648 protein-coding genes, 1 tRNA gene, 70 pseudogenes and 1 riboswitch (1 of these 720 cut by a window edge) are annotated in these 796194 nt (G+C 61.2%); of the genes and pseudogenes, 420 read left to right on the top strand and 299 right to left on the bottom strand.

Features of this window, described 5'->3' with window-relative positions; translation table 11 throughout:
* Positions 1–101: 101 nt before the first annotated feature.
* Positions 102–452 carry a transposase gene (locus ACVIYL_RS44865; RefSeq protein WP_253606702.1) on the bottom strand — a complete coding sequence of 117 codons (351 nt, stop codon included), beginning with the start codon at positions 450–452 and terminating at the stop codon, positions 102–104.
* 118 nt (positions 453–570) lie between these two features.
* Here ACVIYL_RS44865 and ACVIYL_RS44860 point away from each other — a divergent pair.
* Positions 571–822: pseudogene (locus ACVIYL_RS44860) on the top strand (M24 family metallopeptidase); the annotation flags it as partial.
* A 396-nt stretch (positions 823–1218) separates the two neighbouring features.
* On the opposite strand, the gene ACVIYL_RS44855 reads toward ACVIYL_RS44860, so the two are convergent.
* The 3 genes from ACVIYL_RS44855 to ACVIYL_RS44845 all read right to left on the bottom strand — a co-directional run bounded on the left by ACVIYL_RS44855 (position 1219) and on the right by ACVIYL_RS44845 (position 4936).
* Positions 1219–1950: a hypothetical protein gene (locus ACVIYL_RS44855; protein ID WP_456781745.1), complete on the bottom strand. Its 732-nt coding sequence runs from the start codon at positions 1948–1950 to the stop codon at positions 1219–1221.
* A 393-nt stretch (positions 1951–2343) separates the two neighbouring features.
* Positions 2344–3990, bottom strand: a complete 1647-nt coding sequence (locus ACVIYL_RS44850; RefSeq protein ID WP_456781744.1) for an MFS transporter — start codon at positions 3988–3990, stop codon at positions 2344–2346.
* Between the two features lie 469 nt (positions 3991–4459).
* Positions 4460–4936, bottom strand: coding sequence for an Lrp/AsnC family transcriptional regulator (locus tag ACVIYL_RS44845; RefSeq protein ID WP_456781743.1), 477 nt, complete (start codon positions 4934–4936; stop codon positions 4460–4462).
* 214 nt (positions 4937–5150) lie between these two features.
* Here ACVIYL_RS44845 and ACVIYL_RS44840 point away from each other — a divergent pair, with 214 nt between their 5' ends.
* The 13 genes from ACVIYL_RS44840 (at position 5151) to ACVIYL_RS44780 (ending at position 25099) form a co-directional block, all read left to right on the top strand.
* Positions 5151–5510 (top strand): hypothetical protein, encoded by a 360-nt coding sequence (locus ACVIYL_RS44840; RefSeq protein ID WP_456781742.1) that lies wholly within the window; start codon positions 5151–5153, stop codon positions 5508–5510.
* Positions 5511–5961: 451 nt separating this feature from the next.
* Positions 5962–7098, top strand: a complete 1137-nt coding sequence (locus tag ACVIYL_RS44835; RefSeq protein WP_456781741.1) for an ABC transporter substrate-binding protein — start codon at positions 5962–5964, stop codon at positions 7096–7098.
* Positions 7083–8837 (top strand): ABC transporter permease subunit, encoded by a 1755-nt coding sequence (locus ACVIYL_RS44830; protein ID WP_456781740.1) that lies wholly within the window; start codon positions 7083–7085, stop codon positions 8835–8837. The genes ACVIYL_RS44835 and ACVIYL_RS44830 overlap by 16 nt, the downstream gene beginning before the upstream one ends.
* A 59-nt stretch (positions 8838–8896) precedes the next feature.
* On the top strand, positions 8897–9988 hold the full coding sequence (locus tag ACVIYL_RS44825; RefSeq protein WP_456781739.1) for an ABC transporter ATP-binding protein: 1092 nt from the start codon (positions 8897–8899) through the stop codon (positions 9986–9988).
* Between the two features lie 617 nt (positions 9989–10605).
* Positions 10606–11334 (top strand): SDR family oxidoreductase, encoded by a 729-nt coding sequence (locus ACVIYL_RS44820; RefSeq protein ID WP_456781738.1) that lies wholly within the window; start codon positions 10606–10608, stop codon positions 11332–11334.
* A gap of 263 nt (positions 11335–11597) precedes the next feature.
* On the top strand, positions 11598–13808 hold the full coding sequence (locus ACVIYL_RS44815) for an acetate--CoA ligase family protein (protein WP_456781737.1): 2211 nt from the start codon (positions 11598–11600) through the stop codon (positions 13806–13808).
* A gap of 883 nt (positions 13809–14691) precedes the next feature.
* Positions 14692–15168, top strand: coding sequence for an Lrp/AsnC family transcriptional regulator (locus ACVIYL_RS44810; protein WP_456781736.1), 477 nt, complete (start codon positions 14692–14694; stop codon positions 15166–15168).
* Positions 15169–15917: 749 nt separating this feature from the next.
* Positions 15918–17081, top strand: a complete 1164-nt coding sequence (locus ACVIYL_RS44805; RefSeq protein WP_456781735.1) for a M24 family metallopeptidase — start codon at positions 15918–15920, stop codon at positions 17079–17081.
* A gap of 21 nt (positions 17082–17102) precedes the next feature.
* Positions 17103–18266: a M20 aminoacylase family protein gene (locus ACVIYL_RS44800; RefSeq protein ID WP_456781734.1), complete on the top strand. Its 1164-nt coding sequence runs from the start codon at positions 17103–17105 to the stop codon at positions 18264–18266.
* 1075 nt (positions 18267–19341) lie between these two features.
* Positions 19342–20745 carry an aminotransferase gene (locus ACVIYL_RS44795; RefSeq protein WP_456781733.1) on the top strand — a complete coding sequence of 468 codons (1404 nt, stop codon included), beginning with the start codon at positions 19342–19344 and terminating at the stop codon, positions 20743–20745.
* Positions 20746–21010: 265 nt separating this feature from the next.
* The gene (locus ACVIYL_RS44790) at positions 21011–22450 is read left to right on the top strand and encodes an aldehyde dehydrogenase family protein (RefSeq protein ID WP_456781732.1); all 1440 of its coding nucleotides are present in this window, start codon (positions 21011–21013) and stop codon (positions 22448–22450) included.
* Positions 22451–22670: 220 nt separating this feature from the next.
* A complete protein-coding gene (locus tag ACVIYL_RS44785) occupies positions 22671–23951 on the top strand; it encodes a methylaspartate ammonia-lyase (protein ID WP_456781731.1) in 1281 nt (426 codons plus the stop codon).
* Positions 23948–25099 (top strand): CaiB/BaiF CoA transferase family protein, encoded by a 1152-nt coding sequence (locus ACVIYL_RS44780; RefSeq protein WP_456781730.1) that lies wholly within the window; start codon positions 23948–23950, stop codon positions 25097–25099. The genes ACVIYL_RS44785 and ACVIYL_RS44780 overlap by 4 nt, the downstream gene beginning before the upstream one ends.
* A 124-nt stretch (positions 25100–25223) precedes the next feature.
* Here ACVIYL_RS44780 and ACVIYL_RS44775 read toward each other — a convergent pair whose 3' ends face one another.
* A complete protein-coding gene (locus ACVIYL_RS44775) occupies positions 25224–25601 on the bottom strand; it encodes a hypothetical protein (protein WP_456781729.1) in 378 nt (125 codons plus the stop codon).
* An 805-nt stretch (positions 25602–26406) separates the two neighbouring features.
* Between ACVIYL_RS44775 and ACVIYL_RS44770 the strand changes: the two genes are divergently transcribed.
* Complete coding sequence (locus ACVIYL_RS44770; RefSeq protein ID WP_456781728.1) at positions 26407–27954, top strand: acetolactate synthase large subunit; 1548 nt, start codon at positions 26407–26409, stop codon at positions 27952–27954.
* A 987-nt stretch (positions 27955–28941) separates the two neighbouring features.
* On the opposite strand, the pseudogene ACVIYL_RS44765 reads toward ACVIYL_RS44770, so the two are convergent.
* From ACVIYL_RS44765 to ACVIYL_RS44745, 5 genes and pseudogenes are all read right to left on the bottom strand, one after another.
* Positions 28942–29837, bottom strand: a pseudogene (locus ACVIYL_RS44765) (IS630 family transposase).
* Between the two features lie 365 nt (positions 29838–30202).
* Positions 30203–30595 (bottom strand): annotated as a pseudogene (locus tag ACVIYL_RS44760) (aldehyde dehydrogenase family protein); the annotation flags it as partial.
* Positions 30596–30628: 33 nt separating this feature from the next.
* Positions 30629–30958: pseudogene (locus ACVIYL_RS44755) on the bottom strand (hypothetical protein); the annotation flags it as partial.
* Positions 30958–32049 carry an IS5 family transposase gene (locus ACVIYL_RS44750; RefSeq protein ID WP_456781727.1) on the bottom strand — a complete coding sequence of 364 codons (1092 nt, stop codon included), beginning with the start codon at positions 32047–32049 and terminating at the stop codon, positions 30958–30960. The pseudogene ACVIYL_RS44755 and the gene ACVIYL_RS44750, both read right to left, overlap by 1 nt.
* An 80-nt stretch (positions 32050–32129) precedes the next feature.
* A pseudogene (locus ACVIYL_RS44745) lies at positions 32130–33173 on the bottom strand (aldehyde dehydrogenase family protein); the annotation flags it as partial.
* Positions 33174–34586: 1413 nt separating this feature from the next.
* Between ACVIYL_RS44745 and pimC (ACVIYL_RS44740) the strand changes: the two are divergent.
* The 15 genes and pseudogenes from pimC (ACVIYL_RS44740) to ACVIYL_RS44670 form a co-directional block, all read left to right on the top strand.
* Positions 34587–35786, top strand: a complete 1200-nt coding sequence (gene pimC, locus ACVIYL_RS44740) for a pimeloyl-CoA dehydrogenase large subunit (RefSeq protein WP_456781726.1) — start codon at positions 34587–34589, stop codon at positions 35784–35786.
* A gap of 89 nt (positions 35787–35875) precedes the next feature.
* A complete protein-coding gene (locus tag ACVIYL_RS44735) occupies positions 35876–37039 on the top strand; it encodes an acyl-CoA dehydrogenase family protein (RefSeq protein ID WP_456781725.1) in 1164 nt (387 codons plus the stop codon).
* Between the two features lie 56 nt (positions 37040–37095).
* Entirely contained in the window at positions 37096–37398 is a 303-nt protein-coding gene (locus ACVIYL_RS44730) for a hypothetical protein (protein ID WP_456781990.1), read from the top strand.
* Positions 37307–37513, top strand: a complete 207-nt coding sequence (locus tag ACVIYL_RS44725; protein ID WP_456781724.1) for a CoA-binding protein — start codon at positions 37307–37309, stop codon at positions 37511–37513. The genes ACVIYL_RS44730 and ACVIYL_RS44725 overlap by 92 nt, the downstream gene beginning before the upstream one ends.
* On the top strand, positions 37510–37971 hold the full coding sequence (locus tag ACVIYL_RS44720; protein WP_456781723.1) for an acetate--CoA ligase family protein: 462 nt from the start codon (positions 37510–37512) through the stop codon (positions 37969–37971). Before ACVIYL_RS44725 ends, ACVIYL_RS44720 begins: the two co-directional genes overlap by 4 nt.
* Before the next feature lie 214 nt (positions 37972–38185).
* A pseudogene (locus ACVIYL_RS44715) lies at positions 38186–39098 on the top strand (MaoC/PaaZ C-terminal domain-containing protein).
* A 339-nt stretch (positions 39099–39437) separates the two neighbouring features.
* Positions 39438–40601, top strand: a complete 1164-nt coding sequence (locus ACVIYL_RS44710; protein WP_057015126.1) for an IS4 family transposase — start codon at positions 39438–39440, stop codon at positions 40599–40601.
* 207 nt (positions 40602–40808) lie between these two features.
* Positions 40809–41345, top strand: a pseudogene (locus tag ACVIYL_RS44705) (MBL fold metallo-hydrolase); the annotation flags it as partial.
* Positions 41285–42175, top strand: a complete 891-nt coding sequence (locus ACVIYL_RS44700; RefSeq protein ID WP_456781722.1) for an extracellular solute-binding protein — start codon at positions 41285–41287, stop codon at positions 42173–42175. The pseudogene ACVIYL_RS44705 and the gene ACVIYL_RS44700, both read left to right, overlap by 61 nt.
* Before the next feature lie 482 nt (positions 42176–42657).
* Complete coding sequence (locus ACVIYL_RS44695; RefSeq protein WP_456781721.1) at positions 42658–42987, top strand: transposase; 330 nt, start codon at positions 42658–42660, stop codon at positions 42985–42987.
* Positions 42953–43081, top strand: a complete 129-nt coding sequence (locus tag ACVIYL_RS44690) for a hypothetical protein (protein WP_456781989.1) — start codon at positions 42953–42955, stop codon at positions 43079–43081. Before ACVIYL_RS44695 ends, ACVIYL_RS44690 begins: the two co-directional genes overlap by 35 nt.
* Entirely contained in the window at positions 43078–43431 is a 354-nt protein-coding gene (gene tnpB / locus ACVIYL_RS44685; protein WP_456781720.1) for an IS66 family insertion sequence element accessory protein TnpB, read from the top strand. The genes ACVIYL_RS44690 and tnpB (ACVIYL_RS44685) overlap by 4 nt, the downstream gene beginning before the upstream one ends.
* Positions 43432–43640: 209 nt before the next feature.
* A pseudogene (gene tnpC, locus ACVIYL_RS44680) lies at positions 43641–44510 on the top strand (IS66 family transposase); the annotation flags it as partial.
* Between the two features lie 107 nt (positions 44511–44617).
* Entirely contained in the window at positions 44618–44728 is a 111-nt protein-coding gene (locus ACVIYL_RS44675; RefSeq protein ID WP_456781719.1) for a hypothetical protein, read from the top strand.
* A gap of 211 nt (positions 44729–44939) precedes the next feature.
* A pseudogene (locus tag ACVIYL_RS44670) lies at positions 44940–45314 on the top strand (IS66 family transposase); the annotation flags it as partial.
* Here ACVIYL_RS44670 and ACVIYL_RS44665 read toward each other — a convergent pair.
* Positions 45297–45704: pseudogene (locus ACVIYL_RS44665) on the bottom strand (ISL3 family transposase); the annotation flags it as partial. The pseudogenes ACVIYL_RS44670 and ACVIYL_RS44665 sit on opposite strands and share 18 nt — an antisense overlap.
* Here ACVIYL_RS44665 and ACVIYL_RS44660 point away from each other — a divergent pair.
* From ACVIYL_RS44660 to ACVIYL_RS44645, 4 genes are all read left to right on the top strand, one after another.
* Positions 45675–46421 carry an IS66 family transposase gene (locus ACVIYL_RS44660; protein WP_456781975.1) on the top strand — a complete coding sequence of 249 codons (747 nt, stop codon included), beginning with the start codon at positions 45675–45677 and terminating at the stop codon, positions 46419–46421. The pseudogene ACVIYL_RS44665 and the gene ACVIYL_RS44660 sit on opposite strands and share 30 nt — an antisense overlap.
* Before the next feature lie 9 nt (positions 46422–46430).
* Complete coding sequence (locus ACVIYL_RS44655; RefSeq protein ID WP_456781718.1) at positions 46431–47576, top strand: ABC transporter substrate-binding protein; 1146 nt, start codon at positions 46431–46433, stop codon at positions 47574–47576.
* 189 nt (positions 47577–47765) lie between these two features.
* Positions 47766–48503, top strand: coding sequence for a dienelactone hydrolase family protein (locus ACVIYL_RS44650; protein ID WP_456781717.1), 738 nt, complete (start codon positions 47766–47768; stop codon positions 48501–48503).
* Between the two features lie 312 nt (positions 48504–48815).
* Positions 48816–49394, top strand: coding sequence for a PCC domain-containing protein (locus tag ACVIYL_RS44645; RefSeq protein WP_456781716.1), 579 nt, complete (start codon positions 48816–48818; stop codon positions 49392–49394).
* A 308-nt stretch (positions 49395–49702) separates the two neighbouring features.
* Here ACVIYL_RS44645 and ACVIYL_RS44640 read toward each other — a convergent pair whose 3' ends face one another.
* Positions 49703–50047 carry a transposase gene (locus ACVIYL_RS44640; RefSeq protein ID WP_456781715.1) on the bottom strand — a complete coding sequence of 115 codons (345 nt, stop codon included), beginning with the start codon at positions 50045–50047 and terminating at the stop codon, positions 49703–49705.
* 199 nt (positions 50048–50246) lie between these two features.
* Positions 50247–50412, bottom strand: a pseudogene (locus tag ACVIYL_RS44635) (IS21 family transposase); the annotation flags it as partial.
* A 190-nt stretch (positions 50413–50602) separates the two neighbouring features.
* On the opposite strand from ACVIYL_RS44635, the gene ACVIYL_RS44630 reads away from it, so the two are divergent.
* The 17 genes and pseudogenes from ACVIYL_RS44630 (at position 50603) to ACVIYL_RS44550 (ending at position 66116) form a co-directional block, all read left to right on the top strand.
* Positions 50603–50887: a hypothetical protein gene (locus ACVIYL_RS44630; RefSeq protein ID WP_456781714.1), complete on the top strand. Its 285-nt coding sequence runs from the start codon at positions 50603–50605 to the stop codon at positions 50885–50887.
* 591 nt (positions 50888–51478) lie between these two features.
* Entirely contained in the window at positions 51479–52723 is a 1245-nt protein-coding gene (gene ltrA, locus ACVIYL_RS44625) for a group II intron reverse transcriptase/maturase (protein WP_456781972.1), read from the top strand.
* Positions 52724–53164: 441 nt separating this feature from the next.
* Positions 53165–53713 carry an NADPH-dependent FMN reductase gene (locus tag ACVIYL_RS44620; RefSeq protein WP_456781713.1) on the top strand — a complete coding sequence of 183 codons (549 nt, stop codon included), beginning with the start codon at positions 53165–53167 and terminating at the stop codon, positions 53711–53713.
* A gap of 1 nt (position 53714) precedes the next feature.
* Positions 53715–54212: a flavin reductase family protein gene (locus ACVIYL_RS44615; RefSeq protein WP_456781712.1), complete on the top strand. Its 498-nt coding sequence runs from the start codon at positions 53715–53717 to the stop codon at positions 54210–54212.
* Entirely contained in the window at positions 54148–54363 is a 216-nt protein-coding gene (locus ACVIYL_RS44610) for a hypothetical protein (protein ID WP_456781988.1), read from the top strand. Before ACVIYL_RS44615 ends, ACVIYL_RS44610 begins: the two co-directional genes overlap by 65 nt.
* A 213-nt stretch (positions 54364–54576) precedes the next feature.
* The gene (locus tag ACVIYL_RS44605; RefSeq protein WP_456781711.1) at positions 54577–55722 is read left to right on the top strand and encodes an ABC transporter substrate-binding protein; all 1146 of its coding nucleotides are present in this window, start codon (positions 54577–54579) and stop codon (positions 55720–55722) included.
* 125 nt (positions 55723–55847) lie between these two features.
* The gene (locus tag ACVIYL_RS44600) at positions 55848–57251 is read left to right on the top strand and encodes an LLM class flavin-dependent oxidoreductase (protein ID WP_456781710.1); all 1404 of its coding nucleotides are present in this window, start codon (positions 55848–55850) and stop codon (positions 57249–57251) included.
* 263 nt (positions 57252–57514) lie between these two features.
* On the top strand, positions 57515–57805 hold the full coding sequence (locus ACVIYL_RS44595) for a hypothetical protein (protein WP_456781709.1): 291 nt from the start codon (positions 57515–57517) through the stop codon (positions 57803–57805).
* Between the two features lie 29 nt (positions 57806–57834).
* On the top strand, positions 57835–58296 hold the full coding sequence (locus tag ACVIYL_RS44590; RefSeq protein WP_456781708.1) for a 3-hydroxyacyl-CoA dehydrogenase family protein: 462 nt from the start codon (positions 57835–57837) through the stop codon (positions 58294–58296).
* Positions 58283–58684 carry a 3-hydroxyacyl-CoA dehydrogenase family protein gene (locus ACVIYL_RS44585; protein WP_456781707.1) on the top strand — a complete coding sequence of 134 codons (402 nt, stop codon included), beginning with the start codon at positions 58283–58285 and terminating at the stop codon, positions 58682–58684. The genes ACVIYL_RS44590 and ACVIYL_RS44585 overlap by 14 nt, the downstream gene beginning before the upstream one ends.
* 117 nt (positions 58685–58801) lie before the next feature.
* The gene (locus tag ACVIYL_RS44580) at positions 58802–60004 is read left to right on the top strand and encodes an acetyl-CoA C-acyltransferase (protein ID WP_456781706.1); all 1203 of its coding nucleotides are present in this window, start codon (positions 58802–58804) and stop codon (positions 60002–60004) included.
* Positions 60001–60779, top strand: a pseudogene (locus tag ACVIYL_RS44575) (SDR family oxidoreductase). Before ACVIYL_RS44580 ends, ACVIYL_RS44575 begins: the two are co-directional and overlap by 4 nt.
* Before the next feature lie 365 nt (positions 60780–61144).
* Positions 61145–61483 (top strand): enoyl-CoA hydratase/isomerase family protein, encoded by a 339-nt coding sequence (locus ACVIYL_RS44570; protein ID WP_456781974.1) that lies wholly within the window; start codon positions 61145–61147, stop codon positions 61481–61483.
* A gap of 821 nt (positions 61484–62304) precedes the next feature.
* Positions 62305–63255 (top strand): HpcH/HpaI aldolase/citrate lyase family protein, encoded by a 951-nt coding sequence (locus ACVIYL_RS44565; protein WP_456781705.1) that lies wholly within the window; start codon positions 62305–62307, stop codon positions 63253–63255.
* Positions 63256–63346: 91 nt separating this feature from the next.
* Positions 63347–64528, top strand: a complete 1182-nt coding sequence (locus tag ACVIYL_RS44560) for a CaiB/BaiF CoA transferase family protein (protein ID WP_456781704.1) — start codon at positions 63347–63349, stop codon at positions 64526–64528.
* Positions 64525–65415 (top strand): MBL fold metallo-hydrolase, encoded by an 891-nt coding sequence (locus ACVIYL_RS44555; RefSeq protein ID WP_456781703.1) that lies wholly within the window; start codon positions 64525–64527, stop codon positions 65413–65415. Before ACVIYL_RS44560 ends, ACVIYL_RS44555 begins: the two co-directional genes overlap by 4 nt.
* A 104-nt stretch (positions 65416–65519) precedes the next feature.
* Positions 65520–66116, top strand: coding sequence for a PCC domain-containing protein (locus ACVIYL_RS44550; protein WP_456781702.1), 597 nt, complete (start codon positions 65520–65522; stop codon positions 66114–66116).
* A 751-nt stretch (positions 66117–66867) separates the two neighbouring features.
* Here ACVIYL_RS44550 and ACVIYL_RS44545 read toward each other — a convergent pair.
* Positions 66868–68398: pseudogene (locus ACVIYL_RS44545) on the bottom strand (ISL3 family transposase); the annotation flags it as partial.
* A gap of 24 nt (positions 68399–68422) precedes the next feature.
* Here ACVIYL_RS44545 and tnpC (ACVIYL_RS44540) point away from each other — a divergent pair.
* From tnpC (ACVIYL_RS44540) to tnpC (ACVIYL_RS44495), 10 genes and pseudogenes are all read left to right on the top strand, one after another.
* A pseudogene (gene tnpC / locus ACVIYL_RS44540) lies at positions 68423–69141 on the top strand (IS66 family transposase); the annotation flags it as partial.
* A gap of 151 nt (positions 69142–69292) precedes the next feature.
* Complete coding sequence (locus ACVIYL_RS44535; protein WP_456781701.1) at positions 69293–70534, top strand: tyrosine-type recombinase/integrase; 1242 nt, start codon at positions 69293–69295, stop codon at positions 70532–70534.
* Positions 70531–71220, top strand: a pseudogene (locus tag ACVIYL_RS44530) (tyrosine-type recombinase/integrase); the annotation flags it as partial. The gene ACVIYL_RS44535 and the pseudogene ACVIYL_RS44530, both read left to right, overlap by 4 nt.
* A 231-nt stretch (positions 71221–71451) precedes the next feature.
* Positions 71452–72453, top strand: coding sequence for a tyrosine-type recombinase/integrase (locus tag ACVIYL_RS44525; RefSeq protein ID WP_456781973.1), 1002 nt, complete (start codon positions 71452–71454; stop codon positions 72451–72453).
* Between the two features lie 113 nt (positions 72454–72566).
* Positions 72567–72709, top strand: a pseudogene (locus ACVIYL_RS44520) (transposase domain-containing protein); the annotation flags it as partial.
* Complete coding sequence (locus ACVIYL_RS44515; RefSeq protein ID WP_456781700.1) at positions 72706–72957, top strand: hypothetical protein; 252 nt, start codon at positions 72706–72708, stop codon at positions 72955–72957. The pseudogene ACVIYL_RS44520 and the gene ACVIYL_RS44515, both read left to right, overlap by 4 nt.
* Positions 72958–73591: 634 nt before the next feature.
* Positions 73592–74836, top strand: a complete 1245-nt coding sequence (gene ltrA / locus ACVIYL_RS44510) for a group II intron reverse transcriptase/maturase (RefSeq protein WP_456781972.1) — start codon at positions 73592–73594, stop codon at positions 74834–74836.
* A gap of 765 nt (positions 74837–75601) precedes the next feature.
* Positions 75602–76073, top strand: a pseudogene (gene tnpA / locus ACVIYL_RS44505) (IS66-like element accessory protein TnpA).
* Positions 76054–76407, top strand: a complete 354-nt coding sequence (gene tnpB, locus ACVIYL_RS44500) for an IS66 family insertion sequence element accessory protein TnpB (RefSeq protein WP_456781699.1) — start codon at positions 76054–76056, stop codon at positions 76405–76407. Before tnpA (ACVIYL_RS44505) ends, tnpB (ACVIYL_RS44500) begins: the two are co-directional and overlap by 20 nt.
* Before the next feature lie 52 nt (positions 76408–76459).
* Positions 76460–78030: pseudogene (gene tnpC / locus ACVIYL_RS44495) on the top strand (IS66 family transposase).
* A gap of 234 nt (positions 78031–78264) precedes the next feature.
* Here the strand turns inward: tnpC (ACVIYL_RS44495) and ACVIYL_RS44490 are convergent.
* Together ACVIYL_RS44490 and ACVIYL_RS44485 are read right to left on the bottom strand one after the other, a co-directional pair.
* A pseudogene (locus tag ACVIYL_RS44490) lies at positions 78265–78393 on the bottom strand (transposase); the annotation flags it as partial.
* 107 nt (positions 78394–78500) lie between these two features.
* Entirely contained in the window at positions 78501–79175 is a 675-nt protein-coding gene (locus tag ACVIYL_RS44485) for a hypothetical protein (protein WP_456781698.1), read from the bottom strand.
* A 954-nt stretch (positions 79176–80129) separates the two neighbouring features.
* Between ACVIYL_RS44485 and ACVIYL_RS44480 the strand changes: the two genes are divergently transcribed.
* From ACVIYL_RS44480 to ACVIYL_RS44460, 5 genes are all read left to right on the top strand, one after another.
* Positions 80130–81233 (top strand): DUF2817 domain-containing protein, encoded by a 1104-nt coding sequence (locus ACVIYL_RS44480; RefSeq protein ID WP_456781697.1) that lies wholly within the window; start codon positions 80130–80132, stop codon positions 81231–81233.
* A 633-nt stretch (positions 81234–81866) separates the two neighbouring features.
* Positions 81867–82604, top strand: a complete 738-nt coding sequence (locus tag ACVIYL_RS44475) for an aspartate/glutamate racemase family protein (protein WP_456781696.1) — start codon at positions 81867–81869, stop codon at positions 82602–82604.
* 335 nt (positions 82605–82939) lie between these two features.
* Positions 82940–84079 (top strand): ABC transporter substrate-binding protein, encoded by a 1140-nt coding sequence (locus ACVIYL_RS44470; protein WP_456781695.1) that lies wholly within the window; start codon positions 82940–82942, stop codon positions 84077–84079.
* A 113-nt stretch (positions 84080–84192) separates the two neighbouring features.
* Positions 84193–86304 carry an acetate--CoA ligase family protein gene (locus ACVIYL_RS44465; protein ID WP_456781694.1) on the top strand — a complete coding sequence of 704 codons (2112 nt, stop codon included), beginning with the start codon at positions 84193–84195 and terminating at the stop codon, positions 86302–86304.
* A gap of 588 nt (positions 86305–86892) precedes the next feature.
* A complete protein-coding gene (locus ACVIYL_RS44460) occupies positions 86893–88377 on the top strand; it encodes an aldehyde dehydrogenase family protein (protein ID WP_456781693.1) in 1485 nt (494 codons plus the stop codon).
* Between the two features lie 71 nt (positions 88378–88448).
* Here ACVIYL_RS44460 and ACVIYL_RS44455 read toward each other — a convergent pair whose 3' ends face one another.
* Positions 88449–89369: a LysR family transcriptional regulator gene (locus ACVIYL_RS44455; protein WP_456781692.1), complete on the bottom strand. Its 921-nt coding sequence runs from the start codon at positions 89367–89369 to the stop codon at positions 88449–88451.
* Between the two features lie 441 nt (positions 89370–89810).
* Here ACVIYL_RS44455 and ACVIYL_RS44450 point away from each other — a divergent pair, with 441 nt between their 5' ends.
* Positions 89811–90092 carry a hypothetical protein gene (locus ACVIYL_RS44450; protein WP_456781691.1) on the top strand — a complete coding sequence of 94 codons (282 nt, stop codon included), beginning with the start codon at positions 89811–89813 and terminating at the stop codon, positions 90090–90092.
* Positions 90093–90126: 34 nt separating this feature from the next.
* Here ACVIYL_RS44450 and ACVIYL_RS44445 read toward each other — a convergent pair whose 3' ends face one another.
* Positions 90127–90882, bottom strand: a complete 756-nt coding sequence (locus tag ACVIYL_RS44445; RefSeq protein ID WP_456781690.1) for an SDR family NAD(P)-dependent oxidoreductase — start codon at positions 90880–90882, stop codon at positions 90127–90129.
* A gap of 569 nt (positions 90883–91451) precedes the next feature.
* Between ACVIYL_RS44445 and ACVIYL_RS44440 the strand changes: the two genes are divergently transcribed.
* A complete protein-coding gene (locus ACVIYL_RS44440; protein WP_456781689.1) occupies positions 91452–93218 on the top strand; it encodes a thiamine pyrophosphate-requiring protein in 1767 nt (588 codons plus the stop codon).
* Positions 93219–93684: 466 nt separating this feature from the next.
* Here the strand turns inward: ACVIYL_RS44440 and ACVIYL_RS44435 are convergent, their stop codons facing one another.
* Together ACVIYL_RS44435 and ACVIYL_RS44430 are read right to left on the bottom strand one after the other, a co-directional pair.
* Positions 93685–93897, bottom strand: coding sequence for a hypothetical protein (locus ACVIYL_RS44435; RefSeq protein WP_456781688.1), 213 nt, complete (start codon positions 93895–93897; stop codon positions 93685–93687).
* 93 nt (positions 93898–93990) lie between these two features.
* Positions 93991–94245: a hypothetical protein gene (locus tag ACVIYL_RS44430; protein WP_456781687.1), complete on the bottom strand. Its 255-nt coding sequence runs from the start codon at positions 94243–94245 to the stop codon at positions 93991–93993.
* Between the two features lie 587 nt (positions 94246–94832).
* Here ACVIYL_RS44430 and ACVIYL_RS44425 point away from each other — a divergent pair.
* On the top strand, positions 94833–96020 hold the full coding sequence (locus ACVIYL_RS44425; RefSeq protein ID WP_456781686.1) for a M24 family metallopeptidase: 1188 nt from the start codon (positions 94833–94835) through the stop codon (positions 96018–96020).
* Between the two features lie 395 nt (positions 96021–96415).
* Here ACVIYL_RS44425 and ACVIYL_RS44420 read toward each other — a convergent pair.
* Both ACVIYL_RS44420 and ACVIYL_RS44415 read right to left on the bottom strand, forming a co-directional pair.
* Positions 96416–97364 (bottom strand): IS630 family transposase gene (locus tag ACVIYL_RS44420; RefSeq protein ID WP_456781685.1). Its coding sequence is split into 2 segments (ribosomal slippage): positions 96416–97027 and positions 97029–97364, totalling 948 coding nucleotides; the frame shifts between segments, so codons are not numbered across the junction.
* 35 nt (positions 97365–97399) lie between these two features.
* Entirely contained in the window at positions 97400–97762 is a 363-nt protein-coding gene (locus ACVIYL_RS44415; RefSeq protein WP_456781684.1) for a hypothetical protein, read from the bottom strand.
* 330 nt (positions 97763–98092) lie between these two features.
* Between ACVIYL_RS44415 and ACVIYL_RS44410 the strand changes: the two genes are divergently transcribed.
* The 3 genes and pseudogenes from ACVIYL_RS44410 (at position 98093) to tnpC (ACVIYL_RS44400) (ending at position 100260) form a co-directional block, all read left to right on the top strand.
* A complete protein-coding gene (locus tag ACVIYL_RS44410) occupies positions 98093–98410 on the top strand; it encodes a transposase (protein WP_456781683.1) in 318 nt (105 codons plus the stop codon).
* Positions 98407–98744 (top strand): annotated as a pseudogene (gene tnpB / locus ACVIYL_RS44405) (IS66 family insertion sequence element accessory protein TnpB). The gene ACVIYL_RS44410 and the pseudogene tnpB (ACVIYL_RS44405) overlap by 4 nt, the downstream one beginning before the upstream one ends.
* Before the next feature lie 50 nt (positions 98745–98794).
* Positions 98795–100260: pseudogene (gene tnpC, locus ACVIYL_RS44400) on the top strand (IS66 family transposase).
* 2 nt (positions 100261–100262) lie between these two features.
* Here the strand turns inward: tnpC (ACVIYL_RS44400) and ACVIYL_RS44395 are convergent.
* Both ACVIYL_RS44395 and ACVIYL_RS44390 read right to left on the bottom strand, forming a co-directional pair.
* Complete coding sequence (locus ACVIYL_RS44395; protein WP_456781682.1) at positions 100263–102239, bottom strand: recombinase family protein; 1977 nt, start codon at positions 102237–102239, stop codon at positions 100263–100265.
* Positions 102220–102411 carry a hypothetical protein gene (locus ACVIYL_RS44390; protein ID WP_456781681.1) on the bottom strand — a complete coding sequence of 64 codons (192 nt, stop codon included), beginning with the start codon at positions 102409–102411 and terminating at the stop codon, positions 102220–102222. The genes ACVIYL_RS44395 and ACVIYL_RS44390 overlap by 20 nt, the downstream gene beginning before the upstream one ends.
* Positions 102412–102689: 278 nt before the next feature.
* Between ACVIYL_RS44390 and ACVIYL_RS44385 the strand changes: the two genes are divergently transcribed.
* From ACVIYL_RS44385 to ACVIYL_RS44375, 3 genes and pseudogenes are all read left to right on the top strand, one after another.
* Positions 102690–102908: a transposase domain-containing protein gene (locus tag ACVIYL_RS44385; RefSeq protein WP_456781680.1), complete on the top strand. Its 219-nt coding sequence runs from the start codon at positions 102690–102692 to the stop codon at positions 102906–102908.
* Positions 102905–103630 carry a UPF0149 family protein gene (locus ACVIYL_RS44380; protein WP_456781679.1) on the top strand — a complete coding sequence of 242 codons (726 nt, stop codon included), beginning with the start codon at positions 102905–102907 and terminating at the stop codon, positions 103628–103630. Before ACVIYL_RS44385 ends, ACVIYL_RS44380 begins: the two co-directional genes overlap by 4 nt.
* A gap of 457 nt (positions 103631–104087) precedes the next feature.
* Positions 104088–104727, top strand: a pseudogene (locus ACVIYL_RS44375) (DDE-type integrase/transposase/recombinase); the annotation flags it as partial.
* A gap of 92 nt (positions 104728–104819) precedes the next feature.
* Here the strand turns inward: ACVIYL_RS44375 and ACVIYL_RS44370 are convergent.
* The 3 genes and pseudogenes from ACVIYL_RS44370 to ACVIYL_RS44360 form a co-directional block, all read right to left on the bottom strand.
* Positions 104820–105719 (bottom strand): TauD/TfdA dioxygenase family protein, encoded by a 900-nt coding sequence (locus tag ACVIYL_RS44370; RefSeq protein ID WP_456781678.1) that lies wholly within the window; start codon positions 105717–105719, stop codon positions 104820–104822.
* Positions 105720–106386: 667 nt separating this feature from the next.
* Positions 106387–106904, bottom strand: a pseudogene (locus ACVIYL_RS44365) (ATP-binding protein).
* A gap of 228 nt (positions 106905–107132) precedes the next feature.
* Positions 107133–108520, bottom strand: a pseudogene (locus tag ACVIYL_RS44360) (Mu transposase domain-containing protein).
* A 194-nt stretch (positions 108521–108714) separates the two neighbouring features.
* On the opposite strand from ACVIYL_RS44360, the pseudogene ACVIYL_RS44355 reads away from it, so the two are divergent.
* The 4 genes and pseudogenes from ACVIYL_RS44355 to ACVIYL_RS44340 form a co-directional block, all read left to right on the top strand.
* Positions 108715–109466 (top strand): annotated as a pseudogene (locus ACVIYL_RS44355) (IS630 family transposase); the annotation flags it as partial.
* A 924-nt stretch (positions 109467–110390) separates the two neighbouring features.
* On the top strand, positions 110391–110837 hold the full coding sequence (locus ACVIYL_RS44350; protein WP_456781677.1) for an LLM class flavin-dependent oxidoreductase: 447 nt from the start codon (positions 110391–110393) through the stop codon (positions 110835–110837).
* A 463-nt stretch (positions 110838–111300) separates the two neighbouring features.
* Entirely contained in the window at positions 111301–111888 is a 588-nt protein-coding gene (locus ACVIYL_RS44345; protein WP_456781676.1) for a PCC domain-containing protein, read from the top strand.
* 278 nt (positions 111889–112166) lie between these two features.
* A complete protein-coding gene (locus tag ACVIYL_RS44340; RefSeq protein WP_456781675.1) occupies positions 112167–112496 on the top strand; it encodes a hypothetical protein in 330 nt (109 codons plus the stop codon).
* Between the two features lie 58 nt (positions 112497–112554).
* Here ACVIYL_RS44340 and ACVIYL_RS44335 read toward each other — a convergent pair.
* The 4 genes and pseudogenes from ACVIYL_RS44335 to tnpA (ACVIYL_RS44320) form a co-directional block, all read right to left on the bottom strand.
* A pseudogene (locus ACVIYL_RS44335) lies at positions 112555–113242 on the bottom strand (transposase); the annotation flags it as partial.
* A 670-nt stretch (positions 113243–113912) separates the two neighbouring features.
* Positions 113913–114233, bottom strand: a complete 321-nt coding sequence (locus tag ACVIYL_RS44330) for a hypothetical protein (RefSeq protein ID WP_456781674.1) — start codon at positions 114231–114233, stop codon at positions 113913–113915.
* Between the two features lie 103 nt (positions 114234–114336).
* Positions 114337–114492, bottom strand: a complete 156-nt coding sequence (gene tnpB, locus ACVIYL_RS44325) for an IS66 family insertion sequence element accessory protein TnpB (RefSeq protein WP_456781673.1) — start codon at positions 114490–114492, stop codon at positions 114337–114339.
* Positions 114489–114896, bottom strand: coding sequence for an IS66-like element accessory protein TnpA (gene tnpA, locus ACVIYL_RS44320; protein ID WP_456781971.1), 408 nt, complete (start codon positions 114894–114896; stop codon positions 114489–114491). The genes tnpB (ACVIYL_RS44325) and tnpA (ACVIYL_RS44320) overlap by 4 nt, the downstream gene beginning before the upstream one ends.
* 157 nt (positions 114897–115053) lie before the next feature.
* Here tnpA (ACVIYL_RS44320) and ACVIYL_RS44315 point away from each other — a divergent pair.
* The 6 genes and pseudogenes from ACVIYL_RS44315 to ACVIYL_RS44290 all read left to right on the top strand — a co-directional run.
* Positions 115054–115329, top strand: a pseudogene (locus ACVIYL_RS44315) (IS66 family transposase); the annotation flags it as partial.
* Positions 115280–115522, top strand: a pseudogene (locus ACVIYL_RS44310) (transposase); the annotation flags it as partial. The pseudogenes ACVIYL_RS44315 and ACVIYL_RS44310, both read left to right, overlap by 50 nt.
* A gap of 216 nt (positions 115523–115738) precedes the next feature.
* Positions 115739–116126: pseudogene (tnpB, locus tag ACVIYL_RS44305) on the top strand (IS66 family insertion sequence element accessory protein TnpB).
* Positions 116127–116456: 330 nt separating this feature from the next.
* Complete coding sequence (locus ACVIYL_RS44300) at positions 116457–116696, top strand: IS66 family transposase zinc-finger binding domain-containing protein (protein ID WP_456781672.1); 240 nt, start codon at positions 116457–116459, stop codon at positions 116694–116696.
* Positions 116693–116791: an IS66 family transposase gene (locus tag ACVIYL_RS44295; protein ID WP_456781671.1), complete on the top strand. Its 99-nt coding sequence runs from the start codon at positions 116693–116695 to the stop codon at positions 116789–116791. The genes ACVIYL_RS44300 and ACVIYL_RS44295 overlap by 4 nt, the downstream gene beginning before the upstream one ends.
* Positions 116792–116808: 17 nt before the next feature.
* A complete protein-coding gene (locus ACVIYL_RS44290) occupies positions 116809–117114 on the top strand; it encodes a hypothetical protein (protein WP_456781970.1) in 306 nt (101 codons plus the stop codon).
* 117 nt (positions 117115–117231) lie between these two features.
* Here ACVIYL_RS44290 and ACVIYL_RS44285 read toward each other — a convergent pair.
* Positions 117232–117476: pseudogene (locus ACVIYL_RS44285) on the bottom strand (IS110 family transposase); the annotation flags it as partial.
* A gap of 47 nt (positions 117477–117523) precedes the next feature.
* On the opposite strand from ACVIYL_RS44285, the pseudogene ACVIYL_RS44280 reads away from it, so the two are divergent.
* Together ACVIYL_RS44280 and ACVIYL_RS44275 are read left to right on the top strand one after the other, a co-directional pair.
* Positions 117524–117912 (top strand): annotated as a pseudogene (locus ACVIYL_RS44280) (IS66 family transposase); the annotation flags it as partial.
* Between the two features lie 365 nt (positions 117913–118277).
* Positions 118278–118856 carry a PCC domain-containing protein gene (locus ACVIYL_RS44275; RefSeq protein WP_456781670.1) on the top strand — a complete coding sequence of 193 codons (579 nt, stop codon included), beginning with the start codon at positions 118278–118280 and terminating at the stop codon, positions 118854–118856.
* 1129 nt (positions 118857–119985) lie between these two features.
* Here ACVIYL_RS44275 and ACVIYL_RS44270 read toward each other — a convergent pair.
* The 4 genes and pseudogenes from ACVIYL_RS44270 to ACVIYL_RS44255 all read right to left on the bottom strand — a co-directional run.
* A pseudogene (locus tag ACVIYL_RS44270) lies at positions 119986–120999 on the bottom strand (IS110 family RNA-guided transposase).
* A 107-nt stretch (positions 121000–121106) separates the two neighbouring features.
* Positions 121107–121949: an IS21-like element helper ATPase IstB gene (gene istB / locus ACVIYL_RS44265; protein WP_076832955.1), complete on the bottom strand. Its 843-nt coding sequence runs from the start codon at positions 121947–121949 to the stop codon at positions 121107–121109.
* Complete coding sequence (istA, locus tag ACVIYL_RS44260; RefSeq protein WP_092090428.1) at positions 121946–123478, bottom strand: IS21 family transposase; 1533 nt, start codon at positions 123476–123478, stop codon at positions 121946–121948. The genes istB (ACVIYL_RS44265) and istA (ACVIYL_RS44260) overlap by 4 nt, the downstream gene beginning before the upstream one ends.
* 325 nt (positions 123479–123803) lie before the next feature.
* Positions 123804–124099, bottom strand: a pseudogene (locus ACVIYL_RS44255) (IS21 family transposase); the annotation flags it as partial.
* 150 nt (positions 124100–124249) lie between these two features.
* On the opposite strand from ACVIYL_RS44255, the pseudogene ACVIYL_RS44250 reads away from it, so the two are divergent.
* The 4 genes and pseudogenes from ACVIYL_RS44250 to ACVIYL_RS44235 all read left to right on the top strand — a co-directional run.
* Positions 124250–124557 (top strand): annotated as a pseudogene (locus tag ACVIYL_RS44250) (DDE-type integrase/transposase/recombinase); the annotation flags it as partial.
* Between the two features lie 653 nt (positions 124558–125210).
* A pseudogene (locus ACVIYL_RS44245) lies at positions 125211–125446 on the top strand (ATP-binding protein); the annotation flags it as partial.
* Between the two features lie 560 nt (positions 125447–126006).
* On the top strand, positions 126007–126183 hold the full coding sequence (locus ACVIYL_RS44240; RefSeq protein WP_456781669.1) for a hypothetical protein: 177 nt from the start codon (positions 126007–126009) through the stop codon (positions 126181–126183).
* A gap of 65 nt (positions 126184–126248) precedes the next feature.
* Positions 126249–126386 (top strand): annotated as a pseudogene (locus ACVIYL_RS44235) (IS3 family transposase); the annotation flags it as partial.
* Between the two features lie 46 nt (positions 126387–126432).
* Here ACVIYL_RS44235 and istA (ACVIYL_RS44230) read toward each other — a convergent pair.
* A pseudogene (gene istA, locus ACVIYL_RS44230) lies at positions 126433–127899 on the bottom strand (IS21 family transposase); the annotation flags it as partial.
* A 170-nt stretch (positions 127900–128069) separates the two neighbouring features.
* Here istA (ACVIYL_RS44230) and ACVIYL_RS44225 point away from each other — a divergent pair.
* A pseudogene (locus ACVIYL_RS44225) lies at positions 128070–128582 on the top strand (hypothetical protein); the annotation flags it as partial.
* Between the two features lie 10 nt (positions 128583–128592).
* Here the strand turns inward: ACVIYL_RS44225 and ACVIYL_RS44220 are convergent.
* The 4 genes and pseudogenes from ACVIYL_RS44220 to ACVIYL_RS44205 all read right to left on the bottom strand — a co-directional run bounded on the left by ACVIYL_RS44220 (position 128593) and on the right by ACVIYL_RS44205 (position 133223).
* Complete coding sequence (locus ACVIYL_RS44220; protein ID WP_456781668.1) at positions 128593–129879, bottom strand: MFS transporter; 1287 nt, start codon at positions 129877–129879, stop codon at positions 128593–128595.
* A 416-nt stretch (positions 129880–130295) separates the two neighbouring features.
* Positions 130296–130714 (bottom strand): annotated as a pseudogene (locus ACVIYL_RS44215) (transposase); the annotation flags it as partial.
* A 348-nt stretch (positions 130715–131062) separates the two neighbouring features.
* Positions 131063–132031, bottom strand: a complete 969-nt coding sequence (locus ACVIYL_RS44210) for a transketolase C-terminal domain-containing protein (RefSeq protein WP_456781667.1) — start codon at positions 132029–132031, stop codon at positions 131063–131065.
* Between the two features lie 313 nt (positions 132032–132344).
* Entirely contained in the window at positions 132345–133223 is an 879-nt protein-coding gene (locus ACVIYL_RS44205) for a transketolase (RefSeq protein ID WP_456781666.1), read from the bottom strand.
* Between the two features lie 794 nt (positions 133224–134017).
* On the opposite strand from ACVIYL_RS44205, the gene ACVIYL_RS44200 reads away from it, so the two are divergent.
* The 7 genes and pseudogenes from ACVIYL_RS44200 to ACVIYL_RS44170 all read left to right on the top strand — a co-directional run bounded on the left by ACVIYL_RS44200 (position 134018) and on the right by ACVIYL_RS44170 (position 143454).
* Positions 134018–134674 carry a carboxymuconolactone decarboxylase family protein gene (locus tag ACVIYL_RS44200; RefSeq protein ID WP_456781665.1) on the top strand — a complete coding sequence of 219 codons (657 nt, stop codon included), beginning with the start codon at positions 134018–134020 and terminating at the stop codon, positions 134672–134674.
* Between the two features lie 206 nt (positions 134675–134880).
* Entirely contained in the window at positions 134881–135828 is a 948-nt protein-coding gene (locus ACVIYL_RS44195) for an HpcH/HpaI aldolase/citrate lyase family protein (protein WP_456781664.1), read from the top strand.
* An 808-nt stretch (positions 135829–136636) separates the two neighbouring features.
* On the top strand, positions 136637–137824 hold the full coding sequence (pimC, locus tag ACVIYL_RS44190) for a pimeloyl-CoA dehydrogenase large subunit (protein WP_456781663.1): 1188 nt from the start codon (positions 136637–136639) through the stop codon (positions 137822–137824).
* Positions 137825–138003: 179 nt separating this feature from the next.
* Entirely contained in the window at positions 138004–139146 is a 1143-nt protein-coding gene (gene pimD, locus ACVIYL_RS44185) for a pimeloyl-CoA dehydrogenase small subunit (RefSeq protein ID WP_456781969.1), read from the top strand.
* 670 nt (positions 139147–139816) lie between these two features.
* A pseudogene (tnpA, locus tag ACVIYL_RS44180) lies at positions 139817–140024 on the top strand (IS200/IS605 family transposase); the annotation flags it as partial.
* A 654-nt stretch (positions 140025–140678) separates the two neighbouring features.
* Entirely contained in the window at positions 140679–142130 is a 1452-nt protein-coding gene (locus ACVIYL_RS44175; RefSeq protein ID WP_456781662.1) for an MATE family efflux transporter, read from the top strand.
* 190 nt (positions 142131–142320) lie between these two features.
* On the top strand, positions 142321–143454 hold the full coding sequence (locus tag ACVIYL_RS44170) for a mandelate racemase/muconate lactonizing enzyme family protein (protein WP_456781661.1): 1134 nt from the start codon (positions 142321–142323) through the stop codon (positions 143452–143454).
* 631 nt (positions 143455–144085) lie between these two features.
* Here ACVIYL_RS44170 and ACVIYL_RS44165 read toward each other — a convergent pair.
* Positions 144086–144760: pseudogene (locus ACVIYL_RS44165) on the bottom strand (integrase core domain-containing protein); the annotation flags it as partial.
* A 16-nt stretch (positions 144761–144776) separates the two neighbouring features.
* Entirely contained in the window at positions 144777–146210 is a 1434-nt protein-coding gene (locus ACVIYL_RS44160) for an IS4 family transposase (protein WP_456779677.1), read from the bottom strand.
* Positions 146211–146438: 228 nt separating this feature from the next.
* Between ACVIYL_RS44160 and ACVIYL_RS44155 the strand changes: the two genes are divergently transcribed.
* From ACVIYL_RS44155 to tnpC (ACVIYL_RS44125), 7 genes and pseudogenes are all read left to right on the top strand, one after another.
* The gene (locus ACVIYL_RS44155) at positions 146439–146789 is read left to right on the top strand and encodes a transposase (protein WP_253606702.1); all 351 of its coding nucleotides are present in this window, start codon (positions 146439–146441) and stop codon (positions 146787–146789) included.
* A complete protein-coding gene (gene tnpB / locus ACVIYL_RS44150; RefSeq protein ID WP_076824769.1) occupies positions 146786–146932 on the top strand; it encodes an IS66 family insertion sequence element accessory protein TnpB in 147 nt (48 codons plus the stop codon). Before ACVIYL_RS44155 ends, tnpB (ACVIYL_RS44150) begins: the two co-directional genes overlap by 4 nt.
* A gap of 488 nt (positions 146933–147420) precedes the next feature.
* Positions 147421–148275: a site-specific integrase gene (locus ACVIYL_RS44145; RefSeq protein WP_456781660.1), complete on the top strand. Its 855-nt coding sequence runs from the start codon at positions 147421–147423 to the stop codon at positions 148273–148275.
* Complete coding sequence (locus ACVIYL_RS44140; protein ID WP_456777324.1) at positions 148272–149204, top strand: tyrosine-type recombinase/integrase; 933 nt, start codon at positions 148272–148274, stop codon at positions 149202–149204. The genes ACVIYL_RS44145 and ACVIYL_RS44140 overlap by 4 nt, the downstream gene beginning before the upstream one ends.
* Positions 149201–150208 (top strand): tyrosine-type recombinase/integrase, encoded by a 1008-nt coding sequence (locus tag ACVIYL_RS44135; RefSeq protein ID WP_456777323.1) that lies wholly within the window; start codon positions 149201–149203, stop codon positions 150206–150208. The genes ACVIYL_RS44140 and ACVIYL_RS44135 overlap by 4 nt, the downstream gene beginning before the upstream one ends.
* 122 nt (positions 150209–150330) lie before the next feature.
* Positions 150331–150561, top strand: a pseudogene (gene tnpB, locus ACVIYL_RS44130) (IS66 family insertion sequence element accessory protein TnpB); the annotation flags it as partial.
* Positions 150562–150635: 74 nt separating this feature from the next.
* Entirely contained in the window at positions 150636–152228 is a 1593-nt protein-coding gene (gene tnpC, locus ACVIYL_RS44125) for an IS66 family transposase (RefSeq protein ID WP_253604517.1), read from the top strand.
* 24 nt (positions 152229–152252) lie between these two features.
* On the opposite strand, the pseudogene ACVIYL_RS44120 reads toward tnpC (ACVIYL_RS44125), so the two are convergent.
* A pseudogene (locus ACVIYL_RS44120) lies at positions 152253–152447 on the bottom strand (IS481 family transposase); the annotation flags it as partial.
* A 287-nt stretch (positions 152448–152734) separates the two neighbouring features.
* On the opposite strand from ACVIYL_RS44120, the gene ACVIYL_RS44115 reads away from it, so the two are divergent.
* Positions 152735–154129, top strand: a complete 1395-nt coding sequence (locus tag ACVIYL_RS44115; RefSeq protein WP_456781659.1) for an FAD-binding oxidoreductase — start codon at positions 152735–152737, stop codon at positions 154127–154129.
* 130 nt (positions 154130–154259) lie between these two features.
* Here ACVIYL_RS44115 and ACVIYL_RS44110 read toward each other — a convergent pair whose 3' ends face one another.
* Positions 154260–154550 (bottom strand): hypothetical protein, encoded by a 291-nt coding sequence (locus ACVIYL_RS44110; RefSeq protein WP_456781658.1) that lies wholly within the window; start codon positions 154548–154550, stop codon positions 154260–154262.
* A 3-nt stretch (positions 154551–154553) separates the two neighbouring features.
* On the opposite strand from ACVIYL_RS44110, the gene ACVIYL_RS44105 reads away from it, so the two are divergent.
* The gene (locus ACVIYL_RS44105; protein ID WP_456781657.1) at positions 154554–155273 is read left to right on the top strand and encodes an acyl-CoA thioesterase; all 720 of its coding nucleotides are present in this window, start codon (positions 154554–154556) and stop codon (positions 155271–155273) included.
* Between the two features lie 262 nt (positions 155274–155535).
* On the opposite strand, the gene ACVIYL_RS44100 is transcribed toward ACVIYL_RS44105, so the two are convergent.
* Complete coding sequence (locus ACVIYL_RS44100; protein ID WP_456781656.1) at positions 155536–156501, bottom strand: IS481 family transposase; 966 nt, start codon at positions 156499–156501, stop codon at positions 155536–155538.
* Positions 156502–156780: 279 nt separating this feature from the next.
* Here ACVIYL_RS44100 and ACVIYL_RS44095 point away from each other — a divergent pair, with 279 nt between their 5' ends.
* From ACVIYL_RS44095 to ACVIYL_RS44045, 11 genes are all read left to right on the top strand, one after another.
* Entirely contained in the window at positions 156781–157218 is a 438-nt protein-coding gene (locus tag ACVIYL_RS44095) for a group II intron maturase-specific domain-containing protein (RefSeq protein ID WP_456781655.1), read from the top strand.
* Positions 157219–158385: 1167 nt separating this feature from the next.
* Positions 158386–160926, top strand: coding sequence for a CoA transferase (locus tag ACVIYL_RS44090; RefSeq protein ID WP_456781654.1), 2541 nt, complete (start codon positions 158386–158388; stop codon positions 160924–160926).
* Positions 160927–161388: 462 nt separating this feature from the next.
* Entirely contained in the window at positions 161389–161910 is a 522-nt protein-coding gene (locus ACVIYL_RS44085; RefSeq protein WP_456781653.1) for an aminotransferase class III-fold pyridoxal phosphate-dependent enzyme, read from the top strand.
* 12 nt (positions 161911–161922) lie between these two features.
* The gene (locus ACVIYL_RS44080) at positions 161923–162075 is read left to right on the top strand and encodes a hypothetical protein (RefSeq protein WP_456781652.1); all 153 of its coding nucleotides are present in this window, start codon (positions 161923–161925) and stop codon (positions 162073–162075) included.
* 570 nt (positions 162076–162645) lie between these two features.
* The gene (locus ACVIYL_RS44075) at positions 162646–163536 is read left to right on the top strand and encodes a crotonase/enoyl-CoA hydratase family protein (protein ID WP_456781651.1); all 891 of its coding nucleotides are present in this window, start codon (positions 162646–162648) and stop codon (positions 163534–163536) included.
* Between the two features lie 414 nt (positions 163537–163950).
* Complete coding sequence (locus ACVIYL_RS44070; protein WP_456781650.1) at positions 163951–164661, top strand: hypothetical protein; 711 nt, start codon at positions 163951–163953, stop codon at positions 164659–164661.
* 311 nt (positions 164662–164972) lie between these two features.
* Positions 164973–166301, top strand: a complete 1329-nt coding sequence (locus ACVIYL_RS44065) for an aspartate aminotransferase family protein (protein WP_456781968.1) — start codon at positions 164973–164975, stop codon at positions 166299–166301.
* Positions 166302–166988: 687 nt separating this feature from the next.
* Complete coding sequence (locus tag ACVIYL_RS44060; protein WP_456781649.1) at positions 166989–168272, top strand: aminotransferase class I/II-fold pyridoxal phosphate-dependent enzyme; 1284 nt, start codon at positions 166989–166991, stop codon at positions 168270–168272.
* A 173-nt stretch (positions 168273–168445) separates the two neighbouring features.
* Positions 168446–169231 carry an SDR family NAD(P)-dependent oxidoreductase gene (locus ACVIYL_RS44055; RefSeq protein WP_456781648.1) on the top strand — a complete coding sequence of 262 codons (786 nt, stop codon included), beginning with the start codon at positions 168446–168448 and terminating at the stop codon, positions 169229–169231.
* Positions 169232–170011: 780 nt separating this feature from the next.
* Positions 170012–172477 carry a CaiB/BaiF CoA transferase family protein gene (locus ACVIYL_RS44050; RefSeq protein ID WP_456781647.1) on the top strand — a complete coding sequence of 822 codons (2466 nt, stop codon included), beginning with the start codon at positions 170012–170014 and terminating at the stop codon, positions 172475–172477.
* Positions 172478–173194: 717 nt separating this feature from the next.
* Complete coding sequence (locus ACVIYL_RS44045) at positions 173195–174538, top strand: LLM class flavin-dependent oxidoreductase (protein ID WP_456781646.1); 1344 nt, start codon at positions 173195–173197, stop codon at positions 174536–174538.
* Between the two features lie 162 nt (positions 174539–174700).
* Here ACVIYL_RS44045 and ACVIYL_RS44040 read toward each other — a convergent pair whose 3' ends face one another.
* Positions 174701–174970, bottom strand: a complete 270-nt coding sequence (locus tag ACVIYL_RS44040; RefSeq protein ID WP_456781645.1) for a helix-turn-helix domain-containing protein — start codon at positions 174968–174970, stop codon at positions 174701–174703.
* Positions 174971–175558: 588 nt separating this feature from the next.
* On the opposite strand from ACVIYL_RS44040, the gene ACVIYL_RS44035 reads away from it, so the two are divergent.
* From ACVIYL_RS44035 to ACVIYL_RS44025, 3 genes are all read left to right on the top strand, one after another.
* Complete coding sequence (locus ACVIYL_RS44035) at positions 175559–175831, top strand: DNA -binding domain-containing protein (protein WP_456781644.1); 273 nt, start codon at positions 175559–175561, stop codon at positions 175829–175831.
* A 161-nt stretch (positions 175832–175992) separates the two neighbouring features.
* A complete protein-coding gene (locus ACVIYL_RS44030) occupies positions 175993–176187 on the top strand; it encodes a transcriptional regulator domain-containing protein (protein ID WP_456781643.1) in 195 nt (64 codons plus the stop codon).
* A gap of 58 nt (positions 176188–176245) precedes the next feature.
* Positions 176246–176773 carry a DUF2285 domain-containing protein gene (locus tag ACVIYL_RS44025; protein ID WP_456781642.1) on the top strand — a complete coding sequence of 176 codons (528 nt, stop codon included), beginning with the start codon at positions 176246–176248 and terminating at the stop codon, positions 176771–176773.
* 244 nt (positions 176774–177017) lie between these two features.
* On the opposite strand, the pseudogene ACVIYL_RS44020 reads toward ACVIYL_RS44025, so the two are convergent.
* Together ACVIYL_RS44020 and ACVIYL_RS44015 are read right to left on the bottom strand one after the other, a co-directional pair.
* Positions 177018–177896 (bottom strand): annotated as a pseudogene (locus ACVIYL_RS44020) (LysR substrate-binding domain-containing protein).
* A 151-nt stretch (positions 177897–178047) separates the two neighbouring features.
* Positions 178048–178329, bottom strand: a complete 282-nt coding sequence (locus ACVIYL_RS44015) for a helix-turn-helix domain-containing protein (protein ID WP_456781641.1) — start codon at positions 178327–178329, stop codon at positions 178048–178050.
* A gap of 203 nt (positions 178330–178532) precedes the next feature.
* On the opposite strand from ACVIYL_RS44015, the pseudogene ACVIYL_RS44010 reads away from it, so the two are divergent.
* The 4 genes and pseudogenes from ACVIYL_RS44010 to ACVIYL_RS43995 form a co-directional block, all read left to right on the top strand.
* Positions 178533–178700 (top strand): annotated as a pseudogene (locus ACVIYL_RS44010) (porin); the annotation flags it as partial.
* Complete coding sequence (locus ACVIYL_RS44005) at positions 178621–179058, top strand: porin (protein WP_456781640.1); 438 nt, start codon at positions 178621–178623, stop codon at positions 179056–179058. The pseudogene ACVIYL_RS44010 and the gene ACVIYL_RS44005, both read left to right, overlap by 80 nt.
* Positions 179059–179068: 10 nt before the next feature.
* Positions 179069–179200: a porin gene (locus ACVIYL_RS44000; RefSeq protein ID WP_456781639.1), complete on the top strand. Its 132-nt coding sequence runs from the start codon at positions 179069–179071 to the stop codon at positions 179198–179200.
* Positions 179201–179276: 76 nt separating this feature from the next.
* Positions 179277–179744: pseudogene (locus tag ACVIYL_RS43995) on the top strand (porin); the annotation flags it as partial.
* A gap of 44 nt (positions 179745–179788) precedes the next feature.
* On the opposite strand, the pseudogene ACVIYL_RS43990 reads toward ACVIYL_RS43995, so the two are convergent.
* The 6 genes and pseudogenes from ACVIYL_RS43990 to ACVIYL_RS43965 all read right to left on the bottom strand — a co-directional run bounded on the left by ACVIYL_RS43990 (position 179789) and on the right by ACVIYL_RS43965 (position 184910).
* Positions 179789–180974: pseudogene (locus ACVIYL_RS43990) on the bottom strand (IS3 family transposase).
* A gap of 688 nt (positions 180975–181662) precedes the next feature.
* On the bottom strand, positions 181663–181854 hold the full coding sequence (locus tag ACVIYL_RS43985) for a hypothetical protein (protein ID WP_456781638.1): 192 nt from the start codon (positions 181852–181854) through the stop codon (positions 181663–181665).
* Between the two features lie 276 nt (positions 181855–182130).
* Positions 182131–182481, bottom strand: a complete 351-nt coding sequence (locus tag ACVIYL_RS43980; RefSeq protein ID WP_456781637.1) for an isocitrate lyase/phosphoenolpyruvate mutase family protein — start codon at positions 182479–182481, stop codon at positions 182131–182133.
* Complete coding sequence (locus tag ACVIYL_RS43975) at positions 182481–182810, bottom strand: hypothetical protein (RefSeq protein ID WP_456781636.1); 330 nt, start codon at positions 182808–182810, stop codon at positions 182481–182483. Before ACVIYL_RS43975 ends, ACVIYL_RS43980 begins: the two co-directional genes overlap by 1 nt.
* 437 nt (positions 182811–183247) lie before the next feature.
* Positions 183248–184054, bottom strand: coding sequence for a Crp/Fnr family transcriptional regulator (locus ACVIYL_RS43970; protein WP_456781635.1), 807 nt, complete (start codon positions 184052–184054; stop codon positions 183248–183250).
* Between the two features lie 379 nt (positions 184055–184433).
* Complete coding sequence (locus ACVIYL_RS43965; protein ID WP_456781634.1) at positions 184434–184910, bottom strand: Lrp/AsnC family transcriptional regulator; 477 nt, start codon at positions 184908–184910, stop codon at positions 184434–184436.
* A gap of 496 nt (positions 184911–185406) precedes the next feature.
* Between ACVIYL_RS43965 and ACVIYL_RS43960 the strand changes: the two are divergent.
* The 3 genes and pseudogenes from ACVIYL_RS43960 to ACVIYL_RS43950 form a co-directional block, all read left to right on the top strand.
* Positions 185407–186162 (top strand): annotated as a pseudogene (locus ACVIYL_RS43960) (IS5 family transposase); the annotation flags it as partial.
* Positions 186159–186470 (top strand): hypothetical protein, encoded by a 312-nt coding sequence (locus tag ACVIYL_RS43955; protein ID WP_456781633.1) that lies wholly within the window; start codon positions 186159–186161, stop codon positions 186468–186470. The pseudogene ACVIYL_RS43960 and the gene ACVIYL_RS43955, both read left to right, overlap by 4 nt.
* Positions 186471–186540: 70 nt before the next feature.
* Complete coding sequence (locus ACVIYL_RS43950; RefSeq protein ID WP_456781632.1) at positions 186541–187977, top strand: IS701 family transposase; 1437 nt, start codon at positions 186541–186543, stop codon at positions 187975–187977.
* Positions 187978–188059: 82 nt separating this feature from the next.
* Here ACVIYL_RS43950 and ACVIYL_RS43945 read toward each other — a convergent pair whose 3' ends face one another.
* Together ACVIYL_RS43945 and ACVIYL_RS43940 are read right to left on the bottom strand one after the other, a co-directional pair.
* Positions 188060–188389 carry a helix-turn-helix domain-containing protein gene (locus ACVIYL_RS43945; protein ID WP_456781631.1) on the bottom strand — a complete coding sequence of 110 codons (330 nt, stop codon included), beginning with the start codon at positions 188387–188389 and terminating at the stop codon, positions 188060–188062.
* A 107-nt stretch (positions 188390–188496) separates the two neighbouring features.
* On the bottom strand, positions 188497–188718 hold the full coding sequence (locus ACVIYL_RS43940) for a helix-turn-helix domain-containing protein (protein ID WP_050424542.1): 222 nt from the start codon (positions 188716–188718) through the stop codon (positions 188497–188499).
* 188 nt (positions 188719–188906) lie between these two features.
* Between ACVIYL_RS43940 and ACVIYL_RS43935 the strand changes: the two genes are divergently transcribed.
* From ACVIYL_RS43935 to ACVIYL_RS43920, 4 genes are all read left to right on the top strand, one after another.
* On the top strand, positions 188907–189233 hold the full coding sequence (locus tag ACVIYL_RS43935; RefSeq protein WP_456781630.1) for a hypothetical protein: 327 nt from the start codon (positions 188907–188909) through the stop codon (positions 189231–189233).
* A 276-nt stretch (positions 189234–189509) separates the two neighbouring features.
* The gene (locus ACVIYL_RS43930) at positions 189510–189785 is read left to right on the top strand and encodes a DNA -binding domain-containing protein (RefSeq protein WP_456781629.1); all 276 of its coding nucleotides are present in this window, start codon (positions 189510–189512) and stop codon (positions 189783–189785) included.
* 184 nt (positions 189786–189969) lie between these two features.
* On the top strand, positions 189970–190185 hold the full coding sequence (locus tag ACVIYL_RS43925; protein ID WP_456781628.1) for a transcriptional regulator domain-containing protein: 216 nt from the start codon (positions 189970–189972) through the stop codon (positions 190183–190185).
* Positions 190124–190744 (top strand): DUF2285 domain-containing protein, encoded by a 621-nt coding sequence (locus ACVIYL_RS43920; RefSeq protein ID WP_456781627.1) that lies wholly within the window; start codon positions 190124–190126, stop codon positions 190742–190744. The genes ACVIYL_RS43925 and ACVIYL_RS43920 overlap by 62 nt, the downstream gene beginning before the upstream one ends.
* Before the next feature lie 271 nt (positions 190745–191015).
* Here ACVIYL_RS43920 and ACVIYL_RS43915 read toward each other — a convergent pair whose 3' ends face one another.
* The 4 genes from ACVIYL_RS43915 to ACVIYL_RS43900 form a co-directional block, all read right to left on the bottom strand.
* A complete protein-coding gene (locus ACVIYL_RS43915; protein ID WP_456781626.1) occupies positions 191016–191924 on the bottom strand; it encodes a LysR family transcriptional regulator in 909 nt (302 codons plus the stop codon).
* A gap of 329 nt (positions 191925–192253) precedes the next feature.
* A protein-coding gene (locus ACVIYL_RS43910) for an IS5 family transposase (RefSeq protein ID WP_092083899.1) occupies positions 192254–193017 on the bottom strand; the annotation gives its coding sequence in 2 pieces (ribosomal slippage) (positions 192254–192679 and positions 192682–193017; 762 coding nt in all).
* A 111-nt stretch (positions 193018–193128) separates the two neighbouring features.
* Positions 193129–194001: an isocitrate lyase/phosphoenolpyruvate mutase family protein gene (locus tag ACVIYL_RS43905; protein WP_456781625.1), complete on the bottom strand. Its 873-nt coding sequence runs from the start codon at positions 193999–194001 to the stop codon at positions 193129–193131.
* Between the two features lie 11 nt (positions 194002–194012).
* Positions 194013–195212, bottom strand: a complete 1200-nt coding sequence (locus tag ACVIYL_RS43900) for a pyridoxal phosphate-dependent aminotransferase (RefSeq protein ID WP_456781624.1) — start codon at positions 195210–195212, stop codon at positions 194013–194015.
* A 566-nt stretch (positions 195213–195778) separates the two neighbouring features.
* Between ACVIYL_RS43900 and ACVIYL_RS43895 the strand changes: the two genes are divergently transcribed.
* The 5 genes from ACVIYL_RS43895 (at position 195779) to ACVIYL_RS43875 (ending at position 201157) form a co-directional block, all read left to right on the top strand.
* Positions 195779–196957, top strand: a complete 1179-nt coding sequence (locus ACVIYL_RS43895; RefSeq protein WP_456781623.1) for an ABC transporter ATP-binding protein — start codon at positions 195779–195781, stop codon at positions 196955–196957.
* A gap of 41 nt (positions 196958–196998) precedes the next feature.
* Positions 196999–197919: a carbohydrate ABC transporter permease gene (locus ACVIYL_RS43890; protein ID WP_456781622.1), complete on the top strand. Its 921-nt coding sequence runs from the start codon at positions 196999–197001 to the stop codon at positions 197917–197919.
* Positions 197916–198764 (top strand): carbohydrate ABC transporter permease, encoded by an 849-nt coding sequence (locus tag ACVIYL_RS43885; protein WP_456781621.1) that lies wholly within the window; start codon positions 197916–197918, stop codon positions 198762–198764. Before ACVIYL_RS43890 ends, ACVIYL_RS43885 begins: the two co-directional genes overlap by 4 nt.
* Before the next feature lie 15 nt (positions 198765–198779).
* A complete protein-coding gene (locus ACVIYL_RS43880; protein ID WP_456781620.1) occupies positions 198780–200054 on the top strand; it encodes an extracellular solute-binding protein in 1275 nt (424 codons plus the stop codon).
* A 242-nt stretch (positions 200055–200296) separates the two neighbouring features.
* Complete coding sequence (locus ACVIYL_RS43875; RefSeq protein WP_456781619.1) at positions 200297–201157, top strand: phytanoyl-CoA dioxygenase family protein; 861 nt, start codon at positions 200297–200299, stop codon at positions 201155–201157.
* A 303-nt stretch (positions 201158–201460) separates the two neighbouring features.
* On the opposite strand, the gene ACVIYL_RS43870 is transcribed toward ACVIYL_RS43875, so the two are convergent.
* Positions 201461–202282, bottom strand: a complete 822-nt coding sequence (locus ACVIYL_RS43870; protein WP_456781618.1) for a class I SAM-dependent methyltransferase — start codon at positions 202280–202282, stop codon at positions 201461–201463.
* 916 nt (positions 202283–203198) lie between these two features.
* Between ACVIYL_RS43870 and ACVIYL_RS43865 the strand changes: the two genes are divergently transcribed.
* The gene (locus ACVIYL_RS43865) at positions 203199–204773 is read left to right on the top strand and encodes a porin (protein ID WP_456781617.1); all 1575 of its coding nucleotides are present in this window, start codon (positions 203199–203201) and stop codon (positions 204771–204773) included.
* 177 nt (positions 204774–204950) lie between these two features.
* Positions 204951–205208 (top strand): hypothetical protein, encoded by a 258-nt coding sequence (locus tag ACVIYL_RS43860; RefSeq protein WP_456781616.1) that lies wholly within the window; start codon positions 204951–204953, stop codon positions 205206–205208.
* A gap of 123 nt (positions 205209–205331) precedes the next feature.
* Here ACVIYL_RS43860 and ACVIYL_RS43855 read toward each other — a convergent pair.
* Positions 205332–205923 (bottom strand): annotated as a pseudogene (locus ACVIYL_RS43855) (DUF2130 domain-containing protein); the annotation flags it as partial.
* Positions 205924–206134: 211 nt separating this feature from the next.
* Between ACVIYL_RS43855 and ACVIYL_RS43850 the strand changes: the two are divergent.
* From ACVIYL_RS43850 to ACVIYL_RS43840, 3 genes are all read left to right on the top strand, one after another.
* A complete protein-coding gene (locus tag ACVIYL_RS43850) occupies positions 206135–206515 on the top strand; it encodes a helix-turn-helix domain-containing protein (protein WP_456781615.1) in 381 nt (126 codons plus the stop codon).
* Positions 206515–207747 carry a type II toxin-antitoxin system HipA family toxin gene (locus ACVIYL_RS43845; protein ID WP_456781614.1) on the top strand — a complete coding sequence of 411 codons (1233 nt, stop codon included), beginning with the start codon at positions 206515–206517 and terminating at the stop codon, positions 207745–207747. The genes ACVIYL_RS43850 and ACVIYL_RS43845 overlap by 1 nt, the downstream gene beginning before the upstream one ends.
* 584 nt (positions 207748–208331) lie before the next feature.
* Complete coding sequence (locus ACVIYL_RS43840) at positions 208332–209555, top strand: Fic family protein (RefSeq protein WP_456781613.1); 1224 nt, start codon at positions 208332–208334, stop codon at positions 209553–209555.
* A gap of 490 nt (positions 209556–210045) precedes the next feature.
* On the opposite strand, the gene phnF (ACVIYL_RS43835) is transcribed toward ACVIYL_RS43840, so the two are convergent.
* Together phnF (ACVIYL_RS43835) and ACVIYL_RS43830 are read right to left on the bottom strand one after the other, a co-directional pair.
* The gene (gene phnF / locus ACVIYL_RS43835; RefSeq protein WP_456781612.1) at positions 210046–210789 is read right to left on the bottom strand and encodes a phosphonate metabolism transcriptional regulator PhnF; all 744 of its coding nucleotides are present in this window, start codon (positions 210787–210789) and stop codon (positions 210046–210048) included.
* 85 nt (positions 210790–210874) lie between these two features.
* Positions 210875–211999 carry an aminotransferase-like domain-containing protein gene (locus ACVIYL_RS43830; RefSeq protein WP_456781611.1) on the bottom strand — a complete coding sequence of 375 codons (1125 nt, stop codon included), beginning with the start codon at positions 211997–211999 and terminating at the stop codon, positions 210875–210877.
* Positions 212000–212407: 408 nt separating this feature from the next.
* On the opposite strand from ACVIYL_RS43830, the gene ACVIYL_RS43825 reads away from it, so the two are divergent.
* Positions 212408–213328, top strand: a complete 921-nt coding sequence (locus tag ACVIYL_RS43825) for a branched-chain amino acid transaminase (RefSeq protein ID WP_456781610.1) — start codon at positions 212408–212410, stop codon at positions 213326–213328.
* A gap of 443 nt (positions 213329–213771) precedes the next feature.
* On the opposite strand, the gene ACVIYL_RS43820 is transcribed toward ACVIYL_RS43825, so the two are convergent.
* The 4 genes from ACVIYL_RS43820 to aepX all read right to left on the bottom strand — a co-directional run bounded on the left by ACVIYL_RS43820 (position 213772) and on the right by aepX (position 217647).
* The gene (locus ACVIYL_RS43820) at positions 213772–214689 is read right to left on the bottom strand and encodes a branched-chain amino acid transaminase (RefSeq protein ID WP_456781609.1); all 918 of its coding nucleotides are present in this window, start codon (positions 214687–214689) and stop codon (positions 213772–213774) included.
* A 213-nt stretch (positions 214690–214902) separates the two neighbouring features.
* A complete protein-coding gene (locus tag ACVIYL_RS43815; RefSeq protein WP_456781608.1) occupies positions 214903–215511 on the bottom strand; it encodes a CDP-alcohol phosphatidyltransferase family protein in 609 nt (202 codons plus the stop codon).
* A gap of 6 nt (positions 215512–215517) precedes the next feature.
* Complete coding sequence (locus tag ACVIYL_RS43810) at positions 215518–216309, bottom strand: phosphocholine cytidylyltransferase family protein (RefSeq protein ID WP_456781967.1); 792 nt, start codon at positions 216307–216309, stop codon at positions 215518–215520.
* Positions 216310–216780: 471 nt separating this feature from the next.
* Positions 216781–217647: a phosphoenolpyruvate mutase gene (gene aepX / locus ACVIYL_RS43805; protein ID WP_456781966.1), complete on the bottom strand. Its 867-nt coding sequence runs from the start codon at positions 217645–217647 to the stop codon at positions 216781–216783.
* Between the two features lie 642 nt (positions 217648–218289).
* On the opposite strand from aepX, the gene ACVIYL_RS43800 reads away from it, so the two are divergent.
* The 5 genes from ACVIYL_RS43800 to ACVIYL_RS43780 all read left to right on the top strand — a co-directional run bounded on the left by ACVIYL_RS43800 (position 218290) and on the right by ACVIYL_RS43780 (position 223561).
* On the top strand, positions 218290–218502 hold the full coding sequence (locus tag ACVIYL_RS43800) for a transcriptional regulator domain-containing protein (RefSeq protein WP_456781965.1): 213 nt from the start codon (positions 218290–218292) through the stop codon (positions 218500–218502).
* A 232-nt stretch (positions 218503–218734) separates the two neighbouring features.
* Positions 218735–219094 (top strand): DUF2285 domain-containing protein, encoded by a 360-nt coding sequence (locus tag ACVIYL_RS43795; RefSeq protein ID WP_456781607.1) that lies wholly within the window; start codon positions 218735–218737, stop codon positions 219092–219094.
* Between the two features lie 242 nt (positions 219095–219336).
* The gene (locus ACVIYL_RS43790; RefSeq protein WP_456781606.1) at positions 219337–220464 is read left to right on the top strand and encodes a glycoside hydrolase family 18 protein; all 1128 of its coding nucleotides are present in this window, start codon (positions 219337–219339) and stop codon (positions 220462–220464) included.
* A 695-nt stretch (positions 220465–221159) separates the two neighbouring features.
* On the top strand, positions 221160–222443 hold the full coding sequence (locus ACVIYL_RS43785) for a glycosyltransferase (RefSeq protein WP_456781605.1): 1284 nt from the start codon (positions 221160–221162) through the stop codon (positions 222441–222443).
* 251 nt (positions 222444–222694) lie between these two features.
* A complete protein-coding gene (locus tag ACVIYL_RS43780; protein WP_456781604.1) occupies positions 222695–223561 on the top strand; it encodes an alpha/beta fold hydrolase in 867 nt (288 codons plus the stop codon).
* 289 nt (positions 223562–223850) lie between these two features.
* On the opposite strand, the gene ACVIYL_RS43775 is transcribed toward ACVIYL_RS43780, so the two are convergent.
* Both ACVIYL_RS43775 and ACVIYL_RS43770 read right to left on the bottom strand, forming a co-directional pair.
* The gene (locus ACVIYL_RS43775; protein WP_456781603.1) at positions 223851–225176 is read right to left on the bottom strand and encodes a type II toxin-antitoxin system HipA family toxin; all 1326 of its coding nucleotides are present in this window, start codon (positions 225174–225176) and stop codon (positions 223851–223853) included.
* A complete protein-coding gene (locus tag ACVIYL_RS43770; RefSeq protein ID WP_456781602.1) occupies positions 225176–225430 on the bottom strand; it encodes a helix-turn-helix domain-containing protein in 255 nt (84 codons plus the stop codon). Before ACVIYL_RS43770 ends, ACVIYL_RS43775 begins: the two co-directional genes overlap by 1 nt.
* A 210-nt stretch (positions 225431–225640) precedes the next feature.
* On the opposite strand from ACVIYL_RS43770, the gene ACVIYL_RS43765 reads away from it, so the two are divergent.
* On the top strand, positions 225641–226120 hold the full coding sequence (locus ACVIYL_RS43765; protein WP_456781601.1) for a hypothetical protein: 480 nt from the start codon (positions 225641–225643) through the stop codon (positions 226118–226120).
* A gap of 79 nt (positions 226121–226199) precedes the next feature.
* On the opposite strand, the gene ACVIYL_RS43760 is transcribed toward ACVIYL_RS43765, so the two are convergent.
* Genes ACVIYL_RS43760 through ACVIYL_RS43745 form a run of 4 tightly spaced genes read right to left on the bottom strand, consistent with a single transcriptional unit; the run spans position 226200 to position 228469 of the window.
* Positions 226200–227135: an ImmA/IrrE family metallo-endopeptidase gene (locus ACVIYL_RS43760; protein WP_456781600.1), complete on the bottom strand. Its 936-nt coding sequence runs from the start codon at positions 227133–227135 to the stop codon at positions 226200–226202.
* Positions 227132–227605: a helix-turn-helix domain-containing protein gene (locus ACVIYL_RS43755; protein WP_456781599.1), complete on the bottom strand. Its 474-nt coding sequence runs from the start codon at positions 227603–227605 to the stop codon at positions 227132–227134. The genes ACVIYL_RS43760 and ACVIYL_RS43755 overlap by 4 nt, the downstream gene beginning before the upstream one ends.
* A gap of 19 nt (positions 227606–227624) precedes the next feature.
* Positions 227625–228260 carry a GNAT family N-acetyltransferase gene (locus tag ACVIYL_RS43750; protein WP_456781598.1) on the bottom strand — a complete coding sequence of 212 codons (636 nt, stop codon included), beginning with the start codon at positions 228258–228260 and terminating at the stop codon, positions 227625–227627.
* A complete protein-coding gene (locus ACVIYL_RS43745) occupies positions 228257–228469 on the bottom strand; it encodes a ribbon-helix-helix protein, CopG family (protein WP_009734077.1) in 213 nt (70 codons plus the stop codon). Before ACVIYL_RS43745 ends, ACVIYL_RS43750 begins: the two co-directional genes overlap by 4 nt.
* Before the next feature lie 156 nt (positions 228470–228625).
* Between ACVIYL_RS43745 and ACVIYL_RS43740 the strand changes: the two genes are divergently transcribed.
* The 4 genes from ACVIYL_RS43740 to ACVIYL_RS43725 are packed head-to-tail and all read left to right on the top strand — an operon-like array spanning position 228626 to position 232584.
* A complete protein-coding gene (locus ACVIYL_RS43740) occupies positions 228626–229591 on the top strand; it encodes a CBASS oligonucleotide cyclase (protein ID WP_456781597.1) in 966 nt (321 codons plus the stop codon).
* 8 nt (positions 229592–229599) lie between these two features.
* The gene (locus ACVIYL_RS43735; RefSeq protein ID WP_456781596.1) at positions 229600–230115 is read left to right on the top strand and encodes an HORMA-1 domain-containing protein; all 516 of its coding nucleotides are present in this window, start codon (positions 229600–229602) and stop codon (positions 230113–230115) included.
* Positions 230115–231062, top strand: coding sequence for an AAA family ATPase (locus tag ACVIYL_RS43730; RefSeq protein ID WP_456781595.1), 948 nt, complete (start codon positions 230115–230117; stop codon positions 231060–231062). The genes ACVIYL_RS43735 and ACVIYL_RS43730 overlap by 1 nt, the downstream gene beginning before the upstream one ends.
* 4 nt (positions 231063–231066) lie before the next feature.
* Positions 231067–232584, top strand: a complete 1518-nt coding sequence (locus tag ACVIYL_RS43725; protein ID WP_456781594.1) for an SAVED domain-containing protein — start codon at positions 231067–231069, stop codon at positions 232582–232584.
* Between the two features lie 47 nt (positions 232585–232631).
* On the opposite strand, the gene ACVIYL_RS43720 is transcribed toward ACVIYL_RS43725, so the two are convergent.
* The gene (locus tag ACVIYL_RS43720) at positions 232632–233309 is read right to left on the bottom strand and encodes a hypothetical protein (RefSeq protein ID WP_456781593.1); all 678 of its coding nucleotides are present in this window, start codon (positions 233307–233309) and stop codon (positions 232632–232634) included.
* Positions 233310–233378: 69 nt separating this feature from the next.
* Between ACVIYL_RS43720 and ACVIYL_RS43715 the strand changes: the two genes are divergently transcribed.
* From ACVIYL_RS43715 to ACVIYL_RS43700, 4 genes are read left to right on the top strand one after another with little or no spacing between them, the layout of a single operon-like run.
* The gene (locus ACVIYL_RS43715; protein WP_456781592.1) at positions 233379–234761 is read left to right on the top strand and encodes a Wadjet anti-phage system protein JetA family protein; all 1383 of its coding nucleotides are present in this window, start codon (positions 233379–233381) and stop codon (positions 234759–234761) included.
* Positions 234758–235432 carry a DUF4194 domain-containing protein gene (locus tag ACVIYL_RS43710; protein ID WP_456781591.1) on the top strand — a complete coding sequence of 225 codons (675 nt, stop codon included), beginning with the start codon at positions 234758–234760 and terminating at the stop codon, positions 235430–235432. Before ACVIYL_RS43715 ends, ACVIYL_RS43710 begins: the two co-directional genes overlap by 4 nt.
* A complete protein-coding gene (locus ACVIYL_RS43705; protein WP_456781590.1) occupies positions 235429–238950 on the top strand; it encodes an SbcC/MukB-like Walker B domain-containing protein in 3522 nt (1173 codons plus the stop codon). Before ACVIYL_RS43710 ends, ACVIYL_RS43705 begins: the two co-directional genes overlap by 4 nt.
* Positions 238937–240163: a Wadjet anti-phage system protein JetD domain-containing protein gene (locus ACVIYL_RS43700; RefSeq protein ID WP_456781589.1), complete on the top strand. Its 1227-nt coding sequence runs from the start codon at positions 238937–238939 to the stop codon at positions 240161–240163. The genes ACVIYL_RS43705 and ACVIYL_RS43700 overlap by 14 nt, the downstream gene beginning before the upstream one ends.
* A 165-nt stretch (positions 240164–240328) precedes the next feature.
* Here the strand turns inward: ACVIYL_RS43700 and ACVIYL_RS43695 are convergent.
* Together ACVIYL_RS43695 and ACVIYL_RS43690 are read right to left on the bottom strand one after the other, a co-directional pair.
* Positions 240329–240493, bottom strand: a pseudogene (locus ACVIYL_RS43695) (SOS response-associated peptidase); the annotation flags it as partial.
* Positions 240493–240843 (bottom strand): annotated as a pseudogene (locus ACVIYL_RS43690) (ATP-dependent DNA ligase); the annotation flags it as partial. The pseudogenes ACVIYL_RS43690 and ACVIYL_RS43695, both read right to left, overlap by 1 nt.
* Before the next feature lie 103 nt (positions 240844–240946).
* Here ACVIYL_RS43690 and ACVIYL_RS43685 point away from each other — a divergent pair.
* Complete coding sequence (locus tag ACVIYL_RS43685) at positions 240947–241135, top strand: DUF3606 domain-containing protein (RefSeq protein WP_456781588.1); 189 nt, start codon at positions 240947–240949, stop codon at positions 241133–241135.
* A gap of 25 nt (positions 241136–241160) precedes the next feature.
* On the opposite strand, the pseudogene ACVIYL_RS43680 reads toward ACVIYL_RS43685, so the two are convergent.
* A pseudogene (locus ACVIYL_RS43680) lies at positions 241161–241437 on the bottom strand (hypothetical protein).
* Positions 241438–241711: 274 nt separating this feature from the next.
* On the opposite strand from ACVIYL_RS43680, the gene ACVIYL_RS43675 reads away from it, so the two are divergent.
* From ACVIYL_RS43675 to ACVIYL_RS43665, 3 genes are all read left to right on the top strand, one after another.
* The gene (locus tag ACVIYL_RS43675) at positions 241712–243571 is read left to right on the top strand and encodes an alpha,alpha-trehalose-phosphate synthase (UDP-forming) (RefSeq protein ID WP_456781587.1); all 1860 of its coding nucleotides are present in this window, start codon (positions 241712–241714) and stop codon (positions 243569–243571) included.
* A 1139-nt stretch (positions 243572–244710) separates the two neighbouring features.
* On the top strand, positions 244711–246834 hold the full coding sequence (locus tag ACVIYL_RS43670; protein ID WP_456781586.1) for a prolyl oligopeptidase family serine peptidase: 2124 nt from the start codon (positions 244711–244713) through the stop codon (positions 246832–246834).
* A gap of 596 nt (positions 246835–247430) precedes the next feature.
* Positions 247431–248402, top strand: coding sequence for a LysR substrate-binding domain-containing protein (locus ACVIYL_RS43665; RefSeq protein ID WP_456781585.1), 972 nt, complete (start codon positions 247431–247433; stop codon positions 248400–248402).
* Positions 248403–248434: 32 nt separating this feature from the next.
* Here ACVIYL_RS43665 and ACVIYL_RS43660 read toward each other — a convergent pair whose 3' ends face one another.
* The 3 genes from ACVIYL_RS43660 to ACVIYL_RS43650 form a co-directional block, all read right to left on the bottom strand.
* Positions 248435–248782, bottom strand: a complete 348-nt coding sequence (locus ACVIYL_RS43660) for a DUF3088 domain-containing protein (RefSeq protein ID WP_456781584.1) — start codon at positions 248780–248782, stop codon at positions 248435–248437.
* A 16-nt stretch (positions 248783–248798) separates the two neighbouring features.
* Positions 248799–249977: an MFS transporter gene (locus tag ACVIYL_RS43655; protein WP_456781583.1), complete on the bottom strand. Its 1179-nt coding sequence runs from the start codon at positions 249975–249977 to the stop codon at positions 248799–248801.
* Positions 249978–250340: 363 nt separating this feature from the next.
* Complete coding sequence (locus ACVIYL_RS43650) at positions 250341–252581, bottom strand: tetratricopeptide repeat protein (protein ID WP_456781582.1); 2241 nt, start codon at positions 252579–252581, stop codon at positions 250341–250343.
* A 1637-nt stretch (positions 252582–254218) separates the two neighbouring features.
* Here ACVIYL_RS43650 and ACVIYL_RS43645 point away from each other — a divergent pair.
* The 9 genes and pseudogenes from ACVIYL_RS43645 (at position 254219) to ACVIYL_RS43605 (ending at position 270867) form a co-directional block, all read left to right on the top strand.
* A complete protein-coding gene (locus ACVIYL_RS43645) occupies positions 254219–255847 on the top strand; it encodes an acyltransferase family protein (RefSeq protein ID WP_456781581.1) in 1629 nt (542 codons plus the stop codon).
* Between the two features lie 224 nt (positions 255848–256071).
* Entirely contained in the window at positions 256072–256278 is a 207-nt protein-coding gene (locus tag ACVIYL_RS43640; protein ID WP_456781580.1) for a cold-shock protein, read from the top strand.
* A gap of 618 nt (positions 256279–256896) precedes the next feature.
* Entirely contained in the window at positions 256897–257313 is a 417-nt protein-coding gene (locus ACVIYL_RS43635) for a hypothetical protein (RefSeq protein WP_456781579.1), read from the top strand.
* 477 nt (positions 257314–257790) lie between these two features.
* Entirely contained in the window at positions 257791–257979 is a 189-nt protein-coding gene (locus tag ACVIYL_RS43630) for a hypothetical protein (RefSeq protein ID WP_456781578.1), read from the top strand.
* A gap of 636 nt (positions 257980–258615) precedes the next feature.
* Positions 258616–258988, top strand: a pseudogene (locus tag ACVIYL_RS43625) (type 2 isopentenyl-diphosphate Delta-isomerase); the annotation flags it as partial.
* Positions 258989–259736: 748 nt separating this feature from the next.
* Positions 259737–260594: a type IV toxin-antitoxin system AbiEi family antitoxin domain-containing protein gene (locus ACVIYL_RS43620; RefSeq protein ID WP_456781964.1), complete on the top strand. Its 858-nt coding sequence runs from the start codon at positions 259737–259739 to the stop codon at positions 260592–260594.
* Complete coding sequence (locus ACVIYL_RS43615) at positions 260581–261498, top strand: nucleotidyl transferase AbiEii/AbiGii toxin family protein (RefSeq protein ID WP_456781577.1); 918 nt, start codon at positions 260581–260583, stop codon at positions 261496–261498. The genes ACVIYL_RS43620 and ACVIYL_RS43615 overlap by 14 nt, the downstream gene beginning before the upstream one ends.
* A gap of 1861 nt (positions 261499–263359) precedes the next feature.
* Complete coding sequence (locus tag ACVIYL_RS43610; RefSeq protein ID WP_456781576.1) at positions 263360–263554, top strand: hypothetical protein; 195 nt, start codon at positions 263360–263362, stop codon at positions 263552–263554.
* 170 nt (positions 263555–263724) lie between these two features.
* Entirely contained in the window at positions 263725–270867 is a 7143-nt protein-coding gene (locus tag ACVIYL_RS43605; RefSeq protein ID WP_456781575.1) for a shikimate kinase, read from the top strand.
* A 685-nt stretch (positions 270868–271552) separates the two neighbouring features.
* On the opposite strand, the gene rpoH is transcribed toward ACVIYL_RS43605, so the two are convergent.
* The 4 genes from rpoH to hspD all read right to left on the bottom strand — a co-directional run bounded on the left by rpoH (position 271553) and on the right by hspD (position 273932).
* Entirely contained in the window at positions 271553–272479 is a 927-nt protein-coding gene (rpoH, locus tag ACVIYL_RS43600; protein WP_456781574.1) for an RNA polymerase sigma factor RpoH, read from the bottom strand.
* A gap of 81 nt (positions 272480–272560) precedes the next feature.
* Positions 272561–273070: a hypothetical protein gene (locus ACVIYL_RS43595; protein ID WP_456781573.1), complete on the bottom strand. Its 510-nt coding sequence runs from the start codon at positions 273068–273070 to the stop codon at positions 272561–272563.
* A 15-nt stretch (positions 273071–273085) separates the two neighbouring features.
* A complete protein-coding gene (locus ACVIYL_RS43590; RefSeq protein WP_456781572.1) occupies positions 273086–273406 on the bottom strand; it encodes a hypothetical protein in 321 nt (106 codons plus the stop codon).
* 70 nt (positions 273407–273476) lie between these two features.
* Positions 273477–273932 (bottom strand): small heat shock protein HspD, encoded by a 456-nt coding sequence (gene hspD / locus ACVIYL_RS43585; protein WP_018272795.1) that lies wholly within the window; start codon positions 273930–273932, stop codon positions 273477–273479.
* A gap of 469 nt (positions 273933–274401) precedes the next feature.
* On the opposite strand from hspD, the gene ACVIYL_RS43580 reads away from it, so the two are divergent.
* The gene (locus tag ACVIYL_RS43580; RefSeq protein ID WP_456781571.1) at positions 274402–274716 is read left to right on the top strand and encodes a hypothetical protein; all 315 of its coding nucleotides are present in this window, start codon (positions 274402–274404) and stop codon (positions 274714–274716) included.
* 312 nt (positions 274717–275028) lie between these two features.
* Here the strand turns inward: ACVIYL_RS43580 and ACVIYL_RS43575 are convergent, their stop codons facing one another.
* From ACVIYL_RS43575 to ACVIYL_RS43545, 7 genes and pseudogenes are all read right to left on the bottom strand, one after another.
* Entirely contained in the window at positions 275029–275475 is a 447-nt protein-coding gene (locus ACVIYL_RS43575; RefSeq protein WP_456781570.1) for an ATP-dependent DNA ligase, read from the bottom strand.
* A 324-nt stretch (positions 275476–275799) separates the two neighbouring features.
* Positions 275800–276642, bottom strand: coding sequence for an IS21-like element helper ATPase IstB (istB, locus tag ACVIYL_RS43570; protein ID WP_076832955.1), 843 nt, complete (start codon positions 276640–276642; stop codon positions 275800–275802).
* The gene (gene istA / locus ACVIYL_RS43565; RefSeq protein WP_092090428.1) at positions 276639–278171 is read right to left on the bottom strand and encodes an IS21 family transposase; all 1533 of its coding nucleotides are present in this window, start codon (positions 278169–278171) and stop codon (positions 276639–276641) included. Before istA (ACVIYL_RS43565) ends, istB (ACVIYL_RS43570) begins: the two co-directional genes overlap by 4 nt.
* Before the next feature lie 688 nt (positions 278172–278859).
* Entirely contained in the window at positions 278860–279054 is a 195-nt protein-coding gene (locus tag ACVIYL_RS43560; RefSeq protein ID WP_456781569.1) for a hypothetical protein, read from the bottom strand.
* Between the two features lie 136 nt (positions 279055–279190).
* Complete coding sequence (locus ACVIYL_RS43555; protein ID WP_456781568.1) at positions 279191–279418, bottom strand: hypothetical protein; 228 nt, start codon at positions 279416–279418, stop codon at positions 279191–279193.
* A gap of 536 nt (positions 279419–279954) precedes the next feature.
* A pseudogene (locus ACVIYL_RS43550) lies at positions 279955–280658 on the bottom strand (IS5 family transposase).
* Positions 280555–280995, bottom strand: a complete 441-nt coding sequence (locus tag ACVIYL_RS43545; protein WP_456781567.1) for a DUF6471 domain-containing protein — start codon at positions 280993–280995, stop codon at positions 280555–280557. Before ACVIYL_RS43545 ends, ACVIYL_RS43550 begins: the two are co-directional and overlap by 104 nt.
* 63 nt (positions 280996–281058) lie before the next feature.
* Here ACVIYL_RS43545 and ACVIYL_RS43540 point away from each other — a divergent pair, with 63 nt between their 5' ends.
* The 3 genes from ACVIYL_RS43540 (at position 281059) to ACVIYL_RS43530 (ending at position 282587) form a co-directional block, all read left to right on the top strand.
* Positions 281059–281325, top strand: a complete 267-nt coding sequence (locus ACVIYL_RS43540) for an HWE histidine kinase domain-containing protein (protein WP_456781963.1) — start codon at positions 281059–281061, stop codon at positions 281323–281325.
* Positions 281326–281619: 294 nt separating this feature from the next.
* Positions 281620–282024, top strand: coding sequence for a DNA-processing protein DprA (locus tag ACVIYL_RS43535; RefSeq protein WP_375166716.1), 405 nt, complete (start codon positions 281620–281622; stop codon positions 282022–282024).
* A gap of 80 nt (positions 282025–282104) precedes the next feature.
* Positions 282105–282587, top strand: a complete 483-nt coding sequence (locus ACVIYL_RS43530; protein ID WP_456781566.1) for a hypothetical protein — start codon at positions 282105–282107, stop codon at positions 282585–282587.
* 140 nt (positions 282588–282727) lie between these two features.
* On the opposite strand, the gene ACVIYL_RS43525 is transcribed toward ACVIYL_RS43530, so the two are convergent.
* Positions 282728–283618, bottom strand: coding sequence for a LysR family transcriptional regulator (locus ACVIYL_RS43525; protein WP_310881058.1), 891 nt, complete (start codon positions 283616–283618; stop codon positions 282728–282730).
* Positions 283619–284675: 1057 nt separating this feature from the next.
* Between ACVIYL_RS43525 and ACVIYL_RS43520 the strand changes: the two genes are divergently transcribed.
* The 3 genes from ACVIYL_RS43520 (at position 284676) to nolL (ending at position 288741) form a co-directional block, all read left to right on the top strand.
* On the top strand, positions 284676–285974 hold the full coding sequence (locus ACVIYL_RS43520; RefSeq protein WP_310880999.1) for a glycoside hydrolase family 28 protein: 1299 nt from the start codon (positions 284676–284678) through the stop codon (positions 285972–285974).
* Positions 285975–286231: 257 nt separating this feature from the next.
* Positions 286232–287212, top strand: coding sequence for a pectinesterase family protein (locus ACVIYL_RS43515; RefSeq protein ID WP_456781565.1), 981 nt, complete (start codon positions 286232–286234; stop codon positions 287210–287212).
* 413 nt (positions 287213–287625) lie between these two features.
* Complete coding sequence (gene nolL, locus ACVIYL_RS43510) at positions 287626–288741, top strand: nodulation factor fucose acetyltransferase NolL (protein WP_456781962.1); 1116 nt, start codon at positions 287626–287628, stop codon at positions 288739–288741.
* Between the two features lie 205 nt (positions 288742–288946).
* On the opposite strand, the gene ACVIYL_RS43505 is transcribed toward nolL, so the two are convergent.
* Positions 288947–290305 carry a carbohydrate porin gene (locus tag ACVIYL_RS43505; RefSeq protein ID WP_456781564.1) on the bottom strand — a complete coding sequence of 453 codons (1359 nt, stop codon included), beginning with the start codon at positions 290303–290305 and terminating at the stop codon, positions 288947–288949.
* 1421 nt (positions 290306–291726) lie between these two features.
* Here ACVIYL_RS43505 and ACVIYL_RS43500 point away from each other — a divergent pair.
* On the top strand, positions 291727–291966 hold the full coding sequence (locus ACVIYL_RS43500) for a hypothetical protein (protein WP_456781563.1): 240 nt from the start codon (positions 291727–291729) through the stop codon (positions 291964–291966).
* 577 nt (positions 291967–292543) lie between these two features.
* On the opposite strand, the gene hemN (ACVIYL_RS43495) is transcribed toward ACVIYL_RS43500, so the two are convergent.
* Positions 292544–293878: an oxygen-independent coproporphyrinogen III oxidase gene (gene hemN, locus ACVIYL_RS43495; RefSeq protein WP_456781562.1), complete on the bottom strand. Its 1335-nt coding sequence runs from the start codon at positions 293876–293878 to the stop codon at positions 292544–292546.
* 1387 nt (positions 293879–295265) lie between these two features.
* Between hemN (ACVIYL_RS43495) and ACVIYL_RS43490 the strand changes: the two genes are divergently transcribed.
* Both ACVIYL_RS43490 and ACVIYL_RS43485 read left to right on the top strand, forming a co-directional pair.
* Complete coding sequence (locus ACVIYL_RS43490; RefSeq protein ID WP_310880994.1) at positions 295266–295451, top strand: hypothetical protein; 186 nt, start codon at positions 295266–295268, stop codon at positions 295449–295451.
* Between the two features lie 617 nt (positions 295452–296068).
* The gene (locus ACVIYL_RS43485; RefSeq protein WP_310880993.1) at positions 296069–296794 is read left to right on the top strand and encodes a helix-turn-helix transcriptional regulator; all 726 of its coding nucleotides are present in this window, start codon (positions 296069–296071) and stop codon (positions 296792–296794) included.
* Between the two features lie 359 nt (positions 296795–297153).
* On the opposite strand, the pseudogene ACVIYL_RS43480 reads toward ACVIYL_RS43485, so the two are convergent.
* A pseudogene (locus ACVIYL_RS43480) lies at positions 297154–297880 on the bottom strand (outer membrane protein).
* A 325-nt stretch (positions 297881–298205) separates the two neighbouring features.
* Between ACVIYL_RS43480 and ACVIYL_RS43475 the strand changes: the two are divergent.
* Positions 298206–298793, top strand: coding sequence for a hypothetical protein (locus ACVIYL_RS43475; protein ID WP_456781561.1), 588 nt, complete (start codon positions 298206–298208; stop codon positions 298791–298793).
* A 166-nt stretch (positions 298794–298959) separates the two neighbouring features.
* On the opposite strand, the gene ACVIYL_RS43470 is transcribed toward ACVIYL_RS43475, so the two are convergent.
* Positions 298960–300501 (bottom strand): acyl-CoA dehydrogenase family protein, encoded by a 1542-nt coding sequence (locus ACVIYL_RS43470; RefSeq protein ID WP_375166719.1) that lies wholly within the window; start codon positions 300499–300501, stop codon positions 298960–298962.
* Between the two features lie 1605 nt (positions 300502–302106).
* On the opposite strand from ACVIYL_RS43470, the gene ACVIYL_RS43465 reads away from it, so the two are divergent.
* Positions 302107–302352, top strand: coding sequence for a hypothetical protein (locus ACVIYL_RS43465; protein ID WP_310880988.1), 246 nt, complete (start codon positions 302107–302109; stop codon positions 302350–302352).
* A 632-nt stretch (positions 302353–302984) separates the two neighbouring features.
* On the opposite strand, the gene ACVIYL_RS43460 is transcribed toward ACVIYL_RS43465, so the two are convergent.
* From ACVIYL_RS43460 to nodD1, 9 genes and pseudogenes are all read right to left on the bottom strand, one after another.
* Positions 302985–303359, bottom strand: a complete 375-nt coding sequence (locus ACVIYL_RS43460) for a NolY (protein WP_310880987.1) — start codon at positions 303357–303359, stop codon at positions 302985–302987.
* A gap of 1128 nt (positions 303360–304487) precedes the next feature.
* A complete protein-coding gene (locus tag ACVIYL_RS43455; RefSeq protein ID WP_456781560.1) occupies positions 304488–305642 on the bottom strand; it encodes an LLM class flavin-dependent oxidoreductase in 1155 nt (384 codons plus the stop codon).
* A 43-nt stretch (positions 305643–305685) separates the two neighbouring features.
* Positions 305686–305943: pseudogene (locus tag ACVIYL_RS43450) on the bottom strand (transposase); the annotation flags it as partial.
* A 60-nt stretch (positions 305944–306003) separates the two neighbouring features.
* Positions 306004–306273, bottom strand: a complete 270-nt coding sequence (locus tag ACVIYL_RS43445; RefSeq protein ID WP_456781559.1) for a hypothetical protein — start codon at positions 306271–306273, stop codon at positions 306004–306006.
* 619 nt (positions 306274–306892) lie between these two features.
* The gene (locus tag ACVIYL_RS43440; RefSeq protein WP_456781558.1) at positions 306893–307999 is read right to left on the bottom strand and encodes a branched-chain amino acid ABC transporter substrate-binding protein; all 1107 of its coding nucleotides are present in this window, start codon (positions 307997–307999) and stop codon (positions 306893–306895) included.
* Positions 308000–308345: 346 nt separating this feature from the next.
* The gene (locus tag ACVIYL_RS43435; RefSeq protein ID WP_028337412.1) at positions 308346–309059 is read right to left on the bottom strand and encodes a MerR family transcriptional regulator; all 714 of its coding nucleotides are present in this window, start codon (positions 309057–309059) and stop codon (positions 308346–308348) included.
* A 122-nt stretch (positions 309060–309181) separates the two neighbouring features.
* Entirely contained in the window at positions 309182–309391 is a 210-nt protein-coding gene (locus tag ACVIYL_RS43430; RefSeq protein WP_310885128.1) for a hypothetical protein, read from the bottom strand.
* Between the two features lie 601 nt (positions 309392–309992).
* A complete protein-coding gene (nodD2, locus tag ACVIYL_RS43425; RefSeq protein WP_456781557.1) occupies positions 309993–310988 on the bottom strand; it encodes a transcriptional regulator NodD2 in 996 nt (331 codons plus the stop codon).
* 620 nt (positions 310989–311608) lie between these two features.
* Positions 311609–312553: a transcriptional regulator NodD1 gene (gene nodD1 / locus ACVIYL_RS43420; RefSeq protein WP_310880982.1), complete on the bottom strand. Its 945-nt coding sequence runs from the start codon at positions 312551–312553 to the stop codon at positions 311609–311611.
* 858 nt (positions 312554–313411) lie between these two features.
* Here nodD1 and ACVIYL_RS43415 point away from each other — a divergent pair.
* The 14 genes from ACVIYL_RS43415 (at position 313412) to ACVIYL_RS43350 (ending at position 329308) form a co-directional block, all read left to right on the top strand.
* Positions 313412–314044, top strand: coding sequence for a NodA family N-acyltransferase (locus tag ACVIYL_RS43415; RefSeq protein ID WP_456781556.1), 633 nt, complete (start codon positions 313412–313414; stop codon positions 314042–314044).
* Positions 314041–314700, top strand: coding sequence for a chitooligosaccharide deacetylase NodB (nodB, locus tag ACVIYL_RS43410; RefSeq protein ID WP_310880980.1), 660 nt, complete (start codon positions 314041–314043; stop codon positions 314698–314700). The genes ACVIYL_RS43415 and nodB overlap by 4 nt, the downstream gene beginning before the upstream one ends.
* Positions 314701–314717: 17 nt before the next feature.
* Positions 314718–316094 carry a chitooligosaccharide synthase NodC gene (nodC, locus tag ACVIYL_RS43405; protein WP_456781555.1) on the top strand — a complete coding sequence of 459 codons (1377 nt, stop codon included), beginning with the start codon at positions 314718–314720 and terminating at the stop codon, positions 316092–316094.
* A gap of 12 nt (positions 316095–316106) precedes the next feature.
* Positions 316107–316736, top strand: coding sequence for a nodulation methyltransferase NodS (gene nodS, locus ACVIYL_RS43400; RefSeq protein ID WP_310880978.1), 630 nt, complete (start codon positions 316107–316109; stop codon positions 316734–316736).
* A gap of 13 nt (positions 316737–316749) precedes the next feature.
* Entirely contained in the window at positions 316750–318459 is a 1710-nt protein-coding gene (gene nodU, locus ACVIYL_RS43395) for a nodulation protein NodU (RefSeq protein ID WP_456781554.1), read from the top strand.
* Between the two features lies 1 nt (position 318460).
* Positions 318461–319381, top strand: a complete 921-nt coding sequence (gene nodI / locus ACVIYL_RS43390; protein WP_310880976.1) for a nodulation factor ABC transporter ATP-binding protein NodI — start codon at positions 318461–318463, stop codon at positions 319379–319381.
* Positions 319382–319383: 2 nt separating this feature from the next.
* Entirely contained in the window at positions 319384–320175 is a 792-nt protein-coding gene (locus tag ACVIYL_RS43385) for an ABC transporter permease (RefSeq protein ID WP_456781553.1), read from the top strand.
* Positions 320176–320453: 278 nt separating this feature from the next.
* Positions 320454–322481: a carbamoyltransferase family protein gene (locus ACVIYL_RS43380; protein ID WP_456781552.1), complete on the top strand. Its 2028-nt coding sequence runs from the start codon at positions 320454–320456 to the stop codon at positions 322479–322481.
* 168 nt (positions 322482–322649) lie between these two features.
* Positions 322650–323762: a nodulation protein NodZ gene (locus ACVIYL_RS43375; protein ID WP_456781551.1), complete on the top strand. Its 1113-nt coding sequence runs from the start codon at positions 322650–322652 to the stop codon at positions 323760–323762.
* Positions 323759–323965 (top strand): hypothetical protein, encoded by a 207-nt coding sequence (locus ACVIYL_RS43370; protein ID WP_310880972.1) that lies wholly within the window; start codon positions 323759–323761, stop codon positions 323963–323965. Before ACVIYL_RS43375 ends, ACVIYL_RS43370 begins: the two co-directional genes overlap by 4 nt.
* 588 nt (positions 323966–324553) lie before the next feature.
* Positions 324554–325390 (top strand): SDR family NAD(P)-dependent oxidoreductase, encoded by an 837-nt coding sequence (locus tag ACVIYL_RS43365; RefSeq protein ID WP_456781550.1) that lies wholly within the window; start codon positions 324554–324556, stop codon positions 325388–325390.
* A 183-nt stretch (positions 325391–325573) separates the two neighbouring features.
* Positions 325574–327397 (top strand): nif-specific transcriptional activator NifA, encoded by a 1824-nt coding sequence (gene nifA, locus ACVIYL_RS43360; RefSeq protein WP_456781549.1) that lies wholly within the window; start codon positions 325574–325576, stop codon positions 327395–327397.
* A 494-nt stretch (positions 327398–327891) separates the two neighbouring features.
* Entirely contained in the window at positions 327892–328065 is a 174-nt protein-coding gene (locus ACVIYL_RS43355; protein WP_456781548.1) for a hypothetical protein, read from the top strand.
* A 400-nt stretch (positions 328066–328465) separates the two neighbouring features.
* Complete coding sequence (locus ACVIYL_RS43350) at positions 328466–329308, top strand: electron transfer flavoprotein subunit beta/FixA family protein (protein WP_310880968.1); 843 nt, start codon at positions 328466–328468, stop codon at positions 329306–329308.
* A gap of 641 nt (positions 329309–329949) precedes the next feature.
* Here ACVIYL_RS43350 and ACVIYL_RS43345 read toward each other — a convergent pair.
* Together ACVIYL_RS43345 and ACVIYL_RS43340 are read right to left on the bottom strand one after the other, a co-directional pair.
* A complete protein-coding gene (locus tag ACVIYL_RS43345; protein WP_310880967.1) occupies positions 329950–331266 on the bottom strand; it encodes a DUF3422 family protein in 1317 nt (438 codons plus the stop codon).
* A gap of 283 nt (positions 331267–331549) precedes the next feature.
* Entirely contained in the window at positions 331550–331849 is a 300-nt protein-coding gene (locus ACVIYL_RS43340; protein ID WP_456781547.1) for a hypothetical protein, read from the bottom strand.
* A gap of 111 nt (positions 331850–331960) precedes the next feature.
* Between ACVIYL_RS43340 and ACVIYL_RS43335 the strand changes: the two genes are divergently transcribed.
* Both ACVIYL_RS43335 and ACVIYL_RS43330 read left to right on the top strand, forming a co-directional pair.
* Entirely contained in the window at positions 331961–332317 is a 357-nt protein-coding gene (locus tag ACVIYL_RS43335) for a hypothetical protein (RefSeq protein ID WP_456781546.1), read from the top strand.
* A 44-nt stretch (positions 332318–332361) separates the two neighbouring features.
* A complete protein-coding gene (locus ACVIYL_RS43330) occupies positions 332362–332688 on the top strand; it encodes a hypothetical protein (protein WP_456781545.1) in 327 nt (108 codons plus the stop codon).
* A 720-nt stretch (positions 332689–333408) separates the two neighbouring features.
* Here ACVIYL_RS43330 and tcuC read toward each other — a convergent pair.
* The gene (gene tcuC, locus ACVIYL_RS43325; protein WP_456781544.1) at positions 333409–334761 is read right to left on the bottom strand and encodes a tricarballylate/proton symporter TcuC; all 1353 of its coding nucleotides are present in this window, start codon (positions 334759–334761) and stop codon (positions 333409–333411) included.
* 1166 nt (positions 334762–335927) lie between these two features.
* Between tcuC and ACVIYL_RS43320 the strand changes: the two genes are divergently transcribed.
* Together ACVIYL_RS43320 and ACVIYL_RS43315 are read left to right on the top strand one after the other, a co-directional pair.
* Entirely contained in the window at positions 335928–336980 is a 1053-nt protein-coding gene (locus ACVIYL_RS43320) for a GFA family protein (protein WP_456781543.1), read from the top strand.
* 23 nt (positions 336981–337003) lie between these two features.
* Positions 337004–337681, top strand: coding sequence for a 2OG-Fe(II) oxygenase (locus ACVIYL_RS43315; protein ID WP_456781542.1), 678 nt, complete (start codon positions 337004–337006; stop codon positions 337679–337681).
* 218 nt (positions 337682–337899) lie between these two features.
* On the opposite strand, the gene ACVIYL_RS43310 is transcribed toward ACVIYL_RS43315, so the two are convergent.
* The 10 genes from ACVIYL_RS43310 to ACVIYL_RS43265 all read right to left on the bottom strand — a co-directional run bounded on the left by ACVIYL_RS43310 (position 337900) and on the right by ACVIYL_RS43265 (position 350972).
* Positions 337900–339183 (bottom strand): preATP grasp domain-containing protein, encoded by a 1284-nt coding sequence (locus ACVIYL_RS43310; RefSeq protein ID WP_456781541.1) that lies wholly within the window; start codon positions 339181–339183, stop codon positions 337900–337902.
* Positions 339184–339388: 205 nt separating this feature from the next.
* Positions 339389–340924: a class I adenylate-forming enzyme family protein gene (locus ACVIYL_RS43305; protein WP_456781540.1), complete on the bottom strand. Its 1536-nt coding sequence runs from the start codon at positions 340922–340924 to the stop codon at positions 339389–339391.
* Positions 340925–342276: 1352 nt separating this feature from the next.
* The gene (locus ACVIYL_RS43300) at positions 342277–343401 is read right to left on the bottom strand and encodes a M20 family metallopeptidase (RefSeq protein WP_310885114.1); all 1125 of its coding nucleotides are present in this window, start codon (positions 343399–343401) and stop codon (positions 342277–342279) included.
* A 630-nt stretch (positions 343402–344031) separates the two neighbouring features.
* Positions 344032–344556 carry a flavin reductase family protein gene (locus ACVIYL_RS43295; RefSeq protein ID WP_310880959.1) on the bottom strand — a complete coding sequence of 175 codons (525 nt, stop codon included), beginning with the start codon at positions 344554–344556 and terminating at the stop codon, positions 344032–344034.
* A 263-nt stretch (positions 344557–344819) separates the two neighbouring features.
* On the bottom strand, positions 344820–345002 hold the full coding sequence (locus ACVIYL_RS43290; RefSeq protein WP_080667282.1) for a hypothetical protein: 183 nt from the start codon (positions 345000–345002) through the stop codon (positions 344820–344822).
* A gap of 245 nt (positions 345003–345247) precedes the next feature.
* On the bottom strand, positions 345248–346255 hold the full coding sequence (trpD, locus tag ACVIYL_RS43285; protein WP_456781539.1) for an anthranilate phosphoribosyltransferase: 1008 nt from the start codon (positions 346253–346255) through the stop codon (positions 345248–345250).
* Positions 346256–346926: 671 nt separating this feature from the next.
* Positions 346927–348534: an acyl-CoA carboxylase subunit beta gene (locus ACVIYL_RS43280; protein ID WP_456781538.1), complete on the bottom strand. Its 1608-nt coding sequence runs from the start codon at positions 348532–348534 to the stop codon at positions 346927–346929.
* Between the two features lies 1 nt (position 348535).
* Positions 348536–349039 (bottom strand): acetyl-CoA carboxylase biotin carboxyl carrier protein subunit, encoded by a 504-nt coding sequence (locus ACVIYL_RS43275; RefSeq protein WP_310885113.1) that lies wholly within the window; start codon positions 349037–349039, stop codon positions 348536–348538.
* 1 nt (position 349040) lies between these two features.
* Positions 349041–350510, bottom strand: coding sequence for an acetyl-CoA carboxylase biotin carboxylase subunit (locus tag ACVIYL_RS43270; protein ID WP_456781537.1), 1470 nt, complete (start codon positions 350508–350510; stop codon positions 349041–349043).
* Positions 350511–350672: 162 nt separating this feature from the next.
* On the bottom strand, positions 350673–350972 hold the full coding sequence (locus tag ACVIYL_RS43265) for a hypothetical protein (protein WP_310885111.1): 300 nt from the start codon (positions 350970–350972) through the stop codon (positions 350673–350675).
* Between the two features lie 394 nt (positions 350973–351366).
* On the opposite strand from ACVIYL_RS43265, the gene ACVIYL_RS43260 reads away from it, so the two are divergent.
* From ACVIYL_RS43260 to ACVIYL_RS43220, 9 genes and pseudogenes are all read left to right on the top strand, one after another.
* Positions 351367–351585, top strand: a complete 219-nt coding sequence (locus ACVIYL_RS43260; protein WP_050384080.1) for a hypothetical protein — start codon at positions 351367–351369, stop codon at positions 351583–351585.
* Positions 351586–353238: 1653 nt separating this feature from the next.
* Entirely contained in the window at positions 353239–353703 is a 465-nt protein-coding gene (locus ACVIYL_RS43255; RefSeq protein WP_456781536.1) for a hypothetical protein, read from the top strand.
* Positions 353685–354104 (top strand): DUF7694 domain-containing protein, encoded by a 420-nt coding sequence (locus ACVIYL_RS43250; protein WP_445707305.1) that lies wholly within the window; start codon positions 353685–353687, stop codon positions 354102–354104. The genes ACVIYL_RS43255 and ACVIYL_RS43250 overlap by 19 nt, the downstream gene beginning before the upstream one ends.
* 521 nt (positions 354105–354625) lie before the next feature.
* Positions 354626–354958 (top strand): annotated as a pseudogene (locus ACVIYL_RS43245) (YopT-type cysteine protease domain-containing protein); the annotation flags it as partial.
* A gap of 11 nt (positions 354959–354969) precedes the next feature.
* A complete protein-coding gene (locus ACVIYL_RS43240; RefSeq protein ID WP_456781535.1) occupies positions 354970–355458 on the top strand; it encodes a YopT-type cysteine protease domain-containing protein in 489 nt (162 codons plus the stop codon).
* 1554 nt (positions 355459–357012) lie between these two features.
* On the top strand, positions 357013–357144 hold the full coding sequence (locus ACVIYL_RS43235) for a transposase (RefSeq protein WP_456781534.1): 132 nt from the start codon (positions 357013–357015) through the stop codon (positions 357142–357144).
* A 228-nt stretch (positions 357145–357372) separates the two neighbouring features.
* Positions 357373–357722, top strand: a pseudogene (gene tnpB / locus ACVIYL_RS43230) (IS66 family insertion sequence element accessory protein TnpB).
* Positions 357723–357771: 49 nt separating this feature from the next.
* Positions 357772–359285: pseudogene (gene tnpC, locus ACVIYL_RS43225) on the top strand (IS66 family transposase).
* Positions 359282–359884 (top strand): plasmid pRiA4b ORF-3 family protein, encoded by a 603-nt coding sequence (locus tag ACVIYL_RS43220; RefSeq protein WP_456781533.1) that lies wholly within the window; start codon positions 359282–359284, stop codon positions 359882–359884. The pseudogene tnpC (ACVIYL_RS43225) and the gene ACVIYL_RS43220 overlap by 4 nt, the downstream one beginning before the upstream one ends.
* A gap of 18 nt (positions 359885–359902) precedes the next feature.
* On the opposite strand, the pseudogene ACVIYL_RS43215 reads toward ACVIYL_RS43220, so the two are convergent.
* Positions 359903–360215 (bottom strand): annotated as a pseudogene (locus ACVIYL_RS43215) (IS66 family transposase); the annotation flags it as partial.
* Positions 360216–360816: 601 nt separating this feature from the next.
* On the opposite strand from ACVIYL_RS43215, the gene ACVIYL_RS43210 reads away from it, so the two are divergent.
* From ACVIYL_RS43210 to ACVIYL_RS43180, 7 genes are read left to right on the top strand one after another with little or no spacing between them, the layout of a single operon-like run.
* A complete protein-coding gene (locus ACVIYL_RS43210) occupies positions 360817–362538 on the top strand; it encodes a class I tRNA ligase family protein (protein ID WP_456781532.1) in 1722 nt (573 codons plus the stop codon).
* Positions 362535–363752, top strand: a complete 1218-nt coding sequence (locus ACVIYL_RS43205; protein WP_456781531.1) for an MFS transporter — start codon at positions 362535–362537, stop codon at positions 363750–363752. The genes ACVIYL_RS43210 and ACVIYL_RS43205 overlap by 4 nt, the downstream gene beginning before the upstream one ends.
* An 18-nt stretch (positions 363753–363770) precedes the next feature.
* Complete coding sequence (locus tag ACVIYL_RS43200) at positions 363771–365081, top strand: lysine N(6)-hydroxylase/L-ornithine N(5)-oxygenase family protein (protein ID WP_310885106.1); 1311 nt, start codon at positions 363771–363773, stop codon at positions 365079–365081.
* A gap of 56 nt (positions 365082–365137) precedes the next feature.
* Positions 365138–365479, top strand: a complete 342-nt coding sequence (locus ACVIYL_RS43195) for a cupin domain-containing protein (protein ID WP_310885105.1) — start codon at positions 365138–365140, stop codon at positions 365477–365479.
* Entirely contained in the window at positions 365476–366546 is a 1071-nt protein-coding gene (locus tag ACVIYL_RS43190) for an NAD(P)/FAD-dependent oxidoreductase (RefSeq protein WP_456781530.1), read from the top strand. The genes ACVIYL_RS43195 and ACVIYL_RS43190 overlap by 4 nt, the downstream gene beginning before the upstream one ends.
* 29 nt (positions 366547–366575) lie before the next feature.
* Positions 366576–367724 carry an alanine racemase gene (gene alr / locus ACVIYL_RS43185; protein ID WP_310885103.1) on the top strand — a complete coding sequence of 383 codons (1149 nt, stop codon included), beginning with the start codon at positions 366576–366578 and terminating at the stop codon, positions 367722–367724.
* Between the two features lie 20 nt (positions 367725–367744).
* A complete protein-coding gene (locus ACVIYL_RS43180) occupies positions 367745–368455 on the top strand; it encodes a hypothetical protein (RefSeq protein WP_310885102.1) in 711 nt (236 codons plus the stop codon).
* 213 nt (positions 368456–368668) lie between these two features.
* On the opposite strand, the gene ACVIYL_RS43175 is transcribed toward ACVIYL_RS43180, so the two are convergent.
* The 3 genes and pseudogenes from ACVIYL_RS43175 to ACVIYL_RS43165 all read right to left on the bottom strand — a co-directional run.
* Complete coding sequence (locus ACVIYL_RS43175; RefSeq protein ID WP_310883057.1) at positions 368669–368872, bottom strand: hypothetical protein; 204 nt, start codon at positions 368870–368872, stop codon at positions 368669–368671.
* A gap of 46 nt (positions 368873–368918) precedes the next feature.
* Entirely contained in the window at positions 368919–371249 is a 2331-nt protein-coding gene (metE, locus tag ACVIYL_RS43170) for a 5-methyltetrahydropteroyltriglutamate--homocysteine S-methyltransferase (protein WP_456781529.1), read from the bottom strand.
* Positions 371250–371353: 104 nt separating this feature from the next.
* A riboswitch (cobalamin riboswitch) is annotated at positions 371354–371578 on the bottom strand.
* A gap of 33 nt (positions 371579–371611) precedes the next feature.
* Positions 371612–372302: pseudogene (locus ACVIYL_RS43165) on the bottom strand (isocitrate lyase/phosphoenolpyruvate mutase family protein); the annotation flags it as partial.
* Between the two features lie 128 nt (positions 372303–372430).
* Between ACVIYL_RS43165 and ACVIYL_RS43160 the strand changes: the two are divergent.
* The 3 genes and pseudogenes from ACVIYL_RS43160 to ACVIYL_RS43150 all read left to right on the top strand — a co-directional run bounded on the left by ACVIYL_RS43160 (position 372431) and on the right by ACVIYL_RS43150 (position 373247).
* The gene (locus tag ACVIYL_RS43160) at positions 372431–372574 is read left to right on the top strand and encodes a hypothetical protein (protein WP_456781528.1); all 144 of its coding nucleotides are present in this window, start codon (positions 372431–372433) and stop codon (positions 372572–372574) included.
* A gap of 36 nt (positions 372575–372610) precedes the next feature.
* Positions 372611–372775, top strand: a pseudogene (locus ACVIYL_RS43155) (ribonucleotide-diphosphate reductase subunit beta); the annotation flags it as partial.
* A 259-nt stretch (positions 372776–373034) separates the two neighbouring features.
* Positions 373035–373247 carry a hypothetical protein gene (locus ACVIYL_RS43150; RefSeq protein ID WP_456781527.1) on the top strand — a complete coding sequence of 71 codons (213 nt, stop codon included), beginning with the start codon at positions 373035–373037 and terminating at the stop codon, positions 373245–373247.
* 577 nt (positions 373248–373824) lie between these two features.
* Here the strand turns inward: ACVIYL_RS43150 and groL are convergent.
* Both groL and groES read right to left on the bottom strand, forming a co-directional pair.
* Positions 373825–375465 (bottom strand): chaperonin GroEL, encoded by a 1641-nt coding sequence (gene groL / locus ACVIYL_RS43145; RefSeq protein ID WP_456781526.1) that lies wholly within the window; start codon positions 375463–375465, stop codon positions 373825–373827.
* Positions 375466–375548: 83 nt separating this feature from the next.
* Positions 375549–375863, bottom strand: a complete 315-nt coding sequence (gene groES, locus ACVIYL_RS43140) for a co-chaperone GroES (protein WP_016845959.1) — start codon at positions 375861–375863, stop codon at positions 375549–375551.
* Positions 375864–376846: 983 nt separating this feature from the next.
* Here groES and ACVIYL_RS43135 point away from each other — a divergent pair.
* Entirely contained in the window at positions 376847–377494 is a 648-nt protein-coding gene (locus tag ACVIYL_RS43135) for an FkbM family methyltransferase (protein WP_456781961.1), read from the top strand.
* 21 nt (positions 377495–377515) lie between these two features.
* On the opposite strand, the gene ACVIYL_RS43130 is transcribed toward ACVIYL_RS43135, so the two are convergent.
* The 7 genes from ACVIYL_RS43130 to ACVIYL_RS43100 all read right to left on the bottom strand — a co-directional run bounded on the left by ACVIYL_RS43130 (position 377516) and on the right by ACVIYL_RS43100 (position 386956).
* Positions 377516–377782, bottom strand: coding sequence for a hypothetical protein (locus ACVIYL_RS43130; RefSeq protein ID WP_456781525.1), 267 nt, complete (start codon positions 377780–377782; stop codon positions 377516–377518).
* A 721-nt stretch (positions 377783–378503) separates the two neighbouring features.
* Positions 378504–379865 carry a condensation domain-containing protein gene (locus tag ACVIYL_RS43125; protein ID WP_456781524.1) on the bottom strand — a complete coding sequence of 454 codons (1362 nt, stop codon included), beginning with the start codon at positions 379863–379865 and terminating at the stop codon, positions 378504–378506.
* Positions 379866–379882: 17 nt separating this feature from the next.
* Entirely contained in the window at positions 379883–381130 is a 1248-nt protein-coding gene (locus ACVIYL_RS43120; protein ID WP_310883050.1) for an MFS transporter, read from the bottom strand.
* Positions 381127–382065: a sulfotransferase family protein gene (locus ACVIYL_RS43115; RefSeq protein WP_456781523.1), complete on the bottom strand. Its 939-nt coding sequence runs from the start codon at positions 382063–382065 to the stop codon at positions 381127–381129. The genes ACVIYL_RS43120 and ACVIYL_RS43115 overlap by 4 nt, the downstream gene beginning before the upstream one ends.
* A 29-nt stretch (positions 382066–382094) precedes the next feature.
* Positions 382095–383405 (bottom strand): aminotransferase class III-fold pyridoxal phosphate-dependent enzyme, encoded by a 1311-nt coding sequence (locus tag ACVIYL_RS43110; RefSeq protein WP_456781522.1) that lies wholly within the window; start codon positions 383403–383405, stop codon positions 382095–382097.
* Between the two features lie 28 nt (positions 383406–383433).
* Positions 383434–384948, bottom strand: coding sequence for an FAD-dependent oxidoreductase (locus tag ACVIYL_RS43105; RefSeq protein WP_456781521.1), 1515 nt, complete (start codon positions 384946–384948; stop codon positions 383434–383436).
* A 1570-nt stretch (positions 384949–386518) separates the two neighbouring features.
* Complete coding sequence (locus ACVIYL_RS43100) at positions 386519–386956, bottom strand: Crp/Fnr family transcriptional regulator (protein WP_456781520.1); 438 nt, start codon at positions 386954–386956, stop codon at positions 386519–386521.
* A 785-nt stretch (positions 386957–387741) separates the two neighbouring features.
* Here ACVIYL_RS43100 and ACVIYL_RS43095 point away from each other — a divergent pair.
* Complete coding sequence (locus ACVIYL_RS43095; protein WP_310883045.1) at positions 387742–387918, top strand: hypothetical protein; 177 nt, start codon at positions 387742–387744, stop codon at positions 387916–387918.
* Positions 387919–388294: 376 nt separating this feature from the next.
* On the opposite strand, the gene ACVIYL_RS43090 is transcribed toward ACVIYL_RS43095, so the two are convergent.
* The 5 genes from ACVIYL_RS43090 to ACVIYL_RS43070 all read right to left on the bottom strand — a co-directional run bounded on the left by ACVIYL_RS43090 (position 388295) and on the right by ACVIYL_RS43070 (position 395798).
* Complete coding sequence (locus tag ACVIYL_RS43090) at positions 388295–388531, bottom strand: hypothetical protein (RefSeq protein WP_310883044.1); 237 nt, start codon at positions 388529–388531, stop codon at positions 388295–388297.
* 52 nt (positions 388532–388583) lie between these two features.
* Positions 388584–389702 carry a branched-chain amino acid ABC transporter substrate-binding protein gene (locus ACVIYL_RS43085; RefSeq protein ID WP_456781519.1) on the bottom strand — a complete coding sequence of 373 codons (1119 nt, stop codon included), beginning with the start codon at positions 389700–389702 and terminating at the stop codon, positions 388584–388586.
* A 1225-nt stretch (positions 389703–390927) separates the two neighbouring features.
* Positions 390928–392640 (bottom strand): MFS transporter, encoded by a 1713-nt coding sequence (locus tag ACVIYL_RS43080; protein WP_456781518.1) that lies wholly within the window; start codon positions 392638–392640, stop codon positions 390928–390930.
* Between the two features lie 568 nt (positions 392641–393208).
* Positions 393209–394642, bottom strand: a complete 1434-nt coding sequence (locus ACVIYL_RS43075; RefSeq protein WP_456779677.1) for an IS4 family transposase — start codon at positions 394640–394642, stop codon at positions 393209–393211.
* Positions 394643–395492: 850 nt separating this feature from the next.
* Complete coding sequence (locus ACVIYL_RS43070; protein WP_456781517.1) at positions 395493–395798, bottom strand: hypothetical protein; 306 nt, start codon at positions 395796–395798, stop codon at positions 395493–395495.
* Between the two features lie 966 nt (positions 395799–396764).
* Between ACVIYL_RS43070 and ACVIYL_RS43065 the strand changes: the two genes are divergently transcribed.
* Positions 396765–397346 (top strand): LabA-like NYN domain-containing protein, encoded by a 582-nt coding sequence (locus ACVIYL_RS43065; protein ID WP_456781516.1) that lies wholly within the window; start codon positions 396765–396767, stop codon positions 397344–397346.
* Positions 397347–397563: 217 nt separating this feature from the next.
* Here ACVIYL_RS43065 and ACVIYL_RS43060 read toward each other — a convergent pair whose 3' ends face one another.
* Positions 397564–397779: a hypothetical protein gene (locus ACVIYL_RS43060; RefSeq protein ID WP_310883039.1), complete on the bottom strand. Its 216-nt coding sequence runs from the start codon at positions 397777–397779 to the stop codon at positions 397564–397566.
* Positions 397780–398085: 306 nt separating this feature from the next.
* Positions 398086–398415, bottom strand: a complete 330-nt coding sequence (locus tag ACVIYL_RS43055; protein ID WP_456781515.1) for a hypothetical protein — start codon at positions 398413–398415, stop codon at positions 398086–398088.
* Between the two features lie 1214 nt (positions 398416–399629).
* Between ACVIYL_RS43055 and ACVIYL_RS43050 the strand changes: the two genes are divergently transcribed.
* On the top strand, positions 399630–400769 hold the full coding sequence (locus ACVIYL_RS43050; protein WP_456781514.1) for an 8-amino-7-oxononanoate synthase: 1140 nt from the start codon (positions 399630–399632) through the stop codon (positions 400767–400769).
* An 878-nt stretch (positions 400770–401647) separates the two neighbouring features.
* Here the strand turns inward: ACVIYL_RS43050 and ACVIYL_RS43045 are convergent.
* Both ACVIYL_RS43045 and ACVIYL_RS43040 read right to left on the bottom strand, forming a co-directional pair.
* Positions 401648–402367: a carbonic anhydrase gene (locus ACVIYL_RS43045; RefSeq protein ID WP_456781513.1), complete on the bottom strand. Its 720-nt coding sequence runs from the start codon at positions 402365–402367 to the stop codon at positions 401648–401650.
* Between the two features lie 11 nt (positions 402368–402378).
* Positions 402379–403104: a thermonuclease family protein gene (locus tag ACVIYL_RS43040; RefSeq protein WP_310883035.1), complete on the bottom strand. Its 726-nt coding sequence runs from the start codon at positions 403102–403104 to the stop codon at positions 402379–402381.
* Positions 403105–403788: 684 nt separating this feature from the next.
* On the opposite strand from ACVIYL_RS43040, the gene ACVIYL_RS43035 reads away from it, so the two are divergent.
* Complete coding sequence (locus ACVIYL_RS43035; RefSeq protein WP_456781512.1) at positions 403789–404733, top strand: prephenate dehydratase; 945 nt, start codon at positions 403789–403791, stop codon at positions 404731–404733.
* A gap of 673 nt (positions 404734–405406) precedes the next feature.
* On the opposite strand, the gene ACVIYL_RS43030 is transcribed toward ACVIYL_RS43035, so the two are convergent.
* Both ACVIYL_RS43030 and ACVIYL_RS43025 read right to left on the bottom strand, forming a co-directional pair.
* Positions 405407–406237, bottom strand: a complete 831-nt coding sequence (locus tag ACVIYL_RS43030) for a nodulate formation efficiency C protein (RefSeq protein WP_456781511.1) — start codon at positions 406235–406237, stop codon at positions 405407–405409.
* 797 nt (positions 406238–407034) lie between these two features.
* On the bottom strand, positions 407035–407181 hold the full coding sequence (locus ACVIYL_RS43025; RefSeq protein ID WP_456781510.1) for a hypothetical protein: 147 nt from the start codon (positions 407179–407181) through the stop codon (positions 407035–407037).
* A 314-nt stretch (positions 407182–407495) separates the two neighbouring features.
* On the opposite strand from ACVIYL_RS43025, the pseudogene ACVIYL_RS43020 reads away from it, so the two are divergent.
* Positions 407496–407669, top strand: a pseudogene (locus tag ACVIYL_RS43020) (hypothetical protein); the annotation flags it as partial.
* A gap of 683 nt (positions 407670–408352) precedes the next feature.
* Here the strand turns inward: ACVIYL_RS43020 and hemN (ACVIYL_RS43015) are convergent.
* From hemN (ACVIYL_RS43015) to ACVIYL_RS42980, 8 genes are all read right to left on the bottom strand, one after another.
* Positions 408353–409705, bottom strand: a complete 1353-nt coding sequence (gene hemN / locus ACVIYL_RS43015; protein WP_456781509.1) for an oxygen-independent coproporphyrinogen III oxidase — start codon at positions 409703–409705, stop codon at positions 408353–408355.
* Between the two features lie 598 nt (positions 409706–410303).
* The gene (locus ACVIYL_RS43010) at positions 410304–410930 is read right to left on the bottom strand and encodes a hemerythrin domain-containing protein (RefSeq protein ID WP_456781508.1); all 627 of its coding nucleotides are present in this window, start codon (positions 410928–410930) and stop codon (positions 410304–410306) included.
* Between the two features lie 149 nt (positions 410931–411079).
* Positions 411080–411673, bottom strand: coding sequence for a helix-turn-helix domain-containing protein (locus ACVIYL_RS43005; protein WP_456781507.1), 594 nt, complete (start codon positions 411671–411673; stop codon positions 411080–411082).
* A 555-nt stretch (positions 411674–412228) separates the two neighbouring features.
* Entirely contained in the window at positions 412229–413062 is an 834-nt protein-coding gene (locus ACVIYL_RS43000) for a universal stress protein (RefSeq protein ID WP_456781506.1), read from the bottom strand.
* A 176-nt stretch (positions 413063–413238) separates the two neighbouring features.
* Complete coding sequence (locus ACVIYL_RS42995; protein ID WP_456781505.1) at positions 413239–413622, bottom strand: hypothetical protein; 384 nt, start codon at positions 413620–413622, stop codon at positions 413239–413241.
* Between the two features lie 65 nt (positions 413623–413687).
* Positions 413688–414293 (bottom strand): response regulator FixJ, encoded by a 606-nt coding sequence (gene fixJ / locus ACVIYL_RS42990; RefSeq protein ID WP_456781504.1) that lies wholly within the window; start codon positions 414291–414293, stop codon positions 413688–413690.
* Positions 414290–415720 carry a PAS domain S-box protein gene (locus ACVIYL_RS42985; RefSeq protein ID WP_456781503.1) on the bottom strand — a complete coding sequence of 477 codons (1431 nt, stop codon included), beginning with the start codon at positions 415718–415720 and terminating at the stop codon, positions 414290–414292. The genes fixJ and ACVIYL_RS42985 overlap by 4 nt, the downstream gene beginning before the upstream one ends.
* Positions 415721–415831: 111 nt before the next feature.
* Positions 415832–416092: a hypothetical protein gene (locus tag ACVIYL_RS42980; protein WP_456781502.1), complete on the bottom strand. Its 261-nt coding sequence runs from the start codon at positions 416090–416092 to the stop codon at positions 415832–415834.
* 1005 nt (positions 416093–417097) lie between these two features.
* On the opposite strand from ACVIYL_RS42980, the gene ACVIYL_RS42975 reads away from it, so the two are divergent.
* From ACVIYL_RS42975 to ACVIYL_RS42925, 11 genes are all read left to right on the top strand, one after another.
* Positions 417098–417325: a hypothetical protein gene (locus tag ACVIYL_RS42975; protein WP_028336473.1), complete on the top strand. Its 228-nt coding sequence runs from the start codon at positions 417098–417100 to the stop codon at positions 417323–417325.
* A 422-nt stretch (positions 417326–417747) separates the two neighbouring features.
* The gene (locus ACVIYL_RS42970; protein ID WP_310881337.1) at positions 417748–418110 is read left to right on the top strand and encodes a hypothetical protein; all 363 of its coding nucleotides are present in this window, start codon (positions 417748–417750) and stop codon (positions 418108–418110) included.
* Between the two features lie 36 nt (positions 418111–418146).
* The gene (ccoN, locus tag ACVIYL_RS42965) at positions 418147–419799 is read left to right on the top strand and encodes a cytochrome-c oxidase, cbb3-type subunit I (protein ID WP_456781501.1); all 1653 of its coding nucleotides are present in this window, start codon (positions 418147–418149) and stop codon (positions 419797–419799) included.
* An 8-nt stretch (positions 419800–419807) separates the two neighbouring features.
* Positions 419808–420542, top strand: coding sequence for a cytochrome-c oxidase, cbb3-type subunit II (ccoO, locus tag ACVIYL_RS42960; RefSeq protein ID WP_456781500.1), 735 nt, complete (start codon positions 419808–419810; stop codon positions 420540–420542).
* A 9-nt stretch (positions 420543–420551) separates the two neighbouring features.
* The gene (locus ACVIYL_RS42955; protein WP_310881340.1) at positions 420552–420716 is read left to right on the top strand and encodes a cbb3-type cytochrome c oxidase subunit 3; all 165 of its coding nucleotides are present in this window, start codon (positions 420552–420554) and stop codon (positions 420714–420716) included.
* A 6-nt stretch (positions 420717–420722) separates the two neighbouring features.
* Entirely contained in the window at positions 420723–421595 is an 873-nt protein-coding gene (ccoP, locus tag ACVIYL_RS42950; RefSeq protein ID WP_456781499.1) for a cytochrome-c oxidase, cbb3-type subunit III, read from the top strand.
* 77 nt (positions 421596–421672) lie between these two features.
* Positions 421673–423142 (top strand): cytochrome c oxidase accessory protein CcoG, encoded by a 1470-nt coding sequence (gene ccoG, locus ACVIYL_RS42945; protein WP_456781498.1) that lies wholly within the window; start codon positions 421673–421675, stop codon positions 423140–423142.
* A gap of 22 nt (positions 423143–423164) precedes the next feature.
* Entirely contained in the window at positions 423165–423665 is a 501-nt protein-coding gene (locus ACVIYL_RS42940; RefSeq protein ID WP_456781960.1) for a FixH family protein, read from the top strand.
* A gap of 12 nt (positions 423666–423677) precedes the next feature.
* Entirely contained in the window at positions 423678–425864 is a 2187-nt protein-coding gene (locus tag ACVIYL_RS42935; RefSeq protein WP_456781497.1) for a heavy metal translocating P-type ATPase, read from the top strand.
* Complete coding sequence (ccoS, locus tag ACVIYL_RS42930) at positions 425864–426031, top strand: cbb3-type cytochrome oxidase assembly protein CcoS (RefSeq protein ID WP_456781496.1); 168 nt, start codon at positions 425864–425866, stop codon at positions 426029–426031. The genes ACVIYL_RS42935 and ccoS overlap by 1 nt, the downstream gene beginning before the upstream one ends.
* 973 nt (positions 426032–427004) lie before the next feature.
* On the top strand, positions 427005–427190 hold the full coding sequence (locus ACVIYL_RS42925) for a hypothetical protein (protein WP_080667195.1): 186 nt from the start codon (positions 427005–427007) through the stop codon (positions 427188–427190).
* 884 nt (positions 427191–428074) lie between these two features.
* On the opposite strand, the gene ACVIYL_RS42920 is transcribed toward ACVIYL_RS42925, so the two are convergent.
* Positions 428075–428629, bottom strand: coding sequence for a MarR family winged helix-turn-helix transcriptional regulator (locus ACVIYL_RS42920; RefSeq protein WP_456781495.1), 555 nt, complete (start codon positions 428627–428629; stop codon positions 428075–428077).
* A gap of 694 nt (positions 428630–429323) precedes the next feature.
* Here ACVIYL_RS42920 and noeE point away from each other — a divergent pair.
* The 14 genes from noeE (at position 429324) to ACVIYL_RS42850 (ending at position 447591) form a co-directional block, all read left to right on the top strand.
* Positions 429324–430508 (top strand): nodulation protein NoeE, encoded by a 1185-nt coding sequence (noeE, locus tag ACVIYL_RS42915; RefSeq protein ID WP_456781494.1) that lies wholly within the window; start codon positions 429324–429326, stop codon positions 430506–430508.
* A gap of 260 nt (positions 430509–430768) precedes the next feature.
* Positions 430769–431668, top strand: coding sequence for a sulfate adenylyltransferase subunit CysD (gene cysD, locus ACVIYL_RS42910; RefSeq protein ID WP_456781959.1), 900 nt, complete (start codon positions 430769–430771; stop codon positions 431666–431668).
* A complete protein-coding gene (gene cysN, locus ACVIYL_RS42905; RefSeq protein WP_456781493.1) occupies positions 431668–433551 on the top strand; it encodes a sulfate adenylyltransferase subunit CysN in 1884 nt (627 codons plus the stop codon). The genes cysD and cysN overlap by 1 nt, the downstream gene beginning before the upstream one ends.
* A gap of 1418 nt (positions 433552–434969) precedes the next feature.
* A complete protein-coding gene (locus ACVIYL_RS42900; protein WP_456781492.1) occupies positions 434970–435983 on the top strand; it encodes a hypothetical protein in 1014 nt (337 codons plus the stop codon).
* 1172 nt (positions 435984–437155) lie between these two features.
* A complete protein-coding gene (locus ACVIYL_RS42895; protein ID WP_456781491.1) occupies positions 437156–437284 on the top strand; it encodes a hypothetical protein in 129 nt (42 codons plus the stop codon).
* A gap of 88 nt (positions 437285–437372) precedes the next feature.
* On the top strand, positions 437373–439850 hold the full coding sequence (locus ACVIYL_RS42890) for a 2-aminoethylphosphonate--pyruvate transaminase (protein ID WP_456781490.1): 2478 nt from the start codon (positions 437373–437375) through the stop codon (positions 439848–439850).
* A 31-nt stretch (positions 439851–439881) separates the two neighbouring features.
* A complete protein-coding gene (rtxC, locus tag ACVIYL_RS42885) occupies positions 439882–440940 on the top strand; it encodes a dhydrorhizobitoxine desaturase (protein WP_456781489.1) in 1059 nt (352 codons plus the stop codon).
* Positions 440937–441755 carry a gamma-glutamyl-gamma-aminobutyrate hydrolase family protein gene (locus ACVIYL_RS42880; protein WP_456781488.1) on the top strand — a complete coding sequence of 273 codons (819 nt, stop codon included), beginning with the start codon at positions 440937–440939 and terminating at the stop codon, positions 441753–441755. Before rtxC ends, ACVIYL_RS42880 begins: the two co-directional genes overlap by 4 nt.
* Positions 441756–441917: 162 nt before the next feature.
* Positions 441918–442787: an EamA family transporter gene (locus ACVIYL_RS42875; RefSeq protein WP_456781487.1), complete on the top strand. Its 870-nt coding sequence runs from the start codon at positions 441918–441920 to the stop codon at positions 442785–442787.
* On the top strand, positions 442784–444073 hold the full coding sequence (locus ACVIYL_RS42870; protein WP_456781486.1) for an ATP-grasp domain-containing protein: 1290 nt from the start codon (positions 442784–442786) through the stop codon (positions 444071–444073). Before ACVIYL_RS42875 ends, ACVIYL_RS42870 begins: the two co-directional genes overlap by 4 nt.
* Entirely contained in the window at positions 444070–445404 is a 1335-nt protein-coding gene (locus ACVIYL_RS42865; protein WP_456781485.1) for a glutamine synthetase family protein, read from the top strand. The genes ACVIYL_RS42870 and ACVIYL_RS42865 overlap by 4 nt, the downstream gene beginning before the upstream one ends.
* Positions 445405–445755: 351 nt before the next feature.
* Positions 445756–446028, top strand: coding sequence for a hypothetical protein (locus tag ACVIYL_RS42860; RefSeq protein ID WP_456781484.1), 273 nt, complete (start codon positions 445756–445758; stop codon positions 446026–446028).
* Between the two features lie 15 nt (positions 446029–446043).
* Positions 446044–446250, top strand: a complete 207-nt coding sequence (locus ACVIYL_RS42855; protein WP_310881356.1) for a hypothetical protein — start codon at positions 446044–446046, stop codon at positions 446248–446250.
* Positions 446251–446556: 306 nt separating this feature from the next.
* On the top strand, positions 446557–447591 hold the full coding sequence (locus ACVIYL_RS42850; RefSeq protein ID WP_456781483.1) for a GSU2403 family nucleotidyltransferase fold protein: 1035 nt from the start codon (positions 446557–446559) through the stop codon (positions 447589–447591).
* A 578-nt stretch (positions 447592–448169) separates the two neighbouring features.
* Here ACVIYL_RS42850 and ACVIYL_RS42845 read toward each other — a convergent pair.
* Positions 448170–449252 (bottom strand): annotated as a pseudogene (locus ACVIYL_RS42845) (DUF4238 domain-containing protein); the annotation flags it as partial.
* A 389-nt stretch (positions 449253–449641) separates the two neighbouring features.
* On the opposite strand from ACVIYL_RS42845, the gene ACVIYL_RS42840 reads away from it, so the two are divergent.
* Complete coding sequence (locus ACVIYL_RS42840) at positions 449642–450280, top strand: SAVED domain-containing protein (protein ID WP_456781482.1); 639 nt, start codon at positions 449642–449644, stop codon at positions 450278–450280.
* On the opposite strand, the gene ACVIYL_RS42835 is transcribed toward ACVIYL_RS42840, so the two are convergent.
* The 8 genes from ACVIYL_RS42835 to ACVIYL_RS42800 all read right to left on the bottom strand — a co-directional run bounded on the left by ACVIYL_RS42835 (position 450167) and on the right by ACVIYL_RS42800 (position 461860).
* Positions 450167–451444: a TIGR02679 family protein gene (locus tag ACVIYL_RS42835; protein ID WP_456781481.1), complete on the bottom strand. Its 1278-nt coding sequence runs from the start codon at positions 451442–451444 to the stop codon at positions 450167–450169. The two genes, ACVIYL_RS42840 and ACVIYL_RS42835, sit on opposite strands and share 114 nt — an antisense overlap.
* A complete protein-coding gene (locus ACVIYL_RS42830; RefSeq protein WP_456781480.1) occupies positions 451441–455619 on the bottom strand; it encodes a TIGR02680 family protein in 4179 nt (1392 codons plus the stop codon). Before ACVIYL_RS42830 ends, ACVIYL_RS42835 begins: the two co-directional genes overlap by 4 nt.
* Positions 455616–456908, bottom strand: a complete 1293-nt coding sequence (locus ACVIYL_RS42825) for a TIGR02678 family protein (protein WP_456781479.1) — start codon at positions 456906–456908, stop codon at positions 455616–455618. The genes ACVIYL_RS42830 and ACVIYL_RS42825 overlap by 4 nt, the downstream gene beginning before the upstream one ends.
* Entirely contained in the window at positions 456908–458428 is a 1521-nt protein-coding gene (locus ACVIYL_RS42820; RefSeq protein ID WP_456781478.1) for a TIGR02677 family protein, read from the bottom strand. Before ACVIYL_RS42820 ends, ACVIYL_RS42825 begins: the two co-directional genes overlap by 1 nt.
* A 303-nt stretch (positions 458429–458731) precedes the next feature.
* Entirely contained in the window at positions 458732–459196 is a 465-nt protein-coding gene (locus ACVIYL_RS42815) for a PD-(D/E)XK nuclease family protein (RefSeq protein WP_456781477.1), read from the bottom strand.
* On the bottom strand, positions 459174–460145 hold the full coding sequence (locus tag ACVIYL_RS42810; protein ID WP_456781476.1) for a 3'-5' exonuclease: 972 nt from the start codon (positions 460143–460145) through the stop codon (positions 459174–459176). The genes ACVIYL_RS42815 and ACVIYL_RS42810 overlap by 23 nt, the downstream gene beginning before the upstream one ends.
* On the bottom strand, positions 460142–460873 hold the full coding sequence (locus ACVIYL_RS42805) for a 3'-5' exonuclease (protein WP_456781475.1): 732 nt from the start codon (positions 460871–460873) through the stop codon (positions 460142–460144). Before ACVIYL_RS42805 ends, ACVIYL_RS42810 begins: the two co-directional genes overlap by 4 nt.
* A 729-nt stretch (positions 460874–461602) precedes the next feature.
* The gene (locus ACVIYL_RS42800) at positions 461603–461860 is read right to left on the bottom strand and encodes a hypothetical protein (protein ID WP_310881359.1); all 258 of its coding nucleotides are present in this window, start codon (positions 461858–461860) and stop codon (positions 461603–461605) included.
* Positions 461861–462525: 665 nt separating this feature from the next.
* On the opposite strand from ACVIYL_RS42800, the gene ACVIYL_RS42795 reads away from it, so the two are divergent.
* Positions 462526–462654 (top strand): hypothetical protein, encoded by a 129-nt coding sequence (locus tag ACVIYL_RS42795; RefSeq protein ID WP_310885063.1) that lies wholly within the window; start codon positions 462526–462528, stop codon positions 462652–462654.
* A 271-nt stretch (positions 462655–462925) separates the two neighbouring features.
* Here ACVIYL_RS42795 and ACVIYL_RS42790 read toward each other — a convergent pair.
* Positions 462926–463089: pseudogene (locus ACVIYL_RS42790) on the bottom strand (DUF736 family protein); the annotation flags it as partial.
* Positions 463090–463533: 444 nt separating this feature from the next.
* On the opposite strand from ACVIYL_RS42790, the pseudogene ACVIYL_RS42785 reads away from it, so the two are divergent.
* Positions 463534–463971 (top strand): annotated as a pseudogene (locus ACVIYL_RS42785) (TrbI/VirB10 family protein); the annotation flags it as partial.
* Positions 463972–463975: 4 nt separating this feature from the next.
* On the top strand, positions 463976–464218 hold the full coding sequence (locus ACVIYL_RS42780; RefSeq protein WP_076829174.1) for a DUF2274 domain-containing protein: 243 nt from the start codon (positions 463976–463978) through the stop codon (positions 464216–464218).
* A gap of 185 nt (positions 464219–464403) precedes the next feature.
* Here the strand turns inward: ACVIYL_RS42780 and ACVIYL_RS42775 are convergent, their stop codons facing one another.
* The 3 genes and pseudogenes from ACVIYL_RS42775 to ACVIYL_RS42765 all read right to left on the bottom strand — a co-directional run bounded on the left by ACVIYL_RS42775 (position 464404) and on the right by ACVIYL_RS42765 (position 467533).
* Entirely contained in the window at positions 464404–465309 is a 906-nt protein-coding gene (locus ACVIYL_RS42775) for a TauD/TfdA dioxygenase family protein (protein ID WP_456781958.1), read from the bottom strand.
* Positions 465310–465569: 260 nt separating this feature from the next.
* On the bottom strand, positions 465570–466250 hold the full coding sequence (locus tag ACVIYL_RS42770) for an HAD family hydrolase (RefSeq protein WP_076829098.1): 681 nt from the start codon (positions 466248–466250) through the stop codon (positions 465570–465572).
* 652 nt (positions 466251–466902) lie between these two features.
* Positions 466903–467533 (bottom strand): annotated as a pseudogene (locus tag ACVIYL_RS42765) (FMN-binding negative transcriptional regulator).
* Between the two features lie 789 nt (positions 467534–468322).
* On the opposite strand from ACVIYL_RS42765, the gene ACVIYL_RS42760 reads away from it, so the two are divergent.
* Both ACVIYL_RS42760 and ACVIYL_RS42755 read left to right on the top strand, forming a co-directional pair.
* Positions 468323–468568 (top strand): hypothetical protein, encoded by a 246-nt coding sequence (locus tag ACVIYL_RS42760; protein WP_028336511.1) that lies wholly within the window; start codon positions 468323–468325, stop codon positions 468566–468568.
* A 689-nt stretch (positions 468569–469257) separates the two neighbouring features.
* Complete coding sequence (locus ACVIYL_RS42755; RefSeq protein WP_082190843.1) at positions 469258–470328, top strand: cytochrome-c peroxidase; 1071 nt, start codon at positions 469258–469260, stop codon at positions 470326–470328.
* 62 nt (positions 470329–470390) lie between these two features.
* Here the strand turns inward: ACVIYL_RS42755 and ACVIYL_RS42750 are convergent, their stop codons facing one another.
* Positions 470391–470696, bottom strand: a complete 306-nt coding sequence (locus ACVIYL_RS42750; RefSeq protein WP_310881388.1) for a hypothetical protein — start codon at positions 470694–470696, stop codon at positions 470391–470393.
* Positions 470697–470839: 143 nt separating this feature from the next.
* On the opposite strand from ACVIYL_RS42750, the gene ACVIYL_RS42745 reads away from it, so the two are divergent.
* From ACVIYL_RS42745 to ACVIYL_RS42730, 4 genes are all read left to right on the top strand, one after another.
* Positions 470840–471097, top strand: a complete 258-nt coding sequence (locus ACVIYL_RS42745) for a hypothetical protein (protein WP_456781474.1) — start codon at positions 470840–470842, stop codon at positions 471095–471097.
* Positions 471098–471223: 126 nt separating this feature from the next.
* Complete coding sequence (locus ACVIYL_RS42740; RefSeq protein WP_456781473.1) at positions 471224–472834, top strand: recombinase family protein; 1611 nt, start codon at positions 471224–471226, stop codon at positions 472832–472834.
* Between the two features lie 477 nt (positions 472835–473311).
* Positions 473312–474055 (top strand): hypothetical protein, encoded by a 744-nt coding sequence (locus ACVIYL_RS42735; protein WP_456781472.1) that lies wholly within the window; start codon positions 473312–473314, stop codon positions 474053–474055.
* A gap of 251 nt (positions 474056–474306) precedes the next feature.
* Positions 474307–474510: a cold-shock protein gene (locus ACVIYL_RS42730; RefSeq protein WP_028336518.1), complete on the top strand. Its 204-nt coding sequence runs from the start codon at positions 474307–474309 to the stop codon at positions 474508–474510.
* Positions 474511–475353: 843 nt separating this feature from the next.
* Here ACVIYL_RS42730 and ACVIYL_RS42725 read toward each other — a convergent pair.
* The 3 genes from ACVIYL_RS42725 to ACVIYL_RS42715 form a co-directional block, all read right to left on the bottom strand.
* Positions 475354–476043 carry a hypothetical protein gene (locus tag ACVIYL_RS42725; protein WP_456781471.1) on the bottom strand — a complete coding sequence of 230 codons (690 nt, stop codon included), beginning with the start codon at positions 476041–476043 and terminating at the stop codon, positions 475354–475356.
* Positions 476044–476655: 612 nt separating this feature from the next.
* Complete coding sequence (locus ACVIYL_RS42720; RefSeq protein WP_310881393.1) at positions 476656–476979, bottom strand: hypothetical protein; 324 nt, start codon at positions 476977–476979, stop codon at positions 476656–476658.
* Between the two features lie 168 nt (positions 476980–477147).
* The gene (locus tag ACVIYL_RS42715; RefSeq protein ID WP_143270979.1) at positions 477148–477399 is read right to left on the bottom strand and encodes a sunset domain-containing protein; all 252 of its coding nucleotides are present in this window, start codon (positions 477397–477399) and stop codon (positions 477148–477150) included.
* A gap of 1109 nt (positions 477400–478508) precedes the next feature.
* On the opposite strand from ACVIYL_RS42715, the gene ACVIYL_RS42710 reads away from it, so the two are divergent.
* Complete coding sequence (locus ACVIYL_RS42710) at positions 478509–478943, top strand: hypothetical protein (protein ID WP_456781470.1); 435 nt, start codon at positions 478509–478511, stop codon at positions 478941–478943.
* 59 nt (positions 478944–479002) lie between these two features.
* On the opposite strand, the gene ACVIYL_RS42705 is transcribed toward ACVIYL_RS42710, so the two are convergent.
* Complete coding sequence (locus ACVIYL_RS42705) at positions 479003–479185, bottom strand: hypothetical protein (protein WP_456781469.1); 183 nt, start codon at positions 479183–479185, stop codon at positions 479003–479005.
* A gap of 1474 nt (positions 479186–480659) precedes the next feature.
* Here ACVIYL_RS42705 and ACVIYL_RS42700 point away from each other — a divergent pair.
* Positions 480660–481079: a tyrosine-type recombinase/integrase gene (locus ACVIYL_RS42700; RefSeq protein WP_456781468.1), complete on the top strand. Its 420-nt coding sequence runs from the start codon at positions 480660–480662 to the stop codon at positions 481077–481079.
* A 510-nt stretch (positions 481080–481589) separates the two neighbouring features.
* On the opposite strand, the gene ACVIYL_RS42695 is transcribed toward ACVIYL_RS42700, so the two are convergent.
* On the bottom strand, positions 481590–483422 hold the full coding sequence (locus tag ACVIYL_RS42695; protein WP_456781467.1) for an outer membrane protein assembly factor BamB family protein: 1833 nt from the start codon (positions 483420–483422) through the stop codon (positions 481590–481592).
* A gap of 258 nt (positions 483423–483680) precedes the next feature.
* Here ACVIYL_RS42695 and ACVIYL_RS42690 point away from each other — a divergent pair, with 258 nt between their 5' ends.
* The 3 genes from ACVIYL_RS42690 to ACVIYL_RS42680 all read left to right on the top strand — a co-directional run bounded on the left by ACVIYL_RS42690 (position 483681) and on the right by ACVIYL_RS42680 (position 487504).
* The gene (locus ACVIYL_RS42690) at positions 483681–485261 is read left to right on the top strand and encodes a sugar ABC transporter ATP-binding protein (RefSeq protein WP_456781466.1); all 1581 of its coding nucleotides are present in this window, start codon (positions 483681–483683) and stop codon (positions 485259–485261) included.
* Positions 485258–486250 (top strand): ABC transporter permease, encoded by a 993-nt coding sequence (locus ACVIYL_RS42685; protein ID WP_092083818.1) that lies wholly within the window; start codon positions 485258–485260, stop codon positions 486248–486250. Before ACVIYL_RS42690 ends, ACVIYL_RS42685 begins: the two co-directional genes overlap by 4 nt.
* 102 nt (positions 486251–486352) lie before the next feature.
* Entirely contained in the window at positions 486353–487504 is a 1152-nt protein-coding gene (locus ACVIYL_RS42680; protein WP_092083816.1) for a substrate-binding domain-containing protein, read from the top strand.
* A gap of 80 nt (positions 487505–487584) precedes the next feature.
* On the opposite strand, the gene ACVIYL_RS42675 is transcribed toward ACVIYL_RS42680, so the two are convergent.
* Positions 487585–488379 carry a DeoR/GlpR family DNA-binding transcription regulator gene (locus ACVIYL_RS42675; RefSeq protein ID WP_057018878.1) on the bottom strand — a complete coding sequence of 265 codons (795 nt, stop codon included), beginning with the start codon at positions 488377–488379 and terminating at the stop codon, positions 487585–487587.
* A 258-nt stretch (positions 488380–488637) separates the two neighbouring features.
* Here ACVIYL_RS42675 and deoC point away from each other — a divergent pair, with 258 nt between their 5' ends.
* From deoC to ACVIYL_RS42635, 8 genes are all read left to right on the top strand, one after another.
* Positions 488638–489642: a deoxyribose-phosphate aldolase gene (gene deoC, locus ACVIYL_RS42670; protein ID WP_456781465.1), complete on the top strand. Its 1005-nt coding sequence runs from the start codon at positions 488638–488640 to the stop codon at positions 489640–489642.
* A 10-nt stretch (positions 489643–489652) separates the two neighbouring features.
* Complete coding sequence (locus tag ACVIYL_RS42665; RefSeq protein ID WP_456781464.1) at positions 489653–492040, top strand: aldehyde dehydrogenase family protein; 2388 nt, start codon at positions 489653–489655, stop codon at positions 492038–492040.
* Between the two features lie 79 nt (positions 492041–492119).
* Positions 492120–492575 carry an RbsD/FucU family protein gene (locus ACVIYL_RS42660; RefSeq protein ID WP_057018876.1) on the top strand — a complete coding sequence of 152 codons (456 nt, stop codon included), beginning with the start codon at positions 492120–492122 and terminating at the stop codon, positions 492573–492575.
* A 4-nt stretch (positions 492576–492579) separates the two neighbouring features.
* Positions 492580–493503 carry a ribokinase gene (locus tag ACVIYL_RS42655; protein ID WP_456781463.1) on the top strand — a complete coding sequence of 308 codons (924 nt, stop codon included), beginning with the start codon at positions 492580–492582 and terminating at the stop codon, positions 493501–493503.
* Positions 493504–493510: 7 nt separating this feature from the next.
* The gene (locus ACVIYL_RS42650) at positions 493511–494386 is read left to right on the top strand and encodes a carbohydrate ABC transporter permease (RefSeq protein WP_253603297.1); all 876 of its coding nucleotides are present in this window, start codon (positions 493511–493513) and stop codon (positions 494384–494386) included.
* Complete coding sequence (locus ACVIYL_RS42645) at positions 494383–495420, top strand: carbohydrate ABC transporter permease (protein ID WP_456781462.1); 1038 nt, start codon at positions 494383–494385, stop codon at positions 495418–495420. The genes ACVIYL_RS42650 and ACVIYL_RS42645 overlap by 4 nt, the downstream gene beginning before the upstream one ends.
* A 49-nt stretch (positions 495421–495469) precedes the next feature.
* Positions 495470–496909 carry an extracellular solute-binding protein gene (locus ACVIYL_RS42640; RefSeq protein ID WP_233475792.1) on the top strand — a complete coding sequence of 480 codons (1440 nt, stop codon included), beginning with the start codon at positions 495470–495472 and terminating at the stop codon, positions 496907–496909.
* Between the two features lie 83 nt (positions 496910–496992).
* Complete coding sequence (locus ACVIYL_RS42635) at positions 496993–498084, top strand: ABC transporter ATP-binding protein (protein WP_456781461.1); 1092 nt, start codon at positions 496993–496995, stop codon at positions 498082–498084.
* A 31-nt stretch (positions 498085–498115) separates the two neighbouring features.
* On the opposite strand, the gene ACVIYL_RS42630 is transcribed toward ACVIYL_RS42635, so the two are convergent.
* The gene (locus tag ACVIYL_RS42630) at positions 498116–498478 is read right to left on the bottom strand and encodes a helix-turn-helix transcriptional regulator (RefSeq protein WP_456781460.1); all 363 of its coding nucleotides are present in this window, start codon (positions 498476–498478) and stop codon (positions 498116–498118) included.
* Positions 498479–498486: 8 nt separating this feature from the next.
* Positions 498487–499110, bottom strand: coding sequence for a hypothetical protein (locus tag ACVIYL_RS42625; RefSeq protein ID WP_456781459.1), 624 nt, complete (start codon positions 499108–499110; stop codon positions 498487–498489).
* Between the two features lie 538 nt (positions 499111–499648).
* Between ACVIYL_RS42625 and ACVIYL_RS42620 the strand changes: the two genes are divergently transcribed.
* From ACVIYL_RS42620 to serA, 3 genes are all read left to right on the top strand, one after another.
* Entirely contained in the window at positions 499649–499945 is a 297-nt protein-coding gene (locus tag ACVIYL_RS42620; RefSeq protein ID WP_244435956.1) for a hypothetical protein, read from the top strand.
* Between the two features lie 155 nt (positions 499946–500100).
* A complete protein-coding gene (locus ACVIYL_RS42615; protein ID WP_456781458.1) occupies positions 500101–500469 on the top strand; it encodes a BA14K family protein in 369 nt (122 codons plus the stop codon).
* A gap of 351 nt (positions 500470–500820) precedes the next feature.
* The gene (gene serA, locus ACVIYL_RS42610) at positions 500821–502074 is read left to right on the top strand and encodes a phosphoglycerate dehydrogenase (RefSeq protein WP_456781457.1); all 1254 of its coding nucleotides are present in this window, start codon (positions 500821–500823) and stop codon (positions 502072–502074) included.
* A gap of 9 nt (positions 502075–502083) precedes the next feature.
* Here the strand turns inward: serA and ACVIYL_RS42605 are convergent, their stop codons facing one another.
* Complete coding sequence (locus ACVIYL_RS42605) at positions 502084–503517, bottom strand: helix-turn-helix domain-containing protein (protein WP_456781456.1); 1434 nt, start codon at positions 503515–503517, stop codon at positions 502084–502086.
* A 145-nt stretch (positions 503518–503662) separates the two neighbouring features.
* On the opposite strand from ACVIYL_RS42605, the gene ACVIYL_RS42600 reads away from it, so the two are divergent.
* Both ACVIYL_RS42600 and ACVIYL_RS42595 read left to right on the top strand, forming a co-directional pair.
* A complete protein-coding gene (locus ACVIYL_RS42600) occupies positions 503663–505300 on the top strand; it encodes an isocitrate lyase (RefSeq protein ID WP_057018867.1) in 1638 nt (545 codons plus the stop codon).
* Positions 505301–505521: 221 nt separating this feature from the next.
* The gene (locus tag ACVIYL_RS42595; protein ID WP_456781455.1) at positions 505522–506133 is read left to right on the top strand and encodes a DUF4269 domain-containing protein; all 612 of its coding nucleotides are present in this window, start codon (positions 505522–505524) and stop codon (positions 506131–506133) included.
* Here the strand turns inward: ACVIYL_RS42595 and ACVIYL_RS42590 are convergent.
* The 6 genes from ACVIYL_RS42590 to ACVIYL_RS42565 all read right to left on the bottom strand — a co-directional run bounded on the left by ACVIYL_RS42590 (position 506064) and on the right by ACVIYL_RS42565 (position 513654).
* A complete protein-coding gene (locus ACVIYL_RS42590; protein ID WP_456781454.1) occupies positions 506064–507278 on the bottom strand; it encodes a PepSY-associated TM helix domain-containing protein in 1215 nt (404 codons plus the stop codon). The genes ACVIYL_RS42595 and ACVIYL_RS42590 overlap by 70 nt on opposite strands.
* Positions 507278–509611 carry a TonB-dependent siderophore receptor gene (locus ACVIYL_RS42585; RefSeq protein WP_456781957.1) on the bottom strand — a complete coding sequence of 778 codons (2334 nt, stop codon included), beginning with the start codon at positions 509609–509611 and terminating at the stop codon, positions 507278–507280. Before ACVIYL_RS42585 ends, ACVIYL_RS42590 begins: the two co-directional genes overlap by 1 nt.
* Positions 509612–509890: 279 nt before the next feature.
* The gene (locus ACVIYL_RS42580; protein ID WP_159109512.1) at positions 509891–510124 is read right to left on the bottom strand and encodes a hypothetical protein; all 234 of its coding nucleotides are present in this window, start codon (positions 510122–510124) and stop codon (positions 509891–509893) included.
* Positions 510125–510332: 208 nt separating this feature from the next.
* A complete protein-coding gene (locus ACVIYL_RS42575; RefSeq protein ID WP_456781453.1) occupies positions 510333–511259 on the bottom strand; it encodes an acyl-CoA thioesterase in 927 nt (308 codons plus the stop codon).
* A 5-nt stretch (positions 511260–511264) separates the two neighbouring features.
* Positions 511265–512380, bottom strand: coding sequence for a hypothetical protein (locus ACVIYL_RS42570; RefSeq protein ID WP_456781452.1), 1116 nt, complete (start codon positions 512378–512380; stop codon positions 511265–511267).
* 50 nt (positions 512381–512430) lie between these two features.
* Entirely contained in the window at positions 512431–513654 is a 1224-nt protein-coding gene (locus tag ACVIYL_RS42565; protein WP_456781451.1) for an ABC transporter substrate-binding protein, read from the bottom strand.
* A 202-nt stretch (positions 513655–513856) separates the two neighbouring features.
* Between ACVIYL_RS42565 and ACVIYL_RS42560 the strand changes: the two genes are divergently transcribed.
* From ACVIYL_RS42560 to ACVIYL_RS42520, 9 genes are all read left to right on the top strand, one after another.
* Positions 513857–515410, top strand: coding sequence for an acyl-CoA synthetase (locus tag ACVIYL_RS42560; protein WP_456781450.1), 1554 nt, complete (start codon positions 513857–513859; stop codon positions 515408–515410).
* 37 nt (positions 515411–515447) lie between these two features.
* On the top strand, positions 515448–516488 hold the full coding sequence (locus ACVIYL_RS42555) for a phosphotransferase family protein (RefSeq protein WP_456781449.1): 1041 nt from the start codon (positions 515448–515450) through the stop codon (positions 516486–516488).
* On the top strand, positions 516485–516994 hold the full coding sequence (locus ACVIYL_RS42550; protein WP_456781448.1) for a hypothetical protein: 510 nt from the start codon (positions 516485–516487) through the stop codon (positions 516992–516994). Before ACVIYL_RS42555 ends, ACVIYL_RS42550 begins: the two co-directional genes overlap by 4 nt.
* Positions 516995–517182: 188 nt before the next feature.
* The gene (locus tag ACVIYL_RS42545; RefSeq protein WP_283063488.1) at positions 517183–518442 is read left to right on the top strand and encodes an aromatic ring-hydroxylating oxygenase subunit alpha; all 1260 of its coding nucleotides are present in this window, start codon (positions 517183–517185) and stop codon (positions 518440–518442) included.
* A complete protein-coding gene (locus tag ACVIYL_RS42540) occupies positions 518442–518939 on the top strand; it encodes an aromatic-ring-hydroxylating dioxygenase subunit beta (protein ID WP_038387409.1) in 498 nt (165 codons plus the stop codon). The genes ACVIYL_RS42545 and ACVIYL_RS42540 overlap by 1 nt, the downstream gene beginning before the upstream one ends.
* 13 nt (positions 518940–518952) lie before the next feature.
* Positions 518953–519747 carry an enoyl-CoA hydratase/isomerase family protein gene (locus tag ACVIYL_RS42535; protein WP_456781447.1) on the top strand — a complete coding sequence of 265 codons (795 nt, stop codon included), beginning with the start codon at positions 518953–518955 and terminating at the stop codon, positions 519745–519747.
* Between the two features lie 10 nt (positions 519748–519757).
* Entirely contained in the window at positions 519758–520654 is an 897-nt protein-coding gene (locus tag ACVIYL_RS42530) for an SDR family NAD(P)-dependent oxidoreductase (protein ID WP_456781446.1), read from the top strand.
* The gene (locus ACVIYL_RS42525; protein WP_456781956.1) at positions 520558–521436 is read left to right on the top strand and encodes an alpha/beta hydrolase; all 879 of its coding nucleotides are present in this window, start codon (positions 520558–520560) and stop codon (positions 521434–521436) included. Before ACVIYL_RS42530 ends, ACVIYL_RS42525 begins: the two co-directional genes overlap by 97 nt.
* Positions 521433–522626, top strand: coding sequence for an acyl-CoA dehydrogenase family protein (locus ACVIYL_RS42520; RefSeq protein ID WP_456781445.1), 1194 nt, complete (start codon positions 521433–521435; stop codon positions 522624–522626). The genes ACVIYL_RS42525 and ACVIYL_RS42520 overlap by 4 nt, the downstream gene beginning before the upstream one ends.
* 184 nt (positions 522627–522810) lie before the next feature.
* Here ACVIYL_RS42520 and ACVIYL_RS42515 read toward each other — a convergent pair whose 3' ends face one another.
* The 8 genes from ACVIYL_RS42515 to ACVIYL_RS42480 are packed head-to-tail and all read right to left on the bottom strand — an operon-like array spanning position 522811 to position 531570.
* Positions 522811–523557, bottom strand: coding sequence for an NAD(P)H-dependent oxidoreductase (locus ACVIYL_RS42515; RefSeq protein WP_456781444.1), 747 nt, complete (start codon positions 523555–523557; stop codon positions 522811–522813).
* Positions 523558–523561: 4 nt separating this feature from the next.
* Positions 523562–524722: an ABC transporter substrate-binding protein gene (locus ACVIYL_RS42510; protein WP_456781443.1), complete on the bottom strand. Its 1161-nt coding sequence runs from the start codon at positions 524720–524722 to the stop codon at positions 523562–523564.
* A gap of 33 nt (positions 524723–524755) precedes the next feature.
* On the bottom strand, positions 524756–525802 hold the full coding sequence (locus tag ACVIYL_RS42505; RefSeq protein ID WP_456781442.1) for a branched-chain amino acid ABC transporter permease: 1047 nt from the start codon (positions 525800–525802) through the stop codon (positions 524756–524758).
* Complete coding sequence (locus ACVIYL_RS42500; protein ID WP_456781441.1) at positions 525802–526674, bottom strand: branched-chain amino acid ABC transporter permease; 873 nt, start codon at positions 526672–526674, stop codon at positions 525802–525804. Before ACVIYL_RS42500 ends, ACVIYL_RS42505 begins: the two co-directional genes overlap by 1 nt.
* Positions 526675–528609 carry an AMP-dependent synthetase/ligase gene (locus ACVIYL_RS42495; RefSeq protein WP_456781440.1) on the bottom strand — a complete coding sequence of 645 codons (1935 nt, stop codon included), beginning with the start codon at positions 528607–528609 and terminating at the stop codon, positions 526675–526677. It lies immediately after the preceding gene.
* On the bottom strand, positions 528609–529403 hold the full coding sequence (locus ACVIYL_RS42490; RefSeq protein WP_456781439.1) for an ABC transporter ATP-binding protein: 795 nt from the start codon (positions 529401–529403) through the stop codon (positions 528609–528611). The genes ACVIYL_RS42495 and ACVIYL_RS42490 overlap by 1 nt, the downstream gene beginning before the upstream one ends.
* Entirely contained in the window at positions 529400–530254 is an 855-nt protein-coding gene (locus tag ACVIYL_RS42485) for an ABC transporter ATP-binding protein (protein ID WP_456781438.1), read from the bottom strand. Before ACVIYL_RS42485 ends, ACVIYL_RS42490 begins: the two co-directional genes overlap by 4 nt.
* Positions 530255–530259: 5 nt before the next feature.
* Entirely contained in the window at positions 530260–531570 is a 1311-nt protein-coding gene (locus ACVIYL_RS42480; protein ID WP_456781437.1) for a phytoene desaturase family protein, read from the bottom strand.
* A 248-nt stretch (positions 531571–531818) separates the two neighbouring features.
* Here ACVIYL_RS42480 and ACVIYL_RS42475 point away from each other — a divergent pair, with 248 nt between their 5' ends.
* The 4 genes from ACVIYL_RS42475 (at position 531819) to ACVIYL_RS42460 (ending at position 535238) form a co-directional block, all read left to right on the top strand.
* Complete coding sequence (locus tag ACVIYL_RS42475) at positions 531819–532454, top strand: TetR/AcrR family transcriptional regulator (RefSeq protein WP_076829047.1); 636 nt, start codon at positions 531819–531821, stop codon at positions 532452–532454.
* A 194-nt stretch (positions 532455–532648) separates the two neighbouring features.
* Entirely contained in the window at positions 532649–533137 is a 489-nt protein-coding gene (locus ACVIYL_RS42470; protein ID WP_310881419.1) for a DUF417 family protein, read from the top strand.
* Positions 533138–533661: 524 nt separating this feature from the next.
* On the top strand, positions 533662–534792 hold the full coding sequence (locus ACVIYL_RS42465) for a serine hydrolase (RefSeq protein ID WP_456781436.1): 1131 nt from the start codon (positions 533662–533664) through the stop codon (positions 534790–534792).
* A gap of 131 nt (positions 534793–534923) precedes the next feature.
* Positions 534924–535238 (top strand): hypothetical protein, encoded by a 315-nt coding sequence (locus ACVIYL_RS42460; protein WP_057018843.1) that lies wholly within the window; start codon positions 534924–534926, stop codon positions 535236–535238.
* Between the two features lie 10 nt (positions 535239–535248).
* Here ACVIYL_RS42460 and glgA read toward each other — a convergent pair whose 3' ends face one another.
* Both glgA and glgC read right to left on the bottom strand, forming a co-directional pair.
* On the bottom strand, positions 535249–536703 hold the full coding sequence (gene glgA, locus ACVIYL_RS42455) for a glycogen synthase GlgA (RefSeq protein WP_456781435.1): 1455 nt from the start codon (positions 536701–536703) through the stop codon (positions 535249–535251).
* On the bottom strand, positions 536700–537962 hold the full coding sequence (glgC, locus tag ACVIYL_RS42450) for a glucose-1-phosphate adenylyltransferase (RefSeq protein ID WP_456781434.1): 1263 nt from the start codon (positions 537960–537962) through the stop codon (positions 536700–536702). The genes glgA and glgC overlap by 4 nt, the downstream gene beginning before the upstream one ends.
* Positions 537963–538209: 247 nt before the next feature.
* On the opposite strand from glgC, the gene ACVIYL_RS42445 reads away from it, so the two are divergent.
* Entirely contained in the window at positions 538210–539442 is a 1233-nt protein-coding gene (locus ACVIYL_RS42445) for a rhodanese-like domain-containing protein (protein ID WP_456781433.1), read from the top strand.
* Positions 539443–539964: 522 nt separating this feature from the next.
* On the opposite strand, the gene ACVIYL_RS42440 is transcribed toward ACVIYL_RS42445, so the two are convergent.
* The gene (locus tag ACVIYL_RS42440) at positions 539965–540960 is read right to left on the bottom strand and encodes a hypothetical protein (RefSeq protein ID WP_456781432.1); all 996 of its coding nucleotides are present in this window, start codon (positions 540958–540960) and stop codon (positions 539965–539967) included.
* A 192-nt stretch (positions 540961–541152) separates the two neighbouring features.
* Between ACVIYL_RS42440 and ACVIYL_RS42435 the strand changes: the two genes are divergently transcribed.
* A complete protein-coding gene (locus ACVIYL_RS42435; protein WP_156436370.1) occupies positions 541153–541356 on the top strand; it encodes a hypothetical protein in 204 nt (67 codons plus the stop codon).
* A gap of 109 nt (positions 541357–541465) precedes the next feature.
* On the opposite strand, the gene ACVIYL_RS42430 is transcribed toward ACVIYL_RS42435, so the two are convergent.
* Together ACVIYL_RS42430 and ACVIYL_RS42425 are read right to left on the bottom strand one after the other, a co-directional pair.
* A complete protein-coding gene (locus ACVIYL_RS42430; protein WP_456781431.1) occupies positions 541466–542764 on the bottom strand; it encodes a serine hydrolase domain-containing protein in 1299 nt (432 codons plus the stop codon).
* Between the two features lie 107 nt (positions 542765–542871).
* Positions 542872–544248, bottom strand: a complete 1377-nt coding sequence (locus ACVIYL_RS42425) for an aminotransferase-like domain-containing protein (protein WP_456781430.1) — start codon at positions 544246–544248, stop codon at positions 542872–542874.
* Positions 544249–544296: 48 nt separating this feature from the next.
* Here ACVIYL_RS42425 and ACVIYL_RS42420 point away from each other — a divergent pair, with 48 nt between their 5' ends.
* Positions 544297–544770, top strand: coding sequence for a DUF983 domain-containing protein (locus tag ACVIYL_RS42420; RefSeq protein ID WP_438078721.1), 474 nt, complete (start codon positions 544297–544299; stop codon positions 544768–544770).
* Between the two features lie 420 nt (positions 544771–545190).
* Here ACVIYL_RS42420 and ACVIYL_RS42415 read toward each other — a convergent pair whose 3' ends face one another.
* A complete protein-coding gene (locus ACVIYL_RS42415; RefSeq protein ID WP_456781955.1) occupies positions 545191–546390 on the bottom strand; it encodes a multidrug effflux MFS transporter in 1200 nt (399 codons plus the stop codon).
* A 328-nt stretch (positions 546391–546718) separates the two neighbouring features.
* Between ACVIYL_RS42415 and ACVIYL_RS42410 the strand changes: the two genes are divergently transcribed.
* Positions 546719–548053: an MFS transporter gene (locus tag ACVIYL_RS42410; RefSeq protein ID WP_456781429.1), complete on the top strand. Its 1335-nt coding sequence runs from the start codon at positions 546719–546721 to the stop codon at positions 548051–548053.
* Between the two features lie 169 nt (positions 548054–548222).
* On the opposite strand, the gene ACVIYL_RS42405 is transcribed toward ACVIYL_RS42410, so the two are convergent.
* Positions 548223–548855, bottom strand: coding sequence for an aspartate/glutamate racemase family protein (locus ACVIYL_RS42405; RefSeq protein WP_456781428.1), 633 nt, complete (start codon positions 548853–548855; stop codon positions 548223–548225).
* Positions 548856–549100: 245 nt separating this feature from the next.
* Here ACVIYL_RS42405 and ACVIYL_RS42400 point away from each other — a divergent pair, with 245 nt between their 5' ends.
* The gene (locus ACVIYL_RS42400) at positions 549101–550264 is read left to right on the top strand and encodes an IS4 family transposase (RefSeq protein WP_057015126.1); all 1164 of its coding nucleotides are present in this window, start codon (positions 549101–549103) and stop codon (positions 550262–550264) included.
* A 43-nt stretch (positions 550265–550307) separates the two neighbouring features.
* On the opposite strand, the gene ACVIYL_RS42395 is transcribed toward ACVIYL_RS42400, so the two are convergent.
* The 3 genes from ACVIYL_RS42395 to ACVIYL_RS42385 all read right to left on the bottom strand — a co-directional run bounded on the left by ACVIYL_RS42395 (position 550308) and on the right by ACVIYL_RS42385 (position 553643).
* Complete coding sequence (locus tag ACVIYL_RS42395) at positions 550308–551318, bottom strand: amino acid ABC transporter substrate-binding protein (RefSeq protein ID WP_057018836.1); 1011 nt, start codon at positions 551316–551318, stop codon at positions 550308–550310.
* An 88-nt stretch (positions 551319–551406) separates the two neighbouring features.
* On the bottom strand, positions 551407–552762 hold the full coding sequence (locus tag ACVIYL_RS42390; protein WP_456781427.1) for an aspartate aminotransferase family protein: 1356 nt from the start codon (positions 552760–552762) through the stop codon (positions 551407–551409).
* 5 nt (positions 552763–552767) lie between these two features.
* Complete coding sequence (locus ACVIYL_RS42385) at positions 552768–553643, bottom strand: MurR/RpiR family transcriptional regulator (RefSeq protein ID WP_456781426.1); 876 nt, start codon at positions 553641–553643, stop codon at positions 552768–552770.
* Between the two features lie 155 nt (positions 553644–553798).
* On the opposite strand from ACVIYL_RS42385, the gene ACVIYL_RS42380 reads away from it, so the two are divergent.
* The 3 genes from ACVIYL_RS42380 (at position 553799) to ACVIYL_RS42370 (ending at position 556974) form a co-directional block, all read left to right on the top strand.
* On the top strand, positions 553799–554986 hold the full coding sequence (locus tag ACVIYL_RS42380; protein WP_410469729.1) for an amino acid ABC transporter permease: 1188 nt from the start codon (positions 553799–553801) through the stop codon (positions 554984–554986).
* Between the two features lies 1 nt (position 554987).
* A complete protein-coding gene (locus ACVIYL_RS42375) occupies positions 554988–556109 on the top strand; it encodes an amino acid ABC transporter permease (protein WP_456781425.1) in 1122 nt (373 codons plus the stop codon).
* 355 nt (positions 556110–556464) lie between these two features.
* On the top strand, positions 556465–556974 hold the full coding sequence (locus ACVIYL_RS42370) for a hypothetical protein (RefSeq protein WP_456781424.1): 510 nt from the start codon (positions 556465–556467) through the stop codon (positions 556972–556974).
* Positions 556975–557190: 216 nt separating this feature from the next.
* Here the strand turns inward: ACVIYL_RS42370 and ACVIYL_RS42365 are convergent, their stop codons facing one another.
* A complete protein-coding gene (locus ACVIYL_RS42365; RefSeq protein ID WP_456781423.1) occupies positions 557191–558228 on the bottom strand; it encodes a DUF4274 domain-containing protein in 1038 nt (345 codons plus the stop codon).
* Between the two features lie 169 nt (positions 558229–558397).
* Here ACVIYL_RS42365 and ACVIYL_RS42360 point away from each other — a divergent pair, with 169 nt between their 5' ends.
* From ACVIYL_RS42360 to hemC, 13 genes are all read left to right on the top strand, one after another.
* Positions 558398–559192, top strand: coding sequence for a FadR/GntR family transcriptional regulator (locus tag ACVIYL_RS42360; protein WP_456781422.1), 795 nt, complete (start codon positions 558398–558400; stop codon positions 559190–559192).
* A gap of 44 nt (positions 559193–559236) precedes the next feature.
* Positions 559237–560655, top strand: coding sequence for an amidase family protein (locus ACVIYL_RS42355; protein WP_456781421.1), 1419 nt, complete (start codon positions 559237–559239; stop codon positions 560653–560655).
* 24 nt (positions 560656–560679) lie between these two features.
* Complete coding sequence (locus ACVIYL_RS42350; protein ID WP_456781420.1) at positions 560680–562125, top strand: amidase family protein; 1446 nt, start codon at positions 560680–560682, stop codon at positions 562123–562125.
* A 234-nt stretch (positions 562126–562359) separates the two neighbouring features.
* Complete coding sequence (locus ACVIYL_RS42345; RefSeq protein ID WP_225646329.1) at positions 562360–563577, top strand: ABC transporter substrate-binding protein; 1218 nt, start codon at positions 562360–562362, stop codon at positions 563575–563577.
* Between the two features lie 247 nt (positions 563578–563824).
* A complete protein-coding gene (locus ACVIYL_RS42340; RefSeq protein WP_456781419.1) occupies positions 563825–564250 on the top strand; it encodes a GFA family protein in 426 nt (141 codons plus the stop codon).
* Between the two features lie 297 nt (positions 564251–564547).
* Positions 564548–565300: a 2-amino-5-chloromuconate deaminase CnbZ gene (cnbZ, locus tag ACVIYL_RS42335; protein WP_456781418.1), complete on the top strand. Its 753-nt coding sequence runs from the start codon at positions 564548–564550 to the stop codon at positions 565298–565300.
* 112 nt (positions 565301–565412) lie between these two features.
* Positions 565413–567005, top strand: coding sequence for an FAD-dependent oxidoreductase (locus tag ACVIYL_RS42330; RefSeq protein ID WP_456781417.1), 1593 nt, complete (start codon positions 565413–565415; stop codon positions 567003–567005).
* A gap of 2 nt (positions 567006–567007) precedes the next feature.
* Positions 567008–567412: a c-type cytochrome gene (locus ACVIYL_RS42325; protein ID WP_456781416.1), complete on the top strand. Its 405-nt coding sequence runs from the start codon at positions 567008–567010 to the stop codon at positions 567410–567412.
* 173 nt (positions 567413–567585) lie between these two features.
* Positions 567586–568074: a Rid family hydrolase gene (locus tag ACVIYL_RS42320; protein ID WP_456781415.1), complete on the top strand. Its 489-nt coding sequence runs from the start codon at positions 567586–567588 to the stop codon at positions 568072–568074.
* Between the two features lie 129 nt (positions 568075–568203).
* Entirely contained in the window at positions 568204–569622 is a 1419-nt protein-coding gene (locus ACVIYL_RS42315; protein WP_456781414.1) for a M20/M25/M40 family metallo-hydrolase, read from the top strand.
* A complete protein-coding gene (locus ACVIYL_RS42310; protein ID WP_310883201.1) occupies positions 569622–570440 on the top strand; it encodes an aspartate dehydrogenase in 819 nt (272 codons plus the stop codon). The genes ACVIYL_RS42315 and ACVIYL_RS42310 overlap by 1 nt, the downstream gene beginning before the upstream one ends.
* Positions 570440–571060: a bifunctional nicotinamidase/pyrazinamidase gene (gene pncA / locus ACVIYL_RS42305; RefSeq protein ID WP_456781954.1), complete on the top strand. Its 621-nt coding sequence runs from the start codon at positions 570440–570442 to the stop codon at positions 571058–571060. Before ACVIYL_RS42310 ends, pncA begins: the two co-directional genes overlap by 1 nt.
* A gap of 65 nt (positions 571061–571125) precedes the next feature.
* Entirely contained in the window at positions 571126–572136 is a 1011-nt protein-coding gene (gene hemC, locus ACVIYL_RS42300; RefSeq protein ID WP_456781413.1) for a hydroxymethylbilane synthase, read from the top strand.
* Between the two features lie 152 nt (positions 572137–572288).
* Here hemC and ACVIYL_RS42295 read toward each other — a convergent pair whose 3' ends face one another.
* Genes ACVIYL_RS42295 through ACVIYL_RS42285 form a run of 3 tightly spaced genes read right to left on the bottom strand, consistent with a single transcriptional unit; the run spans position 572289 to position 574831 of the window.
* Positions 572289–572987 (bottom strand): DUF1045 domain-containing protein, encoded by a 699-nt coding sequence (locus ACVIYL_RS42295; protein ID WP_456781412.1) that lies wholly within the window; start codon positions 572985–572987, stop codon positions 572289–572291.
* Between the two features lie 9 nt (positions 572988–572996).
* A complete protein-coding gene (locus ACVIYL_RS42290) occupies positions 572997–574169 on the bottom strand; it encodes an alpha-D-ribose 1-methylphosphonate 5-triphosphate diphosphatase (RefSeq protein WP_456781411.1) in 1173 nt (390 codons plus the stop codon).
* Positions 574166–574831, bottom strand: a complete 666-nt coding sequence (locus tag ACVIYL_RS42285) for a transferase hexapeptide repeat family protein (protein ID WP_456781410.1) — start codon at positions 574829–574831, stop codon at positions 574166–574168. The genes ACVIYL_RS42290 and ACVIYL_RS42285 overlap by 4 nt, the downstream gene beginning before the upstream one ends.
* A 212-nt stretch (positions 574832–575043) precedes the next feature.
* Here ACVIYL_RS42285 and phnC point away from each other — a divergent pair, with 212 nt between their 5' ends.
* The 4 genes and pseudogenes from phnC to phnE (ACVIYL_RS42265) all read left to right on the top strand — a co-directional run bounded on the left by phnC (position 575044) and on the right by phnE (ACVIYL_RS42265) (position 578685).
* Entirely contained in the window at positions 575044–575859 is an 816-nt protein-coding gene (phnC, locus tag ACVIYL_RS42280; RefSeq protein ID WP_028334545.1) for a phosphonate ABC transporter ATP-binding protein, read from the top strand.
* 79 nt (positions 575860–575938) lie between these two features.
* On the top strand, positions 575939–576871 hold the full coding sequence (gene phnD / locus ACVIYL_RS42275) for a phosphonate ABC transporter substrate-binding protein (RefSeq protein ID WP_057018814.1): 933 nt from the start codon (positions 575939–575941) through the stop codon (positions 576869–576871).
* A gap of 83 nt (positions 576872–576954) precedes the next feature.
* Positions 576955–577840: pseudogene (gene phnE / locus ACVIYL_RS42270) on the top strand (phosphonate ABC transporter, permease protein PhnE).
* Positions 577837–578685: a phosphonate ABC transporter, permease protein PhnE gene (gene phnE, locus ACVIYL_RS42265; protein WP_456781409.1), complete on the top strand. Its 849-nt coding sequence runs from the start codon at positions 577837–577839 to the stop codon at positions 578683–578685. The pseudogene phnE (ACVIYL_RS42270) and the gene phnE (ACVIYL_RS42265) overlap by 4 nt, the downstream one beginning before the upstream one ends.
* 155 nt (positions 578686–578840) lie before the next feature.
* Here the strand turns inward: phnE (ACVIYL_RS42265) and phnF (ACVIYL_RS42260) are convergent, their stop codons facing one another.
* On the bottom strand, positions 578841–579566 hold the full coding sequence (gene phnF / locus ACVIYL_RS42260; RefSeq protein ID WP_456781408.1) for a phosphonate metabolism transcriptional regulator PhnF: 726 nt from the start codon (positions 579564–579566) through the stop codon (positions 578841–578843).
* 115 nt (positions 579567–579681) lie between these two features.
* Between phnF (ACVIYL_RS42260) and phnG the strand changes: the two genes are divergently transcribed.
* Genes phnG through ACVIYL_RS42215 form a run of 9 tightly spaced genes read left to right on the top strand, consistent with a single transcriptional unit; the run spans position 579682 to position 586633 of the window.
* On the top strand, positions 579682–580143 hold the full coding sequence (gene phnG / locus ACVIYL_RS42255) for a phosphonate C-P lyase system protein PhnG (protein WP_456781407.1): 462 nt from the start codon (positions 579682–579684) through the stop codon (positions 580141–580143).
* A gap of 4 nt (positions 580144–580147) precedes the next feature.
* Positions 580148–580756 (top strand): phosphonate C-P lyase system protein PhnH, encoded by a 609-nt coding sequence (phnH, locus tag ACVIYL_RS42250; RefSeq protein WP_456781406.1) that lies wholly within the window; start codon positions 580148–580150, stop codon positions 580754–580756.
* Between the two features lie 3 nt (positions 580757–580759).
* A complete protein-coding gene (locus ACVIYL_RS42245; RefSeq protein WP_456781405.1) occupies positions 580760–581863 on the top strand; it encodes a carbon-phosphorus lyase complex subunit PhnI in 1104 nt (367 codons plus the stop codon).
* A complete protein-coding gene (locus ACVIYL_RS42240; RefSeq protein ID WP_016846424.1) occupies positions 581860–582744 on the top strand; it encodes an alpha-D-ribose 1-methylphosphonate 5-phosphate C-P-lyase PhnJ in 885 nt (294 codons plus the stop codon). Before ACVIYL_RS42245 ends, ACVIYL_RS42240 begins: the two co-directional genes overlap by 4 nt.
* Positions 582737–583534 carry a phosphonate C-P lyase system protein PhnK gene (phnK, locus tag ACVIYL_RS42235; RefSeq protein ID WP_028339544.1) on the top strand — a complete coding sequence of 266 codons (798 nt, stop codon included), beginning with the start codon at positions 582737–582739 and terminating at the stop codon, positions 583532–583534. Before ACVIYL_RS42240 ends, phnK begins: the two co-directional genes overlap by 8 nt.
* A gap of 8 nt (positions 583535–583542) precedes the next feature.
* On the top strand, positions 583543–584241 hold the full coding sequence (phnL, locus tag ACVIYL_RS42230) for a phosphonate C-P lyase system protein PhnL (protein WP_225646316.1): 699 nt from the start codon (positions 583543–583545) through the stop codon (positions 584239–584241).
* Positions 584242–584254: 13 nt separating this feature from the next.
* A complete protein-coding gene (locus ACVIYL_RS42225; protein ID WP_456781404.1) occupies positions 584255–585409 on the top strand; it encodes an alpha-D-ribose 1-methylphosphonate 5-triphosphate diphosphatase in 1155 nt (384 codons plus the stop codon).
* The gene (phnN, locus tag ACVIYL_RS42220; protein ID WP_225646314.1) at positions 585406–585999 is read left to right on the top strand and encodes a phosphonate metabolism protein/1,5-bisphosphokinase (PRPP-forming) PhnN; all 594 of its coding nucleotides are present in this window, start codon (positions 585406–585408) and stop codon (positions 585997–585999) included. Before ACVIYL_RS42225 ends, phnN begins: the two co-directional genes overlap by 4 nt.
* 22 nt (positions 586000–586021) lie before the next feature.
* A complete protein-coding gene (locus tag ACVIYL_RS42215; protein WP_057015434.1) occupies positions 586022–586633 on the top strand; it encodes a pyridoxamine 5'-phosphate oxidase family protein in 612 nt (203 codons plus the stop codon).
* Positions 586634–586769: 136 nt separating this feature from the next.
* On the opposite strand, the gene ACVIYL_RS42210 is transcribed toward ACVIYL_RS42215, so the two are convergent.
* Together ACVIYL_RS42210 and ACVIYL_RS42205 are read right to left on the bottom strand one after the other, a co-directional pair.
* Entirely contained in the window at positions 586770–588494 is a 1725-nt protein-coding gene (locus ACVIYL_RS42210; RefSeq protein ID WP_456781403.1) for a SulP family inorganic anion transporter, read from the bottom strand.
* 69 nt (positions 588495–588563) lie between these two features.
* Entirely contained in the window at positions 588564–589163 is a 600-nt protein-coding gene (locus tag ACVIYL_RS42205) for a TetR/AcrR family transcriptional regulator (protein WP_050387852.1), read from the bottom strand.
* Positions 589164–589367: 204 nt separating this feature from the next.
* On the opposite strand from ACVIYL_RS42205, the gene ACVIYL_RS42200 reads away from it, so the two are divergent.
* Together ACVIYL_RS42200 and ACVIYL_RS42195 are read left to right on the top strand one after the other, a co-directional pair.
* Positions 589368–590612, top strand: coding sequence for an efflux RND transporter periplasmic adaptor subunit (locus tag ACVIYL_RS42200; RefSeq protein WP_141341806.1), 1245 nt, complete (start codon positions 589368–589370; stop codon positions 590610–590612).
* Between the two features lie 23 nt (positions 590613–590635).
* Positions 590636–593818 carry an efflux RND transporter permease subunit gene (locus tag ACVIYL_RS42195; RefSeq protein WP_076828993.1) on the top strand — a complete coding sequence of 1061 codons (3183 nt, stop codon included), beginning with the start codon at positions 590636–590638 and terminating at the stop codon, positions 593816–593818.
* 38 nt (positions 593819–593856) lie between these two features.
* Here ACVIYL_RS42195 and ACVIYL_RS42190 read toward each other — a convergent pair whose 3' ends face one another.
* The 4 genes from ACVIYL_RS42190 to ACVIYL_RS42175 all read right to left on the bottom strand — a co-directional run bounded on the left by ACVIYL_RS42190 (position 593857) and on the right by ACVIYL_RS42175 (position 596646).
* Positions 593857–594075 (bottom strand): hypothetical protein, encoded by a 219-nt coding sequence (locus ACVIYL_RS42190; protein WP_168857210.1) that lies wholly within the window; start codon positions 594073–594075, stop codon positions 593857–593859.
* A 216-nt stretch (positions 594076–594291) separates the two neighbouring features.
* Positions 594292–595092 (bottom strand): SDR family NAD(P)-dependent oxidoreductase, encoded by an 801-nt coding sequence (locus ACVIYL_RS42185; RefSeq protein ID WP_456781402.1) that lies wholly within the window; start codon positions 595090–595092, stop codon positions 594292–594294.
* Between the two features lies 1 nt (position 595093).
* Positions 595094–595648 carry a carboxymuconolactone decarboxylase family protein gene (locus ACVIYL_RS42180; RefSeq protein ID WP_050387849.1) on the bottom strand — a complete coding sequence of 185 codons (555 nt, stop codon included), beginning with the start codon at positions 595646–595648 and terminating at the stop codon, positions 595094–595096.
* Between the two features lie 47 nt (positions 595649–595695).
* The gene (locus ACVIYL_RS42175; RefSeq protein WP_456781401.1) at positions 595696–596646 is read right to left on the bottom strand and encodes a hypothetical protein; all 951 of its coding nucleotides are present in this window, start codon (positions 596644–596646) and stop codon (positions 595696–595698) included.
* A 216-nt stretch (positions 596647–596862) separates the two neighbouring features.
* On the opposite strand from ACVIYL_RS42175, the gene ACVIYL_RS42170 reads away from it, so the two are divergent.
* The 4 genes from ACVIYL_RS42170 (at position 596863) to ACVIYL_RS42155 (ending at position 603774) form a co-directional block, all read left to right on the top strand.
* The gene (locus ACVIYL_RS42170; protein WP_456781400.1) at positions 596863–600336 is read left to right on the top strand and encodes an indolepyruvate ferredoxin oxidoreductase family protein; all 3474 of its coding nucleotides are present in this window, start codon (positions 596863–596865) and stop codon (positions 600334–600336) included.
* A 126-nt stretch (positions 600337–600462) separates the two neighbouring features.
* Positions 600463–600894 (top strand): hypothetical protein, encoded by a 432-nt coding sequence (locus ACVIYL_RS42165; RefSeq protein ID WP_456781399.1) that lies wholly within the window; start codon positions 600463–600465, stop codon positions 600892–600894.
* A gap of 314 nt (positions 600895–601208) precedes the next feature.
* Positions 601209–602789: an alkaline phosphatase D family protein gene (locus ACVIYL_RS42160; RefSeq protein WP_456781398.1), complete on the top strand. Its 1581-nt coding sequence runs from the start codon at positions 601209–601211 to the stop codon at positions 602787–602789.
* Between the two features lie 166 nt (positions 602790–602955).
* A complete protein-coding gene (locus ACVIYL_RS42155; protein WP_438078792.1) occupies positions 602956–603774 on the top strand; it encodes an aldo/keto reductase in 819 nt (272 codons plus the stop codon).
* A gap of 89 nt (positions 603775–603863) precedes the next feature.
* Here ACVIYL_RS42155 and ACVIYL_RS42150 read toward each other — a convergent pair whose 3' ends face one another.
* A complete protein-coding gene (locus tag ACVIYL_RS42150; RefSeq protein ID WP_438080533.1) occupies positions 603864–604094 on the bottom strand; it encodes a hypothetical protein in 231 nt (76 codons plus the stop codon).
* 232 nt (positions 604095–604326) lie between these two features.
* Here ACVIYL_RS42150 and ACVIYL_RS42145 point away from each other — a divergent pair, with 232 nt between their 5' ends.
* Entirely contained in the window at positions 604327–605607 is a 1281-nt protein-coding gene (locus ACVIYL_RS42145; RefSeq protein WP_253587669.1) for an amidohydrolase family protein, read from the top strand.
* Positions 605608–605856: 249 nt separating this feature from the next.
* Here the strand turns inward: ACVIYL_RS42145 and ACVIYL_RS42140 are convergent, their stop codons facing one another.
* Positions 605857–607095: an aminotransferase-like domain-containing protein gene (locus ACVIYL_RS42140; RefSeq protein WP_456781397.1), complete on the bottom strand. Its 1239-nt coding sequence runs from the start codon at positions 607093–607095 to the stop codon at positions 605857–605859.
* Positions 607096–607155: 60 nt separating this feature from the next.
* Positions 607156–607698: a DUF3124 domain-containing protein gene (locus ACVIYL_RS42135; protein WP_456781396.1), complete on the bottom strand. Its 543-nt coding sequence runs from the start codon at positions 607696–607698 to the stop codon at positions 607156–607158.
* A gap of 59 nt (positions 607699–607757) precedes the next feature.
* On the opposite strand from ACVIYL_RS42135, the gene ACVIYL_RS42130 reads away from it, so the two are divergent.
* From ACVIYL_RS42130 to ACVIYL_RS42115, 4 genes are all read left to right on the top strand, one after another.
* On the top strand, positions 607758–609485 hold the full coding sequence (locus tag ACVIYL_RS42130; protein WP_456781395.1) for a cation:proton antiporter: 1728 nt from the start codon (positions 607758–607760) through the stop codon (positions 609483–609485).
* Positions 609486–609749: 264 nt separating this feature from the next.
* Entirely contained in the window at positions 609750–610826 is a 1077-nt protein-coding gene (gene ribB / locus ACVIYL_RS42125; protein WP_028334516.1) for a 3,4-dihydroxy-2-butanone-4-phosphate synthase, read from the top strand.
* A 169-nt stretch (positions 610827–610995) separates the two neighbouring features.
* Positions 610996–612210, top strand: coding sequence for an acyl-CoA dehydrogenase (locus tag ACVIYL_RS42120; RefSeq protein ID WP_028334515.1), 1215 nt, complete (start codon positions 610996–610998; stop codon positions 612208–612210).
* A 200-nt stretch (positions 612211–612410) separates the two neighbouring features.
* The gene (locus ACVIYL_RS42115) at positions 612411–613328 is read left to right on the top strand and encodes an MBL fold metallo-hydrolase (RefSeq protein ID WP_456781394.1); all 918 of its coding nucleotides are present in this window, start codon (positions 612411–612413) and stop codon (positions 613326–613328) included.
* Between the two features lie 92 nt (positions 613329–613420).
* Here ACVIYL_RS42115 and ACVIYL_RS42110 read toward each other — a convergent pair whose 3' ends face one another.
* Together ACVIYL_RS42110 and ACVIYL_RS42105 are read right to left on the bottom strand one after the other, a co-directional pair.
* Positions 613421–614269, bottom strand: coding sequence for a DUF1499 domain-containing protein (locus ACVIYL_RS42110; protein ID WP_456781393.1), 849 nt, complete (start codon positions 614267–614269; stop codon positions 613421–613423).
* 243 nt (positions 614270–614512) lie between these two features.
* Positions 614513–616141, bottom strand: coding sequence for a 3-(methylthio)propionyl-CoA ligase (locus ACVIYL_RS42105; protein ID WP_456781392.1), 1629 nt, complete (start codon positions 616139–616141; stop codon positions 614513–614515).
* A gap of 76 nt (positions 616142–616217) precedes the next feature.
* Here ACVIYL_RS42105 and ACVIYL_RS42100 point away from each other — a divergent pair, with 76 nt between their 5' ends.
* Positions 616218–617396 carry an extensin family protein gene (locus ACVIYL_RS42100; RefSeq protein ID WP_456781391.1) on the top strand — a complete coding sequence of 393 codons (1179 nt, stop codon included), beginning with the start codon at positions 616218–616220 and terminating at the stop codon, positions 617394–617396.
* Positions 617397–617413: 17 nt separating this feature from the next.
* Here ACVIYL_RS42100 and ACVIYL_RS42095 read toward each other — a convergent pair whose 3' ends face one another.
* The gene (locus tag ACVIYL_RS42095) at positions 617414–618091 is read right to left on the bottom strand and encodes a L,D-transpeptidase (RefSeq protein ID WP_057015206.1); all 678 of its coding nucleotides are present in this window, start codon (positions 618089–618091) and stop codon (positions 617414–617416) included.
* A gap of 338 nt (positions 618092–618429) precedes the next feature.
* On the opposite strand from ACVIYL_RS42095, the gene ACVIYL_RS42090 reads away from it, so the two are divergent.
* Positions 618430–619407 (top strand): magnesium transporter CorA family protein, encoded by a 978-nt coding sequence (locus tag ACVIYL_RS42090; RefSeq protein ID WP_092083830.1) that lies wholly within the window; start codon positions 618430–618432, stop codon positions 619405–619407.
* A 130-nt stretch (positions 619408–619537) separates the two neighbouring features.
* Positions 619538–619762 (top strand): hypothetical protein, encoded by a 225-nt coding sequence (locus ACVIYL_RS42085; protein ID WP_028334509.1) that lies wholly within the window; start codon positions 619538–619540, stop codon positions 619760–619762.
* Between the two features lie 133 nt (positions 619763–619895).
* Here ACVIYL_RS42085 and ACVIYL_RS42080 read toward each other — a convergent pair whose 3' ends face one another.
* Both ACVIYL_RS42080 and pdxH read right to left on the bottom strand, forming a co-directional pair.
* Complete coding sequence (locus ACVIYL_RS42080) at positions 619896–620648, bottom strand: SDR family NAD(P)-dependent oxidoreductase (RefSeq protein ID WP_018270354.1); 753 nt, start codon at positions 620646–620648, stop codon at positions 619896–619898.
* A 155-nt stretch (positions 620649–620803) separates the two neighbouring features.
* Positions 620804–621445: a pyridoxamine 5'-phosphate oxidase gene (gene pdxH / locus ACVIYL_RS42075; protein ID WP_225161649.1), complete on the bottom strand. Its 642-nt coding sequence runs from the start codon at positions 621443–621445 to the stop codon at positions 620804–620806.
* A gap of 108 nt (positions 621446–621553) precedes the next feature.
* Here pdxH and ACVIYL_RS42070 point away from each other — a divergent pair, with 108 nt between their 5' ends.
* The gene (locus ACVIYL_RS42070; protein ID WP_057015270.1) at positions 621554–621961 is read left to right on the top strand and encodes an RT0821/Lpp0805 family surface protein; all 408 of its coding nucleotides are present in this window, start codon (positions 621554–621556) and stop codon (positions 621959–621961) included.
* Positions 621962–622080: 119 nt separating this feature from the next.
* Positions 622081–623040, top strand: a complete 960-nt coding sequence (locus tag ACVIYL_RS42065) for a DnaJ C-terminal domain-containing protein (protein WP_225645587.1) — start codon at positions 622081–622083, stop codon at positions 623038–623040.
* 385 nt (positions 623041–623425) lie between these two features.
* Here the strand turns inward: ACVIYL_RS42065 and ACVIYL_RS42060 are convergent, their stop codons facing one another.
* Together ACVIYL_RS42060 and ACVIYL_RS42055 are read right to left on the bottom strand one after the other, a co-directional pair.
* Positions 623426–624190 (bottom strand): anti-sigma factor family protein, encoded by a 765-nt coding sequence (locus ACVIYL_RS42060; protein ID WP_456781390.1) that lies wholly within the window; start codon positions 624188–624190, stop codon positions 623426–623428.
* Between the two features lie 67 nt (positions 624191–624257).
* Entirely contained in the window at positions 624258–624746 is a 489-nt protein-coding gene (locus tag ACVIYL_RS42055; RefSeq protein ID WP_016844579.1) for a sigma-70 family RNA polymerase sigma factor, read from the bottom strand.
* A 227-nt stretch (positions 624747–624973) separates the two neighbouring features.
* Between ACVIYL_RS42055 and ACVIYL_RS42050 the strand changes: the two genes are divergently transcribed.
* The 3 genes from ACVIYL_RS42050 to ACVIYL_RS42040 all read left to right on the top strand — a co-directional run bounded on the left by ACVIYL_RS42050 (position 624974) and on the right by ACVIYL_RS42040 (position 627975).
* The gene (locus ACVIYL_RS42050; RefSeq protein ID WP_456781389.1) at positions 624974–625573 is read left to right on the top strand and encodes a histidine phosphatase family protein; all 600 of its coding nucleotides are present in this window, start codon (positions 624974–624976) and stop codon (positions 625571–625573) included.
* Positions 625574–625648: 75 nt separating this feature from the next.
* Positions 625649–626737 (top strand): chorismate synthase, encoded by a 1089-nt coding sequence (gene aroC, locus ACVIYL_RS42045; RefSeq protein ID WP_283063333.1) that lies wholly within the window; start codon positions 625649–625651, stop codon positions 626735–626737.
* 44 nt (positions 626738–626781) lie between these two features.
* The gene (locus tag ACVIYL_RS42040) at positions 626782–627975 is read left to right on the top strand and encodes an adenylate/guanylate cyclase domain-containing protein (RefSeq protein ID WP_456781388.1); all 1194 of its coding nucleotides are present in this window, start codon (positions 626782–626784) and stop codon (positions 627973–627975) included.
* Here the strand turns inward: ACVIYL_RS42040 and ACVIYL_RS42035 are convergent.
* Positions 627972–628736: a hypothetical protein gene (locus ACVIYL_RS42035; RefSeq protein ID WP_456781387.1), complete on the bottom strand. Its 765-nt coding sequence runs from the start codon at positions 628734–628736 to the stop codon at positions 627972–627974. The genes ACVIYL_RS42040 and ACVIYL_RS42035 overlap by 4 nt on opposite strands.
* Before the next feature lie 90 nt (positions 628737–628826).
* Positions 628827–629132, bottom strand: coding sequence for an ATP-dependent Clp protease adapter ClpS (gene clpS / locus ACVIYL_RS42030; protein ID WP_021076758.1), 306 nt, complete (start codon positions 629130–629132; stop codon positions 628827–628829).
* 233 nt (positions 629133–629365) lie between these two features.
* On the opposite strand from clpS, the gene ACVIYL_RS42025 reads away from it, so the two are divergent.
* On the top strand, positions 629366–630217 hold the full coding sequence (locus ACVIYL_RS42025) for a DUF1194 domain-containing protein (protein ID WP_456781386.1): 852 nt from the start codon (positions 629366–629368) through the stop codon (positions 630215–630217).
* Positions 630218–630223: 6 nt separating this feature from the next.
* Here ACVIYL_RS42025 and ACVIYL_RS42020 read toward each other — a convergent pair whose 3' ends face one another.
* The 11 genes from ACVIYL_RS42020 to ACVIYL_RS41970 all read right to left on the bottom strand — a co-directional run bounded on the left by ACVIYL_RS42020 (position 630224) and on the right by ACVIYL_RS41970 (position 641187).
* A complete protein-coding gene (locus ACVIYL_RS42020) occupies positions 630224–630718 on the bottom strand; it encodes a GNAT family N-acetyltransferase (protein WP_225645581.1) in 495 nt (164 codons plus the stop codon).
* A 3-nt stretch (positions 630719–630721) separates the two neighbouring features.
* Complete coding sequence (locus tag ACVIYL_RS42015; RefSeq protein ID WP_229159997.1) at positions 630722–630985, bottom strand: type II toxin-antitoxin system TacA family antitoxin; 264 nt, start codon at positions 630983–630985, stop codon at positions 630722–630724.
* 95 nt (positions 630986–631080) lie between these two features.
* Complete coding sequence (locus tag ACVIYL_RS42010) at positions 631081–631914, bottom strand: nucleotidyltransferase domain-containing protein (RefSeq protein ID WP_456781385.1); 834 nt, start codon at positions 631912–631914, stop codon at positions 631081–631083.
* 54 nt (positions 631915–631968) lie between these two features.
* A complete protein-coding gene (locus tag ACVIYL_RS42005) occupies positions 631969–633210 on the bottom strand; it encodes a class I SAM-dependent RNA methyltransferase (RefSeq protein WP_456781384.1) in 1242 nt (413 codons plus the stop codon).
* Positions 633203–633964, bottom strand: coding sequence for a TlyA family RNA methyltransferase (locus tag ACVIYL_RS42000; RefSeq protein WP_456781383.1), 762 nt, complete (start codon positions 633962–633964; stop codon positions 633203–633205). The genes ACVIYL_RS42005 and ACVIYL_RS42000 overlap by 8 nt, the downstream gene beginning before the upstream one ends.
* Positions 633961–634524, bottom strand: a complete 564-nt coding sequence (locus tag ACVIYL_RS41995; RefSeq protein ID WP_456781382.1) for a nucleoside 2-deoxyribosyltransferase — start codon at positions 634522–634524, stop codon at positions 633961–633963. Before ACVIYL_RS41995 ends, ACVIYL_RS42000 begins: the two co-directional genes overlap by 4 nt.
* A 99-nt stretch (positions 634525–634623) precedes the next feature.
* The gene (gene dxs / locus ACVIYL_RS41990; RefSeq protein WP_050387827.1) at positions 634624–636552 is read right to left on the bottom strand and encodes a 1-deoxy-D-xylulose-5-phosphate synthase; all 1929 of its coding nucleotides are present in this window, start codon (positions 636550–636552) and stop codon (positions 634624–634626) included.
* A gap of 547 nt (positions 636553–637099) precedes the next feature.
* Positions 637100–637351 carry an exodeoxyribonuclease VII small subunit gene (locus ACVIYL_RS41985; protein ID WP_028334494.1) on the bottom strand — a complete coding sequence of 84 codons (252 nt, stop codon included), beginning with the start codon at positions 637349–637351 and terminating at the stop codon, positions 637100–637102.
* A 127-nt stretch (positions 637352–637478) separates the two neighbouring features.
* Positions 637479–638405: a histone deacetylase family protein gene (locus tag ACVIYL_RS41980; protein ID WP_456781381.1), complete on the bottom strand. Its 927-nt coding sequence runs from the start codon at positions 638403–638405 to the stop codon at positions 637479–637481.
* A 288-nt stretch (positions 638406–638693) separates the two neighbouring features.
* Positions 638694–640364 (bottom strand): bifunctional metallophosphatase/5'-nucleotidase, encoded by a 1671-nt coding sequence (locus ACVIYL_RS41975; protein ID WP_456781380.1) that lies wholly within the window; start codon positions 640362–640364, stop codon positions 638694–638696.
* A gap of 61 nt (positions 640365–640425) precedes the next feature.
* The gene (locus tag ACVIYL_RS41970; RefSeq protein ID WP_092083615.1) at positions 640426–641187 is read right to left on the bottom strand and encodes a crotonase/enoyl-CoA hydratase family protein; all 762 of its coding nucleotides are present in this window, start codon (positions 641185–641187) and stop codon (positions 640426–640428) included.
* 398 nt (positions 641188–641585) lie between these two features.
* On the opposite strand from ACVIYL_RS41970, the gene paoA reads away from it, so the two are divergent.
* From paoA to paoC, 3 genes are read left to right on the top strand one after another with little or no spacing between them, the layout of a single operon-like run.
* Complete coding sequence (paoA, locus tag ACVIYL_RS41965) at positions 641586–642224, top strand: aldehyde dehydrogenase iron-sulfur subunit PaoA (RefSeq protein WP_229191168.1); 639 nt, start codon at positions 641586–641588, stop codon at positions 642222–642224.
* The gene (locus ACVIYL_RS41960; protein WP_076828976.1) at positions 642221–643171 is read left to right on the top strand and encodes an FAD binding domain-containing protein; all 951 of its coding nucleotides are present in this window, start codon (positions 642221–642223) and stop codon (positions 643169–643171) included. Before paoA ends, ACVIYL_RS41960 begins: the two co-directional genes overlap by 4 nt.
* Before the next feature lie 31 nt (positions 643172–643202).
* A complete protein-coding gene (paoC, locus tag ACVIYL_RS41955) occupies positions 643203–645410 on the top strand; it encodes an aldehyde oxidoreductase molybdenum-binding subunit PaoC (protein ID WP_456781379.1) in 2208 nt (735 codons plus the stop codon).
* A 247-nt stretch (positions 645411–645657) separates the two neighbouring features.
* On the opposite strand, the gene ACVIYL_RS41950 is transcribed toward paoC, so the two are convergent.
* The gene (locus tag ACVIYL_RS41950) at positions 645658–646386 is read right to left on the bottom strand and encodes an alpha/beta fold hydrolase (RefSeq protein WP_456781378.1); all 729 of its coding nucleotides are present in this window, start codon (positions 646384–646386) and stop codon (positions 645658–645660) included.
* 102 nt (positions 646387–646488) lie between these two features.
* Positions 646489–647052 (bottom strand): DinB family protein, encoded by a 564-nt coding sequence (locus ACVIYL_RS41945; RefSeq protein WP_456781377.1) that lies wholly within the window; start codon positions 647050–647052, stop codon positions 646489–646491.
* A 144-nt stretch (positions 647053–647196) separates the two neighbouring features.
* Between ACVIYL_RS41945 and ACVIYL_RS41940 the strand changes: the two genes are divergently transcribed.
* Positions 647197–647889 (top strand): VOC family protein, encoded by a 693-nt coding sequence (locus ACVIYL_RS41940; protein ID WP_456781376.1) that lies wholly within the window; start codon positions 647197–647199, stop codon positions 647887–647889.
* Positions 647890–647964: 75 nt separating this feature from the next.
* Positions 647965–649035, top strand: coding sequence for a lytic transglycosylase domain-containing protein (locus ACVIYL_RS41935; RefSeq protein ID WP_456781375.1), 1071 nt, complete (start codon positions 647965–647967; stop codon positions 649033–649035).
* 44 nt (positions 649036–649079) lie between these two features.
* Here ACVIYL_RS41935 and ACVIYL_RS41930 read toward each other — a convergent pair whose 3' ends face one another.
* Positions 649080–649484, bottom strand: a complete 405-nt coding sequence (locus ACVIYL_RS41930) for a DUF1330 domain-containing protein (protein ID WP_310881771.1) — start codon at positions 649482–649484, stop codon at positions 649080–649082.
* Between the two features lie 126 nt (positions 649485–649610).
* Between ACVIYL_RS41930 and ACVIYL_RS41925 the strand changes: the two genes are divergently transcribed.
* From ACVIYL_RS41925 to ACVIYL_RS41915, 3 genes are all read left to right on the top strand, one after another.
* Positions 649611–650603, top strand: a complete 993-nt coding sequence (locus tag ACVIYL_RS41925; protein WP_456781374.1) for a LysR family transcriptional regulator — start codon at positions 649611–649613, stop codon at positions 650601–650603.
* 281 nt (positions 650604–650884) lie between these two features.
* Positions 650885–651094 (top strand): cold-shock protein, encoded by a 210-nt coding sequence (locus tag ACVIYL_RS41920; protein ID WP_028339489.1) that lies wholly within the window; start codon positions 650885–650887, stop codon positions 651092–651094.
* A gap of 104 nt (positions 651095–651198) precedes the next feature.
* Positions 651199–651459 (top strand): hypothetical protein, encoded by a 261-nt coding sequence (locus ACVIYL_RS41915; protein ID WP_057015228.1) that lies wholly within the window; start codon positions 651199–651201, stop codon positions 651457–651459.
* 113 nt (positions 651460–651572) lie between these two features.
* Here the strand turns inward: ACVIYL_RS41915 and ACVIYL_RS41910 are convergent, their stop codons facing one another.
* On the bottom strand, positions 651573–651815 hold the full coding sequence (locus tag ACVIYL_RS41910; RefSeq protein ID WP_456781373.1) for a hypothetical protein: 243 nt from the start codon (positions 651813–651815) through the stop codon (positions 651573–651575).
* An 89-nt stretch (positions 651816–651904) separates the two neighbouring features.
* On the opposite strand from ACVIYL_RS41910, the gene ACVIYL_RS41905 reads away from it, so the two are divergent.
* Entirely contained in the window at positions 651905–652147 is a 243-nt protein-coding gene (locus ACVIYL_RS41905) for a DUF6894 family protein (protein WP_425249064.1), read from the top strand.
* A gap of 22 nt (positions 652148–652169) precedes the next feature.
* Here the strand turns inward: ACVIYL_RS41905 and ACVIYL_RS41900 are convergent, their stop codons facing one another.
* Both ACVIYL_RS41900 and ACVIYL_RS41895 read right to left on the bottom strand, forming a co-directional pair.
* Entirely contained in the window at positions 652170–652403 is a 234-nt protein-coding gene (locus ACVIYL_RS41900; protein WP_456781372.1) for a DUF6894 family protein, read from the bottom strand.
* A gap of 101 nt (positions 652404–652504) precedes the next feature.
* Positions 652505–652840 carry a hypothetical protein gene (locus tag ACVIYL_RS41895; protein WP_456781371.1) on the bottom strand — a complete coding sequence of 112 codons (336 nt, stop codon included), beginning with the start codon at positions 652838–652840 and terminating at the stop codon, positions 652505–652507.
* Positions 652841–652902: 62 nt separating this feature from the next.
* Here ACVIYL_RS41895 and rpsU point away from each other — a divergent pair, with 62 nt between their 5' ends.
* Entirely contained in the window at positions 652903–653208 is a 306-nt protein-coding gene (gene rpsU / locus ACVIYL_RS41890; RefSeq protein ID WP_075968627.1) for a 30S ribosomal protein S21, read from the top strand.
* Positions 653209–653241: 33 nt separating this feature from the next.
* Positions 653242–653493, top strand: coding sequence for a hypothetical protein (locus ACVIYL_RS41885; RefSeq protein ID WP_456781370.1), 252 nt, complete (start codon positions 653242–653244; stop codon positions 653491–653493).
* Between the two features lie 355 nt (positions 653494–653848).
* Here ACVIYL_RS41885 and ACVIYL_RS41880 read toward each other — a convergent pair.
* Positions 653849–654612, bottom strand: a protein-coding gene (locus ACVIYL_RS41880; RefSeq protein ID WP_092083899.1) for an IS5 family transposase whose coding sequence is annotated in 2 segments (ribosomal slippage) — positions 653849–654274 and positions 654277–654612 — 762 coding nt in all. Because the reading frame shifts where the segments join, the coding sequence is not laid out codon by codon here.
* Between the two features lie 192 nt (positions 654613–654804).
* The gene (locus ACVIYL_RS41875) at positions 654805–656583 is read right to left on the bottom strand and encodes an acyl-CoA dehydrogenase (protein WP_456781369.1); all 1779 of its coding nucleotides are present in this window, start codon (positions 656581–656583) and stop codon (positions 654805–654807) included.
* 220 nt (positions 656584–656803) lie between these two features.
* On the opposite strand from ACVIYL_RS41875, the gene ACVIYL_RS41870 reads away from it, so the two are divergent.
* From ACVIYL_RS41870 to ACVIYL_RS41860, 3 genes are all read left to right on the top strand, one after another.
* Positions 656804–656878: transfer RNA gene (locus tag ACVIYL_RS41870), tRNA-Gln, on the top strand.
* Positions 656879–657168: 290 nt separating this feature from the next.
* Positions 657169–660273 carry a DEAD/DEAH box helicase gene (locus ACVIYL_RS41865; RefSeq protein ID WP_456781953.1) on the top strand — a complete coding sequence of 1035 codons (3105 nt, stop codon included), beginning with the start codon at positions 657169–657171 and terminating at the stop codon, positions 660271–660273.
* A gap of 741 nt (positions 660274–661014) precedes the next feature.
* Entirely contained in the window at positions 661015–662586 is a 1572-nt protein-coding gene (locus ACVIYL_RS41860) for a porin (RefSeq protein ID WP_253603086.1), read from the top strand.
* 84 nt (positions 662587–662670) lie between these two features.
* Here the strand turns inward: ACVIYL_RS41860 and ACVIYL_RS41855 are convergent, their stop codons facing one another.
* From ACVIYL_RS41855 to ACVIYL_RS41840, 4 genes are all read right to left on the bottom strand, one after another.
* Positions 662671–663705 carry an LLM class flavin-dependent oxidoreductase gene (locus ACVIYL_RS41855; protein ID WP_456781368.1) on the bottom strand — a complete coding sequence of 345 codons (1035 nt, stop codon included), beginning with the start codon at positions 663703–663705 and terminating at the stop codon, positions 662671–662673.
* Positions 663706–663918: 213 nt separating this feature from the next.
* The gene (locus ACVIYL_RS41850; protein ID WP_456781367.1) at positions 663919–664842 is read right to left on the bottom strand and encodes a glutathione S-transferase family protein; all 924 of its coding nucleotides are present in this window, start codon (positions 664840–664842) and stop codon (positions 663919–663921) included.
* A gap of 110 nt (positions 664843–664952) precedes the next feature.
* Entirely contained in the window at positions 664953–665711 is a 759-nt protein-coding gene (locus ACVIYL_RS41845; RefSeq protein WP_057015277.1) for an SDR family NAD(P)-dependent oxidoreductase, read from the bottom strand.
* A 37-nt stretch (positions 665712–665748) separates the two neighbouring features.
* A complete protein-coding gene (locus tag ACVIYL_RS41840; RefSeq protein WP_057015234.1) occupies positions 665749–666318 on the bottom strand; it encodes a TetR/AcrR family transcriptional regulator in 570 nt (189 codons plus the stop codon).
* A 104-nt stretch (positions 666319–666422) separates the two neighbouring features.
* Between ACVIYL_RS41840 and ACVIYL_RS41835 the strand changes: the two genes are divergently transcribed.
* The gene (locus ACVIYL_RS41835; RefSeq protein WP_076824401.1) at positions 666423–667211 is read left to right on the top strand and encodes a crotonase/enoyl-CoA hydratase family protein; all 789 of its coding nucleotides are present in this window, start codon (positions 666423–666425) and stop codon (positions 667209–667211) included.
* Positions 667212–667217: 6 nt separating this feature from the next.
* On the opposite strand, the gene ACVIYL_RS41830 is transcribed toward ACVIYL_RS41835, so the two are convergent.
* On the bottom strand, positions 667218–667454 hold the full coding sequence (locus ACVIYL_RS41830; RefSeq protein WP_168857948.1) for a hypothetical protein: 237 nt from the start codon (positions 667452–667454) through the stop codon (positions 667218–667220).
* Between ACVIYL_RS41830 and ACVIYL_RS41825 the strand changes: the two genes are divergently transcribed.
* Positions 667453–668238 carry a division plane positioning ATPase MipZ gene (locus ACVIYL_RS41825; protein ID WP_456781366.1) on the top strand — a complete coding sequence of 262 codons (786 nt, stop codon included), beginning with the start codon at positions 667453–667455 and terminating at the stop codon, positions 668236–668238. The genes ACVIYL_RS41830 and ACVIYL_RS41825 overlap by 2 nt on opposite strands.
* Positions 668239–668253: 15 nt before the next feature.
* On the opposite strand, the gene ACVIYL_RS41820 is transcribed toward ACVIYL_RS41825, so the two are convergent.
* The 4 genes from ACVIYL_RS41820 to ACVIYL_RS41805 form a co-directional block, all read right to left on the bottom strand.
* Positions 668254–669759 carry a hypothetical protein gene (locus tag ACVIYL_RS41820; protein WP_456781365.1) on the bottom strand — a complete coding sequence of 502 codons (1506 nt, stop codon included), beginning with the start codon at positions 669757–669759 and terminating at the stop codon, positions 668254–668256.
* Positions 669760–669817: 58 nt separating this feature from the next.
* Positions 669818–670678, bottom strand: coding sequence for a sugar phosphate isomerase/epimerase family protein (locus tag ACVIYL_RS41815; protein ID WP_456781364.1), 861 nt, complete (start codon positions 670676–670678; stop codon positions 669818–669820).
* Between the two features lie 3 nt (positions 670679–670681).
* Positions 670682–672028 carry an MFS transporter gene (locus ACVIYL_RS41810; RefSeq protein ID WP_456781363.1) on the bottom strand — a complete coding sequence of 449 codons (1347 nt, stop codon included), beginning with the start codon at positions 672026–672028 and terminating at the stop codon, positions 670682–670684.
* Positions 672029–672169: 141 nt separating this feature from the next.
* Positions 672170–673042: a phytanoyl-CoA dioxygenase family protein gene (locus tag ACVIYL_RS41805; RefSeq protein ID WP_316398695.1), complete on the bottom strand. Its 873-nt coding sequence runs from the start codon at positions 673040–673042 to the stop codon at positions 672170–672172.
* 98 nt (positions 673043–673140) lie between these two features.
* Between ACVIYL_RS41805 and ACVIYL_RS41800 the strand changes: the two genes are divergently transcribed.
* A complete protein-coding gene (locus ACVIYL_RS41800) occupies positions 673141–674151 on the top strand; it encodes a LacI family DNA-binding transcriptional regulator (RefSeq protein WP_456781362.1) in 1011 nt (336 codons plus the stop codon).
* 49 nt (positions 674152–674200) lie between these two features.
* Here the strand turns inward: ACVIYL_RS41800 and ACVIYL_RS41795 are convergent, their stop codons facing one another.
* The 8 genes from ACVIYL_RS41795 to ACVIYL_RS41760 all read right to left on the bottom strand — a co-directional run bounded on the left by ACVIYL_RS41795 (position 674201) and on the right by ACVIYL_RS41760 (position 682680).
* Positions 674201–674734, bottom strand: a complete 534-nt coding sequence (locus ACVIYL_RS41795; protein ID WP_456781361.1) for an NADH-quinone oxidoreductase subunit B family protein — start codon at positions 674732–674734, stop codon at positions 674201–674203.
* A gap of 12 nt (positions 674735–674746) precedes the next feature.
* Complete coding sequence (locus ACVIYL_RS41790; RefSeq protein ID WP_456781360.1) at positions 674747–676258, bottom strand: hydrogenase large subunit; 1512 nt, start codon at positions 676256–676258, stop codon at positions 674747–674749.
* Between the two features lie 18 nt (positions 676259–676276).
* Entirely contained in the window at positions 676277–677725 is a 1449-nt protein-coding gene (locus tag ACVIYL_RS41785; RefSeq protein ID WP_456781359.1) for a hydrogenase 4 subunit F, read from the bottom strand.
* Positions 677722–678384, bottom strand: coding sequence for a hydrogenase-4 component E (locus tag ACVIYL_RS41780; RefSeq protein WP_456781358.1), 663 nt, complete (start codon positions 678382–678384; stop codon positions 677722–677724). Before ACVIYL_RS41780 ends, ACVIYL_RS41785 begins: the two co-directional genes overlap by 4 nt.
* Positions 678384–679340 carry a respiratory chain complex I subunit 1 family protein gene (locus tag ACVIYL_RS41775; protein ID WP_456781357.1) on the bottom strand — a complete coding sequence of 319 codons (957 nt, stop codon included), beginning with the start codon at positions 679338–679340 and terminating at the stop codon, positions 678384–678386. The genes ACVIYL_RS41780 and ACVIYL_RS41775 overlap by 1 nt, the downstream gene beginning before the upstream one ends.
* Positions 679331–681346, bottom strand: a complete 2016-nt coding sequence (hyfB, locus tag ACVIYL_RS41770) for a hydrogenase 4 subunit B (protein WP_310881785.1) — start codon at positions 681344–681346, stop codon at positions 679331–679333. The genes ACVIYL_RS41775 and hyfB overlap by 10 nt, the downstream gene beginning before the upstream one ends.
* Entirely contained in the window at positions 681343–681615 is a 273-nt protein-coding gene (locus tag ACVIYL_RS41765; protein WP_253603054.1) for a helix-turn-helix domain-containing protein, read from the bottom strand. The genes hyfB and ACVIYL_RS41765 overlap by 4 nt, the downstream gene beginning before the upstream one ends.
* 165 nt (positions 681616–681780) lie before the next feature.
* Positions 681781–682680, bottom strand: a complete 900-nt coding sequence (locus ACVIYL_RS41760; RefSeq protein ID WP_456781356.1) for a CHAD domain-containing protein — start codon at positions 682678–682680, stop codon at positions 681781–681783.
* A gap of 310 nt (positions 682681–682990) precedes the next feature.
* Between ACVIYL_RS41760 and ACVIYL_RS41755 the strand changes: the two genes are divergently transcribed.
* The 3 genes from ACVIYL_RS41755 to ACVIYL_RS41745 all read left to right on the top strand — a co-directional run bounded on the left by ACVIYL_RS41755 (position 682991) and on the right by ACVIYL_RS41745 (position 685251).
* Positions 682991–683416 carry a MarR family winged helix-turn-helix transcriptional regulator gene (locus ACVIYL_RS41755; protein ID WP_456781355.1) on the top strand — a complete coding sequence of 142 codons (426 nt, stop codon included), beginning with the start codon at positions 682991–682993 and terminating at the stop codon, positions 683414–683416.
* An 86-nt stretch (positions 683417–683502) separates the two neighbouring features.
* Entirely contained in the window at positions 683503–684270 is a 768-nt protein-coding gene (locus tag ACVIYL_RS41750; protein WP_456781354.1) for an enoyl-CoA hydratase-related protein, read from the top strand.
* Positions 684271–684381: 111 nt separating this feature from the next.
* Entirely contained in the window at positions 684382–685251 is an 870-nt protein-coding gene (locus ACVIYL_RS41745) for an aldose 1-epimerase family protein (protein WP_456781353.1), read from the top strand.
* An 8-nt stretch (positions 685252–685259) separates the two neighbouring features.
* Here the strand turns inward: ACVIYL_RS41745 and ACVIYL_RS41740 are convergent, their stop codons facing one another.
* The 4 genes from ACVIYL_RS41740 to ACVIYL_RS41725 all read right to left on the bottom strand — a co-directional run bounded on the left by ACVIYL_RS41740 (position 685260) and on the right by ACVIYL_RS41725 (position 689483).
* The gene (locus ACVIYL_RS41740; RefSeq protein ID WP_456781352.1) at positions 685260–685460 is read right to left on the bottom strand and encodes a hypothetical protein; all 201 of its coding nucleotides are present in this window, start codon (positions 685458–685460) and stop codon (positions 685260–685262) included.
* A gap of 83 nt (positions 685461–685543) precedes the next feature.
* Positions 685544–686545: a tryptophan--tRNA ligase gene (gene trpS / locus ACVIYL_RS41735; RefSeq protein WP_456781351.1), complete on the bottom strand. Its 1002-nt coding sequence runs from the start codon at positions 686543–686545 to the stop codon at positions 685544–685546.
* 227 nt (positions 686546–686772) lie between these two features.
* Positions 686773–687621, bottom strand: a complete 849-nt coding sequence (locus ACVIYL_RS41730) for an Npun_R2479 family HD domain-containing metalloprotein (RefSeq protein WP_057015250.1) — start codon at positions 687619–687621, stop codon at positions 686773–686775.
* 1127 nt (positions 687622–688748) lie between these two features.
* Positions 688749–689483 carry an SDR family NAD(P)-dependent oxidoreductase gene (locus ACVIYL_RS41725; protein WP_456781350.1) on the bottom strand — a complete coding sequence of 245 codons (735 nt, stop codon included), beginning with the start codon at positions 689481–689483 and terminating at the stop codon, positions 688749–688751.
* Positions 689484–689679: 196 nt separating this feature from the next.
* On the opposite strand from ACVIYL_RS41725, the gene ACVIYL_RS41720 reads away from it, so the two are divergent.
* The 4 genes from ACVIYL_RS41720 to ACVIYL_RS41705 all read left to right on the top strand — a co-directional run bounded on the left by ACVIYL_RS41720 (position 689680) and on the right by ACVIYL_RS41705 (position 693754).
* Entirely contained in the window at positions 689680–690093 is a 414-nt protein-coding gene (locus ACVIYL_RS41720) for a DUF3830 family protein (protein ID WP_016843084.1), read from the top strand.
* 1 nt (position 690094) lies between these two features.
* The gene (gene puuE / locus ACVIYL_RS41715; protein ID WP_456781349.1) at positions 690095–691033 is read left to right on the top strand and encodes an allantoinase PuuE; all 939 of its coding nucleotides are present in this window, start codon (positions 690095–690097) and stop codon (positions 691031–691033) included.
* A 141-nt stretch (positions 691034–691174) separates the two neighbouring features.
* Positions 691175–692326, top strand: a complete 1152-nt coding sequence (locus ACVIYL_RS41710; RefSeq protein WP_456781348.1) for a mechanosensitive ion channel family protein — start codon at positions 691175–691177, stop codon at positions 692324–692326.
* Positions 692327–692404: 78 nt separating this feature from the next.
* Entirely contained in the window at positions 692405–693754 is a 1350-nt protein-coding gene (locus ACVIYL_RS41705; protein WP_225648232.1) for an IS701 family transposase, read from the top strand.
* 53 nt (positions 693755–693807) lie between these two features.
* On the opposite strand, the gene ACVIYL_RS41700 is transcribed toward ACVIYL_RS41705, so the two are convergent.
* The 6 genes from ACVIYL_RS41700 to ACVIYL_RS41675 all read right to left on the bottom strand — a co-directional run bounded on the left by ACVIYL_RS41700 (position 693808) and on the right by ACVIYL_RS41675 (position 700015).
* Positions 693808–694571 (bottom strand): IS5 family transposase gene (locus ACVIYL_RS41700; protein ID WP_092083899.1). Its coding sequence is split into 2 segments (ribosomal slippage): positions 693808–694233 and positions 694236–694571, totalling 762 coding nucleotides; the frame shifts between segments, so codons are not numbered across the junction.
* Between the two features lie 68 nt (positions 694572–694639).
* Positions 694640–696172: an ABC transporter ATP-binding protein gene (locus tag ACVIYL_RS41695; RefSeq protein ID WP_456781347.1), complete on the bottom strand. Its 1533-nt coding sequence runs from the start codon at positions 696170–696172 to the stop codon at positions 694640–694642.
* Complete coding sequence (gene biuH / locus ACVIYL_RS41690; RefSeq protein ID WP_456781346.1) at positions 696169–696852, bottom strand: biuret amidohydrolase; 684 nt, start codon at positions 696850–696852, stop codon at positions 696169–696171. The genes ACVIYL_RS41695 and biuH overlap by 4 nt, the downstream gene beginning before the upstream one ends.
* Positions 696853–696871: 19 nt before the next feature.
* A complete protein-coding gene (locus ACVIYL_RS41685; RefSeq protein ID WP_018270387.1) occupies positions 696872–697798 on the bottom strand; it encodes an ABC transporter permease in 927 nt (308 codons plus the stop codon).
* A gap of 1 nt (position 697799) precedes the next feature.
* Positions 697800–698909, bottom strand: coding sequence for an ABC transporter permease (locus ACVIYL_RS41680; protein ID WP_456781345.1), 1110 nt, complete (start codon positions 698907–698909; stop codon positions 697800–697802).
* The gene (locus tag ACVIYL_RS41675) at positions 698906–700015 is read right to left on the bottom strand and encodes a BMP family ABC transporter substrate-binding protein (RefSeq protein ID WP_057015255.1); all 1110 of its coding nucleotides are present in this window, start codon (positions 700013–700015) and stop codon (positions 698906–698908) included. Before ACVIYL_RS41675 ends, ACVIYL_RS41680 begins: the two co-directional genes overlap by 4 nt.
* Positions 700016–700386: 371 nt before the next feature.
* On the opposite strand from ACVIYL_RS41675, the gene ACVIYL_RS41670 reads away from it, so the two are divergent.
* From ACVIYL_RS41670 to ACVIYL_RS41660, 3 genes are all read left to right on the top strand, one after another.
* The gene (locus ACVIYL_RS41670; protein ID WP_456781344.1) at positions 700387–701646 is read left to right on the top strand and encodes an allantoate amidohydrolase; all 1260 of its coding nucleotides are present in this window, start codon (positions 700387–700389) and stop codon (positions 701644–701646) included.
* A gap of 200 nt (positions 701647–701846) precedes the next feature.
* Positions 701847–703085: an ATP-binding protein gene (locus ACVIYL_RS41665; protein WP_456781343.1), complete on the top strand. Its 1239-nt coding sequence runs from the start codon at positions 701847–701849 to the stop codon at positions 703083–703085.
* Between the two features lie 149 nt (positions 703086–703234).
* Positions 703235–703456 carry a hypothetical protein gene (locus ACVIYL_RS41660; protein WP_038377517.1) on the top strand — a complete coding sequence of 74 codons (222 nt, stop codon included), beginning with the start codon at positions 703235–703237 and terminating at the stop codon, positions 703454–703456.
* Here ACVIYL_RS41660 and ACVIYL_RS41655 read toward each other — a convergent pair.
* Positions 703404–704375, bottom strand: coding sequence for a LysR substrate-binding domain-containing protein (locus ACVIYL_RS41655; RefSeq protein ID WP_456781342.1), 972 nt, complete (start codon positions 704373–704375; stop codon positions 703404–703406). The two genes, ACVIYL_RS41660 and ACVIYL_RS41655, sit on opposite strands and share 53 nt — an antisense overlap.
* An 86-nt stretch (positions 704376–704461) precedes the next feature.
* Here ACVIYL_RS41655 and ACVIYL_RS41650 point away from each other — a divergent pair, with 86 nt between their 5' ends.
* A complete protein-coding gene (locus ACVIYL_RS41650; protein WP_456781341.1) occupies positions 704462–705532 on the top strand; it encodes a YeiH family protein in 1071 nt (356 codons plus the stop codon).
* Between the two features lie 63 nt (positions 705533–705595).
* Here the strand turns inward: ACVIYL_RS41650 and ACVIYL_RS41645 are convergent, their stop codons facing one another.
* Positions 705596–706609 carry a formamidase gene (locus tag ACVIYL_RS41645; RefSeq protein WP_028339439.1) on the bottom strand — a complete coding sequence of 338 codons (1014 nt, stop codon included), beginning with the start codon at positions 706607–706609 and terminating at the stop codon, positions 705596–705598.
* A 230-nt stretch (positions 706610–706839) separates the two neighbouring features.
* On the opposite strand from ACVIYL_RS41645, the gene ACVIYL_RS41640 reads away from it, so the two are divergent.
* From ACVIYL_RS41640 to ACVIYL_RS41630, 3 genes are all read left to right on the top strand, one after another.
* Complete coding sequence (locus tag ACVIYL_RS41640) at positions 706840–707517, top strand: cysteine hydrolase family protein (protein ID WP_456781340.1); 678 nt, start codon at positions 706840–706842, stop codon at positions 707515–707517.
* Between the two features lie 105 nt (positions 707518–707622).
* Positions 707623–708234: an LOG family protein gene (locus tag ACVIYL_RS41635; protein ID WP_283063114.1), complete on the top strand. Its 612-nt coding sequence runs from the start codon at positions 707623–707625 to the stop codon at positions 708232–708234.
* A gap of 209 nt (positions 708235–708443) precedes the next feature.
* Positions 708444–709793, top strand: coding sequence for an IS701 family transposase (locus ACVIYL_RS41630; RefSeq protein ID WP_253605578.1), 1350 nt, complete (start codon positions 708444–708446; stop codon positions 709791–709793).
* 36 nt (positions 709794–709829) lie between these two features.
* On the opposite strand, the gene ACVIYL_RS41625 is transcribed toward ACVIYL_RS41630, so the two are convergent.
* From ACVIYL_RS41625 to ACVIYL_RS41610, 4 genes are all read right to left on the bottom strand, one after another.
* Positions 709830–710654 carry a carbohydrate ABC transporter permease gene (locus ACVIYL_RS41625; RefSeq protein WP_456781339.1) on the bottom strand — a complete coding sequence of 275 codons (825 nt, stop codon included), beginning with the start codon at positions 710652–710654 and terminating at the stop codon, positions 709830–709832.
* The gene (locus tag ACVIYL_RS41620; protein WP_076824485.1) at positions 710651–711613 is read right to left on the bottom strand and encodes a carbohydrate ABC transporter permease; all 963 of its coding nucleotides are present in this window, start codon (positions 711611–711613) and stop codon (positions 710651–710653) included. Before ACVIYL_RS41620 ends, ACVIYL_RS41625 begins: the two co-directional genes overlap by 4 nt.
* Before the next feature lie 53 nt (positions 711614–711666).
* Positions 711667–712989, bottom strand: coding sequence for an ABC transporter substrate-binding protein (locus ACVIYL_RS41615; protein ID WP_092082514.1), 1323 nt, complete (start codon positions 712987–712989; stop codon positions 711667–711669).
* Positions 712990–713104: 115 nt separating this feature from the next.
* A complete protein-coding gene (locus tag ACVIYL_RS41610; RefSeq protein WP_456781338.1) occupies positions 713105–713959 on the bottom strand; it encodes a VOC family protein in 855 nt (284 codons plus the stop codon).
* 77 nt (positions 713960–714036) lie between these two features.
* Here ACVIYL_RS41610 and ACVIYL_RS41605 point away from each other — a divergent pair, with 77 nt between their 5' ends.
* The 3 genes from ACVIYL_RS41605 (at position 714037) to ACVIYL_RS41595 (ending at position 718171) form a co-directional block, all read left to right on the top strand.
* Positions 714037–715404: an NAD(P)/FAD-dependent oxidoreductase gene (locus ACVIYL_RS41605; protein ID WP_456781952.1), complete on the top strand. Its 1368-nt coding sequence runs from the start codon at positions 714037–714039 to the stop codon at positions 715402–715404.
* A gap of 218 nt (positions 715405–715622) precedes the next feature.
* Complete coding sequence (locus ACVIYL_RS41600; protein WP_456781337.1) at positions 715623–716810, top strand: 6-phosphofructokinase; 1188 nt, start codon at positions 715623–715625, stop codon at positions 716808–716810.
* Positions 716811–716953: 143 nt separating this feature from the next.
* Positions 716954–718171, top strand: a complete 1218-nt coding sequence (locus tag ACVIYL_RS41595; protein WP_456781336.1) for a fructose 1,6-bisphosphatase — start codon at positions 716954–716956, stop codon at positions 718169–718171.
* A gap of 16 nt (positions 718172–718187) precedes the next feature.
* Here ACVIYL_RS41595 and ACVIYL_RS41590 read toward each other — a convergent pair whose 3' ends face one another.
* The 4 genes from ACVIYL_RS41590 to ACVIYL_RS41575 form a co-directional block, all read right to left on the bottom strand.
* Complete coding sequence (locus tag ACVIYL_RS41590) at positions 718188–719813, bottom strand: ABC transporter ATP-binding protein (protein WP_456781335.1); 1626 nt, start codon at positions 719811–719813, stop codon at positions 718188–718190.
* The gene (locus ACVIYL_RS41585; RefSeq protein ID WP_016843116.1) at positions 719810–720640 is read right to left on the bottom strand and encodes an ABC transporter permease; all 831 of its coding nucleotides are present in this window, start codon (positions 720638–720640) and stop codon (positions 719810–719812) included. The genes ACVIYL_RS41590 and ACVIYL_RS41585 overlap by 4 nt, the downstream gene beginning before the upstream one ends.
* A gap of 2 nt (positions 720641–720642) precedes the next feature.
* Positions 720643–721620, bottom strand: a complete 978-nt coding sequence (locus tag ACVIYL_RS41580) for an ABC transporter permease (protein WP_038383993.1) — start codon at positions 721618–721620, stop codon at positions 720643–720645.
* 237 nt (positions 721621–721857) lie between these two features.
* Positions 721858–723471, bottom strand: coding sequence for an ABC transporter substrate-binding protein (locus tag ACVIYL_RS41575; RefSeq protein ID WP_456781334.1), 1614 nt, complete (start codon positions 723469–723471; stop codon positions 721858–721860).
* Between the two features lie 433 nt (positions 723472–723904).
* Here ACVIYL_RS41575 and ACVIYL_RS41570 point away from each other — a divergent pair, with 433 nt between their 5' ends.
* Positions 723905–724204: an HU family DNA-binding protein gene (locus ACVIYL_RS41570; RefSeq protein WP_021077434.1), complete on the top strand. Its 300-nt coding sequence runs from the start codon at positions 723905–723907 to the stop codon at positions 724202–724204.
* A 163-nt stretch (positions 724205–724367) separates the two neighbouring features.
* Here the strand turns inward: ACVIYL_RS41570 and ACVIYL_RS41565 are convergent, their stop codons facing one another.
* Positions 724368–725147 carry an SDR family oxidoreductase gene (locus ACVIYL_RS41565; RefSeq protein WP_310881804.1) on the bottom strand — a complete coding sequence of 260 codons (780 nt, stop codon included), beginning with the start codon at positions 725145–725147 and terminating at the stop codon, positions 724368–724370.
* 331 nt (positions 725148–725478) lie between these two features.
* Positions 725479–726465: an ABC transporter substrate-binding protein gene (locus ACVIYL_RS41560; protein WP_456781333.1), complete on the bottom strand. Its 987-nt coding sequence runs from the start codon at positions 726463–726465 to the stop codon at positions 725479–725481.
* A 476-nt stretch (positions 726466–726941) separates the two neighbouring features.
* Between ACVIYL_RS41560 and ACVIYL_RS41555 the strand changes: the two genes are divergently transcribed.
* The 8 genes and pseudogenes from ACVIYL_RS41555 (at position 726942) to ACVIYL_RS41520 (ending at position 735774) form a co-directional block, all read left to right on the top strand.
* Entirely contained in the window at positions 726942–728036 is a 1095-nt protein-coding gene (locus ACVIYL_RS41555) for an ABC transporter substrate-binding protein (RefSeq protein WP_456781332.1), read from the top strand.
* Positions 728014–729030 carry an ABC transporter permease gene (locus ACVIYL_RS41550; RefSeq protein ID WP_456781331.1) on the top strand — a complete coding sequence of 339 codons (1017 nt, stop codon included), beginning with the start codon at positions 728014–728016 and terminating at the stop codon, positions 729028–729030. Before ACVIYL_RS41555 ends, ACVIYL_RS41550 begins: the two co-directional genes overlap by 23 nt.
* The gene (locus ACVIYL_RS41545) at positions 729024–729821 is read left to right on the top strand and encodes an ABC transporter ATP-binding protein (protein ID WP_229193070.1); all 798 of its coding nucleotides are present in this window, start codon (positions 729024–729026) and stop codon (positions 729819–729821) included. The genes ACVIYL_RS41550 and ACVIYL_RS41545 overlap by 7 nt, the downstream gene beginning before the upstream one ends.
* Entirely contained in the window at positions 729815–730987 is a 1173-nt protein-coding gene (locus ACVIYL_RS41540) for an acyl-CoA dehydrogenase family protein (protein ID WP_456781330.1), read from the top strand. Before ACVIYL_RS41545 ends, ACVIYL_RS41540 begins: the two co-directional genes overlap by 7 nt.
* 32 nt (positions 730988–731019) lie before the next feature.
* Positions 731020–732114, top strand: coding sequence for an LLM class flavin-dependent oxidoreductase (locus tag ACVIYL_RS41535; protein WP_106328824.1), 1095 nt, complete (start codon positions 731020–731022; stop codon positions 732112–732114).
* Positions 732111–733052, top strand: a pseudogene (locus ACVIYL_RS41530) (ABC transporter substrate-binding protein). Before ACVIYL_RS41535 ends, ACVIYL_RS41530 begins: the two are co-directional and overlap by 4 nt.
* Before the next feature lie 431 nt (positions 733053–733483).
* Positions 733484–734329 (top strand): CmcJ/NvfI family oxidoreductase, encoded by an 846-nt coding sequence (locus ACVIYL_RS41525; protein WP_456781329.1) that lies wholly within the window; start codon positions 733484–733486, stop codon positions 734327–734329.
* A gap of 209 nt (positions 734330–734538) precedes the next feature.
* A complete protein-coding gene (locus tag ACVIYL_RS41520; protein ID WP_456781951.1) occupies positions 734539–735774 on the top strand; it encodes an MFS transporter in 1236 nt (411 codons plus the stop codon).
* A 111-nt stretch (positions 735775–735885) separates the two neighbouring features.
* Here ACVIYL_RS41520 and ACVIYL_RS41515 read toward each other — a convergent pair whose 3' ends face one another.
* The 4 genes from ACVIYL_RS41515 to ACVIYL_RS41500 are packed head-to-tail and all read right to left on the bottom strand — an operon-like array spanning position 735886 to position 739108.
* Positions 735886–736650, bottom strand: a complete 765-nt coding sequence (locus tag ACVIYL_RS41515) for an anti-sigma factor family protein (protein ID WP_456781328.1) — start codon at positions 736648–736650, stop codon at positions 735886–735888.
* On the bottom strand, positions 736647–737174 hold the full coding sequence (locus ACVIYL_RS41510) for an RNA polymerase sigma factor (protein WP_076824317.1): 528 nt from the start codon (positions 737172–737174) through the stop codon (positions 736647–736649). Before ACVIYL_RS41510 ends, ACVIYL_RS41515 begins: the two co-directional genes overlap by 4 nt.
* The gene (locus ACVIYL_RS41505; protein WP_456781327.1) at positions 737171–738628 is read right to left on the bottom strand and encodes a YncE family protein; all 1458 of its coding nucleotides are present in this window, start codon (positions 738626–738628) and stop codon (positions 737171–737173) included. Before ACVIYL_RS41505 ends, ACVIYL_RS41510 begins: the two co-directional genes overlap by 4 nt.
* Before the next feature lie 12 nt (positions 738629–738640).
* Positions 738641–739108, bottom strand: coding sequence for a DUF305 domain-containing protein (locus tag ACVIYL_RS41500; RefSeq protein ID WP_253602993.1), 468 nt, complete (start codon positions 739106–739108; stop codon positions 738641–738643).
* Between the two features lie 267 nt (positions 739109–739375).
* On the opposite strand from ACVIYL_RS41500, the pseudogene ACVIYL_RS41495 reads away from it, so the two are divergent.
* The 4 genes and pseudogenes from ACVIYL_RS41495 to ACVIYL_RS41480 all read left to right on the top strand — a co-directional run.
* Positions 739376–739885 (top strand): annotated as a pseudogene (locus ACVIYL_RS41495) (hydantoinase B/oxoprolinase family protein); the annotation flags it as partial.
* Positions 739785–741029 (top strand): hydantoinase B/oxoprolinase family protein, encoded by a 1245-nt coding sequence (locus tag ACVIYL_RS41490; RefSeq protein WP_456781950.1) that lies wholly within the window; start codon positions 739785–739787, stop codon positions 741027–741029. The pseudogene ACVIYL_RS41495 and the gene ACVIYL_RS41490, both read left to right, overlap by 101 nt.
* A gap of 7 nt (positions 741030–741036) precedes the next feature.
* A complete protein-coding gene (locus tag ACVIYL_RS41485; RefSeq protein WP_456781326.1) occupies positions 741037–743076 on the top strand; it encodes a hydantoinase/oxoprolinase family protein in 2040 nt (679 codons plus the stop codon).
* Between the two features lie 347 nt (positions 743077–743423).
* Positions 743424–744659: an ABC transporter substrate-binding protein gene (locus tag ACVIYL_RS41480; RefSeq protein ID WP_456781325.1), complete on the top strand. Its 1236-nt coding sequence runs from the start codon at positions 743424–743426 to the stop codon at positions 744657–744659.
* Positions 744660–744976: 317 nt separating this feature from the next.
* Here ACVIYL_RS41480 and ACVIYL_RS41475 read toward each other — a convergent pair whose 3' ends face one another.
* From ACVIYL_RS41475 to ACVIYL_RS41465, 3 genes are all read right to left on the bottom strand, one after another.
* On the bottom strand, positions 744977–746062 hold the full coding sequence (locus ACVIYL_RS41475) for an IS4 family transposase (protein ID WP_253604643.1): 1086 nt from the start codon (positions 746060–746062) through the stop codon (positions 744977–744979).
* A 105-nt stretch (positions 746063–746167) separates the two neighbouring features.
* Complete coding sequence (locus ACVIYL_RS41470) at positions 746168–747382, bottom strand: mandelate racemase/muconate lactonizing enzyme family protein (protein ID WP_456781324.1); 1215 nt, start codon at positions 747380–747382, stop codon at positions 746168–746170.
* Positions 747383–747620: 238 nt separating this feature from the next.
* Complete coding sequence (locus ACVIYL_RS41465; RefSeq protein WP_456781949.1) at positions 747621–748883, bottom strand: amidohydrolase family protein; 1263 nt, start codon at positions 748881–748883, stop codon at positions 747621–747623.
* A 155-nt stretch (positions 748884–749038) separates the two neighbouring features.
* Between ACVIYL_RS41465 and ACVIYL_RS41460 the strand changes: the two genes are divergently transcribed.
* Positions 749039–749458, top strand: a complete 420-nt coding sequence (locus ACVIYL_RS41460) for a nuclear transport factor 2-like protein (protein WP_076824328.1) — start codon at positions 749039–749041, stop codon at positions 749456–749458.
* A gap of 162 nt (positions 749459–749620) precedes the next feature.
* On the opposite strand, the gene ACVIYL_RS41455 is transcribed toward ACVIYL_RS41460, so the two are convergent.
* Positions 749621–750379, bottom strand: coding sequence for a GntR family transcriptional regulator (locus ACVIYL_RS41455; RefSeq protein WP_456781323.1), 759 nt, complete (start codon positions 750377–750379; stop codon positions 749621–749623).
* 201 nt (positions 750380–750580) lie between these two features.
* On the opposite strand from ACVIYL_RS41455, the gene ACVIYL_RS41450 reads away from it, so the two are divergent.
* From ACVIYL_RS41450 to ACVIYL_RS41405, 10 genes are all read left to right on the top strand, one after another.
* Positions 750581–751435, top strand: coding sequence for an ABC transporter ATP-binding protein (locus ACVIYL_RS41450; RefSeq protein WP_076824349.1), 855 nt, complete (start codon positions 750581–750583; stop codon positions 751433–751435).
* Between the two features lie 2 nt (positions 751436–751437).
* Positions 751438–752214: an ABC transporter permease gene (locus tag ACVIYL_RS41445; RefSeq protein WP_050425957.1), complete on the top strand. Its 777-nt coding sequence runs from the start codon at positions 751438–751440 to the stop codon at positions 752212–752214.
* A gap of 44 nt (positions 752215–752258) precedes the next feature.
* Positions 752259–753284, top strand: coding sequence for an ABC transporter substrate-binding protein (locus tag ACVIYL_RS41440; protein WP_456781322.1), 1026 nt, complete (start codon positions 752259–752261; stop codon positions 753282–753284).
* Positions 753285–753387: 103 nt separating this feature from the next.
* Complete coding sequence (locus ACVIYL_RS41435; protein WP_456781321.1) at positions 753388–754677, top strand: amidohydrolase family protein; 1290 nt, start codon at positions 753388–753390, stop codon at positions 754675–754677.
* Positions 754678–754850: 173 nt separating this feature from the next.
* Entirely contained in the window at positions 754851–757283 is a 2433-nt protein-coding gene (locus ACVIYL_RS41430; RefSeq protein ID WP_456781320.1) for a CaiB/BaiF CoA transferase family protein, read from the top strand.
* Entirely contained in the window at positions 757283–758359 is a 1077-nt protein-coding gene (locus ACVIYL_RS41425) for an ABC transporter ATP-binding protein (protein ID WP_456781319.1), read from the top strand. The genes ACVIYL_RS41430 and ACVIYL_RS41425 overlap by 1 nt, the downstream gene beginning before the upstream one ends.
* Entirely contained in the window at positions 758356–759360 is a 1005-nt protein-coding gene (locus ACVIYL_RS41420; RefSeq protein WP_456781318.1) for an ABC transporter ATP-binding protein, read from the top strand. The genes ACVIYL_RS41425 and ACVIYL_RS41420 overlap by 4 nt, the downstream gene beginning before the upstream one ends.
* Positions 759361–759378: 18 nt before the next feature.
* A complete protein-coding gene (locus ACVIYL_RS41415; protein ID WP_456781317.1) occupies positions 759379–760929 on the top strand; it encodes an ABC transporter substrate-binding protein in 1551 nt (516 codons plus the stop codon).
* A gap of 3 nt (positions 760930–760932) precedes the next feature.
* Positions 760933–761889: an ABC transporter permease gene (locus tag ACVIYL_RS41410; protein ID WP_310881822.1), complete on the top strand. Its 957-nt coding sequence runs from the start codon at positions 760933–760935 to the stop codon at positions 761887–761889.
* The gene (locus ACVIYL_RS41405) at positions 761886–762770 is read left to right on the top strand and encodes an ABC transporter permease (RefSeq protein ID WP_456781316.1); all 885 of its coding nucleotides are present in this window, start codon (positions 761886–761888) and stop codon (positions 762768–762770) included. Before ACVIYL_RS41410 ends, ACVIYL_RS41405 begins: the two co-directional genes overlap by 4 nt.
* Positions 762771–762964: 194 nt before the next feature.
* On the opposite strand, the gene ACVIYL_RS41400 is transcribed toward ACVIYL_RS41405, so the two are convergent.
* A complete protein-coding gene (locus ACVIYL_RS41400; RefSeq protein ID WP_057015126.1) occupies positions 762965–764128 on the bottom strand; it encodes an IS4 family transposase in 1164 nt (387 codons plus the stop codon).
* 139 nt (positions 764129–764267) lie between these two features.
* Between ACVIYL_RS41400 and ACVIYL_RS41395 the strand changes: the two genes are divergently transcribed.
* The gene (locus tag ACVIYL_RS41395; protein WP_456781315.1) at positions 764268–767570 is read left to right on the top strand and encodes a carboxyl transferase domain-containing protein; all 3303 of its coding nucleotides are present in this window, start codon (positions 764268–764270) and stop codon (positions 767568–767570) included.
* A gap of 288 nt (positions 767571–767858) precedes the next feature.
* On the opposite strand, the gene ACVIYL_RS41390 is transcribed toward ACVIYL_RS41395, so the two are convergent.
* Entirely contained in the window at positions 767859–769493 is a 1635-nt protein-coding gene (locus ACVIYL_RS41390; protein WP_456781314.1) for a flavin-containing monooxygenase, read from the bottom strand.
* Between the two features lie 235 nt (positions 769494–769728).
* On the opposite strand from ACVIYL_RS41390, the gene ACVIYL_RS41385 reads away from it, so the two are divergent.
* The 7 genes from ACVIYL_RS41385 to ACVIYL_RS41355 all read left to right on the top strand — a co-directional run bounded on the left by ACVIYL_RS41385 (position 769729) and on the right by ACVIYL_RS41355 (position 777012).
* Positions 769729–770952 carry a cytochrome P450 gene (locus ACVIYL_RS41385; protein ID WP_456781313.1) on the top strand — a complete coding sequence of 408 codons (1224 nt, stop codon included), beginning with the start codon at positions 769729–769731 and terminating at the stop codon, positions 770950–770952.
* A gap of 118 nt (positions 770953–771070) precedes the next feature.
* Positions 771071–772672 (top strand): GMC family oxidoreductase, encoded by a 1602-nt coding sequence (locus tag ACVIYL_RS41380; RefSeq protein WP_456781312.1) that lies wholly within the window; start codon positions 771071–771073, stop codon positions 772670–772672.
* Positions 772673–772689: 17 nt separating this feature from the next.
* Positions 772690–773139: a hypothetical protein gene (locus ACVIYL_RS41375; protein ID WP_456781311.1), complete on the top strand. Its 450-nt coding sequence runs from the start codon at positions 772690–772692 to the stop codon at positions 773137–773139.
* A gap of 236 nt (positions 773140–773375) precedes the next feature.
* A complete protein-coding gene (locus ACVIYL_RS41370; RefSeq protein ID WP_456781310.1) occupies positions 773376–774410 on the top strand; it encodes a S1C family serine protease in 1035 nt (344 codons plus the stop codon).
* 381 nt (positions 774411–774791) lie between these two features.
* Positions 774792–775700: a LysR family transcriptional regulator gene (locus tag ACVIYL_RS41365; protein ID WP_456781309.1), complete on the top strand. Its 909-nt coding sequence runs from the start codon at positions 774792–774794 to the stop codon at positions 775698–775700.
* 100 nt (positions 775701–775800) lie between these two features.
* Positions 775801–776691 carry an NAD-dependent epimerase/dehydratase family protein gene (locus ACVIYL_RS41360; protein ID WP_456781308.1) on the top strand — a complete coding sequence of 297 codons (891 nt, stop codon included), beginning with the start codon at positions 775801–775803 and terminating at the stop codon, positions 776689–776691.
* Positions 776692–776694: 3 nt separating this feature from the next.
* Entirely contained in the window at positions 776695–777012 is a 318-nt protein-coding gene (locus ACVIYL_RS41355; protein ID WP_456781307.1) for a DoxX family protein, read from the top strand.
* 240 nt (positions 777013–777252) lie between these two features.
* On the opposite strand, the gene ACVIYL_RS41350 is transcribed toward ACVIYL_RS41355, so the two are convergent.
* From ACVIYL_RS41350 to ACVIYL_RS41330, 5 genes are all read right to left on the bottom strand, one after another.
* Entirely contained in the window at positions 777253–778032 is a 780-nt protein-coding gene (locus ACVIYL_RS41350; protein ID WP_456781306.1) for an alpha/beta fold hydrolase, read from the bottom strand.
* A gap of 4 nt (positions 778033–778036) precedes the next feature.
* Entirely contained in the window at positions 778037–779332 is a 1296-nt protein-coding gene (locus ACVIYL_RS41345; protein WP_456781305.1) for an O-acetylhomoserine aminocarboxypropyltransferase, read from the bottom strand.
* A 109-nt stretch (positions 779333–779441) separates the two neighbouring features.
* A complete protein-coding gene (pncB, locus tag ACVIYL_RS41340) occupies positions 779442–780746 on the bottom strand; it encodes a nicotinate phosphoribosyltransferase (protein ID WP_456781304.1) in 1305 nt (434 codons plus the stop codon).
* Positions 780747–780807: 61 nt separating this feature from the next.
* Positions 780808–784350, bottom strand: coding sequence for a molybdopterin cofactor-binding domain-containing protein (locus tag ACVIYL_RS41335; RefSeq protein ID WP_456781303.1), 3543 nt, complete (start codon positions 784348–784350; stop codon positions 780808–780810).
* Positions 784350–784817 carry a 2Fe-2S iron-sulfur cluster-binding protein gene (locus ACVIYL_RS41330; protein WP_438079305.1) on the bottom strand — a complete coding sequence of 156 codons (468 nt, stop codon included), beginning with the start codon at positions 784815–784817 and terminating at the stop codon, positions 784350–784352. Before ACVIYL_RS41330 ends, ACVIYL_RS41335 begins: the two co-directional genes overlap by 1 nt.
* Before the next feature lie 275 nt (positions 784818–785092).
* Here ACVIYL_RS41330 and ACVIYL_RS41325 point away from each other — a divergent pair, with 275 nt between their 5' ends.
* The 8 genes from ACVIYL_RS41325 to ACVIYL_RS41290 all read left to right on the top strand — a co-directional run bounded on the left by ACVIYL_RS41325 (position 785093) and on the right by ACVIYL_RS41290 (position 793344).
* The gene (locus tag ACVIYL_RS41325) at positions 785093–786532 is read left to right on the top strand and encodes a 6-hydroxynicotinate reductase (RefSeq protein ID WP_253587491.1); all 1440 of its coding nucleotides are present in this window, start codon (positions 785093–785095) and stop codon (positions 786530–786532) included.
* On the top strand, positions 786529–787437 hold the full coding sequence (locus tag ACVIYL_RS41320; RefSeq protein WP_456781302.1) for a UPF0280 family protein: 909 nt from the start codon (positions 786529–786531) through the stop codon (positions 787435–787437). Before ACVIYL_RS41325 ends, ACVIYL_RS41320 begins: the two co-directional genes overlap by 4 nt.
* A gap of 16 nt (positions 787438–787453) precedes the next feature.
* Positions 787454–788038, top strand: coding sequence for an amino acid synthesis family protein (locus tag ACVIYL_RS41315; RefSeq protein ID WP_456781301.1), 585 nt, complete (start codon positions 787454–787456; stop codon positions 788036–788038).
* Between the two features lie 28 nt (positions 788039–788066).
* Positions 788067–789281: an ABC transporter substrate-binding protein gene (locus ACVIYL_RS41310; protein ID WP_456781300.1), complete on the top strand. Its 1215-nt coding sequence runs from the start codon at positions 788067–788069 to the stop codon at positions 789279–789281.
* A 214-nt stretch (positions 789282–789495) separates the two neighbouring features.
* Positions 789496–791385 (top strand): ABC transporter permease, encoded by a 1890-nt coding sequence (locus ACVIYL_RS41305; RefSeq protein ID WP_456781299.1) that lies wholly within the window; start codon positions 789496–789498, stop codon positions 791383–791385.
* The gene (locus tag ACVIYL_RS41300) at positions 791382–792173 is read left to right on the top strand and encodes an ABC transporter ATP-binding protein (RefSeq protein ID WP_456781298.1); all 792 of its coding nucleotides are present in this window, start codon (positions 791382–791384) and stop codon (positions 792171–792173) included. Before ACVIYL_RS41305 ends, ACVIYL_RS41300 begins: the two co-directional genes overlap by 4 nt.
* Positions 792170–792874, top strand: coding sequence for an ABC transporter ATP-binding protein (locus tag ACVIYL_RS41295; RefSeq protein ID WP_456781297.1), 705 nt, complete (start codon positions 792170–792172; stop codon positions 792872–792874). The genes ACVIYL_RS41300 and ACVIYL_RS41295 overlap by 4 nt, the downstream gene beginning before the upstream one ends.
* Positions 792875–792888: 14 nt before the next feature.
* Positions 792889–793344: a MarR family winged helix-turn-helix transcriptional regulator gene (locus tag ACVIYL_RS41290; protein WP_229192287.1), complete on the top strand. Its 456-nt coding sequence runs from the start codon at positions 792889–792891 to the stop codon at positions 793342–793344.
* Between the two features lie 191 nt (positions 793345–793535).
* Here ACVIYL_RS41290 and ACVIYL_RS41285 read toward each other — a convergent pair whose 3' ends face one another.
* The 3 genes from ACVIYL_RS41285 to ACVIYL_RS41275 all read right to left on the bottom strand — a co-directional run.
* Positions 793536–794204: a hypothetical protein gene (locus tag ACVIYL_RS41285; protein ID WP_456781296.1), complete on the bottom strand. Its 669-nt coding sequence runs from the start codon at positions 794202–794204 to the stop codon at positions 793536–793538.
* A 102-nt stretch (positions 794205–794306) separates the two neighbouring features.
* On the bottom strand, positions 794307–795707 hold the full coding sequence (locus ACVIYL_RS41280) for a selenium-binding protein SBP56-related protein (RefSeq protein WP_076827078.1): 1401 nt from the start codon (positions 795705–795707) through the stop codon (positions 794307–794309).
* 386 nt (positions 795708–796093) lie between these two features.
* Positions 796094–796194, bottom strand: the 3' portion of a protein-coding gene (locus ACVIYL_RS41275; RefSeq protein ID WP_076827077.1) for an amidohydrolase family protein. It continues 1096 nt past the right edge of the window; only the last 101 of its 1197 coding nucleotides appear in the window; the start codon falls outside the window, past its right edge — the gene reads right to left on this strand; its stop codon occupies positions 796094–796096.

Raw genomic sequence — 796194 nt, 5'->3', positions numbered from 1 at the left:
CGGATCTGAGCCGGCATCGCGCACCAGCGCAACAAGGCCATCGATACCCTTGCGGAAGTCGACTGGATGGCTCGCCAGGAACACCTTCACGCCGGAGGGGATCATGCCGAACGGACCGCCCGGATCACCCGCTGCAACTGCGCCTCGTCGACGTCCACGCCGGCGCGCACGATCACCTCGCCAATGGCAATCTCGATCACCGCGCCTGCCACAGGCGCCACCACACCCTCGCAACTCGAGTGCCGTGAGCGATAACGCCGCCGCTCGGCCCGAGCGTCACGGCGCCAGGCGAACAGCTGCGACGGGTGAATGCCGATCCGGCGGGCGATCGCCGAGACGCTCGCGCCAGGCTCCAGCGCCTCCATCACGACTTGGGCCTTAAACTCGTCCGACCAGCGTCGGCGAAGCTGCCGCGGCGCTCCCTCAAGACGGTCGGCGACCGCTTCGATCATATGGAAGGTTCTAGTTCCAGAACTAGGCGCAGACATAGAAGCTCACATCGGCTCACAAACTTAGCAGCCGATAGCCGATCGTTCACCCCCTCCGCCAGACGGGGTCTCCTTGCCGCTTACCATCGCAAAGCATGGGCTGAAGAAGGACTCTCGATGCGGCTACGCCCATGGCATAGATTAGTTGGAGCCAACTGCTAGCCTGCAGGATGGGGATCTGACGGAACTGAAGCCGAACATGACCTTCCATTCGATGCTGGGCAATTGGATCGATGAAGACTTTGGCTACGTGCTTAGCGAGACATTTCGGCTGACGGAGTCCGGCGTGGAAGTGTTGACCAAAGCTCGCGAAAACTTTTCGAGCTCTAGTTGAACGGCTCTGTAACAATCCCGTCACGATCGAGTTAGCGGGGATGTGGCTACTCGGCAGTCGGCGGTGGGCATTGTTCCACCCTCCTCACTGTTCCGGGTTGTGTCTGCGCCGGCTCCAACCTGCCGGCAACTGGTGGGGCATTGAAGCTTCGGCGACCGAAGCCCGTGCATGATGCCGGGAGGAGCAGTTCGCTCTTCGCCGGGTTATCAGCTTGCCGCTCGCCCGGCGGTGCTCAATTCTGTTGTGCCGCTCCTAGTACGAAGCTTCGGAGTATGAGATGCAACCACTTTTCTGGACGGATCCAGGATGGAGAACCGCCGCCGGTCTGCAGTGGCTTCGCTTGACATCGAGAAGACCTAACCGCCCGGGGGCTCCAGATGGCCTGAAAGCGCACTGTCACGCGACAGATGCGAGCGTCAAGCGACAGAGGGTCGTGATGTCGTAGATGGGCAGCTTCGTCACACGGCGCATGGTAGGCGCCACTAGCGGAAAAGCCGTGCATTCGAACAAGATCGCAGCAATCGCTGGATGCTCATTTCGAAGCTGCGCGACACGCGCGGCGACTTCCCGTTCAATCACGCTGACATCGGTCTGTGGCGTCGGACGTTTCATCTCGTTTTGCCACATCTCGCCGCCTTCGATGCCGCCAATCACAACCCGCGACCTATGGATAGGATCATCAACCCCTAACAAATCCTCGCTCAAATGCGTGGCATCTGCTGTCAGCACTGCAATCTTAGCAGCCTTCGGCAGCTGGCGAAGAAGGCTTGGCAGTAAGAGCAGGCTGGAAGTCACGACCGGAACTTTAACCGACGCGGCCACTGCGGCCTGGTGCCGAATGGAAAAGCCGCAGTTCGCCGTGATAGCGACAGCTCCCCGCTCTACCAATTTTTGGGCCGCCGAGATAAAAGCTGGCTCAAGTGCTGGATCGCCCCGAATGACGATCTCTGCCCAAGCTCCTGCGACTGTTTCCAAGATGACTGGGAAATCGTAGGAAGTCGGGTTAAGAATCGAGTGAGCGCGGGGTGCCCGAGAAGGAGCGCCGGGCGTCAACCCTTGTTCAAGATTCAGAATTCCAAGAGAAGGTGTCGGTGCCATTTGACAAGTATAGCGCCGCTTTGCTGACATATCTTCCCGTTTGAGAGTGCATCTCGCCGAAAATCTGCACCACCTTATAGGATTCTTCAGGTTTTATACGCTTGCGCTATTCGGCAGGCGCAAGCTGCAGGAGACGGTGAGACCCCAATCATTCGGGATGGCGTCCCGTGCTTTGAGCTTCAAAGTCTTAGCCCGCTTTGCAGCGTTTGAGATGGTACAACGGGGCTCACAGGCCGCTCTTGTGTTTCGCGACGCAGATGAAAGGCAGAGGCGGCGCTCACCGCGGCCGATATCGACGAGGATATCGTGCTGCAATGGCGCGCGGGATTCGCCGATAGGCAGAGGGCACTAGCCGCCGCCTTCCGTTGCCCGGGCGTGCGCCGACACACCCTTGCTTTGACTGGCCTTCTTCGACGTCCTAGCCTAGAGCTCATTCGGCGTGCAGTCGGGCACCTCTTCTCTCCAGCGGACCGATCCGAATGGGCGTTCTAGCATCCGGCGAACACGCACGGGCTCGGGCCCGACGTGGAAAGCCATCGCTTTGTCATCTAGCACGCGCTCCGACTGCGTCCACCGGTTGCGTTGGCGCAAATAATCTAGCCACGTCGGGCAATGATAGCGCTCCGTCCATAGCTCGGGGTCGGCGATGTCACGCGCAATCGACCAGCCATAGGCGCCGTTGCGTTGGCGGTAGAGCTGCATATCCTGCATGACGTTATGGAAGGCACGCGCATTCTCGGAAGCCACCCTGTACTCGAGTTCAACCACAAGAGGGCCGCTGCGGTAGGTAAGGGGAAGCCGTACCTTAGGATCGGCGAGCATCTCGGCGTCCTCTCCCCGCTCCGTGATAGACGGCATGGGCAGCCAGCGCCCAAGAACGGGCAAGAGCAGCATCAATGCAGCCGACACAAGCAGCGCGACCTCAACCCCAAGTCCATCGGTTAGCCGCCCCCACCCCCAGCTGCCGATCGCTAGTCCGCCTGAGAACGATGCCTGCCAAGCCGCAAGCGACCGACCGGCAACCCACCGCGGCGCCGACAGTTGCATGCCGATGTTGAACAATGTCCAGATTATCGTCCACACGGCACCCGCTAAAACCAGAGCTGCGACTGTCAATATCGGTTCGTGGCTGAGGGCGACCGCGGCTATGGCGCCGCTCATCGATATTGTGCAGGTCCGAACCGCAGCCTCGCTGCTCATCCGCGCGCGCAATGCACCAATGTTGAGCGCTCCCATGACAGCTCCCGCGCCGAAAGCACCGAGCATGATGCCGTACGTTTGCGCGCCTCCATGCAACAGATCGCGGGCAACCAGCGGCATCAGCGCCTGGATGCCACTGCCGACTATCCCGGTTATCATCGAGCGCGCAATCACGACTTTGATTGAGGGAGAATTGGCGATATAGCGCAGGCCGGAGACAATGGCGCGGCTTAAGCGTTCCCGCGGCAACCGCGATGGCTTCGGCACACGCTTCCACAGGAACAGCGCAGCTATCAATGGGAGATAAAGAAATGCGTTGACCGCGAAAGCCAAAACGGCTCCTGCAGTTGCAACTATAAGGCCACCAACCGCCGGCCCGAAACTCCGAGCGATGTTGTAGCTGATGCCATTGAGAGCGATCGCAGCCGGCAAGCTCTCGGCTGGCACCTGCTCGCTGACAGAAGACTGCCAGGCCGGTCCCATCAACGCCATGCCAGTGCCGACCACAAAGCAAAGCACCAACAATAGGTTTGGTGTCGTGAAGCCCAACCAGTCAATCGCAGTAAGAGCTGTGGCGCCGCAAAGAGCGATGGACAGTGCAACCAGCATTACGATCCGGCGATCACGCATATCGGCAATAGCGCCAGCCGGCATAGCGACCAACATTATCGGCAGCAACAAGGCTGTCTGCACGAGCGCCACCTTATCAGCGAATGATGTCATCTCCGTCATCGCCCAGGTCGCGCCGACGCCTTGGATAAGTATACCGAGGTTCGACAGCAGGCTCGCCAGCCAAATCCGCAGGAATGTGGGATTGTGCAGCGGCGCGGCAATGCTGTTGGACGTCTGAAAATCGGAAGGCTTTGTCATTTGGTTCGCGAACTCTGCGCGTCAATTTGATCGCAGATCGAAAAATCGTGAAACGTTGAGTCCGAATTAAACGAGCAGCACTGATGCGCTCGAATATAAAGTTTATGCGCGGTGCCGGTTTCGGATTTGCTGCCGCCATCATTGATCCGTAAACACGACATCCAAGTCTAGTGATAATCTGTCGTGCTTTAATCGGACGTTTCCCCCAGTTTTCTGATAGCCCAACGAAGCTTCTAAACAACGCAGCACTGTCATCTCTGAGCTGAGAAGAAAAACGACATCGCCTCTCTTGCAGACGTGAGCGACATCCATTCACTTGCCTAAAGCTATCATGCCCCTACGTTCTTGCGACGTTTTAACATCGCTAGACGACTCTACGACACAGATGGCGCCACTTTCTGGCGTTAAGCATGGATGAGCGACGAAAAAGAGCGGGAAGCCGCGGTAGAACGGCCACAAAGTACGAACATCAACCTTCGTCGGGAGCTTCTACCGGAATCGCAAAACCAGCCTTTACCCGGTCCATCACGACCATTGTTTTGAATCCCTTGATGTCAGGGTTTTCATAGAAGAATCGCCGGGTGAATTGCTCGTAGTCTTCCATCGTCCGCGCGGTGATATACAGGACGAAGTCAGCGTCCCCAGTGACGTAGAATCCGTTGACGACTTCAGCCGACGATCTGATCGCTTTCTTAAATCTGTCGATGATGTCTGCGCGCTCCCGCTCGAGACTTACCAGTACGAGCATTTGGATCGGCCTTCCTACAGCCTTCGCCGAAACGATCGAGACATCGGCTTCGATGATGCCGTCGGAGCGGAGCCTCTTCAAACGTCGTTGGCATGCAGTCGCGGAAAGCCCAGCAAGCTCGCCTATAATCTCAGATGTCAGGCGATTGTTTTTTTGGACAATCTCCAAAATGCGGGCGTCTATTCGGTCGTATTGCATTAATCGGGGCTCCAGTTGAATTCCGCTGCAAAATGGTGGGGTCCTGCAGGAAACCGTCCAAACGACGGTGAAAAGCGACGCAAATCTGTCTGTGACAATTAGTATCCTGATTGGCAGCAGAACTTCAACAAAATGACCGACAGAGACTTCTAAATGGTTTTCCAACTTGCTCGTCCCAAAAGTACACCTCTGCTCGGGCTAGCTAAACAACATCTTGAGAGTCCTGCGCCGTCGGGATTTTCTTGCCGGGGCCGCTCTCATCAACGGACGCCGGATCGAGGGCGACAAAAGAGATGCTGTCGTTGATCCGGCGACTGGCGAAGTCATCGCCCAAGTTGTGCGCTGCGACCAAGAACGCTTTGATCCGCAGCTCAAGGTGGGCGCCCGAATCTTCAAGGTGGTGCGCGACAGGAGATTTATTTCGCGAGCAATGTCGCATGGGGGGAGGGGGGGCATTCTGGGGTTTGCTCCACCCCTCGTCGTTTCCGAACATGAAATTGATGAGATTGTTGAATTCGCCTATCGCGCGACGAAGCAAGTGATGGACGAGCTTACGAAGGAACCTGCAATGTGAGCTCGGCTCTTGTCCTCCGATTCGAGGGGTGGGGCTAGGTAAATTCACGCGTTGGGCGCGAGAAGGAGTCTTCCCGATCACGCTGGAGCAAGGTCTGTGGCAAAAAGACCGTCCTGCGCGTCGGTGTCATGATGGGTGAGTGTGCCGGACTCTCCACTCGGTTCGAGACTATGTGCATCGAACGGTTTGCTGCAATGCCAGTTTCGCCTGTTAACGCGAGCATCAGCCCCCGGTAACGCCCGATGTTACACCGGGAGCGGCGTGGAGTGGCGTTATGTGTGCCCGCTCGCATGGCGCCATAGCCGGTTGGGCGAAATCGCAGTTGCGGTCGCGGCGGTTGCAGGTTTTCTTCGATGATCTCTCTTCCTTTGCTGTCTTTGCGCGTGAGGGTGGCGGTAGATGGTGAAAATCGTTCTGTTAAACCATGTAGTGCTGCGTCGGGAGGGGTGCCATGACCGAAAAGAACTGCCTTGGTCATTTACGTCGGGGCCTGAGCCGGCGCTCGCTTCTTGGATCGACGGCGGCTTTGCTGAGCGCGCCCGTTGTTGCGAACGCGAGCGCGGCCTGGGCGCAGGAAAAGCTTGCCGGCAGTGGGGAAGTTGTCGTCTTCAGCTACGGCGGTTCGTTCACGCAGGGGGCGCGAAAATACGTTTATGAAGCTTTCACAAAGGCGACGGGCATTGCTGTGGTCGATGTGACTGGAGATTTTGCTGAGCCTCAAGTGAAGGCGATGAAAGAAGCTGGTCGGATGGATTGGGATCTGGCCTTCATCGACGCGCAGACTTATCCGGCTATGTCCGAAGCCGGCATGTTCGAGCCCATCGATTATAGCTTGTGGGATGCGGAATCGCTGGCAGGCGTTCCGGCGGGCAATCGTCTTGAGGACGCGGCCGTCGCCTACCGGGCGACAACGGTGCTCGCATATGATGCTCGCGCCTTCCGCGATAAGGAGCCAAAAAGCTGGGCGGACTTCTGGGACCTGAAAATGCTTCCGGGGCCGCGCGGGCTCGCCTCGAACGTCCGGCACAATGTGCCATTCGCGCTGTCAGCCGATGGGTTACCGGCAGCGGATCGGTGGCCCATGACGGAGGACAAGCTCGATCGAGCTTTCAAGAAGCTCGATCAGATCAAGCCGCATATTACGAAGTGGTGGAGCGCGGGCGGCGAGCCCGTTCAGCTATTGCTGAACGGTGAACTGGAAATGACGAGCTGCGGAGACAACCGCGCTTTAGCGGCCATCCGTCAGGGGGCGCCCATTCGCATTGTTTGGGATGGTGGTAACTTGGTTTATGTGTATTGGGCGCCATTAAAAGGTGGCCCTAACACCGCGAATGCGCAGAAGCTGATCGCGTTCGTAAATCGCGCCCAAAACGCCGCCAATTTCACACTCGGGACGCTGCTTCCCGGTCCCAATACGAATCAACTTCAGTTTTTGCCATCTGATCTTCTTCCGCTGCTCAATATCAATAAGGAGGTTGCATCGATGGTGGTAGAACAAGATTCCGCTTGGCTCGCCAAGAAGCGATCCGACGGAAAGACGAATTTGGACCACCTCCAGGAGCGCTGGCTATCATGGCGGGCACAATGAGTTCCATCGTAGTCAAAGACCAGGCGCAATATTCGCGGCCTTGGCCCACGCCGTGGGCCTGGCTCTTGCTGCCCGGCAGTATCTTCCTCGTGGTGCTCTTCGTCGTGCCGCTCACGGGGCTTCTGTTGCTCGCGTTTGGGATGCCAAACTGGACTCTGTCGAATTTCACTCGCATCGGCGACACCCCCGTCTATCTGACCGTGATGCGCAACACGCTAGAGATCAGCGTTACGGTCACTGCACTCGCCTTCGTGCTTAGCTATCCCATCGCCTACGCTCTCACGACGGCCGGCACAGCGTTGCGTACCGTTCTGCTTATTGGAGTCGTGCTGCCTTACTTCACCAGCACACTGGCGCGCACCTTCGCCTGGATTGTCCTTCTCGGGCGCAATGGCGTCATTAACCAATATCTGCTTGAACTCGGCTGGGCGTCTCAACCAATTGCAATGCTCTATAACCGGTTCGGCGTGATTCTCGGCATGACCCACATCGTCATGCCCATGATGATCCTGCCGATGTACACGGTCATGTCCAGCATTGACCCGAAGCTGATGCGCGCTGCTAGGGCCAACGGAGCAAGCCCACTCGCGGCTTTCCTCACTGTCTTTCTGCCGCTTAGCCTCCCGGGCCTGATTGCAGGGGTGCTGCTCGTCTTCATCTACTGTCTTGGCTTCTACATTACACCAGCCTTGATGGGCGGGTTGTCAGACGTCATGATCACGATGGCGATCAGCTCTCAGATCCTGGAGCAACTCAATTGGAATTTCGGCGCTGCGCTTTCGGTCGTCCTTCTGATGGCTGTCCTGAGCATCTTGTGGATTGGCTCGCGCTTTTTTCCAATTGAGCAACTTCTGGGTTTCTCCGATGGCAAGCTCGGTTCGACCCTTGCCCGCCGTCAGATAGGTGCCAAAATGTTGATGAGGATCGGCTCGGCGGCAAACGCTCTTGATCGCTGGATTCCGTCGATGGGAGGTCGAGGTGTCCCGATCCTGGCATGTTTTCTGGCTGTGCTTCTCCTGCTGCCAGTCCTGATCGTTGCATATCTGTCATTCAGCGCCTCGTCCTACTTTGTCTTCCCGTTGCCAGGCTACTCGCTGCGCAACTACGAAGCCTTTCTTTTCGATACGCTGTGGGTGCGCGCGACCTTCACCAGCATCCGTATTGCGCTGATGGCGGTTGCAATGGCGACTACGCTGGGCGCCATGCTAGCTTTCGGTCTGTCGCGCGGCGCCATGCCGGGGCGCGGAGCAATGGTGGCTCTTCTGCTCTCACCGATCATCATGCCGACTGTTATCGTGGCCGTCGCGACCTATTTCCTCTTGGCGCGGTTCGGACTGCAGGGCACCGAGTTCGGCCTGGCGCTCGGACATGCGGTCCACGCCATCCCCTATGTGGTGGTGATTGTAGTTGCCAACCTGCGGGACCTCAACCCGAGCTACGAGCGGGCGGCTCGCAGTCTTGGTGCCGGGTCTTGGGCGACCTTTCGTACCATCGTCGCCCCGCTCGTCACGCCGGCGCTCATCGTCGCCAGCTTCTTTGCTTTCCTGACCTCATTCGACGACGTCGTCTACGTGCTGTTCCTTGGTATCGGAAAGATAACGACCCTGCCGATGCGCATGTGGGAAGGAATCCGGCAGGACATTAGTCCCACCATTGCTGCTGTAGCCACGCTACAGATGCTGTTTGCGACAATTGTGATTGTCGTCGGGACCCTGCTCAAGCGAAAAAAGAGCGCCTGACGTCCTGTGTGGGCACAGGCAATCGAAGCCAAATGATAAATTGACACTAGGGAGCTGAAATGTTGATGAAAGCGACCGCGAGCGGCACTGATGTGAAAACTGGAGGCATCGCCCTGCGTAACCTGCAGAAGCGTTACGGTAGCGCGATCGCCGTCGAGGATGTCAGTCTTTCCGTGTCACCCGGCGAGTTCATCTCGCTGCTTGGACCGAGCGGATCGGGAAAGACAACGACTCTGATGATCATTGCCGGTTTCGAGCTGCCGAACAGCGGTCAGGTCCTGCTCGACGAGAAGGACATCACGCACCTGCCGCCTCACCGCCGCGAGCTCGGCGTGATCTTCCAGAACTATGCCCTGTTCCCACACATGACGGTGGCCGAAAACGTTGCGTATCCGCTTCGGATGCGACGTATTGGAAAGGCTGAGGTCGAAACACGGGTGCGGCACATCCTCGATCAAGTGCATCTTGGCGCCTTGGCCTCGCGCTACCCCCACCAGATGTCGGGCGGTCAGCAGCAGCGAGTGGCGATCGCTCGCGCTCTGGTTTTCGATCCACCCGTTCTACTCCTTGATGAGCCTCTGGGCGCGCTCGACAAGAAGCTGCGCGAGCATCTGAGGAACGAGATCAAGACCCTGCACAAGGAGGTCGGCAAGACAATGATCTACGTCACGCACGACCAAGATGAGGCGCTTGCCATGTCCGACCGAGTTGCGGTGATGCACGAGGGCCGCATTCGCCAAGTCTCGGCCCCGAAGGACATCTATCGCAGGCCGGCCGATTTGTTCGTCGCGGGTTTCGTAGGTGAAGTCAATTTAATACCCGTCAAACTCAAGTCCGGTACCGTGCAGGGTCCCGCCGGCGAAACCCTGCCAGGCCCGACCTGGAAGGATCCCGACAGGGACGCGACGCTGTGCGTGCGGCCTGAGCATATGCATCTCGAAACGAGCGCCGCCGGCGCCCCCGGCGGAATGGAGGGGCACATCACCGGCATGACGTTCGTTGGCGATGCGACAATCTTCGAATTCAGGAGCGAAGGCGGACTACAGCTGATATCGAAGGTGCTGAACGTAACGGCAAAAACAATGCCCGAGGTCGGCGATGCCTGCGTCGCGTCGTGGGCGGCGAACGACGCAACAATCCTCACAGAATAGCTTGCTGAATTTTGCTGACGCGTGCCGCCCATTTTGTATATCGCCAGCTCCGCGTTCAGTAGTTTCCGTGGACAGAGTTCCGCAATTCTCTCGACGCGATTGAGGCCCCGACACGTGCGATCTCAATCGCGTTATGGACTGCTACGCACAAAGCCTGATCCGCAACCGACTAGACAGGCTAGAGCCTGCATTCGAAAAGAGATTAAATCGCCCATGGCTAGTGATGAACCGACCAGGGGGACGCCTAAACTCCCGGTCACCCAAGAAGACGCGATGACCAGCATTTGCGATAACCGCACAGCCATGGTGGTGTGCAAGACCTATCGAATTTTAGCCGGGATGGCGCATACCACGAGATTTACGCGGAGCAATAACGACAAGGCCAGCAGTTCGGTAGAGAACACCTATCTCGCTTCGAACTGACAGTCAGCGCTCGTGTTTTTTTGTCCGCAGAATATGCGCGTCCCTTGGTGGCAGTTTTGCCGCCACCATGCGTTGCCTTTCCTGCTATTGTATCCCGTAAGAAGCTTGATGAGGAAGGGTTCTGCGTTTGAATTGATGTTTCGAGGATTGGCGACGGCCGACATAACAGCAAACAACCTTGGGATTTTCGTTACATGACTACAGTTCTGATTACGGGTGCGAATCGAGGAATCGGCCTCGTTCTTGCGAGGCAATACGCGGTTGATGGTGCCGAGGTCATTGCCTGCTGCCGCGATCCAAGAAGGGCCGATGAGTTAAAAGATCTTGTCGCCGCGTCTGCGAATCGTGCGCGGATTGTGCAGCTTGACGTGAGCGACGAAGTGTCGATTGCGTCGCTTAAGCGCGCGCTAGCCGATCAGCCGATCGACATCCTCATCAACAATGCCGGGATCAATGGCACACCCAAGGATCAGTCGCCCGATCGCATCGACCCCGAGGGTTGGATCACCGTGTTACGTGTCAATGCTCTCGCTCCGATGCTCATCGCCCAGGCGCTTCGAGAGAATCTGTTGCGCGGACGCGAAAAAAAGCTGGTGGCGATCACTAGCGATTTTGGATCCGTTAGCATCGACTGGCCTCCTACCTCAAACGCCCGCGAGAGATATGCCTACCGCGCCTCAAAGGCGGCTCTAAACAGCGGAATGCGTGCTCTCTCGCGAGACTGGGCAGGCGATGGTGTTCTGGTGGCGTTGCTCAACCCAGGCTTTGTCCGAACCGACATGACCGGCGCGCGGGGGGCCGCATCCGCCGCGTCAATTTCCGCAGAAGATAGTGCACGCGGCCTGATCTGCCGGATCGCCGAGCTTACAACCGCTACAAGCGGGGCCTTCCTAGACTACCAAGGCAACACAATTCCTTGGTGACAGGTATCTGTGATGCTATCGCAAGTGGAAGTCTATCCCGTCGACCTCAACAGCGCCTTTCAAACCGCAGGGTCGAGCGGCCGTGATTCCTGCGCCGACACGCATCGTTGATGTTAGGGGTGGTTTGGCAGATCGAGTGCCGGCGCTTCACCCGGCTGACGAGATGACGGTGCCCGGCATCGGCCCACTGTGGCTCCCCGCGAGGCTTCCTCTGGGCGATAAGGTTGTGGAACTAGAGCGGAAAACAAGAGGACGGGTTGAACATGCCAGTTGATCGTGTGCTGAATCACGAGAGCACTCAGCGCGATATGGCCGAAAGGATCGGCCGGCTTTTTCGGCCGGAATCCGTCGCAATCGTGGGCGCCTCACAGAAAGGAGGATTCGCCACCGAAATCCTTGCGAACATCAAAAAATGGGACTTTTCGGGCGAGCTCGTTGCGGTGAACCCTCGCTACGAGCAGATCGAGGGCGTGCCGTGCTTTCCGAGTTTGTCGGCGATACCTCACCCGGTTGACCTCGCCATCATCGCCATTCCAAGTAGGGCTGTTCCCGCAATACTTGAAGATTGCGAAGCTGCGGGAGTGCGAGCGATTCAGATCATCTCAAGCGGCTTTGCTGAGCAGGTCGGGGAAGGGATCACAAAGCAGAGCCGGCTCACGGAGTGGGCCGAACGGACGGGCATCCCGGTCGTCGGTCCAAACTGCTTCGGCTTGATGAACGCGGCTAATCGGCTGATGGCGGTCCCATTAGACTTTCACACGATGAAGGCGGGCGGAATTAGTGCCATCCTGCAGAGTGGCACCCTCGTCTACAGCCTGTTAGTGCCTCTACTGGCTCGTCAGATTGGTATCGGGCGCGTCGTTACAGTTGGTAACGAAGCCTGCCTCGATGTGGCGGATTTCATCGACTACTTTGTCGATGAGGCCGACACCCGCGTCATCACCTGCTACTGTGAGCAAATCAAGCGCCCGCTGGAGTTCATCAAGGCGTGCGAGCGGGCCGCCGACATGGGCAAGCCGATCGTGATGATCAAGGTCGGCCGCTCCGAAAATGCTCGCCAGGCCGCCTTGGCCCATACAGGCTCGCTGGTGGGCTCGGATGTCGCGATCAATGCCGTATTGAAGAAGCTCGGAGTGATCCGGGTCGATACCGTTGATGATCTGATTGAGACTGCGGCTGCGCTCTCCTCGGCCAAGCGGCCGCTCGGGCGGCGCGTGGCGTTCGCCTCCCTTTCCGGCACCGCCGCTAGCATTTTAGCTGACTTCGGCGACTCCTGCGGCATCGAATTCCCACCGCTGCCAGCACCGGTGAAAGCTCGGCTTGAGGTAGTTTTTCCCGAGTTCGGCAACTTGAGCAATCCGCTCGATCTCACCGCGCAAGCCGGTTACGATGCACGCATTATCGATGAGTCATTAGACGCGCTCGCCACCTGCGGCGCTTATGACGTCGTCGTCTGGGGGCGTGGCTTTCCTACGTGCCTGGATATGCGCTCGGTCGCTGGCCAAGCGCTGACGCGAGCGGCGGCGGCGGCTCCAGAGGTGGTCTTCTCCGTGATGAGCCTCGCTGGGGGCCATTTCTATACGTCTCTCGATCCGAAAGTTCCGATGCTCGATCCTAAGGCCGAGTTCGACGGTATGCCTTTTCTGCAGGGAATGGCTCCCGGGCTGAAGGCACTCTCTGCTCTGATGACCTATGCGGAGTTTCTTCGCGACCGCAAGCTTGGCGATCGCCTGTCGAACCGATGGGGCCGGCGCAGCGCCTACTATTCTGAGGCGGTGCGCATCATCCGCGAGGCCAAGGGGGACGTTCTGACTGAGCGTGAAGGCAAGCGTTTGCTCGCGCTCTACGGAATTCCAGTCACACGCGAAGCGCTGGCCACGCGAGCCGATGAAGCCGCCCGCATCGCGCAGGGTCTCACGTTCCCTGTGGCGATGAAGATCGAGGCAGCCGAGATTGTGCACAAGACCGACGTGGGCGGCGTTGTCCTGAACGTCTCTTCACCCGAGCAAGCATCGGCGGCGTTCGACGAGATCGTGGCTTCAGTCCGGTCGCACCGCCCCGAAGCGCATATCACTGGAGTGGTAGTGCAGCAGATGGCCACGTCCGGCCCCGAAATGATGCTCGGCTCGACTTTTGACCGACAATTTGGCCCGGTCATCGCCTTCGGTTTGGGCGGAATCTGGGTTGAGGCGCTCAAGGACGTGCAGGTGCTGCTGCCACCCTTCGATACGGAGGATGTCAAATCAGCGATCGGACAGCTGCGCGGTGCGAGCGTTCTGCGCGGCGCGCGGGGAGGGCCAAAGACGGACTTGAACGGATTGGCCGAGTGCATCGTCCGGTTCAGCACACTCTGCACCGATCTTGCCGACGAGATCGGTGAGATCGACATCAATCCCGTTATCATTTCCGCCAATGGCGCCAGACTAACAGCCGTTGACTGCCTCATCACCAAAAAGAAGCTCAAAGAAGTTTAAGGAGGAAGGGGCTATCTCTAGCCGCTAGATACGATTGGTCAAGATGCTGCCGAAGGCGAACATACCTCCGCCCATGAGGAGACACGCCGCTCTCAGCGAGCTGTGGGGTTGGCGAGATTTGGGTCAGCGACGACCGTTGCTCGGTCTTGTTCTCCTTTCCCAAGAACCTAAACGGGGCGACGGCTCTACAAGTGTGGCGAAGCCTTGGTGTAGTGAAAGATCACCGTGGCAATCGATTATGAGCAGCTGATGGCCGTGAGAGTCTCGGCAAGAAGACAGCTACGGCACCGGGGGCCTGACCCTCTAGGCTCTTGACATCGGCATGGGAGCTGATCCCATGCACGACAAAGAGTTCTCTGTCGTAAACAAGATTGCGCTACCGGCGCCGTCTGAGCTGGGTTCGCTGAACCCGTTGAAATGAATCTCACCTCCGTCGCCTCGGAAGCCGAGCGTGACATCGCATTTCACGACGCGTTTGCGCTACGCATATCGTGACCCGGTGCTCCGTGATTGAGGTGTACGACAAAGGCAAGCATGAAGGCGCAATCATACATTCACCCGCCTCCCGGATCATGCGCGTTTCTCATATCCGATATCCAACGTGAGTTGCGGCAGTCGTATCGCCCCGCTACCAGATTCGAGAACTACCGCCTGGAACTGGCGTTCGCGGCGCGTCAAGCTGCCTAAACGCAGCCCGCAAAGCAATCCAATTACGGACCGTGAGGAGGACGCGTATTGGCGGGGTTTCGCGCTGTCATTGGTTGAATGCGCTCGGCGTTCAGGATAATGTGACAAACAGATTTGTGTCGCTGTTTGCTGTCATTCGAATATTTTCCTGCATTGAACAGCTGTTTCTCGATGAAGGTTACCGGGAGGGGCCCATATGCGATACGACCGAATAGATGCTCGCATTCTCGAGATCGTGCAGAAGAACAACCGTCTTACCTCCGACGTGATCGGTGAGATGGCGGGACTTTCTGCGACCGCGTGTCAGCGACGGCTGAAGAGACTCCGTTCGGACGGCCTCATCGAGGGCGATGTCTCAATCGTTTCGCCGAAGGCGGTAGGAAGACCCATCCAAATGCTCGTGTTTGTAAATCTGGATCGGGATAGTCCTGACATAATGCAGAGATTCAAGAAGGCTATCAAATCGTCGCCTGAAATCGTAAGTGGCTGTTCCGTCACCGGCGAACCTGATTTTCTTCTCTACGTTACCGCGCGGAGCATGGAAGACTATGATCAGTTCACTCAGCGGTTTTTCTATCAAAATTCAGACATCAAGAGCTTCAAGACGATGGTGATATTAGATCGCGTAAAAGCCGGCTTTGCGGTTCCGATTGAGGTTCCGTGCGAGAGTTGAGCCTGATTAATTCGGTACTCCGGGAGCCGGCAAATTAGACTTACGTGCGAGGAAGCTTAGACTTAGCTGAGGTGGCCACAGTGGTGCGCTAGGTCTCTTTTCATCGACTTGGCCAATCGATCTGCTGCCGCTCCCAGGGAAAGTCGAGTAGCTTCGAAGCAGTAATTTGCAGCTTTGAGATGGCCAGACGCACAGTCAGAGCCAGGTAAGCCCACAGACAAGCATCAAGCTACATCCGCGACGCGGTGCCGAAAAGAAACGAACTCTCCGCCTCCGTTCGTCTTATCTCGGTTATCACGCTGTCGATGCGGATCTGCCAAGTCTCTTGACGTCTATCGGGATCGCGGGACGGGTGACTCTCGGACGGAACCATTTTCGTCAACGTTGCTGAATCGAATTGCCCTTCATGTGCGCCAGTTGTTTGGAGAGCCTCTCTAAGGACTTCGTCCTCGATATCTTTGAATAGAATACTCAATGGAGGGTATCCAAGGGATCAAGTATTGAATCTGTTGCACATTTAAAGAAGCCGGCCTCTTGACGGGGACTTCCGCATTGTGATGCCGCTTTGCTCGATGAGCAACTGCTGCGGCGCCGAGCTCGTTACATGTAATCAGCCGGGAGCGGACATGTCGCGATTTTGGGCGTGAAAATGGCTAGGAGCGCAGCAATGCTGCGGATATGCACCGAAGAACGCACGATACCAACAGAAATGCAAATCTAATGTCCCCAGAGAGCAATGGAGACAATATATGGCCGCAACGTCGTCCGCGATTCCTTTGACCGGTATCGCATTCCCGAAATCCGAGTATGAGCGCCGGCAACAGAAGTTGTTCGAGGCGATGGCGCGGGCGAAGTTGGACGCGCTTGTAGTCACCGCCCATGGTCATCTCTTGTATCTCTCTGGATACAACGGAGGTGGCGGTTACTTCGCGCCGTTCCCGTTGATCCTCGTCCCGGGGCGGGCTCCCACCTATGTAGTCAGAGACTTCGATACTCAAGCGGTTCGCGCGAATAGCTGCGTCGATGATATTGTGGGGTATACGCAGCAGCCGGACTTCGCAAAAGTATGTGCCGACGTACTTCACCGAAATGGCTTGCAGAACAAGCGAGTCGGTTTTGAGCTTGGCTGCTGGAATCTCGCTCCGAACGATGTGTATGCGCTTCAGGCCCGGCTACCGGACATGAAGGTCGCCGATGCCACTCACTTGGTTGCATCAGTGGCGGCGATCAAAAACGATCTGGAGCTCCAGGTCATGCGAGATGCGATGGTTATTACCGATATCGCTGTGCGGACCTTTCAGGCCTCACTGCGCGACGGCATCACTGAGATTGAGGTGTTGAGGGCGATCGAGACGGAGGTGGAAAAGGCGGGCGGGCAACTTCGACCGCCCTCAACCAATCTCCTGTTTGGCGATAGGACGAAGTTGCCGCATGGTGCCCCAAGCAAGCATCCGCTCAAGAATAACCAGCCTGCGTATATGGAAATCGGCGGCATCAAAAATGGCTATGCCGCGGGGATCATCCGCAGCGCGGTGCTAGGACGGCACGCTGAGACAGAGGCTCTGCACGAGCTGGCGGAAGAGTCTCTTGAGGCTCTAATCGCCGCGATGAAGCCGGGTGTCACGGCAGGAGCGGTCAATGCCGCCGCGCGTAAGGTGATCGACAAATCCGGACGCCCGAACGCCCTTCGAAGCCGCACCGGATATCAAACCGGCATCAACTGGACAGAGCGGGGCAACATAAGCCTCGAGCCGGATGCTGCAGATGTTCTTGAGGCCGGAATGACGTTCCACATGCCGCTCCTTGTGTTTGGGGAAAGCGGTTATTTGTTTGGGACGAGCGAGCATGTCGTAATCACTGAGCGCGGCGCCGAAATACTCAGTCGTACGTCGCACGCGCTCTATCGCGCGTGATTTGAAACTTGAGGGCTGGACATGAACGGCATTGAAACTTTCCGGAGTCTGCAGGACGAGGCGACCGCGTGGCGGCGTCACCTCCATGAAGGTCCCGAATTGGATTATCGGGTACACAACACGGCAAGCTTCGTAGCAGAGAAGCTGGCTTCCTTCGGCATCAATCACATCGAAACGGGAATAGCTGAAACCGGTATCGTGGCGTTGATTCAGGGTGTGGGTGGAGAAGGGCCGACAATCGGGTTGAGGGCAGACATGGATGCTCTGCCAATACTTGAGGCATCTAATAAACCATGGTCATCGAAAATACCGGGCAAAATGCATGCGTGTGGTCACGACGGTCACACGGCCATGCTGCTGGGCGCCGCAAAATATCTTGCGAATACGCGCAAATTCAGGGGAACGGTCGCCTTGATCTTCCAACCTGCGGAAGAAGATGGGCGCGGTGGCGAAAAAATGGTCCAGGAAGGAATCATGGACCGATTCGGCATTTCCCAAGTGTTTGGCATGCACAACTTGCCAGGCATGGATGTCGGCAAGTTCGGTATTTGCGAGGGCGGAACGTTGGCGGCGCTTGACGAATTTGATCTCATCGTGAAGGGCAGGGGCGGCCACGCCGCTCGGCCACATGATACGATCGATCCTGTTGTCATCGCAGCCCAGATCATCTTAGGCTTGCAGACGTTGGTGTCGCGCAATACCAACCCGCTCGAGTCGCTCGTAATCTCGGTCACTAAATTAAGTGCCGCACAGGCCTACAACATCATCCCCTCTCACGTTGAAATGAGCGGTACTGTCAGAACCCTCGTGCCCAGCTTGCGTGACTTCGCCGAACGACAGATTCTGGCGTCTGCACAAGGTATCGCGCGCGGATTTGGAGGGGACGTCGAGTTGAAGTACCGTCGACTTGAGCCCGTCACCTTCAACCATCGGGATGAGACTAATCTCGCGATCAAGGTGGCACGCGGTCTCGTGGGGGCCGCGTCGGTCGACGATAAGCTGAAACCGCGAATGGGATCTGAGGACTTTGCGTATATGCTTGAGGCGCGCCCTGGAGCCTTCATTTCTATCGGCAATGGATCGAGCGCAGGGTTGCACAACCCAGCGTACGATTTCAACGATGAAGCCCTGCCATATGGCATTGGGTATTGGGTGAACTTGGTTGAGACGGTGCTGGCTGCCTGAGTTTTGGTGGGCGCGAGCTGGTCGGGTGCGAAGCGAAGGGCATCCAACCAGTTCTGCCCCGCCATCTATGGAGTGCAAGATTTAGGTTTGACCAAATTTGAATGGCTTCGGAATATCGTTGCCTGGGGAAATCCTGTTACCGCCGTGTACCCGCGCGGAGTAATGCAGTGTCCGCCCCTGAATTTGACTTTAGTAAGAGCATAGCTCCTACGTCCTCGACCGAGCACAACTGTTCCCGATACTGTTGCTGGCACGTTCGAGAGGTGCCCTCCCTGGGCGTGGTGACCTCACGATCGAAACCTGATCACTGAACGTCGTTTTCAATCCAAGAGCGCGTCGAGCGTTGCCAGCATACACGTTGATACGTGGGGACGGTCGCTTTATGTCGTCCGAATGGTCGTCCATTGTGAGCACTCTTGTCGAAGATGACTCTTCTAACGGTGCTCCTAAGAGTGCACACAAACAGTTTGAAGGCTCTTATCGCCTCGTTTATGTTCGGCTCCATTGGAGACTCCGTCGCTGTTTGCCTCCATCCTTGGCAGAGCGACGCGAATCTACTGCGAATCTATGATTGCGAACTGGTGACGCGGGACACTAGGTCTAACGGATCTCACCTTCGTCCGAGGGGAAAGCCCAAAAGATCTGCTCCATGCTGCGGATCTGGCAACTCGCGATGTATAGCTAGCGATCGTCTAGCAAACGCTCTCTAATGACTCGCGATGTTAAAGCGATAATTCATTACGGGCGCTGCGGAAGCAGTGCTTTGCTTCAATGGGTTTGCGTGCAAGCTTTGGACAACATCTTCGAAGCGCTCGAGCAGAAACTCGCTCGCCAGAGAATTAGGTTGCGCCGTCGCGGCGTCGCGCACCGGCCGATACCTCGCGCCGGTAACCAAACTCCCTGGGCGCGGGATCCGTGGCTGATGCGACCGAGAATACGCTAGCTCGCCAAAGCGTCGCATCAGCCCCACTAGGAGCAGATTTTCGGCCGTAAGGTGCAGAAAATCAGGGACATTCGGCTTCGAGCGCCGCGCATAGTGTGCACACCGATCTGCGCGCTCATCAGGAAGCATATAATGACCATAAACATCAAAGAAATCAGCCAAAAGGACAAAAACTCCGTCCTGCATCCTTTCACGCAGCTCAAGGACTTCGCTGAAGGCAGGCTTGGGGAGCCGACGATCATCGAAACTGGTAAGGGTATCTGCATCCAGGACGCCCATGGTAACCAGCTGATCGACGGGTTCGCGGGAATGTACTGCGTCAATGTTGGTTATGGTCGCACCGACGTGGCCGACGCCATTTCGCGTCAAGCCTACCGTCTTGCGTACTATCATTGCTACGCCGCGCACACCACGGACGAGCTTGCGATCCTCTCCGATCGGCTTGTTAAGATGGCGCCCGGAAAGATGAGTAAAGTCTTTTACGGTATGTCTGGCTCGGACGCCAACGAGACGCAGGCCAAGCTCGTCTGGTACTACAACAACCTTCGAGGCCAGCCCAAAAAGAAAAAGATCATCTCCCGTGAACGTGGCTATCACGGCTGCAGCGTCCTGTCTGGCTCGATGACGGGCATGAGCTTTTACCACGACTACATGGATCTGCCGCTGCCACATATTGCGCGCGCAGGAGCCCCGCATCACTATTGGGGGGCGAACCCTGGCGAGACCGAACGAGAATTCTCGGCCCGCCGGGCGGTTGAGCTTAACAAACTCATCGAAAGCCTCGGCCCGGAAAACGTGGGTGCATTCATCGCTGAGCCGGTGCTAGGCACAGGCGGCATTACACCGCCTCCGGAAGGCTATTGGGATGCGATCCAAGCGGTGCTCAAGAAGCATGATGTACTACTGATTGCTGACGAGGTAATCACCGGCTTTGGCCGCACGGGTTCAATGTTCGGCTCTCAGCATTACGGAATTGAGCCGGATCTGATCACGGTGGCGAAGGGGCTGACGTCCGGTTACTTCCCGCTCTCGGCTGCAATCGTCGGAGAGAAGGTCTACAAAGTGTTCGAGGAGGGCGCTGACAAGGTCGGTGCATTTTCGCACGGCTACACTTATTCTGGTCATCCGATTGGCGCGGCTACAGCAAATGCGGTTCTCGATATTGTCGAGAAGGAAAACCTTCCTGGCAACGCACGCGAAGTTGGTGGCTATTTCCAAGCTCAACTCAGGGAGAAGTTTGCGCAGTTGCCGATCGTTGGCGAAGTGCGTGGCGTCGGCCTGATGGGGGCACTCGAATTTGTCGCTGATCGCGATAGCAAGAAGCGGTTTGATCCATCGCTCAAGATTGGTGCTCGCATTTCCAAGGCAGCACGCGACCGTGGACTGATCGCCCGCCCCATGCCGCATGGTGACATTCTTGGCTTCGCTCCGCCGCTCGTGACCACCAAGGGTGAAATCGATCAGATCGTATCGATCGCCGAAAGTGCAGTTCGCTGCGTGATGGATGAGCTCGTGCGAGCCGGTGAGAGGATCTAAAGAATGGTCGCCGCAGCTACCCCTGGCACCATTCAAGGGAACGATCACTAATTCCTTTGAGAGTTGGCTCAGTTGGCAAGGGCATTCGAGGTGATGGACTGCTCGCTTTGGCTAGATGCTGCAGGGTAACATCGTTGTCTCAATCACCGATCTTGCTGAACGTACAGGCGGATCAAGTGCCGGCGTATCCACCCGAGCTATGTTCAAGTGCGAACTTGAGCGTGTTCATTTACGATAAACTTCAAAACGGATCGACGATCGACGCATGTCCGATAGCATAGGTTACAAACTCTTCATCAATGGGGCATGGCGTTCAGGCGGTAACGGCACTGATCTGGCCCTTATCAACCCCGCCACCGAGCAGGAATTCGGGCGTGTGGCTATTGCATCCTCATCAGATCTCGACGATGCGTTGGCATCTGCGCAAGCCGGCTTGCTGCGCTGGTCCAACACTCCGGCCACTGAACGGGGGGCGCTTCTCGTTCGTGCGGCACAAATTCTAAAGCAGAAAATCGATGCTGCGGGGGCAGCGCTTTCCAGAGAACAAGGCAAGACCTTGGCTGAAGCGAACGGAGAGTACGCGCGCGCGGTCGAAACGCTGGAATGGACAGGTATTCACGCAGAAGAACTATCGGCCCCATTTCCGATAGACGAGAAAAGGGTAATCGCGCCGGAGGCGATTGGTGTAGTTGCTGCGTTCGCGCCGTGGAACTATCCTGCCGTCCTTAACGCGCGGAAACTTGCCGCCCCTATCGCAGCCGGTTGTCCAGTCATCCTGAAGGCGGCCGAAGAAACCCCAAGCGCGGGCACTTTTATCGTCGAGGCCCTACACGAGGCGGGCATTCCGCCTGGCGTTGTGAGCCTTGTCTTCGGACATCCGCCAATGATTTCCGAACACCTGCTCGGATCACCCATTGTCCGAGTTCTCTCGTTCACCGGATCAACGCCGGTTGGCAAGCAACTTGCCAAGATCGCGGCGCGCAATCTGCAGCGATGCGTTCTTGAGCTCGGCGGCCACTCCCCTGTCGTAGTGTTTGAAGACACAGACATTTCGAAGGCAGTTTCAGCAATAACGAGCTACAAGTTTGAGTGCGCAGGTCAGAGTTGCAACGCTCCTAGCCGTATTCTGGTCGCGAGACCGGTTTACAAAGACTTCCTAGCAAAACTGGTCCAGGCCGCAGAAAAGCTCAAGATTGGCCCACCCGACGATCCTGAGACGGACATGGGACCGATGGCCAACGCGAGACGGCTCCAAGCCATGGAACGGCTTACGAAGAATGCCCTCGAGCGCGGGGCAAGGGTCGAAACGGGTGGTAAGCGCATTGACCGGCCCGGGTTTTATTGGCCACCTACAATTCTGAGCAACGTCCATCCTGAAACCCAGGTGCTTCACGAAGAACCCTTCGGACCGATCCTTACGGTTGCCCCATTTGGCACGATTGAAGACGCGATTGCGGAGGCAAACGCGACTGAGTACGGCTTGGCGTCCTATTTCTTCAGCGACTCCCCTGACATTCAGCGGCGAATGATCAGCAGTCTGACGGCGGGTACTGTGAGCGTGAATTTCCTCAAGGGAGTGTCTGCGGACGCACCAATGGCTGGCGTCAAACAGAGCGGCTATGGCTATGAGGGTGGCGTGGAAGGGTTAAGGACTTTCCAAAATCTTAAGCTCGTGAACTCAACCCATCCTATGTCCCTCGCATGAGTCGCCGGATTCGCCTTGAGAATGAACTAATTCCATCCTGTGGACGCCGCCCAAGCACGCAACCGGCCGCTGAACTATCTCAAGCAGAAGTGGCGTGTGAAAAGAGGGCCAGGACCTTCCAAATGCTCCCGATGAATGCGGGAGCGGCTGCCGCATTGGTGACTGGACCGATCTCGTCGCTTCTTCGGTACTCCAACAAAGACATAAGATCGAGTGCGTGATGACAAGCTCTCCCACGGTAAGAGACGTTATTCTGGCTCCCGGCAACGGAAGCTTCTTTTATGACGATCAAGCCGCAATACGGGCCGGCGCTGCCCATGATGGTTTTCGATACGTTGGGCCGCCCCTCACTCCAGGGTTTTCCGCTATCCGTACGCCGGCGCGTTCGCTGAGCATCGGTCTCATGCTCTCGGATGACGTCATCGTGTGGGGCGATATGATGAGCGTACAATATTCGGGTGCGGGCGGTCGTGATCCGCTCTTTCAGGCCGATACAATCGAAGCGATCACCAGATCGGTCGTTATTCCACGGCTTCTCGCGGTCGACGTGTCCAATTTTCTCGATGCCTGCAAACGCGTCCTCGCATACCATGAGAACAAGCGACTACCTCTCGCGATCCAATATGGCGTGAGCCAAGCCTTGCTGCGCGCTGCCGCGCATATCGCCCGTACCACCCCTGCCGAGGTGATCTGCTCCGAATTTTCCTTACCATTGCCGGAGAGGCCGGTTCCGATCTACGCTCAGAGTGGGGATGCAAGAGAAATCAATGTCGACAAGATGATTCTCAAGTCTGTCGATGTGCTTCCGCATGGATTGATCAACTCGCGTGAGAAGTTCGGCACATCGGGCGAGACCTTTCGCGATTTCGTCAAATGGGTCGCCAAGCGCACAACTGAAATCGGACGGCCCGGCTATCATCCTGTGTTGCATTTTGACGTTTACGGTTGGATTGGTCTCGAGATCGGTATGGAGGCGGCAAAAATTGCCGATTTCATCACGCGGGTTGCAGATGACGTTCCCGGATACCGGCTTCATATTGAATGTCCGGCAGATTTTGGATCAACGGAATCTCAGCTCGAAGAATACGCCAAGATTGTTGCGCTTCTCGACCGGCGTGGCACAGAAGCCAAGATTGTTGTCGATGAACGATGTAATACGCTCGACGACATCCGGCTCTTCGCCGAAGCAAAAGCGGCTCACCTAGTTCAGATCAAGATGCCTGACGTTGGGGCGATCGCCGACAGTGCCAGCGCCGTTTTGGTCTGCAAGAAAAATGGGGTCGGTGCATATGTTGGTGGGAGCTGCACCGAAACAGACTTGTCAGCGAGGACCGCGGTACATGTCGCAGTGGCTACACAGGCTGACATGATGCTCGCTAAACCTGGAATGGGCGTCGATGAGGGCCTCTCGATCGTCGGTAACGAGCAAAGCAGGCTGCTTTCCATCCTCAAATACCGACGCTCCCAATCCGTTCGGAATATTGCGGCGGCATCCGCATGAGAAGAAGCCTTGAGGGTATCACCGTCGTTGCTGTCGAGCAGGCGGTGGCCGCGCCTTATGCTTCTTCCCGGCTTGCGGATGCCGGTGCGCGTGTGATCAAAGTCGAACGACCCGAGGGAGACTTCGCGCGAAACTACGACAGGCTCGTTCACGGGCAGAGTGCCTATTTTATTTGGCTAAATCGGGGGAAAGAATCGATTTGCCTCGACCTGACCGTTGCGGAAGATCGCGTAGTTCTTGATGCGATGGTTGCTCAAGCCGACGTTTTCATTCAGAACTTGAAACCAGGCAGCATCGGAAAGGTTGGCTTTGGCTCCGCGGATCTTCGCAAGCGCTTTCCGCGCCTGATAACCTGCGACATTTCTGGATTCGGCGGCGGCGGTGCTTTGTCGCATTTGAAAGCGTACGATCTGATCGTGCAAGGCGAGACTGGGCTGTGCTCCATTACGGGGACAGCGCACGGGCCCGCAAGGGTCGGCGTTTCTGTTTGTGATATTTCAGCCGGTATGACTGCTCTCAATGCTATTTTGCAAGCGCTGTTTCAGCGTGAGCGCACTGGCGAAGGAACGAGTATACAGGTCTCGCTTTTTGATGCCATTGCGGACTGGATGAATGTTCCGGTGCTTCAGTTCGATTACAGCGGCTATCACACTACGCGGGCGGGAGTGAATCACCCGTCTCTAGCGCCATATGGAGCCTACCGCTGCGCCGATGGCAAAGACGTAATCTTCTCCGTTCAAAACGATCGCGAGTGGATTAACTTTTGCACGAAATTCCTTGACCGACCGGAACTCGTCCGCGGGCCCGGCTTCGCCGATAACATGGCGCGTATCAGTAACAGAGCTAATCTGGATGAAATCGTCCTTGATCGATTTGCGCAAATATCGAGCGACGAGGCGATGCGCCAGCTGGAGGCCGCGGGACTTGCGTATGGGCGACTCAACCAGATAGAGGATGTGTCTCAGCATCCACATCTACGACGGGTACCGGTCTCTACGCCGGCAGGCGATATTCAGGTGATTGCGCCAGGCGCGATCTTTGATGAAGAAAAGGCGCCGCCATTGCGACCTGTTCCTGCACGTGGAGCCCATTCTGAGGTATTGCGGAGGGAGTTTCGAGCTTCCTACCGACAGCGCGGCGGTGGTTAGTCATTCTGCAGGTCGCCTTCGCGATAGGGGATGCATCCAAATCGATCGCACCACTTCGGCCGCACATTCCAGCTCCTCAATGCGCACCAAAGCCGCTGCTTCAATGGTCACAAACTCTGCACTTTCAGTTTGGAATTGAACGAGCCGCTGGCACCGGGGATAAGCTTGGGACCCCGTCGAGAAAATTCATAAACTGATAGCCTGCGCTTGCTGCGACAGCGAACCAGTTGATGCGGAACGATGCGACCGCTTTAGCGGTCTCTTCAACGACCTGGACCGCGGCGCGCGTGTTATTCCCTGTGGGCGTAATTTTCTGCTCGGCGTAGGGATGCTGCTCGATCCAGCATTGGAAGTCTCGCAAGGAGATGCTCGCAGCGCTGGAGGCGATGCCCGATGCGCCAGTACAGGCCGAGCCGCCGGCGCGGGCCACGGCTGGGATCGGCGAGGCAAGCACGGCGTGTTCGCAGGCAGCTCGCAACACCTCCGGCTTGGTTGGCGCCACCAGGATTTCCCGCCGCCTAAACATGAGCGACCCGGGTGGCCCATCGAGCTGGTATGGGAAGTCAGGACAGGGCGATCGTTTACTTTCGACGTAACGGTACGGCGGACGATATCCGCCTCGCCCATCTGGAAGGCTTCGGCCAGATCGATCACGCCTAGCGTTGCACGACGCACAAATTCGCGACGGATCAGGGCAAGCTCGACGAGCTTGTCGGCGGTGCAATTCTGGCGGAGGCTCGGTGCAGACGGCGAGAGGTGCCGGCCTTTCATCCTTTAGCAAGCCGCCGCGATTGGTGCGCCCTCAAGGAAAAACACGTAGCGCGTTCAGCCATTCGTGTCGCGGGCCTTCATGTGAGCTTCTCTCGCACCGTCTCAACCACTTTCCGCTACTCCAAGGGTGACCTTGCTTAGTCAGGAGGGGGGCGGTGCTTTGGATACAGATCCTCAGAGTAGACCCTCTCGTTATTAGTTTTGCTGCAGTTTCCAGTTTTTGCTTCGCTCTGCGATTCCGCGTTTCACGCCCATGAGATGGTTAGTTGAAGGAAAACCCCACATTCACATCTCGGGCGCAGACTTTCAGCGCTACAGGGCTACACGTTAGCGCAATGCGGCTTAAGGAGCTCGGTAGCATAGCGGAGACGGATAGGTTTCGGTTGAGCGGAACTTGTCGGAATCAACGCGCCAAACTCTTCCTCCTAGCGGTGGCTAAACGGGCGCACCGCACGATCGTTGGTGTTCCAAAATCAAGCCGACGACTTGCACAGGTGCTTCAAGGTTGGACCGCAATCAAAGCAGGGACCGATTTAATGAACGGAGCCGAAAGTTTAGTTCGAACACTGGTGGCTGGCGGTGTTGATACTTGCTTCGCGAACCCAGGCACATCCGAGATGCACTTTGTCGCCGCTCTCGACCGGGTGGAGGGTATGCGATGCGTGCTCGTGCTGTTCGAAGGCATCGCGACAGGCGCTGCGGCGGGATACGCGCGCATGGCCGAAAAGCCGGCGGCGACGCTGCTGCATCTCGGGCCTGGCCTTGCCAACGGCCTCTCCAACATGCACAACGCCCTAAAGGCTTCCATGCCGATGATCAACATCGTCGGCGATCACGCTACGTATCACCGCAAGTTTGATGCGCCGCTGACCTCGGATATCGAGACCGCCGCGAAGCCATTCTCCACATGGGTCCGCACCTCGCCGGATGCGATGTCGGTCGCTGCCGATGGAGCGGATGCGACAGCGGCAGCGCTTACGCCACCCGGTCATGTTGTGACGCTAATTCTCCCAGCCGACACGGCCTGGGACGAGGCAGAAGGGCCAGCCGGGCCGGTTGCGCCGCCAAGTCGAGCTCGCGTTTCTAAGGAGGTGATCAAGGCGGCGGCCGATGTCCTACGTTCGGGACAGCGTGCGATGCTTCTCCTGGGCGGCATTGCGTTGCGAAAGGAGAGCCTGGAGCTGGCTGGCCGTATCCGCGCCAAGACCGGCGCCCGCATCATGGCGGAGCCCTTTGTTGCACGTATGGACCGTGGGGCCGGCTGCGTTCCGATGGACCGGCTTCCGTACCCCATCGATGACGCTCGAACTGCGTTGGCAGGCCTCGACACCCTCATTCTGGTGGGCAGTCGCGCTCCAGTGGCATTTTTCGCTTATCCGGAGAAACCCAGCCTATTAACCGGCGAGGACACCAACCTTTTGACCTTGTCTCGGCGCGAAGATGACTCCCTGGAGGCGCTCGAGCGCCTAGCGGAGGAATTAGGTGCGCACGATGGGCAGTCTGGGGCGGCCACGCTTGAACCTCCGGCGCTGGCCACGGGCATCCTCACCGGGGACGCAATTGCGGAATCTCTAGGCTGCCTTCTCCCGGAGAACGCGATCGTGATTGACGAAGGCGTATCCATGAGCTCCGCGACGTTTGCAGCGACTTCGCTTTCCCAGCCACACACATGGCTGCAGAATCTGGGAGGGTCGATCGGCAATGGCATGCCCATGGCGATCGGAGCTGCGATCGCTTGTCCGGATCGGTCCGTGATCAACCTTCAGGCCGACGGTAGTGCCATGTACATGATCCAGTCGCTGTGGACCCAGGCGCGCGAGGAGCTCAACATCACAACGGTAATATTCAACAATCGCGCCTATGCCTCTCTGTTCGGTGAGTTGGCCAAAGTCGGCGCTGTGAATCCTGGGCGCAAGGCGTTGGATATGCTCGAGCTTGGTCGGCCAGACATCGACTTCTCGGCCTTGGCGATAAGCGTAGGGGTTCCGGCGGCCCGAGTGAGAACGATGGAAGAATTCAACGAGGAATTGGCGCGCGGTCTTGCGTCGCCCGGACCCTATTTGGTCGAAGTGTTGATGTCTTGACGATTTGAGGTCGTGTTCGAGCTTGAACTTGTCTCGAAATGGCCAAAGTTGAAGCCATTTCCCGGAGCCGAAACGTTGAGGGAGGCGATCAAGCTATATCATCGCCGAACTCGTGCGCTCGCTGACCCTACGGAGAGAATGAGACCGCCGATCTTAGCGGGAATGAGTATCCATACCTGTCGAGTTTGTGCGCGGCATGCACCGCCGGTTGAAGTCGCGATCATTTTGAAGAAGGTGTTCATCGCTCATGGCGATCAATTATGAGCGCCTGATGGCCCTGTGGAAGTTCGGCCGATTGCGATGTGATGCGTTATCCGCCGGCAGACGAACGCGAAATCTTTCTCGTTCAATGAGGCCGCAGTGACACCGTGAGCTCTAAAAGTTGCGCGGGCGTTTGCCTCAGTAGCCTCCGGCTTTGCTGAAACCGGGTAAGATGAATTTCAACCTCGATTTGTTCGCCTTGGACGGGGAGCGACATCACATTTTCACGACACACTTGCGACCGCCGTTCACATTACCGCCGACTCTTCCATGCTCGCAGTCTATGCCAAAGAAGGACAAGGGTGCAGTCGTCCGGTTTCAGAGCGTTCTGAAGGACAGCACCCGCTAACCTGTCGCGACGCTGATCACCTCGTACTTTGCGTCCGGCGATGTCGGAGCCATCCGCGAGCGGGATGGCGTCAAGCGCGAGCACGAGGTGGCTGGTGGTTGAGGATGGTTGCGAAATACTGTCGACGTACTCCTTCGAAGAGCACCTGCTCGATTGAATTCAGGGGTGTTTTAGCGAACGAGCTGCGGGCTGTACCCTGCAGCCGTGGAGACGGGAGAGTCTCGGTGATGTCCTCTCGGGCGCGTGAAATTTGACCAAGTTCGATGGGTACACCTGGAGCTTCCGCGCTAAGCGCGTGATCCCCGCGGTTTCTTTGCCTCCGGGCATCTGCTGATGACGGAGTTGGCGGGAGTGCAGAACACTAAAGCATGATGGCATTAGGTTCGATAGCCTGAGTTTTTGAGGTAGTTCGCGCATTCTTCCGGTGTGAATGCAGTCAGAACTTCACCGATGGCGGCGCAGACGGCATCGACGGTTCGGGCGGCGGCCTTTCGAAGCAGATGTTTGAGCTTGGCAAAGACCTGTTCGATGGGATTCAGATCGGGTGAGTATTTTGGCAGGAAGAACAGCTTGGCGCCGGCGGAGCGGATGAGCTGGCGAACTGCTTTGCTCCTGTGGCTGCCAAGGTTATCCAAGACGACGATATCGCCGGGTCGAAGGGCGGGGAGAAGAACCTTCTCGACATAGGTCCGAAAGCTCACGCCATCGATCGGTCCCTCGATGAACCATGGCACATCGATCCGGTCATGGCGCAAGGCAGCCAGAAAGGTCATGGTCTTCCAGCGGCCGTGGGGAACTTTGGCGGGAAGTCTGTGCCCGCGCGGCGCCCATCCCCACAAAGGGGCCATGTCGGTCCGGGTCCAGGTCGGTCCGGGTCCAGGTCTCGTCGATGAAGACCAGCCGTTCAGCTTCGATGCGACCTTGATACTTTGCCCATTGGGCTCGCCGCCGCGCGACCGCGGGACGATCGCGTTCGCCAGCCGCCACGCTTTTTTTTGAAGCTGAGCTTCTCGGCATGCACGTAGTCCCACACCGAGTGATAGTCGATCTTCAGGCCACGTCCGGCAAGCTCGGCAACGAGCCCGCGTATGGTGAAATCGCCGTCTTTGATCCGCTGCGACAGCCAGACTGCGTGCTCTCCCGAAACCGCCTTCGGCTTGTGACCGCCCATCTGGCCCGGAGCAACGCTGCCGGTCTCATCAAACCGCTTCATCCAACCAATTGCTGTGCTGATTGCGACCCCAAACTGCTTGGCCGCCTGATTGCGGGACATCCCGCCCTCGATCGCGGCTACCACACGCTTGCGAAGATCCAGAGAATAAGGCTTGGCCCATCCATGCTGGCCTCCGCCCAGCCAGCATGATGAATCAGAAATCAATTGATTTGGGAATCCCAAATCGATTCAACCTAACCCCATCCCGCTTTAGCCAAGCAGCGTGATCGATTTCGTGGGGATCGCGGTGTATGACGCCAAATGCCGATTTGTGACAAGCAACCTTGAATTCGGCCGCGGTGGTGACGGAGCTCAGCACGAGCTCTCTCACGAGTGCGGCTTGCCCATCGCGAGAAATCCGAGGCGCAATTGTAAGCTCCCGAATTGTCTCGGTCGAAGGCTTGAAATTCTAACCCTCGATAAGCTTAGGACTTATTGAGCTCAACCGACCCAGCAACCGACTTAACTTCCAGGTAGTCTTCGAGGCCGAAGCGTCCCCATTCCCGACCGTTACCTGATTGCTTGTACCCGCCAAAGGGCGCGGAGCTGTCAAGTGATCCACCTTGTAGATATATCGTGCCAGCTCGAATTAGACGAGCAACGTTTCTCGCGCGTTCCGTTGAGCCTGCGAATACGTAACCCGCGAGGCCGTATGGTGTATCATTAGCGATACGGACTGCGTCGTGTTCGTCCGCAGCTCCAATGATCGCAAGCACCGGCCCGAAGATCTCCTCGCGCGCAATAGTCATTTCGTTTGTGACATCTGCAAAGATGGTGGGGCGAACGTAGAAGCCCTTATCGGTGTCTTCTGGTAGCCCTAGCAGGCTGTTGAAGAACTCAGCCGCGTTCGCAACGAAGCCTGAATCGTCGCCATTGTGGATGTAGAAGTGGCCGACGAGCCTGCCAGCAGTGCTGATCATAACCCATCCGCGACCGCAGACGGGGTCATTCTCGTCGTGCCCTTCCCATGAGAACTCCGCGTAGGCCGAATCGTCTCGCGCGCCGTAGCGGACGTCGAGAAAGCCCTTTAGCGCACCGAAGGCAATATCACCGTCGGACTTACCCTGGAAGGTGAGATGCGCCTCTTCGAGAAGATTGAGGAAGTCGCTGTCCCAGTTGTCCATGTCGGCGATGCGCCAGCGGCCGGCAAAGGCCTTGGCGAAGCCGGGCACCTTGGCCATCAGGCGGCCTCCGCTATCAGCTTGGGCAGCCGCACCAGATTGTAGGCGGCAGCAGCGAAGGTAAAGGCCCATGCGACGCGATCACGGCCCCGGAAGCAGGTCTTCTCTTGCCCGGCGACCGTCTTGATCCAGCCGAACGCCTCCTCGATGCGCTTGCGGATGCGCTGGCTGACGGCATAGCCGCTGTGCCGGGTCGTTCGCCCGTCGATCGCGGAGCTGCGGCCGCTGGTGTTCTGCGCAACATGCGGCGTCACGTTCATCGAGCGCAGCTCGTTGACGAAGTCTTCTGTATCATAGGCTTTGTCGGCGCCAAGTGTGATCGCTGTCGGCCGGTCGGCACGCGGCTCGATCATGTGCAGCGCGGCCACCCGTTCGGCATGCCCGTTCGCCAGCGTCAGGCAGGCGTCGACCGGCAGGCCGTGGCGGTTCTCGATCAGCCCATGCCCGATGAAGCACAGCTTCGTCTCCTTGCCTTTACCCTTGCGGTACAGCCTGGCATCGGGATCGGTGGTCGAAGCATGGGTGTCGTTGGAGCGTTTCTGGCCGTGGAAGTCCGCCTCGGCATTGCGCCCGCCGCATGGCGCCAGCGGCTCGCCAGAGCCGTCCTTCGGCTTCACGCTCTTCATCGAGGCCCAGGCCTCGATCAGCGTGCCATCGACCGAGAAGTGATCGCTCGACAGGAGCTTCTTCACCTTGGGCTGCGCCAGCACCGCCGCCAGGAACTTGGCCGCGATGTCGCCTTCCAACAGCCGGTCGCGGTTCTTCGAGAACACAGAATGGTCCCAGACTGCGTCGTCGATACCGATTCCGACGAACCACCGGAACAGCAGATCGTATTCCAGCCGCTCCATCAGAAGCCGCTCCGAACGGATCGAATAAAACGCCTGCAACAGCATCGCCCGCAGCAGCTTCTCCGGCGGGATCGACGGCCGTCCGATCGGCGAATAAAGCGCGGCAAACTCGTGCTCCAGCGCCGACAGCCCCTCGTTCACCATCGTCCGGATCGCTCGCAGCGGATGATCTCGCCGCACCCGCGCCTCCAGATCAACATAGCTGAACAGCTCGCCCGTTCGATTGTCCCCGCCGCGCACGCATGATCTCCGAATCTCGTCGGAGCCAATGAATCACGGTCACCGGCCCGCGGCGAGCGCCTTTTTCAACAGCCTGCTAGTCCGCCTGTGATCAAGGTGGCGCCCTCATCAATGCCTCTCTGGATCAAAGCCTGGATCTTTTGCCACTGGCCGCGGTGTACGACAGGGCCCATATCAATGCCCTCGGCGCGTGGATGTCCGACCTTGTACCTGTCCGCTATTGTTTTCGCGATCATCGCAATTTCGGCCATTCTAGACTTCGGGACAATGAGTCGCGATGGTGCGTCACAAGATTGGCCGGAGTTTTGGAAAAGCGTCGCGATGCATGTGCTGACGGCCTTTTCAAAATCGGCGTCCTCAAGAACGATGTACGGGGATTTGCCCCCGAGTTCTTGGCTAACGCGCTTGATCGTATAAGCGGCTCGTCTCGCAACGTCGATTCCCGCGCGTGTCGATCCGGTAAACGAGATCATGTCGATGTCTGGATGCTCGCTCATGGCAGCGCCCACTTCAGGTCCCAAACCGTTGATTAAATTGAATACACCGTTTGGTACGCCAGCTTCGTGAAGGATTTCCGCGAATATCAGTGCACAAGAAGGAGCGAACTCTGACGGTTTGAGGATCATTGTACAGCCTGCAGCGAGCGCCGGCGCTACTTTGCAAGCTATTTGGTTTATTGGCCAATTCTAAGGCGTGATCATTCCGACCACGCCAATAGGCTCGCGAACCACGAGCGTACTGTCGATCCGCTCCTCGAAAGAGTAGTTCTGGAGCACATTAAGCGTCGTTGCTAAGTGAGCGATGGCAGAGCTTGCTTGGTTCTGTTCCGCCATCACGAGCGGGGCCCCTATCTCGTCTGAAATGGAATACCCAATCTCCTTCGCACGAGTTTTGAAGATCTCGAGAATGTTTTGGAGAAGGCCCATGCGCTGCTCGCGCGTTGTACGAGAAAAGGTTGCGAATGCGCGCCTGGCCGCGATGACTGCCTTGTCGACATCCGTTTTTGAACCGAGCGCAATCTCGTACATTTCTTCTGCAGTCGCCGGAGTGACGATTGGCGTCGTTTTCATAATGGCGGGATCAACCCACGCGCCATCAATGTAAAATTGCATCCGATTGACCATGTTGTCCTCTCGAGGCTAGTTGGATTGGTTCGCTCAGCCACACTGAATAACTGTCGCTTTCTAAATTCAGTTGGCTTCGCTTGGGATTTTGATCTGCCAAAGGGGACGCCCTCTCGGGCCAGTTCCGAGAAAACGTACGTAGGCCTCTTTTTTTAGGAGACCTCTGATGCGGTGCGGCGGCTCACTCAACGGATTTTGGCCATGTGCGGATCTCAGAACGCCAACTGGTGGTTTGAGCCAAGGCAGAGCTCGTAATGCTTCACGTTCTCATCCCCTCCACAATCTGCCGATGAACCCGACGGCTACGATACAACACAATTTACTTCCGATCGGGCTTGTCCGGACAATAGTGCTGCTTCACGCGTCGCCGAACCTCACGTCCGAAGTCGGGTGTGAATCTGAGCTCGGCCGAAGGCATAAAGCCAATGGTCGGCCCGCACCCCGGCCTGACCGCCTCTCCGCATGCGGGCGATGGATATATTCGTGCCTCACCGAAGGCGGCCCCGCCAATATGATGGCGAAACACCTCACGAGCTTCGAAGTGGCTCGATGAAAAATGCTTGTTCACTGCGGTGGGGATGAGATTATTCATGAGCCATTCCTTTCGTTAAATTCAGGAGAAAAGCTGTGATGCTCAGTGACCGATATCGGGTGGACTTAGAGGCTCGGAAGCGAATCTCAATCCGGTCGGCTTGATGAGATGAGCGCAGCCTTACTCGATACGATCGCGGTTTTCCGGCGTTTAGCCCGTTCACCCGAAGCAGCCCTTTCTTGGATCTTAAGTCTGGCAAGAAGCACCGACAGGGCAGGGGTAGTCTGCTCAACAGGAGTACAGCTACTTGGAGGGTTTGGCCTGCAACGGCTGCTGATCGAGGGTGTGAAGCCGCTGATCGACGCCTCTCACTGCCCGGCACGAACGTGGTTCATTCGCAAGCACCGATGCGCTTGTGGCTGGTTAGCTTGTGGCTGGTTAGCTTGAGGCTGAGTCCTTTGCGCAACCCTGGATCAGATCCATCAGTCACGACGCGCGTTTCAGGAACCCAGCGCTGAAGGTGTGGGGATGGGGGCGGCCGCTTCTCTCCTGGAGTTCTCACGGGGCAGTTATGCTCTGCAGAAATCCGAGCACACGGCTGGCTGCGCGGCTCGCGATACTTGGCAGGCAGCTTCCTTGGAGGCTCCTTTCCAAAGGCATCTTCGGGCAGGCCAGTCCTTAGCCATCTGCGCCGAATGAGGTTGACCCGGACCGGTCGGGGAGCGCGACAACCTAGCTTCGCGGCGCGTGAAAACTTCAAACTCTGGATCATCTGCGCGGCTTTTCGGCTCGCCGTGGTCTAATTTTGGATTTTGGCTTCAGTCCAACGGGTATACTAGACATAGGCGATCGAGCGGCTCTCGCGCAACTAGGAAGCAATGATGGATCTGAACTTTACTCCCGATGAACTTGCCTTCCGCGACGAGGTCCGGGCATTCTGTCGCTCTGCAATACCCGCAGACATCCGCGAGAAACTGATTGCAGGCAGGCATCCTAGCAGAGACGACAAGGTGCGCTGGACGCGCATCCTGGCGCAGAAGGGGTGGGCTGTGCCGCACTGGCCGGTCGAGTACGGCGGGACCGGGTGGACACCGGTCCAGCAGTACATCTTCGGCGAGGAAGTGAGCCAGACGCCGGCGCCGGAGCCAGCCGGCAGCGGCATCAACTTGGTCGGCCCGGTTATCTATAACTTCGGAAATGAGGCGCAGAAGAAGTATTTTCTGCCCCGCATTGTAAACGTCGATGACTGGTGGTGCGAGGGCTTCTCAGAACCTGGAGCTGGCTCCGATCTGGCTTCCCTCAAGACCCGGGCCGTCCGCGAAGGCGACCACTATGTCGTCAATGGCCAGAAAATCTGGACCTCATTGGCGCAATATTCCAACTGGATCTTTTGCCTGGTCAGGACTGATTTTGAGGCCAAGAAGCAGCGGGGCATCTCGTTTCTGCTGATCGACCTGAAGTCTCCCGGCGTGACAGTGCGCCCGATCCAGTTGTTCGACGGTTATCCAGAAGTCTGCGAGGTGTTCTTCGACGACGTGCGGGTTCCTGTCGAGAATCTCGTTGGCGAGGAAAACCGCGGATGGGACTACGCCAAATACGTTCTCGGCGCTGGGCGCGTCACGATTGCCTGTGTTGGCCTTTCGAAGGAGCGCATCCGCCGCATTAAGGAGCTTGCTTCGCGGACGCGTGTCGGTGGCGAGCGATTCATCGACAGGGCCGATTTCCGCAAGAAGATTGCAGCGGTCGAGGTCCACCTCAAGGCCCTCGAGATGACGCAGCTCCGCGTCGTGGCCAACCAGTCGAAACGCGAAAAGGGTACTCAGGATCCCGCGACCTCGATCCTCAAGATCAAGGGATCCGAGATCCAGCAGGCGACCGCCGAGCTTCTGATGGATGTGATCGGCCCTTACGCGCTACCTTATCAGTCGGAGGAGGAATTTCACCGAGGAGAGGCGTCGATCGGTCCCGAGTGGGCCGGATCAATTGCGCCCGCCTATTTCAACGGACGTAAGGTGCCGATCTACAGCGGTTCGGATGAGATCCAGAAGAACATCATCGCAAAGGTCGTCCTCGGCCTCTGACGCTTCAGCAAAGCCAGTAAGGCGCTGAGTGCGCAGGTTCTATAGGTTTGAGGGGCAAGGATGCGGTCCCATTTCAGGAGGGTTTTCTAGTGGATCTTAATCTTTCCGAGGAGCAGCGGCTCCTTAAGGATGGCGTCGAGCGACTGATGCGCGAGCATTACAGCTTTGAGGATCGCCGTAAGTACCAGGCAGGGAAGTCTGGTTTTAGTGAAGCGATGTGGGCGCGCTATGCTGAGCTGGGGCTTCTTGGGCTGCCTTTCTCGGAGGCTGATGGCGGGCTCGGCGCCGGGGCGGTCGAGACAATGATCGTCATGGAAGCTTTCGGTAAGGCTCTCATCCTCGAGCCATATTTCGCAACGGTCGTACTCGCAGGCGGTATCTTGCGGCATGGGGCGAACGAGGCCCAGAAGGCGAATCTCGTCCCGGCGATTACCGAAGGTCGGATAAAACTTGCCTTCGCTTACGCGGAGCCGCAATCCCGGTATGACCTTTTCGATGTGGAAACTCGGGCGAAGAGGGACGGCGAGGGCTGGGTGCTCAACGGCACCAAGGGTCTTGTTCTCCACGGCGATGTAGCGGACAAAATCATCGTGTCGGCGCGAACGGCGGGGGTCGTACGGGAAAGGGATGGGATTGGCCTTTTCCTGGTCGACGCTCATGCGCCAGGTCTTATTCGGCGCGCCTATCCCACGCAGGACGGACTGCGCGCGGTCGAGCTCACGCTACAGAACGTACGGATCGCGGCCGCTGACGTTATCGGCGATCCGGCAGGCGGTTTCCCGATAATCTCACGAGTTTCCGACGAAGCGGTTGCAGCCCTCTGCGCCGAGACCGTCGGCTGCTTTGCAGAAATGCATGCCATCACCGTCAACTACTTGAAGACGCGTAAGCAGTTCGGCACGACAATTGGCTCCTTCCAGGTGCTTCAGCACCGTGCGGTCGACATGTTCGTTGAACTCGAGCAGTCACGCTCCATGGCTCTATACGCCACGATGATGGCTGGAGAATGTGATGTGACGGAGCGTGAGCGAGCCATTTCGGCGGCAAAAGCGCAGATCGGGCAGTCATCGAAAGCGCTCGGACGGCAGGCGATCCAGCTTCATGGTGGCATCGGTATGACCATGGAATACAGCATCGGCCACTACTTCAAGCATGTGACGATGATCGACACCTGGTTCGGCGATATCGACCACCATCTTCAGCGGCTCGCCTCGCTCGGAGGCCTCTTCGGCGAGCACGCGATTCAGCGTTAGGACTGGAACCTGGTCCAAACCAGACGCTATCGTTACGCAAAGCAAAAGCCGGCGGAATGAACATGCAAGTTGATCGTGTGCTGCAACAGGACCGCCTTCAGCAGGGAACGGCAAGGATCAGCCAGCTCTTCCTGCCAGAATCTGTCGCAATTGTAGGAGCTCCCCAGAAGGGCGGCTTTGCAACAGAAATTCTCACGAATATCAAGAAATGGGGTCTCGCGCGGGAAGTCGTTGCAGCGAACCCGCGCTACACGCAGATCGCGGGGCGTGCCATGCTATCCGAGCTTGAAAGCCATACCTCATCCCGTTGGCCTTGCCATGGTCGCCATTCCAAGCAAGGGCATTCCCGAGGTCCTTGAGGATTGTGAAGCCGCTGGGGTGCGAGCGATTCAGATCATCTCGAGCGGGTTTTCCGAGCAGGCTGGAGATGGGGCAAGTAAGCAACGCTGGCTCATGGACTGGGCGTCATCTTGAATATTTCGTCAGCGGAAAAAGCAGCGGAAGCCTTTGAGCAGGAAGCGAAGATCGCCGGAGTTGTCGTGCAAGAAATGGCCAAATCAGGGCCGGAAATCATGCTTGGCGCGACGTTCGATCCGCAATTCGGGCCGGTTGTCGCCTTCGGATTGGGCGGAATCTGGGTTGAGGCACTCAAGGATATGCAGGTGCTGCTGACGCCCTTCGATGCGTCCGATGTGCAAGCTGCTATCGGGCGGCTGCGCGGTGAAAGCGTTCTGCGCGGCGCGCGGGGGAGTGGAAAGACGGACTTGGACGGATTGGCCGATTGCATTGTGAAGTTCGGCACGCTCTGCACGGACCTTACTGAGGAGACCAGCGAGATCGATATAAATTCCGTCATCCTTTCTGCCCACGGCGCTGGGCTGACCGCGGTTGACTGCCTTATCACCAAAAAGACGCTCAAGAAGTTTGATTGATAGCCGACATCGCAGCTCTTAGTTCGACCGCGAGACCTTTGGCGAATACGGATATTACCGCCTGCTCGAGGGAGAGGCCAGCGGGATGATTTTTTCGGCTAGGAGAGAGATCTAAGCCAAGCAATGATCGTTGCTTGCTCCTCCTCTGCAACAATTTAAGCGGCCGAAACCGCTGTAGTTTCGGCCAGGCCGTGGCCCGATGAGAAAGATCGCGATGACAATCAACTATGAGCAGCTGATGGCCATGAAGAAACTTGGCCAAAAGTACAGCTATAGCGATCGCGACGTGATGCTTTACGCCATTGGCATCGGCATGGGAGCTGATCCCCTGGACAAGAAGGAGCTCGCTTTCGTGAACGAGGCGAGGGCGACGCCGCAGCCATTGAAGGTCGTGCCGACGTTTGCCTCAGTCGCAGCCGGCTTCGCCGAACCCGGTGAGTTCAATCTGAACTCCATCGCGTTGGCGGCGAGCGGGATATCACGTTTCACAGTACACTTCCGCCTGCTGCGCATATCACGGCCGATTCTTGCGTCGTTGCTATCTACGACAAAGGCAAGGACAAGGGGGCAGTTATCCGCTTCCAGACCGTGCGGAAGGCCAGCCCGGGCGAACCATTGGCGACTCTCGTGACATCGTACTTTGCGCGCGGGGACGGCGGCTTCGGCGGCTCCTCCCATGGACAGCCCGAGCCACATCAAATGCCGAGCCGAACTCCCGACCGGGTCGTCGAGATTCCAACCCGTCCTGATCAAGGTTTGATTTACAGGCTTTGCGGCGACCGCCACCCTCTGCATTCAGATCCGCAATCCGCTAAGCAATTTGGGTTTCCGAAGCCAATTCTTCACGGCATGTGCACCTACGGAATCACCTGCCGCGGCATTCTGCAGACCTATGCCGACTATGATGCCAGCGTTTTCAGGCGGCACGCGGCCCGGTTTTCGTCGCCAGTCTCCCCCGGGAGACCGTGACTTTGGAGATGTGGAAGGATGGCAACGTGATCTCGTTCGAAGCGAGCGTGAGGGAGCGCGGCGTCACAGTTGTCAAGAACGGCCATGACGGTGCTGGGGTGACATCCTGCGTCTCGGGCATTATGATTTCGAGAAACGTGTCGCGGGGCCCTGTATAGCACAAAGCCGCGATGTTCGCGCAAATGTCGTCCGTGATCAAACGTCGAATTTCATCGAGCTGGCGGTGACAATTGGTGAATTTCGGCTCAATTTGAACAATAGGATCTGTGAAGGAATTGTTGCTCTCTTCGGGCACGCAAGAGCGGTCGCGGGCCCCTGATAGGCAAACTTCATGAGTAATCAGGAATCTCCCAATTCTGGATCCGGTGGCGTGAGCCCGTTCGCTTCTCCGATCAACGCAGGGGTGTCCGGGGAATGATTCACTGTGTCGCGGTGCATGCTCGGCAGGACCGAGGCAAATCGGTCTTTTCTGGTTGTCGAGACACAGAGGGCCGAGCATGCGATATCGCGGTAGCATTTTTGGAAGGCTGCTTGAACCGATCAATCGACGGCAGTTTCAGACGGTTGTGGATCGTCTGGACGGGGATGCCTACGACAAGTCGTTCAGGAGCTGGGATCATCTGGTGGCGCTGATCTATGCCCAGCTTAGCGGCAACAGCAGTCTGCGCGGGGTGGTGACTGGCTTCAACGCCAATTCGCAGCATCACTATCACTTGGGAACCGGCAAGCTGTCGCGCTCGACGTTGTCCGATGCCAATGCCCGCCGTCCGATCGGCATTTTCGCGCAAACCTTTGCGGCGCTGTCGGCGATGGCGCGTCGCCAGCTGCGGAGTGAAGGCATGGAGATGGTGCGTCTGATCGACGCCAGTCCGATCCCGCTCGGCAAGGTCTGCAGTTGGGCGACGTGGAACGGCCGCATCCGCGGCATGAAGCTGCATGTCGTCTACGACCCAAGGAGCGATGTCCCGACCTGCGTCGAGATGACGGCCGCGAACGTCAATGACATCGAGATCGGCCGACAGACCCCAATCCAGCCCGCCACCACCTATGTGTTTGACAAGGGCTATTGCCGTTTCGACTGGTGGCAGAAGATCAATGATAGCAAGGCTTTCTTCGTTACCCGGGCGAAGACGAGCATCCGTCTTCGCTCGCTCAGGCATCGCGCCATCCGCAAGCGTAACGGGGATGGCTTCGAAATCCTTGCCGATGACGAGGTGAAGCTCACCAGCAAGGGCGATTCGCGCCTTCCAATCCCGCTCCGCCGCATCAAGATCAGACGCGAGAAAGGCGGCAAGATCACACTCCTGACCAACGACCTTGCCCGTAGCGCCGTCGAGATCGCCGCCCTCTACAAGAGCCGATGGCAAATCGAGCTGCTGTTCCGCTGGATCAAGCAGCATCTCGATATTCGCAAGTTCCTCGGCGCCAACGACAACGCGATCCGCCTTCAGGTGCTCGCTGCGATGATTGCCTACCTGCTGCTGCGCATCGCCGCTCACACCAACTGCATCAAAATGCTCCCGCTCAGGTTCGCCGAACTCGTCGGCCAGCTCCTGCTCACGCGTCGATCCCTCGCTGCCATCGACAAACCTCCGCCCATCAACCCCAGCCGTCGGAAATCAACCATCTCACCTGACCAGATGGAGCTCCGCTATGCCTGAATTTCCCCGGACACCCCTGCGATCAACGGCGGCCCTGCTGAGTGTGCCCTTGGTGGCCAACACGACCGATGCCTTCGGGCGCGAAAAACTCTCCGGTAGTGGCGAAATGGTCGTTTGTCTGGCGCAAATACGGCCCGCTAGGGACCTTGCCAAGCATCGAATCAGGGCGAGGGTGCCGGGGCGGAGACGCAAAATCTGAAATTGAGCATGCATGCGTATCTGATACGCACACGACACCATACGATCCTGTTCGATAACTGTTGCGGCAATGATAAGGAGCGTTCGTATGAACCGACATGGCATCGTTTGCAGAACCCCTTTCTCCATCGCCTTGCGCGTGCAGGCGTCCTTCCGGAGCAGGTCGACTTTGTCATGTGCTCGCATCTTCACGCCGACCACGTCGGCTGGAACACGCGGTTGCTCAACGGCCAGTGGGTCCCCACCTTCCCCAACGCCCGGTACCTGATCAGCAAAGGTGAATTCGACTGGTGGCGCGACGCCATCGAGGCGGGGAGCGTCAAACCGTACCGAAAGCTATCGTTCGATGACAGCGTGCTTCCTGTGGTGGACCGCGGTTTGGCGACGTTCGTAGAAGATGACTATGCATTGGAGAACCAAATGCCCGACGAGGTGCGCTTTATGCCCCTCCACGGTCACACCAAGCACCACTGCGGCCTTTACCTTTGCTCGCGGTCCCAGGATGCGATCTTCAGCGGCGACGCGATCCACCAGCCGATCCAGTTGGCGCGGCCGGATTGGGTCAACGCAGGGTACTGGACTCTGTCGTTGCATTCCAAAGCGCAAATCTGCTGGTTTATGATCAACGCGCTTTTCCGAAGGGTGGCCCGAACGACTGGGCTGACTTCTGGAATATTAAGAAGTTCCCTGGCTCGAGGGGACTCGGTGCCAATTCTGGTCTCGCCGATTTAGTGTTTGCACTGTCCGCCGATGGCTTCACGCAAAGGGGTCTGTGGCGAATGACTGATGATAAAATCGATCGGGCACTAAAGAAGCTCGATGAGATTAAGCCGCACATCGCCAAGTGTTGGGCGGCGGGAGGGGAACCCATACAGTTGCTCATCAACCGCGAATACGCGCTGACGAGTGCGCCCGATGGCCGAGCCCTGGCGGGTATCAAGCAGGGAGTGCCGATTCGCATGGTGTGGGACGGCGCTCATATAAGCGATAATTGCTGGGTAATCGTGAGGGGCGGCCCGAACAGTGCGAATGCACAGAAATTCATCGCATTTGTAAGTCGAGCAGAAATGGCGGCCGCCTTTACGCAAGGGACCGGCTATCCCGGTCCGAATCTAAGTCAGCTAAAATACTTGCCAGCCGAACTGGTGCCATTGATCGGTATAAGCCCGGACAATGCGGCGAAGACAGTCCGGCATGACATTACCTGGTATTTGGAGAAACGTCCGGACGGCAAGACCAACGCAGATCATGTTCAGGAGCGCTGGCTGGCATGCGGGCAGGATAATCTCCACAGCTACTGCCAGTCGTCCGACGTCTTTGCTGGCTTCATCGTCGGCCAAGCCCACAGAACGGGCTTAGCCGGTGCGCTCTCGTAGTCGCTCGCTGATTGCTGCAATCGGCAAACATTGCGAAAGAATGGAATATGGTGCTGACGCGACAGATTGTGCTGGGAGCAGCGGTGATTGATCCTCTCGGTCTCACACCGCCGCTATGGCTCACGTCCGACGCACAGGAGACGCCGCCAATGTCGGCCGTGGGCCACAACTTCCACCGCATCTTCGCTTGGCTCAGAGAACTCTTGTGCCTTATGTCGAGCTACGGCGCACGTTCGGCCGCACGCCGGGCTCAATTCAGCCTCTTAATGAATGACTAGCAAGCAGACACCGCTGTCATTCGGCCTGCAATATTGGCTCTGACGCAATTTTGGTGCGGCTCCGATTATTCTGCGCCGATTAGCCGGGCCTGGAGCAGATCGATCTTCCCGCGGCCATACATTTGTAAGCGCTTAGCCGGAACCCTTAGTTCGGGATCGGGATAGCTGTGCGAAAGAAGCCTCCGGATTGGACGGAGGTTTGGGATGGGATTGGACAGCAAAAAGGACGTCCATTTGGACGGCTCAACGACGGGGGCGGTGAGCCGGCTGGAGGTTCTTGAAGGACCATCGGGGCGCCGCGTACGTTCGGAAGCTGAGAGAGCTCGGGTCGTCGCCGAGAGTCTGTTACCCGGTGCCCAAGTGTCCGAGGTGGCGCGCAAGCACGGAGCGACGCGCTGGCAGATCTACGATTGGCGACGGCGGTTTCGACAGCGAGGCATGTTGCCTGCCGTGCGAGGCGTCGCAGCCGACATTCGCGCCGCTGGTCGTGGAAGGTGCGTTGGAGGAGCGTCAGGTTCCGGCGATCAAGCTTGAGATCGCGATTGGCGATGTCGTGCTGCGGACGGATATGGCCATTGATGCCGAGCAGCTGTCCCGAGTGATCCGCGCGGTGCGAGCGTCACGATGATCGCGGCTGGTGCGGATCTGAAGATTTACGTTGCAACGCGGCCGATCGATTTCCGCTGTGACCATGATGGGCTTGCGACGAAGGTGCAGGAGATGCTTCGTCTCGACCCGTTCAGCGGCGCGGCCTTCGTGTTCCGATCGAAACGAGCTGACCGGATCAAGATTTTGGTCTGGGATCGAACGGGCCTGGTGTTGGTGCAGAAACGCCTCGAAGGTTGCAAGTTCGTTTGGCCAACGATCGCGGACGGCGTGATGCGGATGTCGCCGGCGATGTTCGCGGCCTTGTTTGAGGGGCTGGATTTGAGGTTGGTCCGTCCGGAAGAAGCACGGCGCCCGCAGGCGGCGGGATAACTGCGACAGAATGACTCGGAAGCTATTTTGAACGTGGCACGCGCGGCGGCGATATGCTCGAAATAGCGCATGAGCATCGCGGCGCTGCGCGACGAAAGCGAACGCCTGAAGGCGCTTTTGGCGCAAACGCAGGCGGCCTTGAGCGAGCATCAGGGGCGCTAGCGGCGTCGGAGGAAGCCCGACGCCGGCTGGAGGTCATTCTCGGCGAATTGCGACGCGACAGGTTCGGCGCGAAATCCGAGAAGCTGCGACCAGATCAGTATCATTTGCCGCTCGAAGACGTGGAGATCGCGCAAGGCATCCTGGATGCCGCGCAGGAGAGAGCCGAGAAGGTCATCCAGGGCCGATCGCGAAACGCGACGGATCAAAGCTCTCATCGCAATCGCGGCTGCTTGCCTGCCCATTTGGCGCGGGTGGAGCGGATCATCGAGCTTGCGAGCACGCTCTGCCCGTGCGGTTGCGGCGACATGACGAAGATCGGCGAGGACGTCAGCAAGCGCCTTGACGTGATCCCGGCACAATGGCGCGTGCTGGTCACACGCCGCCCGAAATACATTTGCCGCCGCTGCTACGGCCCTGTCGTGCAGGCGCACGCGCCGGAGCACGTCGTACCCAGCGGGCTGCCGACCGAAGCGGCCATTGCCCACGTGATCATCTCCAAGTTTGGTGACCATACGCCGTTTTACCGCCAGTCCGAGATCTATGCGCGCCAGGGCAACCGGCTTGATCGGGCGACACTGGGCAACTGGTCCGGTCGGGCCTGCTTCCATCTTCAACCCATCGCGGAGCACATGCGCCGCCACCTGGCCATGGCGGATCGTCTGTTCATGGACGAAACCACGGCGCCGGTACTTGATCCCGGGCGCGGCCAAACGAAGAAAGGCTACGTCGTGTCCGATGACCGCGGCCACAGCGGCCCAAGTCCCCCGATCGTGCTGTTCCGATATGCCCCCAGTCGCAGCGGCGCCTTCGCTGAGCAGTTCCTGGACGGCTTTGGCGGACGCTTCCTGCAATGCGATGCCTATGACGGCTATGACCGGCTGACCGAAGCCGCTCGACCGCAAGGGCCGTGGACACTCGTGCATTGCTGGAGCCACTTGCGCCGGCGCTTCGTCAAATTGGCCCGCAACAGCAAATCGCCGAGGCCGCCGTTCGGCACATCGCACAGCTTTACGCCATCGAAGCCATGGTGCGCGGTGCATCGCCAGACATCCGGCTCGCCGCGCGCAAGGAGCATGCGTTTGCTCTCGTCGCCGCTTTAAACCGAAGTTTGCGGCCGCGATACGCAGAAAGTTGAGTCTTTTGAATCACTTGAGGCGAAATTCGCTTGCCAGAAGTGTCCATGTCATTGCCCGCGCCGATGTTCACAAATCATCTAATTTGTGATTCGATTCGCAACTCCGCCGCAGCGAACTGTATGTCCAGTAGCGAAAAAGGCGATTTTCGAGAATCGTGAGTCAGATCAGTTGGTTGCTCGATTCGCCAACGCAAACTTCGGTTTAAAAATGTGGTTCGAGAAGCAGCTGTCGATGATCTCCAGCGGCTCAACCCTCGCCGAGGATATCCGCTATGCGCTCAATCATTGGCAGGGGCTGACTCGCTTCCTTGAAGACGGACGCCTCGAGCTCGACACCAACCCGGTCGAGAACGCCATCCGGCCAGTTTGCCTGACCAGGAAAAATGCGCTCTTCGCCGGTCATGAAATCGGGGCAGAAAACTGGGCCTTGCTGGCGTCGATCGTCGCCACCTGCAAGCTCAACGACGTCAATCCGGCTGCCTACATTGCCGAAACACTCGGGGCGATCATCGACGGCCATCCCCATAGCAGGATCGAAGAGCTCATGCCGTGGCGATTCCGCAAAACGTCAAGCCAGCCTCAATAGGGTGCCCGGATAAGCGCTTACATACATTTGACGCCTGACGAGCTTGAAGCGCGTAATCTGTCCTTCGGTTTGTCCGTTGGACCAGGGCGAAGTGATCGCCGCGCGCACCGCCGCCTCATCCTTGGCGACGCCATTGGCGAACGAAGCGACGAGACTGCTGCGGGCGCGCTCGATCCATGGAGTAAGTCCCGCCTCAACCTTGCGCCGGACCATCAAGTGGAATTCAGCGATGATCTCGCGTGCCTCGACCAGAGTTGGTATCCCAGCTTCGATTGCCGCTACCGTGACGGTCTCCGCTTTCGTTAGCAAGTCCCGGCCGATTGTCATTAGCCGCGCGATCGTTTTGGCCGACGGAATCCTCTGAAGATTTCGCGCGTCGGCCTTTTCAGCAACAGCAAATCGCCAATCGCCGAGGCAGCCATTCGGCACATCGCACAGCTTTACGCCATCGAAGCCATGGTACGCGGCTCATTGCCGGACGTCCGGCTCGCCGCGCGAAAGGAGCATTCGTTGGCTCTCGTCGCCGCTTTAAAAATGTGGTTCGAGAAGCAGCTGTCCATGATCTCCAGCGGCTCGACACTGGCCGAAGACATCCGCTATGCGCTCAATCATTGGCAGGGGCTGACCCGCTTCCTCGAAGACGGGCGTCTCGACCTCGACACCAACCCGGTCGAGAACGCCATCCGGCCAGTTTGCCTGACCAGGAAAAATGCGCACTGGGCCTTGCTCGCGTCGATCGTCGCCACCTGCAAGCTCAACGACGTCGACCCGGCTGCCTACATCGCCGAAACACTCGAGATTGAACTGACCCCCCAAGCTGATTGGCCATCTTTCATGGTCTCCGACACAGCAGGCACGACGTCTCTTGCTGGTCGGCCTCCGTACTTGTCATGCAGAAGGGATGGCGGTGGCGCTGGCCTGAGGTGCTCCGAAGTACCTTCATCCTGCTGCCAATCCCGGTGCAGTATCGCCAAATCGTCTGGCAGAGATGCCGAATTTCGTCGATCGGCCGCCGAGAATGGTGAACTTCGGCTCCATTGGTCCGATACGTTCTCGTTTAGCTCCAAGTGCCCCTTGGACCACAAAAGATGCGCCGGCTTCCAATAGGGGAAATTCATGACTAAGCAGGATTCTCGCAATTCTCAATCCGGCATCGTGAGCCGACGTTCGCTCCTTCAATCAACGGCGGTCCTATTGAGTGCACCGTTTGTTGCAAAAGCCACTGCAGCCTTCGCGCAGGAAAGGCTCGCCGGCTCTGGGGAGGTAGTGGTTTGCAGCTATGGCGGCTCATTTACGGAAAGTTTGCGCAAATATGTCTTCGATCCCTTTACGAAGAGGACGGGCATCAGGGTTGTCGATGTGACAGCTGACAATGCCGAGCCTCAGATTAAGGCCATGCGCGAAGCTGGGCGGGTCGACTGGGACGTTGCCTTTGTCAACCCTTTTTGGCCAGCCTACTTGGAGCTGCAGCAGGCCGGCGCGTTTATGCCAATCGACTACAGCCTATGGGACGACGAAGCGCTTAACGGAGTGCCGGAATCTGCTCGTCTTAAGGACGCGATCGTTGCATTCCAAAACGCAAATCTGCTGGTTTATGGTGAGCAGGCTTTCCCGAAGGGCGGCCCGAAGAACTGGGCAGACTTCTGGAATATCAAGGAATTCCCGGGACCGAGGGGACTCTCTGCCAATTCTGTTAATGCTGATGCAACAACTGCTTTGATCGCCGATGGCTTCACGCACGAGGGGCTTTGGCGACTGACTGATGATAACGTCGGTCGGGCGCTGAAGAAGCTGGACGAGATCAAGCCGCACGTCACCAAGTGGTGGACGGCAGGCGGCGAGCCCATACAGCTGCTCATCAACGGTGAATATGCGCTGACGAGCGCCCCCGATGGCCGTGCGCTGGCGGCAATTAAGCGGGGGGTGCCCATTCGTACGGTATGGGACGGCGCTACTATAACCGACAACTACTGGATTGTTGTAAATGGCGGGCCGAACAGCGCGAATGCACAGAAGTTCATCGCATTTGTGAATCGGGCCGAAATGGCGGCCGCCTTTACACAAGGGACCGGCTATCCCGGCCCGAACCTAAATCAACTACGGTACCTGCCAGCCGATCTGGTGCCGCTGCTCAGTATCAGCCCTGACAACGCGCCAAAGACGGTCCGGTTCGACGTTCCCTGGTTTTTGGAGAAACGCGCTGATGGCAAGACCAACGCGGAACACGTACAGGAGCGTTGGCTGGCATGGCGAGCGTCGTGATGTCCGCTGCTGCGGTCGATTAGCCGACGGTCTCTCAGGCTTCGGTCAGACCCACACAATTGCGTCTTTACAAGGCGGCACATTGCGGAAATTCGGAAGGAATCCCGTAAGTATCCCCGCGCAGCTTCACGATTGACACAACCCGGCGCCGTCCCGAGAGGAGCGGCGGGGAAGCATGGGAGCGCATTCATGAGTCAGGAACAGGTGGGCATCAAAGCGGAGGATGGCCTTTGCCAGGCTTGGGTCTTCACGCCCGACGGTGTGGGTCCCTGGCCGAGCGTCATCTTCTACATGGACGCGTTCGGCATCCGGGCTGGCATGAAGCAGATGGCGCAGCACATGGCTGACCAGGGGTACGTCGTGCTCCTGCCCGACCTCTTCTATCGCCATGGCGCCTATGCTCCCCTGGACCCGAAGGAGGTACTCCAGCGCGACTTCCGCGCGATCGTTGGCCCGCTGATGGGTAGCACTGATAATCACAAGGCCGGCGAGGACACCGCCGCCTTCCTCGCCTATCTCGATAGCCGCCCAGACGTGGCCGGCGACAAGGTCGGCACGGTCGGGTTTTGCATGGGGGGCGGCATGGCGCTTACAGCCGCCGCCTTCTATCCCGACCGGATCGCCGCCGCCGCCAGCTTCCACGGTGGAGATTTGGCGACGGACTTGTCGGTCAGCCCGCACCTACAAGTGGCCAGGATCAAGGGCGAGGTCTATGTCGCCCTCGCTGACAACGACGGCAGCTATCCTCCTGAGATGGCGAAGCGCTTCGAAGCGGCCATGGACGCTGCCGGCGTCAACTACAGCAGCGAGCTTTACGCGGGAAAGGCGCACGGCTGGATGAAGCCAGACATGCCCGTCTACGACGCGGAGGCGGCTGACCGCGGTTGGGCCAAGCTTTCGGAGCTCTACGCACGCAATCTACCCTGAGCGCGAACGCGCCCGCCGTTGCGCAGTTGGATCGCTGAGACATGGCGTGCTCCTTGTCTTGCTGCCCGGCCCAGTTTTGCGTACTGGCGGGGCCGGAGCACGGCCGGACCATCATCCCATTGGGAGACGCTTCGATCGCACGGAAGCCTCGCATTCTCCAGTTCAGGCGAAGGATTGCGTCGTTACAAGTCAGCACATTGCGCAAATTCGGCTAAGCAATCCCATAAGTATCCCCGCGCACCCCTCGGCGGCTATCAAAAGTCTGGGCTGAGGAGTTCATGCGTTTTACCTAATCATCTGGAGATCTATGGCATGAAGAAAAGGCTAGGAATGAGAGGGAAGATCGAGGAGATCATCTACGTTCGACTGGAGCCTGGCGAAGACTTCGTTCGCTCCCTCTGGGACATCTGCAAGGAATACGATATCAAGACAGGCGTCCTTCTGGATGCGACCGGCAACTTCGCTAAGGTTAGGTTGATGCGTATTTCCAGAGAGCCACGAAGGGACAACTGGGGAGTTGACTTCGTTGAGATGTCGGGACCGCTACAAGTGAGCATGACTGGCATCCTCGGGACGGGCTGGAACCCGGATAATCTGCCGGCGACCCCGGACTTTCACCGGCACTACGCCGACACAGGCTTCGGAGCTGGAGGCTGGGAGGAACATGGGTCCCCCTACTTCAAAATTAATATCACGGCGTCGAACGTCTCGGAGACGGCCTGTGGGCACCTCTTGCAGGGATCGCTGGTGGGCGCCGTCAATTATGACAGATCTGGCGGGAAAGCTGAACTACCGTCGCATTTCACCGTCGCCATCGCGAAGGTTTCGGGTGTCATTTTAAGGGGCACCTTCGGCGAGAACGGCTTCTATCACGACCTGGTACCGGCATAGTTGGCTGGGCAAGAACACGGCGTGGCCTCCGCGGGAAACACCAACCGCAAACAAGGAGTTTAGGCCAGGACCTGCAGCATAGCCCCAACGTGTCTGCGCTGATCTGGTCTGCTGACCGAGTATGTCTTCGGCCTACACTAAGGCGATACCAGTGATCGTGACTACTGATGAAGAGCGGGATGTTTGGATGCGCGCGCCGTGGAATGAAGCCAAGGCGCTGTAGCGGCCATTGCCGGATGATACGTTCAAGATCGTGCTTCGCGGCGAGGATAAGGAAGACCGGGCTACGGCCTAGGGTCTGTTGAGATTCACCTGGAATGGATGACGGCGGTGGCGAGGTAGATCATCGCCTCGAAGCTGTCGTCTGTCTTGTCGCACCGCATCGCTACGCGCTTGAATTCCTTCAGCTTGCCGAAGAAATTCTCGACCAGGTGGCGCCATTTGTACATGTCCTTGTCGATGTCCAGAGGCTGAGCGCGCCTTTGATGCTGCGAGATGACGATCCTGGCCTTGCGTGCGTTCAGCTCTTCGATGATCCAGTTGGAATTAAAAGCCTTGTCGGCGATTAAGCCGCCGAATTCGAGGTCCTTGATCAGGGGCGCAACGCCGACGGTGTCAAAGCCATGGCCGGGGCAGGATGAACCGCACCACACCGGACCTTCCTCACCGTCTTCGCAGACGGCCGTGTCTACGAGGCGCAGCTCGACCCCGGTCGCATGCGTTGCGATCTTCGATTGGCAAGTCTTCGAGATCAGGCGACCGTCGCTGCTTCCCGAAAGGCCTTATGCCGCTCAAACCGAGCTCGATCAGGCGTTCGTGGGTGAGATGATTGAGCATACAGGTGCCTGGGCTTTAGAGGAAATAATCTCGCCCGCGGATGTGCCATGACGTGGTGTTCGGACGCTTCGTCGAGAAAGGTACGACCGTGACCGTTCTGGAAGATGGAGCGGATCGAGGCGACGAACCGCGCCTTGATCAGAATGCCGCTGCGGCAGGCCGCGTGCCCGCGTCCACCGCCGCCAGCACTCGGTCCCGAAGATACACGATAGCGGCTTGCCCATGCATCCCAGCCTCGCCGGCAGTCAGCATGAATCATCGCTCGACTGATCTGGAAATCTTCAGGTCTCTGTGAGGTCTCACGCAGGACAGAACGCGCGGCTCGCGCCTGCCAAGCGACCTCACAGAACCCTCAAGACTCCGCCAGCGGCATGACCTCGCACGTCAACAAGGTTCATCACGTCACCATCATCACCGAGGTCGCAAAGGACCTCGGTAAAGACGAAGACTGGCTGCGCGACATTGCCAATCGAAATGGAGATCGAGGACGGCCTGATGTGGGTTTATGGCGTCGGCGAAGATGGCGTTCAGCCCTTCACCGACTTTGGCATCGAAAACCTAATCGAGCTCCTCAGGTTCTACAAGAAAACCTCAAGCTGCTCGCGCGCTCGCACGGGAATGATCCGACCAGCCTGCGGCCTACGCCGGATGCGTAGTGCGCCAGTGAAACTGGCGAAGGATAGTCGATGAAAGTTCGATACAGGAAAGGAGTAGCGACCCACCCTGACCCCGAGTCATGCGGAGGTGTCCGTGAGGGCGACTTCGAAGCGTTGACAGGGGAAACCGCAGGCCAGCCATTGAGCCGCGAAATCGAAAGTCTGGAGCGCCGACGCAGTTATGCAATGCGGAAGGCAACACGTTGGACGGCGTCTATCGCAAGCCACCCAACGGCTCCACGGTCGGAGACCCTGAGCATGCGGGGAAATCCTTCGCACAGGAACTGGGAGATCTCGTCGTCGCCCGAGGGGGAACAATCTTCGGGCAGGCTGGGGAAGGCTGAATGCCGTAAGCCCAGCACCACCGTCGACGAGAAGTCGGATGTCTGCACAGTACCAATGAACGATCTGAACAAGAGCGACGGGTCCACACCGATGCTCGCGGAAGGTCCGGAGGGAAGGCGGGCAGCCAAGGGCAATAGCAAACATCCTCCCGTGCCCCGGACACAGAGCCGGACCAGCGCGTCGACGAGGTTGGATGTTATACGTGAACTGGCAAGACGGAATAGGAAGACACGGTTCACAGCGCTGATGCACCATGTGACGCGCGAACTGCTAACGGAAAGCTTCAGGGGACTGAAGCACTCCGCTGCATCCGGCGTCGACGGAGTGACATGGCGTGACTACGAGGAAGGACTCGACGAGCGAATCGAAGTGCTTTGGGACGCGGTCCAGTCAGGCCGCTATCGGGCACTCCCGTCTCGCCGAGTGTATATCCCCAAGATAAATGGCAAACTGAGACCGCTCGGAATCGCAGCGCTGGAAGATAAAATCGTCCAGCACGCGGTGACGACGGTCTTGAATGCGATTTACGAGGTGGACTTTCTCGGCTTTTCCTATGGATTCCGGGAGGGGCGGAGCCAGCACCAAGCGCTGGACGCACTGTGGATCGGCATTCATCAGAAAAGAGTGAACTGGGTGCTCGACGCTGACATCCGTTCGTTCTTCGATACGATCGATCACGGGTGGATGATGCAGTTCCTCGAGCACAGGATCGCAGACCGCCGGCTCTTACGACTGATACGCAAGTGGTTAACCGCTGGCGTTGTCGAAGGTGGATTGAAGTCCGTAGCACGAGTAGGTACTCCGCAAGGAGCAGTGATCTCACCGCTTCTTGCTAACATTTACTTGCACTACGTCTTCGACCTCTGGACTCATCAGTGGCGAAGTAAGTCGGCAAAAGGGGATGTCATCGTCGTCCGCTATGCGGACGACAGTGTCATGGGCTTCGAAACAAAGTCCGAGGCCCTGCACTTTCTCGACGCACTGCGTGAGCGGATGGCGAAGTTCGGTCTGTCGCTGAATGAGGAGAAGACGCGGGTATTGGAATTTGGACGGTACGCGGCCGAGCGCCGCGCACGCCGGGGGCAACGCCGCCCGGAAACGTTCGACTTCCTCGGGTTCACGCACATCTGCGCGGTGACCCGGATAAACCCGCACTTCACAATCCGGCGCGTGACCATCGCCTCTCGCTTGCGGGCGACGCTGAGTGCGATACGACACGACCTGATGAAACGCCGCCATGCGCCTATCGGTGAGACCGGCGTTTGGCTCCGTCGCGTGATGCAGGGATACCTGAACTACCACGCGATCCCGGGGAACCTGAAGCGGCTCGGCATGTTCCGCGCCGAGGTCTGCCGGGCCTGGCTGCGCTCGCTTCGTCGACGCAGCCAGCGCTCTCGCATGACCTGGGAAAGGTTCCGACGATTCATTGGGCGATACATCCCGAAAGTCCGCGCATGTCATCCGCATCCCAACCCAAGGTATACGTCATGACCCAAGGCAGGAGCCGTATGCGGTAGTTCCGCACGTACGGATCTGGGCGGGGGGCACGGAGAAATCCGTGTCCCTACCGCGACCATTGGACGGGGCGTCGAATCGACTCTCCACCGTGCGCGGCTGGCCCCGCAAGCGCCGTCATCCACAGGAAGAATCGACAATTAACCATTTTGGGTCTTGCCAGGACATCTCCGTTGAGCGCCTGCGCGACAAAACGGCGGGCCGCGCCTGTTTCTCGCCGAAAAGATGCTCATGTGCGACCGAAAACGGCGAAAATCTTACTTGCAAATGGTGCATCTTAAACCTGCGGCATGAGCTGTCGCGGTCCCGTCGGGCCAAAAGACCCTGACGGATTGGCAGACACAGGTCTCGACACGTAAGCTTAGCTGCTTATTCGGCCTCGCCGTCTGTCAGTAACCGTGACAGCTGAGGTCGTTAATGATCAAAATATCTTTGGTTGTCGGCAATCCAAAGCCGGCGTCGCGAACTCGCAGGATTGGGGAACAGCTGGTCGAACGGCTCTTTCCTTCGGGTTCGTATCAGCTTGTCGTTGTCGATTTAGCGGATCACGCGAACAACCTTTTCACATGGCCTTGTGAGGAAATTGCGAAGCTAAATGCCGCAGTAGCCTCAAGTCAGTTGGCCGTGTTCGCCTCACCAACTTACAAGGCGACATTTACAGGCCTGGTAAAGGCATTTCTCGATCGATACCCGGCGAGCGGGCTGCGGGGAGTAGTGGCTATTCCGCTTATGACAGGCGCAGATCTTGGTCACTCTATGGCGCCTGTATCCAATCTTACTCCACTTCTTATCGAACTCGGAGCCGTAGTGCCCGTGCGTGGACTCTATTTTGTTACTGCGCATATGGACCAATTAGACATCTTTCTAAACAAAGTGGCCGGAGAGGTGACGCAGTCGTTACGGGCCGTGGCTTCTGTCGCGTCACTGCTCCATTTCAACGTCGACAACTTTGAAGAGGGCACCTGAGATGAACGCTTCGATTGATCCTTTCCATTTCAGGCGCATGCTCGGTTATTATGCCTCTGGCTTAACAGTAGTGTGTGGATTGGATTCCGGCGAGCCTTTAGGGTTTACATGTCAATCATTTCATAGCGTTTCGCTTAACCCGCCTCTGGTCTCCCTTTCTATAATGTCGACCTCGAAAACCTGGCCCCGAATACGTGCTACGGGATGCTTCAGCGTGAACATCCTTTCGGAGGCACAGAGGGACATTTCCGATAAGTTTGCAAAGTCAAGTGGTGATCGATGGGCGGGGGTGAGATGGGAAGCAACCGGAGCTGATAATCCCAAAATTCTGGGTGCAATCGTCTGCCTCGATTGCGTTCACCACGCTGAGTATGAGGCCGGAGATCACGTAGTGGCTATCGGTAAAGTGCTGGATATTTGCGGCCCTGATCAGCTTGATCAAAGGACGCCTCTGCTTTTTTACCAGGGCCGATATCACCGTATTGGTGAAGATATCTGAACCCTATGGCAGGGGAATGGTGGATGGGCTGAACCCGAACCACACGCAGGCTGCGAGCGCTGAGCCCGAGACGCCGGATGACGTGGCCGTTCATGCGTTCGAGCACGAGCGTAATTTCGCGATTGGTGGCGGCAAGGCGAAGAATGTCTGATGCCGAAGCCATCCGAGAATGTAGGTTTGGGCAAACCTCACCCCGGCCTCAATTTCAGCCTTCCCTGGGACGGAAACGGAATTTCGTCGGTCCGCCGCCGACAATTGGTGAATTTCGACTCTATTGGTCCGTTACGTTCTCGCTCAACTCCAAGGTAGGTGTGCCCCCTTGGAGCACACAAAAACATGCACCGGCTTCTAACAGGGGAAATTCATGACTGAGCAAGATTCTCGCAATCGTCCATACGATACCGTGAGCCGACGTTTGCTCCTCCAATCAACAGCGGCCCTGCTAAGTCTACCGTTGGTCGCCAAGACCACTGTTGCCTTCGCGCAGGACAAACTCGCCGGCAGTGGCGAAGTGGTCGTTTGCAGTTATGGTGGCTCGTTCACGGAAAGCTTGCGTAAGTATGTTTCTGCCCCCTTTACGAAGGCGACCGGCATCAGGGTTGTCGATGTGACAGCTGACAATGCCGAGCCTCAGATCAAGGCTATGCACGAAGCTGGGCGGGTCGACTGGGACGTTGCCTTTGTCAACCCTTTTTGGCCAGCCTACTTGGAGCTGCAGCAGGCCGGCGCGTTTATGCCCATCGACTACAGCCTATGGGACGACGAAGCGCTTAACGGAGTGCCGGAATCTGCTCGTCTTAAGGACGCGGTCGTTGCATTCCAAAACGCACATCTGCTGGTTTATGGTGAGCAGGCTTTCCCGAAGGGCGGCCCGAAGAACTGGGCAGACTTCTGGAATATCAAGGAATTCCCGGGACCGAGGGGACTCTCTGCTAATTCTTCTCTTGCTGATTTAGTATTTGCGTTGATCGCCGATGGCTTCACGCACGAGGGGCTTTGGCGACTGACTGATGATAAGATCGATCGGGCGCTGAAGAAGCTGGACGAGATCAAGCCGCACGTCACCAAGTGGTGGACGGCAGGCGGCGAGCCCATACAGCTGCTCATCAACGGTGAATATGCGCTGACGAGCGCCCCCGATGGCCGTGCGCTGGCGGCAATTAAGCGGGGGGTGCCGATCCGTATGGTATGGGACGGCGGTACTATAACCGAGAACTACTGGATTGTTGTGAAGGGCGGGCCGAACAGCGCGAATGCACAGAAGTTCATCGCATTTGTGAATCGGGCCGAAATGGCGGCCGCCTTTACACAAGGGACCGGCTATCCCAGCCCCAATAAAAATCAGCTCAAGCACCTTCCGGCCGACCTACTTCCGCTGATTAACATAAATCCCGAAAACGTGGTGAAGGCAGTCCAGTTCGACGTTCACTGGTTTTTGGAGAAACGCGCTGATGGCAAGACCAACGCGGAACACATGCAGGAGCGTTGGCTGGCATGGCGGGCGCAGTGATGTCCGCTGCTGCGGTCGATTAGCCGACGATCTCTCAGGCTTCGGTTAGACCTACACGACAAGGCTGAGCTGATGCTACCTGGATTTCCAACTGTTCGATCTCGTGGTGGCTCGCTGGTTGCTCTATGCAGCGGCAAAACAACGAAAGCGTGGATATGGCGGTGAAGCGACAAATCGTGCTGGGAGCGGTGATGAATCACCCGAACGGGTCTCATACTGCTTCATGGCTCATGCCCGAGGCGCGGGACAACGCTTCGAATGACATTGGTTACTATCAGCGCATAGCGCAGTTATGCGAGCGAGGAAAACTCGACCTGTTTTTCATAACCGACACTCCCGCGGCCCGAACAGACCATCTGCGTGCCTCGAGCCGTTCGCCGACATTCATGAACGTGTTCGATCCAATTACCTTGTTGGCGGCCATCTCAGGAGCGACAACAAGAATTGGTCTTGCTGCGACGGCTTCAACGAGCTTCTCGGAGCCCTATACCATTGCGCGTCAGTTCGCCACGCTCGACCACATCTCTGGTGGTCGGGCTGGATGGAATGTGGTGACCAGCGCTAACGACTACGCCGCACGCAACTATGGCTTGGATCGACTGCCACCGCACGGAGATCGCTATGAACGCGCCCGCGAATTTGTAGATGTGGTCAAGGCGCTCTGGGATACCTGGGAGGACAACGCCTTTGTCTACGACAAGGAAAACGCCCTTTCGTTCCTCCCTGAGAAATTCCATATTTTGGACCATGACGGCAAGCATTTTAAGGTTTTCGGCGGCCTCAATCTCGCTCGCCCTCCTCAGGGGCACCCTGTCATATTCCAGGCGGGCGCCTCGGATGCGGGTAAAGAACTGGGTGCGGAGACCGCGGATGTCGTATTCGGCGGGGGCTCCAGCATTCAATCTGCACAGGCTTTTTATCGCGATCTAAAAGGCCGCTTGGATAAGTACGGTCGCAACTTCGATGATCTCAAGGTACTCGCTGGCGCAACCGTGGTGATCGGAGACAGCAAATCTGACGCCGAACGGACTTTCGCCAGGTGGGAAGAAAAGATCCACCCGGATGTTGGTGTGATGAATCTGGGACAGGATCTCGGGACCGACCTGTCAGATCTCCCGCTCGATCAGCCGATACCGCGAGACAGGGTGCCAACTTCGTCGAATTTCCAAAAGACCTTTTTCGATCACATCGTGAGACTCATCGACCAGTGCCTTAGCTTGCGCGACATTGCGATGCAATACAACAGAGGCAAGCCGACGTTTTGCGGCTCTGCAGTCGATGTCGCTAACCAAATGGAACAATGGGTTACGGAACGGGCATGCGATGGATTCTTGATTTCTTTCCCGGTGCTTCCCAGCACTCTTTCTCACTTTGTCGATCAGGTTGTGCCGGAGCTTCAACGTAGAGGCGTGTTCAAAACAGAATATGCGGGAGAAACTCTTCGGGATAACCTTGGCCTGCAGAAACCACCCAATAGGCACGTTGTTGCCAAAGGTAATGTCAGCGCAAGAGTGCCGCAGGTGACGTAATCAAGCAGCGGCAAGCAAGAAGCAGGCTAGGCCACGCAAGCATCGGAAAGTCCGAGATAACGCCGCCGAATGATCTGTTTTATGATCCGGCGCTTCCGATGGAAGCCCAACTTTGTCTGCCGGAGATCAGACAACGCGGCTACGTTTCACTCCAAAAAAGGCGGTGACGCTATGAAAATGAAAAATCTGAGCATTGCGAGTGGACTACCGGGAGTGAGCCACGCTTGGAGATCCGATTGCGATTTTGCCTATCATGCGATGACATGGCGCATTCCGCGGCTCTTTTTCGCGGATTAGCTAGTGTCGACTTTGACAGTTCAGGCATTCCAAGCGAGCAGAAATACCTTACGACGTATCTGGAGCGAAGGAAGGTGAACGCGCCAGATAACTGGGACTGCTATATCGTGGCGAGCTTGTTTCGGATTGCGTCAATTCTGCAAGGGATCGGCAAACGAGCTGCCGTTGGCACCGCCGCGAATGTAGATGCAAGCGAATTCGGCAGCAAGGCCAGCCGTCTGGCAGCGCTGGCGTGGCAGTTAGCGTCGCGTCTTTAAGGGCTGAAGCTTCCAAAGGAGACAACGTTATGGCGGCCAGAAAAGAGCGCATCGGTGTAGTTGGTGCCGGCCTAATGGGAGCTGAAATCGCCCTCGTCCACGCCTTGGCCGGGCATAACGTAATTCTTTGTGACAGAACCGAGGAGGCGCTGTCTCGTGCTCAACAACGCCTCAATGACATCTACGACAAGGGCGTCTCGCGTTCCTTCTACGACACGGACCTCAAGGCGGCAGTATTGGGCGCTATCCAGACGACAGTCGACTTTCGCAAACTCAGCGACCGCGAGTTGGTCATCGAAGCAGTTTTCGAACAGTCATCGGTCAAGGAAGAGGTGCAAGGCCATCGATGCGATTTGCGGCCTGATTGTAACTTCGCCACGAACACATCCACCATGCCGATCGGCGTGCTGGCATCATTCGTGGCACCGGCACGTCGATCCCGTTTTATCGGGACCCATTACTTCTCTCCCGTTTCGCATGAAATTGGTTGAAGTCATTCCAGCCATCGAGACCGACGAAGCAACCATTGCCAAGGTCATGGATTTGTGCACCGCTATCGGCAAGACGCCAATCCGGATCAAAGATGTCACCGGTTTTGCCGTGAACAGACTGCTACACGTCCTGATGATCGAGGCGGTCCGGCTGATCGAAGAAGGCGTAGCCACCCCGGAAGACATCGATCTTGCCTGCAAACTTGGCTTGGGCCATCCAATGGGTCCTTTCGAGCTGATGGATGCGACAACCTCTAGTCTATGCCTGCAGGCCCAGCAGATCATGTTCGACGCCTATGGCGAGCGTTTCCGACCGCGGCCGTTGCTCAAGCAGCGCGTCCAGGCCGGGTATGTCGGAGGGCGTGGCCGCAAAGGATGGCGCAATTGAGCCGCTCAACAGCGCCCAAGCCATTCCCAGCCCCTGCCTACATCACTGCCAGCGTATCGGATCGAGTCAGACGTCGTGCGGGACTCTACGAGGATAGACAAGAGGACTAGATGAAACATGCGTGAAGCGGTTATTGTATCCACTGCTCGGACGCCGATCGGCAAGGCTTACCGCGGCAGCTTTAACAATACTCAGGCTCAGACGTTAGGCGGGCATGCGATTGCTGCGGCTGTCGCACGTGCTGGCGTGGATCCGCAAGAGATCGACGACGTGATCATGGGTGCCGCTATGCAGCAAGGTTGCACAAGCGGCAACGTTGCTCGACAATCGGCGCTGCGAGCCGGTCTGCCGGTAACCGTGGCCGGCATGAGCATCGACCGGCAATGCGCATCAGGGCTTATGGCCGTCGCCATCGGAGCCAAACAGATTGTAGCCGATGGCATGTCCGTTGTCGCAGCTGGCGGGGTTGAATCCATTTCTTTGGTTCAGAACGAGCATGCGAATACGTGGCGCTCCCAGGATTCCTCCCTCGTTGAAAAAGTGCCCGCCATTTATATGAGCATGCTGGAAACGGCCGAGATGGTCTCTCGGCGTTACGGCATCGATAGGGCGCAACAGGATGAGTTCAGCCTGCGTTCACAGCAGCTTACGGCTCAGGCGCAGAATGCGGACCTCTTCGCCGACGAAATCATATCGGTCTCGACCACGATGCTCGTGGATAAGGAGAGCGGCCAGACATTAGACAAGGCGATCACGCTGGCACGCGATGAAGGAAATCGTCCGCAGACACGGCTTGAAGACCTAAGGACGCTCAAGCCTGCATTTAAGACCGGTTTGCAACTCGGCCCAGGCGAATACATCACAGCCGGCAATGCAAGTCAGCTATCCGACGGCGCGGCGGCATTGGTCCTCATGGAGGCTAAGGAAGCAGAGCGTCGCGGTTTGCAACCGCTCGGCGCGTATCGAGGCATGCAAGTCGCGGGTTGCGAGCCCGATGAGATGGGCATCGGGCCGGTCTTCGCCGTCCCTAAGCTCCTCAAACAGCACGGGCTTAAGATCGATGATATCGATTTGTGGGAGCTAAACGAAGCGTTCGCATGTCAGGTCATCTATTGCCGTGACCGACTTGGCGTTCCTGACGAACGTCTTAACGTCAATGGCGGCGCAATCTCGATCGGCCACCCTTACGGCATGTCCGGCGCTCGCATGGTCGGCCATGTCTTGCTTGAAGGTCGCAGGCGCGGCGCAAAGTACGGAGTTGTCACGATGTGTGTCGGCGGCGGCATGGGCGCGGCCGGTTTGTTTGAGGTATTCCCATGAAGATCCGGAACAAGCACATAGTAGTCACCGGCGGAGCAAGCGGCATCGGCCAAGCGCTCTGTCAAGCGTTTGCGCGTGAGGGTGCCCGGTCAGTCGTCGTAGCAGACATAGACGAGGCCGGAGCGCAGACCGTAGCGGCGGGCATTGGTGGATATGCCCAAATCTGCAACGTTGCTATCGAGGCCGATGTACAGCGCCTGATCGAGCAGTCTGAGGCACGATCCGGCCCGATCGATCTGTTCTGCTCTAACGCAGGCATTGCCGCCGGATTCCAGTCAGACTTTAAGAATGCGGCTGCCGCAGCTAACGATGTCTGGCAGCGCGCCTGGGCGGTCAATGTCATGGCGCATGTGTATGCTGCGAGGTCCCTAATCCCTAGGATGCTCGAACGCGGTGGTGGATATTTTGCCTGCTTTCGCAGATCGGCAGCGCCGTTTATGCTACCACAAAGCACGCGGCGGTCGGCTTCGCCGAGAATTTGGCACTTAGCCATTGGGACGATGGTATCCGCGTGTCCATTCTCTGCCCTCAGGGCGTAGATACGCCAATGCTCCGAGGATTGCCTGAAGGTCCGCAGTCGGCAGACGGAGTTCTATCATCGAACGACGTGGCCGTAGCTGCTCTACGGGGGATAGAAGAAGAAAGTTTTCTCATTTTGCCGCATGCGGAAGTTCAGAAATACGTGCGTAATAAGGCGGAGAACGTCGATCGTTGGCTCCGGGGCATGGCGAAATTGCAAGATCAGATCCGCGCCGCACAAAGGCGACAAGTGTAGACACTTCCGGAAGAGACGCGTCAGAAGGACGATCGCTGTTAGCAAGATAAGAATTCGACGTTGACGCCGACGACAGGGGTCGCTTTGAGACACTACGTCCGATCTTTGAAGATCTATTGAGGCCGGCGGCATGAAGGAAGCGAGCAAATGGAGAACGTGGTAGGCTGCGAACGAGACGGTTCAGTTCGTACAATTACGGTTCGCCGGCCTCAGGTACTGAGAGTGCTGCAGCTTACTGGTCAAGGCGGCAATGCTTTCATCGCTGGGAGCAGACATCTCTGAGTTCGTCGGCGCGATTCCTGCTGATGCCCTGCTTATAGCTGAACGCATCAGGTTAGTCACCGATGCCTTGATCAACTGTCCGAATCGGGTCATCGCCATCATTCGACGGATACTGCCTGGGTGGTGGTTTCGAACTCGTCCTCGCCTGTGACATCAGTACCACTTCGACCAACGCTCAATTCGGGCTTCCTGAGATCAAACTCGGCATTCTTGCGGGCGGAGGCGGCACGGTGCGCCTCACTAAGATTGCAGGTTCGTCGGTCGCACGCATGATGACGATGTTAGGGGACCCCATTCTTGCGCAACGAGCCTACGAACTTGGACTTCTCTTCTCGATCCATGCGCAAGAGGAACTTCCCGAGGCTGCCCAAAAGCTCACAGCCAAGCTCGCTAAACCCCGCCATTCGCTCTTGCGCAATTGAAATCGTCTCTGGACATTGCAGTCGATACTGATACCGCATCGGCTTGCCAGACTGAGATCAAGGCGTTCGCGCTCTGCTATTCGACTTCAGACAAGGAAGAAGGCGTGGGGGGCCGTTCTTAAGAAGCGCAAACCGAATTTCACCGGCGGTTGATGCGGGATTTTTGCCGAACGCGTCCGGGGCAGTTTCATCGTGGGCTGACTCGCGTGACGCTCCCGATGAACTGTGATGGCCGCCATGAGGGACGAAGCATCGTAAAGTCAAGCGCGCGAGCGCAACCCCATTCGCGGCGTGACCGGCGTATTCGCATTGATCGCAGGGTCCATGACGATTGTCGATACAACGATCGGCATTTTCGGGCCGCGCACGAACGGACCAAAGCTGGAAGTGGTGTCTAGATAGACGTTCACGCGATCTTTAGGGCGGTAAAAATGATGAGCGAGCCTAAACGACTGCGGACCCTGTTGGGCGACCGGCACCGCCGCCCTCAAGAAATGCGCGGTGACCTCAGACCAGGTTGTCCTCGAATATGTGCCCCATGCTTCGGTCGAGGGCTCCAAACCTACACGATGATCTCGAAGGACCTGCTTGCTTGCGCGACGGCCCGCAACAACGGGGCGTGCAATAATCGTTTGAACATCCGGCGCGATGCGCCGGAGCCAATCGCCCTCCGCGTGTTTCGGGTCAAGCCTGCGCAAATTCGTCGGATAATGGCTCTCCGAGCGTAAATTCGGCTCATCAGAGCTTCAAAATGACCGAAATAGATTTGAGCTATCGTTAGAACATACGTCGATCCAACCCACGAACCTAGGGAGACCTGCTTGCCTCAGACCTTTCGAGACGCGAAGGCCTATCGCTCGATGCTGTTCGTGCCGGCGCACAAGCTCGACTGGATGCTGAAGGCGCCGAAATACGGCCCAGACGCGCTGATCCTGGACCTTGAGGACGCGGTGGGGATCCCCGAGAAGCCCGCGGCGCGGATCGCCGCCGCCGAGGCCATCAAGGAACTGAGCAGCAAGCCCGTCGGCATATTCGTGAGGGTCAATGGCTGGCGGACGGGATACATGGTCGATGACCTCAACGCGGTCGTCGACAAGGGTCTGGACGGGGTGATCCTGCCCAAGACCGAGGACCCCGAGGACGTCACAGCGCTCGACCTGGTCCTTGGCGAACTGGAGCGCTCGAGGGGGCTGCCGCTGGGCTCCATCGAGATCTATCCGTACCCGGAATCGGCTGCCGCCATGTATCGGCTGTACGACATCTGCATGGCCTCGCAGCGGATCAAGCGGGCGGGCGCGGCCACAGGGCCGAGCCCTCGGGGCGACGGGGGTCGCTCCCTTGGCCTGCAGTATGACGAAGAGGACGCCCCGGAGGGCGTTGCATTCGGCGCGTACTCGGTGCTGCAGGCGCGGGCCGCCGGGATCGTGCACGTGGAAGGCGCCATGTGCGGCCAATTGAATGATCTGGAGCTGGTGCGGCGACTGGGCGAAAAGTCGAAGCGAATGGGCGCGTCTTTCGCCTCGGCGATCCACCCCAGCCACATCCCCATCATCAACGAGGTCTATTCGCCCTCGAAGCAGGAGGTGGATGAGGCGCGCGAGATCATCGCGGCCCTGGCGGAAGGCCTCGCCCGTGGCGACGCGGCGATCCGCTACAAGTCCAGGCTCCTCGACTACGCCAACCTCCGTGGCGCCATGGACGTGATCAAGAAGGCAGAGGCGTCCGGAATGGACGTCGGCGAGGTTCCGAAGGTCGAGATACCGGCGTGCTGAATGGAAGAAGAGTTTGCGCCGACGATGGGCGCGAATTCATGACGGCGGCAATACATTTCGCGGAAAGCCCACTTTAGATCTGGAGACACACGTGGCCGAGGCTCTTGAAGGAATAGTTGTACTTGATCTGACGGCGTATCTCGCCGGGCCTTACGGGTGTGCTCTTCTGAGCGATGTCGGCGCCGACGTCATCAAGATCGAGCCTCCGGGTGGGGAGGCGGCTCGGCAATATCCATCGACCCTGCCCACAGAGAATAGGACCTTTCTCGGGGTGAACAGGAATAAGCGCTCACTGATCCTCGATCTGAAGGACCCCGAAGGCCTGGCCGCCTTCTACCGAATGGTCGAGAAGGCCGATGTGGTGGTTCACAACTTCCGGCCGACCGTGGCGCCCAGGATCGGCATCGACTACGAGACGCTGAAGAAGCATCGGCACGATCTGATCTACTGTTCGCTCACGGGCTATGGCGAGGCCGAGGACGGTCCTCTGCGCAACCACCCCGGCTACGACACCATGCTGCAGTGCTTCACCGGCATGGCCGCCCTGCAGGGCACCGCGCTCGGCGACGACGGACCGCCGATGGTCATGCATGGCTCGATCATTGACTACTACTCCTCCTCCATGGTTGCCATTTCGATCCTGGCGGCCATCGCGCACCGGCTGCGCACGGGCGAGGGACAGCATGTGAAGCCTTCGCTCCTGCGGTCGGCCATCGCCATCCAGGCCGGCCAGTTCATCTGGGCAGACAGCGAGCCGCGCAATATCGAGCGCTGGTGGGGCGCAAGCTACTCGGGGATCTATCCCACCAAGGAAGGCTATCTCTACCTGCAGGCCACGACGCCGGCGTTCTGGAAGAATCTGTGCGAATTCCTGGGCATGACCCATCTGCTGGACGACCCGCGGATGGATACCCTCACCAAGCGCGCCGCTTTGAGGGAGGAGATCAAGCCGCTCATCCGGGAAGGGCTGAAGAAGCACAGCGCCCAGGAATGGGAAGCGATGATGCTCGGCAAGGTGCCCTGCATCACGGTCCGGGATATCGACGAGATGTTCGACCATCCACAGGTCGTTGCCGAAGGGATCGTCACCGAGCTCGATCACCCCAAGGTCGGCAAGTACAAGGCCATGACCAAGGCCGTGAAGATGGGCATCGGGGACAAGCCGGTCAGGCGCGCGCCCTTGATGGGCGAGCATACGGACGAGGTCCTGGCGGGCGTCGGATACAGCAAAGACGAGATCGCCGGGCTTCGCGCAAAGGGAGCTATCGCATGAGGACCCAGGTTTTCGGTGACATTCGCGTCGACAGGATCAGTGAGTTCGATTGCGAGATCGCGCCGGACTGGCTGCTGTCCGGCGTGACGCCGCACGACATCGCCGAGCATGTCCATTGGCTGGGGCCTCGCAATGTCAACCCGGCGTCTCTGAAGCTCAGGATGAGCATGCATGCGTATCTGATCCGCACGCGACACCACACGATCCTGTTCGACACCTGCTGCGGCAATGACAAAGAGCGTTCGTACGAACCGACATGGCATCAGCTGCAGTACCCCTTCCTCGAGCGCCTGGCCGCCGCCGGCGTCCGTCCGGAGGACGTCGACATCGTGATGTGCTCACACCTCCACGCCGACCACATCGGCTGGAACACGCGGCTGCTCAATGGCGAGTGGGTGCCCACCTTCCCGAACGCCCGCTACCTGATCAGCAAGGGTGAGTTCGAGTGGTGGCGCGACGCCATCGGGTCGGGGAGCGTCAAGGCATACCGCAAGCTGTCGTTCGACGACAGCGTCCTGCCTGTGGTGGACCACGGTCAGGCGACCTTCGTGGAGAACGATCACTCGCTCGAGAACGAGATGCCGGACGAGGTGCGCTACGTGCCCCTTCACGGCCACACCAAGCACCACTGCGGCCTTTACCTCTGCTCGAAGTCCCAGGATGCATTGTTCACCGGCGATGCCATCCACCATCCCGTCCAGCTCGCGCGGCCGGACTGGCTGAACGCCGGCTTCGACGCCGCGCAGGCGACCCAGACCATACGGGACATCATTAATCGGATTATCGACACGCCCACCAAGCTGATGACGGCCCACTTCGCCTATCCCACGGCGGGCTGTATCGTGAGTGGTCCGGATCACCCCCGCTTCCGGTTTGCCGGAGAGTGAGGTCTTTCGCAGATAATCTGAGGAAATATTGGAGCATCCCAGGTCCTCGGTCCTTGGTCGCGAGGATTTCAGTCTTACAAATGAATCAAGATAGGAGATAGTTCATGGCAAAGAGGCAATCCGTCTCGGGAAAGTTCGAGGAAGTCGTTTACACTCGACTCAACGCGGGCGACGATCTTCTTCGCGCCTTTTGGGAAATCTGCGAGGAGCACGACATTAAGACCGGTCTTATCCTAGAATGTACCGGCTCGATGGCGAACGTCCGCATGCAGCGCTTTGGCCACGATGAAAACAGTCTGCAGATTGGCGCTGGGATCGACGTGGTGAATATCCGCGGACCGCTGGAGGTGACCGCGAGCGGAGTTGTCGGAACGGGCTGGGTCCCGGACAAATCCGTGACGCCGCCGCCGGAGCTTCAGCGCGAAGGCATGACGGGCTTCGGCTTCGGCGGCTTCAAGGGGCACGAGACCCCCTACTGCCACGTCCATATCGTCGTGTCGAGCAACTCGGAGACGGTCTGTGGGCACCTCCTGGAGGGGTCTTATCTCAGCCCTGTTCCGCCGCCGGAGAAAGTCGACAAGATCACCGGTCGGGGCGTCGTGCCCGAGCACTTCACGGTCGCCATCGCAAAGGTTTCAGGTGTGACGTTGCGGATGGTTGCCGACAAGCAGGGCGTCTATCACGACCTCGTGCCGGTTTAGGCGCGAACGGCGCCCGTAGGCGCCGCCCGCCTGTTGAACCGGTGATCAGTCTTGACGGATCGGGAGCTGTGCGAGGGCTGCCGGAGTCGTCATCAGTTCACTGGAAGCTGGCGCCATGCCCCGGCGATCCGAGGGCATGGCGCTGGCTTGAAAGACTCCGGCCTGAACTGCGTGCGACCCGAGAGCCGATACTGCTCTCCTTGAGGGTCAGCGTCGCTTCCGCGATACGCCTGATCCCCACCCTCACTTGCTGGAGCGACAGCCAGTATTGATCTCTTTGGATCTGGGTGGACTTATGGTCGAGGGTGCGTCGGGGCGCCTCTCACCGAGGCTCAGAGGGAGGACCGCGGCCATCGCCTGATGGCGGCGGCGGGCCGATCCAGATGGGGCCATCCGGACCCCATTCATTCGGAGATCCGGAAGTTGAGGAAGTCGCACACAAGACGACCTTGCTGATGGCTGAGGCGGGCGATGAAACCATCACTGTTGAAGTCGTGCTGAAGAATGGCCACACGCGCACCCTGCGGTCTTCAGACATGGAGGACACGAGCCGAATGTAGACTTTGCTGCCAGGTTCGAGAGGCTCGCAGCTCCGAGACTTCATGGCACCACCCGGACCGTGCTCGATCTCATATCCAGCGTAGAGTCTGCACCTGATTGGCAGGCTTATGCAACTCTTCCTGTCATTCGGCCTGCAATATTGGCTCTGACGCAACTTTGGTGCAGCCGTGGTCATATAACGCCTATCAGAGCGGGCCTGAAGCAAGTCGAGCTTGGCGCGTCCGTACATTTGACGCTTGACCAGCTTGAGCCTGGTGATCTGGCCCTCGGTCTGTCCGTTGGACCAAGACGTCGTGATCGCGGCGTTGACCGCAGCCTTGTCCTTGATGACGCCGTTGGCAAAAGACGCGACGAGGCTTGCGCATGCTCGTTCCAGCCATGTGTCAAGATCTACGTGAGCCTTCTTGCGGATCATCGTATGGAAAGTGGTAATGACCTCTCGAGCTTCCACCAGGAGAGGAACGCCTTGTTCGATCGCCGCAATGGTGACCGTCTCTGACTTTGAGAGCGTATCGCGGCCGTTGGTCATCAGGCGGGCGATAGTTCTCGCGGACGGTACGCTGCAGGCTCTGAGCATCGAGCATTTCGGCACGCCGACGGCGTGTCGCCCATTCGGTAACGACACGCACCGAGCCCCCAAATCCCTGCGCCTTGACGCAACGCCACAGGTCGGCGCCGTTACAATGACCAGCAGCCCACTGAGCGTCGAGCCATGGCAGGTGGTGCTCGAGTGAGCTCTCGCGCACCCTGAACACGTCGGATCGCTGACCTTCAGTACCCTGCGGACGAGGCCCCGACTATGTCCGGTGAGCCGTACGATCTCCTTTATAGAGACGCCCGTCTCAGCCTGTTTGAGGATTGCCGCGTTGGTGTCCTCACGCCGAAGATAGCCCTCATACTGGATGCGCTCCGCGGCGGTCAGCAAGTCGGATTTATGGTGGCGGAGCCGACCGCGACGCGGACCTGGCGCATAGATTTCGAACCGCATCGAGGAAGGCGTGGCTGGCGTTCTCCATGAGCTGCCAACGGTCGGCGACCTGGGGGGCCTGCGGGAGTGCCTTGATCGCAGCAAGGGCGTAGCCGCCGCCGCGGTCGCGCGCGACCACAGCGATCTGTGGTTGCCCCGCGAGCCTGGCTTGCGCAGTGGCTGGCTCTCTGTCGGGTAAGAGAGTGATCGGTCGTCGCCGCTCGAGGTCGCAGATTGTTCCGTACCGCTGATTGCGCCGCCAGGCCCAGTCGTCGATACCGATCACGCTCGGCGCAGCAAAAGGCGGACACCCGCGCCTTCGAACCACCCGAAGTAACGTATCGTTGCTCACGGGCAGCATAAGTCGACGGGCAAAACTCGCGGCTGGACGGCCACCCAAGGCAAGCCCAACGTGATGGACGACCAGATCAAGCCGCGCCGTTCGCCGCGCCCACGGCGCCAGAGCGCCGTCATCGAAACGCTCGGTGAAAATACGTCGACCGCACATAACAGTAACGCAGCGGAAGCGGCTCGCCACGACCACCAGGCGAACCGGCCGCCCCGCCAGGGGCAGATCGGTGAGGAGTCGCTGATATCGGCTATGGATTCGCCCAGAACTGGCTCCGCATCCAGGACAGAGACGCGTGTCGCTCGTGGGACGGCCGGTGATCACGGTCGCGGCGCCGTCACAGACGGCGCTCTCCACGTCAAACCCGCGAGGGACCAGGGCCGACGGACGTAGGGCTCGCTGCAGGTGAAATCCCTCCGGCCTACTCACCCGACCGTGCCGGTGCTGGCCAAGGGCAAGACTGATACGGGACGGTGCTGGATCTACGTCCGGGACGACCGGCCGTTTGCTGGTGCGGGGCCGCCGGCGGCGATGTTCTACTACTCCCGCGACCGCAGGGGCGAGCATCCCCAGGGGCATCTGGCCCGGTATGCCGGCATCCTGCAGGCCGACGCCTATGATGGCTACAACCAGCTCTATCTGGCGGGGCGCCAGCCCGGACCGATCCGGGAGGCGGCGTGTTGGGTCCATGCGCGGCGCCCATTCTTCGCTATGGCTGACATCGAAGAGAATGCGCGTCGCAAGGCCGCCGGCAAAAAGGAGATCCCGCTCTCGCCCATCGCGGTCGAGGTCGTGCGGCGGATCGATGCGCTGTTTGAGATCGAACGCTCCATCAATGGCAGGAGCGCCGAGGAACGCGTTCAGGTTCGGCAGACGTTGAGCCGGCCTGTGGTCGAGGACCTTCGGCTTACATGCGGGAGCAGCTCGCCAAGCTGTCCCGTGGGCACGACCTGGCCAAGGCGTTCAACTACATCCTGAAGCGCTGGGCGAGCTTCACGCTCTTCCTGGAGGACGGCCGCGTCTGTCTCTCGAACAATGCCGCCGAGCGAGGATTAAGAGGCATCGCTCTCGGGCGAAAGGCCTGGCCGTTCTGCGGCTCTGACCGCGGTGGGCGGCGCGCCGCTTCGATGTATAGCTTGATCGTCACCTGCCTATGCCGCGCGCGGCATAGACAGGTTTATGCCGCCCGCCGAACTATGCCGAGTCGGGTTGTTTTCCCCAGATTCTCGCTGATCAGCGTTTGGTCGGTTCGGCATAGTTCGTTCTGTGCCTCCGCTTTCAACAGCGGAGAACAGGAAGATGGAAGTTGAAGAGTACTTGGGCAGAAGCCGGCTGTACCGGCGTCTCAGAAGGGGGCCGCACGGACAGTTCGTTGAGCGCTACGCCGCTCGTCTGGTCGAAGAGAGGCTCGTTCGGCACGGCACGTGGCGTTGCCTCAACGTGGTTGGCGGGCTCCTGAGTTGGATCGCGAGCCGTCGCTACAAGCTGGTCGATCTCGATGAGCAGGTCGCTGAGCGGTACCTCCGACATCGAGGCAGGAGGCAGTCTATCCAACACGGTGATCGAGCTGCGCTCAAGCGATGGCTGTCGGTGCTGCGCGAGGAAGGCGCGATCACGCCGTTGGTGCTACCGCCTCTCACCCAGCACGAACGGATCTTCAAGGAGTTCGATGCCTACCTGCGATCAGAGCGCGGCTTGGCCCCGAGGTCCATCGTCCGCCATCTCCCAGTCATCCGCAGGTTCCTGCACGAAGTGTGCTCCGGCGGCGCCGGTGCCCTGTGCAAGATCAGCCAAGAGGACGTGATTCGCTACGTTGAGCGCCACGCCCAGGATTGGAGTCCGGGAACAGGCAAGGCGATGTGCTGGTCGTTGCGTGCCTTTCTCCGTTACCTCCACCATCGGGGGCTGAGCTCGCGCCCGTTGGCGGATTGTGTTCCATCGATGCGCCGATGGAAGCTCGCAACTCTACCGACCTATCTGCCTGCCGCTCAGGTGCAGAAGGCTCTCGGCGGTTGCGACCGAGAGACGGTGATGAGACGGCGCGACTACGCCATTCTGTTGTTGCTGACCAAGCTTGGCCTGCGAGCCGACGAGGTTGCGACGCTCACCCTCGACGATATCGACTGGCGCGCCAGCGAGATACTCATTCGCGCCAAGGGCCGACAGCGTGCACGAATGCCGATACCGCCAGACGTTGGCGCGGCCATTGTTGCATATCTGCGCAATGGCCGCCCAAAGTCGTCGTGCCGACGGTTGTTCGTCCGCACACTCGCGCCACACGTCGGCTTTGCTTCCGGATGTGCGATCACCATGATCGCCAAGGCCGCCCTCGATCGCGTTGGAATCGAAGGTTGCGCACACCGCGGCGCCCATATCTTCCGACACAGTCTCGCTACCGAGCTTCTCCGATCTGGCGCGACCTTGTCGGAGATCGGACAGTTGCTGCGGCACGAGAACCACGACACCACCCGGATTTACGCGAAGGTAGACATTGATGCACTGAGAGCATTGAGCCTGCCCTGGCCGGGAGGCGTGCAATGACCAATCTGCGCTCCGCACTCGATAAGTACCTGAGCATGCGCAAGGGGCTGGGATACAAGTACGAGCACCAGACCCGTCGGCTCGCCGCCTTCGTCGCCTTCATGGAGAAGCGCAAAGCCAGGATCATCACGACGAAGCTGGCAATGGAATGGGCAACGCTGCCGCCTGATCGTCATGCATCCTGGGCGCTGCGATTGAGCGACGTGCGCGGGTTCGCGCGTCATGTCGCCAACTTCGATCCGAGAACGGAGGTGCCGCCCGTCGGCATGCTGCCAGGGTGGAAGCGTGCCAAGCCCTATGTCTACAGCGACGCGGAGATCGATGCGTTGCTGACGGCAGCGCTGGCTCTGCCGCCAGCGGATGGGCTGCGCCGATGGACCTACCATACCTTGTTCGGGCTGATCGCGGTAACAGGCATGCGTATATCCGAGGCGATGGGCCTGGAGCGTGATGACGTCGACCTCGACGCCGGCGTGCTGACGGTCCGGCTGACCAAGTTCGGCAAGTCGCGGCTCGTGCCATTGCATCCGACGACGAGAACCGCGCTGCGCGACTACGTCCACCGGCGCGATGCGCTGCTCGGATCACGCTGCGGCCCGACCTTCTTCGTTGCCGAACAGGGAGGCCGATTGCTGCACCAGTACGTGCATCGCGTCTTCTGGCGATTGTCCAGAGAGATCGGGCTGCGGCGCCCAGGTGATCGTACCGGGCCACGCGTGCACGACTTCCGTCATCGCTTCGCCATCCGGAAGCTGCTCGATTGGTATCGCGAAGGCAAGGACGTCGAGCAACAACTCCCAGTGCTCCACTTACCTCGGCCACGCCTGCGTGCGCGATACCTACTGGTATCTCTCGGCCTGCCCCGAGTTGATGGAAGAAGCGGCGCGGCGTCTCGATCGGCGATGGGAGGTGACGCCATGAAGCCCGCCTGCAACGTCGCCACGCTGATTGAGCGCTTCTTCACCGATCGCCTCATGCGCCAGCGCAATGTTAGCGGCAACACGATCGCTTCCTACAGGGACACGTTCCGGCTGCTGTTCATGTTCGCACAGGTGCGGCTGCGGAAGCCCCCATCGGCCCTGACGCTCGCCGATCTGGATGCAACGTTCATCGGCGCGTTCCTCACCGATCTCGAGGTAAAGCGCGGTGCCAGCGCGAAGACGCGTAACCTGCGTCTCACAGCCATCAGATCCTTCTTCAGGTTCGTATCCTTCGAGGAGCCGGCACACAGTGCGTTGATCCAGCGCGTGCTCGCCATACCGAGCAAGCGCCACGACAAGCGACAGGTGCACTTCCTGACGCGCCCCGAGATCGAGGCGGTTCTCGCCGCGCCCGATCGAACGACGTGGCTTGGTCGCCGCGATCACACCTTGCTGCTGGTCGCGGCCCAGACGGGCTTGCGCCTCTCCGAGCTGACTGGCCTTGACCGGGATGCCGTCCACCTCGGGTCTGGTGCACACGTACGATGCGTCGGTAAAGGGCGGAAGGAGCGGACCACTCCGCTAACCACACTCGCTCGGTGTGCGCTCCAGGCATGGCTCAAGGAACCGTTACGGAAAGGAGCAACAGCGTTGTTCCCGAACGTGCACGGGGGCCGGCTCAGTGCCGATAGCGTCCAGTCCTTGCTGGGAAAGCATGTTCGTGTCGCTCATAAGAGTTGCCCGTCTTTGAAGGCCAAGAGCGTGTCGCCGCACGTGCTGAGGCACAGCGCTGCGATGGAACTGCTACAAGCCGGCGTCGACTGTTCCGTGATCGCGCTGTGGCTCGGTCATGAATCGGTCGAGACGACGCAGACGTACCTGCACGCCCACCTCACCCTCAAGGAAGCTGCCCTGGCGAAGCTCAAGCCGTACGAGCGCGGCAAGCGAATCCGCTTCCAGCCGAACGACCGCCTACTCGCCTTCCTCGAGGCGCTCTGAACGACCAGACTATGCCGAATGGATGGGGCTGCCCTGCACGCGATCGACGCATGCCAGCGTGACAACGGCGTGCCATACCAAATCCGTTCGGCATAGTTCGGTGGGCGGCATAAACAGCCAGAATGAACGGCTTGATCCGCAAGCCTGGCTCACGGATATCCTTGCCCGCATCGCCGCCCACCCAGCTCATCGGCTGGACGAGCTGCTGCCTCGGAATTGGACGCCGGGATCAGCAATCTCTGCTCGAGCGGCATGACCACGCACGTCAACAAGGTCCATCACGTCACCACCATTACCCAGGTAGCAAAGGACCTCGGCGAAGATGAAGACTGGTTGCGCGACATCGCCATCGGGATGGAGATCGAGGACGGCGTGATCTGGGTCTATGGCGTCGGCGAAGACGGCGTTCAGGCGTTCACCGACTTTGGCATCGAAAACCTGATCGAGCTCGTCGGCCTCTACAAGGAAAACCCTAAGCTGCTCACGCGCTGGCAACGGGAATGATTCAACCAGCCTGCGGCCTACACCGGCTACGCCGGATGCGTAGTGCGCCAGTGAAACTGGCGAAGGATAGTCGATGAAAGTTCGATACAGGAAAGGAGTAGCGACCCACCCTGACCCCGAGTCATGCGGAGGTGTCCGTGAGGGCGACTTCGAAGCGTTGACAGGGGAAACCGCAGGCCAGCCATTGAGCCGCGAAATCGAAAGTCTGGAGCGCCGACGCAGTTATGCAATGCGGAAGGCAACACGTTGGACGGCGTCTATCGCAAGCCACCCAACGGCTCCACGGTCGGAGACCCTGAGCATGCGGGGAAATCCTTCGCACAGGAACTGGGAGATCTCGTCGTCGCCCGAGGGGGAACAATCTTCGGGCAGGCTGGGGAAGGCTGAATGCCGTAAGCCCAGCACCACCGTCGACGAGAAGTCGGATGTCTGCACAGTACCAATGAACGATCTGAACAAGAGCGACGGGTCCACACCGATGCTCGCGGAAGGTCCGGAGGGAAGGCGGGCAGCCAAGGGCAATAGCAAACATCCTCCCGTGCCCCGGACACAGAGCCGGACCAGCGCGTCGACGAGGTTGGATGTTATACGTGAACTGGCAAGACGGAATAGGAAGACACGGTTCACAGCGCTGATGCACCATGTGACGCGCGAACTGCTAACGGAAAGCTTCAGGGGACTGAAGCACTCCGCTGCATCCGGCGTCGACGGAGTGACATGGCGTGACTACGAGGAAGGACTCGACGAGCGAATCGAAGTGCTTTGGGACGCGGTCCAGTCAGGCCGCTATCGGGCACTCCCGTCTCGCCGAGTGTATATCCCCAAGATAAATGGCAAACTGAGACCGCTCGGAATCGCAGCGCTGGAAGATAAAATCGTCCAGCACGCGGTGACGACGGTCTTGAATGCGATTTACGAGGTGGACTTTCTCGGCTTTTCCTATGGATTCCGGGAGGGGCGGAGCCAGCACCAAGCGCTGGACGCACTGTGGATCGGCATTCATCAGAAAAGAGTGAACTGGGTGCTCGACGCTGACATCCGTTCGTTCTTCGATACGATCGATCACGGGTGGATGATGCAGTTCCTCGAGCACAGGATCGCAGACCGCCGGCTCTTACGACTGATACGCAAGTGGTTAACCGCTGGCGTTGTCGAAGGTGGATTGAAGTCCGTAGCACGAGTAGGTACTCCGCAAGGAGCAGTGATCTCACCGCTTCTTGCTAACATTTACTTGCACTACGTCTTCGACCTCTGGACTCATCAGTGGCGAAGTAAGTCGGCAAAAGGGGATGTCATCGTCGTCCGCTATGCGGACGACAGTGTCATGGGCTTCGAAACAAAGTCCGAGGCCCTGCACTTTCTCGACGCACTGCGTGAGCGGATGGCGAAGTTCGGTCTGTCGCTGAATGAGGAGAAGACGCGGGTATTGGAATTTGGACGGTACGCGGCCGAGCGCCGCGCACGCCGGGGGCAACGCCGCCCGGAAACGTTCGACTTCCTCGGGTTCACGCACATCTGCGCGGTGACCCGGATAAACCCGCACTTCACAATCCGGCGCGTGACCATCGCCTCTCGCTTGCGGGCGACGCTGAGTGCGATACGACACGACCTGATGAAACGCCGCCATGCGCCTATCGGTGAGACCGGCGTTTGGCTCCGTCGCGTGATGCAGGGATACCTGAACTACCACGCGATCCCGGGGAACCTGAAGCGGCTCGGCATGTTCCGCGCCGAGGTCTGCCGGGCCTGGCTGCGCTCGCTTCGTCGACGCAGCCAGCGCTCTCGCATGACCTGGGAAAGGTTCCGACGATTCATTGGGCGATACATCCCGAAAGTCCGCGCATGTCATCCGCATCCCAACCCAAGGTATACGTCATGACCCAAGGCAGGAGCCGTATGCGGTAGTTCCGCACGTACGGATCTGGGCGGGGGGCACGGAGAAATCCGTGTCCCTACCGCGACCGCTTGAACAACCGCCGAGGAGCGATCTTGCTGGCCATCTCTAATCGGCGGACGATCTCCGCGCGCAGAGGAAGATGACAGCTTTTCATAGCTCCCCGCGCGTCGGCGGCTCAGGCCACAGCAGCGGGAGGGGCGACATGCCACAGAAGTGCACGGCCTCGATCAGCCGCTGACGGTGCCGGGCGCGCTTGGGCCGTGCCGCCATGCTCCAGCATCACGCTCGCACCGTGCCGGACGTCGCCATCGGCGTGGATCGGGCTTGGTCTTTCTTCTGCTTACGCTCGCGCGAGGGCTCCCATTGTCCACAGTCGGAGACCGTGTCTGGGCCGAATACAACGGTTGAGGTAGGGGCCCACGAGCCCGATCGGAGCCACGTCGGTTCTTGGCGAACACCGAGGCTGCCTGGCCGCGCTTCTTCGTCTTTCTTACCAAGCCCATGTCGGCCGCGGAGGTGTGCGTCGGTCTGAAGGCTTTTGCGCTAGGATCAAGAGGCGAGCGCTGTCGGATCGTACTCACTTTGCTTCCTGTTTACGCAAGATCATTCATCGGAAGGGCGCGCCCTCGACGGCAGTCATAGGCGACGAATGGTGTGGTTATTCTGTAAGCGCGAATTTCGTCGCACCTTTTGCTTTTGAGTGCTCTGATGCATGAGGTGTCCACTTAAATAGGTGGACACCTTGTGATGGCAGACGACGATCAGAAACTGCGGGTCAGGCTTGTTGGCCGAAACGGTCGCCGGCGCTACGAGACGACATCGAAGGAGCGTCTTGTGGCGGCCTGCCTTGAGCCTGGCGTTTCGGTCTCGAGACTTGCGCTCGAACACGAGGTCAACGCGAACCTCCGTCGGAAGTGGATCAAGAAGCACACCGCGGCCAGGTCGCTGCCGCCGCCGTCATGCCCGGCGTTCATCCCGGTTCAGCTTGAGGGGACCTCCGAGCGGGCTCTGTGCGGCAAGGCGGCGTTGCGGCGGTGGATTTTCCGGCGACTTGCGATGAAGTGCGTGGTCGGAACCCAGGAGATCTCCAGCTTTTTGTTCTCCGGCTAAAGTGAGCGTGTCCTTGCCGAACGGCGTGAAGGTCGCGCTGGAATGCGGCGATGTGGATGCATTGACGGCGATCATCGGAGCCCTGGGCCATGTTCAGACTGGGCGGTGACCTGCAGGTCTATCTGCACCGTGAGCCGATCGACTTCCGGGCCGGCATCAACAGCCTTGCGATCCTGGTCCAGGAGACGATGGCGCTCGATCCGTTCGCTCCGGCGGTTTTTGCGTTCTGCAATCGCCGTTGCGACCGGATGAAGCTGCTGTTCTTCGATCGGTCCGGCTTTGTGCTGGTCCTGAAGCGGCTGACCGAGGACAAGTTCCGATGGCCGCGCCGCGAGGCAGCGGTTGTCCGACTTACGACCGAGCAATTGCACTGGATTCTTGACGGCATCGATATCGATGCGATGGTCCGCCATCCGGTGCGGCAATACAAGGTTGCCGGCTGAGCTCTTGAGTTGAGCGGTTGACGCGTCGGCACGGTTCAGATTCAAGAATCCGATGAATCGAACCGGCGATCCGAGTGTTGAGATGCTGTTGGCGCGCATTGCCGCGCTGGAGGCGGAGAATCGTCAGCTTACGGAGCGCGTCGTCAAGCTCGAGGAAGAACTGGCGCTGGCACGCCTGCATCGTTTTGCGCCGCGCAGCGAAAAGCACGTCGATCGTCTCTTCAATGAAGCCGAGCAGGCCACCGATGAGGATGACGCCGGCAGTGAAACGAACGATATCGCCGAACTTCCGGACACGGGCTTGCCACCCGTCGAAAGCGCGCCGGGAAAGAAGCGCGGCCGCAGGCCGCTGCCGGCCAATCTGCCGCGCGAGCGCGTCGAGTATGACCTGCCCGACGATCAGAAGGCGTGCCCTTGTTGCCGTGGCCAGATGCATCGCATGGGCGAGGCTGTCACCGAGCAACTTCATATCGAGGTGAAGGCGAAGGTTTTACAGAATGTGCGCTTCAAATATGCGTGCCGCCATTGCGATCGCACCGGGATCAACGCCCCTGTCGTGACCGCGCCGATGCCGACGCAGCCGTTGCCGGGCAGCGTTGCCACGGCCTCGACGCTGGCGTTCGCGCTGGTTCACAAATATGTCGATGGCACGCCGCTCTACCGCCTGGCGCAGGCCTCTGAACGCGTAGGTGTTCCTGTCAGCTGGGGCGCTTTGGGCCACTGGGTGATCGGCTCGAGCGAGAAGCATCTGCATCGCATTTATGACGCCCTGAAGCTGCGGCTCAGATCACAACCTCTCATCCATGGCGACGAGACGACGGTTCAGGTCCTCAAGGAGAAGGGCCGGGAGGCCACCAGCACCTCGTACATGTGGGCCTATCGCACCGGCAAGGGCAGTCACGAGCCGATCGTTCTTCTGGATTATCAGCCAGGCCGCGGTCAACTCCACCCGCAAGCCTTCCTCGGCGATTACCGCGGCATTGTGATGAGCGACGGCTATACCGCATGGCGCACGCTGGAAGGGGCTACCCACATTGGATGCATGGCCCACTCCCGGCGGCGCTTTGTCGATGCACTCAAGGCAAGAAAGAAGGGTGGCGGGCCGCCAGAACAGGCGCTGCGGTTCTTCGAACAGCTCTACCGCGTTGAAAGGCAGTAGCAGAACGAAAAACCGGAGAAGGGTGAAACACAGGCCGACTGCATTCGCCGCTTCCGCCAGCAACACAGCATTCCCGTCCTGAACGCCCTCAAGGGATGGCTCGATGACATGGCCCCGAAGTCTTGCCTGACAGCAAGCTCGGCGACGCCGTGTCGTACACCCGGAACCAATGGGACTATCTGACGCGTTACACCGAAGATGGCAGGATGCCGATCGACAATAATCTTCTGGAGCGCGACATCAGGGTTTTTGCAACTGGCCGAAAGTGCTGGCTGTTCAGCGACACCATCGACGGAGCCAGGGCCAGTGCCGTTGTCTACTGTCTGATGCTGACCTGCCGCGCCTCACGCGTCGAGCCGTTAGCATGGCTGCGCCACGTGCTCACCGAGTTGCCTCAGCGCGCGGTCGATGCAGATATCAACGACCTGATGCCCTTCAACTTCGCAAAAGCCGCCACGGCCTGAAATCGCCAGGCACCGTCTTCGATACCGAAGGCGAGCCGTCAACACCGCCGGCCTCAGCGTGCCGCGAAACTCGCGCTTACGTTATTCTCTGCCCGGTCGTCGCACCGCAATTAGCCTGCGCGCCAATTTGAGTCCTTGTAATCCACAAAACCGGCCGCCGAATTTGCGCGAGCGCCAGCGGATAGCTGCGGTTGACGCGGTGTAATGCGAAAAGATCACATTGAGGGCCGCGGCCACGGCGGCGGGCTTGGCGAAGGCGTTCTCGATCGGATTGAAGTCAGGTCTGTAGGGCGGCAGGTACAGCAGCCTTGCCCCTGCAGCCTCGATCATCTGGTAGACCTTTGGTCCCTTGTGGCTGGACAGAGTTACGGCTCGCACGCGAGAGAAGTCGACCAGTCGCGAGTAGGTTTCACTGATACATCGCTACGTCTGTAGTGATCCGGCAAATCAGATCTGCCGCTGCATCCCGCCTAAGCGGGCAGAAATACGAGCTCGATGATATCGAACTCGATACTCGTCACGACGACAGGCACCCCGTTGTAGGTATCTTCCTTGTCTGAGGGGCCTTCTGCGTAGATTGCGGTGAACCAGTTCCGCGGCAGCCGAATCTCCTTCAAGCCCAGCTTACGACCTCCGCTTTCCGCAATGACGAGATCTAGGAGCGCCTTCACCTCGCAGGCAAACCAATTTTCGACCCTGCATGTGGTGATCAACTCGTCAGGAAGCGAATCCTTATGGAAATGCTGGTCGACAGCGTCGATGACTGCCGTAGCTTCGTTACGCGTGCGCCAGTCAACCGGGTATGCGGCATAGAATATCTTCGCTTTGTCGCCTTCCCACTTCGTCCGGACACCCTTAGGTAACCAAATTACGTCGCCAAACTTCGCTTCAATTACACGGCTATAGTTTTCGCCTGTGCGAATTCTGAAAATGCCCTCGAGCACAACGATGACCTCGTCATATTTCATTGTCACGTCGAAGGAGCAGCCATCGTAAGCAGCGACTCCAGAAGCGAGTGTCGTGCTGTTCTGCGGATTGATTAGTCGCAAGTTCGACGCATAGCCGCCGGCACGACGCTGTGTATTTGCCGGAAAACTCATTTCCTCGCTCTTAAGATGTAGCACGTCAGCGGTGGTTTCAGTCATCATCATCTCCTTTTGGGTTGGGCGCCAGACTGAAGTCGATTCGCCGCAACATTACTAACTTATGCGAGCAGTCTATATTCTGTGTGGGCGCGCTTTACTCATACGAAGAATGCCCGTTCATATCGAACTCGCAATAGCGCGCTCCGCTTGCGGGAAGTTTGAACTGGGGGAAGGCTGCCTTGCAGTTCTGCGCGTACGAAGGTCGCGGCGGATTCGGCGCGCGCCTTTGGATGACACATATTTCCAAGCCTGCTCTACGAATCTTAGGCTTTGCTTTTACGGCGCTTGGTACGATCTTGAATATCAATTCGCCTCTTTGTCGAATCGAAGGAAGCATCGCCCGATGGTATGCGTCAAATGCAGTTTGTATATTCCCATCATCTGGTTTCGAGATGAGCTCAGAACGATCCCGAAGCCGACTGAAGGTTCAGATCCAGAAACCGGACGCTGTAACCGACGTCTTTGTGCGGGGAAATAGCGCGATGGGTTGATTGCTCTACCGTGACTCTGGGATAGTCTTTCGTTCTGAGGCGAGCCTCGGTGCGCGTTCGCTCGTGCCGCCTGACCACGGTAGCGTGGAGTTTGGACCCCGTTCTTCGTGAAGTGCTCAGATGACACCTCGACTAGCCTTTATCATCAAGTGGCCAGTCTCGAAACGAGATGGCTGTAAGACAGAGAATATATTGGCCTAGTGCGTGCACCGCCTCCATACTTTGTCTGCGCGTTCTTATCAGCACGTTGATCCAGCGCTGTTTCGATGAGCAGGGGAGATGCGTGTTCGCTTATCATGGACATCGTGGTCGCTGCCGAGGAGAAGCGTTGGAATGTCATCTCAATGATTCTAGAATTCGACCTTGGTTCGTCATCGAAGGCATTGCCGTCGGCGCGCCATTTCCGGCTGCGAGCGCCGTCAAAGTCGTCTGAACTGAGTAACACGCCCCGGAGGATAACGAAGTGAACCTTGATAGCGCGAAGCGGGTCTCTTCCATCGTCTTTTCTGACTCCTACCTTGAAGCGAGGCGGAAATTGCTGGCTGCGGCCCCCACGTCCCGACCTTACGGATGCAGCGCAAGCGGACCGTCTGGCGAAGCCCTTTTTACAGACGCGGCTTGGTTCGGCCCTACAGATGCGAAAAAGTTGCTAATCCTGGTTTCCGCTACACATGGTGTAGAAGGTTACAGCGGGTCAGCCGGACAGCTTTCTTTCTTGCATGCCAGACTCCATGAGCAACTTCCGCCGTTCACGGCTGTGCTCTTTATCCACGCGCTCAATTCCTACGGTTTTGCGTGGGACCGTCGTGTGACTGCGGAAGGTTGCGATCTTAACCGAAACTTCGTCGACTTTTCCAAGCCGCTCCCGTCGAGCGACGGGTACGAGGAGTTGGCTGAGTACGTTATTCCTGCCGATCTCTCGGATGCGGCGATTCAGCGTGCCGAAGCTGCGATCGCTGCCTATCAGGCGAAACATGGCGAGGGCCGATTCCGGCAAGCATGGGTTGGTGGGCAACACACTAGGCCGGGAGGCATGTTCTATGGTGGAACTGAACCGACTGAAGCCAGGCGGACGCTCGAACAGATTGTGACTGACTTCGAGGTTGCCGCTCGCCATGAGATCATCATTGTCGACTACCACACGGGGCTTGGCCCTTACGGTTATGGCGAACTGCAGTGTGAGCAGCCCTCGGGACCAGCTGGCTATAAGCGAGCGGCAAAGATCTTTGGCCCGTCTGTAACATCACCAGATGTTGGGAACTCTTCCTCAGTCGTCATTTTAGGGACGGTGGACGCTTATTGGCAGCGACTTTTGGGAGACCGGCACACGTACGTCGCCCTCGAATTCGGAACTTACCCGCCCCCTGGCGGGCGGATCGTGCTGCGCAACGACCATTGGCTCTTCCTGCATCGGCCAGAAGCGGCCAATTCGGAACTGGGTCGCCAGATTCGGCAAGCGACAAGACTGCACTTCTCGCCGCAAGCTTCAGATTGGAAGGAGATGGTCCTTTGGAAGTCCCATCAAGTGCATCGACAGTCGATCGACGCCTTAGCATCTGAGCGATAGCTTCCATTTGCATGTTGTCCGAGTGAATTGTTAGCTCAGGCAAGCGATCGCTCGGCGTTCGTCGGAAGTCCACCCGCCGAGCATTGCGGATATACAGCAGGTGCCTCAAGCCGTTCAAGCGGCGAGAGAATAGCAAACGCTCGCCTCGAGCACGGAGGCCAACTCGGGCAAACGATGCGATGCATTCGGGCCGCCATCTTGAAGAATCAACAGCGTCCGTGATTCCGCTGAGCCACGTATTTGGCCGGTGTACGCGCTGGTCCCGCGCTCGCTGGATCGGCTCTCGCAGGCCTTCAGAGCTCCGCTGATGAAGAGCAATCGTTTCCGCGCCTTCGCTCTCGCGTGCTCCATTCGGCGTCAGCCACCCAGAGACCACCCGGCCACCGCCGACTTTGTGCTTAAAAAATGCGCCCTGAGGCTCCTTTTTGCAGCATTTTACGACTCTGAGCCAATATTCGGGGACTTTAGGCGCCGACGTAGCCGCAGACTATCAAAGTCGCTTCGGCAAGCGAATTGCCGGGTGAACCTTTTTGTCGTCGGTGTGCGATTCCGCAATGAAGACATGAGCGTCAGATGATCGATTCTGCTCTTGCCCCCAACACGCGGCGGTTTGCCTCTCTGAGACCAAGACCCATGTTCTACGGTGCGCCAGTGGGTATCCTGCTGCTGGAGCGCGCCAAGGACCATTTCAGCCGCCCTTTCATTCCGGGCAGTGTTGGGAATGCGGGCACATGGAGTGTTCCCGTGCGCTACAAGATGGTGCCCGATCTCAATGTCGGCCGGATCCTTGAATCCAAAGCTGCAGAGTTGACGTCCGCCGTGGTCGAGGCCGCGAGTGAACTCGCGCGAGAGGGGGCGCAACTAATCACCTCTAACTGTGGGTTCATGGTACGTTACCAAGAGGCGGTCCGCGCAGCGGTCGATGCGCCTGTGTTCCTATCCAGCCTGCTTCTTGCCCCATTTCTCGAACGGATGCTTCCACGAGGTAAGGCGCTCGGCATCATTACAGCGAGTGCATCTTCGCTGACCTCGGACTTACTGGAAGCAGCCGGGCTGCCGCCCAGCTCCGCGCGTATCGTTGTGACGGGTCTCGAGAAAGCTCCCGCTTTCTCCGCAGCGTTCCTTGCCTCCAACGGCGATCTCGATGTCCGCGCCGTCGAGGCCGAAACCGTCGATGCCGCGCTGGCTCTGCTCAACGACAGGCCGGAAATCGGGATGCTGCTCCTTGAGTGCTCTGAGTTGCCGCCTTATGCTGCAGCCGTTCAGCGAGCGACGGGCCTTCCGGTTTATGATTTTACCTCGATGATCGAGTTCTTTGTCCGTGGTTTGGTCCGCAAACCGTTTGACGGATTCGACAACAGGTCGCGGTAAGAGCCGTTGATTTAGCTGCGTGATCCATTTGTATCTTTCGCGAAAGTGAGTTCTCATTGTTTGCGGAGTACGATCAGGATACTGGCGATGCCCTTTGGCCAGCGCGAGGGCTCGCATCGTCGTCCCACGTGGCGGGCTTCAATCACTGCAGGCTCTGCCTGAGGGTCAAATCGATGCGATCCATCTCCATTAGGGTGGACGTCATATGCGCTTTACGCATTCCATCGGCGGTAGAGCCGTCCTGCTTTGTGGATTCCAGCATCCTCTGTTGCTGGAACTCCCGCGATTCTGCCGCTTCGATTGGCGGGGTGCAATAACTCCGCGGGAGGTATGACATGACCAGGCGGAATTCCGCGAGCCATCGACTTTTTCCGCTCAGCCGACGCTCACTAATCCGATCATCGGTGGGCTTACTAAGCATACCATTCGTTGCCAAAACCACTAACGCTTGGGCGCAGGAAAAGCTCGCTGGCAGTGGCGAGGTCATTGTTTTCAGCTATGGGGGCTCGTTCACCGAAGGCGCGCGGCGATATGTCTTTGATCCGTTCACGAAAGCGACAGGAATAAAAGTCATAGATGTGACGGCCGATTTCGCCGTGCCGCAGGTGAAGGCGATGATCCGGGCAGGGAGAGTCGATTGGGACACCGCCTTCGTGGAGGCTCAGAACTATCCCGAGATGCACGAAGCCGGGGCGTTTGAGCCGCTCGATTACAGCCTTTGGGATCAAGAGTCCCTAGAGGGCGCACCGCCGGGTACTCGTCTCAAAGATGCAGTCGTGGGCGGTACGACATCGCAATTGCTCGCGTATGATGAGCGCAGTTTCCCGAAAGGCGGCCCGAAAAACTGGGTGGATTTCTGGAACATCACGATGTTTCCGGTATCGCGAGGTCTCTTCGCTTCTGACGCTAAGCGTAACGCCCAGTTTGCGCTTCTCGCCGACGGCGTCGCGCCAGAGAATATTTGGCCGCTGACTGATGACAAACTCGACCGCGCTTTCAACAAGCTCAGCGAAATCAAGCCGCACATTAGCAAGTGGTGGACGGCCGGCGGAGAGGCGCCTCAGCTCCTGATCAACCGAGAACTCGGGATGACCAGCGCATACAACAATCGTCTGATCCTCGCGATCCAGCAGGGAGCGCCGATCAAAACGGTCTGGGAGGGGGCCTATAATAATCACACTTGGATAACGATTCTGAAGGGTAGCCCAAACACAGCGAATGCGCAGAAATTCATCGCTTTTTTGAACCGGGCAGAGATTGCTGCGGGCTGGACACTTGCCACAGGCTGGTCCGGACCGAATATCAATCAGCTCGCCTACCTTCCGATCGACCTCGTCTCGCTGCTCAGCATAAAACCCGAAAATGGTTCGAAGGCCATTGTCGAGGACGCGGACTGGCTCGCGGCGAAACGCCCGGACGGCAAGACAAACGCCGATCATCTGCAGGAGCGTTGGCTGACTTGGAAGGCAACATGACTTTCCTGATCGACCAACGGCCGTCGCAGCTTTTTTGTGCTCCGGCAGTTCCCCAGCCTACGCGATTTGCTTCGGTTCTGCATGGACTTGCCTGTCCCTTGGAGCTCTAAATCTTGACTCAGACCTTGATCACTTCGGCGCCAGTTGTGCGAGCCTCAATCTCCAGCGTGTTCAATCCGGCGTCCATTGCGGTCGTGGGGGCGAGCTGGAGCGACCCCGCAGGGCGCGTCATAATCGAAAACTTCTCGTCGATTGGTTACCGTGGCAGGGTTGTGGCAGTAAATCCGAGGCGTGATGAGAGTATCGGCTATCCCTGTTATCCGACCCTTAGGGACCTTCCATTTGTTCCTGAGTGTGTCGTCGTCTGCGACGATAGACATCGCGTGCTTGAAATCGTTTCCGAAGCGGCCGAGATCGGGTCCAAGGCGGCGGTCATCTTCGCCGTTGGCTTCGCCGAGGCAGGCTCAGCGGGGCAGGAAGAGCAGCAGCGGCTCCGTGACGTCGCTCTTGCTGCGGGAATGGCAGTGATTGGGCCGAACTCCGCTGGTCTAATCAACTTCGTCAACCCCTGTGCAATGTACATCGACGTTGTCAAGCGGTACGAGCCGGGATGCGTCGCGCTCTTCGCTCATTCCGGCGCGATCCTAAATACTCTTCTGGTCAGCAAACGCGGAGTGCGTTGGAACTACGCCGTCGGCTGCGGTAACGAAGCCGCATTGGATAGCGCAGACCTGCTCGCCTATTTCGTCGACGACGTTCACACGCGCGTCATTTGTGGGTTCATGGAGACAATCCGTGAGCCGAAGCGCTTTTTTCAGGAATGCGACCGCGCGCGAGCCGCAGGCAAACCAGTGATTGTTCTAAAGGCCGGTCGCACGGAGGCCGCGCGGCGCGCGGCGACGGCGCATTCGGGCGCCTTGTCAGCCCCAGATCGGCTCTACGAAGAGCTCTTTCGGCGACACGGAGTCCTAAGGGTTGACTCAACGGAGGAGTTGCTCGAGACCGCGATCGCCCTTCAGAGCCGACGGCGACCGCGAGGGGGGCGGGTGGCTGCGATTGCGCCGTCCGGAGGGAATAACCAGCTTACTCTGGACGAAACGGGTAAATATCCGAACCTGAGCCATCCTGAGTTCGCGCCTGCGACGAAGAAGTTCTTGCGCGGATTGCTCCCCGATTTCCTGGCCACGTCAAACCCGCTTGATTTCTCTGGGACGGTAGACCTCGAGGCGGCATACCCAAGGATTCTGAAAGCTGTCGCAGACGATGAGAACATCGATCTCGTTGTGGCAGTAGCCAGAACCAACCACTATCCAATCTTAAAGGAAAGCGGCGGGCGAAGAGCAATCGAAATGGCTGCTGAGATCGCCGCCCGCACAGACAAGTTGGTCGTTCTGCTTACGCCTACGAATGGCGAACCGCCGCCCGACTTGGTCGAGGAGGCGCTGAGACGTGATGTCTTACTTCTCAGCGGTTTCCAGCAGGGCTATCGAGCGCTCGAGCGGCTCGTGACTTGGACGAGGCCGCCGGCGTGCCCAGGGGCACCCGCGACGCCAGAGTTGGGCAGATTCGAAGCGCAGCTCGATCAACTTGAGAGCAAGCCGTTGGCCGGACAGCCGGCGCTGGACGCTCTCCAGGCGACTGGTTTAGCAACTGTCCAGAGTCTCAGTGTCGACAATCCGCAAGCAGCGGTCTCCGCCGCCGCGCGGCTGGGTTATCCGGTGGTCGTGAAGATCGGCGATGCGGACGTCTTCCACAAGACGGAAGCGCGCGGAGTCGTCCTCAATGTGGCCGACCCGCTGGCCGTTCGTGCCGCCACGACTCGGCTGCAGGCGGCCGGCACGCGCTCTGTGCTTGTTCAATCCCAAGTATCAGGGGGCGTCGAGATGTTCCTTGGCCTGCAGACGGACCCCTCCTTAGGTTCTTTCATCGTGGCCGGCTTGGGAGGCATCTGGACAGAAGTGTTGAACGACGTCGCCATTCGCCCAGTGGGTCTACGCGAAGGTGACGCTGCCGCAATGCTGGCGGAGCTGCGCTCGCGAAAGCTTCTGGAAGGAGCGCGCGGTGCGGAGCCGCTCGACTTAGCCGCATTCGCGACAGCAATTGAATGGATGGACGCCATCGGGCGTACTGTTGGCTCACGACTTGAGGCGATCGATGTAAATCCGCTCGTTGTCTTGCCCGTCGGGGTGGTCGCCGTCGATGCCCTGATAGTGCCCCGGAGTTAGCTTTGTCCCTCACTTGCTGGTCCGACTCGGTGGCATCCCGCCGAGCTTGCTGAGCACGCGGATAGCGTACTTACCTAAGACCGCAAATTCGTGCGGGTCGATGACTTCACCGGAAGTGAATGAATGATCAAACCTGCATGCAAAGAAGCGGCGAGCTTACCAGTACGACTTGGTGCGAGAACGAGAGCAGTCCGATGGTCGACACAGACCTTATGGCGCGCATTCAGGAGACGAAACCGTTTCGAAGTGGAGCCTAGCTGGTTGCCGAGAACCCTCACCAGCCAGTCTTCAAAGACAACTTGGGAAGTGATGATTGAGGTTAGCAAGTTATCTTGAGCGTCGACTTGCGCCAGCCGCAACTTTCCGATGTCCGCCTAGAGACCTATTCCAGCATTTGCTTCGGAGAGCTATTGTGCACTGCCCCGCGCCTGCCTCAATCTCTGTGAGGTTTCAACGCTTCGCGGTCGGCGGCGTTTGTGCATCAGGGAAGTCGATGGGCGCGACGAGCAAATTTGTGTTCATCCAGGATGATGTCGACCGTTTCTTTAAATTTGACGACGAGGCAAAGGCGCTCGGCGAGGAGATACTATGAAAATCCATGACTCGAAAGACGCCGCAGCACCGCTTCCCTTCAGCTCGAACATTGTCGGCGGCGCGAGCGTGGGCGCGGTGGATGGTCGGATGATGAACGTGCTTTGCCCATCCGACGGTAAGCCGTTCGCACAAATTGCCCGCAGTGGTCCGGAGGACGTCGATCGCGCCGTCAAGGCGGCGCGCCACTCGTTCGAAGGCGAATGGGGCAAGTTGAATGCGACGGAACGAGGCCGTTTACTACTCAAGCTCAGCAATGAGATCGCCGAGCATTCGCCCGAACTCGCCACGCTGGAGTCACGTGATAGCGGCAAGCCACTCTCCCAAGGTGTGGCTGACGTAGTTGCTGCTGCCCGCTACTTCGAATATTACGGCACGTCCGCCGACAAACTGCTTGGCGATACGATCCCATGCCACAGCAGCTATACGATAGCAATCGTACGCGACCCGCACGGTGTTACCGGCCACATTATTCCCTGGACATTTTCGGCACATATCTTCAGCCGCTCAGTCGCCGCATCGCTCGCCTGCGGTAACGCCTGCGTAGTTAAGCCGGCGGAAGACGCGTGTCTCGCGGTAATTCGCATCGCGGAACTCGCGCGTGATGTGGGCTTTCCGGCAGGCGCGTTAAACGTCGTCGCTGGACTGGGGAGCGAGGCCGGTGCCGCCCTTGCCGCTCACGCAGGCGTCAATTTCATTTCTTTCACGGGCACTTCACAGACCGGAACGGCAATTCAGGCCGCAGCGGCGCGCAATAATATCGGTGTCACCATGGAGCTTGGCGGTAAGTCGCCGCAGGTCATATTCGCCGACGCTGATATCGAGACAGCCGCCCCCTTTGTTATCAACGGTATTATCCAAAATGGTGGCCAAGGTTGCTCCGCCGCGTCGCGCATCTTGATCGAGCGCAAAGCCTACAACTCATTCGCAAAGATCATCGCCGATTGCTTTTCGAAAGTGCGTGTTGGTGCGCATCAAAAAGATCTCGACATGGGCGCAATGATCAACGCAAAACAGAGGGATCGTGTAGTCGATGTGGTAGCTAAAGCGAATAACGATGGAATCGAGATTATTGCGGAAGGCATGCTGGATTCCGAGGCCCCGAAAACAGGCTTCTATGTCAAGCCTGCCTTGTTCAATAATGTGCCGCGTCACAGTGTGCTTGCCAATGACGAGATTTTAGGTCCGGTACTCGCCCTAATGCCTTTCGACGACGAGGCCGACGCGATCGCGTTAGCCAATGGCACGCCTTATGGCCTCGAGGCCGGCATTTGGACCAGCGACGCCAAGTGCTCAATCAGAGTAGCTCGAGCGATGCGTTGCAGCCAAGTCTTCGTGAACGGCTATGGTGCTCCTCCTAACAGCTACGGCGTAGAACTGCCCTTTGGCGGGGTCAAGAGATCCGGGCACGGCCGCGAGAAAGGCTTCAACGCGCTCTACGACTATTGTGCAACGAAGACCATCGTAATTAATCACGGCTAAACGAAATTACACTGAAAGTTGGAACCAAGTGAGGCCGCACAGCCGCAATCAATGTACATCTTGGCAGCTACTTAGAAAAAAATGCTGCGTGCCATTTCTCCTTGTTCGATTTGCTTTTTTATTACTTTCGCTACGAGCTTACGAACTGCTGATATCGCTGCAGCGCCTTCATCCTTCGGGTTCACCTCAATTACTATATGACGTTCAATCGCCGGGTCGATAATTTTCACCGCTCTAAGTTGCCGTTGCTTGATCTCTTTCTGTACCGCTGACGGCAAGAGTATCGAATAGACCTTCCCTTCCGTCACCAGGCTGATAATTGTTGAAAGAGAATCTACCTCAAAACGAACGTCCAGCGCGCAGCCATGCTCTGCGATAAAGTCCGCAGCGGACCATCTAACGTCGTTCTTGCGTATCACAACCGCGAGCGGGTATGCCTGTAGGTCTTTTAGACGAATTGTGTCTTCGTATGGTGGGCGCTTCGGAGGGACAATCAAGCAAGTGTGTTCGCGTGCCAGTACGGTGGCTGGCTTTGAACTCTCCGCTGCGCGATAGAGAACTGCCAAGTTGAGGCGTCCTCCGTCAATCATTTCCTCCAATGGTCCCGTCATGGCCTCGACCACCTTCAACGAAACCCGCGGCAGTGCCTCTTTTGCCATCGCCAGCAACTCGCAATTGATAGCCCGCGCAATGCCCGAAGTTATGCCGATTGTCACCTCTCCTGCAGGAGAGGCCGTCCTACTAGTTAGTTCCGCCTCTGTTAACTGGATTTCCCTCAGGATCGTTTGCGCGTGTTTTAGGAGCTTGACGCCTGAGGCTGTCATCCTGATGCCCGTCCTCTCGCGCGTCAGTAGCTGCGTACCAAAGCCTTCCTCCAATTGTCGGACATGAAGGCTCAATGCGCTCTGCGCTACGTTTAGATGGGTCGCCGCTTTCGTAAAGCTACCTGCTTCGACCACACCGACAAAATATCTCAACTGCCTGATTTCCATGGCCTGAAGCAGCCACGCCTGATAGTTTGTTGAACCACTCCAAGATATTTCGAAACAAGATGGCTGGCAAGGTAGGAATCACTGAGCCCGTGGGCACATGTCGGTGTAGCCGGCGGCGATCGAAACTCTTGGCTGTGCCTCAGTATCTCACCCAAGGGTCAATGCGCACGCGACAGTGGGCCTAGCCAATCCCATTCTGGATCTTCCGCGCTACCCAACACGAAAACCGCGGCTGCGATGCGCATGCCACGTGAACAGCGTGCGGGAGTCGCTCCATGCCGAGAGACGCCCCCACAAAGACTCTCATCAGCTCGCAGTCTTGCGTACGCGATACTTCCAGCTGCATTCGCCGATGATGAACATTCTCACCATTGCATTGCGCGCGAGCTGCTCCTCAGTCTTTCCCAGCCGAAATCTTCGCGGATCGTGATAAACCCCATCTTGGACGCGATGACGTCGTGGGTGACGGACGTTGCCATCCTTTCACACCGGCCGATGATGTACGAGGAATCCCGACGCCTGCCGCCCGGTACAGGGCGCAATTTCGTGGATAAGCAGGCGGAGATCGCCATTGAATTCGATCGGCGCTGGATGTTGCGACCGCTTCGACAAGATGGCATTCGCCCTGCTTTTGTTTGCGCTTATCGCTTCTGCTCTTCGGATACTCGCCGGCAACTTCTTCTTCCGCCTTATTTGGCCCACATGACGTTTACAGACGTGTAAAAGAAACACCGACCGAGGATCGAGACGTATTCTTTCAAATGGCCGTATATCCGCCATCAACCAGATGGCAGCCGCCTGTAACGAATGACGCCCGATCTGAAAGAAGAAAGGCCGCAAATTCCGCCACCTCTTCTGCCTTACCCAGCCTGCCGATTGGATGTTTGGCGATAATCTCGTCCCGGTCATCTCCCATGTTCTTCAGGAGTGGCGTTTCGATCCATCCTGGAGCGAGCGCATTCACCCGAACGCCTTTGGTGCCGTATTCTATGGCGGCGGTACGTGTGAGGCCCACAACGCCGTGCTTAGCTGTGCAATATGCGGAGGAGCCTGGGAAGCCGCGCTCACCCAGCACCGAAGAAATGTTGACGATAGACCCCCCGCCATTCGAAATGATTTCAGGGATCTGATATTTGAGGCAGTAGAAAAGTGACGACAGATTAGTGTTAATCATCGTTTGCCACGCCGCAAGATCATAATCCGTAACGTAATCACCCGTACCGTTGATACCGGCACTGTTCGTAGCCAAATGCAGGCCGCCGAACCGAGCGAGCGTAGCAGCAACCATGGCTTCCACTTCCTTTGGTGAAGCAACATCAATGACTATTGACGAGGCCCGCAATCCCGCATCAACGAGCGCTGTCGCTTTAGCCGACACGCCTTTTTCATCTCGGTCAACAAGCATGACCGAGCCTCCACTTTGGGCAATTCGCGTCGCGATCGCGGAGCCAATCCCCGAGGCGGCGCCAGTCACAAGCGCTACCTTGCCACTGAACTCTTCGTTATGATTCATCAGGTGCCTTTCATTGTTGTGCCGCTGGTGAAATGGAAGGAGACGTGCCGCGGATTAAGCATCCTGCCATCTGGTTCTCTCTTAGATAACTTTGTCTCGCTTACGTGACGACTTATCTCGTGCGACAGGCGATGACACTAGTCGAACGGTACGTCAAAGTCAGTTTCTATATAATTTAAATCTCAAAAGAAGATGGATCGATCTTTGGCGTTGGAGGTAAGTGGCAAGCTACGATACTGACAGTTCGCGTGGCTGCCGATGTGCATCTCTTTGGCTGGCGAACATTCTAAATCTGGAATGTGCGGCTTCTCCAGTTTTGTTGCCGCGAGGAAATCACATTGCGCGCGTAAGAGCCTGCTCTTGTTCGAGGAGCCTAATGAGCTAGCGGACGTGCTTAGTGGCAGGATTCGGCATGACCTGAGGGCATATGCAGGATTTCTGTGCGCAGCTCGGGTTTCTTTGCAGGAAATGACTGAAGTCACTCGTTATGCTTCGGTTCTATTCGGGGGCAGCACCTACATCGCAAGGGAAGCGGTCTCATGGTGAGGTGCTGGCGGTAATTCGGCAGCGTGTCAGCCAAAGGCTGCAATACAGCGGGCCCAGTGAAGCTATTGCCTCTTTCATCCAACCGACTAAGAACTGAACCACTGGAGAGACATATGAACGGCGCTGATCTTATTGCCGGAATCTTAAAGAAGGAGGGGATAAGATTTATTCCTTCGTTTCCGTACAGCGACGTCATCGATAGCGGTGCGAAGCTTGGAATCCGGCCATTGATCGTGCGTCAAGAGCGTCACGCGGTACATATTGCTGATGGGTTTGCTCGTATGACGGGGGGACGGGAGCTCTGTTGCTCAACAGTACAGTTGGGGCCCGGTTCCGAAAATGCTATTGGAGCTGTGGCGCAGTGCTATGGCGATAACGTTCCGCTTCTGCATATCCCCGGCGGTTACCGTCGTAGTGTTCAAGGCGTTCAGCCGAATTTCAACGCGGCCCGGAACATGCAGTTGATCACCAAGTGGTGCGAGATGGTCATGACGGCCGATCGCATTCCGCAGATGATGCAAAACGCCTTCGCTCTACTGAAGAATGGTCGTCCCGGCCCTGTGGTGCTTGAAGTGCCGTCGGACGTATTCACAGAAGAAGTGAATCCGGCCCTGCTGGAGGCTTATAAGCCGCAACATCGATCAGCGCCTTGTGCTGACGCGGCTCAAATCGACGAGGTTGCCGATATCCATCTGGGGGCGAGATCGCCCGTGATAATCGCCGGCCAGGGGATCTTATACGCAGAAGCGTGGGACGAACTGAAAGAGCTGGCGGAGCTCACTGATACGCCAGTTATAACTACATTGAACGGCAAGAGCTGCTTCCCCGAAAACCATCCACTTTCCCTAGGCTGTGGAGGCGGATCGCGCCCAGAAACGGTAAACCGAGCCTTGGAGCTAGCTGACGTCTACATCGGATTGGGCACGAGCTTCACGAGATCTGACTATATTACGCCGTATCCCGTCAGGGGTCGTAAATTTGTTCAAATGACGAACTGGGAAGGAGATATTTCCAAGGATTATTCCATTGATATGGGGGTGATTGGCGATGCCAAACCATCGATCAGTGCGCTGGTCCTGGCAATCAAAAATAAGACAGGAGGCAAAGGGGTCAGCAGACCGGAAATCGCGCGAGACATCAAGGCCCAGAGGGCGGCGTTTCTCGAAGCTTGGAAGCCTCTCCTGACTTCGGAGGAAAAGCCGATAAATCCATACAGGGTCGTTTGGGACCTTATGAGCACCGTCGATCGGAAAAAGACCGTCATCACGCACGATGCTGGCAGCCCGCGCGACCAGCTAACCGCCTTTTGGGAATCGATCGTTCCGCACGGCTACATGGGTTGGGGCAAGACTACCCAGTTAGGATTGGGACTCGGGCTTATGCAGGGCGCCAAGCTCGCGCGACCCGATTGGACCTGTGTCAATATCATGGGTGACGCGGCCATCGGCATGGTAGGCATGGACTTCGAAACTGCCGTTCGTTGTCGGCTAGGAACCCTGACAATTGTTTTAAAGAACAGCATCATGGGCGGGTACAGCAAGTATCATCCGAATGCTTCCGAGAAATATAGAATTGAGGAGCTTGGTGGTGATTACGCCGCCATGGCACGAGCCTTTGGTGGATATGGTGAGGAGGTTGTCGAACCTAAAGATATCGTTCCGGCCATCAAGCGCGCGTTAGATCAAAACGAGAAAGGCATTCCTGCTTTGCTCCAGATTATCACGAAGGAGGAGGGCCGGATTCCGAAGGATCTTCCAGCTGATACGAAGGCAGATAGGCTTGAGGGATGATCTCGAAAGGCTGCGTACGGCCTGCACGATCTTCGTCATGGTCCTCAAGAGCCATCGCCAATAAGGCGAGGTGACGCGAGTCTTGCATCCCGGAGAGCGAATGCCAGCGATCCTGTCCGTTGCCCTGCGACGGTTATCGGCCGCGGGTTGCTCCCGGTGGACTCAATATAATCGGGGGGGGCCGAGGGTAACACGTCCGGCCGACACCGCCGTCCAGTCCGTGCCGGGTGGCCCCGCTAAGGAAGTGAACTGCGAGGGCGAAGAAGTCTCGAGAAGAGGAAGGATCTCAGCCAGGATTATAGCTAGCGTTCCGGCGCTCGGCCCATCGGAAACTGTTCTGATTGGTGATCTCCTCGGCAGCCAACGAGTGAAGTGTACGTCCAACGAGCACTCGTCGTACAGGATTTCGCCCAAAAATGCCGGTGGCTCGGTTAGTCGGCGGGAAGAGACGCCTTAGCCATTGCGATTAGATTCTGGAACGGGGCGGGGTTGCTGGGATCTGAAGACAGGAAATGATGATCTCATATTCAGAGGCGATCGCGCGTCGGTATTTCGTGCTGACATCGGAGGCGACGACGAAGCCAAACGAACCAAGATTCTGGCGCCAACAAATGGGCCGACGCTGATCGACTTCCTGGCCCACCTTGTCAGCATTGGCATCCCCGCCGATCTTGCGCAATTGGCTGTCGCCGCAGCACGGAGGCGAAGATGTCGGATAGGCAATGCGATCCCGCGGCAAATCCTCCGACGGCTGCAGGGCCGGCTTGTGGCACTAGAAGGATGGCTCCGTGATCTCGTCCGCTGCAGCGTCGGCGCCGTTGTCCCCGGCTGGCGCGGCATTCTCCTCAAGATCGGCGAGCTGCAGTTCGAGCTGGTTCAGCAATGCCCCGCGCTCGAGGATTGTCCGAACTGCTCGTGCTGCAGCTTCTGATCGTGAGGATAGCTTCTCGATCAGCGATGTCCGCGCTTGGGCCTCTTCTTCCGCGGCCAGGCGGGCCGCTCGCTGGGCGCGCAGCAGCGTGGTCACATCGTCGGAGAGGGATCATCGGCGCCCATCGACCAGAGAATCACAATACGCTGTCGCCGCCCGAACTGCGGATCGTGCGGTCGATTTAAATCCCAGCGATCAGCCGTCCGCCTGCGAGCGCCGCGCGTGTTGCGGCGTCCAGCCAGACGAACGCTCGATAAGGCTTTGCCGGACACCTATCTCGATTTGAGATGATGGGCATATGGAAGCTGAGCTTGACCCCTCCCGTCCGCGATGAAATCCTACCGAGCATTGGCGCTTAAACTCGGCAAGAGGCGTGGGCCGGAACTGCAGCGATAGCACTTTGTCCTGAGTTTTGGCGTGCCGGCGACCATTCGGATGGAAGAGCTACACCGTCAGAATGTTTCGCACGAGACGCCTCCGCGCCATGGTGACTGCGGCTATTGGTGACGCTGGATGGGCATGCGCCCAAGGAGCGCCGAGTGGTCTCGGTCGCCGTCCTGCAGAGGCGGACAAGGTCCTAGCCGCCGAAGCCAAACTAATGGACCGGCAAATGGGTCACGAGCCCCAGCGGCAACCGCTTTTGGCAAATAGTGTGGCTCACATGAAAACAACAGGAAAAACTGATGCGCTCCCCAATTAATGCTGTGCCGGTAGACTCGATTGATGGACTGCCATTCACCGCCGACGAATACGCAGCACGTCTCGCGGCGTGTCGGCAGGCGATGCGGGAGCGCGAAATCGATGTCCTCGTGCTAAACGCACCGGAAAGCATCTATTACATGTCTGGGTTCATCACCCGCGGCTATTATGTGTTTCAGGCCTTGGTTGTTAGGCACACGGCCGACCCGGTCCTTGTCGTGCGCCGCTACGAACAGGTTAACGTCGAGCGGCTTTCCCACTACAAAGACGCTGCCATATGGCAGGACACGGATGTCCCGGTCGAGGTGCTTGCCAAAACGCTCACCGACATCGGCGCCTCGAACAAGACCATCGGCGTGGACGCCAATTCCTGGTTCCTGCCGGTCGCCGCGTTCGAAAGGCTGCGCGAACTGCTCGCCGGAGCGAAATTAGTCAATGGCTCGCCGGCAATTGCGGAAATACGCGCCGTGAAGTCTAAGCAAGAGCTCGCCTACATCCGCCGTGCGGCCGAGGCCCGCAATGCAGCCTTCAAGGCTGCCCATGCGACCGCAAGGCCGGGACAGACCGAGAACGATGTCGCCGCCGCCTTCAACTATGCCGCCATCAAGGCTGGCAGCGGCTACGAGGCTGGCGCCGCCTACATCGTTTCGGGGCCCCGCACAGCGCTGCCGCACGCGACCTGGGCCGGTCGCCTTATCGAGAAAGGCGATCTCGTCCAGGTGGAAGGCGCAGCGAACTGGAAACGTTATGGTGCTGCACTGATGCGCACATGGTCCATGGGGAAACCGAGCGACAGCATCCGCCGCGCCGCCGACGCTTCGATCGCCGGCCTAGACGCGGCCGTCGCAGCCATCAAGCCCGGCGCTACCAGCGGTGACGTAGATGATGCCTGCCGCGGTGCCGTTAACAAGGCGGGCTTCGGCTACGCGTTCAATAATAGGGCCGGCTATTCGGTCGGCATCGGCATCTGTCCCGGCTGGGGTGAAGGATCGGTAATGGATCTTAAGCAGGGTGACCCGCGCATCCTGAAGCCGGGCATGGTGTTCCACATGGTACCGGTACTTTTCCCGCAAGCCGATTTCAGCGTCGGTATCAGCGCGCTAGTGACGGTCACGGACAATGGCTACGAGATCATCTCTGACTTTTCCCGAGAGCTCGAGGTACAGCTTTAGGCCGTAGAAAGTTCAGCGTATTGGACGCCTGAGCTCATTCATACGGCGCAGGTAGCGCGGGTGGTCGGGTCGCGTCCGGCGAGCATCGAAGCATGTCCGGCGAGCGTCGGGGCGGGTGCCGCGAGCAAGGACGACGACCTCGAGACGCGCGCGGCGCGAATAGTGCTGCGTGGTTTGAGCGCGCGGGCCACTTGGCCCATCAACGCCACCGAGGCCGACATTCTTGAGTTCATTCTTGAGGTCATCGGACCCGTCTATACGGGTCGCCAAACGGGCTGCGGCTGACAACCATGATGCCCTGCTGCCGCAATTTGCCCAGAGCCCGATAGAGGAAGGCCGCTTGCTTCCTCGCCACTATGCCCAGCACGATATCGCCGAGTGCGGCCTAGAGCGTTTCACGTTTTGATAGAAGCGTATCCGGCGTTTTCGAAGTAGTTGCTGCATTCGTTCGGCTGGATGGTTGTGATGAGGCGGCCGACATGGTGGCAAATGTCATCGATCGTGCGCTTCTGGGCGGAACGCATCCAGTGCTTGATCTTTGCGAAGGTCTGCTCGATCGGATTGAGGTCAGGAGAGTATGGCGGCAGATACCAGAGCCGTGCGCCGGCCGCTCTGATCAAGCTGCGTAGGGCCGCCGACTTGTGGCTGCCGAGATTGTCCATGATCACGATGTCGCCCGGCTGGAGCTGCGGAATGAGAACTTGCTGAACATAGGCACGGAAGCATTCACCGTTGATTGGGCCGTCGAACAGGCAAGGAGCCGTGAGGCGATCACAGCGCAAGGCGCCAAGGAATGTCAGTGTCCGCCAATGACCATGTGGTGTGAAGCTGCGCACGCGCTCGCCTTTTGGCCCCCATCCGCGCAGTGGGGCCATGTTGGTCTTGATCCAGGTCTTGTCGATAAAGACCAGGCGTCGGGGATCGAGGTTGGCCTGCCATGAGCGCCAGCGCAGGCGTCTACGTGCGATGTCTGAGCGAGCTCGCTCGAGGGCGAGCAGCGTTTTTTTTGAACCGCAGCCCTTCACGCTGCAGAAACAGCCAAACCGCATTGTGGGAGACCTTGATCCCGCGCGCGGCGAGCTCGTCCTTGAGGGCGTGAAGCGTCAAATGCGGCGTCTGACCGATCCGTTCCATGATGAAGGCGCGATGCGGCTCAAGTATAGGCTTGCGATGGCCGCCCATCTTGCCGGGCGCTACCGAGCAGGTCGCTCGATAACGCTGCGACCACTTCATAACTGACGACACCGCAACCCCAAACCGCAATGCCACCGAGCGGCAGCTCTCACTCTTCGCAACTGCCGCAACCACCCGCTTACGCAGATCATTGGAAATCGGTCGGACCATCGGATGCTGGCCTCCAGCCCAGCCAGCATCTTGAATCATATTCGTCCGAAATCGGGAATCCCTCCCGATTCAGTCAAGCCGTGAACCGCTCTAGAGCGCCATCTCGTCGAGGCGCGGCGGCTGCCGGAAGGACTTTCACAACTTCGGGATTCGAGGCTGTTCTGATGATCTTCACGGCGCAGATGACTGCGCTGGCCGCCGACGGCTGGCTCGGCTGGTCGCCAATCTGCTTCTGTTCTGCCAGCTGGCGGCCGGGGCAGCGGCAGCGATCGGCCTCGCAGATTAAAAAGCGGATCGCGAGTGCTGATCACCGAGACTAACGATCTCGTGAGGAGATCCAGCTGGCGCGATGCGAGTTCAAAATCCAGGCTGACATCAAGCGCTTCGATCGTTTCCATCTTCTCGTTCTTGACGATCTGGCCTGTGTCACCAAGGACCAAGCTGAGACTAGAGCGCTCTTCTAGCTCATCAGTACACGTTACGAGCGACGCTTAGGGGAATGCGTGTTGCTCGGTCGTTATCTGAGCGATGCCGGGCGATCCTGCGATAGCGGTACGACGACCCCACCTCGTTTAGGGGGACGGGATGAGCGAGACTCGCGCGTGGATTTGACAACGCGAGGGACGCTCATTCCATGCATCAAGACAGACATCAAGACAGGCATGATGCCGCCTCCTATCAGCGGATCGAGGTGATCACAGGGGAGAGGCGACGGCGCAGTTGGAGCGATGCGGAGAAGGCGCGGATCGTGGCCGAGAGCGCCGAGCATTTCCGAGGTGGCTCGACGCAACGGGGTCAACCGGGGACTGCTCAGTGTGTGGCGGCGCCAGGCGCGGCTCGCGTCGAGCGAAGCGCCGCAGTTCGTGCAAGTCAGGCTCGACGCCGCCGTCGAGGCGCAGCCGAACGCGATCGATAAGGCGCATGTTCTGGTGAGTCCGGCCGAGCGGATCGAGGTGATGATCGCGGGCGCGACGGTGCGCGTGCCCGTCGGCGTCGACGCCGCGACGCCGGAGCGCGTGCTGGCGGCGGTGAGGTCGACGCGATGATCTCGTTCGGTCCAATGGTCCGTGTGTTCGTCGCGACGCAGCCGATTGACTTTCGCAAAGGCGTTCATGGCCTGGTCGCGCTGGTAGCGGAGGGATTAGGCGGCAAGCCCTACAGCGGCGACGTTTATGTCTTCCGATCGAAGCGATCGGATCGTTTGAAGCTACTGGTTTTTGACGGCTCGGGAATGGTTCTAGCGACGAAGTGGCTCGAGAATGGGGGCTTCGCCTGGCCATGCCGGTGCCGGGGGCGCAACTGGCGATGCTGATTGAAGGTCTTGCGGAGTGGTCGCGTGTGGTCCCGAAGGTGACGAAGCGGCCGACGAAAGTTGCCTGAATCGTCTTGTTTTGCTGGCGATTGCGAGTGTGTTCGTGTAGCTCTGCGATATGGCGCTTCGCCCTGAAGATCTCCCCTCTGACCCTGCGGCTCTCGCCGAGATGGTGCTGGCTTTCGAAGGCGAGAACGACGATCTGCGCGCAGAGATCGCCACGTTGAAGAGCCTGATCTTCGGCGCGCGATCGGAGCGCTCGGCAATCGTCTGCGCTGAACAGATCGCGCTCGATCTGGAACGGACCGCGGACGCGCAGCCTCCGGCCAATGACGACAAACCGGACGCGACGAGACCGAACCGGCGCAAAGCGAGGCGCAACATCCGCGCGCTGCCGGCGCATCTGCCCCGGGTCGAGCGGGTGATCGAGCCGCCATCCACGCTGTGCCCGTGCTGCACGGGTCAGATGCATCGGATCGGCGAGGAGAGCAGCGAAGCGCTCGATCGGGTTCCCGCGTGGCTGCGTGTGCTCCGCACGATCCGTCCAAAATACGCCTGCCGCTCCTGTGAGGGCCCGATTGTCCAGGCACCGGCGCGGCTCGTCGAGGGCGGCATGGCGACGACGGCGCTGATCGCGCATATCGCCGCGGCCAAATATGCCTGGCAATCGACGCTCTACCGCCAGACGCAGATCCTGGCGGGCCAGGGTGTCGTCGTCGACCGTCAGACGCTGGCGCGCTGGATGGGGAGCACGGCGTGGCTGGTCAGGGGCCTCTACGATCTGCAACTGAAGACCATGCATGGCTTCGAGCGGCTGTTCTGCGACGAGACGCCGATGCCAGTGCTCGATCCGGGACGCGGCGCACGAGGATCTGCCAGTTCTGGGCGCACGCGACGGACGATCGGGCGTGGAAGGGGCCGGCGCCGCCGGCGGTCGCAGGCGGTCGCGGCAAGAAGGAGATCGTGGCGCAGTTGGCCGGCCTCGAAGGCGTGCTGCAAGTCGATGGCTATGCCGCCTACGCCTCGCTGGCGGGCGATGCGAAGATGTCGGGCCAGATCCAGCTGGCGTATTGTCTCGTTCACGCGCGCCGCAACTTCGTGAGGGTGCACAAGACGACGAACTCACCCTTCGCCGCGGAGGTCATCGAGCGCGTTGCGGCCGTCTACGCGATCGAGGAGAGGATCCGCGGTCTCGACGCCGGGGAACGCCGCGCGACGCGACAGGCCGAGACGAAGCCGCTGATGGAGGCGTTGAGGGCCCGTCTGATCGCGGTGAAGGACGGGATCTCCCGCCGCTCGACGCTCATCAAGGCGATCGACTACATGCTCGAACGCTGGCAGGGCCTCACGGCGTTCCTGGATGACGGGCGGCTCGAGCCGGACACCAACACGGTCAAGCGATCGATCAGGCCAATTGCGATCGGAAAAAAGAACTCGTTGTTCAGTGGTGACGACGAGGGCGCTTCATACTACCCATCTGTCTATCTCCTTATAATTCAAGGCATTTCTGGTTGGCGTCGCAAGACGGCGGACTGCGGCGCGATCGCCTGCGAGAGGCATCTTGGCGCACGTCCGGTCGCGTGAGATCAGATTGTTTGATGATCCATGTCGAGTCCCTTGCATAAATGCTCCGCAGGCAATCGTCCCTCAATGATCATGCGACGTATCGTCGATGGACTGACGTCGAGCATCTCTGCTGCTTCGATTAACGAGAGCTCACCTCTATCCTGGCGTTCCCCCTCACGATAACGGGCGATCTCGCGGGTTCTGCGCAACGAACATACGCTCGTCCTCGTCCAGGACGCCCCGTGCGGGGTTGTTTTTCCGGAGCGATTAAGCAAGGCGGCGATCGAGTAGTCAGGCTTTTGACGTGCGAGCATGCGCACAAGATCCACTACCTCGGTGTCGGTCGTCCAACGCGTCACGCCGACACGGTTCTTCTTAACTTTCAGGCGGGTGTGATCGCCACCTTGCCAATGGATGATGAGGTCCAGATGCTGATTGTCCTGATCCAGGTCGACGACGATTTCCGACAGCACTGTACGCAAGATCTTCTTCTTGATCTCCGACGTAACACCGGGGCGCTGCCAAGCTCTATTCAGATCGTCCCCGAGCTTAAGCAGCGCTTCGCGATCGCCGGCGCTAAGTCCAGGAGAAAGCGAGCTGGCCAAACTCTCGATTTCTCGCTCAATTGTACGCACAGCTTGGATGCGCTCGTTCCAGCGACGCTCAAGTTCACCAGCGACGTGACGATTGTCGGGGTCGACCGCGTCATATTGGCGATACGCTCGGTTTGCTTCGTAATGCGCCTGTTCAAGAGACCTTTGGAGCTGAAGCAGTTTTTCCGACTGTTCGGCGCCCCGAGTTTTCATTGCATTTAGCGCAGCCTCAACGCCAAGCGGTTGAAGCCGCTCCAGCACCTCTCGCGCCACCATCCGATCGAGGCGCATTCCACCGAAGCCAAGACAGGCTGCGACGGCCGCCTTGTTGAAGTCTCCGCGGCAGACATATCTCTGCGTGTCGCCGCCTCTGCCAGAATACTGAACGTATAACCGCCGGCCACATCGCGCGCAGCGCAAAAGCCCAGGGAGAAGTGCTTCGCCGCGTCGGACGGCTCCTCGACCCAGGTAGCTCTTGCCGTTGGCATTGTCCGCAATGAGGCGCTGGTTTCGAACAAACTCATCCCAGGAGATGTAGCCCTCGTGATGGTCGCGGAGCAGCACGTCCCAGGCTTTCCAATCTCGTTGGGGATTTCGCTTTACCTTCTTCCGACCGTTCTCGACCGTCATCCGGACACCCCGTCGTCCGAACACGTAGGCACCGGCATACACAGGGTTGGTGAGCATGTGATTCAACGTCGTGTAGCTTGGTGTACGCCATTCGATTTTCGGATCGTGCGAACCTCCCGCGGCGAAGGGTAGTGCGATCTTCTCCTGGAGCAACCAGAGCAAGACCTGCCGGATCGATTGGAGCTCCACAAACTTCCTGAAGACAAGATCCAGCGACTCGCGGACACGTACGTCCGGGTTTTTCTCGATTCGATCATCCTTCGTCTTCACATACCCGACCGCGACTGTCGTGAAGTGCTCGCCGCGCCGGGCCTTTTGTTTGACGGCTTCGACTGATCGCTGTCGAATGACGCTGAGCTCCAGCTCGCTCATCGTACCCTTCATCCCCAAGAGCAATCGATCGTTAATCGACCGAGAATCATAGACGCCATCTTCGTCGATAATGAGCGTGCCGACCAAGGCGCAAAATTCCAACAACGTGTGCCAGTCTCGACCGTTTCGAGCGAGGCGGGAAGCCTCGATTGAAAACACCGCACCGACGCGCCCCTCGCAGATTAACGCCAACAACCGCTCAAATCCACGTCTTGCAACGCCGCCGCCGGACTTGCCGAGATCATCATCAATAACCTCGACATCGCTCCAGCCGAGTGCGCGTGCCTCAAGGCCGTATTGCCTGCGTTGGCTCTCCAGGTTGTGGACAACCTGGTCGACCGAGGACTGTCGAACGTAAACCACGGCGCTACGCGCCAGGTGATCAGTGGTGATCTTCGTCATGATCCACCTCCTGACTTGACTGGGCGGGTGGGGCAGACACCTTTGCTACGGCTTCGTTGAGCAGAAGCGACAGCAACTTGGCGGCCTCGGCTTGCACCACCTGAGGCAGATGCTCCGCTCGCGCCGTCGCGAACAGATCCGGTTGCCGTCTTTTTTGCATCGCCTTGGACATGGGCGCCTGCTCCCTCGACGGGAGGTGATTCCTCCCAACGCGAGGCTACGAGGACGTCAAGGAACGTGCGTAGAAGAAGCCGGTCCACCGGGACAAACGGATCAGCTACAATTTTAGCCGATGCTGATTCGGGCTCTGTCATCCATGCCGGCAGAAGATGGAGACGGCCGTTCTCGCGGCGAACCGTGAAGTGGCGATGACCATCGTGGATTTGTTCGCCGAGCACGACCAGGTCTCGGCCAGCGTCAGGATGGAATGGATATGTTACTCGAACTTCGTTGCCCGGAATCCCTGCATTATGCAGCCCCGCGGAGAACTGGGCGATACTCGCTTCGCTTCTTAGCACAGCGAAATTGAATGGCCTCGACCCCGAGGCGTATCTCGTCGATGTTCTCGATCGCACGGTGAGCGGCGCCACGAAGACCAACCAGCTTGACGAACTTCTGGCCTGGAACTGGAAGGCCGCACGCGAAGCCGAAAAGCGAGCCGTGGCATGACGAAGCCGAAGCAACGGCGGGGAACGCGAAAAGCACGCAAGACGACGATGGCGGACTATGCCATGTCGTTCGAACGGCTCGGGCAACAGATCAGCGAGCGCGCCAGGTCGCCGACGCTTCGGCATCCGTGGGCGACGTCTCTCTCCATGCTCGACGGCGCGGTGGCCGCGGTCGTCGCCGGGCCGGTCTCGATGGCGTCCGAGGAATGGGTGTGCCCGCTCCTCGGCGTAGATCCCGACGCCTTCAATCACGACACCGAGGAGTTCTCGGCGATCGCCGCCACGCTGATGCGCCACAACGCAATCAGCGAGACGCTGTCGACGAGACCGGAGAGCTTCGAGCCGCTGTTCGTGCGATCACCGGACGGCGAAGTCGACCCGCAGCCCTGGTGCATGGGCTTTTACGCCGTCATGAAGCTTCGGCTTCTCGTCTGGTCGCGGCTTCTCTCCCCGAACGGAACCGAACACCTTATGCTGCGGCCGATCTTGGTCCATTGCATCGACGACGCCGGTCGGCCCTTGCTACCCCCGGCCCGGCGCACGCCGGGAACGCAGCCCATTGTCCAAAACGCCTGGCGCGACATTCCAGCAACCGTCGAGGCCCTGCGGCAGTTCTGGATGCCTATACGCTTCAAGCGCGGTGCGTCGGCCGTCCGCACCAAGTCCGTGGCCCTCTCGTACCGTTTACCGCCTAGCAATAGCATCCGGATGTTCACTCTGTAGTGACTTGGTCGGTGGACCCTCGCCGGGCGGCGTACGCCGGGCAGCCTGCCGGCGGTGTCCTCTCTCGGCTGTTCCGCCGCCTCTTTTCTCAAAGAACGCAAGCCGGGGGGAACTGGCGCGATTACCGAGCGCCCTGCGTCCTCAATACTATCCGATTTGGTAGCTGTCCTCGCGACGTGGCCGGTGGTTTAGTCCAATCCCAAGGGTCCACATGACCGAGTGCTTTACTCATGTGATCCCAGAGGCGAGGCTTGACCGCAAAAAGCGGTGAATTCTTCAGGCGAAGACTTTCGTCCTTGCGAAGCGCCACACTGCGGAAATACGGCTAAGGAATATCGTCATATTTCCGCAGAACCCTCGGCGGCTAATCCAGAGCCTGAGGAATTCATGCTTTTCCGGTCATATTTTGGAGATCTACGACATGAGGCAAACGCTCAGCGGGAAATTTGAGGAGGTCATCCGCTACGGCTACCGTCGGGTTCACGCCCTGTGCCGCCGTGAGGGCTGGCCTCATGGGACGCCGCATCTATGGCGAATGGGCCTGCAATTGCGCAACAAAGCGCCCAAGCGCCAAGTCAAGGCCAAGCTGCGCGATGACCTGTAACCGGCCACACGATCGAATGAGACCTGGACGATGGACTTGTCCATGACCAGTTGGCGACGGGACACAAGCTTCGTGTGCTCACGATCGTCGATACCTTCTCCCGCTTCTCGCCGGCGCTGGCGCCACGGTTCGCTTTCCTCGGCGCCGACATCGTGGCTGTCCTGGAGAGGGCCTGCAAGAAAAGTGGGATTTCCGGCAAACGATCCGCGTCGATCACGGCAGCAAGTTCGTGTCGCGCGATCAGATCTGTGGCCTACCAGCGCGGCGTTACGCTGGACTTCTCACGGCCTGGCCAGCCGACCGACGATGCGTTCATCGCTTCCGCGCCGAACGCCTTAAGGCCCATTGGTTCCTGTTCCTTGCGGATGCCGAGAAAAAAGTGGGGGATTGGCGCAGATACTACAATGAAGAACGATCCTACGGGTCGATCGTCGATCGACAGCTGATTTTGCTGCAAGCCACGTCGGCGCAACCAGCCCGCCAATGTGATTAAGGGCGCAAAACTCTAGTATGGGTGGTCCAACCTTCGGTCTCGCTGCAAAATCTCCGAGACAAATTGGAAACATCAAAGCTTGGGACTAACACCTAGTCGACATTCGCGGGTGGCTGCTTGATCACCTTGACACGCGCTACGCTGCACCGACCGTCGACGCTAACCGGCACCTCGCCTTCGATGGCCACGCGGCGAACGACCCGTCGGTGCTCGCCGTAATCGTTGACCGCATAGTGTATTGTGGCGCGGTTGTCCCACATAGCGACGTCGCCCTCCTTCCAGGTCCAGCGGACAGTGTTTTCCGGTGCCGTGATATGAGACTGAAATAGATCGAATAGTCTCTGGCCATCATATTTCGGGACATCAACGAAACGTTTCGCATATGCGCCGAGCACCAGCGTACGCTCGCCGGTCTCGGGGTGGACCCGTACGACGGGATGCTCGGTCTCGAACCTCGCGGTGGTAAGGGCTTCGTCAGCAAGATTCTTGTCGGCTTCGGTGGCGTCGAAGCTATGAACAGCCCAGAGGTCACCGGCAAGGCGCTGCAGCTCCAGCGGCAAGTCAAGATATGCGGCCGCGGTGTTTGACCACACCGTGTCGCCGCCGACTGGTGGGATCACAACGCCACGCAGCAGCGAAAATTTTGGATAGGCGTCCAAGCAGGACCAATCGATATGCCAGAGATCAGTCCGAAAGAGTCTGCGCGCGGAATCAATGTCAAAGATCGAGTTTGTTCCCTCCGAAGGACCCAACTCGGGCGCGGGCTTTCCAAAGCGACGGGCAACGCGTTCTTGCTCAGCGTCGTTAAGATGACCCTGGTCGCGGAAGAAGATGACCTTGTGCTCGAGTAGGAGGGCGTTGATCGCCGCAATGGTCTGGTCCGGCAAATCGCCCGAAAGCTTGATGCTCCTGATTTCAGCGCCGATGCGCGCCGTCTTTTTGACGATATCGGTGCGCGGAATGACACCTTTGACAAAAGCCATCTCACTCATGGTCGCATTCTCCAAGTTGTTTGCCAGACAAACTTATTGGGCAAGGATGATCGACTCCAAAATCGTCACTCAGAGAACCAGACAATGAGCCAACATGCCCGATAAGTGAAACTCATGTGCTGTGCTACGAATGTCCCTGCCTGACCCGGGCCGCCTGGGAAGCGATGATCCGTCTGATCAAAAGAGCACCAGCTCGACACTTTGCACGCACTTCGAAAGGTTTCCGGCGGCTTCATAATATCGCTTCCAATTGATTGTCGGCCAATGTTGCATGTCTTTATGGGCGCCGCACCTATCTCTTTTGGTGGGCTGATTTCATCCGATCGAGGTCCGCGCGAAGTCACAGTTAGAAACAGCGATGACGGTCTCGTAAACGCTGACGTACCGGCCTTGCCTGCGGATTCCAATGATCGCGCGCAGGTAGTCCAATCTGATGCCGCGCAGCGTTCCGATCTAATCGCGCGCAGGTGAAGTACCCGATCTCGTCAAAGGTAACTGGCACTTTCGTTAGCCCGTGGTGAAGCGGGCAGTCCGTAGAGATCACATCTGATGTTTGATGGTGTCGCTCGACGGAGCGAAGATGACAGGACGCGCACCCCCAAGAGTGCCGTAGCGGCCGGTCAGCTTCGCGGGCTGCAGTCTCGGTCTTCATCGGTCGCCAGCGTAATCAAGGCCGAAGAAGAACGGGCGGGCGACGCATGGAGTCACCGTTCAGTTCGAGCCGGTGAGCGTTGTGAAGCAGGCGATCAAGTATGGCATCAGCGTAAGTTGGATCATGGGCTCATGCCATTTGGCAATTGGAAAGCTGGCTGGTGACGAGTGTTGACCGACGGCCGTAGCGGTCTTCGAGGATTTCGAGCAGATAATGACGGGCATTGGCGTCGATCGCCTGGAGGCCCCAATCGTCCAAAATGAGGAGCTCGACGGCGGCGATGCTCTTCATCCGCGAGGCGAGTCGGCCATCGCCCCGGGCAAGGTCCAGTTCTTCGATCAACCGCGGCAACCAGGGGTAAAGTACAGAGCGGTTGTCCCGGCATGCCTTGTGGCCGAGCGCACAGCCTAGCCAGTTTTCCCGACGCCGGTTGGCCCGACAATGGCGCAATTCTCATGGTTCTTGATCCAGTCTCCGTTGAGCAGCACGTCGAACAAGCGGCGGTCGAGCCCACGGGGAGCGCGGTAGTCGATATCCTCGGGCCCGGCATGATGACGCAGCCTTGCCTTGCGAAGACGAAGCGTCAGCGCCGGTTGTTACGCCAAGTCGCTTCATAGTCCAGCAGCAACGCCAGCCATTCGGCGAGAGCAAGCCCCTGGTCTCCTCGTTGTCGGCGAGGCTCGTGAAGGCCTCGGCCATGCCGGTAAGGCCGAGCCGGGTAAGCAAGTGGAGTGTGGGGTGTGTCAGCATTTCCTTCCCTTTCAGTGGTAATAGTCCGAGCCTCTGATGTTGGGGTGCATGATCGGCTCGGGGACACGGGCGTCGGAACGCGATCGAGCCCTTTCTCGAGGATCGATTTGACGCCGGGGTAGTTGCGAGCCTGGATCTCAAGCGCACGCAGCGCGGCCGCCTCGAGGCGCTCGGCGCCAAAGCGCTTCTCGAGCCGGATGATACCCAGGCAGGAACGATAGCCCTGTTCGGGATGCGGCCGAGCCTCGATGATCCGCTCAACCAGCTGGCGCAGCATCGGGCCGATCCGGGTTGCCTCGCTGCGGATCTTTGCCGGCGTCCACTCGCCATAGCGCCGGTAGCTGGAAGGCATGTGGGCGCTGATCGTCGTGTGCCGCCCGTTGCCGCTGCCGCGCATGTGTGCGGCGATACGTTCGCCTCCCAGGAAGATGTCAACTGTTCGCGCACAGATTCGCGCTTCTACCTCCCGACGGGCAAAGCGATAAGGCGCCGAGTAGTAGTGTCGTTCGATCTCGACATGCTAGTCGAGCCCGACCCGGCATCGGCGCCATTCGGCATGGACCCACGGCTCGCCGGGAAGCGGTTTAGATTCGGCGCATCAATTTCCTCGAACAACTGGCGCCGTGTCCGGCCATACTGGCGCAGCACCCGTCCGTCATTGAGCTTGGCCAGCCACTCGGCGAGCGCACCGTTGAGTTCGGCCAGGCCGTAAAAAGTGCGGTTGCGCAGCCGCCCCAGCAGCCAGCGCTCGACAATTCCGACGCAGGCCTCGACCTTGGCTTTATCTCTCGGGCGACGCGGCCGTCGCCGGCAAAATCGTCGTGCCGTAATGCTGCGCCATATCGCTATAGCTGCGGTTGACCATAGGGTCATAGAGACAGGCCTTTATCACCGCGACCTTCGCGTTGTCGGGCACCAGCAGTTGCGTCGTGCCGCCAGAAGATGGCGCGTCGCGCACCTCGCCAGTCTTAGGGTCAACCACCGGCACCGTGTCGCCGGCATAGTCGACAAACAATTTCTCGCGCCCGCCGTGGTACTGGCGCATCACCAGCGGCAGCCGGCCTTCCCAGTTGCGGAACAAGTCACAGAAACGGCTATACCGGTACCCGTCCGGATGCTCAGCAATGTACTCATCCAACAGCACTTGCAAGGTCACGTGCTTGCGCTTGCGCTCGCGGGCAACAACGGACAGTCAGGCTCGGGCACCTTGCGGCGACCCGGCTTCACGCCCGTACAGCAGTTGCTCCAGCTCGGCGTCGCTTGTCACTTCCGGGATTGGCCATGCCAGACCCGCGCGCACAAACCGCTTCAGCGTGTCACGGACCGTCGTCGGCCCGACGCCGACACGCTCGCCAACCACGCGCGTCGAGAGCCCAGCCTCAAGGCTCAACCTCACAATCTAGCGCACCTGGCGCATGATAACCCTCCTCGTCGGCATCCAATTCTCCCAGCTGGTTCCAGCCGGAGAAATGGCCCAACGATCAGTGCGCACACCATCCGAAACTGCGCGCGATCAAATCTGAATGCTGCGCGCGATCATTTCGGAACCCCGCGCGCCATCAGCTCGGTACGGTGCGCACCATCATCTCGGAATCCGCAGCCGCGGAAACTGGCTTTTCTCACACTACGATCCGCCGAATGTGGACGGCGTTTGGCTTGCAGCCTCACCGCAGCCAGACATTTAAACTGTCTAGCGATCGCTGTTCGTCGACAAGGTGCGCGATATTGTCGGGCTTTACCTGTCCCCACCGAACCGAGCCGTTGTCCTCAGAGTTGACGAAAAGAGCCAGATACAAGCACTCGATCGCGAGCAACCGGTCTTGCCGATGATGCCTGGCGTACTGGAGCGTCGCACGTACAGCTAAGTGCGGCATGGTGCGACTACGTTTTTTTTGCCGCGCTCGATGTCGCTTCCGGGTTTGTCATTGGCAAATGCTACAAGCGACATCGAGCGGTCGAGTTCTTGAAGTTCCTCAAAGAGATCGACGCTCAAATCCCTGAGGGGCTCGCTGTCCCATATCGTCATGGACAACTACGCCACCCACAAGACGCCCAAGATCAAAGCGTGGCTCGCTCGCCGGCTGCACTATCATGTTCACTTCACGCCGACTTCCGCCTCATGGGTCAACCAGGTCGAGCGCTGGTTCGCTGAGCTCACCCGAAAGCAAATCCAGTGAGGTGTTCACACCTCCGTCAGGCAGCTCGAGGCCGACATCCGTACTTTCATCGAACTGCACAACAGCAACCCGAAACCCTTCAAATGGACCAAGTCCGCCGACCAGATATTGGCTTCTGTCAAACGCTTCTGCCACAAGGCCCAGCAGACCTTATGTGGCGAACTTTAGATTCACGTGACTAGCGCCTGAAGTACCAAATCCCCGAGATCATCACATCCGGCGGCAGTTCACTCGTGAATATCTCGTCCGTGACGGGGCCGGGGTCTATGGCGGCGATCTGCACCCGCGTGAAGATGGTACAACTTGTTCCGATGTCCGTGCTTGTCGACGACCAAGTAAACACCAGGCTGGCCGCTACTCCGTTGCGGCGCGCAACCTCAGTCACCTTCGCGTTCGGCGCCAACGTTGTTTAGCGTATACGCTGATCGTCGATGGCTTCACGCACAAGGGGCTTTGGCGGCTGACTGATGATATGATCGGTCCGGCGCTGGAGAAGCCGGACGAGATTAAGCCGCACATCACCAAGTGGTGGACGGCAGGGGGGCGAGCCCATACAGCTTCTCATCAACGGTCAGTATGCGCTGACGAGCGCCCCCGATGGCCGTGCGCTGGCGGCAATTAAGTGGGGGCGCCCATTCGGATGGTGTGCGACGGCGCCACTATAACCGATAACTACTGGATCCTTGTAAAGGGTGGGCCGAACAGCACGAATGCACAGAAGTTCATCACATTTGTCGATCGGGCCGAAATGGCGGCCGCCTTTACGCAAGGGACCGGCTATGCCGGCCCGAACCTAAATCAACTGCGGTACCTGCCAGCCGATTTGGTGCCTCTGCTATCAGCCCTGGCAACGCGGCGAAGACAATCCGGTTCGACGTTCCCTGGTTTCGGGCGCAATGATGAATCATCCCAACGGATCTCCTAACGCTTCATGGCTTATGCCCGAGGCGCAAAACAACGCTTCGAATGACATTTGTTACCATCAGCGCATAGCGCAATTGTCCGAGCGAGGAAAGCTCGACCTGCTTTCATAACCACACCCCTGCGGGACGAACAGATAATCTGAGCGTCTCGAGCCGTTCGCCCGCCTTCATGAACGTGTTCGATCCGATTACCTTGTTAACTGCCATCTCATGGGCAACAACCAGAATAGGTCTTGCTGCTACAGCTTCGACGAGCTTCTCAGAGCCCTATACCATTGCCCGTCAGTTTGCCACGCTCGATCACAGCTCTGGTGGTCGGGCCGGATCCGCTAACGACTACGCAGCAAGCAACTATGTCTTGATCGCCTGCCACGCACGAGATCGCTATGAACATGCCCGCGAATTTGTAGATGTGGTCAAGGCTCTTTGGGATACGTGGGAGGACGATGCCTTCGTCTACGACAAAGAGAACGCCCTTCGTTCCTCCCCGAAGTTCCATGTCTTGGACCATGACGGCGAGCACTATAAGGTTTTCGGCAGCCTCAATCTCGTTCGTCCTCCTCAGGGCTACCCTGTCATATTCCAGGAGGGCGCGTCGGATCCGGTAAAGAACTAGCAGGTTGTTGAAATAGGCAATCGCCGCCAACCGGCGAGCGTGATTCATTGGCTCCGACGAGATTCGGGGATGGTACGTGCCGCGGCGGCGACAATCGAACGGGCGAGTTGTTCAGCTACGTCGACCTGGAGGCGCGGGTGCGGCACGATCATTCGCTGCGAGCGATCTGGAGGATTGCGTTCTCAACTCTCTGATTTGGTAGCTATGAGAGCGGTGTAGCCGGTGGTTTGTCTTAATTCCCAGAGTCCACCGCCTGGTGCGTTGCTCGTGTGATCCAAGAAGGCGACGCTTGATCGCACAGAGGCCTCGCATTCTCCGGTTCGGCCGAAGAATTGCATCGTTGCAAGGCTACCATGCGAAAATTCGGCTAGGGAATCCCCGTAAGTATCCCCGCGAACCCTAGGCAGCTACCAAAAGTCTGGGCCTGAGGGATTTCACGCGTTAATCAGTTCGGAGGTGCGGTATGAAGAATAGGCAAACGCTCAGCGGAAAAGTCGAAGAAATCATCTACGCTCGACTCGAGCCAGGTGACGATCTCCTTCGAGCCCTTTGGGAGATTTGCAAGAAACATGATGTCAAGACAGGGATTCTTCTGGACGCGACCGGCTCGATGAAGAACTGCGTTCTGCAGCGGTTTCCCCACGAATCACACGGAGGAGCTGGGATCGATGTCGTCGATGTCCAGGGGCCGCTAGAGGTGAGCGCGCATGGAATCATTGGGATGGGCTGGGTCCCGGACGAGTCGGTGACCCCGCACCCGGCGATCGCCCGCAAAGGAACGACAGGTTTCGGTTTCGGCGGCTTCGAAGGGCACGAAACCCCATATTGCCACGTCCATGTGACGGTGACGAGTGCCTCGGAGACGGTTTGTGGGCACCTCATGGAGGGTTCGCTTCTTAACCCCAAACCATATCCGGACAAAATCGATCCGATCAGCAAGCGGGGCAACGTGCCCGAGCACTTCTCGGTCGCTATCGCAAAAGTTTCAGGAGTCATCTTGCGGGCGACCTTTGACAAGTCGGGCTACTATCACGACATCGTACCTGCATAGGCGTATATAGCGCAGTCCGGCGCCGAGGCGCTTGTGCTGCCGGCCACGGTTATCGCGCTCCAGCAACAGTGCCAACCATGCCTCAGGCCGACGGCTTCGGGTTTGTCGATCAGTTCGCTGATGACCCGCGCCATGCTCTGTGGAACCCAGGGCGTGGCGTGTGGAATTGGGCAGCACAAGGCCGGCGAGGACACCGCCGCCCTCGTCGCCTATCTCGATAGCGTCTAGACGTGGCCGGCGACAAGGTGGGCACGGTCGACTCTTGCTTGGGCGACGGCATGGCGCTTACTGCCGCCGCCCTCTATCTGGACCGGATCGCCGCCGCCGCAAGCTTCCACGGTTATCAACAAGTTGGCCCGAATCGTCTGGGCGATGATGACAACCGGGGAATTCTATCGGCCTTAAGATCGCGGCCCGACTTTCCGCCTATGTTGGCCACCTTATGGTGTGAGGCAAATGACAGCATGATGGACGCCGGCGGAGCTGAGAATCGAGCAAGCCCGAAGAGTTTTAAGCGCAACGAGCGCGACCCGACGAGGCCTCGATCCGCGATCTCCATCAGGGCCAGCGGCCATGGCACCAGTCGCATTAACAGGCCGTATACATGAAAGCACCGGGCCGGTATCCAAAGTGCTGCTGAAATCCCTTGCATCCGCGGGGCCGTCTATACATCGCGATGAAGCCCCTCTGCATCGGCTTTCCCGGCGCGATAAAGTGCCAATGATGACGGCGTCCTTGCTCCAGGCGAGCATGGCGTTGCAGGTGAACTCGGTGCGATGGTCGGACACGATCATTCCTGGCTTGCCGCGTCGCGCGACGATTCCGTCAGCTCGTGGGCCTCGCGCCGTCCCGAGATCGACGTCTCCGGATTGGGGTCAGGCATTCCTTGGCGTCGTCGACGATGTTGAGGATGCGGAAGCGCCAGCCGGCGGTAGCCGAAACGCCGCCGCTCGTTGGCGAGATCGCGCAACCGACCGCGCAGAGCCGCGTCCGCAGGGCGATTGGCGCGATAGCGGATGATCGTCCGATCCGCGCCCACGATCGAGCAGGCCCGCCGCTCCGACAGGCTCATGACAGCCTGGAGATGTGCGACCGCAGCGCGCTTGGCGGCGGGCCCTACCATTTTGAAAGCAGCTCGCGAAAGGCGACCGTATCGAGGATCTGCTCGGCCAGAAGCTTCTTCAGCTTCGCCTTCTCCTCCTCCAAGGCCTTCAGCCGCTTCGCCTCGGAAACGTCCGTGCCGCCGAATTTGGCCTTCCAATTGTAGATCGTCGCTTCGGATATCCCATGCTTGCAGGCAAGGCCAGCGATCTTCGCCTCAGTCTCTTGCTCCTTCCTTCAATACAGCAATAATCTACTCTTCCGTGAACCTCGCTCGCTTCATCTGTCGGTCCTTCTTTCTCTGGTGATCGAGCCAGCGGCCGACGCTGCGTGGGAGACCGAAAAGGGCGCCGTGATCGCGAGTGTCACGTGGCCGTGCTCCCGACGCCTCCGAGGATCGTGAGCCTGTAGGTCGGAAGCAGTTGCATGCAACCGATCTGGCGCAGGCTCTCCGCGACTCAAACTCAAGGCGCTCCACGATCTGGTGGAAACCGATGCGGAGGAAAGTGTCATGCGCCTCATCGCTCGCGCAGTATCCTCGGTGCGACCAAGCCCGACGACACGTGCGGCAGGTCGTCAACAATCTCAACACCGTGCGGAGGCTCAGCGTTGCACCTGAGATAGCGCGGCGCGTTCATTCGGATCGTATGCGTGTCTTATGCGCGAAGGGCGGCGTCTCCGACCACCTGCTCAAATCGCTACACTGTTCCGCGTCGCCGCGCTACCACAGTCGTCTAGCTCATTGATCTCGAAGCGCGGCCTGACTAAGGCGTTATCGATATGGCCGAACGGCTTGTCGGAGCGGCGTTCACGCGCGGCAAGAACGAGCCGGACCGCTAATAGACCGATGGCGAAGGATGTCGGCGCCTGATGTGGATGTTTCGTCGGCACGATCGACGCGTTGGCGCCGGCCGGATCATCGACTACAATGGGCGTCGAAGCATGAATCGTTCGGGCGCCACCCGTCGCGCGTGTTGGAGCGCAGACATTGCCGCAATCCGCGGTGAGTCCGTGGTGAATGTGCATAGATAGCTATCGACGATAGCTTCGCCGATCGGCCGTGAACCGCAATGTACTGCAGCAAAACGGCCGAACCGCGCGATCCGGCTCAGATAAAGCTTAGCGGATGCTTGCTTGTAACCGAGCGAGAAAAAGTGCCCCGCGATGCGATCCATCTCGGCGCCGAGCGCCCCGTCACGAAGGCGTTTAAGCACCCCGCGGTACGAAAAATAGAACTCGAGCATTGTGCCCCTCCGGCGTTCCGGCGCAGGGGGATCCCGCGTCCGCACGAGGGCCACGAAATATTATGTGACGGAGGAATCCAGCCGTGGCCGGCTCTGGATGGCGTTAGGGCGCCTCCGCCACATAATCTCGTCCGACACATAAGTGAGGATCGCGCTTCAGGCTCTCCTGAACTGTAAGAGCCAAGCTTCGCATGCCGCGGCGCATGTCGGTGTGACCAGTGGCGATCCAAACCTTAACGCCGCTCGGAATCGGGATCATCGGCGCCGCAGGAGCTCAAGAACCCGCTGCAGCGTCTCAACGTCCACGTCACGGTCTACGCGAACACGACAGCCGCCGCCAAGCTCGATATCTATGATTCCAGCCCTTGCACGCTGCGCAGGTGGTGAAGACGTCGGTTGTGGCGCGCCGCTCGAGATCGGAGCCGCCACAGGCGTGATCTCGACGGGAACAAAAGCAGGCTCGGCATCTCCGCCCAGTCGACCTTGGCGCGCCAACCGGCGCCATGTGAACAATTGGCTTGCAGACAACCCGTTGCGCCGCGCCGTCACCGACGCCAAGCGTGACCCGCCGTAGCTCTCGGCAACGATCCGCTGCTTCTCCTCGAATGTCCAATGGCGCCGAGCGCCCGTCGAGACAACTTCCAGCCGAGAGACCTTCGGCATAGACGTATGGTCAGTCATACGCCTATGTCTTCAATCTCGATCACACCTCACAAGGCGGCCTTCGCCGGAGCGATACTGGGTAAAAGCCCTGCGGCGAAGTGAATCAGTGAGCTGAAAGGGCAGGGGAACCGGGGCAAAATGTGCTCTGGTCGGGTCAATGACGCAGCCCGATCTCAGCCCTGCGAATGACGTAGAGACGCTGAAGGCTATGGTCCTTGCCATGGCCGAGAAAGCGGCCCGCGCCGATGCTCTGGCGAGCGAAGTCGCCGATCTCAAGGCCTGCAACGCCGATGCCGATGCGCGTATCAAGCGGCTGACGCAGATCCTGAAGGCCTTCGACCGCGCCCGGTTCGGCCGACGATCGGAAAAGCTCGGCTCTGCGAATGGCGACGACGAACAGCAGGCCTTCGTCTTCGAGGAGATCAAGATCGGCACGCTTGATGCCAGGCAGGAAGGCGGCTCCTATCGTCAGATCCGAGGTGATCACGGGGCAGCGTCGGCGACGGCACTGGACGGCGGAAGAGAAGGCCCGGCTTGTGGCCGAGCGCTTCGAGGAAGGGGCCAATATTTCCGAGGTCGCTCGGCGCCGTGGCGTTGTCCGTGGGCGGCTGACGGTGTGGCGGCGCAAGTTCGCGACGGCAGCGGGCTTTCAGGCGCTAGGCTTCGTGCTGGTCCGGATCGCTTCCGAGAGCGGTCCGGCGACGGCAGACGAGCCGGACCGATTAGCGTCCGCGCATAAAGTGCTGCCGCAGATGGCATCGCTCCCAGGCAAGCTTGGCGGGATGATCGAGATCGAGGTGGGCGGGACACGCATCCGGGTCGAACCCGGAGTGGAGTTGGCGATGTTTTCGACAGTGCTATCGGCGTTAGGGCCGTTGATTGCATTACGGTCTGACCTCAAGGTGGTACTGGCAGCACAGCCGGTCGACTTTCGCAAGTCGGTGCACACGCTATCGGCGCTGGTGAGCGAAGCGCTGCGTGCGAACCGCGTATTGGGGCGACGTTTTCGTGCTCCGCAGCAAGCGCATGGACCGTGTGAAGCTTCTGGCGTGGGACGGCAGCGACATGGTGCTAGTGACAAAGTGGCTGCACCAAGGACGCTTCACCTGGCCGCCGATCCGTGATTGCGCGGCGCATCTCCGTGCGACGAAGCTCGCGATGCTGCTGGACGGACTTGACTGGACGCGTGTCTCACCCAAGCCTGTGAAGCAGCCGGCGGTTGTCGGCTGAGAGGTGAGGATTTCGCTGGAGCCTGTGGCGCGCGGATGTATCGTTTGATCATGGCGATTCGCCCCGACGCTCTCCCGACCGATCCAGCAGGGCTAGCCGATTGGTGCTCGCGCTTGACGCCGAGAACGAGAAGCTGCGAGTGGCGATGCAGACGCTCATAGAGCGGGAAGCGCTCGGAGCGGCTTGCGGTGATTGTCGCGGCCCAACTGGCGCTCGAGCTGGGCGATCTCGAGACCGACGCCACCACGCTACTGCGCCGACCAACGACTCTGAGCCCGCGCCGAAGCCGTCCGACAAGCTGCGCAAGAAGGCGCGCCACAACTCAGTGCGGTGCCCAAACTCCTGCCGCGTTGCGAGCAGGTCCTGGAGCCGGCGGCGACCGCGTGCCCGTGCTGTCGGGGTCAGCTTCACAAGATCGGCGAGGGCGTCAGCGAGGTGTTGGACGTGATCCCGGCGATCCTGCGGACGATCCGTCGCAAATACGCGGTTGCACCGACGGCCGGGCGAAAGTGCTGCCGCGTTCGGTTGAGGGTGGCCTGGTATCGACGGCCCTCGTGGCTCACGTGGTGAACTCGAAATTCGCTTGGTATCTGCCGCTGTACGGCCAAGTGCAGATCCTGGCTGGCCAGGGCATTCATCTCGACCGCGCGACGCTCGCCGGCTAGGTGAAGCGTGCGGCTTGGTGCTCTGGAGCCTTTATGAACTTCAGCTGCGGACGATCCAGGCTTCGCCGCGGCTGTTCTGCAACGCGACGCCGATGCCGGTGCTCGATCCCCGGGCGACATCGCAGCCGTATCTGTGGCTCTGGGCGCATGCCATGGATGATCGCCCTTGGGGCAAGCCATCGCCGCCGGCGGTCGTGTGTGGACGCCCCGGTAAATGCAAGCAAAATATAACTTCGGAACGGGCATGTGGTCGGGTGCTGACGTGTGTCCGGCCTCGTGATGCGACCTCGATACGTCGCGGGCCTTATGGAATGCTGGATTGAATCCAATTCGGCTACGCGTGCTCACCGGCACTCATCCACCTGTTGATCTTCCAATCCCAGCCCTGGCCGATTGTCCATAATACCACATTCCCGACGTCTCCGCGTCTGGCCTTGCCGTTACGCAGCGCCGGACGCTGGAGCTTGGTAAGCGCCACCGCGGACCATCAAGGCCCAGGCGATACGCGCCATTTTGTTCGCTAGAGCGACCGCAATCAGTTTTGGGGGCTTCTTCGAGAGCATTCTCACCAGCCAGGATCCTGCTGGCGATCCATGGCGTCTGCCCATCGCACGACGGCGGTCGCGCCAAGCACAAGGAGGCGTCGGAGATCGCGTCGGCCCATCCTGGAGATTTTGCCCAGCCTACGCTCGCGCGCGCTGATCACCGCAGACATGGGAGCTCATACTGGTTACAACCTATTTGTGGGCCTATGCCGGGGACGAACCTTTGGCCGCAGCGGCCCGCCGATGGTGGCTTATCGCTTTCGAAGACAGCCACGCCGGCGAATGCGTTGTCCGGCATCTCGCGGCATCCTGCAGGTTGATGGATACGCCGCCTATAACAAGCTGGCGCGATCCGATCGCGGCAATGAGGGCATCACCTTGGCTGGCTGCTGGTCACACAGCAGGCGCAAGTTCTATGAGCTGCATGTTGCAGGAAGGTCGAAAGCGGCAGCGACGGCGGACGGACCTAGGCGACCGTCGCAACTGCTACAGACGGCAAAGATGAACAACGTCGATCCGTTCGCCTGGCTCACCCTAACGCTTCAGCGCATCGACAGGGGCTGGCCAAGCAGCTAAATCGACGCCCTTATGCCATGGAACCATGCCGCCTAACGGCCTCAGCTTCCAGCTCACCCTGCTCTGCAAGAACTACAAGCAGTATAGAATTGGCGCGTCCTTTGCGTCCTCAACTCCATCTGATTTGGTAGCTACCATAACTATGTAGCCGCTGGTTTAGTTCAATCCCATGAGACCACCGACTTGCTTACTCGCACAAAAAACTCGCATTCTCTAACTGCGGCAAAGATTTTTGTCCTTGTGCACCGCTAGAATGCGGCATTTCGCCCACAGAATCCCGTAATGTCCCCGCAGAACCTTCGGCTATCAAGAATGAGCAACTGAGGAGTTCGTGTGCTTTATCTAATCATCTGGAGATTTATGGCATGAAAAAAAGACTAGGAATGAGGGGTAAGATTGAGGAGATAATCTACGTTCGACTAGAGCCTGGCGAAGACTTCGTTCGCGCCCTCTGGGACATCTGCAAAGAATATGATATCAAGACAGGCGTCCTTCTGGATGCGACGGGCAATTTTGCCAAGGTTAGGTTGACGCGTATTTCCAGAGAGCCACGGAGGGACAACTGGGGAGTTGACTTCGTTGAGATGTCGGGACCGCTACAGGTGAGCATGACTGGCATCCTCGGGACGGGCTGGAACCCGAAAAATCTGCCGGCGACACCGGACTTTCACCGTCACTACTCCGACACAGGCTTCGGAGCTGGAGGCTGGGAGGAACACGGGTCTCCCTATTTTAAGATTAATATCACGGCGTCGAATGTGTCGGAGACTGCCTGCGGGCACCTCTTGCAGGGATCGCTGGTCGGCTCTGTCAATTATGACAGATCTGGCGGGAAAGCTGATCTACCGTCGCATTTCACCGTCGCCATCGCGAAGGTTTCGGGCGTCATCGTAAGGGGCACCTTCGGCGAGAATGGCTTCTATCACGACCTCGTTCCGGCATAGCTCGCTGGACAGGAATTTAGGCCAAGACCAGCAGCACAGTCCTCGGCGCGTTTGCTCTGATCTGCTGTATGTCTTCGGTCTACGCTAAGGCACGCAGCCAGTCGTATTGCTCCTGAGATTCACCCATATCGTGGAACTAAGTGCATTGTGCCTGCCCGCAAGAGAGACATGCCGGCGGCGTTCACGCCCGAAGTACTGAGCGGGAGCCGCCGCTGGCTGGACCTGCATTCGCTGGACGGGGACGTTCCAATCTCTGCCACTAGACGTATGTGGTTCGCAAAAACGACGAGTTTTGCGACTCGAGATTGACGGGCGGCGGAGCCGGCGCCGAGACGGTGGCCGCGGTGATCCGCGCACTGACCGCGACGACGTGATCGGGCCGACAGGCGCCGTCAAGGTCATGGTGGCGACGACCTGCCACTGAACTTTCATCCAGCAGCGGTTAGAATCTGGGGGGGGCAGCGAGACCGAACTTTGGACCACCCAGAACTAGGGTTTTGCGTTTTGGTCACGTTGGCGGGCTGGTTGCGCCAACGTGGTTTTGCAGCAAAATCGACGGTCGATTGCCGATCGCCCCCGCGGGGCCGTTCTTCGTTTTAGTATCTGCGACAATGCGCTACCTTTTCCTGGGCGTCTGCAAGACTAAGGAACCAATGGGTGTTGACCGGCTCGTCAATTTCCTGAGAGCCGTCAGCGTCAGTACACGCATCGCGCACGGCTGCTTGGCTGGGAAAACGTCATCCGCCATCGACGAAGACCTTGGCCGCTCGGGGGGGCGGCACAGCACGTCCCGGCTTTAAGCGCTTGCTAGCCGCGATCTGCAACCGGAAGCCCGCGGACGCCAGGTTGCCTGCGGCATGCGTCAGTCAATTCCGGACAGGAGATAGGATAGTTGCGCAACGCTGATTGTCACAACGCCGTCCGCCAGCTTCGTAAGGCGCTGTGCGTAGTCGGGTGATGACATCTGTCCGGCCTCTGATGCGACCGGTCATGCGTCGCACGCCCGTATGGGAGTCCGCGGATTCGGGGCCAAATCACATAGCGTGCTCGAACTCGGGGCACTGAGAGAGGAACTGCCTTTCCCGATCCCGTCTCATCGACTATCGCGCCGTACCTTCCGTTGACCTTCCTACACACTCGACGATCTCCTGGCCGGTCGGCTTGCCGACGCGACCGGAGCTTGGTAGACGCCGCCTTTCGCCAGAAGAGCCCAGGCGATGCGGGCCATTTTGTTGGCGAGAGCGACGGTCACGAGCATAGGCGGCTTGCGGGAGAGCATCCGCGCCAGCCGCGATCCTTGGGGGGGCCGCGGCGGCGAACGTGCCGCACGACGGCGCAAGCTCCGATGATGAGCAAGCGCCGCAAGGTTCGCTCACCAATTTGACCCTGCGCCAAGCTTTTGCTTCCGCCGGTCGAGTTCTGTTTCGGCGTGAGCCCGAGCCAGGCGGCGAAGCGCGGCCCTTTTTAAATGTCGTGGCCGCAGGGGCCAGGGCGACAAATGCTGTCGCAGTTATCGAACCCACTCCAGGAATGGTTGCCAGCCGCCGCGCGGTTTTGTCTTCCGGGCACGGCGTGCGATCTCGACGTCAAGATGTTTGATCCTGTGGTGCAGCGAGCGTAGCACATCAATCAGCATCTCGAGCGCTACTCGGGCGGCTTCTGGCAAATCGCTTGATCCGCCGCCAGCTCCACGAGCTTGACCTTGTGGGAGGGCCCCGAGGAACTACCATGCCGTGTTCGGCGAGGTGGGCACGCAGAGCCTTGATCACCTGGGTGCGCTGTCGCACCATGAGGTCGCGCGCCCGAAATACGACCGCGGCAGCCTGCTGCTCCCTGCTCTTGAAGGCAACAAAGCACATCGTCGCTCGTTAGGACGCCTCACAGATCGCCTCGGCATCAGCGGCGTCGTTCTTCTGCCGCCTCACAGAAGGCTTCACATAAGCTGGCGGAAAGAGGCGAACCGTGTGACTGAGCTTGCCGATCTCGCGCGACCAATGATGCGCGCGCTGGCACAGGCTTCCATGGCGACCAGGCACGCTGGCTGCTTGGCGAAGAACTCCAGTACCGTGTGACGCCGCAGGCGTTTGCTGAAGGCAGTGGCGTCTGCTGCATCCGCCCCATGCACCTGGATATAGCGCGACAATCAGGATGAGAGGGGCCCGTCAATCAAGATGAGACGAGGCGGCCGAGTCAGGAGATAATTGACGCTGGCCGTCGACTTGGCAAGCGTTGATTGACGCTGCGCGACAATCAAGCGGCGCTGCCAGCGTCAATTAAAGTCTTGTCGAGTTCGTTTGGGGTAGTGTGAACAGGCGGCCGGCCTGGACCGCGCTTGCGATCGAGGGCAACTTTTCGACGGTAACTTTCGACGTTCATCTCGAGGATCGTGGCGTGGTGGACCAAACGATCGATGGCAGCCAACGTCATTGCTTGGTCCGGGAAGATACGCCCCCATTCGCCAAATGGCTGATTGGCCGTGATCAGCAGCGAGCGTCGTTCGTAGCGGGCGGCGATCAACTCGAACAACACACTGGTTTCCGCCTGATCCTTGCTCACATATGTGATGTCGTCGAGGATCAGGAGGTCATAGCGATCGAGTTTGGCGATCGCGGACTCCAGCGCCAGCTCGCGCCGCGCGACCTGCAGCCGTTGCACCAGATCAGTGGTTCGCGCGAAGAGAACGCGCCAACCGTTCTCGACGAGAGCCAGGCCGATCGCCGCGCCGAGATGGGTCTTGCCGCCGCCCGGTGGACCGAACAAGAGCAAATTGGCGCCGGCCTTCAACCAGGCGTCGCCGGCGGCGAGCGCCATCGCCTGTGCCTTTGATAGCATCGGCACGCTTTCGAAGTCGAAGGTTGCGAGCGTCTTGCCGGCGGGCAAACGCGCTTCCACCATGTGTCGCTCGATCCGACGGCGGGTGCGATCGGCGGCCTCGTGCTCGGCAAGGGCGGCGAGGAAGCGGGCGGCAGGCCACCCTTCCTTGTCCGACTGTGCGGCGAGCTTCGGCCAGATCGCCTTGACGCCCGGCAGGCGGAGCTCATTGAGAAGCAGCTCGACACGGGCAGCATCGACGGAGGTAGCGATACCGGTCATGCTGCCTCTCCCAGGTTCGAGCGGCCCGACATGACGCTGACGGAGGCGAGTTCATCGTAGACGTCGAGCGGCGCCAGCTTGACGGCGACACGCGGGATCGAGGCCGCCTCGGGCCGGAAGCGGTCGCGCAGCGCGGCAAGATCGGGTAACTGTCCGGCGTCCAGATCCATCGCGATCGCCTCGGCGAGGTCTGCTTCGCAGGCGCGCTCGTGAGCCAGCGCCAGAAGCTCGACCGTCACCTTGCAGGCGCGCCGGTCATCACCATGCTCCCGCAAGGTCTCGAACAGACGTTTGTAAGCTGCACGCGGGAAGAGTTGGTCGCGATAAACGAGATTGAGGAGCGCCATCGGCTTGCGCCGCAGGGCATGGATGACATGCCGGTAATCCACGACATGACCGCCCTGGCTCTCGGACACAGGCCGACCGCGCCGCAGCGTCACGACCGGTGTGACGCCAAGGAAGCATTCGAGCCGGTCGTCGAAGATGCGCACACGCAGGCGATGGCCGATCAATCTTGAAGGCACGGTGTAGAACACGCGCCGCAGGATGAAGCCGCCTGACGACGTCACCGGGATCACTTTCTCCTCGAAGTCGGTCGTGCGGCCTTTTGGCAGCGGCGCCAATGCCTCCTTCTCGAGCGCGATCGGCTTGGCGAGGTTGGCGTTGCGCCGGCCGACAATCTCGTCGACAAAAGCCCGGTACGCATCGAGACTGGCGAAGTCGCGCGTCCCCCGCAGCAACAGCGCATCTTCCAGTGCCCGCTTGAGATGGCCGTGCGCGCTCTCGATCGAGCCGTTCTCATGTGCGATGCCCGCATTGTTGCGCGTTGGCGCCATGCCATAGTGGCCCATCAGCCCGGCGTAGCGCTGCGTCAGATCCTCCCGTGCGTCGGCGGCCAGATTGCGGAACGCTGCCGACAGGCTGTCGCTGCGATGCTCCCGCGGCACGCCGCCAAGCGCCCACAGCGCGTTCTGCAAGCCCTCCGCCAGGGCGACGAAGCTTTCGCCGCCGAGCACGACATGGGCATGCTCGAAGCCGGAGAACGCCAACCGGAAGTGATAGAGCCGGTGACCGAGCGGCTCACCCGCGATGGTAATACCGAGCGCGCTCACGTCGGTGAAGTCGGACAGACCCAGGCGGCCGGGCTCGTGCTGCTGGCGGAAGATCACGTCCTGTTCGGGGCCGTTGAGCGCCCGCCAGGCGTTGATGCGCCGCTCCAGCGTGCGGCGGATGTTCGGGTTCAGGTCATGATGCCGTCGGCGCAGCTCGTCCAGCACGCCGATCACGCGGATGCCGGGCGCAGCCTTCAGGATCGGAACGATCTCGGCCTCCCAATACTGCGCGAGCGGATCGGACCGGCGCCGGCCCCTCGGCGTCTTCTTCTGCGATGGCGGGCGACAATCGCCCTCGATTCGATACGCGCTTGCCTTCGAGAACCCCGCCTTGGCCGCGGCGGCCTCGGGGGACAGTGTCTGTCGGTAGGTCATGTACAGCCTCATCTGGTGGTCGGTGATGTGGAGGCCAGGCAAGGCATCGATTCCCTCTTGTCGAGACGAATCAACAGCTTGCACCAGCCGCACCCGGCCGCCAGACGGGTCCAAAAACGCGCGACGCCGATGGGGACGGTCCTCCGGTCGGGCTACGCCCTCCCTTCGGTCCGCCCCCATCGGCGCAGTCTCACCTTGATTGTCGCTGAAGTCTCACCCTGATCGCCGCCGCGCAACCTGGAATACGTTCTTCGCCAAATTCAGTCCGATCGTGCTAACTTCCATGGCGGACGCTCCTTCTCTGCGGTAGCTGTTCAACACCCACCATTTCGCACATCGATGCGGTCGAAGGGGGTCCACACCATCACAGGATCGCCAGCGTCACATGCTTGCGCCGGAGCTCGCGGTGCACCGCCGCCCAGTCCGGCTCCGCCTGCCGGCGATGGCCTCATCGCGTGCCGGGCCCGGCTCCCGCGCTGGCGAAAAGCCGGGCCTCCAGCTCCGTGTCGGTGATGTCGTCGGTCAACGGCCAGCTCAGTCCCGCCGCCTCGAACCGGCGGATCGCCAACCGCACCGTCGACGGGGCCGTCCCCACCCGTCGCGCAATCTCGTGGTCAACATTCCCGCCGATTTCAATCTGATCACATCACGCACGTGGCGCATCACAAGCCGATCCGTCGGCATCCAGGTCCCCCTTCGCAAAGCCGAAAGTGGGACCGTATCGGAGCCAGAAGAGGCCTCGTCACCCCGGGGCGACATCATCCCGGAATGGTGGGCAACATCGAGCGGAATCAGCAACTTGTTTACCTAAAGGCGATGGACTTCGTCCATAACCGGTTGCCGACAGGACACAAGCTTCGCGTACTCACGATCATCGATACCTTTTCCCGCCTCTCGCCGGTGCTGGCGCCACGGTTCACCTTCCGCCGTAGCGACGTCGTGGAGATGCTGGAAAGGCCTTGCAAGGAAGCCCAATTCCCGGCGGCGATCGCGTCGATCAGGGCAGCGAGTTGTCGCGCGATCTTGACCTATGGGCTCACCAGCGCGGGGGGGGGGGGGGCATGCTGGGCTTCGCGCGGCCCGACAAGCCGACCGACAATGCGTTCATCGAGGCCTTGTCGCCCGGTCCCGGATCGATTGCCGCACATCAGGCGTTATCTTATTCATCGTTCGCCTCCGGCCACCTTTGGGAGGGCGGTGCTGCATTCGTCGAGTAGAAGTTTGAGCAGACTTGGGGGCTGGACTGTTGCTGCCGACCGCCAGCGGATCGAACTGTCGCCATCGTTGTTCCACACCTTCGACTCGCTCCAGACGACGGTGACAACGATACACGCTGTGCATCAACGAGGCCGCGAAGTTCGCGCAACGAATCCAAGGGAAGCCGAGGGACTTCAACCGTCGGCAGTGCCACGGCGGATTTCTCAGTGATTCATGCGGGCAGCAAGGCGCGAGCCGTCGGGCTGCTCAATCACGAAGTGAAGGCGAGCCCGTGAATGACTCGCCTCCCGCATCCCAATCAAAGATTCATGAGCTTGGTATGTGCAAGAAAGGCGTGATGAAAGGCAACGGTCGCCACCGAAAACCAGGACAACCCAACCAGTCGTGTGAGCTTTAAAGCTCGCATCCTTGATGTGATCCCTTGGTTGTCGGACTTCATCAGGACCAGCGGAGATATGATCCGCGCTAAAGGCAGGACATAGGATCGCAGCCGTCCAGGTCGTTCAAAGTGCCAAATTGTGCTTGCCATCAGAGGCCGTCCACAAACGACGACTAGGGCCTCGAGCCGCTCGATGCCGCGGCCCGCCACGACCTCCTGGAGATCCTCGAGAACCGCTATGGCCGCCGCTCCACCCTCGTCACCAGCCAGCTCCCGTTGATCAATGGCACGGCCTGATCGGCAATCCCACCTACGCCGCCGCCGTTCCCGATGGCCTGATCCACAACGCCCACCGGGTCGACCTTAGCGGCGAGAGCATGCGGAGAACCCGCAAACCCGGCCGAAAGGCCTGAACCCTTGGCGCTGTGGACATGCCGCTGCACTTGGACAAAGTGAAGGGCGTTGCCCACATGCCCACAGCAGGAGCAAACAACCCTTTCGAGCCGGATTCAAGATTGACTACGCGGCTCCGCTAATGCCAGAAACCAGACTGCCAGAACGCCTCCCGCTCCGGACGACATCAAATCGGAATGGTGGGTGAGATCATCTCGCCGGTCGTGCAGGTTTGCCTCTCGAAGGCGTCTAGATCGTTCATCGATCCTTGAGACTGGACTACCAGAGCTCGTTATCTAGCCGCGACCGGAGCCACAAGCGCAACACGCCTCCTCCGTCTGAGGCGAAGCCTCGCTAGAATTTCAGATTCTCAGCGTTTGAGTTGTTGCAAGGTGTTAACACCCCCCTTTCAGGTTACGTCTCTTGTCAATCCATCTAGCATCCCCTTATGCAACTCAGGTGAGCGAGTCCGCGGGATGCACACTGCGCGGTCTTTCGTTGACCGGGTTGTAGCTATAGTGCTTGCGCCAAATTGGCGAGGGATTCCGGCAATCTTCTTAGCCATGCCATGGATCAGACGATGACCGCCGATGAGCAAGTTTTTCGCGCCGTCGAGAATCAAGGTCGGGCCGTCCCCGCGCGGTTCAAGGAAAAGGTTAACTTCAGCGATCTCGTATTCGCCTTATCCGAGACCTTGTTACCTTATCGGCTGACCGAGCTGCGCCAGCTTTCCTCCGATTTGGCCTCGACATTTTAACTCAAGAGCGTACCACCATCCTCGTTGGCGAGCGCCACCGTGGCGCTGCGGCCTTCACAAGCCGCAAGGACAGCCGCAACAGCGTGTATTACCTGCCGCGTCCAGTCTCTGCAGCCGATCTCGCGAGCATGCAGCGTCTCGATCGGCCGCACCTCGCCAGCTCGCGTATGTTGCGCGGCCTGTTGGCTTCCCAGGGGGCAAGATCGGCCGCCGGTGCATGTGAAGACTTTCGATGATAGTAGGCCCCGTGTTGGCGTGGGAGGGCGTGGCTTTGACGGGTTCGGTGGCAGGGCTCGCGCGGTCGAGCCCGGACTTGAGGATGGCGCTCACGGAGGAGTAGCTGATCGCGTTGATGGCGGGCGCCCTCTCGCAGACTGCTTCCAGCCGACTGCGCTCGTAGCGTCGCGCCAGAGCGATGATGCCCATGGCGGAACGATAACCCTGTTCGGGATGCGGGCGCTCGCGCATCAATCGCTCGACCAGCGTGGCGACGCAGACGCCAATCCGCGCCGCCATCTTGATCAAGGCTGTCGGCGTCATATTGGCGTAACGCTGATGGGCCTTGGGCATGTGCTCGTTCACCGTAACATGGCCGCCGCGCTGGGAACGATGCACATGGCTGGCGACACGCTGGTGATCCTGGAAGATCTCGACGGCCCGATAGGTAGGCCGGACGTCCACCCGACGACCGATCAGCCGGTGCGGCACTGAGTAAAAGGTCTTGTCGACCTCGACATGATAATCGGGGTGGACCTTGGCCGTTTTCCATTCGGCATATTCGAATGGTTCGCCGGGCAGTGGCGCCAGCGCGGCGCGCTCGACCTCCTCGATGGCGCATCGGCAGGCTGTTCAGCTCCTCGAGCAATTCACCAATCGCGCTATTGAGATCGGCCAAGTTGAAGAACCGCCGGTGGCGCAGCCGTCCAGCGCTCGACAATCGGCACCGCGCCTTCAACCTTGCCCTTCTCGCGCGGCTTGCGGCTGCGCGTCATGCTCGGCCATGGCAGCAAAGGTTTGATTGAGCGTCGGCTCGAACCACAACGCCTTGACGACCCCGGCCTTCAGATTGTCGCCGACGATCGCTTTGGGAACGCCGCCGAAGTACGCTAAGGCTCGGGTCTGGCCTTCGATCCAATCCGGCAGTCGCTGACCGAAGCTCGCCATAGCGAAGGTTAGCGACGAGGCCCCGAGCACCGCGACAAAAATCTGAGCCTGACGGATCTCGCCGGTTTGCGGGTTGATCACCTCCACCGTGTGGCCGGCATAATCGGTCTGCATGACCGCCCCTGCCGGTGGCGATGGCGGAAGGTCGGGTTCGCCCGGCGCTGGTGGACGGCAAACTTCTCGCAAAACCGCGAAATAGCCATAACCGTCGGGATGGGCCGTTCGGTATTCCTGCCACAGCAGCGTCAACGTCACGCCCTTGCGCTTGAGCTCCTGCGCAACGCGCGGCCACTCAGGCTCTCTCAGGTCCTGGGGCGGCCGTCCGAGCCGGCGGAAAGGGCCCGCTGAACGCCACCTCGCTGGCGCAAATCGGCGGCAGCGGCCAGCTTAAGCCGGCTGCGCGTGCCCGCAGCAGGTAGGTGGCAACTGAGATCTTGCTGATCTGCAGCCGTTCCGAGATAGCCCGGACCGACAGCCTTGCTCATATGTCAGCCTCAGGATCGATCGAAGGTCCTTCGCAGTTGTCCGTTTCGCTTGCTTCCGTCTCGGCATTGCCCCTCTCAAACTCAGCTTGAGAGAGAACATTGCCCGAACGACGCTCCCGAAAACCAATCTTCACAACTGTCCGCGATTTAGCGGAATCCCTGTCCCGAAATTACTGAAATCGCTGTCCGCGAATTACCGAAATCCGTGTCCAGCAATTGCCGAAACACCCACTCTGGGTACGCCCGGCTCATCGCGATTACTGGCTGAGCGAGCCGCATGCCAAAGAATGGCTGTTGATCGAGTGCCCCGATGACGAATCGGAGCAGCCGACGACGAAATACTGGTTCTCGACGCTGCCTGAAGACATCTCCTTCCGCGCCTTGGTCGATTTGACCAAGCTCAGATGGCGCATCGAACGCGACTACCAAGAACTGAAGCAAGAGGTCGGCCTCGGGCACTATGGAGCCGGCTTCCATCACCGCGCCGCGTTATGCATGCCATCTAAGTTCCTGATCTCTCAAAGGAGACGATTCCCTCCCCTCACGACCTCGTCGGCCCGCGTTCGTCAAAGAATTTGCGCTTTCCAAAAATCAAAAACCCCGCGGCGCTTCCGCTCAGAACTGAGCGTCATATGCCGAATTCGACCACAACCATGCGGCAGTACCTCGCGAGCGCATTGGTTAGGCGGTTACGTAGATGTCCGTCCTCCGCAACCCAAATCGAGGCCCATGCACCATCATGTTTTGTGACGCAGTAAGACTAAAGCGAAGATTTCTTCTCTTCGGTCCTGACGCGGCTACCGACATAGCGCAGCGTTGGACTGACGTAAGCATAGGCGAGCAGGCCAGCGAGCACAACGGACTCCAGGAGAAATGGAGCGGGAGCGAAAACCTCGTAGAGGCTCACGGCGAAAGGCGCGAAAAGCACATTCACGCCATTGATCGCCCCGACAGCTCCTGCTACGCGAGCCTGTTCCCTCATCGGAACGGAAAGGGTCGCACCGACGATGAAGCCCGCTCGGGCCAAAGAGAAGCCGAGGCTAGCGAGGGCGTAGCCCAAGATAGCGGTGACACAGTCTTGCGAGAAGGCGACCAAGAAGCTGCCGAGCGACGCCAGTCCGGCACCCCATCGCAGTAGGGCCTTCGGGGGCATGCGGAACATTGGGATGAGGCCCCAGAGCGCAAGTAAGCTTGCGAGCGCCCCGCCGACCATCGCAATCTCGATATGACCTTGAGCTATGCGGAGCAAGGCCGGGAATGGGAGTTCAGGTAGTGCTTCGCTCGCCTTGTCGATGATCAGGAAACCCAACGTTTGTGCCAGCGCATTCTGGCAGACGAAAAGCACGAAGCCGTAAGCGATGAAGGGGGCAAAGTCGGAGTGTAGCCACATCTGTTTACGAGCCGCCTTATCACTCCGGGCCGGCGGCTTCGTCACCAAGATCGGCGCCTCATCTAGATAGAGCGCGACGATGATCAGCATTATCGTTGCGATCAAGGCAAACGCGTACAGCGGTCCTGCGAAGCCAAAGAGTCCAATAATGAAGAGTGGAGCCAGCACTGGGCCAACCACAGTGCCCAGGCTAGATGCGCCCGCAATGCTCGACATCCACCGCGTGCGCTGGGCGGGGCAGGTGCGCTCCGCGATGTAGGTTTGACTCGCCGGGCTGGTGGCCGAGCCGAAGAGTCCATAGATCGCGCGACAGACTAGAAAGAATCCGAAAACGATCGTGGGAGTTGCCAATCCGGCCAGGCCGGCGCTCACCACCAGGCCAAAGAGCATCATGGAAACCGCAAATCCAGCAAGGCCGACGATCATGAGCGGTTTACGCCCCCGCAGATCCGATTGATGAGCCCAAAACGGCGAGGACACAGCCCACAACAGAGAGGAGAGCGAGAAAATGGCCGCCACCATCGAGTCTGCAATACCAATCGAGCGGCCGATCGACGGAAGCACCGACTGTAGCCCATTGTTGCCAATCGCGGTGGTTATCGAGACAGAGAAGATGATGACGTAGGCGCGGCGTGAAAGCCTGGGCGCATCGGACATGTGACGTTCTTACTAACCCCTAGCCGTAGCCCGCCCCCTTGAAAGCGATCATCTGGCCGTGCATTCGTCCGGTCTCTGACCGGCAGTTTTAGAAATCCAAAGTCTAACCGAACTTGCGGCAGGATTTTCCTAATGATCGGCCGGTTTATGCAGGAGTTCGGTTTTTTTTCCCCAAACTGGGTGGAAACCATGCGATGAGTGATCTTCGCGGACCTCCGCTTGTAAGGGCCGCGAAGGAGGAAAGCGAGCTGTTTGCGCGCTAATTTCTCGCGACGCCACGATGTGGAAGGCGAGCGGCATCTCTGAATCTAGCCCTGAGCGCCCGCCACGCGAAGCTTGTGTCCTGTCGGCAACTGGTTATGGACGAAGTCCATCGCCAGGTCCCATCGGACTGCGTCGCCGGGCATGACAGATCTCCTTGATCTTTTGTCGAGGGCAACCTGGTCGGAGCGACGGGAACAGTAGTGATAAGTCGAGCGGTCGAACTCAAGAGTGTCACAGGCTCTGCGGATCGACACCTGCCACTCGCCGCAGACCTCGTCGACCAGCTTGCTTCCCGGCCAGGCTTCATAACTTTCGGCGGATCACGTCCTGCAGCATCTCCTAGTCGAGCGACTGGTCCGCCATCAGCTTCTTCAGCTTGCCGTTCTTCTCCTCGAGCTGCTTCAACCGCCGCATCTCAGTCGGCAGCAGTCCGTCATACTCCTTCTTCCCCTTAAAGTAGGTCGCCGCACTGATCCGGCCCTGCGGCAGATTTCGGTAACCAGCACACCTGTCGGCGCCATGCTTGAGAATGAACGCCTTCTGGGGCGTCCGAAAACCTCGAGGCCTTCATCGTTCTTCGCTCCGCCCAGCGATGCGAAAAACTCTAAAACCTATCTCAAAATTGCCGTAACAGGATCAGCAGACAGCAGGACGAAGTTTTGCGGATAGGACTCCCACTGGACCAGCATAGGCGTCGTCGCACTGTATCCAAGCGAAGAAGCGTTCGACCAGCCAACGCCGATTCGAATCCAATGGTCTGAGCGGAGACACGTGTCGAAGCAAGCCTGCTAGGTCAGTCGGGCTCTAACTCTAACTGCAGGAAATAGGCAGTGGCGGGTCGCGACCTCTTAGAGGGGCGCCCCGACACCAAGACTCCCATGATTACAGCACACACAACGTAAATGGCGGCTGAAGCGCGCTAGCCAGCTCGCGCGTCAAGTTCAGCGGTCAATCGAGCAACAGCATTCGATATTTTGATGCCGGTCAATCCAAAACTATCGAGAGCATCAACGTATGGAAGGTTGCTCGGATATTTCGAGGAACCCGAGAATGGCAAGTGTCTAACGCTATCGATGCCATGCTGAACCAGCATTTCCGAAACGATGCTGGCTAGTCCACCGACTCTTCCGTGCTCTTCCACGGTGACGAGTATATCCGTCGTCTCGAGCGCAGTGAGAAGCGTTGTTTCGTCAAACGGCCACACGCAAACTGCATTTAGAACGCTGCAGCTGATGTTTTTGTTGTTCAGCAAATCAGCCGCGTCGATAGCGGCGAAAACACTACGGCCAGTGCTCACAATTGTCACGCGGTGTCCACGCCTTAGTATCTGCAGGCGGCCTAAATCGGAGTTCTCTCCGCCATGTTCTCTCATGGTTGTCGACAAGAAAGGGCTTTCCACCCGGACATAAGCAAATCCGCGCTCCACAAATAGACGATCGACAATATTGTGCATATCCACGTAGCTACTCGGGCAGTAAATGGACACATTATTTAGCGTGCGCATGATCGAAATATCTTCGTGAGGCACATGGGTGTGCGCCTGAAACGTGTGGTAGAGACCAGACCACAGGCCTACGACTTTGACATCGTAATTTTCATGTGACAGGACCGTGCGGATCTGCTCGTAAGCCCTCATCGTCGTGAACGATGCTATCCCCACGACAAGCACTTTGCGCCCGCAACTAGCCAGCCCAGCAGCCACACTAGCCGCACATTGCTCCATTACCCCGAGTTCAAGAAAATAAGCCGGATATTCAGTTTCTATTTGCCCGACTTGCGACGACTTCTTTGAATCGACGGAAATAAGCGTGAAGGCATTTCCGGCCTTCGCTTTCTCTATGAGCGCAGCTGTGAACGCGGAACGAAGATCGAGAGATTGACTCGACATGGTATGCGTTATCCTGACTGAACTTGAACCGACCTAGCCGGTCACCCACCAACACTGCGCTCGACGTCTAGGCGGCTGTGTAATTGGCCCTGCTTGAAGTCTGAAGCGCGGCCCACATCATCCAGCAAGCCGAGCCTCAAGACGAACGAACATGGCATGGCCTTCCGCAGAAAGAAGTCCCGCGAAACATGTGAGTATCTTACACGGGGCCGACGACAGACACCCGATGCCTCCCTTACCGAGTTAACCAGCGAATCGATACGCTCTAAGTTGCATTGTAGCACTGACACGTACTGAATACCTTTCCGGCCCGTTACGGACCGCCTGTCGACGTGAACGCCTCCAGCTCTTTGAGAGCTGCACTGTACTCCGCCTCAGAGGGAATTCGGGAGTGCCAGTCAACTGAATTCTCCATAAAGGAGATGCCGCGCCCCTTGATCGTATGCGCAATCAGAATTTGTGGAGATGCGGATGTTTCAGCGTTTGATCTGGCGTGGTTGAGCGCGTGTACGATCTCCGATATCGAGTGTCCATCTACTTCTTGCACATCCCAGCCGAATGATTTCCATTTCTCAGTCACAGGCTCAAGAGCCATTATTGATTCTGTTGGGCCGCCGACCTGGAATCGATTTCGGTTTATGATAACTAGTAGATTGCTCAGCTTGAGGTGAGGGCCAGCTAAGGCTGCTTCCCAGATTGATCCCTCATTCATTTCTCCATCGCCAATAAGCACGACAGTCAAGTAGGATTGACCAAACCACTTTGCGTATAATGCGGCTCCAATTCCGAACGCGATTCCGTTTCCAAGAGATCCGCCCGTCATCTCAACGCCGGTTATGCCAATTGTTGGAAGCATAGTGAGTTCTGAATCGCGCACGAGAAACCGCTCTAGCGAAAATGGCGGCAAGAACCCGCGATGCTCCATTACTCCAAAGAGCGCCACTGCAGCTTGGCAAGAACTTAAAATGAAACGATCTCTATTGGGGTCGTCTGGTTTCCGCGGATCGACGTGTAGAAAGCGAAAGAACAGGCAATAGAGGATTTCGATTAGCGAAAGGCAGGAGCCAATATGCCCGCCACGGGCATTTCGGATGGTGCTTAGAGTGCGAGCCCGAAGTGAGGCGCAGATCAACTGATCCTCACTCTGCACTTTCGTGGCCGACGGGAGTGTCGTTACTGTTTTGGCGGGCACGGTCTGCTCCATACGTTCAATGGCTTGCAGGTTAACGCGTGGACAAATATTCACAATTAGCGCGCCCCACCACCTACCAACTCTGGTGTTTGATTTAGATGACCAAGCGTGTGACACAGGGTTAATCAACGCAACTCCTCCTCTCCTCTGCAGCATCGAGCGCAAGCGGCGCGCCGTCGAGACCTGCCGAAAGCTTGGTGCCTGTTGAGCGGCTGCGTCGGACACTCTAAGGAGGCGTGATGTGCAACGATCCACCCAAGCTCTTCAATTTCCGACCTGTCCGATCATGCTGAGCTGTGATCGTGGACCACCAGGCGCGGGGTACGCCATCGATGAACACCGAGACAACTTCGGCGCGAGCCCTCGGCCGACGAGTCCAACGAATTGGTGGCATCGTCGAGGGCTTCGATCATCTCGAGATGGCTGATGACGACTTGCACCGATTGGCGACTATTGATGTAGAGCTTAGAGAACAAATTGGAAGTTTTGTTTTGCCGACCCGAAAGCCATGTCGAACCGATTGGCGATGTCTCGAGAGCGCGCGGCACCGGTCGGCGCCGGAGAAGTGGCGGGCCAAGTTGGATATCTTGTTGGCTCAGCGTGTTAAGACAGCATTGCCGTATGTCGCGCTCAGACCTAGGACCCGATCGCCGCGCAGACGACGGTGACGCAGCATGCCTCGCAGATATCGTCGCGACCTGACGAGCAGAGCTGCGCCGATGACCCGCGGCTCGACCAAACTCTTTCGTTAAGAACTAGTCCCCTTTTCGATAAGAACAAGACTGGAGAAGGCCATGTATTCAGCAACAGTCTGGCTGCCGTCTCTCACACTCGCCACGGCTGGAGGCTGGCTCGCGGCCACGATGTTGGTCGGACCGACCACCAGCAAGGAGCCGCGTTTTCCGCTGCTCACAATGGATCAGCTCAATGAGCAACAGAAACCGCTCGGTGAGCAGATCATGAAGGTGTCGAGCGTCGGCCTCGGCGGGCCATACAATCCGATGCTCCGCAGTCCCGTGCTCGGCCAACGGCTGTTCGGTCTGTTCTACTATTTGCGTTGGCGGACCTCGGTACCAATTAGGCTCAACGAGTTCGCAATCCTGATCATCAGCCGGCAGTGGCTCTCGCAGGTCGAGTGGTTCGCACATGCGCCGCTCGCAGCCAAGGCCGGCTTGTCCAGTAAGGTCATAGTTGAGCTGAAGGCCGGCAATCGCCCATCGAACATGGCCGAGGATGAATCGGTCGTGTACGACTTTGTCACTGAGCTCACCATGACCAGGAAGGTGTCAGATGAAACCTACGCTCGGGCGAAGGAGATCTTCGACGATCAGCAGATCGTCGATCTCACCGCGGTCGCCGGCAGCTACGTGATGGTCGCGATGATGCTGGCGATGGCGGAAGAGACCGTGCCATCAGACAAGGAGGAGCCCTTCAAGCTCGGGGAGATGTAGTCGGACCGCGGCCGTAGCGGCATCGGTGGGTTTGCGCCATCTGCTTCCGCCGATCTTGATCGCGCGATGTCAGCCCGCATGCAAAGGTAGGTGCGGGGGCGAGTCAGCTATGTAGAAAAACGCCGAGCTACAAGGGTCGGCTAGCCAGCAAGAGGCACTGACCTTGATGCGGTGCTATAAATGTGAGTCCAAACGAGGTAGAAACTATGCCCCAGAAAGTGCGCGAAGCTCGCTGGTATCGCTCCATGCTCTACATCCCTGGAAATAAGCTCGACTGGATGTTAAAGGCGCCGAAATATGGAGCGGATGCTCTGATGTTCGATCTCGAAGACTCAGTCGAGCTTTCTCAGAAATCGGTGGCTCGCAACGCGGTCGCAGCAGCTATCAGGGAACTAAGCGCCGGCTCCTTCGGACGCTTCGTGAGACTCAATAGGTGGCGGACGGGTTGCCTGTTAGATGACCTCAATGCGGTTGTGATCGATGGCCTCGACGGGGTCGCGCTTGCTAAGACTGAAACTCCGGAAGATATTGCGGCTTTAGACCTTGTGCTTGGGGAGTTGGAGAGAGCGCGGGGTTTGCCGGTCGGTCGAATCGAGATTTGCGCGCACGCTGAAACTGCACTGGCTATTTACAAGCTCTACGATATCTGCATGGCCTCTCAGAGGATCAAACGGACCGGTGGCGCTGGCGGCCCAACCCCTGGCGGAGACGCGGCTCGTTCCTTGGGCGTGCAGCTCAATGATGCGACCGATGAGGGGAGTTACTTTGGAGTCTATTCCCTTCTGCAAGCTCGCGCTGCTGGGATTATGCAGGTTGAAGGCGCTATGGCATCGACAGTGGATGACCTAGAGTTGGTGCGGCGAGTGGGTGAAAGATCGAAGCGCATGGGCGCATCGTTTGCGGCGGCGATCCACCCTAGCCACATCCCAATCATCAATGAGATCTACTCGCCATCACAGGATGAGATTGATGAGGCATGTAAGATCGTGTCCATCATGGCGGAGGCCGCTGCTCGCGGCGAGGGCGCGGTTCGATATAAGTCAACGATGCTCGACTATGCGAGCGTTCGGACCGCCATGGACGTTCTAAAAATGGCTCAGGCAGCCGGAATTGATGTAGGCAACGTTCCAAAACTCGAGTTGCCACCGCTTTGAAGGGCGTGGCTGCGGTCGAAGATAGAACCTGACGCGTCACAAATCGCCTTCCGGCTTGGTCGGCCATTGCAATGCGGTCTTCCGGTGAGTGTTTCCGGGTGGGCTCGCATTGCTCGTCCGTCAACCGAACCATCGTTCTCTTATAGCCAATCGACTCTGATCTTCGATTTTGGGATAGGTTCTAGCAACTCAATGACCCAACGAACTCGCCAACTCAAGTGAGGCCAACGACCGCTGATCATTGGCTGGCTTCTAACAGCAATACAACGGCTGTCGTGTTCGGAATACGACCAACATTGCGGTGAGAGTTCTCTTCAAAGCGAATCAGGAGCTTAGCGGACTTGCACATCAGTGGCACGGGCGTTGCTATTCAAGCGAGCAACACTGCGGGGAAACGGGCAGGATAGCCAAGCGAGGATGTAGAGAAGGCGAGTAGAGCGGCTGCGCATTTCTTACAATCCAATAACGGAGAACAATATGCGTTCGGTGAGAGGAACCTCCTGTTGCAGGACTACCATCGAAAAAATCGAGCTCCTTGCGGGACGCCGCGATCGGAAAGGACTCGCAGGACTCCCGATTATCTCGCAGCTTCCCTTGGGGGCGATGTTCCCGGCCCGGCGGATCATGCCGGAGAAAGGAGCGAATCCCTCCCGTCCAGCTCTGCCGAACGGCTTCCAGTTCAGTTCTGTGTTGATAACAATTTGCCTTGATGGAGAGGTGTCCTCGGCCTGATTTTACGCGCGTCTTGAAGCGCACCGACCTTTATAATCCGTTATGGAACTCGTTGACTCGTTGACTGGAGTGTCCGATGAATCTCGAATTTACAGCGAAAGAGCAGGCATTTCGCGCAGAGGTGCAGCAATTCCTGCGGAACAACGTGCCGCCGGAGATGCGGCGCAAGCTTGCGGAAGGCTGGCATTTGTCCAAAGACGAAATGATCGCCTGGTGGCGTACACTTAATAAGAAAGGCTGGGGGACTAGCCACTGGCCGAAGGAATATGGCGGCACCGGCTGGAATTCGGTGCAGCACTATATCTTCAACGAGGAGCTTCAAATGTATCCGGTACCGGCGCCGCTCTCCTTCGGAGTTTCCATGGTCGGCCCGGTTATCTACACCTTCGGCAATGAGGAACAAAAGAAATACTACCTGCCGCGCATCGCAAATGTTGACGACTGGTGGTGTCAGGGTTTTTCCGAGCCGGGCGCGGGCTCTGACCTAGCTTCGCTCAAGACCAAAGCCGAGCACAAGGGTGACAAGTGGATCATCAACGGCCAGAAGACCTGGACCACGCTTGCCCAACACGCCGACATGATCTTCTGCCTCTGCCGGACCGATCCAACTGCGAAGAAGCAGATGGGCATCTCGTTCATCGTATTCAGCATGAAGTCGAAGGGCGTCACCGTACGTCCGATCCAGACCATCGACGGCGGTCACGAGGTCAACGAGGTCTTCCTCGACGACGTTGAGGTGCCCTACGAAAACCTGATCGGCGAGAAGAACAAGGGTTGGGATTACGCAAAATTCCTTCTCGGCAATGAGCGCACCGGTATTGCGCGGGTCGGTGTCTCCAAGGAGCGTCTCCGCCATATCAAGGAGCTCGCATCCAAGGTCGAGTCCAGCGGTCGGCCGATTATCCAAGATCCCGCTTTCCGCGAGAAGCTGGCGGCCTGCGAAATCGAGCTAAAGGCGCTGGAACTGACGCAGCTCCGCGTTGTGGCCGATGAAGGTAAGCACGGCAAGAGCAAACCCAACCCGGCCTCCTCCATTCTGAAGATCAAGGGCTCGGAGATCCAGCAAGCGACAACGGAACTTCTGATGGCGGTCATCGGCCCATTCGCTGGACCTTATGACGAGCATCCGGACAGCTCGAACGAAGCCAAGGATTGGAGAGCCTCGATCGCGCCGAGCTATTTCAACAATCGAAAGGTCTCGATCTACGGCGGCTCCAACGAGATCCAGCGCAACATCATCGCCAAGGCGTTGCTGGGATTGTGAGCTCTCTCCGCATCTTTTGCGTGGAAGCGCGGCGAGGTGGGGGCTTCTCTTCTCGCTGGCTAGTTCACGAGAGCGGCAATCTCTCGCCGGATTTGCTTCGCAAATCGAATTCTCCCCGCAGGCGGAGAAGGATGATGAGTGCGCCCAACAGCACAGAGTTGCTACTTGAGGAATCTGAAATGAACTTTGACCTGACCGAGGAGCAGCAGCTGCTCAAGGAAAGCATTGAAGGCCTCCTGGCTGATGCCTACAATTTCGAGAGCCGCAAGAAGTACATGAAGGAGAACGGCGGGTGGAGCAGAGCGATCTGGAGCGTGCTAGCCGAACAAGGCCTATTGGGCCTGCCATTTGGGGAAGCGGATGGTGGCTTCGGCGGCGGCGGCTTCGAGACCATGATCGTGATGGATGCGCTCGGCAAGTCGCTAGTGCTGGAGCCATATCTCGTAACAGTCGTAATCGGCGGCGGCTTCCTGCGACACGCCGGTTCGGATGCGCAGAAAGCCGCGCATCTGCCAGGCATTATCGACGGCAGCAAAACCTTTGCGTTCGGCCAGCTCGAGAAGAATTCGCGCTACGACCTGTTCGATGTCATGACGACCGCGAAGATGAAGGGCGACGGCTGGGTCATCGATGGCGAAAAGTGCGTGGTAACAAACGGTGAGAACGCGGACGCGCTGATCATTACAGCGCGCACACATGGCGCTCGACGCGATACACGGGGTGTCGGTGTCTTCCTCGTGCCCGCCAACGCCAAAAACATCTCAAAAGCGAGTTATCCAACCCAGGACGGCCTGCATGCTGCCGATATTGTCCTAACCGGTGTTGAGGTTGGCCCGGAGGCGGCTATCGGCGACCCCGATAATGGTCTGCCGCTGATTGAGCGCGTGGTTGATGAGACCCGCGCCGCACTCTGCGCCGAAGCGGTCGGTGTTATGGACGAATCCCTGAAGACTACCGTCGAATACCTGAAAACTCGCAAGCAGTTCGGGGTGGCGATCGGGTCCTTTCAGAGCCTGCACCACCGTGCCGCGGACATGTTCGTTGCGCTCGAACAAGCGCGGTCGATGTCGATGCTTGCCGCCATGGCCACCTACCTCGATGATCCCGCCGAAAGAGCGAAATCGATTGCCGCGGCAAAAGTGCAGATCGGAAGAAGCGGAAGATTCATTGGCCAGCAATCGATCCAACTGCATGGCGGTATCGGCATGACTATGGAAGCTAAGATTGGCCACTATTTTAAGCGGCTAACCATGATCGAGAATTCCTTTGGCGACGCCGACTATCACCTCCGCCGAGTCAGTGAGCGCAGCGCACTGGTCTGATCTGTGTTGGTCGAGGCAACAGCTACGCAGCGACAATCATGCTCTGTCTCCGCAAGAGACGGAGCTGGACAAGATCGTCTTAAGCGAAAATAGTGTTGCGGGGCCCTATACGTACCGACCGCGTTGCTTAAGAGACAATTTGCTTCGATCGATCACTGATTTGGCTTTGCAGCCACGGCGAAGCAATGCAACGCGCCGCTGTATCCTCTAGTCACTGACGCGTGAAAAAAGAAACGATGTTGCTCCGCCAGCGCGCGGCTCTCGTGGGGACTCCAGACACGGTTTTTCCTTGTCTCGATCCTCTGTGGCGCGAGCTGCTCGGCAGTCTCTTGATCGATTGTTCTCAACGATACCTGTAATCCACGGCAAAGTCGTGGCACGGTCACTTCGATCGCGGGCCGTGTGTGCAGGAGACGCCCTGGGTTTTGTTGGGTTAATCCAAAGCGGCATCCTCGCTCATGATGGCCGCGTTCACATCGTGCCGGAGCATTCGTTTTGTTCATCCTGACAATGACGGAGGAGCACAAGGCCTGATTGCGCACCGTCTAGCCTACCAAGGAAGGTCGCCGGCTCTGCCGGGGAGGCAGCAGAAGTTTGACATTTCAGGCAGTCGTCCATCGACGAAACTCGCGACTCGTGAGCCACCACGTGCACGAGAAGGAACTTCGCGATGGACGATTACGAGAGCCTAAGCCACAGCAAATGGGAGTGCAAATATCACGTGGTCTTCATTCAAGCGCCGCAGGAAGAAGTTTTATGGGGAGTTGAGGCGGCATCTTGGGGACGTGTTCCGGAGATTGGCCATGCAGAAGGAGTACAAGGTCGAGGAGGGGCGTTTGATGCCGGATCATATTCGCATGATGATTTCGGTCCCACCCAGCGCGATCTTTGGCTTCAGTACCGCATCGATCTTGCGTCTCGTCTTCGTCTTCATTATGCGCTCCGAACGGTGCAGCCCCTTCCAACTAAGCACATGGTCTCAAATTCGGGGTCCTTTCATCAGCTTGAGGACCCCCGGACTAGCGTGTCGTGTGATGCTCGCTAAGGATTTAACGGGTTACAGAGTTTGTGCCGGTGAGTATCTGAACTCGCGTTGCGTTCTACGCAGCGTCCGGTAGGCCATTGTGATTGCTCTCCTGATCGTTTTGGGGCTTATGAGTTGCTGGATGCACAAGCTACCGAAAGTTCGCACCGAACATTCAGTGCGGTGTCGAGATCAAGTATGTCTACCGCCGACCATCGGATTTGCGAGGTGTTGTCGGGCTTAAGATACCGCTTGTGCAAAAGCGTTACAATCCGTGCTCTCGCACTTGGCACGAAGCTTGAAGAGATTGTCTGCCACACATGACTTGCACATGGTTTGCATGGTTGCTCAAGGAGTTGGGTGATCACTCACAAGATTATTGCTTCTCAGTTTACCCGTGGGTTGGGTGTAAAGGCAGCGCGAAAGTCCGTATCAGCCGGCTATCGCTGCTCCAGCGGTAGAGGATTCTACGGAACAAGAACACTCCGCCAAAACAAAAACAGGCAGCATGATTTCCACAGACAAGCCCACTGAGACCAAGCCATTGTCAGCTTTGCGACCTGGTGTCGTGGGACAGAGGGCTCGCCATCACTTCGCTGTCGAGCTCAGCGAAATCGCGAAACTTGCTTTACCGATGGTGGTGACGCAGCTCGGCCAGGTCGCAATGATGACGACCGACCTTGCGTTTATCGGTCGCATCGACGCCGAGGCGGTCGCCGCGGCAGCGCTGGCCGGTAGGGTCTATTTTGTTGGCATCACCTTGGGCATGGGTCTGTTAGTGGCGAGCGCATCCTTTGCAGCGCAGGCGTTTGGGGCGGATAACCTAAATGTGGTACGGCGCTCGTTGCGCATGGGACTATGGACGGCGCTACTGCTATCGCTTCCGATCACGACAATTCAGCTGCATGGCGAACAAATACTGCTGGCTTTTGGCCAGCCGCCCGACGCGGCGCGGCTCGCCCAGCAATACCTTTCCGGAATGGCCTGGGGCGCGGCGCCGGTGCTTTTGTTCCTGGCAATCCGTGCTTTCATGAGCGCGGTCAATCGGCCGGAGCCGGTGTTGTGGATCACGCTCACGGCCATCCCGGTGAACGTCTTATTGGTTTATCTCCTGATCTTTGGGAAGCTCGGACTGCCCCGACTTGAGCTGTTCGGAGCGGGTCTTGCGACCACACTAGTGAACTACGCGACGTTTTTGGCCGGTTTGTGGTTCACCACAATGTGTCGCCCATTCCGCGACTATCACGCGCTTGCGCAGTTCTGGCGCTTCGATTGGCCGCTAATGCGGCAATTGATTGTGATCGGGACCCCACTCACGATGACCCTTCTAATGGAGTGCGGAATTTCGTCTGCGGCTGCACTCCTCATGGGCCTAATCAGCACCAAGGCTCTTGCCGCCAATCTGGTCTCATTTCAAGTTGCCACGATACTGTTTATGATACCTTCCGGCATAAGCATGGCGGCGACCGTGCGCGTTGCCCATGCGGTCGGCCGTACTGACGGTCTCGGCATCATGCGAGCAGGTCTGGCCGCGATGCTCCTGGGTGTCTTAATCATTGCAGTGCTGACCGTTGCGGTTATTGCCGCGCGTTTTGAGATCGCCGAGTTTTTTCTGGGCGATTCAGTCGACGATGTCGACACAACGATCGCACTCGCTGCACACCTCCTTTTTGTCAACGCAAGCGCATTCATCTCTGCTGCAGTGTACACCATCGCGTCCGGCAATTTGCGCGGACTGAATGACACCCGGGTACCGCTTCTATTTGCGGGCATCGCAATTTGTCTGTTCGGCTTTTCCCTCGGTTATCTGCTTGGCTTAAAGCTCGGCCTAGGCGCCACTGGTGTCGGGATTGGCTTATCAATCGGATCGGCCACCTATGCGGCGCTTCTTGTCTCGCGTTTCCAGTTGCTGGCGAGCAGGCTTGCGCTTGAACGCCGACATGCGGATAGAGGAGTTTAAACGACTACCTGATACGTGATTTGTGCTGCGCCACGGACGTAGATGCAATTCTGTACGAGTATGCAAACGCGAGAAGCATGCCCTCCGACTCTGGTGCTGTCACAACGTCCGAGTACCGGGCCTCGGTGCATTGATGCCGAACTGACGCATTGAACATACTCGAAAGCTATTGGAGCAAAGCGTACAACCCATGAAGATCACAGGCGTTCACACCCACATCCTTCAAGCGGCGCTGTCGCAACCTTTTGCCTCTTCGCGTGCCTGGTATGATACGCGCACCGCGATGCTGGTCGAGATCGAGACGGACCAGGGTATCATCGGCTGGGGCGAGTGCTACGGCCCGGCACGGATGACCGCAGCCGTGGTCGATAGCATTGCGCCATGGATCATCGGCAAGGATCCGCTGCGTACAGATTATCTGTGGCGGATGATCTATGCAGGCTTGCGGGATCACGGCCAGAAGGGTGTTGTCATCCAGGGCTTGAGCGGCATCGATATCGCGCTATGGGACATCAAGGGCAAATGCTTTGGCGTTCCTGTGCAACAGCTGCTCGGCGGTGCGCAGCGGACTGAAATCGGCACGTACGCGACTGGCCTGCTTCGGCGACGAGCGGACGATCCGATTCGGTATCTCGCCGAGGAGGCGGCGGGCTACGTCGCGGAAGGATTTCCCGCGGTGAAGCTCAAGATCGGCTTCGGTGTGGAGGAGGATGCGGTCACGATTCGCGTCGTGCGCGAAGCGATCGGACCGACTGTGAAGCTGATGGTGGACGCGAATCATGCGTACGATAGTGTCGCTGCAATCCGTCTGGGACGCATGATCGAGCATCACGACATCGACTGGTTCGAGGAGCCGGTGCCACCGGAGAATATTGCCGGCTATCGGGCGGTGAAGACGGCACTATCCATTCCGATCGCCGGTGGTGAATGCGAGTTTACCCGCTTTGGCTTTCGTGAGCTGTTCGTGTCTCGCGCGCTCGATATCGCGCAGCCCGATATCTGCGCGGCCGGCGGACTTTCCGAATGCAAGAAGATCGCCGACATGGCGGAAGTGTTCGGCGTCCGTTTTAACCCACATGTCTGGGGTACCGGCATTGCCATCGCTGCGTCGCTGCATCTCCTTGCCGTTCTGCCATCGCACACGCCGCCCTCCCTCAATCCCATTGAGCCGATCTTGGAGTTCGACCGCACCGAGTTCCCGATTCGGCAAGCGATTCTCGCCAAGCCGATAGAGCATACCCGAGGCATCGTCCGCGTACCCGAGGGAGTGGGGCTCGGCATCGAAGTCGACCGCAAGGCATTGGTCCGATTTGCGGCGCAATGATCGGTCATCGCCATGCGACCAAGATGCTGCGGCTTCTTCTTCCGCGCGACAGCGCCACGAGGCCGCGCTTCCGGAAACCGTCCATTGTCATCAAGGGCCCGCAGGTCGTCATCCTGGTCAGCGTTGGACGTCACTACGGCAGCACATGCTGGGTGCGACCCGTCCCGTCGTGTGGCAGGGACCACAATTGTCGCGCTACTCGCCGATGCAGTCGACGAAACCGTCATGACCGCAGAGTTTTAGGTAACCTTGCTCGGTGTTCGGCGCGGCTAGAAGTATGGACGCGATATCGGCCATAACTGATGATGAGGGGACTACCGTTGATACAAGACAGCATCAGTGGTTGAGCCTAAGGTAAAGCGGCGGAACTCGGAGAGGAGCGATACCTGCGGCGCTCCTGCGCTCCTGTCTATATCCTTGCCAGCCGCCGCGGGCTGTTCCGCACCGGAAGAAGGCTCCGCGGTGCTCTGCGGTTCGCAAGATAGATTGCCTCGGTTTTCCAACCTGAGAGCCAAGAATCGAAGTCGGCCAGTTCGCACCGGTGTGTCTTCGGAGGGAGGCGCTCGCTGAGGCTACCGGTATTCTGAATTCGATCGGCAATACCTATCTTGAGTGTGTGCTATCGAGAAGACTAGGTGTTCAGTCCCGAGGTCAAGTTGATGGGATCGATCCTGAAACGGTCTGGCTCGTCCGTCCATACCTTGCAGATAGCTTCGTAGGGTGTGAGGCCGCGTAGGGTCTTAAGGCGCCTTGCGAAGTTGTAGGCGTCAAGGAACGCGGCGAGGTGATCTTCTAGCTGCCGGTGGGTCTCGTAGTGGTATCGCCGGACGGTGGCTTCCTTGAGTGTGCGGTTCATCCTCTCAACCTGGGCGTTGGTCCAGGGGTGATTGGGTTTGGTCAGGCGATGCTCGATGCCGTGTTCCTGGCAGGCCCGATCGAAGGGGTGACCGCGCCACCTGGCGGTGAAGCCATCACGGTTCTTGGGCAGGTCGGCGAATTGGATGCCGCTGTCGATCAGCACGGTGTGGATCTAGTAACGGACGGCGGCCACCAGCTCGTCGAGGAAGGCCCTGGCCGCCGCACCCGTGGCCTTCCTCACCAGCCGAGCAAAGGCGTACTCGCTGGTCCGGTCCACGGCCACGAAGGCGGCTGATCCCGTGGCGTTGCAGGCAGCGGTGCAAGGACGAGCGCGTGAGATGCGGGATCGTTGCCTGCAGTTCTGCAGTGCGTAGAGACAGTCATCCAGAGGCAGCAACGTGTGCTTGCGGAAGGCGACGATCATCGCCTCCTCCGCGGTCGAGAGTAAGCGGCAAGGAGACCTTTCAATTACCCATAATTTTTGCCTCGATCGCAGCTCCCCGTTCGATGTCGGTCAGCCGCGATAGTCCGCGCCAGATCATGGTATTTCCTGGAGGCGGATCGTTGGCTCGGGCCAAATATCCTCCGAGCCGCGCGATCTTGACGACATAGTGCGAGAGCGTGCTTCGTCGAGAGCAGTCGCCACCCCTGTCTTTCACCAAATGATCAAGAAGCCTGATTTCGGGATCTGTCAGCGCGGTTTGCGGTAGGGTATTGGGCGAGGAGCGATTGAGCATCGTCATCCAGAAGACGCGCCAACTCACAATGCAGAAGACCGCGATCAGATTGACCAGACGCTCAGCAGTTCGCAATTTTGAGTCCTCTGCTTTGCAGCCAGATTTGAGGATCTTATGGAAGACTTCGATCTTCCACCTCAAGGCATACCATTCGATCTTATTGATGGCGTCCTTGCGCGATTGGACCGGGAGATCGGTGAGGAGCTTCCACTCGATTTTCTTTCGCCGCTTCGGCCTTCCCCGCTCCTGAGCGTGGATCACGGTCAGAGTGAGTGCGGGATATTTCGTCTGTTTGCCGATCGGCGGCAGGACGCGTATCTTGCGGTACCTGATCTCAAGAACGGCGTCGTCGGGATCGCCTTTGTCGTCCTTGACCTTGATCCGATGTAGACCCTTGATCGTCACCTCGTCCATTTCGTCGGCAATTGTATGATTGCCGTCCCCGGCAAGCCGATCAACACAGGTTCGCACCAGGAAATGCGTTCCGACCTCCTCGGCCAGGCAAAACAGCTCATAGATGTCGCTCTCGCGATCACCAATATGAACGCATCGTCCAGGAGCAGCGAGAAGGTCGGTCGATTGCCGTAAATTCTCGAGCCAGCGGATGCTCTCCTTCTGCTCGATCGGCACCCGTGTCGGATTGATCTTTCGCTTCAGCGCCGTCGTCCCCTTGAACTTCTTGCGGGTCCAGAACTTGATTGCCGACAGTCCGAGCGGAAGCCCCTCGGTCGTCACGGCGAGACTCGAATGCATCAGGATGCCGCACTGTGTGCGTCCTGCCGTCTTGCCCGTAAAGCCGATCAGATCCGGCTTCTCGCGCTTGAAGCTGAATTCCGTCGTGTCATGGAGGACGAGGATCGGTCCCTCCGTCGCCGCTACGCGCCCGCGCGTCGCCTCGAAATGACCGCAAAGAATATCCGCCTCATTGACCCGCTCGTTGGAGAAGAAGCGATAGGCGGCCTTTGTGTTGGCCCAGTCCTGACAAACCAACGGGATGCTTTGACCCATGTCGCTCCCGACTTGTGCGAGCAATTTGCAGAACCGGCGACCAAGCCGCTCATCTTTAAACTCGCATCCCGCAGCTTCTCGATCAACCCACGTCGCGATACCGGTCGTCAATCGCTGAGCACGCGTCTCCGCGCGTTCCTTCACCAACCCCATCGAGCACCCCACTTCCGAATCAGGTGCTCAACAATGAATCACAACAGATTCTGCCGATTCAAGATTTCGCCCGCCGCGCCTCGCTCAAATCCGAGTCAAATGTGGGTAATTGAAAGCAAGGAGACCCCGTCTGGCGGAGGGGGTGAACGATCGGCTATCGGCTGCTAAGTTTGTGAGCCGATGTGAGCTTCTATGTCTGCGCCTAGTTCTGGAACTAGAACCTTCCATATGATCGAAGCGGTCGCCGACCGTCTTGAGGGAGCGCCGCGGCAGCTTCGCCGACGCTGGTCGGACGAGTTTAAGGCCCAAGTCGTGATGGAGGCGCTGGAGCCTGGCGCGAGCGTCTCGGCGATCGCCCGCCGGATCGGCATTCACCCGTCGCAGCTGTTCGCCTGGCGCCGTGACGCTCGGGCCGAGCGGCGGCGTTATCGCTCACGGCACTCGAGTTGCGAGGGTGTGGTGGCGCCTGTGGCAGGCGCGGTGATCGAGATTGCCATTGGCGAGGTGATCGTGCGCGCCGGCGTGGACGTCGACGAGGCGCAGTTGCAGCGGGTGATCCGGGCGGTCCGTTCGGCATGATCCCCTCCGGCGTGAAGGTGTTCCTGGCGAGCCATCCAGTCGACTTCCGCAAGGGTATCGATGGCCTTGTTGCGCTGGTGCGCGATGCCGGCTCAGATCCGTTCTTATGTGTCGGACGAGATTATGTGGCGGAGGCGCTCTAACGCCAGCCCGGGCCGGCCACGGCTGGATTCCTCCGCCACATAATATTTCGTGCCCCTCGTGGCGACGCGGGATCCCCCTGCGCCGTAACGCCGGAGGGGCACAATGCTCGAGTTCTATTTTTCGTACCGCGGGGTGCTTAAACGCCTTCGTGACGGGGCGCTCGGCGCCGAGATGGATCGCATCGCGGGGCACTTTTTCTCGCTCGGTTACAAGCAAGCATCCGCTAAGCTTTATCTGAGCCGGATCGCGCGGTTCGGCCGTTTTGCTGCAGCACATTGCGGTTCACGGCCGATCGGCGAAGCTATCGTCGATAGCTATCTATGCACATTCACCACGGACTCACCACGGATTGCGGCAGTGTCTGCGATCCAACACGCGCGACGGGTGGCGCCCGAACGATTCATTGCTTCGACGCCCATTGTAGTCGATGATCCGGACGCTCCGCTTTTGCGCTCCTTTTCTCACTATCTGAGCAGGGTACGAGGCCTTGAGCCAAGGGTCCCGCGATGGCGTTCTCTTGGGCGCACGGCGCTTTCTGGATTGGCTCCACCATCGCCATCCTGGCCAAGACCTCGAGGCGTTGACGGCAGAGCATGTCCTTGCCGCTGTCGAGTATCGGCTGTCGCTCTCGGCGACCTCCGGCACTCGCACGGCGGCGATCTCTCACATCCGAACGTTTCTCCGCTTTCTGCATTGGGGTGGTCACCACGAGCAGGATCTGGCTCCCATCGTTCCAAGAACGCCATATTGGCGACTGGCCCATTTAACGCCCCGGCTTTCGTGGGATGATGTTCGCCGCGCCATCGATGCGATCGGCAAGGTGACGCCGATCGACCTTCGCGATCGAGCTGTTCTGTTGTTGCTCGCCACCACAGGCATTCGCAACGGCGAGCTACGCGCTCTTCAGCTCCGGGATATCGACTGGCGAGCTGGTGAGTTTTTTGTCCGGCGCACCAAGGGCAAGCGTGACCGAGTGGCCCCGCTCATCGAGGAGACCGGCGCCGCGCTCGCCGACTATATCCTGCGGGCTAGACCGAAGGTCGATAGTAAGCATCTGTTCCTGTCCTTCACGCCGCCCGTGGGACCATTCAAGTACGCGTCGTCTGTTTCAAGGATCGTGCGGAGGCGGTTGCAGCATGGTGGGATCGAGCTCGGTCGCGTCGGAGGCGCACATCTCCTGCGCCACAGTCTAGCCACCCAGCTCGTCGGGCGACGAAGGCCGATCAACGAGGTCGCCGATCTTCTAGGGCACCGAAGCATCAACACAACGGCGCTGTACGTGAAGGTCGCGGCCTCGCAGCTCGCTGAGGTCGCGCTCCCCTTTCCGGGAGGCGCCGCATGACTGCCTTCGCCGCATTCCTCGGCGACAAGGTCGAGCGCTACATCGAGCTGCGCCGCTCCCTCGGCTACGCCTTCAACAAGCAAGCCGGCACGCTGCGGGCTTTCGTTCGCTACGTCGAGCAATCTCAGCTGGGTGCGCCCGCCACCCGGACGATGGCGCTGGACTTCGTCCTATCGTTCGGTGGCGCCGCCGACAGCCGCGCGGTCCGTCACGGCGTGCTCCGCCGATTCTACGAGTACCTGGTCCTCTACGCCCCCCAGACCGAGGTCTTGGAGCGCAAAGCTTTCCCGCGGTCCAGGGCGATTCCGCCGCCGCGCATCCTAAGTGAGGCTGAGCTGACGTCGCTTATCGACGCATGCAGCCTCATTTCGCCAGGGAACCCTCTCAGGGGCCGTACGATGGCGACGCTAATCGGATTGTTGGCCAGCACGGGATTACGATCGGGCGAAGCGGTCAGCCTTGATCGCGGCGACGTCGATCTGACCAACGGGATCGTCCTCGTCCGTAAAACCAAGTTCCGTAAAGACCGCCTGATTCCTGTTCACCCAACGACCCAGGCAGCCCTTCGTCGATACGCCCGTGAGCGCGACACCGTGTTTCCCAGGCCCAAAGGCGAGGCCTTCTTCCTCAGCTCGCGAGGCTGCCGTCTGTCGGCGACCGGCCTGCAAAGCAACTTCGCTAAGGTCCGCAAGCTCGCGGGTCTTGACAATGGCAAGCCTCTGCGACCGCACGATCTCCGGCACCGGTTCGCGGTGACCAGGCTCAGGCTGTGGCACCAACAGCGCGCAGACGTCCAAGCGCTGCTGCCCTTACTCGCCACCTACCTCGGCCACGCCAACTATAGCGACACAGCCTACTACCTCACCGGCTCGTCGGATCTCCTCGCCATCGCGGCTGAGCGCGCCTTCCTCGACGGAGGCGCGGCATGAACGAACACCTCCTGCTGGCGCCGCTCCTGGAGTCGTACTTTCGTCGCCGGTTGACCAAGCAGCGCAACGCGACCTCCGCGACCTTAGCCAGCTATCGCGATGCCTTGCGCATGCTGATCCTCTTTGCCGCCGCCCATTTGGGGAAGAAGCCGGCGGCGCTGGCCCTTGAGGATCTCGATCGGGACCTTGTTCTCGCCTTTCTTGACGAGCTTGAGGAGAAGCGGAACAACTCCGTCGCAACGCGCAACGCCCGATTAGCCGCGATCCGATCCTTCTTCCATCACGTCGCTGCCGCCGATCCCGCCTCGTTCGGCGTCGCCCAACGGGTTCTGACGATCCCCACCAAACGGGCCCACATCGAGGTGACGCATCATCTCACCAACGCCGAGGTGGAGGCCATCATCGCAGCCCCTGATCAGACGACGCCCCGCGGCCGGCGCGACCGGGCCTTTCTGCTCTTCTTGGCGAGAACCGGCGCTCGCGTGTCCGAAGCGACTGGCGTCAACGCGAACGACCTTCAGTTGGAGCGAGGACGCCCGCAGGTGCTGCTTCATGGCAAAGGACGCCGAGATCGCGTCGTTCCCATTCCTAAGGATCTGGTGCGATCGCTGACGGACCTATTGAGCGAACGCGGTCTCGCCAATCATGAACCGCGGCCGATCTTCGTCGGGGTTCACAACGAGCGCCTGACGCGTTTCGGCGCGACACACATCGTGCGGCGTGCCGCCTCCCAGGCCGGGTCCACGAGGCCAAGCTTGGAGGGCAAGCCGATATCGCCGCACATCTTCCGGCATTCCCTCGCCATGAAGCTTCTCCGGTCAGGTGTGGACCTCCTGACGATCCAGGCTTGGCTTGGCCATGCTCAGGTCGCCACAACCCACCGATACGCCGCTGCGGATGTCGAGATGATGCGCCGGGGACTTGAGAACGCGGGCGTCTCAGGCGACCGCAGCGCGCGCTTCCGGCCGAACGACACCATCCTGCAGCTGCTGGCCAACATCTGATTATTATGTGGCGGAGAAACCCTGAGTGGCCGGCCCGGGCTGGCGTTAGAGCGCCTCCGCCACATAATCTCGTCCGACACATAAGAACGGTTATGTTGCACGCAACATAACCGTTCGACGGTGCGCTTTATGTGTTCCGCGCCAAAAGAGCCGACCGAATAAAGATCGTATGGTGGGATGGCTCCGGCGTGTGCCTCTATTTAAAACGGCTTGAGAAGGCGAGGTTCTGCTGGCCGCGGATCGGGCATCATCGGGTGCAGCTGAATGCTGCGCAGTTGATGGCACTGGTGGATGGGATGGACTGGAAGCGGGTCCGGACCGCGGCGGTCAAGCCGCCGGAGATTGTTGGGTAAAAGCACTGCGGCGAAGTGAATCAGCGGCCTGAAAGGGCAAGAGAACCGGGGCAAAATGTGCTCTGGTCGGGTCAATGACGCCGCCCGATCTCAGCCTCCCGAATGACGTAGAGACGCTGAAAGCCATGGTGCTTGCCATGGCCGAGAAAGCGGCCCGCGCCGATGCTCTGGAGAGCGAAGTCGCCGATCTCAAGGCCCGCAACGCCGATGCCGATGCGCGCATCGAGCGGCTGACGCAAATCCTGAAGGCCTTCGACCGCGCCCGGTTCGGCCGACGATCGGAGAAGCTCGGCTCGGCGAACGGCGACGATGAACAGCAGGCCCTCGTCTTCGAGGAGATCGAGACCGGCATCGCCGCGATCAAGGCCCAGGTCAGCAAGGGCCGTGCGCAGGCGGATGGCAAGCGTGCACCGCGTCGGCGCAAGGGCTTTGCGCCCCATCTGGAACGGATCGAAACCGTCATTGAGCCGGAAGAGCTGGCTGAGCATGCCGGCAAGCAGAAGGTGCTGATCGGCGAGGACGTGTCGGAGCGCCTGGATGTGGTGCCGGCGAAGTTCCGGGTGATCGTCACGCGCCGTCCCAGGTATGCCTTCAAGAACGCGGACGGCGTCATCCAGGCGCCGGCCCCGGCCCATATCATTGAAGGAGGCATTCCGACGGAAGCGCTTCTGGCCCAGATAGCCGTCGCCAAATATGCCGATGGCCTGCCGCTCTACCGGCAGGAGGCTATCTACGCCCGCGATCATGTCGAGCTCGACCGCCAGCTGATGGCGCAATGGATGGGCAAGCTCGGCTTCGAGCTCGAGATCGTGGCCGACTACATCTTCAGCGAGGTCAAGAAGGCCGAACGGGTCTTTGCCGACGAAACCACTTTGCCGACGCTCGCTCCGGGCTCCGGATCGACAAAGACGGCCTACTTATGGGCCTATGCCCGGGATGACCGAACCTTTGGCCGCAGCGGTCCCCCGATGGTGGCTTATCGCTTCGAAGACAGCCGCTCCGGCGAATGCGCGGTCCGCCATCTCAATGGTTATCGCGGCATCCTGCAAGTGGATGGCTATGCCGCCTATAACAAGCTCGCGCGATCCGATCGCGGCAATGATGGCATCACATTGGCTGGCTGCTGGTCACACTGCAGACGCAAGTTCTACGAGCTGCATGTTGCAGGGAGCTCGGAAGTGGCAACGGCGACGGTCGAGCGGATGGCAAGGCTCTGGCAGGTCGAGAAGACCGTGCGCGGTCAAAGCCCCGACGCTCGCGTTGCCGCGCGCCGGCAAGCCTCCGCGGCGATCGTCGCAGATCTCTTCGATCTCTGGCAGCAGACCTTGCGGCGGATCTCCGGCAAATCAAAACTGGCTGAGGCGATCCGCTATGCCGTCTCGCGGCGTGCCATCTTCGAACGCTTCCTGACCGATGGTCGCATCGAGCTCGACTCCAACGTCGTCGAACGCGCCATCAGGCCACTAACAATCACGAGAAAGAATAGCCTCTTCGCTGGCAGCGACGGCGGCGGACGAACCTGGGCGACCATCGCAACGCTGCTGCAGACGGCGAAAATGAACAACGTCGATCCGTTCGCCTGGCTCGCCTTAACACTTCAGCGTATCGCCAACGGCTGGCCGAGCAGCCAAATCGACGCGCTTATGCCATGGAACCACGCAGCCTGACGGCCTCAGCTTGCCGCTTACGGTCGAGAGCACGGTCGAGCGCACGGTCTTGGGGCCCATCGGCGCATCGGGGACAAAGGCGCGTTTACGCCACTTGGCTACGGACTTCTGATTAAGACCGCGCTGGGCGGCTAATTCTTTGAGCGAAGCCTTCGATCGCTGTATTGCCGCTCGGATGGCGTGCGTGGTCGTGGCGCTGCCATGGAGTATCTGGCCCATAGGTCCTCCCGGAATGAGGGATCAGCATGGCTGATTCCCCCACACCCAGGGACCAGACATCTAGTGCGACCCGCGCCGGAACTGGACTCCAACCGCAAGATGTCCTGCGTGGCATGATGGCAAGGGAAAGTGCCAGGCTGCCTCGCCTTAATCAACGCATGCACGCAATCTCATAATTGAACGGTTCACTCAGCTTCTTCTTTGTGCGGCATTCAACTGCCAACGCTAGTAGTTACTGTGAGAACGATCCCGAACTATCAGTTCGCGTGAAGCATTAGCAAGGTGACATGTCTCGCGGCATCATTGACCACTTGCGTGAGGTGCTCGACAACAGTTCGGTTCTCACCGGCACCGACATCGACGCGCGCTATTACCATGATCTGGCGGGCAAGGCAGTCGCCAAGCCGCGTGCGGTCGTCCGTCCAAGGACGACCGAGCAAGTCTCGGACTTACTTCGGCTCTGTCACCAGAAGAAAGTTCCGCTGACGACGCAGGGCGGCATGACCGGCTTGGTGCGCGGCGCACTTCCAAACGCGAATGAAATCGTCCTGTCGATGGAGCGATTGAATGCGATCGAAGAGGTGGATACCTCGGCACGCGTAGTCATTGCGCAAGCGGGCACCCCGCTGCAAAGCATCCAGGAACGGGTCGAGCAGGAAGGGCACATATTTCCGCTTGATCTCGGCGCACGCGGTAGCTGCACCATCGGCGGCAACATTTCGACTAATGCCGGCGGTAATCGAGTAATTCGCTATGGCATGACACGCGATCTCATACTCGGCCTCGAAGTCGTTATCGCCGATGGAACGGTCCTGCATGGCTTGCGCAGACACCTCAAGAACAACACTGGCATCGACTTGAAACAGCTTTTCATTGGCAGTGAAGGCATCCTTGGCGTGATAACGCGAGCCGCATTGCGCGTCTTTCCGGCACCGACGGAGCAACAAGTGGCGCTTTGCGCCCTGCATTCCTTTGCGCAGGTCTCTTCATTCCTCAATATGGCGCGCCGACATCTCGACGGAGAACTGACTGCATTCGAGGTCATGTGGAATGAGTACTACCGCCTCACCGTGGAGCGAGTGAAGGGCGTGGTGGGGCCGCTGACCGCCGATCATCCCTTCTATGTTCTGCTCGAGGCGGCCGGCAACAATGCGGACAGAATCCATGCTGATCTTGAGGAGCTGCTTGAGGCCGCATTGGGCGTGAACGTGATACTTGAGGCGACGCTCTCGAACTCGAAGGCATCTGCATCGGCGATTTGGCGTATCCGCGATTCTTCGCTGGAACTTGGCCGTACCTTCCCCTATGCCTCCCGTATCGGATTCGACGTCAGCCTTCGCATCGACTGCATGGATGAATATGCGAAGGCGATTGATGCGCGCATCAAGGCTATCGACGCCGGTGCGTTCGCGATGGTCTTCGGTCACGTAGGCGATGGCAACTTGCATTTAGATCTGCATCACGAGGACACGCCTTCCAAGCGGGAGGATTTCGAGAAGCTTGTTTATCAGATCACTGGCGAATTCGGCGGGTCAATCTCTGCCGAACATGGTATTGGCGTCTTGAAGCGGCCATATCTAAAAATTAGTCGGACGCAGGAGGAAATCGAGACCATGCGTGCGCTCAAGCGCGCGATCGACCCAAACAACATTCTGAATCCGGGGCGGATCTTCACAATGTGAAAAGGTGGGTGAATAGAGCCGCTATGTCGAGCTGCGTTGGCTTCGCGATTGTCTGATAGGTAGCACCCGCTCTTGGATTTAGATCTCGTCAAGCGGGGCTCTGTTTGTTTTCCGCACGTTGCAGGAGAGGTTAGAACATTCGCGCGCTCGCGCGCCAGCCCTGGAGCCGCTTCTGCAGCAGTGAAACAGACGAATAAACAAGGGGGAAGCAGGCCGATGCACCAATGAACCACTTTGATGTTCGGATACAAGGCTGCGCCATGAACTGAGCAAAAGAAAAATCGAAGTCCGTGCATGTCGAAAAAGTCTGGTTGATCTCGCAACTATCTTCCATCTCGAGCCGCTCGATGGCAATCGTTATCGCGGTGACATTCCAGAAACCGGCTCGCAGTGGGTATTCGGCGGCCACATCATTGGGCAAGCGATGGCAGCGGCATGCAGCACCGTGACAGGCCGGCTACCGCATTCGCTGCACAGCCATTTCCTAAAGCCCGGCGATCCGCAGGAGCCCATCATCTACCGAGTCGAAGCTCTGCGCGACGGCAGGAGCTATTCGTTCCGGCGCGTCACCGCCGTTCAGTGCGGTGACGCGATATGCTCTATCATGGTGTCGTTTCAAATCGAAGAGCAGGGGTCCTTAGATCATCAGGACGAGATGCCGGACGTGTCGCCACCGGAAAGACTTGCTGCAGAACAATTAGCCAAACAGCCCGTGTTTGTTGAAACGCCAGAATTTATTCGCCGCTATTATGGCATTGAGTTGCTCACGGTTGAGACCGGTCGCTATTTCGGTCAGAAGCTCGACAACGGCCGCACCCATGTTTGGATCAAGACCGCCGCGAAGCTGCCCGACAATCCAACGTTGCATATATGCGCGCTGGCTTATGTCTCCGATTACCCTTTACTCGACGCGGTAACTGCTCGCTATGGCAGCCCGCCATTCGACAAGCGGATGATAAGTGCAAGCCTCGATCACACAATGTGGTTTCACCGGGGGGGGCGCGCGGACGAGTGGCTACTTTATGCGCAGGAATCCCCGAGCGCGTACGCTGGTCGTGGTCTTACGCGGGGGTTGATCTTTGAGGCAGGCGGCTCGCTAGTGGCATCTGTAGCTCAGGAAGGTTCCGTGCGCGAGCGACGTTAGGGCGTTACACGTGCCGAAGCAATCATCGTTGAAGAATCCCTTCGCCAAGGGTGTCCTCGAGCGCCGACCACGTTCATCCACGCGGCATCCTCGTGTTGCGGCTACTGGTCTAGACCCGACACGATGGCACAGCGATAGTGAAGCGCTCGAGGATCGCTTGCGCCGGCCGAGCCTGAGAACCCGCCTTCTATTTGAGCATGCGAAACTGCACGCTGCCCGGGCCCAATGACTACGCTCATTGGTCGGGAACCGCCTTGAGCGCCTAGGTGTTTAGTCCCGGCATTTGCTGGAGCGGGTTGAGTTTGAATCGTTCCGGCTGGGAAGTCCAGCATTTGCAGATGTATTCGTAGGGTGTGAGGCCCTTCAGGGTCTTCAGCCGCTGAGCGTAGTTGTAGGCGTTGATGAAGTCGGCAAGGTGAGCTTCGAGCTGATCGTGTCGATCGTAATGGTAGCGTTGAACGGTCGCTTCCTTGATCGTGCGGTTCATGCGCTCGACCTGGCCATTGGTCCAGGGATGCTTGATCTTGGTCAGCCGATGTTCGATGCCGTTTTCCTGGCATCGCATATCGAACATATGCATCACGTATCGTGCCGTTGGGCCGTCGGCGTAGCGCGGCGGGAAGGTGAACTGGATCCCATTGTCGGTGAGAGCCGTGTGGATCTTGTAGGGGACAGCCGCGATCAGAGCTTCGAGGAAGGCCGAGGCTGAGGTCCTTCCCGTCTTCTTGACCAGTTGCACGAAGGCGAACTTGCTGGTGCGATCGATTGCGACGTAGAGGTAGAGCTTGCCTTCAGCGGTCTGGAGCTCAGCGATGTCGATGTGGAAATAGCCGATCGGATAGGCCTTGAACTTCTTCTTCGAAGGCTTGCCGCCTTCCACCTCCGGCAATCGGCTGATGCCGTGGCGCTGGAGGCAGCGATGCAGGGATGACCGCGTCAGATGCGGGATGGTTGGCTGCAGTGCATAGAGACAATCGTCGAGCGGCAGCAGCGTATGCCGCCGGAACGCGACGATGATCGCCTCCTCCTCGATGGAAAGGACTGTCGACTTGGCTTCCTTGGGGCCTGTCGAACGATCGGCGACAGTCTCGCGCTGCCTCCACTTCGCGACAGTCTTCTGGTTGATCCCGTAGCGCTTGGTGAGGGCTCTCAGGCTCTCTTGACTATTTTGTATTGCTCGACGGACCGCCTCCGTCGTGGTGGCGCAGCCGTGTAAAACCTGTCCCATAGCGCATCCTTCGAATCGTGCGACAAGAATGCACCATCAAAGCTTGGGACTAAACACCTAGCGGGTGTGATCTCGCCGTTGCCCAGTACCTCAACGGCGGACAATATGCTTGAGCGAGCCCGGACGTCACCCGCGAGAGCAAGCACACCCGTATTCAATACGCGAAGTTCGCTGACGATCTGGTTATATTGATCGACGCCTACAAACGTCATGACTGGCTGATCGGAGCCGTGATCAAACGGTTGCAGGAGGAGTTTGCCAAACTGAACGTAGAAATCAATGACGAAAAGAGTCGCATGGTCGACCTGGAACGAGGCGAGAGATTCGGCTTTCTCGAGCTCGACTTCCTCTATCTCCGCTTTGCGCGGAAGGATGCGGCCGCACCATACGCCCAAGCTCAAGAACCGGACAGCGCCTTTGAGGGACTTGAAGGAGGTGTTTCGCCGACACCGATCGCAACCGATCGACAGGGTGATGAACCTGGTCAATTCGAAGCTCCGGGGATGGGTGAATTACTTCGCGGTTGGGGACTCAATCGAGTGCTTCCGCTACGTCAAAAAGCGGATAGAGAAAAAGGTCAGGCACCATATCGCGCATGCTCGCAAACGACAGGGCTTCTGCTGTGGGCGGTGGAACAGTTCGTGGTTGTACAAGACCCTGAAGCTGTTCAATGACTACGAGGCGAAATACGATACGACGAAAGTCGCACCAACATGATAGGTCTCATAGCCCTTGAACTGAAGCAAATGGGGGCGCGCAGTGCGGGAAATCTGCATGCTGCGTGCGAGGGGGCTGGAAACGTGCATGGCCACGAATGCATGGCCGTGCGGCGCGCCAGCCCTCGAACGCGCTCAGCGCAATTATGGTCAAGCAGATCTGCCATCTTCGAGGAAGCGAAGTCATCCCAGAGCATCAGCATGTAGTTGATTGGCTCGAATACCTCGGAGGAGCGCAAGAGGGTTTTGAGTTCTCAGCAACATGTCCTCGAGAAGCAGCTTGTGTCTTCCCTGGCACCCGGTGCTCCGCTCGTCGGCTGCGCGGCCCTCGATGGCGCGCTCGATCTCGACCAACGCATTGAGGCGGCCGACCGCCCCCAGTGCGTTCGGAGAAATCGGTTTGCCCTTGCTATCATATCGAGCAGTTTCTTGATGTCCAGCGAGTTTGAAGAAGCTTGCCGCGAATGGGCAAACTAAAACGGTGGGCGCAATCGGCGCGCCTCGTTGTACGATAGCTCCGCCTGCACGCTGGTAGCCAGCGCTTCGGCTCAGCCGCGCCCCACGCTCAGCCTGAGCGCCGCCAGAGCGCTGGCAAGATCCGATGAAAGATCGTCCGGCTTCGATGTCACGAAGCGACTGAATTAGACTAAGCAGCAGATTCAAACGGCAAAACGGGTACCGACCGCATCGGGTGTTGGGGCTCCGGAGGGGTACGCCAATTGATCCCGGACGATAGATAGCTATGCGCCGGATAGACCGTATGACGAGTAGGGATCGGTCGTTCCGCCGCATAAAGACGGTTCAGTGTGCCTAGCTCCGACTCGATATGATTGCGTTTACGAAACGCGGCGGGCGAAACGAAGCCTTGTTTGAATGCATCGAAATGAGCGCACTGTTCATGCGCTCTTTTCGTCAACTCTATCCGATTTGGTAGCTGTCTGAGCGGTCTAGCCAGTGGTTTAGTCTTTAGCGCGCTGCTCATGGGTAAGAAGCGCCCCCTTAGCTCTTTCTTGCATATTCGATAATAGCTGCTTAGGAGCAAGGGGCATTTTGGAACGTGGCAGGAATCTACGCGTAGGACAATAGCGCATTCGTTGACGTCGTTTTCAAGATCGGAAACGTCAATTGGTCACACTGCAACTATACTCGTCTGTGTTTGGGGGTGTCAGTGGCATTGGTCGCCGAACACAGCGAAGCCGCGGTAACGGTCTCTGCAGCCGACTGCGGTTGCGGGAGCCAGCAAGGCAACAAAATAGAGTTATCGATGGAAGTCTTATCGCATCTGCGGGTCGTCGAAATCGGCAGCTCGGCTGGGACCAGCTATTGTGCCCGGTTATTCGCTGATTTCGGCGCCGATGTTCAAAAGGTCGAACCGCCGGCAGGTGATCCACTTCGCCAGAGCGCGCCTCTTACGCCTGGTGGGCAGAGCGCATGGTTCGCATTCTTGAATTTCAATAAGTCGAGCGTTGTCATTGATCCCACCGAGCCAGATGCGATCACGCGCCTAACGGCCTTGATTGAAGATTGCGACATTTTGATCGATGGACGCGATGTTGATGCCGCTGACTGCCCAGAGATTGATATTAGCGGCATCCGGAAACGACGATCCGGCTTGATCTATCTCGAAGCCAGCTGGTTCGGCGGCGAGGGGCCATATGCGAAATTTGCCGCGACTGATTCTACGGTGCGCGCACTCGCCGGTCTCGTGAAGCTGGTCGGCCCGTGCGATGGCCCTCCCTCGCACGCACCGGATTTTCAGACGGGTATCGTTGCTGGTCTATGGGGCTTCATCGCGGCTGCGTCTTCGGCGTTTGCGCGCATGCAGGGGGAGGCGGGTCGGTCGTGGTCGCTCAGCATTTTCGAAGCGACGCTCACGCCGACCGAGTACCTGATGTTCGACGCGTTTGCGCGCGGCGACGTGATGCGTCGGATCGGAATTAATCGCTTTTGGCCGAATTTTCCGGTTGGCATCTATGAGACCAAAAAAGGGTGGCTCGGCGTTTCAGCAGTTACTCCAAAACAGTGGCGCAAATTCTGCGAATTACTTTGCCTCTCTGAGTTGCGCGACCATCGAGATCTAGTGTCCAACGAAGGTCGTCTGAAAAACATGGATCATATCGACCGACAGTTAATTCCGAGGTTGAAGACGCGGACGGCCCAGGAGTGGTTTGCGGAGGGGGTGAAGCGCAAACTTCCACTGGTCCCAGTGCCGCAATTGTCTGATTTACTACAGGATGTAGAAAAGCTGGCGAGCGGTGCAATCGTGCGAGTTCGGTTTGGCCAAGAAGAGGGGCGGACCGTTGGTTCGATGCAGCGGCTGACATTGACGCCGCCACGTCCGGGCGGGCAGGTTCCGGCCGTTGGCAAACAACAACATCACTGTGATGTACGAACAGCCGAGCCGACCTTTCCGCGATCTTTGCTGGGCTGCACCGATGGCTACCGGTTACCCCTGCTAGGGGTCCGCGTGGTGGATTTCACGATGGGCTGGGCAGGACCATTATGTACGCGTACGCTCGCTGATCTCGGTGCGGAGGTTATCAAGATCGAGGCGATCCAATACCCGGATTGGTGGCGCGGCGTTGACAGGCCCCCTGGCTACGTTGAAGATCGGATGTACGAAAGGGCGCTGTGCTTCTGCATTATGAACCGTAACAAGCGCGGAATCACGCTGGATTTGAAGCACCCGGAAGGACTCGCCCTTACGAAGCGGCTGTTGGCAAAAGCCGATATTGCCGTCGGCAATTATTCAATCGACGTGTTGCCGAAGCTGGGGCTTGGCTACGACGTGCTTAGGGCTCTCAATCCTCGGCTGGTCATGATGTCGATGTCGGCCTTCGGGTCGTACAGCGTCCATCGCGATTGCCGGGCGTATGGTTCGACGCTGGAGCAGGGCTCAGGGCTTCCCAACGTGGTCGGAAGCGCGGGTGGACTGCCGGTCATGAGCCACATCGCTTTCGGTGACCCCGTTGGCGGATTGAATGGCTGCGCTGCAGTTCTGGTTGCGTTGATTCACGCGCGCAAGACCGGAAAAGGCCAATTCATTGATCTGGCGCAAGTCGAATGCATGATGCCGTTCGTGGCACCATGGATCACCGCGCACTCCATCGATGGCATGCCGCCGCCCAGATATGGAAATCGTCACCCCCAGCACGTCCCACATGGCTGTTTCCGATGTGCGGGTGAAGACAACTGGATCGTAGTAACCGCTACCGACGCAGGCATGTGGCAGAGGCTTGCCACCATTATTGGCAGGCCGGACTGGGCCAACGACCCGTCTCTGAACTCACCCGAAGCCCGCCGCGTCATCGAGGATGATATCGAGAGAGGTATCGAAGCCTGGACGCTCGCCCGCGATGCGGATCAAGCCATGTTTGAGTTGCAATCGGTAAGGGTTGCCGCCGGTGTCGCCCGCCTTCCAATTGATATGCTCAAGGACCCGCATCTCAGCTCGCGCGCATTTCTGCAGGAAGTGAACCGCGCCTACGTGGGATTGCACCCGCAGCCATCGATGCCAATTCGTGAGAACGCGACGCCCCATCAGATCCGTACAGCGGCGCCAACTCTCGGACAACACAACGCAGAAATCCTATCAGGGCTTCTCGGGCTCTCCGATACGGAGATCGAGCAATTGGCTGCGGATCACATCATCGGCACGTCGATGCTTTCCGAGGCGGAACTCCCCCTTGCTGAACACACCGCGAATTGAAGGGGCTGGCGGTGTTCATAAATGACAAAGATTGGTTGCGAGAAATACACGCATTCCGAACAACCATTTCATACGCTGCTCGTGCGCGGTAGCTGTCGGAACAAGACCACCAGGTGGCGAACTTTGATTGAACCGTCCATACCGGGCAAAGATGGCCAACAATGGCTGGTATGACTCCAGCTAGAGAGGTCCGCGAGCCGCAACTGTTAGCGAGGCAGCATGGTTTGCTATCCTGCCCCAATCGACTCCGACATTTGAAGCATCTTCGCAAGTAGACTTATGACCCGATAGATCACAGCCACTACAAGTCCTGGTAGCTCCCACGTGTTCCCGTCTCAGGTAAATGAGTTGGCAGAAATACTGCGAGGACCGGCGTTCGCGCTAAGCTAAGCGCGCCATTCTTCTAACTATTCGCTTGTCGAAGGAGCGATGCATGGCTGGAGCGAAACGCGAGTCACGCAAATGCAAACCTTAGAAGCGCTTGAATCCGGCGTGCGCACGCATTTACGTTCGTTTCCTGCCACTTTTTGTCGGACGTGCGGCTCAATCATGCTGACAGAGGATGGCCGAAAGGTCATCGACTTCCTCTGCGGCGCTGAAACCCTCAACTCCGGCCATAACAATAGTCGGTTCAAAGCTGCCATTACCGACTATCTGGCGTCGAATGCCGTCGTCCACGGCCTAAACATCGCCACGCCAGCGAAGCTCGAGTTCATGGAGATCTTCAACTCCGTCATACTTCAGAGGCAGAATCTGCAATACCGGTCCCAATTCACAGGGCCAACCGGCGCAAATGCGATCGAGGCAGCAACAAAGCTCTCGCGCAAAGTCTCAGGACGTCAGAACATAATCTTTTCACCGACAGCTATCATGGCATGCGCTTGGGAGCGATCGCCGTCAGAGGTAGTCGCTATTGTGGCAAAGCCAGCGGTGTCTCCTTGTCAGGCGCAACTGACGCGGCCGACTATTTGCAAAAACTGTTAAGAAACGAGAGCAGTGGCGTTGATTATCCGGCTGCCATTCTTCTTGAAAACAGCACAGGGCGAGGGAGGCATAAACCGAGCGCGCAAAGAGTGGCTGCAGTCGATCAAGGCTATCGCAAAGATCGCAGGCGCGCTGCTCATAGTTGACGATATCGAGATGCTGTAGCCGCACAGGCGAGGTTTTTAGGTTCGAGATTTGCCATCTTGTCGCGCGATGTTGTTGTTTGGTCGAACTCACTGAGTGGGTTCGGTCTGCCCTTATTCATGCTGTTGAATAGGGAGGGGCGCGACGGCTTGGCAGCGGGGAGAGCATACCGGCACGTTTCGAGGAAACCTCTGGCGCTGGTATCCGCGACGGCGGCGCTAGACCTATATTGGCGTGATAACATCTTCGCACAGGGGGGCATCGAACGAGAGAAGTATGCGCCGTCGGCTTGAGTCTATAGCAGCCCACTATGGAAACGGAGTCTCCATTCGTGGGCGCGAAATAGCGTTTTGGTTTGATTGTGAAGCGCCCGAACTTGCTGCGCACGCTCGGCATTTGGAAGAGATTGATGGTGGAACGATGTGAACTCGTCGATCAGGTCATCAAATCTCTGCCTGCACTCACGATCGACTCTGAAGCACTCGATGACGGGCTTGAGATATTCGGGCCCTCCTTGGACGAAGCGCTGAAACAGACTAGGCCATGGTGACCCGAGTCAAAACTGGGTGCTCAACAGATGAAAGGAATGCTATGGCGTACGAGACGATCAAGTATGAAGTTGCCGAGAAGATCCTCACGATTACGTTGAACCGTCCGGAGAAGCTCAATGCGTGCAACTCCGTTATGGAGCGCGAAATTGTAGAGGCCTTCGACCGCGCCGACGGAGACAACGACGTCCTTGCGATTATCGTGACCGGCGAAGGCCGGGCCTTCTGCGCTGGCGCTGACCTTTCGCTGGGAGCCGACACGTTCGATCGTGACGCACGGCGTGGGCCAGTGAAACGGCTGCCCGATGGAAAGGTTGATTACAGCGACCCCTCGGTCAGTGACGGCGGCGGAAAAATTGCGATGCGGATCTTCAGGTGTCTGAAGCCTGTAATCGCTGCTGTGAACGGGCCTGCCGTCGGCATGGGCCTCACCATGCAGCTTGCGATGGATATTCGGATTGCGTCCGACGCCGCGCGCTTTGGCTTTGTGTTCTCTCAGCGTGGCTTGGTGTCAGAAGGGGCCTCTAGCTGGTTTCTGCCGCGCGTCGTCGGCATCGCGCAGGCGCTCGAGTGGTCTTACACCGGGCGAATATTTACAGCAAAAGAAGCGTTCGCAGGCCGCCTTGTAAGCAAGATCGTATGTGCCGATCGGCTATTGCCGACCGCACGTGCTCTCGCCCACGAGATCGTGGATAAGACCTCGCCAGTGTCGATCACGATGATCCGGCAGCTGATGTGGCGCATGTTGGGCGCCGATGATCCTATGGAAGCCCACAAGATCGAAAGCCGCACCATGTACGCGCGAGGTCGCTCCGACGACGCCAAGGAAGGCGTCGTGGCGTTCCTGGAGAAGCGGCCGGCGGTATTTAAAGATAGGGTGCCGGCCGATCTGCCGGACTTCTTTCCCTGGTGGAAGGAGCGGGAATACGAATAGCCGTTTGTCTCTCGACGTTCGGCTTGCCGACTCGGCGAGTGAACAGATTAGTTCAACAAAAATAGCAGGATAGGGTGGCGTCCCAAGGCTGGCAGTTGAGAGCGCGGAATTGATCGACTGTTAGTTCAGCCGGCTATCACGGCGCATTAATGGGAAAGCCGCTTATTCGTAGAGAAGGAAGTCTTGTTGAGCAGCTGCGTTTCTAGCTTCGACTGGGGTGTTCGCTTGTAGCCGGATTGATGCAATTGGGACACCTCCAACTCATATGCGCGAGCGCCTGAACTTGATCGTACCGGGTCAATTCCAATTCTCCCTTCCTCACCGGAGTTGGTAGTGGCCAGCTCCATGGCCAAACTTGTACCCTGTACTTGCCGCCCAGACTCTGATGCTGCTGATCAAGATAGGATAAGTGAGATGAAGCGCATAGTTAACCCTTTAAACGTCTCGCGCTTCCTTCGAGGATATGACGAAGCCGCCGCTCAGAAAGGCATCAAGCTTTCGATAGGGTTTGATTTTCACAAGTATGTATCGATTACAGAAGCGCTAGCAACTAAACCGCCGACATATCCCACGTTCCGTCCGGATCGCTCGCCCATTGAAACAGGGGAGGGATACTGGATGATCGGTCTCGACAGGAACAATGAAGTCGTGCTTGTGCAGGCTGCGCGCTTGTATGACCTTTCGTACAGCAATTTTGCAGAGCATCTCGAATCACTGAGGGCCTTCTATGCCGATCCTGCGACACAGGCACACCCGCAGGATCGTTGTAGTTGCACGGCGCCAAGTGCCAGGAAGATTAATGGAAAAGTCGCGTACCATGGGGACTTTTGGTTGCGCAAAGACTTTCGAGGACAGGGCATGCCTGAGATCATGGCTGCGGTATTGCGTGGCGTGTCGTTCTCGATGTGGACTCCCGACTTCCTCGTCGGACTTCCAGAGCGCTGGCTACTATCTAAGGGCGTTCTTGCGCAATACGGACATTTGCATTGGGAGGCAGGTGGATCGGTGCTGCATCTGGTACAAGAGAATATCGTAGCCGACGATCTCATTGCCTGGTTAACCGGTGACGAGTTGGAGGGTCTTGTCAATCGCCACGACAGAAGCGAGGTGGCGTTGTGCGCGTGAGTATCGACATCAAATCTTCGGAGAGGGAATAAGTCGCGCGAACCGCGTGCTTATCAACGCTCCGGCTTAGACAGGGCAGGCGGTATGAAACTGTCGGCGACTCGCCATTCTACCGCGAAAGTGTCAGCGGCCGGCGGGACGGCGGACTAGTCAGCATATCTGGTAAAGGGGCGGTAGGGGAAAGAGCGGCTGAAATAGGAATACCAGTACTCTGGGCACTCGCAATTGGGAGGTGAGGACTGCTCGGCGAAGGTGAGCAACTCGGCCTCGGTCAACTGATAGCGTGAAATTGCGTACCGGTGAGGTTCGATATGGTGGGCCCCCCCCTTGGGCAAAAATCAAAAGATAATTTCGCTCGCGCGCGGCGAGTGTTCCCTGACGGGACGTCGCGAGTGACGGTCGAGCGGAATCCGGAGCCGGTATACATCGAACGCGGCATCGGTAGTTATCTGTTCGATGTCGACGATAACCGCTTTCTGGATCTCAATGGTAACTTTACCGCGTTAATACACGGCCACGCTTTTGCGCCCGTGGTGGAAGCGCTGACGCGCCAGCTTCAGCGCGGTACTTGTTTCGCGAATCCGACCGAGAGCGAGATCGAGCTTGCCGAATTACTTTGTCGCCGCATTCCGCACGTCGAGCGGGTGCGCTTTGTCAGCACCGGAACCGAGGCCGTGCTGTTTGCGATCAAGGCGGCGCGTGCCTACACCGGTCGTTCGAAAGTCGCCAAGCTCGAGGGCGCATACCATGGCGCTTACGATTGGGTTGAGGTGAGCGTCGCGGCAACCCCAGACAATTGGGGTGATGCGGCAGCGCCTAGGTCGACCGCGTTCTATCGCGGTATGCCTGCGAGCGTGCTGGACGAAGTTGTTGTGCTCAGGTTTAATGATACCGAGAACGCGTGCAAATTGCTGTCGTTTCATGGGCGCAGCCTGGCTGCAGTCATTTTAGATCCGATGCCAAGCCGCGGTGGTCTTACTGCGCCGAAACCGGAATTTATTGCCGCGGTACAGGACACGGCCCGTAAGAATGGCGTTCTAGTCATTGCTGATGAGGTTTTAAATCTCCGGCAGAGTTTCCGAGGTGCTTCCGCCTTGTATGGTCTTGTTCCGGACCTCATGACTATGGGCAAAATCATAGGTGGTGGTTTGCCAATTGGAGCAATCGGAGGGCGCCAGGAAGTGATGAAAGTATTCGACGCCTCAGCCGGCCGGCCGCTACTTCCGCAAGGCGGGACATTTTCCGCCAATCCACTGTCCATAACAGCTGGTCTTGCTGCAATGGAGCATCTGGATCATGCGGCCTTCGCAAAGCTTGACGAGCTCGGGCGTGTTGTTCGGGACGGGGTTGCCCGAGCCATCTCAAAACAGAGGGCGCCGCTCTGCATCACGGGAGCCGCCTCTCTCTTTCGCATTCATCCGACAGCGGTGGCTCCGAAGGACAATCGCGAAGCCTATCCCGCTCCCAGCGCATCTCAACTCATGAAGCAGCTTGGCGACTTCTTTGTGGAAAACGGCGTTATGTTCCCGAATGCCGCCGCTGCTTCAATGTCAACAGCCATGACCCGCGCCGATGCTGAGCTCGTCGTCGAGGTATTTGGAGGCTTTCTCGACAGCCATCGAGTGTGCTGGACAGTATAGGCGAACTACTCGTGGCGCCAGCGAGGGAAGGCGCGATGTTGTGCCGACTCGCGAGTGAGCCCGCGGTCCAGAGATCGCGAGCACTTTTCGATCGTGCAACGGAAGCGGTCACTCTTCGCGCGAAAAATGGCAGTGAAGGACAGCTTTGTGAGTATGGCTACGTGTTTGGATAGGAAGTGGCTTCACGGCGACTCGTGTCGCTGCAAGCATGTTACGATCTGTAGACATTGGATGCTTGATGCTACGGGTATCTGCAAAAAAAGCTGGTGCGTGCGCACGTGACGGTCTGCGAATTTCGGGCGGTCTTGAAGGGTGTGCTCGCGATACGACAGTCTGTCGTTCAGTAGACGTTGCAAACGGTCGCGGCTCCGCAAAGCTTCATCTCACAAGGCGCCCAGCCAATAGAGGACTTAACTCGCGGTGACGCCCATTTGCCTCAAAAAAGAGGGGCCAACGACTTGCTAGCTCATCCTCAAGGTGCCGCTTACTCGCAGTCGTGAGCGCTGCAAGGCCCCTCTGATCTAATAGCTGCCAGCTGAACCTGCGACGTGTAAATTCGCGCTAGCTTATAAGATCCATCAAAGGTGTTTCTCCAGATGTAGAGAGTCCGCCCGACTTCGCCAAGTCGCGGTACTGCGCCATGTCGGCGGCTTGGAGCGCACGCCTGCAGAAGGAACGGAGAACGACATGAAACAGCAGATCGAGCCTCCTGAAGGTGCTCGTCCGAAACGACACTTTCGGAACACTGCGTATGTCATTAATAAGAGCAGGCCGTTCTTTGATGCAGCTCACACCGCTGGTCTCATGGCTGTTCAAGGACGTTCTACGGCTGGGCGCGCATTTGCGCTAGGCACCGGTCCACTTGATGATCGGCGCGAGATTATTGAATTTGTGCGGTGTTCCTATTTGGGACTGGACAATCATCCCGTGATTGTAGCTGGAGCGATCGACGCAATAGAGGCACATCGATCGCTACACTGGTCTTGCGCGCGAACCCGCCTCAATTTCGATTTCTTGGCAGAGCTCGAGGTCAATCTGTCGAACATGTTCCGCGCGCGTGTGATCGCGTTTTCGACCGTCATGCTCGCAAATTTAGGCGCCATGCCAATTCTTGCGTCTGGCGTGTTGACAGAAGGCACGAATCCGGTCGTCGCGTTTGATCGTCACGCGCATCTCTCGCTCGCCTATCACAAGCCGGTGGTTGCGGATGAAACGCGAGTGGAAATCATTGCGCACAATGATATTGACGCTCTTGAATCCTTGTGCCGCAAACACCCGGTAGTCGCCTATGTTTGCGACGGTGTTTATTCGATGGGTGGAAACGCGCCCATCAAGGAGCTGCGCGAGCTCCAGGAACGTTATAACCTCTTTCTATACATTGACGATGCACACGGCATATCGCTATTCGGACGCCAAGGCGAAGGATTTGCGCGCACCCAGTTCCCAGAAGGTCTGGGTGATCGCACAATCATAGCGGCCTCGCTCGCCAAGGGATTCGGAGCATCCGGAGGCATGTTGATGTTGGGCACGGCCGAGCAAGAAGCTCTGTTTCGACGTTACTCTATTCCTTATGCATTCTCGGTGGCGCCAAATTTGGCAGCAGTTGGTGCGGCGCTAGGCTCGTGTAAGATCCATCGCTCGGCAGAACTTGGAGAGCGGCAGAGGCAGCTGGGGCAACGCATAAAGGTTTTTGACGGTCGGATCGCTACGATCGAGCAAGGCAGTTCACTTCCAATCCGAATGGTTTCGATAGGATCGGAAGCCAGGGCTGTCGCGGTGGCACGAGAGCTTCTCGACGCGGGCTTTTACACCTCGGTGATCTTCTTTCCGACCGTTGCGCAAGGAAATGCGGGCGTTCGAGTGTGTGTCACGGCAGATCACGACGTCGGCGACATAGAACGGCTGTGTGACTGCATTTTGGACAGAGTCCCTGAGGTCATGTTCAATCAAGCCGCAACGAGTGTGGCCTAATGATTGCCACCCTGCCGACAGGCCAGGAAGCTGGACAGCGGCAACAAGGTGCATCTGGTGGGGCGCGCGGCAGAAATGAGATTCAACTTATCATTGGTTACTATGCGTCTCGCGCGCACCATTGTTCGCTCGCCGAGCACAAAGATCAACTCTCCGTCAGAGTACCATGAACCATGGTAACAGATAAGCTGAAGGAAGGTGGTGATCCGGGCGTTGTACTCGTAACGGGGGGCGCGCGCGGGATCGGACTTGGGATCGTACAACAGTTCTTGGCGGATGGTTATCGAGTAGCCTTCGTGGCGACACAAGCGAAGCAGGTGCAGCATGCGCTGGAGGGTTTTGGCTGCTCGAAAGATCGTATTTGTGCAGGGGTGGTCGACGTCACTCAGCGACCTGAAGTAATTCGGTTTGTTGACCAGGTCAGAAAAAGCTGGGGCAAAATCACCGTTTTAGTTAACAATGCCGGCATCTCTCCAAAACGCGCAGACCAGAACGTCCCCTGGCTCTCGCAGATGTCATCGCAGGAATGGGCAAGGGTCATCGATGTCAATCTAAGTAGTCCGTTCTTTCTCATACGACTCTTAGCGCCATCAATGATTTTAAACGGTTATGGACGCATCATCAACATTGGCTCTCTGGCGGGCCGCGCCGTGCCGATGATCGCGGGTCCTCATTATGCTGCATCGAAGGCTGGTTTAGTCGGGTTAACCCGCGCTGCCGCACGTGATCTCGCTCCATACGGCGTAACGGTCAATTGTATCGCCCCGGGTCGGATTCTCAGTGATCTAACTGGGCCAGCAGAGGCGGCGGTAAACCGCTCCGCCCTCGCCCGCATTCCTGTCGGTCGTTTGGGAACGGCCGAGGAAGTCGCGTGCCTCGCTGCTTTTCTGGCGTCTCCCGGAGCAAGCTTTATTACGGGTGCGACGATCGATATCACAGGTGGCGAGTTCGCCGCCTAACCGATGAGCGTCGTTGCGACGCAATAGCGGACTTTATGTGCCGACTTGAGAGTGGATGGATCGCCTCGTTTGCGAAGGTGCACGACCACAGTACTTCCCCTGTGCTGATGTAGTCGAATTGATGGCGCGCTGCTGTATCACATCACGCCCGGACTTAAACTTGGAAGAAGACCGGCATGGAACGCCCTGGACGAAGGTCGCGACGCGTGTGTCGGAAGTCGGCGGTTTGCAATGTTCCAGACAGCAATGTTCGGGTGAATTGAGTACTATGTTGTCAATCGGCACACGAGCGTCTTCTGCGGTCGGCCAAGCCGGCCGTGGAGGAATCTCAGCGGCCGGCGTCATCGCAATGTCTGATGAAGATGGTGGCCCGATCAGTATGCGGCGCCTGTCGGGTAAGCTCGTCTCTGTGGGACGATATCCGAGCCCTAAGGACGGCTCTAAGGACGCGGTAGGATCTCAAAGTGCATTCCTTGGCGCAGGATGAGACCGCATATCCATCAGCTGTGAGTTAGTAGCAGTTCGAGATGGTAAACCTCGAAAGCAATGCGTCGTCTTGTGTGGAAAGGAATTTGCTTGAGACAGTGCGCCGGCACGGTCCTTGCTGGGAGGCTGAGCATCAACGAAAGGCGAGCAGTTGGCTCCAAATATATCAATGGTGACGGTGTCCCAGCTATCATAGCTTGAAAGCTTGGGGCTATCGCCCTCTCGTGGACGGCGTGGGGCTGACGCGCACCACCTCATCAGGCTGATTCCGAAGCATTATTACGGCCGAAGAAAATGAAGCGCTCCAGAGAGGTGTTGTCGCAGGTGCGAGTGGTCGAAATCGGTAGCTCAGCTGCGGCAAGCTACTGTGCGCGGCTGTTTGCCGACTTCGGCGCTGAGGTATGGAAGGTCGAGCCACCGTCTGGCGATCCACTTCGCTCCAGCGCGCCGCTCACACCAGGGGGCCAGAGTGCGTGGTTCGCGTTCCTGAACTTAAACAAGTCAAGTATTGTGATCAATCCCGCGGATCCGGAGGCGGTCAAGCGACTGACATTGTTGATTGAGGATTGCGATATTCTCGTCGATGGCCGCAATATCGAGGGCGCCAGCTGCCCGCCCGTTGATGTCGCCGCAATCCGGCGACGGCGGCCAGCGTTAATCTACCTCGACGTGAGCTGGTTCGGTCAGGACGGGCCCTATGCTGAATTCAGGGCGAGCGACTTGATCGTTCGCGCCCTTGCCGGCCTCATCAAGCTGGTTGGGCCGGCCGAGGGCCCACCCTTGCACGCTCCGGATTTTCAGACCGGTATCGTGGCGGGGCTTTGGGGCTTTATCGCCGCTGCCTCGGCAGTGATTGCGCGAATGCAGACTGGAGCAGGGCGGTCGTACACGCTCAGTTCTTTCGAGGGCTGCATCTCGCTCAGCGAGTATCAGCTATTTGAAGCATTTCAGCGCGGTGAGATGATGTGCCGAATCGGCATCAATCGCTTCTGGCCAAATTTCCCAGCCGGCATCTATGAAACAAAAAAGGGGTGGCTCGGCGTCACGACAATAACACCGGCGCAGTGGCGTGCATTCTGCGACATGCTAGGCCTTGCTCAATTGCGTGACGATCCAGCTCTCGTGCTCGGTGCCGACCGTCTGAACCATATGGAAGAGATCGAACGACTCTTCGTCCCAAGACTGAGGAGGCGGACCGCGCAGCAGTGGTTTGCTGAGGGCCTAAAGCGTAAGATCCCGATTGTGCCGGTGCCAGACATGAGCGATCTTCTCCAGGATAAAGAGAAGATTGAGCGTGGCGCAATCGTACCCATTCTGCTCGGCAAGGAAAGAGCGTTGACTGCTGGCTCGATGCAGCGGCTGACCTTGACACCGCCGCGCCGCGGCGGAAAGGTTCCATATCACGGCGAGCGGCAATCGTTCACGAATAGCGCACCGAAATCCACCGACGGAGCGTCGATTTCCCCCGACTTCAGCGGCCCAGCCGAACAGCCTTTGATGGGAACTCGCGTCATCGACTTTTCCATGGGCTGGGCTGGACCATTGTGTACGCGAACCCTTGCCGATCTCGGTGCGGACGTGATCAAGATCGAGGCGATCCAATACCCGGACTGGTGGCGCGGTGTCGATCGTCGGCCGGATTATGTCAACCGCAAGATGCACGAAAAGACGCTGCGCTTTTGCATGATGAATCGCAATAAGCGCGGCATCACGCTCGATCTGACCAGGCCCGAGGGCCTTGCGCTCGCTAAGCGCCTGATAGAGGGCGCCGACATTGTTGTCGACAATTATTCGGTCGACGTGCTGTCAAGGCTTGGGCTTGGCTACGAAGTTCTGCTTACGCTCAACCCACGTCTCGTGGTGATGTCCATGTCAGCCTTCGGAAAGAACAGCGTTCTTCGCGATTGCCGAGCATACGGCTCGACGCTGGAGCAGGGCTCGGGGTTGCCTAGCGTGGTAGGAACTGTCCACGGGCCGCCAGTTATGAGCCATGTTGCGTTCGGGGATGCGATAGGCGGCTTGAACGGTTGCGCTGCACTTCTTGTTGCACTGATCCACGCCCGCCAGACTGGAGAGGGGCAGTTTGTTGATCTCGCGCAAGTCGAATGCATGATGCAGCTTGCTGCTCCATGGATCACTATCCAATCACTTTGTGGTACGTCTACAAGGTACGGCAATCGGCATCCCCAGTGTGTGCCGCACGGCTGTTTCCGCTGCGCGGGGGACGACAGCTGGATCGCGATTGCTGCCACCGATGCCGCTATGTGGCAGAGGCTTGCGAGCGTGATCGGCCGACCAGACTGGGCTGCTGACCCCTCACTAAAGTTGGCGGATCGTCGCCGTACGATGGAGGAGACAATCGAGAGCGCCATCGAGGCCTGGACATGCACGCTTGATGCAGATCAGGCGATGTTGCGGCTGCAGGCGGCAAGCATTGCAGCCGGGGTGGTTCGCCTGCCTATCGACTTGCTAAAAGATCCGCAACTAAGGTCTCGTTCATTCTTTCAGCAAGTTGAACGTGCTTTGATCGGCGTGCACCCGCAGTCGTCGATCCCAATTCGTGAGGGTACACGGCCTCATTCAATCCGCCGAGCGGCACCGACTCTGGGAGAGCATAACGCGGAAGTTTTGGCCGGGCTTTTGGGGCTCTGCGACGCCGAAATTGCTGAACTGGAAGGGAAGGGCATCATCGGAACGAAAATGCTCTCGGATGTGGAGCTGAGACAAAGACGGCGCTCTCAAGAAGCTTCGACGATATAGCGTTGCGTTTACGTGTGGCCTGCTTGAGGATTCACGAACGCATAGCGCACGCAGGCGATTTGCCAGCCAAATGGAAGACGGGGGCGTGCGATAACTGCGCAGTTGCACTTGCGTTTGATTCTTCTTCGCCAGTTGGTCCGCCGTTTCACTGGACACAAATGGGGGCGAAGTGCTGCCCGCGCGCCAAAGGACTGTCACCTTGCTTGAGGAGACGCTTTGAGGCCGCGGCAGGTCTCCTGACCGGATCATAAGGTGAGACTGCAAAGACGATAGGTTGTGATGCATCGGCTCGAGCTGCGTCGATCAGGCGCTCTCTGTAAGGGGCCGAGACAAACGAGGTCGAGCGTGCTGCAAGCCGGCTGATATTTGCGGAAAGTGCAGAGCCGCATGAAGAGTGGCACGCAAGTCAACTACTAGTGCTCGCTGTTGATGGGATTGTGTGCTTGTGGCACCTATAGTTTTGACATCGGCAGCACATTGCTGGAAATCGGCAGCACACTGCTGGAAACGGACTTCGTTCGCGAAGTCCTAGGGTGAAAGAAGAGCGCTTGTACAGCAGCAACCCTTAATCTGTACCGCCGCTGCCTTCCTTCCGCTGCTTTGTTCGCTCCTGCGGTTCTGAAAAACCATGGCGCGGCGTTGGACATGGAATGTGGATTTTCGGCCGAATTGGCCGGCCGCTCTAACATGAGAGACGCTTGAGAAGGGGAGTATGGCATGGCGCGAAATGGTGAGATGGCGCTCGGATTATACGTCTTGCAGGCGGGATATATCGAGGGCGCTTGGCGCGATCCGAGCGTGCCGGAGACTGGCGGAGTCGATATCGACCATTATGCGCGTCTTGCGGCACTGGCCGAAGGCGCGGCATTTCACTTCGTATTTCTTGCGGATAGCCCAAGTGTCGTCGAACGCGATAATGCAAATATAGCGCGTGCAGGCCGAAACGATACGTTTGAGCCAATCACGCTGTTATCGGCTTTGTCATCGAGAACAAAAGACATCGGCTTTGTTGCAACGGCAACCACGACGTATCACCAGCCCTATCATCTCGCACGTATGATCGCTTCCCTTGACCACCTCTCGCATGGGCGTGCGGCTTGGAATATCGTTACCTCCGGAAACAAGTTCGAGGGCGCAAATTTTGGCGATGAGGAAATTCCGGATCATGACGCGCGATATGAGCGGGCCAGAGAGTTCGTAGGCGTCGTGAAGGGGCTTTGGGATACATGGGAAGATGACGCATTCGTTCGTGACAAGCAAAGCGGGATCTTTGCCGACACGACCAAGCTGCACTTCCTCAATCACCGCGGAACTTATTTCTCGGTCAGAGGCCCACTGAACATCGCACGGCCCCCGCAAGGCTATCCTGTACTCGTCCAGGCTGGCTCCTCCGAGGCCGGAGTCAGATTCGCTGCAGAATTCGCCGAAGTTGTTTTTACCGCACAACCTGTACTTGAAAGCGGTAAGCAGTACTACGCAGATCTCAAGAATAAGGCTCGCGGGCTGGGGCGTAAGGACGATCAGGTGTTGGTGATGCCGGGCATCGTCCCTGTTGTTGGAAGGACCAAGCAGGAGGCTTCTGATAAACTCGAGAAACTGCAGTCCTATACTCATACGGATGTTATGATAGAGACTGCAGATCGGTGGTTAGGATTTGTCACTAACCTACGTGCGATCAATTTTGACTCTTTAGTCCCGGCCACCTTGCCGCAGACCAAGTTCATTCAGAGCCGCCAAAAGGTGCTCCTCGAGCTAGCTGCACGTCAAAGGATGACCTGGAGACAACTGATACGCTTGGTTTCCGATTCGCGCGGACATCTAATGGTGGTCGGGACGCCAGATCAGATAGCCGACGCCATGATCAATGCCTTCGATCAATATGCGGCCGATGGATTCAACCTCATTCCCGCGATCGTTCCAAGCGGGCTCAAGGACTTTGTGGAACTCGTCGTTCCTGAATTGCGTCGACGCGGCAAGTTTCGGTCGGCAAGCTCCGGACGGACTCTTAGAGAAAACCTCGGGCTCAAGCGGCCCCTCAATCGGTTTACGCGAGCGGCGTAAGTACTGCTCTGGCTTATCTGGAGACAGATCGTGCTGCGCTGGTTAAGCGGAACCGTGCGGCATCGGCTGGAGCCGCAGGTCGGGACCACCGTCGCAGATTAGAAGTGGGTACGTGAAGCTGCTCCGGCTGGTAGCTCCCTTCGTTAGCTACATGTGGAATAGTTACTTCCTGTCCCGGCACAGGCGCGCCGGCTTGCGTCCCCTAGACATCGGTTTCGGAGGCGTCGCACCCTTGGCCGGTTCCGACAAATGAATACCCAAGGTCGCGGCGATGCGGTCCAGGAGATCAATGGTCGGGTTCTCTTTCTGCTGCTCAATGCGGCCCATGTACGAGCGGTCGATCCCGGCATCAAAGGCCAATTGCTCTTGCGGAATGCCGCGATCTACACGGATCCGGCGCACATTCCAGGCCACAAGCGCACGAGCGTTCATGCGCAAAGGCAGCCATTCCGACGATTATGAAACCACTGGTTATAGCCATACTATTGTGATAAGCTGGACCGGAGCAGTGGGCTGTCTTTGCAGCGATTGATTCTATGAAGCAGTTCACCGTACACGCAGATGTGGTGAAGTTGTCTCTGTCGAAGCCGTCGACCCATCACAACTCGGGCTCACGGCAAGACAGCTCGCTAGTGGCGGGAGACCAAAAACGGCCGCAGCGATAACTGCGGCTTTTTTCCGAGCTCCGCGACCAAATAGGACAACCTGAAGCTCGAAAAGTGAAAACGATTTCTCCCCGTTCGGCTCTTTCAGGCCGCTGCCTTTCACCAACCCGCGACCGACGGCCCCCATTCCGTCCCGGCAGGGTGACAGCAAGGACATGCTAGCTGCGTACCAAACCTGTGATTGGTCACTGCTGTCTGCGAGTAGATCCAGCCTATGGAAGAGCGAAATGCGCAGAATGGAGCCACGAGGTCGTCGTGAGCCGATATGCGCTCGGAGCCCGAGGTCGGCCGAATAAATCTTGGGACCGCGACGATTCGAGCGGTACCAAAATGCCCCCGGTAGGAGTTTCAGGCAGTGCCGGCCGACCCGAAGATCGCAGAGTTGGCGCCCAGCGCGCACGAGCTCACGTCATATGACAAGGAGCACGCTGTTACCTACATGCGACTTCTCGATGCCGCGGCTGATAAGGCAGATTGGCGTGAAATCGCGCACGTTGTGCTTGGGCTTGATCCGGCTCTTGAACCGGATCGTGCGCGACGCACCTTCGAAAGTCATATGGCTCGGGCCAAGTGGCTAGCGGGCCACGGCTATCGTGATCTGCTGCGTGGCGGTTGGCCAAAGGAATGAACAAGGCCGATATCAAGGTCGGCAGAATGCCTAGCAATCGTAAAACATGATCGTTGCATCGATTCCGTGCATGGAAGGCGGGTACGCGGCACGCACGCAACCGTAAGGAGCCACAATCATGGGCTGCAGTTCGACCGTGTGAATCATGCGGGGAAATTGCAATGCCGGGTACTGACTGGAGATCTGAGGAAGCATACAGCGGCCTCAAGAAGGCAGAAGCTGCCGACCTGGCCTGGGAGTGGCTACGCCGGGATCGCGACTACCAAGAGGCGTACAGGCGGTTATCTCGCCGCGAGCGTTCAAAAGCAGCGGCGGCCCAGTTCCGACGGAAGTGGGGGCTCTCGTTTTCCAGCTGATCCGCAAAAGACATTCGACAAGCAAGCAGTCTTCTGGGCGCCCGAAGTCCTGCCGACCGTGCTGGCTGTGCGGGCAGCCAACCACGTGGTGCCCAAAAGGTACCAGCTCGATTTTGCCAATCTGCCGGGCAACCAGCTGCGTCGCGCGTCGGATGGATGGCCTGCGATCGTGCCGTACGGGGGCACAAACCATCGCCTTTGGTTGAGGAAGCTTCCGGCGAGCGCGTCAGCTGCCGTCCTCGATCTGCCGCTCGATGCGAATTTCGAGCTTCGATTGCAAGCCGCACGTCGATTTTGGTACGCGCTTGAGCACCGGCCGCTCGGACCGCCTCCTCTTGCTCTATCGGCTCTGAAGCGGCGTCGGCTAATCCTGGCGCTCCGCGCACTGGATGGGTGGCAGGAAGGAAATAGCTATCGCCAAATTGCGCAAGGCCTGTTTGGAAATCATCGTGCTGCCGAGCGGGGCTGGAAAACAGACGACTTGCGCAGCCGAACCATTCGACTTGTTAAGCTGGGGCGGCGCCTCCTGCGCCTTCGCTGCCGCGCATTTCTCCAAAAGGGCAGACGCAGGAATGACAGTTCATGAGCTCTTGGGCGACCAAACCTTTGTTCTGTGCAGCCAGTTCCTCTGTTAGCATGGCACGATCGCAGATAGGATGAGATTTTGCGTTCGATCTCTTACTTATCATTTGGCGTGCGGATTGCTGCACGAAGAGGCGCTATCTTCACACTTTGGCGATCCTGCTCTGATGGTTTCCGAGGCTGAGTGCTCTCGACTCGACTGGGCGGCAATGCGGCGATCTCCCGCTGGACCGGACTAAAGCTGGGCGTTAGGCAGCCTGCGCAAGCATCGACTTTTTGCAAAGACGAGAGACCCACCGGCAAAAGGAACGTGCGATCTCGGGATGCTCGCTGCGATCCACGGCATAGGCCCGATATTGCATGCCACTTGGAGTGCGCGACCCCGGTATGACCTGCAGAACGCCCCTACGCACCAAATCGCTGACAATGATTTCGGGTGCGACAAGAAGGCATTTTCCTGTCATGACGGCCGGCAGAGCAAGATAGTTGTGATCATAGCGCGCGCCTGGCTTTATGTCGTTTGAAGACAGGTTCATGGCCCTCAGCCAAGTCGGCAGGATGTCTGGCCGAGATGTGATGTTCAGTATCGGGGTTGAGCGGATAATTGAGAGCTCTCCGCCTGCGACCAGATTTGGCGGACCAACGCATACCAGCTCCTCATTGTAGATCTCCCAACTGTCGGCGGGCTCGATCACGGAAAGGTCGCGTGTAATCAAGATATCGAAGTCGTCCGACGATGTCGGCGGCGATAGCGAGCTGACGACATCCACAATGACACCGCCCATTTCCGAAGAGAATGCCTGCAGATTTGGGATCAGAATAGAGAAAGCAAAGGTCGATAGTGACGTGCGGACGACAAGCCGATTGCTGCCCGCGGCCGCACGTCGGCGCATTCTTTTAGCTCTGAAGCCGACCGTCTCGAGTGGTTCCGAGACTGCGTTTGCGGATAGCTTTCCAAACTCGGTCAAATCACGGCGCCGGCCGCGCTTCGATGAGGTCTGCGCCAAGATACTCCTCGCAGGACGGACAAATAGCGGCTGACCGAACTCTGCGTTGTTCCCAAGCTACTGGCGGCTTACAAAGGCGCGGATCGCGTTTAAAGGAACTTCATCGTCTTGAGCCGCCATTGTCTGCTCCGGCGCCGGGAAAAGCCATCCATCACGTTATTCGATGTCCACAGCGGGATTGCCGCGTATCTGCGGCTGGCCGCGCACAAATTACGCGTAAGGCCGGTTTGATGGGTGGTCCAGCACCGCAAAAGATCACAGCGCGTGGGGACTAGGTCTTTCTGCGGCGTGCCGGCTTCGGCTTGCGACCTTTAGGTAAGGTAGCTGGCGGCGGCGCACCTTTGGACGGCCGGACAAACAACTCGGAGACCGCGACGCCGAGCGTCTCGGCAAGGCGATCGAGAAGATCGATTGTCGGGTTCGCCTGTTGACGCTCAAGTCCGCTCATATACGAGCGATCAACACCTGCATCATAGGCCAATTGCTCTTGCGGAATACCGCGCTCCACGCGGATCCGGCGCAGATTGTAGGCCACAAGCGCACGAGCATTCATGCGCGAAGGCAGCCATTTAGATGGCAATCAAACCACTGGCTATAACCGACCTAATAGTATCATCAAACTGGAGGAGTCGATCGTATTGTTCGATGCCTGACGCCGAATGGTTGTTCCCCGACTGTACTCGGGCGTGCCGCGCAGGTGCTGGCATGGAGAGGGGCAATGACATTCGAGAATTGTGAGTTTGAGCGCAGAACTGGGTGGGGTGTTCTAAGTTTTGCGGTGGGCTTACTGGCGTGCGGCGGCACACACGCGGCGGGGTCGGGTACGTGAAGGTCGGTTCGCTGTATGGTGCCGGCTTTTACTACGTCCCGGGCACGGAAACCTGCGTCAAACTGGGCGGTTACCTGCGCACTAACCTGGTCGTTAACAGCAATAGCGATTTTGATCCGGCCTATAACGGGGTGGCGGGTGCCCCGGCTGGGCAACGCTTACACCTCGCGCTCCCGCGGAGATCTGAACATCGATACGCGCACGGAGACCGAGTACGGCACCCTCCGTACGTTCTTCGAGACGGGACTGATCTGGACGGATGGGACCTACAGTGGCGCCGGAACACGCGCGACCGTTTACTCGTCGATCGGCGGTGTTCAGGCGCCGAACAATGCCAATTCCGGCGCCATCGCCGGCGGCACGGTTGGTGTCTACTCTCTAGTTTGCCGGGTTCACCATCGGAAAAGCGATCTCTCAGTTCTCAGTATCCTAGACCAATTATCGAGCCAATAATTACGATGATTTGCCAGGTGGTACAGGCTGGGTTACCGGCGTCAATCAGTTCACTTATACGGCCGACTTCGGCCAAGGCATTACGGCGTCCTTCTCGGCTCAGGATCAAGTTGCCCATGCCACGACAACGTCTGGAACGTGAGCGCCGCAACGGCGTCGGGCCTCGCGACAGGTGCGTACGGCGGTAACGACATCGCCGGTACCGCGACCCCCGACTTCATCACGATGTTGCGCATCGATCAGGGTGGGGTTTGCTCCAGGCATCTCTTGCCGCGCATGACAATCATGCTGCTTACTATGGCGGTGATGAAACAACCGGTCATCCGAGCGACAAGTGGGGATGGGCCACTCAGCTCGCTCTGTCGATCAAGAACATTCCGACTGGACCGGGTGACACAATCAATATGTCTGGCGCCTATACCAGGGACGCCAGCCGTTGTGACTTCAATGAGAATATGTCGACCACCTACGCCATGTATGGCGGCACGGGTCTGCCGGACGTTTACCAGAGCATAGGTCTCGCGGATTTATCTGACTCTGTGTTGGTGAATGGCAGCGCACAGGAGTTGACCACCACCTACGGCTTCCGCGCTGGTTATACCCATAATTGGGATGCGTATTGGAATAGGGGCATTTATGGTGGGTGGGCAGCCGTCCGGTACAGCAGCATCGCGCAAGGCTATATCTGTGGCGCCTTCATTACAGACCTTTTGACCTGCCACCGAATTTTTCATCCAGCGGCAGTTAGAGTCTCAGTGGTTTGTACGCCAAGTGGCGCGGGTGGAGCAACGGACGATCGGCGGAGCTGGTCGGGGTTGCGCAGCCGAGCGTCCGTTGCGGTGAGAGTGGCGGCGTAGGCCGCGGGCGTGAGGTATTGCAGCGAGGAATGAGGGCGCTCGCCATTGTAGTCGGCGACCCATGCCGCGAGTTTGGTCCTGGTGTCGTTGAGATCGAAGAACAGCGTCTCATTTAGGAGCTCGTCGCGCATCCGACCGTTAAAGCTCTCGACGAAGCCGTTCTGCATCGGTTTGCCCGGTGCGATGAAGTGCCAGTCGATGCCGGTTTCCTTGCACCAGGCGAGCATGGCGTTACAGGTGAGTTCGGTGCCGTTGTCGGAGACGATCAGGCCGGGTTTGCCGCGCCGCGCGACAACCGTCGTCAGTTCCCGCGCCACACGCCGGCCCGAGATCGATGTGTCAGGAATGGCGCCCAGACATTCCTTGGTGACATCGTCGACGATGTTGAGGATGCGGAAGCGACGCCCGTTGGCGAACTGGTCGTGGACGAAGTCCAGCGACCAGCGCGCATTCGGCTTCGCTTCCACCGGGATCGGCGCCCGGCACCCCGTGGCCTTGCGGCGAGCCCGCCGCTTGCGGACCGTCAGTCCTTCTTCCCGATAGATCCGGTGAATGCGATTGAGCCCTGATGGCTCACCCTCCCGCCGCAGCAGGACGAACAGTCGACGGTAGCCGAACCGTCGGCGCTCGTGAGCAAGGTCGCGCAGCCGGGCACGAAGCTCCGTATCCGGAGGGCGGCGAGATCGGTAACGGATCATCCCCCGATCCGCGCCGACGATCGTGCAGGCCCGTCGCTCCGACAGGCCCATCACGGCCTTCAGGTGCGCCACAGCGGCGCGCTTGGCGGCGGGCCCTACCATTTTTTTGAAAGGAGCTCGCGAAGGGCGGCCGCGTCGAGCATCTGCTCGGCCAAAAGCTTCTTCAGCTTCGCGTTCTCATCCTCGAGCGACTTCAGCCGCTTGGCTTCGGAAGCTTCCATGCCGCCGAATTTGGCCTTCCAATTGTAGATCGTCGCTTCGGAGACTCCGTGTTTGCGAGCCAGGTCAGATGTCGTCGCCCCAGCCCGTGCTCCTTCAACACTGCGATAATCTGCTCTTCCGTGAACCTTGCTCGCTTCATCTGTCCGTCCTTGCTCAGGCCGGACTCTAACTCCATCTGGAGGAAATATTCAGGGGCAGGTCACTTTCGCTTTGCAGCGGTTTTGCTGGCTGTAACCCAGATTTCAACTACGGCACGCTCGGTGTCATCACGCGTTGGACCCCAAGTCAAGAACCTGGCCTTTTCGGCCGACATTGCCGACACGATGCTTGATCAAAAGTATGCGGGCAGAAGCACATTGACACTGAGCGTCGTAAAACGCAGCCTTTTTCTCAAAACTGGACTGGATCAGGTTGGTCGAGGCTCTTTCTGAGCTCCGGCCGTTGGCCGAGGCGAGGCTTAGTGCGATTGTCGCCAGAAGAGCTGCGCCGCCTATCGGAGGTCAATTGCCATTACCCGTCCGATCGGCCGTTTGCCCGAACCGCCTCAAGCCATAGCCAAAGATCGTCGACGAGACCGAGCCTATTGCACTCCGTTTCGACATGACGAGATGCAATGTCGATGAACGTGTAGGCTCCGTAGTTCGTCTTGAATCTGTCGATCTTTTCCAGGTCGAACGTGATCGACCAGCGCCCCGAGTCGTTATTGATATCGACGCCTATGTCACTTGCTGATGCTGCAGGAGGACGTTCCGATCCCATTTCCTGGATCCAGGTTTTATTTCAGGAAGCGTTTTTCGTTATCCTTGACCTGCTCCAGGTTCTGGAGGCTAGAAAATTTCGTCAACATTGACGATGTCTTTGTGCACGTTCTGAACGCCGCCATCGGCAACGATACGCCGGAAAGTATTCTGCATGGCTGTCGTGCAAGCCCTTATACCATAGTTGCCGTAGATGGTCATCTTGATGTTGCCGAGCGCTTTGATGCACGAAGCTTCAAGCTGTGGAAACGCGTTTGGCACGATGGCCAGCGATACGGATCCGCGCCATGCATGAGAGAAGCGCTCGATTTCGCAAGGCGTCGTTTCCTTAGAGTGGATGAGGATCGTGTCCGCTCCCGCTCAATATAGGCGATGCTGCGCTTTAAAGCCTCTTCCTGGCCCAACCCTGCGATCAGGGCTTCGGTGCGGGCAATCACGAGAAAATCGGGATCTAGCCTGGTTGCGACTGAAGCCTGATCTTACCCTCGAACCCGTCGATGCGAAGAAGCTTCTGACGTCCATCAGCAGCAAGGCTCGTCACGTCTGGGAATGTCTTCTCTTCGACATGACCGCACTCGCGCCGGCACGCCCATATTCGCTGACCGCATGAATGACATTGATCGCGTTGCCATAACCGGTATCGATGTCGGCGACAATCGGTAGCATCGTGCGCGCGCCAATCGACCGAAGCATGTCGAGATGCCGTGTCATGGAGATCAGGCTCATATCTGGCAGGCCATAGAGCGCGGACAACTCAAAGCCCGAGGCCCATAGGCCGTCGAATCCAGCTTCCTGCGCTAAAATCGCCGACAGTGGGCTAAGCGTAGCCATGATGTGGGCAAGGCCAGTCTCGGACATATGTGTGCGAAGGCGCTTGGCTCGGGACATTATAGTCTCGCTAGGAGAAAGCCGTACAAGCGACGATGGTTGGGCCGTGCGCTGCGACCCCAGACGTAACGATACAGAAAACGCCCGCGGACGCGGAGCCGAAAGCGGCCGCCCTCGATGGCCAGATAGCGCCGGCACCGTCCGCTGGCCAGGAAAGCCTTTGCGCTCGCAGTCAATTCCTTTGTCAGGACGACCAATGGCACGGAATCACGGTCGCAGCGTTCAATGAACTTGATTTGCACGTGCTCGTCATTGAAGCCGTAGCCGACAATGGTTCGGAATGGCTCGCTATGTGTTAATCGGTATTTGTCGATGCCGGGTGTGATCATGAGCGGCGCATAACTCGCTGGGATCGCAAGTGCGCTTCTCACGCCGACAATCTGATTGGCCGCGTCCTGGAACCAATCGAGCGATCCGTGGACCTTCCGAACCGCCGCTGTGCGGATGGCCGCCCGTCGACCGTCACGCGCGTGTTCGCAGCTCGTGCCCTGCTTTGCAGGTAGCCATAGTTGAAACCGGTGAACGCGCTGACCTCAGCCGCGTCGGCTGCATATTCTGCCAACCGGTCGTAGTTGGCCGTCACAACGTAGATAGTAGTATGTGTACTATCGAACAGGTGCCGATAGAGCCTGGAGAGCGGCAGAGCGTGCCGATTGGCCGGTACCAATGCGAGCACGTCAGATCGGAGGGCAGTAGAAAGTCTCGGGCGAGGCCCGCAACGAACAACGTTTGACGATCGGTCGCGCGGACCGCCTGTAGTGCGCTCTCAAGGTCGCGGCCAGTAGGCGGCCGAAACGAGCTTGTAGCAACAGCATGCCTTTTCTTCGAGCGCTTTGGGTTCATCGATCTGCAAGACGCCGCGCATCTTGCGAATCAGCCCTAGCTCCTCAAAACGGATCAACGTTTCCGTGACCCCTGCGCGGCGCAGTCCAAGCACCGAAGAAAGGTAATCGTGGGTGACCGGCAGCACACGAGCGTCAACAGCTTCGCTGGCGAGGCAAAGCCAGCTGGCGAGGCGTTGCTCACGATGGTGCCGGACCCCGCATAAGCCTGCTTGAAGGCACTGAAATGTCAGTGCTTGGACATAGTCAAACAAATGGTCTTTGATCTCCGGATGCGCCTTCATGATACGGCGCAAATCCTCGACGCGAAGTTTGTGCGCGGTTCCAGGGAAGACGACCACGGATTGATGGGTTGAAAGATGTCCTCCCCACAAAAATGAAGTGCCGACCACGCCCCGATAACCTATGACTGCGGTTTCGAGCATACTGCCCGCAGCAACAACTCTGAGCGAGACGAGGCCGCTCTCTATAAAGTAGACGTGCTCGACCGGCCTTCTTGGCTCTTGCAGAACCATGCGTTCTTTCAAGACGACCGGCTCGAGACACTCGCCGATTGCTGCAAGCTGTTGCATACAAAGACGAGCCAGGATGACGTTCTTCACAAAGGGCCGCTTCGCAGAACGTACTGGAAGGGAAAGCTGAGGTTCGAATCGTGTGCCCGGCAGCTGCTTCAGAGTTCTATCTTCAGAGCACTCAAGCACTTCCAGGATGGCGGGCGCGCGGTCGGTCATGGTCCCTCTCCTGGCAGTAGGCATTTGCTTGCCTGCGCCTGACCGTAACGAGAACGTGATTGCGACTATAGCAACATCTCCATCTTGAATTGATGCGACGAGCAACCCATTGGCGCCCAATTCCCGCGTTGAGGGGCCCGTCCTCGACGAATTTCGACGAATGCGTTTTGCGCCCGCTCCGGACTTAACTGGGCCAAATTCCTGCTTTGAGCACCTTTTCGCTGGCAATAGATTGGGTCCACAACATTGCCGCATGATCGGGCGGCCACCAGAGCCGTTTCTCAAGAAGCCTGATTGAGGTCCTAAGAAAGCCAAGGAGAGCGAAACGGTGGATCAAACGCTCTATAGCGCGCTAGTTCGCGCATCCGCATGGGTGCAATCAATCGTCTGGGGGAAGCTCAACCGGAACAGCAAATCCGACTTTGATGCGATCCAATATGACCATGCTCTTGAAACCCTTGATATCGCGATTTTCGTAGAAGAAACGGCGCGTGAACTCCTCGTACTCCTCCATGGATCGGGCGGTTATGTACAAGACGAAGTCGGCATCGCCCGTGACATAAAAACCATTAACGACGTCGATTGATGATTTGATAGCCTTTTTGAATCTGTCGATGATATCGGCGCTTTCCCGCTCCAAAGTCACCAGTGCAAGAACTTGAATCGGTCGCCCAACGGCTCTCGGCGATACAACCGATACATCGGCTTGGATGATGCCTTCCGAGCGGAGTCTCTTTAATCGTCGTTGGCAGGCCGTAGGCGAAAGCCCGGCCATCTCGCCGATCACATCTGAAGTCAGACGGTTATTCTTTTGCACGATCTCAAGGATGCGTGCATCTATCCGGTCGTATTGCATGACCATCTCCAGCCTGAGATGAATTTCACCGCGAGATGATCACTCAGCGCAGGAAATCCTCCGGATGGAAAATACGAGGAAATCTTCCGAGACAAAGCCCCAACTTGGATGGGCGTTGTCGCATACCACTATGCAACTAGGATTGAGGGCCTTGCCGCTGGCATTCTGCAGCAGGGAACGGAAGGAGCCGCAAAGCTGGCTCCTCGGATAAGATCCGGCCGTTCGCTTTCGACAGGGATGCGAACCAAAGCGAAGCCGAAACGCAATCAGGCCATGCCGACGACAATTTCGTCCGGAGCGCCATCTCGATTGATTTCAGGCAGCTACCGTCCCGACTGTAAGGGAGGTCGCGCGGACGGTCGCGATGTATGCCGTGATGTGTAGCCGCATCGATCAGCGCACCCTCTGGCCGACTAGGTTCTGGAGAAGATCAAGCAGGGCGAACGAATCTATGCCGATGAGATCACCTTGCCGACGTTGGCTCCCGGTTCCGGCCGAAGGCGAGGTTGCGGCCAAGTTCCTGAACGCGCTTTTGGCGCAGGCGAAGGTCAAGCGTCTGCTATCGAGCGATCACTTCTCGGTGGATGGTACGCTGATTGAAGCCTGGGCTTCGATCAAGAGCTTTCGGAAGAAGGACGGCAGCGACAAAGATGAGGATGGTCCGGGACGCAACGCCGAGCGCAAATTCCACAAGGAGAAACGATCCAACGAGACCCATGCGAGCGCGACCGATCCCGACGCGCGGCTCTACAAGAAGGGTGACGGCCAGCCGGCCAAGCTGAGCTATATGGGCCATGCTCTAATGGAGAACCGCAATGGTTTGGCGGTTCTGGGTGGGGTGAGCCAAGCGACGGGCACCGCCGAACGGGAGATTGCGCTTGCCATGATCGACAGGCGCGGGGGCGCAAAGCGGATCACTCTGGGGGCAGATAAGGCCTATGATGTCACGCAGTTCGTGCGCGACCTGAGAGATAGATCGGTTACCCCGCATATCGCGATCGACGGACACCTGAGTAAGACCGGCAAGCGACGCAAGACGGCAATCGACGCGCGTACCACGCGTCACAGCGGCTACGACGTCAGCCAACGCTGCCGCAAACGCATCGAAGAAGTCTTCGGCTGGATTAAGAGTTCCGCTGGCTTGGCCAAGGCCAAGCTGAGAGGCCGCGACCGCATGGATGCCGTCTTCGTCCTGGCACTTGCAGCCTGCAATCTGATCCGGCTTCCCAAGCTTCTGGCGGCACCGGCATGAGCATTCGGGGCAGATGGCAGGTCGTCGAGACGCCGGGCTACATGGCCTTGGCGGACGGCCACATCCTGTTCGATGAGGCCGGCGGCGAATTTGCCTTCGACTGCCTCACTGGCTCCATTCATGGAGCCTGCCACGGCGATACCGTCGAGTTCGGCTGGCAAGGAAACGACGAAATGGAGCCAGCCGAGGGTGATGGTTGGGCCGAACTGCAGGATGACAGCTCACTCGAAGGGGAGATCTGCCTCCTCAACGGCGACAACATCCCATTCATCACGCGCCGTTCAAAGACTTCTTCAACAGCTTGCTAGTCTACTGAGTCACAAAACCGCCGGCCAGAATCAATGATGGTTGCAGCATGGACCATTAGCCGAGGCCGACATGAGCGGGCGTGGCACGAAGACGAGCGAGAAGCGATTTGCGGCATATTTGGAAGGGCTTGCCAGTGTCATCGGTCATGCTGATCGGAAGGCGCCGCTGCGCGACTATTGCGTCGGCCTGATGGCCTGTGGCGGTCGCAAGAGCGTGGAGCCGATGGCGGCGGTGACGGCTCCGGAGCGGACGGCGGCCCAGCATCAATCGCTGCTGCATTTCGTCGGCAGCGGCGCCTGGTCGGATGAGAAGGTGCTGGGCAAGGTACGCGAGATGGTCCTGCCGGCGATTGAACGCCAGGGCCCCATCGAAGCCTGGATCATCGATGACACCGGATTTCCCAAGCAGGGGCGACATTCGGTTGGAGTTGCACGGCAATATTGCGGACAGCTCGGCAAACAGGATAATTGCCAGGTGGCGGTGTCGCTGTCGATTGCCAACCACCACGCCAGCCTGACTGTCGCTTACCGCCTTTATCTTCCGAAGGATTGGACTGAGGACCGCGATCGGCGGCGCAAGGTGGGCATTCCTGCCGAAGTCGGCTTCCAGACCAAGCCGGAGATCGCGCTGGAGCAGTTGCGGTGGGCCTGTGCGAGCGGACTTCCGCGCGGTGTCGTGCTGATGGACGCTGGCTATGGCAACAACAACGACCTGCGCACCGAGATCACGGCGCTGGGATTGACCTATGTGGCGGGTCTTCTGTCGAGCACGACGGTATGGGCGCCCGGCACCGGTCCCTTGCCGCCGAAGCCATGGTCGGGGCGCGGCCGTCCACCAAAACTGATGCGCCGCAACCGTCAGCATCAGCCAGCCGCCGTCAAAGCGCTCGCGATCGGCCTGCCGGCCCAAGCTTGGCGCACCATAACGTGGCGGCAAGGAACGAACGAAAAGCTGACCTCGCGCTTTGCCCGCGTGCGGGTTCGTGCCGCACATCGTGATTATTGGCAAACCACCCGGCGAGCGCAGGAATGGTTGCTGATCGAATGGCCGAAAGGCGAGGACCAGCCTACCAAATACTGGCTCTCGACATTGCCGGAGGATGTGGCATTCCGGACGCTCGTTGAGACGGCTAAATTGCGCTGGCGCATCGAACGCGACTATCAGGACCTCAAACAGGAGGTCGGGCTCGGCCACTTCGAGGGACGCGGCTGGCGCGGCTTTCATCATCACGCAACGATGTGCATTGCGGCCTACGGATTCCTGATCTCCGAGCGGGAGACGATTCCCCCCTCAGGCGCTCGGCGCGCCCGGCCGATCCCGCTCGATCGCGTTCCCGCACATTACAGACCCCGCGGATCTGCCGCTGCGGACCCAACGTCACATTCCAAATTCGATCGCGACGATGCGACGGCGGCTCGAACATGCGCTCGTCCGAATGCTGTCGAGATGTCCTTGTTGTGCGATCAAGTTCGACCAATACACAGATCATCGTTTGTGGCACAGTAAGACTAGAGCTAGGCCGGCATTCAAGGGTTACCGAAGAGATGAGAAGAAATGGAATGGAAGCAAGACGCGTGTCGGGAGGCGCTTACCTGGCGGCGTTCTTTGCTGGCCGTTTCAGAAACTCGGCAGGCTCAACATCGAGCTTGTCGGCAAGGCGACCTATGATTTTGATGCTGACGTAGTACGTGCCCTTTTCGAGCTTGCTCAAATAGCTCCTGCTGATCTCGGCCTCGAAGGCAAGTTCGTCCTGGGACCATCTCCTCTTATTGCGCAGACGGCGCAAATTAGTGGCAAATGTCTCCCGCAAATCCATGCGGGACAGAAAGCCGTTTGCCCGACATACTGCACCTCGATATACTTCACAAAACGTCGTCTCATGCACATTTTGAACCGGAACTGCGTCGGTCTGCTGCACATGCGCCAAGTCATCCTGCGGAAATGACCTCCCGGACCAGCATTCAACTGCTACGGTAGCCAGAAGAAATGGATTGAGAGCATGACCGAATATTGGGATGGGTCTAGCTAACGCCTTTTGGCAGGGCGTTTAAGGAACTCAGCAGGCTCAACGTCGAGCTTGTCGGCAAGGCGACCTATGATTTTGATGCTGACGAAGTGCTCGGCCGTTTCAAGCTCGCTCAAATAGCCCCGGCTTATCTTTGCCTCGAAGGCAAGCTCGTCCTGCGACCATCCCCTCGCATTGCGCAGACGGCGCAAATTCGTGGCGAATGTTTCCCGCAAGTCCATGCGGGAAAGGATGCCGCTTGCTCGATATACTGCACCTCGATATACTTGACAAAATGACGCCTCACGCTCGTTGTGAACCGGAACTGCGTCGCTCTGTTGCGCGCGCGTAAGATCGTCCGGACCCCACCACTGAACCGTCGCTGATCCTCGTCCGGATAGTTCAGTGCTGTTGCGCCGTGGAGCGTCTGGTGACCTGCCGGCGACTTCTCGATTCGGAAGCCGTCGACACCGACTGGAAAGAGGTTGATCGGACCGTGCTGCATATCGATCCAGATCTCGGCCAGTGCGCGCTCGCGAGCCGTTCGTCAGCCATTTGGCGGCCGCAAAATGCATGGCTAACCGGGATTACCGCGGCTTTCTTCAGGGCGGCGCGACCAAACAGCAAACTTTCTCACGTGGAGTTCGAAATCGAGAACAATGTTCTCGCCAGCCGACCAAACCGAGCAGCCATCATCGGCCAGCGAGAGGAGGCAACAGGTGCGTCAGCCAAACCACACGCGTCGATTTCTACTTAGGCAACGAGCGAGCAAGGGCTTGCAGGACGCAAATCTGCTCATCGCGCTCCAAGCGATATGGACACGGTCAAATCAACACCGGCGAAGGTCAGAGCGAGCGAAATCGAGACAAGCGACGGAGCGAGCCCCAGATATCCGATGGCCGCCTCCAATCGATGTTTCTGCGGGGAACATTTTGTAGACTAGGGCAATCAATACGGTACCAAGATGCCGAGAAGCGGGATACCGTCGCTCAGATTTCTATAGAGTTTTTCAGTTTGCTAGGAGTTCCAGGCAGTGTCGGCCGATCCTAAGATCGCAGATGTGGCGCCCAGCGCGCCTGAGCTTACGCCATACGATGAGCAGCACGTCGTTACCTACATGCGCCTTCTCGATGCACAGGCGGATAATGCAGATTGGCGCGAAGTCGCGCGCATTGTGCTCGGTGCTGATCCGGTCCTTGAGCCTGATCGCGCGCGCCGTGCTTTCGACACTCATCTGGCTCGCGCCAAATGGATGGCGCGTCACGGCTATCGTCATCTCCTGCGACGCGGTTGGCCGAAGAGTGAATAATGGATGCACTTGAAGCGGACGGGATCTCTATCCAGCCCCAATCGCAAACCAGCCCCAATCGCAAAAGTTGATTGTTTCATCGATTGAGCGCATCAACATTGAACAAATGCATGAGCGCAACCAGAAATCGTCACAATCGTGAGGCTGCACTTTCCTTGCGTGAACGTGCGGGGAAGAAAGTACGATGGCAGCTGCTGACTGGACATCAAAGCAAGCATATCCTGACGCCAAGACGGCAGAAGCGGAGGACCTAGCCTGGGAATGTCTACGTCGCGACGTAGAGTATGAAAAAGACTATGAGGTTCTGGCCAGCAGCGAACGATCAGGCGCGATGTCGGATGACTTCCGACGGAAGTGGGGGCTTTCGTTTCGCCGCGGATCCGCGAACGCCGTTCGATAAACAAGCCATTTTCTGGGCGCCCGAGGCGCTGTCGACCGTGCTGCCTGTCCACGCTGCTATCGGTTTGAGGTCGCCCAAACGGTACGGCCTGGATCTCGCCAAACTAACGGGCGGCGAGCTTCGTCGGGCGCCAGATGGATGGCATGCCGTCGTGCCGCTCGGAGGAGCGAAGCATCGCCTTTGGCTGAGAGAACTGCCATCGAGCGGCTCCGTGATTGCCGTCGATCTGCCGCTCGACCGCGAATTCGACGTTCGTTTGCGAGCGGCACAGCGCTTTTGGCGAGCACTCGAACAGCGCCCCCTCGGTCCGTCCCCACGTGCTCTGCCGATCCAGACCCGGCATCGGCTCATCCTTGCTCTGCGTGCCGCAGATGGATGGCTGGAAGGAAATAGCTATCGCGAAATCGCGCAAGGCCTGTTCGGCGCGCTTCACATTCCCGATCGAGGCTGGAAAACAAGCGATACGCGCAGCCGGATCATTCGCCTGGTCAAGAAGGGCTTACGTCTTATCCGGGGTGGTTATCGCGCATTGCTCCGTCACAAGCGCAAAGCCAAGTAAGATCAGTCCTAAGCTCTTGGCTGATCGATTAGTTGCAACCGCGGTCCCCGAAAAGACGCCTCGCAGGTAGGCCAGTGATGTCATCCTTGTGCTGGTTTCCTTCAGGCATTACTCCGGTCGGTTTTCGCGACCGCGGAAGGGCTGTAGACGAATGTAAAGGGGTAGGCTGGTTTGGACCATTCCTCTCGCCGCTTGAGCGATCAGCTTCGGCCACGTTGAACTGCTGTGTCTGGGTCTATTCATCTAAATTGTGGTATCGTCTGATGCGATGTTAGGCGGCTTCCGGGATTGCGGCCTTTTTGCAGAGCCGAGCGATCCATCGGCAAAAGGCACGCGCGACTTCGGGATTGTCACTGCGATCGACCGCGTAGGCCCGATACTGCATGCCGCTTGGCGCGCGCGATCCTGGTATCACATGCAGTGCACCCGCGCGCACGAGATCGCTGACAATGATTTCTGGCGCGACCAGCAGGCATTTTCCCGTCATGACTGCCGGCAGGGCAAGGTAATTGTGATCATATCGTGCCCCCGACTTTATATCTCTTGCGGTCAGGTTCATCGCCCTCAGCCATGTGGGCATGATGTCGGGCCGCGATGTGATGTTCAGAAGCGGCATTGAACGCGCAATCGATAGCGTTTTTCCCGCCACGTGCTCTGGCGAGCCTACGCATACGAGGGTCTCATTGTAGATTTCCCAATCGTCAGCCGGTTCAATGATGGAAAGATCGCGGGTAATCAAGATGTCGAAATCGTCGGAAGATGTTGGCGGAGACAATGAACTGATCACGTCCACGATCACGCCATCCATCTCCGCACAGAACGCCTGGAGATTCGGAATAAGGAAAGAATAAGCGAAGGTCGAAAGCGACGTGCGCACCACAATCCGGTTGGCGTCCGTTTGATTCCGGCGCCGCATTCTCTTTGCGGTGAAACACACTGTATCAAGCGGTTCGGAAACGGTATTTGCAAATAGCCGTCCGAACTGAGTCAATTCACTCCGCCGGCCTCGCCGTTCCACGAGATCTGTGCCGAGATACTCCTGCAACACAGCCAGATAACGGCTGACCGAGCTCTGGGTTGTTCCCAATGCGCTGGCCGCACGCGTAACGCTTCCTTCTCGCGCAATGGTCACAAATGCCCGGACCGCATTGAGGGGCACCTCATCGTATTCGGCAGCCATCTTCCGCTCCGGTACCTCTTGGACTGTTGGCTACTTTCCACGGTAGGCCGTTGCCAAGCGTGGATGCTGTATCATATTATTCGATGCGTACGTCAGGATAACCGCTTATGAAGCGGGGCTCGCGCGCAAAATCAGCAATTGTGGTGCGTTTCGTACGGTTTGGCGCGCGACTGCTGTCGGCGGTTTTTCACAGGTACTAAGCGCCAATGGGTGGCGCAATCACTGCTCTCGCGTCGGCCGCGCGCGACTTTCTAGAGTATTAGGCCGCTACTCAGACTTTCCTAATGCTCGGGATGACGTCTCAGCGGGCCTCTAGGCGGTGTGGACAGTTATCGCAGCCATAGGACGATGGCTGCGAGAGTGATGACGGCAAGGTAATTTCGGGCGGTCTTTTCGAAGCGGGTTGCGACGCGGCGGAATTGCTTGAGCTTTGAGAAGCAGCATTCGACGAGATGGCGCTGGGCATAGAGATGCTTGTCGAGCGGATACTTGAGCGCGCGTGACGGGTTGTTGGGGATGACGGCGAGCGCGCCCTTGGCTGCAATGTCCTGGCGCAGGTGATCGGCGTCATAAGCCGTATCGGCCATGAAAACCTCGGCAGGCAATCCCTCGATCAATGTGGCGGCTTGCGGTGCATCGCCCTTCTGGCCTGCGGTGATCGTGAACCGTACCGGACATCCCAAGCCGCGAACGGCCATATGTATCTTGGTGCTCAGGCCGCCGCGCGAACGGCCAAGCGCCTGATCTTCAGACCCCCTTTTTTGGCCCCGGCAGCATGCTGATGGGCTCGAACAATGGTGGAATCGACAATCAGATATTCGAAGTCCGGATCGTCGGACATTGCCTCGAAGATCCGCCACCAGACGCCTTTGGCACTCCATCGGCTGAAGCGCCGGAACGCGCTGTTCCAATCCCCGAACGCTTCCGGAAGATCACGCCAGGGAGAGCCCGTGCGAACGATCCACAGCACACCTTCCACGAACATCCGATTGTCGCGCCCGGTCGAGCCCTTCTGGTCAGGCCGGCCTATGATCAGCGGCGCCATCCGCTCCCAAGCCGCATCGCTCAACACCAGACGATCCATCACACCCAAGACTGCCTCCCAAAAGCAGCCTTGAATCTGATTTGCTCCTAAAAGGGAATCCTTAGAGTCCACACCGCCTAGCGCTAGGTATAGTTTCAAAAATTGTTACTCGCGAACGGTTCAGCGAAGGAAGCGGGCTTCGGCCGCTTTGACTTCATCCATCCGTTGAAGTCTGAAGATTTCCTCGACTGGTAAAATGTCCTTGTGGACGTGGTGGACACCGCCATCGGCAATGATTCGGCGGAAGGTCTCCTGCATGGCAGTGGCAGAAGCGCGAATCCCGTAGTTGCCGTAGATCATCATGCGGATGTTGCGCAACGCCTTGACCCGCTCGGCGTTAAGATCCGGATAGGCGTTCGGCACGATGACCAGCGGCGCCAAGTCCGTCCAGGCACGTGAAAAGCATTCGATCTCAGAAGGATCCTTCTTTTTCGAATGAATCAGGATCATGTCCGCGCCAGCCTCTACGTAGGCATGGGCCCGACGCAGTGCTTCGGCTTCGCCGAGTCCTGCAATTAGGGCTTCGGTGCGGGCAATGATGAGAAAGTCCGGGTCCCGTCTTGTCGCAACGGCGGCCTCGATCTTCCCTTGGAACTCCTCAATCCGCAGCAGGTCTTGACGCCCATCGGCAACAAGGCTCGTGACTTTCGGAAAAGTCTTGTCCTCGATGACGACGGCGCTGGAGCCGGCACGTTCGTATTCGCCGATCGCATGGATCACATTGATCGCATTGCCATAGCCAGTATCGATGTCAGCGACAATTGGCAGCCTCGTAGATCCAGCGATCGCCCGCAGCATGTCGAGATGCTGTGTCATCGAGATCAGACTCATGTCGGGAAGACCGTAAAGCGCCGACAGCTCGAAACCAGAAGCCCACAGCCCGTCGAATCCGGCTTTCTCAGCAAGGATCGCGGAAAGTGGGCTATGGGCGGCCATGACGTGGACGAGGCCAGTCTCGGCCATCCGGGCGCGCAGGCGTTTGGCAGGGGACACCGAAAGATCCTTCAGGACAGGGTGGCGCAGGCGGCGATGATGCGGTCGCAAGCCCGGGTGAGGTCCGCGAGCGACGAAGCGTAGGAAATGCGGATGAACGGCGAGGCCATGAAGCCGGCGCCGGGTACGACGGCCACGGCGAACGCATCGAGCAAATACATCGCGAAATCGGTGTCCGTTTCGATCACCTTGCGAGTCGGTGTGCTTTTACCGATGACACCTGCACAGGAGGGAAAAACGTAGAAGGCGCCGTCCGGCACCCGGCACGAAAGTCCCTTAGCCTGGTTCAGCTTGGCAACGACAAGATCGCGACGCTGCAGGAAGGCGCTCGCAAATTCATCGATATGCTTCCGTCCGCCGGACAGCGCCTCGATCGCGGCAACTTGCGAGATCGAGCTGGTGTGTGAAGAGGTCTGGCCCTGGATCAGGTTCATGGCCTTGATCAGCGGCAGAGGCCCTGCGCCATAACCGACGCGCCAGCCGGTCATTGCGTCGGCCTTGGATACACCATTGACCGTCAATGTGCGGTCGTAGAGATCCGGTGCTACAGCTGCCATTGTGGCGAAGTCGACGTTGTAGGTGAGTTTTTCATAAATATCGTCAGACAACACGTGGACATGGGCATGGCGGCGCAGCACCGCGGCGAGCGCCGATAGCTCGCTTCGGCTGTAAACCGCTCCGGTCGGATTGCAGGGCGAGTTCAGCATCAGCCACTTCGTGCGAGGCGTGATCGCCGCTTCCAATGCCTCAGGACGCAGCTTGAATCCATGGAATTCATCGCAGGCGACGAGGACCGGCTTGCCGCCAGCGAGCGCTACCATATCGGGATAGGAGACCCAGCACGGCGTCGGGATCACCACCTCGTCGCCTGCGTCGAGGCTGGCGAAGAGGGCGTTGAAAATGACCTGCTTGGCGCCACAACCAACCGTGATCTGGTCGATCCCGTAAGCGAGCTCGTGATCGCGGTCCAGGCTCTTCTGGATCGCCTCGCGCAGCGGCTTGATGCCGGCGACCGGGGTGTATTTCGTCTTCCCGTCATGGATTGCCTGGACGGCCGCGTCGCGGATCGCGGTCGGCGTCTCGAAATCCGGCTCGCCCTGACTGAGCGTGATCACATCGAAACCTCGGTCGCGCAGCTCGGCCGCGCGCGCCGTCATGGCCTTGGTTTCGGAGGGGCGGACAAGTCTGAGCCGTTCTGCAACGAGAGACAAAATGGAGCACCTGCGGATTTCGACGCGAATTGTCGACGCTTCTACTCGCTCGCAAAGCGGCCATCAAACCGACGATCGCGTTTGTCGAATGAAATGATCGCAAGTTGCGATGCCTCGCATGGTGCCGCCAGGGGCGGCCACAGGCGCGGATCATCCGGCGAGCGACGTGCAAGGTTGGTTGGTTTCTGTGTTGATGCGGCGCGGACACGTGGAAAGCCTTTAGGCCAGAAGAGAACGAGCAGGGGGAATCGGCGAGACGCGGCGCGTCGCGTTCGGTGGCCAAATTGCGCTGGTCCCACACGCGATCGGCGCTGAGGCTCGGTTGAGCGCGCGGCAGGTTCTGTTTCCCGAGCGATCTCTAAGCGGGCCGCTAAGTCTTGAGCGTTCGCTTGAAGCTCTGGAGACCCTCGCGCCATCGCAAATAGCTTGGCTTTGCATCGAATTATTTGATCGGTGTCATCCAGCTGTAGCACGATGGGTCTTGAAGCGCAGCCAACCTTTCGGGGGATAGACATCTCCTCGTCGCGCTTGCGCGAAGAGTTTCATGCCAGTGAAGGACATACGCCGTGGCATCGGTTTCGATCGAAAGCATTAGGAAGGACTACGGCCAGACTCCCGTCCTGCGCAGCGTTTCACTGTCGATAGCCGACGGTGAGTTCCTGACGCTGCTGGGGCCGTCGGGCTGTGGAAAATCAACGCTGCTCCGAATCCTCGCGGGACTTGAGGTGCAGGACGCCGGCTCGGTCCGGATCGGCGATCGTGTTGTGGACGGGCTGCGGCCAAAGCGGCGGGATATCGCGATGGTGTTCCAGTCCTATGCACTTTATCCCCACATGAGCGTTGCGTCGAACATGGCATTGCCGTTGCGAATGCGCCGCTTCTCTGCCGTACAGAGGCTTGCCCTTTTAGGCCGTCTGCTGCCAGGAACCGCGCAGATCACTGCGGACATCGACGTGGAAGTCTCCCGTACCGCCAAGTCTCTCGGCATAGGTCATCTGTTGTCGCGCAAACCGGGGCAGCTGTCGGGTGGCCAGCGCCAGCGCGTCGCAGTCGGTCGGGCGATGGTGCGCCATCCGGCCGTCTTCGTGATGGACGAGCCGCTATCCAACCTCGACGCCAAACTGCGCGTGCAGATGCGCGCCGAGATCAAGGAACTGCACCAGCGGCTCGGGGTCACCTTCGTCTATGTCACGCATGACCAGGCCGAAGCTATGACCCTGTCGGACCGGGTAGCGGTAATGCTCGACGGCGAGTTGCTGCAGGTTGCTCCGCCGCAAGACATCTATGCCGATCCGGACAATCGGCGGGTCGCCGAATTCATCGGTTCACCCAAGATCAACATGTTCGACGGCGTGGTGCGCGAACGCGGCCTCATCGACGTGGCCGGCTCAACGCTCACGATCGAAGCCGATGCACTCACAGGTACGCCGCTCTCGCTCGGCATTCGTCCGGAGGCGTTTTATCTCGCTGACCGCGGCGGGCTGGGGACGCTGACGGGTTCCGTGCGAATGATCGAGCATATGGGGTCAGATCTCTTCGTTCATCTTGACCTGGCCGGCATCGACCAGCCGTTGATCGCAAGGCTGCTTGCCGAGCGGGCGCCCCATATTGTGCCCGGCCAGACCTTGCATGTTGGCGTGAGAGCGGACCGCATTCTTCTGTTCACGCGGGACGGGCGACGCTTACGGCGGGAAGGGGATTCTCCTAAGGGTTGCGTCACCCCGTTGTGGGAGGTCGCGGGATGAGTGGACCTCTTGCTCTATCCGAGGCTTCGGACAAGCGATCCATGCCGATCGAAGTGCCGTTGCAAGCCATTCCGCTGGCTCGGAGGCGCGCCCTTGCGGAAGCGCTGGCGGCTTTGGCGCTGGCGGGGCCCGCAGTATTCTTTCTGCTTGTCCTGTTCTTCCTGCCGGTTGCTGCCGTCTTCGTCATCGCGTTGACCGACTGGCGGTTTGGGGCGAACTCTCTTTCTTTTGTCGGCCTTTCGAACTTCCGCGAGGTCTTTTCGGACGCGGGTTTCAGGGCCTCGCTCGTCAATACCGTCCTCTACGCCTTGATCGTCGTGCCCGGAACCGTCATCCTCGGTCTTCTGATTGCGCTCGTCATCGAAAGCGGACGGTCCTGCCGCGGCTTCTATCGCGCCGTCCATTTCTTGCCCTTCATGGCGACGCTCACCGCGATGGCGATGGCCTGGGAAGCGCTGCTGCATCCAACAATTGGTCTCGTCAACCAAGCGCTTGCCGCGATCGGATTGCCGACCGCCAACTGGCTGCGTGATGAGAATATGGCTCTTCCGATCCTCGCCGTGATCGGCATCTGGCAGAATCTCGGTTACGCAATGGTGTTGTTTCTCGCGGGCCTGAAGAGCATCCCGCAGGAGCTATACAGTGCCGCCGATGTCGACGGCGCCGACCTTTGGATTGATCGGTTGCGCACTGTCACCCTGCCGATGCTTGGGCCGGTCACGATGTTCGTTGTCATCGTCGTGGCGTTACGGGCATTCGAGGCCTTTGACACGGTAAAGGTGCTAACTCAAGGCGGGCCGGGCCACGCCTCCGAAGTTCTGCTCTACACGCTCTACCGCGAGAGCTTCGAGTATCTGCGCACGGGATATGGCGCTGCCGTCGCGGTCGTATTTCTCGCCATCGTGGTGACGCTTACCCTCGTTCAGGTCCGCTTCATGGACACCAAGGTGCACTACCAATGAACGGCGCTATTTCCTCGAACCGCTTGTCGCTGTCAGCAGCCCTCGTTCGACACGCGGTGCTGCTCATGACCGGAACGCTCATTCTCTTGCCCTTCGTGTGGATGGTCTCGCTGTCGATCAAGCCGCCGGGGGAGATCTTTCGGGCGTCCTTCTCCCTCTGGCCCGCACAACTATATGCTGTCGAGAACTATACCAAAGCGCTGACGGAGACAGCGCTGCTACGCTATATGGGCAATGGTCTCATCGTCTGCGCGATGATTCTAGTCTCGCAGATCTTCGTCTGTGCCCCTTGTGCCTACGCGCTGGCCAAGCTTCGCTTTCCTGGGCGCAGCCTTCTTTTCGGCATGGTGTTGGTGGGACTGCTGCTGCCGCACCAGGTGCTCTCGCTGCCGATCTTTGCTCTGGGTCATCAGCTCGGCATCCTCAATACCTACGCGGCGCTGATCTTCCCTTATATTGTCTCGCCCTTTGGTATCTTTCTGTTTCGGCAGTTCTTCAAGACCATTCCAGATGACGTCGTGCATGCCGCGCGGCTCGACGGACTTTCTGAGCTCGCCATCGTCTGGAGGATCATGCTGCCGATGGCGCTGCCGGCCGTCATCGCCTTCTCCATCTTCTCGGTTGTCAGCCATTGGAACGATCTGTTCTGGCCGCTCATTGCGGTGCGCGACCAGTCCCTGATGCCGCCTCCGCTCGGCATCATGGCGTTCAAGAACGAAGAGGCTGGCAACGACTATGGGCCCCTCATGGCCGCCTCTACCCTCGTCGTGTTGCCCCTCGTCATCGCCTTCCTTGCCGCACAGAAATGGTTTGTTGAAGGGATGACCGGAGGAGCGGTGAAGTAGCGCTGGGAGATCCTTATGCCTTTGACACGCAGAGATATTCTTGTTGCCGGCACGGCGGCAATCGGCATCGGGGTTTTGCGCTCGTCGCGCGCCGCCACCTCTAAGCTGACATTGAAGATCAGCACCCCAATCGGCACCTATCAGAAAATGCTCGGTGAACTTGGCAGCCGGTTTACCTCTGCCAATCCCGAGATCGTTATAGAGTTCGTAGCCAAAGGCGAAAACTGGGATCCCTTGCTCCAGAACACGCTGCGGGACGGTTTGATCAACGATCTTCCTGATGGCACATGGCAGTCATTGACCTACGCGCCATTGCTCGCCCGGCGTGGCTACGCCCAGCCTCTTGATTCCGTTGCTGGCGGAAGCGCGGCCTTCGCCGAGCTCGGCCTGTCAAGCGCGCTCATGGAGGCCGTATCTGCCGGTGGAGGCGTCCGCGCCATGCCATTCGGCACGACGGTTCCCGTCGTTTACTACAACATGGACCTCCTGAACCGGGTTGGGTACGCCTCGCCCATCCCGCCTTCGACCTGGGAGGACATCATCGCGCTCGGCGTGAAGGTCGCAGCCCTCGACCGAACAATTAATGGTGGCTTCGTCGAGTACGACGCCTCCAATGCCTGGATGTTTCAGAATCTCATCGCCACGTTTGGCGGACGCATGTTGAAGTCCGATTTGAGCGAAATCGCCTTTGATACGGCTGAAGGCTTAAGAGCGTTGGAGGCCGTGTGGCGCTTCGGAGAGGCGAGCACTGTCAATATGACGCGCGAACAGGCGCGCCAAGCGTTCAACGCCGGCACCTGCGGCATCCTCATTCGTTCGGCAAGCGGCATCACATCTGTCGCCAAGGCAGCCAACGGGCGGTTCGAGCTGAAGGTCGGCCAGCTGCCAGTTCCCGCCGCCGGGGGCCGGCTGGTCGGCGCTGCCCATGGCTTCATGATGTTTACCAAGGACTGGGAGCGGCAGAAAGCGCTGTGGGCATTCTTGCGCTTCGCCGCCGGGCCGGACGGCCAGATGATCCTTGCCCGGCAGACTGGCTATCTGCCCGTCAACCTGATGGCGCTTAAGGATCCGGCATTCCGGAACCAGTACCTCGCTATCAATCCCTATCACGGGGAGATCCTTGATCAATTGGCAATCACCACAGATCAGGTCTCCTTCTCTAGCGACAACGCGGTCAAGATCACCGACATGATGACTGAGCTGATGAGGCAGGTGCTTGTGCATCGGACGCAACCAAAGGCGGCGCTCGCCTCGATGGCCGAGCAGACCCGCAAATTGCTCAACACCTAAGCTCGCTCACTTGCCCGCAAGATAGACCCAGGACTTCCGGGCTTTTCGATCATCCGCCGTCCTCTTCAACATAACGGACATCCTCGCAGCGATTCCAAGCATCTTTGACGGGAGGCATACGCCGCGTCGTTCGTCGCGACTTACAGATTTTGAAGCAAACCTACATCGGCGCACCAATTCCGCTGACCGCCTCGTTCCTTCTCACGTCAATCGAGGTGAATCGACCTACCCAGGAGAGAAAAATGCCTAAAATATTGAGTGAAGCGCAGGTTGAACAATATCGTTCCCAAGGGTTCGTCTGTCCGGTTGACGCTCTTTCGGCTGAGGAAGCCAGCGAGTTCTTGGCACGCATGGAAGAGCTCGAAAGTCGCGAGCCAAATCTATGGGCACGATCAAAGATAAAGCCGCATCTTTTGATGATGTGGCTCAATGATCTTATGAGGAACTCGAGTATTCTGGATGCGGTCGAAGACGTTCTTGGGCCGGACATCATGGCATGGGCAACCGGCCACTTTGATAAGAAACCACACGATCCGAGCTTTGTAAGCTGGCATCAGGATGGGACGTATTGGGGGCTTTCCGAGCCAAGCGTTGTGACGGCTTGGATCGCGTTGACGCCAAGTCACCGCAACAACGGGTGCATGCGGGTCATTCCTGGCAGTCACCACCAGGGGCAATTGCCGCATAGAGACACCGACGATAAAAACAATCTGCTCAGTCGTGGGCAGGATGTCGAGGTCAAGGTCGATGAAGCTGACGCCGTCGATCTCGAGCTTCGGCCCGGCCAAATATCCCTTCATCACACGATGCTCATTCACGGTTCAAAGCCGAACTTATCCGACACCCGCCGTCTGGGGATTACCATTAGATATGTGGCCGCGCATGTCAGCCAGACCAGCGGATTTAAAGATAGCGCGACCCTGGTTCGTGGAACCGACAAGCATCGAAATTTTGTCGCCGAGCCACGTCCGAGCTGCGACTTTGATCCGGATGCTGTTGCATTCTATGAGGCGATGGTCGCCGAAAGTCGCAGGCGGAAGGATGCAATTGCCGCCCACCACCAGAGCCGGCAGGAACGGCTCAAATCAGAAAGCAGGCTCTGAGCCCGAGCTCGACGGCTTCGCTCATGGGCGCGAGGGCGGCCGCACCACCTAAGCGTCGCCCTGGCGCATCTGCTGGGCAATGCGTTCGAGCGCACTGCGGTCAAGCGCCGGGCAGGATCGCCGTGTTCCGACGTCTGCTATCGTCAAGAGGCTGGAGAAAGGCTGGCTAGCGTTGTGCGGACAAAATGGTCGTTCAGGCTGAATACCGGCCTATCAGACGAAGGGGGTCCGTATCTCAGCTCGAGAGCGCCAAACAGCGTCGACATTGCCAATCCCGAGCTATTTGATCAGCGGCGCACGGGGTTACTGCCTTGTCGCAAAAGTCACCTCGGTAACGTGCGGTTGACGCAGCAGACCGCCCTGCGCGTAGTGCTCAAATAATTCGGTCAGCCTTTTGGTGACGGCTTGTTGACCGACCATCACAGCCGATCGTTGAATGAGGCTGGAAGAGAAACTCAGTGCGAGGAAATGTGGAAGGCTCGTATCAAAATCCCATTTCCATTGTCGCACCTTCACGTTCTGGAATCTGAGATCGGTTTCGAGCTCACTGTAGAAATTAATCGTTGAGTACGTCCCGGCTGCGGTGGTGAAAGTACCCCTTCGGTACTCCGGAATGCACTGTTCGACGAAATCGTGATATTCCGAAAGCGCGGGACTGTCCGAGTACCGATGTCGATTGTGGACCAGCGCCAAGAGTCCGCCCGGACGCAGTATGCGCGCAACTTCATTGTAGAACGCGTGCCTGTCAAAGCGATGGGCCGCTGTCGCCGCCGCAACAGCAGAGACACATTCGTCTGGAAAAGGTAACCGCTCGGCTGGTGAATTGCGGAATTTGACGTTCAGTTCGCGAGGCGTTGATTGAATAGCAACTTGAATCATGTCGGCGTTCGGCTCGATGCCGATAATGGAGCGCCGACCTTGGGCCGCTGCGGCAAGTACCCTTGTAAAAATTCCTGTGCCGCTTCCCACATCCACAATATCGCCGTCTAGGCGACGGTGAAGCGTGTGATCCACGATGACCTTTGCGACCTCGCCGGGATAGCCTGGCCGATAAAGATCATAATTCTTTCCCTCGCCGGCGAACTCCGACCATGGCGTTTCAAAATTGGGAAAGGTTGTTGCCATGGCAATGTTCGCAAAACTGAAACGTTGTGGCTGCTTTCATGAATTCTCCGATGGCCGACACGCCATCGTCGGGACATTGCTCGCGCCTCCGAATTCCTGTCCAAATCTTGTGAAGAGAGCGGCGATGGCAAAGCGGCCGCCTCCGGAAAACAACAATTCCTCGCTCTCTTTGAACTTCCGCCGCCAAGCGCCACGAGCGCGACGTCGTTTGCGATGCGAGGTGCAGTCGAACGAATTTGCCATCGAAGCCCTGCATGGTCGATGCGTGGGGGCCAGCAGCACAGCTGCCGCGAGGATGAGAAGCCGGGACGTTATCTGGATACAGCGCGTGCCAGCTGATGGTCTGTTCCATGAAGGGGAGAGGGCGCAATGTTGATCGACCCTTGGGTGACACGGTCTTGTCACTTCGATCAAATGCCAGCGTTGATAGTTGACGGCGCGCGAATTGTTGCCTCTAAGCCCAAATGTCAGACCACACTTGGTTGCCGCAATTTGAGGCATTTGCGCGTTTGTCGGTCCATGCGACCGCTTACTGGAATCCCGCGGTGCAGGTAGCTGGCATGCCAGGGGCGTATTGGAAGCCGGTGACAGACCGCGCTTGCATTTGCGCGCCTTGTAACTTCGAGCCCGCGATGCATTGGCGCAGCAATGAGGCACGTCAGCTGGCTAGGCGTGCTTCACTCTGAATTGGATTGTAACGGATTTCTGACGTTGCATGCGTCGCGTTCCACCCGCGACCATTCGTAACGCGGCTAACTTCTTAAACGGAGGCGCCCGGCCGGATGAGGTCGGCTTTCATGCGTCATCCATCATCAAACACGACCGTAACGATCGCACTATTCGATGAGTGGCCGTCAAACGATTATTTTGCGGTGCTACCCGTGGGTCCGACGGGGTCTAACAAGGACAGGGGACAATGACATTTTCCGATGCGCGCTCAGCCTTACATCGAACGATCGAACGGGCTGTACTCGGTTCAACGGCTGGCCTAATTGCATTGAGTGCGGCACGGGCTGCCGATATTCCCGTAAAGGCCAAAGAAATCCAGTATGTGAAGGCATGCTCGTTATACGGTTCCGGATTCTACTACGTGCCCGGCTCTGACACCTGCATCAAACTCGGCGGCTTTGTCCGCGCCGACACGGTGCTGGACAGCTCGAGCTTTGTGATGACACCTGTCTCGGGTCCCGCCGGTGCCAATAATCGGCTGAGCGGTACTTATACCGGTCGTGCCCGCATCGACTTCACCATCGATACGCGCACAGCGACTGACTACGGCTTGGTCCGCACCTTCTTCGAAACGACTCTCAACTGGGCATCGGGCAGCTACACTGGTGCTGGAAACGGCTCTACGGTCTACCAGTCCCTCGGCGGTATTGCGGCGCCGGCCAATGCGGCCGTTGGCAATGTTGGCTATGGTTCGGTTGGCGTCTATTTCGCGTTCATTCAATTTGCTGGATTCACCATAGGAAAGGCAGTCTCGCAGTACAGCTCGCCTTGGGTGCAATATCCAGCCGGCAACTTCGACGGCCTTGCGGGCAGCGGCGGAAATAATACAGGCGTCAACCAGTTTACCTATACCGCCGACTTTGGTCAGGGCTTGACGGCGACGGTTTCGATGCAGGACCCGACTGCCTACTATCAGAGGAATATCTGGAACACGAGTTATGCATCGGCTGCGGGCGTTGTGACAGGCGTTTATGGCTCGCCGAGTTTCGCTGGCACCCGGGCGCCAGATGTCGTCGGCATGACGCGTCTTGACCAGGCCTGGGGTCTCTTCCAGGCTTCGGTCGCAGCACACAATAATCACGCTGCCTACTACGGTGCCGACGAAACGTCTGGACACGCCTCCGATAAGTGGGGATGGGCTGGTCAGCTGGCCTTGTCGATCAAGAACATTCCGACCGGCGTCGGTGATACCATCAACTTGCAAGCTGCCTATGCCAAAGGCGCAATCAACTTTGGTATCAATGAAAACATTCCAGCCTCGTGGGCGATGTACGGCAATTCTGCGAGAGCTGACGCGTATCAAAGCATGGGCCTCGCAGGCATCGCGGATGCCATCTACTCCGGAACGACGGCAGCAACGGGTACAGCTCTTCAGTTGACCACGACGTATGGCTTCAACGGAGGTTATACCCACAACTGGAATCCGTACTGGAACACTGGCCTTTACGGCGGGTGGGCCGCTGTCCGCTACACAGACGCAGCCAAGGCGCAGATCTGCGGCAGCTCTGGCATGGCTGCACTTGGCCTGACCGGTGTCTGCAATCCCGATTTCAACATCGCAGGCGTCGGTACAATCACGCGCTGGTCGCCTGTCACGAACCTGACGTTCTCGGCTGAGCTCGACGCCACTTTTCTCGATCAGAAGTACTCCGGCACAATTAGGGCGCCGGCAGTCGCAGGTGTCGGCAAGCCAGCTGCTGTGTATGAGCTCAAGAACCAGAGCGCGCTGGTCGGGCTTCTACGCGTTCAGCGCAATTGGTGAGGTCCCGTCAGACAACAGCTGAAAGGGAATTCTGTCGTAAAGCCCGGCACACCGATCGACCAGGCTGCGGCCTGATCCCGGAGCCTCTTGCGGTACATTTCCCTCCCCGACCTAGGCCACTCCTTCAGAGTGGCCCTTTTTGGTCGAGCACCATGTGCGGTGATCACTTGAACTAATTTGCCTATTTTTCTCTATTTTTACGTAGGTGCAACAACCTTCAAAAAAGCTCCGGAAGGCTGCTGCCGCACCCGCATCATCAAATGTCGAATCACGGTGATCCTATCACGCCGCTCTGCTTTAAGAATGCTGGTCCTCAGTTTGTGGGCGCTGCACCAATTGTCCGGCATGACAACGATTCCTGGCAGCCGTGAGTTCTTTACTTCCGATCTCACGCATTCTGCGCGTTCGTGGATTGGAGGAGAACCAAGCGGCTGACGATGTTTGGGTTGAAGACGATTGGCGTGAGAAAGATCCATCAGAGCAGGTAGGCTACAAAGCTGAGCTTAGAACGCAATGATCGCGATTTGGCCTGCAGACCAATATTGCAGGCTCGCCTAATCATCCGACAGTGCGGTCAGCCTGAACCTCCAGCAACGGCGTCTCAAGGCTCGGTATGTCCGGCATAGCCTGGCCGGCGATCGCCTGAAGGTCGCCCTCCACCATGCCGACCGTTGATTCAATGACGGACAGGATCTGCGTCTCGCGCTTTGCCCACTGCCGACTGATGAATTTGCGTTCCTTATCGAGGTCCTCGCGCATGTCGGTGAACTTCTCGACGACGGCGTCGACGCGTTGGCGGAATTTTATCCCGGTCAAATAATGGTAAGCCTGCTCCATCTTGGTTTGCTGGCCCTGCTGCACCAGGCGGGAGTTTGTGACGTCGATAAGTCCCTGGCGGAGCGCAACTGCCACAGCAACAGCGCAGCGGGGGTGGGCAACCCATACCCCGTCGATCAGATCGAACTGCTCTACGTGCTTCGGCAGCGCCTGCGAGATGATGAGTGCTACGTCTGCGGCACAACGGCGCTGGTCGTCGCGTAACTTTGCGAGCCCAGCCATCGCTCCAGGCCTTGGTCCGCTTGGATTGCCAAAGGATGATGCCGGTAGGCTGACCGATTGTGCCGTTCACCTGCTGCCTGACGTCGGCGCCGAGTCTTGATACACGAACCGTGCAAGACTCGACTGACGCAACCAACAGGTAGTCGAAGTTGTTCCTATTATGTTCTCAAAAGATTGTGACATAATCGAAGTGTCGCTTCAGATGGAGCGACAACAAGAGCTCAAAAATACTCTTGCAAGGTATTCTAACTAGCCATATATGTCTACTAAATATCATCAATAAGTCATATATGAGTAGTTAAATGAGCTCGCCGAAATCCAATACAGCGCTCCAGCGCTTGGGGCAGGACCTCCGGTTGGCGCGGCTGAGCCGCCGGATCGCAATGACCGATCTCGCGGAGCGCGCCGGAACGTCGGCCAAGACCATCCAAAGGCTCGAGAAGGGCGATCCTAAGGTCGCTGTAGGTACGCTCGCGGACGTGCTCGTCTCTCTCGGACTTATCGAGAAATTGGCCGACCTCGTCGACGTCCGAAAGGACGATCTGGGTCTGGCGCTGGCCTCCGAACGGATACCGCAGCGCGGTCGATCATTCGCGGCTTCCTTGCGAAGGCGGAAGCGGACGGACGATAAGGCCGAGCAGGACGAGCCCGGCGACGTCGATCCCGACGGGGTAGCCTTCTGATGACTGAATACTATGCCCGAGTTGCCCTCGGCGAGGGTCTGACGCGAGTAGGCGAACTGCGCTTCACGAAGACCGGCCCCCGACAGTTTTCGATCTTTGCCTACGATCCGGCCTGGTCGAAGGATCCCCGCGCCTTTGCACTGCAGCCGAACATGCCCTTCGACGGCGGGCCATACCATGCATCGGCGCAATCCGGAGAACCGCGCGAAGCGCTCGCCGGCGTCTTCTCCGACGCTGCGCCCGACAGCTGGGGACGCAGGCTGCTCGAACGCGCCTACGGCAAAGGTCTTTCGGAGTTCGAATATCTGACCCTGTCGGACGACACTTGCAGGCAAGGCGCCTTGCGCTTTATGGACGAACAGGGAAAGGTCATCACCGGGAAGGCCGACGATGCGGTACCGCGTCTGCTCGATCTGCAAGCGATCACGGCGCTCGCGCGCGCTTACGAACAAGGGAAGGAATTGGCGGCGGAGCAGATGCGCGCTCTCGCGGGCGCGGGCGCCTCAGGCGGCGCTCGGCCCAAAGCCAATGTCCGCGAAGGCGACGTTCTCTGGCTCGCCAAGTTCACGTCCGTCCACGACCAGCATCCAATCGAGCAGGTCGAAGTCGCGACGCTGAAGCTCGCGAAGTCGTGCGGCATCCGCATTCCCGAAGTCAGGTTAGAACTCGCCGACACGCAGTTTCCCGTCGCGCTCGTCCAGCGTTTCGATCGACGCGGACGCGCGCGCATTCCCTATATCTCCGCACGGACGGCGCTCGGAAAGACGGGCGCGGAACTCGGCTCGTACACGGAGATCGTCGATTTCATGAGGACATCCGCTCCGGAGCCAAAAGCGGATTTCGAAGAACTCTATCGGCGAATGGTCTTCACCATACTTGTCTCCAACAAGGACGATCATCTGAAGAACCACGGATTTCTGTACGTCGGTTCGGGACGCTGGCGCCTCTCGCCGATGTTCGACGTGAATCCCGCGCCCGATCGCGATCCGCATCTGGAGACGGCGATCATGGAAGGCGGCGCGCACGACCGATCGATCAAGCTTGCCTTGGAGGCCTGCGCGTTCTTCGAAATCGCCGAGGCGGACGCGCGAACGATCATCCGAGAAACGGCTCGGCGGGTATCTGACGGATGGCGCGAGGCTTTCCGCCAATCAGGAGTCAGCGGTGCCCGATTGCGTGACTACGACGCCGCCTTCGATCACGATCAGTCCGAAATCGCTAAATCCGTTTAATTGGATATATACGACCTATTAATATAGTTAAATGGTCATAAATGACCAATTGTTGGATTGTGATTCTCGACATGCGCGAGAGGAGCCGGACGGCATCCGAAGCCGTCCCGTCGACAAGAAAACGGCCGAATTCCCCGTTTAGGGGTCTGGCTTCTTGCCTAGAGAGCCGGACTGCATTGCGCTGTCCGGGCCGCTGCGCGACATGCAACACGTAACGGGTAGTCGCTGGATGTCGAACAGACGGCGCTTGGATCGGGTCGACGACCAGCCGGCGTCGGCGGAAACATCATTTAGATGGGCCTGCCAGTATTCGGGAGGCGTCTCGTCGCCGCGACTAATCGGCGACGGAGACCGGGTCGCGGTCTCCGTGGCCATTATGTCCATCTGCTGAGGGGCGGCGTGCGGGCACGTGCGGGTCTTTCCGAGGCTATACCGGCTCGACGAACGCACATGAACAAAAGAGTCCAGCCGAATTTGAGCTGGCCTCAAAAGCCTGTCTTAGCAATTGAGAAATCCCGGCGTGCTATGGTTTTTTGTAGAAAGCCTAATTATAGATTGGAATTGGCCAACCAAGTTTGGTTTTTATGAAGCGCAGCGATCTCAGCCACACGATCCGGGAGACCCTGAAGAGGCTGCCGCCGCCGTACGATTCCCACTACGGAATCGTGCCGCCGGCCCCCCCGGAGGACGGTATCTTCGCCCCTGGGGCCACAAAAGCCTTGGAGGCCGCTCAAGCGGCGTTCGGCAAGGTCGATGTCATCGCCGCCCAGATGAAGGACCCCTACATCGTCAGCCGCGTGCTGACCAGACGCGAGGCGGTCAGTTCATCTTCGATCGAGGGTACGCAGAGCACTCTCGACGAACTTCTCTTCGTTGAGGAGACGGGTGACGATGGCGCCAGGGACGAAGCGCGTCAGGTGAGAAACTACGCCGTGGCGCTCGATGGATTCATTCCGCTTGCGGCGAAGGACGGGTACGACGTCTTCACGATGGATCTGATCAAGGATCTCCACCGAGCCGTGATGAAGGACGATCCGGACTACAAGGACGTTCCCGGCGACCTCCGCACGCGCGTCGTGTGGATTGGCGGAAACAAGGACATTGCATATTCGACCTTGAACCCTCCGCCTCCTGCGGACGTTCACGACTGCCTCGCTCAAACCGTTGACTTTCTGCGGAACGAGGGAATGCAGCAGATGACTCAAGGGTTCATCACGCGCATGGCGATTGCGCACACTCATTTCGAGGCGGTGCATCCCTTCCGCGACGGCAACGGCCGCGTCGGCCGTCTCCTCCTTCCACTGATGATGGCGGCCGAGAAGCACGTCCCGTTGTACCTCTCTCCCTATATCGAAAGCAAAAAGGATACATACTATGCTTCGCTCAAGGATGCCCAACAGCGGTTGGATTGGCAGCCGATCATCACCTTCATGGCTGACGCCGTAACCGGCACGGTCGAAGAACTCATTCGGACGCGTGAGGCGTTGTCCGAATTATCCGATTTGTGGAGGAGGCGCCGCAAATTCCGCAAGGGATCCGCGGCCGCGCGCGCGCTCGAGGAGCTTCACAACTATCCGGTCGTGACGGCCAAAAGGCTCGGCGAACTTCTGGACATCAGTCCTCCGCAGGTCCACCAAGCGATCGCTCAACTGGACGAAGCAGGAATTCTGGAAGAACGTACCGGTTACTCGCGCAACCGCGTGTATGCCGCTACCGAAGCGCTCGGCATCATCAACCGTCCGTTCGGCGAAGAGCCTGTCCTTCCCGATCAGGTGGATCCGGAAGAGCCCGGTCCCAGGGGACCGTGACCGGTATTGGATTGGTATACCCGACAGTCGCGCTTCCGAGCCTGCTACCCAGTGAACCGCGGACCCGCGCGGCATCTTATGATGGCGATATCGGCACCATGGTGATGCCGGCATTCATGTGCCGATCTTCGGCAGGACCAGCAGCAGCACCAGCAACGACTGAAGTTTTGTTCGCCGTCGCCGACGATGCCAGCGCGTGCTGGGAGTAGTCCTATTTGACCTCACCAACAGTCTAAACGCTTTGGTCCATAAAGAAAGGAAGTACTCTGGCGAGAGGGAAATTTGAGCGGTCGTCTGCGGGAGGCACCTGCGGGTAACTTTCTCGCAAGCCACTGCGTTTTTCTCAGAACAAACGAGAGTCGGCCTGTGAGCGAACTTTGGACCATCAGGATTTGAGTTTCGAGCCTTTGATCGTCGCCGAGGCGCCGGATCAGCCGGCTTGATCTGTGCGAGACGAAATCCGGGCGGAACGGCCCTGCCGGCTCAGCCGTCAGCTACCGAACACGAATTCCACCCGGCTGGCGGCATAGGCGGTCTGACCGAAAGAAATCAGACGCTCCTCGGCGTCGACATTTACGACATCGGTCTGCAGCACATGCTCCGTCGTTGGGATCTTCAGTCGCTCGACTTCAATGGTCGTTGGCGGCCGCGATCGCATGCGAACAGACTTGCGGTGGTAGTCCATTACGCCGAGCTTCTTCAACACCGCCGAGGTGGACAAGACGGCATCGGCGTGCCGCGCCGCCTTTTCGAAAGCCCGACCGATGTTGGGGAGCAAACTTTCGGGGAAGTAACTGGGTCCATAGCCGATCGGCACGCCATCAGCCTCACTCAAGGTAGTCACCACGACCACGCTCTCACGATCACGGAGCCCAAGTGCAGCGCACACCGCAGCCGAGGCGTCGGCTTGCTCGACCGAAATCAGCTTGCGGGAGGGCTTCTTTCGGTTCTCAAGAATGTTTTCCTCGAAGTACTTCCTGTTCTCGAAGTGATAGTTGATTGGGGCGTGGGAAACGAATGTCCCGCGGCCCTGCTCCATGCTGACGACGCCCTCGTTTTCGAGATGCGACAGAGCGCGCAGCACGGTCAGGCGATTGACGCCAAATCTGGTTGCGATCGCCGGCGCTGAAGGCAGCCGCCCTCCGGGCGCCAGGGCGCCGCGGTTGATGTCGTCGACTATGGAATCCACGATCCGCCGCCACATGCTGATTCCTTCCACCGTCCGTTTCACCATGTGCTGATGTGGTCCTCCCAGATAATGCCGAATTTGCCAGGCAACGCCCCTCGACGCCAACAGTAGGTTGGCACGATTCGCCCGATCATTTGCGTTCGCCCATAAGGCTTGGGTGCGAGCCAAGCTCGACTGTGGTCTCGGCGATTGCCTTAAGACCGACGGCAAGCTCATCACGCGTTTCCGGGGACCCGAAGCAGACCCGCGCAGCGTCGGGCACCGGACCACCGTCAGTGACAAAAGGGCCCGCGTCGCCGGCGAGCACGCCGCGGGCCTTGAGCTGAGCATGGAATGCCTCGCGCTGTCCCTTTGGCAGCTTCAGCCATCCATGGATCGCGCCAAGCGGAGAGGCGAAGTCGAGGCCGGCAAGTGCGGAGATGGCCATGGCGTGGCGCCCGGCGGCCTCCGCGCGGACTGCCTCGAACAGCCGACTAGCCATGCCGCTCTCCATCCAGTGTGAGACCACTGCAGCCGTGATCGGTGCCGCCATCCAGAAGGTGGAGCGTACGCCAGGCCAAAAGGCCCGCTTGGCCTCGGTGCCCGAAGGGGCTACCACATAGGCGAACCGCAGGCCCACGGTGAAGCTCTTGCCGAGTCCCAGGATATACCAGCTGATATCCGGCGCGAGCGCACTCATCGGCGGCGGCGCGTCGGCAGGCAAAGCGCTGTAGATGTCGTCCTCCACGATCGCAACACGATAGCGTCGAGCAATCTCGATGATCTCCTGCCGGCGGGAGAGCGGCATGACGACCGTCGTTGGATTCTGCAGGGTGGCCAAGCAATACAAGGCTTTGGGGTTCAGCCGGCGGCAGGCCTCGTCAAGTGCGGCAGGGATCATACCGTCCACATCGCAGGCCACGGATTCGGTGCGGAATCCGTACTGCCGGGCGATGGCGGGGACCGCGGGATAGGTAAGTGGCTCGGTGAGCAGGGTCTCGCCGGGGCGCATGATCGCGGGATAAATCATATTCATTGCGCTGAGCGTGCCGTTGGTGAGCACAACCCGCTCCTCAGATGGCGCCTTGCCTAAGCGACGAGCCAGCCATTGCCCGCCTTGGATGCGATCTCTTTCTGTCCCCATGAAACGATGGGTGCGCGTCAGGGCCGTGAAGTCCGTCTCAACGAGAAGGTCAGTCAGCGCCGTCCGGAACGCTTGATTGGTTTCTGGAACGGGTGGCGGAAGGTTGCGGCTGAGATCGGCGACGACAGTCATGCGGACTCCAGAGTTTGGATGAAATTCGGACGTTCAGCCTAGCTGATAATGATCTATATCACTAGACCTTTTGGAGAGGCCCCTATAATCTGGGAGTAGACAGGGGAACGGCAGGCATGGCGGCAGCACAAAGACGAATGGGGTCGGAAATTCGGGAGCCATGCCCCAAACGGCGCGTGAACCGCCGCCGGCGCCTCGGATGGGACGCGCCAAGCCAGCACGAGTTCGATTTCGATACCCCACGCCATGCTCGCGCCATCGACGTAGCGGCGCTCCAGCGCGCGGGAAGCTTGGCTCAAGAGCGAGATCGTCCCATCGAGGATTTTTCTGCCCGCGGCAAATAAGCCGGCAAAGCGGATCGAGGCCGGCTTCCTCCGCTGATCTATCAACATTCCTTAAGGAGAGAACATGAGCCTGCCTGCGCCATACGCATCGCTGAACGGAAGGATCGTGTCCTGGCCGGAGGCCACAATGCATATCTTCAGCCCGGCGGCGAAATACGGCCTCGGAGTTTTTGAGGGGGTGCGGGCCTACTGGAGCGAGCAGCAGGGCCGTCTCCTCCTGTTCCGGATGGAGGACCACCTGCGGCGCCTGGCCTACAGTCACAAGGCTGTACGCTTCGACACCCCCTTCACGGCCGAGGAGCTGACAAAGCAGACCGCAGATCTGCTCAAGGCCTGCGGGTACCGCGAGAGCACCCACATCCGGATCATGAGTTACCTGGACGGTCAGGGAGACATGACAGTGACGGGGCCGATCGGCACCGCTATCACGGCGCTGGCTCGGCCGGTACCCAATGCGGTGATCGACGGTGTCCAGGCCCAGGTGAGCTCTTGGGTGCGGATTCCCGACCGGGCCATGCCAGCCCGCATCAAGGCTAACGCCAACTACCACAACTCGCGATTGGCTCACATGCAGGCCCTTGCAGACGGCTACCAGCAGGCCCTGCTGCTAAACGAGCAGGGCAATTTGGCCGAGGCCCCCACGTCAACGCCTTTCATCGTCCGCAATGGCGTCGTGGTGACGCCGCCGCTCTGCGAAGACGTGCTTGAAAGTATCACCCGCGATACCATCCTCAAGCTCGCGCGCGAAAGCCTCGGCCTGCCGATGGAGCAGCGGGTTGTGAACCGCTCCGAACTTTATGCGGCCGATGAGGCCTTCCTGGTGGGGACGGGAGCGGAAGTGACGCCGATTCTCGGCATCGACCGCCTCCCAGTGGGCGACGGGAAGGCCGGGCCTGTGGTGAGAGCACTACAAGCGGCCTACTTCGATCTTGTCCACGGGCGCACAAATCTCTGGCTCAATTGGCTCACCCCCGTGGATGTTTAATATGGCGCCATCCGTCGTGACTGAACGCGCAGGATGCCCACCGCCCAAGGGCGCTGTCACCTATCAGGGCTCGATTTTGGGTAACAAAACGCTTCGTCACAGTGCGGCTTGAGATCGACCGAAGTGTCGATCGCATCGCTGCAAGCGTGCCGCTGGAAACTTCTGACAAATGTGAGACGGCGGAGAGCTCTGTCTCGTCTGGACGGCTGCGACGAGCACAAACATAACGCGTGCCCAACATCGTCACCTTGTTCCAAAGCGTTGGACCGAGATCGCTATCGGCGCTCGTCCCTCACATTCCCAACCCGCTACGTCAAGGTTCGACATTCCGGGGCTTGTTCGAATTCTCAGAGGCTTGCAATCTCAAGACCCTCGTGCCCAAACATCGACCCCCGTTCAAGGGATCTTTCCGGGCCGTTGATAAGGCTCGTCTGAATATGTGGTCAAAAGACCGGAGTCCGCCATGAGGGATACGCGCCATCTCTACCGCTAACAACTGCCCGATAGATCTCGATCAGCTGTTGCGTTACCGCTCCAGGTCGACCGTTCCCCACAGGTATACGGTCTACAGATGTCACCGGCACAATTTCAGCGCCGGTGCCGCAGTGGAACACTTCCTCGGCGAGAACCAGTTCAGTCCGATCGACATCGCGCTCGGCCGTCATTAGCCCGAGGTGTCTGCCTGCCAATTCGATGACGGTCTGGCGCGTAATCGACTCCAAAATGTCGTTGGTCCCGCTCGGCGTAATCAGTTGACCCTCGCGGACGATGAAGATGCACATCGCTGGGGCCTCGGCCAGCTTTCCTCTTGAATTGAGCAGGAAAGCTATATCGTAACCGTCCCGCTGGGCCTGCATGGTTGCCAATCGAGCGTTATGATAGTTTGCGTTGCACTTGATGCGCGCGGGCATCACATTGTCGGGCATGCGCATCCAGGAGCTAATCTGAGCAGAAGCGCCTTTGATGGATTGCTGCGCGGACTGCCGTGGGAGCGCCGTGATCGCGGTTCCTACGGGTCCCGTTGCCCCTATCTCGCCAGGCCCGTCGATGAAAGCCATCATCCGGATATGCACGGTCGCACGAAACGCATTTGCGCGACACAAGCCAACGACGGCCTTTGTCAACTCTTCCCGCGATGGTCCCTGATCGAACCGCATCGCCTTTTGCGAGAACGCAAACCGATCAAGGTGCTCTGCGAGACGAAAGAGGTACATTTGCTGCGCCTCTTCATTCCAATAGCCGCGTATTCCTTCGAAAACACCTATGCCATACTTTGCCACCGGTGCGAAAACATGCACCTTGGCATCGTTCCAGCGAACGATTTGGCCATTGAGAAATGCAAACTGTGCCGTCGAATCCATCTTTGCCCCATAACGAATAAGAAGCTGCCGAGACCTGGTTCGCCCCATGAGCGAGCTGGCTACCGCTGCGCCATCGCCGATCGTGCGGCGAGCGCGGTCAGCAACTTCGTCACTTTATCCGCCGGAGTCTCGTGAACTGCGACGATGCGCAAAGTTAAAGGCTCTCCTTGGTTCTGCGAAGCTTGCGTGTCTATGCTTCGTGCTCGGACCGGTCTAATCGAAAGGCCTCAATGCGAGGACGGTCGAAGCGACTATGGCGAAGACGGTGATCGCGGCGTACATGGCCGGGCTCGGCGATGGCACCCGGATAGATGAAACATGCAGTCCGGCAAGTACGAGAAAGATGCTGAGCGTCAGAGTTACGAATAGGTCACTTGGAAACAGCGGTCGAACAACAAAAACAGCGGCCATTATCGGAACATCATACGATAGCGGCACCCCCAGGAAACGCCCATCGGCTGACTTGCCGAAGTTGGCAAAGTAGCTGAGCCTGATTGCCCCTGCTGTGAGTAAGGCGCTTGCAGTTATCAAGGCAAGAATGGAGGAGCGGCTGAGTTGGATTACAATTGCGGCGGGCAAAACGGCTCCGTAGATAATGTCCGCAAACCCGTCGAGGCTCTTGCCCATCTTTGCAACATCTGGATGGCGATGCTTTGTGCGAGCTGCCACGATCCCGTCCAGGTGATCGCACAGGACGGCCCAAAGTGCCGCGGCTATCGACAGCTCAAGACGACCTGAAAGAGCAAGAAACAGACTGGCGGACGAAAAAAGAAGACCCCCGGTTGTTATGGCATTCGCTGGATCCCAGAGATATTTGAGCATTGGACTTCACCGTCTTCGAGTCGTGCCTTGGCGCTGCGCTCCTCTGAAAATGCGCTCTGCGATGTGCAGATCTTCAGGAGTGTCGATTTCGTACCACCTGAGGTGATCGCATCGCGCCGTTGCCAGCTGCAGGCCACGCAGTTCAACAAGATAAGAAAGAAGCTCCTCTGTGTAGGCCTGGGTCACTCCGGACCCGATGATCTCGTCCAGCGCTGGAACGATCGTCGCCTGGAGAGTCGGTGCCGAAAATCGTAACAGGTTCATTGTCTTGAAAAGCCTTGGCCCATTCGCGGCCAGGTTCGCCCCGCTTTGCTTCATTCGGAACTCCGAGATGAGGCCGCTATCCGACAACAGAACTGCCGACCCTTCCATCAATTCATCGAAAGGAGCGATTGCAGCCACGTTGCTCGCCTGGCTGAGCAGCAGATAACGTAGCGCATCCTCCTCGAAGAAGACGTCGCCCTCGAGGAGAAAGCAGTCCCCGGAAAGCAGCGCGTCGCGCGCGAGCCAGAGCGAATAGGCGCTGCCGGTACGGTCGAAGGCCTGCGAATCCACATAGTTGATCCCAAGCGTACCGAAGCGGCGACCGCACGCGTATTGAATAGCATCCTTGCGGTAACCGACCACGAGCGTCACCTCTTCGACGCCAACAGCTTCCAAGTTGCGCAGAGCATTGTGGAGGATCGGCGTGCCGTTGACCTCGACCAAGGGCTTCGGCCGTAGATCCGTCAGCGGTCGAAGGCGAGAGCCGACGCCGGCTGCGAGGATCACGGCTTTCTTGGGTGCATTGATAGCCATTTGAGCCGCTTCATTGTCGGGGGATATCTCGTCTTTGTTCCAAGCCGTCGTGAATTCGACACGCAATATCCGGGCCGTCCGAGCTAGAGACGACAATGGACGCTGGCAAACGCAGCCATGAGCGCTCTCCGTCGATCAAGATACTGCAGGAACTCGCGAGTGCGGCGTGACGCCTAGGGAGATCTTTCAGAGGACCCCGCATTCAAATGGGACGAAATATCGTCCCGATCGGCCGGCTCAGTGCGCTCGTAGATCTCAGTAGGTTGTTCCGCCAGGTGAGGGGATCGGCGCGGGGCATCGCAGGGGTGCAGTGGTCAGCCTGGTAAGAACTTTCGTGCCGTTTGGTGCTGTTTCCAGCATGAGTACTGTTAAAAAGCACCTCGCCGGAAAGTGAAGCGGAATGCTGTCGTGGAGCAGATGGTTGCATGGCGGCCGTCCTTCAGGAGCATGTACGCGAATGCGGGAATGAGGCTATTGCCGGGTGTCTCCAGAATGCAGATATCGCGCTTCCGCCTCGGCGAGTTCGTTGTACTTGAACAGTTCGAAGAGCTCGTCGAGCGTTGCGATATTGGGCTCAATGCTCACAGAGCTTTCCTCAGCGAAGATGCGACCACAGACCTGCCGCATTGCCGCTATTGCTGCTCGCACGGAGTGGTTGGCCCAGATCACTGTGGAAATCCGGGCTTTGCGATAGGCGGAGACCGGCGTCCGATAGTATTTCGTTGGAACAATCACCACCGGCAGCCTGTTCTGCCAGGCGCGCATGAACGCGAGGATTTCGTCGGCTGCGGTCCTTCGCGAATGAATCAGGATCGCATCGGCCCCGGCATCGGCGTAAGCGTGTGCGCGCGAAATTGCGTCGTCCATTCCTTGCCCGGCGATTAATGCCTCGATGCGGGCCACGAGGATGAAATCGTCCGCGACCGTGTCCTTTACGGCGCGCAACCGGCCCGAGAATTCATCGATGTCGGCGAGGGGATGCCGATCACCAACAAATGAATTCGTCTTCGGAAAACAGCTGTCTTCCAGCGCGACACCCGCAGCGCCACGCTGACGGAGTTTGCGCGCCACCAGGCGAGCGTTATTGAAGTTGCCGAAGCCGCCATCTCCGTCGACCAGAACCGGAAGTTGGCTGGTCTCCACAATCCGCTCGACGACGTCGACAAGCTGATTCCATGATGCCTCGTTGGCGTCGCGGTAGCCCAGAGAGGAGGCTATCGACAGACCAGATGCCCACAGGCCCTTGAAACCTGCGCGCTCAGCGATCGCGGCGGAGAGGCCGTCATGCGCTTCCATGAGGAATGAGAGTTCGCTGCTGCAGCAGACCTGGGCGCGCATCAATTCGGCAAATGAGCAATCCGCGGATTGAGCAGAGCCTTTGGCGAGGACAGATGGTGCTTGTTCTTGCATGCCGCTTCCTTGTGCGCCTGACCTGCCGACGTTCGTCAATGAAGGTGACACGCCCTTGTCATCTCGATCAATCAAGAGCCTTGGTAGCTTGACTTGAACTCAAATTGCTGGGTCTCGCCGCCGCCGTGCGGAAGAACTCTGATTAAGCCAGACGATCACAAGATGCCCGCTCAAGCGACGCTGATCTTGCAATCCTTTCCGCGGTCTGGAGGCTCTGCGGGTGCGCGAGGGTTCGGTTTATCTTTATCGCGCCATCTTCGGTTGATCAGGCGTTCGGATACCAACGAGGGGCAAGTCGCCGTCAGAGCCGGGTTGGGGATGCCCAATTCGCCAGCATAGAGTCTCGTAACATTAGCAACAGTATGATCGCTGGGCAGGACGCGCCGGCTGGCGTGATCGGCTGCGCAGGGGCCGCCGAAGAGTGAGGATGAAAGCGTCCGAAACAGATCAGAGTCCGTTCCAATCGAAAAAGTCGATCGTTTCATCGCGCAAGTGCGCCAAACACTGGATCACAGCGAGAGCACAACCATAAATCGTCACAAGGTTGCAGTTTCCTTTTCGTGCATTCAAATGTGCAGGGAAAGAGTTGCGATGCCAGGTGCGGACTGGAGATCAGAGAACGCATACCACGAAATCAAGACGGCCGAAGCGGTTGACATAGCCTGGGAGTGGCTACGCCGCGATCGCGAGTATCAAAAAGACTACAGGACTCTGGTCAGCAGCAAACAATCCAGCGCAACAGATGCCTTCCGAAGGAAGTGGGGACTAACGTTTCCCGGCTGATCCGCAGAAGGCGTTCGTCGAACAAGCTGTTTTCTGGGCACCTGAGGCACTGTCGAGCGTCCTTACCGTCCGCCAGGCGATCTGCTCGACAGATTCCGAAACGTATGAACTTGATTTCGGCAATCTGGTGGGCCACGACTTTCGTGAGGCTCCAGATGGATGGCATGCTATCGTGCCACTCGGCGGAGTAAGGCATCGTCTTTGGCTGAGAGAACTCGTACCCAGCGGCTCGTTGGTTGCCCTCGACCTGCCGCTAGATCGCAACTTCGACATCCGCTTGCGCGCAGCTCATCGATTGTGGCTAGCGCTCGAACAGCGCCCGGTCGGACCGCCCCCTCTTGCTCAATCGATTGCGAGCCGGCACCGTCATATCTTCGCTCTGCGTGGCGTGGACGGATGGCTGGAAGGGAACAGCTATCGTGAGATCGCGCAAGGCCTGTTTGGAATGAACCGCATTCCGGGTCGAGGCTGGAAGACACACGATCTGCGTAGCCGGACCATTCGTCTGGTCCAGATGGGGCTGCGTCTCATGCGGGGTGGCTATCGTGACTTGCTCCGGCGCAAGGGCAAAGATAAGGACGACATCTCCTGAGCTCTTTGCTGATCGGCTAACGCTGCGGACCAGGTCGGTGCGAGATTAGTAGGTGCGCGGTTGCGGGGATATCATAGAGGTGATCGAGATGTCGGTTGGTACGAAGGGGCAGTCCGGCAGAGAACTTAAGGTCGTGCGTCGTGGCCGTTAGTCGCCGAACGTTCGCTGCTGCCGGATTGTCTACCCTCCTGTGCGGATACGCGCAGATGCAGCGGGGGCGAGCCGCGCCGGCTAGAAGCCCCGTGCTCGCCGGCTATGTCGCCCCGTGGAAGGCCCGGCCAGGCGGTCCAAGCATCAAGACGATCCCGGCTCGCGAGCTGACCCATTTAATGTATGCGTTCGGTACCGTTTCTGCGGACGGACTGGCCGAACTTGCGGATCGCTGCGCCGACGCAGGAGCCTGCGACGGAACCTCGCCCTCGAATCCGTTCGGCGGCAATTTCGCCCAGCTCGCCGAATTGAAGCGGAATAGTCCGGAGCTTCGGATCCTGATTTCACTGGGCGGATGGAGCGGATCGAAATATTTCTCGGTCGCCGCTGCCACGCCGGTCTCGCGCGCGCGCTTCGCGCAATCTGTCATCGAGGCGTTCTTTCGGCCGTATCCTGCTCTGTTCGATGGTGTGGACGTCGATTGGGAGTTTCCCGTCTCGGGAGGACGCGCAGGAAATCTCGCACGCCCCGAGGACCGTACAAATTTCACGCTCCTGATCGCCGAACTCCGCCGCAAGCTCACCGCCTTTTCCGCACAGGGGCGCAGGGAGCTGGAGCTCACCATTGCCGTTTCGGCCGCGCCCGACAAGATTGTCAATCTAGAGGCGGCCGCTCTGGCCCGGCTGGTGGACCGGATCCATCTGATGGCCTATGACTATCACGCGGGCTCGGCCTTTGCCGGCTTCAATGCTCCGCTGTTCGCCAGCGCAGGCGATCCGGATCCCGATCTGAATGTCGACGCAAGTGTGAATGCCTTGATCCGGGCCGGTGTGCCGCCGGGCAGGATCACGCTCGGAGTAGCCTTCTATGGCCGGGCTGTTGCGGACATTCCGCGGGAGCACAGCGGGCTCTTTCAAAAGGGGGCGGCGGTGAGCGGGGAGTGGGGAGGGAGCGACGGCATCGATTATCGGGAGCTTGTTGCCCGGCGACCGCAAGAGCAGGGCTTTCGCCGGTATTGGAGCGAGGAGGCCCAGGTACCGTGGCTCTATGACGCCAAACGGCGCATATGGATCAGCTACGACGATCCGCTCTCCATCGCACGCAAGGCGAAGTACGCGCGCGAGCGTAAACTTGCCGGGATCATGATCTGGGACCTGTTTGCCGACGACGGTTCGCTACTCGCGGCCCTCCACGTCCCTCCCGGGCGAACATCCGAATAGGATCGTGGCCATCGCGTCGCGTCAAAACACGTCAGATGCGGACTACGGTGCTGTCAGATCACAGCCACGTCGGTTGAAGCCGGCAATGTCGGAAATCTGACAATTCGGTGGCGACGTTCCAGGGGCATGCTGGCGGCCATGCATGCATGTCTTCTGTCGGGATGTGACGTACGCAGCGGATTGCGGGTTGTGACCTTGGGCGGCGAGGTTGTAGATCCCGGCGGGTCGCGACAGGCGGATCAGATGGCCGAACAAGTAGCATTAGGCAGCTCGTTTCTCTTCCTCGAAAGTCAGGAGTGCGCGGAGGCGCACTTCGCCGGCGGCAGACTAAAATGAGGTCTGCGAGACTGCCAAAAACAACTTGCATCTCACGTGGCGTGAGCTTGTAGGTTTGAGGCCATGACGAAAACGACACGCGGCATCAATGGATCATCGACAAGTCACGGCCTTCACGCTTCTCTTCAAGAGATCCGTACTTCGGCGCACCAGGCGTGAGGGCACCATCTCGATACGTCGGTCGCGTTCTCTTCGAAGAATCGCGCCACATCGCTCCAGCGCGTTGGAAGCCCGGCGCGTTTCTGTCATGCGGGTAATACGCTTCCGTCTCCCGCCTGCCGGACTGCTCGCATGCAGCGTCCCAGGGGGCGCACGCGCGAATTCGAGTAGCGCCGCATGAGGAGAGTGGGAATTTTCGAATGCGCGACTGCAAAGGAGTGGCGGTGACGTCCTACAATTTTCTCTTCGCCTCGTGGGGCACGTTGGGAAATCTCAGTCCGCTGCTTACAGCGGCTCGCCGATTGCGCCGACATGGTCATCATGTCCGGGTGATCGCCGATCCGGCCATGCGGTCAGAAGTCGAGGCCGCTGATTTCGAATTCGTGACATGGCGCCGCGGCCCCAAGGGGGAGGCCGCGGACCCAACGGATGTCTCAAACTTGCGAGATCGCATGCGCAGGGTCGTCTTTGAGCCTTGCTCGGCCTACGCAGCCGATATTCGCGACGAGATTGCTCGCGTGCCAACAGATGCGGTCCTCGGTCTCGACCTCCTGTTTGGCGCGGCGGTCGGGGCGCAGGCATCTGGCGTGCCTTTCGCGTTTCTCTCGCCTCACGTCAGCATTCGGATTCTTCCCGGAATGCCGCCTGCGACTTCCGGGCTGGGGCAACCGAAAACGCCAAAGGAGCGCGCCGAGGTCGAGGCAGCCTCTGCCGCGCTCGCTGCGGCGATGAACGCGTCCCTTCCTGTCCTCAATAGAGCCCGCGTCGATTTCGGCCTGCCTGTTCTTCCAGACGCCATGGACCTGTTCGATCAGGCTGATCGAGTTCTGTTGGCCATCAGCCAGGCCTTCGATTTCAAGGCGGACGCTCTTCCGGGCAGTTTCCGCTATATCGGACCCTTGCTCGATGTGCCGGACTGGTCCAGGTCGTGGCAGGCTCCCTGGTCCGCGGGGCTCGATCGTCCCCGCGCGCTGATCGCCTGCAGCACGGGAGCGCAGGGCCAGCAAGACTTGTTTCAACGCGTCATCAATGCCGTCGGCGCCATGGATATCGAAGCTGTTTTCACCGCAGGTCCGAATCTGGACATAGCCAGTTTTCGTGCTCCGAAGAACGTCCATCTGGTTTGCGGCGCGCCCCACGACACCGTTATGAAGGATGTTTCTCTTGTCATATCTCAGGGAGGCCACGGGACGGTCACCCGCTCAATCATCAATGCTTTGCCGCAACTCATTCTGCCAATGGGAAGAGACCAGTCGGCGAACGCAGCGAGGGTCGAATCAAAGGGCGTAGGGCTTCGATTGCCACCGACAGCATCCGAACCGGAGATAGCGACAGCGACAAAGCAGCTGATCGAAGGATCGCAATTCAAGGTCGCAGCCCGAAAGCTCGGCGAAGTTATCAAAGCCGATATCGATACATCGCCTCTTGTCCAGGAGATGGAGATCCTTGCCGCGATCGGACGACGGCGACGAAGCCGCTCGTGACGAACTGCATCCCGGTCCCGATCCGGCGATCTCGGGGGCGGGTGCCCGGTCGAATGCATTGTCTCCCTGACGAGACAGCTCAAAGCTGCGACATGGCGCTAGCCCTGACACAGATCACGAGAAATAAGGCCGTGCGCATTCATCCCAATTCGTTCGCCTTCACCCTGTTGCCTCGTCCTCTGGCGTCGTTCTTTCGGCCGGACATCTCGTCCAGGTCGCTTGAATGCCAACCAAGTTAAGGAGGAAAGACCGTGATTTCCTGTGGAACATTGCAGCCCGTCTTGTTGTGTCGCGACGGCGTACGTTTGGCACATGTTGAGGTCGGACCTGCAGCCCCGCAAACCCCTCCGCTGCTCCTTATCAATGGCTGGACCGGCGACCACGGCATCTTCACGCCGCAGATCGCCCATTTTGCTCAAAGCCATCGTGTCGTGGCCGTCAATATTCGCGGCCACGGCGCCAGCGATGCGCCCGAGCAGGAGTACACCATCGCAGGATTTGCTGACGATATCGCTTGGCAATGCGCTCAGCTGGAATTGCTCAAGCCGGTTGTAATCGGCCACAGCATGGGAGGGCGGATCGCGCTCGAACTGTGCGGCCGCTATCCTGACCTGGCCTCAGGCGTGGTCATGATCGACACAATCGTCATGCCGCCTCCGATCTTGCGCGAATCTCGCGAGCTTACAAGGCTATTGGAAGGCATTGGCGGACCCGACTATCTAGCGGTCTCAAAGACAAATGCGTGGGAGATGGGCTGCGATTTTGACGATCCCACCCGGCGAAAGACGATATACGAGACCTATGTGCTTCCGTCTTGCGAAAAAACGCCACAGCATGTGGCCTATTCGATGATAAGGAACGCAACCTTGAATTATGATCCCGTCCCTGCAGCGGAAGCCTGCCGGATTCCCATGGCCTATATTTCCGCAGATGTTCCGCTTGTGAACGTGACGCGCGATCTCGATCGGCTGCAGGAGATCTGTCCACAGCTGGTAATAGCGAAGACAATGCTCGCCGGACATTTCAACACGATCGAGGTTGCAGACCAGGTCAATGCCATGCTGGATCGCTTCTTGGCCGTCGGCCTCCGCCGGACTAGATGTAGAAGCCTTAAATAGACGCGGAAATATCGAATTGACTCTGATCGCGCGGCAGATTGATGGCTAAGGCGAATTGATCCTGTTGGGTTCGCCTTTCCGATGTGGGCGACTGCCCCTCGCCGAGGTTGCTTTCGAGATCGCGTTCTTCCAATATTTCGTGGGAGCTGAAATGCCGTTTTGATCTCGAGCTGAAATCGGGGCTCTGTGAGGTTAGGCGCGCGTTGTTTTATGTTTTCCAAGAACGCATGCGTCGAACCTCAAGAATCCCTTGCTGCCGGCGGCACCCCTTTATTGGTCTCAGCCGGAATCAAGATGCTGCATCGGACCTGGCTTCCTTGATCATAGTGATCCGGTGCAGAGCGGCGATCCGTATCGACTCCGTCAGTTCCGACGGAAAGTTCTTCGGAAGCTTTTCAAGAACCCGGGCGAAAGCCGGCTCGAAACTTTCTACCAGAGACTCGAAAATTGCACGGACGACGGTAGCTCCGACACCGGAAATTTCGGCCGTCTGGATGAAGTGGCGAGGCTGAATTTCGCTCATTCTATAGTGACGGCTTTTGCCGACAGACATCGCGAGCTTGAGCGCCTTGGGTTGAATCTGCTTTGCATCCAGGCTCGGTTGGGCGGCGAGCACGTCGTACAGGGGAGTGAGGCGGAAGCGCCCTCCGGGGCTTAGAAACACACTGAAGTTCTTGGCGTGACCATCCGTTGCTCCAACAAGCCAGAACGCGATGGCTGCGCGCATGAATGTCGCCAGATCCTCGGCCGGCGCGTCGCTGCCCTTGAGCAGCTCCAGAATCTCTTTCATCCCCGGGCCGCCTTCCGACTGGTATTTCCTCGAGGGCGGGACCGACAGAGACTGGCAAACATCTTCTTGGGGAAGGCGAAGCAAGCGCTCGTCGCCTGTCCAGCGGCGATCAAATCGCTCGATGATGAGCGTTCGGCGTCCCCCGAAGTCACCGATCTCCGCGTTGGCAGTTGGCACGCCGAGGCCGGACAGCAGTTGCAGGCAGAAATATTCGTTCTCAACGCTGTTGCAGAGGTCTATGCCGTTTGGCAGCCGGCCAATTTGCGGCTTAAGAATGTGCGTGGTCGCGGCAGTGCCGACCGGCTTGTACCATTTGCCATCGCGGCGAAGTAAGGCGGTTTTCTCCTGCGCGCCCGCAATCGAAATTCTGAATTCCTCATCCTCGCCAACCCCCAGCGGGGCTGCGGCGAGGTTCTGGATGATCTTGCCAATATCGGCGTTACTGATCGGTTTCCCATCGACCTTCCCGGCCGGACCTGGATCAATCCCTTCAGGCAAAAACTGGAGCGCGCCAACGCAATCATGCCCGAGCGCGGTCAGCATGCTATAGGCGTCGATTCCAGTCGCCCCAACACGTTCGGCCACGCGTCTGCGGATCTGTTCGCTATCGGGAAGCAAATTGTCGAATACGTTGATGACCGGCGCGCCGATGTAGCGGTCCTCGCGAAGGGGCAGCGATAGAGAAATCGGAAAAGTGGCTTTCCAGGCCAGCCATTGCGGATCGTACCGGAAATCGATTGCTCCGCTTGACTCCCGCCCAAGCGTCCCGACCAACCGTCCGTTGATGAACACATGCAAGGGAGCGTTTGTTCGCGGACGGGCCATCAGAAGACGCTTTCAATGTCGGCAGCGCTCGCCTTGCTGCGCGTGCGGATGACCAACTCGAGATCAAGGGCCGCCAGAGTTTCCATCAGTGTGCGCAGCTGGATTGCAGGCGCGCCCCCCTCCAGGCGGGAGACTGTTCCCTGGCGCAGGTGCATGCGCTTACCCAGATCGGACTGCGTCAGTCCGGCCTGTTTGCGAGCCCGGCGTAATATGGCTCCCAGCTGCTTTTCCGTGCGGGCAATATCCTGCGTCATATCCAACCTCCAATAGAATATACCAGATCGCGTATATTCCGGAAATATACGCGATTTCGTATATCTATAATCTATACGCAAACCCGTATGAAAAAGGAATATACTCGATCGCGAATACGGCCCATTCTGAAAACCAGTGGGTCCGGAATCAGCGCAATTACGCACTTCTCAACAATTTTCCGATCGCGAGGATTGTGCGTTCGGCAAGCCATGAGCGTTTCCGAAAAGCTGCGTGGCGGATCGCTCCTCGACCATCGCTGCATCCTCGAATTGCAGGACTACTCATTTGGGCAAAAGGCGCGAATCCTTTACAACCATCTCTACTTCAGCGATCTGCCAACCGAATATAAGACAGCGATCATTGCGGACGAGTTCTTCTTTCGCATCATCCGGCATCGGAATTTCAATCCGCGCCTCATCGAGTGGCTATCAGGTTACGCCCGCGTCAGAGACGTGCCAGCGAGTAGCTATCAAGATCACATTGCCAAGTTGCTCGACTCACCAGAGGAAATTTGGTCGCACGCCTTCGAGCACCAAATCTCGGAGGCCGCCCGCAATATCCTATTCACGTTGGCCGTCGTGCGGTGGACTACGGAAGCCCAACCGCGTGAGGTGGCGCTCCTCGCAAGGCTTCATCCCATATGGCGAGGCTTGCGCCACCAAGCAGGAGACGGCCGGCATCCCGGCTAGCCTCAGTGCCACGCGCAAGAAGCTCTAGAATAGGAAGAAGGACGGTTTCGGCAAGAATGTCGTCCGCTGGACCATCTCCTTAGAACACTCGCACTGGCACCGGCACGTTGTACGAGCGTAGCCAATAGCCCAGTGTCAACGCCTCGTGGCGATTGAAGAACGTCTCGAAATCGAAAACATGCTGATCGCCATTGAGGTCCGCGAGCAGCACCTCGCTGCGGCCGAGACTGCCGCCGCGCTGCGAACCACAATAGCCGACGATGGTTGCGAGCAGGTCGGTCTCGCGCATGGCGCCGAACCGCTCGCGGAAAGGAGGAGATTCCACGCAATACCGGCACGGGTTCGAAGGATCGAAATCGGCCTTGCGCCGTGTCCGATGCGGATGGCCGGTGACGAGAGCCACGATCGGCCGGTCGCCATGGCCCTGTTCGACGAAGCGCCAGAGCGTGGAAGTCATGGTGTTGCCGAACTCCTTGCTCAGGCTCTTGACGAAGGCAAGGCTCGGTACCGAAGCGGTGGCCTCTTCCACAAAGCGCCCGGCGAGAAAAAGCAGTTGACCAGCGGCATAGTTCGCCTCCGCCTCCATGATCTGATGGCACGCGGGTGTGAGCGTCTGCTCCGTGTCGCCCAACATCATTCCGATATGCCAGGGGATGATGTCATGGCCGATCTCGTGGGCCTCGTTCCAGCGGTGCTTGAGAATAGGGAGATCTTGGTCGAGCAGGATCCGCTTCTGGTCGGGCAGATAGAGGGCCTTCAGGCTGAGACTTTGGACGGCGTCGCGCAGGATGGTTGGCCGCAAGAGAACTTGAAGGCCGGCGACCTTCAGGCGCGAGAAAGTCTCCCGCAAAAGACTGTCGTCGGTAGTCGAGTAGAAGCCGCGGTCGAGCTTCAATAGCTCCCGAACAAGGCGCAGGTCGACCGGCGGCTCGGGGTTGCCAAGGCCCCGCAGGACCTTGTCAACCTGTCCGTCGATGTCGGCGATCGTCCGATCTTTGAGGCTGACGTTTTTCACTTCACTCGTTTGGGATCCTGCTCGCTCAAGACAGCGACGAACGCTTCAAGGGCGGAATTCTCTTCTGGAGTGAGCTTCTGCACAGCCTCGGATCGCGCAGCAAATCTTACAGCTTCCTGCCGGAAGCCGGCATCATTCGCCGCGGCAAGTCCGGCGAGCTGCATCAAGCGCCGCTGCGACACCTCGAAGGTCTGCGCCAGTTTGAAGACCGTTCGCGGCTCCGGAACATAATGGACGTCGTCCTCGATCACGAGGAGCTCGCTGGCGTCGAGGTCGGCGACCTCGGCCAGTCTCTCCATCGAAAAGCCGCGGCGACGGCGCATCAGGTTCACGAATTTGCCAAACGCGATCCGCGTTTCCTCGCCGGCCGCCGTCTGTGCGATGGTGGCCGGCCGCTCCTCCGGCACCGGGTCGAACGCGAGCAAGCCGGCGCCGATGACGGCGTCGCCTTCACGACGTGCCCGAGCCATCCACCACTCTTTGCTTCGTTCAAGTTTCATCGTTCTCCTCCTTTTCGAAGAACGCGCGAGCCTGCTCGCTGGTCATCTCAAAGTATCTTAAATTCTGGTATGCCGCGTCCTGCCCCAGATCCGTCATCCCGATCTTGCGGTAGAAGTTATCGGCCTGGGGCAAGGAATGCAGCCCCAGTCGTCCCTTGAAGCCCTCGTCCTCGCTGAGCGCGACGGCGGCCGTGATGAGGGCTGTACCGACGCCACGCAGACGCGGAACGTTCCCGAGGTCTGGTCGGTTCCAGGGAGCGACCTCGAGGTAGTCGAGATAAACGAGCGGCTTGCCGCGCTGATTTGATTCCCGGCACGCCTTTGTCAGATCAACTTGTGCCAGAGCTTGAGTCTCGCCTTGCGCGATAATGCTGAAGCCTCGAAAAGCCAGCAGGCCCTGCACGCGCGCGGTCTTCTGCGCCCAGTTCCAGTGCCAGCTTTGCGGCCACTGCTCGAACGGCACGCCCTTGCGCACGAGCTCCTGAAGCACTGTCAGCAGGGCTGGCCGCCACTTGGTTTGCCAGTCGTCGAGCTGCGCTTGCTCGATCGCATCGCGCAGCTCGGCTTCGACGTCTGAACCGGTCGCGACATCGAGAAGATAGATTTTCGAGACATCGACCGTCATAGAAGCATCAACTCCGCCTTCTCCTTCGTCGCGTCGTTCTCGAACAAGAGCTTTTCGCCCTTTTCGACCCGAGCGTCGATCGTCTGATAGAGGCGCAAGGCCTGCCGGAGCACGGCGGTCTTGGTGATGTCCTTCCGGGCCGACAATTCGTCCAGAACCCGCATCTCGGCGTCGGTGAGGTTCAGCGTCATGGTTCGCTTCGCCGTCATCTCATCCTCCGTCGTTGTGCGCAGCATATAGAGAATCAATGGATTATGTCAATGCGGAATAGCTAAATTTGGCATCTTGAATAGCTAAAATTTGGCTATTATATCCTGATCTCGAACGCCGCCGCCCCTGGGCAGCCGGCCAAACAGGAGCAGGATATGGGACGGCAACACGTCGGCCATGACGAGATCGCCGCCTTTGCGCAGGACAAGGTGAACCTGCCCAAAGAGAAGGCGGATGAGTACCGGGCGCAGGCCCGGCGGCTTCGCGAGAAGCTCGAAGGTTATCTGTCCGAGCATCCGGACTTCACGCTGAAGAAGATGCTTCTCTCGGGCAGCCTGGCGAAAGGCACGGCGCTTCGCTCCCTCAACGACATCGACATCGCCTGCTACATCAGCGGCGCCGACGCGCCGAAGGATGTGCAAGCGCTGCTCGACTATCTCGCCCAGCGGCTGCGCAAGGCCTTCCCCAATTTTAGCCCCGACCAAGTCCAGCCGCAGACCTATTCCGTCACCGTTTCCTTCCGGGGGACGGGACTCGACGTCGACGTCGTGCCGATCCTCTATGACGGCGACCCCAAGTGGTACGGCAACCTCGTCAGCCAGGACGATGGGTCGTTCCTGAAGACGAGCATTCCGCTGCATCTGGAATTCGCATCCAAGCGCAAGCGCGCCCAGGAGAAACATTTCGCCCAGGTGGTCCGGCTCGTAAAATTCTGGGCGCGGCGCATGAAGCAGGAGCGGGATGGGTTCCGCTTCAAATCCTTCATGATCGAGATGATTCTCGCCAGGCTCTGCGATGATGGCCTGGATTTCGCCGACTATCCGGAGGCGCTCCAGCACTTCTTCACCTATGTCGCCCGCACCGACATGCGCTCGAAAATCGTCTTCGGCGACTACTATTCGGCCTCGTCGGTCGGCGCCTTCACCGACACGGTGCAGATCATCGATCCCGTGAACGCCGCCAACAACGTCGCCCGCCTCTACACGAAGGCGAATGCGGATGCGATCGTAGATGGCGCGCTCGATGCCGGTGATGCCATCGATGCGGCGCTGGCCGCTCCCAACAAGCAACTGACCGTCGCCTATTGGCAGAAGGTCTTCGGCTCCTCCTTCCAGGCGTGAGGTCAATAATGTCCTACAGCTACAGCTTCACCGAGAGCACGACCTTCACGGTCACCCACGCCCGCCACATGGCCGCCAAGGTCGCGACCGACCTGAAGCGCATGCAGCGGTTCTATGGCAAGCCGTCCGACGAAAGCATCGCGGGCTACGAGACCGAAGCAACCGAAATGCTGCGGGCCGGCTACCTCGACACCGTCACCTACGGCTTCAAGAAAGACGGCAAGTGGATCGAGCCGACCCTGCGCTACACCGCCCGCGACCTCGCCGGCGCCTCGGCCAACGACGACGATCCCGGCAAGATCCGCCCGGGCGCCGACATCAGCGGCGCGTCCTTCTACAGCTACATGACCTACACGGCGGCGTGGGACCGTCTCAGTCAGACCGAGCGCGACGCCTTCAAGGCCAGCCTGCCGTTTTCGCGCGGCGGCGCCCCCGAGCCGGGCATCTCCGGCTATCTGTCGAACGACCGCACGTATTCGTCCGGGGGCAGGGCCCTCGACCGCGCCACCGTCAGGAGCTTTTGATGAACACCAAGCCGACCCTCGACGAGTTGTTCGAGCGCCGTATCACCTATCCCGACATCGATCCGCAATCCCGGCTGGCCCGGCTGGTCGGGCTCGACGAGCAGAAGAACCGGCTCGCAAAGATCCTGGGCCTGCTCGTCAATCCGACAGGCCTTGCCGACTGGGCGAAGAAGCATCACCCGGGTGCTCAGGCCTTGCTCGATACGGTGCTGCGGCGCCCGCCGCTGGTCGTGCTTGCCGGCGATGTCGGCTCGGGCAAGACGGAGCTTGCCGAGACGATCGGCGATGCGGTGGCACGACAGGAGAAGATCGACATCACCCTGCTGCCGCTCAGCCTGTCGACGCGCGGCCAGGGCCGGGTTGGCGAGATGACGCAGCTGCTCTCGGCCGCCTTCGACTACACGGCGGCGGAGGCGACCAAGCTAAAGTCAGCGTCCGGCCGCTCGCGTGGCGCCGTGATCCTGCTGGTCGACGAGGCCGACGCGCTGGCGCAGTCGCGCGAGGCGGCCCAGATGCATCACGAGGACCGCGCTGGCGTAAACGCATTCATCCGCGGCATCGACCGGATTGCCAATGCGAAGCTGCCGGCGGCCGTCCTGATGTGCACCAATCGCCTCAATGCGCTTGATCCTGCCGTGCGCCGCCGTGCCGCCGATGTGCTGAGCTTCGCGCGACCCACCGACGAGCAGCGCCGCTTCGTGCTGTCCAGCCGGCTGGAGCCGATTGGCCTCGGCGGCGATCATATCGACGCTCTGGTCGCGGCGACCGGGCCGCAGCGGGGCAGCCGTGACTATGGCTTCACCTTCTCCGATCTGACGCACCGGCTGCTGCCGACGATCGTGCTGGACGCCTACCCGACCAGGGCGGTCGACGGCGCGCGCGCCGTCGAGATCGCCCGGTCGATGGTGCCGACGCCTCCCTTCCGTGACGGCGAGATGCTGAGGTGAGCGCATGACCCAGGCCGTAACCGTCCGGCGCGATGGAGATACCTTCCAGGCGCGGCTCTTCTGGTATCACGCGGCGCGCCTTCTTGACCCGGACAGTCCGGTCGTGCGCGTGGGCTTCGAGACGGGACCAAAGAGTTTCGATGACATCTGGGTCGAATACGATGCCGCGCGCAGTGCGGTCGACCAACATGGCGACCCGCTGCGGCGCGAGCACATGCAGTGCAAATGGCACGTCGCGCCCGACAGCTACGGCTACTCCCACCTGGTCGATCCGGAGTTCATCAACGCCAATGCCCGCTCGTTGCTGCAGCGCGCGCGGGAAGCGCAGCTCGCTTACGCCCCACAGGGGAGTGGCGTGCGGTTCAAGCTCGTGACCAACTGGCGCCTTGACCGCAACGACCCACTGCGCGAAATGGTCGGCACGCGCTCCGGCGCGATGCGGCTCGAGCGGCTCTATGGCTCGGTGACCGACAACAGCAAGGCCGGCGCCGTGCGCAAGGCCTGGCGCGAGCATCTCGGCATCGATGAAACCGAGCTTCGCCTTTTGGCGCGCACGCTCGCATTTGGCGAGGCGACGGATACGCTCGATGGGCTGCGCGATCAGCTTGACCTGTTGTTTGCCTATGTCGGCCTGCAGCGCATCCCCGCCAACCAGAGCGCGTTCCCCTATGACGATGTCGTTTTCCAGTGGATGGCGCAGGGGCGGCTCGAGTTCGACCGCGCCCGCTTCCGCGCCGTCTGCGCCCGGGAAGACCTGTTGGGTGCGGCGCGAGGCGGACCACGGGTCTTCGGCGTCAAATCCTTCGAGCACGCCTTCGATCGGCTTGAGGAGCGTTGTCATGCCGTGCTGGACATGATCCCGTCCTTTGACGAGCGATATATCCGCAGCGACGCCGACTGGGAAGCGAAGCTCTATCCCGCGCTGCGGGGCTTCCTGCTCGCAGCCGCTAAGGACCAGCCGCGCCTGCGGCTAGCGCTTGACGCCCACGTCACGCTGGCCTTTGCCGCCGGCTCCATCATCAACATCAAATCGGGCCGACAAGTCGAGCTCGAGCAGCGCAGCACGGGCCGCCGGCTTTGGTCGGCCGATGACGTGATCTCCGATCCGACTTGGCCGACCCTCGTTGCGGAGACGGTGGAGCTTCGGGATGATCAGCCGGATCTTGCCGTGGCGCTCGGCCTGACCCATGACGTTTCGGCCGATGTACGCCGATACTCCGAAACCGCGCTTCCAAGCGTCGGCCGGCTTTTGATCTTGAAGCCGACTACTGGACCGGGCGCACAGTCCGTTACCAGTGGGCGCCACGCTTTCGAACTCGCGGACGCGGCGACCACCGCGGTTCGGGCCGTGAAGGCCGACGGGATCGGCATGACCCATCTATTCATCGCCGCGCCCAACGCCTTCACGTTCTTTCTCGGCCAGCGCCAGACGGCACTCGGCTCTGTCCGGCTCTACGAGTTCGATTTCGATGGCGGACGTGGCCGTTCCTACACGGCCGCTTTGACGCTTCCGTTCCCCTAGGCAAACGCATGAGGCAAACCCTAAGAGCCCAACTGACGCATGATCCACTAGGATCCAGCGCCACGCGGCCCTTTCTGTTGCGGGGCGCCGCTCGCTTTCGTCTTCAGCTGGGCGATCTCGCCGATCATCTCTTCTATCCGCTTGTGAAGGTCCCGGATTTGCTCCCGGTCCTCGCGCCGATGGCGCTCGAAGGTTTCGATTGTTCGTTGTGCGGCGCGAAAGTCGGCTTCCGCATTGCGCAGGGCCGACTGCAGGGAGCGAAAGTTCCGGGCCAGATCGTCCCTCTCGGTCGCAACCTGCTTCATGGCGCGTTCCGTCTCCTCCCGATGGCTTTCGGCGAGCGCAAGCTTCTCCGACAGGGCGAGCCCGTCTCTCTCCAGACCGGTGATGCGGCTCTGAGGCCCAGCGTTCTCTTCGCCAATCGTATTGGTTGATGCCGTGGGCACGCCTGCCCAATATTTGGCGAGAAGAAGCAGGATTTCCTGGGAGGCTTCGGCTGTGAGGTGCAGCAACTCACGTTTCAATGCGGGTGGCAGGCGTCCCTCAAGCACAGGGCCTTGCGACGGCCGCCGGGGCATCCCGGCAAGCACGGTCTTGATCCGTTTGACATTCCCCCCTCCCAGCCGCATTCGGACGCGCATCGGATTGATTTCTTCGCCCCGTGCAATCAATGCTTGCGCAGCCGCCACAATTTCGGAATCGGTATATTTTTGTGGGCGGGGCATAGGTTCAGTCGGTTTGTTTGATTTGTGCTAACTTACTTTACACACGGTTCCCCGCGATGAAAGGGCAGAATGAGCTTTCTTGATGTCATTCCGCACACGTTGTTTCGCCTGCTGTCGACGCGGGCCCATATTCGCAACGTCGCGATCCTGGAAGCCATCTTTGAACAGTTCTTCGATGATTTTGCTTTCGCGCCGAAGAAGTCCGAGGTGCTGCAGGTCATTCGCCAGGTTCTCGAGAACCCCGATTTCCGGAGCGTTTCTGATGACGACGAGCCAAGCTCAACCACGGAGACCGCCGAGTACGTCATCTATGGGCGATTGCGGGACGATGGCTGGATCATGGAAGTGGCGAACCGAAAGGCCGCCGAGGTCTACATGCCCCGCGAGGCCCACGCTCTGCTTTCCTCGCTGATCACTCTGAAGGAGGAACTCAAGGTCGATATCTCGGCGGAAGCCAGCCTGATCGACAGCGGCATTTTCGCCGCCTATCAGGACCCTGCCGGCAAGGTCATGAACATTGCCAGTGCGCGCCGTCAAGCGGTGCAGTTGCGGCGTTCGATCGACGGTGTCCTGACGTCCCTCCATCGGATCGAAGACGACCTGATGCGGTCCGAAGGCCTCGCCGACCTGCTGGCTAGATTCATGGAACGCTTTGTCGAGAAAATACTGCTGGAGAACTACCGAGCGCTGAAGGCATCCGCCTACAATCCGATGCGCTTTCAGCGCAGTATCCTGACGAATGCCGACCTGTTCATCAATGATGAGGGCCAGATTGCGCGAGCCGCCGTTGCGCTTGCGGATCAGGGCATGGTCGCCGACATTGCTGCGGCCGAAACCCAGATCATCCAGGATCTCATGCGCATCCGTGCCGTGTTCGCCGGTCTCGGAGAAAAGCTGGACGTGATCGACCGCTTTTCGCATCGGCTCGAGCGCCGGATTGCCACGACCGTGCGATACCAGGAGACGGCGCGCAACGTCCGCGAGGAGAGACTGCGAGATGCGATCCGCCTAGCGTTCGTCCATTGGAGCGCCGGCAACGACGAATGTGTCACGCCACTTGTTGAAATCCCGGTTCCTTATGCGACCGCCACTCTGGCTATAGCGAAGAAAGCGCGCGAGCCGGTCGAACCGCAGACGCGGGAGCCGAAGATAGTCGATCCGGCGGACGTCAAGCGCGAGCAGATGATCGACGCCTATGTCGCCGCCATGGACGTTACTCCCCGTGCCGTCGCCGAACGTATGCGGAAGCTGGTGCCGGATGACGGCACCTTCTTCGATCTCGACCAGTTCGAGCCGGAATCGGCGCGGGATGTCGCCATTCTCTACGAAGCACGGTCGGGTGCGCTCGCATCGAACCCCGAATTCGAAGTGCGCGCGAGCGCCGCTCGGACCACAAACAGATTTGTTTCCGGACCCGGCGTGCTCGTGCGCCGCAGACAGGGCAAAGCATGACCTACTTCTCGCGGTGGACGACAAAGCAAGCAGCCCAGGACCCCAACTTCAGCGCTGAACAGCTCACCGAGACGGCCAACCGGCTCCTGCACCGGCAGTTCGTCTCCCGCGGTGATTTCGGCGGAGCCGCGCATTTCGACCGGATCGCGAGCAACCTCGACTATTTCAAAGACCTGTTCGCGAGCTTCGGGTTTAGCTTCGTCTTCAATGACACCTGGGGCTATGCCGGATTCGTCAGCCCGGTTGCCTACGGCAATGCGCGGGTCCCGACACAGGAAACCATCGTTCTCCTATGTCTTCGTATGCTTTACAACGAAGGCGCCGAGAAGGGCTATTTCGTCGACTCGAGCGCGCAGATCCTCGTCGAAGAAGAGGAGATCCAAACCGTCTTCTCCTCCATGGGGTCCCGAACTCTCAAGCCGGGCGAATTGCGATCGATTCTGACGACGTTCAAGCGCAAGGGGTTGGTCACGTTCGACCAGAGCCACTCGCTCCAGGTGTCCGCCGACATCTACATCCGCCCCACCATCACCGAGGTGGTCGACGGTTCTTTCCTGGCCCGCATCGAGGTATGGGCCGGTCAGCCGGTGCGGGCCGCTGAACCTGTCGATGAGGAGGATGATACCGCAGGCGATGCCTCCGATAGCGCGCCGGAGAGCTCACCATCATGATTCCGGCCTTCGTGTTGCGGAACATCGCCGCCGTCAATTTCTATCTCTACGCCCAGGACTTCCCCATTTCCGGGCGCGGCAACGCGGTCTTTCTCGGTGGCAACGGATCGGGCAAATCCGTTCTGCTCGATGCGATCCAGATCGTCATGACGGGCATGAACCGGCGTTACCTCGATCTCAACAGCCGCGTTTCCGAGGGAGGGCGCAGCACCAGAACCGTACGCGAGGCCTGTCTTGGCTTGCTCGATGATGGTGAAGGCTATCAGCGCGACGCCTGCCTGACATATATCGCTCTCGGCTTCGAGGCTGTCGACGGATCGCGTCGCTGCACCGCAGGCGTCTGTCTCGAGGCCAAGGCATCTCTCAGTGAGGAGAACGTTCTCGGCCTCTTCATCCTGGAGGGCGAGATACTGGGTTTCGCAGACTTCGTCCATCCGAAACCCAGGGGCTTTGAGGAGAAGGCGTGGCAGACTTTCCTGGACGAACAGCGCCGTAAGGGACGAGAGGTCAAGACATTCCAGCGGCAGAAAAATCAGGCCTTTTTGCGGGAGCTCTACGCGATCATCAACGCGAATGCCCGCGGGACCCAACTCGATCCCGATCGTGCGCGCGCCGCGCTGCGCCAGGCGCTGTCCTTTGACATCGAACAGATCACGAGCGTCACCGACTTCGTCAAGCGCTTCCTGCTTGACGACCTCCCGATCGAGATCGAGACCTTCCAGGCACGTTACAACACCTGGCGCGACATGCAGAAGACCATCGAGCGCGTCGAGGCGGAAATCAGGACGGTCGAGACAATCCGCGCGGCATGCGAGCGCGTCATGGACGATCAATTTAACGCGCGCATGTGGAACTACGGTGCTCAGCGCGCGGAATACGATCGATATGGTGCCTTCATTGCCAAGCAGCGCCAAGAGATCGCCGAGATGCAGGAGAAGCTCGATAGCACCAGGTCCTATCAGCAGATGCTCGTCGACGGGATCGAGCAGATCCGGCGCCGGCTGGACGCCATCAAGGACCAGATCGACGGAACGCCGGCCTTTGAGCAGATCAAGAAGGCGCAGGCCGAGAGGAACACCCAGGACGCTATCCGCAAGGCCGGCGTCATCGAGGCTAAGCCGATCTTCGATGCACTCAACTCCTTGCGCGAAGCTACGAACAGCCCCGCCTTTCCCAGCGGTCTTGCCAAAATCACAGATTTTGCTTCGAGGCTGACGTCCGACCTGGTCGGCGTCCACGATGCCGCTTGGCCGAATTCTCCCAAGCAGATCGCGGCGCTCGTGTCCGCCGTGCCGCAGCTATCCGACGTCCGGGCCCTGCTCGACGAGCGTCATCAGACCGCCGCCTCGATTAAGGCGGGTTTAACGAAGGAATTTGACGAGGGCCATCGCATATTGAAGAAGCTGCAGTCGGGCGGCACCTACATGTCGAACGACACGCAGGACTTCCTGGCCGATATGGCGAAGATGCATGTGCCGGCGCAAAGTCTTTCGGAAGTCGCCGATATCGCGCCTGCGTTTGCCGAATGGCGCGCCATCATCGAATCGATCCTCGGCGACTGGGCCGATGCCCTCATCATCGAGCCGCGTTTTATGGACCAGGCCTACCGCCATTTCGACAGCCACTATAAGGCGACCAGGGCCAAGCTGATCCAGTCGGAGAATGTGCTGGCCCAGGACCAGAGTGTCCGATCTGGCACGTTGGCCGAGGCGGTGGTTACCGATAATTCATATGCTCGCGCGTTCCTCAACGTGCGCCTCGGCCGGATCATTCGGGCGCGCTCGGCCAATGATATTCGTAAGGGCGATCTGGCCGCATCAGCCGACGGCAAATACGCCCACGGCCGCGGCATCGAGTATCGCCAGCTCAAGCAGATTCCGCGCTTGGGACAATCGGTCCGCGAGCAACAAATCGCCCAGCTCAGCGAACAGCAACGCGAGCTCGAGACAAAGTTGCAGACCGCGCGGAACAATGAACGCCGATCATTCGCTGTCCTTGAGGCCATCAAACGCGCAGAAACGGCTCTCGTGATCAATCGCGGCGCGGCGACCCAACTGCTTGAGACAATCGAGTCCGCGGATCGCGAGAGCGAGCGCCAAGCCGCCCTCATTCGCGAGCTCGAGACCGAGTTGCCGCAAGGGGTGATGCAGGAAAAGCGCGAAGTCGAGCAAATGCTTGTTCAATACAAAAAGGAAAGGGACGAAGAGAGAGAAAAGGAAGACAAGCTCATCGATGCCATCGGACAACGAAAGGGCGCGATGAATACGAACGCAGACGAACGCAAGAAGGCCGCCGAACGCGCCTGCGAGGCATTCCCGCCATTCGATCGGCGCCGTCAGAGACACGATCCCGCGATTGGTTTGGAGGCATTTGCCCGGCGCGCTCGTGCGGCCTATGTGCAGGAGCGCGCCGCACGCGGGCATCCCGCGCATGTCCGCAATCATTTTGACGGTCTTCTCAAGGACAGGGCGCCCGCCCAGCGGGTGGCGAGGCTGAACGCCGCGATCCAGGACTATGTTCAGGCGAATCCAGACCAGCATCCGCACTTCGAGTGGACGCAGTTTGTCGCCACCGAGCAGACGACCACTCTTTATGACTGGATCGACTCGAGACATCGCGAACTCACCCAAACTATTTTGCGTAACTTCAAGGGGCAGATTGACAAAGCCGTCACTGCCCTGGTCGAGACGATGGTGCATGACTTCCTGAGCCGCCTTAGCGGCAACATCGACGCGGTCGACCGCATCAAGGACGATCTGAACCGGGCGTTGCGCGGCAGCGTCTTCATGGGGGAAGTTTATCAGATCCGCCAGGAGCGTGATCAAGACAAGGAGACCATCCGCTACCTAATCGATCGGCTCGACATCGTGGCGCCGAAGGCCACCGCTCTGATGCAGAGCAATCCGGATCCGAACGATCCCGATCAGGTGAAGATCAAAGAGCTGATCGACATGCTGACGATCGAGAATGGCGACGATGCCCAGCATCGCCGCCGCATTCGCGAGCTAGCGGACTATCGGAGTTACTTTCGTTTCAGCATCGATATCTGCGATCCGCAGCAAGGCTACCGCAGGATCTCCGACCTCGAGCAGCGCCGCGGCAAGGCCAGCGGAGGACAGAAGTTCGTCCCTTTCTATATCTGCCTTGGTGTTGCGGCCGCATCAGCCTACTTCAATCACCTTGGGGGCGGTCGCGATGCGCCGCCCCAATCGGCCCTTATGCTGATGGACGAGGCGTTCGAGAAGCTCGATCCCGACAATATCTACAAGATCATCCGGTTCTACGATCAACTCGGCCTCCGGCTCATCATGGCCGCGCCGAAAACGCATCAGGCCCTCTATCAGGAGACGTTTGATACGTTGATTTCGATCATCCGGGTCGGCCGCGCGATCCAGGCTATCCCGCAACATTTCCATCAAGAAGCGCACATTCTCTTGCGCAAAGAGAACCCGATGCATCAGCCGCGAAGTTTCTTCGAAGAGCGTGTCCGCGAGGAGCGGAGGCATGCCGCGGAATAATCAGTATACCGCGGAGACACTGCTGAATCGGCTGCTCGACCGCTTTGAAGCGCCGCTGGCTCGCACTCGCGACATCACGCAGACGATCGACTACACCCTGGTCGGGGGTCCCGCCGCGCAGGACGAGTTTCATCGTGTGCTGCGGGATGCGGAACGAGCGGGCGGTATCGCGCTCGAGCAGGAGCGACTTGGTCGATTCACCGGCGAGTTCGCGCGGGTGCGCCTCGTCGATCCTGACAAGCTCTATCGATTCCTGGTCAGAGCGCCCGCAAGAGCGACCGCTGAGACCGCGCGCCAGGCGATACTGGCCGCTATCCCGGAGATTCTGGCCGATGCCTTCTTTCGAGGTATCGAGCAGGAGGCTATCGCGGCCTGGAAAAACAATAAGACGTTTCTCGGGCTCTCGGTGAGCGAGATCAACACGTTCCTCACAACTATCCGTCTTGTGCATGGCATCGTGAACCTGTCGGGCCGCGATATCGATCACCGGACGTTTTCTCGCCGGATCGCAAAGGACAGCAAGGCCCTCGAACGGATGGAGGGACGCGTCGCCCAGCTGCTCCGACGTCGCGATCCGAGCCTGGCCGGTGAAGAGCCGCGCGAGGTTCTGGAAGCGAGCGGCATCGTGCGTCGGGCCCATCTCCTGCAGGTCAAGGGTCCGCTTCGGCTCTCTTCCGACGCGCTGAGCATCCATGGTACCGGAGACGCGTTTATCGGCCTTCCGTGGCTCTTGGTTCGGCAGGCTTCTTTGGCTCACGGCGTCGACTACGTGATGACTGTCGAGAATCCGACAAGCTTTTGGCGTTACAGCACGGAAATCGATGGAAACTATCTCGCACTCCTGACCGATGGATTTCCGGCGCGCGATGTGCTGTCGAGCATGGTGTATCTCGTCCGGCACGCTCTTCTCCTGGCGCCGGAAACGCCGGTGTACCATTGGGGTGATATCGATGCCGGCGGCTTGAGGATCGCCGCGCATCTCGAAGATGCGTTCGGAATTCATGTTCAACTGCATCAGATGGAGCCAAAACTCGCACGGGCCTTCGGGTCACCGCTGCAATCGCAGAAAGGTCTCGAGAAACTCGCTATGCGCTCAGGCGAAATCGGACAATTGGCGCTCTGGCTCCGTAGTGAGGAAGCAAAAATGTTGGAGCAGGAGGAACTCGATCCGATGCCGCCAATTCTCGCGGCCGGGAGGCTTCTTTCGTCATGAGCGAAAGTAGCGTCGCATCTGCCGGCGGGATCACGATCACGGAACGCAGCCTGGCTGCCTTGTTAATTAATCGCGCTCTCCGCGGATGCGCAGAAGGCGTCCATATCGACATGGATGATCTTCGCCGATGCGGTGCTGGCCCCGTTTGGTAGTCAGTCCCGTCGGTCACGTCGTTGGCCCTGTTAGGTCTTCCTTGACGCCGCGAGCGACGATCCGGAGGCTTCCATCCGGAAGCGGCCTTTGCAATTTCAAGGCCTCGTCCGCAGGGGCCGTCATCCAGGACTCGACCTCGTCCGGCGTCGTCAAGATCACCGGCATGGCCTTCGGGTGCTCTTCGATTTGCCCTTGAGCTCGTTCTGCAGGACCGAGAAGTCGGTCGTGCCCTCGGCGGCCGGTACCACGATCTCGCCGTCCACCACCGCCGAGTTCGCCTTGATCCGCCAGGCGTCATGAGCGATCTTCTTGAAGCGATGCGTCCAATCGTGGCCGCGCCGGGTGAAGATCTTCGCCGTCTCGTTGGCCAGATGGACCTGAACACGTTAGCCGTCGAATTTGATTTCGTGAATCCAGCGCTCTCCGGATGGCACCTTCTCGATTGAGGTTGCCAGTGCCGGTTCGATGAAACCGGGTAAAGGCGCCTTGATGCCGATAGCCACGGGCTTTTTACGCTGAAACGCCACTGAAGAACTCCACGCTAAGGCCGATTCAAATTGGCACAGTTCGAATCGTCCGAAACCTGCGAATCCTTGTCGCGTTGCTTGGATGTCACAACAGGAGGCACTCATGACGGTAGCGAAGAAGAGCAAGACGGCGCGCGGACGAAAACAGGACCGGGCGCGGGTGGCTGGCGGACAGGCCTACGAAGTCCAGTACGAGGCGAAGAAGACAGGAAAGTCGGCACCGGCGGTGAAAAAGGTCGTCAAGAAAGTCGGCAACGCGCGCAAGCGCGTGGAGAAAGGGTTAGGTCCCTGAATCGAAGACGGGTTGGCGTCGATGCTTAGCGCCGGTCCTCCTCGTCAGGGGGGCATTCTGGGCAGGCTCACCGATCGAGTCCAGCACGTCGCGAACCGCGGCCTCCGCTGCATAAGGGGAGACGTCTGCTGGCGGGTCTCGACGGGCGAAGTCGAGGGCCCGCTCGCCGCATGCGGATCGGCGCGGTCCTGCATCAACCGTGCTCCTCGCACTCGCGGATGGCGCCCACTTCATTGGAGCACTTGGATCGCCCATCCCCGCAGCGTCCGTGTTGTCGGCCTTCGTTCACTGGTCACCAGCATTGAAATAGACTCCGAATACGACGAATCCTGTGGTCCGCCGTTTGTTCCGGCTCGTAGTACAAGGCAAAAGGCCGTCTTGCCTTCAAATCCGACATGTCGGCGCCTCATCCGCCACAATCGCGCGCGGTCCTGGATGGTGAACCGATGCGGCTATTTAGCTTGGTGGCCGGTCAGCTTCCCGAAAGCTGGGCCTGCCAACCTGGCGAAGTGGAGATATCTCGGGGCTGATCTGCGAACTGCATCAATCGGAAACATCGTCAAACGGAGTTACGTAATGGTTCGAATCCATGACACTCTCGACGCGGCAACATCGGGTCCCGGCAGTACATCACAGGCCGCTCAGCAAGATGAGACCATAGGCCACGCGGCCTTTGACCTGCACCTGGATGAGATACCGCTGGAGCAGCAAGCCGCTGGAGGTCCTTCTGATCCGAATGTCTTCGACGAGGTGGAGGATCGCTTCGATGCGGTCAACCAGCAACCCGATTTGAAGCTTGTCATCATTTCGAACCGCATTGCACCCTTCGACCCCAATAAACCCCAGACCGGCGGACTCGCCGCGGCCCTCGAGCCGGTCGTGGCACGTTCCGGCGCGGTCTGGGTGGGCTCTTCGGAGAACCGCGGCGACGGGACCGAGCGACCCCTGCCACTCGTCGAGACTGGTGCAGGCCATGTCGCCAGGCTCGATCTGCCAGCCGCGGACTATCCTGGCTACTATCGAGGTTTTTCGAATTCGACGCTATGGCCAGCATTGCACTCCCTGCCGGACCGGATGTCGGGCTCGCAAGAGCATTATGCCAGCTATCGAAAGGTCAACGACTTTATTGCGCGCGCGGCCTTCGACGTACGAGATAGGGACGCATTTTGGGTGCATGATTATCATTTGCTCCCACTCGGGGCCGCTTTGGATGAGCTCGGCATTGAGCGGCCAACCGGCTTTTTCCTCCATACGCCGTGGCCGACGCCCGATATGATAGAGCGCGTGCCCAATCATCTTGAACTGATGAAGTCGATGCTGAAGTACGATCTGCTCGGCTTTCAGACGAACTTCGATCTGAACAATTTCGTGGCCTGTCTGCGAACCCATTTTGGGCTGGAGAGCAAGGATGGCGTCGTGACCACGGAGCACGGCCAGACGCGACTTCAAAAGTTCCCAATCGGTATCGATCCCAAGCAGTTCGCGGATTATCTTGCGGCGGACCTCTCGCCCGCAGAGCAAGAAAGAATCTTCTCGCTGTTGCAAAGCTTCGAGGGCGCCAAGCTTGCAATCGGCGTAGACCGGCTCGACTACACAAAGGGTATCGACAAACGGGTCGAGGCGTTTAATCAGGTTTTGGCCACCGAGCCGCCGCGCAGCATCTCGCTGTTGCAGATCGCCCCGTCATCACGCGCTGACGTCGAAGAATATCAAAGATACAAGGACGACGTGGAGAACGCGATCAACCACGTCAATAACCAGCATGGCACAGACGAGTGGAGGCCGATCCACTACAAGAACGAATCGTTCAGCCAGGCTGCACTCGCGCGTCTTTACCGTGCTGCCCATGTTGGCGTCGTGACACCGTTGCGCGACGGCATGAATCTGGTAGCGAAAGAGTATGTTGCTGCACAAGACCCGAAGGATCCCGGCGTGCTGGTATTATCGAAGTTTGCCGGCGCGGCTGAAGATTTCAACGAGGCGCTGCTGGTGGATCCAAATCACCCCGAAGAGATCGCAGGCGCTATTTCGAAGGCGGCCAACATGCCGCTCGACGAGCGCATTGAGCGCTGGCAGTCGATGATGCACAAGCTTAAATCCTACACCATTCACAAATGGTCGGCGGACTATGTCCAGGAGCTGGACAAAAGCCGCGTCACGGTTCCGGCTGATCAGTTCCACTATCTCGGTCTTGGCTGGACCAACGAGGCTCAAATGCCCCTGTACTGGAACTATGCCGAGGCTCTCACCGCCTACAACGAGATCGGCCCCGCGGATGCCGCTTTAAAGGAGGCTGCCTCCGCTGACGTGAAGTCGGCCTTTGAGGCGCTTTCGGCCCCACTGAAGCATACGCAGGACAGACTCTGGGATCTGACGGCGCCGACAGCTTCGCTCGATAATCGTCGCGGGCAAGAGCTCGGTGCCGGCGAGGAGTGACCGGGCGAAAAGTATAGCACGGCGGATTACACGTCTCTGTAGCAGGATAGGGCAACGATCCAGATCTTTGGCGCTGACGCGGTTCTTGCGGGCCGCGCAGGCCCCGGTGATGACCGGGAACGTTAATGAGCTGCGTCAAGCCAGCATGCGACTGGCCCATGACCAGCCAACTTCTTGTTGCTAATTGTAAACGACGCTGATGCGAGTGGCGGCGCCACGGGGTGGCGTGATGCTATCCGTTGATCGTTCCGCGCCGGAAATGGGCGCTTGCCTATGGACCGCAACAGCGCTGTTGCGGAACAGTTCGAAGCCAGGCTTGCACTCGCCTTCAGCCAGCCCGGATGGCCCGGCTAGCAGCGGGCATTCTCGATTGAAAATCTCGCGCCTATGACGTCCTTTCGCGTGGTTCGCCTTCGATGAAGGACCACGGGCTCGTTCCCGCCGGTCGATTCAGGATCATTCGAGCCTGACCCCAGCTCCCTAAAAGGCTGCTGATGACAGCTTCGTTGCGCCATCTTGTCTCACGATAGAACCTGATCTGGCGCTTGAACCTGTTGTTGACTGTAGGCGCGCCCAACACGCGTTGCTACGTAAGCCCGCAACTGCTGCTTCTGCCCTTGAGGAACGGGGTCGTCGGTGCGTTTTGCGTGTTTCGCAAGGCGGAGCTCGTCCAACTCGACAGATACCTGCGGTCACGAATCGGAAATCACCATGTACGCCGCCCTTGACCTGATCGCGATCTGGCTGCCGATCAACGTGCTGTTCTGTGTCTTGATGACCGCCATCGATCAATCTGCCCGATAACGCCAGCTGCGACGAATCTACTCATATGCGGATAAGCATTGGCGGGCGGTGCATCGTTGTGCCCCTTCTTGACCACTGAAGATCGAAAATACTGGCGGCGTCTGACAGTCGATCCCGCCGACGCGCTGTTGGTGTCTGCTTCGCAACCAATGTCGGCAACCGGACATGGTCGTGCAGCCCTGAGCGGCTGAAACTTGCAATTCTTTAGCCGGCACGCAGTTTGCAGTGAATGGATCACCAGATGGCATAAGCCGCGCTGTGTCATAGGTTGCGTGCTTACGCTTCTCCTTGACAGGCCTGCGAGCGCGGCCGTTCGACCTCAGCCGGAGAAGTCCATGAATACATCATTCCTTTCCGCCGCGCTGCTTTCGATTGCCTGCTTCACCTCCACGGCGCTTTCACAGGAGCGATCGGCTCCGGTGCTGGCTGACGATCCATTTCTCTGGCTCGAGGAGATCGAAGATCCAGGGGCATTGGCTTGGGCTCGCGCCGAGAATGAGAAGACGCTCGGGGCCCTCCAGTCAGATCCCCGTTATCAGCGTTTCTACGAGCAGGCGCTCACCATCTTGCAGGCCAGGGATCGAATTCCATACGTTTCATTGGACCGACACGGGTTGGAAAACTTTTGGAAAGATGAGGACCATGTGCGCGGCATCTGGCGGCGCACCACGCTTGAGAGCTATCGTCGCCAAGAGCCACAGTGGGAAACCATCCTCGACGTAGACGCCTTGGCTGTCGCCGAGAACAAGAACTGGATCTTTCAGGGTGGCAGCTGCCTTCCGCCTGAAGAGCGCCTCTGCCTGATCAGTCTTTCCGATGGCGGCAAGGATGCCGCGTCCATACGCGAGTTCGACCGCGAGGCTAGGACCTTCGTTGCGGAGGGTTTTTACCTTCCAGAGGGCAAGCAGCACGTCAGCTGGGTCGATGGTGACACAATGCTTGTTGCACGGGACTGGGGTGAGGGCTCTTTGACGCAAGCCGGCTACCCCTTTGTTGTCAAGGAGCTAAAACGCGCTCAGCCGCTCGGTGAGGCTCGCGAGGTCTTTCGCGGCGAGCCCACCGATGTTCAGGCGCTGCCCCTGGTGCTTCGTGACAGCGAAGGTCATGTCCATGCGACCGGAGCCATCCGCTCGATCGGGTTTTTCGAGTACGAGTACGTGGTCTTCCGCCCCGATGGGCCCGTCAAGCTCAATTTGCCGAAGAAGGCGGCGATCATAGGCCTCGTGAGCGACCGTCTGCTTGTGAAGGTTGACGAGGAATGGGCGCCATCCAATGATGTCCGCGTCAGCGCCGGCTCGCTGATTTCGTATGACCTGACCGAATGGAAACGGGATCCGCTGCGCGCCAAAGCCTCGCTGGTCTTCCAGCCCGGGCCTCGTCAGGCTCTAAGCGGGGTCCGTCCTACCAAGAACTTGCTGATCTTGACGATCCTTGAGAACGTTCAGAGTAAAGCGTTCGTTTACAAGTACGATCAGGGAGCTTGGTCGGCGACGCCGATCCAGCTGCCGGAACATACAAATGTCAGCGTATCAGCCGCCTCCAATGAAGCGGACCAGGCCATGTTCGCCGTCTCAAACTATATCAGGCCAACGTCAGTCTGGTATTTTGATGCCGAAACTCAAAAGCTTGAGGAATTGAAGACGACACCCACTGCCTTTGATGCGTCCAATCATGTCGTAGAGCAGTTCGAGGCGACTTCGCGTGATGGCACGTCAATTCCCTATTCTCTGGTGCGACCGAAGAACGCAAGGCTTGACGGCGCCATTCCGACGCTTCTTTATGGCTACGGTGGGTTCCAGGCTTCGCTTCTGCCCTCCTATCTCGGACCCGTCGGGCGGCTCTGGCTCGAACACGGCAATGCCTATGTCGTTGCAAATCTGCGTGGGGGCGGCGAGTTTGGCCCCCAATGGCATCAAGCCGCCCAAGGGGCAACGAAGCAGACGACGTGGGATGATTTCATCGCCGTTGCCGAGGACCTGATCCGCCGCAAGATCACAAGTCCGCGCCGGCTAGGAGTGATAGGCGGCAGCCAGGGCGGGCTACTCGTTGGCACCGCAATCACCCAACGTCCCGAGCTCTTCAACGCAGCGATCATCCAGGTGCCGCTGTTTGACATGCTTCGATACACCAGCCTCGGCGCGGGCGCCTCCTGGATCGGGGAGTACGGCGATCCCGCTATCGCCGAGCAGCGTGCGTGGATTGAACCCTACTCGCCCTATCAGAAGCTGGTGCAGGGCAAGACCTACCCGGCTCCTTTAATTCTTACCTCCACCAAGGACGATCGCGTGCATCCCGCGCACGGCCGCAAGGCTGCAGCGAAGCTCGCCGCGCTGGGCCAGCCTTACTTCTACTACGAGAACATCGATGGAGGGCACAGCGCCGCGGCCAATCTCATCGAAATTGCGCGTCGGCTGGCTCTTGAATACACCTACGCATCGAGGCGGCTTTGTTCTGAATAAAACCAGCGGATGGGCTGACCGAACCAAGGTCCAGACCATTCATATTCTCGATGTCACCACGTCCGTCGGCTGAACTCATCGAGGTGGGATGCGAGGCGATACATAGAACAGCCAATCGGCGGCAAGATGCTACCAATCTCAAGGGCAACTGGACGAATTCCCACAGCGCTATAGGTGTTCGAACACAAGCCCGCAATTTCCAGCCCGTCATGCGATGTGGCTGGCCAGGCGCCTCCGCGTCGAGTGTCAAAGTTTTGCTGAGCCAGATTGGCCCGTGAATTGCTATTCCAAACCTCAAGCTCCCTTCGGTTTTCTGGAGAAATCGCGCGGCGATGAACCGTGCGCCGAACGGATATATATCAAATCCAACTGTGCTTCAGAGCCTCAAGATCCGGAGGGTTCGTATGCCTGGATCGATATCTGGTCGACCGGCTGGGGCAGGGATCCTGGCCGTTGAGTTCGCCGTTACAGGCCGATACCGAAAGAGGTCTCAGTCGTGGGCGATTCCGCCAATCAGCGATGGCGGTTGACGATGCTGGAGAAAATCGGTGCACGCTGCATGCTCCGCAACAGCCAGCTAGAGGCAGGAACGAAAGATGCGCAAGCTACCGATCCTGAAAAGCCTTCATCTGTTTGAGGCGGTCAGCGAGTTTCCAAGCTTCTCAAGGGCGGCCGAGCGGCTAAACATGACGACAGGCGCGGTAAGCTACCAGATGCGCCTCCTTGAGGACTGGTTCGGCAGGAGGCTATTCGTTCGCCATAGCTCGGGCGTGCGGCTGACATCCGACGGCCAACAGCTCAAGCGCAGCTGTGCGAGCGCGTTCACAATACTCGAGAAAGGCTGCTATGAGCTACGAAGGAACAACGCAGGACGTTCAGTGGTGGTGGGCTGCTCAACCACATTCTTGTCGCACGGCCTGTTGCCCCGTATTGGTGAGTTCCGCCAGCTCCATCCGGAGATTGATTTTGTCTTTGAGACCGGTGCCGATCTGGACGCACTGGCTGTTGGTGCGGTGGATGTACTGTTCGTTTCCGGCCTGTTGAAGCGACCGCTTCCCGTCCGTGAGGTGCACGTATCGAACGAGATGATTGGTCCTGTCTGTGCGCCTGCTGCACTTAAGGCGATCAAAAGCCCGACAGACATTCTATCTATTCCTCTGCTGCACGAGGCCGCTCAGACGGACGTGTGGAACGAATGGGCCAGCGCAGCTGCAATATGCTTGCAGGGAGCCCGGAACGTCGTGTTCGATACGTTTTCCCTGGCTGTCGAGGCGGCAAAAAGTGGGCTTGGAACCGCAATATCCTCCCAAATTCTGGTCAGGAGCAACCTTGAGAAGGCAGAACTTGTGGCCCCGTTTGGCTTTGTGCCGGTCAATCGCTCAATCTACATGTTTGTCAATGGGCACGCGCGAAAGCTCGCGGCTGTTAAAGAATTTGAACGTTGGGTCCTGTCAGAAATACTGAGCAGGAATCATCCGCTATCGCCTTTCCAGGCCGCATCTTCAGAGATCAATCAGGCCGGTCAATTGAAGCTGCCCGCTAGGTCACTGCTGGCGTCGGCCCGTTGATGGCCATCAATGGGCTTAGAGGGCGCAACTCGTCACGGATGAGGGGCCGGAAATCCGTGGCGCACAGCTAAAAGATGAAGGACCAGAAACGGATCGTCGACATAGGCGAGTCCGTTCGCGTATTTGGCGCTTTCCGGTGCGGGGCGCTCCTTCTCGAAAATGAGAACAGGCGCGGACTGATGATCTGGGCCAAGCTTCTCGATGAGTGCGGTTCGAGGCTTGGCCCAGTCTATCCGACGAACGTCGAGCCTCGCAGCGCGGCCTGGAAACGCGGTCAGCACGCCTTCCAGCAGCGAACATTGCCAGCAATAGAATTGCTGTCCTGGAAATGCCGGATCTGCAAAGGGGCGCTTTAAAAGGAACAGCTGATCCCATGGCATAGCGTGGTTCGCGGATCTATCGATCGACAGGGCATGAAGCTTGAGAATACCTTGATCTGACCACGGCGAAGGTCGCGACCGCAAAAGCGAGAAATGCGCTCGCCGCGCATAGCAGTACGATCGTGCCGAAGGGCAGCCGATCACCTAGAAGCGAGAAAGCAATGCCGTTTCCCGCGACGCCGCTATAGGTACAACATTGAAATAGCCCGGAAAGGCGACCGGCCCGATCCGGAGCGACGGATGAGACCATGTGCGTGTGAGCGGCAGCAGCAAATATTTGGCCAAGGCCAAGCATCGCGCTGCTGGACGCGATCACTAAAGCCAGGCCAGCATCGAGTGACATGATTGCAAGGCATGCCGCAAGCAGCACTGCGGCCCCGGCGATTGTTGGCAAGGCTCCCAACAGGTTGAAAATCGGCTTGACGGCTAGCGCCCCCAGCAGAGCCAAAACGCCATTGGTCATGACGATCGTCAATAGAACACTTTTGTCGAGAACCCCTCCAGCTGTGGCACGTATTGCGGGATAGACATTGATGATGCCGGCGCCGAGATTAAGCAGAAAGACCGCAAAGAATGCGGGATAGAGCGGTGCCAAATCCAAAATGGTTCCGGAAGGCTGCGCCTCAAGGACCGGCGGCGTCCTTTTGAATTGCTGCTTGATGCCGAGCAGCACGATCAAGGAAAGGATGATCGCCGATATGTTGAGCGCCAAAACGCCAGGCAGGTGCAGTTGATCGGAGAGCAGGGCGCCTGCAAACATTCCGAGCAGATAGGTGAGCCAGTCGATATTAGCAATATTGCGCAATACCGAGATCATGCCGTCTTCTGATATGACACGACGGAAGAAAGCGACTTCAGCGGACAGGTAGACGGGCTGGACCAGGCTCAGGACGGCGATTGAGGCATAACTCAACAACGAATCAACCCCGTCCGTGTAGAAGATGGCGAGCAGCGCACATATGCGAATAGCATTGACGATTATCATGGCGGTGATCGGATCACGTCTGTCGACCAGCGGCGACAAGAAGAGGCTCCCAAGCATGATGGGAGCAAAAATGACCGCAACGCCAAGACCCGCGGCGCTCATGCCCGATTGAAGAAGGCCGATCAGGATGCCGATTCGGAAGGCCCAGCCGCCGATCTGAACGATTAGGTGCGACAGATAGACGAGTTGCCGTGTGCTCGACCCACTCATGATGACTTAGCCTACTGAACGCGTCATCGCGTGGATATCGCTTGATGCAGAGGCGAAGATGACGCAGATCATCGTGTCGCGAGATCGGTGCGATGAGCCCGCAAGAGGATGCCGAAAGCTCTCGCAGTAGGACGACTGGTCAAGAGTCATCATATCTGCCTTCTTGTGGCGTGCGGTCGCTTGGGACAAAATGCCAGCCAACTCGGTCCTCTTTGCCTGGTCGGATCCCTAAAATTGCACCGCTTGTCGCACAACAGGATCCGCCAGACATTGTCCATGAGCTGTGAGGTGCAGCTACCATGTGCCTGCCAGCTGTCGCACTCCGCTCCATTTCGACGGCAAGCAGTGCCATGAGCCGCAAGCTCATGACGGCTCGGCGGATGATGCAGAAGTTCTGTTTCGTCGTGAAGCCAGATCAGCTTGCAGACTTGACTGGATATGCTCGCGGGTAAGGAGGTAGTCTGGATCGCCTCCGATTTCGACAGCGACCGTGGCGTGGTTCAGTGATATATCTGGCCGGCCCTCGTTGAAGTACTCGATGGCTAGATTGTTGTGCGTAAGCGCATGCCGAGGGTTGATTTCAAGGGCTCGAAGATAGTGCGCGATGCTCTCGTCGGCCTTGCCGAGCTCAGAATAGGCAAGGCCGAGATTGCTTTGTAAGTCGGGGTTCTTGGAATTGATCTCGGCTGCCGCTAGATAGGACTCCAAAGCAGCTTTCGGCCGATCTTGCCGCACCAGGATGTTGCCCTTCTCGAAGTGAGCTCGCCATTCGTTTGGCTTGATGACAAGTGTCCTGTCGAGATCGGTTAGGGCGCCTGCGGCATCTCCCATTCTGTCACGAAGGGCTGCCCTGTTCAGATGGGCTTCGTAATAGGGTGGGCAAAGTTCAATGGCCCGCGCATAGGCATCTAGAGCCTCAGCTTGCCGTCCGGGTACTTTCGAAAGCAGGTTGCCCAGGTCATTGTGATACTCTCCGTAGTAGGGATCGTAGGCAATAGCCTCACGCAACTGCTTTTCAGCTTGAGGAAGATCGCGGACGAGTTCATAGACCTGACTGGTGTTGTAGATAAGAATCGACTGGTGAAGCTTGAAGCGCTCGTTGCCGTACACCTTAAGCATCTTGCCATGGCCTTCCGCGCAAAGGGTAAGCGCTTCGTCATACTTCTCCTGCTTGGCCTTGATGTAGGCATATGCGTTCTCTGCAAACACCTTGATATAATCGTACTTGTCGTGACCTTTGAAATCCCGTTCGATGGTCTGCAGATTGCGCACGGCATACTCTTCGGCGATCGTGAGGTCGACCGGCTGCTGGTAGCGTCCGTACGTCATTGATTGGGCATAGAGAACGGTCGGTGTGTATTGGCTCTTCGGGAATGTCTTGTAGAATTCATCCAGATAGGGAACCGACACCCGACCGCAGCCTAGCGAGTACAGCACAAAAGCCGCGCTGATGTAGGCGGCGTTCACCGGAGCATCTCCGGAGCCGTAGGCGCGAAGCGCCGGATCGGCAAAGATTTCGCCGAAGTAGCCAAACCACAGATCGTACAGACCGATGCTCTGGAGGATCTCACTCGGTTCTGCGAGAAGTTCCAGCCGCTTGTATTTGTCCCGTACAGATAGCGCATGAAGCATGACGAGCGGCGCCTCGGCCGCCAGATAGCGATGAAGGCAAGCGCGGTGCAACTGCTCGTGCAGATGATCTGCGGTCGCATGCTCGAAGGTTGCATAGTTTCGTTGTGCGATCAGATCAGCCGTCGTGCAGTCTGATTCAATGTACGACTTGAGAAGGCTGTGCCGTTCCCCAACTGTGAGGCTGGCGAGATAGAGGTCCACGATCGCGATCGGGTCGAGATAGCCGATGACCGGCAATCCGGCTGCCGCGCATTTGCTTAAGGCCTCCGCAATCAGCGGATTTCCGCCACTTGCCTCATAGATCTGCCGTTGTTTCTCCACAGAGAGATCCCGATCAAGGACCGGCCCCATTTCCTGCGAGCTGTATCTGCCGAAATGGACTTCGCTGGCGCCCTGAAAATAGAGGCGCTGTTCGTAATCGATCAGGACAAACCGAAACAGACGCGCATCGTCATCCAGCCTGACGAGCAGCTTGATCAGATTCTTCGCCGAACTGGACAGGGCAGCCGCCCGGTCGATGACGATGATGCGACGTTCGTTGCGCTCTTGTGCACACTTGATCAGGAATTCGGCTAATCCAACCAGGAGCTTATTTTGATATTCATGATGATAGAAGCGTGTCCGCTCCTCCTTGCTCGAGGTATTGGTAAGATCCTTCGGCACGGTAAAGGCATTGCTGACCAGGAGGGGAAACAGCCGCTTTAAGGATTGTTGTGCCGCCTCAACCAGTTTTGGCCGCTTTTCAGCCGCCCACCTCAGTTGCTCGTCGATGAGCCTTTGCAGGCCGGCAAGATAGCCGCCGGTCCGCCAGTCGCCGTCGTTGACCGATAAGTCGGAACTAGAGCTCGCGAGTGCCGATTTGATCGTCGGCACCGGTGCCATGCCGGCTTCCGTCTTTAAGATCGTGATCGGGCTGACCTCGACGGATGATGATATTGCCGGAGCAATGCGCTGCTGGATCAGATCAGCCATTTTATTCTCCCGGAACCAGTCACAAAGGAGGGTGGTCGAAAGAACCACCCTCCGATGCCGCTATGCTCTCATCAGGTAGATGCATTCAAGGCACCTGTCGAACCAGCCTAGACCGTCCCCTTGTACGGAGTGGTGGTGCGGATGGTGGTCCTGATCTCAGCGATCTTCTTTTTCATCACGCTTCCCTTTCCTTGTCAGGCACGAGAGACCGAGCGAACGCGCGGCCGGTCGTGCAGGTAAAGGATAGTGAATTGGCGCAGCAATCCGCAGCGAGATTCCTTGACAGTCGCTGTCAAGAAAATTGAAAAGGCGGCCGGATGGCGCTACGCCTGTGGATTGGCACCTGTGCCGCTTACAAGGCGCGATCTCGATACCGCTAGTTGCGCGATGCGCATGCAAATGCGGAGGGTCCGTTCTCCGCTTGAAGTCGATCGCGCGATCCTTATTGTTCTCATCGCGGGCCGCGATCGGGTCGATGACGCAGCACGCGATGATTTGCGTGCGCGGCCGTCCTGCGATTCGAAAGATCCCAAGAGCAGCGGCATGTCTCAAGCTGATCGTGCCGTGTGCACAGGTGGAGGAACCCACGAAGAGGCGGGCGCAAGATTTACAGTTCGGTGGGGACGGTTGGAACCCCCGTTCCACATACATGCTCGTTTATGAGCGTCTGGCGGTGGCCGCTCGACGGCCTTGTCAATTGCAGCGGCAGTATTCGAGCTGCCCAACGGCGTAGAATGCCATTGCTGCTGAGGGCTTGGTCATCCGGATCGGCGAGGACAACAAGATCACTCACCCTCCGACCCCCGCCGGTGTCGAGAAGTGGCTTAAACCCGCCCATATTGCGAGCGGCAAGCTGCGGACCACCGTTTGCCGTTGCCTTGGTTGGTCGCATGGCGATCAAATTGAACCGACCGTGGAACGTGCGGTTCGCCTGGGCGCCCGTTAGCTCATCACGGCCAGCCGACGCATTACTTGCGGCCGTCCTTTCGCGATGCGCTCAGATATCGCGATCTCACGCTCAACGGCCCCGAAGCGCACCTCGTGGGGTCAGTAGAGATGAACCTCGTCGGAAAGAGTGCCACGGAGGACGAGCGCCTTATGCGCTCCACTGCTGCACATGAACGTCCTGGTTGCTGCGGATGACGCTTGAACAGGTTGTGACTGGAGGCTGGGCCTAATGGCGTGTCGCGAATGCAGCCTGTTGCTCTGCTCTGACCCGGACTTGCATCCAGCCCGTTCGGCACCAAGAGCTAGCGGTTCGCACCGCGAGCAAGTTGGCGCAGCGACCCGCCATTGAGGAAGCGTTCCGGAAAGGCAATGCGCGGTGCACCGAGTATGGCGCTGACCGATCAGGGGACGCGCCTTGCGCCAAAGCCGCTTGAGCGCGGAATAAGACCTTCGAATCCAGGCTGCCCTACCAGAAGGCAGAGTTTCAGCGTTGACCGGCTTCCCAGTAAGTTGCGCGGGCGCTCCGATAAGGAATTTGAGCTACCCGAAGGAGTGTGGCAGATCGCATGGCACGCTCGCGCGATGCGATCTGCACTACTTGCCCTACTGCGTTCTGTCCCCAGCAGCCTGCCCTTTGTGCCATCGATCGCCAGGATTTGTGCCCACCTCGCAAATGACGAGCGACTTCGATGGTTAAGCAGATACCCGCGCTGACCGGCATCCGGTTTATCGCGGCAGCAGCAGTGGCATTGTCTCACGGTGGAAGCCTGTTCCTGCAGGGTACAAGTCTCGCACTCGATATCAGCATCGGGACGCTGGGCCTGTTCGGGATGTCCGTCTTCTTCACGCTGAGTGGTTTTGTCATTCAATATAACTATGGCGGCTCGATTGCCGGCAGCCCGCGTAAAGCGATCCCGGAATTTCTCGTAGCGCGCATAGCACGAATCTATCCTCTATTTGTTGTTCTCTTTCTCGTCGAGCTCCTGACCGGACCGATGGTCTGGCCGTGGTTTCTCGGAACCGAGGCGCCGGCTGAGGGATTTTCGTGGCGCGTTGTCCCGTTTCAACTCGGGATGATCCAGAGCTGGTTCTTCGCAAATGTAGCCGGTGTTGCGCCCGTCTGGCAGTACGAAGAGATCGGCATCGTCTCCTGGTCAGTGGGCACCGAATGGTTCTTCTATCTCTTATTTCCGCTCGTTTGTCCGCTACTTGCGCGGATCAGAACCGTGCCTGCCGCGATTCTATGCGCGATTGGCGCACTCACAATCGAGCTTGGCATCGACCTGGCGGTGCTCATGCTTCAGGGCCGCATCAATCTGTTTGCGCTTCATGCCTATGGGACTGACGCGGCTCTGCCGAACTGGAAGAACACGCTCATCCTCTGGGTGGTCTACTTCTCGCCGTTTTGCAGGGTATGGGAATTCGTCCTCGGCTGTTGTTTGGCGAAGCTCCATGAACTGTGGTTGGCCCAGGATTTCAGACCATCTCGGGCTCTGCTCGATATCGCCGCAATCATTGGTGTCGGCGCGACAGTCTGGGTGTTCTGGTTCACCGCCCACAAGCCGCCATTTGGGGCGACCATGAGCCTGTTCGATATCGCACGCAACAATATCGCCCTGGCGGCGCCGGTTGCGCTCATCATTGTCGCGGCGGCGCAGCCCTTCAGCAGTGCAGGACGGCTGCTGTCGGCAAGGTGGCTTGTCTTCCTCGGAGAGGCCAGCTTTGCCCTTTATCTTGCACACATCGTCATCTACCGGCGCTTTCCGGTGGTGCGTTGGGAAACTGCCAGCCAACTGGCTGGCCATCTCGGTGCGCTCGCTCTAGCTTTCACTTTGGCCACCTGTGTCGCGATCCTGCTGCATTTCGGCTTCGAGGTGCCGGCCCGAAGGCGAATTCGCACCGCCTATCAGGCAGCCTCGCCGGAACAGCGCCGGCGCCTCGTACGATTGGGAAGTGTTGGCCTTGCCGCTCTCGTCGGCGCGGCAGCCACGTACGCGCTGCGTAATGCGGCGGGAGATGCCGTCACGCAATCAGGTATTTCGGTCGTTTCTGCCACGTATGGCGGTAACTGCCGGTGGATCTCGGCGCGCGGCAACGCCACGGGCGAGCTTGCAGCAGCGTGTAATGGCAAGGACGAGTGTACTTTCAGTGCAAGCATGGCGCGGATTGGTGATCCTGCTCCGGGCTGTGCGAAGGAGTTTACGGCTGCCTGGTTCTGCAAGGGGGAACAGACCATTCGCTCCAGCTCGGCTGCGGATGAGCATGCCATGGTCTCGGCTCTGCAACTCTCCTGTAACGGGGTCACGCGCGATGAATGAGCCGCACCTTCAGACGTCATCCGGACCCGAAGCCGTGAGGCGAAGCATCTTCGGCGTCAGGGTCCTGCTGTCGATCACCGCACGAAATGTCGGTCGCGTGAGTCGTGCGGCAAAAAAGTCGCGGAACGTCACCGGCGCAACGAACGCGCGTCTCTTTGCCGCCCACCTTGATGGCTCCGAGACTCTTCGCTAGATCATAACGGTTCACTTATGGAGATGCCGCCGTGGCAATGGGTATTGTGAAGTGGTTCAATGCGACCAAGGGTTATGGGTTTATCAGGCCGGAGGACGGAAGTGCCGATGTCTTCGTGCACATCAGTGCCGTCGAAAAGGCCGGTTACACCACCCTCGAAGAGGGAGCCCGGGTAAGTTACGAACTCAAGGCCGGACGTTCGGGCAAGGCGTCAGCCGAGGATCTTAGGGTTGGCTGATCCAGTTCGCCTCCGCGAAACGTCTGCCTGCAGGGCGTATTCTCGCACCTGCGTCTGGAGATGTCTTGTCACTGCGCCGAGCGTTTGCCGTGCGACTTTGTCTTCCAACCATCAGGCTGTCTCCTACACTGCATGACGGCTTGATTTTTTCAAGCCGTCGATCGGCAACCACAGCAGTTCCAGGCTTTATCAGCCTGGTACAGCGTGAGCGTGGCAAGGTAGGCGGCAAACGGTCCGAACCGTACGCTCGTGCCGGTCAGGCCGGGATAAGCTGCTGATGCAACGCCCCAAGTAACGATGCACCGGCCGGTGCTCCCGATCGAAGCGTAATGCTGTCGCGTATGAAGGAGCCCGCACAGCGGAGTTCGTCCGTTATGGACCGTGCTGGCGCGCGGCGCAGCGGCTGCACGTCTGTTCTGCTACGCCGACGTACTTGCCCGCTCGAGGACCAGTCGCGCACGAGCTTGATACGGCGCGGCGAGGTCAAATCCCAGGACGCTGGTGCTCGGGGTTAGTCAATATAGTTGAGGTTAACGGCGCCATGTTGTTGACGATGCGCCCCTGACCTTGATCCATTGCAGGGGAACCGTACCCACACAGCCATCGGAGACACGGCAAGTGTCCTTCCAGCTGACCGTCCTGAAGGTCTTGGCCGGCCAGCCTGCCGGGCAGGCTTCCGTTGCCGAAGTCCGACGCGCCGTGGAGATCTTGATGAACAGCGGCCATGACTGGACCGATCGCATGAAGCGGTTAGCCGAACACGCGCCGGACCTGAATATCTTTTCGGCGAAGTTTGTCTTTCGCGATGCTCTCGGTTGGGAAATTACGGAAGACGGACGGCAATTCCTCTCTGCGCTCGAAAAGGCTGTCGCCGATCGAAGAGAGCTGCCTCGATCAACCATCGATCGCTCATCCAGCGAAGGCGCTACGCAAGCGGTCCCGGATGCGGCACAATCACTTATTCCTCCCCGCAGTCGCCGTCAGAGGCCGCGGCGACGCCGCAGGAAAGGCGGATCCGATCGACGTACAGCATGAAGCTGTCGCCGGATCCCGATGCGAGGCGCGGGCGGCACGTCACCTTGGTAAAAATGCTATCGCTCTGGCGTAGCATCGATCAAATTTACAGTGGTTGTTGATGGGCTTGGAATGATTGTCCTTTCCGTCGGCCAAAGCCTGCGCGTAATCCGTCGCTAGATGACGCTATGATCAGATTGGGTCCATGTCGCCGTGCCGTGGCTGCGAGGCATCAAGAGAGGCAGCATTGAAGGGCGGCTCTCCATGGCCCCTTCGTGAACGGTTCACTGTGGTCGTTCCGCCGAACACAGGACCTGCTCGTGCAAAGCCGTCTGGCGGAAAAGGGCAAGGCTAGGGCTCGCGCTTGTTCCTGAACGAGGCGAGCGCTTGCTCCCAAGCGTTGAGGAACTGCGGGAAAATATCTTGCAATGTATCCTGGGTCATATGCTGCCCAACTTCTCAACGGGCATTATCCGGGAGGCAATTTCAGGGGATGCCATGGACGACGAGTTTTGTAGAGAGAGGGCGCGGACCGTGCGGGCTCTTGCAGAGCAAGCTGACCCGTTCATCAAGAAGCGCTTGTTGCAGCTGGCCGCCAATTATGAACGGCGCGTTGATCCGCCAGAAAGAGCAGATCGAGATCGCGCTGATCTGCCCGTACAGAGGTCATCCATCCGCCCGTCGTGATTTCAGAGATGGCGATTACCAGTACAATCACGGGGCCCGCGATCCCGATGGTCTATTTTCCGTAATGTGCTCGCGCGATATGCGCCGATCTCCCCGGGTGACAGCCAGTCTCAAGTGCAGCCGGCGGACAGCTCCAGCGGTTCGTCCCGGGAGTCGAAAACCCGGCCTCGTTGGTGATGGCATGCCACTGGTATCGATCTGGTCGCTCAGATGCAGGGAAGTGTTGGATGTCATCTAGAGTTCTTCTTTTGGGAGCCACGGCAATTGCGCTCGTCGCGAGCGGTGCAACCAAGGCGGCAGACCTTGAGCCAGGAGTGAAACTGCCACCGGCGATGTGGGCCTGATCCGGAGTCTATATTGGCGGACAAGTCGGTAGCGGGTGCGGTCTTCACTCATCCGTGCGGTCAGTCGATCTATGGCGATGCCGACAGGTTCGATATCACCCGGCGGCACAACCCGCACCTGTCGTTCGGCCAGGGGCCGCATCTGCCTGGCGCTGCGCTGGCGCGCCTGGAATTGCGATGCGCCTTTCCCGCGCTGTTCGTGCTACTGGACGATCTGGCACTGGCCATCGCCGCTGAAGATGTCGTCTACAGGGGGAAAGCGCGCTCCGCTCTTCAACCGGTGCATCGCCGCGATCCTGTCCAGCTCGACGTGCTTTCCTCCAGCGCCAAGCCGGCCCCTACGCGCATGCGGTGCATGACCGGCGGCATGCCACGCGCCGAGGCCATCAACCGGCATCTGAGCGAGGCAGCGCAAGCCTTGGGGATCGCCATGTGCGTCAGTTCGCAGCGCGTGAGCCTGCAATCCCGCAACTCCCGGGGCGCGACGCGGGCGCGGCGCCGCCTGGCCCGAGACATACCCTTGCTGGCCAATATCGGTGTCGCGCAACTGCGCGAGGCCGACGGCCTGGACCTGGCGCGCCGGGCGGTGGACGCGGCTGGAGGCCGATGGACTCATCGTCCATCTCAATCCGCTTCAGGAAGCGGTACAGCCGGAGGGCGACCGCCGGACACCTTCGTCGGCAGGAGGACGCAAGAGCCGCTCCCGAGGAGGAGAGTCAGTATGGGAAATCGTGGCAAGAAGTTGGACACGCACGCTATGCGGACCAGAGCCAGATTGCGCCAGTTGGTGGCCGAAGCGAAGCTTGCAAAGCAGACGAATGCCGCCGAAAATACGGGGGTACGGCGCGCTCGCGGTCCGACAACGAGAGGGAGTGTCGGGCACAAATTGCACTTCCTACGAGCAGAGATTAGGGGTTAAAATAGATTGGTATGCTCCGGGGGATTTCATGGCCGAGATTTTCGTCCGCGTCGGCATTGTTGTGTTGGGACTCTGCCCCATCGCAATCGCCGCACTTGCCCTGCTGGTTTGAGGATCGCTACCACTTGCCGGGGCCGCTCAGCCCATAGGCCGCCGCAATTGGCTGCCCTCTTTTATTCCTCATCTGACTCTGGCGCGATCATTGCGCTCGGCCTCCGCAAAACAGGGCAGACGATATTTTTAGCTTCTGATGGCCTTCGGCCGAAGAGAACGCAGGCAACGACAGGCCGCTGTCCAAGCTGAACGCGTGCTTTGGGGGGCCTGATGCCCTGCAAGCGAGCATCCTCACCGGGGACAATCGCCGGCGAGCGGCGCGGCCCGGGCACGCTTTGACGGCATGAGTTTAGATATTGTCTCGCTTATCAATATATAATTGATTTCATTGGATGTTTTCAAACTACCGCTCAGTTTGAAGATATGCTATGTTATCAACCGTGAGTAGAGAAAAAGGTGGACTTCTAAACCAACTCGCCAGCAAGCTTCCCGAGGGAATGCTTGTGGATGCTGCATGGCTTACAGCTCAAGGCTACTCCCCACAGCTCCAACATCTGTACGTGAAATCAGGCTGGCTCGAACAGCCGACCCGCAGTGTGTTTCGTCGGCCCCGCGGGAGCTTGAGCTGGCAGCAGGTCGTGATCTCGCTCCAGACCATCCTGAATTACTCTCCGCTCGTCGTCGGAGGTCGCACGGCTCTCGAATCGCAGGGCTATGCTCACTACCTCACGCAGTCCCCGGCCACGACTGTGCATTTATATGGGCCGAAGGCTCCGCCCAGTTGGGTCTCGAAGTTGCCGCTCAACGTCCGCTTCGTCTATCACAATGATCAGCGGCTCTTCAAAAACGAGCCCGTGACCAAGGGGCTAGGCAGCCTCAGATGGAACGTCGAAAAAGGTGAGGCTAGCGACCAGACGAGCTTTCGCGGCGGTGAGGTCACGGAGCTCGCCTGGGGCCAGTGGGACTGGCCTCTCACGCTATCAACGCCCGAACGCGCGGTCTTTGAACTGCTTGATGAGTTACCCAACCACGAGACGTTCGAGCAGGTCGACGCCTTGTTCGGCGGCCTCAGCAATCTGCGCCCAACGCGTTTGCAAAAACTACTGAAGGACTGCGCGAGCGTGAAAGTCAAACGCCTGTTCTTGTTCTTTGCGGATCGCCATCAACATCCATGGCTCAAACGCCTCAAGAAAGAGGAGGTCGATCTTGGCAGCGGCAAGCGCATGCTCGTCAAAGGCGGTGTCCTTGATCCGACTTACCACATAACGGTCCCCGGGGATCTCGATGCCGTTCGCTGATGTCTACAAGCGACAAGCAGCTCTGCTCATCCGCGTCCTGCCTCAGGTGACGGAAGAAGCTTGCTTCGCTCTCAAGGGCGGCACCGCCATCAACTTGTTTGTTCGTGATCTTCCTCGTCTGTCCGTTGATATCGATCTCACCTACCTGCCCGTAGCGCCGCGTCCGGAATCGTTAGCCGATATCGACGCTGCCATGAAACGCATCGCTGGCAGCATCAAAACCAGAATTCCAGATGCGCAGATTACCGAGAGCAAGACCGAAGACACCGTGGTCAAACTGATCGTTCGCTCACAAGGCGTTCAGATCAAAATTGAGGTGACGCCCGTTCTGCGCGGCTGCGTCTTCAAGCCTAAACTCATGCCGGTCAAGCCTGCGGTCGAAGACGCGTTCGGATTTGCCGAGGCGCGCACAGTATCATTCGAAGACCTTTATGCCGGCAAGATCGTTGCCGCGCTAGACCGCCAGCACCCCCGTGATCTGTTCGACGTACGCGATCTGATCGCGAACGAGGGCATCAGCGACACGCTACGTCAGGCATTCATCGTCTACCTGCTCAGCCACGATCGGCCAATGTCGGAAGTACTTGCGCCAACGCTCAAGAATATCGAAGGTGCTTTCAAGCATGGCTTTGCAGGCATGACCCACAATCCTGTCGAACTCGCTGATCTGCTCTCTGCCAGAGCGGCGCTGATAGAAGCCGTCGTCGCCGACATGCCCTCCGGACATCGCAAGTTTCTCATCTCGTTCGAACGGGGCGAACCCGACTGGAACCTGCTGGGACTACTGAAGGTCGCCGAACTTCCTGCTGTGCCTTGGCGGCAGCAAAATCTCGACAGGTTGCCGGCGAACAAACGAGCATTACTAGTCGCAAGGCTTGAAGATGTTCTATCCGAAAAGACGTAGTGCCCCGGCAGCCGCACCACAGGCTTGTCCGCGAAATCGATGTTCGTCCAAATCAATTTGAAGATGATACATTGGCGGCTCAGTCTGGATACCTCTAATCGAACTCCGTCAAGCTGAAGTGGACTTCAGGAAAAGGATCACTACGCGCTTCGTCGATGCACGCCTGAAGCGATCCGTCGTCTCCGGCGTGCCCGTTTAGAGCGGCCGCGATCTTTACGCGCTCTGCACCCATGAGTGGCGCAGAAACAGATTCTGTTCAGTACGACATCGTTGTAATGGACTACATTAAAGCCCCTCTCTGGTCACGCCAACGGTCTTGGCGACCTCGTTCATGCCCTGTGCTCGGGCGACGAGATTGAGAGCATCACAGAATTGGCGGAATCGCCATCGGCGAGAACAATGTTCAGATAATCTGCGCGCGCCTCCGGTGTGCGAAGGTGCTCGGCGGCGTCTTCAGTTTGCTGGCTTTCATACTTAGTCCTCCAATATCTCCGCGATTTCCTGGCCTACCGAATGTCCTTGCTCTGGGTTCGCTTGTCGCCGCCGCAGAGCAGAATGACGACGCCCTTGCCGCGCCGGGTGTAATAAATTTGCCGCCGTGCTCAGCTTTAAAAACACGACGAGCGCCGTTGCCGGGAAGTTGTCGTGTCCAGAAGGCCGAGCGGCTCATCTTGCGGGCGGCCGGGCACTTCGCACTGGCCGCAGCCGGCGCTCGACATCCATGTGAGCTGCCAAATCCACTTTGATGATCATATCAGGTCAGCTTTCCGTCAGCCGAACTCGGTATTGGCTTTGCCTCGCCGCTCGTGACGAATGTCCGCGTCGGAGAGCCAGTTTGTTGCGGGTCGGTCATGCTGCCCCCGTCTAGATCGGAGAGGCAAGTTCATGCGGGGCATTGATGAGCGCGGAAAATCGTTCATGTCAGAGGTGGGCCGCACCGAGGTCGATAATGCCGACGGCGCTCCTGTTGAAACGGCTGCTGGCCAGGGTGCAGGGCGTCAATCATTCAACTCTGTCGTAAATCAAATGCGCTCCGAGCCTGATGATTTGCCCACGTCCTCATCTGGTGAGGAGCGCCGTGTGGACGCTGGTCCGCCGGAGCAGCCTGTCCGTCCAACTTCCGCCGCCCATCGGATGTTGGCGCAAGCGCTGCACAATGCGACCAGAGCCAACCAGAATCTGTGCTCTTCCTCCGCCGCCGGCGCGCTGCGTACCGTTGCAAGATCCTCGTTTAATGATCCGCAGACGTCAACCTCGCCGGGGCGCGCGCTGCGGAAGGAACGGCGTTTGTCCAGCAGGGGAGATGTCGCAGGAAGGTCGCGCGTAGACGATGGATCCGCGCCGAGCGCTCGTGCTCTGGATTCCTGGAGGCCGGATCAATTCCACGAGCCCGCACAAAATGCGGGCGCAGCTTCCACGCGTTCGGCAGACGAGCCATGGCGTGGCAATCGATTGGATGGAAGCTCGCAAACTGTTTTGCGCGGGCCGTATAGGGAAGGCAATTCGGATCGTGTTGGCGGGGCGCCCGGCTGGCACACCAATAACAGGCCCTTTCAGGCGGCCGACGGCTCACGCTCTGAGCGATTTGATGCCGGCCATGGCACACCGCTAGGGAACGCAGGCGGCGCGCGTCCGGCAGGCGAACGCTGGCGTGCTGATCGAGCGGAGGAAAGCGCGCGAGAAGACGCGCGTGGCCCTAATGTAGAAGGCCGCTTAGCTCGCCCTGGCGAAATGCCAGCCTGGCGCATCGATGATATGACATCACACAACATTGGTGCGGGCCCTGACCGTTTTTACAGCGCCGATGGCGCTGCTCCTGATGGCGATGCCGGCGCCTCACGTTTCTCAGGCGGGCCCTGGCATGGCGATCAAGCCGCTGGGCGCTTTCCGAGAGAATCGCGGCATTCGCATATGGACGCCGGTTTCGGCCAGGGCGGCGGAGCGCAAGGAGGGCGCCTCGAGGAGCGATCCGCGCCGTTCAGGGATGGTCGAGGACCTGAGCGCGGATCGTGGCGTGCCGATCGAGCCGCCGGATCACCACAAGGTGGCGGCTTGACCTTGCAATCGCAATTCGCCTCCAATTGGCGCGATGGAGCGTCAGGCTGGGGCATGCCTGCGGCGCCCCTTCGTGCCTCGGACTCCACGCAACGCTATCGTGGCAATGTCGCACCAGGCGCCTACGACGGTCTTCCGGGTCGAGGTGGAGAGTCTTGGCGGAGCGATCGAATGGCCGCCAGCTCGCAGCAAGGTGCACTCGAGCGACATACCCGGCCGCTTCCCGGTCGCCAGGACCAGAGGGACGGATGGCATCCCGACGCTGCGCCTTCGCATCAGAATTCGCAGCCTTATGATGTTCCCGGTGGCGCAGCTTACCGAGGGGCTACTGACACGCGTCCGCAAGAGCAGCCCTGGCGCACTCAGGGCCGCGTCGACCCCGAGCAAAGAGGTCGGCTTGCACCCCATCCTCAATCGGTCGCAGGACCAGGTGGCGGAGCTGGATGGCGCGCTCACAATGCCACAGGCCGGAACGTTGGGCATGTAACATCGCAAGCTCATTCCAGAGATTCGGACGACTTCAATGCCGCGCTCGCAGAGATCGCCGGCGCTCGCAACATCGATGCCTTCTCACGTGCCGTGGTGCGTCACGGCAAACAATTCCGCGGACAGGAACTCGCCGAATTCCAGCAAAAGGCGGCTGCACATTTCGAGGCGCGCTTTATTCCGCAACTCGAGGACAACATCGGTTCCTCATGGGCCTACGCAATGGCATGCAACGCGGTCAGCCGCACAGGCGAGGCCGGAGCAAATGCTTGCAGAGCCCTGGCGGCTCGCCTATCGCGCCTTGACGATGATCATATGAAACAGGTCGCCCCCGGAGCCTTCTCCCTTTTTGCTTCCTCCTTTGGCCGCCACTCCCGGTCCATGCAATGTCGCGATGCGACGATCCGGATCGCCGAATTCTGCCGCGATGAGCCAAGGGTGCTTAATAGGTCAAGCAGTCAGGATCTGTCCTTGCTGCTCAACGGTTTCAGTAAGTGGCCCGAACAGGGGCCCTGCCGCGACGCCGCCCTCGTGGTGGCAGGCCATGTTGAGGCCGATGGGTTGACCGATTTTGCCTTGCAACACCTCTCCACCCTGGTGAACGGGTTTAGCAAGTGGCCGCAGGAGCAGGCTTGCGGGCGAGCCACAATTGCGGTTGCGAGCGAACTCGTCCATCGCGGCGCAAGCGAGCTCTTTCGTGCCGATGAGCAGCAATTGGCGAACCTCGTCAACGGCTTTGGCAAATGGCCGCAAGACGCAAATCTTGGCCACGCCGAAGTCTTGATCGCGGCCCAAATCGATCGTCGCGCAAGCGGCAGGCCGGGTCTGACCGATTTTAAGCCAAAGGACCTGGCAATGCTGCTCAACGGCTTTGCCAACAGGGCGGAAGAGCAAGTATGTGTTCGCGCCAGCCGCGAGATCGGCCGGCAGATCGTCTGCCGCGCCGAGCGTCCAGCTCAACTCTCGGATTTTTCGTCCCAGGATCTGTCCAATCTCGTCAACGGGTTCAGCAAGTTAACCGGACAAGTACCAACCGAGGACGTTGCGTGCACGCTAGCCAGCGAGGTTCTTCGCCGCGCCGACCGACCGGCTCGTCTGTCTGAATTCAACCCACAGGACATGGCAAGCCTGGCGAACGGGTTCGCCAAATGGCCGGACATGACGCAAGCGGTCCAGGTGACAAGCGCGATCGCTCGCGAGGTCGTGGGCCGCCGCGTCCAGCTCCCGCGTTTTCACGAGCGGGAGCTGGCGAACCTGGTGAACGCCTTCAGCAAGACCATATTGGCGGACGACAATATCAACCGCGCGGCCACGGTCGAGGTCGCAAGGCAGATCGTGGTTCGGGCTGCGCGCGCAGACGGGCTCACCCGCTTTAATCAGCAGGATCTTGCTAGTCTCGTGAACGGCTTTAGCAAATGGCCGACAGAAGACGGTGGCCAGGCGACAGCTTTGATCGCGGCCGAAATCCGTCGCCGCGCGACGAGCGTCGACGGGCTCGCAGATTTTAGCTTCCAGCACTTGGCGAACCTGGTGAATGGCTTCAGCAAATGGCCGGAACGCGCAGGTCAAGCCGCAGTGCCGATTGCAACGGAACTTAGTCGCCGCGCTGAGCGCGACAACGGCCTTGCAAATGCAGGTCCGCAGGACCTGGCGAACATCGTGAATGGATTGAGCAAATGGTCTGGCGAGCTGAGCTCCCATTCCGCGGCCATCGCTCTTGCCAGCGAGCTGCGCGATCGCGCTGGCCGGGGCAGCGGACTGTCTGATTTCAGTGAGCAGCACCTGGCAAATCTGGCAAACGGCTTTTCCAAGTGGCCAGGACAGGCCGCTGCCCCAGCCCTGGTTTCGATCGCCACTGAACTGGTCAGTCACCGCGCCAACTCGCTCGCTCGCTTCAATAGCCAACATTTTTCAATGCTGGTGAACGGTCTAAGCAAGCTGGCAGACGATAACGACTGCGCACAGGCGACAGCTTTACTGGGCGGCGACCTCGCGCGCCGCGCGGCTGGCGCGCGCGAGCTCGCTGAATTTTCTCCGCAAGGACTTGCAAACCTCGTCAACGGGTTCAGCAAGTGGCCACGCGAGAGGAACTGTAGCGAGGCCATGTTGGCAATCGCGGCCGAAATCTGCGGCCGCGCCGGCCGGGGTGATGGGTTTTCCGGCTTTACCCAGCAGAATTTGCGGAACCTTGCGAATGGATTCGGCAAGCTGGACCACGAACGCTGCGGCGAGGCGACAGCTGTTATCGCCCGCGGCATGATGCGTCGCGAGGGCGGACTGTCTGACCTTGAGCCATTGGCGGTCGCGACCCTCGTGCATGATTTTGCCAAATGGCCGGAAGAGGAGGCGTGCCGGCAGGCGGTGATGGAGATCGCGCGCAGCTTTGGGAGCGGAGCGCGCCGATTTAATGCCTTCACCACGGCAGAGCTCGGCATGCTTGCCAATGCTCTGGCGCGCTGCACGATGGAAGCCGAAGATCGTGGAGAGAACGATCAAGCCGCTGTTCTGAAGAACCGCCTGCACAAGCTCGCGCACCATCTGTACTATGCGAATGATCGCCTGCGGCAGGCCGGCGTTCTGAGCATTGCCAACATTTTCAAAGCCTTGGGTAAGGCGCGGCTGTTTGACGATCTGTCCTTGCTGGCGCCGTTGGGGTTGACCAGGCTTGCGGAACTGAGCACCGGTGACGATTTTGCCACCGAGCATAACCTCGAGATCATGGGTCACCTCAGTGTCGCTGTTTTGCCCCTGGCGCGCAGCTCGCAGAAGCAGCTGCGCTGGCATCGCAGGCAAGCGCTGAACCTGTTGAACGACATTCAAGGCGTCACGCAAGACAAGATCGCGGCGCATCTGGCAGCCACCGATGCGGAGCGGATCCGGGGCCCACACGCGAGCCGCACCCCCGCTTTGTCGGTCTACCAGGTCCTTAAAGCCCGTGTGGTGCTCGAGAAGCTTTATCGACGCCCCTATGTCGAAGGCGACCAATCGGATTTGCGGATCAGGCAGCAGGAGCTGGAGCGCGGGACCAGAGAGATCCTGCGCAGCACACGCGATCTGATCGAGCGCGATCTGTCCAATATGAGCTGGAACCTGATTGCGGACATCGAGGCGGATAACCCGCTCGATGCGCTGGATTCGTTCCTCGAGCAGAATGTCGCAACGGTCCATGCTCAACTTCCTGCCGCGAGATTTGACGCCCACCAGGTGTTGAGCGACATGGACCACGAGCCGCGTCCACCGCAGGGCAATGCCGGACTGATGCAGCTGCCGGTCGTGGACATGCGGGGACAGCCCCTGACCATGGAGTCGGAAGTACGATATTCGGTCTTTCATCGCCTGACGCAGGGGAAAGTACCGGTGGTCGCGGTGCAGCTGCCTGGAAAACCCAGCAGCTTCATGTTGACCCGCACGCTCGCAGTCGATGGCGTACCGTATCGGATGGATCTGTTCGGCGGCAGCAAGCTCAAGCCGCCGCGATTGACCCTGGCGCAGGTCGCCGCGCGCGCGCCAGGCGGGCGGCGGATTGAGCAGACCGGCGGCAAGCTCCTGGCAATTCCGTATGCCGACACCGCAGCGGGCACGGATTTCGAGCAGCTGTCGCGCGCCTGGGGGCCATTCAAGGAGGCTTACTTTTATACGCAGCGCAGGGGATTTGCGGGCTCACCATCCATCAAAGGTCTCGCGCCCCAGGACAGCGTCCTCGAAGGCGCTTTCAAAATCTCCCTTCTCCCCGACCGGCCTGCCGAGCGGGCTCATCCATTCGTGCTCGTTGGGCCGCAAGGTCCAATCGCGTTGCGACCGCATGACGGCACAGGATTCATCAAGGCCTCACTGGCTGAGAAAATGCGCGCCGTTTGCCGCGCCGGCGACCAGAATGGTCCCGATCGCCTCCCGGCCTATGCCGAGGGCAAGAGAGCATCCCTGCCTGCCTCGGCGCTGCATCATTATCCTCGCAGCGAGACCGTCGCGGAGGAGGCAAGAGAGAAGGCCAGGATCTGGCTCAAGAGCAGAGACAACAAGGAACTCACGTCCGAGGAGCTCTATCGGACCGTGACGGCCGCACACATCGATGCTCCTGCCGCAGTTGCCGTCCCCTCAAGCGATGGGCGTCTGCATGTGCCGACCATCAAGAGCGACACCTTGGCGGGTACGACAGGCGTGCTGGTCGGGCGATCGCCGTACGACAAGCCGAACCTGCGTCCATTTTCAGTTGAGCAGGTCAGATCGGCAGCCGATGGGGACCCGACGGCGGCATTCCTCGATCGGTGCGTTGCCATACAATATAGCTTGAATGTCGCCCAGAAATCGCACGACGAACTGGTCGCGGACGATCCGACCTTCTTTGCAAAAGGCTTGCTGATCGTGGTGCCGGACGAGATCTGGCCAGCTGACTTTGCCGACCGCGACCTCGTCATGTCTTCCGAGGACGTCAAGATCCATTCGAGCTGGACGAGCAGTAAGGACCGCGCGAAACAGGACACCGCGCTCGAGACCGTCGGGATCCTGCAGGTGACCGAAGTGTTCGCGCCGGGCTCGCTGGTTGCCGTGCCGCCTGTCGAACAGAAACGCCTCGATGGCGATTTCGACGGAGACGCCGTCATCATCGTCGGTGACCGTCCCGCGCTCTATCAGCATGTGCGGCAATTCGATCAGGAGGAGCAGGCGCGTGGTGTGCATTCGCTCAAGCCGCCGAAATCGCACACCCCCGCGATCGAGGACAATCGGTATCAATTTAGCCGCGCGAGCCAAATCCTCGCCGCCACGCAGGGTGTGCTGGAAACCTATACCGGCCTATTGCGAAGCTTTCTGGGGCAATCGCATGAAGCGCGACACCGGTTTGCCGAGCGTGCCTTGTTCGGCACCTACGAAGGTGTTCACCACGAACTCAAGCGCGAGCTGCGTGGGCTGCTGGACCAGGAAGAGGCGAACCGGACCGATATCGAGGGCAAGCTCGACCGAGCGAGAGCGGAGATCAAGGCGGCACGCCATCCGGTCGCCCGCGAAATGGCCGATCGGCTCATTGCCGACCTCGAGGCCTGGGAGCAATCCTTGGGCGTTGCGCACGACGGGCCGCATGACGCAAGGCTGACATTAAGTGCGGAGCTGTGCGAACTGTTCCCGGATCTGGCGGAGACTTACCCGGCAGCTGTTCAGCCGCGAGAGCGCATCCAGCTTCTCGTCGACAACTATCCCGCGCGTATGCATCCCTTGCCCGATGGTTACGTTGACGACGACCTTGTTAAAAGCGCGAACAACTTCCTGAGCCTCGGCGTCAAGGTTGGCACCGACGCCTATAAATCCGACACGGGTGCTCGGCTGTACGCGGCCAAAAGCAAACGTCTGCAGGAATTGCTGCAGGCAACCCCGACACCGAAGTCGGTGCCTTATACCAAGAGCATGGCGGCCCATCTCAACCGCGGCAGATTGGACGTCGAGGCGACGTTGGCCGATCTGAAGGACAATCCGACGCTGGCAGCCTCCGTCATGGAAGCCTCGATCAGGCTCAGCGTGGAAAGCGGTATTCTGCCAGAGCCGTCCGACGCCCGGCCTGCCGCCGAAGACGGCGCGATGATCACGCTGAGCCGCGAGGAGGCCGCCGTACGCGCCAGGCGCGAGACGGATCGGGCGAGACGCGAAGATGAGGCGATCACGAAAACAGTCGGCGATGTCGTGGCGAACTTAGAGAGACAACACGGCATTCAGGTGAATCTGCCGCACGATCAGCATCGCCTGCGGACCGACCAATCATTGACCGACCAACTCACCGGCAAGAGCCTCCCCTCCGGCACCACCTCACAGCTGATCAGCAACGCCGTACGGCACGTCTTTGAAATCCCTCACGGCGATTTTACAACGGGCTTCAGGAAAGCCGTGCTTGCCTTTGATGAGCAGGGGTATACCGAGCTCAGCACAACCAATTGGTTCAGGACGCGAAATCCCACCTATGTCGGAATCAAAACCGTCTTTGCAACGCCTGAAGGTTACCGCTTCGAGGTTGAGTTCCATACACCAGCCAGCTACCAGGCCAAGCTTGCCAATCACGATACTTACAAGATGCTGCAGCGAGGCAGCAGAGGGACAATGGATCAATCCAGAGTAGAGCACCTCGTGCAGCGCGCAAGACGGATCGTTAGCGAGGTTCCACTTCCCGATCAAGCGACGAGTATCCCAAATTGGGAAGCAGAAGCAGGCGGCACCGATGATGCCAGCGCGGTTCTTGCATGGCGAAATGCCCAGCCCAAGATGCGTAAGCGTTCTCCCATGGCCGGACAAATCGTTGCAGCCTTGGGCGAGAGGCCGATCGTGCTCGTCGGCATGATGGGCGCTGGGAAATCCTCGATCGGCAGCAAGCTTTCGAACATGCTGGGCCTCGATTTCGTCGATTCCGACAAAGTGATCGAGACCAAGGCCGGTAAAGCGATCAACGAGATCTTCAAAGACCATGGTGAGCAGTATTTCAGGGATCTGGAAGAGAGCGAGATCCTGCAATTGCTCGAGCGAGGCCCCATTGTGCTCGCAACCGGCGGCGGCGCCTTCACGAGTGAGAAGATCCGCGACCGTACCCGTGAGAAGGGAATCTCGATCTGGATCAATACCGATCTGGACACGATCACCAAGCGCTTGGTCAAGGATACGGCGCGTCCGCTACTGCAAACCGATAATCCAGAAGAGACGATCAAAGAGATGATGCACGAGCGCGCCTCTGTCTATCAAATGGCCGATCTGAAACTTGACCCGACGGTCCACAAAATCAACAAAAACGCCGGTGCACTGCTGGATAAGCTCCATGCGAAGCTTAGCGGTGGCCTCATCCGCGAACCACGTTGAGCGGGTGTCGAAGGCGTAGAGCTGCACCTCGTTGTCATGCCGGCGCGAGTGCAGGCCATTGAAGTCGCTCCGGCCATCGATGCCCAGCAGCACGGCTTCGCCATCGATCACAACCGCTGACAACGGATGCGAAGCGCCGACTCGGCGACTGGAAAACGGGTGCTCCAATCATGGCCACAGGGACGTGAAGTCAAGCGTGGTCCTCATAACCAAGTCCTCCAAAGAGCAAGGTGGGTACGAAGGAGCGCCGGACACCAATCCAGCGTGCAGTTCAATCCGCCGGCCCCGATCAGGCGGCCGGCACCGCGGTTGTAGCAAAGAATGAGTTGGAAAAACGAGTTTGGCTCCGAGAGGGGTCTGAGAAAAATTCTGGGTTCGATGCAGAAATTTCTGCGTCGGGCGCTTACCAAGCTCCACCTAGAAGAGAGGGAGCCCACTACGGTGCGTCCCGAATCCCTATTGTTGAAATGCGTGGCACCGCCTTAGGCGGCATCGCAAATCTCCGTGGCTTTGGCGAACGAGCTGACGTCAGCACACGCTCTTCCGATGCCTTCGTAGTTAATGACGTTGAACGCAGGCGAGCAGTTCAAATGCGGAGATATGTCGTGCCGCGCAGATGGCTCCTGGCACGGCCATGCTGTTCGCGATCATCAGACAAAGAATGAATGGCGTTAGCATCGTACAGTCAAGCGTCTGAGCCGAAAGTATGTCTACCGTCCTTCGAATGCTGTCTGGACTTTTCAGACAGGCTTCCTCCTGCCAGCATCGCGGACTGTACCTTTTCAAATGATCGTTGCTCGATTTGGCGGACACGCTCGCGCGATATTTCGTACTCCAAGGCAAGCGCTTCGAGCTTCGGGGGATCTTCACTCAAATAGCGTGCTGTGAAGATATGCCTTTCACGTGGGCTTAGCTTCTCAATGGCTGCTGTCAAAGCTTGGCGCCGTTGAGCCAGTTCCTGGTGCTCGGCCAACGTCACGTCATGGGTAGGCGACGGATCAACCAGCCGTTCGAGGGCATCGCCGACGTCGCCGGCATCGTTGTGACGTAAATTCAGGGACAGGTCGCCACGCAGGCGACGGTCCATATTCACGACTTCACGTTCGGGTACCTTGAGGTGAGTGGCGATCGTCTTGACCTGTTCTGGTCTCAGATCCCCGTCCTCCAAGGCGGCGATCGCACTCTTCGATTGCCTCAGTTTGAAGAATAGCTTCTTCTGGGCAGCGTCCGCCGTGATCTTCACCAGCGACCAGGAGCGAAGAACAAAATCTTGGATCGTTGCCTTGATCCACCACATGGCATAGGTGGAAAGGCGGATGCCCCGCTCCGGATCGAATCGCCGCACGGCCTGCATCAGGCCGACATTACCCTCGGAAATGATATCGCCAATGGGTAGCCCATAACCTCGATATCGCATGGCAATTTTCGCAACGAGACGCAGGTGGCTTGTCACCAGGCGATAAGCCGCTTCACGATCGCCGTGGTTTCGCCATCGCCGACCAAGGGTGGTCTCTTCGTCCCGAGTGAGGATCGGAAATTGTCTAATTTCCGTTAAATACTTCGTCAGCCCGGTGCCGAGCGACGGCAGTTTCTGAGAAACAGTTTGAGACATTTTCCCCCTCGCAGCGCTCAACAAATTCCCGCCTCTGCCGCGCTCTCGTAAGAGTCGCGGCAGAGCAACAAAAGCATCGGTCTACAGGGCGGGACTATCGTCCGCCTCATGGCTGCCAAAACGTCGGCCTTTTCGGTTGGAGCCATCGGTCCTTCGATCCGAATCGAACTCCAGAAGGCGCAGGGCATCCACAATGTCGTCGAAGCTCACAGCTCCATCGATTGTCTGGTTCAATTCTGGATCGTCTTTCACGGCGCAAGCATCCGCGGCCCAAAGCGATAGAATGGCCCGTTTCTCGTACGATGTGAGGTCGCAATCATCGACAACATCCATCGGATGAGCAAACGCCTCGGCTGGATGCAGCAGCCGGGCCATCTCCAGGTTCGTTGTTCGTCGGCGATCCGTCGGCAGCGAGAGGCGATCGAGAAACGTCTCGTGCAAAAGGGCCTCCACGGAACGCTGCTCTTCGCTCATCCGGCGTCCGATATACGCTCGCTCCAGGTCCGACAGCCGTGTCGCGAGCAGCCTGCGGTAGCGCCGAATATTGGCGCGATGGGCACGCAGGCGTTCAAGATTTCCCTCGATCATCATTCGTCCCCTTCCGGCTCAGGCGGCCAAGGCACGCTCGGTTGAGCGCAACCGACAAGGCTTTCCACCCGGAGGATTCCGGGGTCCGCCGTCGAGTTCGCACAGGGCCTCGAGGATTTCGTCGATCGATACGGGCTTCTTCAGTCGGGCGGGCGAGCGGAGCGACGGGCATGATGCTATCGCCGATGCGTCGGACGCCCAGGATGCCAGAATTGCCCGCTTCTCGGCCGTCGTCAGGCCGGCGTGGCACACGACATCCCTGGGATGTTCGAAAGCGGTGCCGGGATGCAGGAGCGCGTTGAAGTCAAACACGTTGTCGTCAGCGGTCGTCGGCCGCATGGTATCCTCCTTTGCATTGACGACGAGCGGCAGCCGCGCGAAGCCTCGCGCGGCGCCGGTCGGAGCCTGCTTAGGCTGCCTTGGCTTCCAATTTCTGGACATTGTCGGCCGATACGCCGTTGATTGCGATACGGCGCGGCTTCATGGCTTCCGGAATTTCCCGGACCAGCTCGATCTTGAGCAAGCCGTTGTCGAATGCGGCGCTCTTGACCTGAACGTAATCCGCCAGGTTAAACTGCCGCTTGAAGCTGCGGGTGGAGATGCCGCGATAGAGAAAATCGCGCTCAGCCTTCTCCGACTTGCTGCCCTCAATGGTGATCACGTTCTGTTCGGCCGTGATCGCGATCTCGTTGGGCGCAAAACCTGCAACCGCCAACGAAATCTGGTAGCGGTCCTCAGACAGCCGTTCGATATTGTAGGGTGGATAGTTGTCCTCGCCGGCCCGCTGGGCCATTTCCGCGAGGTCAAAAAGGCGGTCGAAGCCAATGGTCGAACGCCAAAGGGGCGAGAAATCATAAGTGCGCATAGCCAAATCCTCCAAAGAGCAAGATGGTTACGAGCGGCACCGGACACGACCGGTGCCCGTCTCAACGGCCGGACCCATGGGGCGCCCGGACACCACCGTTTGGTGGCGACAAAAAAATTAGCAAAGTCGTTTTTGGTTTCAAGAGGGGGCCAAAAATTTTTTAGGGCTTTGGTCCCATAACCTGACCTGACGTCCGTTTCGTTAACAAGTGCTAAGGCGAATTATGCACCCGGACCCGCAATTCGGCAGCGCGGTTGAGGCGCAGGTTCGCCGTCCTCGAGCGCCAGGGAAGCTGCGTGACCCATAGACGGGCCGCGCGTGGAGCATTAGCTGACCCGGGGTGCAGTCCCCTCGAGGTCGGACGGAAGAAGGACATTGGGTTCATTGCTGTCTGGCAACAGCAGCGCGTCCATCTTGGCCCTCGTGGCCTTTATAGGTGGGTGGGTACAAGTTCGGAGTCCGACTGGACATGCTCGAATTTCGAGTGAAAGCGGTTGAGGACACGCTCAAAATCGTCGCAAGCGCGATCGAGAAGCAGAACGCGAACGAAACTCTTCGCAAGCTGGTGGATCAGCGGGTTGTTGCGGTTGAAGGTCTAATTGAGACCGCGAACAAGGAGATTGCGGATCTCCGCCGCGGCAATGGGTTCATCCAGGCTCCCCGGCGCGGCACATCGGCGGCGAGTAAGCCGTTAACGAATCCGCCGGCATGTCTGGTGACGGCGGTTGCTCAGCCCGAATGCCTTCAGGCTTGTATCCTCCCTAGACTTGGCCCCGCGCCCTAACCGGCGTCGGGCTCCTTGTGCCGCGCCACGGCTTCATTGACCTTCCGACGGTCAAGCCGATCTGCGGGGGAGAGCATGGAGACAGGGCGCCAGATGCTAAAATCGATCTCCAAGTTTGAATCTCGTGGTTTCTTGGCCCACTCCCACCATTGGTCAAATGCGTCTTTGGTACTCAAAACTCCCGCAACATAGCCGGATGCGTCCGGTTCTTGACCTTGATCCAGTACGGGACACCGGCCGCCGCGGTAGGGGCGATCGGATCGCTTCGACACCAGGCCCTCAAATCCGAACTCGCAGGCCTTTCGGAAGAGGTCAGGTCCGATCTCGCCCTGTTCGAAATCCGACAGGAAGATGCCCTCCGGCCGGCGCAAGCAACCGTTGCAGGTTAGTCTTGCGCATCGAGAGCGGCAGATCCCTCAGGTCGTCGCCATCCATCGCCAGAATGTCGAACGCCAGCATCTCGACCTCGGCATTGTGCTTGCCTGAGTGCAGGGCGTTGAAGTCCGAGTAGCCATCGACGCCGCGGACTATGGCCTCGCCGTCAATCACGAACTGCTTCTGGCGGTTCTTGAGGGCGGCTTCCACGATCCACGGGGAGCGCTTCGTCCAGTCGTGGCCGCCCTTGGTGATCAGCCGGACGCGATCTCCGTCGCGCTCGAGGCGCAGGCGGTAGCCGTCGCACTTGATCTCGTGGAACCACTCCGGGCCGGCCGGAACCAACTTTCCAACGGTCGGCAGGCAGAACTCGAATTTGGGCATGACCGGCACATGGGTATGTGATGCCGGTTTTGCGAATCCGCAGCAGAGGCCCCGATGTGGCGCTTCTCCGGGGCCTCGCCTTGTGCGGTAGGGGTTCTCGGCCTGGAGAGGACCGAGGAGTTAATTCAAACTCCCATCGACGACGGCGTCAAGTCTCGGGAAAAAGCGGAAATTGTCTCGCCAGGATTCACATGGTTTATTTTCTATAGCGCGACAATCAGGATGAGAGGGGCCCGTCAATCAAGATGAGACGAGGCGGCCGAGTCAGGAGATAATTGACGCTGGCCGTCGACTTGGCAAGCGTTGATTGACGCTGCGCGACAATCAAGCGGCGCTGCCAGCGTCAATTAAAGTCTTGTCGAGTTCGTTTGGGGTAGTGTGAACAGGCGGCCGGCCTGGACCGCGCTTGCGATCGAGGGCAACTTTTCGACGGTAACTTTCGACGTTCATCTCGAGGATCGTGGCGTGGTGGACCAAACGATCGATGGCAGCCAACGTCATTGCTTGGTCCGGGAAGATACGCCCCCATTCGCCAAATGGCTGATTGGCCGTGATCAGCAGCGAGCGTCGTTCGTAGCGGGCGGCGATCAACTCGAACAACACACTGGTTTCCGCCTGATCCTTGCTCACATATGTGATGTCGTCGAGGATCAGGAGGTCATAGCGATCGAGTTTGGCGATCGCGGACTCCAGCGCCAGCTCGCGCCGCGCGACCTGCAGCCGTTGCACCAGATCAGTGGTTCGCGCGAAGAGAACGCGCCAACCGTTCTCGACGAGAGCCAGGCCGATCGCCGCGCCGAGATGGGTCTTGCCGCCGCCCGGTGGACCGAACAAGAGCAAATTGGCGCCGGCCTTCAACCAGGCGTCGCCGGCGGCGAGCGCCATCGCCTGTGCCTTTGATAGCATCGGCACGCTTTCGAAGTCGAAGGTTGCGAGCGTCTTGCCGGCGGGCAAACGCGCTTCCACCATGTGTCGCTCGATCCGACGGCGGGTGCGATCGGCGGCCTCGTGCTCGGCAAGGGCGGCGAGGAAGCGGGCGGCAGGCCACCCTTCCTTGTCCGACTGTGCGGCGAGCTTCGGCCAGATCGCCTTGACGCCCGGCAGGCGGAGCTCATTGAGAAGCAGCTCGACACGGGCAGCATCGACGGAGGTAGCGATACCGGTCATGCTGCCTCTCCCAGGTTCGAGCGGCCCGACATGACGCTGACGGAGGCGAGTTCATCGTAGACGTCGAGCGGCGCCAGCTTGACGGCGACACGCGGGATCGAGGCCGCCTCGGGCCGGAAGCGGTCGCGCAGCGCGGCAAGATCGGGTAACTGTCCGGCGTCCAGATCCATCGCGATCGCCTCGGCGAGGTCTGCTTCGCAGGCGCGCTCGTGAGCCAGCGCCAGAAGCTCGACCGTCACCTTGCAGGCGCGCCGGTCATCACCATGCTCCCGCAAGGTCTCGAACAGACGTTTGTAAGCTGCACGCGGGAAGAGTTGGTCGCGATAAACGAGATTGAGGAGCGCCATCGGCTTGCGCCGCAGGGCATGGATGACATGCCGGTAATCCACGACATGACCGCCCTGGCTCTCGGACACAGGCCGACCGCGCCGCAGCGTCACGACCGGTGTGACGCCAAGGAAGCATTCGAGCCGGTCGTCGAAGATGCGCACACGCAGGCGATGGCCGATCAATCTTGAAGGCACGGTGTAGAACACGCGCCGCAGGATGAAGCCGCCTGACGACGTCACCGGGATCACTTTCTCCTCGAAGTCGGTCGTGCGGCCTTTTGGCAGCGGCGCCAATGCCTCCTTCTCGAGCGCGATCGGCTTGGCGAGGTTGGCGTTGCGCCGGCCGACAATCTCGTCGACAAAAGCCCGGTACGCATCGAGACTGGCGAAGTCGCGCGTCCCCCGCAGCAACAGCGCATCTTCCAGTGCCCGCTTGAGATGGCCGTGCGCGCTCTCGATCGAGCCGTTCTCATGTGCGATGCCCGCATTGTTGCGCGTTGGCGCCATGCCATAGTGGCCCATCAGCCCGGCGTAGCGCTGCGTCAGATCCTCCCGTGCGTCGGCGGCCAGATTGCGGAACGCTGCCGACAGGCTGTCGCTGCGATGCTCCCGCGGCACGCCGCCAAGCGCCCACAGCGCGTTCTGCAAGCCCTCCGCCAGGGCGACGAAGCTTTCGCCGCCGAGCACGACATGGGCATGCTCGAAGCCGGAGAACGCCAACCGGAAGTGATAGAGCCGGTGACCGAGCGGCTCACCCGCGATGGTAATACCGAGCGCGCTCACGTCGGTGAAGTCGGACAGACCCAGGCGGCCGGGCTCGTGCTGCTGGCGGAAGATCACGTCCTGTTCGGGGCCGTTGAGCGCCCGCCAGGCGTTGATGCGCCGCTCCAGCGTGCGGCGGATGTTCGGGTTCAGGTCATGATGCCGTCGGCGCAGCTCGTCCAGCACGCCGATCACGCGGATGCCGGGCGCAGCCTTCAGGATCGGAACGATCTCGGCCTCCCAATACTGCGCGAGCGGATCGGACCGGCGCCGGCCCCTCGGCGTCTTCTTCTGCGATGGCGGGCGACAATCGCCCTCGATTCGATACGCGCTTGCCTTCGAGAACCCCGCCTTGGCCGCGGCGGCCTCGGGGGACAGTGTCTGTCGGTAGGTCATGTACAGCCTCATCTGGTGGTCGGTGATGTGGAGGCCAGGCAAGGCATCGATTCCCTCTTGTCGAGACGAATCAACAGCTTGCACCAGCCGCACCCGGCCGCCAGACGGGTCCAAAAACGCGCGACGCCGATGGGGACGGTCCTCCGGTCGGGCTACGCCCTCCCTTCGGTCCGCCCCCATCGGCGCAGTCTCACCTTGATTGTCGCTGAAGTCTCACCCTGATCGCCGCCGCGCAATTTTCGGACCGGAGCGTCGTTTGGGATGATCCGAGCAACAGGGCAGCTAATTTTCATTTCGTATTTTTTCAGCCCTAGAACGACGACCGTTGCTTCCTGGCGGACTGCGGCTCGGCGATCCAGCTTGGCCCCAGCATGATCCGGATGCTGGGGTTTCTTTTATGAGTAGGAACGAAGCGCAAGCATTGGCATTTGTCGCCCTGTTCGGTGCCGCACCGCTACAGGCACTGAGACGCCCAGCTACACACTGGCCCCAGCTTCACCGCTGGGGCCCTCTCTTATTACGCCGTCCAGATAGGACACTTGCCGCGACAAACGACAAACTAAGACACCCAATCGCATCGGGAAGGAGTAGCAATTTCTGACACCGGTGTTTGCTTTAAAGCCTCGGGTCACGTCCCGATTCATCTTAGGGCGACTGGCCCCGGCACCAGCCTCTAGGCCCCCAAAGGTGCTGGGGCCGTTTTCTGTTAGAGGCCGCCAGCTGGGGCGGCCTACCCAGGCCTGATTTTTGTTTTCAGCTTACGATCGATCAGCATCTCGGCCCGGCGCTTTGCTAGTTCTGCCAATCGTGTGCGCACGGTATGGCGGGTGGTTTCTCCGCCGATCTCAATGATGATCTCGAACTGATCATCATATAGGCGTTTCACGTCGAAGGTGACGCCCCTGTGGGTGAAGGTGCCTGGCATACGTAGGGAGTAGCAAATCGATGTGCGGTCCTTGCACCGGGATGCTACGGGAAATTGTCCCGCTGTAGGAATGGAGCCATGCGAGGCCACTTGCAGAAGTGGCCTTAATCTTCCGCGTCGCTGGCTAGCGGACTTGCTAGGCTGAGGCCTTCATAGTCCGCCCCACCTCATCAGGTAGCGCCCGGTGGTGTGCCGCCAGCTTGCTGATCAGCTCGCAATCCTCCGCTTCGACGCGAAGCTTCTCTAAGTGCGCCTGCATGTCCTTCATTTTGAGCTCCTGATGCCGAGAACCATGCTTGTGGAACTCATGCAGGGCGTCAACCGTGCGCTGGATACGAAAGCCGTCGGGCGTAGCGTCGGGCACTCAGACTACCCCGAGACGCACCGGGGGGCGAGCTCCAGCTGCACGGCATCCAGTCTTCCGGATCGTCCAGCGCGATCAGCGATGCTCGACGCAACCGCTGGCGTGGTCCGCAGAGCCTCATTACGAGGCAGCGATTATAGCCGGCCACGTACAGGCTCACGGCTGCGATATTATGGCGCAAACGCCACAAGGGTTATGAGGACGAGCGCGGCAGTACTGAAAGCTGCAATGCCAAGGCAAATGCGTGCCGGGACCGAATGGGATTCGAAACGTGGCAGTTCAGGCATTGCGCACTCCACTTGCTTTGCTTGGGGCGAGGCGGGAGCGCGGTGACTGACAGCGATCTCGTCATCGATAAATGCCGAAAGGCCGGCGGTGATAGAGGCAAACCTGCGCTCTATTCCGTGCAAGCGCCAGCAATATGTTTCGCCCCGATTACGGAACGATCTGAAAACGCCTCAAGACACTAAGGTGCAGGTTTTTGCGGTCAAATCTCCTCTAGCACCACTTGCTCAAGCTCTAGGCCGCGTGGACAGTTACCTTAGCCAGAGCAGAGTTGCGGCGATAGCAACGACGGCGAAGTAGTTTCGCGCCGTCTTTTCGTAGCGCGTAGCGACGCGCCTGAACCGCTTCAGTTTCGAGAAGCAGCATTCGATCAGATGACGCTCGGTATAGAGGGGTTTGTTGAGCGGATATTTGATTGCCCGTGAGGGGTTGTTCGGAATGACGGCTTGGGCGCCTTTTGCGGCGATCGCGGATCGCAGCGCATCGGAATCGTAGGCCGCATCGCCCATCACGACCTCGGCTGGGAGCCCCTCGATGAGCGGCTGGGCCTGAGGTGCATCGCCGGTTTGACCTGCCGTTAGGAAGAAGCGGACCGGGCAACCCAAGCCGCGGACAGCCATATGGATTTTTGTCGTCAGGCCGCCGCGCGAACGCCCAATGGCCTGATTTTGAGCCCCCCTTTTGCGCCGCTGGCGTGCTGGTGGGCGCGGACGATGGTGGAGTCAACGATCAGGTATTCAAAGTCCGGATCATCTGCGAGCGCTTCGAACATACGCAGCCAGACCCCCTTGGCGCTCCACCGGCTGAAGCGTCGGAATACGCTGTTCCATTCACCGAACGCTTCGGGCAGATCACGCCACGGCGAACCGGTTCGCACGATCCATAACACGCCCTCGACAAACATCCGGTTGTCGCGGCCCGTCGAACCACGCTGGTCCGGCCGACCGATGATCATGCCGGAGATCCGGTCCCATTGCGGGTCGCTCAGAACGAGCCGATCCATGACACCCAAGGCTTCCTCCTAAAAGAAAGCCTTGAATCACGTTCCCTCTGATTTGAGAATCCCAAGAGTCCACACAGCCTAGCGCTGCAACGCACGCAAGAAAGAAGATCGCCGTAAACGATCCCCGCTTGAGCTTCATGGTGGTCCCGGCCTCGGTTTCATCCTTGAGGCCGTGCTTTTTCAGCCGCTTGACCAACTCGGCATAGGTCACGTCGGCTTTCTTCATCTCAGCTTTTAGGAAGGCGCTCGCGCGCTCTCCCCATTCCTTTTCCGCCTTGGGTAGGACCATGGCGTCTCCTATCGATTACGTGAGCTAACAAATATGATAGACCGGCCTTGACTTCCGGTAAGTCTGAGCGCTCGGTCAGCCAGAACTCCGCGAGAGATGGCTCAATCGTTACGAGGCCGTCTTGACGCTCTAATGCATGCCAAGGACTTAATCCGTCCAGGAATCATGGGTATGGAGTCGCATAGCGAGCGAACGACGGTGGGAGACGTAGTGCGAACGGTCTTGCGGCCTTATGAAGATGAGGCGTCCAGCGAACGCATCATGGTAAGTTTGCCGTGCAACTGGGCGGCAAGGTGGAATATGATTGGTTACCGAGCGGGCTCAGGTTAAGGGTTTCGATTCCTTTGGATCGTCTTGCAGTCTGAGTGCGGGGATAATCTGTTTCGGTCTACTTGACGCCGCTCTCAATAGCGCCGACAGAATAACTGTCGGTGGTCTCATTCACTTTGGAACGTCGGCAGTCGATGCTGTGCACGGCTCCTCCGCCGGCACGAGAGTGCCCAGGAGTGGGCGCCGTTTGAGGCTCCCACGATTCGGAGGAGCAGCCTATGCAGTCAATTTCGACGATCAGTCTGGATATCGCGAAGTCGGTCTTCCAAGTGTACGGCGTTGATGCAGCCGGCCATGTGGTCATACGCCGCCAGGATCGGGACCTATTACCCACAGAAAAACCAGCCTCTCCAGCGCAGCATTGCGGAGCAGCATCTGCTCATCTCTCAGGTGCCAGTGCTCAGGTACGCCAGTCAGCACGTTCCGCAGAACAAGCTGTTTTTCCCTGAGCGGAACGTCACGATGAGCGCTCTCACCGAGGGCACCATAATCGTGGAGGCTAGCGACACGAGCGGGACGCTCACGCAGGCTCGCGCCGCCCTTCAACAGGGGCGCAAGCTGTTCATCCTCGCTTCCTGCTTCAAGCGAGACGACATCACCTGGCCGGCAAACTTCGAGAAGCGGGGCGCGATCCGTGTCCGCGACCTCGCCGATATCTGGGGCGCGTTAGGTGATGGCACGCCTGCTCCAGCAAATTGACGAGACCAACCGGCGAGACCACTGGTACCTCATGAGGACGACGATTGTCATGACCTCTACGAGTACACGGCCGGCAAGGGGTGGCGCGCGGCGACACCAATCAGCTGATCCATAATCTTCAGAAGAAGAAGAAGCGTAACGATGGTGGTCACCAATACAAGGCCCCGGCGATTGCCCGATGCGCTCGCGACCTGTCTGCGGTCTTGAATGCCGAATGGTTGGCCCAGGCCACGATCGTTCCGATACCACCGTCGAAGGTGAAGACCGATCCTGCCTACGATGATTGGATGGTGCAGATTTGCAAAGGGATCCGCGTCCCGACCCCGCCGGACGTCCGGGAGCTGGTCGAACAGATCGCCTCTATGGACACGTTCAAAGGTGGCAACAGGAAGTCTCCGGCGGAACTCAAACAGAATTACAGGATTGCGGAAAACCAGCTGCAAAACCTACGCGGTATCGTCGGCGTCAATCGAGAGCACCACTCTCACATCCAACTCTTCTATTTACAGCGAAAGTTCCGGTCTGGCATTGGCGTAAGAGAGCTAGATTCGAAACACAGTTAAAGACTGCTCTCAATCAGCAGAATTCCAGCAGGTGATCCGTGCGCACCGGGAGATCGCGGAGTTCCGAAATCCGCCCCTGATTTGGTCCCCAGGCAGGCAGGGCCGTCTAACCGTCGGCGGACCACCGTCCGCGATTCGGGTCACCGTCTATTCATGGTCTCTACTGAACGAGCACGGTGGGGTTGATGGTGCTTGTCGTCGAATATTCCTTTGACCCTTTGTAAAAGTCTCGTCGCAACCTCCTTTCGCAGCCCCGGCCTCGCACAGATGATAGCCCTTAGATCGGACAGTTGCGGCAGGTAGTAGTCGGGCGATTGAACCAGATCGTCAGGCACGCAGAACGAAGGCAGTGCAGTCAGACCCACACCAAGGCGCACGGCTGACAGTCTCACCAGGTGGTCGGAGGCGTGAAGAACAATCCTGTAGGCCGATCCCATCCTGTCCAACTGAGCGATCATCCAGTCGTGATCAGGAAGGGTTACTATCGGAATAGGGGTGCCCGGGCGGTGGACGAAATCGCGCGAGCGAACCCAGGTGGCCGGGAATGTCCGTTGTTCAAGGATGGTTTTTGAAAGATCGGAATCCACATCCGTAGTGAAAACGCAGGCTACGTCTATGTAGCCTTCGATCAGACCCTTGCGGATCGCGCTGGAATGATCGGCGCATATAAAGAGGTCCGAAAAGTCGTCTGTTCCGGCCCGCTCCAAAAGTCTTTGAGCAAAGAGGCTGCTGAGGCCGACACGATGAACGGTCGCGTTGCCACGACCGGCAAGCCTGAGCATTTGATCGTTAGCCTCGAGTATTATACGAGCCTGCTGGAGGACGAGTTCGCCGAGATCGGTGACGGTCGTGCCATTGGGCGTTTTGTCAAACAGTTGTCCGCCAATCAGTCCCTGCAATCGCTTGACCTGGGCGGTGACCGCGGGCTGACTAAGCCCGAGCTTGCCTGCGGCTTTCGTCAAGCTGCCTGTCTCGGCTATGGCTACAACAGTACGAATTGACTCAATTGGAACGTTTGGCGCTCGCAGCATAATTTCGCACAGAATCATGAACCTGCATCGGTTCTACCACTGCGGTCGCAATATCACACCGCAAAGAGCAGCCCACATGTCGGGTAAAGTAACTGCCTGTACAGCAGTTGTGTACGTAACGTACTTAACGGCGCGCTCGCGCCCAATCACGACGAATCGTCGCCCCCTGCAATGATCGCGGTCAACTCGCGTCCCGCTCTATACCACGCGCCGCCGCTTGCAAGTGGTCGGGCGCGTGCTGTCTCCTTTTTGGCATCCGATGCGCGGCTGCGGGTCCGCATAGCCGTTGTGGCCATCATCTCCCAACAGACGTGCTGCCTGCTCTTCGAATCGATGAGGCTCGCAAAGCCACGACATGCTGAACGCGGAAAACGCTTTAGGCCGCGAGCACCGGCGCCGCGAACTGCGCTATTCAATCAACTACCGCGCCGAGCCGTTCTGTAAACCACGGCGGCGCCCGAGCAGTAACTTGTCGTTCATCTGCGCTCTGCCGGTTCGTTCTCGTCCCGGCTTGCCCCCGAAAGCGCTGCTCGGTCGGTAAGGGCTTCCGATATTTATTTGACGCTACTCGCCGCGTTCATGGATGTGGATCACGATGCCTCGCGTCGTACGCGTTAAGCGGCCGCACGATGCTGAGCTTGTTGGAAATCTCCTATTCGAGATCTTGCAGGCAAGAATGTTTGATCCAGGGCAAAATGAAGGGCCGAGATCGAGAAATCAGCTCACGTGCATAGCGGTCGATCGACCTGATCCTGCTTCTGGTTCTGTTCAGTCCAAAGCAGGCTGCTCTACCTGGGCACATGGTGCCTGGCCGCCTCGTATCTGGCTTGCGGCTGCTCCGTTCGCTGAAGAATCGATGCGGACGTGAGGTGCTCCGACTCTGCCTCGATGGCATCAGCCGCAGAGTGCAGTCGTTGCCGGCAAAGCCCACGCTCTCGTTTGCGGTCTTATAAATGTCATCTTGCGCGGGCCAGTGCGGCGAGCGGTGGCCGATTGGCTGGCGCTCAGCTCAGGACAAGGTAGTGGCGAGGATGCTCGCGGCAACGAGACGAGGTCGATGACAAAGCTTTTTCGCGAATGGACCCTGTTGTTCAGCATTGCCTTCATCGCTTTTTGCCCCACCGCGAAGGCACAAGATCGCCGCATTGTCGCCGAACCCGGAGCACCTCAGACGGTCTGCGACCGCCCGGTGCCGTCTGGTGGGAACGACACGGCGAGGCTGCAAGGTGCCATCGACCATTGCCCCGCCGGTGCTGCGGTCTATCTCGGGCGTGGCGAGTTCCGGTCGGGCTCACTTGAGATGAAATCGGGCGTGACCTTGTGGATCGGACGCGGTGCAACGCTTTTCGCCATCCCCGAACCTGCTGCCTACGACAAGGGCCGCGGACAGTGTGGTCGCATCGGGGCGAAAGGCGACGGTTGTCGGCCGTTCGTCAGCTTTTCCAAAACGCGCGGCGGCGGCATCTACGGCGACGGCATCATCGACGGCCAGGGCGGTGCACCGATGGTCGGCAGCGCCGAAACCTGGTGGCAGCTGGCCCGCCGCGCACAGGCCGAGGGCGGCAACCAGAACGCCCCGCGTTTGATCCAGATTGATCATGCACAGGACATCAGTGTTTCTGGCGTCACCTTGCGCAATTCACCCAGTTTCCATGTCGCGATGAACCGGGTCCAAGGTGCCACGTTCTGGGGCCTCACGATCGATGCACCGGCCGATGCCCGCAATACCGACGGCATCGATCCTGGCGCCAGCCAGGACGTAACCATCACCCACAGTTTTATCCGCACTGGAGACGATAACGTCGCAATCAAAGCCGGCGACAATGGCGCAACCCGTCATATCTCCATCACCGATAACTACTTCGGCTGGGGGCACGGGATGTCGATCGGCAGCGAGGTGAATTCCGGCGCCAGCGACATACTGGTCCGCAACCTGACCTTGGACGGCACGACGTCCGGCCTGCGCATCAAGAGCGATATCAGCCGAGGCGGCCTGGTCGAACGAGTGACCTATGAGAACGTGTGTCTGCGGGGCAACCGATGGCCGGTCGCGTTCGACACAAAGTACGATCCACGTGCCCAAGGCACGAGGATTCCAGTCTATCGCCAGATCGTTCTGCGCCATGTGCGTGGCGACAATGGTGCGCTGCTGATGCGCGGGGTCGACGAGCGGCACGCCCTTGATGTGACGCTCGAGGATGTTCGATTTGCCGATTCCGCGACTTGGCAGCTCGAAAATGCCAATGTGACCGCCGATCATTCTGAGGTGTCGCCGCCGCTGCCCGGGCGAGCCAGAGAACCGGCCTCGCGCGGATGGGAGGGATGTGCCAGAGCATTCCGGGACGGTAATGACTAAGCACAACTCGGTGTCGAATCTCAGGCCGGTCAGATGCGCCTCGATACCGCTTTGATTCACGGGCGTTGCGACGAGACACGGCGCTGACACCCTCATTGCAGCAGTCCGACAGGGTCACCGCCATTGGACGTCCCGCAGTTGCGCGAGAGTTCCGGCTCGGTGGAGAAACGTGTTGATCATACTCAGCTGCTTGTCGCGGCGGGACGTTATCCCGACTGCATCGAGCGTGCAGCGAGCCCGACAAAAGGTGAGACCACATGCGGATTTTCGCGCTGTTCGCTGCAGTTCTGGTCGGACGTTTCTGCATCTCGGCGGCCCACGCTCAGCCACTTTTTGTCTCGCATGCCGACAGGGCAGCCTATCACTCGGTTCAGGAAGCGATCGACGTATTACCGATCCAAGGCGGGGACATCCAGATCGCGCCGGGCATTTATCGCGAGAAGGTCAAAGTCTCTAAATCTGGTGTTCATATCAGAGGTTCCGGCAAGAAGCCGGATGATACGGTCGTTGTGTATGGCGACGGCGCGATCAATGTCGGAGGAACCGCTCGTTCTGCGACGCTGGACGCCTCTGGCGACGATTTCCGGCTCGATAATTTGACAATCCAAAACGACTACGCGCTCAATCCGGCCAATCCATCCTCGCAGGCGGTGGCGTTGTCGGTTACTGGAGACAGGGACGTTATCACCCGCGTCCGCCTGCTCGGCGCCCAGGACACGCTGTTTGCCGGTAAGCGGCCGAACGGCCGAGTATCGCGACAATACTTCTCGAACTGCTACATCGAGGGGCATGTCGATTTCATATTTGGTGATGCCAAGGCCTATTTCCGACAATGTGAGTTGCACGGCATCGCAAATCAAGCGGTCGTGTATACCGCACAGAGCAAAGGAGCCTCGGACGAGGACAGCGCGTATGTTTTCGATCATTGCAGGCTGACTGCCGACCCTGCCGCGCGCTATGTGGCGCTCGGCCGGCCTTGGCGCCCCTATGCCACAGTGGTGTTCCTGTCGACGAAGATGGATGCACCGATCATCGCGGAAGGCTGGCGCGAGTGGACTCCGGGCAAGACGATTACACTTAAGACGGCCAACTATGCCGAATACAAATCCTCCGGCATTGGAGCCAATCCGGCAGGCCGCGAGCCTCACTCTCATCAACTGACCGATAGCGAAGCCGCGAAATGGTCGCTGAGGGCGTTCTTCGGCGAGGCCACGGATTGGCTGCCCAGCGGAAGATAGGGCACAGAAACATTCACGAAAAAAGCGTAGTTGATCCCATGCGCCGTCCTAGTATGGATGACGGCGAGGGAAGCTTTGGTTGGGTTCGAACGCACCCGCGGCAGCTCAACTTCAGGCGGGCTGCGAAGCCACAGCAGGCCGGATGTTGCATCTTTCAGAAGAAATCATGCGATCGCCGCGCCGCTGCTTGTTGTAACTCTTGATCTCGTCAGCTTTTCGAAAGCTTGTGGCCGCACAATCGCCGATCTGCAAACCCTCGTATAACTCCTTCCCTCTTTCTTTATACCGATCACCTGCCTCCATATAATTGAACATTGGTGCCCAGCCAGCTATCGGAGCGTAGCCTCTAGATGGCAATTGCCTCCACGATGATCGGTCGGATCGATCTCCATGGAGCAAAGCTGCAGCAGCGAATGATTGATACATTGCGAAATTTAACCGGATCGACTGCACCTGGTGCGCCAGAGGCGAACGATCGCGACCTAGCTTTGGATTTTGCCAAAGGAGTGCTGATCATTTTGGTGATCGTCGGTCACCTGATCCAGTATATCCTCTACCGAGATGAAGGCTTCTGGGATTCGCCATGCTTCAAATGGATCTACATGTTCCATATGCCTCTCTTTATGGCGATAAGCGGATATCTTGCTTGCCGTGCGCTGTTGCGAAAGTCGTTGGCGCAAGCCGTCGGCGATCGGGCGATGCGGCTCTTGCTGCCCATGCTGTTTTGGTGTGCCCTCCTGGAGACAGCAAAGTTGGCTGTGCTTCCCCGCGCGCCTGACGCATCGGGCGACATTTTGCCAGTTCTAAACGATGTTGCCGGCACATACTGGTTCATCTGGGCAGCGTTCGTTCATTTTCTTCTCGTTAAAATTCTTTCGATCTTCGATCATTGCTCGCCCTGGATCTTGTTCGTATCAGTCGTACTGGTCGCGTTCGCACCCCTGACATTCTCCATATTTCCTCTCATAAAGTATACTTACCCGTTTTTCTGCCTGGGCTTCTCATTTGCGCAGTCGAAAGGCCGGTGGACAAGCATAACACCCTCTTACAAGCTGATCTTGGTCGTGTCTCTCTGGATAGCGGCACTGGTGTGTTTCCTGGCCTGGCAGAAGGACACTTACGTCTACAAAAATCTCGCGCTGGTTCAAGATGTGCTGTCGGCGAAGAACGTGCTTCTGATGCTTTTTGGCTCTGCGGCAGCCTCAGCGATCATGATCGAGCTCTTCTTGCAATGCTGGAGATCTGGCCGCTCAAATCGAGTGGTCCGCTTTATCGCCGTGGAAATAGGACAGAGCACGCTGGTGCTGTACTTGATTCAGGGTACGGTATTTCGCCTCATGGATTCGATACGGTACGCAGTCCCTTCGGATCTCACAACCAGGTTGGCCGTGGCGGGAATTCTAGGGGGAGCGATTGTTCTCGTCGCGCTGATGGTGCGCCGAACCGTGCGCGACATTCCTTATCTGTCTCAGCTCATTCTAGGAGCTTCGCCCCGCGCCCTTTTGTCCAGCGGATCAGCCCGCGCATAAGTAGAGCTGTAGCCGAAATCCGATCGGAAGCCCCCGGGATCATCCGAGAGCCGGCTCCCGGTTCGCTCTTCGCAGCCTCCAGCCGACGCGTTGACAGAAGTAGCACGTAATTTTTGGTAATGCCTCAATTTGAAATTCAAACTGACGCATTACCTATTTTTAAAACCGAGGACTGGGAAGCCGAATTGGTGTGCATCCTCGATGACTAGAAGAATATCAGCGTAGACACCAGAAGATTGAGGGCGTGCTCCGTTTGGGGCGTGTGTGTGACGCTGGTCGGGTTATGCACGTATGACAGTCCGACGGTTGCATACACACCCGGGGCGAGATGCGCGGTGTATGTTCCCGTAATTGCAGTGGTATCGCGATGCGCAAGCTGTCCTTTTGCCACGGCGGCATCCACTGCAAACTTGCTCCAGGCGGTGTTGGTGGCGACAAGAGCCATCAGATCACTGGGACGACTATCAAAAGGTCCCTTCGCATACAGCCGAAGCTCGTAATACCGGCTGATCCGGTTCAAGTCAGACGGAGCTCCCATGATGGAGAATCCGCCATAGATGCCGCGAGATGGCGTCCCCTCGACATCACTCTGCCAGAGCTGCCTGTCAGCAGCGACGTAATGAAAGTTATTCCCGCTCTCCCTTTGTTGATCCAGATCCGCTAGATTCTTGTAGCGGCTATTGTTGAAGCCAATGCCCGCCCGCAGCCACGTGTCGGGTACGCCGGGAGCGGCCTTGCTCTTGTAGCCAAGTTCGTCAACGAAAAGAATGCCTGTATTGGCCGTGCTCCAGTTCAGGCCGGTTGGATTCTCGGTTATCTGCGCATAAGGACCATCTGGACTGATGGAGCGCTGCACGGAGACTTTGTTGTACCAGCGATCATCAAAATTGTACTTAAGGTTGATGGCGGGCGTGGGAGCGGCGTTAGTGCTCATGCCTGCCTGGAACAAGGCAAACATGTTTGATCCTGAGATCCCTCCGAACAATGTGCCGGTGAACTCATTCTGGTTTCTGAGATAGCCAAGTTTGAGTTCGAATTTCCTGTCGAGGAAAGTTTGATAATAGGCGAGTGTATTTAGCCCCACTCTATCCGGTCCCGGGCGCTTCCATGTCCAGTATTGCTGCTCGGCTCCCACGACAATCTGGCCATCGGGAATGCCAAGCCGGCTGAGATCGTAGGTGACGATCATGAAGTTCGCCGTAGCAAACGTCGGATTCTGCCCCATGTAGAGTTGGTTGGCGATACTGCTTCTGGCCGCATTCGGCAGCTGGTTGTTGGCAAACGTGTTGTGCGTCCAGCCGATATAGCCGATCCCGACGTCCGCCAGCGCGGATCTAACGCCATCCCTGTCCTGAATAATCGTATCGGCAGGGCCGGGTATGGTGAGCCAGATCCCTTTTTCTCGGAAAGTATCGAAGCGTGCGAAGGGGTCGATCGTCTTTCGCGTTTGCGTCTGAACAACCCGATCGGTGCTGCTGCGCTTTATGAGAGACAGGTTGGGAGCTGATGCCAGCGCCGTTCGAACTGGCTGATTGACCACGCCGATCCGGAGCTTTGTGGACATGTCGTGAGCTCCTGGCGTTCTTCTCTTAGTGGCTTGGCCCACAGCGCTGCTTTTGGGACCAGTCTCTTCAGCAGTTTGTGCCAAAACAGGGGGGCCCATCAAACAAGCCGCGAGAGAAAGTGCGACGGCAAGTCGCGGTTTCTTCTCGCTTGATCGCAAGCTGCAGGCAAGTGCTGCCGTAGCCGAAGATGTCTGAGGCGTCGTCACCGCATCAAAGCAATCACCCACAGTGTTCTTCGCGTCCTTGTTTTGCGAGCCATGCATGAATTGAAAACCGGCCTTGATGGCCCAGAACGGACTTCCCAAGTCTTGGCGTCTAAGGACAAAAGGCGCGACGTCTCACGGGCAAAGGCGGTTCGTCTATCAGCGAGATCCGCTTGACTCGCCGAACCTCTTCGCCCGTAAACGCGAGAACGATCTGGTCTGCACCTTGTTGTGCATCAGGCCGGATTTGCCGAGAGTGATCAGCGCTTGCTGGCTGGACGAGAACCGCTGGCAGCGAGCGCGCGGAGCCTCAGCTGTCCTCGCCGTCAAGACATTGCGAGCCTCGACCCTGCTACACTATGGGGCAGAGGACTGCAGTTGTGCCGAGCATCCCGCTCGAAGAGGCCGTTCTCGACGAAATGGCGGCCACTGGAATGCAAAGCTGGCCAAGCCAGCGCCGTGGCTTCATGAAGCTGTCTTGGTAGGGTCGTCTGCGAAGGGCGAAACGATCGACGACCGCGATTTCCAGAGAGCCTTGGAATCTCTTCGCGCAGCGATCGCGTCACAACGTTCATGATGATGGCCCATGAGATCAGAGGAATTAGGCGTCGAGCTGCTTTGGTGGCTGTGGGCGGGCAGTTGCTAACTCCGTACGCTCCATTGGCATGGCCAAATGGTGCATTCCTAGTTCCTGGACCTGTGATCCCGCAGCGTTCGTTTCGGCCACGCTTGCCATATGTCCGTCGTCTCGATCAACCTGCCAGAACTGGTAGTTGGCCATGTCCAGCGCTTGCCGCTCCAATGGCAAGGTGACTTGAGCGCCAGCTGTCGCGCCTTTACGCGGCAGCAAGCCGTGAAGTTGCAGCGCGAAAGCTGAGATTCAGACCTTGAAGGAATAGCGGCCGGTTCGCATCAGGCGCCGGCAAGACAAGAAAACCTGCAAGGTTCTGCTGAATGATGCGAAAATGCTGCGCTATGGCCCTCGAAGGCGAGAACTATTGCTTACCGCGAGCTCTATGATGGATTAGCTCCGCGTAAAGTGTTCGCTTTGCCTCGGTCAAGACGGGCCGCTTCATCGAGGCCAAGGGGGCAACCGATCGGCGAGTTTGTGAAGAATGATGTTGTCGGCGGCTGCGGTTGGCTGGGATGCGTAAGTATCGCGAGTTCTCGCGTCAACGAGACAAGCCGATCAAAACGGGGACGTCGGGCAGGGGACGATGCAGATGATTGATCAGGCGGCCGCTTCGGACTTGCGGCCGCTCTTATATGGCTCGTCAGGCCGCATTCGCTGGGGTTTGATGTTTTTGGTTGTCTTCGTCGGCTTGTGTGCGGCGGCAGCCCATTTTGGGGGGAGCCTCGCAGGATTTGTCGAGACGCCGGCAGCCGGGCCCGCCGATTCGCCGGTGGGCCTGCCGCCGGTGGACAGGGCGTCCCTGACCGAGATACATTGGATGTAGCAGAAGACCAGCGACGACATTGCAGAGCTCAACCGTCAAATCGATGCTCAGCGGCAGGACCTGAGAGGGATCCTGGACCAGATCACCGTGCTGACTTCGCGGATCGATTCTCTGCAACATCCAGCACCTGCCCCTTCTGCCCCCTCCGTTACTTCTTCGCCCGCGCAAGCTACTTCGAGCCCGGCCAAGAAGCGCATCGAGCGGTCCAAACCACAGGGGCCCGTTTCCGTCGGAGGCGCGCCAGTGATTGCAGGACAGAAGACAGGCGAGCCTTGAGGCCTCAGGCTGCTGCGCGGGAGCCTCCCACGTTTGGCAGCCGGCGGCCTGCCCAGTCAGGCTGATCCTGTCTCACCGAGCGACCATGCCGTCGGCGCGTGAGACATCAGGAATGCGGGCAGGTTTCTGACCACGTCAGCGAGCCTGCCGGGTCGGAAAGCAACATCTTCAACGAATGAATTCCACCGCCGAACTTTCGTTGGGTCTTCTGCAAAGCCAGTTGTCAGCGTATCCGGAGCATTTGAGAGGTTTTTAGTTTTCCGTCGAGCGAATGTCGCGGCGATAGCTCGTGGCAGCCTTCCTAATAGGGGGTGCGGTCGAGATAAGCATCGAATGCGGCAGCAACAGAGCGGATAAGAAAACGGTGCTCCTGCTTGATACGGACGAGACCCTCTTCGATGTCCACTACCCCATCCTCGGCGAGCATTCCCAAGCGATCAGCCGAATCGAGAAGAGCGATCGGATCAAATCCGTGAGCGGCACAGATTGCCGGCATGTCGGCCTCCAAATCGCACATCAGGCGATCGATAATTGCAGCCCGGAGCCGGTCTTCATCAGTGAGACAGCAGCCCTTTGCTGTTGCCAGACGGCCTGCTCTGATGTGCTGGTTATAGGAAGCTGTTGCGACCTCGTTCTGGACGTAGCCGTCACGGAGACGGCCGATGGCTGACGGACCAAAGCCGATCACGGTTTTACAGGTGTCGGCCGAATAGCCCAACGAGTTGCGCCGTAGCCGACCGTTTTTTTGGGCCAGCGCGAGCTCGTCGTCCGGCAGGACGAAATGGTCGAGCCCGATTTGGTGGTAGCCAGCGGAGACCAGCGTATCTGCCACGGCCGCGGCTTGCTCGGCGCGGGCAATATTGTCCGGCAGCGCGGCCTCGTCGATCTGGCGCTGACGTTTCATATAGGAGGGAACGTGGGCGTAGCTGAAAACCGCAAGCCGGTCGGGTCGCATGGCGACCGCCGTCCTCGCGGAGTTCACACAGGACTGCACCGTCTGATGCGGCAGTCCGAAGAGAAGGTCGAAGTTGATACGGCTTATTCCATGCTGGCGAAGGCGTTCGACGGCAGAAGCCGTCTGCGCCTCGCTTTGAAGCCGATTGACAGCCCTTTGAACCACGGGGTCGAAGCTTTGCACGCCGATGCTCGCGCGGCTCACGCCGGCTGCACCCAAGGTCTCGGCCATCTCGGCCGTGAACGCGCGCGGGTCGATCTCGATGGCGATGCTTGCCGATTCGATGAAGGTGAAGCAGCGGCGTAGGAGCTCCATCAGGGCGAGGAAATCGGCTGGAGCGATCGTAGTCGGCGTTCCGCCGCCAAAATGTACGTCGTTCACGGGCAGGGCGCACGGCGCTTGCTCTGCGACCAAACGAATTTCCTCGCTCAGCATCGCAACAAAATCGTGAATCGGTCGCTCGCTGCGAGTGAGGTTTGTCGGGAAACCGCAATACCAGCAGATTGATCGGCAGAACGGAATGTGGAGATAGAGCGAGACGGGTTCGTCGGGCGGCAGCCGCCTCAACCATATCTCACAGGTCTCGGCAGCTACGGTCGCGGAGAAATCAGGTACGGTCGGATAGATGGTATACCAAGGCAAGCGTGCATCGCAATATTTGGTCAGAAGCGAGGTCTGCAAGACTTAAACTTTCCATGCTCATACAACATGAAGCTGACCGATGCGCCTTCTTTTGTCTTTGCGTTATGTCAATAATCCCACTTTCGTTTTCAAATCTAATTCGCGTTCTCGATGCCACCAGGCGCCTAGCGTCTGAGAACGGGAGTACTCGCTGGCAATCATTTGATGCTCGCTCAAAGAGTAAATCTTTCATATGAGCACGGCTTCAGCGGCTAGACGTCCCTCAACTAACTTGCGCGCAGTGTCAGTCGTTCATCCAAAGACGATTGGCTTCGCGCCGCTTACCTTCGCCATGGCGTCACCGCTCCCGCAGGCGCCACGAGCAGGATGCATCACCTTGCAAGCTGGTGATGTCACGGACAAGAAATGTTCTTCGATGAAGCCGCCAAGTGCGAGATCGTACAACTTGACGCTGCGTGAGATTCAAGATCCTTGGACCCGCGATGAAAACATTTTGGACTCGACGTTAAAAGAATGTATGAGCCTCAATTCCGCCACGCTGCTTGTCTCATTGGCGTAAGCATCATCACGGATGTACTGATGGTGTTGGGGCGGGCCCGGCGCACTTCCAACCCCGGCAAAGTGCGTCGGGGCGCCTGGCGGCGCCGAACTTAAGCCGCTCCACCAATTCACAACTGTTTCGATTGTTTTTTTCGGCGCTCAGCACGTTACTCTAACGGCTCCAGACCAGCAGGCCGCAAGGACGGACTACTTGCTCAGAACTAATTGCGAAAGCGTGCAGACCGTCTTCACCAAGGTGCCCTCGACATAGTTGACGAAGCGAGTCGACAATGAGACCGGCGCGGCACTTCCACAGTGCTTTCGGCTCTTGACATACGCGCTTGCATTCCGAGCCGTTGCACTGCACGGTTGGTTGCGACCCATCGGGACCGGCCTTGTCGTCGTCTGTGATTGGTAAGTCGCCGTGTTTTCAGTCAAGCGTTGGTGCCTGGCGTACCGACGAGTTGGAGGACAAGAGCGCCTCGAGTCGGCCGTCGTGGAGAGCTGCACTCGTGGATCTAGATCAACCGGTGCGGCGGCTTGCGCAAATGGCGTTGTCGCGTTTCCTCCCGATGTCACGATTGCTTCAATGTCATACGCAGGAACCGACCTCGGTCCCGTCGAGCCGTGTCTAGACGGTCGAATCAGCGAACCCAACAATTGGTACGACACTTGCTGGTCGGATCCGAGGTCCTCTCACTTCTGGAGACGCGCATGCAAAGTGTCCTCTGCATCGAGCAGATCTCGCGACTGCGCGTACCGCCCGTTGTGCCTCTGGTGCCATCACCACGTGCCCCGTCGATTCATTCACACCGAACCTGCGCGGCGGAAGCCCTCAAAGGCCGGGCATTGATGCCGGGCGGTTGCCTCTTGCCGCGACTGTTGCATGTCGCGCATCGATTGCGTCCTCGACAGCGTCGAAGAGCGAAGGCTCGGCCAAGGCTCAGCGATGCCAATCCGCAAGATTGGGATGAAAAATGACGCTCCTGGCATCCTCGCCAGCAAGCAGAGCATCGAAGCCGATATCGCACGCGCGGAACCCGACACCGCTAGGCGAGCCGGCCTGCTCTAGCTCACGATCGCGAAGTTCAGCGCCTCGGGTCCTCTCGCGCTGGCGCTTCGGACGGCGCAGCGTCTCGTTCAGGCCGAACTTCGGGTTCGCACAGTTTAATCTGACCCGCGCCCACGTCGTGGCCGGCGGTGCTGCTTGGTCCGTATGGCCAGCGGCGTTGGTCGGATCGCCTCCGATCGGTTGCCCGCGCACGTCGGACCACCGTGAGACTCTCCGTCAGCGCGGACACTCCTGGGTTAATTCAGCGTCAATCTGCATCGCGGGCCCAGACCGTCAACACGGACAACACTGGGGATCCTCGAGGTCGCCAGTGCGTCGTCGGCGGATCGGACAGATCACATTGATGGGGACCGGCGTTGCGGTTGCGGCATGCCGTTCAGCCTCAGACGAGGGATAGCGGTCGACGCCGCAGCTGTTTGACGGAGACGATCACGCCATCGCAGTCGGCGGCAGAACAACGAATTCGGGAATGGCATCTGAGGCAGCGTACGAGCGCTCCAGACTTCGCAAAGAGCAAACCCAGGGTTCAGGTCATGGAATGGAACTTGGCTCCGCCTGAAACAAGCGCAATTGAACGCAGGGACACCGACGTTGACCGGTGTCCCGGGCCGCGCAACATGGATCTCTTCAGCTTCACTGAATGCGCAAACCAAACGCATTCGCTCAGAGCGCTGTTCGAGCTTCTTGTCAGCTGCGCCACGGAGGAGGGCTTCAGTGAAGTTGCTTACGGCGCCCTCAACTTCGTCGAGCCACTTCGCCTGGCGGAGTATCCACCCCCGACCGTGGCCGTAAAATGGCCGCCAGACTGGTGCGACCGATACTTCAAACGCAAGTACCACACCATCGATCCAGTGGTCCGGCGGACGCCGATGCTGTCGCGGCCATTTTTGTGGGATCAGCTCGCTGAGCACTATCAACTTCATCCCGACGAGAGACGTGTCCTGGATGAGGCCAGAGAGGCAGGCCTGAAGCATGGCATAAGCGTACCGTTGTTTGGGCCCTTGGGCCGGGTATCGGTCGTGTCGTTTGCGTCTCCATCCGAAGATGCGGATCCGCAGGACCGCATCGGTCATCTCAACGCATTGGCCAGTCACTTTCACAGCGCCTATGGCGAGATCGCACGTCCCTGCAACAATGGTGGTGAGAAAAAAGTGGCACTGTCGCAGCGTGAGATCAGCTGCATGCGGTGGGTGGCAGAAGGAAAATCGTCATGGGAAATCGGGATGATCCTGGAAATCAGCGAGAATACAGTCAATTTTCATATCAAGAATGCGATGCGAAAGCTGGGCGCGACCAGCCGGCTCCAAGCGATCGTTATGGCAATCCGCCTCAATGTTCTTTGAATTCCTCCTCGATTGGAAGCAAGCCCCAATTGGCTAAACTGTTGCTCGCAGCGTCTGGCAAGTCGCGGCCCGCTCTATTTTTACCGGAACTGCAGACGCAACGCTGCGTTGGGACAAGAAAGTTGAAATCTGACACTGCGTCAGGTTGTGAATGCGCCGTAACCACCGACAACGTGCCCGATCGACTGACTTGGATCGCAATGTTGGAGCCCGGCGATGCGTATGATCCGGCCAATCACCTAGTTGCACGAACTGGAAAGTGAGGCAGGGGTGATGATTGATTAAGAGGAGCGCTTGAAGAAAGAACCCCGATCGACCGTCGGGGTTCTCGATTGACCATAGCAAGCGCGTGGAGGTCACTATCTACCAAATGCCGGGCTGAACTTGTAATTCAGCCGTGCCGTGATGAGATCGACGTCCTGGTGGACGCGATCGCCACCAACGGCTGTTGGGAAGGATACGTTGCTGCCCTGCATGAACAAGTGGTCATACTCGACGCCGGCGGACCAACTTGGCGTGAGGCTGACTTCGATACCGGCGCCGAGCGTGCCGCCCCAACGCACGTCGTTGTTTCTGGCAATCTGGGCCCCATTGACCACAGAGTTGATGTGATAGGTATTGCTTGTCACCGCAGCGCCCGCCCTTGGCGTAGAGCAGCACGGCATTGAACGCGTAGCCGATGTGGCCGGTCAGCAGGCCGAACGCATCTGTCTTGGTGCCAATGATGTCTGCCGGGAAGGCGGTGCTGACATTGGAGCCGCTGAAGTCGGCCCAGTTGCCCTGACCTTCGATGCCGTAGACCGTATTGAATATCTGCCAACGATAGCCGATCTGGCCGCCGATGGTGCCTCCAGTCGAATTATGGCAGCCCTCGGGCGTGACGCCGTTGAAATCCCAGCAATTGTGGCTCGATCCCCAGCCACCATTGAGACCGATATAGTAACCGGTCCAGTCGTTGATTGTAGCTACGATCGTCGGCGGGGGCGCCTTGATGTTGACGGGCTGCGCGGCGAAGTCCGCGCCAAACGCGGGAGCAGCCGCACTGAGTGCGCCGATGCTTGCCGTCAGAATCAGCAAATTCTTCATTCGAGTGTCGTTCCTTTCGATGCCCCCCGGCACCGCGGGTCTTAACAAGATCATCGCGGATTGCTGTAACTGCAGCACAACATTGTTTCGGAAGAAATCGGTTGAATCGAACCATGCGTCAGATTTCGGTGGGCGCTGCAGTAAGCCGAAGAAGACGCTAGAGGTTTACCCGATTGGTTATTTTCACCGCGGCATTGCTGAACTCTAGAGGCAGGTTCTACCTCTGCGTCGCCATTGATCGCACCAACAAATCCGCTTTCAAACCGCACGATCAAGAGACGACTGAAGAAGTTGTCACCCGCACTTCGCGATGGCGCTTATTTCAATGCGCACGCCCTTCAAGTTCAAGGGCCCTGTCAACGTTTGGGGTTCCACGTTGATCCCGGATACAAAGGCAGCCGATATTCGCAGTGTTCAACACGAGGCCGACAACAGTGCAACTGACAGGGGTGAACGGCTTTTCAAAATCTGGTTTGCCTCAATCGATCAAAAATCCGGCAAGAAATACGTATTCGACAAATCGCCAGTTCAAGACATCGACAAAGAACTCGTGCGCGGAATGACGCGCGAGCTGTTGTCATTGCAACAGTTGAACGGCAAGATCAGGGAGGCTGATGAAGAAGTAGGTAAAAAACTCACCGCTGTTGAGACCGACGTTAGAACGCGTTTCGCGGAACAGAGGTCTACCGTCGATGGCCTTTGGCTCGTTTGGCGCTCCATTACGCTTGGCGTCATCGGTGCCTTGCTCGTTGCTCTTTTCATAACAGACGTCGTCTCAAACTGTGTCGCAACGAGCAAGCGAGCGCCCTGGGCTTTGGCTTCGGCAGAAAACGCTGCACAAGGCAACATGATCGTCACATCAAAGGAGGGTTCCCCGCTATTCGACGGAGGTCGGTCGTCTAGGCAGGACTGATGATGGCGCGCGTAGCACGATGCGCCTCCCGGCGGCCTCGAGCACGTGCGATCACCGATCTGTTAGTATGGCGGCGCTCGGTCGAGGATCAAGTGCGAAATCGGCGTGTGGCAGTGCCTGCAGTTGGTCGGACCAGCCTCCCTCGCTCCACTTGCGAGTTAGGGTTTCAGACATACTGGACCAATTTGAGGTAATCGTCTGTGAGGACTGGCGAGCGGATGGAAGAAGCTGCGTCATGAAGGAAGGTATTCAGAGTCCTACTAGCGCGAATGCGGCCCTCGAAAGACAGTCGCGCTGGCGCGCGAGCTCGGAGGATATCCAATTCGGAACTGATCAGGTCAGCCGCGGGACAATCTGAGGCCGAGAAGCAACCAGCAGAGATGACAGCTTGTGCCAGTCCCAGTGTAGTGAGCCAACCCGCATAGATTAGTACCGCACCGTCTGCCTCATTGAGCCCAGCGAGTTCCTCAATTGCAGCAGCGTGGACTGGTGCGGCTCCAAGAGAGAGAAAAAGATCGGCTATTTCGTCACGTGTGGCTCGAGAGAGAAGGCAGCGGCCGAGATGTGACAGGAGCGTCTCGGTCGGCCCCTCGAAGATGCGCAGAATGCGAGCGTCGCGATAGATCTTAGCTACAGGCGTTCCCTCATCGTAACCACGGCCACCTAACAATTGGACGCATTGATCAGCGACGAGCCCGCACCACTCCGACGACAAAACCTTCGTTGCTGACGCAAGGTGGACGTTCGGCGCGCCCTGCGCTGAGACAAGACGGCAGGATGCACCCAGCATTGCCTTCACGACTTCCCGCCGCAGTACCATCTGGCCAAATAACTGCTCGATATAGCTGTTCTCGATCATGCGCAGCTTGCCTAATCGACGTTGGCTTGCATATGAGGCTGCGACCTGGATAGCGCGCTCAAGGGCTCCAAGACCCATAGCAGCCACACCGATGCGCCCGCGGTTCATACTGGATGCTGCTGCTCCCCAGCCGTCTTGATCGCGAGAGAGCACGTAAGCACTCGGCAGCTCGACATCCTGGAACTCAAGGGTGTTCTGGATAATGCCGCGTAGACCGAGTGTGCGATGCTCGTGAGTGACCTTTAGGCCGGGAGCCTGCCTATCAACCAGTACGCCAACGACGCGGCCTTTCGCATCCGGACCAGAAGCTCGCGCAAAGCAAACGATCCAACGAGCCCAGTCAGCGAGGCCGATCCAAATTTTGCGGCCGGAGACGCGAACTCTATCTTCGTGCATGAAAGCCGAAGCTTCTATATGTCGCGGCGCAGAGCCAGCTCCAGGTTCTGTTAACGCGAAAGCGCAAAGGTCGCCATGTGTTGCACCCCACATGACCTGCCCTTGTTCAGGGATGTGCGTTGCCGCTTCGATGCAGGGCAAGGCCAGGAAGTTATGGATCACGAGGGTAGAGGCAGCCGAGACATCGAAGGATGCAGTGGCGGAGATGAGATCGATGGCCTCTTGCAAGGGAAGAGCTAACCCACCGTGCTCTGTCGATGTAGTGAGCCCGAATAGCCCATGCTTTGATAATACGCTGTGTAGGGTCGGAGGAAATGCTCGACGGTCATCTGCGTCTGCGAAATTCAGCTGACTCAGATCATCGATCAAACGCGAATATAGGGTAGCAGGTGCACAAAAGTCAGATGTGCCTTGCTGCGCCTCCTCGCATAAAGCGTGAACCTGAGTATACATAGCCATAAGAGCAGAATGATTGCGCGCGCGTCCCGTGCCAATCATCCCCGTGGCTAGCTCGAATAGACATTGGTATAGATGGATGTGAGCGTAGCATAAGGTGGTTACCCAAGATCGGAATGTTTCGCCAGCGCTCCGGGGCAGGCAACAAAATGCGTCTTGCACGACTAACCCATCGAGGGCGTGTTCGCGACCGTGCGGTACCGGACGATGGACACCAGAGGTCAGTTGGTCGCCGCTACCACTACGCGCATGGCGTTCAAACTGGTGATCGCCGCGTCAAGGACCTGGCGGCGGCCCAAAGGCAGATCATTTGCCGCAACTCATCGCAGTTGTCAGATTCAACAAGGGTATCGAAGTCATCCAAGCGTCGGCGAACCACAGTGTGTGATCACTCGTCAACCAAGACATCCTGCATAGCAACGACGAACTCATCAGACAAGCTCAAGAAAATTGTCTCCTACACTTCGTAAATCGTTCGACACGCCTAAACGGTATGGGAGCTGCGGCCGTGCGCAAAGCTGATTGCATTGAGCCACGTCGTATCGGAGCGATGGCAGAAGACCGGAGCGCCATCAGCACGAGTTGCGCCACGAAGTGGCTTGGTCATCACGGGGATCGTCATTAAGCAACCAAGCCATACATGGCTGAGCAACTAACGTGCTAGGCACTCATAGAGCGACAAGAAGGGTAAAACGGTACGCCTTTACAAACCCCGGCTGCCTAACCACTCGATAGCTTCCGGACGTGTATGTCGCTAATCGGACGCGGTTGACTACCGACTTCTCGCGCGCGATCGAGAGGAGTTTCACAGGTCTGGCGGGCATAATCGGCTCTCATTCGGGATCGATGCACAGGGCGACCTTCGGGACTTCTCTCAAGTCAGCGCCCTCCGCGACTGCGCCTCGGGGCGCATACAAACGTGGGGGTCATCGTGATGGCGGGGGGCAGGACCGAATCCGTCGGTACCGTACGCACCCATGACGAACCACGCCCCACAGTTCTTTGCGGGACGATACGAACCGGATCGTCGCAACGGCCCGCACGCGGTCAACGATCGAGTGACCCCGCGTGGAGCAAAGCTCACACCACGGAGCCGTTGCGCTCCGTTGAACAGGAGAACGACGGCCAGGCCGCCGACATTTGTCTGAAAGCAAACAAGCGGTGTCCGGAATGCGCAGCGCGCGCTGAAGATGGCATTGGATGAGACGGACGATGTTGAGGTTGGAACGCTCCTTAGCTCGGAGCTCGAATGTGGTGCACGGCCGTTTCGCCAAGTGCGGCTCTGGCCATGATTAGTCCGGCCTTCGACTGCTTGAGCGACCACCGACATCGAGCAATGCAGGAAATCCAGCAAAAAATGCGCGACAGCGCATGCTTGCGTTCAAGCGCTTCAGAATTGGTCGAATTGACTTGGGTAACACGGCGCTCGGTCATCCGCACTTCAATAAGCATCTGTATAGACCTGTTGTAGCGCCGCGAGGAGCTCGCTGCGCGAGCGAACCCGTGGATCCGATCTCTTACCTGCTGCGATACGTTAGAGGCACTCGGTTTCGCTTTGAACAAGTTACTCCCTCGTATTCAGATTTCGATTGGAGTTTTGAGATGGACCAGATTTCATCTGAGCAAGTGCAGGCGCCGGAGGTTCTCGTGAGCGTTGCCTTTGATAAGGCGTGGCGCTTTGTCGAGAAGGACCCGTTACTGGCGCACAATCTCAGGACAGTGCTTCACAGCCGATTGCGGGCGTTCCTGGAATGTTCGATAAGGAGCGGCGAGCGGAATACTTTGCATCTGGCGAACGAGGCGATACGCAATCTGCGCGCCGAACTTGCGCCCTCGACAAAACAATGAGGTGGCTTACACCTCCCGGCAGGAACAACCGGCTTCGTCATGGCTCTCCGCGATCTTGGGCAGCAGAAGAGCAATCCCGATATATCGTGCTCGGAATCTTCTTCTCGACGAATCTTCTGCTTCGACTGAACCGCGTCCTCGCCTAATCTTGCCGGGCTGAGCATCGAGCGCATCCGCGAGGATGTCCGCCGCGATACGGCCGGTCACCGCCGCGCTATGCCACCTGATCCTTGATGCGCCGCCACACCCGGTCAGGGCTTCCGCCCTTCCGCCGGCATCATCCGGCTCGCCCGATCCTAGGGACAACAGTGGCTCGATGCTGCTGCCCTGCGGGTGATCGACATCTGCGCGCATCTGCGGCCCGGTCAAAGCGATTCTTGCCAACGATCTCGATCGACGTCCTTCACTCAAGCGCCCCTTGTTCAGAAAACGCGCCGGTCCTTCATCCGAACCTCCGCAGGCTATGTTACGACGACTAGGAGATCAACGCCTTACGGATCGACTGCGATGCGGACAAGGCAGTAGAAGCGAAGCGCTCGTGAGACGACAAGCCTGTCCAATCTTGCAAATCGTGAACCTTGCGGCGGTACTCGGTAGGGCGTCGTCACCGGCTGAAGAACACGAAATGGAATCTACTCATTTGCACGCGACAGAATTAGCGTGGCGATCTTCATCTGGTTGGCAGGAGTGCGTAGAGCCTCGGGTAAGGCCGCCACTGCTTGATCGAACAGGCGTCCCAAAACCTGAAGGTCTTCTGGATGATAGACGCCGCGGTCTCGGGACATTCGCGCTGTTTGCCCATCTCCATTGCGGCCACTGGTCCTCGCGTCGCTTAGCTGACCGATGGCTAGCTCCGCGTTTATCATTTCGTTTGTGAGTGCATTAAGTAGTCGGACTGCTTCGAGCTCGTTGCCTTCCGCGCCGACGAGGGTGGCAACGATGTCCAGTTGCAAGTCGATGCGATGCGTCAGGTCTTGTATGCGTGAATTGGAAGGATCAAGTTCCACGGCGTTGCTCCAGAGCAATTAAAATCAAGGTAGGGTGAGTAAAGATGTGCGTCGTTTGTCGCGCGTTTGTGGGGCTGCAGGCGCATGGCTAGAACGAATTGCGGCCGCAGAAAGCTGTGCACACGTGCGGTTAGTTGAGAGCGGCGCATAGAATGCAATGACCGCGACGCAAGAGCGCAGGAAACATGTGAGGGCGGCCGGCGCCGAGCAGCACCAAGTACGCAAGCGCAGTGAGGATCCCCGACTACAATGACGTAGGGAATCGCGCTGTGGTACTGCGCAGCCGGTCTGGTCACGCAAGTCGTCAGCGGTGCCTCGTCGTGGCCGGCGAAAATATGGCTTGCAATGGAGTTGTCAGATAGCTGACAGTCCTGCATCGGCTGCAGGCCGTCACAGCGCCAGGTTGATGGCGCGGGCAAGCGGTTCAGGACGACAAGTCCGGTTTGCCTTGGCTTAGGGCGCAGTCTGCCCGTCCTAATTCTAGCGGGCGCACGCATGGACCCCAGCCAATAAGAGTACGCGAGAGCCAATCTCCTGGACCGCCTTTAGCATGAGGACAACTAGGTTGGCGACTATGCGGTAGATTGCGCGTGAGGCGTTGCGATGCGCCATCCGCCTATAAGCGGGCGATACGTGCCGTGATTTGCAGGATAGGGGAGTCTGTTTGGCGATACAGACACGGGGGACTGGAGTTGCCCTGCGACTATGCTCAAAGCAAACTGGGTTCATTGTTACACGTGCTTCGTGAAGGGTACGTTCCGGAGATCGGCGATTGACTATGGGGTATTTGGTTAAGACCGGTAAAATCGAAAGTGTTGATGGGATGCATCCAACTCGCGGATAGCGCGCGCGACCGTGGCCGACCTGTTCTGGATGACGCAGGATGCCGACCGCATATGAACAGAGTTGGCTTGTCATGCGCCGCTCTCCAGTCAGTTCACGTCAGCGTCGGTGACATCGGCCGAAAGGCCGCCATGATGGTGATCAAGACGATCCGGTCCTCATCGGTCTGTGGACCTCCTGCTGGGTAGGCAGGAGGTCCTGAATACGCGCGTTCGGCAGGGCGGCCGATCATAAATGAAGGTCGTAATGCGCAGCTCCTCTAAGGCGCCCACATCCTAGTCATCTTCAGCCAAAGCTAGCGATGATTTCGGATCTAATTGTGGTTGCAGTGTATAGGGAAGCTTCTAGCGGAAGGTTCCCGAATGCAAGCTGGCAAAGTAGGTAGTTTGCACCTGCCTCCTCCATCTGGTTAAGAAGGGTCTGTCGGACGGAAGCTGGCGTTCCGACGACGCATAATTCGCTTTCGAGCGCTGCATCGAAGGTCAGCGGCAGGGTAGGTGGTGTCGGAATGGCGTTCAGCTCGTAAACGAATTTAAAGCTATCGAGCCATCGCTCATACGCGGTTTCCGCTGTTACATGGGCGTCTCGGTCAGACTGCGCGATCACGACCATGCGAAGCAAACCAATAAACGGCTCGCGATCGTCCCCGGCTGTAATGCGTGCTCGATGGGCGCGGAACGCATTCGTAATGTTTCGGACAGCAGAGGAACGGCCTAGGCACGCTAGATTGGCGCCATTGGCAGCAGCCCACTCCGCCGACTCTGCCCGACTGCTCGTGATCCAGGTCGGCGGATACGGATGCTGATGCGGCCTCATGGTCAAAGGTATCTCGCTCAGCTCGAAGAATCGTCCGTGATAGGATAGCGTATGCCCTTTTAGCGCGGCATTTAGGATTTCGCTGGCTTCCTCATAACGCTCTGGCGCTGCGTCCGCGCTGACGCCGAAATAGCCCCATTCGGTCGGCAGGGAGCCACGTCCGATACCGAGCTCGAGCCTGCCGCCGCTTAATTGGTCAAGCATGCAGATCTCTTCGAATGCGCGCAAAGGATGATAGAGGTTGAGCAGCAGGACCAGCGGACCAACACGCAGTCTCTGGGTGCGTTGCGCGACGCTGGATAGAAACAGGTTCGGCGACGGCCCTCTGCCATGTGGTGTGCAGTGGTGCTCCGCCAAATGATAAGCGTAAAAGCCCAGAGAATCGCACACCTCCGCCAACTTGAGCCGATCTTCGTATTGTCGCGCGACATCGCGGCCGTCGTCGTCCAAGTGGTCGAAAATGCCGCACGTTAGTCTTGAAGGAAGGCTGCTTTTCACTTGATCATCTCCGTTTGTGGAACAGGCGTCCTGGTTGCCTGATGCCGTCGCGCTCAAGGACGGCTGTTCGTTATTTGACCGCTTTTGATCTTTCTGGTCGGGTGCGGTGCCTTGGGCTTGCACCATGTGAGTGGGTCATGAGGATCTGCAGATGGCGGTCTGACCACTACTTTGATAGGAGCTCGCGAAGCGCCGCCACACCGAGCATGTGTTCGACCAGAAGCATCTTTAGCTTCGCGTTCTCCTCTTCCAGGGCCTTCAATCGTTTGGCCGCAGAAACGTCCATGCCGCCAAATCTGGCTTTCCAATTGTAGATTGCCGCTTCAGAGGTTCTGTGCCTGCGAGCTAGATCGGCCGCTTTCGCGCCAGCCTCATGCTCTTTCAGTATCGCGATAATTTGTTCCTCCGTGAATCTCGGCCGCTTCATCTGTCCGCCCTTCTTGGGGCAGAACTTGCGCTCCAACTGGAGGAGATGCCCAATGAGAAATCATCTGCCGAACGCCAACACGAAGCTTGGGTCGGAAGGCATTCCAGAAGGTTCGAGTTCAGTGAAGTCTGCTGCAACTTCCCGCCTTTCAAGCCCGATAGGCCGAGGGTTGTCCTCGAAGGCAAAACGGCGCCCAAAGATGCGGACGCCGATGGCATGGCTGATCACATTGTTGTTGAAAAATTTTTGAATCGCGCGAATCGACCCGATTGGCACATCGCTGCGGGCGGCTTGGCGGCTCGCCCCAAGGCGGAGCCGTGCCCTGCGCATCGGCATTGCTGTACGAGGACAGCAACGAGCCTCCAATTAAGGCGGCGGCCAGCGGGAACGAGTTGATGGCAGGGCTGACACAAGCCTCATGGAGATCGGTTCGGCCGGAGCGGCAGTTGATCGTTTTGTCGCGTGCAGTTCGTAGTGTTCCGCCCGACGCGGGACAACCCGTAGGTTGCAGCGCGCAAGTGCATTTATCAGCATGCGTGCTCGATGGGGGAAGTTGTCGCTGCAAATTGAGTTTCGTGGCTATGTTTGTTGGAAAGAACTGCCAGCAGTTCGTGACACCGCCGAGCTGCTGCAGACGGCATGGGGAGCCTATTTGAGAAAGAACCGGTGAACCAAAGAGAGTAACCATTGAGCTTATCAAAACAGGCTTGCCAAGGTCGAGAGTTGCAACACTGAGGGTTGGCACGGGTGCTATTTGTCTATCATAGGACGCAACTCATCCCCCAGCGGATCGACATCAGGCAGCTCTGCGAGCGCTGCGGCGAACGCAAAAAGTGCTGCGAAGACCGCGAGTACAAGGGTGCATGCGAGGATCGTTGCACCAAGGTCGTGAGGACGTCTTATCATCTGTGCCACTGGTTGAATTGTGGGAGGCTAGGTGAGGCCACGATCAGTTCTGCTGGACGTCTTCGACATGTCCGACGCGCCAGCGGGAAACGAGAAAACCAGGAGCCGCTTTAGCCTCGTTGGACTCAAATCGGACCGAACCGATCACGGTATCGGTCAGCCGCGAACGAAGTGCGTCGGTGACTCGTGCAGAATCGAAAGAGCTAGCCCGCTTCACTGCATCTGCCTGGGTTTTGACGGCTGCATAGGCGTAAAGCATGTAGCCTTCGGCGGACATGTTGGCCGCGTTGAGGCGGGTCGCAATGGCGGCCGCATTGGTATTCTTGCCGGGTTCGGGCATGAAGGTGAACAACGTTCCGTTTCCGGCAGCGCTGGCAACGACCCGGAAATTAGAGGTCATCAGCGGATCGTTCGCCATAATGATGAGGCCGGCACCTGATTCTGATGCCCGGCGCACGATCAGTCCGACTTCGATAAGATAGCCGCCGAAATAAGCGAGCCGTAACCCCTCCGTCTTCAATCTTGAGACCAGCGCCGCGTAGTTCTTTTCGCCGGCTACATAGCTTTGGCGATTGACGTATTCACCGGATCTCTGAAGCTGAGCCGCAACCGCGTCGGCAACGTCATTACCCGCCGTGCTTTTGTCATCGAGCACTGCGATCGGATGATTATTATGTCGGCTCCCAATGTACTCAGCTGCAACGAAGCACGGTTTGTCGCCGCAGCCACAGATCCGAAACACAGCCTCAAGGCCGCGGTCTGTTAGCTGAGGATTTGTCGAGCCAGGTAACACTTGAACGATGTCCGCTACGTCGTCGTAGACTGGGATCGACGAAGAAGAGCAAAAATGACCAACGGTCAGTCGGACGCGCTCTTTTGTGAGCTGATTCGTAACTGCGATGGCATGATTGGGATCGCAAGCATCGTCGACGACAGTCGATATCAGCTTGGTATCTGGAAGTAGGCCCGACACGTTCAGGGCCTCGACGGCGGCAGCCGCTCCATCGCGCATTTGTCCGCCAAACGCAGTGCCGCTTCCGATCACGGGACCAGCCACGGCAATATTGACGTCGGAGGCGCGCGTAGGCGAACCGATGGCGCAAAAGAGTAGTGCTGCACTTGCAGCTAAAGCGTTACGCCTACCCAACATTATAGAGCTCCAATGCTCACCAGCTGCCGGGATTTGCGGCCCGACTTGCTTGCAGATATCGATGCGGCTGATTCTGCCAAGCGAAGTCATTCGCGTCAGCTCAGCCACACCGCAGCCACGGTAGAGCCTACAATTTGACGTTACGTACGGTTCAAGCCCCTTTTTGAGGAAGTGTCTGACATGGCGTCGGCGGAAAGGTCGACGAGGCAAAAGTGGGAAGAGCTGTCCGGTTGAGCCGCACAACTCAGCCGCCGCGCATCAGAACCAGCTACCGAAGCCTCATCCCGTTCTCATCTTGACGACAGAGACCGACGGGCAATCCTGCACGCGTCCCTCCCCCAAGCTGTCAGTACGGCTGATCCTCCAACCCGGCAAGGGCGAGATCGAGATACTGCATGAGACTGGGATCCCAACCCGCCAGACTGCGGGGGGCACTTAACCGCGCGAGGACCTTCAAGATCGTCGAAACGCGTGAATCAGCTCCGGCGATTTCGCCGATCAGCAACCGCGCTTCAACCGCGACAGCCTTTGCGCGCTCGCCGCAAGGGTGTTCGCCCCGATCCATACAATCACGCAGTTCGTCCCGGATCCGCCGCCACCGATCTTCGCGCTCTGCAGCCAACTTGCATGTGCATCGGGACGCCTGACTACGCGTCTCGACCCGAGACATGGCATTCAAGGTGGCAGGCAGCTCATCTACACTTACCTGGATTTCACTGTCCGTCGTCATGTCGCGCAAGCGATCTCGCAACAGGGTTGCTCGGGCGACTTGAAGTTCGATCCGCTCCAAATGCTTGCGCAGGAGGTCAATGAGTGAAGTGGTGCCCTCCATGGCTTTACGGATCTCGTTAAGGGAAAAGCCAAGCTCACGTAGCGCGCGAATTTGATGAACCCGCTGAACGCTTTCACGATCGTACATCCGGTGGCCGCCGTCCGTACGCTCTGATGCGGCTAAGAGACCCGTGTGTTCATAATGATGCAGCGTGCGTACCGTTACTCCGGTCGCCTCTGCAAGTTCGCCAATGCGCCATCGACGCCTTCGTGGTGTAGCTTTGCTCATGTTGTTCAATTTCAAAGCCTACAACCTGACGTCACGTATGATTCAAGCTATTTCAAAGCTCTAGCTGGATCGTCTTCCATTCCAGCGTAAGAGATGGTCACTATCCTCAGAACGGCTGGCGATCAACCCTGAGGGGAAATCATGACCAACAAGTTCATCAGGCATGCCAGTCTAGACTCGCCGATCGCTGTACGCTCCAAGATGAGTTTGGCGACGGCTGTTCGATTTTCAGGGGTTCGCATCGACGGGGGTAGCGCGGTGATTGCGCGATCAAAAAGTCGTCCCAAGACAGAAAGCTCTTCCGGATCGAATATGCCGCTGTATTGTTTCAACGTTTAGCTCCTTGTTGGTCATTGCGCCAAGGCAGCGCACGTCGTCAAGGCGTTTGACCGCGGTAGGGCCAAAAGAAGTCAGTCCGGCGGCGCAGCGCGATGAAGATGCAGAGCGCTCTAAGGTGATGCGACAAGGCAACACTGGTACGCGGTGTCTTGCAAAATCGCACGAGCGATTCCCGCTATCTGCGTAAATCAATCGCTGCGCTGGCTGTGCGTCATGTGAAGCTCAGCGGAAGCGAATCGGATCCGGGCATTAGGAGTACTACTGGCTCTGAGGGTAGACGGCGAGCCCCGAGCTGATCTTAGTCATGTATATGAGGCCGCTAGGCGAGGCTCCGCTTGCAACGCAAGGGCCTGGCTTGAGCGTCCAGGCGTGGTGCTCCGTCTCTGATGCGTGATCAACTAAGGCAACGCAGCAGGCGGCTTGAGCGCCGCCGTCATGTGCGGCGTGATACCAATATGGGAGTCTCGCAACGGCATCATGATGGCCGACCGGGCGGCGAGACTGCGGGACGTTCATGAGCAAAGAACGAGTTCAAGCAGGAGCAGCTGTCGAGACATGCAGCCGGATTCAAGTTCGAGCGCTTTGCAAAAGTCGTTACGATAGCCGCGAAGCAGGTCCCGCCAAGCTTGCTTCAGCCTCCGGCTGCTCCAAAGCGCAGATCATGGAGCGTTCGTCAGGAGCAGATGTCATGCGACCCGCCTCCTGCACTAATATCTCTCGCATCCAGATGCTTTCCGGATCGCTGTTATGAAGGGCAGGCCATTGGACCGCCTCGGTGAAGGTGGGGAATGGCTGCGGAAGCTCGGCAATCCGGAGGGGCACCGTCCTTTCGAAATGCTTAACCAGCCTTGATGGCATCGTCCCTACGCGGCTCGTGCCCACTAGCATGGGCGGAATCATGCCGTAGCTCTGCACGAGAACGTCGATGCGTCGGTTGAGGCCGCGATCGAGCAAAAAAGACTCCTCGATGGGAGGCTGACGCGCAACTCCGAGCTTAACCGCAACGTGGCCCATCGACATATATTGATCAAATGTAAGCCGCCGCCGTAGCCGGCCGTTCGTGCCGCAGCCTACGCACACGAGCCTTTCCTCAAATAGGGCTATCCGCGGGTGCGCGCTGGACATGAACAGTTCCGGGAGAATAACAAAATCGACCTCGCCGCGCCGGAGAAGCTCATCGTGCTCATCGGCGAGCGCCACCAGTTCGAAGCTGACGGCCGGTGCTTCTCGTGCGACACGCTCGACGACGTGTCGGAAGAACACGACCGTTATGAAATCAGAAAGGCCGATCCTGAATCGTCGATTCGATTGTCCCGGGTCGAACGCATCCCGCGCGATAATGGAGAGTTGGATGTGCATCAGAGCCTCGCGAACGGGAGCCGCCAGTCCCTCTGCGCGTGAGGTTGGGACAAGTTCCCGGCCTCTCATTGCAAACAGCTCATCGCGGAAATAGGAGCGCAGCCGGGCAACGGCTGCGCTCATGGCTGGTTGACTGAGGTTAATCTTGCGCGCTGCTGCGGAAAGGCTGCGCTCAGCCATTAGAGCATCAAGGGCGACGAGAAGATTCAGATCCAGGCCTTTGAAACGCATATCTAATTATCCGACGCGATCATCTTCACGGTGCATACAATGTTCGGCAGCGGCTGCTTCTGAAGCGGTATCATCGGCTCGCCCGAATCAACTCTGTTCCTGCCGTGTGATCGCGAAAAGTAGCTCGCGGATCACCGCAGAATGGCGAGCAGGGCGACGACCTACGGCTGGACCCGTGGGGAGCGCCAACCCTAGCGAGCTCGTCAATTCCGACAACACTCGCAACTCACCCTGGTCAAATTGCCGCCGGCAGACCAGCGTAGGTGCCTATCCCGTCATAGCCACGAGTTCGCCCAATTCGCCCCATCGACGTCCGCCAGCGCATCGTTGGGAGGCAAACTACAACCTGACGCAGTGTCGGGTTCAAGCGATTTAATTGGGTTCGCTAAACCATCGTACTCGAAAACGCGCGTCCTTCGATGCTGCCGGACCTTGCTTGCAGGACAAGGCACTAAACCGCACTTTGCGAGATCATTGCGGCCACGAGCTGATAAGCCCTCGCAATCCATCGCCGGATCGCGCGCGCATTGCAGCGTGGCCGCACGGGAGTTAGAATGAGGAAGCCGGCAAAGCCGTCGAATGATTGATTAGGATATTTTTGCATCTGCGGGGGCGTGAATCTAGCCGCGCCTGCGCGTTGGGGGCTCCCGATGTTCAGATGCCATGTTGGATGCTTCCTCCAACAATATCCGCCGCATCCAAATGCTCGCCGGATCGGTGTTGTGGAACGCGGGCCACTGCACGGCCTCGGTGAAAGTGGGCAGGGGAAGCGGTGGCTCCACAATCCGCAGGGGCATCCGCTTTTCTAAGTGTCTGGCGAGACGTAAGGGCATTGTCCCTATCCGGCTCGTGTCCAACAATATGGGCGGTATCAGACTAAAGCCTTGCACAACGACCTCGATGCGTCTTTTCAAGCCGTGCTCGAGCAAAAACCATTCCTCGAGATTGGGCCTCAGCGCCCGTCCGAACTTGGCCGTAACATGCCCCATAGAATTGTATTTCTCGAATGTAAGTGGTCTCGATAGCTGCTTGTTCGTGCGGCATCCCACGCATACGAGAGTCTCGTCGAATAGCGTCGCTTTAGGATGCGCACTCGACATGAACAATTCCGGTAGAATGAGAAAATCGACTTCGCCGCGGCGGAGGAGCTCACTAGGTTCATCGGAAAATGGCAGCAGTTCGAACCGCACCGCAGGTGCCTCCTGTGCGATACGATCGACAATTCTCCGAAAAAATACGATTGTCATGAAATCGGAGAGAATGACCCTGAAGCGTCGGCTCGACTGAGCCGGGTCGAACGCGTCCCGAGAAATGATCGAAAGTTGGATGTGCAGCAGGGCCTCGCGTACCGGACCCGCAAGCGCCTCCGCGCCGGGTGTCAGGACGAGCTCGCGACCTCTCATCGTAAACAATTCATCGCGAAAGTAGCTGCGCAGCCGCGCGATCGCAGCGCTCATAGCGGGCTGGCTCAGGTTTATTTTGCGCGCAGCCGCTGTGAGATTGCGTTCCGTCATCAGAGCGTCGAGCGCAACGAGAAGGTTTAGATCTAGTCCCTTGAACCGCATGTTGTGAGTCTATCCATCGTGTGGATGTGTTCTATCGAAACAATCGATTTTACCAAATTGCGGAATGTTGGATAGCAAACATCAGTTTGGAAAATAAATTAGGCATACCACGATGGCTGCTGGTCGTACGCGGGCTCCGAGAAAGACTCCTGGACGTGCAAGCACCCGCCGAATCAGTTTGGGAAACGGATATCGCTGCCGCATGCGAATTGCGCCTCTTCCCGGTGCGACGAGCACGCGATGTGACGCTAGGAAGGCCCCGATAAACCTTCGTATGCGTGTTCCAACCCTTTCCATATCGGCGATTTACCCGCGTACACTTGAGAGCGCGCTCAGCCTCACCTTAGTGTCGCGACCAGGCGGCGTGCGCAGATTGCGGATGCCAAATATCTCCGGCGACTGGCCAAATGGCGCGCCTGTTCATCGCAGTTATCGCAATTCAAGGCGCGTCGAAGATGCATAGAACCGAAGTTGATCTGGTGCCAGTCGGGTGTGTCCTCGATGAGCTCTCACGCATCGATGGCCTGCCCCGCGATGCGACAGCGCCGATCTTGATCTTGGACGAGGCGGAGCCCCTTCATGCTGCAGACAGGCTCCGGGCAATCCAATCGCTTCCTGGGACGTACGCGCATGTTTCGGCCATGGCATTGGCCGGAAAGATGCGCGCGAGATGCGCGATCGTCTTGCCGCCAACGAAGCCGCCATTCCGATTCGGTCTGCTCTCGCGCGGTCTGCGAGGAGAGCCGAGCGCGGATGCCGCATGCCAGCGCATTTCAGATTGATCACCGGTTCGGCAAATAGCGAGTTTCTTACGTGACCATCTCCGCTCTCACGCCCACTGGCGCAGGGAAGTACGCCATGAATATTGCCGTGTCGCGGTCTGCGGAAGAGCCTTCCGCGCGCACTCAAGTCCAGTGGAGCCTTCGCTGGGAAAACGAGCTGCAGCTCGCCGATCATGCCGAGCTTGCCGACTTCTTCCGTAACAGCTACGGGCCGACCGGTGCGTTCAATGCGCAGCCATTCGAAGGTAATCGAAGTTGGGCCGGTGCACGGCCTGAACTCCGCGCAATCGGTTACGACGCACGCGGCGTCGCTGCGCACATCGGCCTACTACGCCGCTTCATCAAGATTGATGGCGTCGATCTTCTCGTGGCCGAACTCGGACTATATGCCGTGCGTCCGGATCTCGAGGGGCTTGGAATCAGCCACTCAATGCGCGTGATGTATCCTGCGCTGCAGCAGCTTGGGGTGCCGTTCGGCTTTGGTACGGTCCGGCCTGCGCTTGAGAAGCATCTCACCAGGCTGGTCGGACGGCAGGGGTTGGCAACCCTGATGTCTGGCGTTCGCGTCCGCTCCACCCAGCCGGATGTCTACCCCAATTTGTCGCCGATCCGTATCGAAGACGTCCTCGTGGTGGTGTTCCCGCTTGAACGCCCAATAGGCGAGTGGCCTGCCGGAACGATTATCGATCGGAACGGGCCCGAGCTGTGACCGAATTCATCCCCCTGTCCGCGGTGCGGCGCAACTATGGTGACGTCAGCGGAACTCGCTCGGTCTACTTGACCTTCGATGATGGGCCAAACCCCTTCTGCACGCCGGACGTCCTCGATGTGCTGACGCAACATCGGGTGCCTGCGACGTTCTTCGTTATCGGCACCTACGTGGCCAATCAACCTGAACTCATTCGACGAATGGTCGCCGAAGGGCACGAGGTTGCAAACCACACGATGACCCATCCCGACTTGTCCAGATGCGAACCAGCAGAGGTACACGATGAGGTGCTAACGGCGAGCAGGGCGATACGTTCGGCTTGCCCGCAGGCGTTGCCCAGGCACATGCGGGCACCCTACGGCATATGGACCCAAGACGTGCTTGCTACGTCAGCCAAGGCCGGTCTCGCAGCCGTGCACTGGTCGGTCGATCCGAGAGATTGGGCGCGCCCTGGGGTTGATCGCATCGTGAGCTCAGTGCTGGCGGCTATTCGACCGGGCGCAATTGTGCTCCTGCACGACGGATATCCTCCCGGCGAGGAGAGATCGTGCACGGATGCCACTTCGCGCGATCAGACGGTGAGGGCGCTGTCATATCTGATTCCGGCACTCCAACGGCGCGGGTTCGAAATCCATCCGCTTCCTCAACTTCACTGAACAAAACTGGCACCCCCATGGACCTGCTTGCTACAACCAGCGCCGTCGCCGTTTCGTCTTATGCGCTGCTCTCGACCGTCTACAAGAGCGCGCAAGCGCTTTATGCTCGGCCGGCCAGCCCCGCATCGCTGCGGGACGGCCTCGGACAAGCCGAAGTGGCTCTACCCAGCGTAGATGTCATTGTACCCTCTTTCAACGAGGACCCAAACACACTCTCTGAATGCCTCGCGTCGATTGCAAGCCAAGACTACGCTGGAAAGCTGCAGGTCCATGTGGTCGACGACGGATCCGCAAATCGCGATCTCGTGGGGCCTGTGCACAAAATCTTTGCGAACGATCCGAGGTTTCGCATCATTTTGCTGGCCAAGAACGTCGGAAAGCGCAAGGCGCAGATTGCTGCGATACGCAGCTCTTCCGGCGATCTGGTCCTCAACGTCGACTCGGATACGATACTTGCCGCTGACGTGGTCACGAAGCTTGTATTGAAGATGCAGGACGCCAACGTCGGCGCGGCCATGGGGCAGTTGATAGCGAGCAATCGCAACGAGACCTGGCTGACCAAGCTGATCGACATGGAATACTGGTTAGCCTGCAACGAGGAGCGCGCGGCGCAGGCTCGCTTTGGTGCGGTGATGTGCTGCTGTGGTCCATGTGCCATGTATCGTCGCTCTGCGCTCGCCTTGCTGCTTGATCAATACGAAACGCAATTCTTCCGTGGAAAGCCAAGTGATTTCGGCGAGGATCGTCATCTAACGATCCTCATGCTCAAGGCAGGGTTTCGAACCGAGTATGTCCCCGACGCGATCGCGGCAACAGTGGTACCTGACAGTCTGGGGCCATATCTGCGACAGCAACTTCGCTGGGCACGCAGTACTTTTCGGGACACATTTCTTGCGTTGCGCCTGCTGCCCGAGCTCGATGGCTATCTCACGCTAGACGTTGTCGGACAAAATCTCGGCCCCTTGCTTCTCGCCTTGTCATCACTGGCTGCGCTCGCACAGTTCGTCATCGGCGGGTCGATCGCCTGGTGGACGTTGCTGACGATTGCGGCAATGACGATGGTCCGGTGCAGTGTGGCAGCGTTCCGTGCTCGCGATGTGCGGTTTCTCGGCTTCTCGCTCCACACGCCCATCAACGTCTTTCTCTTGCTGCCGCTAAAAGCCTATGCGCTTTGCACATTGAGCAATAGCGATTGGCTGTCGCGCAAAGTCGTCAATGTGACAACCGAAGGAGAAAAGAAGGCTGTCATCCCACACGCGACCACCGGGATAAGCTCTGCAAGAAGTGGGGTGAGTTCTGGCGCAACTCGTAAGCCCGGGCTTTCGCACCGTCCATCGAGCTTGCCCGCGACCGAGCGTGTTTGCGGTCGGGATCGATCGACCGCTTACAAATAGGCTGCATGACCCGTGACACCGGACAAGACCTACCAGCTATTGGAGCGCGAGTTGGCCGTCGACGACCCATGGCGTCTCGACAGCAACTCGTTCGAGCAGGGGCGATACGCGCAAATGCTCCGGCTCTCGCGCTGCAACGGAGATATTGCGCATGCCCTCGAAGTCGGATGTGCCGCCGGCGCATTCACCGAAATGCTGGCGCCTCACTGCCAACGGGTCACCGTGGTCGATGTCATGCCGCAGGCGATTGAGCGAGCGCGCCAACGGACGAAGAGATGGTCACATATCACGTGGATAACCTGCGACATTCAACAGTTCTCGACCGCCGAGCAGTTCGATCTGATCGTCGTAGCTGAGGTTCTCTACTACCTCAAGGACGTCGCCCAGATGCACACAGCCATACGCAACTTGGTGAGTATGCTTGCACCCAATGGCACTCTGGTTTTCGGATCTGCGCGTGAGGCCGCGTGTCGACGCTGGGGTCATGCTGCTGGTGCTGAAACGGTGATTGCCCTCTTCAATGAAAGTTTATCCGAAGTCGAGCGTCTGCATTGCCACACCGAGTCGGTCAACGAAGACTGCTTGCTCGTCCTGTTCCGGCAGCCGACTAACTCGTCAGAACAAACAAAGTTAGATCATTAGGCCAGGGGGTCGTATGCGCATCTGCGGTATCAAGTTAACACACGACGGGGCAATTGCTGTGGTCGAGGACGGGCAGCTCGTCTTCTGCACCGAGCAGGAAAAGCGCGGCAATAATCCACGCTATCAATCCGTCGATAACCTTGATGCAGTTGTGCTCGCATTGGCTGAGCATGGCCTGGATCCACGCGACATTGATCAATTCGTCATTGACGGCTGGGATGGGGAGATTGAGTCGCAGTTCCAGGTTCTCAGTGGGGCGGTGCCGATTGCGCTGAAAGGGGCGCCATATGTGGAGCGCCATGCTGAAGGCCTTCTTGATGCCGTCGATGGCTATGGCCTGATCCTCGGCGGCAAGGTGTTTCCCTATAAGAGTTACCCGCACGTCACGGGTCACGTCGCCTCAGCATATAGCACCAGCCCCTTTGCCAGTGCCGGAAAACCCGCGTTCTGTCTGGTTTGGGATGGCTGCATTTTCCCACGTCTTTACTATGTCGAACCTCGGGGCGCGCGGCTCATTGCCTGCCTGTTTCCGATGATCGGTCATGCCTATGCGGCTGCGGGCCTTCATTTCGGGCCTTATAGGCAGCCGAACCGCACCAATTGGGACTTGGGCATCGCCGGAAAGCTGATGGCTTATATCGCACTTGGCTCTGTCGACGAAGCTATCGTGTCAGTGTTTCAGGAGCTTTACGAAAAGCGCTTCGCGGGGGATACGGAGCAGGCGCGTCGCTACCGCGCGGACATCAACAATGCGGAAGCGTCACTTGCAGCTGTGCACGAGTTTTTCGAGGCGAGCGCACTGCGCCTGACGGCCAAGCGAGCGGAGGACGTCCTAGCGTCGTTTCATGTGTTCCTGGAACGTCTTCTTGTTCGGGAAATCGCGATGGTACTGTTACGGCACTCGTCGCTTCCGGGCGCGAGAAACCTATGTGTGGCCGGGGGGTGCGGGCTCAATATCAAGTGGAACAGTGCGCTTCGCGCGGCGGGATTGTTCGATGAGGTCTGGGTGCCGCCATTCCCAAATGACAGCGGCTCGGCAATTGGCGCTGCTTGCAGCGGAATGGCGGCGCAAAATGGGTTCGGGCCATTGGGATGGTCAGTCTACAGTGGTCCGGCGCTGCAGGCCAGCGAGAAGCCGTCAGAATGGGAGGCTGCGCCATGCACTCTCCGCGAGCTCGCGGCCATCCTCGCCGACAACAAGCCCGTAATCTTCCTTTCGGGACGCGCCGAGCTTGGGCCGCGGGCGTTGGGCGGTAGAAGCATTCTTGCAGCAGCGACCTCGCCGGCAATGAAGGATCATCTCAACGACATCAAGCGCCGTGAGCATTTCCGGCCGGTGGCGCCGATTTGCCTGGAGGATCGGGCGCCAGACATCTTCGAGCCCGGGACGCCGGATCCTTATATGCTGTTCGATCACCAGACTCGTGCGGAGTGGCGCGATAAGGTCCCCGCTGTCGTCCACCTGGATGGCTCTGCGCGGTTGCAGACAGTTGCCCGCAACTCTCCGCACAAAATCGCGGAGCTGCTGGTCGAGTTTGAGCAGCTCACGGGCATTCCGCTGCTTTGCAATACGAGCGCCAACCTTCATGGGCGAGGATTCTTCCCGGATGCTGCCGCCGCCTGCCAATGGGGACGCGTGGAGCACGTGTGGTGCGACGGACTGCTGTGGACCAAAGCGGCCGTAACGAAGCCTACGTCGACTGAACGACTTCTGTCGGCCTAGTATGAACATGTCCAGCGCAGCAATCGACCTTGCCGGCGTAAGAAAGTCGTTTGGCGATAAGATCATCGTCGACGAGTTGTCGTTCTCGGTTGCGCGCGGAGAATGCTTCGGCCTGCTCGGGCCGAATGGCGCCGGCAAGAGCACGATCGCGCGTATGCTCCTCGGGATGATCTCGCCGGACGCAGGCAAGATTTCAGTCCTCAATGAGCCCGTGCCTGCACGCGCTCGTGTCGCGCGTGTGCGCATTGGAGTAGTGCCGCAGTTCGATAACCTTGAACTCCAGTTCACCGTACGAGAGAACCTGCTGGTGTTTGGCCGCTACTTCGGCATGAGCGCTCGGAAGATCGATGCTGTCGTACCCGCGTTGCTGGAGTTTGCGCGTCTCGAAAGCAAGAAGGACGTACGCGTCGCCGAGCTGTCGGGGGGCATGAAACGGCGACTGACGCTGGCGCGTGCCCTGATCAATGATCCGCATCTGCTCGTAATGGACGAGCCCACAACCGGTCTGGATCCGCACGCGCGCCATCTAATCTGGGAGCGCCTGCGCGTTCTGCTTGCGCGTGGCAAGACGATCCTCTTGACCACTCACTTCATGGAAGAGGCCGAACGCTTGTGCGATCGGCTGTGCGTGCTCGAGAGTGGACGCAAGATCGCCGAAGGCAAGCCGGACGCCTTAATCGACGAGCATATCGGATGCAACGTGATCGAGATCTACGGCAGTGATCCACATGAGCTCAGTGAGTTGATCAGGCCTTATGCGCGGCACATCGAAGTGAGTGGAGAGACGCTCTTTTGTTATGCGCTGAATCCGGAGCAGGTACGTGTGCAACTGCGCGGGCGAGCGGGTCTTCGGATTCTGCAGCGGCCGCCGAATCTCGAGGACGTGTTTTTGCGGCTGACCGGACGCGAGATGGAGAAATGAGGATGGGTGAAAGTTATGCGGCGCTGATGCCCGCTAACGCGTACAACTGGATCGCGGTATGGCGTCGAAACTTCCTGGCGTGGAGGAAAGCCGCACTTGCATCGGTTCTCGGCAACCTGGCAGATCCCATAACCAACCTGTTTGGCCTTGGCTTTGGCCTCGGGCTAATCGTGGGCCGCGTTGAGGGGACTTCGTATATCGCGTTTCTGGCAGCGGGCATGGTCGCGACCAGCGCCATGACGTCCGCGACCTTCGAAACCTTGTATGCCGCCTTTGCTCGGATGGACGCCAAGCGCACCTGGGAAGCAATCCTGTCCACACAGCTCACGCTTGGCGATATCGTTCTAGGCGAACTGGTGTGGGCGGCCAGTAAGTCCGTTCTAGCCGGAGCTGCGATTGGAATTGTCGCTGCAGCGCTGGGTTATGCATCCTGGCTGTCGATTTTGTATGCAATGCCGACGGTCGCCCTAACCGGCCTTGTCTTCGCAAGTCTGGCGATGGTCGTCATATCTCTTGCGCCAAGTTACGACTACTTCGTGTTTTACCAGACGCTCATCCTGACACCCATGGTGTTTCTGTGTGGCGCGGTCTTTCCGATGAGCCAATTGCCGAGCTCATTTCAGCACTTCGCCGGCTTGTTGCCGCTCGCGCATTCGGTCGACCTCATTCGCCCAGCGATGCTTGAGCGCGCGGTCAGCGTCGGCGCTGCCTTCCACGTTAGTGCGCTTTGCATGTACGCGATATTGCCGTTCTTCGCGTCGACGGCATTGCTTCGGCGTCGCCTGCTGCGTTGACGAATTGTGCCAAGCGCTCCGAACCGGTCGAGACGCGAGCTGCGATCAGGACTGCAATGATTTTGGAAGGACTTGATCAAGCCGGGTGTACGGCTGCCGCTTTGGTCGATGGGTGCGGGACGCCCAGTACCTCAACGGGTTGAGCCGCTGGGCATCGGGACGAATTTCGCAGAAGCCTTGGTTGTGCTGCCTGGCGCGCGGTCGAGGTCGCGTGACAGTACAGACGAGTTAGTTGGAACCGCTGGTGGTCTTCCTGCCGTGATCAAATGGAGAATGAGATGTTGTGTCTGGGAGTGAGTGGCGGTCTGGACAGAATCTATGAAAGCTCGCCCGAGCTGCCCAATACATTTCTGCACGATGGCGCTGCGGTTCTGGTGCGGGATGGCCGTGTGATTGCTGCCGTCGAAGAGGAGCGCCTCAATCGCGTCAAGCACTCGAACAAGTTCCCAAGCAATTCGATCCGGTACTGCCTTTCAACTGCAGGAGTTGAGCTTGGCGAGATCGACCGCATCGCGTTCTACGCGACTGAAACCTACTGCAATACCATGCTCGAGCGGCTGTTCGTTTCTCAGTCCGTTCCGCTGGACGCCAAACTGTTGCTACGGCAGTTACTGGCAAGGGAGTTCGGCACCGAGGTCGATGCGTCGCGCGTGTCCTTCGTAAATCACCATGAAGCACATGCGGCGAGCGCGTTTGCGATGTCTGGATTTGACCAAAGTCTGATCTTTGCGGTCGACGGCGGCGGAGATTTTCTCTCAGGTATGCTGGCGGTGGGGACCGGCACTGAAATCACTCAGCTCGCAAGCTTCCCAGAACATAACTCTCTAGGGCTGTTCTATCTCGAGACGATCCGTTATCTCGGCTACGGGCTGTTCGATGAGTACAAAGTGATGGGGCTTGCCCCCTATGGTGACCCTGCTCTCTATCGCGAGCTCTTCGCGCAGTTCTACGAATTGTTGGACAATGGTGGCTATCGTGTCCACCTGGATCGAATCGGTCCGGCCTTGATCCGCAGCATGCAGGTCCGGCGAAAAGGAACGCCATTCACGCAGCAGCATCGAGATGTCAGCGCTTCGCTGCAGGAAGCGCTCGAGCGGATCGTCTTTCACATCCTGCGGTACCATCGCGAAGCGACCGGCATGAAGCGTTTGTGCCTGGCGGGAGGAGTAGCCCATAATTGCACGGTGAACGGTAAGCTGCTCTATTCCGGGCTTTTCGACGACATCTTCGTCCAACCCGCGGCGCACGACGCCGGTTGCGCACTCGGCGCTGCATTGATGATGTCAAACGAACTGGGCCGGCCTGCGCCGCGCGAGCGATTGGCGGACGTCTATTGGGGGCCGGATCTCGGGACCGAGCAAGCGGTAGAACAGGAGCTCAATGCATGGTCCGGCCACCTCGATATCCAACGCAGTGATGACATCGCAGCCAGTGCGGCCGACTGGATGGCAAATGGCGCTGTGATCGGTTGGGTTCAGGGCCGTTCTGAGTTCGGGCCACGTGCGCTTGGCAATCGTAGCATTCTCGCCGACCCGCGGCCAGCGGAAAACAAGAACCGGATCAACGCGATGGTCAAAAAGCGTGAGGGCTATCGTCCGTTTGCGCCATCAGTGCTGGAGGAGGATGCAGGTGAGTTCTTTGAGCTCCCAGGCGGCAAGCGGGAGTTTCCCTTTATGAACTTCGTGGTTCGTGTGCGTGAAGCCCACCATAGCGTGCTCGGTGCGGTCACGCACGTCGATGGGACTGCTCGGCTGCAAACGGTCTCGCGCAACACAAACCCTGCCTATTGGGATGTCATTAATGCATTCAAGAAGCGAACCGGCGTTCCGGTTCTTCTAAACACGTCCTTTAACAACAATGCCGAGCCAATCGTGGATTCCGTTTCAGACGCCATCGTCACGTTTTTGACGACTGATCTGGACGGACTTGTGGTTGGGCCATTCCTCGTGAAGAAGCGGGCGGCAGCGCTGCAGGATTGGCGTACACTGAGCGTTTCATTGCCTCCGTACGCATCCCTTCATCGTATTCGCTCCCACACAGCGGAAGATCGTCAGGAAACGGTCTGCGAGATCCGTATGGGACATTCGGATCGCGACAGCATGCGTATCTCGCATGAGCTCTTCGACCTGCTGATGCGGATTGAGGGGGAGGCGTCGCTGGGCTGGCTTCTTGACACAACTATGCTGGACCAGCCCAAGCGCGAAGATCTCATGAAGGAACTGCGGCTTGTGTGGGAGCAGCGCAGCGTTCGGCTGCATCCGCCACGCGCTGCTTGCGTCCGCAGTAATGCGCAAGGCAAATCATAACCGGCGATTATGGTATGGCCATGGCTATGCCTCCACGGACAGGAGGCTAGGCCGAGGTTGAGCAGGCACAATAGGCATCCGGCTTAAATCGGGTATATCGGCGCAACAGCTCTGAATGGAAGAAAAGAGGCAACGCGTTGAGAGAACCCGCTACGAGGATAGCGCTGCATGAAGTTCTACCGACGCAACTCGCGAGCAGCACAAGCGCCGACCATAACATCGGCGGAGATCATATGTGAGGTGTCTCCAATGACGTCTCTTGTTCAACCAGGAGCCCGGAAGGAGGCAATGCAGATGCGTGGTGGTTCAAAAAATGATCGGTTCGTTGTTTCTCGACGGCGTACGGGGTTGGGCGACTGCTTGTGGTCCCTGGCGGCAGCTTGGCGTTTTGCGCAGCGGACCGGACGGAACCTGGTCATCGATTGGCGGGGGTCCTGTTATCTCGATCAACCATTCACCAACGCCTTTCCAGTCTTCTTCGAACCAGTTCAAGACATTGCTGGCGTACGGGTGATCTGCGACGACCAGATCAATCAGCGCACATTTCCGGGACCGTTCTTTCCGGCATGGTGGAATAAGTCAACCATAGACTGCGCCTATCGACCGGACGAGCAGATTTTCCGGGAACGCGACGAGCTCGATCAACTGTTCCAAAGCGAGCAAGATAGCGATGCAAACACGGTTGTGTGTGACGCCTGCCTGATGTGGCGCTGCGACGAGGAGGCTGAACGTGAGATCTTTCGGAGCATCAAGCCGCGACCCGAAGTGCAGGCACGGATCGATGCCATCTTCCGGGAGCACCTTGAACCGTACAGCGTGATCGGCATTCATGTTCGGCACGGCAACGGCGAGGATATTATGGGGCATGCACCCTACTGGGCTGATCCGGAGCGCGCCTTGCAACAGGTCTGTAATGCCATCGACAAGGCCAAGGCGTTACCGCATGCGAAACCTGTCAGGCCTTTCCTGTGCACGGATAGCGCGCTCGTCCTTGAGAAGGTGTCGGCTTTGTTTCCCGATGTTTTCACGATCCCAAAGCGCTTCCAGGCGCCTCAGGCCGGACCGTTGCACAGTGCGGCGCTCGGAGCCGGGGGCGGCGTTTCCGCCCTCATCGAGATGTATCTCCTTGCGCGATGTGACACTGTGATCCGCTTCCCCCCGACGAGCGCTTTTACGCGTTATGCGCGCCTCTTTGCGCCACGCGTTATAGAGTTCGATTTGAATGATCCGAGCCGATTGATCTTGATTGAGGAAACTTCACAAGAGCTCGTGGCTTCATGACAGTCGTAACCCGTCTCATCGACCTGGTGGCCGCTTTTTGCATCGAGCAGTACTGCCACTATGTTTCCGGGCGGCAATTGGTCGCTCAAACCAACGCTTCAACGCGCCCTTGCACTGAAGAAAAGCAAGATACGGCGGCGGAATGCGATCCGCTGAAGCTCGAGCGCGACAAGAGCGGCCTTAACGTATCGCCACCGCGCTAAACGGGTGAAGATCGTCCTCGGCTTTGCCTCGCGTGCACCGGAAGTGAAAATTTCGCGGTGGCTGATCGCAGATTAAGTTTTCGAAAGCTTCTACGTTGAGCCGGCGAGTCTGTTGCGGCGGCCGGCCACTCGCTCGCGCGGACTGACTCATTCGGGATCGATGATCTTGGGCTGGACATTCAGTGTCCCAGTTTGTGATCCTGCAACCAATCGGCGCGGCGATGTGCTGCGATGAGGTCGGTATCAGTTGCGACAAAAACCTAACGTGCGGAGCTGGTACATGAGGTTTCGATTGCATCGACGCGGCTAGCTGGGCGGCTTCGTCATCCTGACCAATCGTGTCTCGGCGATGGACGCTGTTCATCCGCTCGCCCCTGCGGTTGCGCCAAGCAGTGGGCCAAGTGGGCTGCCGGGATTGTGTAGGTGATGCATCGTCGCTGTCGCAAAGCACACGCAACATGTCTAGAATCCGCCAAGCGTTTCGCGTGCGCGACATTAGGACGCAAAACCGGAGCGCCTTTGCGTGCATCGCGGTGGCCCGATTCCTGCTACGCGTTCACCAGCGGCGCTACAGGAGAGGAGGCGGGCGTGGGTCTCGATCAGCCGAATGACGATCTGGTCGGAGGTCCGCCGCCCCAGACACACTTGGGTTGTCGCTTTCACTTCGATAAAGTTCGCGTCCATCGGGGAGAACAGAAGGCGATGCTGCTGACTGGGGCATCGCGCGGAATTGGTCATGCCACTGCCAAGCTGTTTTCGGAAGCGGGCTGGCGCATCATTTCCTGCGCGCGCCAACCGTTCGACGGCGAGCGGTGCCCGTGGGGGTCCGGCCGCGAGGATCATGTCCAGGTCGACCTCAGCAATCATCGAATGCTGCCGCGCCTGATCACCGAGGTCAAGAAACGCCTGGCTGGTGCACCTTTGCACGCGCTGGTGAACAATGCCGGCATCTCGCCGAAAACACCCGATGGTGACCGGCTGACTTCGTTGACGACTTCAACGGAAACCTGGATGAGGGTGTTCCATCTGAATCTGGTGGCCCCGATTCTGCTGGCGAAGGGCTTATTTGACGAGCTAAGGGCCGCGTCAGGATCGATTGTCAACGTGACGTCGATCGCGGGTTCGCGTGTGCACCCGTTTGCCGGCAGCGCCTATGCGACGTCAAAAGCTGCGCTTGCGAGTCTTACACGCGAAATGGCCCACGATTATGCGCCGCATGGCATTCGCGTGAACGCGATCGCGCCCGGCGAGATCAGAACGGACATGTTGTCGCCCGATACAGAAGCGCGTCTTGTGCCAACTATCCCGCTGCGCAGAGTGGGAACCCCCGATGAAGTGGCTGAGGTCATCTACTTCTTATGTTCGGATGCCGCAAGCTATGTGACGGGGGCCGAGGTGCCGATCAATGGTGGGCAACATCTGTGAATCGAGCAAGCCTGGCAACACGGCTGACTTGAGTTTCAGCGCTCGAGCTTGTGTTCTAGGCTGACGGCGCGCACCCATTCCGAAAAAGTGAAATCAAGGGACTGTAAGGTTACCTTCGTGCCATGAAAAGGTGTTACGCTTCTATGTCATCTCGTCAACTCGTGGCGCTAAATCGAGCATGACATGCAAAACGAAGCTCGCAAACCCGAACAAGGTGCCAGGGAGGATGATCAAAATAACGGAGACCGCCTTATGCTGCATATCGCTTCCGCACGCGAAAGACCTGCCGCTCACCCAGAGACGGAACGCGAGCTCTCGGGTGAGCCGCTGCGCGAAAGCGCGCTGACCGGTATCTTCGAGATATCGAAAATACTCACTGCTCCTTGCCGCCTCGAGGTCACGCTGGCGAACGTCGTGAGTCTTCTGCAATCGTTTGTGCAGATGCGACACGGTATCGTCTCACTGTTCGACGATGACGGGATGCCGGACATTACCGTGGGCGCGGGTTGGAGCGAAGGGAGCGACGAGCGCTACCGGATGCGCCTGCCGCGGAAGGCGGTCGACCAGATCGTCGCGACCGACAGGCCTCTTGTCGCCGAGAACGTGGCGGCGGAGCCGGCATTCAGCGCAGCTGATCTGGAAGTGCTCGGTGCCTCAGATGATATGCCAGTGTCCTTCATCGGAGTTCCGATCCGCATTGATCCGAACGTCGTGGGTACGCTGACCATCGACCGTGTCCGTGACGATAGGTCGAGTCTCCGGCTCGATTACGACGCGCGGCTGCTCGCCATGATCGCCAACCTGGTAGGACAGACAGTGAGGCTGCATCGCTTGTTCGCCTGCGACCGTGAGCGACTGATGGCGGAGAAGGACCGTCTGCAAAAGCAGTTGTTCGAGCTTAGGCAGCCTGCACGGGAACGTAAGAAGCTGCCCGTCCATGGGATCATTGGCGACAGCCCGGCGCTGCGCGGGCTGCTCGAGAAGATCGCAGTCGTAGCCAAATCGAACAGCACGGTTCTGCTGCGCGGCGAATCCGGCACCGGAAAGGAACTTGTAGCCAAGGCCATTCACGAATCATCCTCCCGCGCCAAGCGGCCCTTCGTTAAGCTGAATTGTGCGGCACTGCCCGAGACAGTGCTGGAGTCCGAATTGTTCGGTCATGAGAAAGGTGCCTTTACCGGCGCCTTCAGCTCGCGCAAGGGACGTTTCGAGCTTGCTGACAAAGGCACGCTGTTTCTTGACGAGATCGGCGAGATCTCGGCCCCGTTCCAGGCGAAGTTGCTGCGAGTCCTGCAGGAGCAGGAGTTCGAACGGGTTGGCAGCAATCAGACCATAAAGGTCGATGTTCGAGTCATAGCCGCGACCAACAAGAACCTAGAAGAGGCTGTGGCAAGAAGCGAGTTTCGCGCAGATCTTTACTATCGCATCAGCGTTGTTCCCCTGCTGCTGCCACCGCTGCGCGAAAGACGCAGCGATATCCCGCTGCTTGCCGGCGAGTTCCTCAGGAATTTCAATAGCGTGAACGGCCGTACGCTGACCTTGGAGCCGAGTGCGATCGATGTGCTGATGAACTGCGGCTTTCCGGGCAATGTGCGCGAGCTCGAAAACTGCATCGAGCGCACAGCGACCCTGTCGGCCGGGCCCTCGATCGTGAGAAATGACTTTGCATGTTGCCATGGTCAGTGCCTTTCCGCGATGCTGTGGAAAACTACGTGGGAGGAGGCGACCGTCCAACCGGCACCGACCGTGCCAGCGCCCGCCAAGCCGATCACTTCGCTGTCTGAAGCGACCGCGCCGGTCCCGCCTGCTGGCAGCGAGCTGGCCCCGCTGGTGCCTCCCGGCACAGTCCTCGTAAGTGGCGCGAAGATGGCCGATCGCGAGCGGGTCATCGCAGCCATGGAAAAATCTGGCTGGGTGCAGGCAAAAGCAGCGCGCTTGCTCGGACTAACGCCGCGCCAGATTGGCTACGCGCTGAGGAAGTACGGAGTCGAGATCAAGCGGTTCTGAACGTACGCACTTACGAGAGGACGATGGGTTTCGTGACATCGTGGTCAAGCCGTAGGAACGCGCAGTGTGACCGCTGGCACCGTTCAGCCTGAACTGCAGGGCGTGCTCGACGGTATTGCGGCGCGCGCTCGGTGGCTTCCACCGCCGCCATGGTCGGGCAGCAACGGGCTGCCGATCCAGTTCGTCATCGGCACGACGGGTTCGTTGAACGACCTCGACGATGTCGCCCGGAGATTCATGGCGGACGCGCTCAAGACCCGGACAGTTCATCTTTCGCGACAAGTCGAAGAGAACGGTCATGTTCGACCGCGGCAAGACCGGCGATCTCGGGCTGAACATGAGCGATGTCGGCGGTTCGCTGGCGATCATGCTCGGCGGCAATTACGCCGAGTATTTCAGCCTGGACGGCCACTCCTAGAAGCAATCCCGCCGGTCCGTCAGACCGCCTCACGAACGCGCAGCTCCTGACCCACGAGATCCGCACCAGCAACAACATGATGCGGCCGCTGGCGACGGTCGCCCATCCGAAGAACAACACCGTGCCGCAGGCGATCAACCATTTCCAGCAGGTCAACGCCGCAACGGTTTCCACGTGGCGATGTCGGGCGTTGAAATCGGCGATGCGCGCGACGTTGAGGAACCTCGCCCAGCCGGTTCCGGCCGGTTAGTCGGTCAACTACGCAGACTCCTCCCGGCAGCTCGAGAAGGAATCGGGCGGCTTCATCACAACCTTCTTGTTTCGCGTTCGCGTTGATCATCATCTATCTTTCGTTCGCCCGACGGTACAACAGCTTCGTTTGATGCCGCGATGTCGCTCGTCGGCACGCTGATCTAAACGGCGGTAATCTGTCGCAAGCGATCCTGTCGCCACTCGGCTGGCATGCCCAGCGGAATAGCGCTGTCGCAGCTCCGACGCGTGTCGGTATTCGTTCGTCGGGAACGTCGAACGAGATGAGTGCATAGGCTCCCTCTAAGGCATTGTAGTAACGAGCTAATTCAGGGAATTGGGTGCGATGGTACAACACTTGCTGTTCTCTTCGCAGCTGTCGCAACTTTTGGAGCAACTCCGTGCACAATGTCGTCTGCATCAAACAGGTTCCCGATTCTGCGCAGATCCGCGTGCACCCGGTGACCAATACGATCATGCGTCAGGGCGTGCCGACCATCATCAACCCATATGACCTCTTCGCGCTCGAGGCTGCGCTGGAACTGCGCCATCGGTTCGGCGGCGAAATAACCGTACTGACAATGGGGCCGCAATCGGCGGAAGACTCCTTGCGGAAAGCGCTGACCTATGGCGCCGATCGCGCCGTACTGCTCACCGATCGTTGCTTTGCGGGCTCCGACACCCTGGCCACGACGTACGCACTGGCAACCGCCATCCGAAAAATCGGTAAGGAATATGGCCCGCCAGACCTTATCTTTACCGGCAAGCAGACCATCGACGGGGATACCGCGCAGGTTGGTCCCGGCATCGCAAAGCGGCTGGGCGTGCTGCAGCTGACTTACGTCGCCAAGGTCAGATCCCTCGACCTGGCCGCACGCACGATTGAAGCGGAGCGACGCTCCGAAGGTGGTGTCCAGGTTTTGCACACGAGGCTGCCCTGTCTCATCACCATGCTAGAGGCGACCAACCAGATACGGCGGGGCACGATGGCGGATGCCCTGCGTGCCGCGCGTGCACCAATCGTGAAATGGAACGCGCACGATGCCGGCGTCGAGGACGTCTCCAAATGCGGTCTTAAGGGCTCGCCGACCGTCGTCAAGCGAGTGTTTGCTCCCTCTGCGCGGGCCGAAAAGGCGGCGCTGGTTGAGGCCGCCGAACAACCAGCGCAAGCCTTGATTGAAGCCATCTTTAAGCATCAACCGAATCTCGAAACCGATCTTGCGGCACTAGCCCGCGAGGCTTGATCTGAAGAGTCCTTACGATCCCGAACGCTCGTCGCTGGTCAAACGGAGTGCCCACCCGTATTCGATAGGCATGTCGTGGTTAGGGGAGCTGCCATCATTAGGTCGTTTTGCCACCAATGTAGATCGGCAACGAAAACCTGGGCAGCGTCGATCTTTGAAAATCATTTCCACGACGGTGGTTGCCCGCCACGCCGCGCGTATCGCTATCGATTTCAAGTCAATAAGATTTGCCGATCGAGGCATCCGCGGCGACGATCTCGCATCGTCTTTTTGCTGAGCACTCAGGGAATAGCCGGCTACATTCGTCGGATAAGCAATATTATTCTCCGCCTAAATTGCGGAGAAAAGGTCAAATCTCCGCACCACAGGTATCCCGAACTAAGAGTGTCCCAGGCGATCGGCATGCCGGTCGTCCGCTCCCCGACCGCCCTAATTCCTTGACTTGACGGTGCCGATCAAGGAGATCTGTGGCGCTCTTGGTCGTGTCGCGAGCCGCCGGCTGATCGTTTGTGCGACATCCTCTGTTTCCATATCAGCAACTCGTAAGCCGGACTTGCGCGCCATTGGCACGAGCACGTCTGGCGGCGACGCTTGAGGATCAACGTCGTGAAGCCCTGTCGTCCAATCACTGCAATGGGCGCTTACTCGCCCGTTACGGACGGCTCGTCGCGATGCTTGAGGTGTCGCTTCCGTGTATTGTAACTGACCAGCCAGATAACCCCGACTGCGATCGGCACGCACGCTGCGGTTAGATAGGAGGGTTCTACACGAAGTCCGACATCGTGCGCTCCCTTGGCAAGGTAGCCGAACAGGCTGACCACATAATATCCTATCGCCGCGACCGACAATCCCTCTACCGTGCACTGCAGCCGAAGCTGCTGTCCAGTCCGTTCATTGATCGCGTGCAATAGGTCACGATTCTGCCGTTCGATTTCAACGTCGACACGGGTTCGCAAAAGATCCGCGGCACGCGCCAGCTTAACCGACAGGGTTACTTCACGATCCTTGGTCGTCTCGCAAGTCCGCATCGCCGGCGCCATCCGGCGCGCCAGGAACAACGACCAGGTCGGATAATCCGCGATCTCACTGCCCTCGATGATGGACAGTCGGGATTGGACCAACTCGTAATAAGCTCTGCTGGCATCGAAGCGAAACAGGCTTCCGGTCGCACCACGCTCGAAAGAGGCAGCCAATGCGGTCAGTTCGGCAAGCAGATGGTTGTTGAGTTTCAATCCCTCCGCGCCTTGCATTTCGTCGAGCACCTCGCCAAGACGTCTATCGATGCGATCGACGAATGGACCGAGCTCGAGAGCGACCGATAGACCAAGCAGCGCCAACGGACGATAGGTCTCGACTTCAAGGAGCCGTTGCACCAGTGCTCCGAGATTATGGGGCGTCAACCCGAGGTCGCAGACAAGAATTTTGGTGAAACCGTCTTCGTCGACGCGAAAATCAGAGGCCATGACACTTGTTCCGCCTTTTATGCGGACCATGGCGAGGCTGCTCTTGTCGAAAAGTTGTTCGGCGCGTTTCAATGGGGAGGCGTTCTGCTCTACATCCAACTTGATTGCGACCAGTAATTGTCCTTCCTGTCGCAAGGCGCTCATCAAGGAGTGAACGGCGCCTTGGGCGTCCTCCGTCTGACGAGCGAACGGACTCTGTGCTATCCAGGTGAAGGTTGCGAATTCGGCATGCTGCTCCCAGCGAAGCACAACGGGCCCGATGTCGATTTGGTGATGTTTCGCCGAGAGCTGCGGAGGTGGAAGGTCGCGCTCTCGACAAAATGCGACGAAGCCGCGGCGAACGCTTGTGGCCGCATCGCCCTTCGCAAGAAATGCGAAGTGGACCACCTTAAATGGCGGAACAAGCTGCATAAAGGGGCGCGCGTGTACTTCATTGAGCACAGCATCCCGCTGCGGATGTAGTTTGAAACTTCGAAGGTCCAGCTTATCGAGCACGTGTAAGCACCTCGTCTCAGAATTGGCACGCAATTGTCCGCGTCGCCGCGAGCGGCGATGGTGTTGACTATAAGGATCTGTTCGCGCAGGCCTCCAATGGCGTCGTGGCGAAAAGCGACCCGAGCCGGTCTCAATTCGCGAAAGCAGTGCCGAACGTGACTGGCTGCCCCCGGGTCCGCACGAACATCACTCGGCATCGATGTGTTGGCGCACATTAGCCGTGATGCGCAGAGCCGCCTCCCAGAACGACTCTCGAGCGGCGTGACCGAGGCACCTACGATTTCTACTCTTTCGTCTCCGTGAAGTTGCTAATCGCCGTCGCCGGCTCTGCACCGGTAGCTGCATCGTCGATTGATGGATCAAAAGCGTAAACGAGGCCCTCGTCTTGCCGCTCATCTTCTCGCATTTGGACGCGATGCAGGATCTGGGCCAGCACGGAAGCAGCGGAACGGTCGAGTTCTTGCGTGATGTGACCGTTGAAACTGCCAGCGGGGATTTCTGAAGGAACGCGGTTACATTCGTGCCACCCGCACATCTGGGGTTCTTGGAACTGAAGCCCCAACGGCTGGAATCCGATTCTCATTGCAAACCGGCCAGCTCGCGCTTCTTTGGGCTTGCCCTCTGTGACGGCCGAGACTAGCTCTCTTCGTCAAATGGCCTCGGTGATCGCGGAACGCTGACAGGACTGTCGTGCTTGATCCTGCGGCGCCATCGACCGCTGCGCATCCGCCTTCAGCGCTTGGAAATCCCCTGTGATATCAGTTATCGCCTGTGGCGGAGCCGATCTGGATTCCGACACAAGGCCGCCCTGCAGCCCGGTCAAGTAGCAACCTTGCCGACGATGAACGTCGAGCATTCCATGCGTTCGATTAGCATGGGAAAACGCATTGCATTGTTCGGGGATGGCCAAGGCGGCCGAGAGCTCGCGGTCCAGGCTTTGCTCACGGCAAAGCTTCATGAATTTGACCGGCAGGTCTATCTGACCAATGTACTGAGCGAGCGCATCGAGTCCGAGCAGAATGGCGTACTATCGCACCAGGTTGTCTCGTGAGCGCGCGTCATCATAAGGCAGCATCTCGTCAGCGGCGATGCTGCTTGCGGGCCTCAAGCGATGGCGCCAGGCTCACGACAATCGACATCTGCCGCCATGAGCATTCCCATGCTCGACGGCTGTGCCGCTGTGGTCGTACCCGGATCGGCGTCGATCGACTAGATTTGCCGCTACGCGCGATCGATGCCGAAGCTTTCAACAATGGCAGCACCCCGCAGTTCGCCGCGATATCGGCCGTGCCGCTGCGCCGCAATAATATCAGCAACGCCCACTCGACTGCGCTCGATCGGTTCAGGCCGATGCAGAGGCGAGCAGTTGATGGTGATTTCGATCCGAGCACCTGGTGCCAGGGGTTCTATGCCGCGACGTAGCTCAAGCTGTCGGTGTGGGCGCGGAGCTGGACGCTGGCAACGTCAATCAGGGCCCGCTGCTGCCATGCTGCTCCATAGCTGCGACATAGAGCTGTCCGGAGCGCCGCAGGGCGGTCGCGGGACCGAGCGGCCGTCGAGGCCTGACGTCGATATTCAATGCCGATCAGCTGCGCACGCTGATCATCGCTGACGTGGTAATTCATACTGCTTACTCGTAAGTCTTCAGACGTGCAATCTGATGTGTCTGGTTTCCGACAATGTCGAACAAGCACGCCGCATAGGCCTAGTTGACGTTGGCTCTCTGGTATGCCGACGCTTCCACATCTTGAAACTTGCACGCGCCGCGATCGTCCCATTTGGCTTCTCGATCTCTGTTTTGATAAGGCGTTGACCTTGACATTGTGGTCGCGGAGTGTCTCGAGGCCTTCGAGAGCGTCGGTCAAGTGCGTGCGCAACATGTAGCCCGGGCCCGCGATCTGCGCATTCTGTCGGGGACCTTCTTCATTTGCCCGCCAATCATCTGGTTCCGCAAACTGTGTTACGGCCTCGATCAACGAGGGGAACCGGCCGAGCCCATCAAGCGCGTCGACAAGAGGCTGCGTATCCGTGTCCAGCTCGCGATACTTCGCAGGCGTATGCTCGTCGTTCGCAAGCCGCCGAGGCCAGAGCGCTACGGTTAGTTGTAATGAACGAGAGGGAACACTTAAGGGTTACAGTATCCTAGCGCGATGCAGCTTGCGCGCCTAGGGCGGTGTCGGACGGCTCAGAGCGCGAAGGCTTCTCGACCCTCGATGGCTTGGCGGTCCCCCGATAGATGGTGAGCGCCGCTATGATGCCGAGCGCGGCTGCAATCATCAGCCAAAACCCGGGTGAAGCCTTGTCATTAGTCCGTTCAATGAGCCAAGTCGAAGCGAGTGGCGTAAAGGTGCCAAATAGAGCTGCCGCGAGCGCAAAGGCCAGGGAGAAGCATGTTGTGCGCACATATGCAGGCACGATCTCGACGAGAGCCCCGAGCATAGTTCCGCTATAGATGCCGAAATAGAACGAGAACATCATCGCCACGGCCAGCATCTTACCGAAAGTGGGTGCGCTCACCAGCCAACTTAAAGCCGGATAGGCGGTCATCAACGCTAGGCTAGCAATGCCGAGCACAACCGGCTTGCGGCCGATACGGTCGGAAACGGCGCCGCCAATTGGATTCCAGATGAAGTTGGTCGCGGCGACCAAGAGCGTCACCAAGAGCGCGTCCTGGGTGGACAGCTTCAAGACGGTCTTGCCAAACGTGGGCGTGTAGACCGTAACGAAATAGAAGGTCGTTGTGGTCAGGATCGCCATCATCATCCCGAGAACGATGGTGCGCCAGTTGATTAGCGCCGAGGCAAAGATTTCGCGGGCCGTAGGATGCTTCTTCATCGCCAGAAATCCGGGGGTTTCCTCGAGCGTTCGACGAAGGAAGAATATTAGCGGGATGATAAGGCAGCCGAGAAAGAAAGGAATGCGCCAACCCCAGGAGGCGACGGTTTCGACTGGCATCGATGCGTTCAGGAGGTAACCCACGATTGCCGCGACAAAGATAGCGACCTGCTGGCTGGACGACTGAAACGAGGTATAGAAACCACGATTGCCCGGGGTTGCGATCTCCGCCAGATAGACCGAAACGCCGCCGACCTCGACACCGGCGGAAAAACCCTGCAACAACCGTCCGGCTAGAACGATGATCGGGGCGGCAATACCGATTGTCGCATAATCGGGACAAAAGGCGATAATCACGGTGCCAATCGCCATGATCGATAGCGTGATGATCAGGCCTTGGCGACGGCCGATCTTGTCGATATAGGCGCCCAGCACGATTGCGCCCACCGGACGCATTAAGGCGCCCAGCCAGAACACGCCAAAGGTGTTGAGCAATGAGGCGGTTTCGTTCTCTGACGGGAAGAAGGCGTTCCCAATCGCGCTGGCGTAAAAGCCAAATAGGAAAAAGTCGAACTGCTCAAGGAAATTCCCGCTGGTCGCACGCAGGATCGCGTTGATGCGCGATTTGACCGTCGCGTGCTGAATGAACGTTTGTGACACCGCGAGTTTCCTTCCCGTCTGAAATGGCCGGTTGCGGAAAAACCTCGCGGCCAGCCCAAGGCAATCAGGCCGTGACTTTCTCTTAGAGACAGACGTAGCCGACAACCGGAAGGCGCCTCATCTTTTCGGCTTATTTTCGGCGACAGCGCATTGGTGCACAGAATCTCGGGATTTGTTTGACAACCAAGAGCGTTCCTCTACGTCTATCGCGGCAAGCCCGCTCTTGAGATGAAATTTGGCCGATGGGGTTCGTTTTCCGCCATTCGTTGGCCATCTATGAGGCCCTGCGGTCCGCGGACTCGCCGGCGCTGTCCGGTTTTTGACCGCCGCGCAAATCCTGTCAGGTTCAAAACACCTGCAATGATGAGCCGGTCACGAGCGTGTTTTTTCAGCGCATTCAGAACTTTATGGATTGGCGGTAGGCTTGGCATGCAGATTGCTGCTAAGCGCGCAGGAACACAGGATGGTGGACGAGTGCACGTAGGACGCACAAAAACCAGTAGAGGACTCTTTGCATTGAGACACTCGCGCTGGCCAGCCGGGTGCGGTTCACACCAGCAGTGCGGTACTAGGCCCGCAGCGAGTTCGTTGAACTGTCAGCGAGGCGAACCACGAGAGCGTGGCCAATCCAGGACACGTCGCGCAAGCTCGAAATGTCGGGGCGACCAGATATGTCACTCCCGCATGTGACGTGAGCCTCCCCAGGGCTGCGCGTCCCTTACCGCTTCTGCAAGCGCGAGTGGCCACCCTGCTCTGGCATCGGATCGCTCGTGGATCGGGATCCGAGTACGGGATGGTCCTGGCTTCAATCAATGCCCAGTTTCCTATCCACGACTCATGAACAGGGACTGAGCCCATGATGCCACTCTTTGTTGCTGCGAAGATGGTCCAGGGAAAGGTCGCCTACATGGCGACGCGACCAAAAACTCGTCGAACCGACGAACTCTCCGATCTCGCTACTGCCAATAGTTGGCCCTTACACGGAGTTGCTCGTCAAGAATCGTTCTCTCCTCACGGCTAGGGTTCAAATGAGGTCTTCTCAAGCGTCTCAAGTTCAACTGGATCAGCCTTCGCAGATAGTCTTCGAGTACTTGACTGAGCAAGCGCGAACTCTGTTTGGCCCGCATCCGTTCGCTGCGGAGATGTCTGAGGGCCAGGTTGCGGGCATGCTGCCTGAATATTTGGCGATGTCACAGGCGTTCCCTTACCTGCAGGCAGGTTCGCAAAAGGATCTCATATTTGATGCGATGCGTCGCAATCGAGACCTTCCGAGGGATATTGAATTAACCAGCGTGGTCGCAAATTTCATCTGTTGGGATGAGATGGGTGGTTATGGCCGAGTTCTCCGTGGCGGCAAGGCTGCGCTGCCCGATATCCTGGCCACTGAAAACTTCCACTCAAATCTGCTTAGAAAGGACGCATCGCGACTACTCGGCAGACCAATACAGCCCAGCTACAGCACTACAACGAAGCGATACCTGCATTCCATCTACACCGGATTGTCGTCGAAAGACCCGTTAGTGCGCTGCGCCTACATGGTGGCTTTTGAGCTGCATGCTGCGGAAATGATCCAATCGCTGTGGACCACTCTGGTCAAAATCTTTGATGTACGGTCTGACGATCTTGAGTACTTCCGCAGTCACGTCGGCGGCGACGATCCTGCCGAGAAGTATCACGGAGAAATGACGACCCGGCTCATTCGCGAACTTGTGCCTGCTGACGGTAATAGTCGTTTTTTGGATGAATTCGATCGCGCCTATCGGCTCAGCTTACAGTGGTGCCGCGATCTGCTGCGAACTGTCTCAGGTGAGGGAGACGGCCTTGCGGAGATCGAACACCATGGCCGTTGTCATTGTGGTTCCGTCAAGTTCTACGTCCGAGCGCCGCGAGAGCTATCTGCGGTTCGATGCAACTGCTCGATCTGCCAAATGTCCGGGGTACTGCACCTCCTCGTGCCCGGCAATAAGCTCACGATTGAGTGCGGCGAAGAATTTCTCACCACGTATCAATTCAACAAGAATATCGCTCGTCACACGTTTTGCCGGATCTGCGGCGTAAAGCCATTTTATAGGCCGCGATCGAATCCCTCCGGCTTCAGCGTGAACATTCGATGTTTGGATAAGAGAACGATCGAAAACATGAGAATAGAAGATTTCGACGGTGAGCATTGGGAGGAAGCGTTCCGCTCGACGCACGAGGATTGGGAAGCCAATCGTTAGATCAAACCTTGGAGTGAAGCCGTATGGCCCGCGCAATGAATGATAGATCTCGTCTGCTTTCAGAGGAAGCTCTCACCAAATATCGTATAGAGCTGTTGGTGAAGGGTACGGTCGTGATCGCTCCCCAGACGTTGTTCACCCAAGATGACTTGGCGAGGATCGATCAGCTCCAGATGGAAATTCCCGAAGAGGAGGTGCGGTTGGGCGATGCTGGCGATTCGCACAATGTCTTTGTAAAGCGGGTGAGGGTGGATCCGCCCGGCCGCCCTCCTAGCAATGCGCATGGAAGAGCTACAGGACAGATCATCGAACTGCTCGAGAGGAAAGACCGCAGCTTTGCGCTGAAAAAGATCTTGGGAGCATCGTCAGATTACGTGATTCGCCGATGCCAAATGCATCGACTGCCTCCCGGTTCGTTTGTTGGCATCCATTTGGATGCTGAGAGCGACCCCGACTTCGACTACTCCGTGATCGTTCAGCTCGCGAGGGACTTTGAGGGGGGTGAGTTTGTGGTCTATCCGAGCGCGTACGAACAGCAGGTATTTCGTCCGCCGCTCGGGGCCGTGCTTGTCACCACATGCAAGCTTCGGCATGAGGTGAGGCCCGTGCACGCTGGCGAGCGCCGATCGCTGGTGTATTTCTGTTCAAAACGCAGCGGCGCGAATCGCCGGAACATCGAAAGCTCTGCTGATGACTTATAGGAGCCTTTGCTGGAATGGCCTTCGAACGGGTTGAATATGGAGAGCCAACCTGTGACAGACACCGTGCGCTTCGAAGAGCGGACCTTGCGCCGTATCCTAAGTTCGCGGTGGGATCTACTTCGAGCGAGACGAAGCAGATACTCACCTGACGTTCCCAACCGCCGGCGTGCGGGCACAGGCAGGGGTTCGAATGAACGGAAGAGTTTGAAACAGTGATTTCAATTGACCATTGCCAATAACGAGTGCTGCAGAGCGCGGGCAGTGGGCCTATCGCGCGCGATCACCAGGCACTCCACCGTGCCTGCATCTTGATCGACGGCAAGCGGAATCACGCCTTCCTTCCGTGTGTCATCGAATAGAAATCCAAGCCTGACGAAACGATCAAGCGCAGCTTGGAGAGAACATGATGGGACGTTTCGCACGGATGAAATGACGTGGCGACCGGAGTAGTCGATGCCGAGCAGCCGGACGGCAATGCTGTGTAACACCGAACCTCCGCCCCATCGGCCGTTCGCTTCGTTAAAGAAAAGCCGGCCGTCGCTCGCGAAAATGCCATCAATGTTGATCATTCCGCGGTATCCCAACGTTCGCGCGAGCTCCACAAATCGGTAGGCGTGCGCCTGGGCGGCCAGCCATTGCTCGTTCGTCAGGTCGCTGGGAAGCTCAAGTCCTGTCCAGATGAGCGCCCGTTCGGATCGATCTTTGCTGCGACGTAGCCGTATGTTGCCGCTGTTGATGAAAACGATGGAACCGTCCTCCTCTATCTCATACTCGAGATAGAAAAGAGCGCGAGCCAAGTGGTACGATTCAACGACCAACGTCTTGCAGGATGCTGTTGTCAGCTCGGACCAAAGTGCTTCAGGATCAAACGATGGCCAAGCAACCGCTCGGGTATCTCTTGCCCCAGGGAGTGGACTGCTTTCATTGCCGGTCAGGATGACATTTCCGACTCCGCCCGCTCCATTGTCCAACTTGACGATCACGCTGCCGCTCTCTGACCTCAAGGAGGTCACCGCTCTGAATAGTTCGTCTGGGCTCGTGGTCGCGCATCCACTGGGCAGCGGGAGCGCGACACTAGTCGCCAACTGACGGAAGTGACTCTTGCGGTTCAGGAGATCCGGCCCTCGCTGCAAAGCGAAGTCGTCCCCGCTCTGCGGGATGCCTAGCAGCGCCGCCAAGCGCGCTACGCCTTCGCTAGAGTAGCAGGAATGGATTTTCCAAGATGAGAAATTCCGGCGAATATGGCCGTTGAGTCGCTCGACGAGCGTATTGGACAGCAGGGTGCAATCATTAAGAATCGGTGATCCGCCGCTGCCTTCAGGCACAAGCGTAGAGAGACTCGAGGCATCGAAATCGAGCGTCGCGCCAATGAAGAATAACAAGTCTGTCGGGATTGCTATCGGAGAGACTATTAGGTCACCCTCCTGTGCAAACCAGGCAGAGCGGCATGCGGAGTTGGCGGAAAGGGACAGTTGAGTTGCTGTCAGATCGCTGCCCGACATTTGAGCCGTCCCGGCATTCATGATTAGGACCCGAGGCAACGACGGTCCCCCAGGCACTTGGCGTGATCAAACACAGACCGCCATGCCAGCAACGATGAACTCGCAGCGGCGCATCGTATGCAGGTAGTGACCGAAAGGCGGTATTGCGCCGTCTCGATATCTCTTTTGGTGCAATTGGGAACTACGCCCAGCCAATCCGTCGATCTCAATCGTTGTCTCCTTGCGGGCTTGACTGCGTGTCGAGCATCTTCAGCATGAAGTGCTGGACCTTGCCCAACGCCGTTTTCGGCAGCTGTTGCGTGAAAATGATTTCGCGCGGTACCTTAAAACGGGCAAGCTGCGATTGGACATGCGCCAACAGCGCGTCGGCTCCGATCCGGGTCCTCGGTCGCCTGATCACATAGGCTATCGGTACTTCTTCCCAGCGCGGGTCCGGTCGACCGACGACTGCGCATTCGGCGACATCGGGATGGTCCATGAGCACACGTTCCACTTCCGCCGGATAGATATTCTCTCCGCCGGAGATGATCAGATTCTTCTTGCGGTCGCGGATCCAAAAATATCCATCGGCGTCGCAGCGGCCGATGTCACCAGTGCGATACCAACCTTCACTAAAGGCCTCATGCGTCGCCTGTTGATCGCCCCAATATCCGCAGAAAACGTTGGGCCCGCGTACTGCGATCTCGCCTGGGGTCCCTGGCGGCAACTTGGTGCCGACATCATCGATGATGGCTGCTTCGCAATAAAGACCAGGCAGGCCGCTTGCGCCGTCAGGTACGGGATCTGCGCCGAGCTTGGTATACACAGCGATGGGAGAGGTCTCCGTGGAACCATAAACCTGTAAGACTGGCACTCCGCGCCTGACAAAGCGCTCGACAAGGCGCTGAGGCACCATCGTCGATCCGGTACAGATTGCTTTGAGCGCGGACAGGTCCGTGCTTACCCACCGCGGATGGTCGGTTAGCGCTTGCATCATGGCCGGCACTAAGGCTGCTACCGTGGGCCGGTCCAGTTCGAATGCATCAAACGTTGCCTCTGGCGTAAAGCGGCTTTGGATAGTTATCGTCGCGCCGTGATGCAAGCCTGGGGTCGTCTGGATGTTCAGGCCGCCGACGTGGAAGAGCGGCAAAACAGTCAGGGCGTGATCGGTCGAGGTTAGGTCATGCATATGCTGACTCATGACCCCGTTCCACAGCAATGCTTCCTGACGCAGCACAGCGCCTTTAGGTCGCCCTGTGGTGCCCGAAGTATAGACGATCAGAAGCGGGCAAGACAGGTCCGCACGTGGATTGCGTTCGCCACCACAGTCTCCGTCCATAAGGTCGTCCAACTTGCTTCCGCCCGGCGGCTCAAAGTCCAGCCCGACGAGGCAGATATCAGGAAGTTGCCGCGTCAGATCCGGCAAGACTGCGTTAAAGGACTGCTCAAGCATGAGAACTTTTGCCCCGGAATCGGACAGAATGAAAAGCCGCTCGGCGGCCGCAAGGCGCCAATTCAATGGGACGAGAATTGCGCCGAGCCGCGCGCAGGCATAGAGCAAGGTCAGATAGTCAGGCCGGTTGAGGCTGAGGATCGCGATCCGGTCACCTCTCTCGACGCCGAGTTGGCTCTTGAGGCCGCGAGAGACCCGCTCAATCCGTCGATAGAAGCCGGCGTAGCTCAGGGTCTGTCCCTCGAAACGGATCGCGGCTTTGTCGGGAGCATACGCAGCGTTGCGCTCGATCAATGTGCAGAGATCCAACTCATTCTCCGTGTGATTGCGCTTCGCAAGAGACGTTAGTTCCAATGTAGTTCAGCCGCGAGTCCGGAATTACTTCGCCAGACCTCGATTGAGTGCTTCGGCTACCCTTCGCAAAGGCTATGATCACGTGGCCTTTAGCATGACGAAGCGGTTCTTGAGGATTGTCGTGGATTGCGAACGATCGACACTTTTCGAAGTATCTCAGGCACTTGATCCACTTGCTCTGCTGTTCTCGGCAGAAGTGGCGTGCATCTGTCCGTAGTGATAGGTACACCATGACGACTGTTTCTTGCCTGGTCTTTGACATACAGGTTCGCCGCACATATATGCTGATCTTGGATCTCCATCTTTGAAGCCGACAATGGCCCGGCATTGGCCTTCAATGTGGTCGATCAGCAGGACCTTTTTGACGCCGTCCGGCGCTTTCAACTTGCTGCTCCAAAATACCGCGCCATCTCTTCCGACGTCACGCCGGTCACGCCGAGCGCCACGTGCAGCTCAAGTCTCTTGAAAGCCTCGGCTGTCACACGCTTGCGCGAGGGGAGGGCCCCGCCAGTGACGGGAAAGTGGTGTGAACCGAGCGAACCACCGGTTCTCCGAATTGAGTTCGGTACGGTGGTCTCGCCGTTCGGTTTCAAATTCGGGACGCGGCGGCGCCGTGCAAGGGCCCGGGATTTACGCCGATCTCTTCCGGCATCACCGTCTCGCCGGCGCCTCACTTTGGGATAGCCCCATAACATCGGTTCCGGAATCTGGGGCCGTTCACATCTACCTTCGAGCCGTGGCGCTGCGATCAAGACTAGCTGCATGAGCATCTCGACCAACTCGCTGTTGGGGATGAGGATCATGACCAACACCCAGCGTATGTTCTGATGAGGTGAGACATTCGCAATCCTTCACGATTCCGACGGCAGACGAAGGCTCGCGTCGTTCTTCGGATCGTACAACTTAACGTTACGTCCGATTCAAGCCCTTTCGGCAAAGCTCTCAGGTTTGTCGGGAAAGCGCTGCCGAGAGGCGTGGTATCGACAGCAATTCTGCGCCACGGTCTGCGTCAGAATGTCGCTTGAGACTAGGTTCGCGGGCGATGAGGCCGTGATCGAAACGCCCACGCTTATGCGATCGGGCATCCGTCGTCTTCGCAACCTATAGCGGATGGAACGTCCGCTGCGCCGTCATTGAATCCTTCAGTCCGCGTCTGTCGGATGCACAGGGCGAGATCGGACGATCATGTTCGACAAGTCGGCCTCATGGCAACTTATCACGTTGCGCCGTTCGAACCGGCCGCGCCAATGTGCAAGCGTATCTTCATTCGGTGCACGTCGCGATCGCGGGCTCCTCAAGTGCGAAGATCATTGCAGCGTCTGATAGAGGCGATAGAGGAGCCGGGCGCGCGGCTCAATCGATGAAATGTAGAGTTGCTCGTAATGCGTATGGGCTCCCTTGCCGTCAACGCCGAGACCGTCGAGGGTCGCGGTGTGCGGCGCGGTGAAATTGCCGTCCGAGCCGCCGCCGCTGAAGACGTCGAGCAGCTTGAAGCCGAGCTCGGCGGCAAGGCCCTTGGCGTGTTCGTAAAGTGCGGCCCCGGCGTTGCTCTTCTCATACGGTGGACGGTTCAATTCGCCGGCGACCTTCACGCTGACGCCCTTGGTGCGCGAGGTGATGCCGAGGATCTTCGGCACCAGCTCGTCGGCGTCAGCCATGGTCGGCACCCGCATGTCGACTTCCGCATAGGCGTCTTCGGCAACCACGTTGGGCTTGGTGCCGCCGCGGACGACACCAACATTGACGGTGACACGGCGCTTGAGATCGTTCATCGCCTCCAGTGTCTGGATCACATTGCCGAGTTCCCGGATCGCGCTGCAGCCGTCTTCGGGGCGCGCGCCGGCGTGGGCCGGCGTGCCCTTGACGAAGACGTCGAAGCGCGCAACGCCTTTGCGTCCGGTGACGATCTTGCCGCCGTCGCGCGCGGGCTCGGTCACCAGCACGTACTTGGCCTTGCGACCCTCGGCCTCGATCAGCGGCCGCGACGTCGGGCTACCGGTCTCTTCGTCCGATACGTAAAGCTGGGTGATGCCGAGCGGAGGGCGGACATCATCGGCGCAAGCCTGCCGGAACGCGTGATAGGCGAGGTAGGCGCCGCCCTTCATGTCGTAGATGCCAGGGCCGAACGCCCTGTTGCCCTCGACCTTGAACGGCAACCGCTCGATGAACCCCATCGGATGAACTGTGTCGAGATGGCTCAGCACGAGAATGCCCGGTACGCCCTGCCCCCAGGACGAGCGCGTGACCAAATGATCGCCGCGGCCGTCACGCCCCGCAACGCGCTCGACGGTCGCCGACAAGTCACGATAGCCCGACGCGACGAGATCAGCCAGTTTGTTGACCTGATCCGGCCGCTCGGTCGGAGACTCGATTTCGACCCAACGGCGGATGCCATCGAGAATGACCGCGGTTTCGAACGGGTTGCTGGACATAGTTGTCTGAACCTTTGAATTCGACTTCATCGGTCGCAAAAGAAGGCCTGCGCGCTGGATCACAATGCGTCGGGTGGACCTCTGAAGTCTGGTCTTGCCGCAGGCAATAATGCCGCGCCGGTTGCAATAACGGACCTACCAAGCTTGGTAGGACGCGATTATGAAAGCTCAAGATTCCGTACCGGTTTGGCTGTTCTCGCGAGCCGCAGCCGTTTCAATCAGGAAGTTCCTTCGATAACTGCGCAAATTACATTCCCTGGCATCAATCCAGCCGCCTCGTGGGTGCTAGCTGTCATCTTCCTGTCATTTCACGTTTCTGCGATCTTTGGGGGGGACCGGCAGGCAAGAATGTGCGCAAGTTCGGCCACGCAAGGACCGGCACCCCCCTTGTGTAGGTGCGTGCTGGATTGGCTAACCGCGGCGGTCGCGCAAGCCGTCGATCAGCCCGAAGGGGTGCGTGCGGAGTTCTTCGTTGTCTATGGCCGCGCTTGTAGGGCTAGTCGCGATTCGCAAGCAATTCCTGCAACGCATGTAACGACACAGATCATGAAAATGCAGATCATCTCTCCCTCAACTCTCGCAGACTCGCGTGAGTGCCGCGCTTGCCCGAACAGCGCTGGGAAGTCGCACTCAATCAAGCAACAAGGTTCGAAGCGCGCCCCTGAAATTGATCAATGGATTGCCGTGACCTACACGGGTCGCGATAACTCGGCCGATAAAGATGCTATGTGTCCCAATTACCTTGTGGTCGTACAAGACGCATTCCAGCGCACAAAATGCGTTCCGCAATAGCGGTACATCGAGAGCGCCCTGTTTCCAGGGCGCGGTATCAAAGCGGTGAATACCTTTCGCTCCTCCCTGACCGCCAAAACGTAGCGCAAGGTCCTCCTGGTCAGTGCTGAGAAGACTGACGCCAAAGCTGCGACTGGCGAGTATCCCGTCGTGCGTCTCGGAGCCGGCATTTATGCCAACGAGCAGACACGGCGGCTCCATGCAAATGGAGGTCACAGAACTAACCGTCAGCCCCCGTCGTTCGGCGGCCGTTCCTGTCGCCACGATGGCGACACCACCTGCCAGATTTCGCATGGCCTGACGGAACTCTGTCGCTTGGACTGATGGAATATCCCGAATCCCAGGAGCAGACTGGTGGCTCATGACCTGCCTCTGGAGTTGTACTCCAATTCTGGTGCTTCCGTTACGAGCAGATGAGGTTGATCCATTTGCATTTGCTATTGGGCGCGCTGTAATCAAATGGCTGCTCCATTTCGCAGGGTAGCTCAGCGGGAGGAGATTTCCTGCTTGCGAGCGCCCTATTGATGGGCAAGGCGGCGGCTCGCAATTGTTCTCGGGCGTCGATCGCGGCGAGGAATCCATGAGTAGTCGGCCGGATGTTCTCCGCATTTAGCAACATCGGCACGTTAATGTACTCTCAAAAGAACACGCTTTTTCGCATCGAGAAGATGCTCATCGAGCGTCGCGTGCAGCGCACCTCGCAGCTCCGGCGGGATCGAGCCGTCCGTGTCGATCAATTCCCGAAACTTTCGAATGATGTGTTCTATCGTGGCAATAGATCCGAGTGTTTCCATATCCTGTGAGGACATCCCCGCTTATCTCCTTTGGAGCGCAGCGCGCCCACTCCGTCGCGGATCCCGACTTCGACGGTGTGCCGCAACGGGCTCTTGCCGATGAAGAGGGGTGGTTCTCGCGCGACGTGCTTAAGGCTAATTGTTTGATCAAGGCGCGGACTGGCGCACACCGTCTTCGAAAGCTCGCAGAAGCAGCGCACATTCCTGGCTGCACTCCCTTCGCGCTTGTCAGAACGTTGGAACATCGACCAACTCGGCTGTCACGCATTAGAAACCGTGATCAGGCGCTTCAGTCGAGCGGCCGCGGCGCCACGATCAAGCGAATCTTTCCCAAGTGCAACGCCTTCCTGTAGCGTCGAAGCTCGGCCGGCTACAATCAAAGCCGCCGCCGCATTCAAAAGCGCGGCGTCGCGAAATCGACTTGGTGCACCATCGAGCATGCATTGCAGTGCGGCGGCGTCGGCATCACCGCCTTCCAGCGCATCCTTGCGGCAGCGGGGGAGCCCGGCTTCTTCCGGCGTCACCTCGAACGTACGGACTGTACCCGCCTCAAGCGCTGCAACAAAGGTCTGGCCGGTAAGGGTTAGTTCGTCGAGCCCGTCCGAGCCATGAACCACCCATACCGATTCCGCACCAAGGTTCTTCAACACGTACGCCAGAGGCTGGACCCATTCGCGAGAGGATACCCCGACGATCTGTCGCTTGACCCTGGCCGGATTGGCCAGTGGTCCGATTAGGTTGAAAATTGTGCGGGTCCCAAGTGCGGTCCGAATCTGGCCAACGCGCTGCATCGCCGGATAATGGGCCGCCGCAAACATGAAGCCGATGCCGGCTTGGTGCACGCAACGCGCAACTGCCTCAGGCTCAAGATCGATCTTCACGCCGAGGCGCGCCAACACGTCTGCGGCGCCCGAACCTGAGGACGCAGCGCGGTTGGCATGCTTGGCAACAGGAACGCCGGTCCCCGCGACGATAAAGGAGGCGCACGTCGACACGTTGACCGAACACAAAGGACCGTCGGTCATGCCAGCGATATCGATGGGATCGCATGCCGCCTCGACCCGCGGCATTCTATTCCGAATCGCGGAGGCTGCACCCGTGACTTCTTCGACCGTTTCGCCGCGGACCCGCATTCCCATCAACAAGCCGCCGATCTGCGAGGGAGTCGCGTGCCCCGACATCACGCTGTCGAAGGCTAACGCGGTTTCCTCACGCGTCAGAGTGGCGCCGTTGGCAACTTTGCCAATGATCGATTTGAGCGCTTCCATTGAACTTTACACGGTCCCTGTCCAAAGCTTAGGCTTGTCCGTTCAACGGGGGCTTTTCGTTGAAGAGACATGGCATTGGTGCATCGAAGCAGCTGGCTACCCTGTCCCCGGGCGGCTGATAGTTCATTGACCCTTGCGCATCAGTTGGTTGAGCGCGGGGCTCGAAGTGAGGCTACAACCTGACGCTACGTGAGGGTCAAGCTCTCCATTTCATGGTGCGGTCCGGACTGATAACAGCAGTGCTGGCGCATGGACGCCAGCGCGAACATAATTGTCTCACGCCGGCGCTTGCCGCGGCTGCCTCTTGATCGCGGTGTTCCGATCCGGTGCACGGCATCCTTCCAAGCCTTTTGCCCTGGGGCGCTGCTCCACGGAGCGTTGAAGCGGGCTTCTATTATCTGCTTCGGGTCGATCGAAGCCAAACCTCTTGGCTAATAGAGAGTAACGCGCATTGCAGACGAAGATGCACGGCACGTAACGAACGGTACGCTCCCCTGCTTTCATAGAGTGCTTGAAAGCTTTGTGGACCCGCTGGGGGCCGCGCTAGTTCAAGCCAATGAGGGAAAAACGGCGCTCCAATTTGAGATGCCGATGGAGCACACGTCGATCTCGGTACCGCCGGCTCGCGGAAGGTGGCTTGTCTCAATCCGCAACTCGTGTTCGGTCCTGCTTTACAGCCGGAATACCCCGTACTGCGGCGCGTCGATCGGCGTATTGAGCGAAGCGCTCAATGCAATCGCGAGAGCGGTTCTGGTGTCGGCAGGATCAAGGATGCCGTCGTCCCAGATTTCGGAGGTCGCATAATAGGCGCTCGATCGCTCGTGATATTCTTCAAGAATTGGCTCTCGAATGGCTGCCAGTTGTTGTTCGGAGAGGCGGCCGCCCGCGCGAGCCAGCTGTCGCGCCTTGACGTGGGTGAGCACGCCCGCGGCTTGCTCGGCACCCATCGCAGATATCTGGGAATTAGGCCAGCTGAACACAAATCGAGGGTCAAACGCGCGTCCCGACATAGCGTAAGTTCCCGCGCCGTGCGAGCTATTACAAACGATCGTAAACTTCGGCACGGACGCTCCGGAAACAGCCATGATCAGCTTAGCGCCGTCCTTGGTGATCCCACGTCGCTCATACTCGCGGCCAACCATGAAGCCCGTGACGTTCTGCAGGAAGAGCAGGGGCGTCCGATTCTTGTCGCATAATTGGATGAAATGAGCGCCCTTTAGCGAACTATCGCCGAATAGCACGCCATTATTGGCAAGGATCCCGACTTGATATCCATGAAGCCGCGCAAAGCCACACACGAGTGATGTCCCATAGCGGGGCTGGTACTCATGGAAGCGGCTCCCATCGACCAAACGGGCGATGATTTCTCGCATGTCGAACTGCGCTCGCGTGTCCGTTGGAATGATACCGTAAAGCTCGGAAGCACTGTAAGCGGGCGGCTCAGGAGCCTCTCGATCGATACAGGTCTTCGCCGGTTGGTGGAGGCGAGCGACGATGTCGCGTGCAATCGCAATTGCATGCATCTCGGAGCTTGCGACGTAATCACTGGTACCCGACACGTTGGTATGCATGAGGGCGCCGCCAAGGTCTTCGGCGGACACTTGTTCCCCGGTGGCAGCCTTTACGACCGGGGGGCCGCCGAGAAAAATCGCTCCCGTACCTTCGACCATAATGTTGTATTCACTAAGCGCGGGGACGTAGGCCCCTGCCGCGGTGCAGTGCCCCATGACAATGGCGACCTGCGGCACTCCAATCTTCGAGAGAATGGATTGATTCCGGAGTATTCGACCGGCATGGTAGCGATCCGCAAAGAATTCTGCCTGCAAAGGCAGGAATCCGCCGGCGCAGTCGCACAGATGAACCACCGGTAGACGGTTTTCGATGGCGATGTCTAAAGCCCGCACAATCTTCTTGACCGAGAGCGGATACCATGCACCGCTTTTTACGCTGGCATCGTCGGCATGAACGATTACCTCCCGACCCGCCACAATGCCGATGCCGACAACCTGCGCGGCGCTGGGCACCTCGCCATCATATGCCTTGTTGGCGGCCAGCGTGGAAAGTTCCAGGAACGGAGTTTCCGGGTCGAGCAAGGCCGCGAGTCGCTCGCGAACAAACAGTTTGTTTTGTCGACGCAGTCGCTCGAAGTCCCGTTCGGGCCGGTCGAAGCGGGCAGCGCGTTGCCGTTCCTTCAATTCGGCCGCTAATTGCCTGTTGTGGAGATCATTGCGGCGAAACGCTTGCGAGTTCACGTCCGTTACGGAATCGATCCGCTGCATTTCAGCGCCCTTCCTTGGAGAGCGTGACCAGCACAGCATCATGCTCGAAGCTCTCGCCTTGCTCGACGTGAATCCGGTCGACGATGCCGTCCCGTGGTGAGCGTATGATCGTCTCCAGCTTCATGCTCTCAATCATCATCAGCGCCATTCCCGCCGAGACTGATTGACCAGGCGAAACGGTGGTCGCAACAACGACGCCAGGCATCGGCGCCCGGGCGGTTAGAGGACGTATTTCGTCATTCGCGGGAGCGAGCGTTCGCAACGGGTCGTTGTAGCGCAAAACGCGGGTTCTGCCGCGTATATGTAGGTGAATCAGGTCGCCCTCGATGGCGAATCTGACCGGTTCACTCTCACCCGCAATGGTCAGGATGCCGCTACTCTCACTGTGATGAGTGAAGGCGACCGGAGCAATCACTTGGTCTCGCAAATGGAGCCGGTAGCCCTGCTGGCCGGTTGAAAGCCATAGCCTATGGTCTACGCGGTCGAGCTCGAATGAGTGATACACGTCAATTCCTCCAGCTGCCGAGTGCTGCGTGAAGCTCGGGCACGGCGTCAGCGGAAGCACGCACCGGTCTCGTCAGGAGAGCGGCGGATGCCAGGAACGCACACAATCCGGTGGCAAAATTGTCCGCTGCGAGATGCGGATTTTCTTCAAGGTATCCAGTATGGAATTGACCGCCGAGAAATGTCTCGTCCGCCAGGATTCGGGCGAGCAAGCTAGCGTTGGTCTCGCACCCAAGTAGAACAAGCTCTCGGACGGCGCGATGAGCTTTCAGAGCAGCCTCTATGCGGCTCGGCGCATGCACGACGATCTTCGCGAGCATCGGATCGAATGCCGGCGTGATGTGCTGACCTTGCATAATACCGCTGTCGATCCTTACGCCATCCGGAAATTCGAGAAGAAGTACTTTGCCAGTGGTTGGGACGTATCCGCGTTCGGGAGCCTCTGCGTACAGCCTGAGCTCGATTGCGTGCCCATTCGAAACAATATCGGATTGCGAAAGTGAAAGTGCGCGGCCCGCTGCGGCATAAACCTGTTCGGCGATCAGATCGACGCCGGTGATCATCTCGGTCACTGGATGCTCGACTTGAAGGCGAGTATTCATTTCGAGAAAGTAGAACGCGCCTTCGCTGAGAATGAACTCAACCGTTCCAACATTCTGATATTGCGCTGCACGGGCGATGCCAACCGCGGCCTCGCAAATCCGCTTCCGCAATTCTGGCGATAGCGCGGGCGAGGGCGTCTCCTCGATGATCTTCTGGAAGCGCCGCTGCACCGAACACTCGCGCTCGAAGAGATGGACCAGGTTACCGAAGGCGTCACCCAGCACCTGCACTTCGATGTGCCGTGGGATTTCGAGATATCGTTCGACATAAAGTCGGCCATCTCCAAAGTAGCGACGCGCTTCACTGCGCGCCTGCTCAATGGCTGCTTCCAATGCACCGAGGTCGCGAACAATCCGCATGCCCTTGCCGCCACCGCCCGCTGATGGCTTCACGAGCAGAGGAAATCCAACCGCTTGCGCTCTGGAAACGAACGTCGTCGGTTCATCTTCTTCGATGGCGCAGGGAACGACTGGAAAGCCGTTCCGTTGAACGAAATTGCGGGCCCGGATCTTGTCTCCCATGAGCTCGATGGCTTCCGGAGCAGGTCCGATGAAGGTAATGCCGGCCTCGATCACAGCCCTGGCGAACTCCGCATTCTCGGAAAGCAATCCATAACCCGGATGCAGCGCGCCGGCACTCGCCTTGCGAGCGGCAGCGATGATTTGTGCGAAGTCCAGGTAGCTCGCGACCGGCGTGCGGCCGCTGATCGGAATCGCCAGGTCGGCCATGGAGACGGCGGGGGTCAGGGCGTCAACCTCGTGGTAGGCAATTGCAGAACGAAGTCCAAGGTTCCGCAACGTTCTGATGATTCGCGCAGCTATCTCGCCCCTATTGGCGATCAGAACTGTATCGAAGGGTAGTGTGTGCATTCGCCTATCCGGACAAGCCAGCTGTGGCCAGAGCCTCTGTCAGTTGTGACGCGATTGGTGCCACTCTCGATGGCCAGCGCTTGATCAGTTGTCCTGGTGGAAGGTCAGGCTGGGTCCAGTTCTGAGCGTGAGTTGATCGGCACCGGCATGATCGGCGGTCCTTCACTTTGGGTCGCCGTTTTTCTTGCCAGTATCTCGAGCGGAGATCACGTAGCGACACTGCTGGCTGAGACTCGCTTGCTTGGATCTGAGACAAGACGTGATGGCGACACGATCTGGTATGTGGCTGCTGCAAAGGCGGAACACGTCCTCCATACAAGCCTCTTTCTCCTCTGCGGTCGGCGCTTGGTCGCGCGCATTCACCTGCTCGGGGATTACTGCTGTCAATGCGATAGCAAGCGCGATCGCGCTGTGACTGGCGTTGGCGCGCGAAGCCAAACGGATTCGTTGGTTTTGAGTCATGATATATCCTTTCAAGCTGGTGGGCAGCGGTTGTTGTTCCCTGCGCCAAACGCAAGTTGACGTGTCAACCGGGAAGCAAGGCCGGGTGCGCAGTTCTCGTTATCTGTCAGGAAGCGTCTAGATTGTCGAAGGTGTTCCCCACTTGTCTAGGATCGTACAATCTGACGCAGCGTGTGATTCAAGTCCCTTCGAGGATCCGATCGTCTGATCTGTGGAATGTGCATATTCCGTCTTACACGGATGCCTGCGCGAGGGCGCTTCGGAAGGAGGGGTACACATTGATTGCTGTACGCCGGCTGTGTATGGCCGCGCGGCAGCGGAATCAACGAGATAAGCGTTGCTGTTACGTAATTGTACTTAGCGGCTTGTCGTAATTCGTTGATCTGAAAATTGCATGCTCGTTGCCATGAATCCGAAAAGTAAACTCTACGAGACCGATCACTGGCGAGGCCGTGCGGAAGCAACGCGAAAGAAGGCGGAAGCGCTCGCTTACGGCAAATCCAGAGATAGGCTTCTTAAGATTGCCATGGAATACGACAAGCTGGCTCGGCATGCTCAAGACTGGCAGGCGCGCAGAAACGAGGACGATACGTTGTCCGATTGTGAGTTCTAACGGCTCGCTCCGTTTCGGCAGAACGCCCCGCGGGTACATCGGCTCGCAATTTTATTGGCGGGGCAAATATCACTCAGCGTCTTGGCGCGGCCAAGTAGTGGCAGGTCTGCACGCGGGGCGAGCCGAGCCGTATGGCGGGGCGTCGGATCTCGGGGGAGAGGGGCGGCGTGGCCGCGTGCAATATGCTGATATGCGAACGCGCTCCTGTCTCAATGTGATCGCGACACTGGCGCGGCCGGCGACCGATCCCTTTAGCCGTTCTCGCGCGTGTCTCGCAAAGCACGTCTCCGGATTTTGTTGCGCATCTGGTCGCGGGTAATAGCCAATGTTAGCCGGTATGCTTGCGGGCATATCAGTTTGCAGAGACGAAATGCCGTCCTCTTGTCTCTATTTCGTTAGTGTACGGTGCGCATGTTCCGTCCTCCGCACGGTTGGATCGGAAGCCGCGGCCTACGAGAGGCTGTACCGAACCATTTGTCGTGACATTGCCAGTGGGTCGGGTCGATTCCTCATAGGAGGGCTGTGACAATCCAGCACATACCGGCCCAGAGCAGTGCATTTAGGAGCAGCCCGACCAGTGGCCACAGGTTCCATTTCCTGTGCGGCTGCCAAGGTCCGCAGTCAGTGCCGTAATGTTTGATCATGGGGTGCTTTGGTGTACGCCAGTGCATCATTCATCCCATGACGCGCTGGCCCACGGAAATAGGCTCGTGTTTGCACGCTTCGGATCACTCATGAGTTTCGCGGTCTTCTTTCAAGGCTCGGGTATCAGAATTCTGTTCGCTGCGCGGCAGGTATCCAGCTAAGTGATTTCGTTTGCATTGTCGCTCAGGCGGAACACCTTGAGACTTGCACACCTGTTTAGCACTGCACCGCTCTGGACAAATCAAATGGCCCGTTTTGAATTGATGCCCGGATATGGCGCGTCCTGTCGACTTCGTGTTTCGTCACCCAGCAATCAGCATGCCACGAGCGGAGAAGTGCAGGTGCCGCTTTGACAGAAGAAAAAATGGTGTCTGTCGGATCCAGTTCCGGGAATTAGCTGCCTGTAGTCGAATTCGCGACACCGATGTCTGAAGGCGAACACCTGCAGATGGAGGTAAATGCTTCGCCAGCGCCATACGGCGGCGACAATGCGTTAAGTGCTGCATTGCGGTGACGCTCCGAAAGATCCGCGTTACTCGCAGTTGAGTCTGAGGAAGTGAATCAGGCTAGTCTCCTTCCCTGACCGCTAGCTTACGAAGAGCCGCTGAGATCGCGGGACGAGGGCTAGGTGTTAGCAGCTCACTCAAGGACATGTTCGGCCCAGCCGTCTGCAGCTCTGATGCGAGCTGGTTTGCGCTCATACAGCACGACAATGGTCACATAGATGACGCATTGGCACTGTTTCAGACCACGAGAAGCAAGCGCTGCGACCTATCGAGTACCAGATGGCAGCACGGACCGAGGCGCCGTCGCCCTCGAATCACAGTGGCGACGGCGCGCGTGGTTTGCGAGCCACAATGGAATCCACAAGCAAGTACCACATGCGATCAAATGGAGCGGCCGGGATGACGATCGATCTATCGGCGATGCGTTGATGGGACATGATCGGCCCATTTCATATGTTCAAGCACATCGCCAGATGATCTCAACGGGCAGGGCAATCAATACTTGTCTGGAGGTGCCGAAGCTCAAGGGCTCATCTGGCTGAAGGCGTTTCTGTTCGGCGATATGAGGTCGCGCCTGCCGGCATCGATGAGCAAGAGGGCCCGTGTGAGGCTCGACCTTGCGACGGAGTCGTCCACGGATCTTGCCCGTCAGGTCACCATGAGTGTGGAACTGGGTGATTCGCATCGAGCAGATCTTGCACGGCTTGCATTCAGGCAACCGGAAGCCGTGAGGGCGTTCGTTGCGTTCTCAAAACACGATGTGAGCGGCCGAAAACCAATAATAGGAGAGCAAGTGATGATGGACATCTGCGGCTTTCTCAGCAGATGGTTCGCTGAAGAGCGGTTTTGGAACGCTGCGTTGAGGACCGAGGTGGCGCGGGTTAATGAGTTGCCAGACAACGTCGTCTATGTCGACTTCAAAGCGATCCGCGAGGCAAAGGAGGGGACGTGCGAGCGCAGATTATAGAAAGGCTTGAGACTGGCCGGGTAAAATACGGCCAGTTCGCCAGTGTACCCGGATCAGGCCCTTGCGGCCTGTTTCTTGTGCAGGGGCCTTGCGGGTGTGAGCTCAAGATCAGTGGATTAGTCCGTCCTAGCTGGGAGCATGTCGCTGTCTCGACGCCGCGGCGTTGTCCAAACTGGGAAGAGATGTGCTTCGTAAAAGACCTGTTCTGGGACGAGGAGGAATGCGTGATGCAACTGCATCCGCCACATTCGCAATATGTGAATAACAGCCGATATTGCCTGCACCTGTGGAAGCCTACTCATCGGGACATCCCAATGCCGCCGCCAAGCTTTGTAGGCGTCGTTGGGCTAGGACCATCCGAAGCGGCAATGTTATTTGCACGGATGAGCGCGACAGCATGACGTTGGGTCAACAATTCTACATGGAAGAGATGCGCTGGGCCCGGGCAGAAACGTCGGTCCTGCGCCGCCGGAAGGCTGTGCGACCGGCGCACATGTCCGGCTTTTCTGCCAGTTGCAAGGCGCGGGGTTTCTGCTGTCGGGCAGGAGACTGTGCACTCAGCCGGCACGAGATGTCCCATATGCACCGGCGGCCGGGTCCGTCGTGGACAGAACGATAGGATTGGATCGTTTCTCGCGGCGTCCGAACCGGTGCTCGTGGAAGCCGCGCTGAACGTGGGGCGCGAGCAGCATCTCCTGGAAGGCGGCAACTTCAACCAGAGCCGCAAGTTCCTCGGCCATCGCCGAACGGAGCCGGCTAAGCAAAAAAAGCTAGACTCACAAATAGCCCTCGGTGCGATAGCGTTTCCGGGTTCTTTCTGTTCGTCAGCTCGTCGTCAGCTTGCTGCAATATCGTTCGCGCGCGGGGCATGAAAAGCCCGTACTCGCCTTGGGGAAACGTGCGCTAAGACAGGCGAACAATCATGTATAATCGGATTGCTGGCCAATCCACGCGCCCTGATCAAGCTGACGAACCGAATCCGTCGATGGATAGTGATAGCTTTGCGCAAACGCTTGCGGATCTCACCCAACGGCAGAGATCGCCATCCGGGGAGTGGTCCGACCAAATGGGGCTCTGCTGCGGCAAACCACATACCTCAGACGCAAACGTTTATGGTTCAGTCTCCTCAGACCCCAGCACATCCTCTCTGTCTTCCAGCCCAAATCCATCCTCTCCGGAGAGACCGGTCCGTCCACTGTTCCAATACAGGACTGCTGAATTACCTGGGGCCAATGTCAACGGGATCTGCGTCGGTCTGGCAGCGGAGTGGCTCCTCAGCCTCCAAAGCAGCCCCTCATCCAGAATGAGAGCGCGCTGGTCCCGGGCGCTGAAAACCACGCCTCAGCGGCAGTGCGGCAGCAGCGGTATGAAGATCTCAAGACTCGGTTGCAAGATAATAGGGGAGGTTCTCACAATCTTCAGGCAAGAAGCGCAATGCTGCGCGAAGCAGGCTTGGACCCATCAGACGAGCAGACGCGATATAGGTTTGGCTCATCTTCGCGCGTTGCCCGGATAGTGAACGAAGTCATCGCCGACCCATCGATCTATTTGCTCGGCCTGCGTTTCGCCACAGGTGGCGCGCACACAATCGCAACGTCGACATCGAACCGAATGATCACCCTCTTTGATCCCAACTATGGCGAGTTTACTGTTCGGCCAGATCAGATGAGTGAGTTGTTCAAAAGCCTCGCTGACCGTTACAGAAATCTGAATGGACTCGATGTATCAACGATCGTCACACAAAGGATGGCCTGAGCCGTTTCAGAGCTTCGTCTTTTACTCAGTTTAGTGCTCCGCAGTCGACGGGCAGCAGGCTTCCCAAAACGGCTAAATGCGGCCGAGAGCAAGGACACGCGACCTGCAGAGGCGGCCGAAAGGGCTGGCCGCGAAACATTCAGCAGAATCCATTCGCCAGAACCGTGTCGCGAAGTATGAAGCGACGGCTCGAGTTGATTTGCCCCGGTCCCAACGGACTGACTGAACGTCAGATCCCCAACCCGACCTCGTCAGACGGCGAACGCACGATCGAGGGAAAATCGATCTGTTTCAAACTCGCCTGATCGGCTCAGAATGAAAAAGTAACTGAATCAAAGCTGCTCAGAGTCTTCGTCGGACGTACCTCTGCCTGAACAGCACGACCCCACCCGAGCCTGCATCCGCGACATCACCTTTCCCGTGACTCACGATCGCGGCGTGCAGGTGCGCTTGTCTTGCCGATTCTTGTCAGCTTCCCGAAAGCTAAGTCTCTTAGCATAAGACCCACGTCTCTCGAAAGTGATGCTGCCTATGACTGAACTGGTAGCATTACCGGCCGCGCGGATCGGCAAGAGATATGTTCTCAACATAGAAGGAGAGCTGTATGGATTTTAACCCGATCGACGGAGGCGGATCCCCGGGGTCTCCAGGGGCGTACACCTGGACACACGAGGATCACGATCTATTTAGTCGGATCATCAATGAACCCGGACCATCGTCGTCCGCCGCGCCTGAGGAGACGGCATATGACGTCTCATTCGCCGTTCCCGAGAAGTTTCCCCACGGCTCCCAATCAGCCCCGGACCGAATGGTCGAGAAACTGAGCCACTTGGGTCTCCTGCCTGACGCCGACCAGCCGACCATGACCTATGAGATCCAAGGGCACCGCTACACGGCCGCGTTGGACCCGTCTAACGGAGTACGTCTCATCCATAACCATCCGGAAGACCAAAATGTTGGAGCCGGGCCGGCAGGGCTGCCAGACTTCGGAGCATTTATCGTGGAGACCCGGCGCCGGGGTTTCCCGCTTCCGGAGCAGTGGGCGCCCATAGCCCTAATCGAGAAGTTGCGGGAAACGGGTTTCATGCCTACCCCGAGCAACCCAACAACCTTTGCGCTCAATGGTCGGGCTTACAATGCCGAGTTAATGGACGGAGGCTTCGTTAGGCTTAGGCGGGCTGGGTGAGAGACTCTGGGCAGTTGAAGCAGCGGAGCTGGGCTTGCTAGAGTTTTGCGGCCATTCGGTTCCAATCATGTCGACAGTTCAGAGCTCACAATGGACTGTCCGCGCCGCCAGCGGGTGCGCAGCATCGGCCCCTGGCGGATCGCGGCTGTCATCGCTGTAGCCGAAGCCTCGGCGAGGAATAAGCCTCCGAGGACGGACGCCTTGCGACGGTCTGAGGAGAAGAGGGCGCGGATTGTTTTGGAGAGCCTGTCAGAGCCGCGCCTGGTTGCGCGCCCTCTCGCCTCGCCGTCGTAGAACAGCGCCGCCGGCGGATCTCGCCCCCCCGAATGGCCGATCGTCGCGAACATAAGTCCAAATCCGGCCGGTAAGTGTATGCTGGCGTTGGTCGAAAGCACTGGCCGGATGATTTGAAGGCACGGATTGTCGCGGAAAGCCTCGAGCCAGGCGCGGTTGTAACAGATATCGCACGCCGTTGGCTGCCGGCCGCAGTAGGTGCATGACTGGCGGCGCCGAGAGCGTTTAGGTCAATTGGTGCTGCCGGCTTCGGCCGACACAGTATCGTGCTTTTGGTGTCGGAAGCGTCGCTACCGGCGGCTGCGGAGTCCTCCGGATCGCCGGAAGCAGCCACTGTTACGGTTGAGTTCCTGAATGCACGGGTGGAGGTGCGCGGGACGCTTGGCCCTCGCCGTGCTGAGTGATGTGTTCACGGCGCTCCGACGGACACGTTCATGCTGACGGTTCCCGCTGGCCTCATGATTTACGTCGCGACCCGACCTGTAGACTTTCGGAAGGGCGCGGATGGCCTGGCGCTCTTGGCGAAGGCGCTGGGCTACGATCCGATGAAGGGCGTGGCGGTGGTGTTCCGTGCGAAGCGCACCGATCGGGTGAAGTCGTCGCTTGGGATGGCAGTGGTCTTGTGCTGTATTGGAAGCGGCTTGAGGGCCCTGCCTTCAAGTGGCTGCCCGTTATTGACGGCGTGATGCGGATGAATGCCGCGGAGCTGTCGGCGCTTCTGACCGGCATGGATTGGACACGCATGCATGCGCCTCGAATCCCGCAGCCGAAAGCGCTTGCGTAAGGACATAAAGTCTTCGCATCGGAGTGCGAAGCATGGCAGACTCGGGCCAATGAGTGATTTGCCTGATGGGCTGCCGAGCGATCCAGCCGAGTTGCGTGTCTTGCCGCGGCTCTGCTCGATCGCTGTGCCAGGCTCGAGCGGTTGCTCAAGCTCGCAAAAGATGCGCAGGTCGGTCGATCCTCCGAAAAGCCCGTCGCGGCTCTCGAAGCAGTCGAAGATCGCGCCAGTCCCAAAACATGCAAGAAGAGAACTGCTAAGCGCAGAGCCAACCGTGGTCAGTTGCCGGAGCATTTGCCATGCGTCGTCGAAACCCTGATGCCCGCTGAAACCTGCTGCTCGTGCTGCGAAGGCGTCCTTTTTGAAATTGGGAGCGATGAGAGCCAGAGGCTGGACGTCGTACCGGCGCAGTATCGCGTAATCATCACCCGCCGGCCCAAACTCGCGTGCCGCGCCTGCTATGGCGTCGTTCTCCAGCACGCGGCGCCCGAGCGATTGATCAAGGGGAGACTGCCGACCGAGCGGCTGGTCGCGCGTGTGATCGACGCCAAGTATCATTGGCATTTGCCGCTTTACCGCCAGGCGCAGATGCTGGCGACGCATGGCATCGCGCTCGACCGTTCCACGCTCGCCTTCTGGGTTGGCTATGCCGCCCAGGAGCTGAAGCCCTTATGGCACCGTCTGCGCGAGGTTTTGCTCGCCTCCGTGAAGCTTTGTGTCGATGAGACCCCGGCGCCGGTGTTGGATCCGGGGCGTGGCAGGACCAAGACCGGCTACTTCTGGGCGCGCGATGACCGGCCTTGGGCCGGACCTGACCCACCTGGGGTGGTCTATGCTTATGCACCGGGCTGCGGCGCCGTTCATGGCTTGAGATTGCTCGAAGGCTATCGCGGCATCATCCACTGCGACGGCTATGAGGCCTACAAGGCCATGACCAGAACGATGCGTGCGGACGCTCTGTCCGGCACGCTCGCCTTCTGCTGGTCGCATCTACGACGCCAGTTTGTGAAGATCGAGCGCGAGGCCTCGCCGGCGCCGGCTCCGGTTGCCAGCGATGCCCTCAAGCGCATCGCCCAGCTCTACGCGGTCGAGAAAGCCCTCCGCGGCCGATCTGATGCCGAGCGCCGCGCGGGCCGACAAGCGCATGCCCGACCTCTGGCTACAGTCTTGAAGCAGTGGTTTGAGGCAAAGCTTGATCACCTTGCGCAGACGAGCGACACCGCGAAGGCTTTGCGCTATGCGCTGTGTCATTGGAACGGCTTGACGCTCTACCTTGATGACGGGCGCATCGAGATGGACACCAATGCCGTCGCGCGCGCGATGCGGCCGATCAAGGTCAATGCCAAGAACTCCCTTTTTGCCAGTTGCGACGAGGGCGCCGAGAGTTGGGCAGTGCTAACTTCGTTAATCGAGACCTGTAAGCTCAATAGCGTTAGCGCCGAGCACTGGCTCTCCGACGTCCTCGCAAAGCTGGTCAATGGCTGGCCTGCGGCGCGACTGGACGAACTGCTTCCCTGGTCGTCGACCTACACGATGCACGCGCACGATCCGAGGCTGGCAGCATGAGCCTGAACACGACCGCCGTCCGGATCAAGGTGACCCTCAAGGACGTGAAACCAGAGGTGATGCGTCGCCTTGTCGTCCCCGTCACCCTGCGCCTTGATCGGTTGCACCTGACGCTTCAGGCGGCATTTGGCTGGACGGATAGCCATCTCTTCGAGTTCCTCGCTGGCGAAGGACATTGGGGCATCCCTGATCCCGATGGTGATTTTGGCCCCCAGCCCATCGATGCCCGCAAGGCGCGGCTCTGCGATATCGTCCGGGAGACCGGCGCCAAGACGATCCATTATCTCTATGACTTCGGCGACAGCTGGGACCATGTGATCAAGCTCGAAAAATGGTTCGACAACACGTCGACGGATGGTCTTCCATTCTTGCTCGAGGCCGCCGGTCGTTGTCCTCCGGATGATGTTGGAGGTGCACACGGATATGCCGACTACCTCGATGCCATCGGCGATCCTACCCATCCAGAGCATGAGAATATGCGCCTCTGGGGTCCCCCGCAGTTCGATCCCAACGTCGTCGATCGGAAGGCGCTAGAGGCCGCCGTCAACGCATTGTCCGAAAAGTGGAAGCCACGCCGACACAAGCTGCGATCAAAATAGACGTCAAGCGCCAATCAAAAGGGCCGCAGAGCTACGCTTACCATAGATATCGCGCTCGATCTCGAACAATCGGTCAATCCGACGAACCGCTTCCAGCGCAACGGACGAGGTCGCCGTCGCCGATCTTTGCCGGCGAGCGTTCTGGGACGATGTCGGCCAGTTCGAAGAACGCCCTCCGGCCATGTGCCCAGCAGAAGGCGGGCGTGGCTGGCAACGCCTTGCGTCCGGAATCGAAGAGAGCGTTGAACCCGCTATAGGCATCGGCTTGCAGAATGCCGGCGAAGTTCTGAAGATGCCGCGCGGGATGCTCGCCGCGCCGATCAAGTGAGGCGCAGGATGCATAAGAAAGACCCCGAACTCCTTAAGCGATGGGATCGGTGATCCACTATCAGCGGCTTAGCTCGGACTGACGGCGAGGACGTGGATCGCGTTCCAGAAATCGCCATCGACATGACGCGTGGGTCTGCGGAAACGACCTATGGCTGGACTGGTCGACGCCCCAAAGTCGTCGGCATACAGTCGACTGCAGCCAGCTGGCGGCAGTTAGGCTAATGGTGTCGCGCAAAAGGAAACTTCGTCCCTCTACGGACCACTCTCATCCGCTGTTACTGGGCCGCTTGTGAGATTCGCGACCAATGTCGGAAAGGTGACGACACGCAGGCTCTGACAAAGCACATAAACAGCGATTTCAATTGGCGTGCCGTTTGCTTCGGTTGCGGCGTGAGCAGGTTGGCGTCGTCAGTCAGAGGCGGGGAGATTATCCTATGTTGCAAGCAGAGGTAGAACGATACATCGAGTATCCAACGAAACAGCGTCGTCTGCTCTAAATCTCAAACAGAACGTTGCACGTCTGGCGTATGGAGCCCAGTTCGAAATACGCAGCCGGACATCCATACCCGTAAGTCGCGTGCGCCTTCCTGTTTCTGGGTGCGATGCTTGGCCACCTGATTGGATGTTTCCAGATATGCACCCATAGAAGTCATTGTGCAGCTATGAAAAGAAGTCCAACGATCTCACGGATAAATTTAGCGAATACGCATCCCGCTAATGTGTATATATCTCCTGTCAACTTGACAGCCAATGGCAGAGCACATTTGGGGCATGCCGCTGGGCCATATCTCAGAATGGACGTTGTGCAGAAGCACCTGAAGAGGGCAGGGCATCATGTCCGTTCTGGGCTGACGACCGACGGTTTCGAGAATCACGTCCTGGTCCGAGCGGCTATTGAGAACATTGACCCGTCCGACCTGGCACATGGCTTCCATATCAGAATCGTTGAGGATCTCGCCTCGTTAGGTATCGTTTTCGATCATTTCGATGATCCGGCGTACGGTAGGAATCTGCAGCGCTTTTCGAATGTCGGTAACGCGCTCATGGGCGCCTTATCTGCGGCGGGCTCGCTACATTTCTCCGCAGCGCGCTTACCAGTGGACGACGCGGGTTCGGCCGCCACGCCACGGGAAGAGCGTTTCTGCATTGGGGGCTGGCTTGGTGCAACCTGTCCGGTTTGCCTGGCATCTGCGGGCAGCTTCTTCTGCGAACAGTGCGGACATCATTTCGAGCCCGAGGAAGCGCTGAATACGGTATCCAGGCGCGGCCGGATTGTCGAATGGTCCGAAAACATTTCCGCCTTCCTTTCAATTTCGGGAAAGGACCGACTTTTACGGGCGTGGGACGACATCGCCGTCGAATCCAGCTTTCTGGAGATAGGGAAACGGTACGTCGCACGCAAAGGACAGCAAATGCGGTTGACCGTACCGGGACTGCACGGGTTGGCTTGGAACTCACGGCATTTCAACAGCCGGCAGATATTATTTAGCTACTCCTCGTTGCTCTACGCTCATTCTCTCTATTGTGGGCATAAGGATACGGAGGGCACCGGCAAGCCCAATCCGTTTGCGCGCGAGTCCGATGCGTTCCTCATTGGCGCTACTGGTCTCGATAACACAATTCCGATGCTTGTCGGAGTTACTGGATGCGCATTGGGCCAGAACTCGTTCCGCCCGTTTGATCGAATATTCTTTAATCATTTTCTTCGGTTGAACGGTTCGAAGTTCTCTACCAGTCGCGGTCACGCGATCTGGGCAGGTGAAATCGCTCGAATTCCAAACATATCCGTCGACGTCCTTAGAGTGTACCTGTCGGAAATCTGCCCGGAAGAAGCCGAAACCGATTTGGTGTCAAAGCAATTGGTCGATCGTTACAACGCAATTCTCGACAAGATGTCTGCGGCCATCGACCGCTGCACGGAGTCCATAAACGCGACATCGGCCCTCGCTGGATGTCAGGTGGATAGTGCGATGATGGTTGCGTTGGATCACCTCTACGAAAAACAGTGCGCCGCGCTTTCGCTTGACTATCTGCGGGTATCGCAAGCGTCGCGGCCGCTTATCGAGTGGGTTGATCATCTTGATGGCACGCCGGACCATCAGGCCGCTTACACTTGGCTTATGGGGTTCAGCATATTGGCTTGGCCGCTGATGCCCAAGATAACAGGAGCCCTATGGAACTGGCTCGGTCACTGCGGGCATCCCGTTGCCGCACGCGCTTCGACGCCTTCATCCCAACGAAGTGGAGCGGCACCTAAGATCGATGGGCGCAGGTTGTCGGTTGGTGACATTGAGCGATGCCTTCCGGGAAAGATTGCAGCATGACACGCGCCGCGAACGTCGTTCCTGCCGAGAAACTGCCCAATGCAGTGCCGCTAGACGTCTCCATCCCTTTCATGCTTGGTAGTGTCAGCTTGGCCGCATCCTATGGCTCGAGCTTCCTTCTCGTGGACGCTCTGCGGTCCATACAACAAAGCGCCACGACCGCCGGAGCCGTTATCTCGACCGGTACGATCACGACAATACTGTGTTCGCTTGTTGCTGGTCGCATCGCGGATTTACTGGGCGTGATGCGAACTATCACTCTCGCCGCGGGGGTGATGGCGATAGCGATGATATGCTTCGCATCAGCATCGACTTTGACGCTCTTCCCTTACATCGGTGGGCTTTTTCTCGGCATTGGATGGTCAGCCTTCTACATCCTGGCGCCGCTTCAAGTCTTGTGTCACGTGCGGGCTGAGGCCCGTATCAAATATCTTACCTTACTTTCCGGATCTCAAATGCTGGGCATCGGGCTTACTGTCCCCCTAGCACGCGCCATTGCGGAAATTGCTGGATCCTACATTGCAGTTTACGCGCGTTTTGCGGCTGCGTGTCTCGTTGGTGCGATGCTTTTGGAGTTCGCCGGTCGAGCACTAGCGCAAGCTCCACAGATCGAAATGCCGACCGTACGACTCACCCTCGAAGGCGTGCTAGGGACCTTTAAATCGAATACGCGCTATCCGATCATCATGATCGGCGTCGGGGCTTGCGTTTTTGCAGGTCTTTCCACATTCCAAACGCTTTACGCGATCACGCGAGCGCAATCTCCCGATACGTTCTTTATAGTCTTCACTCTGACAGCCGTCTTGTTGCGATTTGCAGTTGCGCCGATAATTGGAAAGTTTCGGCTTGAACGCCTGGCCGCGTTTCTTATCGTGTGCACTATCGCGGGGCTGTCCATGCTTTTTATGAACGTAAGTAGTACGGCAATCTACATCATCGGAACAACGATGTTCGCGCTGGGATATGGTCTTAGCTATTCGACATTAAACAGTATGGTCGTTGATATCGCAGGCATGGATGGGACATCGTTGGCCATTGCTTCTCAAGTCTTCACACTCTCCTATTTCATAGGCCTATTTGGATTTCCATACATCGCTGGGCAGATCGTGAAGGCCGGAAGCTTCGATCATCTGCTGATAAGCATGATGGTGCTTATCGTCGCTAATGCAATTCTACTTGCAACTCAAGTGTTCTCGGCCAGCCGAGATCGTTGACTGCCAAGGGATCGTGGGATGCTGAAGCACAGCGACGGTTGTAACGTAATCGCGATCGGTGCAGGACCGGCTAATCTGAGTTTGGCAGCGCTCGCCGCTCCGATTCCGGACATTTCGTTGAGCATCCTCGAAAGCTCAGAAGAGGTGAAGTGGCATCCCGGCCTGCTTTTGGCAGGTGCCGTCATGCAAACCAGCCCGATGAAGGACTTGGTTACACCGGCGGATCCGACGAGCGCGTACAGTTTCCTCGCCTACTTGCATGATAAAAAGCGCCTTTATCAAGCTATCGTGCGGGGACTGGCGTCTGTTAGCCGTAGTGAATTTGAAGACTATTTGCGCTGGGCAGCAGCGAAGCTGGCAAACATTCAATTCGGCGAACACGTGACTGCGGTAGAACTGCGCGGCGAGTCCTTTAGTATCATAACGAGTTGCGGCAATCATCAAACCGGTACGATTGTGCTTGGCGTGGGAAGGGTACCGTCTCTACCTGAGTGGGGCAGGAATGCGCCGCCAAACGAGGTATTTCACGGGAGCTCCCTTCTCGTGCGGCGACGCGAGCTTTCAGGCAAGCGTGTCGTGATCGTAGGTGGCGGCCAAAGCGGGGCTGAAATATTTCTTCATCTTCTCAGCGGTGCATGCGGTCCGTTGGGAGCCCTGACCTGGGTGACGCGCCGCGCAAACATATTCGCGCTTGAGGACAGTCCTTTCGTCAACGAATGGTTCTTTCCGCAACATGGTTATTGGTTCTTTGACCAGAGTGAAGCGGCCCGGAAGCAAATCCTTGAGCGACAATCGTTGGCCAGCGATGGCGTCAACGGCTCGACGCTGCGCGCTATCTACAACGCGTTGTACGATCGCGAGGTTCATAGACGGGCCTATCCGGCGCACGTAGAAATACGCGTGGACACCACGGCTGAAGACTTGCGCGGCGTATCTCCCGTTCGCTTGGACCTGCGTCAGCGGAAGACAGGCACTTGTTCGCAACATGTCGCAGACATTGCCGTCTTGGCCACAGGCTACCGCACCGAAATCCCTTCGTTTCTGGCGCCGATCGCAGACCGGCTCGCGGTCTTGAATGCCCCGGAGGGCTCTCAAGAGATCGTGGTCGACAAGGACTTCTCGGCTCGTTTTGACGGTCCCGCAAAGTGTCGTTTGTACGTCCAGAATGGCGCACGCTTTCAACATGGCATCGCTGACACAAATCTGAGCCTGGTTCCTTGGCGCGCTTCGCTGATCCTCAATTCGATCCTCGGCCGCTTAGCCTACGATTGCGGGCCTGCAACAGGCGTCATCAAGTGGAATAGCGTTGGTTTCGAGGGATCCTGCTGATCGGCGAACCAGTCTGCCGCATGCCACGGCCACCCGATAGTCATTCGGAGTATACCATGAAGAATGCACAGTTGATGGCCCTAGGCGACATGACGGTCTATAGCCCTGGCGTAGTCTTGCAGCAGGTCGAACAAAACGCTGATTCCGAGACCGCTTGTCCCGTCGAACTCATTGAATTCCGACTGGATCCGTTCGCAGTGTCGACGCCTCATTCCCATCCGTCCTGCGAAATATGGCGCATCACGAGCGGCCACGGTCGGGTGATAACTGACGATGGAGAGTTGGCTATCAAGGCGGGCGATCTCGTGTTTCTGCAGCCAGATCGCACCCATCATTTGGAAAATCGCGGCAGCGAAGTTCTGAGCGCTTTGTCTATCGCCTGGGGACGAGACCGATGACCGACAACATTTATGACCTAGCGGTCATTGGCGCCGGCGTCATGGGCCTGAGTGCCGCCGTCATTGCAGCGAACAATAGTCCCGGTGAACGAATCGTCATTTTCGATCGGGAGACCGTTGGGGCGGGTGCCAGTGGGTTTGCCCCCGGAATCCAGATCAACATCGGTCGTAATGAAAAGGAAAGAAGCCTCGTCAACGCTGGTTCGAAGATTTGGCGAGATATCTATCCCCATGGCCAATGGCCCAAAGGTCGAAACTGCGATGTGTTTTGGTTGACGCGTAATCCAGAAGAACTCTCGCGAACGAGCTGTGTGGTCGGAACCACCCCATCAGCTTCTTTCGCGCTCACGGAGAGGCTTTCCTCGCTGCCGCAATTGTCGATTCCCGCCGATATGGCCGTGGCGCTGGATCGGGGGTCTTACTGTCCAGTCGATTCCATCGTTCAGGATCTGGCCCAAAGGCTCAAGGCTGTCGGGATTGCGATATGCGAGGGTACATCCATTGAACGGATACGGCAGGGACCAAGCCATATACTTCTTCAGACCTCTGTTGATGGCGAACTCTCGGCAAGACGGGTCGTTCTGGCAATCGGTCCATGGCTGCCAGAGTCACCGTTGCGCGCGCATCTCGCGGCGGAGCCGCGATTGCGAGTTAAAAAGGTCGTCGCGCTTCACTTGGCGGCGCGCCCCACCGCGAACTGTCCAATGATCGGCTTGTTCGACGATTACGCGTTCCTCGTTCCCATGATCGAGGAGGGATATTGGTTGTTCAGTTTCACCTCGCAAGAGTGGAATGTGAGGCCTGACACCAGCCGGCTGAATGTCAATTCGGATGATCTCGCGCGCGCCACCGCGATCCTGGCAAAATGGTTTTCGCCGGAGATACCCGCGGTGGCGTCAGCGCGTGTGTTTTGCGACTGCTATTCTGATGATGGTGTCCCATTCTCTCGTCCAGCTCAAGACGTCGCCGGTCTGTATGTCATTGGTGGCGGTGCAGGTAACGGGTTTCGCTTTGGGCCCGCGTGCGCGGAAGAGGCAATAAGATCCCTGTATTCTCACCATCGATAGGTCTTCGGCGGGCCCTGATAAGAAGACATATGCCGGATACGATCGGTATCGAAGCAAATCCCTATCATAAGCTTGCTGACGTCGGTTGCGAGACGTCGAGATCGACCATGATTGTTGATCTCAGCGCCATTGAAGCCAACTATCGGAAGTGCCAGGCGCTTGCGCCTCACAGCGCGTGCGGCGCCGTTGTCAAGGCTGATGCCTACGGCCTTGGCGCGGCACGTGTAGCGCCCTTCCTAGCTTACCTCGGCTGCGCGCATTTTTTCGTCACCGATGTGGCGGAAGGTATTGCCCTGCGCGATGTTCTGCCATCATCGGCAAAGATCTATATGCTACACGGCGCTATGCCAGGCACGGAGCTGGCGGCCGAGCAGCACAATTTGTTGCCAATCCTCAATAGCAGGGAACAATTGGAGGCTTGGCTTCGGCATTGCCGACTTCGGAATCGCGCGCTGCCGGCAGGGATTCATGTCGACACAGGCCTGTCTCGGTTGGGATTTCCCATTGATGAGTTGCACACAATCGCCGAGAATAAAGGCGGGCTATCGGAATTGCCTGTAGTGTTGTTCATGAGTCAGCTCGCCTGTGCGGAGTGGCGAAACGAGATCTCTCTGCAACAACTAAATCGGTTCCGCAGACTGTCCCATTTGTTCCCGAATGCGAGTCTTTCTCTATCGAATTCGGCGGGACTATTTGCCGGATGTGAATTTCATTTTGACCTCATAAGATCGGGTGGGGGGATCTTCGGCTTCTCAACGGCCGATGATCCCGATTTCAAGCCAGCACAAGTCGTCCGTTTGCGAACGCAAATCATTCAATGCCGCAAACTCGAGCATGGGGAAGCCATCGGATACCTCAGGTCATACACAGTCAAGAAGCGGATGCGGGTTGCGACGGCCGCTATTGGTTATGCAGATGGATTTCCGCGTACTCTGGGCAATCGAGGTCATGTCTTCATATGTGGTAGTCGTGCGCCTATCGTTGGCTTCGTTTCGATGGATCTTATTACCATTGACGTAACTAATCTGCCCGAGAGTTGGACTCTGCCCGGTACCGTGGTGGACCTCATCTGCCCCGAGCAAACCGTGGGGGATCTGGCATCAGCCGCGAAAATGCTGAGCGACGAATTGACCACAGGGATCGGACAGCGATGCCGCAGGCTTTACGTCTCTTCCTAACGAGATACTATGAGGCGCCGATGAACTCCTCCACGCTCCGATCCCAGCAAGTCAATCGAGCGATCTATCTAGGCGATGAAGGCGTGCGTCTCATGCGTCCGAGCTGCTTCACCGCAGAGGTACGTCAATTCCATCACCGTGAGAGACTATTCTACCTCGATCTCCTAGGTACGACCCGATACGAGTTGATCATAGAAGTAGGTTGTAGTGGCTACCGTCTTATTGGCATCAAGGACGATGACAATGATTATCTTGGCATCGAAATAAACCCACCTCGTGTGCGCCGGTTAAAGAGTAGGAGAGCGGCGGTTATGCGCTGCGAGGCCGGAAAATTCTTCAAAAGAACGCGACTGATCGATGAAATCATGCGCCGGTATGATGAGAAAGTGCTTTGCATACTGCCGTTCAATTTCCTTGGTACGATGGATGCGCCAATGGAATTTCTGACGCTGGTCTGTAAAGCGCCCTTTGATCTAGCTTTGTCGCTCTTTTCGACGAGCGAGACGGCAACGCTGGCTCGCCACGAATATTATGATCTTTGTGGCATTACCGTTCAGGGGGTGGTGCGCACGGATGACTATGTTCGATTAGAGTGCTCCAACGGTTTCCAGGCGTTCGCTTTCGATCCGGTCTTTTTGGTGAACTGCATATCGGCGTATGGCTTCCGCTTGAATGACATAGAATACTATGATGTCTGTAACCTCCTCCATTTCAAAAAAAGAAAATCCTGAAATGAGTGGTCAGCATAATGCCAACCGTGCCCGGAAACAGATGTTAGATCCTCGACGCCAGCCGGATCACTAGAAAGCAAGCAGCAGGGAAGGCCACCGCCATCGCTTCACCTCATGCGACAACGCCAAGGGATACAAGTGATCAAGGTGTGAGGCGACTTTCCGCAAAACGGCGGGTATCGGACTTGCGTCCGGCCGGGTCGGTTACTGACTTCACGAGGCTGACACCCCCGATGTTCCGAGATGGATAGCGAGAATGTCCTCTGGAGTCTCTCGGACCTCGATCGTCTGAGCGCCGCTGCCGACGAACTCCAGGATCGTCTTGTCGCCGTCCCGCCACATCCCGCCCACCAGCGAGAAGTTGACATAATACGGCTTGCCGCTGTCGAAGCGGGTACATCTGATCCAGAAGCGCATCGGCATTCTCCGGTTGGGCGGGCGTCGGCGATCCGCGTTTCCGCGCCTATAACGCCTTGCGCAACTCGCGTGCGGCAGCGACCATGTTGACGAGCGCGGGACGCACTTCCTCCCATCTGCGTGTCTTCAGGCCGCAATCGGGATTGATCCAGAGCTGCGAGTCCGACAAACGTTTTCGGGCCAGCGTGATGAGGTCCCTCATCTCGGTGGTTTCGGGGACGCGTGGAGAGTGGATGTCGTAGACTCCAGGACCGATATCGTTAGGATATTTGAAGCTGGTGAACGCATCGAGCAGTTCCATCTTGGACCGCGACGTCTCGATCGAGATGACGTCGGCGTCCATCGCCGCAATCGCGTCGATGATGGCGTTGAACTCCGAGTAGCACATGTGGGTGTGGATCTGCGTGGCATCGGCAACGCCCGTCGAGCAGATGCGGAAGCTTTCCACGGCCCATTCGAGATAGGTCTTCCACTCGGAATGACGCAGCGGCAGGCCTTCGCGCAAGGCGGCTTCATCGATCTGGATCATGGTCGCTCCGGCCTTTTCGAGGTCGGTAACCTCGTCGCGGATCGCGAGTGCGATCTGGCGGCAGGCTTCGCTGCGCGGCAGGTCGTCGCGAACGAACGACCAGTTCAGGATCGTCACCGGTCCGGTGAGCATCGCCTTCATCGGCTTCTTGGTCAGCGATTGCGAGTAACGCCACCACTCGACCGTCATCGGTTTCGGCCGGGAGACGTCACCGAACAGGATCGGCGGACGAACATAGCGCGAGCCGTAGGACTGCACCCAGCCATACTGGGTGAAGACGAAGCCGGAGAGCTGTTCGCCGAAATACTGCACCATGTCGTTGCGCTCGAACTCGCCATGAACCAGCACGTCGAGCCCGATCTCCTCCTGCCAACGTACGGTGCGGGCAGTCTCCTCCTTGAGGAACTGCTCGTATTGGGCGTTGGTCAGTGTGCCCTTGGCGTGGGCCGCGCGAGCATTGCGGACGTCGGCGGTTTGCGGGAACGAGCCGATAGTCGTCGTTGGGAAGGCAGGCAGGGCAAAGCGTTTGCGCTGGACTTCGGCGCGGCTGGCAAAGGCGCTGGTGCGACGGCGCATCGCGTCGTCGATCGCCGCCATCCCCTTGGCAACGGCCGCGTCGTGGATCTTGGGCGAGGTCTGGCGTGCCTTGGCGGCCTTGTCCGAGGCGGCTAGGGCGTCCGCGACGCTGGCGTCGCCGGCCAGTGCCTTCGCCAGCGTAGAGAGTTCGGCGATCTTCTGCACGGAGAAGGCAAGCCAGCTCTTCACATCCGGGTCGAGACCGGTCTCAAGCTCTAAGTCGATCGGCGTGTGCAGTAGCGAGCAGGACGGAGCGATCTGGACGCGGCCAGCGCCAAGCTTGGCGATGACCGGCTTGTAGCGCTCGACCAGCGCCGACAAATTGGAGCGCCAGACGTTGCGGCCGTCAATGACGCCGAGCGAAATCACGAGATCCTGGCGGGCACCGGATTCGATCTGGCTCAGTTGCTGCGGTGCGCGGATCAAGTCGACGTGCAGACCTGCCACCGGCAGGGCCAACGCGGTCGCGATAGTGTCGCCGATCGCACCGAAGTAAGTGGCGAGCATGATCTTGATGCCCGGTACGCCTTTGGCGAGCCGAGCATAGGCGCGCTGGAGCGCATTCCTCTCGGTCTCGTTGAGATCGAGCACGAGGCAGGGTTCGTCGATCTGGACCCATTCTGCGCCGCGCCTGGCGAGCTCCTGGAGAACCTCGACATAGACCGGCAGCAGGCCGTCGAGCAGCGAGACCGGATCGACCGAGGCATCATGGCTCTTGCCGAGCTTCAGGAAGGTGACAGGGCCGACGAGCACCGGACGGGTCTGATATCCGAGCGCTTTCGCCTCGTCATACTCTTCGATCACCTTGCGGGACGAGAGCTTGAATGTCTGTCTCCTGTGAAATTCCGGGACCATGTAGTGGTAATTGGTGTCGAACCACTTGGTCATTTCCTGCGCTGTCGCGCCGTGGCCATGGTGGGCGTGACTGCAGCTGGCGTCGTGCGCGTCGCCTTGCGAACCGCGCGCCATCGCGAAATAGGTCTTGAGCGAGACTGCTCCGCCCTTCCAGCCATAGGCCTCGGGGATGGCGCCGACCATCACGCTGGTGTCGAGCACGTGGTCGTAAAGCGAAAAATCGTTCGACGGTATAATGGTCGCGCCGAGTGATTTCTGGCGTGCCCAGTTGGCGACACGGAGCGCGGCTGCAGCTTCGAGAAGTTGCTGCTCGCTAATCTTGCCGGCCCAGAAGCTTTCGAGCGCGAGTTTGAGTTCGCGGCGCGGCCCGATGCGGGGCGTGCCGAGTGTTGCAATTGGAACTGAAAGAGAAGTCATAGCTTTAACCCCATGTGGTGGGGGCAAAAGGCCATGGCGGACGCTGGCAGGGCAGCCGCGGATGCGGCAGCTGCTTGGCGTACCACCGGGACACCCCGCCCGTGGACGATTATGTTGTCGGGGCAGGTCTCCTGGCTCGCGGGTCGTCGCCTGCATCCGGCCTTCCCGAAGCTTTCGCTTCAGTGACACTGATGGATGCGGGCTCACCGCTTACAGTTGCGGGGGCAGCGCCGGCATTGCCTCAATCCTGAACGGATGGAAAACGCACCGGCTTCCCTCTTAGCTCCGGATCAAGCGGGACCCGGAGAACCTCGACGTCTCCGATTATCTGCAACGGCGGGCTCTCGTCAACCTATCGTCGATCACTTGCGTTGCGGCATGCCGGACGGAACGATTGTTTGAACGATCGAAGAATCGAGAGCTTCATAGTCGTGTAATCCAATTGCCGCATAGAGTTCCGCGCGCGTCTGCATCCGCTCTACGATCTTGGGCGTGCCACCATCACGTAAAATTGCAGCATACAATTCTGCCTGCGCCTTGTTCGCCACTCGCAATGAGGACACAGGCCAGATCACCATGGCATATCCTATCGCCTCGAACTCGGCGGCGGTGAAGAATGGGGTCTTTCCAAACTCCGTCATGTTCGCGAGAAGCGGCGCGCCGGGCATGCGCGCCGCAAAAGCACGGAACATCTCGGCCGTGTTGAGTGCCTCCGGAAAGATCGCATCGGCCCCGGCCTCCCTATAGGGCTTTTGCCCGGGCTACGGCGCCAGCGAGGCCCTCGCTGGCGGCGGCGTCGGTCCTGGCGATGACCATGAGATCGCGACGCGCTTTTGATGCCGGCGCGACCTTGGCCGCCATGTCATGCGCATCGGCGACTTCTTGTCGTTCAGATGGCCGCATTTCTTGGGCAGGATCTGGTCTTCCAGATGAAGCGCGCCGGCACCGGCATCCTCAAAGACGCGGGTGGCGCGCATCACATTCAGCGCCGCCTCACCGTAGCCGGTGTAGGCATCGACGAGCAGCGGCAGGTCCTGCGGCACGGACGATCTGCGTTTCCTTCCATCCCACGGAGACACTGACCTCCGTCAGCGGTCAGAAAGCGCTTCAAGCGCTTCGGCTCATTAAATCGAATGTTTCGTCGTCAATTCCGATGCCGTGTAAATCAGAGGGGCAATGGCGTGACGATCGAATGTCCGGGCGCAGCCGAGAGCGCCATTTTGCGGGTGTGCGGTATCGTCGACCACAAGCTTCAGTGGTTACAGGATGAGCTTCTCACCGCGATGTCCGGCGACTTCACGGTCGTGAACGAGTTCCTTGGGTGAGACCTGAAGGCGAGAGGGCTGTGGGACGAGGTGATAGTCTCTAATCGCCGCTATGCCCAGATCGGGCTCGCGCCTGTCTTCGCCGACGTTGAGAACGCGTTACCGTGGATGTCGGAGGCGATGGATCTGAAGAAGGAGAAGAACTCCTTCGAGACCGGCGACATCGAATACCAGAACGGTGGCGCGCTCAGCTGGGATTGAGCATCGGGTCACGATGACGACCAGTGCCTTTTCTAGTTGAAATCGCGCTTACGCGCTCAAACGGGCGGGGCGGGATTATAGTTTCGGACCCGCGCATCACTATGAAGATAAGTGGGAACTGGCGCACCCGATACGATTCGAACGTGTGACCTTTACCTTCGGAGGACAAAGCGCCCTGTGCGGCTTTCTTGAGACTGTGTCGTCGAAGTCACCAAAGGGTCTGAGCTTCGGCCTATGTTCACACGGAGCGAGGACTTCCATGTACGATGTCTACCTGAACGAACGGAACGACCTTCTCGTCGTTCCTCGCGGCAATTCCATTCCGATCGATCTCAATAGGAACTGGCGGAAGAAACGTATCGTACGCTCGGTAAGCGAGCAAATCCGCGAAGATGTCCGGGTCTATGGCTACCATCGGCGAAAGCTGCCGCTAAGTCGCTCGATGAAAACCTTTGCTGAAAAGCAGGCTTGATCTACAAACAACGAGTGATGGCAAATTGCAAACGGTCGTAAATTCGCGGCGTTTCATTTCCGGACCGATTGACGCACCGAGGGCTCCGAATCTCCTTCAGAGCGGGCGGCATGGCAAGCGATTGCCTGCCACACGCGGGACGTGACTTTAATCCGAGCGGTTTCTGCGCCTCAGTGGTCCACACGGTATGTCCGTGTCTGAAACCACGTCGCGACGGGTACCAGTTTAGGAACAGCGGGTGTGGAGTCGGGGTCCAGCAGCCGCGTCAAAATCCAGCCGAAGTAATTCTGCAAATCGGATCCGATTTCATCAAGTCATCTGCGGTCCAAAACGTTAGCGATCGCACCTGCCCTACGGCTCTACGGCGCCGATCAACGAGAGGCTTTGCGGGCTAGTTGGCTTCGTTCCGCTCGCAAAACAAAGCGATGCGATGAATAGCGTGTTCGTCCGGAGCGATGGTTAGGCCAAGATCCAGCTCGGTTTCTCAAAAAGGGAACCGTGAGCAAGCTGGGCGGCTCAGTCGAAAACCCTGGCATTGCTGCCAGGGTTCTGCCTGTCGATCCTTTGAGAGGCTGGATCAGAAGTCCATGCCGCCCATGCCGCCGCCCGGAGGCATTGCGGGACCGGGCGCGATCTTTTTCGGCAGCTCGGCAACCATCGCTTCCGTCGTGATCAGCAGCGCGGCAACTGAGGCGGCGTTCTGGACAGCGATGCGCACGACCTTGGTCGGGTCGATGATCCCCTTGGAGACAAGGTTGCTGTACTCGCCAGTCTGCGCGTCGAAGCCGTAAGGGTACTGATCCTTTTCTAGGACCTTACCGACCACGACCGAGCCATCTTCACCGGCGTTGATCGCGATCTGCCGAGCTGGCCAGGACAGCGCCTTGCGCACGATCTCGACGCCGGTCTTCTGGTCGTCGTTCTTGGTGCGCAGGACCTTGAGCTGCTCGGAGGCACGGAGGAGGGCGACGCCGCCACCCGGGAGAATGCCTTCCTCGACAGCCGCGCGGGTCGCATGCATCGCGTCATCAACGCGATCCTTGCGCTCCTTCACCTCGACCTCGGTCGCGCCGCCGACGCGGATCACCGCGACGCCGCCTGCGAGCTTGGCGAGACGCTCCTGCAGCTTCTCACGGTCGTAGTCCGAGGTGGTCTCCTCGATCTGCGCCTTGATCTGGGCAACGCGGGCGTCGATGTCGGCCTTCTTGCCGGCGCCGTTGACGATCGTGGTGTTCTCCTTGTCGATCATCACCTTCTTGGCGCGACCGAGCATCTGCAGCGTGACGTTCTCGAGCTTGACGCCGAGGTCTTCCGAGATGGCCTGGCCGCCGGTCAGGATCGCGATGTCCTGCAGCATGGCCTTGCGGCGATCGCCGAAGCCCGGAGCCTTGACGGCCGCGACCTTCAGGCCGCCGCGCAGGCGGTTGACGACGAGGGTGGCGAGGGCTTCGCCTTCGACGTCCTCGGCGACAATGACCAGCGGCTTGCCGGTCTGCACCACGGCCTCGAGCAGCGGCAGCAGCTCGTTCAGCGAGGAGAGCTTCTTCTCGTTGATCAGGATGTAGGCGTCGTCCATCTCAACGCGCATCTTGTCGGCGTTGGTGACGAAGTAGGGCGAGATGTAGCCGCGGTCGAACTGCATGCCCTCGACGACGTCGAGCTCGGTCTCGAGCGACTTGGCTTCCTCGACCGTGATCACGCCCTCGTTGCCGACCTTCTTCATGGCGTCGGCGAGGAACTTGCCGATCTCGGCATCGCCGTTGGCCGAAATGGTGCCGACCTGGGCGATCTCCTCGTTCGAGGTGACCTTCTTCGAGTTCTTCTGGAGGTCGGCAACGACGGCTTCGACTGCGAGGTCGATACCGCGCTTCAGATCCATCGGGTTCATGCCGGCGGCGACCGACTTGGCGCCTTCGCGCACGATGGCAGCCGCAAGCACGGTCGCGGTAGTGGTGCCGTCGCCGGCGGCGTCCGCCGCCTTGGCAGCGACCTCACGCACCATCTGGGCGCCCATGTTCTCGAACTTCTCCTCGAGCTCCACCTCCTTGGCGACGGCGACGCCGTCCTTGGTGATGCGGGGAGCGCCGAACGACTTCTCGAGCACGACATTGCGGCCCTTCGGACCGAGGGTGACCTGCACGGCATTGGCGAGGATATCGACACCGCGCAACATGCGGTCTCGCGCTTCTACGCCGAACTTGACTTCCTTGGCTGACATAATCGAATTTCCTCAGTTTAGTTCCTCATCCTTCGGCGCGCCCGGCAAGGCGCTCGTCAGGGGCGAGTGGTGGGAGCCCTGGACTAGGCGGCTTTCTTCTTGGAAAACACATCGGTGAGGACGCCCATGATGTCGCTCTCCTTCATGATCAACAGCTCCTGACCATCGACCTTGACCTCGGTGCCCGACCACTTGCCGAACAGCACGCGATCGCCGACCTCGACGTCGATCGGAATCAGCTTGCCGGTCTCGTCACGGCCCCCTGGGCCAACCGCGACGACTTCGCCCTGCGAGGGCTTTTCCTTGGCTGTATCGGGAATGATGATGCCGCCAGCTGTCTTCTCTTCAGCGTCGATGCGCTTGACCACGACGCGGTCGTGAAGCGGACGGAAATTCATGCAGGCCTCCTGAGCATTTGAACGAGTTGACGATGGGCACATTGTGAACAGCCCCATTATTGCAAGAGCCAGGCCAAAGATAAGTGGAGCGATCCGCGCCTGTAGTTCTGCTGAATCCGGCGCTTGGCCTGCGCGCGCGTTCGTCCGGAAGCAAACGCCATCATGTACACAGCTCGCCAAGCTGTTGCGAACCTGACATTTCGTCTTGTCAGAACATCCGAGTTTACCGTCACGCGCATTGGCTAAAAGGCGGATCACAGGAACAGAGGGAGACCTACGGATGGGATGGCAACCGAGTGCCGACGGTCTCTTCGTCTGCAAATTCCTCACGGTGCTTCGTTGTCGCCGCTGCGACCAAAGCCGCTCGTACAAATTTGGCTGAGGGAGCAATTATAAAGCCCCCGCCAAAAGAGAAGGCCTAATCAGGATCGTTATCCTTAGGCCCGCCTGAATGTCACCGCCAATCTGGCAACAGCTCTCAAAATTCACTCACTAACGAGATGGCCCATCTATAGCTGAAGTGCTACTTGGCCCCAACTGAGCACCATCGATAGCCGCACTGAGGTGTTTCGCTATCCGGGACTGTGTGGTTAATTGCGCTGGAGAGGCTCGAGAGTCCTCCAGCGTGAGCAGTGGACCGGGGCATCCAGCCAGCCCACCCTTTATCGACCGCGCAAACAATGCATCGGAAGCAACGATTTAGCTTCACCATCCGCTTTCCCCGTACGTGTTCCGCTTTGCAAAAGAGTTGCCTTTTGAGACCGCTCCCGCGACAGACCTGATGTGGTAGGCAACCGCTGCAGCTCGTATTTGCCGCGGGCTCGTTTGCTGTCGACGTCATTCCTATAGCGCTGATAGATCAATCGGGACTGGACCGCATATGGATTATATACGTTGATATACGTTGTGCCGAAGCGTCTGGCGTGTGATTGCGGATTTGAGGACGAATTCAACCGATCTCCGCGCCAATGGAAAAACAACCCGTGTCGTCTGTAGAAGTACATCAGAACATCATCTCGCTTCTTCAGAAGCCGAATCCGGTCATCTTGGATATCGGCTGCAATGACGGAACCGATACGCAACATTTTCTTAACCTGTGCCCACAAGCTCAGCTTTACTGCTTCGAGCCGGACCCCCGGGCGATCGCGCGCTTCAAGAAAAAGTTGGGCTCATCTGTCGATAAGGTGAAGCTGCTTGAAATCGCGATCAGCGATCGAAACGGGGTGATCGACTTCCATCCAAGCAATGCAGATGGAGATGCAAAAGAGTGGGACCTCTCCGGTTCGATACGCCGGCCGAAAAACCATCTTACCGAGTATGATTGGGTTCGGTTCGATCGGCCATTCTCGGTTGAAACCCGACGGCTGGACGATTGGTGCAGTGACGCCAAGCTGAATACGATCGATTTCATCTGGATGGATGTCCAAGGCGCGGAGGCCGACGTCATCGCGGGCGGCATACAGACCTTGAGTAACACGCGCTTCGTCTACACGGAATATAGCGACAGGGAACTATACGAAGGACAACTGTCGCTGCAAGCCATTCTTGATCTATTGCCGTCATTCGAAGTGGCGGCCCATTATCCCCGCGCAGTGGAAGGTGATGTATTGCTCAGGAATACGCGCTTCTAGCGCATCCAACATACCCGGCCCTCATTCACCCATGGAAGACTTGCCCGGGGTTTCCTGCAGCGTGACGGCCGATCCCCCAGCGAACGGATACAGCAGTCCGGACAGGCGTCCTTTCACGTCTCCAATCGCCATGCGGGCCTTAGCTGGTACACATACGTAGAATCCCTCGATAATTTTTGCGATTGTCTGACAATCATTTACTCGGCGAGCTGGCACGGCCAACGACTCCGAGGCCGGCAGTTCGAGCTTTCTCAGATGCCTGAACCAGCCCTGATAGCCGCCGCTCAAAGCGTTTAATCGTCTGAACTGCTGCTGTATGTTCTGGCCCTCTGGGAAGCCGGTCCACTGCTTCGAACAAATGCCAAAGCAGCTGCATCAGTTCTCGTAGATCCTTAAGATGTGCCACTTCGATTACGCGCTTCGCGTCGCTGTTGTTGTGTCGATGAGAAAGCATGCTGAAGCATTCGTGTTCAGCCCAAGTCAATCGCCAGTGAGGCGGGGCATAGCTGGCTTCGGCGTCCCTTATCGGCTGCAGCTTTGTATTCTCCGATACGTCGCTGGTACAAAGCATCGTCGATGAGCCTCAGCGCCATCACGTGCGAATATAGCTGCATCAGTTCATGATCCCGAAGAATCATTCGGCCTGCCGTGCGGAGGCAAAATCTAACCATTGAACGAAGACCTGCAACGACTGTGCCATCGCTAGTTCGATGCGAATGCTAGCTCGCAGTTGATCGTAATGTTTTGAGTTGTTGTAAACTCGACATGCTGGTAGGCACTTTCTGTTACTGTCCCGAACTAGAATTGTGCCGGCTTGCCACCCGCGAGAAAGCTGCTCGAACCAAAAGATGGAGCGGATAATGGCATGCCTCCCCGCAGGGTGGCGCTCTCGGCATATCCGGTTCGATCGGGTTTCCTAGAGTGTGGCTCGCTTCTGATCACCCAAAGCACGGTTGATCGGCGAGCGTTCTTGGTCAAAAACGCTAAAGCTAACTCTCGACCACCCTTGTCAGTCAATTGAGAGCCGCGGCAGTGAATGAGCGCGGCTGATCAGATGGGCCTGGGCGACGACTTCAGCAAGATAATCGTCCATCGCGCTTCGCGCGGTAGCTGTACCAGGGTGGCGGAAGTTCACACAAATTCCGTCCTGCCAGCGACTGACCCATAGGTATGTCTCGCTAGCATCGGAGCTACGGCTAATCAGAAATCTCGTCCGCCAGTCGGGCCAGCAGTCCGACCCGGGCGCCGTCCGATTGTCCATATAGGATACCATGAAGCGGTCGCGCAATGTGGTGCCGAGCAGCTCCATGGCCTTTGAAAAGGGCACTTGAGCTGTTTTCTTGGCGCGTTTGAGTTCGAGCCGGGCGGCGTGCAGAATTTCCGGCAACGTATCGGCGACCCGGAAGCTCACCGGACTCATCCCGACATACCAGCCAACCGAACGCATCGATCGCAGATCGTACCTGGTGTGAAAGGGCGCAACGGCGTGGAATTGTCGTTGGTTCGCCAGTTTCTTTCCTGCGAGCGCCAGACAGGCGAAAATTCCCGTCACCGCGTTTCCGCCCTGGGACCTGCAGCCGTGATCGAATTGGGATGCCCCAGCCGCATCGAGCAGCCACATTTGTCCGCTGCGCTGCAAGGATCCTTTCGGCGCATCGAACGGTAGCGGAAAGTCCGGCAATTGACCGCCGTTCGCCGCGATCAGCTCGCGCCAGTGGCCGATAGCGGGATGGTCATCGGTCAGGTCGGTCAGTCGCTCTCGTTCGGCCTCGGCGTGATCCAGATAGCTGTGCACCGCTGCCAGTTGGGGTTCCACTCGATGGATTGCGGCTGTGTACAGCTCGCGGATCTCATATGGTACAAGGGCCATCGAGTAGGCATCGCTGACAGAGTGGTCGGAGGCGAGCAGGAGGCTCGTGGATGTCGGCCGGCTGATCGTCACGAAGACATACGCCGGCCATCGCAGCGGGTTGGTCTCCACGTCAAACAGCGTTTCCAGGAGCTGAGCAATTTCGCCGCCATCGGTGCAGTCACCTGCCACGGTTTTCTCAAGCGCTACCGCGCCTGGATCAATCGTGGCGCGATGAATTGCCGATCCATCCTTGGCCAAGCGGCTGCGTAATACCTCGTGCCGGTCGACCCAGCCGAGGATCGCTTTGGTCAGCGCAGCGGCGTTGAACTCGCCTGGCAACTCGAATGCGGCGCCGAGCCAGCCCCGTCGTCCATCGTCTGCAGAGCGAAGATGTTCCTCTTGAACGTAGGACGGGCGGCGCGGGTCAGCCCGCCAGTTGATGGGATCGGGGACGTTGACTCGCCACACCATGAGCCGGCCCGGCCGCCGATCAAGATCGACAAATTCTTTGATGTCCATGAGCGGGTCCGTCGCGGTCACAGACGCAAGCTGCGCGCCTGGCGCAGCGGCGACCGCCAAATCCACACTATCGAGGCCGTGCCAAGCACGCTGCTCGCGAGCAACGTGGTACGCAGGCTCGTTGCAGCAGCGGCCGCGCCGCCGACCAGCGCACCCAATGAGGCCAGTCCCCACACCACGCTGCGGATGCTCGCATTGACGCGGCCTTGTAAGTGCTGCGGGACCAACGCATATCGAATCGGAACCTGCTGCACGTTGTAGATCCCTTGGCCGATCCACAGCATGAACTGGGAGAGCGTCACGCATGCCACTGCGGCCCACCAGGGTTGGGTGAGCAGGGCCGTCAAGCTCATTCCGCCGGCGCTCACCGCCAAACCGATCATTAAAGTTGGGCCGAGGCCGATTGCCCGACCCGCCCGCGGTGAACTAGCCGCGCCGACCACACCGCCAAGCGCGCCGATGCCGAGCACCATGCCGACGACCCGGCTCTCAAATCCAAGATCCTTGGTCAGATGCAGCAGAAACGCCGCAGAATACGCGTTGTGCCAAAAGATGAATGTGCCGCTGGCCAACGTGACTGCCCTCAGAATCGGATTGCCGAACACGCTCGCCAGCCCCTCGGCCACTTGGCCGAGCACCGCGCTCGACTCGGCCCCTGAGCACCCAGCGTTACGCATGGGCACCAGAGACAGCAACGCGGCGGCGAGCAGAAACGAAACCGAATCCGCCAGTATTGCGGTCGGGGCTGAGAATTCGTTGATGAGCCAACCGGCCAGGAACGGACCTACCGCCATCGCGCCCGCTTGGCTGAGCTCCAATGAACTCTGCGCCCGAACCAGCTGTGATCGGTCTAGGACGGTGGGTATGCACGCCAGATAAGCCACGTCAGCGATCACTGCGGCGACCCCAACCAGCATGCTTGTCGTGTACAACTGAACCAGTCCAAGGTGTCCAAGGCTGGCGGACAAGGGAATTGTGGCCAGCGTTGCCGCCATCACCAGATTGGCGGTCAAAAGGATCCGTCGATGCGGGAGGCGGTCCACGATGACCCCGGCGAACAGACTGACCACCAGGTACGGCGCCCGACCGCAGGCCAGCAGCAGCCCCGTTTGCGCTGGACCCGCATCCAGCAACGTGATTGCGGTGAGCGGCAGCGCTAGCAAGGTTACATTGGAGCCCAGCAGCGAAATGGTCTGGCCGACGAGAAGCGCAAGATAGCTTCGCGGCAGTCCGCCAGGCGCGGCGGAACAGCGCGGGCGGCTCACGCGTCGCCAGGCAGGCTGGGAACCGACAGATACCCCAGTCGGCTCAGCTCACTTTCGGCGATCTGCTCGAACTCCTCGATCTCGGCTCGCGTCAGATCTCGGACGTATCGACCGATGCTGCCTCGGTGCAGCGGCTTTCCCGCAGCCTCGGCCGCCGGATGGCCGTGCGGTTGTTCGAACAATACGTGCTCGTATTCGGCGTGACGCAGCACGGCCTCGTCCCAAGGCAAGCCAAGGTGATCCAGGATTCGGGCCAGAGTGGGACGGGGACTGCTTACAAGATCCTCGTAACGCACCTCGAGATAACGGCCAGGCGGCGCTATTCGATGCGGCCGAGATACCACTTCAAGCCAACCGCGCGCGGCGTCGGCAACAGTTCGGTGCCCCCAATCAGGAACGGTTTTCAAATGGGAGGCCGCAACGTCGCGGCCGTCCCGCACGATATGCACGAAATGTGCGCGCGGCCACAGCCGGGCGAAGTCGTCGGTCCGGGTGATCTTGCGCTGCAGTTTCAAGCCCCAGCGCTGGGCCCCGCTACGTGCTCGGCGCAACTCGCCGATCTCGTTGATAAGGCGGCATCGGGCGGCGAACGAAACAATGTCCTCGCCCATCTCGACCATCACCTTGCTGACCAACCCACGTATATCATCGAAGTCGAGGCCGAACCGGCGGCACTGGACCACAAAATGCGCCCCGTCATACCAGAACGGATCGACCGTGGTTTTGGTCATGCCCGCGACCCGGGAATCGCCGGCCGCCAGCAGGTCGATCGCGCGCAGGATGTGCGGACCGAGATCGGGCGGTTCGAGGAAGTCGATCTCTGGCCCGGCTACCAGATCCAGATGCGAATCCAGCACGATGCTTAGCAATGTGGTGCCCGAGCGGTTCTCGCCGCCGAGCAGCACCGGAGACGTGGAAAATGTAGGCAGCGGCATGGCCGTGTTCTCTGTTGGAAAACGCGCGCTCATCCGCAGACGGGTGCGATGAACCAGCGCCGAACGGCCCCCGGAGTGGCCACGAAATGATCCCTGGCGAACCGTACAGCGGCTGCGACTGGATCCGGGTCGCCACCGGTGCTCTCCATGCGGGACAGCGCCGCCGGCAGGGCCTCTCCAGCAGCTTCGATGGCCGCCTGCACATCGGCGTCGGATACCGCCGCCGATGGCATGAAGCGGCCGCCATACTGCATGAGAAAACCCCGCGCCCACATCTCCTGGAAGAAGGCGTGGCCAAGTTCGGCGTTGGCAAATACGACATCGAACATAGTCGGCCAGGCGAACGCCCATGCCGCGACCTGCTGTCTGGCGAAGACCTCGTTGAGCCCGTTGATCAGTTGCACGCCGACCTCGCGCATCCGAGCCAGCAAGGTCCCGTCGCGCAGCGCGCGCAGGGTGCTAAGTGCGGCCGCGAACGGCGTAACCTCTCGCTGGTAGGTGTTGCCCATGTATGTCTTCTCGGCGGCCGCGAGCACGTCCGCGCGACCCGCGACAGCGGACAGAGCCATTCCATTGGCCAGTCCCTTGCTTAGCGTGATCAAATCGGGCGTGAGGCCGACCGCCATGTGGTAGCCGCCAATGCCGTAGCGGAATCCGGTCATCACCTCGTCAAGGATGAGCAAGGCGCCGTGCCGATGCACCAACCTCTGTAGTTCCTGATGGTATTCGGGCGGGAAGAAGTTGACCTCGGGGGTGATGATCACCGCGGCGACACGCTGGACACTTGCCAGTTCGTCGAGCAAGTCCAGGTTGTAGCGGAAATCCACGCTGTCCCGGTCCCGATTGGGTAGCCCCATCTCCGGTCTGTCCTGCAACTGCCAATCGTGCCAGCCATGATATCCGCTGGTAAGCACGTGGTTCAGCCCTGTGAATGCGCGGGCAAGGCGGACGGCGGCGGTGGTTGCACACGACCCGGTGCGGAAGAACATCGAGCGCTCCGCGACGGGAAAGATCTCCGCCAACCGTTCGGCCAGTTCGACCCGCTGCACGGACAGCGGTCCGGGCAATATGCCGCCGGTACGGCGCATCTCGGTGGCTGCGTGCGCGACGACCGGCTCGTATCCGGCTCCGAGCGGCGCGGCACCACTACAGGAAGTGAAATCGATGTATTGCCTTCCATTGATGTCCCATGCATGCGCACCCGAAGCGCGCGTCATTACGACCGGAAAACGCCTGTTGAGATCCCATTTCTCTGACGCGGTGACACGCAACGCGCGGCGTAGTGCTGATCTGTGCGCGTCGGTCGCGGCCGCGGTGGCAGTCGGCGTGACGTTGGACATGAGCCGTCTCCGTTTGATAATCATGCCCTTAGGTGAGCTGCGTGACTATTCTTCGAGCGATCCGCAGCGCGTTCGCCTGAATGGTGAATGTCGGATTGACGCCTCCCGAATAGGGAAAGAAGCCGCCATCCGCGACATAGAGATTGTCGATGTCATGCACCCGGCCCCAGCGGTCGACCACGGATTGGGTCGGGTCGACGCCGGCACGGCAGCCGCCATGCAGGTGACCGCTGCCGAACTGATAATTGGAATCTTGGTAATCGACTTGTTTTACCCCAGCCTCGGCCAGCAAGTTCGACGCATGCCGGGACAAGTAGCCTAGTCGGCGCTTGTCGAGGGGATGGGTCCGGTAATCGAGAATGATCTTGGGCAAACCCAGCCTGTCCCGGCTGGTGGCCAGCCGGACCGCGTTGTTGCGCATGGGCTGATCGGCCGCCAAAAAATGCAGCCGTAGCCTTATCCCTCCGTCGGAATCCGTGCGTTCAGGCGGACTTGCTTCGTAGATCATTCCGCCGAGCCCCGAAGGCGCCTCGTCGTCCAGGTAGTGATCGGACACCGCGACAGTGGAGAAGGGGCGGCCGGGCTGGGACGCGATCGGCGGATTTATTGTGGTCCTACCGGACACGTAGCCGCTGATCTTAAACGAGATGCCACTGCCGACCATGCCAGATGCGTTGCCGATGCCGTTGGGCGCCGCCGGCTGCGCCGACCGTAGGAGCAGGGCGGCAGACTGCACTGCGTTGCCCGCGAGTACCACGCAGCGGGCGCGGACCCGAGAGCGTTGTCGGTTGAGAGTGTCCACCCATTCCACCGAGTCGGCTCGACTGACGCTGCCGAGATCGATGCGGACGGCCTTGCTGCCGGGTGCAATCGTCAGCGCGTCCAGCGGCAGGGCGATACCCGTGAACGGCGAGCGTGCGTCGGCCCTCGCGCCGCTCGGGCACAGATGTTCGTTGCATGGTCCCTCGCAGCGACAGGCTGGCCGGCCGCGATATGGGATCGAGTTGATTGCCAATGGAGTGGGGAACGGCAGCCGGCCCAGGCGTGCCCCGGCATCGGCAATCAACTGGCCCTGCACGCTGTACTGGTGCGGTGGCAGAACGGGAGGATCGCTCGGCGGCTCGAGCGGGTCCGCTCCGGCCAGGCGGGCCACTCCCACGCGCCGTTCCAACTCTTCATAGAATGGGCGTAGTTCGGTGTAGTCGATCGGCCAGCTCGGGTCGAGCGCGTCCCCGGCCACATGCGCTCGTGCGTCAAAATCGATGGCGCGACAGCGGAAGGCTATTCCGGCATATAAAGTCATTCCGCCGCCGAGCGCGCAGACGGTCCACGGACGCCCGAACGGCGTCAACGTCCCTGCCGCAGACTGTACCAGGGCGCTATCCATGCCATTTTGGACGCTCGCCAGCGAAGCGCCGGGAGGAAGTGTTCGACCTTCCTCAAGAAGGAGTACTCGCAATCCGCGTTGCGCGATCTCGTGAGCGACCGTCGAGCCGCTGGCGCCACTCCCGATTACGCATACATCAACAATATCGGCCGTCATTTTCCTATCTTCTGGCAAGAAATATCGCCGATGCGCAATCGCGCCGTATTCATTAGAGAGGAGGTGCCATCAAACAAGTCTCATCGCGAGTTGAACGCGCGGCTGATCCATGCGATCGCCCCGGATTATCCGGTTTGGCTTCGCTCGTTTGCCAAGGATCATCGCCGTGAGATCGTACAATGTGACGCCGCGTGCGATTCAAGCCCTTCAAGGCCATCAACGGCATGAATATGAGCAAGCGGCTTTTCCGGAATGCAATTCTAACATATACTTTCGTGATCGAGAAGGCGCTCGCAAGTTCCGCTTCGAGACGTCATGCGGGGAGTATTTTGAGACCGCACTCGCTAGAGTGCGTCGATCGGTCACTACTCTAGTTTATCATTGTACGAATTGTACGCGGTTTGATCGCGAGAGACTCAGCCAGTCTGATGGACCCACCAGAAATTCAATTCTTTCACAACCCTACGCAATCATCAGATGCTGGCTAGAGCGACTCAAGCTGCGCCCTTCATGGACGACAAAAAAGGCCCGGCCTGATCGATGGCCGGGCGTGAGTCAGTCTGGGGGAGCGAGGCTGCTAAGCATCGCGCCAACTTCCGTCGACAGAGGGAGGACTGTCGGCGGTATTTGCGGCAAGGCTTTTACCGCAAATTCAAACAGCGAAAGGATCAATGTCAGACAAATCTGGTGTCGATTGTGCTCCTTTGCGTAATCTCATAGACGATGATCGGAACAGTGGCACTGCTCTCTGCTGTACACATACCGACTGCATCGGCGTCATCGTCTCATCATGGCAGCTCGGGTATCCTCGTTAGCTGCTCTGAGATGGTACAACGTGACGCCGCGTGCGATTCAAGCTCTTTGAGCTGACCCGCATACAATTTCAAGCTGACCGACTTTCACAAGCAGCTAAGTGGTCCGAGAGGGGTAGACGTACGTGTTGCATTCGCTTTTTTTGATGGTCGTGCACCGCACCGCGATCCAGGCGTCGTTGCGCGCATGTTTTCCATGTGAGCTCATGCCTGTTGGCCTTTCCAGAAGCTGACGTGTTTTCTGATTGCCGGCCGAGAACCTTCAGCGCACCATTTGAGCGTCTTGTTAGCCAGCCGAATGACACGGTCGGCGTCGACGATCTCAAATGCGCGATGATCATTCTACCAACACCGGACTGATTGGTCCGGGCGCAACAGGTTTGGTGCCCGATCTGAGCATCCTTGCCGGGGAGTTGCGGGGCGCGGCTCATTCGGCGGGCACATCACAGCCAAACGCCTGAGCTGTGCGGGCAACATGGAAATCATTCTCCTGTGGCCCGCGAGCTCCTCAACGATTGAGGACGACAGATTTTCTGGAGCTTGCTGGGCGCTCCTCGAATCCGATCGACGACACCCGTGCGCTGCGGCAAGATCGCGGCGGGGCGCTGGCCGGGCGGGCGAGTTGCCCTGGACTTCGCCCACGAGCAATGCATTCGCCCCAAAGCCAATTCAACCGGCGCTCGACCTTGCCTGTCGAATGGCGAACAGCGCCTGAGATGTTTAGACACAGCTGTGCAGGCAGCAACGGCCGAAGCAATTCAGCGCATCAGGTAGGAGGGGCGGTATTCTGCAAGCGACTCGAGCCGATCTCGCTGAAGAAGATCAACAGCATGTCCGTTCCATTCAATTAGCTTCCTGCGCCTAAGCTCCTGGATTGTCCGATTCACGTGCACCTTCGAAAGTCCGCATGCATCGGCGATGTCTTGCTGCGTGAATGGAACATGGAAGCGACCATTGTCCAAAAGCCCGACGAGCTCAAGCCGCGCGGCGATCTCGCAAAGAAGATGAGCAAGCCGGGGCAGCGCTTCCCGGGAGCCAAGATTTTCGATCAATTCGCGATAGATCGCTGTGTGAATCAACGTCTCGCGCCAAAACGCATGGGTGAGCGCAGCGGACTTTGCGAGGATATCCCTGAGGTAGGAGTGGGGCATAAGTGCAATGATGCTCGTGCCGATCCTGCAGAGATCGCGATCCATTCTGCACGGTTCCCCTTGATGTTCAACGTCTCTTCTCTCCTATTCGAGCTCTACGCGATGTCCAGGGGGATGCGGGATAACGACAAACGTACCGGACGACGACCTTCTGGCTATCCCGTAAAACTCGACGATAAGCCGCTTACTTCTTACTTCTGCAGAACGACGAAGCGTAGCGCGCGATCGCGTGGACCGCCGGGCTGCGGTACCCTCCAACCGAGCGTTAAGGCTCACGAGCGCGTAGCCGACCTCGGCTCGATACGACGCCTTGCGCATCGCGTCTCGGCGGCATCCAGAAAAGCAATTCCGGAGCCGGGCGGCTCATCGGGCTACGCAAGTATGCATCTAATTTGCGGTCGATCATGAGTGAGGGTGGAAAGGACGCCGTCGAATGGGCGTCCGGATCTGAAGCCCCTGAAACGCGATCGGCAGACCTTCTCAGCGGGAACGGCGATCGCGTCGTCAGCCTGGATAGGTTTCGGGGGTAGTGCGCTCCATCGTCAGCGTGACGTGCAAGTCAGGCTGGCAATCGAAATCCGAAGTGATTATTCGTTTCGGCACCAAGAGGACAAAGCTCGACGTCCTGGCGCGTCATGCCAGCGAGTTTATGTATGTACGAAACGGACCGATCTGTAGCACGGATAACACATTGATCCGCTCGGCGAGATAGTTGGATCGCTGCGTACAGTGTTTAGTGGCGTAGAAAGGCCGATGTGCCCGTACAATTACGGGGCAATAGGGTGTGCTTGAACTGTCGTTCGCGGGTATTTGGTCGGATAGAGGGTCAAATGAATCATGCGGTTGGGAGCCGCTATGAACTGTCGACAACGACAGATGAAGAGCGTGAGCTGGTGCGCTGCAGACAGGAGATCGCCCGTCTCAAACAGCTCGTCGTGCAGCTTTCTGAACTCGTCTTGCGCAATGTCACCCAGAATGCAGAGGGCCGAAAGCCGCAATCCGACTGACGCGCTCGGCCGTATACCGAATGGTCAATCCGCAGATGATGGACATTAGACAATAGCCATTATGATCCGCAGCGCGGCGTCCCCCCGGGGGGGGGGAGCGGCCCCGCCCTTGTTCTTCATGGGGCGGGGCCGCGTAATTTCCGGTCGAACCGCTTCGTGGATCGATGGACATGAGTGATACGTATCGCACGGAAAACTCTGGGTCTGCAGGCTCTCGATCAGTCGATTCATTTTGTCGACCGCTCATAGATCTGCGTCAGGGCAGGTCTAACAAGCTCCATTGCCTCCAACCTGGTGAAAGGCGTTGAACCTGGAGAGCGGACCGTGCATCGATCGGGTAAAGGTCAACGATCAGCGTTTGCATGCGGTGCTCGCTTTATGCCGATAGTGATCCACGGATACCAAGCTGCTCCACAGCGAGCTTTGATATCTCTGCTGGATCGCTAACCCCGCTTGCGCCGATCTCGATAACCTTCTTTGCGACGATTTCGGCGATAGGGTCGTCACGATCAACCAAGCAAAGCGAATGCAGTGTCCGTGCATAGGCCAAGCTCAGACATTCAATTTCTTCCGGCCGTAGCTTGCAGCCCTGGAGTAATCGATCGATCGGCATTGATCATCGCTCCGGGAGACACGCCAGCTTTGATGCGTCGGCCTAGGATGCGTCAGAACGCGCTCGGGTTGGTCTCGCTATAGCCGCCCTTGTCGTCCCACCTGTAAACGACATAGTCGAGTTGCTTGATGTCACCCTTGGCATCGTATTCCAGTTTGCCAATCACCGTGTCCCAGGAGCCCGCCTTGATCACGTCCATCACCTTCCTCGGATCCGTGGTGCCGGCTGTGATAGCGGCCTGGGTCCAGACCTGCACCGCAGCGTAGGTGTAGAGGGTGTACCCTTCGGGATCGATATTCCTGGCTCTGAACTTGCTGACGATGGCAGTCGCCGCCGGCTTCTTCCGCGGGTCTGGCCCGAAAGTGAAGAGCGTGCCCGCTCCAGCTGCGCCGGTGATCGAGGCAAATTCCTTGTCAGCCAAGGCGTCACCCGACATCAGTACGGTCTTCAGGCCCTGATCACGCATCTGGCGCAGGATGAGACCTGCTTCCTGGTGATAGCCGCCGAGATAGACGAGGTCGATATTGTCACGCTTCAGGCGCGAGACAATCGCATTGAAATCCTTGTCGCCCTTGTTATAGGACTCGTAAATCTTCTCGATGACGCCGGCCTTGTTGAGGGCCCTCTTCGTTTCGTCGGCAAGCCCCTTGCCATAGGTGGTCTTGTCGTTGAGAATGCCGATGTTCTTGCCCTTGAAATGCTTGGCGATATAATCGGCAGCAACCTGGCCCTGCTGGTCGTCGCGACCGCAGACGCGCGCCACGTTCCATAGTTTGCGCTCGGTGAACAGAGGGTTGGTCGAGGCGGGCGTGATCTGCAGTACGTTGCCGTCCGCATAGGCTTCCGAAGCCGGGATCGACGACGAAGAGCAAAAGTGCCCGGCAACGAATGGGATCTTGGCGGCAGCGATTTTCTCCGCGACCGATCGCGCCTGCTTGGGATCGCAGGCATCGTCCTCAATGTCGAGGGCGAGCCTCTTGCCGAGTACGCCGCCGGAAGCGTTGATCTGGTCCATCGCCATCTCGGCGCCGTTCTTCATCTGCCGCCCGAAGGCGGACTCGCCCCCAGTTATTGGCCCAGCGACGGCGATGGTGATGTCCTCCGCCAATGCCTCGGTGGACAGCGCAATCAGTGCTCCAAACGCAAAGCCGATCAGCTTGAGTGATGTCATGGATGGTCCTCACAAGGTAATGCAGCGGCGAGTAAGTCGAGCAAAGTAAAGCGAGCCCGGCGACGGCCAGCGCCTAAAAAGCAGCCGGAGATAAAGTCACGGTCGCGCATCGAACCCCTTCGAGTGCACTGTCATGATGGAGCAGCAGCCACCTTGAGCCGGTGGAGAAGCAGTCCGTCACGCCGAACCATATAAAGGTTCGAGGAACTATCGGCAGGCACCTCATCGCCCGAAAGCAGTACAAGGACATTTTCCGATGCCGTTCCAGTAGAGTGATGAGCCGGGGCGTCATACGCAAGGGTAGAGCAATATCAACGAGCAACGTTACCGTACAAACGTTCGTCCCGTCTCATTCTCGCAACGCGTTGCCCATCTCATATCGCCCGCCGCTCGTTCAACGCGCGGGGCTACGTTGAACGAACACTAGCGGAATCATGCAGCCAGGAAAGTAATAGCTCGGTCCGCAACGTACAGAGCCCGCCGCGTCAGGAATGCGTACGCGACAGGCGGGCGGTCCGGACAGGAGAGAGATGAGGCGATCTTTCACACCGTCCCCCGTTTGAAAACAATCAACATGTCTCACCGACATCGACGGAGGCAGCCATAAGCGAGCGCAGAGCTGTTTTCGCTGTCCTAGCTGCTGGCCCGAGGGAATCGCGATGCCCTCGGCGTCAGCCGAGCCGCGACCAGGTCAGAATCCTTGTCGGTCCTTAGAGTTCGTAGAACTCCGGATATTTGATGGCGGGGTCAGCCTTCGTGACGCGACAAGGCAACCGGCGCCCGTTTCAAATGAAGGCAAAGAGGAGCAGGCTCGAGCAGAGGAGCGGGACGCTGGTTGCGGTCAGCGCGAGGAGACTACCGGAGACCAGGTCATGATTGCGCATGAATCGCCCTCGATTGTACCTATAAGGAGACACAGAGTGGCAGTTCGCTAAGCTGAATTTTTGGCGATTCTGATTGCACTATTCCTGCTTTCTCTGCGTGATGGTGCATCTTTGCAGCGTTATTGCGTCGTAACTGGTTGAAGCGCGGCATAACAAGAGCGGATGGAGTTCGAAGCCTGTCAGAAGTGCATAAGTGCTCGAGTGACGCGGCCAGCGAGGCTGGCCTTGGTCATGAGATCGGATTCGCTGGCGGGCTGCTCGCACTTTGAACTATGCCCGAAACAGACCTTCTGCATTCGAGCACATCCGTCCGCCAAGGCTCCGGGCTTCGGCAAACCGGGTTACTTGATCGGCCTAAGGGGGCGGCTACGTGCGTTTGCCGTGCTTGCCATCTCGGGCCGCATTTCCACCCTCGCGCCCTCGCGCGTGTCGTCCTTCCAGCGTACCGAGCCGAATGGCCTCTCCAGCATGCGGCGGACACGTACCGGCGCAGGGCCGATATGAAAGTGAATGGCCTGCCGTTCCAGGGCTCGTTCCGACTGGGTCGGGCGGTTGCGCCAGCGCAAATAATCGAACCACGTCGGAAAGTGATAACGCTCGGTCCAGAGTTCGGGATCGGCGATGTCGCGCGCGATCGACCAGCCATAGGCGCCGTTGCGCTGGCGGGACAGTTGCACGTCTTGCATGACGTTGTGAAACGCTCGGGCATTCTCTTGTGCAATTCGGTATTCGATTTCGACGACGAGCGGCCCGCTGCGTCCGGTCAAGGCGAGCCGTACTTCGGGATCGGCGAGCAGCTCAGGCTCTTCGCCGCGCGCGCCGACACGGGGCATGGGTAGCCAACGGCCGATGAGTGGTGAGGCGAGCATCAGGGCGGCCGACACCAGCAACGCGGTTTCAACGCCGGCCGCGTCGGTCAGATGGCCCCAACCCCAGCTGCCGACGGCGATCCCACCTGAGCTCGCCGCTTGATAGGCTGCAAGCGAGCGTCCGGTCACCCAGCGCGGCGCCGACAGCTGCACCCCGATGTTGAACACCGCCCATGTCATCATCCACACGGCTCCAGCCAGGACCAGTGCCGCCGCGGTCAACACCGGTTGGCGGCTGAGTGCGACCGCGGCCATCGCCGCGCCCATCGACAACGCGCAGGCGCGAATCGCGGCTTCGCCGCTCATTCGTTTGCGGATCTCGGCGATGTTCAGCGCGCCGACCACGGCACCCAGGCCGAAGGCGCCGAGCATGATGCCGTAGGTCTGGGCGTCGCCATGCAACACGTCCCGCACTACCAGAGGCATCAGCGCAGTAATCGCGCCGCCTCCGACGCCGGTTACAAGGGTGCGAAGCAATACGACCTTGATCGATGGCGAATTGCTGATGTAGCGCACGCCAGACACCATTGCGCGGCTCAATCTTTCAGGCGGCAGGCGTGAGGGGGTGCTGACGCGCTTCCAAAGGAACAACGCGACGATCAGCGGCAGATAGAGCAACGTGTTGAGCGCGAATGCGGCCACTGCACCTGCGGTTGCCACCACGACTCCGCCGATGGCCGGACCTACGCTCCGCGCAATATTGTAGCTGATGCCGTTCAGCGCGATGGCCGCAGGCAGCTGTGCTTCCAACGGCACTTGTTCGCTTACGGATGATTGCCACGCCGGTCCCATAAGTGCCATGCCGCTGCCGACCACAAAGCAGAGTACGAGCAAGACGTTCGGTGTGGCCAAGCCAAGCCAGACGGCCACCGTCAGGCCGGTTGCGCCGCCGAGCGCGATGCCAAGCGAAACAAGTGCCACGATGCGGCGATCGTACATATCAGCGATTGCGCCCGCTGGTATCGAAATCAGCATTACTGGCAGCAACAGCGCGGTCTGCACCAACGCCACCTTGTCAGCCGATGACGTCATCTGCGTCATCGCCCAGGCTGCACCGACGCCTTGAATCAAGCTGCCGACATTAGACAGGAGGCTCGCAAGCCAGATGCGCCTGAAGGTCGCGTGCCGCAGCGGCGCCGTGATGCCGTCGGCACTACGCGTCTGGGCTTTGGGTGAATCGGTCATATCAGCTCATGACGATCTACCATGATTTGATCTTGGTAGGGATCACAAGGATGTTCCTGGCGCGATATCGCGTTCAGATCCTGGATGGCGGTGAAATGAAATGCTTCGATCGCGCTTGATTGACAGTGATCTCCTGCTTTTGCCGCCTTACGCCTCATAGCCGCGCCGCAGACCGGCGTTATATCTGCAATCGCCTATCGCAGTAAGATCGCTTCTGATTGTGGCTCAGTAGATGCCAGAGATCGGATGACTTAAAGGCTGCCTCAACCTATTCGCTCCAGCACGCTGCCTGCATGGTCTTGTTGATAGATCGTGCTCACTGGCAGCATCAAACTTTGTACGAATCGGACAATCGGGCGTGAATCTCCGAGCGCGAAACGGTTTTGCGTCGCGATAAGCTGAACGACCGAAACTCCATCTCGAACTTCTCAATGCCTCATAGCTGAGCAGTGATTGACGGAGATTATTGTGCCAAGTGGTTTCGTGTCAGAATGGATCTTGGAGAACGTCGGCGAGAGTATCTGGTTCTGGATCGAGCCTCTGAGCCCGTATGCGGGGCAAGGTTCTTTCAATTACCCATAATTTTTGCCTCGATCGCAGCTCCCCGTTCGATGTCGGTCAGCCGCGATAGTCCGCGCCAGATCATGGTATTTCCTGGAGGCGGATCGTTGGCTCGGGCCAAATATCCTCCGAGCCGCGCGATCTTGACGACATAGTGCGAGAGCGTGCTTCGTCGAGAGCAGTCGCCACCCCTGTCTTTCACCAAATGATCAAGAAGCCTGATTTCGGGATCTGTCAGCGCGGTTTGCGGTAGGGTATTGGGCGAGGAGCGATTGAGCATCGTCATCCAGAAGACGCGCCAACTCACAATGCAGAAGACCGCGATCAGATTGACCAGACGCTCAGCAGTTCGCAATTTTGAGTCCTCTGCTTTGCAGCCAGATTTGAGGATCTTATGGAAGACTTCGATCTTCCACCTCAAGGCATACCATTCGATCTTATTGATGGCGTCCTTGCGCGATTGGACCGGGAGATCGGTGAGGAGCTTCCACTCGATTTTCTTTCGCCGCTTCGGCCTTCCCCGCTCCTGAGCGTGGATCACGGTCAGAGTGAGTGCGGGATATTTCGTCTGTTTGCCGATCGGCGGCAGGACGCGTATCTTGCGGTACCTGATCTCAAGAACGGCGTCGTCGGGATCGCCTTTGTCGTCCTTGACCTTGATCCGATGTAGACCCTTGATCGTCACCTCGTCCATTTCGTCGGCAATTGTATGATTGCCGTCCCCGGCAAGCCGATCAACACAGGTTCGCACCAGGAAATGCGTTCCGACCTCCTCGGCCAGGCAAAACAGCTCATAGATGTCGCTCTCGCGATCACCAATATGAACGCATCGTCCAGGAGCAGCGAGAAGGTCGGTCGATTGCCGTAAATTCTCGAGCCAGCGGATGCTCTCCTTCTGCTCGATCGGCACCCGTGTCGGATTGATCTTTCGCTTCAGCGCCGTCGTCCCCTTGAACTTCTTGCGGGTCCAGAACTTGATTGCCGACAGTCCGAGCGGAAGCCCCTCGGTCGTCACGGCGAGACTCGAATGCATCAGGATGCCGCACTGTGTGCGTCCTGCCGTCTTGCCCGTAAAGCCGATCAGATCCGGCTTCTCGCGCTTGAAGCTGAATTCCGTCGTGTCATGGAGGACGAGGATCGGTCCCTCCGTCGCCGCTACGCGCCCGCGCGTCGCCTCGAAATGACCGCAAAGAATATCCGCCTCATTGACCCGCTCGTTGGAGAAGAAGCGATAGGCGGCCTTTGTGTTGGCCCAGTCCTGACAAACCAACGGGATGCTTTGACCCATGTCGCTCCCGACTTGTGCGAGCAATTTGCAGAACCGGCGACCAAGCCGCTCATCTTTAAACTCGCATCCCGCAGCTTCTCGATCAACCCACGTCGCGATACCGGTCGTCAATCGCTGAGCACGCGTCTCCGCGCGTTCCTTCACCAACCCCATCGAGCACCCCACTTCCGAATCAGGTGCTCAACAATGAATCACAACAGATTCTGCCGATTCAAGATTTCGCCCGCCGCGCCTCGCTCAAATCCGAGTCAAATGTGGGTAATTGAAAGGGCAAGGTTTCCAACCGCAGCGCCGCTAAGGCCATTGGGATGGGAGTGGTTACGCGCTGCAAGGCAGACTCGTGGATTGTTCCCGCAGCCAGCTCAAGCGCTTTCGGTTCAATGATGTCTGCTCGAACGCACGGGTGTCTCCTCTTCAGCCTGTTTGTGTGGAGTGTCGGGATAGGCCGCCGATTGCGCTAAAACTGTCGCCCAGCGTGACATGACCCGAGGCCTCGGCGAAAGCGTTCGTCGATCTATCCAAGGGCAGGGAATGGGCACAAAAAAGCCCTCCGCAGCGTGGCCGATGTCTGGGAGACAGCGTTGCCCTGCGATGCATGAGAGGGTGCGTTATCGGCGCAGACATTGTGTACTGAATGGGCCATCGTGCACGTGCATGTAGCAGGGTATTCGGGCTGCAACATATGGTTTGTGCCGCATCCCGCGATCCAACGTTTGTCGTCTTCTGCAGAGCTTCTCTTATTTGCCGACCATCGCTTGATCTGATCGACGATTGTTCTGGGGCCCGGACGGGCGCGCCGCACGACCGGCCCCAATTTCTTCAGAGCGCCGACGAGCACGTAGGCCATTTCACCGCCGGATCGCTGGACGGATCTTGTCACCGCCCTCATAAGATTCGCGAACGATGATCGCGCCGGCGCCGCATGGCGGCCGCCTGTCTGCGCCGCACATAACCTCCGGTCGCAGCGCGCGACCGGAGGTTTGCGGACGAGAGGGCTTACGCGTTATTGACGCTTGCCGCTTGTCGGCGCACCGCTGGTTGCGGCGCCGCCAACCGTCCCCTTGTGGGTAGTACCGGTGGTGCCAGCTGCACCCTTGGTATCCTTGGCCGACTTCGTCGACTTCGTGCCCATTTTATCGCCCGCAGCGCGGGGTTCAGGGGACGCATCCTCATCTTCGCTCATGCCGCCCTGTACGCTCTGTGCGCCGTTGTGACCCTTGGTGTCGGCTGAGAGGCCTTGGGCGAACACAGGGTTCACAAGCAAGGTCGCAAGTGCGCATGCGATCACAGAGGTCTTCACTAACTTCATCCATCTCTCCTGGATTGATCTTTTCGCGACGGAACGATTCGGTGATTCCCCGCGCCATTCGCCTCCACCAGACCGGTCATATCGCGTCAACAATGCGAACGGCGCGGTCGTCATAACAGTCTGTTTCGTGTGGTCATCGTTTAGTTATTTTCGGGCCATTTCGCGGAATTACCCGTCTCACTTGCGGCGACATAGAACACGTGACCAGCCGCAACGATCTGCTTGCGGTGATCTTAGAACATTCTGTGGACGCTCATCCCACATCCCAACATCCTGCATACCAAGTTCAAGCGGTGTGGTGTCTAGGACTTTCCTTGCTCGTAGGCGCGCCCTGCTGCGCGCAGGCTGTTGCAAAGCAAGAGACGCGCGCTTCCAAGAGCTGGCTGTGTGGCGGCTATCTGAATTTGGCTTACGCGACGTCGTAAGACGCGCGGAAGACCTGAACTCTTGTGAGTCTATGACACAGCGTGGCTTATCGCTTCAGGGCGAGGGGAGCAGGCTCCACGCTCGTCTCCGTGGGGGCGGGCACAAAAAAACGCACGCCAGGAGAGAGGCCATGGCAGACCACGTGGCCGCCGTCGTCGATGCCTGGACTGCTCCAAAAGTGTAGCTCACAAGCGGGCGATCAACACGCAGCCGAGGCCCTAGCCTCTTTTGCAGCGCCTCAAGGAGCTGCTCTTGGTCAAAAATGCGATTCTGGCGCGACGTGATTTGCAGGACCGGCAATAGCGCAGTTCCTCGAGCGGTCACCCTGAAAAGAGGTATAGCTCTGCATGAGCCGAACAGGCATGTCGAGCACGTCTACTTCATTGAGTCGGGTCTCGTTTCGCTATGAGCCTCGACATAAATCACGCTCCGTGTCATTGGAAGGGACCCCTTGGCTGCCAACCCTCCAGCTCTGCCTCGCAAGCGGCTAGTGGATAACCTGCGCGGCCCCGCGCATCCATTTTGGAAGCTGGAGCAGTGATGTCCAAATTTGAAAAGCTCGCCCTCTTTATTGACGGTCCCAACCTCCACGCCACTTCCAAGGCGCTTGGTTTCGAGATCGACTACAGGCGCCTGCTTGATGAGTATCGGAGGCGGGGCTCGCTGCTGCGGGCGTTCTATTACACGGCGATTGCCGAGGATCAGGAGTATTCATCGATCCGGCCGCTCATCGATTGGCTGGACTATAACGGCTATACCGTCGTCACCAAGGCAACCAAGGAATTTCTTGACGCCAGCGGTAGGCGTAAGGTGAAAGGTAACATGAACATCGAGCTCGCGGTCGATGCCATGGAACTCGCGGACCATATCGATCAGATGATCCTTTTCTCTGGTGACGGCGACTTCCGTTCGTTGATTGAAGCCGTGCAGCGCCGCGGCGTCAATGTCACCGTCGTGTCCACCATTGCGGTCCAGCCGCCGATAATCGCAGACGAGCTCCGGCGGCAGGCAGATGATTTTATCGAACTAGCGCAGCTGAAGCCGAAGCTGGGGCGCGATCCGACCGAACAGTTCGGCATCGCGACAGATGCCGGCAACCAGGAGTCGGCTAGCGCGGAATAGCGCTACGGTGCTGCGGTGACGGCAAGTGGCCGTAATGCCCGGCGACCCGCGGGCTCCATGCGAGGAGTATCTCTTGATGACGTCCTCCTGTCGGTGGTTCTCGCGCCTGTTCATGCTGTTGTAGACGCCGATGCCATCCTCTCGGAAAGGCCGGCACCAGCGGGGATTGCTGACTGGCTGTAACGCGCTGTTCTCGGCAGCACGCCTTCCCGCGTCCTCAGATGGGACTGACGATGGCTTCGGCCGCATCCCGCACGGGCTGACCAGCTGTGCTGGACCAGTGGTCGGATTGCCGTAGTTCGCTCCCAAGCCGCATCAGGCTGCACTGCAGCCAAAGTGTTTCCTGCTTCTCGTGCCCGCTACGCCGAAAAAGCGCTTCGGCATATGCGCGCATGCGGAATCGGTAAAGCAGTCGATAGAAATGACTGGCCATGTCCTGCTCCTGGTCCAGTTCGCCAACGAGACGCTTTCATCGGGTCATTGTCTTCACTGAGCGCGATGTTTGAATGCAATTTTATCCCAAAAGCGCTTGAAACCGGCCTTGGAGTCCCGTCTCTTGATGGATTTCACTCCAGGGATAGCGGTTCACGACATAAAGGCGCAGTGGCAAATTGGATCTCCACCCATGGAGATCCATACTTGAGCTATGAGTTAGAAGCGGATGGCAGGCAGGGATGTGGCCAAGATCAAGTCGACCTCGTGCCGCACCTAGCCGGCATTCTACGATCAAGTCGCCGTCTTAGATGCCGCGAGAACTCGTGCACGCCACTATAAAAGCATCCAGCAGGCTTTGAAGACTTTCGACGTCTACTAACAACCTATCCGACTCTTCGCGCTCTATTGTGCCGAGCGCATAGGACTCGCGTAGGCGCCTGGCGTGGTTCACCCTTTCGCGGCCGTTCGCGGCTCGCTTTTCGACAAACTCTAGCTGTGCGGGATCATGACGGAGCCTGTCAAACTCGCCGAGCAACAACCTCGTGACCGTTTGTCGTTCATGGCTGGTGAGATCAGTGCTGTAGAGCACATTGAGATAACGATCGATGTTGGCACGCGTGACGTACCCGTACATGTCGCCGGTCCTCTATGTCCGGGACGGTTCCTGGGAAAGAGCCCATTGTACCGCCCAACGACATCACTAGCAATTGTTGCTGTTTGAGCCCGCCATTGCGGAAGGGCTCGACCATTGCGTTTGATGATCATGGCACAGAGCCTTCGGAACGTGCTCTTGTGGTCCATTCTGGGCAGGTCAGCGATGATAGCGCGCGGGTTTGTCCGTTTCGTACAATTCTTGCGTCCTTTTTGAGGACGATGCACGCCGGCCGCCCTTCCCGGCTGTGATCGGCAAATATCAAATTGGGGGAACGGGGCAAAAACAAGCTCTGCCAGAGGTCAGTCTCGAGTTGACGCCGGTGAGAGACTACAGGCCCGTGTATCAATCCGGCGGCGACTGCCGGTTCGATCGCATACAATGCAGATCTTTAGGAAGCGTACGATAATGGCTTGCTGCGCTAGTCCAGCGAGATAACTGCCAGCGATTCACAAGACAGCGCATCGCAGTGAGAGGCTCGACCGGTTCAATTCTCGAACATGCCTTGAACAAGTTAATCACCGAACGATTGTGTGGGCTCACGCGCCAAGAAGGTCGGCGGTTTTGTGCGCCAGAATTGGTATCGGTGTCGCAATCGCTCGTGTACGGAGCGGGCGCTTATGATACGATTAGATCACGCTCGCTGATCGAACGCGAGTTCGTCCGCTTTGTACGAAGTTTTCGCGCGCGTGGGGAAGTGCAATCTGCCAATATAACTACGCGAGGGCGGAGTGGCCCGCACCGCGATTGGTTCGCCCTTTCGGCGGGCGTTCGGGAGGGCCTTTTAGGTCCGGACAATTGGGGGAGGCGCAGCTGTCTTCGCGTGACGCTGGCATCAAGGTGAGCAGCGTCGGCATCACCGGCGTGGGCAAGCTTGTCGAGAATCGCGTCGGTGTGCTCGTCTTGCTTGCTCATTCACGTTATGGAACGAAGTCAAGGGCGTGCGATTGGTGGCGTCGCTGAGCGATCCTGGTGCGCTTGATCGCGACCGGCAGAATAAGAGTCAGCCGAACAAGAGACTTGTTCGGCTGACGTTAGTTCATAACCGATGGACTGCAGACGCCGTGCGTCTTCGGCCAGCGCGCTTCGATCTACATGTAAATCCGTCGCGCGTCGATGACATGGCACAAGCTGAGAACTGTGCCACGAAGACTCGATCGGTCGCGCCCGGCTGCGGGCGGCAGGATATTTGATCAATGCACCCGCCGCTTAATGCTTATGTCGCGGCTCTAGAAGCCTTGAAAGAAGACGATCGGTTGCGCGGCCTGAAGCCGCGCACAGGGATCGATTTTGCGTCGAACGATTATCTGGCGCTGGCGAATGCGCCTCGTATGAAGAAAGCTATATTCACCGCGCTCGATGCCGGTACGCCGATCGGAGCTGGTGGGTCACGGCTCCTGCGCGGCAATTGTGAGGAGCACGAAGCTCTCGAATCGGAGGCGGCGCGGTTCTTCCGGGCGGAGACAGCGCTGTTCTTCGGCGGCGGTTACATCGCAAATTTTGCTATTCTGACAACGTTGCCGCAGCGGGGCGATTTGCTTGTTCTCGATTCGCTCGCACACGCCAGCACCCATGAAGGCGCACGAGCGGGCCGAGCCGAGTTCCGGCTAAGCGCCCATAATGACCCCGAATCGATCGAAGACACGATTGATGATTGGCGCGCCAAGGGCGGAAAGGGGCGCGTCTGGATCGTGGTGGAGAGCCTCTACAGCATGGACGGAGACTTCGCGCCCCTTAAAGATCTGGTCGCAATCGCCGAGCACTACGAGGCGTTCTTGGTCGTGGATGAGGCTCATGCCACAGGTGTTTACGGCGAGCAGGGACGGGGCCTCACTGCGCCCTATGAGGGGCGCGAGAATCTCTTGGTGATCCACACCTGCGGCAAAGCACTGGGCGCGGCGGGCGCACTTGTGACGGCTTCCGGCGTATTGCGCGACTTCATGGTCAATCGATGTCGTCCATTCATTTTCGCCACCGCGCCATCACCGCTAATGGCCGTCGCGGTGCGAGAGGCAATCTTAATCCTGCAGGAGGAGCCTGAACGGCAACGACAGCTGATCGATCTGGTCGACTTTACACATCGGCAGCTCGTCGTGTGCGGTCGCGCGAGCTCTTCGAACTCGCAAATCATTCCTTATGTTGTGGGCGACAATGCCCGCGCGATGCGGCTCGCCTCTGCACTTCAGGCGCGGGGCTTCGACATCCGTGGGATACGGCCGCCAACAGTGCCTGTGGGAACGGCACGGTTGCGGATCTCGCTGACACTTAATGTCGTGCAAGATGATGTATCCGACATGATCGATGCGTTAGTCGAAGAGACTTGGGGCGACGTGTAATGAGGCCGCGCAAGATGATCATGAGGCTGATGTTGGAATCGGCAAGTTGGTCTTCAAAGGTGCGCGCCGACGCACGCAGTGGTGCCCTTTGAATCGAGCGCTTCGGAATCAAATTGACAATACTCACCTATGCAGAGCCGTCAGCGCTATTTGAATAGCATTCTCAAGACGTCCATCGATCCTTGAGTGCCGGGCTTGAGGCATGTACGCGAAGGCGCAGAAAATCCGGCGTTCCAGCGGTTGATCGCAACTGTTGCGCGCGAGATAAGTTCCGGTTTATTGCGGATCAAAAGTATGCTCTTAAGATTGATCCAGCGATGCGCCGTTTCCGAGACTGGCGGTCGCTTCGTTGGCTGATGCAGGAGAGATCGTCCGATGCCGTCTCGAGCAACCGTGTTCCTCACATCGGCCGGCTGGGCAGCCGTCGTGATCGTAATTCTGCTGTATGTAATCTTCAGCCCCAGCTGAGCCGGGGACCCTCAACGGGACGATCGGTATCGATGCCATAACGGATGATCCGGCGAGGATAATTTGCTGAAATTTGTCCGGTGTCGCCGAGACCGTGCTTAGATCCCAACATCCATCGCAGCGCATTTCTGCGGCTTCAGTCAACTGTGTTGGCCAGGGTATTGACGGCAGGCATGGACACAGTCGGTCGCGGCAGGAAATTATGTTGGTGCTGGCCGCGCGTTGCCAACATAAGTACGTAGAGTAGGAGGAGGATAAAGAGCCCGCGCATAAAAAGGTATCCCGAAGCTGTATGTCAATTGTGGAGCGGATCACGTCCAGTGCAATTACTGCAGCCGACGGACGCAGGCGAATTCGCGGCAATCACCGGAGCCGCGTTAGTCGTTTAAACGATTGCGAAGGTGCTAAGGTCAGTTGAGCAAATCGACCTTGCCGGTGTCGAGCCGGTACAGACCTCCAACCACTTTTAGTCTGTTCTGCTCGACTGCCGCGTTCAGAACCGGGCCCACCGATTTAAGTTTATGGACGTTATCGATTACGTTTTGCCGGGTCGCATTGGCGAACGCATCACCGGTTTGCTGGCGCGATTCCCGTACTGCAGGCGCGAGCGCAGCGACGAGGGATGGAATATGCCCCGGCGCCGGCTTGTCGTCGTTGAGCGACTTGATCGTGGCGTCTATGGCACCGCAACGATCGTGACCGAGTACCAAGATCAACGGCGTGTTTAGCACGGCGACCGCATATTCCATACTGGCGACCGTGTCACCGTTGGCAAAATTGCCGGCGAGGCGGCAGACAAACAGGTCACCAAGTCCGCTGTCGAAGGCAAGCTCAGGCGCTACGCGAGAATCGGCGCAGCTCAGAACCGCCGCGTATGGATTTTGTCCGTCGACTAAAACCTGACGCTCGCGCTTGAGATCGTTGGCTCGTGATAACCCCTGGACATAGCGGTCATTACCTTCCGTTAGCCGCTTCAGCGCAGCATCTGGCGAAAGCAGGTTGTCCGGCTTGGGCGGTCGCTTTGCTTCCGTCGCATTAGCAATGTTGTCGACAAGCCCCATGCCAACCACCGAGACGGCGAACAGCAGTAGCGAGCGGCGCGAAGGCGTGATCGAACGGTCTGCATGCATGTGTGTCCACCTCATCGCGCGGCTTTACGCCATCCCGTGGCTTCAGCCTCCGCCTCGCTGCAGAGCCAGCGTTCACCCCGCTTCTTCGTCATGTCGATTTGTCCGTAACCGAATTGCCCTGGCACGTGATAGATGCGCTCGCCGTTGCCGCCCACCGTGCCTTTTATCAGACACTCGGGTGAGGGCGGGTCCGATAGCAAAGCGGATCCGAGCAGGAGCTCCTGGGCATCGGTCGGTACCGAGCTCGCGCCAATGATAATCGTTCCCTTGTTGCGGTGACGCCAGTCCCAGGGCGTGATGAACGCCCCCGACCATAGGCCCGCATAAGCATGGCTCGCCACAACCTCGTAGACGGCGTAGATATGGATATTTCGGCCCCATGATAGTGCCCAGCCCGAACGTACCATCCACGCGTTCACGTCCTCGCCTGCAATGAAGCAGCTCCCGAGTGACCTGCCGTACTCATCTCGCCCGGTGGTATGACAATCCCACGTTTGTCCGTTCGAATGCTTGATAAGCTCATCGCGAGCAGCTATGCCGCAAGCCCATTTCTGGCCGTGGGTGTCGAGGCAAATCTGATCCGTTTCTGGCGCGTCGATGCCCGAGAGCCGAATTTTAGTTTGCTCGATCTCGATCGTATTGCCGTCGACGATCCGCGGAGGGCCGCTGAGTTTCGCCGCGCAAGCCGGAGATGAGATGACAGCGAGAAATGCAGCGATCATTGCGCGGCGTTTCATCCCGGCAGCCTTTCGCTCTTGATCCATCAGATCGGAAACACGTACAACCCGGCATTGCCACGTTGGACTTCATGTCGGTTAATTGGTCTGTGTTGCATCATTCTTCGTTTGGTTAGTGACCGCTCTGGTCGATTTCCAACCTACGCCCTGACGCAACGTGAGGTTCAAGCAATTTTCTGCGGTGCGAATGTCACGGTATGCGTTTTGGCGGCCTCGACGTCTCTCAGCAGGCGCGCCCCACCGCGCTTATAATCATCAGCGGAGCCTTGAACTCGCCAGCCTGATCAGTCGAAGAACCAACCGAGGTGCTCAAGAGAAAGCCATCAAAGCAAATGAACCCGACTTACAGCGCGTTCGGGGCACCATCTTGCAACGCAAGATATCGGCGTAGATTCGCTCGATGTGCCGCATCGGGAAACGACCGGTAATGAATGAGCGAGCGGGTGGCTTATGGTGTTGCCGAATTGCGGTACATGGATGGCTCTGCGAAAGTGCACAGATCGGCATTCTTAGGATTGCATTCATTGGTGAGAGAAACCATGCAACTGGGAATGCAATCTGAGAGCGTTGGATAGGACGATAGGACTGGCTTTCTTAGCTTGCGACGAGTACGTTACGGCTCGCATTCAAACCTCATTCATTCAAGCCATGTTGCCAAGCAAGAGGTAGTCTAACTGACGTCGGTTGACGCAACATGCGCTTCAAGATGAAGATCGCACTTCGCGATGGTACGTATCTTCCCGCCGCGCTACGCCGAGCAATACGGGTGGGCCGTCAACGTTGCTCGCGGCCGCGAGTCTCTCACTGAATGGACTTACCTTGACAGCGACAGCGGGCCAGATTGGATATCTTGGACCGGCCGGATCATGGACACATCATGCTTGCCTTGAGCTGTTCGGTCCGTCGGGCCTGGTTCCCATGTCCCAAGACGAATTGATCGGGGCATATCGGAGCGAACAGATTGACCTGGCCTGCCTGCCCATTACGACTTCCCTTGTGGGAGCTACCCCGTTTCTAGATCCGGTTCTGGACCTGGCAAACGTAAGGATCGTTGCCGAATATCCCAAAATGCTTGGCTATAGCCTTCTTGCTCGTCATGGAACGCGTCTGGAGGATGTCAAAGAGGTCCTCGGGCATCCGGTTGCCTTTGAAGAGGTCAAGCACTGGTTAGATTGCCGGTTGCCGCAGGTTCGTCGTACCGCGACGGCGAGCAGCGGCGCCGCGGCGCAAACCGTGGTCAACAGCGAAGCCTTGGTCAAGGCTTCCATTGGCCCCAAATTTGGCGCGGCAATTTATGGGCTGGCTTCGATCGTAGATGGGATCGAAGAAGGTCCGCATAATGTCACGCGCTGGTGGGTCCTGGGCAGGGATAGCCCTTCGCCGACTGAGAACGACAAGACGTCGTTGCTGGCGACCGTAAGGGATGCGGATCTTGCTTCCTTGCTTGCTTCTTTCGCCGGCGCCGGAGTCCAGATCCTGACGATTTACGAGCGACCGGCAAAAACGGGCCTCGATCGGCATAGATATCTGATTGAAGTCGCGGGACATGAGATGATGAATAGTCTTGCCGGGCTGCTTCGCAAGCGCCCTGACATTCGCGTGCTGGGGTCATATCCGCGCCGGTACTGACGGCTTCTACTTGGCACGATCCGAGGCGTTTCGGAACTGGTCGGTCGCCCGCCCAGATATCTTGAGCCACTCATGTGAGGGATATCGCGCCCAGGAAGACTGCCCTTCACGGCGTCGCGAGGAATTGCTCCCTACTTGGATAACGCGGATGGCCTGACCAAGGCGCATGGCGAGCGACGCGTGGACGAGAATTGCTTGCGCGGGCGAAGCCAAAGCTGCGGGTCGTCGATAAACTCAGCTACCTGCCGCTGGAGCCCGACGCGGTGCATCCGTTCCAGCCGTCGCTATGAAACCGGCGACCATGCCGATCACCTCGAACCAGCAGCGTTGCCGAATGGGGGAATGGGCACCGTGTTCGCCGATCCGGTGGTCGCCACCGCGATCTCCCGAGCGGCTCACCACAGCCACGGGCTGACCATCCGCGGCGACAGGTATCGGCTCCGCGCCAAGCGAAAGAGCAGCCTCATCAAGCCGGCCGCCGCTGACGGCGCTCCGGTCGGTTCCGCCCCGTCAGTGGCGGAGCTAACCTTCAACCGACATTATGAACCCGAGGGTGGGGCGGTTCTTCATGGCGCAACGGGCAGTTCCGGATGGCGTTTGACAGTCATCGCATCGATTCCTCGCGGAATGGGCCGCTTCCGAACGCGCGTGCTTTGCTGCTAGTCCGGGGCACTCAACGTGAAGGAGCTGAGCTGCGATCTCGCTCTGTGGGACCATTGGCCGAGGCCTTTCGCGCCCTCTCTATTGCTTCCCGTTCACTTGGCTCTATGCGATCGAACCAAGAGCCTGGAGGAAAGACGGCGATACGCTTGGCAAAAAAAGATTGAGGCTCCCAATCTTGTCCCTCGCTCTTCTCGAAAGTGATGACGCCATTGTGGGTAAAATAATGGGGCCCTGGGATCTTGCAGTTCACCAAAAGCAGAACGCGCCACAGATCTCCCTTTTCAGTCGGCTTGTCATTCGGTTTCGACACGTAATCCACTGCAACCGGTTCAATGATATGGCAGCGGCCGTGCCGCAGAAGATTGCCGAGCTTGCCTTGCGCGGTCGTCACGAAGTTGAAGTTGGCCGGATCATGCAGAAAGCGAAGATTTGGGTTCCTTTCGCCATCTGTAACTTCACTGGCGATCAACGAGAGTGCCAGCGCGCGCCAGCCCAATTCAATCGGCTTTGCATATGTCGACGCAAGTCTAATCGTCCCGTCGGTCGCGATCTTCCAAGTGATAGCGTACCGTTCGTCTGATTTATTGTCCGGGTGCCTGGTCCACGAAAAGTAAACATACTCCGTTCGGTCAACTCCCTCAGCGACTCCCCACGATCGAGGGACGAAGTGAGCCACCTTCGAGACTTGGGAAACGATTTGTTCTATAGTCTCACCATCTTGCGCTCGCCATGTCGACTTGACCCTTTCGACAAGCGCGTTGTCGTTGGCGCGAATATCGTTGATCGTCGCCGCCAGCCCGGCCAGGCAGATCAGCGGCCGACCGATACAGAACCAAAGCATGCGCCTTCTAGACATTTTTATCATTGCTGTCGGCTCATCTGGTTCTCATCCACACTTCAATTCCAAAACGGGACATCCTCAACGCGCTATGCGCGATCGCAAGAAGTTAGCGGCAACGTGACGCGGGCGCCTGCTGATGTCCCGCGTGAGCAGGCGCCGTCCCTCGATGTCACGCGCCGCTAACTTCAGTGGTCAGCCAAAGCCTCAATTTGCAATGCTGGACCTGCCCAGGAGGAGAAGCCTGGACATGCCGATGACTTGCATTCTTCGTGCCAGGCGATAGCCGGCAGTTCGTACGAGATTTGTGCCGTCTTTGTCGACTTCCCGACTTGCGCACGTTTCAATGCTACCATTCAGCCCTATTCGTCGCGACTTCCGTGATTGATTCCTGTCACGCACGGGATCTTCGACAGCCCGGGCGAATGCCTTGCGACAGATTCCTGACGACAATTGGAAGCAGGTTTGCTGCCATCGAACCGTGTGGTTCGGGGCCGTTGCCGTTGCCGTTGCCGTTGCCGCTGCTGCGAAGGGTCGAAGGCGCCTCAGCCGGGTTGTGCTTGGCACTTTGCGGCCAACAACGAAGCGAAGCCGCTCTTCAGCGGCAAGCGATTTGGAATCGACGCTAAGGAAGGCTTCGAGTCGAGCAGACGGGGCGAGATACGGTGGCATTCGCCGCTCGCGCGATGGCGCGTTTTTGGCCCGTCGTCTATCTGTTCGTCGTCGCAAGCCAATAATGGAGGGAGCTGGGCTTCCCCGACAGTCGTGCCGACTGGCAAGAGCGGAAGCCCGAGGTCTTGCTAGCTTCGGCTTGAACCGCTCAACATTTTCGAGAGCATCTGTCTGACTGCCTGATTCATAAATGGTCTTGCGATCCAGCCGAACAGGCCGACCGTAAAGACGGCAGCAGCAAAGACGCCGAGTGCACTCCAAACAGCCATTTTCATTGCGGGCTTCTCTTTTCGTTGTGGGGATTCAATATGCTTGCTTTGGGCAGTATCGCCAAAAACATCCGCGTGACGCCTACCAGGACTGGCTGGTCCTAAAACGACGTGCTCGCTGAGTATGCTGCTGGGCTTAGCGCGTATCTCGTGCGCCTATTCAACACTGATCCTTGGTTGTTGGTGGAGAAGACAGACGCATCGAAGCGTGCTCAATGAACGGTTCGATAGCCGGATTGCATGAAGAGCGTCCTGCCCGGCGCCGTGACCTCTATCGCGCAGGCGCGCCTGTCGCCGGAATGAATTTCGTGGCCCGGCTCGAGTGCCCGGAACTCATGGCGTTCGCTCGGAAGCGGCTGCGGAGTTCGCAACTCTGGGGCAATCCGGACCGCGACCGGAAGACGCGCAAATGGGAGGAGGTTCGCCCGGCGCTGGTCAACATGGTCGCTGCTGCCCGCGAACCGCGCGTTGCATCCGCTCCCGTCGACCGTTGATCCTGGACCTGGTGTCTCTCGTGGAGAAGGCGATCGCTTGTAGGCGTTTGCGTCGTAAGGCGCCTCGGAGAATAAAAATGGCCCGGCCGCCTTGAGCGGCCGGGCGGAGTGTGTCCGGGAGGAGCGACGCTGCTATGCATCGCGCCGGCTTCCATCGGCAGAGGGAGGACAGCCGATGGCTCGATCACGGCGAGGACATCCGCCGAGAATCTGACCGCAGTTAAAGCACAAGCTCAACGTAGCTCAATTATGCCGTGGTATGCGGCCGATATAGCGTGGGATAAGAAATCGACACGAAGGTTTGCCGCTGATGCGTACTTCCGCTACGTGTTGCCGAGTCCAGCAGCGTGGGCGGGGAGGTCGCGGCATGGACGGGCACCAAGCGCAAGCTGGTGCGCGTTCCTGCCGGGAAAAGATGTGCTCGATCGACGCGACTATACGAAAATGCCGACAGCAAAGTCTTATAGTCGTGACCTTGCTGTTGATTTTGACCCTGCTTCCAGCACTCATGGATTCCACTCGACAGCCGAGTGTCGGTTCCAAGCTCTGTTTGAGATGCGCGGCTCGACGCGGGGGAGCGAACGGGATGCCAACCGGCGCGCTCTTCAGCGCCGCGATTGGTCGTCATCCAAAGCCAGTCGGGTGTCGAACTCCCATCCAAAACGCTCGGTTCTGCTCAGTCGTTAGACCGCCTGACTATGTATAGCTTTGGACCGAGGAAGGTGAGCGTCGAAAGCCGATGCGACGCTCCGGGCCAGGAACTCTGCGCCAGCGGCTACGGAAAGCTGACCATCCTCAATCGCCACGACGCCATCGGCGATAAGGCTGTCGAGCCGGTGACGATCGACGACAGCCGACCTCGGATCCCGGCCGTAACGACGCGATGTCTCGGAAAGATCGACAGCCAGGTCGCACATGATCCGCTCGATGATCTCGCCATGGAAACGATCGTCATCGGTCAGCAAATATCCCTTCGCGGTGGCGAGCCGATCCTCGGCGATGCGAGCGAGGTACTCCTTTGTCGAGACAGCGTTCGCGACGAACCCCTGTTGCATACGGCCGATGGCGCTGGCGCCCAGACCAATGAGGGCGTCCGCGCGATCGTCGGTATAGCCCTGGAAGTTGCGCCTTAACCTGCCTTCCCGCCTCGCTAGGACTAGATTGTCGTCCGGCAGGGCGAAGTGATCGATGCCGACGCGTACGTATCCCGCATCAACCAAAGTCTTGGCGATGGTTTCGGATTGGTGGTGGCGCGTGACGCTGTCGGGCAGGGCCGACGCATCGATCTTGCGTTGATGCTTCTTGGACGAAGGAATGTGCGCGTAGCCAAAGACCGAAAACCGATTCGGATGAAGGTCGAGGCATTTGGCGACGGTGTCCAGGCACGAGGCGACCGTCTGCAGGGGCAGGCCATAGAGGAGGTCGAAATTGATCCGCTCGACGCCGGCGCGGCGTAACCGGTCGACCGAAGTCGCGGTCTGTCCGAAGCTCTGCAGACGATTGATGCCCTGCTGAACAACAGGATCGAAGCTCTGGATACCAAGGCTCGCCCGGCTGACCCCGCAATAACCCAGCGCCTCGGCCATCGGCTCGCTCAACATGCGTGGATCGATCTCGACGGCGATCTCGGCATCGGGCAGGACAGCGAAGCAATAGCGCAACGAACTGACCAGATCAGCAAACGTTTCAGGCGTCATGATCGTCGGGGTGCCGCCCCCGAAGTGGATATGAGAAATCGGTTGCCGTCGACCAACGGTTTCTGCAACGAGGTAAGCTTCAGTCCGCAGTCCCGCTGCATAAATCGCGATCGGTTCCTGGCGTTTCGTGACAGATGTGTGGCAGCCACAGTACCAGCACATGCTTCGACAGAACGGCACGTGCACGTAGATCGAGGCGGATTGCTGGGCGCCCAACGACTTGAGCCACGTTTGGTAGTCGGATTCGCAAACCAACATTGAGAAATGGGGCGCCGTCGGATAGCTGGTGTAGCGGGGCAGCCGGTGCTGCCCGTAGGAGTTTGCCAAGTTCGGTCGCATTCGGATGCCTTTCTTTCTCTTCGGCCGATTATCGGACACGCCGCGGATAAGCTTTGCGCTGGCTCAAATATCCGCGCCGGGCCATCGTGGCCTTCAAGCCGAAATTGGTAGGGCATGCCCGCAGCGCATGCATTGCACTTCGAAACGCGATGAAGCGCTCGCCCGCTCGCAATGAGCAGCATCCTATACGCATGGGCGTCCGTAGATCGTTGGTGATCCAATCCAGTCACCGATTGAGTGGGGCGAACCAAACCGCAATCGGTGTAGATGTCGAAGGTCAGGTCCTGCGTTGCCCTGTGCCAGGCCCGGAGGGTTCGCGCAGCGGCCGCAACTGTCTATCCCGATCGGTCGGTGGATGTAGGGGGGCCGTTTGGCGCGATATCAGTCGGGGAAAGCCGAGCAACACCGCCGCTCGCCTTGCCGACGCTCAGGTCATGGAACCTGCGGGTTCGGCATGCCGATTGCGACCGGCGGACTGAAGGAAAGCAATTACGGATTTCGTCCTGGCTCGGCGCAGCGCATGCGCGCCAGGAAGAATCTCCTTCATTTCAATAGGATCTATGACGTCCACTTTCCCTCGTCAAACGCCAGCGATCAATTACGGTCCATCGGCTTTGGCGCCATCTGGCGGCTTGCCGGCCATTGCGGACGAAAACGCAACCGAGCTCCGTTCGGCTTCAGCTTCTTGCTCCAATTCTAGAATATGCGCTCTTAGTGCATCGGAAGTCGCTTCCGCTGCCTCGCTGAATAGCGGATCCCCGTCATCAGTACGGGCGGACGCGATTTCGGTCCAATCCTCAGCCGATAGAGCCTTGATGGCGGCGGGGAAGAAATCTCGTTCTTCCCACATCATGTGGCGCCGCTCCCGCAATATAAAGTCGCGCACGATGTTGCCGACGTCTTCCCGAAGAAGTTCACGATCCGCGAGGATACCATCGATAGCTCGAGCGAATTGGTGCAGACGGTCGATGACTTCGCGGTGTTCGTGCGCGAGATCGCCGACGATAGCAGCCGCGTCCGGATCGCGAGTTCTGAGCTTGGAGAAAATCTGGTCTTCCTGAGGATGATGGTACACCTCCGGGTAAACTTCGAAGTAGCTGATAATCGCGCGAATTACCTCATAGTCTGGACGGTCCCCATGCTCAAAAACCTCCAATTCACGTTGGAGGGCGACCAGAAGCAGATCAATATTGCGATGCTCTCGAAGCAGAAGATCGATAATCATGGCGGTGCTCCACGGAGGAACAATGTAAGCTAGCGATCCTGTCACCCGTGCGAGAGTCGCCCAAGCAAAGGTTCGATGTCCTTGACGCGCTGGATTTCTCGGCGCTGTTCGGTGCAAAGAGGTCGCGCATTTCACAGCGATGCTTGAGCTTAGCCAAAGTTCTGCGCAACGCGGCTGGACAATTTGTCGTTACGTAGCTCGATTCTGCGCAAGGACGGCAGGGCGATCACGCCATTCTGCTCGAGTTGAGTGAGGGTGCGCGAGACCGTTTCGATGGTCAAGCCAAGGTAATCTGCCACATCCTGACGTGACATGGGCAGTTCGATCGCAGCGTTCTTCGTAGCGCGGCGAGACATATCGAGCAGGAATGCCACGACCCGCTCTTCAGCGCTGCTGATCAGGAGCATCAGATGTTCCTGAAAGCGGCGGAGCTCAAGCGCCATCGCGTCCCATAGTTGCCGTGTGAGCTCGCTCTCGTGGCTGGCGCGAGCAATGAGAGCGCTGCGCTTCACCATCAAAAGATGCGTCTCACAGACCGCCTCCGCCGAAGAGATATGGCTGTCTCCGGCCTCGAAGCCGAAAATGTCACCGGGCAGATAAAACGCACCAATCTGTCGACGTCCATCTTCCATAATCTTGTAGGTTCGTGCAGCACCCGACACCACCTGATATAGGTATTCGGCTGCCTCATCCTCGCCATAGATCTCGCCATTGCGAGCGAACCGCATCGGGGTCGCAACCATACCAAACGGTCCATGGGTACGAGGTTGTCTGCACAAGACACTGCTCGAATGATGGCTAATCTCGTGAATGCTTGCGGCCTGAGCGTACATGGCGGACTCGATCTTCAGAACGTCGATGGGGCGGGGCGCATATTGGCCGCTTCTAACGAACTGGAAAATTTGGATGTTTCCCCTAAGTAGAACCCACTAAGTATTTATACGTAAGACCGTGAGGACGATTCTCGAATGAGTGCGGCGCCGCTTAGGTTGCTCGAATACGGCTCAAAGCCGACCAGGTCGCGTTTGGATTAGCAAGCTGCATGCTGGCTTGTCAGTCGTTCGGCTTGAAGGGAAGCTCGGACTTCGTCGGATGGGCGGTGACCAGATTGTCCCGCGCTTCCAGACCGGTAGCGTATGTGCAATGTTTCGAAAACCGCGGCGGATCGGCTTCCGCCTCGCCTCGTCGATGGAGCGACGGCGGGCGCACGAAAGCCAGGACAGACGGCGCTCTTCTTCGGTGGACGGCCGGTGCCTCGGCCTGCGCCGATCGACGGCGTTCAGACCGCATCTGGTGCTTCAATGCGACATCAAAACCGGGATAATGTTTGCACGAAGCAGGTCTCCCGCGATGCCACCGAGAAGCCTTTCCCGCAGCCAAGAGTGGCCGTATCCGCCCGTCACCAGCAGGCCGAGGCTTTCGTCCGCCACAAGCGATAGAAGGGCGCGGTGCGCTGATTGGGACGCTGGGAGCGACACGATCTTTGCAGGAAGCCCTGACCTTGCAAGATACTGTCCCACATGGTCGGCGGAACTTTCCGCCGGGACCTTGTGCGCAGCAGTGATCGCGATGACGGTCAGCGCTTCCGCTTCGCACAGCAGCGGCATCGCGTCGTGCAATGCGCGGGCCGCAAAGCGGCCGCCGTCCCAGCAAATCCCGATTCGTCTGGCCGAAAAAGCGCCGTGGAAGACGCTTGGCAGATACAGAACTGGCTTGCCGGCCTGGAACAGGATCTCCTTGGGAATAATGTTGTCGTAGCTGTCGTAGCCGCCCTGGGGCTGTGTGACGATAGTCATGTCGTGCACTCGCGCGCTGGCGCAGATGCTTCGACGCGCCTCCGCCGGAACTGCAGTGAGCGCGCGGCTCGCATAGGAAATGCCGGCACCCCTTGCCTGCAGATCAAAGACATGAAGTGCCGCCTCGGCTCTCTCCAACGCACGGGCCTGCTCGATTTCAAAGACCGAAGTGACGGCCGCCCCGCCGAGTGCAGCGAGCGGAATAATGGTTCTCTCGTAACCGATTGCCAAAACGTCAAGATGCGCGCCGGTGCTCTGCGCGAAGGAAATCGAACCGTTCACCGTCGCCCGCACCGGGAGCTCGGTGGGAAGATGGACCAATATGTTCCCGAACATTGCCGTTCTCCGGGCATGAAAGGATTGCTGCCCATCGGAGCACAAATCTGGAGCCGGGCAATTGATCTGCTTCTAGCGCTCGTAGATTTGTTTAGGCAGCATCAAACCGGCCACGGACAGTTCGCGCAGGTCCGATGCCAAGTAGAACCAGCATGGCATCTATTGCATCGGTCATGTCAACCGCGAATCCTGCACGATTCGTGCACAGCGATCTCTGTTGCACAGATCAGGGGGATCGGGGTGGCCGGAGATCGCGGATGCCGTCCATTCCTTGCCATCGCCTGCTCGATATTCATGTCGTCGAAACAGTTTGCACTGAGAGGAACGGCCAGCCAGTAATGGAGGGTGATGTGCGGCTGGTCGCCGCGGTTAAGCCCGATACGCCAATGCTCCAACTTCTCTAGCGGCTGCTGCAAAATCAAACAGCGGCATGCGAGGACATCGTCCCAGATGGGGGCGGGCGCCAGGTGACGTGCGCGTGCACCGTTCGCCCGGGCTCGCCTTGACCGCTGGGCAACGCATTTCCAGGAGGCTCCGCCTACGCGATTGAGATCATTCATGGACGATCCGTCTAAGATTTTTTCGAACCACTGTTCGTCCCCTGTATCGCGCGCTCGCGACCCTGTTAGAGGCCGGCGGCGATGGCGATCCGCATCAGCTCGGACATGCTGCGTACATTGGTCTTGGCCATGAGGTTGGCGCGGTAAACCTCGACCGTCCGGGGGCTGATGCCAAGATCATGGGCGATTACCTTGTTGATCTTGCCTGCTAATAGTCCCCGCAGGACGTCACGTTCGCGCGACGAGAGATCCGCAAGGCGGGCTTCTGCCTGCAGTTTCGCTGCGTCATCGGCTAGATTCGTCGACCGCGCTTCCAAAGCACCGTTGATGGCACGCAACAGCACCTCGTCCTCAAACGGCTTCTCGATGAAATCGACCGCACCCGCTTTCATCGCTTCAACTGCCAGCGATACGTCGCCATGACCGGTTATCAGGACGACCGGACAGATGATGCGATCGGCCTTCAGCTTGCGGACCAGTTCGAGGCCACTCATGCCTGGCATGCGGATGTCTGATACAACGCAGTCGAGCGGAGCGCTCGCAATGTCATTGAGAAACTCGGCCGCGGTCTCGTAGGTTGCTGCCCAGAAACCACTAATATCAAGCAGAAACGCCAGAGAGTCCCGCATCGCGGCGTCATCGTCGATCACAACAATGCGCCGCTCGGTCATGCTTCTTCACCGAGGTCCGCAAATGGCAGCGTAAACTGGAAGATCGTGCCCCCGCCCGGATTCGCTTGCGCGACGATGTGGCCGCCGTGGGATTCGACGATTGTCCGGCAGATTGATAGTCCAATACCCATGCCGTGCTCCTTCGTCGTGACAAAGGGCTGGAACAGGCGGTCGGCGACGTCAGCACTGATGCCGGAACCCGTGTCGGCAACGGTAAACGTGGCGAGGCCATCGACCTTGCTAACTCCGACGGTCAATTCGCGGCGCGGACAGGAGGCCATCGCCTCGATTGCGTTGCGTATCAGGTTTAGCGCGACTTGCTGGATCTGGATCTTGTCTACGATCATTGACGGCAGATCGCGGTCGCTGTGCATCGTCACCCGCACGCCTTGCTCCTTGGCGCCGAGCAGGGCCAGCGCCACAGCCTCTTCAAGAAGCGTGAGCGGATTTTCCACAGAATGCTGCGTCTCGCCTTTGGCAACGAATTCCCGCAGCCGCTTGATGATATCGCCAGCGCGCAGAGCCTGTTGGACAGCGTGTTCCAGTGCATCACCGATGCGATTGGCGTTCGGCTTGTCCGACGCCAGCAGAACTTTTGCGCCGCGCATGTAGTTTGTGATCGCGGAGAGCGGCTGGTTGATTTCATGGGCGATGGACGATGCCATCTCACCCATGGCGGTCAGCCGTGACACGTGAACGAGCTCAGACTGCAGCTCTTGCAGCCGCCGTTCCTGCGCCCGTCGTTCGGTTAGGTCTCGGATGAAGCCGGTGAAGAAGCGTTCGCCGCGAACGTTGGCCTCGCCGACGGCAAGCTCCATCGGAAATGTCGAGCCATCGCTCCGCTCGCCGACCACGATGCGACCGATGCCGATGATGCGCCGCTCGCCGGTGGTCAGATAACGTTCAATGTAGCGCTCGTGCTCGGCCCGGTAGGGCTGCGGCATCAACTTGGATACATTCCTTCCAACTACTTCGTCAGGCAACCAGCCAAACAAGCGCACTGCCGCGGCGCTGAATGAGCGAACGATACCCTTGTCGTCAATCACGATCATGGCTTCCGGCACGGTGTCCAGAATCGACTGCAGATGGGCTTGCCGATACCGCGCCTGCTCCGATTCCTGCCGCAGTCGGTCGCCCATGAAGCCAAGCATGGGACCAATTACCGCAAATGCGGCAGTATCGATCATGTTTGCGGAAACGGTGATGAGGCCTTTCCCAAGAAATGTCGCGCTGATGACGAGGCAGAGCAGGGTTGCGAGGCTCGCGGGCCCGCGGCCGCCGGCGAAAGCTGCAAAAACGATCGCCGGAAGGTATATGATCGTAAATGGGCGGTCCTCGAGATACGGATTTAGCGCCGCGCGGAGCACGAGGGCGAGCGCAGCGGCTGCCGCGGCAGCGCCATAGCGATACCAGATGTGGTCGGACATATTTGCCGGTGGACCTTCTCATTCAATCGACCTACATCGTTTGGCCGCGGGAGACCACCGGAGGCAGACGCGTGTCAAATAACGCCGATAGATTGTGCAGGATAGCCAGCGCTACTTGAACCAAATGCGCCAGTGCGTGGGCTGCACAGCAACGTGTTCCCCGCTTTTCGCCTTGATCCAGCCGCCGAAGATCCGGCGGCAAGGAAAGACCAGCCGATGAATCGCATTACCCTCGATCACGCCAATCTCCAGGTCCCGATCAAAGGGCGCCGTCTCGATCCGCTCCCAGGTCGCGTTGCCGTTAGATCCTGGACGGTGTTCATCGCCACCGACTGACAATTCAAGCAACCTTCCAGACATTCCGAACCACATCACTTGTCCGCCGCGCGAACAGCTTGAGCTAAATATCACGCACGGCTCGCGCGGTCTCCTGTCATATCGAGCATCCTTTATTGGTGGGACGTTTCCTTCACGGCGTCAATCGTAAGGCGGACGGGCTAGCTGCGCTCGGCCCGGAGGCATCGAGTCGGTCCGCGGATCGATGAAGTGGACACCATCACAAGCGACGCAGGTTATCGGGTGCAGGTTATTGGCACCTGGCTCGGCTGCGTCGTCCGGCAGCAGTCCCTGAACCCGGTCGCCCGTACTTGGGCACGAAAAGATGATCGGGCGCCAAGTCTTTCTGTGTGCCATGTGTGTGACCTTCTGGAGGATCGTTTCTATCGGTCGGCGACTGCTGAAGTATTGATCCAGGTCAAAAACGCGCCGTGCGCGTCTAGCGCGACCGACGGCGCGTGCTGCGCCCCGGGTGGGCAGGGTGGACAAGCATGTTCCGCTCAGGTGACTAGCTAGGGCCGCGCCTCAGTTCCGACAACCTGGATGCAGCCGGGTTGATGGAAATCAAAATGCAGGACGCGCAATCATGCGAATGTTGAAGCGCACCGCACGCACATCGGACATGACAACAGGTGTCATTAATGATGCGAGCGGCGTGAAGGAGATCTTAGATTGATTGCTCGCTTCGCATTGTCGGTGGCCTTGCCGGCGCTGATCGCAGCCATAGGCTTTGGCGCGGAAGCCCTGAACCTTGGCCTTATCGAAACCTTGGCTGCGGCGAGCCTGATCATCGGCTTCGCCATTGCGGCGGCAGGGTGGGCCGTCAGAAGCGAGATAGGAACGGTTCGCCTCATTTGCTTACGATCATGGGGGCGCCGGTCCTGCCGACGATAGTGCTGGGCCGCCGGCACTCGTCAGAAGAGCCTCTTTCACGGTGAGTGGCCAATTGCTTTGGGATGCTGCTTGAGACAAATCAAATACTCTCCTGGTTCTAATGGCAGAATAGGCAAGGATGAGCAAACCCACCGAAGGAGGGTAGTCATGCCTTCATTTAACGTTCGCTTCATTAAGACCGTTTGCGACGATACCGGCCACGAGCATCGTGCCTGTCAGGCAGCGTTCAAGGTCGACGCCGCATCGCTGAGTGCTGCTGCACAGCAGGCGGAGACCGACTTCTGCAAGCAAAAAGGTGTTCGCGATTGGACCATCTTCGCCGATGCGATGGAGCTTCGAACGCCGCCTGCATTGCCGCCGGCATGGGGCGGCTAGTCTGATTTCGGCTAGCAGGTCCCGCGAACTCTCATAGCGTGGTCATTCTGCGAGTTCGGGCTCGATCTCGTAAAACTTCGCTTCGAGCGTCGATTCGAAGGAGCTCGCGAATACTGTCGCCGCCAAATGCAGCAGGCGTCTTGTTGTGCGTGACACGAAGGGCCCTTGCGGCACTCTTGCCGGCCGCTCGTTCAGCCGGCTCGCTCCGGCGCTCCGCCAAGCCTCTTGCCGGTAGGGCGATTGCTCCCACGTTGATCTTATTTGATGCAGGTCAAAAACAATTCCGCCTCCAGCAGCTATGGCTGCTTCGAGGGATATGACACATGGTTAGCCAACCTGCACATATCGGTGGTCCTTGGCGGTTGAGGAATTTGCTCAGCCGGTTACGAGCGAGCCTGTCTCGGACATCCGAGCTGGCTTACTTGAGCCCGCAGGACGTCGATGCGATCGCGCGTGAGCTTAATCTGTCCACACCCGCTTTTCGAGCCCTGGCGCAAAGTCCGGGCTCTCCCGAACTCTTGAGCAAGCGCCTTGCGCTTGCTGGTTTTTCCGAAGGTGCGCTTGCCGCCTGCCATGGTGACGTATTGCGCGATCTGCAGCGGGTGTGCGGCCTATGTCAGGCGAAGGCCCGTTGCGCCGCCGACCTCCAAACAGGGAAGTATCGAAATCCGCTGAAAGACTGCCCCAACGAACACACCCTGCGCGCGCTCGATCGTAGGATCGATGACGGCCTCCCGCAGCGCTTCGCGATTGATGAATCCAATCGCCCAGCTCTCCGAAAATAATCCCCCAAGCATCCCGCTTTCGAAGAAGGCCAAGCCATGACAAGCCCATCCCCTGCCTCGAAATCCACGACCATGGGTGAAGCAGGCCTGATGTCGGTATTCGCAGTTTCTGCCTACGTTTTCTTTTTCGCCGGAGCGATGGGGCACGATTCTGCGTTTACCTTCCACGCATTGCTGGCTTCCGCCGCCAGCCTAGCTGCTGCAGGCGTCATCCTCAATCGCTACTATGAACGGCCGGCGCAATTACCGCCGGCGCAGATCAATGGCCGACCGAACTACAATCTCGGTCCGATCAAATTCGCCTCGGTGCTGGCGATGTTCTGGGGCATTGCGGGCTTTTCCATCGGTCTGCTGATCGCCTCGCAACTTGCCTGGCCTGCACTGAATTTTGACCTGCCCTGGACGAGCTTCGGCCGGCTTCGCCCGCTGCACACATCGGCGGTGATCTTTGCGTTCGGCGGAAACGTGCTCATCGCGACCTCGTTCTACGTCGTGCAGAAGACATGCCGTACGCGCTTGGCCGGCGATCTTGCGCCATGGTTTGTGGTCGTTGGCTATAATTTCTTCATTGTGATCGCGGGCACCGGCTATCTGTTCGGTGTCACTCAGTCGAAGGAATATGCCGAGCCGGAGTGGTACGCCGATCTCTGGCTCACCATCGTCTGGATCACCTATCTCATGGTGTTCCTGGCGACATTGCTGAAACGGAAAGAACCGCATATCTTCGTCGCCAACTGGTTCTATCTCGCCTTTATCGTCACCATTGCAGTGCTCCACCTTGGCAACAATCCCGCATTGCCGGTCTCGGTGTTCGGTTCGAAATCCTACATTGCCTGGGGCGGCGTCCAGGATGCCATGTTTCAGTGGTGGTACGGCCACAACGCGGTCGGCTTCTTCCTGACCGCAGGTTTCCTGGCGATCATGTACTACTTCATTCCGAAGAGAGCCGGACGCCCGGTCTATTCTTACCGTCTGTCGATCATCCACTTCTGGGCGCTGATCTTCCTCTACATCTGGGCCGGTCCGCACCATCTACACTACACGGCGCTGCCGGACTGGACACAGACGCTGGGCATGACGTTCTCGATCATGCTGTGGATGCCCTCATGGGGCGGCATGATCAACGGCCTGATGACGCTTTCGGGCGCCTGGGACAAGCTGCGCACCGACCCGGTGCTACGCATGCTCGTGGTCTCGGTTGCCTTTTACGGCATGGCGACGTTCGAAGGTCCCACCATGGCGATCAAGGTCGTCAATTCGCTCAGTCATTACACGGATTGGACGGTCGGCCATGTGCATTCGGGCGCGCTGGGCTGGGTCGGCTTCGTATCATTCGGCGCGCTGTATTGTCTGATTCCTTGGCTTTGGAATCGCCAGCTGTATAGCCTCAAGCTCGTCAACTGGCACTTCTGGATCGCCACGATCGGAATCGTGCTCTACATCTCCGCGATGTGGGTGTCCGGCATCCTGCAGGGGCTGATGTGGCGCGCCTATACCTCGCTTGGTTTCCTCGAGTACTCGTTCATCGAGTCGGTCGAGGCCATGCATCCCTTCTACATCATCCGTGCCGCGGGCGGCGCACTGTTCCTGATTGGTGCGCTGATCATGGCCGCCAACCTCTGGATGACCGTGAACGCACAGGAAGCCGATCAAATCCAGGACGCTAGAGCGCTCCAGGTCGCGGAATAGGTCATCGCATGTCGCTCTGGAACCGACACAAGATCTTTGAGAAGAATTCGATCATCTTGATCGCCGGCATCCTTGCCGTGATAGCGGTCGGTGGCCTGGTCGAGATCACGCCGTTGTTTTACCTCAAGAGCACGATCGAGGCGGTGGACGGTGTGCGGCCGTATACGCCGCTCGAGCTTGCCGGCCGCAACATCTACGTACGTGAGGGCTGCTACCTCTGTCACTCGCAGATGATCCGGCCGTTGCGCGACGAGGTCGAGCGCTACGGGCATTACTCGCTGGCCGCTGAGAGCATGTATGACCACCCGTTTCAATGGGGCTCGAAGCGAACCGGCCCGGACCTCGCACGGGTTGGCGGGAAATATTCCGATGACTGGCACGTCACGCATTTGATCAATCCGCGCGCCATCGTGCCGCAATCGGTGATGCCGGGCTATCCGTCGCTGGCGAACACGGAGGTCGACCTGACCGATATGGTCGCACATCTGCGCACCAATCGGGCAATCGGCGTCCCCTATACCGAGGACCAGATCAAGAACGCTGTCGCCGACCTGAAGACGCAGCTCGATCCCGATAGCGCCAACGTCGAGTCGTTCCAGAAGCGCTATCCGAAGGCGACTGTGCGCAATTTCGACGGCAGGGCCGGCAATCCAACCGAACTCGATGCGCTCGTCGCCTACCTGCAGATGCTCGGCACACTGATCGATTTCAAGCTCTACGACGAAAAAGCCAACCTGCGCTGAAGGATCCTCATGAAAGCCGTTCTTTCCATCGAGAACCTGGCATCAAGCTTCGTCGTGACGCTCTGGACCCCGTTGTTCGTCGGCATCTTCGTAGCCATCGTCATTTACGCGCTCTGGCCCCGCAACAAAAGGCGTTTTGATTCTGCGGCGCGCATGCCGCTGCGCCGGGACTGACAGGTCATGACCGAGCACAACGACATCGATCACATCTCCGGCCGCTCCACGACGGGGCACGAATGGGATGGTATAAAGGAGCTCAACACGCCGCTGCCGCGCTGGTGGATCTTAAGCTTCTACGCCACGATCCTTTGGGCGATCGGCTACTGGGTCGTTTATCCGGCCTGGCCGCTCTTCTCAAGCTACACGACTGGCGCGTTTGATTATTCGACGCGCGCCACCGTCGTTGACGAGCTTGCAGGTCTTGAGAAGCTGCGCGGCGAGAAGATGGCCGTGCTGGGCAAAGCGTCTCTTATCGAGATCGAGAAGGATCCTGCCCTGCTGGGATTGGCCCGCGCGCGCGGTAAGACGGTGTTCGCCGACAATTGCGCGCCATGCCATGGGAGCGGCGGTGCGGGTGCCAAGGGGTATCCTAATCTCAATGACGATGACTGGCTGTGGGGCGGATCGCTCGACCAGATCCTGCAGACCATCCAGTTCGGCGCACGTTCCGGACATGCCCGGGCGCATGAGGGACAAATGCTGGCCTTCGGCCGTGACGGCATCCTCACGAAAACCGAGATTGTTACCGTAGCGAATTACGTGCGATCGCTGTCAGGCCTGACCACGACAGCCAATTTCGATGCTGCTGCCGGCACAAGGATCTTTGCCGAGAATTGCGCGGTCTGTCATGGCGAGAACGCCAAGGGCAATCAGGCACTCGGCGCGCCGAATCTGACTGACCGGATTTGGCTGTACGGCTCGGACGAGGACACGCTGGTCGAGACCATCAGCTATGGCCGTGCCGGCATTATGCCGGCTTGGAGCGGGCGGCTAGATCCCGTCACAGTCAAGGCACTTGCCGTCTATGTGCATTCGCTCGGCGGCGGACAATAGCCGAGATGGGCCGCAAAACCTGCGGCGCCGTTGACCCGGATCAACGTGAGTCATCCGCGCCCGATGTGAGGTCGGTCATGAAGCCCGCCGTGAACAAGACCGTTTCGCTCGATGGCCCGGGGATCGACGAGGATGGACCCCTCTATGTAGCCCAAAGCAAGGTCTATCCGCAGAGCGTCCACGGTACTTTCCGCACGATCAAATGGCGGCTGATGGCGGTCTGTCTCGGCATCTACTACCTGCTGCCCTTCGTGCGTTGGCAACGTGGCCTCGGCGCTCCCGATCAGGCGGTGTTGCTCGATTTCCCGAACCGGCGGTTCTACTTCTTCTTCATCGAGTTGTGGCCGCAAGAACTCTATTACTTCACCGGTTTGCTCGTGCTTGCCGCGATGGCCCTGTTCCTGATGAACGCGCTAGGCGGGCGGATTTGGTGTGGCTATCTCTGTCCGCAGACGGTCTGGACCGACCTGTACTATGCGCTCGAGCGCTGGGTCGAGGGCGACCGTCGCGATCGGCTGAAGGCCGCCGCTCGCCCAATGACAGCGGGGCGCACGGCAAGGCACGTGCTGAAGCACGCAATCTGGTTGATGATCGCTTGGTGGACCGGCGGCGCCTGGGTGCTCTACTTCGCCGACGCGCCGACCTTGGTGCGCGATCTGGCGACGTTCCAAGCGCCCGCAATCGCCTATATCTGGATTGGGGTCTTGACCGCTTCGACGTATCTGCTGGCTGGCTACATGCGCGAGCAGGTTTGCGTATATATGTGCCCGTGGCCGCGCATCCAGGCCGCGCTCACCGACGAATGGGCCCTCAATGTCACCTATAAGTACGACCGCGGCGAGCAGCGCTGCTCATTGAAGAAATCATTCGATCTACGCGCGCGGGGCGAAAGGGCCGGAGACTGCATCGATTGCAATCAATGCGCGGCGGTGTGCCCGACCGGGATCGATATCCGCAACGGCGCCCAACTGGGCTGTATCCAGTGCGGGCTATGCATCGACGCCTGCGATGCCGTCATGAGGAAGATCGGGCGCAAAACCGGCCTGATCGGTTACGACAACGACATCAATATTCGGCGGCGGATGGACGGCAGGTCGGAGCTATTCAAGCCGGTACGGCCCCGCACGCTCGTCTACGCTCTTTTGATCGCGCTCGTCTGCGCCGTGATGCTTTATGGGCTGTTGTCGAGAACGCTGCTCGATCTCAGCGTCCTACACGACCGTAATCCCGTGGCGGTCAGGCTCAGCGACGGTTCGGTTCGCAACGGCTATACGGTGCGCCTGCTCAACAAGCGCGGCTTCGATCGCGTGATCGCGATCGACGTCGACGGGCCGCCCGAAACGTCCGTCCACGTCGTCGGCGCCGATTCGGTGACCGTCGATCGACCGATGATCGTCTTGGCTCGCGATACGACGACAGAACTGCGCGTGCTGCTGACAGCGCCGGTCGACGACAAGTCGCAACGCTCGATGCCGGTGAAGTTTCGGGTCACCGACATTGGCCTCGGCGAAGTCGCCTCCTCAATGGATCATTTCGTCCTCCCCTAACGATCACTGTCGGGATCTGACCATGACCGCATCAATTCCAGTCGCGCGGCCCATCACCGGACGCTTCGTCCTGATCGCCATTCTCACCTTCTTTTCGGTCGTGATTGGCGCCAATCTGGTAATGATGCGCTTTGCCATCACGACCTTGCCGGGGGCGGAGGTTGACAGCGCCTATAGCGCGAGCCTCGCCTATGAGCGTGAGATCATCGCGGCACGGCAGCAGAACGAGCGAAGCTGGCGGGTGCAGGGGCATATCCACCGGCAGCCAGACGGTGAAGCCGTGCTTGCGATCGAGGTGCGCGACCGCTCAGGCGCGCCTGTCGCCGGAATGAATTTCGTGGCCCGGCTCGAGCGCCCGGTCGACCGCCGGGCCGATCGGGCGATTGATGTTTCGCAGGCCAGTGTTGGAACTTACCGGGGCAGTGCCTCGGGCGTCGCTGTCGGACAGTGGGATCTCGTGATCGAGGGCGATGCCAATGGCCGCCGCATGTTTGTATCGAAAAACCGCGTCATCCTGAACTGAGAGTACATACCCATGCAGGCAGACATCGATTTTTCTCACTTTCTGAAGAGGGCAGGCGCGGGCCTCGTTCAGCTCGACCTCGCGGTGGAGGGCATCAATTGCGCGGGCTGCATGGGCAAGATCGAGCGCAATCTGTCGAGCATTCCGGATGTGACCTCGGCCCGCGTGAACCTCACCGAAAACCGGCTGGCGCTCGAGTGGAAGGCAGGAGCGCTCGATCCAGCGCTATTTGTCAAGCGGCTCGCCGAATTAGGCTATCGGGCATATCCCTTCCAGCGGGACAATGCGGAGACGCTGGAGGCGGAGAGGGCGCAGAGCTTGCTGCGGCGGCTGGGCGTCGCCGCCTTTGCGGCGATGAACGTGATGATGCTGTCGATCCCGGTATGGTCCGGAAATGTCTCGGACATGCTGCCGGAGCAGCGCGACTTCTTTCATTGGCTTTCCGCGCTGATCGTCCTGCCGGCCGCGGCTTATTGCGCGCAACCGTTCTTCTCTTCCGCTTTTGCTGCGCTGCGGGCGCGCGGAGCCAATATGGACGTGCCGATCAGCATCGGCATCCTGCTCGCCTTGGCAACTTCGGTGATCGAGACCATCGGTCATGCCGAGCACGCCTATTTCGATGCGGCGATCATGTTGATCGCCTTCCTGCTCGCAGGCCGCTATCTCGACCAGAACATGAGGCGGCGCACCCGCGCCTTCGCCAGCAACCTTGCTGCACTGAAGGCGGAGACTGCGGCGAAGTTCATAAGCCCGACCGAGATCAGAACCGTTCCGGTGGCGGCGATCAAACCGGGAGATATCGTGCTGGTGCGACCCGGCGAGTGCTGTACCGTCGACGGCAACGTAATCGAGGGATACTCCGAGGTCGATCAAAGCCTCGTTACCGGCGAGACCTTGCCGGCGATTGCGGCTCCTGGCAGTGCGGTGTTCGCCGGCACGTTGGTTCGATCCGGCACCCTGCGCGTCCGCGCGGCGACGGCCTCGGACGGCACCCTGCTTGCCGAGATCTCCAGGCTACTTGATCATGCCTTGCAAGCGCGCTCGCGCTATCTGCGCCTCGCTGAGCGCGCGTCGCGGCTCTATGCACCGATCGTTCACACAACGGCCTTCCTGACGATGCTGGGCTGGCTGGCCTTCGGCGCAACCTTCCATGATTCGGTCGTCACCGCGATTGCGGTCTTGATCATCACCTGCCCTTGCTCGCTGGGCCTGGCGATCCCCGCGGTGCAGACCGTGGCCTCCGGCGCACTATTCCGTTCCGGCGTGCTGCTCAATGCCGGGGATGCGATCGAGCGTATTGCCGAGGTGGACCGAGTGATTTTCGACAAAACCGGTACGCTGACGCTGCCCGAGCTCGACGTCGCCAACCTCGCCGCCATTCCCGAAGATGTCATCAAATTGGCGGGCCGGTTGGCACTGTCGAGCCGCCATCCGATCGCCGCCGCCGTCGTGCGAGCTGCCGGCGCAAGCGAGCCGCTGGCCGATATCGAAGAGGAGCCCGGGCGGGGCGTCCACGGTTGCTATGAAGGGGCGCCGATCCGGCTTGGCCACGCCTCGTTCTGCGGTGCCGACAGCCTCGCAGACGAGATCCTGTGCCGTGATCCCGAGGCCTCTGTCGTCGCGTTCAGCCATGGCGACGCCAGGCATGTCTTCGCCATCCGGCAACGGATACGGCCAGACGCGGCCGAGGTCGTCGCGGGCCTCGCACGCCTCGGTATCATGGTGGAGATTGTTTCGGGGGATCGTGAGCCCGCTGTTCGGCGGGCGGCCGAGACGCTCGGCATTATCAAGTGGCGCGCCAACGTCTCGCCGATGGACAAGGTCGCTCGGATCGAGGGTCTGACCAGCCAGGGGTACAAGGTGTTGATGGTCGGCGACGGCTTGAACGATGCACCCGCGCTCGCCGCGGCGTATGCCTCGATGTCGCCTGTCACTGCCACCCATATGAGCCAGGCAGTCGCTGATGCGGTCTTCCTCGGTCAGCGTCTCGGGCCGGTGATGACGGCGGTCAGAGGCTCGCGCAGGGCGCTGCGGCTGATGCGGCAGAATCTCTGGCTTGCTGTCGTCTATAACGTCCTGGCCGTACCTATTGCGATCGCCGGCCTGGTGACGCCGCTGATTGCCGCTGCGGCGATGTCAGGTTCGTCGGTACTGGTTATGCTTAATGCGCTGCGGGCACGTAGGAGCGTGGCAGCCTGATGGAAGTCCTAGTCTATCTGGTTCCGCTCGCACTTTCGCTCGGCTTCGTCGGCCTGCTGGGCTTTCTGTGGTCGCTGAAGAGTGGCCAGTATGACGATCTCGACGGGGCGGCTTGGCGCGCAATCACCGATGACGAGCCCAACGAGCCCTCGGCGCCGGTCCAATAGTGCAAATGGACCAGCGCATTTGCGGAAGCGGTCGTCAACGCTGTGCAGGTGAGTACTAGCTCGCGCATCCAGTCGGCCCACCGCTACTGCGGGGCAAGCGATCGCAAGGTCGGACAGCGAGCGGCTTGTTGATGGAGGCAACGCGCGCCATGATCAGCAACGGCTACTCGGTGGCCGTGCGGCTACCGATGGCGAGCTGGTGTCTGGGACCACGATTGTTGTATCGCGTCTTCAGTAGCCGTCGCCTTCGAGCACGATACCCGGCAGGGCAACCTCATCGATCATCGCAATTTTCGATCGGCAATCAACCGGGCTAGCGATGTCGCATTATTCGGCAAGGTCCAGCGAGAACGCTCGATGGACATGGCTGCTCCCTGCACCTAACGCCAATATAGCGGGGGGTAACATGGCTCGATGCGGCGGCAACCTATCGAAAGCAACGGCTTCGAGTTGAACGATCAAGCTTCAGCTTCGTCCCGCCCGCGGCAAATATGCATGCATGACATAGACAGGCAATCTGGACGAACATACGGCGATTGAGGCTAAAATTGTTGGCCGTCGAGGATGTCACCGCGAACGAAATAATGGTTTGTCGCTCTCACGCCTTCGTCAAAAGACGTGAAAGCTCCTCATATGGTCCCTTCTAAGCTTGATACAAACCACGAACCTGCGCAGTTCTCAGGCTAATCGCCATTCGCTTGCTCAGGGTTTTCAGACTTGTTATAACTTGCTTGGTTTCGAGCAGCGATGCGTCGATTAGGAGGGCTGCATTCGCCAAATTCATGGCGGTCTCTCAACGCGAAAACCTCCACGAAATTTACAACCGGGCAGCCGCCGTTAATGTCCGAGCTATTGTCTTCTGAACATATGACCGAGCTTGCATCTTTTGGCGAGTTCTATGTTGCCTCTTTTTACGGTCGTCGCTGTGAAAAAACTATGTTACAAGCCGCTCCTCTCAAAAGGAGCATTCATTGTGAAAAAAGCAACCAAGAAACGCGTTAAGCGGCGTGAGTGGACCAAGGCAGATATCAAAGAGCTGAAGGTCCATTCAAAGGCTCGGACCCCGGTCATAAAAATATCAAAAATGACCAAACGCTCTGTCGGTGCGCTACGCCAGAAGGCCTTACATCTGGGAATCGGACTGGGACATCAGCGTTAGCTTATGCGCTGGTGATTGGTACAGTAGGGCGGCTCGCGGGCCGCCCTTATTGGTTGCTGGGTTTGTAGCGCAACACGTCTTGCGGATTTCCACGAACGGTCTGCAGGTCTGCTTCTCGGCGTGTGCCCGCCAGAGGCCTGGCCGCTTGGTTCTGCGGTCGATCAGCTTTGAAGAGGTCCCTGAGCCCTCAACTGGCTGGTCGGAGAAGAGATTATGACGACGTCATGATCGGTTGCCCGGACAAGGAGCGTCGCCGGCGCAGGGCAGAACGAGTGTCCGTAATTGGCGGCGCGTCCAAAGATCTTCGTAGCTTCGCAGGACCGATGATCGATTTGCGATGGAGAGATGAGCTTTTCACTTACGTGCTGGCTGGAGCTTCGGGATCGCTGAGCAGCCTCCAGCGCCCCGGCATCTTTGAGGCTTTTGAAGGCGCTTGGTGGTTGCGCCCAAGCGACCGTGCCAAGTGCTAGATTCAGCTGTCTCGTTGTTGCTGCGATCGGATCCCCTCGACTGATCATAGTGGAGAAAGTCGCGTTATGGCCTGAGAGAAAGTTCTGTAATCCGGATGGGGCCACTGGGCCACTGGCTCATAGTGCAGCCGATGGGAACAACGTTGCGAGTAACGCGTTCCTCGACGATGATCGGAGGTTAAGATTTGGGCGTAAGCGTGCGCCGCCGGGCGTGCTGGTTAGCTCGAGCTTCCGAACGATACGGTGCGCTCAGCAGCAATAGAAACAGCGCTCGGTTGGCTTGATATCTTGCGGCGGAGCGGCTGCGTCCTGAACCCGTCATCACCCGCGTGCCTTCGGCGGTATATACGGACCACAGCCATCTTCGTCCGCGCTGTTTCAAGAAAAACTCGAAGACTGGAAGCGTCGACATGGCTAGCGAGCGTCATTTCTGACGGTCGTGCGTTTGGTCTTCGGAAGGCCAGAACCGCTCTGACGGCGGACCTTCTCCAGACGATGCCTGATTGCGGCCAGCTTGGTGATGAACTCGCTTGATCCGCTAACCCCGAATTCATCAGAAGCGAGTTCATCCAGTGCTTGCTGTTGTGGCGCAAAAGTTAATAGACGTTTGCGCGTTTTGGCCGTCAGGGTCATCTGCACGACCCGAGCATCGCTTGCGCAGTGCTTACGCCGTAGGTGTCCATTTTTCTCGAGCAGCTTTGAGTGGGTCGTGACAAAGGAAGGGTCGACGTGCATCAACTTTGACACCAAATTGACGGGGACACCGTTCTCCTTGCCCAAGTAGGCCACTGCCATCAGGATCATCCACTGTGGCCCAGTGATGCCAAGGACATTGGCTCGGAATCTCGCAAGCTCTTCGAGACACGCACTGATCGATCTGATCTCCCACATGAACGGCCGGATCATCTCCAGTCCGTCAGTAGAGACACTGCCAAGCGCGCTGGCTGGACCGGGCAAATCCGGCGGCATCGTAGGTCAGGTTCCATCCTTCACCAGCTTGCCTTAGCGCGTATTGGAGGTCGGTACAACGCCGTAAGAGCAAGCAAATCAAATCCTTGGTACGGTCCGGACGGATGGGGAAGCGTGCGCAAGGGCATAGCTGTTCGGGGGGACCTCGCTCATCAGCGGCGGCATTCACGGGGAACTTGCGTCGGGTCGATTCTGCACGCCGGTCGGATCGATGCGCCTGCCAGGTGAGATATCCGCGATTAGGGTCTGCTTCGTGCAACTCGCCGGCCTGTCCGCTCTCCTGCCGAATTTCTCTGGCGCATGCCGAGCCTTGGGGAGGCGCATGTCGCATTTACGTTTTCAGGGCCCACAGCGACATCGCGTCGACGTAACAACGCCCTGCGGCGAAAGGCGTTTATCCGGTAAACGTCCGTATAGTTCTTTCCAACTTTTCCATGTCCGCAGCCAATCTTCGTAGACTTGAGCTGGCCTTTGACTTCGTCTTAACTGTGTGAGCAACGGGGACAGCGAAATGCTTCTGTGATCGCGTCAAATCCGTCGAACTCAGCGGCTCTCAAAGATCAGTTGCAAGCGAAAATCTTCTCGGTTGATGCGTGCTGCGCAAGCGGCCGCCTCACGTGATCCCACGGCCGGCGCTATTTGCTCGATCGAACGAGTGCTCGGAGTTCGCTTTTCAGGCATGAGGATCTGAATTATGAGTGGTGGTTTTGACCGTTCGCCTGCGGTCTGCTTTCTTCTCGGCCTTCCGCGATCCGGGACGACGCTCCTGGCGCACTTGCTCCAGCACCATCCCTACATTGTGGCTCCGCCTGAACCCTGGTTGATGCTGGCACTTGAGGCGTTTGGCAGGGTCGATCAGCGACATCCGGCAGGACCCTCGCTGATTGAGGCTGCTACGTCCGAATTTTTGCGACGGATAGATCGCACGTTGGCCTGCCGGGCTTTTGCCGACACTGCGTACAGCCAGTATCTGGCGGCAACGGGCAAGCGCATCATCATAGACAAGACACCGCGCTATTGGACGGCGCTGGATTTTCTCGAAGCGGTCTATCCAGAAGCGCCACACATCCTGCTGATGCGCAATCCCTATGCCATCGCCGCTTCACTGAAATCGACGTGGGGCATCCCGCTCCGGGCAGAGAACACCTATCCGGTCAGCGTATCTGCTCTCGCTGATCTCATGCTCCGCCTGCCCGATGGCATAATATCGTCACTCGCCGATCTGGTTCTGGGCCTTCCCAGGCTCGCCGCGCACCGCACTCGGCCGCGGACGCAGCTGGTACAATACGAACTGCTCGTGGCGCATCCGGATCAGGAAGTCCGGCGCCTGCTGGCGGCGCTTGGCTGTGATCCAGCGGTCGCCGCGTCCGCGGGGATGGAACAAGCAGACTATCTTCGATCCAGCAGCTTCGGAGACCGAAAAATCCTGGAGCGAAGCGCGGTCGATGAAAGCTCTGTCAAAGCGTGGCAATCCCAATTGAGCGCTGACGAGATGCAAACGGTGACCGATCTGGTCGGCGCTGACCTCTTGATCGAACTCGGGTATGAGCAGGACCTGCTGCATGCACGACAAGCCGGAGTGGTGGATAGGGGAGGGGAGCTAACCGAACTCTATCGTCGGATATTCCGATCCTGGTGGGATTTGCGCAGTAGCAAGGCAGGAGCATTGTCCGGCCAATCTCAAACCGGTGAGTCAGTCGGCACCAAGAGCGTTCGTTCAGCATCCGACAGCTCCATCGCGGCTCAGTTGCAACACGTGCTGTTGGCCTCGGAAGCTGAGCGCGCTGCGGTGCTGGATGCCATTCAAAATCGCGACGCGGCCATCGAGATTTTGCGCGGCGAGGTCGAGCGGCTTGAGCGGGCCCTCAATATGCAATAGGGTGATCTGGATGCTTGCGATCAAAACACGCTGGCTGATTTAGCCAATAGTTAGCCCGCAACGAGTTGTCTGCGCGCCGGATGACTGGCGCAGGCGGCCGCACCAGCGGTTGAATGCGCTCCGATCTGCGGATCCAGGTTGCACATAAGCTTTGCGGCGAGCCGCGCGTCATGGCGAGCAGTTGTTCGCCCCCGGTACCTCTTATCGGGGCTGCAGCCGTCGACCGGCGAAGAACAAAGATCTTGCATCGAAAAGAACACATGCTGCCTAAACATCTGCGCCGTCTCGAGGCTGAATCGATCGAAATCATGCGTGACGTGGTGGCCGAGTTCAAAAAGCCGGTCATGCTTTATTCGATCGGAAAAGACTCGAGTGTGATGCTGCACATTGCGATCAAGGCCTTCTATCCCGGAAAGTTGCCTTTTCCCCTGCTCCACGTCGACACGACCTGGAAGTTCCGCGAGATGATCAGCTTCCGGGACGCGATAGCCAAGCGGCTCGGCCTCGACCTGATCGTTCATGTAAACAAGGAGGGCATCGAGCGCGGGATCAATCCGATCGACTCCGGCTCCGCGCTTCATACCCAAGTGATGAAGACAGACGCCTTGAAACAGGCGCTCGACCTCCACGAATTTGATGCTGCTTTTGGCGGTGCCCGCCGTGATGAGGAAAAGAGCCGCGCAAAAGAGCGGATTCTCTCCTTCCGTTCGGCCGGGCACGTATGGGACCCCCGTAACCAGCGGCCGGAGCTCTGGAACCTGTTCAACACTCGGATTCGCCAGGGCGAAACCATGCGCGTGTTCGCAATGTCAAACTGGACTGAGCTCGACGTGTGGGAATACATCATGAGCGAGAAGATCCCGGTCGTCCCGCTCTACTTCGCAAAGCAAAGACCGATCGTGCGTCGAAATGGCGCGACGATCATGATCGACGACAAGCGATTGCCGCTTTTGACTGGCGAGACGCCGCAAATGCGGATGATCCGTTTCCGCACGCTGGGATGCTATCCGTTAAGCGGGGCTATTGAATCCGATGCGGCGACGATCGAAGACATTGTCGCAGAGATGCAGACCGCGACGGTGTCGGAGCGCCAGGGCCGCCTGATTGATGCCGATGAAGCCGCTTCGATGGAGAAGAAGAAGCGGGAAGGCTACTTTTGATGCTTGCCAAACCGATAACGGAATCCGTCCAAGCCAAGCCAAAGGACCAGCTGCGATTCATCACATGCGGTTCGGTGGATGACGGGAAATCGACGCTGATCGGCCGACTGCTCCACGACAGCAAGATGATTTACAAGGATCAGATGACGGCGCTGGAACGGGACAGCGCCAAGCACGGCACTACCGGCCGCGAGATCGATTTCGCGCTGCTCGTCGACGGGCTTGAAGCCGAACGAGAGCAAGGCATCACGATCGATGTGGCCTATCGTTTCTTTGGGACGGAGCGGCGCTCGTTCATGGTGGCCGATACGCCAGGCCACGAGCAATATACCCGCAACATGGCAACGGGCGCTTCGAATGCCCAGCTCGCCATCATCCTCATCGATGCCCGCAAGGGCGTACTGGTCCAAACCAAGCGTCACTCATTCATCTGTTCGCTCCTTGGTATCCGTCAGCTCGTCCTGGCCGTGAACAAGATCGACCTCGTCAACTATAGCAAAGAGACCTTTGATCGGATCTTCGCCGACTATGTGACCTTTGCCGGCGATCTTGGGTTCGAATCGATCGTTCCGATCCCGATCTCTGCCAGGTACGGCGACAATGTCGTCAATCGCTCCGGCAACACGCACTGGTACGATGGTCCATGCCTGCTCGGTCACCTTGAGAGCATTGATATCCAGTCCGGCACCTCCGGGCAGGCTTTCCGCTTTCCGGTGCAGTGGGTGAACCGGCCCGACCTGGATTTCCGCGGTTATGCGGGGTCCGTGGCTTCGGGAAGCATCTCGGTGGGAGACGAGATCGTTGTCGCAGCGTCTGGACGAATCGCACGCGTCAGGCGGATTGTGACGCACGGCGGCGATCTGTCCTGCGCCGGCGCCGGCGATGCAATCACGATTACTCTTGAAGACGAAATCGATATTGGCCGTGGCGATCTCCTGGCGCGTCCGACCGAGCGGCCGGAGCTTGCCGACCAATTCGCCGCTCATCTGATCTGGATGGATGAGGACCCGCTCGTTGTCGGGCGCAACTACATTCTGCGCATCGGGCCGCAGACCACAGCCGGAAGCATTACTGCGATCAATCATCGGATTGACGTCAATACGCGGGAGCACCTGGCAGCCAGGACGCTTGGACTCAACGAGATCGGTTTTTGCAATGTCTCAACCGCACTGCCCGCGGCGTTCGATCCTTACGAGGCCAATCGCAAGACCGGATCATTTATCGTCATCGACCGATATACCAACCGTACGGTCGCAGCAGGGATGATCGCATGTCCACTGCGGCGGGCTGCCAACATCGCTTGGCAACCCGTTGCAGTGGGACGGAAGGAACGGGCCGCCCTCAAGAACCAGAAGCCTTGCATCATTTGGTTTACCGGCCTGTCCGGCGCAGGAAAGTCGACGATTGCCAACATCCTCGATCAAAAGCTGTTTGCAATGTCCCGGCATGCCATGCTGTTGGATGGGGACAACCTGCGGCACGGATTAAACGCCGACCTATCCTTCTCCGAGGCCGACCGCATGGAAAATATTCGTCGTGCCGGGGAAGTGGCCAAGTTGATCGCGGACAGTGGTTTGATCGCAATTTGTTCGTTCATCTCGCCCCACAGGGCCGAACGGGACATGGTGCGCAGTCTGGTCAGCAAGGAGGAGTTTGTCGAAGTTTTTGTCGATACGCCGATCGAAGAATGCGCGCGGCGCGATCCCAAAGGTCTTTATTCAAAGGCGAAGTCCGGAAAGATCAAGAACTTCACCGGCATCGATGCGTCCTACGAAGCGCCGATAAGACCCGAAATTCATCTCAGGACCATGGAGCAGACGCCTGAGCAAATGGCCCAAGCCGTGATCGATGTTTTGATGGCGCGCGAAATTCTTGGCGGTTAGTGTCCATCGAATCTATCACCTCGCATCGCACCATCGATTTAGCAGCAGTGCCCCTTACCAACCTGGTGGCCTGGCCAAGGCGACTCGGGTTAAAGCACAGGAATCAATCGGACTCATGCTCCAAGGGAACAAAATGGTCGCGTCTACACGTCGATTGCCTGCTTCTGGTTATGTGCTCGAAATCGACGGTCAATTGAAAACCGAATTCGCGACCAGAGACGGGGCCTTTGCGGGAGCTCAGGAACTCAAGAAGCGCCGTCCCATGCTCCAGGTCAGAATCTACGACGCCAGGACAAAGGCCAGAGAAGAAGTCCGACTTCCAGTTGCTTGAGAGTTTCGCTTCACGCAGTTTGCGCGTGTGGCTTGCGCCGTGCTCTCATGAAGCTGAGCCGCACAGCGTCTCGACTATCTGCCCTCGGTCTCTGGCGCTCGATAAGGGTCTCTCGTCCTTCCGGGGGCTAGTCGCATTCGGCGAGCGGGCGATTGATTGCCGGTAACCGATCTGGCGCGATCGCGCTAGCGTGGTCCCAATAAAAGCGGCGCCATAGACGCTTGGCGTCCTGCGCGTCAGCTTCTCGTCAGCTACCTCGCCTAGCATGGGTTCGACGATCCGAGTTTCCGGATCCGATCTGAACATATCGATCGAGATTGGAAGGGAGCAGATTCAACGCGGCCATCGCGGCTCCGCCTCTCACTGTAACAACTCCTTCAGCGCTTCTGCCGGCGCTTTTTCATCCTAGAAAGTCCGCTCTCGGTCCAGCAATGAGGTCGTCTGCAACGAGGGCGACTTCGTCAGGTCTTCATTGTGCGAAATGCTGATGCGACGGCCATTGAGCTTAAGGTGCGTGGGTGTTGATGGCGAAGTAAAGAGTTGAATTTAAAGCGGCTCACGGGCCGGCGATGGCCCAGCACTGCTCGTCACGCGACCCGCGCGATCGCACGGCTTCGACATTGCGGGTTTTGCGCCGCGCACGATGGCCGAGACTGCACCGCGGCTTGCTTCCGACCTCTCGATCGCCGCGGCCGCACAAGATGTCCATGCGCGCTACGAGCCTGGGTCGTGGCGACGCAAACGGATGGGGTACGTCCTCTTGGTTGTTGGTGCTCGGTTCCCTGCATTGAGACAAAACGACCGCACTCATTTCGATCCCGCTTTCTTCTAGATCCGATTCTGGACCGGTTAGATCTGTAGATCGACCTGCGTCCAACCGGAGGAGAAGACCCGAACGTTCCGTATGCGAAAGCGCTGCGGGGCGAAGGGCTGGCGGCTGCTGAAGCCAGGGACGCCGGCCGTCAGAGCGCCGCATCCGGGCACTCTCGCGCGCGATTGCGCCGATGCAATCGGCATGAGCATTAAAAATTGCCTGCTGCGAATCAATGCCAGCAAAACTTGGGTATCTGACACTGCGAGACGACACGTGAATGACCACATAGAGTCCAAAAGCTGCGTTCAAATCGACCCTGCCGATCTGCTGCCCGATGAGGGCGCTCGGCAGCGGTTCGATGCGATTGTGGATCGTGCAGCGGATGCGCGATCAACGTGGTTGCCGCTTGACGAGGAGATGCGAGCGACTCGTGGCGAGCTTCATCGCGTCGAGACCCGCCGCAAACGGCTGATATTGGCCCGCACCGCCGGCGATCCCAGCGCGGACAAGGAGGACGCGCAAATCCGTGACCTCGACGTGCAAGCCGCCGGACTCGCTGAAAAGTTGCGTTGCCTCATCGGTCGGGAGGCGACCGCTGCCGCCCGCATGCGGCGCTGCGGGAGCCTGGCATCCCGCTGCCGGGCCTTTCTGGTTCGCGGTAGCCTGCCATCGGGCATGCGTCTTGCCTCGGTCTCGCAAATCGCGCTGTCGGAGATTTTGAATCGAGACGAGCCGATCAGTGAGGCTCTCAAGCGCCTGCGCTTGCGCCTTGGCGAGCTCGAAGCCGAGGAGCACCGGATCCGCAGTGCGCCATTTCCCAGTGAGGCAAAGAAGCGAGACGCGGCGGCGCTGATCGCACGACTGGCGGAACGTGGGGCGCCGTCTATCACGGCTATGATTGATGACAACGCGAGTGAGATCAAATGGCCGGTCACCCTCCAGGAGCACCATCTGATGGCTGCCGTCCTCGATGCGGGCACGCGGGTTGTGGGCAGAGCGTCTGGCCAGGTTCCCGATGTGATCGGGCTGATCTGTTGGGTCCTTCGTGACACTCTGACCGAAAAGGTGAACGAACTGATCGACACCAACAGCGACGATGCCGCCGCGGTCCCGGCGGATGAGCGTGAAAAGCAGCTGGCCCAAATCGAAGCTGACAAATTGATGATCGAACGCAAGGAGGCCGCCCTAGTACAAGCCGCCCAGGATGCGGGCGAGGCCATCGAACACCGCACTGACATCAGCGTTCTGGCCGCGCTTCGGCTCGAGCTGGTCACGCCGGCACTATGACGACGGCACACCAATATTCTCGCAACTCATGAAAGAAGGCGGCGTTCAGGCTGGAACGAACCAGATCGCGCGATGAGCTGAGTGGGGAGTTCGCTTTGCAAGCGCGAAAAGCATGATGCTGGTTGCGATCGTTCCCCTTGAGATCGTTCCTAAGCGCTTCTGCGGCTTCTCCAAAGTCTTTTCGCGGATCGTGGTATGATCTTCGCAGCGAGCGCCGATGCGTAAGACGCGCGGCTGGTCGTGGTGAGGCTGCGCGCCAGTCAAACTTGGGCATGGGGTGCGTGCATGTATGAGCAGCCAAGCCGACACGTCCCAGCAACTCGCGCGCCAGACAGTCACGACGCTGAAAGAAGTGCGGGCTTACTGATCGCCCCCAGGGAAAAGCGCGCGGACGGCGGGGGCGTCGCTCGTGCGAGTTGCGTCACGAGGGGGCTTTGGCCTCAGGAGGTGCATGCACTGAGCGACCAAGCCATGCCTAGCTTGGCAACCAAGGTGCCAGACGGGGAGGCAAAATGGGGCGCCTGCGGTGTCGGCTTCCGAACGGGCGTGGTCGTCAATCAAGCGGTGCAGACGTGCAACGCTCACAAGCGGCGGTGTACGCGCGTTCGCGACCTCACGTTTCCTCGGCGAGCTGCGCCTCAAATGCCACCTGGCTTAGAGGCTGGCGATCTGACCATCCTGGTTGCAGGCATCATTCTTCACAGCCTGGATCGGTGGCAAGCACTTCCAAGGAAGCGGACGCGCACGTCAGGAAAAATTCACACGAGAAGAGTTCGGAAGAGGGTTGAAACGCACCTAACGTCAAGTTGTACGATCTGAAAATAGACGGCAAAGGTCGTCAGCGTTCCGAATTCCCAACGGGTGACAGTATGCGAATGTCTCAAGTGTCAGGCTCACGCAGGATCAGGCTTATTAGCAACTTCACCCATAAAGTGCGCCATGCCCGGATCTATATCCGCACGCGATGGGGCCGACGTGCAGCTTTGTCGGAACTTCAGCGTTCGCCTGAATGGCGGGGCTCGGGCGTAAGCCGATCGGCCGGCTCGCCTAACTTGTTATGCGAGATGGCGACGGCGCTCAAATCCTCGCATGCATGATGGCTGGATGAGAGTTGCGCCTCGCGCCAACTCGGTCCGCGGATGTGCAGCCAAGCGAATTCCTGGGAGAGCTGGATGATATCGGTGAGGAGCCTTGGGGGCATCGTTCTGCATCTGCTGCTGGATATGCAGGTCGTGATCGGCTGGGCTTTTGATGCGGCGCCAAGCGAAGCGCGGCTGCTCCCATGGCGTTTCGCCCAGTAACAGATGAGCCGAGGGAGCCACGCGCAAGGGGACTCAAGTCGCGTCATCGCTCCAGATCCGTCGACGAACACAATTTAAGGGGAATGATGTGACAAGACAGCGCTCTCTGCTGACGCCTGGTCCATTGTCGTTGTCGCTGGCGGTCAGGAGCCAGATGCAGATCGACCTCGCATCGCGCGATTGTGAGTTCAAGGAAGTGACAGCCCGCATGAGGCGGCTGATGCTCAATCTGTTGGGAGATGCCGAGGCCTATTCAGTGGTCCCTATTCAGGGAGGCGGCTCCTTTGCAATGGAAGCCGCTCTCTCTTCATTCGTGTCCAAGGACGACAAGCCGCTCGTTTGCATAAACGGCATCTATGGCGAGCGCATCTTCAAGATTCTGCGGCTGTGGGGCATCGAAGCACTGAAGCTTGTCAACCGAGCTACCGAGCCCGTGGATGCCCAGGAAGTTGCCGAGCATCTGAGCCGAAATCCCGGCATTACCCACCTCTGTCTCGTGCATTGCGAGACGACGACCGGAATCGTCAATCCGATGGATGCGATCATGGGGGAGGCGAGGCGGCGTGGTGTCAAGACGATCGTCGACGCCATGAGCTCGTTTGGCGCGATTGAAATTGACCTGAGCCGGGGTGGGCCAGACGTCCTGGTGACGTCGAGCAACAAGTGTATCGAAGGGCCGCCTGGAGTAGCTTTTGTCATCGCGTCTCGCGAACTGCTGGAAAATGCGGTTCAAGCACCAAAGTCATTTGTGCTCGACGTGAGAGATCAATGGCTCTCGCTCGAGCGCACCGGAGAGTGGCGGTCGACCCCTCCCACTCACATCGTACAGGCAACGACGAAGGCCTTGGAGATTCTGGAGGGGGAAGGCATTGATGCAAGGCGCCGCAGGTATGAGAAGGTCAGAGACGATCTCGTCCGAGAACTCGAAGGGATAGTGTCTCCGCTGCTGTCCGCCGACTTGCAGTCGCCGGTCTGCGTCGCATTCAGCGCGCCATCCGGAATCGCGGATCAAGCTGGGTTTGATGGGCTATATCGTCACTTGGCGGCCCACAACCTTTATGTCTACTCGAGGCTGCACCTTGCGACGCGCAGTTTTCGGGTCGGTTGCATTGGCGAAATCCAGCCCAGTTGGATCGAGCATTTGGGGTGCGCCTTTCGTGCATACTTTCGGTCCGGTCCGGCTCCATCAGCGGGGGCGGTGTCAGCCCAGGAGGCTTGCGAGCGCCGCGTCGAGATGTCACCGCCGTTCAAAAGGACCTCGCAGCTGCCGTTCTCTGCCGAAACGGCTGTTCTGCACGCGGGCTATCGACGCGATCCGGTGACGAAAGCTGTCGCAGTGCCGATCTATCAGAACACGGCGTACGAACTCGATGGCGATCTAAATCACATTGCGGACGTCTACAACGTCAAGGCGGATGGGTTCACCTATACGAGGATCATCAATCCGACGACCCGCGCGCTGGAAAGAAGGTATGCCGCGGTCGACATGGGACGCGACTCGCTCGCCGTCGCCTCAGGTCAAGCGGCGACGTTCCTTGCCATCGTCAACCTATCAAGCGGCGAAGTGGGGGACAATGTCGTCGCCTCACCGTATCTTTATGGCAATACGTGGAACCTGCTCCACAACACGCTAAAGCGTCTTGGTATCAGCGTCAGGACGGCAGACCCTCGAGAGCCCGAGACTTTCGAACGTGCCATCGATGATCGCACGATCTGCCTGTTCGGAGAGGTGATTTCGAACCCTTGCCTGATTCCACTTCCGGTCAAACAGCTTGCTGAGATCGGCCGAAAGTACGGCGTGCCTTTGGTCGTGGATAATACGACGACCCCACTGGTGTGTCGGCCGTCAGATCTCGGTGCTGCGATTACGACCTACTCCGCTACGAAATACATATGCGGCCATGGCACGACGCTTGGCGGTCTGATCGTTGACAACGGCAAGTTCAGCTACCGGGGAGCCTCTCGCTTTCCCTTGTTCAACAGTCCCGACGAGGCGCATGGCGGGATCATCTGGCGCAACGCGCTGCAAGATGTCGACGATCTTGGAAAAAGCGAGGTTCTCCTAAAGGCTCGCATGACGTGGTTGCGCGATACTGGCGCGGCCATCGCCCCCTTTGCGAGCTTTCAGCTCATCCAGGGCCTTGAAACGCTGCCCCTTCGCATGAAGCAGCACTGTGCAAACGCCAGGATCGTGGCCGACGTTCTCAAGGAGCATCCAAAAGTGCGCCGTGTCGTCTACCCAGGGCTGTTCGAAGGAGCCGATCGGGACACCGCCGATCAGACACTCAATCCAGCATACGGACACGGCGCGATGGTCATGTTCGAGGTGGAGGACGAACAGGCCGGGCGCAAGTTCATCCAGAACGTCGATCTGATGTATCACGTTTCGAACGTGGGGGATGCCCGTACGCTCGTGACGCATCCTGTTTCGACGACCCACACCACCGTTCCACGGGAGAAGCGGGAAGCCGCCGGCATATTTGGCGGCTCGATCCGACTTTGCGTCGGCATCGAAGATGTCAATGACATCGTACGCGATCTCGACAGGGCGCTTTCCGCAATCTGACAACTTGTAAGGCGATCAGGAAGAGGTTCTCATGAATCAGGCAGACGCTTGGAAACTGAGGTCGTCACGTTATGAGGCTGTTCAGTTCAGCCGCGAGATCAATAAGCAACTCTCAGAACTGAGACCCGACAATATAACGGGAGCCGCCTATATCGCCAAAGACTACGCTGTAATTGCCGCTTGCACGCTCGCGACGGTTTGCGTCTCCTGGTGGCTGTACCCGGTCGCCGTGCTTTTGATCGGCGCCTACCAGCGCGGCCTGACGACGATCGCTCATGATGCGGCTCACCGTACGCTCGCGAAGAGCACGACCTGGAACTACGTCCTCGGCATTCTGTTCGCTGCCTATCCCCTGTTCCAGCGCCACTGGGCCTACCGGATCTCGCACGTCTATCTGCATCATCCGTATCTCGGCGACCCGGACAAGGATCCCGACCTGAAGTTCTTCATGGCCAATGGTGTTTACGACGTTCAGCCTCCTGAGCGGTACGCGTTCAATATCATCTGGAAGCCGATATTTGGTGGCGCGACGCTGGCCTATCTGAAGTATCTCTGGACCAATCGGTTTTCGATCACAGATGCCGACGACCAGAGCCGCTCGAGCATACTCATCGATAGGTATGGGTTTTACCTTTTCTGGATCGGCATCCTGGCCGGATCATATGCTCTTGGGCTGCTCCACATCGTGATCCTGTTTTGGATCGTGCCCTATCTCACAACGTTTCAGGTTCTCGGGTGGTTTGTCGAGCTCGCTGAACACTCACCGATGTGCGAAACCGAGACGCAGAACGTCTACCTAACCAGGAATCGGAAAGGAAATTTCCTCGAGCGGGCCATCCTTGGACAGAATCTGGATGAGTACCACCTTGAGCATCACCTTTCGCCGGGCATCCCATTCTGGCTTTTGCACAAAGCCCAGAAGATCCGGATGCTGGATCCGGGTTATGCAAAGGTTGCCGCAACCTGGGGTGGGCTCTTCGTCAAGGGGCCGCAAGGTCAACCCAGTGTCATAACTCAGTTGAAGGAGCGAAATCGGCGCTTGTATGAGCAGTCGCTGGCCGACGCCCAAGCCAAGGGGCAAGTGGCGTGACATTGCAACGGTCGGACAAGGTCCGTGCCGTGGTCGGCGTCACCTCGAACCGTCTTTTGGTCGATGGTGTGCATCGCGACTGGCTGCGGCGCAAATACGTCAAGGCCCTGCTTCATCATGCGGGCGTGGCGTGCGTCATATTGCCGACGATCGACGCTGAAGATGCGAGGGTCGAGGTCGCCCGGGCGATCATGGGCGCGCTCGACGGCCTGGTCTTGACGGGAGATGAATCGAATATTGACCCTGCCGTCATGAAAGCTCCTGCATCCTATCCAGGGGCCGATCAGCAGGACGTCGAGCATGGTCTCCGTGACCGCCCACGAGACAGGTTGTCCGCTGTAGCCATCGGGAGGGCGATCGCGCTCGGAATGCCGATCCTGGGCATCTGCCGTGGGCTTCAGGAGCTCAACGTCCATTTCGGCGGTACGCTCCATCCATCGCTTGCGGAGTGGCGGCTGGGAAGTGCCCTGATGCATGCCGAGAAACCGGATCGTCCGAGAGACCGCCAGTACGATGCCGCGCACACCGTGAGGATATGTTCGGATGGAGGGCTCTTTCCGATCGCGCGCGTCATCGAAGCGCAAGTAAACTCCCTACATAATCAAGGCATAAAGGCGCTTGCTACTGCGCTGAAGCCGGAGGCGTGGGCGCCTGATGGTCTGGTCGAAGCAGCTTCGGTCATTGGTGCGCCAACCTTGCAAATCGGCGTGCAATGGCACCCTGAATGGCACGTCGCGACCGATCTCCTGAGCAAGCGACTGTTCACGGCCTTTGGAGAGGCGTGTATTGCGTACTCCCAAACAAAGAAACACTAGAGGCGGATTGTGACGTTTCAAACCAAGCGCGGTCCGTCCAGGTCGAAAGACGGGTCTCTCGGAGCTGATGCACAAGGATGGTTCTGGGGGCGCGCTGCGCCGCGCCACCGGCAGGGGAAGGGTGGACGATTGACAAGACGCTTCGCTCTGGGAGTTCTCTTTGTGGCGCTTTATGTCGTCGTGAGCGCGGCAGGCGAGGTTTATGCGGCATCGTATTTTCAGCAGGCAGACGTATTCGTCGCTCTTCTCGTGTCCTTTGCCGCGGTGTGTCTGACATTCAATCTCCTGGCGAGGCACGAGAGCGGAACGGCACGAGCTGCGAAGTCGGCGCTCCCGGTTTTTGTGTCGCTCAATGTCGTGACCGCGATCAGTTGGATAGGGTTGTTTATCGGCCTGAAACACGCCGAACCTGCGATCGTCGTTGCGTTCATGGTGGCGTTAGGACCCGCCGCAACGGTGTGGTTAAACGCGCTGATCAGGCGGCAGGGCGTCCCTCCAGCATCCGATATCGTCGTGAGCGTTACGATCGCGGCGATTGGAAGTTACATGATCTGGATTTCGGCGACCGGCAACGCTGGCGTGGAGTGGGGGGCTCGATCGTCCGTTGGCATCGTCTTGGCGATCATGGCCGGCCTATCGCTCGCCCTTACAAATATACTCGTCAAGCTATTGTTCGACCGAGGATTCTCCGGTCGACAGGTGCTGGCGCATCGCTTTTACGGAACGATCCTTTTGCTGCTGGGATTGGTCGACCATTCCTCCATCCTGTTTGAGATCTCACAGCATTGGCTTGCGATCGCAACGATTGGGCTATCCACGATCATCGTTCCTTTGCTCTTGATCCAGGAGGGCATTCGCCGCGTAGAGCCCTTCACGGTCAACATGGTCCTGTCCACCGCCCCTGTCATCACTTTCCTGTTCCAGTACTTCGATTCTCGCATCGTTCCTTCGCCACACACGTTCGTTGGAAATGTTCTCATTACGGCTGTCGCCCTCAGCAACGTCTACCTGCAGTATCGGAGGTCCGCATGAACGAACGGAATTGTGTAATCGTCGACGCATATTCGACTGGCCGATTTCTGCCGGAAGAGTTCAAGCGGTATGGAATCGGAACAGTGCATGTGATGTCGGCTGCACAGATTCCGCCCATCTTCCAATCCCATTTCAATGCGGAACTGTATGATGAAGTCATTCGCCCGCCCGAGCGCATGGGATACGAGGAGATCGTTGAACACCACCTCCAGGCTCTCCATGGCAAGGAGCTGGAGTTCGTTATAGCGGGGTGCGAGACCGGAGTTGAGTTGGCCGATTCCATCTCGGAGCGGCTGGGCTTACCTACAAATGGGACCGCCCTTTCAGCTGCCCGGCGCGACAAATCGCGCCTGTCCGAGGCGTTGGCCGCGGCAGGCGTGCGATCGATCCGACAAGTCGTGTCCGACAATGCCGGCGAAATCGCAAGCTGGAAGCGTGAACAGAACTTCGATGAGATCGTGATCAAGCCGCTGAACAGCACAGGCACGGAAGACGTATTCTTTTGCTCGACGGATGCGGATGTTGAGCGCGCTGTAACTGCCATCGTCGGGAAGACGAACCGTGTCGGAGCGCTCAATCAATCAGCACTTGGACAGGAGAAAATTAGCGGCCAGCAATATACCGTAAATGCCGTCTCGATCGACGGGGAGGCCTTCGTCACGGAGGCCTGGACCTATGACACTGTTCCTATTGAGGGCGCGTCGTCGGTCTGCTCACTAGAGCGGTTGTTGGGTGGTAAGGAGCCAATCGTCCTTGAACTGTCCGACTACCTTGTGCGTGCGTTGCGGGCGCTTCGGATCGCCGACGGACCTGCTCATGCCGAGATCATCGTCGATGATCGGGGACCAGTTTTGGTCGACTTCGGAGCCAGGCTGCAAGGAACCATGTCGGCAAAAGCCCGGACGATGGCTTTGGGCCACAACCATTTGACGCTCACGGCGTGGCGCTACGCAGATCCCAAAGGCTTTGCCGAGTATATGAGGCGACGCGGGGTTTACAAGCGGCAGGCTCATGCACTGTGCGTCTCGCTGATTTCCGACATGGGCGGTATTGTTGCCGGCTATCCTGGACTCGATGCGATCGGCAAGCTCCCGAGCTTCGCGGACGCCATTGCATTCGTTCCGATAGGTCAAAACCTGATTCCGACGATCGACCTGGCGTCGACGCCAGGCATTGTGTATCTCGTGAATAATGACCTGATACAGCTTGAGGATGATTATCGCCAATTGCGTGCGATGCGGATGGATCAGGTGTTCGATTTGGTGGCGCAGGAAGCCAACCAATGACCGTCACTCGGGCAGATGGCGCAAATTCAACCGCCGCCGCGATGATCGGTGTCAGCGACTTCGATGGCATTCTTCGAGGCAAGCACGTCCTAGGTGAAGATCTCTCGGGTCGGGATAAAATTATCAGGTTCTCCGAAGCGGTGCTCGCGTGGGACTGTTCGGACCGGGTCATCCCGGCGAGGTTCATGCAAAAGTCGCTGTCAGCATTCGGAGACGCCGATCTTCGTATTCTCTCGGGCACCGGCCGTCCCGTGTCTTATGTCGGCGATCAGTATCTCTATCTCGCCGAGTTTAGCGGCGCACATGAGAGCGTCTGCCCGCGTGGTATTCTGCGTAAGGTCCTACGAAGGGCTGCTGATCACGGATACCGCTGCACTGCCGGGTTCGAGTTTGAGTTTATGCTGTTCAAGGAGAACGCCGACACAATCGAAGACAAGCCGTTCGGCCAATGGGCTCCGTTAACGCGGGGCCCGTTTGGCTACTCGATTGCGCGTTCTGTCGCGCATCAGGAGCTGTTCGGTGAGATCCTGGCGCTTTGTGAGAAATCCAAAATACCTCTCAGCGGGCTGCACTTTGAAACGGGACCTGGCGTGATTGAAGCGTCGCTTAGTCATTGTGACGCCCTGGAAGCTGCCGATCGAGCAATCATATTCAAGTCGATGATAAAGGCCTGGGCGCAAACGCGCGGCATGATGGCTACATTCATGGCCAAGGTTTCCGAGAAATGGCCAGGCCAGTCCGGCCATATTCACATCTCGATGTCCTCAGACAGTCAGAATGCGTTTCACGATAGTGAGGCGTTTCGCAACGTCTCGAAGCTTATGAGGCAGTTCATCGGCGGACAATTGAAATACATGAATGAGTTCTGTGTGCTCGCCGTGCCGAACTTCAATAGCTACAAGAGATTGGTACCCGAGTGCTGGGCACCAATCTGTCCGAGTTGGGGCGTTGACAACCGCTCGTGCGCGGTACGTGTCATTCCGGGAGAGCCGTCTGCACATCGCCTCGAATACAGGCTACCCGGCGCAGACCTGAACCCATATCTTGCCCTCGCATGTGCCATCGGTTCCGGCGTATTGGGCATCGAGACAAATGCGGTGCTCCCGGCTCCGATCGTCGGTGATGCAAGCGCGGAGATTTGCCTTCCGTCCGGACGACTGCCTCAAAGCCTCTCAGAGGCAACTTATCGGTTTGCACAGTCCCCGGCGGCCAATGATGTCTTCGGAGAAGGATTTGTTGAAGCCTTTTCTTGCTCCCGTCGCTGGGAATGGGAAGCCATTCAACATCGGGTCACCGACTTTGAACGTCGGCGGTACTTCGAGATCATCTAGTTTGAGCCGCAGCTGCGCACTGCTGCAACCATTTGGTTGATCATTCGCACATCGGGTCTTATCACATCATGTGAATGGCGCCGGACGGCTGGTGCGGCTGCCTGTAAGGCGGAATTCGAGGCTTCGTGTCACGAAGGCGTTAATCAAGCGCAAAGGCAAACGCTGGTCCCGAGATGTGGTCGCCTGTTCACCGGTTCAGTTGAACATCATCTCTCGTCGGTATGGCATCCATTGCCCCGACCATCATCGACGGTGTGCATGCCGAAGCTCCACTTGCTCTCCGCTCAATGAGCACTGCCGCGACATCGCATTTCTCCGATGATGGCTGCAGACTTCGACAGCGCGAAGTCAATGCTGAACGCAAGCCGCCACGCGTTGCTCGCCGACGGAATGTGCGACTATCCAAATCAATGGCACAACGACCCCGAGACGGCTCAAGGGCTCCTGCAGAACCGGCCGAAGGGTCATGAGGGTGATCGCGATCGCCGCCGCGCGGTGCCCAATATGATCGGCGCCGGCATGATCGGCGCCGATCATGCCAAAGTCAGGATGAGGCGTGCCGCAGGTGCCGTCGAGCAGCAGCATCTGCATGCCGATTGGGCCGAGAGGGTATCGCAGCTGTGAGGGAGCCTCATCGACATGTCGACGAAGCCGCTGTCAGAGCTTTGGTGGACGCACGCAAGAAGATCGTTATTGCCGTCGAGCTTGGCCGCTTCAGCCAAAGGCATTCACGCGAGGCGGCGGCGAGCCATTCGCCCGGAGCGTTCGCCGGTTGGCAGCAGCAGCGGCACCGAAACGGCCGGCGCGATCATGATCGTCATCGGCATTCGTGCCGCCGACTGTTGAGCGGCAGCAGCGGCACAAGAAGGCATCTCGCTGCGCGTAATCGAAAACGAAGCAGTCGGTCTGGTGTCCTCTTTGGACGACGGGTAGTTGGCGGCCTCATCTACGAGTCGGATCGTGATGTTGCAGAGGAAGAAACCGATGAGCGTCCGCTTGATCGGCGGTTCGATGGAGCGGGCGGGTCATAGAAAAAGTTCTCGGCTTCAACGGTTCGGCCATATTTCCAATGGAACTGTTGAACCCATTGATTGTATACAAGAAATAACGTTTTAACAGCTGAGTCAAAAATCAAGTCCGATTGTTGAAGCCATGGATTTTCAAGAGCTTAACAACGACCAGCGCCGTGAGGCGGTCAATAGTCAGCAGCGCTTCCAGGCCCTGAGGGACGCCAAGGAGACCTACGATGCTCATCGGGGTTCCCTGACTTGGTTGCAGTCTAAAGGCCGCGAATACCTCGTCCGGAGCTACTACGACAAAGCGGGCCTAAGGAGGCAAGCCTCGCTCGGCGCGCGTTCCCCCAAAACTGAAAAGATGAAGGCGGACTTCGAAGCTAAACGCGCTGCTGCAGAAGACCGGCTGAAGAACTTGCGCGATACCATGGAGCGGCAAGCCGCGGTCAATCGTGCGCTCGGCTTGGGCCGCGTACCGTTGATTGGTGCCCGGATCATGCGCGCTCTCGACGGCGGAATGTTGGGTTCTGGGATTCGGATTCTCGGGACAAACGCGATCTACGGTTATGAGGCCTCTTCCGGCGTCAGACTCGATCCGGGCTTCGCCACGACGGAAGACATCGATCTGGACGCGCGGGACGGACTTACGTTGGTCGCGGACGACGACGTCTCTGAGGGATCGCTCATGAAGATACTCAGGCGATTGGACACCAGCTTTGAACGCGCCAAGCAGACGTTCCGTGCTGTAAACCGGGACGGCTATCTCGTCGATTTGATTAAGCCAATGCAGGGCCCACTTTGGAAGAAGGCTCCAGACAAGATCGGCTCTGACCCGGAAGATTTGACTGCCGTGCAAATCGAAGGACTCGATTGGCTGCAGAATGCTCCCGCCTTCGAGGCGGTCGCGATCGACGAAAAGGGCCAACCGGTGCGCATCGTAGCTCCAGATCCGCGAGTTTGGGCCGCCCATAAACTATGGCTGTCCCGTCGTGCGGACAGGGAGGCGCTCAAACGCCAACGCGATGCAGCGCAGGCCAAAGCCGTAGGCGCTTTGGTGGCCAACTATCTTACTCACCTCCCGTTCGACGCAGAGCAATTGAGGATGCTTCCGAAAGAGGTGGTGGAAAGCGCGGCGCGTCTTTTCGCTAAGCAAGATAGCGCTGCGCGAGCCTAGCAGCCAGGGTCGGCAACAACGGCTCCGGCATATCCGGCGCCGATCATCAGCGGCACCATGATGATGAACAGCATGCTGCTGCTCATCGGCATGCCGGCGATTATGATGCCGGCATCATCATCATCACCAGCAGCACGACCAGCACCAGCTTGAGCATTGCGATCGGCGCCGCCGGCAGCCCAGCGGCTGCTGGCATCTAAGAGCCATCAAAACGGCGAGCGATCACCGTGAAATCGCTTGCGTACGTACGGCGAAATCTTTGGCGTTAATGTTCCGTTTTTCAGGCTTGGTCGCTGATTTCCAAGACCGGATATCGACTTACAGAATCGAGTCGTTCTTAAAGCTCGCAATCGAGACGCTCTTATACTTCGAGCGAGTAAAGTGGACGAATAACAAGTGTCGGGACCAATCAAAAGCGAGTCGCTTAACCCATTGATTTGTATTGAGCCGCCAAAAATTCGTGAGTCGACAAACCAAAAATCTTGAGTCGATCCCGGGCGAAAACCAAAATTCGTGAGTCGATCATTTTGATCCACACAATGTAGAGCCGCACGCAACGCTTTGCCTGCTATATGTAGTCAAATGGCCGGTGTAACTCTGGCGTGGAATTGGGCGGCCGGACGATTCCGGCAGCCTTGGCCTCGGCCATCGAGGACGGGAGGGTCGCCGACCCTGCATTTATCGTGTCTCCTCGATACGGGCCGCAGATCGTCTGCTTGCCGGGGTGGCGACTTTATCGCCGTGAGTGACCGATCATCTCGACAGGGAAGAAACGGCGACCTATTCCGCGGACGGAGGCCTAACCGCCCTCGGCAAACCTGGCGAGATACGCTGCGGACTGCGCGAACACCTGCTTGTGCGCGGCGCGCACGACCATCAGGTTGAGTTCCGTCGCCTGCTCGGGTGAGGCCGGTGGCGGGAAGAGCGGATCCTCGTCGACGTCCGCCATCAGCAGCGCCGCGGTCGGCGCGATGGGATAGTAGATCGACAGCCTGGTCCGTCGGAACGGGGCGGGCGCCCTTCAGATTGATAGCAGGTTGGTCGCCGGTGACGAATGGCACTTCGGAGCGGTTCTCGACGATGACCAGCTTCCGCCGCCTTCGCTCGACGTAGAGGCTACTGCCGATGTTCGTCGCGGTGATGTGGATCATGACATTCCACACGCGCTCGAGGAAAGGACTCAGCTCGAGCGTGCGCTCCTTGATGCCGCGTGTCCGCATGTACTGCGTGCAGAGGAAGTTGAGGAAGGTGATGAACTCCGCGTCGTCGGTGTAGAAGCCGAGGTCACCGGCGAGCGCACGCTCCAGCGCCGGCGCAAATGAGGATTCGATGCTCGCATGATAGTCTTCGAGCACGTTCGACGCGTGCTCGTCGAGCTGCGCTTCGATCTTGGGCCAGTTCGGGCTTCCGCGGAACGGCTCCGCCAGTTCGAACGGCGCGATCAGCATTGCGACCAGGCTGCCGTGCGTCCGGACCGCCGACGGCCGTCCTTGCCCGAAAAGCATCTTGAGCAGCGCAAGGTCTTGAGGCGTCAGGCGCTGCAGCTTGTAGAAGTCGGTTTGCACGGCGAGTACGCGAGTGCCGCTCGGAAAGACGCGGTCATCCTGCAGACAGAACAGGCCTCCGTCCGTGGTCCAAGGGCGGAGGTAGTTCTGCCAGACGTGGTGATGGCGGCGCTAGGGCCGTTGAGGCGCGTTCATGGTCGACCGGAAATATTGAGGCCGCAGCGCGGCCGTATGGTCCCGATTATACGACGAAGCGGGCGAAACGGCGGCTTGGGACCGAAATTCCGCCGATCGGCCTGTAAAGGCCTCGGCGGAGACGAACGCTGATTGCGCTGGAGGCCCGCCATTACCTTCGGGATACGCATCGGTTGGTCGAAGGATGCGCGTCACGACAATTTTCGAAAGAGTTCCGAGCCGCACGCCTCATGATGTCGTTCAAGGAATTCATGGCCCGTCGCGGCTGGCCGCAGGTCCTAGTCTATTACGACTGCGGGGACGCGCAAGCCGCGAGGAACGCCGCCTAGCAGCGAGCCGGCGGTCGCCACATGCGGTCGGCGGCGGACAAGCCGCTCGATCCTACCTGGCCGACGCTGTCCACCGTCGAGGAGGCGGTCCACGCCGATGGGGCGGACCTTGCGGTCGCCGTTTCGTTGACGCACGACGTGGCGCCCGCGGTCCGCCAGTACGTCCAGAAGCTCGCCGCCGTCGGCACGCTGATGAAGGCAAGCCCCGTTGGCGGCCCATCCTACCAAAGCGTGCGATCGGGCAGCCACGCGGCGGCGATGGCGCTGTCCTTGTTGGGCGCGATACGCGCTTCGGTCAAGGGTGGGTCGCGCCGTGTTCATCTCTTCATCGCGGGGCCGAACGCCTTCGCATTCTTTCTGGGCCAGAGCCAAGCTGCCATCGGACCCGTTTCGATCTACGAGTGGGATTTCGATGGCCTGCGCGGCGGCGACTACAGCGTGGGCCTCGAACTCCGTAGGTCGCTTCACGACCGTCGCCTCGTTGTTCTCAGATCGGAAGGCCGAACTGGGGCTGCGAGACCCGGGCGACTGGAGAACCACGAACCGCTATTTTGCGGATCTGAGATCGTTCAAGAGGGAAGCAGCGACAGACTCCTCAGCGATCGAGAGGCCGTGCAGTTGCATCGCCGTCGTCAAGCCTTCATCCCAAGATGCACATAAGGCCTTTCCGGTGAGCTTCTGTCCGAGTCCTGATGCTCCTTCAACCGCTGATACGTAGTCGATGGCATCGAACCGCCAGGAACTGGCCCCATGCTCGCGCATCATGTGATTGCCGATGCGGACACCGGCCCAATCGAAATCGCCATGGTAGTGTAGCCTCGCTCCCGCTTCGGTCAGTTGCGATAACAGGCACCTCTGTGCCGCGGCGGGCATTCCGTCGGTACAAACCAACGGCTCGCAGCCGGCGCCCCAGCGATCGGCGGCGATGGCCACAAGGTTGGGGTTCTCGCAGACGTAGACCTTTCGACCCGCTACCCTCCATGCTGGAGGCGCGCGCAAGAGCGACCGCAACGAGGCGTAGACGGGCTCTCCCGCAAATTGTCCGTACCTCTCTGTGCCCTCGACGGGCAGATTCAGGAACAAAGCGGGCCGCGCCAATTCGTTGACCAGGACCCCGGCCTTGGCCCAGACGTCGCGGTCGCGCTCTGCCCGTTCGGCGGACTCGATTTCGGCCTCCCCTTCCGGCTCGTCGAAGCCTTCTTCGCCACCGGTCCGCGCAATCGGCCGCCGCCAGATCGTCAGGATCAGAGTCGCGGCCGGCCTGCCGCCATCGAGAGCGTGTGCGTCTCCCAGGGCTTCCGCGGCCAATTGCGAGCGCGTGAGGGCATTCGCGGGCAGTCGCCGCAGCGTCGCTTCGACCCTGCGGCACAGCTCGATTGCCGCATCCGGCTGCGAGCCTGAGAGCCGCTTGAGCAGACCTAGCCCCTTGGGAGTTCGCAGCAGCTCGACGAGCGCTTGGTGGGTACATAAGTCGAGAACATCCGACCACATCTGTCTCGATGCGCGCCGCGTTTCCGCCAGGTTCGCGATCGGCCCGTCGATGATTTCAAGCGCATTCCGCAGAGACATGGCGATGCCGGAATCGCGGAACGTCGCATCCACCCGGCCGACATCGACCTGCAGCGAGGAGGAATGGCGGACATGGCGGCCCAGCAGGGACGCCAAGAGGGCGTGCTCGTCGGAAGTCAGCTTGCCGATCCGGAAGCTTTCGACCTCCTCGCCATCCGGCGCCCGGGCGAACCGGTCGCGAAGCCGCTTGCGGAGGTTCGCGTATTCGGTTCCTCCGAGCAGGCGCTGTAGCCGTGGCTCGATCGGCGACCTCATGAAGGCGTAAACCTGCGGTCGGGATCGCTTTCGCGCCTCTTGGCTCTTCCGTCCCAGCTCCAACGGGAGACGAAGACTGCGTCGATTCCTTCGCGCCGTTGTAGTTGGCAGATCGCGACGCCAGGAAGCTCGGCGTAGCAGGCCCATTCGCGTTCGCTTGTGATGACGAAATCGAGATCGAACTCGCGAATTAATCCCATGCAATGCGCCCTCGCGGCGTCGTCGATTCCGGCGAACGCCTCGTCGAGCAGCATCAGACGCGGCGCCAGCGGAAAACTTCCCTGTGTGTAAAAGCTCGATATCGCTGCGAATAATGGCACGGTCAATCCGAGCGCCCGCTCGCCGCTCGAGGCGGGGCCGGAAAGCTTGCGCCAGTTTCCGTCCTGCCAACGCTCGACCCTGAAGCGATGCCAGCGCCTATAGTCCAGGGCACGGGAGAGTTGGTCTATCAATGGTCCGGCCGAATCCCTGCTTGCTCCCGAATCCGCTCGCTCTCGCTCGGCAGTGATGCGCTGTTGCAGCATGGCTCCGACGACTTTCCGGTCCTCGGCCGACCACAGATCCGCGTTGACGTTCAGCAGACGTTTGCGTGCGGCTTCCAACCCGACGGGAGCGCCTTCTTCTTCCGTCAACGGCGGCCATATCAGTCGGTAGCGCACCCCGGTCGATGTCGGACGGCTGTGTAGTTCCTTGTTTATCAAGTCTCGCCGTATTTCCGCAGCCTGCAGCAGGCGTTGCACTTCGGAGGCGATCTCCGCTTGCAAGTGATTTTCCAGCACCGTCCGCTCGCTCTCGGTCAGGAGTTCGCTCCGCTGGGCGATCTCCTCGGCGAGACGCGCCGCGAGCATGTCGGGGCGCTCCGGCCTGTTCTGGTAGATGACGTGCGCGATCAATCCCCAATCGTTCTGCTCCGCTTGGGCCCGGTGCCCGAGCGCGCTGAGCGCGGTCTGCAACTCCGTCAGTTCTTCGCTGATCTGCCTTTGAACGCGCGCCCACGCCTCGTCCTTGTCGTCCAGCGCCGACAACGCCTGCTCGGCGCGTCGGGCCAGCCCCAAGGCCGGATCGATCGTCCAGGGACCACCCATCTCCGGCAATACGACTTGCGGGATAGCGGCGGTTAGTAGACCGGTCGCGGTGAATTGCTGAAACCTCGATATCGCCTCGCTGCGTGCTGCGCTCCTCTGCTCGAAGAGGACGGTCGCGGTCGTGACCTTTTCATGAGCGACCGCGCGCGCCTCTCCTGCGTTTTTCAGGGCTTCCTCCGCATCGTCCAGAGCGATCTCTGCGGCATCGGATGCTGCGCGGGCTTCGTTCAACTGGCGCCGCAGTTCCTCGACCTTCGCACCGATAGCTTTGCGCAGCACGTCGAATCGAACCGCGGCCTCTTCAGCCTCGATTCTTGCGGTCGAGAGCTGGTCTTCATGCGCAGCAGCGGTCTCTCGCGCCTCGTTTTCGCGGACGCGTAGCCGCTCCAGATCGGGCAACGCAAGGCGTACTTCCAAGACGACTTGCGTAAGCCGCAGTTGGCTTTCCTGGTAGCGTCCTAGAGCCGTTTCGACGGCCGCCAGTTCGGAAGGTGACGCCGGCAGCCGAAGGTCGGCTGCGTCAGTGGCGCGCCGTCGCCGCACCGAAGCGAGTTCCTCTTCGCTCGCATGGAATTGCATCGCGGCTTCGGTCAACCGCTGGCGAGCCGTTGCCGCCTCGCGCGCGGCGGTCGCAGCGGAGAGATGAGCGTTGCGCAGGGCGTCGTCGGTCGGCGCACGGCGCCATTCGTCGGTCGCTTCATTCTGATCCCGAGCTAGTCCGTCGAACTCCGCCTGCAGTCCGATAGTCTCGCCGGCGATCTCCGCCAGCCGTTCCGAGATTTCCGCCGATCTTCGAGCGCGGGCGGCGGCGCGCGCGGAGTAACCGATGTGGACCGCTTCCTTCTTCTCCCATGCACCACTCAGGGCCCCGAGCCGAAAGCGGCCATCGGGAGCGATCCAGGACTCTGCCTCCGCTGGCTCGTCGTCCGCACAGGAGATTCCACGGAGGATGCTTTCGACGATCGCGTTAGGGACGCCGCTGTCGGCCGGCACGTCCGCGCGCAACCAGTCGGCAAGCGACGGCGATTGAGACCCTCGTTCGAGCATCTGCGCGTCTCGAAAGGGTGTACCTCGATCGGACGATTGGAGGCGACCGTCGGGCGAAAGCCAGGCATCGAGGAGCCCGGCCCCCTCCAGCGCGGCTTCTAATCCGGCTCGTTGAGGGAGCGTCACCGAGGGGTGAAAGTCCACCAACCTCCAGAGAGGGGCTCCTTCGCGCGCCTTGCGGGCTTCGGGATCGCGGGTATGCGGTGGGGACGGCTCGGGATCGATCCCGCCTTCTAGGCGGCTGCGTTCTTCCTCGAGATTTTTGCGTTCCGTCAGCAGGCCTTGCCGCCGACCTTCGAGCGCGACGCGGGTCGTCGCCAGGCGTTCGCTGGTCTCTTGCTGCGCGTCTTGCAGAAGCCGACGCGCGGGATTGTCGCCCGTCGGCGTGACGACCCACTCGGATAGGGAGGCGAGAGTCGCGAAGCGGTCGTCCGACGTGACGCGATGTTGCTTCAAGCCTGCGAAGCAATTCTCCCATGCGTCGATCAGGTTTTGGCCTTCGCGCTCCACGCCTGCATCGGCCGATTCGCGTCTCTCCGCGGCGGCATCGGCGGCGTCCTGACATTCGTCTCGGAAATTTCGGCGTTGCGTATTCAGCAACTCCGCCGCCGCCACTTCGGCATCCCGCCTCCGCAACGACGCAATTTCTTCGCGCCTGCCCTCAACGAGGGCTCGAAGTTCGGAGCCGGCCTTTTCGAAGGTCTGAGGCGTCAACGCCGCAAGCCGTTCGGCATCGAGCGTGGCAATCGGATTGTCGGCATGCGCGTTGAACACTCCGGCCGTGTCGGCGAAGGTCGCGCAATCCCGGCGCAGATCGGCGACGCGACGATCGATCTGCCGAACCCGCTCCGCCGCGGAGTTGGTCTCCCCAACGCTGGACGTCAATCGCCGGCTCGCCGTTTCCATCGCGCCTTCGGCGACGGCCAGAGCCCTCCGACGCCCTTCCGCGTCCTTTTCCGCCGATTCCAGGCGGTTCGCGTCCTCCATCCCCGCTCCCGAGCGAAGGGTATCGACGCGGGATCGCTCGCGTTTGAATTCGATTTCGGCCGCATCGCAAGCTTTGCGAGCTACGTCCTCGGCGGCCGAAGCGGTCTCCAGTCTAGCTTCTGCCTCGCCGCGCGAACGGCTCGCATTGTCGAACTCCGTTTGGGCCTGACGCAGCGTGCGCGCCTGCCTTCGCGTCTGCGTGCCCGCGTAGACACGGTATTTTTGGTCGAAGCGGTCGACGGCCTCGGCAAGCGACTGGTATTCCTTGAGCTGCTGGCGGTCCTCTTCCAACTGGCCCAGTGCCTCGGCGACGTCGGCCAGCAGTTCCGGAGCCAAAGGCGGCAATGCTTCCGTCAGCGCATTCGACAATGCCGTCTCGTCGGGCTTCTTCGACAATTGCGGTTGACGCAATTGGATCAGCGTATCCACTAGCGCGTCGTAGCGCCTTGCGCCCAGATGAAATAGCCGCTCGTCAACGGCGCGACGGTAGTTCGCGGCGGTGTCGAACACCTGACCTCGACCTTCGAGAGCCTCGCGCAGGCGCTCCTTAGTCAGGACCACTCGCTGCTCGCTCATCAGCCATAGATCCTGGTTGATGCGGGTCGGTTTGTCCGCGTCGTCCAGGACGAAGAACCAGCTTTCCACATTCGGGCGCGAGGCGGCGGCGGAGAGCCCGGCGCCGAGCGTGAGATAGTGCGGCGTGCCGTCCTTGTCGAGACGGCCGAATTCGATCCAGGAATAGCCGATCCTGCGATCGTAACTATTCATCAGGAGATTCCACGACATCCTCTTGCCGTTGTCGCCGTCGGGCTCGATGCGAGAGGGCTTTAGCTGTCCATCGAATAGAAAGGGAAGCGTCAGCGACAGCACCTTCGATTTGCCGGTACCGTTGTTGCCGCGTAGTAGCAAGTGACCGTCGCGAAACCAGAACTCTTCGCTGTCGTAATGGAACATCTCCACCAGCCCGAGGCGCAGGGGCTGCCAGCGATCCCGGACCGGAATCGGGAGCGCCGGTCGTTCGGAGGTCGCGGCAAAGGAAGTGGGCCGTTCGTTCACGCCGGACCCATCCCTTCGGCGATCGACGCCCGCCGCGCATCAGAAGGATCTCGGATTTCGGCCTCGCCGAGGCCGAAGCGGGCTATCGCAGGCAACGGTCGGATCCCCTCACTGCCGTGTACGATCAGTTGAAGCTTTTCCAACCGCTCGATGGCGATGCCGGCGAGCTCGCGCTCCGCCCCGGCTTCGCGGGCGGATTTACGCCAATATCGACCGTATCTGATCTTGGCATCGCGGAGAAAAGCGATGATCTCGTGCTCGGAGAACTCGATCCGATGCGGATTTGCTTCCGCGAGAGCATCGGATCGCTTGATCGCACTTGCGAGATACTCCGCGACGAGCAGGGTGGCGTGGGCGTCGGTGCCTTCAGCCGGCATGGCGACGTCGGTAAGCAGGCAAATCTCGTCCACAAGCGCCAGGCCTTCGGCCCGATGCTCCGCGGTCAGAGCCGAGGCTTCGCAAAGACGTGCAGCCATGGCCCCACGTTGATTGACGAAATATGCCCTAGCCTCGGCATCGAGCGTCTCGACGTAGATCACGGGATCGTCGAGGAGGCGCCGCGCGAGTTGGTGGCGAAGCGCGGTGCGACGTCCCTCGTCGCTGTCCGCGACGTGCTCGTCGACCAGCGCGCTCAGGCGTTCCTCGAGGGTCTCGGGGGCATCCTCCGGTCGCCACGTCGAGGGACCGCGCACGGCGGCGAGCAGGCCGGCGAGCGTCCGGCGTTGCACGTCGTAGAGCGCGTCGGCCTGCTCGCCTCGCGTCTGTACGAAGGCCTCTTCGTCGCCGACGACGCGTTGGAGCACTCCGATCTCCAGCAACGTCCGGCAAACCGCCACAAGTTCGCGGCGCTCATGTTGCGTACCGAGCGTGAAGGCGAAGCCAAGCGATGTCAGAACGGGCTCGGCAGCGAGCTGCAACAGCCTTTCGCCCAGCAGACGCAACGTGATCTGCGATTCTGAACGCTCGAGCGCGGCGCATGCGAGACATAGCAGGACGTAGCGGCGTCTATCGTAGTCGGGCAGTCCGCGCGTGGTCGCGGAGAGCTCGGCGGGTCGCTTGTACAGACGAGCCCCCTCCTGTTCGATATGCAGAGGCCATCCGGTTTCGCGGGAGAACCAGGCACGCAGTAGGTCGGCCTGCCGGCGTACTGAGGGAAATTCGTCGTGGGCCGGCGTCATCAGCGGAGTCATCAGGAGCGCGCGGACCGCCGTCCTGAACTCCTCGCGTTGATGTTTGCGCTGCTCCTGGCCGATGTTGCGGCTTCCTCGCGCATCCTCGGCTCTGGACATCAGCGCAAGTCCTGCGTCGGCGTGATCGTGATGAGGTGATCGCGCCCCGAAAAGATGCCGTGCGGCGTCGATATCTCTGCCCGGGTTTCCGCCGCCAGAGGCGTGAGGTCGATATGGAGCAGGCCATCACCCGTCTGCCGGGACACCGAGGCTTCCGGATCCGTCTGTTCCGTCAGCGCTTCGCCGAGTAGTCCAAGAAATAGACCGAAGGCATGTCCGTCGAGTTCCCCCAGATCCGAAAGTCGGGTGGGATGGCCGTTCGCGAGACGCCGCCGCGCGGCTTCTACCTGCAGAAACTCCTCGGCCAACTCCCGAGCCAGGCGTGCGCGGGCTTCGGCGCGATCCCGGATCCTGGCCATCGGCCCGCGCGGCGTCGCCTCGCCGTACTCGCGCAGTCGAGGATGGATCTTCAATGGTGGAGCATCGGCCCAGCGGGTGCTTGCCGGCAGATCGGCGTCGGCGTCCGTGTTCAATGCGAAATGTCGGGCAGGATTGAGCGCGAAGGCCGCGCGTGCCAATCGGTGAGCCTCGCCGTCGTTTTGACAGGCGACGAACCAGTTGGCCAGTATTCGGAAGTCCGCCGATCGATCGCTGCGCCCACTGCGGCGCTCGTTGAGCGCTGCGATCGCACCGAGCAGTTGCGGGATCGCGGATCTTGCCCTCGCGCGCAACAGTTCGGCCTGAGAGGGTTCGTGGCCGCTGCGGAAAAACCATCCATGGAGGCCCTTCCAACGTTCGCGCCAAGCGTTCCAATGGGACGTATGTGCTTCGACGCGATCGGTTTCGTTCCCTGGGGCGGCGTCGCGAGCTTCGCGCGCTGCGACTTGCTGCAGCAAGACGTCGATACGTGGATCGAGGGCGAGGATGTGGCTCGCGATCGTATCGGAGCGGCGTACCAAGTCGCCTATGAAACGCTCGAGATAATCTATCAGTTGCCGCTTGTAAGTCGATACGGCGCTAGACTCCGCCTGCTGCAGCTCGATGCTACGGGCGACGCCCGCCATGAAGGCCTGCGCATTCTCCGCCAGCCCCTCGAACACGCGTACGAGGTCGCGCAGCGTTTCGTGAACTTTCGCGACATCGGGTTCCTGCTCGCCCGCAAGCGTCTGCAGGGCCCGCAAGCGATTTGCGATGTCCTCGAGTGCGACAGTCTGCAGCTCCGCGCGCCGCTGCAGCGTTTGTATGAAGAGCGAAAGCGCAGCTTCGACAGCCTCTCCACCCTGCGAGAGACGGTAGAGGAAGCGGGCGCGATAAAAGTCGCTTAGACTTGAAACTCGCGCCGTATCGGGATGCGATTCTAGATTTCCCCATACGGTAAGCTGAGTGAGGGCCCCGTTGACTTCTTCTATTCGAGGGGGCGCGCCGCTCCACTCTGCCTCGGCCAAAACCTCGTCGGGTCTAAGCTGCAAGCGGTATTGCCGTTTGGCCGCCGCAAAGACGTCCATGATACGGCGATAGAATTCCGATTTATCGGCGCTTACGTGCCTGAAGAGGTCGGCCGACTCGCTCACGCTTCGCATGGGGCCTCATCCCAAGGGTCCTCCCTAACGGAGGGTTCGCGCAATACGTTAGTGGATTTGCTACCGGGTTGCACTCGATCCAGAGTCTAATCCGCGATAAAAGGCTTCACTCTACCGATCTTCGAATACAATAAGAAAAAATACATAGTAATTTCAATTATATATAGGTTCGCCATTTTGGTTTGAGTGGCGCGGGATGACTTCGCAGGCGCCTTCGTCGCCGACTTCGTGAATGGCTGCCTTGGCGTCGATCTCAACGCCGAACATGTTGGATGCCATCGCCTCCGACCCGGACCTCGGCGGTCAACCGGCGAGACTGACCCAATCGACGTGACCGGTCGTCATGTAGACGATGGCGCCCCGACGCGACCCGGTCGCCCGAAGGTACTGGACGAGTTGTCGCCGATAGGTCGAGAATTCGGCCTCCTTGGGGTCGACGTCGCTCTTCCAGTCGAAGACGACTCCCCCTTCGTCGTCGTAGGCGATCGCGTCTGCGCGGCCGCCGATCAGATCGTCGGCGGCGTCCGCCGAGGCGTATATCGGCACTTCCGCGACCATTCTTCCGCGATATCTGCTTATGTCGGGCAATCGCAGGGTCTTCAGGGCGGTCGCGGCGAGTTCGTGCCCGTCGAGGTCGGCATCGGTCGGCGAGATCGAAGTCAATTGACGAAGCAATTCGAAGGACCGGGCGGTCGCGGCTTCCGAGTGCTCCTCGAGCTCGCCGGAAATCAGTTCCTCCATCAGCTTATGGAGCAGAATGCCGCGCATGCGCCCGCCCTCGATCGCCGGCGAGGCGTGAATCGGCCCTTCCTCGCTCGTCTCGAAAGCAAGATCGACGGCGATCACGTCGGGATCGCCGTCGCTGGGCTTGATCCAGCGGACGCGGGGCCGAGCCATCGATCCGCGCCCGCTCTTCCCGAAAGATCGCGGCGCTTTGGAGATTCGCCACGGGGGTATGCGCGGCGAGCGGAGTACGGGGAAGGCGGCCGACGTCGAGTTCTGGCACCGTGTCGAGCTTAAAATCTAGGAGCTTCGCCCAAGAGGCGTCGTTGCTCCACGTGAAGTTTGGAATCACCAGGAGCTCCATTGCCCGCGTGCACGCGACGTACAGGAGCCGTACGTTCTCGTCCCTCTTCTCAGCCTCTTCCGTCCGCAGCGCGTCTCCGAGACCCGGCGGCACGATCTGGCCCAGCGCCCAATGCAGGCTCTCGTCCCGTCGTCGATGGACGAAGGCCTCCACCCGACGCGGCATGGACGAGCGGTTGATCGGAATGACGACCGGCCACTCGAGTCCTTTTGCCGTGTGCGCGGTGACGATCTCGATCGACTGTCCGTCGGCCTCCATCATGCCTTCCGGCGATGATGATCCGCTCGACCATTCGTCGTCGATGTCCCTGACGAACTGGACGAAGCCGCGGACATCGTAGCTGCGGGCCCGTTCGACGAAGCCGTCGACGTTCGCGAGCGCCCGCGCCGCCTGGTCACCGCTACGGGCTGCCACGATGGCGCGGATGCGCATTCGCTCGATGGCCTCGGCGAGAACGAAGGCGGGCGCCGTTCCGTTAATGCGACGGCGAAGGTCCGCCAGAACGGTCAACACTTCCCGAGCGGCCGGATTCCGGATCGCCGCCGGATCGGTCCGGAGGGAAAGACTTGCGATCCGGTCGCCGTCGACGGGAAGATCGCCGGTGATGTCCAGAAGCTCTTGCTCGGTCATAGGCCCACGAGCGGACCGCGCATGAGCGCTCCGAGCGCCAGCGTGTCGCGGGGGTCGGCCAAGGCGCGGATCAGCGCCACCAGATCCTGCGCTTCCTGCCGCTTGTAGAGGTTCTTCCCCGACTGCGAGGCGAAGGGAAGTCCCGCCTCCTCGAGAGCCCGTTCGTACCGCCACAGGTCCGTGGACACCGGTGCGAGCAGGGCGATATCGCCCGGACACAGGCGCCTGGTCTCTCCGTCGTTGAGCTTGATGTCGACGTTGCCGATGAGGCGCGAGCATACTTCGGCCACGGCTTGTGCTTCCTCGTCGCGGGCACTGTCGACCCTCGTCAAGGGGGGAAGCTCCACGGAAACCTTCGCCACGCACGGCAAGCCCTGCTCGCTGGCGGCCCTCGTGGTCTGCAAGGCAACGTAACCGGCCTGCTGCGACGACAGCCGTTCCTCGAAGCAACGGTTCACGTGATCCAGTATCTGGCCGCGAGACCCGAAGTTCGCGGTGACCTTGAGGATATTGTCGGGAAATTGCGCCTCGATCGTCTCGCGCACCCTGAGATACGTCGCCAGGTCCGCGCCGCGGAAGCGATAGATCGCCTGCTTCGGATCGCCGACTTTATGCGCATAACCTCCACGGCATGTCGCGGGACCGAACGCGGCAGACCCGTGGCCAACGGAAAATCGCGCGGGCGGCTGGGGGACCACCCGCGCTAGTCTGGGTGGAAGCTTGGCCATCCCGGGGGGCGCGATGCATGAGAAGCCAAGCCGTATTCCTCCCAGCAACTTGCGTGCCAGACGCTCGCGCGCGCAGGCTCGTCACGATGCAAAGCATAAACTCATGAAGCGCGGCGCTGGTCGACACCATGAAAAAGTGTGCGGGCGGCGCGAGAGCCGCCCGCACGAGTTGCGCTACGAAGCGGCTTGGGCCTACGAGGTCGTCATTAGCAACCAAGCCGCGCATGACTCAGCAACCGGCGTGCCAGACAATGAAGGGACGACGGGATGCCAAAAGTTGCGCCTTTTTCGCGCTGCGCCAGCCAACTGCTCGGGCGGCTTTCGAACATGAATGTCGGTAACCTGACCGGTGGTAGGAGCATCGGAGGGGCTGTACCCAAATCGGAGGTCGCGAGGTGATTGGATCAATCCTATTGTGCACACCGATCAGCGCGCCGCGCTCAACGCTGACCCTTGCAACTGCCCTCTTCGAGCGGGCAGTTGAGCGTTGCGGTCATTGCGCCGCAGTTGATCATGGTCAGCTTCATGGTCTCCGTCGGGCGGCAACTGCAGACGCGCGAGCTAAATGGCTGCATTGTTCTTCGTCGCCGTATTCCTTGACTGGCGAGCGTCACAATCCAGCCATCCATCTTGGCGCGTTGCGGGCTCGGCCTCCGGCCGCAGGATGCGCCCGGAGACGGCTTCGCGTCAGTGTCGATTGCCACTCATCGGCATGCTGCTGGTCGCGAATTAGTCAACAGTCCCCTTGTCCGCTGCGTTGCCGCCGGCTGCACTCTTCGCGCCCTTGGTCGACTTCCTGCCCACTTTCGCGCCCCAGGTCCTGAGCTTTGGCGAGGAGTCCTCGTCATCGCTCATGCCGCTCTGTATGTTGGTACGAAGCACGCCTTTACGAGCCTTGGCGTCGGTGGCGAGGCTTTGCGCAATGACGGGGTATGCGAGGAAAGCCGAAAGGCCGCATGCGATTACGGAGGTCTTCACTAGTTTCATCCATGGCTCCTGGATCGATTTTCTTGCGACAGAACGATTTTGGCGTAACGCTGGGCGCGCCAGCTTGCACCGTTCGCGTCGCATTGAGAGTACGAACGGTGCGGCTTCACATAATCTCTCGTATGTGGTCATCGTTTAGGAGATTTGGGGTGAATTCGCGAAGTTACTATCTTATTTGTGGCGGTGCAAAACATCCGTATCGACGTCGATCTTGCGCGTACTCTACTCAAGATTAGAGGGCGGTTTTTGGAGAAAGTTTTGCGCGGCTGATGAAAGTGACCTGCCTGAACATCCGCAGAAGTCAACCTGTCATCTCGACACGAAGTGTTCAGCAGGAGACAGCAGCAAGACTCGCGGCCTCGCAATTGTGTGACTGGATCCCGAAATATCTTGCCTCATACTAGGGGAGTGCGCTTATTGCGAATCTTCGCGCGGGCTTAAAGCAGATCCAAGGACGGCCGTTGCAGCCGCACATCATGCTCTATGTCGGGCAGCTCATCCGTTGAGGAACATTCCACGATCACGCCCAGTGTTGACGACACCAGCTTTGTCATTTTGTTTGTGCTACATCCCTGTCCGATGTTTCGCGTCTCTAAAGTCTTTACGCCCTGACGCGGCGTGAGGTTCAAGCGATTTCTGCGGTTTTGATTATCGGACCGATTCCCGTGTCGGCGGCCGCTTTCCAAGCGTCGTTCCTGACCGTGTTCATCAAGCTGATCTTCTGGGATCTGACGGGTCCGTGCCTGTCGCCGAAGCGGCTTGAGGAAGCGGTCGTGCGCTCGCCCTTTAAATAGGCCCAGTTTCTTCGGCAATGGGGACATTCGTTGGTACGGGCAACGGGCCGCCCCTCACGCTCGGATTCAAAGCCGTCCAACTGGAGATGCCGATCGAGAAACTGGTGTTCGCGTTCGCCCTGTCCCAGATCGGGGTGCCGTCGCTGGCCTGGGGTGAGACCTTCGCTTGCATGGGCGGGTTTTGCGTTGGCGGCACGACGTGGACGCGCTTGACTGTTCTTGCTCGCGCAGACCCGCCTGTTCGAGCCGGGTAGGCTTTGGATCGGTGGCCTCAACCATTCTCACGGCCGCCAAGCACAAGGGATGATCCTTCGTCACCTTCCTCGTCGAACAGGTTCGCCTAGATCAGCGATATTGAATGCGGGGTCAACATGATGAGAGCGAGAGGTAATCGCGCCCCTCATCAGTGCGCTTCGACCAGGCTGCGCCGATCTCGGTTCAGCCCACTTGCCGTGGTGGCGCGTGGCGCGCTCTCGATCGTTCTTCATGGACGATTCCGCCCTTCGCGGCAGATTGTTTCTCTTTCTACGCCGAATCGTTCCAACCTCTTGTGCTGCTCGACCGAGATTCGCCAGTCTTCTCCCTAAGCTTGCGGTTCAGCACGCGGACGCACGTGGCCTTTTTGATGGCTTGATCTGGCCGAAGACCGGCTTCGCCTCGATCGTCTGAGCCGCAACGCCGTTGATGCGACTTTCTTCCCCTGGGCTGCGCCCATTCCTCGCGAGACAAGAAAGTCGCCCCAACGGCGTCCTCCGCTCTGCTCCGGCCCGCGAGGGGTGCGTCGCCGATCGTCCTCGGCCTTTAGATCGCCATCGAGGCCGCGGTGGTCGCGGGCTCGAAACACAACAGGAGAAGTGACGTGGCTAACATCGGTTCTTTCCCCAGGGAGCGCGTCTCATCGGTATGTACGATAATCAGGTCTCATTCGGCCAGTCGCGCGTCCTGCTGGTCTGGACGCGGCTGATCATGCCGAATGGGCGTTCTATCGTTCTTGAGCGGCAGCCTGGCGCTGATAAGGCTGGCTATGCGGGTCTGGAAGACCAAGTCGACAATCACTGGGCAGAACTATTCAAGGCTGCGGCACTATCGACGCTTCTAGCTGTTGCGACGGAAGTAGGCGCGGGATCCGACACAAACAGCAACGACAGCGCGATTATCCAAGCGTTGCGTCACGGCGCCTCCGACTCACTGAATCAAACCGGACAGCAGGTCGTTCGCCGCAGTCTCGGCATCCAGCCTACCCTGACCGTGCGACCTGGCTTTCCGGTTCGTGTTCTGGTCAATCGTGACCTCATACTTGCGCCGTATGGAAGGTGAGAACATGCCAAAGCTCAAGATAGGAGAGCTTCCAGACGACAAGCCGGTCAAAGTGAGTACGGAGCTGCCGGCGGCCGTGCATCGTGATCTCATTGCATATGCAGAAGCCCTTACGCGTGAAGGTGGTCAAGTGGTTGAACCGACTAAGCTCATCGCCCCCATGTTGGCGCGCTTTATGGCCACGGATCGAGGGTTTTCTAAACTGAAACGTGAGGGGCACGTACCGGCCGCCGGCGAAGGGAAGTGATGGTCAATGCTTATCGAAGCTTTCGCGGGACGCTAAATAATTGCGATGTCAACTTAGGCTGCTGAGTTTGTCCTGACAGTTGAGATATCGTTTAGCGTTCCCACGTCCGCCCTAAACAACTCCGGTAGCCAGGCTTTGTCCATTTTCGGATGCGAGAGCGCTGGTCGTGGCGGACACCTATTCGGTCACTTCAGGCGCGTCACACTTCTCCTGCCATCCACGCTGACGGGCACGTCACCATCGATCGTGGCCCGACGTACCACGCGATGCTGGTCCCCGTAATCGTTGACGGCGTAATGCTGTGTTGCGCGATTATCCCATATCGCGATATCGCCCTCTAACCAGTTCCACCGCACAGTGTTTTCGGGCGCGGTAATATGAGACTGGAACAGCTCGAACAGCTTTTGTCCGTCATATTTGGGCACCCCAACAAAGTGCTTCACCAAGGCGCCGAGCACTAGCGTCCGCTCGTCCGTCTCGGGGTGGACGCGCACCACGGGATGCTCAGTCTCAAAAATCCTACTGGTGAACACATCGTCAAAGTGTTTCTTGTCGATGTCACGGACGCGCGCGATCCCAGCGTAATCGAAAACGTTGCTGTGAACGGCCCATAGCTCCTCGGCAAGGCGTTGTAGCGGCGGCGGCAGATCAAGATAAGCGGCTGCTGTGTTCGACCAAACGGTATCGCCTCCGAACGTTGGCATTACAACGGCTCGCAAGACTAAAATCTTGGGATAGGCTTCGGCGAAGGTCCCATCGGCATGCCAAACATCGGCGCGACTGCCGCCGCGAGTGGAGTCCAGTTCGAGGAGCGACGCCGTTCCCTTGGTAGCACCGAGCATCGGATGCGGCACTAGCTTTCCGAGACGAGCGGCAAAGTGCTCCTGCTCGGTGTCGGTGAGATGTCCTTGATTGCGAAAGAAGATCACCTTGTGCTCGAGCAACAAGCTGTTAATCGCAGCGATCGTGTGGTCCGGTAGATCGCCCGATAGCTTGATATTTTTGACTTCGGCACCGATGCGCGCTGCACGTTTCACAACATCGGTGCCCGGAATGACGTCATCGATCAAAGCCGTTGTGCTCCTGTTGATTTTCCAAGGCCCTGCAGTTCTTCCTCGCCTCTCGGTTCGCGAATGATCTGCAGCAAGCATCATGCCAGGCGAAAGACCGAACGTGTAGCCAGATCGCACTAAGCGGATCGCGATATTTGACGCGACTTATCGGACTGAGCCGTCGGTTCGACCGAGTGAAAGAACTCGATCTCCGACCTCGAATATCACCGGATCGCGAAGACGAAGCGGATAGCAGCAGCGGGCCAGCCGCGGATCTTCAGTTATGTTCTTGTGGTCACTTAACTGCTCTGAACAATGCAATGCTTCCGCAAAACCGGTAATAGTTCATGATGGTCGTGAATCATGTAGTCAGGCCCCGCGGCGCACAGGCGCGCTTCGGAAACAAATCCCCCCGTGATTGACACGTTGATAAGACCGAGATTGCGGGCGATCTCCGTCTCAACTGGCATGTCGCCCACGATGACGGTTCTTTCTGGGGATAGATCGTTGGCCTGCATATACAAACGCAGCCGTTCTTGCTTGCTCATGCTCCTAAACTGGGTTGCGCGGCTCTCAAATGCCAAAATATCCGTGACGTGAGTCTTGATTCCGAGTCTTCGCACTTGTGTGCGAATCGGCTCAATAATGTGATTGCTGACAATGACGGTTTGAACGGATCTCTGATCAAGGGCGAGCAAGACGTTTCGTGCCCCCTTACGTAAGGCAGCGTTGCGCGCCAAGAATTCGTAGGCGTCGTGAAAAATGGCGCTGTCGTTACTATGCACGACTTCGATTTCATCTTCCGACATGTCTAGGTTGCGGAAAAGAACCGAAAGAGGGAGTTCGAACTCCTCTCGAAGTCTGTGCATATCGACGGCTGATCGACCGAAGCGGCTCAAAATAGCATTAATGGTTTGCAGCACGGCATTGGCATCATCGAGCAGCGTGCCATTCCAGTCGAATACAACGGCGGATTTCATGCGTGAACCTAGACAAGTAATCGTGCGATATTAACGTGTTCGAGACTGGCTGTTTGCTGGTCTACGTGTTCGGTGCGATCCTGGTGGGTATGGTCGGACAGAGTGGTCAGCGGAACAACGCGCGCTAGTGAGCTGAGCGGGCGGACCGTTATTCTGAGGCGAGATGGGGGCGCAGAGCATGAGCATTGCTGCTTTTGTGGCCCTATTTCTGGATCGATTTACTTGAAGCAATGGTCATGCCAGCCGACGATCAAGGCCGAACGGGCTTTGGAAGGTCTGAACGCGTGCTATGCGCGCTGTACTGGACCTGACATGAGATTGTGCCTCTGTCAGAATGCGGACAAGAGTCTACCAGGTGCGATAAGTCCGAGCCGACTGACTCATTCGTGAGTATCGGTCGCAATTCTGGTGAGGCGAATGGGCTTCTCGATACCCTGAGTTGCTAGTCGAAGCTCGGGAGCGTTGAACAGCTTCCCATTGAGAAGACTGCAGCCAATGCTCAACATTCACTCTTCCAATCTGGCGCGAGCAACCATTGATGCCACAAGGCAAAAATACCTTGGGCGGCGTAGCGGCTAAACTATTGCTGCTGGATCCCGTGAGAGCTGCGCGTCGACCGCCGCTCTTGACAACGGTCAAGCATATGATCGTCTCAGTCCTGAACCAGGATAAGAGGTGCAACTTCTTGGTCTCGTGCCAGCTTGCTCGCGGCTAGGCCGGTGGCGACACCAATGCGGTCAGGCATGGGGCGATTTTGGCTCATCTTGCGCTTGCTTTCGACCCTGGTGATCGGGATGCGCACGCCGACGATTTCACGCAACTGGGCGGCAATGAAATCCACGGGAGCATCGCTGACGGCCCAAGGCGTCGCACGTGACGTTTCATGGATATTCGTCAGGCGCGTCACGATCTCAAGCAGGCGATCGGGATCGTCGAAGAACTCAATCGGCCCATGGGCATGGACCGCGATGTAATTCCATGTCGGCACCACATGCTCAGCTTGTCGTTTACTGGGATACCAGGATGGCGTCACGTAAGCTTCCGGGCCAGTAAAGATCGCCATCGCATCTCCGATCGTGGCGATGCGCCATTGCGGATTGCGCTTCGCAAGGTGCCCGTACAGCGTGCCGTGCTCGCCTTCGCTCTCATCGAGCAAGAGCGGAAGTGGCGTCGCAAGGGGCCCCGCCCGACGTGGCCGTGATCAGGTTGGCCAATCGAGCGCAGCGGATTGTCGCTCGCATGTTCTCGAGGTCGTCATCTCGAAAGGGGGACGGTATGTACACGAAGGGCGCTCCCGGTTGGGATGTCGTCGAGATGAACCCAGACCAACATGCTAGAAAAATGCCAGTTTCAGTCACCCCTTTGGAGGTTCGCCGTTGGATCCGGCCGCCTTGCTCGTGGCTTGGCCGCCTCATGATCGCCCGCTGACGTGTTCCTGGAGCCGTGATGTACCGAGCGAGGCAATTATGACGCGCCAGTCCGGTTCCATGGGGCGTTCGCTTTCATTCACTGCTCTGAATGTCTGGGGCGGCTGCTTACCGATTGGTGCGTGCCACGTTCAACCTGGAACCTACCAACGGCCGGCTTACCGAGAGCAGAGCGGACAGCGGTGCTGACAACGTTCCGCTGGCTGCGCCGATAACTCCCTCAGGCCACCTCGATATCTCTCGTGGCACTTGCGGTGGGGTCGAAATTTTATGAATGTCGCAGATTCCGATCTGTTTGATTTAATCGAGGTGAAGTGCGGAAGGACAACCTGTTATGGCCGATGGATTATGCGCGACGCATAACTAGTCTGGTTTTTTAGGGCAGAGTGTGTCCGAGGCGAAGGGTTGCCATGAGCGAGTTTATTTTCAGCGCAGGAATCGTTCTGTTTGGCTTTTGGCTGTCGCAATTGCGGCAATTCCTTTGTTTCTGATCGCGTTCAATCATCGGCCATCCGCCGTTCGATTGTCACTTCCTAACTCTCGCCTCCGTCAAACCTTGGTATATGCCGACGCCGCTAAGACGGCCTTGCTCCGTTCCGTTACTGGCGTTAACGCTGGGCCACTAGTTTGGTTAAAGGGAATACAGTGAGCAAAGCCCGGGAATTTATCGACTTCTGGATCGAGAATAGCGTTCACGCCGTCGAGCAGTATCGGACTCCCGGCGCGTCGCAGGATGTTGCGGAACTCACTGAGCGCCTTGTCGAGGCTGCCAAAGAGCAGGATATTTCCGAAGCCGAGTTGCGGGCTGAGATGAGCGATATCTCTGAGCACATTGGAGAGCGGCTCAGGGCTGCAAATAGGGCTGAGCGCGAACGGCGCACGCCCACCTAGGAGAGCGAAGTCCGCTTACCTACTAGCCGGACGTCGCCGGCTCAATGCGACGTTCCTCAACATTCGCTGCTGCTCAGCTATCAAGCTACCGCCATCCGATTGCGCGAACACCGCGACAGCCGCCGCTCAGCTATTCGCCTTCAAGGCCCGTGCCTTGAGGGACATCATGAGATTGAGCTTCTTAATGGCGGCGTTGCGCTCGCTCAGTTGCCGCGTAATTTTGCCGTCGACCCGCTTGAAAAACCCGAACGGCGTTACACGAAAGTTGCAAGACCTACATTGTGAATTGTTCCGGGGCTCGTCAGCTTGTCGACAGCTAAGGATCACAGCATGGGAAGGTCTCTAGCTAGACTGACAGGTCCGGCTTGATTTGCCCAGATCTGGGGGAGGAGAATCGGATGGATTGCTTTGACAATATCAACAGCTTCGACGACTCAGATCTCACGCAGACGTCTTTGCACCGGCAGAAAGTGCTGGGGTGGGCGAATGAGGCTGCGTGTTCGGCGATCCTGGATCATAACCGCTGTAGTTGACCGCCTCTTCATTGTTCGTCGGTGGCACGCGAGGTGGCCGGCGGCTTCGAGAGCTGCCGTCGACGTTTGCTTCCGGTGGAGCTGTGCCTTTCCTGGAGGGGCCCGCGTGCAGCTTTTCGGCCGTTTCCGGCATCTATGAAATTGGTGATGCAAGCAATGAAGAAGTCAACGATACGAGAGCTTTCCCTCGTCTACAAGCTGTGCGTTCTGAGCGTTGGGGTGCTGGTCTCCTCGGCAGCTGGCGCAACTGACGATTTGATGAGCGCTGCCAAGGAGGCATTCAAACCGATTCCTTCGGTCGTTCCTGCGATAAAGGACAACACAGTCACCCACGAAAAGGTCGAACTTGGCAAGACACTGTTCTTCGATCCGAGGCTATCGGCGAGCGGGATCATTAGCTGCAATACGTGCCATAACCTTGGCGCGGGCGGCGTAGATGCCGGTCCAACGTCGGTGGGGCATGGCTGGCAGCGGGGTCCACGTCGGGCACCTACCGTCTATAACGCAGTATTCAATGTGGCGCAGTTCTGGGATGGGCGCGCGGCAGATCTCAAGGCGCAAGCCACCGGCCCCATCCAGGCGAGTGTCGAAATGAATGCCACGCCGGACAGGGTACTCAATACGTTGAATTCGATGACCGACTATGTCGTCATGTTCCAGAAAGCGTTCCCGAACGAGGCGAGGCCCGTCACCTTTGACAATTCCGCCAAGGCGATCGAGGCTTTCGAAGCGACTCTGATTACACCTGCTGCCCCGTTTGATCAGTACCTCAAGGGCGATGAGCATGCTCTCGATGATCAGCAGAAGGCGGGACTAAAGTTATTCATGGAAAAAGGATGCTCGTCTTGCCACAATGGAATCAACGTCGGTGGACAAGATTACTTCCCGTTCGGCGTGGTTGAAAGGCCGGACGGAACGCTGCTTCCATCCGCCGACAAGGGCCGTTTTGCGGTTACCAAGGTAGCCAGCGATGAATACGTTTTCCGCGCCGCGCCGTTGCGCAACGTCGCGTTGCGGGCCCCGTACTTCCACTCGGGCCAAGCCTGGAGCCTTAAGCAAGCGGTTGGCGTGATGAGTGAGACCCAGCTCGGCGCGAAGCTCAGCGATAAAGAGGAAAACGACATTGTCGCGTTTCTAAATTCGCTAACTGGGCAGCTGCCCAAGATCGAATATCCGAGACTGCCCACGCGTAGTGATACAACGCCAAGGCCCTCTCTAGACAAATAGAACCACCGATAAGGCGGATGCCGTGCGTCCATGGTTCAATGACATTCAGGATGTGCGCGTCGCTAAGCGTGTCCAATCTTAATTGTCGTTGTCCACGCGTCTATGATCACCGACTCCATGCCGTTCTTCAGTGCATCGTCGGGATATCGGAGATCCTCGTAGTTATCGAGCGCGACGACGGCTACATTAAATTTGGAGAGGTCAGGATCGCCAACATCGGACTTGAAGGTCTGCCAGAGCTGCGGCAAGCCCTGGCCGAGCTTTTTCAATTCCTGAAGGGTCCTCGTCTTCACCATCGCGCCCTTCAACATGCATTCGATTGCGTGATGAAGAAGGTTGCCGCAGATCGGGTTGAGGCCAGCGGTCACGGCGTGCCTGCCCGCGACATAGTACTGGCACCCGCTCCCAGAAGTGATTCTGTCGCTGTGCGGGGTTTTGCATCCAGCACCCTGAACGAAAATCGAACTGTCGTGTCGCGCTCAAGGAGTGATCCGTAGGCGTCGGTAATTCGTTGATTTTACTGATATCGGTTGACGACGGCTTGCAACACGGAGACGGGCAATGGAACGAAGCCGAAACTGCAACAAACCTTTATTTTATCGGCACAAATGCTGGCGATCCCGGTAGGATTGGCGAGATCGGCGAGTATCTGGGATTCGGCGGCCAATATGCGCCGAGGATGGCCGGCAAGGAGGTTCGCGCAGCAGTGGCTGCATTGAACGTGGTTATGGCTGAGGATGAGCCGGCTGCTGCGCAGGGCGCGCGGTGACACGCTGTCGATACGACAGCGCACCTGACCGTCCCTATGATGACTGTAACCCAGGGGCGGCGCTGTCGAGCTTTATCGCTTGCGTCGGGCTGTAGTCAGGATTACCGCCGCGCGGAGGGCCGCACCATGGCGAGGTCTCTCGTTGTACACAGGGATCGGGTACCCGAGTCGCAGAAGATTTATCGCGCGGCACAGTACGTCCGCATGTCCACCGATTACCAGCAATACTCAATTGAAAATCAGGCGGTGGCAATCGCCGCCTATGCCGAACTCCACAGACTCAGGATCGTTCGCACCTATCGTGACGAAGGGGAAAGCGGTCTCAAAATCGAGAATAGAACAGGCTTAACCGAACTGATCAATGACGTCCAGACTGGTCACACGGACTTCGGTCATTTGCTAATTTTCGATGTCAGCCGCTGGGGCCGCTTTCAAGACGTAGATGAGAGTGCGCACTACGAATTCATCTGCCGAAGGGCCGGCATCAAAGTTGCCTATTGCGGCGAGCAATTCGATAACGACGGAGGCCTGCTTTCGAGCATTGTCAAGAATATCAAGAGGGTCATGGCGGCGGAGTTCAGCCGGGAGCTATCAGTCAAGGTTCTTGCAGGAGCTTTACGCCTGGCAAATCGCGGGTTCAAGATGGGTGCCCCAGCACCTTATGGGCTAGAGAGACGGCTCGTTGACGACAAATGTAAGGCGAAAGGAGTTCTGCATAGCGGTGAGCGGAAGTCTCTTACCACCGACCGTGTAAAACTTGGGCCAGGTTCGCGAGATCAAGTCGCCGTCGTTAAATGGATCTTCGATGAATATCTACGATGCAAATCGCAGGCGAGAATTGCGCGAGAGCTTAACCGACGAGGCGTCCTCACGAACCGAGGGAGCCGATGGCGTTCGAGTTCGATAGGCGTAATTCTTCATAACGAAGCTTATATCGGCAACTTCATCTACAATCGCTGTACCGAGAAACTAGGGGCGAAGCGAACGCGGAATCCCAGAGAGCTCTGGATTAGAAGTGATGACTCGATTGAGCCAATCATCAAGTGTGACACATTTCTGCGAGTAAAAAAGGCGATGGAGGAGCGTCAAGTCTGCATTTCCGAGGAGGAGATGCTGGTACGCCTCCGTAAGGTTCTGATGAAGAAAGGCAAGCTCAATGCTTCGATTATTGATGAAAGCTCCGGATTACCTTCACTCACCTCATATTTGAATCACTTTGGCACCCTTCGAAATATCTATCGGTTGATTGGCTACACCGGCAACCAAGGCCGCCTGGATAAACTCGCCGAGCACAGACAGTGGGTCAATTTCCACCTCGAGAATGCCTACCGTCTTCGGGACGCCTTTGAGGGGGCGGGTAGGAATGCCAAACTTGATCTGTCGATCGAATGTTTACGGATAGATAACGCCGTGAACATCTGCTTCCGTGTGGCTAAATGGCGCAAATATGGGCGCGAGCCGATACGCTGGTTGTTGAGTAGTCGCGTGCGATGGCCGAAGGGATGGGTAGTTGCGCTAAGGATGGGGGAGAACAACGAGGCAGTCCTGGACTATTTATTATTGCCGTCGGCGTCGCTTTCGTTCAAAAGTCGGGTATTCCGGTTTTCTGAAGACACGCGCGCGGTTCACAAAATAGAACGCTTTCAGACTTTCGAAGCTCTGTCTCGATCGCTCATAAAGCGCGTCTGTGAGAGAACGAGCAAAGCGAAGCAGACCGAAAGAGGCCGGACCGTCTAAGTGGGCGCTCGCTGGAACATCGTTGTAAGCAATATGAGCACACTGCTCGGGATTGTACGTTCCCAAGGCCCCCAACCTCTTACCAAATTTTGTGGTCCGACGTGACGACTCAGGCGCGCGGAGGCCGCCGCCGCCCGGTGTCGCCCGTTACTTACAAGGTGACTGGCACCGCCGTCATTTCCCTCAAGGAATAGTGAAATCCAGAAACTACGGAGAGCGTCGCCATGATGAAGGGCGGGCGGCGCGGATCATTTTCGCGTCGGTTGAATTTTTCGCATGGGCGCGTAAGCGCGTTGCTTGTTGCTGCGAGTGACGCTGGTGTCCTGCCAAAAGGTTCGGGGAAATCCAATCCTAGCCTCTCGCCGCCAGAGCTTGCGCATCTGAACAGATGAGTTCGATTGGCGAGTAGTTAGCGTCAAAGGTCGCCGCAAGATGCTGCGGGCAGACGTTCCTGGTAGAGCCAACCAGGCAATCCGGATGTGGACGCTGACATCAAAGCCAGACTCCACCATCGAGCGCTTGGAAAAGGGCTACCTGGACGCCTTGTCGTCTGTCGATCTCGCCGAGAACATCGGCAAACAGCTTCATGCGGATACTCGATACACCGATCAGGGCCGACAGGATCAGTACCGCGATCACATCCTGCACCAGGCCGTGCCCGTATTTCATCAGGGGCGCTGCGCGATCTCGAGAGCCAAGCAGGAGCTCGACCGCATGCGCGCTCGTCTACAACTTCCGAAGGCCGATCCAGCCGACGCGGCAGGGGCCATCGCGAAGATGGAAATTCGGACATGGCTGCGCGGTTTGCCGCAGGTCGAACGCGACAAGATCACCAGGGCAGAGAACCTCGATCCGCAGGTCCGCGCGGCCATCATCGAGGCAGCGCTCGCTTTGACGGGTGTGGCTGACAGCCATCTAGCCGTGCTGAAAGAGAAGGTTTTGCGCGACGTGCATGGCTCGCTGATCGATGACATCGCCCAGTTGGAGGACGCGATCAGCGTGGCAACATCGGCAATCGAGGCCGGACGGGAGAGCGTTCACATTGATACCGGCATGACGATTGAGCAGTTCAATGCCGCCGCGGCCCCAATCGAACAGCGTCAGAAAGTGGCCTGGCTGCGTCGCGGTCGCGTGGTGGATCTCAAGCACGGTGTTGAGCGTGACCGTGCCCGCGGCGTGCTCGGCTCGCTCGGCATCGACACGGTGACGCCCGACGTTTAACCGCTGGGCCAGCCAGAAAATACGTCGCCGGTCTCAGAAATGTGCGCCCGGCGGCGTTCATTCCAAAACCTGGGCCATGAAAATTTCCCAAGCGCGAGCAAACGTCAGTGCCCCCGCCCGAGTTGCTATTTTTTAAGGGGCCAGTTTGGTTGCTGATTTGCCAACGGCTGTTTCTCCACGCGTCTTTGTCCTTGCGGGACATGACGCGCAGCGCTTAGGTTTCCCGCATTAGGACCAAAGGAGTTTTGTCTGTGGCTACAGGTACTGTGAAGTGGTTCAACCCGACGAAGGGTTACGGATTCATCCAGCCCGATGACGGAGGCAAGGATGTTTTTGTGCATATTTCCGCGGTCGAAAGGGCGGGCCTGAGCAGCCTAAATGAGGGCGCGAAAGTCAGCTACGAAGCGAAGGACAATCGCGGAAAAACATCCGCCGAAAATCTGCGGGTGGGCTGACGCACCAGGAACAAGCGGCAATGCCGGGAGTCATCATAAGCTCCCGCGATAGGTTGCCCCCCGACCGGGAGTTTAGAGCGGCCTTGGCGTTCCCCGCGCCAGGGCCGCCATCCTTGTTATGCTGCATTGCCATGTTTCAGGAACAAGTGGCCGGGCCAATGAGTCCCTTCATTGCTCCCGGACGGGTGGCGCCCTCGACCGGGAGCTTAGTGGTGGCCCCGGCGCGCCCGCGCTGGGGTCGCTTTTGATTGCGCCCCATTTTCAGAACAAACGCTAAACCGCCGTGTTGCGCCCATGTTGCGCGGAGTGATTTGTAGCGGCTGATAAACGTGTTGATTCTGCTGGTGTGGGGTCGCAGCGCCTTGCAACATGAAAACGGGCGCTGGAACGAAGCCGAAACTGCAAGAAACCCTTATTTTATCGGCATAAGTCGTGGCCATCCCGGCAGGATACGAACCTGCAACCCGCGGAGTAGAAAGCTTGGCGCCCGACCGCTAATGGATTTTCCACAATCCTCGCATGTAATCAAAGCCATGCGTCAGGGTCTCCCCGGTCTCAAACGGCATCCTTCCGCAACCAACGGTGGAGAACAAGCCGGAATTCTATGGGGTCGTCATTGGTTAAGCCCTGAACCGCCTGAGTACATTGGCAAGCCGCTTCGTGCCCTTCTGCATGTGCGAACGGGTACCGAGTATGGGCCTCGATTCTCATCACGCTTCAGCGGGCCCGGCTTCGCGAATGGAACTGGCGGGGCAGGAGCGGTTGCGCGGCAGCGGCTCCAACACTGGCCATGGCCCCCGAAGTGCTGGGGGCTGTTCGCTCCCATTGTGGCGGCGCGCGCCTTCACCCACGGCAGAACTTGCTTGAAAATTGCCGGTACGTAATTTCCTTTCCGCTACCGCAAATGTTGTCGCACGTTTCGTTGAAAGCGCTTCTCGAAAAACTGGGATGGTCATTTTCAATAGAAAGCATCATGCGGTTGCCGCTGGCGGACGAGTTGTATGGATTGAAGCAAGGTCGTGTTTCACTGGACGCGCATGCTTTTATCGTCTCATGCAAATCGCTACATGTTCTGGCGTCGATTTTCGAGGTGATCTTCGAGCGATGAACTGACAGAGTGCCTCTTCGAAAACTCTCAACTAGCCGATAGCCCTGCTTATTGCCGATCTTGAAGGTCGCCGTGTCGGTTCGAGCGTTTTTATGGAGGACCGTTAGCTCACACCAATAACAATCTTCTACAACATTTTTGACCGTTATTTTTGAACCCCGTTCGACAACGAGTCGAACGTCCCGCGAAGGGCAACCGTTACCGCCGCAGGAATCGGAAATTGGCAAGAGAGTGTAGCTTCTAGTTTTGACCAGCTCGCCGAAATAGAGAACACCCCCTGCAGTCGAACAGAAGAGGCGCTCGCCGTTGCGGAACAGGCACTGCGTGTATTCATGTTCGGGTGTTTCTGAAATAGTGTAGGTCGAATGTGTCGTACGCAGCGTATTGTTGGCTTCATTCTCAGCGGATTTCGCAGACTGCAGCATTGGAAGAAGCCATATAAAGGCTCCGATCATCAAACACAGTGCTGAATCGGTTCTTCGCATGACCTAAGCGCTCGTGGCTAAAAGCTAGCTGACACCTACCCCCATATCTTCTTGACCTCTTGGCCAGTGTGAAGGGCCGGGTTCTTACGGGGGGCGATTGTGATCTGGTTCACAAATGCGCGGGTGAATGGCTGCTAGATTAAGGGGCTCAGTGACAGGCGCCGCCGGGACGCGATATTTCGAGCCCGACGGCGTAGTTTTTTCAAGGGCATTGAAGCGGCCTTGGGAGCGCAACGATGAACGCGCGTGTCACAAAACCTTGGCGGACAAGTGCCAAGCTCCCGGAGCTGGGATTTCATGGCCCAGACTGGAATGCGTGGCGATCGCCGCGCGAGCGAACATACTCCGCTCGCGCGGAGTTCAGCATCAATCTCCAATTGGAGGGAAACGCATGTTCGACGCCGAAACGACCACGCTGCTAAGAGCGGTGCTAGAGGAAGTTTGCGAGAATATTTCCGTCTTTGAAACCGGCGCTAGGACGCACGTTGCTTCCAAGATCCTCGAAGCCGCGGCAAACGGTCGACTCTCAATAGATGACTTGAAGGCAGCGGGTTACAACGCCCTGAACACGCCTACGATGTGGCGCTGAGTTTCGTCCTTGTCGGCGACGCTGTGTGATGCTGAGTCTCTCTCGGTGAGACGCTGTTCAAGTGCGGCAATGGTCACCCTGAGATTGTCGCGCCGATCGTTCAGCGACTTTGCCAAAATCGGATACCTCACGTTGGATCGGTCGAAAATCCTCGCGCGTTCTTCTTCGGCCGCGATCTCAGCTTCGATCAGTTGGAGGGTGCGGACAAGATCAGCCAGTATCTTGCTGATCGTCAATTCTCGTACCGTGCTTTCGCGGGCTGTCTCAAAACGAGGATGCATATTCATTTGCGTGCTCCGAATGTTTGAGTTCGGCACACCGAATAGCTGGTGGCCGAACTATCCACGCACGCATTGCAAGTTGTCTGCCAGAGGCGGTCCCGTAAGAATACTGTCGGTGCCGATGAGCACAACAGAGGCGTGGTGGACGCTTGCTCAAGCGGGGTTGGGTGTCGGCTAGATCCGCGCCTTGCGCCATCCGGCTGCAAGCGCGCTTGCTTCCGAGCAAAACCAGCGCTCACCGCGAAACCAATTGATCCGTGTCTGCGAATAGTACATCTGCCCCGGAAGGTGATATATCCGCTCGCCGGCTGCACTTAGATTTCCCTTGATGGGGCAGCCGAGAAGCGCTGGCGCATAATCGAGTGCGACGAAGACGAGAAACGACAATCCCAGCACCGCAGCGAATATTGCGAGCCCTCGATTCATCTCATTATCTCGAATAATTCTTTCACCTCGCTCAGCCGCGGCTTCGTGCCGGCCGGCGTGTACTCTAGTAGCATGTGCCTGGTGCCGACTGCGATCCGGTCGCGGCGGATGTCATCCTGCTCGGCGTGATATGCCCGCATGTCCGCAGCGAACTGCCGGGCCACCGCCGGCGGGATCTCGAGCGGCTTCCGGGTGATTGGCATGCCCGGAAGGTAGGTATCAGATGCCGGTTTTGCGAATCGGCCTGGCGAGACAGGATAGGGCTGCGCGGCAGCGGCCCCGGCGCTGGCCTCCACGGCCCCCAGAAGTGCTGGGGCCGTTTCGTTATCGCGCGAACAGGTCTTTGCGAGCCCTGCAGCATTCTCACGAACGTCACGCTCTCAGGCTGGTGGCTGTAACTCCTGTGAAGCCAGCCATCGCGTCATCCGGCAGGCTGCTTCAGCCTGCCGCGCCCGCCGAATAAGCCGGTCGCGCTCGACTCCTGGTGGGGTGCCACGCGCCTCTTTTCGCAGCCGCTCAGCTTCCGCGCAGACGCTCTTATCGAGAGGAACAATTCGCTTGGAAAGTCGGAGCTCGGTCATGCGCTCCCCTCCCTGGTATGCAGGCGGGAGCGCTATCGGTCTCTCAGCCACCGACGCCTACAGGCAACCCTTGGCCGGTGATGTTGGAACAATGATCCTGAACAGAGATGGTTGCAAGGAACTTGCGGCCCGCAAAACCCCGGTGAGATGGCACCTGCGCTGAGGCAGCCCTGCCATTTTGAGAAAGCCTGTCCCTCACATATCGTGATGTTGGCGTAAGACGAACGCCACGCCGTGGCGCGGGCAGCTGTGGTGACGACCGGGAAATGGACCTCGGCACCTTCGACCGCATGCTGGACCAGCGGTACGCCTCCCGCCAGCGTCTCGGCGAACAGACATTTGAGGTCGACGCCGAGCAGGACCAAGCGGACTCCGAGCCGAGCCTCGGCAGCCTCCTATGGGCCAGCCAGACCCATTGGGCGGCCGGTGATGCCCGCGACCTTGAGGAGGGGTTCGGACCGGCATCGCGGATCTGGACGGCCTACTCGAGCAGATCGGGTCGCAGGATTGGCAACACGGGAGCATGGTATGAACCAGATAACCCGAAGGTTCGGCCTGCAGATGATTGCGGGTGCTGCCGGCTCAACGCTCAGTGGATCAGCCGGAGTCGCCGAGGCTTCCGTTGATCCAGCATTCGCCGCCATCGCCAAACATCGTCAGGCGTCGGCGGACCACTTGGCTTCCATCGAACCATACGATTGGGCGGAGCGCGGCACAGACGCCTACTACGCCGCCCGAGACCATAACGAGGCCTGTTGTTACGCCGCGATGGATGCTGCGTGGGAGCTGACGTCAACGATACCCACGACTATCGCCGGCATCGCTGCCGTTCTCCAGTATTCGAACGAGGTGGAAGACGCAGGCGACGAATGGCCGGTCACTGACACCATCGGCCCGGACGGCTGGCATTATCAACTGCGACAAGCGATGGCCGTTACGGCAGCCAACCTAGCGGCGGCGTGACGACGAACACCGTCGCCTGCAACCACAATTGAGCCACCTGTCATATGCAGCCCGCCGGTTCACACCGGCGGGTTTTCCCTTGACGCAGTTTCCATTGTTTCAGGTGGTCGACCGCGGCGCGCGCTATGTTCGGCCATGGCTTTCACCGCCTCATCTTCGTCGGCGCAAAAAGCGATGCTTCGCCGATCGGCAAACACGAGCCACTGGCGGAGGCCAACTTCCCTGATGACGTACTCGGTCATTTTCGAGCGTCCTGCAGCGAGTGGACTACATCTTATGCAACCGACGTTGCTGTTCCCTTAATCAGAATCCGGCCGGGGTGACGCCGCCGGGCTCGAAATGTTTTGTCGCGGCGGTGGGATTTCAGCTGGCCCCGATAATCGCTGCTTCGTGGGCTGAAGGGTTAAATCAGCAGCTTCTTGCTCAGCCTTTGTATGCCCAGCGGGCGGTTCAATCGGGCTTTCGGACCAGTGCCTTTCAGGTGCTCCCGCTAGAACCGGCTGCTTACGCCTGGCTGCCCACCGCTGTTCGCATTTTCTTTCAACGTCCAGAGGGACAGTACTCATGGCTCGACCTCGGTCTCGGACCTGCCCCGGTGCTGCGCGTCAACTTACAACTTGTGCAAAAGCTCCTATTGATCTGCCGCAAGTCCCAGGAAAAGACGCCGCCGGTGAGAGCCACGCGGGGAGGCCGTTCTTCATGACTCTCTAGGAAGCGCAGCGCGGCTTCAGATTGACCGACCGCAGGAAAGTGTCCAGCCCGCTCTGGCTGCAGTTCTTAACTTCGCCAAGCTGTTTCTCCGCTTCGGGGCGGGTAACTGGCGAACTGCTTCCGCTACTCGCATTCGGCTTTGATTTGTACTTGGTGTCCGCAGGATCATGCCAATGTCGAGAAATGATCTTGGCCGGCGCCTTCAATCGATCGTTCGGACGGGGCGCGACAGCTATTGGGGGTGCTGCTGGGGCGGCGATCGTTGCCGAAGCTGAAGCACCCGTTGTGACCGCAGCAACCTCGTTTGCTGGCGCGACTTCGTTCTCGACGGCAGCCACAACTGCGGGTGCGGGCTTCAGCGGTAGACGGTCGCTCTTACTCGAGGTCTCCGCCACCGGGTAGGCAATTGGATGTGCTGGCGCGGGACTCCTCCCCAAGGCTGCAACAGCGCCCATTCCTACCAGGCCAATTACTCCGACGGCTACGACCCTAATCCGCACCTGATTGATCCTCGACCAACCCAGCGAACCAGAGACTTCCGCCGAAGTTTGCCCAGAATAAGGCTCTAAGCCATTGGTTTGACAGACGTACTTCTTTTCTCCTGGGTCAACCCGGGGCGGCGTGACCTCGGCGCGCCGCCCGCGCTGGAGTGGTTCTCATTTGTAGGCTGACTGGTGAGCTGCTCGACGGGGCGAAACTAAAGATTGTTATTTCAATACCTTAGATGGGATGTGATCGGCTGTTGCCGGTTCTGGAGTACGTGAACCGATACGAAGAGCCTTCCCTGAGGACCGGCGGTCACCATCCATGGAAGACTGCCGAGTGCGAGCAGTTCGAGAAGTGTCATGCCGTGGGCACCAGGGCCCGGCTGGGCCGTGGGCACCAGGGCCCGGCTGGCCTATGAGCTGCTCCTGCAGGCCGGCCAGCCACGCTGTGACGTGGTCCGGATGGGGCGGCAGCATATCCGCGACGGGATGATGGCGATGGGCCGCAAGAAGACTGGGGGTGCCGTTCAACGTCGAAGTCATGCCACGCCTTCAGGCGGCGATCGACGCAATGCCGGCGAGTGACCATCTGACCTTCCTGGTCACGGCCCAGGACAAGCCGTTTACCGCTGCCGGGTTCGGGAACTACTTCCGCGATACCTGTCACGAGGCAGGATTGCCGGAGCGGTGCACGTCACATGGTCTCCGAAAGGCCGCAGCGACCTATCTGGCCGAGCTCGGTTTTACCGACCATCAATTGATGGCGTGGTTCGGCTGGTCGTCGATATCGCAGGCACAAGTCTACACGCGAGCGGCAAACCGAAAGAAGATGGCGCGTGAGGGGGCGAAGCTCATTTCAGGAACAGGCACTGGCTCACCTTCTGACCCGGTGAGCCAAAATCAATCTCGACCTATTGAGAAGACTGGAGCGGGAAAGTGAACTGGCGATCCCGGCAGGATTCGAACCTACAACCCGCGGAGTAGAAATCCGCTACTCGCATAGAGGATCAGACTTCGCCAACCACCGATTGACCACCGAAACACCATGAACAAACGGCGATAAAGGTGGTCAATCGCGAGTGAAATTCATTGTTTTTGTTGATCTTTTCGCTTGCTACTTACGTTCGGGACGCAGGGGTCGCAGGTTCGAATCCTGCCACTCCGACCATTCTTTCAAGCACTTATAGTTTCTGTGTTTTTCGTGCGCAACGACATGCGCATCGATTTGAAGCGCGGCTGCCATGTCGGTCGATTTCGGGACGCCGGTCCCTGATATCGGCGATTCGGGACCATTGGAGCGCGCGAGGGTAACGGCCCCTGACGTGATGTTGCGTAGCACGTCGCCAATCACCACACGGTCTCCCTTCGGACCTCTCGACTGATCCTGTCCGGCATCAAAGCACGAATAGCCCGCCGCGAGTAGTGCTCAGCTTGCCGGCGCAAATACCTGTCAAGGGTTGCCGGCTTCAAAGGCCAGCAGAACATTGCCGGGCAGCCCGCTCCATTGCGCGTAGCCGGAATTGACGTACAGCATGCCGTCGACGACGACCGGGCCGGGTCCGTCCATGGCGCCGCCATGGGCCGCAACGCCGTTGACCGTGGCGTAGTCGCGGGCGGTGTCGATTTCCCAGAGCAGCCGTGCGTCATCGGTCGCGTAGGCGCGCAGGAAGCCGCTCACGCCGCCCGAGAACACGACGCCGGGAATGGCGGTGACCGCCGCGGAGAGAGCGGGGCTACACTGGGGGCGGTCGCCACAGGCCACCGGCGCCACCTGCATCGCGATCCTTCCGGTCGCAAGATCGAGCCCGAACAGGCCGCCACCTTCGCTTGAATTCAGACGTCGCGTGCCGTCCCTGAGAAATCGTACGTCCGAATTGGCGACATAGATTCGGTCCTGGTCGGCGGCGGAACCCCATTCGGTCCCGCCCAACGCGCCACCCTTGCCGATCCGCGTCTGCCACAGGATCTTGCCCTCGTGGTCGGGATCGAGCGCGTGGACCACGCCGGATTTCTGGCCGATCACCAGCGCGCGCTGTCCGTTACGCAGGCTCACCAGGATCGGCGATTGGCCGAAATCATGGTCGGGGCCGCGGTCTTCCGGACAATTGCTCTGATCGGTGCCGAAACACGCAACGACGAAGCTGTCCTTCGGTGTGGCCTGTTGGTGCCAAAGCATTCGGCCGGTCGCGAGATCGAACGCGAGGATGGCATCGCTGGTGTCGGTTGCCGGATCGGCATAGCTGTTCGAGGTCGCGACATAGAGCGCCTGGCGCTGCACGTCGATCGTCGGCGCGGACCAGACCGACGCGCCGGCCGGACCGAACAGCTGGGTCCCGAGGGCGTTCGCCCGTGTCGGATGCGGTGCCTCGGGAATCGTATAGGCCTTCCAGATCTGCGCACCGGTCTCGGCCTTCAGCGCAACGACGCTGCCGCGAAACGTACAGCACTGGTAGGTGGGACGAGACCCGATAGCCTCCTCGATCGATGAAACCCCGACATAGACGACGCCGGAATAGAACACTGGCGCACCGGTAATCCGGGCGGCCACATGATCGTCGACCTTGCTCTTCCAGATCAGCTTGCCGGTCGCGGCATTCAGGGCGTAGACGTTGGCGCGCACATCGCCAAAGAAGATGGCAGACTGGCCGTTGTCCAGTGGGGCAAAGCTGATGGCCGTCCGCACCGGCGCCTCGGTCGGAAACTCCCAGCGCGTGCAGCCGCTTTTGGCATCGAGGGCGTGGACCTTGCGGTCGCCGCCACCGACGAACAGCAAGCCGCCGACGACAGCCGGCTGCGCGTTGGCGTTGGACGTCTCAGGAAATCCGAACGCCCATTTCAGACGCAGTCGCGGCACCTGGTCTTGCGCGAGGCCGGCCATTGCCGCCGGCTGAAACCGGCTGTTGTTGATATCCGCGCCCCAACCGTTCCACCGCGGCCCGTCGATCGGCTTCGGAAAGCCGGTCTCGTTCTGCGCGCATTGGCCCGCGCTCCCGGTTGCCGCGAGCGACGCGGCCTTTCCCGTGACGAGCGAGGCGATCGCCGCACGCTCGTCGCTGGTCAGTCCCTGCGCGAAGGATGCCATCGGGCCCGTGGTGATCGCACCAAGCACCTCGTCGAACGATCTGGATTGCAGCGCGGTGCGGCTCGGCGCGCGAACAGCCGCGTTGCTGCTGTCGTGACATTGCGCACAGCGTTGCGCGTAGAGATCGGCACCGGCTTGCTGCGCCGCGGCAGGCAGGCAAGACGAGATCAGGGCGATGGCAATCGCAGCACTCAGTTTCATCGTGATTCACCGGCGTTGGCTTTGATGAAGAGAGCAATTGCAGCTTAGCACAACCTTCCGGCTGCCATCGTGGCTGGCGGAGGCCGGCCGCACGTATGGCGGGGCAGGATCCGATCGCCGCCTTCAATTCGAGCGCCCGCCGGCGCGATCTCCCATTGACAGGTCGGCCGATGTGATAGAATTATAACAATATAAGTTGCAAAAATAACAACATGTCACCATCGTACCAGCGCCGTGCGCGGTCGACGGGAGGAAAATTTGGAATTGTCCGGTTCGATCGCAGCCGAGCCTCGGCCGTCGACGGCGCTGTTGATGGTCGGTGGCATCAACAAACGCTTCGGCGGCGTGCGGGCGTTGCGCGACGTCAACCTCGAGGTCCGGGTCGGCGAGGTGCACGCGCTGCTGGGCGAGAACGGGGCCGGCAAGTCCACGCTGATCAAGATCCTCAGTGGCGTCCATGCGGCCGACAGCGGCGCGATCGAGATCGCCGGCAAACCGGCGACGTTCGACAGTCCGGCTAGATCGCGCGAGGCAGGCATCGCCGTCGTCTATCAGGACCTCAGTCTCGTCGAGTCGCTGAGCGTCGCCGACAATTTGTTGCTCGGCCGCGAGCCGCGTACGCGGTTCGGCTTTGTCCGCAAGCGCGAACTGATGGCCAGGGCCGGGGCGTTCCTGAGCGAACTCGGCATTCCCCTTGATACCAAGGCAACAGTCGGCTCGCTGCCGTTCGCCTACCGCCAGATGACCGAGATCGCCAAGGCACTGATGGGCGAGGTGCGCCTGTTGATCCTCGATGAACCGACATCGTCCCTGACTTCGGATGAAGTTCGCATCCTGTTCGATGCGATCGGCAAGGCGACGCGCCGCGGCGTCGGCGTGATCTATGTGACCCATCGGCTGAACGAGGTGTTCGAGATCTCGCAGCGTGTCACGGTGCTGCGCGACGGCGCCAATGCCGGCACATTCGTCACCGCCGAGACCGACATGAAGCGGCTGGTGAACGCCATCATCGGCACCGATCGATTGGCGCCCGCGGTGTCGCGCGCCGAGGCTGCGGCCGCGCGTTCGTTCGATCCGTCGCCGGTTCTGTCGCTGTCGGGCGTGTCCAACGACCGCCTGTCAGCCGTCGAATTGTCCGTGATGAACGGTGAGATCCACGGCCTTGCCGGATTGATCGGCAGCGGGCGCACCGAGATCCTGGAGACGATCTTCGGCCTTCGGCCGGTCGAGAGCGGCACACTGGCGATCGAGGGCCGGCCGTGGCTGCCGAACGGCGCGGCCGATGCGATCGCGCATGGCGTCGCGCTGGTGCCGGAAGACCGGCATCTGCAGGGTCTGGTGCTGGATCATTCGATCGAGCGTAACATCACATTGCCGCGGATTCCGCATTTCTCGCGCTGGGGCTTCATGCAGCAGCGCGCCGCCGCCCGGCGTGCCGACGCTGCGGTGGCAAGGCTATCGGTGAAGGCACAAGACACCTCGAGCTTGGTCAGGACATTGTCCGGCGGCAACCAGCAGAAGGTCGTGTTCGGAAAATGGAATGATCCGCGGCCGCGCGTGCTGCTGCTGGACGAGCCGACGGTTGGCGTCGACGTCGGCGCGCGCGAGGAGATCTACGGCGTGATCCGCAATGCTGCGCGCGACGGCACCGGCGTCCTGGTGGTCTCGTCGGACCTCGTCGAACTGATCGAGCTCTGCGACCGCATCTCCGTGATCGTCGATGGACGCGTGGCGCGAACGCTGGTGCGCGGGGAGATCGATGATGCCGAAGAGCTCCATCATCTGCTGCAGATCTACCAGGCTTCCGAACAAGGCGTATTGCAAGAGCTGCCCGCATGACCGAACTGACCGCGCCCAATCTCGTCGCCTCGTCGACCCGATCCGATCGTCGCCGCAAGCTGCTGCAGAATCTGCTGCGGGGCGAGCGGCCCTACATGCTGTACATCGCCTTCGTGGTGCTGCTGGTCGTGTTCAGCCTGTCCTCGCCCTGGTTCCTGTCGGTCGACAATTTCCTGAACATCGGACGCCAGACCACGCTGGTCTCGATCATCGCGGTCGGCATGACCTTTGTGATCATCGCGCGCCAGATCGATCTGTCGGTCGCATCGACATTGGCGCTGTCGGGCATGGCCGCGGCGCTCGCGATGAGTCAGATCAACAATAGCTGGATCGTAGGCGCTGTTGCCGGGCTCGGCACCGGCGCGCTGGTCGGGCTGCTCAACGGCATCCTGACCACGCAGCTCTCGATCCCGTCGTTCCTGGTGACGCTGGGTTCACTGAGCATGGCGCGCGGTTTGGCGATGATGGTAACCAATACCAAGCCTGTCATCATCACCAACGAGACATACTTTGCGATCTTCGGCGAAGGCTCGTTCCTGGGCATACCGGTTCCGATCGCCTGGACGCTGGTGGCGATGATCGTCGGCATCCTGCTGCTGCACTATAACGTGTTCGGCCGCCGCATCTATGCGGTCGGCGGCAATCCGACCGCGGCGCTGTATTCCGGTATCAACACCAAATGGGTAACGACCGCGGCCTTTGTGCTGACCGGTGCGCTCGCCGGGCTTGCGGCGCTGGTGCTGTCCGCGCGCTCGCACGCCGCGCGGCCCGACGTCGTGCAGGGCATGGAGCTCGACGTCATCGCCGCCGTGATCCTCGGTGGTTGCAGCCTGTTCGGCGGGCGCGGCTACATCCTGGGGACGCTGTTCGGCAGCCTCATCATCGGCACACTCAACAACGGCCTCGTGCTGCTCGGCGTCAGCTCGCCACTGCAGCTCGTCATCAAGGGAGCGATCATCGTGGCCGCGGTCGCCTTCACGAAACGCTAGAGCACGACGGCGCAGCGCATGGGCCGCAAGGTCAGGCGTTGCAAGGGTAGGGGCAAGGTCGCCGGCCTCCGGTCAAATCGGCGACCAAAACGGGAGGAAACAGTGAAGCCAATCTTGCGACAAACCCTGCCGCTGACCGCGCTGATCGCGGCGACGGCCATTTCGATCGCCGCCTCGGCCCGCGCCGAAGTGCCTGCAACCTGCGTGAAGGGCGTCGATCTCGCGACGCTTGGACCGAAATCGATCGTCGGTCAGGGGCCGCACGGCGAGAAGGCCGCCTCGCCCGAAGTGCTGGCGCTGTCGGACGCCGATGCCGCCAAGATCAGGGAGAAGCATTTCAAGGTCGGCATCTCCATGCAGACCGTCAATCTCGACTGGGCGCAACTGCAGATCCAGGGCATCACCGACACGCTGAAGAAGTATGGTGTGACCGTCACCGGCGTCGCGTCCGCCGAGTATCAGGTCGACAAGCAGATCGCCGACATCGAGAACACCATCCAGCAGCATCCGGATGGCATCATCTCGATCCCGGTCGATTTCACGGCGACCGCGCCGACCTACAAGAAGATCGCCAAGGCCGGCATCAAGCTCGTGCTGATGGACAGCATTCCGACCGGACTGAAGCATCCCGAGGAATATGCCTCGATGATCTCGGCGGACAGCCAGGGCAACGGTCTGATCGCGGCCCAGATCCTGGCGTCCTGCGTCGCGCAGGGCGGCACCATCGGCCTCGTCAATTTCGGCGTCGACTATTTCAGCACCAACGAGCGCACCAAGGGTGTCCGCGAGTGGATGCAGAAGAACCGCCCGGACATCAAGATGAAGCAGGTCGACTTCACCGACCCGCCGAAGGTGTCGCAGATCGCAGGCGACTTCCTCACCGGCAATCCGGATATCAAGGGCCTGTTCGCGGTCTGGGACCAGCCGGCGCTCGATACGCTGAGCTCGATGCGCGCGCAGGGCATCGACGTTCCAGTCGCCACCGTCGATCTCGGCCTGCAATCGGCGATCGAGATCGCCAAGGGTGGCCCGCTGAAAGCGACCGGATCGCAGCGCCCCTATGACCAGGGTGTCGCCGAAGCGATGGCCATGATGAACGCGCTGCTCGGCAAGGAAACGCCGGGCTGGATCGGTGTGCAGTCGCTGCCGGTGACGCAGTCCAACGTGTTGGAATCCTACAAGACGGTGTTCAAGAAGGAGCCGCCGCCGGAGCTGACCGACGCCTGCAACAAGGCGAAGCCTGCCTGCAACTGAGCCGCAGGAGTGCGATGCGTGGTCCCGCGAGCCCGCGCATCGTGAGCAGCCTGATCCGGGCGCGCCAGCCCCCGCTCGGATCAGGTTGCGCTGGTCACGTACTCGACGGGAAGGCTACGGAAGTGCTTGCGCATGTCCGCTGACGCCGCGCCGCCGACGATGATCCGCGAGAACGCGCCGATATCGGAGAAGAACGCCGACTTGAGGCTGCCGAGCTTGCTCGCGTCGATCACCAGGATGCTTTCCATCGCGGTCTCGATGACGGCCTGCTTGACGGCGACCTCGTGAAAATTCGAGCAGCTCGCGCCGCGGGTCCAGTGCACGCCGCCCGCGGAGATGAAGGCCTTGTTGATGCCGAGCCGCCGCAGATAGGATAGGCCGTCGTCCGACGCAAAGGACTGCGACGACGGATGGTAGAGGCCGCCCATCAGCATCACCTGCGTGGCCGGCCGTCGCGTGACGATCGACGCCACGTTCATCGAATAGCAGATCACCGAAAGCGGCAGGTCCTCCGGCAGGCAGTCCGCCAGCGACTGCATCGTCGTGCCGCAATCGATGAAGATCGTATCGCCTTCCTTGATCGAGGCCGCGGCAGACCGGCAGGCCAGGCGCTTGTCCTGGGTGTGCTGATCGATCTCCTGCTCGAACGTGTACTTGACCCCGGTCGGCGACGCCGCATTGACGACGTAGCCGCCGAGCAGCGCCAGCGCGGCGTCCGGCCCGGCGAGATCGCGCCGGACCGTCATTTCGGAAACCTTGAGGAGCTCGGCGGCGTCTTTCAGATGCAGCGTGCCGCTCGATTCGACGGCGCGGCGCAGCCTCTGCAGGCGCTGCACGCGCGTCTCGCTTGGTCGTGCGTTCGATGTTTCAGCCATTTTGATCGCCGGGCTTGCTTATCCGATTGACAATGATCTTACAATGTTGTGAGTTTATCAACGTCGATTTGTTACAATAATAACATCCAGTCCGGCGGGCTGATCGAGGGTCGGGGACGATGTCGTCCTCAGGCAGTCGGCAAACTCCGCGGCAAGGTCAGGGGAGGATCACATGTTGCGATCGACACATTCAGTCTATCTGGCGATCTCGTCGATTCGCTAGGACCGCACGGCGCCTCCATGACGCAGAGCGTCTTCATGCAGAATCCGTCCCCATTGGCCGCGCAGCCGCCTTCTCCGGGCGGCGAGCATCCGCTGCCGCGCAACGCTGGCCGCGCGCTCGAGATGGATTGGATCGATGAGATCAGGATCAATCTGTCGGCCGCCGAACGGCGTGTCGCGAGCCTGCCGGGCCGGCGCACGGTCAAGAAAGACGCGCAGGCGGCGTGGCTTCTCAAGGCGATCACCTGCATCGACCTGACGACGCTCAATGGCGACGATACGACCGAACGGGTGAAGCGTCTCTGCGCCAAGGCCAAAGCGCCGGTGCGCGGCGACCTTCTCGAGCGGCTCGGCTTTGCCGGCCGCGAGCTGCATACCGGCGCGGTCTGTGTCTACCATCGGTTCGTGGCGACGGCCGTCGAAGCGCTCGACGGATTGGACATCCCGGTCGCTGCGGTCTCGACCGGATTTCCCGCAGGTCTCGTGCCCCACGATCTGAAGCTGAAGGAGATCGAGGCGTCGGTCCGCGACGGCGCGCAGGAGATCGACATCGTCATCACGCGCGAGCATGTGCTGACCGGCGATTGGCGGGCGCTTTACGCCGAGGTGCAGGATTTCCGCGCCGCCTGCGGCGACGCGCATCTGAAGACGATCCTGGCCACCGGCGATCTCAAGACGCTGCGCAATGTCGCCAAGGCGTCGATGGTCTGCATGATGGCCGGCGCCGACTTCATCAAGACCTCCACCGGCAAGGAAGGCGTCAACGCGACGCTGCCGGTGACGCTCGCGATGCTGCGGATGATCCGCGTCTATCAGGAGCGCACCGGCTACCAGATCGGCTTCAAGCCGGCCGGCGGAATCTCGACGGCAAAGGACGTGCTCAACTATCAGTTCCTGATAAGGGAGGAACTGGGACGCGACTGGCTCGAGCCGGACCTGTTCCGCATCGGCGCCTCCAGCCTGCTCGCCGATATCGAGCGACAGCTCGAGCATCACGTGACCGGCCACTATTCGGCCTTCAATCGCCACCCCGTGGGATGAGACTCCAGCGATGAGCGTCGCAAGCTATTTCGAGACCATGGAGTATGGCCCCGCGCCGGAGGCGGACGGCGAGGCACGCGCCTGGCTGGCGCGGCATGGCGCCACGTTCGGGCATTTCATCGCCGGCAAGTTCACAGCGCCGCACGCCGGCAAACACCTCACGACGACCGAGCCGGCCACGGGCAAGACGCTGGCGCGCATCGCGCAGGGCGCTGCTGCCGATGTCGAGGCGGCGGTCAGCGCCGCACGCACCGCGCAGACCGCGTGGGCAAAGCTTGGCGGTCACGGTCGCGCGCGTCATCTCTATGCGTTGGCGCGCATGCTGCAGCGTCACGCCCGGCTGTTCGCCGTGCTGGAGGCGATCGACAACGGCAAGCCGATCCGGGAAACCCGCGATCTCGACGTGCCGCTCGCTGCGCGCCATTTCCTCTATCACGCCGGCTGGGCGCAGCTGCAGGAGCGCGAATTCACCGATCAGGTGCCGGTTGGCGTGATCGGGCAGATCATTCCGTGGAATTTTCCGCTGCTGATGCTGGCGTGGAAGATCGCGCCGGCGCTGGCCGCGGGCAATACGGTGGTGCTGAAGCCGGCGGAGTTCACCTCGCTCACCGCGCTGCTGTTCGCCGAACTTTCGGCCGAAGCCGGCCTGCCGCCGGGCGTGTTGAACGTCGTGACCGGCGACGGTGCCACTGGCGCGCTGCTGGTCGAATGTCCCGGCGTCGACAAGATCGCGTTCACCGGCTCGACCGAGGTCGGGCGGTTGATCCGCCAGTCGACCGCGGGCACCGGCAAATCGCTGACACTCGAGCTCGGCGGCAAGTCGCCGTTCATCGTGTTCGACGATGCCGATATCGACGGCGCGGTGGAAGGCGTGGTGGATGCCATCTGGTTTAACCAGGGCCAGGTCTGCTGCGCCGGTTCGCGGCTGCTGCTGCAGGAGGGGATCGCGGAGACTTTCCGCCGGCGCCTGATCCGCCGCATGGAGACGCTTCGCGTCGGCATGCCGCTCGACAAGGCGATCGACATGGGCGCGGTGGTCGCACCGGTACAACTCGAACGGATCAAGTCGCTGGTCGAGACCGGGGTGAAGGAAGGCGCCGAGAAATATCAGGCGTCCGGTGCGATCCCGGCGGAAGGATGTTTCTATCCGCCGACCTTGCTCTGGAACGTGCATCCGTCCTCGACGGTTGCGACCGAAGAAATCTTCGGCCCTGTCCTGGTGGCGATGACGTTCCGCACCCCTGACGAGGCTGTGATGCTCGCCAACAACACGCGCTACGGCCTTGCCGCCAGCGTGTGGAGCGAGACGATCGGTCTGGCGCTCGATATCGCGCCGAAGCTCTTGGCCGGCGTGGTCTGGGTCAACGCCACCAATCTGTTCGACGCCAGCGTCGGCTTCGGCGGCTATCGCGAGTCCGGCTTCGGCCGCGAGGGCGGCCGTGAAGGCATGTATGAGTATCTCAAGCCGAAGGCCTGGAGCGGGCGCAAGGCGCGGGCCAAGGCATCGCCGCTGCCGACGGCTTCCGGCGCCAGCGCCGGATTCGATGTGCCGCCAATCGATCGGACGGCAAAACTGTTTGTCGGTGGCAAGCAGGTGCGTCCGGACGGCAATTATTCGCGTCCGGTGCTGTCGCCGAAGGGCCGGCGCCTCGGCGAGGCAGGCGAGGGCAATCGCAAGGATATCCGCAATGCGGTGGCCGCGGCGCGCTCCGCCGAGTCCTGGGCGCGGGCGACGGCGCATAATCGCGCCCAGATCCTCTATTACCTTGCCGAGAATCTTTCCGCGCGCGGCGATGAGTTCGCCCGTCGCATCGCCGACATGACCGGCGTGTCGGCTGCGAAGGCGCGCACGGAAGTCGATGCGAGCATCGAGCGGTTGTTCAGCTATGGCGCCTGGGCGGACAAATTCGAAGGATCCATCCACGCGCCGCCGCTGCGCGGCGTGGCGCTCGCGATGTATGAGCCGATCGGCGTGGTCGGCGTCGCCTGTCCCGACGAGGCGCCGCTGCTCGCCTTCATCAGCCTGGTGGTGCCGCTGATTGCGATGGGCAACCGGGTCGTCGCCGTGCCGAGCGAGCGGCATCCGCTCGCCGCGACCGACTTCTACCAGGTGCTCGAGACCTCGGACGTGCCGGGCGGCGTGGTCAACATCGTCACCGGCGATCACAGCGAGCTGGTCAAGGTGCTTGCCGAGCACGACGACGTCGACGCGCTCTGGGCGTTCGGATCGCAGGACGCCTCAGCGGCCGCCGAACGGCTGTCGATCGGCAATCTCAAACGGACGCTGGTCGATCATGGCCTCGCGCTCGATTGGTACGACAAGGCCGCGAGCGAGGGCCCGATCCTGCTCCGCCACGCGGTGCAGGTGAAGAACATCTGGATTCCGTACGGTGACTAGCGACGTCACCTCGCGGTGATATCGATGGGGTTCGGACCGTCAGAGTCCGGCGAGTTTGAACACAAGGGAAGGACGCAACATGCTCAAGGGCATCGATCCACTGCTCAATGCCGACGTACTCTACGCCTTGCGGGCGATGGGGCATGGTGATCGTCTGGTGGTGTGCGACACCAATTTTCCGGCCGACTCGATCGCGCGCCAGACGGTTCTCGGCCGGTTGCTGCGCATCGACAATGTCAACGCGGCCAGGGCGGTTGAGGCGATCCTCTCGGTGATGCCGCTCGACACCTTCGTCGACGATGCGGCCAGCCGCATGGAGATTGTCGGCCAGGCTCAGGAAGTGCCACCCGTGCAGCGCGAGGTGCAGACCGCGATCGATCGCGCGGAGGGACGGTCCTGGCCGCTGGTCGGCGTCGAGCGCCACGCTTTCTATGAGAAGGCCAAGACGGCCTATTGCGTGATCGCGACGGGCGAGCGGCGCTTCTATGGCTGCTTCCTGTTCAGCAAGGGCGTGATCGGGCCGGACGGGGAGTGACGAGATGAGCAAGAGTGGCGTCGCCGTCCTCGGCGTCTTCGTCGTCGACTTGGCGTTCCGCGCCGGCAACATGCCGGCGATCGGCGAGACGATCGCCGGATCGGGATTCGCGATGGGGCCTGGCGGCAAGGGATCCAACCAGGCTGTCGCGGCCGCGCGGGCCGGCGCCGGCGTGAGCTTTATCTCGCGGATCGGCAGCGACGCCTTCGGCGAGCTTGCGATCAAGACCTGGGAGGCCGAGGGAATCCGGCCGCGCGTGGCCAGGACGGCGGAAGCGCCGACCGGCGCAGCCTTCATTTACGTCCATGAGACGCGCGGCGACAACGCCATCATCGTCGTGCCGGGTGCAGCGGGCGGTATCGGCCCGGCCGATGTCGACGCGGTGGCGGACGCGATCCGCGACAGCCGCGTGTTCGTGACGCAGCTCGAGCAGCCGGTCGATGCAGCGCGGCGCGGGCTCGAGATTGCGCGCGCCGCCGGCAGCATCACGGTGTTCAATCCGGCACCGGCGATCCAATTCGACGATGGCCTGTTTGCGCTGTGCGATTATGTCGTTCCCAACGAGACCGAGGCCGAAGCGCTCACAGGCATCGCGGTGGGCGACCTTGCTGGCGCCCGCCGCGCCGGCGACGCCCTGTTGGCCAAAGGCGCCGGGACGGCGTTGATCACCCTCGGCGAGCGCGGCGCGCTGTTCCATGCGCGGGATCGCTCGCTGCACGTGCCGCCTTTCGCGGCCGGTAAGGTCGTCGAAACCACCGGCGCGGGCGATGCATTCGTCGGCGGCTTCGCGGCGGCGCTCGCCGACGGCGTCGATCCGCTCGAGGCTGCGCGCTTCGGTTCGGCCACGGCGGGAATCTCGGTGACCCGGCCGGGCACCGCGCCCGCGATGCCGCGGCGCGCGGAGATCGAAGCGCTGCTGAGGGGATGATGCTGCGATGATGCGGAATGATCCGATCAAGCATGTCTTCATCTGGCCGGCGGTGCTCGTCGTGCTGGCGATCTCGATATTTCCGCTGATCTATTCGCTGACTACGAGCTTCCTCAGCTACCGGCTGATTCCGCCGATCCCGCCGCGCGTCGTCTGGCTTGGCAATTATGCGGCGTTGTTGCAGGAGCCGCGGTTCTGGAATGCGCTCTTCACCACGACGCTGATTGCGCTGATCGCGGTCGGGTTGCAATACGCGATCGGGTTCGGCGTCGCGCTGGCGCTGAATGCGCGGGTGCCGGGTGAGCGGCTGTTCCGCGTCGCCCTGCTGCTGCCGATGCTGCTGGCGCCCGTCGCGGTCGCGCTGGTGGCGCGCATGATCTTCAATCCGACGATGGGACCGCTCAATCAGTTCCTGTCGAAGTTCGGCCTGGTCAACCTGCCGTTCCTTACCAATGGACATTGGGCACTCGCCTGCATCATCGCGGTCGAGGTCTGGCAGTGGACCCCGTTCGTCATCCTGATGATGCTGGCCGGGCTGCAAACGCTTCCCGAAGATGTCTACGAGGCCGCCGAGCTCGAGAATGCCAGCGCCTGGCAGCAGTTCTGGGGCATCACCTTTCCGATGATGCTGCCGATCTCGGCCGCCGTCGTCTTCATCCGCCTGATCGAGAGCTATAAGATCATGGACACGGTGTTCGTGATGACCGGCGGCGGGCCGGGCGTCGACACCGAGACGCTGACGCTGTTCGCCTATCAGGAAGGTTTCAAGAAGTTCAATCTCGGCTACACATCGGCGCTCAGCTTCCTGTTCCTGATCGCGATCACGATCATCGGCGTGACTTATCTGGCGCTGCTGCGGCCGCATCTGGAGAAGCGCCGATGAGCGGCCAAGGCTTGACGGGACTGTCGCCATGGCGCCGCCGCCTGGTCGCGGCCGGCGTTCTCATCTGGTGCCTGATCACGGTGTTTCCGCTCTATTGGGTGGTGGTGACCGCATTCAAGACGCCGCCCGGCGTCGTCGGCGGGCCGACCTATCTGCCGTTCATCGACTTCACGCCGACCTTGCAGCCCTTCATCGATCTCTATCAGGGCATCCGCGGCGAGTTCTTCCGGACCTTCCTGAACTCGACCATCGTTGGCCTATCCGCGGCAACGATCGCCACGGCGATTGGCGCGATGGCGGCCTATGCGCTGGTGCGCTTCGAATTCAAGGTCCGCTTCGGCGCGGGCCTCGCGTTCTTCCTGCTCGCGCTCGGCGGCTACCTGCTGTTCAACACGACGTTCGGGTTCACCCGCCCGCAGGCCCTGTTGCTGGCCTTTCCGATCGCGCTGATCGTGGCCGTCGCCGCCAACCGCCTGCCGCTGCCCGGACCGATCCTCGGCAATGAGGACATCCTGTTCTGGTTCGTCAGCCAGCGCATGTTCCCGCCCATCGTCACCGCCTTCGCGCTGTATCTGCTCTACAGCGAGATCGGGCGGCTGGGCTTCCAGCTGATCGACAGCTTTGTCGGCCTGACGCTGTGCTACGTCGCCTTCTCGCTGCCGATCGTCGTCTGGCTGATGCGCGACTTCTTCGAGGCTGTGCCGATCGAGGTCGAGGAGGCGGCGATGGTCGACAATGTGCCGAGCTGGCGCATCTTCTTCGGCATCGTGGTGCCGATGTCGATGAACGGGTTGCTGGCGACGTTCATGATCACGCTGGCCTTCGTCTGGAACGAGTTTCTGTTCGCGCTGTTCCTGACCAATTCCAGATGGCAGACGCTGCCGATCCTGGTGGCGGGACAGAACAGCCAGCGCGGCGACGAATGGTGGGCGATATCGGCTGCGGCGCTCGTCGCCATCGTTCCCATGATGATCATGGCGGGCCTGCTCAGCCGGATGATGCGGTCGGGCCTGCTACTCGGGGCCATCAAATAGCAAAAAACCTTGTAGGGAGGACTAGACGATGTTGCGACGGACGTTCCTGATGCTGACCACCTCGCTCGCGATGGCCTGTGCCGCGAGCCAGGCGAATGCTGCCTGCAGCCCGGACTATACCGGCGTCACCCTGACGGTGGCGTCGCAGACCGGGCCGTATATCGCCTCCGCGCTCAAGCTCGGCGCGGACGAATGGGCGAAGAAGACCTGCGGCAAGGTCAATGTCGTGGAGTTTCCATGGTCCGAGCTCTATCCGAAGATCGCGACGTCGCTGACGGCGTCGGATGCGACGTTCGACCTCGTCAGCTTCGCGCCGGCCTGGCTGCCTGATTTTGTGCCCTATCTCAGCGAGATGCCGAAGGAGATGCAGTCCGGCAAGGACTGGGACGATATCGAGCCGGCCTATCGCGAACGGCTGATGGTGTGGGAAGGCAAGATCTACTCGCAGTCGATGGATGGCGACGTCCACACCTATACCTACCGCACCGACCTGTTCAGCGATCCCAAGGAGAAGGACGCCTTCAAGGCCAAATACGGCTACGACCTCGCGCCGCCGAAGACCTGGAAGCAGTATCTCGACATTGCGGAGTTTTTCCAGCGGCCCGACAAGGGGCTGTGGGGAACGGCGGAAGCCTTCCGCCGCGGCGGTCAGCAGTTCTGGTTCTTCTTCAGCCATGCGGCGGCCTACACCAACAATCCGAACTATCCGGGCGCGATGTTCTTCGATCCCGAGACGATGGACGCGCAGATCAACAATCCGGGCTGGGTGAAGGGGCTCGAGGAATACATCAGGGCATCGAAGCTCGGGCCGCCCAACGCGCTGAATTTCTCGTTCGGCGAGGTGAACGCTGCCGTGGCCGGCGGCCAGGTAGCGGAATCGATCGGCTGGGGTGACACCGGCGTCATCGCCGCCGACCCGAAGCAGTCGAAAATCTCGGGCAAGGTCGGTTCGGCGATGCTGCCCGGCTCGGACGAGATCTGGAACGCCAAGACCAAGAAGTGGGACAAGTTCCCGAGCGTGCTTCCGGGCCCGTTCATGGCATTCGGCGGCTGGCAGATCGCGGTGCCGAAGGCCGGCAAGAACCAGAAGGCGGCGTGGGATTTCGTCAAGACACTGACAAGCCCTGAAGTGTCGGGCCAGGCGGCGATCACCGGCGGCAGCGGTGTCAATCCCTACCGCAAGTCGCACACTGCCAATCTGCAACTGTGGAGCAAGATCTTCTCGCCGGAAGAGGCCAAGGAATATCTCGGCGCGCAATCCGACTCCATCAATGCCAAGAACGTCGCGCTCGACATGCGTCTGCCCGGCTACTTCTCTTACACCGAGGTGGTCGAGATCGAGCTCGGCAAGGCGCTGGCCGGCCAGACCACGCCGCAGGCGGCGCTCGACGCGATGGCCAAGGAGTGGAATCGGCTGACCGACGAGTTCGGCCGGGCCAAGCAGCTCGCGGCCTATCGCGCGGCGATGGGTCTTCCGCCGAAGAACTAGCTTTCCAGCGAGACGTCCCGGATGACGCGCGAGCATCGTCCGGGACTTTACTTGCCGTCGACGAAGGGACGGAAAAGGATTCCATGGCGCACGTCGAGATCGAGAACGTCAGCAAGGCATACGGGCCCTACAAGATCATTGAAGGGCTCGATCTCAACGTGGCCGACGAGGAGTTTGTCGTGCTTGTCGGCCCGTCCGGCTGCGGCAAGACGACGACGTTGCGCATGATCGCAGGACTGGAGGCGGTGACGAGCGGGACCATCCGCATCGGCAATCGCGACGTGACGCAGTTGCGTCCCGGCCTGCGCAATTGCGCGATGGTGTTCCAGAATTACGCGCTCTACCCGCATATGACGGTCGGAGAGAACATCGGCTACGGCATGAAGGTGCGCGGCGAGCCGCGCGCCAGCATCGAGAAGGCCGTCAATGACGTGGCACGCGTGCTTGACCTCGAACAATATCTGCAGCGCCGGCCCAAACAGCTCTCGGGCGGGCAGCGCCAGCGCGTGGCGATCGGCCGCGCCATCGTGCGCAGCCCGGATGTGTTTCTGTTCGACGAGCCATTGTCCAATCTCGACGCCAAGCTCCGCATCGAGATGCGGACCGAGATCAAGGCGCTGCACCGCCGTCTCGCCAAGACGATCGTCTATGTCACGCACGACCAGGTCGAAGCCATGACCATGGCCGACCGCGTCGTGGTGATGAACCGCGGCCGCATCGAACAGGCGGCCGATCCGATCACAATCTACGAGAAGCCCAGCAATCTCTTCGTCGCCGGCTTCATGGGCGCGCCCAGCATGAATTTCATCGATGGTAAGATCGTTGCCCGCGACGGCGCGCTCACCTTCACCGAGCCGTCGGGCACGGCGTTGAGAGTGCCGAAGTCACGCGAGGCGGCCTATGCCGGCAGCGTCGGCAAGCCCGTGGTGCTCGGCGTCCGGCCCGACCATGTGTTGCGGCAAGACGCGCCGGCGGGCTCTTCGATCCGGATCCTTGTGAAAGACGTGGAGCCGCTCGGGCCGCACACGCTGGTGATCGGGACGGTCGGCCCATTCGCATTCACGGCGCAAATGCCGGTCGGCGTCGCCGCGGAGCCGGATCATGTCATCGACGTCGCGCTCGATCTTGAGCGAACGCACTTGTTCGACAAGGCGTCCGGGACGGCTATTTGCTGATCTGCCGCAGCCTGGCTCGACAACCGCCTGCCTAGCTGCAGGACCCTCGCGCGCGCCGGACCGTATCGGACGGATACAGGCCGAAGGCCGAGCGGTACACCGCAGCGAAACGGCCCATATGCGTAAAGCCCCACTTCAGGGCAACTTCGCTGACCGGGAGCATGTTCTCCGGTCGCGACAGTTCGTCGTGGATGGCCTCCAGCCGAATTTGCCGCAAATAGGCGACCGGCGTCGTGCCGTGAATTTTGCGGAAGCCCAATTGCAGCAACCGGCTGCTGACCCCAACCGTTGCGGCAATATCCGATATCGTCACCGGCAGATGCGGATTGGCCCGCATATACTCGACCGCACGCCTGATGTAGCGCGGCGGTGCCTCCAGCGGGTGGCGGCTCAACCGGTCGGTCAGCCGATGAGGAACGTTCTCAAGGATGAGCTGTATCGCCGCTTCCGATAGCAGTGCGCTGGCTTTCGGAGAGCGTACCAGGATCCCGTCATACAGGCCGGTGGTGCTCGTGCGGACAAGCTAAGGGTCTGCCCAATGCCGGTCGACAAGTCGACGATCGGCGTCAGATTGAGATCTTCCAGCGCCGTGCTCCCGAACGTCGCAGACAGCACCTTGGCAACTACGCCCGTATGCAAGGTGAGCGTGACGCTTGAGTATCGTCCATCGACCGCTTCAACCCGCTGCGCTTGCATCGTTGGAAGGGGCACGATGGCGATCTCGGAGGGGGTCCGCTGGATGCTCTTTCCTGCGATGAGCATTTCGGCCTGGCCGGCATTCAGCAGGCTTATTGCGAGTTCTCCGGCGGAATTCTCGTATGAATAGCGCCAATCCCAACCGGCCGACAGATCGGCCCGCACGACGTCAAGTTCCGCGCCGATGGCTATGTCCGCATGCCAGCGAAACGATTGGTCAGGCCGCGGCGAGGAATGCGCATTGATCCCGTGGGGGTGGAGCATTTCAAGGAGTTCTTCGAACGAAGATCCCGATCGCGTGGGAGGTGCAGCGAGTACGTCTTCGACCATCAAATCCCAACCATCGGATGATTGCTGTTTTGCGGATTGCCCGATCCATCAGACCGGTTTTCCGCTGTTCAGGGCGTCCGCCACACGCATAGACCGCATCACCACACTAGCACAGCTTTGGTGATTTCGGGTCGCGTGCCCTTTCTCACAATTTCTTCAATATCCGAACAGCGAACAGAATATCCAGATCGCGCAATCGAGCCGCGAAAGCTGACATTTGATCTCATCCGCCCGCCGGCATCGCGCGACAGTTCCGATTCAATCCGCCTCGCCAACGTTCGAGAGCAGCAGCGGATGCACAGCATGCGCGATGGACTGTCTTAGCCACAATCCGAACGCCTCCATCCGGAATGCGACGTCGTCCATGGACTCGTAGCCCATTTGGCCTAAATCGTCACGACCAACTCAAACGGGTTATGAAAGCATGCTTACAAGGATTACTTGCGTACTCGCGCTTACAGTTCTTTCGTCCATGCCTGCGCTGGCCGATGGTTGCGCAGATCACGTCCAGAGCACCGGCGTTCCCATGGTAACGGGCATGACGCACAAGACCTGGATGATCTTTCCGTCGGTCAATCCCGGTGCCGCCCTCGACAAGGTGTCCCGCGCCGTTCTGGCGGAGGGCTTTGTCGGCGTGAACGTCGACAAGAAACTCGGCACGCTGACCACCCAGCAGGAGACCACCGGATCCGGCCGCCCACAAACGCTGCAAGTCGTCGTCCGCAAGGACGGCAAGGGTAGTCGCGTCGATGCGACCTTCAGCTTGCCGCCGGGACAGTTGGCTCCAGGTGTCGGCGATAACCTCTGCCGCGTCGTGAACGCGGCCGGCCAATGAACTTCGCCCATCTGTGAAGCAGGCTGACGCGCGAATTGTAACCGGCCGCGCGTGTCCGGGTGTCGTCCGGTCCGGAACCAGACGAGTTCATCCAAGTCGAGGGAATCGGGACGCAGGTGCCGGCCTGCGCCCACAGCAATGAAGCAGGAGATATGATGAGTAGGGCTCGCTTTGTGAAAGTTGTTTTGATGGCGACCACCGGTGCCGTGGTGTTTTCGGCCTCCGCCATTTCGGCTCCGTTGCAGCACGGTACCGGCGTTGCGGCGGCAATGCCGTCGTTGACCGAGAAGGTCTGGTGCCGTTACGGGCAGTGCTATGACAATGGCGGCGGCGCTGCCGTCGGCGGACTGGTCGGTGGCCTCATCGGCGGCGTCATCGCGGCCGGCGCAGCCAACGCCGCCGCGCAGCAGGAAGCTGCCGCCGCCCAGCAGCACGCGGCGTCCTGCGCCCAGCGCTATCGCTCCTACGATCCGGCGTCGAATACGTTCCAGGCAAAGGACGGCCGGCGGTATCCCTGCCAGTGAGACTGCCGCAGGCTTGCGGCGCCGGAACGGGGAGGAAGCGAACCCGCCGCTCCAGACAATAGCCCTCGGCGCCGCGCTGAGCACGAATGGAGCTCCGGCCCGCGAGCCGGAGCAGGCGTTCGAGCGCCCCAGGAGCCGCAAACGCGGCTTCTGCCGGCGAATTGGCCAGGATCTTTGACTGATCGGGTTCCCGCTCCGCGCCTGGATGCGCGGATCGAGAGGCTTCATCGGGAATCGCAGAGCGGGCAGCCCACGGCGGCTTCTGACGCGACCGTTTTCTATGCTATCACGCGATCCGTCGAAACTGCGCTCGTGGCAGGATCTGCCCGAACCTTACGAATCCGGATCTCGATGATGTTGTCGCTTCCCAAGACCAAAATACGCGTGCTGCTGCTGGAGGGCGTGAACGAATCCGCGGTCCGGATGTTCGAGGCGAACGGCTATACCGAGCTGCAACGTCTGCCCAAGGCGCTAGGACCAAAAGAACTCAGGCAGGCGCTGTCGGGCATCCATATGTTGGGAATTCGCTCGCGGACCCAGTTGACCGCGGACATCCTGGAGGCCGCCGACCGATTGCTCGTTGTCGGCTGCTTTTCGGTCGGCACCAATCAAGTGGATCTCGACGCCGCGCGAAAGCTCGGGATCCCCGTCTTCAACGCGCCATACTCCAACACCCGCAGCGTGGCGGAGCTGACCATCGCCGAGATCGTGATGCTGTTCCGCCGGATATTTCCGCGTTCGGTCTCCGCGCATGCCGGCGGCTGGGACAAGTCCGCCGAAGGCAGCCGCGAGGTGCGCGGCAAGACGCTCGGCATCGTCGGCTACGGCAACATCGGCTCGCAGCTGTCGAACCTCGCCGAAGCCATGGGCATGCGCGTGATCTATTTTGATCAGACCGACAAGCTCCGCCATGGCAATACCGAGCCCGCCGAATCGCTCGACGCGTTGCTCGCAGCAAGCGACGTCGTATCGCTGCATGTCCCGGAGACGCCGGCCACCGCCAACATGATTGGCGCCGCCCAGCTCCAGCTGATGAAGCCTGAGGCCTATCTGATCAACAACTCGCGCGGCACCGTGGTCGATCTCGATGCGCTGGCGAGCGCCCTGCGTGAGGGCCGGCTGGCGGGTGCCGCGGTCGACGTGTTTCCGGTCGAGCCGGTGTCGAACGAGGCGCGCTTTGTCTCCCCGCTGCAGGGTCTCCCCAACGTCATCCTCACGCCGCATGTCGGCGGTTCGACGGAAGAAGCGCAGGATCGCATCGGCGGCGAAGTTGCACGCAAGCTGATCGACTATTCCGATGTCGGATCGACCTTCGGCGCGGTCAATTTTCCGCAGGTGCAATTGCCGGCGCGACCGACCGGCACCCGTTTCATCCATGTTCATCGCAACGTTCCCGGCGTCATGCGCCAGGTCAACGACGCGGTCTCCCGGCACGGGATCAACATCCTGGCGCAATATCTGCAGACCGATCCGGAAGTCGGCTATGTCGTGCTCGAGACCGACGTGGTCGGCGGCGAGGGCGAGGGATTGCTGGCCGATTTGAGAGCGATTGACGGCACGATCCGCGTGCGGGTGCTGTATGACGCGAACCGGCCGCAGGGGTGATCGACTTCGTCAATCCGCCGAGAAGCCGAACGGCACGCTCGAGGTCCTGAAATCGTCCGGAAGAATCTCGCGTCCGATCGGCGGCGCCGACCGCGCCGCGCATCTCGGCCGATGGCAGACCCGGCATGCGACGCCGATCGGCGTCGGCTCGTCGGCATTCGGTCCCTGTCCCTCGCGCGTGTAGATCAACTGGCCCGCATGTTCGGCGGCGCAGCCGATCGCGATCGCCCGCTCGACGCGGATGGCGCCGAACGCGCCGCCGCCGGCGGTCACGGTGCGGGCGATCGAAAAGAACCGCTGTCCGTCGGGCAGTTCCAGCCATTGGGTGACGATCTGGCGCGGCGTCTTGAAGATGTCGTGCACTGACCATAGCGGACATGCGCCGCCGTGCTTTGCAAACGGGAAGCCGGCGCCGTCAAGCAGCTTGGAAATGTTGCCGGCCGGATCGACCCGGATCAGGAAGAACGGGACCTTTTCGAGACCCGGCCGTTGCAGGGTCGTGACGCGGTGCGCGACCTGCTCGAAGCTGGTGCCGAATTGACGCGCCAGCGCCTCCAGATCGTAGCGGCGGGCCTCGACCGCTTTCGCGAACACCGAATACGGCATGATGAGTGCGGCGGCGGCGTAGGCCGCAAGCGCACGGCGCGCCAGCAGCTCGGCGCTTTTGGTCGTGAACTTGCCGGCTTCGACGGCGGCGCCGATCTCGTTTTCCAGTTCCAGATAGGCAAGTTGCTTGGCCAGCTGAAAATTGAGCCCCGCGGTATCGAGCGAGTCCTCGAGCAGCAATTGTCTGCGATGAAGGTCCAGTCGCCTGATCGAACCCAGCATGACGTTCGGCGGCAGATAGCGGACCTGGAGTTTATGTCGCTCCCGAAGCCGCTCGATAAATCCGGCGGGCCCGGCAGGTTCGTGGACGAGCCGCTCGGCGGCATCGTCGAGGCTGGCAAAATTGTTGCGGCGCGCGGCGAGAAAACGTCGGACCTCCGCAACGGGATCGTTGGCGTCAAAGTTCTCCTGGCCCGGTGAAGCGATCGCCATGTCCGGAGCCCTGCGCTCCGCAAGCGCCAGCTGCTCTTCGCGATAGGCGGTGTAGAGGCGCAGGAAGGCCTCGGTCATTCCGGGATAGCTGACCGCGAGGTCGCTGACCTCAAGCGCGGGGATGTCGATGTCGGCAAACATCGGCTCCTTCAAGACGGACTGCATGCGGGCGGTGTGATCGGCACCGCCATCGCCAGCGAGATCAGCCAGATCGATCTTGTAGGTGCGGGCAAGCCGCAGCAGCATGTCGGCCGTCACCGGGCGCTGATTGCGTTCCAGCAGCGCCACATAGGGGGCCGAGATTTCGAGATCGGCGGCCATGTCGGCCTGGGTCAGCCCGAGGTCGCGCCGCAGCCGGCGCAGTCGTGGGCCCATGAAAACGGAACGGGCGCTTGAGGTTACCATCGCCTTATCCAAGGTTTGTAAGATTCTTACAACAATACATCGGTTTCTTGTAAGTTATGACAAGTTTTCCGCGCCAGGTCTAGCTCCCTATGACGCCGCGCGTCACAAACGGTGCAGTTATTTCGTCACCGAAGGGATCACGGACATGAACTTCCAACCGCGCGGGATCAGCGACCGGGCCATCCAGGGACCGGCTTCGTATCAGAGCGAGATCGAGGCGGCCGAAGCGCTGCTCAAGGGCAAGGACACCTGGAACGGCGTCACCGCCGAAGCCGTGGCGCGGATGCGCCTGCAGAACCGCTTCAAGACCGGTCTGGATGTCGCCCGTTACACGGCTGCGCTGATGCGCGCCGACATGGCGGCCTATGACGCCGACAGCACCAAGTACACCCAGTCGCTCGGCTGCTGGCACGGCTTCATCGCCCAGCAGAAGCTGATCTCGGTCAAGAAGCACTTCGGCAATACCGACCGCCGCTATCTGTATCTTTCCGGCTGGATGATCGCGGCGCTGCGCTCCGAGTTCGGCCCGCTGCCGGATCAGTCGATGCACGAGAAGACCTCGGTGCCGGCCCTGATCGAGGAGCTCTACACCTTCCTGCGTCAGGCGGATTCGCGTGAGTTGAACGATATCTTCCGCGCGCTCGATGCGGCCCGCAAGGAAGGCGACAAGGCCAAGGAAAAGGCGCTGATCGAGAAGATCGACAACTTCCAGACCCACGTCGTGCCGGTCATCGCCGACATCGACGCCGGCTTCGGCAATGCCGAGGCGACCTATCTGCTCGCCAAGAAGATGATCGAGGCGGGCGCCTGCGCCCTGCAGATCGAGAACCAGGTCTCCGACGAGAAGCAGTGCGGCCACCAGGACGGCAAGGTGACCGTGCCGCACGAGGTGTTCATCGCGAAGATCCGCGCCTGCCGCCATGCGTTCCTCGAGCTCGGCGTCGAAGACGGCATCATCGTGACCCGCACCGACTCGCTCGGCGCCGGCCTGACCCAGCAGATCGCCGTGAGCCACAAGCCCGGCGACATCGGCGACCAGTACAACAGCTTCCTTGATTGCGAGGAAGTGACGGCTGCCAACGCGCGCAACGGCGACGTCATCATCAACCAGAACGGCAAGATGATGCGTCCGAAGCGTCTGCCCAGCAACCTCTACCAGTTCCGTCCCGGCACCGGAGCGGATCGCTGCGTGCTCGACTGCATCACCTCGCTGCAGAACGGCGCCGACCTCTTGTGGATCGAGACCGAGAAGCCGCATATCGAGCAGATCGCCAGCATGGTCGATCGCATCCGCAAGGTCATTCCGAATGCGAAGCTGGCCTACAACAACTCGCCGTCGTTCAACTGGACCCTCAATTTCCGTTGGCAGGTCTATGACGCGATGAAGGAGGCCGGCCAGGACGTCAGCAAGTATAACCGCGCCGAGCTGATGAAGGCGGAGTACGACGACACGCCGCTGGCGAAGGAAGCCGACGAGCGCATCCGTACCTTCCAGGCGGATTCGGCCAAGCGCGCCGGCATCTTCCACCATCTGATCACGCTGCCGACCTATCACACGGCTGCGCTGTCGACCGACAATCTCGCGAGGGAGTATTTCGGCGAGCAGGGCATGCTTGGATACGTCAAGAACGTGCAGCGCGCGGAAATCCGTCAGGGCATCGCCTGCGTCAAGCATCAGAACATGGCAGGCTCCGACATCGGCGACGATCACAAGGAGTACTTCGCCGGTGAGGCTGCCCTCAAGGCGGGCGGCGCCCACAACACGATGAACCAGTTCGGCTGATCGATCGAACGGATCATTCCGACATCGGCTGGACAGGCTGGCGCGCGAGCAGCCTTGCCTGTCCGCCTTGGCGGGGCGATTTTCGACCACGGCAATGCGGTCGAGATCGCCCCGCGACTTTTTTAGGCCCGCTTCCCCTCGAGCCCGGCCATTTGCAGAGGTTCGCGCGTTGCACGTGCGTGTGGTAATGCGTCGCTGCGATCTCGAGGGCATGCCACGCGATGACTGTCGGGCACTACGCATCCGCCGTCACCAGCTCCGCCGTGATGGAACTGGCGAGGCCGTTCGATCCCCGTATCGTCGGAACGCTGCCGCTCGGCCTTGCCGTTCCCGGCAGCGACATCGATATCGTCTGCCATGCGTCCGACCCGAACGCATTTGCGGATATCGTTTGGGCTCACTATCAAGCGTGCGATGATTTCGTCCTCTTCCGATGGACCTCGGGGACGCGGCCGGTGATTGCCCGCTTTGTGTGCGACGGCTGGCCGTTCGAACTGTTCGGTGATCAGCGTCCGGTGGAGCAGCAACGAGGCTGGATCCACTTCGAGGTCGAACGGCGGCTGCTTGCACTTGATGATGGACGGCTGCGGCGAGCCGTCAGCGAATTGAGGGCAGGCGGTCTCAAGACCGAGCCTGCGTTCGCTACCGTGCTCGGGATATCGGGCGATCCCTATCGTGGATTGCTTGAGCTCGCGGCCGAAACGGACGCCGAGTTACGTGCCCGGCTCGCGGCGTGCGATTTCGACAAATTGATGAAACGGCTTCATTCGCCCGGAACGAGGTGGCCGACCGGCGGCCGCTCCAGCCGCCGGTGCCTGCGACGGGACAGATAGAGCAGCAGGCCGGTCACGGCAAAGAGCGGCATCATGGCGGCGGCCAGCATGAAAGCGAGCTTGCCGGGCCATCCCAGGATGGCGCCGCGGTGGATGTCGAGCACGCTGGCGAGGACGCGTTCGCCAAACGTCTTGTCGGCGTAGCGATCCGATGCGATGACGCGGCCGGTGAGGGCATCGATACGGAATTCGTCACGCACGGCCTCGCGCGACGAGTCCCGCGGCCATGACCGCACGCGCACGGCCGTGCCCGCGCCGGCCGGCATGGTCAGGAGGACCCTTCCGTAACTGTTGTTCTCCTGCTGCAGGAACGTCGACCAGACGTGATCGAAGGCAAGCGGCTTTGCCTCGGCCTTCGCTTCGGTCTTGGCTTCACCCTTGCTCTCGGCAGCCGCGCCGCCGCGCGGCGGTTTGGGCTGCGTCGCGTTCGCCGCGGCCTGAGGCCGCGCGAACAGCCAGTTGGCGCCGGCCTTGTACCACTCGAACGAATACCACAGGCCGGTCAGCGTCATCACCAGATAGACCGGCAGCACCCAGGTCCCGATCACGGCGTGTAGCGAGCGATGCAGGCCGCGGCCGCGCAGTCCCAGATTCGGCTTCAGCCACATCTTTACGCTGCGCGCACGACGCGGCCAGCGCAGCACGAGGCCGGTGATCAGCATCACGATCAGGCAGATCGCGGCTGACCCGGTGATCTTGCGGCCGATGCCATTGCCGTCGCCCGGCAGCAGCAACCAGCGATGCAGCTTGCGGACGGTTGCGAAAAAGTCCTCGCCGCGCGGCGAGCCGAGCACGTGCCCGTCATAGGGGTCGACATAGACCGAGGACGGCCGCGTGCCGCCTTCGCTGCGAGCGAAACGGATGCGGGCCGCGGCCGATGGATCGCTTGACATCGTCACGGCCGAGACCTTGCCGAAATCGCCCGCCGCCGCCAGCCGCGCGATCAGCTCGTCCGGCGTGAGCCGCGGGGTCGCGCTGGCCTCGACGCGCATCATCTGACTGTTCAGGCTGGCCTCGATCTCATCCTCAAAGGCCATCGTCGCGCCGGTGAGGCCGACCACGGCCCACAGCAGCGCCAGCACGAGGCCAACCAGGGAATGGACCTGCAGCAGTGCAGCCTTGATTGGGCGCCAAACGTCACTCATCAGAATTTCACCGTCGCCGAGAGCGAGAAGCGCCGCGCGTCGCCCATCGCGACCGTCAGGATGCTGTTGGCTGAAGGGTAGTAGACCGTGTCAAACAGGTTCTTGACGTTGAACTGGTAGATGACCGGGAACGACTGGACCTTGGTCTCGTAGGTCGCAAACACGTCCGCGACCGTGTAGGCCGGCAGCACGAAGCTGTTCGCCGCATCGCCCGGCCGGTCGCCGACATAGCGCGCGCCGCCGCCGAGGCGAAGCCGGCCGGGCAGGGTGGTGCCGAAATCATAGACGAGGTAGAGCGATGCGGTGTTCAGCGCGACGTTCTGCAGGGCCTTGCCGGCGAGCGTCGGGTCCTCGGTTACGCGTGCGTCGGTATAGCCATAGCTGCCGATCATGCTCCAATTGTCTGATAGCCTGCCGGTGACGTCGAGTTCGACGCCACGCGAGCGAACCTTGCCCGCCGTACGGTACTCGACGATACCAGTCGTGGCGTTGAGCTGCGAAACCAACACGTTCTTCTTGTCGATGTCGTAGAGCGCAAGCGTGCCGGAGATCTGTTTGTTGAAGTCGAACTTGACGCCGGTCTCCCATTGGGTGCCCTCTTCGGGCGCGATGTTGGAGCCGATCACGCCGCCGCCGGTAAGCGGGGCGATGGTCGAGGTGGGTTTCAGCGATTGCGTGTAGCTCGCATAAAGCGAGACCTGGTCGGTGAGCTTGAAGATGGCGCCGCCGAGCGGCAGCACCTTGTCGGCCGAGACATTGGTATTGGTGATGAACGGGCGGCCCTTGCCGGCGAGCTGGTCGTAATCCATGTAGCGTACGCCGCCGACCAGCGCGAAGCGCTCGGTCAGATGCAGCGTGTCCTGGAAGAACAGCGACCACTGGCCGAGCTTGTCGGTCTGCGCGCTATCGGCGGCGGACACCGTCGTCCCCGGCGTGATCAGCCCATAGATCGGATTGTAGAAGTTGAAGCTCGGCGTCGCCTGCCGGATCAGGTCGTCGCGGTAGATCGTGCGGTACTGGCCGTCACCGCCGAACAGCACCTCGTTGCGAATGTTGCCGAGCCAGACGTTGCCCTGCAGATAGGAGGTGCCGTAGCTGGCATTGCTGAGCGAGCCCCACGTGCCGTCATTGCTGCGGGTCTCGACGCCGGTCTTGGCGTTGACGCCGGTGATGCGGAGCTGGTTGGCGCTGAAGGTCTCGGTGTTGTAGCTGTAGGCCGCGAACAGCTTCCAGTCCTGGTTCAGCCGGTGCTCGACCGACGCCTGCATCAGGTCGGAGGTTCCCCACATGTTGTTGAACGGTTCGTCGAGCCGGCGCGTCGCCGGGATCGCCAGCGGCGCCTTGGTCACGGAATCGAATGCGGTGCCGCGGTCGAACGGCGTGATGAATTCGCGGTGCTCGTAGTTGAGCTGGATGGTGGTGTTCTCGCCGTACCAGGCCAGCGACGGCGCGACCAGCATTTCGCGATGGCGGCCGAAATTGCGCCAGTAATCCTCGCTCACGCCATAGCCGATAAAGCGATAGGCGAGACCGCCATCGCCGATCGGGCCGGTGATGTCGATGGTGCCGTCGGCGCCGGTCTTGTTGTTGGCGTAAGTCGAGCCGAGCAAGGTCACCGAGCCGTGCTGATAGAGCTCGGGGCGCTTGCTGATCGTGTTGACGATGCCGCCGGGATCCATGATGCCGTAGAGCAGCGACGCCGGGCCCTTCAGCACCTCGACACTTTCGACCGCTGCGTTGAGGCTGCGACCCTGCACCAGCGGCATGCCGTTGCGCATGATCGAGCCGTCGCGGTTGTCGCCGAAGCCGCGGCGCATCACCGCATCCTGGGTGCCGGCCAGCGTATTGGCCTGGGTGACGCCGCTGACATTGGCGAGCGCGTCATCGAGGTTGCGCGGCAGCTGATCCTTCAACACCTGCTCCGGCACGACGTTGACCGTCTGCGAGGTGTCCAGCGGCGAGGCGCCGCTGCGCAGTGTGGTTGGGCTTGGCATCGCGCGATAGTGCAGCTTGACTTCGTTCAGCACGGCGGCGCTGGCTGCCGCGCGCTCCGATAGTGTCGGCGGCGCCGGTTGGGCATTCCGGCTGCGCTGCCGTGCCGCGGCGGCCGCCAGCGTTCGCTGCGCCGGCTTTGCCGCGGCGGCAGCCGGCTTGCGCTTCGGCGTCGGCTGGTCGACCGAAACAGGCGGCAACGGGACGCTCGATTGGGCGTTTGCCGGCGTTACCGGGGAGGCGACATCGGCGAGCAGGAATGCTGCGCCGATCAGCAGATGGGTACGGCCCTTGTCGGCGGCATTTCGACGGTCGCCGACAACCCGGCCATCAGCATTCACAGGCACTCTTGACTTCCGATTCACGCGAACTCGTTCACGGCGCGCCTCTAGCAGTCGGCGTGCGCGAAAAGAACCGGAGCAGGCTTGAATCTCTCTAACCGGAATAGATTTGAATCATTCTAAGATACGACAGGGCTCGCGCGTGTGCGCGAGCCCTGAACGTCGTGACCTGCTTGTCGCGTCTGCGCGTCAAATGGCCGTGCGATCGTCGCCTAAGGCTGCAGCCGTCGTCCTGTCACATCTCAGGTGTACGGTTTGCCGTAGGCCGCGCGATGCGCCTCACGACAACGCCAGGCTGACCGGCGTCTTGCCGACCACTCCCGTGCTCACGCCGTCGCGGGCCATGGATTCGATCGTGCCCCAGTTCTCGCGAAAGATCCGCGCCGCCTCGTTGGCGCTTTCCGCCTGGATCGTCAGACTGCACGCGCGCCTCGTGCCGTTGCTGGCGAGCTGGAAGTAGAGAACATATCCAGACGATTCCGCACTCCGTGCGGCCAGCGGTGCCTGCTGCATGTAGGTTTTCCCCAAAGTGTTTTTGTTGCGCCACCCGCAGGCAGGATTTGACAGGGATGCGGCACAGTCGTGGTCGCGATCGAGCTAAGCTGAACGTTTGTTCATTTTGTTGGCCGGTGTTGCCAGGATTCAACACCGGGTGGAACTTGCCGTAGCTCGGCACTGCAACTAAGCCGCGATCGCGGCATCAGCTCAACCGTCGTGGCGTCTACGCATCGCCCTCTGGATGGACCATCAGCGTCTCTTGGATCGCGGTGGCGAGCATCGCGCCGTCACGGTCGTGGACGCGCGCGATCGACAGCCCGCGGCCGCCATCCGCGCATGGGCTCTCGGTTTCGACATGCATCCAGGCGTCAGGCGAAAATACGCGATGAAACCAGATGCAATGGTTGAGGCTCGACAGATAGAGTGGCGCGCGCGACTGCAGATCGCCGAGATGGCCGCCGACGCTGGAGAAGTTGAGCCACCAGTCCGAGAGATAGGCGAACACCGCGGCCTGGGCGCGGGAACCGGCGGCGAGCGGCTGCCGGCATCTGATCCAGAAGCGCAGACATGGCCCTGCCGTCGTGGCCGAGAGCTGGCGTTCGATCTCCGGAATGCGGAAATCCATGCTGGGCTTGATGTGCTGGGAATATGGGCCGAGCGGCCGCAACTGCGCCGTCAGCGCGTCGGGGATCATGCTCAGATCGGGCAGGCTTTCGGGATCCTCCGATCGTGCGAACGGCACCGCGTGCCGCGGGCCCGGCTGCGGCGTGCAGAATGTGGCCTGCGCGCTGAGCACGGTACGCCCGTCGCCTTGCGTGCCGACGATATGGCGGGAGGAGAATCGCTTGCCGTCCTGCAGAACCTCCGCGTCAAACGTGATGCGCCTGACAGGATCGGCGCCGCGCAGGAACAAGAGCTGCAGCATCGCCGCCGGGCGATCTTCGGGCGCGCTGAGCGTTGCGGCCATCATGGCCTGGCCAAGAATCTGGCCGCCATAGGAGCGGCCGTTGAGATTGCCGTCGCCGAAGCGGCTGCGATAGTGGAGCGGGGCGATCGTCTCGAGCGAGACCAGCGCCTCGGCTGCCTGATTGTCCCATTGATCGCACGTGGATTCGCTGCCTTCCGCGACGCGCTTGCGTTGCCCGTCCATTCCGATCACATCGCCGGGAATTTCTGTGGTCCGGGATAGAGCGGATAGCCGGCGGCGACACCGTATTCGCTGATGCCAAATCCGGTCTCGTTGCCGCTCTCGAGCCGGACGACATGATCCGACAGCGTCCGTGCGATGGCGCGCGTCGCCGCATCGTCGAGGTTCCAGATGTCGTGCCCGGCATGGGTCTCGCCGCGGTCGTCGCCATGGGTCCAGCCTTGCAGGCCGCCATACATGCCGGCCTTGAGATAGAAGCGGGTCCGCAGTCCGTGCATCCTGACATGGCGCGGCTCACCGCGATCGAAAGCGAAGGTGAAATCGGCCATCGCGATGGTTTGACCGAGCGAATCGTCGGCCCATTCGATCTTGTGCTCGACCGAGGTGACTTCGCGATGCGACACGGATCCGTCGGCCTCGCGGCGGAACTCGGTGCCCGAGAGGTAATGCGGTTGGCCCGGCGTGCGCTCCTTGATGAAGATCGACAGCGCCGACTCCGGGAACTGGAACATCGACCAGGTCCAGAAGAAATTGCGATGGGTCGCGACCGGCGGCCTGGTCTCGTCGGTGCGCATCTCGGATCGCAGGCCCCAGGAGCGGTCGCGCTGCCCCCACCACAGCTCGGGCTCGATCTCGTAACGCTTGCCGTCGGCGACGATCCAGCCGCGCCAGCGGCCGAATTGCGAGACGCGCGCGAGGTCTTCCTCGACGACACCGTTGCGCTCGCGAAAATTCTGCTTCTCCTGCGCCGCCGGAAAGCTCGCCTTGAATTCGAGCGCGAAGCTGATGCCGGACAGATTGTCGGCGAGCGAGATCCTATGCAGGCTGTTACCCTCGACGATCTCGATCCTGAGCCCGCCGACTTCCGTCTCCAGCGGACGGGTCCCGAGCCGGCGCGAGGCACGGAAATTGTGCTGACGCCGGCCGATGGTGATGCCGGCAAAGCCGTCGATCACGTTGCGGTTCGGGTAATAGCCGAGCCCGATGTCGATCAGCAGTTCGCTGCCGTCGATCGGATGCGCGGTGTACCAGTAGCGTTCGGTGAACCTTGCATCGCCGCCGCCTGCCTTGGCAAACGGCTGCGGCGTCTGGTGGCCGATGAGATCGTCCTGGGCTGTCAGCATTGTTCTTGTCCTTGTGTTTGAGCCGGTTCGGTCGGATGGGTAGCGCGGGATCAGTCCTTGGCCGGGCCGGCGCCCACGATGTCGCCGAACAGCACCCAGGTCTTGCCGTCGAAGCGGGCGAAACGGCGCTCGGTGATCGCCGCGTAGTCCTGCGGCGTGGTCTGGATCGTGATGCCCGGGAGCAGCATCGGCAGCTCGATGCCGCTGAGGTTGGTGGCCTGCTTCAGCACGTTCTCCCGCGCGAGGTTGTCGCCGCAGCGCTGCAGGATGATCGCGCCGAGCTGTGCCGTGGTGTAGCCGGTCACCGCGATCACGTCGTTCGGATCCATCCCCGGCATATATTTGGCGGCGAAGGCGAGATAGTCGGTCATGCCCTTGTCATTGGCCCAGGCCGGATCGTTCGGCGTCTTGTAGGATGTCGTGGTCAGGATGCCGGTCGAGGCCTCGATCCCCGCCGGCACCAGCACGCCGGCGATCGAATTCGCGGTCGAGCCGAGGAAGATCAGCGGTTTCCAGCCAAGCTCGTGGATCTTGCGGATCGCCATCGAGGCGAATTTGTTCTGTGCGGCGATCAGGATCGTATCGGCGCCTGATGCTTTCAGGTTCACGATCTGGGAATCGATCGTGGGCTCGGTCGACTGATACATCGCCTCCTTGACGATCATGGTGTCGGCCTTGGCGCCGAGCCCTTCCTTCAGGCCAAGCACAAAGTCCTTGCCGATGTCGTCGGCCTGCAGCAGCACGCCGATCCTGGCATCCGGCTTCTCGCGCAGCACGTAGCGCGCGATGATCCGGGACTCGTTGACGTAGGTCGGCGAGTAGGGCGTCGTCCAGGGGAACTGCTTGGGATCGTTCCAGCGGGTGCCGCCACTCTGCACCAGCAGATGCGGAACGCCATTGCTGTTGAGATATTTCTGGATCGCGGCGTTGGTCGGCGTGCCGAACGGCGCCATGATCGCGAGCACCTTGTCGTTCTCGACCAGCGCGCGCGTCACTTCGACGGTCTTGGGCGGGCTATAGGCGTCGTCGCGGGTCAGGAAGTTGATGTGGCGGCCATTGATGCCGCCTTTCTCGTTCAGCATCGTGAAATAGGCGAGCATGGTTTTCGGGAAGCTCGCATAGATCGATGCCGGTCCGCTGTAGGGCGCGTTGGCGCCGAGCAGGATCTCGCTGTCACTGACCCCCGGGCCATAGGCCTTCTGGGCATTCGCCGTTCCGAGCGCGCCGGTGAGCGCGAACGCCCACACCGCAAGCGTGACGATTGGCTTCCGCATCTTCCCCTCCCATGACGCCCTCTTTTGCGGGGCTGGTTGATCCGGCGATGGAAGCCTTGAAAGGCTTTACCCCTCGCATCGGCTATGCAATAATAGACCGTCTGTCCGGATTATCAACTGGAATCTACGGACGGCGTATCGGCCTCATGCGTGACGGAAACATCCGCAGGCGTGCGCGGCCGCATGACGGTGTGGAGGAAACATGAAGCTGACGCAGGCGCTGATCGCGGCGGTGCAATTGCGCAAGGACGCACCCGGCACCATCCACGCCGGACGGTCGCGGAGCTGGAAGGAGATCGGCCATCGCGTCGCCTGTGCCGCGGGCGGGCTGCGACGGCTCGGCGTCGATGCCCGCGATCGCGTCGCCATCCTCGCGCACAACAGCGACCTCTATATCGAGGCGCTCTATGCCATCGCCTGGGCTGGCGCGGTCGCGGTGCCGCTCAACACGCGCTGGGCGGTCGCCGAGAACGCCTATGCGATTGACGATTCCACGCCAAAACTGTTGCTGGTCGACAAGGCCTTCGCCGAGATTGCGTCCGCGCTGCGCGGCGCAAAATCACTCAGCGCAATGGTCTATCTCGATGAGGGGCACGTGCCCGACGGTATGCAAAGCTATGACGAGCTCATAGCGCATGCGCCGATCGAGGACGCCTCCGGCGCCTACAACGATCTCGCGGGCATCTTCTACACCGGCGGTACCACCGGGTTTCCCAAGGGCGTGATGCTGTCACATGCCAACATCATCTATGAATCGCTGGTCTGGATCTATGCGCTCCGGTTCCGTGAAGATACCCGGTATCTGCACTCGGCCGGCATGTTCCATCTGGCCGGCACCTCGCCGATGATCGCGCTGACCCTGGTCGGTGGCACGCACGTGACCATCGCGAAATTCGAGCCCGAGCTCGCGATGAAGACCATCGCCGAGCACAAGGTGGATTACTGCCTGTTTGTGCCGACCATGCTCAACATGATGCTCAACCATCCATCCTTCGGCACATATGATCTGAGCAGCGTCAAGGATTGCGAATATGGCGCCTCGCCGATGCCCGACGCGCTGCTGGTCAAGCTGATGCGCGTGCTGCCGAGCTGGCGCTTTCACCAGGGCTACGGCATGACCGAAAGCGCAGCGCTGGCGACCATCCTGCCGTGGGAGTATCACGCGCTGGAAGGGCCGCTGGCGGGCAAGCGCAAATCGGCGGGGCGGGCAGCGCCAGGCGTTGAAATCCGCATCATCGATCCCGCGGGCAATGAGGTGCCGCGCGGGACGGTGGGCGAGATCGCGATCCGCGGCGCCGGCGTGATGCTCGGCTATTGGCGCAAGCCTGAGGAAAGCGCGCGCGTGCTGCGCAACGGATGGCTGCACACCGGCGACGGCGCCTGGATGGACGAGGACGGGTTTGTCTATATCGTCGACCGACTGAAGGACATGATCGTCTCGGGCGGCGAGAACGTCTATTCCGGCGAGGTGGAGAACGCCATCTTCCAGCACGAGCACGTCAAGGAATGCGCCGTAATCGCGGTGCCCGATCCGCAATGGGGCGAAGCGGTGCACGCCATTGTGGTGCCGAAGGACGGCAGGAGTCTCGATTCCGAAATGGTGATCGCGCACTGCCGCACCTTGATCGCCGGTTACAAGTGCCCGCGTTCTGTCGATATCCGCCTCGAGCCATTGCCGCTGACCGGCTCCGGCAAGATCATGAAGTCGGCGCTGCGCGAGGAGAAGTGGCAGGGCTATACGAGGTCGGTCAATTGATGCCGGAGGCTGCGAAACGATCCGATCCGATCAAGATGTGCCGGGTGATGTGCCGGCTCCTGTTCGCCCGGTCGTGGTCAATGACGACGCGGTGCGGCCAGCACTCGCGCGGCATCTGTCGCGGATATCCGGGAGCCGGACGGAGATTGTCGGCTTCGGCCGCAAATCATCGGGTTTCTCCTGGATCACCTATGCGTTCGTGGCCCGCACTGCGGCTGAAGGCGACCGCAAACTGATCCTGCGCGTCGGTCCACCGAGCGGGCTGTTTGCGCCTTACTCGGTGCTGCCCCAGGTTTATGCGCTGCAGTCGCTGGCCGGCAGCGGCGTACCGGTGCCGGCGTTGGTGTCATCAGAACAGGATGGCGCCGAGATCGGCTTTCCGTTCTTCATCTGCGCGCATGTCGAGGGCGACGTGCCGGCGCCCTGGGCGGCGAGCGAACTCGATCCGGACCACAAGCGCGCGGTCGCCCGGCAGTTCGTCGAGATCCTCGCGTCGCTGCACCGGGTCGACGCGGATGCGACGCCATTCGCATCGCGGCATCACAGCGGAGAACGTGCCGAAGTCCGCGCCATCGCCGGCTGGCGCGCCTCGCTGGCGCGGCCGACGGCGCGTTACTATCCGCTGCTCGACTGGGGTGGACGCTGGCTGCAGGACAACTGTCCGCGGCCGCCGCGCCGGACCATCGTGCACGGCGACTACCGGATCGGGAACTTCATCGAGCACAACGGGCGGATCACAGCCATCCTCGATTGGGAGCTCACGCACCTGGGCGATCCGCATGAAGATCTGGCCTGGGCGATGCTGCCGACCTTCAACGCCAGGAGCCGCAAGCTCTATGGCTTGCTCGAGCGCACGGAGGTGATCGATCTCTATCAGCGCGCCTCCGGCATTCCGGTCTCGGACAAGAGCCTCGCCTTCTACGAGGCCTATGCGCTGTATCAGGCGGCAGCGATCCAGATGTGCGCGGTGCGCGCCTTCGAGGTCGATCGCTTCAACGACATGCGGCTCGCCGTGATGGCAAGCCAGATGCCCTCGATCGTGCGGGCCTTCGAGCGCGCATTGGAGGCCGCGGCATGAGCGCGTCATTCGAACGGCTGATCGACGGCATCATCGGTGCACTGCAAAGCCATGTCGTGCCGAACAGCAATGACGATTTCGTTCGCGGGCAGGTGTTCTCTGCAGTCTACGCGCTGAACGGGCTGAAGCTCGCAGCCGACTGGAAGGCCGGGCCGCTGCTCGAGCAAGTGCGTCTGCAGGACGATACTTTCGCGACGGTCGAGCGACTGGCCGGCAGCATGACGCATCCGGAGGTTCCTTCGACGCCGCGCATCCAGGGCGGCCCGTCCGACGTTGCCGCGATCGAGGCATTGCGCGACGATGGCGACCGGCGGCTGGGGCAACTTCTGCTCTGGGCGAGCGGGGAGCACGCACGGGCGGCTAATCCCAATGCTGCGACCGAGATCGAGCGCCTGCTGCGGCGGGCGATTTGCGACCAGCTCAAGATCGAGCTTGCGACGACGCCGAAGTCGATGCTGCAGCAGATCGCGGGTGGCGAGCGCGACGGTGGTGCGGCGCAGGACTGAGTCAGTTGCATCGCCGACTACCCGGAATTGCATCTTTGCGCAGTGTTCCGGGAATCATTAATGGCGCCGGGAAAGAAGCTTGCCGGCCCGCGGTGCCCATGCTATTAATTCAACGAACGGTCGTTCGGATTATTATTGACGATCGATGAAGGCATCCGCGGCAGGCGGTCGGCGAGGGAGACGGAACGATGAACATGATGACCGGCGCCTCGCCATGGGAACGGTTGATCCGGCCCGACCGGGTGCATGGGTCGCTCTACACGGACCCTGACATCTTCGAGGCCGAGCTCAAGAACATCTGGTACCGGACCTGGGTCTATGTCGGGCACGAGAGCGAGGTGCCGAACGCCAACGACTACGTCGTCAAGTCGATCGGCCCGCAATCCGTGATCATGACGCGCGACGAGCAGGGCAAGGTCAATCTGCTGCTCAATCGCTGCTCGCATCGCGGTAACCAGGTCTGCTCCTATGACCGCGGCAATGCCCGCTCGTTCACCTGTCCGTTCCACTCCTGGACTTTTGCCAATGACGGCCGCCTGGTCGGTTATGCCTTCCCCGACGGCTATGAGGGGCAGGACAAGTCGCAGCTTGCGCTCGGGCGGGTGACGCGCGTCGAGTCTTACCGCGGCTTCGTGTTCGGCTCGTTCGCGGCCGATGGCCCGACGTTGAAGGAGCATCTCGGCGGCGCCGCCGAGACCATCGACCGGCTGGTGCGCACCTCGCCGGAGAGCGAGGTCGAGATCACGGCGGGCTTCCTCAAGCATCGCGTCAAGGCGAACTGGAAGTTCATCCTGGAGAACGAGTGCGACGGCTATCACCCGGCCTTCGTGCACACCTCGATCTTCGGCGTCGCCGACAGCATGATCGGCAAGCTCTATGGCGGCGCCTCGACCGCGCTGACGCGCGACTACGGCAACGGCCATACCGAGATCGACCTGCGGCCCGAGTTCCGCAAGCGCGACGCGCCGATGAGCTGGTTCGGCACCAGCGAGGACCGGCTGCCGGACTACACGGCGCGCATGAAGGCCGCCCATGGCGACACCGCCGCGCGGGAGATCATGATCGACGGCACGCCGCATGTGATGATCTTCCCGAACCTGTTCATCGCCGAGATCCAGATGTTCGTGATCCAGCCGCTCGGCGTCGACGACAGCGTGCAGCACGTCACCGCGTTGCAGTTCAAGGGCGCGCCCGATCTGAACCGAAGGCTGCGCCAGCAGACCATGGGCTCGGTCGGCCCAGCCGGTTTCCTGCTCGCGGACGATTCCGAAATGTACGAGCGCTGCCATCGCGGCGTGCTGGCGCGCAATCCCGAGTGGATCTTCCTCGGCCGCGGCGAGAAGCGTGAGCGGCAGGACGAGCTCGGCTTCACGGTCGGCCACGTCACCGACGAGGTGCCGTCGCGCGGCATTTGGACCCATTATCGCAAGCTGATGGAGCCTAACTGATGCTGTCGCGCGAGAGCAGCGCCACGTTGATGAGCGCCATCACCGCCTTCCTTTATCGCGAGGCGCGGCTGCAGGACGAGCATCAATACGAGGCCTGGGAAAAGCTCTGGACCGACGACGGCGTCTATTGGGTGCCGGCCAACGGCGCCGACATCGACCCGGAACGGCAGATGTCGATCATCTACGACAACCGCTCGCGGATCGCGCTGCGCGTCCGGCAGCTGATGACCGGCAAGCACTTCACCCAGACGCCGCAGTCGAATTTGCGCCGGCTGATCTCCAACATCGAATTGATGGACGAGCAGCCTGACGACGGCGACATCGCGGTCGCCAGCAACAGCCTCATTTTCGAATCGAGCCTGCGCGACGATACGCTGTGGGCGGCGCGCAATGAATACCGGCTGCGCCATGTCGATGGCGAATTGCGGATGGCCGCCAAGAAGGTCATCCTCGTCAACAACGACAAGGCGATCTACACGCTCTCGTTCCTGGTCTAGAGGAAAACGCGCCATGATCGACAAGGGCCCCGTTCTGCTCGACATCACCGACGGCATCGCGCGGCTGCGGCTCAACCGCCCCGATGCGGCCAACGGCATGAGTGTCGAGCTGCTCCGCGCGCTGTGCGACGCCATCATGGTCTGTCATGGTCATCCCGATCTGCGCGTCGTGCTGCTGAGCGGCGAGGGCACCAATTTCTGCGCCGGTGGCGATGTCCGCGCCTTTGCCTCCAAGGGCGAGAAGCTGCCGGACTATATCCGGCAGGCCACCGCCTATCTGCAGAATGCGGTGACCGGATTGCTGCGGCTGGAGGCGCCGGTCATATCATCGGTGCAGGGCTTTGCGGCGGGCGGCGGCGGCTTCGGCCTGGTCTGCGCCTCCGATATCGTGATCGCGGCGGAGTCGGCAAAATTCCTCGCCGGCGCGACGCGGGTGGCGATGGCGCCGGATGCCGGCGTCTCCGTTACGCTGTCGCGGCTGGTCGGCCTGCGGCGGGCGATGTCGATCCTGTTGACCAACCCGGTGATCCCGGCTGCCGAAGCGTTGCAGATGGGCATCGTCACCAGGGTCGTGCCCGATGCCGAGCTCGCCGATGCATCGCTCGCGCTGGCCCGCGAGCTTGCGGCCGGCGCGCCGAAGGCGCTGGCGGCGACCAAGCGGCTGGTCTGGGCCGGCACCGGCACCAGCATCGAGCAATGCCTGTCGGAAGAGGCGCGCACCGTCGCGGAACTCTCGGGGATGGCCGATGCACGCGAAGGGCTCGCCGCGGTGATCGAGCGGCGCCAGCCTGTATTCACGGGGCGCTGAGGTGGCGAGCTTGCCATTCGGACGTCTCGATGGCCGCCGCGCCTTCGTCTCCGGCGGCGCGCGGGGCATCGGTGCTGCGATCGCGCGCAGCTTGGCCGGCGCGGGCGCCAGGGTTGTGATCGCCGATCTCGATGTCGCCGCGGCCTCGGAGCTGGCGCGCGAGACTGGCGCCGGCGTTGCAGGATTAGACGTCAGCGATGCCACGGCGGTGCAGGCTGTGATGGCGCAGGACGGCCCGTTCGAGATTGTCGTCAACAATGCCGGCATCGATCAGCATGCCTTCTTCACCGATACCACGACGGAAGATTGGGCACGGCTGATCGCGGTCAATCTCACCTCGGTCTTGGCCTGCACCCACGCCGCGCTGCCGGCGATGCAGGCGGCGCACTTTGGCCGCATCATCAACGTCACCTCGGAAGCGGCGCGGCTCGGCTCAAAGGGCGGCGCGGTCTACTCCGCAGCCAAGGGCGGCGTGATCTCGTTCACCCGGAGCATCGCACGGGAAAATGCACGCTATGGCATCACCGCGAACGCGATCGCGCCGGGACCGATCCGCACGCCGATGCTGGAGCAGGCGGTGGCAAAAGGCGGCGACAGGATCCTGCAGGCAATGACCGGCGCAACGCTGCTCGGCCGCCTCGGCGAGCCGGAGGAGGTCGCGGCTGCCGCGCTGTTCCTGGCTTCCGACCAGGGCCGCCTATATCACCGGAGAGACGCTCGGCGTTTCGGGCGGCATGGGCATCGGCGGCTGAAATGGGCAGCGCGGACGACGATATCGCAATCACGCCGGTCGATCGCGCGATCGAGCGTTTGCGCGCGATCTATCGCGGCTGGACCCGCGATACATCGGTGGCGCAGATGCGCGACGACTGGGACGCCGCCTTTGCCGACTGCTCGGTGCCGGTGACGCGCCAACCGGTCGTCGCCGGCGGGGTCGATGGCGAATGGCTCGTGCCGACGGACGCATCGCGCGACAAGGTGATCCTCTATTTTCACGGCGGCGGTTTCCGCATCGGCTCGGTCGCGTCGCATCGCGACCTGGCCGCACGGATTGCCGATGCATCCGGCTCCCGCGTGCTCTCGATCGATTACCGGCTTGCCCCGGAGCATCGCTTCCCCGCGGCACTCGAGGATGCGCTGACTGCCTATCAGTATCTGCGCGATCAGGGGCTGCATCCGGCGGATATCGCCTTCGCCGGGGATTCGGCCGGCGGCAATCTCGTGCTGTGCGCGATGCTGGCGGCGCGCGACCGTGGCCTGCCGCTGCCCGCCGCCGCCGCGCTGATGTCACCCTGGACCGATCTCGCAGCGAGCGGCGCCAGCTATCAGAGCAGGGCCGAGGCCGATCCGATCCACCAGCGTGCGATGATCCTGGCGCTTGCCAGGAATTATCTCGGCAAGGACGGCGATGTCAGCAATCCGCTGGCCTCGCCGCTCCATGCCGATCTCACCCGTCTGCCGCCGCTGCTGGTGCAGGTCGGCGACCGCGAGACCGTGCGCGACGATGCGACGGAACTGGCCGCACGGGCGCAGGCTGCCGGTGTCGACGTCGCGCTGCAGGTGTGGGACGGCATGATCCACGTCTTCCAGATGTTCCCGGAGATTCCGCAGGCGCGCGAAGCGATCGCATCGCTGGCAGCTTTTTTGCGCAACCATCTTCACATTGGCCATGAGAGGGCGCCACAATGAACGTCATGACGTCGGATCCGCGCCAACTCACTGAGACCGAATTCCACTTTTCGGAGCAGCCCAATCTGCCCGAGGAGCTGCGCATGCTGCGCGAGCAGGTGCGGCGCTTCGTCGAGAAAGAGGTGGTGCCGCATGCCGAGGCGTGGGAGCGCGACGGCAAGATCCCGCGCGAGATCTATCGCCGCATGGGCGCGCTCGGCTTTCTCGGCATGCGCCATGCGGCCGAGTATGGCGGCACCGACATGGGGCCGCTGGCCTCGATGGTGTTCGCCGAGGAACTGGGGCGCTCCAGCTTCGGCGGTTTCACCTCGTCGATCCTCGTGCATACCGACATGTCGGCGGTACACATCTCCTTGCGCGGCACGCCGGAGCAGAAGCAGAAGTATTTGCCGGCGATTATCCGCGGCGAGACGGTGTGCTCGATCGCGGTGACCGAGCCGGACGCGGGCTCCGACGTCGCAGGCCTGAAGACGCGGGCGCGGCGCGACGGCGACAGCTGGGTGATCAACGGCGCAAAGATGTTCATCACCAACGCGGTCTATGGCGACATCCTGATCGTCGCCGCGCGCACCGATCCGCACGCCAAGGGCAGCCGCGGCATCTCGCTGTTCATCGTCGAGCGCAACACGCCGGGCATCATGGCGACCAAGCTCGACAAGCATGGCTGGCTCTGCTCGGACACTGCCGAGATCGCGTTCCAGGACGTGCGCGTGCCGGCGGAGAATCTGCTCGGCGAGGAGAACAAGGGCTTCTATGGCATCATGGAGACCTTCCAGAACGAGCGCATCTGCATCGGCGGTATCTGCGCGGGCGAATCCGCCAAGGCGATTGAGCTGACGACGAATTACGTGAAGACGCGGCAGGCATTCGGCGGCCCGCTCTGGAATCAGCAGGGCGTGCGGCTGAAGCTCGCCCAGCTTGCCGCGAAAGCGGCGGCGGCGCGGGCGCTGGCCTATCAGGCCGCCGAGCTCGCGGCGGCCGGGCAGGATTGCCTGCGCGAAGTGTCGATGGTGAAGGCGCTGTCGCCCGAGGTGCTGCATGAGGTCGTGCATGGCTGTCTGCAATTGCATGGCGGCTCGGGCTTCATGCGCGGCACCTCGATCGAGCGCATGGTGCGCGACGCGCGGGTGCTGACGATCGGCGGCGGCGCCACCGAGGTGATGCTGGAGGAAGTGGCGAAAAGGATGTGACGCCGGCGCTCTTTCTTACCTCGCCCCGCTTGCGGGGAGAGGTCGGATCGCATCGTGAGATGCGATCCGGGTGAGGGGGAGTCTCCACGAGCGTTTCTGGCAGCGCGTCTGCGGATGCGGCCCCTCACCCCAACCCTCTCCCCGTAAGAACGGGGCGAGGGAGCAGACCTACGTCCGGGTCATGTCATTTCTGGGCACGAGCGCCCTGGCCGACAGTCTGCGCCGCAATGCCCGGCTTCAGCCGCCAGTCCTCGCCAAAATCCGCAAGCGGGTGGAAGAACAGCGGCTCGGTGGTCTCAAGCTGCCGCAGCCGTCCGGCATAGTCGTTGAGATAGCGGTGCCGCGTGGCCTCGTCGACGAAGTTCACTGAATACGACACGAATGGCGGCAGCACCTTGCAGCCCGCATAGGCCAGCATGCCGTTCTGGATCGGCCACAGCACCACATCGAGCGCGCCGACCAGCCCGCCGGGCGCGCACATGCCGGGATAGGCGGCGGTCGAGGTCACGACCATGGCGCGGCGGCCGTTGAGGCCGCCGGTGTCGTAGCGGCGGCCGCTGCCGTAGATTGCGCCATTGACGAACACGCGGTCGATCCAGCCTTTCATGATGGCGGGGACCGAGAACCACCACAGCGGAAACTGCAAGATCAGGAGGTCGCACCACAGCAGCTTCTCGATCTCGGCGGCGATGTCGCCGCTGAGCGCACCGTGCTGCAGATTGTATTTCTGCTCGCGGTCATATTGCAGCCGGTCGGGAAACCGCCGCGCGCCAAAGTCTTCGGCGGTCGCTACCGGGTTGAACCGCATGGCGTAGAGATCGGAGATCCTGACCGTATGCCCGAGCGCGGTCAGTTCCGCCACCGACCGCGCCAGCAGTGCAGCGTTGAACGACCGCGCCTCCTGATGGGCAAAGACGATCAGGACCTTCATCTCTCTAGTTCACCGGCTTGAAGCTGAGCGTCGCGGCATCGGCCTGCATGATCTGCAGCTTCTGGTTCGAGAAGCGGACGCCGGGACCGAAGCTGATCGGCGCCATCACGCCGGTCTCGACATTCTTGGTCTTCTCCAGTTCCGAGATGGTGCAGGCCCAGGTCGGCTGCTTGCCACAGCGCTCGATTGCCGCGATCAAGACCTTCGCGGCGGCATAGCCGGTCATGGTGTAGCGGTTGATGCCCTTGAACTCGGCCTCCGACACCAGCGGCTTGGCCTTCTCGAGGAACGCCTTGCCCGCCGCGCCGGCGAACGGCTCGACATAGTCGACCGCGTAGATGCCGTCGCCGGCCGGGCCCATCAGCTTCAGCACCGGCTCGATGCGGCCGGGCCAGAAGATGCCGGTCACCGGCTTGATGTTCAATTTCTCGAGCTCTTTTGTCATCGCGATGTTCTCGGCGATGATGCCGCCGGCCAAAAATACCTCGGCGCCGGCATCCTTCAGCTGCAGCATGTCGGACGAGAAGTCCTGCTGGCCCTTCTTGTAGTTGCCGCTGTAGACGACGTTCAGCTTCTTGCCCTTGACCACGGAATCGAAGCCGTCGCGCACGGTGATGCCGTAATCGTCGTCCTGGGTGATCAGGCCCCATTTCTTGCCGGGGTTCCTGTCGGCGAGGAAGTTGACGAGATGGATGATTCCCTCCTCGTAGGATTGGCCGACCACGAACACGTTCTTGCGCGCCGGCTCCCACAGGAATTTGACCGGCGCGACGTCGATCACGGTCGGGATACCGGACTTCTCCAGCACCGGCATCACAGCGATCGACTGGCCCGAGCCGGAGATGCCGAGCATCGCGAAGACCTTGTCGACGTCGATCACCTTCTTGACGCCCTGGATGGTTCGCGCTGTGACGTAGCCGTCGTCCTCCAGCACATATTTGATCTTGCGGCCGTTGATGCCGCCGGCGGCGTTGGCTTCGGCGATCGCGATCTTGTGGCCGATCGAGGCGGCGACGCCCAGCAGCGCCGGCGGGCCGGTCAGCGGCTCCACGTCGCCGATCAGGATCTCGCTGTCGGTGATGCCGGGATCGGCGGCAGTAGCCGGGCCGGTCGCGAGACAGGTCGTGGTGAGCAGCAGCGCAACTGCTGCCAGGTGTCTGATCATTGTCTCCTCCTCATGGTGTTGCGTCTTTTTTGATTAGTAGCGCAGCGGCCAGTGCACCCAGGTCCGTTTGATGTCGTGCCAGGCGCCGACCAGCCCCCGCGGCTGGAAGCGCAGGAACAGGATGATGACGAGGCCGTAGAGCATGCTCTTCAGCTCCTGTGCGCCGGTCGTGAAGGTCGCATCCATCTGCGCGCTGAACAGGCTGAAGACGAGCCGCGTCGCCTCCGGCAGCAGCACGATCAGGATGGTACCGAGCACCGCCCCGAGCGCGGAGCCGAGCCCGCCGACGATCAGGATCGCCAACGCCTCGATCGAGAGCAGGAACGGAAAGCCCTCGACGCTGACGAAGGAGAGATAGATGCCGTACAGCGCGCCGGCGATGCCGGTGATGAATGCCGAGGTGACGAAGGCGAACAGTTTGTAGGCATGCAGGTTGATGCCCATGACGCGCGCCGCCGTGTCGTTGTCCCTGATCGCGACGAAGGCGCGGCCGACCCGGCTGCGGCGGATGTTGAGGGTGGCGAACAGCGTCAGCCCCGCGATGCCGAGGCAGAGATAGGTGAAGGCGGCATCGCCGTCGAAGCTGATGCCGAAGATCTCGGGCCGCTGCACCTGGATGCCGCGCGCGCCATTGGTGAGCCAGCGCATCTCCAGGATCACGGTGTTGATAATGAAGGAGAAGGCGAGCGTGGTGATGGCGAGGTAAAGGCCCTTGAGCCGGAGCGACGGCGCGCCGACGATCAGGCTCGCCAGTGCCGGCACCGCGCCGGCGCCGAGGAAACCGACCAGCGGCGGCATATGGTACTTCGAGACCAGTACCGCATAGGCATAGGCGCCGGTGACGAGGAAGCCGACATGGCCGAGCGAGATCAGACCGGTGTAGCCGGTTAGAATATTGAGGCCAAGCGCGCCGGTGACCGTGATCAGGATGATCATCAGGAACGACAGCGCGTAGGAATTCAGAACGTAAGGCGCTGCGATCAGCGCCAGCAGCAACACCGCCGACCATAGCCAGACCGGCGGGGAATCGATCAGCGCAACCAGCTCGCCATAGCTCTGCTTGTAATCGCCGGTGCGCATCACACCCTCTCGATGTCACGTTCGCCGAAGATGCCGAACGGCCGAATCATCAGCACGATGATGATCATGGCAAAGCCCGCGACCTCCTTCATGCCGGAGCCGATATAGCCGCCGGCAAGGTTCTCGGTGATGCCGATCAGGAGGCCGCCGAGGCCGGAGCCGAGCACGGCGTCGAGGCCGCCCAGGATGGTGGCCGGAAACGCCTTCAGCCCGAGCTGGAACATCGCCGGCGACAGGTCGTAGGACAGCGCAAAGAACACGCCGCCGATGCCGGCGATCACCGAAGACGCCGCCCAGGCCAGCTCATGAACTCTTGTTGCGCTGATGCCCATCAACAGCGCGGTGCGGTCGTCGGCCGCGACCGCGCGCATTGCAACCCCGACCTTGCTGTAACGGAAGAACGCCCAGATCGCGGCGAGCAGCAGAAGCAGTGTCGCGATCACGGCAACCTGCCCGGTACGCACGCCGATGCCGCCGAGATGCACGATGCCGCGGCCCATGCCGATGTCGAGGCCGTGCGGGTAGGCGTCCCAGATGAAGTTGATGGCGGAGCGCAGGATCACGGCGAGCCCGATCGTGACCATCACGGTCGCGAATACCGGCTCGCCCAGCATCGGCCGCATCACGAGGCGCTCGATGATCAGGCCGAGCAGGACAGCGGCGAGAATCGCGCCCACCGCGACGACGAACACATTGCCGCTGACCGTGGTCGAGATCGTCCAGGCGATATAGGCGGTGATCATGGTCATCTCGCCCTGTGCGAAATTGACCAGTCCGGTGGATTTGTAGATCACCGCAAAGCCCATCGCGATCAGCCCGTAGATCGCGCCGATCGCGAGTCCCGAGATCAGCAGCTGGACGAGATACTGCATTCAGCCCTCCGCCCGGTAGATGATGGCGAGCTCGCGGGCGAACTTCTTCTCGATCATGGCGCGGCGTACCTTCTGGGTGGCGGTTAGCTCGCCGTCGTCATGGTCGAGCTCCTTTTCCAGGACGGCGAACCGCCTGATGTTCTCGACCCGGGCGAACCGCTTGTTGGTCTCGTTGACGACGCGCTCGACCAGCTCATTCACTTCGGGAAGCTGCGACAGCGATTTGTAGTTGGTGTAGGCGAGCGCCCGGTCGCGCGCCCAGCGGCCGACATTGTCGTAGTCGACCTGGATGATGGCGCCGAGATACTTCCTGGCCTCGCCGACCACGATCGCTTCCTTGATGAATTCGGAATCCTTCAGCGCGTTCTCGATCTCGGACGGCGCGATGTTCTTGCCGCCGGCGGTGATGATGATCGCCTTCTTGCGGTCGACCACGGCGATCTCGCCATTGTCGAGCACATCGATGATGTCGCCGGTGCGCAGCCAGCCGCCGGGCTCCAGCGAGGCGGTCGAGGCCTTCTCGTCGAGGAAGTAGCCCTTGAAGACGCCGGGGTTGCGCAGCAGGATCTCGCCGTCGGTGTCGCACTTCCATTCGGTCTGTGGCAGCGGCACGCCGCAGCCGCCGATCCGGTGATGGCTTGCGGTCTGGATGAAGGCGACGCCGCCACTTTCGGTGAGGCCATAGCCCTGCGACACCGGACGGCCGATGATGTCGAAGAAGCGCAGCGTCTCCGGCGAGATCGAGGCGCCGGCGCAGAGCCGGTGCCGGCTGTAAGCAAAGCCGAGATGGCGCTGCAAATTGCGGAACATCAGGACATAGAGCAGCCCATAGGCGGCGCGGTCGAGCACATTGGCCTTGCCGGCCTGTCGACGGTCGGACAGCGTGCGGCCCCAGGCGAGGCAGGCCCTGGTGAAACTCTGGCGCAGGCGACCGCTCTCGCCGAGGCGAAACAGAAAGCCCTGCTGCAGCTTCTCGTAGATGCGCGGCACGCCGACGAAGAAGGTCGGCGCAATCTCGCGGATGTTGATCGCGACCGTGTCGATCGATTCGGCAAAGGACACGGTGCCGCCGAGCACCAGATGGGTCACGGTGCCGTAGCAGCGCTCGGCGACGTGGCACAGCGGCAGGTAGCTCACCGCCTCGAACGGCTTGTCGGCAATGCCGACGGTCCTGGCGTAGGCATAGGCGGCGTAGACGAGATTGCGATGGGTCAGCATCGCGCCCTTGGGCGGACCTGTCGTGCCCGAGGTGTAGACGAGGATGCAGACGTCGTCGGGCGCGCCCTGGCTGATCAGGCGGTCGAGCGTGGCGTCGGCCTCCGAATTCTCCTGGGCGTAGGTCTTGCCGCGCTCGCACAATGCGGCGAACGACATCAGCTCCGATTGCCGGTAATGCCGCAGGCCCTTCATGTCGACGCAGACGATAGTCTCGAGGTCCGGCAGGCCGCCATTATTGGCCATCGCGTCGAGCACCTTGTCGGTCTGCTCCTGGTCGCCGGTGACGACGATGCGGGCACCCGAATGCTTGACGATATATTGCAGCTCGACCCAGGGATTGGTCGGATAGATGCCGACCGCCACCGCGCCGATCATCTGCGCACCAAGATCTGCGTAAAACCATTCCGGCGTGTTCTCGCCGGCGATGGCGATCCGGTCGCCCGGTTTGATGCCGAGCGAGAGCAGGCCGAGCGCCACCGCGCGCGCGGTGTCATAATAGTGTCGCCAGGAATAGGGATTCCAGATGCCGTAATCCTTCTCGCGCAGCGCCAGCGCCTCGCCGTGCATGGCGGCGCGTTGCCGTAGCAATTGCGGGATGGTGATGGCTGCATCCGCAAGCGCGGTTTGGAACGCGTCGGCGCCGGTTGCCGGCGGATTCCGCGGCGCGCTCGCTTGCAGCGGCGGATGAGCGGTGCGCAGGCTGTCCAGCGTCGACATCACGAGCCTGCCTTTGTCATTGCTTCAGTGCGCTGGCCGCCGAGATAGGCCTCCGCGACTGCCGGATCGCGCCTGATCTCACCAGGGGTGCCTTCGGCGATCTTGCGGCCGAAATTCAGCACATGGACGCGGTCGGAGATGTCCATCACGATGCGCATCTCGTGCTCGATCATCACGACGGTGATGCCGAGCTCGTCGCGGATGTCGAGCACGAAGCGCGCGATGTCCTCGGTCTCCTCCTGGTTCATGCCGGAGACCATCTCGTCGAGCAGCAACAGCTTCGGCTCGCAGGCGAGCGCGCGGGCGAGCTCGACGCGCTTTTGCTGTCCGTAGGACAGCGTGCCGACCACGGCGTCCCTGATATGCTCGATCTCGAGGAATTCGATGATGTGCTCGACGCGTTGCCGTGCCGCGATCTCTTCGTTGCGGGTACGCCCGTAAAACCACACCGCATCGAGCACGGTCGAGCGCAGATGGGTGTGGCGGCCGGTCAGGATGTTCTCGACCACGGTACCGTGCTTGAACAGCGCGAGATTCTGGAAGGTGCGGCCGATGCCGACGGCGGCGAATTTCCATGGCGAGATCGTCGAGAGGTCGATGCCGTCGAACGTGATGCGGCCGCCGCTCGGCCGCAGCACGCCCGAGATCATGTTGAACAGCGTGGTCTTGCCGGCGCCGTTCGGACCGATCACGCTGCAGATCTCGCCGGGCGCGACGCGCAGGCTGACATCGGCGACGGCCTGCAGGCCGCCGAAGCGCTTTGACAGGTTCTCGACCGTGAGCAGCGCGGTCACGACAGCCACCGCTTGCGGCGCTTGTAGTGCTTCACGTCGCGCAGGCTCTTGCGACCGGTGGAGGAGACGCCGAGATAGAATTCCTGGACGTCCTCGTTGGCGGTGAGCCTCACTGCCGTGCCGTCGAGCACGACGCGGCCGGTCTCCAGGATGTAGCCGTAGTCGGCGATGTCGAGTGCGCGCTGCGCGTTCTGCTCGACCAGCAGCACCGTCATCTTCAGTTCGTCGCGCAGCCGGACGATCACCTCATAGATGCGGTCGATGATCAGCGGCGCGAGCCCGAGCGACGGCTCGTCGAGCGCCAGCAGCACAGGATCGGTCATCAACGCGCGGCCGATCGCTAGCATCTGCTGCTCGCCGCCGGACATGTAGCCGGCGATCTGGTCGCGCCGCTCATATAGCCGCGGAAACAGCGCAAACACCTTGTCGCGGCGCTCGCGCGCCTCGGCGCTGGTCCTGGTGTAGCCGCCCATTTGCAGGTTCTCGTCGATGGTGAGCGCCGCGAACACGCGGCGGCCCTCCGGCACCTGCACGATGCCGCGGCGGACCAGCTCGTCCGGCGCAAGGCGATGCACCTCGTCATTGCGGAAGCGGATGCTGCCGTTCTCGATCACGCCTTCCTCGGTATAGAGGATGCCGGACATCGCCTTCAGCAGCGTCGATTTGCCGGCGCCGTTGGAGCCGAGCAGGGCGACGATGCTGCCCTCGGGCACCGCGATCGAGATGTCGCGGATCGCCTCGATCGCATTGTCGTAGACGATCCGGATGTTGCGGAATTCGAGCAAGCCATCCTGCGCCGGCGCGGCCTGCGGCGCTGCTTGCGGCGTCGGATGCGGGATGGTGGTCGGCATCGCGTTCAGACCCCGCCTGCTGACCGGCGAGGGCGCGCGGCGAGGATCGCATCGGTGACGAGCTTGGCGGTCTCGGCGCAGGCTTGCGTGCCGCCATTGCCATATTGCTTCACCGCGTCGCCGACGCACCACAGGCCCTCGATACCGGTCTCGCGCGGCAAATCGTAGCCGGCGCAACTCCGTTGTGCCGGCCAGTCGTCGCGCATCACCCGGATCGACAGGATTTTGGCCTGGTCGAAATTCGCGAACTGCTCGCGCAGATCCTCGAGCGCGAGCTGGACTTCTGCATCGGAGTCGAAATCGCCGAGCGCGGGCACCGGCACGGCATAGGCGACATAGAGGTGCCAGCCGGGCGGCGCCAATTCCGGACAGGTGGCCGAGAGGTTGGCCATGTTGCAGAGCCGGCGCGTCTTGCCGAAGGTGACGATGCCGGGATGATTGATCAGCGGCTCGCGGCTCGCGACATTGATGACGATGTTGGCGGCCGGGCGGAGGTCGTTCTTCACCCTGGCGATATAATCCGCCGGGAACGCCTCGCTGCCGGCAAGCGCGACCGTGGCCTTTGGCCCGGCATTGCTGATCACGAGATCGGTGTCGATCCGCACCGGTTCACCGTTCCTGAGCACGGTGACGCCTTCGACCTTGCCGTTAGCGGTGTGGATCGTGGTCGCCGGTGTTTCGAGCCAGATGTCGCCGTTGCGCCTGATCGCGCTGCCCAGGCTGTTCCAGACGCCGATCGTGCCCTGCGGGCAGAAGCCGAATTTCTTGAAGGCGCCCTTGCTGGTGAAATAGGTGAGGAAGGCGCGGGCCGGCAGCTCGGCGGCGTTGCAGGCGAAGATTGCCGCGCAGAGATTGCGGAACAGCGCGTGCACGGTGGCGTTGCTGGTGTAGCCCTTCAGCCAGTCCTCGGTCGATTGCCGCCCGTCGGGCAGATTGCCGGAGCGGGCGTCGGCGAATTTCTCCAGGATACGTGAGGCCTGTTTTGTGAGCTGCCCGAGCAGCAGCGACCAGCCGCCGCGGCCGACATCGATCACCTTGCCGTCGATGAAGAACGAACTCGCCGGCTCCGGCGCGCGGATGTCGAGCGGGGCGCCGATGGTGTTGAAGGTTTCCTCGAACACGCCACCGAACTCGATCGCGATCGCCCCGATATTGACCTTGAAGCCATCGATCTCCTCGGTCGAGGCGCGCCCGCCGAGCCGGTCCTTGTCGTCGACGACGAGCGTATGCAGCCCGCCATGGGCGAGACGCGCCGCGGCACACAGCCCGCCGGCACCGGCTCCGATCACGACAGCATCGATCCTCTGAGAATCCACGCGCAACCTCCCGCGATGCCGCCGGGTTGGTCCCGGCATGCGCAATCCGCTTGCTTGATGGAAGGCAGTCTAATATAATCCGACCGGTCGTTCAAATTATTTTTTGACGCAGGTCGCTCGTCGCACGGGCGATGGAAGAGTCTGGTGGATGGTGCCCGCAAAGGGGAGGAGAGCGTGGGGCGGCGGTAGTATAGAGAGAGGCAGTCGCCCGATTCCGGCGGCGCCGATGGTGCATGAGAGAGACGGCAATGGCGCGGACGCGCTCAGAGAATTACGACGAGATTCAGCGGAACATTCTCACCACTGCCTGCGGCCTGTTCGCGCGGCAGGGCTACATGCGTGCCTCGATCGCCGACCTTGCGGATGCCTGCAAGCTGTCGCGCGGCGCGCTGTACCATTATTTCGATTCCAAGGAAGCGATCCTGTTCGCGATCCTCGACGCCCATATCCGCGAGATGATCGCGGACGTCGAAGCCGCGATGGCCGAAAAGGCGACGACGCTGGAGCAGTTCCGCGCCGCGATCCAGGCCATCGTCGCGCTGAATGCGCGTTCGAGCGACGAGCAGCGCGTGATCCTCAACGACCTCTCGTTCCTCGGCGAGACCGAGCAGGATGCGATCAAGGCGCTGGAGCGCCAACTCGTCGACACGGTCTCGGATCTTCTGGTCAAGCTCGACAAGGAAGGCAAGATCGTCAAGCGGACCAAGAAGATCTACAGCATGATGCTGTTCGGCATCCTGAACTTCAGCCACACCTGGTACGATCCGAAGGGCGGGATCGATCCAGGGGAGTTCGCCGACATGGTGGTGGATCTGTTCCTGTACGGCTTCACCATGCCGGTGCCGGCAAAGAACGCCGCGCGGCCGCTGCGCCAGCGCGCCTGAGGCCGGCGCGGCGCGCTTCGCGACCTCGCGCCGAAGACATCTCTCGCAGCGATTATTCCTCATCTCATCTGCACATCATCGTGAAGGCCGAGACGCTGTCCCGCGTAACGAACGCGCGGCGCGCTGCGTAGTTCTGCCACGAACGCCGCATCAGCGGCTGATGATGACATCGCAGCGAGGGAAGGAACATCCACATGAATCTGTCGTTCAACATCGCCGAACAAGGCGAGGGGTCTTATCGTGCGCTCGCGATCCTGCGCTGGGTTATGGTCGTGATCTTCGTGTCGTTCGGCATGCAGAAGTTCACGCTGCAATCGGCGCAAGGCATCGCGCAGTTCATCAGCAACAGCCCGTTCATCTCGTGGCTGTCGGTGTTCGGCCTCCGCGGCGAGGCCTACGTGCTCGGCGTCGCCGAGTTCGGCATTGCGGCGCTGCTCGCCGCCGGCGCGTTCAGCCCGCTTCTCTCGGCGATCGGCGCGCTGATGGGCGTCATCACCTTCGCGGTGACGTGGTCGTTCTTCTTCACGACGCCGGGGGTGGTCAAATGGAGCCTGTCGACCGATCCGATGGCCTGGAACCTGGCCGGCGAGTTCCTGTTCAAGGACATCGTGCTTCTGTGCGTCTGCCTCGTGCTGCTGTTGGCGTCGTTGCCGCGGTCGATCGTCCGCTCGCGCGCCACATAGGTCTCGCGCCGCGCATCGATGGTTAATCGATGTTTAACGAGGCATCGCGCGTATCCGGCATCTGGAACAGGACAAAACGTCGCGGACGACCGTGTATTGAAAATCGAATCCAACCAGCTTATGCAACCTTCGATTGACGAATTGTTGCTAGGAAGAAACGTCCCCGGTTGGGAGCGGAATGTGACGAAGTCGGAAATATCCTTGGCCCGATCGGCAAGCGCCGATCTTGCCGTTTCGTCGAAGCCCACTCCCGTCATTTTCAAACGTCCCGCATTTTTTAGTTCGATTGCAGTTCCCGCACCGTGGCTGGAGTGGGAGGGCGGTCGCGATCGCGGCTTCCGGAAGTGACCACCGGAACAGCGATCGGGCCGCCCCGTCCCCAGCCGGGCGGGTAACGGCGCAAGACGCGCAATCGTGAATTCGGACGCTTGGGTTCCACCGCTAGGATCGTGATGTCGCCATCTATCGATGGTGAACAGATTGTCTGCAGGTCGCATCGCAACATAGTGCCGATTTCGTTCTTCATGAGACAATGGCTCACCGTCCGGATCGCGGCCGTCCTGTTCGTGGTCGCTGGTAGCGTGCTTGGGGTAGCGCGCGCGGATTCCGACATGGACGCGCAGATCAGGGACATCGTCACGACGGAACTCGCGCCGACCGCGACTGCGGCCGACCCGGGCGGCCTCGCCGCGGCGGTCTATGCCGGCGGGCGGGTCGCGTTCTTCAACTACGGTTTCGCTGATGACTCAGCGAAGCGACCGGTCACCCCGGACACGCTGTTCAACCTCGCCTCGTTGCGCAAGCTGTTCGAGGCGACGCTGGTCGCGCTCGGCACGGAGCGTGGCGAATTGCGGCTGGACGATCCGGTCGGCAAGTATCTGCCCGAGCTCAACGGCAACTACGTCAGCCGCGTCACCATCGGCGAACTCGTCAATCATACGTCGGGGCTGCTGCTGCCGACCGATCATCCGCCATGGCCGGACGGGACCTTCAGCCGTGATCAGTTCATCGCGATGCTCAATGCATGGACGCCGCCGGCAGGAGAGCAGCCGGGCAAGCAGCGCATCTACAGCCATGCCGGCTATGTCCTGCTGCAGCTGGTGCTGGAGCGGCGCTATGAGATGCCGATCGCGACGTTGATCGGGAGCCGCATCCTCAAGCCGCTCGGCATGACGTCGACCTTCGTTCCGGACCGTAGCGAGGACAACCGCGCGAGGATGGCGCCCGAGATGATGCAGCGTGTGGTTCAGGGCTACTCCCACGACGGTACGGCGATCGGTCCGCCGGGCAATCAGCAGCGCTATTACGATTTTCCAGGCACCGGCCAGATGTTCTCAACGGCGCGCGATCTCGGCATATTGCTGGGCGCCTGCCTCGACGGCGCGGTGATCGATCCCGAATTGCGCGCAGCGCTGCAGATGACCGAACGGGAGAGCTTTCGCGTCGACGAGAAGTTCGGCCAGGCGATGGCATGGGAGCATGTGCGGCTGGACGGCGTCACCGTGATCGACAAGCCGGGCGGTCTCAATAACGCCTCAGCCTATGTCGGCCTGGTGCCGGCGCGCAGACTCGGCATCGTGCTGCTCGCCAATCGCGGCGACTATCCGCACGAGATCGCGCGCTACAGGATTTTGCCGGCCCTCGCGCGGCTCTAGTCGCAGGACGTGCCGGTCCAATGACACGGCCTGCGCGGCAGGGCAGGGGATGCATGCAAAAATCGCGATGGCGCGGAACCATGATCGGCTGTATAAGCCGGTAGCTTCTTCTCCATTTTGAAGAGGCTGATATGACCGATCTGTATCCTGATTTGCACAATTGGCTTTCGCAACAGCCCCATGGGTTGCGAACCTTCAGGACCTTCCAGCAAAAACTCGAGATTCTGAGCAAGGACGACCCGGAGCAACGCGGCGTTTGCCGGCTGCTGAGCGGCCTCGTCGGCAATTACGTCGAGACCTTCGACGAGGAGCCGCTGCCCGTCGCGGTCGCCGACCGCGCCTATGGCCGGCTGCTCGATCTCGTCGCAAGCCTTGATCTCAAGGGAAATCCCGACCGGCGCCTCGCCGACATCAACCGCATCGCGTCCTGCGATCTGCTGAACTGATCGCGGCGGCTTAGCGCCGCATCGTCGCGAGCTCGCGATAGAGCGCGGCGTAGCGGCCGGCGCGATTGTGCCAGGAGACATCGGTGGCCATGCCGGCCTGCTGCAGCCGGCGCCACGTCACCTTGTCGTTGAACAGCAGGTTTGCCTTGCGCAAGCCATGGGCAAGCGCATCCGAGGTTACGGGTGCGAACTTGACGCCGGTCGGCGCATCGCCGGTGATCGCGACTTCGTCGAAGTCGAGCACGGTGTCGGCAAGGCCGCCGACATTGGCGACAACAGGGACCGCGCCGTAGCGCAGCGCGCACAGCTGGGTGAGGCCGCACGGCTCGAAGCGCGACGGCACCGCGAGCGCGTCCGCGCCGGCCTGGATCAGATGCGCCAGCGCCTCGTCGTAGCCGATCACGACCGCGATCCGTCCGGGATTGTCGCGTGCCAGCGCGGTGTAGCGGTCCTGCAGGTCGCGATCGCCGCTGCCGAGCAGCGCAAGCTGAATGCCTTCGCCGAGCAGCGTCGGAATGTTCTCGAGCAGCAGGTCGAGGCCCTTCTGCCATGACAGCCGGCTGATGACGCCGAGCAGCATCGCATCCGGCATTGGATCAAGCCCGAAGCGCCGCTGCAGCGCCGCCTTGTTCACCGCGCGATCCGCCGGCTGCTCGGAGCTGAAGCGCGCCGCGATGTCGGGATCGGTGGCCGGATTCCACACCGATATGTCGATGCCGTTGAGGATGCCGCTCAGCACGTCGGCGCGTTCGCGCAAGAGGCCGCCGAGCCCCATGCCGCCCTCGTCGCTTTGAATCTCCCGCGCATAGGTCGGCGACACCGTGGTGATGCGGTCGGCGAATTGCAGGCCGGCCTTCAACAGGCTGATGGTGCCGTAATATTCGACGCCGTGGAGCGCGTAGGATTCGCTCGGCAGGCCGAACGCGGCAAGCATGTCCGGCGAGAACTGGCCCTGATAGGCGAGGTTGTGCACGGTCATCACCGTGCCGGGCCGCGGTTGCCCGGCATAATGCAGGAGGGCGGGTGCGAGGCCCGCCTGCCAGTCATGCGCATGCACGATGTCGGGGACGAAGGAGGTGATCGCGCCCTGGCCGATCTCCGCCGCCATCCGCGACAGCGCGGCAAAGCGGATGCCGTTGTCCGGCCAGTCGCGTCCGTCCGGGCCGACATAGGGATTGCCGGGCCGCGCATAGAGATGCGGCGCGTCGAGCGCGAACAGATCGAGGCCATCATGCGTGCCGCCCAGCACGCGGATCGGCCCGCCGTAGAATTCCGGCCGGTGCAGCAGCGTCTCCGCCGCGGCCAGCGCCTTGAGCACGTCGGGATAGCCGGGCACCAGCGTCCGCGTCGTGACGCCGTGCTGCTTCAGCGCCGCCGGCAGCGCGCCGACCACGTCGGCAAGGCCGCCGGTCTTGACGATCGGGTAGACTTCAGAGGCGACTGCGAGGACGCGGATGGGCGTCATGTCCCCAGCCTGTCGATCATCGACTGCGTGATCAGCGTGATGCCGTTCTCGGTGGTGCGGAAGCGCTTGCCGTCGAATTCGGGATCCTCGCCGACCACGAGCCCTTCCGGAATCCTCACCCCGCGATCGATCACGACGTTTCGGAGCCGTGCTCCGCGGCCGACATTGACATAGGGCATGATCACCGCATTCTCGATATTGGCGTAGGAATTGACGTGCACGCCGGTGAACAGCAGGGAGCGGCGCAGCGACGCGCCCGAGATGATGCAGGCACCCGAGACCAGTGAGGTCACCGCCTGGCCGCGTCGTCCGTCCTCGTCATGCACGAACTTGGCGGGCGGGGTGATCTCGGCATAGGTCCAGATCGGCCATGATCGATCGTAGAGGTCGAGCTCGGGCACCACGTCGGTGAGATCGATATTGGCGCCCCAATAGGCATCGACGGTGCCGGCATCGCGCCAGTAGGAGCGGGGATCGTCGCCGGAGCGGACGCAGGAATCGTTGAACTGATGCGCGATCGCCCGGCCGTGCTTCACGATATAGGGGATGATGTCCTTGCCGAAATCGTGGGCCGAGTTCGGGTCAACGGCATCGCGGCGCAACTCGTCGAACAGGAATTCCGAATTGAAGACATAGATGCCCATGCTGGCCAGCGACTTGTCGGGCTTGCCGGGCATCGGTGGCGGATCGGCGGGTTTCTCGAGGAAGGACTGGATCAGGCCGGTCTCGTCGATATGCATGATGCCGAAGGCGCTGGATTCAGCCCGCGGCATTTCAAGGCAGCCGACCGTGACATCGGCGCCGCTTTCGACATGCTGCTTCAGCATGATCTCATAATCCATCTTGTAGACGTGGTCGCCGGCGAGCACCAGGATGTACTTGGTGCCGTGCGCTTCGAGGATGTCGATGTTCTGGTGGACCGCGTCGGCCGTGCCGACATACCACATCGTTTCGGAGACGCGCTGGCTTGCGGGCAGGATGTCGAAACTCTCGTTTCGCTCCGGCCGGAAGAAGTTCCAGCCGCCTTGCAGATGCCGGATCAGGCTGTGCGCCTTGTACTGGGTCGCCACCGCGATGCGGCGGATGCCCGAATTCACCGCATTGGATAGCGCGAAATCGATGATGCGCGACTTGCCGCCGAAATAGACCGCGGGCTTGGCGCGTTTGTCGGTGAGCTCCTGAAGTCTGCTGCCGCGTCCGCCGGCCAGCACGAAGGCGAGGGCGTGACGCGACAAGGGTTCATTTCCGACGGATCTCATGGTCATCCTCCCAGAACTTCAGGCTGGCCCCGCTACCTTCTCTTGTCCGGAAGGCCTGATCGGGCGCCAACGGGGCCGATTGGGAACGTAGCAAGTGCATCCCGGTTGAGCAAAGCGGGATGGCGGGCTTTCGTTCCCCGGACCCCGGCTCGTGAAGATCGGGGTTGCGGGCCGGTTAAAGCTATTGACGAGCCGTGATTTCGGCCTAGAGCAAGCCTGCCGTTTTCTTCTGTCAGGCCAGCATTCCATGACACTTGCTTCCGTCACGCCCCAGGACATCCGCGCAACGCTGCTGCTGCGTCGGGAGATCGCGCTGCTCGACGTCAGGCATGAGGCGGAATTCGCCACCGGCCATCCGCTGTTTGCCGCCAACATGGCGGCCGGCCGGATCGCGCTCGAAGCCGAGCTGCGATTGCCGCGCAAGGACGTGCCGATCGTGCTCTACGACAATGGCGAGGGGCTGGTCGCGGCCGCCGCCGCGCAGTTGATGGCGCTGGGCCATGGCAATGTGGCCGCGCTCGCCGGTGGCTTGCAGGGCTGGAAGGCGGCCGGTTACGAGGTGTTCGAGGACGTCAATTCCTACGCCAAGGCGTTCGGCGAGCTGGTCGAGTCGCGCAGGCACACGCCGTCGCTGAGCGCCGACGAGGTCGCCGCGCTGATCTCGGACAAGGCCAACATCGCGATCCTCGATGTCCGCCGCTTCGACGAATATGCCACCATGAACATCCCGGGCTCGGTCAGCGTGCCCGGCGCCGAGCTGGTGCTGCGGGCAGGCGGCGCGGCGCCGGATCCCGACACCACCATCATCGTCAACTGCGCCGGCCGCACCCGCTCGATCATCGGCACGCAGTCGCTGATCAATGCCGGACTGCCCAACAAGGTGCGGGCGCTGCGCAACGGCACGATCGGCTGGACGCTGGCGAAGCACGATCTCGAGCACGGCGCCGGCAAGCGCGGCGGCATTGCTCCGTTCGAGGGCGCAGGCGACAATGCGCGCGACGTCGCCTATCGCGCCGGCGTCCGTCACATCGGGATCGATGAACTCGCCGCGCTGGACGAGGACGCGCAGCGAACGCTGTATCGCTTCGACGTGCGCGATGCCGAGGAATACACGACCGGTCACCTTGCCGGCTTCCGCCACTATGCCGGCGGCCAGCTGGTGCAGGAAATCGACATGGCCGCTCCCGTGCGCGGCGCGCGCATCGTGCTGAGCGACGACAAAAGCATCCGCGCCGACATGACGGCGTCCTGGCTCGCGCAGATGGGCTGGGAGGTCTATGTGCTCGACGGCGGCTATGACGGCCGGCTCGAAGTCGGCCCGCCGCGCATCGTGCCGCGGCCCGATCCCGCGCACCGCTACCGGCGCCCCTATGAAGGCACCGGCGTCGCGGAGCAGGCGATGCAGGCCTATCTCGATTGGGAGTACGGCCTCGTCGAGCAGCTGCGCCGCGACGGCACGCACGGGTTCTATGTGATCTAGCAGATGACGTGGTGACGGCGGGGCGACCGCATCGGTGCCGAGACGCAGGGGCGCACTGCCAAAATATCGAAAACAACCCCATGCAAAGGAGCCGGTGGCCGCCGGCGGACACGGCAACTTGACTCGTCGGGCAAATCAGTGGTACTTTTCCATTATTCAGAAATCGTGCCGGCATGGTCGTCCCTGCGAAGCAGGGACCCATAACCACAAATGCCAATTGCTGGGCGATGCTGGAACGACGAATTCCTTCAACAAGGTCCGCCGCGGAGTATGGGTCCCTGCTCCCGTGCGCAATTGCGCACTAGGCAGGGACGACGTGTTGGAGGAGCCGCGGGCTCTCATCTCTCCGTTGCCATACCCCGCACAGGCATCCAGTACGGCGCGGCCTTTAAGCACGAACGCCGTGAGGAGCCGGATCGCATCTATCGATGCGACCCGACCTAACAGCGAGCTTCGCTCGTCTCGACCCCGCAAGCCGGGGAGATACACCGAGTTTGCTGCGAAGCGTAACCCAGCCCGCCGCTATTTCGGCAACGCCACCGGCGTCAGCTTGAACGGGCCGGGGTCCTTGCCCTTGTTGTCGCCGATCACGTAGGACAGCTTGCCCTCGGTGACCCAGCCGACATCGCCGACCTGCGTCACCGAGACCGGCTCGGCGAGGCCATCCTTGATGGTGTCGATGGTAGCCTCGCTGCCCTTCACCGTGACCTTGTCGAGCTTGCCGTTGCCCTCGATCAGCAGGAAGCCGCCGCCATGCGCCCGCAACGCGTCGGCGTGGTCGAGCGGCCGCGACGGCTTCAGCTCGGTCACGGCGCCGGCCTTGCCGTCCTTCATCTCGATCTTGAACAGTTTGGCCGGAATGAAGGTCGTGACGTAAAGATTGCCGTCGGCGCCGATCGCGATGCCGTCGAGCCCGACGCCGTCCTTGGCGGGCGCGAGCTGCGGATCGGTCGCGAACGTCGCCAGCGCCGTGCCGCCCGCCTTCAGGCTGTAGACGAACGGCGCAAAGGAATCGCTCACGTAGGCGGTGCCGTCGGCACCGACCACGATGTCGTTGCAGAACGATTTCGGATCGCTCAAGGCAAAGCTGCCCTTCGGCGCGCCGCTCTTGAGATCGAAGGTCTTCAGCCAGGCGCCCTTGGTGTCGCTCGGCCCCGCCACGCCCATCGCGCTGATGTCGTTGGAGCAGACATAGAGCGTGCCGCTCTTCTCGTCGGCGAGCACGCCCAGCGTCGAGCGGCTGTCGGCGGCGCCCGGCTTGACCAGCTGCTCGGCCTTGCCGCCCGAGATCTTCGTCACGCCGCCATGGTTGAAGCTGCCGACATAGAGCGTCCCGTCGGAGGTCGAGGTCACGCTCTCCGGAAAACTCTTGTCGGGAACGCCGACCGCAGCTGTTTCGGCGCGCACTGCGCCGGCCGCACCGAGCGCAAGGATGATGGCCGCTAGCGATGCGCGGCGGATCTTGAGCAGTTCTCCCGTTGCGCGCGGACGTCCCGCGTCGCCATTGTTCTTTATCATGATCGCGTTTCCTCAATGAACCTGGTTGGACCAGGCAGGATTTTCTTGGCGATCGTCTCCGGTCGATGGTTGTTGTCTGCAGGGTTCCCGACCGGATTGTTCACCCGCCTGTCTTGTCGTCGCGATATATACGATAGTATATAACGTGAGGGAAGCAGCGGAGAGGAAGCTGCGACGGCTGGAGAGCGCGTCATGGAACGGGAATTGGCGTCGCGCCACCAATGGGTGTGCTGCGGTGGCATTATCGAGGGGATCGTCGACGATGATGCGATCGGCCTCGATGCACGGATCGGCCTGTTTACGGACGGGTGTGCGTTCGTCTGCAACGAATGCACCGCGAGCCTGATCGCGGCTGCAGCACGGCGCAGACAGGAACCGGTTCGGTGGAAGTCGTAAGGCGGGAAGGTTTCCGCGTCATTGCGAGGAGCGCAAGCGACGAAGCAATCCATCTATCCCCATGCGGAGAGATGGATTGCTTCGCTGCGCTCGCAATGACGGTGGGAGCTCAATCCGGGCTGAACGCGTCGTAGACCAGCTTGCGGAACGCGGGCGTGATGCGCTGGCGCTCGTTCTGGGTCTGCTCGAGCATGATGTAGATCATGTCGAGCTTGGGATCGACGCCGAAATAGGTTCCGCTGCCGCTGTCCCATTTCAATTCGCCGATCGAGCCGGGCGGCGGCGGCTTGGCGATGCCGGGATCGGTGCGCACGGCGATGCCGTAGCCATAGCCGAAGCCGTCGCCGGGAAAGTACCAATAGTCGCGGCCGACACCGGAGCCCGGCCCGATATGGTCCGTCGTCATGGTCTTGAAGGCTGCGGGGCTGAGATAGCGCTTGCCGTCCAGCTCGCCGCCGTTGAGCAGCATCTGCGCGAAGCGCGCATAATCGAGGATGGTCGATACCAGGCCGCCGCCGCCGGATTCCCATTCCGGATGCGCGCGCCGGTCGTTCTCGCCCTCGATCAGGATGGTGTCCGAGGGCAGCGGCTCGGCGAGCCTTGTCCGTTCGGTCTCCGCATCGAGCACGTATCTGGTGTCGTTCATCTTCAGCGGGTCGAACAGGCGCTCCTTCTCGAACTGATAGAGCGTCTTGCCCGAGACGATCTCGATCACCCGGCCGAGCACGTCGGTGGAATGGCCGTAGCGCCACAGCGTGCCGGGCTGCCGCGACAGCGGCAGCTTGGCCAGCCGCGCCACGAATTCCTCGTTGTCGAACTTGCCGTCGAACAGATGTCCTGCGCGATAGATCTTCTGGATCCAGTCGGCACCGATATATTCGTAGGTGATGCCCGAAGTGTGCCGCATGATATCTTCAATGGTCACCGGCCGGATCGGCGGCACCAGCTCAACCTTGGCCGGATCGTTTCCACCGTCCGGTTCGATGGCGACCTTCACGTCGGCGAAGGCCGGGATGTATTTCGACAGCGGATCCTGCGGCGACAACTTGCCCTCGTCGACCAGCATCATCGCGGCGGTGTTGGTGATCGGCTTGGTCATCGAATGCAGCGCGAACATCGTGTCCGGCCGCATCGGCGACTTGGTCGTGACGTCGCGATAGCCGAAGGTCTTCAGGTAGACCGGCTTGCCGTGCTGCTGGATCAGGATGACCGCGCCCGGAATTTTTCCTGTCGCAACCTCGTTGTCAAAGAATGCGGTGATGCGTTCGAGTTTTTCCGGCACCGGGGCAGGGGCATCGGAGGCGCGCGCCGCGCCTGATATGACAACTGCAAGACAACCGATCGCGGTCGCTGCTCCGCGAAGCGTCAGCACAGCACGGTGGACTGCCCGATCATATCCGCGTGACATTGAAAAGCCTGCCCCTGCCTGATGCCCTGAGCGCAGAGTTTTAGCGGCGCGCGCTCCCGCGCACCATAATCATTTTGGAGCGAGTTTATTCCCGGCGATCGCCGGAATTATACGATTTGGGTAGCGCCGACGGGCGTGCGCACCGCATTCGACAACACCTGCAGCGCCTGGCTCAGTTCGGCGCGGTTGCGTGCCGCACCCAGCGACACGCGCAGGCCGCGCGGCGCGGCATCGCCTGCCGCAAAGGCGTCTTCGCCGACCACGGCGAGGCCGTTGCGCATCAGATGCGACAGCAGGTCCGTGCCGTCGAAATGTTTCGGCAGCGGCATCCAGAGATGATGGCTGGCCGGCCGCGCTGCGTAGGCGACGCCCTTGAGGAAGCGGGTCGCAAGCTGCTGGCGCGCCGCCGCCTCGTTGCGAATGGCGCGGATGATGTCGGCGGCGACGCCGGAACGCAGCCATTGCGTGACCAGCGCGACCATCAGCGACGGCGGCATCTGCATGGTGGCCTGCATGCCGGCGCGCATGCGCTGCTCGGCGGCGGCATCGGGCGCCAGGAGATAGGCGACGCGCAGGGCGGGCGCGATGCATTTTGCGATGCTCGCGGCGTAGTAGGTGCGTTCCGGAATCAGGGTTGCGATCGGCGCCATTTGTGGTTCGAGCGGCCCGTAGACGTCGTCTTCGATCAGGACGCAGCCGCGCTTGCTGATGATATCGGCGATCGCCTTGCGTCTGATCGCGCTCATCGTCGCCGTGGTCGGGTTTTGCTGCGTCGGCACCAGATAGACCGCCTTCGGCTTGTGCTTGCGGCAGGCCTCGTCGAGCGCCTCGGGCCGCGCGCCCTCGGCGTCCATCGCAACCCCGACCAGGCGGACATCAAGCCGCGCCGCCGCGGCCTTGATGCCGGGAAAGGTCAACGCCTCCGTCACCACGACATCGCCCGGCGATGTCAGCGCCAGCAGCGTGTTGAAGATGATCGCCTGCGAACCCGGATAGATCACGATGCGGTCGGCCGCCGCCTGCGGCACCCGCGGCGCGAGCCACGCGGCGCCGGCCGCGCGCTCCTCAGTGGTGCCGCCCGGACGCGTGTAGCCGAGATAGGCGGAGAACCCGGCCTCGGAGCGAATGGTCGCAAGTCCCTGCGCAATGCGCAGGTCGAGATTGGCCTCGACCGGCTGCGGCGGCAGGTTCATCGACAGGTCGATGTTGACGGGCGCGGGCAGGTCGGAGGTGGCGCGCGCGGTGGTCTCCGAGACGAACGTACCCTGGCCCACACGGGCGTCGAGCAGTCCGCGCCGCCGCGCCTCGCCATAGGCGCGAGTCACCGTGGTCAGATCGATATCGAGCGCTGACGCCAGCGCGCGATGGGTCGGCAGCCGCTGGCCGCGCACCAGCTGGCCGCTCGCGATGTCGGCGGCCAGCGCATCGACGATGCGCAGGAACATCGGGCCGTGCCATTCCGAAACTGTAGGGACCCAATCCATGCAATCCGACGCTTTGTCTTTGATTGTAGGTGCTCGAATGCATATTGTATGGATCATGCAGATCAGGTCAAGGACGACGGCGAAAGGAAAACGACGATGACCGAGACGGTTTCCCTGCCAAAGGCGATGTGGCGCGGCTTCACCATGAAGTGCCCGAACTGCGGGCGTGGCCATCTGTTCGGCCGTTTCCTCAAGGTCGCCGATCACTGTGAAGTCTGCAGCGAGGACTTCACCCCGCAGCGCGCGGACGATTTCCCGGCCTATCTCGTGATCGTCGTGGTCGGCCACGTCGTGGTGCCGGCGCTGCTGTGGCTCGAGATGAACTACGCGCCGCCGGCCTGGCTGCAACTGGCGATCTGGCTTCCATTCACGCTGTTCAGCGCGCTCGCGCTGCTGCAGCCGACCAAGGGCGCGATCGTGGGCTTGCAGTGGCAGCTCGGGATGGAGGGATTTGCGGCGACGCGGCGTGCGGTGGCGCCCGCCCGGGCGCAAAGCAGCGTCGGACGGACTCGCGAAGCCTGACGCGATCTCAGAATCGTAGCCCGGATGAGCGAAGCGATATCCGGGAACAGTTGCCCCGCATATCGCTCCGCTCATGCGGGCTACAGTGATGATGTAACCAATCAGAATTGTAGCCCGGATGGAGCGAAGCGACATCCGGGAACAGTTGCCCCGCATATCGCTCCGCTCATGCGGGCTACAGTGATGTAACCAGTCAGAATTGTAGCCCGGATGGAGCGAAGCGATATCCGGGAACAGTTGCCCCGCATATCGCTCCGCTCATGCGGGCTACAGTGATGCAACCAGTCAGAATTGTAGCCCGGATGAAGCCAACGGGTCGCGCGAACGCGCGCCCGATGACAAGCTCCGCGTAATCCGGAATCCTGTCGCCCGCACGATGAATCCCGGATTGCGCTGCGCTGCATCCGGGCTACGGATCAATCAAATCGGATGATGATGCGGCCGGAACATCCGGCCCTTCTCCGTCACCAAGACGACGGCGAGCGCGGCCAGCGTGCAGAGGAAGAAGCCGGTCGCGAACGGCGCCAGTGTGCCGTCGTAATCCTGGCCGATCGTGGTGCCGACGCCGATCCCGAGCAGCGTCGTGATCGTGCCGTACAGCGAGGAGGCGGTGCCGGCGATCTTGCCCTGCGGCTCCATCGCGAGCGCGGTGAAATTCGCCATCATCAGCCCGAACGCGAACATCATCAGGCCCGACAGCACCATGAACAGCGGCAGCGACAGCGTGTCGGTCTTCACCGCCAGCAGCAGGGCGCCTGCGACGACGGCAAAGCCGGTCAGCGCGGCGTGCGAGATCACCCGCATGCCGATGCGGCCGACGATGCGCGAATTGAGGAAGCCGGCGATCGCGACGCCGACCGCGCAGGCCGCGAACGCCACGGGGAAGTAATGCCCGAGCTTGAAGATCTCGGTGAAGATCTGCTGCGAGGAGAACACGAAGGCAAATAGCGAGCCCTGCACGCCGCCGGCGGCGAGCGCGTAGCCGAGCGTCTGGCGATTGGTGACGGTTTGGCGAAACGCGGACAGCACTTCCGGGATCGCCAGCGACTTGCGCAATTCCAGCGGCAGCGTTTCCGGCATCCGTATCGCGCTCCAGGCCAGCGCGATCACGCCGTAGATCATCAGCAGCACGAAGATGCCGCGCCAGTGCGTCAGCAGCATCACCGCCTGGCCGAATGACGGCGCGATCACGGGGACTGCGATGAACACCATCATCGCCAGCGACATCACGCTCGCCATCCGGCGTCCGGCGTAGCAGTCGCGCACGATCGAGGTCGCGATCACGCGGGTCGCCGCGGTGCCGAGCCCTTGCAGCGCGCGGGCCAGCAGCAGCGTCTCGAACGAGGGCGCCATGATCGCGAGCAGGCCGGCGATGGTGTAGACCGTCATGCCGCCGAGCAGCACCGGGCGGCGGCCGAAGCGGTCCGACAGCGGGCCCATCACGAACTGGCCGACGCCGAAGCCGACCAAAAAGATCGACAGCACCATCTGCGGGCGGTTGGCGTCGGCGATCTGGAACGCGGAGCGGATGTTCGGCAGCGCCGGCAGCATCATGTCCATCGCCAGCGGGTTCAGCGCCATGATCGAGGCGATGACGACGACGAATTCGGGAAAGCCCATCGGGCGGTGGCCTGAGGAAACCCAGGCATCGGCATTAATGTCAGACACTTAGCAACCTCTTGGGAATCCTCGCATCGTAGCGATCTTGCTGCGATGCACAATCGGCGTTTCGGGATAGCTGCCCGCCGATCGCGGTCGAGGTAGCGGGGTCGGGAACCGGGCCAAAAGCAAATTCGCCGAATATCGTTGCGGCTGCAACTATTTTGCTCGTGCGGCGCGGAAACCTCTGCTAATCCCGGACCCAGCATCCGTGCGGGGCAGGCGCATCGCCGCCGACCACGCCCGCGCGGCCAAGAACAGGTTCAAGAACGGGTTTTGGGGAGGCGACATGTCCATCGAACTGTCCGCGCGCTCGCGCGGCGCTGAACTGTCGGATGAGGAGCGCAAGGTCCTCACTGCAACGCTCGTCGGCACCACCATCGAGTGGTACGACTTCTTCGTCTACGCCCAGGCGGCGGGCCTGGTGTTCGGCGCGCTGTTCTTCGCGCCGATGAACGCGAACAATCCGCTGCTGGCGCAGATCGTCTCGTTCGCGACGCTCGGCCTCTCATTCCTGTTCCGCCCGTTAGGCGCCATCGTCTGCGGCCATCTCGGCGACCGCTTCGGGCGCAAGAACATGCTCGTCGTCACGCTGCTGTTGATGGGGGCGGCGACCGCGCTGGTCGGCCTGCTGCCGACCTACGCGCAGATCGGTGCCTGGGCGCCGGCACTCCTTATTCTCCTGCGCATCCTGCAAGGCTTCTCGGCCGGCGGCGAGTGGGGCGGCGCGGCGCTGATGGCGGTGGAATCGGCGCCCGTCGACAAGCGCAGCTTCTTCGGCTCGTTCCCGCAGATCGGCACGCCGCTCGGCATGATCCTGGCGACAGGCGTGCTGTGGGTGCTCACCGCGACGCTTGGCAAGCAGGCGATGATCGAATGGGGTTGGCGGATTCCGTTCCTGCTGTCGATCGTGCTGATCGTCGTCGGCATCGTGATCCGCCGCACGGTCGAAGAGTCTCCGGTGTTCCAGGCGATGCAGCGGCGGCACAAGGAATCCTCTGCACCGCTGCGCGACCTGATGCGCAATCACAGCAAGGAGATCCTGCGCACCGCGTTGATCTTCATGGCCAACAATGCAGCCGGCTACATCCTGATCGCGTTCATCATCAGCTACGGCGCCAACACGCTGAAGATGCCGTCGGAGCAGCTGCTGCTGATCGGCACGCTCGCGGCGGTGAGCTGGTTCATCTTCACGCTGCTCGGCGGTATCCTCGGCGACAAAATAGGCCGCGTGCGCTGCTTCCAGATCGGCTACACCCTGATGGTGCTGTGGGCGGTGCCGATGTGGTTCCTGATCGACAGCAAGAACCTCTTGCTGTTCTTCGTCAGCGCGGTCGGGCTCACCATCGCGCTCGGCCTGTCCTATGGCCCGCAGGCGGCGCTCTATGCCGAGCTGTTTCCGGCCAAGGTGCGCTATTCCGGCGTCTCGATCGGCTATGCGCTCGGCGCCATCTTCGGCGGCGCCTTCGCGCCGATGATCGCGCAATGGATCATCGGCACCTACGGCCAGTCCTGGCGCGTCGGTGTCTACATCGCGGTGCTGTCGCTGATCTCGCTCATCACGGTGTCGACGATTAGGGATCCGCAAGGCGTCGATCTGAACGTGCACGACGCGGGCGGGTGAGCCGCGACCTTGTGTCATTGCGAGGAGCTCGCGACAAAATTGCGAAGCAATTTTGCGCTGAAGCGACGAAGCAATCCATCGATCCGCGTATGCGGTGAAATGGATTGCTTCACGGAGCCTGTCATCCGGCGGCGCTTCACGCCGACCGGGTGGCTCGCAATGACGGAGATCAAACCCCCAGCATCGCCTTCAGCTTCTTGACCGCGCTGTCGGGTGTCGTCAGCACCTCCCGGCCGGTGACTTCGGCGACGCGCTCAGCCGCCGGCGCCATACTGTACTGCGCGAGTGCGATCAGGTCGCAGTCGCGCAGCTCCTTGGACGCCTCGACCACAATGCGGTCATGCTCGGCGCGGTCGCCGCGGTCGAGCGCTGCCAGCGCGCCATCGGCAAGTTTTGGCACCAGCGTGACCTGTGACGGAAATTCCGGCGGCATCGACACCAGCGTCGGCGGGAAGGTCGAGAGCAGGCCGATCCGCTTGCCCTTCGCCACCGCCTGCTCGATCATCGCCTCGTTCGGCTTCAGCACCGGCATCGGCGCGTGCTCGCGCGCCACCGCCTCGATGCACGGCCCGAACGCCGAGCAGGTGAACAGGATGCCATTGGCGCCGGTGCTTGCCGCATAGCGGCCCATGGTCAGAAATCGCTCGGTCATGCGCTCGTCAAGCCTGCCGTCGCGCGCGAGGTCCGCCGACAGGCTATCGTCGAGCAGGTTCATCAGCCGCGCCTCCGGCCAATGCCGTGCGAACGATGCCTCGATCGGGACGATCGAGTGCTTCAGGGCGTGAATAAGGGTGATGCGCATCGATATTTCTTGCTCTCCCTCTCCCCGCTCTTTCGCGGGGAGAGGGTTGGGGTGAGGGGCTCTATCGTCGTAACAGGTGAGAGGAGGGTATGCGGAGGCTCCCCCTCACCCGGATTGCTTCGCAATCCGACCTCTCCCCGCAGGCGCAGGGGTGTCCGGGGAATGATTCACTGTGTCGCGGTGCATGCTCGGCAGGACCGAGGCAAATCGGTCTTTTCTGGTTGTCGAGACACAGAGGGCCGAGCATGCGATATCGCGGTAGCATTTTTGGAAGGCTGCTTGAACCGATCAATCGACGGCAGTTTCAGACGGTTGTGGATCGTCTGGACGGGGATGCCTACGACAAGTCGTTCAGGAGCTGGGATCATCTGGTGGCGCTGATCTATGCCCAGCTTAGCGGCAACAGCAGTCTGCGCGGGGTGGTGACTGGCTTCAACGCCAATTCGCAGCATCACTATCACTTGGGAACCGGCAAGCTGTCGCGCTCGACGTTGTCCGATGCCAATGCCCGCCGTCCGATCGGCATTTTCGCGCAAACCTTTGCGGCGCTGTCGGCGATGGCGCGTCGCCAGCTGCGGAGTGAAGGCATGGAGATGGTGCGTCTGATCGACGCCAGTCCGATCCCGCTCGGCAAGGTCTGCAGTTGGGCGACGTGGAACGGCCGCATCCGCGGCATGAAGCTGCATGTCGTCTACGACCCAAGGAGCGATGTCCCGACCTGCGTCGAGATGACGGCCGCGAACGTCAATGACATCGAGATCGGCCGACAGACCCCAATCCAGCCCGCCACCACCTATGTGTTTGACAAGGGCTATTGCCGTTTCGACTGGTGGCAGAAGATCAATGATAGCAAGGCTTTCTTCGTTACCCGGGCGAAGACGAGCATCCGTCTTCGCTCGCTCAGGCATCGCGCCATCCGCAAGCGTAACGGGGATGGCTTCGAAATCCTTGCCGATGACGAGGTGAAGCTCACCAGCAAGGGCGATTCGCGCCTTCCAATCCCGCTCCGCCGCATCAAGATCAGACGCGAGAAAGGCGGCAAGATCACACTCCTGACCAACGACCTTGCCCGTAGCGCCGTCGAGATCGCCGCCCTCTACAAGAGCCGATGGCAAATCGAGCTGCTGTTCCGCTGGATCAAGCAGCATCTCGATATTCGCAAGTTCCTCGGCGCCAACGACAACGCGATCCGCCTTCAGGTGCTCGCTGCGATGATTGCCTACCTGCTGCTGCGCATCGCCGCTCACACCAACTGCATCAAAATGCTCCCGCTCAGGTTCGCCGAACTCGTCGGCCAGCTCCTGCTCACGCGTCGATCCCTCGCTGCCATCGACAAACCTCCGCCCATCAACCCCAGCCGTCGGAAATCAACCATCTCACCTGACCAGATGGAGCTCCGCTATGCCTGAATTTCCCCGGACACCCCTGCCGCAGGCGGGGCGAGGTGACTTCCTACTTGAACGGAATCGCGTACATCAACCCGCCCTTGCTCCAGGTGGCGTTGAGGCCGCGCTCGAGCTTCAAGGGGCTGGCCTTGCCGACATTGCGCTCGAAGATTTCGCCGTAATTGCCGCCGGCCTTGATCGCGGCGAGCAGCCATTTGTTGTCGAGGCCGAGGCGCGAGCCGAGATCGCCCGACGCGCCCAGCAGGCGCTGGATCGCCGGGACCTGCGACTTCGCCATCTCGTCGGCATTGGCCTGGGTGACGCCGAGCTCTTCGGCCTCGATCAGGCCGTAATGCAGCCAGGTGATGATGTCGCTCCAGACCTCATCGCCGTTGCGGGTGAACGGGCCGAGCGGCTCCTTGCTGATGGTCTGCGGCAGCACGACATAGTCATCGGCCTTCGGGGCTGCGGTCGCGACCGCGCCTGCGAGCGCGGAAGCATCCTGGGTCATGGCATCGCAGCGGCCGCCGAAGAAGGTCTGGTACATGGTGTCGACGCGGTCGAACACCAGCGGCTTCCAGTCGATGCCGTTGGCGCGGCCGTAGTCGCCGAGCGTCACTTCATGCGTGGTGCCCTGGGCGACGCACACCGTGGCGCCCTTGAGGTCCTTCAGCTCCTTGACGCCGAGGTCCTTCTTCACGACAAAGCCCTGACCGTCGTAGAAATTGACCGGTCCCTGCCGCAGCCCAAGTGTGGTGCCGCGCAGAAAAGTCTGCGTCGAGTTGCGGTAGAGCACGTCGATCTCGCCCGACTGCAGCGCGGTGAAACGGTTCTGCGCGGTCAGCGCGACGTAGCGCACCTTGGCGGGATCGCCGAGCACGCCGGCGGCAAGCGCGCGGCAATAGTCGACATCGAGGCCCTTGAAGTTGCCCTGCGAGTCCGGCGCCGAGAAACCGGCAAAGCCGGTCGAGACGCCGCACACCAGCGTGCCGCGCTGCTTGACGGTGTCGAGCGTCGCCGCGCTCGCGCCCGCGATGCCCGCGGCGAGAACGGTTAGAGTGATGATACCCCTCAGCATGTTTTCCTCCTCCTCCTAACGTTTGAGCATGATCCCTGCGCGAACGCTTCGCGTTTGTCGCGGGAAAACCGGTGCCCGTTTTTCCGGATCATGCTCCGTGACCGATATCCTTCAGCGCGCTGTCCACCGCAGCGCCTAGTCGTTCGACGATCATGTCGATGTCGCCGGACGTTGCGATATAGGGCGGGGCGAGCAGCACATGATCGCCGCGCTGGCCGTCGGCGGTGCCTCCCGACGGATAGCAGCCGAGCCCGCCGGCGAAGGCGGCGGACTTGATCCGCTGATGCAGCTTCAGCTTGGGATCGAACGGCTGCCGCGTGGCACGGTCGGCGACCAGCTCGATACCCCAGAACAGGCCGCGGCCCCTGATGTCGCCGACATGGCGATGATTGCCGAACCGTTCGGTGAGCCGCTGCTCGAGCTGGCGGCCGCGCTCCTTGACCTGGTCGAGCAGCTTCTCCTCAGCGATCACCTTCTGCACTTCGAGCGCGGCGGCGCAGGCGAGCGGATGCGCCAGATAGGTGTGGCCGTGCTGGAACGCGCCGGAGCCGTTGCGCACCGTGTCGACGATCGTGCCACTGGCAAGCATCGCGCCGATCGGCTGATAGCCGCCGCCGAGCCCCTTGGCGATCGCCTGGATGTCGGGCGAGATGCCTTCCTGCTCCCAGGCGTGCAGCGTGCCGGTGCGGCCCATGCCGCACATCACCTCGTCGAGGATCAACAGCGCGCCGTGGCGGTTGCAGATCTCGCGTACCGCCTTGAAGTAACCCTCCGGCGCCGGCACGCAGCCGGCGGTGGCGCCGACCACGGGCTCGGCGATGAACGCCGCGACTGTATCGGGGCCGAGCCGCTGGAATTCGGCTTCGAGCTCGGCGGCAAGGCGCGCCACGAATGCCGCCTCCGATTCATCGTCGCGCTTCTCGTGATAGGCGAAGGCCGGCGTGACATGGCTGAACGAGGGCGACAGCAGCGGCGCGTAGGGCTCGCGGCGCCAGGCATTGCCGCCGGCCGACAGCGCGCCGAGCGTATTGCCGTGATAGCTCTGGCGGCGCGCGATGAAGCGCGCACGCTTCCGCTCGCCGCGCTCGATGAAATATTGCCGCGCCAGCTTGATCGAGGCCTCGATCGCCTCCGACCCGCCGCTGACGAAATAGACATAGCCGAGGCCGCCGGGCTCGTGGCCGACCAGCCGCTCGGCGAGCTCTTCCGCGGGCTCGGAGGAGAAGAAGCCGGTATGGGCATAGGCGATCTTCGAAGCCTGCTTAGCGATCGCGGCCAGGATGCGCGGATGCTGATGGCCGAGGCAGGACACCGCGGCGCCGCCGGAGGAATCCAGAATCCGGTGGCCATCCTCCGCGATCAGCCAGACGCCGTCGCCGCCGACCGCTTTCGGCGGGGTCTCGCGCAGGCTGCGATGCATCACGCGGCTCTTGTTGGCTGCCATGACACTCATCCTTTCTCGACAAAATATTGCGACATCTCGGCAAGCCGGCCTTCGGTCTCCTCCAGCTTGCGCTTTGCGTTCGCGCCGCCCAGCGTGAAGGCGACGGCGGCAAGCGACTGGGCGACTGCGATCGCGCCGGTCAGGCTCGGGAAGAAGCCGGGGGAGGAGGCGGCCTCGAACAGCAGCAGATGATCGGCGCCTTCGGCCATCGGAGCTGTGATGGTGTCGGCGATCGCGATCAGCGCGGCGCGCGCCTGATGCGCCGCGCGCGCCGTCTCGACGCTGACCAGGGTGTAGGGCGCAAAGCCGATCACGACCACGGCGTCGCCTGAGCGGAAGGCGCCGTGGTCGAGATCGAACGGGCCGGAGCCGCCGACCAATTGCACGGCATCGGGGCGGAACAGGCGAAGCTGATAGGTCAGCAGTTCCGCGACGCTGCGGCAGCTGCGAAACCCCGATATCCAGATCCTGTCAGCGGAGTGCAGCGCACGCGCGGCGTCCGCGATCGCGCTCGCTGAAATCCGCGCAAGGCCCGCGGCTTCGGCCTCCAATTTGTCGTGCACCAGTTTGACATCGGCATTCGGCCCGGCGCGGCGGCTCCTGGCGCGGCCGGAGAACGGCGAGCCCTGCGCCGGCCGGCGCGCCTCGGTGAGTGCGGCGCGCAATTCGTCCCAGCCGGAATAGCCGAGCGCCTTGGCAAGACGGGTGAATGAGGCAGGATCGGCGCCGGCGACGGAAGCGAGCTCGCGCATCGAGCGGGTGGTGGCGTCGTAATCATTGGCAGCGACGAACCGGCCGACCTCCTGCAAGCGCATCGGCAGCGACGGCAGTGCGCTGCACAATTCGTTCAGGGGCGATGGTTTCGGCTGGGCCTGGGCCATGAAACATATGTTGCACAAATATTAAATTGGTGCAACATATGACGCGCGCAGGATTTGAGGTTGACGCGTCTTCTTCACGCGAACCGGGTATCCACTTCGCTCGAAAACGCTCTTGCGCATGGCAGAAGATCGCTTCTCACTGGGGTCCTTGTGCTGTGACGACATCGACGCCGAAACGCCCTCCCGCCCGGCCCTGGCGGCTTTCGCTCAGCGATCCCCGCGTCGCAGGCCTGTTCTGGCAGATCCTGGTGGTCGCCATCGCGGTCGCCGTCGTCGCCTGGCTGTGGTCCAACGCGGTCCATAACCTCTCGGTGCGGCGCATCTCGACCGGCTTTGCCTTCCTCGGCCGTGAAGCCGGCATGCCGATCGCCGACAGCTGGATCGACTACACGCCAAAGAACACTTACCTGCGCGCCTTCATCGTCGGCGTCGTCAACACGCTGCGCGTCGCGGTCATCGGCATCGTGCTGGCGACCGTGATCGGCACGCTGGTCGGTATCGCGCGGCTGTCGTCGAACTGGCTGCTGGCGCGGCTCGCCGCCGTCTATGTCGAGGTGCTGCGCGACCTGCCGCTGCTGTTGCAACTCCTGTTCTGGTACGTGCTGATGCAGGGCCTACCGGCGGCGCGCCAGGCGTGGAAGCCGGTCGACGGGGTCTATCTGTCCAACCGCGGCCTGGTGCTGCCGTCGGTGCCGCTGCATGAGGCCAATGGCTGGACGCTCGCTGCGCTGGTCGCCGGCGTGATCGTCTTCCTCATCGTCAGGCGCCGCCTGATCGCGCAGCAGATGCTCGATGGCAAGGCGCGGCCGGCCTGGCCCTACGCGCTCGGCCTCATCATCGCGCTGCCGGCGCTGGTGTCGTGGCTTCTGGGTGCGAGCTGGAGCGTCATGCTGCCCGAGCTGCGCGGCTTCAACTTCGTCGGCGGGCTGACCCTGGCGCCGGAATATTTCGCGCTGCTGATCGCGCTGGTCACGTATACTTCGGCGTTCATCGCCGAGATCGTGCGCAGCGGCATCCAGGCGGTGCCGCGCGGCCAGTCGGACGCCGCCAAGGCGCTCGGGCTGAAGCGCAGCTTCGTGCTGCAACACATCGTGCTGCCGCAGGCGCTGCGCGTCATCATCCCGCCGATGACCAGCCAGTATCTGAACCTGACCAAGAATTCGTCGCTTGCGGTCGCGGTCGGCTACCAGGACATCGTCTCGATCGCCAACACCACGCTGAACCAGACCGGGCAGGCGATCGAGTCGATCGCGCTGATCATGATGGTGTTCCTCACCATCAGCCTCGGCATCAGCCTGTTCATGAACTGGTACAACGCGCGGATCGCGCTGGTGGAGCGCTGACATGAGCTCGGTCGCACATCTCCCGCAGGATCCGCTGCCGATCGGCCGGCGCCGCGCGCAGCGCACGCTCGGTGGCCAGATCGTGGCCTGGCTGCGCGCCAACCTGTTCGCGTCCGTGACGTCGAGCATCATGACGCTGCTGCTGCTGTTCGTGCTCGGCAAGGCGTGCATCGGCCTCTGGCAATGGGGCATCGCCAACGCGGTCTGGATCGTCTCCGGCAACGACACCAGCGCCTGCCGCGCGCTGCGCGGCGTCGGCGCCTGCTGGGCGGTGATCCCCGAGAAGTACCGCTTCATCCTGTTCGGCACCTATCCGTTCAGCGAGCAGTGGCGGCCGGCGCTCGCGGTCGTGATCTTCATTGCGCTGTTCGTGATCTCGAGCCGCCGCAGCTTCTGGCGCAAGGAGCTGTTCCTGCTGTGGGCTGCGGCCTTGATCGCGATCGGGTGCCTGATGTGGGGCGGCTTTCTCGGCATGTCCTTTGTCACGCAGGACCGCTGGGGCGGGCTGCCGGTGACGCTGATCCTGGCGACTTTCGGATTGGCGTTCGGCTTCCCGCTCGGAATCCTGGTCGCGCTCGGCCGCCGCTCCAAGCTGCCGGCGATCCGCTCGCTCTGCGTGCTCTATGTCGAGCTGATCCGCGGCGTGCCGCTGATCAGCCTGTTGTTCATGGCGAGCGTCATGTTTCCGCTGTTCATGCCCGACGGCGTCAACATCGACAAATTGCTGCGCGCCCAGATCGCCTTCATCCTCTATGCCGGCGCCTACCTTGCGGAAGTGGTGCGCGGCGGTCTGCAGGCGGTGCCGCGCGGACAATATGAGGCCGCCGACGCGCTCGGGCTGTCCTACTGGGAGAAGAACGCGCTGATCGTGCTGCCGCAGGCGATCCGCCACGTCATCCCGCCGCTGGTCAACACCTTCATCGCCTTCTTCAAGGACACCAGCCTGGTCCTGATCATCGGCATCTTCGATCTCTTGACCACCGCCAAGACCGCGATCGTCGATCCGGCCTGGCAGGCCTTCAGCGTCGAGGTCTATGTGTTCGTCGGCGTGATCTACTTCGTGTTCTGCTTTGCGATGTCGCGCTACAGCCGCGGCCTCGAGGCGCAGCGTGCGCACGGCTGAGCGATCCGGATTCTCCGTCGCTTGCCTCCCTCACATGCTGCATCCTTCGGTGCCGGCCTGTTCGCATCCGCAGCCGTGTGCTTTGATTTCTGGAGCGGCCTGTTCTGGCTTTAACGATGCGGCAACCAAGACTTGGCCGATGGTTGGCGCAAAGGCGCGGCTGGCACAGAGTGCACTAGGCGATGTTCCGCCCGTAACTTATCTTGAGCGCCATTGGATTCGCGAGCGCGCGCGATGACAGAAATCATTGTTCGCGCGGGCATCGTTCGATCTGGACTGAACGCAAATGCTGCCGTTGATTTGTTGATTTGGTTCGGCCCTGACAGGGCGTTACTTTGATTTTTGCCGTACGCCAATGGCCGAAGACAACGCCTCCTATCCCGAGAGTACCCGAAACCAGGTCCACGATGCCCTGCAAGGGTTTTCGACCGATGAGCTTCGCCAACTCCTGGCGGAGATCGAGCAACTCCTGAATGTTGAAGCCAAGCCTCGCCGACCGAGACTGCGACTGGCGGGAGGCACATACGTGAACGAGTATACCGCGCGCGCAAACATCGACCACTATCTGGATCTGCTGAAGCGCCCGGACGTTCCAACCAACACGAGATCGATGCTCAACAAGCGGCTGCTTGAGGAAGAAGACAAGCTCGGCCGCCGACACGAGCAACTGGAGTTTGCCGAAAGCAGGGCCGCAGCGTGCCGGGATCGCGCAGATCGCCAGCGGCGTCTGGCGGAATCGTTTGCCCCTGGTTCGGTTGACCGGGTGCAGGCCGAAAGGCTGCTGGTCAATTTCGAGGCGCTCGCGCAGTTTGTGGAGGGCTTTTGTCGCCAGATGCGCCACACCGTGAACCATAGTCCGCTTTAAGCGAGACGCCGCCTCGGTTCCGCGGGCTCCTCGTCATCACCATCGTCCAGCGTCCGGTCGACCCTTTGACCGCGTAGGCGCTTTGCCTCGGGGCGATGCCAAGCGACCGGGGGGGTACGCTGTTCGTCGGCGTGATCTACTTCGTGTTCTGCTTTGCGATGTCGCGTTACAGCCGCGGCCTCGAGGCGCAGCGCCTGTCGAATTGAGGAGGCGTGATCATTCTTGGCAACAGCGCGGAAAGTCCCTGCCGCACCCGAATTGCTCGCGCTGCTGTTTCCAAGCCGTAAAGCCCAGCCTCAAATGGCAGTCCTCGTAGAAATACGCTGAATTCGCCTGCCGTCCGCCAAACCGGCGCAGTTTCGGTCCCGGCACTGTCCACGGCAGCGGACGACCACTGGCCTCCCGGCGCGCCACCAACTCGTCGTAGTATTGGACGTCGGACGGCTGAGTTGAGGGCTGCAATTCATTGCGCAGATAATGTCCGCGTTGCCAGTTGTCGGCCACGCGCTTCATGAGATGCCATTTGCGCCGATAGCCGGAACTGAGTTGCGCCGGCTCCTCGTTGGCGAGCCCCAATGCCGCGATGAAAAAGTATTGCGCGGCCGTGCCGAGGTCGCAGTTCGGCTGCTCGAAGATCCATTCGATCACGCTATCCCGATCGTGGCTGTTGTGATCCCAGCTGTCGACGATGACGTGCCAGGTGTCGGGCGTCTGATCCTTGATCCAGAGCAGGAAGTCGTCGGGCTCGGTACTCAGCGCCGCATGCGGACACGGCCAATATTGCGACTTGAGTTCTTCGTCCGGCGCAGCCGCTTTTTTTCTGGCCTCTTCCTGCTGTTGCGCCACGGCCTGCATGGCGTGAACGGCATGCCGACGCTGCCGCATCCGCTTTGCCGTCGCGGCGTCCAGCGGTCGCAAGAGGTAATCGACGTGAGCCTCGCTCTCGGGCTCGGGAGGCAGGAAGTAGACGGAAAGCGCTGCATCCAGGCGGACGATCGCGGCCGCAGGCAGCAACTGTATGGTGTCGCAGTACGACCCGATGGTCGTGTCGCGCATCCCGATGCGCGCAGCGCGCGCTTCCAGCTCGACATCCGCGAGGAAGTAGTCCCACGACAGCCCCTCGAATGGCCGGGTCGCAAGGCCTTGAAACGTAATGCGGCTCTGGATGGCGCTTCGGTGGAGCGCAAGGTTTTCGTCGGACAGTCCCACGCCGCCACCGGATTGAGCCTGATCTCGAACTTCGTCGCCTGTCATACCGGCCTCATTGGAATTTGCCGTGGCATTCTAGGCATCAGATGTTGATCGATCCTGAGTCCGCAGCGTCGATTTCTGCGTTTCTGGAACGGGACCATTGACCGATGTAGCCCGGGCGGCCGGCGGAAACGTCTTGCCATACCGTGCCGGACCTATTTATGATTATAAAATGGATAAATCGGCTCTCCCGTCCCTCGACCCTTCGCGCCGCGCCTCGATCAAGCGCAAGCGCTCGGACGCGGTCGCCGACCTGATCCGCAGCCACATTTTCCAGGCCGGCTTGCAGCCAAATGACCGGCTGCCGCAGGAGGGCGAGCTGATCGAGATGTTCGGCTGCAGCCGCTCGACCATTCGCGAGGCGCTCAAGTCCCTGGAGGTGCAGGGGCTGGTGCAGAACACCACCGGTCCCGGCGGCGGCGCGCGGGTGGCGCCGGTGTCGATCAACCGGATCGTCGGCCTGCTCAGCAACTACTTCTATTTCCAGTCGACCAGCACCGCGCAGATCTACCAGATCCGCCGGCTGATCGAGCCGGAGCTCGCCTTCAGCGTGGTCGGCCACCTCACGGCGGAGCATTTCGCCGCACTGGAAAAGGCGATCGCGGCCCAGGAGCATCATCCCGACGGCGATGCCGATTGGGAACATCATCGCCACGCCGAGATCGATTTCCACGACATCCTGATCGAGGCCTGTCCCAACCCGCTGCTCGGCCTGATGTGCCGGTTCGTCAACGAAGCCATCAGGCATCTGATCGGCAAGCTCGGCGTGCAGGAATTCGCATCCAGCTTCACCTGCGAGAATATCGAGTTTCACAAGCGTCTGATGGCCGCGTTCCGCTCCGGCAATGCCGCGCGCGCCCGGCGCGTGATGCTCGATCATGTGCTGAGCGCCGAAGCGGTGGTCGTTCCCGCGGAAGACCGGCGCATCGATCTGCCCGTCTTTCATCAGCCGTTGCGGCTCGATTGAACCGCATCGGCCGACTGCTGCATCACGCCTTGGAGAAAACGACAATGGACACGCGGCGCGAGAATGAGTTGTGGAGCTGGTCGGCCGTCGATCTGGCGCGTGCGATCGCGACGCGCGCGATTTCCGGCCGGGAAGCCGTGCGATCCAGCCTCGATCGCATCGCCGAGGTCAATCCGGCATTGAACGCCATTGTCGCTGTGCTCGCCGATGAAGCGCTGGCCGCCGCGGACGCGGCGGATGCCGCGGTGAAGTCTGGCGCGGAGCTCGGCGCGCTGCATGGCGTTCCGGTCACGATCAAGGTCAATGTCGACCAGCGCGGCTGCGCCACCACCAATGGCGTCGTGGCCTTCCGCGAGGTGATCGCCACCGAGGACAGCCCGGTGGTCGCGAATCTTCGCAAGGCGGGCGCCGTCATTGTCGGGCGCACCAACACGCCGGCCTTTTCGCACCGCTGGTTCACCAACAACGATCTGCACGGCGCGACCTACAATCCGTGGAGCCGTCGGCTGACGCCGGGCGGCTCCAGCGGCGGCGCCGCATCGGCCGTCGCCTCCGGGATGGGCGCGATCGCGCATGGCAATGATTTCGGCGGCTCGATCCGCTATCCGGCTTACGCCTGCGGCGTCGCCGGCCTGCGTCCGACGCCGGGGCGGATTCCGGCGTTCAATCCGTCGGCAACCAGCGATCGTCCGATCACCGCGCAGATGATGTCGGTGCAGGGGCCGCTGGCCCGCTCGGTCGCCGATCTCGGGCTCGGCCTTGCCGCGATGGCCCAGGCGGACGCGCGCGACGGCACATGGCTGCCGGTGCCCCTGCAAGGTGCGCCGCTCAAGCGTCCGATCGGTGTCGCGGTCGCGCCCGCGCCGTTCGGCGACGAGGCGCCGGAGGTGAGCGCGGCGGTGCGCGCTGCCGGGCGCTGGCTCGCGGAGGCCGGCTTTGCCGTGGAGGAGACCGTGCCGCCGCGGCTCGCGGAGGCGGCCGATCTCTGGCATCGCCTCGTCATCAATGAGGAGCGGCGCGTGCTGGCGCCGATGATCCGCAAGTTCGGCGACGATCGGAGCCGCTACAATCTCGAGTGCCATATCGCCTACGCGCCCGAGCTCGACGGCGATCAGGTGCTCGCCTGCTTCGAGCAGCGGCTGGCGATCGTGCGGGCCTGGCAGCTGTTCCAGGAGCGCTATCCCGTCATCATCCTGCCGGTCTCGGCGCAACTGCCGTTCCGTTTCGATCAGGATCAGGAAGACGCGGCGGTGGTCCGCGCGCTGCTCGACGCGCAGCGGCCGCTGCTTGCGGTGCCCGCGCTCGGCTTTCCGTCGGTCGTCGTACCGACCGGGACCGCCGAGGGCGTGCCGGTCGGCGTGCAGGTGATCGCCGGCCGCTTCCGGGAAGACGTCTGTCTCGCAGTGGCCGAGCTGATCGAGGCGCGTGCATCAAAGCTGACGCCGATCGACCCGCGAGACTGAACCAACAACAAGCACCGAACAATCATGGGAGAACATCACGTGACGAATGCACCGATCTGGCAATGGTCCGCCGTCGACACGGCCGCGGCGATCCGAAACAACCAAGTGACGTCGGAGGAGGTGGTTCGCGCCCATCTCGACCGCATGCGGGACGCCAATCCGGCGCTCAACGCCGTCGTGGTCGATCTCGGCGCGTCGGCGATGCAGGCGGCGAAGGCCGCGGACGAGGCGCTGGCCGCGAGCAAGCGCGGAGGCGGCGCCGTCGGGCCGCTGCACGGCGTGCCGGTCACGATCAAGATCAACATCGACGTCGAGGGCCAGGCCAATTCGAACGGCGTGGTGGTATTCAAGGACAACATCGCGCCGGGCGACTCGCCGGTGACGGCCAATCTCAGGAAGGCCGGCGCCGTCATCATCGGCCTCACCAACACGCCGGAGTTCTCGCTGCGCGGCTTCACCGACAACCCGCTGCATGGCCTGACGCGCAATCCCTGGAATGCCGACGTGACCTGCGGCGGATCGTCGGGCGGCGCCGGCGCGTCGATCGCGGCCGGCATCGGCACCATCGCGCATGGCAACGACATCGGCGGCTCGCTGCGCTGGCCGGCGCATTGCAACGGAATCGCCACCATCAAGCCGACCCAGGGCCGCATCCCGGCGTTCAATCCGAGCGCGACCGCGGAGCGGCCGCTGATGGCGCAGTTCATGTCGTCGCAAGGGCCGCTGGCGCGCCACGTCGCCGACGTGCGCCTCGGCCTCGAGGTGATGGCGAAGCGCGACCCACGCGATCCCTGGTACGTGCCGGCGCCGCTGACGGGGCCGAAGCCGGCCGGGCCGATCAAGGTCGCGCTCGCAAAGATCCCCGAGGACATGGCGACCGATCGCAGCGTGATTGCGCTCCAGCGCAAGGCGGCGGATCATCTCGCCGATGCCGGCTATGCGGTCAGCGAGGTCGAGGTCCCCGACCTCAACAAGGTCTGGCAGCTCTGGTGCGACCTGATCATGACCGAGGTTCGCGTGTTGCAGCAGGACCAGATGCTGGCGACCACCAGCGCCGACTTCCAGAAGACGTTCCGCGGCTTCATGGCGCTGGCCAACCCGCTCGACCAGGCCGGCTACATGAAGGCGATCGCCGAGCGCTCGCGCCATATCCGGAACTGGATGACGTTCCTCGAGCAGTATCCGCTGGTGCTGATGCCGACCACCGTGCGCAAGACGCCGGAGGTCAACGCCGATCTCGGCGGCGATCAGCGCGTCAAGGATTTGTTCTGGAACGACCTGCGCTTCATTTCGTCGATGAACGTTCTGGGGCTGCCGGCGGCCGTGGTGCCGGTGGGTCTCGATGAGGGATTGCCGGTCGGCGTCCAGATCGTCGGCTCGCGCTATCGCGAGGACATGTGTCTCGACGCCGCCGAGGCGATCGAACGCAAGGCCGGCGTTCTGGCACGGCAATTGTGGCAGCAGCGCTGAGGCGATCCCGACGCCACCACGCATTATCCATTCGCATGATTCAGCGCACGCCGCGGCGAAATTTCGTCGCGGCGTTCGTACGATCGGAAACGCGAGCGTGCTGGCAGTCGAGCTGTGTTCCTTCTCCCGGAATTTCTGAGCGGAATCGCAGAGCGCCATGCCGGCGACGGGGTTGTCGGCGATCCCTGATTGCTTCAGGAGATCGTCCGAAACGTCGAAACCCCTGGGAACGAAATGTCCATCACGAAACGCTCGCATGTCCTGGTCGCAATTGCCGTGTGTCTCTCATTTGCGGCCGGCGCTGCCCGAGCGGAGGATGGCGTGCTGCGGGTCGGCATCATCACCGACATGAGCGGGCAATATTCCGACGGCAATGGCCCGGGATCGGTGATCGCGGCGCAGATGGCCGCGGAGGAAATCGGTGGCACGGTCGCCGGACGCAAGATCGAGATCATTTCGGCGGATCACCAGAACAAGCCTGATGTGGCGACCGGCATCGTGCGCAACTGGATCGACAACAAGGGTGTCGACGTGATCGCCGAAGGCGTCAATTCCGCGGTGGCGCTCGCGATCCAGACCGTGACGCGCGAGCGCAAGAAGCTGTTTCTGATCTCGGGCTCGGGCTCGTCCGATCTCACCGGCAAGCAATGCTCGCCGACGAGCGTGCAGTGGACTTATGACACCTATGCCTCCTCGAACGCGACGGCGAAGGCCGTGGTTGCGCGCGGCGGCACGCCCTGGTTCTTCCTGACGGCGGATTATGCGTTCGGCCAGGCGCTGGAGCGCGATGCCAGCAAGGCCGTGACATCGGCCGGCGGCAAGGTGCTGGGCGCGGTCCGCCATCCCTTCGACACCGCCGATTTCTCGTCCTTCCTGCTGCAGGCCCAGTCCTCCGGCGCCAAGATCCTGGCGCTTGCCAATGCCGGTTCCGACTTCCGCAACGCGGTCTCTCAGGCCGACGAATTCAACATCCGCGCCAGCATGCAGGTCGTCGCGCTGCAGGTGACGCTCACCGACGTGCCGGCCCTTGGCCTCGCGCATGCGCACGATCTGCTGTTCACCGATTCCTTCTATTGGGATCGCACGCCGGAGACGCGCGTCTTCGCCCAGGAGTTCTTCAAGCGGCACGGCGCGATGCCGACCGCCTATCAGGCCGGCGTCAACTCGGCGCTCAGGCACTACTTCAAGGCGGTCGCCGCCACCAACTCGGTCGATTCGGAGATCGTGATCGCGCAGATGCGCAAGACCCCGGTCAATGATTTCTTTGCCCAGAACGGCGTCGTGCGCGAGGACGGCCGGATGGTGCACGACATGTACCTGATGCGCATCAAGAAGCCGGAAGAGTCCAAGAGCAAATGGGACCTCTACGAGTATCTCGCGACGGTGCCGGGCGACCAGGCCTTCCGTCCGCTCGATGAAGGCGGCTGCCCTTACGTCGCCAAATCGCACTAGCCTCGCCAGAAATTTGCATCGAGCCTTCGCGTGAGTTTTTCTGGCATCATGCGCGAGTTTTGATCGATTGTCCGGCGCCGATCCTGAAGATACGTTCGTATTGAGATCAGTCTCAGTCGGCAGATCATGATCGTCGCGCAGGTCGCTGCGCGGTTCCGAGCGAACTGCGGGCTTGCTGTGCGTTGACGTCGCTGAGAACGTTTCTCGTCCGCCCGGCAGGACCGGGCGCAGAAGGAGACGCAGCAACATGACGGGCGACACGGGTGTTCGGGCTGGCCAGTGCCATTGCGGCGCGGTGCGTTTCGAGGTGACGCTCAGCGACGGCTTCAATTCGATCCGCCGCTGCACCTGCTCTTACTGCCGGATGCGGGGCGCCGTCGTTGCCATGGCGGAGATGGGCGGGATCAAGTTCCTGCACGACGAGGAGGCGTTGACAAGCTACCGCTTCCATACCGGATCGGTGCAGCACTTCTTCTGTTCACGCTGCGGGATCTACACCCATCATCAACGGCGATCGAACCAGAACCTGTATGCCGTCAACGTGGCCTGCCTGGATGGTGTAAGCCCGTTCGACTTCCCCGAGGTGCCTGTGATGGACGGGGGCAATCATACGAACGACACCGGCAAGCCGACGCGCCGGGCAGGCACGCTCCGCTTCATCCCGGCCGACTGACGATCGCTGTCGGCCGATGACCGCCCGGCTCGTCGCGGGACGACGGTGAGAGGGAAGGGAGCCCTTCCACCGGTGGTCGTGCAACAAGTTCAGTGTCGTCCCTGCCTAGTGCGCAATTGCGCACGGGAGCAGGGACCCATAACCACCGATCGTCATTGTTTCACGACGCCGAAATGACGAGTCCCTTAACAACCTCGGCTGAGGAGTATGGGTCCCTGCTTTCGCAGGGACGACAGCTGTGGTGAAATCAAGCGAGACGTCATCGCGACGGCCCCATCACCGTGTTCACGAGGCACCATGACCAACACCATCGAGGCTTCCGACGGCGGCTACCGCTTCATGCCCGGCGTCAGCCAGTATTCCTGCGGCGTCGGTGCGCTGCCCGGCTTTGCCATCGAGCGCGTCAGGTTCTCCGAGCCGGTGCCGTTGAGCGCGGGTTTTGCAAGGATTGCCGACATCATCAAAGCGGCGGGCCGTCCGCTGACGGCATTCGGCGCCTGTGAGCTGCGCTCCCCGGCGCCGTTCACCGAGGCCGGGTTCAGGGCTTTCAACGAAATCTACATCAAGACGCTGCTCGCCTGGGGCGTGATGCGGGACGGCGTCAATCCGGTGGCGCGCAGCAATGTCTGTCCGAAGCTCGATCCACCCGGCGAGCCGAGCTTCCACGCCTTCTGCTACACGGTGCCGGCCGCCAAGGACGAACCAGCCAGCTTTGTCGTCGCCGGCAGCGGCGAGTCGGTCGAGGGCAAGGCCAATTACCGCGATCATACCGTAGCCCTCGGCGACACCAGCCCGGCCGGCCTGCTGGCGAAGGCGAAATTCGTGGCCGACGAGATGGAACGCCGGATGAGCGCGTTCGGCGGCCGTTGGCAGGACACCACCGCGGTGCAGCTGTACACCGTGCACGACGCCTATCCGGTGCTCGAAAGCGAACTCGGCCGCCGCGGCGCGCTTCGCAACGGCTTGACCTGGCATTTCGACCGGCCGCCGGTGGTTGGCCTCGACTTCGAAATGGATTGCCGGCGCGTGCATCGCGAGCGCGTGGTGTGACGTGGCGGTCAAAAGCGCGTGTGGGTGGATGTGGAAGCGTGCGCCCTTTCTTGACACGGATCGCGTCAACCGTTTCCCTTCGCCATCGACGTCAGCGGCTGGGTGAGCGCGGGTGCAGAACGAATCTGTGATCAGGCGGCGTGATCTGCTGGCGCTGATTGGCACCATTGCCGGCAGTTCGGCGATGTATCACGCGATGACGAGCCTCGGCTTCGCGTCCGAATCCGCCTACAAGGGGCCGCTGAAGCTCGCGGGCGACGTGAAGGGCGCCTCGGTGCTGGTTCTCGGCGCGGGGCTTGCCGGGATGACGGCGGCGCTGGAGCTGCGCAAGGCCGGCTACAAGGTCCAGATCCTCGAATTCAACAGCCGCGCCGGCGGCCGCAACTGGTCGATCCGCGGCGGCGACAGTTTTGTCGAGCTCGGCGGCTTCAGGCAGACCAGCCAGTTCGAGCAGGGGCTCTATCTCAATCCCGGGCCGTGGCGGATTCCCTATCATCACCGTGCGCTGCTCGATTACTGCCGCCGGCTCAATGTGACGCTGGAACCCTTCATCCAGCTCAATCACAACGCCTATCTGCACGCGACGCGTGCATTCGGCGGCAAGCCGCAGCGCTTTCGCAGCATCAAGGCGGATTTCCAGGGCGGGGTCTCGGAGCTGCTCGCAAAGATCACCCAGCAGGGCCGGCTCGACGAGACCGTCGGCAAGGAAGATCAGGAGATCCTGCTGCAGTCGCTGCGCGACTGGGGCGCGCTGGATCGCGACTACAAGTACAATGCCAACCTTGTGTCGGCCGAGTTCCGCGGGTATGCGCGCGATCCCGGCGGCGGCCTGATGGGCGATCCGCTGCCCAGCGAGCCGATCCCGCTGCAGGAGCTGCTGCGGTCGCGGATGTGGCGCTATCTGCAGACCTTTGCGCGCTACGATTTCCAGACCACCATGTTCCAGCCGGTCGGCGGCATGGACATGATCGGCAAGGCGTTCGCGCGCGAGGTCGGCGATCTCATCCGCTATGGCGCCAAGGTGACGCAGATCCAGCAGAACGGCTCCGGCGTCACCGTGAGCTATGTCGATACCGCCAATCCATCGACGGTGCAGCAGGCGACCGCCGACTGGTGCATCTGCACCATCCCGTTGCCGATCCTGAGCCAGTTGCCGGTCGATGTCAGCGCGCCGATGAAGAGTGCGATCGACTCCGTGCCCTATGCAGCCTCGGTGAAGATCGGCCTGCAGTTCAAGCGGCGGTTCTGGGAGGAGGATGACGCGATCTATGGCGGCATCAGCTATACCGACCTGCCGATCCGGCAGATCGCCTATCCGAACTATGACTTCAACCGCGGCGGCCGCGGCATCCTGCTCGGCGCCTACATGTATGGCGGTGCCAATTCGTTCGAGTTCACCGCGATGACGCCGGTCGAGCGGGTCGCCAGCGCGGTCGAGTTCGGCGCCGCAATCCATCCGCAGTACAGGAACGAATTCGAGAACGGCGTCGCGGTGGCCTGGCATCGCGTGCCGTTCACGCTCGGCTGCGCCGGCGAATGGACCGAGGCCGCCCGTGCGCAGCATTACCGCAATCTCTGCCAGATCGACGGCCGTATCGTGCTGGCGGGCGAGCACGCCTCGCAGCTGCCGGCCTGGCAGGAGGGCGCCATCCTGTCCGCGCTCGACGTCATCTCCCGGCTGCACGAACGCGTGGTGAAGACATGATGATGCGGACCGCAACATCCGTCGTCGCTGGACTGGCGCTGCTGTCGGCGACGGCAGCCCTTGGGCAGGACAGCGGCGCGGGCAAGCGCACCTTCTCTTCGGGCTACCGCTTCGTCGAGATGACCGGCGAGGAGCTGTTTGCCAATGTGTGCCAGGGCTGCCACATGCCGGATGCGACGGGCGCCAGCGGGGCGGGCAGCTACCCGTCGCTGGCCGGCAACAAGAATCTCGAGGCCGGCAGCTATCCGGTCTTCCTGGTCATCAACGGCCGCCGCGGCATGCCGGCGTTCGGCGACATGATGACCGATGGTCAGATCGCCGCCGTTGTGAATTATCTGCGGACGCACTTCAGCAATAACTATGAGGATGCGGTGACGACCAAGGATGTCCAGGACGCCCGCCGCTAGAGGCGCCGTTTCCGTCATTCCGGGGCGTGGGCAAGGCCCGCGAACCCGGAATCCAGAGGTGATGTACTCGGAGTTCCGCAACTTCGAGATTCCGGGTTCGCGCTGCGCGCGCCCCGGAATGACGAAATGAACGATGTGTGCCGCACGAGCTTCTATCGAGTAATGGAGAAATCATGAGATTAGCAACTATCGCACTGGGCGCGGCGCTATCCGCGGTGGCGACGGTCGCCTGCGCGGATGTGGTCAGGCATCCGATTCCCAACTCGACATTCCCGATCGCGCAGGCCGTGACCGTCACCGGCAACACCACGACCGTCTATGTCAGCGGCCAGGTGCCGCCGGCGATCAACAAGGACGCCGATCCGTCGAGCCCGCAGGCCTATGGCGATACCAAGACGCAGACCGTCGGCGTGCTCAACCGCATCAAGACCATTCTGGAAGGCCAGGGCCTTGGCATGGGCGATGTCGTCAAGATGCAGGTGTTCCTGGTGCACAACGCATCCGCGCCGATGGACTTCAAGGCCTTCATGGAGGGCTACACCCAGTTCTTCGGCGGCAGCCAGCCGAACCTGCCGGCGCGCTCGGTGGTCGGCGTCGCCGCGCTCGCCAATCCCGGATTCCTGGTCGAGATCGAGGTGATCGCGGCCAAGGACTCGAAATAAGGACTGCAAATAGCGTGCGCGAAACCGCGGAGCATGCGCGCGGAAATTGAAGGGCTCGCCGCCTTGCCAAAGCGCATGTCGCCTGTCTGAATTCGCTCTAATCAGGTGGCGGAATTCTGGGAGAGTATGATGTTGCACAAGGCTAGAGACACGGTTCGATCGCTGCGGCTCGCGGCAGCGCTCGGGCCGGCGCTGCTGGCAGCCGGCGCTGCGGCGCAGGGGCTGACCGAGCAGCAGCAATTCGCCCGCGGCATCTACCAGGAGCTGGTCGAGATCAACACGACCACCGCGACCGGCGATACCCAGAAGGCGGCGGAGGCGATGGGCGCGCGGCTCCGCGCGGCGGGTTTCCCCGAGGCCGACGTCCACGTGTTCTCGCCGGCGCCGCACAAGGGCAATCTGGTGGCGCGGCTGCACGGCTCCGGCGCGCGCAAGCCGATCCTTCTGGTCGCCCATATCGACGTCGTCCCCGCCAACCGCGAGGATTGGTCGGTCGATCCGTTCAAGCTCACCGAGCAGGACGGCTATTTCTACGGCCGCGGCTCCAGCGACGACAAATACATGGCGTCCGCCTTCATCACCAATCTGATCCGCTACAAGAAGGAGGGCTACAAGCCCGATCGCGACATCATCGTCGCGCTCGAGACCGACGAGGAGATCCTCGATGCCAACGGTCTCGGCATGCAGTGGCTGATCAAGAACCACCGCGATCTGATCGATGCCGAGTTCGCGCTCAATGAAGGCGGCGGCGTCGGTCTCAAGAACGGCAAGGCGATCCGCAACAGCGTGCAGACCAGCGAGAAGGTCTCGATCGGCTACCAGCTCACGGTGAAGGATCGCGGCGGCCACTCGTCGCTGCCGCGCAAGGACAATGCGATCTATCACCTCGCCGAAGGCCTGGTGCGACTCTCCAAATACGACTTCCCGATGAATCTCAACGAGACCACGCGAATCTATTTCACCAAGACCGCCGAGGTCGACACGTCGCATGCCGACGATATCAAGGCCATTTTGGCGCCGCAGCCCGACCCGGCGGCGCTGGCGCGATTGTCGGAGAATCCGGGCTATAATGCGCAGCTCCGCACCACCTGCGTTGCGACCATGCTGGAGGGCGGCCACGCCATCAACGCGCTGCCGCAGCTGGCAACCGCCAAGGTGAACTGCCGGATCCTGCCCGGCGAGCCGGTCGAGGGCGTGCAGGCGACGATCGAGCGCGTGCTCGCCGACAAGCAGATCGCGGTGGCTCCGACCGGCAAGGCCGTGCTGAGCCCGCCGTCGCCCCTCAATGAGGACATCATGGGTTCGATCGAGAAGCTGTCGAAGGAGTTCTGGCCGGATGCGTCGATCGTTCCGGTCATGAGCACCGGCGCGACCGACGGCAGCTATCTGCGGAACGCGGGGATTCCGACCTATGGTCACTCCGGGCTGGCCGCCGATGTCGACGACAACCGTATCCATGGCAAGGACGAGCGCGTGCTCGTTAAGTCGTTCTACGAGGGCGAAGAGTATCTCTATCGCCTGGTCAAGATGCTCGCCGGCGGGAAATGATGGCTGACAGCAAGACAAGGACACGGGTTGCGGTCGCCGGCCTCGGCGCGATCGGCACCGACGTCGTCAAGGCGCTCGATCAGGGCATCGAGGGCCTCGCGCTGGTTGCGGTGTCGGCGAACAGCCCGGACAAGCATCGCGGCTGGGTGGCGGAGCTCAAGTCTGCGCCGAAGCTGGTGCCGATCGAGCAGCTGGCCGAGATTGCCGACATCGTGGTCGAATGCGCGCCGAGCAAACTGGTCCGTTCGATCGTGGCGCCGGTGGTCGAGCGCGGCAAGACCGCGGTTGTGCTCAGCGTCGGCGCGCTGCTGCAGAACGAGGACCTCGTCGATCTCGCGAAGGCCCATGGCGGCCAGATCATCGTGCCGACCGGCGCGCTGATCGGGCTCGATGCGGTGACCGCCGCGGCGATCGGGACCATTCATTCGGCGAGGCTGGTGACGCGCAAGCCGGTCGCGGGCCTCGTCGGCGCGCCGCATCTGGTCGAAAACAACATCCGGATCGAAGGCATCACCGAGCCGCTGCGCATCTTCGAGGGCAGCGCGCGCGACGCCGCAAAGGGCTTTCCGGCCAATCTCAACGTCGCGGTGGCGCTGTCGCTGGCCGGCATCGGCCCCGACCGCACGAGGGTCGAGATCTGGGCGGATCCGACCGTGACGCGCAACACCCACCGGATCGAGGTCGATTCCGATTCCGCGCGGTTCTCGATGATGATCGAGAACATTCCCTCGGAGAACCCGAAGACCGGCCGCATCACCGCGCTGTCGGTGATCGCCTGCCTGCGCAAGCTGCGCGCATCATTGCGGATCGGCACATGATGAAGATTGCGCCCGACGATCTGTTGCTGGTCATCGACGTGCAGAACGATTTCTGCCCCGGCGGTGCGCTGGCGGTCGCGGACGGCGATGCCGTCGTGCCGGTGGTCAACCGGCTCGCCGGGCGGTTCGACCATGTCGTGCTGACCCAGGACTGGCATCCGGCGGGCCACAGCTCGTTTGCGACCTCGCATCCGGGCGCGGCGCCGTTCTCCGAGATCGCCATGCCGTATGGGCCGCAGACGCTGTGGCCGGATCATTGCGTCCAGGGCAGCGTGGGCGCCGCGTTCCATCCCGACCTCGCCACCGAGCGGGCCGAGCTCGTGATCCGCAAGGGGTTCCGGGCTGCGATCGATTCCTATTCGGCGTTCTTCGAGAACGACCGCAAGACGCCGACCGGGCTCGCCGGCTATCTGCGCGAGCGCGGCCTCAAGCGCGTCGTGATGGCGGGGCTCGCCACGGACTATTGCGTGCAGTATTCGGCGCTCGATGCGCGCCGGCTCGGTTTCGAGACCACGGTGGCGCTGGCGGGCTGCCGCGCCATCGATCTCGGCGGTTCGCTTGCCGTCGCCACCGCGGCGATGCGCGCGGCCGGGGTGGAGCTTGTCGAGGTGCTCGTCTGAGCATCGCCAAAGAGAGGCAAAAACCGTTGTTTTGACTGGCTTTTTGTTCTAATCCCCAGCCGTTGATGATCACGCGCAGCGGAGCTTTCGTGTCGGGACAGGTTTTGCGGATTGGGACGCGCAAGAGCGCGATGGCGCTCGCGCAGACGGATGAGGTCGCGCGCCTGCTGCGCGCTTCGGCGCCGGACCTTGCCGTCGACATCGTCAAGTTCGAGACCCGCGGCGACCAGGACCAGACCAGCAAGCTGTTGCGCCATGGCGGCAAGGGCGGCGCCTTCGTCGCCGAGATCCGCGAAGCCATGCGTGCCGGCACGTTGCAGGCGGCGATGCATTCGCTGAAGGACGTGCCGGGCAACGAGGAGACGCCGGGTCTCGTCATCGCCGCGATGCTGGCGCGCGATGCCGCCAATGACAGCCTCGTGCTGCGTCCCGGCCTGTCGCTCGACACCCTCCGCGCCGCGCGCGGCAGGGGCTTCATGATCGGCACCAACGCCGTGCGCCGCGCCGCCTATCTGCGCCGCCTGTTTCCGGAAGCGACCGTGATCCATTATCGCGGCGCCGCCGACACGCGGGTGGCCAAGCTCGATCGCGGCGACAAGCAGCGGCTGCCCGGCGGCGGCGAGGTGGGGCCGGCGGATGCGCTGGTGATGGCGCGCTCGGGCCTGGAGCGCATCGGCATGACCGCACGCATCGCGCATGATTTCTCGGTCGGCGAGATGCTGCCGGCGGTCGGCCAGGGCATCGTCGCGGTGGAATGCGTCGAGACCGACTGGGCGACGCGTGCGCGGCTTGCCGGGATCGACAACGTGCAGTCGCGGCTCGCCGCCGAGGCCGAGCGCGAGGTGCTGTGGGTGCTCAACGGTCATTGCAATTCACCGATCGCCGGCCACGCCACGCTCGCGGGCAGCGAGATGACGCTGCGCGCCTCCGTGCTCGACGAGGCCGGCGCCGGCTTCATCGAGGTGACGCGGCGCGGGCCCGCGAATCGGCCGCGCGAACTCGGCCGCGCCGTGGGCATGGAGCTGTTGGAAAAGGGCGCCGCCGAGATCATCGCTCGCACCCGGATCGACGAATAGCGATATCCATCCCACGTCGTCCCGGCGAAAGCCGGGACCCATAACCACGAATGTTGGTTGTGGGACGATGCTGGGACCGCAGCTCGCTTGAACAACTACCGACGGTGGTTATGGGTCCCGGCTTTCGCCGGGACGACACCGGTGTGTGAGGCCTAATCCCGATCAGCCCGCAACGGCCAGCTGCCGATGATGCGGAAGCGCGATGCGCTGTCGGTCTGCTTGAACAGCGCGATGCGGTCGATTGCGAGCCGCGCGAGGTCGACCGCCGCGAACCGTGAGCGCAGCTGCGCCACGATCGGGCCGCGCCGCTCGTCGCTCAGCCGCCCTGTCAGCGTCATGTGGAAGCGGAACTCCTCCATGACGTAGGGATAGCCCCAGCGGTCAAGATAGTCGCACTGCCGCGCGGTGAGTTTCTCTGGCCTGCGGCGCGCGCGATCTTCCGGCGTCAGCGGCGCGCGGAACGCGTCGAATTCGGTGACGCTATCGGCGGCAAGCTGCTGCAGATCATCCGAGCGGCTGGCCGGGATCACCGCGATGAAGCCGCTGATTGCATCGACCACCGGTTCGATCACCGGAATGCGCCGCGCGCGGCCGGCGAAGGCGGCACAGGCATCGAGAAGCTCGGCCTCGCTCCGACCGTCGGCGAGCGCGGTGGGCGCTTTCAGCGTGGCGTGGAATCCATACTTGCGTGGATCTTCGGTCACCTCGCGCCAGTCGGACGCGACGCCATCGGGAAACGGCAGGTCGTCGCCCGACACCGCATCGTAGCCGAGCAGCGTCGAACCGAAGCGGTGCAGGGCGCTGTCGGGCGACGGCGCATAATAGATCGCGTAGCGCGGAGTGCTGGTCATAGGACTGGGCTACGCCGCCGCAACCGTCTTGCGCGGTGCGCGCGAATGAACGAGGCAGCTCGCGTCCGCCAGGTGCACCAGCCGTCCGGCCGCTATCACGGCGACGATGCGCGGCCGCAGCGGCACCTTGTCGTCGACGACGATGATGTCGGCACGGCGGCCCGCGGCGAGCACGCCGCGATCGGCGACCCCGGCCGCGCGGGCCGGCGCCGACGAGATCAGGTCCCAGGCCCTGGCGAGCGGCAGGATGCCGTCGTCGGCGAGGCGGAACGCCGCGAGCAGCTGCGCCGGATAGTAATAGTCCGACGCCAGCACCGAGCAGAGGCCCTGTGCGATCATGTCGGATGCCTTGGTCCAGCCGGTATGGCTGCCGCCGCGCACCACATTGGGCGCGCCGAACACGATGAAATCGCCCGCCGCCGCGGCGTCGCGCGCGGTCTCCTCGTTGACAGGGAATTCGGCGATCACAGCGCCCAGCGCGCGAAACTCCTGGCGCATCGCCGGGCTGTTGTCGTCATGCGAGAGCATGCGGATATCGGCCCCGCGCGCGGCGGCGGCCAGTCGCGCGATCGAGGCGGGCACCTCGGGGCGGCGCGCCACGACCCGGTCGAGCATGTCGTTGACGGCCTCGACGGAGAGCCCGGTGCGCTCGGCCAGCTGGTTGCGCTTCTTCGGCTTGACGTTGCTGTGGTCGTTGAAGGCGAACAGGTCGATGCGGCCTTCACTGAGCCATTGAATGATCTCGGCCTCGGCCTCGAGATTGTGGGTCTCGTGGCGCAGATGGAAGCGGGTGTCGGCGGCGAGCTGCGGCCGCAGCGCCTCGATCGCATCGAGCAGCTTGCGCGCATTCTCCGCGCTGCGCAGGCCGGGCTCCCACGACCAGGTCGTGCCGTGAAACACGGTGGTGATGCCGTTGGCGATCGCCTGCCGGTCGCTGTCAACAAGCGCCACGTCGGTCGGGAAGTCGACGCCGGGGCGCGGCATCATCTGCCGCTCGAACGCATCGCCATGCAGGTCGATGATGCCGGGCAGCACCAGGAGGCCACTGGCATCGATGTGAAGCGCGGCGCGACCCTGCTCGGCGTCGAGCGCGCCGATGTCGCGACCAGCGGTCCGCAGCGAGGTCTCGACCAAGGCGCCGTCAACCAGCGTGCGCCCGCCCTCGATGAAAATGTCCGTCACGATGCGGCGCTCCGTTGTTTGTTCTGTGATTGGGATACGGCCACGGCCTCGTACTTGTCGAGGAATTCCTCGACCGCGAGCTTGCGAAAGTCGGGCAGGACGCGGCGGAGCGTCTCGTGATCCCAGTCCCACCATGCGAGCGCGGCGAGGCGGTCGGCGATCGTCTCGGAGAAGCGCCGCTTCACGGGCCGCGCCGGATTACCGGCAACTATGGTGTATGCGGGAACGTCCTTGGTCACGATCGCGCCGGCAGCGACGACAGCGCCGGTTCCGATGTTCCGTCCTGGTAACAGGATCGCACCGTGCCCGATCCAGACGTCATGGCCGATATGCACGTGATGCGCACGTCGCCAGTTGAAGAAGTCGGTGTCGTCGCTCTCTCCGGGGAAATACGCGCTGGCGCGGTAGGTGAAATGCGCTTGAGTCGCGCGATGCATCGGGTGGTTGCCGGGGTTGATGCGGGTCATCGCCGCGATCGAGCAGAACTTGCCGATCGAGGTGTAGGTGATCTGGCTGTCGTTCACGACGTAGGAATAGTCATCCATGCTGACTTCAAGCAGGATCGTGCGCGCGCCGACCTCGGTATATTTGCCGAGCTTGCTCTCACGGACCGACGCGGTCGGGTCGACGGTCGGCACAACCGAGAGTGTTTTTCCGGCCATCAGGGCCTCCGCAAATCTTCAAGAATCTTGGGCTTCCGGGGGGATGCGCGCTCGTCATCGGGATGCTTGATGACAACATCATGACGTTGCGATGACGGCAAGGGAGCGACAAGGGAGGGGTGTGGACGATCGCCGCACCGCAGCGCTGTCGTCACATAACTGTAAAACGCCGGGGATAGCGATGGCCCAACGAGGCGCGGTTGGAGCATTACATGCTGGTGGTGGAAGGTTTGACGTGCCGTTTCGGCACGAAAGCCGCAGTCGACAACGCGTCCTTTTCGATCGCGCCGGGCAGCTTTGTCGGCGTGATCGGCCGCTCCGGCGCCGGCAAGTCGACGCTGCTGCGGATGATCAACCGTCTCGCCGATCCGACCTCCGGCCGTATCCTGTTCGAGGGCACCGACGTCACCGCGTTGCGCGGCAAGGAACTGCGGCGGTGGCGCGCGCGCTCGGCGATGATCTTCCAGCAGTTCAATCTGGTCGGCCGCCTTGATGTGCTGACCAACGTGCTGATGGGCCGACTGGCCCAGATTCCGTCATGGCGCTCGCTGGCGCAGGTCTGGCCGGAGCAGGACAGGGCGCTCGCACTGTCGGCGCTCGAGCAATTCGACATCGCCCAGCTGGCGGCGCAGCGCGCCGACCAGCTCTCCGGCGGCCAGCAGCAACGCGTCGCGATCGCCCGCGCGCTGGTGCAGGAGCCCGACATCATTCTCGCCGACGAGCCGATCGCCTCGCTCGATCCGCGCAACACCAAGATCGTGATGGACGCGCTGCTGCGCATCAACAAGCATTTCGGCATCACGGTGCTTTGCAATCTGCACTCGCTCGACCTGGCGCGGACCTATTGCGACCGCCTGGTCGGCATGGCCGCAGGTCGCGTGGTGTTCGATGGCGCCCCCGCGGCGCTCACCGACCATATCGCCCGCGAGCTCTATGACCTCGAGGCCAATGACGTCATCGGCGCAGCACCGCTGCCCGCGCCCGACGGTGCAACTGCGCCGGCACTCGGCACCGCAGCCGCGGCCTGAGCGTCGCGCATTTTTCAATCTGGGAGGCCGGGCATTTTGCCCGGCCAACAGGTGCAACTACAACAAAAGAGGGGTAGTCATGTTCACTCGTCGCATCATTCTGGCTGGCGCCGCCGCGCTGGCATTTGCCGGTTCGGCCTCCGCGCAGGACTGGAAGGCAAAGTATCCGGAGCTCACCTTCGCGGTGGTGCCGGCCGAGAACGCCTCCGGCGTCACCGAGCGCTGGACGCCGTTCGTGGCGTATCTGTCGAAGGAACTCGGCGTGAAGGTCACACTGCGCATCGCCAACGACTACGCGGCCGTCATCGAAGGCCAGCGCGCCGGCAACATCCAGATCGCCAGCTACGGCTCGGCCTCGTTCTCTCGCGCGCGCTTGACCGGCGTCAAGACCGACGCGTTCGCCAACGATATGAACGCCGACGGTTCGACCGGCTATTACTCGGTGTTCTTCGTCAAGGCGTCGAGCCCGTACAAGACCGTCGAGGACCTGAAGGGCAAGAATCTCGGCCTGGTCGATCCGAACTCGACGTCCGGCAACAACGTGCCGCGCTTCGAACTGAACAAGATGGGCATCGCGAACGCCGAAGGCTTTTTCGGCAAGGTCGTGTTCACCGGCAGCCACGAGAACGCCGTCCTGGCGCTGTCGCAGGGAACCGTTGATGTGGCCGCTAACCAGTGGACCAACGAGGACGATTCCACGCTCGCCCAGATGCTGACCAAGGGCATGCTGAAGAATGCCGACGGCTCGGCGATGAAGAAGGATGATTTCCGCATCATCCACAAGTCGGCGCTGATCATCAACGGCCCCTATGCGTACAACACCGATCTTCCGGAGGACCTGAAGGCCGCGATCGCAAAGGCCTTCTTCGACGCCCCGACCAAGGACAAGGCCGCCTTCGACCGTCTGTCCGACGGTCAGAAGAAGGGCTTCCATCCCGCCACCACCAAGGATTGGGACGGCACCATCGAGCTGATCAAGTTCGTCGACGGTTTGCGAAAGAAGGCGAGCTGATCGCACGCCTGACGTCACGAGGGTCGGGCGTATAGCCCGGCCCTTTCTCTCCACTCAACTCCGAACCGGACTGGCACGCGTCGATGGCGACCGCCGTATCCATTCTTCCAGCGCAGCAACTGGCGACGCTGGAGGACGCCTACCGCAAGTCCGTCGCACGCAAGCGGTTGAAGGCCGCGCTGGCAACGGCAGCATTCTGTACGGTGCTGGTGATCGCGGCGTTCGGCGCGGAAATGAACCTGCGCACGCTGTTCACCTATTTCGGCAATTTCGTCAGCTATTTCGATCGCATCCTGACGCTGGATTCCGGCGCGCGGGTCTGGACCGATCCCGCCGAATGGTTCTGGGGTTGGCATAAGTGGCTGAAGATGCTCGGCGAGACGATCCTGATCAGCTATGTCGGCACGCTGACGGGTGCCGTGCTCGCCTTCGCGCTCAATTTCTTCGCGGCCCAGAATACGTCGCCGGGCCCGTGGGTACGTTTCACGATCCGCCGCCTGCTGGAATTCGCCCGCACCGTCCCCGGCATCGTGTTCGCGCTGATCTTCGTGATCGCGTTCGGCCTCGGGGCCGATGGCCGGCGTGCTGGCGATCGCGATCCACACCACCGGGGCGCTCGGCAAGCTGTTCGCCGAGATCGTCGAGAATGCCGATATGAAGCCGGTCGAGGGCATCCGCTCCACCGGCGCGAGCTGGCTGTCCTGCATACGCTTTGCCGTGCTGCCGCAGGTCTCGGCCGGCTATGCCAGCTATGCGCTGCTGCGCTTCGAGATCAACGTCCGCGAGGCGTCGGTGATGGGCTTCGTCGGCGCAGGCGGCATCGGCCAGGAGCTGGTGGTCGCGATCCGCAAGTTCTACTATTCCGACGTCAGCGCCATCCTCATCACCATCATCGTCACCGTCTTCATCATCGACATCTCGACCGGCTGGCTGCGCGGCCGGCTGTTCGGCAAGGACACCCGTCGATGAGCCAGATGCCGAGGCCGGACACCACGGAACTGCGCGCGAAGTACCCCGACGTCTTCGAACGTCCCGCATCGGCACGGTTGGCGATGCCGGCCATGATCGCGGCGGCGCTCGCGATCTTCGTGTTCGGACTGGTCGATCTCGATTTCTCGCCGTCCAGGCTGATCGCGGGCCTCGGCCAGCTCGGCTGGATCACCATGCTGATGCTCCCGCCGAATCCGGGCTCGTCGTTCCCGCTCTACATGCAGGCGCTCGGCGAGACGCTGTCGATCGCGGTGCTCGGCACCACGCTTGCCGCGGTTTTGGCGCTGCCGGTCAGCCTGCTGGCGGCACGCAACATCATCCCCTCGAACCTGATCCGCTTTCCGGTGCGCCGCTTCCTGGACTCGATCCGCGGCGTCGATACGCTGATCTGGGCGCTGGTCTGGATCAACGTCGTCGGCCTCGGCCCGTTCGCCGGCGTGCTCGCGATCATGGTGTCGGACTTCGGCGCGTTCGGAAAGCTGTTCTCGGAGGCGATCGAGGCGGCGGATCGCAAGCAGGTCGAGGGCATCCGCGCCTCCGGCGGCAACGCGCTGCATGAAATCCGCTTCGGCCTGCTGCCGCAGGTGCTGCCCGTGATCGCCGGGCAGGTGCTCTACTTCATCGAGTCGAACACCCGTTCGGCCACCATCATCGGCATCGTCGGCGCCGGCGGCATCGGCCTGCAGCTTGCAGAGCAGATCCGCGTGCTGGAGTGGCAGAAGGTGTCGTTCCTGATCCTGATGATCCTGATCGCGGTCGCCGCGATCGACTTCATCTCGAGCAAGCTGCGCTTTGCCATCATCGGCCAGCGCGCCGTGGTGTAGAAAGTTACCTCGCCCCGCGCTTGCGGGGAGAGGTCGGATTGCGCAGCAATCCGGGTGAGGGGTGTTTCCCCGCACTCATATTTATCCGCTTTGTGGAGGCGGCCCCTCACCCCGACCCTCTCCCCGCAAGAGCGGGGCGAGAGAGCAGAGAAAGATCAGCCGTTCTCGACCAGAAACTCCACGCGCTCGGCGGCGAAGCGCGAGCGCTTGGCCACCAGCGGCTGGTCCAGCATGTCGACGTCGGTGGCGTCGACCACCAGCACCGGCCGTCCCAGCGGCAGGTCGAGCCGCGCGGCGTCGGTCGCATCGACGATCGCCGCGGTGATCCGGGTCGAGGCGCGGTGGTAGTCCTTGACGCCGTAATGCCCGAGCAGCTTCGTCATCGAGCGAACGTCGGCGAACACGCTGCCGGCATCGGGAAACCGCTCGGCCGACAGCCAGGTGGTGGAAACGCAGATCGGCGTCCGGTCGGCGAGCCGCACCGCTTCGATCCGGATCAGCGGCGCACCGATCTTCAGGCCGAGCTCGCGCGCGATCTCGCGGTTGGCGACATCGCTGCTCGCATCGATCAACTGGCCGCGCGGCTCGTGGCCGCCGGCGCCGACGATCTCGGAAAACCGCGTGCGTGAGCGCAAGGGATAGGCGAGGCGCTGGGCTTCGACATAGGTGCCGCTGCCGCGCTCGGCGCGCACCAGGCCGCGCTCGGCCAATGCGGCGAGCGCCCGCCGCACGGTGTGCCGGTTGACCCGGTACGTCTCGGCGATCTCCATCTCGCCGGGCAGCTTTTCGCCGGCGGCGAAGCGGCCGTCAGCGATGCCGCGCTCGATGCCGTCGGCGACCTGCCGCCACAAGGCGACGCCGGAACTTTCCTGCATGCTCATGGCGCGGTGATACCAGAAATCTTTGGTTTGTCACGAAACAGTCATGGCGCTCCGCTATCAAGTTGTCTAGTATCATAGACAACTTGATGCAAGCAAGGTTGCCAAAGGTTTGCCCATGAGTTCGACCGGACCAAACAGCAAACAGGCCCAGCGCAAAGCCGCGATGACGGTGCTGGCGCACGCCGCCGCTGCTGATATCGCCGGCAGGCTGGCGGCGGTCGCGGTGCCTGCGCATGAGAACCTGCGTGAGCCGGAAAATGGCCTTGTGATGCTGCGCGGGCGGATCGGCGGCGACGGTGCGCCGTTCAATCTCGGCGAGGCGACGGTGTCGCGAGCGGCGGTGCGGCTTGCGACCGGCGAGGTCGGCTTCGGCTACACGCTCGGCCGCGACGCGCGGAAGGCGCAGATGATCGCGCTGTGCGACGCCATGGTGCAGTCGGCGGAGTTGTCCGGCGAGGTGGAGGCCAAGGTGATCGCACCGCTGCGCGTCGCCATGAACGCCGAACGCGGCCGCAAGGCAGCGGAAACCGCGGCGACGCGGGTCGATTTCTACACGATGGTGCGCGGTGAGGGATGATGCAATGACGACGATTGCCGAAATGCCCGCGGGCTTTGCCGACAAGGTGCTGTCGGCGCAATCGACTTTCCGTTCCGTGATGGATGCGATGGCGCGCCCGGGCAGCGTGCAGCGCGTCGCCGCGAGCGTGGGAACGCCCGCCGGCATGATGCGCGGCGCGGCCGCGATCGCGCTGACGCTGTTCGATCACGACACGCCGATCTGGCTCGATGCTGCGATGTCGGCGACGCCGGACGTCGCCCGCTGGCTGAAGTTTCACGCCAGCGCGCCGGTGGTTACCGATTCATCGATCGCGAGCTTCGCTTTGATCGGCGATGCCGCGAGCCTGCCGGCGCTCGATCGCTTCGCATTCGGCAGCAGCGAATATCCTGACCGGTCGACCACACTGATCCTGCAGGTCGACAGCCTGTCGCAGGGGCCGGCCTTCGAGCTGAAAGGGCCCGGCATCGACGGCAGCGCCGTGCTGCAGGCGATGCTCAAGCCGCGCGACCTGTTCCAGCGGCTTTCGATCAACGAAGCCCTGTTCCCGCGCGGCATCGATGTCGTGCTGGTCCATGACGATGCCATTGTGGCGATCCCGCGCACCACGCGGCTGATCGCAAGCGGAGTGTAAGCGATGTATGTAGCCGTCAAGGGAGGCGAGCGCGCCATCGAGAACGCCCATCGTCTGCTCGCGCATGAGCGGCGCGGCGACCGCGAGGTACCCGAGGTGACGCTGGCACAGATCTCCGAGCAGCTCGCGCTCGGCGTCGACCGCGTGATGACCGAAGGTTCGCTCTACGACCGCGAGCTCGCGGCGCTCGCGATCAAGCAGGCGCGCGGCGACATGATCGAGGCGATCTTCCTGGTCCGTGCGTTCCGCGCCACGCTGCCGCGCTTTGGCGCCACCGAGCCGGTCAACACCGGCGAGATGCAGGTGCGGCGGCGGATCTCCTCGACCTTCAAGGACGTTCCGGGCGGCCAGATCCTGGGGCCGACCTTCGACTACACCCATCGCCTGCTCGATCCGCAGCTCGCGGAAGGCTTTGTGCCGGAGCAGCCGGCAGCCGCGGACGCCTCGCAGGCCGCCACGCCGCGGGTGACCGACATTCTCGGCCGCGATGGTCTGATCGAATCCTCGCCGCAGGCAGATAGCGACACGCCGGTCGGCGACCTCACGCGTGAGCCGCTGAGCTTTCCGGCCGACCGCGATTTGCGGCTGCAGAATCTGGCGCGCGGCGATGAGGGCTTCCTGCTCGCGCTCGGCTATTCGACGCAGCGCGGCTACGGCCGCAACCACCCGTTCGCCGGCGAGATCCGCTTCGGCGAGGTCGAGGTCGAGTTCTTCGCCGAGGACGCGGGCTTTGCCGTGCCGCTCGGCTCGATCGAATTGACCGAGTGCCAGATGGTCAACCAGTTCAAGGGCTCGACGACCGAGGCGCCGTGCTTCACCCGCGGCTATGGCCTCGCCTTCGGGCAGAGCGAGCGCAAGACCATGTCGATGGCGCTGGTCGATCGCGCGCTGCGTGCGCGTGAGCTCGGCGAGGAGGCGGCGGCGCCGGCGCAGGACGAGGAGTTCGTGATGTCGCACTCCGACAATGTCCAGTCGACCGGCTTCGTCGAGCACCTCAAGCTGCCGCACTATGTCGACTTCCAGTCCGAGCTCGGCCTGTTGCGCAAGCTGCGGCAGGAGTTCGCGGAAGCCAACGAAGCGGTGGAAATGCAGGAGGCCGCGGAATGAACGCGCCGACGTACAATTTCGCCTATCTCGACGAGCAGACCAAGCGCATGATCCGCCGCGCGATCCTCAAGGCGATCGCGATCCCCGGCTATCAGGTGCCGTTTGCGAGCCGCGAGATGCCGATGCCCTATGGCTGGGGCACCGGGGGCGTGCAGGTGACGGCCGCGATCCTCGGTCCCGACGACGTGCTGAAGGTGATCGACCAGGGCTCGGACGACACCACCAACGCGATCTCGATCCGCAAGTTCTTCGGCAAGACCGCGGGTGTCGCGACCACGACCTCGACCACCGACGCGACCGTGATCCAGACCCGGCACCGCATTCCAGAGGCGTCGCTGCATGCCGGGCAGGTGCTGGTCTATCAGGTGCCGATCCCCGAACCGCTGCGCTTCCTCGAGCCGCGCGAGACCGAGACGCGGCGCATGCACGCGCTCGCCGAATACGGGCTGATGCACGTCAAGCTCTACGAGGACATCGCGCGCTTCGGCCATATCGCCACCGCCTACGCCTATCCGGTGAAGGTCAACGCGCGCTACGTGATGGACCCGTCGCCGACGCCGAAATTCGACAATCCGAAGATGGACAATTGCGCGGCGCTGCAGCTGTTCGGCGCCGGCCGCGAGAAGCGCATCTACGCGATCCCGCCCTACACCACCGTGGTGTCGCTGGACTTCGAGGATCACCCGTTCACGCGCTACCGCTTCAACGCGCCCTGCGCGCTGTGCGGCGCCGACAATTCCTATCTCGACGAGATCGTCACCGACGACAAGGGCGGGCGGATGTTCGTCTGCTCCGACACGGACTTCTGCGAGCAGCGCCAGGCCGCCGGCCATCACGGCACCGAGAGCGCAGCGCCGCACAAGGAGAAGGCGCATGTCTGAGCTCTCGAGCCTCGACAACGACGAGCCGTTGCTGGTGGCCGAGGGGCTTGCCAAGAATTACGGCCGGCTTGCCGCCTGCCGCGACGTCTCGTTCGCGCTCTATCCCGGCGAGGTGCTGGCGATCGTCGGCGAGTCCGGCTCGGGCAAGTCGACGCTGCTGCAGCTGCTCTCGGCGCAGCTCGCGCCGAGCGCGGGCCGGGTGTGCTACCGGATGCGCGACGGCGTGCTGCGCGATCTCGCTGAACTCGGCGAGGCCGAGCGGCGCTTCCTGTTTCGCACCGACTGGGGCTTCGTGCACCAGGACCCGGCGCAGGGGCTGCGCATGGGCGTCTCGGCCGGCGCCAATGTCGGCGAGCGGCTGATGGCGGTCGGCTGGAATCATTACGGCCGCATCCGTGACACCGCGTCGACCTGGCTGGAGCGGGTCGAGATCGATACCGGCCGCATCGACGATGCGCCAAAGACCTATTCCGGCGGCATGCGGCAGCGGCTGCAGATCGCCCGCAACCTCGTCACCGAGCCGCGGCTGGTGTTCATGGACGAGCCGACCGGCGGCCTCGACGTCTCGGTGCAGGCCCGCCTGCTCGACCTGATGCGCAACCTCGTCAGCGAGCTCGGGCTTGCCGCGATCGTCGTGACCCACGATCTGGCGGTGGCGCGGTTGCTTTCGCATCGCGTGATGGTGATGAAGGGCGGCCGCGTCATCGAGACCGGCCTCACCGACCAGGTGCTCGACGATCCGCGTGAGCCCTATACGCAGCTGCTCGTTTCCTCGATTCTTCCGCCATGAGCGTGCCAATGACCGCGATGATCGAACTTGCCAACGCCGAGAAGACCTTCACCATGCATCTGCAGGGCGGCGTCGAACTGCCCGTGGTGCGCGGCGTCTCGTTCCACGCCGACCCGGGTGAGTGCGTGGTGCTGTCGGGCCCGTCGGGCGCCGGCAAATCCTCCATCCTGAAGATGATCTTCGGCAACTATCGCTGCGACAGCGGCCGGATCGGCATCCGCCATCACGGCAAGGTTGTCGACCTTGCCACCGCCGAGCCGCGCCAGGTGCTGAGCATCCGCCGCTCGACCATCGGCTATGTCAGCCAGTTCCTGCGCGCCGTGCCGCGGGTGGCGACGATCGACGTCGTCGCCGAGCCTTTGATCGTCAACGGCGTGGCGCGCGAGGAGGCCCGCGCGCGCGCCGGCCAGCTGCTGCGCCGGCTCAACATTCCGGAGCGGCTGTGGACCTTGCCGCCCTCGACCTTCTCCGGCGGCGAGCAGCAGCGCGTCAACATCGCACGCGGCTTCATCTCGGACCTGCCGATCCTGCTGCTGGACGAGCCGACCGCTTCGCTCGATGCGGCGAATCGCGCCGTGGTGGTCGAGCTGATCGCGGAAAAAAAGACCAAGGGCGTCGCGATGGTCGCGATTGTCCATGACGACGAAATCCGCCATCTGATCGCCGACCGCATCGTCGATGTGACCTCGTTCGCGGCTGCTGCCTGAAGGACCGTTTGAAATGACCGCCAAGCAAGACACCATCATCGGCAACGCCCGGCTGGTCCTCGCCGATCGCGTGATCGAGCAGGGCTGGGTCGCGATCGCTGATGGCAAGATCGCCGAGTTCGGCGAGGGCAGAGCGCCCGAGGCCGCCGAGGATGCCGGCGGCGACCTCCTGATGCCCGGGCTGATCGAGCTGCACACCGATCATCTCGAGATGCACTATGTGCCGCGGCCGAAGGTGTTCTGGAATCCGGTCGCGGCCGTGATCTCCTATGACGGTCAGCTCGCGACCTCAGGCATCACCACGGTGCTGGATTCGCTGCGGGTCTGGCGCGAGGATGGCGCCGAGGATGTCGACGGCCGCGCCGGCGTGCTGGCGGCGGCGATTGCGGCGGCGCGCGAGGAGAATCTGCTGCGCGCCGATCACTTCCTGCATCTGCGCTGCGAGGTCCCGATGCCGGACGTGGTTGCCGAGGCCAAGGAACTGATCGACCGGCCGGACGTGCGGCTGATGTCGCTGATGGACCACACGCCGGGCCAGCGCCAGTTCCGCGACGAGGTCAAGCTGCGCGACTACTATCGCGGCAAGGGCGGCGGCATGACCGACGCCCAGCTCGACGTGCTGTTCGCACGGCGCTTCGCCTATCAGAAGGAATATGCGGTGGCGAACACCCGCGCGATCGTCGCGCTGGCGCATGAATACCGGATCCCGCTGGCGAGCCACGACGATACCACGGATGAGAACGTGGTCGACGCCGTCAACGACAAGGTCGCGGTCGCGGAGTTCCCGACCACGATGGAAGCCGCGCGCGGGCTGCACGCCGCCGGCATCGACATCCTGATGGGCGCGCCGAACGTGGTGCGCGGCGGCTCGCACTCCGGCAACATTGCGGCCGTCGATCTCGCTAATGAAGGCATGCTCGATATCCTGTCGTCGGACTACATCCCGTCCAGCCTTTTGATGGCGGCGCTGCAGCTGCCGCGGCATGTGCCGGCGATCGATCTTGCTTCCGCCGTGCGCACTGTGACCAAGACGCCGGCCGAGGCGGTCGGGCTCAACGACCGCGGCGAGATCGCGGTCGGCCGGCGCGCCGACCTGATCCGTGTGCACGTCGCGCGCGATCTGCCTGTCGTGCGCAGCGTCTGGCGCGAAGGAGGGAGGGTCGCATGACCGTTGCATCCGTCGTCGCCGACCGGCGCGCCGGAATCGGCCCCGGCCGGCTGATTCTGGTGGTCGGCCCGAGCGGCGCCGGCAAGGATACGCTGCTGGGGTTCGCCAAAGCGGCCTGTGGCGATGATCGCGATGTCGTGTTTCCGCGCCGGCTGATCACCCGCCAGGCCTCGGCGTCGGAGGACAATGAGGAGGTCAGCGCGGAGAGCTTCCAGCGCGCGGTAGCCGCCGGCGACTACGCCATGCACTGGGAAGCGCACGGCCATCGCTACGCGCTGTCGCGGTCGATCAACGACGATATCGGCGCCGGACGCACCGTAATCGCGAACGTCTCGCGCACCGTGATCGCGGCGGCGCGCCGCAACTATGCCAACGCTGTCGTGGTGCTGGTCACGGCGCCGCCGGATGTGCTGGCCGCGCGGCTCGCAATGCGGGCGCGCAGCAGCGACGGTCTTCTCGAGCAGCGGCTGGCCCGCACCGTCGACGAGAGCACGTCGACGCCCGATTTCACCATCGTCAATTCCGGCACCGCCGACTATCATGCGCGACAGCTTGTCCGCATCATCAAGGGCGAACGCTGGGACGAGTAGCAACCAAAGGAGAACGGCACGAATGTCGGTGATCGAAACGGTCGAGCAACTTGAGGCGATCTACGGCTTCCCGAACGACGCGTCGACCGTGAAGGTCGCCGATCACGTGACGCCGCTCTATCGTGTGCTCATCGAGAAGTCGCCGTTCGTGTCGCTTGCGACCGCAGGCCCCGAAGGGCTCGATTGCTCGCCGCGCGGCGACCTGCCGGGCTTCGTGCGCATCCATGATGCGAAGACGCTGATGATGCCGGATCGCCGCGGCAACAATCGCTGCGATTCGCTGCGCAACATCGTTCGCGATCCCCGCGTCGGTTTGCTGTTCCTGATTCCGGGCTCAGGCAGCACGCTGCGCGTCAACGGCCGCGCTTATGTCACGGCCGAACCGGAGCTGCTCGCCTCCTTCATGATGGAAGGCAAGGCACCGCGCACGGTGATCGTAATGCATGTGGAGGAGATCTATTTCCAGTGTGCGCGCGCGATCGTGCGCTCCGATCTCTGGAATCCGGACAAGCGGGTCGATCCGAAGGTCTTGCCGACGCCGGGCCAGATCCTCGCCGAGATGAGCGAGCACACGGTCGGCGGCGAAAAATACGATCGGGAATGGCCGGAGCGCGCGCGGCAGACGATGTGGTGATGCGCCCGGACGGCTGGGAAGCATGATCCGGAAAAGTGCGAAGCGGTTTTCCCTGCGACAAACGCGAAGCGTTTGCGCGGAGATCATGCTCAAACAAAAGCGCTTATAGCGCGCTGACGATTGAACCCATCGCGCTTTAGGCCTCGGCGCGGTCTTCCCAGTCCTCCCAGGTCACGTCAGCATTGATCTCGAGGTAGCGCGCAACGGCAACGCCGATGGTGGGGAAGAAGTTATTCTCGCCGAGTTGCGCCAGCAGGCCGAATTTCTTCAGCTTGTCCTTGACGGGGTCCTTGAGCTCGGCAAAGCACAGCTCGATCTTCTGTGCGTGCAACGCCTCGTCCAACTCGGCGAGAATATCGCCCGCGGTCACGTCCACGCTGGTGACGGGCTCGGCCGTGACCACCAGCCAGCGCACCGGCGTCGGAGATTTCGCCACCGCATCCAGCGCACGTTCCTTGAAGAACTCGGCATTGGCAAAGAACAGCGGCGCATCCCACCGGAACAGCACCAGTCCGGGGATCTGGCGTGCGTCCGGATATCGCGTGATGTCGTGATAGCCCTTCACGCCGGAGGCGCGGCCCAGCACGGCGGAATGCGGCCGCCAGCCGTCCCACAGGAATTCGACGATGGCGAGCACGATGGCGAGGCCTATTCCGGGAATCACCCCCAGCACGGCCACGCCGACGAAGCAGACCATCGATAGCCAGAACTCCCACTGCTGAATGCGGTAGATTCGCCTGAGGTCGCTGATCTCAAACAGGCCGAGCGCAGCGGCGATGACGACGGCGGCCAACGCGGCGTTGGGCAAGTGCTGCAGCAAATTCGGCGCTATCAGCAGCAGGAAGGCGATGGCCAGCGCGCCGATGACGCTGGTCAATTGCGTGCGCGCTCCGGCAGCTTCCGCAACGGGCGTTCGCGATCCGCTGCTGCTGATCGGAAAACCCTGAAAGAAGCCGGCCGCCAGATTGGCCGCGCCGAGCCCCACCATCTCCTGGTTGGGATCAACGCGATCGCCCAACCGTCCTGCATAGGCGCGCGACAGGACGCTGGTATCGGCGAACGACACCAGCGCGACGGCGCAGCCGCCGATCAGCACCTGCACGATGTCGCCATAGCCGATCCGGGGAATGGCAAATCCCGGCAAGCCCTGGGGAAGCGAACCCAGGACCGTCACGCCGAAGCGGGCCCCGAGATCGAGAACCCCGGTGACGACCGTCGCGGCGACGACGGCAATGAGAATGCCGGGCAACCGCTTGTTCCGGGCGAGCAGCAGGATCACCGCCAGCGTCGCAAGGCCGATCCCGAGGGTCGCCCAATTCGTCTTTCCGTCGACGATTGCTTCGATGACCGCCCAGAGGCTGCGCAGAGGTCCATCGCCTTCAATGGAAAAGCCGAACAGCTTTGGCAGCTGGCTGATCAGCACGGTCAGGGCAATGCCGTTCATGTAGCCGTAGCGGATCGGCTTGGAGAGAAGCTCGGTCAGGAATCCCAGCCGCGCGATACCCGCGACGATGCATATCGTCCCGGAGACGACCGCCATCATGGCGGCCAAGGTTGCCGCACGCATCGGATCGCCGGCCGACGTCGGAACGACGACGCCGAGGATGATGGCCGCAAGCGCCGAGTCTGGCCCAAGGACAAGGATGCGGCTCGGCCCGAACAGCGCGTAGACGAGCAGCGGGATGATCGTCGCATAGAGCCCGTAGATGCCGGGCAGGCCGGACGCTTCCGCATAGGCGATGCCGACCGGGACCAGCATGGTCGCGAGCACAAGCCCGGCGACGATGTCGTGTGGAAGCCACGCCGCTTGATATCGACGCAGCGTGGTGAGACCTGGCAGCCAGCCGGTCCAATGCTTCATCGCCGGTCACTCCCAACGTCGTTGGGGCCGCAGGCGCTTGACGTGAACCGCTCTACCCCTTCAACCGCTCTACCCCTTCGCCTGCTCATCAAACGCCTTCAGCGACACCGCTGCAATCTCGCGCAGCGCGTTGCGGTCGGCGCCCGAGGAAGCCATCACGCACATGCCTGATGTCACCGCGGAGAGATAGCGGGCAAGGGTGGCCGGATCGGCGCTTTCGCCCAGGTCGCGTTCGGCCTTCGCGCGGACGAAACGCTCGTGCAACTGGTCCTCGGTTCGGGTGCGGCGCGCTGCCAGTTCAAACGGAACATTCTCCGAGCCGGTGCCGCAGGCAAGGCCGCCCTGCACCAGCAGGCAGCCGGGCGGGTTGGCGGGATCGGTCTGGGCGTCCGCGTGCTCCATCAGAAATCGTTCGGCCACCTCTCGGGCGGTGGAGGCGCCCAAAACCTTTTCCATCCAGGCGTCGCGCTTCTCGGTGTAGCGGTCGAGCGCGGCCTTCAGCAGACCCTCCTTGCTGCCAAAGGCGGCATAGAGGCTGGGCGGATTGATATTCATCGCCTCGGTGAGCTGCGCGATCGTCGCGCCCTCGTAACCATGGCGCCAGAACACATCCATGGCCTGGTCCAAAGCGGCGTCCGCGTCGAAAGCGCGGGGGCGTCCCATTCCCATTTTTCGTTGCTCCGTAAGCCGGGTGCCGTTTCTATGACGGATTGTCCCTGGCTTATCCTCTTGTTGCACGTGATGTTTTTCCGCGACTTCCCATTTCCCCATGAATGAGATAAGAAATTCATAGTGCTTGATACATAAGTATCTTGCGAACCGGCGTCCAGCTCCACATCTGTAGCGAACACTACAGATATCTGGAGCGCGTGAATGCCCTCGTCAATCCAAAATCCCCGTTCCGGCCGCTTCCGACGTGTCGTCGGCGGTATCGTGATCCTTGGCGCCCTCGCGGTGGCCGGTTCGATCGCGACCGGCCACTATTTTCATGCCGCACAGGCGACCGCGACTGCCGCGGCTCCCGAGCCGGCCGTCCCGGTCACCGTTGCCGTGATCCAGCCGCGGCCGACCACGCTGTTCGATGACTTCTCGGGCCGGCTCGAAGCCGTCGACCGTGTCCAGCTCCGGCCGCGGGTGGCCGGTGCGATCCTTTCGACCAACTTCACCGAGGGCGCGCTGGTGAAGTCCGGCGACATCCTGTTCAAGATCGACCCTGCGCCCTACGCCGCCGAGGTCGATCGCGCCCAGGCGCAGCTCGAGGCCGCCAAGGCCCGCGTCGTGTTCACCACGAGCGAAGTCGAGCGCGGCGCGCAGCTGGTTGGCAACAACATCGTGACCAAGCGCGATTTCGACCAGCGCGACAACGCCAACCGCGAGGCAGTCGCTAACGTCAAGGCCGCCGAGGCCGCGCTGCAGACGGCCAAACTCAATCTCGACTACACCGAGGTGCGGGCGCCGGTCGACGGCCGGGTCGGCAGGATCGAGGTCACCGTCGGCAATCTCGTCGCCGCCGGCACCTCGTCACCGGTCCTGACCTCGCTGGTCTCGGTCAATCCGATCTATGCGAGCTTCGATGCCGATGAGGAAGTGGTGCTGCGCGCGCTGAACTCGATCGCGGATGCCTCCGGCAAGCGCGGCAATCTCGACCAGATTCCGGTCGACATGGTGACGTCGGGCGGCCTCAGCGCCAAGGGGCACATCCAGCTCATCGACAACCAGGTCAACGGGCAGAGCGGCACCATCCGAGTCCGCGCCGTGTTCAAGAACGATGACGGCCGATTGATCCCGGGGCAATTCGCCCGTGTGCGCATGGGCCAGCCCAAGCAGCAGACGCTAGTGCTGATCGACGAGCGCGCCGTCGGCACCGACCAGGACAAGAAGTTCGTGATGCTGGTCGGCGACGACAGCCGCGCCGTCTATCGTTCCATCACGCTTGGCGGCTCGGTCGATGGCCTGCGGATCGTCACCGCCGGCCTGAAATCCGGCGACCGCATCGTCGTCAACGGCCTGCAGCGCGTGCGTCCCGGCGCACTCCTGAAGATGGAAGTCGCCGAAATGGGCGCGCGCGGCATGCAGCAGGCATCCACTGAAACCAACCAGCACGTCGTGCAGCGCTAGGCGCTGCACGCGGGGGCGGAGCCATGAATCTCTCAAAATTCTTTATCGACCGGCCGATCTTCGCCGGCGTGCTTTCGATCCTGATCTTCCTGGCCGGCCTGATCTCGCTGCTGGCGATGCCGATCTCGGAATATCCCGACGTGGTGCCGCCGTCGGTCGTGGTGCGCGCGACCTATCCCGGCGCCAATCCGAAGGTGATCGCCGAGACGGTCGCGACCCCGATCGAGGAGCAGATCAACGGCGTCGAAGGCATGCTCTACATGTCGAGCCAGGCGACCACCGACGGCGCGATGACGCTGACGGTGACGTTCCGGCTCGGCACCGACCCCGACAAGGCGACCCAACTGGTGCAGAATCGCGTGCAGCAGGCCGAGCCGCGCCTGCCGGCTGTGGTGCGCCAGCTCGGCATCATCACCAAGAAGAGCTCGCCCGACCTCACCATGGTCGTGCATCTGCTGTCGCCGAACAACCGCTATGACATGACGTATCTGCGCAACTACGCGGTACTCAACGTCAAGGACCGGCTGGCGCGGATCGACGGCGTCGGCGACGTCCAGCTCTATGGCGCCGGCGACTATTCGATGCGGGTCTGGGTCGATCCGCAGAAAGCCGCCGAGCATTCGCTGACCGCGAGCGACGTCGTACGCGCGATCCAGGCCCAGAACGTCGAGGCTGCCGCCGGCGTGGTCGGCTCCTCGCCCAGCGTCAAGGGCATCGACCTCCAGCTCTCCGTCAACGCCGAGGGACGGCTCTCGACCGAGGAGCAGTTCGGCGACATCGTGGTGAAGACAGGTTCGGCCGGCGAGGTGGTGCGGCTGCGCGACGTCGCGCGGGTCGAGCTCGGCGCCTCCGAATACGGCCTGCGCTCGCTGCTTGACAACAAGCAGGCGGTCGCGATCCCGATCTTCCAGGCGCCGGGGTCGAATGCGCTGGAGATCTCCGACCATGTCCGCGCCACGATGGCCGAGATCAAGAAGAACATGCCGGAAGGCGTGTCCTACCAGATCGTCTACGATCCGACCCAATTCGTGCGTTCGTCGATCGAGGCTGTCATCCACACGCTGCTCGAGGCGGTCGCCCTCGTCGTGCTGGTCGTGATCCTGTTCCTGCAGACCTGGCGCGCCTCGATCATCCCATTGATCGCGGTCCCGGTGTCGATCGTCGGCACTTTCGCGGTGATGCATGTGTTCGGCTTCTCGATCAACGCGCTCAGTCTGTTCGGCCTGGTGCTGGCGATCGGCATCGTGGTCGACGACGCCATCGTCGTGGTCGAGAACGTCGAGCGCAACATCGAGTCCGGCTTGTCGCCGCGCGATGCCACCAACCAGGCGATGCGCGAAGTGTCCGGCCCGATCATCGCGATCGCGCTGGTCCTGATCGCGGTGTTCGTGCCGCTGGCCTTCATCTCCGGCCTCACCGGACAGTTCTACAAGCAGTTCGCGCTGACCATCGCGATCTCGACCGTGATATCAGCGATCAACTCGCTGACGTTGTCGCCGGCGCTGTCGGCGCTGCTGCTGAAGGGGCATCACGAGCCGAAGGACTGGCTGACCCGGATCATGGAAAGGTCGCTTGGCTGGTTCTTCCGCGGCTTCAACAAGGTCTTCACCAAGTCCTCCGAGAACTACGGCCGCACCGTCACCAAGGTGATCTACGGCAAGGCCGTGGTTATCGGCCTCTATGTGCTGCTGATCGGCCTGACCGGCGTGCTGTTCAAGCAGGTGCCGAGCGGCTTCGTGCCGGGCCAGGACAAGCAGTATCTGGTCGGCTTTGCGCGGCTGCCCGATGGCGCGACGCTCGACCGCACCGAGGAAGTGATCCGCAAGATGAGCGACATCGCGCTGACCCAGCCCGGCGTCGAAAGCTCGGTGGCGTTCCCCGGCCTGTCGATCTCCGGCTTCACCAACTCCTCCAACGCCGGCATCGTGTTCTCGACCTTGAAGCCGTTCGACGAGCGCAAGGATCCCTCGCTCAGCGGTCCGGCGATCGCGGCGGCGCTCAACAAGAAATATGCCGGCATCCAGGATGCCTTCATCGCCATGTTCCCGCCGCCGCCGGTCAACGGCCTCGGCACCATCGGCGGCTTCAAGCTGCAGATCGAGGACCGCGCCGGCCTCGGCTATGAAGCACTGAACGACGCGACCAAGGCGTTCATGGCGGCGATGCAGAAGGCGCCGGAAATTGCCGGCGTGTTCTCGAGCTTCCAGGTCAACGTGCCGCAGTTGTTCGCCGATATCGACCGCACCAAGGCACTCCAGCTCGGCGTGCCCGTCACGGAGGTCTTCAATACGCTGCAGATCTATCTCGGCTCCTACTATGTGAACGACTTCAACAAATTCGGCCGCACCTATTCGGTCTATGTGCAGGCCGACGCGCCGTTCCGCGCGCGTGCCGACGACATCAGGCAGCTGAAGGTGCGCTCGTCGTCGGGCGACATGGTGCCGCTGTCGGCCCTGCTGAAGGTCCGCCAGAGCGCGGGGCCGGAACGCGCGATCCGCTACAACGGCTTCCTGTCGTCGGATATCAACGCGGCTGCCGCGCCGGGCTATTCCTCCGGCCAGGCCCAGGAGGCGGCGACGCGGATCGCGGCCGAAGTGCTGCCGCCCGGCTTTGCCTTCGAATGGACCGACCTGACCTATCAGGAGTTCATCGCCGGCAACTCCGGAATCTGGGTGTTTCCGCTGGCGATCCTCTTGGTGTTCCTGGTGCTCGCCGCGCTCTATGAAAGCCTGGCGCTGCCGCTCTCGATCATCATGATCGTGCCGATGGGGCTATTGGCCGCGATGTTCGGGGTCTGGCTGTCGAAGGGCGACAACAACGTCTTCACCCAGATCGGCCTGATCGTGTTGGTCGGATTGTCGGCCAAGAACGCCATCCTGATCGTCGAATTCGCGCGCGAGCTCGAATTCGCCGGGCGGTCACCGATCCGTGCCGCGATCGAGGCGAGTCGCTTAAGGCTGCGACCGATTCTGATGACGTCGATGGCCTTCATCATGGGCGTGCTGCCGCTGGTGCTGTCGACCGGCGCGGGCTCGGAGATGCGGCGCGCGATGGGCGTTGCGGTGTTCTCCGGCATGATCGGCGTCACGGTGTTCGGCCTGTTCCTGACGCCGGTGTTCTACGTGCTGCTGCGCAGCCTCACCGGGATGAAGCCGCTGACGCAGCACGGCGAGACGACCATCCCTGGAAAAGCACACGCGGCATGATGCCGCGTATGTAAGCTTGATGTCAGCTTCGAACGGAATCAGGCTGCGATATCGAGCAGCAACAGTGACGAACCGCGGACCAGCACCTTGCGGCCCGCGGGCGTCAGCTCAAACGAGTCTCCTCGCACCGCAACATAGCCGAGCGTGATCAGGCTCTCGACGGCAAACCGGTTCAGCCGGGTAGGGTTTGCTGCGGGAGCCCGCAGCGCTTTCAGCGCATCCCATTGATCGGGTCTGAGTTCGAATTCTTCGCTCATCGGTCCAGGCACTCCAGAAGTTCTTGGCGTGCGAGATACAGAGCGCAGATGAATTTCGTGCGACCACAACGAGTCAGGATTTCGATTTATGTGGACGCGTCGTCACATCGCTGTGTCATTGGAATACTTCAATTTTTTCGAATCATTACGGCGCAATGACGCGTGATTTCGTCACAGTGATTAATCCCAAATTGTCACACGGGTTAACCGTCTCGATTAACCGCGCCGCACGCTTGCGCCACCATCGACCGGCAACGTGACACCGGTCACGAAGTTCGCTTCATCGGAGGCGAGAAACAGCGCGGCATTGGCGACGTCCCAGCCGGTGCCCATCTTGTGGCGCAGCGGCACCTTGCTGTCGCGCTCGGCCTCGACCTCGGCGCGGCTCTTCTTGAATTCGCGGGCGCGGGTGTCGACCGCCATCGGCGTGTTCATCAATCCCGGCAGGATCACGTTTGCGCGAATGCCATATTGCGCATTCTGGTAGGCGAGCTGTTCGGTGAAGGCGATCATCGCCGACTTGGTCGCCTTGTAGGCGACGTAAGGATAGGTCGTGATCGCGGCCATCGACGAGATGTTGATGATCGAGCCGCGCTGCTGCGTGCGCATGATCGGGATCACATGCTTGGCGGCCAGGATGCAGCTCTTCAGATTGATCGCCACGCAGCGATCGAACGCCTCCTCTGATATGTCCAGCAGTTCGGCGTCGCCGCCGGAGAGGCTGACGCCGACATTGTTGTGCAGGATATCGACGCTGCCCCAGCGGCCATGTGCGTCAGCCACCATCGCCTTGATGTCGGCATTTTTGGTGACGTCGGCCTTGAAGGCGACTGAAGTCCCGCCCTTGGCCGCGATCAGGTCGACGGTCTCCTGCGCCGATGCCAGATTGTGATCGACGCACAGCACCCTGGCGCCTTCGCGCGCGAAGGTCAGCGCGGTGGCGCGGCCGTTGCCGATGCCCTCGCCGGGGCTCTGGCCGCCGCCGACGACGATGGCGACGCGATCTTGCAGGCGCATCTCACTTCACTCCCTGTAGCGGGTACTGCTGCAGTACCTCTTTGTAGTAAGGCTCGTTGTCGATCTGCATGGTGGCGAGCACCCGCACCACGGCGCAGTAGAACGCGATCGTCAGCACGAGGTCAGTCATGTGCTCGTCGGACAGCTCGCGCTTGATCTCGGCGAAGGTCGCCTCCGACATCGCGAGCTCGCGCACCATCTCGCGGGCGCCCTTGAGGATCGCTTTCGCCAGCGGCTCGAGCTTCGACGGCTGGCCTTTGGTCTCAGCGATCAGGCCCTGGATATCCTCGTCGGTGACGCCGAACTCCTTGCCGATCTTCACATGGTGGGTGAACTCGTATTCCGACTGCTCGAGCCAGCCGACCTGCAGGATCGCGAGTTCGCGCAACCTGGGATCGAGCTTGCTCTTGAAGCGGATATAGCCGCCGACGCCGTTGAAGGCGCGCGCCATGTCCGGCGAGTTCACCAGCAGCTTGTGCAGATTGGTATTGCGCTTGAGCATGTCGCGATATTCGGGGGCGACCTGATCGGCTTCGAGATAGGGCAGGCGGGCCATTGTTGTTGTCCTTTTTTCGGCGGCTTGCGGAAGGGGCGGCTGTTGTTTCAGCCGTAGAGGGCTTTGTGCTCGCTTTCGTAGTTGGCGTAGGAATCCTTCATGCTGGCGCCGTTGAGCAGCATGGTTGCGACCACCGCGTTGTCGGCATCGAACACGGTCGAGCGCACCCACATGCTCTCGGTGCGCTTGCTGCCGGAAAGCGCCACGACCTCGCGCTCGACCCAATAGGTCTCGCCGGGGAAGAGCGGCCCGCGCAGAAGACGGATCTCCTGGTCGGCGAACAGCCCGACGGCGGGGCCGCGGACCGGCAGCCGGTCCTCGCGCGCGCGGTACTGGAACAGCACGCTCAGCATCTCCATCGGGATGATGGCGCGGCCCCAGGGATTGTGCTCCAGCGAATAATAATCCGACGGCTCGGTGATCACCCTGAGCTTGTCGGCAAGCGAAAACGGATAGAGATCGCCCATGTTCTGGTCGAAATCCATCTTGATCGCCTGCCGCGGCGTCTTCATGCCGACCTTGATGTCGGCGAGGATGACGGGATCGGTCAGCGGCTTCAATTCGCCGAGCCGGCGGCTGAGCGCCGTCTCGTTGCCGTCGCCATCGATCGAGGCGGTGCCGCGCAGGATCTCGGTGCCGTCACGCTTGACCATCCCGATCGTGCAAACGGTCTGGCCCGGCTTCGGCTTCTCGATCTGGGCCTGCACCTCTTCGCCTTCGAACACCGGGTTGCGGTAATGCGCGGATAGGCAGCCAGTGATGAACCAGGCGCGGCCCCAGATCCGCTCGCACAGCGGCGCGAACTGGCTGAAATGGGTCGGTCCCTCGATCGTGCCGCCGCGAAAGCCGAGCTTCTGCGCGGTTGCATCGTCGTGAATCGAGGCGTGGGAGTCGTAGGTCTGGGCCTGCAGCATCTGCTTCGGGCTGCGCCAGGGACCCACCAGCAGATCGCCGTTCTCCACGATTTCCGTCGTGAACGCGGATTCGACTGTAATCATCCTTGGTCTCCCTTTGCGCGCCACCGTTTCAAAGATGCCGGGGTTCGGCAAGGCCTCGCAGAACGACGAGGCCTCGCATGGGCAACATGAGATATGTGCTGCGGCCATGGAACGGGGCTGTTCATGCATAACAAAATCAGTGCATGCTGATGCATGATCATTTCGGAAGATAATCAGACCGGTCCGGACCGGCGTGGCTGACTGACGGGGAAACTGATGGCGTTGATGGAAGTTGGACTGGACGACAAGTACCGGTTGGATACGAAACGAATCTTCCTCTCCGGTACCCAGGCGCTGGTCCGATTGCCCATGTTGCAGCGCGAACGCGACCGCGCGCAGGGGCTGAACACCGCCGGTTTCATCTCCGGTTACCGCGGCTCGCCGCTCGGCATGTACGACCACGCGCTGTGGCGGGCGAAATCCTTCCTCAGGGAACATGACATCGCCTTCGTCCCCGGCCTCAACGAGGATCTGGCGGCGACCGCGGTGTGGGGCAGCCAGCAGGTCGGCATGTTCCCCGGCGCCAAGGTCGATGGCGTGTTCGGCATCTGGTACGGCAAGGGCCCAGGCGTCGACCGCTCGCTCGATGCGCTCAAGCACGCCAATTCCGCCGGCACCTCGCCGAACGGCGGCGTGATCGCGCTGGCCGGCGACGACCATGGCTGCCAATCCTCCACCCTGGCGCATCAGAGCGAGCAGGTGTTCGCCTCGGCGCTGATGCCGGTGGTCAATCCGGCGACGCTGCAGGATTATCTCGACCTCGGCATCCTCGGCTTCGCGCTGTCGCGCTATTCCGGCTGCTGGGTCGGCTTCAAGGCGATCTCGGAGACGGTGGAAAGCTCAGCCTCGATCGTCAGCGATCCCGATCGCATCAAGATCATCATGCCCGACGATTTCGAGATGCCGCCGGACGGGCTCTCGATCCGCTGGCCGGATCCGCCGCTCGAAGCCGAGCGCAGGTTGCACGGGCCCAAGATGGAGGCGGTCGCGGCCTTCGCCCGCGTCAACCGCTTCGATCGCATCGTGCTGGATTCGAAGCCGGCGCGGCTCGGCATCATGGCGACCGGCAAGGCCTATCTCGATCTGCGCCAGGCGCTCGCCGATCTCGGCATCACCGATGCCGATGCGCAGGCGCTCGGGCTGCGCATCTACAAGGTGGCGCTGACCTGGCCGCTCGAAGCGCGCGGCGCGCGCGCCTTCGCCGAGGGCCTGCAGGATGTGCTGGTCGTCGAGGAGAAGCGCGGCTTCATCGAGGACCAGCTGGTCCGCATCCTCTATAACATGGACGCCTCCAAGCGTCCCTCGGTGGTCGGCAAGCGCGACGAGAGCGGCGCTCCCTTGCTGCCGAGCGAGGGCGAGCTGACGCCGACCATGGTCGCCGCCGCCGTGGTGGCGCGGCTGCGCCGGCTCGGTCACCGCAGCCCGCTGCTGGAGCAGCGTTTGGCAAAACTCGAGGCGTTCGATCGCCCCGCCGAGGGCACGGGCACCGCGAAGCTGCAGCGCACGCCGTATTTCTGCTCGGGCTGCCCACACAACTCGTCGACCAAGATCCCCGAGGGCAGCCGCGCCATGGCTGGCATCGGCTGCCACGGCATGGCGCTGTCGGTGCCGAACCGCAACACCCAGACCATCTCGCATATGGGCGCGGAGGGCGTGAGCTGGATCGGGCAGGCGCCGTTCACCAGCGAACAGCATGTGTTCCAGAACCTCGGCGACGGCACCTACACCCATTCCGGCTTGCTGGCGCTGCGCGCAGCGGCCGCGGCCGGCGTCAACATCACCTACAAGATCCTCTACAACGATGCGGTTGCGATGACCGGCGGCCAGCCGGCCGAGGGCGGCCTTACGGTGTCGCAGATCGCACACCAGGTCTGGGCGGAGGGCACCAAGCGGCTCGCGATCGTCTCCGACGATCCAGACAAATATCCCGCCAATTATTTCCCGGCCGGCGCTACCATTCATCATCGCCGCGAGCTCGATGCCGTGCAGCGCACCCTGCGCGAGATCGAGGGCCTCACCGTCCTGATCTACGACCAGACCTGCGCCGCCGAGAAGCGCCGTCGCCGCAAGCGCGGGCTGTTCCCCGATCCGGCCAAGCGCGTCTTCATCAATGAGCGCGTCTGCGAGGGTTGCGGCGACTGCTCGGTGGCGTCGAACTGCGTCTCGGTGCAGCCGCTGGAGACCGAACTCGGCCGCAAGCGCCGCATCGACCAGTCGAACTGCAACAAGGATTTCTCCTGCATCGAGGGCTTTTGCCCGAGCTTTGTGATGGTGCAGGACCCCAAGCTGCGCAAGGCGGACCGCGCTGCCGCCGATCCCAAGGCGTTGTTCGCCGACTTGCCGACGCCGCCTGTGGCCGCGTTGAGCAATCCCTACAACATCCTGATCACCGGCATCGGCGGCACCGGCGTCATCACCATCGGCGCGCTGCTCGGCATGGCCGCGCATGTCGAGGGGCTCGCCTGTTCGACGCTCGACTTCACCGGCCTGTCGCAGAAGAACGGCGCCGTGATGAGCCATGTCCGGCTCGCGCCCGCCTCCGACATGCTGACTACGGTGCGCATCGCACCGGGCAATGCCAACCTGATCCTCGGCTGCGACCTCGTCGTCGCCACCAGCGTGCCGGCGCTGAGCCGCGCCGAGCGCGGCGTCACCCGCGCCGTGGTCAACGCCGATCTCTTGCCGACCGCGAGCTTCGTGATCGATCCCGATATCGACTTCGAAGCCAGCTCGATGCGCGATGCGCTGAACGGCGCGGTGACGCCTGGCGATCTCGACATCCTCGATGCCACCGGGCTTGCCACGGCGCTGATGGGCGACAGCATCGCCACCAACGCCTTCATGCTCGGCTTCGCGTTCCAGCGCGGCGCGATCCCGCTGTCGCTGGAAGCGATCCTGAAGGCGATCGAGCTCAACGGCGCCGCGATCGAGATGAACAAGACCGCGTTCTCGTGGGGCCGGCTCGCCGCGCATGATCTGCAACGCGTGGTCAGCGCCGCACGCTTCAAGAGCGCCGGCGCCGCGCCGGCAAAGAAGACGCTGGACGAGGCGATCGCGTTCCGCGCCAAATTCCTCACCGACTATCAGGATGCGGCCTACGCCAAGCGCTATCTCGACGACGTCGCGCGCGTCCGCACCGCCGAGGCGGCCGCCGCGCCTGGCTCGCAGGACCTGACCGAAGCCTTCGCAAAGGGCCTGTTCAAGCTGATGGCCTACAAGGACGAATACGAGGTCGCGCGGCTCTATTCCGACGGCGAGTTCAGCAAGGCCTTGAGGGAACAATTCCAAGGCAATTCTGGCTTGAAGGTCTTGCTGGCGCCGCCGCTGCTGGCCCAGCGCGATCCGGTGACCGGGCGGCTGCAGAAGCGTGAATTCGGTCCGTGGATCTTCACCGCGTTCGGCATGCTCGCGAAGCTGAAGGGCCTGCGCGGCACTGCGTTCGACATCTTCGGCTACACCGCCGAGCGCAAGATGGAGCGCGCATTGCCGGTCGAGTATTCGGCGATGATCCTGCGTCACCTCCACGGCAGGAAGCCGCTCGACTTGCCGCGCCTCGTGGCGCTGGCGAAGGCTGCGGAGCTCGTGCGTGGTTATGGCCACGTCAAGGAGGGCAACGTCGCCCGCTACCGCACCGAATGCGCGCGGCTGGAGCGCGCGATCAGCCAGCCGCTGGCGCAGGCGGCGGAGTAGGGGCCGGGGAACTTTCCACGGCCGCCCTGGTTGACCGGTAACCCTGCCTGCAAGCGGTGGCTGGATTCGCACGGCCGAGCCCCTACATGATGGCTGTCTGTTCGAGTGATTTCAGGAGGCCGTTTGATGGTCCTGAAAAACGCTTTTGTTGCAACCGTTTGTACCGCGTGCCTGGCTTGGGGCGGCGTGGCGTTGGCTGACGAGTATCGCCCCAGCGAGTTCTTCAGCCTCGATCTTTCACGCGCAGTGTTGTCGCCGAAGCCGCTTGGCCCGCCGGCGCAGTTCGAGCCCGTTCCGGTCGAGGCGAAGACCGACCATGGCCCCGATCAGCATGCGAATGTCGAGCCGCAGGTCGAGGAGCCGAAAGTCGCGCCGAAGAAAGCCGTGCGGACGACCAAGGTGACCGCGCCGCACGAGAAGAAGCGCGCGGAAGCGCGCGTGCCCGCCCGCGCCAAGCTCGCGCGCCGCCACTCGAACCCGCTCGATGCGGAAGCCCGCGACACACGGATCCAGACCTGGCCGTGCCGCACCGGCGGCATCTGCAACTGGCATCGGTGAGGCGGCGCTCTCGCGCCTCTGCTTTCTCGAAGTGCGTCAATCCTTGACCCGTCATCCTGAGGTGCGAGCGAAGCGAGCCTCGAAGGATGGATCGGCCACGGACGGGCCGTTCATCCTTCGAGACGGCCGCTTCGCGACCTCCTCAGGATGACGGGTTTGGTGCTTGAGCGCTCGATATCCGGGGCCGCCGTCCCAGCAGCCGCCCCCGAGTCATCCCGCCGTCGCAAAACCGTCGGCGGAGAGTCAAGAAACCGTAAGGCCGGAGTCAAGGAGCGCAGGCAAAACCTTCGTTGCGATTCGACGAAGGTTATTCGATGCCGACAGCGAACTCCGCGAGGCGGCGAGGCCTCACCCGGCGCCAGCTTCTGGTGCGCTCGGCGTCGACCGCCGCGCTGGCGGGATTCGGCGCGCTGGCCAAACCATATCTGAGCCGCGCCGCGGATCGGCCCGCGATTGCGGGCATCCAGTCCGGCGACGTGGCAAGCGATTCCGCTGTCATCTGGGCGCGCGCCGATCGCGCCGCGCGGATGCACATCGAATGCGCCGCGGTCGAAAGCTTCGCCAGCATCCTGCGCACCGTGTCCGCCGATGCGCTGCCCGAGCGCGACTTCACCGCCAAGCTGCTGCTCGACGGCCTGCCGCCGGGCCAGGACATATTCTATCGCGTGCGCTTCGAGGACCGCGACGGCACATCAGGCGAAAGCCGGGTCGGCCATTTCCGAACCGCGCCGGCCGACCGGCGTCCCGTCTCGTTCGTCTGGTCCGGCGACGTCGTCGGGCAGGGCTGGGGCATCGACCCCGCGCGCGGCGGCTTGCGCAGCTACCGCACCATGCTGGACGAGCGTCCGGACTTCTTCATCCATTCCGGCGATCACATCTACGCCGATTGCACGGTGCCGTCGGAGCAGAAACTCCCCAACGGTGAGATCTGGCGCAACATCGTCACCGAGGAGAAATCCGCCGTCGCACAGAGCCTCGATCAGTTTCGCGGCAACTACAAATACAACTGGCTCGACGACAATTTCCGCGCCTTCCACGCCGAGGTGCCGATGTTCGCGCAGTGGGACGACCACGAGGTGGCCGACGACTGGTCGCCGGTCGGCACCACCGATGCGACCGGCTATGAGGCGGACGGCAGCTCGCGCCTGGTGGCAAGGGCACGCCGCGTCTTCCACGAATTCATGCCGATGCGGCTGATGCCGGAGCGCGATGGCCGCGTCTATCGCAAGATTCCCTACGGGCCGCTGCTCGACGTCTTCATCATCGACATGCGTTCCTATCGCGATTCCAGCTGGAACAAGCAGGGCGATCCGGAGCAGGCCTGCATCCTCGGCCAGAGCCAGCTTGCCTGGCTGAAGCGGGAGCTGGTGGCGTCGGATGCTGTGTGGAAGGTGATCGCGGCGGATCTGCCGATCGGCCTCGTCAGCCTCGATGCGGTCGCGCTCGGTGACGGCCCGCCCGCGCGGCGCGAGCACGAGATCGCCGATCTGTTGTCCTTCATGAAGCGCGCCGGGGTCCGCAACACGGTCTGGCTCACCGCCGACATGCACTACACCGCCGCGCATCACTATGATCCGAATCGCGCGGTGTTCCAGGAGTTCGAGCCGTTCTGGGAGTTCGTCTCCGGCCCGCTGCATGCCGGCACCTGGTCGCCGGGCGAGCTCGACAACACGTTTGGCCCGAAGGCGATGTACCAGAAGGGCTGCTCGGCCGAGCAGGGCGACAATCTCGCGCCGTGCTTCGGCCTGCAATTCTTCGGCCGCGTCGACATCGACGGCAAGACCGGCGTGATGACGGTGACGCTGAAGGACGTCGACAACCACGATCTCTGGTCGGTCGATATCGAGCCGCGGCCGGACGCACGGCCCGGCCAGATCATGGCGCAGCACATCTAGCGCCCTCTCTGATCCCGTCGCGACATCTTGATTGCCGGCGTCTTGCCCGAGGGGCCGGTTTGCGTGCAGACTGCACCTGGCAGTCCTGCCAATTTCATTCCCACGAAACGATTTGCTGGCGTGAGGTCGTCGATGGCATCGGCTTCCCACGCGTCAGGAGCTATCCATGGAAAATCTGCAGACACAGGGCATCAGCCTTCCGCAGCTCGGGCTCGGCACCTTCCGCATGCAGGGCGATACCTGCCGCGCGGCGGTCGAGAGCGCGCTTGGGCTCGGCTATCGGCATATCGACACCGCCGAGATGTACGGCAATGAAGAGGCGATCGGGGCGGCGATCGCTGCCTCGAATGTCGCGCGCACGGACCTGCACGTGACCACCAAGGTCTGGCACGAGAACCTGGCGCCGGATGCGATCCGGACAGCGTTCGACGCCAGCCTGAAGAAGCTGCGGCTCGATCACGTCGACCTCTATCTGGTGCACTGGCCGTCGCGGAGCATGAAGCTGCCTGCCGTCTTCGAGACGCTGATGAAGCTGAAGGAGGAAGGCCGGACCCGTGCGATCGGCGTCGCCAATTTCACCACCGCGCTGCTCAAGACCGTGGTCGAGGACATCAAGGCGCCGATCGCCTGCAACCAGATCGAATATCACGCGATGCTGGACCAGACGCCGGTGCGCAAATATCTCGCCGCGAAATCGATCCCGCTGGTGGCCTATTGTCCGCTCGCCCAGGGCCGCTTCGCCACCGACGAGACGCTGGCGAAAATCGGCAGCAAGCATGATGCGACCGCGGCGCAGGTGGCGCTGAAATGGCTGCTCGATCAGGATGGAGTGGCGGCTATTCCGAAAGCCTCGCGCGCCGAAAGCCAAAAGGCAAATCTCGACGCACTGAAGGTCAAGCTCGACGACGCGGACCGCAAGGCGATTGCGGCGCTGCCCAAGGACATGCGCTGCGTCAATCCGGGGTTTGCGCCGGCGTGGGATTGAGGCCGCTGGCCCTGAGGAAGTAGAAAAGAAAATGGCTCCGTGAGGAGCCATTTTCCGTTGTGTCGGTCTTTTTTCCGTTGTGTCGGTTTTTAGTAGTGATGACGTTTGATGATCACCGTCCGGTCATGGCCGCGATGCCAGCCATGATGCCAACCGCGATGCCAGCCACGGTCATGGCGCATTTCGGCGCGTGCGCCCCAGCCGCGGTCCCAGTGATGATGACCGCCATGTCTGATCACGACCGTCTCGGCGCTCGCGATCGACGGAACGGCCACCGCAAGCGCACCAACCGCCGCGAGAACAAAGCCAATCTTTTTCATCTCATCCTCCTCAAATAAGTGAAGAGAAAACCGTGCGGAGATTGAAACGTTCCTCAGGAACCAGAGGAGTTTTCTGAACACTTGTTCAGCAACTGCCTCGAACGCTGCTGCCGTCGCGTGTTGGTGCGCACAACCGATGAGCGAGCGCACGGGCGGCTTTCCCGGCCTTGCCTAACCGCTGCGTCCGACGCATCATCGCGCCATAAAAATCAATGTTCGGGGGGACGTTGCCATGAGCGAATTTTCACGCCGGGATTTTTTGAAAGTGACGGGATCGGCCGCTGCCGCAGCCATCGCGAGGCCGGCCGCTGCGGCGATGGGGCCGGACGACAAGTTCGACCTCGTGATCAAGAACGGCGATGTCATCGATCCCAGCCAGTCGCTGCGCGGCAAGCGCGACATCGGCATCCGCTGGGGCATCATCGAGGCGATCGAAGACGAGATCCCGGCTGCTCGCGCCGCCAGGACCATCGACGCGTCGGGCAAGCTCGTGATGCCGGGTCTGGTCGATCTGCACTGCCACGTCTACCCGTACGGATCGGCGATCGGCATTCCCGCCGACGAGCTGGTGCAATTCCAGGGCACCACGACGGTCGTCTCGGCGGGCGACGCCGGCGTCAACAACCTCGCGGCGCTGCGGCGCTTCATCGTGGCGCAATCGCGGGCGCGGATCTACGCCTTCGTCCACATCGCCAACAACGGCCTGTCGGCATTCCCGGTGGCCGAGCTCTACAACATCGACAACGCCCAGGTCGAAGCCTGCGCGATGGCGCTGGCCGAGAACCCCGACTTCCTGATCGGGGTCAAGGTGCGGATGTCGGAAAACGTCATCTTCAAGCACGGCCTCGAGCCGCTGAAGCGCGGCATCCAGGCCTGCGAGATGTGCGGCTGGCCGGCGCGGATGATGGTACATATCGGCGGCGTCGAGACCAGGGAGCTGATGTCCGACATCCTCGATCTGCTGCGGCCGGGCGATATCCTGACCCACGCCTATTCCGGCGCGCCGAACATGTCCGGCGCTTTCACCAATATCGTCCAGGAGGGCAAGCTGTTGCCGGCGGCGCTCGCGGCCAAGCAGCGCGGCGTGCTGTTCGACGTCGGCCATGGCGGCGGCAGCTTCGATTTCACGGTGGCCGAAGTCGCGATCCCCGCCGGCTGCGCGCCCGATACGATCTCCTCCGACATCCACGTCTTCTCGGGCAACTCGCCCGGCATTCCGTTCCTGCCGAACGTGATGAGCAAGTTCCTGGCGATGGGCTCGTCGCTGGATCAGGTGGTGGCGATGGCGACCTCGGCGCCGGCGCGGATCATCAACCGGACCCCGAAGGTCGGCACGCTGCAGCGTGGCGCGCCCGGCGACGTCGCGATCATGGATCTCGTCGAAGGCCCGGTCTCCTTCGTCGATACCCGCAACAACAAGCGCGACGGCAATCTGCTGCTGAAGCCGGTGCAGACCGTGGTCAACGGCGTGCCGTTCGGCCGGCCCTATCAGGCGCCGTTCTCGGTGAGGTAGGCGCGCAGATCGGTAGAGCATGATGAGATCAGATCGAATGGCGACCGCAAGCGCGCTGCGCTCCCTCGCCCCGTTCTTACGGGGAGAGGGTTGGGGTGAGGGGCTGCCTCCGCATATCCGGTGATAGCTGAGGTTGCGGAGGCTCCCCCTCACCCGGAACGCATCTGACGATGCGTTCCGACCTCTCCCCGCACGCGGGGCGAGGTGAAGCGGAGTCCGCAACTCGCTTCAGCGCAAAGTCATCATGATCTAGCCGCGCTTCTCCACATTGCTGCTGCGCGCCGGCACGCCGAACTCCTTGCGGCACACCTCGGCCAGCGCGGCAACGCCCTCGCGGATCTGCTCGTGCGAGGGGCTGGCGAAGCAGAGGCGGAGCCGGCTGCCGGAATGGGCCTTGCTGGTCGACCATTCCGGTCCCGGATTGATCGAGACGCCGGCGGCAAGCGCCGCCTGATAGAGCTTCAGCGTGTCGACATTGTCGGGCAGCTTGACCCAGAGGAATATGCCGCCCTTGGGCGCCTCGAATTCGGCCGCGGTGCCGAACTGCTCGTTCAACGCCTCCATCAGCGTATCGAGCTTGGCGCGCAGGCCCTTGGTCAGGCGCGGCACGTGGGTCGAAAAATGCGGCGCGCAATATTCCGCGAGCACCATCTGCTCCAATGCACCGGAGCCGGCGTCGGTCTTCAGCGGCAGCATTCGCGACATGATCCCCCAGGGCGCGACGATGAAGCCGACGCGCAGCGCAGGCGCGATCGACTTCGAGAACGAGCCGATATGGATCACGCCGCCATGCTTGCTCATCGCATAGATCGCAGGCGGCCGTTCGCCGCTCCAGATCAAATCGGCATAGCAATCGTCCTCGAAGATCGGCACGCCGTATTCCCTTGAGAGCTTCAGCATCTCGGCGCGGCGGCTCTCGGGAAGGATCGAGCCGGTCGGGTTCTGCACCGTCGGGATGGTGTAGATGTATTTCGGCGTGATGCCGCGCCGCTTGTGATCGGCGAGTGCCGCAGCCAGCGCATCGATCCTTATGCCCTCGCCATCGAGGGGAATGCCGACCGCATTGACGCCAAGCCGTGTCAGCCGGTTCAGCGAACCCTGATAGGTTTCCTGCTCGATCAGCACGGTATCGCCCTTGGCGAGCAAGGTGTGATTGATCAGATCGAGCGCCTGCAGCGAGCCGGAGACGATCATGATCTCGTCCGGCGTGCAGGCAATCCCGGCGTCGCGCTTCAGCTTCTCGGTCAGGAACTGGCGCAGCGGCAGATAGCCCTGCGGCCCGTGCGCGAGATTGTAGGTCGCCAGATTCCTGCCCTCGCGCTTCAGCACGGCGTTGACCGCCTCCAGCAGCCCGTCGACCGGGACCTGGTCGGGATCGTTGTTGCCGCCGACGAAGCTGTATTTGGCGAGCCCGGTCCAGCGTGCGGCCGGGGCAGGTAGGCCGGCCGGGAGTAGCGGTGCAAAGTCGAACTGGGCTGAGGTGGACATGGACGTTTCGCTCCGTGTTGTTGTCGTTGAGAAGGCCGCGGCAAGCAGTCTTCCGTGAAGTTAGTTCTTGCCGACCAGCCGGATCGGCCGGCCCTGGCTGATGAAGGCGTAGTGCCCTGCGCCGACACTGCCGACCATCAGGGCCTCGACCGTCGGTTCCGCGATCTCGCCGGCGGCCGCCCAATCGACCACGAAATTCGCGCCGGTGCCGCCGCGGGTATCGGTCGTGGCGATCGCGACCTCGACGGTCGCAAACGGTTTTAGCGCGACCGGCGATTTGAGGTAGCTCTCCACCATCTTGCCTGATGTGTCGAAATAGCCGATCCGCTTCAGCACCAGCGGCTTCGTCTCGGAGGCGTTGTGTACGCTGAGCGTCACCGAAAAATCGGCCCTGAGCTTGCCCTGGCTCATCGACACGCTGGAATACACCGGCACGTAGAATGCACCGGAGGCGGTGAGGCCCTCCGATGGCACCGTCGTCAACGAGTTCGCGAAATTTTGTTCAATACTTGCCGAGGATTGTGCTAGCGCCTCTGACATGCGCACGGTGAGCAGGCAGAGCAAAACTGCGAGAAAAATGCCGCCTGCGCGGATGTGACACATTGCTCGGTTGATCCTCACGCCCGGCCCTCTAGGTTGCGGCAACAGGAAGTCTTTGACGCATGCATGAACTGATTCCCGATATCACGCTCTGTATCCTGCTTGCCTGGGGGATTGGGCTGCTGGCCCATTTCTCCCGGCAACCGCTGATACTGGCCTACCTTATCGCCGGCTTTTTCATTGGTCCATTCGGCATGGGCTGGGTCAAGTCCCAGGAATCGATCAGCGTCATCTCCGAGCTCGGCCTGATCTTCATGCTGTTCATGATCGGGCTGGAAATCGACCTCAAGAAGATCATCCGTGCCGGCAAGGTCATCCTGTTCGCGGGAGCCGGCGAGCTGATCGGCGGCTGCCTGATCGGCGTGGCGTTCTTTGCCGCTATCGGGCTTGCGGTCGGCGGCGGCAAGTTCGACGCGATCTATCTCTGCGTCGCCTGCGCGCTGTCGTCGACCGTGATCATCGTCAAGGTGCTCTACGAGAAGCGCGAGCTGGATACGCTGCCGGGCCGCATCACGCTCGGCGTGTTGGTGCTGCAGGACATCTTCGCGATCCTGTTCCTGGCGGTGCAGCCGAGCCTCGACAATCTGCAGATCAGCGTCGTGCTGTTGTCGATTGCCCGCGTCGCGGTGCTGGTCGCGACCGCGCTGGTGCTGAGCCGCTACGTGCTGCCGCGGCTGTTCCACCAGATCGCGCGGCGGCCCGAGCTCGTGCTGCTCGGCGCGCTCGCCTGGTGCTTCCTGATCGGCGAGATCGCCGAGCGGCTGCATCTGTCGCGCGAGATGGGCTCGCTGGTCGCCGGCGTCTCGATCTCGACCTTTCCCTATGCGCTCGACGTCACCGCCAAGGTCACGACGCTGCGGGATTTCTTCATCACGCTGTTCTTTGTCGCGCTCGGCATGACGATCCCGATTCCGAGCCTCTCGGTGATCTGGCTTGCGCTCGTCATCGCGGCCTTCACGGTGGCGAGCCGCCTGATCACGACGTTCACGCCGCTCTATCTGATGAAGCAGGGCCTGCGCGCCAGCCTGCTGCCGGCGATCAACCTGGCGCAGATCTCCGAGTTCTCGCTGGTGGTGATCCAGACCGGCGTCGCCGCCAACCACATCGGAACCGAAACCGCGAGTGCGGCCTCGTTCGCCTTCGTCGTGCTGGCGGTGCTCTCGACCTTCGCGATGGGACGCAGCGACCAGATCGTGCGCGGCCTGATTGGTCCGTTGAAGCGGATCGGGCTGCGCGACCTCGACCAGGAAGGCCGCGGCGAGGCCGGGCACGAGGACGGACATGGCGAGATCCGGCGCATCGTCATCCTCGGCTTTTTCCGCGCGGCGAGCGCGCTGATCAGCCAGATCGAGCGGCAGAACCAGTCGCTGCTCGAGCAGATCAGCGTCATCGATTTCAACCCGCTGGTGTTCCGCACGCTGTCCGACCGCGGCATGCATGTGATCTATGGCGACATCAGCAATGTCGACACCCTGGTTCATGCCGGCATCGGCAAGGCCGAGATCATCATCCTGAGCGTGCCGGATTTCCTCTTGGTCGGCGCCGACAATGAGAAGCTGGTGCGCCACGTCCGCGCCCTCAATCCGACCGCGCGGATCGTTGCCACCGCGGACCTCCTGACCGGCGTCGACGACCTCTACAGCGCCGGCGCCGACTACGTGACGGTGACCCGGCTCAGCGACGCCGGCGAGCTCTATTCCGTGATCGAGGCGGCCGACGCCGGCCTGCTCGACGACAAGCGCGCCGAGCTGGACGTCCAGCTCAGCGACCGGCGCGAGGTGCTGCCGTAACGCCGGTCTCAAGGCTGTCCATCACCTCTCCCCATCGGGGAGAGGTCGATTTGCGCAGCGGGTGAGGGGGCTCGAGTCCCACGAGAGGGCTGAACCCCTCACCCGGATCGCATCGAGCGATGCGATCCGACCTCTCCCTTTGGGAGAGGTGAAATCTCCCCTCCTGGTATCCCTGCCGGATGCATGGCGGGTTGCATAATGATACTGGCGCTGACATCGGAACCCGGCTAATCCACTGCCTGCATATAGCGAGATGTCAGGACAATGGCCGATACGATCCAGGAAGTGCTGCAAGCCTTTGCGAAGGGTGAACTCGTTGTCGTCACCGACGATGACGACCGGGAAGGCGAGGGCGATTTGATCGTCGCGGCGTCGTTCTGTACGGCGGAGAAGATGGCTTTCATCATCCGCCACACCTCCGGCATCGTCTGCGCGCCGATCACCACCGAGGATGCCCGCCGGCTGCGGCTCGACCCGATGGTGGCGCACAACGAGTCCAACCACACCACCGCCTTCACGGTCTCGATCGACTACAAGCCCGATGGTGGCACCGGCATCTCGGCCGAGGAACGCGCCTCCTGCTGCCGCGCGCTCGCCAATCCCAATGCCGGCGCCAATGATTTCGCGCGTCCCGGCCACATCTTCCCGCTGATCGCGCGCGACGGCGGCGTGCTGCTGCGCTCCGGCCACACCGAGGCGGCGGTCGATCTGTGCCGGCTCTCCGGCCTGCCGCCGGTAGGCGTCATCAGCGAGCTGATGAACGACGATGGAACCGTGATGAAGGGCGAGCAGGTCGCCAAATTCGCCGCCGCCCACAAGCTCAAGCATGTCACGATCGCGGACATGATCGCCTATCGCCAGGCGCGCGAGAAGCTGATCGAACGGGTCGCGACCTTCACCACCGAAAGCCCGATCGGCCCGCTGCAGGGCTACGCCTATCGCTCGCCGTTCGATGAGATCATGCATGCCGCCTTCGTCTATAACGGCATCGGCGACGGCCGGGACGTGCTGACGCGGCTGCACAAGCCGAACATCGTGAAAGACCTGTTCACCGGGCCGGCGCGAATGGAAGCCGTGCTGCGGCATTTCAAGGATGCCGGCCGCGGCGTGCTGGTATATCTGCGCGATGGTGCCGCCGGTGTTCCGGTCGAGCCGGTTGGCGAGCAGAAGACGGCGGAGGCCGATCGCCACAGGCAGTGGCGCGAGGTCGGCGTCGGCGCACAGATCCTGCGTGATCTCGGCGTCACCTCGATCCGGCACCTGACTTCGTCGGTGCATGACTACAAGGGATTGTCAGGTTTCGGCATCGAGATCGTGTCGAACGAGAAGCTGGAGACCTAACGTCAGTCATTCCGGGGCGCGCGATAGCGCGAACCCGGAATCTCGAGATTCCGGGTTCGATGCTGACGCATCGCCCCGGAATGACGAAGGTCCCAATTCAATTGCGCTTCGCAGCATAGCGCTTTAATTTATCCGCCAATTTCCGATAGACGATGCGAAAGGATGTTTCATGAGCGTGCGCCCCCAGGCCAAGGACAAGCCGGCTGCCGCCAGCTTCCAGTGGGATGATCCGTTCCTGCTCGACGACCAGCTCACCGAAGACGAGCGCCTGATCCGCGACACTGCGCGGGCCTATGCGCAGGACAAGCTGCTGCCGCGGGTCACCAAGGCCTATCTGGAAGAGAAAACCGACCGCGAGATCTTCAACGAAATGGGCGAGCTTGGCCTGATCGGCGTGACGCTGCCCGAGGAGTATGGCTGCGCCAATGCGAGCTACGTGGCCTATGGCCTCGTGGCGCGCGAGATCGAGCGCGTCGATAGCGGCTATCGCTCGATGAACTCGGTGCAGTCGTCGCTGGTGATGTATCCGATCTACGCCTATGGCGACGAAAACCAGCGCAAGAAATATCTGCCCAAGCTTGCGACCGGGGAATGGGTCGGCTGCTTCGGCCTGACCGAGCCGGACGCCGGTTCCGATCCCGGCGGCATGAAGACCCGCGCGGAGAAGGTCGCTGACGGCTACAAGCTCAACGGCGCCAAGATGTGGATCTCGAACGCGCCGATCGCCGACGTGTTCGTGGTGTGGGCCAAGTCGGCGGCGCACGACAACCAGATCCGCGGCTTCATCCTCGAGAAGGGCATGAAGGGCCTGTCGGCGCCGAAGGTCGGCGGCAAGCTGTCGCTGCGCGCCTCGATCACCGGCGAGATCGTGCTCGACAATGTGGTGGTGCCGGAAAGCGCGCTGCTGCCTAACGTCTCCGGCCTCAAGGGCCCGTTCGGCTGCCTCAATCGCGCCCGCTACGGCATCTCCTGGGGGGCGCTCGGCGCCGCCGAGGACTGCATGCACCGCGCGCGGCAGTACACGCTCGATCGCAAGCAGTTTGGCCGGCCGCTCGCCGCCACCCAGCTGGTGCAGAAGAAGCTCGCCGACATGGAGACCGAGATCGCGCTCGGCCTGCAGGCCTCGTTGCGCGTCGGCCGCCTGATGGACGAGGGCAAGATGGCGCCTGAGATGATCTCGATCGTCAAGCGCAACAATTGCGGCAAGTCGCTCGACATCGCCCGCATGGCGCGCGACATGCACGGCGGCAACGGCATCCAGATCGAGTATCACGTGATGCGTCACGCCGCGAACCTCGAGACGGTGAACACCTATGAGGGCACGCACGACGTCCATGCGCTGATCCTCGGCCGCGCGATCACCGGCATCCAGGCGTTCTCGTAAGGGCGCTTGCTCGTCATTCCGGGGCGCGCCAACCGAACTCAGGTTTACCCGAGTTCGGCAGATTTTAAATGTCTAAGTCGGCAAGAGCCGACTTGGACGGCGCGAACCCGGAATCTCGCGCCGCGTTCCTTTCCCTTCTTTCGAGATTCCGGGTCTGGCCCTGCGGGCCATCCCGGAATGACGATGCAGAGAAAATCCCCATGGCCGACAACGACGACATCCCGTTCAACCGCGACTTTCCGCTGAAGCCCGGCGTGGTCGAACAGGTCCGCCCCGGCGTTCGCCGTGTCCTCTGCAACAATCCGAGCCCGTTCACCTTCACCGGCACGGTCAGCTACATCGTGGGCGAGGGCAAGGTCGCGATCATCGATCCCGGTCCCGACGACGAGGCGCATGCCAAGGCGCTGCTCGATGCGGTCAAGGGCGAGACCGTGACGCATATCCTGGTCACCCATACCCATCGCGACCATTCGCCGAACACGCCGCGGATCAAGGCCGCGACCGGCGCGCCGGTCTATGCCGAGGGGCCGCACCGCGCCTCGCGGCCGCGCTTCGAGAGCGAAAAGCACAATCCGGAATCCGGCGCCGACCGCGATTTCCGACCCGACGTGCAGGTCAAGCATGGCGACGTCATCGAGGGCGCTGGCTTTGCGCTGGAGGCGGTCGCGACCCCCGGCCACACCGCCAACCATCTGGCGTTCGCCTGGACCGAGCGCAGCATGAATTTCGTCGGCGACCATGTGATGGGCTGGTCGACCTCGATCGTGGCGCCGCCGGACGGCTCGATGATCGATTACATGGCCTCGCTGGAGCGGCTGGAACAGCGGCCCGAACAGCTTTATTTCTCCGGCCACGGCCCGGAGATTCCGGAGGGCCCGCGCTACGTCCGTTTCCTGGCGCGGCATCGCCGGGCGCGCGAGGCGTCGATCCTGCATCGTCTCGGCAAGGGCGAGGCCGACATTCCGACCATGGTGCGGGCGATCTATATCGGGCTCGATCCGCGGCTCGCCAATGCCGCCGGCTATTCGGTGCTGGCGCATCTGGAGGACCTTGTCGCACGCGGCGTCGTGGCGACGGACGGCGATCCGGTGATCGGCGGGACGTATCGGATGGCCTAGTTCGTCATTCCGGGATGGTGCCAAGCACCAGACCTGGAATCTCGAGATTCCGGGTTCATCGCTGCGCGATGCCCCGGAATGACGCTACCGCGTCACTTCTTCGCCGGCGGCGCCTTTGGCGCGACAGGCGCCGCCTTCTTCGCCGGCTTGGCATTGTCGTTCTCGGCCGCGCTGTTGAGGTCTTCGATCAGCTTCTTGACGCGGGCGGCGTTGCTGCCGAGATCGGTGTCGAAATAGCGCGACGCCGAGCGGATATCGACGCGGGAGTCCTCGTCGTCAGGGGTGACCCTGATCGAGACGTCCTCGCGGAAACCCATGATCGGCGTCCGCGCCACCGCCTCGATGCGGCCGATGCGGCGGGGCAGCTGCGGCGCGCGCGCGTCGATGACGAGCCATTTGCGACGGTTGACCAGCCGCAGCGTCAGCTCATAGGCGCGGTCGACCGGGGTTTCGAGCTCGACGGTTTCGATATCGGGATAGGCCGCGCGCTGCCGCTCGGCCGAATAGAGGCCGGCATAGGCGGCAGGATTGGTGCCTTCCCCGGTGCGCAGCCGCGCCAGCGCCTCGAATTTCGGCGGGTCGATCGCGTCGGTGGTGACGTCGTAGATCCGCGGCAGCTTGCGGTACTGATAGATGAGGTAGGCCGGGTAGGCGAGGATCGCCGCGTCGATCAGCAGCGCGAGCAGGATCCGGCCCATGCCGCGGGTGCCGTTCTGCCAGATCGCGGCAAAGGCGGCCAGCCCAAGCAGGATCGACAGGCCTGCCAGGCCCAGCGCGCCGAAGAAGGTCGCCAGCGCCGGTTTGATCTCCAGGAACCCGAAGCGGACGATCAGGATCGAAACGACCACCGCGATGACGGAGAAGATGGCGAGGTTGCGCGACCAGGTGGCGAGACCGGACACGGGCTCCTGCTGGTAGGGAGCGGAAAACCTGCGCGCCATCGTCGAAAAATCTGCCGGTTGAGATGTCCTCAGGCGACCTCGGCCGCCGCGATCAGTCGTGTGAGACCACGGACCTGCGGCGAATTCAAGGGATTTGGGCTTTACCCCGAATCGTCATGGCTGGGCATAGCCGTCCGAAGGACGGCGTCGCTTCCGCTCGCCTATGACCCGGTCATCCATGTCTTGCCGCACGATGAAGTCGTGGATGCCCGGGTCAAGCCCGGGCATGACGAGCGTTTGTTTTCACGCCGCGGCGGTCGGGAACGTGTAGTCCTTGAACTGGTCGCGCAGCGCCGTCTTCAGGATCTTGCCGGTCGCGGTGTGGGGAATGCCGTCGACGAAGGCGACGTCGTCGGGCATCCACCATTTGGCGATCTTGCCGTCCATGAACTTCAGGATGTCCTCGCGCGTGGCACTCTGGCCCTGCTTGAGCTGCACGATCAGCAGCGGCCGCTCATCCCATTTGGGGTGATGGACGCCGATCACGGCGGCTTCCGCGACCGCCGGATGGGCGACCGCGAGGTTCTCGAGATCGATCGAGGAGATCCATTCGCCGCCGGACTTGATCACGTCCTTGGAGCGGTCGGTGATCCGCATGTAGCCGTGCTCGTCCATCGTCGAGACGTCGCCGGTGTCGAAATAGCCGGCATCGTCGAGGATGTTGCTGTCGACCCGGAAATAGGCCTTGGCGATCGCCGGGCCCGAGACCTTGAGACGGCCGAACGTCTTGCCGTCCCACGGCAGCTCCTTGCCGGCATCGTCGGTGATCTTCATCTCGACGCCGAACGGCGGATAGCCCTGGGTCTGCAGGATGTCGAGCCGCTCCTCGCCGGTGCGCTCGGTGAACGGCGGCTTCAGCGTTGCCAGCGTGCCGAGCGGGCTCATCTCGGTCATGCCCCAGGCGTGGCGCACCTGGCTGCCCATGTCGAGGAACGCCTTGATCATCGAGCGCGGCATCGCCGACCCGCCGCAGATCACCATCTGCAGATCCGGCAGCTTGACGTTGTTGGCGGCCATGTATTGCAACAGCATCAGCCACACCGTCGGCACGCCGGCGGTGTGCGTGACCTTCTCGGTCGACAGCAATTCGTACACCGAGGCGCCGTCGAGCTTCGGGCCCGGCATCACGAGCTTGGTGCCCATCGACGGCGCGGAGAAGGCGATGCCCCAACTGTTGGCATGGAACAAGGGGACCACCGGAAGCATTGTGTCCGACGCGGAGGTGCCGAGCGCGTCCTTCGAGTTGGCCATCAGCGCGTGCAACACGTTGGAGCGGTGCGAATAAAGTACACCCTTGGGATCGCCCGTCGTGCCGGACGTGTAGCACATCGCCGCCGCGGTGTTCTCGTCGAAGGTCTTCCACTCGAACTTGCCGTCGGATGCCGCGATCCAGTCCTCATAGGCGACCGCGTTCTTCAGCGTGGTCTGCGGCATGTGCGCCTTGTCGGTCAGCACAACGTAGCGCTCGACGCTCGGCAGCTGGCCTGCGATCTTCTCCAGCACCGGAACGAAGGTGAGGTCGGTGATGACGATGCGGTCCTGGGCGTGGTTGACGATCCAGGCGATCTGCTCCGGAAACAGGCGCGGATTGACCGTATGGCAGATCGCGCCGATCCCCATGATGCCGTACCAGACCTCGAGGTGGCGCCAGGTGTTCCAGGCGATGGTGGCGACGCGGTCGCCGAGCTGGATGCCGTCGCGTTCCAGGCTCTGCGAGACCTTCAGTGCGCGGGTGTGGATCTGGGCGTAGGTGGTGCGATGAATCGGGCCTTCGACCGACCGCGTCACGACTTCCTGTGTGCCGTGATATTTGGCGGCATGCTCAATAATCTTGTGACACAGCAAAGGCCAATCTTGCATCAAACCAAGCATACGCGAATCCCTCCTCGATCCTCACACATGATCCGCCGGCATCTTGGACGGCCGGCAGTAAAATCATGGAACTGACATGAACTTTAGCGCGGAGAAAGCAAGCCGAAAATGGCCTGTTGGCGCGTTTCGTCGCGGGGGCGCGGCAATGGTTACCGCCGCCGTGCTGCTTTGCCTTGGCATGCAAGCAGGCCCCGCCGAGGCCGCCCGCCGCGTGCCCAGCTTTCCGTGGGACGATCTGTTCGGCACCCGGCCGCAAAGGCCGCACAAGGCAGCCCGCCGCGCAGCGGTGCCGCTGCCGAAGCCTCGCCCGGCTGAGGCGCCGGCGGCAGCCCACGCGCCCGCGGCAACCGAGCCCGAGCCGCCCGCGGCCGGGACGCAGTCTCCGGCCGCACCTGCTGAGGCGGCAAGGCCCAGCGAGACGGCCAAGCCCGCTGATGCCGCCAAGCCGGCCGAGCCCGCCGCGCCGCAGCCTTCGGCCTGCCGGCAGGCGCTGACCGAGGAGATCGCGATCGCCCCGAGCATTCCGGATATCCACGGCGCCGGGGGCTGCGGCGGCGAGGATCTGGTGCGGCTCGAGGCGATCGTGCTGGCGGACAAGCGCAAGGTCGCGGTCAAGCCCGCCGCGATCCTCCGCTGCAAGATGGCCGCTGCGGTCGCCGACTGGGTCCGCACCGATATCGCGCCGCTCGCGCAGAGCCTCGGGGGCGGGATCAGCAATCTCGACAATTTCGACTCGTTCGAGTGCCGCGGCCGCAATCGGGTCGCCGGAGCGCAGCTCTCCGAGCACGGCCGCGCCAATGCGCTCGACGTCCGCGCGCTCGGTCTCGCCAACGGCAAGTCGATCTCGCTGACCGACCGCAGCGTGCCGCGGACCTTGCGCGAGACCGTGCTGCATTCGGTCTGTGCCCGCTTCTCCACGGTGCTCGGTCCGGGCTCGGACTGGTACCACGAGGACCACATCCATCTGGACCTGATCGAGCGTCGCAACAATTACCGGATCTGCCAGTGGAACGTGGACGACCCGCTGCCGCAGGTCGCGCCGCTGTTGCCGGCCGAGCGCCCCGAAGAGGCGCCGCCGCGCGAGGTCGCCGCCAAATCCGACGCGCCGAAAGCGGACACATCCAAAGCTGACCACGGCAAGTCTGGCACCGGCAAGCCGGACGCCACAAAATCAGATGATGCGACCGCGCCCGACCGCAGCGCCGAGACCAAACCGCAGCCAACAAAAAAGCGCCGGCAAAGCCGGCGCTTTTGATCGCGATTGCGATTGGATCAGTAGGTCGTGCCGCCGCCGCCCTGCAGCGCCATCTGCGGCTTGTAGGGCGAGTCGCCGTGCTTCGGCTCCAGCACCACGACGATGGTGCCGAGCTTGACGCGGTTGTAGAGGTCGATGACGTCCTCGTTGGTCATGCGGATGCAGCCCGAGGAGATCGACGCGCCGATATATTCCGGCTGGTTAGTGCCGTGGATGCGGAACAGCGTGTCCTTGCCGCCCGAATAGAGATACATCGCGCGCGAGCCCATCGGATTGTCCGGGCCCGGGGCCACGAAGGTCGGGACGCCAAGGCGCGAGATTTCGCCGGGGGTCGGGTGCCAGGCCGGCCATTCGGTCATGCTGCCGACCTTGGCGATGCCGGACCAGGCCATGGCTTCCTCGCCGACGGTGATGCCGTAGCGGATCGCCTTGCCGTCGTTCAGCACGTAATAGAGGTAATGGTTGTCGGAATCGACCACGATCGAGCCGGGGGCTTCCTTGCGGTGGTACTCGACGATGGCGCGGCGGAACGGTTCAGCGACCGGCGTCTTGACGTAAGTGGTCTTGGCCAGGAGTTCCTTGTCACGCGGCTTGAAATTCGCGGTGTTGGTTGCCTCATAGGTTGTGGCCTGCATGCAGCCCGACAACATCAGGCCCGCGGCCAGGATTCCGAGGGTAACTTTGAGCGACGACATGATTACATTCCAATCGAAAATCCGCGCTCGAAAGCGCCACTATTACGCCCCAAACGCCACGATTCCATTAGCGGCATTATTGCCGAAACGTGCCATTATTCCCAGAGTCTAGATGCCTTTCCCGCATCGCGGGACGCTGTCTGTGGCTTTTTTGCCGCAACTGTTCTGGTGCCGGGTTGGTTTTTGTGCAAACAGGCAACGGTCGACGAGTCGGCGTCACGTCGCTGCCGCCTGGCCGCCACAAGTATGGATGCCCGGTTAATACCCCGGTCATGAAGCGCCCCCCAGAATCGCGCTAAGTCGGCGGGTCCTGCCAGCCCTGTTTCGTGGAGTTCGTGATGCTGTCGGTGTTCGTTCCGTCCGAGTTTTCGCTCAAGAAGGCCACCGCGACGGACCTCGGCGCGCTGCCCGAGGGAGCGGTCTGGGTCGATCTGGTGAATCCGACCGTGGAGGAGGACCGGGCGGTCGAGAAGCTCGCGGGGATCGCGGTGCCGACCCGGGAAGACATGCAGGAGATCGAGATCTCCAGCCGGCTCTATATCGAGAACAGCGCGCGCTACATGACCGCGACGCTGATGTGCCAGTCCGACACCGACATGCCGCGCACCACGGCGGTGACCTTCATCCTCACCGGTCATCGGCTGGTGACGGTGCGCTACGACCTGCCGAAGCCGTTCGCGCTGGTCGAGAACAAGCTGGCGCGCGCCTGTTCCCCCAGCATCACCGGCGAGCAGGTGCTGATGGAACTGCTGGACGCGGTGATCGACCGTTGCGCCGACATTCTGGAGCGCTGTGGGGCCGATATCGACCAGGTGTCCCACGACATCTTCGAGCCGGAGAGCGAGCGCCACGGCCACGCCAAGCAATATTCGCAGATTCTGATCGCGATCGGCCGTAAGGGCGACCTGACCTCGAAGGTTCGCGAAAGCCTGGTCTCGATCGGCCGCCTCGTCACCTTCCTCTCCGCGGTGGTCGAGGGCGTGAAATGGTCCAAGGACATGCGCGAGCAGCTCAAGACCATGCAGCGTGACGTGGCCTCACTGACCGACCACGCCTCCTATCTCTCCAACAAGATCACCTTCGTGCTCGACGCCATGCTCGGCGTGGTCAATCTGGAACAGAACAACATCATCAAACTGTTCTCGGTGATGGCGGTAGTGCTGATGCCGCCGACGCTGATTGCCTCGATCTACGGCATGAATTTCAAGATCATGCCGGAACTCGAGTGGGCGCACGGCTATCCGTATGCACTGGTGCTGATGCTGATCGCGGCTGTCGTGCCGTACTGGATCTTCAAGTGGAAGAAGTGGCTGTAAACCGGTTCCACGCGTCGCGTTTTGGGACGCGCTTCCTGCCTTATTTCCTCTGCTAAAATTTGAGCGTTGCGCTGAACGTTTGGGCGAAACTTGTCTGCGATAACGCCCGCCTCGAAGCCGGAGGACAGCAATGGTTGAGAAGATCATAACGCCACGGCGTAACGTCATCGACTTTGCGCGCTATCAACAGGACCGCGCAGCAGGCAAGGTGCAGGCGATCTCGCCGAGACTTTGCCGTTACTGTGGCGCTGCGTTGCTGGATGGCGAGGACGAAGACGAATGCTCGAGCGCGCTGAACGACGTCGCGCTGCGGCAGCCCGAGAAGAAGAAGTCGCGTCGGTTTTACGCAGACTAGAGGCCGAAGCCTCGGAGGCAGAAGCCTCGTTTGTGTTTGTTACGCCTGCAAGTGAAGCAATCCCAATGACGGCCGCGGCGGCGGCCGGGATCGCCTCAAAACTTCCTTCCCCGAAATACGGCTCTTCCCAAGCTCAGACGTGCTGACCACCGTTGATGTGGATCTCCGCACCGTTCACGTAAGAGCTGGTCTCCGTACAGAGAACGTAGATGATCTTGGCGACCTCGTCCGGCGTGCCGAGGCGGTGCATCGGGATCTGCTGGTCGACGATCTTCTCGGTGCCCGGCGACAGGATCGAGGTATCGATCTCGCCCGGCGCGATCGCGTTGACGCGGACGCCGACGCGGCCGAAGTCCGATGCCATCTCGCGCGTCAGCGCCGCGAGCGCGGCCTTCGACGTCGCATAGGCCGCGCCGGCAAACGGATGCACGCGCGAGCCGGCGATCGAGGTGACGTTCACCACCGCGCCCTTGGCGTGTTTCAACTCCTCGATCAGCCCGCGCGCGATCATGATCGGTGCGAAGAAGTTGACGTGGAAAACGTGGGTCCAGGTCTCGATGTCGGTGTCCATGGTGCCGAGCCGGCCGCCGCCCGCAGCCTTCGGCGAGATCGCGGCGTTGTTGACCAGCGCGTGCAGTTCATCGTTCTCGAGCCGCCTGCGGATCTCGGAGATCGCGCGCACGGTGTCGTCATGGCTGCCGAGGTCGACCTCGATATGGTCTTCCGGCCCGGCGCCCCAGGGGCAGACCTCGGGAAACGCATGCCGCGACAGGGTGATGACGCGCCAGCCGGCGGACGAGAACCGGATCGCGGTGGCATGGCCGATGCCGCGGCTTGCGCCGGTCAAGAGCAGCGTGCGCCGCGGCGCATTGGATGGGTGGGGCATCGACGGTTTCTTTCGTTTTCGTCATGCGCGGCGGCGTGCCGGGCATCCACGCCTTCGAACGACTTGGGATGACTTGGGATCAAGACGTCGATGGCCGGGTCATCTTACACGAAGATGCGCTTCGCGCTTTCGCCCGGCCATGACGGTCGCAGCTTTCAGGGATAGAGCCGCACCTTCGACCAGGCGCTGCCGGCGCCGTCGCGGCGGAATTCGATGCGATCGTGCAGGCGGTACGGGCGGTCGTGCCAGAACTCGAAGCGCTGCGGCGTGATCCGCCAGCCGCTCCAGCCCGGCGGCCGCGGCACCTCGCCGATGACGTATTTCGCACCGGTCTTGGCGATCGCCTGCTCGAAGGCGAAGCGGCTCTCCAGCGGCTGCGACTGCTTGCTGGCCCAGGCGCCGATCTGCGCCTGCTTCGGCCTTGTGGCGAAATAGGCGTCGGCCTCGGCATCGGTCACCGGCGTGACCGGCCCGCGGATGCGCACCTGGCGGCGCAGCGATTTCCAGTGGAAGAGTAAAGCGGCCTTAGGATTTGCGGCCAATTCGCGGCCCTTGGCGCTCGCAATGTGGCTATAGAACACGAAGCCGTCGGCATCGAAGCCCTTCATAAGCACCATCCGCACGTCGGGCAGGCCGTCGGGATCGACGGTCGCAAGCGCCATCGCGTTCGGATCGTTCGGCTCGGACTTGATCGCGTCCGCAAACCATTCGGCGAACAGGGCGAACGGCTCCTCCGCCGCGGTGAAATCACCCGATGTTAACGGTGTCGGGTGTTTGATGGAGGTCGTGTCGGTCATGTCAGGAGTCCCGATTTGCATCCGCCCGCGTCTGAAAGCGCGTTACTAGCCCTATATAGGGCATGGGGGCGCGTTGGCCTATCGGCGATCCACCCCGCAGGCGCGGTGGTGACATTGATCCTGATCGGCGTCGGCGCAAGCGGCTGCAGCCTGTCGCGCAGCGACGCCTTCGCCAAGCTGGACGACAAGGATGTGACGGGCTCGATCAGGCCGACCCAGATCAATGCGGTGATGCCGACCGACAGCGATCTCGCCTTCGCCCGCAATGCCGCCTCCGACGTGCTGACCAAGGGCGACAAGGATTCCAGCCAGCCCTGGGAAAATCCTGAAACCGGCGCGCGCGGCTCGGTGACGCCGCTGGCCCAGGCCTATTCGGGCGAGGACGGCAAGACGTGCCGGGATTTCCTTGCCAGCTACGTCAACGGAGCCACCGAGAGCTGGCTGCAGGGCGCCGCATGCAAGGCTGGACAAGGGCGGTGGGAAATCCATAGCCTGAAGCCCTGGAGAAAATCCTGAGAATTCCGGCGAAGCCGGGCTAAGTTGCAAAAATGCCACTGAGCCCCCACATGAAGGCAAAGTGGGCCCGGACGGGTTCCCGGCCAGGACTGATTTTTCCCGTGAAGGAGACGTGACGGATGCGCGACCCCTATGAGGTCTTGGGGGTGCAGCGGAGCGCCAGCGCTGCGACGATCAAGAGCGCCTATCGCAAGCTCGCCAAGAAGCATCACCCTGATAACAACAAGAACGACCCGAAGGCGGCGGCCCGCTTTGCGGAGATCAACACGGCCAACGAGATCGTTGGCGACGAGGACAAGCGCAAGCAGTTCGACCGCGGCGAGATCGATGCCGAAGGCAAGCCGCGCTTCCAGGGCTTCCCTGGCGGAGGTGGTGCCGGCGGCCGTGCCGGTCCGGGTGGCTTTGAGTACAGTTTCCGCTCCGGGCCCGGCGGCGGCATGGGCGGCGGCAGCTTCGAGGACATCCTCAACAGCATGTTCGGCAATGCCGCTCGCGGCGGTGGCGGCCGCGCGGGCCGGGCCAGTCCGTTCGAGTTTGACGGCGGCGGGGTCGGCGTCGACCTTGATCTGTCGGTCGCCATGACGGTGTCGCTGGAGGAATCGGTCAGGGGCGGCGACAAGCGCGTCCGCCTGCCGACCGGCCGCGAGCTCAACGTCAAGATTCCGCCCGGGGTTGCTGCGGGTCAGCAGATCCGGCTGAAGGGGCAGGGCGAGACCGCGCAAGGCCATCCGCCCGGCGATCTCCTGATCACGATCTCGATCGCGCCGCACCCGTTCTTCAAGGTCGACGGCAACGACCTCAGGATCGACCTGCCCATCACCCTCTACGAGGCGGTGCTGGGCGGCAAGGTCCGCGTGCCGACGCTTGGCAGCGCGGTCGAACTGTCGATCCCGAAGAACACCTCGAGCGGCCGTACCTTCCGCCTCAAGGCCAAGGGGCTGTCGAAGGCGGGCGCGACCGGCGACCTCTATGTCACGACCCGCATCATCCTTCCCGACGGGAACGATGCCGAGCTTGAGGCATTGATGCAGACATGGCGGGATCAAAAACCCTACAATCCGCGTAGCGATCTCGGCTGACCGCCGATAACGCGCCCCAAAAGACGCGAAGACGCGAAACTGCACTACCCCGGACTCTATCGGGGTAGACGCGGGCATTGCGAGCGCGTCACAAAGGACGACGATCCGTCCGAGGTCTGCGGCGTGCAGACCGGATGACGGAAAAGGAGTGCGGCCTCGAGAGGGGGACCAGCGCGGTACACAAAACCCCAATCGAGGCCGCGTGCGCCGATCGGCGGATCGGGCGCGGATCATCTTCGCGTGAGCATCCGGTGCGATAATGAGACGCGTCGATGACGCGAATCGAAGTTTTCGATGTCGGAATTGGGACGCTGAGTGAGGCTGGATTCACTTGCTCGAAATGACGCAATTTCGACGGCCTGATCTTCCGTAAAATTACGGAAGATCACCCGCCGCCCTTCTCCATCTGATCGTAGACGGCCTGCGCGACCTGGGTCAGGCGCGTGCGATCGGTGCCGCCGCTGACGACATAGGCGACGCCCCGATCGGCCCAGAACAGCGCGCCGTCGCTGCCCTGCACGGCGTAGCGCATCTGGGTCGCCTCGGTCTTCACCTTGGCGGTGTAGACCGTGAACCGCTCACCCGACGTGCTCTCATACATCAGGAACGACGCCGGGCCGCTCGGTCCGGGCAGCAGGCGGCCGCCGACCAGCTTCAGCCCGGTCAGCTCCGGCGCGCGGACGTCCCAGCCGCAGCGCTTGGTCAGCCATTGCTGCAGGTGGTCGCGCTCGCTGCCGGGCACCTCGACGGGATGCCGGACCTCGACCACGTAGAGCCGATGCGCATCGAGTGCATCGACCGTGAAGCTCTGGAATGCCGACGGCGTCGCCGCCGCTCCGCGCGCGATCCAGCCGGCGCCGCCACCGGCGACGAAGGCCATGACCGTCGCCGCCACCGCGCCATAGACCCAGCGGCGCGGCTGGCGCACCAGCCGCTCGAGTTCGAGCCGTTTCGGCACCGCCTCGTCCAGCACGGTGTCGTAGCGTGCATGCAGTGTCTCGGCCATCGCACGCCATGACTGCACCCGCGCCGCGTCGTCGGGATGCGCGGCAAGCCACGCCTCGACATCGCCGCGGCGTTCGGCCGGCAGCTCGTTGTCGACGTAAGCGTGCAACTCGTCTTCGGTGACGGGAATGTTCGGGTCGGTCATATCAGTGGTCTCTGCCAAATCTTGTTCGAAAATCGTTCATGCATAACGCCGGCCATCGCGCACATTATCATTTCACCCGCCGGAGCGCCGGGCGCTGGCCCTCGATCGAGGCCCGGACATGGGCGCGGGCGCGGGCGAGGCGGGACATCACCGTGCCGATCGGCACGCCCTGGATATCGGCGACCTCGCGGTAGCTCATGCCCTCCAGCATGACGAGCAGCAGCACCGAGCGTTGCTCCTCGACCAGCGTCGACAGCGCGCGCTCGATGTCGCGTCCCTCGGCCTCGGTGCCGCTGGCGTCGGCATTGTTGTCGAGCAGCGGCACGAAGGCCGGCCGCCGCGCCAGCGAACGCCGGCGGTTCTTGTTCAGATTGGTCAGGATCGTGTAGAGCCAGCTCCTGACGTCGCCGCCGAGAAACAGCCGCTCCGAGCGCAGCGCCCGCACCAGCGTGTCCTGCACCAGATCGTCGGCGATATCCGTGTCACGCGCCAGCGCGCGCGCATAGCGACGCAGCGCCGGTATCATGGCTTCGACACTTTGACGAAACGCGGTCATGCATCCCAGTCTTCGATGGTCTCGGCGATAGCCGCCTTGTCCAACATAACACCCTGGCGGCGTGGCTATTCCGTCTGCGCCGATCTGCGCGCATACCGCCCAAGCTGCGGCCGATTTGGGCTTGTCGCCAGCCGAAGTGCTGGTGTACCTCCGAGCCGAAAAAATTCGAAGCGTGGAAGCCTTGAGGCGGCCGACCTCTCGCGCAGCAGGGACCAGCCGTTACGGGAATGCCGGTACCGACGATCTATTACATCCGCCACGGCGAGACCGCGTGGAACGCCGAAGGCCGGCTCCAGGGCGTGCAGGACATCGCCCTCAATGAGCGCGGCCGCGCCCAGGCGGCGCATGCCGGGCGCATCCTCGGCGATCTCCTCGCGCGCGACGGCCGTGATGGGACGACGCTGCCGTTCGTCGCAAGCCCACTGATCCGGGCGCGCGCCACCATGGAGCTGGTGCGCGCCGAACTCGGCCTGCCGCCGGGCGACTACGCCCTCGACGCGCGGCTGCGCGAGATCGGCTACGGGACGTGGGAAGGCTCGACGCTGGCGCAGGCGCAGGCCGCCGACCCCGCCGTCTATGCCCGCCGCCTGGCCGAGAAGTGGACGGTGTCGCCGGAGGGCGGCGAGAGCTATGTCGACGTGCAGGCGCGAATGACCGACTGGTACCGCTCGGTGACGTCGGACACGGTCGCGGTCGCCCATGGCGGTACGGCGCGGGCGCTGATGGTGGCGCTCGGCTTCGAGACGCCGGCCTCGGCCGCCGAACTCACTATCGAGCAGGGGGCGGTCTATGTGTTCGGCGCGGCGGGCCTGCGGAAGTATAGTTAAAGGCGCCCGGCCACCCGCGTCTTTGGGGCCATGAAACTCGTTTGACGCTGCCGACCCTGCGCGTTACGACACGCCATGTCCTTCAATACTTTCGGCCATATGTTCCGCGTCACGACCTTCGGCGAGAGCCATGGGGTCGCGATCGGCTGCGTCGTCGACGGCTGCCCGCCGCTGATCCCCCTGACCGTGGAGGAGATTCAGCACGACCTCGACCGCCGCCGCCCCGGCCAGTCGCGCTTCACCACCCAGCGCCAGGAGCCGGATGCGGTGAAGATCCTGTCCGGCGTGATGGCGCATCCGGAAACCGGCGTGCAGGTGACGACCGGTACGCCGATCGCGCTGCTGATCGAGAACACTGATCAGCGCTCGAAGGATTATTCCGAGATCAAGGACAAGTTCCGCCCCGGCCACGCCGACTTCACCTATGAAGCGAAATACGGCCTGCGCGACTATCGCGGCGGCGGACGCTCCTCCGCGCGCGAGACCGCGACCCGCGTCGCGGCCGGTGCGATCGCGCGCAAGGTGCTGCCCGAGGTGAAGGTGCGCGGCGCGCTGGTGCAGATGGGGCCGCACAAGATCGACCGCGAGAAGTGGGACTGGGACGAGATTGCGAACAATCCGTTCTTTTGTCCCGACAAGGACAAGGCGGCGTTCTTCGAAAGCTATCTCGACGGCATCAGGAAGAGCGGCTCCTCGATCGGCGCCGTCATCGAGGTCGTCGCCGAGGGCGTGCCGGCCGGGCTCGGCGCACCGATCTACGCCAAACTCGACAGCGACCTGGCGGCGGCGATGATGAGCATCAACGCGGTCAAGGGCGTCGAGATCGGCGCCGGCTTCGGCGCCGCCGAATTGTCGGGCGAGGAGAACGCCGACGAGATGCGGACCGGCAACAACGGAACGCGTTTCCTGTCCAACCATGCCGGCGGCGTCCTCGGCGGCATCTCGACCGGGCAGCCGGTGGTGGTGCGCTTTGCGGTCAAGCCGACCTCCTCGATCCTGACCACGCGCCGGACCGTGGACCGCAAGGGCGCGGATACCGACATCCTGACCAAGGGCCGCCACGACCCCTGCGTCGGCATCCGGGCGGTGCCGGTCGGCGAGGCCATGATGGCCTGCGTGCTGGCCGATCATTTTCTGCGCGACCGCGGGCAGACCGGGCGCTGATCCCTTATATAGTGGCGGTCGCCAGACCGCCCTGGGGGAATGCCATGAACGCGTCGGAGCTTCGGGACATCATCGAGTGGATGATCGGCGGCGCGCGGTCGGCGCCGACCCCGCCGCAGATGATGGCGGAATGCTGCGAACGGCTGGTGCGGGCCGGCCTGCCGCTGTGGCGCATCGGCGTCTTCGTGCGCACGCTGCATCCGGAGATCTACGGCCGCCATTTCTTCTGGAAGCCGGGTAGCGAAGTCGAAACCGGCACCGTCGATCACAACATTCTGGACTCCCCGGACTTTGCCGCCAGCCCGCTGTCGATCGTCTTCAAGCAAGGCGTTGAAGTACGTGCGCGGCTCGACGATCCCGCCAGCAAGCGCTTTCCGATCGTCGTGGACCTGCAGGAAGAGGGCGTGACCGACTACATCGCCATGCCGCTGGTCTATACCGATGGCTTCGTCAATGCTTCGAGCTGGACCACCAGGCTGCCGGGCGGCTTCACCGACGAGCAGCTCGACGCGATCCGCTCGATCACGGTGCCGCTCGCACGCTACATCGAGATCATCACGCTGCGCCGCACTGCCACACTGCTGCTCGACACTTACGTTGGCAACCGTGCCGGCGAGCGCATCATGGGCGGCCAGATCCGGCGCGGCCATGCCGATACGATGGATGCCGCGATCTGGCTGTCGGACCTGCGCGGCTTCACCGCGCTGTCGGACCGCCTGCCGGCCGAGACTGTCGTGGAGATCCTCAACCTCTACTTCGATTGCCAGGTCACCGCGATCCGCGACCATGGCGGCGAGGTGCTCAAATTCATGGGCGACGGCCTGCTCGCGGTGTTCCCGATCGACGAATATCTCGGCGACGAGGTGCAGGTCTGCTCACGCGTGCTGGAGGCCGCGCGCGCGTCCCGCGCCGGCGTCGAGGCGCTGCAATTCGCCAATGGCGATGCCGTCGAACGCTTCCGCTTCGGCCTCGCGCTGCATCTCGGGCGCGTGCTCTACGGCAATATCGGCGGCGGCAACCGGCTCGACTTCACCTGCATCGGTCCGGCGGTTAATCTTGCCGCGCGGCTGGAGAAGATCGCCGGCCGTCTCGGCCGTACAGTGGTGGCCTCGGAGCGCTTCGCCGGCATCAGCGACGGCGGCTGGAGCGATCTCGGCGAGTTTCCGATCGCGGGATTTGCCAAGGCCGAACGGGTCTACGGCCTGTACGACGAGGCGCCGGTCGCTGCTGCGAGCTAGCCGCCGCGGGCGTAGGACTGCTTCAGGCCGAAGGTCAGGATCGACAGCATGATCCACAGCCGCAGCATCGCGAAGCTGAAGATGAAGACGACGTAGACCAGGTTCTTGAGCGGCTGGCCCACCGTCGCGGTCTGCCAGAAGTGCCAGATCGCGGTGCGGACAAGCTCCTGACCGTAGCCCAGCGCGACGTTGATCGCACCGAGCACCAGCACCGCGGCGCCGAGCCACAGCGCATGCCGGCCCAGATCCTTGACGGCGGCAAACAGTGCGACACGGCCGCCATTGCCTTCCGCATTGACGATGATCAAGAGCACCAGCGCTGCGATCGCCGCACTCCAGAACCGGCCGAGATCGGAGTCCTGATCGAAGGCCATGCCGTCGAGGCCCCACATCAAATGCGGAGCAAACGACGTGAAGCCGACCGCGGCGGTGCCGACTGATGCCACGATCATCACGAGCATGATCCGCCACAGGATCGACGCCGACAGTCTGGTCTGCTCGGCCAGGGTCCATTCGCCGAGCGACGATTGGCCTCCGGCAGCCTGGATCGAGTCCCGCGCTGTCGCGAAGAAGGCGAGCAGCACGCAGATGTCGGCCAGCACCAGCGCGGGCAGCGTCAGGCCGGGCCTGCCGAAACCGACGATCCGCAGCGCCGCCGCCATGATGAGCCAGGGCAGGGCGGGCAACGGGCGAAATGGCCCGAACGAGGTCTCAGGGCGGGTCTTCCGCAGGGAAAGTTGTTGGCGCAGCGCGACGGACATGCCGCGTTCATGCCATGCGATCCCTAAAGCACCGGTCGCCGCGATCGCTAAAATTCGCGGCAAGGCCTGTGGCAATCTGGCGCTGGCGCGCTATTCCTCGGGCTCGGTGGTGAACAGCAGCGGATAGCCCTTGGCGCGGCCGGCGTCGGTGGCGCGCGTCGCCTTGGTCTCGGCGACGTCCCTGGTGAAGACAGCGACGACGCAGACGCCGCGCTGGTGCGCCGTCAGCATCACCTTGTAGGCCTGGTCATCGGTCATGCGGAATTCACCCTTCAGCACGGTGACGACGAATTCGCGCGGCGTGTAGTCGTCGTTGACCAGGATCACCTTGTGCAGGCGCGGCCGCTCGACCTTGGTCTTCGTCCTGGTTTTCGGCTTGACGACGGTATCTGGCATCGCACTCCCTCGCGATTGCCCCGTAAGAATACCGTCTTCAGGTGCGCCTTGGAACCGTTCGATTTGCACGGCGTCATTGCGGCAACGGCACGGCGCGTGTCGCCGCATTCGAGGCAAGCGAAGTCTGACTTGAGCGTAGACGTCTAACCTGAATGTGAAGGACAGCTGATATCTGCGCTTTTCGCCGCCTGAATTGCGTGTCACCATGACACTCATACGACGGGAGGGCCGCAATGCGCTGGTATGTCTCGATCGGAGCGGTGCTTGTCGCGGGCATGTTGGCCAGCGGCGATGTGGCCGGTGTTGCCGCGCCCGGCCCGGGAACCCAGCCCGGCCATCGCCTGGCTGAAAAGGAATCCACACCGAGCGTCGACATCGAGTTGATCATCGCGGTCGACGTTTCCTATTCGATGGACATGGACGAACTCGCGATCCAGCGCGAGGGCTATGCGCAGGCGATCGTCTCCAAGGATTTCCTGCAGGCGCTGAAGGCCGGTCCGAACGGCAAGATCTCGATCACCTATTTCGAATGGGCCGCCTCCAACGATCAGAAGATCATCATCCCCTGGCGGGTGATCGACGGCCCTGAATCCGCCGATGCGGTCGCCGCCGAGATCATGAAGACGCCGGTGCGCCGCGCCTCGCGCACCTCGATCTCCGGCGCGATCTATTTCGCGATCCCGATGTTCGAAGAGAATCCGCATCGCGGCCTGCGCCGCGTGATCGATATTTCCGGCGACGGGCCCAACAACAACGGCACGCCGATCACGCCCGCGCGCGATGCGGCGCTCGACAAGGGCATCGTCATCAACGGTCTGCCGATCATGGTGAAGGAACCGTCCTACTCGACGATGGATATCGAGAATCTCGACTATTACTACGAGGACTGCGTGATCGGCGGACCGGGCTCCTTCGTGGTGACGATCAAGGATCGTGAGAAGTTCAAGGAGGCGATCCGCACCAAGCTGCTGCTCGAAGTCGCCGGCCGCACCCCCGAGCGCCCGATCATGCGGACCGCCGAGAAGGAGCCGCGGGTCAATTGCCTGATCGGCGAGAAAATCTGGCAGGACCGCTGGGGGCGGTAGCGGCGGTTACAACGAGGCCGCGATATCTGCGATCGATCGGAACAGGATCAGCGGATCATCTTTGGACGGTATGAATCCACGTCGTTGCCAAAAAGTCGCCGCCTCAGCATCCACGGCATTCACGATCAATGCTCGGCCGCCAATCAATCCAGCGGCGGTAACGCAGCGTTGCAGCGCGTGTTTGAGCAGGCCGGTGCCGACTCCCCTGCCAATCCAGTTCAGGTCCGTCGCAAGTTGCCCCAACAGCAGGCAGGGTACGGGATCGGGCGGTTGACCGGTTCGGATCGAACGCGGCAGGCTCGTCGGTACAATCGCGGTCGGTGCGAGGCCGTAGTAGCCAACCACGCGATTACCTTCGTGGACGACCAGAACCGCGGTGAAGCCTTTCTCCTGATTTGAGAGCGCCCGCGTCTTCAGCCAGCGGTCGAGCGACGACTTGCCACAAGAGAATGACGCTACATCGTGCGCCGACGTCAGTGGCTCGGGCCCCGAAATGGCCAAGCCTCAGCTCCTCTTCTTCGAACCGGACTTCTCCCACGGTGCGGCACGCCGAAGCAGCTCCTGCATCTCCGGTACGGGTTTGGCAGGTCCGGCCATCGCCGTCATGAAGGCCTTGAAACCTGCGGAGCTCATGCGGATCGGGACCGTTTCCATCAAGACATCCTCGGCGGCGCGCACGGCCGCTTCGCGGACGAAATCCGTTCGCGAGCGGCCGCGCAGCGTTGCCGCCCTGTCGATGATGGCGATGTCGGCGTCGGGCAGCCGCATCGAAAGCGGGTGATCTTTGTGTCGGACGGTCCGGGGCATCGGAGACTACTCCATCGCGAATAATCTATAGTCATGTAGCGCATTTTGCAATACGGCTAGGTATTGAGCAACAGCTTCTCAAGCTCGTTTTCCAGTAAACGCAACGTTTGCAACGCGGCGGCATGCTCGGTCGCGCCGATCTGCCGCCAGACCTCCGCGGCGCGGCCAGCGAGGCCGCGAACCGTCACCGGAAAATTCGCGGCCTGCGCCAGCGCGCTCTTTTCGTTGATCAGATATTGCCCGTGCAGCGCAAACAGCACCTGTGCGATGCAGGTTAGCGCGCGATAGGCGCAGCCCGCGATATGCGCGCTGTCGCCGCGCGGCACGGCGAGCTCGGCATTCTCGATGCTGAACAGGATTTCCCATTGAAAGCGCCGGATCAGCGCATCGCGCAGGGCCGGCGGGTAGGGCGCGGTCCTTGCCTTCAGCGCCGCGACGAGGCCGTCGGGATCGTGCAGCTGATGGCACAGCGCGACCTCGCCCATCCAGATCGCCGAGCAGAAGCCGTGCGGATGGCCCGGCTGGTAGTGCATGCTGATCTCGCCGTTCCGGCAAGCATCGATGACAGCGGAGACCTGATCGATGCTGCGGTAGAGCAGGTCGACCTTGCGGCCGCCGATCGCGAGCCGGGCGCCGCCGACGATCCACGGTCCCCATTCGCCGACCGGCGTGACATGCGCAACAGCAGGATCGTCGACCAGACCCGTTACAGCTTCGCGCAGCCGATCGATATCCGGCGCGGCGCCATCCCGATAGTAGAGGCCGATATCGGTGTCGGAGGCGTCATGCGCCGTGCCGCGCGCCCGCGAGCCGCCGAGTACGATGGCGGCGACGCCCGGTACGGCGGCGATAACGGGGATGATGCGTGCGAGCAGCGGATCGTCGGACATGGAGCGCAGACTATAGCGAGACTGCCCGCGCTCAGCGATAGCCGCTCCGTCCTGTCAGCGCGCGAACCGCGCCACCAGCTCGACATGCGCCGTGTGGCGGAACTGATCGACCGGTGTGACGGCTGCGATCTTGTAGCCGCCGTCGATCAGGATTTTCGCGTCGCGCGCAAACGTCGCGGCGTTGCAGGACACAGCGACGATCACCGGCACCTTGCTCGCCGCCAGCTGGGTGACCTGCGCCTGCGCGCCCTGCCGCGGCGGATCGAACACGACGGCGTCGTAGTCGCGCAACTCCTGCGGCATCAAGGGGCGGCGGAACAGGTCGCGCGCCTCGGCCTTGAGCGGCTTCAGCCCCGGCGTCGATTGCGCGGCCTTCTGCAGCGCGGTGATCGCACCCGTGTCGCTGTCGAATGCCGCGATCCGCGCCTTCTCCGCGAGGCGCAGCGCGAACGGACCGACGCCGCAAAACAGGTCGGCGATATGCTTGGCGCGTCCGCAATGCTCGCGAACCAGCGCGGCCAGCGTCTCCTCGCCCTTGACGGTCGCCTGCAGGAATGAGCCGGGCGGCAGCACGACCTTCGCCTTTCCGATCGCGATCTCGGGGGAGCCGCGCTGCAGCACCAGCTCGCCGTGGCGTGTTAGCCGCGCCAGCCGGTGCTTCTGCGCGACGCGCGACAGAGTGGTGATCAGGCTGGTCGGCAGCGCGCCGGAGCCGCGCACGTCGATGTCGAGGCCGTTGACGGTTGCGGTGACCTGGATGTCGAGCGGCTTGCCGATCGCGGTCAGCGGCTCGGCGGTGGCCCAGGCCGCCTCAAGCGCGCCGTCGAGCGCAGGATCGAGGATCGGGCAGCGATCGACCGGGATGATGTCGTGCGAACCTGCCGCGGCGTAGCCGACCTTGAGGACGTCATGGGTGCCCATGCGCCCGTGCAGCGTGATGCGGCGACGGCCTGCGCCATGGGCATCGACCAGCGCTGTGACGTCCGCCGCAATCTTCGCCTGCGCCAGTGTCTCGACCACGATGTTGCGCTTCCAGGCATGGTAGCCTTCGTCGTTCCAGTGCTGGATCGCGCAGCCGCCGCAGACGCCGAAATGCGGACAGAACGGTGCGATGCGCTCGGGACTTTCCCGCGCGACCCGCAGCAGCCGCCGCCGGTCGGGATGATTGCCCGGGACGTCGTCGACCTCGACCGTTTCGCCGGCCAGCGCATAAGGCACGAAGATCGATTGCGATCCCTCGATCGCGACGCCGTCGCCGCGGTGGCCGACATGGTCGATGGTGAGAAGCTCAGCCACGGCGCGCGCCGAGGAAGAATTCGATATTGCCGTCGCCGCCCGGGATCGAGGACGGGAACACCTGAATGTCGGTGCAGCCCTGCGAGGCGGCAAAGGCGGCGATATCGTCGCAGATCTCCTGGTGCACCATCGCGTTGCGGATCACGCCGCGCTTGGAGTGTTTGCGCGCCGCCTCGAATTGCGGCTTGATCAGCGCCAAAAGATGCATCGGAGCTGCCGCCAGCGACAGCGCCACCGGCAGCACCAGCTTCAGTGAGATGAAGCTGACGTCGATCACCACGATGTCGGGCCGCGCCGGCAGGCGCTTGCCCTCGAAACTCCTGATGTCGGTCGCCTCCATGGAGACGATCTTCGGATGCCCCTGCAGCGAGGGATGCAGCTGGCCGTGGCCGACATCGATGGCGAACACGAGGCTAGCGCCGTTGGCGAGCAGCACTTCGGTGAAGCCGCCGGTCGAGGCGCCGACATCGAGGCAGACATGGCCCTCGACGTCGATCGGATAGTGCTCGAGTGCGCCGGCGAGCTTGACGCCGCCGCGCGAGACATAGGGATGCGCCGGCTCGGCCGAGAGTGCCGCGCCCGGTGCGACGATCTCGGACGCCTTCGCGATCTGCCTGCCGTCGGCGGTGACGAGGCCGGCGTCGATGGCGGCGCGCGCCCGGGCCCGGCTTTCGAACAGGCCGCGTTCCACCAGCAGCACGTCGATGCGCTTGCCGGAAGATGCGTCGTTGTCGTTGTCGCCCGCTCTGGTCACTTCGCCGCCTGCCGGCGCTGCGCGGCGGCGAGCCGCACGCAGGCCTCGAAGGAGGTGAGGTCGTGCCAGAGGTCGGCCGACGGCTCGCGCGGGGTCACCAGCGGGCTGCCGTGCAGGTCGAGCGCGTGCATCATCATCAGATTGTCCGGCAATCCAAACTCTTCCACCGTCAGCCCCTCCGCATCGATCAGGCGTCCGTCGGATGCCGGCACGACCTGGCTGAGCCGCGCCACGCGATTGGCGTAGGACGTGGGATCGTTGGAATAGGCGAGGCACAGTTTGCCGCGTCCCGCCATGTAGCCGAGTTCGTAAACCGTGCCTGCGTCGGCACTGGGGCCGCGAAACGGCGTCAAGTTGGCGATGATGGCGTCGGCAGACTCCATCATCGCCTCGTTGCTCTTGAAGATGGTGAGCGAGACGCCGGCGGCGGTGGGATCGATGCTGTTGTCGAGCGGATACAGCCCGATCAGCCCGTGATAGGCGCAAACCTCCGCCTTGCGGCGGCCGATCTCCACGGCATCCGGCAGGAACACGTCAGGACCTGCCAGATAGATCTTCATGGACTTGCCGGGGCTGGTGCGTTTTCGAGCGAGAACCCGGAGCTTCGGTTCTGATTCAATCGGAACCGAAAATGCTCCAGTGAGCGCCGCCCGTCACGATCAGGCGAGCTTGACGGTCTCGGCCTTGTAGTCCTTGCCGAGGGTTTCGAACACCTTGGCAACGATGCTCTTGGCGTCGAGACCGGCGCGGGCATACATCGCCGCCGGCGTGTCGTGGTCGAGGAACACGTCGGGCAGGATCATCGAGCGGAACTTGAGCATGCCGCTGTCGAGCATGGCGTTGTCCGACAGGAACTGCATGACATGCGAGCCGAAGCCGCCGATCGAGCCTTCCTCGATCGTGATCAGGATCTCATGGTCGCGGGCGAGCTTCATGATCATCTCTTCGTCGAGCGGCTTCATGAAGCGCGCGTCGGCGATCGTGGCGGAAAGGCCGTGCGCGGCGAGCTCGTCGGCCGCCTTCTCGCACTCGGCGAGACGGGTGCCGAACGACAGCAGCGCGACCTTCTTGCCCTCACGGATGATGCGGCCCTTGCCGACCTCGAGGGCAACGCCGACTTCCGGCATCTCGATGCCGCGGCCTTCGCCGCGCGGATAGCGCAGCGCGCTCGGACGATCGTTGATCGCAACCTGCGTCGCCACCATGTGGACCAGTTCCGCCTCGTCGGCGGCGGCCATGATCACCATGTTCGGCAGACAGCCGAGATACGCATTGTCGAACGAACCCGCGTGCGTCGCGCCGTCGGCGCCGACCAGGCCGGCGCGGTCGATCGCGAAGCGGACCGGAAGGCTCTGGATCGCGACGTCATGGACCACTTGGTCATAGCCGCGCTGCAGGAAGGTCGAATAGATCGCGCAGAACGGCTTGTAGCCTTCGGTGGCGAGGCCGGCGGCGAAGGTCACCGCGTGCTGTTCGGCAATGCCGACGTCGAAGGTGCGGTCCGGGAACGCCTTGTTGAAAATATCAACGCCGGTGCCTGACGGCATCGCCGCGGTGATGGCGACGATCTTGTCGTCCTTCTCGGCTTCCTTGACGAGGCTCTGGCCGAACACGTTCTGGTAGGCCGGCGCATTCGGCTTGGCCTTGGCCTGGGTGCCGGTCGCGACGTCGAACTTGACCACGGCGTGGTACTTGTCGGCGGAGGCTTCGGCCGGGCCGTAGCCCTTGCCCTTCTGGGTCACGACGTGAACTAGGATCGGGCCGGTCTCCATGTCGCGGACGTTCTTCAGCACCGGCAGCAGATGGTCGAGATTGTGACCGTCGATCGGGCCGACATAGTAGAAGCCGAGTTCCTCGAACAGCGTGCCGCCGTCCATCATGAAGCCGCGGGAATATTCCTCGACGCGGTTGGCGCGGTTGGCGAGGATCTTCGGCAGGCGCTTGTTGATCTGCTTGGCGGCCTCGCGCAGCGAGCGGTAGGTCTTGCCGGAGTAGAGGCGCGACAGATAGGCGCTCATCGCGCCGACGGGCGGCGCGATCGACATGTCGTTGTCGTTGAGGATCACGATCAGGCGCGAGTTCATCGCGCCGGCGTTGTTCATCGCCTCATAGGCCATGCCCGCCGACATCGCGCCGTCACCGATCACGGCGATAACGTTGTTCTTGCCGCCGGAGAGATCGCGCGCCACGGCCATGCCGAGGCCGGCCGAGATCGAGGTCGAGGAGTGCGCGGCGCCGAACGGATCGTAGTCGCTTTCGGTGCGCTTGGTGAAGCCGGAGAGGCCGCCGCCGGTGCGCAGCGTGCGGATGCGGTCGCGGCGTCCGGTCAGGATCTTGTGCGGGTAGGCCTGGTGGCCGACGTCCCAGATCAGGCGGTCGCGCGGGGTGTCGAAGATGTAGTGGATGGCGGTGGTCAGTTCGACCACGCCGAGGCCGGCGCCGAAATGGCCGCCGGTCACCGACACCGCGTCGATGGTTTCCTGGCGCAGCTCGTCGGCAACCTGCTGCACCTGCTCGACCTTCAGCTTGCGCAGGTCATCCGGCGTGTGAATAGTGTCAAGAAGCGGCGTCTTACTAAATGTGGTCACAGCGAATTTCCAATTTTTGCCTGTCGGAACGAACCGCCCGACGCGAGATGGGATGGCGCGCACACCGCGCAGCGAATGCCAGACACTGGGTGCCGCCCCGGCAGGCCGGTGCCTGGTTGTAAGCCTAGATTCACTCCGGATTGGACCACGTGATATGCATCACCTTGGTCGCTCTTCACCCGTCCCGGTTCAGTTTTGTCGAACCATTTGAGATGCATGCCGCCCGAAAAGTCGGGCTGCCCGCCACTCTCAAATGCCCATAGAACTGGAAGCATTACACCAAAGCCGCAGCCAAAGCCAACCCGATAGGGGGCGCAGGGTTCCTATGCGGTGCGCTGAAAACCCTAGTCTTTTCAATAGCCGGGCGGGAGCCGGGTTCCAATTCGCCTAATTTGGCGGCAGCCGGCCGGGGCGGCTCGGCCTGATTCGCAGCCGTACCCGACCTCCGCGGGTAGCCCCGGGGGTTTACGGGTGGCTGGAATGTACAGCAACAATTGCCCGCCGTGGCGGACATCGCGCCGCACGATCGAGGTAGGCGGCGGCGCCGCTACTGCACGTCGAGCGGCTCGGTGCCGGTCGGCTGGCCCGAGGCGTCGGTGGTGATCTTGTCGACGCGGGCTTCGGCCTGGCGCAGCAATTCCTCGCAGCGCCGCTTCAGTGCCTCGCCGCGCTCATAGATCGCGACCGATTCCTCAAGCGGGACCTTGCCGTCTTCGAGCCGCTTGACGATCGATTCGAGTTCCTCGATCGCGCGTTCAAAGGAGAGCTTCTTCACGTCGGCTTGGGTGTTCTCGGCCATTCTTGCGTTCCCGATTGCGTGGATCAGATCGCAACCTGATCTTGTCGTCCAAACATGACCTGTCGCAGGCCATGCTCGCCCCGGCGCAGAATCAATCGAATTTTTGCGGGCGTATTGTGGCGGGGATTTACCCGTCCATCAATGCGGTGACGTGAGATGCCACCGACTCTTTCAGGCCCTGCAGGTCGTAGCCGCCTTCCAGGACGGAGACGACGCGGCCGCCGGCGCTCTTGTCGGCGAGATCCATCAGCTTGCGCGTGACCCAGCCGAAATCCTCGCCCGTCAGGTTGATCGAGGCCAAGGGATCGCGGTGATGCGCGTCGAAGCCCGCCGAAATGACGATAAGTTCGGGGGAGAACTTCTCCAGCTGCGGCAGGATCAGGTTCTCGAAAGCGGAGCGGAACTTGGCGCCGCCGTCGCCGGGCGCCAGCGGCGCGTTGACGACAGTGTCGTGCTCGCCACGCTCGCTGGCGGCCCCAGTGCCGGGGAACAGCGGCATCTGGTGCGTCGAGCAATACATCACGGTCGGGTCGGCCCAGAAGATATCCTGCGTGCCGTTGCCGTGATGGACGTCGAAATCGATGATTGCGGCGCGCTTGATGCCGTATTTGCGCTGCGCGTGGCGGGCGGCGATCGCGGCATTGTCGAAGAAGCAGAAGCCCATCGGCGTCGATTTCTCGGCGTGGTGCCCGGGCGGGCGCACCGCGACGAACGCGTTTTGATGCTTGCCCTCCATCACCGCATCGGCGGCGGCCACCGCGCCGCCGACGCCGCGCATCACCGCTTCCCAAGTGCCCGGCGACATCGAGGTGTCGCCGTCGATATAGATCATGCCGGAGGTCGGCGCGATGTGGCGGAGTTCGCCGACATAGTGCTCACCGTGACAGAGCAGCACGGTGTCGAGGTCGCCTTCCGGCGCGGAATCGCGCACCAGCGCCTTGAAGCGATCCTCGCCGAGCACCTCGGCGACCGCCCGCAGCCGGTCGGGGCGTTCGGGATGTCCGGGAGGGGTCAGGTGGTCGAGACAGGCGGAATGCGTCAGAAGCAGTGTCATGCAGATTCCCGGCGCAATCGATGCGCGTGCGAGGACGCATGATCCGGAAAAGTGCGCAGCGGTTTTCCGACCAAGATCATGCAAGAGCAGGCCCTAATCTAGGCCGTTAGCGGCGTTCCGGAAAGGGCCGACATCATCCCTGTTCCCGTCCTTCCAAAGCCGGGGTGTTTTCCGCGTCATTGCCAGCGGAGCGAAGCAATCCATGCCGCCGCATGCTCGGAGACAATGGATTGGTTCGCTCCGTTCGTAATGACGTGAGGAGCTGCGTACGCCACCCCTAGACCTCGCTCAATTGATCCGCTCGATCCGCTTGCCTGCCGTTGGGCCTACCGGGCTGTTGGCCTTGAAGTAGGCATAGAGCGCATCGACGTCGTAGATGCCGAACTGCTGCGCGGTTCCTTGCTTGAACACCGTGAAGCCGTCGCCGCCCTCGGCGAGATAATTGTTCACGGTGACGCGGTAGCTCGCGGCCGGGTCGATCGGCTTGCCGTCCAGCGACATCCGTGCGGCGATGATGCGCGCGCCATCGGGCTTGCTCGCATCCCACGCATAGGAGAACCCGTTCGAGACCTGGAGGGCGCGCGGCCGCTTCGGATCGGCCCATTGCTGCTCCAGCGCGTCCTTGAGCTGCTTGCCGGTCAGCGTCATCGTCACCAGCTGGTTGCGGAACGGCTGGCTTGCGAAGATATCGGCATAGGTCACCGCGCCGTCCTCGCGCTTGACGATGTCGGTGCGCACGCCGCCGGGATTGGTGAAGGCGATCACCGCGCCGCCATTCGGTTCAGCGCTGGTTGCAAGCAGCTGTGCATCGGCGACGATGTCGCCGAGCGGGCTCTCGCCAGTTTCGGCAGGTGTACGCGACAGCGTTTCGGTGACCGAGCCTGCCGCGCGGCTCGCGATCGGCGCGGCCAGCCGGTCGTAGGATTCCAGCAGCGCGCTCTGCTCGGGATCCTTGGCCGTGCCGGCGATCCGCACGATGGTGTTGGCGGCCCTGGCGCTGATCACGTCATGGCTGTTCGGATCAAGCTGAAGATCGATCGCGGTGACCAGGGTGCCGTATTTGTCGCCGGAGGTGACGAGCCGTCCGTCGATCTCGCAGACATAGGCCTGGTGGGTGTGGCCGGAGACCACGACGTCGACCGCGCGATCGAACTTCTTGACGATGTCGACAATCGGCCCGGAGATCCCTGGACATTCATTATAGTCGCCGGTCGGAAAGCCGCCTTCGTGGATCAGCACCACGATCGCCTCGACGCCCTTCGCCTTCAGCTCGGGGACCAGCGCATTGACGGTCTCGGCCTCGTCGCGGAAGTCGAGGCTCGCGACGCCGGCCGGCGACACCAGGTTCGGGGTGTTCTTCAGCGTCAGCCCGATGAAGGCCACTGCAATGCCGTCGAATTGCTTGATCTCGTAGGGCGGAAACACCGGCTTGCCGGTCGCCTTCTCGATCGTGGAGGCGGCGAGATAGCGGAATTTGGCTCCTGTGAACGGGTGCGGCCCCTGGCATTTGTCGATCGGATGGCAGCCGCCATTCTGCATCCGCAGCAGCTCGTCCTTGCCCTCGTCGAATTCGTGATTGCCGACCGAGGAGATCGCAAGCCCCATCAGCGAGAGCGACTCGATGGTCGGCTCGTCGTGAAACATCGCCGACAGGAACGGGCTCGCGCCGATCAGGTCGCCGGCCGCAACGAAGATGTTGTTCTTGTGGCCCTCGCGCAGCTGCTTGACGACGGTGGCCATCCGCTCGGCGCCGCCGGCGGGCTCCACGATCTTCCTGGTCGCGTCAGCGGGGTCGGTGATGCGGATGCCACCCGGCGGCGGCCGCAGATAGCCGTGGAAATCGTTGATCGCGAGAATGCGCAGGCTCACCGGCTCCGCGGCCTGCGCCGGGCAGGGGTTTGCTGCGGCCAGTCCGAACGCGCAGAGCGCGGCGAGAGGGGAAAGGCGGGGCTGTCTCATGACCTGTCCATGGAGCACGGGATCATGGCGCCGCGCCACTACAATATTGCGATGCTTCGTTTCAATCCTTCGGGCGAGCCATGAATGCCTTGAACGCCTCGACTGCTTCCTCGGAGCGCATCCGTTCGCTGAACAGATGGTTCTCCTGCTCGATGCGGCGGGTGACGTCCTCTGGCGGCAGCCGGATCAGGCGCCGCGAGATCGCCACCGCCTCGGCCGGCAGCGCGCAGATCTCGCGCGCCACCTTGTGCGCCTCCACCTCGGCATGCCCCGGCGCCACCACGGTATTGACGAAGCCGGCGACGCGGGCGTCGTCGGCCGACATGGTGCGGCCCATCACCAGCATCGCGAAGGCACGCTGGTGGCCCATCATGCGCGGCATCAACAGGCTCGAGGCGCCTTCCGGCACGAGGCCGAAATTGGAGAACGGCGTCGAGAACAGCGCGGTCTTGCTGGCGAGCACATAGTCGCAGTGAAACAGCATGGTGGTGCCGATGCCCATCGCGACGCCGTCGACGGCGGCGATGATCGGCTTCACATTGTGGGCCAGCGAATACAGGAACTTGACGAGGTCGGAGGCCGGCGGCGTCTCACTGGTCGAGGTGCCCTGCGCGAGCAGGTCCTCGATGTCGTTGCCCGCAGTGAACACGCCGGAGCCGCCGGTGATGATCAGGCAGCGGATCTTCGGATTGTTCTGCGCCTTGTCGATCGCGTCGCTGATCGCGCGAAACATCTCCTGGGTGATCGCGTTCTTCTTTTCGGGCCTGCGCAGCCGGATCACGCGCGTGGCGGCTTCGTCGGTCACTATGACATGCGCGGTCATCGAGCGGTCCCAGGGTCGGCCGGCATCGTCGCCGGTGGAGGTCGTGCCGCCATCCTACATGATCCGGTGCAAGCCCCAAGAGCTCCAGCGTGTTCCGGGCCGCTTTTCCCCGTGGGCGAGCATGAGAACGGCGCAATGCAGATAACCGGAATCTTGCGATTCCGGGCAGGGGACATTGGTCGTAGGCCGGCCGCGCACGGCGATACTGCCGCGGAGGCCGCCCGCGCCTGATGGCGCCGCTGCCTCCCTGGAGCGGCTGTGGCGCTCGCGACGAGTTTAACTTCCCCGCGAGAAACATTCCGCTGGTCGCAGCATTCCCCCTTTGCTGACAGGCCGAGCAGACCTCGACACGTTGTTGTCGTGGTTCCGCGCTCGGCTGACTTGAGGAGAGCAGCGGCATGCAGATCTCCGGACGTTTGGAACTATCGCGGCGCCATCTGTTGATTGTTGGAGCCGCCTCGCTTGCGGCGTCGTCGATCGCGCCGCCGCCTGCGGCCGCCCAATCTGCCCCGACCGGAGCGCCCGTGATGACGAGAGTATCCTTTGACGTGAACGGCGAAACCCACCAGCTCGAGCTCGACACCAGGACCACGCTGCTCGATGCCCTGCGCGAGCACCTGCATCTGACCGGCACCAAGAAGGGCTGCGACCACGGCCAATGCGGCGCCTGCACGGTGATCGTCGACGGCCGGCGGATCAATTCCTGCCTGACGCTCGCCGTGATGCATCAGGGCGACGAGATCACGACGATCGAGGGGCTCGGCACGCCGGACGGGTTGCATCCGCTGCAGGCGGCATTCGTCGAGCATGATGGCTATCAATGCGGCTATTGCACGCCGGGCCAGATCTGCTCGGCGGTCGCAGTGCTTGCCGAGGTCAAGGCCGGCATCCCGAGCCATGTCACGGCGGATCTGAATGCGCCGCTGCGACTGACCAATGCCGAGCTCCGCGAGCGCATGAGCGGCAACATCTGCCGCTGCGGCGCCTATTCCAACATCGCCGAGGCGATCAGCGAGGTCGCCGGGAGGAGCGCATGAGATCATTCAGCTATGAGCGCGCCGCCTCGCCGGGCGCGGCGGCCGCAGCCGCCGCCGGCACCGCGAACGCCAAGTTCATCGCCGGCGGCACCAATCTGCTCGATCTGATGAAGCTCGAGATCGAGACGCCGGCGCATCTGATCGACGTCAACGACCTGGCGCTCGACCGCATCGAGGAGACCGCGGACGGCGGCTTGCGGATCGGCGCGCTGGTGCGCAACACCGATCTCGCCGCCGATATACGCGTGCGGCGCGACTACGGCGTGCTGTCGCGCGCGCTACTCGCCGGTGCTTCCGGCCAATTACGCAACAAGGCGACGACCGCGGGCAATCTGCTGCAGCGGACGCGCTGTCCTTATTTCTACGACACCAATCTGCCCTGCAACAAGCGCAAGCCCGGCAGCGGCTGCGCCGCGATCGGCGGCTTCAGCCGCCAGCATGCGGTGGTCGGTGTGAGCGACGCCTGCATCGCGACCCATCCGAGCGACATGGCGGTGGCGATGCGCGCGCTCGACGCCGTCGTCGAGACGGTGCGGCCCGACGGCACCACGCGCAGCATCCCGATCGCCGAGCTGCATCGTCTGCCCGGCGACAGCCCCGAGATCGAAACCAGCCTGGAGCCGGGCGAGCTGATCACCGCGGTGGTGCTGCCGAAACCGGTCGGCGGCGCGCAGGCCTATCGCAAGGTGCGCGACCGCGCCTCTTATGCCTTTGCGCTGGTCTCGGTTGCTGCGATCGTGCAGCGCGACGGCACCGGCCGCGTCGCGCTTGGCGGCGTGGCGCACAAGCCGTGGCGCGTCGAGGCGGCGGAGGCGGAATTGCCTGCTGGCGCCAAGGCGGTCACCGCGCGCCTGTTCGCCGATGCGAAGCCGACCAAGGACAATGCGTACAAGCTGCCGCTCGCCGAGCGAACGCTGGCGGCGGTGCTGCGTGAGGCCAGAGCTTAAGATCCAAGGCTTAAGAAGAGGGCCTGACATCATGCGTTTTGAACATCCCGCCACCTTCAATCCGATCGACCAGCTCAAGGTGATCGGCCACCCGACCAGCCGGATCGACGGGCCGCTGAAGACCACCGGCACCGCGCCTTACGCCTATGAGCGGCACGACGTCGCGGCCAACCAGGCCTATGGCTACGTGGTTGGATCGGCGATCGGCAAGGGGCGGATCGGTTCGATCGATCTCGAGGCGGCGAAGGCTGCACCGGGCGTGCTCGCCATCGTCACAGCGGACAATGCCGGCAAGCTCGGCAAGGGCGAGCGCAATGCGGCGCCGCTGCTCGGCGGGCCCGAGATCGCGCATTATCACCAGGCCGTCGCCGTCGTCGTCGCCGGGACCTTCGAGCAGGCACGGGCCGCGGCGCAGCTGGTCCGGATCGACTACGTCAAGGGCGACGGCAAGTTCGATCTCGCCGCGGAGCGGGACAAGGGCGTCACGCCGCACCCATCATTCGGCGGCCCGGCCGATACCGCCGTCGGCGATTTCGCCGCCGCCTTCGCTAGTGCGCCCGTACAACTCGATGCCACCTACACCACGCCCGATCAGGGCCACGCGATGATGGAGCCGCATGCTTCGATCGCGGCCTGGGACGGCGACAAGCTCACGGTCTGGACCTCCAACCAGATGATCGCCTGGGGCGCCGCGGACATGGCGAAGACGCTTGGCATCGCCAAGGAGAATGTCCGTCTGGTGTCGCCCTATATCGGCGGCGGCTTTGGCGGCAAGCTGTTCCTGCGCGCCGAGGTGCTGCTCGCCGCGCTCGGCGCCCGCGCGGCCGGCCGGCCGGTCAAGGTCGCGCTGCAACGTCCGCTGATGTTCAACAACACGACGCACCGTCCGGCGACGATCCAGCGCATCCGCATCGGCGCCGAGCGCGACGGCAAGATCACCGCGATCGGCCACGAAAGCTGGTCCGGCAACGTCAAGGACGGCGAGCCCGAGATGGCGGTGAGCCAGACGCGGCTGCTTTATGCCGGCGCCAGCCGGATGACGGCGACGCGGCTTGCGGCGCTCGATCTGCCGGAGGGCAATGCGATGCGCGCGCCCGGAGAAGCCTCCGGCATGATGGCGCTCGAGATCGCGATCGACGAGCTCGCCGAGAAGCTCGGCATCGACCCGGTCGTGCTGCGCATCAGCAACGACACCCAGGTCGACCCCGAGCATCCGGAGCGGCACTTTTCGCAGCGGCAACTGGTGCAGTGCCTGAGCGATGGCGCGGCGCGGTTCGGCTGGGACAAGCGCAATCCGAAACCCGGCGCCGTCCGCGATGGGCGCTGGCTGGTCGGGATGGGCGTCGCCGCGGCGTTCCGGAACAATCTCGTGACCAAATCGGCGGCCCGCGTTCGTCTGGACCAGAACGGCATCGTGACCGTCGAGACCGACATGACCGACATCGGCACCGGTTCGTACACCATCATCGCGCAGACTGCGGCCGAGATGATGGGCGTGCCGCTCGAGAAGGTCGCGGTGCGGCTCGGCGATTCCGACTTTCCGGTGTCCTGCGGCTCGGGCGGGCAGTGGGGCGGCAACAATTCGACCGCCGGCGTCTATGCCGCCTGTACCAAGCTGCGCGAGGCCATTGCGCAGAAGCTCGGCTTCAATTCCGCGGAGGCGGTGTTTGCCGACGGCGTGGTCCGCTCCGGCAATCGCAGCGTGCCGCTGGCGCAGGCCGCCGGCGGCGGCGACCTCGTGGCGGAGGATGCCATCGAATACGGCGATCTCGCGAAAACCTACCAGCAGTCGACCTTCGGCGCGCATTTCGTCGAGGTCGGCGTCGATGCCGACACGGCGGAGATCCGGGTGCGGCGGATGCTTGCGGTCTGCGCGGCGGGCCGCATCCTCAACCCGAAGGCGGCGCGCAGCCAGGTGATCGGCGCGATGACCATGGGTGTCGGGGCGGCGCTGATGGAGGATCTCGTGGTCGACAAGCGGCACGGCCTGTTCATCAATCACGACCTTGCTGCCTATGAGGTGCCGGTCCATGCCGACATCCCGCATCAGGAGATGATCTTCCTCGACGAGACCGATCCGATCTCATCGCCGATGAAGGCCAAGGGCGTCGCCGAGCTCGGCATCTGCGGCGTCGCCGCCGCGGTCGCCAATGCGGTCCACAACGCGACCGGCGTTCGCGTGCGCGACTATCCGATCACGCTCGACAAGCTGCTCTCAGGGATGCCGGAGCCGGCGTAGCGCGGGACGCTTCACCTCGCCCCGCGTGCGGGGAGAGGCATAGGCCGCCGTTGGCGGCCGTTCCCAAGAACGCTGAAGCAGAGCTTCAGCTATGACGCATCGCTAGATGCGTTCCGGGTGAGGGGGAGTCTCCGCGAACACAGCTATCACCGTTTACACGGAGACAGCCCCTCACCCCAACCCTCTCCCCGTGAAGAACGGGAGAGGGAGCACAGCGAAGTCGGGGGCGCTGTTCTGCCTAAGCGCTCTAACCGCGACCGACGAACGAGCCGATACCCCGGCCGATCGCGGCGCCGTGCTGAAATAGCGCGCCGAGGTGATCGCCGGGCACCGACATCGCAGCGAGGCCGTTTTCCGCGGCGAAGCGCTGCATCGGCGCATGCGGTCCGTCGTCCTGTCCGTTCCACAGCAGCACCGGCACGCGCGAGGACAGCACCGCGTCCTTTGCGCCATCGACCTGGCCGAGCGCATTGAAGCAGGCACGCACTCCGCCTTCGATATCCGGCGTCACCCATTCGGCGAGCTCCGGCACGGTGCGGCGGGCAAAGGTGATGAAGGCGCTGTAGGTCAGCGGGCCGGCATTACCGCGCGGCAGTCCGGTGAGAAAGTCCCAGCCGCCGATTGCCAGCGACGCCAGCCGTGCCGGGAAAAATCGGGCGACGCCGACCGCGACCCAGCCGCCCATCGAGTGTCCCACCACATGGGCGCGCTCGTCGCCGAGATCGTCGATCACGGCGACGATGTCGCCGGCGCGCTGCGCCTGGTTATAAAGCGCCGGATCGGCGGGCTTGTCGCTCAGGCCATGTCCGAGCGAATCGACGCAGACGACACGAAAGCGATCGGCAAGCGCGTCGACCACGCCGCATTGCTTCCAGCTCGCGGCGTCGAGCAAGAGACCGTGCTGCAGCACGATCAGCGGCCCGGATCCCTCGACGGTGTAATGGATACGTTGGCCCCGGTGATTGGCGAATGGCATTGATAGAGTTCCCCACGTTTCACAAGAGGTGAGCGTGGAGGCGCCGGGTTTCAAGACCTCGTTCCGGATCAGGAACCGCATCGCCGATGGCGGGCGGAACCATCAGCCGCCCCACACGGTGGCTTCGCTCCAGCCGAGATCCCTGAACTCGGCTGCCCGGAGCGGGGCTTCGCCGGCGGCGAAGAATTCGTCGAGCTGCGGCGGCTTCACCGTGGTCTCCGAGAGCATCGCATGGGCCTGGCCGCGATGATGGATCTGGTGCTGAAACAGATGCATCAAGAGGCGGTCGCGCCGCTCGGTCTGCACGCTCGTGTCGCGATTGATCTTCACCACATCATCGAGCCGCTCAGCCGTCAGCGCATCGCAGTGCATGATCAGCCGCTGATCGATCGCGCGCTGGGCGTCTTTCAGTGCGGCGACTGACGGGTAGGGCACCTCGTTGGCCCACGCCTTCGGCCCGAGCCAGCCGCCCTCGAGCGCATCAATGTAGAAGAGATCGATGACATGAATGTGGTTCAGCGTCGCCTGCAGGCTCGGGAAGAACCCGGTCCGCGCGGCGGCGAACTCCGCCTGGCTGAGACCGGCGCAGGCCGTGAGCAGGCGGTGATTGGCCCAGGCATTATTGTACGCAAAAGCGCGAAAGGTTTGAACGAGGCCTGCTTGCATATCGGTCCTCACTGGATTGACTGTTTCAGGCAGGTGCACCGGCAGGCCGGCCGACCTGCGACAGTGATCGTGGTGCTTGCGTTGGTGACTTGATCCTCGCATAGCTAATCCATCGTGGTGCACTTCATCCGAAGGCGGCAGCAGATGCAACTGGCAAAGAACGTGATCGACGTCGGCCTTTCCTTCAACGATCTCGAACCGATGCTGCGGTTCTGGCAGCAGGAGGCCGGACTTCGCTTCGATCATGTGCAGCCGATCCGCCGCGGGCAGAAACAGTACCGGCACGACGCGCAAGGTTCGGTCATCAAGCTCAACCATCATGTCGAGCCGCTGCCGGATGTGGCGCCGAGCGGCTATCGCGAGCTGATCATTGCGCGCGCCGGCGTCGACGCACCGCAACGCATGGCCGACCCCGACGGCAACAGCGTTTGCCTCGTCCCGCCCGGACATGACGGCATCGCCCAGATCGGCGTCGTGATGGCGGTGCGCGACCTTGCCGCGCATCGCAGGTTCTACGGCGACATCCTCGGCTTCGCCGAGCAGTCCTGGTCTGATGGTCCGGCGTTTCGCCTCGGCGACAGTCTGATCTTGCTCAGGGAAGATCGCGCCGCAACCATCGATCCGGTTCGGGGTGCGCGCGGCTGGCGCTACATCACGCTGCAGGTCGCCGAGATCGACGCCGTGCATGACGAGTTGCGCGCCAAGGGCGTGCGGGAAGGCCTTGCGCCGGTGACGCTCGGCGAGGTCGCACGGATCTCCATGATCCTCGATCCCGATGGCAACTGGATCGAACTGTCCCGCCGCGCGTCGATCGTTGGAAGCCTGTCCAACCGCTAGGCAGCAAATTTTCTGGCCGCCCGGGCGGCGCCGATGATATGATTCCGCAAGTGCATCCAATTTGATGATCGCTTTATGCAGTCGATTTTCGGGCCGCGGCGGGTTCATCGATCGATTTTGCCAGCGGCTATCGGCTCGGCTTGCCTGCTGCTGTTCGTCCCCGTCGCAAGCGCCCAACCTCCCGGCGATCCAGCGGTCACGCCCGGCGCGCAACGCGCAGAGCCGGCGCAGACAGAAACATCGCAAACAGAAACGTCTCGTCCGGATAGCAACGCCGGAGTGCGCAACGCTGAGGCCGATCGGTCGGCGTCCGATCAGCAATCGTCATCCGTTCCGTCGCCGGCGCCGACAGCTTTGCGTCCAAAGCTCGATGGGCCGCAGCAGTACTGCAAGGCGTTAGAGGAGGCTGCATTGGAGAACGGCTTGCCGCCGGATTTCTTCGTCCGGCTGATCTGGCAGGAAAGCAATTTCGATCCCAACTCGGTCAGTTCGGCCGGTGCCCAGGGGATCGCCCAGTTCATGCCCGGTACTGCGCGGTGGCGCGGTCTGGCCGACCCGTTCGAGCCATTGCCTGCCTTGCAGGAATCCGCGCGCTGGCTCCGCGAGCTGCGCGCGCAGTTCGGCAATCTCGGCCTTGCGGCGGCCGCCTATAATGGTGGTCCACGGCGCGTTCAGGATTGGTTGGCGGGACGTGGAAGCCTGCCGGGCGAAACGCGCGCCTATGTCAGGATCATCACCGGCAAGTCCGCAGAGGAATGGGCGCAAGGCTCGCTTGAGGATCGGGTCCACACCGATGCGGCCATGGCTTGTGGTGACATCGTGCGCGGCATGCTCGTTCGGGCGCTTCCAGCGGGCCCAAGAGAGTCCGCGACAATCGCGCAGCAAGCTGCGTGGGGGCCCTGGGGACTTCAATTGGCCGGCGGCCCGTCGCAATCGCGCGTACTCGCCGACTACCAGCAACTTCAGAAACGATTTGCATCCGTGCTCGGCGATCGCGCACCGCTCGTTCTGAGATCGCGCATGGCCGGGCCAGGCTCGGCCACCTGGTATCTGCTCCGGGTCGCCGAGACGACCCGTGAGCGAGCTAATCAGCTGTGCGCCCGGTTGGAGGCAGTCGGCGGGCGCTGCCTGGTGTTTCGGAATTAGGTGGCGCACGTTGCAGGTCGCAGCGACCGACGGCGTGATGAGGGCTAATTGGCGACGGAGCCCTCGACCGCAAATGTGTGGTACCTCGCGTATTTCTCGCCGACCGCCCGAACCTGCACGTAGGCCGGATCGTGTCGCCAGGCCCAAAGCGCCTCCATGCTCGGATACATGTAGATGACGACGCGCTTGGGTGGATCTCCATCGACGGCAACGACCTGCGAACCGGTTGCCGCCGCGCCGGCAGCCGCGATCAGCTTGCCGCCATGCGCCTTGATGATCTCCTTCGCCTTCGGGAGATATTCCCTGGCATAACCATCGGGGTCGGTGACCTCGATTTGGCCGATCAGATAGGCGGGCGGCCTGGCTTCGCCATGCAGTGCTTCGGTGCCAAGAGCGCCGATAGCGGTACAACTCAACATGACCAGAGCCATCTTGCCTCCAGAATTCATGTGAGCCTCCTCCGATGCCAGTGCCGATGCCGTAAGCCGCAGCCTGGCAGGACTCTCCACGAGGCTTCGAAATACGTCCAATACATATATTTTCTCGAACCTTATGCTCGAATGGTATAAGCGGGCATGAACCTTCAACAGGCCCTCACATTCTTGACGGTGGCCGAGCTCGGCACGGTCTCAAAAGCCGCTTTGCGGTTGCGTGTCGCCCAACCCGCTCTGTCCAGGCAAATCATCGGTCTCGAACGGGAGCTCGGCTTGCAGCTCTTCGATCGCGTCGGGCGGCGGCTTCTATTGACCGGCGAAGGCGAGCAGTTGATTGCGGGCTGCCGTCTGCTGCTCAACAGCGTCAATTCCTTGAAGGAGCAGGCTCAGCTGCTTCGCCAAGGAGATACCGGGGTCCTAAGGATCGCCGGCTCGCCGCAACACATCGAAAGCGTGCTGTCGGAATTTCTGCACCGGTACGCGGAGCGATATCCCAGGGTCGAGATCAGGATCAGGGAGGGGACGGGCAGCGAGATATTGGCGATGCTTGAACGCGGCGAAGTTCATCTCGGCCAAAATTTGCTGCACGCCGTCAGACTGAACGAACAGCACTTCGGCAGCCTTCCGCTTGGATCCGTGCAGTTACTGGCTGCTTGCCATCCATCGATGCCACTTGGTCCCCGTCGCACAATCGAGATCGCTGACCTCGCCGAACTTCCGTTGCTGCTGCTGGACAGCGGGTTCGGATTTCGCCGTGCTTTCGATGCGGCAAGCCGTATGGCGGGCCTGAAACCGAAGATCATGTTCGAGAGTCGCAGTCCGCACACCTTGCTGGCACTCGCCGAAGCGGGGCACGGCGTCGCGATCGTTCCCTCCCAGCTTCAATGCTGGCGCTACGGATTAAGGATTGTCGGTCTCACGCACGGACGCCGCGTGTTGCAGGAGCCTCTGACCATCTCATGGGACAAGCGGCGTCCGTTGCCTCGTTTCGCGACCGATTACTGTGCAATGCTGGCAGCGCATATGCGGGAGACGTTTCCGATCACGCGCCCGACGGAACCGGCAGCGGCAAAAGCAAGTGTTCAGACGCGCGCCAGGCGAGTTCCACGCAAGGCGAAAAGTTCGGGTGGTTGAATATCGCGATTTGCGTCCGCGACATCAATCACCCGACGGCGCAAGCCTTGCGCGGAGAGTGATTCGGTTTATCGGAACGTCAGCTCGGTGTAACACCGCTCATCCGATCGACGGCGCTTCGGTGCTTGCCCTAGCGGATTAAGTGTGTATGCTTGCAGCGTTCGATTTGCCGTTGTGCCTTGTTGAATGGTCAAAGCGGCCCTTTTCCAAAGAACATCGTCGGTTGAAGGATGATGCGGAACCAAGCGCGAATTCACGTGCGTCCGCTTTGGAGAAGACAAATGCCTACAGGTACTGTGAAGTGGTTCAACGGCCAGAAGGGCTTCGGTTTCATTCAGCCCGATGATGGCACGAATGACGTGTTCGTTCACATCAGCGCTGTCGAGCGGGCCGGACTTGGCGGTCTCGCCGAGGGCCAGAAGCTGTCGTTCGAACTCAAGGTCGACAAGATGCGTGGCAAGACCAGCGCCGAAGATCTTCGGCTGGCTTGAATCGATCTGTTATTCCACGGATGTACTGGGATGACAGCCGCGGCCCGCTCGATCCTCTGATGGGTTGAGCGGGTCTCGCTGCTTTTCAAAGGGCTCATTCGCTCATGGCCAAGAAGCCGGAAGAACTCTCTGCCGAGCGCCTGGCCAAGGCCCAGCGCCAGCGGCTTGCCGCCGAGGCCGGTGCGCAGGCAATCGCTGAAGTCGAGCGCGATGCGATCGCCGTGCGCAAGAACATGGTGCGTCTGCGGGCTCTCCGTGAAGCGCGTGACGCCGAGGCGGCCGCCGCGCAGGCTGGCTCTGCACCCGCTGGCACGGCATCTGTGGCTGCCAAGAGAACCAAACGGGTCAAGCGCATCGTGCGTTAAGCCGCTCAATCACGCACGTCTTCGAGTCCGTCGCTGATACGTTGCTGAAGCGGACCTGTTGTTTCGCGGCCTCGGCCGCCAGTTCAGGCCGCGAAGCCAGGCCGTGGCCCGAACTATTTGGGACGATCGGCTTCCTTCCTGTTCGCCGCCTTCAGTCTGATCCTGATGTAGTCAGTGATATCGCCGGCCGCATCACGCAGATCCTGTTCCGTCAGGCCTTGCTGTCCCGCTATCTCGATGCACCGGCGCGCCAACTCGGCAACGTCCTGCGAGGCACCCGGCGTTCCATATTGCTCGGCAGCGTGGACGCTGTTTTCAATCCAGAAATCAAGGAACTCTCTCGCTTTTGCGGTCATGACTCACCCGGACGGCTCGCGCGCCTCTGTCCTCACCGGCCACATTCCTCGGTCTTCGCAGGAACAATCGAGAGCCGGGGTAAATTACCATGGCGATGACGCGCTATTATTTCGATCTTCGTGATGGCGGCGGCCTGGCGATCGACGAAGAGGGCATGGAGATGTCCAGCTTCGGTGCGGTTCAGGAGGAGGCTGCGCGCGCCTTGGCCGACGTGATTCGGGATTCCTTTCGCGGTCACAATTTCCATCAGATTGCCATCGAGGTCCGGGACGGCGACGGGCCCGTCCTTGAGGTGGCTATCGCTTGGCGCAGTTGCCGGCTGGATTCTTGAGTTTGGCTGCGCAGCGCGGCAGCTAGCACCTTGTGATGCCCAGACTGAGACTGACCTGAAACAGCGGCCCTTCGTCCGTCCGGACCTCAAACGCCAGCAGCCTGTGTTTATCCAAAGGCAGGTTCTCCTTGGCTATGCTGAGCAATGACTGCATCGCTTCGTGCGCGGCAGTTTCCTCGTCGCGTAGCTCGATGCCCTGTTTGTCGGCATAGAGTTGCTCGCCGTTGCGGATATCGAAATAGTAGCGGGTTGCCATCTTCGGCTCCCTTTTGTGGCGGGAGCTGCCCAGGCTCTCAGGTGCCGGCGCTCAATAGTTATCCGGCAGCGCTGTACTCTGCGCTAGTTGGAGCGAATTTGCTACTCGGCAACGATGGAGATTTTGGGGAACCGCTTTTCGCGTTCGCGGTCAAGCCGCCATCGCCGTTCAGCCATGATTTCGGTGTGGCTGAACCGTCGGATATAATTCTCGCGATCTGCGATTGCGTCTTGCATAGCCGGGATAAGTGCATAACTGTGGTGGATCGACTGGCCTTGAGCCTTGTAGATCGGTCCCGCAGGACCTTTTTCCAAAGACATCGTCGGATGAAAGCGAGGACGCGTGCTTGTAGCACCGCCGCTGAAGCTTCCGCGACGTTGTTCGTCGGCTGCCGTTCCACGGATGTACTGGAATGGCAGTGCGGCCCGCTCTGTCATTGATAGAGCGGGGTCTGGTCTTGTTCATTCAAAGTGCGTTGTACCGCGAGAGAGGTGATCCGTTGCAAGTTCTTGTCAGGGACAACAACATCGACCAGGCGCTTCGAGTTCTAAAGAAGAGGTTGCAGCGCGAGGGCGTCTTTAGAGAGATGAAGCGCCGCAGATCGTTCGAAAAGCCATCGGAAAAAAGGGCTCGAGAGAAATCCGAGGCCGTGCGGCGAGCCCGCAAGCTTGCCCGCAAGCAAGCGATACGGGATGGATTGATCGCGGCGCCTCCGCGGAAACCCAAATTCCCGGCGTCCAAACCTTCGGCGCCAAGGCAATCACCACAATCGCCACAGCAAGCAGGCGGCACACGGGAGACCTAGCCCGTACCGATCCTGCTGGAAGGATCGTGCAAGATGACGCAGCGATCTTATCGAGGCAACGGATGCCTCCAGGAACGTCTCTCCGATGAGATCTGTCGTCGGCGAGCCGTGGATCGGGATATTCGGTCGAGGCACGACGATCAACGGCGACGTGCGCAGAACCTGGCCGGCACGGCCATCAACGCAATGGCAGATCATTCCGCCAGCCAGTTCGATCAGGCCGCGCGCAAGCGTGATTTGCTCGACGGCCCGGAGGAATTTCGCGCGTTTCGCGCGGATCGCTGACGAAACGTATGATTCGGCGGTAGGCGCAAAACTCGATGCCGTCCCGGGCAAGCGAAGCGCGACCCGGGACCCATAACCACAAGTGCCGATTGGTTTGCAACGCTGGAGCCACAGCTCGTTTCAAAACGGAAGGCTGTGGTTATGGGTCCCTGCTTTCGCACTAGCGTATATACATATCCTCCGCAGTCTTTCCGGAGTCTTCTCAAAGAGTTGGCCGAAAACCGCAGAGAACTTACTCATCTGCACTAGGGTTGCGCCCGCCGATTTCGGCTCTCGCCTAGTAGCTAACCCCTTGATGATGAGTCGGTTTTCTAGCCTCGAAGAGATGTGTAAATGCCCTAGGCGGTGTGGACAGTTATCGCAGCCATAGGACGATGGCTGCGAGAGTGATGACGGCAAGGTAATTTCGGGCGGTCTTTTCGAAGCGGGTTGCGACGCGGCGGAATTGCTTGAGCTTTGAGAAGCAGCATTCGACGAGATGGCGCTGGGCATAGAGATGCTTGTCGAGCGGATACTTGAGCGCGCGTGACGGGTTGTTGGGGATGACGGCGAGCGCGCCCTTGGCTGCAATGTCCTGGCGCAGGTGATCGGCGTCATAAGCCGTATCGGCCATGAAAACCTCGGCAGGCAATCCCTCGATCAATGTGGCGGCTTGCGGTGCATCGCCCTTCTGGCCTGCGGTGATCGTGAACCGTACCGGACATCCCAAGCCGCGAACGGCCATATGTATCTTGGTGCTCAGGCCGCCGCGCGAACGGCCAAGCGCCTGATCTTCAGACCCCCTTTTTTGGCCCCGGCAGCATGCTGATGGGCTCGAACAATGGTGGAATCGACAATCAGATATTCGAAGTCCGGATCGTCGGACATTGCCTCGAAGATCCGCCACCAGACGCCTTTGGCACTCCATCGGCTGAAGCGCCGGAACGCGCTGTTCCAATCCCCGAACGCTTCCGGAAGATCACGCCAGGGAGAGCCCGTGCGAACGATCCACAGCACACCTTCCACGAACATCCGATTGTCGCGCCCGGTCGAGCCCTTCTGGTCAGGCCGGCCTATGATCAGCGGCGCCATCCGCTCCCAAGCCGCATCGCTCAACACCAGACGATCCATCACACCCAAGACTGCCTCCCAAAAGCAGCCTTGAATCTGATTTGCTCCTAAAAGGGAATCCTTAGAGTCCACACCGCCTAGTGCTTTCGCAGGGACGACAGTTGTGATGCGGCACGTCATGTGCATCAAACGAGCGAGGAGGGCCTTTGGCGAGCACAGCGCTTTGGGCCCTCTCACCTCGCAATGACGGTGGAAGGTATCTTATCCCGCCAGCACCGCATCCGCGCCGGTCACCGCCTCGGCGCTTTCGGTCACGGTCTTTTCCAGCGACGGCGCCTGCACGGCGATGTTCTCGGCGAAGAAGCGCGCCAGCGCGACATAGCGCTGCGGCTCGGCTTCGCCGTTCGCCTTGGCGGCCAGCGCCTCGCCGGCGAGCATGCAGCCACCGAGCGTTGCGGCGAACAGCCGCAGATAGGGCGTTGCGCCGGCCAGTGCCTCGTTCGGCGCCGAGGCGAGGCGCTCGAGCAGCCATTTGCTGGTGCGATCCAGCGCGGCGTGCGCGTCGCGCAGCTTGGCGCCCGTGGTGCCGAACGCCGGATCGTTGGAGGTCTCGACCTGCTTGATGACGGCAGCGAGCTCGTCCAGCAGCGCCCAGACCGAGGCGCCGCCATTGGCGCCGAGCTTGCGGGTGACGAGGTCGATCGACTGGATGCCGTTGGTGCCCTCGTAGATCGAGGTGATGCGGGCGTCGCGATAATGCTGCGCGGCGCCGGTCTCCTCGATGAAGCCCATGCCGCCGTGGATCTGCACGCCGAGATAGGCGACCTCGTTGCCGATGTCGGTGGAGAAGGCCTTGGCGATCGGGGTCAGCAGCGCGCCGCGGGCCGCTGCCTCGGCGCACACCTTGGCGTCCTTGGCGCGCACCGAAACGTCGAGCGCGACCGCGGTGGCGTAGCAGATCGTGCGCGCCGCCGCCGTCATGCTGCGCATCTGCATCAGCATGCGCTTGACGTCGGGATGCACGATGATCGGATCCATCCCGTCGCTCTTGTGGCCGATCGCCTTGCCTTGCCTGCGCTCCTGCGCATAGGCCAGCGCCTGCTGATAGGCGCGGTCGGCAATGCCGACGCCTTCGAGGCCGACGCCGAGGCGGGCCTGGTTCATCATCGTGAACATGCAGCGCATGCCCTGGTTTTCCTCGCCGATCAGATAACCGATCGCGCCACCCTTATCGCCCATCGTCATGGTGCAGGTCGGCGATGCGTGCATGCCGAGCTTGTGCTCGACGCCAGAGGCATGGATGTCGTTGCGATCGCCGAGCGAGCCGTCGGCGTTGACCAGAAATTTCGGCACCAGGAACAGCGAGATCCCCTTGGTCCCCGAGGGAGCATCTGGCAATCGCGCAAGCACGAAATGCACGATGTTGTCGGTCATGTCGTGCTCGCCATAGGTGATGAAGATCTTGGTGCCCTTGATGCGATAGGTGCCGTCGGGGGCGCGTTCGGCGCGGGTGCGCAGCGCGCCGACGTCGGAGCCGGCATTGGGCTCGGTGAGCTGCATCGTGCCGGTCCACTCGCCGGTGACCAGCTTCTCGAGATAGGTCTTCTTCAGCTCGGCGCTGCCATGGGCATCGAGCGCCTCGATCGCCGACAGCGTCAGCAGCGGGCAGAGGCCGAAGGCGACGTTCGACGCGCTCCAGATCTCGGTGCAGGCGGCGTTGACCGCGAGCGGCAGGCCCTGGCCGCCGAACGCCTCCGGCCCCGAGACCGCATTCCAGCCCGCGGCGGTCCAGCGCTGGTAGGCGTCGGGCCAGCCCGGCGCGGTCGTCACCTTGCCGTTGTCGAGCTTGATGCCGTGCTCGTCGCCGACACGATTCAGCGGCGCCAGCACATCGGAGGCGAACTTGCCGGCTTCTTCCAGCACCGCAGCGGTGATATCGCCGTCGAAATCGCCGTAGTGGCCGGCCTCCACGGCGGCAGCGAGCCCCGCACCGTGATTGAGGGACAGCAGGATATCGTTGATCGGCGCACGGTAGGTCATGGCGTTACTCCCGACGAGGCGTTTGCAAATTGTCATCCCATGAAACCGGCGGCCTCTCAACAGTCCGAACGGACATCGCACGGTCTGTTTCGGCCACTGCGGCGTCGCCTTATAATAAGAGCACCGTCATCATCCTGCGGCTTTCGTGCCTTTTCGATCGCCGCCCTGTTGAAATGGCGGGACTCACCCTATAGACCGACGTGGCCTTCGATCGGCGCGTTGGGGCGTAGCCAAGCGGTAAGGCAGCGGATTTTGATTCCGCCATTCGGAGGTTCGATCCCTCCCGCCCCAGCCAGCAAGCAAGCCGTTGATTTCAAGAGAGGAATCGATTTTTGCCGGCCGGCCCCCGCCGCCATTTCGGGCGGATTGGGCCGGCTGGCTGGAAATCTGTGCCGCTTTGGTTTCCATGGCGGCGGGCGACAAGCCCCGAGTCGCCCGGAGATCCAGGTCAACGGGCGATCGTAATCACGACATAACGACGGATCTGACGTGGCGAATACCAAGAAGGCCCGCGCTGCTGCTGGCGCGAAGAAGAAAAGCAAGGGATCGGCGCGTTCCGGAATCTCGTCTTCCTCACCGCTCGGCATGCTGGCGCTCCATCTTCTCGAGCAATGGAAGAAGTCCGGGCGGGACGGCATCGTTTTCCTTGCGGAAAGCGAGAACAGGGCCGAGCGCCTGGGCAGCGTGCTGTATTCGCTCGATCCCTCGCTCGAGGTGCTGGTGTTCCCGCGGCTGAATACCTTGCCCTTTGACGGGCTGGAGCCGTCACGAGAGATCGCCGGGAGGCGCAGTTCGGTGTTGAGGCGCCTCGCCCGGAGCAAGAAGCCGGTCTTCCTGGTGTCGACGGCGGAGGCGATCATGGAGCGGTTGCCGTTGCCCGCCAGCTCGGCGCGCCTCAGCATCAGCCTGAAGGTGGGGGCGGGCTATTCCGAGCAGGAACTCAAGGATCGTCTGGAAGCTCTGGGATACGATCTCGACGAAGAGGCGGATTATCCCGGCAGCGCTCTGTTCCACGGAATGACGTTCGAGGTATTTCCCGCGGGCGCGCTGGGGCCGTTCAGAATTGAGCATTCCGGTGGCGTGATCCGCAGAATCGCAGGTGTCGATCCGGACGAGCACGACGTCGTGTTCGACGCGGAGGAACTGCACATCGACCCGATGTCCGAACGGATCGCGTTGGGAGGCAAGCGGGCACAGCGGGCGGCGCTGCCGGATTATTGTCAGCGCGCGCACTGGATCGCGGACGCCGGCGTTTCGGGCCACGCCGATAGCTGGCTGAGCACGATCAAGGAGGTGGCCGGCCGCAGGGAGGCGGAGCGCGAGTATCTGGGGCCCGCTGACTGGAAACGGCAGACCAGACGGATGAGCTCGCTGCCCCGAAAGGCAGCTTTCACCGCCACTCCCGACTTCTCGAAGGTCGCCTCGTCGCGGAAAGCTCTTCGCGCATTTGTCGCCGACACCGAGCGCGCCGGATCGCGGCTGCTGTTTGTCGCGGCGGTCGAGGATGACCTGCGCGCGATGGAGCGAATGAGCGGGATCAAGGCGGAGCGCTTCGCAGACTGGAACGAGGCGGCGAAGGGACGGGGCGGCGAAGGCGCGCTGCTGGCCGACTTCGACACCGGCTTCATCGGCTCAGGGCGCAAGCCGCTCGTCGTCGTGACGGCGACCGACGTGCTCGGCAGCAGGGCGCATCATCCGCAGCCCATGGCCAGAGCCTGGAGTTCGGCTTTCGATCATCCCGACGTGCCGGAGCGCGGTGCGGTCGTCGTGCATCTGCAGCGCGGGCTGGCCGTGCTCGATGGCTTGCAGACCTTCGATATGGGGAAGGGATCATCGCGCGAGATGATCAGGCTGGCATTCGCGGGAGATGATGCCGTCCTCGTTCCGCCGGCCGATCTTGCGCTGATCTGGCCGTATGCCGCGGAGCTCGGCAAGCTGGCATTGGACAGGGCCGATGGCAGTACGTGGTGGACGCGCCGTGGCAAGGCGGAGCAGGAAATTCAAACTGCAGCCAAGGCGCTTGCCAAACACATCGCGCAACGGCGCCGCCGGCGCGCTCCCAAGCTGGTCGCTCCCGGTCCCGCCTATGAGCGGTTCGTCGCGCGCTTTCCCTATTTCACGACAGTCGACCAGGCGAGGGCAATTCGCGACGTCCTCGATGATCTGGCGTCCGGTCATCCGATGGATCGGGTCGTCTGCGGCGACGTCGGATTTGGCAAGACCGAGGTGGCCTTGCGCGCGGCGGCGGCCGTTGCGCTGTCGGGCAAGCAGGTTGCCGTCGTTGTGCCGACGACTGTTCTGGCAAGGCAGCACGTCGCAACCTTCCGCAAACGGTTTGCTCCGCTTGGCATCGAAGTGGGAAGCCTGTCGCGGGCGACGTCGTCTCCGGAGATGAAGGAGACCAAGGAGGGCCTGCGAAGCGGCAAGATGAAGGTCGTGGTCGGCACGCAGGCGATCGCATCGAAGGACGTGAGGTTCGCCAAGCTGAGCCTGGTCATTGTCGACGAAGAGCAGCACTTCGGCGCGGCCGAGAAGGCGAAGCTTTCAGGGCTGGCGAAGGGCGCCCATACGCTGTGGATGAGTGCCACGCCGATCCCGCGCACGCTTGCCGCGGGCCTTGCGGGATTCAGGGAGCTGAGCGTGATCGCATCCCCGCCCGTTCATCGGCTTCCGGTCGCGACCAAGATCGCTCCGCTCTCGGACGCCGCCATTGCCGCCGCATTGCTGCGCGAGCAGCGACGTCACGGGCAAAGCTTTCTGATCTGTCCGCGCATCCAGGATCTGGATCCGATGCTGGCGCGCGTGCAGTCGATGGCCCCGGAGCTCCGCATCGTCTGCCTGCATGGCAAGCTACCCGCCGACGAAATCGACGATCGAATGATGAGCTTCGTCGAGGGCGAGGCGGACGTCCTCCTGGCGACCAACATCGTGGAAAGCGGTCTCGACATCCCGAGGGCGAACACTATCGTGGTCTGCTGGCCGGAAAAGTTCGGTCTGGCGCAGCTCCACCAGCTCAGAGGCCGGGTGGGACGCGGCGGGACACGCGCCTTCGCATACATGCTGACCGAATCCAGTTCGGAACAATCCGGGAGGCGTTTGGCCGTTCTGGAGGAGTTCAGCAGACCGGGCGCCGGTTTTGCGATCAGCGAGCGGGATCTCGACCTCAGAGGCGCCGGGGATCTGCTTTCGGAGCGTCAATCCGGCCACGTGCAGGTTTTCGGTCCGGTGCTCTACAGCCACCTTCTCAAGCAAGCCTCGGAGAAGACCAACGACCGGTCCGCCGATATGTGGGTGCCCGATCTCAACCTTCCGCTCGCGGATTTGCTGCCCAGGAGCTATGTGCAATCGGAATCCGTGCGGCTTGAAATCTATGGCCGTGCCGCGAGGTGCCGGAACGAAGACGATCTGGAGGATCTCGAGGAAGAAACCTCGCGCCGCTTCGGCAGGCTGCCGTCGGCGGGTCGGGACTTCTTCGCCGCGGCGAGGCTCAGGATCGATTGCAAGCGGAGAGGGATCGTGAGGCTCGATGTCGGCCCGGAGGCCGTCGCGGCGACGTTCCTTCCCGGGAAGCTGCCCAAATCCAGAGCACGTTCGCTCCAGCGCGACGGCGATCGCGTGTTCTATTCTGACAACATACACGAGCCGCCTTTCGAGCGGATCGAGGATCTCCTGGACATTCTGGACGAGTGAGCGCGACGCGGCTCCGTCGGAGACGAGCCTTGCGGGTGCGCCGTGCACAGTAGAGATATTTCAGCGCGCCGGGGCTGGGGAGAACAAATCGACCGATTCTGCGCGCTGACATCCCAGTGACATGTAGCATCGTTACTGCACATGCGTGGCAAACCGCCCGCCGTCATTCGGCCTGCTCCGAGCCATCGGAAAGCCCCCTTCCAGGCGCGAGTCGACGGTATTCAGGGCGGGCTATGTTGTTCAAATCGCGGCGTTTTGGGCCGAAATGTCGTGCCCGGATACCGGAATCAGCGCTGCCGAGGCCGATTCCGGCTTTCGCTTTCTCAGTAGGACTAGGCGTTTTGCACACCGTTCCGCGCGGTGTTGCCCAATCTTGTGCCCGATAGCGGTAACTGAAATATTCGTATTATATTTCAATAGCTTGTGGAGTTGTCGCAATTCAAAAGCCCGTGATATTTGTGCAACATTTGCCCGAAAACAGCCGCAACTCGCCCCAAACCGAGCGGTCTTTTGTTGCGTGATCGGGGGCCTTCTGTCTCATATGGAACTACGACGGAGGGGGGCATCCCGAGGTCGTCCCGTTCTAGGTGGTTCGCTTAAGTCCCTCGCGTTCATGCGGGTGTGTCCGAAGGCGCGAAGCGACTAAGCGGGGATTTTAAGGGACAAAGGGAACCAACCTGAGGGTGTCTTACCCGGCGGATCCGGAACCTTCCCTGAGATAGAGCAACTTGGAGGTTTAACATGAAGATGGTTAAGAGCCTTATCCTCGGCTCGGCGGCGGCTCTCGTCGCGGTCGGCGGAGCTCAGGCGGCCGATCTTCCCGTCAAGGCCAAAGCGGTCGAGTACGTGAAGGTTTGCTCCCTGTATGGTCCCGGATTCTACTACATCCCGGGCACCGATACCTGCATCAAGCTGGGCGGCTACCTGCGCGCAGACGTCGTCATCAACTCGAACTCGGATCACACCGGCAACACCTCGGGTGCCGCTGGCGCAAACAACCGCTTCACCAACGGCTACACCTGGCGTTCTCGTGAAGACCTGAACATCGATACGCGCACCGCGACCGAATACGGCGTGGTCCGCACCTTCTTCGATGCGACCTTCTCCTGGACCTCGGACACCTATGCCGGTCAGGGCAACGGTGCGACCGTTTACTCGCCGATCGGCGCGGTTTCGGCTCCGAACAACGCCAACTCCGGTGCGGTTGCGGCTGGTACGGTCGGCGTCTACTACGCCTTCATCCAGTTCGCCGGCTTCACCATGGGTAAGGCGGTCTCGCAGTTCTCGGCTCCGTGGGCCAACTACCCGGGCAACAGCTTCGACGGTCTCGTCGGCGGCGGCGGCACGATCACTGGTGTGAACCAGTTCACCTACACTGCGCAGTTCGGCAACGGCGTGTCGCTGTCTCTGTCGGCGCAGGATCAGTCGGCTTACTACCAGGCTGGCGTGGTCAACCTCGGTGCGCCCGTCAACTTCGGTGTTCCCGGCAACACCAACGTGTTCGGCATCAGCGACTACGCTGGCACGATCGCTCCGGACCTCGTCGCGATGCTGCGTGTCGACCAGGCCTGGGGTCTGTTCCAGGCATCGTTCGCCGCGCATAACAACCACGTGGCCTACTACGGCGGCACCGAGTTGACCGGTCATCCGGACGACAAGTGGGGCTGGGCTGGTTCGTTGGCCTTGTCGATCAAGAACATCCCGACCGGACCTGGCGACACCATCAACTTGCAGGGTGTCTACACCAACGGTGCGACCCGCTATAACATCCAGGACCTCGCCGGTTCGGCTGGTGGCAACACCATCTTCGGCGGAACCAACGTTCCGGGCGCCTATCAGAGCATCGGCTTCGGCATCGCGCCGGACTCGATCTTCGTGACGGGCGGTCAGCAGCAGCTGATCACGACCTACGGCTTCCGCGGTGCCTACGTGCATAACTGGAACCCGAACTGGAACACCAGCATCTACGGTGCCTGGGCCCAGGTTAACTACAACAGCACGTCCAAGGGTTACATCTGCGGTCCGGCCGGCAACGGCGTAGGCGGCTCGCTGAGCAACTTCTTCGGTGCTGGTTCGGCTCTGACGTCCTGCAACCCCGACTACAGCATCGCGCAGCTCGGCACGCAGACCCAGTGGACTCCGGTGAAGAACCTGACCTTCTCGGCCGACTTCACCTACACCCGTCTGGACCAGGGCTTCTCTGGTACGGTCGCTTTCCCCGGCAGCCCGACGATCGGCAAGCCCGGCGCGATCTACGAGCTGAAGGACCAGAACACCTACACCATGCTGCTCCGCGCTCAGCGCAACTGGTAATACCGGTTGATCTGATTGCGATCTAACAGAGCCCCCGGCGCGAAAGCGCCGGGGGTTTTGCTTTGTCATGCCGGTTCTGGCTCATCACGCGGCGAGCAGCTCGCGCACCATCGGCACCACCTTGCTGCCATAGAGCTCGATGCTCTTCATCAGCTTGTCGTGCGGCAGCGGGCCCGCCGAGTATTTCAGCTGGAAGCGCGCCGCGCCGAGCGCCTTGACGGTCGCCGCGATCTTGCGGGCAACGGTTTCCGGCGCGCCGACATAGAGCGAGCCCTGCTCGGCCTCGGCCACGAACTCGTCGCGGCCCATCGGCGGCCAGCCGCGCTCCTTGCCGATACGGTCGCGCATGACCTTGTAGTCCGGCCACAGCTCCTCGCGTGCCTGGGCGTCGGTCTCGGCGACATAGCCCGGCGAGTGCACGCCGATCGGCTTCGGTTCGCGGCCGAACTGCTGGTAGGCCCGCTGGTGCAGGTCGACATAGGGCGCAAAACGCTTGGGATCGCCGCCGATGATGGCAAGCATCAGCGGCAGGTCGTAATGCGCCGCGCGGACCACCGACTCGGGACTGCCGCCGACGCCGATCCAGGTCTTCAGCCGGCCGTGCTCGACCGGCGGATAGACCGACTGGCTCTTGAGCGGTGGCCGCAGCTTGCCCTGCCAGGTCACCGGCTCCTGCTTGAGCAGTTCGGTGAACAGATCGAGCTTCTCCTCGAATAGCTCGTTGTATTGCCTGAGGTCGAAGCCGAACAGCGGGAACGACTCGGTGAAGGAGCCGCGGCCGAGGATCACCTCGGCGCGGCCGTTCGAGACCGCGTCGACCGTGGCGAAACGCTGGAAGACGCGGATCGGATCGTCCGAGCTCAGCACGGTCACCGCCGAGCCGAGGCGGATGTTTTGGGTGCGTGCGGCGATTGCCGCCAGCACGGTCTCGGGCGTGGAGATCGCAAAATCGGCGCGGTGGTGCTCGCCGAGCCCGATGAAATCGATCCCGAGCTCGTCGGCCAGCACCGCTTCGTCGATGACGTTGCGGATCACCTGGGCATGGGGCAGCGGCGTGCCGGCGGCGTCGTTGGTGACGTCGCCAAACGTATCAAGCCCGAATTCGACGGAGGTCGTCATGGTCAGTCCGGTTGTCGGCGTGGCGGAGCATCCGCCACGGGCCACCCATCGCACGCAGGCCGAAAGGTCGGGTTGCTGCGGATCGATCCGCAAGCCTGCGCTGTGGAGCCTTGGGTTGGAGATAACCGGGAGCTATTGCCGATTCAGCGGGCCGGCAAGGTCACGCCGCGAAACGCAGCGTTTCCAGGCCCGATGTCGAGCAGCCCGCGGCAATCAGCCCGGGACCACCAGGAAGCCGGCGCGCGGGAAATGCACCACCACCTCGCCGACGCGCTCATCCGACCGGCGGATCGCGATGTGTTGCGCCGACAGCGAGACGATCTCGCCACGCACCGGGATCTTGCCGTAGTCATCCGGCATCACGGCAACGACGTCGCCGGGCTTGCGACCGTTCGGGTCCGTGGGGTCGCCGAACACGGGCGACTCCGGCCGCGCCTTCGCCGCGATCTCGAGCGCGTCGGCCGACGACATCTCGGTGCGCGTGCCGTGGCCGATGGCGCGGACGCGCTCCTCCCATGCCACAACGCGCGGAAAGGACGTCATGATCTCGTCCATCATGGCGAGGCTCTGTCGCGCGTACCACACGTTCATGTAGGCGCTGACGTCCGCGAGGCTGAACTCGCCGAACAGCCACGGCCGGCCGTCGCCGAGTTGCGCCTCGATCCAGTCGATATTGGCGCGGAACTGGTCGCGCATCTGCGGCAGCGCCGCGGTCATGGCGGCGACGTCGAACTTGCCGCCGCGCAACTTCTCGCGATCCTCGATGAAATCCCGCGGGACCCTGTCGCCGACGAAGCCGAACACGAGGTTGACCGTGTTCTGGAAGAACGGCCGGTCGGCCCACATGCCGAGCGCCCAGGGCACGCCGGCATTGCCTGCCGGAAACAGCGTCGGCGTCGGGTAGCGCCGCTCCAGCTCGCGGATGATGATCTGGGTGTCACAATAGATGTCGGCGCCGATCTGCATCGTCGGCGTGCGGCGATAGCCGCCGGTCATCGGCATCAGGTCCGGCCGCGGCATGATCCGGGAGATCCGCACCGAGCTCCAGGCGAGCTTCTTGAACCCGAAGATGATGCGGATCTTCTCGGAGAACGGCGATTGATCGAAGTGGTGCAGGATCGGCGTGGGCTGCGACATGGCCTTCTCCCGGGACAGGGTGCGATCTCGACGGACCTTGCCGCATAAGCTGACAAGATTCCGGCCGATCGCAACCAATATTCACGGGCGAGAAGGGTGGCGCAGCGTGTTCAGAACTGCTCCGCCCACGGCCGCAAGTCGAGCTCCAGCGTCCAGGCGCTGCGATGCTGGTGGTGCAGCACCCAATAGGCGTCGGCGATGGCCGCGATGTTGAGCATGCCGTCCGGCCCGCGCTCGTCCTTCAATTGCGGACGCATGTTCAGCAGGCGGTCGCCCTCGATCCCGCCATCGACCACGACATGGCCGACATGGATGCCCTGCGGCCCGAATTCCCGCGCCACGCTCTGCGCCAGCGCGCGCAGCGCGGCCTTGGCGGCGGCGAACGGTGAGTAGTTGGCCTTGCCGCGCAGCGAACCGCTGGCGCCCGTAAACACCAGCGTGCCGCCGCCGCGCGCAAGCAAAGCGGGGATCGCGGCCTGTGCCAGCTGGAAACCGCCGAGCGCGTGTTCGCGCCAGTGCTCCTCGAAGCGCTGCTCGCTGACCTTCAGAAACGGTGCCGGCCGGTTGGAGCCTGCATTGTGCACAGCCATCGCGAGCGGTGCGAGCCGCTCGGCCGCCGCGACGAAGCGCGCGACGTCGGCCGCCGTGGAGGCGTCGCCGACCACATGCGCGACCGTTGCGCCGCTTGCGGCCAGCTCGGCCGCGGTCGCGGCGAGCTTGTCGGCGTTGCGGCCGGCGATCGCGACGGGATAGCCGCCGGCGGCAAAGCGACGCGCAATCGCGGCGCCGAGGCCGTTCGACGCGCCGACGCCGGCAATCAGCACGCTTCCTTGTACGGCGGTCGGCTCGAGGGCGGATCGGTCGTTCATGGCTTGCTCCATCAAGGTGCCCGCGGCGCGGGCGAAATCATTCGTCGGACGCCATCGCGATGATGCTGTCGCGCACGGTGCGCAGGACGGCATCGGACCGCTTCTGGTCGGTGAGGACGCGCGAGATCGCCAGCGCCCCGACCATCGCACTCACCGCGAGGATTGCGTTGCCGTCGTCATCGTCGCCGAACGTCTCGGCGACCTTGGCGATGAAGGATTCGATGTGCGGCTCCATCACCGCGCGGCACTGCGCATCGGCGCGACCGACATCCGAGATCAGCGCGCCGATCGCGCAGCCCGACTTGGGCGAGTCGCGATGGGCGCGGCTGAGATAGCTCCGCACCAGCGTGTTGATATTGCCCGGCTTGTCGGGATCGCGCGCCGCGTGAGCCGACGCTTCGCCTGCATGCAGCGCTTGTTCCAGAGCCGCGGCGATCAGGTCGGAACGCGAGGCGAAGTGCCCATAGAAACCGCCATGGGTCAGCTTCACCTGCTGCATCAGGCCGCCGATGCTGAGCGCGTCGAGGCCCTTGTCGCGGATCTGCGTCGCAGCCTCGTTCAGAATACGCTCACGGCTCCTGGCCTTGTCGGCCTGGGAATGGCCCATCTCGCCTGGCCCCTGTTTGACTCTCTTTCTGGATTATGACCATCATGCATCTGGATGACAACCATCATCCAGAAATTATCCAGTCACAAAGCAGGGAGGAACTGATGTCCGGCAGCGCGAGCGAAGGGCGGGTCCGCCACGAGCGGCACGACCACATCCTCAAGATCATCATCGACAATCCCGCGAAGAAGAATGCCTTCAGTCCGGAGATGATGGCTGAGCTTTCCGACGCGCTGACGCTGCTCGACAATGACGACGGCCTCTGGGTCGGGGTGCTCTGCGCCGCCGGCGGCAGTTTCACCGCGGGTCTCGACATGCCGAAATTCTTCGGTCCGACGGCGACGCGCAAGCCGCTGCCGGAGGGCAACGTCGACCCGTTCGGATTGTCGAAGCGCTGCCGGAAGCCGATCGTCACGGCGGTGCAGGGTATCGTGTTCACCGTCGGCATCGAGATGATGCTGGCCGGCGATATCGTGATCGCCGCGGACGACAGCCGCTTCTGCCAGATGGAAGCCAAGCGCGGCATCGCGCCGCTGGCGGGCGCGCATTTCCGCTATATCAGCCGCGCCGGGTGGGGCGATGCGATGTATCACCTGTTGCTGTGCGACGAGTTCACCGCCGCCGAGGCGCATCGGATCGGTCTCGTGCAGGAAGTCGTGCCGGCGGGCCAGCAGGTCGAGCGCGCGATGGCGCTCGCGGAGATCATCGCGCGCAATGCGCCGCTTGGAATCCAGGTGACCAAGGAGGCGGGCCGCAAGTTCATCGAAGCCGGCGAGCAGGCGGCAATCGCGATCATTCCGCAGATCCGCGAACGTGTGCTCAACACATCAGATGCGGCCGAGGGTATCAAGTCGTTCGTTGAGCGCCGCGCCGCGGTGTTTCAGGGACGCTAGTTGCGTTCACGATACGTGCTCGAAGAAGCTGTGACAATGATGTCGCAGCTTCTTGATTTCGATCACGACAATGTAGCAGCGACTCTTGTCGAGATTCATCGAATCAGGGAGATTCGATCCATTCATTAAATTCTGTTTCGTCCTGCTTTCACTCAAGCGTCCGGTATGGATTCCCATGACAAACGCACGAGTAATAGTTGTCGGAAATAACAAGGGCGGCTCGGGCAAGTCGACAATTGCCATGCATATCGCCATCGCGCTGATCAAGGCGGGTCAGCGCGTCGCTACCATCGATCTCGATAACAAGCAGAAGTCGCTGACGCACTACGTCGAGAACCGGCGGGACTGGGCGCGGGAAACCTCGCTGGATCTCGGCGTTCCCGCGCATATGTGCTTCGAGACGGTGAGCGGCAGGAGCAGCGAGGTCGAGACGCTCGGGCGCAGCGCGCTTGCCGAGATCGTCGAGCGGCTCGGCCGGTCGCACGATTTCGTCGTCATCGACTGTCCCGGCCATGACACCTATCTGACGACGTTCACGCATTCGCTGGCGAACACGTTGATCACGCCGCTCAACGACAGCTTCCTCGATTTCGACGTGCTCGGCACCGTCGATCCGAACGAGTTCAAGGTGACCGGCATCAGCCACTATTCGAAGATGGTGGAGGAGGCGCGGCGCCAGCGCAGCACACACGATCAGCCGGCATTCGAGTGGGTGGTGCTGCGCAACCGCCTCTCCACGCTCGGGTCACGCAACAAGCGCTTGGTCGGCGAAGCCTTGAGCGAATTGGCCAAGACGCTGAATTTCCGCCTGGTCGATGGCCTGGCCGAACGCGTGATCTTCCGCGAATTCTATCCGCGCGGACTGACGGCGATCGACGACGTCAGCCAGCTCGCACTCGGTAGCCGGCCGACCATGTCGCATGTCACCGCGCGGCTCGAGATGGAGCGGCTGATGACTGCCATCATGCTCGGCCATCTGGTGGCGCGCCCGCCGGAATCCTCCGACGCCAGCCGCGACGCGGCGTAAGGCGACGTCGGGCCGCTACCGGCAATTGGCGTTGCCGGCGTCGGCGACGATCAGGAACGTGATCGTTCTGGGTGCGAAGACGATCGTTCCGGCGACTGTCGCATTGCCGTCCAGGGCGGGGATACGATCAGAGGTTCCAAGCAAAAGCGTCGCGCCATTGAGCTGAACGTTGCCGTCGGCAGGCTTTTTGCTCGTGAGCGTGTAACGTTGCGAGGCGGCCGACAGCGTGAGCTTGCGCCGTGTTCGCCGGTCATTGTTGATGACGAGCAGGGCTACTCCATCAGGCATGTCGCGCGCGCAATGCGCATAGACATGGAAGCCGTGACGCTCCGCGATACCGCCGTCGAGCACGGTGGTGCCCATCAACCGCCGCCACAGCAGCGCAGCCCAATAGTTCGGCCGCGGCAGATGAGTTCGCTCGTCCAGCAGCCCGTAGTCGCTCGCCGCAAGCGTGTTGTGCATCACCACCTGGACGCCGGCCTTGGCCAGCCGTCCGAGTTGATCGAGGTAACGGAACGTGTCGGCGAAGGTTGCGGCCAAACGATTGCCGCCGCATGCGGTCTCGGCCGTCTCGGTCAGCCAGATCGGCTTGCCCGGCGCAAGCTGGTCGCGCAGCGTCTCGTAGAGGGCGAGGCTCTCGCCGGTTCGCGCCAGCCATTCGTCCGACAATGCATGCCTTGCCCTGCGATCACCGCCGCATCGCGCCGACAGCGCGCCATAATGATGATAAGAGACCGCGTCGACGCCGGCTGCCGATGCGGCGAAAAGCGCTTGGGCCTCAGCGCCGGTGCCGATCGTGCCGGGGCCGAGGATCGTCACGTCGGGCGCGGTGTCCTTCATGAAGGCGCGGAACGCTGCAAAATCCTGGCCGTAGGCCGCAGCATCGTAGCCGTCAGGGGCGCTGCCGATGGTCGGCAGATCGGGCTCATTCATGAACTCGGCTGCGGCGATACGCCCACCGGCCGATCGCGTGAAAGCGAGAAGTTGCCGGGCCTGCTCGGGGCTCCATTGCCCCGCAGCGTCACGCGCGCCCGCGCTGATCGCAAAGGACGTGACGATCGGAGCGTCGACGGCGTGCGAGAACTCGATCACGTCCCGCCACTGCCGTCGCGTCAGCACGCCGTTGAAGCCGGCCGTCGGTGCAGCCGGTGGCGTCTCGGAATCCGCAAAGAACGTGCTGTTGGCCCAGGTCCCGCTGACGCGCAGATACGCGGGTGAGAGGGCTGCGGCGAGCTTGCGGAGCCTGCCATCGTGCAGGTCGATCGGAGCGCGAGCTGCGAACCGCTCCGTCTCTGCACGCCGGCGCGTGGCGGCGGTTGCATAGGGTCTCCAGAACCGTCCGCCGGTCACCTCGACCATCTCGATGTTGTAGGACTGAAAGCGCGGGTCGATGGTCGCGACGCGCGGCAGGGTCGCGACATTCAGGGCGAACTCTGCCGCGGCCGCCTTCGTATGCGCGAAGGCTGCCATCGCCGAGACGGCGACGAGGCATTGAAGCGGATAAGCCCAGCGGTCGCGCACGGGTCCTCGCGGCGTTCCGGATTGTGGGTGTTCAGGATGCCGCCGTGGCTTGCTTGAATCAATGTGGGAGCGCGCCTTGCGGCTCGTTCGCGATACGATCCCACAGCGCGCGGATCATGTCCTTCATGACCAACGCGTCCTGCCAGCGGTCGGACAGTTCCCTGCCGTCGGGCCCGGTGATGGCATAGGGCGGGGGACCGAGCTCGCACAGGAAGGTCAGGGTCGCGTCGGGACCGGCACGTTTCCGCCACGAGCGGATACCGTAGTCCCACCAGCCCATGAACAGCGACACCCAGCCCTGGTGTTGCGGAAAGCCGAGCGAGATCTGCACCTGCTCGCGGCTCGCGATACGGCCATGGATGCCCCAGGCATTGTCGAGGATGCGATGGATCATCGCGTGGTTGACGTCGTCGACCGGCCAGGCGAATTCGCGGCCGACCAGATAATGCGAGAGATCGGCGGTAAGCCGCAGATCGGGAAAGCAGTCGAGCAGGTCGAGCATGAAGAACAGGTCGGTCGTCATGCGGTCGCGATGGGTCTCGACATGCACGGCGACGCCGGCCTCCGCGGCAAGCCGCCGCCAACCTTCGAGCAGCGGAATGCAATCCGCGAGCCGGCGCGGCCGAACGTCCGGCTGCAGGTTGACATGATCGGCGCCGAGCCGGGCGATCAGCTCGAGCACCGGTTTCAGGTCGTCGAGGCTCTTCGGGTAGCATTGCGCCTGCCAGATCATGCCATGCGCGCGAAGGAAGCTCGTCACCTCGCGCGCGAAGGCGGGATCGATGAAGCGCACGCCGGCGCCGTCAAACCCGGCATCGCGGATCATCGCGAGCTGGGTTTGCAGCGGCCATTCGCCCTCATCGGCCAGCCGTCGCTCCATCGCCCAGAGCGACTGCAAGACACGCAGTTGCTGCGCCACCGATCAGGCCCGCGCCGGGATCGCCGCGGGCAGCTCGGCCTGTTCGCTCGCGTCGGCGGCGATGTTCTCCTGGTAGGTCTCGGGCCCGATCCAGATCGCAACGACGGTGCAGGTGGACAGGAACATCGCGTAGCAGGCGACCGGCCACCAGGTGCCATAGGCTGCCACAAGTGCCGTGGCGACGAACGGCGCCGGACCACCCGACAGCAGCGAGCCGAGCTCGCGGGCGAAGGCAAAGCCGGCGAAGCGGCGTTGCGGCGGGAACAGCTCGGCGAAATACGCCGCCTGCGGTCCGAACATCGCCGCGGTCACCACGGCGCGCGCCAGGATGAAGGCGAGCGCGATCATGACCCATTCCTTGGTGCCGACCATCCAGAAGAACGGGAAGGCGAGCGCCACGCCGGCCAGCGCGCCGAACATGTAGACCGGCCGCCGTCCGATCCGGTCAGACAAGGCCGCGAAGCCGAGGATCGCAAACAGTTCGACCGTGAATGCCAGCATCAACGCGCTGAGCGCCTCGGCTTTCGGCACGCCGAGCGTGGTGATCACATAGCTGAGCCCGAACACCGGGAAGAAATAGCCGAGCCCGTTCTCGGCCATGCGGGCACCGAGCACGACGAAGAAGTTGCGCGGGTGTCGGCGCAACGCTTCCATCGCCGGATTGCTTTCGACCTTGCCGCGCGCGACCACCGCCTCGGTGTAGACCGGGGTCTCGGTGATGCGCATGCGGACGAAGATGCCGACGACGATCAGCAGGAAGCTCGCCAGGAAGGGCAGGCGCCAGCCCCAGCTCATCAGGTCCTCGCGCGGCAGCATGGTCACCAGCGCGAAGGCGCCGGCCGCAAGCAGATTGCCGACGGAGACGCCGAGCGGCGCGAAGCCGCCCCAGAAGCCGCGATGCTTCGGCGGTGCGTTCTCGACCAGGTAGATCACCGCGCCGCCATATTCGGCGCCGGCGCCAAGGCCCTGGATGACGCGCATCGCGACCAGGAGGATCGGCGCCCAGACGCCGATCTGCCCATAAGTCGGCAGGAAGCCGATCGCGGTGGTGCCGATGCCGATCATCAGGAGTGTGGAGACCAGCACCGGCTTGCGGCCATAGCGATCGCCGAGGATGCCGAACAAGAGGCCGCCGAACGGCCGCACCACGAAGCCGACGCCGAAGGTCAGGAACGACAACAGCGTGCCGACCACCGGATCGCTCTTCGGAAAGAACAATTCGCCGAACACCAGCGCCGCTGCGGTGCCGTAGAGGAAGAAGTCGTACCATTCGAGCGCGGAGCCGATGCTTGCGGCCAGGATCACACGCAGGCGCGATGTGCGAGCGCCATCTCTTGCCATCTCGGTCATTCGTTTCCCCGTTGTTTTGGTTTTTATGGTCGTTTTGATCGGGCACGATCTCCGCGCAAACGCATTCCGCTTTTGTCGCGGCGGATCGTGCTCGTGAAAGCAGCAATGCCCGCGGCCTGGCCGCGGGCATTGTGGTCGGTCTTAAGCGGCGCGCGTGAAGTAGGATTTCTTCGACGCCGACTGGGTCTCGTAGATCGATCCTTGCCGCTTGGCCGGCGGCAGCGGCATCCGCACCGGCACATCGGTGAGCCGCGGCGCGACCACCGGCGGACCCGCCAGCAGGCGGCTGTTGAATTCGTCGAAGTCCTTCACGCCCATCAGCGGCCAGGCGTCGCTGGCAGCTACTTCATAGAGCAGCAGGTTGCGCGGCCGGTTCGATGTGTTGGTCGCCGAGCCGTGCAGCGCGCGCACGTGATGGAACGACATGCTGCCGGCCTTGCCCATGCAGGGTACCGCGCGCTTGATGTCGTCCTGAATCTGGTCGGGATCGATCAGGCCTGCGAAGTGGCCGTCCTCGCCGTGATGATCCCACATCGTGGCGCCGGTGTGCGACCTCGGCGTCACCAGCATCGGACCGTTCTCGATATCGCAATCGTCGAGCAGCACGCCGATCGCGAGGATGTCGTCATTGGTGTGCGGATAGAATGCCCAGTCCTGATGCCACTCAACCGGCGAGCCGTATTGCGCCGACTTCATGTTGAGCTTGGAGCCGTGCAAGCGAAGGCCGGGGCCGATCAGCTTGGTGAGGATCGAGATCACGGCGGGGCTGCGCACGATCTCGTCGAAGATCGGGTGCACCTTGTGCGGCGCCTTGATGCGGCGGACGCGCGGATTGTCAGGCGAATGGCCCGGCTCGAGGTCGTAGACGTCGGTGTGCTCGCTCACGCTGGCGGCGCCGGCCACGAGCTCCGCGAGTACCGTGCGCACCTTCGCCAGGGTTTCCTGGTTGAGCACCTCGGGGACCACGATCACCCCGTCGCGCTTGTAAGCCTGGGCCTGTTCGTCCGAAATCATGCCGTTTCTCCCTTTTTGTTGCATGTTAGCGCTGACATGAGGTGATGCTAGCGCTAACATTATGGCTTGGCAACCCGGAATCGTGCAGGCTCCGGCCCATGAGCTCCGAACTGACCGCCCCCGGGACCGGCCCGGCCGGTGCCGCGCCCACCCTTTCAGAGGTGGCCAAGCGCGCCGGCGTTTCCTCGATCACGGTGAGCCGGGTGGTGCGGATGCCCGACCTGGTCGCCCCGCAGACCCGGGCGCGGGTCGAGCAGGCGATGCGCGACCTCGGCTATATCCCGAACCTGGTGGCGGGCGCGCTGGCGAGCGCACGGACCAATTCGGTCGGCGTGCTGGTACCGACCATCGCCAACTCGATCTTCGCCGACACGGTGCAGGGCCTGTCCGACAAGCTCGAGCCGCTCGGCTTCTCCGTGATCCTGGCGCAGTCGCGCTATGACGCGGAGCGCGAGGACCGCATGCTGGCGGCGCTGCTGTCGCGGCGGCCCGAGGCGATCATCATGGTCGGCTCGCCGGCGACCGAGGAGGGCAGCCGCCTGCTGCGCAATGCGCGCATCCCGATCGTCGAGACCTGGGATCTGCCGGCAAACCCGATCGACGCGGTCGCGGGCTTCGACAATTACAAGGCCGGTGTCGCCGTCGCGAAGCATCTGGTCGCGCAGGGCCGCAAGCAGCTCGCCTTCATCGGCGGCGACGATCCGCGCGGCACGCGCCGCTGGTTCGGCTTCAGGGACGAGGCGCTGGCCAGCGGCCTTGCCGAGCCGCGCCGGTTGATCCTGGACCGCAAGGATTCCGGCAGCGTGGCGGCGCATGCTCGCCTGCCTGGTGTCGACGCGGTGTTCGCCGCCAACGATGCGCATGCGATCGGCTTCATGTCCGGGCTGCGCAAGGCCGGGCTGCTGCGCGACGGGCCTGCATCGGCGCAGCCGGTCGCCGTGATCGGGCTTGGCGATCTCGAAATGGGCCAGTTGATCTCGCCGACCCTGAGCACGATCAGCGTGCACGGCGACGCGATCGGCCGCACCGCGGCGACGCTGACGCTGGAGCGCGGCGGCGAGCGCCGCGTCGATCTCGGCTTCGAACTGGTGCTGCGCGACAGCGGTTAGCGCGCCTCGCCCACGGTGCGGGCGGAGGTGCTCGTCTCTTTCCGTGCTTTCACCTTGTCGCGACCCCGGCGTCGACCGCCTCGAGCAAGGTCACCAGGCCCCGCAGGATGGCGATCGGCGAAGGCGGGCAACCCGGAATGTGGAGATCGACCGGAACAACCGCGGAGACCCCGCCAACCACGGCGTAGCTGCCGGCGAAGCATCCGCCATCCCTTGCGCAATCGCCCGCAGCGACGACCCATTTGGGATCTGGCGTCGCACGGTATGTGCGCTCCAGCGCCTCACGCATGTTCTTGGTGACCGGACCCGTGACCAGCAGCACGTCGGCGTGACGGGGCGAGGCAACGAACCGGATTCCAAACCGTTCGACGTCGTAATACGCATTGCTTAACGCGTGTATTTCCAGCTCGCATCCGTTGCAGGAGCCTGCATCAACCTCGCGGATCGAGAGGCTGCGGCCGAGGCGTCGTCGTGCGGTGTGGCTGACCATGGCCGCGAGCTCCGCGAGCGCAGCGTCGTCCGGGCGCGGCGCTTGCTCCGTCAATGGCTGGCGAAACAGGCTCTGGAACAGAAGTTTGCGCATCGCCTCAAGCCCTCAGAGATCCTGCCCGGAATAGGAGCAGTTGAACGACTTATTGCAGAGTGGGAAGTCCGCCACGATGTTGCCTTCGATGGCCGCCTCGAGCAGCGGCCACTGAAACCACGACGGATCGCGCAGATGGCATCGCTCGATCCGATCGCCGTTCAGGCGCAGCCAGGCCAGGATGTCGCCGCGGAAACCTTCGACGAGCGCCATGCCTTCGCAAGGCTCCGCCGTATTGTGCAGTGGCACTTGCACCGGGCCGGCCTCGAGGCCGATCAGGATCTGGTACGCCAGCGCGAGACTCTGCTCAACCTCGCGGATCCGGATCCAGACCCGGGCGTTGACGTCGCCGTCGCTGAGGACGGGGACTTCGAAGCGGAGGCCATCATAGGGGAGATAGCCAGGCTTGCGTCGGGCATCATGATCGCGGCCGCTCGCGCGCCCGACATAGCCCCCGGCGGCGAATTGCCGGGCGAGCGTTGGAGCAACGATACCGGTGCTGACGGTGCGGTCCTGCAACGAGGCGGTGTTGTCATAGAGCTCGACCAGCGCAGGGAAATGCCGGCGGATCTGGTCGAGCGCGGCCCGGATCGCGTCGGCTCCATGGCCGGCGATATCGCGCGCGACGCCGCCGGGAACGATGAGGTCGCGCATCAGGCGGTGACCGAATGCAGCGTCGGCCGCGCGCAGCGCGGATTCGCGTAGCACGGCGCAATGCGCCTGCATCAACGCAAATGACGCATCGTTGCAGATCGCGCCGATATCGCCGAGATGATTGGCCAGCCGCTCGAGTTCCGCCATCAGCGCGCGCAGCAACAGCGCGCGCGGCGGCACGGCAATCCGCTGCGCGGCCTCGACGGCTTGCGCGAACGCCAGCCCATAGGCGACCGTGCTGTCGCCGGAGACCCGGCCGGCGAGCCGCGCGGCCTGCTCGATCGTGCTGCCCGCCATCAGCCCTTCGACGCCCTTGTGGGTGTAGCCGAGCCGCTGCTCGAGGCGGACGACCGTCTCTCCGCTCGCGGTAAAGCGGAAATGCCCGGGCTCGATGATGCCCGCATGCACCGGACCGACTGCGATCTGATGCAGGCTGTCCCCCTCGGCCGGAAGGAATTGATAAAGCGCTGCGTCCGCCGATGCATCGCGATGTTCGCCGAGCGGGAAGCGCGTTTGCCAACGGCCGTGATCAAGCCAGGGACGGGAATCCGGTGTGTCTGTCGCCTGCAATCCGAACAGGTCGTGCAGGGTGCGCTCTAATCGAAGCGCCGGCGGATGATGGGCCGCAACCGAAGGAAATTGGCGATTGGGACAATCCAGGCTGATCACGCCGATATCGGACGTGCGGTCGTCGAGGACGGCCATGTGCACGCGCGAGGGCTCGCCCCACAGCCCGAGCAGGCTCAGGGCGCCATCCGCAAGCGCGTGAGCGGCGGCGCGCCAGGTATCGCCGTCGACCACGGCGCGCGGCCATGGATGATGTCGTTCGATCCTGTGGCCCGCCCGGATCAGATCGATCAACCTCGGCATATCCTGCTCTCCCTCGCGCTAACCCAGCAGGTTGGCGACGTGCTGGAACCAGACGACCAGCGGTCCCGGAAGGTAGATGCCCGCAGTCAGCACCAGTGCGAAATGCGCGAACATCGGCAAATAGGACGCATCCGCCGGCGCGGCATTGCCGCGCGGCTCGCCGAACGCAAGGCTGGTCAGGCGCAGGATCAGCGCGCCGAAGGCGAGCAGCAGGCCGAACACCAGCGGGATGGCGAGCAGCGGCTGGCGCGCGAAAGTGGAGCTGACGATGAGAAATTCGCTCATGAAGATACCGAGCGGCGGCAGGCCGGCGATCGCGACCACGCCGATCACGAGACTCCAGCCGAGTGCCGGGTGCGACTCGGTCAGGCCGCGAATGTTGGCGATCCGCTGCGTGCCCTTCACCTGTGCGATGTGGCCGACCGCGTAGAAGATCCCCGACTTGGTGAGGCTGTGCATCACCATGTGCAGCAGGCCGGCAAAGTTGGCGAGCGGGCCACCCATGCCGAACGCAAACACGATGATGCCCATGTGCTCGATCGAGGAGTAGGCGAACAGCCGCTTGATGTCGCGGCGGCGGTAAAGCATGAAGGCCGCGAACAGCAGCGAGGTCAGCCCCATCGTCACCATCAGCGGGCCCGGCGATATCGCATCCGGATTGGCGGCGAGCAGGATCTTGAAGCGGAGCACCGCGTAGAGCGCGACGTTGAGCAGCAGGCCGGAGAGCACGGCGGAGATCGGGGTCGGGCCCTCGGCATGCGCATCCGGAAGCCAGGCGTGCAGCGGCGCCAGGCCGACCTTGGTGCCGTATCCGAGCAGCAGGAAGATGAAGGCGACGTTGAGCAATGCCGGGTCGAACGTCGCCGCACGGCTGATCAACACCGTCCACACCATGGCGTCCTGACCCTCGCCGACCACCGGCAGTGCGGCCATGTACACCAGGATCGTGCCGAACAGCGCCAGCGCGATGCCGACGCTGCCGAGGATGAAGTACTTCCAGGCCGCTTCCAGCGCCGCATGGGTCCGGTAGATGCCGACCATCAGCACGGTGGTGAGCGTCGCGACCTCGACCGCGACCCAGATCAGGCCGATATTGTTCGACACGAATGCGAGGTTCATGCCGAACATCATCACCTGATACATGGCATGGTAGAATCGCAGATAGCCCGGCGTCAGCCGTCCGGTTTCGAGTTCATGGGCGATATAGCTGGCGCTGAACACGCTCGTGGTGAATCCCACGAAGGTGTTGAGCACGATGAAGACGATGTTGAGATCGTCGATCAGCAGGTACTGGCCGGGTTGCGGGCGCTCGACCACGAGCAGCGAAAGCGCGGCCAGCAAGGTGCCGAGACTGGCCACGACATTGAGGCCCGCGGTCAGCCGGTAACCGGGCAGCGCGGCCAGCACCGCCGCGGCGGTGATCGGTATCAACAGGACCCAGGTGACGGCATCCGACGCGGCAGTCATCGGCGCTCCCCCCTGAATTCATCGAGCGCACCGACGTCGACGGTGTCGAACCGCTCGCGAATGCGGAACAAAACCACGCCGATCACGATGAATGCGATCAGGATCGAGAAGGCGACGCTGATCTCCACGACGAGCGGCATGCCCTTGGCGCCGGTCGCGGCCAGCACCAGGCCGTTTTCCAGCGACATGAAGCCGACGACCTGGCTGACGGCGTTGCGCCGCGTCACCATGACGAGCAATCCCAGCAGCACCACCGACAGCGCGAAGGCGAGGTCTTCCCTTGCCAGCGGATCGGCGGCGCCGGTGACGCGCAGCATCAGCACCATGGACAGGGCGACGAGCCCCATGCCGGCAAGCATGGTCGGACCGATGCTCACCGCGGTCTCGATATCGCGATGAATGCCGAGCTGCTTGATGATCCGATGCAACGCCACCGGGATGACGATCGCCTTGAAGACCAGTGCGATCGCTGCGGTCACGTAGAGATGCGGCGCATTCTGGATGAAGGCCTGCCAGGCGACGGAAGCTGCGAGCACCACGGCATGAAGTGTGAAGATGTTCAGCAGCGCATACAGGCGGTCCTGGTACAGCATCATGAAGCTGATCAGCACGAGCCCGCCGGCGAGCAGATGGGCGATGTCGAAGGCGAGGTTGTGCATCAGAAGCCCCGTGACACGAACCGAAGCAGCGTGCCGAGCAGGCCGAGCATCAGCGCCGCGCCGAGGAACTCGGGGACGCGGAACACCCGCATCTTGGCCGTCGCGGTCTCGAACACGGCAAGAAGGAAGCTCGCGACCGCAAGCTTGAGGATGTAGACAGCGACGCTGACGAGATAGGACAGCGGCCCCGCGCCTTCCGTGGTGATCTGCCACGGGAAGAACACGCAGATGATCAGCGAGATGTAGAGCAGCAGCTTGAGGAGGGCGCCGAACTCGATCATGGCGAGGTGACGCCCGGAATATTCGAGGATCATCGCCTCGTGCACCATGGTCAGCTCCAGATGAGTCGCCGGGTTGTCGACCGGGATGCGCGCGTTTTCGGCGAGCGCCACCATGATGAGGGCGATCATCGCCATGCCGAGCGAGACGCGCAGTCCGACTTCCGACGACGCCATGAAGGTCGCGACCGTCGACAGCTGCGTCGAGCCGGCAATCAGCGCGACGCAGAACACCATCAACAGCATGGCCGGCTCGGCGAGCGCGGCAATCATCACCTCGCGGCTGGAGCCGATGCCGCCGAAGCTGGTGCCGACGTCCATGCCGGCAAGCGCGAGGAAGAAGCGCGCGCTGCCGAGCAGGGCGACGATCGCGATCAGGTCGGCGCTCCAGTTGAATTGGAGGCCGGTCGCGAATGTCGGGACCAGCGCCGCCGCGACCCAGATCGCCGCGAACGTCACATAGGGCGTGACGCGGAACAGCCAGGACGCGTTTTCGGCGAGCACGACCTCCTTGCGCAGCAGCCGCAGCAGGTCGCGGTAGGGCTGGAAGATCGACGGTCCTTTTCGCCGCAACAGCCGCGCCTTGATCTTGCGCACGACGCCGGTCAGGAGCGGCGCGAGCATCAGCACAAGCGCCATCTGGCCGAGCTGAACGAGGATGTCCGAGATCACGACCATATCGCGAGCGCCAGCAGCAATGTGACGAGGGTTGCGAACACCAGGCTGAGGTAGCGGCGGATGGTCAGGAACTGGAGCTGGTTCAGCCGATCGGCGAAGAACCACACGAGGTCAGTCACGGGTGTGTAGAGGCGCTCCCAGACCAGGTCGTGCATATCGACCCTGAGGCGGGCCGGCCGCAGTTCGCCCGGCGCAGGCATGTCGACATGCTCGCGGGCCTGGAAAACCAGCGTGCCGAACACGCGGCGGATCGGCTGCACAAAGCTCACGCCGGAATACTGCGCCGCCGGTGTCGGGTCGGAGAAGCCGCAACCCCAGGCCGGTCCGCGCCGGATCGCGCGCGACGCAAAGCGATGGATAAAGTACACCGCGAGCGACGCCGCGGCGGTGATGAAAGCAAAGACGAGCAATCCGTTGTAGGAACTGCGGCTCTCCTCGATCGGCACGATCGAGAGCCAGGGATCGTCCGCCTGAAGCGGCATCCGGTGGCCGATCACGGTCTGCGCGACCGGCGAAAGCGCGTCGATCACCAGGCCGGGCAGAATGCCGGCGAGGAAGCAGAGCACGGCAAGGCTGAACATCGCGGCGAGCGAATAGCGATCGACTTCGCCGGCGGCTTCCGCGGCCGGGCTCCGCGCGCGGCCGAGGAACGTGATGCCGAAGGCCTTGACGAAGCATGCGGCGGCGAGCGCCGCGGCCAGCGCCAGCAAGGCGCCGACCGCGGGCACCATGATCTTCAGCAGCCATTGCGGCAGGTCGGGGCTCTGCAGGACGGCCTGAAACATCAGCCATTCCGACACGAACCCGTTGAACGGCGGCAGCGCCGAGATCGCGACGCAGCCGACCAGAAAGACGAAGCTCGTGAGCGGCATGCGGTGGATCAGGCCGCCCAGCTTCTCCATGTCGCGTTCGCCGGTCGACGTCAGCACCGCGCCGGCCCCGAAGAACAACAGGCTCTTGAAGAACGAATGGTTCAGCACGTGGAACAATGCGGCCGTGAAGGCGAGGGCCGCCGCGAGGCCAAGGCCGTTCGCCTGAAATGCCAGCGCAAGGCCGAGGCTTGCGAAGATGACGCCGATGTTCTCGATCGTGCTGTAGGCGAGCAGGCGCTTGAGATCCTTCTCCATCAGCGCGTAGAGGATCCCCATGACGGCGGTGGCGCCGCCGAGGATGAGAACCGCGACACCCGCCGACCAGCTTGGCGGCCCGAGCAGATCGAACACGACCCGGATGAATCCGTAGATCGCGACCTTCGTCATCACGCCGCTCATCAGCGCCGAGACATGGCTCGGCGCGGCGGGATGAGCCAGCGGCAGCCACACGTGCAACGGGATCAGGCCGGCTTTCGACCCGGCGCCGAGCAGCATCAGCGCGAGCACCAGTGCGGCTTCGGACGGAGTGTGCTGGGCAGCGCGGATGGCCGCAAAGCTGTAGCTGCCGCCGGCTCCCGCCAGCAGGCCGAAGGCAAGCAACAGAGCCAGCGTTCCGAAGCTTGCCATCACGAGATAGACGTAGCCTGCGCGGGCATTATCCGCGTCACGGTGATGCGCCATGACGAGCGCCCACGAGGCGAGCGACATGAATTCCCAGCACAAGAGGTAGGTGAACGCATCGTCGGCGAGCACGACGAGATTCATGCCGGCCAGGAACGCCGGGAAAAAGGGAAGGATGCGCTGCGGCGCGGAATCGTGGCTGCCGTAGCCGAGGCCATAAAGACTTGCGGCCGCACCGCCGAGATTGACCACGACGAGAAAGAATGCGGCGAGCGCATCGAGGCGGAAATGCGATCCCAGCCAGGGCAACCCGATCGGCAGAGCCAGTTCCGTCGCGCTGGTACGGGAGATGAGCGAAATCATGGCCCCGGCCAGCGCGATCAACGAAATCGCGAAAGTCGCGCCGTAGACGATGGCTGTCGATTGGCGCGATCTGCTCGTTGCAATCGCGAGAGCGGTCGTTCCCAGCAGGGCGGCTACACACCAGATCTGCTGAGTGACCGCCGGGATCATGTCCGCACCTTCGGTGAGCCTGATCCGGCCTTCAATCGCACCCCGCGGCCGCCGCCACTGCTGACGGCGCCCTCATTGATGACCTCGACGCCGGCTGTGCCGAGCGCGTCGATCAGTTTCACGAGCGAGTCGACGTTGCCGCGAATGGTTCCTTCGCTCGCCTCCATCCGCTGGATGGTTGGCACCGAAAGTCCGGACAGTTCGGCGAGCTGCCGTTGGTCGATGCCGAGCAAGGCTCTGGCCGCTCGTAGCTGCGCCGCGGTGATCATCGATTGATGGCCGTCGATTTGAGAGTCGCGTCTGTTTGAATGTCATTTATGCACATCAAGTAATGATGGCACAAGAGCAATAAATGATGTTTTATACATCATCCCTAGGCGCGGTCCTCAACGCGAGCGGTATCCGCACGCCGACGGAGTTGCGCTGATGCGCGTTCAATCGGAGATTTTTCGATAGACCGCCGCGGCGTGGCGCAGCAGCCGGCTCTTGCGCTTCCGTTCGTGCACGCGCTGGTGCTTGGCCTTGCGCTCGTGGGCGCGTTGCGCGGGTGCATCGACGCTCTCGAGCAGCCCGCGACGCACCTCGTCATCGTTCAATTCGCCGAGCAATTGCTGTCCCTTGCGCAGATGCTTCAGGATGATCCGCCATGACGCGTATTCGTCGGGGGGCAAGCCGCCCTCCGAGAACTCGATCGCGTAACGCAGCCGCTTGCTGGCGAGACGGACGCGGTGGCGCTTGTTCTTGCCCATGCCTTGCAGCCCGCGGCTCTTCTGGCACAGCTTGCCATGCCATCGCGCCAGCCGCCGCGCGTGAAACACCGCGACCGGCACGGCTCGCCGTTGCGCGGCGCGGGGGTCCTGCCGCGTGGTCCAGGGTCCGCTGCCGACCCAGTCCCACATGCCGTCGAACCATCGCCAGTATCGATCGCTTTGCAACGCCTCCTTGAGCGCCTCGAACGCGTCGGTTCGCGCCGTCTGGAGCATGCCTTCTTCAGGCAGGCCCTTGCTGTTCTCGATCGCGACGTCGAGGTCGCGCGTGGCGCCGAGATGGGCGCTCAGCCATCTCAACTCGGATTTCAGTCGCGTCCATTCGGTGTCCGCCACCATCGGCCCATAGAAAGCGATCGCCGCCTTCAGCCGCGTCAGCGCGATACGGGTCTGGTGCAGCGCGGCGGAATCGCCGGAACTCATGGCCTCGTGATTGGTGGCGACTTCCTCGAGGCATTCGGACAGGATCAGGCGAAACGCGGTCTCACAGCGCATGGCTTCGCTTAGATGGCGCGGCCGCTTTGGGCGGACAACACGCTCCTTGGCCGGACTTGCCGCTAACGTCATGACACTCTCGTGACCCCGCCGGTGCCGCAACGCAACCGGGCGGCTCCCGGGTGGGAAGATTTCCCGTTTGATCGATGTCGATCAAGGATTTTCTGCTGGGCCGCAGTGCGACGATCCAGCGACAGGATCAAAATGTCGCAATCAACCCGTTGGCGGGAGCTCATTCCAGTCGATATGCAGGCCGGGCTTTTGAGGGAACACCATGGTTTCGAGCACGCCGCAAAACCAGCCAGCGGACTTCGCCGCAGCACCAGATATTTCGTGCACGAAGTATCTTGATATTTCGCGTGCGAAATATATAACGCACGGCATGAAAGCGGAACACCGGCTGATCTTTCTTCTGACCGTGGCCTATCGCCGGTTGCAACGCGCGATCGAGCAGGAGACGGCCACGCACGATCTGACGTCGGCCCAGGCAGGCGTGCTGTTCTTTCTCGGGCGCAATGACGGCGCGCTGATCGGCGACGTCTCGCAGGCGCTCGAGATCGTGCCGTCGGCGATGAGCGGGCTCGCCGACCGGATGGAACGTGCAGGCCTCGTGAAGCGCCGCCGCGATGGCGAGGACGGCCGCAGCCAGCGGCTCCACCTGACCGCGGCGGGGCAGGAGTTCGGCAAGCGCGCCGCAACGCGGACCAGGGCGATCAATAACCGTCTGATGGACGGGTTCTCGGACGCGGAGATCGACGTGGTGTCGCGCTGGCTGACCAGCCTGCAAGACAAGTTTCCGAAGGACTAAGACAGCTAGAGCGTTTTCAAGCGAAGTGGCTACCGGTTCGCGTGAAGAAGACGCGTCAAGCAGGAAGCGAGCAACAGGAGTGAAGCATGAGTGAAGTGGTCGTAGCGCTGGACGGCGGTGTCCTCACCGTGACGATGGCGCGCCCGGACAAGAAGAATGCGATCACCAACGCGATGTATGGCGCGATGGCCGATGCGCTCGAGCGCACGGAGGGCGATTCCGCGATCCGCGCCGTGCTGTTGCAGGGCGACGGCGACAGCTTTACCGGCGGCAACGATCTCGCCGACTTCGCGGCGGTGTCGCGCGGCGTGCAGGGCGAGCGCCACGTGACGCGCTTCCTCGCCGGACTTGCCAAGGCGACGCGGCCGCTGGTTGCCGCCGTGCAGGGCAATGCGGTCGGCATCGGCACCACTATGCTGCTGCATTGCGACCTCGTCTACCTCGCACCGACTGCGCGGCTGATCACGCCGTTCGTCAATCTGGCGCTGGTGCCGGAGGCGGCTTCGACCTATCTGCTGCCGCAGCGCATCGGCTATGCGCGGGCCTATGCGATGTTCGCGCTCGGCGAACCGGTCGAGGCGGAGACCGCGGTCTCGATCGGCCTCGCCAACGCGGTCGTGCCGCTCGCGGAGCTGCGCGCCAAGGCACGCGCGGCGGCGGACGCGCTGGCGAAGCGGCCGTTCGGCTCGCTCCAGCACACCAAGGCGCTGATGCGCGACCCCGCCAGGATCAGCGCGCAAATGGCGCGCGAGGGCGAGATCTTCCAGGAACGGCTGATGAGTGCGGAAGCGCGCGAGGCCTTTGCCGCCTTTGCCGAGCGTCGCCAGCCCGATTTCTCCAAGATTACCGGTTAGGCCCGGAGCGTGGGCCGCCACGCGTGGGCGGCGCTATTGCTTTGGGGTTGACGGCCTCGCCGGCTTCGAACATCTCCTGTCGGGGCATAGCGCAACCCGGCGAGGCGAGGCATGAGCGACAGTCACACGCTGCGCGGCGAAGGAATCGCCGCGACCATTTCGGCGCAGGGCGCCGAATTGTCGTCGCTCAGAAATGCCGACGGGACCGAACTGTTGTGGCAGGCCGGCCCGCAATGGCCGCGCCATGCGCCCATCCTGTTCCCGATCGTCGGCCGCTTGAAGAACGATACGCTGCGCCACAACGGCAAGACCTATCCGATGACGCAGCACGGCTTTGCGCGCGACCGCCGCTTTGCCTGGGTGGCGCAGGGGCCCCGATCCTGCAAGCTCGCGCTCACCGACGATGCGGAGACGCGTGCGCGCTATCCCTTCGCGTTCAGGCTCGAGGTCACCTATACCGTTGATGGCGCCGATCTCGACGTCGCCTTCGACATCGTCAACACCGGCGCCGAGACGCTGCCGGCCTCGCTCGGCGGTCATCCCGCCTTCAACTGGCCGCTGCTTCCGGGATTGGCAAAGGAGGCGTACGCGCTGACCTTCGCGAAGGATGAGCCGGCGCCGATCCGGCGGCTGACGGAGGGACTGATGCGGCAGCGATCCGAGCCAAGTTCGATCAGGGGCAGGGTGCTGGCGTTGTCCGAGCAATTGTTCGACGACGACGCCATGATCCTCGATCAGGTTGCGAGCGCGTCGGTTCGCTTTGCTGCTGCGCAGGGACCCGCGATCGAGCTGTCCTGGCGCGGCTTTCGCGAACTTGGCATCTGGTCGAAGGTCGGTGGCGCGGCGTTCCTCTGCATCGAGCCGTGGCACGGTTTCGCCAGCCCTGTCGAATTCGACGGCGAGTTCACAGGCAAGCCCGGCCTCATGCACATCGCGCCGGGTGCGCGGCAGTCACTGGGCTATCGCATTCGCGTGAGCTGACGAACAGGTCAATGTGCGCGGGGGCTGAGCGCACTGGTGATCGCGCCGACCGATGGCGGGTTCTCGTTCGCCCAGGCCTCATGCGCGGCCAGGTCGCGGTAATGCTCGGCCATGCGCAGCAGCCGCTCGCGGATGCTGGCTTCTTCCTCGCTTTTGGCCTGATCGGTCAATTGCGCGGCGCGTTCGAGAAGCGTTTTCGGATCGATCACGGCAGGCTCCAAATCCGGTTTTCGCCAAGCGGACAACTGTTACAGGCAAGCACAGTTCCTGCCATGGTTTGATGACGGCGCATTCAGAGCTGGAACACGCCGAGTCCCGCCATCACATCGCGCTTGGTGCGCTCGGTGATCTCCCGGGCTTTCGAGGTTCCGCGCCTGATCACGTCAGCGACATGGTCGCGATCGCCTGCCAGTTCGGCGCGCCGGGTCCGGATCGGTGCGATCAGGGCTTGCAGGATGTCCTCCAGCCGCCGCTTGACGGCTGCGTCGCCGAGACCGCCGCGCCGATAGCGTGCCTTCAATTCCTCGACGGCGTGGTGATCGTCGTCGAACGCGTCGAGATAGCCGAAGACGACATTGCCCTCGACCTTGCCGGGGTCGCCGACGCGCAGATGATCGGGATCGGTGAACATCGCGCGCACCGCGGCCGTGATGTCACCGGGCGAGGCCGAGAGCGCAATCGCATTGCCAGCGGATTTGCTCATCTTCGCGCGTCCGTCGACGCCCGGCAGCCGTCCCGCGCGTGGTATGACGGCCACTGCCTCCTGCAGGAGCGCACGGCCGGCGAGCGCGTTGACGCGCCTGATGATCTCGTTGGTCTGCTCGATCAGGGGAGCCTGGTCCTCGCCGACCGGCACGACGGTGGCCCGAAACGCGGTGATGTCGGCGGCCTGCGCCACCGGGTAGCACAGGAAGCCCGCCGGGATGTCGCGTCCGAATCCGCGGGCGCGGATCTCGTCCTTGATGGTGGGATTGCGCTCCAGCCGCGCGACGGTGACAAGGTTGAGATAGAGCATCGACAATTCCGCGAGCGCCGGAAGCTGCGACTGCAGGCAGATCGAGGTTCGTTCGGGATCGATTCCGACGGCGAGATAATCCAGTGCGACCTCGATGACGTTGCCGCGGACCTTGCCGATGTCGTGCGCGTTGTCGGTCAGCGCCTGCATGTCGGCGAGCAGCAGGTATTGCTCATGGCTGTCCTGAAACGCGAGACGGCTTCTGAGCGAGCCGACGTAATGGCCGAGATGCAGCGGCCCGGTGGTGCGGTCGCCGGTGAGGATGATCGGTTTGGTCACGGCTTATCTCCATTCGTTTGAATGGGGACACCGCATGCGGGCTGGATGAGGTGAAAGAAAAAGGCCGCCCAATGCGGCGGCCCCGAAATGCATGAACGCGTTCGGCCCGCCTGTCAGTCGGCGAGCCACCAGAGATTGGCGATCAGGATCGAGCGGTTCATGGCGTGAGGCGTAAGGCAGTCGAACGAGCCGGTCAAGACGGCATAGCCAGTTATTCTTCCACCCGGCTATGCTCGAGTAATCGCTCCCCTGTGCTCCTCCGAGAACACGTGCGCATAAAGGTTGGCGATCCATTGCTTACCTTCCTGCGTGACCCGCAGATATCGAAGTGCGTCGCCGATATAGGGGCAGACGGCCTTCCAGAAGAAAGCAGGGTACGCTGCGCGTAGATCATCGGGAGTCTGATATCCGAGTTTCTCGCTTGCGCCAGTCTCCTGAAATTCGGCAAACAAGGCTGACGTCTTCCGCAAATAGTCAATGTCGGCCAACTGGCCGATCAAATCCGCGGCACGAAGCAGGCCGGGATAATCCGCCGTACTGGTATGCTCCTCTTCCCCCGGGACCGGAAAGCGCGTGTGCTCGATGTTCGCCTCGATTTCCTTTGTGTCGATGGAGGTCAAGCTCACCTTGCCGAAACGCTCGCGGACGAAGAGCTTGGATCGTGTCACATGATAGGGGGTCAAGGATGCGTCCGTGGCACCAGCAGATATCCGGACGCGATCACCGTTTTCGTTACAAACATAAAGTCCGTCCCGGTCGCCTCGACATACACCGCGTACATAGCCGATGTCGTGGCATAAGAGCGAAATCATGAAATGGAGCCAGTCGCGCGGCCTGACGCCGCCTTCGCTCGTATGCTTCCCGAGTAAAATGTTCTGTCCCACCAACGTCACCATGATGGTGTGGTTCATGTCGTGGTAGGCCGCATCGCTATTGGCAATATTCTCCAACGCGAGGCGCCCAACGAAACCGATGATGTCCGGATAGGCGGGCTCGAGGATTCCGTAGATTTGGCCGTATGTACCCTTGAGTTGATCGACAAACGCTTGGATGACAATTTGAGTTGGGTTGAACATGATCGCCTCCAATGTGCGGATGCTATGCCGGTTTGGGTATTTCGTCACCGGGTTGTTGGTCCCGCGAATTGGGCCGGAGCCTGGTGGCCCGGAGGCCTGTCGAGCCCTGGTTTGGGGGCTACCCGGGATGAGGTAAGGCTGAACCACCGCTGATGGCCCATCGCGATCAATGCACCCGACCGCCAAACGGTCCGCTGTGAGGTGCATACCGGATCTTACCGAGACCGGGGCCAAACGGTCGCGATTGGACCCGAAGCGGGCAGTGGGGCCAGTAACGAGGGTGGACCGAAGCGCGCATGTATCCGCCCATGGCTACCAACTTCCGTCAATTTTTGATCGCCATGTCAGATGTGGAAATTCTTGTCGAAGCGTGGCGATAGGAGTCACGCAATCAATGCTTTCATTCCAGGTGATTTGCAGGACGAGTAATGAAGAACGCAACGCTGCTTGCCTTTGGCTTATTGACGGCGGGAGTTTGGTCACAAGACAGCGCGAGATGTCAGACCTCGCTTTCCCCTCCGCTTTCGCTTGCGCCGCCGCCGTCGGATGAGGGATCGGCATCTCCGGCCAAAACCAACAGCGTCTTGCCGCCGACGGCGACCGCTAAGAGTTCGGTACTGCCCCGAGCCGCCAAAGAGTCTTTGCCACGCTCCACTGCCCCACGATCTGCCACTGTCGAACACACGCCGGTAGAGTCAGGCAGCGCTTCGCCAGCACAGGTGATCGACAGGTCGCCGCCGTCGGCTGGACCGGTCCCCGATTACGATGGTTTTAGCGTCGGCATCGACGACGACACGTCAAGCCGGACGACGCGACCCGTCAGGTCACACCGGGCAAAGCAGCCCAAGCTCGATCAAGAAGCGGATCGTGTCTCTCGGCAGCAATCGGTCGATCCCGGGGACGATGACAAACTAAAGGGCAAGCTTACGATTTGCCGCGGTTGCAAGTAGCAGGCACCACTCCGGGCGGACATTTGAATTGGCCCGTCATCTTGCGGGACTCTTGCCATGCAAGAGTCCGGAAATGGCCCATCGCGACATGTTCCGATGCTGCACAAATGACCGCTATAAGGACAACGCGGACGTAAGCTTCATCGCATGATGCTGCCGGGTTTATGGGTACGTGCCCTAGTTGAACGCCATGCCGCCGCTCATCGCGATGGTCTGTCCGGTCATGTAGGGATTGTTGACCAGCAGCATCACGGCCTGCGCCACCTCTTCCGCTGTGCCGAAGCGGCCGACCGGGATCCGGCTGACCAGCTCGCTCTGTCCCCTCATCATGTCGGTCTCGATCAGCGACGGCGCGACGGCGTTGACGGTGATGCCCTCCTTGACTAGGCGCGCGGCATAGCCGCGGGTCATCCCCTCCATCGCCGCCTTGGATGCGTTGTAGTGCGACCCGATCGAGCCGGCGCCGCGCGCCGCGCCGGAGGAGATGTTGACGATGCGGCCCCATTTGCGGGTGCGCATCATCGGCAGCACCGCCTGTGTGCAGAGAAACGCCGATTTGAGATTGACCGTGATGGTGCGGTCGAAATCCTCTTCGGTGAGGTCGTCGACACCCCCGACGATCGCGATCCCGGCATTGTTGACGAGGATGTCGACCGGGCCGAGCTCGGATTTGGCGCGCTCGACCAGCGCGGTGACGGCGGCAGCTTCCGAGACGTCGGCGGCGATCGCGACGGCGCGGCCGCCGGCGGCAATGACGCCCTTTGCCAGTGTCTCCGCCTCGGCCGAGCGCTCGCGATAATTGATGGCGAGGGCGGCGCCGGCATCCGCCAGCATCTTGACGATGGCCGCGCCGATGCCGCGCGATCCGCCGGTCACCAGTGCCACATGTCCGTGCAGACTGCTTGTTGTCATCAAGGTCACCCTGTTCGAGGTACGCTCGCAGGCTCGCAAACGGGAAGGCGCGGCGCAATGCAACTCTGCTCAAATCTGCGTTGGAGGCCGCCGCGCGGCGAAAAACCGGCTTCCGGGGCCGGAATCGGCCTTGCGTCCGGCCCGGGCCGGCGGCAATGGTTGGGACATCACTTCTTAGCCCACCCACGAGAGATCGATGAGCAAACTGATTGTCCGCGCCGGCGAGTTCACCTTTGACGCCCGTTTCGAGGAGCAGCTGGCGCCGAAGACGGTCGCCGCGTTCCGCAAGGCGATGCCGTTCGAGAGCCAGGCGATCCACGTGCGCTGGAGCGGCGAGGGCGTCTGGATGCCGCTCGGCGATCTCGACTTCGGCGTGTCCTACGAGAACCACACCAGCTATCCGGCGCCGGGCCAGATCATCCTCTATCCGGGCGGCATCAGCGAGACCGAGATCCTGCTCGCCTATGGCGGCGTGCATTTCGCCAGCAAGATGGGCCAGCTCGCCGGCAATCATTTCATCACGCTGACCTCGGGGCTGGAGAACCTCACCGCGTTCGGCAAGACCGTGTTGTGGAAGGGCGCGCAGAACATCCGCTTCGAGGAAATCTGATGTGACCGAGGCCCGCTATCCGCGCGATCTCCGCGGCTACGGCCGCAATCCGCCCGATCCGAAATGGCCCGACGCGGCGCGCATCGCCGTGCAATTCGTGGTCAATTTCGAGGAGGGCGGGGAGAACAACATCCTGCACGGTGATCGCGCCTCGGAAGCGTTTCTGTCCGACGTGCTCGGCGCGCAGCCCTGGGTCGGCCGGCGGCACGCCAATATCGAGACGATGTTCGAATATGGCGCGCGCGCCGGCTTCTGGCGGCTGTGGCGGATATTCACCGAGCGGAAGCTGCCGGCCACGGTGTTCGGCGTCGCGATGGCGCTGAAGCGCAACCCGGATGTCGTCGCCGCGATGCAGGAGGCGGGCTGGGACATCGCAAGCCACAGCCTGCGCTGGGTCGAGCACAAGGACATGTCGGAGGACGAGGAGCGCGAGGAGATCGCCCGCGCCATTGCCGTGCATGCCGAGGCGACCGGGGCGCGGCCGCTCGGCTGGTACACCGGCCGCTCCTCGATCAACACGCTGCGGCTTCTGATGGAGGCGGGCGGCCTGCGCTATCTCTGCGATTCCTATGCCGACGATCTGCCGTACTGGATCAAGGCAACCGGCACCGAGCCGCATCTCGTGATCCCCTATACGCTCGATGCCAACGACATGCGCTTCATCAACGCGCAGGGCTTCGGCGGCGGCGAGGAATTCTACACCTACCTGAAGGACAGTTTTGACGTGCTCTATGCCGAGGGCGCGACCTCACCGAAGATGATGTCGATCGGGCTGCATTGCCGCGTCGTCGGGCGTCCCGGCCGCGCCGCCGCGCTGATGCGCTTTCTCGACTACATCCAGAAGCACGAGCACGTCTGGGTGCCGACCCGGCTTCAGATCGCCGAGCATTGGCACGCCAATCTGAAGCATCTCGCCGCGGAAGCGTTTGAGATCGGCTAGCGCCGGTGCCACTCCAGCCGAATTGACGCAACATCCTGCGCATCCGAATTGCATCGGGTGAATTGCTGCGTTGCACAGACGTCAGAAGCGATCCCGGATTCCACGCGTTAGCAGCCTGCAATGCGGGAGCAGGCGGGTTTCATGCAAGACGTCCAGGAGATCGTAACCGGATTGGAACACACATTTCGCTGGGTTCCGGATTGGGTGGTCGGCCTCGTCCTGATCACGGCTGCGATCGCCGTTGCGCTCGTCGTTCACTCCATCGCGCAACGCATCGTCCATCGCATGGTGGGACCAAAGAATTCCGTCGCGCCGATGCTGCTTGACCGGACGGCCGGTCCGTCACGGCTGGCGCTGTGTCTTGCCGCCCTCGCGCTGGTGTTGCCATTGGCGCCGCTCAACGATCTGCTGCGGCTGACACTCAGCCATTTCTTCGGCGTCGCCGTCATCGCGCTGATCGGCTGGATTTCGATCCGCGCCGTCGACATGGCGTCGGCCAGATATCTCGATAAATTTCGCCTCGACGTTGCCGAGAATTTCCTGGCACGCAAGCAAGTCACCCAGGTGCGCGTCTTCAAGCGGGTCACCGACACGCTGATCGTCATCATCGCGGTCTCCACCGCGCTGATGACGTTCGACTCGGTCAGGCAATACGGCGTCAGCCTGTTCGCCTCCGCCGGCGCCGCCGGCCTGATCGTCGGTCTTGCCGCAAGGCCGTTGCTGAGCAATCTGATCGCCGGCGTGCAGATCGCCGTCACCCAGCCGATCCGGATCGAGGACGCGGTCATCATCGAAAACGAATGGGGCTGGGTCGAGGATATCGCCTCAACCTATGTCGTGATCCGGCTGTGGGACTGGCGGCGCATGGTGGTACCGCTGTCCTATTTCATCGAGCGCCCGTTCCAGAACTGGACGCGCGACGCGCAATCCCTGATCGGTGCGATTGCGCTGCATGTTGATTATAGCGCCGACGTGCCGGCGATCCGCAAAAGGCTGGAGCAGGCGGCGAAGGAGTCGCGGCTCTGGGACGGCGCGGTGGTCAATCTGCAGGTGATCGACACCCACCCGCGCACCATCGAGCTGCGCGCGCTGATCAGTGCACGGAATGCACCGCAATCCTGGGACCTGCGTTGCGAGATCCGCGAGAAGCTGCTGGCGTTCATCCGTGACGAGATGCCAGACGCGCTGCCGCGCGATCGGGCGATCCTGGCGCCTGCTGTCGATGATTTCGGCCGGGCGTTCCTGCGCGGAGCGCCGGCACGGCAGCGCGCGGCGGCGCCGGCGCGCAGCTGATCCGTGATCCGCTCTAGCACTACTTTGGCAGATTGTTGATTTTGCCGCGTTTTATAGGATTCCCGAATCAATTTTTCAATGATTCATGGGTGGTCGGCTCTTGGAGGGCTGACCATGCCGAGATGGGAAGACGAACTCGAACGCTGGCTAATGCCGTTCTTGGACCGGCTGGGTCATAAGACCCGGCAGCGGATGTGTCCTCTGTATGTTGCGGGATTGATCGGTCCGGGCGATCGCAAGAGCGTTCAGCCGATGGCGGAACGCCTTGCCACGAGCAACTACGACCAGTTGCACCATTTCATTGCGGACGGTGTCTGGGATGCGACGCCGCTGGAGACGGAGCTGCTCAACCAGGCGGACCGACTTGTCGGCGGCAGGGATGCGATGCTGGTTATCGATGACACCTCACTTCCCAAGAAGGGTGAGCGATCGGTCGGTGTTGCGGCTCAATACGCGTCGGCTCTCGGTAAAACCGCAAATTGCCAAACGCTGGTGTCTTTAACGCTTGCACGCGGCGAAGTGCCAGTGATGGTCGCGTTACGTCTCTTTCTGCCTGACAGCTGGACAAGCGACATGTCTCGTTTGAAGCGCGCTCGCGTGCCAGTCGAACACCGAACGCCACGGTCCAAGCCGGAGATCGCTTTGGCCGAGATTGACCGCGCGATGGCAGCCAACATGCGCTTTGGATGTGTGCTGGCGGATGCAGGATACGGCCTCAGCGCACCGTTTCGACAAGGGCTAACAGAGCGCGGGCTGACCTGGGCTGTCGGTATCCCTCGGCACCAGAAAGTGTATCCGGTCGATGTGAAGCTCATTTGGCCGATCACCAAAGTCCGTGGCAAACCACGAAAGCACCACGTGCCCGATATCTTATCGATTGCGGCCGAACAAATGCTGGCCAGCGCCAAATGGAAAACCCTGAGTTGGCGTAGCGGGACGAAAGGTCGGCTCAAAGCTCGATTTGCTGCTCTCCGTGTCCGCACCGCCGACGGCCCTCCGCAGCGAATATGGGATAAAGGTCAGCAGCATCTCCCAGGCGACGAAGCCTGGCTCATTGGTGAGCAACGTGCCTCCGGGGAGAAGAAATACTATCTCGCCAATCTTCCGGCGGCGACGGATCTGCGCACGCTGGCCGCCACCATCAAGGCACGGTGGATTTGTGAGCAGGCGCATCAACAGCTGAAGGAGGAGCTTGGACTTGATCACTTCGAAGGGCGGTCATGGCAAGGTCTTCATCGCCACGCCTTGATGACAATGATTGCCTACGCCTTCCTGCAACATCGTCGCCTCGCATACGCGGGGCGGAAAAAAAAGAATCAACGGGCCTCCGCCTCAGCCAACCATGCCAGCCGTACGTCACGCCATCGTCGATCTCATCCTTCGGCCGCCGCCTCAGCAGTGCCCATATTGCCGAAAGGAAATCCCTGAAAAACAGCGGCGAAAACACAATCTGCCAAAGTAGTGCTAGGCGGTGTGGACAGTTATCGCAGCCATAGGACGATGGCTGCGAGAGTGATGACGGCAAGGTAATTTCGGGCGGTCTTTTCGAAGCGGGTTGCGACGCGGCGGAATTGCTTGAGCTTTGAGAAGCAGCATTCGACGAGATGGCGCTGGGCATAGAGATGCTTGTCGAGCGGATACTTGAGCGCGCGTGACGGGTTGTTGGGGATGACGGCGAGCGCGCCCTTGGCTGCAATGTCCTGGCGCAGGTGATCGGCGTCATAAGCCGTATCGGCCATGAAAACCTCGGCAGGCAATCCCTCGATCAATGTGGCGGCTTGCGGTGCATCGCCCTTCTGGCCTGCGGTGATCGTGAACCGTACCGGACATCCCAAGCCGCGAACGGCCATATGTATCTTGGTGCTCAGGCCGCCGCGCGAACGGCCAAGCGCCTGATCTTCAGACCCCCTTTTTTGGCCCCGGCAGCATGCTGATGGGCTCGAACAATGGTGGAATCGACAATCAGATATTCGAAGTCCGGATCGTCGGACATTGCCTCGAAGATCCGCCACCAGACGCCTTTGGCACTCCATCGGCTGAAGCGCCGGAACGCGCTGTTCCAATCCCCGAACGCTTCCGGAAGATCACGCCAGGGAGAGCCCGTGCGAACGATCCACAGCACACCTTCCACGAACATCCGATTGTCGCGCCCGGTCGAGCCCTTCTGGTCAGGCCGGCCTATGATCAGCGGCGCCATCCGCTCCCAAGCCGCATCGCTCAACACCAGACGATCCATCACACCCAAGACTGCCTCCCAAAAGCAGCCTTGAATCTGATTTGCTCCTAAAAGGGAATCCTTAGAGTCCACACCGCCTAGTGCCCTGCCATGTGCCGGCCGATCTCGGTGAGGTCGGCCTCGCTGGCGCGGGCCTCATGCACGAACGCGCCGTGGAACATCACGACCAGTCGATCCGACAGCTCCAGCAGCTCGTCGAGATCCTCACTGACCAACAGCACCGCAGCGCCGCGATTGCGGGCGGCCATGATCTCGGCGTGGATTTGCGCCACCGCCGCGAAGTCGAGTCCGAAGCAGGGATTGGCGGCGATCAGCACCTCGACGTCGCCCGAGAGCTCGCGCGCCAGCACCGCGCGCTGCACATTGCCGCCCGACAGCGCCGCGATCGGCGTCTCCGGCGTGCGGGTCTTGATCTTGTAGCGGTTGATCTTGCGCTCGGCGTCGTTGCGGAAGGCGGCACGGTTCAGCCACCAGCCGCCGCGCGCGAACGGGGCGCGATCGAACTCGCGGAATGCGATGTTGTCGGCGACGCTCATGCCGCCGACGCAGGCGTTCTTCAGCGGCTCTTCCGGCAACAGCGACATCCTGTGGCGCCGCATCTCCGCGCGGCTCGCCGCATAGGTCTCGCCCTGGACGCGGATCACGCCGCTCTCGGCCTCGCGCTGGCCGGCCAGGACCTCCACGAGCTGGCGCTGGCCGTTGCCGGAGACGCCGGCGATGCCGACGATCTCGCCGCTTTTCACGGTCAGCGATACGCCGTGCACGGCAATCGCGCCGGCATCGTCAAGCGCGGTGAGCTTGTCGAGCTCGAGCCGGGCCGCTCCGGTCTCGCCGGTGCGCGGCGGCTGCACCGTCAGCTGCTCGGCGCCGATCATGGTGCGGGCCATCTCGTCCGGCGTCAGCTCGGCGACCCGGCCGCTGCCGGCGAGCTTGCCGCGGCGCAGGATGGTCACCTCGTCGGCAAAGGCCATCACCTCGCGGAACTTGTGCGTGATCATCAGGATGGTGAGCTCGCCCGCGACCACCATGCCGCGCAGCATGCCGAGCACCTCGTCGGCTTCGCCCGGCGTTAGCACCGAGGTCGGCTCGTCCAGGATCAGGAAGCGGCGCTTCAGATACAGCTGCTTGAGGATCTCGCATTTCTGCCGCTCGCCGGCGGAGATATCCGAGACCTTTGCGTCGAGCGGCACCTTGAACGGCATCCGCGCCAGGAAGGCCTCGAGCTCCGTCTTCTCCTTGCGCCAGTCGACCACGGCAGGCACGTCATCGCGCGCCAATACCAAATTCTCGGCAACGGTCATCGCCGGCACCAAGGTAAAGTGCTGGTAGACCATGCCGAGCCCGAGCGCATGCGCGTCCTTCGGATTGGCGATCGCCTGCTGGCGGCCGCCGACGAGGATGTCGCCTTCGGTGGCGTGGTAATAGCCCATGATGCATTTCACGAGCGTGCTCTTGCCCGCGCCGTTCTCGCCGAGCAGCGCGTGGAACGAGCCGGGACGCACCTTGAGCTCGACATTGTCGAGCGCTGTAAAATCGCCGAACCGCATCGTCATGGCGATGGCGTCGACGCCGAACGCGCCTGATGGTGCGGGCGGCTCGCCGATGATCACGACAGCGCCCCGATCAGGTCGGCGGATCTGGTCACCGCGCCGAACACGCCGCCCTGCATCTTGATCATCTTCAGCGCGTGATCGTGGTTGCTCCGGTCGGTCGCGCCGCAGCAGTCCTCGACCAGCACGCATTCGAAGCCGCGGTCGTTGGCCTCGCGCATGGTGGTGTGGACGCAGACGTCGGTGGTGATGCCGGTCAGCACGATGTTCTCGATGCCGCGCAGCCGCAGCATCAGCTCGAGGTCGGTAGCGCAGAACGAGCCTTTTCCGGGCTTGTCGATAACAGGTTCGCCCGGCAGCGGCGCGAGATCCGGGATGATCTCCCAGCCGGGCTCGCCCCGCACCAGGATGCGGCCGCAGGGGCCGGGATCGCCGATGCCGGCGCCGATCTGGCGCGAGCGCCAGCGTTTGTTGGCGGGCAGGTCGGCCAGATCAGGCCGGTGCCCCTCCCGCGTATGGATGATGTGAAAGCCCTGCGCGCGCATCACCGCGAGCAGCTTCCTGATCGGCTCGATCGGCGCCCGCGTCAGCGAGAGGTCGTAGCCCATCTTGTCGACATAGCCGCCGACGCCGCAGAAATCGGTCTGCATGTCGATGATGATGAGCGCGGTATTCTGCGGCCGCAGATCGCCATTATAGGGCCAGGCGTAGGGCTCGGACTTGATAAAGCGCTCGGGCATGGAATGATCTCGCGAGATGCTATCGGGTGATGGACAATTCGGCGGGCGCGCCGGTCAGCGTGCGTTTCGGCGAGCAGGTGATGATCATGATCGCGAGCGTCAGGATGTACGGCGCGGCGTTGAACAAATGATAGCCGGAGGTGATGCCGACCGATTGCAGCGCGGGCCCGAGTGCGGCCGCGCCGCCGAAGGCGAGCGAGGCCCACAGGCACAGCATCGGGTCCCAGCGCGCGAAGATCACCAGCGCCACCGCGGTGATGCCCTGTCCCGAGGAAAGGCCCTCGTTCCAGCTGCCGGGATAGAACAGCGACAGGAACGAGCCGCCGATGCCGGCGAGGAAACCGCCGACCATGGTGGCGCGCAACCGGATCAAGAGCACCGAATGGCCCATCGCGCGCGCCGCATCGGCGCTCTCGCCGGCGGTGCGGATCAAGAGGCCCCAGCGCGTGGTCCTGAAGGCCCAATAGAGCAGCGGCGCGATCGCGACGCCGATCAGGAACAGCACGTTGATGCGCAGCGCCGCGCGGACCTGCGGGATGTCGCTCCACCAGCCGAAATCGATCGCGGGCAGCCGGGCCGCCGTCGGCTCGATCAGCGGCTTGCCGAGGAAGAACGCGAGGCCGGTGCCGAGCAGCATCAGCGCGATGCCGACCGCGATGTCGTTGACGCGCGGCAGCGAGCAGATGCCGGCATGCAGCGCGCCGAACAACGCGCCGGTGATGCCGGCCGCGAGCACCCCGAGCCACGGCGAGCCCGACAGATAGGAGATGCCGTAGGCGCTCATCGCGCCCATCACCAGCGTGCCCTCGAGGCCGAGATTGATGCGGCCACTTCGCTCGGTGATGCACTCGCCGAGGCTGACGAACAGGAACGGCGTCGAGACGCGGATGGCGCCGCCGAACACGGCGAGCGGGACGGTCCAGAGCCCGAGCGATGCGTCCGCCATGTCAGGACTTTCCCCTCAGGAAGCCGATGCGCCCGTAGAGCGCGTCGCTGGCCAGCACGAACACGAAGATGATGCCTTGCAGCACCAGCACGGAGGCGTCGGGCAGGCCGAGCCGGCGTTGCAACAGGCCGCCGGAGGCCGAGATGCCGCCGAGCAGGATCGCCACCGGAATGATCGCCAGCGGATTCTGCCGCGCCAGGAACGCAACCAAGATGCCGGTGAAGCCGTAGCCCGCCGCAAGATTGGCATTGGTGCGGCCCTGCACGGCCGCTACCTCGATCATGCCGGCCAGCCCGGCGCAGCTGCCGGCGAGGAAGCACACGGTCAGGATCAGCTTGCCGACACTGAGGCCGACGATCTTGGCGGCGCGGATGTTGCCGCCGGCGACGCGCGCAGCGAAGCCGAAGGTGGTGTGATAGATCAGGATGTAGGCGGCGATGGCGGCGACGAGGCCGAACACTAGGCCCCAATGCACGTCGGTGCCGGGAATGGTGCCGATCATGTTGGCGGCGCCGATCTCGCGCGTCGACGGCTTGTTGAGGCTCGCCGGATCGCGCATCGGGCCCTCGACCAGATGGTTGAGGATGGCAAGCGCGATATAGACCAGCAGCAGGCTCGAGATCGTCTCGTTGACCCCGCGATATTGCCGCAGGCCGCCCGACAGCGTGATCCAGAGGCCGCCGCCGATCATGCCCGCGATCACCATCGCGATCTGCACCACGATCGGCGCCGCGCCCTGCAGCGCCAGCGCCGCCGCGGTCGCCGACAGCGCGCCGATCAACAACGCGCCTTCGCCGCCGATGATCACCATGCCGAGCTGCGCCGGCAGCGCCGTGCACAGCGCGGTCAGGATCAACGGCGCGGCGCGGGTCAGCGTGTTCTGCCAGGAGAAGGCGGTGCCGAACGCGCCGTAATACATGTAGAAATACAGATCGAGCGGGTTCTTGCCGTGGAGCGCGACAAAGCCGCCGAACACCGCGAGCGCGCCGACCAGCGCCGCGCCCGGGATCAGGATGTATTCGATGCGCGCGCCGTGGCGCTGGAGGAATCCGGGATCGGCGGCCGGAGCGATTCCGGCCGCCTCCACCGATTCCGCCGTCTCGGTCGTCACGCGGTGGCTCCGATCACGCCCTCGACGAGATAGTCCATCTTCTCGAGTTCGGGATCCTGCTGGCCGCGATCGGTGCCGGAAGCGATCACCGTCTTGCCCTTGTTGTCGACGAGCGGGCCCTTGAAGATCGTAAACTCGCCGGCCATGAACTTGGCCTTGACGTCGTCGGCGTGCTTGCGCGCCTCGGCGGACACCATCTCGCCATAGGGCGACACCTTGACGATCTCTTCCTTGAGGCCGCCGCGATAGAAGTTCGGGATCGCTTCGCCGGCGGTGATCATCTTGACGAATTTCGGGTAGAGCGCCTCCCAATTCCACTCGGCGCCGGTGAGATAGGCCTTCGGCGCCAGCGGCGACTGGTTGACGTGATAGCCGCATACGAGAGCGCCGCGGCGCGCGGCGTTCTCGACCATCGTCTTTGGTCCGTCGACATGGCAGGTCAGCACGTCGACGCCCTGGTCGATCAGGCTGTTGGTAGCCTCGGCTTCCTTGACCGGCATCGACCAGTCGCCGGTGAAGATCACCTGGGTGGTCGCCTTCGGATTGGCGAGCCGGGCGCCGAGCGTGAACGCGTTGATGTTGCGCAGCACCTGCGGGATCGGCTTGGCGGCGACGAAGCCGAGCTTGCCGCTCTTGGTCGAATAGCCGGCCACGATGCCGGAGATGTATTGCGCCTCGTCGATATAGCCGAAATAGCTGCCGGCGTTCTTCGGGTCCTTGTCGGACCACAGGCCGCCGCAGTGCTCGAAGCGCAGTTTTGGAAACTTGCCTGCCATCTTGAGGACGTGCGGGTTGTAGTAGCCGAACGAGGTCGGGAACATGAGCGTGGCGCCGTCGAGATTGATCATGGACTCGATCGTCTTCTCGACCGCATCGGTCTCCGGCACCTTCTCTTCCTCGACGACCTTGATGCCGGGAAGCTTCTTCACCGCCGCGGCTCCTTGCGCGTGCGCCTGGTTGTAGCCGTAGTCGTCGCGCGACCCGACATAGATGAAGCCGATCGTGGTTTCCGCTGCCGCCGCGCCCCGAATGCCGAGCGTGCTGCCGAGCGCCAGTGCGGCGCTGCCCTGCAATAAATGCCTTCTTGAAATCCTGCCAAAATCCATCGCTCGCTCCCTCCGGCGGGTCCGGCCCGCCTGTCCCTGTCGCAGCCGCCTGACGGCGGAGCTTGGGGAAAGTGTCGCAAGCTTCATGCCAGAGCATGTTTGGCGATCAGTCCTTCGTAAATGATTGAATGTATGTGAGAATGGTGATTGGCCCCAGAAAGCTCGGAAGCTGATTGAGATCGATTTGCCTATTTTATGAGCGATCGATCGCTGTTGTATGCAATGCCGTTAAGCAGTCGCTAACCGCTGGACGACCGGTGCGAGCCCGGTCTCGGCCTGCGCACGACGCCAATTGCCGGCTGGTGAATCGGATCGGGCCTGCTACGAGTGAAGCGGGCTCCGGCGGCCGCGTTGGACTGATGGGAAACACCATGAACGAGACAAAACCGTCTTCGCTTGGCGACGAGATCGTCGCGCGGATCAATCAGCTCGCGACGATCTCCGAGACGCCGGAGCATCTGGCGCGAATCTTCCTCACCGACGAGCACCGCAAGACGGCCGATCTCATCCTGTCCTGGATGCGCGAGGCCGGCATGAGCGCGCATCTCGATGCGATCGGCAATGTCTGCGGCCGCTACGAAGGCGAGCAGCCGGGCTTGCCGGCGCTGATGCTCGGCTCGCACTACGACACCGTGCGCGACGCCGGCAGATGGGATGGCCCGCTCGGCGTCATCACCGCAATCGCCTGCGTTGCCGATCTGAACCGGCGCGGCAGGCGGCTGCCGTTCGCGATCGAGATCGTGGGCTTTGCGGACGAGGAGGGCGTGCGCTTCGCCTCGACCCTGCTCGGCAGCCGCGCGGTCGCCGGCACCTTCGACGAGAGCGTGCTCAACACGCGCGACCGCACCGGGACGTCGATGCGCGATGCGCTGCTTCAATTCGGGCTCGATCCCGATCATATCGGCAAGGCGGCGCGCGCCCGCCGCGAGCTGCTCGGTTATGTCGAGCTGCACATCGAGCAGGGTCCCGTGCTGGAAGAGAAGGCGCTGCCGGTCGGCGTCGTCACCGCGATTTCAGGGGCGACAAGGCTTGCGGCCAGTCTCACCGGCGTCGCCGGCCATGCCGGCACGGTGCCGATGAAGCTGCGGCGCGATGCGCTGGCGGGTGCTGCCGAATGCATCGTTGCGATCGAGCAGTTTTGCAGGTCCGACGAACAAGGCCTCGTCGGCACCGTCGGCTATGTCAACGCGATGCCGGGCGCCACCAATGTGATCCCGGGCAAGGTGTCCTTCACCATGGATATCCGCTCGCAGAACGACATGCATCGCAAGCGCGCCGTCGCCGACATCGTGCGGCAGATCGAGGCGATCGCAAAACGCCGCGACCTTGCCTTGCAGATCGACGTCACCCACGAGAACCGCAGCGTGCCCTGCGCGCCGTGGCTCAAGACGCAGATCGCCGAGGCGGTCGCGGCCGAGGGCCATGCAGTGTTCGAGCTGCCGAGCGGGGCGGGGCATGACGGCATGGCGATGGTGGATGTCGCCGATATCGGCATGATCTTCGTGCGCTGCCGCTGCGGGATCAGCCACAATCCGGCCGAGCATGTCGAACTCGCCGATGCCGACACCGGCGCGCGGGTGCTGCTGCGCTTCGTCGAGAATTTTGGTCCGCACGTTGCCGTGAATAGCTAAAATTGCGCGCTTCGCAGGCCTTCGCTGAGGAGCGCTTGCTGTCCACGTTGCGTCAGCACGCCGCAGGCACCGGTCCAGGGGTCGCTGCCGGCTCCGCCCGTGCATGATCCGGACAGATCAGACCACCGTTTCCGGCTCAGCTGGCCTATTTGCGGGCCGGGCGTGAAGCGCTAGACTTGGTGCAACGGGGGGTAGTGGACATGAGGTCGTCCGTCGTCCAGGACGTTCAGTTCCCAAAGCAACCGGCGCTGCAGCTGATCTATGACACTGCGCCGATCGGGCTCGCCTACCTCTCTCCGGATTGCCGTTACCTTCAGATCAACCAGCGTCTCACCGAAATCTGCGGCATTTCGGTCGAAGGTCACCTCGGGCGTACGGTGCACGATTGCGTGCCCGCACTGGCTTCGGCCGTCGAAGGTATCGTTCAGTCGATCATGGAGACCGGAGAGCCCGTCACCGACGTGGAGGTTTACGGCCAGCGCCCCGGCCACAATGACGAGCGATGCTGGATCACGCATTGGCATCCGCAGCGCGAACCGAACGGGAGCATCGTCGGCGTCAACGTTGCGGCCGAGGAAATCACCGATCGCAAGCGCAGCGAACGCGAGATCCGCGCCGCGCGCGATGCAGCCGAGAAGGCGTTGCACCATCTGCAGGAGACCCAGGCGTCGCTGATCGAGGCGGAAAAGCTCGCGGCGCTGGGCCGGCTGGTGGCCGGCGTCGCGCACGAGATCAACAGTCCGGTCGGCACCAGTCTCACCGTCGCCTCGGTGCTGGAGCAGAAATGCGCCGACTTCGCTGCCGAGGCCGCGCGCGGCAAGCTGAAGCGATCCAGCCTGAGCGATTTCATCGAGGTCGTCGAAAGCGCCTCGTCGCTGCTGGTCGGCAACCTCAAGCGCGCGGCGGACCTGGTGCAGTCGTTCAAGCAGGTCGCCGTCGATCGCAGCTATTTCGATCGGAGCCAGTTCGATCTCGGCGCGGCGACCGAGCAGGTCCTCTCGAACCTGCGTCCGGCCTTGCCGAAGAACAACCTGGCGCTCGAGGTTGATTGCCCGCCCGGTCTTGCCATGAACAGTTACCCCGGCCCCTACGGCCAGGTGCTGACCAACCTGTTCGTCAATTCGGTGGCGCATGCGTTTCCGGATGGCAAGGGCGGCATCATCGCGATCCGGCTGCGCGCCTCAGGCGCGGACCAGGTCGAGATCCTGTTCGCCGACAACGGTTGCGGGATGGACGACGACGTGCTGCGGCAGGCCTTCGATCCATTCTTCACCACGCGCCGCGACATCGGCCGCATCGGGCTCGGTCTCCACATCGTTCATAACATCGTCACGAACCGGCTGGGCGGAGAGCTCCATCTCGACAGTGCACCGGGCATGGGGACACGCATGCGGATCACGCTGCCACGCGTGGCGCCGCAGCGCGTGACCGATGGTTGATGGTTACAGGGGAGGCCGAGAAGGAAATGCTCCCCGGCTTTCGGACCGGAAAACGTCCTTCCAAGTAACCGCCGCAAAAGGCATTCCACTACCCTTGCTTCTGCCCCCGTCGTCGCGACATTCTTAGGGTATTCCTGATGGTTACGACGATGAGCCAATCCGCATTCGATCCCTTCGGCGAGCCGGTCCCCGCGGTCGATCCTTCGATCGCGAGCGAGGGCGTGTCGAAATGGCTGAAGACCGCGGGCACCAGCGTGTTCTGGGTGCTGGTGGTCGGCATCGTGCTGGCACGGGCCGTCTATTTCGAGCCCGGCGTGTTCAGCTTCGAGCATGCCGTTGCCTGGGCGCAGGGTCTGTTCGCCGCGCTCTAGCCGCAGGTCCGCGCGGCGCCGTCCTGGCCCTTTGCGCCTCCCGAATGATCCCCTCGAACGCGACCGCCGTTGGCACCTCGAGCCGGCCGGGCGATTTCAGTTGCCAGAGCGTGCGCTCGATATGGATGCCCTTGATCGGGATCACCTTCAGCTTTCCGAGCTTCACTTGATCGTCGATCGTTGCGATCGACACGATGGCGACGCCGACGCCTGATGCCACCGCCTGCTTGATCGCCTCGGTGCTGCCGATCTCGAGCGTCCGCTGCGGCTCGACGTGGTGGGCCGCCAGCGCCTGCGCGACCACCTCGCGCGTGCCTGAGCCGGGTTCCCGCACGATCAGGATCTCGTCGTTCAGCGACCGGATGTCGATCGGCCCCTGGACCGCTGCGAAGCGATGATCCGGACCCGCAATCAGCGCCATCACGTCGGTACGCCAGGCTTCGCTGACCAAATTCTCGTCCTCGACCGGCCCCTCGACCAGCGCGATCTCGATCTCGTGTCCCAGCATCAGCGCGGCGATGTCACTGGTGTTGGCGCTGACGACATGCAGATCGATGCCGGGAAAGGCGCGGTGGTACACGCCGAGATATTCCGGGATCATGTAGGTCGCGATCGTGGTGCTGGCGCCGATCCGCAGCGAGCCGCTGTCGAGATTGCGCAGCGCCTGCAATTCGTCCTCGGCGGCGCGTTCGGCCGCGAACAGCGTCTCGGCATGCCGCGCCAGCGCCGCGCCCTCCCGGGTCGGCCGCACCCCCTTCGGCGTGCGGTCGAGCAGCCGGCAGCCGACCTGCAGCTCGAAATCCCGCACGCCCTTGGAGATCGCCGGCTGGCTGATGTGCAGGAGGTCGGCGGCGCGGGAGAAACTTCCGGTCCTCGCCACGGCCGCGAACAGGCGGAGCAGATGCAGGTTGAGGGACATAACTTCTCTCTATCGGGGCAGTCCGAAAATATATTAGCCAAGAGGGGTGCCATGGCGCATAAAATCTTCTCCGAAAAGAGGATTTTGTGCCGGAACAAGAACAAGACCAGGGGCAGAAGCAGGGGGCGCCGAGGCGCATATTCCAGCTCATTCCGGGGATTCTGCTCTGTGGGGTCGTCACGGTCATCTCGCTCGGCATCCAGGCCGCCGAGGAGCGCGCTTTCGACCATCCCTATATCGAGGCCCTCGTCGTGGCGATCCTGCTCGGCATGGCGGTGCGCACCGCCTGGGAGCCGTCGGCGCGCTGGCGCTCGGGCATTGCCTTCAGCGCCAAGCAGCTGCTCGAGGTCGCGGTGATGCTGCTCGGCGCCTCCATCAGCTTTGCCGCGATCGTGGCGTCGGGCGGGCTGCTGATCGGCGCCATCGCGGTGACCGTCGTGATCATGCTGGCGGTGAGCTATGGCCTCAGCCGGATGCTCGGGCTCAAGACCAAACTCGCGATCCTGATCGCCTGCGGCAATTCGATCTGCGGCAACTCGGCGATCGCGGCGGTTGCGCCGGTGATCGAGGCCGATGGCGACGACATCGCCTCGTCGATCTCGTTCACCGCCATTCTCGGTGTGCTGATGGTGCTCGGCCTGCCGCTGCTGATCCCACTGCTGAAGCTGACGGCGACGCAATACGGCATCCTCGCTGGCCTCACCGTCTATGCCGTGCCGCAGGTGCTGGCCGCGACCGTGCCGGCCGGCATCGTCTCGACCCAGATCGGCACGCTGGTCAAGCTGGTGCGGGTGTTGATGCTGGGCCCGATCGTGATCGGCCTCTCGCTGCTGGTGGCGCGGCGGCGCAAGGCCGGCGCCGCCAGGGAGGGCACCTCGAAGGCCGCCTCGATCAGCCCGTTCAAGCTGGTGCCCTGGTTCATCATCGGCTTCCTGGCGCTGGCCGCGCTGCGCTCGTTCCAGCTCGTGCCTGACATCGCGATCGCGCCGGTGACCAAGACGGCGGCGATCCTCACCGTCGTGTCGATGGCGGCCCTCGGGCTCGGCGTCGATGTGCGGGTGCTCTCGACGGTCGGCGGCCGGGTGACGGCCGCCGTCACGCTGTCGCTGATGCTGCTGCTGGGCTTGAGCATCGGCCTCGTGCACTTCTTCAAGTAGAGCATGATCCGGAAAAGTGTGGAGCGGTTTTCCGAAGAGATCATGCTCACATCAAAGGGCCGGCTACTCGGCGGCCTTCGCGGTCTTGCCGAACATCCGTGTCGGTGCGGGAAAGCCGCAGGACGTGCCGTCGGTGATCTTGACCTGATCTTCCCAAGGCAGGCGGAAGCGGCCGGACACCATGTCCTGCATGAACGTGTAGGGGCAATCCATCGCACCGCCCTTCACCGCGACATAGCCGCGGTGCCAGAGCTGATAGATGTTGTTCTCGACGCCCCAGTTGATCCGCGCCTCGCGCACGAGGTCGGGCCGCACCTCGGCGGTGATGATCTCGTCGGCCCGCCCCGTGGTCCCGTGCGCGATGATGCTGCCGTCGAAATTGACGATCATGCCTTCGCCCATCGAGTCGAACGACCCGTCCGAGCCGCACATGCAGACATTGGCCGTCACCATCAGGTTCTGGAACGCGTTGGCCTGGTTGGTGAAGCGCCAGCTGTCGCGGATCGGCGCGGTGTAGCCTGCGGTGCGGATCATGATCTCCGCGCCCTTGTAGGCGCATTCGCGGGCCATTTCCGGGAACATGCCGTCATGGCAGATGATCAGCGCGATCTTCGCGCCTTTCGGTCCATCGATCACGGGAATGCCGATGTTGCCGGGCTCCCACGGCTCGACCGGAATCCAGGGATGGAATTTGCGGTAGTACAGCTTGATATCGCCGTGATCGTCGATGATCAGCCCTGAATTATAGGGGTTACCATGCGGGTTGAACTCCATGATGGAGAAGCAGCCCCAGATCTTGTTCTCGATGCAGGCCCGCTTGAAAGCCGCGACTTCAGGCCCGTCGAGCCGGCACATGATCTCCGGATTGGTATCCATCGAGAGGCCGTGCAGCGAATATTCGGGGAACACGACGAGGTCCATGGTTCCGAGGTTACGCCGCGCCTTGCCGACCATCCATACGATGCGCTCCGTCTGCCGTGCCAAGTCGGACCTTGTCGCAACCACAGGCAACTGCAGCTGAACCAGTCCGATCACCACGCCATTTGGTGATTTGTTGAGACCGCCAAGTCCATTCATGCCTGTCCTCCCGCCTGTTTGAAATGGGCTGTCATTTCGCGAACGATGATCTTCGTTCGGTCGGGCTCCCAGCTAGCAACGATCATGCCAGCAAGAGCGCAGAATGCGCAAATGCAGCGTACGGTCGCATGCTGATCGGGATCGCCGCGATGCGCGACATCATTGCGCAATGGCACGCGGTTTGCTTTGCTTAATCAAATGCGGGTTTTCTCGCATTCGGGGCGTGCGTCATGGCGAATTCAAGCGGGACAATCGCGGCGGAGCCGGAGCCGATCACGCTCGACTGGAGCAGGACCGCGCTCGTCATCATCGACATGCAGCGCGATTTCATGGAGCGAGGGGGCTTCGGCGAGACGCTCGGCAATGACGTCAGCCGGCTCGCCCGCGCGGTGAAGCCGATCGTCGCGGTGCTCGCGGCGGTGCGCGACGCCGGGCTGCTCGTGGTCCACACCCGCGAGGGCCATCTGCCCGATCTCTCCGACGCGCCGCCGGCGAAGCTCGAGCGCGGTGCGCCTCGCTTGCGGATCGGCGATCCCGGACCGATGGGACGAATCCTGATCCGCGGCGAGGCGGGGCACGACATCATTCCGGAGCTCTATCCCCTCGACAGCGAGATCGTGATCGACAAGCCCGGCAAGGGCGCGTTCTACGCCACCGAATTCGGCGACATCCTGCAAAAGTACGGCATCGAGAATCTGCTGGTCTGCGGCGTCACCACCGAGGTCTGCGTCAACACCACGGTGCGCGAGGCCAACGACCGCGGCTACCGCTGCGTCGTGATATCAGACGGCTGCGCGTCCTACTTCCCGGAATTCCACGAGATGGGCCTGAAGATGATCAAGGCCCAGGGCGGCATTTTTGGTTGGGTCACCGATTCAGCTGCGGTGCTGCTGGCTCTCGCTGGCTAGAGGGGCGAGGGGACGCGTCAGGGATATCGCCTTTGTGACCCAAAGCGGACTCTGGCGTGCACAACAAGCTTGACGCTATGGCCGTGCATCGCGTTTATCCTCCACATGAGCACGATCAAAGCAGTCTGCGTCTATTGCGGCTCCTCGCCCGGTCACGACGTTGCCTACGTCGAGGCAGGCGAACGATTGGGACACGCTCTTGCCGCATCGGGATTGACGCTGATCTACGGCGGCGGAACCCATGGTGTGATGGGCGCGGTCGCTCGCGGCACACTGAATAACGGCGGCAAGGTCGGCGCGATCATTCCGAGATTTCTCACAAACTGGGAAACGACGACTGATGCGCTCAAGATGTTCGAAGACTTGACGATCACAGACACCATGCACGAGCGCAAACACAGAATGTTCGAGCGTTCTGATGCCTTCGTGGCACTTCCGGGTGGCATCGGTACCGTCGAGGAAATCGTGGAAATCATGACTTGGGCCCAGCTTGGGCAGCACCGTAAGCCGATGGTCCTGGTGAACATCAAAGGGTTTTGGGCGCCGATGATGGCAATGCTGGACCACATACGCAGCGCAGGTTTCCTTCATAGAGACCACCTGCTTCAACCCATTATCGTTGATCGTGCCGAGGACGTAATCCCCGCGATTGTCGCGGCCGCTGCTAAAGAGAGCGCGTCCGAAGTCGGTGGTTCGTCGATCATCGACAAGATGTAGATTTCAGTGTCCTCAGACTTAATGGGGCCGGGTGCCATCGGCTTCCGCTATTGGCCTCAGCCGACATGACCGAGCGCGTTTCGTTTGTCCGCTTCTGACGGTAATGCAGGCGTCATTCGGCAGGCGGATTTACGAGTACGCGCTCTAGCACTACTTTGGCAGATTGTTGATTTTGCCGCGTTTTATAGGATTCCCGAATCAATTTTTCAATGATTCATGGGTGGTCGGCTCTGGGAGGGCTGACCATGCCCGGATGGGAAGACGAACTCGAACGCTGGCTGATGCCGTTCTTGGACCGGCTGGGTCATAAGACCCGGCAGCGGATGTGTCCTCTGTATGTTGCGGGATTGATCGGTCCGGGCGATCGCAAGAGCGTTCAGCCGATGGCGGAACGCCTTGCCACGAGCAACTACGACCAGTTGCACCATTTCATTGCGGACGGTGTCTGGGACGCGACGCCGCTGGAGACAGAGCTGCTCAACCAGGCGGACCGACTTGTCGGCGGCAGGGATGCGGTGCTGGTTATTGATGACACCTCACTTCCCAAGAAGGGTGAGCGCTCGGTCGGTGTTGCGGCTCAATACGCGTCGGCTCTCGGTAAAACGGCAAATTGCCAAACGCTGGTGTCTTTGACGCTTGCTCGCGGCGAAGTGCCCGTGATGGTCGCGTTACGTCTCTTTCTGCCTGACAGTTGGACAAGCGACATATCTCGTTTGAAGCGCGCTCGCGTGCCAGTCGAACATCGAACGGCACGGTCCAAGCCCGAGATTGCTCTAGCCGAGATTGACCGCGCGATGGCAGCCAACGTGCGCTTTGGATGTGTGCTGGCGGATGCAGGATACGGCCTCAGCGCACCGTTTCGACAAGGGCTAACAGAGCGCGGGCTGACCTGGGCTGTCGGCATCCCTCGGCACCAGAAAGTGTATCCGGTCGATGTGAAGCTCATTTGGCCGATTACCAAAGTCCGCGGAAAACCACGAAAGCACCACGTGCCCGATATCTTATCGATTGCCGCAGAACAAATGCTCGCCAGCGCCAAATGGAAAACCGTGAGTTGGCGTAGCGGGACGAAAGGTCGGCTTAAAGCCCAATTTGCTGCTCTCCGTGTCCGGACCGCCGACGGCCCTCCGCAGCGGATATGGGATAAAGGTCAGCAGCATCTCCCAGGCGACGAAGCCTGGCTCATTGGCGAGCAACGTGCGTCCGGGGAGAAGAAATACTATCTGGCCAACCTTCCGGCGGCGACGGATCTGCGCACGCTGGCCGCCACCATCAAGGCACGGTGGATTTGTGAGCAGGCGCATCAGCAGTTGAAGGAGGAACTTGGACTTGATCACTTCGAAGGGCGATCATGGCAAGGTCTTCATCGCCACGCCTTGATGACAATGATTGCCTACGCCTTCCTGCAACATCGTCGCCTCGCATACGCGGGGCGGAAAAAAAAGAATCAACGGGCCTCCGCCTCAGCCAACCATGCCAGCCGTACGTCACGCCATCGTCGATCTCATCCTTCGGCCGCCGTCTCAGCAGTGCCCATATTGCCGAAAGCAGATCCGTGAAAAACAGCGGCGAAAACACAATCTGCCAAAGTAGTGCTAGCCGCCTTTCACCGCACCCGCCGTCAGTCCCGCCACGATCTGCCGCTGCGCCATCACGGTGAGCAGCAGCACCGGCGCGGTCACGATCAGCGCGGCGCCGGCGAGCGGGCCCCAGCTCAGCTGATCGAACGAGATCATGTTGTAGACCGCGACCGGCAGCGTGCGGGTCTCACGCCCGGCCAGCACGATGCCGAACACGAAATTATTCCAGGAGAAGATCACCGCGAGGATGAAGGCGACCGCAAGGCCGGGCTTGGCGATCGGCAGCGCGACATGGCGGAACACCTGCCAGCGCGTCGCGCCGTCGATCAGCGCAGCTTCCTCCAGCTCCAGCGGCGTGGTCTCGAAATAGCCGATCATGATCCAGATCACGATCGGCACCGTGACCACGAGATGGATGATGATCTGCGGCACCAGCGTGCCGAGCAGGCCGAGCCACTGGAACAGCAGGAACAACGGGATCAGATACGACAGGCCCGGCGTGATGCGCGCGATCAGGATCACGATCGCCGATTTATGCGCCGCCATCCGCGCGATGCCGTAGCCGGCGGGCACGCCGACCAGCATCGCAAGCCCCGTGGCGCAGCCGGTGACCACAAGGCTGTTGCTGAAATAGGTCAGGAACCGGTTGGACGCGAACACGTCGGCATAGTTCTTCCAGGCGATATGCTCCGGAAAGAACACCGGCGGGTAGGAGGCGTTGTCGATCTCGAATTTGAGCGACAGCGAGGCCATCCAGAGGAAGAACAGGATCGCCGGCGAGACGATGACGAACACCGACAGCCAAAGCCCGATCCGCCCGAGAATCTGGCGCGGGTTCATGCCTCGCCCCCGAGTTCAGATGTCCACAGCAGGCGCTTGCGCAAGTAAAGCAGCAGTGCCGCCAGCGCCACGATCAGGAGGAAGAACACCACCGCGATCGCCGAGCCGTAGCCGAGGTCGTAATAGACGAAGGCGACGCTGTAGAGATAGACGTTGATGGTCTCCGACGCCGAGCCCGGTCCGCCCTGGGTGATCGCGAAGATGATGTCGAAGCTTTTCACCGCGTCGATCATGCGGATCATGCCGGCGATGAACAGAAACGGCATGATCAAGGGCAACGTGATGAAGCGGAACACCTGCCAGAAATTGGCGCCGTCGATCTGCGCGCTCTCGTAGGGTTCGGTCGGGATCGCGGCGAGGCCGCCGAGCACGATCAGCATCACCAGCGGCGTCCATTGCCAGGTCTCGACCAGCACCAGCGAGGGGATCACCGTCGCCGGGTTGAACACCCAGAGCTGCGGCGGCAGCCCGACCAGCGACAGCAGATAGTTCAAGACGCCAAGCTGCGGGTGGAACATCATGGTCCACACCAGCGCGATCGCCACCGGCGTGGCCATCATCGGCATGATGAAGATGCCGCGCAGGAAACCGCGCGCGGCGAATTTCTGATGGAATACCACCGCCGCCAGCGTGCCGAACACCAGCGGCAACAGCACTGACAGCGCTGTATAGGACAGCGTGTGCCCGACCGCCTCGACGAAGCGCGGATCGGTCGGCAGCCGCAGATAGTTCGCGAGCCCCACGAACACGGTCGGCGAGCCGACCTTCCATTCCTGCAGGCTCATCCAGATCGTGAAGACCCACGGAAAGATGATCACCGCCAGCACCACGACGAGCGCCGGGATCACGAACGGCCAGTACGACGGCGGACGCCATTCACGCGCCGGGGCGGCCTCTCCAGAGCCTGCGGCTCTGGACTCTTGCTTTGACGCGTTTTCTTCACGCGAACCGGTACCCACTTCGCTTGAAAACGCTTTGCTGGCCGCCGCCGGCTCAGTCTGTGTCACCACGCTCACGCTTTTTCGCTACGCTCCAGGATGGGGCGGAATTGCTCGTGCGCCTTTTTCAGCTCGGTGGCCGGATCGGCGCCCGACAGCGTCGCGGTCAGCGCGGCGCCGACGATGTCGCGGAATTCGGCGACCGGGATGATGACGGGCAGGCCGAGCTTGGAGATCTTGGCGGAGTCAACCACCGACTGCAGCCATTCCTTGGTCTTCACGCCCTTGGCGACTTCGGCATCGTCGACGATGGAGTTGCGGAACGGCACGCCGCCGCCGGCCTGCAGCAGGCGCGCGCCCTGTCCGCGCGAGACCACCCATTGGCAGAGCAGATAGGCGGCTTCCTTGTTCTTGCTCGCCGCGGCGATGCCGACGCCGTCGCCATAGGTCGAGGAGAACTTGCCCTTGGGACCGGCGGGTACCAGCGTGTAGCCGACCTTGCCGACGACGCGCGAGGCGGCGGGATCTTCCAGCGGCGGCGCCCAGCCGTCGGCGTCGATCCACATCGCGGACCTGCCTTGCGTGAAGGACGCCATCGACTCCATCCAGTTGAAGCCGGCGACGCCGGGAGGCGCGCATTTCGTCAGCAGGCGCTGATATAGCTTGGTGGCCTCGATCGCCTCGGGGCCGTCGGTCAGGATGTTGCCCTTGGCATCGAGGAATTCGCCGCCATAGTTCAGATAGAAGTTGGTCCACATCGCCATGTTGGCGTTGCGCAGGCCGCGGCCGACGAAGCCGTAGATGCCTTCCTTCGGATCGGTCAGCTTCTCGGCCGCGATTGCCATCTCCTCGAGCGTCTTCGGGACCTCGACGCCCTTCTTCTGGAACAGCTCCTTGTTATAGTAGAGGATGAAATAGTCGACCGACCATGGCAGCGACAGCATCTGGCCCTTGTCGTTGCGCGCATATTGCAGCCCGGCCGCCGAGAAATCGCTCTCGACGAGGTCCGGCGGCGTCATGCTCGGATCCTTCAGAAAGCCCGACATGTCGGCGAGCCAGCCGGCCTTCTCGAACTGCCGCTTCTGCACGTGATAGCTGAGGTGCACGACGTCGAAGCTCGGCTTGCCCGAGGACAGCTCGATCACGCATTTCTGGCGCTGCTGCTGCTCGGGGATCTGCTCCGACTCGACCTTGATGCCGGTGAGCTCGGTAAATTCCTTGATGTATTTTTGCAGATTGTCGCCGCGCGGCCCCTTGGCGAGAATCACCTCGAGCGTGGTGCCGGAATATTTCTTCCAGTTGACGTCGGCGCGGGCCGGAAATCCGGTCAGTCCAACCGCGCCGGCGGCCGCGGTGCCGGCCAGCATCTGCCGGCGCGAGATCAGGTGATGCGACATGTTTCTCTCCCTGGACGGTTCTTGTTTGGGAGAGATACTAGCGCCTCAACTTTCTGTGCCTAGTCCCACATGCGCGGCGCCGTTGCATAACGCTGCGCCGCGCATGGTATGGCAGCTATGCCTTGACGAAAGCGAGCAGGGTGCCGTTGCCGGAAGCCGGCGGCACGGTGATGCTATTGCCGCTCTTCACGCCGGCTGAGCCCAGCGCTTTCTCGGTCGCGGCAAGGTCGGCCGCGATCACGAGGCCGGCGCCGCCGCGGTCGGGCAGGCCATCCAGCGATACGCCGGGATAACGTTTGCCGAGCTGATCCCTGGTCAGGAACACGAAGTCGGCGCGGTTGCCGCCGGACGGCACCGCAACCGCACCGTCGGCGTCGTTCCTGACGGCGACGTCGATCATCCTGGAGAGATGCGCGGCATCGGCTGCGGGATCGGGCGAGACGATCAGTACCTGCTTGAGGCGTTTTGCCCCATTGGCGTGCGTCATCAATTCGGGAATCCACACCGTCTCGCGGGTCTTGTGCTGGCAGGCGAAGATGCGGACGCCGCCGGGCGCCTCCGCGGTCGGCCACTGGAAGGTGCGGAATTTCGCCGCGGAGACGGTGCCGTTCGGCAAGGTCACCGGGCGTTCGAAATCGGTCGGCCCGATCGGCGCATAGCCGCGCGCGCGAATCTCCTCGGCACCAGCAGCGGAATCCACCGCGGTGAATGCAATGCGTTCGATGCCTTCGCCGCGCTTCTCGAGGAAGGCGCGCGCCGGAGCGTTGTGTTCGGTCGGCGTCAGCACGCCGAGCAATTCCATGTAATCGGGGTCGAACATGATGGTGTAATTGCCCGATCCCATATGCGCGCTATGGGTGCCGCGCGGCGACACGGTGAAGCCGAGCCGCTTGTAGTTCTCGGCGGCCTTGTCGAGGTCCTTCACCATGACCACGGCATGATCGATTCCGATGACGTTCTTGAGTGCCACTTGTTGTCTTCCCGGCTGGAATAGGAGAGTAGAGTTAGCTAACCAGAATGACCGGGCGCCCGCAAGAAAGGATCATGATGAACAGCAATGCCGTGCGCTGGCCCAATTCGCTCTGGGCGGCAGTGACGCCCTCGGGCCCTGATTGCCCCGAGCTGACCGGCACGCAGCAGGCCGATGTCGTGATCATCGGCGGCGGTTTCACCGGGTTGTCGACCGCACTGCATTTGCGCGAGGCCAATGTCGACGTCGCGATCGTCGAGGCCGCCGAACCGGGCTGGGGCGCCTCGGGGCGCAACAACGGCCAGGTGATCCCGACGCTGTCGCGCCCCGATCCGGATGACATCATCGCGAGGCACGGCGCGGCCGGCGAGCGCTTCGTCGCGATGCTGCGTGACAGTGCGGCCATGCTGTTCGACGTCGTCAGGCGCTACAACATCGAGGCCGAGCAGGAGCAGGCCGGCTGGGTGCAGCCGGTGCACTCGCCGGGCCGCATCAAGATCGCAGAACGGCGGGTGCAACAATGGTCGAAATTCGGCGCGCCGGTCGAATTGCTGTCGCGCGATCAGACCAGCGACATGCTCGGCTCGAATGCCTGGTACGGCGGCTTCTGGAACAGGACAGGCGGCCACGTCAATCCGCTGGCGCTGGCGCGGGGCCTTGCGCGCACCGTGCTCGGCCTCGGTGCGCGGATCTATGCCCGCTCGCCGGCACTCAGTTTCGAGCGCCGCGGCGATCGCTGGGTGGTGAAGACGGAAAAGGGTGAAATCTCCGGCCGCGCGCTGGTGGTCGCGACCAATGCCTATAGCGGCGAGTTCGCGAAATCGCTGGTGCCGGAGATCGCGACCGAGGTGATGCCGGTGCTGTCGTGGCAGATGGCGACGCAACCGCTGTCGGACAATGTGCGCAAGACCATCATCCCCGCCCGGCAGGCGATGTCGGACACCCATGGCGAACTCTATTTCGCGCGCTACGACGCCCGCAACCGCCTCGTCACCGGCGGCGCCGTGCTCGGTCCGGGCGACAAGACCGGGCGGCTGAAGGCGCGGGTGACCGAGCGGCTGCAGCGTTTGTGGCCGCAGATCGGCGAGGTCTCCTTTGATTATGTCTGGAATGGCTATGTCGGGATGACCGCGGATTTCCTGCCGCGCATGCACCGGTTGGGACCGAACGCCTATGGCTGGACCGGCTGCAATGGCCGCGCGGTCGCGTTGACGATCCCGCTCGGTCGCGAATTGGCACGCGCGGTGCAAGGCGTCCCGGAAGGCGAGCTGGCGCTGCCGTTCTCCGAGCCGGTGCAGTACATGGCGCATGGATTGCTCCGCAAGCTGGCGCCCTGGATGCTGGTGCTCTACCGGCGCCGCGATGCACAGGAGCTGGTCAAGGGCGATCGATTCGAGTTGCTGCGCTGGGCCGAGTACTTCCTCGCCTCGCGCCGTTCGCGGTAAGCGCGGAGCAACGTCGCGCCACGCACGCGAGATAAAGGGCATGGAGGGGCAAGCCGCCCGAGTTGGGGACTGGTCAGAGGACGTCGCTGGAAGATTGGGGCCCAAGCAGGTTCGGGTGGGTGCCGCGATCACGAGGATTCCGCCGTTGGCGGATAGCGTTGTGGAAACCCCGACGCGACGCAGGCGTTATTGCCAGATAGCAACCCTGGGAGGTGGGCATGGCGAGGAAGCGCATTGGTATTCTCACGGGAGGCGGTGACGTCCCCGGCCTTAACGCGGTGATCAAGAGCGTGACTTATCGCGGCAGTGAGGACGACATGGAGGTTGTCGGTCTCCGCCGGGGCTGGGAGGCCCTCACGCACCTGAACCTCGACGACCCGTCGAGCAAGTCCCATTACATCATCCCGCTGAACCGCGAAAATACGCGCGTCATCGACCGGCGCGGCGGCACCGTGCTGCACTCGAGCCGCACCAATCCCTCCAAAATGAAGAAGTTGCCCGATCATCTCGCGGGCCGCGACTTTCCGGTTTCCCAGAGCACCAAGGGTGGCATCGCAACCACGACGTGGGACCTCACCAACGAGGTGCTCGCGAACCTCGCGGGGCTCGGTATCGATCATCTGATCGCCATCGGCGGCGACGATACTCTCAGCTACGCGGACAAGCTCAACAGGCGAGGCGTCAAGATCATTGCCATCCCGAAGACGATGGACAACGACGTTCGCAACACCGAATACTGCATCGGCTTTTCGACCGCGATCACCCGTGCCAGCGATGCCATCCAGCGCCAGCGCACCACCGTCGGCTCGCACGAGCGAATCGGCATCTTCCGCGTCTTTGGTCGCGATGCCGGCTTTACGGCGCTCTATACCGCATACGCAACCTCGATCCGATGCGCCATACCGGAGTACAAGGTCAATCTCGACAAGCTGATCCAGCTTCTCCTCGATGACAAGCACGGCAACCCAAGCAACTACGCGTTGATCGTGCTCAGCGAGGGCGCCGAGTGGGAGGGCTACAAGGTGCAGGAATTCGGCGAGCCTGACGCCTACGGTCACCGCAGGAAGGCGAGCGTGGCCGAAGCGTTCGCGGACGAGATCAAGCGGCGCACCGGCGAGGAGACCATCGTCTCTGACCTCACCTACGACCTGCGGTCAGGCGATCCGGACTTCATCGACAAGCTTGTGGCGCTGACGTTCGGCAACATGGCTTACGATGCGATCCTGGAAGGCAAAACCGGCCTCATGTCGGCGCTGGTCGAGGGCCGCTACGACCTCGTGCCGATCCCCGACGCCAAGCTCGGGCCACGCAAATTGGACGTCGCAAGCGCGTACAACACCGAGCGCTACCGTCCTCTCTATTCCAACAAGCGGGGCCTGCCGATCTTTCTCAACCGCGCTTCATAGGGCGGGTGGTAACCCCATCGGGCATGACGAGTTATTCCAGATGCGTCGATAGCCCGTATCGACACGCGGTGACGGAGGGGCCATAGTTCCGCAAGGAATTTGCGCGGGGAACCTGTCGCACCAAGCGACGTTCTTTTTCGCAAATGAGCGCGCCGTCGCCCCCGGCGCAGCGAGCGCCGAGGCGAAGGCGCTGCGCTGCGGTCGGAGGGATGCTCATGAAACTCACCATTTCGGTCATCAAGGCTGACATTGGCTCCGTTGGGGGCCACACGAAACCATCTGCGCGCATGATGGCGGCTGTCGAAGGGGAGGTCGCGAAAGCGATCGAAAACGGTCTCCTGATCGACGGGTTCGTGCGCCATACCGGCGACGATATTGCGATCGTCATGACGCACACGCGGGGCGAAGGGAGCTCCGAAGTCCACCAATTCGCCTGGAAGACGTTTCTCGCGGCCACTGCGGTCGCGAAGACCTCCGGGCTCTACGGCGCCGGCCAGGATCTTCTCGTCGACGCCCCGTCCGGAAACGTTCGCGGCGCGGGCCCGGCTGTCGCCGAGCTCAGCTTCGACCACAGCCTTTCGGGCGCGAGACCCGCGGAGTCCTTCATGGTGTTCGCCGCAGACAAGTGCGGCCCCGGCGCCTACAACCTGCCGCTCTATCTGGCTTTTGCCGATCCCATGTATTGCGCCGGGCTGATGCTGCCCCCGATGATCAAGGGCTTCCGTTTCCATATCATCGATATGGACAACACGGCCGGCGACAGCGTGATCGAACTCGATGCGCCCGCGGACGGCTATCACATTGCGGCGCTGCTTCGCGACAACGAGCGCTTCGGCATTGATCGGATCGTGTCGAAAACCTATGGCGAGGTCGCCGTCACCGTTTCGGCGCAGCGCCTTCACTCCATCGCAGGCAAGTACACCGGCAAGGATGATCCGGTCGCGGTCGTCAGGAACCAGGGCATTTTCGCGGCGCCCGAAGAAATCATCTCGCCCTTCGCCAAGGCGCACTTCGTGGGCGGTGATGCGCGCGGCTCGCATGTGATGCCGCTCATGCCGGTGCCGCTCAACACCCCGGTGACGGGGATGTACTGCCTGCCGATCGTGTCCTGCGTCGGCTTCTCGATCGACCGGGACGGGAAGTTCTCGGAGTCCTATACCGATTTCTTTGACAACCTTGCGTGGGACGAGGTCCGCCAGCGCGCGCAGCGCAAGGCGATCGAGATGCGCAGCCAGGGCTGGTCCGGCGCTGCGATGCTGCCCTATTCAGAGCTGGAATATGGCGGCTTCCGCGACACGGTATCCGGATTGCTGAAGCGCTTCCGGCTGCGCGAGGAGCCCAAGCCACAAGCGGCGGAGTAGGGCCGCGCGTACCCGGCTACACGGTTGCGGTGCCGTGCTCGCGCGCGAACGCGCCGCCGGGGATCGCTGACAGCAGGTCCTGCGTATAGGGGTGCTGCGGCTTGCCGAACACCTCGGCGGTCAGCCCTTGCTCGACCACGGCGCCATCTTTCATCACCGCGACGAGATCGCAGATCTGGGCGGCGACGCGCAGATCGTGGGTGATGAAGATGATGGAGAGGCCAAGCTGTTGCCGCAGCCCGGCGAGCAGCCTCAAGACCTGCGCCTGCACAGAGACGTCGAGCGCCGAGACCGGCTCGTCGGCCACCAGCACATCCGGCTTCAACGCGAGTGCCCGGGCGAGCCCGATGCGCTGGCGCTGGCCGCCGGAGAATTCGTGCGGGTAGCGGTCACCGGCGGACGGATCGAGGCCGACCAGCTCGAACAGCTTTCGCGCTTCCGCAATCGCGGTGGCGCGGTCGGTGCCGTGCACGATCGGTCCCTGCGCCACCAGCTCGGCCGCCTTGCGGCGCGGATTGAGCGAGGCGAAGGGATCCTGGAACACCATCTGGATGTGGCGGGTCTCGCGCCTGACATCGTCGCGGCCGAGCTTTGCCCAGTCCTTGCCGTCGAGCACGATCGACCCGGTGTCCGGATCGATCAGCCGCACGATGCAGCGCGCGAGCGTCGATTTGCCCGAACCGGATTCGCCGACGATGCCGAGCGTCGAGCCGCGCGGCAGGTGCAGCGACACGTTCTTGACGGCCTCCGTGATCCGCGCGCCGCGGCCGAGGAAGCCGCCGGTGCGGTAGGTCTTGGAGACGCCGTCGATGGTCAGGATGTCCTTGCCGGAAAGGATGCGCGGCGGCGGCGCCTTCAGCGGCGGAACGGCTGCGATCAGCTGCTTCGTGTAGGCATGCTGCGGATCGTTCAGCACCTTGTCGGCCGTGCCGTGCTCGACGATCGCGCCATGCTGCATCACCACGACGCGGTCGGCGATCTCGGCGACCACGCCGAAATCATGGGTGATGAACAGCACCGCGGTCTTCTTGCGCTGCTGCAAATCGCGGATCAGCTTCAGGATCTGTGCTTGTGTCGTCACGTCGAGCGCGGTGGTCGGCTCGTCCGCGATCAGGAGCTTGGGGTCGAGCGCGAGTGCCATCGCGATCATCGCGCGCTGGCGCTGGCCGCCGGACAGCTCGTGCGGGTAAGCTTTTGCGGCAGCCTTGGGGTCGGGGATGCGGACGTCCTCGAGCAGCGCCAGCACACGAGCATTGATCTCGGCCTTCGAGAGAGCGGTGTGGATCGCAAACATCTCGCCGATCTGGTCGCCGATCGTGCGCAGCGGATTGAGCGCGGTCATCGGCTCCTGGAAGATCATCGCGATGCCGGCGCCGCGCACATCGCGCATTTCGGCGCTATCGGCGGCGCAGAGGTCGCGGCCGTCGAACATCATCCGGCCCCGTTCGATCGTCACCTCGTTCGGCAGCAGCCGCATGATGGCGTTCGCCATCATCGATTTGCCGGAGCCGGACTCGCCGACCACGCAGAGGATCTCGTTCGACGCAATTGAAAGCGAAACGTCGGACAGCGCATGCGGCCGGTCGGCGCCCTTGGGCAGGCGCACCGTCAGGGCGTCGAGCGAAAGGACCGTGTCGCTCATCGGCTCTTCAGCCTCGGATTGAGCGCATCGTTGAGGCCCTGGCCGACCAGCGACACCGCGAGCACGGTGACGAGGATCGCAATGCCGGGGATCGCCGAGACGTACCACTGCACCCGGAGCACATCGCGGCCGAGCCCGATCAGATTGCCCCAGGAGGCGACGTTGGGATCGGACAGACGCAGGAAGGCGAGCGCGCTTTCCAGCAGGATCGCGACCGCCATCACCACGCTGGCATAGACGATGACGGGCGGCAGCGCATTGGGCAGGATTTCGCCAAGAATGAGCTGGACGTCCTTCATGCCGAGCGTCTTGCCGGCCTGCACGAATTCGCGGTTGCGCAGCGACAGGAACTCGGCGCGGGTCAGCCGCGCCGGCGCCGGCCACGACACCACGCCAACTGCAATCGTCACCGTGGTCAGGGTCGAGCCGAACACCGCGACCAGCACCAGCAGCAGCACGAAGTTCGGCAGCGTCTGGAATGCCTCGGTGATCCGCATCAAGACATTGTCGACCCAGCCGCCGTAATAGCCGGCGAAGGCGCCGACCAGGATGCCGATCAGGATCGCGATCACGGTGGCGACGCCGCCGATCAGCAGCGAGATCCGCGCGCCGTAGAAGATCTGGGCGGCGATGTCGCGGCCGGAATTGTCGGTGCCGAGCAGGAAGCGCGGATTGGAGAACGGCCAGATCAGCGGCCGGCCCGCGAGGGCAAGGGGATCGCGCGGATAGAGGAGACCCGCGCTGATTGCCATCGCGATCACGAGCAGCAGCAGGATCAGGCCGATCACCGCGGCCGGGCTGCGGAAGTAGCGCTTCACGGCATCCATCGTCAGCCCTCCGCCGCGATGCGCGGATCGAGCCGCGCGTAGAGCAGATCGACGACGAAGTTCACGGATATGACGAGCAGCGCGGACACGAAGACGATGCCGAGCAGGGTGTTGAGGTCGCGCTGCACCACCGACTCATAAGCGAGACGGCCGAGGCCGGGCAGCGAGAACACGCTCTCCACCACGACCGAGCCGCCGAGCATGGTGCCGGCCTGCAATCCGATCAGCGTCACCATCGGCAGCAGCGCGTTGCGCAGCACATGGCGGGTGATGACATGGGTCTCGTCCAGCCCCTTGGCGCGGGCGGTGCGGACGAAATCGAGGTTCAGGACCTCAAGCATCGAGGCGCGCATGATGCGCAAATAGATCGCGAGGAAGATCAGCCCGAGCGTCAGCGTCGGCAGCACCAGATGGGCCGCGATATCGAGCACGCGCCATATTCCGGTCTGGACGTTGCCGATATCCTCGAAGCCGCCCGGCGGCAGCCACTGCAGATAGACCGAGAACACCACGATCGCCATCAGCCCGAACCAGAATGAGGGCGTGGCGTAAAAGATCAGGCCGAGGGTGGAGATCATCGTGTCCGGCCAGCGGTTGACGCCACGCGCGGCGATCACGCCGAACACGAGGCCAAAGAAGAACGCGAACGACAGCGACGCCGTCATCAATAGGATGGTCGGCGGCAGCCGTTCCAGGATCACGGTCGCCACCGGCTTGCCGTAGATCGAGGAGAAGCCGAGGTCGAGCCGGACCAGGTGCCACAGATAGTTCCCGAGCTGCGCCGGAACCGAGAGGTTCAGCCCGTAGAATTTGCGCAGCGCCTCGGCGGTCGCGGCGTCGCCGCCGCCCATCTGCGCCATCAGCGCATCGACGGTGTCGCCCGGCGCGAGCTGCAGCAGCAGGAACACGCCGATCAGGATCAGGAACAGGGTCGGGATCGAGGCGGCGAGCCGCCGCCCCGCAAGGCTCAGGATACGCATATTTTATCTATAGCGTTTTCGAACGATGTGGACACCGGTTCGGGGTGGGCACCGGCCCCTTCTTACCTCGCCCCGCTTGCGGGCAGAGGTCGGATCGCATCGCCAGATGCGATCCGGGTGAGGGGGTACAGGTCTATCGATGGAGCAATATCGTGGAGCGAGCCCCTCACCCCGACCCTCTCCCCGCAAGAGCGGGGCGAGGGAGAAGAGGGCGCCACGCCTAGCGCAGATGTGGCCTCATGCGCTCAGCCAAAGATCGTGCCAGCTCGTCGAGCCCCAGCGCGGCGTGTTGGAGTGGTTGCGCGCCTTGGCCGTGATCACGGTGACGAAGATCTGCTCGATCGGCATCCAGACCGGCAGCTCGGTGTTCACCTCCTTGACGAAATCGGCATAGAGCGCCTTGCGCTTGGCCGGATCGACTTCGGTGGCGGCATCGTCGATGGTCTTGTCGACGGTCTTGTCCTCCCAGCCCCATTGGTTGGTCCACGGCGCGCCCTTGGGCTGGCCGGAGCGGTACCATACCGTGGTCGAGACCGCGGGGTCGTTGCGATACTGGTGCCAGCCGGTCGCGAGATCGAAGGCGTGCTCGTCATAGACCTGCTTGAGGAAGCCGCCGCCGTCGTTGCGTACGATGTCGACCTGGATGCCGACTTCTCCCAGCGACTGCTGGATGAAGGTCGACCACAGCGAGATGTCCTCGCCCCACGGCGCCGGCAGGAGCCTCAGCGAGAAGCGGTTGCCGCTGGAGGCTTTGAAGCCGGCCTCGTCGAGCAGCGCGATCGCCTTGGCCTTGTCATAGGGGTATTGCGGCGTGTTCGGCCCGGGATAGAAGTCGGTCGAGGTCGACGGGATCGGGCCGGTGCCGAGCTTGGCGAAATCGCCGAGGAAATTCTCGATGAAGAACGGCACGTTGATCGCGTGCGCGATGGCGCGGCGGACCCGGATGTCGGACAGCTCCTTGCGGCGGAAGTTGAACTCGATGGTGTTGGTGCGGGCGTTGCCCTCATTGCCCTTGGTCTGGACGATGAAGCGCTTGTCCTTGCCGAGCCGCGCCATGTCCGAGATCGTCAGGCCCGAGAACGGGCTGTAGTGCAGCTCGCCGGCCTCCATCTGGGCGGCCGCGGCGGCGCGGTCGGTGATCACCTTCCAGACGATGCGGTCGAGATAGGGCGCGTTCGGCCGCCAATAGTCCGGGTTGCGGTCGGCGATGATGTATTGCCCGCGCTCGTACTTGACGAATTTGAACGGACCGGTGCCGACCGGCGCCAGATTGGTCGGGTTCTGCCTGATGTCGCCGCTCTCATAGAGATGCTTGGCGGAGACATAGCCGAGGTCGGGCAGGGCGCGGAGCAACAGGTTGAGCGGCATCGGCCGCTCGTAGCGGAAGATCGCGGTCTGCGGATCGGGCGTATCGACCGATGTGAGGAACAGCTGCAGCGTCGATCCGTAGTTGAGGATCTTCTTCCACATGTTCATCGCGGTGAAGGCGACGTCCTCCGAGGTGAACGGCTTGCCGTCGTGCCAGGTGATGCCCTTGCGCAGCTTGAAGGTGACGGTCTTGCCGTCCGGCGTCGCCTCCCAGCTCTCGGCGAGCACGCCGACCGGCTGGCCGTTGGCGTCGAGGTCGACCAGGTTCTCCTGGATCTTGCCGCCGATGATGTAGACGCCGGTCGAGGCCTGGATGCTGGGGTTGAGCTGGCGCTGCTCGGCGCCGTAATGGACGTTGAACACGCCGCCCTTGCGCGGGGTTTCCTGCGCGAATGCCCGCATCGGATTGATGACATTGGCCGCAATCGCGGCCGAGGTCAGAAGGGCCGTGCGGCGGTTGATCTCGAGGCGGCTCAAATCCATACGCGGGTCTCCGGTACTTACATAAAGGCTTGCATCGGGCGGCCGGCCGATCGGTCGTGGCGCCCCTTCGCGATGTTACGATGGAATGGGAACCCGAGTCATTTTCTAATGCCTCGGCCTTTTGGAGGATCGTTTCCGAAACCTGAAGTGGCGCGCAGCGGCGCTTCGCAACCCGGATCGAGCGCCGCATTGTCGCAGTTTGGGCCGCGCGAGTTGCGTCTGGTGATTCTCTCGAAGGGACGTTTCGGGAGCGCCGAAGCCGCGCAAACCCTGTAATTTTAGGGGTCGGAAGCACCTTGACTTGAAAAAACACTGGAAAAAACCCTGATTCGGAGGCTGTCCACAGCGATATTGTGGTGGGGAGTGCAGAAAACACTGTTTTTCTCGGCGTTTTCCGCCATATCGTGCCCACTCCAGAATCAATGGAGCAACCATGGCTACCCAACTGTCGAAGTCGCAAGTGATCGAGAAGATCGCGACCACCACCGAACTCTCCAAGCGCGACGTCAAGAACGTTTTGGACTCGCTTGTCGATGTCGGCCACAAGGAGCTGAAGAAGGCCGGGGTGTTCCTCGTCCCCGGCTTCGCGAAGTTCGTTGTGGTCAAGAAGCCTGCGACCAAGGCGCGCAAGGGCACCAACCCCTTCACCGGCGAAGAGATGATGTTCAAGGCCAAGCCGGCCCGGAAGATCGTCCGCGCACGGCCGGTCAAGGCCGCCAAGGACGCGGTTTAAGATGAAAGGCCTCCGGTGACGGAGGCCTTTTGCTTTTGAGCCGTCGCTTCCTGCCGTTGGTTGCCAGCCCGCGTTTTCCAGCGAGTGGACACCGGTTCGCGTGAAGAAAACGCGCCAAAGCAGAATCTGGAGCTCCGGTCTGGTTTGAACCAGGACCGGGGCTCTAGACTACTGGCGACCGGCCACCATCGACATTGATGGCGGTGCCGGTGATGTAGGAGCCTTGCTCCGAGGCCAGGAAGCAGGCGAGGTTGGCGAACTCCTCCGCCGTGCCGATGCGGCCGAGCGGCGTGCCCTTGGCAAGGCCCTTGGCGAATTCCCCGAAATCCGTGTTCGGCGCCTGGGCAGCATGCCGCTTGACCCATTGATCGCTCATGATCAGGCCGACCAGCAGCGCGTTCACCAGGATGTTGTGCTCGCCGCCTTCATTGGCCATCACCTTGGTCAGTGCCATGCCGGCCGCGCGCGACACCGAGGTCGGCGCGGAATTGCCGGCCGGCGCCTTGGCGAAGGTGTTGAGCACGTTGATGATGCGGCCCCATCTGCGCTGCTTCATGCCCGGCCATACCAGCCGGCTGAAGCGGATCGCGGCGAACAGTTTCAGGTCGAGGTCCTCCTGCCAGGCCTCGTCGCTGATGCTCTCGAACGCCAGCGTGCGCGCCGTGCCGGCGTTGTTGACGAGAACGTCGATCTTGCCGAGATCGGCAACGATCTGGTCGTGAGCCTTGCTGATGTCGGAAGCCTTCGCGACGTCGCAGACATAATCGCGTACCACAAGGCCGTCCCTGGCGAGCGCTTCGCGCGCCGCAGCGAGGTCGGCCGCGCCGCGGGCGAGGATCGCGACCCTGGCGCCGGATTCGGCAAACCGCCGCGCCACCGCGATCCCGATGCCCTTGCTGCCGCCGGTAACCACCGCGACGCGGTCCTTCATTGATAGGTTCATTGTTGTTCTCCCTGGGGCTGGCCCGGAGAGGACGCTATCAAACCGACAGCGCGACCAACAAGGTCATGCAGAGCAGGTGTGCTGTGACAATCAGTGCGAGATGGAGCGGACCGGACATCGGAAATCTCCATGGTGGTGCGCGGCTTATTTGTCGTCAGGCGAGCACCGCCGTCTGTCGCCCTCCCCCTGAAAGGGGGAGGGCGGGGTGGGGGTTGCTCTCCACGGACGCCGGCGTCTGCGGAGGCAGGATCCCCACCCGGATTGCTGTGCAATCCGACCTCCCCTTTGCAAGGGGAGGTGAGGAAAGAGCGTGCCCGGTTCACGCGCGCCGCTAGTTCAAGCTCGCGCTCGCCGTGAAGCTGCGGTCGACAGCCTTGCCGACATCCAGCGTCTTGCCGAGGATGCCGTAGCGGGTGGCGCGATCGGAGGCGGCCTGCACCTCCTTCACCACGGCCTCGTCGATCGCGATCGGGCTCGTCTTCTGCGCGGTGTAGGCGGCGAGCAGCACGTCCTCCGGCAGTTTTGTGAGCTCGGCCGTGTTCCTGGCGTACTCGGCGAGATGGTCGAGCGACCACAGCCGCGCCTTGTTGAGCCGCTGCACCAGGTCCTGCACCGCCGCGCGCTTGGTTGCGATCGCGTTGTCGGAGGCGACGATGAAGGTGACGGTCGGCGTCAGCCCTTCGCCGTCGGCGACGACGCGCGCCTTGTCCTTCAGCGTGGCGTAGGAGATGTACGGCTCCCACACCGCCCAGGCGTCGATCGAGCCGGCGAGCAGCGCGATCTTGGCGTCGACCGGGCCGAGCGGGGCGAAGGTCGCGTCCTCGATCCTGCTGCCGGCCTTCTCCAGCGTCGCGTTGATCAGGAATTGGCCCCAGCCGCCGCGGGTGCCGGCGAGGCGCTTGCCCTTCAGATCGGCCGCCGTCTTGATCGGTGAATCCCCGCGCACCAGGATCGCCTGCGTCCGCGCATCGGAGCGCGTGCCGCCGATCGCCTTGATCGGCGCGCCCGACGCATAGACCGTGAGGAAGGACAGATCGCCGGTGTAGCCGACGTCGAGCGCGCCGGCGTTGATCGCTTCCAGGATCGGGGCTGCGGCGGGGAATTCCGACCACTCGATCTTGTAGGGCAGATCCTTGGCGAGGCCGGAAATCTCCAGCAGCGAGCGGTTGCCGCCCTTCTGGTCGCCGACGCGCAGCACGATCGCGTCGGCCGCGAGCGCCGCAGCCGATGTCGACAGCGTGATCACGGCCGTGATCAGCGCTGCCGCCGTGCTGCGGGTGAGAGAATAGGCAGGGCCCGAGCGGGTCAGTTTGCGCATATGAATTTTCTTCCTGATTCATTCGCTGCGCCGCGGAACGCGCGGCAGCGTTCGATCAAGTCTATGAGCAAGCCGTTCGCCGTCAACGAAACGGAAATCTGAATTCGCCGGCTGCGCGGCAAGGATGATCTCGTCAAGCAGGCCGCGCGTAGAAGACATCGCGCATGCGGCCGCAAAACGCCTAGATTTGATGCAGTCACGGGTGATCGCGCCGCATCTCCGTCTGGGACGATCGTGAAAATCCTTTCATCGCCGCGCGATGCGATCGTGGAGAGTTCAGCTGTGGCGCCGACAACATTCGAAATTCCATTTCATTGACGATGATCTTGTCGCGCCGCATCATTTGCATGTTGCTTTGAGTGCAATCGCGCCGGAGAAATCCGCTTTTTTCTGAACCATGTGCTTCGAACGACGGGGCGTTCAAACGGAGACGTTTTGCGCGCGGGGCGGAGCCTTGCCGAAATGCAGGAGTGAAGATGTCGACGGATAACAAGAAGACGGTGATGGATCGCCGCACATTGCTGCGTGCGGGCGCCGCCGCGGCCTTTGCCGCGCCGATCGGGGCGTATAGTGCGCAGGCCTTCGCGCCACGGGCGATCACGCCGGCGATCGACTTCTCGGAATTCCCGGTCTGCAAGACCGCATCCGATGCACCGGCTTTGACCGCCGCGCCGCGCAAGCTGAAGCTGTCCTGGAACGCCGGCGCGGTCTGCCTTGCGCCGCTGCCGGTCGCGATCGACCACGGCTTCTTCCAGAAGCAGAATCTCGACGTCGAGCTGGTCAACTATTCGGGCTCGACCGACCAGCTGCTGGAGGCGATCGCCACCGGCAAGAGCGACGCCGGTCTCGGCATGGCGCTGCGCTGGCTGAAGCCGCTGGAGCAGGGCTTTGACGTCAAGATCGCCGCCGGCACCCATGGCGGCTGCATGCGCGTCCTGACCCGCACCAATTCCGGGGTCGACAAGCTCGCCGATCTCAAGGGCAAGATCGTCGCGGTCGGCGATCTCGCAGGTCCCGACAAGAATTTCTTCTCAATCCAGCTGGCCAAGCTCGGCATCGACCCGATCAAGGACGTCGACTGGCGCGCCTATCCCGGCAATCTCCTGAACGTCGCGGTCGAGAAGGGCGAGGTGCAGGCCTTCCTGTCGTCGGACCCGCTGGCCTATCTCTGGCTGAAGGATGCGCAGTACAAGGAGGTCGCCTCCAACCTCGACGGCGAATATCGCGACAAGAGCTGCTGCATCGTCGGCCTGCGCGGCAGCCTGGTGCGCGAGGAGCCTCAAGTCGCGCGCGCCATCACCCAGGCGCTGCTCGACGCCGCGATGTTCACCTCGCAGAACCCGGACAAGGCGGCGAAGTCGTTCCAGCCCTATGCGCCGAAGGCGGCGAGCCTCGCCGATCTCGAGGCAATGGCGCGCTACCACACCCATCACCATCATCCGACCGGCGAGGTGCTCAAGCGCGAGCTGAAGGGCTACGCCGACGACCTCAAGACGGTGCAGGTGTTCAAGCAGAGCACCGACACGGCCAAATTCGCGGAGCGGATCTATGTCGACGTATTCAGCGTCTGACGCGACGGCCGCGGCCGCGCCGCGTGCGGCGGTCACGTTCTCGAACCTCTCCGGCAGTTACGGTGTCGGCCTTGCGGCGAGCCTCGTCTGGCTCGCATTCGGCCTCTCATGCCTTTATTGGCCCGATGTCGGCGACTGGTCGCGGACCGGATCGCTCGGCATCGGCGCGATCGTCATCGCCGCGTTCATCCTGTTCGGCACATTCAGCGCGGATTATCTCGGCAGCGCCGGGCAGGCGTTGCGCAAGCGCGCGTCATGGCTGGTGGCGTTCGGCGCCTTCGTGACGTTGTGGGAGGTGGCCACCGCAAAGTTCGCCTGGCTGCCGCTGCCGTTCTTCCCGCCGCCGCAGTCGATCCTCGAGGTCTATACCGACGATCTGCCGAAACTGCTCGATAGCGTGTTCGCCTCGATCAAGCTGCAGCTCGGCGGCTACATCATCGGCGCAACCGTCGGCTTTATCACCGGTGTCTCGATCGGCTGGTCGCAGAAGATCGGTTACTGGGTGCATCCGGTGCTGCGCTTCATCGGCCCGCTGCCGGCCACGGCCTGGCTGCCGATCGCTTTCTTCACCTTTCCGTCGAGCTGGAGCGCCTCGACCTTCCTGATCGCGCTTGCCACCGGCTTTCCGGTGACGGTCCTGACCTGGTCGGGCGTCGCGAGCGTCAGCAGCGCCTATTACGACGTCGCGCGCACGCTCGGCGCAAAACCGTCATTCCTGGTGCTGAAGGTCGCGATCCCTGCCGCGCTGCCGCATGTGTTCGTCGGCCTGTTCATGGGGCTCGGCTCGTCCTTCGCCGTGCTCGTCGTCGCCGAGATGATCGGCGTCAAGGCCGGGCTCGGCTGGTACCTGCAATGGGCGCAGGGTTGGGCGGCCTACGCCAACATGTATGCGGCGCTGATCGTGATGTCGCTGCTCTGCTCCGGCGCGATCACGCTCTTGTTCCGCACCCGCGACCGCCTGCTGGTCTGGCAGAAGGGCGTCGTCAAATGGTAGCGCAGTCCGCAGCTGAGGCGATCACCTATCCGGCGGTCGGCGCCGAGCTCGATATCGAAGGCGTCAGCCACGCCTTCGATATCGATGGCGCCACGCTGCCGGTGCTCGACAATGTCAACCTCGCGATCGCGCCGGGCGAGTTCGTCGCGCTGCTCGGCCCGTCCGGCTGCGGCAAGTCGACCTTGCTTCGGCTGGTCGCGGGGCTGGAGAAGCCGCGCGCAGGCACGCTGCGCGAGGATGAAGTCCGCATCGCCGGCCCGCATCCGTCGCGGGTTGTCGTGTTCCAGGATCCGACGCTGTTTCCGTGGCGCACGGTGTGGGACAATGTCGCGCTTGGCCTCGAAGCGCAGGGCATCCTGAAGGCGCAGCGTCACCGCGTCGATGACGTCATCGAGCTGGTCGGCCTGTCCTCGTTCCGCAACGCTTATCCGCACCAGCTGTCCGGCGGCATGGCGCAGCGCGTGGCGCTGGCGCGCGCGCTGGTCAACGATCCGAAGATCCTGGTGCTCGATGAGCCGCTCGGCAAGCTCGATTCGCTGACGCGGATCGCCATGCAGTCAGAACTCGTCGCGCTCTGGCAGCGCAAAGGCTTCACCACGCTGTTGGTCACCCATGACGTCGAGGAGGCGCTGGTGCTCGCCAACCGCGTCATCGTACTCTCCGATCGGCCGGCGCGGATCAAGGCGGACATCGCCGTCGCCCGGCCGTACCCGCGGCATCGCGGCGATCCTTATCTGGCCGAGCTGCGCAAGCAGATCCTCGGCCTGCTCGGACTGGAGGCGACATGGTGACATCTGCGGCGAGGGAGCTGCATCCGGCGGACGAGCCCGAGCACATCGCGCGCGTGTTGCGGCTCGCCGCCGTGTTTGCAGCGCGTGCACCGGCGCACGACCGCGACGCCAGCTTTCCGTTCGAGAATTTCGCCGATCTGTCGCGCGAAGGCCTGCTGGCGCTGACCGTGCCGGCCGCGCTCGGCGGCGGCGGAGCAGGTGCCCGCGACGCCACGCGCGTGCTCGGCATCATCGGCAAGGCCGATCCGTCGACCGCGCTGGTGCTGTCGATGCATTACATCCAGCATCTGGTGATGGCGCACAGCACGCGCTGGCCGGGCCGGCTGTCGCGCAAGCTCGCCAGGGAAACGGTCGAGGGCGTGGCGCTGATCAACGCGCTCCGCGTCGAGCCCGAACTCGGCTCGCCCGCGCGCGGCGGCCTGCCGGCGACCACGGCGCGCCGCACCGAGACCGGCTGGCGGCTGACCGGCAAGAAGATCTATTCGACCGGCGCGCCGATCCTGAAATGGTATTCGGTCTGGGCAAAGACCGATGAGCCGGAGACCCGTGTCGGCTTGTTTCTGGTTCCGGCCGGGTTGCCGGGAACGCGGATCGAGGAGAGCTGGGACCACCTTGGCCTGCGCGCCAGCGGCAGCCACACCGTGATCTTCGACGACGTGGTGTTTCCGCTGGATTACGAGATCGACGTCCGCAGGCCCGACGACTGGAAGGTTCCTGACGTGACCCAGGCGACCGTGCATGCGATCTTCGTCGCCGCGATCTACGACGGCATCGCCCGCGCGGCCCGCGACTGGCTGGTCGAATTCCTGAAGGAGCGGGTGCCCGCCAATCTCGGCGCGCCGCTCGCGACCCTGCCGCGGATGCAGGAGGTCGTCGGCGCGATCGAGGCCCGCCTTGCGGTCAATGCTCGCCTGATCGACAGCTTCGCCGCCGATTTCGATAACGGCTTCCCGCTGTCCGCGATCGAGTCTAACATCATCAAGCTGACGGTGACCAATAACGCCGCGGCAGTGGTGGAGGATGCCTTGTCGCTGACCAGCAATCACGGCCTGTCGCGCACCAATCCGCTGGAGCGGCATTACCGTGACGTGCTGTGTGGCCGCGTCCATACCCCGCAAGACGATGCCACCCGTGTCTCCGCCGGACGCTCCGCGCTGGGCGTCTGAAAACAATAGCCAACAACAACGGAGTTCCCGTCATGCCGGTCGAGTTCATCGGCTTCATCACCAACAACAATGCCTCCGAGACCATCGTCCGCTCAGGCCCGGTGCTCGATCCGCCCTATATCGAGACGGTGGCCAAGGCCCATGAGCTCGCCGGTTTCGATCGCGCGCTGCTGGCGTTCCACTCCACCACGCCGGATGCGTTGCAGGTCGCGCAGCATGTCCTGACCATCACCAAGCAGCTCAAGGTGATGATCGCGCAGCGCCCGGGCTTCACCGCGCCGACGCTGCTGGCGCGCCAGCTCGCGACGCTGGATCAGTTCTACGGCGGCCGCGTCTCGCTGCACGTCATCACCGGCGGCAACGCCATCGAGCTGCGCCAGGACGGCAACACGCTCGACGACAAGGACGAGCGCTACGCCCGCACCAGCGAATTCCTCGACGTGGTGCGGCTGGAGTGGACCAGCGAGAAGCCGTTCAACTACAGCGGCAAGTATTACAACGTCGAGAACGGCTTCTCGCAGGTGAAGCCGTTGCAGAAGGGCGGCATCTACACCTTTGTCGGCGGCGGCTCGGACGCCGCGGTCGAGGTCGCGGGCAAGCACGCCGATACTTTCGCGCTGTGGGGCGAGTCCTACGCGCAGGTGCGCGATGTCACCGCGCGGGTGCGCGCCGCCGCGGCCAGGCACGGAAGGCCGACGCCGCGCTTCAGTCTGTCGGTGCGGCCGATCCTCGCCGACACCGAAGAGAAGGCGTGGAAGAAGGCGGAACATATCCTCGAGCGCGCCACCGCGCTGCAGGACCAGACCGGCTATCGCCGTCCCAACCACGCGACCGACGGCGCCAAGCGGCTGCTGGCGCTCGCCGATCAGGGTACGCGCATCGACAAGCGGCTGTGGACCGAGATCGCCAAACTGACGGGCGCCAACAGCAATACCACCGCGCTGGTCGGCACACCCGAGCAGGTCGCCGAGGTATTCGGCGATTATTACGATCTCGGCGTCAGTCACTTCCTGATCCGCGGCTTCGATCCGCTGGTCGATGCGATCGATTATGGCCGGGCGCTGATCCCGCTGACCCGCAAGCTGATCGAAGCGCGCGACCAGCAGCGGGGGATTGCCGCCGAATGATCCGTCTCATTGTTGCGGCAGTGCTTGCGCTCGTCGCCGTCGACGCGGCCTTCGCGCAGACCACGCTGCGCGTCGGCGACCAGAAGGGCAATTCGCAGGCCGTGATGGAAGCGGCCGGTGTGCTCAAGGACGTTCCCTACAAGATCGAGTGGAAGGAGTTCGCCGCAGCCGCGCCGCTGCTGGAGGCCCTGGGCGCAGGCGCGATCGATACCGGGCTGGTCGGCGACGCGCCGTTCATCTTCGCGGCGGCCGCCAAAATTCCGGTCAAGGCGATCGCCGCGGTGCGGCAGTCGCGCGACGGGCTCGCGGTCGTGGTGCCGGAGAACTCCGCGATCAAGAGCTTCGACGATCTGCGCGGCAAGAAGATCGCAACCGGCCGCGGCTCGATCGGCCATCAGCTGATCCTGGCGGCGCTGGAATCCAGGGGTTGGCAGGCGAACGACGTGCAGATCGTGTTCCTCGCGCCGTCGGATGCCAAGGTCACCTACACGCAAGGTTCGGTCGACGCCTGGTCGACCTGGGAGCCTTATGTGAGCCAGGAAGAGGTGCTGTTCAAGTCGCGCCGCGTCATCACGGCCGACGGCATCACGCCCGGCCTCGGCTTCCAGGTCGCAACGCCCGATGCGATCAAGGACAAGCGCGTCGAGCTCGAGGATTTCGTGCGGCGGTTGGCGGCCGCACGCGCATGGTCGCAGAACAATGTCGAGGGCTACGCCGCCACCTAGGGCAGGCTGATGAACATCCCGCCCGCGGTGGCGGTGAACTGGCTGACGCGGGCCAAGATCCGCATCGCGCCGATCGACGACAGCGTGGTGGCTGACGAGCAGAAGACCATCGACCTCTACGACCGCTGGGGCCTGATCCGGCAGAAGATCAACGCCGCCGACATCGTCGACCGCTCGTTTGGTGCGGCCGCCGGGAAGGGCGCGGGACTGTAGGCAATTTGCAAGCGACACCAAACATTCAGCGTCGTCCTGGCTTTCGCCAGGACGGCGGGTGCTCGCACGATTTCGGAATATTGGGAAAATATCCCTGATTTGCCCGACGTGTCAAGCTGCCCTGTCGAAGGCCGGCAGCCGCGAGGTCCTTTGCATGGGGTTGTTTTCGATATTTTGCCGGCGCACCTGCGGCGGCCCTGCAGGCGGGAGATGTGGACCGTCTGCGCGGAAGCGATTCAGCTCCGCACTATTGCACCGCTAACGAACCCGTGATTCAAAACATCCATTCGTCCGCCGGCTGCCGCGCGGCAAGGATTTTCCCCGTTTGGCACATTCCAAAACCGCAACGTTGCTATTTTCGCCACGACCTTGCCACCCCGCCCGGCGCCGCCAAGATCAAAAGCACGAACAATCGAGTCCGGGAGATCACCATGGGCCTTCAACAAACTCGCATCGAGTCGCTGCCGTTTGTGACCGCTGAACTGAATTATCTCGCGCCGACGCCGGGCAAGCCCCGGACCTACGCCTTCGATCCGCCGCCCGGCGAACCCAAATCCACCGCGCTGCCCGAAGCCCACAACGTTCCGATCTTTGACGGGCGTTTGATCGCCGACAGCTTCTCGCTCGACCGCGAGGGCTTTGCGCTGGTCAAGCATCCGACCAGTGTGAAGGACTATTACGACGAGAACGAAGTCCGCAACGTCTACTACCCGGCCGTCGAAGCCTTCCTGAAGGCGACGCTAAAGGCGGACCGCGTCTTCATCTTCGATCACACCGTGCGCAGGCGCGTCGAGGGCGCGGCTGACATCCGCGGCGGCGGACCGCGCCAGCCGGCGACCCGCGTCCATGTCGACCAGACCGCCGTCTCCGGCCGCAACCGCGTGTTCGAGCACCTGCCCGACGAGGCTGAGCAGCTGGTGAAGGGCCGCGTCCAGGTGATCAATCTGTGGCGCCCGATCCGCGGGCCATTGCGCGATTCACCGCTTGCGATGGCCGACGGTACGACAGTGGCGCCGGAGGATCTGATCGCCTCCGACCTGATCTATCCGAACCGCAGCGGCGAGACCTATTCGGTGAAGTACAATCCGAACCATCGCTGGTTCTACATTCCCGAGATGACGCCGGACGAGGCGATCCTGCTGAAATGCTACGACTCGGCGACCGACGGCCGCACGCGGTTCGGGCCGCATACCGCGTTTGTCGATCCGACCACGCCCGCAGACGCCGCGCCGCGCGAGAGCATCGAGCTGCGCACGCTGGTGTTCCATAAGCAGTGAGGGACGCAGTCCCCACAAACTCGTCATGCCCGGGCTCGTCCCGGGCATCCACGTCTTCGGTTCTGCGTGAAGATAGACGTGGATGGCCGGGACAAGCCCGGCCATGACGGCGTCGAGGCAGCAGCATTGCCTCCAAAGTTGGCACCATCCGCCCAATAATGTTACGCCCGTCGCCAAACCGCTCGGGGAAGAGGCGATTCGTGGACGGCGTGGTGACGAAGGAAGAGGCGGGGATCGGGTTCCGCGCCCTGGTGCTTGCACTTCTGGCATTGGCCTCCGGCCACATGCTGTCGACGCTGCTGCGGACCATCCCGGCGATCAGTCTCGATCTGATGGCGTCGGATTTCGGCACCTCGCCGCAGGCGCTCGCGAGCCTCACCTCGATCTATCATTTCTCCTTTGCCGCCTCGCAAATCCCGGTCGGCGCCGCGATGGATCGTTTCGGCGTGCGGCCGGTGTCGCTGAGCCTGCTCGCCGGTACCGTTATCGGAACGCTGGTCTCGGCGCTGGCGACGGGGCCTGCGAGCTTTGTGCTCGGCCAGCTCATGCTCGGCGTCGCCACTTCGGGCATGCTGATGTGCCCGATGACGCTCGCGGCGAAACAGATGTCGGCGACGAAGTTCGGCCTGTGGTCCGGCCTGATCCTCTCGATCGGCAATATCGGCATGCTGCTGTCGGCAAGCCCGCTGGCCTTCGTGGTCGATCAGTTCGGCTGGCGCGCCGGTTTCTGGGTTTCGGCCGGCTTCGGCATTGTCGTGCTGATCGCGGTGTTCGCGCTGGTGCCGCGGCAGCCGGCGGCGCATGCGGATGATTCCTCGCCGCTGCACCAGATGGCCGAGGTACTGCGGCTCGGCATGTCGCGCGGCCTGCGCGGCCTGATCGCGCTGTCGCTGGTGTCGCTCGGCGCGTCGCTGACCTTGCGCGGCTTGTGGGGCGGCCCGTGGCTGATGGACGAGAAAGGGCTGAGCCGGATCGAGGCCGGCAATGTGCTCGGCCTGTTCACGCTGGCGATGATCGTCGGCCCGGCCTGCATCGGCGCTTTCGATCGCAAGTTCGGGCACCGCCGTGCCATGGTGGCGGTGACGCATGCCATCGCCGCGCTGCTGCTCGTCTTGATGGCGGCCGGTGCACCGCATTTCCCGGTCTCGAACCTCTTCGGCGTTGCCGTGATGCCGACGCAATATGACCTGGTGCTGTTGATCCTGATCGGGCTTGCGACGTCGGCGCAGCCGCTGATCTACGGCATGACGCGGCAGCTTGTCGCCGCACAGAACACCGGCAAGGCGCTGTCCTCGGTCAATCTCGCGTTCTTCCTTGGCGCAGCGCTGCTGCAATCGAGCACCGCCGGCGTCGCGGCGCTGTTCGGGCTGCCCGCGGTGCTGCTGTTCATCGCCGGCGCTCTGGTGATCGGGACCGTGCTGTTCCTGGTCTACACCAGGCCCTAAAGCGCGATGAGATTGGGTTGAATCGTCATCGCGCCTTGGCTCTTTTGAGCATGATCTTTTCGGAAAACCGCTTCGCACTTTTCCGGATCATGCTTTAGCGCGCCGTTCCGATCAGATCGTCTGCGCCTGCTTGCGAATCTCGTTGGCGAGCGGCCGCAGGGAATCCACTCCGCGTGGCCCCACCAGGGAGTAGCCGGTACCGCCGTCAGCCCACGAGAAGCCCGCGACGTCGCCACCCGAATGCGCGGCCATCGGCGCGTTCTGGTCTGACGTCATCGGGCGGGTGAGAACCACAAGCCGCTCGCCGCGATCGTCGTCGTACATGAACATGGCCGCAGGACCATGTGCGGTCGGCACCACCCGTCCGCCCATCAAACGATATCCCGACTTGGTGAGATCCGGCAGCTTCACCGGTTGATGCAACCGGTTGGAGACCCATTGCACAAGCTCGGTGCTGTCACGCAGCTCCACCGGCCTAGTGTGATCGGAGGCGTACACCTTGTAGGAATCGCTTGCCTCCTCGGCGAGCGCTGCGAGCCCGCCCGCCGGCGCAAGCGTTGCGCCACGGATCATCCATCCGCCAAGGCCGCCGATCGAGAGCATCAGCATCGCTGCGATGGCCCAGCGCAACGACGAAGGGCGGCGGCGTGGGCTCTCGATCATCCTGGCGAGGTTGAGCCGCGGCGGCAGCGGCTCCTCGGCGATCGGCAGCAGCGCCGATCGCAAAAGGTTACGCTCATCGGAGTAGGCGGTGATGCGCTTGGCCACGTCCGGATGCTTGTCCAGATAGGCTCGGACCTCGGCCTCGCGTTCCGGCTCGAGCGCGCGATCGACATAGGCGTGCAGGTCGTCTTCTGTAATGGGTCGGTTGCTCATGTCTTGTTCCGCAATTGCACGATATTATGATCCAGGTCGCCAGGAGTTCCCTCCAGTTCGTGATGCAACCGCTCGCGGGCGCGCGCGAGGCGGGACATCACCGTGCCAACAGGCACACCGAGCACCTTCGCGGCATCGGCGTAGGACAAATCCTCAACGCCGACGAGCAGCAGCACCGCACGCTGGTCATGCGGAAGCCTGGCGAGCTTCGCCATGACATCGCGATACATTACCTTGTGCTCCTGCGCCGCTTCCTGGCCGAATGCATCCTCGTTGGTTTCGTCGATCGCGACATGAACGCCGCGCACCGTTGCGCGGCGAAACTGGTTGATGGCGAGATTATGCAGGATCGCGAACAGCCACGGGCGCGGATTGTCCGACCGCCGCTGCTCCCAGTGAATGACGGCGCGTTCCAGGCAATCCTGCACCAGGTCGTCGGCCGCGGCGTGATCGCGGACCAGGGCCCGCGCATACCGCCGCAAGGCGGGTATCAGCGGCTCGACCAGGTGCAGCATGTCGCTCATGGCGCTTGGACCTGGACGACCGCGCCGAGTTTCGCCGGCTCGCCGGCTGCGATGACGAGGTAGCGTCGCTCCGCCCTGGCCGCGCTCTGCACGATCTGCCGGATCGGACCGGCCGCGTTGACGATCGCGGAGCCGGCCGGATTGGTCATGAAGGCTGCCAGCGGCTCCACCATGCCGCCACCGTCAGCGTGTTCGGCCAATCCCAGCACGTAGCGCTGCTTCGGCTCGAGCCCGGTCACGGAAGCCTGCAGCACCTGGATCAGCCCTTGATCGAACAGCGATACGCTGGTCGGCGGCTTCTCGTCCTTGGCTTGCTTTTTCGGTGCGAGCGCGAGGTGAGCGGCCTGGCCGGCGACGCCGAGGGCTTGCAGGTTCTGGCGATCTTCCGGATTTGGCGCGGCGTTCGGCACATAGACGATCGCCTGCGGCGCCTGGCCGATCGGGATGTTGGCGATCACCTTGTTGGTCGCGGTGTCGATCGCGGCCAGCGCGTCGGCATTTTCGAGACCGACATAGACCCGCGTGCCGTCGCCGGACGGCCAGACGCCGTGCGGCAGATTGCCGACGGGAATGGTCGCGACTTGCGAGAAGTCGTCGGTTCGAAACACCTTGACCTCATTGGTGCCGCCGATCGTGACATAGGCGAGCGTGCCCTTAGGCGTCTTCGCGAAATTGACGTGGTTGGTGATCGGGCCGCTGTCGATGGTCTTGATCAGGTCGAACGGCGGCTTGGCGTTGAACACCTGCGTCCTGCCGACATCCTTCAGCGTGAACCAGACCTGGTCGCCGTCGGGTGAGGCCGCGATGTTCGGGCAGAACGGGCTTTCCTGCTTCACCTTGGCGACGATCTGATGGTCTGCGACCGAGACCACGTCAGTCTCCGGGTTGAACGACGAACAGATGTAGCCGTACTTGCCGTCGGGCGAGAATATCTGCATGCCGGGTCCCGCAGGCACCTCGATGCGCGTTGTTTCCTTGAAGCTCTGCGCGTCGATGACCGAGATGTAATTCTCGCCGCGCACCGTGACCCATACTTCCTTGCCGTCGGGCGTGAAGAACGCCTCGTGCGGTGACCGCCCGATATAGGTGACGTGCTTGACCGCGTTGGTTGCCGTGTCGATGAAGCTCACCGAGTTCGAACCGATCGAGACCACTGCGAGCATGTGATGGTCGGGCGAATAGCCCATGCCGTGGACCAGCACCTGGCCCTTGTAGAGCGGGCTGAAATTGCCCGGCTGCGGGTCGCCGAGCCGGATCACGCCGAGCAGCTTGTTGTCGGCCGGGTCGGTGACCGACACCGTGTTGGAGAACTGCTCGGCGGCGTAGACGCGATCGTGATGGCTGACCGGAATGTCGGGCGAGGACGCAGCGCCCGGCGCCTGTCCGGCGAAAGCAGGGCTCGACATCGCCAGCGCGGTCGTGGCCAGCAGGCTCTTGAGGATTTGACGGTTCATCGTTTGAGGCTCCTAGTTCTTCATTCCGTGGGACATGTTCATATGATCGTGAGCAGCGGGCGCCGGGCTCTGCTGCGTCGGGGCGGGCGCGGATGCCGTAACCGGGTCTCCGATCGCGAGCTTCATGGCGTCGATCTCCTGCTGCTGCTCGACGATGATTTCCTGCGCGATCCGGCGCAGCTGCTCGTTCTTGCCGTAGCGGAGCTCGATCACCGCCATGTCGATCGCGCCCTGGTGATGTGGCGTCATCATCGCGACGAAGTCGCGGTCGATGTCGCCGCTCGGCTTGGCCGCCATGTCGTTCATCATCTTGGTCATCGCGGTATCGTTTTCAGCAAGGAAGGCGCTCTCTTCGGCCGTCTGCCCGGTCTGGACCGGATGATGGTCGTCATGCGCAAAAGCAGCCGCCGCAGCTGCAAAAGCGAGCAGGGCGGCGCCGGCGCGCGGCGCGAGGCCGGACTTAAGGAATCGAGGAAGCATTTGCGTTCACCCTGGGAGTTGTCGGGGAGGCCCGAGCGGTTACGGGCTTGGGCCGGCTTGCATGGGTGGGACGCAGCAGCGTGAGTTCTATTCCGTCGTTAGGCAGATTCTTGTCGATCACGACTTGCTGATCGCCGGAATGATCCGTTTCGGCCGGGCCAGCCGATTTGCGATCCGCAAGCCACTGGCTATAAGAAGGAATTCCGGTTTCGATCGACCGGTTCCACCATCCTCCCTGCGCAAGTCGCTCGCGCCAAGAAGGCCAAGATGTCCGCCAAGATCGATCCGATCACCCGCTCCGTCGTCCAGCACCGCCTGTCGTCGATCGTGAAGGAGATGGGCGAAGCCATGCTTCGCACCTCGTATTCGCAGATCCTCAATTCCAGCCGTGATTTTTCGCTGGCGATCTGCGACACCAACGGGCGGCTGATCGCACAGGCCGACCACATTCCGGTTCACGTCGGCGCCTTGCCCTGGGCGACGCTGGCGGTCGAGGAGCGCTTCAAGGATGTCGCGCCCGGCGACGTCATCCTGCTCAACGATCCCTATCAGGGCGGTAGCCATCTGCCTGACCTGACCGCGTTCGTGCCGGTATTCGATGGCGGGAAAAGGCTGCTCTGGACCATCGTACGCGCGCATCAGAGCGACATCGGCGGCGCCACTCACGGCGCCTACAATCCAGCCGCCACCGAGATCTATCAGGAAGGCATTCGCATTCCGCCGATCAAGCTCTACGAGGCCGGCAAGCCGCGCGAGGATCTGCTCGACCTGTTGGCGCTCAACATCCGCAACCCCAGGGAATTCCGCGGCGACCTCGCGGCGATGCTCGGGGCCCGCGCATCTCGGCGAGCGCCGCGTCTCGAAACTGTTCAGCGAGTTCGGCGCGGAGACGGTCGAAGCCGCGATCGAGGCGATTTTGGACGCGACCGAGCGGCAGACCCGCGCCGTGGTGTCGACCTGGAAGGACGGCGTGTTCTACGGCGAAGCCCTGCTCGACGATGACGGCCACGGCCGCACTGACATCAGGATCGCCGCCAAGGTGACCAAGAAGGGCAGCGACATCGAGGTCGATCTCACCGGCTCCGATCCGCAGTCGACCAGTTTCGTCAATTCCTCGCACGCCAACATGCAGGCGGCGGTGGCGATGGCCTTTGCCTATCTGATCGACGCCGATATCCCCAAGAACACCGGCGCGCTGCGGCCGCTGAAGGTGGTGGCGAAGCAGGGCACGATTGTCTGGGCCGATCCCGGCCTTCCGGTCACCTTGTGCACCAGCCATCCATCCAACGAGATCGTCGAAGCCATCATCAAGGCGATGTCGGCGTCCTGTCCGGATCGCGTGATGGGCGGCTGGGGGCGCCGCTTCCGCATTGCGATCCAGGGCGAGGATCCGCGCAACGGACGCAATTTCATCTGGCACATGTTCCAGGCCCGGCCCGGCGGCGGCGCATCGCCGGGCGGCGACGGCTATTCCTCGATCGGCGAGTGGCACTCGGTCGGCGGTCTCAAATTCGGCAGCATCGAGGTAGCCGAAGTGCGCTTTCCCCTGCATTTCCGCCAGCACGAATTCCGGCCGGACTCCGGCGGCGACGGCCAGCATCGCGGCGGCCTTGGCGTCGCACTTGACATGGTGCTGGAGACGCAGAAGCCGGCCAAGGGCAACACCGCCGGCGACGGCGCGCGCCATGGTCCCTGCGGCATGCTCGGCGGCAAAGACGGCGAGCCGCATCACTATCGCCTCTTGTCGGAAGGACGCGAGCCGCGCGTCTTGAAGACCAAAGAGGTCGGCATCGAGCTTCGTCCGGGCGACTGCCTCGAGATCCGGTCCTCCGGCGGCGGCGGCTGGGGTCCACCCGAGAAGCGCTCGGCGGAAGCGCGGGCGCGCGATCTTGCGCAAGGTTTGGTTTCGAAAGCGGTGTAGGGCAGCGATGTATACGATTGGGGTCGACGTCGGCGGCACTTACACCGACCTGGTTGCGACGGATCAAAGCGGGCGCACCGTGTTCGCGAAATCGCCGTCCACGCCGGCCGATCAGTCGATCGGCGTGATGGCGGGACTGGAAGAGCTGGCGCGCCGCCTCGGCGTGACGCGCGCGGCGATGCTCGCCGCGACCGATCGCCTGGTGCACGGCACGACGGTTGCGACCAATGCGCTGCTCGAGCGCAAGGGCGCCAAAGTTGCGCTGCTGACCACCGAGGGTCATCGCGACGTCGTTGAGATGCGCGAGGGGTTGAAGCCGGACCGCTACGATCTGCGCACGCCGCCGCCCGAGCCGCTGGTGCCGCGCGAGCGCCGCTTTGGCGCGCGCGAGCGGCTGAAGGCCGACGGCAGCGCTGCGGTTGCGCTCGATGCCGCCGCGCTCGGCGACGTCATCGCGGAAGTGAAACGTTCGGGTGCGAATTCCGTCGCGGTCTGCTTTCTGCATGCCTATCTCAACCCGGCGCATGAGCTTGCCGCCGTCGAGCAGCTGGCGAAGGAGCTGCCCGACGTCAGCGTGTCGCGCTCGAGCGACGTACTGCCGCAGATCAAGGAATATGAGCGTGTCTCGACCACAATCGTGAACGCTTATGTCGCGCCGACGGTGCGACGCTATCTCACCAATCTGGAGCGTAGCCTGCATGAGGCGGGCTTCAAGGGCTCGCTGTTCGTCGTGCTGTCGCATGGCGGCATGGCGCCGGTGGAGGAAGCCTCGCGGCTCGCCGCGGGCACGGTGCTGTCGGGGCCGGCCGGCGGCATCTCCGGCAGCCGCCGCTGCGCCGAGATGCTCGGGATCCCCGATCTCGTGCCGTTCGACATGGGCGGCACCTCGACCGACATCTCGCTGATCGCAGATGGCCAGGCCTCGCTGTCGGCGGATGGCATGCTCGCCGGCCAGCGCATCGCGCTGCGCAGCCTCGACATCGCCAGCATCGCCGCCGGCGGCGGCTCGATCGCGAGCGTCGACGGCGGCCGCACGCTGCGGGTCGGGCCGGAGAGCGCGGGCTCGGTGCCGGGCCCGGCCTGCTACGGCAATGGCGGCACGGCTGCCACCGTCACCGATGCCAATGTCGTGCTCGGTTATCTCGACGCCGCCGCCTTCATGGGCGGCGCGCGGCCGCTCGACCGTGCGGCGTCGGAAGCCGCGGTGGACCGGATCGCCGCAGCGCTCGAGCTGTCGCGGATCGAGGCCGCCGCCGGCATCTACAAGATGATCAATCTGAAGATGGCCGACGGCATCCGCCTGATGACCTTGCGCCGCGGCGTCGATCCGCGCAAATTCGCGCTGCTCAGCTTCGGCGGCGCCGCCGGCATGCACGCCGCCGAGGTCGCGCGCGAGCTCGAGATCAAGCGCATTATCGTGCCGACGGTCGCCTCTGTGCTTTCGGCCTGGGGCATGCTGACCAGCGATCTGCGCTACGAGGTCAGCCGCACCCATTACGGCACCGGCCGGATTTCCGCCGACGAGGTTCGCGCCTTGTTCGCCGGGCTGGAAGAGCAGGTGGCGGGGCGGCTGCGCGACTGGTTCAAGGGCGATATCGGCATCGAGCGCTCGGCCGAGATGCGCTACGGCGAGCAGGTGTTCGAGATCGACGTGCCGCTCGGCGAGCTCGATCTCGGCGCCGCCGACCTGGTGGCGCAGATCGAGGAACGCTTCCATCGCCGCCACGAGGAGCTCTACACCTATGCCTCGCGCGGGCAGGAGGTGGTGTTCGTCAACGCCCGCGTTGCCGCCGTCGGCAAGGTGGCGCGCGGCAGCAGTGATGCCGGAAAGGCCAGCTCGGCTGCGCCCTGCGCGCCGCGCGGCAAGCGGCAGGCCTGGTTCGGTGCCTGGCGCGAGGTGCCGGTCTACGCGCTCGACGATCTCGGGCCGGGCCAAGCGCTGGCCGGTTCCGCGATCATTGAGGCCGAAACCACGACCGTCCTGGTCGACAGCGGCGACCGCGTCGCGGTCAACCCGCTGGGCTGGCTCGATATAACATTGCGCTGATCGTCAAGTCGGAACTGCACTCCCTCTCCCGCTTGCGGGCAGGGCTATCGCATGTGCGCTCGATCCCTCCACAGACTCGTCATGCCCGGCCTTGTGCCGGGCATCCACGTCCTGGTTTCCGCGCGAAAAAGACGTGGATGGCCGGGACAAGCCCGGCCATGACGATGTGGAAATAGCGCCGCCAAGCTTTTCGCCGCCATATGCGATTGCCCTGCGCTTGCGGGGGAGGTGAAAGAAGGCCTGCCTCCGCCATCAACATTTCATTTTTCCGGCATTGGCTTGGGCGATAAACTCCGCTCGCTCGGGAGGAGCGCCGGCCTGGTGCCGGCGCGTTTGTGGCGATGTTGATGCAAACAAAAAGACAAACTGCGCTTTCGATATCCCTCGTCCTCGCAGCTGTCCTCGCGGCGGCGCCGTTGCGCGCGCAGCAGGCGCAGACGGCGGCGGCCGGCAACGAGATCCGCATCGGCAACGTCATGCCCTATACCGGGCCGCTCGCCGCGTTCGCGACCATCGGGCGGGCGGAGGCGGCCCATTTCGACATGGTCAACGAGCATGGCGGCATCAACGGCCGCAAGGTCAGGTTCGTCTCGGTCGATGACAGCTCCAATCCGAAGATCGCGATGGAGCAGACCCGCGATCTCGTCGAGAAGCAGGATGTGCTGTTGATGTTCGGCTCGTTCGGCACGCCGAGCAACCTCGCGGTCCGGAAGTACCTTAACGAGAACAAGGTCCCGCAGCTGTTCGTCGCTTCCGGCGACGAGGCGTGGGCGCATCCTGCGACCTTTCCCTGGACCATGGGCTGGCAGCCGACCTTCCGCGCCGAGGGGCGGATCTACGCCAATTACATCCAGGCCGCCTATCCCTCGCGCAAGATCGCGGTGCTCTGGCAGAACGACCAGTTCGGCCGCGACCTGTTCAAGGGATTGCAGGAGGGGCTCGGCGACACCGCCGGCATGATCGTCGCCGATCTCGCCTTCGATGCATCGGAGACCGCGATCCAGAACCAGATCGGAATTTTGAAGAACTCCGGCGCCGACATCCTGGTGTTCGACGGGGCGCCGGCGATCGCGGCGCGCGCGATCCGCGTCGCCGCGGACCTCGACTGGCATCCGGTGTTCATCCTCGACAATGCGTCGGCCTCGATCGCCAGCGCCTTGCGGCCGGCAGGCCTGCAGAATTCGCTCGGCGTGATCTCGACCTCGTTCCTCAAGGATGCCGGCGATGCCTCCTGGAAGGACGATCCGCAGATCAAGGCGTGGCTCGCCTTCATGGACAAGTATTATCCCGACGGCGACAAGGACGACATCTACGCCGTGTTCGGCTACGCCGCCGCCGATACGCTGATGCAGGTGCTGCGCCAGTGCGGCGACGATCTGTCGCGCGAGAACATCATGCGGCAGGCCGCGTCGCTGAAGGATTACCAGAGCCCGATCGCGCTGCCCGGGATCGTGATCAACACCGGACCGAAGGACTTCCGCCCGATCAAGCAGATGCGCCTGGTGCAGTTCGACGGCAATGCCTGGCAGCCGATCGGCGACGTGATCGACAGCGCGTTCACGGCGGTGCGCGAGGATAATTGAGGGCCGTTGAGTTGGGTCATGCGTCGTCCCGGCGAAGGCCGGGACCCATTACCCCAACTCTCAGTTGTTTGTGCGTCGCTGGGGCAACAATCCTTTTCACACCACGCAGCGGTGGTTATGGGTCCCGGCTTTCGCCCATAGGCGCTAAGATAGTTTGATCATAGTCTGATAGTGGCGCTTATGTCTGGGTGGCTCGCGTAGATGTCGCCGGAGAGCGTGACTGGCTCTGCAGAGTAGAGCGATTGCGGGCTGTGGAATGATCGCTTGCCGTAGCGAAGCTACGAGCTGGCGCAGCAGACGCCACGTCACTGGGTGGGTCAGGCGGCGTCGGCCAAGCGGGGAGAGTCTTCGAGTTCGTCGACGAGCGGCTCGAGCAATAGAATGATCAGCAGATGAGCGAGGATATGGGGTCTGGCGGACCGCTCGTCGGTTCCGGGAGGTCCCTTCAGGCCAATCAGGCTTTTCAGCCGCTTGAAGCCGAGCTCAATGCGCCATCGCAGCCGATAGAGGGCGAGGATATCTGCAGTCGTGAAGTCCTCTGGCCTGAGTGAGGTCACCAGGATCACCCAATCTGCGGCGTCAAGTGTTTGCCTGGAGAGCTGATGACCTCCCTTTTGTGCAGTCCGGCGCGCCTTGCGTCGCGCAGCCGCAGCAGCTTGCGCCGGCTTCTTCGCGGCAACCAGACGCACTGCGAGCGGCGGCGCACCTGACTTGCGCTTTATCCAAATCGGCCGATCGATCAGGCCACGCGCCGAGGCGTTGCGCAGTTCGGCAGTGAGGTCAACAAGATTACCTTCGGCATCGAGCCAGCGCGCGCTCTTCCAGCCGGCCCGGATCACGAAGTCCGCATCGGCATCGACGAGATGCGCCATGCGCTCCGGTTGCAGATAGGCGCGATCGGCAAGACGGATCTCACCGGCAACCGCCGGTATCCGATCCAGCGTCTCGCCCGCTCGCTGATCGGTCAGTTCGAAGTGACCAAAGCGCTCCTGCGGAAGATCGAACGCGCTATGGATACGCCACACTGCGTTCTTGTTCCTGCCGCTCGTCCCAGCCTTGGGGACCGTCGTGGCGTCAACAATACGGATCAGACGACCGCGGCTCGCCTTCGGCGCCGCGGCGGCAAGCGCCTGCTCGACCAAGATTGCCAGCCAATCTCCGCACTGACGTAAGCGATACAACAGAGCCACGTTGGAGATATCGACAAGCCCAACCGACGTGGCCCATGCCGCCGTCAACCGCAGCCCTTTCTCACCAAGGCAATAAGCCAAGATCAGGCGCAGCAAGTCGACCGCATTGCTGATCTCCCGCGGACGGACAAACGCCTTCGTCTTGCGCGCGCTAATGTTCAGAGCCTCGGCTCCGCCAAGTCGGGCGACAACGCGCGCCCAATCTTTGTTCACAAGCGATTCGTGTGCCATTCCATCTTGGAATCACAAGCGAATCCAAGGCGCAAATCCTATTTTAGCGCCTATGGGCTTTCGCCGGGACGACGGTGTGGAGAGAGTTTACTTCTTCAACCCATAATTCAACAGCCCGCCCTTGTTCTTCGGCGGGTGCGCGCGCAGCCCTTCCTCGTTCGGCTCGGTGCCCCAGCCCGGACGATCCGGGATCACCAGATGGCCGTCGACGAATTCAGGCACGTGGGTGAACAACTCGTGGTCCCAGGCCAGCCGATCGATGTCGGTCTCCATGATGCGCAGGTTCGGCACCGCGGCGCAGAAATGCGCGTTCATCATGGTGCAGAGGTGGCCGTAGAAATTATGCGGCGCGACGTTGACCTCGAAATGCTCGGCGGCGGCGGCGATCTTCATCGACTGCCAGACCCCGTTCCATGGCGTGTCGATGATCGCGACATCCATCGCCTGCTCGGTGAAATAGGGCAGGAATTCGCGCAGGCCGAGCAGCGTCTCGCAGGACGAGATCGGGTGCGGGCTCTGGCGGCGGATATAGCCGAGCGCCTGTGGATTGAAGGTGTCGATCTCGACCCAGAACATGTCCATCTTCTCGATGGCGCGCAGGATTTTCAGATAGCCCTCGGTCTTGGCGTTGAAGTTGAGGTCGAGCAGGAGATCGACATCCGGCCCCGCACCATCGCGGATCGCCTCCAGGTGCATGCAGAGATTGCGCAGCACGGTGCGGTCGATATTGATCTCGGGCTGGAACGGCGAGCCGAAGCCGGGGCGCCAGCCTTGCGGCTTGCCGTCGGTATAGACGAAGATGTTGGTCTTCATCGCCGTGAATTTCTTCTCGCGCACTTCGGCCCCGATCGCCTTGACGCCGTCGAGATCAGTGATCGCCGGCTTGTACCAGTCGGGATGATTGATGCGCCAGGTCGCGCAATGCGACCAGTACACCCGCACGCGGTCGCGGATCTTGCCGCCGAGCAGGTCGTAGCAGGGCACGCCGAGCGCCTTGGCCTTGACGTCGAGCAGCGCGTTCTCGATCGCCCCGAGCGCCAGCGCCACCACGCCGCCGGCGGCAGGGCGCGTCGCGGCGAACAGCTCGACATAGATCCGCTCGTGCTCGAACGCGTTCTTGCCGACCACCCGCGCCGACAGCCGCTCGATCGCCGCCGTCACGCCGGGCGCGCCGAAGCCCTCGTCATATTCGCTCCAGCCGACCAGCCCGTCCGTCGTCGTCACCTTGACGAAGTGATAATTCCGCCAGCCGGCATCGCAGGCGAGCGTCTCGACGCTTTTGATTGTGGTGGGTTTGCTCATGGTTTCCTGCCCGGTTGTTTGTTGCTGTTGGCGGGATACCAACAACGGATCGGCGGACGCGTCAATTCGCGCCAAGGCAAGGCGACAATGCGTATTGGCAAGGCGGCACTCGCCTCTTCGTTCACCGTCACCCTGAGGAGCGCGCTCTTGCGCGCGTCTCGAAGGGTCGACGGCCCGGCTCTCTCCGTGTGGATCTCACGGGGCCGTGCATCCTTCGAGGCTCGCAAGAGCTCGCGCCTCAGGATGACGGGACAAACATCTCGGTGCCAGGCCGGAACAGCGTCGGCCGCTGCCGTTCGAAGGTCTTGCGGCCGTGCTTGAAGCCCATCAGCACGTCGGGCAGCTCGGCGATGGCGTTGGTTCCGCTGTCGGTATCGAGCACGACGATGTCGGCGGGATTGCCGACCGTGATGCCGTAATCCTTCAGGTTCATCAGCCGTGCCGGCAGGTCGGTGACGAGATCGAGGCAGGCGTCGAACTCGCCGATCCCGGCATGCGCCGCATTGGCGTAGAGATTGGCCATCCGCAGCAGCGAAGCATCGCCGAACGGCGTGAAGGGATTTTGCACATTGTTGGTCGCGACCGAGCACAGCACGCCATCGGCGACGAGCCGGTGCGCGGCGGTCAGCCCACGCGGCGCGTTGTGGGTGGCGTCGCGGCCCATCAGATAGAGATCGGTCGCCGGCAGCACGGTGACCGCGACACCGGCCTCGGCGAGCCGAGCGCCGGCTTTCTTCAACCGATCAGGCGGCAGCGCGGAGAGTTTGGTGGCGTGCCCGATCGCGACGCGCCCGTGATAGTTGCGCCGCTCGGTCTGCCGGCAGACCTCCTCCATGTGCCACCAGGAGGGATCGAGGTCGAAATCGAGATGCAGGTCGACATCGACGTCGAACTCCTGCGCGAGGTCGAAGATGCGCGCGATATGCGCGTTCGGATCGCTGTCGACATAGGGGCAGCCGCCGACCGCCTCGGCACCGTCGTTGAGCGCCGCGACCAAGAGCTCGTCGGCGCCGGGATCGTTGGTCAGGCCCTCTTGCGGAAAGGCGCAGAGCGAGAGGTCGAGCGCCCAGGCATAGTCGCGTTTCAAGGCCTTGACCGCCTCGAAGCCGCGCAGCCCGATCCTCGGGTCGATCTCGACATGCGTCCGCATCCGCGTGGTGCCCGCCGTGATTGCGCGCTCGATCACTTTTGAGCCGCGCGCATGGACATCCTCGATCGTGAAGTCGCGCTTCATCGCCGATACCGCGCGGATCGCCTCGCCGAGGCTGGCGTGATCGTGGCCGCAGCGGCCGAGCAGGCAGGCCTTGTCGAGATGGATATGGGTGTCGACGAAGCCGGGCAACGCCAGCCGGCCGTTGAGGTCGACTTCGACCGCCTCGCACACGAGGCGCGGCGCGATCGCGGCGATCCTGCCGCCGGCGATGCCGATATCGACCGCGGCGGCAGAGCTGCGCGTCACGGCATTGCGGAAGACGAGGTCGAAGGCAGGTTTCGCGATCATCGGCGAGGGAAACATCAGGGTGGTCTGAGCCTAGCGGAACGGCCAGGATCCGGCAGCACCAGATTGTGTGCAGTTTTATGGTTCGATTGTCTAAAAAATATGCATACACTTTGATGACCAGATTGTAGAGTCCTGATTATCCCCGGAGACCCGCCATGTCCGCACCCGCCAAAGCCGACGCCCGCCCGATGTCCGATGCCGAGATCGTCGAGGCCTATTTGACGGCGTCGATGATCCCCGATCCGGATGCGGCTGCGGCCTATATGAAGCCGGGCACGGTGATCACCTTCACCGGCGGGCGCAAATTCGACCATCCGCGCGGGCCGACCGGCTTCAACGCGAAGCGCTATCGCTGGGTGAAGAAGAAGATGGACCGCTTCGATGTCTGCCCCGGCACGGACGAGACCGTCGTCTATAGCGTCGGCACGCTCTACGGCGAATGGACCGACGGCACGCCGTTCGAAGGCAACCGCTATGTCGACCGCTTCGTGGTGCGGGGCGGGCAGATCGTCAAGATGGACGTCTGGAACGACAGCGCCGAGCGGATTTTGATGCAGCGGGGGATCGAGGCGTAGGAAGCGGTGCCAGTTCTCCCTCGCCCCGCTCTTGCGGGGAGAGGGTCGGGGTGAGGGGCTGCATCCGCGAGTATCGGCCGCGGATAGACCTGTACCCCCTCACCCGGATCGCATCTGCGATGCGATCCGACCTCTCCCCGCAGGCGGGGCGAGGTAAGAGCATCAGCGCCGCGCGGCCTTCGGCAGCTTCACCACCTTTTCGCCGGTTGCCTCGTCGGCATAGGGGGCCAGAATATCCAGCAGATCGCGGCCGCGCTGCGGGCTCGGCGCGACCAGCGCACGGGTCGCCACGGAATCCAGATGGCCGTGCATCAGCGCCATCACCTTGTCGACGTCGCCTTTCGCCAGCGCGGCGATGATCGCGCGGTGCTCGTTGATCGCGCATTCCGATGAATGCGGCCGGCTGTACAGCGACAGCGTCAGGCAGCAGCGGTACGCGACCTCGCTGACATAGCGCACCAGGATCGGGCTGTTCGTCATGTGGGCGAGCAGGATGTGGAATTCGGTGGCGAGCCGGATCGACACCGCGTCGGTGCCGTCGCGGGCCCGATCCTCGGCGTCGACATGGGCATTCAGTTCGGCGATCTGCGCCTTGGTCAGCTTGCCCGCGAGTTGCCGCACCACCAGCCGCTCGAGCTCGATGCGGATATCGAAGGCATCGCGCGCCTCCTGCCAGCTCGGCGTCGCCACCACGGCGATGCGGTTGCGGCGCAGCTCGACCAGGCCTTCCGCCGCCAATTGCCCGAGCGCATGCCGTGCGATGGTGCGGCTGACGCCGAAGCGCTCGCCGAGGGAATCCTCGGGCAGCTTGGCGCCGGGCTCCAGCGCCTGCTCGATGATCGCGCGCCGCAGCGCGCGGCAGATCACGCTGACCTTGTCTGACGATTCAGCCGTCTTGCTGCTGTCGGCGCGCCCCGCCATTGCCGCGAATCCCTCTCGAAGGTGCTTCGAACGCCTCTTTATCATACCGCCAAAGCAATCGGGCGCTCGAATTGCATGCAGTTTGAGCTACGGATTGCCCAAAAGGAATCCGGCCTTTGATGCGGGGAACGCGCGATCTCCTTGATTTTCAACGCGGCTGCCGCTGGCATCCGGCTTGCATGCACTTTGCTCGTGATGCGCATGCAACCAAACTCCGAATTTGCCGGCGAGCCGATGGCCGCCGGATCCGCGCCGACCGCGATCGAGCTGTCGGACGCCTCCGTCACCTTCGGCCGCGGCGCCCGCGCCGTGCCGGCACTGTCGACAACCACGCTGCGGATCGCCGACGGCGAGTTCGTCGCGCTGGTCGGCCCGTCCGGCTGCGGCAAGTCCACCATCCTGCGGCTGGTTTCCGGCCTGGCGCGGCCGTCCACCGGCGTCGTCATCGTCGGGGGCCGCGAGGTCGCGGCGCGCGCGATGCGGGTCGGCATGGCGTTCCAGAACCCGACCATGCTGCCGTGGATGACGATCGAAAAGAACATCATGCTGCCGCTGAAGATCGTCGAGCCGTTCCGCTCGCAGTTCCGCAAGCTGCGCAAGACCGAGTTCCGCGACAAGGCCAATGCGTTGCTCGAGCAGGTCGGGCTGAAGGGGTTCGGCGGCCGCTATCCCTGGCAGCTCTCCGGCGGCATGCTCCAGCGCGCCAATCTGTGCCGCGCGCTGATCCACGAGCCGCGCATGCTGCTGCTCGACGAGCCGTTCGGCGCGCTCGACCAGTTCACCCGCGAGGAGCTGTGGGGAATCCTTCAGCAGCTCTGGATGACCCACAGGCCGACCGTGCTGCTGGTCACCCATGATCTGCGCGAGGCCGGCTTCCTCGCCAGCCGTATCTGCGTGATGAGCGCGCGGCCCGGCCGCATCCTCGACGACTCCAGGGTCGACTTCGCCCGTCCGCGCACCGTGGCGATGACCTTTGAGCCTGACTTCGTCGCGCTCAACCAGAAGCTCCGCGCCTTCATTGTCGATGCGCGCAGCGCGGCGCGCGAGGGAGCCTGACCATGTCCGTGTCAGACATCAGGCAGAAGGCCTGGTCCGCCGCCCTGATCGTGCTGTTCTTCGTCGCCTGGGAATTGTTCTGCCTGATGACGGGGATGTCGGATCTCGTGTTGCCGCGGCCGTCGCAGATCTTCGTCACGCTGTTCGAGAAATTCCCGATCCTGTGGCCGCACATCGTGCAGACCCTGGTCACCACCATGATCGGCTTCGTGCTCGGCGTGGCGCTCGGCGTCGCGCTCGGTGCCGTGATCGGGGTGTCAAAAACCGCCTACGACACCTGCTATCCGCTGCTGGTCGGCTTCTCGTCGATCCCGAAGGTCGCCGTGGTGCCGATCTTCGTGCTGTGGTTCGGCTCCGGCACCGTGCCGGCGGTGTTGACCTCGTTGTCGATCTGCTTCTTCCCGATCGTCGTCAATATCGCCACCGGTCTTGCCACCACCGAACCCGAGCTCGAGGACGTGCTGAAGGCGCTCGGCGCCAGCAAGTTCGACATCCTCTGGAATGTCGGCCTGCCGAGGACGATGCCGTTCTTCTTCGCCTCGCTGAAGGTCGCGGTCTCCTACGCCTTCGTCGGCGCGGTGCTGTCGGAAACCGTCGCCTCAAACCGCGGCATCGGCAACGTCATGATGACGGCGTCCTCCAATTTCAACGTGCCGCTGGTGTTCGCCGGGCTGTTCGTGCTCGCCGGTCTCGGCGTCGCGCTCTACGTCCTGTTCTCGCTGATCGAGGGCCAGGTCACCGGCTGGGCGACACGCAAGGACAATGTCATCGCCACTTGAGACACTTCGTCAACCGTCAAGCAATGAAGCTTAAGGAGATCTCGATGCTGAGAAAAGTAAGCGCCGCGCTGTTGGGATTGGCCCTGATCGCCGGTCCCGCGCGCGCCGAGGAAACCACCATCAAGTTCACGCTGGGCTGGAAGACGCAAGGCTCGGACGCCGCGTTCTTCTACGCCAAGGACAACGGCTACTTCAAAGAGGAAGGCCTCAACGTCGTGATCGACCAGGGCGAGGGCTCCGGCGCGACCGTGACGCGCATCATGTCGGGCGCCTATGAAGCCGGCTTCGGCGACGTCAATGCGATCATCCAGAACGCCGCGACCAAGCCGCAGGATGCGCCGGTCATGGTCTACATGATGTGGAACCAGCCGCCATTCGCGATCGTCGCCAAGAACTCGAGCGGCATCAAGACGATCAAGGATTTCGAGGGCCACACGCTCGGCGGCGCGCAGGGCACGCCGACCACGCGGCTGTTGCCGGTGTTCGTGCACAAGAACGGGCTCGATGGCGAGAAGATCAAGGTCTCCAACATGGCGCCGAACCTGCAGGAGCCGATGCTGATCAAGGGCGACATCGACGCCGCGCTGGTGTTCAACATCACGAGCTATTTCAACCTGGTGCTGAACCGCCAGGACCCCGACAAGGACTTCAAATGGTTCTCGTTCGGCGATTACGGGCTCGACCTCTATTCCAACGGCGTGATGGTCTCGCGCAAGCTGATCGCCTCGAACCCGAGGGCGGTGGCCGGACTCGTCCGCGCCATCAACAAGGGCGCGATCGCGGTAGCCAAGGATCAGAACGCGGCCATGAAGGCGGCGCTGAACTATGACAATCTGATCAATGTCGATGTCGAGAAGCGCCGCCTGCAATACTCCTTCGAGAAGCTGATCGTCTCGCCGGAGATGAAGGACATCGGCATCGGCGACGTCAGGGACGACCGCATGGCCCGCGCCATCGGCTTCATCGTCGAAGGCTACCAGCTCACCCGCACGCCGGCCCCGGCCGAAGTGTTTTCGCGGGAATTCCTGCCGCCGCGCGCGGAGCGGGAGTTGGTGTATACGGCGAATTAAGTTTACTCGTCATTGCGAGCGAAGCGAAGCAATCCATTCTTCGGCACGGGAATAGATGGATTGCTTCGTCGCTCCGCTCCTCGCAATGACGGCGGAGGGACCGATGGACGTCACGGCAACCCGTCTGTTCTGCGGTTCTGACCACGACATCCGCAACGACGTCGTGCTCCGTCACGACGGCGGCGTCATCACCGATATTTCCGAAGCCGCGCGCCCGGCGACAGGCCCGCGTTCCCTCATCCTTCCCGCCTTCGTCAACGCCCACGACCATGCCCGCCCGCGCGCCTCGAGCTTCGGGGCGGTCGGCATGCCGCTGGAGAGCTGGATCCTGCGCACGGTGGTCGGCACGCCCGTCGATCCCTATCTCACCGCGGCCTCAGCGCTGGGACGCGCGGCGCAGGCCGGCTGCGCCGCGATGATGGTGCCCTACACCCGCCCGAGCGGCACCATGCCGCTCGTGGAGGAAGTCAAGTCGATCGCGCGCGCCGCCGGCGATGTCGGCATCCGCATCGCCTTTGCCGTCGCGGTGCGCGACCAGAACCCGATCGTCTATGGCGACAGCGAAGCGGCCGGCGTGCAGTGGTGCTCGGAGCCGCTGCTGGAAGCAGTCGCGGAGAACTCGGCGCAGACCGGCCGTCGCATCCACATGCACCTGCTCGAGACGATCTACCAGCGCGCCTGGGCCGATCGGCATTTTCCCGGCGGCATCGCCCGCTATCTCCGCGACATCGGCCTCCTCTCGGAGCGGCTGACGCTCGCGCATTGCATCCACGCTCGGCCCGACGAGCTCGAGATGATCGCGGCGTCGGGCGCACGCATCGTCACCAATTTTTCCTCCAACCTGCATCTGCGCTCGGGGCTCGCGCCGATCGCCGCGGCGCACGCCTGCGGTTGCGGAATTGCCGTCGGCGTCGATGGCCTGGCGCTCGATGAGGATGACGATTTGCTGCGCGAGATGCGGCTGGTGCAGATGATGCACGGTGGTCTCGGCTTCAAGCGTACATGGACTGCTCAGGAATTCTTCACGCTCGCGATCCGCAACGGCCGCCGCGCCACCGGCGCGCCGGGCACCGGCGAGCTCGCGGTCGGTGCGCCGGCCGATTTCGTCAGCATCGATCTCGATCGCCTCGAGGGTGATCAGATTCTCGATGCCGATCCGCTCGACCTCTTGTTCGCGCGCGGCAATGCGTCGCTGATCTCAGAGCTTGTGGTCGATGGTCGCACCGTCGCCAGGGCCGGCCGGTGCCTCGGTGTTGATCTTCCCGCCATTGAGCAGGAACTGCGCGGCATCACCTGCGCGAGCGCGGCCACATACGCGCATGTCTTGCGCGCATGGCCGCGATTGTCGAACTCAGTGCAACACTGGTTCGAAGCGCAGCTCACCTGCAATTAGCTGCACAATCTTCGCTTCGCGCTGAGCAGCAGCTTCGGTCATACGCTCGCTAATTCCGTCAAGCGGAAGAAAATTCCACTTGCATCACACTCGTCGCGCGGCTTCAAGTTCACCCAACAAGAAAACTGAATCAGTCGCTGTCACCGGCTGGTCATGTGTCGCGAGGAAGCCTGATGGGCGCGTTGTCGCATCTGCGGATTGTCGAGATCGGAAGTGCTGCGGCGACGAGCTATTGCGCGCGGCTGTTTGCCGATTTCGGCGCCGATGTGCAGAAGGTCGAGCCGCCGCAGGGCGATCCGCTTCGCCGCACCGCGCCGCTGACGCCCAAAGGCCGGAGCGCGTGGTTTGCGTTCCTCAACTTCAACAAGTCGAGTGTCGTCCTCGACACGCGCGATGCGGGCGCGGCATCCCGCTTGCGGGAGCTGATTGCCGGCTGCGACATCTTGCTCGACGGGCGCGGCATCGCTGCGGCGGATTGTCCCGAGATCGATCTCGACGCGATCAGGCGGGACCATCCCGGCCTGATCCATCTCGACCTCGCCTGGTTCGGCGATCGCGGTCCCTACGCCAATTTCGCGGCGACGGACTCCACGATCCGCGCGCTGACCGGACTGGTGAAGCTGGTCGGTCCGGAGCAGGGGCCGCCGATGCATGCGCCGGATTTCCAGACCGGCATTCTGGGCGGGCTGTGGGGCTTCATCGCGGCCGCTTCGTCGGTGCTCGGCCGCATGCACGATGGGCGCGGGCGCGAAAACCATCTCAGCCTGTTCGAGGCCTCTATCGCGGTCACCGAATACATCATGTTCGAGGCATTCCAGCGCGGCGACATCATGCGGCGGATCGGCGTCAACCGGTTCTGGCCGACTTTTCCAGTCGGCATCTACGAGACCAAGCAGGGCTGGCTCGGCGTCACCACGGTGACCCCGGCGCAGTGGCGCGCGTTCTGCGAGATGCTCGGGCTCAACGAGCTGCGCGACGATCCGACACTGGTCATGGGGGGCGACCGGCTGCGCCATGTCGCCGAGATCGAAGCCAAGATCCTGCCGAAGCTGAAGCAGCGTACCGCGCAGGAATGGTTCGCCGAAGGGCTCAAGCGCAAGATTCCAATCGTGCCGGTGCCGGAGGTCGCGGATCTCATCGCCGACGAGGAGAAGCGCGCCCGCGGTGCCATCGTCCCGATCACCATCGGCGACGAGACCGGCTTTTCCGCCGGCACGATGCAGCGGCTGACCGCAACGCCGCCGCTGCGCGGCGGCCGGGTGCCTGATCTCGGCGAGCAGCAGGCGAGGCGCGAGGCTGCGCCGCGCGTGCCAGCGCCCAAGCCCGCTGCAACCGATCGCTTGCCGCTCGAGGGCATCCGCGTCGTCGACTTTTCGATGGGCTGGGCCGGGCCGATCTGCACCCGCACGCTCGCCGATCTCGGCGCCGACGTCATCAAGATCGAGGCGACCCAGTATCCGGACTGGTGGCGCGGCGTCGACCGTCGCCCGGCCTATGTGCTGGAGCAGATGTACGAGAAGTCGGTGCGCTACTGCATCATGAACCGCAACAAGCGCGGCATCACGCTCGATCTGACCCGGTCGAAGGGGCTTGAATTGGCGAAGCGCCTGCTCGCCGATGCCGACCTCGTGGTCGACAATTATTCGGTCGAGGTGCTGCCCAAGCTCGGCCTCGGCTACGACGTGCTGAGTAAGATCAATCCAAAGCTGGTGATGATGTCGATGTCGGCGTTCGGTGCCGGCAGCGTGCATCGCGACTGTCGCGCTTACGGCTCGACGCTGGAGCAGGGCTCCGGCCTGCCCAGCGTGGTCGGCGATCCCGCTGGTCCGCCGGTCATGAGCCATACCGCGTTCGGCGATGCCGTCGGCGGGCTCAACGGCGCCGCCGCGGTGCTGACCGCGCTGATCCACGCCAAACTGACGGGGCTGGGGCAATTCATCGATCTCGCCCAGATCGAATGCATGATGCCGTTCGCCGCGCCCTGGATCGTCGCGCATTCGACCAGTGGCAAGCCGCCGACCAAATACGGCAACCGCCATCCGGATTTCGTGCCGCATGGCTGCTTTCGCTGCGCCGGAGAAGACAACTGGATCGTCGTCGCGGTGTCCGCCGACGCGATGTGGCCAAAGCTCGCGCGGCTGCTCGGCCGCGAGGATTGGGCGGCCGACGAGACGCTCAAGACGGCCGCGGGCCGCCGCGCCCTCGAGGCCGAGATCGAGGCTGCGATCACGGCCTGGACCGCGGCGCGCGATGCCGATGCGGCGATGACCGCGCTGCAATCTGCCGGCGTTGCCTCCGGCGTCGCGCGGCTGCCGATCGATCTCCTGGAGGATCCGCAGCTCCACGCGCGCGGCTTCATCCAGCAGGTCGACCGCGCGTTCATCGGACGGCATCCGCAGCCGTCAATGCCGTTTCGCGAGAGCGATGGGCCGTTCGCGATCCGCTCGGTGCCGCCGACGCTCGGCGAGCATAACCGCGAGATCCTCGGCGGCATGCTCGGGCTCTCCGACGCCGAGCTCGATGAGCTCACCCGCGAGGGCATCATCGGCACCGAGATGCTGATGGAGGAGCAGCTGGTGAAAGAAAAGAAGCGGGCGGCGGGCTGATGGAGGCAAGCCAGCCGGCACAGCGCAAGGTGGAGGGTGCGCGCGACGGCGCGCGGCCGCTGCTGTCCGTGCGCGGGCTCGGCATCCGTTTCAAGACCGCGCAGGGCGTCTGGCAGGCGACGCGCCGCATCGACTTCGACATCGCGCCCGGCGAGCGCGTCGGCATCGTCGGAGAGAGCGGGTGCGGCAAGACCATCACCGGTCTGTCGATCCTGCGGCTGTTGCCGGGCAATTTTGCCGGGCTCGACGGCAAGATCCTGTTCGACGGCGTCGATCTGGCGTCTTGCAGCGCGCGGCAGATGCGCGCGATCCGGGGCAAGCGGATCGCGATGATCTTCCAGGAGCCGATGAGCGCGCTCGACCCGGTCTTCACCGTCGGCCACCAGATCGCCGAGACGCTGCGCGTCCACACCGATGTTTCCCATGAGGAGGCGCGCGCCAAAACGCTGGAGATGCTCCGCCGCGTCGGCATCGCCTCGCCCGAGCGGCGGATCGACGACTATCCGCACCAGCTGTCCGGCGGCATGCGCCAGCGCGTGATGATCGCGGCGAGTTTGATTTGCGGGCCGCAGCTTTTGATCGCGGACGAGCCGACCACCGCGCTCGACGTCACCGTGCAGGCGCAGATCCTCGAGCTGCTGCGCGACATCAGCGAGATCTCGAAGACCGCGCTGATGCTGATCACCCACGATCTCGGCGTCGTCGCCGAGACCTGCACGCGGATGATCACGATGTATGCCGGCGAGGTGATCGAGGACGCCACCGTCGACGAGGCGCTGGTGCGGCCGCTACATCCCTACACGTCGGGACTGTTACGCTCGCTGCCGCATTTGAGCCCGCGCCACGGCCGGCTGCCGTCGATCCCGGGCCGGGTGCCGTCGATCGCGGAGATGCCGGCCGGCTGCCGCTTCCGCGCCCGCTGCGCGCATGCGGTGAAGGGTTGCGAGGCCGAGCAGAAGCTGCAGGACGCCGGCGGCGGCAGAAGAGTGCGCTGCTGGCGCTTTGCCGAACTCAATCTGCCGGGCGCGCTGCATCCGCCCGGCGCGCCGGTTGCTGCGAAGGTCGCGGCGCAATGACCACAGCCGCTGCCGAACCCCGCCGCGACGCCATCGTTTCGGTACGCGACCTTCAGGTCCGCTTCCAGACCTCGGACCGCCGCGCCACCGTGAAGGCGGTCAACGGCGTCAATTTCGACGTCCGCCGCGGCGAGACCTTTGGCATTATCGGGGAGTCCGGATCAGGCAAGACCACGATCGGCCGCGCACTGGTGTTCCTGCTCAATCCCAGCGCCGGCGCCATCCTGCATGACGGCATCGATCCAACGGCGCTACCACGCCGGGAGTTTCAAAACCATCGCCGGGACTACCAGATCATCTTCCAGGACCCGAACGCCGCGCTGAATCCGCGCATGACCATCCTGGCCTCGGTGCTGGAGCCGCTGGAACTCGCAGGTGTGGGCAGCCGTGCCGAGCGCGAGCGGCAGGCGCGGGAGGCGCTGGAGCGCGTCGGCCTGCCGCAGGAGTTCGGCGCGCGCTATCCGCATCAGCTGTCCGGCGGCCAGAAGCAGCGCGTCGTGATCGCCCGCGCGCTGACGCTCAAGCCGAAACTGATCGTCTGCGACGAGGTGGTGGCCGCGCTCGACATGTCGATCCGCGGCGACGTGCTCAACTTGTTTGCCGATCTGCAGCGCGACCTCGGGCTGACCTACGTCTTCATCACCCATGATCTCGCCGTGGTCTCGCATATCAGCGAGCGCGTCGCGGTGATGTATCTCGGCCAGTTCGTCGAGCTCGGGCCGACCGAGGAGGTCGCCGAGCGACCGCTGCATCCCTACACGATCGCGCTGCTGTCGGCCGAGCCGCGGCCGCTGCCGTCCACGATGCGGCAGGAGAGCCGCATTGTCTTGCAGGGCGAGGTGCCGAGCCCGATCGATCCGCCCTCGGGCTGCCGCTTCCGCACCCGCTGCCCGCACGCGCAGCCGCTCTGCACCGAACGCGTGCCGGAGTGGCGCGAGCTGAAGCCCGATCACTGGGTGGCCTGCCATTTCGCCGACCGCCCGAATTTTTCATCGAACTAAGAACACCGGAGAAGCGCCATGACGATGACGACACGACGCGAGGTTATGGCGCTGATCTCGGGCGCACTCGCCAGCACCACGCTCGGCGGCCGCCGAGCCTTTGCGGAAGGCGCGCCGAAGAAGGGCGGTACCTTGCGCATCTCGGCGCCCGCCAATCCGTCGAGCCTTGATCCCGCAACCGGCGGCGCCGGCTCCGACCACGCCTTCCTGTTCACCATGTACGACACGCTGACCGAATGGGAGTTCGACACACTGAAGCCGAAGCCTGGCCTTGCCGAAAGCTGGAAGTTCACCGACCCCACCACGCTGGTGCTCAACATCCGCGCCGGCGTCACCTTCCATGACGGCACGCCGCTCGATGCGGAAGCCGTCAAGTTCAATCTCGAGCGCAGCCGCAGCGATGCGAAGTCGAACATCAAGGCCGATCTGCTCTCGGTCGCCGCGGTCGAGGTCACCGGCCCGCAGCAGGTGACGTTGAAGCTGAAGACACCCGATACCGCGCTGCCCGGGATTCTCTCCGACCGCGCCGGCATGATGGTGTCCCCGGCGGCGCTGAAGGCGGCCGAGGGCGGCGTCGTGACGCGCAAGCCGGTCGGCGCCGGCGCCTATTCGTTCGTCAGTTGGGCCGACGGCGAGAAGATCGTGGTCAAGCGCAACGAGAAATACTGGAAGCCGGAGCGGCCGCTTCCCGACGCCATCGAGATCTCGATCATTCCCGAGCTCACGACCGGCGCCCGCTCGGTCACCGCCGGGCAGAACGACCTGATCTACCAGCTGCCGCCGCGGCAGAAGGTGATCATCGAGCGCGCCTCCAGCGTCAAGGTGGTGCATGGCCCGACGCTCTACGTGTTCCAGATCTTCCTGAACTGGGCCAAACCGCCATTCGACAATATCAAGGTCCGCCAGGCGCTGAACTTCGCGATCGACCGCGAATCCTTCGTCAAGGCCGCGCTCGCCGGCCTCGCCGAGCCGGCCTACATGAACCTGCCGAAGGCGCATTGGGCCTATGACGCCGAGGTCGCAAAGCTCTATCCCTATGATCCCGACAAGGCACGCAAGCTGCTCGCCGAGGCCGGCTTCAAGGACGGCACTCCAATCGAGTTCGGCGGCTATCCGGACCAGGATTCGGTGCAGCGTCAGGAGATCCTGATCGAGCAATTGCGCAAGGCCGGCATCAACGCGCGCTTCGTCAACGCCCCGGTCGCGGAGGCCTCTGCCGCCTTCTTCGGTCCGGAGAAGAAGGGGGCAGGGCTGCTCTCGGCCTGGACCGGCCGGCCCGACCCGAGCCTGACCTATTCGCTGATGTTCACCAAGGACGCCTATTACAATGGCGGCCGCGCGCCGGTGCCGGCCGAGCTCGAGGCCGCGATCAAGGAATCGCGCGCCTCGGAGGATATCGACACCAGGCGCAAGGCGTTCTCCACCGTGCAGCGGCTGGTGATGGAGAACGCCTTTGTCGCGCCGCTGGCGTTCCAGTTCGAGCTGGTCGCCATGAACAAGAAGGTGCAGGGCTATCGGCCGAACCTGCTTGGCAAGCCGAAATACGACGACGTCTGGCTCGGGAGTTAGGCGATGGCGCGGCGGTCACCGGTCAAGGTCGTCGGCAGCCGCCTCGTGCAGGCGCTGCCGGTGATCCTGCTCGCGACCTTCATGGTGTTCGCGCTACTCAAGCTGGTGCCCGGCGACATCGCCGTGACGCTGGCGGGCGACAACGCGACCGACGCACGGATCACCGAGATCAGGAAGATCTACGGCCTCGACCGCCCGTTCCTGGTGCAATATGGCGCCTGGCTCGGCAATGTCGCGCAAGGCGATCTCTCGCAATCGCTATTGACCGGCGAGAAGGTCGCGGACTCGATCGGGCGCGCGTTTCCGAACACGCTGCTGATCGTCGTGATCGCGCTGGCGCTGGCGCTGGTCACGGGCATCCCGATGGGCGTGATGGCCGCGATCAAGCCGAACGGCTGGATCGACAAGCTGATCAGCATGCTGGCGTCGCTCGGCGTCGCGGTGCCCGGCTTCTGGCTCGCGATGATCCTGGTGGCGGAATTCTCGCTGAAGCTGAACTGGCTGCCGGCGACCGGTGCAAAATCCTTCAGCGTCTCGCCGGTCGATGCGATCAGGCATGCGCTGCTGCCGGGCATCGCGATCGCGGCTTACGGCATGGCCGAGGTCGCGCGCCAGCTGCGCGGCGCGCTGCTGGAGGTGCTGTCGTCGCAATATGTCCGCACCCTGCATGCCAAGGGGCTGTCGATGTCCCGCATCCTCTGGCAGCACGGCCTGAAGAATGTCGGCGTCAATCTGCTCACCATCATCAGCCTTTTGGTCAACCGCATGCTGGCGGCGACCGTGGTGACCGAGGCGGTGTTCGCCATTCCCGGCCTGGGCAGCCTGATCGTGCGCGGCGCGATCCAGCGCGATTTCCCGATCGTGCAGGGCGTCGTCTTCACCATGGTGGTGGTTGTGATCGCGGTGAATCTGATCACCGATTTGCTCTGCGCCGCGGTCGATCCGAGGATCGAGCAATGACCGGGGTGGCGCTTGCACCCCTGAAGGCACCGGCGCGGCCGACGCGGCTGCGGCGCTTTGCGCGCTGGCTCGCCGGCGACCTCCGCGCCGCGCTGTCGATCCTGGTGCTCGTGGTGCTCGTCGTCGTCGCAATCGGTGCGCCCTGGATCGCGCCCTATGCGCCGACCGCGCAGGACGTCAACAACATGCTGGCGCCGCCGGGGCCGGCCCATCTGCTCGGCACCGACGATCTCGGCCGCGACATCTTCTCGCGTTTGATCTACGGCGCACCGGCCACCGTCTACGCCAGCCTGCTTGCGGTCGGCGTCGCGGTCCTGATCGGGCTACCGGTCGGCCTGATCGCCGGCTATTTCAGCGGCTGGATCGACGACATCATCAGCCGCATCATCGACACCTTCCTGTCGTTTCCCGCCATCGTGCTGGCGATCGCCGTCACCGGCGCGCTCGGCATCGGGCTCACCAACGGCATGATCGCGGTCGGCATCACGATGTTTCCGGCGCTGGCGCGCATCGTCCGCGCCCGCACGCTGATCGTGCGGCAGGAGCTTTATGTCGACGCCTCCAGGGGCTTCGGCGCGCCGACATGGCATGTGCTGTGGCGGCACGTGTTGCCGAACACGCTGCAGCCGGTCATCGTGCAGGTGACGCTGTTGCTTGCCGCTGCCCTCTTGGCCGAAGCCAGCCTGTCGTTCCTCGGCCTCGGCATCCAGCCGCCGGACCCGAGCTGGGGCGCGATGCTGGCGCGCGCCTATCAATACATGGAAATCGCCCCGGAGCAGATGTATGCGCCGGGCCTTGCCATTCTCGTCGTCTCCCTGGCGTTCAATGCGCTCGGGGAGTCCTTGCGTGTCGTGCTCGATCCGACCATGAAGGATCGCTAGTGCAAATGTGTACGGGTTGCCGCGCGCTCTTCATCTCGCCCCGCTTGCGGGGAGAGGTCGAAGCCGAAGCGAAGCGTAGGCTTCGGGTGAGGGGGAGTCTCCGCAGGCGAGTTCGCGGAGAGTCCCCCTCACCCGAAATTCGCGCTGCGCGCAAATTTCGACCTCTCCCCGCAAGCAGGGGTGTCCGGGGAAATTCAGGCATAGCGGAGCTCCATCTGGTCAGGTGAGATGGTTGATTTCCGACGGCTGGGGTTGATGGGCGGAGGTTTGTCGATGGCAGCGAGGGATCGACGCGTGAGCAGGAGCTGGCCGACGAGTTCGGCGAACCTGAGCGGGAGCATTTTGATGCAGTTGGTGTGAGCGGCGATGCGCAGCAGCAGGTAGGCAATCATCGCAGCGAGCACCTGAAGGCGGATCGCGTTGTCGTTGGCGCCGAGGAACTTGCGAATATCGAGATGCTGCTTGATCCAGCGGAACAGCAGCTCGATTTGCCATCGGCTCTTGTAGAGGGCGGCGATCTCGACGGCGCTACGGGCAAGGTCGTTGGTCAGGAGTGTGATCTTGCCGCCTTTCTCGCGTCTGATCTTGATGCGGCGGAGCGGGATTGGAAGGCGCGAATCGCCCTTGCTGGTGAGCTTCACCTCGTCATCGGCAAGGATTTCGAAGCCATCCCCGTTACGCTTGCGGATGGCGCGATGCCTGAGCGAGCGAAGACGGATGCTCGTCTTCGCCCGGGTAACGAAGAAAGCCTTGCTATCATTGATCTTCTGCCACCAGTCGAAACGGCAATAGCCCTTGTCAAACACATAGGTGGTGGCGGGCTGGATTGGGGTCTGTCGGCCGATCTCGATGTCATTGACGTTCGCGGCCGTCATCTCGACGCAGGTCGGGACATCGCTCCTTGGGTCGTAGACGACATGCAGCTTCATGCCGCGGATGCGGCCGTTCCACGTCGCCCAACTGCAGACCTTGCCGAGCGGGATCGGACTGGCGTCGATCAGACGCACCATCTCCATGCCTTCACTCCGCAGCTGGCGACGCGCCATCGCCGACAGCGCCGCAAAGGTTTGCGCGAAAATGCCGATCGGACGGCGGGCATTGGCATCGGACAACGTCGAGCGCGACAGCTTGCCGGTTCCCAAGTGATAGTGATGCTGCGAATTGGCGTTGAAGCCAGTCACCACCCCGCGCAGACTGCTGTTGCCGCTAAGCTGGGCATAGATCAGCGCCACCAGATGATCCCAGCTCCTGAACGACTTGTCGTAGGCATCCCCGTCCAGACGATCCACAACCGTCTGAAACTGCCGTCGATTGATCGGTTCAAGCAGCCTTCCAAAAATGCTACCGCGATATCGCATGCTCGGCCCTCTGTGTCTCGACAACCAGAAAAGACCGATTTGCCTCGGTCCTGCCGAGCATGCACCGCGACACAGTGAATCATTCCCCGGACACCCCTGCCGCAAGCGGGGCGAGGTAAGCAAACTTACGGAACCGATCATGTCCTTCAAGAAATTGCTGATTGCGAACCGCGGTGAGATCGCGATCCGGATTGCCCGCGCCGCTGCCGACAGCGGCATCGCGACCGTCGCGATCTATCCCGCCGACGATGCCGCCTCGCTGCATGTCCGATCCGCCGACGCGAGCCACGAGATTCCAGGCCGCGGCGCGCGGGCCTATCTCGACATTGAGGCGGTGGTTGCGGCGGCCAAGGCCGCAGGCTGTGACGCGCTGCATCCGGGCTACGGCTTCCTCAGCGAGAACACGCAATTGGCGCGGCGCTGTGCCGAGGAGAAGATCACCTTCGTCGGCCCGTCGCCGGAGGCGCTCGATCTGTTCGGCGACAAGGCCAAGGCAAAGGCGCTGGCGAAGAAATGCGGCGTCCCGATTATTGCTGGCACTTCGGGCGCGACCAGTCTGGACGAGGCAAAGGCCTTCTTCGGCTCGCTCGGCGCCGGCGCCGCCGTGATGATCAAGGCGATCGCCGGCGGCGGCGGGCGCGGCATGCGCGTGGTCGAGGATGCCGCCAAGCTCGACGAGGCCTATGCGCGCTGCCAGTCGGAGGCCAAAGCGGCGTTCGGCAGCGATGCCGTTTATGTCGAACGGCTGATCCGCAAGGCCCGCCATATCGAGGTGCAGATCATCGGCGACCGTTACGGCGCCATCAGCCATCTCTGGGAGCGCGAATGCACCATCCAGCGCCGCAACCAGAAGCTCATCGAGGTGGCGCCGAGCCCGTCGCTGAGTGATGGCATGCGCGCGCGCATCATCGAGGCGGCAAAGCAGCTCGCGACCGCCGCGCGCTACGACAATCTCGGCACCTTCGAATTCCTGGTCGATGACGAAGCCGGCGAAGGTGAGGGTGCCTTCGCATTCATCGAGGCCAATCCGCGGCTCCAGGTCGAGCACACCGTCACCGAGGAGGTGCTCGGCGTCGACCTCGTGCGTTCTCAGCTCGCGGTCGCCGCCGGCGCCACGCTCGCTTCGCTTGGGCTGGCGCAGGCCACCGTGCCGCTGCCGCGCGGCTATGCGATGCAGCTTCGCGTCAACATGGAGGTGATGGACGAGAAGGGCATCACAAAGCCAACCGGCGGCACGCTCAGTGTGTTCGACCTGCCGTCCGGCCCCGGCGTTCGCGTCGATACGTTCGGCTATTCCGGCTACCGGACCTCTGCCGCGTTCGACTCGCTGCTCGCAAAAGTCATCGTGCATTCGCCGAGCCCAAAATGGACCGACGTGGTGCACAAGGCATCGCGCGCCTTGCGTGAATTCCGGATCGGCGGCGTCGCCACCAACATCCCGTTCCTCGGCGCGATCCTGGCGCATCAGAGTTTTGGGCGGAACAAGATCAGCACCAACTTCATCGATACCCATGTGGCGGCGCTGGTCGGCGCGGCGCAGGATCTGGCCGCACCCTTGCTCGAAGTGAGCGAGGTGGCTGCGACAAAGACCGTCGCGACTGAGGCGCCTCCCGAGGGATCGCTCCCGGTGCCCGCGCCGCTGCAGGGCACCATCGTGGCGATCGAGGTCGCGGAGGGCGATCTGGTCCGTCCCGGCCAGCAGATCGCAGTGCTGGAATCGATGAAGATGGAGCATCTCGTCACGGCACCGCATGGCGGCCGGGTGACCAGGATCGCGGGCGGCATCGGCGTCACGTTGATGCATGGCGAGCCGATCCTGTTCTTTGAGCCTGCCGAGGTCGACGGCCATCACGCTGCGGAGGAGGCCGCGATCGATCTCGATCACATCCGGCCTGATCTCGCCGAACTGATCGCGCGCAAGGCGATCACGCTGGACGAGAACCGCCCGGCCTCGGTCGAGCGCCGCCGCAAGACCAACCAGCGCACCGCGCGCGAGAACATCGCGCAGCTGGTCGATGAGGGCTCGTTCGTCGAATACGGCTCGCTGGCGATCGCGGCGCAGCGCCGCCGGCGCAAGGTCGAGGACCTCATCAAGAACACGCCGGCCGACGGCCTGATATCAGGCGTCGCCACCGTCAACGCCAAGGATTTCGGCGCCGACGGCGCGCGCTGCATGGTGATCTCCTACGACTACACCGTGCTCGCCGGCACGCAAGGGCACATGAACCACAAGAAGATCGACCGCATGCTCGGCCTCGCCGAGCAGTGGCGGATGCCGCTGGTGTTCTACGCCGAGGGCGGCGGCGGCCGTCCCGGCGATACCGACCGGCTCGGCATGACCGGCCTCGACGGCCCGTCCTTCGTGCAGTTCGCAAAACTCTCCGGGCTGGTGCCCGTGGTCGGCGTGGTCTCCGGCTATTGCTTCGCCGGCAACGCCGCGATGCTCGGCGTCTGCGATGTCATCATCGCCACCAAAAATGCCTCGATCGGCATGGGCGGTCCGGCGATGATCGAGGGCGGCGGGCTCGGCGTCTACCATCCGGCCGAGGTCGGCCCGGTCTCGTTCCAGTCGCCCAACGGCGTGATCGACATCCTGGTCGAGGATGAGGCCGAGGCGACCAGGGTGGCGCAGAAATATCTGTCCTACTTCCAGGGCGCGGTGCAGGACTGGAAGGCGCCGGACCAGCGGCTGTTGCGCCGCGCGATCCCGGAAAATCGCCTGCGGGTCTACGATGTCCGCAACGTGATCGACCTGATCGCCGACGAGGGCTCGGTGCTGGAGATCCGGCGCGATTTCGGCGTCGGCATGATCACGGCTTTCATCCGCATCGAGGGAAAGCCGTTCGGCCTGATCGCCAACAATCCGAAGCATCTCGGCGGCGCGATCGATGCGCCGGCCGGCGACAAGGCCGCGCGCTTCATGCAGCTGTGCGACGCCTTCGACATTCCAATCGTCTCGCTCTGCGACACGCCGGGCTTCATGGTCGGCCCCGAGGCAGAGAAGACCGCGATCGTGCGCCATGTCGCGCGGATGTTCGTCACCGGCGCCAGCATCACGGTGCCGCTGTTCGGCGTCGTGCTGCGCAAGGGCTATGGCTTAGGGGCGCAATCGATGATCGGCGGCGGCTTCCACGCCTCGTTCTTCACGGTGGCGTGGCCGACCGGCGAGTTCGGCGGCATGGGCCTCGAAGGCTATGTCCGCCTCGGCTTCCGCAAGGAGATGGAGGCGATCGAGGATCCGGTCGAGCGCGAGAAGTATTTCCAGACCAAGGTCGCCGAGCTCTACGCCAACGGCAAGGCGGTCTCGATCGCCTCGGTGCTCGAGATCGACGAGGTGATCGATCCCGCCGACACAAGGCACTGGATCATGGCCGGCCTGCGCTCGGTGCCGAAAGTCGAGCCGCGCACGCATCGCAAGCGGCCGTGTATCGATGCGTGGTAACTAAAGCGGGATGTGTAGGATGGGTAGAGCGAAGCGAAACCCATCAATTCTCCATCCGCGGCGCAAATGATGGGTATCGCTTCGCTCCACCCATCCTACGGGATGTCGTCCTGGCGAAAGCCAGGGGACCCATTACCCCAAATCATAGTTGTTGCGCGACGCTGGGGTAGCGATCCCGTTCATCACCGAATGCGGTGGTTATGGGTCCCGGCTTTCGCCAGGACGACAGTGGTGGATGGCGCAGGCGTCTGGTGTCACCGAGAGAGTTAGACCGGACGACCGAGAGAACTACGCCAACCGCAACTCCGCATACCCCTTCGCCGCCACCTCGTCGCATCGCGCGCGATATGCCGGGGCGCTGCCGCTGTAGCGGGCGACGATGCGGGTTTGCTTGCCCTCGACGTTGCGGTTGATGCCGGTCATCCAGGAATCGACCTCGTTGGAGAGCAGGCCGACGCCGAGCGCCTTGACATGCTCGGTCCAGTCGGCGGTGCCTTCGGGCGTGGCATCGAGGAAGGTCAGGTCTCTCTCCTGCGCAAAGCGGATCAGCCCGGTGACCCAATCCACGCTGTATTCGATGCTGCGCGGGATGTTGCCGAGCGCGGTGTGCGGGCCCATCAGCATCATCATGTTGGGGAAGCCGTCGACCATCAGCCCGAGATAGGTCTCGGGGCCGTGCGTCCATTTCTCCCTCAGCCGCGCACCGTGCGCGCCGCGGAAATCGATCTTGTCGAAGCTGCCGGTGATGGCATCGAAGCCGGTGGCGTAGATGATGATGTCGAAGGCGTAGTCCTTGTCGGTCGTCCGGATGCCCTCGGGCGTGATCCGCTCGATCGGCGTCTCCTTGATGTCGACCAGCTCGACATTGTCGCGATTGTAGACCTCGTAGTAGAAGGTCTCGAGCGGCAGCCGCCGCGTGCCGAAGCCGTGGTTCTTCGGGATCAGCATCTCGGCGACCGCCTGGTTCTTCACGCGCTCGCGGATCTTGCGCGCGACGAAATCGCTGATCGTCGCATTCGCCGCGCGGTCGATCAGGATATCCTTGAAGTTGCCTTGCCAGATGCCAAACCCGCGCTCGCCATAGAGCTTCTCGTAGAACGCCTCGCGCTCCGCCTCGCTCACCTCGAACGCGCCGCGCGGATCGGGCGTATGCACGAAGCAGGCGAAGGTCTCCTTGCAGCGCGCGAAGATCTCGGGATAGCCGGCCTTGATCCTGGCTTGCGTCTCGGCGTCGATCTTGCCGTTGTGCAGCGGCGCCGCCCAGTTGGCGGTGCGCTGGAACACGGTGAGGTGCCCGACCTCGCCGGCGATGGTCTGGATGGTCTGGATGCCGGTCGCGCCGGTGCCGATCACGGCGACGCGCTTGCCGGTGAAATCCACCTTTTCCTTCGGCCAGCGCGCGGTGTGGAACGATTGGCCCCTGAAATCGTCGCGGCCCTCGATGCGCGGCAGGGTCGGCGTCGACAACGGGCCGATCGCGGTGATCAGGAAGCGGCAGGAGTGCTGCGCGCCACTTTCGAGTGTGACCTGCCAGCTTCGCGTGTCGTCCTGGTACATCGCGGACGCGACGCGGCTCTCGAACTGGATGTCGCGGCGCAGGTCGAACTTGTCGGCGACATAGTTGCAGTAGCGCAAGGTCTCGGGCTGGCCGGCGAAATGCTCCGACCACTCCCATTCCTCGAGCAGCTCCTTCGAGAACGAGTAGCCGTAGGAATAGCTCTCGGAATCGAAACGCGCGCCGGGATAGCGGTTCCAGTACCAGGTGCCGCCGACGCCGGTGCCGGCCTCGAACACGCGCGCGCTGAGACCAAGCTCGCGCAGCCGGTAGAGCTGGTACATGCCGGACAGGCCGGCGCCGATGATGATGACGTCGTAGTCCAGCGCAGCCGTCTGGGCGGTGTTGTCCTGGCGCAATTCGGCCACCTGTCGTTGCTTCCCGATGGATTGATTGCCGGCAAGGCTAACCGGTCTTCCTGCTGCCGACAAACATCGCGGAGCGGGGCAGCTATCGGGATTTGCCGGGTGCGTCGGTCCGCGCGCATTCCGCGCGGCGGACTGTCCGCCCCGCGGCTTTACTCGGCCGCGGGATTCCCTTTATCGTCGGCCCGACACGACGATCGCCCGCCAAGCGGCGACGGAACCTAACGGGAGTGAAGCGATGGGAGAGGCGCTGCGCAGGCCGACGTCGACAGACGTCAGCAATCCCCGGCTTTACCAGGATGACACCTGGCGGCCGCTGTTCGCGCAACTCCGCCGCGACGATCCCGTGCATTATTGCGAGGCGTCGGCCTACGGCCCCTACTGGTCGGTGACGCGCTACGACGACATCTTCGCGGTCGAGCTGGATCACCAGAACTATTCGTCGGCCTCCGAGCTTGGCGGTATCCAGGTCGCTGACCAGCCGAAGGGGCAGGAGCGGCCGAGCTTCATCCGCATGGATCCGCCCGGCCACACCGCGCAGCGCCGCACGGTGGCGCCGATCGTGGCGCCGTCGAACCTCGCCAATTTCGACGCCCTGATCCGCAAGCGCACCTCAGCCGTGCTCGATGCGCTGCCGCGCAACGAGACCTTCGACTGGGCCGAGCGGGTCTCGGTCGACCTCACCAACATGATGCTGGCGACGCTGTTCGATTTCCCCCCTGAAGACCGCGCCAAGCTGACCTGGTGGTCGGATGTCGCGATCGCCAACGTCGAATCCCCCGACGCGGTGGTGCGTTCGGAGGCTGAACGCACCGCCGAACTGGTCAAGATGGGAGAATATTTCCGCAAGCTGTGGGACGCGCGGGTCGATGCGCCGCCGACCTTCGATTTGATCTCGATGCTGGCGCATTCGGACGCGACGCGGAATCTGGAGCCGCGCGAGTTCATCGGCACGATCGGGCTGTTGATCGTCGGCGGCAACGACACCACGCGCAACTCGATGTCGGCCGGGTTGATGGCGCTGTGCGAGAACCCGGAGCAGTTCGAGCTGGTCCGCGCGAGGCCGGAGCTGATCCCGAACCTGGTCTCCGAGACCATCCGCTACCACACGCCGGTGCTGCACATGCGCCGCACTGCACGCAACGACGTCGAGCTTGCCGGCCGCCGGATCAAGAAGGGCGACAAGGTCGTGATGTGGTACATCTCCGGCAACCGCGACGAGGACAAGATCGAGCGTGCCGATGAATTCATCATCGACCGCGCCAAGCCGCGCCAGCATCTCGCCTTCGGCGCCGGCGTCCACCGCTGCGTCGGCGATCGCCTCGCCGAGCAGCAGCTGCGCATCCTCTGGGAGGAGGTTCTGGCGCGCGATCTGCGTTTTGAGCTGATGGGCCCGCCGCAAAGGCTCTATTCCAATTTCATCCGCGGTATACGAAGCTTGCCGGTGAGAATCGTCAATTGAAGTTGTGGGTTGTCATTCCGGAGCGATGCGGAGCATCGAATCCGGAATCTCGAGATTCCGGGTCTGGTCCTTCGGACCATCCCGGAATGACGGGGTCATCTGAGATCAAGGAACAAGAATGAAGAACAATCCCGTTGACGTCCTGATCATCGGCGCGGGCGCGTCCGGCGCCGCGGTGGCCTGGAGCCTCGCCGATACCAGGATGCATATCCTCTGCCTCGATCAGGGCGGCTGGATGAATCCGGCCGAATATCCGAGCACCGGGCGCGACTGGGAGGCGAAGTTCTACGGCGAGTGGTCGTCCAGCCCGAACGTCCGCAAGCGGCCTGAGGACTATCCGATCAACGACGACAATTCGCCGATCAAGGTCGTCAACTTCAACGCCGTCGGCGGCTCGACGGTGATGTACACCGCGCACTGGCCGCGGCTGCATCCGTCCGACTTCAAGGTGAAGACGCTGGACGGCGTCGCCGATGACTGGCCGATCGACTACGACGCGCTCACCCCGTTCTTCGAGGAGAACGATCGGATGATGGGCGTCTCGGGCCTGTCGGGTGATCCGCTGTCGCCGCTGAGCCATCCGCCGATGCCGCAGCAGCCGCTCGGCCTGTCGGGCCCGCTGATCGGCAACGCCATGAACAAGCTCGGCTGGCACTGGTGGCCGTCGGACACGACCGTGGCGACGATGGATTACGAGGGCAGGGCGCGCTGCATCAATCTCGGCCACTGCACGCCGGCCTGCGCGCAGGGTGCCAAGGCCTCGACCGACATCACCTACTGGCCGCACGCGGTCCGCGCCGAGGTTGAGCTGAAGACCCATTGCCGGGTGCGCGAGATCCTGACCAACGAGCACGGCATGGCCTCCGGCGTCGTCTATTACGACAAGGACGGCGTCGAGCAGTTTCAGCCGGCCGAAGTCGTCATCATCGCCTGCAACGGCGTCGGCACGCCGCGGCTGCTGCTCAATTCGGCGTCAGGCAAATTCCCGAATGGCCTTGCCAACTCGTCGGGCCTGGTCGGCAAGAACCTGATGTTCCACCCCTACGCGCAGATCTACGGCTTCGTGAAGGAGCCGACCGACAGCAACCGCGCGCCGCCGACCTGCCTGTGGAGCAAGGAGTTCTACGACACCGATCTGTCGCGCGGCTTCGTCCGCGGCTACGGCATCCAGTTCGGCCGCGGCGCCGGGCCGGTGTTCGAGGCGGTCGCGAGCGAGCAGAAGGGCATCCTGCCCTGGGGCAAGGATCATCACCGCGTGTTCCGCAAGCTCAACGGCCATCGTCTCGCGGTATCGGCGATCTGCGAGGATCTGCCGGAGGAGCACAACCGCGTCACGCTCGATCCCGTGTTGAAGGACAGCCACGGCATCCCCGCGCCGAAGATCGACTACACGATCAGCGCGAACAGCCGGAAGATGATGGATCACGGGCTGGCGCGCGGCCGGGAGATTCTCGAGGCCGCCGGCGCCACCGACATCTGCATCAACGATCCGATCCCGTGGGGCGGCTGGCATCTGCTCGGCACCGCGCGGATGGGCACCGATCCGGCGCGCTCCGTGGTCAACGAATGGGGCCGCTCGCACGACGTGAAGAACCTCTTCATCGTCGACGGCAGCATCTTCGTCACCTCGGGCGGCGTGAACCCGACCTCCACCATCCAGGCCCTCGCGCTCTACATCGCCGATCAGATGAAGCGGCGCCTCGCCAACCTGTTCGACTGAGACCGCCAGAGACCGACATGTCCGATGCAAAAGAACTGACTGCAGCCCAGCGCGCCGATCTGCGCACCGTCGCCGCGATGATCGTTCCCGCCAGTGACGAGTACAAGGTGCCGGGTGCGGACGATGCCGCGATCCAGGCCGACATGCTGGCGACGCTCGGCCGCGACACCGCGCTGGTCGCTCAGGCGCTGGATCATCTGGCCAAGCTCGCGGGCAAGCCGCTCGCCGAGCTCGACGATGCCGGGCGCGATGCGGTGGCGCGGGAGTTTCGTAGCCACGGCGGTGCGGCCGCGGCGACGCTCGTCCGCGTGGTGCTGCAATGCTACTACCGCGACGACCGCGTGCTGCGCTCGCTCGGTCTCGAGCTGCGCGCGCCTTTCCCCAAGGGTCATGTGCTGCCGGAGGGCGACTGGTCGCTGCTCGATCCGGTCAGGGCGCGCGGCGGCACGTTGCGGCGGGCGCCCTAGCGTTGTGTCCGTGACTTGACAGTCCATTCCGTCATTCCGGGGCGCGACGAAGTCGCGAACCCGGAATCCAGAGGTCGTGCATCGAGATTCCGGGTTCTCGCTTCGCGAGCCCCGGAATGACACTGAGTCAATCGCGCGTCAGAGACGCAGCCCTAGCCATCCGGGCAGGTGCAGGGCGTAACCACTTGCGGCGCGGGAAGCCGGTCACCATCTGAGGAGACCAAAGGACTCTCGCCATGCTGGATTTTACCTCAGATACCGCCGGTGACACGCCGTCAGCGGCGACGGCCGATGCTGCCCAAGTCGCAACCCAGGTCGATGACCGGGCCTTGCTGGATGCCTATTCGAATGCCGTGATCGACGTCACCGACCGCGTCGGGCCCGCCGTGGTCCGGGTCGAAACCGGGCCGAAAGTGCGCAATGCGCGCGAGCGCGGCGGGCTCGGCTCGGGCATCGTGATCTCGCCCGACGGGTTCGTGCTGACCAACAGCCATGTGGTCGGATCGTCGAAGGAGATCCGCCTGCGCGACACCGAGGGCTTCGTCACCGACGCGCATGTGCTCGGCGTCGATCCTGACACCGATCTCGCGCTGCTGCGGGCCGATGGCGCGCGCGATCTGCCTTACGCGTCGCTCGGCAACTCCAAGACGCTGCGGCGCGGCCAGCTCGTGGTCGCGATCGGCAATCCGCTCGGCTTCGAATCGACGGTGACTGCCGGCGTGGTGTCCGCGCTCGGACGTTCGATCCGCTCGGTCAGCGGGCGCACCATCGAGGACGTGATCCAGACCGATGCCGCGCTCAATCCCGGCAATTCCGGCGGGCCGCTGGTGTCGTCGAAGGGCGAGGTGATCGGCATCAACACCGCGATCATCAACGGCGCGCAGGGCATCTGCTTTGCGGTCGCCAGCAACACCGCGCAGTTCGTGCTGTCGGAGATCATCCGCCACGGCTATGTCCGCCGCGCCTATATCGGCGTCGCGGGGCAAACCGCGCCCGTGCCGCGGCGGCACGCGGTGCTGGCCGGTGTCGAGAACAAGATGGGCGCGCTCTTGATGCAGATCGAACCGGACAGCCCGGCCGCGCGTGCCAGCCTGTTGCCCGGCGACGTCGTGATCAGGCTCGACGGCATCGAGATCAACGGTGTCGACGACCTGATCCGCGCGCTCGATCACAGCCGGATCGACCGGAGCCTGTCGATGGACGTGCTCCGCCTCGGCCGCCTGCGCGCGATCGACATCCATCCGATCGAGCGGAGGCCGGCGAAGCAGTGAGGGTTACCCTATCCGCGTGCGAACTGCACCCTCTCCCCTTGTGGGATAGGGTCGCTTCGCGCAGCGAAGCGGGGGTGAGGGGTTTCTCTCCACGATCTCATATGTCGACAGAACCCCTCATCCAACGCTTCGCGCCACCTTCTCCCACAAGGGGAGAAGGGTGGCCGTGTCGTCTCTAATCTGAGTGGAATGCCTTTTGAAAAGACAGACCTCCTAAGCGGCGTCCGCTTGTGGGTGAGCGCGGACTGCCAAGCGGTGGATGACTTGCCGTAACGCCATCCTCGACGGATCGGGTCCAGCCCAACCGGGGGGCCCTCGACCGGCGTGCGCTTGACGTACGGCCGCTATCCCCGTTCGGCGCATTCCCTTATGGTCGGCCACATGGATATAGCCGGCTTCGACCTCAACTTGATGAAGGCCTTTGATGCGCTGTACGCGGAGCGCCACGTGACGCGCGCCGGATCGCGGATCGGCCTCAGCCAGTCGGCGATGAGCGGCGCGCTCACGCGCTTGCGAGAGCTTCTTGGGGACGAGCTCTTCGTGCGAACGCCTTCAGGCATGCAGCCAACGCCCCGCGCCCATGACCTTGCTGGTCCCGTCTCGGATGCGCTCCGGCTTCTCCGGAGCGCGCTACAGGCCGATAGCTTCGACCCCGCGACGGCCGACAATACCGTCACGCTCGCGATGAGCGACTATGCGGCGTTCGTCTTGTTGCCGCCGCTCATGGCCCGCCTCAGCATCGATGCCCCACACATCAACGTGCGGGTCTGCGGGATGTTCGGACGAGACGAAGCCATCACGCTGCTCGACAGCGGCGAGGCGAATCTGGCGATCGGTTTCCCCGTCGAGACGTCGGCGCGCATTATCAGCAGCCCGCTTTTTTTTGAGAGTTTCGCCTGCGTCGTGCGGGAGGGACACCCGGCGTTCGCGGATGGTCCAAGCCTCAAGGCTTTCGCAGCGGCGCCGCATCTTCTGGTCTCTCCGGAAGGCGACCGCTCCGGGATCGTCGATCTGAGGCTTGCCGATCTCGGCCTCGAACGACGCGTCGTGCTGAGCCTGCCACAATTCCTGGCCGCCCCCTTCGTGATCGCCGGGACCGACCTCGTCGCGACGCTGGCCTCCCGGGTCGCACGAAGGTTCGCTGGTACCGGAGCAGGTATAGCGATTTATGATCCGCCGCTCGAACTGCCCACCTGGCCACTCCACCTGATGTGGCACCGGCGGGCGGATACGCATGGGGCTATTGCCTGGCTGCGCGGCATCATCACCAAAATCGCCGCCTCAGCTTGACGCCATCGGCGCGATCGATAGCGCCACATCAGAACTCGCGATTTCCATCCGCATTGCCGTTCCGCTTTGTTGAATTCACCGAAATTGAAGGGTGATCGACATGCGAGTTTTGGTAACAGGCGCGACCGGCTTGATCGGCGGTGCGGTAGCGCACCGATTGAAAGAGGGAGGTCATGAAGTCGTGGGACTCGCCCGGTCGGAAGCGAGCGCGGCCAAGCTGCTCGACCGAGGCTTCGTGGCGGAGACAGGTGAGCTTGCCGACCCGGTGAGCTTGGCCTCGGCGGTACGGGGCGTGGACGCCGTCGTCCATGCCGCTTCGCCCAACGATCAGAACGCTGCGTCTCTCGATGAGATTGCGACGCGTGCGATCCTCGAAGCCCAGCGCGGAACGGGTCAGCGCTTCATCTATACCAGTGGCAGCCTGGTCTACGGCTCCACGGGTGACACGTCAGTGACCGAGCACACTCCACTGAACCCGGTCGAGATGGTCCGCTGGCGCCAGGCGCTGGAACGCGAGATCCTCGCGGCCGAAGCCGGGGGCGTCCATCCGGTCGTTATCCGGCCTGCCTGGGTGTATGGCAACTGGGGCGGCGCCGCGATGATGATGGTCGCATCGGCCAAGGAACATGGTGCGGCACTTCATGTCGGTGACGGTCAAAATCGCTGGTCGACCGTGCATGCCGACGATCTGGCCGATCTCTATGCGCTCGCGCTCGAGCAGGCACCGGCGGGATCCGTCTTCAATGGCGCGCACGGTTCGGCGCCGCGGCTCGTCGAGATCGCACGCGCAGCGAGCGAGTTGGGCGGTGCCGGGGGCCGAGTGGCGGCATGGCCGCTCGAAGAGGCGCGCAAGGTCCTCTGGGGTTTCGCCGATGCGATCGCCTCCGATCAGATCATCTCGGGCGAGAAAGCGAAGCGCGAACTCGGCTGGAATCCTTCGCGGCGATCGATCATCGACGAGTTGCGCGCTTATGTGTTGGCGGTCGCTTAGGTCATGCACACGATATTCATCAGGCTGCTTGCCGCTGCCTTCGCCAGTGCAGGTTTGTTCAATGCGATCGCGACGTCGACGACGCGGAGCAACTTTGTTCGATGGGGGTATCCCGCGTGGTGGTGCCGGGTCACCGGCGGATTGGAGATATCGGCCGCAATCCTAGTCACACTACCGGCAACCCGTGCAGCCGGCTTGACCCTCTGCGCGGTCATTCTCGCAGCGGCAGCTTTGACCATCCTGCGACATCGGGAGTTTTCCCATCTCGTACCGATCGGTTGCTTCGCTGCCTTGCTCCTGATGGCGAGCCGGATTTCCTGAAAGATCGGTGGCTCCGGCGCGTTCGCGGAAATTCGGAATAATAGAAGATATCGCTGAGTTGCCCGACGTGTCAAGTTGCTTGTCCGAGGGCCGGCGGCCCCCGGCTACTTTGCATGGGGTTGTTTTCGATATTTTGGGGCCGCTCGCCTTCGAGGGAGGTTCGCCAACGTCACCGGCAGTGGCGGCGGCAAAGGCACTTCGAATGCGAAAGCACCGGAGCCGGCTGAGGGGTCTCGAGCGCTACTGCAGCGCTGCCAGCAGCTCGTCGGGCTGCTCGACCATCATCATGTGGCCGGCACCTGGCAGCACCACGGTGCGGGCATTCGGCGTCGCGGCGGCGAGTGTCTTGCCGGCCTTGGCCGGGGTCATCATGTCACGTTCGCCGAGGATGAAGGTCGCGGGCACCTTGACCGCGGCAGCAGCCGTGAGCGCGTTCTGGTAGGCGTTGCAGGCGTTGAGGTCGTTGTACAGCACGCCCGGCTTCGCCTCCTGCAGCACCCGCTGCGCGCCCTGGTGCATCCACAGGCCGGGCGCGAGGCTGCCGCCGAGCTCGGCCTTGAAGCCGAGGCCCCAGATCGAGACCATGTCGATCGCCGCGACGTCATTGGCTTCGGCGGCCTTCAGGAGATCGGGGCCAACCGTCATGGTCGCGGCGGTGCCGATCAGCGCGAGGCCGGAGACCTTCTCGGGATGCCGCGCCGAGGTCTCGATCGCGATCAGCGAGCCCATCGAATGGCCGATCAGCCGCGCTTTCGACGCGCCGGCTGCCGTGATCAGCGCCGCGATCCAGTCGGCCATCTCGGCGATGGTCGGGAACGGCTTGCCGGCGGAGCGGCCATGGCCGGGCAGGTCCGGCGCCAGCACGGAATAGCCATGATGGGCGAACCAGCGGCTGTGCAGCGCCCAGGTCGAGGAATCGAAGCCGGCGCCGTGGATCATCACCACCGCCGGCAGCGACGGATCGAACGGCCTGCCGCCGGTCGCGATGAAGGTGTCTGATCCGTTCACGGAAAGCTGCATGGGCTTAAGTCCTTTGCGAGGCGCGCAGCGCCTGGCCGAGATCGTCGATGATGTCCTGCGCGGTCTCGATGCCGACCGACAGCCGCACCAGCTCCTCGCCGATGCCGGCGGCCTTGAGCTGCTCGGCATCCATCTGCTGGTGCGTGGTGCTGGCGGGATGGATCACCAGCGTCTTGGCGTCGCCGACATTGGCGAGATGGCTGATCAGCTTCAGGGACTCGATGAACTTCTTGCCAGCGGCGCGGCCGCCCTTGATGCCGAAGCTGACGATCGAGCCGGCGCCGCGCGGCAACAGCTTCTTGGCCAGCGCGTAATCCGGATGCGTCTCCAGCGAGGGATGCAGCGCCCAGTCGACCGCCTTGTTCGCGGCGAGGGCGTCCAGCACCGCATGGGTGTTGCTGACATGGCGATCCATGCGGACGCCGAGCGTCTCGATGCCCTGCAGCAGCTGGAAGGCGTTGGTCGGCGACAGGCAGGCGCCGAAGTCGCGCAGGCCCTCGGTGCGGGCGCGCATGATGAAGGCGGCCTTGCCGAACTGCTCGTCGAAGACGATGCCGTGATAGCCGGCATAGGGCTCGGTGAGCTGCGGGAATTTGCCGGAGGCGCGCCAGTCGAACCGGCCGCCGTCGACGATCACGCCGCCGATCGCAATGCCATGGCCGCCCATCCACTTGGTCGCCGAGTTCATCGTGATGTCGGCGCCGAGCTCGATCGGCTGGCTGAGATAGGGCGTCGCAAAGGTGTTGTCGATCAGCAGCGGGATCTTCGCATTATGCGCGATCTCCGCGACCGCAGGGATATCGAGCACCTCGAGGCCGGGATTGCCGATGGTCTCGCCGATCACGAGGCGGGTGTTCGGCTTGATCGCGGCACGGAATTCGTCGAGCGCACGCGGCTTCACGAACGTCGTGGTGATGCCGAACCGCGGCAGCGTGTGCGCCAGCAAATTGATGCTGCCGCCATAGAGCGAGGCGGAGGCGACGATGTGGTCGCCGGCATTGAGCAGGGTTGCGATCGCCAGATGCATCGCGGCCATGCCGCTGGCGGTGCAGATCGCGCCGACGCCGCATTCAAGCGCGGCGATGCGTTCTTCCAGCACTGATGTCGTCGGGTTCGAGATGCGGGTGTAGATGTGGCCGGCGCGCTCCAGATTGAACAGCGCCGCGGCATGATCGGCATCCTGGAACACGTAGGACGTGGTCTGATAGATCGGAACCGCGCGCGCGCCGGTCGCGGGATCGGGGCGCTGGCCGGCGTGCAGGCTCAGGGTTTCGAAGGCAGGCGGCTTGGGTGCAGGCATGCGAAACTCGTCAGGTCAGTCGATGGGAATGGTGGGTTGGCGAGGAGTCTTTTATTTGACGCGTTTTTCTTCACGCGAACCGGTGTCCACTTCGCTTGAAAACGCTTTGTTAGACGTGAACTGCGGTGCGAACGCGGCCGACATTGCCGAACACGCGCAAATAGCGCTCGACCTCGGACGGGATGCCGGTCGCCTTCTCCGGATTGTCGGAGAGCTTGACGGCCGGGCGTCCGTCGACCGACGTCACCTTGCAGACGATCGAGATCGGATCGAGCTCGGCGGTGCCGTCGGGCGCGCAGCCGACGAAATCGTTGGTGAGATTGGTGCCCCAGCCGAAGCTGACGCGCACGCGTCCCTTAAAATGGTAGAACGTCTCCTCGATCGAGCCGACATCCATCGCGTCGGAGAACACCAGCAGCTTCTCCTTGGGATCGCGGCCCTTCTGCTTCCACCACTTGATGATCTCTTCGCCGGCCGTGATCGGCGGCGCGCTGTCGGGACGAAAGCCGGTCCAGTCGGCGACCCAATCGGGCGCGTCGCGCAGGAACGGCTTGGTGCCGAAGGCATCGGGCAGCGCGATCAGCAGGTTGCCGCCATAGGTGTGGCGCCATTGGTCGAGGATGCGATAGGGCGCCCAGCGCAGCGCCTCGTCGTCATTGGCGAGCGCGGCGGCGACCATCGGCAGTTCATGCGCGTTGGTGCCGATCGCCTCGAGGTCGTTGTCCATCGCGAGCAGCACGTTCGACGTTCCGGTGAAGGAGGGGCCGAGGCCTTCCTTCACCGCCTCGACGCACCAGCGCTGCCAGAGGAAGCCGTGGCGGCGGCGTGTGCCGAAATCGGACAGCCGCAGGCCGTCCAGCTTGCGCAGCCGCTCGACCTTGGCCCACAGCTTGGCCTTGGCGCGGGCGTAGAGCACGTCGAGCGCGAAGCGGCCGTAGGTCTTGGTCGCCGCGCGCGAGCGCAGCTCGTTGAGGATCGCGAGCGCCGGGATCTCCCACATCGTGGTGTGGGTCCACGGCCCGTGGAAATGCAGCTCGTACTGGCCGTCGACCTTGTGCAGCTCGTATTCGGGCAGCCGGAAGTTCGACAGCCAGTTGATGAAGTCGGGCGAGAACATCTGGGTCTTGCCGTAGAACGTGTTGCCGGCGAGCCAGATCAGCTCCTTCTTGGTGAAGCGGATGGTGCGGGCGTGGTCGAGCTGGGCGCGCAGCTCGGCCTCGTCGATGACCTCGGCGAGCCGGATATGGGTCGAGCGGTTGATCACCGAAAAGGTCGTGCGGGTGTCCGGATAGCATTCCCGGATCATCTGCTGCATCAACAGCTTGTAGAAATCGGTGTCCAGCAGGCTGCGCACGATCGGGTCGAGCCGCCAGCCGTGGTTGTAGGTCCGGGTCGCGATATCTGTCACGGTCATGCGGGAACCTTAGCCTGCCGGGCGCCGCCCGCCCAGTGGGTATCGGGCGGAACATGGCAGGTCAGCGCGCTATGGTCTGCCGTATACGGCCGACGGTGGCGGTGACGTCGGCCCAGGCCGGCTTGTCAGGGGCAAATTGCCGCCGCAGGAAGGTGACGAGCTCGGCGACCTGGCCGTCGCTCATGCTGTCCTTGAACGCCGGCATGTAGCCCAGATCGGTCACGGCCGGCTTGGCGATGCCGTGCAGGATCACCTGGATCAGATTGTCGGGCGCGTCGCTGTGCAAATTGCTGTTCAGCGCCAGCGACGGCCGGCTGCCGAACAGCGGCGGGCCGCCGACCTCATGGCAGACCGCGCAGGCGCCTTGATAGATCCGCGCCCCCGCCGAGGCGGCGGTGGTGACGACGGTGCCGGCTTCGAGCTTCGCGGCAATGGCATCGTGGGCCGGCCGATCGGTGCCCTGGTTGAACGAGGCGAGGTAGACCGCCATCGCGCGAATGTCCTGGTCGGCCAGCGCGGCGAGCTCCTGCACGACCGGCGCCATCGGTCCCGCGGCGACGCCGTGCAGGCGGGACTCGCCGGTGCGCAAAAAGGCGTAAAGCTCGTCCTCGCTCCAGGGGATCGGCGCCTTCGACAGCGACGTCAGCGCCGGCGCCTCCCAGCCCTCGGCGAAGCCGCCGGCGAGATAGGCGCGCTGCCGTTCGGCGCCGAGCGCATTGCGCGGCGAGTGGCAGGCGCTGCAATGACCGAGCCCCTCGATCAGATAGGCGCCGCGATTCCACACTTCCGATTTAGTGGGATCACCTTGGAACGTGTTGGGCCGATGGAACAGCGCATTCCATCCGGCGAGCAGCGGCCGCAGGTTGAACGGAAAGGCCAGCGTATTGCTCGGTGCTTCGGCGCGCACCGGCAGCCGCGCCATCAGATAGGCATAGAGCGCCTGCAGGTCGGCATCACTGGTCCTGGCGAAATGCGTGTACGGGAACGCTGGATAGAGATGGCGCCCGTCGCGATGGATGCCCTCGCGCATCGCGCGCTCGAACGCCGGATAGGACCAGGTGCCGATGCCGGTGTCGACATCGGGCGTGATGTTGGTGGTGTAGATGGTGCCGAATGGCGTCTCCAGCGGCCGGCCGCCGGCGTTCGAAGCGCCATGCTCCGACGTATGGCAGACGGCGCAGGCGCCGAGCGCTGCAAGCTCCTTGCCACGGGCGATCGTCGCGGCGGAATACACCGACGCGTCGGGCCGGGCGATCGGCGCGATCGCGCGCCACGGCAGTACGGCCGCGCCGATGCCGATCGCCGCTGCGCAGAGTGCGGCAATGCCGGCGAGCACGCCGCCGCGCTTTGCAAAGGGATTCTGCCATCTGTTGAGGTCTGCCGTCTGCGCAGGCGGCGGGAGCGGGGCGGGCGCGACCGGTTGCTCGCCGCGCAATCCCTTCAGGATGCGTTCCGGTGTGAAGGGCAATTCGCGGAAGCGGACGCCGGTCGCGTCGTAGATCGCATTGGCGATCGCGGCGGCGCTCGGCACCGAGGCGGACTCGCCGACGCCGAGCGGCGGTTGATCCTGCCGCGGCAGCATCAACACATCGATCTTCGGCAGCTCAGGAAACTTGATGATGGGGTAGGCGCCCCATTCCCGCGCCGCCACCGCGCCGCGCTCGAAGGAGACCTCCTCCATCAGCGCGCGGCTGGTCGACTGGATGACGTTGCCTTCGATCTGGTGCCGCACGCCCTCCGGATTGATCATCAATCCGGAATCCTGGCCGGCGACGACGCGGGTCACGCTGACATCGCCGGTCGCCTTGTTGACAGCGACGTCGGCGATCCATGCCGACCACGCCGCGCCGTAACCGGGAAACTTGCTGTGCACGTAGAGCGCATAGGCAAAGCCGCGGCCGTGCACGATGTCGCCGTCCGCCTCGGGCTCTTTCCACACCGGGCGCGGCGTCCAGCCGGCGCGCTCGGCAACGGCATTGACGAGATCGATCGCGCGCTTATCCTTCAGATAGCGCAGCCGGTACTCGATCGGATCGACCTTCGCCTCCGCCGCAAGCTCGTCGATGTAGGATTCATGCGCAAAGGTGTTCGGCAGCGCCGAGACGCCGCGAAACCATGACGCGCGCACGATCGGCGGCATGTCGTTGGCGATCACGCGCATGTTCTCGTAGTCGTAGGGCGGGATCGCGGTGCGGTCGCCCATCTCGAACACCGCGGCTTCAGGCGCGATCCGCCCGGTGAGCAGCAGTGCCAATGTCGGCGCGCCGTTCGAGGGATAGCGCGTGGCAAAATCGTAAGCGGCGACGCTGCTGTCGGCGTTGAGCCCGCCATTGACGTCCATCAGCTGCGCGGTGCCCTTCGGCTCCCAGGCATGCTCCTGCTCGCGGGTGAGCTGCACGCGCACCGGGCGGCCGACCGCGCGCGACAGCAGCAATGCATCGGCAGAGACATCGTCGGCGCAGTTGCGGCCGTAGCAGCCGGCGACCTCCATCCGGATCACGTCGATCTCGGACTCCGGCCGCTGGATCAGCAGCGCGAGGTCGCCGCGCAGGATGTGCGGGTTCTGCGTGCCGGACCAGACCCGGATCGCGCCCTCGCTGTAATCGGCAACCGCGCATGATGGCCCGATCGAGCCGTGCATCTGGTAGGGCCAGAGATAGGTCCGCTGCATCGGCTTGGCGGCCGCCTTGATCGCGGCGTCGACGTCGCCCTTGTCGATCAGCTGGCGCGACGTCGAGGGATTGGCGCGCAGCGCCTTCTCCACGTCGGCAAGATCGGTCAGCGCCGGTCCCGGCTTCCAGCTCACCTTGAGCTGCGCGGCGGCCTTGATCGCATTCTCCTCGCGCTCGGCAACGACGCCGACGAAATCGCCGATCCGCACCACCGCGACGAGGCCGGGGATATCCCGCACCGAAGCTTCATCGACGGCGATCAGGCTGGTGCCGACGAACGGGCCGGCATCGACGCCGGCGTAAGGCGGGCGGACCACGCGGCCGTGCAGCATGCCGGGCACGCGCACATCGTGGACATAGACGAGCTCGCCGGTGGCCTTCGCCGGCAGATCGACGCGCGGCACGGACTTGCCGACGACCGAATAGGCGCTCACGGCCTTGACCGGAACATCATCGGCAAGATCGAGCCGGATGATCTCGTCCGCGATCAGCTCGCCATAGCTGACGCTGCGGTTGTCGTGGCCGCGGATCAGCCCGTCCTCGATCGTGAGCTCGTCGACAGCTAGCTCCAATCGCTCGGCGGCGCGCGCAAGCAAAAAATGCCGCGCTTGCGCGGCGGCCTTGCGCAGGGGAACGGCGGTGATCTGGATGGTTTCGCTTGCGATCGTCGGGCCCTGGTTCGGCACCACGGCGGTGTCGCCGAGGATCACGACGACGCGGGCAAAGGAGACGTCGAGCTCTTCGGCAACGATCTGACCGAGCGCGGTGCGGATGCCGGTGCCGAGATCCACATGGCCGTTATAGGCATTGACCGTGCCGTCGGCCGTGATGGTGATGAAGGTCTCGAACTCATCTTCGGCGCCCAGCACCGCAGGGCGGACGACCGACAGCGAGCCGCGCTGGCGTTGCTCAGGAGCCCGTGCGTCCACCATCAATCGCGCGCCTCAAGGGCGTGACCGGCCGCGCGCATCGCCGCGCGGATGATCTCGATATGCGCGCCGCAACGGCAGAGATTGTAGCGCAACGCCTCCAGCACCTCATGCTCGGACGGATTGGGATTGCGCATCAGCAAGGCCTTGGTGGTGATAATCATGCCGTTGAGGCAATAGCCGCACTGCGCGGCCTGTTCGCGAATGAAGGCATCCTGCACCGGATCGGGATGCTCGCGGCTGCCGAGGCCTTCGAGCGTGACGATATTGCGTCCGGCGCAGCCCTCGATCGGAATCACGCAGGCGCGGGCGGCGACGCCGTCGATCAGCACCGCGCAGGCGCCACACTCGCCGAGCCCGCAGCCATATTTCGGCCCGTTCAATTCGAGGTCGTTGCGCAGCACGTGAAGCAATGCGGTGTCGGGAGCGGCGTCGACATCATGATTCCTGCCGTTCACGGTCAGGCGCATTGCCCCGGTTCTCCCTTGATGTTTGCGCTGCAACGTCAGCGTCGGATCGCCGACGAGGATAACGTTTGTATACAAACGTGCAAGCGGCGGCATGCCGCGCTGCAGCGCGTGCCCGCTTTATGAACAGGGTGCGCACGCGAAGGGCACGGTTTGATTGCAAAGGCCGCTTGACAGGTCACGGGCTCGCGCGCAGGATCATTCGTATACGAACGATATGCATGGGAGGCGGAAGCGCAGTATGATCGACCGCCGCCACAAGTCCAGGCTTGGTCACGATGGCTGACACAATGACCGTCGCCGCCGGCGACAAGATCCGCTGCGATGCCTGTCCGGTGATGTGTTACATCAAGCCGGGCGCGGCCGGCGCCTGCGACCGCTATGCCAATCATGACGGCACGCTGGTGCGCGTCGATCCGCACGTCGTGCTGGAGCGCACCGTGTCGCATGGCGGCAAGCTGGTTCCGTTCCAGGTGAGCGGCGACTGGGACGGCAAGATCGTCCGCCAGCCCGAACTGTTCGTCACCGCGATCGGCGCAGGAACAACCTATCCGGATTACAAGCCGGCGCCCTTCATCGTGTCGTCGGAGGTCGACGGCGTCGACATGGTCACCGTGGTGACTGAAGGCATTTTCTCGTATTGCGGCGTCAAGGTGAAGATCGACACCGACCGCTACCTCGGCCCGGAAACCGCGACCGTGCGCTCGGACGGTGAGGCGGTCGGCCATGTCACGACCAGCGAATATGGCTCGCAGATGCTCTCGCTCGGCGGGGTGCATCATTTGACCGGCGGCTCCAAGAAGGAAGGCCGCGTCACCTGCGACACGCTGATGGATCTCTCCAACTGCAAGGCGGTCGAGTTGACCATCGACGGCGGCGCCACCGTCGTGGTGCAGGCCGGCAGGCCGCCGATCGTCAATGGTGTGGCAGAAGAGCGCATGCGGGTCGGCTGTGGCTCGGCGACGATCGGCATGTTCGCCAAGCAATGGCACGGCAAGGTCGATGAGGTCGTGGTGGTCGACGATCACATCACCGGCGTGCTCAGCGAGCACCAGGCCGGCAAGCTGCTCGACATCGCCGACACCGGGATCAAGATGAAGGGGCGGCGCTCGACGCCGGGCCGCTATTTCCAGGTCGCCGATCCCGGCACCGGATGGGGCGGCACCAACATCTCCGATCCGCTGTCGATCCTCGGCCCCTTCAATGCGAAGGAGGCGCGGCCGGGGCTCACCATGCTGATGGTCTCGACCACCGGCGAGCATGCGTCCTATTACGTGCTCGACGAGGCGTTGAAGCCGGTCGAGACCGAGATGCCCGCCGATCTCAGATTTTCGGTCGAGCGCATCCAGGAGAATTGCGAGCCGGCGCTGTGCACCGTGCTGTTCATGGGCGGCGCGGGCGGATCGTTGCGCGCCGGCGTCACCGATAATCCGGTGCGGCTGACCCGTTCGGTCAAGGACGCGCTGACGCGGGTGACCAGCGGCGGCGCGCCGGTCTATGTTTGGCCGGGCGGGGGCATTACCTACATGGTCGATGTCACGCAGATGCCGGCCGGTGCCTTCGGCTATGTGCCGACCCCGGCACTGGTGGCGCCGATTGAATTCACGATGCGCAGGTCCGATTATGCGGCGCTGGGCGGCCACATGGACTATGTCCGGCCGCTGTCGTCACTGCGGGACAGCGCTGAGGTCCGGCCGATGCCCGGGCGGCGCGCATGACTAGGCTTCCGCAAAACGCGCTTCTTCCTGACGGCAAGCGGCTGCATTTGCAGGACGGTCCGATTGATCTGGTCATCGAGGCGAAGGGCAGGGACGACGACGTCAGCGCCGCCTATCGAGCGGCGGCCGAGCGCTTCACCGGTTTGCTCGACGAGCTATGCGCGGAACTCACCGAGCTGCGCAGTGCAGCCGATCCGAATCGTTGCGTGTTGAGAGGCGTGGTCGCGCGGCGCATGCATGCGGCGGTCGCGCCGTTTGCCGCCGATTGCTTCATCACGCCTATGGCAGCGGTCGCGGGCTCGGTCGCCGAGGAAGTTTTGGGCACGATGCTTGAGGCCGCGCCGCTCGACCGTGCCTATGTCAACAACGGCGGCGACATTGCCCTGCATCTCGGCGACGGCGAACAATTCACCGTCGGCCTGATGGACCGGCCGGACCGCCACGGCGTGATGCGCACCATGACGGTCGATGCCGAGACGCCGGTCCGCGGCATCGCGACCAGCGGCCGGCACGGCCGCAGCTTTTCGCTCGGTATCGCCGATGCCGTCACCGTGCTGGCGCGGACGGCGTCGCAAGCGGATGCCGCGGCGACGGTGATCGCCAATGCGGTCGATCTGCCCAATCATCCCGCGATCCTGCGCGTTGCGGCGAACGAGCTGCAGCCCGACAGCGACCTCGGCGCGCGGCTGGTGACCCGCGATGTCGGGCGGCTGGCGGAACACGAGGTTGAGCAGGCGCTCGAGGTGGGGGCGACGCGGGCGCGCGACCTCCTGATGTCGGGATTGATCGAGGGCGCGGCATTGCGTCTACTGGGCGAAACGCGGCTTGTCGGTGCAACTGGGATTGGGGCGCCGGCGTCGCACGCGTTTCAGGGACAAACGATAGAACACATGCTGCGGGCATGACTGGAAGCGAGGCAAGATGAGCGCCGTCATTCGCAAGATCGTCACCGTGGTCGAGGAGACCCATCTGGAGATGGGCAAGACCATCGCACCGCCGACAAGGCGGGCCGCCGCGATCGCCGTGATCGAAAACCCCTTTGCCGGCCGCTATGTCGAGGATCTGTCGCCGTTGATCGCGATCGGCGAGGAACTCGGCGAACTGCTCTCGAAGCGGGCCGTCGCCGCGCTCGGCATCGACGGCGCCAAGGTGCACAGCTACGGCAAGGCCGCCGCCGTCGGCGAGAATGGCGAGCTCGAGCATGCGGCAGCGATCCTGCATCCGAAGATGGGTGCGCCGGTGCGCAAGGTGCTGTCGAAGGGCGCGGCGCTGATCCCGTCGTCGAAGAAGCGCTCGGGGCCCGGCACCACGCTGGATATTCCGCTCGGGCACAAGGACGCGGCTTTCGTGCGCAGCCATTTCGACGGCATGGAGGTGCAGATCAACGACGCGCCGCGGGCCAACGAGATCATGGTCGCGGTCGCGGTGACCGACAGCGGACGGCCACTGCCGCGCGTCGGCGGGCTGACGGTCGGCGAGATCAAGGGCGAAGACGGATTGCGATAATCTCTTTGAAGAAAAACTGGAGGACGGGATGCGTGGTTATTTCGTAGGGGCGGGATTGGCGATCGCGGTCGCGACCATGGCAACGAGCGCCATGACAACGCAGGCCTTGGCGCAGAGCGAAATCAAGATCGGCGAGATCAACAGTTACTCGCTGCTGCCGGCGTTCACCGAGCCCTATCGCAAGGGCTGGCAGCTCGCGGTGGAAGAGATCAATGCCGCCGGCGGCATTGGCGGCAAGAAGCTCGTTGTCGTTTCCAAGGACGACGGCGGCAAGCCGGCGGATGCGCAGACCGCGGCGAACGAGCTGGTGTCGAGCGAGAACGTCGCGATGCTCACCGGCACGTTCCTCTCCAATATCGGCCTTGCGGTTTCTGACTTCGCCAACCAGAAGAAGGTGTTTTTCCTTGCGGCTGAGCCTTTGACCGACGCCATCACCTGGTCGAAGGGCAACCGCTACACGTTCCGCCTGCGTCCGTCGAACTACATGCAGGCGGCAATGCTGGTGGAAGAAGCCGCAAAACTGCCTGCAAAACGCTGGGCGACGATCGCGCCGAACTATGAATACGGCCAGTCGGCGGTCGCGGTGTTCAAGAAGCTGATGTCGGCGAAACGGCCTGACATCCAGTGGGTCGACGAGCAGTGGCCGCCACAGGGCAAGATCGACGCCGGCCCAGTGGTGCAGGCGGTTGCCGCGGCGAACCCGGAAGCGATCCTCAACGTCACCTTCGGCGCCGACCTCGTCAAGCTCGTGCGCGAAGGCAACACCCGCGGCCTGTTCAAGGGCCGCACCGTGGTGAGCTTCCTGACCGGCGAGCCGGAATACCTCGATCCGCTGAAGGACGAGACGCCGGAAGGCTGGATCGTCACCGGCTATCCCTGGTACGCGATCAAGACGCCGGAACATGACGCGTTCCTGAAGGCCTACCAGGCCAAGTACAACGACTATCCGCGGCTCGGCTCGATCGTCGGCTACCAGACCATCAAGGCGGCGGCGGCGATCCTTGCCAAGGCCGGCTCGAGTGATCCGGAGAAGCTGATCGCGGCGGCGGAAGGCATCTCGATGCCGTCGCCATTCGGCGAGATCACCTTCCGCAAGATCGATCACCAGTCGACGCTGGGCGCCTTCACCGGCAAGACCGCGCTGAAGGACGGCAAGGGCATCATGGTCGACACCGCCTATCGCAAGGGGGCGGACTATCTGCCCAGCGATGCCGAGATCGAGAAGCTGCGGCCGAAGGATTGATTTTTTTCTTCTCCCTCGCCCCGCTCTTGCGGGGAGAGACTTGAACTTCTCCCTCTCCCCGTTCTTACGGGGAGAGGGTTGGGGTGAGGGGCTATTTCCGCGAACGAGCGCGCGGAGAGTCCCCCTCACCCGAATTCAAGCTGGCGCTTGAATTCGACCTCTCCCCGCAGGCGGGGCGAGGTGAGGTGAACGGAAACTCCAACGCGGACCGCCCATGGCCTTCTATGTCGTCCAGTTCCTGACCGGTCTTGCCAGCGCGGCGTCGCTGTTCCTGGTCGCTTCGGGTCTGTCGATCATCTTCGGCGTGACGCGGATCGTGAATTTCGCGCATGGCGCGTTCTATATGCTCGGCGCCTATGTCGCCTTTACCCTGACCGAGCGCTTTTCCGGCGCGCTCGGCTTCTGGGGCAGCATCGTCGTTGCGGCGCTGGCGGTTGCTGCGATCGGCGTGCTGGTCGAGATGGTGCTGCTGCGCCGGATCTACCATTCGCCGGAGCTGTTCCAGTTGCTCGCCACCTTCGGCCTGACGCTGATGGTCGAGGATCTCGTGGTGCTGATCTGGGGCCCGGACGATCTGGTCGGCCGCCGCGCGCCCGGCTTCAAGGGCGCGATCGATTTCTTCGGCCAGAATATTCCGAGCTATGACCTGTTCCTGATCGTGCTCGGGCCGGTCGTGCTCGGCGTGCTCTGGCTGTTGTTCCAGCGCACCCGCTGGGGCGTGCTGGTGCGCGCGGCGACGCAGGACCGCGACATGGTGGCTGCGCTCGGCGTCAATCAGAAATGGCTGTTCACCAGCGTGTTCGCGCTCGGCGTCTTCCTCGCCGCGCTCGGCGGCGCGCTGCAGATCCCGCGCGATGCGGTCAATCACGCGATGGATTTGCGCGTCATCGTCGAGGTCTTCGTCGTGGTGGTGATCGGCGGCCTCGGCAGCATCATCGGCGCCTTCGTCGCGGCGGTGCTGGTGTCGGAGCTCAACGCCTTCGGCATCCTGATCTTTCCGAAGATCTCCATCATCCTGGTGTTCCTGGTGATGGCGGTGGTGCTGATCGTCCGGCCGTGGGGGCTGTTCGGCAAGCCGGAGGCGCCGGCACGGCGCACGCCGGGGCTGACCGTCAATCCGTGGCGGCCGCTGACGATGAACGAGCGGTTCGCCGCGATTGCCATGCTCATCGTTGCCGCCGCGCTGCCGTTCGTCGCCGGCAATTATTTGCTCACGGTCGGCTCGGAGATCGCGATCTTCGTGATTTTCGCGGTCAGCCTGCACTTCCTGATGTCGGTCGGCGGGCTCGCCTCGTTCGGCCACGCGGCCTATTTCGGGCTCGGCGCCTATGGCGTGGCGCTGCTCGCCAAGATGGCCGGCCTGCCGATGATTGCCTGCCTGCTGCTCGGGCCGCTGCTCGGGCTCCTCGGCGCCGCCGTATTCGGCTTCTTCGCGGTGCAGCTCTCCGGGGTCTATTTCGCGATGCTGACCTTGGCCTTTGCCCAGATCGTCTGGTCGATCGCGTTCCAGTGGGTGTCGGTCACCGGCGGCGACAACGGCATCCTCGGGGTCTGGCCGGAAAAATGGGCTGCGAGCCCGTCGCATTTCTACTGGCTGTCGCTCGGCATCGCCGCGCTCGCGGTGGTGATCCTCCGCATCATCGTGTTCTCGCCGTTCGGCTTTGCGCTGCGCGCGACGCGCGATTCGCCGCTCCGCAGCGAAGCCATCGGCATCGACGGCAAACGCATCCAGTGGACCGCCTTCGTGATCGCGGGCACGGTCGCCGGCCTTGCCGGCGCGCTGTTCGCCTATCTCAAGGGCAGCGTGTTCCCCGACAATATGGGCATCTCGCTGTCGGTCGATGCGCTGGTCATGGTGCTGCTCGGGGGTGTCGAGACGGTGTCGGGTGCGGTGGTCGGCGCCATCGTCTACAAGGCGCTAAATATCTGGCTGGTCAGCCAGACCGATCTTTCCAAGCTGGTGCTCGGCGGCTTCGTCGTGCTGATCGTGGTCGCGTTCCCGAAGGGCATCGTCGGCACGCTCGAAGCCTTCATGCATCGCCGGCGCAAATCCTCGTCGTCGGTATCGCCCTTGCTGACCTCCCGCATCGAGAGCGCCGAATGAGCATGGTTCCCACATTGCTGTCGGTTGAGGGGCTGACCAAATCCTATGGCGGCGTGCATGCCGTGCGCGGCGTCTCCTTCGAACTGCGCGCCGGCGAGATTTTGGCGCTGATCGGGCCGAACGGCGCAGGCAAGAGCACCTGCTTCGACATGCTCAACGGGCAGAACATTCCCGATAGCGGCCGCATCCGCGTGCTGGGCGCGGAGACCACCGGCAAGAAGCCGCGCGTGATCTGGCGCATGGGCGTCGGCCGCACCTTTCAGATCGCGGCGACATTCCCCACCATGACGGTACGCGAAAACGTGCAGGTCGCGCTGGTCTCGCATGGCGGGCAATTGTTCAACCTGTGGGCCTCGACCGCCCGCCACGCGCGCGACGAGGCGGGGCGGCTGCTCGATCTGGTCGGCATGGGTGCCTATGCGGAGCGGCCCTGCGGCGAGCTCGCCTATGGCGACGTCAAGCGGCTCGAGCTTGCGATCGCGCTCGCCAACCAGCCGAAGCTGCTCTTGATGGACGAGCCGACCGCCGGCATGGCGCCGCGCGAGCGCGTCGAGCTGATGCGGCTGACGGCTCGGATCGCGCGCGAGCAGTCGATCGGCGTGCTGTTCACCGAGCACGACATGGACGTGGTGTTCGAGCATGCCGACCGCATCCTGGTGCTGAACCGCGGCCTCCTGATCGCCGAAGGCTCGCCCGAAGAGGTGCGCGGCAATGCCCAGGTGCGGGCGATCTATCTCGGCGAGGGCCTCGTCTATGACGCCCGGCACCGCGAGGGGGCATCGGCATGAAGCTGACGGTGAAGGATCTCAACAGCTTCTACGGCCCGGCGCATATCCTGTTCGACATCGCGCTCGAGGTCGGCGAGGGCGAAGTGGTTGCCCTGCTCGGGCGCAACGGCGCCGGCAAATCGACCACGTTCCGCTCCATCGTCGGCCTGGTCCAGAACCGCTCCGGCCGCGTCATGTTCGAGGGCCGGGACGTCTCGGATCTGCCGACGCACGCGATTGTGCGCGGCGGGCTCGGCTACGTCCCGGAGGAGCGGCGCATCTTCACGGATCTGACGGTCGAGGAGAATCTCGAGGTCGGCCGCCAGCCGAGGCGGGCAGGCGCGCCGCAATGGGATCGCGAAAAACTGTTCAAGCTGTTCCCGAACCTCGGCGAGATGCGCGGCCGGCCCGGCGGGCGCATGAGCGGCGGCGAGCAGCAGATGCTGACGATCGCGCGCACGCTGATGGGCAATCCGTCGCTGGTGCTGCTCGATGAGCCCTCGGAGGGGCTGTCGCCGAAAATCGTCGAGCAGATGGTCGATGCGATCCTGGCGATGAAGAAAGAGGGCGTCAGCATCGTCGTCTCCGAGCAGAATTTGCATTTCGCCCGGCTGATCTCGGATCGCGCCTATATCATCGAGCGCGGCCGGATCTGTTTCGGCGGCACCATGGCGGAGCTCGATGCGCGTCCGGATATCCGGGACGCGCATCTGTCGCTGTAAGGGCGGAGTGGACGATGGCGAGGAGTGCGGCACCGAAGCGAAACGGGAAAGCGACCAGGCCGGGATATGTGCTGGACGAGCAGATCGGCTTCATCCTGCGCCAGGTGTCGCAGCGCCACGCCGTGATCTTCGCCCGAGAGATCGGCATCAATCTGACGCCGACTCAGTGGGCGGCGCTGTCGAAGCTGTCCGAGGTCGGCGCCTGCTCGCAGAACCAGCTCGGGCGGCTGACGTCGATGGACGTCGCGACCATCAAGGGCGTGATCGATCGCCTGACCGCGCGCGGCCTGACCGAGACCTCGCCGGATCCCGACGATGGCCGCCGCCTGCTGGTGAGTCTGACGCGCGCCGGCCAGCAGATGGCCGACAAGGCCGCACCCAATGCGCTGGTGATCTCCAGGGAGACGCTGGCGCCGCTCGATGCCAAGGAGCGCGAGACGCTGATCGCGCTGCTCGGCAGGCTGCGGTGACGCAATCTATCACCGTCACCCTGAGGAGCCGCGCGCAGCGTGGCGTCTCGAAGGGTCGACGGCCCCGACTTCTGCCGTGGGCCGTTCACCCTTCGAGGCACGCTTGCGCGTGCACCTCAGGGTGACGGGTCGCCGCTACTACTTCGTGCGATCTCCAGCGTCTTACCTACGGGCAGCGTGCCGCGCCCGCACTACGTCGCAAGAGCAAGCACCAGCGCGACGACACCCACCAGCACCAGGCTGAGCGCCCAAACCGTGTCCAGATTGAACCAGCTCCGGGATACGAATTTCAGGCCGAGGTAGCGGTAGACCAGCCACGCCAGGCATCCGCCGGCGGCGATCATCGCGCCGGCATGGACGATGGAGACCAGCACGGCCATCGTGAGACTGGTGTCGATCAGGCTGTTGGCGGCCGCATGGCCTTGGTCCGCTTCAGCCTCGCGGCACAGCCCCAGATAGATCGGCACCAGCATCAGCGCCGCGCCATGCGCGATCGCCACCGCGAACGACCACAAAGCGAGTTGCGTCGGCGGTATCCGGACCAGGGCCCGCGGATGGCGCCGGTCGATCAGCCGGTAGACACCGAACAAGATGACGAGCAGGCTCGCGCCGATCCGGATCGTGCGCTGCCATTCGACGAGGGTGATCAAGAGCGCGAACGGAAGGATCACCAGCAGCATCGCCAGCAAATGACCGATCGCGAGCGGGCCAAGCGCGGTCAGCAGCGCGCGCGAGCTCCTCTGCATCAATCCCGCGGAAACCGCGAGCGGCCAGCCCATGCCCGGGTTGATCCCGTGGTAGAGGCCGCTCGCGATGACCGCCAGCCACAGCCAGGCCGGAGTCCAGTCGGCCGGGCTCACGTCAGGGCCCTTTCCGTTCCGATCGAATCGGAACGGGCTCTGGATTCTTGTTTTGACGCGTTTTCTTCACGCGAACCGGTACCCACTTCGCTCGAAAACGCTCTAGACCGACGGATAGCAGAAGGAGTCGGTGGAGCAGTCACCGCCATCGAGCCGGATCTGGTGCGCCCGGTAGCCGTCGGGGAAGCTGACCCAGTAGTCCTTCGCCAGTTCGAGCCCACCGCCCGGGCTTGCATTCGCCATCACCTCGGCGCCGGGAATGCCTTGCGGATAGAACTGGTCGTCCCAGGTCGAGTAGAGCGAATTGGTCCAGTACACCCGCTTGCCGTCGCGGCTGATCTCGACCATCTGCGGCCCGCCGGCAAAAGCCTGTCCGTTCGGGTGAGGCGCGCGATGAACGATGCCGCCGATGCGGACCGATCCGGCGAGCTTCGGCTTGCGCGGATCGCTGACGTCGTATTGGCGCATCTCGCCGGTGCCCCAGCAGGCGACGTAGAGAAACTTGTCGTCCATCGACAAGTCGATATCGGTCACCAGCGGAGGTACGGCGCCGAAACCCTGCAACAGCGGCGGCAGCTGGTCCTTCGATGCGGGCTCGGGCGGGATCGTCACCGTCTTCTCGATGTGAAACTTGCCGCCCTCGCGCCACCAGGTCCAGATCGAACCCTCGAGGTTCGTGGTATCGACCACGACGCCAACGAAGCCGTGTTCGCGAACCGGATCGTGCGCCGGACGCACCTCCAGCGCCATCTGATGATTGGCGCCGAGGTCGATGGTCTGGACATTGCGTCGGGCGCGCAGGTCCCAGAAATGCAGCCGATGGCCGTATTTGTTCGACAGCAGGTCTTCCGGCACGATGCCGTTCTCGAACTGCGGCGGCAAGGCCCACTCGCTGCTCACCATGTAGTCGCGTGGCAGATTCCACCAGAAGTCATAATGCTTGGTCTGCGGCCCACGATCGATCTCCCACCGGCCGAGCACCTCGAATGTCTCGCAGTCCATGATGAAGATGCCGGGCGGCCCGTCGGTGCCGTCCTTGCCGCTCCCGCCGAGCGTGCTGACATAGATGCCCTCCGGCCCGCAGTGGATGGTGTGCGGCCGCGAGTAGCCGGTCTTCTTGAAGATTTCCTCGGGCTCGATGATCTTGTGGATCTTCGCTTGCGTCGGGTCCGGCTTGGTGTCGACGATATAGATCCGGGAGGATCGCATGCCGGGGATGATGAGGTAGCGACGCTCGAGGAAGGCGTGTCCGGCCAGCGGGGACAGCGCCGACGAGCAGGCGTTCCAGCCGAAATGGTGGAACTCGTCGCCCTTGTTGGGCATCGTCACCGTGTGGACGATCTTGCTGTAGGTCGGAGAGCCGGGCTTGACGTCGATCACCGCGAGCGCGTCCGGCTTTGAAAAATCCGGGCTGAGCAGCACGGTGTAGGCAAAGCTCTCGGCCGGCGCTTCCATCGCGAGCTTCGGCGACGCGTGGAACGTAGGATCTGGCCTCATCGTCATCGGCTGCCTCCTGATTGCCTGGTGTAGATCAACACGGCATGGCGGCACGCAGCAGCAAGAACTATCCGGATCGAAAATGCCTCTTGCGAGTGCCGCCGGCTAAGGTTCGCTTGCGGTCAGGATACACCGCAACGGTGACCGGTGAAAACAAGGTTCGGTTACGCAGGCGGCGCGGCAAAGCCGCGCGCCGCCGGGCGCGCGATCTGGCAGCCCGCTCAAGGGGTTGAGCAAACACCTATCCAGCACGATCACCCTGAGAGCAAGTGAATGTATGACTGACGAGTGGCACCAAACGCTCAGTGTCGTCCCGGCCTTCGCCGGGGCGACACCGGATATGTTGCACCGCTGTTCACCCCGTCACCGCCGCGCAACGGCCTTGGTGCACGTCACTTCGCCACCACCTCCGGCACCTTGCCCGCGGGCGGCGTGTTGCGGCTGCGCTGGGTGCGGACGATGCCGTCGATGATGGTCATGCCGATGCCCGGGA

The sequence above is a fragment of the Bradyrhizobium sp. USDA 3315 genome (assembly GCF_054056795.1).
Note: the sequence above shows the minus strand (reverse complement) of the source record. Positions and strands in the feature narration are given on the sequence as shown.

Excerpts from the sequence above, each read along its gene's own strand:
- ACVIYL_RS42105 (WP_456781392.1), bottom strand. The coding sequence starts at position 616,141 with ATGCTTGGTTTGATGCAAGATTGGCCTTTGCTGTGTCACAAGATTATT.
- ACVIYL_RS42065 (WP_225645587.1), top strand. The coding sequence starts at position 622,081 with ATGCGCGACCCCTATGAGGTCTTGGGGGTGCAGCGGAGCGCCAGCGCT.
- ACVIYL_RS44515 (WP_456781700.1), top strand. The coding sequence starts at position 72,706 with ATGACCACGCACGTCAACAAGGTCCATCACGTCACCACCATTACCCAG.
- ACVIYL_RS42090 (WP_092083830.1), top strand. The coding sequence starts at position 618,430 with ATGCTGTCGGTGTTCGTTCCGTCCGAGTTTTCGCTCAAGAAGGCCACC.
- ACVIYL_RS42485 (WP_456781438.1), bottom strand. The coding sequence starts at position 530,254 with ATGCCGACCACCATCCCGCATCCGACGCCGCAAGCAGCGCCGCAGGCC.
- ACVIYL_RS43060 (WP_310883039.1), bottom strand. The coding sequence starts at position 397,779 with ATGGCCAGTCATTTCTATCGACTGCTTTACCGATTCCGCATGCGCGCA.
- ACVIYL_RS42940 (WP_456781960.1), top strand. The coding sequence starts at position 423,165 with ATGACCGCATCAATTCCAGTCGCGCGGCCCATCACCGGACGCTTCGTC.
- ACVIYL_RS41970 (WP_092083615.1), bottom strand. The coding sequence starts at position 641,187 with ATGACCGCGCATGTCATAGTGACCGACGAAGCCGCCACGCGCGTGATC.
- ACVIYL_RS42410 (WP_456781429.1), top strand. The coding sequence starts at position 546,719 with ATGTCCATCGAACTGTCCGCGCGCTCGCGCGGCGCTGAACTGTCGGAT.
- ACVIYL_RS41705 (WP_225648232.1), top strand. The coding sequence starts at position 692,405 with ATGATTCATGGGTGGTCGGCTCTTGGAGGGCTGACCATGCCGAGATGG.
- phnH (WP_456781406.1), top strand. The coding sequence starts at position 580,148 with ATGACGACGATTGCCGAAATGCCCGCGGGCTTTGCCGACAAGGTGCTG.
- ACVIYL_RS41835 (WP_076824401.1), top strand. The coding sequence starts at position 666,423 with ATGTCCGGCAGCGCGAGCGAAGGGCGGGTCCGCCACGAGCGGCACGAC.
- ACVIYL_RS44350 (WP_456781677.1), top strand. The coding sequence starts at position 110,391 with ATGAACGTGTTCGATCCGATTACCTTGTTAACTGCCATCTCATGGGCA.
- ACVIYL_RS41755 (WP_456781355.1), top strand. The coding sequence starts at position 682,991 with ATGAAAGCGGAACACCGGCTGATCTTTCTTCTGACCGTGGCCTATCGC.
- ACVIYL_RS44730 (WP_456781990.1), top strand. The coding sequence starts at position 37,096 with ATGAACATGCAAGTTGATCGTGTGCTGCAACAGGACCGCCTTCAGCAG.
- ACVIYL_RS43730 (WP_456781595.1), top strand. The coding sequence starts at position 230,115 with ATGAACACCAAGCCGACCCTCGACGAGTTGTTCGAGCGCCGTATCACC.
- ACVIYL_RS43705 (WP_456781590.1), top strand. The coding sequence starts at position 235,429 with ATGATTCCGGCCTTCGTGTTGCGGAACATCGCCGCCGTCAATTTCTAT.
- pdxH (WP_225161649.1), bottom strand. The coding sequence starts at position 621,445 with ATGACCGACACGACCTCCATCAAACACCCGACACCGTTAACATCGGGT.
- ACVIYL_RS42115 (WP_456781394.1), top strand. The coding sequence starts at position 612,411 with ATGGCCGACAACGACGACATCCCGTTCAACCGCGACTTTCCGCTGAAG.
- ACVIYL_RS43800 (WP_456781965.1), top strand. The coding sequence starts at position 218,290 with ATGTGCAGGGAAAGAGTTGCGATGCCAGGTGCGGACTGGAGATCAGAG.
- ACVIYL_RS44045 (WP_456781646.1), top strand. The coding sequence starts at position 173,195 with ATGGCGCGAAATGGTGAGATGGCGCTCGGATTATACGTCTTGCAGGCG.
- cysD (WP_456781959.1), top strand. The coding sequence starts at position 430,769 with ATGCTGCCTAAACATCTGCGCCGTCTCGAGGCTGAATCGATCGAAATC.
- istB (WP_076832955.1), bottom strand. The coding sequence starts at position 121,949 with ATGACCGGTATCGCTACCTCCGTCGATGCTGCCCGTGTCGAGCTGCTT.
- ACVIYL_RS43865 (WP_456781617.1), top strand. The coding sequence starts at position 203,199 with ATGACATTTTCCGATGCGCGCTCAGCCTTACATCGAACGATCGAACGG.
- ACVIYL_RS44695 (WP_456781721.1), top strand. The coding sequence starts at position 42,658 with ATGGGATTGGACAGCAAAAAGGACGTCCATTTGGACGGCTCAACGACG.
- ACVIYL_RS42160 (WP_456781398.1), top strand. The coding sequence starts at position 601,209 with ATGCCGACAGCGAACTCCGCGAGGCGGCGAGGCCTCACCCGGCGCCAG.
- ACVIYL_RS43875 (WP_456781619.1), top strand. The coding sequence starts at position 200,297 with ATGCCTAAAATATTGAGTGAAGCGCAGGTTGAACAATATCGTTCCCAA.
- ACVIYL_RS44615 (WP_456781712.1), top strand. The coding sequence starts at position 53,715 with ATGAACGCTTCGATTGATCCTTTCCATTTCAGGCGCATGCTCGGTTAT.
- ACVIYL_RS44340 (WP_456781675.1), top strand. The coding sequence starts at position 112,167 with ATGGCGCTTACTGCCGCCGCCCTCTATCTGGACCGGATCGCCGCCGCC.
- ACVIYL_RS44810 (WP_456781736.1), top strand. The coding sequence starts at position 14,692 with ATGCGATACGACCGAATAGATGCTCGCATTCTCGAGATCGTGCAGAAG.
- ACVIYL_RS44115 (WP_456781659.1), top strand. The coding sequence starts at position 152,735 with ATGTCTCGCGGCATCATTGACCACTTGCGTGAGGTGCTCGACAACAGT.
- phnL (WP_225646316.1), top strand. The coding sequence starts at position 583,543 with ATGACCGCGATGATCGAACTTGCCAACGCCGAGAAGACCTTCACCATG.
- ACVIYL_RS44815 (WP_456781737.1), top strand. The coding sequence starts at position 11,598 with ATGCCAGTTGATCGTGTGCTGAATCACGAGAGCACTCAGCGCGATATG.
- ACVIYL_RS43710 (WP_456781591.1), top strand. The coding sequence starts at position 234,758 with ATGACCTACTTCTCGCGGTGGACGACAAAGCAAGCAGCCCAGGACCCC.
- ACVIYL_RS41400 (WP_057015126.1), bottom strand. The coding sequence starts at position 764,128 with ATGCGATATCGCGGTAGCATTTTTGGAAGGCTGCTTGAACCGATCAAT.
- pimC (WP_456781663.1), top strand. The coding sequence starts at position 136,637 with ATGAATCTCGAATTTACAGCGAAAGAGCAGGCATTTCGCGCAGAGGTG.
- ACVIYL_RS42510 (WP_456781443.1), bottom strand. The coding sequence starts at position 524,722 with ATGATCAGACACCTGGCAGCAGTTGCGCTGCTGCTCACCACGACCTGT.
- ACVIYL_RS44170 (WP_456781661.1), top strand. The coding sequence starts at position 142,321 with ATGAAGATCACAGGCGTTCACACCCACATCCTTCAAGCGGCGCTGTCG.
- ACVIYL_RS43765 (WP_456781601.1), top strand. The coding sequence starts at position 225,641 with ATGAGCGTTTCCGAAAAGCTGCGTGGCGGATCGCTCCTCGACCATCGC.
- ACVIYL_RS43955 (WP_456781633.1), top strand. The coding sequence starts at position 186,159 with ATGAGCATTCGGGGCAGATGGCAGGTCGTCGAGACGCCGGGCTACATG.
- phnG (WP_456781407.1), top strand. The coding sequence starts at position 579,682 with ATGAGTTCGACCGGACCAAACAGCAAACAGGCCCAGCGCAAAGCCGCG.
- ACVIYL_RS41725 (WP_456781350.1), bottom strand. The coding sequence starts at position 689,483 with ATGACAACAAGCAGTCTGCACGGACATGTGGCACTGGTGACCGGCGGA.
- ACVIYL_RS43925 (WP_456781628.1), top strand. The coding sequence starts at position 189,970 with ATGGCAGCTGCTGACTGGACATCAAAGCAAGCATATCCTGACGCCAAG.
- groL (WP_456781526.1), bottom strand. The coding sequence starts at position 375,465 with ATGTCAGCCAAGGAAGTCAAGTTCGGCGTAGAAGCGCGAGACCGCATG.
- ACVIYL_RS44380 (WP_456781679.1), top strand. The coding sequence starts at position 102,905 with ATGACGAAGCCGAAGCAACGGCGGGGAACGCGAAAAGCACGCAAGACG.
- ACVIYL_RS43355 (WP_456781548.1), top strand. The coding sequence starts at position 327,892 with ATGATGCGGCCGCTGGCGACGGTCGCCCATCCGAAGAACAACACCGTG.
- ACVIYL_RS41580 (WP_038383993.1), bottom strand. The coding sequence starts at position 721,620 with ATGCGTATCCTGAGCCTTGCGGGGCGGCGGCTCGCCGCCTCGATCCCG.
- ACVIYL_RS44330 (WP_456781674.1), bottom strand. The coding sequence starts at position 114,233 with ATGCTCGAGTTCTATTTTTCGTACCGCGGGGTGCTTAAACGCCTTCGT.
- ACVIYL_RS42710 (WP_456781470.1), top strand. The coding sequence starts at position 478,509 with ATGAACCAGATAACCCGAAGGTTCGGCCTGCAGATGATTGCGGGTGCT.
- ACVIYL_RS42955 (WP_310881340.1), top strand. The coding sequence starts at position 420,552 with ATGAAAGCCGTTCTTTCCATCGAGAACCTGGCATCAAGCTTCGTCGTG.
- ACVIYL_RS41805 (WP_316398695.1), bottom strand. The coding sequence starts at position 673,042 with ATGATTTCGGACGAACAGGCCCAGGCTTACAAGCGCGACGGGGTGATC.
- ACVIYL_RS41325 (WP_253587491.1), top strand. The coding sequence starts at position 785,093 with ATGGCTGACACAATGACCGTCGCCGCCGGCGACAAGATCCGCTGCGAT.
- deoC (WP_456781465.1), top strand. The coding sequence starts at position 488,638 with ATGCAGAATCCGTCCCCATTGGCCGCGCAGCCGCCTTCTCCGGGCGGC.
- ACVIYL_RS41510 (WP_076824317.1), bottom strand. The coding sequence starts at position 737,174 with ATGAGCGACATGCTGCACCTGGTCGAGCCGCTGATACCCGCCTTGCGG.
- ACVIYL_RS44345 (WP_456781676.1), top strand. The coding sequence starts at position 111,301 with ATGAAGAATAGGCAAACGCTCAGCGGAAAAGTCGAAGAAATCATCTAC.
- ACVIYL_RS41665 (WP_456781343.1), top strand. The coding sequence starts at position 701,847 with ATGAGGTCGTCCGTCGTCCAGGACGTTCAGTTCCCAAAGCAACCGGCG.
- ACVIYL_RS43770 (WP_456781602.1), bottom strand. The coding sequence starts at position 225,430 with ATGACGCAGGATATTGCCCGCACGGAAAAGCAGCTGGGAGCCATATTA.
- ACVIYL_RS42040 (WP_456781388.1), top strand. The coding sequence starts at position 626,782 with ATGAACGCGTCGGAGCTTCGGGACATCATCGAGTGGATGATCGGCGGC.
- ACVIYL_RS43610 (WP_456781576.1), top strand. The coding sequence starts at position 263,360 with ATGGCGATCAAGCCGCTGGGCGCTTTCCGAGAGAATCGCGGCATTCGC.
- ACVIYL_RS43970 (WP_456781635.1), bottom strand. The coding sequence starts at position 184,054 with ATGACCGACCGCGCGCCCGCCATCCTGGAAGTGCTTGAGTGCTCTGAA.
- pncB (WP_456781304.1), bottom strand. The coding sequence starts at position 780,746 with ATGACCGTGACAGATATCGCGACCCGGACCTACAACCACGGCTGGCGG.
- ACVIYL_RS42695 (WP_456781467.1), bottom strand. The coding sequence starts at position 483,422 with ATGAAACTGAGTGCTGCGATTGCCATCGCCCTGATCTCGTCTTGCCTG.
- ACVIYL_RS42935 (WP_456781497.1), top strand. The coding sequence starts at position 423,678 with ATGCAGGCAGACATCGATTTTTCTCACTTTCTGAAGAGGGCAGGCGCG.
- ACVIYL_RS44140 (WP_456777324.1), top strand. The coding sequence starts at position 148,272 with ATGACTGCCTTCGCCGCATTCCTCGGCGACAAGGTCGAGCGCTACATC.
- ACVIYL_RS41760 (WP_456781356.1), bottom strand. The coding sequence starts at position 682,680 with ATGACGTTAGCGGCAAGTCCGGCCAAGGAGCGTGTTGTCCGCCCAAAG.
- ACVIYL_RS43300 (WP_310885114.1), bottom strand. The coding sequence starts at position 343,401 with ATGTCCAGCAACCCGTTCGAAACCGCGGTCATTCTCGATGGCATCCGC.
- ACVIYL_RS44160 (WP_456779677.1), bottom strand. The coding sequence starts at position 146,210 with ATGGGGTTGGTGAAGGAACGCGCGGAGACGCGTGCTCAGCGATTGACG.
- ACVIYL_RS44410 (WP_456781683.1), top strand. The coding sequence starts at position 98,093 with ATGCGGAGAAGGCGCGGATCGTGGCCGAGAGCGCCGAGCATTTCCGAG.
- ACVIYL_RS43340 (WP_456781547.1), bottom strand. The coding sequence starts at position 331,849 with ATGAGAATCGGATTCCAGCCGTTGGGGCTTCAGTTCCAAGAACCCCAG.
- ACVIYL_RS41560 (WP_456781333.1), bottom strand. The coding sequence starts at position 726,465 with ATGCGCAAACTGACCCGCTCGGGCCCTGCCTATTCTCTCACCCGCAGC.
- ribB (WP_028334516.1), top strand. The coding sequence starts at position 609,750 with ATGGCCGATACGATCCAGGAAGTGCTGCAAGCCTTTGCGAAGGGTGAA.
- ACVIYL_RS44535 (WP_456781701.1), top strand. The coding sequence starts at position 69,293 with ATGGAAGTTGAAGAGTACTTGGGCAGAAGCCGGCTGTACCGGCGTCTC.
- ACVIYL_RS42185 (WP_456781402.1), bottom strand. The coding sequence starts at position 595,092 with ATGCGCCTGCAAGATCGCGTCGCCATCGTCGTCGGCGGCGGCCAGAGC.
- ACVIYL_RS44200 (WP_456781665.1), top strand. The coding sequence starts at position 134,018 with ATGTATTCAGCAACAGTCTGGCTGCCGTCTCTCACACTCGCCACGGCT.
- ACVIYL_RS41455 (WP_456781323.1), bottom strand. The coding sequence starts at position 750,379 with ATGGCGGGGCGCGCCGACAGCAGCAAGACGGCTGAATCGTCAGACAAG.
- ACVIYL_RS44065 (WP_456781968.1), top strand. The coding sequence starts at position 164,973 with ATGGTGGGCCCCCCCCTTGGGCAAAAATCAAAAGATAATTTCGCTCGC.
- ACVIYL_RS44655 (WP_456781718.1), top strand. The coding sequence starts at position 46,431 with ATGACTAAGCAGGATTCTCGCAATTCTCAATCCGGCATCGTGAGCCGA.
- ACVIYL_RS41315 (WP_456781301.1), top strand. The coding sequence starts at position 787,454 with ATGAGCGCCGTCATTCGCAAGATCGTCACCGTGGTCGAGGAGACCCAT.
- ACVIYL_RS41840 (WP_057015234.1), bottom strand. The coding sequence starts at position 666,318 with ATGGGCCATTCCCAGGCCGACAAGGCCAGGAGCCGTGAGCGTATTCTG.
- ACVIYL_RS43560 (WP_456781569.1), bottom strand. The coding sequence starts at position 279,054 with ATGCCAGGCACCTTCACCCACAGGGGCGTCACCTTCGACGTGAAACGC.
- ccoP (WP_456781499.1), top strand. The coding sequence starts at position 420,723 with ATGACCGAGCACAACGACATCGATCACATCTCCGGCCGCTCCACGACG.
- ACVIYL_RS41305 (WP_456781299.1), top strand. The coding sequence starts at position 789,496 with ATGGCCTTCTATGTCGTCCAGTTCCTGACCGGTCTTGCCAGCGCGGCG.
- ACVIYL_RS42445 (WP_456781433.1), top strand. The coding sequence starts at position 538,210 with ATGACACTTGCTTCCGTCACGCCCCAGGACATCCGCGCAACGCTGCTG.
- noeE (WP_456781494.1), top strand. The coding sequence starts at position 429,324 with ATGAGTGGTGGTTTTGACCGTTCGCCTGCGGTCTGCTTTCTTCTCGGC.
- ACVIYL_RS44855 (WP_456781745.1), bottom strand. The coding sequence starts at position 1,950 with ATGTCAGCAAAGCGGCGCTATACTTGTCAAATGGCACCGACACCTTCT.
- ACVIYL_RS44600 (WP_456781710.1), top strand. The coding sequence starts at position 55,848 with ATGCAGCGGCAAAACAACGAAAGCGTGGATATGGCGGTGAAGCGACAA.
- ACVIYL_RS41635 (WP_283063114.1), top strand. The coding sequence starts at position 707,623 with ATGAGCACGATCAAAGCAGTCTGCGTCTATTGCGGCTCCTCGCCCGGT.
- ACVIYL_RS44595 (WP_456781709.1), top strand. The coding sequence starts at position 57,515 with ATGGCGCATTCCGCGGCTCTTTTTCGCGGATTAGCTAGTGTCGACTTT.
- ACVIYL_RS42520 (WP_456781445.1), top strand. The coding sequence starts at position 521,433 with ATGAACGTCATGACGTCGGATCCGCGCCAACTCACTGAGACCGAATTC.
- ACVIYL_RS42705 (WP_456781469.1), bottom strand. The coding sequence starts at position 479,185 with ATGACCGAGTACGTCATCAGGGAAGTTGGCCTCCGCCAGTGGCTCGTG.
- ACVIYL_RS41415 (WP_456781317.1), top strand. The coding sequence starts at position 759,379 with ATGACGATGACGACACGACGCGAGGTTATGGCGCTGATCTCGGGCGCA.
- ltrA (WP_456781972.1), top strand. The coding sequence starts at position 51,479 with ATGCACCATGTGACGCGCGAACTGCTAACGGAAAGCTTCAGGGGACTG.
- pncA (WP_456781954.1), top strand. The coding sequence starts at position 570,440 with ATGAAGATTGCGCCCGACGATCTGTTGCTGGTCATCGACGTGCAGAAC.
- ACVIYL_RS43150 (WP_456781527.1), top strand. The coding sequence starts at position 373,035 with ATGTACGATGTCTACCTGAACGAACGGAACGACCTTCTCGTCGTTCCT.
- ACVIYL_RS41570 (WP_021077434.1), top strand. The coding sequence starts at position 723,905 with ATGGCTACCCAACTGTCGAAGTCGCAAGTGATCGAGAAGATCGCGACC.
- ACVIYL_RS43700 (WP_456781589.1), top strand. The coding sequence starts at position 238,937 with ATGCCGCGGAATAATCAGTATACCGCGGAGACACTGCTGAATCGGCTG.
- ACVIYL_RS42825 (WP_456781479.1), bottom strand. The coding sequence starts at position 456,908 with ATGTCCAGAGCCGAGGATGCGCGAGGAAGCCGCAACATCGGCCAGGAG.
- ACVIYL_RS43485 (WP_310880993.1), top strand. The coding sequence starts at position 296,069 with ATGGATCTCTTCAGCTTCACTGAATGCGCAAACCAAACGCATTCGCTC.
- ACVIYL_RS41675 (WP_057015255.1), bottom strand. The coding sequence starts at position 700,015 with ATGGATTTTGGCAGGATTTCAAGAAGGCATTTATTGCAGGGCAGCGCC.
- ACVIYL_RS42815 (WP_456781477.1), bottom strand. The coding sequence starts at position 459,196 with ATGCGCGGCATTCTGCTCCATAAGCTGATGGAGGAACTGATTTCCGGC.
- ACVIYL_RS44590 (WP_456781708.1), top strand. The coding sequence starts at position 57,835 with ATGGCGGCCAGAAAAGAGCGCATCGGTGTAGTTGGTGCCGGCCTAATG.
- ACVIYL_RS43095 (WP_310883045.1), top strand. The coding sequence starts at position 387,742 with ATGAATCATGCGGTTGGGAGCCGCTATGAACTGTCGACAACGACAGAT.
- ACVIYL_RS42060 (WP_456781390.1), bottom strand. The coding sequence starts at position 624,190 with ATGACCGACCCGAACATTCCCGTCACCGAAGACGAGTTGCACGCTTAC.
- ACVIYL_RS43775 (WP_456781603.1), bottom strand. The coding sequence starts at position 225,176 with ATGGCCCGTCCGCGAACAAACGCTCCCTTGCATGTGTTCATCAACGGA.
- ACVIYL_RS43005 (WP_456781507.1), bottom strand. The coding sequence starts at position 411,673 with ATGGTTGCGACCCCGATGCGGTTCGCTCGCAATGGCGAGATCTATGGC.
- ACVIYL_RS41895 (WP_456781371.1), bottom strand. The coding sequence starts at position 652,840 with ATGACAGAGCGGGCCGCACTGCCATTCCAGTACATCCGTGGAACGGCA.
- ACVIYL_RS44390 (WP_456781681.1), bottom strand. The coding sequence starts at position 102,411 with ATGTCCAAGGCGATGCAAAAAAGACGGCAACCGGATCTGTTCGCGACG.
- ccoS (WP_456781496.1), top strand. The coding sequence starts at position 425,864 with ATGGAAGTCCTAGTCTATCTGGTTCCGCTCGCACTTTCGCTCGGCTTC.
- ACVIYL_RS42165 (WP_456781399.1), top strand. The coding sequence starts at position 600,463 with ATGGTCCTGAAAAACGCTTTTGTTGCAACCGTTTGTACCGCGTGCCTG.
- ACVIYL_RS42210 (WP_456781403.1), bottom strand. The coding sequence starts at position 588,494 with ATGAAGCATTGGACCGGCTGGCTGCCAGGTCTCACCACGCTGCGTCGA.
- ACVIYL_RS44075 (WP_456781651.1), top strand. The coding sequence starts at position 162,646 with ATGGCGTACGAGACGATCAAGTATGAAGTTGCCGAGAAGATCCTCACG.
- ACVIYL_RS42550 (WP_456781448.1), top strand. The coding sequence starts at position 516,485 with ATGAGCGCGTCATTCGAACGGCTGATCGACGGCATCATCGGTGCACTG.
- ACVIYL_RS43220 (WP_456781533.1), top strand. The coding sequence starts at position 359,282 with ATGAGCCTGAACACGACCGCCGTCCGGATCAAGGTGACCCTCAAGGAC.
- ACVIYL_RS44780 (WP_456781730.1), top strand. The coding sequence starts at position 23,948 with ATGAGAAGAAGCCTTGAGGGTATCACCGTCGTTGCTGTCGAGCAGGCG.
- ACVIYL_RS42110 (WP_456781393.1), bottom strand. The coding sequence starts at position 614,269 with ATGGCGCGCAGGTTTTCCGCTCCCTACCAGCAGGAGCCCGTGTCCGGT.
- ACVIYL_RS41935 (WP_456781375.1), top strand. The coding sequence starts at position 647,965 with ATGCAGTCGATTTTCGGGCCGCGGCGGGTTCATCGATCGATTTTGCCA.
- ACVIYL_RS41720 (WP_016843084.1), top strand. The coding sequence starts at position 689,680 with ATGAGCAAACTGATTGTCCGCGCCGGCGAGTTCACCTTTGACGCCCGT.
- ACVIYL_RS43815 (WP_456781608.1), bottom strand. The coding sequence starts at position 215,511 with ATGCTCAAATATCTCTGGGATCCAGCGAATGCCATAACAACCGGGGGT.
- ACVIYL_RS42415 (WP_456781955.1), bottom strand. The coding sequence starts at position 546,390 with ATGGGCTTTCCCGAATTCGTCGTCGTCATCGCCTCGATCATGGCGCTG.
- ACVIYL_RS44105 (WP_456781657.1), top strand. The coding sequence starts at position 154,554 with ATGGCAGCGGCATGCAGCACCGTGACAGGCCGGCTACCGCATTCGCTG.
- ACVIYL_RS44455 (WP_456781692.1), bottom strand. The coding sequence starts at position 89,369 with ATGGAAATCAGGCAGTTGAGATATTTTGTCGGTGTGGTCGAAGCAGGT.
- ACVIYL_RS44580 (WP_456781706.1), top strand. The coding sequence starts at position 58,802 with ATGCGTGAAGCGGTTATTGTATCCACTGCTCGGACGCCGATCGGCAAG.
- ACVIYL_RS41375 (WP_456781311.1), top strand. The coding sequence starts at position 772,690 with ATGTCCGATGCAAAAGAACTGACTGCAGCCCAGCGCGCCGATCTGCGC.
- ACVIYL_RS42395 (WP_057018836.1), bottom strand. The coding sequence starts at position 551,318 with ATGCTGAGGGGTATCATCACTCTAACCGTTCTCGCCGCGGGCATCGCG.
- ACVIYL_RS42180 (WP_050387849.1), bottom strand. The coding sequence starts at position 595,648 with ATGGCCCGCCTGCCCTATCTCGAAGCCGATCAGGTCGCCCCCGAATAT.
- ACVIYL_RS41980 (WP_456781381.1), bottom strand. The coding sequence starts at position 638,405 with ATGACACTGCTTCTGACGCATTCCGCCTGTCTCGACCACCTGACCCCT.
- ACVIYL_RS44445 (WP_456781690.1), bottom strand. The coding sequence starts at position 90,882 with ATGAATCATAACGAAGAGTTCAGTGGCAAGGTAGCGCTTGTGACTGGC.
- ACVIYL_RS42050 (WP_456781389.1), top strand. The coding sequence starts at position 624,974 with ATGCCGGTACCGACGATCTATTACATCCGCCACGGCGAGACCGCGTGG.
- ACVIYL_RS41775 (WP_456781357.1), bottom strand. The coding sequence starts at position 679,340 with ATGGTCGTGATCTCGGACATCCTCGTTCAGCTCGGCCAGATGGCGCTT.
- ACVIYL_RS44395 (WP_456781682.1), bottom strand. The coding sequence starts at position 102,239 with ATGACGAAGATCACCACTGATCACCTGGCGCGTAGCGCCGTGGTTTAC.
- ACVIYL_RS42855 (WP_310881356.1), top strand. The coding sequence starts at position 446,044 with ATGTCGACGAAGCCGCTGTCAGAGCTTTGGTGGACGCACGCAAGAAGA.
- ACVIYL_RS43915 (WP_456781626.1), bottom strand. The coding sequence starts at position 191,924 with ATGGCTGCCGAATACGATGAGGTGCCCCTCAATGCGGTCCGGGCATTT.
- ACVIYL_RS41860 (WP_253603086.1), top strand. The coding sequence starts at position 661,015 with ATGAAGATGGTTAAGAGCCTTATCCTCGGCTCGGCGGCGGCTCTCGTC.
- ACVIYL_RS44470 (WP_456781695.1), top strand. The coding sequence starts at position 82,940 with ATGACCAGGCGGAATTCCGCGAGCCATCGACTTTTTCCGCTCAGCCGA.
- ACVIYL_RS43375 (WP_456781551.1), top strand. The coding sequence starts at position 322,650 with ATGAAGTTCTACCGACGCAACTCGCGAGCAGCACAAGCGCCGACCATA.
- ACVIYL_RS42645 (WP_456781462.1), top strand. The coding sequence starts at position 494,383 with ATGAGCGGCCAAGGCTTGACGGGACTGTCGCCATGGCGCCGCCGCCTG.
- ACVIYL_RS43950 (WP_456781632.1), top strand. The coding sequence starts at position 186,541 with ATGAGCGGGCGTGGCACGAAGACGAGCGAGAAGCGATTTGCGGCATAT.
- ACVIYL_RS43880 (WP_456781620.1), top strand. The coding sequence starts at position 198,780 with ATGCCTTTGACACGCAGAGATATTCTTGTTGCCGGCACGGCGGCAATC.
- ACVIYL_RS41945 (WP_456781377.1), bottom strand. The coding sequence starts at position 647,052 with ATGCAAGCAGGCCTCGTTCAAACCTTTCGCGCTTTTGCGTACAATAAT.
- ACVIYL_RS41915 (WP_057015228.1), top strand. The coding sequence starts at position 651,199 with ATGGCCAAGAAGCCGGAAGAACTCTCTGCCGAGCGCCTGGCCAAGGCC.
- ACVIYL_RS44770 (WP_456781728.1), top strand. The coding sequence starts at position 26,407 with ATGAACGGAGCCGAAAGTTTAGTTCGAACACTGGTGGCTGGCGGTGTT.
- ACVIYL_RS43615 (WP_456781577.1), top strand. The coding sequence starts at position 260,581 with ATGCCGTTCGCTGATGTCTACAAGCGACAAGCAGCTCTGCTCATCCGC.
- ACVIYL_RS41780 (WP_456781358.1), bottom strand. The coding sequence starts at position 678,384 with ATGCACAACCTCGCCTTCGACATCGCCCATCTGCTCGCCGGCGGGCTC.
- ACVIYL_RS43845 (WP_456781614.1), top strand. The coding sequence starts at position 206,515 with ATGACTGAATACTATGCCCGAGTTGCCCTCGGCGAGGGTCTGACGCGA.
- ACVIYL_RS43525 (WP_310881058.1), bottom strand. The coding sequence starts at position 283,618 with ATGCTGCGAGCGCCAAACGTTCCAATTGAGTCAATTCGTACTGTTGTA.
- ACVIYL_RS41830 (WP_168857948.1), bottom strand. The coding sequence starts at position 667,454 with ATGGCAATTGTCGACTTGCCCGAGCCGCCCTTGTTATTTCCGACAACT.
- ACVIYL_RS41585 (WP_016843116.1), bottom strand. The coding sequence starts at position 720,640 with ATGGATGCCGTGAAGCGCTACTTCCGCAGCCCGGCCGCGGTGATCGGC.
- phnF (WP_456781612.1), bottom strand. The coding sequence starts at position 210,789 with ATGGTGAAACGGACGGTGGAAGGAATCAGCATGTGGCGGCGGATCGTG.
- ACVIYL_RS43630 (WP_456781578.1), top strand. The coding sequence starts at position 257,791 with ATGGACGACGAGTTTTGTAGAGAGAGGGCGCGGACCGTGCGGGCTCTT.
- ccoO (WP_456781500.1), top strand. The coding sequence starts at position 419,808 with ATGTCGCTCTGGAACCGACACAAGATCTTTGAGAAGAATTCGATCATC.
- ACVIYL_RS43310 (WP_456781541.1), bottom strand. The coding sequence starts at position 339,183 with ATGTCGGGCAGCGATCTGACAGCAACTCAACTGTCCCTTTCCGCCAAC.
- ACVIYL_RS43455 (WP_456781560.1), bottom strand. The coding sequence starts at position 305,642 with ATGGTGCAAGCCCAAGGCACCGCACCCGACCAGAAAGATCAAAAGCGG.
- ACVIYL_RS43070 (WP_456781517.1), bottom strand. The coding sequence starts at position 395,798 with ATGAAGTTAGTGAAGACCTCTGTGATCGCATGCGCACTTGCGACCTTG.
- ACVIYL_RS42155 (WP_438078792.1), top strand. The coding sequence starts at position 602,956 with ATGGAAAATCTGCAGACACAGGGCATCAGCCTTCCGCAGCTCGGGCTC.
- ACVIYL_RS43110 (WP_456781522.1), bottom strand. The coding sequence starts at position 383,405 with ATGTCCAACGTCACGCCGACTGCCACCGCGGCCGCGACCGACGCGCAC.
- ACVIYL_RS42340 (WP_456781419.1), top strand. The coding sequence starts at position 563,825 with ATGACGGGCGACACGGGTGTTCGGGCTGGCCAGTGCCATTGCGGCGCG.
- ACVIYL_RS44095 (WP_456781655.1), top strand. The coding sequence starts at position 156,781 with ATGACGAAAAGAGTCGCATGGTCGACCTGGAACGAGGCGAGAGATTCG.
- ACVIYL_RS42355 (WP_456781421.1), top strand. The coding sequence starts at position 559,237 with ATGGACACGCGGCGCGAGAATGAGTTGTGGAGCTGGTCGGCCGTCGAT.
- ACVIYL_RS43575 (WP_456781570.1), bottom strand. The coding sequence starts at position 275,475 with ATGCCCAAATTCGAGTTCTGCCTGCCGACCGTTGGAAAGTTGGTTCCG.
- ACVIYL_RS42535 (WP_456781447.1), top strand. The coding sequence starts at position 518,953 with ATGATCGACAAGGGCCCCGTTCTGCTCGACATCACCGACGGCATCGCG.
- ACVIYL_RS43030 (WP_456781511.1), bottom strand. The coding sequence starts at position 406,237 with ATGCTTTGGTTCTGTATCGGTCGGCCGCTGATCTGCCTGGCCGGGCTG.
- ACVIYL_RS42500 (WP_456781441.1), bottom strand. The coding sequence starts at position 526,674 with ATGCAGTATCTCGTCCAGCTGCTGATCTCGGGACTCGCGATCGGCGCG.
- ACVIYL_RS41405 (WP_456781316.1), top strand. The coding sequence starts at position 761,886 with ATGACCGGGGTGGCGCTTGCACCCCTGAAGGCACCGGCGCGGCCGACG.
- ACVIYL_RS42570 (WP_456781452.1), bottom strand. The coding sequence starts at position 512,380 with ATGCTGACAGCCCAGGACGATCTCATCGGCCACCAGACGCCGCAGCCG.
- ACVIYL_RS42580 (WP_159109512.1), bottom strand. The coding sequence starts at position 510,124 with ATGCAGCAGGCACCGCTGGCCGCACGGAGTGCGGAATCGTCTGGATAT.
- ACVIYL_RS42120 (WP_028334515.1), top strand. The coding sequence starts at position 610,996 with ATGAGCGTGCGCCCCCAGGCCAAGGACAAGCCGGCTGCCGCCAGCTTC.
- ACVIYL_RS44220 (WP_456781668.1), bottom strand. The coding sequence starts at position 129,879 with ATGTCCGATGCGCCCAGGCTTTCACGCCGCGCCTACGTCATCATCTTC.
- ACVIYL_RS42615 (WP_456781458.1), top strand. The coding sequence starts at position 500,101 with ATGAGTAGGGCTCGCTTTGTGAAAGTTGTTTTGATGGCGACCACCGGT.
- ACVIYL_RS43065 (WP_456781516.1), top strand. The coding sequence starts at position 396,765 with ATGTCCAAATTTGAAAAGCTCGCCCTCTTTATTGACGGTCCCAACCTC.
- ACVIYL_RS41600 (WP_456781337.1), top strand. The coding sequence starts at position 715,623 with ATGGCGAGGAAGCGCATTGGTATTCTCACGGGAGGCGGTGACGTCCCC.
- ACVIYL_RS41575 (WP_456781334.1), bottom strand. The coding sequence starts at position 723,471 with ATGGATTTGAGCCGCCTCGAGATCAACCGCCGCACGGCCCTTCTGACC.
- hspD (WP_018272795.1), bottom strand. The coding sequence starts at position 273,932 with ATGCGCACTTATGATTTCTCGCCCCTTTGGCGTTCGACCATTGGCTTC.
- ACVIYL_RS43605 (WP_456781575.1), top strand. The coding sequence starts at position 263,725 with ATGGCCGCCAGCTCGCAGCAAGGTGCACTCGAGCGACATACCCGGCCG.
- ACVIYL_RS42400 (WP_057015126.1), top strand. The coding sequence starts at position 549,101 with ATGCGATATCGCGGTAGCATTTTTGGAAGGCTGCTTGAACCGATCAAT.
- ACVIYL_RS43040 (WP_310883035.1), bottom strand. The coding sequence starts at position 403,104 with ATGAAACGCCGCGCAATGATCGCTGCATTTCTCGCTGTCATCTCATCT.
- ACVIYL_RS44675 (WP_456781719.1), top strand. The coding sequence starts at position 44,618 with ATGGTGCGCGGTGCATCGCCAGACATCCGGCTCGCCGCGCGCAAGGAG.
- ACVIYL_RS41420 (WP_456781318.1), top strand. The coding sequence starts at position 758,356 with ATGACCACAGCCGCTGCCGAACCCCGCCGCGACGCCATCGTTTCGGTA.
- ACVIYL_RS41360 (WP_456781308.1), top strand. The coding sequence starts at position 775,801 with ATGCGAGTTTTGGTAACAGGCGCGACCGGCTTGATCGGCGGTGCGGTA.
- ACVIYL_RS41465 (WP_456781949.1), bottom strand. The coding sequence starts at position 748,883 with ATGATCGCGAAACCTGCCTTCGACCTCGTCTTCCGCAATGCCGTGACG.
- ACVIYL_RS42345 (WP_225646329.1), top strand. The coding sequence starts at position 562,360 with ATGTCCATCACGAAACGCTCGCATGTCCTGGTCGCAATTGCCGTGTGT.
- cysN (WP_456781493.1), top strand. The coding sequence starts at position 431,668 with ATGCTTGCCAAACCGATAACGGAATCCGTCCAAGCCAAGCCAAAGGAC.
- ACVIYL_RS44055 (WP_456781648.1), top strand. The coding sequence starts at position 168,446 with ATGGTAACAGATAAGCTGAAGGAAGGTGGTGATCCGGGCGTTGTACTC.
- ACVIYL_RS41440 (WP_456781322.1), top strand. The coding sequence starts at position 752,259 with ATGCTGAGAAAAGTAAGCGCCGCGCTGTTGGGATTGGCCCTGATCGCC.
- ACVIYL_RS43980 (WP_456781637.1), bottom strand. The coding sequence starts at position 182,481 with ATGTCCCGAGCCAAGCGCCTTCGCACACATATGTCCGAGACTGGCCTT.
- ACVIYL_RS41535 (WP_106328824.1), top strand. The coding sequence starts at position 731,020 with ATGCCGGTCGAGTTCATCGGCTTCATCACCAACAACAATGCCTCCGAG.
- glgC (WP_456781434.1), bottom strand. The coding sequence starts at position 537,962 with ATGAGATCCGTCGGAAATGAACCCTTGTCGCGTCACGCCCTCGCCTTC.
- nodU (WP_456781554.1), top strand. The coding sequence starts at position 316,750 with ATGCGCATCTGCGGTATCAAGTTAACACACGACGGGGCAATTGCTGTG.
- ACVIYL_RS43265 (WP_310885111.1), bottom strand. The coding sequence starts at position 350,972 with ATGACTCAAAACCAACGAATCCGTTTGGCTTCGCGCGCCAACGCCAGT.
- clpS (WP_021076758.1), bottom strand. The coding sequence starts at position 629,132 with ATGCCAGATACCGTCGTCAAGCCGAAAACCAGGACGAAGACCAAGGTC.
- ACVIYL_RS44040 (WP_456781645.1), bottom strand. The coding sequence starts at position 174,970 with ATGAACGCTCGTGCGCTTGTGGCCTGGAATGTGCGCCGGATCCGTGTA.
- ACVIYL_RS43840 (WP_456781613.1), top strand. The coding sequence starts at position 208,332 with ATGAAGCGCAGCGATCTCAGCCACACGATCCGGGAGACCCTGAAGAGG.
- ACVIYL_RS42590 (WP_456781454.1), bottom strand. The coding sequence starts at position 507,278 with ATGAGTGACGTTTGGCGCCCAATCAAGGCTGCACTGCTGCAGGTCCAT.
- ACVIYL_RS44800 (WP_456781734.1), top strand. The coding sequence starts at position 17,103 with ATGAACGGCATTGAAACTTTCCGGAGTCTGCAGGACGAGGCGACCGCG.
- ACVIYL_RS42575 (WP_456781453.1), bottom strand. The coding sequence starts at position 511,259 with ATGGACGGGCAACGCAAGCGCGTCGCGGAAGGCAGCGAATCCACGTGC.
- ACVIYL_RS43940 (WP_050424542.1), bottom strand. The coding sequence starts at position 188,718 with ATGGACTTGCGGGAAACATTCGCCACGAATTTGCGCCGTCTGCGCAAT.
- ACVIYL_RS43595 (WP_456781573.1), bottom strand. The coding sequence starts at position 273,070 with ATGATGATCGAGGGAAATCTTGAACGCCTGCGTGCCCATCGCGCCAAT.
- ACVIYL_RS41500 (WP_253602993.1), bottom strand. The coding sequence starts at position 739,108 with ATGCTTCCTCGATTCCTTAAGTCCGGCCTCGCGCCGCGCGCCGGCGCC.
- ACVIYL_RS42195 (WP_076828993.1), top strand. The coding sequence starts at position 590,636 with ATGAATCTCTCAAAATTCTTTATCGACCGGCCGATCTTCGCCGGCGTG.
- phnK (WP_028339544.1), top strand. The coding sequence starts at position 582,737 with ATGTCTGAGCTCTCGAGCCTCGACAACGACGAGCCGTTGCTGGTGGCC.
- glgA (WP_456781435.1), bottom strand. The coding sequence starts at position 536,703 with ATGACGCCCATCCGCGTCCTCGCAGTCGCCTCTGAAGTCTACCCGATC.
- ACVIYL_RS44805 (WP_456781735.1), top strand. The coding sequence starts at position 15,918 with ATGGCCGCAACGTCGTCCGCGATTCCTTTGACCGGTATCGCATTCCCG.
- ACVIYL_RS42620 (WP_244435956.1), top strand. The coding sequence starts at position 499,649 with ATGACGCACAAGACCTGGATGATCTTTCCGTCGGTCAATCCCGGTGCC.
- fixJ (WP_456781504.1), bottom strand. The coding sequence starts at position 414,293 with ATGACCGAGCGGCGCATTGTTGTGATCGACGATGACGCCGCGATGCGG.
- ACVIYL_RS42430 (WP_456781431.1), bottom strand. The coding sequence starts at position 542,764 with ATGTCACGCGGATATGATCGGGCAGTCCACCGTGCTGTGCTGACGCTT.
- ACVIYL_RS44850 (WP_456781744.1), bottom strand. The coding sequence starts at position 3,990 with ATGACAAAGCCTTCCGATTTTCAGACGTCCAACAGCATTGCCGCGCCG.
- ACVIYL_RS42420 (WP_438078721.1), top strand. The coding sequence starts at position 544,297 with ATGGATCATGCAGATCAGGTCAAGGACGACGGCGAAAGGAAAACGACG.
- ACVIYL_RS41310 (WP_456781300.1), top strand. The coding sequence starts at position 788,067 with ATGCGTGGTTATTTCGTAGGGGCGGGATTGGCGATCGCGGTCGCGACC.
- ACVIYL_RS43755 (WP_456781599.1), bottom strand. The coding sequence starts at position 227,605 with ATGGCTCGGGCACGTCGTGAAGGCGACGCCGTCATCGGCGCCGGCTTG.
- ACVIYL_RS43115 (WP_456781523.1), bottom strand. The coding sequence starts at position 382,065 with ATGCCGCTGCCTACATTTTCCACGTCTCCGGTGCTGCTCGGCGGCGAG.
- ACVIYL_RS42565 (WP_456781451.1), bottom strand. The coding sequence starts at position 513,654 with ATGCGGAAGCCAATCGTCACGCTTGCGGTGTGGGCGTTCGCGCTCACC.
- ACVIYL_RS41920 (WP_028339489.1), top strand. The coding sequence starts at position 650,885 with ATGCCTACAGGTACTGTGAAGTGGTTCAACGGCCAGAAGGGCTTCGGT.
- phnN (WP_225646314.1), top strand. The coding sequence starts at position 585,406 with ATGACCGTTGCATCCGTCGTCGCCGACCGGCGCGCCGGAATCGGCCCC.
- ACVIYL_RS42465 (WP_456781436.1), top strand. The coding sequence starts at position 533,662 with ATGAGACAATGGCTCACCGTCCGGATCGCGGCCGTCCTGTTCGTGGTC.
- ACVIYL_RS42560 (WP_456781450.1), top strand. The coding sequence starts at position 513,857 with ATGAAGCTGACGCAGGCGCTGATCGCGGCGGTGCAATTGCGCAAGGAC.
- ACVIYL_RS42720 (WP_310881393.1), bottom strand. The coding sequence starts at position 476,979 with ATGAATATGCATCCTCGTTTTGAGACAGCCCGCGAAAGCACGGTACGA.
- ACVIYL_RS43125 (WP_456781524.1), bottom strand. The coding sequence starts at position 379,865 with ATGGACATCAAAGAATTTGTCGATCTTGATCGGCGGCCGGGCCGGCTC.
- ACVIYL_RS43675 (WP_456781587.1), top strand. The coding sequence starts at position 241,712 with ATGGTTCGAATCCATGACACTCTCGACGCGGCAACATCGGGTCCCGGC.
- ACVIYL_RS43830 (WP_456781611.1), bottom strand. The coding sequence starts at position 211,999 with ATGACTGTCGTCGCCGATCTCAGCCGCAACCTTCCGCCACCCGTTCCA.
- ACVIYL_RS42175 (WP_456781401.1), bottom strand. The coding sequence starts at position 596,646 with ATGATTACAGTCGAATCCGCGTTCACGACGGAAATCGTGGAGAACGGC.
- ACVIYL_RS43475 (WP_456781561.1), top strand. The coding sequence starts at position 298,206 with ATGCGCACGCCCTTCAAGTTCAAGGGCCCTGTCAACGTTTGGGGTTCC.
- ACVIYL_RS41710 (WP_456781348.1), top strand. The coding sequence starts at position 691,175 with ATGCAAGACGTCCAGGAGATCGTAACCGGATTGGAACACACATTTCGC.
- ACVIYL_RS43180 (WP_310885102.1), top strand. The coding sequence starts at position 367,745 with ATGAACTCCTCCACGCTCCGATCCCAGCAAGTCAATCGAGCGATCTAT.
- ACVIYL_RS41795 (WP_456781361.1), bottom strand. The coding sequence starts at position 674,734 with ATGCGCAAACTTCTGTTCCAGAGCCTGTTTCGCCAGCCATTGACGGAG.
- pimD (WP_456781969.1), top strand. The coding sequence starts at position 138,004 with ATGAACTTTGACCTGACCGAGGAGCAGCAGCTGCTCAAGGAAAGCATT.
- ACVIYL_RS42655 (WP_456781463.1), top strand. The coding sequence starts at position 492,580 with ATGAGCAAGAGTGGCGTCGCCGTCCTCGGCGTCTTCGTCGTCGACTTG.
- ACVIYL_RS43210 (WP_456781532.1), top strand. The coding sequence starts at position 360,817 with ATGCTTGGCCACCTGATTGGATGTTTCCAGATATGCACCCATAGAAGT.
- rtxC (WP_456781489.1), top strand. The coding sequence starts at position 439,882 with ATGAATCAGGCAGACGCTTGGAAACTGAGGTCGTCACGTTATGAGGCT.
- ACVIYL_RS41435 (WP_456781321.1), top strand. The coding sequence starts at position 753,388 with ATGGACGTCACGGCAACCCGTCTGTTCTGCGGTTCTGACCACGACATC.
- ACVIYL_RS41790 (WP_456781360.1), bottom strand. The coding sequence starts at position 676,258 with ATGCCGAGGTTGATCGATCTGATCCGGGCGGGCCACAGGATCGAACGA.
- phnC (WP_028334545.1), top strand. The coding sequence starts at position 575,044 with ATGCTGGTGGTGGAAGGTTTGACGTGCCGTTTCGGCACGAAAGCCGCA.
- ACVIYL_RS43470 (WP_375166719.1), bottom strand. The coding sequence starts at position 300,501 with ATGTATACTCAGGTTCACGCTTTATGCGAGGAGGCGCAGCAAGGCACA.
- ACVIYL_RS41290 (WP_229192287.1), top strand. The coding sequence starts at position 792,889 with ATGGCGAGGAGTGCGGCACCGAAGCGAAACGGGAAAGCGACCAGGCCG.
- ACVIYL_RS43660 (WP_456781584.1), bottom strand. The coding sequence starts at position 248,782 with ATGCCATGGGATCAGCTGTTCCTTTTAAAGCGCCCCTTTGCAGATCCG.
- ACVIYL_RS43820 (WP_456781609.1), bottom strand. The coding sequence starts at position 214,689 with ATGGATTCGACGGCACAGTTTGCATTTCTCAATGGCCAAATCGTTCGC.
- aroC (WP_283063333.1), top strand. The coding sequence starts at position 625,649 with ATGTCCTTCAATACTTTCGGCCATATGTTCCGCGTCACGACCTTCGGC.
- ACVIYL_RS43665 (WP_456781585.1), top strand. The coding sequence starts at position 247,431 with ATGCGCAAGCTACCGATCCTGAAAAGCCTTCATCTGTTTGAGGCGGTC.
- ACVIYL_RS43850 (WP_456781615.1), top strand. The coding sequence starts at position 206,135 with ATGAGCTCGCCGAAATCCAATACAGCGCTCCAGCGCTTGGGGCAGGAC.
- ACVIYL_RS42150 (WP_438080533.1), bottom strand. The coding sequence starts at position 604,094 with ATGAAAAAGATTGGCTTTGTTCTCGCGGCGGTTGGTGCGCTTGCGGTG.
- ACVIYL_RS44485 (WP_456781698.1), bottom strand. The coding sequence starts at position 79,175 with ATGACTGAAACCACCGCTGACGTGCTACATCTTAAGAGCGAGGAAATG.
- ACVIYL_RS43370 (WP_310880972.1), top strand. The coding sequence starts at position 323,759 with ATGACAGTCGTAACCCGTCTCATCGACCTGGTGGCCGCTTTTTGCATC.
- ACVIYL_RS42285 (WP_456781410.1), bottom strand. The coding sequence starts at position 574,831 with ATGGCCGGAAAAACACTCTCGGTTGTGCCGACCGTCGACCCGACCGCG.
- ACVIYL_RS43025 (WP_456781510.1), bottom strand. The coding sequence starts at position 407,181 with ATGAAAATGGCTGTTTGGAGTGCACTCGGCGTCTTTGCTGCTGCCGTC.
- ACVIYL_RS44005 (WP_456781640.1), top strand. The coding sequence starts at position 178,621 with ATGGTGCCGGCTTTTACTACGTCCCGGGCACGGAAACCTGCGTCAAAC.
- ACVIYL_RS42315 (WP_456781414.1), top strand. The coding sequence starts at position 568,204 with ATGTTGCACAAGGCTAGAGACACGGTTCGATCGCTGCGGCTCGCGGCA.
- ACVIYL_RS41595 (WP_456781336.1), top strand. The coding sequence starts at position 716,954 with ATGAGCGCGCCGTCGCCCCCGGCGCAGCGAGCGCCGAGGCGAAGGCGC.
- hemC (WP_456781413.1), top strand. The coding sequence starts at position 571,126 with ATGATCACGCGCAGCGGAGCTTTCGTGTCGGGACAGGTTTTGCGGATT.
- ACVIYL_RS44475 (WP_456781696.1), top strand. The coding sequence starts at position 81,867 with ATGTTCTACGGTGCGCCAGTGGGTATCCTGCTGCTGGAGCGCGCCAAG.
- ACVIYL_RS42995 (WP_456781505.1), bottom strand. The coding sequence starts at position 413,622 with ATGAATGATCTCAATCGCGTAGGCGGAGCCTCCTGGAAATGCGTTGCC.
- ACVIYL_RS42865 (WP_456781485.1), top strand. The coding sequence starts at position 444,070 with ATGACCGTCACTCGGGCAGATGGCGCAAATTCAACCGCCGCCGCGATG.
- ACVIYL_RS42440 (WP_456781432.1), bottom strand. The coding sequence starts at position 540,960 with ATGATAAAGAACAATGGCGACGCGGGACGTCCGCGCGCAACGGGAGAA.
- ACVIYL_RS42145 (WP_253587669.1), top strand. The coding sequence starts at position 604,327 with ATGAGCGAATTTTCACGCCGGGATTTTTTGAAAGTGACGGGATCGGCC.
- tnpB (WP_456781673.1), bottom strand. The coding sequence starts at position 114,492 with ATGATCCCGATTCCGAGCGGCGTTAAGGTTTGGATCGCCACTGGTCAC.
- ACVIYL_RS42515 (WP_456781444.1), bottom strand. The coding sequence starts at position 523,557 with ATGAAGGTCCTGATCGTCTTTGCCCATCAGGAGGCGCGGTCGTTCAAC.
- ccoN (WP_456781501.1), top strand. The coding sequence starts at position 418,147 with ATGACAAGCCCATCCCCTGCCTCGAAATCCACGACCATGGGTGAAGCA.
- ACVIYL_RS44525 (WP_456781973.1), top strand. The coding sequence starts at position 71,452 with ATGAAGCCCGCCTGCAACGTCGCCACGCTGATTGAGCGCTTCTTCACC.
- nodC (WP_456781555.1), top strand. The coding sequence starts at position 314,718 with ATGGACCTGCTTGCTACAACCAGCGCCGTCGCCGTTTCGTCTTATGCG.
- ACVIYL_RS43290 (WP_080667282.1), bottom strand. The coding sequence starts at position 345,002 with ATGTCCTCACAGGATATGGAAACACTCGGATCTATTGCCACGATAGAA.
- ACVIYL_RS44155 (WP_253606702.1), top strand. The coding sequence starts at position 146,439 with ATGATCGAAGCGGTCGCCGACCGTCTTGAGGGAGCGCCGCGGCAGCTT.
- ACVIYL_RS44830 (WP_456781740.1), top strand. The coding sequence starts at position 7,083 with ATGGCGGGCACAATGAGTTCCATCGTAGTCAAAGACCAGGCGCAATAT.
- ACVIYL_RS43490 (WP_310880994.1), top strand. The coding sequence starts at position 295,266 with ATGTCGCGCATCGATTGCGTCCTCGACAGCGTCGAAGAGCGAAGGCTC.
- ACVIYL_RS43645 (WP_456781581.1), top strand. The coding sequence starts at position 254,219 with ATGGTTAAGCAGATACCCGCGCTGACCGGCATCCGGTTTATCGCGGCA.
- ACVIYL_RS41785 (WP_456781359.1), bottom strand. The coding sequence starts at position 677,725 with ATGACTGCCGCGTCGGATGCCGTCACCTGGGTCCTGTTGATACCGATC.
- ACVIYL_RS42600 (WP_057018867.1), top strand. The coding sequence starts at position 503,663 with ATGAACTTCCAACCGCGCGGGATCAGCGACCGGGCCATCCAGGGACCG.
- ACVIYL_RS41855 (WP_456781368.1), bottom strand. The coding sequence starts at position 663,705 with ATGACGACCTCCGTCGAATTCGGGCTTGATACGTTTGGCGACGTCACC.
- ACVIYL_RS44085 (WP_456781653.1), top strand. The coding sequence starts at position 161,389 with ATGCAAACCTTAGAAGCGCTTGAATCCGGCGTGCGCACGCATTTACGT.
- ACVIYL_RS43720 (WP_456781593.1), bottom strand. The coding sequence starts at position 233,309 with ATGCCCCGCCCACAAAAATATACCGATTCCGAAATTGTGGCGGCTGCG.
- ACVIYL_RS42740 (WP_456781473.1), top strand. The coding sequence starts at position 471,224 with ATGGCGAGGTCTCTCGTTGTACACAGGGATCGGGTACCCGAGTCGCAG.
- ACVIYL_RS42810 (WP_456781476.1), bottom strand. The coding sequence starts at position 460,145 with ATGACCGAGCAAGAGCTTCTGGACATCACCGGCGATCTTCCCGTCGAC.
- ACVIYL_RS43590 (WP_456781572.1), bottom strand. The coding sequence starts at position 273,406 with ATGCGGCCGACGACCGCTGACGACAACGTGTTTGACTTCAACGCGCTC.
- ACVIYL_RS41525 (WP_456781329.1), top strand. The coding sequence starts at position 733,484 with ATGGGCCTTCAACAAACTCGCATCGAGTCGCTGCCGTTTGTGACCGCT.
- ACVIYL_RS42605 (WP_456781456.1), bottom strand. The coding sequence starts at position 503,517 with ATGGTAACCTCAAGCGCCCGTTCCGTTTTCATGGGCCCACGACTGCGC.
- ACVIYL_RS42010 (WP_456781385.1), bottom strand. The coding sequence starts at position 631,914 with ATGTCCGACGATCCGCTGCTCGCACGCATCATCCCCGTTATCGCCGCC.
- ACVIYL_RS42365 (WP_456781423.1), bottom strand. The coding sequence starts at position 558,228 with ATGACAGGCGACGAAGTTCGAGATCAGGCTCAATCCGGTGGCGGCGTG.
- biuH (WP_456781346.1), bottom strand. The coding sequence starts at position 696,852 with ATGCCCGAGCGCTTTATCAAGTCCGAGCCCTACGCCTGGCCCTATAAT.
- ACVIYL_RS43050 (WP_456781514.1), top strand. The coding sequence starts at position 399,630 with ATGCACCCGCCGCTTAATGCTTATGTCGCGGCTCTAGAAGCCTTGAAA.
- ACVIYL_RS41320 (WP_456781302.1), top strand. The coding sequence starts at position 786,529 with ATGACTAGGCTTCCGCAAAACGCGCTTCTTCCTGACGGCAAGCGGCTG.
- ACVIYL_RS43260 (WP_050384080.1), top strand. The coding sequence starts at position 351,367 with ATGCTCGTTGCCATGAATCCGAAAAGTAAACTCTACGAGACCGATCAC.
- ACVIYL_RS42800 (WP_310881359.1), bottom strand. The coding sequence starts at position 461,860 with ATGAAACTAGTGAAGACCTCCGTAATCGCATGCGGCCTTTCGGCTTTC.
- ACVIYL_RS41630 (WP_253605578.1), top strand. The coding sequence starts at position 708,444 with ATGATTCATGGGTGGTCGGCTCTGGGAGGGCTGACCATGCCCGGATGG.
- ACVIYL_RS44240 (WP_456781669.1), top strand. The coding sequence starts at position 126,007 with ATGACCGCCGATGAGCAAGTTTTTCGCGCCGTCGAGAATCAAGGTCGG.
- ACVIYL_RS42295 (WP_456781412.1), bottom strand. The coding sequence starts at position 572,987 with ATGACCAGCACTCCGCGCTACGCGATCTATTATGCGCCGTCGCCCGAC.
- ACVIYL_RS41480 (WP_456781325.1), top strand. The coding sequence starts at position 743,424 with ATGCAAACAAAAAGACAAACTGCGCTTTCGATATCCCTCGTCCTCGCA.
- ccoG (WP_456781498.1), top strand. The coding sequence starts at position 421,673 with ATGAAGCCCGCCGTGAACAAGACCGTTTCGCTCGATGGCCCGGGGATC.
- tnpC (WP_253604517.1), top strand. The coding sequence starts at position 150,636 with ATGACGCCGCCCGATCTCAGCCTCCCGAATGACGTAGAGACGCTGAAA.
- ACVIYL_RS41300 (WP_456781298.1), top strand. The coding sequence starts at position 791,382 with ATGAGCATGGTTCCCACATTGCTGTCGGTTGAGGGGCTGACCAAATCC.
- ACVIYL_RS44795 (WP_456781733.1), top strand. The coding sequence starts at position 19,342 with ATGACCATAAACATCAAAGAAATCAGCCAAAAGGACAAAAACTCCGTC.
- ACVIYL_RS43500 (WP_456781563.1), top strand. The coding sequence starts at position 291,727 with ATGCAGATGATTGATCAGGCGGCCGCTTCGGACTTGCGGCCGCTCTTA.
- ACVIYL_RS42225 (WP_456781404.1), top strand. The coding sequence starts at position 584,255 with ATGACCGCCAAGCAAGACACCATCATCGGCAACGCCCGGCTGGTCCTC.
- ACVIYL_RS41845 (WP_057015277.1), bottom strand. The coding sequence starts at position 665,711 with ATGAACGACCGATCCGCCCTCGAGCCGACCGCCGTACAAGGAAGCGTG.
- ACVIYL_RS42540 (WP_038387409.1), top strand. The coding sequence starts at position 518,442 with ATGCTGTCGCGCGAGAGCAGCGCCACGTTGATGAGCGCCATCACCGCC.
- ACVIYL_RS44460 (WP_456781693.1), top strand. The coding sequence starts at position 86,893 with ATGAAAATCCATGACTCGAAAGACGCCGCAGCACCGCTTCCCTTCAGC.
- ACVIYL_RS43725 (WP_456781594.1), top strand. The coding sequence starts at position 231,067 with ATGACCCAGGCCGTAACCGTCCGGCGCGATGGAGATACCTTCCAGGCG.
- ACVIYL_RS42325 (WP_456781416.1), top strand. The coding sequence starts at position 567,008 with ATGCGGACCGCAACATCCGTCGTCGCTGGACTGGCGCTGCTGTCGGCG.
- ACVIYL_RS41280 (WP_076827078.1), bottom strand. The coding sequence starts at position 795,707 with ATGACGATGAGGCCAGATCCTACGTTCCACGCGTCGCCGAAGCTCGCG.
- ACVIYL_RS42245 (WP_456781405.1), top strand. The coding sequence starts at position 580,760 with ATGTATGTAGCCGTCAAGGGAGGCGAGCGCGCCATCGAGAACGCCCAT.
- ACVIYL_RS43105 (WP_456781521.1), bottom strand. The coding sequence starts at position 384,948 with ATGACGGCCGATATTGTTGATGTATGCGTAATCGGGAGTGGCGCCAGC.
- ACVIYL_RS41550 (WP_456781331.1), top strand. The coding sequence starts at position 728,014 with ATGTCGACGTATTCAGCGTCTGACGCGACGGCCGCGGCCGCGCCGCGT.
- ACVIYL_RS43085 (WP_456781519.1), bottom strand. The coding sequence starts at position 389,702 with ATGACATCACTCAAGCTGATCGGCTTTGCGTTTGGAGCACTGATTGCG.
- ACVIYL_RS41515 (WP_456781328.1), bottom strand. The coding sequence starts at position 736,650 with ATGAGCAACCGACCCATTACAGAAGACGACCTGCACGCCTATGTCGAT.
- ACVIYL_RS42675 (WP_057018878.1), bottom strand. The coding sequence starts at position 488,379 with ATGGCTGAAACATCGAACGCACGACCAAGCGAGACGCGCGTGCAGCGC.
- metE (WP_456781529.1), bottom strand. The coding sequence starts at position 371,249 with ATGACTTCTCTTTCAGTTCCAATTGCAACACTCGGCACGCCCCGCATC.
- ACVIYL_RS44865 (WP_253606702.1), bottom strand. The coding sequence starts at position 452 with ATGATCGAAGCGGTCGCCGACCGTCTTGAGGGAGCGCCGCGGCAGCTT.
- ACVIYL_RS44070 (WP_456781650.1), top strand. The coding sequence starts at position 163,951 with ATGAAGCGCATAGTTAACCCTTTAAACGTCTCGCGCTTCCTTCGAGGA.
- nodD1 (WP_310880982.1), bottom strand. The coding sequence starts at position 312,553 with ATGCGGTTCAAGGGACTAGATCTAAACCTTCTCGTTGCGCTCGACGCT.
- phnE (WP_456781409.1), top strand. The coding sequence starts at position 577,837 with ATGAGCCAGATGCCGAGGCCGGACACCACGGAACTGCGCGCGAAGTAC.
- ACVIYL_RS41810 (WP_456781363.1), bottom strand. The coding sequence starts at position 672,028 with ATGACCGAGATGGCAAGAGATGGCGCTCGCACATCGCGCCTGCGTGTG.
- ACVIYL_RS44785 (WP_456781731.1), top strand. The coding sequence starts at position 22,671 with ATGACAAGCTCTCCCACGGTAAGAGACGTTATTCTGGCTCCCGGCAAC.
- ACVIYL_RS41430 (WP_456781320.1), top strand. The coding sequence starts at position 754,851 with ATGGGCGCGTTGTCGCATCTGCGGATTGTCGAGATCGGAAGTGCTGCG.
- ACVIYL_RS42100 (WP_456781391.1), top strand. The coding sequence starts at position 616,218 with ATGAACTTTAGCGCGGAGAAAGCAAGCCGAAAATGGCCTGTTGGCGCG.
- ACVIYL_RS44710 (WP_057015126.1), top strand. The coding sequence starts at position 39,438 with ATGCGATATCGCGGTAGCATTTTTGGAAGGCTGCTTGAACCGATCAAT.
- ACVIYL_RS43920 (WP_456781627.1), top strand. The coding sequence starts at position 190,124 with ATGACTTCCGACGGAAGTGGGGGCTTTCGTTTCGCCGCGGATCCGCGA.
- ACVIYL_RS44620 (WP_456781713.1), top strand. The coding sequence starts at position 53,165 with ATGATCAAAATATCTTTGGTTGTCGGCAATCCAAAGCCGGCGTCGCGA.
- ACVIYL_RS42715 (WP_143270979.1), bottom strand. The coding sequence starts at position 477,399 with ATGAATCGAGGGCTCGCAATATTCGCTGCGGTGCTGGGATTGTCGTTT.
- ACVIYL_RS42425 (WP_456781430.1), bottom strand. The coding sequence starts at position 544,248 with ATGGATTGGGTCCCTACAGTTTCGGAATGGCACGGCCCGATGTTCCTG.
- ACVIYL_RS42360 (WP_456781422.1), top strand. The coding sequence starts at position 558,398 with ATGGATAAATCGGCTCTCCCGTCCCTCGACCCTTCGCGCCGCGCCTCG.
- ACVIYL_RS41960 (WP_076828976.1), top strand. The coding sequence starts at position 642,221 with ATGAGATCATTCAGCTATGAGCGCGCCGCCTCGCCGGGCGCGGCGGCC.
- nodI (WP_310880976.1), top strand. The coding sequence starts at position 318,461 with ATGAACATGTCCAGCGCAGCAATCGACCTTGCCGGCGTAAGAAAGTCG.
- ACVIYL_RS41670 (WP_456781344.1), top strand. The coding sequence starts at position 700,387 with ATGAACGAGACAAAACCGTCTTCGCTTGGCGACGAGATCGTCGCGCGG.
- ACVIYL_RS41370 (WP_456781310.1), top strand. The coding sequence starts at position 773,376 with ATGCTGGATTTTACCTCAGATACCGCCGGTGACACGCCGTCAGCGGCG.
- ACVIYL_RS44650 (WP_456781717.1), top strand. The coding sequence starts at position 47,766 with ATGAGTCAGGAACAGGTGGGCATCAAAGCGGAGGATGGCCTTTGCCAG.
- ACVIYL_RS41445 (WP_050425957.1), top strand. The coding sequence starts at position 751,438 with ATGTCCGTGTCAGACATCAGGCAGAAGGCCTGGTCCGCCGCCCTGATC.
- ACVIYL_RS42375 (WP_456781425.1), top strand. The coding sequence starts at position 554,988 with ATGAGCTCGGTCGCACATCTCCCGCAGGATCCGCTGCCGATCGGCCGG.
- ACVIYL_RS43975 (WP_456781636.1), bottom strand. The coding sequence starts at position 182,810 with ATGATCACACCCGGCATCGACAAATACCGATTAACACATAGCGAGCCA.
- ACVIYL_RS41930 (WP_310881771.1), bottom strand. The coding sequence starts at position 649,484 with ATGAATTCTGGAGGCAAGATGGCTCTGGTCATGTTGAGTTGTACCGCT.
- ACVIYL_RS42505 (WP_456781442.1), bottom strand. The coding sequence starts at position 525,802 with ATGCGCACCGGCGATTACAAGCAGAGCTATGGCGAGCTGGTTGCGCTG.
- ACVIYL_RS42665 (WP_456781464.1), top strand. The coding sequence starts at position 489,653 with ATGAGCGTCGCAAGCTATTTCGAGACCATGGAGTATGGCCCCGCGCCG.
- ACVIYL_RS41470 (WP_456781324.1), bottom strand. The coding sequence starts at position 747,382 with ATGAGCAAACCCACCACAATCAAAAGCGTCGAGACGCTCGCCTGCGAT.
- ACVIYL_RS43445 (WP_456781559.1), bottom strand. The coding sequence starts at position 306,273 with ATGCGCAGGGCACGGCTCCGCCTTGGGGCGAGCCGCCAAGCCGCCCGC.
- ACVIYL_RS42140 (WP_456781397.1), bottom strand. The coding sequence starts at position 607,095 with ATGTCCACCTCAGCCCAGTTCGACTTTGCACCGCTACTCCCGGCCGGC.
- ACVIYL_RS44030 (WP_456781643.1), top strand. The coding sequence starts at position 175,993 with ATGCCGGGTACTGACTGGAGATCTGAGGAAGCATACAGCGGCCTCAAG.
- ACVIYL_RS44835 (WP_456781741.1), top strand. The coding sequence starts at position 5,962 with ATGACCGAAAAGAACTGCCTTGGTCATTTACGTCGGGGCCTGAGCCGG.
- ACVIYL_RS42405 (WP_456781428.1), bottom strand. The coding sequence starts at position 548,855 with ATGCGCATCACCCTTATTCACGCCCTGAAGCACTCGATCGTCCCGATC.
- ACVIYL_RS41885 (WP_456781370.1), top strand. The coding sequence starts at position 653,242 with ATGACGCAGCGATCTTATCGAGGCAACGGATGCCTCCAGGAACGTCTC.
- ACVIYL_RS43200 (WP_310885106.1), top strand. The coding sequence starts at position 363,771 with ATGCTGAAGCACAGCGACGGTTGTAACGTAATCGCGATCGGTGCAGGA.
- ACVIYL_RS43465 (WP_310880988.1), top strand. The coding sequence starts at position 302,107 with ATGGACCAGATTTCATCTGAGCAAGTGCAGGCGCCGGAGGTTCTCGTG.
- ACVIYL_RS43885 (WP_456781621.1), top strand. The coding sequence starts at position 197,916 with ATGAACGGCGCTATTTCCTCGAACCGCTTGTCGCTGTCAGCAGCCCTC.
- ACVIYL_RS41350 (WP_456781306.1), bottom strand. The coding sequence starts at position 778,032 with ATGCAGCTTTCCGTGAACGGATCAGACACCTTCATCGCGACCGGCGGC.
- ACVIYL_RS41905 (WP_425249064.1), top strand. The coding sequence starts at position 651,905 with ATGGCGATGACGCGCTATTATTTCGATCTTCGTGATGGCGGCGGCCTG.
- ACVIYL_RS42805 (WP_456781475.1), bottom strand. The coding sequence starts at position 460,873 with ATGGCCAAGCTTCCACCCAGACTAGCGCGGGTGGTCCCCCAGCCGCCC.
- ACVIYL_RS44790 (WP_456781732.1), top strand. The coding sequence starts at position 21,011 with ATGTCCGATAGCATAGGTTACAAACTCTTCATCAATGGGGCATGGCGT.
- ACVIYL_RS42850 (WP_456781483.1), top strand. The coding sequence starts at position 446,557 with ATGGATTTTCAAGAGCTTAACAACGACCAGCGCCGTGAGGCGGTCAAT.
- ACVIYL_RS42385 (WP_456781426.1), bottom strand. The coding sequence starts at position 553,643 with ATGGCCCAGGCCCAGCCGAAACCATCGCCCCTGAACGAATTGTGCAGC.
- ACVIYL_RS43750 (WP_456781598.1), bottom strand. The coding sequence starts at position 228,260 with ATGACGGTCGATGTCTCGAAAATCTATCTTCTCGATGTCGCGACCGGT.
- ACVIYL_RS42310 (WP_310883201.1), top strand. The coding sequence starts at position 569,622 with ATGGCTGACAGCAAGACAAGGACACGGGTTGCGGTCGCCGGCCTCGGC.
- ACVIYL_RS41985 (WP_028334494.1), bottom strand. The coding sequence starts at position 637,351 with ATGGCCGAGAACACCCAAGCCGACGTGAAGAAGCTCTCCTTTGAACGC.
- ACVIYL_RS42085 (WP_028334509.1), top strand. The coding sequence starts at position 619,538 with ATGGTTGAGAAGATCATAACGCCACGGCGTAACGTCATCGACTTTGCG.
- ACVIYL_RS42985 (WP_456781503.1), bottom strand. The coding sequence starts at position 415,720 with ATGTCCGACCACATCTGGTATCGCTATGGCGCTGCCGCGGCAGCCGCT.
- alr (WP_310885103.1), top strand. The coding sequence starts at position 366,576 with ATGCCGGATACGATCGGTATCGAAGCAAATCCCTATCATAAGCTTGCT.
- ACVIYL_RS41975 (WP_456781380.1), bottom strand. The coding sequence starts at position 640,364 with ATGAGACAGCCCCGCCTTTCCCCTCTCGCCGCGCTCTGCGCGTTCGGA.
- ACVIYL_RS41865 (WP_456781953.1), top strand. The coding sequence starts at position 657,169 with ATGCTGGCGCTCCATCTTCTCGAGCAATGGAAGAAGTCCGGGCGGGAC.
- phnF (WP_456781408.1), bottom strand. The coding sequence starts at position 579,566 with ATGAGCATGCAGGAAAGTTCCGGCGTCGCCTTGTGGCGGCAGGTCGCC.
- ACVIYL_RS41750 (WP_456781354.1), top strand. The coding sequence starts at position 683,503 with ATGAGTGAAGTGGTCGTAGCGCTGGACGGCGGTGTCCTCACCGTGACG.
- ACVIYL_RS41910 (WP_456781373.1), bottom strand. The coding sequence starts at position 651,815 with ATGACCGCAAAAGCGAGAGAGTTCCTTGATTTCTGGATTGAAAACAGC.
- serA (WP_456781457.1), top strand. The coding sequence starts at position 500,821 with ATGATGTTGTCGCTTCCCAAGACCAAAATACGCGTGCTGCTGCTGGAG.
- ACVIYL_RS41625 (WP_456781339.1), bottom strand. The coding sequence starts at position 710,654 with ATGAACCCGCGCCAGATTCTCGGGCGGATCGGGCTTTGGCTGTCGGTG.
- ACVIYL_RS43520 (WP_310880999.1), top strand. The coding sequence starts at position 284,676 with ATGACAAAGCTTTTTCGCGAATGGACCCTGTTGTTCAGCATTGCCTTC.
- ACVIYL_RS43965 (WP_456781634.1), bottom strand. The coding sequence starts at position 184,910 with ATGCAATACGACCGGATAGATGCACGCATCCTTGAGATCGTGCAAAAG.
- ACVIYL_RS41365 (WP_456781309.1), top strand. The coding sequence starts at position 774,792 with ATGGATATAGCCGGCTTCGACCTCAACTTGATGAAGGCCTTTGATGCG.
- ACVIYL_RS43650 (WP_456781582.1), bottom strand. The coding sequence starts at position 252,581 with ATGGCTGATCTGATCCAGCAGCGCATTGCTCCGGCAATATCATCATCC.
- ACVIYL_RS42625 (WP_456781459.1), bottom strand. The coding sequence starts at position 499,110 with ATGGTCGAAGACGTACTCGCTGCACCTCCCACGCGATCGGGATCTTCG.
- ACVIYL_RS43685 (WP_456781588.1), top strand. The coding sequence starts at position 240,947 with ATGACGGTAGCGAAGAAGAGCAAGACGGCGCGCGGACGAAAACAGGAC.
- ACVIYL_RS43870 (WP_456781618.1), bottom strand. The coding sequence starts at position 202,282 with ATGGCAACAACCTTTCCCAATTTTGAAACGCCATGGTCGGAGTTCGCC.
- ACVIYL_RS41660 (WP_038377517.1), top strand. The coding sequence starts at position 703,235 with ATGAGCCAATCCGCATTCGATCCCTTCGGCGAGCCGGTCCCCGCGGTC.
- ACVIYL_RS42635 (WP_456781461.1), top strand. The coding sequence starts at position 496,993 with ATGGCGCACGTCGAGATCGAGAACGTCAGCAAGGCATACGGGCCCTAC.
- ACVIYL_RS42205 (WP_050387852.1), bottom strand. The coding sequence starts at position 589,163 with ATGGGAATGGGACGCCCCCGCGCTTTCGACGCGGACGCCGCTTTGGAC.
- ACVIYL_RS41765 (WP_253603054.1), bottom strand. The coding sequence starts at position 681,615 with ATGATCACCGCGGCGCAGCTACGAGCGGCCAGAGCCTTGCTCGGCATC.
- ACVIYL_RS42135 (WP_456781396.1), bottom strand. The coding sequence starts at position 607,698 with ATGTGTCACATCCGCGCAGGCGGCATTTTTCTCGCAGTTTTGCTCTGC.
- nolL (WP_456781962.1), top strand. The coding sequence starts at position 287,626 with ATGATTGATACATTGCGAAATTTAACCGGATCGACTGCACCTGGTGCG.
- ACVIYL_RS42080 (WP_018270354.1), bottom strand. The coding sequence starts at position 620,648 with ATGCCCCACCCATCCAATGCGCCGCGGCGCACGCTGCTCTTGACCGGC.
- ACVIYL_RS42130 (WP_456781395.1), top strand. The coding sequence starts at position 607,758 with ATGCATGAACTGATTCCCGATATCACGCTCTGTATCCTGCTTGCCTGG.
- ACVIYL_RS41850 (WP_456781367.1), bottom strand. The coding sequence starts at position 664,842 with ATGTCGCAGCCCACGCCGATCCTGCACCACTTCGATCAATCGCCGTTC.
- ACVIYL_RS44550 (WP_456781702.1), top strand. The coding sequence starts at position 65,520 with ATGGCAAAGAGGCAATCCGTCTCGGGAAAGTTCGAGGAAGTCGTTTAC.
- phnD (WP_057018814.1), top strand. The coding sequence starts at position 575,939 with ATGTTCACTCGTCGCATCATTCTGGCTGGCGCCGCCGCGCTGGCATTT.
- ACVIYL_RS44425 (WP_456781686.1), top strand. The coding sequence starts at position 94,833 with ATGCGCTCCCCAATTAATGCTGTGCCGGTAGACTCGATTGATGGACTG.
- ACVIYL_RS41645 (WP_028339439.1), bottom strand. The coding sequence starts at position 706,609 with ATGAATGGACTTGGCGGTCTCAACAAATCACCAAATGGCGTGGTGATC.
- nifA (WP_456781549.1), top strand. The coding sequence starts at position 325,574 with ATGCAAAACGAAGCTCGCAAACCCGAACAAGGTGCCAGGGAGGATGAT.
- ACVIYL_RS43195 (WP_310885105.1), top strand. The coding sequence starts at position 365,138 with ATGAAGAATGCACAGTTGATGGCCCTAGGCGACATGACGGTCTATAGC.
- ACVIYL_RS43295 (WP_310880959.1), bottom strand. The coding sequence starts at position 344,556 with ATGAGCCACCAGTCTGCTCCTGGGATTCGGGATATTCCATCAGTCCAA.
- ACVIYL_RS44015 (WP_456781641.1), bottom strand. The coding sequence starts at position 178,329 with ATGAATGCTCGTGCGCTTGTGGCCTACAATCTGCGCCGGATCCGCGTG.
- ACVIYL_RS44645 (WP_456781716.1), top strand. The coding sequence starts at position 48,816 with ATGAAGAAAAGGCTAGGAATGAGAGGGAAGATCGAGGAGATCATCTAC.
- ACVIYL_RS43380 (WP_456781552.1), top strand. The coding sequence starts at position 320,454 with ATGTTGTGTCTGGGAGTGAGTGGCGGTCTGGACAGAATCTATGAAAGC.
- ACVIYL_RS43280 (WP_456781538.1), bottom strand. The coding sequence starts at position 348,534 with ATGCAGCGGATCGATTCCGTAACGGACGTGAACTCGCAAGCGTTTCGC.
- ACVIYL_RS44175 (WP_456781662.1), top strand. The coding sequence starts at position 140,679 with ATGATTTCCACAGACAAGCCCACTGAGACCAAGCCATTGTCAGCTTTG.
- ACVIYL_RS43515 (WP_456781565.1), top strand. The coding sequence starts at position 286,232 with ATGCGGATTTTCGCGCTGTTCGCTGCAGTTCTGGTCGGACGTTTCTGC.
- ACVIYL_RS42190 (WP_168857210.1), bottom strand. The coding sequence starts at position 594,075 with ATGAGCGAAGAATTCGAACTCAGACCCGATCAATGGGATGCGCTGAAA.
- ACVIYL_RS43075 (WP_456779677.1), bottom strand. The coding sequence starts at position 394,642 with ATGGGGTTGGTGAAGGAACGCGCGGAGACGCGTGCTCAGCGATTGACG.
- ACVIYL_RS41655 (WP_456781342.1), bottom strand. The coding sequence starts at position 704,375 with ATGTCCCTCAACCTGCATCTGCTCCGCCTGTTCGCGGCCGTGGCGAGG.
- ACVIYL_RS42595 (WP_456781455.1), top strand. The coding sequence starts at position 505,522 with ATGACTGTCGGGCACTACGCATCCGCCGTCACCAGCTCCGCCGTGATG.
- ACVIYL_RS42780 (WP_076829174.1), top strand. The coding sequence starts at position 463,976 with ATGCCAAAGCTCAAGATAGGAGAGCTTCCAGACGACAAGCCGGTCAAA.
- tnpB (WP_456781699.1), top strand. The coding sequence starts at position 76,054 with ATGTTCAGACTGGGCGGTGACCTGCAGGTCTATCTGCACCGTGAGCCG.
- ACVIYL_RS43080 (WP_456781518.1), bottom strand. The coding sequence starts at position 392,640 with ATGACCGATTCACCCAAAGCCCAGACGCGTAGTGCCGACGGCATCACG.
- tnpA (WP_456781971.1), bottom strand. The coding sequence starts at position 114,896 with ATGCCGAAGGTCTCTCGGCTGGAAGTTGTCTCGACGGGCGCTCGGCGC.
- ACVIYL_RS43090 (WP_310883044.1), bottom strand. The coding sequence starts at position 388,531 with ATGCCGATCGATCGATTACTCCAGGGCTGCAAGCTACGGCCGGAAGAA.
- ACVIYL_RS44050 (WP_456781647.1), top strand. The coding sequence starts at position 170,012 with ATGAAGCGCTCCAGAGAGGTGTTGTCGCAGGTGCGAGTGGTCGAAATC.
- ACVIYL_RS43785 (WP_456781605.1), top strand. The coding sequence starts at position 221,160 with ATGCGCGACTGCAAAGGAGTGGCGGTGACGTCCTACAATTTTCTCTTC.
- ACVIYL_RS44605 (WP_456781711.1), top strand. The coding sequence starts at position 54,577 with ATGACTGAGCAAGATTCTCGCAATCGTCCATACGATACCGTGAGCCGA.
- ACVIYL_RS41875 (WP_456781369.1), bottom strand. The coding sequence starts at position 656,583 with ATGACCTACCGTGCGCCGATCAACGATATCCTGCTGTCCCTCAATCAC.
- pimC (WP_456781726.1), top strand. The coding sequence starts at position 34,587 with ATGGATCTGAACTTTACTCCCGATGAACTTGCCTTCCGCGACGAGGTC.
- ACVIYL_RS42435 (WP_156436370.1), top strand. The coding sequence starts at position 541,153 with ATGGAACGGGAATTGGCGTCGCGCCACCAATGGGTGTGCTGCGGTGGC.
- ACVIYL_RS43100 (WP_456781520.1), bottom strand. The coding sequence starts at position 386,956 with ATGGATCGCGATCTCTGCAGGATCGGCACGAGCATCATTGCACTTATG.
- ACVIYL_RS42755 (WP_082190843.1), top strand. The coding sequence starts at position 469,258 with ATGAAGAAGTCAACGATACGAGAGCTTTCCCTCGTCTACAAGCTGTGC.
- ACVIYL_RS43890 (WP_456781622.1), top strand. The coding sequence starts at position 196,999 with ATGCCGATCGAAGTGCCGTTGCAAGCCATTCCGCTGGCTCGGAGGCGC.
- ACVIYL_RS42470 (WP_310881419.1), top strand. The coding sequence starts at position 532,649 with ATGAATCTGTCGTTCAACATCGCCGAACAAGGCGAGGGGTCTTATCGT.
- ACVIYL_RS41640 (WP_456781340.1), top strand. The coding sequence starts at position 706,840 with ATGGCGAATTCAAGCGGGACAATCGCGGCGGAGCCGGAGCCGATCACG.
- ACVIYL_RS41555 (WP_456781332.1), top strand. The coding sequence starts at position 726,942 with ATGTCGACGGATAACAAGAAGACGGTGATGGATCGCCGCACATTGCTG.
- ACVIYL_RS42725 (WP_456781471.1), bottom strand. The coding sequence starts at position 476,043 with ATGCTGCAGTCTGCGAAATCCGCTGAGAATGAAGCCAACAATACGCTG.
- paoC (WP_456781379.1), top strand. The coding sequence starts at position 643,203 with ATGCGTTTTGAACATCCCGCCACCTTCAATCCGATCGACCAGCTCAAG.
- ACVIYL_RS41900 (WP_456781372.1), bottom strand. The coding sequence starts at position 652,403 with ATGGCAACCCGCTACTATTTCGATATCCGCAACGGCGAGCAACTCTAT.
- ACVIYL_RS43655 (WP_456781583.1), bottom strand. The coding sequence starts at position 249,977 with ATGAGTGGGTCGAGCACACGGCAACTCGTCTATCTGTCGCACCTAATC.
- ACVIYL_RS42460 (WP_057018843.1), top strand. The coding sequence starts at position 534,924 with ATGACCGATCTGTATCCTGATTTGCACAATTGGCTTTCGCAACAGCCC.
- ACVIYL_RS41295 (WP_456781297.1), top strand. The coding sequence starts at position 792,170 with ATGAAGCTGACGGTGAAGGATCTCAACAGCTTCTACGGCCCGGCGCAT.
- ACVIYL_RS42240 (WP_016846424.1), top strand. The coding sequence starts at position 581,860 with ATGAACGCGCCGACGTACAATTTCGCCTATCTCGACGAGCAGACCAAG.
- ACVIYL_RS41590 (WP_456781335.1), bottom strand. The coding sequence starts at position 719,813 with ATGAGCGACACGGTCCTTTCGCTCGACGCCCTGACGGTGCGCCTGCCC.
- ACVIYL_RS43505 (WP_456781564.1), bottom strand. The coding sequence starts at position 290,305 with ATGTCCACAAAGCTCCGGATCGGCGTGGTCAATCAGCCAGTTCGAACG.
- ACVIYL_RS42870 (WP_456781486.1), top strand. The coding sequence starts at position 442,784 with ATGAACGAACGGAATTGTGTAATCGTCGACGCATATTCGACTGGCCGA.
- ACVIYL_RS42025 (WP_456781386.1), top strand. The coding sequence starts at position 629,366 with ATGCGCTGGTATGTCTCGATCGGAGCGGTGCTTGTCGCGGGCATGTTG.
- ACVIYL_RS43010 (WP_456781508.1), bottom strand. The coding sequence starts at position 410,930 with ATGATTATCGATCTTCTGCTTCGAGAGCATCGCAATATTGATCTGCTT.
- hemN (WP_456781509.1), bottom strand. The coding sequence starts at position 409,705 with ATGCGACCGAACTTGGCAAACTCCTACGGGCAGCACCGGCTGCCCCGC.
- ACVIYL_RS43435 (WP_028337412.1), bottom strand. The coding sequence starts at position 309,059 with ATGAGCAAAGCTACACCACGAAGGCGTCGATGGCGCATTGGCGAACTT.
- ACVIYL_RS42770 (WP_076829098.1), bottom strand. The coding sequence starts at position 466,250 with ATGAAATCCGCCGTTGTATTCGACTGGAATGGCACGCTGCTCGATGAT.
- aepX (WP_456781966.1), bottom strand. The coding sequence starts at position 217,647 with ATGCGCGCCCAGGTCTGCTGCAGCAGCGAACTCTCATTCCTCATGGAA.
- nodD2 (WP_456781557.1), bottom strand. The coding sequence starts at position 310,988 with ATGCGTTTCAAAGGCCTGGATCTGAATCTTCTCGTCGCCCTTGATGCT.
- ACVIYL_RS42370 (WP_456781424.1), top strand. The coding sequence starts at position 556,465 with ATGGCCGAAGACAACGCCTCCTATCCCGAGAGTACCCGAAACCAGGTC.
- ACVIYL_RS44820 (WP_456781738.1), top strand. The coding sequence starts at position 10,606 with ATGACTACAGTTCTGATTACGGGTGCGAATCGAGGAATCGGCCTCGTT.
- ACVIYL_RS41825 (WP_456781366.1), top strand. The coding sequence starts at position 667,453 with ATGCATATCGCCATCGCGCTGATCAAGGCGGGTCAGCGCGTCGCTACC.
- ACVIYL_RS43175 (WP_310883057.1), bottom strand. The coding sequence starts at position 368,872 with ATGCGCTTCTGGATCAGATGTACCCGCTTCGACAGCGGCAAGCCGTAT.
- tnpB (WP_076824769.1), top strand. The coding sequence starts at position 146,786 with ATGATCCCCTCCGGCGTGAAGGTGTTCCTGGCGAGCCATCCAGTCGAC.
- ACVIYL_RS42015 (WP_229159997.1), bottom strand. The coding sequence starts at position 630,985 with ATGCGGCTGCCCGACGCCGACATCGCCATCATCGACAGGGCGGCAACG.
- rpoH (WP_456781574.1), bottom strand. The coding sequence starts at position 272,479 with ATGTCTCAAACTGTTTCTCAGAAACTGCCGTCGCTCGGCACCGGGCTG.
- ACVIYL_RS42475 (WP_076829047.1), top strand. The coding sequence starts at position 531,819 with ATGGCGCGGACGCGCTCAGAGAATTACGACGAGATTCAGCGGAACATT.
- ACVIYL_RS41460 (WP_076824328.1), top strand. The coding sequence starts at position 749,039 with ATGTCCGCACCCGCCAAAGCCGACGCCCGCCCGATGTCCGATGCCGAG.
- ACVIYL_RS44825 (WP_456781739.1), top strand. The coding sequence starts at position 8,897 with ATGTTGATGAAAGCGACCGCGAGCGGCACTGATGTGAAAACTGGAGGC.
- ACVIYL_RS42320 (WP_456781415.1), top strand. The coding sequence starts at position 567,586 with ATGAGATTAGCAACTATCGCACTGGGCGCGGCGCTATCCGCGGTGGCG.
- ACVIYL_RS43580 (WP_456781571.1), top strand. The coding sequence starts at position 274,402 with ATGCTCGAATTTCGAGTGAAAGCGGTTGAGGACACGCTCAAAATCGTC.
- ACVIYL_RS41615 (WP_092082514.1), bottom strand. The coding sequence starts at position 712,989 with ATGTCGCATCACCTGATCTCGCGCCGGCAGATGCTGGCCGGCACCGCG.
- ACVIYL_RS43535 (WP_375166716.1), top strand. The coding sequence starts at position 281,620 with ATGTGGTCATACGCCGCCAGGATCGGGACCTATTACCCACAGAAAAAC.
- ACVIYL_RS43385 (WP_456781553.1), top strand. The coding sequence starts at position 319,384 with ATGGGTGAAAGTTATGCGGCGCTGATGCCCGCTAACGCGTACAACTGG.
- ACVIYL_RS41425 (WP_456781319.1), top strand. The coding sequence starts at position 757,283 with ATGGAGGCAAGCCAGCCGGCACAGCGCAAGGTGGAGGGTGCGCGCGAC.
- ACVIYL_RS41940 (WP_456781376.1), top strand. The coding sequence starts at position 647,197 with ATGCAACTGGCAAAGAACGTGATCGACGTCGGCCTTTCCTTCAACGAT.
- paoA (WP_229191168.1), top strand. The coding sequence starts at position 641,586 with ATGCAGATCTCCGGACGTTTGGAACTATCGCGGCGCCATCTGTTGATT.
- ltrA (WP_456781972.1), top strand. The coding sequence starts at position 73,592 with ATGCACCATGTGACGCGCGAACTGCTAACGGAAAGCTTCAGGGGACTG.
- ACVIYL_RS43315 (WP_456781542.1), top strand. The coding sequence starts at position 337,004 with ATGGCCCGCGCAATGAATGATAGATCTCGTCTGCTTTCAGAGGAAGCT.
- ACVIYL_RS43670 (WP_456781586.1), top strand. The coding sequence starts at position 244,711 with ATGAATACATCATTCCTTTCCGCCGCGCTGCTTTCGATTGCCTGCTTC.
- ACVIYL_RS41345 (WP_456781305.1), bottom strand. The coding sequence starts at position 779,332 with ATGCCTGCACCCAAGCCGCCTGCCTTCGAAACCCTGAGCCTGCACGCC.
- ACVIYL_RS42980 (WP_456781502.1), bottom strand. The coding sequence starts at position 416,092 with ATGTGGTTCGGAATGTCTGGAAGGTTGCTTGAATTGTCAGTCGGTGGC.
- ACVIYL_RS42200 (WP_141341806.1), top strand. The coding sequence starts at position 589,368 with ATGCCCTCGTCAATCCAAAATCCCCGTTCCGGCCGCTTCCGACGTGTC.
- ACVIYL_RS44555 (WP_456781703.1), top strand. The coding sequence starts at position 64,525 with ATGAGGACCCAGGTTTTCGGTGACATTCGCGTCGACAGGATCAGTGAG.
- istB (WP_076832955.1), bottom strand. The coding sequence starts at position 276,642 with ATGACCGGTATCGCTACCTCCGTCGATGCTGCCCGTGTCGAGCTGCTT.
- ACVIYL_RS42215 (WP_057015434.1), top strand. The coding sequence starts at position 586,022 with ATGTCGGTGATCGAAACGGTCGAGCAACTTGAGGCGATCTACGGCTTC.
- ACVIYL_RS44210 (WP_456781667.1), bottom strand. The coding sequence starts at position 132,031 with ATGTCGAGTCAATCTCTCGATCTTCGTTCCGCGTTCACAGCTGCGCTC.
- ACVIYL_RS42820 (WP_456781478.1), bottom strand. The coding sequence starts at position 458,428 with ATGCGAAGCGTGAGCGAGTCGGCCGACCTCTTCAGGCACGTAAGCGCC.
- ACVIYL_RS43740 (WP_456781597.1), top strand. The coding sequence starts at position 228,626 with ATGGGACGGCAACACGTCGGCCATGACGAGATCGCCGCCTTTGCGCAG.
- ACVIYL_RS42840 (WP_456781482.1), top strand. The coding sequence starts at position 449,642 with ATGCGGTCGGCGGCGGACAAGCCGCTCGATCCTACCTGGCCGACGCTG.
- ACVIYL_RS41450 (WP_076824349.1), top strand. The coding sequence starts at position 750,581 with ATGCAACCAAACTCCGAATTTGCCGGCGAGCCGATGGCCGCCGGATCC.
- ACVIYL_RS43545 (WP_456781567.1), bottom strand. The coding sequence starts at position 280,995 with ATGGTCCTACCCAAGGCGGAAAAGGAATGGGGAGAGCGCGCGAGCGCC.
- ACVIYL_RS44275 (WP_456781670.1), top strand. The coding sequence starts at position 118,278 with ATGAAAAAAAGACTAGGAATGAGGGGTAAGATTGAGGAGATAATCTAC.
- ACVIYL_RS41925 (WP_456781374.1), top strand. The coding sequence starts at position 649,611 with ATGAACCTTCAACAGGCCCTCACATTCTTGACGGTGGCCGAGCTCGGC.
- ACVIYL_RS41545 (WP_229193070.1), top strand. The coding sequence starts at position 729,024 with ATGGTAGCGCAGTCCGCAGCTGAGGCGATCACCTATCCGGCGGTCGGC.
- ACVIYL_RS43745 (WP_009734077.1), bottom strand. The coding sequence starts at position 228,469 with ATGACGGCGAAGCGAACCATGACGCTGAACCTCACCGACGCCGAGATG.
- ACVIYL_RS41950 (WP_456781378.1), bottom strand. The coding sequence starts at position 646,386 with ATGCCATTCGCCAATCACCGGGGCCAACGTATCCATTACACCGTCGAG.
- ACVIYL_RS42895 (WP_456781491.1), top strand. The coding sequence starts at position 437,156 with ATGATATCGGTGAGGAGCCTTGGGGGCATCGTTCTGCATCTGCTGCTG.
- cnbZ (WP_456781418.1), top strand. The coding sequence starts at position 564,548 with ATGACCAACACCATCGAGGCTTCCGACGGCGGCTACCGCTTCATGCCC.
- ACVIYL_RS43000 (WP_456781506.1), bottom strand. The coding sequence starts at position 413,062 with ATGTTCGGGAACATATTGGTCCATCTTCCCACCGAGCTCCCGGTGCGG.
- ACVIYL_RS42975 (WP_028336473.1), top strand. The coding sequence starts at position 417,098 with ATGCCTTCATTTAACGTTCGCTTCATTAAGACCGTTTGCGACGATACC.
- ACVIYL_RS43270 (WP_456781537.1), bottom strand. The coding sequence starts at position 350,510 with ATGCACACACTACCCTTCGATACAGTTCTGATCGCCAATAGGGGCGAG.
- ACVIYL_RS43190 (WP_456781530.1), top strand. The coding sequence starts at position 365,476 with ATGACCGACAACATTTATGACCTAGCGGTCATTGGCGCCGGCGTCATG.
- ACVIYL_RS42095 (WP_057015206.1), bottom strand. The coding sequence starts at position 618,091 with ATGTCGTCGCTCAAAGTTACCCTCGGAATCCTGGCCGCGGGCCTGATG.
- ACVIYL_RS42035 (WP_456781387.1), bottom strand. The coding sequence starts at position 628,736 with ATGTCCGTCGCGCTGCGCCAACAACTTTCCCTGCGGAAGACCCGCCCT.
- ACVIYL_RS41685 (WP_018270387.1), bottom strand. The coding sequence starts at position 697,798 with ATGGCGGACGCATCGCTCGGGCTCTGGACCGTCCCGCTCGCCGTGTTC.
- ACVIYL_RS44195 (WP_456781664.1), top strand. The coding sequence starts at position 134,881 with ATGCCCCAGAAAGTGCGCGAAGCTCGCTGGTATCGCTCCATGCTCTAC.
- groES (WP_016845959.1), bottom strand. The coding sequence starts at position 375,863 with ATGAATTTCCGTCCGCTTCACGACCGCGTCGTGGTCAAGCGCATCGAC.
- ACVIYL_RS41330 (WP_438079305.1), bottom strand. The coding sequence starts at position 784,817 with ATGCGCCTGACCGTGAACGGCAGGAATCATGATGTCGACGCCGCTCCC.
- ACVIYL_RS43810 (WP_456781967.1), bottom strand. The coding sequence starts at position 216,309 with ATGGCTATCAATGCACCCAAGAAAGCCGTGATCCTCGCAGCCGGCGTC.
- ACVIYL_RS41395 (WP_456781315.1), top strand. The coding sequence starts at position 764,268 with ATGTCCTTCAAGAAATTGCTGATTGCGAACCGCGGTGAGATCGCGATC.
- ACVIYL_RS42390 (WP_456781427.1), bottom strand. The coding sequence starts at position 552,762 with ATGGCAGCCAACAAGAGCCGCGTGATGCATCGCAGCCTGCGCGAGACC.
- ACVIYL_RS43415 (WP_456781556.1), top strand. The coding sequence starts at position 313,412 with ATGAATATTGCCGTGTCGCGGTCTGCGGAAGAGCCTTCCGCGCGCACT.
- ACVIYL_RS43205 (WP_456781531.1), top strand. The coding sequence starts at position 362,535 with ATGACACGCGCCGCGAACGTCGTTCCTGCCGAGAAACTGCCCAATGCA.
- ACVIYL_RS41995 (WP_456781382.1), bottom strand. The coding sequence starts at position 634,524 with ATGAAGATCTATCTGGCAGGTCCTGACGTGTTCCTGCCGGATGCCGTG.
- ACVIYL_RS44060 (WP_456781649.1), top strand. The coding sequence starts at position 166,989 with ATGAAACAGCAGATCGAGCCTCCTGAAGGTGCTCGTCCGAAACGACAC.
- ACVIYL_RS42920 (WP_456781495.1), bottom strand. The coding sequence starts at position 428,629 with ATGCCGCCGGATTTGCCCGGTCCAGCCAGCGCGCTTGGCAGTGTCTCT.
- ACVIYL_RS43825 (WP_456781610.1), top strand. The coding sequence starts at position 212,408 with ATGAGCCTGCCTGCGCCATACGCATCGCTGAACGGAAGGATCGTGTCC.
- ACVIYL_RS42640 (WP_233475792.1), top strand. The coding sequence starts at position 495,470 with ATGCTGACCACCTCGCTCGCGATGGCCTGTGCCGCGAGCCAGGCGAAT.
- ACVIYL_RS44630 (WP_456781714.1), top strand. The coding sequence starts at position 50,603 with ATGACCTCGCACGTCAACAAGGTTCATCACGTCACCATCATCACCGAG.
- ACVIYL_RS41410 (WP_310881822.1), top strand. The coding sequence starts at position 760,933 with ATGGCGCGGCGGTCACCGGTCAAGGTCGTCGGCAGCCGCCTCGTGCAG.
- tnpB (WP_456781720.1), top strand. The coding sequence starts at position 43,078 with ATGATCGCGGCTGGTGCGGATCTGAAGATTTACGTTGCAACGCGGCCG.
- ACVIYL_RS44845 (WP_456781743.1), bottom strand. The coding sequence starts at position 4,936 with ATGCAATACGACCGAATAGACGCCCGCATTTTGGAGATTGTCCAAAAA.
- ACVIYL_RS41605 (WP_456781952.1), top strand. The coding sequence starts at position 714,037 with ATGAACAGCAATGCCGTGCGCTGGCCCAATTCGCTCTGGGCGGCAGTG.
- ACVIYL_RS41380 (WP_456781312.1), top strand. The coding sequence starts at position 771,071 with ATGAAGAACAATCCCGTTGACGTCCTGATCATCGGCGCGGGCGCGTCC.
- ACVIYL_RS41485 (WP_456781326.1), top strand. The coding sequence starts at position 741,037 with ATGTATACGATTGGGGTCGACGTCGGCGGCACTTACACCGACCTGGTT.
- trpD (WP_456781539.1), bottom strand. The coding sequence starts at position 346,255 with ATGGAAGCGCTCAAATCGATCATTGGCAAAGTTGCCAACGGCGCCACT.
- ACVIYL_RS44135 (WP_456777323.1), top strand. The coding sequence starts at position 149,201 with ATGAACGAACACCTCCTGCTGGCGCCGCTCCTGGAGTCGTACTTTCGT.
- ACVIYL_RS41385 (WP_456781313.1), top strand. The coding sequence starts at position 769,729 with ATGGGAGAGGCGCTGCGCAGGCCGACGTCGACAGACGTCAGCAATCCC.
- ACVIYL_RS43735 (WP_456781596.1), top strand. The coding sequence starts at position 229,600 with ATGTCCTACAGCTACAGCTTCACCGAGAGCACGACCTTCACGGTCACC.
- ACVIYL_RS42350 (WP_456781420.1), top strand. The coding sequence starts at position 560,680 with ATGGGAGAACATCACGTGACGAATGCACCGATCTGGCAATGGTCCGCC.
- ACVIYL_RS43055 (WP_456781515.1), bottom strand. The coding sequence starts at position 398,415 with ATGTACGGGTACGTCACGCGTGCCAACATCGATCGTTATCTCAATGTG.
- ACVIYL_RS41355 (WP_456781307.1), top strand. The coding sequence starts at position 776,695 with ATGCACACGATATTCATCAGGCTGCTTGCCGCTGCCTTCGCCAGTGCA.
- ACVIYL_RS42835 (WP_456781481.1), bottom strand. The coding sequence starts at position 451,444 with ATGAGGTCGCCGATCGAGCCACGGCTACAGCGCCTGCTCGGAGGAACC.
- ACVIYL_RS42170 (WP_456781400.1), top strand. The coding sequence starts at position 596,863 with ATGGCGTTGATGGAAGTTGGACTGGACGACAAGTACCGGTTGGATACG.
- ACVIYL_RS41745 (WP_456781353.1), top strand. The coding sequence starts at position 684,382 with ATGAGCGACAGTCACACGCTGCGCGGCGAAGGAATCGCCGCGACCATT.
- ACVIYL_RS42545 (WP_283063488.1), top strand. The coding sequence starts at position 517,183 with ATGAACATGATGACCGGCGCCTCGCCATGGGAACGGTTGATCCGGCCC.
- ACVIYL_RS41800 (WP_456781362.1), top strand. The coding sequence starts at position 673,141 with ATGAGCTCCGAACTGACCGCCCCCGGGACCGGCCCGGCCGGTGCCGCG.
- ACVIYL_RS41565 (WP_310881804.1), bottom strand. The coding sequence starts at position 725,147 with ATGAACCTATCAATGAAGGACCGCGTCGCGGTGGTTACCGGCGGCAGC.
- ACVIYL_RS41540 (WP_456781330.1), top strand. The coding sequence starts at position 729,815 with ATGGTGACATCTGCGGCGAGGGAGCTGCATCCGGCGGACGAGCCCGAG.
- ACVIYL_RS41730 (WP_057015250.1), bottom strand. The coding sequence starts at position 687,621 with ATGTTCAACCCAACTCAAATTGTCATCCAAGCGTTTGTCGATCAACTC.
- ACVIYL_RS42660 (WP_057018876.1), top strand. The coding sequence starts at position 492,120 with ATGCTCAAGGGCATCGATCCACTGCTCAATGCCGACGTACTCTACGCC.
- ACVIYL_RS43715 (WP_456781592.1), top strand. The coding sequence starts at position 233,379 with ATGAGCTTTCTTGATGTCATTCCGCACACGTTGTTTCGCCTGCTGTCG.
- ACVIYL_RS44415 (WP_456781684.1), bottom strand. The coding sequence starts at position 97,762 with ATGGAAACGATCGAAGCGCTTGATGTCAGCCTGGATTTTGAACTCGCA.
- hyfB (WP_310881785.1), bottom strand. The coding sequence starts at position 681,346 with ATGATCCCGGCGGTCACTCAGCAGATCTGGTGTGTAGCCGCCCTGCTG.
- ACVIYL_RS41335 (WP_456781303.1), bottom strand. The coding sequence starts at position 784,350 with ATGGTGGACGCACGGGCTCCTGAGCAACGCCAGCGCGGCTCGCTGTCG.
- ACVIYL_RS42650 (WP_253603297.1), top strand. The coding sequence starts at position 493,511 with ATGATGCGGAATGATCCGATCAAGCATGTCTTCATCTGGCCGGCGGTG.
- ACVIYL_RS44585 (WP_456781707.1), top strand. The coding sequence starts at position 58,283 with ATGAAATTGGTTGAAGTCATTCCAGCCATCGAGACCGACGAAGCAACC.
- ACVIYL_RS42860 (WP_456781484.1), top strand. The coding sequence starts at position 445,756 with ATGCTGAACGCAAGCCGCCACGCGTTGCTCGCCGACGGAATGTGCGAC.
- ACVIYL_RS42735 (WP_456781472.1), top strand. The coding sequence starts at position 473,312 with ATGTGGACGCTGACATCAAAGCCAGACTCCACCATCGAGCGCTTGGAA.
- ACVIYL_RS43440 (WP_456781558.1), bottom strand. The coding sequence starts at position 307,999 with ATGTTGGGTAGGCGTAACGCTTTAGCTGCAAGTGCAGCACTACTCTTT.
- ACVIYL_RS43045 (WP_456781513.1), bottom strand. The coding sequence starts at position 402,367 with ATGCATGCAGACCGTTCGATCACGCCTTCGCGCCGCTCGCTACTGCTG.
- ACVIYL_RS44370 (WP_456781678.1), bottom strand. The coding sequence starts at position 105,719 with ATGAGTGAGATGGCTTTTGTCAAAGGTGTCATTCCGCGCACCGATATC.
- ACVIYL_RS43320 (WP_456781543.1), top strand. The coding sequence starts at position 335,928 with ATGCTGCCTGAATATTTGGCGATGTCACAGGCGTTCCCTTACCTGCAG.
- ACVIYL_RS42495 (WP_456781440.1), bottom strand. The coding sequence starts at position 528,609 with ATGTCGACGCTGGACAGCCTGCGCACCGCTCATCCGCCGCTGCAAGCG.
- ACVIYL_RS41505 (WP_456781327.1), bottom strand. The coding sequence starts at position 738,628 with ATGAACCGTCAAATCCTCAAGAGCCTGCTGGCCACGACCGCGCTGGCG.
- ACVIYL_RS42055 (WP_016844579.1), bottom strand. The coding sequence starts at position 624,746 with ATGACCGCGTTTCGTCAAAGTGTCGAAGCCATGATACCGGCGCTGCGT.
- ACVIYL_RS42685 (WP_092083818.1), top strand. The coding sequence starts at position 485,258 with ATGACCGAACTGACCGCGCCCAATCTCGTCGCCTCGTCGACCCGATCC.
- ACVIYL_RS44100 (WP_456781656.1), bottom strand. The coding sequence starts at position 156,501 with ATGGGACAGGTTTTACACGGCTGCGCCACCACGACGGAGGCGGTCCGT.